Genomic DNA, 922,746 nt, shown 5'->3' with positions numbered 1-922,746 from the left:
CTTTTTCCCAGCCTTCTAGCTGAGTAAGTAACTCATCACGATTTTGTAAAGTGATGTCTCGCCATAAAACCGGGTTGGAAGAGGCTATACGCGTCACATCACGGAAGCCTCCTGCTGCAAGAGAGCGAGTCATAGGATATTCCCCATTCTCTCCTCCTAATTGATGCACAAGAGAAGCTGCAATAACATGAGGGAAATGGCTCACCACAGCTGTCATATGGTCATGCTCACTTGCAGAAACACTTACCACCTTTGCATGCGTAAATTTTAATAGACTTTCTAGCTGTGCCATATGAACAATTTCTTCACCAGCGAGCGGTGTAAGCATATAGTAGGCATTTTCAAAAAGATGCGCCTTTGCAGCTAATACGCCACTTTTGTGTGAACCTGCCATTGGATGTCCACCAATAAACGTAATGCCCAGTTCACGTAATTCACCAGCTTTTTGCATAATTAATTTTTTTGTACTTCCTGTATCTGTTACAATGACTTTATTTTTTAATGGCCATGATTTTAATTGCTCCATCCATTCAAGCGTTGCATTAACTGGTGTACCGAAAATAATAATATCGACATCCGCTGCAATTGCCTGTGGATCCGTCACAGTGTCATGTACAATATTTAATGCTTGTGCATGCTCACGTGTTTGAGCATCCATGTCATAACCAATAATCTTTGTATCTGGTGCCTTCTGTAAAGCAAGGGCGATAGAACCACCGATTAATCCTAGCCCAATAACGAGCACATTGCGTGTCATGCAAATACTCCTTGCTCTTTTAATACATTGTCAAGTTGAACTAGCAATGCTGCATTTTGGGCTTCGGTACCGATTGTGACACGGATAAATCCTGGTAATCCTAAAGCATTACCACTGCGCACAATAAAGCCCTTTTTCATAAGCTCTTGGAAAATGACATCACTATCAGCCTTTGTATCAAAGAAAATAAAGTTCGTATCAGATGGGAAGTATTTTAGATTATGTTTTTCACAGAATTCAACATATTGTTTTTTACCATGTTCATTCGCTTCACGACATGCTTCTATATATTCCTGATCACTAAGTGCAATAGCAGCTACGGCTTGGCTTAGACTTGTATTATTAAATGGACCTCTGACCGGATCAAGCTTTTCAATAATAGTTGGTTGGCCAATCGCATAGCCAACTCGGAACGATGCCAAACCATATGCCTTAGAGAATGTACGTAATAAAAGAACATTTGGATATTGGTCGATGATTGGTAGAGTATCCTTATGTTCAGGATGTGTCACGTATTCAATGTACGCTTCATCAAGTACGACAAGTACATCGTTTGGTACTTTGGCAAGGAAGGCACGTAAAGCCGTATCTGGAATGACCACACCAGTAGGATTATTCGGACTACATACCCATATAACGGCTGTTTGATCATCAATCGCAGCAGCCATCGCCTCTAAATCATGTGCACCCTCCACACAAGGAATTTTACGGATTTCAGCACCTTCAATTTCAGCATTATGCCAGTATTGGGAGAAGGATAGGTCAGCCATAATGGTATTTACCCCTGGATACAACAAAGCACGAGTAATAATAGCAATGATATCGTCAGAGCCGTTACCAAATAGAAGCTGTGTCTCTTGAACACCTAGATGATTTGCAACAGCTGTACGTAAATTTTGTGCATAGCCATCTGGATAAAGAGCATGATTCACTGCATTATTTTGTAAATAAGCTGTCACCTTAGGTGAGCATCCAAATGGATTTTCATTAGATGCCAATTTAATAACTTCTTTTAAGCCATATTCACGTTGCACTTCTTCAATTGGTTTTCCTGGTTTATAGGCTTGCATACCGTCCAATTGTTGTTTCCACTTCATCTAAAACATCTCCTCTACTTATTTAGCTTGTGCTAAATCTGGTCTTAATTTCACTGCATCATTGAGATACAAGTGCTTAACATCTTTTTGGGCTACCTCTATATTCGCATGAATTAATACTCGAATACATAATGGTAGGGCATTCGGTACATCCATTTCATGTGTACACATCACTGGAACATATTGCCACCCTTCCATCAATCGGACTGCCCGAGCAGGAAATGCTGAGGTAATATCAGGCGTAGTAGAAATCAAAATGGAAGCAATATCATCTATTTCTACATTATTTGCTGCCACAACCTCACGCACTAATCTTGCTGTCTCATCCCATACAAGCTCTGGCTTGTCAGATTCAATTGTAATTGCTCCTCTAAGTCCACGAATCATACAAGCACCTCCGCTAATAACTCTCTATATTCGGCATCTACTTCTTTGCATTCTTTTAAATCAATTGCCCGCACAAACGGTTTACCGATTTTTTCTAACAAAACAAATTGCAAAATTCCATATTCTGTCTTTTTATCTTTCATTAAATAACTTGTTAATTGTTCGAATGTATAGTCATTTACTGCCTCAAAAGGATAGCCATTTTTAACTGCAAATTGTAAAAATGCTTTAGTAAATGGACGATTGAGCTCCCCATAACGTTCACTCAATAATAAGCAATACACAAGACCAATCATGACTGCCTCACCATGAGCGACTTTGCCGTAGCCTGCAGCCGCTTCAATCGCATGTCCATATGTATGGCCCAAATTTAAAAACTTTCGAACAGATTGCTCTGTTTCATCCTCTGCGACAATTTTTGCTTTAACCTCAATTCCCTTTTTTAGCTGCATCGCTAATTCCTGCTGATTAAAATGCATCACGGAATCTGCTGCCATTAATTCCTCTAACCATGCTGAATCAGAAATCATCGCATGTTTGATTAACTCAGCTGTTCCTGAACGAATTTCGCGTACAGGTAGGGTTTCAGAAAAAACTGTATCGTAAATAACACCTTCCGGCTGATAAAATGCGCCAATCATATTTTTCCCTAATGGATGGTTAATAGCCGTCTTACCACCTACGGCTGAATCATGCGCCAAAATAGTTGTTGGAATTTGAATAAACGGAATTCCGCGCATATAGGTTGCTGCAACAAATCCCGTTAAATCACCAACAGCCCCTCCACCAAAAGCAAAAACAAATGATTTCCGAGAACATTTTTGCTCAAGTAAAAAAGTTTGAGCTGCATAATATTGCTCAAAGGTTTTGCATGCTTCGCCACCAGGCAAAATAAATACTTCAAAATCATATGGGAAATTTGCCTTGAAATAGTCTCCCTGAGCCTCCCATACATGAGCATCTGTAAAGACAAAAAACTTATCTGCTTTTTTTAGCTGATCCGCATATGTTTGAATAGCTTCAGTTAGAAAACGATGGCCAAGTAGAACCTCATAATGATGTGATTTTGTTGCAACTGGAACACGCATATATCAGAACCCCTTCGTATATTGACGATGTTCATCAATTTGAGCTTTTAATTGTGGTAATTGGTCACTATGGAATTGTTCCAAAATAACAGTCGCTATTTCCCAGGCAATAACATGCTCCGCTACAACTGATGCAGCTGGTACCGCACAGCTGTCCGAACGCTCTACACTTGCTTTAAACGGCTCTTTTGTTTCAATATCCACACTTTGTAATGGTTTATATAATGTTGGAATTGGCTTCATTACACCTCGTACAACAATTGGCATGCCCGTAGACATACCACCCTCTAAGCCACCAAGTCTATTGGTCGCACGAGTATAGCCTTCTTCTTCCGTCCAAATAATTTCATCATGAACTTCAGAGCCTTTGCGACGAGCCATCTCAAAACCAAGCCCAAATTCTACCCCTTTAAATGCATTAATAGAAAGCATTGCCGCCGCTAACTTAGCATCGAGCTTACGATCATAGTGGACATAAGACCCTATACCTGCTGGCATACCTTCTACGATGACTTCAACAACTCCACCGATAGAATCCCCAGCTTTTTTTGCTTCATCAATCGCATCTACCATCTTTGCAGATGCCACTGGATCTACACAATAGCAAGGGTCCGCTTCCACAATGGCACGAATTTCATCGACTGTTTTCCCTTCCACTAAGGAGGTATCAGCCTTAATTCCGACAATCTCCGTAACATGCGCCACAATAGAAATACCTAATTCATTTAATAAAGCCTTTGCCACAGAGCCGACTGCTACACGTACAGTTGTTTCACGAGCTGAAGAACGCTCTAATACATTTCGCAAATCACGGTGTCCGTATTTCATGCCTCCAACTAAATCTGCATGGCCCGGACGAGGTCGTGAAATTTGCCGTTTGATATCCTCAGGATTTACATCTTCTGCTAATGGCTCAGCACCCATAATTTTCGTCCAATGCTTCCAATCATCATTGGCTACAACTAGAGCGACAGGTGATCCAAGTGTTTGTCCATGACGAACGCCTGCGACAATCTCTACTGTATCTGTTTCAATTTGCATGCGTCGTCCACGTCCATGACCTCCTTGACGTCGCTTTAAATCGTGATTAATTTTTTCTGCAGTAATAGGTAAGAGTGATGGTAAACCTTCAATAATTGTTGTTAGTTGGGGGCCGTGTGACTCACCCGCTGTTAAGTAACGCATAAACGCTTTCTCCCTTCAACTCGCTAAAGTATGTATTTTTCACTATAACATATATTCTTTAAAAAAACAGTCCTTTTGCAAATGTCTTTTAAGTTCATACTATTTACACAACCTATATGCGAATATTCTGAACGACTTGCATAAAACATTACTACACTACTGAAGTGAAGTGCTAAAATTTATAAAAAATACGCCTTTGCTTAGGATAAGCGAAAAGCGTACGAATTATCTATGTTAATGCTTTAGTTACTATATGTACATGATGAAACCAGTCATTTGTACAAGCTTTTCATTCATATTATAAACTGTTTTTCCGATAGAAGAATGTGTCCTCTACTTCAAATTGGTAACGAGATGGATTAAAAATTTGCTCTGTCGATCCTACAAATAATATGCCATCCTTGCGTAATGCTTTACTAAAATCGTTATAAATTTGATCTTTGGCTTCTTCCGTAAAATAGATCATTACATTGCGGCAAACTATTAAATCATAATTGCTGTCATAGGTATCATTGAGCAAATTTTGTTTTTTAAAGGTCACACAACGCTTAATCTCATCTTTCACGCGGTAGAAGGATCCTTCTTGTTCAAAACATTTAGCTTTAATGTCATTTGGCACTTCAGCTAAGGAGCGCTCTGGGTAGACACCCAATTTCGCTTTTTGAATGACATTTTCATCTAAATCAGTAGCAATAATTTGAATTTGAGATAAAGGCACTAATTGAGATAAGACCATTACTAATGAATACGGCTCTTCTCCTGTTGAACAAGCAGCACTCCAAATTTTTAAACGCTTATTAGTTTGTAATAGCTTAGGTAATATTTTCTTTTGCAATACTTCCCAACGCTTGCCATTACGATAAAATTCAGAAACATTAATCGTCATACGATCTAAAAACTCATTCATTAAATCACGATTTTGTTCAAGTGCCCTTAGAAAGTCAACAAAATTTCGATAACCTTTTTTTTCATAAAGTGAGGTTAATCGTCTTTTCATTTGCGCTTCTTTATATAACGCTAAATCTATTCCTGTTTTGCGCTTGATACCTTCTATAAACTGTTCATAATCAGACATATGGTCATCTTCCCCTCTAGCGTCGTAGTTCCATTATAGCTGAAAAGAGACAATCCTGAAATAGTCTTTCTCATGTATACTCGTCTACTTGTTTGAGTTTTGTTTTTCCTCTAATAGTAGCACCTTCGACTGTTCTAATTCAAGGCGCATTTTTTCCGTTTCAATTGTATAGGTTTCTAATCGCAGCTTTTCTAATTCTACTTCTTTTTCGATAGCCTTTAATTTTATTTTTTGCTGTCTTGTACGGGAATCTGTAAAAATTCCTGCTAAAGAAATAATAACCCCACCAATAATCGCTACAATGGCAATTGACAATATATCCACATCCTTTCGTTTCTAAAATTATACGGCAAAATAGAAAAAATAGTTTCACTTTCCAGAAATTTATTTCAATTTAAAAAATGAAGGTAGTTTTTCACTACCTTCATTCTAGCTACAGGACTAAACTTGTACACGGTAATGTTTTAAATCTTCTCGCAATTTCGCCTTCAAAAACTTACCTACAGATGTTTTTGGTACCTCCTGAATGAAAACAATATCATCTGGTATCCATGTTTTATGGAATTGCGCTTGTAAGTTTTCGATTAGTTCCTCTTTAGAAATAGAATTTTTGTATTCTGGCTTTGGCACTACGCACGCCAAAGGGCGTTCCAGCCATTTCTCATGTGGGATGGCAATAACAGCGGCTTCAAAGACTTTTGGATGGGACATCAAGGCATTTTCTAACTCAACTGACGAAATCCATTCACCGCCACTCTTAATTAAATCCTTTGTACGATCCGTAATTTTTATATAACCATCCGGCGTCATTACCGCAATATCCCCTGTATAAAGCCAACCATCCTTAAAAGCTTCATCGGTACGCTCATCCTGATAGTACTCATTTGCAATCCACGGACCTCGTATCGTTAGTTCTCCCATCGTTTTACCATCCCATGGCACCTCTCCATTTTCATTAACAACACGAGTCTCAAGAAGTGGCATTGTCATCCCTTGGGTAATGCGAACATGCATTTTTTCATCAGCCGTATAGTCCTGCATATGGGTTAAATACGTTGATAAGCTTACAAGTGGAGAGGTTTCTGTCATGCCGTACCCAGTCATATAAGGAATCTTCAACTCTTCCTCAAAGCCCTTTACAAGACCAATAGGTGAGGCGGAACCTCCACAAACAATTAACCGCATAGACGATAGGTCACGAGGGTTTAGACGTTGCTCCTGTAAAACGCCCAGCCAAATAGTGGGTACACCTGCCGTCAAGGTTACTTTGTACACATCAAAAAGCTCAAGTAAAAGCTGTGGCGTAAACATTGGACCAGGTAATACCTGTGTGGCACCAAAGGCTACACTAGCAAAGGGGAATCCCCATGCATTAGCATGAAACATTGGTACAACAGGTAGTACAACATCTGATTCACAAATAGCAATACTATCTGCAAGCCCAGCAGTTAAACTGTGAAGGACAATACTGCGATGTGTATAAACTACTCCTTTCGGCATACCAGTCGTTGCACTTGTATAGCACATACCTGCAGGTGTATTCTCATCTAAATCATCTGGAAATGAGAAATGCTCATTAGCATCTGCAATTAATGCCTCATAGGACAAAGCATTTGGAATGGGGATAGATTCAAGTGCCACAGCATCACCCATAATGATAATGTGTTTAACCGTTTTCAGCTGGGAAACAAATGGTGCAATAAGGGGTACTAAATTGTCGTCAATTAATAATATTTCATCCTCTGCATGATTAATGACATAGATAATGTGCTCAGGTGCCAACCGAATATTGATCATATGAAGAACTGCTCCTGCACAAGGTACAGCAAAATAGGCTTCTAAATGACGATGATGATTCCAAGCAAATGTCCCAACCTTCGTGCCCTGCTGCATACCTAATTTTGTGAGAGCATCCGCTAATTGACGAGTTCGTTTGACATATTCTTTATACGTAAATTCATGAATTGTCGTAGCACTTGTTCGCGAATATATTTTCTTTGACTGAAAAAATCGTTCTGCTCGATTCAAAAAACTTGTTAATAATAAAGGCGTATCCATCATATGCATGTTACCGCTCCCCTTCGCTGACAAATTTTTGAAACAACCGAGGCTGACTGCCACTACAGATAAAAAGATTTACTTAGGCTGCATACGAATGGCTCCATCCAAGCGAATGACCTCACCATTTAACAAACCATTTTGGATAATGCTTTCTACAAGAAGTGCATATTCTGACGGCTTGCCAAGCCGTTTAGGGAATGGTGTCATTTGCGCAAGAGCCATCCTTGCAGGTTCTGGTAAAGAAGCAAACATCGGTGTTTCAATTAAACCAGGAGCAATAGTCATCACACGCACACCAAACGCGGCGAGCTCACGTGCAATTGGTAGTGTCATCGCTGCTACGCCACCCTTTGATGCACTATAGGCAGCCTGTCCAATTTGGCCATCAAATGCTGCTACGGATGCCGTATTAATGATAACGCCGCGCTGACCATCGTCATTTGGCTCATTTAACTGCATTTTCTCAGCAACTAGACGGATGACATTGAATGTACCAATTAAATTAACCATTATTATTTTTTCGAATAAACCAAGTGCATGAACACCTCGCTTGGAAATTATTTTGCTCGCATCCGCAATTCCTGCACAATTCACTGCAACATTAATAGGGCCAAATGCTGCTATGGCTTGCTCAAGACCTGTTGCTACATCCTCTTCCTTTGTAACATCTACTCGTACATAGAGTGCATGTTGCCCTAATTCCTCTACTATAGCTTGTCCACGTTCATCATTCACATCAAAGATGATGGATTTGCCACCTTGTTCGACGATTTGGCGAACAGTCGCCTCTCCTAAACCCGATGCACCACCTGTTACTACTGCTACTACATCATGCTTCCTCATTGCCCATATCCCCCTTACATTTTTTCAATAATCGTAGCATTAGCCATCCCCATACCTTCACAAATAGCTAGTAAGCCGTATCGGTAATTCTCTCGCTCCATGCGGTAGAGCAAAGTCGTTAACAATTTTGTTCCGGTAGCACCTAATGGATGTCCTAGTGCAATCGCTCCTCCATCTGGATTGAGTTTCTTTGGGTCCCCACCAATTTCCTGCAACCAAACAAGTGGCACAGGTGCAAAGGCTTCATTGACCTCATAGGTATCAATATCCTCTATCTTCAGGCCAGAACGTTCTAACGCCTTTCGAGTCGCTTCGATTGGCCCTGTTAACATCAATGTCGGGTCAGAGCCCACAACAACTCTTGTAATAATTTTAGCGAGTGGCTGAATACCGAGTTCCTGCGCTCTATCCAAAGCCATAACCACTACTGCTGATGCCCCATCACTCATCTGACTCGCATTACCAGCCGTAATCACGCCATCCTCTTGAAAAACAGTTTTTAAACTATTTAAAATATCAACAGTAGTTTCAGCACGAGGACCCTCATCCCTACCAACGGTTGTTACAGTATCATCTTCTTGGATTACTTCAATTGGTAGGATTTCATCTTTGAAATACCCAGCTTCAATGGCTGCTAGTGCGCGTTGATGACTCTCATAGGCATAACTATTGAGCTGCTCTTTTGATAATGACCATTTTTCGGCTATTTTTTCTGCTGATAGCCCCTGATGTATAATATTATAATTTTCCTGTAAGCGATTACCTAAATGAGCATTTTGCATGTTAGTCCCCATAGAAACCCTAGACATACTTTCCACACCGCCAGCAATAACTACATCCATATCTCCTGCTAAAATGGCTTGTGCTGCGAAATGCACAGCTTGCTGGCTCGAACCACATTGACGATCGATGGTCACCCCTGGCACACTATCAGGAAATCCAGCCATTAACAGGGCCGTCCGTGCAATATTTCCCCCTTGCTCTGCTGTTTGTGTTACGCAACCTAAAATAACATCATCCACCTGTTCTTTAGTTATGCCTGCTCTTTGTACAGCCTCCTGTAACACATCAGCTGCCAGATCATCCGCTCGAACATGACTTAATGCTCCCTTCCTTCGCCCCACAGCCGTTCGCACAGCTGCAACAATCACCACTTCTCTCATCTCCATTACCCCTTTTCTTCGTCATCCTTCACAGTTTATTGACAAGACTATTAATATATACCTAATTTAATTATCAGAATATTACATCTTTTATTGTACATGAGTAAGTAGTTTTTAACAATTCTAGACGGTTCTAGAAATAAATTAATATTTTAGCTAATAAAAAGGAGCATGCATTTTACCACTATCGTATTTCCACGATACTATCCATCTCCATTTTTTAAGCAATAAAAAAAGCAACCCCAATTATATTGAGATTGCCTAATCTATTCGAAATTAAACTAAATCTTCACCGAAGAATAAAGCGATTTCGCGCTCTGCAGAAGCAAGAGAGTCAGAACCGTGGATGATGTTGTGAGAAACAGTTGTTGCATAGTCACCACGGATTGTACCTGGGTTAGATTCCTCAGGTTTAGTTGCTCCCATCATTGTACGAGCAAGCTTAATTACGTTTTCGCCTTCCCATACCATAGCGAATACAGGACCAGAAGTGATGAAATCAACTAGTTCCCCAAAGAATGGACGCTCAGCATGTTCAGCATAGTGCTTTTCTGCTAATTCTTTTGGAATTACCATTAATTTAGCACCTTTCATTACAAAACCGCGACGTTCAAAACGATCAACGATGTCTCCAACTACTTGACGCTCAACGCCATCTGGCTTAACCATTAAAAAAGTTTGTTCAATTGCCATGTTTAAAACACTCCTTAAGTTCTTCTAACAGGTTTTACACCTACCGATAAATATTAACAAAAAACGCGACTTTGTACAACAAAAAGCTAGAATTTGCGCTTACCCATAAACAATGCGACATCACGTAGCTTTTTCTTTACGGGATGTTTTGGTAAGGCATCTATTTCTTGTAAAGCTTTTTTCAAGTATTTATCACTCATACGATTAGCTTGCTCAATTGCATGAGATTTACGCACATAGTGCAACATATTTTGACGTTCGACTTCTGTTAATGTACCGGCAAATACTTTTACTAAATAAGGCTGCATCTCCGGATCATCCTTTAACAAGAGAATCGGTAAGGTAATATTGCCTTGTAGTAAATCACTACCCGCTGGCTTTCCTAGCTCCTTATCTGTTGCCATTATATCTAAAACATCGTCGATAATTTGGAAGCTCATGCCCACAAAGTAGCCGAAGCGCTTTAAATGACGTACAGTTTTAGCATCAACGCCTGCCGCCACAGCCCCTAACTCACAACTTGAGGAAATGAGTAAAGCTGTTTTGCGTTTGATTCTTCTAAAATAATCTTTTAAACCTTGATCTAGTCTAAATTTATCTTCAATTTGAATAACTTCACCGTTACAAATCTCAACCATGGTACGTGCTAAAATTTGATGAACTAGTGGGTCTTCTAATTTTGTAATATATTCGAGAGCACGTGCAAAAATAAAATCGCCCGTGTACATTGCTACTCGGTTATTCCATTGCGCTTTGACAGTTGGGCGTCCTCTTCGCATATTGGAATCATCAATAACATCATCATGGACAAGTGATGCCATATGAATGAGTTCTAAAGGGACTGCAACATCCTTCATCTTCTCAATGTCATATTCACCAAATTTTGCACCTAGTAATACAAAAATTGGTCGTATACGTTTGCCACCAGCTTGTAATAAATGGAGAGAAGCATCGTTGATCAAATATGAAGATGAGTCCACCGCATTTTCTAACTCTCGTTCAATGATATCGATATCTGATTTCAAATCGGAATAGAGTAGTTTTAACTTCATCTTTTCCACGTGTGAAAACCTTCCCCCATTAACGTATCTTTTTAAAGCCTATATGCATTGCCGCAGCCCCGCCACTGTATGCTTTGTACGTTACTTTTTCTAATCCTGCCTGCTCAAACAATGCCGCTAACTTTTTCATACCTGGGAAATCATTCGCAGATTCTTGAAGCCAAGAATACTCCTTGTAACTTTTCGCAAATATTTTACCAAATATCGGCATTATATATTTAAAATAAAAACGGAATAATTGACGGTAACCAGGAATTTCAGATTGAGATGTTTCTAAACATACAACCATACCACCTGGTTTTACGACACGGTGCATTTCCTTTAATACTTGCAAATAATCTGGTACATTGCGTAGACCAAAACCAATCGTCACATAATCAAACGTATCATCTGGAAAAGGTAATTCCATAGCATTTCCATGAATCAATTCAATTTGCGGATATGGTTGTACTTTTTTTTCGCCAACTTTAAGCATGTTTTGACTAAAGTCGAGTCCTTTAACTTCTCCACTTTCTCCAACTGCCTCAGCCAATGCGATCGTCCAATCTGCTGTACCACAGCAAACATCCAATGCCTTTGATCCCGGTTTGACAGCCATGTGTTTCATGGTATCGTTACGCCAACCAATATGCATTTGGAAACTAATAACACCATTCATTTTGTCATAATTATCCGAGATACTCTCAAATACTTCATGAACATGCTCTGCTTTCGTTTTAGCCATTTTGAAAACCTCTCTTATCCGTTAGTAGAAGCAATAGAAGCCTCTACATGTGCATGTAAAGCTCGTTTCACATCATTTTGTAAAAATGATGCACTCTCCACCATCTTTGACAGCTCTATTTTTAAATGCACTATTTTCTGCTTGATGACGCTATGAAAAGTTGTACCATGACGTTGAACACTTTCTTCAAGTGCCTTACCTATTAAAGACGATTGTCCACGTTGATAAGCTGTCATTTCTTTTTCTAAACGTAAAATCAATAAACTTTTTTCCATTAACGGTATATATTCACTAAAAGAATAAAGCTCGAAAAATTGAGCAATTAATCCTGATTCAATATTGCACATCGAAGCATACCATTGCTCGATCGTTCTTTGTTCAGCCTCATAAACCTTTATCTGGTTTTCACATCGTGTCACAATTCCTTGTGACAATTTTCGTATCAATTCGACATTTCCAGACATTGCTAATATTTCGTAATAACGACCACTATAAAAATCCCCAGCTAATACCGTTAGCTGCTGTTCTTTAGAAGTAGCATCTAATTCTTTTATATGATCGTGTGCCGCCAATGCCGCATACACAATGCCAACAGTAATGGCAGCCTCTTGTTGCTCCTGTTGCCACACTTCACCATTCAAAAATGGGACTAACAAATAAAACAATTGATTTTCATCTAGCACAGGCATTCCTGTGTATTTTTGCAAAGTTCTATGACGAACATCCATGAAAATCTCTGTTTTTAACTGGGCAATTGAATTTTGAATGTATGTTGCATTCATAGACCTTACTCCATTTCACTTTCAAATACGTTAATCCTATCTTAGTCTTAACGTTTGCTTACTGAGTCATTATAGCATACGCAACGATGCGGAATAAAAAAATTTTGCTTACTTCAAGAGGATAGGCAGTAAAGCTTTCCCATGAGGTGGGAATGCTACTGCCCATATAATTAGTTTTTCACATCTAACTCATTTATATGTGCCTAAATGGCACGGATAAAAACTATTATGAAACCATATCTTGTCTATTTATTATTTTTTTGCTTCACTATTAATCACACCATGTGCTGTATGAATCTGTGCTTTCCCTCGAATCTTCATCGCAGAAGTGTGTTCTGTAAATTGAGCAATCATAACTTCGCCGGCATCTAACTTTTCAGAATGATGGAACTTTGTATCTGTTCCACGCGTTAAACCAATGACATGTACACCATCTTCTTCAGCTTGAATAACAATATAATCTTGTGACATTCTTGTACACTCCTTAAATCCGACAAATTCTTAGTTCATCATAACATAATTAGACAAGCAATTTAAGACATTTGAATAAATGATAGAACTTCTCTACGTTTCACTTCATCTTCCTCGTAAACACCTCTTGCTACAGATGTTACGGTTTTGGAGCCTGGTTTTTTCAGCCCGCGCATGGTCATACACATGTGCTCAGCTTCAATCACCACATAAACCCCTTTTGGTGCTAGCATTTCCATTATTGTATCAGCGACTGAAGACGTAATACGCTCTTGCAACTGTGGTCGACGAGCAATTGTTTCTACTGCACGACCTAATTTGCTTAGCCCTGCCACAATGCCGTCATTCGGTATGTAAGCGACATGTGCTTTTCCATAAAACGGAACTAGATGATGCTCACACATCGAATAAAAAGGAATATCTTTGACAAGAACCAACTCTTCATGATCCTCGTGGAACACTGTTCTAAAATAGTCTTTAGCATCCTCATGTAAGCCACTAAACATCTCAGCATACATTTTGGCAACACGTTTTGGTGTATCTAATAAACCTTCTCGATTTACGTCTTCACCTACCGCCTCTAAAATCATTTTAACGGCTTCTTCTATTTTTAATAAATCTATATTCGACATTCAAAAAAACCTCCTGCATATCAAAACATTACACATTTCCCTATGCATCGTAGCACATCCAAAAGGTAAGCGCAAAATGACTTACTTGTTTCACAAAAAATTTGTTGCAAGATAGCAAATCTAGCTTTTATATGATTATGTATTAATACTTGACGTTAAAAAGAGCAGTCTCCATGTTCGTTAACATGAAGACTGCTCTATGTAACTACTAGACGTGTATTATTTTACCGCGTCTTTAAGCGCTTTACCTGGTTTGAAAGCAGGCACCTTGCTAGCAGCGATTTCGATTTCTTTACCAGTTTGTGGGTTACGACCTTTACGAGCCGCACGTTCACGTACTTCGAAGTTACCAAAACCAATTAATTGTACTTTGTCACCCTTTGCAAGAGCATCTTGAATTGTATCAAATACAGCTTCAACTGCTTTAGAAGCGTCTTTTTTAGAAAGACCTGCAGCTTCAGCAACAGAGTTTACTAATTCTGTTTTATTCACACCATTCACCTCCTCTCAAAGGGTCATGAACCAATTCTGTAAAAAGAGTAACACATAGAAAACCGCTACGCAACTGTATTCATTCATGATTATAACCAAAAAATCAGTTTTTCACCCAAAAAATCAAAAAAAAGGACTTTTCGCATAAAAACGAAAAGCCCTTTACCTATTTTTTTACACTTCTTTTTAATTTTTATCACTATAAAATAAAGGTAACTAACCCACGATCCCCTTCATTTACCATACGTTCGATCGTTTGACGCATACGTTTTTTGGCAGTAGGTGGAACTGCATCCATTTTATAGCGAATACCTTCTTTTAATACTTCATGTAATGGTGTTCCAAATAGCTGTGTATTCCATAGTGCATCACGATCATGTAAATAAGCATGGTTCAAATCTTTTAAAAGTTGCTGACTATGGAACTCAGAGCCGATTAATGGGGCAAATTCTGAATCCATATCGACACGAATAATATGATAAGATGGCGCCTTCGCTTTCATTCGTACACCAAAGAAATTATTTTGCTTAATTAATTCTGGAGCTGTTGGCTCAAATTCCTGCATCATTGGTAATGTAACACCATAACCTGTCATATCCGCATCATGTATGGCACTTTTAAAGCGTTTTTGAGCTTCTTTTGCCTCAGCGGCTTCCTTAATAAATAGTAGCCAATCTTTTTTCGTTTCAATCGGTTCCTCTAACCATTCATTACAAACCGATTTATATAGTTCACCCTGTAAGGACACACGAATTACAGCTGTTCCAATACCCGCATCTACATGAACTACTTCACTTTGATCTATAAAATCAATAGCTTTAAAAGCGTCAGATGCTTGTTGCACATCCCTAATTTTCATAACAGAAGAAAGTACCTCTTCCATCGAATCAATCAGTGCAACATTTAATGGATGTGAGGCATCTAGCACGTCTAACCAATCTGGCTTCTCCACTTCAATTGTCCGGATTGGGAATTCAAATAGTGCCTCTTGTAAAATATACTGAATATCCGCTTCTCTCATTTGATCAATTGAAATGGCGATAACAGGAACATTATAACGTTCAAACAACTCATTACGCAGTTGAACAGTTTCTTCTCTAGCAGGCATTTGGCAATTAAGTAATATGACAAAAGGCTTGCCAATTTCTTTTAATTGCTCAACAATCTCTTCTTCTGCCTTCTCTGCAGCTCGACGACTAATACCGTTAACTGTTCCATCAGTCGTCACTACTATTCCAATATTCGCATGATCGCGAATTACTTTATCCGTACCTATTTTCGCTGCTTCCTGGAACGGAATAGGCTCTGTATGCCAAGGAGTATGAACAAATTTCGGACCATTTTCATCTTCATAGCCTTTTGTTCCTTCGATAATATAACCCACACAATCTGCTAAACGAATTTGAAATGGCATTTCATCATCACCGACCACAATACGGGTTGCTTGAGCAGGCACAAACTTCGGCTCAGCGGTCATAATGACTGGCCCTGGAGAACTTTGTGGCAACTCATCCTGTGCTCGCATTCTTTCTGTTTCATCCACAATGTTTGGTAACACGACGGATTCCATTACCTTTTTTACAAATGTTGATTTACCTACACGTACTGGACCGACAACACCAATATAAACATCGCCATTTGTTCGCTCTGCAATTTCTCTAAATACTGCTTCACTCAAGGTTTCTGCCTCCTTTATCTACGCTTTTTCACTATATGCGAGCTTGTAGACAAATATGAAAAAGCCCCTCACAAATGTAAGGAGCTTGTTTTATTATTCTTCTTTTTTCTTGGCGGCTTCGGCCTCTTGTTTTTGTCGTTCTTGGGCCTTCTTAACATCTGCCTTATAAGTGTCCATATCATAAACTGGCTCACCTTTCTCATCCACTGTATACGGAACAGAGTAGGCAGGTACTACAGGAAATTTATCGACAAGTAATTGGCGAATATCATCACCTGGTTTGACATCTGGCTTGTCTTCTTTTAGAAGTTGCCCTAAATCAATGGAATAATCTACATGCAATTCACCGTCTCCAGTCATAAAGAGCGGCAATTCGACGCCAGAATAGGGACTTTTCACAGTAACCTCTGTTTTATAGCCCAAATCCTTATAATTAATTTGGTACACATTATCAGATGTTGAACCTGTTATTGGTAAGTATTGTGTAGATAGTTTCCGAATACCTATTTCACGAATACGCTCTGCAGCATTTAAATCTACTAGTTTAACGGTCGCATCATGTTCTGGATCCCAAATAATATACTGATATATACCGCCTTTTTCATAGGCGTTTCCAGGGATCGTCGACAAATACTTCGGCATAAGCTTTTCAAAATCGATTAAATATTTGATATATAAATCTGTATCTAATTCGCTATTTTTAATGGGTACTAGCCCACCAGTTGCTTCCCGGTATTCATTAACAGCACGCTGAACAGCTGCTAGTTGGTCCACATCAGGCGTAACCTTCGCCCTTTTCTCGTCTTCTGGGTACGCACACCCGACTAACAATATGGCGGTTGCAATTACCAACAGAAAAGCACTTAGTTTTTTCATGTTACTGACACCTCGTTATTTATTATGCTGGCCAAGTGGCAACTATAAGTACCATTAAAAATGTGCCAAGTCCAAACAGTATGTATGCACATAAATTTACGATTGTTCGTAAAAATACATTTGAAATCTTGTTACGAGCTAAATAAATTAAGCCGACTGATATAATCATAAAACCTATACAATAAAACGATACCCACATTACATCTAAAGCAGGCATATGAGCTAACGGGCCCATTTCAAATAACCACCTTTCTTTCTATGTCAAGACACAATCAAAGTATATTATACTATGTGCCTTTGTTAAAAAGAAATAGTTGTCCCATAACTATCAAGAAATGGACAACCTTTTAAAATGCTTTCACTATTCAACTAATAGCACATAATAAGGTGTCTCAGTAGATTCACTAAGACACCTTATTTATGTCCGTTTCATGACAAATTTAATCATAAAAATAATATTAATGCTTCATCTCGTCAATTTCACGTTTTTTCATGCGCATCATAAGTGCATCAACAGCCACTTTCGGCTCTACATCATTAAAGAGTACGCTATAAAGCTCCGTAGAAATAGGCATTGCCACACCATACTTCTCTGCTAATTGATAGGCGGCCTTTGTAGTCCGGACTCCCTCTACAACCATTCCCATTTGATCAAGAACCTCTTGTAACTTCATGCCCTGCCCTAACATATTCCCTGCTCGCCAGTTCCTTGAGTGAACGCTTGTACACGTTACAATCAAATCTCCCATGCCCGTAAGGCCTGAGAACGTAAATGGATTACCACCCATTTTTACACCTAAACGAGTAATCTCCGCAAGCCCCCTCGTAATTAATGCCGCTTTCGCGTTATCACCATAATTCAAGCCATCTGTAATGCCTGCAGCTAAAGCGATAACATTTTTCAGTGCCCCACCAATTTCTACACCGATCACATCGTCATTTGTATAAACACGGAAGAATTGGTTCATAAATAGATCCTGTACTTTTTCAGCAGCGTCTATGTCTGCACATGCAGCTGTAACTGTTGTAGGATGATGAAGAACTACTTCCTCCGCATGACTCGGCCCTGAAAGCACTACAATTTCATCCACTTTTTCAGCAGGTAGGCTATCTGCTAATATTTCAGAAATTCGCTTTAAAGAATCTGGTTCAATTCCTTTTGAAACATGTACAAATAAAACTTTTTTTGTTAATTCAGCCGTCAATTTTTCACAAACCTCACGAATTGCTTTTGTCGGCACAGCCACAACGATTGTTTCAGCATGTGTTGCTGCCTTTGCAATATCACTCGTAGCATGTAAATTTGTTGGCAATACCGTTTCAGGTAAATATTTTTTATTAGTATGCATACGGTTGATTTCTTCTGCCTGTTCAGCTCGATGTGTCCATACAAGCGTATCATGGCCATTTTCCGCTAGTACCATTGCCAGCGCAGACCCCCAAGAGCCTGCTCCTAACACACAAACTTTTTCCATAAAAAATCCTCCCTTATAGTGGGTTGTCTACACTAATTTTTTCTTGTAAAAAGACGCCACCCAACAAATATGTCGGGTTGGCGTATTGTATGTGTATGACTATAACTTTAAGCTCGTGCTCGTGTAATTAAACGAATCGGTGTTCCTTCAAAATCGAATGTTTCACGAATACGATTTTCTAAGAAACGTTCATAGGAGAAGTGCATAAGCTCAGGTTCATTGACAAATACCACAAATGTTGGTGGTTTAATCGCAACCTGCGTAGCATAGTAAATACGTAAACGACGACCTTTATCGGTTGGCGCAGGATTACGTGCTACAGAATCCTCTATGACTTCGTTTAAAATAGAAGATTGAATACGCATCGCATGATTCTCACTGACACGTTGGATAATTGGTAAAATCTGATGAACACGCTGTTTTGTATTCGCCGATACGAAAATAATCGGTGCATAGTCTAAAAATAGGAAATGCTCACGAATTTGCTGCGTAAAAACATTCATCGTTTTTTCGTCTTTCTCGATAGCATCCCATTTATTGACAACAATCACCACTGCTTTTCCAGCTTCATGTGCATACCCAGCAATTTTCTTATCTTGCTCCTGAATACCCTCTTCCGCATTCAGTACCACTAACACAACGTCTGAACGTTCAATCGCACGTAACGCACGCAAAACTGAATATTTCTCTGTCGTCTCATAAATTTTACCTTTTTTACGCATACCTGCAGTATCAATAATGACATATTCCTGATCTTCATACGCATAAGGTGTGTCAATTGCATCACGTGTTGTCCCTGCAATATTACTTACAATCACTCGATCTTGACCTAAGAAAGCATTCACTAAAGATGATTTCCCTACATTTGGACGACCGATTAATGAGAATTTAATCACATCATCTCCGTACTGCTCTTCATCTTCTTTTGGGAAATGTTTCGCACATTCGTCTAATAAATCCCCTAACCCTAAGCCGTGAGAGCCAGAAATTGGCCAAGGCTCACCGAAGCCCAATGCATAAAAATCATAAATCATTTCACGCATATCAGGATTATCAATCTTATTGACTGCTAAAACAACTGGTTTCTTAGTTTTGTATAAAATTTTAGCTACTTGCTCATCGGCTGCGGTTACCCCTTCACGACCATTTGTCATAAAAATAATAACGTCTGCTTCTTCAATGGCGATTTCGGCTTGTTGACGAATTTGCTCTAAAAACGGCTCGTCCCCAATTTCAATCCCACCTGTATCAATAATATTAAAATCATGTGTTAACCACTCTGCCGAACTATAAATACGATCACGTGTTACGCCTGGAATATCCTCCACAATAGACACACGCTCTCCAACGATACGGTTAAAAATCGTCGACTTACCTACGTTCGGACGACCTACGATGGCTACTACTGGTTTCGTCATCTGTACTTCATCCTTCCAACTTCTTGTCTTTCGCTATTATACACGAAAAATGCCATTATATCATATCATATCCATAAAGTAGAACGCTATGTATGGCTTTAACAATCCAAACGATTTATTTTCCCGGTTTTTTCATGTATTTTGAGAGCATGTCTGAAGGCTTTTTGAGGATAAATCCTTTGCTTTTTGAATCCTATCTACTATTTAATCCAAAGGTTCTATCCGTCACTTTCGAATTCCATTACTCCAACAAAAAAGCGAGGATACAATCTTGTATCCTCGCGTTCTTCTTATTTAAAATTTTTTAATTGATCGCCAATTACGTCTCCGAATGAGAAGCCTGTGTTTTCTTCAGGTAATTCGTAATCGATCACTTCTTCTGCTTCTGGATTTTCAAGTAATTCTTTAATGCTTAGCGCTAATCTACCGTCCTCAGCATTGACATCAAGGACTTTTACTTGTACTTCTTGTCCTTCTTTTAATGCCTCATGTGGTGTATTAATGTGTTTGTGAGCAATTTGCGAAATGTGCACTAATCCTTCAACACCAGGGAAAACTTCCACAAATGCGCCGAATGATGTAAGACGCTTCACTTTACCTTCTAAAATCGTACCTTTAGCTGCACGTTCTTCGATATTAGACCACGGTCCAGGAATCGTTTCTTTAATAGATAATGAAATGCGTTCATTTTCTGGATCAACAGATAGAACTTTTACAGTTACACCTTGTCCTTCTGATAAAACTTCACTTACATCACTCACATGCTCGTGAGACACTTGTGAAATGTGGACAAGACCATCGATACCACCAAGGTCAATAAATGCCCCAAATGATGCTAAACGCTGTACTTTACCATCTAAAACGTCGCCAGCCTTGATTTGATTTATAACGTCTTTCTTTTGTGATGCCTTTTCTGATTCAACCACTGCGCGATGAGATAAAATAAGACGATTCTTTTCTTTATCAAGCTCAACAATTTTGAAGCTTAATGATTTGCCTTTGTAGCCCTCAAAATCATCGACAAAGTAGTCTTCTACAAGTGATGCTGGTACAAAGCCACGTACACCTAAATCTACGACAAGACCACCTTTAACAATATCCTTTACTTCCGCTTCAAAAATTTCTCCTGCGGTAAATTGTTGCTCGAGTGTATCCCATGCTTTTAAAGCATCCACTTTACGTTTTGATAGGACAAAATTTTCTTCCTCAACCTTTGTAATCATCAATTCTAACTCATCCCCAACAGAGATGACATCAGAAGCTTTCTCAATGTGTAAGCTTGATAATTCGCTGATTGGGATAATACCATCAAATGGTGCACCCGGAATTGATACAGATACTGCTTTTTCATCAACTTGCTCTGCAATACCTTTGACGATATCACCCTCGTTAAACGTTTGTTCTGCATAGTTCATTTCTTCAGACATATGTAACCCTCCTTCGCATCTTCCCTTACTATTTTATTCGATATTGAAGACAAAGACAAAAATAAATCCTTTAAATTCGAAAAATGTCTGAAATTTTAGGATTTATAGCATTTTTTCTTCTGCTAATTTTAAAATAGCTTGTGCTGCATCATCGATAGACAATGCTGTCGTATCTAAAAATATGGCATCTTCTGCTTGGATAAGTGGTGATGCTTCGCGTTCACTATCTTTTTTATCACGCAATGCAATTTCTTCCTGAAGTTTTTCAAGCGAAGAGTCGATTCCTCTTTTTTGATTGTCTATGAATCGTCTTCTTGCACGTTCCTCTACCGTTGCAGACATAAAAATCTTTAGCTCTGCATTTTTCAATACATGTGTTGCAATATCGCGGCCATCCATTACGACGCCACCATTTGCTGCCAGCTTTTGTTGTTGAGCTACTAATAACTCTCGAACCTTTGCATGTGCAGCTACCTGAGAAACGGATGAAGTGACTTCATTTGAACGGATATCGGCTGATACATTATGACCATCTAAAAAAACAAGCTGCCCCTGTGGAGATGGCTTTAAATCGATGGTGCTAGCCGCTAGCATCTCCGCTAATTTTGCTTCATCATCTAAATGTATGTTTTGTTGCATCGCTTTATACGTAACTGCTCGATACATTGCACCTGTATCAATGTAAGTAAAATCAAGTGCCTCAGCAACAATTTTTGCAATAGTACTTTTACCGGCACCAGCAGGACCATCTATCGCAATTTGGATGTTTTTCTTCATATTCTTCCCTACTTTCTGTCACCTCATATTGTATCATATAACCTATAAAAAGCCCTCTGCTAGAAGAGGGCTTTTAAAAAATTACTATGCGGCATATTAAGCATTAAATGGATTCAATTCTTTACGTCGATTGCCTAACTGGCGCTCAAAGCAAAAGCGAACGATATGTTGCTGGTCTACATCATCTGAATCCGTCAGCTGGATTGTTGCAATTCGTTTAGAATCTTTTTCAAAAATACGCACGACAGTTGCCTCTGTTATTACGTATTTCACATCCCCATTGACAAACGGCAAGGCAACTGTTAATTTCACCTCATCGCCATCATCGAAAGCTACTTCTCCTTTCAAAATGAGGGCTAAGCCTCCTGCACTAATATCCGCAGCTACTAACTGATATTTGTGATCCTTGAACTGAACGGCCACATCCACTGGTGTTTCAACACGGACATATTCTCGACGTTGAATTTTGATAAATTCCTCTGGCTTTGGGCAATGCAACATAATCATAGGTATATGGCCCGCTTTACGACCTATTACCTCTGTATTAAAGGCAAATGATTGTTTGTCCTCGGTACGAAAGGTTGCTCTAAATTCAGAGCCATCTATCAAAAATGCTGTTTTCTTTGTCGCCATATTAATTGGATAATCAATATAAAGAATATGATCTTGTTGCTCTACAACCTTACAGCGGAATTTCTCCACACGCTCTGTATAAGTAGGTTCAAGTTGTAATTGTGTACCAATTTTAATCTCCATGAGCATCTCCCCGTACGAAAAATATGGTTTAATTATCTCATGAGATATTAATTTTGGCTATAAAAATTGGTAGTATTTTCTTATTATTAAGTTAAATATTCCACTTTTAAAACATTATGATTTTCTGCATCAATGACGATTCTAAATGTCTCTTGTGTTTTACCATCACGCAATGCAATGACCTCATAGCATAGACGTTGTTCAAATTCCCCATTATCCGTATAAATATTTTTTACTTCTTGGACTTGAATATCATCTTGGAAGAATGTTTTCCAATCGATTGGTTTTGCTGTTTGTTTTTTAATATTCTCTTCTTGAATGTATTCCATCGCGTTTGCACCCAACAACTCACCCGTATCTTTAGCTAATTTAAGTTGAACACCATCCGCATAAATTAATGCGTTATCTCCTGGATGTACACGGGCAAATGTTACGTGCCAAGCCTGATGATTTTCGCGCGATTCCACATAGGCTACATCTTTCATGCCAAGTTTTTTGACATATTCTTCGGCTTTTTTGAGGATTTCCTCCTGTGACTGCTTCGCTTCATCAACAGGACGTTCCACTAAATAGGACAGTAAATGCCCTCCCTTTACCGTTAAATCCACATACCCTAAACGAATTCCTTGGTGGAATTGTATGTGATAGAACGGATACGGTGCCGTGTCACTACTTTTTGTTACAGTAAATGTCGCGTCTTTAATAACTGGGAATAAATATTTCACCTTTTCTAACGCTTCTTTTTCCGTAATTTCGGCATCCTGTAAAGCTTTTAACTCAATCTTTTTTTGCCAGTCTGACTCAGATAATGTTAGCGGGAAATCCTTTTCTCCATAACCTTTTAACGTGTCCTTCACTTTATCAAAGTTTGTGTTTGGATTTTTATTATCCACTTGCTGCAGCCAAACATCCATTTTTCCATTATGTTTATAAAAATCGACAGTTGCGGCTGTCCAATCATCAGACAGCGCTTGTAAATTCGAAGAAACCTGTGGCATTTTTTCACGCCAAGCTACATAATCGCCTGTCTTTGCTGTTCTCTTCGCTTCATCGCCAAGTCGCCCTAAATAATTCATCCATTCATTTGATAGTTCTTGCCCTATCGGAATATTAGCAATTGAAGAACGAACTTCTGAGCTTAAACGCCAAACTGAATCTAATTCACTGTGAATTGCCTGCTCGTCTTGAAACAGTAGTGACTGCGATACTGATCGCTGTAGATGAGATAGTTTTTCAGATGCATCTGTTAACTTATCTGTATACTGTGCTAATACGGTACGTTGTAAATCTTCTTTATCTCCATGTAAATCAATACTATATGCCCCTAACCCGATAACAGCTATCGTTAAGACCACGAGCCAAGTTTTCATCTAAGTTCCTCCTTTCTATGAACAGAAAATATGCTCTCCAATTTGTTTAATTTGCGGACGTGACCAAATCCATTTACTTGTTGCTGTTTTCGGATTGAAATAATACAATGCATTTTCAGATGGGTCCCAGCCATTCATTGCATCAATAACAGCTTCTTTTGCTCTATCATTAGGCTCTAACCAAATTTGTCCATCTGCTACCGCTGTAAACGCTAAAGGCTGAAATATAATTCCGGAAATAGTATTTGGGAAATCAGGACTTTCTAAACGGTTTAAAATAACTGCGGCTACTGCTACTTGTCCCTCATACGGCTCTCCCCTAGCTTCTCCATACACAGCATTCGCCATTAACTGTAAATCACGTTCTGTATATTTTGGAGGAACTTGTGTCTGTGTCCCATTGTTATTAGTAGTACCACTACTATTTCCTCCGCCACTGCCAGCACCACTACCTGTACTAGTTCCTTTATTCACTTGCTGATCGAGCGGAATACCACCATAATAGGTAAATTGATTACCAGCATTTAATTGCGCTTTCACCCATTTTTCATCGTAATCAGAATAACCAGCTATAGTTTTTTTGGTCTTCGCTCCAGCGATACCATCTACTGGCAAACCATATTTCTCTTGGAAATTACGTAATGCCCAGTATGTGTTATAGCCAAATTTCCCATCAATTTTACTCTTATAAAAACCTAAGTATTGTAGCCTTGCTTGCAATTCAATGACATCATCTCCATAGGCACCACGAGTAATTTGCTGGTCACTAAATGCAATCACTTCATTTTGAGGAATCGCAATTATACTAATTCCTAATATCAAAGCAAAAAGTATGCTTACTAAACGCACTTTTATCACTCCTTTTTTTTATAGCTTGAAACAAATGAGGCAATTTATACATGATAAAAAAGAATAAAGCGTAGAAATCTTGACGATTTCTACGCTTTATATTTTTTTATGCATATGCAAATGTTGTACCAGATGGTAATGCGCTAGTTTCACTTTTCGTAAGCCAAACCACCATAAAAACAGCATAAACGGAATCATTAAATAAATCCAGTGACCTTTAAATGATAATATTGTATTGTATAGAATGTGAAGTACAATTGGTGCACAAAGCGCCATAGCAATCATTTCTTTTGTCTTGGCAAGCTTTGAAAACTTAGCACGTCCATAATAGTAGCCCATTACTACGCCAAATAATGCATGACTTGATACAGGTAATAGAGCTCGCATAAATGCTGTGTCCAAGCCAAAGGATAATAAATAAAGTACGTTCTCAATTGTGGCAAAACCAAGTGATATACTTGCCCCATATAATATACCGTCATATGGATCATCGAATTCTACATGATTGTAGATGGCTATTAATAGTACAAACCATTTAAAAAATTCTTCAATAACACTAGAAAAAAGAACGTCTTGAAGGTAAAAATATCGAAAAACTCCTTCCTCTGTTAGTACATATTGTAAAAACAGAATCGGGAACGTTAAAAATGCACCGTATAAAAATGTTTGCAATAAAGTTCTTCTTGGCTCCGTAGCCATTTGATTGCGCAAATAGAAATAACTAAAAAGCGCTAGACCGGGAGCAATGGCAGCAGATAATAAAATGATCATGATGCCGGCTCCTTTCAACAATAGACTGCTATTATTATACCATGTAATGACAAAAAAACTTTTTAAAAGGAGATTTTATTTTTCATGAAAAAAACAATTTTATTAATTCATACTGGCGGCACAATCTCCATGGCGATGAGTGCTGAGGGAGCAGTTATGCCCAACAAAGAAAACCCTCTCATGAAAGAGAGTAATAAACTTAATTCATTGGCGACCATTATTGAAATAGAAGCTTTTAACCTACCTTCTCCACATATCACGCCAACAGAAATGCTTCTATTACGCAACTTGATTATGGAGCAAACTACAGCCCAGCAAATCGACGGTGTTGTTATTACGCATGGTACAGATACATTAGAAGAAACTGCCTATTTCTTAGAGCTGACAACAAATTTAGCCATCCCCATCGTACTAACAGGTGCGATGCGCTCATCCAATGAGCTTGGAGCAGATGGCATTTATAATTTGATGGAGGCAATCCGAGTAGCAGTCGATGATGAAGCTCGGGACAAAGGCGTTCTAGTTGTTATGAATGATGAGGTACATCTTGCCGTCAATACAACGAAAACGAGCACAAGTTCAGTCAATACTTTCCAATCCCCACAATATGGACCAATCGGGCTTATTACAAAATCACGTATTTTGTTCCATCATGCGCCAATTCGTCGTCAATATGTAGACGTTAATAGTTTATCTAAACGCGTAGCTATGCTAAAGGTTTATGCTGGTATGGAAGAAGATTTACTTGATGTCGTGCTCGCATGTAAATATGAAGGTGTGGTGCTTGAAGGATTAGGACAAGGAAATGTCCCTCCTTCTGTTGTAAAAGGCATTGAGAGCTTGATCCAACGCAATATCCCTGTAATCCTTGTTTCCCGCTGCTTTAATGGTATCGCAGAAGGTGTCTATGGATATGTTGGTGGCGGTAAAATGCTGGAAGACTTAGGTGCAATATTTGCCACGGGTATCAATGGTCAAAAGGCACGATTAAAATTATTAATTGGACTGAACACAACTGGAAGTCCTTTAAATTTAAAGGATTTTTTCCTGTAGAATCAATGTATTCATATGGAGCACTTGCTTATGCCTCGGTTATTTGTTCATAATAGTGCAGCACTTCATGAAGACGTACAAGTGCGTCTTCGAAATCGGGCTGAATGACTGCGAATTGAAGGAATCCTCTTTGGCGTAAATATGGGCTATCACCATGAGCCAAAAGTCCATTTAAGGCTAAATCGATGTGTAAGTTTGAGAGTGTGTCTGGCAGTTGAATCGTTATAAGCATTGGGTACTGAGTTGTTGGTAATTGAAAGTGCATATATGGTAGCTGCAGTAGCGCCTCAAAACGTTGCTGTAGCTGCGCATAGCGGACTGGATAGGCTTGTAATGACTCATCTAAATTTCCGAGCAACACGGCTGGAAGCGTAAAGGGTATGGCGCCTTGGTGGTAATTTGCTAAGTCCAAGTATGCAGGCAATGTAGTGGTGGATTGTGCTAAATATTGTGAAAATACAAATGCTAGCCCACTCATTGCCCCAATTGCTTTCCCACTCACTGCGGTAGCTAAATAACAGTCCTGTAACGAAAATGGCATAGCCCCAAACGTACTGATGCTATCTACACAAAGTTTTACATTATAACACTTTGCCAAATGACCAAGACTCTCTAAATCATTGCAAGTCCCCGTTGAGGTTTCCCCATGCACTACCAACATCCACTGATATGCTCCATTTTCTAGCAACGATGCTATTTTCTCGTAATCAAAAATTGTTCCCCATTGTTGTTCTGCTGCATCAAAATCTAAAGACCAACGGACCGCTTGTTTTCTTAACCGTTCACCAAATTCTCCATTTGTTAAAATAAGACCTTTTCCTAGTTGCTGAGCGTGTAGTTGAGCAAGCATCACTTCATTGGCCAAAGTTCCAGTTCCAACGATTATTCCAACATGCTTAGTATTCGCTAAATGTAGTAGCTGTTGTTGTACTCGTTCATAGATTGCCTTAAAATTTAACGAACGATGCGATAAATTGGTATAACCAATTGTCTCCAATTGCTTAACAGGTCCAGGATAAAAAGTATAGTCATCTTTTGCAAGCCTACGTTGTAGGTCATGCTCAAATACATCTCTAGTAAGCACCATTGGTAAAAACTGTGCATCCTTTGCTCCAACAGCTGGTGCAAATTGTTGAAAGCCCATTTGCTTATAGAGCTTTTCTTCACGCGTTGTTCCTGAAATTACGGCTGCGGTGTAGCCCTTTTCATAGGCAAATGTGTTTAAAGCTTGTGTGAGCCTCAATAGGACTCGCCCAGTTCGGTAATTTTTTTTCACAGCAAGTAGACGTATTTCACAAATCTTGCCACAAATCTCTTCCGGTAAAAATTGCTCTACCTTACCAATTTTTTCATCCATCGAAAAGGGTCTTTGATCTCTAAATGCTACCATTCCGATTAATTCTGTTTTTTTATACACTACTATATATGTATTTTCCTGATGGAATCTGTCAATTTTTAGTCTTTGCTTATTGGGCTCATGCTGTGGAATTTCTTCCACAAATGTCTCATAATTTAATCGCGCAATCGCCTCATACTCTTCATTTGTTTGAGCTATTTTACACCAATACATCTCGTTACTTCCCTCTTTTCCATGACTCCTTAATATTAGACATATGTCTTATGATCATACACACGATTGCAATAATCAAAAGTGCATAGGCCTCTAATTGACCCGATTGTATGATAGCGCCAACATAAAAAATAAAACCTCCAACCATGCCTAATGTTAAGCTCCTTGTGCATATAAGCACGGCCGCCGTACCTGCAATCATCCATAAAAACAAGCTTGGTGATAGAGCGAGGCCAACTCCAATAAAAGTTGCGACTCCTTTTCCTCCTTTACATTTCAGCCAGAATGGATATAAGTGCCCTGCAATGACACAGGCTGCTCCACTAACAATGACCCATTCTTCTAAATGCCATAAGCGCCCTAAACTTACCACCAGTGCACCTTTCATGGTATCACCTAGAAATGTCATAAAAAAGGCCTTCTTGCCAAGGACGCTTCCCGCATTGCGCGCACCTAAGTTTTTACTACGTTCTTCCTGTAAATTAACACCATATATCTTTCCAACGAAAAATGCTGTCATGAAGTTTCCTATTAAATAACTGAAGAGCAAATACAAACCAATCAATCATATTCCCCCTTGCTAAAAGGCTGTATAAGCTACATGCCTATACAGCCTCACCTTTATCCTTTTCTTTGAGCGATAGTTTGTGCGATGCAATCCCCATGAAAACGTCCATTTTCAATAAAAATTTCGTTGGCGTTATTTCCCGCGGCAATGACGCCTGCGATAAACAATCCTTCCACATTTGTTTCCATCGTTTCTGGTGTAAAATAAGGGCGACCCGTTTCTTCATCAATATTGACGCCCATAGCTTTAATAAAGGAGTGATCAGGATGATAGCCAGTCATAGCAAAGACAAAATCATTTTTCATCACCTTTTCATGGCCATCTATTGCTAAGACTACTTCATGCTCACGTATTTCTAACACATTCGTATTAAAATACATGTCAACTTCTCCTGTTTTGACTACTCCTTCAAATTCAGGTAATACCCATGGCTTAATACTTGGAGAATATTCATGTCCTCTATAGGCAACCGTAACACGAGCACCAGCCTTATTTAATTCCAACGCTGCATCTATAGCTGAATTTTTGCCCCCAATGACAAGAACATCCGTATCAAAAAATTCATGTCCCTCTTTAAAATAATGGAAAACTTTAGGTAATTGTTCTCCATTGATATTTAAATAATTAGGATGATCATAGTAGCCTGTTGCAATAATGACATAAGGCGTTTCATAACTATCCTTATCTGAAGTAACAGTAAACATACCATTATTTTTCACAACACTTTGCACTTTTTCAAAGCGGTTAACTTGAATATTTTTTAATCGAACAACTTCTCGATAATATACAAGGGCTTGATTCCGTTTGGGCTTACGTCCCTCAATAATAAATGGCACATCGCCAATCCCTAATCGTTCACTTGTACTAAAAAAAGTCTGGTGGGTAGGGTAATGATAAATCGCATTTACGATATTTCCCTTTTCAATAACGATGGGTTTTAATCCAATATTTTGCAAAGCTATTGCTGCTGCTAAACCGCATGGGCCTCCTCCAACAATAATCGCATCTGCTTGCTGCATTTCTTGACACTCCAATCGAATATGGACAGCTATAGTTGCTGTTCCTTGCTTACATCCATTATTAAAATAGACGATACCTTTTTATTATACGCCTTCTAGCAAGTTTTGTTTGTTTATTTACTCGAAATATCAATGTCGATGATATGACATTGTGGTTTGGCACCAAGTCGCATTGGCAATAATGTAGTACCATAGCCATTACTAACTAAAGTCATAACACCATCTCGCTCTCGATAAGAACCATTAGGATGGACACCATATGGACCAAATCGAATCTGTCCTCCATGTAAATGTCCACCCATCATTAAATCAGCACGGTACTTGGCACGGACTTTCGCAAAAACACCTGGATTATGCGCAATAAAAGCAACTAGATCATGCTCTTCTACTTTTTCAAATGCTTTTTCAAAGCTATATTCTTTAACTGTTGTATCCTCAATTGCACTAAGCCAGAAACGGTTTTTCGCAGGTAACAGCACCGCATCATTGACAATAATTTGAATATGATGCTGCTGCAATATGCTCTTAAGCATCTCCTCTCCCACTTCTCTGTCATTATTTCCCCATACAAAATAAGTAGGTCCAATAGAAGTTAATAATTGTAAATTCTCATGAATACGTGGAATGGGTGTGCGATTATCTGCTAAATCTCCACCAATAATGACAGCATCAAAATGTCCTGTTAATTGAGCAATCATTTTTTTATTAATTTTACGTAAATGAACATCTGAAATAAAAAATAAACGTAGTTTTTCTGGCGCTCCCTTTAATAGTAGCTGGTGATGTAAAACATTGTTTTCATGTGCCACCTTCAACATATAAATCAGAAAGACGACCACTACGATAAGCAATAGCCCTATATATAGCATTCCCTCACTTCTCCTTACGACAGCAAAAAGACGATTCGTTTCCTATGAAGAATCGTCTTTTTACTAAATCAGACGTACGTTTTGGTGTGAACGTTTGTCCTTTATTTTATACTAGCTAAACTATATGACCATTATATGGTTTTTGTCTAAGGAAGTTTAATTACTTGCCCAACCATAACTGTATTTGAAGACATACCATTGGCAGCACGAATTTTAGCTAAAGTCGCTTCACTGCCATCACCATAATGATTTAATGCAATACGGAATAAGTTCTCATTTGCTTTAACAGTATGTGTACTTGCTTTAGTATTTTGTTTTGCTTCTTCCGCTTTTTTTGCCTCTTCAGCTTTTTTCGCTGCCTCGGCCTGTTGCTGAGCTATTCTTGCCTCCTCAGCTTTGCGAGCTTCTTCCGCTTTACTTGCTTCTTCCGCTTTTTTTGCCTCTTCAGCTTTTTTCGCTGCCTCAGCAGCTTTTTGGTCAGCTGCTACTTTATCAGCATTTTCTTTAGATGGTTCGTTTGACTTTTGATCAGCTTGCTCGCCCTTGTCTTTATTTTTGTCCTTGTCAGATGCAGATGCCTCTGAAGAATCCATTTCGACGACCTGTTCACCTGAATCTTTCTCAGCTTGCTCTATTGTTTTCCCTGGCTCGTAAAACTTCCAAAAATAGACTAGAATTGTTAATGGAATAAGGATAAATATAACAAAAAGAATCGTCATTAACGGTGTTTTCCGTTTCGGATTTTTAGGCTTTTGTTTCTTATCTCCATTTTTATTCATTCTGGAAACTCTCGACAAAGTTTGCTGTTCGTTTTGTTCATCTTCAAATGATTGACGATGTTCTTCTATTTTATCGCGATAATCTTCTTTACTCATTTGTCTTTCCCCCAAACCTTACTACTCTTTTTGTCACTCTATTATGACGAATTTTACGAAAAAAGTAAATGACCGTCAGTTTTAGTCTAATTACCCAGTAATAGTAGCTGCAATCGACGTTCCCACGAAATCATTTCTATTTTTTTCTCTGTTGTTAAGCGTACTTTCTTGATTTCATCATAATGGATTCCACAATTTTCACAACACTTTTCCGGTTTTTTTTGCAATTTTTGCCCGAAATACCCGACAAGATGTTCACGAATACAGTCTTTTGTCTGTATAATCTTCAACATTTCATCGACTGCACGGTATTTTTCTAGGGCTAATTGATTGAGGCGAGCCTTTACTTGCTCCTTAGTTTCTTGTTGCATCCAATAGTCCAACACACGAAATGCTGTCTCTCCTAATTCTCCATTTTTTAACATCTGTGCTGGTAGTACTTGCTGAGAAAGAAGCTCCTCATAGCGATCAACATGTTGAGAACTCGGAAGGTCACCTGTCACAACGAACTTCGCCAGCTCTTCATCACCATCACAATAGAGTAAAATGGCATGTGCAGGTTCACCATCTCGACCTGCTCGACCAATTTCCTGCATATAATTTGCAATATTAGCAGGCATTGATTCATGAATGACCTGACGAATATCTTGTTTATTAATCCCCATACCAAAAGCATTTGTTGCCACTATCCAGTCCAATTCACCATCAATAAACTGCTGCTGAATAAATTGGCGATCCTCAGCCCCATAGCCTGCATGATAGGCTGCAGTACGAATACCTACTTGTAAAAATGCCTCACTATACTGTTGCGCTCGTTTGCGTGAGGAAACATACAGTATACCTGGGCCAGCAGTTGCTTTGACATGTCGCATAAGCCAGCTCGCTTTATCCGCCTTATCCTCCAGAACAATGCGTCCTAATTGAATATTGGGCCGATCAACATTATACATAAATTCAAATGGGTCCTTTAACGATAATGTTTCTCGAATATCTTGCATGACCTTCCTTGTTGCAGTGGCGGATAGTGCTAGCAATGGAGATCGATTGTGCCTCGATAGCCACTCACCTATCCGTAAATAATCTGGTCGGAAATCATAGCCCCATTGCGATATACAATGTGCCTCGTCCACTACGATTAAACCTAATTTTACCTGTGCTAGTTTCTCTTGAACCTGCTGCTGAAGTAGCATCTCTGGCGAGGTAAAAATGAAACGGTATTGTTCTAAATAATGTAATACATATCTTTTTTCTGTGATGGATAAAAAAGAATTTAAAGCGACAACCCTCTTTTCTCCAAAACGTTTCAATTCCTCTACCTGATCTTGCATTAATGAAAGCAATGGCGATACAATCAGCACTGGCTTTTCTAAAATATAAGCTGGTAGCTGATAGCAAAGTGATTTTCCCATTCCTGTTGGCAATAAGGCCATTACATCTTTCTCTTGAAGTATTGCTTCAATGACTTCCCTTTGCCCTGGTCGAAATGATGAATAACCAAAATGTTTATGCAATAGTTCTTCCAGTTCCATTTATACTTCTCCTTTCGCAAGGACAAGCCTTAATTGAAAATAACTCAATTCCTTTAAAGCCTCATGTAAGATTTTCAATTTTTTCGTTTGATAATGCTTTGATGCCTGCCAAACTTTTTCAGCTTCCTCATATGAGACGAATGGACCAATGGAAAAGTTCGGTTCATACATCGCTAATTCCACAAAGTGGTCTTCAATAGTACTTTGCTTCAGTTTTCTTATTTGCACTATTTGTTCAACTGAATATCCCTGTTCATACAATTGTGCTGTTTGCTGTGCGGAATCGGTTAGCAATATTTTCACTCTTACTCCTTGTGCCACTTCTTTAAGCAATGGATAATCATTGTTTTGTTGCACTTCGTTTAATAATTTATGTAGTGTTTCAATAAAAGCTAATTGACTATCTAGCACAGACTCCTTCCGTTTATCGGCAAGCTGCTGCCATGTCCAACCAGGCAAACGATACCCACTTAATCGATAAAGGACAAGCTGTTTGCTACCATCTGAAACTGGAATATTCTTCAGCACGCTGGTGCATTCATCTAATAATTGCTGTTGTAAATGACCTTGTAGATAATGATGATTCTGCAAAAAGGATCGCACCCAATTTTGAATATCAGGATCTCTACTGATGGGTGAGAAAGAACGAACAGCTGCAGTTTGATACGACAAACTTTGCACAATTAATGAAAGACGTGCAAAAAACACATGCTCATTTCCTCGATAATGCCATCCATCAAAGAAAAATGTCGGGGTTTGTTGCGCTCGCTGCAAACCTAGCTTTTCCATGTAAAAGTGACCAGATTCCTGCACTTTTAGCCAACTATATTGCATAAATAACGTTACCGCCTCATCAAAGGTAGTCCGTGGTAGTTTAGGTAATAAACCAAAATATTGATGCAACTGAAAAAGGCCAATGTCTTGAATAGTCTGACCTGACCGCTTTCCTTTCAAGACGTGATAAGCAGCCGAAATCGTCCGTTCTTTATTGAGTTTTTGAAAGATTTGCAATAGAATTTGATGAAACATTGACGCAAATTCCTCCAATTTAATAGTATTTAAGTTGAAATGTAAGATAAACATCTTTAAAATGAGTATGAAGCTTTGTAGGAACATCGTTAAAGGAGAGAAAAAAATGGCTAAATACACAATAGTTGATAAAGATACATGCATCGCTTGTGGCGCATGTGGAGCCGCAGCGCCAGACATTTATGATTATGATGATGAAGGTATTGCCTTCGTTATTTTAGATGATAACATGGGAACTGCTGAAGTGCCAGAAGATCTATTAGAAGATATGCAAGACGCTTTTGAAGGGTGTCCAACTGACTCTATCAAAGTAGCAGATGAAACTTTTGATGGTGACTCATTAAAATTCGAATAGTCTTCAATATGTATGTACACCCAAAAGGCATCCTTCAATGGGTGCCTTCTTCATTTGGATGAAATATTCTACTAACTTTTGCAACAAGATTATCAATCATATGCTATACAGACCAATCTATTGGAGGAATGATGATGTTTGAGCAGTTACAAGTAGAGCATAGTTTATTCCATATCGATAAAGAGCATATCAATCAATTTAAAAAACTCGCGGCAAAATGGCAAATAATTTTTCCGCAGGTTTATGCGAAATGTTTGAATACACTCGATTCATGGGCTATCGTGTTAAATAATTGGTTTTTTTTTAAATCTCAGCATACCGATGAACTGATTCTCAATCCTTCTAAAGCCATCTACTACTCTATCAATACATTTTTGCTGGAAGAGCTCAAAAAAATTCAAATAATTCAAAAAATAAATCAATGTAATAATGACGATTTACAATACTTTGCTGCGTTTCAGTTAGGAAATGCCATCGATTTATGGGTTTATAAGACGGTTGGAAAAAGTACTGCGGCCGATTTATTAAATTCTCAGGAAGACAAACCTTATTTTCTCGCATATTTAGATGATGGGTTTCAAACGGACAACACGCCTTTCCATAGAGACCAAACAAGAGCCATCAAAATACTTGCTCAAACAATACGTAACCACAATTGCTTTAGAATCACTATCAATAGTGCTGTTTATCAAGCAGTAGATATGTATGAAGATTATGTAGCTAATTAGTATGCCATTTCATTCGTCTCTCACATAGTAGGGATGAATTTTTTTTGCCCGATAATCGGCTACTCTATTGCAACGTTTTTTTATGTATGATAAGATTTTAGTAGTTGGTACTAATAACAGATATTATCTCACAAAGGAGTTCTTTATAATGATGGATAATTTATTACAATTAAAAGATAAAAATATTGTTGTCATGGGTGTAGCGAATGATCGTAGTATCGCATGGGGCATTGCAAAACGTTTATTTGATGTAGGGGCAAACGTTATTTTCACTTATCGTCAAGAACGCTCATTGAAAAAATTACAAAAGCAATTAGACAATATGGGTCAAGCTGATTCTCTTGTTGTTCAATGTGACGTTAATAGTGATGAAAGTACAAAAGCAGCATTTGATGAAATTGGCTCAAAGGTTGGCATTATTCATGGTATTGTGCATTCAGTAGCTTTTGCTCACGCCGAAGATTTACACAACCGCTTCCTAGAAACAACACGTGAAGGCTACGCATTTGCACAAGATACAAGTGCCTACTCTCTAATTTCAACAGCAAAAGCCGCTCATCCATATATGACAGAGGGTGGCTCGATCGTTACAATGAGTTACTTAGGTGCGGAACGAGTGCTTGATGGCTACAATGTGATGGGTGTAGCAAAGGCTGCATTAGAGGCTTCTATGCGCTATCTTGCTGCTGATATTGGTCAAGACAATATTCGCGTCAATGCTATTTCAGCCGGTGCTATTCGTACACTTGCTGCAAAGGGTGTTCCTTCCTTTAATACAATTTTACACAAAATTGAGGAAACAGCTCCTTTAAAACGAAATGTTCAACAAGATGAAGTAGCTGATATGACCATTGTTATGCTATCTCACTTATCACGTGGTGTCACTGGTGAAACTATTTACATCGACGCTGGCTACAATATTATGGGTTAACTATAAAGAAGGACGGAAGATAAATACTCTCTTCCATTCTTCTTTTTTCTTTATCATATCGTCCCAATACTTTGTATGAATAAAATCAGACCTGCTGCTACTAAAAGAAGATAAATCAATGATCTAAATAGCTTTTGATTGAGCCTAGTATACAACATTTGTCCCAAAATCAAACCGATGAAAACAATAGGCAAGGCATACAGACTATAAATCCACACTAGTGTACTTGTGCCCTCAACAGTAACTTGAGATAGTAAACTAATAAGATAGATAAAAATATAATAGGCTAGTGAAATAGCTCTAATGGTTTCTTTATTTTGATGCGTGCTCGCAAAATACATCAACAATGGCGGTCCTGCCATACCAATACTTGTTGTAAACATTCCTGAGATTAAACCAACGCCATAATCTCTACCACTTGTTTGTTGAATAGAGAAATTTTTCATCAATAAAAACGTAAGGCCAATTAAAAGGATGGCGATTATAAGTTTAAATGTCGTGGCATCAACTAAAGCAAATACAATGCTACCGAAAGGAGCACCCACAACACTACCAATTATAATCCTCTTCAGCAAAACGGTATCAATATCATGCCTCACCCTCCAAATTAGAGAACAGGAAATAACAAGGGACAGTACGATATTTATTTGCATCGCCTCTTGCGGAGAAAAAAGCAACAATAAAAAAGGGGTGGCCATAATAGAAAAACCAAACCCCGTACTTGTTTGCAAAATGGAAGCTGTTAGTATAATAAAAAAGTACAAAAGTAATTCCTGCAAAACAACACCTCACATCATTTAATACTATAGAGTGGTGGTAGCATGTTGCTTAGCAATTAATTCCTTCAATAAGAAAGATAACACGCAAGCAATTAGTAAAAATAAAGCAATCATGGCGACCACACCTATCCAGCCATATTTCACCCAAAAAACACCACCTACTGTCCCACCAACACTCGAACCAACATAATAAAAAAATAAATAAAGGGATGATGCTTGTGCTTTATCATGTGTTGCCCGTTTACTCACCCAGCCACTTGCGATAGAATGAGCAGCAAAAAAACCAAAGGTAAACACCGTAATGCCTATAATTTTTAAAGTAAGGAGCCCATTGAGTGTTACAACGGCTCCTGCCAACATGATGGCAATGGCTAGTAATAGCATTTGTTGGCGTCCGTAACGATCGGCTAGACTACCAAACCAAGCTGAGCTTACTGTTCCTACTAGGTATATAACAAATATCCAACCTACAATGGTCGCGCTCAAATTATAGGGAGGGGCCATTAATTTAAAGCCAATATAGTTATAAAGTGTGATAAAGCTTCCCATCAGAACAAATCCTATACCATATAGACACAACATAGAAGGGTCCTTCAGATGTTGCCACAGCGTTTTAGTTAATGCTTTTAATTGTAAAGGACGAGGGCTAAAATGCTTAGAGCTTGGCAGCATCCAGACAAACAACACACTGACAATAAGGCTGATTCCTCCTAGCACCATCATCCCTACATGCCAGTTATAATGGTCCGTTAATGTCCCAATAATGACTCGTCCACTAAGTCCTCCTACAGAATTACCACTAATGTATAGACCCATGGCAACCCCTAAGCTTGCTGGTTCCATTTCCTCCCCTAAATAAGCCATGGCAATTGCCGGTAAACCTGCAAAAACGATTCCTTGAAGCACTCGCAATACTAAAATTATTTCAAAGTTTGGTGAAAACGCAAGTGCCACTGTCAATACAGAGGCTGCAAAAATAGAAATCGTCATCAATGATTTTCTTCCCCATGCCTCAGATAACGAACTAATAATAATTAAACTCACTGCTAAGGCAAAGGTAGTGACAGAAAGAGATAAACTTGCAACAGCTGGCGAGACGTGAAACAAATCTGCAAATGTCGGCAGTAATGGCTGTGTTATATAGAGGTTAGCAAAAGTAATAAAGCCTGCCAAAAATAAGGCCCAGTTTGCTTTACGAAACGCTTTCGTGCCCTTTTGTATATATTCCATGACTCTCTCTCCTTCAGCTCTTCAGCATTTCTACTATTATTTTAATACAATATTTTGCAAAATACACGACCTCTCCGTCAAAAAATGGACAAATCCATCGTCATTTTCACTAAAAAAAGTAAAATTTAATTGACATTTAAAAACAATCCAATTCTCTTTCCAACGCTATTTATAAAAAGGAATTTTCTATTTTGACTTGGCAAATATTATGCTACAGTAAAGGTAATCATCTAGAACCATTGTCACAATGAATACAGATGACACAACCATTTTTCATTGACTAGACTTGGAGGAATTTTTATGAAAATTATCGAAGCTTTAGCCCTTGCAGCACCTTATATTCACCTTGCATTAAAGCAAGAAGCCATTGTAGCTGTTATTGAAAAGGACAGTGAAACAGTCATCAAGTATTTAGCAGGTAAACGTGTAGATTCAGGCTATCATGATGGACAAAAAGTAAATGCTAATGACCAAAATGTTTACATTGCCTTTAACGGACAAAATGCAGATGTGGTTATACCGAAGGATGTTTACGGCGTAGCAATCAATGCTTTTTCATTCCCCATTCGCGAAAATGGTTTAGTAGTAGGTGCCTTAGCGTTTGGCCTACCAATAGATACTGAGCTTAAACTCGAAGATTATATGAGTACTATGGATAATATCGTCAATAGCCTACAGGATAAAGTACATACAATTGCTTCCCATTCAGAGGAATTAGCGGCGACTAGTGAGGAAATAAATAAGCAGGCACAGCATGCCCTAGAGGATTCAGAAAAAACCAATGCCGTAACGGATTTAATTAAAAGCATTTCCCGCCAAACCAATTTACTTGGCTTAAATGCATCCATAGAGGCCGCTCGCGCTGGACAGCATGGTGCTGGCTTTAATATTGTGGCACAGGAAGTTCGAAAATTGTCCTTTGAGACATCTAGTGCTACCGAAAATATAGAATCCTCCTTACGTAATATTAATAGAAATCTTGAAAACCTAAAGCAAAATATGGGACAAATTAATGATGCCACGAATGAGCAAGCACAGCTCGTACAAGATTTTAGCGAAATTATCGAAGAGCTGACAGTGCTTAGCCGAGAAATGAAAGGCTTTATGCATGATGCACTAAAATAGAAATGAGGTGATGAGATGGATATTTACATTAATGATGATTTATCTTTACGTACAATTACCCTAGAGGATTCAGAAGCAGTTTTTGCATGTACCGATGCTTCAAGAAAGTATTTAAAGGAATGGCTACCATGGCTGGACTATACAAAGGAAGTAGCAGATACAAAAGCCTATATAGAAGGCTGTATCAAGGGGTATGAAGCGAATAATAGCCTTTCTCTCGTCATTCTCTTTAAAAATGAAATTGTCGGCATCGCTGGCTTTAATACTATTAATCCCACTAATAAAATCGGCACGATTGGCTACTGGCTTAGTGAAGGTGCACAGGGGCATGGCATTATGACCAAAGCTGTAAAAGCTCTATTACAATATGCCTTTGAAACATTACAACTTCATAAAGTGGAAATTCGTGCTGCTGTTGGCAATGAAAAAAGTCGCGCAATCCCAGAGCGCCTTGGTTTAATGAAAGAGGGCACCCTACGAGCAGCAGAATGGCTTTATGATCATTATGTGGATCATGTTGTATATGGCATGCTCCGAAGTGAGTGGCAGCAACAAAAATAACAAAGCGACCTGATGAATCGATTCGGGACTAACTCCTATATAAGACAGAGATCAAAAAGATCATTCAATCGTTGCTGGTAATGAATCGGCGACTGGTTGTTTCGTTTCGCTTATATTCGGCTACCGTTATTAAAAATCAAATAACTTTTGACAGTTTGTTTGACAATTGCCGTCGTACATTTTCCCGATTCTCTATAACTTACTTTGCCATTTAAATAACGTAAAACAGCTTCTAATTTTTTATTAGCCGTATATTTATCCATAAAAAAACTGCGCTTCTAATTGTTAGAATGTGTCTAACAATTTAGCGCAGTTCACTTTTGAATATAATTAGCCAGATAAATTTCCCCTATACAAAATAATAGAAAATACTTCCTTTACTATTTCCACAGCTCAAAGCCGTTATCCTTACGCGTGTAGCTATGCTCTGTAGACGCTTCTATGATGTAGCAATACGCCCAATGTTTTTTAGTTAAATCCTTATATTGCACTGCGTCCGATGGGATATCGCTAAGTTCGATTTTGCGGTTTAACATGTTGTTAATAATTTTCACCACTTCAGCGCGAGTGATTGAACTTGCCGGTCTAAAGCTGCCGTCAGGATAGCCATTTATCCACCCCTTAGTATACGCGCTGTCAATATACGCTGCCGCCCAATGGTCGATTGAGACATCTTTAAACGAAGTGTTTTCGTTTGTTAATAGGTTATCAAATCTTGAAGCTATGGCTGCAAATTCCGCTCTTGTAATTGTCTGTCTAGGCTTGAACGTGCCATCCCTATACCCCACCAGTATGCCTTGACTTGCAAGGTAATTGACCGACTGTGCATACCATGTGTCGCCACCGACATCACTGAATGTTCCATTTACAGCAATATTCTTATTTTCGTCTTTTATCAGCCTGAAATATATTGCCGCCGCTTCCGCTCTTGTGATTGAGCTTCCTGGCTTTACGCTGCCGTCAGGGTAGCCGTTAATATACTTGATATGTTCACCAGTTTCAAGCTCGGGGATAGCATCTATGTTCTTACTATAGAAGAATACAACCTTGTTTTCACCTGCTTTGAACGTTATCGTTTCCGTCTTTTTACTGCCCGTATCCAAGTGATAACCCTCAATAGCCAGGGCGTTTATCGTTTCTGTCGTGCCGACTATCACACTTGAACTTTTACTATAGATAATTTCTCCAGATTGCTTGTCTATGCCTTGAACTAGTAATGTCGCCGAAGGTGCTCCACTGCTGCTATTGTTATTGTTATTGTTATTGTTATTGTTATTGTTATTGTTATTGTTACTGTTACTGTTATTGTTACTGTTATTGTTACCACTGCCACCTTTACTTGTCCATTTTGCATATAAAGTAATGTTGTCGGTAACAGTATCTGTATCAAATTTCCATGCATTAGTTAGTGTATCTTCTTTATACCAACCGCTGAACGTATACTCACTTTTGATTGGTGGCGTTGGCTCGGTTATAAGGCTACTTCGAGGAATGTCCGTTTGTTCTGCCACTGCAGAACCACCGTTGGAATTAAAGTTTACTGTATAAAGTGACTTTGTCAAATATTTAAATCCCACACCTACAATATCGCTTATTGTTTCAGTAGCAGTGCTCATACGGTAATCTGCCGGGTAGATTACTAGGGCTTCATCATTAAAAATACTGCCTTCGTTTCCCCAAAAACGTGCTTTTCCCTTGTTAGTCAATAAAAACGGTTCCAAAATTAAAGGATTGGCTAGATTTATAGTCACAAAGCTTGGATCGCCTGTCGTTTGGGCGTAGAAAACGCCTCCCGATATAGTGTCGATTTTTGCAGGAGAGGTGCTACTTAAAGTAGTTGAATTGATTGCATGGAAGCCGCCAATGAAAATGCCGCCAGAAATCATGTTTACCGTCGTTTCATTTAGGAAAGCTTCTCCAGATGCGCTGACACTGGTAAATTTGCCCCCACTGATGAGCTTGATAATAGCATTGGGATGATTCGACGCATAGTTCCAAAGGGCAATAGAATCTCCGGTGATTTCTGTATTACTGCCGATTTCATTAATCGTACCAACATTCAGAAGGCCAACGTTTGTCGAAGTAATAATGGCATTGCTAATGATATCAATAGTTCCACCAATATCATTTTGAAGCCCAGCTTCTCCACCTAAAAAGGTTCCACCACTAATCTTGTTAATAAAAGCGCCGTCTTCTAGTAGCAGAACACCAATCTCTCCATCAAAAGTTCCGCCAGAAATTTCACCGATACCTGATGGGTCGCCCAATGCTACAATGTCAATGCCTCTTCCATAGTAATTTGCAGTAAGCTTGGTATAGGCACAAATAAATCGACCACCGCTAATTTTTCCAATAGTTCCACCACGAAGCAGGCGAAGAGCAGCAATCTCTTGTTCCGCAAAAAAATCCCCGTTGGATATCTCACCAATTTGTGCCTTACCATCCACCTGAACGTTCGCCCACCTCTCTGGAGAAGCAGCTAAATTTCTGAAGGTGCCGCCCGATATTAGATTGATTTTTGTATCTTCGTCATACATATATAACGAGTGCGTTTTACCAATGATAGTTCCGCCACTGATTTCCTCCAGCCTGGCACCATTCGTCATCGAAATGGCGATTGATCCAGAAGATTCCAAATGTCCGCCGGTTATTTTTCCAGATGCCTTCGGATCGTATAAATCCAGTACCATATTCCGAGGCCCAGTCGCTAAAAGCTTTGCTCCGTTGTTTATTTCAATATTCCCATTTGCAACGGTTATAATTGTTCTCTGGGGACCTGAAAGTGTAAGTACTTCAGTATCCGAGCCCCCTCCCAAAGTCAAATCAAAGCCATCCTGAACCCTAAAATTAGCATTAATACCCAGTGTAACCTTGTAATTTCCACCGCTAGCCAGTAGCGTAATATCTTTCATAATTGAAATCGCAGAGGATAGATTTATATCTTCTGTTACAGCAATTGTATCATTGTCCTGTGCTGCATTTATCGCCCCCTGCAGCGTAGCATATGTTGCGCCATCCACTCTAGGAGCGGTGTCGTTGGAAACTATACTAGGTGATACAAACAGTGTAGCTGCGCTATCCGCATTTACCGACAACAAAAACTGCGGCATGAGTGACAAAAACATTATCAAAAATAACAGTAGTGAAACCGTCCACTTATTGCATATTCCTTTTACAGTACCGCTTATTCTTTCAAAATAGTTCATCTTTCATTACCTCCAATTTGTTAGTAACTTCCTAAAGGTACAACTTTAAATTTGAAATAATATTACTTTGGTGATTTATTCTGTTAATAAAAAGATTGTCTAAGTATGTGTTAAAATGCTTCTCCCTCCTAGCCCCACCCCTATCTTTACTTACCAATCTTTTTATTTTAGTTGCGATAAATATAATTATCGCAACCAAAAAAAGCTTACAAAATCCTTCTAAGAAGGTGCTTTGCAAGCTTTGAGATTTTTTTGTCGATTTTTTTCGAATAATGAAATAATATAAGGTTTACTATGCTCATTATAGTTTATTATAAAGCTAGTAGTTGCGATAATTATATTTATCGCAACTGTGTTGTAAATTGTAATATTTGCTGATATACTCGTGTCAAAGTCAAAAAGGAGTATATTATTTTTATGCTATTAAACACGTTAAAGGACTTTTTACCTAAATTCATTAAACATTTAACATATGATGAATACGCAAAAAATAGTATTAGAAGCTATCAAAAAGATATTTTAAAACTGTTTGCTTTTTTAGAGAAAAAAGACGGAAAATTGCAAAAAGAATATTTAATTGAGTATAAAAAATCATTGGAAATAAGATTGAAACCTTCAAGCGTCAATCGCAGCATTGCGGCGGTCAACAAATTTTTTAAATTTATAGGGCTGGATGATTTCACGCTAAAGGCTCTCAGAATTCAAGAGCAGACAACTGCTCAACATGAGCTTACCCAAAAGGAACTTGACAAGTTAATTGAAAGCGCCTTCACAAATAAAAAGACGAAAATCGCGATGATTATGCTGACGCTTGCCTACACAGGAATACGCATAGGGGAACTGCAGTTTATCACCGTTAAGGCTATCAACAGCGGAAAGGTTCTTATTAAGAATAAAGGAACTGTACGCACGATTGTAATACATAAGGACTTACAAGGTTATTTATCCTTATATTGCAGGGAAAAAAATGTGAAAAGCGGTATCGTTTTTACGGGCAGTAAAGGCAGCCCAATAAGCCGTTCCTATATTGCACGTGCAATGAAAGAAGTAGCAGAGCAATGTGGAATTGATCCAGCAATGGTTTTCCCCCACAATCTGCGGCACTATTTCGCTCGAAGCTTTTTAGACTGCGGCAATCCACTGTCGGATTTAGCAGATATTTTAGGACATAAAAGCATTGACACCACAAGACGGTATTTAAGAACCAGTGCTGAAACAAAACAAAAGCAGTTGGCAAAGCTGAAAATCATCCCGAACTGGCAAAGAAATTACGGGTATTCTCAGGAAAAAATAATGTGACCACTTGTAAAATTGAATATAAAACGAAATTAGCGCAATTTGAAAGGATTGGGCTTTTTTGCATAAATATGTGGATATGGAGTTTCCATTAGGTAGAGAGTGATTTTTTTTTGGTGCATCCCTGAATGCTATTAAAATTTTTTATTAACGTCCTTATTGTAAAATGAAATATTTCTCTCAATAGTATATTTTTTAGGTGTTCTGTTGATTTCATTGCCAAGATACCAATACATCGGAAATTTTTTCCTGCTTCACTTAATGTGTTCTTTTCCTGATATTTCAAACTGCATCATTAGTGAAAGAACATTTTGTCATAAAAAAATCCCTATTAGATAAACAGATTTTTTGATCTGTCTACCTAATAGGGAGCCTATCACAATTAGAGCTGCAGTTTTTCTTTAAGTAAATTTAGGTTGATTAGGATTGCTCTACAGTCTCTTTTGTTTCGACAGCCTCAACAGGTGCCTGCTTTTTTTCTAAGCCTAGGGCAATTTGCTCTAATTCTGGACGCAATGTATGCTTACCAGCATAGCTCTCGATCAGTTCTTTCACATCAATGCCAGAAGTTTCTTTCAATGTCTCTTGTAGTGTAGACATTAAATTAGTCGCATAGGACGTTACTTTATTTGCGCCACTACCTTCCCCACCACCAGTATCAACGACTGTAATCTTATCGATATTACCAAGTGGGCTCGCTAGCTCTTTTGCATATTCCGGCATCATGCGTACAACCATATCCAGTACAGCTGCTTGACCATAATATTCAAAGGCTTCGGCAATTTTACGTTTAGCTTCAGCTTCCGCAAGACCACGAAGGCGTATAATATCTGCCTCTGTTTCTCCTTGTGCTCGTTCTGCATCAGCTTTAGCAAGACCATCCATTCTGATTTTTTCCGCTTCCGCTTTTGCTAAGGATTCAATACGGTATTTTTCTGCATCTGCTTGTGCAAGCTCTCGCATTTTTTCGGCAGCTGCATTTTGTTCCACCGCATAACGATCAGCGTCAGCCTTTTTCTTCACCTCAGAATCATATTGCTTCTCACGACGTAAAATCTCTTTTTCTTCTAATTCAATTTGCTTTTGACGCTCAATAATGCGAATTTGCATTTCTTGCTCCGTCACTTCCTGTTTAGCACGAGCTGTTTCGAGCTCATAGGCTTGGTCAGCACGCGCTTTTGCTATATCTTGCTCACGACGGAATTCAGCAACCTTTAATTGATTTTCTTTTTCCGCTTCCGCAATTTCTGTCGCACGCTCTAGTTCTGCTTTTTGCGCTTCCTTCGATGCTTCTGCGCGTTTAATACGTGTTTCTTTTTCCGCATCTGCTGTCGCAATATCAGCATCTCGTTTTACTTGAGCGATTCTCGGTTTACCGAGTGAATCTAAATAGCCATTTTTATCTCGTACATCCTTGATCGTGAAAGATACAATCACAAGACCCATTTTAGCTAAATCCTGAGAAGCAACACGTTGAACCTCCTGTGAGAATTTATCACGGTTTTTATAGATTTCCTCAACCGTCATGGAGCCTAAAATTGAACGTAAATGACCTTCTAACACTTCACGTGCTTCCCCTTCACGCTCTGCCTTTTGCTTTCCTAAAAACTGCTCTGCTGCCGTTGCGATTTCAGAGATAGAGCCACCTATTTTAATAATGGCTGTACCATCAGCCATGACCGGAACACCCTGCTCCGTATACACTTCAGGCGTTGTCACTTCTAGTTTGCTAGATAGTAAACTTAATGGCTGTGCTTGCTGGAAAATAGGGAATACGAATGTACCGCCACCGCGAATAATTTTTATACGATTCCCCGACTCATCTTTATGTACATTTTTAGAGCCGAGATAGCTACCCGTCACAATCAGTGCTTCATCAGGACCTGCTGTTTTATATTTTGATACATATAAACCTACTAGTGCTATTAATACAAATGCTACAATTCCTAAAACGATTAAAATTTCGATTGACATAGACTCATCTCTCCTTTAGACAAATTTTTTCTCATATGTTCTGACGAAAAGCGTACCATCCTTCACATCCACGACAAGTACGGTTTCATCATAGTCAATGGCTTCATTATCATAGCCTGTTGCCCGCTTCGAAATCATACCACTTGTGGTTTCAATGACAACCTCTCCAAAGCCATCTACAGGTATGGGTACAATGACTTTTCCCAATTGTCCACCTAGTGATTCTTCCGTATAAGCCAATGAAACATCTGCTGACCGTAGTGGAACGAGAACAAATAAATAAAAAAAAGTACTTAAAATAGCGCCGATGATACATGCAGCAATAATGTTCCAAACGCTAGAGAACCAGGCTAGTTTTTCTAAAATAAATCCTGCTGCAGACATCAATGTAATGAAAGAAAGAATGACACTCGGATTAAAAATGGGCAGTCCTTCCCCAATACCTTCAACTGCATCACCAAAAAACATAACTAGTATTGTGGCAAGACCAGAAAAAATCAAAACCACCAAAAAGATTTGCTCGAGTGAATAGCCAAATAGCGTCAAGTTGCTCACCCCTTTTCATCATATTACCTACTATACGGATGTCACTTAGAAAAAGTTTCAAAAATTTTCAAACTTTTAATATTCCCCTATTTTTACATATTTATAGTGACTAAGTGCAATGTTATAAAAGTATAGATGGAGTGGGTAGAAAGGAAGCTTCTATTCATCATAAAGAGTACCTGGAGATTATAAAATGGAAAGCGCAAGATTCATTCAGCTTCTAGTATTATTTTGCTCTTTCACCACAGACTACAAAATTATTGAGGGTTATCTTGTATTATTTTTACTCTATTTATAATTTTCCCTCTAATATAACATAAATCCATTCCCATCTAATAGAACCATGTTACAATAGAAAGGAATTATGGCAACTAAGGAGATATAGCATGAAGCTCTCGACGATCTTAAATTTCTTTATTCTAGTATTTTTCACATTATTATTTGTTAATGATTTCTTCCCTGACACAACGATTGCAACGATCTTGACTAAAAAAATGATTCTTCTTATATTAGTCGTGCTAGTGATCATACAGCTTGCCTTAGATAAAGGTCGATATAAAAAGATGTCTAAGAAGGCCTATATTGGTTTGACTCTGTATACAGTTGGTTTATGGATTGTATTGACTTTGCTCGGTGGACAGTCACAAATTGGTTTATCATTTACTAGCCCACTGTTCTATATCATTATCGTATTGCTTGGGCTGGATTTATTACGGATTTCCCGCCAAGCTAAGCGCGATCAAACCGAGGAAAAATAAAGAATGGGCTCATCGGCTTGAACTGCCACTTGCTCATACATAAAAAGCATGTCACCGACTGGAATTCCAATCGGTAGACATGCTTTTTTAAGATTCTAGTACATTTAAAATCTCATCCAATTCATGAACGGCTAAATCTAGGCGTTCCTTTGCCTCGATATTTTGTTGTTTTAAATGATTAAACTCTAATAAATTGTTTTCATGCTTTAATTTGATAGAAGATAAGCGTTCAATTCGTGTTTCTACCTTTTCTATTGCTTGCTCACAGACTGTTGTCCAGAGCTTTTCTGAATGCTGCATTTCCGTTGTTGATGGGTTATGCTGACGCATAATTCGTGTGTAAATGACTTCTATTTGCTCGATTAATTCTGTATAAAAATGACGTTCAACGCGAGTAGTTTGGAATGTTGGATGCTCTACCTCTTTTGCATATGGTGTAATTTGACGTAGGAGCTTTCCAGCATTTTCCCCGAAGGCATGCGATAAATTTAAAACATTCATTAGTTGCAGCAATAAACGGATTTCTTCAAGATTAATCAGCTGTGAATCAATGCTTTCCTTTAATTTTAAGGATTCCATATAACGGCGATCAAAATGCTCAATTTCGCCGTTGCGTTGCTCTACTAGATGTTCACTTGCATTGTCTTTTAAGCTTTTAATATAGCGAATCGCATGATTTTTTAGCTCTTCTGGTGACAGCAAGTTGTCATTGTCTTGTTGTGGTTTTCCTCGTTGAACATACGCAAATGCATCCATTTTTTTGGGCCATTTTGCTGCTGAGGTTTCTTTTGAGACATTATAGCGTATATAAATTCCGTGCATTCCATATCCTCCAAGTCCATAAACAAGTATCTCTAAAGACAATAAATCGAATACGGTATTTTTTCAAGTAAAAAACTTATAATCCATGAAAATTCCTCTTTTATAAGAATAAAACAAAATTCCTGAATAGTCGATACTATTCAGGAATTTTACTAGCTTGCATTCAAAATTATATCCTTTGACTAGTTTAGTACCTGCACCGATATACCATGGCGTAGCTATTAATAGGGAGGAAGATTTCGATGTCGTAATGAGCTATCGTGCAACTGGTGAAACAAATTTTGACCTTTTAAGAAATCGACCTGTTGTGAAAGAGATTCAAATTGATTTGACCGAGCTCATGGCCGATTAGCTGTTATAACAGACCATGACCCAAGCGTCATGTAATTATAATTGGCAAGTACAGTTCTAAAAAACCCGCCAACTTCTAAACCTTACAGGAAGTTGGCGGGTTGCTATTTATGTTAGTTTAAGAATTTTCTCGTATATTTTGAATACTTTTTCCTTCTGTAAATGCATGAATGGATGCAATGGATCCAATTGATTTAAAATTTGCCCTATCATAGACTTTAGCAACTTGATCGTTAATTGGCCATATCCATAGCTGCTCGAGCTTTTGATTCACTGATTGTTGTTGGATATGCTGCAACATATAGCCGATTAAACCACGTCCTCGATAGCTTTCAATGGTTGCTACACTCTCAATTCTTCCTTGCTTTCCTGACACAAACATACTAGCCGTACAGCATGGCACCCCATCTAGTTTTAATAAATAGTACGTAAAGCTTAGCGAAGAATAAGCTTGCTCAAAGGCCATTTTAATTAATTCAGGATCTCCAAAGGCAGAAATGCTCATTTCCACTGCCATGGCTTCGTCTATATTTACATCTGTTACTCGTTCAATTTGGATGGCTGGATGTGGTGAGAGTTGACTAAACTCACCATTCCAACACTGAATTTCATTGACAAACTGCTCATACTGAAAGCCATGCGTCTCTAAAGCCTCCATACATGCTTGATTGTCCTCAAGATTATATAAATACAACCGCGGGATAAGCGACTTAGATTGATAGAACATTTTTATATCTTGTAAAAACTGAGCAGGATTTTCAATCTTTCGCCAAACATGTGCATGATTAGCATCATAATAAGTTGGGATTGCCTTATTGTAGAATAAAACTCCTTCTTGACATACTTCCATCTCACTAAAACTCTTTACATAATCTATATCTAGCTGCATAATGCGTTCTAAATTAAGCATGTTCCGTTCCCTCTTCCACCCATTTTTTATATAATTCCTCTATGTGCTGTTCCAGCTTTTGCCGTTGCTCTTCAACAAGTGAAGGTTCCTCTAGTTTTGCCTCTAATTTTTCAATTTGTTGTTCAATGGATAGCTCTTTTTTGACAGGTTGTATTTTAGGCACCCGTTCATTTACAACTTCTTTTTTCTTAGAGAGTTCCTGTAGCTTTTGTCTAGCCCACTCGTAATCTCCTTCAAACACATGAATAGTTTGATCCTTTAGCCATGCTGTTTTTGTAAATATTTTTTGTAAGAAATAGCGGTCATGGGACACACCAATAATAGTTCCTTCAAAGGATTCTAGCGTTTCCTCCAATACTTCTCTTGCTTCTATATCTAAATGGTTCGTTGGTTCATCCAAAATGAGCACATTAATATCCTCATGCATTAATTGAGCTAATCGAAGGCGCATTTTTTCTCCACCGCTTAAATTCTTCACTTGTTTGAAGACATCATAGCCATAGAACAAAAATCGTGCGAGAATATGGCGCGCTTCAGCCTCAGACACCGCTACATTTTCTCGAAAGGCATCAATTAATCGGATAGCTGGATTTTTATGTTCAAACTGTTGAGACAGATAGCCAATTTTCACATTACTGCCTACGTGGCAAACACCTTGGTTAGGAACGACCTCCCCTAACATCATTTTTAATAAAGTTGATTTACCACTACCGTTGCTCCCAACAATCGCAAGTCTTTCTCCAAAATAGATAGCCAGATTACTGTCTATCAATAAAGGCTTATCATAGCCGTGGTGTATGTCTTGTAATTGTACTACCTCTTTGCCGCTACGTTCAGCCATCGTTAAAGCCAGATTCATTTTCTTTTTTGAGAGTGGCTTCTTCACCCGTTCGATACGTGCTAATGCTTTTTCCATACTTTTTGCTCGTCTATGCATAGAAGCATTTGGTGGATTTGCTTCATTAGCCCATTGTTTTAAGCGTTTTATCGTTTCTTGCATTTTCTTAATTTTCTTTTGTTGCTCTTCATAATCAGAAAATTGTTGTTCGATCTTTGCCTCTTTCTGCGCAAGAAATGCATCGTAATTACCGCTGTACGTAAATGCCTCTCCATCTTCAATTTCAATTATTTTATGTGCAATCTGATTCATAAAATGTCGGTCATGAGATACGACAATAACAATCCCCTCAAAGCTGCGCACATAATTTTCAAGCCATTCGATCGCCTGCATATCAAGATGATTCGTTGGTTCATCTAATAATAAAATAGCTGGCTGGCTCAATAAAATTTGCCCTAGCATTACCTTCGTCTTCTCGCCTCCACTTAAACTACTAAACGGTTGCGCCAACATTTCCATAATACCTAAGCCATTAGCAATCATCGCTAATTGGGCTTCCACCTCATAGCCCCCCTGTAGCATGAATTGCTCCTGCACTTGCCCATATTGCCATAAAGTTTTATCCGTTACGGTTGACTGCATTTCTTGCTCCAGTATCGTCATTCTAGCCTTTAATGCATAAATATCAGCAAATGCCTCTTCTAATACTTCCTTCACTGAATGTCCTGGATAATGTGGAATTTGATGTAAATAGCCAATCGTGGCATCTTTACTTTTTATGATACGTCCTCGATCTGGCATATCTATACCCGATAGAAGCTGCAATAAAGTTGTTTTACCACTACCATTTACCCCAACAATCGCAACATGTTCACCACTATTTACTTCCAGTTGTAAATGCTCAAATAATATATTGCCACCCATAATTTTTTGTATTTGCTCAGCTTTCATTTGCATCGTTTTTTCCTCCAATGAAACGCGCGAAAACATCTAGACAACACAAAAAAGACTGCTCATTAACAAGCAGTCTTCTTCTCATTAAAATGTGTGAAAAAGAATGGTTAATTCGCTACGTTTGTTATTTGATTTTGCTTAAAAATGGACAGACCTATCCCGTTGTTCGCAAAATCGAAAGTAATGACGCGTGCAAAATACATAGCCGTATCCACTTTTACACATGCGTCCGTAGCGTTTTTATTCATTCTTTTTCACCTCCGTTCGTTATAGTTAAACATATAATACCATTTTTCAGATTTTTTGAAAAGGGGCTAAATTAACAATCGTTTTATTTTATAAATATACAAACTGGCAATCTAGTTATATACCAGTAAAAAATAGTAATTCATTTAAGCATGGATGCTATTAATAGCGCAGCATTACTGCTAACAGCGAATGCCGAAACATTGCAAGATTTAATCCATCAATTGAAATATAACCAGCAAAAAAACATGAGGGATTAATTGATAACTATCCTTCATGTTTTCACTTTTTTTACAAACATTTTGACGACAGGCACAAGGAAAATTGAAATCACTAGGATTCGGAAGAGTTGAAAAGCTGTGACGATTGTCACATTGGCATGTACAGAAGCCGCAATAATCCCCATTTGATCAAGTCCCCCAGGCACAATACTTAAAAAGCCTGTCCTAAAGTCGAGACTGTATAAACTTTTCATTAAAAATGTTAAGCCATACGCTGCCCCTATATAAATGCCAGCTGATACAAATGCATAAAAAATATGCCTCTTTGATAAATGTAGATCTTCTTTTTTCAACAATAACCCGATATGGATTCCAACCATCAATTGAGCAATATGTAGAAGAGATATGGGGATTCTAGGCACTTCTATCCCCACCATATTAATACCCATCAATAAAAATACGGGGCCGAGCATATAACCTGTTGGAATTTTAAGCTTTTGAGCAATCCACCCTGCTAAGCCACAAACAATTAGTATACCGACAAGGCCCCATGTATACATTCCGTTGCTCATAGTGCTGTTTCCACCAACATCTGTCAACATGAGCGGGACAAAGCCGACGATTAAAAGAACACGGAGGATTTGAAAGAATGTAATGACCACCATATCCATATCGCCTTGCTCCTCAGCAAAAGCCACAACCTGTGCCATGCCACCAGGTACACAGCATGTCAATGCCGTTGCAAAATCCAAATCTGTACGTTTGGCTACTAAATAACTGACACCAAAAAATAACAATATAAAAATCACATTTAAAACGACAATACTCCCTAAAAAAAGCTTAATATCCTGCACCGCTTCTGGAGTAAAGGCAAAGCCGATAGAATACCCTGCTACGATTAAACCAAAATTACGGAAGGAAGAATGCCATCTCAATTGTACATTGGTCGACAATTGCACGATAAGTACCGCTGTAATAGCGCCTAGCAACCAAGGCATTGGTATATGAAGTAGTTGAAAAACGACAGCACCTATGAGGCCAATGCATAATGTAATCAATATATGCCTACCAAAAACAAACATACTAGCAACCCCTTACAACTAGATAACAATATTATGACGTTTCTTAACCTTTTTTTCTATTGAAGCGACTTTTGTATGGTTTGCTATCGTTCAAAAATAACCTCTTATCGATAAAATTGAACCTCTTATCCAATAATTTACCTTTGCTAAAATTTTCTATGCTACATTATTATTACCTGATTCAGCGTTTTCTCCTTGATGGGGAAAGTAAAGGAGGTCTCCTATGAAAATTCATTTAACGATTCACCATGAACTTGAAGAAACAGAGGTTCATATACATGCGAAAGAATACAACGAACAAATTGAAAGACTCATGCAGCAATTACAAGCGTCCCAAACTACTATGCTAGATGGGTACTTTCAACAAGAAATTCATCTACTAAAAATTACTGATATTTATTCCATCTATGCAGAGGATGCCAAAGTATTTTTACAAACGAATGAGCAAGAGTTTGAGTCTAAACGAAAATTATATGAACTAGAGGCACAGCTTTCAAAGGACTTTGTACGAGTAAGTAAATCTACACTTGTCAATATCCATAAAATCTCCTCTATTCAAATGGGCAAAATCGGTACAACACAATTACTGCTTGAAAATGATGTAACCATTCATGTTAGTCGTAAATATATAAAAGAATTGAAGCGACACTTAGGTATTGGGAGGGATCTATAGCATGAAATATGTAAGCATGATGATTATCGGACTACTCATATCCCTTAGCTCTTCTTATGTCTTAGTGACATTTAGCGTCCTATCAAATAATGCGATGGTGTCAGGCACAGAATTACTGGAGCAAACTGTAATTGCAGCCATACTTGGCATTGCCATCGGACTTATATCTGGTATTTTTGAGATTGAATCCATTCCTTTTATGGCGCAGCTACTCTTGCATTTAATCGCTGTGACAATCTGTGTTTTAATTGCTGGCTATTTTGGTGGTTGGTTTATGCATTCTGGTGTGAAATATGTGCTGCTTTCTGAAGCCGTTATTTACATCATCGTTTGGTGTATTCTTTATATCCTTCAATTAAATGATATTGAAAAAATAAATCGAGAAATCCGAAAGAGAAAGGAATAATCTAGATGACCTTCGCGGTAAAAGTTGAGAATTTATGTAAACAATATGGTGACCACCATGCGGTTAACGACATTTCATTCACAGTTGAACGAGGTACCCTCTTTGCTTTTTTAGGAGCAAACGGTGCTGGCAAATCGACAACAATTGAAATCCTTTGTACTTTATTAAAAAAATCCAGCGGCAATGTCACTATTAATAACTTTACACTAGATGTCAGCAATCATAACGCAGATATCCGTAAATCCATTGGTGTTGTGTTCCAACAAAGCTTATTAGATGATCGTTTAACTGTGCAGGAAAACATTCTACACCGAGGCAGAACCTATGGATTGTCAAAAACACAGCTTGCTGAAAACTATCAATTTGTTTCCTCCTATTTGCATTTAGAGGATATAGAAAAGCAAAAATATGGAACATTATCAGGCGGTCAAAAAAGACGAGCAGACATTGCACGTGCACTTATTCATCGTCCAACTATATTATTTCTAGATGAACCTACAACTGGCTTAGATCCACAAACACGACAATTAGTTTGGCAGGCCATCAAGCAGCTCCAACTCGAAACGAATATGACTGTGTTTTTAACAACCCATTATATGGAGGAAGCGGCAGTCGCCCATCAGGTCCTTGTATTAAAGGCAGGAAAAATTGTCGCACAAGGTACGCCTGATGCGTTGAAAACAAAGTATGCCTATGACTCTATGGCCGTTGTTTTCAATAATCCAATAGACGGTGTTAAATGGCTGGAAGAACACGCCATTTCCTATACCGAGAAACAGGAGATCTATACAATCCGTTTGGAGTCCACCCTACAAGCTCTCTCCCTTTTAAAGAAAGCGGAGCCACTCATCGCCTCCTTTGAAGTGATTAAAGGAACGATGGACGATGTCTTTCTTCATATTATGGCAGAGGGGGATGTTGCATAATGGAAGCCTTAATGAGCTTAGTACAACGAAATAACAAAGTATTTAGGCGAGATAAAACACAAGTGTTCTTCTCTCTACTATCGGTGATTATCGTCATTGTGCTTTACGCCGTATTCCTCCAAAAAATGCAAGTAGATGCCATTGAACGAATCACGGAAGCCACACCTGAAGTGATTACCATGGTGAACGAATGGGTTGTAGCAGGGTTACTATCGATGATTGCCGTTTCAACAACACTTGGTGCATATGGTATTGCCATAAAGGATCAGGAATCAAAGGCAATGGCCGATTTTTTAACTGCCCCTCTTTCCCGCGCCACAATACAAATGAGCTATGTACTCAATGCATTAATAATTGGCAGTATTTTTTCCTTTATCGCACTAATTGGCTGTGAAATTTTTATAGTAGCAACAGGTGGTAAGCTTTTAAGCCTAGCGCATTTTGTTCAGGTACTTGGCATTATCTTATTATCTGTCTTACTCGCGAGTGTCTTGAATCTTTTTCTTTCGTTATTTGTATCGACACAAAATGCCTTTTCAACATTAGGAACTATTGTCGGTACATTACTCGGATTTTTATGCGGAGTCTATGTCCCACTCGGTGCACTACCAAGCTTTGCACAAAATTTAATTATGTATTTTCCGGTTAGTCATACTACATTACTCTTACGAAACACATTTATGGAAAGCTCCATTACCAATGTCTTTGAAGGTACACCGGTCTCCTATGTGAATGACTATAAAATTAATTATGGTATTGTCTATGAGCTTCATGGTAATACCCTTCATGCCTCAACGAGCATCCTCATTATCGTTGGTACAATACTCATCCTAGCAATTGCCTCCCTCCTTTTGTTTAAAAGAAAATATAAATAAATAGTTGCCAACGTTTTTACACATCGTTTAGAAAACGATGTGTTTTTTATTGCTTTATAACAAACAATTTGTTATTTTAATAATAAATAAGCAAACAAATATAAAAATCGTTTGTTTTTAACGGAGGATTCCTAATGGATGTAAATGAACTATTTTGGCAAGCCCCTATCGATAATCTAAAAAAGGGTTATATCGACGATGAGACACATTTCACTTGTCTACTATGTGGAGAAGAAATAGAAAAAGGAATTATTTACCCGTACGATGGCTTACTGTATGAAGCCGAAAAAATGATGCAGCACCATATTACAATTACACACCAGTCTGTATTTCATTACTTAAATGGACTCAATAAAAAAATGACCGGCTTAACTGAGCATCAAAGTCATATTTTACGCTTATTTTATGAAGGTAAATCAGATCAGGATATAAAAAAAGAATTAGAAATTGGCAGTGCCACGACTATTCGTCATCACCGTTTTGCGTTAAAGGAAAAAGAACGCCAAGCCAAGACGTTATTAGTCATGATGGAATTACTGAAGGAACAAGATCGAAAGGAGGATACGTTTGTGTCTATTCATAAAACAGCTACAATGGTTGACGATCGCTATAATGTCACTCTCTCAGAAGAACAACAAGTATTAGCGAAATTATTTCCACATGGTGTTGGTAAGGAGCTAGTTCGTTTTCCTAAGCGTGAAAAACAAAAAATTATAGTACTTCGTGCCATCTCAATGCTTTTTGACAAAGAAAAACAATATACGGAAAAAGAATTGAATGAAATCATCAAACCCATGTATGAAGACTATGTTCATATACGCCGTTACTTAATTGAATACGGTTTTCTGGACCGCCAAGCAGACGGTAGTGCTTACTGGGTAAAAAAATAAGAAGGCAGGTCATGAAAATGGATCATAAAAAAGAACTAAAAGAAATGTATAAGGACATGAAAATTGAAGCGGGTGTTTTTACAATGACGAATACACAAACAGATAAAGTATTTGTCGGTAGCTTTAATAATTTGAAACGGTTAAATGGTTTTCAATTTATGCTCAAAACTAATACACATACGAATAAGGAGCTTCAGGCGGACTACAATTCATTTGGTCAAGATGCCTTCGAGGTGAAAATCGTTGAGTATTTAAAGAAGAAGGAAGAGGGTTATTTCGATGCTAAAAAAGAGCTTGAAAAGCTAGAGCAAAAATGGCTCGACACACTAAATCCTTATGGTGAGCGTGGTTATAATTGATTATAAAATAAGCGCATTTACCAATAATCAAGGTAGATGCGCTATCCCTTACTCATAGGAGTCTTGTTATTCTTTTGCTTCCAATAGGTAGATTTCCTGCTGTGCTGTTTTCGTTAATTTACTAAAAACAAGTTCATACGAATGCTTAATAAGATTCTCTACCAAATCCATCGGGACATCTTCAGCATCCATATAAATGGAGTTCCAATGCGTTTTATTCATATAGTAGCCAGGTATAATGCTGGCATAGGCTTCTCTTAATTCCTCTGCTCGCGCAGGCTCACATTTTAACGTTAGCACTGGCCTACCTGTGGTATTTCCTCCAATCATGGCATACATCTTCCCGCCTATATGATAGCGATCTGCTTGCCATTCTTCCTTATAGTCATACGTTGTTCCTTGCAGCTGAAGACAATTTGCATGAATCGTTTCCTTTTCCATTTCCATTCCCCTTCCAAGATCAACTAGTTACCTCTAAAATAAAAAAACACACGTTCGATTATAATTAGTATAATCGAAATCATGTGTTGAGAATAGCGTTATTTACTTGTACCACGATCAAACATCCCCATCACCTCGGTTGTTTGCAAAATATTCACAAACGACTTAGGATCGGTTTCCTTAATCGTACTTTTTACATCAGCCAGTTGATAGCGTGTAATAACCGTAATTAACACTTTACGGCCTTCGCCAGAATAGGCTCCTTTCGCATCGATAATCGTTACCCCTCGATGAAGCTTTTCTAATAACTGCTGTTTGACCTCTTCGCCTTTATTCGTAATAATCATAAGGGTTAATTTAATATGGCTTGTATGAATCGTGTCCACTACTTTTCCGGTAGCATAAATGGAAACAAGCGTTAATAGCGCTGCATCCCAGCTAAAGACAAAGCCGGAAGCTGCCACTACGATACCATTCATAGCAGCAATTAAAGTACCAAGCGGAAAATCACGTTTACGGCTTAGTAGCATAGCAATAATATCAAAGCCTCCAGAGGAGCCTGCTGCTCGGAAAATCAACCCCATTGCAACACCTACGATGACCCCACCAAATAAGGAAGCAAGAATTGGCTCTTGTGTGGCCTTGTAAATCGGAATAATATATAAACTTACTGATAAAACAGCCACCGATAGAATTGTATAGCTAATAAATCGTTTCCCAAGCTTCATCACACCTAAAATGAGCAGAGGTAAGTTCAATAGTAAGTTTAATACCCCGGTATTCAACGGCGTTATAATCCCAAGCATAATAGCAATACCGCTTAATCCCCCACTTAAAATTTCATGAGGAATTAACAAAAAATTATAAGCAAAGGCTACTAAAACGGAAGAAAGTGTAATAATAATCACATTACGCATGATGATGTCCCCTATAAACGACCAAATTTTGATACATCTTTTCCATAGACTACCCAACTTACTTACTGAGAAAACCTATTTACTTACTTTTTCTTCTGTTCTTCCTTTAAAGGACCCTCTTGTTTCTGTTCGCCATTATCAGCGACCTTATCAATACGCTCCAGCATTGGAGGATGTGTATAACGGAACCATTTCACCAAAAGCGGTGGATTGACCTCGCTTAAGCCTGAAATGGTTAGCTTTTGAAATGCCGTTACCGCCGCTTCCCGATCATTCATCAAGTTAATCGCATATTGATCTGCTCTCGATTCCTGGTATCTGGATACGTAATTAGACACGGGATTGGAAGCAAATAATAATATGGAAGTAATTAGTAAAAATAATGGGTAGGAGCTAATATTACTAATTTTATTAATGTTGAATACCTGTCCATATCGTGAAGCTAAGCGTCGCATAATTTTGGCGGTTAGCCATAAACCAACTAAAGAGAGTAAAAGATAGCCTACAATGCCAAAATAAATATGTTTTTCAACATAATGCCCCATTTCATGCGCCATAATAAACAAAATTTCATTATCCGTCAATCTGTTTAATGTAGTATCCCAAAGAACAATTCTTGAATTGCTACCGATCCCTGTCACATAAGCATTTAGGGCATTCGTCTTCTCAGCCATATTCACCTCGTAAACATGCTCTGCCGGGATATGAGCCTGGGTAGCAAGTGAAAGTATTTTGCTTTCCAGCTCTTTATTTTTTAACGGATAAAAATCATTGTACAAAGGGTCGATCACAACTGGCTGAATAAACATCACAAAAATTGAAAAGGGGATGGTTAATAGCCATGCATAGAGCCACCATCTTTTTTCACTCTTTTTAATGAGCCAATAGAGCACTGTCACTATGATCAAGGTCATTCCAAAGTTCACCCAAAAATCAATGACACCATCCTTCATCCAAGATCCAAATGCTTGCGTGCTGATGCCATAGCTTTTACTGAGATAATAACGATAATAGTCCAGTGGGAATAAAACGACATAGACTAGTAATGACAATAAAAATAAGTAGGTTGCATTTTGCAAAAGCTTCCACTTTGTTTGGGATGTGCTCACTTTCTCAAAATAACGTGAGACACCAAACAGTAATATCATGAAGTAAACAAGCCATTCCAAGGGAGTAGCTACAAAAAATAAAAAGTTCCGTATTTTTGAGTATTCACCACTTAATAATAGTTCCTTACCAGACATAAACATCACTGGATCAGCAGCAGTTCCCTGTAAGGCACTTGGAATTTTACCCCCTCCACTGTGGAATATATACCAGTACATACAAAGCACGTAAACACCGAAAAATAGTAGCGCAACAATGCCGATTTTTTTAGCTATATCAATTCCCCCTCATATCAAACAAAGTTCGTCCTATAGTCAGTGTAAGCGAAATTATCAAAGTTAGAACAAATATGGACTACTTTTTATCATCTCTTTTTTGCAAGAAAAAATTCGCTCCATTTCTAGCAATGAGGACCATATATCCTTCTCATTGTTTTAAAATGTCGTGAATTTAAGATAGTCTTATTATATATCCATTACAAATGTTGTTTTCCCACGTTGATCTTCACTTAAATAGCTTGCGGATAATAAATGGTATCTCTTTGTTTCCTCGTAATAAGTAAGCATCTGCTACAAGCTTTTGCCCTTCATCTGATAAATCAACCTATGCTTTTGCTGCTCCTGCATGTTTCGCTTCGCTATATTGAAAACCTAATAGCTGGCCATATTGGCTCCCTACGACTAGGAGCAAGCGGATTATCTGCATATATTTTTATGCCAGATTTAATTCATCAAGTTTCACTGGCTTATCCAGAGATTCGTATTTCGTTAGAGGTAAAAACAGCTCCTGAAATTGAAAATAAAGGGGCGCTTCAGGAAATAGATTTTGGGCTCATTATGGAAACTAAACAGGAAAATACTGCCCTTCAATACGAGACAATCGGAGAGGATTCCCTTGTTTTGGCATTCAGTCCAACACATGAACTTGCTTCTAAAAGAGCATCACCAAAGAGGATGTTCTTAAAAATAAGCTTTTATTGCATACTTCTTCTAGCTCCACGAATCACTTTATCGAAAAGTGGATGGACCCTTTTCAGCCTTCTACTTATACCATCGAATTGGATTCTGTGAGTACAATAAAAAAAGGCTGACCTTCTTAAAGAACTTAGCCTTCGTTTCTGATGCCTTAATTGAAGAATAGTTAAAATCAGGTCTACTAATGAAAAGGATTTACAGGATGTGACGCTTCAGAGTAAGATTCAATTTATATATCCTAAAACTCGTTTAGATAATGCCATTGATGAGTTTGTCAAAATGTCGATTTACAAAGTAGCACAGCGATTAAAAATGTCTTCAGTTCTGACATAATTCCACAGATAGCCGTAATAAAATGCAATGGGGATATATTTATTAGAAAGGAGGAAAGTATTTGCTAACCAAATTGCTGACAAAGGATTGTATCCAAATTGCAAACGTTGTTCCGTCCTGGCAAGAAGCTATTCGTTTAGCTGCCACCCCATTAGTCCGTCAAAACAAAATTGAACAGCGGTATATCGAGGCAATGATTCAATCCATTGAGCAATATGGTCCTTATGTCGTTATTACACCGAAAGTCGCTCTTCCACATGCACGACCATCAGACGGTGTCTATGCTCTAGCAGTAAGTTTGCTATGTTTACAGCAGCCTGTTTTTTTCAGCCCTAATCAGCCTGTCTTTTTAATTTTTGTTTTAGCTGCTATGGACAATACTTCACATCTACAGGCATTGGCTGATCTAACCTTAGTGCTACAACATCCGAATCAGGTTGATAGCCTAATTGCTTGTCAGCATGAGGAAGACATAAGTGAGAAAATTAAACAATTTACGACAAAGGAGTCAGCAGGATGAAAATATTAGTCGTGTGCGGTAGCGGATTAGGAAGTAGCTTTATTTTAGAATTAAATGTAAAGAAGGCATTAGAGGCTATGGGCAAAGAGGCTGAGGTGACCCATACGGATTTAGCATCCGCAAAGGCGGAGAAAGCTGATATTTATTTAGGTGCGGCCGATATTGTGAATGAATTAGCGAAAGACAACGCAATCATCGTGAGTATCGTCAATATGATGAATATATCGGAAATTAAGGAAAAGCTGGAACCTTGGCTTTAAGCAAAAAAAAATTGGATAGGATGAGGTGTTGGTATGTTAGATGTTATCATGCATGACATTTTAGGAACACCAGCTATATTAGTCGGCCTATTCGCATTTGTTGGTTTACTAATTCAAAAGAAATCAAGCTCCACTGTTCTTTCTGGTACTTTAAAAACAATTATGGGCTTCGTGATTCTTGGGGCAGGAGCAACAGTCTTAATTGGCTCGTTAGATCATTTTAGTAAAATGTTCGACCATGCTTTTCAAGTTCAGGGAGTTATTCCTAACAACGAAGCTATCGTAGCAGCTGCCCAAACTAATTTCGGAACAGCAACTGCACTCATTATGGTATTTGGGATGATTTTCAACTTATTACTTGCGCGATTTACGCCATTAAAATATATCTTTTTAACTGGGCATCATACATTATTCATGGCTTGCTTAATCGCTGCTTCTTTATCTGTTGGTGGAATGAGTGGGACACCTCTTATCATCGTCGGCTCTATTATACTGGGGCTTTGTATGGTAGTATTCCCTGCTATTTTGCAACCAACTGTCCGCCAAATAACAGGCAATGATGATTTTGCTGTCGGTCACTTTGGTAGTGTTGGTTACTATGTATCAGCTAAAATCGGAAAGCTCTTTGGCAATAAAGCAAAATCAACAGAGGATATACAGGTACCTAAGTCACTTGGCTTTTTACGAGATACCTCTGTCGCCATCTCTTTAACTATGAGTGTATTCTTTATCATTGTAGCGTTTTTCGCAGGGCCTTCCTATATTGAGGCTCAACTATCTGATGGATCTAACTTCATTATTTTCGCCATTATGCAAGCGATTACATTTGCAGCTGGTGTTTATATCATTTTAGCTGGTGTACGGATGTTAATTGCTGAAATTATTCCAGCCTTTAAAGGCATTGCTGATAAACTTGTACCAAATACAAAGCCTGCACTCGATTGCCCAACTATTTTCCCCTTCGCCCCAAATGCTGTTATCATCGGTTTCTTATTTAGTTTTTTAGCTGGACTTGTTTCAATGTTTATACTACCTTTCATCGGACTGAAAGTGATTGTTCCAGGGCTAGTTCCCCACTTCTTCACTGGCGCTGCAGCAGGTGTGTTTGGTAATGCTACAGGAGGCAGAGTTGGTGCCATGTCAGGTGCCTTTGCCAACGGTTTATTGATTAGCTTTATTCCTGCGATACTTCTGATTTTTATGGGAGACATCGGCTACGAAGGAACAACATTTGGTGATTCAGACTTTGGTGTTATCGGCATTATTATTATTAATTTATTAAAATTATTTGGAGCTGTTTAAAATTTAGATAAAAGCCCTACGCACAATATATCAAGACCTAATTTTAAAATTCCATTGATTTTATTTTCTGTCTAATATATAATCATAAAAAATTAATTTACTTTATATAAAATTCTATGAAGAGAAAGAGTACGTTATTGTTTCTGTTCCAAAGAGAGCTGGTGTTTTGCTGAAAACCAGTGTTCAGATAATAACCGAAAATCATCTCTGAGAAGTAAAGTCGAATGTTTAGTAGGCTTTATCGGTTTCCTCCGTTACAAGGGACAACGTATGATAGTACGTTTGTAAAGGGTAGTAAAGTGTTATTCAAACACTTTATTAAACAAGAGTGGTACCGCGAGTTTCAATCTCGTCTCTTACTGAGACGGGATTTTTTTTTTAGAGAATATTTTCACAATAAAAATTTAAGAAAAGCAGGTGAAGGCGTAATGAAGACATTATTATTTGTAACAGATTTATATTATGAAGCAAAAGGAAGAAACTATTATGAAGAGGATTTATTTCTAACCTCTAAACTTAGAGAAACCTTTAGTTTGGTCATCTGTCATCCTGAAGATATTGAATCATTTGAAAATGATGTTGATTTAATTGTTTTCCGAAATGCAGGTCCAGTTGCAAATTTTAAAGACAAATATGAAGCATTCCGTAACCGAATTGTTTCTAGACATTTAAACACATATAATTCGTTTAATGGAAAGGCTGACATAAACGGAAAAGAATATTTAATAGAACTAACAAATGCTCATTTTCCTGTTATTCCAACGATTGATACTCTTGATTCCTTAAATAAACTCCCTGATGTAGACACGTATATCTTAAAGCCGAAAGATGGAGCAGATTCTATCGGGATGGATTTTGTTACAAAAGATGAATTGAGTGAAAAAGTTAATTCAGAATCGAAAAATACATTAGTACAACCATTTATCAATTTTGAATATGAAGTCTCATTTTATTTTATCGATAAAGAACTTCAATACGCCCTTTATGCACCAGATAAAGATAAAAGATGGGAATTGAAAGAGTATGTAGCTACAGAAGAAGATTTAGCTTTTGCTAAACGTTTTATCGACTGGAATAATCTTGACTGGGGGATTCAACGAGTTGATGCCTGTCGAAGCGAACAAGGGGAGCTTTTATTAGTCGAATTAGAAGATCTAAATCCCTATCTTTCCTTATTAGAATTATCTGAAGAGACACGTCAGAACTTTGTAGAAGCAATGAAAAAATCATTACAAAAAGCTCTTCAAGCCTAATCTTAATCAATTATTTTATTTAGAAAATGGAGGCGAAACATACATTTCTCGTTCAGCAGTCTTTAATATTGCACCATTTTCTAATTCCCTTCGATCCACTAAACGAATTCGATGTCCCTTGCCATGATCAAAAATGAAACCCTCCATGAAAAGAGCGAGAGCTTCTCCAATATGCAATCCTTTGTTAAATAACAATTGAATTAAGAATGTATTTCGAATATTGGGGGTTGCTTCTAATCCTTGCTGCACTTGTCCTTTGTGAGTGTGTCTACTTTTTTTCGTGGTTCCTTTAATTTAAGTATATTTCTGATAGAGGGTTAATCCTTATTTACATGATGTAAAAAAATTTTTGTAACGTGAGTGTCTCTCTGTAAACAGTTGTTTCATCAGCTTTTCCATCATGTCATTTTACACTTCTTCATTCCGATAAAGGTCGTCATAGAAATTTGCTATAACTGTAATTGTAAGGTAAATTGTCTTTTCCGCTCGTTTTGCTTTTTCTTGTTGGAGGAGAGTAACATTTGAACTCTGATAAGGGCTTCAAAGACCTCATTACGCCTCCCGCTGTGAGCTGCGCACTCCACAAAAAACAACCATACGCTCCATTTATTGAATACATACTTTACGATATTTTCAACATCTAATTAACAAATCTAATATCCTCTTATTAGTATAGTCTATTTAACAAATTGCGTTGGGCTTTTTTGTTATTGTACATACGTGGGAAAGTGGGAAACTTTAATAAATTTATTACTTGATTAGTCATCAAGCTTTAGATTATTAACTTATTATGTATATAGATTTGGATATATATTCTTATAGATTCTACAGAAATTTATTTTATTCGTCGTCTGACATCAGACTAAAAATATTAAATTTTTGCCGATATATACTTTATAACTAGGAAACAACAGGAGGTAGTACACATTTTGAAGAAATTAATGGTGGCTTGTCTTTTGATTGCTCTATTAATAGCAGGTTGTTCATCGGCTCAGACAGAAACATCAAAGGAAGACTATAAGATAGGCGTTTTACTATCGGATGCTGGACTTGGAGATGAATCATTCAACGATTCTGCTTTTAAAGGACTTGAAAAGGCGCGGGATGAGCTTGGTATTTTATTTGATTATAAAGAGGCACCAGATGGAAATTATGAGGAAAAACTACAGGAGCTTGTAGAAGAAAAATATGATATTATCATTGGTCTCGGTTTCTCTGTACAAGAGGCACTAGAAAAGACTGCGAAGCAATTCCCGGAGCAACAGTTTGTATTGATTGATGGACAGTCAGATGTGAACAACATTATTTCTATTACCTTTAAGGAGCAGGAAGGAAGCTTCTTAGTTGGTATGGTGGCTGCTATGACAAGCAAAACAGGAAAAATCGGCTTTATTGGGGGGGCAGATGCTCCTGTTATCCATCACTTTGAAAATGGTTTTATAGAAGGAGCTCACTATGTAAACCCAAATATTGAAATTATGAGTGACTATGCAGGAACCTTTGATGATACACAGGCTGGTGCGGCAATCGCTGATAAATATATTCAACATCAAGTTGATTTTATTTACCACGCTGCTGGTTTTACAGGCTTTGGGGCGATTAAAAAAGCTGAAGAGATGGGAATTTATGCAGCTGGGGTTGATATCGATCAATTTTATATTGCTGAAAAAACAGTCGTCACTTCTATGTTAAAGAATGTTGACCATGCTGTTTTTCAACTCGCAAAAACATTGGTGGACGAAGGTAAATTAACTGAAAAATCCTTGGCTCTAGGGCTAGCCGAGCAAGGTGTTGGACTAGCTGATATCCGTGTGATTACATTAACGTCTGAGCAACAAGTCGCTATTGAAAAAGCCCGTGAAGCGATTGTTGCAGGCTCGATAAAAGTTTCTGCAGAAAAGAGGGATAGCCAGTGACACTACGAAAGAAATTATTTATGAACACGTTGATCCCCATCTTGCTGGCAATGGGGATGATTGGTTTTATTATTGTTCAAACATTTTCCATTCAAACAACAGCACAAGACGATACCGCACTATTACTCTCAGTGAAAGAGCTTGAACAAAGCTTCGTAGTTGCTAGCCAATCATTAAACAACTACACCTATTTAGATAGTGAAGCCAATAAAAACGAAGCGCTTGCTATATTACAAGAAACAAAAGTCAATTTAGGTGCATTAGCATCTCTGACAAAAATTCCTGAACATCAAAAATTAATCAATAAAATATCGAATAAATTTACAGAGCTTGAAAAAGCTACAAAATCGGGTTTCCAAGATGACAATCGTTCAGAAATTAAAAAGCAATCTCTTCGAATTAAAGGCATTTTAAATGATATGTATTTGTTAAAAAAAGAAACAAATGAATGGTATCAAGAGATGATACAAGTAACAAAGCAAAAAATTGGTTTTATTATTACAACAGCTATCATAGGCAGTATCCTATTAATCTTAGCAACGATTATTTATTCCTATGTAGCTGCTAAAAGAATTACCAAACCTATCAACCAAATTGTAGAATGTGCACAGAGCGCAGCTACTGGGGACCTTACAATAGATACCTCCACCCTTTCCTATCAATCAAATAGCCGTTATGAGATTGATCGATTGACGGAAAGTTTTTCACAAATGATGACGAATTTAAGGAGCACCGTGTTGTCCATTGATCAAATAGGCAAGGATGTTAGTTTATTTACACAGGATGTAACAAGCCATATGCAAAATATTAACGAAGGTAGCAATCAAGTAGCCGGATCTACTGACGAATTAGCAAAGGGTAGTTACACGATGTCAGAAGATATACAATCGGTCGCGATGCTCATGAATAATATGTCGGATCAATTTAAATCCGTTGCTCACACAACGGAGCAATCAGCTATACATGGTAAACAGGCATTGGATGCCGTTCAAAATGGGCAATATACATTGGAAAAACAATCTACCATTGCAAAAGATATTCAAGGCGCTTCACTAGCAATAAAGAATGCAGTTACTCAATTTTCACAATTTACAACAGAAATTGAAGGAGCAGCTAATGCTGTTCATACCATTGCCAGTCAAACAAATTTATTAGCTTTAAATGCGGCTATTGAAGCAGCCCGTGCTGGCGAAGCAGGAAAAGGATTTGCCGTTGTAGCCGATGAGGTTAAAAAGCTTTCTTCGGAAACTGAAAATGCCACAAATTTAATTTCTTCGATGGTGACTCATATTAAAGATGGTATCGACCACATTCTAGTTACGGCTGAAAGAGGGCATGAGCTTTCAAATGAGCAAGCACAATCAATGCTAGAAACGGAACATTCATTTGCAGCCATTACTAATCATATCACTGATATCCATCAAGATTTACAGCATCTTACTAAGGAAATGATGCAAACAAATGAAATGAGCCAGCAAGTGAATGGGACGATTGAAAATATCTCTGCGATTACAGAAGAAACAGCGGCGGGTACAGAGGAAATTTCAGCATCCACGCAGGAACAACTAGTATCCTTCCAGAAAATAAATACAAAAATCGTCGATCTTCAAAAAATGACGGATACATTAATGAATGAGCTAAAAAAATTCACTTTATAGCCCCAATCAAACATGAAAAAATCCAGTGGCTAGTCGTGCACTGGATTTCTTCATTTTACAATGTTAAGCCGCCATCAACCACTACGATAGAGCCTGTCATATAGCTTGCTTTGTCTGAAGCTAGGAAAACAACCATTTCTGCTAACTCTTCTGGTTTAGCGTAGCGTCCCATTCTCATATTTGGAATTTCCTCTGGAATATAGCCACCTGTTTCAAACATAGCAGTGACACTGTTTGTTAACGCTGTTTCTACTCCGCCAGGACAAATCGCATTGATACGAATACCTTTTTTCACATATTCTAATGAAGCAGATTTCGTTAAACCTACAACCGCATGCTTACTTGCAGAATAAATGGCCATACTATGCTCGCTACGAACGCCCGCTGTTGAAGCCGTATTTATAATCGAGCCGCTACCTTGTCCTTCCATAACTTTAATCACATGTTTTAAGCCAAGAAAAACACCTTTTACGTTGATTGCCATAATACGATCATATTCATGATCAGTAATCTCTGTTAATGGGGAGATTTTCTGAATCACGCCTGCATTATTGAAAAACACATCAATACGACCATATGTTTCAACAGCAGCATTCACATATTTCTCTACATCTTCACTGTTCGAAACATCGGCCTGAACGAAGATTCCTTCTCCGCCTTGCTCTTTCATCAAGTTTAATGTCTCTTCTCCCGTTTCCTTGTTGAAATCAACAATCACGACTTTTGCACCGTTGCTAGCAAGCTTTAAACTGCTTGCTCTTCCAATACCGCTCCCTGCACCCGTTACAACTGCAATTTTATTTAAAAGTTCCATCTTCCATTCCTCCCTAGTATGTTGAATACATGGTCTATTTTATTGCTACTTTCCCCTTTTTTATTGTATTATTTTACACAAAATAGTACTTTCCCATTGTCTATTCATAAAAATTGAAACTGCTTTCATTTTGATAGCACCATTAAGGACTGAGGTGTGTAGAACGTGAAAATATCCACTATCGACCTTCAATACATAAGTCAATTAATTTATGAAATACATCATCTTCCTGTTTCTTATATTCATGCATCGGGAGAAATAATTTTTGAATATGCATCAGCGGAATGTCTCAATCATTCATCCTATTGTTCTATAAAGGAACAATTGAAAACATATCCTTACCATACGTCTTCAACCGACTACCCGATTTTTTTCACGATCGCTAATGTTAATTTTTTCTTTATCAACCTCACGATAAACGAACAATATTTGGGAGCCTTAATTGTCGGACCCTCTCTTTCACCACAAATGGAGGAAATCACTGATTATGAGCATGAGCCTATTCCTACTCTTCATTATCAGGAATACTTAGCTATTAGTTTATTTGTTTATTATTCCATCTATCAGCGAAAATTAAATAAAACAGCGGTTATTCATTATAATCAAGAGCTAAAGCCCCTCATTCGTCATGAGGGACATACAGCGCTTGAGCTTTCGTATGCCAGAAGAAATGATATCGTTCATACAAATCTTTACTACGAAAAAATATTGTTAGACAATGTGAAAAATGGGCGTATGGAGAAATTAACAGAAGTCTTGAATTATTCCATTGTTGAACAAGCGGAACTAGGAGTACTTTCAAAACGCAATAATTTAAAAAGTGTACAATATTTGATGATTACGGGGATTGCCCTAATTTGTCGTGCAGCGATTGAAGGTGGGTTAAACGAAGAAACAGCCTTTACATTAAGTGATTTTTATATTCAAAAACTAGAGGATCAAAATAATTTAATCGACATTCTTTCGTTAATGGAGGAAGCTATTTACGACTATACTAGCCGAGTGGCACAAGCTAGTACAAGGAAATTTTCAGCACCCATTACTACTTGTGTCCATTTTATTGAAAATCAATTATATGGGGATATAACTCTCGATCAGCTTTCAGCTATTTGCCATTTAAGCCCTAATTATCTTTCTTCTTTATTTAAAAAGGAAGTTGGGATTTCCTTTACTGAATATATTCAGCAACAAAGAATCGATGAGGCGAAAAAGCTTTTAACATTTACAAACTATCCAATTTTAGATATTGGCTCTTTACTTAATTTCACAGACCAAAGCTATTTTATTAAAGTTTTTAAGAAATTTACGGGTATCACCCCTAAGCAATATCGTAGGCTTTCTAACAGAATTCTCTGAGGCACCTACGCTCTCAGAAGATACATGGCTCGAAGTAGTCGGCACAATTGGTCAAACAACTTATGAGGGGGCAAGCTTACCTGTCATCCATATTGATAATTGGGTAGCAATTGAACAACCCGAATCACCCTATCTTTATCCTATTAATATTCGGATGAGCTTCTAGCGAAAAGGGCAAAACGATTTGTTTGCCCTTTTTCGTTTATTTATTAGATAATTGCACGTTTAAGCCTAAATGGGAACTTAATGTACTACCTTCATATTCAGCTCGGAATAACCCACGCTCTACTAACATAGGGATAACATCGCTAAAGAATAAATCCAAAGATTTCGCAGGACCACCTGGAACAGCAATAAAGCCATCCAATGCCCCCTTCTGATAAAAAGTAACGATTTGATCGACAATATCATGTGATGTGCCGATTGCTACAAGATGTGCAGATCCAATTACTTCTGGACGAGCAAGCAATCCCTCAACAGATGGTTCATTTTCCATGATGTAACGACGAACAAGTTTAGCATGTGTTCGACTGCGTACTTTCTGATTCTCAGGTGGTAACATATCCACTGTTACAGGATCATGAAGTGCCATATGCCGAACATTCAAACCAATGACTGACTCTAAAGCATTGTAACGACGCTCCAGGGTTAAATGTGCGTGTGCTTGATGGTACATGTCTAATGCTTCTTCATATGTATCTCCAATAAAGAAATAGAGTCCTGGTAATAACCGTATATCATCTGCTGTACGTCCCACGTTAACAGCACGTTTCCGTAAATCATTGCGCATTTCAATACCAACCTCCATAGCTGGTGTCGCCGCAAAAATGGCATTCGATACGGCTGCTGCAAATTGTCGCCCTACGTCTGATGCTCCTGCTTGAAATAAGGGAATTTCTCCTGCCGGATGCATCGGTATATTTAACGGCCCCTTTATATGGAAAAACTCTCCCTCATGATTGATAGGCTTCATAAGTTCTTTTATTTTCTCTATATCACCATCTGTTTCTAACATTTCATATGGATGACTATGCCATAGCTGCTTCACAATCTTAGTACATTCAGCCGCTTTAGCATAGCGCTCCTCTGAGGAAGGCATAGGCTCGTTACTAAAATTATAGGCACCATCAATGGAAGTCACAATATTCCACCCTACACGCCCACCACTAATCCAATTCAAGGATTGTAATTGACGGGCAATCAAATAGGGTGGTGTAAAGGATGTAGAAATGGTCGTTACTAATCCTATTTGCTTCGTTTCTCTGGCCACTGTTGCCAATAAAAAGCTAGGGTCTAACCCAACTGTACCTTTTGTTTTAGCCATTAATTCTGGATGAGCCATTAAATAATCTGCCTTAAATAAAAAATCTAATTTGGCCGCCTCCGCACGCTTCGCAAATGCAATATGCTCATCAATCAATGCACCTTTCTCACCATCCTTGTCATGCACAGCTAGATGCATACCAATAATGAGATGTCTTTTCATGGATACTTCACTCCTTTTAAATGAAAATGATTATCATTTTCATCATACCCATTCATTTTAAAGATTGCAATGCCATTTGCCATAAAAAAAGAGGTGCCTCAGTTATATGGGCACCTGTACTTTTAAACACTTACTATAAAGGATAATATAGGTATTATCATCCATGAAAAGTTTGACCTCTTTATTAACAGCTAGCCTAAAATAAACATTTACGATGTCGAGAAGTTAAATAGGCTTTGCAAAAATTTGTTTTTCAAGAGAGTCCCAAAGGACAATTCCTACATCTTGTTGCTGATCAATGATCCGAACTGTAATGGGAATATAATCGATTAATATCCTATTTAAATTGGTACTTATGAGCTGTAATAGACCAATCAGCTCTGGTTCATTTATAAGTGGAGCGTTCACCTCTATTTGAATATCTGTTAATTTGCCTTTTTCATATTGTAGCTTGCCAAATATTTTTAGGTTTAAATGTTTAAATCCTTTCTGAATATCCTCTTTGAAAAGCAATAGTTTTGTATACATATTCTGGTCTAAAGTATATAACGCTTCCGAAGGGAATATATAAAATTTCTTATCTATTTCAGCCCATTTTGTAATGGTAGCTTCCCCATGAGGAATAAACGTTTCTGCTAAAAATACCCCTGGAATAATATCATTTATATTCGATTCCTGAAATAACGTAAGGTAAATAGGAACATTCGGTATTTTTACATTTCCCCTAATATCTTTAACTATCTTTTCAGCTACTTTTTTACCAAAGATTTTGACATCATTAATTTCATCATTATTTTGGTCTACCTTCACTTGCCCAGTGTAAATTAAACCTTCATCATCAGTTACTCGTATATCATAATATTCATTTAACGATATGGCGATTGACATTCCCTCTATTTTATTAGTTTCTTTATTAATAAAATCTTGTTCCAATACATGAGAAAGGATTAAGGGATACCTCTTTTCATCCTCTAATACATTATCGGTTTGATGTTCGATAGCGGGGTTTAAACCCACATCTTCATTGGTTTTTCTACTTAGCCATTGGCTAATTGTTTTACCACTTAAATATTGACCTTCCTGCATATAGAACTTCTCTGTGGAAAAATGATTGACTGATAATTCCATTAAACCTCTTTCTATTTCATTCATATTTAATGCATTATTCATATTCTTAATAATGGAGCCTCTAGCAATATTAAATTTAGCAGGTTGTTGAATTTCATACGTTTCCTTTTTTTGAATAGACGATATATACTTTTTCTCATCCTTCGTGACCTCCTTCATCTCACTATTACAAGAACTTAATAACAAGAGGGATGCCACTGATAATAACATTCGTTTTCTTCTTTTCATTCCATTTACTCCTTGATCACTATGTAGCAATTCAAACTCCTTTATTAAAGATACCAAATTTACCAAAATAAAACATTATTAATTTGAAAATTTAACCACTTTCATCCCTTCTGACGATGCGTTACCACCAATTAAAAAAAGACCTATGTCCGTAAAAGAACATAAGTCTTACTAGTTGTTTGCATAGGGGGTTAGTTTTGATGAAGTCGGTTTGCTCTGAGTTTTTATGACCCTTCAAGCACTTTTCCCTACTTACTAGGCAAATGCTACATCAGTTTGCTTATTTTGCATTTTTATCTGGCTGATGAATACCAAATACATTCCCTTCCGTATCCATATAGTATCCCTGCCATGCCATACCGGGTAATGCATACTTGGGCATGGCTACTTGACCACCATTTTCAAGAATACTTGCTTCTGTTACATCATAACTTTCTACACCCATCGTACAGGCGAATCCATTCATAGCTTGGTTTGGCTCCGGAGGAGGACCTTGACGTTGCATTAAAGCGCCATCAATGCCATGCTCATCCTCACCACCTGTTACTGCCCCAAAATAGGGCATCCCTGCGTAGTCACTCCAATCTTGAAATGACCAACCAAAAACGTTCCCATAGAAATTCTTTGCTCTCTCCATGTCACTTACATGAATTTCAAAATGCACTAATCTCCCCATTGTATCCTCCTTAGTAGCAAACATGTTTGAATACATTTACTATAAAGCATTTTTTGAAGGATGAAAATAAAACAATTAGTAATTTTCTATTAATTCAGCATTGGTTGATTTATGACGATTCTCTAAAGGTTAATCTTCTACACTAATTTATAATTGACTATACACGGAAAATGCATCTGTTATATTATATTGTTCTGTTCGGGAATTTCCTTCCGCTCCCACTGTTACTAGGATGTATTCTTGTCCATTTATTGTAGCTAAACTTGCTAAGCATAAACCCGCGTCGTCAGTATAACCTGTTTTTCCACCTAAAATTTCTCCGCCTGGTAATGCTCTTGTTGTCATATTTTGAAACATTTTATTTGTAAAAGTTATCCCCTCTGGATGACGATTTGTAGGTTTGATAGAATATCTTTCGGCTGTATAAACTTGACGAAACTCATCATTTGTTAATGCATATTGCAACAGTAAAGACATATCTTTAACAGTCGTATAATGATCTGAATGATGCAATCCAGTAGTATTCATAAAATGAGTATTTTTCATGCCTAACTGTTGGGCCTTTTCATTCATTAGATTTACAAATTTTCTTTCCGAACCAGCAATATATTCAGCTAAACCGATGGAAGCCTCTGCCCCTGATGGCAGCATAGAACCATATAATAAATCCTCTAGCGTTAGCTTTTCATTTGGGAGAAAACCAGCAAGTGATGCATTCGCTTCGTATAAATTATTAAATATATTGTTCCCTAAAACAATTTCTTCCTGTAAATTAGGAATCTGCTCGATAGCAACTAAAACCGTCATCATTTTTGTTAATGACGCAGGGTAAATAACTTCCTCGCTATTTTTATCTATCAAAACTTTATTGTCATCCAAATTCACTAAAATAGCATTTGAGCTATATAAATTAACATTCATCATATCGCCGCTCTTTGTTGGCGTGTCGAATGATTGTGTGTTGACTTGTAAGCTTACAGGTGTTTCTTTAGCCCATATAAAATAAACAAACAGCATGACGAACATGAATAGTATAGTAAAAATTCCTTTTCTCTTGAACATATAAAAACAACTCCTTCTCATTATGTCTTTATTCAAACATAAAAAGAGGAGCTTTATTTTAATTAACTATTAGTGAATTCTTAAGGTTTCTTAAGAATTACTCGGAAGCATGACAGTAAATATAGTTTTTTCGTTACTTGAAGTAGCTGTAATGGTTCCTCCATGGGCTTGTACAATTTCATTTGAAATAGCTAATCCTAGTCCCGCACCACCAGTTTGTGTGGATCTTGCATTATCTAAACGATAAAACTTTTCAAATATCATCTTTAATTTTTCTGGAGGAATCGTCTTTCCTGTATTCGAAAACGAAATAAATGTCTCGTTATCTTCGTTTTTAGCACTAATTTCAATTGTACTGTTTGGATCACTATAGGCCATTGCATTTTTTAAAATATTATTAAATACTCTTGCTAATTTATTTCCATCTGCATATATCGTAATCTCTCCATCTATATGGACGATTGCCTTTTGGCCTCTAGGTGCTAACAATGGATAAAATTCATCGGCGACTTGCATCAACATATAGTTTAAAGGTATTGATTCTTTCTCTAAAATAATGGATTGTAAATTAAATCGAGTGATTTCAAAAAACTCGTTAATTAAATGCTCAAGCCGATAAGATTTTTCGAGCGTAATCGTTACATATTTTTCTTTTTGCTCTATAGGCATGTCCTTAGCCTCGTCTAAAAGGCTTAAGTAGCCAATCATCGAAGTCAAAGGAGTTTTAATATCGTGTGCTAAATAAACAACGAGGTCATTCTTCCGTTGCTCCGCCTCTTGCGCATCCCTCGCTCGTTTTTCTAATTTATTTTTTACATCATTTAATTTTTTCTCTAAAAAATCTAGCTCTGCGGGAAGACGGATCTCCTGTTCTGACTCGTCAGAAAGCATGGAAATACTAGAACTAATTTGATGAAAATAGCGAGTAAAACGAGATAGGGCCATATAAAAAATAACTAGAAGTAATAAAATGAATCCAATCGTTAGCCAAAGGGGTTTATTTTGTTGGAATAATACAAAATAAGCTTGTCGGGCTGCATAATAATCTAATTGTAAAACATTTTCACAGAAGGACATAAAAGCATTAGCAAAAGGCGCTTGCAAAACACCATCGATGAGGGCGAAGTTGATAATAAGACCAAATAAAATGGCCACGACAAGAATAAAGATAATTTGTAAAATCATTTTCCTCTTCAGTCTTCCAAACTCATTTTTCAATGGTATACCCCACTCCCCAAACCGTTTTAATAAATTTTGGGTTCTCTACAGAATCTCTCATTTTCTCGCGCAAATGCCGTATATGAACCATAACCGTATTATTACTATGGAAATACTTCTCTCCCCAAATTTCCTGAAATAACTCTTCTGAGCTAATAACCTTCCCTCTATTCGAGCTTAAATACCACAATATAGAAAACTCTGTAGGTGTAAGGGATAATTGTCTTTCATTTAACAAGACTTGTCTTGTATTTTTGTTAATCATTAAACCTGCAAAATCAATTGTATCCTCATGTGGCTTGGAACTTTGATTGTATAACGTAAATCTTCGCAACTGTGCTTTAACGCGAGCGACCAGCTCTAATGGTCGAAAAGGCTTCGTAATATAATCATCTGCTCCTAAAGAAAAGCCATTTATTTTATCAATTTCTTCTTCCTTCGCCGTTAGCATAATCACAGGGAAATTATAGGTTTCACGTATTTTTTGCAAAATGGTAAAGCCATCAATCTCTGGCATCATAATATCTAAAATAGCTAAATCTAAACCTTCACGCTCAATACAAGCTAATGCCTCTTGAGCTGAATAATATTTAAATACATTATAATTTTCATTTTTTAAATAAAGCTCAATTAAATCTGCAATTTCTTTTTCATCGTCGACTACTAAAATGTTCAAACGAATAGCCCCTCTTTCTATCCTCTTATTTCCCATGATTTTTCACAGGCATTATAGCATTTACTTATAGCTATATCTATAAATAAGAATAGTTTATTTTGAAAACCAAATAAAAAAGATTCGGAAATAACATATTTCCAAATCTTTTTGTATATCGAAATAAGTAAAGTCGTTCATTTCCACGGGAAGGAGCGGCTCCCCTCGCTTCGCTTCAATTTCATCTTTTAAGTGTATTAATTGGATGAATCGATGGCAGTAGAAGAAGTTTTTCGAGACATATCTTGCGTTACTATTCTCCCTGGATAAAATTTCATTTGTTCATTTAATTTATTTTCTTTGGCTGTTATGGCAATAGGTTTCACCTTCAGTACCAATGTTTTACTCCCTAAAGAAGACTGATACTTTTCGATATGTGTTTTCGATAAATGAGTAAGGTAATAGCTCGGTACATATTTATCAAGCATTGCCTGCATGGCAGCCGTTGATTCATTCAAATCTGTTACTATTTCTATTTGACCATTCGCCACAACACTCATATATGCCGTATCCGTTTCAGCAGGAATGGGATCTACCATTGTTCCAAACGATTCGCATACAGTAATGCATGCATTTGGATTGTTCTCGATAATATTTATTTTTCTCCCCTCATTCGCTCCATGAAAATAAAAATATCCATCTTTAAAGACATAATTTAATGGAATAACATAAGGCATATGTTCATCCACTAATCCAAGAAAAGCAGTTTGTGCGTCTTCTAAAAATTGCTTGATATGGCTGTCATCTGTACATACTTTTAGATGCATTCGAATGTCCGTTTCCATTTTTCAACCCCCAATTCTCTTCTACAGAGGAGTCTACAGCAGGAAGGACACGTAAAAAAGGCACAGTTTGATGAAAACCGGTGGGTACAACTTCAAACTATCGAATTAGGGAAGATTTTATTTTTCTCTTTTACTCTTCCGAATCTCGATAAAATAATTTGAGCTGTGCCACTATCATAATGCTAATAACGACTAGTAAAAACCAAGAACTAATCTTCCCAAAATGAACGATCGTCCAAGCTACCTCTTGATTGGGGTATGACCATGCACCAAAAAATGTAGCAATATTTTCCGCAATCCAAATGAAAAATCCAATTAAAAAGAATGACACGACAATTGGCATTTGATAGATGTTATCCCGTACAGTAAATTTGACAACAGTACGGTAAAACACTATGAAAAGTAAAGCCATTAACAGCCATCTCAAATCATACATAAAATGATGTGTGAAAAAATTCAAGTAAATCATGGCCCCCAGTGGAATAGCTATATAACTTTTTGGCCAATTGACAATCTTTAAATCAAACCTGCGCCACGCTTGGCAAATATAACTGGCTACACTCGCATACATAAAGCCACTATATAATGGCACACCTCCAATTTTTGACCAAGCCTCTTCTGGATAAGACCAAGAATTAACATTCACTTTATAAAGTTCAAGAACAAGCCCAATAATATGAAACAGACAGATTACTTTTATTTCATCTTTCGATTCTAGACCAAATTTATACATCAAGTATTGTGTCACTAGACAGATTATTAAAATGAAATCGTATCTTGCAACGCCTGGTATATGAATTACTTTTGAGAGCGCGAGAGTCATAAATATAACTACAGGAAAAATACAAGATAATGATTGATGGTACGTAAAGTACCCTAAGTCTTTCAAAAAATTCTTCATCATTCATCCACCTCAGTAATGATACAAAGTTTGAGGAACTTAGCTTGCAAAACTAAATTCTTCTTGTATGAAGAATATACGATTAATTATCTTATTTCAATATTTTTTTATCGATAATCAATAAATTTTCCCCGCTTTTTATAGGAACAATTTTTTATGAAATACGTCCTTCATTTTCTAAATTTGTGGAATTTAGAAGGGAAAATAGAAAAGAGTAGCCGTCTTAGCAGCTACTCCCATAGTTAAAGATACATTTTTTGATCTAATTTTAACTGTACTTCTTGTTGGCTTATTTTCATCACCTTAGTCTTCTTCACTTTTACGTAATAAACGACGTAACAGCCGATAAAGAATGCTCCACCACAATAAAGTGCTAATCGTTGCGATGGATCAAATGCCAAGCTTGCCATAACAATACAGTTTGCGACTAAACCGATAATTGGAATAATGGGATAAAGTGGAGCTTTGAATTTTAAATCCTCCACTTTTCCACCTTGTCGTACATAGGAACGTCTAAAAGCGATTTGTGATGCTGTAATGGCAATCCAGCCTATTTGAGCGCCTAAACCTGCAAGCGATAAAAGCCAAACAAAAACAGTTTTTGCAGCGAAAACACTAGACAGAAGTGATAATCCAGCTACAGCAAGTGTTATTAATAATGCGTTCATAGGAATCCCTCTCTTATTCACCTTCCCTAAAGCTGGGCTAGCCATTTTTTCAACGGAAAGAGAGAATAACATACGCGTTGCTGCATATAGACCCGAGTTAGCAACCGATAATAACGCTGTTAAAATAACGAAGTTCATGATGTCAGCCGCATAAGGTATACCTATACTATCCAATACAACTACAAATGGGCTTTCAACAACTCCAGCTTTATCCATAGGAATCATACCTGCAAGCACAACAACGGATAGAACAAAGAAGAAAAGCGTACGCCATACGGTTTGTTTAATAGATTTAGGAATCGTTTTTTCTGGATTTTCACTTTCACCTGCAGCAATACCAATTAACTCTGTCCCTTGGAATGAAAAATTCACAGTGATCATCGTTATAAGCAATGCTGTTACACCATTTGGAAATAGTCCACCCTCATAAAAATGAGTAAGGAATGGGGCATTCGTTCCATCCTTCATATCGATCAAGCCAAACATCGCTGCTCCCCCAACTCCTAGGAACATAATGATAGCTAAAATTTTAATGCTAGAAAAAACAAACTCTGCTTCACCAAATGCCTTTGCTGATAAACCATTTAATAAAAAGAGCAAGGCCCCGAAAATTAAACACCACATCCATACGGGTGATTCAGGAAACCATCTTTGCATAAGTTGTCCAGCCCCTAAAAATTCAAGGGCAACCGTTACCGCCCACCCCAGCCAATAAAGCCAGCCAACAGCAAAGCCTGTAGCAGGACCAATAAATTTCGTCGTGTATGTTTGAAATGAACCAGATACTGGCATAGCTACTGATAATTCACCTAAACAAAGCATCGTTAGATACATCACTAACCCGCCTACTAAATACGAAAGAATAGCACCTGTTGGGCCGGCTTGATTAATGGTAAAGCCTGATCCAAGGAAAAACCCTGTTCCTATACAGCCTCCAAGTGAGATCATAAACAAGTGTCTAGCTTTCATACTTCTTTTTAATTCATATTGTTCTGATGCCATAAAAAAACCCCTTATGCTACTATCTTGTAAGCACTTACTTTTGTAGGTGCAAAAAGATAACTATTAGAAATATCAATAGATTTGATTTTTAAAATTTAATCTATTTTGTGAACAGTCAATTTTCTGACAAATAAAAGTTCCCGTTTAGTCTAGAGCATTAATTCGTTCTATTGTAAACTACCATTAGGGAGAGCAATTTTCTAATGTTCGGTTGTGGCGACCTAATTTTATTAAAAAGTTCTTCCTTATCGCTCTTGCAACTTCCCTATCGTTTGCTTAAAGTAATGTATCGCCAAAGAGTGAGCTGATTAAAGCTACGGCAGCGATAGCTGTTTTATTATATTTATCTAATACCGGGTTTGTCTCTACAAACTCTGCAGAAGTAATAATATTTGATTCTGATAGCATTTCCATAGCTAGATGACTTTCACGGTAGCTAATACCACCTGCCACTGGCGTTCCTACACCCGGAGCATCATTAGGATCAAGGCCATCTAAATCTAACGATAAATGGACACCATCAGTGCGCTCCTTTAAATATTCAATCGTTTCAGCCATTACGGTCGTCATGCCTAAACGATCGATTTCATGCATCGTATAGACCTTTATACCAATTTCCTTAATTAGTTGCTTCTCACCCGGATCTAAATCACGTGCCCCAATAATAACAACATTTTCAGGCTTAACTTTTGGCGCATAACCACCAATATTTGTAAGTGCCGGATGACCAAGTCCTAAGCTTACTGCCAAAGACATTCCATGAATATTACCTGAAGGTGAAGTTTCACCAGTATTTAAATCACCATGGGCATCGTACCAAATAACACCTAGATTCTCATAATGTTTGGAAACACCTGCTAATGTACCAATGGCAATACTATGATCTCCTCCTAGAACTAAAGGAAAGCGTTTTGAGGAAATAACTTGATCTACTTTTTGACCAAGCTTGTCATTAGCATCTGCTACCGTTTTTAAATTTTTTAAGTTAGTTGTTGCTTCTATTTCTACTTCTTTATTAACAAGTTCGATAGTCAAATCCCCTTCGTCTTGAATGGAATATCCAAGACCCTCAAGTCGATCTGTTAGCCCAGCATATCGTATGGCACTTGGCCCCATATCAACTCCTCTTCTTGTTTGACCCAAATCCATTGGCACCCCAATAATCGTAACTTCTTTGCGCATAATAATTTCTCCTCTCCAATAATTACTTTCACAGTATAAAGAAAATGAAAAATTGACTCAACTCGACATTATTTTTAATTTTTATACAGTTTGGATTATTGAAAACATAGATTTTATCATGCATAAATGACTGCATAAACAGCAAACCAATGCATACAAAAACAGTATTTTACAATTTTACATCTTTTATTGTCAGAAATTTCAATATTGAAACAGTAAAACTATTCTTTTTTTATCGTTTTTTCCGAAAATTTAAATGGTAATTTAAGATTTTAATACAATTTAAAGGTATAATATTAAAAATGTATCCTTATTTGGTTATATCAGGACCATTTTTTACTACTAAAAATTCTATTAAGTAGATTTACCTTTTCATTTTTGGACAGAAAAAAAGCCTTACATCATAGCTGTAAGGCTTCAGTCTGTCGACAAAAGGAATTGAGAAGTTCACACTCGATTCCTTTTGTCATTTTTTCTCTTTCATTATGTTTAAAAATGATAATTTGATATCCAATAAAACAGACTCTTCAAGTATAAGAACTCTTTTAAGCCGCCTGCCACGGCTAGTTTTTTGGTAGCAAGAGAGTAAGTATAGGCCTGCATGGACAATTTTTTCAGACCACTAGGTTGTCCATCGCATACCATGATTTTCCTTTGCATCGGCAAAGACATGCTCAATCGTTTCTTTACGCTTGCATAAATTTGTTTGATGTCATAGGAATGGCGTAAATGTTCAGCTTCCTCCACATACAATTCCCCAATATGGCGTTGAATGAGTTTTTTGTGATTCTTACTTTCCGTACATTGGGAAAGGCTTAACACTTAGCACCATTCAAAGGTTTCGATGTATTATCACCCCAAAAATTTACCTATGTAGATGGGGTACTTTATGTAGAAGTTGATCGGAACGAAGGGCGGTGACTCCAGCGGGAAAAGCGGGAAAGTCGAGATCCTGGACTGAGTGAAGCGAGGGAAGCAGCTCGACCCCGCCCGCGGAAAGCGTCCGCCCGTAGTGGAAATCAACGGCTTTACTTTATTTCATTGAGTTTGTCTACAGTCTGAAGCCTTACATCATAGCTGTAAATCTTTAAAATTTCTACGTTTTTAATAATTTTAAAATACTATTCAAACATGTTTCTTTATAATATTGATGTTGTTCTTTTAAATCATCGGTTAACCATTGTATCAAAGAACCATCAATCATCGCCCTCATCATTTTTGCACTTGCGAGGGAATCCATATCCTGACAAAACACACCCTCATGTTGTCCCAACTTAATAATTTCTTGTCCGATTCCCCAGCAATTCTCATAAAATTTTAAGTTTATTTTCTTATACGCTTCATTTCCATTCGCTTGGGCTAAAAAATCTAAATACACTCTGTAAAATTTTTTATTATCTTGAGGGGATACAAAAACAGCATTTAAATAGGCGTGAAGTTTTTCAATTGCTGTCTCGTATTTGGCGATTTCTTTTATTTCAAAACTATAGATTTTGTTTGTTGTGGATTCCAGTAATTCTAATAATATGTTTTGCTTGCTCGTAAAGTAATAGTGGACTACCCCTTTCGAAACATTTGCATGATTGGCTATATCTTGTAATGTGACATTATCGTAGCCTAATTTTGAAACAGCATCAAAGGCTGCTTTCATTATCTGTTTTTTTCGTTCTTCCTCTTTCTTTTTCATAGAAGCCTCCAATGACTTGATACAAGTCATTATACATGAACAGAGTGCATTTTCCAATTTTATGTTGACCGGTCAGAATAATTTTGATACTGTTTAATGGAATTAGATTGTAGGAGGATGTTTACGATGACAGTAGAAAACTTTAAAGCGTTGGTCGTCAATCAAGATGAAAATTTTACAGTGAAAGTTAATGATCTTACTTTAAATGATCTTCCGAATGGTGAGGTATTAATTAAAGTAAGCTACTCTGGCATTAATTATAAAGACAGTCTGGCAGCTATACAGGATGGTAAAATCGTTACTTCCTATCCTTTCGTACCTGGGATTGATTTAGCTGGGATTGTTGTATCCTCTGAAGATTCTCGCTTTCAAGAGGGTGACAAGGTAATTGCAACAAGCTATGAAATTGGCGTATCTCATTTTGGAGGATTTAGTGAATACGCTCGAATCCCTTCTAAATGGATTGTTCCATGTCCAAGCGGTCTTTCTCTCAAAGAGGCAATGATTATAGGAACAGCAGGATTTACGGCTGCTTTGTCGATTCAAAGATTACAGGAAAATGGCATTAGTCCTGAGAATGGAAAAATCCTTGTTACGGGGGCAACTGGTGGTGTAGGTAGTTTCGCTGTCTCAATTCTCTCAACACTAGGTTATCAAGTAGAAGCAAGTACAGGGAAAGATTCAGAACATGAATACTTGAATAACCTGGGGGCCACTTCAATTGTAACTCGTGAAGAGGTATTTGATGGGAAGATTAGAGCATTAGGCAAACAAAAATGGGCTGCAGCTGTCGATTCTGTTGGAGGAGAACCACTTGCCTCTTTATTAAGTCAAATTCAGTATGGCGGTGCTGTTGCTAGCAGTGGGTTAACAGCAGGAACAAACCTTCCTACAAGCGTCTTCCCCTTTATTTTAAGAGGTGTAAATTTACTTGGAATTGATTCTGTTTATTGTCCAATGGATGTACGATTGAACATATGGGATCGTTTAGCAACTGATTTTAAACCAGCTAACCTTGAAGGCTTCATTTATCAAGAGGTAACATTACAGCAACTTCCAAATGTTTTACCTATTTTATTGAAAGGTCAAGCAAGAGGTCGATTTCTTGTGAAATTATAAATAGATACTCCTATATAAAGTGCGAACGAAAGCCTCCTTACATATGAATGTAGGAAGGCTTTTAAAATACTTTTTTCAGTACTTCAAGCTACTATGCATCAGGCATGGTAGCTTTTTTATTGTTTGACACCCGCCTGACATAAAAATTCATTATAGTAAGCCATGACCGTACCACTAGACGATTCTGATAAAAAATTGTCTAAATTCATGGTTCTAAACATACCATTAATGTATATGAGCATTACATTCAGGGAACTCAAAAACTATCAACTATTTTTGGAGATGATTATATGAAACGAGCACATATTGATGAATTAAATATTACTAGAGCCTTAGCTATACTAGCTGTACTTCTTATCCATTCTACTAGTACACCTGTTACAGCTTTGTCCAGCGAATCAAAACTCTACTCTATTTATGTTTTCTTCAATATTTTTCCTAAATTTGCTGTCCCTGTTTTTATTTTTTTAAGTGGGTTTGTTTTATTTTACAACTATATCCAAAAGGATTTCACCAAAAAACTGATTGTTTGTTTTTATAAAAAAAGAGTGACCCAAATACTTATTCCCTATCTCTTTTTTTCTGTCTTTTATTTTGCCGCTATGCAATTTTATGTGACGCGCGATTTTTCATTAGCATGGCACGCCCTTTTTAGTGTTGAATTTCTTCAGAAACTATTAATTGGAAAAGCATATACTCATTTATATTATATATTTATTATGGTGCAGTTCTATCTAATGTTCCCGTTATTCTTATATATTTTAAAGAAAAAACCTGCCCTATCCCCTCTTCTGATTTGGACAGGACTAGCTCTTCAATGGATATTTATCCTATTAAATGCTGAGTATTGGCAGTATCCTTATAGAGGGAGTATTTCATTCTCTTATATACTTTATTTCTTGGCTGGTGGATTTTTAGGGGTTTATTTTGAAAAATATAAACAGTGGTTCCAACTAACCCAAAAAAACTTTCCGATTTCTATTTATTTCATTTGGGCTATTTGGTTATTTTCTACAATTTATAATATTTATCTATATTACTTTGTTTATTCATCTTCAACCTATTTAGCCAACAGTATCGTATTTGAACTAGTCTTTCAGCTACAATCTTTAACGGCCTGTATCGTCTTGTTACAGCTTTCTTTCTGGATTTTTAATAGAGGGAATAAAGCCTTGGTAAATGCCCTTATTAATCTTGGTACATTATCATTTGGCATTTATCTACTACATCCTTTTTTCCTCTTCCTTTATCGCCAAATTCCTGTCAGCGGTAATAGTCTCTTATTTCATGTTTGGAGTGTCGGAGGTTTTATTGTTGCTCTATTTATTACGTGGATTGTGGTATTTTTGGTGGGGAAATATTTTAAATATCATTGGATTGCATTCGGACCGATTCCAAAAAAATTTCCTTATAAATAAATGTTGCCTCTTATAATAGTAGAAACTATATTGACTAACAAAAAAGCCCTGTGGAAATTGTTCCACAGAGCTTTTTTCAATAATCGGCTTAATTATTTTGAAATTGAACCGTCTTTTACTTTGTTGTTATTAGCATCAACAAGGTTTGTAGCTTTAAATTCAACTACAATGCTATCAGTTAAAGCATAGTCAGCTTTAGTTGTCACAGTTAATTTACCATTAGCTACAGCAGCTTTAGCCACTTCTACAGTTGAACCAGCAATTTTTACTGTTAAACCTGTTGGTGTAGCTTGATCAGCAATACTTTCAGTGAAGTCAACTGTAAATGTTTTGCTATCTACTACTGTTACTTTAGAAGCTACAGGTACAATATTTTCTTTAAGAGCCACTAGAGTAGTAGCTTTTCCATTTTTAAGAGTGTTACCTTTTGTATCTACTACATTTTTAGCTTCAAGTACATAATTACCATTTGCCGTGATAGAACCTTCTGGTAAAGTGAATCGTACTTTTTTAGTGCCGTCCACAAATTGAAGTTGAGTGCCAGCAGGTAGCTCTTTTCCTCCAAGTGTGTAGTTAGAAGCATTTGTTGCTGTTGCAGTCACATCAGCAGCATATTCAACAGTGAATACATTGTTATCTGTTACAACAACTGGTGTTGTCCCAAGTACTAATGAATCTGTAGTAGTTTCTGGTGTAGCTTCATACGTTCCAGTTGTCACATTGAATGTAATTGTATCTGCAGTTACGTTGCCAGCTAAGTCAGCCACTGCTTTAGCAGATAATTCAAATGTATATGTTGAATTACTATCTAAATCAATGTCCACTTTCACCGTATTTTTCTCTGCACCCTCAATTTTACCGTTACCATCTACATCATAACCAGCATCTGCTTTTACAGCTGTTTCTTTTCCAGTAGTGTAAGCAATACCATTTTGAGTTTTAAGAGTTAATTTACCATCTACTTTTACTGGTTCGCTAAAAGTAAGGTATAGCGCATCTACATCAGTAGTAGCATTTACATCATCAGCTACTAACATTTTAGTAGAAGCAGATACAAGTGTAGCAGGCGTTAAATCTTTAGATAGAATAGCCTTGAACTCAAATGCATCTCCTGCATTGCCAGCTAAATCTTTTTGTCCTTCTACTTTAACGTCCGCATTAATGAATGTAGCTGTACCTAATGCAGCTTTTGCATCAATAGTAAATACAGTTTTATCTTCTGCATCTTTCATATCAGCATCTTTTAAGTAGTAAACCGTAGAACCAACCGTTACTTTTGCATATTCTTCAGCAGTAGCGCCCGCATCTGCATCAAGATTTTGCTTCATTAATTCTTCTGAGAAATCAAACGTAATTTCTGTACCATTCACAGCAGTTGAAACAGTTGGTTTTGAATTATCAACGTCTGCTTTTAGAACCGTGAAGTTCACTGCAATCGGATTTGCAATATTATTAGCAAAGTCAGTTGCTCCTACGATGTCTACTTTATAAGTCTGTTCAGCAGTTAAACCTTTGATTGTTAATGTCTTTCCAGATAAAGTATAACGATCTTTAGCAAGTTCAGTACCATTTAAGCTAACTGTTCCTTCGTTTTGTACAAGCTCATCGAAAGTGATTACTGCTGTTGTGCCTTTTGCTTCAACAGAATTTACGCTAACAGGAGTTGTATCAGCAAATGTGATTAATTTATTAAACTCTTCAGTTAGAACTTTTGCATCTGCTTTTGTTTTGATTGGGTTTACAGTTACTTTGCCATTTGTTAATTTAATTTCTTTATCAGTTGTTAAAATAACAGTCATTCCGTCTTCAGAAACTTTTGCGTTCGTAATAGCTACCCCGTCAATAGCGTATTTCGCTGTTACAGCAGCATCTTTTGCATCAACAGCTGTGTTGAACTTCACTTCAAATTCTTTTGCGTTAAGCCCTTTTACAGATTCTACTGCTGGTATTACTTCTTGAACTGCATCAATTGTACGCTTTACCATAGTAGCAAATTCTTCGCGGCTAATTTTATCCTGTGGTGCTAATAATGATCCTTTACCATTAATTACACCATTTTCAACAGCTGTTTCTAAGTAAGATACAGCCCATTTAGAAGCTTTAGAAGCATCTGAGAATTGACTAAGGTCTGCTTTACCAGTTAATTGATAACCTTGTACGATAACTTTTGCAGCTTGTTCTCTTGTTAATTGTGCTTTCGGTTCAAATTTACCATTACCCATACCATCAAATAATTCTGGTGAAGTGGCAAGCACTGCATTATAGAACCAGTCATTTTCATCTACATCTGTAAAATCTTCTGTTCCAGTAGCTTTTAAGTCTAATGCTTTTGATAAAATTTCAGCAGCTTCAGCACGAGTAAGTGTACCAGCTGGGTTGAAGTTTCCTTTTTCGTCACCTTGGATGAAACCTTTGTCAGTTAAAAACTGTACTGCTTCTTTTGCCCATGATGAAATGCTACCTGCATCATTAAATTCAGCAGCTGATGCTACCGGTACGATTGCTGATGCTACAAGTGCTGCTGTAGCAGTAGTTGCAAAAAATTTACGACCTTTGTTATGTTTCGTCATTTGTATATTCCTCCAGAATTCAAATAAATTATATTATTCTGTGAGAACAATATTATCGCTCTATTAAATTTTATTAATATGTATAATACGTTCTCTCAAATAATAATTACTAATAGTTATGGATAAAGCAGCCTTCAAAAATTTTCATGATGAAATATACCAATCAATCTTAAATTTGCTTTACAAGACAATAATATAACTACATTACCAATAAATAAACGCTAAAAATAAGGTAATTTTAATACCAAATTGGTCGTATAGGTAATTATTTCATAAATAATTACCTATAAATAGAAACTCATAGAGAAATGAAGACAAGATGCAGAAAAAAACAGTTATTTATTGCTGGAAACTTTAACTTTCTATTTTTTTAGATTCCATTTATTTTTTAAAATAATAGTAGGGCTAATAGCTTTTCTAACGATATAAATGTAAAATATTAACAGGCTAAATTCTATGCTAATAAAATAAAAATTGTTAAAATCATTGTTTCGCTAATTGAGTGAGCTTGAAATTATATATCGTTTTTTTGAAGGGATGGATGAAAATAAATATAGGAAAGATGCGTTTTTTCATAATGATGGCAGAAGAATTGAATGTTGTCGTGCAGCAGAATGTCTGTGGATGGCACTACCTCCCCTTAGTCAAGTAAACCTTTTCAACAGACTAGGAGAATGGTTGAGCTCCATTTATCCTAAATCATCCTCTTAATAGACTATTTTTCAAGTTCCTTAATTACGTGAAATTCCAAAATTTTTAAGCGAAATATCCATAACTGTATATAGTTAATTTACCAGATCATAACAATTCAGACGTAAGTCCGAAGACAACAAAGGATAATAAGCTGTATAGTTCAGTTATACTTTTTAATCTAAAAAGTATAAGGAGAAATCCTAGGCAGCCCTTACGCATAGTTTAAAATTGCTACTAAAACGTTCAATTAGATTCTTTTTTAAAGCTATCGTAATAAGTGTGCTATTTTTTGTACTATAAATTGTTTGGAAATCGGAACATGTAAATATTGTAGAAAGTATGTGGGGGTGTTTTCTATGAAAGAAAAGATACATTTTACCATCTTAAGTAATGATTCAACCGATGGAGATGGGGGTTACGGCGTAGGTACCCTTGATTTAAATAATGTAACGCCTATTATTATAGATTGTGAAAAAAAACACGTATTTATAGACCTAGAAGCCTTACATGGGCGAAGTATTATTGAAAAAAAAGTGCGTTTTTCACCAGATTTAGCTCATGCTAGTGACGATTATAATCGTTATTGGATCGTTTGGGTAGCTCTTCAGGTCGGGGAAAATGGACCTTATTATGCGGGATGTACTGCAAGTGAAGTACGGGTAGCAAAGGAAGAACGACGCATTAAACTTGGCTATAAATCGTTGCCAGAGCAAGTAAATTATTTAGATAAAGCACTTAAAGGGACATTTATCCTAAGTCATGTCGATCCCAATTCAAAAAAACTACTTTTCCAATTTTTATCTGAATTTAATGAACAGTATTGGAAGCACTCGCCTGAAGAATTAAAACATCAATTAGGGGAGGATTTATAATGGCCTTTGTAATTACAGAATTATGTAGGGATGAAAAAGCAGCCGTTTGTTTAGATGTCTGTCCCGTAAATTGCATTGTAAATACAGATACACAATATGTCATTAACCCTGATATCTGTATCGATTGTGGCGCTTGTGAATTAGTTTGTCCCGTAGAGGCTATTTTTTTTGAGGATGAATTGCCTGCTGAATATCATTCTGCCACTCTACTAGCACGTAACTATTTTCGGAACTAGATGATATACAGCTTACTATCTAATTCCAGCAGCAATATATTGATTGAATAGATGTCATGATTTAGAGCTCTGAACGTCATGTGAAAAAGTAGTACAAACGATGGTTTGTACTACTCATATACTTTTTATTTGATCTTAGCGAACAAACCATATTACTTGCTATCTATTTTCAAGACCTCCCAAATAGAATTATCTACTTCTTTTGCTTGTCTATAGGGTAGCTCTCTATTAGCCTTCGCATTCCAATATGCCTCCCCGACAGGTTTATTACCTAATTCAAAATCTATACCATCCCACGTACCTTCACGAAATGCATAAAATGCCCAATGACAGCCATAATCATTAAAAATATCCATTAAATACTTGATATATTGATCCGCTCCAGCAACCATTCGGTTAATGCCAAACTCTTCTGCCATATTATTACCTCATATAAATCCTACTGAACCTACGTTACACAAATGTGACAACCTATGTTTAAATATAAATTGATTAGATTATTCTAGGGAAAAATAAAAAGGATTGAGTTCAGTACATACCAAACTCAATCCTTACAAACGCCTATTGAAAACTTAATCTTATTTTGTACCACTCGCTCCAAATCCCGAAGTTCCACGAACCGTTTGAGATAATTCATTAACTTCCAAGAGTTGAATAGTAGGGACAAATTGAATCACCATCTGGGCAATTCGCATAGATTTTTCTACGAAGAACGTATCTTGACCATGATTAATTAAAATTACACCGATTTCCCCTCTATAGCCTTCATCGATTGTTCCTGGGCTATTGAGCACTGTAATACTATGTTTTAAGGCTAGTCCACTTCTTGGTCGAATTTGTGCTTCCGTTCCTTTTGGTAATTCAATTTGAATTCCTGTTTTAATTAATTTAGTCCCACCAGCAGGTATCTCTACAGTTTCAATGGAATAGAGGTCCATCCCAGCATCGCCAGGGTTAGCTTGCATGGGTAGCATTGCATCTTCATGCATTCTTTTGATTTTTACTTCTACATTCATTGTTCTTCATCCTAACGATTAAAATTAAATGTGTCATCTGTAATTGGCGCTACTTTTGCCTTAGCATAGGTAGCCCCCTTTTGTGAAAAGAAATCATATGTGGAGCCCTCATTACGAATTCCATTCATAACGATTGGATTCACTTCTTCTTCAGGAAACATAGCTTCAAAACCAACATTCATTAAGGCTTTATTTGCATTATAACGCACATAGGCTTTTACCTCAGGCGATAATCCTGTCTCCGCATAAATGTCCTCTGTATATTTCATTTCATTCTGATATAAATCCAGCAGTAATTCATAGCCCCATAATTGTAAAGCTTCTTGCTTTTCTTTTGAAAATTGCTTATAAAGATTTTGAGCAAAAAATCCTACTGCAACACCATGAATGGATTCGTCGCGCAAAATGAGGGAAATAATTTCAGCACTGTTTCTTAAAAAACCTTGCCCACCTAAGTATAATGGGTAGAAAAAGCCAGAATAGAAAAGGAAGGATTCAAGCATAACGGATGAAAACATCGCTTTCCATAAGCTCTCAGCGTCCCCTTCTTCAATACTATTATAAATATCCGCTATTTTATTTGCCTTATATTGTAAATATTCATTTTTCTTTACCCATTCAAAGAGCTCGTCTATTTCCTCGTTTGTGCAAAGCGTTGTAAATATATAAGAATATGATTTAGCATGTATTGCCTCAAATGCATCAAAAACGGTTAATACAGCCTTTTCCTGTAAATCATCTGTATAAGCAGCAACACGATTCATCCCAATATTTGTCTGAACGGTATCCAGCAAGGTTAATCCTGCAAACACTTTTTTATACGTGTCCTGATGCTCAAAACTTTTCCACTGTTGAATATCTTTACTCACTGCAATTTCTTCGGGAAACCAAATTTGCTTCCATTGCTGGTCCCAAAAAATTTGGGCCAGTTCACTTGTTGCTTTGTTCCAGTTGACTGCCTCATACACTATATTTGACATGCTACACACTCCTCTAAGCTTTGTAATCGTTGACGAACATAGTAAACGGACTTAATCCCTTTAACCCATGCATAAATGTATACTTTAGCTAGTTGTTCTGTTGTCCAATTATCAGTGACATAAAGAGTCATTGAAATACCTTGGTCAACATGTTTTTGGGAAGCTGCGTATAAATCAATTAAATCATAAGGATCAACATCATATGCCTCTACATATAGATGACTGTTTTCATTTGTTAAATGTGGCATTGGATAAATTGTTCGACTATCTGCATAATCACGAACCTCTACACGTTCTGTACATGGAGAGATGGAGGCCGTACAGCTACGAATGTACGATATACTACCAGTTGGTGCTATAGCTAAACGATATGAATGGAATAAGCCATATTGCATAACATCTTGCTTTAATAATTCCCACATTTTACTAGTAATGATTGGAATGTTTCCGAGTGCTTTTAATACAGCAGGTGAAAGCTCTTCTTCAGTCTTATTTACATATTGATCAAAATAGATACCTGAAGCATAGTCGCTATCTTCAAATCGATAGAACGTTTCTGCTTTTTCTTTAGCCATTTCCATCGATGATTTTAGAGAATAATAGTTCATTGCTTCCATAAAGCGGTCCATGAAATGAATAGAATCTTTCGAGCCATACATAATTCCCTCCGTAACAAGATGTCCATGGAGATTCATACACCCTAGACCTACTGAGTGCATTAATTGATTGGCTTTTGCGACCGACGGAACATTTTTGATGTGCGTCATTTGGGATACATTTGTTAATAAGTGCATAGCTGTATCGATTAATGCTTCAAAATCATTTACTTTACTCGCTGCGTGGATATCAATTGACCCTAAATTACACGACACATCTAACCCATATTCGTTAGGTTGATCTTGATCTGTGATAACACTAGTTTCTTGAACTTGCAAGATTTCAGTACATAAGTTTGACATTTTTACGCGACCGATATTTTTTAGTGGATGTACGTCATTAACATTATCATCAAAAATTTCAAAGGGATAACCGGATTCGAATTGAGCTTTTTTTACCTCTGTATAGAGTCTACGCGCATTCAAACGTTTAATTTTACGGATTTTAGGATTATCTAGTAGTTCATAGTACATGTCAGAAATTGAAATTTCCGACATTCGTTTACCATATACTTTAAAAATATCATATGGACTAAATAACACTATATCTTTATCACGCTTCATCAGTTCGAAGAAAATACTTGGTATAATAATACCTGTTGATAGTGTTGCGAGGCGAATTTTATCATCAGCATTTGGTTTTTTTGATGAAATAAAATTCTCTATATCTGCATGGAAAATATTTAGGTAAACAACTCCTGAGCCATTACGCTGACCAAGCTGATTAGAATAACTAAAAGAATTTTCTAATAGTTTCGCCACTGGAATCACACCACTTGCACGATTTAGTATTTCTTTAATTGGATCACCTAAAGGACGTAAATCCGTTAAGTTGACCCCGACCCCTCCACCTAGACGTGATAGCTCTAAACAATAACCAATATTTTCAGCGATGCTATTCATGGAGTCATCCATGGATAATTTAAAGCAACTTACTAATTCGCCACGAGCTTTCTTCCCACTATTTAATGCAGTAGGCGTTGCAGGTTGATAGGCTTCCATCATCGCTTCCACAGAACGTTCTGCTAGTACCGTGTTCCCCTGTGCCAAGTACAAGGCAATAATGACAATCCGGTCCTCATATTTTTCTAAGATTTCTTCTCCATCACGACTTTTCATAGCGTAGCTGTCATAAAATTTGCTAGCACTCATAAATGATGGGAAACGGAAATTATAATCATACGCTTTTTTGTACAACTTTTTAATAAAATCCATCTCGTACATGTCGATAAAAGCTTTTTCGTAGTAGCCTTCATCAACTAAATAGCGGATTTTTTCCTCTATATCTATAAAGTAACGTAAACGTACGTTGACATATTCTAAAAAGTAGCGGCGCGTAGCCTCACGATCCTTTTCTAACTCTAGTAGCCCCGTTGTACTATAACGATTCAGTACGTCATTATTAAGCTTTAAATAAGTTTTCATCCCATTACCCTCGTTTCATAAAACGTTTGTATAGCTTCATAATCTGTTTGATTGCCGCGCAAATCTAATTTCCTCACTAATGGTACATGATAGGTAGTAGCAATTTTCTCTCCTGCTGCGCCAAATACATGATGTCCAAAGTTACTGTTGCCACTAGCAACTACTCCTTTACAAAAATCTCTGTTTTTATCTAAGAAACGTTGCACTTTTGCCGGAATGTCGCCTAAACCATCTGTGTATGTAATTAAAAGATAAGGCTTATTCAAGCTTAATTCCTCTGAGAGTTCAATAGATTCTGCCCTTAGTTTAGATACTACATTGCGGACATTTCCTGTACGACTAGCGTAAACGATCATAGTGTAATCATCTCAATACGAGAAACAATTTCCTGAACATCCCCTATAAATGTTTCATCCACCTCTAAAACAGGCACACTTAAAAAACCTGCATCAATAATTGTTTGTTTAGCTTGTTCATCGTGATCAATATTAACAATTTCTGCTTCAAGTCCTGCTCGTTGTAATTCGGATTTTACCCAAAGGCATTTTGGACAGATTGTTTTCGTATAAAGTTTCATAGTAATCCCTCTTTTCATAAAATAAAAAAGCTACCTCTTCTAAAGAGATAGCTTACATGGAAACGTTAACATACTAAAAATACTGACGTTCCCATCTCTTAATCCCCGAAGAAATGATAAATTTGTTTTATAAAGGCAGGTCTCCTGGCTTTGCTTCAATCTCTGATTTCCTTCCCATGCGAATGCACAGTGGTTACAATCATCGTCAGCTTTACAGTTGCGGGGACAGCGTCGGAATAGTACCGAACTTCCCTATTAAACTACATATAGTAGTACCTATACAAAACGAACACAATATATTGTTTTTCAATAGTTTTAAGTGTACCATCCTTTATATAAAAAGTAAATCGCGAAATAAAAGTTCATCAATTTGAGACTATTCATATTTTCTCACATAACCTTAAACGAAAGAGCTAAAACATAATCATATAAAAATATAACTAAAAAAAAAATAGGAAGATACATGCTGATCATTTATTTACCTAATAACGGAGGCCCAATTGAAATTTTATTCATAAAAAAGGCATCTTTCCATAATAGTAAAGATGCAATTATGACTAAAACTACATAATCGTCAACCCACTTTGAGAAAGATGTAAATCATTCATCATACTCAATATATCCTATCTTTGCAGATTTTTCGTTGTACTTGTCCCTTTGCAACTATTCATAATAATCAGGTACCTTTATCCAGTTATTCTGTATTCATAGTATAACATATCCAAGTTCTTTCTCTGTCCGCTCAACTAGGTATATTAACTTTATCCTTTATTTACAAAAATAGCTGATGAATTTTCTATACTCATCAGCTAACCTTTTACTTAAAACCTATCTATTGTCATATCCAAATTTATACTAGAGGCTGTCTTAAAACCTTCCGCAGCAGCGATCATTAAAGAAGAGGCACCCCCCTTTTCCGTTTCACCTGCAACATATATTCCAGCCGCTGTTGTTCGTCCAGCACCATCAGTAATAATTATCCCATTTTCATCAACTTGGCAATTTAGCTGTTTAGCAAATTTATTTGGACGATAAAAATTAGGTACGACAAATCCACCACTTCTTAAAATATGTTCACCTGTTTCTAATTCAATACTAATTAAGTTACTATCTTCCCCATGCAAGTTTTTTACACATTCTGTATACAGTTTAATTTTTTTACGTTCAAATTCACTTTGAACGTTATCGGAAAGTTGATGACCATTCGTAAAAACGATTAAATCCTGTGACCAATTAAAAACCAATTTGGTCATATGTTTAATATGCTCCTCTTTTTCTGCTATGATAGCCAATGGCTTGTCTCTCAGCTCCCAACCATCGCAATAAGGACAGCTAAACAAGCTTTTACCATAATATTGTCTGATTTGCGGGAGGGGAAACTCCTCTTGTATTCCAGTAGCTAACAATACTTTTGCAGACATATATGATTTATTTTCCGAAGTTTTGACAAGAAATAAACCGCTTTTATCATTTTTAGTTATCTCGATAATTGTTTGATCTAACATAGATATAGATGGGTAAGATTTTATTTCTTTACTAGCTATATTCTTAAATTCTTGTGGCTTTATCCCATCTCTTGTTAAAAAACCATGCGACTCTTGAGTTACACGATTTCGATTAGTTCCATTATCAAATATAGCAATCTTTCTGCGCGCCCTTCCCAATGTTAAGGCAGCACTTAAACCAGCAGGGCCACCACCTATAATTACACAATCGTATTTATTCATCCTTTTTTCCTCCACATCAAAATATATTATAGACCTTTAATATCTGTAATTAAGGCAAAAGACACCGCAAAAGTTATATACCTTTTCAATTATGAGTCATTAAACCCTTAATGTTTAACTACCTCATTAAAGATTACGTAGCATAAAATAACGTTTAGTTTGTCGGGTCTTACCGCCCTATTAAAGACTTAACATATCTATAATATCTATTTAGTTTTTTTTCGTCAATTTTTTCGTTTTCATATTTAAAATACATAGGACCATCAAATATCTGCCGTTGAAAGAATTCTTGTCCACAGAAATGAATCTACTATAGGCTAGTTATGAATGAGGTAAAGTAAAAGCCACTCCAAAAGTTTGGAATGGCTAATTTTTTTACTGTACTTCATGAATACTGTCCGTACTGTTTAATTATCAAAATAAAGTATGTTTAGCATATGCTTTACATTGTTCCTGCAAGTATCATTACTTAAATTCAATTTCCTCTGCCGATGCCCCTTTTGTATACGTTATGGTCGATCCAGCAGGTAAATTACGGATTTCTTTTACATTTTTTCCTTCAATAATAATGGAACCAATTTTCGTACCTTTAAAGTCAATAATCGCATTTCCTTTTTTAGGACTGATCACTACAGTTTTGTTTGCAAATCCTTCGCCATGGAATTCGGCATATTGACTAAATACTGCAATGCCATTTTTAATAATGGTATTTTCCCCTAACGTTAATGAAATGCTTGGACGATTCACTATTAATTTACCAGTCTTGTAGTGATTAAAGCTATATACATTTTCAGGTACTATTGGTGTTGGTATTTCTTCTTTTCCTGCTTGCAAATCAATTTGAACTAATACAGGGTCATGATCCGATGCTCTGCCTTGTGCCTCTGTAAAGTTCGCATTCATATGAATTAGGTCAATTTCCGTAACATCCGCAAGATGATTCGAAACTAAAATATGATCCAACACTTGATTGTTCCCTTGGAAGAAGTACGTAAAACGATCTTGCTCTGGGGCTTTATCTATCATATTCGTTAAAACATCTCCTTTCAATGTTTCAAGTGCTGGTGTGAACTCAAAGTCATTCATGTCCCCTGCCACTATGAAATTTAAATTCGGATTTATGGCAAGTCCTTCATCGATAAAATCATTGATGGCCTGAGCAAGTTGAATACGTTTCTTAACTGATTCTAAAACTGGTGGCTGTGTTGGTCCCCAAAGTGAACCATTCCCACCTTTAGAATTTAAGTGAGCTCCGATAATAACTACACGTTCATCTTGGAATTCAAATTCCGCTGCAATTGGTTTTCGTGTATCTACAAATTTTGATGGATCAACAAAGCCAGGATTTAAAGCAAGGCTTCCATCTGCTGTCCATGTATTCGCTTGGTTGCCTAACCCTTTTATACCTGACACTAATGAAACACGTGTCGGATTATATAGATAGCCAACACGAATATTACCGCCTGGTGCACCGCCTACTGTATTGTTAATTGGCATGACATCAATCCAATCATAAGCAGGACCACCCGCAGCTTTTATCGCATGAATTAATCGCATGTAGCTTTCAGATGCATCTGCATTTCCTGAATCAATTTGACCATCGTTATCTTGAACTTCGACTAATGTAATAATATCTGGTGACTTCATATTATTTACAAATGTCGCTGCAATTCTGTCTACTTTTTCGTTAGATGTATTGGCAGGATTATTCGAAAAGTTTTCGATATTATAAGAAGCGACATTTAATTTGTCCGCTACTGGTTGAAGATGCGTCACTTCTTGTTGAAGATGTGCCTTTGTTACATTAGGAAAAACATTATTCGTGTTCAGTCGATAGCCATCTGTAAAGTTTTCTACAAATCCGATAAGCGGTTCATTAAAGCGATCCCCTGAATCATAATTTTTTCCAGCTACTCCTTCAAGCATAATTTTTTCTGGATTATAATCATCGGCTGCAATATTTAAACCGCCATTCACATTAAATGTATTATTTGTTGTGCTTGGTACAACAATTGGTGAATCATTATTGTACATCGGTCCAATCACTCTCGCCTCTGGGAACGATACTCGCATATACTCAATGGATTCCCAAAAATCGATGCCATCTTCTTGTGGATCAAAAATTGCCAAGCCATCATTATCAATAATTTTATTTGGCGGGAATAGATCCTCTCCTATCACAAGAGGCTCTGGAATTACTGCTTTACCTGTTTTTGTAATATTGGTTGCTGAAATTTGCGTATCTCTTAATCGAGAGTTGCCACCCGCTTCAGTTACATTTCCTGATACTTTAATAACGTCCCCTACTACTACATTATGTGCCGACTTACTTACCTTGATCGCTGTCGATTTTACGCCATCGAATGCTGTCTCGCCTTCTTGCATAATGAAGCTACTTGAATTAATAACGAATGTTACAATTCCTTCTACATCATTTACTGCTAAATTGACATATGGCGATAGGTGGCTTGCCCCTTGAATATCGCTAATTGTGGCATTGTTAGTATCAATCATCTCATAAACAAATGTAGCAATCGCACTATTCGTTAAACCTTCTTTCACTGCAATCGCTTTAATCGTCAATGGCTGATTAACAATAATTTCCCCTGTATACTTTGTACTAGCTGTTGTTGGTGCAGAGCCGTCCAATGTGTAATAGATCGTTGCACCTTCTGTCATGGTAGAAAGCGTAACCTTCGTACCAGCTGTTATTCCACCAACGTGAGAAGCTTTGATATCCTGAACCTTTGTTACATCTTCAATAATGCGAAGCGGGAGGAGTTGATGATTTGTATATTGACCAACAATGCCTGTAATTTCCCCATACGTTTTTCCACTTACTAAACCAGAGTCTCTTGTTTTATCATAAATAGCAAATGTGCCTGCATCATCAGTTCCGGTAAAGTTTTGACCTGAACCAGTAATAGCAACATTTTTAATGGTTACTAATTTCGATTCATTGTCTTCTCCAACCTCAATACTTTTAATAATATGTGCCTCTGGTATTGTAGAAGGAACAGGCATGCCAACAAGCGAAATATTCGTTAATTGCTTTAGTCCACTATATTCATCTACTTTACCTTGCACCAACACCCGATCACCGACTTTTGCAGTAAGACTATCTACAGGATAAATAGCTATCGCCGCGCCGTCTTCATCTTGAATGTGAGCAGTCGCTGTTTCTAATTTTGCTGTTACAATACCTGATACGGTTACCACTTGTCCTATTTCTTTATTACGTGCTTCCGTAATCGAAATATGGGTTGGTGCATCTTTAATTGTAAAATTAAAGGTCGTCATTCCACTATCGTTTAAGCCCGTTGCTGTAGCAAATGCTTTAATCGTCATTGCTTCATTTACAACAATGCCCGCTGCTGTATTATAAACCTCACTAGCTGTTGACGGTTCGGAACCATCTAACGTGTAATAGATTGTTGCATTTGGTGTATCTGTAGACAATGTTACCTTTGTACCTGCAAAAACTTCACCCGTTGCTGGAAAAGCTTTCACATTCGTTACTTCTGTAGGCACATAATTTAATACTAATTGAAAGCTTTCCGCGTTTAACGTTTTTAACTGATATGCCCCGTTAAAAATGGAAGCAATCCCTGTCACTGTAATCACATCATTGTTATTGAACCCATCTGCTTCAAATTGAGAGAACTGATAGCCCGTACGGTTATCATGGCGAATTAAAAGCTCGTTATTTTCTGCATCAGCTGCTTTAAACTCAAATGTTCCATACGTACCAGATGACGCTAAATCTTTAATCTTCACATTTTCCAGTGTAATTAACTTACCTTGTATACTGTCATCAATGGGTAGATTAACTATTTGTGGTGCTGGTGCTGTCCCTGAAGAAATGCGTTCAATTGTTGGCGAATTAAATTGAACTTCTCCACTAAATAAACTCGTTTTCCCTGTGATTTTGACAATATCTCCAACAGCTAAGCTCCCTGCTTCAGTTGAATTAGAGAAAACATATACCCCTGCAGACTCATCCTGTACATAGAAGGCCTTGCCACCCCAGCTACCAGGTGTTGCTGTAACGGTCCCTTGAATCTGAACTATACGGTCTGTTCCAACAGCTGCACGAGCTTCGGCAATTGTCCCTTCTGTGACAGAAGGATTAGTCGGTTCTGTTGGTTCACTTCCAACGAACTCAATTGAAGTGGGTGATTTTAGCCCTGCATGACTACCAAAATATTTATCTAGTGACCCTGTTATTTTAATTTTTTTCCCAAGATTACTTGGGTTTGTTTTTAAACCAAAGTTGGCTCTATATGAGCTTGGGGAGGTTGGTAATTGAATATACAGCATTTTCGTGACATCTGTTTCACCAGGTGTGTCGGCAATAGCCAGATTTGTGTCGCTATCTGCTATCACTGAATACGAAGTTTCACCTTTAACAAACCCAACTATATATCCTTCCACAGTAACATTATTCCTAGCTGAATTGGGATCAAATTGGTTGACAGCTTCCCCCACTCCAATAGCTTCTGTCGTTTCCGCCTTTACAACTGTTAGGTAGGGCAAAATCATAGAAATTACAAGTAAAAATGATAACGCTATTTTGGAAACGAAATTAAATTCATATTTCTTCATTCATTTAGCTCCTTAGATTTTTTACTTTTAACCTTTTCTCTATCTTGCAAAGGAATTTACAGAAAAGTTATTAGTCAATTACTCAATTACTGTGTTTCCTTCAACAGATAACCCATCTAAACTGATGTTAACATTTGGTGCATCAATGATTAAATCACCTGCAATAATACCAGTACTACCAGTTGGCATTAAAGAATATCTCCCTTTAGCTGTTGGAGCTGTTATCGTTACATTCCCCATCAAGGTATGACCATTCAAATCAATCATGACTAAATCTGTTAATGTTACATCTGAAGACACTGGAGCTATTAATTTAATTACGTCTCCTGCTTTAGCTTTTTTTAATGCTTGTTTTAATTCCTCAGCATTCTTAACATTAAATTCATTCACTTTTTCTGGGGGAATAACTGGATCAGGGGCCACATTTCCTCCACCTGTGTTTGGTGCCCCAGTACTCGGCGAAGAACCTCCAATAATTGCCTTAATTTTGCTAGCCACCGAGGCATAATTCGTAATAATCTTTGTTACAGATGAACCTGTTGGGATCGATAAGTTATTTATTAGTAAATCTGAACCGATTGAAACTCTTGCATCAGGGTTTAGAATCGTAAAATAATTAACTACACCAGCAGCATTTAACGCTAATTCCGCGGGCGTGGAAAGCAAAAGTCGTTCAAACTTTACATTTCCAGTCATATTCAGTTTTGCCGTAGAATCTATTGTTACCTTATTTGCTGCTCCATCAATATTGATAGCGGATATAGCAGCTGTCATAATAATTTCAGAAATGACTGTGTTCGACACAATCGAAATATTATTTCGTTTGACATGTACTTTTCCAGTATGCGAATTTTTAATTTTCAATACAGGTGTACTTTGATTTGCAATTTTATTTTCTAAAGAAGCATTAGCTCCATCCATGGTATCTACTAAAATTCCGTCAGTAACTGTGGCTCCATCAAATTCCACTTTTGTTTTAACAGTTGGGGTAATAGTCGCTTTTCCTGTAACCGATATATTTTTAACTGTCACACCATCTGCGTTAATTGTTATGGAATCAAGCGTTGCATTTGTATTGAATACAACTCCCTTCTCTACTGAACCTGCATTATTTAAAACAACATTATTTACTTTTGTCATCACACCATTTTTAATTGTTGCTGTAATTTCAGCCTCCAATAGTGCGGTTCTGTTTTCAGTGGTAAAAATTGACTTTACTGAATCATTAAAAAGATAGGTCTTACCATTAATAGTAATTTCATTCGCTGTATAGTCTTCAACTTTAAACGTTACACTTTGAGAGGGGTGAGAAATCGAAGGACCAACCGCTTCTGAACGATTAATAAATGCAGCCATTTGCCCTCGTGTTACATTTGAAGAACCATCAAATAATGTAGCTGTCTTGCCATTCGTTACGTTGTTTTCATATAAAGCAGCAATCGCTTCTTTGTACTCAGCACGCACATCCGTGAATGGTAATGAATTTGTATTCGAAGCTTTTAAATGAAACGCGTTCGCTAAAATCTTTGCTACATGGTTACGTTGAATATAATCACCCTGACGAAATGTTCCATCTTCATACCCATCAATAATCCCCTCTTGCTTTAAAGCCGCAATAGCTCCAAAATATGGCTGAGTAGTAGAAATATCTTTAAAATTGGGATTGCTAACATTGGATGTGTCTAGTCCTAAAACACTTGCAATAATTTTAGCAGCTTGTCCACGTGTTAAGTTTTGTTCAGGTTTAAATGTGCCATCTTGGAACCCATTAATCATGCCACGATCATGTAAATGCTTAATGTCGTCATAAAATGGATGCGTTCGATGGACATCCTTAAAGCTACTTGCTTCTGATGCAATCGGTGCTACCACCACTACTGTTGAAGCCGTTAATGCCATTGCTGTTATTGCTTTTAAATACTTCGATTTCCTCCATTTACTCATACTTAGAGTAATACCTCCCCATTTTCCTATTTAATAAGGGTATTGTTTAATCCAATGAATGAATTCAAGGTAATTGTCAAAATTAACACTACCAAAATATTGGTTAACATAGTAATTTTAACAGAAAAATAATAAAAACATTCTAATTTATTATTAATATTCTAAATACTATGTAAAATAATCTATAGTAAACTTTAACAATATGAATAAGAGAAGTAATATCAGCTCTTTGTCTTTTTCCCCTGCCGTTACATTAAATTTTTCCGCTTATATAAGCCAGAGACAAGGTAAATGCTCTATCACTTTTAAAGAAATTGAAACATTTGCCCCTTTCTCCTCAACCTTTTTCACAATGCGATAATCACTTTAACTGAAAAAAGCTGATGAGTTTCAACTACTCAATCAGCTTTGGAAACCGCACTTATTTATTACTATTGACCCCCCCATAATATAAAGATGGCCTATATATCTTTGCCGAAGCTGTCGACTTCTTAATAGCTCAAAAAAAACTTTATTATCCTCTGTCAAACGCTCTTTTGAACTATCTTTCCGAACAACTAATTTCTCATTCAATCAATATTTAAAAAATTATATATTTAAAACTAAATTATGTAGTATATTCCATAAATTCTATTTATGTTATATACTATACGCTAGAATAATAAAGGAGTTACAGTTTTGGAAAATAGTATTAATTTTCTTTTGAAGGTTGTTTTCTTTTGCCATCAAAGACCAGACCGGTCATTTCATTATAATGGGAAAAAATTCCCACTATGTGCAAGGTGTACTGGTATGGCAGTAGGCTATCTCTTATCCATACTATTAGTCATACTTTTAGGAAGATTTGATTTATGGATTATAGCCTTATTAATTTTACCAATGGCTATCGATGGTATAGGACAATTATTTGGTAAATGGACAAGTAATAATAATAGGCGGTTCCTCACTGGATTACCTGGTGGAATCGGCATTATTTATCTTTTCTATACTATTGGTTACCAATTTTTTTTACTTGGCCAATATGTTGGAAGAAATCTATAAAATACTGGAGGACCTATTATGTATTGTAAAAATTGCGGCGAACAAATTTCGGAGCACGCAGAAATTTGTATCCACTGTGGAGTCCGCGTAAAAAATGCAAGTGGTGAAGACAAACCCAACTGGGCCGTTAACATACTTACACTTTGCTGTGTGCCACTTGTTGGATTAGTGTTGTTCTTTGTTTGGAAAGACGAAAAACCAATTGCGGCTAAATCTGCTTTAACTTTCTTCTTTATTAACTTAGGACTTATCATATTATTCTATATTGCCATGCTCCTTATAGGATTATTTAGTTCCTAAATCGAGTGATTACATATGTAAGGTATTTATTGTAGTGAACATAATCTTTTTTAGCTAAATATGCTCTATAAGGGATGTACGTTCAACCGTTATCGATACTATACTAATTAGCTGAACAGCAGAAAAAAGTTGGTAAATGGGCATTTTCTAAGATGCAGGAGGTCTTTAATATGTATTGTCCCAATTGTGGTTCTAGCGTTAACGAGAATGCCGAAATTTGTCTACACTGTGGCGTTAACATATTAAAATTTAGCGGTCAAGTAACTGCGGCAAAAAATGATACACCAAACATTTGGATTAATGTACTCAGTTTATGCTGTTTCCCTATACTTGGAATTATTATCTATTTTGTATGGAAAGATACACAACCTAAAGCAGCAAAATCAGCTTTAATATATGCTTTGTTTGGTATAGCTATATCAATCATTATCACGATTATTTCATTTGTAATAGGCGTTGTAGTAGAGATGATGAATGATAGCTATTATTACTAAAAAAGTGATTATTTTAATGTAGCTGCAGTATACTGTTAGCTTAAAGTACTTAAACAATAAGATCCGCTCAATTAGTTAACCACTAAATAAATAAGAAGGGTAGACATTTAGAAAAGTCTCCCTTCTTTTATCGCATTACTATAAATAAAATCAACAAGCTGAAAATAATCTATGTACAAGCCCATCGTTTTTATATTTCAATAATTTACCAATTATGTTCTATTACGATTTAATAATGTTGCCGTCCTTATCAGTAAATTTACCAACGATTATCATAATTAAATCAATAATTGTCCAAATACCCAATCCACCTAATGTTAAAAACATTAAAATTCCTGTACCGATTTTACCAGCATAAAAACGGTGAACACCTAGACTTCCTAAAAAGAAACAAAGTAATAATGTTGCTACGAAACTTCTGTCTGACATAAAATACCTCCAATAAATTTATAAATACTATAGTATGAGACCCTACCAAATAAGTATATTACAATTTAAGTATTTTTCAACATTTTTTTCCTCGAAATTCATTCTATTTTTTTGATACTTTACTCCTATAAAATAGTTCTTCTGAAGGTCGATATATTTTTATTAACACACTTATCTCCATCTCTAGCTTGCCTCGTTCGTTCAATAAAAAAGAGCTGACTATGCAGCTCTAGAATTTTTGTTATTTTATTTACTATCAGTATTTACTATGCCTTTAGGCTCCACTAGCATAATATGGCATTCTTTTTCGGCAAAAGGCTTATGCGCAGGGCCACCTGGAATTATAACCATCTCCCCTTGTGAAATTTTCACCTGGCCATCGCGAAAAGCGATAAATAGCTCTCCTTCGAGGACAATAAATACTTTATCCGCTCCTTGATGCTCATGCCATATAAAATCTCCATCAATCTTAACCAGCTTGAATTGGAAATCGTGTATTTCACCAATAACTTTTGGTGCCCATAATTCATTTATTTGAGCTGCACTCTCATTCAGATTAATAGCTTGATAATACATATACTTCTCTCCCTTTATTTGTTCTACTTAATTTTTTAGAGCTTTTGTTATATTTTGCAAAGCGTATTCCATAGCTAGTGGGCCACCAGTAATAGCAGATGTATCCATCAAATGAATATTTCCTTTCTTTACCGCGTTCATATTATTCCAAACATTATTTTCATTTAACTCACTCAGTAATGTTTCTTTTTTGGTTATATCCCCTATAAGGAAAATATGGTCTGCTTGAATAGTTGAAATTCCTTCGAACGCAGAAAACTGATTGCTCTTACCATTAAATGTGATATCTGGTGTAAGTCCCAACCCCTTTTCTTTATCAAACGCAAGTGTATAAACAGGGTTATCTTCACCCAAAACATTAAAAGTTTTTCCATCCCATGACACTATAAGTGCTACTGACTCTCCTTCAATCGATTTTAAATCTTCACGCCCAGTTGTAATTGCTTGCATCATTTTTTCAATTACTTTTTCAGCTTCGTCCTCTTTGCCAATAATCTCGGCTACTGTACGGAGACCATATTGCCAATCTTCATAAATATCCTGGTATTTTAAAGTAATGACTGGCGCTATTTTTTCAAGTGATTCATACAGTTTTTCATGATGTTCTGTTGCTAAAATAAAATCAGGCTCGGTCGATAGAGTTTTTTCAATACTAGGAGACAATTTATCTCCTAATTCTTCGGTTGAATCTAGTTTTCCATTTAAATAGGCTAAAGAAGATAGATACTCTTTATCTGTAGAAGCTGTAGGCGGCTCACCCAGTGCAACTAATATTTCTGGGTAAAAATACCAAAGCGACGCTATTTTTTCAGGTTTCTTCTCGATAACTATTTCTTTACCTAAGGCATCCTTAATGGTTCTTGGCCAATCAGTAGTATCCTGCTGAATCGCTGAAGTAGATGTCTCTTTTGTAGATATTCCTTTATTTTCAGTTGGTGTTTCATTACAGCCTCCTAGTATTCCAGCTAATAAAAGTATTGAGAAACACAATCCTTTCATCTTTTGCATCCTTAATTCCTCCAACATATGATCTTTGATATGCCATTAGTATAGTAAAGGCATTGATAGATTTGAATGGATGCTTGTTGAAACTAGCATGGATTATTAATGAACTTCTCACGAAACTCTTTAGGAGGTATACCAAATTGTTTCTTAAACACTCTACTAAAATAAAAGGGGTCATCCATTCCAACAGCCTGCGCAATTTGTTGTACAGGAGCATCACTTTTAAAGAGCATTTCTTGTGCCATGTTTATACGGTATTTCAATAAATATTCTGCTGGTCCCATCCCTGCATGTTTTCTAAATACATAAGATAGCCGATTTCGATTCACGTTATATTGTTCTGCAAGCAAGGGAATTGTAAGGCTTTGATAATAGTGTTCATGAATATAGGAAGATACCTGCTCAAATAAAATATGTGATTGACAGCTATTTTGCCGATTAACCACACATAATAAAGCCTCATTCAATACATCACGAAATAGCATTTCAGTCTGAAACCTAGAAATGCCTCCGCGCTGATTATACACATGCCAAAGACGCATAACTAATTCGATAAGACGAGGAGATTGTCCAGTTGATAATTCAAAATGTTGATGAGAAAAGCCTGCCTCCTGCGGTTCTGAGTTACATATGCGATAGAGAACAAGGATATATTCCCAATTCGTATTATCAAAATTCTTTTGATCCAGTTTCATTTTTGCACCGCCATGCACAATTTTTCCTGGAGAAAAGATATAAGGTGTGCCATTGAAATGAAATTGTATTTTTCCATTAAGTGGAAAAACAAATCCAGGAAAAGCATCTGTATAGTCAGCGTATGGCACACCTGAATTACTAGCATATCGATATATTCCTTCTACTTGAAATGGAATATGTGCTAAATATTCTGCTAACTGATTTACATCGATGTTCAAATTGCATACCTCATTTCAAAAATTGTTTACCAGTAATCGTAAAATTCTAGCTATACATCTTGAATAACTTTTGACCATAAACAGCGTATACCCTTCAATAAGCTACTGATGTAGCTAAAAGACACAGACATTTTAGGTCTGTTCCTCTATCTTTTTACAGAAGTCCATTCTGCAATATTATTCAAACGTATTTAGCCTAACATGCGAAAAGGTGGAGATGACGATGCTCGTCTATCTCCACCTTATCGATAATGATTATCATTGTCAATTTAAAATAGAACCACCCATCTACTAATTGGTGGCTTGCACTACGCATTTATTTAGCAATAACTTCAGACTTTTGAAGAGTCCGCTAATTCTTAGTTTTCATACGACCGCTAAAGCCAGCTTAATGATACGACTGATTGAAAACTTAATAACTAATTAATCATGTTACATATTTTCTTCCCTGTCTTTTGTTTTTCACTTAAAATTAAATCCTTACAAATCATCTCGATTTCTTGTGAATAGGATTTTATTTGGAAGGCATCAGAAAATATTTTATTCCTAGATGTAGCCACAACTTGCTGTAGTTTTTTTTCGTAGGTTTGGACAAAATGATCAAGCGTTGGGCTTTCCAATTTCAGGGCACTCGCAATCCCTTGTATGATTTTCATACGAAAATAGTCCTCTTTTGGCATTCTAGGAATATCCCATTCTCCATCAAGATTTTTATACATTCCTTTAAAAGGGATTGCCGAAAAATCAAAGTATTTTCCTTCATTGTTTGGTATAGAAAATGGATCAATTAATAAAGAAGCATAACGAATATAGAGCAAATATTCTTGATGTATAGATTCAAGTTTATTAAAATTCTCGATTTCCTGTCTATTTATACTTGCTGGCTGCAATGGATAATTATCATCTACCATAAACTTTAATAAATTGAGAGGTTGAATATTGAAGTGGTTTGTAATTTTCATCATTTCTCCCCAATAGGTTAGTAAATGCCTAATCATAGTATAAGTAATAGGCCCCTCAGGATAAAGCTTATACACATATTTTGTTACGTTATCCTCCTCAAATACTGCTTTTAATGCAAAATCATTCATAAATAAGGGAGGATGGACGTACAAAGAAATATTCCTTGTTTCTGCCTCAAGGGGACAAGCTAATTTTTTCAAATGAATTCCCAAATCCTTAAATAATTCAGTAATTTTAACTAGTCTAGGAGACGTTGAGTAGGTTGAGCCAATATAAATTGTATTCTTCACTCCTGTTGTCAAAACTTCATTTGATGGAATTCCACCTATCCATCTAGTATCTCCATAATATGTGGAAAAACTAATGATCTCTGCATGAGGGCAAAGATTCTTTAGAAAATTAGCCATTAAAAGACTAGAACCAAATGTAGGTGAGATTAATATATAGCTACTAACCTCCTTCAATACTTTTGTATCTATTTGTGCTAATACAGCTAGATAAGAATCTGTCGTCACACAAAGGACAACAGTATCCCACTTTCCAGATATTTTATGATACCCCTTAAAACATGCATCAATCTTACATACTCCTGAAACAGCCTGATGTTGTGTATTTTGTACAGACACCTTAAGTACAAGCTGATGCTGAACAACTGCTTCAAAGAAAATATTGGAACGTACAGATTCTCGACCTGCAATAGCAATTTTACTCTTGAAAAAATTTTTGAAATTCACAGCTAATTGAATGACTGTAGGCCCTGTTCCTAACAGTAATACATGATTAAAATAAGTCATAGCTTTCTCCTCACCTATTAAATTCATTGTACCTTTTGATATAAAACAACATCAAAGACATGTTGAGGTTGCATAACTTCTTCTATTATATGCCATTTATTTTCGTCTACATTTTGCCTAGGGTAGTTAAAAAGAGACTTTAGTCCATTTCCATAACGCATAGCAATCAGCACATCTTTATTTGTCACATCATATAATTGGTCTAAAATGTCATATTTATTACTTACGGTGGAACTAAATATAACATGACTAATTTGCTGCATAACTGTTAGCTCCTCTAATGTCTTCTTATCAATTTGAATGGATAAATGACTTCCTAATTTATTTACTAGATGTTTGCTCAGCTGAATCGCCTCATCATCAATATCTATTCCAAAAACGTCTGCTCCTGTTTGTTCTGCAACCATTAATAATGTTATGGGAAAAGACCCAGAACCTATCAAAAGTACCTTCGATTGACTGGTAACTTGAAAACCTCCAAATTCCTTGCCAATACAAGCTCCTATATTACGAAAGTAATCGGTCATCTCTTTCTCTTCATGACTTAGTAATACCGCCCAATGTTTCTCTAGGATTTGGACACAAACAGCAGAATTATTTCTTAAATTGTCGATTAATGATAGTATCTCTATCGATTGTTTGATATGTTTCCATTGTTTTTCATTATCACGATTGATTATAAAAGAAGAATAATCATCCATTAATTCACATAGCTCATCATAATCAATTAGAAGATGATCTTTGTTTTGCTGAATCATGAACTTAAATTTTTTATCAAAGTACTTTAATTTTTTTAACAATAGCTCGATATCGTTCACTTGCCCCACTCCTATTTTGAGAATTAAAGTTCAATATATGCTATACCTTCTAAAACTATTGCAACATATCCTTGAGAATCTGAATTTGACCGTTCAGCAAAAAAGAATGAAGGGAGTAACGAAATTAGGTTATCCCAGCTATGTTATTAAGCGATAGAAAAGGCATTGACATCAGGCTAGCACCTACTTATGAATAGCCCAGATTGATGACGTCTAAGGAATCTATCTAACTCCTATAATTTCACAAAAAAAAACCAGAAGCTCACCTATAATAGGAGCTTCTGGTTATTCATTTGTGCAAATGTCTAGAGTACCTGGCTGGTTATAGGAAGTAAGTGTAACATCAAGCGTATCCTTTTACTTAGCTGTTTATCCAATCCTTTTATCCTTGCCTAAGAACTTCGATTATCCTTTAACTGAAATAATTGTAGAATAACTTCAATTCCTCTTATGTACTTCTTAAAAAATCTGCCACGTCAAACTTTAAACGTATTTGTTTTATTTTGTAATTCTTCTGCCATTTTAGAAAGTGTAAAAGTAGATGCAGTAATTTCTTCCATGGAAGCTAGCTGTTCCTCAGTAGCTGCCGAAATATTTTGTGTTCCCTCCGCAGAACTTTGAGCGATTCCGTTGATCTGCTTCATAGAATCAGTCATATGTCTCATTTCTATCGCCATATGCTCTACTGAAGTAGAAATCCCCTGAACTTGAGCCGAAACTTCCTTGGTAGCATGTTGAATTTTCTTAAAGGATTCTCCTGCCGTGTTTACACAGTTTATACCTATAACCACTTCATTTGTTGTGAATTGCATTGAATCTACCGCTCTATTCGTTTCCGTTTGAATCCCATCAATTAATACAGAAATTCTCCGTGCAGACAAAGAGGATTCTTCAGCTAATTTTCGAACTTCTTCTGAAACCACAGCAAATCCTTTACCATTTTCCCCTGCTCTTGCCGCTTCTATAGCTGCATTTAATGCTAATAAATTCGTCTGTTCAGCAATACTTGTAATAACTTCTACAATTTGCCCAATCTCTGATGAGCGATCTCCTAAACCAAAAATCACATTATTTAGACTATCAATAGACGTTTGGATTTTGTTCATTTGCTGAACAGCGTTTTTAATAATTTCATTTCCATCCACCGAAATTTGTTCTGCATGAATAGCTGCCTCTGATACGCTAGTTGAATTACTTTCGATTGTTTGGACATCTTGGGCCATTTGCGTAACAATATCTTCTGTTTCTATTAGTGTTCGAACTTGATGCTCTGTTCCACTTGCAATATCTAACGTAACAGTTGCAATATGCTCACTGGCTTTACTTGTTTGTTCCGTACTTGCCGTGAGTTCATTAGAAAACGCTGCCATATGTTCAGACGATTGCTTCACCTGACCTATTAAATCTCTTAATTTAGTAATCATACGATTAAGTGATGCAGATAATACGCCAATTTCATCCTTAGAATCATAGTCTACACTAAAATTTAATTCTCCCGCTTCTGCCCGTTGGACAGCAGTTTTTATTTTATCTATTGGAGCTGTTATATATGTACGGACACCAATAAAACCGAACACAACATACAGTATGCTTAATACCGTTGAAATGATCAATGTATACCTAGTATTTTTATTTACTTCTTCTACACTTTCCTTATACAAAGAGCTTGCATAGTCTCTATTTAATTGTGTTAACTCTCGACCTTTTGATAAAATCCTATTATACTCAGGCTCAGCAATAGAATAATAGAGATTTAATGCTTCCTCATTCTTATTGGCAAGACTTAATTCGAATACTTTTTCCATAGTTTCTTTAAAACTTGGATATTCATCAATCAGTTCATTTATTATTTCTGCTTCATCTGACTTTAAGCTGGTGTCATTAAGTAATTGAAGATTCATTTCATTTTCCTCAAAAGCCTTCTTTACCCCAGCATGAATTTCATTAATCGTTTTTTCATCAGTGTAATGGAAGGAACGATACATGTATGTTAAAATAATACGGTTATTTAGCCTATAATCAGTCAAAACTATACCTGGTTCTAAGCGGTCCTTAAATATATCCTCTATATTATTTTTTAAAGATTTCATCGTATTGTATCCAACGACTTGAATAATACCAACTGTAAAAATGGATATTAACATTAAAACTAATAATTTTTTCATTGTAGAAAGATTGCGTAACATCATAATTACCCCCTTCGATTGGAAATATAGCAAACGAAAATTTGTATGAATTAACGGTTATTCACTTAATAACAAAAACGTTTGGTCTTACTTTATCACCGGTTCGTTTCCCAAGTACCCAAACTACTTTATACAGAAAGGTAACCAAAAAGACTATGTATTTTAACCCCTTCATTTGAAAATGGTTAAAGGTAGTACAATGATGATTCTTTGTCTAAAGCAAGATGGTATGCACTCATAAAAATGAAGCAGTCAGATGTATAACCATTATGTTTTTCTACTATTTTTAAGAATAGTATTCAAAATAATCAAATAATTCTTGTTTCAGTTTTCTTGTCTCAAAATCAATGAAATCCCCACACTTTATACTTGACTTAATAATGTTTTTAAAAGTAATTGGTCTGGCTGTTGTTCTTTAGTAAAGTAAATTTTTTGAAGTCTTTTACCTAGCCTGAAAAAATCCTCTCTCCCAGGTATAGAATCCCATACAAAAATATCTTCTTTGTCTTTAGCAATATTTAAGTATAGGCGATCAGTAATGATCAATTCGGCTTCTTCATCTTTTGTACAATAATCAACATGCGAAAAGACGCGTTTGACCTTATCGAATAAATAATGAACATCATGGATCAAGGAGTATATTTTTATTTTTATGGTGCTTCTTTTAAGAACATCGATTGATTGCTTTAGTAATCTATGATATCTACCAATTAAAAGCTCTCTTCGTTCAAAAACCTTATAAAATTCTTCATTCTCTAAAAGATAGTCGTAAAATTGATTCATGATTTCAATTTGTATAGTAGCATGACAATCAAATCTCTTTTTATAAAGGTCCTCTTTAAATAAAAATGCAGGACCAGAAAAATTCAATGTATGATAATGAAGGTTCAGTAAGTTTACAAACAGTACTCCATATTCCTCTATATCTAAAGTAATTGAAAAGAACTTCCTAAATTTCTCCATCCAATACAAAGTAGCTTGTACAAATAATTCTTGATTATGGTATTGACCAAAATTCATCATTAAACTTATGGAACTTTCACTTTTCTCATAACGATGCTGAGACTCTAGAAATGAAAATGAAAACTTTATCTCTTTCTCTATTGCTTCATCATTCAGGTTTGTGAATTTTTTAAATAAAACACTAAATGTTTGTGAAAATTTTTCAAATTGATAATGATGTTCTGTATATCTTGTATATGCCACGTCATCTTCTATGACAAAACCCATTTTAGCCCGTATTAAGCAAATCGCTAGCAAGTATAATACGGAAATTTGAAATTCTCGATTATAGTCCTTAATAATTTCTACTATTTCCTCTCTAGATATTCCTAAAAAAGGCCAAGTTTCTCCCCAACATGAATTCCAATAGAACAAATAGTAAAAGTAACGAAATTGTTTTTCAGATCCTTCAAGTGTAATGAAATCTTGAGACGTATATTTTAATTGAAATTCATTTAATAAAGGCTTAATTTTATTTATTTGACGATATATAGAAGCTTGACTTGTAAAATTTTCTATAATAAACATATTAAAATCGACTAATTTATTATAAAAAATATCATTGAAAATTTTATATGCTAACGAATTTTGCAGGTAAAATCTTTCGATTGTTTTAATCGAAAAATAATCTTTATAATCCAATTTAAATTGCTTTTGTTTCAGTTCGTTTAAAAAAATAGCTTCATCAAATTTTTCTAAATCACTTGAGAGTTCTGTCACTATTTTTAAGATGGTTCTTTCAGATAAATCCATTTTTTTAGCTAACTCCTGACTAGAAAAGAATCGTTTTTCATTATGGATATGATCTAACAGTTGCACCTTTTGTAAAGTGAAACGATCTAAAAAATTATACATACTCTCACCTCTATTTCTTACGAATTTCTCTACCAATATAGATACACCTATATAGAACTGGTAACAATATTATGGTTTATTACACTTTTTTTAAAACCCAGCGAGCAAAGATTGCTATTAAATTCTTTCGGAATAATTAAATATACCTATATTAATTAACCATTACCATAACATCTATTCACATGTCTTCAAAATCAATATTTGTTTCAAATGATACACAAATTGATAATTAGATATAAGAAAAAAGAATTATTTGTAATTTAAGCACTTTTGTTATGGCAGTCAATCATTTTATTGTCAGGAGCACCAAGTAGATACAATCAGTTAAAGTGGGAGAAAATACGTGGAATTCTTACGTGGTAGGGGTTTTCAATGAACGCAAAATTATCCGAATATAAGAAATATTCGGATTTTTATCAATGTAGTATTGTCTGTTTTTGATTATAATTCATCACATATAAATTAGATATAGCTAAATTATAAGGAATCCACCTGTTTTTAATAGCTTTTTCTATCGCCTGTAGGCGAGTCTTTACTGATAATTTGTTATAAATCTTATTAATGTTCATTTTGATTGATTTTTTGGAAATATTAAGGTTTTGACTAATCTCTTGTACGTCTTTACCTTCTGCAAGCATTAGCAAAATGACATATTCCCGCTTTGTAAAAAGATGCGATATTATTTTCTTCGAATCGAATAGTTTTAAATAGCTTTTTATAAAAGTTGTCATTGACGAGCTATCAAAATAGTATTCACCTTTAGAAATTAAGTCTATTGCTTTTGTTAATTCTATTAATTTTATATTATATAAAATAAACCCTGAGACACCAGCTAACAAAGCCTCGTGCATTTCTTCCTCTAAAATAATTGAAGTAAGAATAGCAACATATGTAGTAGGATATTCGGATCGAATTCGTTTGACATCTTCTAAGTTATTTTTACTTAGCTTATTAATGACGATAATATCTGGTTTGTATTGACTCATTAAAGCATAAAGATTTTTTGATAAGTAAATGTCTGAATAAATATTATAGTCATTCTCCAGAATTTTCACTAAGCCCATTTTTAAATAAAGATTGTTTTCTAAAATGATAATATTCTTCTTAAGCAAATTGAAAAAGCCCCCTTTTATTAAATTTGGTGCAATTTTTCTTAAAAATTTATTAGCATTTTCACTGTTTCACACTGCTTCAATATAGTTAAATATTAGCAGTTATATAAAATAAAACAAAATCTACTTTTGATTGCTTTTTAACATGCTTTGAAAATTAGTAGAGTAATTGGAGGTTTATTAGGTACGGTAGTTTGGCTGTACATAATAACAATAATGGTTGTGGGTAAAAGCTGAAATGCAGCATAGTTTACTTATTATAAATCCTCAGAAGAGAGTGAATATTTTATTCGAGAGCTATAAAGGCGTTTACGTGTGTCTATAATAAAAATACACCCCATTCGATTAGATGACCTCGGACTTGGGGAGTATTGTTAGGAGGGGGTTAATGATAAAATGAACAAAGTTTTACAGCCAATCCATGTATATTGTTTGTTATTCTTATCAGTTAGTTTTTTAGCACACTTTGTTTTAATTCCCTCAATTTTTACAGTGGTGGAACGTGAAGCTTGGATAAGTGCCTTGCTCAGTTTAATCCCCATATTCCTTTTAGCATTATTTATTTCTAGAATAACTTCTTCATTAAATAATAGTTCAATCCTTGAATTAAAAACTGTCCAAAATAATAAAACACTGTACGTATTCATCATTTATATATATATCGTTTATTTAATGTCATCAACGTTTGTCTCACTCAAATTTACGATTATTTGGGCAGAAGAAAGTTTTAACTCTGATTATCCTTATTTTATTACAGTCATTTTATTTATATTATTATGCTTTTATGGTTCCCTAAAAGGGCTTAAGACCATAGCTATCCAGTCCTTGATTATTTGTTCACTATACATTTTTTTGTTTGTTCTTCTCAATTTAGGAAACTCAATGAACAATGAATACGAACTATTATTACCAGTAAATACAAGTAATACTCCGTCCATTTATTGGGGAATATTATACATATGTATTGGTATTTTAGAAATGGGCTTTATTTTAATCGTTTTAAATGGTTATGTAAAAGAGCAACTGAAAAGGAAAGGTATACTCATATTTTCTATTCTGTTTGTCTTATTCGTTTTAATCGCTATTGTGACGGCTGTATCTGAATTCGGCATTTATCTAACGCAAAAAATGCTCTTTCCTATAAACGAGCAATGGAGAGTTTTATCATTTGGTAAGTACTTTACAAGATTAGATTCTTTATCTGTTCTCCAATTATTATCAATGGCTTTTATTCGTATATGTTTATTTATGTATATTGTGTCGTCCTTCTTTCAAAATCGAAAATTCATATTAATTGTTGGTTATTTATGCTTAACAATAGGATTATTAATTCCTTGGTCTGTTTCTGATTTTTTGTCATTTATAAAAAGCACTTATCTCCTTTCTATTTTTTTATTTTTATTCTTTTTTATGATTGTTTTCTATGTAGTAGAAAAAAAGCAAAAGGGAGTTCATCATCTTGACCGAAAATAAGGATTTTCTCTATAAAGAATTAGGCCACCAATCAGATATAACGATAAGTAGTAAATTCTATATGTTTAATAATGAAAAGCATGAAGTTATATTTGTCTATTGCCATAGTTTAGTTGATAGTGTACTTTTTTTGAATTCATTATTACCAAATATTAGATTCCTTGCTGAACACGGACATTTACATGATGTTGAAATTATAAACCGTTATTTAGAAGTATTTGAAATCAAAGAGTACCGAACAAAGACAGATGAAATGAATAGCAAAATTTTCTCAGGTTTTTTATATTTTTTCCATGTTCCATCAAATAGCTTATATTCAACCAATTTAGCTAAACTTCCTGAACGATCCATTGAAGAATCAAATATGGAAGTCTCATTAAGAGGACCGAGAGATGGGTTTGTTGAAAATATAGATACCAATTTTTCTTTAATAAGAATGAGATTAAAAAGTAAAAATTTATCAAGTAACGATTTTACAATTGGCGACACCAGTAAAACCAAAGTTTTATTACTCTATATTGAAAACTATATTGACCAAAGTACGTTAAAGAATGTACAAAGCAAACTAAATAAAATAAAAGTAGATAATATTGCAAGTAGTTATCATATTGAGGAATTACTTTATGATAAGCTGACCCTCTTTCCCCTCCTGGATTATTCAGGAAGGCCAGATTTTGTAGTAAGTTCCCTCAATAAAGGCCGTTTTGTCATACTGGTAGATGGAAGTCCAAGCTGTTTAATTGGACCCGTAAATTTATTACTTATTTTGAAAGCAGCTGAAGATGATCAAACCAATTTTTTATTTGTGAGTTTATCACGAATTTTAAGAATTACCTCTTTATTAACAAGTATATTTTTACCTGGACTTTGGATTGCATTAACTGTCCATCAACTAAACCAGCTACCCTTTCCCTTACTAGTATCAATATCTGCATCTAAAATTGGACTACCTGTTTCCTCTTCGTTCGAAATTCTTATTATGCTCATTTTTTTTGACCTTTTTCGAGAAGCGGGAATACGTTTACCTAAAGCTGTAGGTCAAACGGTTGCAGTTTTAGGAGGCTTAATAGTTGGAGATGCTGCTATAAGAGCAGGATTTACATCACCATCAACATTAGTAATTGGAGCACTTACCGTTATATCTAGCTATACATTAATTAATCAAAATGTACTAGGCAATGTATTTTTAATAAGAGTCGCAACATTAATAATTGCCTCCTTTTTTGGAATGTATGGCTTTGTTTTAAGTGTCTTATTTTTCTTAACATATATCTCGTCATTAGAAAGCTTCGGTCATCCTTACCTTTCTACATTTTCAAAAGTAAGTATACCCAATCTTATTAAAGGTTTTTTAAAAATGCCCTTTAGAATTAAAATAAAAGACTGACTGTTTTTTCAGCAGAAGGGAGTTTATATGTCCCATTACTTTACTTCCCCATACAAAATGACGTTAATTTTTCCTTTATTATTTATTCTAGGCGGCTGTTTAGGTACGAAGGAAATTCAAAGTGAAGTTTATATTACCGCTCTTGGTATAGATTATTCTAATGATATGTATCATTTATATTTTCAAGCTTTCGGATTTACCAATGTTGCGGGCTCAGATCCTGGCATTGCATCTGAGCCTGCTCCAATTGTTGTTGGACATGGAGAAGGTGAAACTATTCAGGGAGCAATCGATGATATAGAAAAGAATTCTGTTAACCCTTTGTATTATGGACATATACAAACTTTCTTTATTTCCAAAAATATATTGGATGGTCATTTGGATGAATTTTTTGATTTTTTTAGTAGGGATTATTATCTACGTTATAATACTTTAGCTTATGGATATGAAGAAGATGATATTAAAGAGATAATGAATGTACATGGTCTCTTTTACAAACCGCCAATATTAACTTTTCCTTATGATCCAAATGAACAATTATTCTTTAATTCATTCATCTCAACCAGTACTGTTCAAGACATGATTAAAAGGTATTATGAACCAGTTGGATCCATTATGGTTCCTACAATAAAAATTAGTGAAGATTATTGGATGGAGGATAATAAATCTAAAAATATTTTAAAAATAAGTGGTGCTTATTTTCTTTCACGTCAAAAATTCAATGGTTGGATAAAAGAAGAAGAACTTTCAGGGCTGGATTGGTTTAATAAGGATTTTAATAACATGAAATTATTAATAAAGGATAAGTCAGTTTCAATGTTTATTGAAACTATAGATTATCATATAGAAATTGTGGATAATTCAATTCCAAAATATATTATAAATTTAGACATTAAAGCTTCAATCAGAGAAAATCCAAAAAATATTGGAAAAGAAACAATTGAAAATGAAATTAAAAATATTATTTTATCACAGTTTCAAAGTACCTTTAATAAAGGGTTGGAAATAAACTCTGATGTCTTCAATTTTTCAGAAAAAGCTTATCGCTTCAAGCCCCAATCATGGACTGTAGATAAATTAAATTCCATTACTGAACATTCAATTAAAAAATTTAATATTCATGTTTTCATCAAGGATGATGGAGCTAAAAAGTAAGAAGGTCACCCTTCACCCTGTTGAGCGCATGATACCCCCTATTAGTCAATGTTAAAAAACTTCAATATGTTAAGATAACATTAACCTAAAGGGGGCAAAATCATTAGATTTTTCACGCTCAAGCGTGAGTGTTTCATAATAACAAAATATTTCATCTTCTGAGATGGATTGGGGTATGGTTTTAATCGTTTATTAGAAACTTGTATATCCTCATATATAGAAACATGTTTTTTTAGTATTGTATTGGCATAGCATTTTCCATACTAGTAAACATATCGAAATCTTTACTCATGATAAGTAGCTAACCTTCCTTTATATTCACTAATTTTCCTAACTAAGTCATGTCTATTTTAAATACTTAGAACGAACAATCGTCCTCTTATATGGCTCACCTTGTAAGGTTTCACCAGAAATATTTAAAGTTATGTTATATACACCAGACTTTTTATTCTCTGGAAAAATTACTGAAAATTTTTGTTGATCAACCTTTTGTATTTGTAGAGAGGAGGCAATATCTTTGCCTGCTGGATCTAGTACTTGTACATCGAAGGCAAGATTTCGTAATCTTTGATTTGCTTGTATTGTAATAATATTATTCGTTTCTAATGCTGCTGTTGGTATACTCACCTTAATCAAAGATGGGCCTCCATGTTGAACAGCTAGTAAATACGCATTATCACCTGCCTGCGTGCTTATATTTACCTTCCATTCCCCCTTCTCAGAGAGAACATTAGGAAATGTATGAGGTACCACACCATTAAAGAAAGAGGCTTCCTCATAAGATTCGATTGTCTCGTTTGTGTATTTTTTTCCTGAAGGAGATACCAACTCTATCTTGTCAGTAGTCATTCCTGTCCACAATGTAACATTATCGAGTGCGGTATCTACATAAAAAGAATGTGTAACATCATTTGATGACTGTAACTTTCCTCCATAAAAATAATGAGAAACATCTAACTCTTGAAACATATCAGTTTGAGAAAAGAATTCTTTGTTCATAATGCTAAGATCAGTAGAAGAAGACTGTAGATAATGTTCCAATCTAGAAAATACCGCAGATCCCATTCGAATATTGTCATGGTCAAGTGAGGTATCGGTAAATAGATGTGTTCCGTAAAATAATTTAGTACTCGCCTCTTTAACTAATCCATCATTTGGATCGGAAAGATATAGACCACCCATCCAGAGTGCAGATAGAAATGGCCCTGTATTAGTACCGGCAATTGTATAATAGTTGTTTTTGCTTACATTGGGGTGATTGTCTATTAGTGAGCGAAAGTGTTCCATTTCTCCAACCTGAAGTGAATATGTTCCATCATCTTTTTCACCTAGTAAATCAGCTAGCCAACCTGCCCACCAACTATATGCAAGGTCAGCTAACTCTGATCCATAATGAGGGGATCCTAAAGTAAACACTCTACCAACGTACGGATGAGCATTATTAAGTACTAATGCTGCTTGAGTATCGGGCCCACCCTTACTATGGGCAACTATATTTAATTTTTTTCCATGAAAATATTGACTGATTTCTTTTAACATAGAGGCTAATAATTTTCCGTTATCGTATTGACTATAAGAGCCTTTACCTGCTGAATCATACAATTGAACAAATACCGTTTGATATCCAGCTTCATAAGCTTTTGTATACATATCATTAAGACCGTGATATTCAGTATGACCATACCAATTGGTAGAATTACCGTTTTTTCCTTGAACGAAAACAATAGGTGGTTTATTCGGATCAGCATTAGGTGGAGTATCTCCAAGAAACCACTCTCCAGGTGTAAAACTTTCACCTGGTGGCTTCAATCCGTTTGGTTCAATCGTATTTGAGGCAAAAACATCTGGAGTAGAAAAAAGAATACTTGTCACTATACCTAATAACAAAACCATTTTTTTCAAATTGTTTCCCTCCTAATCTGTATAAATCAAGTTCGAGAAGCTGTAGAAAAGTAATTTAGATTTTATAATCACTCAATTACTACAAAAGCTTAGAAACCATAATTAGAGTAGTCTCTCAAAAAATCTTTAAATATTGATATTTTTCACATTCACCAACAGTACGATGAGGATTTTACCGTTAGATGCCCCAGCAATTTTCAAATTAAGTATTTCGTTTTTTTACAAAACTCATATAATATAGTATTCAAAATAAATATAAACTATACTTTAATACATCTGAAAATGGATTTCTAACATGGAAATTTAGGGGAAGCACTTTAGAATATAGTAAAGCAGAAATCCAATAAACCTTTATATTCTAAACGTTTTAGTTGTGGTTCTAGAGGCGTAAACCAATTCCTGTTGAAACTTGAGTTAATTTAAAAGCTGCATGTAGAGGTATCTCTTTACGTATAAACCTTAGATTAAGAATAGTCGTATATTTATGTGAGAAGCTCGTTTTGAAATATTGATAGTGACCCGGGATTCAAACATTATCCAAATAATTGTAGTTACTGAACCAGCAACTGGTTATTTAGTTTCGTTTGTATTCGGATAAAGTTATTATTACTTTTTAAAGTTCTTAGCAGTTTGTTCTACGAAGGCCGTTTTAGGAACTTCCAAATTGTCTAAGTAGACACTTTGGATAAGAAGGTCCTGTCCTATTTTTTGAACATGATTATCTATACTTTCTCTAATTGCACAAGTCCAGTAAATTGGTATCCATCTATTTCTCCTAATTAACTATATATTTGTTTCCTCATAACAAACTTAAATAAGTTAATCCCTAATGAAAAAACGCTCTAACTTTTTGTAGAAAATAAAATTGCCGTATATCTGAATTAACAATGATATACGGCTAATCTTGGCGCGTGGTATGACTATAATAACTAAAGTATTGCGACGTTCAATTCACTAAACCAACCTCTGTTTTTCTTAATATTCTAACTTTTAATATTATTTTTTAGTAATAGTAGTATTTCACACCATCACAAAAAATTTTATAAATCAATACTTCTTGAATCTACTAACTTAATATTATTTTTATCTGTTATATCATATGTTTTCACATTTAATTTAGCTCCATATACTCCTTCAAAAGAGCCTTTACCCTCTACAACAACATAAGTTGCACCCAAAAAAGGAATAATCACTACTCCGTCATTTTCAACCTCTTTTTTTTGACTATCGGATAGTCCATCATAGTGTTTGTATAGAGGATCATTAAATGTAAATTGCTTAATTTCTTGCATTCCCATCCATCCAGTATAAGAACCTGTTGTTTTAATTGTATTTATAGGGTGTGGATTGTGAAGGTTCCTCCCATAAAATTTCACTGTCCCTTTGTAAGTCCTTTGGCTATATTCTACTACTGATTTATAAATTTTATTCGGTGGCACTTTAACAGGCTGTGATGGCACTTCTAAAGTGTAAGTTTTACTTAAAGTATTGGTGTTTGTACTACCCGAATTATATTCTAAGTTAATTTTACCCCCTTCGTTCAATATTAATGGTATTGTGAAATCGCGACCAACATTAATCTTAAATCCTTTTGAAACACTAGTTGATGTTGATTCGGTGTATGTTTCACTAAATTTAGAAGTATTATAGCTTTGTTCTTGATCTGTATTATTCTCAAATACGTTTTCTCCTAAAAATTTTGGGATTGTTGAATCGTAATACAAGCTTTCAATTTCTTCTCCAGAAATTGATAAATCTATTTCAGAGGAAATTGAATCAGGATTTTTTCGTAACTGAAAGTTATGTTTAACTCCTATAGAATTTGGTGCCTCATACCAAGTCAAGGATAAATTTCTTTGATAATAATAATTCCCTATCTTCTCGAGTACTTGATTAACGTTTGTAATACCAATAGTTTTCTCTTGCATACTATTTGATTCTGCATAAGTTTGGCTAGGTTTTATAGTCGTTGTACCTCCTAACGTTATAAATACCATTCCAATTATTAGCGCATTTCTTAACGTTTTACTTCGCATATCACTTTCCCCTTCCAAAGAAAAATTTATTTATAATTAGAATAGTATTTATATACACAACTTTTCGCAAGTAAAGGTAGAATACACCTTTAAAAACGTATACTAAATATATTAAGGGCGCTAAATTGAATATAATTCTTTTAAACAACTACTTAAACTATATCTATACATAATTTTAAGTTTATATCTTACTACTATAACCATATAAATTTCACATTTATAGACAACTCTTTAACTGGAGGCATTAAATTTTATCTTTTAATGGGACATCCTTAATTGAAACGAAAGTAACCTCGCTAAAAACAAAATATGAATATTCAAAAAAATCATTACTAAACAAATAGTATATTCTTTTCAAAATCCTTAGTAATTAAAATATGAACTGCACCCTAACAACGATATACTCCACAATACGTAGACAGATTACATACTATTAACACCCTACCCACGTAGAAATGAGCATTATTAAGAACTAATGCTGCTTGAGTATCGGCCCACACTTCCTTTTCCACTCATAATTTTATAAAATTCTGAAAATAGGGCGATTTCTATTGAATCCCCTAACTACATTGATCATCGGATTAAATGCTTTGAACTACTACAAATGGTAAATAGATCTTTGTATTACCTTCTTTGTTTTCATTAATGTTAGACCTAATTAAAGGATACATCTAAACATATCAGGATCTTTGCTATTTTGAAAAAATAAGCGAATTGTAGTATCTTTCTTAGAAATATTTAGTTTAGGATTTGGAAAAAATCAAAACATACGAAACATTATAATCCTGTTAAAATGTGAAATTGAATGAAATAGCAGGGATTGTTTCACAAGAGCATTTAAAAAATATTTCTCTTAATTCCGATGGTGAAACAATTGATTTAATAGGGTCTGGTAAGTATGAAGTAACATTTGGGACTACAGCTTCCGTCACGGAAACCCTGTGAAATTAAATAGGGAAGCAGCATATGAAGGACACACATATAATGTGAATACGGAGATTGTGAGAGAGAATTAGGCTAAAATCTTATAAATTTTGATTTCTTAGAATATATTTGAGTAGTATGTAATCCAATAGTCTCACTAATAAAAAAATTTTTTAACATATTAAGCAGAGGTTGTTCACTTATCTTTTGGAAGTAGATAATTTTCGTTTAATTATATTAGAATAATCCCCTTCTTTAAAGTTAAACATATTTAATGAATATCGTGACTGCCCCTACCTAGTGCAAGACCATTTACTAATTCCGTTTTATACACTAAATGTCGCTTCAAGCATACAAATTTTTTTAATATGGTGGTATGTTAAATTGAGGCACGAATTATAAAAAATAGTCGCATCTTCTCGGTAGACACACAATTAACCGTATATCATTGATTTTTGATCAGATATGCGGCGATTTTATTTTCCACAATTAGTCTGTGATGCTCATTGACTTGTAAAACAGATTTCGCCAACATAATTTATTCGTAAAAAGGTCCTTCCCACCACTCCGTTACGAGAATGACAGTTTCAAAAATTTATTCATAGGTAAGCCCTAACGTTTCCATTCCTTTACCTGCAGTATGGTACATATTATCAGGAGTAAACACTGCCTAATATATGAAACCATTCCCATCCTTGATTTTAGTATTGGCATATTGAAGGGAAAATTAAATTAGTAGCTCTCCATTGGATTCGAGTAGACATAGTATTTCGAGTTATGATAGCCTGACAATCAGTCATATTAGCCACTCAATTGTCGTACTCTTATTTATACATATTGGACACTCGTACAAGTACCTTCTTTCTAAAGGAATATAATATAATACTTTAATTATATTACTGAGGTGAAAAATATGTTATTTAACCAAATGCATAAATGTATTTGTCAAAATGAAAACAATTTCTTTAGAAAAATCGTTGCTCTTTCTGGTCCAATTGCGCCTGCTGAAAGAGGCGTGTTGGGTTATGGTTCACTAAGAAGCCTAGTATTAGAATCTGTGGTTGGACCCACTCCGCCACCCATTTCATTTGATGAGGTAGGTCCGTTATCCAAAAATATCACAGTAAGTAGCTCTGGGAATGAATTGGTAGTTCATGAAAGTGGGATATACCAGATTACAATTTCTATAAATTCAGAGGCCACTGCAGCTCCAGATCCAACTCAGCCATTTTTCACAGTATTCATTACAATCAATGGAGTTCCCATTTATGATGGCACAGGAGAGGCAATATTTAATGTGGCTAATAGAAGTAGTTCAGCCTATATCATTCAAACTCCTTTAAATCCTGGAGATGTAGTTGGCGTAAGTGCAGCTGGAAATCCTGTATCTGGATATGGCAGCCGCGCATTAACGATTGTTCAATTAAGTTAAAAAATAGCTTTAGAGGTATGAACTGAACCCTGATATAGGCAAGGGCACCCTATTCAAGATAGTAAACCTGATGCTAAGGAAGAAGAAAAAAATTCAAATAATGCCTATATATGTTTCTGTTCTCATAACATCCTGTAGATGAAGAAGTTATTATACAGTGATAGAAGGAGGAGAAAATTGTCGAATCAAACTGAGAGTTCAGAAGAAAAGGAAAAACAGCCAGCTCCAAAAATCAAAGTGGAAAGGCAGGAGGGAGAACCGACTGCTGCTTTTAAGGGTGCTTCTTGGGCTGCATTGTTAGTGGGTGTTACTGCTTATTTTATAGGTTTGTTTAACGCAACGATACCACTAAACGAAACTGGATATTACTTAGCAGTTTTAGTATTAGGACTTTACTCGGCAGTATCTCTACAAAAATCAGTAAGAGATAAGGATGAGGGAATACCCGTTACAAATATGTATTATGGTATTAGTTGGATTGCACTTATAGTATCTATTTTATTAATGGCTATTGGATTATACAATGCTGAAAGTATTGTTTTAAGCGAAAAAGGATTTTATGGGATGTCATTTGTTCTTAGTTTATTTGCATCCATCACGGTTCAAAAGAATATTAGAGACACACAAAGGGCAAGAGAAAGAAATTAAGGTATATTTTTAAAGCTAAAATGCACCTCAGTAGCAGACTATAAAAATAAGAAAAGAGCATGGCTGCCATTAGCCATGCTCCCGAAGAATAGATTTAGATTATTAATTTTCTCCACTAATAGAAACCAAAATTTTAGACTGCGATTTGTCGCTTGTTAATGTTTTAAATCCTTTGTCAACAATTTCATCTAGTTCAATTTGACTTGTAATGATTCCTTGTGGATTTAGTTGACCAGCGCTCATTGCATCAATTGTTCTTTGAAAAATGGATGGTGTATAGACAATGGATGATAGTACATTAACACCTGTATTTGTAAGTTGCATTGGATTCCATTCAATTGGTCTAGCAAAAATAGAAACGATCATCATATTCCCACGAGGTTTTGTAACATCTATTGCCTGCTTAAAGGTAGGAGCTACACCAGCAACCTCAAAAGATACATCAACACCATCTGCTACAATTGCTCGAACTGCCTGTACAGGATTTTCTTTACCTGAATTAATAGCATGGGTTGCACCCAATTCTTTTGCCTTTTCTAATCGTTCATCAGATAAATCTAATACGATAACTTTGCTTGCACCAGATGCTTTTGCAGCGATGACTGTTAATAATCCGATTGGGCCAGCTCCAAATACTGCAACAGAATCTCCTAATGTAACGCCAGCATCTTTGACAGCTTGTACAGCTACTGCCATTGGTTCTACTAGTGCACCATCTTGTAATGTTAAGTTATCTGCTAAACGGTGTATATTTGTTGCAGGGACATTGACATATTCCGCAAATCCACCGTCTCCATGTAATCCTATAAAGTTAAATCCATCATATCGATCGACATCTTCATGTTTGTTTCTATAAGTTAAAGTAGGATTGATGACCACTCGGTCTCCTACCTGTAAGTCCGTAACTTTAGAACCAACTTCCTCGATGATACCAGCAAATTCATGACCCATTGTAAGTGGGGCAACTTCACCTGTTAAATCAGCTTTCACATCAACTGGTACAAAAACTGGACCTTCTTCGTATTCATGCAAATCACTGCCACAAATACCAGCCCATGCTACTTTTACTTTCACTTCATCTTCTCTTAAAGTACGTAATTCAACCTCTTCTACTCTAATATCTTTCACACCATGCCAAACTGCAGCTTTCATTTATGTTACCCCCATAAAATTATTTAAATTGGTACCATAAAATAACATCTTTAATAGCTACTCGTGCATGATCAAAATCTGACGCTTCTATACATCTGATAAATGTATTGATGGACATATGGTAGGACTCAACTAGATTCATTTTCCATTTTGTTTGGGCAGCTACATTTGTAACAAAGATTGTTTCTTTAAAGAATCGTAGCATCGCAATATTTCCTGAAACATCAAAAAACAACTGTAATAAATGAGCAAACGAAACAACATATTCATAAATATTTTCAGCAGACTTTTTTTGTTTCATCGCTTCAAAACGAATTAATAGTTCATTTTGCAAATCACCAGTCCATTTAGGTTCACATTTAGTCAGTGCAAAATCCAATAGGTTATAAAGCGCTTCCAAATAATCCTTCAATTCCTGATCGGATATAGTCTTCACTCTTACACCTTTATGTTGTACTTTTTCAACTACACCATCTTTTTGTAAAAGATAAAGTGCCTCTCGGACAGGTGCATGACTTACTTGTAACTCTTTTGCAATTTCCGCTTCTATTAAGCGCTGACCTTGTTCATAATAACCAGAAAATATGCGAAATAATAATTGTTCAGCTATTTGTTCAGAAATTGTTTTTTTTGAAATTGAATTTTCATCAAACCCCATTAAACCACTCCAATAAATTTATATGTTTTATTTTAACATAGTTCAGTGTATAGGGTGATTAGCTACAGGTGTTATATATTATGGATTATAGATTATCGATAATCTATAAAAGTATTCTATTATAAAAATTCAATTCTTTCAATTATCTTGTTTGTGGGTACGTAATTAGAGAAAATTAAAACATGCTAAAAAAGTAGTTGTTAGGTTGATTAGACCTGTATATGGAGCTAGTTTGATAGATAAATTGCACAGTATTATGCCATAAAAATGGCCCACAAATTGCTAGTTATTATCTAACAATTTGTAGGCCTCAATAAGACTCTGCTCTATCAATTTCATCCAAATAAAAAAAAGTGTCTTACCCTTAGTTGTAATTCTCTAAATAAGCAACAATTTCATTAGCAACTGTTGACGTTAATAACGTCGACATATTACTTAAAACTATAATCGTCACGTTCTTTCCTAGCAACTTCAAGTATGAGGACGTAAAACCATTAATGCCCCCATGATGAAAAATGAGCATATTATTCTTTTTTGTCTTCAAAATGTTCCATCCATATCCATAGCCAAAACGACCTGATGAAAACATTTGAGATGTTATATTTTTGGTTAATAAACTATTACTTTTTATTCCATCATCAAGTAAATGTAAATCTTCAACTGTTGAAAATAACCCTCCAGCCGAATAAGTGTTAGACATATTGATGAAGCTAGCATGATAAATATTATTATTTTTATCCAACTCATAACCACTTGCTTTATGTTTTTGAATAGCTTCGTTAGAATCAAGACCCGTATTTAACATGGATAGAGGCTGTAAAATCTTTTGTTTAAGAAATTCTTCATAACTTAAACCACTTATTACTTCAAGTATCTTACCTAACACAATGTATCCTGAATTAGAATAATTAAATTCTTTCCCTGGTAAAGATTTGAATGAACATGAAGCAATCCAATTTATCAAATCATCTGGAGATTGTAGCTGATAAGATTTTAATAAAAAATCAGGTTGATCAGTTATATTACCAATGCCAGATGTATGAGTTAATAGATGTTCAATCGTAATTTGGTTGCCTTTTGGAAAGTTCGGAATAAAATCAGCTACAGTATTATGTAACAATAACTTTTTTTCTTCCATTAGTATTAAAATTGCAATGGCAGTAAATATTTTTGTTACTGACCCAATACGGAACTTAGTTATAGCGGTATTTGGTATGTCCCATTCATAATTTGCTTTTCCAAAAGATTCTTTATAAATGGTTTCTCCTTGACGAACTACTAATATATTTCCACTAAATTCCTCTTCCTTTGTGTTTAAAAATGAATGAATATATGATTTTAGCAAATTTCAAGCACTCCTTAGTTTGTACTATTAGTTACTTGAAATGTTATCCAATGGCATAAACCATACCTCCTTTTGAATTCTGGCTATATAGTATTCCAATGTATGAAAACCTCATTCTTTGAGCATGTATCGCTTTTTATATCCCTCTATTTCCTCTAATTTCACGTTGTTTTATCTCGAGTAATTCTATAATCGTTTTACATATTCTTTTAAGTGGTTCATTTGATTGGGAAGTGAGTACAAAAATACTGCCACCTTCTATCATGCTAAAGACTAAATACGACATTTCTGTAGCTTCATCAGGGGGCCAGTTTGATTGAATAAATTTTGCCTTTACTATCAAAATAAGTGCTTCATAAGCATCCTTGCATGCTAAACGAAGTTGCTCACTCATATGCCAAGTTTCCAAAGAAATAAGTGCTAATGGGATCCCATCATGGGCAACTTTCGAATCAAAACTTGTAAATTGATCAAAAAAACACTCTAAAGCTTTTATTACATCATCATGCTGTGAAAATAAATTTCTTAGCTCTTGAACAGCAAGATCCTTTGTTCTGTTAATTGCCTCTGTCGCTAATTGTTCCTTACCTTCAGGAAAATAATAATAAAGCGAACCTTTTGGACAACCCGACTCTTTAATAATTTGATTTAATCCAGTAGCGTGGTACCCTTGTTTTTGAAATAGTACTGACGCCGTCGATAAAATTTTCATTTTACTTTCTTGATTTCTAGGCATGTTCCCCTCCAAATTATAATGACTGGTCTATATAATAAAGTGTTGTATCTATAAAGTCAATACGAAGTAATGATTACTGTCATACTATATTTTTTACCTATTAATATTTATACATAATGGCTAGGTTTTTTTCTCTTGATTAGCGTTCTTCTTCGTAACAATGCTATCGCTTATTATTCTTGCTCCTTCATCATTTCAAAGTATTACTTCAACGTGTAGCACGGCCCTTTTCATTAATTTTATGCTTTTCAGCATCAATAGTTATTATTTACCTTATAAATTTACAAGAACTTCCACCAAGCTCGAAATTTTTCAAAATCATCACCATCTTTTTTTTCTCTTCATATTCTATAAAATCAGGTCGAATATTGAGGGGGAAACATTATGGGGATTGAATTCACAGCTCTCCATTGGATTTACGTTATTTTCATTGTGCTCATCATCGGATTTATGGTTAAACGTCGTGATACCACCCTCATTTGTATACTTGGCATCTTCATGCTAGCGATCATTGCGACTGGCAATTTAACTTCGTCCATTAGTGGTATTTTTAACAGCTTTATTTACGCCATTACAGAGTTGTTATCCACCATTTTGATTATTTCGATTATTGTTGCCATGAGTCGAGTAATGATAACTTCAGGTATTAATGAGATTATGATTGCTCCTTTTACCAAATTTATTAAGACACCCGCACTTGCCTATTGGACAATTGGTCTTTTGATGATGTTAATCTCTTGGTTTTTCTGGCCTTCACCGGCTGTTGCGTTGTTAGGAGCCGTTTTGTTGCCTGTTGCGATTCGTGCGGGGCTTCCTGCACTTGGCGTTGCCATGGCGATGAACTTATTTGGGCATGGGATGGCGTTATCGAGTGATTTTGTCATACAAGGGGCTCCAAAACTAACCGCTGATGCAGCAGGTATACCTGTTGGAGATGTGGTTACGGCTAGTATTCCACTCGTCATTACTATGGGGGTTGTGACGACAATTGTTGCTTATATTTTCTTACGGCGAGATATGAAACGAGGAACGTTACTTTTCAATACGGTCAACGAGGAAGAGGAAGCTGGCGAAAAAGAAACTACTGAACATTTACTGTCAATTGGGCAAAAGCGTTTCTTCGCCGTGCTTATTCCCATTGCCTTTATATTAGATGTCATCACGATGTCAGTATTCAAATTAACGGGCGGCGATGCAACTGCTCTAATCGGTGGAACCTCTGTTTTTATCCTACTTTTGCTTAGTATTGTTACTCATAAAGCGGAGGGTCTCGAGAAGACAACAAGCTATTTGATACAAGGGTTCCAATTCGGCTTTAAAGTTTTCGGCCCTGTTATCCCAATCGCCGCATTCTTCTATCTTGGAGATGCTGGCTTTACACAAATCATCGGGGACCATCTCCCCGCTACCTCACACGGCATTGTTAATGATCTTGGAGTTGGCCTTGCCGCGGTCGTACCTTTAACAAAGGAAATTGCTGTTATGACGTTAGCGGTTGTTGGAGCTATTACTGGATTGGATGGTTCGGGCTTCTCTGGAATTTCTTTAGCAGGCTCGATTGGCAGTCTATTTGGGAATGCCATTGGTGGGGGAACAGCCACTTTAACTGCTTTAGGGCAAATCACAGCGATTTGGGTTGGTGGCGGTACCTTGATTCCTTGGGCTTTAATTCCAGCTGCTGCTATTTGTAATGTCAGCCCATTTGAACTGGCAAGGCGGAACTTAATTCCTGTAGCCATTGGGCTTGTTGTGACGACGATTGTAGCAGTGTTTTTGATTTAAATAAGGCGCTCCCTGATAAAATTTTTATGGGCCTATGTACCTTCATATGTCTAAATTGGAAACAGCTCAGGTTGATAGAATGCTAATTTGTCTTATATTGGTGGCGGTACACTGATTCCCATAAAAGAAATATAAGTAAGACCACCCTTTACGGAGTGGTCTTCATTGTTATAATCAGTCTCTGTAAATTGTCATTTCTATTGGGGAAATTCATAGTAGTAAAAACTATTATCATCTGCTCGTCCCTTAATAATTGTGCCTGAACTATTATTAATTAGATCTGACGCCAAATATCGGTATTTTTCGCCCTTTTTAAAACATCTTCAGGCGCAGGTATTTTAAATGGATCGATTTTATCTTTATCAACACTAAAAGTTGATGAATAACCCTTTAAAGCGCCATCGGCAATACCTCGCATACTGACATTGCGACTGAGCTGATTAATAACTCTCTCCCCACTTAGTTTGATTCTTTAGGAATGAATACACTTTCAGTTTCATGGGATTCTAATTCTAAAGGTGATTCAATTAATTCATAAAACTCTTGGTTATCGGTAACATGGTTTTTAGATGTTGCCAAAGAAACTATTATTCCTACAATAGTAGCTACAATTACAGCAATAGGGCTAATAAAATAAATTGGGAAGCTTAAAGTTATAGCGATTCCGGAATATGCTAACCCTGAAATCATTGATGAAAGTGCACCCAAGCTGTTGTACTTTTTCCAATACAATGAAATTAGTATCGGAATTGCCACTATACCTGTAAAAGTTGATAAAAACAGCAATGAGTTTTGAATATTTCCAATGAAAACGATCCCAAAAATTAATGTAGAAGCTGCAATTATAACAAAACATATTCTTGAAGCAATTATGAATTGTCTATCCCCTTTATTTTTCAAGAAATATCTGCGTACAACATCATTTACAATGATTGAAACTGCAGAATTCCAAACTGCAATCAGAGTGCTAACCCCTACAAGTAATAATGTTACTAATAGTAATCCTTGTACTAATGAGTTACTTTGAGTTGCTATTAATAAAGGTAACGCTTCCTCTGGTTTATCCAGACTTGGGAATACAACTTTTGAGAACATTGTAGCTAAAACGACCATACCGTATAACACTACAATGAAAAATGTATTCCATAGCATAGCTGTATAAGCAACTTTTTCATTCTTTGCTGAGAAGATTCGTTGACCATACCAAGGGGCAGCAATATATAAGAACAGAATTTGCAGGCCCCATGTCAATGCGATAGGGAAGTTAACCTCTGTATCCCAAACTGGTGCCAAAGATAAAAGTTTCGGTTCGTATACTTGACTCAAACTTCCAAATCCACCAGCTGCACTAATACCAATAAATAAAATTGTTGGAATCCCAATCATAATCATTATAAATGCTACAACATCAATACCAATTGCTGTCAATAATCCACCAGTGATACTTAAAATTAGACAAATCACTACAATTGTTATGGAAAAGATTACTGGATCTACCCCAAGTAAAACGCTTCCTATTACTGCTAAACCTGCTAGATACGAAGCTGGTGCTAGCCATGTATAGAACAATGTGATGATGGCTGACATAAATCTTATAAGTTCTGAGTATTTTTCATTCTTAAAACGTTTATCAAAAAATTGAGAAATGGTTGAAATATTTAATTTCCTATATTTTTTAGCAACCGTAAATGCGTATGCAAGAAATACCGCAATAAATATTAAAGATGTATACCACATACCAACAGTACCAAATAGATAAGCTACAGAAGCTCCACCTATTAAAGTTGCTGTATTAAACTCTGCTGCTACTAGAGTTGCCGTTAATGCAAATAATCCTGTTCCTTTGCCAGCCAAATTATAATCTTGATAAGTTTTTATCTTTCTGAATGTATTGTAGGATACCGCAAATAATATAACCAAAAAAATGGAGACGATAATATATTTAGTAACCATGCTATTCCTCCCTTTATAAGGAAATTTATGAATGATTAAAAAACTTTAAATCATTACTTGAAAGCCTAAGACTAAATGGACATGAATTATCATAAAAACAGCTAGATTAATGTAAACTTGCTATATGAGATAATATAGCTGTCTTATTTATACTGTTTGAATTACATTATTTGTTCGATCGATATCCCTAAATATATGGAAATATAATTTTATTAAGATAAATTTACCCAAACTGTTTTCACTTCAGTATAATTATCCAAAGCGTATGACCCCATTTCACGGCCAAACCCTGACTTTTTATATCCACCAAATGGAGATGCAGGATTTGTTGCATTGTAGCAATTAATCCAAACTGAACCGGCTTTTAATTTGTTTGCAAGTCGATGTGCTTTTGTTAAGTTCTCAGTCCAAATACCAGCTCCTAAGCCGAATTCTGAATCATTAGCTCGATGAATTATCTCTTCTTCAGAATTAAATTTAGACACTACCATAACCGGACCAAAAATTTCTTCTCTAGAAATTCTCATAGAATCATTAACATCTACAAAAATTGTAGGTTCAACGAAGCATCCTTGCTCTGATGCTTTACCTCCATATAAGATTTTCGCTCCCTCTTCTTGTCCAATTTTAATATAATTTACTACACGCTCTTTTTGTTCTAGTGAAACTAAAGATCCCATCGTCGTATTGTGAGATAATCCACTACCTAGTTTTACCTTTTCGGCACGTTCAGTTAATTTCGCAATAAAAATGTCATAAATATCTTCATGCACGTAAACTCTGGAACCTGCACTACATACTTCACCTTGGTTATACATTATGCCTGCAAATACTCCATCAGCTGCTTTCTCTAAATTTGCATCAGATAGGACAATATTCGGAGACTTACCTCCTAATTCTAATGTTACTCGCTTCATTGTATTTGCGGCTTCTTTCATAATAATTTGACCTACAGCAGTAGAACCTGTGAATGCGATTTTATTGACTAATGGATGCTTAACCAATGCATCTCCTGTAGTTTCACCGTGACCAGAAATAATATTTACTACACCCTTAGGGATTCCTGCTAATTCTACTAATCTAGCTAAATATAATACAGAAAGGGGTGTCTGTTCTGCTGATTTAAGGACAACTGTACAGCCTGTAGCTAATGCTGGAGCAATTTTCCAAGATGCCATCATTAAAGGGAAGTTCCATGGAATAATTTGACCAACTACACCAACTGGTTCATGACGTGTATAGTTTAAAAAGTTATCGCCGATCGGAATGGTTTGACCCATATTTTTAGTCGCCCAACCAGCAAAATATTTAAATTGGCCTACAGCATTTGGAATATCGTTTTCGAATAGTTCCGTAATAGGTTTCCCATTGTCTAAGCTATCAATTTCTGCTAGCTCTTGTTTATGCTCATCAATGAGTTCGCCTAATTTATAAATTAGACTTCCTCTTTCAGCTGGAGTCATAGTAGACCACGGACCATTCTCAAATGCTTCCTTAGCTGCTAAGACCGCTTTATTCACATCTTCCACACTTGCCTCATGAACCTTTGCTAATACTTCATTATTAGCTGGATTGAATGTCTCAAAAGTAACATTATTTGAAGAAGGTACAAATTCACCATTAATATACAGATACGCATCGTTCTCTAAAAATTCAGACACTTTTTGACAAATCTCAATTGTTTTATTCATAATCACACTCTCCTTTTTTGATTTATAGAGCTTTCGATAAAATAGTATAAATATCTTTTCTCGTTGCATTTCTAGGATTTGCATTCATATATAATTCATCGTTGAATGCAATATCAGTTAAGACATCAATGCTTGATTTATCAATCCCAATATCATTTAATTTCGCTGGAATCCCAACCTCTAATGTTAGTTCTTTAACACGTTTTACCCCAGCCTTAGCTGCATCCTCGACTGACATTCCCCAAGTATTTACACGTAAAGCTTGAGCAATATCTGCAAATTTCTTTGGATTAGAAATCCAGTTATATTCCAATACATACGGTAATAAAATTGCATTTACGATTCCATGAGGTGCATCAAATTGTGCACCGATAGCATGTGAAATTCCATGCACTAAGCCTAAGCCACCATTTGACATACCGATACCAGTTGAAGCGCTTGCTTGTACCATTTTATTCATAGCTGAAACATTAGTAGTATCGGCCACTGCTTCTAATATAGCTTCTCCAATTACTTTTACTGCATGAAGGTTAAGAGCATCAGTCAAAATAGACCCATTTCTAGAAACATACCCCTCAATAGCATGAGTAAGTGCGTCCATTCCTGTCGTTGAAACTAGCGAACTAGGCATTCCTAATAATAAATCGCCATCTAAAATAGCTGCTTTAGGGAATAGTGCCTCTCCAAATACCAATTTCTTTGTTTTCAATTCTTTATCATCTTCAGTAATTACAGCTGCATGACCACCTTCACTTCCTGTTCCAACTGTAGTTGGGATAGCGAAAACTGGTAACGGTTGATTTTGATAAAGGTCAAAGCCAAAGTAATCAGAAATTGATCCTCCATTTGTAAAAAGTACAGCTAATGCTTTGGCTGTATCAATAACACTTCCTCCACCTACTGCAACAATTTTCTTAATCCCTTTATCTTTATATAATTCATAGATTGCATTAGTAGCTGTAACACTAGGATTCGGTTTGACGTCATTAAAAATATGCTTTTCTGTTGAGACGCCTTCCAATGAATTAATAACTTTGTTTAAAATACCAGAAGCCTCAATTCCTTTATCAGTAACTACTAAAATATTACCGTCTTCAAACTTTTCAACAGTAGTTGAGAGAAACTTCAAACTCCCCGATCCTGTGTACACCGTCGTTTTTGACATAAATTCAGTATTATTTAATTCACCCATTTTATAGCCCTCCTTAGATTTAATAAATGTCCTGGAAATTTTTTGCTAGATTAACATAGTAATTGATTGATTTAATTAAACTCTCAATTTCAATATTTTCATTTGGCTGGTGGGCTAGTTTTTCATCCCCAGCACCATAAATTATTATTGGACAATCCAATGATTTTCCGAAGATAGATGCGTCTGTATAGTAATTGACACCAATATTTTCAATTTCTTTTGAGTTTAAATCCTTATTCAATTTTTGTGCATATTGTATGAATTTGTCTTCGCTATCATTTAAGAGAGGTCTTAAATTTTGTAAAACACTAATACTAGCTACAAAAGATGGATCGTTCGACTTTAGTTTTCTAATCACTTCTTCAATACTTTTTATCACTAACTCATTTGTCTCAGCCGTTACTGTTCTAATATCAACTGCGACTGTGCATTTATCAGGAATAACATTTGTTGCAACCCCACCGTCAATCCTATTAACACTCATTGTAGTACTTCCTAATAGCTCATCTTTTAAAGGGAATGCTAAGTTATTTAGTTCTTCTAAAATCTTTAACATATTCGAAATAGCATTAATTCCTTGTTTAGGCATTGAGCCATGTGCTGTTTTACCAAAGGTACTAATTTCAAGCCAAAGCACACCCTTATGTCCAATAAATACTTCCAAACTAGTAGGTTCCGCAATAACTATGGCACCAGGATTTTCTATAACTCCATTATCCATTAGGGTCCGTGCACCTAAACAATCTACTTCCTCACCTGCAGTTCCTAAAAATATGATGTCATGTTCTAATACGGTTCCAGATTCTTTAAGAATTAGCATAGCCTCTATGAGTGCTGCTACCCCACCTTTCATATCGCAAGTACCTCGTCCATAAATTAAGCCATTTTCTACCCTTGCTTCGAATGGATCATAATCCCATTCATCTTCCCCAATCGGTACAGTATCTAAATGACCGCTGAAGTAAAGCTTCTTCGCATTCTTATTTTTACCTCGTAAGTAAATGACTATAGTAGATCGATTTTCTAATGACTCTATAATTTTTGTTTCTAAACCAAAATCTTTTACAAATATATCTAAAAGTGAGGCAAGTTCCTTCTCATTACCAGGAGGATTTACAGTATTAATTTGTACTAAACATCTTAATAAATTCACTACTCTTTCCTTATTTACAATCTCCATATCTACAACTTCTTCATTTATAATTTTCAATCCCTCCATAACAGAAAATTCTTTATATTCTGACTTATTTGCAATTATATAGCTTCATTTGTTGTATAATTATCTAAATTAAGATTGAAATTATTGTACTTTTGAATAAAAAAGGGGGGGATTTTATGAATTGTAAGGAATTGCTTGCTCTCGGTTGTTTTGAAAATACGGAAGTTATCACAGTTTGTCCACTAGCACAAAAAATTAAAAACGTAACATTTATCGATGCTCCTGACGGCGATAAGTGGTTAAGTTCAGGCGATTTTGTACTTACTACAGGTTTTTTCGTAAATTCTAATCAAATGCAATCTTGGGAAAGTGATTTATTGGCATTTATAAAAGTATTAATTGAAAGAAAATGCTTTGGATTAGGTATTAAAATTGGAAGACATATTCCTTATATCCCAAGTGAATTAATAGAATATTGTAATAAAAAAGGCTTTCTTATTATTTCATTAAATAATGAATATCCCTGGACTGAATATTTAGGAGAAATTACAAACACTATTAATAAATTTAGAAATCAAGAAATAGAAGCATTAAACAACGTCTATAATAAATTTCATACTTATTTGAAAGAAAGAAAAAAAATAGACAGTCTAGCAGAAATTTTATATAAAATTATAGGAATTCCTTTAACAATTTATCTTAAAGGTTTGAATATCCGTATAGATTATCCTGAGAAATTTGAACATGATTTAGAATTGGATTATCTTATAACAACTGTCTTTAGTGGAATCGGCAATGAAATAGAAGAAGTCCGCTATAAAAATATTAATTTTACAATCAAATGGATTAATGAAAAAAACACTTTAGAGGGAGGAATTTTTATTTGGGGGTTATTAAATGAGGAGTCAGCAGAAGCCCCTGTTGCAATCGAACACGCAGCGCTAATAGCTAATTTACATGTAGAGCAACAAAATATTATAAAATCTATTGAACAACGCCAAATGAATGAATTTTTGTTGGATTTGATCAATGATAACTATCAAACTAAAGAGCTATTAAATAAAAAGTTGATTGATTTAGATATAACTTTACATGATCAGTACATTTTAGCACTTGTTCAAATCCAGCCTATAAATAACGCGATTACGTTGCCTTCCTATCATGAAATTCTAAGTTTCTTTAATTGGTCTAACCTATGTAAAGAAAATAATATATTAACCGGCCTAGATTTAAATAGCAAAATAATTATTTTATTACCCATAAATAACTATAGGTCCCTGTTAGATCATTTGGTATATGATATAAGTAAACATTTTCCAAAAATACGATTTTCAGTAGGTGTAAGTAGAAAATATAATTTTAATTCTTTGAAGGAATGTTATAGAGAAGCAAGGATTGCATTAAACACGATAGTCAAACAATCCGCTAACGTACAAAACTCTAGACTAATTATTGTTGAATTTTCCAACCTATATTTAGAAAGGGTTTTATACTCAGAAAACTCAGATTTAGAAATGAGATATATTTATATGGAAACACTTGATCCAATAATACAGTATGATAAAAAAAATAAATCTAACTTTCTCGATACCTTGGAACATTTTATAAAAAGTAATATGAATATAGAAGTTACAGCTCAACAATTATATTTACATAAAAACACAATTAGATATCGTATGAAGTTAATTTCAGAGTTAATGAATATAGACTTCAATAACTTAAATACAATTATGTTGTTAAAAATCGCTTTTAATTATTTACATTTGATGAAAGAATAATTTTATTTCTCCAATTTAGTAGGATTGATTCCTAAACGCTCGCCATCACGTAATTTTTCCCCTCTCTAATTTAACCTTTCTCTTGTCACTAAGTAGCCCACCATGATGAAATGAAAAAACTTTCATCATACGGGCTCATATATCCCAGGCATAAATTTCTCCAAAAAAGGCATCCCGTGATTGCCGGCAGATCGTCGACAAGAGCACTCGAAGAACTGTCCAGCACCGTAATTCGCCGAAGACAACCGGTCTGGCACATTACTCACACGTCATGCCCTATGAAAATTAAAGAGAATTCTTTTTCCGCTTAATCATCATGATTGCAGTTGGTGCTTTTCTCATTAGCAGCCCAATAGACTGGATTATTTTAGAAATTTTAACAATTTCTTTTTTCGCTAAAATTCCATGTATATTTGACCAACTCGTATTTTGGGGAATAATTGCTTTAGCTGTTGTTGGCGTAGTCACTGCCATTGCACTACTGGGCTTTATTTTACCGATTGTAATTTCCTTATTACCTTTTATCATCCTTATTTTTTTAGCTGTATCTTTATATCGATTCTTCAATTATTCATACAACTTCAAATAAAATAACGTTCACAAATGAAAGCTTGGGCTTTTATAGCGGAATATTGTCTATGCAGCCTTTTATGCAATTTCTTTAACAGTCAGTAACAGTAACGGTTGGATAGTTTTTGGGGCATTGTAGAAGCCCTCTCTTTCACTCTAACTCTCCGTATAATATTTTCGTAAACTCTCCTGAAACATTTCTTCAAGTTGACCTTCTTTAATTCCCAAAAGATACGCTTCTATCAATATTTGTTCCACACTCATAGAAAGTTGTTGAAGTGAAATAGTCTTTGCTTTGCTAGAATCTACACTAACGACTGCTCTAGAATGAGGTTTAATGGTAATAATACCCTTTTTCTGAAGCTCTTTGTAGCTTTTATGAACTGTATGCAGATTAAGGTTGGTTTGTGCCGCTAGCTGACGAATAGAAGGCAAATGGTCACCCTTTTTTAAATTTCCTGTCGTTATGGATAAAAGCAGCTGCTGTGTGAGTTGCTGATAATAGGGAATTTTGCTTTTACGATTTACTTTTACATTCATTTGCCGAGGATTTCCTTCATATTAAAATTTCTTTTTAGCAATAAAATGATGCATGATAACCACCATGAATAGTACAAGTATTATTGTGACAACAAAATTAAAGCCATACCATGTTGCTACGTCACCTGTCATTAATATCGTAGTCGCATACAAGCTATTACTGGCTGGATTAATAACATCTAAAATTGGATGTAAGCCAGCACAAAAACGACAAATGAATAAAACACCAATACTGATTAAAGCAATAAATGGTGAGCTGTTAAAAAAGGTACTGATCATGGCAACAAATGTAATAACAAACAACAGCCAAATACAATAAAATGCTAAAGCTATTAATGCACGCGTTATCGGTACAGAGGTAAATAAATAAGATGTATAGCCAAAGGACATTGCATAGCCAATCGTAATACATAAAACAGCTAAAACATAATGAGTAAGGATTTTACTACCCAGGTAGGAGGAGATAGATACAGGCCTTGTGAGAATGAATGCCATCATTCCATTGGCTTTTTCTCCTTGAATAATACCCATCGTTGCAATGGTAAGTATGATTATACCTAATTGATCAAATTGCGAATTAAGGGTTGAGGCAAGCACTTCTTGTCCCTCTGGCTTTGTCAATGTTGGATCAATCATAATCCCTTCAATACCACCCATTGATTGTAAAATAGCAGGCAAGAAATACATCATGATTGGCTGAGTTAGACCTAGTAGAATATATACAATGGGTAGCCAAATGACCTTATACTCCTTTGTCATTTGATTCATTTCTTTTTTACTTAATGCTATAAACGTATTCACTCCCGCTACACCACCAATTCTAAAAATATTTCTTCTAAGCTTTCTTGAACGCCAAGATTAAACTTTGTAAATATCACGTTAGAATCCAATCCGCACTGTAGTAATCGATGGGCATCCGCTTCCAACTGATTGACATATACTTTAAAGCCATCACCACAACCTTCGATTTTCTTTACATACGGTAACTGTTCAATCGTTTTTAGCCACTTAACATCTTTCTTTTGAATCATTATAAAGATAGCTGAGTTTTGATAGCGATTCAGTAACTCTAATTTTGTCGCATCTTCTATTTTGTAACCATTTTTAATGACCACAAAGCGCTCACAAACCTCCTCCGCATCGCCTAATATATGTGTAGAGAGTAATATGGTCGTTTCTTTTTTGATGTCTTTTAATAAATTCAACACCTCACGTCTACCAATTGGATCTAGTGCTGATACCGGTTCATCCATAATTATTAAAGCTGGCTTGTGTAATAAAGCTTGTGCGATGCCAAGACGCTGTTTCATACCTCCAGAAAATGTTCCGACATGAACATGCGCTTCTTTCCCTAAGCCCACCTTTTCTAAAAGAATTGGAATGTCCTTTTGTAATTGTTTTTTTGATATACCAGAAAGTGTCCCCATAAAGGATAGGGTTTCAAATGCTGTCATCCACGAGAAGAAATTAGGGTACTGTGGTAAATAACCAATTTGATTTTTCATCTTTGAAATTTTTTGTCCATCAAGCACGATGTTTCCTTCATCTGCATAAAGAATGTCAGCAATGATTTGAATTAATGTGGATTTCCCTGCTCCATTTGGTCCAATAAGCCCTACACATTCATTCGTATCGATAATTAATGAAAAATTATTCACAGCCGTTTTATATTTAAATTTTTTTGTAATATTATTAATTTCTAAGCGCATGTTTATTTACATCCTTTCTACCTATTACAAAATATAGAACCGAACCAATTGTATTGAAGAACAAAATAATAATTGCCCACATTAGTATATTTTCTCTCGTTTCTCGGTGCCGATATAGATCGACAAGTGCAACAACGATAAGTAAAAAACCTACGAATAAAAAAGGTAAAAGGATTGGTAGTATGCTTGCCCAATCCATTTGACCTAAGTCTTCAAAACCATAGTGTAATTTCATAAATTTATAGCCCCTTTCGTTATCATTATCAATAATGATAACAGAAGCGTAAAAAAATTACATTACTTTTTACTGTACACCCCCAAAAAAAACCTATAATATATTTTTTGATAATGTTCTCAATTTGAGAACATTCGAATGCTTTCCTTGATACCATCTCATTCATTTATTAGGAGGATCGGTTTATGCGCAATAAAGCAGAGGTATTAATGCACCCTGTGAGAATGAAAATTTTACAAGCTCTAATGCACAATAAAGAAGAAGGCTTAAGCACTTTGGAGATGATTTCAGTCATTAAGGATGTACCGCAAGCTACTTTATATCGACATATCCAAATTTTAGTGGACGAAAACGTCATAAAAATTGTGAAGGAGCGAAAAGTACGTTCTGTTACAGAGAAGTTCTATGCATTAAATGAAGGGGCAGCAAAACTTAGTAAGGAGGAGTGGACACAGCTCAAAACCAAGCAAAAATTAAATTACATTTCCTACTATCAATTAGCGCTACTATCTCAATATCAAAATTATTTACATTCACTTGATGAAAAAGAAAGTACCGCAGATTTAGCTACTTTTTCTTTTATTGACTTGACGTTATCAGTTGATCAATTCAAGAATTTTGATGATGAATTAAACGCTTTATTAACTAAATATTATAATATGGCCGACTCAAGTAAAGGTTCGGAGACTAAAACAATTGCTATAAATATTATTCCAAAACCTTAAGTAATATTTTACGTAAAGAAATGGAGAAGATTTATGAAAAAAGGAAAGTCACTAGAAAACACACGAAAATTCATTATGATTATTATTGGGGCAGTTATTGCTGCTTACGGGCTAGAGGCTGTATTGATTCCAAATGCTGTTATTGATGGTGGTGTAACAGGTCTCAGTATTATGGGAGCTCACCTATTTGAAATTCCATTAGGCTTACTGCTCTTTGTACTAAATATCCCATTCGTCTATATCGGTTATAAGCAGGTTGGAAAAACCTTTGCCTTAATGAGTAGTGCTGGTATCGCAGCATTATCCATTTCCACGGTTCTTTTACATGATGTCAAAACCATTTTAGGCCCGAATGATCCCTTACTAATTGTCTTATCTGGTGGTATGCTGCTTGGTGTAGGTATTGGGATTGTCTTACGTAACGGTGGCGCTTTAGATGGTTCGGAGGTTTTAGCCGTATTACTATCACGTAAAATTCCATTTTCAGTCGGCGATATTATCTTATTTATCAACGCCTTTATTTTCTTAGGGGCAAGCTTTATCTTTGGCTTAGAGAGCGCTTTATACTCAGCGTTAACATATTATATTGCGAAAAATGTTATCGATATTATCCAGGTTGGTTTAGAGAAATCAAAAGAAGTCCGTGTAGTTAGTGCAAAATCTGAGGAGATTGGGGACGCAATCCAAGCTCGTCTCGGACGTGGTGTTACCTATACACATGGACGTGGTGGCTTCTCCAATGAACCAACTGAAATTTTAAACTGTGTCATTAACCGTATGGAAGAAAACAAGTTAGTTTCTATTATTAAAGATATCGATGAAGGTGCCTTTGTTGTGATTTCTGATGTTTCAGAAGTTCGTGGCGGTAACTTTAAGAAAAGAGATATCCATTAAAGTAAAAGTAAGTAAGACGCAACCATGTCTTACTTACTTTTTTCATTTTAAGAGAAACTATTCATACTCGTACTTTACTCCACCTCATAAACTCAACGCCCCTATGATTACGACTATTGCAGCACCAACTAATGAATATGGATAGCTATTGGTTTCAAGGCTTTATCCCCTACATTTACGATTCTATCCGTCACTTTCAAGGCTTTATCCACCATTTTGGATGTCTTATCCATCCCATTGAACGCCAATTAAAAAGCTATTCAGTAGTTTTCACGCTACTGAACAGCTCCATTTTAGGAAATAACAGTTTCCGCTATATTGGATGCATGATCTCCGATTCTTTCCAAATTACTGACGATATCTGCAAATACAATGCCTGCTGAACCTGAGCATACGCCTTCATTTAATCGCTTAATATGCAATTTACGTAAACGTCTCTCCATATTATCTATTTCATTTTCTTTTTCAACCACTTGCTGTGCTAAAGATCGATCTTGTTTGTCGAGAGATTCGATAGCCATTTTTACAGTCGCTAATGTAAAAATGAACATATCTTCTAACTCTTTCAGCGCTTGATCGCTTAAGCGGACGCGATTACTATCTTTGTATTGTAGAAGCTCGATAATATTTTCTACATGGTCACCAATTCGCTCGATATCACGAATATTGTCAAACAAAGCATGATGCAGCTGAGAATCATGGTTCGATAGAGATTGCTTTGATAGCTCTATTAAATATTCTGTAGATTGACGATCTAAGTTATTGATAGCTTCTTCCAATTGTTCGACCTTGCCTACCAATTTTGTGTCAGCTGTTTTTAAAATCGTTAACGTTTCTTCTAATCCTAGAATACTATATTCCCCCATACGCACGACTTCCATTTTTGCTTGGCCTAGTGCAATTGAAGGTGACTTAACAATTAAATTTTTATCCAAAAATTTTGGTTTATATTCGATGACTGAATCTTCACCAGGAATTAATTTTGTTACGACATATGCCCAAACGCCAATAAACGGCAGTTGAACGAGCGTATTAATGACATTAAAAGTTCCATGAGCAAAGGCTATTTGCATTTTTGGTTCTAAATTAAGCAACCCAGCAATCCATTCTACGTAGTTCGTAAATAAGCCAAGTATCAGCATAAAGATAATCGTACCCACTACGTTAAATAGTAAATGAGTGGCAGCAGCTCTTTTTGCTGCTATAGAAGCACCTAAGGCAGCTAAGATAGCAGTAATGGTTGTTCCAATATTATCACCAAACAAAACAGGTAATGCTCCGTGTAAAGAAATTAAATCTTCAGCATAAAGTCCTTGTAAAATACCAACTGTAGCAGAGGAAGATTGAACAATTAAAGTGAATATTGTACCTACTAATACACCTAAAATCGGTACATCGGACATTTGGATAGTCAAATCTATAAATGGCTGCCAATCTCGAAGAGGCTTCATCCCACCACTCATGAGCTCTAAACCAATAAATAAACCAGCAAACCCGAAAAGTACTTGTCCAATATTTTGAATGATACTTTTCTTAAAGAAAAATAAGCAAATGGCACCCACTGCCATAATGGGATATGCATATGCACCTACGTCAATCCCTATTATAAAGGCAGTAATAGTTGTACCAATATTGGCACCCATAATAACGCCGATTGCTTGGCGCAATTTCATAAGTCCAGCACTTACTAGTCCTACTGTAATAACAGTGGTTCCTGAACTGGACTGTATAAGAACCGTAACAATAATACCCACTAGTACACCCATTAATGGGTTTGTAGTAAATTTATCTAAAATATCTCGTAGACGGTCACCAGCAGCCTTCTGTAAACCATCTCCCATAAATTTAATAGCAAAAAGAAATAAGCCTAACCCTCCAAGAAATTGGAAAATCATCTCCTGTATATTGATATCCAATCTATTCAACCCTTTCCTTGTTGTCAGACTTTATTATTAATAGTTTTAAGCTTTCTGTACATATCATTTACAATGGATTAAATAAATGTTTACACTGCCTTTACAATTAGTCCAAAAAACGGACATAATCAAACAAAATTCAACAAAAAGCAAACAAAAAAACATGAGAAAATCGCTGTTAAGATTTCCACATGTTTTCTTTTGACGACTGAGGAATTTTCCTTTAGGCTTGAAATAGACATAGAAGGGGGCTTTTTATGGATATTTTTATTGCCAGTAACCGTCAACTACCCATCCGTTATTATGTACAAGAAGCTGTTTGGATTCGCCGCGGTGGTAGTACCAAGCTTCCTGATTTAACATTGCCATTTTTCGTTGAAGTGGAAATTAACAGTCACTACAACCTTTCAATCATTAGAGATTATATTACTGATTTTCAAAAGCAATACAAACAGACAGAAATTCAAATATTAATTAAAAACACTGCTTTCTTAGCTGCCATGCAGGATATGCTTGCCAGCCATGAACAACCACATCATGCTATAACCATTTATCCACTTTGGACAAATTAGTTACGCCGTAAAGGGCAGTGAGATAATAAAGTACAATGTTTCGTTCTTGTATTTCGCGTGAATTGTTCCTCCGTGAAGCTCCACGATGCTTTTGGCAATCGCTAGTCCAAGCCCCGAGCCCTCCGTTACATTTGTTCTTGATGGATCCTTTTTATAAAACCTTTTAAATAAACTATTAAGCTCCGCTGCTGTAAACGCATCACTTACGTTGGCCACACAAATTTGAACCTGGTCGTCTTGCTCCTCAAGTGAAACCAAATTTTTTCCATCTCCAGTGGTGTAGTTTATAGCATTGATTAATAGGTTATCAAATACCCGAACAATTTTTTCAGAATCCAGTGCCGCAAAAATACGATGCTCTGGAAAATGTTTTATAAAAAGGCGGTGTTTTTGCTCTGCCAGGGGCACTAACTCCTCCATCAGTTGATCAAGCAGCTCATTCAAACAAATTTGTTGTCGTACTAACGTATTTTTATCATTCATTAGCCTTGTATAGTCAAATAAATCATCAATTAAATTTTTCAATTGCTCAGATCTAGAAAAGGCTATCTTCAACTATTCGTCATACTGTTCTTTTGTCTCATATTTCTCTTCTCTTAATAAACACAAGTATCTCATAATAGACGTCAGAGATGTTCTTAGGTCATGAGAAACGTTTGTAATGAGGTCATTCTTTTGCTGCTCAATTTTTCTTTCCATGACAATGCTGGTCATAATTTCTTCTGACATTTGATTAATGTTACGGGTTAATAACGCAATTTCATCCTGGCCTGGACGCTTCATGACCGTGTATGCAATGATCTCGCCATTACATAAATCAAAGACGGGTGATAAATAACGTTTCTCACCAAATAGATGGAACTCTGTCACGTCTGTTACCCATTTCTCGTTCATTTTTTTCGCTGTAAAATCGCGTTGTAATATGTTTTGGGCAATTTTTCCAACGTTACCTTTATACGAACGATATTTCTTCATGCGGACTTCACACTTTATGCCAATGGCATTCATCAAGCAGTTAATCGTTTTTTTTTGATCATGATGAATACCAAATTTTTTTAGTTCTTTGGTGATCCGACGATAACCATAACGTCCCTTATGTTCATGATAGATGGACTGAATTGCGACTTTCACAATATTTATCAGTACGATTCAAACGCTTCTCTCAGTAATAATATGTACTACATGGAATATCAGCAACTTTGTTTAATTCCACTACTTCATAGATTTCCTTTAGTTCATAAATTACTTGCGCTTTGATTTGATTGGTAATTTTTCTTGCATTTGAACTAAAGTATTCAACTTTTTTAAGTACGCATTCTCCATTTCTAATTGTTTAATTCGTGCTTCTAACGCCTCAACAGATCCTTCAGCTGGTGTTGATTTCGTTGTTCTTTTTGTCTCTTTTTTCATAGATGGATGCCCCTTTTTCTTAGAAACAAGGGCATCATAACCACCAACTTCAAACTTCGACTTCCAATTTCGAATCATGCCAGAAGATGAAATATTAAATAGTGCAGCTGTGTCTCTCGAAGATGTACCTGTCTCGTTCATATAATTAAGTACATTCATTTTATAGTCAGCTGAATAGTTTGTATAGGACTTTAAGAAAGTCTCTACGCCATTTTTTTGATAACGGCGAACCCATTCGCTGACAACCTGAGCTGTCACACCGATATCTTTCGCAATTTCGATCAAAGGTTCATTTCCATTTAAATATCGTTGAACTGCTGGAATACGTTGTTCAACACTTACTTTTGCCATAAAAAAAACCCCGTAAAAGTTAGATTGATGTCTAACTTTTACGGGGCAGTTCAATGAGACCCTGTTTTTTAAAAATTTTGTTTAATAGTGATTCATGACATTGTTTAACTATAAATTACATATAAAACCCTTATTGATAGGTCTCTTTTGATAATCCTTTTAATTTTTTCCATCCTGTCATTAAAATTACTAACAGAAAGAGACCGACATCATTGCTAGGCAAGTCTTTAATCATATTAATTATCTTTTGAATTTAGTTTTTAGTTACTAATACTTGATCCGCTTTAACCCATTCTGCACCTAAATTGTACCAACCATCTTTGGCGGCATGTACTTTATAAGTTCCTGGTGCTAATTGACGTTTAAACGCTCCATTAGGAGTGCTATACGTATTGATAGTAGATGTAACAGTTGCATGGTGATTAGCAATAGTTCCGTAAGCATGGTGAACATAACCAGACCCTACATTATAGAATAGAGTTCCATCAGCTGCATATTCTCTTTGACCATACACTTTGTATTTTCCACCAGCTTCAAGTTGACCGATAATTTCATAGCCAACATTTTTGAACACATTTGCCTTCTGAGTAATTGTAATCGTTGCCCAAGTTCCATCATACGTATGGTAGCTAACTGTTGGCTTGTCCCCGTTTAAATAAGGCATAGGGTCTACCGCCTCTGATTGAGACACTCGTGCTTTTTCATATATTTCAAAGTGCACGTGTTGACCAGTTGAACTCCCACTGTTCCCCATAACACCAATTTTATCACCTTGATTGACAGTTTGACCAACAGAGACACTAATAGATTGTAAATGAGCATAAAGTGTATCATATGTTTTCCCATCAATACTGTGTCGAACTATTACATAGTTTCCATAACCGCCATTACATGTATTACCGATAGAGCCATTATTTGAACAACCACCAACGGCTTTGTTAATCACACCCGCAGAGGAAGCATGTACTGGTACATTGGAGCTATTATTTGCAATATCCACTCCATAATGCATTGAACCACTTCTCATGCCATAAAGGCTTGTATAAATACCTTCAGCTGGTTTTATAAATACCTGTTTCATCAAACATTCTCCTTTTTTGAACTTCCTATATTTTAGTAGTATTAGATTGAATAATATATTGATATTTTTTAAGTAATAATTAAGTAATACCAAAGATAAATACTGAAAATAATACCGATTTAATAGAAAAAGCCCATTACCAATTAAGCTAATGGGCTTAAATTTTTAAATAAATTCTTTCGTCAATAACTTAGTGATTCTTTCTAAACTTGTTTTAAAGTGTTGTTATTCCACTGTTCATTGCTCCTGCTAAGCCTTGAAGGATACGGGATGCACCAGCTTCTGCTTTACCACCAGTATTAGTTGAAACAATGTTATACGGAAGTGCTGCTGAACCTGCTTTGTTTGCAATTGCAGAAGTTAATTTACCAGATGTTACTAGAGTGTGACCACCATACCAAGCTGCTGTATATAGATAAGCTGTTACTGAAGCTGGATCACTGTTATGTGCTACTAAAGTATTGAAATTTTCATTTGAGGTTTTAATCTGCACTGATGTTGGTGTATTTACTGAAGCAAAGTGTTGATAAGCCGCTAAAGCATAACCAGACGTTGGAACAGTGGTTGAATCTGTAGCGTCCGGACTACCAGCCTTAAAGTTTGGAAGTCCAATCTCATAAGAACGACCTTCGTTTATAATTTGAGTATTGTAGTAGTTCATAATTTCTGCTGCTGTTTGTTGACAAACGTGAGAACTTAAAGCTATTGCATTTTTGAATTGAGGTATTTTTGTAGTGTCACCTAATTCTGCAATTCGATAAGCACGAGCCGCAAGGTTAAGACCCCAGATAACGAATGAGTTGTAGCCAGATGATGGGAAATACCCTCGTATTTGGTCGATATCACTTACTGTACCATTATCACCCGCACGGCCTGCCCCGATATTTACACAAAGTTCAGTTAAACCGTTGTTTCCACGAGAATTACCGTATGATTCACGTAGACGCGTACACATTTGTGTGAACCAAGCGCTCAAGTCAGAATAGATTGCATTACCAGCACCGTTAATAGCAGCATTAATAAAGTGAACTGCACCTAAACCAAGAGTTACACCATTAAGTCCAGTTTTAGCATGTTTAGTACCAACTAATGACCCAGTACTAACTGTTAAACCATTTCCATTTGCTAGACGTACATTTTTATAGCTATTTAGACCAGTAAAAGTAGTGTAGGACTTACTAACGTAACCAGTAAGTGCTGAACGTAATTCTGTTTGAGTTACTGGACGAGATGAATCAGCTTGTGTATACGAAGCCATATCAGCATCTTTTGCAAGAGCTAACGCTGCATAAGCACCTAAAGCTAAAATTGGATTTTCTGGACCTTCCTGAGATGGATTGGCTGGGTTAATGAATGATTTGTAGTTGATTAAAATACGGTGAATACGAGTTAAGATTTGACCACGAACTGTCGCAGAAGATGCGTTAGAGTAAAGAGATGTCAAGAATAGTAATTGACTGCCAGCACGTTGACGTTTGACTGGTACTGATTTATCAGTTGTACCAAAAATATCATGGAAGTTAGTTTTAGAGCCTGAATCTGCTGCCAAACGTACTGCACCATCTCCCATAATATTAGTAAAGATTTTTTCTGCTTCTGTTTTGACTGTAAATGCCAAAGTTATCATCCCCTTATGTTTTAATAAAAAGCTCCCTTTTAAGAACATTTGTTCTTATTTTTATTGTAGAACAAACGTTCTTATTTTACAAGGTAATTTATACATTTAAAGTTAAATAAAAGAAAAAATACGATTGCAGCAACTTGTATATAAGAATTTCATAATAAAAAACAAAAAACCTAGGCTCAAAATTTGAGACCCGGTCTTTTTAAATTCTTACTAGATAGTTTGATTGTTTTTGAATTGGATCCTTGTAATTCCAATGTTGCAATTTCTTATCCTCATTAAACCATTCACTGTTGTTTTCAACCCAATTATTTCGAAATTCTTCATATGATATACAGTCTCTCATCTAATCCAAATTGGAAACCACAACACCTCATATTTCAAAAATAAGAATTCATACGCCCTTTTGCAATTAGGGTAACAGGCTTCTGCTATTAAATGCTCCGTTGTGTAATGATGATTTTTAATCCTTCAAAATCTCCGCCAGTTAATGTACCCGCATCGAATTTATCTAGCCACGATTTGTCTATTAATTTCTTGTCTACGGTTTGTTTGATTAAATCACGTACTGCAGCTTTTGTTGTCTCATTTGTAAATTTCATACACCCATCATCCTTTTCAATTTGTTGTGGTATATCCATACCATTCAAAATATCGTTTTTAAATTGACCCTCTGATATCCCCATGCTCATCAAATATGAAAATGGATCTCGATGTGTCGTACCTTTTAAATGATCTGTGATCCAGCGGTGTGACTTTATACCATTGCCACTACCATCAAGTATAGTAGGGATTCCAGCATCTTTTGCAAGCTCCCTTAATAGCCAAACATAAGCCGCATAATCTTTTTCAAACTGTTCCTTATTATTGGTTCGAGCTAGTTCTACTTGGGCAAAGCTAAATGGATTCCCTTTAGGCCCACAACCATATTGCACGCGATTCACGGGAGCAATTTGTACAATACGTCCTCCACCGCCTACCCAATGGGAAGTGAAGGCATTTGCTTTATTACGATTCATATAGGTTATTTCATTTTCTAGAGCGTTCGGGCCACAATTATTTGCATTGCCCGATTCATGGGCAATAACGTATTTGACTGCAGTTAAAGCATAGTTTGGTAGTCCTGACATGAAGCGCTTTTCAATGACATAACTCATTTTCCATTACCCTCTTTATCTGAGTATTGTTTATATAATTGATTGCTAAAAACAGCAGCTCCACTTACAAGAACCCCTTGTACAATACTTTGCATAGTGAAACCCATCAAGCCGATTGTAAACGTAACCCCAACTACTAATAAAATATAGGGAATCAACCAATCTTGCATTTTAGGTGTATTCTTTAAAACCTGTCCTATAACCAATAAAACAGGCACTACAATTAGCGCCTGTTCAATAATATAATCATATAAAAATTCCATAGTATGATCCCCCTAGTAGGTTTTGATAACAAGTGTTAACAATCCTAAAATAACAGCGCCTATAATAGTTGTAGATACCCACCAAACGATTTTATCGATTTTATTTAATCGATGGTGAGCATTTTTAGTACTCGCTAATGCTTCCTCTGCGATATCCTTAGCGTTATCCGCAGTTTGACGAATATCTCTAATATCATCAATTTTTGCCTCGATACCTCCAAGGCGTTCATAAATATTTCTGATTAATTCATCTCCCATGACATCAATCCTTTTCTCTTTTGATTCAAATAAAAAGCTATGAAAAGTATCGAGATTCAGTAGTTCATCTCGATTGCTTTCATAGTTTAAAAAACACATAAAAAATAACGCTAGCTTATGCTGCGTTTACTTGTTTTCGCTATTAAGTAATGCTTGTACAGCTTCTCGCCATAACAACGGCACCTGATCGATTGTTCGCAAATTCATTTTAATTAAATCCCAATATAGTTTAGCCATTATTATAAGACCTCCTTAGTTGTTAATGTTTCAACTAGTTCAGCTAAAGCTAATTGATTCAGCATTTTATCATGCTGTTGTACTTCTGCTGATTCAGCTAACGCTATCTTTAATACTTGATTTTCAACTTTTAGTTCCTCATTTTCTTGTCGTAAAAGATGTATCTGTTCAGATATAGGCATTTCGAATTTTGGATATTCAAATAGAACCTTTCCTGTCTTTAAATCAACCTTCCAACTATTTGCGATTTCAAAATCGCTGCGGTATTTACCATAAGGCAGCTGAATGAAGTTAACCGTGTCTGGCTTTCTTGCAGAAAGCACGGCAAACATAATGAAATCTTGTTCTTGTGTAGTCTCAACAGCACCTGGATTATGTTTCTCTGGAATTGTCAGAATAACTTCACCAGTTGCATTTTCATAATATACTTTAAATCCTATCATGTACGCCCCTCCTATTTGTATTTTTGTACTATACCTTGTACCGACGTTGATGTATGAGTCACACCATCGTACTCCCAGAACATTTTGAATTGGATGCTTGAAATATCGTTAACACCACTATATGCCAAAGTAGTGTTAACATGAACTGCACTAGCGGCACGGTTATATACCTCATCAATCACAGGTTTATCATATTCGTAATACGCTCTAAGATCTAGCCTAGTACCTGACAGAATTACTGAGAACCATGGGAACCATTGATTGTATCCCAATGGGAAATTGTATGTCCATGATCTACCATCTGACGAATTAACTATTATTTGAAGGTATCCATTGGTTCCATATCGTGGATTCGGATCTATATGTCTATAATCCATTGTAGGATATGAGCCACCATTCATGTAATCCCTATCACCTGATCCAGATGGTCCATTATTAGGCATAAAGAGTGCAATGCGGTATCCACCAGTCATAGGGATTGTGTAAAAAGGTTGGGTTTTAGGAACATTAGTAACCGGGCTTAGATAGTACGAATCGTAGCCACTTAACTCCCCTTCATATGTTCCACTTACATTGAATATTGTTACGCCTTTCTTGATGTTTTGAGACATTAGATTTGTACTACCATGTACATACCCCGTGCCATCATGTACACCTTGAGTGATTGCTTGGTTCACTGTACTTGGTGTGATGATTTGTTTTCCTATTTCCACCTCACTCTCACCCTGTAAGATAAAAGCCCCTGCACGATAGCGAACAGTATACACACCATTAGCCTTTGCATTACTAAATGCTGTGCCATTCGCTTTTTTTATAGGAATAGCACCTAATCCATTTATATTTAATGTCATTGCTGCTGTACTGTTTGCATTAACTGGAAATGATACAGCTAGACCATTTTTATAGCTTTCAATGTCAGGAATATTTGCAGTTAAGGCGTTCGCTGTGCCTCCTACTGTTTCCAGCCATTTGACTGAATCAGTAGGGCTGACAGTTGGGATGGTATCCTCAATACGTTTCATCTCCGTATCAATCTTATCAAGATTGGCGTTAACCACATTTACATTATAAAACTCATCTTCATTATCCTTTTTAAAACCATAATTAACAGTGTCAGTAGACATTACGATAACACTTCCTCTCTCAGTTGTTTATGTGTATAGGCGGCCAATTGAGCGTGCGTAAAGCGCGCCAGTGCACTATGTTGGATGTATCTAATTTCCACATACACCAACATGTTTTGTGGAGTTACTCGCTCTAGTAATACCTCTACAATTTCAAATTCTCGAGACACGGTTAACTCCAGCTTTACACGTACCCACTTTTCAGATGTACTGCGAGTAAGCTCGTACTTTCCCTCCCCTAGTAAGCTATCAAGTAGCTGTTTCAGAACGGGAAAACTATACGGTGCTTGTTCTTGATATCGTGATAAAATGCGAAAACGACGTGTTTCAAGTGTTTCTGATTCATTAGTAATTAAACCAAGCATTCTCTCATAACGATGGGCACCACTTTCATCTAGGGCAAGGATAAATTGATTATTAAATAACGATTCCGTTAGTTCCCATACTCGCTCTAATGATGGATTTTCAAGTGATGCAATCTTTTGAAGTTCCTTGATTTCGTGAAGGATAGGAGGGAGGTAGCTTAAAACATCCACTTTTCTAGCCACTTATAGTCCCCCTCTTTGGTATTGCTTCTTTATCAAGTTCCAGGTTGCTTGCCTTACCATTTAATATTGTGTTAGCTATATCGATGACTCCATTAATACCAAGAATACGTGTTTCAATTTGGCTTATACGAATAATCAGCCCTGCTTCATCTTCTTGTTTTGTAACTGCCGACGCCCAAAGTTCTGCGAGCTCCTTAAAGTATCCATCAATTACCTCTTGGATAGCATTCTCTACATCCTCAAAAAACCAACCAGATTGCAGGGTAATTGTTGATATGATATTTACTGTTGTTTCATTGACAGCCGAAATAGTAACGTTGTGATCAATAGGAGCAAGGCCAACTCCGTCACCTTGCGCATCTAATGGATCCATCAACTGTTGTACTAACCCCACTAATTCATTGGATGGTTTCGAAAAAGTAGAGTCAATAATCGTAACGCCAACAGTGCCACCTCCATATTTTGCTCGGTAGATACGTGCACCTCCAACCCCTGGTATATTTCCAACTCGCTCTTTGTAATCGGCGCGGTTCCCTCCAAACGAAATACTTTCAAAGCTATTGAAATAACGCGATCTAAAAGCTTCTGTATCTTCTTCGTTCTCTCCTGGAATTAACAAATCCGTTAACTGTGCTGTCTCAAGACCTGCAATGTAATCAATCGGTATTAGTTGTCCTGTCTCAAAATTTCCAATCTCACCTACGGTTTCACACTCCAGCTTAAAAATACCTTTTTCGATTTTTTCAAGGACTACGTAGTTGCATTCTTCCTGCGAAAAACGTGCACCTAAGGGAACATCGATATTGAATACTCCTTTGCGTATAGCTTTCGTTGCAGGCGTTGGACTAAGTCCCCGTTCAGCTGCCCGCCTTATTAAATTCTGTCGTGAGGCCGTATCTGCGAACATTTGATTTTCGTAGTTTAGCAATGTAAAAAGAATTTGAGCTGTCTCGGCAGTATTGGCTGCTGTTGCCTGATAAATCAACGATGTCTCTCGTTTATCCTGTGCTGGTACATTAGAAAGTTTCTGAACTAATAAATCCTCATAGGAAGTATTTAAATCAAAAATTGCTACCATTAATAATCCACCTCTTTCTCTGCAGTGATTTCACCAAAAATGGTGTGGGCTACGTATTGAACGTGCACTTTATTTTTAGTGGTTGTTACTTCAAAAGAATCGACATTCGTAATGCGGTCATCTTGTAATAAAGCCTCTTGAATGCGTTGTTTTACTTCGCTGGCAACATATACTGTTGGTTGGCCAATTAAATCATTGGTTTCAAAACCTGTGTTCCAACTATAAATTAAATGATCGTAACGCTCGATATTAAGCATAAAAAAAATCGCTTGTTTCATGGCCTCTAGTTCATCAATGGTGCCATAACAGCGATCTAATTCGTTATTTATTTTAAATGTCTTAGAAGGTTCAATTTCTTCCTCAAAATCGAATGTCAGTCCATCGTTTATGGCCTGTGGAATCATCAAATCACCTCTTTGTCTATGATTAAGTATTGTTGACCACCGTGCACGCGGATCATCGTCACCTTGTCACCCGTATTTAAGCCGTTATAGATTTTATATATCTGCTCTGGTCCACCATCTACACCCATCTCTACTTCATAGTCCATTACAGCACGGGTGAGCTTCAATTGTTCTTCTTTTAAAGTCAATTTCTGATCAATTTGAACTTCTAGTGGATCTACTCTTAATACATTGCCATAAATAACCGTAGCGAGCTTTTGGGCATTCAGAACTCCCAACACAAGTTTTTGAATTTCTTTTAAAATATCCTCCATACTACGCAATGAAATCACCGCCAATCAGCGTTAAATCCATACTATAATTAGATTCTTTGAAGGTATGCCTCACACTTTCAACCATCATGAAATTAGCCACTGATAAGTCACCAACATACAAGAGTACTGCTACCTGACTACCACCACGTACAATTGGATTACCGAATACTTTATTAATGTGTAGCTTTCTCGATTTACGATTATAAAACTTAAGCATGCTTTCTGCTTTAGCCTTGCCATTTACCCCTTCATCGAACTTATCTGTTAACTGAAGAACACCCCACTCGGTCATCCTGCTTTCACTTTCGGCCATGTAAGTAGCACGTTCACCTGTTTCTTTATTTTCACGTACTAACTTGATTTTGTTATACGTGTTTTCATCAATGGATGAAGTATATTCAAACGTTTCACCTGATTCTTCATCTATCAGTAAATCGGTTTGAAGCGCCTTAGCTTCACGTAAATTCAAAGCTCCAAAGTCATCATAGAGCACAAATAGCCTTTGAGTATTAAGAGTCGTTTCAGCCAAGGCATTAGACATAACCGTGAACAGTTCTTGATTATCTTCAACCATACACGGTATTACATACTTTGTATCGTCTATAGTACCGGTCTTTAGCTTAAAGTCCTTTGCAATTATTTTAAGTACTTGAGCAGCTGTTTTATTCTCATACCTATAAGTATCTTTATTTTTAAAGTAGCGAAGTTGATCGTAACAAGTAACCGTAATGATTCTGTTATTCGAACGTTTCTTGGTAAAGACAAAACCTTTGAAAATCTTGTGTCCGTCATATTCGAAAGTAACTGCATCCCCCTCATGAAAGCTAAGCATACCATCCTTAATTACATTGAATGTCAGTTTTCCTGGAGTGCCTTTTCGATGTGTTTCCCACACTATACCTTCCTCTACGGCACATTCGTATAGTTGCGCCTTACTCATGATACAAAGTTTTGATTTAGCCAAGTTTTATCACCTGCCCTGGTTTAATTACGTTTGGATTGCTAATATTATTAATTTTTGCTATTTCGGTGTATTTAGAGCCATCACCTAAGTACTTCTTAGCAATAGCCCACAATGTTTCTCCTGCTTTAACAGTATGTGTTTTTGGGGTTTCTTTTCCTGTAGTTGGCCGCTTCTGCTCTACTACAGCTTTCGATGCGGTCTTTGCTGTACTTCCTGCATTATTAGCTTTTGTAGCTGGTTTCAAGTTGATTTTTTTATTGCCGTACTCCCTGTATTGCTTTAACTGGATTCGTACAATAACATCAAAGCCATTATCGGCTGATTCCTTAATCTCATAATCCTCAATTGATACAGTCATGTTTGTGTCAAATAATAAATTACCTGTAGGCAGCATACGATTTACGAGAAATCGAAAAGGTTTGTCAGAGATTTTTAATTTTTTTAGTTTACTAAGGTAAAATGAAGCTGGTTGAAAACCATTTGGATAAACAGCAAATGGGTAGTTGACGTTGGGCAGTAATACCTCAAAATCTATATTCGTTAGTCCTGTTTTTTTTATTACATTTACTTCTCCCTCATTCATTAACACTACTGTTTCGTTTCTGCCATTAATCTTCAAAGTGAGTTCGGAAGGTGCGATAGGAAACTGTAAGCCATCTAGAAAAAAATTATACATCTTCGATTGAACCCCCTTCTGCTAGCATTCCTGAAACTTCTTCAACACGTTGACCAAATCTATCAATAATGCCATCAATATCTAGTTCACTGCTAATTCGGTTTTCATTTTTCATATCTACTTTGATTTCTGCCGTCGTATAACGATTGATTGCTTCACGTTCAGCTATATCACGGAGATACTTTAAATCCTCATTCATTATTTTAATACCTTCCGTTGCCTTCTCAGTATTGTCCGCTGTTTTCTTACCTAACTCATTACCTTTATCGAGTTTGTCACCTAACGCTAGCGCATTTTCAATGTCATTTTTTATCTTATCATCTTTAATATTGCTGCTTTTTTCTTCACCTGATTGAAATAGATTGGCCCCCCAATTGTATCCTTTATCCCAAGACTTACTTAATTCTTTAAATTCCATTTTGGGCGCTTCCCAATAATCATCAGGAGCTTCGCCAACCCAGTTATCCAAAATTCCTCTAAGACCCTTTAGATCACTTGTAATGGACTCTCGGTGACTATACTCGGTACCCACTTTTAAACCTACGGAAGATGAAATATTCTCTGGTAATAGCTTCACAAACCAATTCCAAGCTTGTATCGCAAAGTTAACTGCGTCAACAATAGCATTAACAAAGCTTGTAGCAAATCCATCCCATCCACTAATCATTGAAATAATTAAATCTAACATATTAGTTGCTAGATTATAAAATAATTTCTTTACCGAATACATTGGGTTTTTCCATACATTCACAAAAAATTCCACATAAGAGGCCCACATATTCCACATATAGGCGATTACATTATAAATCATTGATCCTAACACCATGAATGCCCCAGCTATTATTCCTGTAGCACTAACCGATGTCCCAGCAAAATAATTGAAAGCGGCTACCGCTAAATAGAAAAGACCAATAAGAATTACAATGGCTATTACTAAAATAAATATAGGATTGGCTGCTATCGCTGCATTTAAGCCCCATGCTGCAGCTGTTGCGGCTGATGTTGCAGACACACTCGTCCATGTAGTTGCCGTTAATAATCCAATCGCAAGCGTTCTTAGACCAGTCCAAATCGTACTGGCTATTTCTGCTGCTTTTACTAGTAGTAAAGCAGACTCGTATACCAACATTGCTGCTGCAACAGTACTTATTATAGGAACTATAAACGACCAACTATCTTTTAAACTTCCATCGGGTATAAAAAAACTCAATGTACTAGAGACAATTGAAGATAATTTCTCCATAGCAATAGCTGCATTTTGCACGAGCTCCTTAAAAAGATCGCTTTTTACAATCCCATCGAATATTCCCTCAAAAGCCAAACCAAGGACAGCTTTCCTTATCTCGGCCATAGAAATTTTACCACTACTTGCTATTTCTCGTATTTTCTCAATTAAAGCATTAAGGTAATTCGTAGTATTTTGGACACCATTTGACGTAGACTGAAATGCATTATTTAAATCCTGGCCTTGAAGGTTTCCACTTCCCATTGCTTGTGTTAAAGGTTGCTCGGTTGTTTGTAAACCATTGTTGATTAAATTTAACCCTGATGTGGTGTTATTTTCATTGGACAAGAGTACTCTCCCAACTACTTGAAAATCTAAATATTTACCTGCTATCTCCTTGATTTTAGTTAATAATCCACCAACTGCTGTAGTACCATCCCTAATATTGTTGCTAAAACTTTGTAGGGTGTGATCAGTTTTTCGAATTTCGATTTCAACTCTGTTAAATTGCTCAGCAGTTTTAGCTAATTCTCTTTGAGCTAGTTGAACACTAGAGATATCCATCATTTGCCCAGAAGCGGCATGCATAGCTTCCAACTGATTGACCATTCTGGAAACCATATTATGCATGGCTTTAATTGGTTTACTTAAACGATCATCAATTTGAATTGCCGTACGGATTGTAGCCATGAACTCTCACCTCTTTATAAAAAAAGCATCCTTTGAGAAGGATGCTTTTATGGCTATTGTTTAATAATTTAAACTTTAACTCTTCCTAAACTTAAGTAGAGCTATGTGTTTTCTGTTGTTTCCAACTCAATTTTCCAGCATAGTTGAATTTGCAAGACTCCAAAATTGACATAAATTAAATAAATGATAGCCCTGTAGGCTAATTTGCTACTTATTAACGCTTTCTACCTTTTTTAGACCCTCGTTTTGCCTCGCGTTCTTGCTTCTTATCTTCCTCGATTTTAATCCGTAGAGACGCTATAATACAAGCTTTATCCGCCAAGGATAGCGATACATATTCAGACGGAAGACGACGCATTTTATGCACCCACCAATGCATTATATTAGCTTCACCATCACCGTCGTCTATTAGTTTTTTATTTCTTCAACCATATCCTCTAGTTCCGCTTGATACCCATTAACTTCCTGTGCTACCGCTGAGGCATCTGCAATTTCACCAATTGTCAGCATCTTACCAAGTAAAGCATCAGCCCCCATCACACCATAAGAATCCTGCAGCTCTTTATCGTTTAAATTAGGATATACAATAGATTCAATAGTTAATAAACGTTGGTATTTAAAATGATCAAAATCAGTATTATACTGCCCCTTACGCTTTCCTTGCATAATCATAGAACGCTTAGTAGATTCAGATTTTAATTCCTCGTCTCGTTCTGGCGAAATTGGCGCGAACTCCCATTCAATTGGATTCCCTTGTTCATCCACGAATTTCTTTGAAATAGCATGCTTAATGTTTTCATTTTGCTTTTTATTGTGTGCAAAAAATGCAGTTAAGTTTGACATAATTAATCACCATATCCTTTTTATTTATATTTAAAAGAGCCCACATCATGAGCTCTCGTTTTATAGCATTTCTTGTAATGTTGTAAATTCTTCTGGCATATCCCAATCCTCGAAGGTGAAATCAATAGAATCCTCTAAGTACTCCGCATCTGCATCTAATGCAGCGATGATACCTCCATCCATATTACAATCAACCAGAATCGTTGTTTGACGACCTACCGACGCTGACCCATCTTCGTTAGTCACTTGGATATCAAAATAAATATCCTGCCCTGTGTCTTTGTATCGCTTTAATAACTTACGGAATATTGACGTATTAAAGTGGAATGTAGCACTGCCTGTATATTCTGCTCCAGTAGCCTTATTACCTTTAGCTACACGCCCCATAATAGGAACTTGCGTTTTAGTTTTATCCATACGAGCTTCTAAATTAATTAATTGAGCAAATAAATAACGACTTCCTTCAACCGTCACGTATGCTCGACCTTGAGCACCATGAATGGCATTGCGAGCATGCATTGTAGCATCCGCAAAATACTGTAAATTCATTGGAATTAATGTTTTGTTTGATTTCATCTGTTTGCCCTCCCTTTATGCTACTGTTGTTGTAATGTAAAGTTGTGACATCGCAACCGTAGGAATCACGACTTCATTTACTACAACAGCTTTCTTTGAATTACCTTGTGCTACCGTTAGTTCATCCTTGTTGTAATTTTGGATAGCTCGAATACGTTGCATTTCCATTCGATGACTACCAATGTCATTCCATAAGGAAATGCGACCATCTTGATCATTTGGCACCTGACCTAAATAACGAGTATTAAATAATTGAGCTGTATCAATCGCAAGCTGATCAAGTACACGAATGACTTGATTCAAGCTGAAGTCCTCGTTCTTATCATCCGAAAATGAAGTAAAGGTATTCACATCTTCAAGTACACGAATTTCATCACCAACACGATGTAACAAATATTTGCCAGCCTTTAATAAAGTTGAGAGATGTGACTGTGTCTTTGTTTCAGACATATCAAGTGTAAATTCACCCTCGTATTTTTTATTAGTATTTGATTTATTGACAGCTACCCCAGCTTGAGCACCAGACACCCAATATACGGCACCAAATACTTCTTCTTCCGGTCCGATAGTATCGTTTTGTACATCAATAATACCTTCATGGTTAGTACTGCCAAGTTTATGACCTACAAGTTGGAATTTACCACCGATTTGGTCACGAATACGCTTTGTATATTCAACATACAGCGATTTAATTGAACCTTCGGAGGACAAGCAGCCTAGAATATTGAACCCGTATGCTTCTAAAGCGTCTAGTGCCTCTTGATGTGCACCTCCAGTAATAGCTAAGCCATTGGATCCTCCAGCTAATGCTGTACCAGCTGTAACAGCTAGAGGTGCATTCGGTTTAAACACGACAAAATCATTGGCGATTAAGTCTGTAGCAGTCGCTACTGCCATTTGCTCGTCTACTAACACATTAGCAAGTAATGTTTTAACATCGAATTTCGATGGCTCATCAACATTTGCCTGAATGACAATCGTAATATCATTCCCTCGAGCACCTTTGTACTTAGCTGTTGCAAAATCATTTGTCGCTGCCTCTGCATCCACCGCAAGTTTGTAAAAATAAACCGTGACCGCATTTTTAAATACATCACGGATACCTTTCATTTTTGAGTCCATATATTCATAACCAAAAATTTTGCGTGAATCCTTTCGTAAATCCTCTTGTGTTACAGCAAATACTTCACCATCTACGCCCCAGTCAAGTGCAATTGGCAAACCAACATAACCACGATTGCTTAGATTTACAAATGCACGAGTAGCGCTAATAAAATTGTGATATTTTCCTGGTAATACTTTGTTTTGTGATAAAAATACTCCTCCACCTAACGCCATATTAATTACCTCCCTTATCGAATTTCTTTAATATTTCATCCACTTGAGCGAATGAATAAGTTTTACTTGAATCTAGTAATGCGTTTAATGCATCACGGCGATATAAATATTTTTGACTTTTTAAAAGTTGATCTTTTGTAAATTCAGGTAATTTTGAAAAAATTACCTTTTTGCTTTCCTTCAACTCAACCTTCTTCTGAATTGCTTTTGCCAACTGAAACCACCTCTTCTTTGTGCATATAATGATCTAATGACCCCATAAAAGTATTTTCTTCATTTTCTTGTAAGAAGAAATTAAATTGAATAAAATTATTGCCAATGCCTTCAATAACTTCGCTAGTTGCTCCGGTACCAAGCAGTAGTGAACCATTTAACAGCGTTATTTCTTTGATTACTTGTTGAACCTTCAAAGTCATATTAGCCGCCTCAGATATGCCATTTTCAGGGAAGTACTTTACATTAAACTTTGCTGTTACTTTCCATCGACCACCTATTTGTCGGATATGCTCTAAGCTCAAAAACTGAATTAAAAAAGCAGGCGTATGAAACTCCTGCGGCACTTCACCTATATATTTTTTATATTCCGCTCCGAAAGCTTCGTGAAGCTTAATAGATAAAGCATTTTGAATATCATAAATTTCCATCCAAAGCCTCCTTCAACAAGTTCGTTAGTAAATATGAGCTCAGGTGTTTTGATTATTTAAGCTTCAGCTCATCCAATCGATCCAACCTTGATTTGTGAATCGGTTTTTCTTCTCCAACTAAAAAACGCCTTCCCTTATACCGAATAGGAAAGCGTCATTTTACTTTTACTTGAATGTGAACCATTTCGCATAGTCTCCTTTGCAATTGATTGCTTAGAATACGTTTTGTTCTTATGGAACTGATGAGATGTCTATAGCTACTACCCTTGCCCACTTAGCTTTGTTTTACAAATCTTTCAACTGAAACCACTCCCTCTTTTGCCTGTTATATTCCTGGAGATCCGATAACTAATCTCTAAAAAATAAAACAGCTTATTTATGCCTCACCCAAGCTTATGGGACATATTGATCGGTCGACGGTCTCACTCTTGTTAATTTATGATGTTATAAATTTCAAAAGGGGAAATCCTTACCTCGTCGTCCTACTTCCAAGTTTACACTATCAGTTACTTAAAATGATATATTTGGAACGTTTGGAACATCTGTCACACTTGGAACATTTGGCAATTAAAAAAATCTTACCAAGCAATTCTTCTACCTTTAGATTTAATCAAGAACTTTTGGAGGTATAGAATCTTCTATTTGTTTTAGAATTCCCTTGTGTTTTAATATGTATTTTTGTCTAGTAAAGCTTTGTACTCGCACTTCAGTGAATACGCGTATTAAACAACCGATACGAAATGGATTTCTTGAGCAAATTATTTAAAGGATTATAAAAAAAAAAGTAACCCTTAGGTTACTTCAGCATCATATCTAAAATTCTTTCACGCACACGTTGTACACTAGTATGACTCATATTCAGATTTGCTCCAATCCAGCGAAATGGCATACCCTCTAGTAACCAGAAAAGGACTTCCAGTTCAAGGTCGCCTGTAACCTTGTCAGCTAAATTTTGAACTAATAGTAGCTCATCTTTAATCTTGTTTATACGCTCCTCACGTAAAGCCCTCATCTGAACATGTGCATGAACTGGGTCACTCGCTCTTCCAATAGCTTTTGGCATTGCTGCCTCAAAGCCATACTTGGTTGTAGAAGCCACAGCTGTCAATGATTCTAATTCTTCCTTCATTCTCATGTACTTACGCATATTGTCATTGTACTTTTTAATTGCCTTGTCTAGTTGGTAACGATTTAGTGGTATTTTCTCTATTATCATAGCTTTGCCCTCCTATGTATCTTTTCAATTCTCTCTGCTCTATCATTCCGTCATTAACCGTTAAGTACTTACCCTTGTGCTAAATAAATATCAACCACCCATCCTCAAAATCCCCTTTTGATTTTTAAGTGCTAGTTCATCCTTGACCACCAAACTTACGAAATTACATTTATTAGCAATGGCTCACATTTTTATTTGCCAAGCATTTCTAAAACTTTTTGTCTCTCGGCCTCAAAATCTATCGCGCTGTTATTAGATTCAGTAGATGGTATTGGGTGCTCTACTTTATCATTACGCTTATCAAACCATTCTGGCACTATTTCTCTTCGGCCAAGAGACTTTTGATAAGAATAAGGGAAGGATTGCTGTCTCTTGTTTATCTCCCTTTGTTCCTTAGCCTTTAATTGCCCATCATTCGTTATTAAATCTGTTCGCCAGTTTACTAAAATACGCTCTATATACTGAATTGGTTTGTTTGGTTGCTGTAGCACCGCAATTTTCATAGCCTCATAAACAAGGACTGGATTATTTTCACATGCCATATGTTCTATACATTCGCAAATATAACTAGAAGCTTTTTGTATGTTTTCATCATAGAATTTAGTTAAAAAAATTAATTGTTCGTTAGTGACTGTCGACTGACTATCTTCACACTCTGTTGTTTCTTTTTCTTTTTCTTTTATTTTTTCTTGTTGTTTTTCTTCTTCCCTACAGTCTTTAGAAGGTCTATCGATAGGGTATGGATAGGGTATCGAATCTTTATTATTACTATCATTAGACTCTTTTTGCTCATTCAACTTATTTAACCATATACATACGGTATCGATACTGTATCCTAACTGTTCTAATGAAGTAACATAGCTCCTAACAAAAGGGATATGTTTAACGGCAAGAAGCTCTTTTTCGATACATTTTTTGACTTTAGGAGAATTGATAAAGTTGTATTTCGCCCAGTTAATCAACATGATTTCCTTTGTTAATTCGTTGTAAGAGATTTTCCCGTATTCAAAGAATCTTTGTAATAATTTTTGTACAGTTTCACGGTTATAGCCGGTATGCATTTCTATGACTCTATATGGTAATTCGTAAATGCCACATTGAGTTGTGTTACCGTTTGTCATCAAATATAGATAGAAGTATTTCTCCTCTGGTGTAAGATCTAATACAAAGCCATCATCCCAAAATGTTGTGTGTACATGCCTAAATTTAGCCATTTGCGTTCGCCCCTCATTCGTATAAGTAATTCTTTGATGTCTAGCTCGTATAAAATGCTTTTTTTAGTTTTTGTATTACTCAAATGATCCACCTTGTCCAAAAGCTTATTAGAAAAGTAAGACTGCCCCGTTTGAAGGGATACCGAGTATATTTCTCATAAAATCCATATTCATTGACAATATTTATTCTAACGACCTACATTGAATTGAGACTGGTCCTTATTCTAAAGAATAATTATTTCAGTCATATTAGTTAGCGCTAACTCCGTACAAGTCCGGGGCTTGTTATTACTCATTCAACAATTGGAACGTTTAAATTATGATGGTTAAAAGCTTGGAATGGATTGATATATAAATTTTCTTTTGGTCTCCTTACAAACACAACATTTAGTTGTCATGTTACGTAAAAAAATTTGGGATGGTTCCATTTCAAATAGTTCAGAAATTGCTAATGCTACTTCTAAAGAAGGTGTGCGTACTCCTTGCTCAATCATTCCATAATAGCTTTCACTAATAGTAATACCTATTGATTTATCAAGTTTTTCCACAACATTTTTCTGTGACCAATTATTTTGTTTTCTAGCCTTGATAAGTATTAACCGACGATTTGTTGTTTTCAAAATCGCACCCCCAACTTTTTGTTGTCTTAATAATACCCAACAAAAAGTTGTCAGTCAAACAAAAACTAGATTTTTTGTTGTTTTTTATTTTTAATTGGCTATAAACCCAACAAATTGTTGTATAATTAAACTATATATTTAAGTGAGGTGTAATCATGTCATGTCTAATGTATCGCAAAGGCTTAAAGAGTTAAGGAAAGAAGCTAAATTAACGCAAGCAGATGTTGCCAAATTCTTAAGTATTTCGGAAAGTGCGTACGGTTATTATGAACAAGGCCGCAACGAAATTTCCATAGGAAGTGTTCAAAAGTTAGCAGAAAAATACGATGTAAGTGTAGCGTATATATTATGTGAAACAGATGAAAAACAACCTTTTGATAAAGACGAGGCAGCTTTTCATGCATTTGCGAACGATCCAGAGTTGCAGGTTTTTTATAAAGAGCTTCCTAAATCAGATGAAGAAACCGTTCGTCGTTTACGTGATATTTGGGAAATTATCAAACATGAAAAGAAATAAGATGTATGTTTTTAGCCCTTCTTCCTAGAAGTGGGGTTTTATTATAAAATAAATAAGAACATACGTTTCATTACATAGAGTTTGGGGATGATTTTATGTCAAATACTACATACACTGAAGATTTTATTGAAAGCCTTTATACGAAAATAGGAATTTTATTACCACATCAGCTAGATGTTAATGAAATTGCATGCAGGCTAGGTATTTTACTATATTTCTGGGATAATCCTAGTCAAGTTTTGTTTTTGGGTGGAAGAGCTTATATTTTTTTAAATCAAGACCTATCACCTAAACAGCTGTGGCAGGATTTTTGCCATGAGCTTTGTCATGTTTTATTACATTGTGGCAGCCAGGAGAAAATGCCCTATTCATGGATTGAGTATCAAGAGTGGAAGGCTAATAATTTTATGGTACAAGCATGTGTACCAACATTTATGTTAAATAACATAACCTTACCAGGAAATGAGGATAAAGCCATTCAATTAATTCAAGAGCTATTCAATGTTGAATGGGACCTCGCTTATAAAAGATTAGAACAATATAAAAACAATAAATTTATACATGAATTAGATGCTAACACTCTGAAAAAGTATGGAAATAATAATCATACGATCTAGGATGATTATTTCGATAGACGGCTACTTTCCAATTAGGAAGGAAAATTTTTTGCATTAATGAAACCAGCCTAACTTTGCTTCATTGTGTATACCGAAGCATCGGAAACTTGACCAGTATTTTATGATTGGATATTAGTCTAAAAATGGAGGGGGCCCATTTAATAGTCCCCTCTCCTCTATCCCCCACACATCTCCACTTAGGACGAATTTTTTTTTCAAAAGAGTCATAAAAGGTTAGAAGGTACATTGTTCTAATGATTATTTCCTACTTAAATTAGGCATACAATTGCTGCCAATCGAATAGAAACCTATATAGAAAACATTTTGTTATGGGAAAAATAAAGTGGGGTGTGAAAGGATGCTTAAAGTAAATGATGCAAAAGAAATGGTACTTGGAATTGTGCAAGATGACCCATTGTTTGTTGCGCTACAGCATACGCCTTTAGAGGAGAGCCTATACAATGATGAATATTTGGCAGACATCGATGAAACAAATCACTATACGATAGCAGAAATCGCTGGCTGGTTTGATATTACAGATGCCATGCTTCGCTACTATTTGAAACCGTTTGAACAGTACATTTTTGACAATGCTACACCGAATGTAAATGGTAATATTCGCTTAGATTTGCCAGCTATATTAAGGCTAAGAATGATTTTATTATTAAAGGATGAATATCGTGTGAAGGGTATAAAATTATTGCTTGGTATTGATGATAATGGTCAACTGTTAAAGCATCAAATTACAGCTACGACCATGGATTCCGGAGATTTATCTCATAAAATTGATGTTCTTGGGAATGTCCTACAGCAAATGATTCAAACAGGACTCTTTCAGATTTTGCCGAATGAGAAGCATGGGACGTTACAAGTTAACATTAATCAGGAATTTCTTGCAGAGAATATTCAACGATTATCCTCCGATTCTACTCTTCAGTTTGAGGAAATTCAAAAAGAAACAGCAGAACTAAAAGAGGAGAATGAAAATCTCCAGCAACAGATTACCGAGCTGCAAGAAAATAGTGTCAAGGACATTGTGCAAAAAATTAGAGAGCGTCATATCGAAAATGAAATCGTTTCTACTTTACGTACGGAAGCATTACAGCAATTTTCAATGAACAACCAAGTTAGTTTTTTCAAAAGGATGTTCAGATCTTCTCAAATTGACATGGAAAAAGAACAATTTGTTTTAAATTATATTTCAACGCATTTAGAAGAACGCTTGGAAGTTGCGTTGAGCGAATATTATGAAAAATAATCCAAATTTATTAGAACATGAATGAGACTAATTAAAAAGTCACAATCATGTTCTTTTTTAACGAGGAAATTACCTATTCTCAATCCGATCTCCTAATTCTATATGAGACCTAGATGGCTATTCCATACATATAGTTAGCGACTGCTTTTTTGTCTAAAATGGGCATTGTATTTTCCTGCGGTGCAAAAACTTATTAATATAATGATTACTCGCTTGCAAAAAAGTCCGTTAACAGCCTCAAGACTGCTAACGGACTTTTTATAGAGATAAATGAACTCTTTCTTCATCTATTTTACATAGCTGTGGTCCATATAGTGTTCTTATAATAAAGCCCCTTTCTTTATTTTCCACATAATCATTCAATAAAAAAGCTCCTAATCCAGGAATCTCTATTTGAGCATCAATAGTAATGTGTGAGCTTACTAAAAGATTACTAATTTCATGTAACAATTTCTCATCGATAACTTCGAGACAAATAAGTAAATCTAAATCACTCGTTGTAGTGGTTACCTGAATACCAGTTGCTAGCTCAAAGCCGACACTCCCAGTTGGCCCCCATTTTATTTTATAAGAATCAAATTTATAACGAATTTCCTTTAATAATGAATAAAAACGATTGTTCTTAAAAAAATCTAATTGGGTTATTAATGAGCAGGGTGTTGTAATGTCTAAAATATATTGCTGATTAATTGACGTACCAAATCTTTCATGTCTAGCATTTCCTCGTAATCCAATCGGTACTAATTGATTCATAATTGGTGCTCTGCGAACAACGCCGTAAGAGGTTGACTCAATAGACCGTGTTACCCATGCTGGAATTGCTGTGTGGTCATTAAGTTGATGTACATCTGTGAACTTAAGAATATCGTGAACATTTATTTCCATTGACTATCAATCATTTCACGTACTTTAATAGATGCCTGACGTCCAGATGAGGTAGCAATTTCAGAATGGAGTCGATTAGCTAGACTCGTACTAGGTTTAGCTATAATATCCTCATGAGCATTTTGTATCTCTGTTAGCACCAACTCAATATCTTCCTTATTAGGCTGTGTTGCATTAGTTCCATCAATAAGCTGATGTATTGCGCCAAGCTTGTAAAAGGACTGAATATCATACGCCATGGAAGGGACATCTTTAGATAATTCATCAAGCTCTTCAACAGTTCTTTGCGTAATAAGTGCAGCGGATTTTTTTGACATGACATGTACATTCACACCTTCATCATTTAGCGCTAATAGGCGATTTGCCTGCATACCATGTGCTAAAAATGCACCAGATATAGCGTTACCAACTAACACCGCTACGATGGGATGACCGACTATGCGAGCTGAAGCGTATGCATTCACGGCTGCTGAACACGCTAAATAGATACCTAACAGCTCCTCATGATAGCCAAACGCCTGACTTGGAACATCGACAATTGGTACAATCAATCTCTTGTCTTGTTCTTCATGATCCTCTTCAATAGCTTCATATATATATTTTGCTATTGCCCACCCCTCAAGTAATCCAACTTCACCATTTCGAGCGCGATAGTATGGATTATCGGGATTTGGTACAACTGTTATAAAACGTGCCCTTTTCCCCTGTACTTCACCATCAGCAACGAGAACAGAAGGTATTTCACTTATAGAAGGAGCAGTATTCGTTAAAGCATTAAACCAGCTTCGCCCACGGCTAGCTACAGTTATTTTAGGCTGTGATAATGGTTTATCAGCTACTTTGTCGTATGTTTTAAAAAAACTAATAGCTTGTTTAGGTAGAATTTTTTCTTCTATTTCTATAGCTTTATAGAAGGTTAAAAACTCATTATATTTTTTGATACGATTTTTGCATTCTACTTTCCCGTTCCATATGTCTTTAATGGCTTGCTGGAAATTTGGCACATCGTCCTCAACAATTACATCTGCTAGGCCTGTTTCTTTTCGTATTTCGCCACCAATCATCTGCCAAATTAACTGCTTATTTTTTGCATCTAGCTCCCTGACTCCTGCCTCTTGTTCAACAACTTCAGGTCCATTCATTCCTAAACGTCCCTCACGTGTCATAATAAGTGCACTACATAAACCAGCAGTTAATGACATACCCCCAAACGATCCAATTTTCCCTGGGATAATTCCGATTACTGGAACATGTTCGCGAAGCTCTACAATTGCCGAGCTGATTTCAGCAATTGATAATAGGCCATAGTTTGCTTCTTGTAATCGGACACCACCTGTATCATAAATAATAATTGGATAAATCAGCTGTCCATTTTTACATTCAGATAAAATTTTCTCCAATGTTCCAGCTAGCTTTGCACCTGACACTTCACCAATACCACCACCCTGGAAGCTTCCCTCAATTGCAATAACAACTGCTTGTTTATCACCTAGCTTTCCTTTCACTATAATCATCCCATCATCATATTGAGGTACAATATTTTGTGCAGTTAAATGAGGCGATTCAAATCGATCAAAAGGTCCTAAAATCTCGTATCCAGAATCTAAAATTAAAAAGGCACGCTCTCTTGCATAGCTCTCTACTAAACTAGTCATTAGTGGCTTAAGCATTTTTGCTCACCTCCAGCGCTTGAGCTAATCGGATAGACACGACACCTGGAGTTGCCCCAAAGTCGTTGATGGTAATATGTGCGGAGACATCATTTTGACTAAAAAAACGTTCAATGACTTGCCTCCATGTTTCGCTATATCCTGTAATTCCTGTTCTTATTTCTACTACCGTTTCTTGACCATTCGTTGGTTCTACTAGAACCTCTAAATCCCCTGACCCCACAACCCCAACATGCACACGATTCTCTAACACTTTAGATGCCGGGAATGAATAAATTAACTTTTCCATAAAAACACCCCTTTTGTGTTTAATGAGTTGCTAGTAATTTCTCCTTCAATAAACTATTCCATTTTTTGATTTTAAACAGATAGATGGTTGCTGCTAATAAATCTGCACTACCTCCTGGTGATAGATTGCGATCTATAAAACTTTGGTTCATCTTTTCGAGCTCCAATAAATTAGCAGATTCTAATATTTGTTTTGCCTGTTCTTTTGCATAATTTAATCCTTCTAATCCCCCTCGATGAAGAAGGCATGTATCATCTAAATGAGCTATAAGTGAAAGTAATGAAAAATGCTTAGCCTGTTCATAATTCATTTTACGCATGGAAGCCTCCAACACAGGTAAGCTATATTGTCGAATATGTGGGAATGCCAACTGAGCCTCTACCCTAGCACCGTTAACACCAAACTTATGAATAACCTTCATCCCATTCGACATATTTTTAGGTATATATCGATCCTCATAGCGAGCAATTTCTCCAGCAGTAAAACAAATAGATTCTTCATCCGCCATACCATCATAAATTGCTGCTGCCGCAGTAATTAACCCCAATGACCAAATAGCTCCCTTATGGGTGTTTATACCACCAGTAAATTGAAACATCATTTTTTCACCTTTACGCCCTATTGCCCCAATTTGTTCACGTAATGCTTGAGAGGGTCCATCATTGAAAGCAGCCATGGCCATTTCATAAAATGTATGTCGTAAACATTGTGCGGAGCCAATCATCAACTCTAACGTTAAATCTTGATGAGCACCTTGATCCCATCCATCTACAAGTCCAGGTTTAGGAGTCAATGTGACTTCTTCAATAAGAGATGAAACAGCCATTTGAGCTAGTGTTTTGGCTAAATATTGTTTATCAACCCCAACCATAGGTCACCCCCGTAAATTACCAACTTTTAAATTTTGCTGGAGGTGTATATAAGCCTCCTGACCATTGCACAAGTTCATCTATATTTTTGGCAGCTAATAAAGAGCGTTTAGCGTCTGCTCTTCTAATTCCTAAATCCTCTGGCATTGCTATTAATCCCTTTTCTCGTAATTGCTTCGATAATTTCGGATTATATTTCATCCCAATAGGTGTTACACCTGCAATGGCAGCAATCATTTCACGTTTTTCTGCTGGGCTATCTGTTTTATATAAGTAAGCAATACCTTCCTCTGTTACCACATGTGTGACATCTTCTCCATAAATCATGACAGGGGCGACAGCTAATTTTGCTTGATCTTTTACAGAAATAGCATCTAGTGACTCAACAAATACTGGTGTATTAGCATCCTGAAATGTTTCAGCAACTTGTACAACTAGCTTCTTCCCTCTTGCAAGAGAATTTTCGGATGTTATCATATTTTTCCAAGCCTCTGTCGAGTGACGTCTCCCTCCCGGATCGTGCCCCATATTTGGTGCTCCACCATATCCAGCAACTCGGCCTTTTGTTACTGTTGAAGAGTTCCCTAATCCATCCATTTGTAAGGTTGACCCAATAAATAAATCGACCGCATACTGACCAGCTAATTGAGCCAATGTTCGATTGGAACGTAGACTGCCATCTCTACCTGTGAAAAAAACATCTCGCCTTGATTCTACGTATTTCTCCATCCCTAGCTCCCCACCGAAGCAATGAACACTTTCCACCCAACCTGATTCAATGGCAGGAATGAGCGTAGGATGAGGATTCAGCACCCAATTTTTACATATTTTACCTTTCAATCCTAATTTCTCGCCATATGTTGGTAATAGTAGCTCTATAGCAGCTGTATTAAAGCCAATGCCATGATTTAATGATTGCACACCATGCTTCTCATAAATTCCGCGGATTACCATCATTGCTTGTAAAATTTGAATATCTGTAATATGTCTTGGGTCACGGGTAAATAAAGGTTCTAATTCATACTCTTTATCTGCAACGACGATAAAGTCGATCCATGAGCCTGGGATATCAACACGAGGTAGCTCATCTACTATTTCATTCACTTGTGCAATGACAATACCGTCTCGAAACGCTGCCGCTTCTACTAAAGTGGGCGTTTCCTCAGTATTAGGTCCCGTGAAAAGATTACCAAACCTATCCGCTTTATCTGCCGCTACTAATGCAACGGAAGGAATTAAATCAATAAATAATCGACCATACAATTCCACATACGTATGAAGATCTCCTAATTCTATTTTTCCGTCCTCTATCATTTGTGCAATTCTTAAGCTTTGTGGTCCAGCAAAAGAAAAGTCTATTTTTTTAGCAATTCCATCTTCAAAAATATCAAGATGCTCTGGACGAGAAATACTAGACAGAATCATGTGTAAATCATGTACCTTTAAAGGGTTGACCTGCGCTAATGCTTGTGATAAAAATGAAGCTTGTTTTTGGTTATTTCCCTCTAGTACAACACGATCACCGGGCTTAATGAGACACTCTAGCGCATCAACAATACGATTAGTTGGTATGACTACTCCATCTACTAAATCTTTCACACTACTTAATTTTTCCTTTTTTGCATCCAATCGTGTTGTCCAAGATTTCCTTGTTATACTTTCATGAATTAACACCATGCCATACACCCCTTGTACGTTTTTACGTTAATTTTTTAATAGAAATAAACAGTCCTCAATTCCATTTTTACTGATGGATATAGACCTGGCATCCGGAAATGCACTTGTTGCTAACTTAGTTAAAATGTCACCTGGCGGCATTTCAATGAATAGCCTAGTTCCGTTTTCATATAAAATACTTGTCGCATCATGCCATCGAACGGGATGACAAATACTTATCGCTAAATCCTGTTTAATAGCCTCTGCGGTTTTTAACAAACGTGCATTTACATTGCTAGCAATCGGAATTTTCGGTCTTTTCAGTTCAATCTTATTGAGTTCATCAAGCAATCGTTGGCTAACATTTTGAAAAAGAGGACAATGAGACGGAGTCGAAACATTCAATAATTTAGCGGACTTAGCCCCATGTGCACTTGCATAATGAATTACCTTTTCCAGACCACTCAAAGAGCCAGATATCGTGATTTGATAAGGAGCATTTCGATTAGAAACATACACTGGTTCATGTTCAAGTGAAAACTTATTTGTGATTTCTAGAAGATCTTGCTCATTCATTCCTAGAACAACACCCATTCCAAATCCTTCGCTACATGTTTGCTCCATTAATTCTCCCCGCAATGTCACCAGCTTTAATGCTTCTTCAAAAGTTAAAGTCCCTGCCGCGGTGGCAGCTCCAAAAGCACCAACCGAATGACCAGCCAAAAATGAAGGAATTAACCCTTTCATTTCAAATAGCTTATAAGTGGCTACAGAGGAAATTAATAAACACTGTTGAACTGCCTTTGTCTTTGAGAGTGCTTCTTTGCTGTGTAATGTTGATATTGTTTGCTGTAAAATATCACTACTTTGCTCTAGCATATCTTTCACGTAGCACTCTTTAGGAAGATAATCTAACATTCCTTCAAACTGCGAGCCCTGCCCAGGAAATAAAAAAGCGCTTCGCAAAATCATCACTCCTTACAAAATTTGTCGACGAATATTGAAAATTACATCTTCTGTATGTTTTCTTAAAATCGAAATCAATTCATCTAGTTGATTGTCCTTTAAAAGCTCATAAATTTTACGGTGCTCTTTTCGTGATTTCTCAATTGTGTCATTAATAGAAAAATGAATACCTTGTATACGCAATAATGGTAAACTTATTTTGCTATAGACACCTTCAATTACTGTACTCTCACTAAATTTAATAAGTGTAAAGTGAAAGGCATAGTTTAAATGAGTATATTCCATTTGATTGGAACACTTTTCCATATCTTTAACAATTTTTTTCATTTCATTAAGTAATGTTTTCTTTTTTTGAGGCTCATGAATTCTCTGTGCTGCTAATATCTCTAAGTTATTTCGTATATCTAACAAATCTTGTACCTCTGTAAGTGTGTAACCTTTAATAAATGCACCTTTACGAGGTACTCTCTCAATAAGGCCCTCTGTAGAAAGTAAATAAATAGCTTCACGAATAGGAGATCGACTAGTATTAAACATTTCAGCATAGGAGCTTTCTACTATTTGATCACCTGGCTTCAGTTCACCATTTAAAATCTGATCCATAATTTTTTGTGCCACTGTCCGCGATAAAGCGTTATCCAATAAATCTGTAAAGTACTCCATCCAACCACTTCCTTATGTAAAAATCTAGTCGTACAGTCGACTGTATACCAAAACAATACTACATACCTTTCATGTTTTCAATCGAAAAAACAATAATATTCTACTTATCACTATTTTTCTAGTTGATTTATTATGGAGGATAAATTATGATATTTTCAGAATACAGTCGACCGAATATTTTAAATATTAGGTCAAATCATTTCACAAAGGGGTGCAGGGAAAATGGTAATCTATGGAGTTGCTATCTTAGCAGGGTGTTATTTAGTGGGAACAATTGTCGGGGAATTTATTGGAGCTCTAATGGGAATTGATTCAAATGTAGGCGGGGTTGGAGTAGCAATGCTGTTATTAATCATTATTGTTGATAAGTTAGTAAAAGCCGGAAAAATTAGCAAACCTGCTAAGGATGGCTTAAGCTTTTGGAACGCTATGTATATTCCTGTCGTAATTGCTATGGCTGCAAGTCAAAATGTGCTAGGTGCATTAACAGGAGGTCCATTAGCAATAATTGCAGGGGTCGCTGTGGTAATTATTAGTTGGATTTGTGTTCCCCTACTAAGTGGAAAGCAAGAGCCAATGGTAGAAGTGGATAAGCAAATAGTGGGAGGTGAAGTGGATGCATGAAATAATTAGAAATATTTTAACGAATAATGGATTAATTACTGCATTCGTAATTGTTGGTTTCACCATGTGGGTCGCTTACTTCATTTCAAATAAGTTAACAAAGGGACTCATTCATGGCTCAGCCATTGCCATCGTGCTAGGTTTAATTTTAGCTTATATTGGTGGGGTTTCAACTGGTGGAACAAAAGGCCTTTCCGATGTTAGCTTCCTTGCTGGTATTGGCTTCTTAGGCGGTAGTATGCTCCGAGATTTTGCTATTGTTGCTACCTCTTTTGGCGCCAATTTCGATGAAATAAAAAAAGCAGGACTTCGAGGCGTACTCTCCTTATTTATTGGTGTCATACTATCTTTTGTAATTGGCGTTATTTTTGCAGTTAGTTTCGGCTATAGGGATGCGGTAAGTATTGCAACTATTGGTGCTGGCACTGTTACATATATTGTAGGACCTGTCACAGGAGCCGCATTAGGTGCAAGCTCTGAAGTCATGGCCATTAGTATTGCTGCAGGTTTGGTAAAGTCTGTACTAGTAATGGTAGGAACACCTTTTGTTGCAAAGTCTATTGGATTAAATAACCCTGTCACTGCTATGGTATATGGTGGGCTAATGGGTACTACGTCGGGTGTAGCAGGAGGATTAGCCGCAACAAATCCTAAACTAGTACCTTATGGGGCAGTTACTGCGACTTTCTATACAGGCCTAGGATGCTTACTTGCACCTACTCTTCTTTATTTATTAACAGCTATGATTTTTTAATAAATATATCAAAAGCGCAAGAATCAACTTAAAATACTTTTGATTTCTTGCGCTTCGACAAGCATTATCTGATTTTTGACTAGAAAGATTGTACTGTCATGCTTATCCCATCTTGTTTCCACCAAATACATATGACTCATTAGAGTAGTCACTTTCGAATCATTATTGAATAAGATTTTGTAAGATAAGTGCAGGTAGAATCAATATCTATTCATAGATTTTTTATCATGCGATACCTCTTTCTCGTTTTAAGCATTGGCCACTACATTGCCTAAAAATCGTAATAATCGGAAATGCAACGTGACCATTTCTTCTACCGTTAAATTCTCATTGCCCTTCTCTAACCATTCTTGAATGACTCCTAAAATTGCAGATGCTATAAAGGCTTGTAAATATTGCTGAAATTCGGGGTCCCTCACTTCCTCGCGAACCGCCGACAATCTGTCCAAAATATGATTGCCAAATATGGTTTTCATTTTTTGTGTAAAGCTAGGACTTCCCTGTTCACCTAATAACATACGAAAGGCAGGTGCATGATCTTTGATGCAGGTAATGACCTTGATGAACGGTTGATAAAGTTGTCCCATTTTTAAAGTTTGAAAAGCATCCACTGGTTGTACATGCTTCACATAGCGTTCCAATTCCATCAAAAGTTCCTGCTGCAAATCCTCCATCACTTTATATTTATCAGAATAATGTAAGTAAAAGGTGCCTCGATTAATTTGAGCTGTTAGTGCTAAATTTTTTACTGTCACACGTTCAAAGCCGACCTCCTCCACTTGCTGGATCAATGCCGTTTTAATCGCTAGTTTTGTTTCAAAATTCATCTTGTCATGTACGGACAATGCGCTTCCCTCCATTTACTTAACACATACTGGCAAACTGTTTATTGTATTTGCTCACATGCTACCTTAAAATTTTTATCAAATCAACATTGTGTTCAGTGAAGGAGTGAATTTTATATGGTAAACCATGCCATCTCCATCAATGCCCTTGAAAAAAGTTTTCATCATAAGCAGGTCATTGCCCCCCTATCTTTAAATATCCCTAAGGGGCAATTAATGGGATTGCTTGGTCCATCAGGCTGTGGAAAAACAACGTTAATTAAAATGATAATGGGTATGCTAAAACCTGATAACGGCGCTATTGAAGTATTAGATTTGGTTGTACCTCATCAACAATTATTGAAAGATATCGGCTATATGGCACAATCAGATGCTCTTTATACAGATTTAACGGGGGAGGAAAATTTACATTTCTTCGCTAAGCTCTATCCCTTATCCAGAGCAGAACGAATGGAGCGTGTAGCCTATGCTGCCAATCTTGTCCGTCTAACCGATGATTTACAGCTTAAGGTGGAGAATTATTCTGGCGGAATGAAACGAAGATTATCCTTAGCAATTGCCCTTATTCAAGATCCTAAGCTATTGATTTTAGATGAACCAACAGTAGGTATTGATCCTGTCCTCAAAAAAGAAATTTGGCAAGAGCTCATTCGTTTAAAAGAACAAAAACATAAAACCATTTTAGTAACGACCCATGCAATGGATGAGGCAGAAAGATGTGATCAATTAGCTATGCTGAGAAATGGTCGGATTATTGCCCAGGGTACACCTCAGGCATTAAAGGAACATTACCAAGCAAAAGATTTTGACGAAGTATTTTTATTGGCTGGAGGGGACGGACTATGAGAATTGCTGCAATGGTAACAAGAATCATCCAACAAATGAAACGAGATAAACGGACACTTGCATTATTGTTCTTAGCTCCACTGCTTGTACTGTCATTAATGTACTTTATTTTTAATAGTAACGAAGCTACGATCACATTAGTTGTCTCCGATGCCCCCACGCCAATCATAGAGAAACTAAAAAATGCGGATTTTTTTATTATTGAAGATAATAATTTTACAAAAAAACAACTTCAGGATAATGAGTATGATGGATGGCTAGCAATAGAGCCAAATAGTAGTAAATTAACTTTATTAAATGCTGATCCTTCCCAGTCAAAGGCTTTAACCATGCAGCTTGCACAAATTTTACAGCCATCTCAAGCCTCAACAATGGGAAGCTTGAAAACAGACTATGTGTATGGTGATGAGGATACTGCCATTTTTGATATTTTTAGTCCCATGCTCATTGGTTTCTTTATCTTTTTCTTTGTTTTTTTAATTACTGGCATTGCCCTGTTAAAGGAGCGCACCTCTGGAACTTTGGAACGTTTACTCGCAACACCCATTAAGCGTTCCGAAATTGTAGCAGGTTATATGATTGGGTATGGTCTATTTGCCTTTCTACAAACGATTATTATCGTGTTGTTTGGCATTTATGTACTTGATATTGTCCATGTAGGCTCAATCTGGCTTGTTTTACTTATTAATATGGTAGTCGCTCTTGTATCCTTATCATTAGGTGCGCTATTATCGAGCTTTGCCGCTTCTGAATTTCAAATGATGCAATTTATACCATTAATTATTGTTCCACAAGTATTCTTTTCGGGCATTTTCCCACTTGAGAGTATGGCTGAATGGCTTCAAAACATCGGCCGAATCATGCCACTTTACTATGCAGCAGACGCATTGAATGGCGTTATGTATAAAGGTTATACTTTCCCTGATATTATCCTGAATCTCAGCATACTTGCTTGTTTCGCTATTGTTTTTATTACGTTAAATATTATCAGTTTAAAAAAATATCGTTCGTTATAATGAAACATTAAAAGTTCTGCTTTATTAGTAGAACTTTTTTATTGCGAGTAAATTAATAGCTAAATACAGGAAAATTATCCAATTTTATTGGAGTGAAAGACCAAATTTCTTTATAATAATTTTATAATCATAATTATCCAAAGAATAAAGGTGAGTGAAGATGGCTACTATTTTGGAAATACAAAACGTTTGTAAACAATACAATGGGAAAACAATTTTAGATCATGCATCGTTTTCGATTGCGGCCAATGAAATTATTGCGCTTGTCGGAAAAAACGGTTCTGGAAAAAGCACTTTACTCAAAATTATTGCGGCGTTTATTAAACCAGACAGCGGTAAAATTGTGGCGCATAAAACCTCTCTAAAAGTCGGTTATGTCCCAGAAGTCACCCCTTCAAATATTTTATTTACACCACAAGAATATCTTTATCATATGGGCCGGATTCGAGGTATGCCAAAAAGGCATCTTTTGCAAAAGATAGAAGAATTGCTTGATATGTTTCAATTAAAAGAGTCGCAAAATACAAGGATCGTCCACTTCTCTAAAGGAATGAGGCAAAAGGTAATGATCATGCAAGCCATGCTAGAAGAAACAGATTTATTAATAATGGATGAGCCATTGTCAGGGCTAGACGCCAAAGCACAAAATGATTTCGAACAAATATTGGCTACAGTAAGAGATAAAGGACTAAGCATCATCCTAACTTGCCATGAAACAAAATTACTCGAAAACCTTGTCGATTCAGTTTTGCTTATTCAAAAAAATCAAATTATTCATGCAAAGGAATTGACTAGCTATCCTGTGAATCGACTACTATTTGACATTGCAAGTTTAGCATTACTAGATGAAATTTTACCTTTGATGGATATCCAACAAAAACGACCTTTAGCGAATGGGCATTTCGAAATAGTAGCAATTGTACAGACAAAGGATTCAGATCAAATATTGCTAAAGCTACTACAAAAAAATGCCTCTATTAAATATTTAACTAATGTACATCACAAAAAAGAACAATTTTCTTCTCATTTTTAATAGGAGGTATTGAAAAGGATGAGCAGTTTATTGCGCTATCAATTGATCAATTATTTAAGAACCTATCAATACGTACCACCTTTTACTATTTTTATCCTATGTCTTGTCGTTAACTATACCTTTGTTCCTAATCCTATATTAGATAGCTATTCATTTACATCACTTATTCTATTCTTTTTAATGGGCTGGTTTACTGTTACGTTATTTCATGCAGAGGATGAGGGACAAAAGATGATTACTACTCTTCATGCCAAAAGTCCAACACATTACAATATGGGAGTTTTCATTATTTGTGGTTTAATTGCTTTTAGCTTAAGCTGCGTTTCTGTCTTCTATCCGATTCTAATTGATGCGTTTTTCGAAACACCCAAACCATTACATATAGTATTAGGTTTCTTGTCACACTTTAGTTTATCGATTCTTGCTATTGCACTCACTGCCTTGTTCACAAGAGAACTTGTAAAAAATAAGCAAAATACTTGGTGGGGTGTCATAAGTATCCTAATTATTTCTGTCGTTATCGCTACTTTAAAAAATAATATACAAGCTAGTCTCCTGTGGCTACTACCACCTGTTCATTTTTCACTAGAAATAATGAGTGTAGGTGATCAACTTGAAGTAGTCCCTAACGTATTTTACTGGCACTATGCTTGGATAATCATTTACGCGTCCCTTATCATTACTTTATTTTTCTTCCTCGTTAACCGAAGAAGAAAATGATTCTCACTTTTTATGAAGGAGAGATAGTTTCATAAAGAACATCAATATGCTAATTGTGGAGGACGAAAATGATATTGCCAATATTATAAAGGATTACTTAAGCGTTCATCAGTTCCATTCACATATTGTAAGAGCTGCCCATGAAGCTATCCTTTATTTGCAAGAGTCCGCTCCAGATTTCGTAATCCTTGATCTTTCTCTACCCGATTGTGATGGGATCGACATATGCCGTAAAATCCGTGAACATAGTAATGTGGCGATACTCAGTTTGAGTGCTAGAAGGAGTGTTACCGATAAAGTATTGGGGCTAGGATTCAGTGCGGATGATTATATGACTAAACCATTTTCACTAAGTGAGCTAGTGGCAATTACCAATGCCCTAAAGCATACCTCCACTGGAGATACTATAACTATTACTACTTATATCGAGTATCAAACACTCTATATTCAGGGGTGTTTCCGGAAGAAATGCCCTTTATTTTCGAACGTTATTTTAGAGGTCGCCAGCCCGAAAGAGAGTCCGCTATTAAAAACGAAGGAGCGGGGCTAGGGGCTATCTATTTGTCTATTATGAAGGAACACCATGGTTCCATTTCATAGCAAACACAGGGAAGGTACTACCTTTATTCTCACACTCCCTATCTCGTAAAAGACTCCCATTTTAGGTAGTCTTTTTATCGTTCATCGTACTTTTCCGATATGCTAAACAGAATGAAAGGGTAAGTACGCTACCAAAAAATGAATCGATGATACGGACAACCCATACTCCATAGCTGCTTAAAGGAATGCCATTGATTAACTGCCAAAGACTTACATAAACAAACGTTAATAGTGCTAGTACACTCCAAAAAGCAATTTTTTTCTGAGGAGATACGGCCGACACTTTTTTATGTTTAATCAAAGATGCCCTGTAATACATATATCCCAAAATAAGCGAAATGCCTAACAATGTACTTCCATGTTGTAAAAATTTATATATGGGAATTGGAAAGCCAAATAAAGTAAATGTTTGAGAAAGAAAACGAAGATTGGTCACCATAAGCCCATTTTGATGTGTAAATGAATCCCATATGACATGGGTTAGCATACCTAGTAATGCTGAATAACTAAAAACAATGATTTTCCAAGTTTTAGTCCCTGCCTTTTGATAGCTATTAAAATCCTGTAAAAATTCTGGTAAATGGCTCATGATTGGCTGATGGATAAACTGTTGATAAATCAAGTAGATTACTAGAACGAGTGGAAGATTGAATAAAAAGAACCCTGTAAATGTATGACCAATCTCCCCTATTGGCCGTCCCCTTAAAAAGTATTCGAAATCTGGAGCCATACTACCTAATACCAAGGCAGAAAAATGAATATATTTACTTTTCCGAGAAAAAGGTAGGACCGCCGCTGGATGAGCAAATGTTAATGGCAAAACTTCCATCTCCTTTTATGACATCTTTCAGATTATTACAACGTTTTTTAGTTGAAAAGGTTACTCCGACTGTATGAATTTATTAATAATTTCATAAGGACCTACTAATCATTACATATAACACTAATGAAAATATATTAAAAGGAGGATTACTATGGAAAAAGAAGTATTGATACGAGCCCCAAATGTATGTAAAACCTATTCAACTGGTAGCGAGCAATGCCATGCCATTAAAAATATGAATATTGATATTTATGCTTGGCCCCTACTCATTAGGGGCTCCTTTTATCGATTTCTGGAGGAACCATACTTCACTAAATATTTTCTTCCGATAGCACGACAATATTATTTCTTCGAAGTAAGGCAGTGGTTACGCCTTCCCCAACTATTTTAGTCCCGTTAAACTCGCCATTATAAATCGCTGTACTACCGCAGGATGGGCTATTTTCCTTTAAGACGACCTGAGTCGCCCCCACCTCTAGCGCTTTCTGTAAGGTCGCATACGCTCCCTTCAGATACAGTTCTGTGACATCACGGCCAGACCTTTCAATAACGGTAGCTTTGCCATCAAGAACATCTTCTCCATTTCCGCCCACAATTTCAGCAGGCTCACGAGGTGTTGAAAATCCTCCCATCAGCTCTGGACAAACGGTGACAGCCTTTTTCTCTAACACTAGCTTTTGTACACTATCATCTAGACAGTTCGTACCGTTATAACGAACATTTAATCCTGCTAAACAAGCACTTATTAAAATCACTGCCTCCCTCTCCCTCCATGATGATCGTCTGTATGAATAACATCATTTTAACATGCGTTCCTGGAAAATGACTAAGTGACCTAGCATTTTCTCTGATACAATACTTATCAAAGCTGTTCTAAAATAGGGATTAACCATCGATTTAACTTTCTAAGAAATTGATAGGGAATTTTAAAATAAAGAAGAAGGAGTAGATTTTCGTGGAATTTACGATTTGTTTTCTAAAAAAAGGGGAGCACATCCTATTACTTAATAGAGATTATCCAACTTGGATGGGCGCATGGAATGGTGTAGGTGGTAAAATTGAACAAAATGAAACACCTTTAGCTGGTGCCCTACGAGAAATTAAAGAAGAGACAGGTATTACGGTTGAGGATATTACATATAAAGGTAAAATAACATGGACCGATGGGGTCATTGATTATGGCTGTATGTATGCGTTTATAGCAGAGATTCCTGATTCATTTACATATATTACACCGATAAAGGTTGCAGAGGGCATTCTTGATTGGAAGGAGCTTTCTTGGATTTTCCACCCTGAAAATGTAGGCATTGCGGATTTAAAGTATTATTTGCCTACAATGCTTAATGAACCAACAAACTACGAATACATCTTTACTTATCAAGACAAAAAATTAGTCAATATCTCTTCAACACCCATTGAACAAACATCTAAAATATAATAAATAAGCCTCGTCATTGTAAAAAGTACATGACGAGGCTTGTTCTTATGGTCTTGTCTGGGCTAATCGCATTCGACACATTGACCAACATAACGTTGTATGCTGTATTTCATCATGGATATCCCATAGACTATCTACTGCTCTCAATTCGACATTACGTTCTAGCAATGCACTAAATATATCCTCGATTTCAAATAACGCAATAGGAATTTGAGCTGTTTCGCTAACCAAATAGCCAGCATTTTCATCTTGTAACGTAAACCCTTTTCTCTCAAATTCATATAGGTACAGTCTTGTATTTTTCAATACCTCTAACCACTTGCTTTCAATCACTACTACATGAGGAGCTATTGCGAGATAATGCTGTCTGTCCTGCTCTGTAGTTTGACTCCCAGCATGAAAACAAACACGCGGACAATCTCTGGGAGTTAAATAATTAGGCAAGCATCTCTCGTTAATTGCCCATACAAGACCTTTGCTTGCATCTAAATCTGGTCGCTCAGGTATACGAGGATGGAAAATCGTTATCGTAGGGTCTTCGCTAACATGAAATAATCTCACGGACTCTGCTCCTTATTTTTTCAACTTAAATACAATAAAATCAGCACAATGCAAATCTTCCTCAAATTGAGGATACTTCTCTAGCATCTCTTGTGACGGTCTAGGCTCTACAATTTTTTCTATATGAAAGCCAGCTTCCGTAATCGCTTCCACATAGCTTGTTAATGTGCGATGAAACAATACAATAGGTGGGTCAGCAGCTAGTTGTTGATATACGCCTTCATAAAAGTAACGTTGTACCTTCCAATACTGTTGCTCCAGCTGCTCATGTCTAATCCATCCACTATTTGGTGTAACAAAGCATGGATGCAATATTGAAAAAATAAAAGTACTATTCGGCTTTAAAAGGCGATACATCTCACGTATTGTAGCACGATAATCCTCTAAATCTTGAAGAACCATATTCGAAACGATACGATCAAATTGGTTGTCTGCTAAGAAGGCTAAATTTTCACAATTACCATGAAAAAATTGGACCGGCAACTGCTGCGGTGTTCTTTCCATAGCAATGTCTAGCATTTTTTGTGAAAAATCAACAGCCGTTACGATAGCCCCTTTTTTCACTAGTATTCTACTTAAATATCCTTCGCCACACCCCGCATCTAATATATGCTTTCCATCCACCTCTTCCAGTAAAGAAAAGATAGTAGGGTTTAATAGTACTTCGTGATGAATATCACCATACTCATAATAATTAGCCGTATACCTTTCCGCATATTGATTCCAACGTTCAATGGCTTGCTCTGTATTCATGAAAATACCTCATTTCAATGTTAAATCGTAACATTACGTCCCTTGTGCACTTATCTATTTTTTCATATAAAGAAAAAAAATTATAGACTTTTATTTAATTTTTTAATATCATGTAGATAGAGGCACGCCTTCTTTAAGTAAATGACTAAAGCCAGAAATCCATATAGGATTTCTGGCTTTTATGCTTTATATAGAAATGGTATGTTCAGCAACTGTTTCCTTTTTAATGGTTAGCCATCTTCCCACTAACATCACTAGTAACGCCAAAAAGACGATGATACCCGCAAAGACTAGTGCAGCCTTATAGCTATTATAAATATCGACCAACTGTCCGGCGACAATCGGTCCAATTATTTGTCCAAACGCATAAAACGTTGTTAGTAATGATACAACAAATCCACTCTGTGTAGGAAAAAGTTGTCGTGCATAGGATGTAGTCAGTGTCACAATACCTACAAAGGTTAGACCGAATAAAAATGATGCTAGCAATACACTCCATACGGTTTGTGAAAATACAGGTAACAAGATGCCTATTACTTGAAGTATGTATGCCACAAACAAAATTTTTATCGCTGAAAACTTCTCTAATAAGATCGTCCACACAGGTGCTGATGGGATGGCGGCTAATCCTACAACAACCCAGCTATACGAGGAGTATGCTTGGAGAGAAGGAATATTGTGAATAATATCAACTAAAAATGTACCCGTGATAATATACCCAAGTCCCTCAAGTCCATAGGACAGGATAAGCCATGGCATAAAGCCCTTTGTCATTTTCGTATTCGAAGATTTTGCTCCTTTTAAAGTATCCTGAACCTCTAAACCTCTCCATAAAATGGTAGTAATCAGTAAAAAAACAATTGATAGTATGCCTAGTCCTACCCATGTTCCTTGCCATGCAAGTCTCTCTTCAATAAGAGGAACGCATATACCTGAAATGGCAATCCCTAGCCCTATACCACTAAATACATAGCCCGACCATCGGGATAGTGAGTGTTTCGCCAAATAATCCATGACAATACTAGACGTTAGAACAAAAATGAGTCCACCTGTAATACCAGCGATTAATCGAAGAATTAACCATATACTATACACCTCAATCAAGCCCATTAATCCAACTGATAGGACATTAAAAATAACACTTGCCATTAAAATTTGTTTACGCTGACGATGAATAAAGCCCGCCCATAGTGCCCCAATGAAATAGCCAATATAATTACTTGAAGCTAAAAACCCAGCAACTTCTAAAGAAAATCCTACATCCTGTCGCATAAACGGTAGGATCGGCGTAAAAGCAAATCGACTAATCCCCATAGCGATGACGAGTAATAAAATTCCTCCGAAAACAATCCCCATATGTTGGCGATTCATAGTGTCCCCCCTTTTCCCCTATTGTAATTAAAAGGATACCGAGCAAAAATTAATAAATCTAATATATAATGTATATAAAAGCATAAAAATAATTTATAAAAGGTGTGTCTATCATGAATCTACATGCACTGCGGTTATTTACAAAGGTAGCCGAACTCAATAGTGTTTCCAAAGCTGCGCAGGCCCTTATGATTAGTCAGCCCGCTGTAACCATTCAAATTCGAAATTTAGAAAAAGAACTAGGTTTAACATTGCTAGAATCAAAAGGTAGAGGTATTACATTAACTCAAAGCGGCACCTTTTTATATAAGCAAGCACAGCGCTTATTTGATTTAGAAATAGATATCGAAAATAAAGTACAACAGTTAAAAAGTACAGGCCATGAGGAATTACAAATTGCTTCCACACATGTACCATCTCATTTTTTATTACCTAAATTATTGGCTCATTTTAAACAAGTCTACCCAACTACCCATATTCATTTAAAAACAGCTAATTCACAGCAAGTAATAGAAGAGTTACTCCATTATAAAGCAGATTTAGCCTTTATTGTTAAAGAAGATGGTCATCACCCTGATATTCATTATCAATTTCTGATGAATCTAGATTATTGGTTTATTGTGCCATACAATCATTCATTAGCTGGGCAAACGGTTTCTCTTTCAGAACTCATGCAACAGCCCTTTGTCACAAGAGAAGACGGTAGTTCCACAAAGGAATACTTAAATGCATTATGTAAAGTATATAAGATTCCCCCACCTAAAGTAGGACTACAGCTAGATGGAATCAATGAGTCGATTCATGCTATTGCAGCTGGTTTTGGGACGATGCTAGCTCCATCTATTGCTGCATCCAGCTTTATCCAACAGGAACAAATAGCACGAGTGTTTATTAAAGAGATTGACATTCAGCGTCCAATTTATCTTTGTACACGAAAAAATGAACAACACCATTCAGCTTCTTTTAATCACTTTCTTCATATCATTAATGAAACGATTTCTTAAAGAAAAAGCACTCTAGCATCAAAAAAGAGTGCCTTTTTTTGTATCCTTCAGCGTCCGTAAAAGCTCTAAAAATGTAGGCTAAGACTTGATCTCTCTTCTTACCACTCCATATTATTATTCGTTTTTTTATAGACTTAATAGTTTAAATAGCCTATAATAATCCGTGTTATTATCAATAAACGAACATTAAGGTGGTTTTTATGGCTGAATATACGCAAATTTTCAAAGGAACGGCTTTTACTAGTACATCTGCTACTGAAGTTCAGATTTTAAAAGATTATTTATTTTTCATTAATGCAGATGGCATGATTGAAAAAACAGTCTCTCCTGAACATGCTGATTACCAACAACTATTAACTACATACCAACACCATAAACATTTTCATCAATTAGATGAAGGTCAATATTTCTTACCAGGATTTGTCGACTTGCATGTACATGCACCACAATGGGCGCAATCTGGTACAGCTTTAGACATACCACTTTATGATTGGCTGAACACATATACATTCCCTATCGAATCAAAATTTTCGGATTTAGCATTTGCCCAAGAGGTCTACGAAGATTTAGTGAGCACACTCCTTGCTAACGGCACAACAACATCCTTATATTTCGCGACAGTTCATAAAGAGGCTAGTATTCTTTTAGCAAAAATTTGTGCTGAAAAGGGGCAACGAGGATTAGTCGGAAAAGTGGTGATGGATGACCCTGAACAAAATCCTCATTTTTACCGAGATGCTACTACACAAACAGCGCTTGCTGATACAGAAGCATTCATTTTAGCTGTTAAAGATTTAGCAAAGACAACTAAGCAAGGTGTATACCCAGTTGTCACTCCTCGCTTCATTCCAAGCTGTACCGACAATGCTTTAAAGGGCTTAGGGGAATTAGCAGCAAAATACAATACACATATCCAATCTCACTGTAGCGAAAGCGACTGGGAACATGGCTACGTCAAGGAAAGATTCCATAAAAATGATGCTGAGGCTCTCCATGATTTTGGTTTATTAGGCGAAAAATCTGTTATGGCCCATTGTAATTTCCTAAGCGATGATGATGCACGTTTATTTGCTGAGACAGGCACAGCTATCGGTCATTGCCCGATTTCTAATGCCTATTTTGCAAATAGCGTTATTCCTATTGCCCGCTTCCATGCACTTGGTGTTGATATTGGATTAGGTTCAGATATATCAGGTGGATTTTCCCCTAGCCTTTTCGATAATGCAAGACAGGCAGTCATGTCATCGAGAATGCTTGAAGATGGTGTAGATACAGCAATTGTAGCCAACAAACGTGGTGTTCCAAATTCACGTATTACGATTAATGAAGCCTTTTATCTAGCGACAGCTGGTGGCGGGGAAAGCTTAAGTCTTCCAATTGGCCGTTTACAGGAAAATTATACATGGGATGTACAAATCATTGATACAAAGATCCATTCTGCAAAGCTTCCAATTTTCGATAGCCAAGAAGCATTACACGATATTTTCCAAAAAATAATGTATCTTGTTCGTCCAGAGAATATTCGTGAGGTTTGGGTCCAAGGAAATAAAGTTCATTCAAGGGACTAATGATTTACTAACTGTCTATATTAAAAATTTATTCATATGAGGTGCACATCTTCGTGGAAACGCAACATAGCCAACTAACTAATACAACGAAAAAAACAACACAATTAACCGTACTTCCAGATGAAAAAGTCTCGATTGGTCAATCAGCGCTACTAGGTTTACAGCATGTCATGGCAATGGATGTTTACGTTGTCCCATTTTTAATCGCCATGTTAATTGGCTTACAAACTGGTCAAGCCAGTGCATTAATCCAATCAACCTTTATTGCTGCTGGACTTGCAACTATTATACAAACACATTTCTGTATGAAATTACCGATGGCACAAGGTCCTTCCTATGTTCCGTTAGGAGCCATCGTTGGTATTTACGCAGCAAGTGGCAGTGGTGATTTAGGTTGGAGCACAATATTAGGTGCAAGCTTAATTGGGGCCATTTTAGTGATTATTTTAGGTTACACAGGTATCTTCAATAAAATTGTACAGACATTTATTCCGCCCATTGTAGGGGGAACAATTATTTTTGTTGTTGGTTTATCCTTAATGCCTGTCGGTTTAAGCGATAATATTTTTAATGGGGCAGGTGCATCCATTGAACAAAATATTTATTTAGCGTTAATTTCAGCAGTTGTCCTAATCATTTGTGTAATGTTTGGTACAGTCTTCCATCAAAAGGGTCGCCTATTCCGTATTGGCTCCGTTATTATTGCTTTAATAGTCGGTAGTGTTGCTGCAAATATGATGGGAGTTTTAGATTTATCAGCTGTATCACAAGCAAAATGGTTTAGTATGCCACAAATTCCATTCGCGGATTTCAGCTTTAGCTTTAATATTTCCGCCATTATTACAATGGTCATTATCTATATTGTCTTAATGGCGGAAACAACTGGCACATGGTTTGCCATTAGTAATGTCATCGACAAACCTTTAACGGATAAGCAAATTAATCGCGGTGTTGTTGGTGAAGGGATTGGCTGTTTTATTGCTTCTTTACTTGGTTCTACACCTGTAACTGGTTACTCTACAAATGCAGGGGTTATCTCCATTACAGGAATTGCTAGTCGTCGCGTATTTATTGCTGCGGGTATTTGGTTTATAGTTTTTGGTTTCTCTGGTAAATTAGCCGCACTCATTTCAGCGATTCCCTCGGCTGTCATTGGAGGAGTGTTTGTCATTGTATGCGGCATCATTGCTATTAGTGGTCTGCAGGTAATGAAAAATGAACCTATTGGCGAAAAGGAAATGTATGTGATTGCTATTCCAGTCATTTTAACGTTAGCGTTGACATTATTGCCAGATGATTTCTTGTATTCATTACCGACAACTGTTCAATATTTATTGGGCTCACCAATTGCCACAGCTGCAATTGTAGCCATTGTCCTCAATAAACTATTACCACGCTCAAAATAATCAACCAATTCATGCACAACCCTCTTTTTACATTGGAAGCGGGGGTTGTGCATATTTAATTTTTCAAAAATTTCTGTTTCATTTTCTAACAATCTGTTATACTTGAGCAAAAAAGTAGGGAATATTATGGTATATGATGTCATTATAGTTGGAGCAGGCTCTATGGGGATGGCGGCAGGTTATTATTTAGCAAAGTCTGGGAAAAGTGTTTTAATGCTGGATGCTTTTGATCCCCCTCATGAGGAAGGGAGCCATCATGGAGAGACAAGAATTATTCGATTTGCCTATGGTGAGGGAGCTAGCTATGTACCTTTCGTTAAACGAGCTGGGGAGCTATGGCAGGAGCTCGAATCTTTAGCAGATGAGAACTTATTTTTACAAACTGGGGTAGTAAATATCGGAGAGCCAACTTGCAGCTTTATTCAAAACGTAAAAGCCAGCGCTACCCTTCATGAATTAGCACTCGAACACTATTCAGCAGCTGAAGCCATGAACAAGTGGCCTGGATTATCTTTACCAGCCAATTTGGTAGCATGCTTTGAGCCGACAGCTGGGGTCCTTCGAGTTGAAGCATGTATTAGAGCCTATAAAAAGCTAGCCTTGCAAGCTGGGGCACGCTTACAGATAAAAGAAAAAGTTGTTGGCATCCAAGCGGGAGAAATTGTGCAAGTTCAAACGGCCAATCAAGTCTATGAGGCAAAGCATTTAATTGTCACTGCTGGGGCATGGGCAACTGAGCTACTTCAAACGCTGGACATCGCCCTTCCTGTTACACCAACGCGAAAAACCTTTGCATGGTTTGAAGCGGATGAACAGCTTTATAGTAATGAGGTCTTTCCAGCCTATTGCTTTGAATTCGCTGATTCCTCTTACTATGGCTTCCCAAGCATTGATGGTGCAGGACTAAAGCTAGGTCGACATGATGGCGGCGAAGAAATAAATCCAAATAAACCTCTTCATCCATTCGATGACCATGATCGTGCAGATTTACAACATTTCATTCAGCAATTTATGCCTCAGCATGGAGCATTAAAATACGGGAAAACGTGCAAATATTCCATGACGCCAGACGAAGATTTCATCATCGATTTCTTACCTACTCATCCAAATATGATAATTGCGGCAGGTTTTTCAGGTCATGGCTTTAAATTTAGCAGTGCCGTTGGAGAAGCTCTCGCAGAATTAACATTACATGGTAAATGCAAGCAGGATTTAACACGCTTCCAGCTTAATCGATTTTATTAGTTTTGAATACATGTAGAAAACAATCAATAGCCGGCATTAAATGGATGCTTCATCATAAAAGCAGAGTGGAACGTAAGGCGGCAATTCCAATTGTGGAAATAAGCGACGTTACTTTATTTCATTCTCTATCAATTTAATATTTTATTTTTATTAACCTAAAAAGAACCCCAAACATGTAACTTTATCAATCACTATAATTTGGGGTTCAACCATATTAAAAATCTTACGCTTCAATCAGTGCTAAAAAATCCTGCCAATGATGCAATCTTGGTAACTCAACATGCTGATTATAAGATTGATTTTTTAAAATTACTTTTGTTTGTATATTGTGAAGTGTCTCCAGTACTGCTGGTTTATCATCTACATAAACATCTAAAGCAAGTTCTTTTATAATCGCTACCTTCTCGGCATCTTGCATCCCACAGAAAAAATGGCCCTCTTTTATCGGAAACCCCTGTGCTTCCATCCATTCTTTTGTTTGCTTACAAAATTGCTTAGGCCGAGAGGTAATGTAGTAAATATCATGACCATGATAAGCTAAAGCTTGCAGCATTTTTAATGACCCTTCAAAAGAAGGACAGTTCGTAAAATAAATCTCTTCTAATGAACTACTCCACATCGCTGCGCCCTCTGCATCTGATAAACCAAAAGGCTCATGAATTTCTACTCTTTTTAGCGTATGAAAAATATCAATCGGAATATTTTTCCCCATTTTTTTATTGTAAATGGCAAAGGCATGTGCCCGTAAATCTATCAGTGTATCATCAATGTCAAAACCAAATTTCATTAGATGTGTTACATCCTTTCATGATGCTCTATTTAGAAAATGAGCAGAAAAAGTTTGTTCTCTCTCTATTTGTACTGCTAAAACATCCTCAATAGCTTGCTCTCGCATATGCTGAAAATCTTGAACATTAAAATGAGCTAATGAATCTTTATTTAATAGAGATGCCAAACAATCCGCATCTTTTAGCGCACTGTTCAAGCCAAATGCTCCTGTTGGTGTCATCGTATGAACCGCATCGCCTAAAAGCACAAGACCCTTCGTGCCCCAACAGTTACAATGACAGCTGAAAACATCTAACAGCACAAAATCTTTCCAAGACCGAATGTGCTCCTTTACAGGCTCAGATAATGCAGGGAATTGCATCGTAAGCTGTTGGATAAAAGGTGTAAATGATTGTTTTCGAAGCTGTGGATAGCTCCCTTGTTCAATATTCCATCCAATTTGAATAAAGCCACCAACTTGCGTGAACAATGATAATTGCTTATCTCCAATTAATGCCATTTTAATAGAAGGCTCCCAGCCTGAAGGTGCAGGAATTTTAGCCCATAGCAAATCAAAGCCATGTTTTTGTTTTTGAACATCAATATGTGCCGCCTTACGAATCGTTGAATAGCGTCCATCAGCACCAATTATTAATTGGCTATCGACCTTTATGGTTGTTCCATCTTTTATAGCGATTACGCCTTTATAATAACCCGACGCGTCCTGGATAAGCTCCGTTACCTTCGTATGTAGCAGACAAGTAAAATGAGAAAATAGCAGCGCTTTTTCTAAAATCCCCTTTAATAAATTAGCTTGAGGAACATGAATTCCTAGATGACCTACTATGTCATTAGGAAAAATGGTTTTAAAGGCCTTACCATCTGCGTAATATTCTAGCTTTTCCATGCGTAATAAGCCAAGCGACTCGACTGCTTCGAAAAGTTGATGACTTTTTAAAACAGCCTCGCCTTCTTCATTTAAATGTTCACCACGAAAAGACTTTCCAAGATCCGCATTTTGTTCTAGTAGGATGACAGATAGCCCTTTTTTGACCAGTAAATAAGATAAAAGTGCACCTGCTGGTCCAGCCCCTACTATACAAACATCCGCTTCATAGTTCAATTTTCTTCACCTTGCTTTGGATAAGCAATAATACATAAATCCTCGCCTATCTTATCAAATGAGGCAAATTCAACCCGCCATGCCTCATTTATTAAGGAGGGATTAGAGCCCGCAAAAGGGGTTAATGATAAATTCCCTCCTAGAACCTTTGGCGCTATATAAATCACATATTTGTCAATGGCACCTTGCTGTAAAAATGAAGCATTCACTTTACTACCACCCTCTAGCAAAATATCTGTAATGCCATGCTCATAAAGTCTTGCAAGCATTTCATCAATATTTAGCCCACGTTCGTCCTTCTCTATCGGTAAAACTGTGAGACCTTTATTTATCAATAAATCGATCTTTTCTTGGCTAACATCATTGCTGCAAACAAGAATTGTTGGGGCTTCTTCCGTATTCAACACATTCGCATCTAGTGGTGTACGTAATAGACTATCCATAATGATACGTGTTGGATTTTTTCCGTAGCCCTCGCTTAATCTTGTTGTTAATGATGGATTGTCAGCGATAACTGTACCAACACCAACTAGAATACCATCTACCTCATGGCGAATACGGTGGACGTCCTCACGTGCAGCCTTACCTGTTACCCATTTAGAATGACCTGTATGCGTAGCAATTTTCCCATCTACAGTCATCGCAAATTTTGAAATAATAAACGGTCTTTTAGTGAGCATGTTATGGATAAAGCGTTCATTTAAACGACGTGCTTGTTGCTCCAAAACACCTACCTCCACTGTTATACCTGCATCACGCAACAATTGAATGCCACGACCTGCTACAGTAGGATTAGGGTCTTGCATCGCAACCACAACTCGACTAACGCCAGAATCCTTCACTAGATTCGCACAAGGAGGCGTTTTACCAAAATGTGAACAAGGTTCAAGCGTAACGTATAGTGTAGCATTCTGTGCATGTTCTCCAGCCATACGAAAAGCATGAACTTCTGCATGTGGTTCGCCTGCTTTTCTGTGTAAACCAGTGCCTACAATAATGTCATTTTTGACAATTACCGCCCCGACAAGTGGATTAGGGTTTGTATTACCTTTTGCACTAGCTGCTAGGTCTAGAGCTAGTTGCATGTATTTTTCGTCTTTAGTAGTCATGGTCGCCACCTCCACTTATTGTTTTTCTCGTAAATGTCCAGATTTTTCAACCTTCGTTTCCAAATAAAAACGATTCGTTTCCGTTAAGCCACCCCATAAAGGAACATGCCCTTCTGCCGCCAAGCCACGAGCCTGTAAAGCAGCCAATTTTTTAGGATTATTTGTAATAAGTGTCACAGGTTTTGCGCGTAGTGTTGCTAATACCGCAAGTGCTTCTTCATATGAACGAGTATCGTCAGGGAAGCCAAGTGCATGGTTTGCTTCTACTGTATCTAGCCCTTCTTCTTGTAATAAATAAGCGAGTGATTTCGAGAATAATCCAATGCCTCGCCCTTCATGATCGGCTAAATAAAAAATAGCTCCACAGCCGTGCTCTACAATCATTTTCATAGATTCATGCAATTGATAGCCACAATCACAGCGCTGACTGCCAAATATGTCACCAGTGTGACAAATACTATGCATGCGGATTAAAGCATCCTCTGAATGGGTAAAATCACCATATACAAGAACTGATGATTGCTGTAAGAAAGCCAAATTGGCTGTAGCTAAGCTATCAATGATTTCTTCTTTTGATACATTCACATCTACTGTAAGCCAGTTATACCACTGAAAAGTAGCAGAAAAGTCACCTTGTTGAACGGGCAAATTGACAGGACCAACTAGGCAAATATTTTCTGTATTCGTGTGCTTTATAACTGTCATTTTATCTTTCACTATGTCCATAATTTTAGTAGTAATTGTCATATTAATCTCCAACCTTCTATAGGAAACAGTTGGTTAAACCACCAACTGAGCACATGTATTTTCACACCACTTACATAACGTAACTTAGTTTATAATAATAACTAAAAAGTGTCAAACAACGGCTACTATCCTATTATTTTTAATAGTAGATACAAAAATTTTAGCATTACTTTTTCATCATATACTACTAGCTTATGGAGATGCTATTTTTTCTGTGCAGGCTAGTCTATAATAAGCTGTGGTACCTGTAATGACGAAAGGAAGTTTAAAATGAACTTAGAAAAAACTGTTCAACTAAAGCAGCCAAAATATCAACAAATTGCTATTGACCTTGCCTCCAAGATCGTCGAAAGGAAATACCGCATCGGCGATAAAATATATGCTAGATCATCTCTTGCAAGTCAATATAATGTGTCTGCTGAGACTGCTAGAAGAGCAATCGCTGTTTTACAAGACTTAGAAATTGTAGAGGCAACGAAAGGTAGCGGTGTCATCATTAAGTCGTATGAAAAAGCAGCTCATTTTGTCCGACAGTTTCATGACGTTCAATCGATTCATGAAATACAAAGTGAGCTTCTGACAAGTATTCAAAAGCAACAGCATGAATTAATAAATTTACAAGACAAAGCAAAGCAGCTAATTAGTCGTACGGAGCATTTCCGTTCAGTAAATCCATTTATCCCTTATCAATTAGAAATGACTGCGGAAAGTCCATGCATTCATCAAACTGTACAAGCCTTAAATTTTTGGCAAAATACATCAAGTACCATCGTCGGTATTCGTCGTGGTAATGAATTATTACTATCACCTGGCCCTTATGTATCATTCGAAGAAGGCGACATTATTTATTTTGTGGGAAATGACGAAAGCTTCGCTAGAGTACAAGGCTTTTTATATCCCAATTAAAAACCGTTTAAGCGCTGATATCACAGCGTTTAAGCGGTTTTTTTCTTATTGGTCGGTTTGACAAAAGTAACAACCCTTTGTTACAGTAAGGTTGTTACTTGTTTATTTTTGGGTATCACTATCCTCATATAGTAATAATCTACGAAAGGAGTGCTTCTATGGAAAAATTAAAAGTAGAACACGTATCGAAAGTGTTTGGCAAACATATTCCCCAAGCACTAGAACTCGTCAAGCAACAAAAAAGTAAGACTGATATCTTAAAAGAAACAGGTGCAACTGTTGGTGTATACGATGCCAGCTTTACAGTAAACGAGGGAGAAATCTTCGTTATCATGGGATTATCAGGAAGCGGTAAATCTACATTAATACGGCTCTTAAACCGCCTTATTGAACCAACGAGCGGAAATATATATATCGATGGAGAAAATATTTCTAAAATGGGTAAAGAAAGTTTACGGACTGTAAGAAGAAATAAAATGAGTATGGTTTTCCAAAACTTCGGTTTATTCCCCCATCGTACATTACTTCAAAACACCGAATATGGCCTTGAAATCCGAGGCATTTCAAAGGAAGAACGCCAAGCAAAAGCAGAGCAGGCTCTTGAAAATGCTGGATTACTCGCTTACAAAGATCAGTATCCAAGTCAATTATCAGGTGGTATGCAGCAACGTGTTGGATTAGCGCGTGCTCTTGCCAATGATCCTGAAATTTTATTAATGGATGAAGCTTTTTCAGCATTAGATCCATTGATTCGAAAAGAAATGCAAGATGAGCTACTTGATCTACAACAAAAGGTCAAAAAAACAATTTTATTTATCACGCATGATTTGAATGAAGCATTACGCATTGGGGATCGCATCGCTATTATGAAGGATGGCTCTATCATTCAGATTGGTACGGGAGAAGAAATATTAACCAACCCAGCAAATGATTATGTCAAAACATTCGTGGAAGATGTGGACCGTTCTAAAGTATTGACGGCTGAAAATGTCATGGTGCGACCAGTGTATGTCAACGTAGATTTAGATGGCCCTAAAGTAGCGCTAAAACGCATGCGACAAGAAGCGGTTAGTTTACTAATGGCGGTCGACAAAAACCGACATTTACAAGGCTTTATTACAGCAGACGACGCATTAGCTTCAGCAAAGAAGCAAGAGCAAACCGTTCACTCCATTGTGCAATCAGAAGTGTTAACAGTTCCACCAGATATGCTATTACAGGATATATTAGGGATGATTTATAATTCACCTACTCCTATTGCCGTTGTAAAAGATGGTCGCTTGCTTGGTGTGCTGATTAGAGGCGTTGTCATCCAAGCACTTTCAACGAGTGATGAGGAGGCGGATGTACATGAATAATTTTTTAGATAATATTCCAACAATACCACTAGCTCCATGGGTAGAATCAGCTATGGACTGGTTGACGAGTAATTTTTCAGCGTTCTTTAACTCGATTCAGCAATTTGGAAAACTACTCATGAATCAGGTCACTGATTTGTTAAATAGTATCCCAGCCATTATTTTAATATTACTTGTCGTTGTTTTTGCCTTTTATGCAACTGGTAAAAAATTCGGACTTGCCTCATTTTCATTAATAGGCTTGTTGTTTATCTATAATCAAGGTCTTTGGACAAATCTGATGGAAACAACCACGCTCGTTATCTTTTCAAGTATTATTTCCATCATCATTGGTATTCCACTTGGGATTCTAATGTCGAAGTCTACAATCGCTGAAAGTATTATTAAACCAATACTCGATTTCATGCAAACAATGCCTGGCTTTGTCTACCTCATCCCAGCCGTTGCCTTTTTCGGCATCGGAATTGTACCTGGTGTCTTCGCATCAGTTATCTTTGCTTTACCTCCAACGGTACGTATGACAAACCTTGGTATTCGTCAGGTACCTAAAGAATTAGTGGAAGCCGCAGACTCTTACGGTAGTACAGCTAGTCAAAAACTATTTAAAGTAGAAATCCCACTTGCTAAATCAACGATTATGGCAGGTATTAACCAAACTGTCATGCTGTCCCTTTCTATGGTAGTCATCGCCTCGATGATTGGTGCTCCAGGTTTAGGACGTGAGGTCTTAACAGCCCTTCAACGTACACAGGTTGGGAATGGTTTCGTTGCAGGTTTAGGTTTAGTTATTTTTGCCATTATTATTGACCGTTTAACACAAAGCTTTAATAAAAAGAAAGCCTTATAAAATTAGTTTATTTTCTTGCCAAGAAGGCAGTTTAATAGATATAAATGATGGACAGAAAGGGAGATTAGATGAAACTGAAAACATTATCGAAATTAGGAATGGCCTTAGGTTTAGGCTTCATGCTCGCTGCATGTAGCGGAGAAGACTCTGGTTCTGGAAAAAATAGTGATTCTAAGGAGGTAAACTTAGCCTATGTAGAGTGGGATACTGAAATCGCCTCCACAAATGTAGTGGGGCAAGTCCTTGAAGATTTAGGCTATGATGTGACATTAACTCCTTTGGATAATGCCATTATGTGGGAAGCAGTTTCTAAAGGCGAGGCAGACGGCATGGTCGCTGCATGGTTACCACATACACATGAATCACAGTATGAAAAATATAAAGATAAATTAGATGAGCTTGGCGAAAACCTTGCTGGCGCCAAAATCGGCTTAGTTGTACCAAGCTATATGAAAGCAAACTCTATTGAAGATTTAACAGATGAAGCTGATCGAACAATTACTGGTATTGAGCCTGGAGCTGGTATAACAGCAGCAACAGAAAAAGCATTAAATGAATATGATAATTTAGCAGATTGGAATTTTGTTACTTCTTCGTCTGGTGCAATGACTACTTCTTTAGCTAAGGCTTTGAAAGATAAGGAAGAAATTATTGTTACGGGTTGGTCACCACACTGGAAATTTGCTAAATATGATCTTAAATATTTAGAAGATCCAAAAGGTGTTTACGGTGGCGAAGAAACAATCAATACTTTTGTTCGTAAAGGGTTAAAAGAGGATTTACCAGAAGTGTATTCAGTGTTAGACAACTTTCACTGGACAGCTGAAGATTTAGAAAGCGTTATGCTAGAGGTTATGGATGGTAAAGATCCAAAAGACGCTGCTAAGGAATGGATTGAAGCAAATCCAGAAAAAGTAGCTGAATGGACAAAAGATGTAAAAAAATAATGTAAACAAATGCACTTCCTTTGTTTCAACGGGAAGTGCATTTGTTATGCTTCTTTTATGACAAAATTTTCAACATGACGGCTGCTCCTAAAACAAGCACTATACAAACAATTCTTCTCCAATCCTTTGATTCATTAAAGAAGAACATTCCTAGCAAGGCTCCTCCAGCCGCACCAATTCCTGTCCAAATTGCATAAGCAGTACCCATCGGTAAGGTTTCCATAGCATACGCAAGTCCTGCAAAGCTTAATGTAAATGCAAATATTAATAATCCTAAGTTTTTTTTATTCTTTTCGTTATTATATTTACTAATCATATAGACACCCATCATCTCACATAGGCCTGCCATTATTAATGCCATCCATGCCATTATTCAGTCACCTCTTTTTCCTTCGGCTCTCCTGTCACAAGCTTTAAGCCTACAACCCCTGCCAATAAAACAACAATACATAGTATTTTTGCTAGCTTCCACGGCTCTCCAAACAGTAAACTATCCGCGCATACTGTGCCGGCTGTCCCCAAACCTACAAAAATCGCATATACCGTACCAACTGGTAAGTGCTCTCCCGCTTTAATTAGTAAATAAAAACTAACATAGATTGCAATTACAGTGCCTATCCATTCCCACACACCCGAAGCATGCTTTAAACCAATGACCCAGCCTACTTCAAAGCAAGCAGCGATAATGACACTTACCCAATGCTTATTCATAAAAAATCCCTCCATCTTATCAGACACGACGAATCACTTGTTGATGACTATCCTTCCTCAGCTTTCGCCAAAACACCTGATTTTAGCCAAACAAAAAAGCCCAGAAGAAACTGTCCTTCAACAGTATCTCCCAGGCTTTTATCCTTCCGTGTCACAAAATCAATTTGTGGTTTTCTCTCGGACCAGACTAGCATCTGCTACGGAACCCTAGAAAACTTTACAATATTTTATTAACCTTAGTATAGCAAACTATTTAATACTTTTCCACTGGAACATAACCGACTTTGGCTACTAATGCTTGACCTTCATCGGTAAGTATCCAATCGATTAGCTTTTGAACATTTTCATTCTCCCCCCCAGCAGTGACCGCATAAAACTCAGAGACTAAAGGATAGGTCCCATTTCGAATGTTCTCTTTAGTTGGGGCTATACCATCAATGGATAGTAATTTGATTTTTTTATTACGAACCATCTCTGTCGAATAGTATCTAAACGTAAAGCCCATCGCATTTTTATAATTTCGATATTGAGATACTTCATGGATAATTCCACCCATTCCTGAGGCAATATTTTCAGAGGGTGCCTCCATAATTGGCTTATTATCCATTAAATTTTCTAATGCTGTTTGGCTTCCGCTATCCGCTGGACGTTGGAAAGCACGGATGGCTTCATCCTCACCGCCAACATCACGCCAGTTGGTAATTTCACCAGCATATATTTTCTTCACCTGATCCAATGTTACATTATCCACATTGTTTTTATGATGGACGAAAAAAACAAATGCCTCTCGCCCAATCGGTGTCATATTAAACGTAAGTTCTTCTTTTTCTGCTTGCCATTCTTGCTTAATAGATGGTGCTGCCACAAAAATTAAATCCACATTTCCCGCTATTAAATTTTGATAGGCTTCTGGTGTACGGTTAACTTGGACCCTACTCTTATATGGCTGATAGTCTCCCTTAGGATAAGTAGCCTCAACAAAGGCTGCATATAAAGGATACATAGCTGTGGCTCCATCTAATCGTGGTAATGACCCTGTCAATTGTAATGAGACTTTTTCGTCAGGCTTTACCACTTGATTGTCCTGCGTAAATGGTTGATAAGCAGATATATCAATTTCTGCATCAACAGTAGGAATACTCAGCTTATAATAATGTTGAATAGGAGGAATTAAAGCAAATATTATTGTCACACCCAATGCACCCATTACCCATCTCTTTTTCTTTTTTGTATTCATCCAATTAAATATTCCACAAACAAACAATACAAATACACAAACTGGAACCGTATAAACTAGTTGCAGAAAGTGCATATGACCACTCAATATGACAATAAGTACTACCATTAATGTCACTACTGATAAACCAATCATAACGCTCACAATTTGTAAGAATTTAATCAAGCCGCAACCCTCCAGTGTAATTTTACACTTTCAAATTAATCGTACTAAATAAAGCAGATATTCGCAACATTATATTCTGAAAATTATGTTAAAATTAAATTTATCTTGATTCGACATCTACTTGAAACAAGATAGAGCTTTTGGTGGTTATCCTACATTTAGTAGGGGAAAATTCGCCAAGGCACAACTGGACGGATTAGGAGGTTTGTACATATGGCAATAGAAAAAGCACGGAATCATTTAGCCCAATGGCATGTGGAACACAAAATACAAGAATTAGAAGAGAGCTCTGCCACCGTTGAATTAGCAGCACTGGCACTTGGCTGTGAGCCTGCCCGCATAGCAAAATCTTTATCCTTTCTTGTCAATGATAGCGCTATACTAATTGTGGCAGCCGGAGATGCAAAAATCGATAATGCCAAATATAAAGCAGTTTTTGGAACAAAGGCAAAGATGCTAGGTAAAGATAATGTCGAAGCTATGATAGGTCACGATGTCGGTGGAGTTTGTCCCTTTGGCGTTAATGAAGGAGTTGTTATTTATTTAGATGAATCCCTTAAACGGTTTACAACGGTATTTCCTGCATGTGGTAGTAGCAATTCTGCGATAGAGGTCACGATTTCCGAGCTAGAAACCTATACACCGTATGAAGAATGGATTGATGTCTGTAAGGGCTGGAAGGATTAGACAAATAAAAATCGGTAAGACTTTTCAACAGTCTCACCGATTTTTGTTATTTCCCTTATTAATTTATAGAGCTTTTACGATGACTTTGTCGAAATCTTTTTACCATATGTCATATAGCGCCATACTTTTTCAAATGGTCCAATTGAAAAGAATTTGAACCAAATCATACTAAAGATAATTTGGATGGCAAAAATAATACATGCGATTACTACAATATCTGATGGTGAAACGACTTCTAAGCCCATTAGTGAGATAATTGCCGTGCCAATAAAGCTTTGGGCTAAATAGTTGGTAAATGCCATTTGTCCCACTCGTCCAATCGGCTGAAGCATTTTCACAATAGGACGATTTTCCAAAATTATAAATAAACAAGCTAAATAAAAATATGTTGTCGGAACTACTCCTAAACCAATAATAGATTGTAGCTGTTGGTCATCTGCTTGTGATGCAAACCATATCCACAATGAAAAACCAATAAAGAATGGGCCTGTAACAAAAAGCAGCCATTTTATTTTTTGAATATGTGCCCCAATATGACCAATCCAACCAGCTTTTGCTACTAAAAATCCGCTTAAAAACATGATGAATATAGCGATAGCATCATTGCCTAAAAGTCCTGAAATAGTGGACATTACAGCATGAGTCGGCATATACATTTGACCTAATATAGCAAGAATATGAAGTGTGATGATTGTAAAAAGCCATTTACAAATTGTTGAAATTTTCGCAGAGTAAAATGGTAGCAATAAAAATCCAATGACTGCATAAATGGCTAAAATCGAACCCCAAAACAAGAAAATATGAATGATACCGATTATCAATAATGCAAATAAACGTCTTGCAAAGCGCCATTTTGGTTTATCCCCACGTGCTTCTGCCCGGGAAGCAAAAATATAAAAGCCAACACCGAATAGGAAGGAAAAGATTGAAAAGAATTTCTTTTCAATAAAAATATCAATAAGTGAATCGATCACTCCATTGATGCCACTATAATCAGGTATAGGTCCGCCTTCTATAATGACCTGATAGGCGCCTACATTAATAAATAAAATGCCAAATAAAGCTAATCCTCGAATAATATCCAAGGAAAGAATTCGTTCTTTTTTTGTAACGGATGGATTCATGTTCAACTAACTCCTTATCTTTTATGCTATAGCTAGCATAACTCTTCATCCTTACAGCTATTTTTTTTAAAGCTTACAGGAACCTTACAAATCAAAAGATTAACTTAATAGTTTTTTATCCGATTCTCTCGAAAAAAATAACATACTTTATAGTAAGAACATAGCAGAAGAGAGGTTTCTCCCATGAAAAGAAATCGTAAATTTGGTTTTTGTTATCCTGGCTATCGATACTGCGGACCTGGTTGCTCGGGACCAGGTGAGCCCACGAATGCGGTGGATAGCTGCTGTAAACTACATGATGAATGTTATGATCGTTACGGTAGCATAAGATATTGTGATGAACTGTTTCAGCAATGCCTCAGACCTCACATGCATACACCCAATAAGATGGCGAGAGATGCTAGACTATTTTATCAAGTATTCGAACTACGCAATCGTTTCTTTTAACAACGAAGCTCACGGTGTTTTGAAAACAACGTGGGCTATTTTTTTGTATAAATCGCATATTTTAGTGGATCGGTAAAGCCCAGCTTCGTACCTAAGTAAATGGATGCTTTATTTGTAACATCACAATCCCAACAAGGCTTTAGCTCGTTGGCCAAACAATGATTGATAAATGTTGTCGCCATCAAACTAGCCAATCCCTGACCTCTAAAATTCGAATCTGTCATAATATCAATTTCCGCATATTCGTTTGATGTAAAAATAGAGACAGCTTCACTAATGATTTGCTCTTTATGTAATAAACAAAAACCAAATCCATTTGTCAGGAAATTAGCTGTAGAATCCCAATATTCATCATAGTAAGCATGGGTGAACTCCATCGCTTTTTTTATATGATGTCGAGTAATTGACATCATATAAAAATTCGATACTTTTTGCTCATCTCTACCATCATACAAGCTTTTATTAAATGTAAATGTATAGCGTTCTAGTTTTCTTAGCTGTCCTTTTAGCAGTTGTTCAATTTTAGTATTCCATTGCTCTGAATATGAAAATAAGGTAAAACGCTCCCCTTGCTTTATAGATTGCTCGAGACAGGCGGAAAGCTGACAATCAATTTCACTAGTAGTTGAATTACCATATACAAAATAAATTCCTGATTTTGTATGTATTAATAGCGTTTGAAATAAAGTTGTATCTGTATAAACTGTTCCTTCTATTAATTGATCGAGAACACTATAAACAAATGTTGGAGCCCTTTTAATATTTCGTTTAATGCTCGGATAATGATTAACTGTAACTTTTATCACGATGTTTCCCCCTTTTTATTGGCATTATGTACCTTATCTTCTATAATAAAATATAGATTTATTTGAAGGGACTGAATTATGCACAGATAGCAATATTTTTCATCCAACATCATTAAAATCTTGGAGGTAAAAGTATTGATTGAATGTATGAACACGGAAAGATTATTATTACGAAAAGTAGCTAATGCTGACGCTAAAAGTTTATGGTCGATTTGGTCAGATCCTTCTGTGACGAAATTTATGAATATCTCAAGCTTTACACACGAAGAACAGGCGCTAGACATGATTGAATTACTAAATCAATTAGCTAATGAACATCGTGCCATTCGCTATTCCATCATTGAATTGACAAGTAATCATATCATTGGCTCCTGTGGATTTAATAACGTGGATTACGATAATGCTACCGCAGAAATTGGCTATGACTTGGCGAAGACTCATTGGGGCAAAGGCTACGCCACAGAAGGTATCATCGCTTTAATCCATGTAGCTTTTACACATTTGGACATGTCGACAATTATAGCAAAGGTCGATGCGGCGAATATCAATTCCATCAGAGTCTTACAGAAATTGAATTTTATTTTGCAGGGCTACGATAGCACTGAAAAAAATTTACAAGTATATGTACTATGTAGAGAGTAATATAAAAAGCTAAGAATGGTTATCTAATCATTCTTAGCTTTTTGCTTAGTGATACATGCCGTGATTAATTTTCCCCGTTAACTTTTCTATTTGTACTTTGAATAATTCTATTTTAGGCATAATTGGATAGCCCTCTTTTTCAAATATCCATTCAGGATTACCATACTTCTCTAAAAGCGCATCAAAGAACCATTCCTTCTTTGACTCCTCTTCCATTCTTACAACTTATCCAAATAGCACTACACTTTGGTAGACAAGTGCAGATTGGTAAGAATATTTTTTCCCTGGGTGTAAATCGCCCATTTCACTTACTTCTATACTGATTTTAGGGTTTTGTTTAATATTGGACCAAAAATGGCTTTCTAGAATATTACCAATATGCAAATAAAGTTTATCATTTCCTTCATACACATAAACAAATAGAATTACATAAGGATATCCTTCCTCATCAACTGTCGCAACATACGCGACTTTCCCCATCTTCCAAAATTGCCGTGCTTCATTTTTAGAAATTTCTACACGTTTGTTTTGAATCATATCTCTTATCGTTAACCCCCTCATCAAAATATAGTACGATAAAAATAAAAACGTTAATCTCAAAACATATATTTCATTTACATCTTTACGGTATCTAAAAAAAGAATAGTTTTCCTTTCGCGCATAAGTAAAGCCAAGAATGCACTCGTTTAGCATTCTTGGCTTTATTACTTTAACGCTATTTAATTGGAATCCAAATTTCTGAGTATGAATCCGGGCTATACGCATCCTCTTCTGGGTACACTTCAAGCTCAGCCGTTCCTGCTGGCTCATATGGATTGGAGGGGAACCACTCTGAATATATTTGTTTCCACGTATTTTGCATAGCATCTGGCATTGGCCCGTGCACCTCAAACACAACCCACTTTGATGCAGGTACTTCCATCGTTAATAGATCCTCTCCCACATCACCTACATGATTTGTAGCAATCCAGTAATCAATGAAGCCCTGTTGTCCTTGGTTTGTATTTGGTACACAAACACCTAATACTCCATTGATGTTGCCATTATTTAATTGATATAGCTGATGATCGAAGCCACTCTCATTGATTTCCTGCCAAAACAATGGAATTTCCCGAGTGTTTTCTCCGTCTTGGCAGTTGTACGTTCTTTTCACCCCAACAACTTGAAACTTATCTTTTTCTACGATTTTATACTTCATTGGTTCTGCTCCCTTCAAGCTTACCTGAATCACCAGGCGATTGTATGATTTTAGTGGTCCTTGCCTCTTTCTCGCTTCACTCGGCGTTACATAATGCTGTTTACGAAACGCTTTTGTAAAAGCTTCAGGAGTTTCATAGCCATACTTGTAGGCGAGATCGATTATTTTTTGATCTGTATCCATTAATTCCTGAGCCGCTAATGTTAATCTCCTCCGTCGTAGATAATCCGCAATGGACATATCCGTTAAAATCGCAAACGTTCGCTGAAAATGGAAGACAGATGAATTAACCTCCTGTGCAATCTGTTCAATCGTTATGTTTTCTAATAAATGATCTTCCATAAAATTAATGGCTTTTTGAATCGACTCAATCCAACTCATTGCTCTCACTCCCTGATACCATCTTAAAATAGTTAATGCTTTCCAGCCTGTCTTTTTATGCTAACTTTGGACAGGTATGTGTAGAAGCAGTTTTTCATCACTAACACTCCTTCTATTTTCGTTACTTTACATACGATTTTCGCTCTTTCTCCACTAAAATCCATTGTACTAACTATCGAAAAACAACCATTATATTTATAATAACGGACAAGGCCTTTATTTGTCCTTAAATCAAGGAGTGTCATCATCGTATCTTACCAAATGAGGAAGAAAAGAATTCAGATGAAAAGGGGGCAATGGGAAATTTCCAAGCATGTTGTAATCATGAAGTATACGAAGAATTAGGCTACAGGTAGTATCGATGATAAATCTAATGCAGCTGTAGAAGTCTGTTACTTTGAAGCCATCATAATTGGCGGACAAATGACCCTTCTTAATCTTGAATAAATTAATGTATGATATTGCATGGAAATCTAAAGATGAGGTCGCACTACTACCATTAACATTCCTAAAAGATCGACCATTTCTCTTATGTTTATGTCAATAAAAAAAGTCACGCCTCTCGACATGACCGATTTTTTTCATATAAAATTATTGGCTGTTCTCTTCTTGATGCTGATAAATAATTAAGGCAGAATGGATGACCGTCTGTTCGCCGATATAGAGGGTATTGTACTTGATATCAAGTATGAAAAAGTAACTCAAATCTAATAAAGCCCGATTAATATCATGTTCAAATTGCACAATATCGTTGTTTTGGATTGTCACAACTTGAGTCGTTTGTGTCATTGCCCACACCCCTTTTCTTTCATGATAGTTCAAAAGGGTATCAAAGTCAGTAAAAAAATATTGGAGCAAAATAAGCTCCAATATTTTTTAGTACATCGTTAAATATTCCTCACGCTCCCAGTTATGGACCCGTGTACGGTATTTATCCCATTCTATTTCTTTGGCTCTATTAAACTTTTCATAAATATGATCACCTAGAGCTTCTCGTACAACTGCATCCATTTCTAATTCAATTAATGCGTGTTCCAATGAAGATGGTAGACTATCAATACCATTTAATTCACGCTCTGGACCTGTCATTTTATAAATATTTCGATCTACCGCTGCTGGAGGCGTTAAATCTTTCCGTATGCCGTCAAGTCCAGATGCTAAGATTACAGCCATTGCTAAATAAGGATTTGCTGCAGGATCAACTGAACGTAACTCAATACGTGTTGATAATCCTCGAGCTGCTGGAATACGAATAAGTGGCGAACGGTTTTGAGCAGACCATGCAACATAGCATGGGGCCTCATAGCCTGGAACTAATCGTTTATAAGAATTAACCAGTGGATTCGTGATAGCAGTAAAGCCATGTACATGCTGGATAATACCTGCCATAAAGCTACGAGCTGTTGCGCTTAATTGAAGTTCTGCGTGTTCGTCATAGAAGGCATTTTTATCCCCTTCAAATAACGATAGGTTAAAATGCATGCCAGAGCCGTTAACTCCAAATAGTGGCTTAGGCATAAATGTTGCATGTAGCCCATGCTGTGCAGCAATCGTTTTTACGACTAATTTAAATGTTTGAATATTATCGCATGCTTCGATGGCGCTAGCATATTTAAAGTCAATTTCATGCTGTCCAGGTGCAACTTCATGGTGAGAAGCTTCAATTTCAAAGCCCATCCCCTCCAGTTCTAAAACAATATCACGGCGACAATTCTCCCCTAAATCTGTCGGAGCTAAGTCAAAATATCCTCCGCTGTCATTTAGTTCAAGTGTCGGATGCCCTTTTTCATCCAGCTTGAAAAGGAAAAATTCTGGCTCTGGTCCCAAGTTAAAAGAAGTGAAGCCTAACTCCTCCATTTCCTTTAAAACGCGCTTCAAATTAGATCGTGGATCCCCTTCAAAAGGTGTTCCATCTGGTCTTGCAATATCGCAAATAAAGCGTGCCACCTTACCTTTTTCAGCTGTCCAAGGAAAAATTACAAATGTATTAAAGTCTGGTCTTAAATACATATCTGATTCCTCTATACGTACAAAACCTTCAATCGAAGAACCATCAAACATGACTTTATTGTCTAATGCCTTTTCTAATTGGCTCACAGGTATCTCTACATTTTTAATCGTACCTAATATATCAGTAAATTGTAGGCGAATAAACTTCACATTTTCTTCCTTCACTCGGCGTATAATACCTTCTTTTGTATAATGTTTCATTTTCCACCACTCCAATGTAAATTTAATTAACACAACTTTTTTATGACTGTTTTAAAAATACATCATTTTTTAAAATTTAGCAACATTCATGTAAGGTTTTATAACATCGTTTTTTTAGAATATATTCATCTTGATTTTCGATACATAAAAAAGGCGTACCCATTTACTAAATGGATACACCTAATTTATATTTTATTTTTTAATATTGTAAAAGCATATTAACGAACACTACCAGAATGACAACAGGTACTATAATCAACATTAACAATCTGTAGGCTGAATAATATCCCTGTCCCATATGACTTCCCATTAACAGTTCTCTTCTTACAAATTCCTTATCCACTACATAGGCAATAAAAATAGCAATAAACAAGTTCCCCAATGGTAGCATTAAGTTAGATACTAAAAAGTCAGTTGCATCAAATATGTTCTTTCCAAAAACCGATACATCAGCTAACAAGCTAGAGGAAAGGGATGCTGGAATGGCTGCGAGAAATACGACTACACCAAGACATGAAGTCCATACAAGACGTGTTTTTTGACTATTTTCCATCAATGCCGCTACAATAATCTCGTATAAACTAAACGAAGACGTTAATGTGGCAAATAAGAACAATAATAAAAACATCGCTAAAAATACTTCCCCAAACGGCATCTGGCTAAATGCTGTTGGTAGCACCATAAATAATAAGCCCGGCCCAGCTGCCGGCTCTAAATCAAAAGCAAAAACAACCGGGAAAATGGCTAGTCCGGCTAAAAATGAAACCAGTACCGTCAGCATAACTACGGAGCCTGCCGAATTCGGAAGACTTACATCTTTTTTGAGGTAGGAACTGTATGTAACAAGACAAGAAAATCCTACTGCTAATCCAAAAAATGATTGCCCCAAAGCTTCTAATATAGATTTCCCTGTAATATTCGAGAAATCAGGCCATAAAAAGAATTTTATCCCTTCCATGGCGCCATCTAATGTGACAGCACGTATCACAAGGACAATGAACATAATAAAGAGCAATGGCATCATCCATTTATTTGCCTTTTCAATACCATTTTGGACTCCTAATGAAATAACAAGTACATTTGCTAATGTAAACAAAGCTAAACCTACAAGCGTAATCCAAGGTGTACCAATTATTTTTCCAAATAGCTCTGCAGGATCAATAGCTGGGTCAATGACAGCACCTGTTAATCCTAGCCCACTATAAATAAAAATCCAGCCCCCGACAACGCTATAAAATGTTAGTAATAAAAAACATCCGAGAACACCCATTCGGCCAATCCATGCCCACCCCTGCTTTGTAGGAGCAATTTTTTTATAGGCAGTGATTGCCTCAGACTGCGTACCTCGCCCTAATATATATTCAGATAATAGCATCGGGAGCCCAATTAATAATGTAAATAGCACAAATATTAAGAAAAACGCGCCTCCACCACTTTGCCCAGTTACATACGGGAGCTTCCAAATCGCTCCTAGTCCAATTGCAGCACCCGCTGATGCTAAAATAAATCCTAACTTACTAGACCACTGTCCTTTTTTTCCACTCATCTCTTCAAACTCCTCAAACATTCTAAACTCATCTCTAATTCTACATGAAAATAGAGTTCTCGACTAGGTATTACTAAAAAAGAACTAGTGATATCTCGACAACCTATTACCTTTTTCTATTTTCCTTCCACCATTTCATCTCATAAAAAAAACCTCGAGTTCTTCACTCAAGGTTTAGTACAATTTATTTTGTTATATACATAGAACGCTGGCGGTCAATCCATTTACGCATTGTTGTAAATAATAACGCCATAATACCCGTTAATAAAATTCCTTTGACAATATTAAATGGTAAAATACCAGCGACAATCATTTTATATAATGAATCACCTACAACAGGCTCCATACCTAAAAAGTAAGTGTACATTGGTAAAAATACAGCATAGTTTAAAATACTCATTCCTACTGCCATCACAACTGTTCCCGTTGCTAAACCTCCAACAAGACCAGCAATTGTTTTAAAGCGATTAAAAATAAAGCTTACTGGCAATATAAATAAAATACCTGTTACAAAATTAGCCATATGCCCTACGGGAACGCCTGTTGGAGTGCCTGAGAAAATCCAATCCAACACATTTTTAAACAACTCTACTAAAATACCAGCTACAGGTCCCATCGTGATTGCTGCAAGTAAGGCAGGCATATCACTGAAATCCACTTCTAAAAATGCTGGGAATGGTGGAATTGGGAAATTAAAAAGCATTAATAAAAACGAAATACTGCTCAGCATGCCAATCGTAATAAACGATTGAAGTTTGACATTTTTCTTCATAGAAAGCTCTCTCCTCTTTGCTGATTCAATCTCGCAAGAAGAAAGGTGACGATCTTTCAATTGTTTCATGAAAAAACCCTTATGCGTTTAATAAAGCATAAGGGAGAAAGGCATAACGAATAAACGTCCTCATCAACTAATTTTTGAGCACCGTTAAATAAGCCATACAAAAAAGCGCTCGGTCATAGTTTATTTCATGACAATGAATGACGATCGTACCTTCATCTTCTCCCATCCAGACTTTAACTGTCGGCCTTGGAATTCCACCAAGTCAGCCATGCGAAAATTCGCACAGGTCGCGGGCTGAAGAGTTAAAAATAAATCAATCGAGCTAATGAATAAATTCACTAGCGATTTACCACTCTATTACCGCCGGTCGGGATTTTCACCCTGCCCCGAAGATGAATCATATTATTTTATACTACAGCTTTACTATAATGAATTATGAAGTAAAAGTAAATAGTTCTGCTCAAAAAAATCCGATTAAATTGCTATGTTTTATAAACAGTAAAGGCATTCCCGCTATATGGGAATGCCTCTCTTTTTTATTCTTCCTTCGACTATGGTAAAAATTGTTTATTTGGTCCCACTGGCTTTGGTAAATAACCCTTCAAATCAAACCCTTCCCAGCTTTCTTGCACAACATTATCTAAAAGTAGCTGCTGATTAAAGCTAGCAGCAGTCAACATCATGGCCTCAATTAATTGAGTTGCTCGTATTGGTTCCATAGATGTTAAATCAAGCGGAATATCAAAGGTAACAACTACACCTTCCTCTTGTTCTTTGACTGTGTATGTCACATTTTCAGGCACAACGGATGTATAGACATCATCATTTTTATTTTTCATCTGTGTAAGTGCTTCTGTAACTGTCTCAAAAGTTTGACGGAAATCTGGTGATAAATATTCTGCACCATTAGTATCTTGGTACAAGTAATAATTATAACGCTTGGCATTAGTTAAAGACATCGCTTGATTTGGCTCACCTTCTTGAGAAAACTCATAGGGTGTTCCATCTTCATTTTGTATTTCTACTTCGGAATATTCAGAGTCCGAGAAGGTATCTTCCATTGTGCCTTTGTATTCATTAACTGTAGCAGAGGCAACATCATAGTCATTTTCCTTTGGCAAGACATGGATGAGCTTATCATCCTTCTCCTTCAGCTCACCTTTATAAGGATGATACTCTGTAAACCCTTTAGCCTCCTCGTCAATTTGCGGAGCATACTTTTCATACATCCGTAAGGTAGAAGGCTTCTCTCCTCCAAAATCAGTAGCCACACGTTCATTTGGGATAACATACGTCATAGGAACACTTTCCGCATCGCGTCCTGCCAAACCAATACGGAAAACGACAGCATCCTTTACATCCTCCTCGTAGACAGAGGTACGTAAAGATAAAATGCGCTCATGCTCCGCGACAATACTTTTGGAATCCAGCATTTCATCCTGCGTTGCCGCTTCCTTTGCCGCTGAATCATCTTGCATCGTAGAATACTGAGCTGTTTCAGGCATACTCGCTTGATCTTTTTGTTCACCTTGATTATTCTTCCATACTGTGCCAACGAGTATTGTTAGCACAAAGACTGCGGCTACACTCATAAAAATCTGCATATTACGTACCTTCGATTTTGTCGCAGGCTTTTTAATGATAGGATCTTCCTGTTGAGATGGTTCATCTTCTATAGGTTCTTGCATAGCTTCTTGAAGGTGGATATTATCTTGCAAGCGAGCATCTGCCATTAACCGATTTAATATATCTTCTTTCGAACGGTGGTCAGAAAGCTTAGGGGCATTGTTCAGTACATGTTCAAGCTGCTCATCATCAAATGGCTTATGTGTCATTGCCGTTTCGCCTCCTGTTCTCTGATCGGCTGTAGCTGTTGCCTTAAAAATTTAATGGCTCGATGCTGGGTTGTTTTTACCTTTGCTTCTGTCCAATCAAGTATTTGCGCCGTTTCTGCTATCGATAAATCCTGGAAATAACGCATAATAATGACCATTTTTTGGTCGCCAGTACAGTTTTCTAATACTGACGCTACTTGCATAAATTCATCACTGGCCTGTAGCATTTCCTCCGGTGATGGTGTGTTTGAATGGAGCTGTTCCGTTTCCCAGTCAAAGAAATCAAGCGAATGCTTCTGACGAACAGCTTGCTTTCTAAAATGATCAATCGCAACATTTTTGGCTATTGCAAAAAGCCATGTTTTCTCACTACTATTGCCTGCAAATTGATCATATGAGCGCAATACTCTTACATAAACCTCATGCGCTAAATCCTCAGCAAGTGTACGGTTTTTTACTAGATAGATTAGAAACTGGAACACGTCTTGATGATAGGCATCGTAAAGTCGATGGAACACGGAGTCATTCAATGCACTCCACCCCCGTTCTATATTATTTGTCGTCTTACTTTCGCAGAAGTTACAGCCAACTAATAACAAAACCCTGTTATTAATCGAACGGTAAATAAAATGTGAAGGTTGTACCTTCCTTAAGCACACTATCTACCATAATATTTCCTGAGTGTGCCTTTACAATATTTCGTGCAATGGCTAAGCCAAGTCCCGTACCACCCTTAGATCGAGTACGTGCCTTATCCGCTTTATAAAAGCGTTCAAAGACATAAGGTAAATCATCTTGAGGAATACCATGTCCTGTATCTTGAACAGAAATTTTAGCAAATGTTGGCTCCTTTTCTACTTTTACCGTGACAGACCCCTCATCTGTATGTCTTAATGCATTGTCGACTAAATTCGTGAGTACTTGCTCGATACGATCCTCATCTATATTAATCATAGCGTCGTCATTAAATTCACTATCGAATAGTAGATGAACATGCTTCTCTTTTGCCACCTGTGCAAATTTTTGAGTAATACGTTCAAATGTAGAATTAATCGGTAATTCATCTTTATAGAGCGTCATATGCCCCGATTCCATGCGTGCTAAATCTAATAAATCAGTGACAAGGCGACCCATTCGTTTGGATTCATCATAAATAATTTTTGTAATTTCATTACGTTCTTCCTGATCTTGAATAAAATCATCATCCATCAATGCTTCAGAATAACCTTGAAGCATGGCGATAGGAGTACGCAATTCATGAGAGACGTTCGCAATAAAATCAGATCTAAGTTTTTCTAGGCGATGTTGTTCTGTCATATCACGAATAACCGCGACTGCCCCTCGAATGATTTCTCCACTATAAAGAGGGCTAATTGTAAAAGTATAATAATTTCCATCCATTTCAATTTCCTCTTCTAGCTTATCCTCAAACATGAGTACATGGTCCAGCATATGATAAAGCTCTGGCGGTATTGGTTTAGCACTTTGTGAGCCTTTATTTACAAACCATTTTTGCATTAGACGTTCTGCTGGTGGATTACTTAATAATATTGTACGGTCACGATTAAACGTAATCACTGCATCTGTCATGGATGTCAAAATATTTGATAGCTGTTCATTTTCTTGATTGATAACCTCTAAATTATGCTTTAATTGACGACCCATTTGGTTGAAGGCAACTGCCAGCTGTCCAATTTCATCATTTTGAGTGGTAGGCATTTTTGCTTCAAAATTCCCCTTTGCAATTTCAAATGCCAGTTCACGCATTTTTCTAAGTGGTGAAGTTATACGAGAAGACAAGAAGAACGCAAAAAATGTCGTCAAGACAAATGCTATGAAAGCTGCCAAAAAGACAATTTTCGTCGTTTCCTTGGACGTTTTATGTAGAGCATCGGGGCTCTGATAGATGAAAACTGCTCCATGTACAGCATTTTCTACATTCAAGGGGAAGCCTAGCACTACATAAGATTCCATTTTCTCTGGATCTGTAGAGGAGGGCATCATCATTTCTTTAATAATGGGTTCGTCTGATTGAAAGACTTCACGGAAAGATTTATTCGCCAAAATGGTATCTTGAATTTTCTTTTTATTGACACCCTCTTGCATGGCAAAGGATACCTCTACATGGCTAATTGCAATTAGTGCATTGGTGCCTTTAGGTAAAATATCTTTTAATAGTTCTGAAGTCGATTCAGCTGTTTCATTGTCATCCACTATACTTGCCACAGTGGCAGCCGTTTGACGTAAAGATATTTCTGCTTGCTGCATGTGGTAGTTTTGAAGAAATTCAAGCATTAATACCGTGAAAACAAATAATACAAATGAAACGAGAAGCAATATGGTTACCCATAGCTTCCCGACAACACTATTCCATATTCTATTCATTGACAACCTCAAATTTGTAACCAACGCCCCAAACTGTCACAATCATTTTAGCAGCGTTTTCAGAAACACGGTTGAGCTTTTCGCGTAAACGTTTTACGTGTGTGTCAACTGTACGTAAATCACCAAAGAAATCATAATGCCAAACTTCTTTTAGTAGTTGTTCACGGTCAAATACTTTGTCTGGCGATTTCGCTAAGAAGTAAAGTAATTCATACTCTTTTGGTGTTAAATTAACCTCAATGCCCTCAGCCGTTACACGGTGTGCATCATGATCGATCATCAAATGCTGGAACACCACTAAATCTTTTGAAGAGGATGCATTTGTCGTAGGTGAGAATGCCTGTGAACGACGTAAAATAGCCTTCACACGTAACACAACCTCACGAGGACTAAATGGTTTTACAATATAATCATCTGCTCCTAGTTCGAAGCCTTGAACACGATTAGCTTCCTCACCTTTAGCAGTTAATAAAATAATAGGTGTTGCTGCTCGTTCACGAATTTCTGCACACACTTCTAGCCCATCTTTTTCAGGCATCATAATATCAAGTAAAATACAGTGATATTCTTTTTCTAAAGATTTTTCGATCGCTTGTTCACCATTTTCTGCCTCGTCAACAAGGTAACCTTCTCGCTCCAGATACATTTTTAATAAGCGGCGAATACGATCCTCGTCATCTACTACTAATACTGAAATATTTTCTGACACTTTCACGATCCCTCTCTTCCAATCTTTCTCTAACTTCTATTGTACATGGTGTGACACATATTGAAAAGAAAAGAAAGCCTCTTCGCTACAGCGAAAAGGCTTGTTGTTTCACAGGTTATGCGTAGGAGTGTAAACCTGCAAGAATTAAGTTAACAGCAATTAAGTTAAATAAAATAATGCCGAAACCAATTAATGCTAACCAAGCAGATTTTTGACCTTCCCAGCCTTTTGATAAACGTAAATGTAGGAATGCCGCATAGAATAACCATGTAATAAGAGCCCATACTTCCTTAGGATCCCAACCCCAGAAGCGACTCCAAGCAATTTGCGCCCAAATCATCGCAAAGATTAAAGCGCCTAGGGTGAATACAGGGAAACCAATTAGCACTGAACGATAACCAATTTCATCAAGTAATTGTAAGTTAACACGCTTCACAAGTGGTTGGAAAATAGCACTTATTCGACGACGTGCAATTAAGCGAATTAATAAATAAAATACTGACCCTACTAATAATGACCAGAAGACAGTTGTTAATTTCTTCGCATTAATTAATGCTGGCATTTCTACGATTGGTGACATGCCATGCTCTTCAACCACCTCATACTCATTCATACCGAATACAGGTGGTAAATTGTAAATAATTTTACGCGTAGTTCCTTCTTTATCCACATAATTGTAGCTAGATTCATAATCCATTGCACTGAATGTAGATGTCACAGCGACAAACCCAACAACTACTACAAGACAGTACATAACGGCTTCTAACCAAAATCGCTGTTTAGAAGGCTTCGTTAAATCTACAACCTTTAATAAGTAAATAAGTCCAGCCACAGCACTGATCGCTAAAATAGATTGCCCTAATGCCGCTGTAATTACGTGAATTGTTAACCAATGGCTTTGTAATGAGGGCACTAATGGACTTACTTCTTTCGGGAACATCGAAGCATAAGCGATAATTAAAAGTGCTACTGGTAATGCTACTAATCCAAGTGCAGATAAACGATAAATAAAGTAAATTAAAATAAACGCACCAACAATGAACATACCAAAGGCAGTTGTAAATTCAAACATATTACTTACTGGCGCATGTCCAGTATAAATCCATCGTGTAATAAAGTAGGCAAGCTGTGATACAAATCCAATAATTGTTACCACAATGGCAAGCTTACCCCATTTACCCGTGTTTTTACCCGTAGCATTCCCTTGCTTAATGGAACCACCAAATAATAACGTCGCAACTAAATAAGCAATAAAAGCTACAAATAACAGGTTTCCACTTATGTCAATCAAACTCATAAGGTGTTGTCACCTTCCTTTTCTTTAATGCCACCATCCGTGGACTCTTCGCCAGCCTCTTCTTTCTCTAACTGATCTTTGTACGGAGGCAATGCAGCAAATGCTGTAACAGCATCTAAATCCTTCTTCATGCTGAACATATTTTTATTAACATGGGCAGCCATTAAAACACGGCCATCCGGCTCAACTTGAAGCCATAAACGACGGTGATTCCAGTATGATCCAATTACGACACCAATCATAAAGATAACTCCACCAACAAATAAGATAGGAATTGTACTATCTTTACGGACCGTAATACCTGACATATCACGCATCTCAGCAGCAGCAAATTTCATTCTATATTTATTTTCGCCCAGTGGTTCTAGTGGTGGCTGCATAATTTCCACAAAACTTACTTCGCCTTCTGGTGTTTCTGGCGTAGTCATTTTAAATAAAAATGCCGGATTATTTGGAATCGATGTTTTTGTTTGAGGTTCTCCATTTTCAAAGCCATCAAAATCTGGTGTATAAACTAGAATTTGCACGGAAGACCCATTACCTAAATCATATTCTTTTTTAGGATTTGTTAAATCAATTTCCACTTTACCAAGTGATTTTTCACTCGCCTTATTAATTAATTCAAAATTCATTTGCTTTAATTCATTCAGACGATAATCCATTTGATAAAGAGCGAAGCCATCTTCTTTTAATGGGTGATTGACACGAATCGAATAATCTTTAACTTTTTCTAAATTTTCCGTATCGCCAGGGATTGCATCTTTAGGCTGTTTGTAAAGCGTAATATCAGTTTGGAAGTTTTTAGCAACCACGTTAACACCCTGTTTTACTTGCTCTCCTTGAGGTTCATTATCGTGAGTTTCTAAAATAAAATCTTTGTTTTCAATGAAATAACCGTCCATGCCAGTAATAGCACGTGTCTCTCCCTCGCGGACCCATATTGATTCATCAACATAAAATCCTGGGATAAGACGTAACATAACCCCACTTAAGAAGATAATGAGACCGACATGGTTTATGTACGGACCGTAACGAGAAAAGCGACCTTTTTCAGCTAAGAGAGCGCTACCATCTCGACGAACAGAGTATCTCATTTCAGTCATTTTTTGAGCCACTTTATCAAGCGTCTCCTCTGCGTCAGCCGTTATTTGACCTTCACTAATAATACGTTGACGCTTCATAAAGCTTTCATGTCTTTTAACACGCTGATTCTTTAGTGATTTATAGAGTGGGATCCCTCGGTCTAGACTCGCTACAATAATTGATACAGCTAGCATACCAACTAAAATTTGGAACCACCATGAACTGTATAAATCTGAGAGTCCTAGCGTGTAATAAATTTTACCAAACGTACCATATACGTCAGCGTAATAAGCTCCCTTCTCTATATCAGAGGCTTTTACATAAAACTCTTGTGGTAGTAATGTTCCGATTGAAGCAGCAATTAATGTGATAATAATTAAAGATATACCAACTTTAACACTAGAGAAGAAATTCCAAATTTTGTCGATAATCGATTTGTTATACGTTTTAGAACGAATGGCAGTACCGTCATAACGCATATCAACAACTTTATTTTGCTTCTCTTCTTCCGTTAAAGGACGACCACATTTCTCACAGAGCTTCGTGCCGTAAGGGTTACTATGACCACAAGCACAAATGATTTTTTCCATCGTCATTTACTCCTTATTTCGGCTTCACTAATTCCATGTACGAAGCAATATTTGCATCTGTCATTTCACCAGTAATAATTTTTACGACTTTTCCTTCTGGATCAATTAACACTGTAGCAGGTAGTTGACCTACGTTATAAGCAGTCATAACACTTTTTGTTTTATCAATAACTACCGGGAAAGACAATTTATATCGATCGACAAAATTCTGTACTTCAAAATCCGTTTGAGCGATATTAACCGCTAAAGTTTGTACACCTTGATCTTTAAATATTTGATACTGTCTATCCATCGCAGGCATTTCCTTTTCACATGGCTTACACCAAGTTCCCCAGAAATTTAAAAATACCCCTTGTCCTTTATAATCCGACAATTTATGTTTTTCACCGTCTAAATCTACTAACGTGAAGTCAGGTGCTTCTGAGCCAACTGCTACTAACTCTACTTTTTCCTTTGTTGCTGTTCCATAAACCGTGTACCCGATTGCCAATGCTAATACTGCTAAAATGACCGTTCGTAGTACGAGACGCTTTTTCTTTTTCTCCAAGTTAATAAACCCCCTATCATTTACGACTTTGCGTAAACATTGTAGACATGAAGCTTTTTACATTATAAAGACTTTAGCATAGAACTTTTTCAATTTATAAACGTCTTTACGTATGTAAAAACATCTATGAAAATTGTACGTCAACGATGTGTTAAGCTCTTCTGGCTAAAATGTAACTAGGCGTACTATTCTCACCTATTATAGCAAAATGATACAAAAACACTTAGCTATTAATTATGAATGATTTATGAACGATTTCACCAAAAAGAAAGTGAAAATAGTTTTTATTCCTTTTAAAGTATCCTCACTTTCTTCTGGCAAGTTCTTTTAATCCAGTTTCCCTGTTTCTGCTAACACACGCAATTGCTTGACTTCATGCTTAGACAATTCACGGAATTCACCTGGTGCAAGTCCGTATAAATCTAAAAAGGCAAATCGTTCACGTTTTAATTTGACAACTGGTGTACCAATAGCTTCAAACATACGTCGAACTTGGCGATTACGGCCTTCATGAATCGTAATTTCGCAAATTGCCTTGCCAGCATTTTCGTCAAAGGATGTCATACTTACTTTGGCTGGTGCTGTCTTTCCATCCTCTAATTTAATACCACGTTGAAGCTTTTTCAGACCTTCAATTGTTGGAATGCCTTTGACACGTGCGATATACGTTTTGTCAATTTTAAATTTTGGATGCGTTAACATATAGGAAAATTCTCCATCATTTGTTAATAGCAATAATCCAGATGTATCATAATCAAGACGACCCACTGGGAAAATACGTTGCGGAATATGATGAAATAAATCTGTGACAGTTTTGCGTCCTTTATCATCTGTCACGGCCGAAATAGTGCCACGTGGTTTATAAAGTAAGAAATAAACTTTATCTTCTTTTTCAAGCTTTACGCCTTCCACTTCAATTGTATCTGAGTTAGACACCTTTGTGCCTAATTCACGGACAACTATACCGTTCACTTTTACTTTACCTTCTACTATCAATTGCTCTGCTTTTCGCCTCGAAGCAACACCCGCATAAGCAATGACTTTCTGTAATCTTTCCATTTCTTCACCTCTAGTTTTCTTTCACATTAACAATTTCGTTGAAAATCGATTTCTCGTTCAATTGAATAGGGTTAATTTTCCCGCTAATCTGTGAAAATTATGTCATACTTTAGCGCAATATTAAAGAAAAACAAATTTCACAATCATTGTTGGAGTATTCGTAATAATTTTTCTTTAGCACATTTAGCAATAGTAGGAATAAAAATTTTATTTTACCCTTCTAGTAGTATACTCTTTTTACCAGTAAGCAAATCGTTTTAAAAAAAATGTTTATATGCTCTGTTTGCACTCTTATTTTGAACGTAATCAAGAGTAATTTTATATTTTTCCATTGCTACCCCAAGTTGCTAAGCTTTGATTAGATTAATTTTAAGGAAATAGATATTCTCGCATCATATATCCTTATTCATTTCAACCGCTTATATAACAAAAAAATCAGCAAATCGTTTTTTCAACGATCCGCTGATTCAACTTTTACTGGTATTGCATAAATACGTTCTTCACCTAAAAAGATTGATAAGACAGCTTCCTGACGTTTTCTTGAAACGTGTAAAACTTGCCGCACTTGCTCTTTTTCCTCTTTATTTAATTGCAGGCGAACAGGCTCTTCTAATCGAATAGCCAATTTTTTATTAACGTTGTATTTGCCCTTCTTCACCACTGTTTCAAGATCGTAATCTCTCCACACTTGATTAGAAAAGCTTCGATGAACATTCCAATCATCCGATTCATTTAACGTGACAACAATACAGGTTTGCCCATCCTTTTGAAAGGCTGTTGCAAGCGTACGACCAGCTACCTTTGTAAAACCTGTTTTACCAGCATAGGCAACTCCAGTAGCAGATTTTAAAGAACTCACAGGTTGTTCTGTTTCATCATCAATTTCCGCAGCCATCCCTGAGCCTTCTCTTAATAGTCGATGCTTATTCTCCCATAGCATTCCGTTAACCGTATTCGCTTTATAAAGAACCGTTGAGGCAATTTTCTCAAATGTTTTATTTTGTAAAGCGACTCTTAGCATCTCAGCAGTATCTCTTGCAGAAGATAAATGCTCTTCATGATGTAAGCCAGAGGGGTTCATAAAAACCGTATTGGTAAGACCCGCAATAACGGCTCTTTCATTCATTAATTTGACAAAGCCTTCAACAGAACCCCCTACATGCTCTGCTAAAGCTGTCGCAGCATCATTGCCTGAACGAAGCATTAAACCATATAATAACGTTTCTACGGTTACCGTTTCGCCTGCCTGCAAATAAATAGAACTTCCCTCAGCCATGGCAGCCTTTGGTGAGATGACAACTTCCTCTTGCAAATCACTATTTTCGATAGCCACAAGTGCCGTCCAAATTTTCGTTAAGCTAGCAATTGGTAGCCGTTCATTACTATTTGAACCTATTAACACGCGACCTGTCTCTCCATCTAAGACCGCATAGCCACTTCCTCCTCTCGCAAAGCTTGATTGAGGAAGTATTACCATTAACACAATGATCATCAACATTATTAATCGAAATAACCGAAGCAACGAGCCACTCCTTATTCAATATGATAGGAAAGTATAGATTTATGTTGGTCGTTATGCATTATTCCTATACATTACTTTGCACCATTAAAAGCTTCTTGGAATTTGGTCATAAATAAATCGGTTTCTTGCTCAGTTTCTGCAAACTCCTCCTCTGGCAGAGGTGGCATTTCCTCTACACTGTTTAAACCAAAATAGTGTAAAAATTCTTTAGTTGTTCCATATAGGATAGCACGTCCAGTTCCTTCTGAACGCCCTACCTCTTTAATCAACCCTCTTGATACTAAAGTCTGTATAGGTCTTTCACATTTTACACCTCGTAAATCTTCTATAGCTACCCTAGTAATTGGTTGTTTATAGGCTACAATCGCTAAAACCTCAAGAGAAGCCTGGGATAAGGATTGTGCAGTTGGATTTTCTACCAATTTTTGAATAGTATCTGCTAAATCTGATTTTGTAATAAGCTGAAAAACGCCTGCCATTTCTTTCACAGTTATTCCTCTAGCTAAATCTTCCTCATAGACTTTTCGCAAGGCATCCATTGCCTGTACTATCATCTCATCTTGTTCACCTAACAGCTGAGAAAGTTGTTTAATTGTTAAGCCATCATCTCCGACAACGAACAATAAGGCTTCAATTCTACTCTGTAACATCAATGTTTTCGTCATTTTCCCATTCCTCCTTCTGTAAGGTAACTGTTAATTCTTCAAAGTTACCATCTTGCTCTACGATGACGACCTGACGTTTCATCAATTCAAGAAGGGATACAAACGTCAAAATAAGTGTCGGCTTATCTTCATAGGGAAAAAGCTCGAAAAATGATGCACGTCCACCTGTTAATCGCAAAGAATCTACAACCGAACGCATTTGATCCTTCACTGACCGTTCTTGCCTCGTTACTGTCGTTTTAAGAGGTTTCTTTAATTTCTTTCGACGCATCAATTTTTGAAATGCTCCAAGCATATCATAAATATTCACATTCAAATCAAACAAAGCCATTTGTTCGTCCGATGCTAAGCCGGTTAAATCAGCAGGTGGCCTTGTAAATACCTGCGCTCGATCTGTTTCAAGCTCTTGCAAATTGCTGGCAGCTTCCTTATATTTCTTATACTCGATTAATCGTTGCACCAGTTCCTCACGCGGGTCTGGGCCATCAACTTCCAATTCGGCATCTTCCATTTCGCCCTCATGAATAGGTAATAGCATTCGGCTTTTAATCGCTAGCAGTGTTGCGGCCATTACTAAATATTCGCTTGCTTCATTTAACTCCAATACTTGCATGGCATGTATATGGTCGATATATTGTTGTGTGATTTCAGCCATTGGGATATCATAGATATCAATTTCCAACCTGTGAATTAAATGCAATAATAGATCAAGAGGCCCTGAAAAGGCATCTAATTTTACTTCGTAAGACATAATTTTACCACCCTGAGATTCTATGTTCTTATAGTATAGTGGAAAGGAGTTCAAAATGCATCCACAGCATCATACTTTATTTATTGATTACTGCGCTTATTTTAATGGCAATCAGGATTTTTTTGAATGCCATGAAGTGCTTGAGGAATATTGGAAGGAAATCGCGCCTGGTGATAAAATGCACCCATTGGTTGGCTATGTACAACTTGCAACAGGCTTATACCATTGGCGGCGTGGTAATGATACTGGCGCTATACGAATTTTAGAAAAAGCACTTTATAATTTTCAACAAAATGAAGATCATATCTTTTTCCATGAAATTAGTTACTATCAACTCCTGACAGAAATAAAAAATTGTCTTGCCGCGATTCAAACAGGCAAGTCCTTTCATGCATTCCAGCTCCCCCTTTCACCTAAGTTGCTGGAATTAACAATAGCCCGTATACAAATTTTACCCTATAGTAACTCAAACTATCTTCTTCATAAGCATATGCTAAGAGATCGCTCACATATACTTGCAGAGCGACAAGAAAGTAAACAAAGAAAAGGTAGACGTTAATTTCCACTACGTGCACCGCTGGCGAAGATGTGCTGATTTCATCGCTTCCTTAGCTTCGTGATATCCTGAATTTCGATTCCCTCGCTTTTTCCGCAGGAGTCGGCTTTGTTTCAATCAACGAAACTTTTGGGATGCTAAAACGCTGATAACCCAAGTACTATTCAAGGGATGAGACGTAGTCATTTAGAGTCGTTATCTCTACAGTAATTACCAATTGAGAATGGCAAAAGCCATCGAGAGTGTGAATGCTCGATGGCTTTTGTCTACAGTATGTGCAGACGATGTTACTCGTCTGCTTTTTTTTCGATGCAATTGATACATTTTTGAACTAATTGACGTGTTTCATCTGTCGCGCGTACATGTTCATATTGACCTAGCACTCCTATTTCCTGAAGCATTTCCTTCGCAACACCCTCGCCTCTATAGGAAGGCACAACAGATACATGTTGGATCGTAGCAGTATTATTCTCATCTGTTACCAGCCCAACAATGCCAACGTATTCATCATTTTTTTTCCATAAGTATAAAACCCAGTTATCATCATTTTCATAGGAGTGGATGGTCTCGGTAAGCTTTTTTACGTCTTTTTCGTTCGGCATAAACGAAAGTAGCCCCATTGCTATTTTCTCTAAAGCTTTTTTATATCGAATTAACATATTTGTCTATTCCCTCTTTTTCTAGCTGTACATAATCTTTGACTATCCTACACGATTTGTACTTTTACCGCAAGCCAATTTCTGTCTTACGAACCAGGTCCGAGAATTCCTTTAGACGCCAACACCCAATAGACAATACCCCACAACACAATAAAAGTTGAAATGGATGCTAGTAATACCCATTTATTCTTTCTCAAATTTACTCACCCTTTTTTAAAGTTAGCGGGAGATCGTTTTGCACAATATCTTCATAACTTTCGCGGCGAATAGCTAATTGATGCTGTCCATTCTCTACAAATACAACAGCAGGTCTAGGAACACGGTTATAGTTACTTGCCATAGAATAACCATATGCACCTGTACAGAAAATGGCTAAAACATCACCTGAAGCTGCGTCTTGTAGTTTAGCATCAATAATTAATTTATCGCCAGATTCACATAATTTACCAGCAACAGTATAAATTTCATTTTTCGGTTCATTCGCTTTACTTGCAATGATTGCCTCATACTTAGCGTCATATAATGCTGGGCGGATGTTATCACTCATCCCACCATCAACTGCAATATATTTTCGCACATCTGGTACTGTTTTTTGTGATCCGATTGTATAAAGAGATGTTCCTGCATCACCGACAAGTGATCGACCTGGTTCAATCCAAATTTCTGGCATTTTTAGTCCAAGTACAGTTGCTTTGTTTTTCACTACTGTAATCATGTCCTCTACATATACTTGCGGTTCAAGCGGTGCATCTTCTTCAGTATAACGAATACCAAAGCCCCCACCTAAGTTTAACACAGTACATGTAAATCCGTGAGCCTTGTTCCAATCAGAAATTTTGTCAATCAATTTTTCTCCTGCTAACCCAAAGCCAGCAGTGTCAAAAATTTGTGAGCCGATGTGACAATGTAAGCCTAATAGCTCTAAGAATTCATGGTTAAATGTTTGTTGGAATGCCTCATCCGCTTGACCATTGTTTAAGTCAAAACCAAATTTTGAATCAGCTTGACCTGTCGTAATGAAATCATGCGTATGTGCTTCAACCCCTGGTGTAACACGTAGTAATATACGCATTTTTTGTTGGCGACGTTCAGATATTTCTTTCAAAAGCTGAATCTCATAGAAATTATCTACAACAATACAACCGATTTTGGAGTCAAAAGCTAGCTCTAATTCTGCAATGCTTTTATTATTGCCATGGAAATGAATGCGCTCAGCTGGAAAACCTGCTTTTATAGCTGTAAATAATTCTCCACCTGATACAACATCCAAAGATAGGTTTTCTTCTGCTGCTAATTGATACACAGCTACACATGCAAATGCCTTTGAAGCATAAGCTACTTCTGCTTTTACGCCTAGTTTTTTAAACGTATCGATAAAGCTGCGAGCACGCTTCCGAATAAGTGCAGTATCATACACAAAAAGTGGTGTACCGTACTCTTTGGCAAGCTCTAGTGTGTCTACCTGTCCAATTGTTAAATGACCATTCTCAGAAATCGCTTGTGTTCCATATAAATGCATGTGCATCTCTCCCTTTTCACTTCGTTCCATTCTGTCACTTTTACAGAAATATGGTAGGATCTACCCTATGGTAATAAAGTAGTCCCACCAAAAATTAATTTCATCCAGCTTCAAGTGGCCTATGTATAAAACCTCCCTTTTGCTGAATGAAAATAATTTTTGCAAAAATCACAAAATACTATATGTGAACTTTATCACATGAAAAAATCGAGTGCAACGGCTCCTATGATCTTTTTCGCTGTTTGGAAGCAACTACATAAGGTCTTAATGCATCTGCCGTCATTGGGAAACGAATAAGAACACGTAGCATCGCCATTGGGAAGAATGGGACAAGCGGCCAAAAATATGGTGCCTGCATTGGTCGTAATGAACATAAATACGTAAACACTAAGAATATGCCAATGAATAAACCATTAACGCCCCAAATACCTACCATAATCAATAAGAACAGCCTAAATATTTTTATGGATATACTTAGCTCATAGGACGGGATAATAAAGATGAGAATAGCTGCAACCGCTGTATAGAGTACAACCTCTGCTGAGAATAGTCCCACATCGATCGCGATTTGACCAATAATTACCCCCGCAACCAAGCCCATCGCAGTAGACAGCGGTGTTGGGGTATGAATGGCGGCCATCCTCAAAAATTCAATACCAATATCTGCAATAAGTATTTGCAGTAATAAGGGTACATGCGATTTCTCCTGGGTCCCTAAAAAAGAAAGAGCCTCTGGCAGCAATGATTCATTTGTTGCAAATACATACCACAAAGGTAATAAAAGTAAACCCATAATAGCGCCGAAATACCGCATAAAACGTACAAATGTTCCAACTAATGGCGCCTGTCTATATTCCTCCGCATGCTGCAGTAAATGGAAAATTGTAATTGGCACAAGAATAACAGATGGTGAAGTATCTACCATTATGGCGATATGCCCTTCCAGTAAATGCGCCGCAGCAATATCTGGCCTTTCCGTGTAACGAACAAACGGAACTGGATGGAATTTTTGCTTAAACAGCCATTCTTCTAATGATTTATCAGCCATTGTTAAACCATCGTGGTTAATCTGGTCAAGGCGCTGTCGTAATTTTTCGAGCATATCTTCATTGGCAATATCCTTCATATACGCTATTGCGACGTCGGTTTGGCCGATTTTGGATATTTTATGTAGCTCGAAACGTAAATTACTATTGCGAATACGCCTACGAATTAAAGCCGTATTTTGAGATATTCCTTCTGTAAAACCATCCCTTGAGCCACGTATTACCTTTTCATTGTCGGGCTCCTCAGGGGAACGTCCTGGATAGTTTCTGAGCTCGGCAATGTAGCAATAGCCACTTTTAGTAATAAAGGTCACTTGCCCGCTTAAAATGGCTAATAAATAAGCTTTACGCTCGGTTTCCTCTGAACGTCCGTGAAAGTTAAAATAGGACTCAAAATACTCCTTCTCATCCTCCACATCGATGTCATAGTCCTCATCAGGGAGCATGTTTGAAAGTAATTGTGTTAGGGCTTCGCCATCCACAAGGCCACTAATATAGGCGCAAAGAACCGGCAAATCTTTGACAAATAAATGCTTAATCCCAACGTCAAATGATTCGCCGTCACCAAATTGCTCCTTAAGAAAATCTTCGGCTTCTTCTAAGCTGCTAAATAATTTATTTGTCATGCTGTCACCATTTTCTTAGATGTCTTTTTTTATTACTTCTTGCTCCACAGTTGCGCTTGTAGCCATCCAGCTTTTTAATTGAGCTAGAATTTTTTTCTCCAAACGGGATACTTGCACCTGTGATATGCCTAGCCTATTTGCAATTTCAGTTTGCGTGCAATCTGAAAAATACCGTAAATAAATGATAGACTGTTCTCTCGGTTCAAGCCTTGTAAGCACTTCTTTAAGGGGGATATAATCAAATGGTTGCTCGGATTTTTCATCCTTCATTTGATCCATCAATGTGATGGAATCTCCTTCACTTTCATACAATTGCTCATGTAGAGAGGCTGGATCTCTCAATGCATCTGATGCTGTCACAATTTCCTCGGTTGTCACACCAAGTACTTGAGCCAGCTCCTGAATCGTTGGCGGATGTTCATTCCTTTTAATAAATTCGTCTGTAGCATGTCGGATTTTAAAGTTCAGCTCCCGAATAGAGCGACTCACCTTCACCATGCCATCATCCCTTAAAAAGCGTTGAATCTCACCAATAATCATAGGTACTGCATAGGTTGAAAATTTAACATCATACGATAAATCGAACTTATCTACTGATTTCATGAGTCCTATGCAGCCTATCTGGAATAAATCCTCGAGCTCAACACCTCTCGTTGTAAAACGTTGAACAATGGACCATACAAGCCTCGTATTGCCTTCTACCATTCGTTTACGAGCCTCATGATCGCCCTGCTGTGCGCGTGCTATTAAATCACGCATTTCCTCCTGAGACAAAAGCTTTTCGGACGACTGTTCTAACGGCTTCACGATGATACCCTCACATTACCGCTGTCCGAACTGTGTAAAATTTCTTCGTAAATGTTACAGTTGTTCCTTCTCGCCACTTGGACATGACTGTTAGCTGATCAGAAAAACTGTCCATAATCGTAAAGCCCATACCTGAGCGCTCCATTACACTTTTTGTTGTAAATAACGGCTCCATTGCTTGACTCACATCTTCAATTCCTATCCCTTTATCCATTACAGACACCGTTACAACGTCATCTTCACGTTTAGCATGAACAGTGACAACACCCTTGCCATCCTCTTCATAGCCATGAATAATGGCATTGGAAACTGCTTCTGAGACAACTGTTTTAAATTCAGACAGCTCATCAATAGTTGGGTCTAATTGAGCAATAAAGCCTGTGACCGCAACACGGGCTAAGGCTTCATTTTCACTAAGTGCTAAAAAAGTTAATGTCATTTCGTTATCCATTTACAATCCCCCTTACGCGATCAATCGCTTGTTCCTCTGTTGCATCCATCATCCAAGGCCCTAAACCTGAAAATTGAAAAACTTTTCGCATGGTTGGCGATGGATTCAATAAAATAGTTCGCCCAGCAACTGCCTCTAACTCACGCATACGACCAAGCACTAAACCTACTCCCGAACTATCCATAAAAGATAGCCCTTCTAAGTTCCAAATGATGGTCGTCACAGTGCCTTGGAAAATTGCTGCAGAAATTTTCGCTCGAATTTGCTCTACTGCATGATGATCGAGCTCCCCAAATAAACGTATAACGACTGTCTCTCTTGTGACCATTTCTAATTGAAAATGCATGAACATCGCCTCCTCCTCGTGCAATTCCACATTTAATACGCTGAATCCTTGCGGTTGACAGAACTAGTGCAAAGTCTTCTGAAATAGTGTCAAATCGACATACTTATAGCTTTTTAGGTTTACGTGCAGTATGGGATAAGTGAACGTGTTTTAAACAAGCGGCAGTTATCTCAATATGAAATTTATACGAAATGTAAACATTTCATAGGTTTAATGGTGGAACAACAAAAAAACGAGAACCCTCGTCTGTGAGAGCTCTCGCAAAAGAAATTTTATACAATTGTATAAGCTTGCTGTATTTTAAGAATTGTATCTTGATTGATTTGGTTATTGGCATATAAATAAGCAATAATATCCCCATTTTTTACACGATCGCCTTTTTTAGCTACCAGTTGAATGCCTGCATCGTAATCAAGCGTGGATTCCTTTGTTAAACGTCCAGCACCTAGACTAACACTAGCTTCACCAACTAAAAGGGCATTAATCGTTTCCACAGTACCTTCCGTCACTGCCGCAACTGAAACTTTATGGGCCGTTTCATTTTGTACAATATCTGATACGTCCCCACCTTGTGCAACAATAAACTCCTCAAATTTCGCAGCCGCAGAACCATCTGCTAGTACGCGCTTAACTGCGGCAGTTGCTTCTGCTTCATCAACACCTGCGGCAACTTGATACATTAAAGAAGCAATGACTACACATTCATCTAGTAAATCCTCATGTGTTTCTTCCATACGACCACTTAATAATGCATAGGCTTCTAATACCTCAAGCTTATTACCAATCATTTTACCAAGAGGATTATCCATATCACTAATATGGGCAACGACTCTGCGTCCAAGTTTTTCCCCAATCGCTGTCATTGTATCAGCTAATCGCTGTGCTTCTTCTTGCGTTTTCATAAACGCACCTGAACCACATTTAACATCTAGCACAATACCATCTGCACCACTAGCGATTTTTTTGCTCATAATAGATGCAGCAATTAATGGGATCGAATCCACCGTGCCTGTCACATCTCTTAATGCATACAACTTTTTGTCGGCTGGTACAAGATTACCTGTTTGCCCAGCAACTGCAATTTTATGTCGATTGACATTATCAATGAATTCTTGTGAGGAAAGCTCTGTTTTGAAGCCTTGGATGGACTCTAACTTATCGATTGTACCACCTGTAATGCCTAGACCTTTACCACTAAACTTAGCTACCGGAATTCCTAGAGATGCAATTATAGGTGTGACTACAAGTGTGACTTTATCACCAACGCCACCTGTTGAGTGTTTATCAATTTTAAAACCCTCAATAGACGTTAAATCAATGACATCCCCTGATTCAATCATTGCTTTTGTTAAATAAAACGTTTCATCATCAGACATTCCTAGAAGTCGAATCGCCATTAAGAGTGAGCTTGCTTGATAATCAGGAATGGAACCTGCCGTATAGCCATCAACAAAATACTGAATGTCAGCTTGTGAGAGCTCTAATCCTTGTTTTTTCTTTTCAAACAATTGCACCATATTCATTCGAAAAACCCCCTATTTCAATTCTTGTAAGAAACTTTTACCAAATGCTGGTGCTTCTACTTGGAAGTTCTCAGCCACTGTAGCTGCAATATCTGCAAAAGTTTCACGAAGCTCTAGTTCTGCACCACCATTAAAACGTGGAGAATAGACAATTAACGGTACATACTCGCGTGTATGATCTGTACCGTGGAAGGTTGGATCATTTCCGTGGTCTGCTGTAATAATTAATAAGTCATCCTCTGACATTGCACTCGTAACTTCTGTCAGTCGCGCGTCGAATTCTTCCAATGCCTGTCCGTAGCCTAGTGGATCACGACGGTGTCCAAAATTAGCATCAAAGTCTACTAAGTTTAGGAAGCTCATTCCATGGAAATCACGGCGGACAACTGCAGCAAATTTGTCCATTCCATCCGTATTATTTTTAGTACGTACAGCATCTGTGACACCTTCACCATTGAAAATATCAGAGATTTTACCAATTGCAATTACATCTAAGCCCGCGTCCTTTAAGACATTCATCGTTGTACGACCAAATGGCTTCAGCGCATAGTCATGTCGATTTGAAGTACGGGAGAAGTCCCCTGGCGTACCTATAAATGGACGTGCGATTACACGACCGACTAAATACTCGGGCTGTAATGTTAATTCACGCGCAATTTCACAGATTTTATATAATTCCTCTAATGGTATAATTTCCTCGTGTGCAGCAATTTGTAATACCGGATCAGCTGATGTATAGACAATAATTGCTCCAGTTTCCATATGCTCTTTACCGAAATCTTCTATAACCTGCGTACCACTCGCTGGTTGATTGCAGAGTACTTTACGACCCGTACGTTTTTCTAGCTCAGCAATCAACTCTGCAGGAAATCCATCAGGATACACCTTAAAGGGCTTATCAATATTTAAACCCATAATTTCCCAATGCCCTGTCATCGTATCTTTCCCAACAGAAGCTTCTTGCATTTTCCCATAGTATGCTTTCGGCTCGTTTGTCGCTTGCATTCCTTGCAGCGGCTCAATATTTGCCAAACCCATTGACTCCATTACTGGCATTGTAAGCCCATTCATTTTTTCAGCGATGTGTCCTAATGTATGTGCTCCTACATCGCCAAAATTTGCAGCATCTGGCGCTTCACCAATACCTACAGAGTCCATTACAACGACATGGATTTTGTTAAACGGTTTATTCATCATTATTGCCTCCAATCTCATGACTCTATTTTACCAAAAAAATGCGAAAAATAAAGGTCAGACATCCGACCGAAAAAATTTTCTGAAATTTTTAAGCACGTGGATGAAATTGCTTATATACTTCCGATAATCTTGTTTTACTAATATGTGTATAAATTTGCGTTGTTGAAATATCTGCATGACCTAGCATCTCTTGTACAGCACGTAAATCAGCCCCATTTTCGACTAAATGAGTAGCAAAAGAGTGACGCAATGTATGTGGTGTTAACTCATGTTGGATGCCTGCCTTTAAAGCATGCTCCTTCATTAATTTCCAACAACCTTGTCTTGTTAAACGTTTCCCTCTTTGATTAATAAAAAACGCATCAGTTTTTGGATATTTTCCCTGTAATTGACCACGAGCATTATTTAAATAGGTACTTATGGCTGATAAAGCACTTTTGCCAAGTGGAATGATTCTTTCTTTTCCACCCTTCCCAAATACGCGAACAAATCCCATTGTTAAATGAATGTCTGCTAAATCTAAGGCTATAAGCTCACTGATTCGCATACCCGAACCATATAATAGTTCCAGCATCGCTAAATCACGGATACCTTGTGGCTTACTTCTATTCGGCGCAGTCAATAAGGCTTCGATTTCCTCTATAGATAAAATATTCGGTAATTTTTGCTCAATTGTTGGCATTTCTAAATGGACCGTTGGATCTGATTCAGCACGCTTTTCTCGTAGTAAAAATTGGTGAAAACTACGAATAGATGAAATATGGCGAGCAATCGTACGGCTTGTCTTCCCCTGTACGCGTAGTTGCTCTAAATGTCGTAGTATGGTCGTTCTTTCTATATGGTTAAAATTAGCCATACCCTCTGCATTTTGCAAAAAATTTACATAGCTTTCTAAATCTCGGCGATAGGATGCTAATGTATTAACAGATAATTGCCGTTCCACTTGGATAAAATGGATATAATCCTCTACTGCGTATTGAAATTCATTCATCACAACGCCCCCTCACTGTCAATTATTTTCTATTTTAGCATGGCTATTAGAAATGTGCTAAAGCCCCCTCCATTCGACATAAACCAACGATAATAAGGATGATTATTTCATAAAAAAACAAAAAACTGCCCGATTTAATCTATACTAGAGATTAAAACAGACAGCTTTTCGTTAATTTTCTTCATTCGATTCGTCGTTTTTATCATGACAGCGCCAGCATATGCCGTGGAAAGTTAGTCGGTGATCCTTTATGATAAAGTTCCAACGCTTTTCAACAACGGCTTCCACATCTTCAAGTAAATCTTCTTGAATTTCATCAACAGCTCCACATTCAATGCAAACTAGATGATGGTGGAAATGGGCAGCTCCCTCTTGGCGTAGGTCATAGCGCGACACGCCATCGCCAAAGTTGATTTTGTCGACAATTTTGAGCTCAGTTAATAATTCTAACGTTCTATAAACAGTCGCTAGACCAATCTCTGGTGCTTTTTCTTTTACTAAAAGATATACATCCTCAGCACTTAGGTGGTCTTCTTCGTGCTCAAGCAAGACAGCAACTGTTGCTTCTCGCTGCGGCGTCAGCTTGTAACTAGCACTATGCAACTGTTTTTTTATACGATCAATTCGGCTCTCCATGTGACGCCCCCCTAAACTCTTTCCATTATACCAAAGGAGTAAATCCTATTACAAGATAGTGAATAGATTTCTAACACGCTTTTACTTTTTTATCTGATCACAATCTCTGTCTATTAAATCCATCATTTTAACACATATGAAACAACAATAAACTCAGCAACTATTATGATGAAAAATGCGATAAAATTCAACAAAATTGTCCGACCAGATACTTGTTTCCCGATTTTTCGCTTTGACCAAGCGGGTACAAGTAAATTGCATAGGACTAGCAACAATATACAATAGATAAGCTGAAATGGAAACCACCAAATCGTATAAAGCCAAAAAGCTTCAAGTTTTTGTAATAAAAATACAGAACTAAAGCCAAAAAAAGTTGCACGCATGGCTACAGTTACACGTACTAAAATTTTTAACACACTGTGAGTTGCTAGTATTAATACAAGACCTATGGAAATGGCAACAGGAAGCACTAAATGAAAAATCGAATGCCTGTCCCCATCAGCTAAACGAGGTTCTATAAATAAAATAAACGGTTCCGCTTTCGATCCACCAAAAATATGAAAGAAAATAACGCCACAAACAAAGCTAACTGCAATGATGGAAGCGTGATAAAATATAGACACCGTACGAGACATAAACATGCTCCTTTTCTATCAAGGTTTGTACAGCTTATGCTCGTCCGTCTCTATTATGCTAAAGATTATTTTCTAAATAGGTAGCAAGCCAAAGTACAGCAAATGCAGTTTTAGCATCAAAAATACGTCGATCCCCTACCATTGATTGTGCTTCTTCCAACGAAACTTCTAAAAGTTCGACAAACTCATCCTCATCTAACGCTGCTTTATTGTCGATGATATACAAATCCTTCGCTACATATAGATGAATGATCTCGTCTGCAAACCCCGGTGACGTTGCAAATGTTTGTAAGTATGTAAGGCTATGCGCGCCGTAGCCTGTCTCTTCCTCTAATTCACGGCGAGCTGTCATCGCTGGTTCTTCACCAGGTTCAAGTTTCCCCGCTGGAATTTCAACAATAGAACGTTCAAGTGCCTTTCGATATTGCTCCACTAACACTAATTTACCCTCATCCGTCACAGCAATTACCGCAACCGCTCCAGGATGCTTGATAATTTCACGCTTTGCAACCTGACCATTTGGTAATATGACATCATCAACCTGTAGCTTTACAATTTTTCCGTCATAGATGGGTGTCGTTTTTGTCGTTTTTTCCTCAAACTTTTTCATAGACGATAACCTCGCTTGTCCTTCAGATATGTTCATTGTACCATTACAAGTAGAGAAATCGAAGGAGGTCGTTTCATGAAAAAGAGGCAGCTAGGCACTAGTGAAATATTCATTTCAGAAATTAGTTTAGGAGGCATGTCACTTTCCACAGATAAAAAGCAAGCAGCAACTATTGTCGATATGGCATTAGATGCGGGCATAAATTATTTTGACACTGCCGATTTATATGATTTTGGTACGAATGAGGAGATCCTAGGTGCGGCATTAGGGAAACGTCGTCAAGAGATTATCCTTGCCACAAAAGTAGGTAATCGCTGGACTGAAGGTGCAGAAGGCTGGCAATGGGATGCTTCGCCATCCTATATAAGACAAGCTATTCATGCTAGTTTGAAACGATTAGGAACGGACTACATTGATGTTTATCAGTTACACGGTGGTACAATCGGAGATGATTGGGATGGGATTATCGACACTTTTGAGCGCTTGAAAAAAGAAGGACTTATCCGAGAATATGGCATTTCTTCGATTCGTCCAAACGTTTTGCAACGTTTTTTACCTGCAAGTTCAGCTAAAAGCGTCATGATGCAATATAGTGCTTTAGATCGCCGCCCCGAGGAGTGGTTTGACTTTATTGCGAACCAAGGCGCTTCTGTTGTAACACGTGGCACAGTGGCTAAGGGCTTATTAACAAATAGCTGGCAGCAACGTCTTCAGGGAGTAAAAAGTTTTAACAACTATTCTTCAGAAGAGTTAACAACAACGTTAACAAGTTTAGCTTCACAATATAATAATTTACATGCACTGGCACTGGCTTTTAATTTAAAAGAGTCTGCAATCGCTTCTACAGTAATTGGAGCAAGCTCACAGGAGCAACTAGCACAGACCCTCTCTGCCTATGAAAGCATGACTGCTATAACCGACTTGGAAGCAGCAAACACTTTAACAAAAAATGAACAATATGTAGAACATCGATGAAAAAGTGGTTGATTTTTATCATCTGTCTAGTTGTGCTAATTATTTCCTCTAGTATGACTTACGAACAACAAAGTATTTTACCAGAGCTTAAAAATTTATTAGCAGATAAACCTTTTGAAAAACAACTATCCTTTTTAAAAATCCCTTATTGGGACACAGTCGTATCAGTTGAAGAACGTGGTTATTTTCCATTTGTCGAATTTTTAATTCGTAAACTAACACATTTTATCGGATTTGGCTGCATTGCGCTTGGGTTATACTTTGCTTGGGGTAAACACCGTTTCGCAGCAACTATTGCTATTGCTGGAACAGCATTTATTGCTATACTTGATGAATTTCGTCAAAGCTTTACACCAGGTCGTACAATGAGCGGCCAAGATGTGCTTGTTGATACAGCTGGAGCTATTATTTTTGTTAGTGCTGTTGCTGTATTCAGGAAATTGTTGAAAAATAAAAGACAAAAGGCACTATATTAGCCTTTTGTCTTTTATATAAATCAATAAAGGAATCTTCAATAATCAAAAACTCAGTTTCTTGATACAAGGTAGCCCCTGCTTTTTCTAAAATTTGAGGGGAAGCAAAATGATTTGTTGCTTCTCTACTTACAATTAAAAACAGTGATTCCACAATTGTGAATTCACTGTTTTCTTGTTAATATTTAGTGCCTTTATCGCCATACTCATTTAGTAATTCTTCAAATGATTTATTTTTTTCTCGCTGCTTACGTTCAAAAGCTAGTTTAGCTTGGCGTTCCTCTTCTGCAGCCTGTTCTTTCATGGATAAATCTTGCTTTGCCGCCTTTAATTTAGCTAGCACATCGCCACCTAGTTGGTCTGCCAATGTGACTGCCTCCTGCTTTGGCAAGCTTGCTGTCATGCTATTGCTTGTCTGTTGCTGTTGTTTTCGTTTCTTTCCCATTTCATTCACCTTCTTATTGACATCAAGGACGCTTCACTACTGTGGCTACGCCTTGACCACCTCCGATACATAAAGTGGCTAAGCCCATTTTTGCATCACGCTTTTCCATCTCATGTAAGAGTGTGACCAAAATACGAGCTCCACTTGCACCAATTGGGTGACCAAGAGCAATCGCGCCCCCGTTTACATTTAGTTTATCATGATTAAAGCGTAATTCACGATCAACAGCAATCGATTGTGCTGCAAAAGCTTCATTTGCTTCAATCACATCGATTTCTTCTAAAGTTGTTGCTGCCTTAGCCAGTGCTTTTTGGACTGCTTTAACTGGACCAGTTCCCATAATTGCAGGATCTACTCCCGCACTTGCATTGGCTGTAATAATCGCCATCGGCTGAATACCAAGCTCTTGCGCCTTTTTCTTAGACATCACAACAATTGCCGCAGCTCCATCGTTAATACCTGAAGCATTAGCCGCTGTTACGGAACCACCTTTTTTAAATGCTGGGCGTAGCTTACCTAGAGATTCCTCTGTCACGCCTGCACGCGGAAATTCATCCTTGTCGAATACAATAGGCTCTCCCCTACGCTGTGGAATCTCGACAGCGACGATTTCATTTTCAAATTTACCAGCTGCAATTGCTGCCTCTGCACGTTGCTGAGAACGTGCTGCAAAAGCATCCTGTTCTTCTCTCGAAATTTCATACATATCACATAAATTTTCAGCTGTAATGCCCATATGATAATCATTAAATGCACACCATAGACCATCATGAATCATAGTATCCACAACCTTTTGATCGCCCATTCGGAAGCCTTCACGCGCATTTTTTAAAACATAAGGGGCTTGGCTCATATTTTCAAAGCCTCCAGCCACGATAATTTCAGCATCACCAGCTAAAATAGCTTGCGTCGCTAAATGCACAGCCTTTAAACCTGATCCGCAAACTTTATTAATTGTTAGTGCTGACACCTCATTTGGTAAACCAGCTTTTATCGCTGCCTGACGAGCTGGATTTTGTCCAAGACCAGCCGATAACACATTCCCCATAATGACCTCATCGACTTGTTCCCCAGCTACTCCTGCACGTGCTAAAGCGTCCTTAATAACAATACTACCTAGAGTTACAGCTGGTACGTCTTTTAATGTCCCCTGAAATGAGCCTATAGCTGTTCGAACAGCACTCACGATTACTACCTCATTTATCATGTCCATTCTCCCCTTTTCCCCGTTCAAAAATCAACACTGCTGCATATGCTACTAGCAGATATGTATATTTTAACAAATATTTTGACGATTTTCGATAATAGAAATAATCGCAGTTTTGCCAAAGTTATTGTAAAATGTTGACGTGTTTTAAACAATCTCAGTTGGGAACATTACAAATAAGAAATAGCATGTGGAGGTGTTTTATCATGAAAAAGAAGATGCTTTTATTCTCTGGTATTACAACAACGCTTGCCGCTGCAGCTACTGGTCTGTTCGGCTTCGCGCTTTCCAATAAATTAATGTATATTCAACAAAAAGATCCAGAATTTATTCGTGAACGAGAAACGACTGCCAAACGTTTTGATGAGGCTTGGTACAATAAAAACTTGAAATGCGAACTTAATATTGATTCACCAAATGGCTACACAATTAGAGGAATTATGTTTCAGCCGTTACAAACCAATAACACCATCATCATATGTCACGGCGTTACAGAAAATAAAATAAACTCCGTCAAATACGCTCGGCTATTTGAAAGGCTAGGCTATAATTCAGTTATCTTTGACCATCGGCGTCATGGCGAATCTGGTGGCAAAACAACTAGCTATGGTCACTATGAAAAAAATGATCTTGATGCTGTAGTTAATACAGTAAAAGCCATGATCGGTGAGGATGCAATACTAGGTATTCATGGGGAATCTATGGGTGCAGCAACAATGTTACTTTATGCAGGTACGGTGGAAGATGGTGCTGATTTTTATATTTCAGATTGTGCATTCTCCGATTTTTCCATGTTGCTCAAGCAAATAGCCAAAACAGAATTTAAATATGGCTCTATTATTCCCATCCGTTTTGCCGATTTCTTTGTCCGCCTCAGGGACGGCTACTCATTTAAAAGTGTAACTCCTGCTGAAGCAGTGACCCATATTGAAAAACCTGTGCTCTTTATCCATAGTATTCCAGATACGTTTATTCCAGCTTCCATGTCACTCGATCTCTACAATAAAAAAACCGGTCCAAAAAAATTAAAACTTTTTGATACGGGGGCACATGCACAATCCTTTAATGAAAATATGGATGAATATGAGGATTTAATTCATGATTTTTTAGACAATTTTATTTATCAAAAAATCAATCGGGATTCTTCTTCTTCGAATGTCATTCCATTCCATTTTTAGGGCAATGAAAAACCTTGCGTTATTTTACTCGCAAGGTTTTTATTTTATTTAATTTTCAAAAATAATATGCCATTCATCACGTTTCGCTAAAAACTCTTTCGCTAATGCTTTGGCCCCTTCTAAACTATGGCTAGCAGCCCAGCCACATTGCACTTCATTGCATGCAGGCACTGCGGTTGCCTTTGTCACATCTGTAAATGTGTTCTCTAAAATAGCTAATAAATCCTCATAATCATTATGATTGATCAAGGACACATAGAAGCCTGTTTGACAACCCATTGGACTGAAATCAACAATATGATCAGAGTAATTACGGATAATGTCAGCAGATAAATGCTCCAAAGAATGCAATGCAGGCATTTCCATATGCTCCTTATTTGGCTGTTTAAAGCGAATATCGTATTTATAAACCTCATCGCCATTTTTGCCCGTTTTCACACCTGCTAAACGAACATAAGGTGCCTTTACTTTTGTATGATCTAGATCAAAACTTTCTACATTTGTTTTTTCTTTTTGCAATATACACAACTCCCTTCCGTATAGTAACTCCATTATACATAGTTTCCCGATAGAGTTGTATGATTTTTAAGAATTATTTAAATACTATTAAAAATAAAAAAACAACTAGTTAAGCTTGAACTAGTTGCTCGGAACATTCCAAATTACTTCTGGAATTTATTCATTTGTGCCATCATTTGACGTACTTGCTTTTCAGACGGCGTACGACCCATTTGTGCCATCATCATACGAATCATTTGCTCATTAATAGGTGGGTTTTCTTTTAAATATTTCATCATAGCTTGACGAGCGAAATAGAAACCAAGTGCCGCTCCCGCTGCTAATGCGATAATTACGATAATAATCCAGCCCCATGTAGGCATACAACCAACCTCCTCCACTACAATATACCGAGAAAAAACTCTCCACGCTCCATTATACACCAAATGATAGCATGTTACTATATATTGTAGTGAAATTTCCTAGTGCATTGTATACTTCATAGGTTTCAACCACCCACATTCATTATCTTGTTTATTGAAAGCTATAAATCGTTCACTCATCTTGGCAAGCATTTGAAATAAATCTAAATCTAGCATTCGTGAGCCTTCACAATAAACACAAATCTTACGATCGACTAAATAAATAGCCATTTTGCCTTTTATCGGATGTTCTAAAAACAAAGCATTACGAGCTCTTTCTAAATGTGCATATTTGGAATCAAGTTGATGCTCTAACATTGCTGCTATTTCATCAAAACGAACGGATTCACATATATACGCAAGCTCTTTTAAGGATTTCTCATTGGCGTCTTCACAGCCTTGCATCATCTCTAATAACTTTCGTTCTCTGCCAAAAATAAACGTTAAATGCTCTTCTTTTATCTTATATATGGAATAGGTTCTCACCAGAAATCCTCCTTCGCTCAGTTTATTTTCCATAAGTATAGCTCATCCCATCTTGTTAATTTGTCAAACGGAGGAAGCTTTCATCTTCTATTTTTGTCGAAAAGCTTCTAGTTTAGGATCTAAAAATTATTTTATGGCAGATGATAATTTGCTCTAAAAATGAACGGCTATTTTTCCTAAAAAACAAGCAATATCTACTCATTGAGTACGCCAAAAATCCACTTTTGTTGCAGCTTAGATAGTTCTCAGCCTCAAGACCTAGTAGAAAATCAATTTCGAGTCCGTTTTAGACAATCTTGATAATAGGTAACATAAAGGTACAAACGAAAGGAGCTAAAACAAATGAGAAAATTTCTTTTATTAACTGGAGGCGTTATCGCAGCATGTGTTGCACTTGCCTTAATCGGACCATTGGCAGGCTTATTATTCTCCGGACTATTTGTAGCACTAGGGATGCATTTCTACATGGCAAGCAAGTCAAATTTCGGTAAAATCTTTTGGTTTGCGGTTGGTTTAATCGGTATTCTATCAGCAGTATCTAATATTCCTGCAATGATTGGTCTTGCAGCAATCGCTATTGTCTATGTCATTTATAAAAAATGGAATGGCGAAGAAGTAAAAATCCCAACAATTGAAGGTAAAAAAGAAGAAGATCCATTTACAAACTTCGAAAAAGAATGGTCAAATTTAACAAAATAAAAGGAGAGAATAAATATGAATTTATTTCAACGTTTTAGATATACAGTAGAAGCAGACTTACATCAGTTATTTGATAAGAAGGAACAAAAAAATCCAATTGCTATGTTAAATCAGTACATCCGAGAAGCTGAAAAACAAACAGAAGAAACAGGTAAATTATTAGAACGTCAAGGACAATTAAAAGAAAAGCTTGAGCAAGAATATCAACAAAATGCAGATTTACTTGCTAAACGTGAATCTCAACTGACATTAGCGAAAACTAGTGGCGAGCAAGATTTAATTGATTTTGCAATGGATGAAGTGACAGCTTACACTGCCCGTAATCATACGTTACAAGCGAGTATCGAAGCAAGTACACGTGAATATTTCGAGCTAGAGCGTAAATTCGAAACAATGAAACATAAAATTAAAGACATGAAAGTTCGTCAATTACAGTTAATGGGCAAAGAAAACGTCACGCGTGCCCATCATCAAATGGACGGTATGATTGCCAAAAACAATAAAACAAATTTTGAAGATTTGGAAGCTTATATTGATAAATTAGCTTATCAAATTGACAAAGATCATGAAGTTACAACATTTGAAGCAAGATTGGCACAATTAGAAAAAAAAGCTGCAGAGGAAAGCTCTCCACTGCTAATTGAAAATAAATAACATGTTATAATGGAAGTAATGCGCCCTCGCTAGCCGGCGCATTCTTTCACGTTTTAAAACAGAGGGTCCCATTCCCTCTTTTATACTATTAGTAGAAAGAAGGGTGACCCTCTTGCAGAATTTCACTACAAATAAGCTCACATTTTGGGTACTATGCTTCTTTTTACTCGTTTTTGTGGAGCTTACTATTTTTAATAATGGTGGCGCCTTTTGTTTATTGATTGGGGCCGTACTGCTTTATTTAAGCTTTTCTAAAAAAGTTCGCTTTTTTAAATGGACCGGCATATTCTTCATCGCGATTGCATTATTCACAATGTGGAGCCTCCGTCTATTCATTGTCATAATGCTCTTATATATGCTTTATCAATACTTACAACGAGAAAATGAACCAAAAATAGTCGGTGCAGAGCTTTTTGAAAAACTATCTACTTCGAAAAACGACTTAATTGGCACCATCCAAGCACCAACAGAGGCATACAAATGGCAAGATGTGCAGATTCAACGTTTAGCAGGGGATATTACAGTGGATACGACTCAAACGATTTTGCCTGCTGGCACAAGTCTAATTACGATTCGTCAAGGTATCGGTAAAGTACAAATCTATGTCCCATATGAAATACCTTTTCGTATACACTATACTACCCTATTCGGTGAGCTTACTTGCTTACATGTGGGCCCACAACGTATTTTAAATGAAAGTGTTAGCTTTTCTGATGGAAATCCAGAGGATGCAAAACGCATATTAATTATTCATGTTGCAACATGGCTTGGAGATTTGGAGGTGCTGCGTAAATGATTGCCTTTATCTCAAGATTATTTACCTTATTTTTCATTTTAATGAGCGCTACATTCGGATTGCTTGTTGCCGTATGGGGAAATCCTGATGAAAAAGCTTGGGAACCTTTATGGCGACAAAATTATAATAATTTTCCTCTTGGCGGAATTATTGTAGTCAGCCTATTTGCTCTAAGCTTCCTCTTTGCCAGTTGGATTAGTATGACTGCTCGTGCCCGAGAGGCTCAAGCAACAAAAATTGTCAAACAGTTAATTGAGCCTGATTTTGTACTTTCTAAAAAGCAAGCCCTTCCGAAACCATTAAAAAAAGCACTTATTCAAACAAGTGAATTAATAGATACACAGCGTAAAAGCCTACAGCGCTTATCCAATGAACGTGCAGAAGCTCATGACAAAATTATTCAGGAACGCATCGTTGCTGAACGTCAACGTCTGGCTAGAGAATTACATGATTCTGTGTCGCAGCAATTGTTTGCGGCCTCCATGTTGCTTTCTGCTTTAACTGAAAGTGACGAAAATGCGACTAGTTTAAAGCAAGTGGAAAAAATAGTACAACAAGCACAGCTCGAAATGCGTGCGTTACTGTTACACTTACGCCCTGTTGCACTCCGCAATAAAACGCTTGCGCAAGGCTTAGAGGAATTAATTATTGAGCTTCAGCAAAAGGTTTACTTTCATATTGAATATGAGCTAGAAGAAATGGCATTAACGAAAGCAGAAGAAGATCACTTATTCCGCATTGCCCAGGAAGCCCTCTCTAATACACTTCGACATGCCAAAGCAAGTGAGGTTGAATTGTTGCTTGTTGCACGAGATGACTTAGCCATTTTACGCATTCAAGATAATGGTTTGGGCTTTGATGTAGAAGCCGATAAATCCACTTCTTACGGCTTGCAAAATATTGCTGAACGTGCAGTTGAAATAGGCTGCACATACAAAATTGTGTCAGTCCCTGAAGAAGGAACGATTGTCGAAGTAAAAATTCCACTACATAAGGAGGAGGTCAATAGTAATGATACAAGTACTCATAGTGGATGATCATGAAATGGTGCGTATAGGCGTTTCAGCTTACTTATCCGCACAGCCTGATATTACAGTTGTTGGTGAGGCTGAAAACGGGCAAGAAGCAGTTGAGCGTGCTCTTGCCTTAAAGCCTGATATTATTTTAATGGATAATGTTATGCCCATTATGACTGGTGCTGAGGCAACAGCAGAAATTTTAGCGGCATGGCCTGAGGCAAAAATCATGATGGTGACTAGCTTTTTAGATGATGACAAAGTCTACCCTGCATTAGAGGCAGGAGCAGTAAGTTATATTTTAAAAACATCTAATGCTAAACAAATTGCGGAAGCCATTCGTAAAACAATGGGTGGCGAAACGGTTTTAGAGCCAGAAGTCACATCTAAAATGATGCACCGTATGCGCAACGGCAATAATACACCTCTTTACGAGCAACTTACTGACCGTGAAATGGAAGTCCTATTATTAATGGCACAGGGCAAAGCCAATCAGGAAATCGCCGATGAGCTATATATTGCTTTAAAAACTGTGAAAACACATGTTAGCAATATTCTAGCAAAGCTAGAAGTGCAGGATCGTACACAGGCTGTTGTCTATGCATTTCAAAATGGGCTTGCCAAATAATTCCTACATAAAAAAACTGCATAACCATATGCAGTTCAGACTGTAGACAAACTCAATGAAATAAAGTAAAGCCGTTGATTTCCACTACGGGCGGACGCTTTCCGCGGGCGGGGTCGAGCTGCTTCCCTCGCTTCGCTCAGTCCAGGATCTCGTCTTTCCCGCTTTTCCCGCTGGAGTCACCGCCCTTCGTTCCCATCAACTTCTACATAAAGTGCCCCATCTATATAGGATGTTGAAAAGTAAATTTTGAGGTGCTAATACATCGAAACCTTTGATTTGTGCGAAGTGTCAAGCCTTCCCAATGTACTGAAAGTAAGAATCACAAAAAACTCATTCAACGCCATACTTGGGAACTGTATGTGGAGGAAGCTGAACATTTACGCCATTCCTATGACGTCAAACAAATTTATGCAAGCGTAAAGAAACGATTGAGCATGTCTTTGCCGATGCAATGGTATGCGATGGACAACCTAGAGGTCTGAAAAATTGTCCATGCAGGCGATACTAACTCTTGCTGTCATGAATTTAAAGAAACTAGCTACTTGGACGTGGCTGGCGGCTTAAAAGAGTTCTTATACTTGAAGAGTCTGTTTTATGGGATATCAAATTACCATTTTTAAACATAAAGAAAGTAAAAAAATGACAAAAGGAATCGAGTGTGAACTTCTCAATTCCTTTTGTCACAGTCTGAACTGCATAACCATATGCAGTTTATTTGATTTGGGATATTTTTGAAAATTATTGCCACAGATATATTTGTTAATTCCTTTAGTGATACGTCACTCAATACCTAACATTTGATTCTCACATGCTATAAAAAGTACCGCAACGCCCAGCGAATTGATACGCTGAGTGTTGCGGTACTTTATTAAAAATCTTATAGCGCTTTTACCTTCGCAACTACATTTTCTACAGTGAATCCGTATTTTTCCATTACTACTTCACCTGGAGCTGATGCGCCAAATTTATCGATTGCAAGCACATCACCATCAAAGCCAGTATATTTATGCCAGCCGAATGATGCACCCATTTCAATCGCAAGACGTTTAGTGACAGCTTTTGGTAAAACAGATTCTTTGTAGGCAGCATCTTGTTTTTCAAAGCGATCCATAGATGGCATTGAAACGACAGCTACATCCAAACCTTCACCTTTTAATGCATTTTGAGCTTCAATTGCAAGAGATACTTCAGAGCCTGTTGCAATTAATATAGCATCCGCTACTGCTTTAGTTGCAGGAGATACTGTGTAAGCACCCTTCGTCACACCTTCACGTACTGTTTCAATAGAAGCGTTAAGAACAGGTAAGTTTTGACGAGACAATACTAATACTGTTGGCGTATTTTCTGATGCAACGGCAAGCTCCCATGCAACAGCTGATTCATTTGCATCCGCAGGACGAACAACAGATAAATTAGGCATTGCACGTAGTGATGCAAGGTGTTCAATTGGCTCATGCGTTGGACCATCTTCGCCAACAGCAATCGAGTCATGTGTAAATACATACGTTACAGGTAGACCCATTAATGCTGACAGACGAACTGCCGGACGCACATAGTCTGAGAACACGAAGAATGTACCACCAAATACATTTAAACCACCGTGAAGTGCCATACCGTTTAAAGCAGCGCCCATTGCAAATTCACGCACACCAAACCAGATGTTGCGACCAGCATAATCGTCCGCTGAGAAGTCGCCTGCACCCTTCATCGTTGTTTTATTAGAGCCAGCAAGGTCAGCAGAGCCACCAAAGAATGATGGAGTTTTCTTAGCAATAGCATTAATCGCATCGCCAGAAGAAGAACGTGTTGCTACAGATTTACCAGCTTCATACACTGGTAATTCCGAAGCGAAGTCTGCTGGTAATTCACCCTTCATAGCCTGTTCAAATTGAGCTGCTAATTCTGGGAATTCCTGTTTATAAGCAGTAAATTTCGCATTCCAAGCTTCTTCAGACTGTGCTCCTTGCACCTCAGCCGCAGCATTAAAAGTATCATATACTTCAGCAGGAATTTGGAAAGGCTCATGTGCCCACTCATAGGCAGCTTTTGTTAATACCACTTCATCTGTACCAAGTGGTGCACCATGAGAATCCGCTTTACCCGATTTATTTGGTGAACCAAAACCAATCACTGTTTTCACTTCAATCAATGTTGGTTTGCCAGTTGATTTTTTAGCTTCTTCAATAGTTGCATTAATCGCATCAACATCTGTGCCATCTGCAACTTTTAAATAATTCCAGCCATAAGATTCAAAACGTTTTTGGACGTTTTCTGAGAATGACTTTTCTAAGTCTCCATCTAAAGAAATATCATTAGAATCGTAAAGCACGATTAATTTTTCAAGTTTTAAGTGACCAGCTAATGAAATAGCCTCTGCTGCTACGCCCTCCATTAAGTCTCCATCACCACATAATGCAAATGTATAGTGGTCAACGATGTCATGACCTGGTTTATTGTAAGTAGCTGCTAAATGACGCTCTGCCATTGCCATACCTACAGTCATGGCAATACCTTGTCCTAGAGGACCAGTTGTTGCTTCCACACCTACTGTATGACCATATTCAGGATGTCCTGGTGTTAATGAATCCCATTGGCGGAAGTTTTGAATTTCTTCCATTGGTAAACCATAGCCGCCTAAATGAAGTAGGCTGTATAGAAGCATGGAACCATGACCAGCTGATAATACAAAACGATCGCGATTATACCATTTTGGGTTCGCTGGATTATGGCGTAATTGTTTTGTCCAAAGCGTATAAGCCATTGGCGCTGCCCCCATTGGTAAACCTGGGTGACCAGAATTTGCTTTTTCAATAGCATCGATTGACAAAGTTCGGATAGCATTAATTGCTAATAAATCCGCATGTTGAGTCATTATATTGTGACATCCTTTCTCGTCCTATAATTGTTCTTCTACAGTTTAGTCAACATTGCTTTAGAAAACAATGCTTTTGTTATACTATTTGTATTTTCATACATGCTTTATTAAATTGTGTCACATTAATTTAGAAATTTATTTTTTTTCGCTTGTCTTACCTTCTCTGGCGTGACATCATTTCCTTCTGCATCAACCACTTTTACGTTTTCAATCGTATCACGCATCGTTGCTCTAAATGTATCCAAGTATTCTTTACGAAGCGCTGTTCGCTCCTTTGCCTCTTCATCCGTTAGTTGACCATTTTTTGCTTTAGCAGAAAGTTCATTTATACGGTTAATTTTTTCTTTTGATAACATAGTTACACACCTTTCAGTACCTATCTTATTGACTTCGGTATGCAAAGTATAGCACGGTTTCCCATTAAATGCAGTTATACCAACCCTTATTCAATCTGTTGAAATAAAAAAATACATGACTTCCAGATGTTTGAAGTGTATAAGTATTATATGGAAGGAAAAATTTAACTATATATTGGAGGATATACATGTGAACGTGACAACTAAGCGATTACTCATTCGAACATTTCAAGAACAGGACTGGGAAGCTGTTTATAGCTATACTTCAGATGAAAAAGTGATGCATTATATGCCTGAAGGTGTTTTCACTGAAGATCAGGCAAAGAAATTTATTAAAGAAAATAGCAGCGACAAAGCAAAACATTTTGCTATTGTTTCAAATAATTGCAAGCAAGTGATTGGTCATATTGTTTTCCATCCTTATTTCGGTGATCATACATATGAAATCGGTTGGGTACTAAATCCAGTTTACCAAAATCAAGGCTTTGCTTCTGAAGCTGCACATGCTGTATTAGACTATGGATTTAATGAAAAGAAACTTCATAGAATTATTGCAACGTGTCAGCCCGAAAATATCGCTTCCTATAAAGTTATGGAAAAAATCGGAATGAGGCGTGAAGGTTTTTTTAAAAAGTGTATACCATATGGGGATGAATGGTGGGACGAATACTATTACGCAGTCTTACGTGAAGAGTGGGACAATTTGTTAGGAGGTTAGAAGAACATTAAACACTAAACTACTAAGCTCGTGGAAATGGAAGAAGTTCCTGTAAATGGTATTAGGCACTTGGTCAATAATGGATGATCCGACCATACAAATTAGCTTGAAAAAACTTCTGAATACGGAGGAGGTATTTTTCGATGGCAAAATTTCATCCTGATTACATGATTACTATGAAAGATTTTGTAAAAGAACACTCGGTCCTATTACGAAAACAAACACAAGATGTTGCCATACCAGTTCCCTTAGAGGACCGACATATATTATTTTCTATGCTTCAATATTTAAAAAACAGCCAAGATCCGATTTTAACAAAAAAGTATAAGCTACGTCCTGGTAGTGGCCTCTCTGCAAATCAAATTGGCGTAGATAAAAGAATGTCTGCTGTCCTTTTTGAAGATCATGACCAAAAACCCGAAATGATGTTCATTAACCCAAAAGTAATGAGCCATTCTTTAAATATGATCTATTTGCCTGAGGGAGAAGGGTGTCTGTCTGTTAATCGACCAGTTCACGGTTTTGTACCAAGATATGAACGAATTAAAGTAAAAGCCTATACTATTGATGGACAGGAATTTATTTTGTCTTTAAAAGGCTATGAATCTATCGTTGTACAACATGAAATCGATCATTTAAATGGTATTATGTTTTATGATCGAATTAATAAAGATAACCCTTTTCAACTACCCCAAAATGTTATTATCGAAAGCTTGTATTAAAAAAATTAGCAGGCTATATTATTTGCCTGCTAATTTTTCTTGATGCTCTTGGAATCGGCGATGTACGGTTGCCTTACTTACCTCAAAGCCTAATCCTCTAAGAGTAATGGAAATTTCCTCAAAGGTAAAACCACGATTACGTAGCTTCACGATTTCATCAACAGGGAGTTCCTTCCGTTCCTGACCATGCGGATTCCCACGATTGGATAGGTTATTTTCAGGGCGATAGCCATTTTCCACAGCACGTCGCATACCTCTGCGGATTTTCGCATTATGGATTCTACGTTGATACTCTTCTACAATTGCTAAAATCTCTAGTAGCATCGTATCCATTTCGTTTAATTGAACTGGTCCTGCATCACGCATCGAATAAACATCTGTTGCTGATTTTTGTAATAAATGCAATACTGCCATCCTGGCATTTCCACGGCCTAAACGAGTTTCATCTTGTACAAAAAGAGCTTTTACTTCCTTCTCTTTTATAAAATCAAGCATTTCAAGTAAGCCTTCGCGTTCAACATCATAACCGCTATGCTTATCTTTAAAAACACCCTTTACTTCATAGCCTTGCTCTTTAGCACAGAGCACTAATTCTTCTTGTTGGCGCTCTAACGAGGAGCTTTGCGTTTCTTTTTCAGTACTTACCCGGCAATAGACAACAGCCGTCATTTGATTATTTTTCATTGTTCGTTTCTCGCAATTTCAATGGTTTTGATGGGACTGGCTTGATCACTCAAAACTGGAATGACTAGAGATTTACCCGCCACGATTTTAATATCTGCTAACTCATTTTCTGATTTGACAAGTTTAATCCAATCTTCTTTACTCATTTTACCACGGTATTGTTCGGCTAACGACCACAAGCTATCCCCATGTTCAATTTGAATTTCAGCGTAATTAACATCCCCCGGATCAGTGATGTAAAGGTAACTTGCGAAGAGTAAACAAGCACCTAATAATATAGTGATATGTGTATTTTTCTTTAACCATTTCATCATTATAACCTCTTTTCTAGAATGTTTGTTCGGAATATATGTTCCCATAATAAAGCGAACAAACGTTTTTGTCAAACACTTTTCGAACCTATGTTTGCATACGTGTTCGCATTCTGTTATACTATCAAATAAGAAGAATGATATTAGAAAAAAGAGGTGAGCAATCATGAAAAAAGTATCGAAAAGACAAGAGGACATTTTAGCGTTCATTAAAGACGAGGTACGAGCTAAAGGGTATCCGCCATCAGTCCGTGAAATCGGGGAAGCTGTTGGACTTGCTTCAAGTTCAACTGTTCATGGTCATTTGGCTCGATTAGAACAAAAGGGTTTTATTCGTCGAGATCCAACAAAACCACGTGCTATTGAAATTCTTGAACCTGAAGAATCCATCCAAAAGCAACACGTCATCCATGTACCACTTGTAGGGAAGGTTACAGCAGGTTCTCCTATTACAGCTATCGAAAATATTGAAGAGTATTTCCCACTGCCTGATACATATGGCACGAGTGAGGATCAGTTATTCATGCTAGAAATTATGGGTGAATCGATGATTGAAGCAGGAATTTTAGATGGTGATTTAGTGATTGTGAAGCAAAAATCAACGGCTAATAATGGAGACATTGTTGTAGCCATGACAGCTGAAGATGAAGCTACTGTAAAACGATTCTTTAAGGAAAAAAACCATTTCCGTTTACAGCCTGAAAATTCATCAATGGAACCGATTATCGTCGATCAAGTATCCATTTTGGGACAAGTTGTTGGTCTGTATCGCCGTGTACATTAATTAAATGAGGGTTTGAGGATTGTGTTCCTTCACTGAGCATAAATCCTCTTTTTTACGCAAAAAAAGAATCCATAAACTATTGGATTCTTTTGACAACGGCCTTTTAAGCCTCTTTTTTAAATTTTATGCTCGCTTCAATAAACGCTGCAAATAGCTTTTGTGCATGCGGATCTCCTGCTATAGCTAATTCCTCTGGGTGCCACTGGACAGCCAAGCAGAATGGTAATTCCTCATGTACCACCGCTTCAATAATGCCATCACTTGATTTCGCTGCAACTTTTAAATTCTCCGCTAGTACATTCACTGATTGATGATGAAAAGAATTGACGGCAATTTTCTCTTGTTCCAGAATAGTGGCTAATAAATTCTCCGCAATAATTTGTACATAATGCGTTGCTACTGATCTACCGGCCTGTTGCATATGTTTAATAAGCTTTGTACTATAATGGTCACTATCAATGTCCTGATATAACGTCCCGCCTAATGCAACATTTAATATTTGGATACCCCGACAAATACCGAAAATAGGCATTTTTCGTAAAAATGCAGCCTCAATTAATGCTAATTCTACGGCATCTCTAGCTGGATGAATTTTACCTAACTTTGGTGAAGGGTCCACTCCAAATAAAAAAGGATGTACATCATAGCCTCCCGATAGCAATAAGCCATCCGTAAGGGCTAAAATTTGTGCAGCATCTTCCTCAACCCCTAACGGAATAATGAGGGGGATACCGCCCGCCTCAATAATACTTTTGCTGTAAGCAGCATTTAAATGAGCTGATAAATCATCTTCTACAAAAGCTGTAATTCCAATAATCGGCTTCACTTGATTCCCCTCCACAAAATTGAAGATTAAATACTTACCAAAAACCTAAGTACCACTTGATGAACGAATCTCCATAGAAATAAACAATATTAGCGGCTAATGCAATTGATGGGCCAAAGGGAATAGGTGTTTTTCTTCCCTGTTTACGCTTTAATAAGACAACTATTCCGACTATCATACCAATGATAGCAGCTAAAAATAAAGTCAACAGCGTATGAATAGTACCGAGAACAAGACCAATTAAAAAGAATAATTTTATATCCCCTCCTCCCATTCCACCTTTCGATAAAACCGCAATACTATATAATATGCCAAAACCAACGAGTGAACCCAATAGGCTGTCCCACCAAGGTGTTAAAGGTGATAGTACACGTCCAATGACCAATATAGGCAAAAAGAATAAAAGAATCTTATCTGGAATTAACAGATAAGTAAAATCTGAAACAACTATAATGACTAACAATGAGATGAACGATAAAGCTACTATGAATTCCATGCTCCAGTTTAGCTTCAAATAAGCAAGGGCGAATAATCCTCCAGTCAACAATTCTATCGCTGGATATACTGACGAGATTTTAAAGCCACAGCCCCGACATTTTCCTCTTATAAACAGATAAGACAATACTGGCACTAAATCAAGAACCGTCAATGGTCTCTGACAGTTTGTACAATGGGAGGAAGGAAGTACAAGAGACTCCTTCCGCGGTACACGAAAGCCAACTACATTATAAAAAGAGCCAAACACTAGACCAAATAAAAAAATGATAATTGTATAAGCCATTTCCAAATTTATGTCCTCCTAAACCAATAGGCGCCCATACAATCCGTATGATGCGCCTATTCATATAATTATTGTAGTTTTGCTCGGTAATACACGTAACCAATGTTATTCAGAACAAGGGACATAGATAATATGTGATGTATTTGAGGAATATTTTCACAAAGGATTTAAAGTACGATAAGAAGAAAGAAGGAGTAGAGTAAGAGTATTATCAGTTTAGCACAAGATAAAAGAGATTCCAAAAATCATTGGAATCTCTTTTATTTATTTCCTCAGTAACCTACCTGATAACAGCATGCCAATGCCACCAATTGTTATAAATAGAACAGCTCTAATTAATAAATCAAGTGCTGATAGGTCGAAGAAAATCAGCTTGATAAACGCAATGACTAAGATAACAAAGCCTGTAGTGCGAAGCGTTTTTAATTGTTGCGTGGAACTAAGCCATAACGAAATACTCGCGGTTAGAAATAATGTAATCGTTGTAAGAGCTATACTTAGTTTCCAATCAAGTAGATGACTATACGTAAATTGATGAACGAGCCCCCATATCGAGATCATTGTGAGTACGACACCTGAGCTAACAATAGCGTCTACATATTTCCCCATTCGTTCTGCATATAGCCGATAAATACGGCCCTTTACTAGAACGTCCACAATAATCGCCACTATTACTGCTATATAAACTAATCTGGTCATCATACTTAAGCTGTCCAACATAGAAGGCTTTGCGCTGACCATCAAAGAAAATACGATAAAGAATGCTCCCAGCACAGGCGTTAGAACACGCCCTTTGAATTTCTCTGACACGAGCAGAGTTCCTGCAAACAAAGCAGCTAGTGCCATACACATCAAATACTGAATGCCATTTGTTGCCGCAAAATAGGCTGTATCTAGTTTGCTCATATAAGCTAAGAAGTAGCCTGTGGTGATTACTGCTAAAATATCAATAGCATATACATCCTTCATGACTTTCTCAAAAGGTGATAACGTTTCTTTTGGGCGTCTAGCATACAAGTAAATGACTACAAGATAAATAATCGGCATGAACAGGCTTACATGATTAAAGCTCATAAATGGTGTTGGTTCATGGAAAATAAAGTTTAGCAACAATGTCATCACAAGGAAAAATGATGTGACTACCTTCATCATACTGGCCCGTAATCGTAAGCTCATCATTACACCTGCAAATGCGATCAATGGATATAGTAAATCATCCACTTTATCAGGTATATTCATGATAAGTACCGTATTACATACGGTCATAAATGCGAGTGTTATAGCACTATCAAATACTTCCTGCCATTTTTGACGATGACTATAAAACGATAATGCTATGAATAAACCAAACAAAACAAGTAGCACTGCTTCCCCATATTCTAGTGAGCGTATGATCAGGTTCATCAGCAATAAACTAAATGACCCTAACGAAAATTGGAGGCCAATATGAAGAGCTCTCCATTTAGATTGTGCATGAAATAATCGACACCAGCTTGCATAAAAGATGGCTAGTATAGCAAGTAAACCAAAAGCAAAGACAACTTGCTTATCATGATTCATAAATGCAACAACACCTATTGCCACCACTGAGAAAAAGGCTGAAATATAAAGGGCAAGCTTCTGCTTGTGCTGTTGGACAACCAATTGCAGCATGGCAAATAAAACGATAACAAATAGTAAAATAATGATGGCACTAAAGTCCATATATTCTAATAAATAAGGTAGTAATAATGAGGTAAAAGCAACAAAAATAGTTAATGCCTCATTTTTCTTTAAGTAACTTATTGCAATACCATAGCCAATATAAAGAATCGTAATACCAAGCGCTGGTGTGAGATGGATGATCTCGTATAAAATGGCACTAGCTGCAGTCGTTAAAATACCAACAATAAATGCTCCGCCATATAATGAGACGGTAATAGCGGGAGAGCCTACTTTTCTACGTTCCAGAATATAAGCGATAATCGCCAATCCTACCGATAATGAATAGGCAAGGATGATTTTCACGCCATTCGATAAATAACCATAGTCACTAACAAGTTTGAGACCCCAAAGTACCCCCATAACTAAAATAACCATGAATACTTTTGGAAGTGCCCACATAACACGTTCCTCCATCGATGGCTGTGGTTGCACCTCTTTTTGTGCTGTTTTGACTGGGGTAGTCTTCGACTCCACTGTTGGTTTTGGTGTTGGTTTTGGTTTTATTGGAACCGATTGCTCGATCATTGACTGTCTTGCATCAAGAGTATTTATTTTCTCATTGCTTTGAATTCGCCTTAATTCACTTAACTCCTGACGTAACTCTGCCATTTCCTCCTCAAGTTTAGCCACTCTTCGTTCCATTTCAAGGGACATTCAATCATCCTCCCCACTGTATCAATTTTCTAACATTATAACATATTTATCCTTATTGTAAAATTACACTTTTTGAATACTTTATCGTGGTCTCCTATACATTAATGCCTTTTCACTATCACTTGTACCTTTTGTCGTTGGGTCTACTATGACACCCATTAATACAAGAATAGATAGAACTGTATTTAAAATAGCTGCAATTTGCTCACTTATTGCAGCTGTCAAATCAAAGCCGAAAATCGCTCCTACTTGTTGTGCGAGTAAGAGTAACAATGAAAATAGACCTAATAAAAATGGTATATGTTGAAGACGAACCTTCCAGTTAATTCTCATAAAAGCTCACCTCCCCCCCTCTTGAACCAGTATATGCAGGGAGGTTATGTAACACATATGCAAAAATGGAGCTTTTGACAAGTTTACTAGGTATTTTTAATAATAATTTGCGAACTAAACTATTTTCGAGTGAAAGACAGACCGGTTGTAACCATAATGCCAAATTCATATAGTTAGTAAGGTTGCATCCTGGCAGGAGATGCCCGCCAATTTACTGAAATCGAGGGTGATTGAGATGGTGTACGAGTGGAACGCATTGAGAGCTATTGCTTGCTTAAGTATTGTGCTATTGCACGCGACGACAAATATTGAAATTATTAATGGCTTTATTGATCAACCTTTCTATCAATTTTTTAGACTTGTGCTATGTGCCGCCACACCCATTTTCATTTTATTATCCATTTTAATATTAGCTAATCGCTATCAACATCAGCTGCCTTCCCATTTTTTATGGCATCGATTTCAGTTTATCGTCATGCCGTTTGTAGCTGCTGGTATTTTATATGCGGCTAATGCAGCCTTTCATTATCATGAAAATTTTTGGTATGCCCTGTATCGTCACATTATTTTGGGGGATTTTTCTGGGTGGTTTGTCATGACGATTTTTCAGCTCTATATTCTATTTTTTATGGTAAAAAAATATAATCTATCCTGTATATGGTTTGCTCCCATAATGTTCTTACTAGGGGTTTTCTATATGACACTGGCAAAATTAAATATAGATTATTTCGTAAATAACGATCATTTTATACGACTGCTCTTCGTAGGCTGGCTTCCTTATTTTGTATTTGCCTATTTCATGGGTCGTCATTATGAAAGATTCACATATTATCTCGTTAAATATAAATTTTTTACCGTTTTATCGGTTATACTTGCAACAGTCATTATCTATTTAAATTATTATTTGGGCGACCAGCAAATTACATCACGAAGAATCGATATGATTCTATTTGTGTTAGCGATGACGATTTTTATTTTAGCGTTTGCTCAAATTTTGCCTAAGCTGCCCTTCATCCATATCATCAGTCGTTATTCCTTTGGTATCTTTTTAATTCACTGGCTTATTCAAGAATATCTAGCACCCTATAGTGCATTACTCCCTACCACTTCTCTACAAGTTATTTCACTTTTTCTAGCTAGTTTTGTCGTCTGTATGTTGCTCATAAAAATTATTTCCTTTCTCCCCTTTAGTGCATATTTAATCGGCAAATCTCACCAAAAAAAGTCAATCCGTAATTAAGGTTAAAATTTATATTGGATAGTAGTTCAATTAAGAGTGCGCATCAAATGACTTCGGTTTATTGCGTATTGAGGAATTTCACATCATTTTGGCAAGTATTTCTCTATTCTATTAGAAAGCACTCTGTCTTCCTATTAATCATGCAACCATGATTGGAGGAAATGAACAGAATGAATCAAAAAGTGATAGCAAAATAATCGGCTTAGAGTTTCTTATCATATTTTTCTATGTGGGTCTTTATAAGTAATGCAGAGAGCTCGTTATCGTCTATATATTTGTTTTATGGAAGCGAGTAAAGAAATCCTATGCTATAAATTCCATGAAAAATGCCAAGTCCATCTAGGACTTGGCATTTTGATTAGAATAAAAGGTGGCCCACTAATGCAGCAATTGGAAGTGAGATAAGTGTACGTAATATAAATATCACCACTAAATCGAAAAATTTCAATGGAATTTTCGTACCTAAAATAAGTCCACCCACCTCAGACATATAAATTAACTGCGTGACTGAAACAACTGCTATGACAAATCTAGTGGTATCAGATTCAATCCCTGCACCTAAAATAGAAGGCAGGAACATATCTGCAAAGCCCACAACCATTGTTTGTGCTGCTTGTGCCGCCTCTGGTAAGCCAAGTACTGTTAAAATAGGCTCAAAGGGTTTGCCTAAAATCACAAAGATACTCGTAAATTCGGCAAGCATTAGGGCAATCGTACCAAAAGCCATTACGATAGGCGCAACACCAACCCATAAATCAATAACATTTCTAAATCCATCTTTAATAAATTTGCGTGGGTCACGATTGTCATGGGCAACAGCAAGTGCATTTTCTAAGCCATGTGAGACTAAATTATAGCCCTCTGGTAATTCCTCACGTGAATAGTCTACAGGCGTACCATCTATATATGTATCTTCTTTCTGTGCAAGTGGATAGATACGGGGCATAATAATCGCTAGTACAATTCCACAAAAGACAACTGTTAAATAGTATGGAATAAAATAGCGTGCCAAATGAACCGTATCCAATACTACGATACAAAATGTAATAGATACTACCGAGAAGCTTGTTGCAATAATAGCTGCTTCTTTTTTGGTATAGTTCCCCATTTCATATTGTTTACTAGTCATTAAAACACCAATCGTTCCATCACCGACCCATGATGTAAGGGCATCAATGGAAGAACGGCCTGGACTTTTAAATAGGGGTCGCATAATTCTCACCATCATTGTACCGAAAAATTCAAGAAGCCCGAAATTAGTCAAAAACGGCAAGAGGAATCCAGCAAACAAGAAGATGGTAAATAAAAATGTGACAAGACCATCATTAGGATCCATCAGTAGTCCACCAGTATTTTCGTTGTTGATGGCAAAAGGACCAAAGTTAAAGACAACCATTGAAGCAAAAACTAAGCCGATACAGCGGGTAATCGTCCAAAACCAATTAACATAAAACAATGTATCTAAAATACTTGGCTCTTTTACGTTTTTACGAGGAATAAATTTAGCCATAAGTGCGCCAATTGCTGAAATAGCAAACATAAAAATTGTAAAATAACTAATAATAGGAGCAACAATAGTTGCTAAAACATTTGCTAAAATTGCAATTGGTACCTTCCAGCCTTCTTCTGTTAAGACAGGTGTCATAAATAGAAAAATACCAATTAAAGAAGGGATGATAAAATAAACATATGTAGAAACAGCATATTTTTTCATTTTTTGATTAAAACCTCATTTCTATTAATCATGAAATTGCAACTTGATCTATTTCTCAATCTACTATTCTATAAGCTCTATATGTTGTGTTCATTCAAAACCTCCCCTCATAACCTGTTATAGTACTATTATAAAAACAATAGAGTTTTGAGTTTTAAACAGAAAAATACTCACATCATTCATGTTTTTATAACATTACTGTGTTATAAAACTATTTTAAACGCTATAAAGCCATTGGTTCAATCTCACATTTTTCTGAATTTTTATACAGGCAACAAATGCTTCAATCAAGTATAACAATTATATAAGATAACAAACAGAAATTTTTAAAGTAAGAAAAAGTGAATAAACATCACATTTATTCACTTTGAGGAATTTGTAAACTTTATGAGGTTAGACGAGTCTTTTGATTTTAGGACAGGAGATACAAAAGTCATTCGCTTCATCAGATGTTTGATAATAGAAACAACATGTTTTTCTTAAGCGGATAGGTTGCTCGGATTCCTTTATTGTCACTTTAGGTCCACAATATTTAGTCAGAGGATTTTTCTTCTCGCCAAAGAGAGCACCTGGTGCCTCATGTACAATATAGGCATAATCCTCTTGTAGGCGAGTAATTTCTTGCTCATTGGCCCCTTCTCTTATTTTCGTTTCATATAGCCAATTGACATAAATAGCTGTATTTTCCCATAAGATTGTTTTTGGGATTTTACTTACTTTCATTAATGACTGCCACACTTTTGCTAGATTGTCCGCAAAAATTCCTTTCAGCACCTCGTCACGCCATGATTTACGATCAATTGTTGGCACAGACACCGTATGATCTATGAACCGAACGTTAGGTAGCCATGGCTTCGCATGTCCTTCTGCTTCCACCCAAATATTATCAATAGCAACGTGTAGCCCTTTATCGTATCTCGACATGGCATAGAATGCTGAAGCCATCGTCAAGACACTATAACGCTTTCCAAATAACGATGCTGTCACTAATAAAGAGGCCGATTGAAAAAAAGGTGCGATTGTTTGTAAATAGACTAGGGCCAGTTCAGAGTCCAATAAATTTTCCGCTCTTATGGAGTAAGTAGCGTCTATCGCGGGCTCAAACGTCAATCGATAATCGCTTAATAGTATGGGTATTTCTTCAGCTGACAATTTGTTGCTCAAGTGGCCGCTACCTCCTCAAATGCTTCCATCTGAACTGTTCTTCCCTTACCATGCGGAACACATAATGGCGTTCCAAATAGAGGGTCTCTCATTATGGTACAGTCCATCCGAAAGACCGCTTGTACCATCTCAGGTGTCACCACTTCCTCTGGCTTTCCTTGTGCGTATACCCGTTTATTTCGCACAGCTACAATATGATGAGCATAACGACAGGCTAAGTTTAAATCGTGTAATACCATAACAACTGTACGGCCTTCATGTTCATTCAAATCAAATAGTAAATCTAAAATTTCTACTTGATGAGCCATATCTAAATAGGTTGTAGGTTCATCTAGTAAAATAAGATCCGTTTTTTGAGCCAATGTCATAGCAATCCACACACGCTGACGCTGTCCACCTGATAATGCATCTACTGGGCGATCCGCAAATTCGGTCATCTGTGTCACCTCAAGAGCATTGTTCACAATAGTTTCATCCTCTGTAGACCATTGCTTTAACCAGCTCTGATGAGGGTAACGACCTTGTTTAATCAATTGTTGGACAGTTAATCCTTCTGGTGCAACAGGTCCCTGTGGAAGAATGGCTAACCGTTTTGCCACCTCTTTAGTTGAAATGGCGTCTAGTGGATGATTTTCTAAGAAAATTTCACCTGACCTTGGTTTTTGCAGTCGGGCAAACGTTCTAAGGAGCGTAGATTTTCCACAGCCATTGGCACCTACTAGTACCGTAATTTTCCCTTTTGGTATTTGAAGATTCAAATCTTCTAAAATAAGATTTTCACCATAGCTAACATCTAGATTTTGTACTTCTAAGACGTTTTTCAAAATCCCTTCACCCTCTTCTCTCACGCTTTTAACTCATTTATCATTGGGCATTATTGATTGCGCGTTCTAAATAGTAAATATATAAAGAATGGTGCTCCAATTGCAGCCGTAAAGACACCTGTTGGTAAATCCTTTGGTAAAAAGGCTGTACGTGCAACAATGTCAGCTACAATGACAATAATGCCACCAATTATAGCCGTAACAGGTATTAATCCTGCAAAAGAACGCCCTACTAGCAATCTACTCATATGTGGGGCTACTAATCCAACAAAGGCAATTCCACCAGCAAAAGCAACTGCAGAACCAGCTAGCATTACACTAATAAGTAAAAAGAGCAAACGGTACACTTGAACTTTTACGCCCAGCCCTATCGCAATGTCATCTCCTAATTCCTTCACATTGACGGTTCTCGCTAAAACAAATGTTAGAGGTAATAAGAGAGTAACCCATGGTAAAAGCAAGTAGACATCTGTCATATTTGCCCCATACAAACTACCTGTCAGCCATAGATAGGCCTTCGTTGTTGCGGCTACCTCGCTGATCACCAACAGCATAGTTACCACTGCCTTTGCTAACGCGGAAATCCCAATTCCAATAAGCACCATACGTATAGGTGTGACACCTTTTCTCCATGACAGCAGGTAAATGATAAAGGAGATAATAGCCGCACCTAAAATGGCAGCTAACGGTAAAAATTGAATGCCCACTGACCCCATAAAATACACGATAAAAATAATCGCACCCATGGACGCCCCACTCGTTACACCAATAATATCTGGAGCAGCTAAAGGGTTGCCTATGATTCCTTGTAAAATTAAACCAGCAACTCCTAGCGCAGCACCAACTAATAAGGCCATTAAAATACGCGGAAGCCTTAATGTATGTAAGACAAAATCGTACTCTCCGTTTCCGTAGCCTAATAATTCCTTCACTACGGTGACAGGATGAATAAAATCGCTACCCGCAGATAAACCAATAATCGTTATGATGACTAATAATAAGCTTAACAGTAGTATAATCCAACAAGTCTTTTTGGCGATTTGAAAAGATATGCGATCGGATTTCGTTCGAATCGTCCTATAATTAGACATTTTTAGCTAACCCCTTTCGTGCAATATAAATAAAGAAAGGAGCACCAATTAATGCAGTCATTACACCAATTGGCATTTCTAATGGCATAATTACGTATCTTGCTGCTATATCTGCAAGCAACAGCAGTATGGCTCCTAATACCGCACTGTACGGTATAATCCAACGATAATCCATACCAACAAGATGAATCGCTATATGAGGGACAATTAAACCAATAAAGCCAATCGAACCTGCTACAGCAACTGAGCTACCTGCAAGAATAATTATGATGATGCCAAGTGTGAGTTTCGTCACCATTGTTCGTTGTCCCAATCCTTTTGCAATATCATCACCTGATTGTAAAATATTTATAGAACGACCCATACCTATTGCTATGATCGTGCCCCCTAAAATAAATGGTAGGACAGGTATGAGCATGTCTATGCTACGACCTGATACTGACCCCGCTAGCCAAAATAGTACACTTTGTAAACCTTGTTCATCAATTACTAAAAGCCCCTGCGTAAACGAGACAAATAGAGCTGTAATCGCTGCACCAGCTAGTACTATTTTAATCGGTGTTAAACCATCTCTTCCTAATGATCCAAGGAAAAACACCATAGCTCCCGCTGCACCAGCACCTAAAAAGGCAATCCACATATAACTCATTAAAGAATTAACAGAAAAAAGAGTAATGGCACTGACAATAAAAAATATTGCCCCTGCATTAATACCTAAAATATCAGGAGCTGCTAAAGGGTTTCTTGTTAATGCCCGCATCAATGCTCCCGAGATAGCAAGGCTTGCGCCAACTACTGTAGCGATCACAGCTCTTGTAAATCTAGATGTTCGAATAATGACATGCTCCTTATTAGCAGCATCATAATGAAAAATGGCATCATAGATTGACGAGAAGGGAATAGATGTTTGACCAATAGTTATGCTGAACATAAACGTCAGCAATAGGACCAAACAACTGATGAACAACCCTATTTGTTTCATCGAGGTAGTAGAAAGAAAAATTCTCATTTTGCGCCAACTTTCTTGAACCACATTTTATCTTTTGAGAAAAGTTGTAGGTTTTTATAGGCGAAACACTACAAGGAGAGGGCTGTCTCTCAAGCATTCTCTAACACTTTAAACAGCCCTAATCACTTTCTCTATTTATCTAATTCAAATTTGTCATAAATATCATCTAGCATTAAATTAGCACTAATCAATCCGCCAGCTAGATTCCAATTGATTTCATCTACTTGGTAAACTTGATTTGCCTTCACAGCATCGAGCTCTTTCCATAGAGGATGATTTGTCCACTCTTCATAATTCTTTTTCACAGCGTCATCATTTTCCATAAACATATAAATGACATCGGCATTCATTTGCGCAATACTTTCTTTATCTGTTAGTTTGACGATCTCCAATGAGTCATCAGTTAAATTTTTAGGACCTTGGAAGCCAAGCTCTGACAATATAGAACCTGCATATCCAGTTACATAAATACGTGCATGGTCTGCTCTGAAATTGACAACCGCAACATGGAATGGCCATTTATCGCCAAGCTTCTCTTTCATTTTTGTTTGGAAATCAGCAACTCGCGTATCCCAATCTCCAAATAACTCTTTAACCTTTTCTTCCTCATTCATTGCTTGACCCATCATTTCTGCTGTACCTTTGAAATCAAATACCGTTTCATGAGCAACGGTTGGAGCAATTTGTGATAACTGATCATAAATTTCCTCATGACGAACTTTCGATGCAATGATTAGATCTGGTTTAAGCTTTGCAATTTCCTCAAGATTTGGTTGTGTTTCTTGTCCCACGACTGCAACACCATCTAAATCTTTTTTCAAATAATTATAAAAAGGTGCTTCTGCCCAAGATTCTACTGCTCCTACTGGCTTAATGCCCATTGCTACTGCAACATCAGTAGCCCCTTGGTATAGCGTAACGATTTTTGTAGGTGTTCCTTCAATTGTCGTAGTACCCATAGCGTGGGTAATTTCACGGCTAGAAGACTCTGTATTACCTTCTTCAGCTTTATCAGTTTCTTGCGAACTACTACTAGTGTTTGATGCTTTATCTCCACATCCAACCATCAAGAGAGAGAAGATTGATACTAATGCAAAAAGAATAAAAATATTTTTGTTACGTAGTGATAATTTCGACATACATTTCCTCCTAAATTATAATCAATAACGATAATCATTATCAATTAAAGAGTATACTGTATGACTGTTTGCTTGACAATATCTATTTTTTCAAAAAATATACTTTTTTAATAATTTTATTGTTAATTTAGCTTCCAACTCAATCATCTATAGTTTGGAAGCATTAGGTTTGTTGATTATTTGTAAAAATTTCGACACAATTATCGCAAGATGCAGAGGACTATTGTTTAAACACTAGATCGATTTACTACTATTTTGACAACAATAGAATGTGAAAAATGCGATTTGTAGTTCCTTTTTTCACCTAATGTGAAGGCAATTCTACATTAGATGTTCTACCATTCCAGTGACTTGTTAGATTTACCTATTCAATAATAGGCAAATAAATAGTCCCTATTGACGTCTATCTCATATCTTAATAATGAACGACAACTTATCAAAACAGGAGGTTATAACATGTTTCAACGAAGACGCCATCCGGCAAAAGGTCCACACTGCTGTCCGCCACAAACAATGCCCATGCAATTTGATCCACCACAATTTTTACCACCAGAGCAATATGTTCGCACAAATTATATCCATACAGTTGTTCCACATGTACAACCAGCACATGTCACAACAGTGAACAAACATATGATTGATCACCAATACTATTTCCCATGCACAGAGTCAGTTGTTAATGAATGCTGTGAAACACATACAATGTGCGGTATGCCACCTAACCCTTGTCATATGCCGCATCATCCCCATAAACATATGGGCTATTAATAAATAATGAGGGGGGCGAGTAATACCCGTTCATTATTTCAAACAAAAAAACCGAGTAGCCTCTCTTAGAGGTACTCGGTTTTATTCGTTATTAATACATTTTTAAATATTGATCGCGTTCCCACTGATGTACAGTTGTACGATACATATCGAACTCGATTTCTTTTGCTTCTTTAAAGTTAGCATAAATATGCTCACCTAAAGCTGCTTGCGCTACTTTATCTTTAGCCAGTAATGTTAAAGCATCGTCAAGTGCTGCTGGTAGGTTTTCAATACCATTCGCTTGGCGCTCTTCTTCCGACATCACATAGATATTACGGTTAATAGCTGCTGGTGGTGTCAAGTTTTGACGAATACCTTCTAGACCTGCCTCTAAAATAACAGCCATCGCTAAGTATGGGTTTGCGGATGGGTCCACTGAACGTACTTCTACACGAGTTGACAGACCACGTGCTGATGGAATACGAATGAGTGGTGAACGGTTTTGTGCTGACCATGCTACATAACATGGCGCTTCATAACCAGGTACTAGACGTTTATAAGAGTTAACTGTTGGATTTGTAACAGCCGTGAAACCTTGTACGTGTGCAAGGACACCAGCCATAAATTGCATAGCTGTATTTGATAGTCCTAATTCCGTAGATTCATCATAAAATGCATTTTCTTTACCTTTAAATAGTGACACGTTAAAGTGCATACCAGAACCAGCTTCACCAAATAATGGCTTTGGCATAAATGTAGCGTGTAAACCGTGTTTACGAGCGATTGTTTTCACTACTAATTTAAATGTTTGGATGTTATCACAAGCTGTAACAGCGTCTGCATATTTAAAGTCGATTTCATGTTGTCCAGGAGCAACCTCATGGTGAGAGGCTTCAATTTCAAAGCCCATTTCTTCTAGCTCTAATACGATATCACGACGGCAGTTTTCACCAAGATCTGTTGGAGCTAAATCGAAATAACCACCATGGTCATTTACTTCTAAAGTTGGTTCTCCTTTTGCATCTAATTTGAATAAGAAAAATTCAGGCTCTGGCCCTAAATTGAAGCTTGAGAAGCCCATATCTTCCATTTTTTTAAGAATACGTTTTAGGTTATTTCGTGGGTCACCAGCAAACGGTTCGCCTTTCGCAGTGTAAACATCACAGATAAGACGTGCCACTTTCCCTTTTTCAGAAGTCCAAGGGAATACCACGAAAGTATCAAGATCAGGATATAAATACATATCTGATTCTTCGATTCGAACGAAGCCTTCAATAGATGAGCCATCAAACATCATTTTATTTTCTAGTGCTTTGTCTAATTGACTTACAGGAATCTCAACGTTTTTGATTGTGCCAAGAATATCTGTAAATTGTAAACGAATAAAGCTTACATTCTTTTCTTCGATGAGACGTTTAATGTCCTCTTTTGTGAATTTACCCACAGTTTTCCACACTCCTATAATTTGTCTAGCTTTTATGTTTACCCTACCCTATTTTTAATAGAATCGAGATAAATCCCCTCGTCGGATGGATGATTTTTGCATGCGCTGTGCTTGACGCATTTCTTCGCGCATAATTTGACGTAATTCAGAATCACTTAAATCTTGTTCTTCAATTGTAGAAACAGGATTTTTCCTTTTAGCAAATATCTTTTTAATCTTCGCCATATTCATACCCTGTTCTAAGTAGTCTTTAATTTCAAGCAATGTGTCGACGTCATTTAATGAAAACATTCGACGGTTGCCTTCTGTTCGGTGCGGCTCAATTAAATGGTGTTCTTCATAATAACGAATTTGTCGTGCCGAGAGCTCAGTTAATTGCATTACAATACTCATTGATAATAACGGCATAGTTCGTCTAATTTCACGACTCATTTAAGTCCTCCTCCAATACCCGCTTATCATATAACGAAATTTTTTCACTGTCAACCAACCATGTCAGGTTTCCTAACATGGTTGGCACTATTTTTTTCAATCTGAGAGAAAATTGTAAAAAACTATTCAAATTTACGGTTTGTCCATTTCCTCATCTCTATTTTTGAATAGCTTGTACCGCACTACAAATTGCAAATTTTACATGTTCATAAGTTAGCCCACCCTGTATAAAGGCTGTAAAGGGAGGTCGTATCGGCCCATCTGCTGTTAGCTCTATGCTGGAGCCTTGGATAAATGTCCCCGCTGCCATAATGACATCATCCTCGTAGCCTGGCATATAGGCTGGTTCTGGTGCGTAATGAGCATTTATTGGCGAGTTGGCTTGTATTTCCCGACAAAAGTCAATCATTTGCTGTGCGGTTTGGAAAGAAACCGATTGTATTAAATCTGTCCGATGTGCCTGGTAACTTGGAGATGTATTCATCCCTATTTCCTCCAGCATAGCTGCCGTAAAAATGGCGCCCTTTAATGCTTGTGATACAACATGTGGAGCTAGGAAAAACCCTTGATAAAAATCACCCAATGTATTTAATGTAGCTCCTGCTTCTGCCCCGATTCCAGGTGAAGTCATCCGGTACGCACATTTCTCCACTAAATCTGCTCGGCCTGCGATATAACCTCCAATTTTCGCTAATCCTCCTCCTGGATTTTTAATGAGAGAGCCCGCCATTAAATCAGCACCAATCTCTGTAGGCTCTTGCTTTTCTACAAATTCACCATAGCAATTATCAACAAATATAATGGCCTGTGGAGCTAGCTCACGAATCTTTGCACACATATCAGCAATCTCTGCTATAGAAAAGGATGGTCGCGTTGCATAGCCCTTTGATCGTTGAATGGCAATCACTTTCGTTTTTGCCGTTATGGCCGCTTCCACTCCTTCCCAATCAATGGTTTGATTATCCAGTAACTCAACATGTGAATAACCGATTTGATAATCTTTCAAGGAACCTGTATCTTTGTCACCACCATCAACAATGGATTGTAACGTATCATATGGCTGTCCAGAAATATAGAGCAACTCATCACCAGGACGCAGCACACCGAATAAACTAAGCGTAATTGCATGTGTGCCTGAAATAATTTGCGGTCGAACAATGGCGGACTCTGCTCCAAACACCTCAGCATAGACACGCTCTAAATTATCGCGTCCCTCATCGTCATAGCCATAGCCATTGGATGGGTGTAAATGATAATCACTCACTTGATGCTTACGAAATGCCGCTAGCACTTTTTGTTGGTTATAAAACGCCATCTCTTCCACCCTAGCATGAAAAGGTCTCACTCTTTCTTCTATTGTTGCCGCTAAAGATAGCGTCGATGCTGATAAATTAGATGTAAACGTCATTCTTTTCTTCTCCATTTCACAATTGTCAAGCATATTATTCCGTAAACTTTATTCTATATCTAAATGGACCTCGATTATCCTAGGATTCCCTGATTGTCTACTTGTAATGAACGCTTATGACAGATGTTTTTCTTTATTTCATTAACATCTTATCAATTTGTATAGGTCCCTGTAAAACTTGCCTATTGTTTCTGAGTGAAATTTACGCTAAGCTAATGTGCGGACTTATTTCAAGAAGCGTATTTAATGTTTAATTTTGGCTATTAAATTCATAGATTTTGTTACTTACAGGATCTTTCAACTTTAGGAATGAGGTTCATTTATTGATAGAAGGGGTGAAAGGGATGGCTTGGGAAGTTTTTAGTATGATCGGTACAATTGCCTTTGCTATTTCTGGGGCAATTATTGCAATGGAAGAGGAATACGATTTATTCGGTGTTTATATACTCGGTATTGTCACTGCTTTTGGTGGAGGGGCTATTCGAAATTTACTTATCGGTCTACCTGTCACGACATTATGGGGACAGGATATGATGTTTCAAATTGCGCTTGCTGCAATTACCATATTTTTTATTTTTCCACATCATTTGATTCAACATTGGCATCGTTGGGGTAATTTTACAGATGCGATTGGTTTATCAGCATTTGCTATTCAAGGCGCACTCTACGCCGTAAAGCTGGATATGCCGATTAGTGCTGTCATCGTAGCTGCGGTCTTAACAGGGTCGGGTGGTGGTATCGTGCGTGATTTATTAGCTAGACGAAAACCACTTGTACTTCGTGACGAAGTCTATGGTGTGTGGGCTGCTCTCGCAGGGCTTGTTATTGGATTTGAAGTTTTTACAGGAGATATCTTCCTTTATATTTTATTTGCGGTAATTACAGCATTACGTATTCTTTCCTATATGATGAAATGGCGTTTACCTTTGCGAAGGTTGAATCGGGCATAGAGTCTATCATTGATAAAAAAAAACGAATAAGCGCAAATAGCTCTTTAACTATTTGCGCTTATTTGTTTTTCAGTAACTATTTAGCCAAAAGATTCGTTGCTTCTTCCAGTGTCACCATATTTTTCATCATTGAGCAAGCAGCATCTAATAGAGGAAAGGCTAGGGCTGCACCTGAACCTTCTCCTAACCGCATATTCATATGCAGCATCGGTTCCACTCCCAACAATTCAGCGGCTATTTTAGCTCCGGGTTCCTCCGAAGCATGAGAAGGTATGATAAAGTCCTTTACTTTCGGTTCAATTTGATAAGCTATAAGCGCAGCAATAGTCGAAATAAAACCATCAATCACAACAGGTTTTCGGTGACTTGCGGCAGCAAGTATAATACCAGCCATAGCCCCAATCTCTAGCCCTCCAACTTTAGCTAGTACATCAATGATATCGTTAGGATTTGGTTGGTTAAGCATAATTGCTTTTTCAATGACCGCTGCTTTATGAGCAATTCCTCCTTGACCAACACCTGCTCCAAACCCGGTTATTTGAATAGGGTCATAGCCAGTCAAAACAGCTAAGATTGCTGTGCTCGGCGTTGTATTACCAATGCCCATCTCACCTGTTCCAAGTAGGTTGGCCCCTTTTGTAATTTCGTCTGTTGCCACACGAATCCCCACTTCTATGGATTGAATAGCCTCCTCTCTAGACATAGCAGGGCCCTGTGCTATATTACCTGTTCCATATTTCACCTTTTGGATGATTACGTCCGCATTGAGAGGGATATCCTCCTTAACTCCAACATCTACCGTTACAACTTTGGTATTGGTCACACTTGCAATTGCACAAACACCTGTACCTCCCTTCGGAAAATTCAATGTTTGAAATAAAGTAACCTCTTGAGGATTCGGCGTCACGCCTTCTTCACAAACTCCATGATCTGCTGCACAGACAATCATCACCTTTTTATCAATCATCGGATATAACTGGCCTGTAATTCCAGATAGTTGCACAGCAATGGACTCCAATTTCCCTAAGCTTCCTGGAGGCTTACAAAGAATATCTATTCGTTTTCTTGCTTGCTCCCTACTATTTTTATCAGCGCCTTGAATGTTTTGAATCGTGTCATGTAATAATTGCATTGTCATTTCTCCTCTCGTTCTTCATGAAGACAAAATAAAAGCCTGTAGTTTATTGTCATGACAAATAAACTACAGACTTTTCCATCATCTATATTCTTAAAGCAAATAGGCAGGTCTCCTGGCTTAAGTTCAACATTTCATAGTACCTTCCCAGCAATGAGCTAGTGGTCTTCACTATTAAACTCCCTTTTACAGTGGCGGGTCCGCTAAAGTTTTTCACTTTATTCCCTATTCTCCCTTAATGGGCACCTAATGCTTATATTAAACTACTTTTAATCTACGACAGAGTATTTTTTCTGTCAATATTTGAATGCGTTACTTGTATCATTTCTTCGGCTACCTATTTTTTTCTAGCTCACTTAGCAATGTTGACCCTAATAATAGTATCGCTCCTATTAGTTGTAGTAGCGTCATTTTTTCTCCAATAAACATCGTTGAAATGACTAATGATGTCAGTGGATCTATATAGCTAAGGATGGCTATACTTTGCCCTTTCAGCTTTGACATGCCCCAAAAGAACAATAAAAATCCAACTCCTGCATGGACAATACCTAATACTATTAATAGTAAGACTGACTTAAAACTGATTGTCATGACCTGAAATCCTGTTGTCCCAAGTATATAAAAACAAAGGAAAAATGCTGCTAAAGCTAGTTGAATTAATGTATTTCCTGGTTCTTTTATGTTACCTATACATTTATTTGTAAATGTTAGAGCTGTGTAAAAGCATGCGGCGATAAGACCGTAGACAATGCCAATAAATTGTTTACTGTCCCCAGTGCCTTGACTTTGGACAATCAAATAAAGTCCGATAAGGGCCACACAGACATACATCATTTTTCTGCCAACTAGCTTCTCCTTTAAGATAATTGGAGATAAACAGATAACGAGTACTGGTGCAACATAATAACTAAGTGCAGCATTAGCAATTGTTGTTTCTTTATAAGCCTGAAATAAAAAAATCCAATTCCCACATAAGGCAACACTAGAAAGTACTAATTTCCACTTATTTTTGAGAATACTTCTTTTCGTAAAGCTTTCCTTTTTATAAATAAAAATCACTATCAAAAAACAAGCACCAATTAAGCTCATCCAAAAAGCGATTTCACTTGAAGATAAAGGTATATACTTGGCAAAAACACCAACTGCGCCAAAAATAATCATGGATAATACAAACGCTAATTTTCCGCTCATTACAATTCCTACTTTCTACGTATAAGTATTAACCTACACAGTAGAATCTATTGAAAATGAGCAAACTGTTATTGTATGCCTTACCAGTAGATTCTACTGTAAAGACATTGTTGGGGGTGCTATTGAACGAAACATACAAATCCCTCCTTCACCGATATAATTGTAACATATTTCAGAAAATTAAAGAGTATGTTTTATAGATAAAGGGAAAATGAATCACTAATTACTTCATTAGGTAAGGATAAAATTTTCTTTAAGGAGGAGTTAGAGTGCACGCAAGAGAATTAAGAAACGCTATTGCAGAGACTTGTGAAAACTATGATAGTCAATATGCGCAGTTAGTAAAACCGATTAATCAGTTATTAATGAATGTTGATGCTTTCATCAGTGAAGGAACGGCGTATGTCATTATAGAAAATTTGAAATTATATTATAGTGGAGATAAATACATGGCGGAATGTCACTTCGATGAGAGTGAAAATTTCTTACAGGATGGCATTGAGCTTCTAAAAAAGGGAGACCTGGCGAATGGCGCTTTACAAATATACGGTGCTGGTTTAAATTTTGCCAGTTATGCTTCAAAGGTTCGGGGGCAAAAAAATGTGAACCCGTACATGAACTTTGAAAAAAACTTTAGCCTCATCATGGACTCACTCCAAAAATAAGCACATGAAAAAAGAAAGAGTATACACTCTTTCTTTTTTCATTATGTCATTATTTAAATTCTAATTCGCCATCGTAAGCTAACATGCCACCTTCTAGGTTTGTCACATCAAATCCTTGTGCTTCTAAATAAGAACAAGCATTAGCTGAACGGCCACCAGCCTTACAAACGATAATATATGGCTTTGTTTCATCTAATTCCTCTAGACGTTCTGGGATTGTCCCAAGAGCGATATGCTGAGCGCCAGGAATCATGCCGTGTGCTACTTCATCCTCTTCACGAACATCAATAATATATAGGTCTTCATTTGCATCTAATAGTTCTAATAATTGTGTTGTTTCCATTGATTTCATCAAACTCGTCCTCCAAATATCTATTTCCTTTATCATTATAGCCTGAAGCAAAAAAAACAGCCAGTGTGGAGTACACTAACTGTTTAACAATCTTTTTATGCTTCTGTCTCTAAAAATTCTATTGGTTTTGCTGGAACGAATGTAGAAATAGCGTGCTTGTAAATCAGGTGCTGCTTATTATCAGCATCCAATAATAGAACTGTAAAATTATCATATGATTTCACAGTCCCTTTTAACTGAAATCCGTTTAATAGAAATACAGTTACAAAAACACTGTTTTTACGTAGTTGGTTCAAGAACGTATCTTGCAAGTTGATTGATTTCATCAAATAGCCTCCCTACTAACTTTCTACCTCTTCATTCCTATAGTAGCACGTTCTACCAATTTATCAATTAGTAATTTTTAGAAATTTTTCTTTAATTTTATAATTGTTCACCTGTCATCACAAAATGGACATCCATTTTATTGCGGAAATAAGTAAGTTGCCTTTTCGCATAGCGACGAGAATTTTGTTTTAAGCTGTCTATGGCGCCTTCTAGTGAACATTTGCCATCTAAATAATCATATAATTCCTTATAACCAATGGCTTGTATAGACTGCACACCCCGGATATTTTGTTGCCATAGCCCTTGGACCTCTTCTAAAAGACCATTCTCCATCATCAAATCGACACGGCGGTTAATACGGTCATAAAGCACCTCTCGTGACATATTTTGACCTAGCCCTAAAATCAAGTGATTATAGAGAGGTACCTCGCCTCGATTTTGAGCTTCAGCTGCCTTCGATACACCGCTTAATTCTAGCATCTCTAATGCGCGAATGACACGACGTGTATTATTTGGATGAATGGCTTCTGCAGTTTGAGGGTCTAGTTGTTTTAATTTATCGTGCATTGCCTCGGGACCAAGCTTCGCTAATTCATCATAATAGGCTTGACGTGCTGCCTCATCCACTTTTTCATCAGTAAATTGGAAATCAAACAGAACAGCTTGTACATATAAGCCTGACCCACCTACGATAATCGGTAGCTTATGACGAGCTTGTATGTCTGCAATTTTCTCTCTTACTAGCTTTTGATAGTCGGCCACTGAAAATGATGCTGTCGGCTCCAGAAAACTTAGTAAATGATGAGGAACTCCCTCCATCTCTTCTTCCGTAATTTTCGCCGTACCTATATCTAGCCCTTTATAAACTTGCATTGAGTCACCATTAATGATTTCTCCATTATACTTTTTGGCAAGTTCAATACTTAACGCTGTTTTTCCAGAAGCAGTTGGTCCCACAATTGCTACGACCTCAGCCTGCTGTAATTTATTTTCTATCATATTTTTCTAACCACCGTAATAATACTTGAAAGACTGCTTCTTGATTGTCTTCATTTAAAATTTCATGTCTTTTATCTTCAAATAAATAAACAGTGACATCCTCCACACCAGCAGTTGCTAATTGTTCTGCCACTGCGTACACTCCTAGTCCCTGTTCACCGACAGGGTCTTTACTGCCGCTTATCAAAAGTATTGGAAGATCCTTTCTTACTTTGGCAATCTCTTTTTTGCGATTCAAGGTTGAAAAGCCTGTTGTCAAATCTACAAAAAATTGATTGGTTGGAATAAAGCCACAGTATGGATCATCTATATACTTTTGAACTTCTACCTGTACAGAGCATAACCAATCATAGGCAGTCTTCGGATTTGGAAACTGCTTATTAAAACTACCAAAACTTAATTGATTGAGAAGCCTGCTTTCTGTCTCTTTACCAAGACCTTTGGCTAAAGCCTTGGACACGATATTACCAATTGCGTGTAAAGCTGTAACATTACCCGTTCCACAGAGCACAACATTGTCTACCAGTTCCCCATACCGTTGGATATAGCGTCTCGTAATGAATGAGCCCATACTATGACCAAAAATAATGAACGGTTTGTCGACAAATGGTGCATGTAATTGAGTCATTACTTCATGTGCATCTTCTACAACACGTTCAAAGCCGTTATTTTCAGCAAAAAAGCCTAAAGTTCCATTATAAGCAGCTGTTTCACCATGTCCACGATGATCGTGCATCGTCACTACATAGCCGGCTTTTTGAAGAGTGTGAGCAAATTTTAAATATCGACCACTATGCTCCGCCATGCCATGTAATATATGGATACGTCCAATACAAGGCTTTTTAGATTCTAATGTTCGTGTGAATACAAAATGGCCATCAGACATTTGAATATAACGCTCCATCGCTTACTCCCCTTCTTTCACGAAAATAGTGGCATCCAAGATGGCTTGGTCTAATTCAGCCATATAAGCATTTCGTTGCTCCTCCGTATAATTCAAGTGTTGTTGCATCACTTGAAGCACTTGTTGCTTATAAAGCTTGACTGCTTCAATGTCAAAATACAGCATACCAGTACGGCGAATAAAGAAGTCACTTGGCGTATAGACCATTTCAGCTTCTAAGCCATATAATAGCATCGCATGTAAAGTAAGTGGCATTGTACTACCATGCTCATGTAAATATTTTACGCGATCAAATAAAGCATCCACATTCGTGCCATATTTTTGAACAAGTTGCTTAGCTTCATCGTAATTTAAACCATACTGAACACCTTCTCGAGCTTTATAGGCAATATAGTCAGGGAAATTGATGGCATTAATCCCCTTTGCTCCTGATAGTGATAACTCTCGAGTTATAGATGCGCTCGCATGCTTATAACGACGGATTTTTACAATTTTATCTACAATCGATTCTGCCATTTGTCGGTAGCCTGTTAACTTGCCACCTGCTATCGTCATTAAACCACTCGGAGCCGTCCAAATTTCATCTTTTCTTGAAATTTCTGAAGGATTCTTTCCTTTTTCATAAATCAATGGACGAACGCCTGCCCACGATGATTCAATAGTAGCTCTCGTAATATTGGCTGTAGGAAATACTTTCTTTGCCGCCTCTATTAAATAATCCACATCTTGCTGTGTTGCAACAGGATGTACTGGATTGCCCTCGAAGACAGTATCCGTTGTACCTACATAGGTTTTACCATCACGCGGAATAGCAAATGCCATACGTCCATCAGCAATATCGAAATAAACTGCTTGCTTTAATGGAAAATCTTTTTGATTTAGGACAATATGAACACCCTTCGTCAACCGTAATTGCTTATTATCAGCTACTTTATCCCTTTGACGTACATCATCTACCCACGGACCTGTAGCATTAACAATTTGTGCGGCGTGTACATTCAAAATGCGTCCTGTTAAATGATCTTCTACTTTAATTCCAATTAGCTTTTTCTTGTCGTAGATAAATTCCTTCATCTCCGCATAATTAAGACAAAGTGCCCCATATTCAACAGCCTTTTTTAATACTTCAATCGTAAGACGCGCATCATCGGTACGATATTCAACATAATAGCCTCCACCGACAAGTCCTTCTTGATTGAGTAAAGGTTCTAATGCTAAGGTTTCTTGCGCATTTAGCATTGTTCTACGTTCCTGTTTTTTGACACCTGCTAAACGGTCATAAACTTTTAAGGCTAGAGATGTTGTCATTGGGCTAAGGGAACCCTTTTTATATAAAGGCAAAAGCATTTTTTCTGGTGTTGTCACATGAACAGCATTGTCATAGACGATTTCACGTTCACGTCCCACCTCTGCTACAACTCCTACATCAAATTGCTTTAAATATCGTAGTCCACCATGGATGAGTTTAGTCGACCGACTCGATGTTCCGGCAGAGAAATCCTGCATGTCGATACATGCAACGGACAATCCCCTTGAGGCAGCATCCAGAGCAATACCTGCACCCGTAATGCCTCCACCAATGACTAAAACGTCAAAACTATAGTGCTCTAAATAATATAAAATTTTTGGACGATGCTCATATGAAAACATACCTTTTTCCCCCAATAGCTAAGATTTAAAAATTCGTGTTGCCTCTACAGCTCTTTGCCAGCCAGCATAATGAGCTGTCGCTTGGTCTTTTTCCATTTTCGGCTGGTAGGTTTGACCATTTACCCTCAGTGCTGATAAAACCTCTTGATTTGGCCAAAAATTTGTAGCAAGTCCTGCTAAATAAGCTGAACCTAATGCCGTTGATTCATTGAGCTTTGCCAGCTCAACATGCAACTGTAATATATCACTTTGGAATTGCATCAATAACTCATTTTTTACCGCACCACCATCTACACGGAGTACTTCAATAGGTGCCCCGGCTGCTACTTCCATAGCATCGAGTACATCCTTCGTTTGATAGGCTAATGATTCAAGTGTCGCACGGATGAAATGTTCTTTAGAAGTGCCCCGCGTTAGCCCAAAAATGGCACCACGAGCATCTGTATCCCAATAAGGTGTACCTAGTCCAACGAAGGCAGGTACAACATAGACGCCATCCGTATCGGCTACTTTTTTAGCATAGGTTTCAGAATCCTCTGCTGTCCGAATCATACGTAGTCCGTCTCGTAGCCATTGAATCGCTGAGCCTGCTACGAAAACACTTCCCTCTAATGCATAGGTCACTTTACCATCTATTCCCCAAGCAATTGTCGTCAATAACCCATTTTTCGATTTTACAGCCTGTTTTCCTGTATTCAATAACATAAAACAGCCTGTACCATAAGTGTTTTTGGCCATGCCTTTTGTAAAACAAGTTTGCCCAAAAAGGGCCGCCTGCTGATCACCAGCAATACCTGCAATCGGAATGTTTTCACCAAAGAAAATACTTGCTGCCGTCTCAGTGTAAATTTCTGATGAATTTTTCACTTCAGGAAGCATCGACATCGGAATATCTAATAACTGACAAAGTTCCGCATCCCATTGTAATTCATGAATATTGTATAGTAATGTTCGAGCTGCATTTGAATAATCGGTAACATGAGCCTTTCCCTTTGATAATCGCCAAACAATCCAAGAATCAATCGTGCCAAATAATAAATCTCCATTGTCAGCCATTTCACGGGCGCCCTCTACATGATCTAATATCCATTTAATTTTTGTGGCTGAAAAATAAGCATCTAGACGTAATCCCGTTTTTTGCTGAAAAAGCTCCTCATGCCCTTGTTCTTTCAGGTCATTCACGATTTCCTGCGTTTGACGCGACTGCCAGACAATGGCGTTGTAAATAGGCTGTCCTGTATGTTTATCCCACACAACAGTTGTTTCTCGCTGATTCGTTATTCCAATAGCATGGACCTCGCTAGCATCATGTCCACTTTCTGTTAAGACGGTTGCAATTACTGAAAGAACCGAACCCCAAATTTCATTGGCATTATGCTCTACCCAACCAGCCTTTGGAAAAATTTGCTGAAACTCCTTTTGTGCTACATGATTAATTTCACCTTTTTTATTGAATAAGATAGCTCTTGAGCTTGTTGTGCCTTGATCAATCGCTAAAATAAATTCGCCCATTATTTTCCCCCTCTTCACTACATGACTCGTTTGAACATTTTTTCCACTTCATACGATGTAAAATGAATTAGCACTGGACGTCCATGTGGACATGTAAATGGATTATCAGCCTTGCGTAAATCTCTAAGCAAAATTTCCATTTGTTCTTTCGTTAAATAATAATTGGCTTTGATAGATTTTTTACAGCTCATCATAATCGCTGCGGCTTCACGTAATTTTTTAATATCTGCCTTTTTAGTCGTCAGCACCTGTTCAATTAAATCTTCAATGATTTCCTGTTCCTCACCTTGAGGGAACCAACTAGGGTGCTCTCGTACTACAAAGGAAGATTGTCCAAATTCCTCTAAAAATACGCCTACTGCTTCTAACTCTTGTTTGTGTTCTCGTAATAAAAGTGCCTCATCAGCCGCATAGTGGAATGTTAGTGGCAGCAGTAATGCCTGACGTTCATGTGGATTAACTTGACCAACCTTTTCCCGGAAAAATTCATATTTAATGCGCTCTTGTGCAGCATGTTGATCAATTAAATAAAAACCATCCTCCATTTGGGCGACAATGTATGTGCCATGGATTTGCCCTACTACTTCCAGCTCAGGGAACGGTTCCTTACCCGTTTCATCTACTAAATCCTCATGTTGCTCGGTAATAGTTATTTCTTCTATTTCTACAGCCTCTAATGACGGAGTTGTCTGCCCATAATCCTTTACAATAGTAGAAACAGGCTCTGGCTCTACTGGAGTTTCTCGTTGGTTTTCTCGAATGGTTTGCACATCATATAACTTCTCTACAATTGCGTTCATTTTCTCCACATCTATCTTAGGTGCAGGCTTCCAAATATTTAATTGCTCTGTAGCTGGTTTGACGATTTTTTCTTTTTTCTCCATTTGTGGTACACGAATAACGCTACGTATTCTCTCACGAATAGTTTCTTCGATTAATTTTAAAAGCTCTGGCTCCTTACTTAAACGAATTTGATGTTTAGCAGGATGCACATTGACATCTGTCAAATATGGATCTCCCTCAATATAAAGAACCACAATGGGAAAACGTTCAATTGGTAAATACGTATGGTAGGCATCAACAATGGCTTTTTGTACTAAATAATGCTTAACCCAGCGACCATTGACGAATAGAGACATATAATTTTTTGAAGTACGAGTTACCTCTGGTAGGGTCACATAGCCAGAAATACGATAATCGTGTGACTCTCCTTGGAAGGACACCATCTTCTTGGCATTATGTACTCCATAAATGGCAGCAAGCACTTGTTGCACATCTCCTCGTCCGTTTGTTTGGAGCAATATTTGACCATTATGCAGTAATCTAAAAGCAATTTGCGGATTACTAAGGGCAAGACGATTCATTAAGTCAATTGTGTGCCCAAGCTCAGTTTGAATAGTTTTCATATATTTTAAGCGAGCAGGTGTGTTAAAAAACAATTGTGATACCGTCAGATCTGTACCTTTACGTAAAGGGCCGGGCTTATGCGTCAACATATGACCACCCTCCAGCTCCAAATGTGTACCAGATTCACCGTTCGATGTAATTAGAGTCATTTTTGAAACAGAAGCAATAGATGCTAATGCCTCACCACGGAAGCCCAATGTACGAATACGAAATAAATCATGTTCTTGATGAATTTTACTCGTTGCATGGCGAGAGAATGACATAATAGCGTCCTCTTCATCCATACCGCTACCATTATCAATTACTTGAATGGAAGTGAGACCCGCTTCTAGTAAAAAAACATCAATGGACGTACTTCCCGCATCAATAGCATTTTCTACTAGCTCTTTGACAACTGAAGCTGGTCTTTCAACTACTTCTCCTGCTGCAATTTTATTGGAGAGCCATTCGTCCATAATTTGTATGTTTCCCACTAACGTATCACTCCTTTATTTTTTCATGTTTAATAACTCTTGCTGTAACTCATATAAAATATTCATCGCCTGCATCGGTGAAGTTCCTAAAATATTAACTTTCTCTAATTTTTTTAGTACCTCTGCCTCAGCTGGTGCCATTGGCTCTTCTTCAGTAAATAAAGACATTTGCAGTGGTGGTTCTGCTATTTTCTGTGCTTCAGCCACTACTTCGTTCCCAGCCTCAAAGTTTTCCAATAGCACACGAGCTCTTGCCAAAATTTCTTCTGGTAGCTGCGCCAATTGTGCCACATGAATACCGTATGATTTATCAGCAGCGCCTTTTTTCACCTTATGCAGGAAGACAACCATGCCATTTTTTTCGGTAGCTGCCACATGGACATTTTGTAAGCGTGGCAAATCCTTTTCAAGAGCTGTTAATTCATGATAATGCGTAGAAAACAACGTATTGGCACCGATTTTGTCATGAATATACTCCATCATGGATTGAGCTAAACTCATCCCATCATAAGTAGAGGTTCCTCGCCCAATTTCATCAAATAACATTAAACTGTTTTTTGTGGCATGCATAATGGCGTGTTGAGACTCAAGCATTTCCACCATAAATGTTGATTGCCCAGCTGCTAAATCATCAGCTGCTCCGATGCGAGTGAAAATTTGGTCAGTGATAGGTAGCTTAGCCTTTTCAGCAGGTACATAGCAGCCCATTTGTGCCATGACGACAATTAATGCTACCTGACGCATGTAGGTACTTTTACCAGACATATTTGGTCCCGTAATAAGCATCATGTTGTTCTGCTCCTCTAGCACACAATCGTTTGGTACATACATTTGCTTGTTTAACATCTTTTCCACAACAGGATGGCGACCCTCAATGATTTCGAGCGCTCGTCCATTATGGAATTGTGGTTTTGTAAAACGATATTTTTCTGAGATGCTAGCAAAGCTTAGCAAAACATCTAACTCACTTATGCTCGCTGCCAGTGCCTGTACACGTGGAATAAATTCCTTTAATGCATCTCGAATTTCTACAAATAAGTTATACTCTAGTGCTAGGCTTTCTTCCTCAGCATTTAAAATCAACGCTTCTTTTTCTTTTAGTTCCTGTGTAATATAGCGCTCTGCATTAGCAAGCGTTTGTTTACGTTCATAACGAGTTAAATCCGCTAAATGAATATTAGATTTAGTAATTTCAATATAATAACCAAAGATGCGATTATAGCCTATTTTTAAGTTTTTAATGCCTGTTTTTAGTCGCTCCTCTTGCTCCAACTGAGCGATCCAATCCTTACCATTACGGGCGGCATATCGAAGCTCGTCTAATCGTCCATGATAGCCGTCTCGAATCACATCACCTTCTTTAATGGTAATAGGTGGATTGTCCGTTATGGCTTTTGCTAAAAGTTCCTCAACATCTGTACATGTATCGAGTGCTACCCCTATTTGTTGGAGGGTCTCCTTACCTGCACCCATTAGCTGCTGCTGAATAGCTGGCACTTGGCGCAACGAATCTCGTAATTGTGCTAAATCACGGCCACCTACATTGCCAAAAGCAACTCGACCAGCTAGACGCTCTAAATCATATACCTGTTTTAAGGCAGTTTGTAACTCTGTTCTAACAAAATATTCTTCCAATAAATCAGTCACAATCGCTAGTCTAGACTCAATAGCTGAGCGTGTGGCAAGCGGCTGATGTAGCCATTGTTTTAATTTACGGCCACCCATTGCTGTGACGGTATCATCGAGTAACCATAACAGTGTCCCTTTTTGATCTCCACCGCGAATGGATTGAATGAGCTCTAAATTCCGCTTTGAGCTAGAATCAATGCGTAAATAATGCTTCATTTCATTAAACGTAAATGCTTGAATATGTGATAACGAACGCATTTGTGTTTTATCTATATAGGCCAATAATCGAAGGCATGAAATTTGTAAGGCTGGCGGAACAGCTTCTACATAGCTAGCTGCTTTATCCGTCGTCATTTCATCGGTTTCCACTGACAGTACAATGGCAGCATTTGCAGCATGTTCTGCTAACAATAGCTGTAAACTATCCGTTACAATAAGTTCACGAATACCATAGGCCTGCATTTGCATTAATAATGCTTTGCCATCGCCTTCAATGGAAGAAGCCACGGCTTCACCTGTTGATAAATCTAGATATGCATAGCCAAATGTTGTGTCATCCAGTTGTTCGGCTGCTCCAATAAAATGATTGGATTTCCCTTCAAGTGTCTTACCTTCCATAATTGTACCTGGTGTGATGAGTTGAACCACTTCACGTTTGACCACGCCTTTTGCTTGCTTTGGATCTTCCGTTTGTTCACAAATGGCCACTTTATAGCCTTTTTGCACAAGTGTTTCAATATAATTTTTAGCTGAATGATGCGGCACACCACACATGGGAATTCGCTCTTTTGCCCCTGCATCTCGGCTCGTTAATGTAATTTCTAAAATTTGTGAGGCATTGATGGCATCCTCAAAAAACATTTCATAAAAGTCACCTAATCTAAAAAATAAAAAGGCATCCTTGTAATCTTCCTTAACCTGCAGATACTGTTGCATCATTGGTGTATATGTTGTCATATAAATATTTACCTCGCTCTTACCTATAGATACTTTTATTATAACAAAAGATACATGCGAAACGCTTCATTCACCTTTTTTAAGATGCTAGCGTTTCGCATGTATCGAAAAATGATGGTTTCTAAAATTATCTTGGTCGTTCATCAGGAAACGATGATGACTCTAATACATACCTACCTTCTCCATCAGAGCTTGAAGATGAGCTTGAGCTCGAGCTAGATGAGGATGAGGATGATGAACTCTCATCATTAAAGCTCCAGTCTTCTTCATAATCTAGCGGATGTACACTAATACAAATTGTTGTTTCACCCATTACTTCCACAACCACTTCACGTTCCACTACAATTTCAAATTTCGTACCACATGAAGAAATAACTGCTTCAATACAATTTGGTTCTTGTATTACCCGTACACGAACATCATCACCAACACTAATTTCCCCTTCTCGATAGTGAAGCTTCACTTTGTCTTTATAGTGAATTGTTTCCGAAAACACAGCTGTCTTCGAATGATTACTGTAGGCATACCATACATTGACATCAAATTTCCCTGTTACTTCTACAAATTTCCCGACTCTTTTAGCAGAGCAAGTATGGTTAATTACCCAGCATCCTAAAATACTTGTCGGTTTATTTGTTGGTGATAATGTTACACGCTCTTCCGTTCTCTTCTTCCCTTTGGCAACTACTGCTTTCGTCACGATTTGTCGTAAACGTTTCAGCGCAATTCCTCCTTCGACTCTTTTCACTCCATCATATGCAGGTTGCGCCCATTGGGTGAACATATATTTTAGAGAATTAAATGATTCCTCTAGAACTCTTTCAGAAAGATGACTGCTATAGCATGAGCATTCCTCCATAGAAATGAACATAAAAAAGCTCGAATGCTGTCATTCGAGCTTTACTTCTATAATCTGTTAAGAACAGCTACCTGGTTGAGAATTATCTACATATGAACCCGTTTCACCACGTAGCACATCGCCGCCTGTTGAGCGGATAATCTCATTTGTTACATTATTAGCGATTGTATTCGATACTAATTGCAATAAATCATTAACATCGCCTTGTGATTCTTTAAATTGTTGAACAACTGGGATATCATTAATTTCTTCTTCGATTTTTGCAATTTTATCTTCAATCATTTTAAGCGCTTTTTCTTTCCCTAAGTGTTGGAAATTAACAGCCTGTTTTTGTAAACTTTTTAGACTAGCAATTCGTTCACGTACTTGTTGATTTTCATTGATTTGAGCTTCTGCTTTTTTGAAAAATTCAACCTCTGGTGTATTTGCAATCATATGTGCAATTTCATGTGATTTTTTAATTAAATCTTCTTTTGTGTATAAGATTTGTGTCATTTACGCTTCCACCTTTTCATTTTTTACGACTTCCAAAAACTCACCAGTAAGTGAATAAGATGTAGTCTCGATAATTTTAACCTTTACTAATTGACCAATTACTTCTGCTGGTCCTTTAAAATTGACCAAACGATTTTTACGTGTATAGCCTGCTAGCACATCATCTCGTCGTTTACTTGTTCCTTCAACTAATACTTCGACAACCTCACCATTTAAACGCTCTAAGGCTTTACGAGAATACTCACCCACAACTTCATTTAAACGTTGAAGTCGTTCCTTTTTCACCTCTTCAGGTACATTATCGACCATTTTTGCAGCCGGTGTCCCTTCACGAGGAGAATATATATACGTAAATGCTGCCTCAAAGCCAACTTCACGGTATAAGGAAAGCGTTTCCTCGAATTGTTCCTCTGTTTCATTTGGGTAGCCAACAATAATATCTGTCGTTAATGTTACTTCAGGAATGGCAGCCTTAATTTTTTCTACTAATGTCAGGAAATGCTCACGTGTATATTTACGAGCCATAATTTTTAAAATGTCATTAGAGCCAGATTGTACTGGTAAATGAATATGCTCTACTAAATTACCACGTTTTGCAAGTACTTCGATTAAATGATCATCAAAATCTCGAGGGTGACTCGTTGTAAAACGAATTCTTGGAATATCAATTTTTCTTAAAGCATCCATTAAATCACCAAGACGATATTCGATATCCTCAAAGTCTTTCCCGTAAGCGTTGACATTTTGACCAAGCAACATGATCTCTTGATAGCCCGCTGCCGCTAGCTCTCGAACCTCAGCAATGATCTCCTCTGGACGACGACTCCGCTCTTTTCCACGTGTATACGGTACGATACAATACGTACAGAATTTATCGCAACCATACATAATATTAACCCATGCTTTAATGGAACCAAGGCGTTTTTTCGGCAGATTTTCAATCACATCGCCTTCTTTTGACCAAACTTCTACGACCATCTCTTTCGACATGTAAGCTTCCTTAAGAATGTTTGGTAGGCGGTGAATATTGTGCGTTCCAAAAACCATATCGACATGTGGATAGCTTCTTAAAATTTTATTAACAACAGATTCCTCTTGCGACATACAGCCACAAACCCCGATTAGCATCTCTGGGTTTTTTCGTTTATATTTCAACAGGAAACCAAGTTCTCCAAATACTTTGTTTTCAGCATTTTCTCGAATGGCACATGTATTCAGCAAGACCACGTCAGCCTCTTCAATTATTTCAGTTGGTGTGTAACCCAGCTGCATAAAAATACCAGCCATTACTTCTGTGTCATGCTCATTCATTTGGCAGCCATAAGTACGAATGTAAAAAGTACGATCTTTACCCATTCCTGCAAATTGTTCGTCAATGTTAAAATCCTTATGGTATTTCACATCTTCTTTGCCACGTTTTTTAGCATCTTTTAAGGAAGGTGCCGTAAAGACCTTCTCAAAATATTTACTGTAATCCTTTTCAGGCTTGTCTTCTTTTTTTGGTTGATTGACCTGTTGATTAGCTAAGCGTTGTTCCTCATTCATCGCAATCAGGTAACTCCTTTCAAACGAAATCCATGCACTTGAATTTCCATCTTACTATTATACTGAATAGTTGATACTTCCTACAAGGCTTGCGCTTCAAATGTCGTGGTTTCGACTTAATTACAAGTAGCTGAAAGGATTGATTCGTCCATTTTCAAGTTCTATTATCTATTAGGCGCTAAACGTCCCGATTAATAAAATACTTCCTATGCTTGATATATAAGTATCCATCGTATAATTTCAGCTTAATCCAACGCTTCATACTCATATCCTCTTTATAAAATAAAGCATTTGTATATTGACCTTGTTTCACTAAACGTTTTGCTTCTATTTTTAATTTTTCATTCCCCATACATTTATATAAGGTTCTGGGAGGCAGTAGTGACCACAAATGCTTAGTTTGGACATATGTTCGTTCAAGCGGGATGTGGAATAGATAATCATCCACTACATATTGCATGTAGTTATGGCCGCTCGCTGTCACATAATAGCTGGAAGAACCGGCTCGTAAATTCAGCTCAAATAACTTGTACTCCCCATCTCGCGGATCATATTTCATATCAAAATTGGCATAGCCCGTATAACCAATGTCCTCCAACAGATGCCGGATTGTATCCATCAATTGCTCATCATAATCGGTCATGACAGCTAAAGAGATGCCCTTGTTTTGCGGAGAGGGGTCCTCAAATAGCTTATTGCTTAAACACATCAATTTCACTGTTTTATCCCTCCCTACATAAACATCTAACACACGAATGAACGAATCATCACCGGGGATAAACTCTTGTAAAATTAAGGAATCTTGATAGCTTGAGCGATAAATACAGTGAACAATCTTTTGCACCTCACTGTCATTATGGGCAAGATAAATTTTTTTCTTCTCAGGAAAGGAGCAGCTAGAGTACGCCACAGAATTAGAAGGTTTAATAATGATTGGGTAGTGGAATGGTATAACGCAGTTTGTCTGTTGTTCCTTTGTTACAGTCACTGTTTGAGGGTATTTTAACTTATATAAGTCACAAAGTTGATAAAATTTTTCCTTCGTTTGAACCTTCTTTAGCAAAGCTTGGTCGATATAGGGTAAAATAAAATATTTTTCTAGCTCCTCTTTATTTTGAATGATTAGCTCTGCGTAAAAGCAGTCACACACTAATAAAATCAATCGTTGATGCTGAAACTGCTTCGCCAGCATCTGCAGCGCTTGCACAAAATAGTGAGGGTCATCTAAATGCTCTACATATTGAAATTCGAGGATACCACTATTTTGAGTGGCGATGCCCTGGGCACCACCGGAGAAAAGTGATCGGAAATTCCCTCGCTCTCTAGCTGGCTCAATAACAAGGCTCTTAATATGATAAGCTTCATAAAAAGAACGGGCTACCCCGTAGGCATGCTGTCCTGACTGTATAACAATAGGCAAAAAAGGTTGTTCCTGTAGATATGACAATTCGATCGCCTCTCTAGTAAAAATGAATTTATTCATTTGTATGCGCACTAGATTGTACATATGTAGCACCCATAAAAGACACTAATATAAAACTTTAGTGCCTTCTCCAGTATCTATATTTCTATAAATTTTTTAATGCGTTGTTCAAAAGAGACAAGAGATTGAACCCCATGACTCTTGAGCAAGTCCGTATTGGCAAATGTATATTTTCCTAAATCATCAGGGAAATGGGCATCTGAGGATACAGTAAAAATAACCCCATAATCAAGTAAGGTTTGTAAAAAACGAGGGCCAGGGCACATTTCTTTTACAGGATAACGATAATACAAGCCGGCATTGATCTCAGTGGCAGTTTGGGTTGACGTTAAAGCTTGTGCGATACGCTCATACCAAACTTTCAGAAAAGCCTGATCCTCTACCTGATAATTAAATACTTTAAAGTTGTCAAGATGGGCAACAAAATCAAATAGTTTGGACTGAATCATGTTTTCAACAGTCATAAAGAATCGTTCATAATTTTCTTGTAATGCTTGCGGATTCATTTGTTCAAATAGATGTTCTGTTTGGGGATTATCAAAGCCCCATCCATCCACAAAATGGACTGAACCGATGACATAATCCCATGGGTGGTCTGCTAATAAGGAAGTTAGTTCCATCTCCCCACCTATAAAATAATCTGCCTCTATACCTAGCTTTAAGGCAATTCCTTCTTGGTGCCATTTTTCCTTCGCCTGCTGAATGGTAGAGACAAAAGAATCGATATTTTCTGTCATGACACGATCCAGCCAATATTGCTGTAATTGACCAATCTCACTATCGTCCAACTTCATAAAGCGCTCGAAATAAGCACGCGTCTCCTTAAAACGATATAAGTGATCAACAATGCCTACCTCACGTAATCCAAGCCGCTTTGCTTGCTGAAGATATAAATCTAACCATTCCTCACTATAACAGCCATTTTGAACCCTCTTTGTTAACCTCTGAAGTTGATAGGTCATTTGCTCCTTTGAACCTTGTGCAGATGCATCCACACATTCAAAGAACTCAAGCGCCTGTGATGTACGCTCTAGCCAGCGCGATGAATAAGGACCCTCTTCTAAATGTACATGATAATCAATAGTCATCAACTTTTCCCTCCATTACATACCGTCCATTTTTCTTCATAAGCCTGCCATTCTAATGGACAAGTACTTTCACAAAAAATTTCCGTACATTCTTCAAGATGACAGATTTGGAAAAATGATTTTCCATTAATCTTTGATGCATCCGCTAATAAATAATTAACCTTACTATGCTTTTGCATTTTTTTTGAAATAAGAGATTCATCTAAATCATAATCATACACGACACCCTCACTAATGCCGCCACAGGAGATAAATGCTTTGTCAAAATTCATATTATCTAACATTTCCAAAGTCATAGCGCCTGCGACAGAGGATTGTCGAGGATTCGCAGTACCTCCTAGTAAAATAACCTTCCCCGTCATGCGCCTTTCTTCTATTGCTAAATTGAACTGGACAGCTGCTGCAATCGAGTTCGTAACAACTGTTATATCGTCAACAGCCAGTAGAAAATCTGCAATATGGACCGTTGTCGTCCCCGTATCAATGGCTATCGTATCTCCATCACCAATACGTTTTGCGGCCATGCGAGCAATTTGACGCTTAGCCTCTTTTTGCATTTGAAGCTTACGCAAAAAGGCAGGCTCATTCCGCACGTTCGTATATTTAATAGCTCCTCCATGCACTCTTGTTAATAATCGCTGTTGCTCTAATTCATCAAAGTCTCTGCGTATTGTTTCAGGGGCTACTTGAAGCGCATCAGCAATATTCGCAACAATAATTTTCCCTTCCCGCTCTAATTGTTTTAAGATAAATTCAAATCTTTCTAGTTTTGCGTAAGTCATGATAATGCAATCACATCTTCTTTTGCGACATAACACTTATAGGTTGTTCCCATTTCAATTGAATCACCCTGTTGATGCAGTTGCTCCATTGTAAATATGGTTTCTCCCTCAAATGTTGTTCGAATGATATTGCCACTCATTAATGATTGTCTCGCTGTTCCTGTTATAGACAGATCACCGTTTCTTTTATCGAAATGCAGAGCTTCTGGACGAATCGCAAATTTACGGTAGGTTTCTGGTAAAGATTCTCCGAGCATTCGCTCTAATACCTGTCGGGAAAAAACATTATAATGCCCGATAAAATTAGCAATAAATTCATTATCAGGTTTTGTATAAATCTCAGTTGGTGTCCCACTTTGCGCAATACTGCCATTATTCATTACAAATATTCTGTCTGAAACAGCCATGGCCTCTTCCTGATCATGCGTTACTAAAATCATCGTCATATTGAGCTTCCGTTGAATGGCTCGTAAATCTGTTTGAAGCTTCTTTCGTATTTGAGCATCTAGCGCACTCAGTGGCTCGTCTAATAACAACACTTTAGGTCGAACAATTAAGGCTCGTGCTAGTGCAACACGTTGTTGTTGACCTCCCGATAGTTCTTTCGGATATGCGTGGGCTTTTTCACTTAAATGAACAAGCTCCAGCATGTCTTGAACGCGTTTTTCTAAATCAACTGAATTCTCCTTTTGCATACGTAAGCCAAAGGCGACATTTTCTTGCACGGTCATATTCGGAAAAAGTGCATAGGATTGAAAAACCATCCCTACTTGGCGATCCTTAGGTTGTACACCATTCATATCTTTGTCTTCAATGGAAATAAGCCCTGCCGATGCATCTGTCAAGCCTGCGACAATGCGAAGAATCGTACTCTTTCCACAGCCACTTGGCCCTAATAAAGTAATAAATTCACCTTTGTCAATTTTCATATTAATATTCGATAAAACAGTTGATGACCCATAGTTTTTATGAAGCCCTTCAATAACAAGATAACTCATAGATTTGTAGCACCTTTCGATCGTTTCGTTACTAAAGCAATGACAAATGTTAATAAACCCATCAGCACGATATAAATGAAAACTACTGCACTAGCGATATGTCCACTAGTACTAAGTTTTTTCATTAAATAAATTTGAACTGTTTCAAAGCGAGAGCCAACAACAAGATTAATTAAGACAAATTCACCAAATAAAACAGAGAAAGATAACAGCGCACCTGCAAATAAGCCTGGATAAACAGTAGGCAGTAAAATTTTTGTGAACGCTTGCCTTTTAGATGCCCCAAGTAATTGAGCTGCATCAAGAAGCTGCCTTGCATCTATATTTCGCAAACTATTTCGTGTGCCCTGATAGATATAAGGTAGAATTCCAACAACATAGGCCCCTAGAACAACGAAAATCATCGGTATCCCTATTTGACTATAAACACGGATAAGCCCAACCGCTAAAATGATTCCTGGGAAAGAATAGACCATGACAACGGCCATCTGTATCCATTTTTCATACGTTGGAAAGTACAAGACAATAACGAAGATGGCTGGCACAATAACGAGGAGTGCGATACTAACAGCACCACCTGCTAGCAATACTGAACGTCCAAATGCCTGAATAAATTCACTATCCTGAAACAATGTGGAAAACCATTTTAATGTAAATCCTTCTGGTAATATAGTTGAATTCCATTTTGATGCGAAAGCGTAGAGCATCGTTGCTAGAACGGGCAATATAAGATACCCCATTAACAGGAGGAAAAATAAATCAGCCAAGCCTCGCTTTTTCATTTAAGCTTCCTCCTTGTGTTTGAGATGCTCCACTCACTAATTAACATCGCCGTTACCATCGATACGGCTAAAATGACCGCAATTGCACTTGCTAGCTCTGGTTGGGCAAAGATATCACCTTTAATTAATGAGCCAATACGAATCGCCACTAAATTGTAATTACTGCTAGTCAATGCATAGGCTGAGGCATACGCACCCATAGCATTAGCAAATAATACACTAAAAGTTCCGACAATCCCTGGAAGCATCACGGGTAGACCAATTTTCCTCCAAAACTGCCAACTGGATGCCCCTAAAAGTGCAGCTGCCTCCTTCCACTGCTGCTGGATTCCATCATAAATCGGATATAACAGCATAAGCGATAGTGGAAGCTGAAAGTAAATATAAATTAATAAAAGGCCACCCCAACTATAAAGTGAAAATGATGACAATGCATCGATATCCCATTTTTCAAATAACAGTGTAAATAAACCACTGTTGCCAAGTAACACGATAAAGGCAAAAGCTAACGGAATACCCGAAAAATTAGATGTTAAATTTGTTAGTATTAAAATTTTCTCTCTCACTGGCTCAGAAAACTTCATCATCGCATAGACCGCGAACAATGTAACCATTAACGCGATAATAGCTGAAATGATGGATAAGGTAATACTATTTTTAAAACCTTGTAAAATATAGCCGTTCGTAAAGACAGCCTTGTATTGCGTTAGCGTGAAGCCATCACTATTTTGAAAGCTAGTTATGAGCATATACAATAAAGGGACAAGGAAAAATAATAATAGTAATACTAGAAAAGGAGAAAGCCAGGCAATGGATTGCCGCTTCGATATCAACACAATCACTTCTTTCTATAATTACTGCTGCCCAAGGGGATAATAGTCGCTCTAGCCTAACAGGAGCGACTATTATGATTTAAACCTCTTTTGCTGTATATACACCTTCAAGTAAAAGTGGCACCATTTCATCAGTAGGCTCCATATTCAATAAATGACAGCATAGTGGTGCAATTTGTAATTGGGAAACAACACCCTCATTTATCCCTGCCTTGACAGAATCGGCGATTACAAACAGTGGAACATAACGATCCTCATCCGTTGTTCCCCCATGATTGCCATCACTCGTCATGCCATGATCAGCTGTAACAATGACCTCATACCCTTGCGCCATACATTTTGGAATGAATAATGATAATATGGCATCCATCGCTAAAACACGATTGCGATATTGTGCGGAATCCGCAGTAAATTTATGACCATCATCATCAACATTCATCGGATGAATATAAAGGAAATCAGGCTGCTTTTCATCCATTAACCAGGCTGCATCTGCAAATACATGACTATCCGGATAATGATCCTCAAAATAGAACAATCCATTGTCAATTGGTAAGGATGTATCCAGTTGAATTCTGTCAGCCATATGGTTAAATGGCGCTCTGTTATAAAGTTCACTTACCCAATAATAGGCTGAGGCTGCTGTAGACAATCCGTGTTCCTTTGCAACGTGAAAGACACTTTTTTGAGTCGATAAACGGACGGTCATATTACTTGTGACACCATGAACAATTGGGGGTGTCCCTGTTAAAATGGTTTCATATAATGGTCTAGATAACGCAGGAACCTCCGAACAAATTTTATAGCGGGCTGCTACCTTTCGCTCTACTAAATGGTGTAAAAATCCCATATGGGAACAAGCAGTATCAAAGCGTAGTGCATCAACGACAATTAAAACTACTTTCTTATTTTGCATGGATTAACACCTGCTCCTGATATAATTGTGGAATTTGCTTTGTTGTATCTTCCCATTTCTTTTGATCGTTTACTGGTTGAGCATTGTTATACATATCAGCTGGTAACAATAAATCTTTTACATCCTGTGGTAGGTCCACCTTGTCTCGAATTGGTCTTGCATAGCCTTTTGCTAAATTTTCTTGACCTGCATCAGATAAAATATATTCACGTGCTAGCATGGCTGCATGTGGGTTTTTAGCATACTTATTAATGATCGTTGCATAGCCCGAAGTAACAGAACCCTCTTTCGGTATCACTACATCAAAACGTTCCTCATCAATTTGGTGACGATAGCCTAATGCATTAAAATCCCATAAGATAGCGACATCAATTTCTCCCTTTTCTAAATTTGCGACAGATGGGTCACCCTGTAATCTACCTTGCTTCGCTAACTCTGCAAAAAAATCAATCCCGGGTTGAATATTGGACTCATCTCCACCAAAAGCCATGGCAGCAGCTAAAATGGCAAACTGTGCTTGGTTAGCTGTTAATGCATCTCCAATACTGACTGTATAATTGCCATTTTTTAAATCCTCCCACGATTTCGGAGCATCTTTTACATTATTTTTATCTGTTAAAAATGAAATAGTTCCTGTATAGCCTACAATCCAATGGCCTTCATTGTCTTTTGCCCAATCAGGTATCTCTTCCCAATAAGAAGTTTTGTATGGTAATGTGAGGCCCTTGTCCTTAGCAATCGGACCAAAAGCAATCCCTACATCACCAATATCTGCTGTAGCATCATCTTTCTCTGCTTCAAACTTTGCTAATTCTTCAGCACTCGACATATCTGTATCTTTGTGTTTAATGCTATATTCAGTTCCTAGCTCCTCCCAAGTCTCCACCCAGTTCGCCCATGTATCAGGCATACCAACAGAATTGACAGCCCCCTCTTCCTTTGCTTTTGTCGTAATTTCTTCAAGCGTTACATCTTCCTTTACCTCATTTGTACCTGATGAACTGTCTGAACAAGCTGCCAACATGGAAATGGCTAATGCACCAATTAAGCCTTTTTTCCACAACTTTTGAATTGCCATGTGTTGGACCCTCCATTTGTTTTGGTTTATTTTTATTTGCTTACATCCGTAATGGTATAAAACAAACATTAAGCAAGTATGGAGGTCATTAAAATATTTAGTAAAAATTATTGAGAAATTATAAAATCTATGAATGTAAATAATAATTGAAGGAGAATTGTAAAATGGAAGGAAGGAGATAAGGAGAAATCTAGTTCTGTATGTGCACGTTTGTTTGAAGAGACGTACACATACCTAGATTATTTGGAGAGACCTAAAAAATTTGCATATGTATGCGGCTCATTTTCCTTTAAAATTGTTAAAAATGTAAACGCTAGTTGAACAACAGACCACCATCTCATATTATAAGACATTTCAAAACGAGCGGGTTCTAACGTAAAGACATCCTGAAAAATAGTCATTGGCTCTATTTGCTCATCCTTTAAAATAGACAGAAAGCCCAAAAATAACGAATGATCTTTGACCTCTATCAGTTTGCCCTCTACTAGCGCGTCAATATTTTCAGGTTGTTGAAAATTACAGTGTGTTGCCACATACCGCTCTAAATTCTGAGCACGCTGCCTTTCTTCACGTTCCCTTTTCTTTGCAATAAAATCAATGACGTTATTCACGTGCATCGCCTCTTTTTTTTCTTTTATTGTAGCATTTTCGGGGAGATTTTTACCTCTACCAGCCCCTTCTATTTGTTTTAGATTCACAACTTGAATATGATTTCACATATTTTTTGTATCTTTACTGCTGTTTTCTAACTCTACAAGCAATACATTCATACAACCAAAAAAGCATTTGGACTATTACCAGTCCAAATGCTTTGATTCTAGCATCTTACATAAATTCTTTTACTAATTCATTGAACTCATTTTCGCTCATTTTGATATCAATATCTGTTAATGGTAACTCGGAGTAACCAGGTACTTTTTCTTGATAGGACGTTGTTTCTGTATCATGATAAATAACGCCTGTTACTAAGCCCTCGTTCTCCATCACTGTACGCATTGCCATACCGCGATCAGTGTGATCATAGCCTTCAACATCAACTAGCTTTGTTAAGTTCTCTTTAAACCAATCGTATGTGTTCACTTTGTTATATGTGACACAAGGTGAAAAGACATTGATGAATGAGAAGCCTTTATGATTGATACCCGCTTCGATTAAAGCTGTTAACTCTTTAATATCAGTCGAGAAGCCTTGTGCCACAAATGTAGCACCACTTGTTAACGCAACTTCTAAAGGTTTTAACGATGGCTCAATTGCTCCACCTGGTGTGGATTTAGTAATAAATCCAGCAGCAGAGCGAGGCGATGTTTGACCTTTTGTTAAACCATAAATTTGGTTATCCATGACAATATACGTAATATCGATGTTACGGCGAATTGCATGAATGGTGTGCCCCATACCAATCGCAAATCCATCACCATCACCACCAGAAGCGATGACATGTAAATCACGATTAGCCATTTTTAACCCTTGTGCAATCGGAAGTGCACGACCATGAATACCATGAAATCCGTAAGAATTAATATATCCTGAAATACGACCCGAACAACCAATCCCAGAAATTACTGCAAGTTCATTTGGTTCAATTCCCACATTCGCAGCAGCACGTTGAATAGCCGCTTGTACAGAGAAGTCTCCACAGCCTGGGCACCAGTTTGGCTTTACTGCATTACGAAAATCCTTAAATGTTGCCATTAGCGAGTCAACTCCTTCACACGATTTTCTAATTCACCTGGCAAGAATGGTGTACCATTATATTTAGTGATTGTCGCGATTTTATCGTGACCACCTATGTTCATCTTCATAATGTTTGCCAATTGACCCGTATAGTTATTTTCCACAACGATTACTTTTTTCGCTTTCGCTACAAGTGGTGCCATTTCCGCAGATGGGAATGGATGAATTAAGCGAACATGTGCATGATTAACTTTCATTCCTTGCGCATTGAGTCGTTCTTGTACTTCTTCAATAGCGCCCCTTGTTGAGTTAAAGCCTACTAATAAAATATCCGCCTCTTCATGTGGAGCATTCACAAACACTGGATTATCAAATTTCAAATTCTCTAACTTACGAAAGCGTTTATCCATTTGAGTTTGACGATTACCCGTTGCTTCAGATGGCTTCCCTGTTTCATCATGTTCCACGCCTGTAACGTGGTGAATACCATGTAATGTACCAGGTAATACCCGAGGTGAAACCCCATCTTCAGTATCCTCATAGCGTTTGAAATAGGCTTTATCAGCGGCTTCTTCAAGATCATCAATCACAATTTTACCACGACGAATTTCAATCTTACTGTAATCAAATGGTTCTACAGATTGTTTCCCTAACGATAATTGTAAATCAGTCATTAAGATAACTGGTAATTGCAATTCCTCCGCAATATTAAATGCTTGAATTGTGTCAAAGAATGCTTCCTCCATTGTAGAAGGTGCAATAACTACTTTAGGAATTTCGCCATGTGTTCCGTATAGCATTGCCATTAAGTCTGATTGTTCTTGCTTTGTTGGTAGCCCAGTTGAAGGACCTCCGCGTTGTGTATCCACGACCACTAATGGCTGCTCCGTCATACCTGAAAGACCAATTGCTTCCATCATCAGTGAAAGACCAGGTCCAGCCGATGCTGTAAAGGAGCGAACACCACCAAAGTTAGCGCCAATCGCCATTGTTGCTGCGGCAATCTCATCTTCTGTTTGGATGACTGTGCCGCCGAATTTTGGTAGTTTCTTAATTAGATACTCCATAATTTCAGAAGCTGGTGTAATTGGGTAGGCTGCCATAAAGCGTGTCCCAGCTGCTAATGCACCAAGTGCTACTGCATCATTACCAATCATAAACATCCGACGTTTTCCATCTGCTGGAGAAAGCTCCCATGCACCTACGCGATCACCTAACAGCTCATTCATGATTTGACGACCACGAGTAATGGCCTCCATGTTTTTTTGAACGACCTCTTCGCCCTTTTTCCCAAAAATATCATCGACAACATTTTGGAACACTGCGTCCTCTAGGTTTAGCAATGATGCGGTTGCACCGATGGCTACCATGTTTTTCATCAATGAAGTGCCAAGCTCTGCTGCTATTTCTGTAAACGGTACAACAAATAATGGAGCCTTTGAATCTTCTGGTTTAACAGGATCAAATTTGGCATCCGCTAAAATAACACCATTTTCTGTAAGCTCTTTATAATTGACATCGATTGTTTCCTGATCGAACGCCACTAAAATATCTAAATCATCCGCAATTGCACGTACTTCTGTTGGACGAACTGTAATTTTATTATTCGTATGGCCACCTTTAATTCGAGAAGAGAAGTGACGATAACCGTATAGGAAATAGCCTAGACGATTCATTGCCATTGAGAAAATCTCACCTGTACTCTCAATCCCTTCACCCTGTTGCCCACCGACTTTCCATGAAAGCTGATGTAACATGTCAACAACTCCTTAAATCCAATGTGTACTATTATTTTTCCTTCATAAGTTTAACACGAAGAAACCTTCTGCACTATTGTTTCTCAACGATTTAGGCGAAAATCAGACCTTTGACTGAAAATCCTGTTCATAAAGTTGTAATTTTCAAATCTAAGCAAAATAACGAACCTATTTCAAGTGACATCTATCATATGTAAACAGGAAAACGAAAAAATGCCCGTCACTTATTATGTGACAAGGCATTTTACTTATTACTTTTTATCGAATACGTTTTTCCACTAGCAGCTTCAAGGCTGTACGTTCTTCACCAGCAATTAAAATATCGGCAAACGCCGGCGCGCAAATTAAATCTGTGCCACTTGGCGCTACAAATCCGCGTGCGATGGCCACTGCTTTCACGGCTTGGTTAAGTGCACCTGCCCCAACTGCTTGCATTTCTGCTTGCCCTTTTTCTCTGATTACCGCGACTAATGCACCTGCAACTGAATTTGGATTAGAGCGTGATGATACTTTTAATGAATCCACAATTATTCCTCCCCGTTTCGCGAATAGTGTTTACGCTCAACAACTCATGTCCCCCTTTTTGGACCTCAAGTTATTGTCCGTAGCACATTTTATGCGCCGCAAGACGGAAATAGACTAGTTTCACAAAGAATCCTGTTTCCTCGGAAAAAGTGCTGTAAATCAACATTCTTCGACTTATTTATCCTTGAAATGGATAATCTTCATTTATATAAATGCGTTCACAGGATTTAGCCTTCCCTGTTTGATTATCAATCTCTACAAAGAAACCACTTAATACCTCACGCCCTTTTTTCGGTACTTCAAAACGAGAAGGCATATTTGTTTGGAATTTATAAATGACACTTTCCTTCGTCATCCCTAAAATCTCATCATACGGACCTGTCATACCTACATCCGTAATGTAAGCTGTACCATTAGGATAGATACGAGCATCTGCTGTTTGAACATGTGTATGTGTCCCAACAACGGCAGAAGCCTTCCCATCTAAGTGCCAGCCAAGTGCAATCTTTTCACTAGTTGCCTCCGCATGGAAATCTACAAATACAAGCGGTGACGTTTGACGAGCTTCTTCAATCAATTTTTCTGCCATTGCAAATGGATCCTCATGTGGTGGTAAAAATACACGACCATGTAAATTAATGACAGATATTGTCACACCATTTTTAGAAATTTGCACCATACCTTTACCTGGCGCTTCTTCAGAAAAATTGGCTGGACGTATTAAATAATCAGCATCATCAATAAAATCAAATATATCTTTATTATCCCATGTATGATTACCCATTGTAATAACGTCTACACCCATTTGTAACAGGTCATTATAAATATTACGTGTAATTCCTCGACCTGCCGCAGCATTTTCACCATTGGCAATGACAACATCGACATTATATTTCTTTTTTAAACGAGGTAAATATTTCTCTACCGCATCTCGACCAATTGAACCAACAATATCGCCAATAAATAAAACTTTCATTTTTTCAACCACTCTTTCTTTCCATTACGTCTCTAAAAATTTGCCTTTAGAGACTTTACGTACCTTGAATAACATCATTAATTGTAACGCTAGGTGGAGGATTAAGCAAAATAAAATAAAAATCTGGCCATTATATCACTTTGGCTCTTTTCACCTTTATGTAGATGAGTGTAGAGGATAATGTAAGCCAATTCATTTTTATGAGCTTTAAAAAGATAATCTGTTTTAGATTACGGTTGATAAGCTTCACCTTCAAAACAGCTGGGTATGCTAGTAAAAAGGATTGAATGGCACTTTTAATGGCCTGCGGATTAGTTGGACATTGATGGAGAATAACAAGGAGCCCTTCAAATTGGTAATTTAAAAAGCTATTTTTTACTTCCTCATAAACTTCTCCATTTTGTAATTCCTCAAAAAGCTTTTTATACAACAAATCATAATTGTTTCTTATATTGCTCATAGCCCTGCTTGTAAGTGAATTTTGATTGTCAACATTATAGTAATAAAGCTGTCTTGGGACGTAGCAGATGGATTGATTTTTTATTACTGCTCTCGATAGAAACAACGTGTCTTCTGCAAAATTCATCGCTTCATCAAATCTTAGCCTATGCAAATCTATAAAGGATTTTTTATATAGTTTACAGCTGGCAAAACCAAAGTGCTTTTCACCTATTTCTGTAAATAATTTATTTAAACAAACAGTTGCACTATAAGTATAGTATGTCTTTGAAGGATAATATAGCTGCCTACTTCCCACTTCCTCCTGCCAAAATAAATCGCATTTAGCAATATTGCTACCTGTCAGCCTACAGGCGTGATACAGTTCTTCCAGCATAGTTAGCTCTAGCCAGTCATCCGCATCAACAAAAGTAATATATTGTCCATTAGCTTGTTCTATGCCTAAATTTCTTGCCTTACTAACACCACCATTGTCAATATCTAAAACAGTTATACGAGTGTCCTTCTGTGCAAAATTTTTTAAAACCGACAATGATTGATCATCGCTACCATCATTAATCGTAATAATTTCTATGTCCTTTAAACTTTGATGACAAATACTCGTAAGGCATTTGTTCAAATAGTTCTCGGCATTATAGACAGGGACAATCACACTCACTAAGACCAAAATTTTGCCCCTCCTTTACGTAATGACTCTATCCACCTTCTTCTCTGCTCTTTTGTCATGCCAATAGAGAAAAGGCTCCCGCCTGTCAAAACTGTATAATAAAAAATATAAAGGATGATAGAGCTCCAAATGATGGGAGGTTTCGTTAAATCCCATAGAAGCTGACTACAGCAAATAGCCAAAATAAATGCTAGAACTAGCCTGCTAATGGTCCGCCAAAAACCCAAAATATCCAAACCAATTTTTTTATAGTAATAAATATTCATGATAACTACATTTCCTATAAATAAAGAACATGCCGTAATAATTGCTGTGCCAATTTTCCCATAAAAAAAGATAACTGGTATGGATACAATCATATTGACCAGCGCCACAATCATTAATAAAATCGTTCTAAATTTAAAAAGATTTTTCGCTTTCAACACATTAATACCTAAATTTTGTATGAGATCAATACTGAATGGCACCATAATAATAAGAACAATCGCATAGATGGCCAAAAAATCTTTGCCTAACCATAGTAATAAAAATTCTTTTCCAAAAAGAAAGAATCCACCGAGCATATATCCCACTACTAAAAACTGAATAGCGCCCACTTTAATGAATAATTGGTTAATTTCTAATAACCCTTCTTCTTTTGTGACAAGCATAGAAATACGAGGTAGAAATAATCCACTTATGGCTAAAGCTAGTGACATAAATATTAATACTATTTGCATAGCCACTGCATAAATTGCAACATCCTCAGTTCCTTTTAATATGCCTAATAACACTTGATCCGTTTGCCAATAGATTTTATCAACGATGACTGTAATGAAAATAAAAAATGAATAGATAAAAATTTCTTTTATCAGCTTTTTGTTTTTCAAAGTAAAAGTAAATCGAATGGATAAGACCTTCATACAATAAATGGCATCCATTACTAAAAAGAGAATATTATAAATAGCGATAATATAGATTAACGTCACCGCATCGGTTCCCTGTAACAGAAAAAACAACATTGTCAAAGGCTGTACAATCACCTGTAGTAATGTTGTAAATTTAATAAAAATAAATTTTTCATATGCTTGTAAGATAGAAGTAAAAACACCTAGTGGGAATTGCACCGCTACACTAATGGTCATTATATAGCCCATTACTTTGGCTTTGGCTAATTGATCTCCTGATAAGCTTTGTCCAAAAACCATCTCTACCTGTGAAAATAGGAAAAAGCCTATCAATAATGTAAGACAGCCAATACTAATAAATAACTTCAAAAAAAATCCATTTAATGATGCCTCTAATGCCTTATCCGCAATTGCTCTATTTCTAGCAATATAGCGTACAATCGCATTGCCCAGCCCTAAATCTAAAATAGAAAGATAGCCAACAAGGACAATCATTAAAGAATATAATCCAAATTCTTTCTGACCAAGAAGCGAAATCATCAAGGGTGTAAAAAGAAGGGAAGAAATCATCGTGCAGCCGATTGTAAGATACGAAAGAATGGCTCCAATCTTAATTTCTTTCATGTGCACGCCTTTCTGTTAGTGAGGATTGGCTTTCATTCTTTTCTTTGAATAATAGCGGGATATAGAGATTGATATTGCTCTGCCACATGCTTAATTTCAAAGTTTGCTAAAACATGTGCACGACCAAGATTAGCTTTTTGTTCATATGTCTTTGAATCGTAATTTAATGCCCTATTGATGGCTTTCGATAAAGCGACCGCATCCTTAGATGGTACAACCTCTCCATAATTCCCTACTAAAAATTCACAATCCCCAACATTTGTAGTCACACAGCAAGTGCCACTGGCAAGTGCCTCTACCAACACATTCGGTAGCCCCTCTCCAGAAGATGATAAAATGAATAGATCAGCTGCAGCCATTAATTGTGGAATATCGTCTCTACTACCTAATAGGAATGTAAACTGCTCTAACTGCGCGTTTTCAATCATTTGCCGCAATACCTCATTAGAGCTTTCTATCTCATAGCCAACTAAAAACATATAAAAATCTTGTCGTTTTTGCTTTAACTGCTTTAAACTTGCCAGCAAATTTTCATAATCCTTTAAAGGGTCCCATCTACCTACATGCAATAAAATAGGTTGGTTCACTATGTTGAATCGCTCCAAATAATATTGACGCTTCTTACTAGGCTTATAAAAATCTGTATTTACACCATTTACAATAATTCGGTGCTGCTTATTCTTGTACCCAATAGCTTCATGGATTTCTTTCACCTTTGGACCACAAGAAATAATAGCGTCCACATGTTTAGATAATTTTGCACAAAGCTTCGCAATAAAAATTGTCCTTCGTTTATTGTCATCTTTATTTAAATTACTATGGTGAATACCCCAAATTAATTTCTTTTTGAGTAATTTTGAAAGAATGTATCCAAGAAGATTAGCATGATACATCCAAGTTTGAATAATATCACTCTCTCGACATCGTTGATAACAACGAACAAAGGCAATTCCCATACTGCGTCGCATATCACATATTGTTACTTTGATGTTTAATTGTTGTTCAATATACTTACCATAAGTTCCTATCTCTGTTAGACAAATAACCTCTATCTCATACATGTCCCTATCCACGTTTTGTAAAAGACGGTAAAGCATTGCTTCTGCTCCGCCAAGACCTGTGGTAGTGATGATATGAGTAATTTTAATTTTTTTTTGGATAGTCTCATCCTTTGAATTAGTTTACTAGCTATGTGTAAAGCGCACATAATCTAATTGCTATTTCTTCTGCATCAAGACCTTTATTTTTAAGACTCTTCCTAATAATTTGCGGATTTGGTTTTACATTCATTTTTATAATAGCTTGCAGCCAACTATTAATATCTCCCTGTAGCTCTAAATACTGTAGTAATCCCACATTAAGATCTACCTCTTTTGGCAGTGTGGAAGAAACGATGGCTGGTGTACCACAAATTTGAGCTTCTAATAATACAATGCCAAAGCCCTCGAAATAAGACGGTAAAATAAACTTATCCATGAGTTGAAGGAGCTTAATACTATCTGCCCGTGGTCCCAAAAATTGAACATAATCCTCTACTTTTTGTTCCTTGACGAGAAGGCGAATTTCCTGCTCTAAGGGGCCATCTCCTATCAAAAGCAATTTAAATGGAATGTTTTGTTGCTTTAATTTAACAGCAAGCTCAATTAAAAAGGAATGATTTTTCACAGGTACAAAGCGACCAATATGCCCAATTACTAAATCCCCATCTTGAATCCCTAAATCTTCTGCTAAACTCTTTTTCTCTTCTGGCGATAAACGCTTTATCTTCTGCATATCAATTGGATTGGCAATAACCTCGTAGGGTCTTTTATGAAAGCAAAATTCACCCGCTTTTTGACTACACGCTACCAATTTCGTGGCATTTCCAACGCTTAGCCTTTTCAACAATGCTAACAGAGCTTTATTGTTCCATTCTTCAGCAACATTCGTATGGCTATGTAATACACGACATGATACACCTGCTAAACGAGCTGCTAGCATGGTAAAAACTGCTCGGTAGCCTGTATGATCATGAACGGCATCATATTGATATTGTTTTATAATCCTATAAATATTCCGCATATAAGAAAGTGGACCTTGCTCGGTAATATACGTTTCGTAAAATATTTTCGAACCTTGCTGTAAGAGAATTTCATGATAAGTCCCCTTATTAAATGACACAAAATCAAAATGGTATGAAAATTTATTAACATTCATCCAAGTATCTACAATCATGGTCGTTATACCGCCATAATCAGTAGTGGGGATAATATGCAAAACCCTTTTCAATGTCATTCTCCACCTTTTATTCTTTTCCATAATATTGCTCGTACGTGCTGCCCTTCATTTTATAATTATTCAAGATGACACCTAATATATTGGCTTTAGCAATCGTTAAGATGGATTTTGATTTTACAACAGCTGCTTTTCCTACTGTGCCCGTATTAACAACTAAAAGAGTACCATCACATTTATTAGATAAAATTTGTGCATCCGATAAAAAAAGTAATGGTGGTGCATCAATCATCACAATATCGTAGCGTTCTTTCACTTCGTGCAACAATAAAGTCATAGTTTCAGAGGCTAATAATTCTGTTGGATTAGGGGGGATAGCGCCACTCGAAATGATTTCCACACCATCTACAAAGGTTGCTTGAATCACCTCTTGTAAGGTCGCTTGACGTGATAATACAGATGATAAGCCAAAAACATTATCAAGATAAAATGTATGATGGAGCGTGGGCTTACGCATATCAGCATCAATAATGAGGACACGTTTTCCCTCCTGTGAAAACACAACACCGATATTAGCCGCATTGGTCGATTTTCCTTCACCTGCGATAGAGGAGGTGACTAGAATAGTTTTAACATCTTGATTGGGTTGCGAAAATTTAATATTCGCCCGAATGGTGCGATATTGCTCAGAAGGAATTGACATCATATCGGAAACTGTTACCAGCTTGCGAGCCATTGGGATTTTTTTTGTTTTTCTTTTGAACAGCATTAGGAGGACCCCCCGGCTCTTGATTTTTTACTATTGAGTAATTCAATATTACTGACAACTCCAATCACAGGTAATGATAATATTTCCTCGATATCCTGCTCTGTTTTAATCGTCCTATCAAGCGTTTCTAAAAAATAGGCGAGCACGAGTGCCAAGCTGAAACCACCAATAGTCGCTATTAGGAGGTTCAGCAATTTATTGGGTTTCACCGGTACTGGATGTTCACTGGATTGGGCAACAAAGAGAATATTAATATTGTCCACATGCATTAAAATAGGAATTTCCTCTTTAAAAATCTCAGCTATCGTATTGGCAATCTTCACAGCCCTTGCTTCATCTTCATCCTGTACACGAATATTAACCACTTGTGAATTATTGGCGCTTGAAACCTCTATTTGCTTCATTAATGTTTCGGGAGATGTTTCTAGTGCTAGGACATCAATTACCTTTGTTAAAATAACAGGACTTTTGATAATAACATTGTACGTATTAATTAAACGAAGGTCCGTATCAACATTCTGCGCTCCTATTAGTTGCTGATTCTCATAGCTTTTTTGATTGACCAATAATTGAGTTTCCGCTTCATAAATAGGTGTTTGAAGAAAATAATTAATGAAAACAGCAATGCCAATGGACAGTATCATCAGTATTAGGATGAAGAACCAGCGTTTTTGCCATACTTTTACTAGACTTTGAATTGTCATTTCTTCATTCACAAAATGGATCCCTCCTAATGTAGGCAGATAGCTGCAATGCTAATAAAGTATATTAAACAAGCCTATCGCTTATTCGGTCAATGTCGTCTTTTTGTCCGTATCTCTCAAGCTACCACTTACAACAAACACAAGAATATGGAGCACGTTAAAATAAAGAATTTCAAATGTAGAAACCCCTAACATTGCAACTATAATTAACGTCATCAAAACGGTAAGCTGGGCATTCATTCGGCGATAGCCTTTAGCAATGGCTAGCAAAAAACAGCAATAGCTAATCAATGCCAGTAGACCCGCTTCCTGTAAAATATTCATAAATGTATTGTGAGCATGAGATACACCTATAGTCCATAATGATTCCACACCATGCCCCCAAAATTGAACATGCTCAAAAACATATTGCCAAATTTCAAGGCGGCCATCTGTCATATTCGTAGACTTTTTTTCCATTTTTAATAAAATACTTTGTACAGCATCTTGCATCCTATTCATTTTCAAGAAAGCTATTAATACAACTAGAACAGTACCTGCAAAAAGAGCACTAAACTTTAGGAATGGCAGGAAGGCTTTATTCAAGCTTTTGATACTAGAAACAATTACTACAATCGTCACTAGTGCAGCCGTGAACAATGAAGTACGTGCATTCGAAAGCAGTATGATATACATACAAATTAAATATATCGTCGTATAAAAAACAAATAATAAAATTAATTTCGGCTGTTGTCGTTCATGTAATATTTTCACGGCTAGCTGATAGAGTCTTATAAGTACAACAACCACTAACCCCATCATAGAAAACCCCATGGTATTGGGATTCTCAAATACACCTGCAAACCCTCCAAACATATAGCGCGCTTGTTGGAAACATACAAATATAAATGGGACATAGGCTATTAAAACACTATTCACAACAATATCCATGACATGCTCTTTCACAAGGTCATTAAAGAAAATAGAAACTGCTAAAAACATGCAATATAATTGAAGACTATTTTTCAATAAATTCATATCTTGGTTTACCCCTGCTGCAATGATACAAAAGAACGTATACATACTAAAAAAAATACTAGCTTGTACATTTTGAATAATAATTTTTTTATGACAAAGTATAGAGATACTAATTATAAAAAGGCTGAGAACTAAAGATAATTTATGGTAAATGCCATCGACGGGCTGCATAAGGCTCATTAAAATAAGAGCGCTAAACATTAATGTGATGAATAGTTTCATATTATTCTCACACTCAATTCTACATACGTTATCAAAATAAAAGCCACCGCTTCTTCACAACAATATCCTCAAGTTCAAATCGCATGATAGGCTTGTTAGCTAAAACATTTGCATTATTCATGAGGAGTCGCTCAACCATCTCTATTTCATTCTTTTTCTCTAGATATTGAAGTGCCGCTTGGAAGCAAAACGTTCTTGTGCTTACATTATGGGCGTCAGAGCCAATCATATGAATGTAATTTGCTCTTACTAAAGCCAATGATAGTCGCTGCACCTCCTTACCAAATAAGCCTGTTAAACTACCTGTCGTTATTTGTGTAAATGCGCCTTCATGGATGAGGTCATCAAGTCTTTTCGGATTTTCTCTAATAGCAAGGTTTCGTTCAGGATGTGCCAAAATCGGTATATATCCAGCACATTTTAAACGTCTAATTATCTCTTTCGTATAAGCAGGGATTGTAGTTGAAGGAAGCTCTAATAGAATGTAGTGGGTGTGAGCTAATGTATGAAGTTGCTTTTGCTGAAGATGAGCCAAAAGCTCATCATGTAAACGAACTTCATGTCCTGTGTGGAGGGTGATTGGGATTTTTTGTTGCAGCAGTAACTGTTGTAAATAATGGACTAGCGCTTCTACCTTGCGATATGGGACATGATAATGTGGATGCATAGCATGTGAGGTACAGACTATATCTGTGATCCCCTCCCGTGCAGCTTGCCTCAACATGTTTAAGGAATCCGTTTCTTCTTTAGGTCCATCATCCACATCAAATAATATATGGGCATGAAGATCTATCATTTTGATCACATCTTTCTTCTTTAATCCATCTGCAGAAAATCTAGCCTTTTTCTTTTTTATGATGGATGCTCCTCAAACATGACTCTGGCTAAATTAAAAAAGAGGCTCTCTAGATATGAATCTAGAGAAACCTCTAACTTTCAATATTATTTCGCGTACTCTACAGCACGAGTTTCGCGAATGACTGTTACTTTAATATGACCTGGATAATCTAATTCTTCCTCAATACGCTTGCGAATATCACGTGCAAGACGATGAGAAGCTAAATCATCAATTTTTTCAGGTTGTACGATTATTCGGATTTCACGTCCCGCTTGAATTGCATAAGATTTCTCTACGCCATCATAGCTTTCTGAAATTTCCTCTAATTTTTCAAGTCTGCGGATATAGTTTTCAAGTGTTTCACTTCGTGCACCTGGACGAGCTGCTGACAATGCGTCAGCTGCCGCAACTAATACCGCGATAACAGATGTTGCTTCTGTATCACCATGATGCGAAGCAATACTATTAATAACGACTGGGTGTTCCTTGTATTTTGTTGCTAATTCCACGCCAATCTCAACATGGCTACCTTCTACCTCATGGTCAATGGCTTTACCAATATCATGTAATAAGCCTGCGCGACGAGCTAACGCCACATCTTCACCTAATTCAGCTGCCAGTAAACCTGCCAAATGCGCGACTTCAATTGAATGTTTGAGAACATTTTGTCCATAGCTTGTACGATATTTCATGCGGCCTAAAATTTTCATTAAATCTGGATGTAAGTTATGAATGCCAATTTCAAATGTAGTTTGCTCACCAGTTTCGCGGATTTGTTCATCCACTTCACGACGAGATTTTTCCACCATTTCTTCAATACGAGCTGGGTGAATGCGACCATCCTGTACAAGTTTTTCAAGTGCAAGTCGAGCCGTTTCACGACGGATTGGATCAAAGCCTGATAAAATAACCGCTTCTGGAGTATCATCAATAATTAAATCAATGCCTGTTAACGTTTCCAACGTACGAATATTACGGCCTTCACGACCAATGATGCGACCTTTCATTTCATCATTTGGCAAGTTTACAACAGATACTGTTGTTTCAGCTACATGGTCTGCAGCAAATCGTTGTAGTGCCAATGATAAGATTTCACGTGCCTTTTTATCTGAGTCTTCTTTTGCACGTGTCTCAGCTTCCTTCGTCATCACAGCAATATCAGTTGCTAGCTCTTTTTCTACTTCATTTAAGATAATTGATTTTGCTTCTTCTCTAGTTAAAGCAGAAATACGTTCTAGTTCTGTTTTTTGTGATGCAACGAGCTCGTCCACTTTGCTCTCCATCTGTTCAATATGCTGTTGTCTTTCAGCTAGAGCTTGTTCTTTACGCTCTAAGCTTGCTTCTCTCTTATTTAGAGTATCATCCTTGCGATCAAGATTCTCTTCTCTTTGCAATAAACGGTTCTCTTGTTTTTGAAGTTCTAAACGACGTTCACGAATGTCATTTTCGGCTTCAGTACGAAATTTGTGAGTTTCATCTTTGGCTTCAAGTAGTGCTTCTTTCTTTAATGCCTCCGCTTCTCGTTTTCCTTCTTCAACGATTGTTTCAGCGACATGTTTAGCACCAGTGATTTTTGAGTCATTCACTTTTTTCATGTAGATATAGCTAACAGCGGCACCAACGATGAGTCCAAGCAAAGCGGAGATGATAGTAATTCCATCCATATGAACACCTCCTCTTGCTATTTGGGTATTACAGTTTCAGTCGGCGCATACATCTATGTCCCTTGGCAAATTGTACAAGATTTTGTTAGCCTTTAAAACAAAATCCGTTTAATTGACCAAAGGTATTATCTGCATTCAGTAGGCGTTTTGACATCCTTCGAAAAGGATATTTAACTATAAAACTTTTGCTAAATGAAGATAAAATGTACTGCCTATTTAAAGTCATAATTCAGAAATTATACATATTTAATTGTATAGCTAGCCATCAGCTCTGTCAAGGATAGTCGGGCACCTGTTCGCCCTCTAAACAGAAAAAAAGTAAGTCCTATCCATTCAGTGAATTTTTTCCCTATAACTTTTACACTAGAAAAAAATTTACCTTTTATACCTTTTACGTCCACCCAGTACATAAGAAATAATTTCTGAGGCATATAGCTTCTATCTTATTATGTGTAAAAATTTTAGATTATAGACAAAAAAAGCATTGTTCCCTTAATAAATTGGGAACAATGCAATCGTTTGATTATTCTTCATCAAGAAGTGACATTAATTCTTCATCCATCTCGTCTTCTTCATGCGCAGCAATTGTATAGGAAGAAGCTGCAATACCATAAGAGGATCGAATTTTGTTCGAGATATCTTCCAAAACAGCAGGGTTTTCTTTTAAATACTGTTTTGCATTTTCTCGCCCTTGACCTAGACGCTCATCACCGTAGGCATACCAAGAACCACTTTTTTGCACGATGTCTAATTCTACACCTAAATCAACTGTTTCGCCTTCTTTAGAAATACCTTCTCCATACATAATATCAACTTCAGCTGTACGGAATGGCGGCGCTACTTTATTTTTGACAATTTTAATTTTCGTACGGTTACCAACAATATCATTACCTTGCTTAATAGCTTCTGCACGGCGAACTTCTAAACGTACAGAGCTGTAGAATTTAAGGGCACGTCCACCTGGTGTTGTTTCAGGGTTTCCGAACATTACCCCAATCTTTTCGCGAATTTGGTTAATGAAAATAGCAATCGTTTTTGATTTGTTAATAGAACCTGAAAGTTTACGTAATGCCTGTGACATTAAGCGGGCTTGTAAGCCGACATGAGAATCCCCCATATCTCCTTCAATTTCAGCTTTTGGCACTAGAGCAGCAACGGAGTCAATAACAATAATATCAATTGCACCACTACGAACTAGTGCTTCTGCAATTTCAAGTGCTTGCTCCCCTGTATCTGGTTGTGATAATAATAGCTCATCAATATTGACACCTAATTTTTGAGCATAGATAGGGTCTAATGCATGTTCTGCATCAATAAATGCTGCTTGTCCACCTTTTGCTTGTACTTCAGCAATAGCATGTAAAGCAACTGTTGTTTTACCTGACGATTCAGGACCATACACTTCAATAATACGTCCACGTGGATAACCACCTACGCCTAATGCAGCGTCAAGTGCTAGTGATCCACTTGACGATGTGGCAATTTCTAAATCGGTTTTTTCACCGAGTTTCATAATTGAACCTTTACCAAAATTCTTTTCAATTTGTTTTAAAGCCTGTTCTAAGGCTGCTTTACGATCACTCATTCATTTTCCTCCTTCGAAAACTGTTCACTGTGTTTGTCTATCTCTACTATACTTGTTTTTGAGAAAACACGCAAGAAAAAAGCGAACATTTATTCGATTTTTATACAAAATAAAAATTTGGATAGTTTTTCTCTACCCAAATTCCTATTTTCACTCTATGTTAATATCGTTTTGTATAACCGCGTTCTTCTAAAAGCTGCATTAAATAATGGCATGTAAATTTCACTGCACGAAGTCGATTTGTATTTCGCATACCAGATAAATGAAGTAAGTATGTAAGTGGCTCCTCATCATTGATGGCAATACCAATCCAAACCGTTCCTACTGGCTGATGGTCATGTGCTGTAGGCCCTGCTTCCCCTGTTAGCCCAATTCCAATGTTTGTACCAAATTGTTTCCGAACTGCACTTGCCATTGCAGCAGCACATTCACCACTAACAACGCCGTGCGTATCTATTAATTCTTGTGAAATACCAAGATGCTTTACTTTTGCTTCTGCCGCATAGGTCACAACACCTCCAATGAGTGCGTCCCCTACCCCTGGAATTTCTGCAAGCTCCGATTGAAACAATCCTGCTGTTAAACTTTCCGCAGCAGAAATAGTAAGATGATTATCTAAGAGCATTTCAACTGTCTTTGAAGCAAGTGAATCATCATCCATACCATACTGATAGTCACCAACAAGGGCTTGTATCTCAGCCACTTTGGCTGCAATAAGTTGCTGGGCTTGCTGTTCTGTTTCTGCCTTTGCTGTTACGCGCAATGTTACCTCACCATCCGACGCAAGTGGAGCGACGGTTGGATTTGTTTGAGCATCTAAAATATCCTGTACCTGAACTTCAAGTTCGGCTTCACCAATGCCATAAAAACGCATCACATGTGAGGCAATAATCCCTCCATCATTAAGCATCGCGGCAAGTTTAGGCTTCGCCTCAAATTGAAACATAGGCTCAAGCTCTTTTGGTGGCCCTGGAAGTAAGATATACGTATGATTATTATTGTTGAAAATCATACCAGGCGCCATTCCATGGTGATTGGCTAGTATTTCGCTTCCAGCTAGAATTAAAGCCTGTTTCCGGTTATTCTCCGTCATAGGACGTCCTCGCTTGGCAAAAAACTGCTCAATATAAGTTAATGCTACCTCATCAAACTCAAGAGAAACACCGAGATGGCGAGCAATCGTTTCTTTTGTTAAATCATCTTTCGTAGGTCCTAGTCCTCCCGAAAATATAATTAAATCTGCACGAGATTCTGCCACTTCAATAGCTTGTTCTAAACGTTTTGCATTATCACCAACTACTGTATGGTAAAAAACATTAATGCCTAGCTCGGATAACTGGTTCGAGATAAATCTCGCATTTGTATTCGTAATTTGACCTAATAATAGCTCTGAGCCCACCGCTAGAATTTCAGCATTCATGATTCACAAGACCTTTCTTATTTAGACTCAAGTAAAACACGTCGATTAAGGTAGAAGTAGTCCCACCCAGACCATAGCGTAAAGAACAATGCTACATATAGCATTATCATATCAAAAGGAATACCAATGAGTTCGAAAATTGTGTTGTGTAAAAGCGCAGCAGCGATTGCTACTATTTGTGCCCAAGTCTTGATTTTGCCAAGCTGATTGGCCGCTACGACCTCTCCTCCACCTGCCAAAATAAGGCGTAAACCCGTAACAGCGAATTCACGGCTAATAATAATAATAATCACCCAGGCTGGTGCCATATCAAGCTCTACCATTAAAATAAACGCTGCTGATACAAGTAATTTATCAGCTAAGGGATCTAAAAATTTCCCAAATGTAGTCACAAGATTATACTTACGTGCATAATAACCATCTACCCAATCAGTTGTCGAAGCTAAAATAAAAATAAGTGCACCTATAAAATGATGGATTGGCATCTCTGCCCCAAATAGAGTCAATGTTCCCCAGCCAAAATCAAACATCATAACAATGACAAAAAATGGAATAAGCAAGATTCGTGAGATGGTAATTTTATTTGGTATGTTCATTTTTCTAACACCTTTCATGATGAAAGAAAGTAGCCATCACATGATGACTACTGTTCTTTATTGAAATTGATGACGATATTTTGAGTTACAACTTGCTGTGCATATGTGAGAAGCTCGTCATTAATATAGATTTTAGCTTGCGTAGAATTACCAAGACGGATACGAACATAATTTTGAGTCGTCGCGTCGAATTCTACCACCTCACCAGCATTATAAACACGAGTATCCGTTAATAATTCTTGTTGCTGTTGATTACGAATACCAACAAATGTAGGACCTGAAACCTCAATTTTCAGTTTCAGTGTATCTGTACCTGTTAACGTGTATGAAGTTGTTGCTCCATCTGCTTCAACAGTACCCGCGGAAATGGTTTGCTTGATCTCTTCAGTTTGATCAGTTTGATCTTCATCAGTTGGTGTTTCTTCTTTAGAATCTGTATCTTTTTGGTCATTTTTCAGAGCATCTTTTTCTTCTTTTTCTTTCTTATCTTTCGCACTATCAATAGGCTTAACATTCGTATCGTATTCAATTTCAGGAGACGTTGTGTTGCCTTCGCTTGTCCCTGGACTGTTTTTAGATTGCCATAGCACCCATATTGCTACAATGATTACGACAATAAATAACGCAACAATGATTTTCGGCATTGCCTCCATCATTTTATTGGAAGGGCCTTTCGTGACCTTTCTTCTGCTTGGACTATTCGTGATAGATTGACTTACTTGATCATTTGGAGTACTTGGCAGTTCATTTTTATAAGTCTCTAATATTTCTTCTGCATTTAAACCAACCGCATCTGCATATTGTTTAATAAAAGCTCGTACATAAAACGAGCCAGGCATAATGGAATAATTGCCCTCTTCAATTCCTACTAAATAACGCTTTTGAATTTTCGTTATTTCTTGTAAATCGTCTAAGCTGTAGCCTTTAGACAGTCTCGCCTCTTTCAGTCGAGTCCCTAATTCTGCCACTAATAACACCTACTTTAACATCAAATTAAAAATTAAATCCACCAAATGAATCGGATTCGGACATATGATTTTTTTCCATTATTTCATAAGTAATTTCTTCATCTGTGTGATGACGTAATTCAATAATATAATCAAAATCCTCTATTTTATATTCGGAATGCTGAACAAACATATCTGGATGCTCTACAACCTTGATGCATGGCATATTCATCATTTCACGCACTAATTGTAGATGTCGCTCATCAGATGAACGACGAGTCACAATACCATCTAAAATAAAGATATTATTACGACTAAATTCATCCCCCACTAATTTATTACGAACCGTTTGTTTTATCATCGTGGATGATAGAAAAATCCACTTTTTATTGGCACAAACACTTGCTGCTACTATAGACTCCGTTTTACCAACACGTGGCATGCCACGGATACCAATCAGCTTATGTCCCTCTTTTTTAAAGAGTTCGGCCATAAAATCGACTAAAATACCAAGTTCATCTCTTACGAAGTGGAAAGTGTTTTTTTCGTCTGCATCTCTTGGAATATAACGACCGTGTCTAATAGCTAAGCGGTCTCGAAGTTTTGGTTGTCGAAATTTGGTTACGTTAATATGTTCCATTGTCGAAACAATTGTACGAAAGCGTTCAATTGCCTCATCGTTGTCTGTATGCACTAACATACCACGCCGATCCTCATCGACACCATTGATTGAAATAATATTGACACGAAGCATCCCTAAAAGTGAAGCAATATCTCCTAATAATCCAGGGCGATTCACCTGAATCTCATATTCAAAGTACCAATCGCTCAACACACTCGTTCCCTTCCTATTAGTTAACGTAAAAAATCCTTTATAAGTTCCATCATAGCTGATTTTTTATGTAATGGAAAGTTAGAATACATGGAATTGCGGCGTTATTTTTAAAAACTTACTATTTTTTTTGAATGCATAGAAATAAGGCTTACATACGTTCCCGTTTTCACAAAAAAATAAATTTTTTATATAGAAAAAAGAGGAGATAAGCTCTCCTCTTTTTTTATTGCACATGCTTATTTTGGACAAGCTTAACGACACAATTCGCCAATGCATGCTTTTCATCTTCAGAGGCAACGCCCCATAAATCCGACAGCACTCGCTCTTGCTCGTTTTTAGGATCTACATTTGAAGCTAAATATTCACCAATTTGGACAGCAGCTGCTTGAATCATTTTCTTAGGCATGCCACTTGATTCAGCTTGCATAACGTTTTGTCCTAAAAACGATGTCCATTTTTGCCAGTTTTCTAAAATGGTCATATGTTTCTCCTCCTTTACACATGTAGTATGTGTAAAAAAGAAGATTATATGTACCAACCACCATTTAATCGAATGATTTGTCCTGTCACGTAATCGGCTTTCCCAGACAAATAAAAACGAACCATCTCAGCCACGTCTATTGTTTGTCCAATTGAGCCTAGAGGAATATCCTCCAAAATATAATTAAGCTCCTCTTTGCTTAAATGACTGTTCATCGATGTATTAATGAAGCCCGGAGCAATGGCATTTACTCGAATACGAGATAATGCTGCTTCCTTTGCGTAGGATTTAACAAATGCATGTTGTGCTCCTTTGACAGTTGCGTACAGCGCCTCCCCAGCAGATCCAGCTTCTCCCCATATAGAGCCGATAAATAATACATAGCTGACATCATGCTGACGAAGCTTTTCAGATAGTAAAGCTGTCAGCCTCATCGGATTTTGAACATGGACTCTCCATAATGCGTCCATATCTTCCACTGTTGTATCCTCTAGCAGCGAATAATGCGCTTGTCCATTTGCGAAAATAATAGCCTGCACATTAAAAATCTGTGCGGCTACCATTTCTGCTCCTGTTACAATTGAAAAATCCCCCTGTACAAGCATAAATTCTTGTGCAGGGAAAGTTTTAGTAAGTGTATCGCATAAAGTTTCTGCAGCATTTTTATTAGTTGAATAGTGTAAATAGATAGACCAGCCTTCTTCAGCCAAGCTATGACAAATAGCGTGACCAATTTCACCTGAAGCACCTAGTACAAGAGCAAACTTTTTCACTAGGCATCCTGCTTACTTGGTAAAATTTTAAACACGGTTTGTTGAGATTCACCCTGAACTGAGACAAACGCTTTGTACAAATCATCAATTGTTAATTCCTCAAGAACTGGTACAACATCAAATAAATTCATGTCATTAAAGGAATAACGAGTAAATTGGTTAGCGATAAATTCTATAGAATTCAAAGCACGTAAGAAGAAACCAATTTTTTTGCGTTTAATACGTTCAAGATCAGCACTTTCAAATTGTGAATTCCCTTCAAATTTGGCCAATTCTTCTTTAATTGCCGATGTTAATTTATCAGGCTCTGAAGAATCAGAACCAATCATTGCAAATCCAAAACCATTTTCTAATGTAAAATCAAACGCATATGTTTCATCAATTAAACCTTCTTCGTAAATACGTTCATAAAAATTAGATGTACGTCCAAAAATAAGTTCCAGCGCAATTTGAACAGATAGCTCATGCTTTAACATTTCTCGACCTGACAAATTGGTTTCTTTTGCCTTCAATCCAACATAAACCTTAGGCTTTTGTACATCCATGTTTAATGTTCGTTCGCTAATCGCTACCTCAGTTGGTTCTTCCTCAAAGAAACGTTCAATGGATGCAGGTTCAGAAAACTCTTTTTTACCCTGATTTTCACGGATAAAAGTCATCATTTCCTCTGGGTCAACCGCACCAATCACAAATAATAGCATATTAGATGGGTGATAAAACGTATTGTAGCACGTATATAAATGATCCGCCGTAATGCCATCAATCGATTCAATTGTCCCAGCAATATCAATTTTTACGGGGTGATGATGATACATATTTTCAATCGTACCAAAATATAAACGCCAATCTGGTTGATCATCATACATAGTAATTTCTTGCCCAATAATTCCTTTTTCTTTGTTGACAGTCGCTTCTGTAAAGTATGGCTCCTGTACAAAATTCAATAACGTTTCAGTACTTTTGTAAATGTTATCAGTTGAAGAGAATAAGTATGCCGTACGCGTAAACGATGTAAAGGCGTTAGCAGAAGCACCATATTCACTGAACTTTTGGAAGACATCTCCATCTTCTTTTTCAAACATCTTATGCTCTAAGAAGTGAGCGATTCCATCTGGCACAGTAATGCTTTCTGTTTGACCAATCGGTATAAACGTGCGATCAATAGAACCATACTTCGTTGTAAAAGTTACAAATGTTTTAGAAAAACCTTTTTTCGGCAATATATATACATCTAAACCATTTTCAAGCTTTTCATAATAAAGGGTTTCATCTAGTTGCTTAAATTCAATTGTTTTCATTGTGCGGCTTGCTCCTTTCCACTTAAGAAATAGACCGCTTCAAGCTGCACTTGCTTCGCCATGTCCACAACATCTTCCTTCGTCACAGCTTTCCACTTATTTGCCCAAGATTCTACAGAGAACTCCTCCGGTAAATCTTTATATTGATCAAAAATTTCGATTTGTCCACGGGCAGAATCCAAGGACTCTTTTAATTGATTCGTGAGCATAGCTTTTGTTTGTTCTAGTTCTAAATCTGTTATGTTACCAGACTGCATTGTCATAAGCTGTTCTTTAATTAAAGATAACGCCTTTTCCTCATTTTTAGCCTCAATCCCAGAAACTACAAATACAAGACCATAATGTGAAGCATAGGAGCTAGAAGCATAATAAGCCAGACTCTCTTTTTCACGAACATTCATAAATAATTTTGCATGTGGATAACCACCGAAAATACCATTAAAAATCTGCATTTTAGCAAAGTCTGGATTACCAAATCTTACAGGCGTACTAAAGCCAATGTGAAGCTTCCCTTGCTTCATCTCATGCTGTTCTCGAACATAATCGTTTTGAGGATGCTGTTGCGGAAGAACGGCTGGCACTTCTTCAGGCGTACGATCATTAAATGGTAGCGCTTTTTTTAATTTCGCTACAATTTCCTCTTCATTAATATCCCCAGCAACATAAATATCTATTTTATCGTTAGCTAGCATGGAATGATAAGCCTCAAATAAGGAGGAAGGTGTAATTTTTTGAATTTCCTCGACACTACCATTTGCCGAAATAGATGCTGGTTCATTTGGTCTTAGGATTTGCTGTAAGCGGAATTGAGCAAAGCGAGATTTATCATCGAAAATAGATTCAATACGTTGTATAACTGTCTTCTTTTCTCGTTCCACAATGGATTCCTTAAAGACTCCATTTTCTAAATTAGGCTCAAAAATAGCCGTATGCAGTAAACCAAGTACGTCATTTAACACACTTGTATTTGCTAAATAGTGATCATTTACAGTCTCCACATTCATGAGGACTGTATGCTCATTCCCTCTTTTAGACGTATCAAAATATAAAACAGTGCCATATAGATCGTCTAAAAAGCTTCGAAAAGCAGCGGTTGTTTTATATTTAGCATTACTATGCTGCAGGACATTGGTTAATACAGTACGTTCCGATGCACTTTTAGCCGTTAATGCTCTTCTCCATTTAATTGAAAAATTTACGGTTTTAAATTGGGTCGTTTGTCGGATATGCAAATTGACACCTTTGGCAAAAGGTATAGTTTTAAACATATGAAACCCTCCTATCCTTCTTAATATAACGATGTACTACACATACTATACATGTCTACTGTCTATAATTGCAAAAAGAATCCAAAGTATGTATGGGAAAAATTATAAATTATATCATTCAACATGGAAAAAAAGACTGAGCATATTTCACTCAGTCTTTGATCATGACTTATTTTAACGCTTACCTTTAATATATGGTTGTCCACTTGCCTTAGGAGCATTCGCTTTACCGATAAAGCCTGCTAAAGCAAGGATTGTTAGAACATACGGTAAGATTTGTAAATAAACGGCTGGAACATTTTCGATGAAAGGAATTTGGTTCCCCGCAATACTTAATGTTTGTGCCAAACCGAAGAATAGGGCTGCACCTAGCGCACCAATTGGATGCCATTTCCCGAAAATCATGGCAGCGATCGCCATGAAGCCTTGACCAGCAATTGTTGCATGTGAGAAGTCATGTGTAATTGTTTGTGCATAGACAGCACCACCAAGTCCACCTAGAGCCCCAGAAATCATAACAGCAATATAACGCATTTTATTGACGTTAATCCCCATTGTATCTGCTGCCATTGGGTGCTCACCTACAGCGCGAAGGCGTAAGCCAAATGGAGTTTTATAAATAATAAACCAAGCACCAAATGCTACCACAAACGCCAGAATAGACGTACTGTAAACATCATGGAACAATAAACGACCAAAGAATGGGATGTCCTCTAAATAAGGAATTCCAAAACGGCGAATCGGTTGGTCAATCATATCTGTTTGACCTTTATCATAAATCATTTTTACTAAGAATACAGTAGCAGCTAAACCTAGTAAGTTAATAGCTACCCCTGATACCGTTTGATCAGCTCGGAAGGAAATAGAAGCAACGGCATGGAAAAGTGAGAAAATCGCACCAATTACAATAGCCGCTAGCATTGCTACCCAAACAGTTGCCGCACCTAATGATGAAGCAAATTCTAAATTGATAAATATACCAACAAAAGCACCAACAATCATTAAGCCCTCTAGCCCGATGTTGACAACACCAGAGCGTTCAGAGAATACCCCACCGATGGCTGTAAAAATCAAAGGTGTTGCATAAAGAATCGCTGAAGGGATGATGAAATATAACATTTCTAAAAAGCTCATGTTATTGTCCCTCCTTTTTCTTGCTCAGCTTCTGTAAGCCTACTCGAATAATATAGCCTGATGCTACGAAGAAGATAATTAACGCGATGATAATCGATACAATTTCTTCTGGAATACCGGCAGCATTTGGCATATTTAATGCACCATATTTTAATGAACCAAAAAGTGATGCCCCGAATACTACGCCAAGTGGTGTATTTGCACCAAGTAAGGCTACGGCGATACCATCGAACCCAATTCCTGTGAAGCCAGGTTTAATGGATGCGTTTTGGAACGTACCTAGAGCTTCCATCGCTCCCCCAAGACCCGCAAACATACCTGAAATAGTCATCGCTAAAATAATGTTTTTGTTAACACTCATACCCGCATAATCTGCAGCGTTTTTGTTGAACCCTACAGCTTTCAGCTCATATCCACGAGTTGTTTTTTCTAAAATGAACCACATAACTACAACCATTAATAGTGCAACAATGATCCCATAGTGAAGACTTGAGTTGTCTGTAAGCTCTCTTAAAAACGGAGAACGTAATGAAGCTGATTCATGAATACGTTCTGTTTTAAAGCTACCATCTGACAATTTTTTAATGACCGCGTTGGCAATATATAACGCAGTATAGTTAAGCATAATTGTCGCAATTACTTCATGCACTTTAAATTTCGCTTTTAAGAAACCTGCAATAAAGGCCCAAAATGCACCTGCTGCTGCTGCTGCAAGTAATGCCAATGGTAAATGAATGACTTTAGGTAGCTCAAATGCATAACCAACCCAAGCTGCAGCTAGCCAACCTAAAATAAGCTGACCTTCAACACCAATATTAAACAGCCCTGTACGGAAGGCAAACGCTACTGCAAGACCTGCCAATATATATGGTGTAATTTGACGAATTGTGTTCCCTATTGAGTATGAATCTCCAAATATACCTGTCCAAAGAGCGATATAACCTTGTACTGGGTCATAGCCACTGACTACCATGACGATAGCCCCTACAATTAAACCGATAATGATAGAGATGATAGGAACGAGTATATTAATGACACGATTTGACATTAGTCGTTCCCCTCCTTCGCATCATGCTTATTATTTTTTTTACTTTGGCCGGCCATTAATAAGCCAAGCTCTTGTTCTGTTGTTTCTTTAGGATTTAATTCATCCACAATTTGACCATCATAAATAACGGCAATGCGATCCGATACATTCATTACCTCATCTAATTCAAAGGAAATTAACAGAACGGCTTTTCCTTTATCGCGTTGCTCAATTAGACGCGAGTGAATAAATTCAATTGCCCCTACGTCCAGACCTCGTGTTGGTAGAGCGGCAATTAATAAATCAGGATTACGGTCAATTTCACGACCAATAATAGCCTTTTGTTGGTTACCACCAGATAATGCACGGGCAGGTGTCATTTCGCCATTCCCTGTACGCACGTCGTATTCTTTAATAATTTGATTAGCTTTCTCTGACACTTTTTTATAGTCCATGACAAAGCCTTTTGCTATAGGAGATTGGTAATACGTTTGTAGCGCAATATTATGACCAATTGGGAAATCTAACACTAGACCATGCTTATGACGGTCTTGCGGAATATGTCCAACGCCTTCTTCTGTAATGCTACGCGGCTTCAAATTTGTAATATTTTTACCGTTTAGTTCGACAGTACCACTTTTAATTTTACGAAGACCTGTAATCGCCTCGATTAATTCTGATTGACCATTTCCATCAATACCTGCTATACCGACAATTTCACCTTTACGAACCTTTAAGTTCAGACCTTTTACCTTATCAATATCACGGTAATCCGTTACAACTAAGTCATGGATCGCAAGTACTTCATCAGTTGGATTCGCATCCGTTTTTTCTGTTTTAAATTCAACTTGTCGGCCAACCATCATTTCAGCTAGCTGATCAGGATTTGTGTCAGCGGTTACAACAGTGCCAATTCCTTCACCTTTACGGATAATCGTTACACGATCGGACACTTCCATAATTTCTTTTAGCTTGTGGGTAATCAAAATAATAGATTTTCCCTCCGCAATAAGACGACGCATAATTTGAATTAATTCCATAATCTCTTGTGGTGTTAAAGAGGCTGTTGGTTCATCAAAGATTAAAATTTCAGCACCACGATATAATGTTTTTAATATTTCAACACGTTGTTGCATACCAACAGTGATGTCTTCAATTTTAGCATTAGGATCAACATCCAAGCCATACTTCTCAGAAAGGGCTTGTACTTTTTTTGCTGCATCTTTTATATTGACAATACCCATTTTAGTTGGCTCGGAGCCTAAAATAATATTTTCTGTTACTGTAAAATTCTCTACCAACATAAAGTGCTGATGCACCATACCAATCCCTAAATCATTGGCAACATTTGGGTTTGTAATTTTCACAGCTTTCCCACGAACGCGAATTTCGCCACCCTCTGGTTGATACAAACCAAAAAGGACGTTCATCAAAGTCGATTTACCTGCACCATTCTCTCCAAGCAATGCATGGATTTCGCCTTGTTTCAGTTGGAGGGTGATATTATTATTCGCCACGAAATTACCGAATTCTTTCCGGATTCCTAGCATTTCAATCACATGTTCCAATATTGTCACTCCCTTAATAGGCACTTTTATAAAGTAATTCCGCCTTAGCGTTTAGTATCTGCCTCTACTATGACTGATGGCACAGATTAGCAATACATCCAGTATTCGAAATGTATATAAACTAGATGACCGTTAGAGCTTTTTTTGCTACAGTTCACTAATTCTTTAGACCGCTTTCGTTACCAAAGGCTATCTTTTATTTACTGATTAATCCGCCACCTATAGAGGTAGGTGTTTTGCTAAATTAATACAGGAAAGGTCATCGTTAGAAACCTTTCTTCTATTAACTTGTTACCATCATTATGAAAATCATTAATACTACCTCTAAAAGGTTCATATAAATCTAGTTAAATAGAGAATTGCGAATAATCTAAATATAACGATAGATTGAAAAATCATCATAAGGTCCTTCTTAAAAGTCCCTTATGATGATCAAAAGATGAATTATTTTTCCACTTTCTCTGGAACTTTGATTTCACCCTTAGCAATTTTTTCTTTATATTCATCGATTACTTTTTGTACATCTTCTGGAATTGCACCGCGAGAATCTGCAAGTTTAACCCCATCTTCAGCTAAACCATAAACAAGTGTTTCTCCACCAGGGAAGTCACCGTTTTTCGCTCTGTTTGAAATATCTTCTACTGCTGTGTTAACGCCTTTTAACATTGAAGTTAAAGTTACATTTGTTTTATCGTCTACTTTACCTTCTTCGTATTGGTCAGCATCTACACCGATTACCCATACATCCGCATTTGGATCTTTTGCTTTACGTTCTTTTGCTTCTGAGAATACACCATTACCAGTTGCCCCAGCAGCGTGGAAGATTACATCTACACCTGAAGAGTACATGCTGTTAGCAGTGATTTTTCCTAGATCTGCTTTATCAAATGCACCCGTATATTTTACTTGGATATCGATATCTGGATTTACTGCTTTAGCGCCTTCAACAAAACCAGCGTGGAAGCGGTTAATAACTGGAATATCTACGCCACCTACGAAGCCGATTTTACCTGATTTAGACATTTTTGCTGCAGCAACACCAGCTAAGAATGCACCTTCTTGCTCTTTGAACAGTACGTTTACTACGTTGTCTGCTTTAACTTCAGCATCAATCAATGCAAAGTGATTGTCTGGATTTTCAGCTGCTACTGCATCGATTGCATCAGCCATCATGAAACCGATACCATAAACTAAGTTAAAGTCACGACGTACTAAGTTGTTTAAGTTTGTTTCATAGTCAGCATCTGAAGCTGATTGTAGGTAGTCAAAGCCACCATCACCTTTTTTAAGACCGTGTTCTTTTCCGTAAGCTTGAACACCTTCCCATGCAGATTGGTTGAATGATTTGTCATCAACGCCACCTACGTCAGTAACCATTGCTACTGAAAATGATTCTTCTGATGTTTCTCCACCTGAAGCATTATCATTTTCTTTTGCAGGTTTTTCGTCTTTTGTACCACAAGCACCTAAAATTGCGCTTGCCGCTAATACTGATGTTAATACTAAACCAAATTTACGTTTTTTCATTTAATTAACCCCCCAAAGGTATTGTAATTAGCAGGAAAAAAATTTAGAAATGTTCTACACCCGTTTACGAACTACATGGAAGCTGAATTTATCAGCTCGGAAATAATTTTTTGAATAGAGCACTACTTGATCATGGTCATCGTAATGCAACTGCTTTAACACTAAAAGAGCTGTTTCACGTCCACAATTCAAAATCGGTGAAGCTTGTTCATGATACCCAACTGGATCAATATACGTAACCGCATAGGCAACATGAATTTTTCCAGATTGCTCAAGAGCAGAGAACAGTGAAACTTCTTTTTTTTCGACAAAGTCAGTAGGCAGGAAGCTTGCGGGTAGCTTGTCTATACAGTAAACTACTGGCTCACCATCCGCTGTTCTGACACGTTCAATTGTGAGTATTTTATCGTCGCCATCACATTGGAAGCGTTTTAAATCTTCCTCAGAAGGAATGTGCTCAGCCGCTTTTAAAAAACGCGAACCAGGCTCCATACCCGCTGCCTCGATCATAGAAGAAATGCTCGATAAATGCTCGATGCCTGATGTAAACAACGGCTTAGGGTTAACAAAAGTCCCAACCCCATGTCGGCGCACAATCACATTTTCCTCTTCCAACAGTCGAAGTGCTTCTCTAAGTGTTGCTCGACTGACTCCGAGTGATTTCGATAATTCAAATTCTGAAGGCAGCTTTTCATTTTCTTTAAAAATGCCAGCCTCAATGTCAGATTTTAAACGATCGATAACTTGAAGATAGAGATGACGATGATCTGCTTTAATAGTCACATATATCACCACCAAATCAGAGATCAGACATCTGATGTACAACATTCCTACTAATCGTTCATAAATATAACATTTTTGCAGAATGAAATAAACAGTTTTAAATAAAATCTGTTATAGAATTCATTCTTTCTTCAAAATCGTTGCAAATAATGGACAAAAATACAGGAAGGACCATCCATTTACTGTTTAATTGTCGTATTGATGAATAAGTACTTGACGAGGTTTACTGCCCTCAGGAGGCCCTACAATACCGCGTTGTTCCATCTGATCAACAATACGTGCAGCCCTTGAATAACCTATACGAAAGCGACGCTGAAGCATTGACACAGATGCTGTTTGCATACTGACAACTAATTGCACTGCTTCGTCATATAATTCATCGGTTTCCTCTAAAATTGTTTCTTCTTCAGTAGGAATCATCTCCTCTTGATACTGCGCCTTTTGCTGTTCTATAACAAAATTCACAACACCCTCCACCTCTTGATCCGATAAAAAGGCCCCTTGTACCCTTTTTGGTTTCGATGCACCGGCTGGTAAAAATAACATATCTCCGCGACCAAGTAATCGTTCTGCTCCGCCCATATCTAAAATCGTTCTCGAATCAATGGCTGAAGAAACCGCAAATGCAATTCTGGATGGAATATTAGCTTTAATGACACCTGTTAGAACATCTACACTAGGTCTTTGCGTTGCAATAATCAAATGGATTCCAGCTGCACGTGCCATTTGGGCTAAACGGGTAATTGAATCCTCCACATCACTAGATGCGACCATCATTAAATCTGCTAACTCATCTACAATGACTACAATGTAAGGTAGCTTTGGATGCTTTTCATCTGTTTGTTCATTGACCTTTTGAACATGATTATTATAGCCCTCAATATTTCGTGTTCCTGTATGTGAAAACAGGTCATATCGACGTTCCATTTCAGAAACCACTTTTTTCAAGGCTTGAGAAGCTTTTCGTGCATCTGTCACAACAGGCGCCAATAAATGGGGAATACCATTATAAACGTTTAATTCCACCATTTTCGGGTCAATCATCATCAGCTTTACCTCATGAGGTTTTGTACGCATTAGTATGGACACTACGATGCCATTTATACAGACACTTTTCCCACTACCTGTTGAACCCGCTACCAGTAAATGCGGCATTTTATTGAGCTCTGCAAGAACAGCTTGTCCCGTAATATCTCGTCCAAACGCTACTTGCAACAATGCTTCCGGCTTAGCGCCATCCTTCGATTCTAATACTTCTCGTAAAGTGACAATGGCAACCTCACTATTTGGCACTTCAATACCAATCGCCGATTTTCCAGGGATTGGTGCCTCCATACGGATATCCTTAGCAGCCAGTGCTAAAGCTAGATCATCTTGCAAATTAACAATTTTACTTACCTTGACACCAATATCAGGCAAAATTTCATATTTTGTAACAGCCGGCCCCAAATGAACTTGTGTCACCTTTGCCTTTACGCCAAAGCTTTGCAATGTTTGTTCGAGCTTTTTGGCATTCGCCTGGATAACGGAATATTCTCCACTTTGGTCATGTTGGGGTGGTAATTGTAATAGATTATAAGATGGAAGCTGGTAGTCTGCATTTTCTACAGTATCTGTCCCTTGCATATGGACCTCATCTATTGCTTCATCCTGTTCATGTTCCACTAAATCTGCCTGATCAAATATGGCTCTTTCCTGAGACACATTTTGTGTAAATGCAGAGATAATTGGCTCATGATGTATTTCTTCTTCTTGCTCAGGCATATCAGTAGTTTGATTGACCGCTGCAACCTCGTCCACACTTTCAGCTCTAGAACGACGATTGCTTGGCTTTTTAGGTGCATTTTTTTTCTTATCTCGATGTTTCTTTTTCCATTTACCAAATAAATCTGGCATTTTCTCTGCCAAATATGGCACCAATGCTTTCCCAGTCACCAAAATCAATCCGATAAAGAAAATAACCCAAGCAACAACCCTCGCCCCTGATGCTTCAAACAGTACATGAAGACCACTAAATAATAGGGCACCAATCATTCCACCACCAAGTGCATTACTGCGATGAATAATTCCCTCGGTATTGATTAAAATTCGCCATGATTCACGTAGAACCGAATCAGATAATAAGCCACCTGATTTTGATAATTGCTCAAATAAAATGCCATGACTAAAAATGGTTAAGCTCATAATAATAAGGAGCATACCCAAAATTAAGCGGTCTTTCATACCGATCTTTTTACGACCAATCATCATTAATAACGCCACGAATATTAGCATAAATGGAACCGCAAAATGTAAATTACCTAAAAGAAACATTGCGAATGTTTGTAGCGTACGTCCTATCATACCGTATTCAAAAATCATGATGACTGCCAGCGCAATTAAGAGCAGTCCTAGAATTTCATACATAAGGGGAGACATTTCTTTTTTTTCTGTTGTTGCTTTGCTTTTAGTAACCTTTTTTCTTTTACTAACTGCCATTTCTATCACCTTCTTCTGCAATCCATTTTATATATGTAGCGAATCATACCATGTAGAACTCTAACATTCCAAAAAAAGGATTTTCCACCGCAATTGGGAGAAAATCCTTTTCCATTTACTTTTCCTCAAAGCCTTGACGATGAGTCATTTGTATTAATATTCCATAATGATTGGGATAATCATTGGACGACGCTTTGTTTTCTGGAATAGGTACGTATTTAAAGTATCACGAATTTCTTGCTTAATATTCGTCCATTCAAATGTATCTTTCCCGACATATTTTTCAATGACAGTCCTTGCGATGTCCGATGCCTCGACCATTAACTCTTCTGATTCACGAACATATACAAAGCCGCGTGATAAAATTTCTGGACCAGATGCAATTTTCTTTTGGGCACGATTTAATGTAACGACCACAATGAAAATACCATCCTGTGATAATAATTTACGATCACGAAGAACAATATTCCCCACATCGCCAACACCGATCCCATCGATTAAGACATTACCAGCTTGTACACGTCCACTCATGCGCATTTTATTATTTTTATATTCGACAATATCCCCTTTATCAGCGATAAAGATTTGTGATTTTTGCATGCCTAGCTGTTGAGCTAATTTAGAGTGAGCAATCAGCATACGGTATTCCCCTTGAACAGGAATAAAATATTTTGGCTGCATTAAATTTAACATAAGCTTTAAATCTTCTTGACTACCATGACCTGATACGTGCACATTTTTGCTAGAAGTTAGAATTTCAGCACCAGCTTTAGAAATGGAGTTCATCGTATTAGCCATTTGCACTTCCATACCTGGTGAAGGTGTAAATGTAATTAAAACTGTATCACCTTGCTTAATTTTAATATCACGATGATGCTTACGTACGATTTTTTCTAGAGCGTCTAAAGGCTCCCCTTTATTACCTGTTGTAATAATGATAATTTCATCGTCTTGATATTTTTGCATTTCTGAAATTGGAATAATCGTATCTTCTTCTACTGTTAAATAGCCAAGCTGTACACCTAAATCTACAGCCTTTTCTAATGGTTTCCCGACAATCACTACTTTACGGAATGATTTTTGAGCTTGGGCAAATACTTGTTGAATTCTAATAAAATTCGATGCATAAACAGCTACTAAAATACGTCCCGGTGCTGAGTGGAATGTTTTTGATAATTGTTCTTCAATGACAATTTCCGATGTCGTATAACCTGGTCGTTCAGCTTCACAAGACTCAGATAATAGAATAAAGACGCCGTCTTCCCCTAACTGGGCCATTTTCGCTAAATCAGGTTTAAATTTACCTGTCGCCGATTGATCGAATTTGAACTCTCCTGTATGAACAATCGCGCCTTCAGATGTATGGAACACCACCCCTAACGAATCGGGAATACTATGTGTTGTGTGGAAGAATGTTACATACGTTGAGTTAAAATTCATACGACTACGATTTGTTACTTCAAAAAACTTTACCTGATGTGGTGCAGGTAATTCTTTCAAATGTTCCTTTGCTAGAGCAATTGTTAATTTTGAACCATACACTGGTGCTTTTATTTTTTGCAATACATAGGCAATAGAGCCAATTGCATCTTCATGACCGTGTGTTAAGAATATACCTTTCACACGCTCTTTGTTTTCTTCTAAGTACGTAATATCAGGGATTACGATATCTATGCCTAGCATCTCGTCCTCTGGGAACATTAAGCCGCTATCTACTACAAATAGCTCTTCATCAATTTCTACTACGTACATTGCTTTTCCAATTTCGCCCACACCCCCAAGAGGGATGATTCGAATCAATTCATTTTTCTTTTTTGTCAATTTATTTCCTCCTAAAAAATATCCCGAACAGCAACCACTTAACATTTATTATACGGTTTGCTAAGCTTTTGCACAAATTAAAAATACATGTTTCACATCAGAAATATATTTTCTTATCTTTTTCTTATTACTAGTAGATGGAAATACAGATATTGGATTTCTATAGAAATAGAGTTATTAAAGTATTTTTGAGGATGCAATGTTATGAATTTCTCAACTAAAAAACGAGGCTGATTTGAATAATCAGCCTCGTCTATATTTATCTAAAACTTCTCGCTTTTTCTTGATACGCATCCCAAATTTTATCAAAATTTTCCTTCTCTTCATCTGTCATTTCCATCATTGGCAAACGAACATTGAGTGTATCAAAGCCTAGTTTTGTCATCGCATATTTAATAGGTGAAGGGTTTGGTTGAGCGAACAGCGCACGTACAAGAGGTAATAATGCTCGGTGAATTTTGGCTGCTAGCTTATGATTTCCTTCTTCAAACGCTTTAATCATTAATTGCATGTCATTGCCTACTACATGAGCAGCAACGGAAATAACGCCTGCCCCACCTATCGCCATTAGTGGCAATGTTAGGCCATCATCTCCACTGTACACTAAGAAATCATCATCTGGATCAACATTTTCGATAACATCGCCCATCTGATCTAAATTGCCGCTTGCTTCTTTAATCCAAGCGATGTTAGGAATCTTACTTAGTGCAACAGAAGTTTCATAGGCCACATTCACACCAGTACGCCCAGGGACATTATAGAGCATGACTGGTAGACTCGTTTGTTTAGCAATCGTTTCAAAGTGAGCAAAAATTCCACGTTGATTTGGCTTATTGTAGTAAGGAGCTACAAGCATTATGCCGTCTGCTCCATTTTCTTCTGCTTTATGAGTCATTGCTATAGAGTATGCTGTTTCATTGTCCCCTGTACCTGCAATAACTGGCACGCGACCAGCTACCTTTTCTACGGTAAAACGAACAACCTCTATTTTTTCTTCGGTGGACATAGTTGGATTTTCAGAAGTCGTACCACAAGCAACTATACAATCTGTACCATTGTCAATCAAATGATTAATAATACGTTCTAATTCTGGATAATTTATCGTGCCATCATCTTTGAACGGCGTAATCATAGCCGTTCCAATTCGACCTAAATTCATCCTTACACCCCTCTTATAGTAAGTTATCCTCAAGCATTGCTTCTGCAATTTGGATAGAGTTTAATGCAGCGCCTTTTAATAGATTGTCAGAAACGATCCATAGATGGAATCCTTTTTTGTTGTCTAAATCTTGACGGATACGTCCTACAAAAGTAGCGTCCTCCCCTTCTGCATAAATAGGCATTGGGTAAGTTTGTGTTGCAATATCATCTTGTAATACTACACCTGGTGCATTGCGTAATACGTCAAAAATCTCTTGGATTGATGTTTCTTTCTCTACCTCAATATAAACAGACTCTGAGTGACCTGAAACGACCGGCACACGAACGCAAGTAGCAGCAACTTTTAGCTCTGGTGCATGCATAATTTTTTTCGTCTCATTAATCATTTTCATTTCTTCGTATGTAAATCCATTATCTGTGAATTTATCAATTTGTGGAATGACATTACGAGCGATTGGGTAATGGCGCTTATCACTACCAGATGGTAAAATATTTGCTTCTACATCCCTACCTGCTTCCCAGTTTGCGCTTTGTGTTTTTAACTCTTGAATAGCAGAAATACCTGCACCTGAAACCGCCTGATACGTTGAAACCAGCACTTTTGTTAATCCAAATGCTTTACGAATTGGCTCAAGCGCAGCTACCATTTGAATTGTCGAGCAGTTTGGGTTTGCAATAATCCCTTTATGCTTAGCCAGGTCGCCTCGATTCACTTCAGGTACAACAAGTGGTACCTCTGGATCCATTCGGAAATGGCTCGTATTATCAATAACTACTGCACCTCGCTTTGCTGCTTCGGGTGCAAGCACAGCTGATACAGAACCACCAGCTGAGAATAAAGCGACATTGACGCCTTCAAAAGCTTCAGGTGTCGCTTCTTCAATTGTATATGTTTGACCATTAAACTCGATTGATTTCCCTGCTGAACGTGCAGAAGCTAGAAATTTAATGTTCCCTATTGGAAATTTACGTTTGATTAATTGCTCCATCATTTTTGAACCTACTGCTCCTGTTGCTCCAACAACCGCAACTGTTAACTGCTTTGTCATCTGTCATCTCTCCTTGAATACATGTTCCATAATGTGTGCTATTGTATCACAAAAATACTGAAAATTGTGTGTAATCTATGATTTATTTGAAATATTGTATCAACAGCGGTTGTAATTGCTTTTTCTGAGTAATTGCTGCATGAACAGTATCTACCATTCGGTCAAAATCAGCAATAAGGGAATTGGGTTTGGAATGAGGAGAGTCCTGACCAAATGGGATAAAATAAATATTTTTGGCATTTAACAACTTCATTATATTGATACCATTTAAGCCGAGTGCATCATTCGTTGAAATTCCTAAAACTACAGGTGATCCATTACGTAAAGTTGCCTTTGCTGCCATAAGTACAGGGCTATCTGTTGCCGCATTTGCAAACTTACTAATACTATTACCTGTCATTGGAGCAATCACCATAGCATCCAGTGGATTGGATGGGCCAAATGGCTCTGCTTCTTTTATTGAAGAAATAACTTTTTCTCCAGTTAAAGCTTCTATTTTTGCAATCCATTCCTCCCCTGTACCAAAGCGAGTTGCTGCATGTAAAACGGAATGGGTAATGATTGGTATAACTGTAGCACCTACATCCATAAAATTTTGAATTTTAGGTATGACATCTTCATACGTACAATGGGAAGCTGTAATACCTAGGCCAATTCGTTTCCCCGTTAACAATTTTCTTCCTCCTCTATGGCCTTGCACAGAATTTCAGCAGCATTATGTGCAAAGTATTTCCCAGGCAATGATGGCAACAGCACATATGTTTGAAGTTGCTCAGCATCTATATCTAAGCAGCCTGGCTCTGAGGCTAAATCATATAAAACTGCTGGAACATGATCTTTAAACGATTCTGTAATCCATTTAGCTGGAATGGTATTAATAAATGTACCTTCATTAATTGACCATAAACGATCATCTAAGTCCGTAGCTTTATAGCCATATGCTTTAGCTTCACTCACTTGTACAACCGAACGTGCAACAATATGAACATTAGCTCCCATCTTAACAAGTAAAGAAGCGAGCATTTTGGCGATACGTCCGAAACCTGCGATTGTAAAGTTTTGTCCGTAAATACATTTTTGCTCGAGTCCGTAAAACGTGGCGATAAACCCCTCTGCTGTTAATCTAGCATTTTGCCAAATAAACGATTCTTGTTGCAAGTAGCAAAGGGATTCATTTTTTTCTAGCAGATGCTTCCAATGCATAGTTAAACGACCTGTATAGAATTTAACCTGTGATATACCATATAGCTGTTCCACTTCTATTTTTAAAGGAAGGATAGGTAGAATAATTTTATTTGGTTGAAATTCTAAAACAAGCTTATTTAACTCCTCGTTCCAAACTGTCGTTCTTTTATAAAACACTGTTCTCGATGGACTTCTTAACATTGTTGCTAGTTCCTTTAATCTGGAGTCCTCACCGATAACGAGCCATTTTTCGTTTTCCAAAAGCTCACCTCACTGTAAATATTCTGACTGTACTGTAGATGTCTTGTTAAATAAAATTCGATCTTCACCAATTAATATAATTTCGTTCCAAGGGATCATTTCACTAACTTTCATTTTCTTTTTTTGGAAAGGTAATTTATCTTTGACAATTTCAAAACCATGTATTTTTCCTGTTTGCACATCTAATAGGCATTCTGTATGAGCCAGGATGCCAAAATGTACACCGCCCTCAATTTGAATTAACTCTTTATCCACCATCTCAGATAGTAGCATTCCTCATCTCCCTCCTTGAGCCGTTACCTCAATATATGCCGAGTTTTTGTAAATCGTGCCCCCTACCAAAAGTAGGAATATATTGCATTCACACTCCCTTCTGTATGTAGTGTATATACACAGATATGTGAGGTGAGGAGTTTGCATATCCATTTAAGCAATGCCAGTGATAAGCCCATTTATGAGCAAATCACTATCCAGCTCAAAGAAGCCATTCTAGCCAATAAATTCTAAGCAGGTGATTCCCTACCATCCATTCGCGCTTTAGCTAAGGATTTAAAAATATGTGTAATGACTACAAACATGGCTATGCCGATCTAGAACAGGACGGCGGCTTTACTGAAACAGTCGCTGGGAAAGGTAGCTTGTTACAGAACGTAACCAGGATTTCCTACGTGAGGAGCTTTTGAGACAGGTAGAGGAACATGTACAGAAGGCCGTAAGATTAGCGAAAACAGTTGATTTATCAAATGAAGAATTACAAAATTTATTCACTTTCATGTTAGAGGGGGATCAGTAAGAATGTATGCCCTAGCAATCCATGAGTTACAAAAGGATTTGAAGGATTTTCACTAAAAGGTGTAAGTTTTCAGTACCTCCAGGAACGGTAATGTGCTTCGTTGTTAAAAAAGGAATATGGCGATTTATTAATTTTTAACAAAAATCTTGTCGAGCATGAACAATCGATAAAAAAAGACATTGGCGTGGTTTTGGACGAATTACATGCCCTGAAACGCTTATTGCGACTCGGCTCGACAATGAAAAAGGGATTAAATCATGGAATACAGATTATTACTTTGAACGATTTGCTGTTCAGTCATGACCTTTATCCGGTGTCCCCATTTGCGCTCGGATACTGTCTTGACAGTCGAAGCATATGTAGGTTCTTGATGTTTTGTTACATCTTTTTTAATTTCTTAGTCTGTACCTTTCTCTTCTTGTTCAGCATATCCTACCCGTGCAGGTGATAATGCAGGTGCTCCAACATATAGCTAATTTTCCACATTTTATATTTTCTCGTGAATGGTAATGATTTACAATATTGATTACATGCCTAATTGATACTATAAAAAAAGAGGTGTCTCCATAATCATTTGAGACACCTCTCTTAAGGCTTTACGATGAGGTAATTTTATTCACTTGGTCCAATAATTGAAATAGCTGGCTCTGCCTTCAAAATTTTAGCAATCAATCGATCCACTGAGGCCATAGATACAGCATCTATAGAAGCTAATACCTCGTCTACTGTACGATGTTTACGATGAACGAGCTCACTTGTACCATTACGATTCATACGTGCGCCAGTTCCCTCTAATCCAAGAACAAAGCTACCCTTCAGCTGCTCTTTTGCATTATCAAGCTCTTCTTCTGTGACGCCACCCGCAACAATATCGAGTAAAGTAGCATCAATAGTATGTTGTAGCTGCGCTAATTGTTGACGGCTAGTACTGCCGTATATGGTGAACGCCCCAACATCTGCATAACAGGACTGGTATGAGAAAATGGAATATGCTAGTCCTCTTTCCTCCCGTACTTCTTGAAACAATCGTGAGCTCATATTGCCACCAATAATATTATTTAACGCAATAAAGCTATACATATCAGGGTCCTTTACACCAATAGCTGGGTAGGAAATAGCTAGATGTGCTTGCTCAGTATCTCGAATTTTTGAGATTTCTCCAGGATGAAATGAGGGGTTTGTCAGCACAGGTGCAATCGCAACAGAAGAAGGCTGATATTGTCCAAATAATCGTTCAATCGTTGCCATTAGTTGTGGTGAAATATTGCCCGCAATGGAAATAACTACAGACTCAGGACCATAATGCTTAGCCATGTAATGTCGAATCGCCTCTGCAGTAAATGTCTTTAAAGTAGCTGCACTGCCCAATATCGGACGGCCCAGTGCATCATTTGGATACATGACACTCCATAGCTTTTCATGTACATCATCGTCTGGAGCATCTTCACTCATTAAAATTTCCTCTAATACCACTTGCCGTTCTTTTTCTAATTCTTCTTCTGCAAATGTAGAATTAAAAAACATATCAGCCAAAATGGAGACTGCTAGCTCTGCATGATGATCTAAAACTTTTGCATAATAACATGTATTTTCTTTAGATGTAAAGGCATTTAATTCTCCTCCTATCCGATCAAATTCTTCCGCAATTTGACGAGCCGAACGAGTTGCTGTTCCTTTAAACAACATATGCTCTATAAAATGTGTAATACCGTTCTCTTCAGGTAGCTCATAGCGTGAACCCGCATTAACAAAAATACCCAAAGCGACTGATCTTACATGGTTAATTTGCTCTGACACAATACGAACACCATTCTGACATGTATGTACTTGAACCAAAAAATCTCCCCCAACTGTATATTTCTTTATTATGAATAAACTATTTAAAAAGGCTGCGCATTAGACGCAGCCTTTTATCTTTATTATTTTTGTTGTTCAGCGCGTTCTTTTTCCTCTTGTAGTACTACTTTACGAGATAAATTCACACGACCTTGTTTGTCAATTTCAATTACCTTTACTAGTAATTGATCGCCTAGTTTTAAGACATCTTCCACTTGCTTAGTGCGTTCCTCTTGAATTTCAGAAATGTGAAGCAAGCCATCTTTACCTGGGAAGATTTCACAAAACGCGCCGAATTTTTCAATACGCTTCACTGTCGATAAGTAGTATTCACCTACTTTAGCTTCTCGTACGATATCCTCAATAATTTGTTTTGCACGTGCATTCATTTCTTCATTAGCTGAAGAAATATAGATTGTACCATCTTGTTCTGTATCAATCTTAACGCCCGTTTCTTCAATGATTTTATTAATTTGTTTTCCGCCAGGTCCAATAACATCACGAATTTTATCTGGATTGATTTTAACAATTACGATTTTAGGTGCAAATTCAGATAATTGTTTACGTGGCTCTGCAAGTGTTGCAAGCATTGATTCTAAAATATGCATACGGCCTACTTTAGCCTGTGTCAATGCTTCTTCTAAAATATTGCGAGATAACCCATCGATTTTAATATCCATTTGTAGAGCTGTTACACCTTTAGCTGTACCAGCCACTTTAAAGTCCATATCACCTAGATGATCTTCCATTCCTTGAATATCCGTTAAAATAGAATAATGTTCACCTTTTTTAATAAGGCCCATTGCAATACCTGCAACTGGTGCTTTTAATGGAACACCAGCATCCATCATAGCTAACGTGGATGCACAAATAGAAGCCTGAGAGGTTGAACCATTTGATTCAAGTACTTCTGATACACAACGAATTGTATATGGGAAAACTGATTCATCAGGAATGACTGCTTCCAGTGCACGCTCCCCTAAAGCTCCATGACCAATTTCACGACGACCTGGTCCACGAATTGGTCCTGTTTCACCAACCGAGAATTGAGGGAAGTTATAATGGTGCATAAAGCGTTTTGATTCTTCGACGCCTAAACCGTCAATAATTTGCACATCACCAAGCGCACCTAATGTACAGATAGAAAGTGCTTGAGTTTGTCCACGTGTAAATAGACCTGAACCGTGTGTACGCTGTAATAAGCCTGTTTCAGAAGAAAGTGGTCGAATCTCGTCTAGCTTACGACCATCTGGACGAATTTTATCTTCAGTAATTTGACGACGTACTTCATCTTTTACCATCTTATCAAGAATTGTATAAACCTGCTTCATCGTGTCATCATCGGCTTCTTGCTCTTCATAGGAAGCAATAATACGATCTTTTACAGCTTGAATTGCCTCATCACGAGCATGTTTCTCAGCCGTTTGAATAGCATCATGCATATCAGTCTCACAAGCAGCTTTTATATCCGCTTGAATTGCTTCATCAATTTCAAATAATGTAACTGGTTTCTTTTCTTTTCCTACCTCACCTACAATTTGCTCTTGGAATGCGATGATTTTTTTAATTTCTTCATGCCCAAACATAATCGCTTCTAACATTACCTCTTCAGGAACTTCAAGTGCGCCTGCTTCAACCATGTTGATAGCGTCTTTGTTCCCTGCTACAGATAAATGAATTGTCGATTGGTTCGATTGTTCCACTGTTGGATTGACAATGAATTCCCCGTCAATATAACCAACTTGTACACCTGCGATTGGTCCATCAAAAGGAATATCAGATATAGCTAATGCTAATGAAGAACCAACCATTGCTGCCATTTCAGACGTACAGTCAGAATCATTTGACATAACCATAGAGATTACTTGAACTTCGTTACGGAAACCATCTGGGAACATCGGACGAATTGGACGGTCGATTAAACGGCTCGCCAATATAGCTTTTTCAGATGGACGCCCTTCACGCTTAATAAAGCCGCCAGGAATTTTACCTGCAGCATATAGACGCTCTTCATAGTTTACTGTTAATGGGAAGAAATCAAGTGGTTTAGGTGATTTTGACATTGTGGCTGTAGATAATACTGACGTATCGCCATAGCGTACTAATACAGCACCGTTTGCTTGTTTTGCTAACTGTCCTACTTCAATTACAAGTGGACGGCCAGCCCATTCATAGGAATAGACTTTCTTTTCGTTCATTCAATGAACCCCTCTCTATTATAAAAACACTTACTTCGTCTGTATGTACTAATTGTAAGTGTACCAAAAATGCTTGTTCTATGCTAAAAAATATTTCATGAAATAATCATACATTTAAATTCAGTTATTGCCAATTTATTTAAGATTTATTTCTATATTTTATTGAAAAAACATTTTTATACTTTTGTTATATGGAATTAATTTAAATTGATTCCTTCCTGACGAAAAGTAATGTATGTAAATAGATATAAATGCTTCTTCACATTATTATTTCAAGTGCAGGCTATACACAATAGATTTATTATAACACGGTACTTGTCATACATCCTACTAGTATAAAGAAAGTTAAGTATGTAGTAAAGTTTAAGTGTGTCAAGAGAAGAAATTTAAAATAAATGCCCCGTCAAAATAGCATTCACGGGGCATTTCGCGTCTTCTTTATGTAAATTATGTCGTTTTAGACACCGGTCGACCTATTTTATCTTTGTTTTTTACTTTTTGGATCATATTGCTGAAAGCTGGTAGGACGAAACGATCCAATCCAAACTTACCGGCATTGAAGCCTGCTGCTGCTATAAAGATAGCAAGTAAAATATCCCAAGGGTTACTTGATATAGTACCTGCCATTAAAAATGCGAAGTTCATAACCATCCCAAAAAATGCAGCATATGTTGTTAAACATCCTAGTATTAATCCCAGGCCGACTAAAAATTCTCCCCATGGAATAAGGAAATTAATAATTTCAGCATTGGGTAAAGCAAATGATTCAATAAACTTTACGTATAGTGGATATGCTAAATCCTCACCGCTCGTTACTGGATTTGCTATAGCATTTGCTAAAAAACCGGATGCATCAAATCCATTCATCAATTTTCCCCAACCGGCTGTTAGCCAATGCCAACCTAGATATATGCGAATAATGGTCAAGATTCCTGCAACAATATTATTCTCTCTTAATATTTTGTTAAACATTCAACTGCACCTTCTCACCATAAATTTTGTTTTTACATTTCACAAGCTGAAGTAAGCTGTTATAGATGGTGGACTGTTATGAATGGCCATTCATTGCTATAAAAAAACAACCACTATTGATTAGTTCATTGATTCAACTCTATTTCTTTTGTCGCATGGACAACAAAGGTAGATTACCATATAACTAGTTGAATTTGGTTGCGAAATGTGATTAGAATATATCATCCTTTTATTGACTAGAACATGTTTTTTCTAGCTCGTTCACCGGAGCGTAAAAAAGTTATGGCTGATTATCGAACAAAATATAAATAGAGACGAGAAATAAACCATCCTTTTATTCAAAAAAAAAAGACTGTAGACAAAACATAAGTTTGTCTACAGTCCGCTGTAATTAGCGACGTAAGCCTAAACGGTTGATTAGTTCACGGTAACGTTGTACGTCAGTTTCACGAAGATATTTTAATAAGTGACGACGACGACCTACCATTTTAAGAAGACCACGCTCAGAGTGGAAATCTTTTTTGTGTGTACGTAAGTGAGTATTTAGAGCATTGATTTCTGCTGTTAATACTGCAACTTGTACTTCTGGTGAACCAGTGTCACTTTCGTGAGTACGGTACTCAGCGATAATTTCGTTTTTACGTTCTTTTGTAATAGCCATTTGTATGGACCTCCTAAGAAAAATTATTTATCCCCATTAGCACAGTAAACGTTGGAGTCTTCGATATACCGAGCTAAGGTTGAGCATTATGCACTTATGAATGTTACCATAAATGATTGAGTCAAGCAAGTAAAAACCGTAGCCCAGTTGACTCTATTGTAAATCGTTAAAATATTGTATAGCTTCTTGTTTATCTTTTTCAATTTGCGTTTTTAAAGCATCAATGCCGTCAAATTTTCTTTCGCTTCGTATACGTTTATACCAAGCTACATGTACTTCTTCGCCATAAATATTCTTATCAAAATTTAAAATATGAACCTCAATGGACAATTGCTTATCGTTCGGATCTTTAAACGTTGGTTTGTAGCCTACATTACAGACACCATCATACCAAGCATTTTGGACTAACAGACGGACAGCATAGACCCCACTTGCAGGAATAAAAGTTCCTTCTAAAGCTTGGACATTTGCTGTTGGGAAGCCAATTGTTCGACCACGTTTATCTCCATGTACAACCATTCCGTTTATTTCAAATGGACGCCCTAATAATGTTCTCGCTGCTTCCATATCACCCTCTTGTAAAAGTTGACGAATACGGGTTGAGCTGATTTTCTCCACATCATCCGTCTTCTTCTCAACGATTGTCACACCATAATCCCCATTGCTTAATGCACGCATATCGTCCATTGTACCTTTACCAAATGCCCCAAATGAATAATCGAAGCCAGCTGTCACATGTTGTATATTTAATCCACGAATAAATGTATCAATAAATGCGGCTGGAGATAGTTTAGCAAAATCAGATGTGAAATGGACAACAAACACTGTATCCACGCCTTGTTCCTCAAAAAGCTGCAATTTCTGCTGTAAGAGTGTAATATAGAAAACCTTTTCGTTACGCCCTCCAAGGACTAATGATGGATGCGGGTCAAATGTCATTACTGCGCTTGGAATTTGCCGCTTCTCTCCCTCTTCCTTTGCTGCCTTGATAACTGCCTGATGCCCTCTATGTACACCATCGAAAAAGCCAAGCGCTAATGAATAGGGCTGCATGCTTTCTCTTTGCTGTAATTGATGTGGGTATTTTAAATGAATGACCTCCATTGAAAAATCCTCCTACTCTATCGTCGGAAACATCTTGTGTGGTTTCATCAAGCCTGCCTTTGAAGGGTGAGCTTGATAAACCGCAACTGCCTTTCCATTGATTCCAAAGACAATTTTATCATGTATCTTTAACAATGTATCTGCTGGAAGCACTTGTCCATTAAAAATTTCTTTTTCATTGGCAGAAGTAATCTCAATATATGGATAGTCTGTTAATGCATACTCGACAGGTAAAATACAAGTAGCCACCTGCTCTTCATCCATGAGCTCAGCCACCTGTGCCAGCGTAAAACAGTTATCGCGCGTAAAGGTACCTGAAGCAGTACGTACGAGCTCTTTCATATGGGCTGGATAACCAAGTTCCTCCCCAATTTGGACAGCTAATGTACGGATATAAGTTCCTTTACTACAAGCGATACGAACAGGGAATGTAATCTCCTGTCCCTCGTAGGATTCATTGTCATCGAGAAGTTCTAGAGCATAAATGGTAACTTGGCGAGTCGGTCTTTCAACTGTCTCACCTTTTCGAGCATATTCATAGAGGCGTTTACCATTTACCTTAACAGCAGAAAACATGGGTGGAGTTTGTTCAATAATTCCTGTTAATGAAGCTAAAACCTCTTGTAATTGCTCACGAGAAAACTTTTTAATAGTCTGATCCTGTGCAACCGTTTCGCCCTCTGCATCCTCCGTTGTCGTTGTACGACCAATGGATATAATAGCTTCATAGGTTTTACCTGCATCTGTTAAATATTCTGCAATTCGAGTGGCTTGGCCAATACAAATTGGTAGTACACCCTCCACGCCTGGATCCAATGTCCCTGTATGTCCAACCTTTTTTGTACGTAAAATTTTGCGTAGTTTAAAGACACAATCGTGGCTTGTCATGCCTCTTTCTTTCCAAAGCGGTAAAATACCGTTCATATAAATCCTCCCAAATTGCCTTTAAAATAAATATTGCACCTAGCATAATTGCCAGGACAAAAAACTTCTTCATGAAGATAAAAAGCCTGCCTGCATGAACATGCAAATGGCAGACTTTTATTAGCTTATTCTTTGTGTAAATCTCTTAGCAAAGTATCAATACGATTTCCGTACTCAATCGATGAATCGAATTCAAAGATTAACTCTGGTGTACGTCGTAAACGGATACGTGAACCAATTTCTGATCGAATAAAACCAGAAGCCTTTACTAAAGCTTTAAGCGTTTCCTCGCGTTCACGTTCATTGCCTAAAGATGTGATATAAATAGTCGCTTGCTGTAAATCACCAGTTACCTCAACACCTGTAACAGTAACAAAACCAACACGCGGATCTTTAATTTTACGGCCAAGAATATCACCAAGCTCTTTTTTCATTTGCTCAGCAACACGGTTTGAACGTAGAGACATAATTTGTCACCTCTATTTCAGTACAGATAGTTGGTCTTTTTATGCTATAGTATCCCAACTACCTACTATTCCTTATAAATAGTCTCGCCACACATTAAGCTGTTCCCATGATGGATTTGACTCTAAATAATGGAGCGCATGATTAATTTCCCGTTCAGCTGCTTCTTTCGATGATGAAACAGCTACAAGTGCTAATTTTGTGCGCTGCCATACATTTTGATGGTCAATTTCCGCAATAGAAACATTAAATTTCTGCTTTGTGCGGGTAATCATACGCTGTAAGACAGCACGTTTCTCTTTTAACGAATGGGCAGTTTGAATGATAAATTCAACCTCTGCGTATACAATCATTATACTCGTTTAACTTCTTCCATAATGTAGGCTTCAATAATGTCGCCTTCTTTAATATCGTTGAAGTTTGTAATAGTAATACCACATTCGTATCCTCTTGCTACTTCTTTTACTTCGTCTTTGAAGCGCTTAAGCGTATCTAATTCACCTTCAAAAATAACTACGTTATCACGGATTACACGTACGCCTGAATCACGCGTTACTTTTCCTTCAGTTACATACGAACCAGCAATTGTACCAACTTTTGATACTTTAATTGTTTGGCGAACTTCTGCTTGCCCAATAATTTTTTCTTCAAATTCAGGATCAAGCATACCTTTCATCGCTTGCTCAATTTCTTCAATTACTTTGTAAATGATACGGTGTAAACGAATATCTACGCCTTCTTCTTCTGCAGCACGTTTTGCATTGACATCTGGACGTACATTGAAACCAATAACAATAGCATTGGAAGCAGCAGCTAGAGAAATATCAGATTCCGTAATGGCACCTGCACCAGTGTGAATAATTTTCACATTTACGCCTTCTACATCAATTTTCATTAATGAAGCAGCCATTGCTTCTACAGTACCTTGTACGTCTGCCTTAACGATTAAGTTCAGCTCTTTCATTTCGCCTTGGCTCATTTGCTCAAATAAGTTATCAAGCGTTACACGTTGTTTTTCAGAACGTTGTGCTTGGATAGCTGACATCGCACGAGTTTCCCCAACTTGACGAGCTGTTTTTTCGTCTTCAAAGACAACAAAACGGTCTCCTGCTTGAGGTACATCATTTAAACCAGTAATTTCTACTGGTGTTGATGGTCCAGCTTCTTTCACACGACGGCCTTTGTCGTTCACCATTGCACGAACTCGACCAAATGTATGACCAACAACGATTGGGTCACCCACTTTTAATGTACCATCTTGCACTAACAGCGTAGCAACTGAACCGCGTCCTTTGTCTAGCTGAGCTTCAATGACTGTTCCAAGTGCTAAACGGTCAGGGTTTGCTTTCAATTCTCCTACTTCGGCAACAAGTAAAATCATTTCTAGTAATGTGTCAATGCCTTCACCTTTTAATGCAGAAATTGGTACGAAAATTGTTTCTCCGCCCCATGCTTCAGGAACTAAGCCATGTTCAGTTAATTCTTGCATTACACGATCTGGATTGGCTGATGGTTTATCCATTTTATTCACAGCTACAATGATTGGTACTTCCGCTGCTTTTGCGTGATTGATTGCTTCTACTGTTTGTGGCATTACACCATCATCAGCAGCTACTACTAAAATGGTTAAATCTGTTACTTTTGCACCACGTGCACGCATTGTTGTGAAAGCAGCGTGTCCAGGTGTATCAAGGAAGGTAATTTTCTTGTCACCTTCTGTTACTTGGTAGGCACCAATATGCTGCGTAATGCCCCCAGCTTCACCTGCAGTTACTTTAGTATTACGAATTGAATCTAATAATGTTGTTTTACCGTGGTCAACGTGACCCATGATTGTTACAACTGGCGGACGTTCTGATAATTCAGCTTCATTTACTTCTTCTGTTTGCTCGAAGTGTGTCTCTAAGTCCGTGATATCTACACGAATCTCCTCTTCCACTTCTACACCATAGTCTGCGCAAATTAATTCAATTGCATCCTTATCTAATTCTTGGTTAATTGTTGCCATTACCCCAAGCATAAATAATTTTTTAATAATTTCTGATGGCTCACGGTGTAATTTTTTTGCTAATTCTGCCACTGATAATGATTCAACAAAAGTAATTTTTTCTGGAAGTTCCTTTTGTTTAACTGGTATTGATGGTTGATGCGTTTTTGGATGGCGACGTTTGCCTCCATGAATCCCTGGTTTTGGACGTTGGTTGTAACCACCGCCACCTCTACGATTATTATTATTGTTATTATTATTATTTTGTGTCATATTTCTATTTTGATTACCTTTTGTATTCTTAGATTTTTCGTTAGACGAATTTGAGTGTTGCTGATTATTTACTTTAGGCTTAGAAGTAGCAGATTGCTGCCTTTGACCTTCTTGCTTTTTCACCGAATGGTTTTGTTGACCATTCGATTGAGATTTTTGTGAAATGTTTTGAGTTGCTTGTTTTCCTACATTTTTCTCAGGTGTTGCTTTAAATGTTTGGTTTAACTTTGACACGATGTCTTTCTCTAACATAGACATATGATTAGTTACACTCACATTTAATTTACTAAGTGCTTCAATAACCTCTTTACTCGTTTTATTCACTTGTTTCGCATATTCATGAACTCTGATTTTGGTCATCTGCTCACCCCCGATTATTTTTCGTTGAGTAGACTAGACAATTTACTTGCAAAACCTTTATCGGTAATCGCTAAAGCCACTCGGGCCTCCTTACCTGTAGCATGTCCTAGATCATAACGATCTCCAATTACATGATACTCAACGTTGTAGTACGTGCACTTATCTTGAATTTTCTTACTTGAGTTTTTAGAAGCATCGTTTGCAAGCAGTACTAACTTAGCATTGCCATTGCGGACTTCCTTTACTACTAACTCTTCTCCTGAAATCACTTTACGGGCTCTTGCCGCAATTCCAAGCAAATTAAATATTGCTTGATTGATCATAAAATTGACTCCCTACGAATTAGCAAAATAAGCTCCTCGTAAATTTCTTCAGGTATTTTCACATCAAGTTGGTGCCCCAATACATTTTTCTTACGAGCGATATCGATTGCCTTCTCTGATTTAGAGACATAGGCACCACGCCCAGGTTTTTTCCCGGAGACATCTACACTTACTTCGCCCTCTTTCGAACGAACAACACGTATCATTTCTTTCTTAGGTAGCATTTCTCCAGTTGCTACACATTTACGAAGAGGTACTTTTTTGTTAACAGCCATAAGAATCACCATTCCTCTCTGAAGCTTGTCGTAAGAGGTGGACAAGTCATGCTCTACTTGACGCTCTGACAGTATTCAGTCGGCGTAGGGGGCCCACTGAATACTGTCAGTTAACTCGTCACACGGGCTTTCTTACTTATTCTTCGTCGTCCTGATATAAGTCTACTGCCACTTCTTCAAAATCACTTTCTTCATCCACAGCAGGTACGAAAGTGCTTGTAGCAGACGGATAGATACCTAATTCACGTGCATCTGTCTCACTCTTAATATCAATTTTCCAGCCAGTAAGCTTTGCAGCTAATCGTGCATTTTGTCCACGTTTACCAATAGCTAGTGATAATTGATAATCTGGTACAACAACCGTTGTAGATTTTTCTTCTTCGTTTACTTGTACATCTAAAACTTTTGATGGACTAAGCGCATTGGCAACGAATACAACAGGATCTTCCGACCATTCTACGATATCGATTTTTTCACCGTTTAGTTCGTTAACAATCGTTTGTACACGAGCACCTTTAGCTCCCACACAAGAGCCTACTGGATCTACTTCTTCATTGTGTGCATAGACAGAAATTTTTGAGCGATCTCCTGCTTCACGAGCAATCGATTTAATCTCTACAATTCCTTCATAAATTTCTGGTACTTCCATCTCAAATAATCGGCGTAATAAGCCAGGATGTGTTCGAGATACAATCACTTGCGGACCGCGTGTTGTACGTTCAACCTTTGTAATATACACTTTAATGCGATCATGTGGATGGTAAGTTTCGCCTTGGATTTGTTCATTGACTGGCAATGCAGCCTCAACTTTTCCTAAACCTACATAAATATTTCGCGCATCTAAACGTTCCACAACACCAGTTACGATATCATCTTCACGATCGACATATTGCTCGTAGATTAAACCACGTTCCGCTTCACGTACACGTTGTGTTACTACCTGTTTGGCTGTTTGTGCAGCAATACGACCGAAGTTACGTGGCGTTACTTCTTGTTCCACGATATCTTCTAATTGATAAGCAGGGTTAATAACCTTTGCGTCTTCTAAAGAAATTTGTAGACGATCGTCCTCTACTTCTTCCACAACATCTTTACGTGAAAACACACGAATAGAGCCCTTATCTAAATTTAAGTCCACACGAACATTTTGTGCTTGGTTAAAGTTGCGTTTGTAAGCTGTAACTAATGCCGCTTCAATTGCTTCAATCAACACATCTCTTGAAATTCCTTTTTGTTCTTCTAGCGCATTCAGCGCATCTAACAAATCACTACTCATTTTGTTTTCACTCCTAAATATGCATTATGCTTAAAAATCGATGGCTAGTCGTGCCAATGCGATTTTTTCTTGTTCTATTGTTACTGTAATTTTACGCGTTTTAATGCGTACTTCCATCACTAATGTATGTTCCTCGTAGGATGTTAAGTAGCCTTGGAATTCCTTCATGTCCTTAATGGGCTTATAGGTTTTTACATAAATAAACTTACCAATTGCTTTTTCAAAATCAGCATCCTTTTTTAATGGACGCTCCGCTCCAGGTGATGAAACTTCTAAATAATAGTTTTGTGTAATTGGGTCTTTTTCATCCAATAACAAACTTAGTCGTTCGCTTACTTGAGCACATTGGTCAATGTCGATGCCACCTTCTGGTGTATCAACATAGACGCGTAAAAACCAGTTACGTCCTTCTTTTACGAACTCAATATCCACTAACTCCAGATTTAACTCATCTACTATTGGTTTAGCGAGCTCTTCAATTAAAGATGGTACTTTGCTCATTATTTCCTCCTGTATCTATTCTAGCGTGTCAATCATTCATTACAGTATTGGTGGTGTAATGAACCATAATAAAACAGAAATTCCACCAGTTGCTTTGGTGAAATTTTACGGTCTTACCTGCTGTTAGTCAAAATTTGTTTTGCTACGGTATAACAACAGAAAAGAGCGGGTAAGCCCCACTCTTTTGCTGGAAAAATATCAACAAATTATTACCATTAGAATAGCATAGTTCTTGGTATAATGCAAATTTCCTTCATGAAAGATAACCATATTGTGACAGGATTTTGAAATGACTAGATTTTACAGATCAAACTTTGAATGATTAGCAGCTCATTGATCCTTAAAAGAGTGATAGCTGATTAGCATCCGGCATTCCTTCCAAACAGCCCAACTGATCCATGTATTCGATTAGTGTTTTCGAAACACGACCGCGTTGCTGTAAATCTTCCTTCGATAAAAACTCTCCATCTTCTCGAGCAGCCACTATCGTTTTGGCTACGTTCGTACCAAGTCCTGGGATTGCATCAAAAGGTGGAATTAATGAATTGCCTTCAATGACAAATTCACTTGCCTGTGAGCGGTACAAGTCAACTTTTTGGAAGCTCATGCCTCGCTCACACATTTCCAGTGCTAGCTCCATCACTGTTAATAAGTTCTTTTCTTTTGTAGAGGCATCTAGACCTTTTAAATTGATTTCGTCAATACGGGCCCGAATCATTTGTGAACCTTGAACCATAGCAATTAAATCAAAGTCATCTGCACGTACCGTGAAATATGCTGCATAGTACAGGATTGGAAAATGGACCTTAAACCAAGCAATACGAACCGCCATTAATACGTATGCGGCAGCATGGGCTTTCGGGAACATATATTTTATCTTTTTACATGACTCGATATACCATCCTGGTACTTTATTGGCGAGCATCTCTGCTTCAAATTCCTCTGATAAGCCTTTCCCTTTACGTACAGACTCCATGATTTTAAATGCTAACGATGGCTCTAGACCTTGGTAAATTAAATACACCATAATATCGTCACGACAACCAATTACTTCTTTCAAGACACATGTCCCGTTATGAATTAATTCTTGTGCGTTACCTAGCCATACGTCTGTTCCATGAGATAATCCGGAAATTTGCACAAGCTCTGAGAATGTAGAAGGCTTTGTATCCTCTAACATTTGCCGTACGAAGCGAGTACCGAATTCAGGAATACCTAATGTTCCCGTCTTACAGCCAATTTGTTTTTCAGTTACACCTAACGATTCAGGTGAACTAAAAATTTGCATAACGACAGGATCATCAGTAGGAATCGTTTTCGGATCTATTCCTGATAAATCCTGTAGCATTCTAATAACTGTCGGATCATCGTGTCCAAGTATATCTAGTTTTAAAATATTATCATGAATCGAGTGGAAGTCGAAATGGGTTGTGCGCCATTCTGCATCCTGAGCATCTGCTGGGAACTGTACTGGAGTGAAATCAAAAATATCCATATAATCAGGTACTACGATAATTCCCCCTGGGTGTTGCCCACTAGTTCGCTTAACCCCTGTACATCCTTGCACTAAACGATCCACCTCAGCTCCGCGGAAATGTAAGTTGTGATCATTCGCATAGCCTTTGACATAACCATATGCTGTTTTCTCCGCCACCGTACCGATTGTTCCTGCACGGTACACATAATCCTCACCAAATAATACCTTGGTATAATTATGGGCCTTCGGCTGGTATTCACCAGAAAAGTTTAAATCGATATCGGGTACCTTATCCCCTTTAAAGCCAAGGAAGGTTTCGAATGGGATATCTTGTCCATCTTTTTTATAAGGTGTTCCGCATTCTGAGCAGTCTTTATTCGGTAAATCAAAGCCTGAGCTAACCGAACCATCATCAAAAAACTCGGAATGCTTACAATTTGGACAAACATAATGCGGAGGCAATGGGTTAACCTCCGTAATTTCCATAAAGGTTGCCACTAATGAAGAGCCTACGGAACCACGAGAACCTACTAAATAACCGTCAGCTAAAGATTTCTTAACCAGCTTCGCAGAAATTAAATAAATTACACCAAAACCATGTCCTAATATAGATTTTAGTTCTTTTTCAATTCGAGCTTTTACAATTTCGGGTAGCTCCTCACCGTAAATATGATGAGCCATTTCATACGTTAAATTGGTTACTTCATCATCAGAGCCTTCAATTTTTGGTGTATATAAATCATCCTTAATCGGCTTAACATCTCCAATGCTATCAGCTACTTTTTGTGCATTCGTCACAACAACTTCTTTAGCTAGATCTGGTCCTAAGAAATCAAATTCTTTTAGCATTTCATCCGTTGTTCTAAAATGCACCTCAGGTAGTTTGGATCGATTTAAGATGTTTGCACCACCTTGAGAGCCAACAAGTATTTGTCTAAACATAGCATCAGTTGGGTCTAAATAATGAACATTTCCCGTTGCGACAACTGGTTTATCGAGCTTCTTCCCTAACTTAACAAGCTTTCGAATGATATCCTCTAATGTCCATTCATCACGGACGACATTCCGTTCAATTAATGGTGCATATACCGCCTTCGGTTGTACCTCAATATAATCATAGAATTTTGCCACCTGTTCGGCTTCTTCCGGTGATTTATTCATCATCGTTTCAAATAATTCACCATTACTACAACCAGAACCGACTAATAAACCTTCTCGATATTGCTCTAGAACAGCTCGTGTCACACGAGGAACTCGATAGAATGTCTTTGTATGGGAGTGTGAAACAATTTTAAATAAATTCTTTAAGCCCGCATTATCAACAGCTAAAATAGTACAATGCATCGGTCGACCTTTTTTATAGGCATCCCCACCACCGATATGTTTATTAAAATCATCATGGTATTTAATGACTAATTCATCGGCATCTTTTAATAATTGTAAAAGTAAATAGCCTGTCGCCTCTGTATCGTATATCGCTCGGTGATGTTGTGTTAATTCAATATTGAATTTTTTACAAAGTGTATTTAAACGGTGATTTTTCATTGTAGGGTAAAGTAATCTAGCTAATTCTAATGTATCAATGACTGGATGTGTTGTTCCTTCAAGACCAAATTTTTTATAGCCTGTATATAAGAAACCAATATCAAATGACGCATTATGAGCAACAACAATCCCATCCCCAATAAATGCATGAAACTCTTTAATGACTTGCTCTACTTCCGGGGCATGACGAACCATATCATCGGTTATACCTGTTAATTCAATGGTCGTTGCTGAAAGCGGATGATGCGGGTTTGCAAAGCTTTCATATTTATCGATGACATGGCCATCTTTAATCTTTACTGCCGCCAGCTCAATGATTGTATCGTAAGCAGTGGATAATCCGGTTGTTTCCACGTCAAAGACAACATAAGTGGCATCTGCTAATAAGCGATGCTCTGGGGCATATGCAATAGGTACACCATCATCGACTAAATTAGCCTCCAAGCCATAAATTACTTTAATGCCATGTTTTTTCCCTGCTGCATAGGCTTCTGGGAAGGATTGTACAACAGCATGATCTGTAATAGCTACTGCTGGATGACCCCATTTTGCTGCCTGTGCAACAAGACGATCAACGGGCGTCACAGCGTCCATTTGACTCATCGGTGTATGCAAATGTAGCTCTACTCGCTTTTCACCCTCTGGTGCCAGATCCTGACGTGTTTCTTTTTTTATTTCATTAATATCATTCGCCATGACGATTAAATCACGAATAAATGTGTCTGTTTGGACGGAGCCTCGAACTTTAACCCACATTCCCTTTTTTAGGTGCTGCATCAATTCGGCATCGTCATTATCACGTGAGAACATTTTGACGATAATAGAGTCCGTATAGTCAGTAATTTTAATTTGTAATAAAGAACGGCCACTTTTCAGTACTTTAATTTCCGTATCAAAGACAAAGCCTTCCACAATAACACGGCGTTCTTCTTCAACAATGCGTTTAATTTCCATAATTTCATCATCTTTAATATGCATACCAAGCTGGAATGGACGATCACCAAGGTTCGCAATAGCTGGATTGTCCTTCTTCTCCTGCTCTCGTTTTTGGAAGTCCTGCATCGCTTGTTGAGATAAAGCCGCTTCTTCCATACGTTTTTGTTCCATAAACGCTTCCTGAGCAGCAATCATTTCTTCAGTTTGTTCTTGAAGTACAAAGTCTATCACCATTTTTGGAAAACCGAATTGACAATAGCTATCTGCTAGCTTGTCGGCATACTTCGTTTTTAACATCATAAATTCCATTTCCTGCATACAGGCCAATGTAATTTTCTGACCATTCCACATCGGCACTTGAGAGATGAGGCAATTTTTCAAAGTTGGTGCCATCTCATCAATTTGCTCGACAACATTTAGCCAATAAGCTTGAACAAGTTCCTCCGTTACACTTTTCTCTTGTGTCTCAATGGTTGTATAAACTTGTGCGATTGCTGAAAATTTATCTGTTAAATGGGTACGGAAAAGCTGGTAAAGCGGAAATGGCAGTATATCACGCAATTGAATAGTAAAATGCCATAGTCTATCCTTTTTATGGACTGTTAGCCGTGATAACTCACCTTCCTCGAAAAATGACATGTACACATCATCTGTTAACTCTAGTTGCTGCAAAAGCATTCGAAATCTCGTTCTTGCCTCTTGTTGCTGTTCCAATTTATCGACACCTACTTTCAGGAGGAGGCAGTCCATATAAGCCTCATATTCTAATTTATCTTCAACATAGGACAAGAATGCCAGAAAAAAATTCGCTCCCTCACTGCGGGCGCTCTTCAAGCTTAACAGAGAGTCTAAACTATCTGTTTTGTTTGCTTGGCTCACTGTCCCGCAGAATTGTCGCGAATTTATTTATCCCTATTTTATCAAAATTACATGAAAGCCTCTATTAGAAGCATTCACTTCCATTTAAAACCAATCATGACAGGTTATTAGTTTTTACGGAAAAATTCATTCAAGCGGTCAATCACTTCTTCCTTTTTCCATTCAAATGTTTCTCCAGTTTGTCTGAACTTCACTTCCACAATACCTTCTGTTGCTTTTTTACCAACTGTTACGCGAACAGGTAAACCAATTAAATCAGCATCCGCAAATTTAACGCCAGCACGCTCAGCACGGTCATCTAGTAGTACATCATAGCGATATGATTTTAGTAAGCCGTAAAGCTCATCTGCTAAAGCTACTTGCACTTCATCTTTAGTATTTACAGGTACAACATGGATATCGTATGGAGCTAATTGTGTTGGCCAAGTGAAGCCATTTTCATCTTGGAAATGCTCAGCTACCGCAGCTAGAATACGAGAAACACCAATACCATAGCAACCCATAATAAATGGTTGAGATTTCCCTTGCTCGTCTAAGAAAGTACCATTCATTTTAGCAGAATATGTAGTACCTAGTTTAAAAATATGACCAACCTCAATGCCTTCCGCAAATTTAATCGTACCTTGTCCATCTGGAGAAGGATCACCCTCTTGAATAAAACGAATATCTAAGTAGTCATTCACAGCAAAATCACGCTCAGGATTAACATTTACTAAATGGAATCCATCTTCATTCGCACCTGCAATACCATTACGAATAGATTTAATCGCATGATCAGCTACTACTTTTACATCTACAGGTAACTTCACTGGCCCAATGGAGCCAACACCACAACCTAATAGCTCACGAATCGCTGCTTCACTTGCAAGCTCTACAGAACCCGCTTCAAGCGCATTTTTCAATTTAATATCATTAATTTCATGATCTCCACGCGCAAGAACAACTACAAGCTCTCCATCTACATCAAAAACAAGAGATTTTATAACATGGGCAGGTTTTACTTGTAGGAATGCTGAAACTTCCTCTATTGTTTTTTGATCTGGTGTCGCTACTTTTTCAACTTCTTTTAATGCTTCATCAGATGTCTGGTAATCTGCAATGACTTCAGCCATTTCAATATTTGCTGCATAGTCAGATGTATCTGAATAGGCAATTGTATCTTCTCCAATTTCTGAAAGGACCATGAACTCATGTGTACCTTTTCCGCCGATAGACCCTGCATCTGCGATAACAGCACGATAGTTTAAGCCAAGACGTGAGAAAATATTAGAATAAGCACGATACATATCATCATATGTTTCATCTAAGCTTTCACGAGACGCATGGAAAGAATACGCATCTTTCATAATAAATTCTCTTCCTCGTAGTAAACCAAAGCGAGGACGTTTTTCATCACGGAACTTCGTTTGAATTTGATAAAGTGTTAACGGTAATTTTTTATAAGATTTAATTTCATCACGTACTAACGTTGTAATTACTTCTTCATGTGTTGGCCCTAATGCAAAATCACGGTCATGACGGTCTTTCAAGCGCATTAATTCTGGACCGTATTTTTCCCAGCGACCTGACTCTTGCCAAAGCTCAGCAGATTGTAGAGATGGCATTAATAGCTCAATCGAATTGATGGCCTCCATCTCTTCTCGAATAATTGTTTCAATTTTTGATAACACACGTTTTGCAAGCGGTAAATACGAGTATACCCCACTTGTATTTTGACGAATAAACCCTGCACGTAGTAATTGCTTATGTGACTTTACCTCAGCATCAGCAGGTACTTCACGTAACGTTGGGATAAATGTTTTACTTTGCTTCATTCAGTGTTCCACCTTTTTTAATAGATAAGTTTATACTCTCAATAGCATAAACAAATTTAGCTTTGAGCGCAATGTTTCGTAGAAAATGCGCCCAAAGCTATAAATAAAATTCCTTTTAATTGTAAAGTTAGAATTTACTAGTCATTGATTAAAAGAAAAATCTCTGTATATCATTCCATGTGACAACTACCATTAAAATCATTAGTAGAACAATTCCTACAAAATGGACAATTCCTTCTTTTTGACGGTCAATTGGTTTCCCACGTAAAGCTTCAAAACCAAAGAATAATAAGCGACCACCGTCTAAAGCAGGTAATGGAAGTAAGTTCATAATTCCTAGATTTATACTTAACATTGCAGCCCAATTCATTAAGTTCATAATTCCATACTGAGCAACTTGCTCGGTTGCTTTATAAATACCTACAGGACCGGATAAAGCGTCTATTGTAAACTTACCAGTAATCAGCATACCTAGAAGCTCAAATATTTTGACAGTCATATTATAGGTTTCTTGTGCCCCATAGACAACAGCCTTTAGTGGATTAAATTCTCTCGGGCTATCGTAAAGCACTCCAATTTGACCATACTTTTCTCCATCCTGTTGGACTTCCTTTACAGTCATGTTTAAGTTGACAGATTGTCCATCTCGATCTACGGTCACCATAATCTCTTCGTTTGGATGATCCTGAATAATTGCAGCTAAATCCTGCCACTTTTCAACAGCCTGTCCATCAATGGCTGTCACTCTATCACCTGCAAGCATCCCAGCCTCCGCAGCTGGATTATTTTCTACAACTTCAGAGATAACTGGCTCATATGTTGGAACTCCGTGAATTAATCCAATAACTAAATAAATTACAAAAGCTAGAATAAAGTTAAAAAATGGACCTGCGAAAATAGTCATCGCTCGTTGGCCAACCGTTTTTGCATTAAATTGACGATCATGAGGTGCAATGACCAGCTCTCGTCCATTTTCCACAAGAATACAATCCCTCGCTACTTGATAACGAACTAATCTTTCTTCTTCATCATAGCCCTCTACAAACAAATCTTTTTCTAAATCAGCACGCTCAACTTCTAAAAATAACAAATCTGGTAATTGCTTATTATTTTGATTGAAAATAATTTTTTTAACAACATTATCTTCATTGACAACAAGCCCTATTCGATATCCTGGCTGTAATTCAGTGCCATCCATATCTTCGCCAGCCATTCGTACATATCCACCGATAGGCAATAAACGAATAGTATACATTGTTTCTCCATGTGTTCTACCATAAATCTTGGGTCCCATACCGATGGCAAATTCACGTACTAGAATACCTGCTCGTTTGGCGAATAAGAAGTGTCCAAGTTCATGGAAGAAGACGAGTAAACCAAATATTAAAATAAATGCAATGGCTGTTTGCATAATACCCCACCTTTAAAAGCGATTAGTTAACGATACATTGCTCTCGTTATTTTACCATGTCTAACACTATTTTTCTTGTTTCACTGTCCACCTGTAAAATCGTTTGTAAATCTGGTATTGCAATGTTTTGGTGTGCTTGCATCACACGTTCAATCGTCTCATCGATTTGAAGGAATGTTATTTTCCCTTGTAAAAAAGCTGCAACTGCAGCTTCATTTGCTGCATTCATTGCTGTTAGGATGGTTCCACCAGTACGGCCAGCCTCGTATGCTAAGCGCAATGCTGGGTAACGTTCAAAGTCCATTTCTTGAAAATGCAATTGACCAATTTGCGCTAAATTTAGTCTCTGACCATTATGTAACGGGATACGATCAGGGTAACTTAAAGCATATTGGATAGGAACGCGCATATCTGGTGTGCCTAATTGTGCAATCACACTAGTATCATGATACTCAACTAGAGAGTGAATAATACTTTCTCTATGCAAAAGTACATCTATTTTTTCATATGGCATATCGAATAAAACATGCGCCTCAATTACTTCTAAACCTTTATTCATCATTGTTGCAGAATCTATCGTAATCTTTGCGCCCATAGACCAATTCGGGTGATTCAGTGCGTCAGCCACAGTCACATGTTTTAATTGGTCCCGTGTTTTATCGCGGAAGCTACCACCTGAAGCAGTAATAATTAAACGTTCAATATCTTTTGGGTTTTCACCATTCATCGATTGGAAGATAGCAGAATGCTCACTATCAACTGGCAAAATAGTTGCGTTGTATTTTTTCGCTTCAGCCATTACTAAATGTCCAGCTGTCACAAGTGTTTCTTTATTTGCAATCGCAATTGTTTTTCCCATTCGAATGGCTGCTAAAGTGGATTCCAGCCCAACACTTCCAAGTACAGCATTAACAAGAACTGTCGAAGCCGGATGTGTAGCAACCTCCACTAAGCCTTGTGCGCCAAATGTGAAGTGAATAGTCGGATACTCCTTAGCAAGCAGTAGCGCATCTTCTTCTAGCTGCACAGAAACTAATTCGGGCTTTAAGTTATCAATCATTTCTCGTGTTTTCTCCATATTTTTCCCTGAAGAGAAAGCAACTAATTGAAAAGCTTCACGTTGTTCTTTTAAAATATCGTAGGTTTGCCAACCGATTGAACCAGTTGCACCTAATAAACTAATTTTTTTCACAACACATTGTCCCCTTTTTCTATCTAAGCAAATGTATGAATAGAAGTCCTTTATAGTTCGGATTAATTACCAAACAAATGTAAAAAATGAAGTAAAGGCACAACGAACAATAGACTATCGAAGCGATCTAATATCCCGCCATGCCCCGGTAAAATATTACCTGAATCCTTTACATCAAAATGACGCTTAATAGCAGATTCCACCAAATCGCCCATCTGACCAATAATGGAGGCGAAAATTGTTACGAATACAAGTGTTATATAACCATTTGCAAATGGGTAAATAAGTTGCATACCGACAGCGAAAATGACAGCAATGACAATTCCACCGATGAAGCCTTCAATCGTTTTCTTTGGTGAGATTTCAGGCCATAACTTGTTCTTACCAAATTTTCTTCCGACAAAATAGGCACCTGAATCCGTTGTCCAAACGACCAATAAACAATAGACAACGTACTCTAAACCTACATTTCTTGTTTCAATTAAGTAATGGAACCCTAAGCCCACATAAAATGCGCCTAATAAAATAAAACCAACTTCATCAAAAGTTATTTTATTTTTTACCAAGACTACATAAATAAGGAGTAGCATCATCAGACCATAGACTACCATTAGAGTAGACGAATAGCCTATTAAGTCTACAACCTTTTCACTCCAGTCCTTCGGGATAACAAGCAAAATTAAAGTGACCAGCCCTAAAAAGCCAGGCACAGAAAAAATGGAAATACCTTTCATTTTAAGTATTTCATAAAAACCGACAATAGCCATTGCTAGCACAAGTATGGCAAATGGTACTTTTCCATAAATAACGAATGGTATGAAAAATGCTGCTGCAATTATTGCGGTAATAATTCGTTGTTTCAAGTTGTTTCTTCTCCCTTCAACCCACCATAACGGCGATTACGTTTTTGATAGTTTTCCACCGCTTCCAGTAAGGTTTCCTCACTAAAATCTGGCCACAATGTATCTGTAAACCAAAATTCTGTATAGGCAAGCTGCCAAAGCATAAAGTTACTTAAGCGCACTTCACCACTTGTACGAATTAATAAATCCGGTTCAGGCAAATGGGCCGTCATTAAATGAGATGTTAAGCATTCTTCTGTTAGGTCTTGCATTGTTAATTGACCGTCCTGTACTTTTTGAAGCATCATTTTCATGGCATTAACCATCTCAGAACGACTTCCATAATTCAGGGCGAAATTTAAAATAAGACCTGTATTATGCTTCGTTTCTTCCATTGCCTCATACAACGCTTTTTGTGTATGGGCAGGTAATAAAGATGGATCTCCAATCATTTCGACACGTACATTGCGTTCCATCATCTCGGGTAAAAAGGAACCTAAAAACTCGACTGGTAGCCGCATCAAAAAATCTACTTCAGGTTTTGGCCGTTTCCAGTTTTCAGTGGAAAACGCATATACGGTTAATACCTTAATGCCTAAATCTGACGCAAATCTCGTGACCTTACGTACGGTCTTCATTCCCTCATGATGACCAGCAACACGGGGCATAGCTCGTTTTTTTGCCCAACGTCCATTTCCGTCCATAATAATCGCTACATGGGCAGGAATCGGCTCGCTTTTAGTTAGGGCCACACGCTCCTCCAATGATAGTGTATCCATATTTATTTGTTTACCTAATAGCTTTTTAAACATGCTAACTCCCCCACTACAACTAATCGGACGTATACTAACCTATCATAACAAACAAAAGCGCTTTTTGTCTTTTTTTTCCCCTCTAAATTGACTATGTATGTACTAGCGTATTTTAGAACTATACACATTTTTAAAGAATAAGTTTGTTAAAAAATTAATCAATATTTATGTGATGCACAGCTTTGTATATTTCATCTATGCTTTTCTCTATGATTCAGCTCATATTCGAATGGTAAAGAGAAAAGACGTCCTGTTATGTATAGGACGCCTTCATCTCATCAAAAAGTTCCATCATAGACATGTAAAACGTTTGTTTTACACTTCTAAAATTTCTTTTTCTTTATCTTTCGTTACTTGATCCACTTTGACAATGAATTCATCTGTTAATTTTTGAATATCATCACCATAGCCACGTAGATCGTCTTCTGTGATTTCGCCAGCTTTTTCAAGTTTTTTCAAATCATCATTCGCATCACGACGTACATTACGTACAGCAATTTTTGCGTCTTCTGCTTCTTTTTTCACTTGCTTCACTAAATCTTTACGACGCTCTTCAGTAAGAGCAGGAATCATTAAGCGAATGATAGAGCCATCATTTGTTGGTGTGATACCGATATCTGATTTCATAATTGCTTTTTCAATTTCACCTAAAATTGTTTTATCATAAGGTGTAATCACTAATAAGCGAGCTTCTGGTACAGAAACACCCGCAAGCTGATTAATTGGTGTCGGGGCGCCATAATAATCAACCATAATACGATCTAATAACGATGCGTTAGCACGCCCTGCACGAATTGAAGATAGTTCACGTGTGAAAGCTGCAATTGTTTTGTTCATTTTTTCTTTTGCTTGTTCTAATACTTGTTTTGCCATTATGCATTCCTCCTAACAACTGTTCCGATTTTTTCGCCTAGTACAGCACGTTTAATGTTGCCTGGTTCCGTAATTGAGAAAACAATTAGTGGAATATCATTATCCATACATAGGGTAGAAGCTGTTGAATCCATTACTTGTAAGCCTTGTTGGATAACGTCTAAGTATGTGAGTGTATCATATTTAATGGCTGTTGTATCCACTTTTGGATCTGCTGAATAAACGCCGTCAACATTGTTTTTAGCCATTAAAATCGCATCTGCATCAATTTCTGCTGCACGTAATGCTGCCGTCGTATCGGTTGAGAAGAACGGATTACCTGTCCCTGCTGCAAAGATAACGACACGCTTTTTCTCAAGATGTCTAACTGCTTTACGACGAATGTATGGCTCCGCTACTTGAGTCATCACGATAGAAGATTGAACACGTGTTTCAATGCCTAATTTTTCAAGAGCATCTTGTAAAGCTAGGGAGTTCATTACAGTTGCAAGCATGCCCATATAGTCAGCTGCTGCACGATCCATCCCCATTTCACTACCTATTTTTCCACGCCATATATTACCGCCACCTACAACAACAGCAACTTCTACATCAAGATCCACTACTTCTTTTACTTCTTCTGCAACAGACTTGATTATTTTTGGTGATAAACCGAAGCCCGCTTCTCCAGCTAACGCTTCACCACTTAGTTTAATAACTACTCGTTTATATTGCGGTACACTCATTGTAAACCTCCGTAAGACTTTATTTAAAAAATCTCTATTCCCTTTTCCATTATAGTATATCTAACAATAATTGCTAGTTGAGAATAAGGCAGAATAGAAAATTCTATTACTATTTTCGTTCATTTCGGAAAAATAGGGAACACGCTATGTTGTGTTCCCCATTTTTTTCTAGAAAATCTAGATATTATTTGATTAGGATCAAATGCCCGCTAAATTAGTTACCTTTAACTTGGCTCATTACTTCTTCTGCAAAGTTATCTTCACGCTTTTCGATACCTTCACCTACAGCATAACGTACAAAGCCGTTTACTGAACCACCAGTAGAAGCTACGAAATCACGTACTTTTTGGTCAGAGTTTTTAACGAATGATTGATCAAGTAGGCACACGTCTTCGAAATATTTACCAAGACGACCTTCAACCATTTTAGCAACGATGTTTTCTGGTTTACCTTCGTTAAGAGCTTGCTCAGTTAATACTTTACGCTCACGTTCAACTTCTTCAGCAGAAACTTCATCGCGAGAAACATAAGTTGGGTTGATTGCAGCGATGTGCATTGCAACATCTTTCGCTGCTGATGCATCAGTAGAACCTTCTAAAGTTACTAATACGCCAATACGGCCTCCCATGTGTAAGTAAGCACCGAATGAATCTGCATCCGTTTTTGTTTTGATTTCAAAACGACGAAGTGTGATTTTTTCTCCAATTGTTGCAACAGCTGTAGAAATTTGATCTTCAATTTTTACACCTTCAGCATTTGTAAGCTCTAGAGCAGCTTCAACTGATGCTGGTTTCGCAGTAAGTAATTGCTCCGCTAAAGATGAAACCAATACTTGGAATTTGTCGTTTTTTGCAACGAAGTCAGTTTCAGCGTTAACTTCAAGGATGATTGCTTCGTTACCTTGTTCTAAAATGTAAGTAGTACCTTCCGCAGCGATACGGTCAGCTTTTTTAGCAGCTGAAGAAAGACCTTTTTCACGTAGGAAATCGATTGCAGCTTCTAGATCGCCATCAGTTTGTACTAGCGCTTTTTTACAATCCATCATACCAGCGCCAGTTTTTTCGCGTAATTCTTTTACTAATTGTGCAGTAATGTTTGCCATTTAGTGTTTCCTCCTCAAATTGGTTGAACAAAGTTTTAATGATAGGTTCTAAAAAAGGTGATAAGGGTTTTGAGCCACTTATCACCTTTTTGTAAACGTGAATTACTCAGCAGCAGCTTCTACAGCTGGAGCTTCTTCTTCACCTTGTTTTGACTCGATTAAAGCGTCAGCCATTTTAGCAGTTAAAAGTTTAACAGCGCGAATAGCATCATCGTTAGCAGGGATTACGTAGTCGATTTCATCTGGATCACAGTTTGTATCAACAATACCTACTAGAGGGATGTTTAATTTACGAGCTTCAGCAACCGCAATACGTTCTTTACGTGGGTCAACCACGAACATTACGTCTGGAAGATCGTGCATATCACGGATACCGCCTAAGAATTTGATTAGACGCTCGTGTTCTTTTTTAAGTTGGATTACTTCTTTTTTAGGAAGAACTTCGAAAGTACCTTCTTCTTCCATTTTTTCGATTTGTTTCATACGTGCAACACGTTTTTGAATTGTACCGAAGTTAGTAAGAGTACCACCTAACCAACGTTGGTTGATGTAGTAGTTGCCTGAACGTTCAGCTTCATCTTTGATCGCTTCTTGCGCTTGTTTTTTCGTACCAACGAAAAGAACTTTACCACCGTCTTGACCAACTTGACGCATGAAGTCATAAGCTTCCTCTAATTTTTTAACAGTTTTTTGTAAGTCGATGATGTAAATCCCGTTACGTTCTACGAAGATATATTTCTTCATTTTTGGGTTCCAACGACGAGTTTGGTGACCGAAATGTACACCAGCTTCAAGTAATTGTTTCATAGAAATTACTGACATGTGAATTTCCTCCTAGTATGTTTGGTTTTTATCCTCCGCATTTATCTTCTGCAACAAGCTACCCTAATCTTAGAGCACCACTTACTACATCAAAATGCGTGTGTAGTAATAACACCATTTGCAACTATATCATAGCTTTTCCCAGTTAGCAACAATTTAGTGATGAAATTTCAGTAAAAGCTCGATTTCTGTTTTTCCCTTTTGCAGCTGTTTCGCTATTTCTTCTGTTGATTTACCCTGCTTAGCTAAATTTAATGCCTGTTGCTCCATTGTTAGCTCTTTAACTTCTTCCTTTTGCTCTACTTTTAAAGGCATCGGTGAGGAAGCTATTGTTTCAGTTGTCTGTCTCTGACGGGAATAAGCATTGGCTACAATATTTTTAGGAACATAGAGCCTAGCATCTTTATCTAAGCTTAATGGACGGTCCTTTTTCAGCTCTTGCTCTGCTGCCGAATAAGCCTGCTCCTGCTGAGGTTCATAGCTTACGGTTTGCTGAACGCTAGTTGCTGCTAACTCTGAAGGTGAGACATTTTGTAGTTCTTTAATAAGACGGTCGTTTTCATCTTTCATTTCTGTTAAATAGACACTAATGGTATCGTCCATTTCACTCATTAAGCGTTCTTGCTTCTTTTCTAAATCCTTAAATTTTGCTAGCTTAGTATTTAAAATAATAAGGAAGTAAAATGTAAGTAGCTGTAAAAAGAATAGTACCGCTATTAGTATGGTTGTCATTGTAAACTCCTATCCACTAAAATCCACGAAATTACCTTTAAACGGATGTTGTGCCTGTTTTTCTTGTTGATCCTGTTGCTTTTTCTTCTTTTTGTAAATATCCGTTAAGTATTCGCCACCTGCATCTTCATCCTCATTTATTTCATCCATACCTTCTGATGTATTGACAATTTTTTGCTTGCGTTCTATTTCCTTTTTTAACGCTTCATTGGCATGTGCTTGTTGAGCTAAAGCTTGTTGTTGTACTTGATCAGCCATTTTCCCAGCTTCAAATGTTTTAGGAATCGCAATTTGCAATTCAACCCCTTTTAAACTCATCGGAATCTCTCCCTCAAGGATATTTACGCATTCATCATTTCGCTAGATAATAATTTACGTAACTTTAAAAGCGCTTTGGAATGGATTTGGGAAATACGTGATGTTGATAATTCAAGCATTTCACCAATTTCAGTCAAAGTTAGTTCCTCCGTATAAAATAAACTTAGAACCAATTGTTCTTTTTCATTAAGCTTCTGAATATTTTCTGCTAAATCATCTAATAACTCTGATTTAACCACCGATTGTTCAGGTGTTTTTGTCGTATCGTCTCGTATGACAAACGACTTTCCATCTACCTCTTCTTGGTCTTGTTGTTCATTAATGGAAAGAACATTAGAAAAAAAATGCTCTTGTACTGTCTGATAAACATCTTCCACAGGTACTTCCATATGCTTCGCAAGTTCCTCAGGTGTAACATGACGCATATATTTTTGCTCTAATTGCTCAATCTGAGCATCTAATTTTTTGGCTTTTTCTCGCGCTGAGCGTGGTAGCCAATCTTCCTTACGAAGCCCGTCTATAATGGCTCCCCTTACTCTAAATGAAGCATATGTATCAAATTTCAAATCTCTATTAATATCAAATTTATTTAATGCATCAAATAATCCTATCATTCCTAAGCTCGTTAAATCATCTCGAGATACACTCTTTGGTAAACCCGCACTAATACGTTGAACATGATAAGATACTAAAGAAATATATTTTTTTATGAGTAAATCACCAGCATCTGGATCACGCTCATGTATCCAGCGATTCCACAGTTTTTGCTCATCGTTCAGAATTGGTTGTGTCATGAAATCCACCTCTCTAAAAAACGCCTTTACGCGCCCGTTTGCCACTGACTACTTGCGCTCATAAAACTTTTCTTTCATAAGGATTTCTCCATTATTTTTTATAAAATCCATAACCCTTCTACTCTTAGCATCACGCAACAGAGTAAAAAAATGGATAAGCTATTGCCATCTTTCCTACTATTATAACAAAAATCGACTATAATTTCATTTGTTTCTCTTAGTCTCTCTTCGTTTTATACAAACAAATTATAATTGTCCCCCTGTTATACATTAACCTAGTATACAGTTTAAAAATATGTCTAAATTATTAAGCTTTTACTTTTTAATTTTGTTAGTTCTTTTTACATATATACTAATTCTTATAAGAAGTATTTTGACTCTTTATCTATTGATTTTTTCAGGTATAAATACCTTTAAAATTGCAATATACTCACCATTTGTCTATAACAGCCCAAAAAAGGATGGCTAGTTGACCGAAGCGTAATAGTACCACTTTTGACATTATTGCTTTCCATAAAATTAGATACGATATGACCATTAAAGATAATTATCTTACGTTGAGAGTTGCGGGCGATTGCTTCAGCAGCAAGAAGCATCCACTAAGACTATGTTTGCACTAGTAAATTTCACAAAAGTTTCCCCCTACCATACAGTTTTTCCTGAGCGATCAAATAAAAAAGAGCCGCTCATGGCGACTCTCTGTTTTAAGCATTCACTTGTTGTTCTTCTTCTCGATTCATCATCGTTCGAACCACTTGTGCAATCTCCTCTGAGTTCTCATCTTGAAATTCAACGGTTGAATTAGCGGAAGCAACTTCTTGATTTGTGCCTTCAGTAGTCGTTTGTTCATTGTCTCCTAGTTCACCTTCCATTGCTTCCTCATTTACCTCTGGCGTATACAATATGTATGCTATTAAAATACGTACGATATACATCACAAGGAATACAATGATTGCTGTGATAAAAGATCCGATAATGACTCGAAGGGGAGTGTAAGGCTTTTGAAATGTACTAAAAAAATATATAGTAAAAGCTATTAATGCTCCCCATAGGTTATAAAATATGGAACCAAACATTAGATTTCGCTCACTCCTTGGTTAACTGTTCGAATATGTAATGACGATGTGGCAGGATTAAATTCAATCGTTCTACCACTGTTTCCACCAGTATCCTCGGCCACTAAAGGAATTCCATGTCTTTTCAATTCATTTTTAACAGCTTCTACATTACGAGGACCGATGCGCATCGAATCTTTGTCCGAAGTAAATTGAAACATCTGTGCGCCCCCAGCAATTTTTGCCTTTAGTTTAAATTTTTGAACGCCCTCTAATTTTAATAGATCAATCATTGCTGCTATTCCCGAATCTGCAAATTTTGCTACATTGATTGACTCAGATCTTCCCAAGCTTGAATCTGGTAACATCACATGGATTAAACCAGCAATTTTTTTTGACTCATCATATAAAATAACGCCAACACAAGAACCCAGACCAGAAGTTCGAATCGTGTTAGGTAGCTTTACTACATCCATTTGTGCAATTCCTACTTTAACCACTTGCCCACTATTACTGCTTAGCATCATCAGGAAACCCCTAATGCTTTAAAAATAGCATCAAATGAGTCGGGATCTGGTAATAGGAAGAAATGACCTCTCACAGTTTCATGGTCTTCTACACCTTCTTCAAAAATGGATGTATTTATAACAATGACATTATCACTTACATGTGATAATTCTATTAAACCAATACTTATAATTGCACCAAACATATCAACGCTTAGGCCTGGCACAGTTGGATAAATTTTCAAATTAGTGAAGTCCGATAAGGCAGATAAATAGGAACCTGATAAAATATTTCCCATTTCTTGCATAGCTGATAACCCTAGTTCAGAAACAGGTCGTTTTTTAAAATCAAATGTCTCATCATGAATGAGTCGACGAATAAAACGGTTTGCCTGTTCAATAGGGAGTATAAAGAACATACTTCCTTCAGCATCACCTTCAATGCGAAGGTAAATACCAACAACGACATTTTCTGATCCGCCAGCTAATTCCATCATATCGTTAAAGGACACCATTTCTACCTTTGGCACACGCATATCAATTTTTTTCCCAAGTAAATTGGAAAGTGCTGTCGCGGCATGCGCAGCACCAATATTGCCAATTTCCTTTAATACATCTAAATGTAGCGAGGTAATCTTTTGATTAAATGTCATGATCGATCCCTACTTTAGTGGATTTAATACTTTTTCTAAATGTAATAAGATTAATAATCGTTTTTCTACTTTAGCAACACCTGAAATAAATTCTTCCTCAAGTGAGCCAACAACTTCTGGTTGTGGTTCAATCGCACTTGCAGGAATATCAATTACATCGTTTGCTGAATCTACAACAAAGCCTACTTCCATATCTTCTAGTGAGATAATGATAATACGAGTTGTTTCCTCATGTTCTGAAATAGGTAATTCAAAGCGTTCACGTAAATCCACTATTGGTGTTACGACTCCGCGAAGATTGATAACACCTTTTACATATTTCGCCGTTTTCGGTACACGCGTAATATGCATTAACTTTTCTATACCCTGAACATGGGACACTGGAATTGCATATTCTTTATTGGCTAGTTGAAATACAATTACTTTAATACTTTCTTGTTCCACTGCGTTTGTCATCTTTTACACCTCTCTTATTCATTCACCTTATTTTATTAATGCGTTACAATCCACAATTAAGGCTACTTTACCATTTCCTAAAATAGTCGCACCTGAAATAGCAAAAATATTTGTTAAGTAATTTCCTAAAGACTTCAAGACAATTTCTTGTTGTCCAATGAAGGAATCCACCACTAAACCAGCAAGTTTTTCACCTTTGCGAACAATCACTACTGAATGGAATTCTTCATCTTGCGGCTCTGTACGAGGTACTTCAAAGATTTCCTCTAAGAATACCAACGGTACAACCTTGCCACGGAAGTCGATTACTTTTTGATTATGCGCATTCATAATCTCCGATGAACGGATAATAGATGTTTCAATAATAGATGATAATGGAATTGCATAAATTTCTTTTTCAATTTCCACAAGCATGACAGAAATAATCGATAATGTTAGTGGTAATTGGATAGAAAAGATGGAACCAACATCTTGTGTCGATTCAATTGAAATATTACCGCCAAGAGATTCAATCGTCGTTTTAACAACATCTAACCCTACTCCACGACCAGATACATCAGAAATGACATCAGCAGTCGAGAAGCCTGAAGCTAAAATAAGCTCATTGATTTGATTATCAGACATTGAGTAAGATTGTTCTTGCGTCACAATACCTTTTGAAATAGCTTTCGCTAGTACTTTATCACGATTAATTCCTGCACCATCATCTTCAATTTCAATAAAGACATAGTTCCCACTATGGTAAGCTCGTAGGACAACCGTACCTTCTTCTGGCTTACCTTTTGCACGGCGCGATGTTGGGTTCTCAATGCCATGGTCTACAGAATTTCGGATTAAGTGAACAAGCGGGTCACCAATTTCATCGATAACTGTACGATCTAGCTCTGTTTCAGCACCAATAATTTCAAGATTAATTTTCTTATTTAAATCTCGTGATAGCTGACGAATCATTTTTGGGAAACGGTTGAACACTGTTTCAACTGGCACCATACGCATTGTTAAAATGATTGTTTGCAAATCACCCATAACACGGCTCATTCGCTCCACAGTTTCGTTTAGTTCACCATGGTTTACCTCTGTGGCAATAGATTGTAATCGACCACGGTCAATGACAAGTTCTTCAAACAAATTCATTAAAATATCAAGACGTTCAATATTTACACGAATCGTTTTATTCCCAACAGGTGCATGATTTTTTTCAGCCTTTGCTGGTGCTGCTGTTTTTACAGACTGCGCGACTGGTTCAGGTTTAGAAGGGTCAGGAGTAGATGTAGATTCTACTTCCGCTACAGCCAATGCAGTTGCAGCCACTTCTTGCTGTGATTCATATTCTCTTTCACTAAATTTCTTTTGGTCAATTGCTGTAACAATAACTTCTTCAACCTCTGAAACTTTCATGATCTTTTTCTGCATATCTTCTGCTGATTCTTTTGTCACAAAGGCTACATAAAACTGTTGATCAAATTGTTCATCTTCTAGCTTTTCAACAGATGGACTCGATTTAATAACCTCTCCATCTTTTTCTAAAATCTCAAAGACCATAAATACACGTGCAGCCTTTAATAGACAATCTTCTCGTAATTTTACTGAAATTTCATAGGCATGGAAACCTTGTTCAGCCGATTGTGTGATAACTGTTTGTTCAAAACTATCATATTCTAAAACACATTCCACAGCTGCTGGTTCTGCAACGGTTGCAACCACCTCTGGTACTGCTTCCTCACCTAACTCTATTCGCTTAAGTTGAGCGACAGTTGCTGACACATCACGTTTACCATCACCGCCGTTCGCAATATCCATAACCATTTCTTCTAGATGGTCAACAGATTCAAAGACCACATCCAAAATTTCAGGTGTTACATGGATTTTTTCATTACGAATTGCATCTAAAACATTTTCCATTTTATGTGTTAAATCGGCTAAATCTTCAAAACCCATTGTGGCAGACATACCTTTTAAAGTATGGGCAGATCGGAATATTTCCCCAACAATTGCCAAATCATCTGGATTTTTTTCTAATGCTAATAAATGTTCACTACATGCTTGTAAATGCTCTTTACTTTCTTCGATAAACATCTCTAAATATTGATTGACTTCCATAAGAGGACACCCCTTTTAAGGCAAATATTTCATTATTGTTAGTGCTATATCATCTACATCGGCTACTTCATCAACTAGTTGCGTTTCTACCGCTGCTTTTGGCATACCATATACAATGCAAGTTTCTGCTGACTCAGCAATGGCAATAACATTACCGGTTTTTTTTAATGCTTTCAGTCCATTCGAACCATCATGCCCCATACCGGTCATAATCACTGCTACTTTATCAAAATCCTTATATTGACTAACATCTTCAAACATCACATCTACTGATGGTCTATGACCTGATCTTGGCGCTTCTTGATTATCAAGAACAATACCAAAGGTTGTCCCTACTTTCCTAAGCTTTAGGTGATAGCCACCTGGGGCAATATAAGCCACTCCATTTTGTAAAATATCTCCTTGCTCCGCCTCCTTAACAACTACTTCACTTAGCTGATCTAGACGCGTAGCGAGAGATTTTGTAAATCCAGCAGGCATATGCTGGACGATGAGGATAGGAGCTTGAATAGACTTAGGAATTTTTGTAATGACCTCCTGTAGCGCACGAGGTCCTCCTGTAGATGTACCGATTAGCACAATCTTTTTCCCCGCTTTATTCCATTCAGTATGCGACTTAGTTATAGCTACTTTAGAAGCAGTAGCATTCACAGGAATAGGTATTTGATGTTGTTGTTTGTTTACGGTACTCACTTTTGTTACTGAATCTTGTTGTCGTTTACTACCAGAAGGTTTTTTCAATTTGGAAATTGGCACCATTGCTGCTTGTTCTACTTTGTGAACAAGCTCACTTTGGATTTTATGTAAATCAAGAGATATTGTTCCGCTTGGCTTTGCGACAAAATCTACAGCACCACTTTCAATAGCTGCTATAGCATTTTCTGTTCCACGCTGAGTGGTGCTAGAGAGCATGATTACAGGAACTGGACATTGTATCATTATTTCTTTTAATGCATCTAGCCCATTCATTTCAGGCATCTCAATATCCATTGTCACAACTGATGGCTTCAATGATTGTATCTTTTTGATTGCATCTTTTCCATTTCGTGCAGTTCCAACTACTTCCACCTTCGAGTTGCCAACAAAAAAGTCACTAATTAGCTTTCTCATAAAAGCAGAATCATCCACAACTAATAGCTTGCTTTTATGTAAAAAGTCCAATTAATCACGCCCTTTCGAAAAAATACTTCTTAGTTTCGTTAAAAATTTCTTTGCTGTCTGATCATGTGCATGTATTTCCTCCACACGGTACTCCATAAAACGAATCACTATGAGTTGTAATGTCTTAGAAATCAGTGCGTCTGGATAAGCAAGTGAAAATGGGACTTGCTCACGCACAGCCTTCCGCACAATCGAATCTTCGGGTAATGAACCGAGAATCGTGACTTCTTTGTCTAAAAAACGTTTCATGGCTAATTTTAAACGTTCGTTTGTTTCGATGCCTTCTTCTTTACTAAATGCACGGTTACAGAGGACAAAAAACTGCTTATCAGCATCTCGCATATGAATATATTTCATCATAGAATAAGCGTCCGTAATTGCGGTCGGCTCTGCCGTTGAAATTACAATAATTTCGTCTATTGATGTGAGTAAATCTAGCGACCAATTTGTGGCACCTGCCCCCATATCAAATAAAATATAATCATAGTTTTTCTGAAGTTGTTCAAATGCTTGAATAAGCTGCTCAAACATCATTTCGGACCAATTAAAAATATTTGTCATGCCCGACCCACCTGATATATATCTTAAACCATGGGGTCCTTCAAATATTACCTCTTCTAGTAGCTTATTTCCTTCTAAGAAATCTTTCAAACTATTGGAAGCACTTTTCCCAATTAAAATATTGATATTTCCCATCCCAATATCCATATCTACAATGACAACTTTTTTCCCCTTTTGGGCCAAAGACAAGGCAAAATTCATCGTGAAGTTACTTTTACCAACCCCACCTTTGCCACTGACAACTGCAATTGCTCGACCTAAATCGCCTTGCTGCTTCATCATTTTCAAGCGTAATGTTTCAGCTTGGTCTCTCATTTCTCTTCACCTTGAAAAAACAAATTAAGTACTGCTTCTAAATCAGCTTCTTCAATATCTTCTGGTACTTCTTGACCATTCGTATAGTAAGCAAGTCCTTTATTATATTTAATCATTAAATTGAGCATTGTGCCAATAGAATTTGTTTCATCAATTTTTGTGAATATAAATTTTTCAATTGGCAGCTGATTAAATTGGTCGATAATGTTCGCCATATCCTTTTCTTTCGTGGTCATCGCCAGTACTAAAAAGGATTCTGCTTGATCATCAAATTTTATAAGACGTTGAAGATCATCCACATACTTGATCTCTTTATAATTTCGACCAGCTGTATCAATAAACACTAAGTCTAAATGTGATAACCTTTGAATAGCTTGTTCGAAATCTGTTGCATTGTAAGCAATTTCAACGGGTGCCTGTAAAAGGCCAGCATAGGTTTTTAGCTGTTCTATTGCTGCGATTCGATACGTATCTGTCGTAATAAATCCAATTTTCTTCTTCTTTTCTAAAACTGCTCTAGCTGCCATTTTGGCGATTGTCGTTGTTTTACCCACGCCTGTAGGACCTAATACGTTGATATATTTTCTTTCATAGGACAATCCTCCAATAGGCAGATCTTCTAATCTCTTACGTAGTAGATTTTTCGTTACCATTTTACATTGTGAGAAATTTATTTCTGACGCTTCTTTGAAATGCATAAAAAGCTCATCACCTATCGTTGTGATGAGCTCTTCATTTAGCTCTTGCTGTCTTAAGTATTCAATGAAGGGTAAGAGTTCATCGGGATATTGAGCTTGGGTAGTCTTTTTATGCATCGATTGCATTAAAGATTTTAAATCTGCAATTTCCTTCCTCAATTCTTCTGAAATGCCAGTGTCCTCGTTTTTAACTACATTTGGCGATGGTTGATCTTGATGAATTTTTGCTTGAATCGCATTTGTAATATCTTGTAGTCTCACATTTTCCTTAGTTGCGATAGGTAGTGCTACAGGCGTTGGTGCTGGAGCCACTTGACTTGGCTCCATCCCATCCACTCCTGCAACTACTTCGAAACTTTTTTGTTTAATCATACCGAAAAATTTCTTCGTGATGACAACTTTAGAATTCAAAATGACAGCGTCCTCACCAAGTTCTGCACGTACTTGCTTCATAGCCTCTGGTATGGAAGATGCATAATATTTTTTCATTTTCATTAAACATTCACCACTCCAACACTTTGAATTTCAATAGAAGCATCCAACTCATTATAAGAAAGAACTGGAATTTGCGGGAAATAACGCTCCGTTAGCTGTCGTAAATACATACGCACTGCGGGAGAACATAAAATAATAGCCGATTGTTCCATAAAGGACACACGCTCTATTTCTGCTGCAATTGTCTCTAGGACCGTTTGGGAATCTTGAGGATCCATTGCTAAATAATTTCCGTGATCTGTTTGCTGAATACTATCAGCAATCATTTTTTCTACTTTACCTGAAACTGTAATAACTTTTAATGCTGAACTATCTCCCACATACTGAGATGTAATTTGACGGGCCAATGATTGACGAACATACTCGGTTAAGATATCTGTATCACTAGTTACCTTTGCATAGTCTGCTAGAGTTTCAAAAATAATTGGTAAGTTCCGAACAGAAACATTTTCTCGCAGTAGTTTACCAAGTACTTTTTGGATTTCTCCAGTCGATAAAGGTGTCGGTGTTAGCTCTTCTACTAAAATAGGATGAGTTTCTCGTAAGTGATCTATTAACTGCTTCGTCTCTTGACGACCTAATAATTCGTGAGCATTCGCACGAATTATTTCGGTTAAATGCGTGGATACCACACTTGGTGGGTCCACAACCGTGTAGCCATAAATTTCAGCATCTTCCTTCACTTGCTCTGTAATCCACTTAGCTGGCAATCCAAATGATGGCTCTACTGTATCAATACCTTCAATAGAATCATCATCACCTGGGCTCATAGCTAAATAATGATCCAGTAAAAGCTCACCTCGTGCCATTTCGTTTCCTTTAATTTTTATTCGATATTCATTTGGTTGAAGCTGAATATTATCTCGAATACGAACAACCGGGATGACAATCCCTAATTCTAGTGCTAACTGACGACGGATCATAATGACACGATCTAATAAATCCCCACCTTGAGCAGCATCTACTAATGGAATTAATCCATAACCAAATTCAAATTCGATTGGGTCCACATTTAATAAATTCACAACATTTTCAGGGCTCTTCATGCCGTCTGTTGCCACTTCTTCTTCAATTTCAAGTAATTCCTCTTCATCCTCTGGTTTCTTACGTTCCATCATATAAGCTCCAGCAATGAGGGATAGACCTATTGGGAGTGTTACCCAGTTAGGAATTGGTGTAAATAATCCTAGTAATACTATGGTACCTCCAGCTACATAGAGTAACTTTGCTTGAGCAAATAATTGTCCTGTTATATCCTGACCAAGACTTCCTTTAGAAGAGGCGCGAGTTACCACAATCCCTGTTGCTGTTGAAATAAGCAAGGCAGGAATTTGGGAAACAATACCGTCCCCAACGGTTAGCTTAGAAAAATGAGTTGCAGCTTCTGCAAATGGGAGTCCCATTTGGACAACTCCGATGATGATTCCGAATAATAAGTTGATAATAACCATGACCATCGAGGCAATGGCATCCCCTTTTACGAATTTTGTGGCACCATCCATCGCTCCGTAGAAGTCCGCTTCGCCCGCTACTTTTTCACGTCGTTCGCGTGCTTCCTTTTCGGAAATTATTCCTGCATTTAAGTCAGCATCAATACTCATTTGTTTACCTGGCATTGCATCGAGTGTGAAACGAGCTGCTACTTCAGCTACCCGCTCTGCACCCTTTGTAATCACAATAAACTGAATTAATACTAGAATTAAAAAGACAACTAAACCTACGAGAATATTTCCCCCGACTACGAAATCACCAAATGTTTCTACGACAGATCCCGCGTCCCCATTTGCTAAGATCGCACGGGTTGTGGAAACACTCAGTCCTAATCGGAATAAGGTTAAAAGTAAAATAACCGAAGGAAAAATAGAGAAGTCTAATGCTTCCTTCATACTCATTGCTGTTAGCAGTACAATTAATCCTAATGTAATATTAATGACAATTAAGAAACTTAACATCCACGGAGGAAGAGGGATGATGAGCATCGCAACGATTAAAATAACCGCACCTAAAACCCCAATATCGCGAACTTTCATTTGTGTCCCTCCTACTAAAAAGCTTTAAATTTTACGTTTAATACGGTAAACATAAGCGAGTATTTCTGCTACTGCCTTGAAAAATTCTTCTGGTACGGGATCACCAATTTCAACTTGATCATACATGGCGCGAGCTAAAGGCCGATTTTCCACCATAATGACGTCATGCTCTTTGGCAATCAGCTTTATTTTTTGAGCGATAAAGTCTGTACCCTTTGCAATTACCCGAGGTGCATCCATGCTTTCCTCGTCATATTTGAGGGCAATCGCATAGTGAGTAGGGTTAGTAATAACCACATCTGCACTTGGAATCTCTGACATCATCCGACGCATCGCCATTTCGCGCTGACGTTGTTTGATTTTCGATTTAATCAGCGGGTCACCCTCACTATTTTTATATTCATCTTTAATATCTTGCTTAGACATTTTAAGATTTTTTTCATAATCAAATTTTTGATACAGCCAATCCAAAATGGATACACAAAGTAAAACTAATGATGCCGCTATGCCCATAATGCCGACAAGTTTTCCGACTGTAATGAGCGTTATCCATGGACTTTTAAAGGATAAAGCTAAAACCTCTGGCAGGTTTGTCCAGATAATAATTGTCGTTACACTACCGATAAAGCCAATCTTTAATACAGATTTCAGCAACTCTACGATTGCCTTTACCGAAAATATTCTTTTCAACCCTTTTATAGGGTCCATCTTTTTCAGATCAAATTTCATTGGCTCCAAAGTAAATAAAAAGCCAAATTGCAAAAAGTTACCTGCAAGTGCTCCAACAACAGCTATTGCCATAATCGGTACAATAATGAAAGCCATTTGAATTAATGTGTCTATAAATAAGTGCATCACACTGTCAATAGTCAGTGTTTCGATGCGTATGTTATGGATAAAGGTTTGTCTAAAAAACGCTAATAGCTCATCCCGTAAAGAACCTGCAAAGAAAAATAAGAAGATAAAGACCATCAGCATGACGATGGCACTTGTTACATCTTGACTCTTAACAACTTGTCCCTTTTTTCGAGCATCTTGGCGTTTCTTTGGCGTCGCCTTTTCAGTTTTTTCTCCTGAAAAAAACTGGATATCTAAATTGAGTAGTAGTTTCATGTTATCCACCACCTAAAATGGCCATTAAATCACGCATGCCGTAAATCATAATAGTGATTAACTTTTGAATAACTTGAATCATTACAGCCATCATTGTAAATAACACTAAAAAACTAACTCCTATTTTAATAGGAAAACCAACAACAAATATATTTAATTGTGGTACTGTTTTCGCAGTTATTCCTAAAGCTAAATCGACTAAAAATAGGGTAGCCACAACAGGTGCAGCCATCTGAAATGCAATGGCAAAAACGGCTGTAAATGTTGTGATGATAAATTGCGGAAAGCTATCATTTGTAAAACTAGGGAATTGATCCATAGGTAAAAATTGATAACTATAGTAAATTCCATCAAGAATCATATGATGGCCATTAATGGCTAATAATAAAAGGAATGCTAGCATATTAAAGAACTGTCCTATTAATGGACTTTGAGCACCTGTTTGCGGATCAATAATATTGGCAATGGCAAAACCCATTTGAAAATCAATAAAGCTCCCTGCAATTTGAATGGCAGACATAATAATATAACCTACTAGACCGAGTAACAGGCCAACAAGTGCTTCTTTCATCACTAATAATATGTAATCATCATTGAATGCAAATGGCTCAACATCAATTGTGTAATACATCATCCAAGCTAAAACCAATGCGAGAGTAATTTTGACTTGTGGTGGTATGGTTCTATAGGAAAAAAAAGGAACCGTAACAAAAAATGCTGAAACACGCACAAGCACCAATAAGAAAACCGTTAAATGCGGAATTAATTCATTCATGGACTCACCCTATATAACGTGTTAAATTCTCAAAAATGTCTCTCGCATAGCTAGTAACTTGAGATAGCATCCATGGGCCAAAGAACACGATGGCCACTAAGACGGCGACAATTTTCGGTACAAAAGCTAATGTTTGCTCTTGAATCGAAGTCGTAGCTTGGAAAATACTTACAGCCAAACCAGTGATTAAAGCTACTAATAGTAATGGACCGCTTGTTAGAAGGATAATCATAATGGCACGTTCTGCAACGGAAATAACCAATTCACCTGTCATACTGTATCATCCCCTAAAAACTTTGTAGTAGCGATTTCATGACGAGATACCAGCCATCGACCAGAACAAACAATAAGATTTTGAACGGCAATGAAATCATTACTGGCGGTAACATCATCATCCCCATCGACATTAATGTACTCGCAACAATCATATCGATCACTAGGAATGGAATAAAAATCATAAAACCTATTTGAAATGCTGTTTTAATTTCACTTAAAGCAAATGCTGGCACAAGCATTGTCAGTGGGATTTCTTCCACTGATGCTGGTTTTTCTGCTTGATTGTACGATAAAAACAAGTCTAGATCCTTTTGTCTAGTATGCTTACTCATAAATTCTTTAAATGGCAAGCTTGCCCGATCATAAGCTTCCTCTAAACCAATTTCTTCAGAAAATAGTGGTTGCAAAGCCTCTTTATTGACCTCTTGAAAGGTTGGCGCCATAATGAAGAACGTTAAAAATAAGGCTAAACCAACAATCACCTGATTAGGTGGCATTTGTTGTGTAGCCAGTGCCGTACGCACAAAGGATAAAACGATGACAATACGAGCAAAGGATGTCATTAAAATTAAAATACTTGGTGCCAGTGATAAAACAGTTAGTAGTAGTAAGAGCTTAACAGATGTTGAGACGTTGGTTGGATCGCTATTGGAAAAAATATTGATTAAATCATTCATTTATCATCCTTCTCCTTTTGCTTCCATCTCTCAATCTCTTCACTGCGCTCCTGTTTAATTTCGGATATCTTTTTTTCAAAGAGCTTGCCAAATGTCTCTTGCTTTTGTTCATTTTGCAAATTCTCTCTATCTTTTTTCTTAAACTTAGAAAATACTTCTGCAATATAAGGTGATGTTGCTGCAAGTTCTTGCCTTTCGTTATATAGTGCTAACAGTGCTTCTATTTCTTCAGGATCAGTAATTTCACGTAATAGCTGAACGTCTTCACCGACCCCCACTAAATACATGGTTTTACCTACTTGTAAAAGCTGTACTGATTTTTGGGCACCTAACGATAAACCGCCTAAATTTTGTATCATTTGATTACGTTGAAAGTTTAAATTACGTTTATTTAAAAACTTCATTAAACCATAAAACAAAGCTACAACAAAAATAAGCGCTAAAACCATTTTTATGTATTCCCATGCAGATATATCTCCAGCTGCTGATACACTTGGTTCTTGTTTAGCAGCTGGATCAGTCGTATCTCCATAACAAGCTTCTGGGTCTTTAATGCAATCTGTCACACTATTCGTATCAGAGTCTGCATAAACAGAAGTTGGTGTCGGGTACAAAAACAGGAAGGATACAAGAAATGCAAAAATCATCGTTAAACGAAATGATTTTAACATTTTCATGCAATCATCCTAGCGCTTTTTGGATCGCTTCAATTACTCGGTCTGCTTGGAAAGGCTTAACAATAAAGTCTTTCGCACCAGCTTGAATTGCATCGATTACCATTGCTTGTTGTCCCATTGCAGAACACATGATTACAGTTGCACTTGGATCTGATCCCTTAATTGCTTTAAGAGCCGCAATACCATCCATTTCTGGCATTGTGATATCCATTGTTACTAAATCTGGCTTCAATTCGTTGTACTTTTCAACAGCTTGTAATCCATCTGCCGCCTCTCCAACAACCTCAAATCCATTTTTCGACAAAATATCCTTGATCATCATACGCATAAATGCAGCGTCGTCTACAATCAAAATTCTTTTAGACATGGTTAACTCCTCCAATTGAAACTATCTTAAATTATTTAAACGCTCTGCTTGACTTAAAACATCTGTAATACGTACACCAAAGTTTTCATCAATAACAACGACTTCACCTTTAGCGATTAAACGACTATTCACTAAAATATCAACAGGCTCCCCTGCTAATTTATCTAACTCAATAATCGAACCACTGGATAGTTCTAAAATCTCTTTAACAGAACGTTTCGTACGTCCTAACTCTACAGTAACTTGCAATGGAATATCAAGTAGCATATTTAAATTTCTAGCTTCAGATTGAGAGATTACATTTGAATCGAAGCTAGCAAATTGTGCTTGTTGAACATTCACTGGCTGTGCAGCTCTCGCTGGTTGAGCAAACTGCTGTGGCTCCTGATAAACAGGTTGTTGCATAGTTGCTTCCGGCTGCTGATAAACAGGCTGTGCAGGCGGTGGCATAACAGGCGCTTGTGTTTGAACAGGTGGTGCTGTAATTGGCGGTGCCTCAGGTGCTATCGTTGCAGCCACAGGTTCTTCAATAGACTCAGTTTCTCCTAATAGAGATTTTACGATGTTTTGACTAAATTTTAGCGGTAATAATTGCATTAAATTCGAATCAATTAAATTACCAATTTTTAATCTAAAGGATACTTTAACTAGCAAATCATCTTCAGGGATATTTTCTCGACCTTCATTTTGAGAAATATTCATTAAGTCAATTGTTGGTGGCGAAATATCTACTTTTTTGTTGAATACTGTTGACATAGATGTAGCCGCAGAGCCCATCATTTGATTCATTGCCTCTTGAACAGCACTTAACTGAATTTCTCCTAAGTCAGGTTTCGGATTTAATCCATCGCCACCTAACATTAGGTCTGCAATAATAGCTGCATCAGATTGTTTAATAACAAGTAAATTCATACCTGTTAAGCCAATCGTATATTCCACTTGTACAGCTACATAAGGATGTGGAAACTCCTCTTCTAATTTATTTCGATTAATCATTGATATACTTGGGGTAGTAATATCTACTTTTTGTCCTAATAACGCCGATAGTGCTGTGGCAGAACTACCGAAAGAAATATTGCCTACCTCACCTAATGCATCTTGTGCAAACGAATCAAGGTAATCCTCTACTCGTAAATCATTTGTTTCATCAATTGAAGAAGCTTCAGTGCCGCTGTTTTTATCTTCCAACGTCTCGCCCCTTAATAACGCTTCAATTTCTTCTTGGGAGAGCATTTCATCACTCATCTTCGTCTCCTCCTTTCAAAGGGTCGATAATCTGGATTGCTAATTTTTTGCCTTGCTTACCTGGTTGAACAGTGAATTTTGGTAATGTCCCTACCTTCAATAGAAGTGGGTCATTAATTTTTTGCTCTAACTGTATAACATCACCAATTTGCATTGTAAGGAAATCCTCTATCGTGATATCCGTTAGCCCTAATTCAACTGAAAGAGGTAATTTTGCTTGTTTTACGCGTGTTTCAAGCATTTTTGTTTGCTCTGGAGACATTTCTTTCGTATTTGTTTGCATCCAATAGCGAACAGAAAGATTTGGAACAATCGGCTCCAATACAACATGCGGAATACAAATATTTATCATACCGCTTGTTTCACCAATAATCGTATTTAACGAAATGACAACTACTGTTTCATTTGGTGAGATCATTTGTAAAAATTGTGGATTCACTTCAAGCTCCACTAAAATCGGATCTATTTCCGCAACATTTTCCCAAGCCTCGCGTAAATTGTCGAATGAGCGTTCAAAAAGGTTTGTCATAATTTTTGTTTCAATTTCAGTTAGATTATCCACATTACTATGACTCGCCCCACTACCACCCATTATACGATCAAGCATGGAATAGGCAATGTTCGGATTTATTTCCATCAATATATTACCATCTAATGGTGGCACTTCAAATACATTTATGAGTGTCATATTCGGAATCGAACGGACGAACTCTTCAAATGGTATTTGGTCTACTGAAGCAACCGTAATTTGCACATAGCTTCTAAGCTGTGCAGAGAAGAAGGTTGTCAATAGTCGTGCAAAATTTTCGTGTATTCGGGTCAAACTTCGGATTTGATCTTTTGAGAAGCGGAGCGCACGTTTAAAGTCATAAACTTTAACCTTACGTCCCTCATCCTCCTTTTTTATGTCATCTGCTGACATTTCCCCAGTTGATATAGCGGAAAGCAGCGCATCTATCTCGGATTGAGATAACACATCTCCTGCCATTTGCCCACCTCCATTTCAAGCAGTTTCTGTTTTATTGAGTGATGAAGGAGGTAAAATATACTTCCTGGACTTCTCCCTCTTGCATCAATTCATTTACTCTAGTTTTTAATGATTTTTGGAAAATTTGCTTTCCTTGCTTACCTTCTAAATCTTTTTGCTCCATTTCAGAAAGCTCTTGAATGGCAATGTTTTGCACTTGGAAAACACGCTTTGTTAATTCTGCAGCAGCATCTTTGCTTGTCGTTTGAACTTTTAATGACAAGCGCACTACTCTTTTATCTGCAAGATTCGTCGTGATTTCTGGAATCTCCACGGTTGCCTCAACAATTTCATCAATGGTTGGTTCAATAGCTCCTGTCGGTTTATTAAATTGTGTAAGCAATACAAACAAGATAACCCCGATCAGTATGACTGCTACTAGCAAAATAATAATCATTGTTAACATTTTATTATTCTTCATCTTTTTCACCTCGTAGATGCGGGTTGGATAGTATTTGTATATTGTTATAAAAGGCAGTTACCTTTTGTCGCACCTCATCTTCACTCTCTAAAACAATAAATTTTGTTCCAGTTGTTAAAGTAATGGTCGTATCTGGAAATGATTCGACTGTTTCTATGTATAAAGCATTTAATGTAAATGCTTTGCCATTAAGACGTGTTAGTTCAATCATTGAATTAGGGCCGGGTCTAGCATGAGAGCCGGCCCGACCCTCCCTCATATGAAAATATGTTTATTAAAACGTCCATTATGAATTAAAGGACTTCTAATCAATCATTAACGTTTTAAGTTTACAAGCTCTTGTAACACTTCATCTGATGTTGTAATAATACGAGTATTCGCTTGGAAACCACGTTGAGCTACAATCATCTCTGTAAATTCTTCCGATAAGTCTACATTGGACATCTCAACTGTTCCAGGTACTACTTTACCCATCCCTGCAACAGTGGCTACTTGTGCATATGCAGCACCAGAGTTTGCCGTTTGTTGATAATAGTTTCCACCAACCTTAGCAAGACCACCAGCGTTAGGGAATTTAGCCATAATCAGCTGCCCAGCCCATTTGCGATTACCATTTAGATCCACATATTCGATCGTACCATTAGCTCCGATGCTAATCTCTTTAGCAGTCGTTGGAATACGGATTGGTCCTACCTCTCCATCTTCAGGGTCTAGGACACCATCATCATCAAATAAGTTGGCACCTTCATCTCCTGAAGCAATTGGTGCATCATCTGGATTAATACCATCGTCATCAGCTTCCATAACAATGTCTTCCCCAGCAGAAACACCTACTAAATATTTACCGTCAGCATTAACTAAATAGCCATTGCTATCCATATAGAAAACACCATTACGAGTAAATAGGGTATTGTTGAATCCTTCTTCACCGATGAATCCACTATCTGGGTCTGGAGCTCCATTTGCATCAGCAACCATGAAGAAGCCATCTCCTTCAATCCCTAAGTCCAGCCCACGCCCAGTACCTTGTAAAGAGCCGCCACCATGTATTGTGTCAATAGCTGCTAATTGTGAACCTAAACCAACTTGTTGTGGGTTCACACCACCTCGTGTTGCTGTTGCGGCAGATGCACCGGCTTGTGTTTGAGACATTAAATCTTTAAAAAGTACACGCCCTTTTTTAAAGCCAACAGTATTAACATTCGCAATGTTATTACCAATAACATCCAGCTTTGTTTGGAAGTTTTTAAGACCTGAAATACCTGAATACATAGAACGTAACATAAGTTTTCGTTCTCCCTTCAATTTTTATTTGTGTGCTTCTATCAATCAGCATCACGAAGGCTTCCTTTCATAAGAAGGTCCAGCCTTTAAAGCACGATCGTGCCATCAATATTTGTAAATAACTGTTGCTTTGCTTCCGTGCGATCCATTGCTGTAATGACAGTAGCGTTTTTAGCACTGACAATTAAAGCTGCTTGATCCATCAAGACTAATGGCTGTTTAACACCTTTTGAGTGAGCTTCAAATACCTTATCCGAGACAACCTGCCATTCTTGTTCAGAGATGTCAATTTTACGCTCCGTGATACGTTCATGCGCATGTTTGCTCACCTTCAGCTCTTGCTTTGAAGCTTCCTGTAAATGGGCTTTAAAGGATTGCTGTGAATGAATGGGTGTAGGTTGATTTGCACGAACAGATGGATGCAAGGGTACACGATGAATTGAAAATTTATCCATCACTTTTCCCCACCTTTATTCGCTTATAACTGTAAAATCTTTATCAGTTAGTTTTTTATCATTATCTAATAGGTAGTAAATGACGCCATCTTTATTGGAAACAGAAACGATTCTCCCTTGTAATTCCTGCTCACCATCTTGATATGTCACTTTTTTACCTATCAATTTACTAGCCTGAACAAGTGGAGATTCTGGCACAGGATTATTCCCATCTGGACTTGTTCCAGAGCCAAGGATTCCAGAAATATTACCAGGCGTTATTTCTTTCCCATCTGCTAATTTGAAGACAACACTGCCATCTACAAATTTCAAGGATTCAATTACACCTGAGCCTTCATTTACGATTGGCTCTCCTTTTTCATCTGTTTTATCTGAAATCTCATGCCATTTGACTTCTTTACCAACAAAGGTAGCATAATTCATCATTTGTGTTTGTTGCTGTGATGCTAATAAAGATTCTACTGCCTTTGTCATGTTCTGCATTTGTTCTAAAGAAGAAAACTGCGCCATTTGTGAAATGAATTCTCGGTCATTCATTGGATTTGTTGGATCCTGATGCTGTAATTGGGTAATTAACAGTTGAAGAAAGGCATCTTTGCCAAGTTCACTATTCCCTGTTTGTTTGGTTGGTTTTTTATAATTCGAATAGTAAAGATCGTCCGTTATGGATGCATTCTTTACTTTAGACGTTGAATCCGCCATCCATTACACCTCCTCGTTTAATAAATAGTCACTAAAGGATTTCTCTTCATCATCATCCTCAGTTTTTTGCTGCTGTTCTTCGTCCTGTTGTTGTCTAAAGAAATTATTAAAGAAGTTTTGATCACGTTGCTGGCGATCTGCATCCTGTAATGATTGTGCAATATCCAGACGATCCACTTGAATGTTCTGCTGAACAAATGCCTGTTTTAGCTGATGTGCTTGACTATCAAGCATTTCACGTCCATGGGCTGTAGAAGCTAGTAGACGAGCTGTCAATACACCATCATTTTGCACAAGCTCTATACGAATTGTACCTAAATTTTCTGGATACAATTTGATTGTTAATCGTGTGATCCCTTGTGCATTGGAAATTTGGGCTCTATTGATAATGGCTTGCATTTCTTTTAATAAAGCCTCTGACTGTGCAGGCTTAGCAGTAGGTAAAGTTACCTGGAACGTATCTGGTTTGGTTTGTACCGTTTGCGGTGTCACCATTTCATGAGAATTTGTCTCACTTTGCTTGGTCATTTGGACTTGCTGGAAGCCTTGTAATGAAAATGTGCCTGTTGATTTGGTTGTTGTTGTTACTTGTATCGTTTCGACTTGCGTTTGTAACGTCGTTAAAAGACTTTTAACGGTTGTTAACAAATTTTCTTGCGGAGCTGTTAAGTCCGACTTTTGTCCTACTAATTGTACTAGCTTTAACACTTGAAGAATTTGCGTTGCCTCTTTTGGTGTTACTTGACCTTCTCCTTGTAGTGCAGTACCTATCAGCGATTGTAGAATTGGCGCCTGAGCATCTACTAATGATAATAGCTCCCAAACGTCACTAGCTTCTTTTTCTTCTCCTAATAGCTGCTGAACTATTTTTTGGAGCTGCTCATCATCAATACCTAATGCGTTTAGTATATTGTTTAATTCAAGCATTTCGTCCATAGACACTGCTTTACCTTCTTCTCCAAGCTGAAGTATTAATAATCCATCATCGTGTGAGACTCCTAATAAATCTAGTACCTCTTCCAATGAATCAGCGTTTAAAACCTGCTGTAAATCAGCCAGTTCATTGTTTGAAGTAGCTTGTGAAGATTGATTTGGTTGGGTTGAGGAAGATAGGACTTGTCCAAAAACAGAGCCGAATTTTGATAAATTATCCTGTTTCGATGTTCCATTAATCTTTCCATCAGAGCTACTAACTGTTGACGGTTTTGTTGCCGCATTTTTAGTAGGGGCTGATTGTGTTATCATTTTCATCATTGCTATATCCACTCTTTTCACCTCCTTTCGTGATTTCTACTGTTTAGCCATGAGCTCCGTATATTTCGCTGCATCCTTAGCGTCCATTTTCTCTAAAATTGCTGCTAGTTTATCAGGTTTTAAATTGGTTAAAATGCGCAGTGCTTCTGCATCGCTCATATTAATTAATACCGGTGCTGCAGATTTAGGAGACATTTTATCGAACGTCGATAATATATCATTGAAATCCCGCTTCACATCATCTTGTTGTCGATTTAATTTTTCAATTTCAAATTGAAGTTGCTCTTTTTCAATCGTAAGCTTCTCTTTTTCAGATGTTGTTGTATCCAACTTTTTTTGTAGTTGTGTAATTTCTGCTTCTTTTTCTTGAATCTCTGCCTGTAAATTAACTATTTTCGAATCATTGTTTACGACAGCATCTTTTGCTTGCTGTTCTTCTGAAGGAACAAAAGGTAAATTGCCAATTGCCTTTTTTCCTAAGTCAAAAACATTTGTATTCATTAACGTAGCCACAACAAGTAAAACAGCTACTACAAACATAAGTGGCAGTACGATCCAAGTAAAAAACTTTAGAAAGCCTCCAGCTTTTTTCTTAGGTGGCTGTTCTACTAATTCTGCTGTCAATCGATTGTCTTTTTTCACCATGAAATCACCTGATTTCTCTCTTGTTATACGTTAGCAATGAAATTTCATCTAAAAAAAGGCTTTCTATACGATCCTGCTCTTGTTGGAAAAGCTTAAAATCCTTTTCTTTCATTTTTTCAAATTTACGTACTTCCAAGTTTTTTTCTAATAATTTATCTTCGTGCCAATTCATCTTTGCACGAGCTTGTATCACTTTCTGCTGTACATCTGCAATTGTCTTTTCAAGACTATCAATAAAACGTGCATAGTGATGAATTTCATCAATAGATGAACCAACAGTTAAGCGATCCTGCTGGAAGGCAATTAAATCTTCCTTCTTTTTAAGCAAGTCATATAACTTAGTAGCTACTTCCTCAAAAGAACGGACAGATTCTTTATAGGCCATTTCAGTTTCGTTTTTTTCTTGCTCACGAATTGTTAGTACTTTTTCAAAACGATATACATAACTGACCATCTAGTTTACACCACCGTTCGATAAGGATAGTAGCTCATTCACACTTTCTTCCAAAGTCACTTTGTCCAAATAACCCTGTTTGAGATAAGTAGTTATAAGCGGTTCATAATGAATAGCTTCATCAATTTCTCTAGACGTCCCACGTTTATAAGCGCCAATATTGATCAAATCCTCAGATTTGTCGTATGTATAATAGAGTTCTCTTAATCGTTCAGCAGCTTTTTTATGCTCTGGCGCTGCCACATGATTCATCAAACGACTAACACTTTTTAAGACGTTTATAGCAGGGTATTGCCCTTTATTTGCTAGATTTCGATCAAGCACAATATGACCATCTAATATCCCTCGCACCGTATCAGCGATTGGTTCATTCATATCATCACCATCTACTAAGACCGTATAAAATGCAGTGATAGAACCCTTTTCATTAGTACCTGTACGTTCTAGTAATTTAGGTAATATCGCAAATACAGATGGGGTATATCCCTTCTGTGCCGGCGGCTCTCCTGTGGCAAGGCCAATTTCACGCTGAGCCATGGCAACACGTGTTACAGAGTCCATCATCAACATGACATTTAAACCACGATTTCTAAAATACTCGGCGATTGCTGTTGCAGTAAACGCCCCTTTTATCCTCATCAATGCCGGTTGGTCAGAAGTAGCAGCCACAACTATGGACCGACTTAGACCTTCGGGGCCTAAATCACGTTCAATAAATTCACGGACCTCACGTCCACGTTCTCCGATCAGAGCAATTACATTCAAATCTGCTTGTGTATTCCTCGCAATCATTCCAAGAAGTGTACTTTTTCCGACCCCTGAACCAGCGAAAATCCCGACACGTTGCCCATTACCAACTGTCAGCATACCATCAATAGCCTTTACGCCCACTTCAAGTCTTTCGTTAATAGGTGGACGTGTCAGTGGATTTGGTGGATCTTGCTCTGTCGGAACCGTCATTAGCCCTTTTGGTAGCAAGGTGCCATCAATAGGATTACCCATAGAATCTAACACTTTCCCTATTAGCTCTGGGCCCACTTTTACTTCTAGTGGAGCCCCCGTCCCTTCAACAAGACAACCAATAGATATTTCTCTTAAAGAAGTGAAAGGCATTAAAACAACAATTTCATCTTTAAAGCCCACAACTTCAGCTAAAATGATTTGGTGACCATTGTTTACAGTTTCCACATGAATTTTACAAACATCACCTATGGAACTATCTGGACCTTGCGACTCAATCATCAAGCCGACAACTCTAGTGACTCTACCAAATTTTTTAAATGTTGGCATATGAGGAATATGTTCGATTAATTGAGCCGTCTTCATCTAGATCATTCCTTACTTTCTAATATTTCATGAAGCTTTAATCTTAGTTCGTTCAATTGCTCATCGACGCTCACTACTATACGACCATGATTTGTTTCGATATAGCAATCCGTTTCATTGTTCAAATCTTCATTAACAAAAATCATAAATGGTACATCAACCGGGAACATTTCAGCTAATTCATCGCGATTAGCAGTAATTAAAGCGTGATAGGCTGGTGACACATAAATTTTAATTTCTTTCATTTCTCTTGCTTCTTTTAGCCCTCTACGGACAATTGACACAAACAGATCTGGATCACGTTCTAATGACGCGCCAATTATTCGTTCAGCTGTCGTTAAGCCAAGCTCTAAAATCACTGCTTCTTGATCATCAATATATTTTCTAGCATTTTCTTTTGCCTGATTAATCACTTCATTCGCAGTTTGAAGGGACTCGGCCATTGCTTCAGTAGATTTGTTCACACCGTCTTCATAGCCTTGGCCAAATCCTTCGTCATAGGCTTCTTGAACTCGATTCGGTCTTTCTTCTTCCCAACTTAGCTTCAAATGCTCAATCTCTTGAAAATGCATTTGCTTTTCTTGCTCAAACGCTTCACGTTCGACTTGTAAGGAAGCTCTTGCTTCTGCAAGTAAACGATCTCGCTCAGCCATTATTTCTTCTATTGATAATTGATGTTGGGATGAACCATCTTCACCGTCTTCTAAATCAAGCACTTCAAACATATCCCGGATTTGTATCTCTTTTACATTATCGCTATCGGATTGAGTGTAAATTGAACGGATGATTCTAGACAATGACGTCATCTCCTCCACCACGTGCAATAATAATCTCACCAGCATCTTCTAGGCGACGAATAACAGCAACAATTCGAGATTGTGCCTCCTCTACGTCACGTAAACGTACAGGTCCCATAATTTCCATTTCTTCTTTAAATGTTTCAGCCATACGTTGAGACATATTGCGGAAAATAATATCTTTTACCTCTTCGCTTGATACTTTCATTGAAAGGAGTAAGTCTTCGTTTTCACAATCACGAATAACACGTTGAATGGAACGATTGTCGAGCGTAACGATATCTTCGAATACAAACATGCGTTTTTTGATTTCTTCTGCAAGCTCTGGATCTTGGATTTCAAGCGCATCAAGGATTGTTTTCTCAGTTTGTCGATCAACACCATTAAGAACTTCAACAACTGCATCAATACCACCGGTTTCAGTGTAGTCCTGAGTAACTGTAGATGATAATTTACGCTCTAACACCGATTCTATTTCACTAATGACCTCTGGTGAAGTCGATTCCATAACAGCGATACGTTTTGCAATGTCAGCCTGTACTTCCTGTGGTAACGAAGATAAAATCACTCCCGCTTGCCCCGCTTCTAAATATGAAAGAATCAGGGCAATCGTTTGTGGATGTTCATTTTGAATAAAGTTAAATATTTGTGCTGGATCAGCTCTCCGTGCAAAATCAAACGGTCTCACTTGTAATGATGATGTCAGACGATTAATAATGGTCTGAGCTTGTTCAACACCAAGTGCTTTTTCTAATACTGTTTTCGCATAACCAATACCACCTTGCGTGATATAGTCTTGAGCTAGGGCAATATTGTGGAATTCTTCTATAATCTCTTCCTTAACGTTTGATTCTACTTTTTTAACACTTGAAATTTCTAATGTTAAACGTTCAATTTCTTCCTCTGTTAAATGTTTATAGACTGAAGCTGAAACTTCAGGCCCTAATGAAATTAACAAGAGAGCGGCCTTTTGTTTTCCTGTTAATTCCTTATCTTTCTTGGACACAGCCGAACCTCCTAGTTAGTCTTCAGCAATCCAACTACGCAGTAACTTCGCAAAATCGTCTGGCTTATCTTTTGCCATTTTTTCTAGCTGCTTACGACGCATTGTAGCTTCCGTTTCAATTTCTTCATTAATATCGTCAATCATTAAATCTTCTTGTTCTTCTAGGATACTTAGCTCTTCTTCTTCCTGCGCACGTTTACGAGAGCGGATAATGAAGAATGCTAACAATAAAATAACAGCTAACAGGATACCGCCAATAACCCAAACCCACCAAGGAATTATTGGTTTCTCATCAGCAACTTGTGTGGCCTTACCATATAGAGGCTGAACAGATACCGCTACTTTCTCATCAATTTGCTCTTGAGTAAGCTCAGCTGCCACGTCTTTTGAAATGGTTGTACGTACAATCGTACTTAAAATTTTCTCAATATCTTCACGGACGCCATCTGGTAATGACGCTGCATCTGTTGCTGTTGGTGGTTCAACAATTACTTGAATCCCAATATCTTGCACCTTATAAGGAGCTTCTTGGATATCTTTACGTATACGGTTCACATCATTATTAATCGTCTCTTCTGTACGTTCATAATCACCGTTACCCGATGTACCTTCATTATAAGTAGTAAAGTTATCAGTAGTTGTTTCAGCTTCAGGTGTTCCAGTAGCTGCTCCCGCCCCTGTTCCAGAATATTGCTCAGTAATTCTTTGAGCACTAATGGCGATACCTTCCATGTTTTCTTCATCAACAGGTGTCACAAGATTTTCTTCACGATTTTCTTTCTTGAAGTCAATATCCGTAGTGACAGAAACCATTACTTTATCTTGTCCCATCAACGTACCAAGCATATTTTGTACTTGACGTTGTAAATCACGTTCAACCAACTTTTTCATTTGCAATTGACCTTCAGCAGTTGTTGTTGATGCTCCATCTGTTGTGGCTGCATTTAAGTCAAAGTACTCAGAGAATTGGTTTGAGATTACGATGTTTTCAGTTTTTAAATTGGGAATACTTTTTGACACCAAATTATACATAGTTGTAATTTGCTGCTCTGTAAATTTATATCCTGGATCTGTATTTAATACGATAGATGCAGTTGCATCCTCTTTCACATCTGTTACGAAGACTCCTTCTTCAGGAACAGTAATCATAACCTTTGCATCTTTAACACCTTCAAGGTTTCTAAAAAGTTTAGCGATTTCAGTTTCAGTAGCAGCTTTTTTTAATAGATTAAATTCATTATCTGTCATACCAAACCCTGAACTGTTTGCAAATGAGTAATCAATCGTACCCGTTTGTGGATATCCTTCTGATGCTAATTGCACTAATAAAGAGTCAACTTGCTCCTCAGGCACTAAAATAGATGTTCCGCCTGGCGCAATTTGATATGTTACACCTTGTGAATCCAGTGCTTCTTTTACTTGTCCAATTTCTCTTGTTGATAAATCTTTGTAAAGTGGAACATATGTAGTTTTTGAAGCGAAAAACGTTACAATTGCCGCAAGGGCAATGACGCCTACCAAGGAGCCAATCATAACCATTTTTTGCTTTTTACTTCGACTTTTCCAAAATTGACTGGTGTCGTTTTTTATTTTCGTCAATCGTTCATTCATTATGAATCCTCCGGTTATAGTGAATAACCTAGCCATCAATAAATTGCGAAATTTATGAGCCCACCATTTAGGTAGTCATTAATCTATATTGAGAGGGGTCTCCCCCTCAATAACAGATTAAACGCTCATTCGCATTATTTCTTGGTAAGCTTCAATCACCTTATTGCGAACTTCAATTGTTGCGTTTAATGTAATGCTCGCCTTTTGTGAAGCAATCATTACCTCATGCAATTCCACATTTTCACCTTTAATTAGCTTTTGAGTAAAATTATCGGATGTGATTTGCTGGTCATTAACTTTGGCTATTGCCTCTTTTAACGAGTTCGCGAAGCTTTGTTGAGCTTCATAAGGTGTCGTATTAAGTTTATTTGTTTCATTTACAACCTGAGTAGGTGTCATTAGCGAAACGGACGAAATAGTCATTATGTATCTTCCTTTCTTCTTATTTATTTACCAATCTCTAATGCCTTTGTAAGCATAGATTTATTTGCGTTAAATACTGTTACGTTTGCCTCGTAGGAACGAGTAGCTGACATTAAATCTACCATTTCTTTTAATGGGTCGACATTCGGCAAATTGACATAACCATCTGCATTTGCATCTGGATGAGTTGGATCATAAACAAGTTTGAAAGGTGTTTCTCGGTCTTCTGAAATACGAGTTACTTTCACACCATTACCAACACCGCTTTTGGCGTCTTTCCCAAGTGCCACATTCATAAACTTTGAAAATTGTCCTTCTTGTGCTGTAAACGTTACTGACTTTCGTCGATATGGCTCCCACTCTCCATTAACTTGACGAGCTCGAGTTGTATCCATGTTAGCCATATTAGAAGAGATAACATCCATACGTAATCGTTGGGCAGTTAAAGCTGAGGCAGTGGTATTCATCCCATGGAAAATAGACATCTATTACTTACCTCCTTTAATAACTGTGTTTAATGTGTTTAATTTCCCGTTTACACGATCAATTAAAGCATTGTAGTAAATTTGATTCTCTGCTAATTTCGCTTGTTCAGCATCCATATCTACTGCGTTGCCATTATTTCGGTATCGTAGGTTTTCTATATTATTGACACCAGGTGTAGATTGTCGAATTGTGAAATCATAATGTCTATTGTCAGTTCGATAGGCAGAAATAGCGATACCCTTTTGTTCCGCCAACATTTCCTTAAAACTAACATTTTTCGCCTTATAATTAGGTGTATCGACATTCGCAATATTGTTTGCGATTGTTTTATGATTCAAAGTTGCATAGGAAAGTCCATTTTCCAAGCTACTAATAGTTCCTCCAAATAAATTCAAAACTGTTCACCTCATTTTATTAAATTCTATGTACTTGTTAATATATTCAATAATACAATTGTAATTAAGATGCTACCTAGTGTCTATTGTCTTTTGTCACTTTTTAATAGTATATACGCCCTATTTTTTTATCGCCACAACCGGGACAATACTTCCGCATCCCTTGTAGCTGTAGGCTTTACAAAAGGTTGGTTAACATCTAGTTATTTTACACTATTTCGACAGTGTTTACGATTTTAGTATTAAATTTGCCTTTTTATGAGCTTTATCGCCTTTTAAAATGAAATTAATTTAAGGTCCCATTTTACTAGTTCGACAAATACCTGAATATTCTAATATAAATAACCAACAGTTTATTTACCATTATTCTAAAGTATCACATATTTCATTTTTGTATGCTAATTGTAGTGACAATTTTATGAACGACTTTAGGATAAAAGAAACAAAAAATATCAATATTCTCCAAACTTGTATTTATACAAAAAATAACAAGCTAATGTACGGATAAATTTTCAGTGTAGTGCACAAGAAAAGGCGCCTAGTTTTACCTAGACGCCTTCATTATCTTCTTCAAGAAGTATTATTTCATTTTAATTTCAGCTAATGCATTTAAGAACTTGTCATTTAACACTTTAATATAAGTTCCTTTCATACCTAGAGAGCGAGACTCAATAACACCTGCTGATTCAAGTTTACGTAATGCATTGACGATCACTGAGCGTGTAATGCCAACTCGGTCTGCAATTTTAGAAGCTACAAGTAAACCTTCGTTACCATCAAGCTCTTCAAAAATATGCTCAATAGCTTCTAATTCACTGTACGAAAGTGAATTAATGGCCATTTGTACGACCGCTTTGCTACGAGCTTCCTCTTCAATTTCTTCAGATTTTTCACGTAAAATCTCCATACCAACTACTGTTGCACCATATTCTGCTAGGATTAAATCATCATCTTCAAATTGAGAAGATAAACGAGCAAGGATTAATGTTCCTAAACGTTCCCCACCACCAACAATTGGTACAATTGTTGTTAATGCGTTTTGGAAAAGATCTTTGTTTTCCACAGGGAAAGCAGTATGTTCGTTATGGATATCTAAATTAGAGGATGTTTCTGAAATTGTAAACAAGCTATGTGTGTATTCTTCTGGGAATTGTCTCTCTTCGAACATTTTTTTCATACGCTCATTTTCAATTTGTTGGTGAATTGAAATCCCTAATAATTTACCTTTACGACTTAAAATATAGACATTACTATCAATAATATCTCCTAGTGTGTCAGCCATTTCTTTAAAGTTTACAGGCTTACCAGCAGAAGCTTGAAGCATCGAGTTAATTTTACGTGTTTTTTCTAATAAATTCATTATATGTTCCTCCTATAAATAATCCGAAGAGTATTCACTTAATATTCTAAAGGTTTTTACTACTGAATGATACTGAACAGCTTTATCTTACAATATAAACTGTGACAAATCTTTGTTTTTTACGATACCTGCGAGTTTTTGATCAACATAGGCTGCATTGATCGGTATACTCGCTGGTGCAATTTCAGCTGCTTCAAAGGACAGCTCTTCTAGTAATCGTTCTAAAATCGTGTGCAAACGACGGGCTCCGATATTATCTGTTTCCTGATTAACCTCTGTTGCTATTTCCGCAATACGTTCAATGGCATCAGATGTGAAATTGATTTCCACACCTTCTGTTTCTAGCAATGCCTTATACTGCAGAATGAGCGATTGGTCAGGCTCTTGTAAAATACGGACAAAATCTTGTTTTGTTAATTTTTCAAGCTCTACACGAATTGGGAAACGTCCTTGCAATTCCGGAATCAAATCTGAAGGCTTTGACATATGGAACGCACCAGCAGCTATAAATAGCATGTAATCAGTTTTCACAGCTCCGTACTTCGTTGTTACAGTTGAACCTTCTACTATTGGTAAAATATCTCGTTGTACACCCTCACGAGATACATTTGCAGAAGAATTCCCTTCTTTACTAGCTATTTTATCGATTTCATCAATAAAAATAATACCAGTTTGCTCCGCTCTAACAATTGACTCCTGTGCCACTTCATCTGCGTCTATCAACTTATTTGCTTCTTCTATTGTTAAAATACGACGCGCATCCTTTACCTGCACACGGCGTTTTTTCTGTTTTTTAGGCATTAAGCTAGATAGCATATCTTGCATACCATTGTTAGCAGACATATCCATTCCCGTGCCTTGTAATGCATCAAAAATGGATGGAGTTTGTTCTGTTACCTCTACCGTAACCCATTCATTTTCCAATTTGCCATTTCGTAAATCAATAGCAATTTGTGCACGTTTAGAGCGTACTTCCGTCTCATCAGACGACGTATCGTCCGTAGAAGTTTGTTCTTTCCCTCCAAATAACATTTCGAATGGATTTTGCATGCTCTGTTTCTTTCGCAATGATGGGACTAAAAGTTTCACAATAGCTTCATTTGCTAATTGCTCGGCTTGTTCCTTAACTGATTCCATCATTTCTTCTTTTACAAGACGGTGAGAAGCTTCTACTAAGTCACGTACCATTGATTCAACATCGCGACCTACATAACCTACTTCAGTAAATTTTGTCGCTTCCACTTTTACAAAAGGAGCATTTGTAAGCTTCGCAATTCTTCTGGCAATTTCCGTTTTTCCGACACCAGTTGGCCCAATCATCAAAATATTTTTTGGAATAACCTCTGCCTTCATATCCTCATTTAACAGCGAACGACGATAACGGTTGCGCAACGCAATAGCTACAGCTCGCTTAGCTTCATTTTGCCCAACAATATAACGATCTAAATGCTCAGTAATTTGTCTTGGCGTTAAATTTTTTTGCGTCATTAGCTCAGCGCCTCCACGATAATATTATGATTCGTAAATACACAGATCTCAGCAGCAGTTTCTAATGCTGCTTCAGCAATTTCACGAGCAGTCATCGTTTCACCTGCATATTTTTTCAATGCTCTACCCGCTGATAAAGCATAATTTCCACCTGAACCAATGGCCAAAATTCCATCATCGGGTTCAATGACCTCACCAGTACCAGAAACAAGTAGTAGTGTTGTTTTATCCATGACCAATAGCATCGCTTCTAGTTGACGTAGCATTTTATCTCCGCGCCATTGTTTGGCAACCTCTACTGCAGCACGTTGTAAATTACCGTTATATTCATTCAATTTGCCTTCGAACATCTCAAATAGTGTAAATGCATCTGCAACAGAGCCCGCAAATCCTGCCAGAACCTGCCCATTAAACAGACGTCTGACCTTCTTCGCTGTACCCTTCATCACAACTGCATTTCCTAATGTAACTTGACCATCACCAGCCATGGCACAGCCTCCGTTATGATGAACTGCAAATATCGTAGTCGCATGAATTTGTCCCATCTGCTTTCCTCCTTAACTCTATTATGCCCTTGGATGAGCATTCATATATGTTTGACGTAGGTGCTCTTTTGTTACATGTGTGTAAACCTGTGTAGAAGATAAATGCGAGTGGCCCAATAACTCCTGCACCGTTCGCAAATCCGCGCCATTGTTTAATAAATGTGTGGCAAAAGTATGGCGAAGCATGTGTGGGTAAATTTTCGTATGGAGCGAGGCCTTGTCAATCATTTCGTTTAAAACATGACGTACCCCTCGAGGAGTAAGTTCCCCACCTCGCATATTGACAAACAATTGCTGATGATTAGTCTTTTTCATCAATCTAGGACGAGCCTGCTCTATGTAGTCCAGCATTGCTAAACTTGCAAATTGACCAAATGGGATAATTCGTTCTTTTCGACCTTTTCCCATAACTCGTATGATGGAATAATGAAAATCTACATCCTTAACTTGAATGGAAGTCAGCTCACTTACACGAATCCCTGTCGCATATAACAGCTCTAATATAGCCATATTTCTCAACGATTTCAAATCATCCCCGGTATTCGCATCAAATAACTGCATCAATTCTTCTTCATAGAAGAAATTTGGTAAACGAGATTCTTTTTTAGGATGATAAAGAGAACGAAATGCCCCATCATCAAATCCATACTGTCTATTTAGAAAGCGGAAGAAGGAGCGTATTGAGGATATTTTTCTAGAAATAGAAGCCCTTGCTCTTTTTTCGTCGTACAACTTTGTTACATAAAGACGTGCATGTATATATTCAACACTCGCTAAATCATTAATTCCTTCCCTTTGTAAGAAGGCCAAAAAATCCAGCAGGTCTGATTCATATTCTCGCACTGTATGAACAGAGAAGTTCTTTTCAACTTGGATGTAAAGCATGAACTGTTCGAGTGCATCTTGGGACGAAACTAACATAGAAAGATTCACCACCAATAATTTATTAATAATTTTCTCAAATGACTGACACTTGTAATATAACGGATAAATAATTCTTTGTCATCTCTTACAAGTTTGTATCGTATTCCATCATTAATAAACATACATATTGACACTATACCTATCTTTGTAAGATAGCAAGTGTAATTAGTTATATTTTGAGAAAATCTCCATACAAAATAATAAAACATGTCTAAGCAAGCATTTTGTCTACAAAAAGAAAAAGCCTCTAAGAGTATAACAACTTTTAGAGGCTTTTGGCAATTAAATTGTTTGTGAATTCACAAAATTATGAATTGTGCTTATTGCGCGTGTTGCATGCATTTCTGCACGCTCCGGCTTTGAACGTCTACCTGGTGGTAACTCAGGGAAAATTCCAAAGTTAACGTTCATTGGTTGGAAGTTTTTCGATTGCGCTTCTGTTATATAACGCGCCATGCTTCCTAACGCCGTTTCGAATGGGAAAATAATCGGTTCTTGTCCCAATGCTAAACGAGCTGCATTTATACCAGCTATTAATCCACTTCCAGCTGATTCCACATATCCTTCGACACCCGTCATTTGACCTGCAAAGAAAATATTCTTTTGTTCACGAAGTTGGTATGTTTTCTCTAACACTTTTGGTGAATTAATAAAAGTATTTCGGTGCATAACACCGTAACGTACAATTTCCACGTTTTCTAATCCTGGGATTAATTGTAATACTTCTTTTTGAGGACCCCATTTAAGATGTGTTTGGAAACCAACAATGTTATAAAGAGTACCAGCAGCATCATCTTGGCGTAGTTGTACTACGGCATAAGGACGTTTCCCTGTTTTCGGATCTTCAAGACCGACTGGCTTCATTGGTCCAAATAACATGGTTTTCTCTCCACGAGACGCCATAACTTCGATTGGCATACAGCCCTCAAAGTAAATCTCTTTCTCAAATTCTTTTAATGGGACTACTTCTGCTTCAATTAATGCTTGACGGAAACGATCAAATTCTTCCTTCGTCATCGGGCAGTTTAAATATGCTGCTTCACCCTTATCATAACGAGATTTTAAATAAACCTTATCCATATCTATACTATCTTTTTCAATAATTGGTGCAGCTGCATCATAAAAGTATAAATAATCTAGACCCGTTAAACCTTGAATTTTTTCAGCCAAAGCTTTCGAAGTTAAAGGACCTGTAGCAATAACTGTTATACCTTCAGGAATTTCTGTCACTTCTTCATGAATAACTTCCACAAGTGGATGATTTTTCACTGCCTCTGTCACATAACCTGCAAACTCATGACGGTCTACGGCTAATGCTCCTCCAGCAGGCACAGAACATTGGTCTGCTGCTTTTAAAATGACAGAATCTAAAATACGCATTTCTTCCTTAATAACACCTACAGCATTTGTTAATCCATTTGCGCGTAGTGAGTTAGAACAAACAAGCTCTGCAAATTTATCTGTATGGTGTGCAGGCGTTTGCTTTACTGGACGCATTTCATAGAGTCTTACTTTCACACCTCGTTTTGCTATTTGCCAAGCTGCTTCACTACCTGCTAGCCCCGCTCCTATTACATTTACTACTTGTTCAGTCATGATTTTACCATCTTCCTATCATTGTGTTGGTGCTTCTTCATAGTCACATTTTGTACATTGAATTTGGACACCTTTTTTAATCTTTTTCTCTACTAATAATGCACTACATTTCGGGCATGGTCTACTAATTGGTTTGTCCCAAGATACAAATTCACACTCCGGATATTGATTACAGCCGTAGAATAAACGCTTCGTTTTACTTTTACGCTCTACAATTTCGCCCGTTTCACATGACGGACATTTTACACCAATAGGTTTCATAATAGCTTTTGTATTTCTGCAGTCTGGGAAATTCGAGCAAGCCATAAACTTACCATATCTACCCAGCTTATAGACCATTGGTGATCCGCAAAGCTCACAATCTTCTCCAGCTGGCTCATCTTTTATTACTACTTTTTCCATAGCTTCATCTGCATGTTTAACATGGACTTCAAAGTCTTTATAAAACTCTTCCACAATATTCTTCCATTGACGACTACCTTCTTCAATATCATCTAAATCTTGTTCCATTTGTGCAGTGAATTCGATATTTATGATATCAGGGAAAAATTCTAGTACGAGTTGGTGTACGATTTCACCTAGCTCTGTTGGCATAAAGCGTTTTGCATCTAACACAACATAGCCACGGCGCTGAATTGTATCGAGGGTCGGTGCATATGTGGACGGGCGACCTATACCTAATTCTTCCATCGTTTTAACAAGTCGCGCCTCTGAATAGCGTGGTGGTGGCTGTGTAAAATGCTGCTTAGGTTCAATTTCAAGCGATTTTACTTGATCACCAATTTCCATCTCAGGTAAAAGCTTTGTCGTTTCCTCCGTTTGATCGTCTGTACCTTCGATGTATAGCTTCATAAAACCTGCAAATTTAACTTGTGAGCCGTTCGCACGGAATAAAACATCACCATTTTGAAGATCTACCGCCACAGTATCAAGTATAGCCGGAGCCATTTGGCTTGCAATAAAGCGCTCCCAAATCAAGCGATATAAACGCAACTGGTCACGACTAAGAACTGCCTTTAATTCCTCTGGTGTTCTCATCGTACTTGTTGGACGAATTGCCTCATGGGCGTCCTGCGCATTTGAAGCTTTCTTCGTCTGCTTTATTTCTGTTGCAATATATTCTTTTCCATACTTTGATTCGATGAAAGCAATCGCTTCCGTTTTTGCCGTTTCAGAAATACGTGTGGAATCGGTACGCATATAAGTGATTAACCCGACTGTACCCTCTTTTTTACCAATATCAATACCTTCATATAATTGCTGTGCAAGCATCATCGTTTTCTTTGCTCGGAAATTTAATTTTCGCGCTGCTTCTTGTTGTAACGAAGAGGTTGTAAAGGCTGGTGCAGCATTTCGTTTACGCTCTTTTTTAGAAACATTCACAACATGAAAGTCTGTCCCTTTGACACCCTTTAAAACTGTCTTTACTTGTTCCTCATTCGTTAGCTTAATTTTGTCTTTGCCATTTCCATAGTAAAGTGCATCAAATGATTTTTTACCTTTTTCAAAAGTACCCTCAATTGTCCAATACTCTTCTGGTTGGAAGTTTTTAATTTCATTTTCGCGATCAATAATCATACGCAGCGCTACAGATTGTACACGACCCGCTGATAAACCCTTTTTCACCTTTTTCCAAAGAATTGGGCTGATATTATAGCCAACAAGTCTATCTAATATTCGTCTTGTTTGCTGTGCATCTACTAAATCCATGTTAATAGGACGCGGATTCTTAAATGATTCAAGAATCGCATCTTTCGTAATTTCGTTAAATACAACTCGACAATCCGAGTTAATATCGATATTTAATGCAGTCGCAAGGTGCCAAGCAATTGCTTCTCCCTCGCGGTCTGGATCGGCCGCTAGATAGACTTTCTTTACTTTTTTAGCCGCAGATTTTAATTCCTGTAAAACAGGTCCTTTACCACGAATCGTAATATATTTAGGTTCAAAGTTATTTTCTGCACTCACACCCATTTGGCTACGTGGAAGATCCCTTACGTGTCCAACAGATGCTTTCACCTTATATTTTTTGCCTAAATAACGTTCAATTGTTTTTGCTTTTGCTGGTGATTCTACAATCACTAAATAATCCGCCATCTATGTCTCCCCCTTAGCGAGGTCTTTTACTAAATTTTTAAGTTACCTGTTGCAAAATGTATAACAGATTTTAAGATAATGCAACTTTTTTTCAATTTTTGTTAGAAAACAGGTCTAGTGTTTCAACGATTTGATGACCATTCATTACTGGAATTGCTCCTTCTACAAGTAATTGATTGGTCCCTTTGGACTGTGCTGCATCAATAGGTCCCGGTACCACAAATATATCCTTCCCCTGCTCTAATGCAAGCTCTGCTGTAATAAGCGTACCGCTTTTTATCGCTGCCTCTGTCACAACTAACGCTTGAGCTAAACCACTAATGATTCGATTACGCATCGGGAAATGCCATTTCTCGGGCTTCATATATGGAGGATACTCAGTTATTAATAACTGTTGATCGGCCATATCCATCGCAAGTACTTGATTTTCTCTCGGATAGAGATAATTAAAACCATGTCCAAGCACAGCCATTGTGTGCCCTCCCATATCGATTGTTGCCCTATGTGCCATTGTATCAGCGCCTCTAGCAAGCCCACTTACGACCGTATACCCACATTGAACAAGAGGTGGGACAATTAGGTCTAACGCTCTTTTCGAATACGCTGTAGCCTTCCTAGAGCCTATAATTGCTATCTGTTTCTTGTTTGTTAACAGGGAATATCGACCTTTCACATACAATACAGTAGGAGGACTGGATATTTCAAATAATTGCGCCGGGAAATAAGGATGATAAAAAGGTATGGGGAAAATATTGGCCCGTGTATAGGCCTCTTCAAATGGGATTGTCATAATTTGTCGAAAGCTTCGGGAAATTTGTAATGCTTTATGTGCCGATATTTGTAAAATATTCGCGATTTCACCATAATGAGCTTCTTCAAAAGTGTTTAAAACGTTCACTGGGGACAATAATCGTTGAAGTTTTTGAAGAGGTAAAGGATATACATAATGCAAAGCTAGTAATCTCTGTGTATCTACTGCAAGAATCATTTTACAAACCTCCTTTATAATAGAAGAAAGTAAATGACCGCATGGTGTTTTGAACACAACTTTGTGTGTAATTTTCAATACAGGAAATAGGAAATTGATAATGAAGGAAGATAAACAGTGTATAAATAAGGAAAAAGATGTAGCCACTATGTGCTACATCTTCCATTTTAATGGGTTTTACACTTTTCGTATAGCCCTTTTTCTTTAATTACTTTAATAAGTGTTTCACCAATAACAGATGGTGTTTCTGCTACCTCAATGCCTGCCGCATTCATAGCTTTAATTTTCTCTGCAGCTGTTCCTTTACCGCCAGAAATGATAGCACCTGCGTGCCCCATACGTTTACCTGGAGGTGCAGTTTGTCCACCAATAAAGCCAACGACAGGTTTCGTCATATTGGCTTGAATCCATGCAGCCGCTTCTTCCTCAGCTGTACCACCGATTTCACCAATCATAACTACTGCATATGTTTCTGGGTCATTATTAAACGCATCAAGTACATCGATGAAGTTTGTACCATTTACAGGGTCTCCACCAATCCCAACAGCTGTTGTTTGACCAATACCAGCTTGTGTTAATTGATGTACTGCTTCATACGTTAATGTACCAGAACGAGATACAACTCCTACATGACCTTTTGTATGGATATAGCCAGGCATGATACCGATTTTACATTCATCAGCTGTAATAACACCCGGACAGTTCGGACCTACTAGGCGAGTCTTTTTACCTTCCATGTAACGTTTAACTTTCACCATATCAAGAACCGGAATATGTTCTGTAATACAGATTGTTAATTCTAATTCAGCATCAACAGCTTCTAAGATTGCATCTGCTGCAAACGGAGCAGGAACGTAGATAACTGAAGTTGTCGCGCCTGTTGCAGCTACAGCTTCTGCCACTGTATTGAAAACAGGAACTCCTTCGATTTCAAGTCCACCTTTACCTGGTGTTACACCTGCTACGATCTTAGTACCATACTCAAGCATTTGCTTCGTATGGAAAAGAGCTGTTTCGCCCGTAATCCCTTGTACAATTACCTTCGTATCTTTGTTAATAAATACAGCCATTGTTCTCCCTGCCTTCCTTAGCCTACTAGTCCCACAATTTTTTGTGCACCGTCAGCCATTGAATCCGCTGCAACGATGTTTAAACCAGATGCATTTAAAATTTCTTTTCCAAGTTCTACATTCGTACCTTCTAAACGTACAACTAGTGGCACAGCTAAACCGATTTCTTTAGCAGCTGTCACAACACCCTCAGCGATAATGTTACATTTCATAATTCCGCCAAAAATGTTTACAAAAATGCCTTTTACGTGTGGATCAGAAAGGATAATTTTGAAAGCTTCAGTTACTTTTTCAGCTGTTGCACCGCCCCCTACATCAAGGAAGTTGGCCGGGCTACCGCCGTAGTAGCTAATTGTGTCCATAGTCGCCATAGCAAGACCAGCACCATTAACCATACAGCCAATGTTACCATCTAATGAAATATAGCTTAAATCATATTTTGATGCTTCGATTTCTTTTGGATCTTCTTCATCGAAATCGCGTAATTCGACAATATCTTTATGTCGGTATAATGCATTGGCATCAAAATTGAACTTAGCATCTAGTGCTACTACCTCGCCTTGTCCAGTTACAACAAGTGGATTAATTTCAACAATTGATGCATCTTTGTCGATAAATGCTTGATATAAACCTAACATTAATTTAACAGCTTTCCCTACAAGGTTTGCTGGAATATTCATATTAAACGCCATACGACGTGCTTGGAAACTTGTTAATCCAACCACTGGATCAACTACTTCTTTGAAGATTTTTTCCGGATTTGTTTCCGCTACTTCTTCAATATCCATACCGCCTTCTTCGGATCCCATCATTGTAACGCGGGAAGTTGCACGGTCTAAAACTAAACTTAAATAGTATTCTTTTTGGATATCAGAACCTTCTTCAATATATAAGCGTTTTACTTCTTTTCCCTCAGGACCTGTTTGATGAGTCACTAAAATTTTCCCTAATAATTCTTTTGCGTACGTACGTACCTCATCAAGGTTTTTAGCGATTTTTACACCACCTGCTTTACCGCGTCCACCTGCATGAATTTGCGCCTTGACTACAGTTACATTAGAGCCAAGTTCCTTCGCTACTTTCACTGCTTCATCAGGGGAAAAAGCAACTTTTCCGTTTGGTACAGCTACACCATATTTTCTCAGAATCTCTTTCCCTTGATATTCATGGATATTCATAATACATCCTCCCATCAAACATTTGCATAGAATTGTTTTACTAACATAGTCTATTCTAACGAAACATTCTGATAAAGTCTACACTTTGTCTTTTGTTCGAATTTTCTCTATTATTATGACGCATTCTTCTATTTTGTGTACTAAAACAGCTTGCAAAAATAATCAGAATACTTCATTTTTTCTATATTTTCGCGCATGTTCTTGATCCAAACGATAAATAAAAGCAAAAACCTCTGCCACAGCCTGATATAATTCCTCAGGAATGGACTCGTTTAAATCTAATTGGCCAAGCAGTTGAACTAGGTTAGGATCCTCATAAATCGGCACATTATGCTCATTAGCCCTTGCCAAAATGTTCTCGGCAATTTTCCCTTTTCCCTTTGCTACAACAGTTGGACTATCGAATTGACCAAGTTTATACGTTAACGCAATTGCCTCTTTACGGGTGAATTTTTCTTCGCTCATACGCGGATATCCACCCCACTCTGTTCCTCTTGCTGTTCTATTACAGGACTACTTTTGACCACTTGCCCCTTGTCAAATTGCTTCATAAAAACGCCTGATAATTGATAATTTTTCTCTGCCAGCCCATTTTTTAATGCTACCTTTAGTGGTTCTGCAAGAGATTGAATCTCCAAATATTCATTAAAGACCGTTACTGTAACCACTCGATTTTGAACCTGCATATCAATGACCGTTTCTTGCATGGAGGCCATTTGTAAATAAAATAATACCCTTGCATAGTTGGCATCAATCTTACCATCATCCTTCATGCGACCATTCCATTGCAATGTTGCATCCATTCTCTTACCGAAAAACTCAAGCGGTACTTGCATAATTAATTGATGTTGGTGTCCATTTTCTCCTGAAGATAGTTGCATCCCATTCATTCGTGTCATTAGCATTTCTGCCGCTTCCTTCAATTGCGGTGTCATATTAGTTTCCTGCAATAATGTATGAAGCTGTGGTTTTAATTGATGTGCAATCATTTGTAAATCCGCTGATTTATTTCCGAGTGTCGCCTCATAGCTTACCCCTAAATTTTTCAATACCGTTTTCATAGCATGCTCCATTGCCTTACTATCCATCGAATTTTGAACAAGAGCGTCTGCTTGTGTCACTATTTGTTGAACAAAGGGCTGTGAAGAAGCGATGCTATTTTTTACGAGATTACGCATCAGGGCTTCATTTTGTAATGGAGAAGCTACCTCTTGCTTTACTAAAGACAGTAGATGATCTTTTACTGACAGTCCTTTTATGTCCTGTGTAAATAAATGATTAGACATATTTTGCGAAAAGGCTTTTAATAATTGATCTTGCATTTGCTTAGCAAAAATATCTAATGTTTGCTTGGTAACAGGCAATTGATTAAAACGATCAATTAGTTGATTAATCTGTTGCTTTTGATCATTTGTTAAAAAGTGCTGATTGGTTGTCCATGATTTAAGCTGTTCAATCAGCTGAGCAGCATTTTCAGGCTTCGTTGTTAGGATAGCTTGAACGACTTGACCCGCTTGCTGCATTTGCTGAGAAGCTTTTGCATCATTCATACTTGACCAATTTTGCAATGTAGCCTGATTCGGTATTATCCCAGACTCCTTTAAGATCGACAGAGCTTGCATTTTTTCACTGGTTGTAGCGGTATTATTTGTTAAATTTTCGAGAACTTTCGCAAGAACCACGCTACCCGTTTCTACTTCAAATGGCTTTGCAATAGCTTGTACTTGTTGCATTAAATTTTGCTTAAGCTGTTCAGGTAAGGCTGTATCTCTTGCTAGAAGCTGTGCAAAGTTTTCCATAGTAGCCGCCATGCCAGAAGTCTTCTGTCCACTAATTAGCGCTTGAAAGACCTCATTAGTCATGGGCATTTTAAGCTCTATCATTTTTTGAATCGTTTGCAAAGCATCCATTTTAGATATACCTTCTGGTAATGCCTTTAACCACATTTCAGCTTGTAATAGCTGATCTTTTGAAATAGGTAGCTCCGCCTTCATAAAATGTCCTAATAATTGCTGCATCTCTGCTGTCTTAGGTAAATTCATGGATTCTAATAGCTGATTAATTTGCTGGCTTGGTGAAGTGGTGGGCGTCATCGGTCCTGACACCACTTTTAATTCTGCTTGTGGGTCTGTTCCTGTTACCTGGAAAAAATGGGCATCCCCGGCTTTTAATGGAACTTCAAGTTTAGCTATAAATTTTTGATTTCCTACTTGTATCTCTGCCATTTGATCAGGGTATAATTTCTTAACCGTTCCATGAAATACTTGCCCTTGTTTTAAGGCAAGTGGTTGATTACTTGCAGTTATTTGATTTTGTTGCATCTGGATTGGATTAAATGATGTGGCTGTCATATAAGATACTCCTTTCATCAATTACTCCTTCGGTAATTGGTACTAACGTATTATTCAAACATGGATTTGATCGGCTCGAACGATTTACGATGGTGTATCGTTGGTCCGTATTCTTCTAGTGCCTTTAAATGCTGCTTTGTACCATAGCCTGCATGTTGTGCAAAACCATACATAGGAAAATCTTTATCTAATTGTTCCATGTAATCATCTCGGGCTGTTTTAGCTAGAATGGAGGCTGCTGCTATTGCTAAGCTTTTGGCATCTCCTTTAATGATGGAATCCTGAGGGATAGCCATAGGTAATGTCATGGCATCTACTAAAACGTAATCAGGTTTTCTCGATAACGATTCCACACTTGCCTTCATAGATTGTTTGGTCGCCTCATAAATATTAAGCTCGTCTATTTGTTGAGCCGATTGGAAGTGAATAAAATAACTAATAGCATGTTTTTTAATTAAAGCGGCAAAGGCATTTCGTTTATCCTTCGATAATTGCTTAGAATCATTCAAACCAATTAGAGCCTCACTATTTGTTGGCAAAATTACAGCTGCTGTAACGACGGGCCCCGCTAGAGGACCACGCCCCGCCTCATCTACACCTGCAATTAATGCATCTATTCCCCCATAGCTTAAATCGAATGCCACTTTTTCTTGATGTTCCTGAATCAATTGCCGCTTTTTGTCTTGCTTCTTCTGCCAAGTAAGCCAAGCCTTTTGGACACCTACTCGTTCATCTTCCGCAATACCCGACATCCACTCTTGCCATTCTTCCGCATCTTTTAGTGCAACTGTAATTTCTTTAATACTTTTCACTTTCTTACTCCTTCTTGCCTCTACGCATTAAACCTAAATCCATTTCAGTCATTATGTAGCTCAGATTTTTCCTCTATATAATTATTATCGGTAGAAAAATTCATTCCTAAAAGAAAAACTGCCACAAAGAGGGTGTGACAGTTTCCAAAACTTTTTATTGTTCCGATTCTTTTTCTAGTTGTTCATTAACAAAATCAAATGTTAATTTGCCTAATTGCAAGCCACGAATATCTCGCACGATTAGTTGAGCTACTTGATCATAATCAATTTCTCCACCTGCACCAAACACACGTCGAAGTTTCCCAATATGGTCAAAAGTTTCAACCAAGTCTTCATGGATGAACCCAAAGCCGTAACGCTCCTCCATACGCTTTGGATAATGAACGGATAAGAAGCGTAAGCCATATACTGCTAAGTCTTCCATGTTTGTTATGGTGTCTTTAATAGCACCCGTTAAAGCTAATTTAAAGCCTACTTCTTGATCTTCGAATTTTGGCCATAAAATCCCTGGCGTATCTAATAGCTCAAGTTCTTTCCCAACCTTAATCCATTGCTGCGCCTTTGTTACACCTGGGGTATTCCCCGTTTTAGCAATATTTTTTTTCGCCAAGCGATTAATCAATGTGGACTTCCCAACATTCGGTATTCCAACAATCATTGCACGAATAGCTCTAGGCTTCATCCCTTTTGCTTTCATGCGATCAAACTTTTCTTTTAATATTTCCTGTGCTGCTTTCGTTACTTGTTGTAAGCCTTTACCCTCAAGCGAGTTAATAGCGACTGCTTTATGACCACGCTGTGCAAAATATTCTACCCATTTACGTGTTTCTTGCTCGTCTGCCATATCTGCCTTATTCAAAACTAATAAACGAGGTTTTTGATTGATGACTTCGTCAATCATTGGATTACGAGACGATAAAGGTAAACGTGCGTCTATTAACTCAAATATAATATCAACAAGCTTTAATTTTTCCGTTACTTCACGTCGGGCCTTTGCCATATGCCCTGGAAACCATTGAATTGTCACTGCTGTGCCTCCTAAACTAAAAGAAAAAGGGAGTTCCTAAACGCTCCCTTTCTTGCATTACTTTACAATTTTTATGTCATTAAACGGCCAGAAAATCAAACTTGTGTTGCCGATGATTTCCTTTTGATCTACTAGACCAATATGTCGACTGTCTTTACTATTTCGACGATTATCCCCCATGACAAAAACATACCCTTTTGGAATCTCATCTAATGAAACATCGATGTCTTTTAAGGTAAAGTCTTCTGTTAATGTTCCCCCTGTAATTTGAGCTTTATAAGCATCTAAATAGGGCTCATCAATTGGCTCACCGTTGATATATAATTGATCATCTTTATATTCCAGTGAATCTCCTGGCAATCCAATTACACGTTTAATGTAATTTTTTTGTTCAGGTGCATGAAACACAACAATATCAAAGCGTTTCGGTTCACCAATTTTATAACCAATTTTATTCACAATCATGCGGTCGCCATCTTCAAGGGTTGGCATCATGGACTCACCATCAACTGCAATTGGTGTAAATAAAAAATACCGTATAATTGCAGCAATCGCAAATGCAATTAATAGCGCTTTTGTCCATTCCCATAATTCATTCTTTTCTTTCACCTGTTTTTCCATTGAGAAATGCCCCCTTGTCTAACACTATTTTAGTTGATAGGGAATTAAGATGACAAGCAAAAAGAAAAGGAGCTTGCGTACAAGCCCCTCACTTTTAAGTCATAATTATCGAATTTCTTTAATACGAGCAGCTTTACCACGTAGGTTACGTAGGTAGTAAAGTTTAGCACGACGTACTTTACCACGACGTACAACTTCTAAGTTAGCGATTTTTGGTGTGTGTACAGGGAATGTACGCTCAACACCTACACCGTAAGAAATTTTACGAACTGTGAAAGTTTCGCTAATACCGCCACCACGACGTTTAATTACTACACCTTCGAAAAGCTGGATACGTTCACGAGTACCCTCTACTACTTTCACGTGTACCTTAACAGTATCACCAGGACGGAAAGCAGGTAGATCCGTGCGAAGTTGAGATTTTGTAATTTCTGTAATAATGTTTGACATTGTTTTCTCTCCTTAGACAGATGCTCTTGCACGCAATCTATGCCACAGCGGAACACCGTAATTCAGTACTTCACATAGAAGTACAGATTAAATGTTATCATAAATATACTGAGCAATCAAGCATCTTGTTGATTGTTTTTAAGTTTTTCTAAATACAATTTTTGCTTGTCAGTTAAAGAATATAGATCAAGTAAATCAGGACGACGTTCAAAGGTTCTTTTCAACGATTGCTCCTCACGCCATTGCTCAATTTTTGCGTGATTGCCCGATAATAAAACATCTGGCACCTTCATTCCTCGAAATTCTGCTGGTCGAGTATAATGAGGATGCTCTAAGAGACCAGTTGAAAAGGAATCTTGTATATGTGAATCTTCTTGGCCTAATACACCTGGTAATAGGCGTACAACACTATCGATAACCGTCATGGCTCCTAGTTCTCCACCTGTTAAAACGAAATCCCCAATAGAAATTTCATCTGTTACAAGGTGCTGGCGTATACGTTCATCATAGCCTTCATAGTGACCACATAAAAAGACTAATTCCTTCTCTTGTGACAATTCTTCTGCTTTTTTTTGGGTGAATCGTTCTCCCTGAGGGCACATTAAAATGATGCGTGGTTGTTTTCCTGCACAAATTGCTTCTACAGCGCTAAACATCGGCTCAGGCTTTAAAACCATGCCTGCTCCGCCACCATATGGATAGTCGTCAACTTGATTGTGCTTATTCCCCGAAAATGTACGGATGTCGGTTACCTCTAGCTTGACCGCATTTTTTTCTTGAGCTTTCTTTAAAATAGAAGCCCCGAAAACACCTGAGAACATATCGGGAAAAAGGCTCAGCACATGAATATTCATCATAATAAACCTTCCATTACGTGAATGACAATTTTCTTCTCATCCACATCAATATCTTTCACGATATCTTCTATATAAGGGATATAATGCTCCTTCTTTGAGCCTTTAACCACCCATACATCATTAGCACCTGTTTGTAGAATATCGTTCACAACACCAATTGTTTCGCCTTCTTCAGAAACAACTGTACAACCTATAATCTCATGGAAAAAGAATTCATTTTCTTCCAGGAGATCATCAGTCATTTGATCTTTTGTCACTTTTAACAAACCTTCTTTAAACGGCTCGACCAAATTGATGTTATTCATGCCTTCGAATGTTAATAAAATAAAGTTTTTATGACGACGCACAGATTGAATCGTTACCCAAGTTGGCTTTTTATCGTCCTTTTTAAAGGCAGCAAGCTTATTCCCTACCGCAAAACGCTCTTTTTCAAAGTCTGTTGTCGATAATATACGCACCTCTCCTCGAATACCGTGTGTATTGACAATTCGACCTACATTAAACCATTCCATTCAACTATCACCTCATTAAAACGTACTACTCTCTCCAATTGCATTCGCTTTCTACCTTTTCCCGTAGTTAGCAAATTTACTTCGGAAAAATGTAGGTTCAGCTAAGACAATCAATTGTCTCGTCCATATTAATATAATCAATTGCCTCTAGCTGTAATCTTAGTTAAAACTTTATGCCCTGTTTTTCCTAAATAAAAAGAACAATTCTAGGCGAAATAAAGAAAAAAGGAAGGAACCTACAAGCTCCCTCCTTCTTAGTCCAGATATTACGCTTCATGCTAAAGGCCACTTCGAACTCCTAAGCGACATGTAAACACACCTATCAGGACTCAATTGTACTCGTTGCAAGAGCGCGAAAATCTTTTCTATTAATCCAATATATCGACGTAGGTCTTCTTGTGATGGTGACTACCTGCCGCTGAATAAACAATTGTACGAATTGCTTTCGCTACTCGCCCTTGCTTGCCTATGACTTTCCCTCGATCCTCTGGATGAACAAAAAGTTTATAAACAATTCGATTTGCATTTTCATCCGTCTCAATACGAACTTCTTCTGGATAATCGACTAACGGTAAAACGATTGCTTCAATCAGCTGCTTCAAAGACGTCGCCCCCGATTATTTACTGAATTTTTGGTTATGGAATTTCTCCATGATACCTTGTTCTGAGAACAGGTTACGTACTGTATCTGATGGTTTTGCACCGTCAGCTAACCATTTAAGAGCTTTCTCTTCATCAATGTTTACAGTAGCTGGTTGAGTTAGTGGGTTGTAAGTACCAACTGTTTCGATTTGACGGCCGTCACGTGGTGAACGAGCGTCTGCAACTACGATACGATAGAAAGGAGATTTTTTAGCTCCCATACGTTTTAAGCGAATTTTAACTGCCATTTTAATAGCACCTCCGAATAAGTTTCACACAAGATAGTATATTATCAATGTTTAGGTTGTTTGTAAAGTGTTTTTTCTTAACACCTAAAAATTATTATTTAAACAATGAATCAAAGCCTGGTAATTTCATTTTTTTCTTGCCCTTACCACTTGCCATTCCAGTCATTTGCTTCATCATTTTTTTCATTTCATCAAATTGCTTAATCAGACGATTCACCTCTTGAATAGAGGTCCCTGAACCTTTAGCAATGCGCTTTTTACGGCTGCCATTAATCAATTCAGGATTCGTCTTTTCAGCAGGCGTCATGGAGTAAATAATCGCCTCTACACGCCCCATTTGCTTATCATCAACTTTGACATTATCTAAGCCTTTAATTTTGTTTGCACCAGGGAGCATCTTTAAAATTTCATCTAGAGGTCCCATTTTTTTAACTTGCTGTAGTTGCTCCACGAAATCATCAAATGTAAAGGATTGAGTCTTGAATTTTTCTTCTAACTCTTTGGCTTTTGCCTCATCTACATTTGCTTGGGCCTTTTCGATCAGCGATAGAACATCTCCCATACCTAAAATACGAGACGCCATACGTTCAGGATGGAAAGGTTCTAGCGCATCCATTTTTTCGCCCATACCGACAAACTTAATCGGTTTCTGCGTTACAGAACGTATAGATAATGCCGCACCACCACGAGTATCACCATCAAGTTTCGTTAACACAACTCCTGTAATACCAATAGCCTCGTTAAAGCTTTCTGCTACGTTCACGGCATCTTGACCTGTCATTGCATCAACAACAAGAAAGACCTCATCTGGCTCTTTTAATGCGCGTATATCTTTTAATTCTTGCATCAAATCCTCATCGATGTGCAAACGGCCGGCCGTATCGATAATTACGACATCGTGATGGTCTTCTTTCGCCTTTTCAATTGCCTGACGCGCAATCTCTACAGGAGAAATATCAGTGCCTAACGAAAAAACTGGTAATGAAAGCTGTTTACCTAATGTTTCTAATTGTTGAACAGCTGCTGGACGATAAACGTCGGCTGCTACTAACAATGGTTTACGATTATATTTTTTTCGTAGAACATTAGCCAATTTACCTGTAGTTGTCGTTTTCCCTGCTCCTTGGAGACCGACCATCATAATAACAGTTGGAGGCTTCGTATTAAATTTAATTGGGCTTTGCTCGCCACCCATTAATTCGGTTAATTCATCTTGTACAATTTTAATGACTTGTTGACCTGGTGTTAAGCTTTGCATAACATCTACACCAACAGCACGTTCACTAACCTTTTTTACAAATTCCTTGACTACTTTTAAGTTAACATCCGCCTCAATTAAAGCAAATCGGACTTCACGCATCATTTCTTTGACGTCTTGCTCTGATACTTTCCCTTTGCCCTTAATTTTTTGGATCGTTCCTTGGAGTCGTTCCGCTAATCCTTCAAAAGCCATCGCTTTCGCCTCCTAATCCCATTCTTTCAGCTGTTCAATAAGCGCTAACTGCTCTTCAGCTGTCATACTTTGTTCTGTTATCCCCATTGTTAGCTGTGAAAGCATTTGGGTACGTTGTTGAAATTTTTCAAGTAAACATAATTTTTCTTCATATTCCTCAAGCATTGCTTCTGTTCGACGAATATTATCGTAGACAGCTTGGCGTGAAACCCCATACGATTCAGCGATTTCACCTAGTGAGTGATCATCCAAATAGTATAGTTCCATATAACTTCTTTGCTTATCTGTTAATAATGCTTGATAAAAGTCGAAGAGAAAGTTCATGCGTGTTGTTTTTTCAAGTAGCATCGAATATTTCTCCTCCTGCTATTTAGTCATTTGTATCATATCGAAAAGCGCCCGTCTGTGTCAAGGTAATCTCCTTGTCTAAAAGCCTCATTTACTTACTTTTGGGCATTTCTTGCCTTGAGCTAGTATTACTTTCCAACATGTCAATTCAATTTTTCATAGGCGACCGTTTCTACACGATTACACCCCAGTGAATGAATGTCACATTTCTTATGGAGAGGTTAATCTAACATTAATGACCTATAAAAAAACAAACATTCATCCCCTCCGATACATGAAGGAGATGAATGCTAAATCAAGATAAAATGGCAAAGCCAATTTATCTGTTATTCTTCATTGTTTTGTAATTCTTTATCTAAACCATCAGCAAATAACCCATAGACATATCGTTCTGCATCAAATGGCTGTAAATCGTCCATTTTCTCTCCAAGACCTACAAATTTCACAGGAATGTGTAATTTATTACGGATTGCAAGCACAATACCACCCTTAGCTGTACCGTCCAGCTTTGTTAAAACGATACCTGTCACATTCGTTGCTTCTTTAAATGTTTGTGCTTGAACAAGGGCATTTTGACCAGTTGTTGCATCTAACGCTAATAATACTTCATGCGGAGCACTTGGGATTTCACGGGAAATGACACGATGTACTTTTTCAAGCTCGTTCATTAAATTCACTTTGTTTTGTAAGCGTCCAGCAGTATCACAAATTAACACATCTGCTTTTCTGTTTTTAGCAGCACGAATTGCATCATACATAACTGCTGCTGGATCAGAGCCCTCAGATTGTTTAATCACCTCACAACCTACACGATCTCCCCACACTTGTAATTGATCAATAGCACCTGCACGGAATGTATCACCTGCAGCTAAAACGACTGTTTTGCCTTGGGACTTTAGACGATGAGCAAGTTTACCAATTGTCGTTGTTTTCCCTACACCATTCACCCCAACAAATAGAATGACTGTCAGTTCACCATCAGGCTGCATATTTAATTCAATTAAATCTTCTTCACCTTGCTCATATATTTCTACAAGCTTTTCAGAAATTAAAGTTTGTATACCATTTGTATCTTTTATATTTTTACGTTGCACTTCGAAACGTAATTTATCCATAAGTTCCATGACCGTTTCAAAACCAACATCGGCCTGTAATAAAAGGTCTTCTAATTCCTCAAAGAAATCCTCATCTACTTTACGATAACGCGCAACAAGGTCGTTGACTTTCGATGTAAAGGAATTACGTGTTTTTTCAAGGCCGGCTTTAAATTTTTGCGTAATAGACCAAGCAGAAGGTTTTTTCTCCTCAGCTGGTTGTTCCTCAATAACTTGTAGTTCTAGCTGCTCTTCTTCCTCGCTTGGAGAAGGCTCTAAATCTTTTGTACCTTCGATGTCTGAAGATTGTTCGGATTCTTTTGTCTCTTCAATTTGTGAAGATTGTTCGGATTCTTTTGTCTCTTCAATTTGTGAAGATTGTTCGGATTCTTTTGTCTCTTCAATTTGTGAGGGTTGCTCGAATTGCTCAGAAGGTTCTTCAATCACAGTCATTGGTGACTCACTGTCTCCTTCTGATTCCTGTTGATGAGAATCCACATCATGTTCAAGAGCCTCTAGTTTTTCTTCCTCCGCTGGATTCCCCATCAATTTATCTTTTAAACGCTTAAAAAAGCTCATCCTTATTTGCTCCTTTGCTCCGCAAGTACGGGTTCGTCTTCTAATTTTACTGATACGAGTTTCGATACACCTGACTCCTGCATAGTTATACCATACAGGACATCCGCTCCCTCCATCGTTCCTTTACGATGGGTAATGACAATGAATTGTGTTTCACCACTAAACTTTTTCAAATATTGGCTGTATCTCACAACATTTGCTTCATCTAAAGCAGCCTCGACTTCATCGAGAATACAAAATGGGACTGGTCTTATGTTTAAGATGGAGAATAATAAAGCGATCGCCGTTAGCGCACGTTCACCACCAGAAAGTAAACTTAAATTTTGTAATTTTTTCCCTGGAGGTTGAGCAACGATTTCAATGCCTGTTTCTAGTAAATTTTGCGGGTCAATAAGCACTAAATCGGCTTGCCCCCCACCAAACAATTCACGGAACACAAGTCTAAATTGTTCTCGAATTGCAAAGAACGTTTCGCTAAAGCGCATTGTCATTTCTTCATCCATTTCTTTAATGGCTTCATGCAATGTTTCTTGCGCCGCAAGCAAATCCTCTCGCTGTTCAGTTAAGAACGTATGTCGTTCGAGTACTCTTTCATATTCTTCAATCGCACCTAAATTAACAGGTCCAAGCTCTTCAATTGATTTTTTAAGCAATTTAACACGTCGGCGTATAAATTCCTCATCTTCTATAGCCCGTGCTTCTTCTTGTGCTTCTTCGAAGGTTAGCTGATAGTTTTCCTCAAGCTGTTCTGTGAAATTGTCCATCTCAAATTCAACACGGTTTCGTTTCAACTCATTTCCACGTATCGCTTCAAGATATCCTTTATGGATTCGTTGTAATTCCTTCAGCTGCGCCTCTAGCGTTGAAAGTTCATTCTGTTGCCCTACTTTTTCTTCTTTTTTCTGAGAAATTGCCTGTTGTAGCTCATCTCTTCTAGCCTTCCAAGTCATCACCTGTTCATCGACCTCTTCATCACTTAAATAATTTGTCGATTCATCAGATTGAAGCCATAATATTTCCTGAGAAATATTTTCAACTTTTTGTTGAGCTTTGTTTAATTGTAGGGCTAAATCAGCTGTAGCTATTTGAACTTGTGACATTTGTTCCTGCATTACAGCTAATTGTGAGCGTTTTTCTGCCAATTGCTCTCGTAATACATCTTTTTCTGTCACACTTTGTAGTTTAACCTTACTTAATTGCTCAACCGTTTCGTTGATTTCGATTAATTCTACTGCAAGCGCGCTTAAACGTTCCTCTGCTTCTTGCTTTTGAGCCAATAATGCCTCTTCTCGTGTTTTTACATCTTGTGTTTCAGTCGAGGCAAAAGTTACTCTAGCCGACAAGCTTTTCTCCACAGCTTCTAACTCACGTAAACGACCCGCCTGCTGCATCTCATCTTTTCGTAATTGCTCCCCTTCAAGCTTCAGCAGCTCTACTTGATCACGAATTGTTGCTAGCTTTTCCTTTTCCGCTGCAACAGCCTGTTCGGCACCATAAATGGAAGCTTGTAGAGACTCTAGCTTTAGAACTAAACCATCTAATTCCGCTTTTCTTGTAAAGAGTGAAGATTGCTGTTTCAAAGCACCACCCGTTAACGAGCCCCCTGCATTAACAATATCTCCATCAAGCGTAACAACTCGATAACGGAACCCACATAATCTAGCAATTTGACTTGCCCCTTCAAGATTTGCTGCAACGATGACATTCCCTAGAAGGTTTTCAACAATCGTTCGATTATCTTCATTGAAAGTCACTAACGCATCCGCCATTCGAACAAATGCTGGGTGCTCAGTGGCCAATTGGATAGTCGCTAGATTAATTTTGCGTGATTTCATTACTGTTTTCGGTAAGAAGGTCGCACGTCCAGCTCGCTTTTGTTTTAGCCAATGAATAGCCTGTTGGGCATGGCGTTCATTAGTTGTGACAATGTGCTGAGAGGCAGCTCCTAAAGCGGTTTCTATTGCTTGTGAATATTTCCCCTCAACTTGAATTAACTCAGCTACGGCACCCTCAATACCTTGTAATTCCCCTTTATCTCGTGCCAGTAGTACTTCTTTAACACCTTGGAAAAACCCTGAAAAGTCAGCTTCAAGCTCCGCTAACGTGTCTTTTCTAGCTTTAAGTTGCTGCTGATGCTGATAAGCTTTATACAGCATATCTTGCTTCTCAGTAAAGGTTGAATTAACATTTTTCAACTGTATTTGCAAAGCATCATATTGGTCTAGCTTTTCTTGCAAATCATTTGTTGTTGTAGTATGTACTGCTACTAGCTGTTCTTTTTCAGCAATAATTTGCATAAGCTCTTGCCCAATTTCATCAGTTTGGTCAGACATTCGTGTTGCCATAGCTTTTTGTTGAGCCAACTGCTGATCGATATTTTTTAACTCATTTTTGATGGTCGCTTCTTCATTCAACGAATCGATATATCGATTTTTTTGCTCCTCAATTTCTTGTTCAATTTCTGTTACCGAGCGATTTAATGATTGCTCTAACTGTTTAATGCTCTGTTTTAGCACCGACACGGCTTGTTGTTTTTCTGAGAATACAGCTTTTTTCTCTTGCTCCTGAATAAGCAATGCCTCTACTTCTGCTTTTGCTTCTTGTAATGACGTATTCAGTTGCTGTAATTGATTGGACGCATTTTGACGCTTTTCAGCCATTAGCGCCTTTCGTCCATCCCATCGTTCTACCTCCATTGTGGCATTAACTAGGTCAGCTTGTGAAACATCCAAATATTCATCAAGCTCTTTTAATAGCTTACGAATATGAATTGTCTGTTTATCGAAAGCTGCAATATCTTGAGCTTGCTTTTGCTCTATCTCAGATAGGTTTGTGTATTCTTCTTTTAGCGCACGCAAAGACTGTGCACAATTTTTAAAATCATGCACAAGAATGGCAATATCAAAATCTTTTAGCTCAGTAGACATTTGTACATAGTCTCTTGCACTAGATGCTTGCATTTCGAGAGGTCCTAGACGACTGTCTAATTCATGAAGAATATCTAATACACGATACAAATTTTCATCTGTCTCAACAAGTTTATGCTCTGCTTTTTTCTTTCTTATTTTATACTTTAGTACGCCAGCTGCCTCTTCAAAAATCGAACGACGGTCATCAGGTCGGCTATTTAAAATTTCATCGACACGACCCTGTGAAATTATAGAAAAAGCCTCTTTTCCAAGGCCTGAATCCATAAACAAGTCCGTAATATCCTTCAGGCGACACTGCTGGTTATTTAATAAATATTCACTATCACCTGAACGGTATACGCGTCTTGTTACGCTGACTTCTGTATAGGAAAAAGCAAGTTGCTCGTCGGTATTATCTAATATTAGTGTTACCTCTGCAAAGTTGAGCGGCTTCCGAGAGTCACTCCCTGCAAAAATTACATCTTCCATCTTTGATCCACGTAACGACTTTGCCGATTGCTCTCCAAGTACCCAACGTATTGCATCTGTGACATTACTTTTTCCACTGCCATTTGGTCCGACAACCGCTGTAACACCGGGTACAAAGTCAATACCAATGCGCTCCGCAAATGATTTAAAGCCAATCACTTCTAGTCGTTTTAGGAACATCTTTTAAGCCTCCTCTTTTGCAGCTTCTTCTCGCATCATACGCATAGCACATTGTGCAGCTTGCTGCTCGGCTTCTTTTTTCGATTTTCCTCGACCAATACCAAGCTCTTGTCCGTTCAGTAAGACGCTTGATACAAAGGTACGATTATGTGCAGGACCTTTTTCATCAATGATTTCATAATGAAGAAGTCCATTATTTGTTTGCTGTACCATTTCTTGCAATTGGCTTTTAAAATCCATCACATGCGAAAAAGCACCGACTTCTACTTTTGGGAACACGATACGTTCTAAAAATGACACGACCGTTTGTAAATCTTGATCTAAATATAAGGCACCTACAAATGACTCAAACACATCTGCAAGTAGTGCTGGGCGTTCCCGTCCACCTGTTAATTCTTCACCTTTTCCAAGTAAAACAAAGCGACCAAAGCCTAGTTCATTTGCAAAAATAACTAGAGATGGTTCACAAACAATGGATGCTCGTAACTTTGTTAACTCACCCTCGCTCATATTGGGGTATTTCTCAAAAAGATATTTAGAAACAGACAGTTCAAGTACTGCGTCCCCTAAAAATTCAAGACGCTCATTATCCGTAAATAGCTTACGGCGATGCTCATTCACATAAGATGAATGCGTGAATGCTTGATACAATAAATTTTTATTAATAAATGTGATATTTAATTCATGCTGTAGCAGCTCGAATTGATTGCGTACTTTTTCAGGAAGTACGCCAGATTTCTGCATAGTTCCTTTTCTTTTCATAGCCATTGAACAAATCTGCCTTCCTAATAGTTTCTACCGTTTTAGTGTACCTTTTTCAAAGCGTTTATGCAAAAGTATTTCGGCATAAACACAATATTTTGGAAAATTTTTAGCAAATTTATTTCCAAAATCAATTAAGCCTTGGCACATTTGTGTCCCAATCGATCTTCGGGATGTAAATCCACTATATAATTGAAACAAAAAGAGGACGTCTATAGATCGAAAACCGATCTATTTCGTCCCCTTTGAATACATCTTGTCTATTAGATCTGCTTCCCTGTAAAGAAAAGCAGGAAACTATTTCTCCTTTATTCAACCAATCATAAATACCATTTGTATAATTACGATAACCATTACACCAATAAGGGTGATAAATTTCTGCTAAATAAAGTACAAACGAAATTAGTTTATTTTACTTTCGATGTATGAAATTGCAGAACCTACTGTTGAGATTTTTTCAGCATCTTCATCAGAAATTTCCATATCGAATTCGTCTTCAAGCTCCATTACAAGCTCAACTACGTCTAATGAGTCAGCACCTAAATCATCACGGAAAGAAGCTTCAAGTGTTACTTCGCTTTCTTCAACACCTAAACGGTCCACGATTACTTTTGTTACGCGTTCTAATACTGTAGACAAATGATTCACCTCCCCTCAAATGATTATACAAAAAATTAGCGCTCATGCCTAATTGAAATTACATGACCATACCACCGTCTATATGAAGCGTTTGTCCAGTCATATAGTTTGCGTCATCGGATGCAAGGAAAACAACTGCCTTTGCAATATCCTCTGGTTGCCCTAGTTTTGCAAGCGGAATTTGAGTTAACATCCCTTGTTTAATATCTTCTGGTAACTGATCTGTCATTTCAGTTTCGATAAAACCAGGTGCAATAGCATTAACTAAAATATTGCGAGACGCTAATTCCTTCGCAGTTGTTTTTGTTAACCCAATAACACCCGCTTTAGCAGCTACATAGTTTGCTTGGCCCGCATTTCCAGCTACGCCAACAATCGATGAAATATTAATAATTCGACCAGCACGTTGCTTCATCATTTGACGTGTTACCGCTTTGGTACATAGGAAAACACCCTTAAGATTCGTATCTAAGACATCATCCCATTCATTTTCCTTCATGCGCATAAGTAAATTATCTCTTGTAATACCAGCATTATTCACTAAAATATCAAGGGAGCCAAATGTTTTCACAGCTGTATCCATTAATGCTGTCACTTCTTCTGTTTGAGAGACGCTAGCTTGTACAGCAATTGCCTCACCACCGCCTTCTTGAATTATAGCAACCACTTCTTCAGCTTTTGCTTGCGAGCCACTATAATTCACGACAACTTTCGCACCTTCGTCAGCAAGCTTTAATGCAATAGCACGACCTATTCCTCGTGAAGCTCCTGTTACAACAACTACTTTTCCCTCAAGTTTACGCATTGATTGACCACTCCTTTGACGCTTCTAGAACCGCTTCTAATGATGCCTCATCATAGACACAATAGGCAGCAACAGAGCGATCGATTTTTTTCAATAGACCACTTAATACTTTACCCGGGCCACATTCAATAAAGACATCCACACCTTGTGCAATCATTTCGCGCATAGATGCCTCCCATTGAACAGCACTATAAACCTGTTCAACAAGCTCTTGTTGAATAGCCGGAACATCCGTTAACTCCTTAGCCATCACGTTCCCTACAACAGGAATTTGCGGAGCCGCTAAAGTAACATCAACCAACGCAGCTTTCAGCATCTCTGACGATGGTCGCATCAGTTCAGAATGGAATGGACCACTTACAACTAATGGTATTGCACGCTTAGCCCCTGCATCTTTTGCAGCGCTTGATGCCTTCTCAACACCCTCTTTTGTTCCTGAAATAACAATTTGCCCCGGGCAATTAACATTGGCGACCTGCACAGGATGACCTGTTGCAGACACTTGCTCAGTTACTTCATTTAATGCTTCTAATTCCATGCCTAAAATCGCTGCCATAGCACCTTGTCCAGCAGGTACAGCTTCGTTCATATAGAGTCCACGTTTATGCACAATCTTCACGGCATCTTCAAAGGACATGACGCCCGCAATAACCAATGCACCATATTCTCCAAGGGAGTGACCTGCTGCATAATGCGGTTGAATTCCGGCTGCACGTAGCTTCTCTGCTACCATTACACCTGTAGTTAATAGCGCTGGCTGAGCATGATATGTTAAAGTTAATTCCTCCGCTGGACCTTCTAACATTAGCTTAGATAGCTCCAAATCGAGAGCTTGGTCTGCACGATCATAGAAGGCTTTACTTTCCGCTGCATTTTCAACAAACTCTTGCCCCATTCCCACTACTTGCGAACCTTGTCCCGGAAAAATAAATGCTATTTTCGTCATTTGAAAAATCCCCTTTGTTAATCAATTTCTATGTGGCGTACTGTTTCTGTAATTGTCGAAATAACAGTATGTTCAACCATTGTGTTTGCTTGGCGGATAGCACTAAAAATCGCTTTCGCATTAGATGATCCATGAGCCTTTATTACAGGTGCCTGTAAGCCAAACAATCCAGCACCACCGTATTCTGTATAGTCCATTTTATGTTTTAAGTCACGTAAATTATTTTTCATAAGGACCGCCGAAATCTTCGTTTTTGTTGAGGACATAAACGCCTCTTTTAACATTGAAAATAAAGCGCCCGCCGTACCTTCAATTGACTTCAACACCATATTCCCCGTAAAGCCATCCGTAACAACAACATCAGCTACTCCTTCAAGTAAATCACGTGCCTCTACATTACCAATAAAATTCAAATTCGCTTCTTTTAATAAATCAAAGGTTGCTTTCGTTAATTCATTTCCTTTTTTATCTTCAGTACCGATATTTAATAAGCCGATTCGAGGTTTTTGTAACCCGCCAACTTTCTTCGCATAAATATCGCCCATAATCGCATATTGTACTAGATGTTCTGGACGGGCATCTGCGTTAGCACCTAAATCAAGCATTAAAAAGCCCTTACCATCAAGTGTTGGTAATGTCGTCGCTAAAGCTGGTCGGGCAATTCCTTCAATACGACCTACTTTAAATAAACCACCTGCCATTAAAGCACCTGTATTTCCTGCTGAGAGACAAGCATCTGCTCTACCCTCATCCACTGCATCCATCATGCGCGCCATGGAAGAATCTTTTTTTCTACGAACAGCACGTGCTGGATCGTCGGTTCCTTCAACTACTTCCTCACAATGTACGATCGTTAATCGATCATGCTGCTTTAAAAATGGCTCAAGCTTCTCTTGCTGTCCATATAATTGAATTTCTAAATTTGGAATTTGCTCTAATGCCAAGAGTGCACCTTCAATTACTGATTTTGGTGCATTGTCTCCACCCATTCCATCTAGCGCTAATTTCATTATTACTCACCTTTACCTTTCGTACGGTACATATCAAATTCACCAACAAAAACGGTTTCGCCATTAACAGTAGATGTTACCTCAACTTTTGTCCGATGATTTTTATCATCTCGTCCGATAACAATCGCTTTTGTAATAACACGATTTCCAGCACGAACAGGTTTCACAAACGTAATAGTAGAATGTACTGTCAATGCTAGTTCATCGTTAATAACGGCAACCGCTAAAGAGTTTGCTTGTGCGAACAAATGATGTCCACGTGCGATGCCGTTGCGCTGGAAAACATGCTCTTCTTTCACATCAAAAATCGAAAGTGCTCGATTATCTAATTCAATATCAACAATTTCTCCGATGACCTCATCAATCGGTAGAGATTTCACTTCATTTTCATAGTTTTTTGAAGCGACATCTTTAATACGCTCTCGTAATTCTGGTATGGATAATTCCATACGGTCTAAGCGAATTGTTTGAACACTTACCTGAAACTGTGTTGCTAGCTGTTCATCTGTGACGAATGGATTTTCAGCTATCGTTTCAGTTAGTAGTCGCTGTCGTTCTTTTTTTGTTCGTCTCAACATCATTCGCCACCTTTTGAGTTGTTATTAGCACTTGGTACTAATATCAGTATATAGAGGTTAAAAAAAGAATGCAAGACTTGTTTTAAAATCAAGTGCCTGCATTCTAGCGTGAATCATATTACTATATTAATCGAAGCGCTCCCCTTGCATAACGCCAGAATCTTCTAACATTTTGCGTAAGTACTGATAGTCGTCATCATGCCAAAAGGCATCGGTTTCCAGCATCATAGTTGCATCTTTGCGAGCGGTTTCAAGAATCCGATAATCATGGACTAAATCAGCTACTTTGAAATCTGGTAAACCACTTTGCTTGCGTCCAAAAAAATCCCCTGGCCCTCGCAACTCTAAATCTTTTTCAGCTAAGCGGAAACCATCATTTGTTTCTGTCATAGACTGCATTCGCTCTTTTCCTTCGTCAGATTTAGGATCAGCAAGTAAAATACAATAGGATTGATGCTCACCTCGTCCAACACGTCCACGTAACTGATGCAATTGCGCTAAACCAAATCGTTCAGCGTCATAGACAATCATAAATGTCGCATTCGGTACATTCACCCCTACCTCAACGACTGTCGTTGAAACTAAAACCTGTATGGAACCATCACTAAAAGCACGCATGACAGCATCCTTTTCATCTGCTGATAAACGTCCATGCATTAATCCCACTTGATAGCGGCCATTAAAATAAGTCGCTAGCTGTTCATAAATTTCAACTGCATTTTGAACATCAAGCTTATCGGATTCCTCAATGAGAGGACAAATGGCATAGGCCTGTCTTCCAGCGGCTAGCTCTCCTTCTAGTTTTGACATGACCGATCCGAATTGCTCTTTTTTCATCCAATGTGTTTCAATTTGTTTACGCCCTGCCGGCATTTCATCAATCATCGACACATCCATTTCTCCAAATGCTGTAATGGCAAGTGTTCTTGGAATAGGAGTCGCTGTCATAAAGAGCACATCTGGGTTTTCCCCTTTATCTCTCAGTATACGTCGTTGTTCAACACCAAAGCGATGTTGTTCATCGGTAATAACAAAACCTAGCTTTTTAAAAATAACATCTGGCTGGATTAAGGCATGTGTACCAATCACAATATCAAGCTCTCCATTCGCCAAATCTGCTAGTATTACACGTCGCTCCTTCATTTTGGTTGACCCAGATAACAAAGCTACACGTACGCCAAATGGTTGGAACCATTCTTGCAAGTTCTCCAAGTGTTGCTCTGCTAAAATTTCCGTTGGTGCCATTAATGCCCCTTGATAACCCGCTGATACTGCAGCATATAGACCGATAGCTGCTACCACCGTTTTCCCTGAACCTACATCACCTTGTAATAAACGATTCATTCGATGTGGTTCCTTCAAATCTTTACAAATTTCATTGACAACGCGTTTTTGAGCATTGGTCAATTCATACGGTAACGCAGCGATAAATTCACGGAGCAAATGCACATCATATTGAATCACAGTTCCTTGTTCATTTTCCTTACGTACCTTACGTAATGCTTGCATACGTAGCTGGAAATTTAATAGCTCTTCATAGGCAAAACGTCTTCTTGCTTGTTTGGCATGTTGCGCATCTTGCGGAAAATGAATCCCCTCCAAGCCTTCTTGTATAGGCAAAAGCTTATAGGAATCCTGAAAATGTTGTGGAATAGCATCAGGCAAATTAGCGCCATATTCGTCCAATACTTGTCGCATATATTTTCGAAATCTTTTTTGTTGAATTAATCCTTTCAGACTGTATACAGGTTCAAAGTCTACTTGATCCGTTTTAGGTCCAAATGAGACCGATGTGCCATTGATGACCTGTCTACCACGATCCCATTTCCCAGTCACTGTAATAATGGAACCAGGTACAAGCTTTTGCTTTAAATAGCCCTGATTGAAAAATACGACTTTCACTAAATGTCTTCCAGCTAAAACGGTTACTTGGAGTCTTGATTTATTGCGGCCTAAAAATAAAATGGTAGGTTCCCGCTCCACCTTACACTCAACTGTAACCCGTTCGTTATGTGGTGTTTGCGCTAAATCCTTTAAACGAAAATCTTCATGTCGATGTGGGAACGTCCATAATAAATCAGCTATTGTATTGATTCCTAGTGATTCAAGATGTGCTGCTGTTTCTTTCCCGACGCCTTTTAATTCATTGACGGGTCCATATAATTCAGTCATCTTATCCCACACTCCCTTCATTGCTTGTTTATGTAGTGTTATAGCCTCTCTATCTTAATGTACCATAAATTATTTCCCTAACCCTACATATAAGCAAAAACCCTACCATTGATTGATAGGGTTAGATTTTGATTATTTAATTTCACAGGAGAAACATGTAATTTCTTTCACATATTGCTCATCAACTTCTATTCCCAATCCAGCTTTATGGCTTAACTGCAGGATGTCTTTATCGTATGTAACATTTGCCACGTCTTTTACAAACATTAAAGGCCCAACCATCTCGTTGGTATGGATAATCGACTTACTGATCGCTAGGTGTGCCCCAGCCATTGTTGCGATTGCTGATTCTACCATAGAGCCTACTTGACAAGGCATCTCTGCAGCCTCTGCCAGACTTGCAAGAGCTAGAGCTGGATAGATTCCACCTGATTTCATCAATTTTATATTTAGCATATCCGCAGCGCGCATTTCTATGACATCGACTAAATCATAAATATTATGAACACCTTCATCCACCATAATACTACAAGGTGAAAGGGCTCTAATTTCTTTTAATGCTCTTAAATCATGTGCTTTTACAGGTTGCTCGTACCAGTCTACATGACAAGCTGTTGTTTCCCTTATTACTTTTAGTGTCTCCATCCTATTCCAACCTTGATTGGCATCTACCCGGAGTTGCACCTCATCACCTATTGCTTCTCTTACCGCACGAATACGAGCAATATCTAATTCAGCATTTGTACCAACCTTAATTTTAATATTACGGAAACCCGATGCTACAAATTCACTTGCATCTTTAGCCATTTCCTCAGGACTCTTAATACTAATCACTCTTGGCACCTGTAATTCCTTATGTGCTTTTCCACCAATTAATTGATAAACTGGTTGTCCAGTTATTTTCCCCATCAAATCATAGAGCGCAATGTCCAATGCTGCTTTTGCTGAAGGAACTCCATCGATTTTTTCATTAAACTTTTTATGAATACGCTCTACTGCAAATGGGTCTTCATTAATCAATAGTGGTGCTAATTCATGTTTAATAACGTGATACGTACTCTCCCAAGTTTCACCAGTCACATTTTGATCAGGCACAGCTTCGCCCCAGCCAACTACCCCCTTATCCGTCTCGATTCTGGTAAGAATAGTAGGCATATCATCTAAATGAACATACGAAATAACGAATGGTTCCTTTAATTGTAAACGTGCTGCAAACACTTCAACCTTTTTGATCACGATGTAAAACTCCTTTTCGTATAAATAGTTTGATTATTTATGTTGCAAGATAATATTTATAAATAATTGAATCGCATTAGGAAAAACATCTTCATCTAAATCAAATCGTGGATGATGATGTGGATATTGGCTTTTTTCCCCCCCCATACCTACAAAAACAAATGCTCCAGGCTTATGTTGTAAATAATAAGAAAAGTCTTCTCCACCCATGACTGGTTCGACTACCTTAAATGCGGTATCTCCAAATTGTTCACGTACAATCGATTCAATAAATCGCGATTGTGTCGAATCATTGACGAGCGGAGGTGTTCCTAAAATAAAATCGATTTTTCCCTCTGCTCCAAATGCTCGACAAATTCCTTCTGTTAAACTTACCATTTTCGTTTTTATAATTTTTACAGTGTTCGGTGTCAAAGCTCTGATTGTTCCGGTTAATTTTGCCGTATCAGGAATAATATTATAAGTGGTTCCAGCTTGAATATTACCTACTGTAATGACACCCGCATCAATAGGATTAACATTTCTACTTATGATACTTTGAAAAGCCTGCATTAAATGGCTCGCTATATAAATAGGATCAATTGTTTCATGTGGCATTGATCCATGACCACCATATCCTTGAATTATAATTTCAAAATCATCAATAGAAGCCATCATTGGTCCATGTGTTAGTCCCATCTTCCCTTTCTCTAAACCTTGCCATAAGTGAATGCCAAAAATAGCCTCTACATCTTCCAACACACCTTTTTGAATTAATAAATCAGCACCACTTGGGGTGATTTCCTCTGCTGATTGAAATATAAGCTTAATATTCGGCTCGATTTTTTCTCTATTCAAGCTTATCCATGCAGCAACTGCTAATAAAATTGCAGTATGACCATCATGGCCACACATATGAGCAACACCCTGCTTGTTGGAGATATATGGTTTATCCCCCTCTTCTACTATAGGTAATGCATCTATATCAGCACGTAATGCAATAGTTTTTGATCCATTTGTCCCTTTTATAAATGCCACTACACCTGGAGGTTCGTAATCTAGAATTTCTATATCTAATTTCTCTAGTCTTTGGCGAATAAACTCACTTGTTTCGTATTCCTGACCCGAAAGCTCTGGGTATTGGTGCAGATGACGGCGATCCTCTATTGCTTTTTCTGCTAATTTTTTTATATTCATTATTTCCATTGTTAAACTCCTTTAGAAAGGTCCGTATTGTATGACTTGTGCTATAATAAGCGATATAACAGCTACTGTTATTTGAATAAGCATAAACGGAAAAATCCATTTTATCCATTTCCCCCAAGGAATACCCGCTATTGATAATCCCGCCATTAAAAAACCTACAGTTGGGAATATAATATTCGACATACCATCTCCAAATTGATAGGCAAGTACTGCTGTTTGTCTTGTAACGCCAATCATATCTGATAAAGGCGCCATAATCGGCATTGTTAAGGCAGCCTGTCCACTACCGGATGGTACTAAAAAATTTAAAAATAACTGGAAGATAAACATCCCTACTGCATTTAGTGCAGGTGGAACTGAATCAAGCAATGCAGACGTGTAAAATAGGATTGTATCAATTAACCCTGAGTTATTGAAAATCACTAAAATAGACTGAGCTAACCCAATGATAAGAGCGCCACCCACTAAGTCTCCTGCACCCTTCATAAATGAATTAGCAATATGTGAAGGTGATAGTTTGCCAATAAGCCCCATTAAAATACCAAACAATAAAAATAAACCGGCTATTTCGGTAATGTACCAACCTAGTTTTACAACCCCATACATCAATACGATAAAATTCAAAAGAAATGTAGCCATAACAAGCTTATGTCTTATTTCCATTTTTGAATTCCCCTGCACAAAACCACTCTCATCATTTCTGAAATTTCCATAAAATCCTATTTCAGGATTATTTTTCACTTTCTTTGCATATCGATAAACATATATTGTTGCTACTGTATATAAGACAATAAATATGACAATTCGAAAAGCAATCCCTGAAAATAAAGGCAAGCCCGCAATTTCTTGTGCTATTCCTACTGTAAACGGATTCATAACAGCTGCCGAAAATCCGACAGATGCACCTAAAATAACAATAGCAAAACCCGTAATTGCATCAAAACCTAAGGCAACAGCCAGCGGTGCAAGAATTCCTACGTACACAATCGTTTCATCAGACATCCCCATTAATGACCCAGCACAGGCGAAAAACAACATCAATACTGGTATTACTAACATTTCACGTTTAGCCATTTTTACAGATAGCATGGCGATAAAGGATTCCAATGCGCCTGTGGCTGAAAGTATTCCAAAGGTACCTCCTACAATCAATACGAAGAAAATAATACTTGCTCCTTGCATCATGCCAGAATGTACGCTGCTAAAAATATCTAAAAATCCAATGGGGTTCATCTCTGTAAAACTAAATGTTCCCGGTTGAATCACTTGACGTCCATTAACTTCTTCCCGTTGAAATGAACCAGCTGGGATAAAATACGTTAAAATAGATGCTACAACAATAAGGCAAAAGATTAACACATAAACATTAATTCCTTTTTGTTGCTCAATTTCTTTATTAGCTATAAATTTACTCATCCACCATCCTCCTTCGTTGAATCATTGATTAAAAACAAATTTTTATTACCACTATCAATGCATATCGTATCTCTCCAACATAAAAAGCCATCCCCTTTTTTTGAAATTTCCGTCTTATTCATTGTAATAGATAAAAAAATAAATAAAAAATTACTATTTCGAATAGTTACTATTGATAAATTTACATATAAATTCATCGGGATACATCAAAAAAATTACAAATAAAAAAATGTTACATTCCTGCGATTTCACCAGGTTGCAACATTCTTTTCATATACAAATCATTTAAATTGTTTTCCATGTATCTTTAACTAAATCAATAAAAGTACTTACATTACTAAATGTTTTAGCATTTTGAGGATAGATTAAATAAGTAGGTAACTTTTTAGGGAATCGGTAAAGAACTTGAAGACTCCCTTTACTTACCTCTTTTTGTATAATGAGATCACTCAGCAAGGCTAGACCCACTTGTTCCATTACTGCTCTCTTTATCGCTTCCTCGCTTCCAAATTCCACTATCGTTTGGGGCTTACACTGAATTTCTTGAAGGCAACTGACAATACAGTCATCCATACCATAGGTTATAAAGGGATAATCATCGAATATTTCCTGAACAGTATGATCCTTTATAATAAAAGGATTTCCAACTAATACCAAATCCTCTTCCTCCAATAAAATCCCCTCTACGCCAGCGTAACTCGGGTATCCAGCTACAAAACCTATATCTGCTTGATTTGAACTCACAAGTTTCGCAGTTTCTTTACTATTGGCACAAAGAAGTTTTAGGTTTACCTGGGGATATTGTTTTAAATACGAGCCGATAATATGGGATAAATAATAGCCACAATAAAATTCTGGCGCAGCAATTGTCAAATGGCCAAATGGCTTTTCGAAATTCTTTAAATCCTGTTCCATTTCCTCTATAATCCCAAATAATTGATTTGTATGTTCCTTTACTATTTTTCCTACTTGAGAAAGAAACATTTTCTTGCCTATTCGATTAATTAAGATATGTCCTAATTCTTCCTCTAACGCTTTAATTTGTTGGCTAATTGTAGGCTGGCTATAATTTAAAATTTGAGCCGCTTTTGTAAAGTTGAGGTAAGTTGAAACAACATGAAACGTTTTCAAATTACGTAAATCCATCTCTATTCACGTCCCTGCTATAAATTAAGATACATACATTTCCCTTATTAAAATTTAATTATACTTAAATCGACTATGTACGTAAGAGGGTTTTTCTTTCCATTACGTTATCAACCAACATAAAAACATGCTACCTGTTGGGATAGCATGTTTTTCATGTTTTTATTGGATAGCTTTAATACTTTGTAATCCACCATTTTCGAGAATGGCTTTACTAATAGCCTTACCTGTTGTAGTTGCCGCTAAACCACCGCGTGCTGTCTCTTTCAGGTTTGGACTCATAGATTGTCCAATGCGATACATCGCTCCAATTACTTCATCACATGGAATTCGGCTTGTGACACCTGCTAGCGCCATATCTGCGGCTACAAGAGAATTGGCAGCGCCCATTGCATTACGTTTAACACAAGGTACTTCCACTAAACCTGCTACAGGATCACAAACAAGGCCCAGCATATTTTTTAACGTAATCGCAAATGCTTCTGAACATTGTTGTGGTGTTCCTCCAGCCATCTCAACAATAGCTGCCGCTGCCATACCTGCCGCTGAACCAACCTCTGCCTGGCAGCCACCTTCAGCACCTGAGATGGAAGCATTATTAGCCACAACAAAGCCAAATGCACCAGATGTAAATAAATAACGAATCATTTGCTCACGAGTTGGATTCAGTTTATTTTTCACCGCAAAAAGAGTACCTGGTACAACCCCTGCGGAACCTGCTGTTGGCGTTGCACAAATTGTTCCCATTGCTGCATTGACTTCATTGGTTGCAACTGCTTTACTTACTGCATCTAATAATAAATCCCCCGAAAGTGATTTTCCTTGTGCAATGTAATTTTGAAGTAACACGGCGTCCCCACCAGTTAAACCTGTAACGGATTGTACACCCTTTAATCCACGTTCAACCGCTTCTTCCATCACGGTTAGGTTTCGATCCATTTGTTGAATAATTTCTTCTCTTGTTCTGCCAGTTATCAATATTTCCTGCTCAATCATAATTTCTGATATTAATTTATCTTCCTGTTCTGCTCGTTCCACAAGCTCCCGAACATTATGAAATAAAACGTCCATTCTGGGACACCCCCTTAATTATTAATTTTAGATACTTTTGTAATATATGGAATTAACGAAATCTGCTGTAGCACTTTTTCCTCAATATTTTGATCGACTTCAATAACCATTAAAGCTGTTAAACCACGTTCTATACGTGATACTTCCATATGTCCAATATTAACCTCGTGCATCGCTAAGCAATTGGCTACGTTTGCTATGCAGCCAGCACGATCGTCATGTACAACAAGAATCGCCGGCATGCCACCTGTTAAACGTAATTTAAAGCCATTTACTTCACTTACTTCTATTTTACCGCCGCCAATAGAAATCCCGACAACAGACATTTCACCTTCATCGTCTCCAATAACTAGACGTGCCGTATTTGGATGCTCAGTATTAGCTGTTTCTGGAATAAATTCATATACCAATCCTGCTTTTTCTGCATCTTCAAATGCCGTTTTAATACGATCATCAAATGTGTCGTAGTTCAATAAGCCCCCAACGATGGCAACATCTGTCCCATGCCCTCTATACGTTTCTGCGAACGAACCATATAAATGAATTTTCGCCCATTTAGGTTGTCTACCAAATAAATCCCTTGCAACTCGTCCGATACGAGCCGCACCTGCCGTATGAGAGGAGGAAGGCCCAATCATCACTGGTCCAATAATATCAAAAACCGAAGTAAATTTCATACAAACACCCCTCTATTCTATTCCTATAATAATATTTATATTTACTTATATCATGCTTGATAGTTACTACAAAAGTAAAGTATTTAATTTGTCAGCTTTCAGAAAATTACCACTACTATAATTTGTGGCCAAACTAGATATGTTATACTTTGTCCATACCCTGTGCACATACAACAAAAACCGTTGATATTCCAATATTTCCAATTTTTATATCTTCTAGATACGTACATTCAACTATGAATAGTACGTATGTTTCCGACTAAACAGAGACATCACTTTCTTTGTAGCATAAACAAAAGCAGTACACATTTTGTGCACTGCTTTCTTTACGGGATAGCAAAGTGGCATGTAATTATTCTACTGAAATAATATATGGATATAACCCTTGTTTTCCATCAAATAATTCAACTTCTACGTCTGGGTAGTTCTTCTCAATGAATGCTACTAGCTCTGTAGCATCTTGTTCAGTTGTATCCTCTCCATAAATAACTGTGACAATTTCTGCATCCTCATCAACTAAATCGATGATTACTTTTTCAGCTGCATCTTTTAAAGCTGGTGTAGAAAGGACAATTTTCCCTTCTGCTAACGCCATAAAATCATCTTTATGGATTTCAACACCATCAATAGATGTATCACGCACAGCATAAGTTACTTGACCAGTCTTTACATTTGCAAATGCTTCAGTCATCGACTTCTTGTTTAGGTCAACGGCTGCTTCTGGATTAAATGCTAAAATCGCAGCCATACCTTGAGGAATTGTCTTCGTTGGGACAACTGCTGCTTCAATTTCTAACAGCTCTACAGCTTGCTCTGCAGCCATCACAATATTTTTATTATTTGGGAGGATTAAAACTTTTTCTGCACCAATTTCTTGTACCGCTTTCACGATATCTTCTGTTGAGGGGTTCATCGTTTGCCCGCCTTCAATGACATAAGACGCACCAATAGAACGCAATAATCCTGCAACACCCTCGCCCATCGCAATTGTTACAATAGCATATGGATGTTTCTCTATTTTTTTCGTTGTCATAGGTGCCTTATGCTCTTCACCAACGATAGCTGAGTGTTGCTCACGCATATTATCGACTTTTATTTTCATCAGACTACCATATTTTTGTCCAATTGATAAAACAGAACCTGGCTGCTCAGAATGGATATGAACCTTGGCAATTTCTTCATCAGAAATAACAAGTAACGAATCTCCTAAAGGACTTAATTCTTGACGGAATTGCTCCTCATTAAATGGCTCTTTCCCATCTTCTAAGCGCACCATTATTTCTGTACAATAGCCAAATTCAATATCTTCAGTGTTCATAAAGTCTTGAGCTCTATGATGCTCGGCATTGATTAGGTCATCTAATGTCGCATTATTTTTCTCTGGGAGAGGCTCGCCTTTTAAAGAAGCTAAAAATCCTTCATAGACAAACAATAAGCCTTGGCCACCACTATCGACAACCCCTACCTCTTTTAAAACAGGTAATAAATCAGGTGTACGATCTAATGATGCCTTTGCCTCTGCAGTAAAAGCTTCCATAACTGCAATGATATCGGTTTCAGTTTCTGCCACTTCCACACCTTTTTTTGCCGCTTCTCGAGCAACTGTCAGTATTGTTCCTTCGACAGGTTTCATAACGGCTTTATATGCTGTATCTACACCAGCTTGGAAGGCACTAGCAAAACCTTTCGCATCAATTGTCGCTTCTTTTTCAATGAATTTTCCAAATCCACGGAATAATTGTGATAGGATTACACCAGAATTTCCACGGGCTCCCATTAATAAACCTTTTGATAAGGCCTGTGCCGTTTTACCGATATGCTCTGAAGCAGAAAGCTCCGTTTCCTTTGCTCCAGATGTCATCGATAAGTTCATATTTGTCCCTGTGTCACCATCTGGTACTGGGAAAACATTTAATGAATCTACATAATTTGCATTTTGGTATAGGTGATGCGCACCCATTTGTACCATTTCTGCAAACTTTATACCGTCTAAAGACTGCATTCGATTTAGTTCCTCCTCTTAATTCGCTACACGAACGCCCTGTACAAAGATATTGACAGATTTTACGCTCATACCCAATGTTTTATCTACTGTATATTTCACTTTCGACTGTACTTGGTAAGCAACTTCCGAAATTTTTGTCCCGTAACTAACAATAATGTACATATCAATATGTAAATCGTCGTCTTGTTGTCGAATCACAACACCTTTTGTGAAGTTTTCTTTACGTAAAATATCAGTTAGACCATCACGAATTTGATGTTTAGATGCCATGCCAACAATCCCGTAGCATTCTACAGCAGCACCACCAGCAATTTGTGCAAGTACATCTGTTGAAATATCAATTTGGCCGAATTCATTGTTTAACTCAATTGACATAGAAATGCCCCCTTGGCTCTTTTTGACTAAAGTATATTGTAACACTTTCGTTGTAATTTAAGCAACCTAAGGGGGTAAAGAAAGGCTATGTAGCAACGTTTTGTGACTTTAAATCGACGTATTTGTGGATTCATCGAAAATGGTCTTCTTCCAATTAAATTTATTTTCACCAATTTGTTTTATGAAATATAACGCTCGATCAGCAAGTTCACAGCCTATTTATTTACCCTCATATCTCAAAATCTTACCATGACACATGCCTATGTGAGCATCTCCTTATATTTACTTCCAATATAGATTTTTTTCAGCATGAACATGACAAGTCAATACTAGAAATAAAAAAAGCTGATACTATAAAAGCATCAACTTTTTATTGTATTTAATTAAAATAAGCTTTTTATAAGAGTATCTATCATAATAGGCATTTCTTTAAAGGCACTATCTACATGTAATCTTTCTGTTTTTTGGTGTGCATCCTTTCCAAATGGTCCTACATTTAAAACCGGTCCTTGTAATGCGGTCATTTCTTTAAATGGAATATTATACGTATTCCCCCATACAGGTGTATTACGCTCGAAGGCTAACCATTCATCTGATTCATCTGTATAGTTCACATAGCTTAAATCACAAATCCCGTTAAAATAATGTATTTGCTGCACTTCAATGTCGAATGTTTGCGCTGTTTTCTTCATTAATTCAATCGATTTTACAACAAGTGGATGATTGGATGAATTAATAGCCGGGTAATAAGGTGGTGCATATAACAGAACAGTGGCTGGTGCTAATTCCTGACAACGTATCATGAGCTGATCAACGATACGAATTGACTTTTCACGGTCATCCCATGTACTTTGCTTAAGAACTTGAGATTTGATAGAATCGACTTCTTCAGCCCCCAGTTTCCGGACGGCATGTTCTAAGAGAGCTTCATATCGTAATACGTTGACTGTCCCCACACCTTGTACTTTTTCTCGTTTACAGATTTGCAAATACTGTTCGTTACAAGCCGACATTGCTTGGAATGCGACCTTTTCAAATATATCCATTACTTCTGCTGCTGTACGTTTTAATAAAAATACATTATAAAGAGCAGCAGCACGATATGGTGTTTGTGTAGAGTATTCCATTTTCAAGTCTTTTAGCTGTAAAGATACCGGAAGTGGTGTGCTCTCTCCTAAATCTGTTTCGCGGAAAAGAGGATTCCACTCCATATGCTGTGTCATATAAGAAGCAATAAAATTAGCTGTCATTCCCTTTAAAGGCTCACCGACATGTGTTTCTTTGCCATAAAATAGAGCAGCAGGCATAATCTTACCAATAGTGCCTGAATAAATATATTCATTTGTATCAGCGGGTCCTTGTGAAAAGGACGGTTCACTATTTAAAAATAATTGGTACGTTAAATCATACTGTTCACGTATTCTTACAAGCTCTACAACCGCGGCTCTCATTCCCGCTGAATTCACTTCTTCATCTGGGACCGCAGTTAAAATTAAATTAATGGGCCATTGCTCGAAGCTTGCCTTTTCAATTAGCTGCATGTGTAATGCCAGTCCCATTTTCATATCCATTGTGCCACGACCAAACAAATAATTACCTGATTCCAAATCAATTTTAGCGGCTTCTGGTAAATCCTTTTTGTATTTATGCTCCATTAGCTTTTTAGTCAATTCCTCAGGGAAAAAAGCTAGAGGCTCTAACTCACCATATTCCTCAGTATGCACTGTATCGAAATGACTTATTAGCACTACTGTATCGATTGCTGTAGGATGTTTATATAAAGCAGTTACAGCGTTTCTTCCAAGACCTGCCTCATGCAATTCGATAAACTCAGGGTGCTGAGTAAAATATGGAAGCGCTAACAGTTTATTTTTCAATTTATAGGCAAATTCATTTTCCCCCTCAGTCAATGTTCTACTATCCCAGCTAACAATTTCACATAGTAGTGCTCGCAGTTTTTCTGGGGTATTCCACATGTAATTTTCCATAAAAATTCTCCTTTAAATCGAACTCGTTAGAGGGTTTTTAACGAATATCTGATGACTCTTCATTTTTGGTGTCTGTAGTAGCATTAGATGCTTTTTTTAATTTCAATCGATAAAAAATCATACAGGCAATAAAAAAGCCAATGCCATACAATAGGCCAATTCTTTGGGTTGGATCAAATGCTAAAAAAATCAGAATTACTAAGCAAAAGAAAATACAAAATATAGGTATTAACGGAAATAATGGTGTTTTAAATTTTAAATCTGCCAAATTTCCACCAGACTTTATATAACGATAGCGGAACATTAATTGAGAAGCACAAATGCCCATCCATGAAATCGTGACAGATATTCCTGCAACCGACATTAATAAAACAAATACCGCATCTGCTTCCATCACACTTGTTAATAATGATAATAGTGAGAAAGCCATCGTAAAGATTAGTGCATTTAGAGGTACTTTATTTTTAGTAAGACGCCCAAATAATTTTGGTGCCATTCCCTCATGTGACATAGAGAACAGTAAACGAGTTGACGCATACAAACATGAATTACCGACAGATAGGATTGCGGTTAAAATAACAAAATTCATAATACCTGCTGCATAGGGAACACCAGCTATATGCATCAACGTCACAAATGGACTCTCCATTAGACCAAGCTCTGAGGATGGGAAGATGGCTGATAATACGATAATAGAAGCAATATAAAAAACTATAATTCTAAAAAGAATTGTCCGAATAGCTCTTGGTATATTTTTTTCAGGATTTTCGGTTTCACCAGCTGCAATTCCCACAAGCTCTGACCCTTGATAAGAAAAAATAACATTCATCATCGTGACAAAAATAATGGAAATACCCGCTGGGAATAAGCCAGACGGTGCTAAATTTGTCAAATGAGGTGTTGGACGATCTGCTAAAGGTATCAAGCCAAAAATAGCAGCCCCACCTATGATGATAAAGGCAATAACTGCGATTACTTTAATACTCGCAAACCAAAATTCTGCTTCAGCAAACCCCTTTGTAGTTAAAGCATTTAAGACAAATAAAAGAACCATAAATACAGCACACCATATCCAAATAGGTATATCTGGAAACCAATGCTGCATTAAAATTCCAGCAGCTGTAAACTCAACACCCGCTGTCGCCGCTGACCCGACAAAGTACATCCAGCCCAATGAAAATCCAGCTGAGGGGCTAATAAAACGTGTAGCATATGTTTGAAAGGAACCGGTAACAGGCATGTAAACAGCTAATTCCCCTAGACAATTCATGACCATAAATAAAATTAACCCACCGAATAAATAGCCAATTAGTGCTCCACCTGGGCCCGCTTGATTAATGGTATAGCCAACATTTAAAAATAACCCTGTTCCGATAACTCCCCCTAGAGAAAGCATTAATAAGTGACGACTTTTCATCGAACGGTTTAGTTGTTGATTGTGAAATTGATCCCCATTATCCAACATCCATTTAACCCTCCCATATATTGTGAATTTATAGAATATTCTGATATATAAACAACCAAAGTACCCAATCAATTTATCTCTTTTAAATTGATTGGGTTAAGCAGTCCTACTTAAAAACGTAATGATAGGCAGCTTAAGCCACCATCATGTTTTCTAAATTCGGACATCTCTAGTTCAATCGTTTGATAACCTAGGTCAAGTAATTTGCGATTTGTTTCTGGGTATCCAGCTGGAATAATAATATAATCATTGACTTGGATACAGTTAGCAGAGTATTCATCTTCCTTTGGAATGATAATTTTTTCATAGGATTCAAATGCCGGATGATCCACGAACTCACCAGCTAGCACCATACGATTGTCTCCTACATAAGCAATACCAGTTTTTAAATGGAAGAATTCTTTTAATGGGATAATCGTCGCCTCATAGCCCTCTTGTTCAACGATTTCCTTAAATTGTTGAGCCCCTTCTTCATTTGTACGATCTGAAATTCCTACATAAAATTTCTTTTCAGCCTGTAATACATCTCCTCCATCAAGCGTTCCAGATCCTTTTATATAATAAATTTTATCGTAGAATTGCTTTACAGCAGGTTCGATATCTTCAATTTCACGGTTACGAGCAGCAGCCCCTGGATTTGAAATGATAGCAAATTCTGGTGTTAAAACAGCCGTATCCTCTACAAATGTTGAGTCAGGAAATGCCTCATTTACTGGTAATTGTGTTACCTCTACCCCACATTTTTTTAAAGCCTCTACATACTTTTCATGCTGTTCATATAATTTTTCTAAAATTGGTTTTCCTAAATCACTAGTTGTTAAACCGTTTACAAAACTATTTCCTGGATTTTTAACAATAACATTTTTAAACATATTCTTTTCTCTCCTTTTATGCTCTTATTACTGGACAAGTCAGACATGTAGGGCCGCCTGTTCCTAACACAGAAATTTGATGACCTTTATATTCAAAAACTGTTGCACCAGCTTGAATCAGTTGCTGTTTTGTGACCGTGTTTCCTTCAGGAATAACACAAACTCGTGGTGCAAGCGCTAACACATTACAGCCAAGTGTATCGTATTCATCCTTTGGAACTTCCACTAACTGAATACCTCTTTCCACTAGCAATTGGCGGAAAAATACAGGCATTAAACGGGAATGTACAACAGCTAAATCTTTATCAACCATACTAATGAAAGACATTAGATGTAAGCATTCAGCTTCACCTAAATCATGTGGTAGCTGGACAACAATAAATTCATCTACCATTTCAGCTGTCATTTCTTTTAGCTGACGAATGGCTTCATCATTTGTTCGATATCCCCTACCGACAGCAAGTGTTCGATCATCTAACCAAACAATGTCTCCACCATCTGCTACTGCATCGCCAGTGAGTTCTCCAATTATTGAAATACCCTTGTCCTGTAAAAATGCTTTGTAGATGGAAGCCTCTGGCTGTCTTAATTTTTTTCCAGACTTTAATAAAATGGCACCCTTTTGCGTGAATTTTACTGGATCATGGGCATAAAGCGAATCTAGCCCCACCTCGTCTGACAATGGTAGATAATCAATTGTGTCAACATACTTTTTAAGAATCTCAACAAACTCTGCATATTCCTTTAATGCTTCTTCAAAGTTGGGCTCAGATAAGTAGTTAAAAGTTTTCCATTCATCACTAAGATGTTTCTGGCTTCGGAAAGCATCTTTTGGATGTTTTACTATGACGTGTTTTAAAGGTGTATACATTGATGAGCAATAATGCATTCCCTTCACTCCTTTTCCGTTTAGTGGAAAACGTTTCCGTTAAGAGGAAAGTTTATATGAAAAATATATGCGTTTTATGTTATACTGTCAATATATTTAGAAAACTTTTATTTTTCACTTTCTTCTCAAACTACTAAGAAGGCTCTGCTGTATTTGGTCGGAATTTTCAATTCCCATTCTTTTTGTCTTAAAATTATTTATTGAATGAAGTTTGACTTTTCATAGTACCTCAGGGGCCCAGTAAGATTGGAACTAGACGTAGATGGAGAATAAAAATAAAATAGGAGAAAAGGAGGTAGGACAAATGCAATTATTAGAGCGAGCTATGACTATTGCGAAGGTTTTAGCTTCTGAAGCAAATGACAGTAGCTTGTCCATTTCAGAGCTTTCAACAAAATGTGATTTACCTCTAAGTACTTTACATAGAATTTTAAAAGCGATGATTAACCAAGGAATGATTGAGCAAGATGAACAAACCAAACATTATCGACTCGGTACCATTTGGATGGAACTCGGTTTGCAAGTCTACGATACGATGGATTATATTAGCAAAATCCGACCAGAGTTAGAGCGATTAGCAAGAGATGTTGAGGAAAGTGTATATTTAAGTAAGCCAGCAGGTTTAGATACGATTATTATTGAAAGAATAGATAGTGCTGCTAATCCGATTCGTATTTATGACCAATTGGGTATTCGTATACCACTACATATCGGAGCAGCCAATAAAGCTATTCTTGCCTCTATGTCTCCCTCACACTCGAAAGAAATATTAGATCAGCTAGTAACACAAGATGAAATACCTGAGTTGGAGGAACAGCTTCGTCAAATTCGACAACAAGGTTATGCGATTAGTCACGGAGAACGAACAGCTGGTACTTCTTCCATTGCCGTTTCCGTTTTAGATGGTTTTGGTGAAGTCGTAGGAGCAGTTAGCATCGGTTTCGTTAGCTTCAATGTTTCGCAAGAGCACGTTCAAACACTCATTGAACGTTTAGTTAATACTGGAAAACGCGTCTCACTGAAACTTGGTTATCGAGGAAAAGATTAGAAGAACTGATTCTTTCAAAGAAAATCTATTTTTGTTCACCAATTTTGCCTGTAAAGGTTTTTTTCTTGAAAGGTTATGTGAAAACTGTTGCACTGAGCGCCATCGTATGTTAAATTATTATGGTATGTGAAATACCGAACTGAAATATAATAATCTTTCAGCATCAACAGTAAGGAGGGAATACAACATGCCAAAACAATGTGTAATCACAGGACGTAAAGCTCGTACTGGTAACAACCGTTCCCACGCTATGAACGCTAACAAACGTACTTGGGGTGCTAACCTTCAAAAAGTTCGTATCTTAGTTGACGGTAAACCAAAACGTGTATGGGTTTCTGCTCGTGCATTAAAATCAGGTAAAATCGAGCGCGTTTAATCGACGCTTCTAAAAAATCGATTTCGCTTTGAGCGTAAATCGATTTTTTTCTTTTGTTATAGAATGATTAACTGCATAAAAATCTACATATAGCAAAGAATGAAAAAATCCGACTACTTTTAGTCGGATTTTTTTACTTTCTTATCTTTTTTAAATAGGTTAATACATGTGCGCGTGATACTACTAACAAATTTCGGCAATTGGAACGTATATACTTTCAGGACTCTCTCCCCCTTACGCTAATCTATGCTTCTTATCATTAAACATATGCCTCTTGAGAAAGATATAGACCCTGAAGTTCCTATTATTTCATTACTTGTAAATCGCGATGTACCTAAAGTGATTTCTTCTTTCGTTGTTTCATATTTTACTTGCCTTAATGTCACATCTTTAATAGGCTCTTCATGTGCAAAGAAGGATAAGTAACGGTATCGGCTATCTGCATAAATAGCATGTGTACCCGGCAATAAAAATTGCAACATATTTGTATGATTAATAATCTTGAATACAATGTGTGGATGCTCTTTTTGTAAACGATAAATAGAGCGAACAGCTGCCTCGTAATGATCTAAACGCCCTCCAGTAACACCTGTCAAAATAATTTCTTGAGGTGCAAACGTAAATGCTTTAAGCAAGGCTAAATCTGTATCTGTTTCATTTTTCTCTTCCTTAAAACGTTGCTGATCATTTGTCTGTGCCAACACCAACTGATATTCTTCATCTGATAATGAATCAAAATCACCAACAATTGCATGTGGCGTAATACCCTGCTCTATTAAATACAAAGCCCCTCGATCTGCACCAATAAACACTACATCCCGTTGTGATTGAAGCGTTGTGAGCGAGCATAGTTCTTGTTTTGGACCACCTGCACAAACAACGACTGTCGTCATCCTTTAATCGCTGCCTCACCAGCCGCTAAAATTTCCTGAAGTGCAGCTGTTCGATCCTCTTTACTATAGATGGCTGACCCTGCCACAAAAATCGTCGCCCCTGCCTGTGCACATGGAACAATCGTTTCTGCTGTAATTCCACCGTCAATTTCAATAGCGATGTCCAACCCACGCTCTTTAATCAGTGTTGATAAAGCCTCAATTTTAGGCACAACCGAATGAATGAATTTTTGTCCGCCAAACCCTGGATTGACAGTCATTAATAATACCATATCGATATCTTCTAGGACATGCTGAATAGATTCGATTGGTGTATGTGGATTTAATACAACCCCCGCCTTTATACCATACGAACGGATTAATTGGATTGTTCGATGTAAATGACGACATGCTTCAGCATGCACCGTAATATAGTCTGCTCCAGCTTGAGCAAACTGTTCAATATACTGATCTGGGTTTTCAATCATTAAATGTACATCTAATGGTAAATCTGTTAATGGACGGATAGCATCTAATACGATTGAGCCAAATGAAATATTCGGCACAAAATGGCCATCCATCACATCTATATGAATTAGCTTTGCACCCGCTTGCTCTACTTCCTTTACTTCTTCTCCTAATTTCGCAAAATTAGCTGCTAAAATTGATGGTGCTATTTGTATCATCCCTTAATACCTCGGCTTTCGATCCATAATTTCTTGCATAAATTGTTCGTAATGTTTATAGCGGTAGTCACGAATTTCTCCTGCTTCTACTGACGCTTTAACTGCACATTTAGGCTCTTTCATGTGTAAACAGCCTCTGAATTTACAATGATCCGCCATTCTAGCTATTTCAGGAAAACATGCGCCTAATTCTTCTTTCTCAATTTCATCAAAATCAAACGAACTGAATCCAGGAGTATCGGCCAATAAACCATCACAGACCTCAATCAATTCGACGTGACGTGTTGTATGTTTTCCTCGCCCTAGGCTCTGTGAGATAATACCTGTTTTTAAATTTAATTCGGGGATTAATGTATTCAGCAATGTTGATTTTCCAACACCAGATTGGCCTGCTAGGACAGTTGTTTTTCCCTTTAAAATAGGCTGCAATCTTTCCACCAATTCTTCTTCATCTTTGTAAGTTTGAAGAACTGTATAGCCCATATTTTCATAATCAGTTATATAACTCTGTAATTCCGTACGTTCGTCATTTTCTAGCAAATCCATTTTTGTTAGACAAATAATAGGGTGCACATGGAACGATTCTAAAACAACTAAAAAGCGATCGAGTAATATGGTATTGAAATTAGGCTCTTTTACAGAAAACACTAAAATACCTTGATCAATATTGGCAATTGGTGGCCGAACCAATTCATTTTGACGTTCTAAAATCTTTTGAATGGTCCCATCCGATCCTTCTGTTTCCAAAGAATATTCTACAATATCACCGACAAGCGGGGATTCTCCGCGATTGCGAAAGACCCCACGTCCTCGACATTGAATAAGCTGATGACCGTCATAAACATAATAATAACCACTTAATGCTTTTCTTATTTGGCCTTGCGCCATCCAATTCCTCCTTAATTGACATCATTATAGTTAACTTTTTCTTCTAAGATGATTTCTGAGTCACGGATAATTCTATAACTCGCATCTTTGCCTTCTTCAATAACAAGCTGTATATTGTAAGGCGTATCATTTAAAATTTCCAACTCTGTAACTGGTTCAGAAAATGTATGATTTTTATCTTGAATTTCAATGCGAACTTTTTGAGGTACACCCTCTTCTTTAGGTTTATACTCAATGACTACGGGCTTAAGCAAAAGTTTTTCAGGCTTTTTAGCTGGTCCTTTACTGATAACAACCGATATAACAGAGCCTTCCTCCACCATAGTACCAGCTTTTGTCAATTGTGAAATTACACTGCCAGCAGGAATCGTCTCATGATAATCTTCACGAGATACACGCCAATTGAGGCCCACTCTATTGACATAGTTATCCATATCCGCTTTCGTATAATTCACAACACTTTCCACCCTTACCATTCGAACTCCTTGACTTACTTTAAAGGTCATTGTTTCCTCTTTCGCTATCACTTCTGTATCAGCTGGAATACTTTGCTCGATAATTCTACCTTCAGGTTCACGAGAAGGAACTTCCTCTTTTCTAACTTCTTTATACTTTCCTTTTATTAAAGCCTCTACTTGACTATAATTTTGTCCCACATAATTATCAACGGTCGTTGTCTCCACGCCTAGACTAACAATTAGGTCGATCTCTGAGCCTTTTGCTCGCATCGAATTTTTTTCTGGGTCTGTTTCAATGACATGACCCTTTTCAATGTCTTCATGATTTCGCTCCTGGTGCTCCTCAGCAACCACAAATCCCTCTGCCACTAATTTTTTTGTAGCATCCTCTACAGTCAAATTTGTCACATCCGGGACAGCTATTTTTTTCGGGCTAAATAAATCTGCTGCGAATATGAAGAATAAGAAGATGATAATTACTGCTATCAATAATCCTGCCACAAACTTAGGCCACTTTTTCTTCTTTGCTTTAGCAGGAATAGGTTTTTCTACAGGTTTTTTAGGTTGCGCCTGAGCTGGAGATGTATAGTCCACAATAGGTTCAATGACCCTTGTTTTAGTTAAATCTTCATCTTTCTTTAAAACTTCCTCTTTAATAATTGGAATAGCTTTTGTCGCATCATTATCCACTGGTATGACAAACTTTGGTTCATTTATTCGGGAAGATGATAATACGGTTTCCAAATCTTCATACATTTCTTCCACTGTATTATAGCGATGGGAAGCTGCTTTGGCTGTTGCCTTAAGTACTACATTTTCTAAGCTTTGTGGAATGGTTCCATCAAAAGCACGAACAGAAGGTGTTTCTGCTTGTAAATGCTTAAGTGCAATAGAAACAGCTGACTCCCCAGAAAAAGGTAATTCACCTGTTAATAATTCATACAATACTATACCCAGTGCATATATGTCAGATTGATTTGTAGCTGTACCGCCCCTAGCTTGCTCTGGTGATAAGTAATGCACTGTCCCTAATACAGAATTCGTTTGTGTAAAGGATGTAGCACTTAACGTCATGGCAATTCCAAAATCAGTTATTTTTACATTACCCTCTGCATCCATCAAAATATTTTGTGGTTTAATATCACGATGAATAATATGATTTTCATGGGCATTAGCAATAGCAGACGTTAATTGCTTCATAATATGCACACTTCTAGCTGGTGAAATTGGTGCAAATTCTTGTATGTACTGCTTTAAAGTTTTTCCTTGAACATATTCCATCACAATATAGTGTAGATCACCATCGTCACCTACATCATAAACACTAACAATATTAGGATGTGTAAGACTTGTAGCAGACAGTGCCTCACGTTGAAAACGTCGATGTAATTCATCCTCATTGGAAAAATCATAGCGTAATATTTTTATGGCCACATCCCGATTTAATATCATATCATGAGCTAAATAGACATTGGACATACCCCCGCCACCAATGAGTTCTAAAATCTTATAACGGTCACTAATTCTTTTACCTACAAGCATTCTTACACCTCCTCATCCTTTTTAGTTAGCAGCACGAGGGAGATATTATCTTCTCCCCCGCTAGCATTTGCTAATTCTACAAGTTTACGTCCTTTTTCCATTATAGGTTCGGGATACGTAATGATTGAAGCCATTTCATAGACAGTTAGTTTATTACTTAATCCATCTGAACAAATGAGTAAATACGAATTTGATGCCAACTCTACTTCATAAAAATCTGGTTCTATTGCTTCCTCTGTACCAACAGCTTTTAAGATAAAATTTTTCTTTGGATGCGTCAAAGCTTCCTCTTCACTAATTTCTCCATTTTCAACCAGTACATTAACATAAGAATGATCCCTTGTTATTTGTTGTGCACCATCTTCAAAGAAATAATACACACGACTATCACCAACATGTGCAATGAAACAATGATGTTCTTCTATTAACACTGCAATAAACGTCGTGCCCATTCCTTTACAGTCTTCGTGTGATAAAGAATAGTCATAAATATTTTTATTCAATTGCTTTACTGTTTGTAATAACCATTCTTTCTTTGATGTTGTTGATTCAAAATGATGTGCGTCTGCCTGTAAAAAAAAGGTCTCCATCTGTTTTATTGCCATATCACTTGCTACATCTCCAGCATTATGACCACCCATGCCGTCCGCCACAAGTGCTAGTGCAAGCCCGTCAGGACGTTTAAATAATGCAGCACGGTCTTCATTAATGGATCGTTTTAAACCAATATCACTTTCGACTGTGTATTCCAACACCGGTCACCTCGTTTCTTCAGATCTCTCTTGCGCACGTAATTGACCACACGCTGCTGCAATATCAGAACCTTGCTCTCGGCGGATCGTTACGTTTATCCCATTTTTCTTTAAGGTTTTTTCAAACGCAAAAATTTGGCTACGAGACGTACGAACATAATCACGTTCTGGTACATAGTTAACAGGAATTAAGTTAACATGGCATTTAATTCCTTTAATTAAAGCAGATAGCTCCTCTGCAATTTCTACTGAATCATTTTCACCAGACATTAATCCATATTCAAAACTCACACGTCTACCAGTTTTTTTAGTATAGTATCGAACAGCTTCCATTAACTCATCTAATTTATAGGCACGCGCAATTGGCATAAGCTTTTGACGAGCCTCTTGATTTGGTGCATGTAAAGAAACCGCAAAGTTAATTTGTAATTGTTCATCAGCAAACTGATAAATTTTTGGAACGATTCCTGATGTGGATACCGTAATGTGACGTGCACCAATATTTAACCCTTTTTCATGATTGATCACTTTTAAGAAGTTCATCATAGCATCATAGTTATCGAAAGGTTCACCAATCCCCATAATAACAATATGTGATACTCGCTCATTTACCTCATCTAAAGTTTGCTGCACTTTTACAACTTGCTCTACAATTTCCCCAGCCAATAAATGTCGCTTCAAACCACCTAAGGTTGAGGCGCAAAATGTACAGCCAATACGGCATCCTACCTGTGTTGTCACACAAACAGAGTTTCCGTATTCATGACGCATTAATACCGTTTCTATAGAGTAACCATCCTGTAATTGAAATAAAAACTTAATGGTACCATCTTTAGACTCTTGCTTAATAATTGTTGACAAGGTAGATAATGCAAAATTTGCAGCTAGCTTGTCCCTTAATCCCTTCGAAAGGTTTGACATTTCATCAAATGTCTTAACACGTTTATTATATAACCAATCAAAAATCTGTGCCGCACGGAAAGGTTTTTCTCCATTTTCCTTTAACCAATCCTCTAATTGATGTGGTTGGAAAGAATAAATGGATTCTTTTAAATTTGGTTTTTCCTTTTTCGCACGTCGAACGGGCTTTTCTTCTGCTTCTTCAACTAAATCGTTGATGCGTTCATTAAATTTCTTTTGATCCACCATTAGTTGGATTCTCCTTTTTTACGAAAGGCGGCAACGAAGAAACCGTCACTGCCAAAGTCTTGTGGAAAGACTTGAAGCATGCCATTAGCTTGCTTTTCCGCTAATTTTGTTGGTAAAGATTCTAGTTGTATCGCTTCCATTTCTGGATGCGCTGCTAAAAAGGCATTTACTGTGCCCTCATTTTCTTGCTTATCGACTGTACATGTACTGTACACAAGCTTACCCTTTACCTTCAATACTTTTGTCGCTGCATCCAGTAATGCTAGTTGGATTGTTTGAAGATTTTCTAAATCTTCTTCTCGCTTCGTATATTTAATATCAGGTTTACGTCGCATAACCCCTAGTCCACTACATGGTGCATCCACTAAAATGGCGTCATACGACTCAGCTTGTAAAAATTCAGGAGCTTTGCGTCCATCAATTGGAGCTGTTTCAATAATATCTAGCCCTAGACGTTCTGTATTATGGTCGATTAAATCTAATTTATGTGGATGAAGGTCTGTTGCTAAAATAGAGCCTTCATTTTTCATGATTTCAGCTAGATGTGTTGTTTTACCGCCTGGTGCCGCACACATATCCAAAACACGCATACCAGGGGAAGGTTTTAGAACATTGGCTGGTATCATTGAACTCTCATCTTGAATAGTAATATGCCCCTCTTTAAATGCATTGGTACGGGCAGGTTGACCATTTGTTACGTGTAGACATTCTGGGATAACGTCGCTTTGTTTCGCTGTTAAACCTTCTTCTTCGAGTTCCGCCATAGCTTGCTCAACAGTTACCTTCGTTGTATTGACACGAACAGTTTGTATAGGTGGTACATTATTTTCATGTAACATACCTGTAGCTACTTCTAAACCATAGTTATTAACAAAACGTTGTACTAGCCAAATAGGATGACTTGTTTCAATAGCCAGACGCTCAATAGGATTTTCTATATCATTTATAGAAGGGACACCTTGACGCAAGACAGATCTTAAAATACCATTGACTGTCGATGCAATACCACGATGCCCTCGGCGCTTCGCAATTTCTACTGCCTCATTAACAGCAGCATGCGCTGGGATACGCGTTAAATATTGCATTTGATATAAAGATATTCGTAATAACCAACGAACCCAATGATCTATAGAGCCACGGATAAAAGGCTCTAAGTAATAATCAAGTGTCATTTTATGTTGCAATGTACCATATGTTAATTCTGTTAATAAAGCGCGATCCTTCGCCTCTATCTTATGTCGTTTAATGGTTTCATTGAGAAGTAAATTGCTATAGGCTTGATTTTTATCAACGGCTAACAGAATAGATAGTGCGGCGTCTCGCACATTTCCATCCCAAATAACTACACTTTTTTTACTCATTTAAATTGGTCCCCAATCTGTAATTTAGAACCTGTACCACGTAAATATTCCTCAGCTGTCATGCGCTTTTTACCTGCAGGTTGTACATCATATAATGCCAATGTTGTCCCATTGCCTGCCGCCACTTCAAAATGGTCTTTCGCAATTGCAACAACAGTACCAGGAATAGTATCATGCTTGCTTTTGCCTATAGTCGCCCACCATACTTTAAAATTACCATCTTCAAAAGTGGTATAAGCTACAGGCCATGGATGAAGCCCGCGTACTTGATTGTAAAGAGTTGTGGCGTCATTTGTCCAATCAATACGTTCCTGTTCTCTCGAAATATTGCTCGCAAAGGTAACTTGCGTTTCATCTTGTACAGTGCGGTTATTTGTTCTATTAATAATAGATGGAAGTGTGTCCTTTAATAAATCTCGACCAACCATACTTAGCTTATCAAAAACTCTACCCGTATGATCATCTAGTTCAATAGGGATAGCTCTTTGTGAAATAATATCACCGGCATCAAGCTTTTCTGCCATATACATGATTGTTACGCCAGTTTCTTTTTCACCATCTATAATAGCTTGGTGTATAGGAGCGCCTCCACGATATTTTGGTAATAATGAAGCATGGACATTAATACAGCCAAGTGAAGGAGCATCCAAAAGTTCTTTCGGTAATATTTGTCCAAATGCAGCGGTAATGACTATATCTGGCTGTAACGAAAGAATTTGTTGTAGTTCCTCAGATCCACGTAGTTTTTCTGGTTGTATAATAGGTAATCCTAGCTCTAATGCTGCGGCCTTAACAGGTGGTGGTGTCAATATACGTTTACGTCCTACAGGTCGATCAGGTTGTGTCACCACTGCTTTAATATCGTACCCCTCTTCATGTAGCATACGCAAAATGGGTGCGGAGAAGTCAGGTGTCCCCATAAAAATAATCGAAGTCATTTTATTCCTCCTCTTCTGCATACATTTCTTCAAGCTCTTCTGCTGTTAGAACGCGTTGGATCTTTGAATCAAATAGCACGCCATCTAAATGATCAATTTCATGTAAAATTGCTCTAGCATCAAAGCCCCCTGCTTCTAATTCATAGACACGTCCTTGACGGTCACAAGCTTCAATTTTTACATAGCTTGGGCGTTCAACCTCACCATATAATCCTGGGAAACTCAAGCAACCTTCAATATCTATTTCCGCTCCATCCGTTTCAATAACAGTTGGATTAATCATTTCTAAAATATCGCGTTCCTCACCTAATTCTACAATCGCTACTCGTAACCCTATATCAATTTGCGGTGCAGCAATGCCAACACCATCATATTCAACCATAGTGTCATATAAATCATCCAGTAATGTAATGAGTTCATCATTTATTTCGGTTACTTCTGCACATGGTGTTGAAAGTACTTGTGCTGGGTGTTCGATTACTTTTTTTATTGCCATTATTATATCCTCATTTCTGCTTTTAGCTAGAGCCATACCATTTTATTTATTTGTTAGACATATGCTCGTAAAACTGTGTTTATACTCTCTTATATAGTAGACGGATCTAAATCTACCGTCATTAATATTCCTTGTTTGATCCACTCTGCTCGATACATAGCAAGTAGACGCTGTAATACCGGAATAAGATTTGGTTCAATTTTATATTTTATCAAACATTGATAACGATATCTATTTTGGAGTCGAGCAATACTTGCCGTGGTTGGGCCAATAATAGCCACTTGATTCGATAAATTTCCACGGAGCCAATCAGCCATGCGTCCAGCATATTCAGCAGCCACCATAACATCCTCATGAGAAATCTGCACAAGCGCCACGTAATAATATGGTGGGTAACTGGAACGACGTCGTAAAAACATCTCACGCTCATAAAATGGCTCATAATCCTGCGTTTTAGCTAACTCGATAGCATAATGCTCTGGTGTATAGGTCTGAATAATTACCTCTCCGGGTTTATCATGTCTTCCTGCCCTCCCACTTACCTGTGTTAATAGTTGAAATGTACGTTCTGCTGCTCGATAATCTGGTAAATGTAGGGAGGTGTCAGCGCTAAGTACGCCTACCAGCGTAATATTTGGAAAATCAAGCCCTTTTGCAATCATCTGTGTGCCAAGTAAAATATCAGCTTGTCCCTCTCCAAATGCAGCTAATATTTCTTCATGTGCACCTTTATGCTTTGTCGTATCTACATCCATACGCAATACTCTTGCTTCTGGGAACAGCTTATATATTTCTTCCTCTACCTTTTGTGTGCCAGTACCAAAATAACGTATATGATCACTTTGACATTGTGGACAAATTTGAGGCACATGTTCTTCATAGCCGCAGTAATGGCATTTCAATTTTTCGGTTGTACGATGATAGGTTAAAGAAATATCACAGTTGGGACATTGGACAACTGTCCCGCAATCCCGACATAGCACAAAAGATGAGTAACCTCGTCGATTTAAAAACAACACCATTTGCTCTTTTTTCTCTAATCTTATACGAATTGCTTCTATAAGTGATTGCGAAAACATGGATCGATTTCCTTGTCGAAGCTCCTCACGCATATCTGAAATAAAAACGGTTGGTAAGGACTGATGCAAGGCTCTTAATTTTAATGAAAGTAAGGTATAAACACCCTTTTTAGCTCTTGCAAAAGATTCTAATCCTGGTGTAGCACTACCTAAAATAACAGGGCAATTATAATATTCACTACGCCAAATAGCTACATCTCTTGCATGATAACGTGGTGAGTCTTCTTGCTTATACGTTGACTCATGCTCTTCATCCAAAATAATAAGACCAATATTCGTAAAGGGAGCAAATATTGCTGAACGAGCCCCAACGACGACTCTCACCTTCCCTTGTTGAACTTTGCGCCATTCATCATACTTCTCGCCCACAGATAATCCACTATGCATCACCGCAACCATTTCTCCAAAACGACTACGGAATCGCTCTGTCATTTGAGGCGTTAAAGAGATTTCAGGTACGAGCATAATGGCTTCTTTGCCTTCGTTCAACACTTTTTGTATCGCCTGCAAATATACCTCTGTCTTGCCACTCCCTGTTACGCCATGCAATAAAAACGTTTGCGCTTGTTGCTGCTCCAAAGCTTCATTAATGGCTTGTAAAGCAATTTCCTGCTCATTTGTTAATTGTAAGGCTTGCGTACGTGAAACCTCTTTCGTAAACGGGTCACGATACACTTCTTCTTGAGTAAATTGCGCAGCACCCTTATCAATAACGCTCTCTAAAACTGAAGAAGAGACTCTTGCCTCCTCACAAATTTGCTGTGGTGACAAAACCTCCCCTAAATGGCGCTCCATCCATTCTAGTAATAGACGTTGTTTCACAGCTCTAGTTGATTGCTTTAACGCTTTATCAATAACGTTAGGCTCTTCAGTAATTTTCACCATCCGTATTTCTTTCACATGACCCTGTTGTTTCACAACATTATCAATAGTCACCTTATTTTGTGCAACTAATGGCTTTAATAAAGGAAGTAAACCTGCACGTTCAAACTCTTTAAAATTAGCTTTTTGTCGCTTACCAAAAATCGCCTGTACTTCATTGGGTATAGATTGATCTTCATGTAGCTTTACAATTTTTTCATATTTCGCACGTAATGCTGAAGGTAACATTACTTGTAAAGCATCTATTTCATAGCAAATCGTTTGATTCTTCAACCACTTTGCCATTTGAAGCATTTCCGTTGTTAATACTGGTTCCATATCTAAAATTTGAGCGATTGATTTTAATTTATTGAGGGGCACATCTGTTTCAGTTTTTATTCCCACTACAAAGCCTAAAACATTTCTAGGACCAAATGGCACTTTCACACGACAGCCCATTTCTATTACATTTTCCCATTCTGGCGGTACTTGATAATCGAAAGGACGATCGACATGGTAGGTTGAGACGTCAACAATGACTTCCGCTATCAATAAACTCATTGCTCCTCACCCTTTAAAATATGGGTCCATAATGTGCGGGCAAATTGCTGTGGATTAGTCGTAGCTATTATGCGCCCATTTAACTGAGCTTCCTCACTAAATTCTATCCAACGATCCGATCGAATGTTGAGCATGGGTTCACCAAGCACTTCTTGTCCAAACGTGACAGCCTTGATACCCTCTACTGAAATAAGCGGCGTTTTCTCCATTGTCGGTACATTAGCTGCATGTATCAAGATAATTTCTGGGTTCTGATTTTTAGAGGCTTCAAGCTGTTGCATCACATCATTCAAACTACCATTTTCTATTTGAATAACGTGCGCGCCTAATTCCCTCGCCTCATTAGCCAAAGCCTGTCCAATAAGACCATTGGCTTGTGGGCTAATCACATGCTTCTCATCTAACGGTACATGCAAGGCACCAACTGTCACTACAACTGTTTTATTTGTAAGTGGCTTTATTGTCGCTGGCGCTGCAAAAAAATCCAGTACAATAGCTGTTATTTTTTCAGGCTCCTCTAAGCGCCCCTTACCAACATAGCCACATGCTAAAAATCCTTCCGAAGGCTCAATAAATTGGTAGCCATCTGCTGCTAATCTTTCTAGATTACGCTTTACTGCTGGATGGTCATACATATGTACATTCATCGCTGGTGCTATCCACACTGGCGCAGTAGTAGCTAGTAAGGTGGTTGATACCATATCATCCGCAATTCCATTGGCCATTTTCCCAATCATATTAGCAGTTGCAGGTGCAACTAAAATCAAATCAGCCCAATCCGCTAAATCAATATGGGCAATCACACTAGAATCTTTTTCATCAAACGTGTCAAAGTAAACATCATTTTTGGACATCACTTGAAAGCTTAATGGATTCACAAACTGTCTGGCAGAGGCAGTCATCATCACTTTTACGTTCGCCCCTGCTTGTGATAGCTTGCTAACAAGAGCAACAGCTTTATATACGGCAATCCCGCCTGAAACACATAGTAAAATATTTTTATTCATGCTAGGTGTCATCCCTTCAAATGATAAGCTCCCAAAGGAGGATTCCCTGGGAGCTCTCGGCATTCTGTATAATCAAATCAACTGCTGACTAACATAGAGGTTAGATTTCGTCTTCGTACACAGTTGACTCATCCTGTGATACTTTCGTAAGAACACCTGCCGCTACTTCTTCAAGTGCTTTTCCTACGTATTTATGAGATACGTACTTGTGTAAACGTTCTGTATTTTGCTCTTCCTGCATTTGACGAGCACGTTTTGAAGCAAGGCTCACTAGTGAATATTTTGAATCGATTTCTTTTTTTAAAGCATCTACTGATGGGTATAACATTGTTTATTCTCCTCTCAACATTGACAAATATCTTTTTTCAACACGTTCTCTACGGCAATGCTCTGCTTTAATAATCGCATTAATACGATCACAGGCATTTGTCACTTCATCATTCTCTACAACATAATCATATAAGCTCATCATTTCAAGCTCTTCACTTGCTGTAGCAATGCGTTTTGCTATGATATCCTCTGTTTCCGTCCCACGTCCAACTAAACGATCTTTTAATTCAGTTAAACTTGGAGGGGCTAAGAAAATAAATAAGGCATCTGGTGCTTTTTTACGAATCTGCGCTGCACCCTGCACTTCGATTTCTAAAAACACATCGCGACCTGCATCCAGTGTTTCATTCACGTAGGCTAATGGTGTACCATAGTAGTTTCCTACAAATTCAGCATGCTCTAATAAGCCACCCTGTTCAATTAACGTTTCAAAGTCTTCTCGTTTCTTGAAAAAATAGTCTACACCATCGATTTCTCCTTCGCGAGGATTTCGTGTCGTCATCGAGATGGAATACTCATAATTCGTATTCGGCTGAGAAAATAATTCTTTTCGCACTGTCCCTTTACCTACACCAGATGGGCCAGACAGAACAATTAATAATCCACGTTCTTTTATCATTTATTCTCTATATCTCCCTTAATTTATAACAGACACGTGCAAGTTATTCGATATTTTGAACTTGCTCACGCATCTTTTCTAAAATTGTTTTCGCCTGAACAACAGCAACCGCTGCTTCTGTAGATTGATTTTTTGAACCAATCGTATTGATTTCACGATGAATCTCCTGCATTAAAAAGTCTAATTTCCTTCCGACTGAAATCGTTTCATGTAACGTTTCTTCCAGTTGATTAAAATGACTATCCAATCTGTCTAATTCCTCGGAAATGTCAACGCGTTCTGCAAAAATCGCTACTTCTGCTAATAAACGGTCATCTAATAAAGTTCCATCTGCAACTTCTGCAATCCGTTCTACTAATCGTGTACGATATTTTTCAACAGCAAGAGATGAACAGGAACGTATTTGATTCACTTGTTCTTTTAACTGTTGCTTATATTGTACAACAACTTCCTGCAATTCTTGCCCCTCACGCTCACGCATAAGTACAAGCTGTTCTATCGCCTGTGAAATCGCTTGTTCAACAGCACTAAGTAAATCCTCAGGCGTTAGTTGTGGTTTTTGCTGTACGAGTGCTTGCTCTAACGATAAAAGCTCCTGCATCGTCCATTTTTCTTCTAGTGGTACTTTACTTGCTAATTGCTCTTTTGCCTTACGATACGCTTCAATTAATGACCAATTAATCTCAATAGATTGCTCTACATTTTCTAAGTCCTTCACATATACCATCACATCAATTTTTCCGCGTGACAAAGCTTGAGAAATAAATTTCTTTGCAAAAATTTCAGCTTCAAGCCATTCTTTCGGAAATTTAGCATTGATTTCTAAAAAGCGATGGTTGACCGAGCGCATTTCTACGGTTAATTGAAAGTCTCTAGTTGTTGTGACACCTCTGCCAAAACCAGTCATACTACGCACCAAGGTTCGTCACACCTTTCTTTGCATACTGGGAATATTATAACATAAGCTTTATCGAATATGACGAATCTCCAAAAAAAATTGGATCGAATAAGAGCTAATTCTACCACAATTGAAGCTATATTTTAATATTCGCCTAAAAAATGCTATGATAAACATACAATTAGTGCTTTGCGGAGGCTTAAAAAGCGAATGCAGATGCAACAAGAAAAAAATACGAAAGTACCAAGATGCTTGTTATCATTGGAAAGAGGAATTCATATGGCATTTGACGGTTTATTTACCTATTCAATAACAGCCGACCTACAACAACTTGTCACAGGTCGAATTACTAAAATACACCAACCTAACGCTCAAGAGGTTGTTTTACATGTTCGTGCAAACGGGAAAAATCATAAATTGCTTTTTTCTATTCATTCTTCTTATGCACGAGTGCATCTTACGGAACAAACGATTGAAAATCCAGCAGAACCCCCTATGTTTTGTATGCTGCTGCGCAAGCATTTAGAGGGTGGATTTATTTCCTCCGTTAAACAGCTTGGGTTTGACCGTATTATAATAGTAGAAATCGAAAGTAAAAATGAAATTGGTGACCCTATAGTTAGACAACTACATGCTGAAATTATGGGTAGACATAGTAATCTACTTTTAATTGATAAAGAGCAAGGTAAAATTGTTGATAGTTTAAAGCACTTGCCTCCATCTGTAAATAGTTTTCGTACCGTTTTACCAGGCCAGCCTTACTTAGCTCCACCAACGCAAAATAAATGGAATCCCTTACTAGTAACAGAAGAAGAGCTAGCAATATTTTTTGCGGAAACAAAAAATGCCAAAGACGTCGTGACACAATTTGCTGGGTTTTCACCTCTTCATGCTGAAGAATTATTGTACCGCATGACATCATCATTAAATCGAGTACAATGTTTCAAAGAATTTATAGCAGGTTTTTCTAATGGTGGAACGAGCCCTATGTATGTATTGGCTAATCACAAAACTTACTTCTCACCAATTGAACTAACCCACTTACATGGGGATATTACAGTTTATCCGAATGTTCATGAGCTTCTTGATCGTGTATTCTTTGCACGTGCGGAACGGGACCGTGTTAAACAGCAAGCAGGTGATTTAGAAAGATGGCTACAAAATGAAATTGATAAACTGTCTTTAAAAACGAAAAAGCTAACGAAGGACTTTGAACGCGCCTCAAAGCTCGATCAATTTCAGTTATATGGTGAGCTGTTAATGGCTAATATTTATGCATTTGAAAAGGGTGTCAAGGAAGTTACAGTCATAAATTACTACAGCGAAAATAGTGAAGAGATTACGATACCAGTCAGTGAACGTAAAACACCTATAGAAAACGCTCAAAGCTATTATACGAAATACACCAAAGCCAAAAATGCATTAATCATGGTGCAACAACAGCTTGAAAAAACACAAGAAGAAATTACTTACTTTGAAATGCTAGCACAACAAGTTCAGCAAGCATCACCTGGCGATATTGAAGAAATTCGTGAAGAACTTGCCGAACAGGGCTATTTAAAGCTACGCCATTCTAAGAAAAAGAAAAAACCTGTGAAACCTGAACCCGAACGCTATATTTCTTCCACAGGTACAGCCATTTCAGTTGGCAAGAACAACAAGCAAAATGATATGTTGACTTTTAAAATTGCAAAACGCACAGATATCTGGTTACACACGAAGGATATTCCAGGTTCTCATGTTGTCATCCACTCTAGCGAGCCCGATGAAACAACTTTACGTGAAGCTGCCACATTAGCTGCTTATTTTTCGAAGGCAAGAGAATCTTCTTCTGTTCCAGTGGATTATACAGACATTCGTCAGGTTAAGAAACCCAATGGGGCAAAACCCGGTTTTGTAATTTACTTCGAACAAAAAACTTTGTATATCGATCCCGATGAAGCACTCATTTTACAATTAAAAAAGCAGTCGTAAAGATAGAGACCGAGATAAATTTTCTCGGTTTTTTCTTTTTTAAAGTTATGTACACGTAATCCGCCCTACAAAACAATGAAAACAGCCACATCTTGATTGTTTCTTACAGACAATCTTCCTTATTATATTAACAATAAAAAAACATATGAATCATCTGAACTGTTTCTTACTACAGTTATTGACTTCTACCTTTTAGCAAAGCAAAATCAAAATATAAAAGATTGACTAGCATTTTGGAAAGGGCGTATCAATATGTCTGTAGGCAAAAAATTAAGTTTCGGTTTCTTTACCATTATTCTCACGTTAATTATTTCGTTAATGATTATGTTCATACTATTTTCAAACATTGAAAAAAAGATTGAGAATGCATTGGAAGTTCACGTAGCCCTTGTGGAATTAGCAGATGATATTCAATTTGAAATGGCCATGCAAGGTCTTTTTATTCGCGCCATTATTATCGAAGACAACCCTGTAAATAAAGAAAATTTCACAGAACATGCAAATTTACTCGATGAGCATGTAGCTGAAATCAAAGAAAAATCAAATTCCTCTGAAATGGATACATATGCAAAAGAATTAAATGCTTTTAATGATGCTTTTAATAAATCAGCTACTGACGCACTCACACTTTTTGAAGCTGGTGACCTAGAAGGAGCTTTGCTAAAGGTTAATGGTGAAGTCCAGCAGGCTAATAAAGGCATTCAGGATATATCCAATAAAATTGCGAACTATCAAAAGGGACAACTTGAAAAGGTTACACTAGAATCTAAACAAGCTGTTTTCAACTCTCAAATCATTTCAATTATTGCTATCATTATTGGTGTTGCCCTTGGTATTATCCTGATGGTTTATATACAGCGAACTATTTCTCGCCCTTTAAAATCGGTAGTCCATGCGGCAAACCAAATAGCTATCGGAGAATTACACCATCAAGATGTGACTCACCACACTAAAGATGAAATTGGTCAACTTTCAACGGCCTTTAATTCAATGAAAGGCAACCTGAAAAATTTATTAACCCATATTCAAGACAATGCTGAGCATCTAACAGCATCAGTAGAAGAACTTTCGGCTTCTACCGAAGAAATTACTTCCTCAGCTGATGAAATAACGGTGCGTATTAATGAAACTGCCAATGTTGCTAAAGCAGCTACCGTCGCTGCCAATGAAAGTGCCCATGCTATGGATGAAACAGCTGTAGGTGTTCAACGTATAGCAGAAGCTACACAACAACTTCATCACAGTGCTGTAACAACAAATGAATTAGCTACAAACGGCAACAGCACTGTAGAGAATGCTCAACTACAAATGAATGTGATCCATGATTCAACGCAAATAATCAACAACCTTGTACAAAAATTAAGTAAACAATCCGAAGAGATTAGCCAGATTACAACTGTCATTACAGCCATTACTGATCAAACTAATTTATTGGCACTCAACGCTGCCATTGAAGCAGCACGTGCGGGTGAGCATGGAAAAGGATTTGCTGTTGTCGCAGATGAGGTCCGTAAGTTAGCTGAAGAATCCAAACAATCGGCTAATCAAATCGTTGTCTTAACGCAGGAGATTCAAGAGGATACACAAAATGTAGAAAAAGCTGTTTTAGATGGCCTCCATTCAGTTGCAGATGGTGTCAAAATCATTGGACATGCAGGACAAGCATTTGAGGCAATCGTAAAAGCCATCAATGCAATGACAGACCAAATAGAAGATATATCAGCAACTTCTGAAGAAATTTCAGCTAGCGCAGAACAAGTAGCGGCCTCTGTCGCAGAAATTGCTCACGGCGCTTCGACTAGCTCAGATAGTACTCAAATAGTAGCCGCTGCTAGCAAAGAACAGACCATCACTATGCAACAAATCAATCAGGTTGCCTCGCATCTAAGCGAAAAGTCCTTAGATTTACAGCAACAAATTAATCAGTTTAAACTTTAATGAAGCAAATGGTGCATTCTTTATACTGGAATGCACTATTTTTTATTTATTATGTTATATAAATCTTCAGAACAACAAAGCACACTGCCTCAATCAGGAAATTTATAAAGAACTTAAACATTGAAAAATCAGATTTTTAGTAATTTTTTGCATAATCAATCCTCGCCAGTAAGACAAATGACATCCTCAAAAAAACAGTACAAATAAAATGGATTAAATTAGCAAAGAGTGTACAGTAATCAGGGTTTATATAGACTTTATCTTGCATGAATAAAACTCAATCTGAGTGCATATATAATATCTAACTTCTCTCCAAGGAAATTATTTCAATAGAATATATTTAGTATAACTGATTTATCATTTAATCCATTTTTTTCTTAGTATGGGTACATTTTTTCATAGATTAGCTCTATTCTTTCTTTTTCAACTTAATAGATGGATAATCCTAGAAAATTACAAAATAAGTTTCTTATATATCATTAATAGATAGAAATATTCATATTTCGAGATCACAAATTACAAGAAATTACCTGCAAACGAAACTAATTCACTGAGTTTTGCTTAGATTTTCTACAAATCTATTCAATTCCCTCAAAGTATTACATCTATGACTTTTGTATCATTTTTCAAAATTTAATATTATTATCGAAAAAATAGGAATTTTCTATATAGTAAATCATTTTTTTGTTTTTACTCTATTTTTGATATTAAGAATAGATAAATATCAAATTTTTATTATACATGCACTCTATTTCGTTAGCATGTTAAATCGGAAAAATTTATTATTCTCTTACTTGTCAGATAATACTATATAAATTTGAATCTTTTTTATTTTGTGCACAATGATTTTTTTGGTATATTAAATAGGAGCTTCACAAAAGGCTTAAAAATTGTATAAGGGGGATTCACATGAATAAAAACAAAAAGTTTTTATTACTAACAGTTCTTGCAGTATTTTCTTTAGTACTTGCTGCATGTGGCTTCGGTGGAGATTCGTCTGAAAAATCAAAAGACGATGGAAAAGATTCTGGTTCATCTGAAACAGCTTCAGGTGGCGAATTAAATGTAGTGGTAGCTTCTGAACCACCATCACTTCATCCTGCATTAGCAACAGATACAACTTCTGGAGTTATTCTTACAAATACTTTTGAAGGATTAACAACGCTTGATGCAGACGCTCGTCCCGTTGCAGCTGCAGCTGAAAGCTGGGAAGTTAGCGAAGACTTAAAAACATACACGTTTAAATTACGTGATGCTAAATGGTCAAACGGAGATCCAGTAGTTGCTGGTGACTTCGAATATGCTTGGAAATGGGCATTAAACCCAGACAATCTTTCTGAATATGCTTCAATCCTTTACCCAATTAAAGGTGCTACAGCATACAATAATGGTGAAGGTTCTGCTGATGACGTAGGCGTTAAAGCTGAAGATGAAAAAACATTAGTAGTAACTTTAGAAAACCCAACACCTTACTTCTTAGAATTAACAGCATTCAAAACATACGCACCATTAAACCAAAAAGTAGTTGAAGGTAATGATGAGTGGTATACAGATGCTGGTGAAAACTTTGTAACAAACGGACCATTCACATTAGGTGAGTGGAGACACAACGATACAATCGTATTAAAGAAAAACCCAGAGTACTGGGATGCTGATAAAGTGGCTTTAGACACTGTTAATATCGGTATGGTTGAATCTGAAGCAACAGCAGTAACAATGTTCAAAGGTGGAGAAATTGACTATCTTGGAGCACCATTCCAATCTGTAGCACTTGATGCTATCGATGGATTTAAAGCTGATAAATCTTTAAATATTAATGACCAAGCTTCTGTATATTGGTACAAGCTAAATACAAAAGATAAAATCACTGGAAACGCTAACATTCGTAAAGCATTAGCATTAGCAGTTGATCGTCAAGGTTTAATTGATAATGTTACTAAAGGTGAGCAAAAACCTGCATTAGGTATGGTTCCTACCGCAGTTCATGGTTTTGAAGAAGACCGTGGTTACTACAAAGATAACGATATCGAAGGTGCTAAAGCAGCACTTGAAGCTGGTATGAAAGAACTTGGTATTACAAACCCAGCAGATGTAAAAATTAATCTTTCTTACAACACTAGTGAAGCACACGCTGCTATCGCTCAATTCGTACAAGAAAACTGGACTAAAAACCTAGGAATCACTGTAGGTCTAGATAACTCTGAATGGCAAGTTTACCTAGAAAAACTTAACCAATTAGACTACCAAGTTGGCCGTATGGGCTGGGTTGGTGACTACAACGATGCTTATACATTCTTAGAAATGTATGACACTGCTGCAAACGGTAACAATGATACAGGTTGGGAAAATGCAGAATACAAAAAATTATTAGATCAATCTAATACAGAAGCAGATCCAGCGAAACGTCTTGAGCTTTTAAAACAAGCTGAAGCAATTGCTGTTTCTGAGTTCCCAGTTGTTCCAATTTACTACTACACGAACCTATCTGTAGTACAAGATTATGTGAAAGACATGAAGGCAGACATCCTTGGTAACATCTCTCTTAAAGAGGTTAAAGTAGAGAAATAATCAACAACATTTCGCTTATTTAGCTCTACAGCGAAGAGCTGCCTCGTAGCCCCTACGGCGCGAGTCAGCTCTTTTTAAAATACGAAGGCATATATTTGTCAGACAATTGACAAATAGAAGGAGGAGTTTTATGTGATTAAATATATTTTGAAAAGGCTGATGTATATACTTCTCGCGCTTTTCGTCATCGTAACTGTTACGTTTTTCTTAATGCGTCTCGCTCCTGGTAGTCCTTTTGCGAGTGAACGTAATTTCCCCCCTCAAATCGAGGAGAAGTTAAACGAAACGTATGGATTAAATAACCCTTGGTATATACAATATAAAGATTATTTAATCGATACGGCCACTTTCAATTTCGGTGAGTCAATGAAATATAAAGCGCGTTCTACAAATGATATGATTTCTGAAAGTTTCCCTGTTTCTTTAACATTGGGGATTGAGGCTATGCTATTAGCAATTGGATTCGGTGTTTTAATTGGCGTAGTTTCCGCGCTATATCATAATAAGTTCCCGGATTATTTGGCAACGTCCTTTGCGGTGCTCGGTATATCAGTACCTTCATTTATCTTAGCAGGTTTAATGCAGTATTTCTTAGCCTTTAAGCTTGGTTGGTTCCCTATCAGTGGATGGAAAGGCTTTGTTTATAGTATATTACCAGCCTTTGCAATTGCGCTCTCTCACATGGGCTTTATTGCAAAGTTAACTCGTTCAAGTATGCTTGAACAAAACAATAGTGAATATGTAAAAATGGCTCGTGCGAAAGGTATTGGTAAATGGACAATCGTTTTCCGCCATACATTACGAAATGCCCTACTACCAGTCGTAACGTATATTGGTCCCTTAACAGCTGGGGTTGTTACAGGTAGTTTCATTGTAGAGCAAATTTTCGCTATTCCTGGACTTGGTAAACACTTCGTTCAAAGTATTACAAACCGTGACTATACGGTCATTATGGGTACGACAGTGTTCTATTCCATCATCCTTTTATTTGCGGTATTAATCGTTGATATTCTATATAGTGTGATTGATCCGCGTATTAAACTGAAAGGAGCGAAAAAATAATGACACAGCAACAAATTGAAAAAGATAAGTTTAAAATTGTTGGTGGTAATCATGAAGCAACGGAAAAATTAGCTGACAAATCAGTCTCCTTTTGGAAAGAAGTATTTCTCCGTTTCTCTCATAATAAAATGGCCATTGTTGGGATCATTATTTTAATTATTGTTATTTTAATGGCTATATTCGCACCAATGCTATCTCAATATAAAGCAAGTGATCAGCTAGGTGTTTACAATGCACCACCATCTGCACAATTTTGGTTTGGAACGGATGACCTTGGTCGTGATATTTTCGTTCGTATTTGGGAAGGAGCTCGTATCTCCCTATTTATCGGAATTGCTGCGGCGGTTATTGACTTAATTATCGGTGTTATTTGGGGAAGTATTTCAGGTTTATCAGGCGGTCGCGTTGATAATATTATGATGCGTATTGCTGACGTTTTAACAGCTGTCCCTTACCTTTTAGTAGTAATCGTACTTTTAGTTGTTATGCAACCAGGTTTATTCCCTATGATTATTGCCTTGTCTATCACTGGATGGATTAACATGGCACGTATCGTTCGTGGTGAAGTATTATCTATTAAAAATCAAGAATACGTTCTTGCTGCTCGCACATTAGGTGCAAGTACAGGACATTTAATTATTAAACACTTAGTGCCGAATGCTCTTGGTGCCATTTTAGTAACGATGACTTTAACAATTCCATCTGCTATCTTCACTGAGTCATTCCTAAGTTACCTTGGTCTTGGGGTTCCTGCTCCAACTGCTTCATGGGGTACAATGGCTTCCGACGGTAATAAAGCTATAGCAAATGCACCATGGCGCTTGATTTTCCCAGCAGTATTTATCTCACTAACAATCTTTGCGTTTAACGCTGTTGGTGACGGCTTACGTGATGCTCTAGATCCAAAACTACGTAAATAAGGAGGTGGCCGAAATGAGTAAAACAATTCTAGAAGTAAAAGATTTAAAAATTAACTTTAAAACTTATGCAGGGCTTGTTCATGCTGTACGTGGTGTTAACTTTGATTTAAAGGAAGGTGAAACACTAGCTATAGTTGGTGAATCAGGTTCTGGAAAAAGTGTTACGAGTAATGCGTTAATGAAACTAATTCCACAGCCACCTGGTATTTATGAGTCAGGGCAAATTTTATTTAATGGTCGTGATTTAGTTCCGTTAACTGATAAAGAAATGTCTAAAGTACGCGGAAATGAAATTGCAATGATTTTCCAAGATCCAATGACAAGTTTGAATCCAACTATGAAGGTCGGACGTCAAATAACTGAAGTAATTTTGCAACATAGAAAAGTTTCTAAAGTAGATGCAAAAAAACGTGCCATTGAGCTTTTAACACAGGTAGGTATCCCCTTCCCTGAGAAACGTTATAATCAATACCCACATGAATTTTCAGGTGGTATGCGTCAACGTGTTGTTATTGCGATCGCCCTTGCAGCTGATCCTAAGCTACTGATTGCCGATGAGCCAACAACAGCCCTAGACGTAACTATTCAAGCACAGATTTTAGAGCTAATGAAGGAAATCCAAAAGAACTCGAAAACATCTATCATTTTCATTACACACGATTTAGGTGTTGTAGCGAACATCGCAGATCGTGTAGCCGTAATGTACGCTGGACAAATTGTAGAATATGGTACTGTTAATGATATTTTCTATAATCCAAAGCACCCATACACATGGGGTCTACTAGGTTCTATGCCTGATTTGGATAATGATACAGATGAGTTATTACGCACGATTCCTGGATCACCACCAGATCTTACGAACCCACCTAAAGGGGATGCATTTGCAGCACGTAACGAGTTCGCAATGGCCATTGATTATGAACAAGAACCACCAATGTTCCAAGTAAGTGAAACACATTTTGCAAAAACTTGGTTATTGCATCCTGATGCACCAAAGATTCCTCTTCCTGAAGCGGTTGCTAAACGTATAGAAGGGTATTTAGCAAAGGAGGCACAAGAAAATGACTAAAACTGGTGCTAAAAAAATTCTTGAAATTAAAAACCTAAAGCAGCATTTTGGTTCACCAAGTAATCCAATCAAAGCCGTAGATGGTATTAGCTTCGATGTTTATGAAGGTGAAACACTTGGTCTTGTAGGTGAATCAGGTTGTGGAAAGTCAACAACTGGTCGTTCAATCATTCGATTATATGATATTACAGGTGGCGAGATTGTTTTCGATGGGGAAAATGTTCATGGAAAAAAATCTAAAAATGAGTTAAAGAATTTTAACCGCCAAATGCAAATGATCTTCCAAGATCCTTACGCTTCTTTAAATCCTCGTATGACAGCTGGTGAAATCATTGGTGAAGCCTTTGATATCCATGGCCTTTACAAGGATAAAAATGTACGTCGTGGGAAAATTCAAGAGTTACTTGAAGCTGTAGGTTTAAACAAAGAGCACGCGAATCGATACGCACATGAATTCTCTGGCGGTCAACGTCAACGTATTGGGATTGCCCGTGCACTAAGCTTAGATCCTAAGTTTATCATTGCCGATGAGCCAATCTCTGCGCTTGACGTATCGATCCAAGCTCAGGTTGTTAACTTACTAAAACAACTTCAAAAAGAACGTGGCTTAACATATCTGTTCATTGCCCATGACCTTTCGATGGTAAAATACATCAGTGATCGTATTGCTGTAATGTACCGCGGTAAAATCATGGAAATCGGTAAAGCAGATGACATTTACAATCATCCTGTTCACCCGTATACAAAATCTTTATTATCAGCAATCCCACTTCCTGATCCAATGTCTGAGAAACGTCGTCAACGTATTCCGTACAAGCATACGGAGGTTGACGAAAGTGCATCGTATCATGAAGTAGGCGACCAACACTATGTATATGGAACTGCTGATTTAGTTAAAACTTGGGTTAATAATCGATAAGACTCGAACTCCTGTCTACAGTTTTACTACTGTAGCGGGAGTTTTTTCTTTACATTTCTCCATTTTGTTCTATAACTAATAAGTTTGTACATAAATTTATATGTATGCAGCATTGAAAATATTACTTATATTTTATCAGGTTACATATTCCTGATATTAATAAAGAACGATAAAACAAATTAAAACTATTATTTCTTTCTTGTTTGGTTTTATTATGGATCTAGCCCGAATTCACCTTTTGCAGGCAGTGTCCGTCTCCTAAATGTGGCTAAAAGCTTTACTTAAAAGGCCTCAACCTATCAGCCAGCTTATTTGGCTGCCGTTTTACTTTACATGTTTTTTCCAACGTAATATACGTATCCCCTTTTTTATGAGATGTATTATTAAAAAAGCAGCTTTTCTTCTTTGTAGAAAAGCTGCTTTTTTGATTAATAATAAACTATTTAATAGGTTGATCAGCTAATAATTCAATTGTTTGAAGATTACTAGAAGTTCCATTATCATAAGATGCATTCCAGTTTTTTACGCGTTTATTAACAGGAATTATTTCTGTACGGAAGAAAGTTGGTACTACCATTGCTTTTTCACTCATATATTCTTGCCACTCTCTGAAAGCCTTTGTACGTGTATCTTGGTCCATAGCCTCTTCTGAGTCAATAGCGTCTAATAATTTTGTTAATTCAGGAGATACATAGCGGCTAAAGTTAAATTCAGCACCTTCACCATATAAACCTTTAGGAGATGGATTTGTTCCAGTTCCCCATGCAGCTTGATACATATCGATTTCTGGATCATCTGCTTGAACTTTATCGTAGAAAGCATTGAATTCAATAAGACGACCTGTTGTTAATTGCACGTCTAATCCCACTTCTTTCCAGTTCTGACGGAAGTATTCAACAATCGCTTCATCTGTTTCTGAACCAGCCATTGAAGCTAATCGAATAGAGAATTTTTTACCATCTTTATCTTCACGAATACCGTCACCATCTACATCTTTAAAGCCCGCTTTATCTAATAATTCTTTTGCTTTTTCAGGATCATAATTATAGCCTTCTAATGTTGCATCATAATAGGATGCAAATACTGGTGGAATTAAAGAATTTCCGCGCTCACGTAATCCTTGATAGAATTTTTCTGCAACACCTTCAACATCCATTGCAAACGCAACAGCCTGACGTAATTCAATACTATTCATTTTTGACTTTTCATCAAATACGTTTACTTTATTTGTTGTATCGTATTTTCCTAATTTAAAGCCGATATAAGAATATGATAATTCTGGACGACCTAATAATGCTATGTTTTGTAAATCCTTAATACTATCATACTGATTAGTTGGGTATGATGTAGCAATATCATATTTTCCAGTACGTAATGCTTCACCAATTGAAGTTGGTGGAACAACCTCAAGTACTACTTTATCCACTTTTGGCTTGCCTTTAAAATAATGTTCGTTTGCTACAAACTGTACAGACTCACCATTTACGACTTTATCAATTTTAAATGCACCAAGTGTTACTGGATTTTTACGTACTGCATCTGAAGCAAGTAAGTCTTTCACTGGAATAGATTCTAATTGATGTTTAGGCTCTGCATATGCCCATAAGCCATCACCAATGGAGTAAATAGCTGGTGATACTTTTTTAAGTTGGATTTTAATACTCTTATCATCAACTTTTGTAATACCAGAAATTGTATCCGCTTTACCATTATGGTATTCTTCTGCTCCTACAATGTTTTTAAAATCATCATCATAACGAACACCTGTATAATCTGGATGACCAATTAGCTCATATGGAAAAATTAGATCATCAGCTGTTAAAGGTGTACCATCTGACCATTTATAATCACCTTGAATTGTGACAGTTGCTGTTTTTGCTTCAGCATCAACGTCTAACTTTGCAATACCTTTGTCTGTAACAAGGAAGTTTCCATCTTGTTCAAAAAGCACATTAGACGCAAAGGCTAAAATTTCTGAATCATAAGCATCTTCGTATAGTTCCCAGTTGAAAATACCTTGGAACGGAGAGCTTGTTACAAGTCCTACGCGTAATGTACCACCTTGGATTGCGTCTCCTTCATTTGTTACTTCCATTGGTAATAATGAATCACTAGTACCTTCAGACTCGCCGGATTTTTCTGTTTCACCCGACTTTTCTTTGTTATCAGTTTCTGCGCCTTTTTCAGACCCATTGCCTCCACCACTGCAGGCTGCTAAAACTAGCATGAATGCAAATAAAATGGACAAGAATAACCAATTTTTCTTCATGTGTAAATCCTCCCCTTTATCCTAATCGTTGTTTTGCGTCAGCTGCACGTCTTAACGCTTGACCGACATAATTTATACCAAGCATCAAAACTAAAATTAATAATGATGCGGGCAACCAAATCCACCATTTTGAAGATAATACTACCGGATTTGTTGCATAGCTTACTAATGTCCCTAAGCTAGGTGTTGACGGCGGTAAACCAAAGCCTAAGAACGATAGACCCGTTTCAATACCAACATTCCCTGCAAAGTTTAACGTTAATTCTACTATTAGCAACGAGCTTAAATTTGGTAGTATCCCTTTAAACATAATGGCAAAATCACTAGTCCCCATTGTTTTCGAGGCACTCACATAATCTCTACGCCCTTCGGATAAAGCTTTACTTCGAACGAGGCGCGCAGTGCTTATCCATTGAAAGGCACTTAAAATCAAAATCAACTCAAAAACACCATATTTCGGAATAATTGTAACTAATACAATGATGATCATTAATGTCGGTAATGTCATAAGGAAATCAATGATACGCATAAATAAATTATCGATAAAGCCGCCGTAATAGCCCATTATAATGCCCAGGGCAATCCCTAAGGCATTCGCAATAAGGGTAATAGCAACTGCAATTAAAATAGAATTTTTCGCACCGATAATAAGCTGTCCATACATATCACGACCCGCTTCATCAGCCCCAAGAATATATCCATTAACACCAGGCTCTGTAAAACGCTCTAATAATTTTATTCGTAATATTTCATCCTGATTCATAAATGCGGACATAATTAATATTACAATTATAAGCAAAGTAATTCCAATAAATGACAATAATGCTAATTTATCTTTTCTGAATTCACGAATAACGACTTGAATCCCTGTTGGTGGCATATTTTCAACTTTTACTACATCATTTTTTTGCTCCATTTTATTCACCTCTCCTTATGCGTTCAATGTAACTGTTAGTCTATGCGGATACGTGGATCAACAATGCTCATAATTATATCTGACAATAGACTACCTAATAACGCCAAGAAGCCATAAAGCATAACAAGAGCTGTAATAACACTATAATCACGACTTGTTACGGAATGGATGAATAATTGCCCCATGCCCGGGAAGCCAAAAATTGTCTCTATGAAAATCGAGCCGCCTAATAAGCCTGTAATTGTAAAGCCAAGGAAGGCCGCAATAGGTAATAAAGAGTTACGGAAAATATGTCTTCTGTAGATGATTTTCATTGGTACACCTTTACTACGTGCTGTCTTAACATAATCCTGTGTCTTGGCATCAATAATTTCTGAACGTAAGTATTGAATAATCGTCGTTGTCGCTAAAATGGCATACGTCATTGCAGGTAATATTAAATGATACAAGCGATTCCAATAATACTCGAGCGTTCCGGGTTCTATCCCTACATCGACTGTTCCACTCGTCGGAAACCACATTAAACGATATCCAAAGATATATAAGAAAATTAAGCCCAATACAAAAGTTGGTATTGCATAGCTTATAAAGCTATACAGAGTAATCGACTTATCATACAATGTATCCTGCTTACGTCCAGCTATCATTCCTAATGGAATAGCAATTAAATAAACAAGAATGGTGCTAAGTAGGGCAAGCCAAAAAGTGTTTAATGCACGCTCGCCAATCAATGAGGACACTGCAAGTTTATATGTATAGCTTTGTCCAAAATCTCCCTGAAAGGCATTGATCACCCAATGGTAATATTGTACATACCATGGATCATAATAACCCGCTTGAATTCTAAGTTCTTCAATACGTGCAGGGTCTGTTTCTGGTGTAATTAACCCTGTAAAAGGATCACCTGGCATTTGTTTCGCTAAGATAAAAATAATTAAGCTTAGCACAAACATTTGAGGAATCATTAAAACTATTCTTCTAGCAATTGTTTTCCACATTTCACATTCCTCCTGACATTGCAACCATATGTGTGTCTGAAATGGATTTCAGTGGATAGACTTTTCCATGCTCATCATAGTATTTATGTTGCTCTTGTTGATAATTTCCTTCTACCTGCTGTCGAATTAATTTACGCTCATTCCTAGTCTCTGGTTCGATATTTGGAATGGCTGATAAAAGGCGGTTCGTGTATATATGCTGCGGATTCTTATAAATATCATGTCTTGTACCAGTTTCCACAAAGCGTCCTTTGTACATAATAGAAATATGATCACACATATGTTTAACAACGCCTAAATCATGGGAAATGAATAAGTATGTAAGTCCATACTCATTTTGAATATCTTTCATGAAATTCAATACTTGTGCCTGTACTGATAGATCTAGCGCTGAAACAGGTTCGTCTGCAATAATCATTTTAGGGTTACAAGCAACCGCTCGCGCAATGCCCAGACGTTGCTTTTGGCCACCCGAAAATTCATGGGGATATTTTAGTAAAACATCTTCCGACATCCCAACAATAGCAAGTAGCTCTTTAATACGTTTGCGTTCCTCTTGATCACTGAGCTTCATAAAATTCCGAATAGGCTCTGCTAGAATATCGAGAACACGTTTTCTAGGATTCATACTAGAATGAGAGTCTTGGAAAATCATTTGTATGTCTCTGTTATAGGCAGAATCACGTTTTCTCTGTTGGTTTGTCACATTTTCACCCTCATAAAAAATTTGACCAGAGGTGATCTTTTCTAGACCTATGATTGCTTTTCCTGTTGTTGATTTACCTGATCCTGATTCTCCTACTAGCCCATACGTCTTGCCCTTTTCGAACTCCATTGTTACACCGTCCACTGCATATACGCGATCAACAACGGTATTAAAAAATCCTCCACGTATTGGGTAATGAACACTTAAATCTTTTATTTGCATAAAGCTCATACAGTCCCGCCCCCTTCTTCACCTTCGAAATGAAAGTGTTTCCAGCAGGTACATCTCACAAAATGTCCTGGTGCAATTTCATGTAATTGTGGTTTTGCTTCGTGTGAAGATGCATCAATCCACGGAATACGTCCTGAAAAACGACAACCTTCTCGAGGTAAATTGATTAAAGATGGTACCATCCCTTGAATAACCTCGAGTCTTTCATTTTCGCTATGTGTTTGTGGAATTGAATTTAATAGTGAACGCGTGTAAGGGTGCCTTGGATTATTGAATAATTCCTGAACCGGTGCCTCCTCCACTACTTCACCTGCATACATAACTACAACACGATCAGCCATCTCTGCTACAACGCCTAAATCATGCGTAATGAGAATAATGCCTGTCTCTGTCTCAGTCTGTAATGCTTTTAACAGGTCCAAAATTTGGGCCTGAATGGTAACATCTAATGCTGTTGTTGGTTCATCAGCAATTAATATAGCTGGCTTACATGATAGGGCAATCGCAATCATGACACGCTGACGCATCCCCCCCGATAGCTGATGAGGAAATTGTCTAGCTACGCGTTCTGGATTTGCAATTCCAACTTGATTGAGTAGTTCTAATACTCTTTCACTTCGCTGTTGTTTTGAAAGCTTTGTATGATAGATTAACCCTTCTTCAATTTGTTCGCTTATTCTCATTAAAGGGTTAAGTGCTGATAGTGGGTCCTGAAAAATAAACCCAATGTCATTACCACGTAAGTTATTAAATTGTTGGTCATTCAATTTTGCTAAATTTTGATTATTATAAAAGATATCACCAGTAACCTTTGTATTAACCTCATTGTGCAAACCTACAATAGTAGTCGCTAACGTACTTTTACCACAACCTGATTCTCCAACTATTGCTAATACCTCATTTTTTTGAAGCGAAAGTGAGACATCATCTACAGCAGCGTGGTATGTATCTTTTATGCGAAAACTTGTAGTCAAATTTGTTATTGTTAGTAAGTCTTTTGCTGTATTCAAACAATCTCTCCTCTATAATTCAATATTCTGAAAATACAAACGATACTTTATATCAGAATCATATTTAGTTTTTCTCTCTTCTCCCCTCATTTTTATATTGGCAAGTATGATTTTAATAATTTTTTCGCCTTCAACTCGTCAGTTGCTGATAGAATTATCTGAAAATTAAACTGTGCTATTATTTTAGCTAGAAAACATGTATAAACGCAAGTCCCTTTTTCAAATTATTTCAATCCAGCTTATAAATTTCCACCAGACATCTCCCTCTAAAAAATGCTCGTTTTATATTTTCGTTTTAAGAAATATTTTACTTTATCTTTACAAAGTTATAATTTATACAAAAATAAATTATTCAAATATAACAAAAAAATTCACACCACAAATTTACTTTTACAAATAAAACACAGTTAAACTCAAATAAATGAGTGTTTTATAGCAAAAAATAACAAATTAACTTTTATAGAAAAATTATATTTCACACATTTTTATTTTCAATGAATAATTTTGGACGTTGAAGTGCTAATATTTCAAATTACTTTAAGAAAACAATTTAAAGCTTTTAGTTTATAGCTATCTACCATACTTCTTAATTATTCCTAATTGCCGAATTTTTCTTTAATATTCAATATAGAAATACTATTTAGAATATTTTAAAAGGAAATTACATGATTTTATGTTAAAATTTCCAATGACAAAGTTTTATTATATTATTTTTCATTTCAACATAAGGAAAGGTTGGCTGTCATGGCAAAAATTAATGATGCATGGTTTACTGTAGAGGAACTCAATAATGAAACGTATGCTATAAGTGAATATGGTCATTGGGAAAAGGTGCATTCCTTTTTATTGCTTGGGGAGAAACAAGCTGTTCTTATTGATACAGGTCTTGGGATTGATAATATTCAAAGGATTAGTAAACAATTAACCTCTTTGCCCATTTCTGTGATTACAACACATGTTCATTGGGATCATATTGGCAGTCACGGAGCGTTTGATGATATTTATGTTCATAAAGATGAGGTTGATTGGCTAATCCATGGTATCCCTAAATTATCTATCGAACAGATTAGAACGGATGTTGGCCGTAATATTACGATACCTACACCTAAAACGTTTAATCCTTCGGACTACAAGCCTTTTCAGGGACAGCCTTCTGGTGTTTTAGAAGATGGTGATATTATAGATATAGGGAACCGAAAATTATCTATACTCCACACACCAGGGCATTCTCCTGGCCATATTGCTCTTTTGGATCATAAATATGGCTATTTGTTTACTGGGGACTTACTATATGATCAAGCACCTATTTATGCATTTTTTCCAACTACTAGCCCCGAGGATTTAGTCCAATCTTTAGAAAAAATAGCTAACTTATCTTCGCTTACGAAAATTTTTGGTTCTCATCACACATTAGGTCTTGACCCTTCTATCTTATTAGAGGTAAAAAAGGCAGTTATTACACTTCGAGAAAATAATCTAGTACATTTTGGGACAGGTATACATCGTTTTAATGGCTTTAGTATTCAATTTTAAATACCCTCTCCCTATTTAAATAGGAAGAAAAAAGCTGTTCTACAGGTCAAATAACCAGTAGAACAGCTTTTTATTATAGCTCTCCTGCCTTTAATTTCGCATGCCACTCTTTTAAGAATGGAATATCTTCTTCTCTAATAGCACCTGATTCATTTGCTGCCTCAATCAGATAATCGAAATTAGTTAAGGAGACATATTGGATGCCAGCTTCATCAAATGCTTGTTCAGCTCGTGGAAGATTATATGTGTAGACACAAACAACTCCTAGTACTTCACAGCCTGCTGCACGCAATGCTTCAACTGCTGTAATGGAAGAGCCACCAGTAGAAACGATATCCTCCACCACAACTACTTTTTGGCCCGCTGCGTATTTTCCTTCAATTTGATTGCCACGGCCATGTTCTTTCGCTTTAGAGCGTACATAGACCATTGGTAATTCTAAAATATCACTTACCCATGCTGCATGTGGGATACCTGCTGTTGCTGTACCAGCTACTATTTCAGTCGCTCCAAAATGCTCTTTAATTACAGCTGCTAAGCCAGTCGCAAGTTGTTTACGAATAACAGGGTCAGAGATTGTTAAACGTGTATCACAGTAAATAGGTGATTTTATACCAGATGCCCATGTAAATAATTCTGTTGGATTTAATTCTACAGCACCCACCTTTAGCATAGCGTGTGCAATTTCATTCTGTAATGTCATCATTTATGCCTCCCATAATTCACTTACGATTTTATATGCCGCTACTGGATCCTGTGCACCTGTTACAGCACGTCCAACAACGATGAGTGACGAACCTTCACGTTTTGCTCCATCCGGTGTGGCAATACGTTTTTGATCGTGTGCAGCGCCACCGGCTAGACGAATTCCTGGTGTTACCCGAAGAAAATCCTCTCCACACACTTCAGCTATTGCCTTAGCCTCATGTACCGAACAAACGACACCCTGTAAGGCAGCTTGTTTTGTTAGACGTGCATAATGTAGAACAGACTCCTGTAAGGATAAAGCAATTCTTTGCTCCGTCTGCATTTGCTCCTCTGTTGTGGATGTTAATTGTGTTACAGCAATTAATGCTGGACGTTCTTTGCCTACAGGTGTTCCTGCTTCTAGACCCTCTAGGGCAGCCTCCATCATTGGACGTCCACCTGCCGCATGGACATTTACTAAATTCACTCCTAGTTTGGCTAAGCCCTTCATAGCAGAGCCTACTGTATTCGGGATATCATGTAGTTTTAAATCAAGGAAAACATCATGACCTAACTCTTTTACTTTGCGTACAATATCAGGCCCTTCTTGCATATATAATTCCATTCCAATTTTCACGAAAAGAGGCTCATGGAAGTGCTTTAAGAAATCGAATACTTCTTTTTCTCCTGGAAAATCTAATGCTAGTATAGGCTTAGTATTCATCAACGATGGCTCCTTCCAATAATATCTGTTATATGTTCTACCTCAAGTGCGTCAAGTTTTGCTGGTAATTCATCAATAATATTTGGGCAAACGAAGTGGTCCACAAAATTTGCAGTTCCTATTGCCACAGCTGAAGCACCTGCCGACATAAAATCAATGACATCCTGTGCTTCTGTCACACCACCCATGCCAATTATCGGAATATTAACAGCCTTGTACACCTCATAAACCATTCGGATGGCAATGGGCTTTACAGCAGGACCCGATAAACCACCTGTGCCATTTGCGATGACTGGTTTCCCTGTCCGCTCATCTAAACGCATACCTACTAAAGTGTTAATCATTGTTATGCCATCCGCGCCACCCGCTTCGACAGCTAAAGCAATGTCTACGATATTTGTTACATTCGGTGATAGCTTCACATAAACAGGAACAGTGGATACAGCTTTAACCGCCTTGACAAGCTCACGTGCTGTGTCTGGATCTGTCCCAAATTGAATGCCACCACATTTAACATTTGGACATGAAATATTCAGCTCCAAAGCTTGGACATTAGGTGCTGCTGAAATACGTCTCGCTACTTCTACATAATCTGCAGTCTCTGTTCCAGCCACATTGGCGATAATTGGTACATCATAGCCCTCTAAAAATTTCAATTCCTCATTCATCACTTTTTCAATGCCAGGATTTTGTAGCCCAATTGCATTTAACATCCCTGCTGCTGTTTCAGCCACACGCGGCGTTGGATTACCTGCACGAGTTTCAACTGTTGTTGCTTTAATCATTATTGCCCCTAGCTTGGATAGATCGTAAAGCTGTGCATATTCACGTCCAAAACCAAAGCAACCGGAAGCAGGCATAATAGGGTTTTTTAAATCTAAACCTGGTAATTGAATGTTTAAACGACTCATAATGCCACCGTACCTTTCGGGAAAACTGGACCATCAGAGCATACTTTGACATAGTCTTTTGCTATTTGATCGGTTGTTTTGCAGACACATGCAAAACAAGCACCAATACCACAGCCCATACGCTCTTCAAATGATAAATAACCTTCTTTTTCTGGATAGAAGCCTTCAAGTGCTTTTAACATTGGGAGAGGACCGCAAGAATAAAAGACATCAAATTCAGGTGCTCTAGACTCTAACACATTTGTCACAAAGCCTTTTGTCCCTTTAGAGCCGTCAACCGTTACATAATGCGTTTCCCCAAGGGTGCTGAATTCCTCTTCATAGAAGCATACATCTTCCGTTTGAAAGCCAAGCACATGTATTGTTTTAACACCACGTGCGTTTAATTGCTTGGAAAGCTCATGTAGTGGAGGCACTCCGATTCCCCCTCCGACTAGTAGAGCTGTTCCTCCCTCTTTTACTGCATCTACTGGGAAACCATTTCCAATTGGTCCGAGGACATTGACCTGTTGACCTTCACGATTTGTTGCTAATACTTTGGTACCACGACCCTCAGCACGATAAATCATTGTAAATTCATTGTTATCTTTATCTATATTTGCAATACTAATTGGTCGACGTAAAAGCGGCTCCAACGAATCCGACACCTTTACATGGACAAACTGGCCAGGAGTCATATCCTGAACCAGTTCACCATGAAGTGTCAGTTCGAAAATGTTTGTCGCAATTTGCTTTTGGGAGACGACCCTCATTTTCTCTTGACGTATCATATTAGTGTACTACCTCCGCTTTTGGCATTTCTTCTGCTGTAAATGTCATAGATTCAATGACACGTACCATTGCTTCTGCCGTATCTAAAGATGTGAGACAAGGTACGCCATTTTCTACAGACTCACGACGAATTCGGAAACCATCTCGAGCTGGTTGCTTACCTTTTGTTAATGTATTAACGACAAGCTGAGCTTCGCCATTTTGGATTAAATCAATCAGTGTTTGTCCCTTCGCACCAATCTTGCCAACAACATCCGTGCGCACTCCAGCAGCTTCAAATGCTTTTGCTGTTCCCTCAGTAGCTACAATGCGATAGCCTACTGTTGAGAAACGTTTTGCTAATGCGATTGCTTCTTCTTTATCCTTATCAGATACCGTAAACAATACTGTTCCTTCTGTGCGAATTTCCATTCCTGCTGCAACTAAGCCTTTGTAAAGTGCTTTTTCTAATGTTGCATCTTTGCCCATTACTTCCCCAGTAGATTTCATTTCAGGGCCTAATGTTATATCTACACGGCGTAGTTTGGCAAATGAGAACACTGGTACTTTCACAAATACACCTTTTTGCTCAGGGGCTAATCCTGTTGGATAGCCCTGCTCGACAATCGATTTCCCTAGAATTGCTTTCGTTGCAATATTAGCCATAGGGATATTTGTAATTTTACTTAAGAATGGTACTGTACGTGATGAACGTGGGTTCACCTCAATGACATATACCTCACCTTGGGAAATTACATATTGAATGTTCATTAAGCCTACGATTCCAAGACCTTTTGCAAGACGTGTTGTATAATCTACTAATGTATCTTTTTGATACTGTGTTAATTTCTGTGGTGGGTAAACTGATATAGAGTCACCAGAGTGAACCCCTGCGCGCTCAATATGCTCCATAATACCTGGGATTAATACATGTTCTCCATCACAGATAGCATCTACTTCAATTTCCTGCCCTGTTAGATAACGGTCCACTAATACCGGATGATCTGGAGATGCTTCCACTGCGTTCTCCATATAGTGCTGTAATTCTTCTTGGTTGTAAACAATTTCCATTGCACGTCCACCTAGAACATAGGAAGGACGGACAAGTACTGGGAAGCCCAGACGCTCACCAATGGCAAGTGCTTCAACTGTAGAAACCGCTGTTTCACCCTGTGGCTGTGGAATGTTTAAGTCACGTAAAGCCTGTTCGAATTTATCGCGGTTTTCTGCACGGTCGATATCCTCTAGAGAAGTTCCTAGGATTTTCACACCATTTGCAGCTAACTTATCAGCAAGGTTAATCGCAGTTTGACCACCGAATTGAACAACAACTCCAATTGGCTGTTCTAAGTCGATAATATGCATAACATCCTCGATTGTTAATGGCTCGAAGTATAATTTATCGGAAATTGAGAAGTCCGTAGACACTGTTTCTGGATTTGAGTTGATAATGATAGCTTCATAGCCTGCCTCTTGAATGGCCCATACTGAATGGACGGTAGCATAGTCGAATTCTACCCCCTGTCCAATGCGGATAGGTCCTGAACCTAGTACTACTACAGAAGGTTTTTCTGACTTAATGGATTCGTTTTCTTCCTCATATGTGCCGTAGAAGTAAGGTGTTTCAGATTCAAACTCTGCTGCACATGTATCAACCATTTTATAGACAGGAATAATACCTTGCTCTTTACGATATGCGTAGATGGCTTCTTCTGTCGTGTCCCAAAGCTCAGCAATTTTCTTATCTGCAAAGCCTAAACGTTTTGCTGTACGAAGCACTTCTTTATCATTTTTATGGTCAGCTAGCGTTTGTTCCATATCTACAATGTTTTTAAATTTGTTTAAGAAGAATAAGTCAATAGCTGACCATTCATGGATTTGTTCAATTGTCACACCACGGCGTAATGCTTCACCGATGAAGAATAAACGCTCATCCCCAGCCTTGCGGATACGTTTTTCAATCCAAGAATCCGAGTTGTCTTCAGCGTGCTTTAGCTCTAAGTGTACTTGACCTGTTTCAAGTGAACGAACCGCCTTTAACATGGCTTCCTCGAATGTACGGCCTAGTGCCATCACTTCACCAGTAGCTTTCATTTGCGTGCCAAGATTACGCTTTGCTGATTCGAATTTGTCGAATGGCCAGCGTGGGATTTTAGCGACAATATAGTCAAGAGCTGGCTCAAAGCAAGCATAGGTTGATCCTGTTACAGGGTTTTTAATTTCATCTAATGTTAAACCAACTGCAATTTTTGCTGCTAGCTTAGCAATTGGATAGCCTGTTGCTTTAGAAGCTAGCGCAGAAGAACGTGATACACGCGGATTTACTTCAATGACATAGTAGTTGAAGCTATATGGATCAAGTGCTAGTTGGACGTTACAGCCACCTTCAATTTTTAACGCACGAATAATATCTAATGAAATATTACGTAGCATTTGATTTTCACGATCCGAGAGAGTTTGAGTCGGTGCTACTACAATCGAATCCCCCGTGTGAATTCCTACTGGGTCAACATTTTCCATGTTACATACTACAATGGCATTGTCCACTGCATCGCGCATTACTTCATATTCTATCTCTTTATAGCCTGCAATAGATTTTTCTAGTAAACATTGTGTTACTGGTGAATATTTAAGACCGGATGTTACGATTTCCTCTAAATCCTGATCATTGTAGCAAATGCCGCCTCCTGTACCACCAAGCGTAAAGGCTGGACGAACAATAACAGGGTAACCAATTTTGACTACAAATCTTTTCGCTTCGTCTAAGGAATGAATAATATCAGACTCAGGTACTGGAGCACCTAATTCGTACATTAAGTTACGGAATAAATCTCGGTCCTCTGCTTTATGAATAGCATCTAGTTTTGTACCAAGGATTTCTATACCCAGCTCATCTAGAATGCCTGATTTATCTAATTCAATCGCCATGTTAAGACCAGTTTGACCACCAAGTGTTGGCAAAATAGCATCTGGGCGTTCTTTACGTAAAATACGAGATACAAAATCAAGAGAAATCGGTTCGATATAAACTTTGTCCGCAATTTCTGTATCTGTCATAATTGTGGCAGGGTTTGAGTTAATTAAGATAACACGGTAGCCCTCTTCTTTTAATGACAAACAAGCTTGTGTTCCTGCGTAGTCAAATTCTGCTGCTTGCCCGATGACGATTGGGCCTGAGCCGATTACTAAAATTGTTTCAATATCTGTACGTTTAGGCATGTTGTTTCCCCTTCCCTGCTTCTACTTCCATCATTTCAATAAATTCATCAAATAAGTGGTTTGAATCTTCTGGTCCTGGTGATGCTTCTGGGTGGTATTGTACTGTAAAAATTGGATATTTTTTATGACGTACCCCTTCACACGTACCATCATTTAAGGCGATATGTGTTAATTCTAGATCAGTATCTTGTAATGATTCGATATCAATAGCGTAGCCGTGATTTTGAGATGTTAAATCTGTACGACCTGTGCGTAAATCTTTTACTGGATGATTGCCACCACGGTGTCCAAACGGTAGTTTAAAGGCTTTCGCTCCACTTGCTAAGGAAAAGATTTGATGACCTAAGCAAATCCCGAACATTGGCACTTTTCCAATTAAGTTACGTACTGTTTCTATTCCCTCTTGGACATCTTCTGGATTCCCTGGTCCGTTTGAGAGCATAATGCCATCTGGATGCCAAGCTAAAATTTGTTCAGCTGATGTATTGTAAGGAACTACTAGTACATCACAATCACGTTTATTTAATTCTCGAAGGATGCCATGTTTCATACCGTAGTCAATTAAGACCACTCGTTTACCTCGACCAGGTGATGGATAGGCTGCTTTTGGCGATACTTCACGTACATGGTGTGTTATAGCTGGTGTCGCTTGCAGTTGCGTCACAACTTCACTCACATTTACCTCTTCATTGGCCGCTGTTAAAATCGCCTTTACTGATCCTTTACTACGAATAATACGTGTTAATTTACGCGTATCAATCCCCTCTATACCCGGGATATCTTTTGATGTTAAATACTCATCTAACGTTAAATCGCAACGGAAGTTAGAAGGCGTTTTAGCAAGTTCGCGTACAACAAATCCACGTATAGCTGGCGTAATGGATTCAAAATCATCTCGGTTAATGCCGTAGTTTCCTACCATTGGATACGTCAATGTAACAATTTGACCATAGAACGAAGGGTCTGAAATAGTTTCTTGATATCCCGTCATACCTGTCGTAAATACAACCTCACCTTGTGAAGCGCGATCACTCCCAAATGCTGTACCTGTAAATACTGTGCCATCCTCTAAAACTAGTAAACGTTTTTTCATTACTCTGCCTCCTGATATACGATATTTCCTTCAAAAATTGTTAGGACCGGCCAACCTTTTGCAACCCAACCGTTAAATGGTGTATTACGTCCTTTTGATACAAAGCCTTCTGCATCAATTGTTTGTTCTTTTTGAATATCTATTAAAATCATATCCGCTGAAGCACCCACTGCTAATGTGCCATAGGGTAGATCAAAAATTTCAGCTGCCTTCACTGACATCCAGTCTATTAATTGTTTTAAAGTCCATTTCCCTGTTTCAACAAATTGTGTATATAGTAGTGGGAAAGCTGTTTCGAAACCTACAATACCAAACGGTGCCCCCACCATACCACAGCATTTTTCTTCCACTGTATGTGGTGCATGGTCTGTTGCAATACAATCGATAGTTCCATCTAGTAGTGCTACATGCAGTGAATCTTTGTCATCAGCCCCACGCAATGGTGGATTCATTTTCCAGTTTGCATCATCGGATGGAATATCCATTTCTTCGAGTAATAAATGATGCGGACAAACCTCTGCTGTTACACGAATTCCGGCTGCCTTTGCATCTCTTACCGCACGAACGGATTCTTTTGTTGATACGTGACAAACATGGTAGCGTGCACCTGCAGCCTCAGCAAGCAGTACATCTCGTGCAATTTGAACGGATTCGCAAATGGATGGAATCCCCGGAAGATCGAGCTCCTTATTACGCTTTCCTTCATGCATAACCCCATCATAAATTAATGAATTATCCTCGCAATGGGCCACAACTACCATGTCGTGCTTGGCAGCATCCTTCATTTGCTCGTACATGGTTGAAGCAAGCTGAATTCCTACACCATCATCTGAGAACGCTACAGCTCCATATGCTTTTAACTCCTCCACATTTGTTCGAACTTCCCCAGAAATATCCTTTGTTAGTGAACCGTATGGAAGTACTCGAATCACAGCACTTTCTTTAATCAGCCCATTAATAAGCTGCATGTTTTCCACTGAATCTGGTACCGGCTTCGTATTTGGCATGGCACAAATTGTCGTAAAGCCACCCTTTGCTGCAGAGGCAGACCCTGTCGCTATTGTTTCTTTATGTTCAAAGCCTGGCTCTCGTAAATGTGTATGCACATCGACAAACCCTGGTGCTACAATCAAGCCATTTCCTTCAATGACCTCTGCATCTACTACCGTTACCTCTTGGCCAATTGCTGTAATTTTTCCATCTGCCATGGCGATATTGACTGTTTGCAGCTCACCTTGTTCATTTAACATTTGTACATTTCGAAGTACTTTTTTCATGTTATTCTCTCCCCTTTAAAATTGTTTCCACAATTGCCATCCGTGTATAGACTCCATTTCGCACCTGCTCGAATATTCGAGAGCGTCCACACTCTACAAGCTCAGAAGCAATTTCTACATCACGATTCACTGGTGCTGGATGCATAATAATAGCTGATTCTTTCATTAGCTTTTCTCGTTCTATTGTTAAGCCGTATTCTTGATGGTAGCCTTCTTTCGAAAAGCTTTTATTTACTTTATGACGTTCATGTTGCACACGTAATAGCATAATGACATCGCTAATTTCGATTAGATCATCCCAAGAATGATGCGCTTCAAATCCTCCTGCCCATTCTTCTGGACAAAGGAAGTGCACTTTTGCCCCTAAACGTTGCAATGCATGGGCGTTTGATTTTGCTACTCGACTATGTGAGATATCTCCAACTATCGTAATATTGAGCCCTTCAAAATACCCAAACTCTTTTTTTATTGTATATAGATCCAATAATGATTGGGATGGATGCTGTCCTGCACCGTCCCCTGCATTGATGATTGCTACATTAATACCATTTAGTAGCTCATTATAATATTCATCCTCTGATGCTCGAATAATGACTGCATCTAAACCTATCATTTCTAAAGTTTTGACCGTATCGTACATGGTCTCCCCTTTAGTAACACTCGAAAATCCCGCATCGAAAGGAATGATATGACAGCCAATTTTATGCTCAGCCATTTCGAAGCTTGATTTTGTCCGTGTACTTGGTTCAAAAAATAAGTTGGCAACGTTGTATGTCCGAGATAACGATGATGTTTCACCATTTTCAAAAGCTTGCGCAAGATCTAGGATGTGGTGAATCTCTTCTGTTGTTAAATGTTCCATCGATAATAAGTTCTTCATCATGTGACCCCCATAAGGTTGTGTGTCATGAACGTCTATGTATGACGTTCTTTTCATAAAGTAAAAGCCCCGTTGATGTCATCAACGAGGCATAAGGAGGCGTGACAAACTACAGCAGGGAATCATCCTTACTTTAGCCTATCCACAACTTCCCTTTTTTTGCCTCTCTGGACAATTCATTAAAAGGTACTACTATGAATTTTTATTTTGATTGTATGGTACGGGTTTTTCGGCTTCCTTCTTACCTGGTAATATGGCATTCAATAGGACACCGATGATGGCAGCTAGTGCCATTCCTTCAATACTCAATGATTCTGAAATGACGAACTTTGCACCGCCGATCCCGATGACTAAAATCACTGAAGCAATCACTAGATTACGACTATTTCCAAAATCAATATGATTATCTACAAGCATACGTAAACCACTAGCTGCGATAATACCGAAGAGCAAGATGGACACTCCACCTAATACTGCGGTTGGAATAGTTGCAATCACTGCCATTGCTTTCCCGAAGAATGATAGTAATATGGCTACTATTGCAGCACCTGCTATAACGTACACACTATAAACACGAGTAATTGCTAGAACACCAATATTCTCACCGTAAGTTGTTTTAGGTGGACCACCGATTAATGCACTTACGAATGTGCCAAGTCCATCACCTAGTAGGGAACGGTGTAAACCAGGTTCTTTAATGTAATCACGGTTAACTACTTTCCCTAATACAAGCTGATGACCAATATGTTCAGAAATCGTTACAATCACGATTGGTACCATGACAAGTAGAATTTTTGTTGTGATTTCAAATTCATAATGTACACCTGGTAGCAAGAAGTCCGGCATAGCAAAGAATTTTGCGTTGGCAATCGGTGTATAATCTACAATGTCGACAATCATGGAGTAAATATAACCTACGATTAAGCCCATCAAAATTGGCATTGTACTTAAAATTCCTTTAAAGAAAATCGTGAAGATAATTGCTGTGAAGACTGTGACTAAAGCGGCAGAGAAATGTAAAAAGCTATATTCCCCGTTAACATTCATCGCCATATTCACGGCCGTACCCGATAGTCCAAGTCCAATAACCATAATTACTGGTCCTACTACAATCGGTGGCAAAATTTTCATTATCCACTTATAACCACTTTTCCAAATGATTAAAGATACGATTCCGTACGTGATTCCGACAGCCATTGCGCCAATCATGGCATTTCCAGGGTTTACACTGGAGCCATCCTCATTCAAACCACCTGCCGCCAGTAATATTGGAGCAATAAAGGCAAAGGAGGAGCCTAAGTAAGCGGGTACCTGAAATTTTGTAATTAATAGGAAGAATATTGTTGCAATCCCACTTGTTAAAAGGGCAATTGCAGGGCTAAGACCTACTAACTGTGGCACTAAGATTGTTGACCCAAACATGGCAAACATATGCTGGAAGCTTAATGTCACTAGCTGAAGTGGGGTTGGCTTATCCTTAATATCTAATACTGCATTTGACATTTTGTTTCCTCACTTTATTGTTCGTCTTCTTTATAAATAATAACGCCATCTTCTCCATCTACATCTTGTAAATTGACAATGATGCGCTCAGAGCCAGAAGTCGGAACATTTTTCCCCACGTAGTCTGCTCTGATTGGTAACTCTCGATGTCCTCTATCAACTAGAACAGCTAATTGAATTTGAGCAGGTCTTCCTAAATCCATGATAGCGTCTAGTGCTGCACGAACTGTTCGTCCTGTATAAAGAACATCATCGACTAAAATAATCTTTTGATTTTTCACTTCATGCTCAATGTCAACTTGCTCAACATGTGCTTGTTCATTTTCATGTTTCGTTGTTAAATCATCCCGGTAAAGTGTAATATCAAGCTCCCCAGTACGAATTGGTTTACCTTCGATTTTTTCAATTCGTTGTGCTAAGCGTTTGGCTAGAAAAGCACCTCGTGTTTTAATGCCAACTAAAATACATTCATCGATTCCTTTGTTGCGTTCAATAATTTCATGAGCAATACGTGTTAATGCTCGTGCCATTGATGGGCCATCTAACAATTCATTTTGAGCCAAATTCGTTTCCCCCTCTCTACAATCTATTGTGAGCATGTGTCCATAAAAAAACCTCTCGAGGCGAATAGCCTGAGAGGGTTGTATACGTGTTTAAAAAGCATGTCGAAAAAAAATTTGCAGCACAAATTTTTTGCAACACTATCACATGTCCCTTCTCAGCCTCTCTGGACTGCTATTAAAGGTGAATATTTAATTAGTTTGTTCATTCACTGTCGTTAGTATAGACTTTCTTTGCGTATACGTCAATGCCTATTTCGTAATTCATTTAATAATTGCTCATAATCAGCAGGAAGTGGCGTTTCAAACTCTAAGTATTCACCTGAAGAAGGATGATTGAAGCCTAGCGTTGCTGCATGAAGAACTTGTCCACCAAAATCAATTGTCTTTTTCGGTCCATACTTTGGATCCCCAACAAGCGGGAAACCGATATAATTCATATGCACACGAATTTGATGTGTTCGTCCTGTTTCTAGACGACATTCTACAAGCGTATAATCACCAAAGCGCTCTACCACATGAAAATGCGTAACAGCATGTTTACCATTATCGACAATAGCCTGCTTCTGACGGTCTTTTTGATCACGACCGATTGGCGCATCAATAGTCCCTTTATCATGTGCAATATGCCCATGTACAAGAGCAATATATTTACGAGTAACAGTTTTATTGACTAACTGATCCACTAACGATTCATGGGCTACATCGTTTTTGGCAACCATTAATAAGCCTGATGTATCTTTATCGATACGATGGACTATACCTGGACGCATAATCCCGTTGATACCCGATAAATCTTTACATTGATACATCAACCCATTTACTAGCGTCCCTGTCATATGCCCTGGTGCTGGATGAACGACCATACCCTTTGGTTTATTCACAACAAGAACATCAGCATCCTCATAAACAATATCCAGTGCTAGGTTTTCTGCGATTACATCAAGTGGTTCAGCTTCTGGTACATCAATAGCAATAACGTCCCCCGCTTTTACCTTATATTTTGCTTTCACAGCATCGCCATTTACCTTGATATTTCCGTCACTAATCCAGTTCCCAATCTGTGTGCGCGACCATTCAGATTGTAAGCTTGAAAGTGCTTTATCAATGCGCTCTCCTTGCTGTTGTTCTTCGATTGTATATGTTACTTCCGTCATTGTTTCACCTGTTTCTTCTCTTTTTTATCTTCCCTAATCAAGCCAATCATTAGTATAACAACAGCAATGGTCAACGCAGCATCTGCCACATTAAAAATTGGGAAATCATACTGAATAATCGGAATTAAAACATCTACAAAATCAACCACTTCTCCTCTAAATAAACGATCGATAAAGTTCCCTATTGCTCCACCAAGTAATAGCATTAAGCCCACTTGAAAAATTGGCTTCCCTTTCGCTTCTTTATGATAAAAATAGACAATGGCACAGATAACGGCAATTGTCACGATGCTAAACAGCCACATTTGCCCTTCTAGCATTCCCCATGCTGCACCTCTATTACGATGTGATAAAATGCCAAACCATGGATCTACTACAGCAATACGTTCACCATACTCCATATTTTTCACAATCAACCACTTTGTCCATTGATCCAATAATACGACAAAGGCAGCCAATCCATAATATTTATACACAAACATTCCTCCGTTCGCTCAACATCTAACCTATTCTACCATATCAGCACCATTCACAATAACTAATATCACATCAAAAATATGGCGATTCCAAATGTCTTGAAAATACAAAAAAGCTATCTCTATCACTTTTCGAGCAATAGAAATAGCCAAATTTATTGTCTTATACTGTTTCAGATTCTTTTGAATGGACTCGCTTCATAAATTCATTGACATCAGCAGGTACCTTTCGATCTAATAGTGACACAATAATAACGGATAAGAAGCCTACAGGAACCGTTACAATTCCTGGAATTTTAAACTGTAAGAAACTCGGTAAAGTTCCTGGTAAAAAAATCATCCACATAGATACGCCAAGTCCAATAAGTAATCCTGCAATGGCTCCTTTCTCTGTCATGCCTCTCCACCAAATCCCTAAAATAAATATTGGCGTAAATGTACTTGCTGCTACTGTAAAGGCGAGCGCCACTAAATGACCGATAGATGCATCCTTAACAAGGAGCCCAAGTGCCCCATATAAAATACCTAATAGTACGATAGCTACTTTTCCAGCAATGACACGCTGTTTTTGCGTAATGTCTTTTTTCATAATGTTCGCATATAAATCATGAGCGAGTGCCCCAGAGCTTGTAATAAAAAGACCTGAAAGATTAGAGAAAATAGCTGCAAATGCCCCCGCAATAACTAAGCCCAGCAACCATTTACCACCTAGAGCTAACGCTGTAGTTGGTATCACCATATTGTTTCCGCCAAGTACAAGATCACGCATAACCTCTTCACTAGCTGTTCCCGAAATGAAAATGGAACGACCAACAACTCCTAAATAAACGGCTAAAAAAAAGAATGTACTAGCAATTCCTATAGCCATCAGGGCAGATTTTCGTGCTGCTTTTGCACTTGGATTCGTATAAAAGCGCAATAAAATATGAGGGAGTCCAATGGTTCCTAAAGCTAAACCAATCGTCATGCTAATCGTTTGCCAAAATGTTGGGAAATAAAAGCCTGTCCCTGTCCAAGCAGCACCATCAAAATTAACTTCATTCCCATCTAAAGCATATGGGGATGTGCCTGAAATAGGACCGCTAAAGGAATTAATAGCTGCAAGAATTTTATCGTAATGCAAACCACTATATACCGCTGCTACTAACATGACAATAAATGCACCAAGACGAATCCATAGCTCCAAGGCTTGGTTAATGGTTGTTCCTTTCATTCCACCAATACCTACATAAAAAATCATGACTACACATGTAAAGATAATGCCAAATTCATAGGAAGTGCCAAAAAACATACTTAAAATTTGAGCAGCACCTAATAGTTGCGGAGCCGCATAAAAGCCTGAAATGGCTAATACTACCGCGACTGCTACTAGTCGTGCACGTTTACTATGAAAACGATACCCCAAAAAATCTGCTACCGTAAATGCACCAAATCGTCTCAAAGGACCCGCTACGAAAATAGCTAATAAGGTTAAACCAATGGAGAAACAAAAAGCGTAATAAGCCCCATCATATCCTAGTTGAAATGTTAAGCCTGCAATCCCAAGGAATGTGGCTGCACTTAAATAATCCCCGCCAATTGCAGAACCATTTGTAAACCACCCAAAGCTTCTTCCTCCTACAAAGAAATCCGATGCTGTTGCATTTCTTTTTGTTAAATACGTAATGTATACAATCGTTCCCATTAATGCAATGGTCATTAACATCTTTGGTTCTAAAAGAGCTTCTATCATTCACTTATCCCCCTTATTTCAACTACTTATTGGCTAGATCATATTTTTTTAGGCGCTTTTCGTACATGGAAGTATGCACATAAGCGATAATAAATGCCATTGCCATCATCACAACGGTTGTCACAAACCAGGTTACCGTCATTCCACCCCACATTTTCTTAAAGGCAAATTCCGGTGCAAACCAATTCATAACTGGGATACTAAAAATCAATATAAAATAAAATACCGATAAGCCTAAACCTGTTGTAAATTCATCTTTCATAATTTTATTTGTCGCCGCATCTAGAGGTGGAAGATCCTTTACATCAATGGTGCCTGCCTCCACATATTCGTAATCATGACTCCCGACTTCTGCCATAGCCAACTCCCCCTTTTTATTTCAGTAAATAATTATCTGAAATTTCAAATTATTATTCACTACAATTATTCTATTCTATTTCAACTTCAATATAGGTATAAAATATTGCTGTATTAGTACAAAAAAATGCTATTTTAAGTTAAAATATTTCTATCAATTTTATTCTTAGGAGGCTGGTAGCATTTTAAAGGTGGTATGGTTTATGGAAAGCTCATTGGATAAGCAACAAATGAGAGATTGGTTAGAAGAAGTTTTACCAAGCGCTTTAATGGAGTGTAAAGAGCCTAAACCAGAAGATGACACTATTATTGTCTATGAAGTCAATCGGTTATTTGATTGGGTTAAGATTAAGCGACTAAAAAGAAATTATCCTAATAGTATAATTGTCCCAATTGTTACAGAACACCTCACCTACTCGACTGGTATAGCAATTGAATTAGTTTTACCTGCACTTCTCATTAAACCATTACAAAAATCAAAATTTTTACGTATTGTAAAAAAGTTACACACTGCCTATCTGGAAGAAAAGGCTAGTACACTTACCATGCTTGAACTGACACAACAAATATCCCATAACCAAACTTCTCCATTTCGAGAAGCATTTTTAAAACGTCTTATACGCGGTGAGATTGATAATGAACAGGAAATCATTCAATCTGCATCCTTTTTATCGCCTAACTGTATCCCTAATATGGTGTTCTTAATACAGGGCTATATCGATGTCAATGAAAAAAAAGCTCATCCACAAGATGCAAGTAGCCTCATTACAACTGTTATTCAACAGAAATTTGCAGATAAAGCGCCGTTGTCCTTTTTACATTTTGAACGCTATTTGCTTTTTCTTTTGCGAATACCTAATGACTATAACTCATTCAAACATTGGCCAGAGGGCAAAGCATGTTTATTAGAGGTCATCGAAACACTAAAAAAGGACCATTGTATCCATCTTTTTATGGGGGTTGGAGGTGTATTTCAGGATGCTATGCAAGTGAAGGAATCCTATAGTCAGGCACGAAAAGCTCGTAGAAAACCGCCTATTGATAACATTCATATACGATATTATGAAGATTTAACGAAGCATCCACAGCTTCAAAAAGCTATTCAATTTATAGAAGAGCATTTTGACGAACAGCTTTCTATAAGTGAAGTTGCGAAATATATAAGCTTTAGCCCAACACATTTTAGCAGGCTATTTAAAAAAGAAACGGGTCGTAATTTTGTTGACTATGTTGCCTTTACACGTATTATCAAGACTTTACCCTTTTTACGAAAGTTTGATTATACGGTCGAAAAAATTTCCTCCACCTGTGGGTTTAATACACCGAATTATTACAGTCTAACCTTTAAAAAATATGTTGGAATATCGCCAACAGACTACCGCAATACGAAGGAAATTTTGTTTAAGTAGGATGTAGTTTTTCAAGAATCTGCAAAAACCACATGAAAAAAGCAAGCCCCCTAAAGGAGACTTGCTTATAAGCTACATAGAATGCAGATTCTTATTATTCACTGATTCCACTTATGCGTAATATTTTTCTACTACTTCTGCACAGCGAGCACATACTGTAGGATGTGCCGCATTCGCACCAACTGTTTCTGAAATAGACCAGCAACGTTCGCACTTCTCACCTGTAGCCTTCTCAACAACAATGGATACATGTTCAAGTACCAAAGCATCTGCTGGTACTTCTTCGATTGTAGCTACCTCAAAAGCAGAAACGATAGATAGTTGTGCAAAGTCAATGTTCGCATCGTTCAATAATGCCACAACATCTTCTTTTGCATATACTGTTACTTTTGCTTCAAGAGATTTACCAATCGTTTTAGCATTACGAGCCTCTTCTAATGCTTTTAAAATATCATCACGTACATCAATGATTTTTTCCCATTTTGCACGAAGATTTTCAAAATTCGCTTGTACATCTTCCTCTGGGAAATCCGTTAATTGAACAGAAGCTTCCTCTACAGTACCTTGAGCATGTAAGTATGACCACATTTCATCTGTAGTATGAGGGATAATTGGTGTCATAATTTTAACTAAAGTCATCAACGTATCATAAATAACTGTTTGCATAGCACGTCGATCTTTATTGTCAGAACCTTCAATGTAAACAACATCTTTTGCAATATCTAAATAGAATGAAGATAGTTCCACTGCTACAAAATTATTCACAACATGATATACAGCAGCGAAATCATAACGATCATATGCAGTACGAACAGTTTTTAAAACATCCTGTAAACGCATATATACATATTGATCCATTTCACGAAGCTCTGCATAGGCTACACGGTCTTTTGTTGGATCGAAATCAGCAATATTGCCATGTAGGAAACGGAAAGTGTTACGAATTTTACGATATACTTCTGATACTTGCTTCAACATATCCATAGAAATTCGCACGTCAGCAGTATAGTCTACAGAAGCAACCCATAGACGAAGAATATCTGCTCCATATTGATCCATTACTTTTTGCGGAATGATGACATTCCCTAAGGATTTACTCATTTTACGACCTTCGCCATCAAGAACGAAACCATGTGTTAAAAGTCCTTTATATGGTGCAAAACCGTTAATAGCTACTGATGTAATAAGAGAAGAGTTAAACCATCCACGGTGTTGGTCTGAGCCTTCTAAATATAAATCAGCAGGGTACTTCATGCCACGTTCTACAAGTACACCTTGGTGTGAAGAACCTGAGTCGAACCATACGTCCATAATATCATTTTCTTTTGTAAATTCACCGTTCGGACTACCTGGATGTGTAAAGCCTTCCGGTAACAATTCTTTTGCTGTTTTTTTGAACCAAATATTTGAGCCATGCTCACGGAATAGTGCTGAAATATGGCTAATTGTTTCAGGTGTAATAATTGGCTCCCCATTTTCAGCGTAGAAAATTGGAATTGGTACACCCCAAGCACGTTGACGAGAAATTACCCAATCTCCTCGGTCACGAATCATATTGTAAAGACGTGTTTCTCCCCAAGCTGGTGTAAATGCAGTTGCTTTAACAGCCTCTAAGAGCTCCCCGCGGAACGCTTCAACAGACGCAAACCATTGCGGTGTGGCACGATAAATAACTGGTTTTTTTGTACGCCAATCATGTGGGTATGAGTGTGAAATAAACCCAAGACTTTCTAATGCATCTACTTCTTTTAGCTTTTCTGTTACTAGTTTATTGGCATCATTATAAAAGACGCCCTCAAACCCAGGTGCTTCATCCGTATAGCAGCCACTATTATCAAGCGGGCTCAGAATGTCTAAACCATATTGCTTACTAATATGATAATCGTCTTCCCCGTGTCCAGGAGCTGTGTGAACACAGCCAGTACCTGCGTCAGCAGTAACATGCTCGCCTACCATTACAAGTGAATCACGATCATAGAAAGGATGTTGAGCGACAATACGATCTAATACTTCACCCTTCACTTCTTGAATAACCTCATACGCTTCCCATTCAAGTGCAGTTGCCACAGTTTCTAATAAATCTTTTGCAATGATGAATTTTTTATTAGCTACTGCAACGACAACATACATAAACTCAGGATTTAAAGAAATCCCTAAGTTTGCTGGTAATGTCCAAGGAGTTGTTGTCCAAATAACAAATTTAGCATCTGCTGGTACAACACCTTTTGCATCTTTAATAGCAAAGCTTACATAAATAGAAGGCGATTTAATATCTTTATATTCAATTTCTGCTTCAGCAAGAGCAGATTCAGAAGACGGAGACCAATATACTGGTTTTAAGCCTTTATAGATATACCCTTTTTCCGCCATCTTTCCGAATACTTCAATTTGGCGAGCTTCAAACTCAGGTTTCAATGTAATATAAGGGTTTTCCCAATTACCACGGATACCTAAACGACGGAATTGATTTCGTTGATTGTCAATTTGCTCATATGCATATTCTTCACAAAGTTGACGGAAAGCTGCTACTGACATTTCTTTACGTTTAACACCTTTATTTGTCAATGCTTGTTCAATAGGTAGACCATGCGTATCCCAACCAGGAATATAATTAACATGGTAGCCAGTCATTGAACGATGACGGGTAATCATATCCTTTAATACTTTATTCAATGCATGCCCAATATGAATATCACCATTTGCATACGGAGGGCCATCATGAAGTACATATTCAGGACGTCCTTCTGTACGCTCCATCTGCAATTTATTAATATCCATTTCATTCCATTTTTCTTGCATTTTCGGCTCATTTGCTGGTAAATTTCCACGCATTGGGAAATCCGTTTTTGGCATTAATAACGTATCTTTGTATTCAACCATAAAAAATCCTCCTTTAATTTACATAAAGCATATCGACACTATTCTCTTACGACAGTTATAGGCTTACTTATCTGAAACGATTCGCGGACAAATAAAAAAAGCCCTCATCCCACTAAGGGACGAGAAGCTTCTACTCGCGGTACCACCCTACTTGTAGCACAATCCATTAGGCTGCACTACCTCTTTCAAGCACATTAACGTCGTGCACCACGAAATAACTTACTTTTTTCAGTTATTTAGCTCGGAAGTGATATTCATTGTTAGTTGCTTGTTTGGGCTTCCACTATCCCCAAATCGCTTCACCACGCCTAACAAATACTGTCTTCGTCTCTGCTTCTATGCATATGTCTGTACAAAATAATTACTATTACAAAGTATATGAAATTCAAACAATCGCGTCAAGTTTCATTTAAATTTGATCATCTTAATGAAAAGTAAAGCTACATATCTTCTGATTCTTGCGCTTCATCTACAGATGCTTGAATCTCTGTTAAATCGATATCATACTGAAGTAAATGATCCCAATCATCCGCATTTAATAAATCGAGCTGAGCTTCGACTAGCATCTTGAAACGATTACGGAAAACTTTTGACTGTTTTTTAAGCTCATCAATTTCAATCGTTACCTTACGCGCTTTCGTTAAAGCATCATTAACGATTCGATCAGCATTTTTCTCTGCCTCTTTGACAATAAGCTTTGCCTCTTTTTGAGAATTTCTTCGCACTTCATCTGCTGCTTCTTGCGCAACAACAATAGACTTCTGTAAGGTCTCTTCTAAAGTGCTAAAATGCCTCGCTTGTTCTAAGGCCATTTCTAGTTGCTTATCAACCTCTTTTTTTTCACGCAACAAAATTTCATAATCTTTAATGATTTGATCTAAAAATTCATTTACTTCATCTTCAGCATAGCCTCTGAAAGCTTTTGTAAACTCCTTATTATGTATATCAATAGGTGATAATGGCATACAATCCTTCTCTCCTTTTCGTGTACATTCGTATTTCCTATTATACAATTCTTCCGACAACTTAGCAGTATAAATTAATGAAATTTACTTTTCTTTTAGCTTTTTTGGGCCAATCGACCGACTTGTAGACGGATTTTATCTTTTTTTGTACGGCCTTCTGTCATAATTATTTTCATACGACCGCTTCCTCTTATCGATAGAATATCCCCTTCTTGTAATTCAAAAGCAACGGCATCACGCTCTGTCCAATTTACACGCACTTTTTTACCTGTAATTAAAGCTTGTGCCTTTTGACGAGACACTTTCAAAACTGTTGCAATAATAGCGTCTAGTCGCATGGAGGTAACTATGTAAGATTCCTCTAACCATTCCTCTTCATTGATAAGGAGAGGCTCCTGTTCTTTAAGAGATTCAACATGTACCTTTACTTTACCAATGCCAGTTAAATGTAGACGCACATATTCAGCCACTTCCTGTGCAACGACAAATTGAATCTGATGGTCATTAACGCGAATATCACCGAACTTACTACGATTTAACCCTAATGATAATAAGGCTCCTAAAACATCTGGATGGCGTAATTGTACAAATTTAACGGGATACTGAAGTGTAAAAGCTGTCAGTTGAAAGTCCTTCTCTGTAGGCTCATAGTAGGCTGGATAAATGAGCATACGTTGTCTCTCTGCTTCATTAAATAGCCCTGCACATAATGTATTCATTGAGTCATCCTGTCCAATAATAGATGTCACTATAAAGCGCTGTCTTGGATCAAGAAAATCAGTCAGCTTAGGTGCATAGCGATCCTCTACCTCCCGCTGCCAGCTTATTACCTGTTCAATAAAAGGTTGCTCATCTTTCCGAAAATGCTGAATCAAGTGCTCCATCTTGTTGTCTCCTCTTTCATCGTCCCTATTTGCTTCAATAATTAGATAAACATAGTATTCCCAATCATTGGTACTTTGACATCATTGCATCAAATTTTTTCTAGTTCACTCGAAATGGACCCTTTAAAATTTGTGACATCTGCTTAAAGCTTTAGGGCAACATTTCTTTGTTACGTTTTTTCTATACTCCATATAAATAAAAAACCCCCACTAAAACGTGAGGATTTTATATCTATACGAACATAAGAAATATTTTCTGAATGACTATAACAAGTCCTCTTTCAATAAAATTCAGCATAAAGATCGCCACAATTGGTGAAATATCAATCATACCAAGCGGAGGGATAAACTTTCGGAATATCCCCAAATAAGGCTCACACACTTTTTCAAGCATTCGTCCAATTGCTGAATTTTGAGCGGCAGGCACCCAAGACATTAAGATATATGCAATTAGCATAAACGAATAAATCCTAAATGCTAAAGATACATAACCAAGTATTATAAAAAAAGTCATATAAACTACAATCCTCGCTATTAATTATCGTCTAAAATAAAGTTTGTAATTTCACCAGTTACTTCTACATTATCTGGAGTGCAAAGGAAAATATCTTTCCCGATACGTTGAATATCCCCTGCAAGGGCATAGACTGTGCCACTTAAAAAATCAATAATGCGTTTACCTTGCTCTCGTTCAATACGTTGTAAATTGACGATAGCTGCACGTTTATTTTTTAAATGTTCCGCGATATCTTGTGCTTCTGCATAGACTCTAGGCTCTATTAAGACAACTTTTGCTCCCTTGGAACTCATCGCAGCTTGCAAGCTAACAATATTATTAGGAGTAGCTGTACTTTGCGGCACAATTTCATGGATCGATGCCTTACGTTCTTTAATTGTTTTTTTAGGCTTTACTGAATGAATCGGTTGCTGTTGTTGTACGGGTTGTTGCTGCTGAATAGGAGCTTGCGTGATTTCTTCTTCTAGTTCTTCTTCAAGGTAAAAGAAGTTTTTAATTTTATTTTTCATGCTCATCCTGTTCCCCTCTTTCATTTCCAACAAGAGCCGTTCCGACTCGAACAAAAGTAGCCCCTTCCTCTACCGCAATTTCAAAGTCATTAGACATGCCCATTGATAACTCGGTACAAGGTGCGTGTGCGAATCCTTGCTCGGCTATTTGCTGTTGACATTGTTTTAATTGCTTAAATACAGAACGAATAAGTGCTTCGTCTTCTGTGTTTGGTGCCATGGTCATTAAACCGACAACTTGGACTTTTGTAAAGCTTCTCAATGATTCTACAAAAGGTAATACTTCTTCCATGCTTAAACCATGTTTTGATTCTTCCCCAGAAACGTTTACTTGGATAAAACATTTAACGGGCTTTACTGCTCTTTTTTCAATTTCTTCTGCCAAACTCAAACGATCTAATGAATGTAAAAAATCAATGCTGTTAATCACTTGTTTTACTTTACGTGTTTGTAGGGACCCTATATAATGCCAATTGACATCAGCTTGAATCGCAGATATTTTACGATTTAAGCCTTCCGGTCGGTTTTCTCCTAAATGAGTCAATCCAGCTTCGATAGCTTCTTGCGTTCTTTCTACAGAAACCTCTTTCGTCACAGCTATTATTTGGACATTATTGGCTTCGCGATTGACTCTTGTTTCTGCTGCTGCTATTAAATCATTTAATTTGTTTAAATTTGCTAAGATTTTTGTCACTGTTTTTCCCAACTTTACAACATTAGTTTCTCTTATTGTAACAAGCAATGCTTGATTTATCAATGAATAGCCTGACCTATGTCAGCTATTTAGGAAAGTGCCTTGACTAGAATGACATCCTTGCCAACAACAAGCACATCTTTCATATACACTTTTCTTACAGATTCTTCTCCTTTAAAAAAACCAAGATATTTTCGGGGCTCAGCAATTAAAAATGCTGTTACATAGCCCGTTTCTTTCGATACTTCAGCATCTACCACAAATCCTATAAATCGTCCATTTCCTGCTTCAATTACTTCCTTTTGCTGTAACATTGAGAACCGCAATAAATAACCTCCTCTATCCAGTACTCTTTCACCTAAATTATTTTTCTCTATCACCAAACTTTGCTGTCTCTTTATATTTATGTATCAACTGTTCATTGAATGAAGATAAAATGCGCACCGAATAATTCGATGCGCATTTTTTATTTGTAATCTTTTTGCATTGTTTCAATTGCATTCTTTTCAAGACGTGAAATTTGTGCTTGTGAAATCCCTAATTCCTTAGCGATTTCAGTTTGTGTCTCTCCATAATAAAATCGTTTTGCCACGATCATTTGCTGACGTTCATCTAGTTTCTGCAAGCTTTCCTTTACCGACACGTAGGCAACCCATTGATCTTCTGATACATCATCATCACGTAATTGGTCCATCATATAAACAGCGTCCCCACCATCTGAATAAATGGGCTCTTGTAATGACATTGGGTCTTGAATAGCATCTAAAGCAAATAAAACATCTTCTTTTTTCATGTCAATCATGTCAGCAATTTCTTCAATCGTTGGTTCGCGCAAATTTTCGGTTATCCACTGTTCTTTTGCCTGCATTGCCTTATAGGCAATATCCCTTAAAGAACGAGATACTCGTAATGCATGATGATCACGCAGATGGCGACGAATTTCACCAATGATCATTGGGACAGCATATGTTGAAAATCTTACATTATGCTTTAAATCAAAATGATCAATGGCTTTCATGAGGCCAATACAGCCTACTTGAAATAAATCATCTGCCTGTTCACCTCTATAGGCAAATCTACCAACAATACTTAGCACTAACCTTAAATTGCACATGACAAGCTCTTCTCTGATTTCAGTTTCACCGGCTTGTAAACGAATGAAGAGCTCCTTCATTTCTTCGTGCTTTAAAATTGGCAAAGTCGATGTATCTAAGCCGCAAAGATCTACTTTTGTTCGCATATTCGATTCCTCCGGATGTTATTCTCTGACTAAACCGTGACATCAGTTTGTCCGAGAGAAACAAGAATATGCACAAAAGCTATGACCAATTTTAGGTAGGATAATTTTCCCTTTCTAAGAAATTGGCTGATTTAAATTTTCACGTAAATCTTGAATAATTTTCTTTTCTAAACGGGAAATATATGATTGTGATATCCCTAAATGATCTGCTACTTCTTTTTGCGTCATTTCTATTTTTCCATTGAGACCAAAACGGCATTCCATAATATATCGTTCACGTGCACCTAATAAATTTATGGCATGGAACATATGCTGCCGTTCAATCTTTTTCTCCACATTATCAAGAATAATGTGCTCTTCCGTACCTAAAATATCTGACAGTAATAATTCATTTCCATCTGCATCAGAGTTTAAAGGTTCGTCTAATGATACTTCACCCTTCATACGACTTGTTTTTCGTAAATGCATTAAAATTTCATTTTCAATGCATCGAGATGCGTATGTTGCAAGCTTAATATTTTTATCTGTATTGAACGTTTCAATTGCCTTTATTAATCCGATAGAACCAATGCTGATTAAATCTTCGATTGGCGTTCCCGTATTGTCAAAACGTCTAGCAATATAAACAACAAGACGTAAATTACGTTCAATTAGTGTGTCTCTAGCTCGTAAATCACCTTTCATAAAGGATGCAATGACTGTAACTTCTTCTTCTCGACTTAGTGGCACTGGCAATGAATCATTTCCCCCTATATAGTACGTTTCACGACTACGAAACTTACTCCAAAATTTTTTCAAGCTAGCAAGTAGCCTAAGAAGCAATAGTTCTCCCCCTCTATGAGTTATTTGAAAGCGCTGAAAAATGTAAAATTGCTGCTGTGCTATGTGGAAAATTTTTTGCTTTTTTTGTTAAAACGATATATTCATTCGATTTCACCTGTGAAGGCTCCCCCTTTATCAACCACTCATCAAAGCGAAAACCTAGAACAACGGTTTGTTGTTGTACGGTATTGATATGAATAAATCGAATATAACGCTGATAATCTTCTGAAAACATAGATACATTGTACGGATCTGTTTCTTGCCATTCTACTAATGATTTGCAAAAATCGGCAGGTAAATGTGGGCTTAGAGCTGTATAAGAGACGAAATGAACAGGTTTCCCTGAAAGCGGCTCGATTGCTTGGTTTCCTGTGTCCACAAAAGCTGAAAGTGGTATTATCGAACCAAAGATTTTTAAAGTTGTATCAAATACAAATTGTCCACTTAAACGTTCTAGTTTAACAAAACCCCATTGCTTATAAAATGCAACAAGATTTAAAACTGCTAGTACAAAACAAATCATTATAAAATGGTTGGCAGAAAGATTTTTTAAATAGGGTTGTAGTGCTGTTAGCAATCCGCCGATAACGATCGTTGCTGTTAAAACGATCGGTCCTTGCTTTTGGAAGCTTCGAATCTTAAAGCGAAAAGCTATACCTATGAGCAATATAAAACTAAGTACCGTTGACCACAGCATTTGACCGCCAATTACAGCTACTAAACTACTACAAAATGAACTCATTAATAATCTTGAATTCTTGACCAAAACCCCTGTTACTCTTGCGGTAAACGTGAGTATTGCTAGATTGAAAAGCGTATTAATGAGCACCAGCCATTCTCCATACATAACAGCCGCCTCCTACTTACAAAGTTAGCATGTTACTCCCACAAATATTGTCAAACAATCGCACCATTTCCTTAAAATGTTTTGACAAAATACATGGTTTCCTTACACAAATGAACATCTCGACAACAAAAATAAAAAGCTCGTATTTTACATATGTAAAATACGAGCTTTTTAGAAGTTGTTTTTTCAATTAACCGCGATTTTTGCGATTGCGTAAAAATGCTGGGACTTCAAGCATGTCATCCTGTGCATAATGTTGCTGATTTTGGCGTGGCTGCTCTTGTTGAACATGCACTTCTTGTCGTTGTTCACGAATCGGTGCTTGTTGTTGTGGAGCAGATTGCCTATTTATATTGAGCGATGGTTTTGTTGTATTACGTTGTTGCTGTAAAGCTTCCTCTGAGAAACCAGTTGCGATAACTGTAACAATGATTTCATCTTTAAGGTTTTCATTAATAACAGAACCGAAAATCATATTTACTTCTTCGTCAGATGCAGAAGCTACGATATCTGCCGCTTCTTGTACTTCAAATAAGCTAAGATTAGAGCCACCTGTAATATTCATAAGAACACCTTTAGCACCATCGATAGATGATTCTAGTAATGGACTTGAAATGGCTTTCTTTGCTGCTTCTGAAGCACGGTTTTCACCAGTAGCAATACCGATACCCATTAATGCTGAGCCTTTGTTTGACATAATTGTTTTCACGTCTGCAAAGTCTAAGTTAATAAGACCAGGGGTTGCAATTAAATCTGAAATACCTTGAACACCTTGACGAAGTACGTTATCTGCTTCTCTGAAAGCTTCTAACATTGGTGTTGATTTATCGACAATTTGTAATAGCTTGTCGTTCGGGATAACAATTAGCGTATCCACAGCTTCTTTCATACTACCAATGCCGCCGATAGCTTGTGTTTGACGTTTACGCCCTTCAAACGTAAATGGACGTGTCACAACACCTACTGTTAGTGCTCCTAATTCACGAGCAATTTGTGCAATTACTGGCGCTGCACCCGTACCGGTTCCTCCACCCATACCAGCAGTGACGAATACCATGTCTGCACCACGTAGAACCTCTTCTAATTGCTCGCGGCTCTCTTCAGCAGCCTTTTTCCCTACTTCTGGATTTGCACCTGCACCTAAACCACGCGTCAGTTTCGCTCCAATTTGAAGCCTAACTTCTGCCTTTGATAAATTTAATGCCTGTGAATCAGTGTTAACTGCGATAAAGTCAACACCCTGTACACCATGTTCTATCATTCGATTGACAGCGTTGTTACCGCCGCCACCAACACCTATGACCTTTATTACTGCAAGTTCATCTACATTTGTATCAAATTCTAACATCTCTTTTTCCTCCCACGGTAACTCGACTCTGTATCAATCATTACGCATTCTAGTTAATCAAAAAACTTATCAAATAATTTTTTTGCTTTCCCAATTACGCTTTCTTTTGGTTCTGAAGGTGCAGAATACTCTTGCTTTTTAGGCATAGCTGCTTGAGCTCCTACAGCTGCATATTCAACAGGTTGCGTATTCGTACTTTTACCGTAAAAATCATCTTCTAAATAGGCGTAACGAATAAGTCCAACCGCTGTTGCAAATGAAGGCTCTCTAACGCCAATATAATCGGGTGTATAAATTCTTACACGCGTTTGTAGAATTTGACGCGCTAACTGGGCGATACCTTCAAGTTTAGCAACACCACCCGTTATAACAACGCCACCTGGTAAATCTCTAACACCTAGACGTGCTAACTCGTCAATCACTAATTCTAGTAATTCTTCTAGGCGTGCGCCAATAATTTCTGATATATAGCGTTGACTATATTGATCAGTAGAATCTGTTCCTACAATTGGTACTTCAAAGATTTCATCGTCAGATGCATCATCATAAAAGGCATGTCCAAATTGGTGTTTGATATTTTCAGCTTGTTCTGTTGGTGTCTTTAAGACGATAGAAATATCTTTCGTTATATGATCACCACCAACTGGTATGACACCTGTATGCGTTAGCAATCCCTCTTCAAATACTGCGATTGTAGTAGATCCGCCTCCTATATCGATAAAGGCAGTTCCTTGGTTTTTTTCATCTTCAGTTAATGCAAAGTAGCCTGATGCTAATGGTTGCAAATATATTTCTCGTATACTTAAACCGGCACGCTCAACACAACGAAGTACATTGTGTAAAAGCGTTTTGGATGTCGTTATCATGGTTGCATCCATTTCTAGACGAATGCCAATCATACCACGAGGATCTTTAATTTCATCAAGGTTGTCCACAATAAACTGTCTTGGAATGATGTTAACTAATTCACGTTCAGGAGGTATTGACATGACTTGTGCAGATTCTACCACTCTGTCTAAATCATCATCTGTAATTTCTCTGTTTTCACTATTTACAGCGACAACACCTTTAACTAGCTGTAACATCGTTTGGTTAGCAGGAACGCCTAGAACGACTTCGTGAATTTGATAACCTGTCATTCGTTCGGCTTGTTCTACTGCTTTTCGAATAGATTGAACTGTTGCATCTATATCAACAATTGCTCCTTTTCGAACCCCATTCGATTTTACATTTCCGACGCCAATTACATGTAATTGTCCGTCACTCATTTCACCTATTAATACCTTGATAGAGGAGGATCCAATATCAAGTGAAATGTATAAATCTTGCTGATTCAATTCGCTGCACCTCCTTGAAAAATGCTCTTATTTTCATTCTATTGTAAATTTGGCATAATGTCTAAGCAAATCGAGTATTTTGGTCAATTTTTCTCTTAATCTATGGAAGTTTTTTCTTTCTTGTGACGTTTCTCATCCAACCGTGTTAGTAATATACGCCTAATTATTGCTATATTTTGGAACAAACGTACCCCAAAAGCGAAAATAGCTGCTAAATACAAATCTATCCCTAAATTCACACCTATAAAAGCTAACCCTGCTGCGAGAACTATATTAAAAAAGAATCCTGATACAAAAACTTTATCGTCGTACACTTGCTGTAATTGAGCACGGATACCACCAAATAATGTATCTAAAGCTGCTAAAACAGCTATTGACAGATAATTTTCATACATAGAGGGGATTTGTATATTTGTTAACAAGCCAAGGGCAAGTCCAAATATCAAACCTAAAAATGGTAGCCACATAAATTAATCTCCTTTTTTTACCTCTGCTAAGTAATCATTTGTCAATCGCTGATCAAATGCTGGAATTTGTAATTGATCAATTGGCTCTTCAATCACTAAATTAAAATTATCTAAATAAAATGAATCTATAAACGTTGAGGCTTGAAGCGAATTATACATTTTTTGAGCTGCTTTAAAATCGCTTGTCCCAACATATATATCAAATTTAGGTGTCGACAATGGTACACTATTCACCGTTGTCTTCCCATTTATGTCCCGAATGGCTGTTGTTTGAACAACACGATTGCCATCTATTGAAACACTTGTTGCATCGTTTTTAAACAGCGTATTTAATAATTGGGTTAATAAATCAGGCGATATCTCTTTGATTTCATAACCCATCTCTATTAATTCAGGTGCGGGTTCAATACGAAGTCTGACACCCGGCCCTACCACTTCTGTTAGTCCAGCCTGTTGCTTTAAACGATTCAATGTTTCATGTAAAGCGGCTTGCTGATTTACTTTTTCAGATTGCTCATAGCGATCCACTACTTCATGAAGTGAGCGAATTTCTGCCAGTAATGCGGAATGTCTTTGCTTTTCTTGTGCTAATTCCTCTCTTATTGCCCAAATATCTCGTGTATCTCGCTCTGCTGGTTTTTGTATGGTATTGTATTGTACCGCTATCATCAAACCGATAATAAATAGCACGATCGTTATTCGGGTGTACATATTTCTTCGCAAAATAGCCCCTCCTAGACGTATCGTATGCCCCTCAGAATTCAATGTAAAACTTTCCTAGAGGCTAAAATTAGACTTTAAACATGAAATAGGTCTTGTCCTTAACTTTCTACTTTTACTCTTGGCATTGTAAGTTTTTGATGTTCTTCTAAAGACACTACAATATTGTCATTTAATAATTGATCAACGACACCGCCATTTAAATTTAAAGATGCTATTAAAGTATCGGAATCTCCAACAGCTTCTATCACAAAAGGAGCGGGATGCTGTGTACCATCAATAGTTATTACAGGACCATTACATCGGATATAGGAATTGGCCATGACACGTTGCCCATTAATAGCAATTGCCTGAGCACCCGATATCTTCAGTTCATTCAACAATTTAAAAACATGACTTTCATGAACAATATAGTCATTCGGATTCAAAGATTTTGGATCATAGTCACCATCCTGGAGAGTGATCCTTATTCCTTTTCCCTCACTCTTCAATTCACCAAGTAGAAGCCGTAAATCCTCTGCTTGTTCCACAAGTTCTTTATAATCCTTCTCATTAGAAGCAAATGATTTTTCATACTTTCGAATTTGTTCCTGTAGACTATTTAGCTCATCCGATAGCTCTTTATTACGTTCTTGTTGAGTGATCAATTCCTCACGATAAGAATCTTCTTGCTCAAATAGCTCTGAATTAATCGTGCCTGCTTCCCGGTTATCTTTTGCCTGATTATATGAATAGCCGATAATAAATCCTGTTGTCACACAAACAATCAGTAATTCAAATTGTTTTCTTGAAAAAAAACTTCCTTTGCTATTCATCTTTTTGTTGTTCATCGTCTGTCACTTCCTGGTCAACCATTTCCCCATCTGCATTAGCTTCCATATCGATGCTTATTTTGTTGTACTCCTCGTTAAAAGGGCGATAATAGGAACCGACCTCTAAATCAATCACGCCTTTTTCTAAATTTGCAATTTGTGCAACAATGGAGGGGTAATAATTTAACTTCTCCGCAAGCGTCTGAATAACAGCTCGTACCTCATATCCATCATTCATATAAAGCTTTACCGCGTTCGGATTTGTATCATTACTATTCGTGTTAACCTGAGAAATTAAAGCTAATACTTCTGGTTTTAATTGTGCTAACTGTTCAACAAGTTTTTTGATTGTTTTTTCGCCAGTAATACCAATAAAAACAGGTGCATCAATTGGCGTATCATTTCCTTTTTGTTCAAAACGTTCACCATTTTCAAGCAGTGGATAATAGGTGCCGTCCCCAGCCAAATACGCAACTTTTTTCCACTCTTTCACATCAATCGTTACGCCTCGAAGCCAGTTACGTTTAACATGTGCTTCTTTTACCCATTTATCCTTCAACAGAAGCTTCTCCACATCTTCTATTTTGAAACCCCACATTGATTTACCTAGCGCCAGGGTACTTGTCTCCACATAATGTTCATTATTTGCCAGCTTAGCACCATTGACTGTTATTTTATTGATGTTACTGTATGGAGATTGAAAATAAAGGAGTACTGCTAACACAATAAAGAAAAGTAATATTAGCACGATGAATTTACGATTTGTACGCTTTTTTCGTCGCTTTTTTAGCGTAGGTATACGATCTTCTATATCAATTACTTTCTCCAAAAAGTACTCCTCCTTTATATTTATTTCGCTAATTGATAAATAATACCTATTATTAACCACATTGTGACTAAAGATGTTCCTCCGTAGCTGATAAAAGGCAATGTAACACCCGTTACGGGTACTAAACCTATTACAACAGCTATATTAAGAAACGCTTGCACCATCAGCATTGTGACTAACCCTATAATCGCATAATAGGATGTTCGGCTTTTAGCCTGTACAGCAAATCTATAGCCTGCATAAATTGTCAGTACAAAAAGTGCTAAAATAACGAGACCACCAATCAAGCCGATCTCCTCCAAAATAATAGCGTAAATAAAGTCATTTTGTGGCTCAGGCAAATATAGAAACTTTTGCCGACTTTGTCCAAAACCATGACCAAAAATTCCAGCAGGACCTATCGCCATAAGTGATTGCACTGCTTGGAATCCACTTACTAAGGGATCAGCCCATGGATCGAGGAATGCTTCTATTCGCTTTAGTCGATATGGTGCAGTCGCAATTAGTCCTACTAGTCCAGCTATACCAGCTAACATAATCATGGCATATAGCTTTAACGGGTAGCCAGCGACAAAAAACAATAAAAATACAGCAACAACAAGAATAAATACTGAACCAAAGTCAGGCTGCAACATAATCAAAACAACAGGGATTAGGAGGATTAAAGCATGGCGCCAATTAACAACTGGCGTTCCTGTTTTATGCTGCGCTAAAATATGACTCAGGTAAACAATGACTGTTATTTTCGTTATCTCTGCTGGCTGGATTGTCAATGGACCAATCCCAATCCAGCTTTGCGAGCCATTTCGCACTAGCCCAATACCAGGTATTAACACTAGAACAAGTAAGACTAACGAAAATATATAGGCCATTTTCCAAAAGGACTGCTCTCTCAAAATATTTAATCGAATTGTGATTAAAAATACAATTATGGCTACCACAAAGTATACGCTTTGCTTCATATAAAACGGCATTTTTCCACTATAATGAATGGCACTCCAATAAGTCCCCGCAGAATAGACGAAAATAATGCCGATTACTGATAGCATCAAAGTTGTGACGAGCAATAAGTAGCTTTCTTTCCCTCTCAGTAATGCCATCCTTCCAAGTCAAGTATATTCTAAAATAGTTACAGGCTCATTACAGCTTCATTACAGCATCAATAAAAACATCTCCGCGTATTTCAAAGCTGTCATATTGATCCCAACTTGCACAAGCTGGTGATAGTAAAATAATATCTCCCTCTGCTGACATCGGTGCTGCATAGTGTACAGCGTCTTCCACATTTTGAGCGATTACTGTTTGTTGGACACCACATGATTTTGCAAATTCAACAAAACGTAATCCAGTTTCTCCAAATGCGACGACGCCTTTAACATGATTCATATTAGGTCGAAGCTCCTCAAAAGAATGTCCACGATCTAAACCACCTGCTAACAAAATAACGGGCGCCTGGAATGCATCTAAAGCACTTTTTGTTGCTAAACAGTTCGTTGCTTTGGAGTCATTATAAATCTTTCGACCATTCCATTCGCGTACGAATTGAGTACGGTGTCTCACCCCACCAAAAGTCGCTAAAACCTCTTCCATTTTCCCTTTGTCACAGCCAACTAAAATACAGGCCGCCACTGCTGCTAGGATGTTTTCTAAATTATGCTTACCAGGCAGTGCTATATTTGCTCGGTCCATATACGGATCCCCTTGCCAATAGATCGTTGTATCATCTGCACTGATTCCGTGGACAGTACGCCCATTTGAACTGAACGGAATTTTTTGCGCATTGGATTTTGCCGCATAGCCAACTACAATTGGTTGGTCCGCATTATAAATAAAATAATCACTTTCATCTTGATTACGTGTCACACCAAACTTCGCTTCAGCGTAATTATCAAATGTTCCATGGTAGTCAAGATGGGCATCATAAAGATTTGTAAGTATAGAAATTTTAGGCTTAAATGTTTTAGTCCCCATCAATTGGAAAGATGACAACTCCGTTACAATAACGTTATCTTTACTAGCTTCTTTAGCAACGCCACAAGCAACTGTACCAATATTTCCTGCAATTAATGGATTTTTACTTCCGTTGTTTAACATATCAAATATTAAAGTGGTCGTTGTTGTTTTTCCATTCGAGCCTGTAATACCAATAAATGGCGCGTCACTTATTAAATACGCAAGTTCAATCTCTGTCCATACAGGAATACCGCGCTGTATAGCATCCGCTACAATGCGATTGCTATAAGGTATACCTGGGTTTTTAACGACTAATTCAAAACCTTCATCCAGTAAGTCCTCAGGATGACGACCACAAATCACGGTAATCCCCTTTTGTAATAAACCCTGTGCATCTGGGCTTTCATCAAATGGTTTGGAATCATTGACTGTTACAAAGGCGCCGAGCTCATGTAAAATTTCAGCAGCGGCCACACCGCTTTTCGCTAGGCCTAACACAAGTACTTTTTTATGTTGTAAATCTGTATAGTTTTTCATTAAAACGCCTCCGATAAAACTGCAATCAATGCTACTGCTAGGGCAGTTGACCAGAAGACAAGCACTACCTTCCACTCTGACCAACCTGATAATTCAAAATGGTGATGGATTGGACTCATCTTAAAAATACGCTTTTTACGTAGCTTAAAGCTTCCTACCTGTAAAATAACGGATAATGTTTCGATGACAAAAACCAAGCCAACTAGTAAAAGTAAAAATTCTTCTTTTACTAATACCGATACCATAGCTAATGCCCCACCTAATGCTAATGAACCCGTATCACCCATAAATACTTTTGCTGGATTCGCATTAAATAATAGAAACCCTAATAATGCTCCTGTAACAGCAAATGCAAATAAAGCGATATCTGCTTGGCTTTGGAAGAGTGCGATAACGCCAAAAGCCGCAAAAGCAATCGATGCAGTTCCTGCCACTAGTCCATCCAAACCATCTGTTAAATTCACCGCATTGGAGAACCCTACTAACCAAAAGATTAAAAAGGCAACATAGAATACACCAAGATCAACTGTCCAATCTGTAAATGGAATAGCGAGCGTTGTATCAAAAGATCCAACATACAGTAGAAAATATGCAAGGATGGCGATAACAATTTGACCAATTAATTTTTGAAGAGAGGTTAACCCTAAATTCCTTTTAAATACAACCTTCAAACCATCATCCAATAAACCTATTAAGCCAAATCCTGCTAATACTAATAAAAGTACTACGGTCTGTGTCGTTAATAAATCTAAAAAGCTTCCTACACCAACAGTTGTTAGGACGATAGAAATTAAGAAAATTATACCGCCCATTGTTGGTGTACCAGCTTTTTTCATATGTGATTTCGGTCCCTCTTCACGAATACTTTGCCCAAACTTTAGGCGTCGAAGAAGTGGAATACTAATTGGTGCCAGGATAACTGTTACTATAAAAGCAAGAGCTAAAATGGTAAGTGTTGTTGCGAGTTTCATTGAAAAATCTCCTTTAAATCTTGTTTCACTTTCTTCGTTAGGAAAAAAGCATAAACTTTCATTTATTTATTACTACCCTTCATAATAATAGTGGTTCTTTCCCATTTTTTAAAGGTAAAGTTATTTCAGTTCTCCAAATATAAATGAATGGTACCATCTTGTTTGATAACACTATCCACTTCAGGTAATTGGTTACCAATTTTAGTCCCTTCTCCATGCCATTCTATACGAAATGGATAAAACTGCTTGGCAATATCATCCTTTGTCTGACCAATAAAATTTGGTACCTTCACAGTAATTGGATCACCATATCGATAATCCTTTTCAAGCTGTTCCTTTGATTTTTCAATACCTACAAACGGTGCAACATCCTCTATTATTTGCCCAACAATAGGTGCTGCTACAACACCGCCAAACTGCGTCGTCTTTTTAGGGTTGTCGACTGCTACATAGACGACAATTTGCGGATTGTCAGCTGGCGCAAAGCCAATAAATGATACGATATATTCCCCACTCTTGTAACGGCCGTTTTCAACCTTTTGCGCGGTTCCTGTTTTACCGCCAATTCGTAAACCATCTCTAAAGGCTTGTCGACCTGAACCATTTGCTACAACTGACTCCAATGCGCCCCGAACCTTTGCAGAAGTCTCCTCACGAATCACCTGATTTTTGACAACAGGTTCAGTTTCCTGTATGACATCCCCTGTATTTGGATTAAATACTTTTTTCACAACATAAGGCGTATATAGCTTGCCTCCATTTATAGCTGCTGCTACCGCTTGAACTTGCTGAATTGGAGTTACCGCTACCCCTTGCCCAAATGAGGTTGTAGCCTGTTCAACGGGTCCGAAGGCTTCCTTAGAAAATAAAATTCCTGAGGCTTCACCAGCAATATTGGAACCAGTCTTTTGACCAAAGCCAAAATCTTTAATATATTGCAATAGTCGCTCGTTTCCTAACCGCTGCCCTAATTCAACAAAGCCTGGGTTACAGGAATTCTCCACAACTTCTAAGAAGGTTTCATGTCCATGCCCTTCACGCTTCCAACAACGTAGTCTTGCCCCAGCAACCATTGTATACCCTGGATCATAAAATGTATCATGCTCTAAATCCACTAAATTTTCTTCCAATGCAGCGCTCAGGGTAATAATTTTGAAAGTAGAACCTGGCTCATATGTCATCCATACAGGTAAATTTCGATTATAAATCGTTGGTTCGACTAATTGATATTCAGCCGGATTAAAAGTTGGATAAGAGGCTAATGCTAAAATTTCACCATTATTGGGATTCATAGCAATGGCCAATGCTTGGTCCGCTTCATAGCGCTTCATAGCCTGTGACAATTCACGCTCAACGACCTGCTGGACATCGACATCAATCGTTAGCTCAATAGTTGCTCCATCCTCACCAGCTTTCCAAGCACTCGCGACATTTGGTAGATTATTGCCTTTTGCATCTGTAAAGAGGCGAATTGCAGAAGAATTAGCCTGCAAAAACTTATCATATTCGTATTCAATACCAGCTAAACCTTGTGCATCATAGCCTGTAAATCCTAAAAATCGAGATAAAAGTGTCCCATATGGATAATCTCTAGAGTAGTCGACACCACTATATAGTCCTTCAATTTGTAAGCCTTGTAATTCAACTGCTTTTTCATAGGGGATATTTTTTCCCTCAGGCGCTAGCTTTACTAAATAGGCTTTTTTCTTCATCTTCTCTAACAGTTTCTCTTTATCCACTTCCAAAACTTGCGCAATTTTTTCAGCGGCCCCTTCAATATCTTTACTTTGAGAGGGCATAAAATATAAAGTTGGTGCAAGCTTATTAGTTACAATACTCTCCCCATCTCGATCAGTAATATGCCCTCGTTCATTAGCAAACGGTATTTCTCGGTCCCAGTTCTCTTCTGCCTTCGATGTCAGTTCTTTTTGATCTAACACTTGCAAAAAGAACAGCCTAATCACTATCGCCACTGCTGCACACATAAACAACACATATAAAATACGTAAACGCTTTTTAGAATGGATAGAAATCCACTTCATTCGACATCACACCTTGTTTTTTACAACGTATGAAATAAAGTGGACTTCTATTCAGTATTATTCATCCTCTACTTGTTCAATTTCACCCTCAGAGGCAGCTTCTACATCTTGCACAAAACTTTCAGCAGGTGTTTTGAGCTTAACAACAATCGGCGAACTATCCGTTATAACAGTCCCTGGAGATACACTTTGACTCGCTACAAAGCCCTCACCGAAAATCTCCATCTCTACCCCTGTCATGGATTTGAATACAAGTAAATTTCTTAATGACCAATTCGTAAAGTCTGGCAATATGATATCGCCATCTGTCTTTAAAAATACATAACTACCTTTTACTAGTTGTTTTGTATCTTTAGGATATTGATCTATGATTTTACCCCCGCTACCAACAATAACAGGCTGCAATCCATTGTTTCCTAGCTCTACTTCAATCGCTTCAGCACTTTGACCTGTATAATCCTTCATATCTACCTTATCCACATGCTGTACATCATCCGGATTAATATTAAGGTGCTTTAAGCTATTTAACATCACAGGATTAAACACTTTAGATACTGGCACTGATCCAAGCTCATTATTTAACTTAGGTTTTTTCACTGAGACATACATAATGAGCTGAGGATCATCAACGGGAGCCATTCCTAAAAATGAATATAGGAATTGGTTAGCGCCCCAAGCATACGTACCATCTGCTCTCGGAATTTGCGCTGTCCCTGTCTTCCCTGCAACCTCGTAATCCTCTAATATAAAATCCTTTGCCGTACCAAATTCTGATGTCAGTGTAGAAGCAAGGATTTCTCGTACTTGTTTCGCTGTATCTGCTTTGATTGGCTGTCCTTTTTCAACAGGTTCATGATTTTGAATAACCTTCCCTGTTGATGAATCAACAATGCGGTCAATTACATAGGGCTGCATCATCTTGCCATCATTCGCAATAGCAGTCATGGCTTGAATCATTTGGATAGGTGTTACGGTTGACCCTTGCCCATATGTTGTTGTTACTCGTTGGATTGGGTATTGAGATAATATTGTTCCTGCCGCTTCATTCGGTAAATCAATTCCGGTTTTGTGGCCGAAACCAAAGCGGTCTAAATATTCCACAAAGACATCATCGCCAATCAATTTTAATAAGTGGGCCATGGCCGTATTCGAAGAGCGTTGGAATCCCACTAAATAGCTAATTTGTCCCCATCCAACCTGATTATGGTCTCGAATTGTTCGGTCATGTACTGTATAAGAGCCAGATTGGTATTTTGCATTCGGAGCCCACGTATTTGTATCAATCGCTGAAGCGAGCGTGAATGTTTTCATCGTTGAACCAGGCTCAATTGTCTCCTCAATTACCTCGTTCAGCCATTTCATATTTTGGCTTTCGCGTGTTTCAGGATTGAACGTAGGACGTTGGGACATCGCTAATATTTTCCCTGTTTTGGGGTCTGCTACAACCGCAGTCATAGATTCAGGATTGTATTCCTTTTCAACCTTTGACATTGCTTCCTCTAAAAAGCTTTGGATGGTTTTATCGAGGGTTAAATAAATGTCATCCCCATTTTTAGCAGGCGTCACCATCTTCTCGCTGTTGGGTAATAAATAGCTGAAAGCATCTGTTTCATATTTGATTTTCCCGTCGACGCCTGTCAGTTCTTTATCATACGTATATTCTAGGCCCATTTCGCCTTTTGTTGTAACAGTCCCGTCCTCGTTATCCTTTTTCAGTGCATAGCCAATTAAATGGGAGGCAAAGACACCATTTGGATAATATCGTTTTAAGTCGCTAACAAATAGAATCCCTGGTAATTTTTCTTCCTTTATTTTACTCATAACCTCGTGACTAATACCGCGTCCTGAACTACCAAACTCTACTTGATATAATGGTTTCCCATCGCTTCTATAGCGATTATTTAGCTTTTTAAGAATTTCGTCTTCTTTTCCTTGCATGGCTGGAATATACTTCGCTAAAACTTGAGCCGTTTTTTCAGCATCTACAACATGCCTCGGTTTCTTTGAATCCGTTGTAGCTGCTTCACTTACGACAGCTACTAGGCGATAGCTTAACGTATCCTCTGCAATCACTTGACCGTTTTGGTCATAAATCTTTCCTCGGTTTGCTGTGATAACACTTTCCTTACCATACTTAGCAGCTGCTCTTGCTGCAAGCTCCTGTCCTTCTACTTGCCCTGTCGCCTGAATGTTCACCATTCTTGTGAATAATAGAAAAAAGAGCCCTCCATAAAAAATCAATAATAGAAAGGCTCCCCATTGGAATCGAAATCTCTTTTTTTTCATTCTCCCGGCACTACCTTTACATTTTTCTCATTTTGAGTTAAACCGAGTTCTTTCGCTTTTTTCCATATGTTTTCGTATGTAGAAAGTTCACTTACACGAACCGTTAAGTCAACATTCTGTTTTGCAATCTCATCTGCTTCTGATTCGATGTTTTGAATGTCCATGTTTGTAGTTTGAATAGCTGCTTGTTTATTTAATACCAGGATACCTAATACAGCAATAATGCTAACTAAAACAATTAGCATTGTCTTCTCAAACTTCTGGTTCGTTTTTTTACGACGTATGATAGTGGGTTGTGGACTAGGTGGTGTTATCGGTTGTTGCACTTGTTGATGTTGGTGCTGTTGCCTTACACGTACGGCTGCCATTTACTCACGCCCTTTGTCGTTAATTTTCTCCACCACTCTAAGCTTTGCTGAACGCGCCCGATTATTCACTTCTAATTCTTCATCTGAAGGAACAATTGGCTTTCGTGTAATAAGCTTTAAAGTTGGCTTCATGTCATCGGGAATTACAGGTAAATTTGGTGGTAATTCCGGTAATGATGACGCTTCCTTAAAGATTGTCTTGCATAGGCGGTCCTCCAATGAATGGAACGTAATGACACTAATGCGTCCACCTACGTTAATCATATCAATCGCATCGACTAATGAATCCTCTGCCGCGCCTAACTCGTCATTGACAGCAATTCTTATTGCTTGGAAAATGCGCTTTGCTGGATGCCCACCTTTTCGGCGTGCCGCTGCTGGAATACCCTCTTTAATAAGTTCTACAAGTTGTCCAGTTGTTTCAATCGGTGCTGATTTGCGCGCCTCTTCAATTTTACGAGCAACTTGCTTTGAAAACTTTTCTTCCCCATAACGGAAAAAAATACGTACTAAATCCTCATAAGCCCATTGATTGACAACTTCAAAAGCTGTAAGTGTTGCCGTTTGATCCATGCGCATATCTAGTGGTGCATCATGGTGATAGCTAAAGCCTCGCTCTGGTGTATCTAACTGAGGTGAAGATACGCCTAAGTCATATAAAATGCCATCTACTTGTTCAAAACCATGAGCCAATAATTCTTCTTTTAAATACCGGAAATTCGAGTGGATAAACGTGACACGCTCAATATAGGGCGCTAATCGAATTTTCGCATTTTCAATAGCCGTCATATCTTGATCAAAACAAATTAATCGGCCTTTATCTGATAATTGCTGTACTAAATATTCACTATGGCCTGCACCACCTAACGTACAGTCCACATATACACCATCAGGATCGATGTTCAACCCATCAACAGTTTCTTTTAATAACACGGTTGTATGATCGAACATACCACTCGCTCCTTTCAGGCCTTAACCTCATATCAACTTTGCATTGACATGCCTATCAAAAGTTAAAAATCAAAGCCAATCATATTTTCTGCAATTTCATTAAAAGATTGTTCAGACTCGCTGAAGTAAGCTTCCCATGCATCCTTAGCCCAAATCTCAATTCGATTTGAAACCCCCAACACTACACATTCCTTAACCAGATGTGCATGTTGCATAAGAGTAGCTGGAATATTGATTCGCCCCTGCTTGTCTATTTCTACCTCTGTTGCTCCAGAAAAGAAAAACCTTGCAAATGCACGTGTATCCTTTTTGGTCATCGGTAAATCTTTTAACTTTTCTTCGAGTTTTCGCCATTCATTCATAGGATAGCCAAATAGACAGTTATCGAGACCTCTTGTGACAACAAACGCTTCGCCTAAAGCTTCACGAAATTTTGCCGGCACGATTAATCGCCCTTTTGCATCAACGGAGTGTTGATATTCTCCCATGAACATACTACTCACCCCACTTTATTAAATAATGTACCACATCCCCCCACTTTCCTCCACTTTTTTTTAAAAAAACTTGACATTTTATCTCTTAATATGCAATTAGACCTTGATAGGAATTTTTGATATATGCTAAATGACATAAAGAAAGAGCTATCCTTAGTAGGATAGCTCTCTATATACGATTTTTATAGACATTATTCATCAAATCCCTATTGTATCAAAAAACTACCTAGGTATAAAGAACTTGATACTTAGGTTTTATAAATAAAGTAAATAGTGGTGTTTGCCAATACTATAGTTTTGCTTTAACATTTCAGCAATCAACATAGGTCCAAACTCATTAAAATATTGATACGGATTATACGTTCTTTCCTGGAAGCCCTCATTTGGATACAACTCATTTTGTAGCGTCGTAAATTTGCGTATAGTAGTCTCATGCTTATCGAGTACAGTTTGTTCAATTTTTTGCTGAAGGTAATCAAATTGTTTTGCATGATTTTCTTGATTCTTCACAAGGATTTTATCTAAAGTTAAATGTTGTTCCTCTAAATACGATGCAAGCTCACTGTACTTTTCTGCTAATAACTGCTCCATAGCCTGAATTTTGCGTTTAGCTTCAATATCTTGCACATCATGAATAAAACGCTCTTTCATTTCTAAGGCTTTGCCATTCCAAACATCTGTAACAGACAATTGATGTTCACGTAATAATTGTTCTACATGACGCGTCACAATCGTCATATGAAGGCGTGGAGCAAAAATAGGCATTTGTAGGTCTAGCACAGAAAATGCACTCTTTAATGTTGCCCAATAAGCTAATTCACCTGGACCACCGACGAATGCTAGTACAGGGAACGTCATTTCCTGCATTAATGGGCGAGACACTACATTATTACTCAAACGCTCTGGATATTTTTCAGCAATCTCTAATAGCTCTTCTCGAGTAAATTTAAGGTTTGCTGCTAAATTAATAAATAGATCATTTTTTCTTTCTAAAAGATGACGTTCTCCATCCTCTACATAGAATAAATTAGCTGCTTCTCGTGTGGCCAAAATAGGTTTTCCGTAGCCCGTTCGCTCTAGTTGCTCTTCCTTTTCTGTTACGACTCTAGCAATTTCTTCACTATGCTGAATGATATGCGTAAAATTGGTACTTTCATATTGACGGAAATTATAATCCGCTGCATCAATTAACAGTAACCCTTCATCTTTAAATAATTGGTTCATTAACCGCGCAAAGAAATCAGTAAATGTCTCACTTTCGTTCAGCACATCTACTAATTGTTTAATAAGCGCCTCTGTATACTCTGTTTCCCCAATATCCCTAACAACGGTATGGATGAATTGTGTCATTGACTCTTTATTGAGCATTGTTGCAGAAGCCATTGTTTTACGTCTAGAGCGCTCACTGTATGCACGTTTTTTTAATAGCTCACCATGCACCGTATAGGTATGATTAATTTCTTCCAAATCATGATCTTCTCCAGCTATCCAAAAAACAGGTACCACAGATCTTTGAAGCTTCACACTTTGCTCTTTTGCTAACACAATCACTGAAATCGCTTTATGAACGGAGTAAAGAGGGCCAGTTAAGATACCTGCTTGTTGGCCACCAATTATGACCATAGCTCCCTGTTCTAATTGTTGTAAATGCTCATTCGCTTTTTGTGATAGCCCTAGCGGCTCCATAAATTGACGGATGATGGCTGTCAGCTCTTTTTGATCTCTGGCATGTTGTGCTAAATGCTTCGCTCTTTTCTCAAAAGCCTGATCATTAAATTCGTATTCAAAAAACTGATGAATGGCAGTATTTGGCGACCAGTAATCGGCTAGCACATTATTTTTTATAGGTACTTGGATAGACTCCAGTTTCATTTAACATAAGCTCCTCTACTCACTCAATCATTAATTTACTTATAACGAGAAATTGATTCCTCACATATTATGCACATGATGCAGTAAATGTTTTAGCCCATATTGCATTTCTCCCACCATAAATATAGCACTGTGCAATATTACTGAACTATTCTTCTAGCTCTGGGCTTTATGGCCTTTAATCAGTTTCCCATCCATAAAGAATGATTTTTTATATCTACTTTATAATGCTATTATTTTAACCCTTATAGCTCCAACTTGAAAAGAAAATGCTTAGACAACCCGAAAATAGTCTACAAGGGACTGAATGACACCAATTATACAAATAACAGCATACGCGGTGCTCAATAATAAAAATAAAAAACGCCAAATTTTCTTTAATAAAGGCTTCACTTCTATTTCTTTTTTTGTCCGCCAATCAATATATGTAAAAATCATAGCCATCATTATTGCAAGTATGACTAAAAGTCCCCCTACATTTATTTGCCATAGTACCCCAATGCCTAAGGGTACCGAAAAGAACAAACAGAAGGTTGTCACATCAGAGGCTGCACCAAATGCATGCGTGCCCCGTATTTTAACTTTCCTGCTAATTAGATAGACTATAATAAAAAGAACAATTGGACAAAAAATAACGATACTAACAATTATATGTAAAATGTCTTTCAACTTTGTTCACCGCTCTCCTCTATCGCAAGTACTTGGAGATATAAGGTACGCAAAGTAGGCAAATGATGACCATTTGTTAAGGCTTTATTCAGTATGGCACCAACAATTGTTTCAATCTCACTTCTTCTTCCCTGCATACGATCTGCAAGCATAGAAGAGGTATTTTCGGCTGTTTGCCTACATAAGTCTACCACGTCTCCAAAAGATATAGTGCGCTCAATGCCTTCGAACGCCATTGTTAACTCCTCATATAAATTTTTCATAAGTACATACGCGTGTGTATTCGTCACTAGTTCCCCGTTCTTTATTTGTAATACACAAGTTAATGGATTGATTAAGCTATTGAATATAGCTTTTTCAAATAGCATCTTCTCCGCATTATCGACCAGTTCAACAGGAAACAATGGGTTTTGTAACTGTAACAACTTAAAAAAAACATGTTGTTCCCCTCGTTCAATAGCTATTTTACATGGACCAATTCCTCTATGTTGAACCGTTGTTTGATTCAGCAATTGTGCGCCAAAAGATACAGAGCAAAACGCGATATTTTTTTGAGGTAAATTTAGTGCCTCCTCAAAATGAGCTAAGCCATTTTGCAAAAAGAGCAAAGGTATTTCATTTGATAGTGACGCTAATTGGTCGTAGAGATTCTGTAAATGAACATATTTAACAGCAATGACCATTAAATCTTGAGGTGGTAAAGAAGTTAAATTTGTTGTAGAAACAATTTTTTGTACAGTTTTAGTTCCATCAACATTCAATCGCGTTAATTGATTGATAGTTAGCTCTTCTACCTGCTCCTGTTTTCTGGCAACCAATGACACTGACATTCCCGACTCTGCTAAAAAGCTTGCTGTTAATTGACCAACCGCACCAGCACCAATAACTGCTACCTTCATCATTTCATTTTACATCCTTTCCTCACTACTTTATAAAGCTATAAGAATAAGGTGCCTCAGAATAAATTCTAAGGCACCCCTAAGCAGGTTCTTCTATTATACAAGATTGGCTGATTATTGACGATATACTGAAAGGGTTTTATCTCTAGGAAAGATAAATATTGTATAATCTTCCGAAGCTACTGTAAATTTAATCTTTCATTAATGAATAACCTTGTTGCAGCCACTTCACTAATTTCTCATGTTCATTTTGCAACTCGCGATGTTTCATTTCAAGGGTTTGATAGGCATCTGTTAATTCGTCAAAACTTGTCAATGCCAATTTCAAGTGACTTCGCATAGATTGTTGTGGTTGATTTCTTACAGCTAATAATGACTGACTATATTGACCACGTAATGTTTTATTCCAACGGAAGCCACATGCCTGCTTTGTACGGCCCAATTCCACAGCCGCCATTTCAAAAGCCTCCAACTGCGTTTTGCCATTTTGCACATTATGCAAGACAATTTCTGCTAGTCTTTCATCGTCTTCCTTTGTCCATTGATCTTTTCTTTTTTTCAATTCCATAATCTATCACCCTCGCATTTTTTACTACTATATGCAGTAGCGAGCAAAATAGAATCATTGCATGAAAAAAGACAGTGATGATGTTTTACTTTCATCACTGCCTTTATACATCACTTTTTATTCTTCTTAGTTAAGAAATTATTAACAGCCAAATGATGCGCTTCGCTTTCCCACAATTTTGCACAAGTACGAACTTCCTCCATCACCCGCTCATACATATTTCGTTCGCGCCATTTACGAAGTTCGATTTCCTTATAAGCTTTATGAACAGACGGATGTATTTTTCGCATATGTTCAATAAAATCATTTAACGCCTCTTCTTTTGAGCCTTCAAAAACTCGCATTGCCCACCCTATTTCATAGAGCAAATGTGCAGGATATGGCTTTGCATCTACAAGCATTTTTAACGCACGATCATGACGTAACCCTCTTTCAAAAAGATATGTACCACCACCCCAGCCACTCGTAATGGCTAAGGTCCCTTGAATAAAACCGCACTTGGCATGTTCTGCCACTAAACGGAAATCACAAGCCGTGGCAATCTCACAACCGCCACCAACTGCAGTACCATTTATAAGCGCTATCGTCGGAACCGGGAGTGTCGCAAGGTCATATAATATGTTCCCCATTTTACTTAACATACCAAATGCCTCATCCTCCGTCTCCAGAGAATGAAACTCAGATAGATCTCCCCCAGAGCAAAATGATTTTTCTCCAGCACCCGTCACTACTAAAAAACGTACATCCTCATGTTTACGAATATACATAATGACTTCCTGAAGACCATTCATAACCTCATCATTGACAGCATTACGCTTCTCTTCTCGATTAATCGTAAAAGTCATAACACCATCACGATTGTCAATCGTATAACTCACATCACTACCCCCTTTGTCTCCATGAACAAATTGTATCATACAATTATTTCACTATTATATTAAACTTCACAAACGACGCAATATTCCGTTTTTAATCCATCAAAAAAAGGCTAGTAAAGAGCCATGGTCTCTCTACTAGCCTTTTAAGTGAGCAAACACTGTATTATTTGCTTACTACTTCTTTACCTTTGTATTGTCCGCAAGCTTTGCAAACACGGTGTGATAATTTAGCCTCACCACAGTTAGGGCAAGTTACCATACCAGGTACAGATAATTTGAAATGCGTACGACGCTTTCTTTTTGCAGTTTTAGAAGTTCTTCTAAATGGTACAGCCATTGATGGCACCTCCTTACAGATCGTCTATTCGTCTGTTTGATCAAAATACTTAGCTAAAGCAGCTAGTCTTGGATCCACTTTTTGTTCGTCAGCTTTTTTGTGTAGCTCTACGTCTTCGTCTGTTGCATAAGACCAGCTTTTACCGCCTTGCACTTGTCCTTCAGTATTTTCCTTGAACACTTGCATAGGCACCTCGAGTAACACTAGTTCCTCAAGAACTGGTTTCATGTCGATGACTTCACCGTCAATATAGTGAATGTCTCCGTCATCGTCTCCTCGTTGATCTTCGTCAATCCAGCTAAAAATTTCAACTGTCTCAACATTGATAGGAAACTCAACATCCTCCCACGTGCGAGCACATGGTAGTGTTAACGTCGCTTTCACAGTTAACTGACATGTCATTTGCGATGCACCAAAAGTACATAGCCCTTTTACATGAACGGGCGAAATTGCTCGAATATCCTGGTTTCGCTCCATCACTTCGTCCAATTGGACAAAGGCATCGATTGGCATCCCGTTTTGGCGGTATTTAGATAATTGATGAATTGACCATTTCATTCGTTTAATCACCTCGAGACAACAATGTTGATTATATAATGTGTAAAAATAGATGTCAAGATAATTTCTTGTCACTACTTTAAAACCTACTTATAATTATATACTATAAGAAGTATATTTGCTCCTAACAGCTTACCATAAAAACATAAATGACCAGGAGGGAAAGCATGAAAGCAGTTGGAATTGTTGTTGAATATAATCCTTTTCACAACGGACATGCCTATCATTTGACACAGGCAAAAAAAGTAGCGAAAGCAGATATTGTCATCGCTGTTATGAGTGGAACATTTTTACAACGTGGTGAACCAGCTATGGTTGATAAATGGACACGTACAAAAATGGCACTCGCAGGTGGTGTAGATATTGTCATTGAGCTACCTTATGTCTATAGTACAGCTCCTGCTACTGATTTCGCAAAGGGGGCGATTTCAATATTAACTGCCGTTGGCTGTGACTCATTTGCTTTTGGTAGTGAGGATGGCTCTATCCAACCATTCTTGAACACTTATGATTTGATTGACAATAACCGTACAGAATATGACGCACTCATAAAAGACAGCCTTAAAACGGGGGCTAGCTACCCTAAAAGCCTATATTACGCCTATGAACAGCTTACTCAGAAGTTCCCAGCCCCATACATTGATCTTGCACAACCCAATAATATTCTTGGCTTTCATTATCTAGAGGCGGCGAGAACGCTGGACAGTAACATCAAGCCGCTAACCATTCCCCGTATCGCAGCAGGTTATCATGATGCACTTAAACAGGACTCATCCATTGCAAGCGCCACTGGAATACGTAAAGCCCTAGCATCTACAAGTTCTTTACAAAGTGTGCAAAAGGTTGTCCCTGAGACATCTTTTGATTATTTGACAGACTGGCATAGACACTATAAAAAATTTGCCAGTTGGGAATCATTTTGGCCACTATTACAGTTCACTATCATGAGACACACGCCTTCAGAGCTCACTCGTTATGCAGAAGTAACTGAAGGAATTGAGAACGCTATTATGAAAGCTGCAAAAAATAGCTCATCCTTTAATAGCTTTATGGAAAAAATAAAATCTAAACGTTATACATGGACACGAATACAACGTATGATCACTCATATTTATACAGGGTTTACAAAGGAACAGCTACAGAGCTTTGAAGCCCCATCATTTATCCGTTTACTTGGCATGAGCGCAAAAGGTCAAGCTTATTTAGGAAAACGCAAAAAAGATATTGAATTACCTTTAATAAGTCGTGTTGCAGCTGCAAATGATGCTATGTTGGCCATCGATATTCATGCTGCAGAGCTATACAATTTAAGTATAGAACAAGGCGTTACAGCGCAGAGTCTCCCTAAAGATTATCAAACACCCCCAATTCGTAATTAAAGTCATAAAAAGAGATGCTAGATAGTCTAGCATCCCTTTATCGTCTTTATTTTGGTTGCAGCTGCTTTAAATATTTTATGGCATCATCTACATTTTTCACAGGTACAATTTTCATCTTTGTCCCAATCTCCTTCGCTGTTTTTACAGCAGTTGTATAATTCGACTCTAAATCTGGATATTTTGCCTTCATTTCTGTAGAAATTTCATCATCGGGGGCAAAAAAGATTTCCATACCATCACGATCAGCCGCTATGACCTTATAGTCAATCCCCCCAATTCGACCAACAGATCCATCCACTAGCATTTCTCCTGTACCTGCAATGGCATAACCTTTCGTTAAATCCTCATCCAGAAGTTGGTCTAATATTTCAAGTGTAAACATCAATCCTGCAGATGGACCACCAATATCCTCTGTTTTCATTGTTACTTGTGGATTGGTTTCAATTGATTTGCTTTCTGTATAAGAAATCCCTAAACCCGCTCTATGTTCTTGCGCATTTGGAATTTCCTTCAATGTAACCGTTGCCTTTTGCTGTTCTTCTTGTCGTATAAATTGAATCGTTACTTGATCCCCAAGCTGTTTAGGCTGTAAAAGCTCTACAAGCATTTGCTGATTAGTTATTTTGTGACCATCCACTTCAATTATTTCATCACCAGCTTTTAAGATGCCGTCTGAAGCACCACCATCTAATACATTTAAGATAAAAACACCGTTAAAATGAATTTTTGTCTCTAATCCAGCTCTTTGGAAAGCTACATATTTTGCATTAAATTGTGAATCTGACATTAATTTCAACTGTCGAACATTATATTCCTCATCATCCTCTAATGGATTTCGGACTTGTTCAATATCCATGAGTTTTTGATATTTTTGAGTTTTAGCCCATAAATATGAAAACGGTGTGGCTTGCTGCATGGCAACCGTCATGAGACTCATAGACCCTAAACTATCTGGCTCCTTGCTATCGACTGTAACAAATTTACTGACATCATAGGCACTACCAGGTTTCATAATATACGCGTCTAGTCGGTATAACATCATAGAACAAATCACGACTATTACCACCGCATAAATGCCAATTTTTTTCTTCACTTGAATACACCTCCTAGGACGCTTGCAAAACCATACGTTCATGTTTTTGCCTTTCTCACATATATTAATTTTAGCATTTGCCTATGTGAATGACAAAAAGTTGAAACGAGATGATAACATGTTTGCTACAATTCAAATAGCGCTCTGCGTAATTCTAATTCTCTTACTCTTGTTATTCCCACAAACCGCTCATAGTGGTACTGATTTAGGCTTATCTCTTTTCATGGAGGCGTTATTTCCGTATTTACTACCCTATTTGGTATTAACACAATGGCTTTTGCGTTTAACAGCGCCTATGCGTACGAAAACAAAGAGAGCTTCCTTATACGTACAAGCCTATATTATTAGCGCACTTGGGGGCTATCCAACTGGAGCAACCACTATTGTTTATTTAAAAAACAGCGGTCAGTTACATCCTAAAGAAGCAAATTTTCTACTAGCTGTTTGTCATGCACCAAGTCCATTATTCGTGTTAGGTTTTGTAAGTCTTGATTTACTACACAGTAATACGTTTGGATGGTTATTTTTATGTTTACTACATACGTTTAATATTTGTTGCTTAGTAACTGGTTACTTTTTATACCGCAAAACGGATTCACCTACCATATCTGTTCACAACACTACACTTTATACGGCTCCCTTTTCAGAAAGTATTAAAGAAACTGCCCCAACAATTTTGCTAGTGGGCACAACTATTATCTTTTTCACAACCATCCAGACTATTGTGCAACAGGGATTAGATCAATTAATACCAAAACTGCCTTATACAATTGAACTTTCCTTAGCAGCTATTCTAGAAGTGACAAATGGTCTTAAAATGACTGTCACTGCCTTCCCAGATTTTCCGTATACTACTTTACTAGTCGTCATTTTGTTAACGATGCAAAGTATAAGTATTCATTTACAAATTTTTGTGATTGCTAAATCCGCCAAACTTTCTGTGAGACCTTATCTAAAATTCCGCCTCCTTAGCATAATCATTGTACCAACTATTTATGCTCTATTTTTTCTGAAATAATTAGTTTTCACAGATAAAAAAGAGGATGTTCAGCGTATATTACCGACATCCTCTTCAACCACTATTGGGAAAAACCATATTTTTCTTTTAAAGCTTGTACAACACAATCTGGAACTAGCTCATTTACATCACTTCCATATTTCGCAACCTCTTTTACAATACTGGAACTTAGGAATGAGTATTGATTCTTCGTCATAATGAAAAATGTTTCAATGGTTTCATCAAGAAAACGGTTCATAGAAGTAATTTGCATTTCATATTCAAAATCTGAAACTGCTCGTAAGCCACGTACAATGGCCTTGGCTTTTTTTTCTTTAGCATAGTCTATGAGAAGACCTGAAGAACTTTCTATCCGAACATTAGGTAACGCTTTTGTTACTTCAGCCATTAAAGCCATACGCTCCTCTACAGAAAACAACGGATTTTTTGCTGAATTGTTTAATACGGCGACATAGACGATATCGAACACATCGGCTGCACGTTTAATAATATCTAAATGGCCAAATGTCACAGGGTCAAAACTTCCAGGAACTACAGCAATTTTCTCTGACAACTTATTCTCCCTCTTCCTCTGTACAGCGATAAACAGAAATAATTGTTCCGCCATATGCTTCTTGTCTTTTTAAAACAAACTCACCAAAACTTTGAGGCAATGTTACTTCTTTTGCATGTTCACATAAAATAATACCATTTTGTTGAATTTTTTCATTATCAACGAGTAATTGTACTAAGTCATAGTATTCCTTTTGATGATAAGGTGGATCTAAAAAAACTAATGAAAACGTAATATCACGCTTTAATAGCGCTTTCACAGCACGCTTTGCATCAATGCGAAACAGCTCAGTATGCTCTTCGTAACGGCATTTTTTTATATTTTCTTGCAGCACCTGAAAGGCTTTTGCATCTTTTTCAATAAAAATAGCACGCTCTACACCACGACTTAGCGATTCAATACCTAAACCGCCGCTTCCTGCAAACAAATCAAGTGCAGTACCTCCATCAAAAAAAGGACCAATAATATTAAAAATCGATTCCTTCACTTTATCAGTTGTAGGCCTCGTCGTATTCCCAGCTATCGCCTTTAGCGGCATTCCTTTACGCTCTCCTGCTACAACTCTCATATAAGCTATCACCGTACTTTCATCCATATAAAGTATTTTTGCAGCGAAAGGAAAGCCCTCCGCTGCAAAATTTATTGTTGCTCTTGTGTTAATACTTGAATACGTTCCTCTTTCTTTTGTAATTCAACTAAGAATAAACGTTGTAACCAAGCTTCTTCCACATAATATTGATTAGCAATTTTAATAATTGGCTCTGAAATTGTTGAATATCTTCGCTGATTGAATACATAAAATCCAGGTTCTTTAGGGAATCGGAATGTGCGATGCTCGCTATTTACATAATAGCCGTTCTTTCCTTCTCCGACTGTATAACCAAGATAAGGTAATAACGTATCTGCCGTATATAACGCTTGTCCTTCATATAGAATAACATGAACGTCTTCCTTCAACACATCATTCACATATACATCTCGAGAATCCTCAAATAATAACGGATATGTTCCGTTTTTCTGTGCTGCATTTAACGTAAAGTATGATGTCTTAGCATCTAACACTTGCGATAAATACTCATCCATAGTGTTTGGAGAAATAGGGTCATCTCCAAGTTTTTTCAACTTATCTTGCCAACTCTGCTGTTGACTATCTGTCATATAATCATTCAATGTCTTCACAATTTTCTTTGCTTTGTCTCCACCAATTGAATCATTCACTAAATAGGATGCCACAACTTCTAGCAACCATTCTGGGGAGTCCACAAATGTATATTGCGATTTTATTTGGGACAAAATGACTTCCTGTTCAACAGCTTGAGCTGTAAGTGTTGGTAAAAATAACAACCTTTCATCATGAACCGGGACAGGACTTTTCTCTTGAATAATCGCGATATGTTCATCATTTAAAAACTGTAAACTCTCTAAAGATTTTAGGAAATCATTCGGAACAGCCTGTTGTGCATAGATTGATAATACAGGCGTTTGTTCTTGTACTTTGAGTTTTCCTGCTTGCCAATAAAGATCATGAACAGTTCCGTTGCCTCTAAACATCGTATAGTTAACAAGTGATAGCTGTTGTTGACCTACTAATGGCAAACCTGTAATCCATTGTCCATTAATTTTACTATCTGTAGAAATATGAACAATTGAATAGGACGCTTCACCATTAATTAGTGTAGCAAAAACGTCTTGAAGGAGCATCTTATTTTTCAAGCCACCCTCAATCGGAATTATGTATGACACAGATTGTGATTTTGTCTCCCCTTTTGCAAAATAAGAGACCTCATCTGATAATCGATCACAGCTTTTTTCATTCTCGATAAAGCAACTAGGATTTGTTGCCTTTTCAGGCCATTTTATTTTCACCTTTTGATTTGGCAAATTTTTAAAATGTTGGCGAATATCTAAGCTATTTTCACGATAAACAATCTCAATTTCCTGCGAGTAATGAAAATCCCCTATGCCGGTTTCTAAATCAGATGAGTATGCATGATACTGGAAAAATAACGTTCCTGAAATAATAAGTACTAAAATAGAAAAAAAGCTTAATGCAAATTTCATGTGCTTGACCTCCCGCAGCATGATACTATGAGTATTGGAAAGGATGTGCAATTATTATGCCACAACAATTTATAGAATTAGGAGAAGGCTATGGTGATGTATACGAGCTACTTGAAATTATTAAAACCAATCAGGAACGCTTTCATCAGGCCTTTATACTAACATCTACAAAAGAAGATAAAAAGGTAATCTCCTTAGCCGTTGCCTTCAAACCAGTGGGTGAAAGTAAATTCATGCCAATATATATTTGTCGCGAAGGCATCCCTTATCATGATGAACAACCAACTAAGCGACAAAAAATGTTTGAAGCACAAATAGAACAACTAGACCGAAAAGCAGTTGTTGTAGAAATAAAGCACTCATCTATATTTTCGGAATCAAAACTATTTTATCAATACTTAATCGGCATATTAAGACTAAATAACTATATACCAGCATTAGCCTAATATTATAGACCTACTTTATAGTCATATTCCTTGGCTTTATCTGGCTTTGCATTTTCGTATTCAGTTTTCACAAATGGACGGTAAGATTCCACAACGTCTTTCACAAAAGGAAGGCGTTGTAGTTTTGTTGTCAACATTTCAATGTCCTCACGATCACAATACAGCACTACATATTTTTGTCTTCTAGAAATATAAAGAACATGACCATATTTCCGAAGAGACTTCGCATGTTTTAATTGATGGACATAAACGATTAGCCCTTGTCGTTCGTTCATAATGGATTCCCTCATTTCTTACCTAAAAGCATACCATAGACCAGAAAATGATAGCAACAGAGTTTAGCTGACAGAACGCTCGATTTTCCGTTATAATGGAAAAGCATACTACGTTAGCATCGTAGAAATTCGAATCAGTTGTTTTAAATAGCTTACATGATTATTTTTTCCATGGAATGTATATTTTACTGAAGGATGAGATGTTTATGCCTCATTCTTTCATCACGGATGAAGGTAGAAGTCGACATGAAAAAATCATCATTCCCTTAACTACTTACTAGTTTTTTATAAAGCTCTTGGACGAACGTTGGGAGCTAGTCATTGAAACAATGAATTCACCATTACTTTAGAAAAAAATTGTTAAGGAGGACGAATATGGGGAAGAAAACTAAAATAGCAATTGCAATCGCAGCTGCAAGTGCGGCAGCTTGGGCGGGTAGTAAAGCTATTTCTAAACCACAGCAACGTGAAGGTAAACAAGCATTACAGTTTGATCGCACAATCATTCTTGCACACCGAGGCGGAGCTCATTTAGCACCCGAACATACTATGATCGCCTTTGACAAAGCAGCTCAGCTAGGCGTTGATGGATTTGAAATAGACGTACGATTAACAAAAGACGAAGAAATTATTGTTTTCCACGATGATACAGTTGAACGAACAACAGATGGCTACGGTCTTATAGCTGACATGACATTGGCAGAAATCAATGCCTTAAACCACGGCTATCAATTTGAAGATTTGGATGGAGCCTTCCCTTATCGTGAGGATAAATTACAAGTAGTAACATTACGTGAGCTACTTGAGACGTACCCACATATGTTAATCAATATCGATATTAAAGATGCCCCTGAAACTTATGAAGGAAGTCTAATGCCTTCTAAGCTCTGGCGTTTAATTGAGGAACTTGGCGCAGAGGATCGTGTTGTTGTAACAAGTTTTTATGGTGAGCAAATAGATCGTTTTAACTTATATGCTCAAAATCAGGTGGCGCTTGGTGCAGGGGAATCAGATGTAAGAAAAGCATTTGCTTCCTTCTCCAGTCAATTCGGACATTTATATCATCCAAAAGTAGATGTGTTCCAAATTCCTCCTAAATCAGGGGTTATCGCTTTAGATTCTCCAAAATTTATTCAGTTTTTAAATAATCTCAACATTCCAGTTCACTATTGGACAATCAATGACATAGAGACGATGAAAAAATTAATTACTAACGGCGCTAAAGGGATTATTACGGATCGTCCTGATATAGCCGTAGAATTATTGCAAACTCAAGAGTCTTAACAAGGAATTATCCTATGGAAAGCTAATGTTTTAAATAAACGCCTTCCTTCTTACTATTGATAAAAGCCATCGAGATACACGATGGCTTTTGTTATATTAAGTAATGTCTTTCATTGATAGACTGATTCTTCATGTTGTAATACCGCATCCGTTCAGTAGCCCTCTTAAGAAATATGGTCTGGCACTAATTGCGGCATGCCCACTGCCCATAAGAAAATTTGGTCATATGACTCTAAATCTCTATCCCATTTTCAGGTTTCATATTAGCCCTCTCTAAGTGATAATGCCCCTGGAAAGATGTCCACTCGTATTGAAAGCGACCATCTAATAGATCCCCCATATTAAGTGCATGTGCATCTATAACTGCTGGTACTACCTCTTTTCATATACCATCTTCTGGTACGACTGCAATCCTATGTTTTTCATGTATATTGCCTCCTGCCATAATTGTATAGAAAAAGACTGTAAACAAACTCAGTTTTACTTCGAGTTGTGTACAGTCTAGTAGAGATGTGTTTTAACACATCTTCATTTACGCTGAGCATGAGCATGAACCGCCCGAGCCACATCCTCCTCCGCAAGATGAACCAGATGCAAAGAATGGATTGCTTACAGGAACTTTTACCGCTTCAGAGACTGTTTTCCCTACAAGTAGGCTAATCTCATCAAGCAAGTCCTGAAAATCGTTTTCAGCAATTTTTAAGGCAGAAACCTTTTCATTTAAGTCAAGCGCCCTCTTCTGTTGGCGAATCGACTTCATAATTGTATGGTAGTCCGGATGATATTTTCCGAAACGTTGTACATCTTCGTACTGTTCTTTCATGCGATTAAACGCGTAAATAGCTTCTACAATTTGTGTATCACTATAAACGGCATCATACGCTTGTCGGAGCGCCATCGCAGGTTCTGAGGAAAGAATCATCTCACAAAGCGCTTCCGCCTCATCTAAAATGAATACCCAGTCAGAGGTCATCATCATTTTTAATTCCCCCAATCTCTTTCCCATCATAACAGATTTTATGGTAATTTTACATTAATGAGATTATTAATGAAAGAGGTTTTTCCAATTGATGACAACATCCAAAGAAAAAATCGATCTATTATTAGGGGCAATTTTACAAGATAGTACGGAGGAAGATGAAGAAGTTCTTTTACATCTTTTAACCGGGCTCCGAGAAAAACAGCAAGGCATTCATCGTCGCTTTATTAACGCTGCCTTACACATGGTTGGCAAGTTTGAGCCTGAAGTCAGTGAGGTTCGTATTCCCATTACACCAGTTATTCATAACACGATAAAGGTGCCACACGGCGGCATTATTGCGACTATAGCCGATGCGGCAATGGGTGGACTTGCTTCCCGTTCTGTACCAGAAGGATTTAATGTAGTAACTACAAATATGAATGTCACGTATATTGCCACAACAACGAATAAAGAATTAATTACGCGTGGTCGTTTTGTTCATAAAGGGCGGCAAACACTTGTAATGGAATGCGATATTGAAGATGAGACAGGGCGCAAGCTAGCCATTGCTACGGGATCATTCTTTGTTATTCAGCGTCGGTAAGTAAACCTGTAAAATAGTCTTTGATACACTGTTGATCGGAAAAAGGGAATTTTTGATTTTTAATTTGCTGTGTTTGTTCATGCCCTTTTCCGGCAACAAGGACAATGTCCCCTTTTTTTGCCTTCGCTAACGCTTGATGGATTGCCACTTTACGGTCTAAATAAATTTCATAGTATTGTTGCTCTGTAAAACCAGCAATAATACTTTCATTAATTATGATTGGATCTTCATCTCGAGGATTATCTGTTGTTAAATAGATAACGTCTGCATATTTGCTTGCTACAGCGCCCATAGCAAAGCGTTTCGCTTTATCTCGATTTCCTCCACAACTAAAGACAAGATAAATCGTTTTCGAACGATCGAAGGTTTGTAACACCGCTTGGAGCGCTTCAGCAGTATGAGCATAATCTACATAAACATCAATTCCAACTGGGTTATCGATCTTCTCGAGCCTACCTTCTGGAAGCTTTAAGGACCACATATGTTCGATTATATCATCTATTGGAATTCCTAAGCGCCATACTGCCATCAATGCTGCAACCGTATTTTGCACATGATACTTCCCTACAAATGGGATTTCTACAATATGCTCACTCGCAGATGTTTGTAAGCAAAGCACTGTTTTGCCAACTGTTTCACTGACAATTTGGATATGTAAATCATTGTGATTATCAAAGCCAAATGAGCAGGATTTTTTCTTATCATAAATTCCAACAGAACGGCAAAAGTTATCATCGCCGTTTAATACTAACTTTTTAGATAAGTCAGCTAATCTTTTTTTCGCACGTTTATAGGCTTCTAATCCCCCATGATCTTCTAAATGATCTTCTGATAAGTTTAAAAACACTCCACAATCAATATCACAATGATCTAGTCTATGTTGCTGTAATCCCATTGAAGATGCTTCTAACACTACATGTGAGACACCTTTGCGTACACATTGTTTTAATATCGGATGTAATTCTTTAGCCTGCAATGTGGTAAGCTGCTCATAAGATGTTTGTTGCTTTTCGCCATCAAGATAAAACCCAATCGTTCCTATAACCGCTGCTTTTTTATGTAGAGCGTTTAAAAGTTGACTGACAAAGTGACTCACTGTGGTCTTCCCATTTGTCCCCGTTATTGCAATAACACTTAATGCTTCTGCCGGAAAAGCCGCTAGCTTTGCACTTGCATACGATAGAAATAAGGCTGTATTAGGAACCCATACAAAAGGAATTTCTTTATCAATAATGGGTAAAGAAATACTTTCCTCCGAGACAATTGCGGCTGCTCCACGGGCCAATGCTTCTTTGACAAAACGACTTCCTGAAGTTTTTTTGCCTTTTCGTACAATAAAAATGTCGCCAGGTTGTACGGCCTGTGCATAATCCTCTACGCCTGTAATTTCTGTTCGAATCGAACCTCCCGTCACGCTACATGGCCAGTCTTTCAATAACTCTGCTAATTGCAAGCCTCTTCCCCCTTTCAGTTCTCTATCATATGACGGCCTTTGTAACGGTGTGACGAAAAATGTTGAAGCCAATCGGAGCACTAACAAGCACAAAAAAATGAAGACAAGTCCATTCAGCGAAGGCTTGTCTTCATGTAAATTTATTATTTTATGGTGATTGGTCCTTATTCTCTTCCTCTACAGGTTCCTCACTTTCAGTGTCTTCATTATTTGACTCCTCATTATCCACCTTCTGTGAAGCAGGTTCTAGATAAATTTGTGTATAATAATCAACGAAAACGCCTGAACCAACTTGTGAATATTTATCATTTAGAAGAACTTTTCGATGTTCTGGTGAATTTGTCCAGCCATGCATTGCCTCAATCGCATCAAAATAGGCAGTTGCTAGATTTTCATTAGCATCGCTATAGTCAATGTTCTGTGCTTGTAACCTCTTTTTAAGATCTCCATAAGTGGGGGATTCATGTGATAAAAAATTTTGTACCTTCATATCTTCGCTATGCATTCTCGCTGTATTTTCCAATGATTCATTCATTTCTACAGGCAGCAACCCATGATGTTTTCTCGTTACATTTAGTAAATCATCGAGCTGTTTGGCATTCGCCCTATCAATTTCTTGCTGTAAAAATGAAGAAGGCGGTGTACGTCTAACAAGCTCTCCTTGATAACTCATTTCATATGGCTGGTGAAGGACAAGTGTTTCACTATCGGTATATCGGATCCCCTGTAACTCACTTGTTTCTCGGTCAATATAAAGCTGAGCATAGAGTCCATCAAATTTGACCAGTAATCTTGTTTGCATATCTTCTTCATTCATCGAGAATATGTAAATATTATCACCAACATTGGCGGCTACCTCATAATCAATAATCGTCATGCGATAAATTTCATCGCGTTTTTGTCCTACTTTAAAAGGGAAAGCATTGATATCTTGCCCTGCTATGTAAACTTGCGTGACAACGTTATTTTCAACGCCAATCATAAAAAAGGTAGAAATATCTTTATTATAGACCCACCATTCATACCCAAACGAGGAGGGTTCCTTTCTTCCTGGTACCCCATATTGTTCCAAAACGGTTTGTGTGCCTTTCCCTATTAATGTTGAAATACCCGTTTGTGGACGTGTCATTGCTCCTATATCAGGCTGTTTTAGTTCTGTTTGAGGGATTATATTAGAATTGGTATTCGGGCCTTCTAGTGGTTCATTTTCCTTAGGGGTATTAAAAAACATAAAGCCGATTAATGCTATCGCACCACAAATCATTAATATGCGGAATAAAGCTTTCATATAGGACTCCTTTCATCACCATTATTGTAAGTTATTATATCAATTGTAATTGGGTTGACACAATGTTGTCATTGCAACAATGTCGAATATGCTCTATTATAAAAATGAGCGTATACTTTGTACGAGAACCTAAAGGAGGATTATACATGTATTTTGAAAATACTAACCTTGAAAATTTAACAGCTGATCAAGAGCTACTTGTCAGCATTATGAAAAAACATGGTTTAGAATGTGATGGCGGTTGGGATTATGAACGTATGACATTCGATAAACGTTTCGATACTCGTGAAGGTCGCTATTACCTACGCGTTTTCGCATATGCCATTTCTGGTGATGTTGGTGCTCACGATGCCATCCTTACTTTAATGAAGCCAGCACTTGGTAAGTACTATTATCCACATGGTGTTGAATATGGGGATGATGAAGTTTACCCAGCACACCTAGTGAAAAAATGTGAAGAAATCTTAAAAAAGGTTAAATTAGAGTTAGATCAATTCTCAATCGAGCCTACAAATAAAAATAACTTTGAACCTGTTAACGCACGCTAATCTTTATTAACTGAAAAAGTGATAGCAAGTATCGCATTAAATAGCTTCATTGTTACGAAAAGACTGGTAGCCCAGTCTTTTTTATTTTGAGTAAAAATTTGATTTCTTCTCATACTACCTATATCTATAAGAAGATGTAGGTGAGAAAAATGTTGTCCTTTTTTAATCGTCCTTTTTTTCGTCATCCCATAATCGTTATCGCAATTGGGGTCTTTCTTCTCTGGTTCATTTCAATATCATTGCCGATCTTACTTGCCTACTTAACCGCCTTACTTTTAGAACCTATTATAGTTCGGATGAGCAAACGTTTTCGAAAAAAGCGTAAAATAGTGGTCTCGATCTTTTTTATATTTTTTCTAAGTATATCTTTATTATTATGTACGCTTATTATTTATATAAGCTGGAAACAATTTTCATCTTTTATAATTCATATTCCAGATTATCTGAACCAACTTTCTGCACTATGGATTCAAATGCAATCTAAATTGAGTAACCATACCTACCATTTACCTGTAGAGCTAGTTTCACAAATTCAATATATGATTGCAAGAGCTTTAGTTTCCACTGAAAATTTTGCACTCTCTTTAACAAACATCGATGTCTGGTCAGCCTTATTAACGTATATCCCTACACGATTATTTGATATTTTTGTCTATTGGATCGTCTTATATATGTTACTTTTGGAATTGCCAACCATCAATCAAAAAATATTAATGCCCATCCCTTTCCATTACCATCAGAAAATTGTATTTATTGGGCAACGAGTAAAACTAGCCTTATTTGGATTTTTGAAAGCACAATTGCTAGTAGGATTAGGCATTTTTGCTTTAGCTATCGCCGCCTTTTATTTTCTTAAAACGCCATTCCCTCTATTGTTAGCATTGCTGCTTGTCGTCTTGGACTTTATTCCTTTTCTAGACTCCTTTATTTTATTAGTCCCTTGGGCAATCTATCAAGTTTTTGCTGGCGACTATCTTTATGCCGTTGTATTAATTGTATTAACAGTAGGTCAATTTTTAGTTCGTCGTATGATTGAGCCTAAAATAATAGGTGATAAAATTGGACTTTCTTCTCTTTCAACTTTTATTGCCATGTTTATTGGATTCAAAATTTTTGGATTTTTAGGTATTTTAATTGGTCCATTACTTTTTGTAGTGGTACTCTCATTACTTCAGCCAACGACAAAAAACCTCCCACCTATAGAAAAATGAGGTGGGAGATTTTTATTATAAGCCTAAAATAGCTTTAATAACGGATGTTGTTTCGCCTGGTTCAAATAAAACATACAATAATAAATAAACAAGGACACCTGTTATAGCGACGAAGAACCAAATAATACTTGTAATTGGTCCGATACGACGGTGTAATTTTAGATTTGTTTTAAGACCTGAAATAATACTAACTATCCCAAACACGGCACCAGATGTTGCTAAAATAATATGGAATATCAAGAAGAACGTATAATATGGTTTTAAATGTTCTCCACCACCAAAGGCAGTATTTCCAATAAACACCGTACGTGAAGCATAAATAATAAAGAAGATAAGAGCAGCAACACCTGCAGCAAGCATTACCTTTTTATGCCCTTCTACATTTCTTTTTATAATTAAGCCCCATCCTATTGCTACTAGTACGGCACTAATGACGATAAACGATGTACTAATAGTAGGCAAAATTTGCAATTCCATTATCAAAACCCCTTATACAAAGTAAATTTCTATTTTATAATTAATGTTGCTGTTGACTTTCCCACTTTTTTTGATGGGCTGCTAATGCATCAGCTGTAATTTTATCTGGATCCTTTTGTTCAGCACGATACCATTTTGTAAAGATGGCACCAAGTAATACACCAAAAATAAGCTCTTGTATGATTTTCATTAGTACGCCACCTAACTGCTGGTCAGCAACAGGTTTCATATCTGTAAATAACTCAGGTCCTGATAATGATAGCCCCGATAACGTAGAAGCTGGAACACAGAGCTCCATTGCCTTTAACCAAGCTTCACCATTCGTATACGTTTCATACATGGCATTAGGCGCAAATATGATTAATCCGCAGGCAGGAGTAATTAAAACGGCATTTGCAATAATATAGCCTAATTTATGCAAGGGCTTCATTTGAGCTCTACCTGGGATATTTTGAATTAAAGGCCAGTACATAAATACAGCAGATAGGAATAAGACAAATGTATAGGTACCATGTAGCGTTTCATTTAATTTAATATAATCTAATACATCTGGTAAATGATAGAAGGAAAATAGACCAATAAACACAAACACGGCAACAACTGGTAGTGTTAATACTTTAAATATAGTTCTAACAACAGGTGCTTTAATGGCAACCTTCCAAACCCACCAAGGTATTCCTTTAATTAAGAAAATCGGTACTAGTAATAATAAAATAGCCATTTGAACCATATGCATTGTAAACATAATATGAGCCATTAAATCAACTGGAGATCCTTTAATAATATAAATGGTAATCATGGCTAATACGAAATAGATTGCTTGTCCCTTTTTTAAAGGTTCACTTTCTTTAAAATCCTGACGCCACTTTACTGTGACTAAAAAATAGATGATTGTTATAAAAACAAGAACCCCTATTAAATATGGGCTCCATAATGCTTGGAAACCAAATATACTAAGTGGCATATAGAACGCACTCCTTTAAACTTCAGTACTCCTATTATAAAACGCTTACAGCTATACTGCAATGAACGAAAGGTGAACAAATGTTAAGATTGCCAGTGTTTGCTTCTTTTTGCATCTATCACTAAAATTTAAAATAAAAAAAGCACGTTCGTACAAAGTAACGAACGTGCTTTTTTTGGTGATTACCACCAAATAATTGTTAAGAATGCTAAGAAGAATGTAAATGCAATTAAAATCCCCATCCACATGAAGAAACCAATAACGCCACCGAAGTGTGTTTTTTTGTCTTCTAAGTGCATGAAAGAATACAGTTGAAGTACAACTTGAACACCCGCTAATAATAAAACGAATGGCATAATTAAGTATTTAGAAAAATCAGCTGCAACTACTGCGAAAGCGATAAAAGTAAAGAAAATCATAATCGCAAAGTTGAGTACTTGTTTACGCATATGAACGGCATTATGATGACGATCATACTCATATTGTGCCTGTGATTTAGCAACTATAGGTGTATCGTGTGAAGACATTATCCGATCACTCCCATCAAGTAAACTACTGTAAAGATGAATACCCAAACAACGTCGATAAAGTGCCAATATAAAGCAGCTACGAAGAATTTAGGTGCATTGTATAAGTTTAAACCACGCTTAGCATTACGAATCATTAAAGTTGCGATCCATACAAGTCCTAAAGTTACGTGGAAACCATGTGTACCAACTAAAGAATAGAACGCAGTTGCGAATGCAGACTGGTTAAATGTAAAACCAAGATGTACATAGTGTTGGAACTCATAAATTTCAAGAGCTAAGAAACCAAGACCTAAAGCTAAAGTAATTGCTAACCAAGTTTGCATTCCTTTAAAGTTAAAGTTACGCATATGGTAAATTGCATAAACAGATGTTAGTGAAGATGTTAAAAGTAACATCGTCATAGCAAATGCTAATGGTAATTCAAATAAACCTTGAGTTGTGAACTCCATGCCAGCTGGCCCTTTGTTCTTAAGCGCTAAATAAGTAGCGAATAAACTTGCGAAAAGTACAACTTCACAGGCAAGGAAAATCCAGAAACCAACGACTTTGTTTTTACCTTCCAGCGTTGCTTGTTCAGGATGATCTGGCCAAGTATGAGGAGTAAATTTAGTATTGAAATCCATTATTTATTTCCCCCTTTGCCATAAAGTTGTTCTTCAATTTCAAGAATTTCTTCTTTGTGTAAATGGAAGCCGTGATCATCTTTAACAGAGCGGACAATCATTGCGCCAAATGTAATTGCAAGACCTGCAATTAAAACATAAATTGACCAAGGTTTATCTGCATCAGGATTATAAAGTGCACCGAATGCTGCAATAAACATACCTAATGAAATAACGAATGGAATCGCTGAGTTATTTGGCATATGAATATCGCCTAGTGGCTCAGCAAATGTAACTTCTTTGTTACCTTCTTGTTTTTCAATCCACCATGGATCTAAACCACGAACAAGAGGTGTTTGACGGAAGTTGTAGAATGGAATTGGTTGTGGAATTGACCATTCTAATGTACGTCCATCGCCCCATGGATCGCGACCTGCTGGTTTGCCTTTGATAGACATTAAGCAGTTGATTACCATTAAGATAACCCCTACACCCATCATTAATGCACCGATTGTAGAGATATAGTTGAATTGATCCCAACCTTGACCTTCCATGTAAGTGAATACACGACGTGGCATACCCATTAAACCAAGGAAGTGTTGAACGAAGAACGTTAAATGGAATCCGATAAAGAATATCCAGAAAGTAATTTTACCAAGCGTTTCGTTTAACATACGGTTGAAGAAAATTGGCCAGTAGAAATGTGCTGAACCAAATAATGCAGTAACGATACCACCAACGATTACGTAGTGGAAGTGAGCTACGATAAAGTAAGAATCATGTAATTGGTAGTCAAGAGGTGCAGATGCTTGCATTACCCCTGTAACACCACCCGCAACGAATGACGGAATGAAACCAAGTGCATAAAGCATTGGTGTTGTAACTTTAATAGATCCACCCCAAATCGTTAGGATCCAGTTGAATACCTTCATACCTGTTGGAACGGCAATTGCCATTGTTGCAACGGCGAAGATAGCGTTTGCTGTTGGTCCAAGACCAACTGTAAACATATGGTGGGCCCAAACCATGAACCCTAAGAAACCGATTAAAATTGTTGCGAATACCATTGAAGAGTATCCGAATAAACGTTTACGAGAGAACGCTGGGATAATCTCAGAGAATAATCCGAACGCAGGTAATACTAAGATATATACTTCTGGGTGTCCGAAGATCCAGAATAAGTGTTCCCAAATAACTGTGTTACCACCCATTGTATGGTCAAAGAAGTTACCACCGAACATACGGTCAAATAACATCATTAATAAACCAATTGTTAATGGAGGGAATGCGAATAAAATTAATGCACTTGATACAAGAGCTGTCCATGTGAATAATGGCATACGCATGAATGTCATACCAGGAGCACGCATCGTGATAATCGTAACGATAAAGTTAAGACCCGAAATTAACGTACCTGCACCTGAAATCTGTAAACCAAGTACATAGAAGTCAATACCATGCCCTGGAGAATATAAAGATAGTGATGCATAAGAAGTCCAGCCCGCATCAGGAGCGCCACCCATAAAGAATGACAGGTGAAGGAATACTGCACCTAGGAAGAATAACCAGAACCCTAATGAGTTAAGGAACGGGAATGCAACGTCACGTGCACCAATTTGTAATGGTACAAGCATGTTCATAAATGCGAATAGTAATGGAGTAGCAGCTAGGAATAACATCGTTGTTCCGTGCATTGTTAATAATTCATTGAAAAAACCAGCTGACACGAAATCGTTATTTGGTTTCATTAACTGAATACGCATTAATAACGCTTCAAAACCAGCGATAGCGAAGAACAATGTACCGGCTAATAAATACATAACTGCTAACTTTTTATGGTCAACAGTAGTAATGTAATCCCAGACAGTTGCTCCAAAGCCCTTTTTCTGTGTGTATGAGCTCACAACTTTTACCTCCCTCAAAATTTGTTACATAGAACGGAAATTATTTTTCAACTGATAAGCCCATGATATAAGTTGCAAGAGCTTCAATTTCTTCGTCAGATAAATTGCCGTATATAGGTGCAGTACCATCAGCATTCATCATCAAGTTACCTGGTTTAAATTCCTCAGGGTTTTTAATCCAAGCTTTTAAGTTTTCTTCATTGTGTTCTAAGAAACCAGCAACACGGTTACGGTCACCAAACGTAGTTAAGTTTGGACCTGGTGTACCGCCTGCTCCTGAACCAGAGATAGCATGACAGCCTAAGCAGCTGTTAGCAAAAGTTGCTTCGCCAAGATCTGATGATGCTTTGTCAGCAGTCTGTCCTTCTGTTGCTTTCATTGCATCAACCCATGCGTCAAATGCATCTGGGCTTAAAGCTTTTACTTTAAAGTCCATTAAAGCATGTGAAGGTCCACATAATTCAGCACATTTACCATAAAATACGCCATCTTTTAGGTCTTTAGATTCTTTATCAAATACTAAATAGAATTTGTTTAAGTTTTCTACGTTTGTATCCATTTTACCGCCTACAGCAGGAATCCAGAATGAGTGCTTAACATCGGCAGCTTTTAAATTAAAGTAAACTTTTTCACCTGTTGGTACTACTAGCTCTTGAGCCGTTATAATACCTTGGTTAGGATATTCGAACTCCCACCAGTACAATTTTGCTGTTACATTGATTGTTAGGGCAGTTTTGTTCCCCTCTTCATCTACCTCATCCATTGCAGCAACATCTGCAAATTTATAAGTAGTTGTAACAACTGGTACAGCGATAATTAATAATAGAATAATTGGTATAACTGTCCAAATCACTTCTAACGTATGACTACCCTCTACTTGCTTAGGGATAACATTTTCACCAACGCGTGAACGACGGTATTTCAGGAATGCAAGTAAATAAATAACGGATACTATTACCACTACTAGCGTCATAATTACAGTAGTTAACAGTAATAAATTTAATTGTTGTTTACCTACTTCTCCAGATGGTTTTAGTGTAGAAAGATAATCTTCACCACAACCTGAAAGGAAAACCATCATCACTGCTAGAAGTGAAAAAAGACGCCATTTTTTAAGCCCTTTCATCATAGCTTAATTAAACCCCTCTTTCTTTGTTGTATTTTCATGTGTACATAGGACATTAGTTCTGTCTATATGAATTCTTTTAAAAAAGAAAGAATTCCTAAATTTAGCTAAACACCGCAAATATTATGATGGATACAAATAGTATGGTCATATGATTCAATGAATAAATAAACATTCTGTTTGCCCATTTCATATCATCTTTTGCTGTAAAGCCTTTCAGAGCTAGTATTAACCAACCCAAGTTCAATGCAGTAGCAAGAGTTAAAAAGCCAATTCCAAGCTCCGGTAAAAGGAAAGGTAACGGTAATAATAAAAGAATCCAGAATAACATTGAGTACTTTGTACGTTTAAATCCCTTTACAACTGGTAGCATTGGTATTTTAGCTGCACGATATTCCTCTGTACGTTTCATAGCAAGCGCGTAGAAATGTGGTGGTTGCCATGCAAACATAATTAGAAATAAGGCAAGCGCTCCTGGACCTAAAGCAGGCTCAACTGCTGCGAATCCAATAATAGGAGGAATAGCCCCTGAAATGCTTCCTACAACCGTGTTACTAACATGCTTTCTCTTTGACCACATTGAATACAGAACGACATAAGCAAATATTCCTGCTAGTCCCCACATGCCGGCTGCAAACGATGCCGCAAATAACAAAATTTCACCTACAATTAAAAATGAGAGGGCAATGGTCAATACAAAATTTGGCTTGAATCTGCCAGTCACTGTCGGTCTTGCCTTCGTTCTTTTCATGATCGGATCTATATCTTGATCAATAAAGTTATTCATTGCACCTGAGCCACCAATGATTAATGCCGCACCCAGCATGGTGAATAAGATGACATCCAGTTCTTGCAAGAAGTGTCTACTAGTAAATTGAAAAGCCAGCCACATCCCTGTAAACGTTGTGACAAGATTCGAGTTTACAATGCCAATTTTTATTAGTGCTAAGAAATCTTTTACAACTGATGTTGTTTCTGGACCAGTATTTCTAGTAGCCGCCAGCGTACGACCGTTTGACATACTACCTCTCCTTTCATTTTTGTAAGCATATTCCGCTAACAATAACTATAGCGAAATTTGCGATTGATTTCTAGACATTAAGTGAAATTTAGATGAAGTTGTAAAAATTAGTTTTGTCTAGAAATATAATTAAAAACAACATATCTATAGTAAATCATTTTCTAAAATGAATTGTGAAGGTTAAAGCACGAAATTATGAACAATTTGTGAAATGGAATCGACATCTAGTACTCCCTTCCCTTTACAAGTTGTTTTTTAAACGTATTTTCGATATTATCTAGTAGCAGAAACATTACGTTCTTGTAATGTTGATAGATAAAGTAGGTGACTCATTTTATGCAACACAATAGATATTTAAAGTGGTTTGCTGTTGCCGCTACGGTAGGGATGCTCCTTATTTTATTAGGTGGGGCTCTCGTTACGAAAACAGATAGTGGCTTAGGCTGTGGTCGAAACTGGCCTGATTGTAATGGATCTCTTATTCCAAAGGAGATTACACCGGAAGTCCTTATTGAATTCTCACATCGTCTTGTTACTGGAGTCGTATCTATTTCAATTCTTGTGTTAACAGTTTGGACATGGCGTAAGCTCGGACATATTCGTGAAGTAAAACTTTTAGGTTTTTTAGCAATGTTTTTCTTAATTGCGCAGGCTCTTATTGGAGCTGCTCAAGTACTATGGGGGCAAGGTGATTTCATCTTAGCACTTCATTTTGGTATTTCTCTTATTTCCTTTGCCGCGGTTCTGCTTCTCTCTATGATTGTATTTGAAGTCGATCGGAAATTTGATGCCGATAACGTATTTATTGGTAAAAAGTTACGTTGGCATACAATTGCTGTCACAATTTATTCTTATTTGGTCGTTTATACCGGTGCGTTAGTTCGACATACAGATTCGAGCTTAATTTGCCCAGACTGGCCATTTTGCTATAACGAAACACCATTAGCATCTCCAAATAACATGTACGAATGGGTGCAAATGGGACATCGTTTAGCTGTTCTTATTATTTTCATTTGGATTGCATACATAACTTGGCACGCTGTGAAAGAATATAAAAATCAACGTGTGGTTTACTATGGTTGGATCATTGCTTTTACTATAGTATTTTTACAAGTGATTGCTGGTATGTTAGTAGTCCTAACTAAACTGAACTTAACAGTCGCTTTAATGCATTCATTATTAATTTCTCTCTTGTTCGGTCTATTATGTTACATGATCATGCTCGTTGCTCGTAGTAACTACAATGAAAAAATGAAATAGTTTAATAAAAAAGATTCGTTACAGTATTTGTAACGAATCTTTTTTTATTCTTATCGTTGTTTCTTCATAGATTCAGTTCCTATAATCCCTACTATTAAAATAATCATAGATACTAGGGCGTAGTCTTTAAAGAATGATGTAAATGGAATGTCAAAATATCTACAAATCACTGTTACAAGACGACCACCTAATAGTATTAAACCAATGACAAACATCCAATTAAATAAAGCTTTAGGCATGGTTAGTATCCTCTACTTTCATAGCTGTCCAGCTAATGTTGATGACCTCTTCGATGAGGTATCCTTCTTAACATGTACTCCCCAATCAATCCTTGATTAAGTTTTACCATAACATGGACAGATGTAATATATTCACCTTGTTCCTTTAGTTAATATATTGCTCAAGGCTTATAATAAAGATCTTCTCCATCACCTGGCAACTTATCAAAAGGAATGTTATTAGCATTACTAGTAGCGCAGTATTACCTTCTGGGTGTATCTCTTGATATGCCCTCCATAAAATGAGCTAATGAATCATCCCAACATGTGTTTTTGCGAAATGATATGAAATTAAAGCTGTGCTAATGAAAGTACATTTGCAATTTGGGCTAAACTCGACTTCACATAGCCAATATCACTGAACGTCCTTATAGTTACATCAAATAATTTGCTGTTTCCTTGCTTCCTGAATAAAGGTATTTTTATTAATTTCCATAAAATCTCATTGATTACTCAAACATCTCTTAATCAATTAATCAAATTCTATATAATTGTTCTCATTTCTACAATTAAAAAAGGTATGCAGATATTAAAAAAGCATCTACATACCTTGTATTACTATCAGTTATTCAACTTCAATCAGCAAATCACCTGTTGAAATAGCATCTCCTGCACTTGCATAAACCTCTTTAACGATACCATCTTTTGGTGCTTGGACAGTTGTTTCCATTTTCATTGCCTCTGTAATCAATAGATGATCACCACGTTTTACAGGACTTCCTTTGGACACAACGACCTTCAATACAGTACCAGGCATTGTAGCACCAATTTGATTTGGATTACTTGGATCTGCCTTTAATGACAGATTGCCATCTACTTCCACGGTCATATCTTGAATGACCAATTCACGGGATTGACCATTTAGCTCAAAGTACAGGACACGCGTTCCATTATGTTGCGGTTCGCCGATAGAGACCAGTTTAATAATCAGCGTTTTTCCTTTTTCGATTTCAACTTCAATGATTTCACCAAGCTTTAAGCCGTAAAGGAATGTAGGCGTATCAAGAACTGAAATATTACCGAAAGATTCTGCCGTTTTCGCATACTCTTCAAAAACTTTTGGATAAAGGGCATATGCCAATACGTCCTTTTTCGAAACCGGACGATTCAATTTTTCTTCTAGCACTGCCTCCAATTGTTCAAATTGAATAGGCTCTAATAATTCACCAGGTCGAACTGTAATAGCTTTACGGTCTTTTAGCACTACTTGTTGCAATGCTTTAGGGAATCCGCCGTGTGGCTGTCCTAGATAGCCTTGGAATAATTCAATAACAGAGTCTGGGAAATCAATCGTTTGACCCCTTGTTAATACAGTATTTTCATCTAAGTCATTTTGTACCATAAAGAGTGCCATATCACCTACTACCTTCGAGGAAGGTGTTACTTTGACAATGTCCCCAAATAATAGGTTCACACGGGAATACATACGTTTAACTTCTTCCCAGCGATCGCCAAGGCCTACTGCTTTTGCCTGTTGTTGTAGATTACTATATTGTCCTCCAGGCATCTCATGTACATAGATTTCAGAGTGTGGGCTAATCATGCCACTTTCGAAATCCTTATAATATTTACGTACATCTTCCCAATAATAAGACAATCTTTCCAATGCATCGATGTCTGCACGGAGCTCACGTTTACTGCCCTTCATGGCATAGTAAAGTGAGTTTGCACTTGGCTGAGATGTGAGACCCGCCATTGACCCTAATGCTGTATCAATGATATCTACACCTGCCTCAATGGCTTTTGCATATAAGTAAATACCATTACCACTAGTGTCATGGGTATGCAAGTGGATTGGCAGACTTGTCGTCTCTTTTAATTCGGAAATTAAACGATATGCTGCTTCTGGCTTCAGTAAACCAGCCATATCTTTAATAGCTAAAATATGAGCACCAGATGCCTCAAGTTCCTTGGCCATGTCCTTATAATATTGCACAGAATATTTCGCACGAGTATCATCCAGAATATCGCCAGTATAGCAGATTGCCGCTTCCGCAATTTTCCCTGATTGTCGTGCTGCATCTATAGCTACTTCCATTCCCTTAATCCAGTTCAAGCTATCGAAAATACGGAACACATCAATACCCGATGCAGCTGATTCTGCGATAAATTCACGGATTAAATTGTCAGGATAGTTCGTGTAACCAACAGCATTGGCACCACGCAACAACATTTGGAATAATACGTTTGGAACTTGCTCACGTAGTTTTGCTAAACGCTCCCATGGGTCCTCCTTTAAGAAGCGATACGCCACATCAAACGTAGCACCGCCCCACATTTCCAAAGAGAATAATTGATGCATCATACGAGCTGTTGCATCTGCAATTTGATACATATCATGCGAGCGTACACGAGTAGCGAGAAGAGATTGATGAGCATCACGGAAAGTAGTATCCGTTAATAGCACATCATCTTGTGCTAAAATCCATTGCACTAAGCCATCTGCTCCCTGTGTATCTAAAATTTGTTTCGTACCGGTTGGTGGCACAATTAAACGATCTATTTTAGGAATGTTCGGTTGAACAAAAATGGGCTTTGATTGCTTTTCCACACCAGGGAATCCGTTTAACGTTACATTACCGATATAGCTTAACAGCTTTGTCCCCCGGTCTTGACGTACTGGGAAATGGAACAGCTCTGGTGTAGTGTCAATAAAGCTTGTATCAAAGGCACCGGATAAAAATTTCTCATGTGTCACAACATTATTTAAAAACGGAATATTCGTTTTGACGCCACGAATACGGAATTCTTTTAAATTTCGGTCCATTTTCGCAGCAGCTTCTTTAAAATTCATGCCAGATGTAGAGATTTTTACGAGTAAGGAATCATAGTATGGTGTGACAACAGCACCTTGGAAACCATTACCGGCATCTAAACGCACTCCAAAACCACCACTAGAGCGGTAAACCATTAACTTTCCTGTATCCGGCATAAAGTCGTTAGCAGGGTCCTCTGTTGTTACACGAGCCTGAATTGCATAGCCGATCATTGGCATATCTTCTTGCTTTGGCATATGAATTTCTTCGCTGAACAGGCTATAACCTGCTGCTACCTTAATTTGGGTATGAACAATATCTACACCTGTAATCATTTCTGTAATCGTATGTTCTACTTGAATGCGAGGGTTTACCTCGATGAAATAAAAATCGTCCCCTGCGACTAAAAATTCCACTGTCCCTGCATTTATGTACGAGACATTCTTCATTATTTTCACAGCAGCAGCACAAATACGATTTCTTAGCTCTTCGGAAATCGAGTTAGAAGGAGCAATCTCAACTACCTTTTGGTGACGACGTTGGATTGAACAATCACGTTCATATAAATGCACAATATTGCCTTGCTGATCACCAATAATTTGTACTTCAATATGCTTTGGTTTTATAATGGCCTTTTCAACATACACCTCATCAGAGCCAAAAGCAGCTTTTGCTTCTGATTTTGCGCGTTCATAGGCAGAAGCAAGCTCCTCGGCTGCATGCACAAGACGCATGCCACGACCACCACCGCCAAGCGCTGCCTTAATCATAATTGGATAGCCAAAAGTGCTAGCAAATGCCTCTACCTCTGCTAAATTGGCTACAGGGCCATCTGTACCAGGAATAACAGGAATGTCAGCCGCAATGGCTTGCAAACGTGCTTTAACCTTATCCCCAAACATATCTAAATGTTCAGAAGTTGGTCCAATAAAGATAATACCCTCTTCTTCACAGCGACGTGCAAATTCCACGTTTTCTGATAAAAAACCATACCCAGGATGAATCGCATCAACATCTGCATCTTTTGCGATGGCAATAATACCTTCAATATCTAAATAGGCATCAATTGGTTTCTTGCCCGCTCCCACTAAATAAGCTTCATCAGCTTTAAAGCGATGAAAAGCACCACTATCTTCTCTTGAATAGATAGCAACAGTTTGGATATTCAGCTCCGTACAAGCACGGAAAATACGAATTGCAATTTCTCCTCGATTGGCTACAAGGATTTTGTTGATTGATTCCATAGATATCCCCCTTTATGATTGTGTTTTTTTCCTCTCTACCTTTTCAAACATAGAAACATTGATTAATATTCCCATTGCTAAAGATAGAATGATTATAGATGTACCGCCATAGCTTATAAAAGGTAACGTTACACCGGTTAACGGGATTAACCCAGTTACACCCCCAAGATTTATAAACGATTGCCAGCCTATCCAGCTCGCAATACCTGCCGCAATCATGCGTGCCATTGGATCCTTTGTTCGCAAAGCAATAGAAAAACCTTTATACACGATAAACCCTAAACCAGTCAGGACGATTAAAACTCCCCATATCCCTAATTCTTCCATAATTATAGCCATAATAAAATCTGTTTGTGGTTCAGGTAGGTACCCTAATTTTTGAATGGATTGACCAAGTCCTCTTCCTTCTAAGCCGCCTCCACCAATTGCATAATAGCTATTGGCCACTTGGTGACCACTACCATTTTCATATTCGAACGGGTTTAAATAAGATAAAATTCGCCCTTTTCGGTTATCAGTTAATAGTTCACCCTTGAATAACAAAAGTATGCCAAGGATTGCAGCACCGAATGCCGCCAATACACCAAAAAATTTCCAAAAGGTTTTAAAGGGAATACCACTGGAAGCTACGACGGATACGGCAATACCACATAAAATAATAACTGCCCCTAAATCTGTTTCAAATGCAACACCAGCCACTACTAGAATCCATAGAAAAATGGGATAAAAGATTTCCGTCGGTTGAAGTTTTTCAAATGTATATTTTTGTGATTTGCGATAAAAAGCAGCTGCAAAATATAAAATTATAAATAGTTTTGCATATTCAGATGGCTGAAAGTTTCCTAAACCAGGCACACGTATCCAACTTTGTGACCCTACATCTTCTGCACCATGCCCTGCTACCTTTAGCCAAGTAAATAGAACAGCTAATATGATAGTAAGTATCATCATAATATTCTTATTCGCATAATGCTTATAAGGGAAAAATGCTGCCACAATAAAACCTAAAGAGGCAACTATTAAATTGGTGATTTGCTTTTGGTAAAAGTAATCAGGCGCTTCTCCTTCACGTACAATAGCTACCATCATACTTGAACTATAAATCATAATTAATCCAAATAAGCTCAATAATAGGACAGTAAAAAATAAGGGGTAATCAAAATTTTGTGCATATCGTTTTAAGTATTGTTTCATCTGAAAAACCTCGTTCTAGTAAAAAAACTCAAAGCGCAAAAAAGCGTTTGAGTTTTTTCTTTTTATTTGTCTGTATACGCATCGTGTAGTACAGAAAGTTCTTTCTCGAGTGAATCGAGAATTTCCTTGCCTTTTTCACGTTCAATCAGACCTAGCTTCACAGCAAAATCAATTTCACGAGACAGGCCGAACATTTGTGTATCTAATACTTCCTCATATAAAGGGCATTGTGGCATTGTTAAATGATCCATTTGTACTCGAATAAGGCGAGCAATCTTATCTGCATCAGCAATTAAAAGCTCCAAAGCCTTTTCTTGAAAAGAAGTTTGTGATTTCGTATCCATGAGGACGCCCCCATTATCTGATATTTCTTCGATTCTATCTTAATAAAGTTTATCTTTTAGTCGTTAAAAATGCAAGTGTCTTCATTGGAAAATACCGAATTCCAATTTTATTTCTTTATTATTTTTAGGCATTAGCGTTATACTATGTCATGGATATACAAGATTTGAGGAGGATTTCTATCATGGAAACAATAATTCCTATCAAGGGCGCAGTATCATATCAATTAACATTAGATCCCACTGTTTGGATTTTCGATGACCGTAAATTAGATTTAAAAACATATTTCACGACACAAGATGTTGAGGAAGATTCAGACATCAAATATATGCGTGAAGTTGGTGCTCACTGGTCTCGTGAGATTATGGAAGGAGCTACATTTCCACCTACATTAAAATCAGAGCGTAAATTTGACCGTAAAGGAATGGAAACAGGCACATTTGGTATTGAATTAGGTCATTTCTTGAAAAATGCTGAAATTAAACCTGAAGCAACAAAGATTATCTTTGAATGTGAAAATGGTCAGGAATATCCTTTTTCTATTGAAGAAGCCTATAAACTTATTTTAAAATATAGCCAAGATGGCAAACCACTCTTAGAGGATGGTCCTATCCATGTATTAATGAGAGATGGTTCAAATCTTGACAATCCTATTAAAAACGTATTAGCCATTCGCGCTGAATAGGGGGGAATGCAATGCGCGTAAAATGCGTAATTTGCGATACGATTCAAAATATAGACGATAATTTACCTTTAGCTAAAAAATTACGTAATCGTCCAATCCATACTTATATGTGTGACAATTGCCATGATCGTATTAAAGAAAATACGGTTGCACGTTTAGAAACAGGTAATTTCCGTTTTTATAGAACTTCACCACAAATGGATAAAGAATTTTAATGTATAAAACCAAAAAGAGGTGCCTCCCATAGGAGACACCTCTTTACTATATTAGCCATTATTTTTAATAACCGACTTTTCTATCAACTCAACCACCTGATACATAATCGTTGCAAAAAATGCAATGATAAGCAAGGACATGAGCACAAGGTTAAAATTAAACACTTGGAAGCCGTAGATAATTAAATAGCCAAGACCTTTAGAGGCAACTAAAAACTCACCAACAATAACCCCAACCCACGATAGTCCCACATTCACCTTCAAGGTTGAAATTATGGTCGGAAAGGATGCTGGTAAGATGACTTCTCGAAAGATTTGCCACCTAGTTGCACCGAATGTTTGTAGGACTTTACTGTAATTCGGATCAACACCTTTAAAGGCCGTATATACTACGATGGTCGTAATAATAATGGAAATTAAAGCCCCCATCGCAATGATGGAAAAATAACCCGGGCCTAGTGCAACAATAAGAATAGGTCCTAGCGCCACTTTTGGCATCGCATTTAAAATAACTAAATAAGGGTCGAGTACCTTCGATAGAAATGGTGACCACCACAATAGGATAGCTATGAGCGTCCCCAGTAAAGTCCCAGCAATAAAGCCAATAACCGTTTCCATTAATGTCACACCAACATGCAATGTTAAAGTTCCATCAATTACTTTTTCGATAAATGTATGCCAAACTTGTGTCGGTGAACTAAAAATTAAACGGTCAATCCATTCTAATCTAGAAAGCAGCTCCCAACCTCCAAAGAAAAGAAGCAGAATAATAAGCTGATATAGCCGTACAAAGCGTTTTTCTTTTTTCAGCATTTGCTGATATTGTTTAAATAATGTGTTATCCAAGGCTCTCCAGCTCCTTCCAAATGATTTGGAATACATCTGCATAGGTCGGATGCTGTCTTACCTCAAACGGTGACAATTCACGAAGTTCTTCAGGTATTTCAAACACTTTATGCAATGTCCCTGGATTGGCAGAAAATAAAAAGACACGCTCACTCATAGCTATTGCCTCTCCAATATCATGTGTCACAAGAACTGCTGTCTTTCTATAGGTCTTTAATGTTTCTACAACTAAATCCTCAAGCTTTAATTTCGATTGATAATCAAGAGCTGAAAATGGTTCATCTAACAATAAAATTTTAGGATTTACTGCTAAGGTGCGAGCAAGTGCCACACGTTGTCTCATACCCCCTGATAATTCTCGTGGATAGTTGTTTCCCACATTTGGTAATCCTACTTCTTGCAAAAGAGCATTGGCCGTTACTTTATGCGTATTATTGCTTCGCTCCATAATTTTTAAACCAATAGTAACGTTTTCTTCAATCGTTTTCCACGGAAATAAATAGTCCTGCTGAAGCATATAGCCAATGCTTGATTGATTATATGCCGATAGTTCCTCACCATCTATATAGACCTTGCCTTCTGTTGCTGGAAACAAACCAGCGATTATTGATAATAACGTCGTTTTGCCACAGCCACTAGGCCCGATAAACGACACAAACTCTCCTTCACGAATGGCCAAGCTAATATCACGTAATACTTCCTTTGCCTGGGTGCTTGAAAAATAACTATGGTGAATATTCTCTAGCTGTAAAAATTCCATTACTCAGCAGCCTTTTTAGCAAAAGTTGTGTTCACAAGTTTTTCATACTCCACACGTTGAGGAAGTTCACCTGCTTCCTCCATTATTGTTTGCAAGTTATCCCACTCCCCCTCATCGAGGATTGGGTCTGTTGCATAAGAGCCTTGTGCTTTATAACGCTCGATTACTGTTTCAATAATCGCAACATCTACATTTTCAAAATAAGGTTGAATAATTTTTGCCACTTCAGCGGCACTCTCTTGCTGTACAAAATCCTGTGCTCGCTGCAAGGCATTTGTAAAGGCTTGAACTGTCTTCTTATCATCCTTTAAATAACTGCTTTTCGCCATAAAGGACGTATAAGGCAAATTACCAGACTCAGTGCCAAAAGATGCTACAATATAGCCTTTCCCCTCTTTTTCAAATACGCTAGCTGTTGGTTCAAATAGCTGCACATAATCACCAGTACCCGAGGCAAAAGCTGTAGCAATATTCGCAAAATCAATATTTTGTATAAGGGTTAAATCATTAACAGGGTCAATGCCATGCTTCTTCAACACGAATTCCCCTGCCATTTGCGGCATTCCGCCTTTACGCTGCCCTAAAAATGTAGAATCCTTCAATTGATCCCATGAAAATTTATTTATTTTTTCCCTTGCAACTAAAAAAGTACCGTCAGTTTGGGTTAACTGAGCAAAATTCTGAATGGGATCATTCGCCCCTTGTAATGTGACGTAAATGGAAGTTTCTGACCCGACTAAAGCAATATCAATACCATCTGACAGCAATGCCGTCATAGTTTTATCGCCACCAGCTATCGTTTGTAGCTCTACAGAAAGACCCTCATCCTTGAAGAATCCTTTTTCAAGCGCTACATATTGAGGTGCATAAAAAATCGAACGAGTTACTTCTCCAACTTTGACTTTTTCTAGCTCTGCTTTATTACATGCTGTCAAAGAAAGGAGTAACAAAGCAATGACACCTATTAGAAAACCTTTTGTAAGCCAACGCATTCCCTTTCCTCCTTGATGTGATGAAAATAAGCCTATCGACATTAACTTATTCACATCTGAAGAATTCGGTGCCAACCATTTTATATTGATTTTGTAATTGTGTAGCATTAGGTATGCAATAGGATTTTTTTGAAGAAGTTTTTAGTTATATAAAAAAACAGCCTTAGCAATTACTGTGCTAAGGCTGTTTGATAAACGATTAAAGCTCTAAATATATAATACGTACTGCCTTTTATTGATTGGCAGCTTGTTGCTCTTCTCTTTTTTCACGCCATAATCTTGTTTTATAAACAATTAAAATTAAGGCGGCTACAATCAAGCCCTCAATCATTGGCAAGAATAGAGCGAAGAATGTTAGCATGATACAACCCAAAAAGAGGAACGCATAAATAATAATGTTTTGAGATAGTTTTAATTTCTTGGCAAAGCCAAGCTTATAGACAATGGCAGAAAGTGCAAATACAAGAAGAAATACAACATAGCCTGCAATTTCATAGCTTGGTAAATTTTCGTATAAAAATCTAGTTATACCCGCCATTCTTCCAAAAACTCTTGTTGTTTCCTCGGAACTTGTCTGTGCAGCAACTTGAATAACATTTAGTTCACCCAATAAAGCGGACTTAATATCCAAGACTCCTCTTCCTTTCATGTCAGCGAAAATTATTGTTCTGCGTTACGTAATTTTTTCGCTGCTTTCTCACGTTCATTTTTATCTAGAATTTTTTTACGCAGACGAATAGATTCTGGTGTAATTTCTAAATACTCATCATCACCTAAGTATTCAAGCGCTTCTTCTAAAGATAAAATACGTGGTTTTTTAATAACATTCGTTTGGTCTTTATTTGCTGAACGAATGTTTGTTTTTTGTTTCATTTTAGTGATGTTTACAGTGATATCAGCGTCACGAGTATTTTCTCCAACGATCATACCTTCGTAAATATCTGTACCTGGCTCCAAGAACAGTGTACCACGATCTTCAATTTGCATCATACCATAAGTTGTTGATTTACCAGTTTCCATAGAAACTAGCACACCTTGGTGACGTCCACCAATTTTACCTGGTAGTAATGGTTGGTAGCAATCAAACGTATGGTTGATAATACCAAAACCTTTTGTCATTGACATGAATTCAGTCGTATAACCGATCAAACCACGAGCCGGTACTAAGAACGTTAAACGAACTTGACCACTGCCGTTATTCACCATATCAAGCATTTCACCTTTACGTGTACCAATAGATTCAATAATTGAACCAACATTTTCTTCCGGTACATCGATTTGAACGCGCTCAAATGGTTCACATTTTACACCATCGATTTCACGCACGATTACTTGTGGTTTTGATACTTGTAATTCAAAACCTTCACGACGCATATTTTCGATAAGGATCGATAGGTGAAGCTCACCACGACCTGAAACTGTCCAAGCATCTGGAGAGTCAGTATCTTCAACTCGTAATGATACGTCCGTTTGTAATTGAGCACGTAAACGCTCTTCTACTTTACGAGATGTAACCCATTTCCCTTCACGACCTGCAAATGGAGAGTTGTTTACTAAGAATGTCATTTGTAAAGTTGGTTCATCGATACGTAATGGCGTAAGCGCTTCTTGATGCTCAACAGGACAAACTGTTTCACCTACGTTGATATCTTCCATACCAGAAACGGCGATTAAATCACCAGCTTTTGCTGTCTCTACTTCTTCACGTTTTAAACCGAAGAAACCAAAGATCTTCGTTACACGGAAGTTTTTCACTGTACCATCTAATTTCATCAGTGCAACTTGTTGACCTACAGAAATTGTTCCACGGAATACGCGGCCAATTCCGATACGTCCAACGAAGTCATTATAGTCAAGTAAAGCTACTTGGAATTGTAATGGGTCTTCTGAGTTATCAACTGGTGCTGGGATAGATTCAATAACTTTTTCAAATAGACATTTCATATTTTCTTCTTGTTTAGATGGATCAGCGTCTAAAGAAGCTGTACCATTTACACCTGAAGCATAGACTACAGGGAAGTCTAATTGATCGTCATCTGCACCTAGCTCGATAAATAATTCAAGTACTTCATCTACTACTTCTAGTGGACGAGCTGAGTCTTTGTCTACTTTATTAACAACAACGATTGGTGTTAGACGTTGTTCTAATGCTTTTTTTAATACGAAACGTGTTTGAGGCATACAACCTTCATACGCATCGACAACTAGTAAAACGCCGTCTACCATTTTTAAAATACGTTCTACCTCACCACCAAAGTCAGCGTGTCCAGGCGTATCAAGGATGTTGATACGAGTTCCTTCATAGTTTACTGCTGTATTTTTAGCTAAAATCGTAATACCACGTTCGCGTTCAATATCATTAGAGTCCATTGCACGTTCTTCAACACGTTCGTTTGAACGGAATGTACCTGATTGTTTTAGTAATTGGTCGACTAAGGTAGTTTTACCATGGTCAACGTGGGCGATTATTGCGATATTGCGAAGATCTTGACGTAAGTTTGTCATTATTCCACTCCATATTCTTTTTTCGAATGTTTAACTGTGATATTATAGCACAAGAAGGATAGAAATGTCCTTATTAGAATTTCCATCATTCTAAAAAATATATTTGATTGATAAATTTTTTATATAGGAGGCTAGGCTATGAATCGTGCAAAATTCGTAATGGCTATTTATGCATTAGCAGCTGTTTTAGCAATGTGTTCAATTGGCTATTCAGTGGCGGCTAGTAGTGTACTTGGTGCAATAGCAGGTATTGTCGCTACTTGTGTCATTTTCATGACAGCCTTTAAAATGAAGCGTAAACTACGTATGCAAGGTTTACTTTAGTTAAAAAAAGGAGCTGTCTAGTAACTAGACGGCTCCTTTTTATTCATAAGGTACAATATATTTTTCCAATAATTCTCTATGAATGGAAGGATTAGCGATAATAAAAGTGTCTTGATGCAAGAAGTCAAAGCCCTCTCCATGCAAATTTGTGGCAATGGCCCCAACCTCTTGAGCAATAATGGTACCACCTGCTATATCCCACGGTGATAGGCGCATGGAAACGTAAGCATCCAACTTCCCACTAACAACAAATGCGATTTCCATACAAGCTGAGCCATAGGAACGCGTGCCCCTAACTTTGCGGACCATTTCAATGACCTTTTCATGATGAATATGTCGATTAGGTGCTACCCAATGTGCATTGATGCCGATGACTGATTCCTCCATCGTAACGGATTGAAGTTTCCGCAATGGAGAATCGTTATACCATGCGCCTTGGCCTTCAATCGCATAAAATAAATCTTCACGCATGACATCAAATATGTACCCTAACTTGCCTACCCCATTAATAAAAATACCTATTGAAATCATAAAGTGACGATGTTGTTTGACAAAATTCATTGTGCCATCTATTGGATCAATAATCCAAACTACACCATCTAATGACTCTACCTTTTCTCCCATTCCTTCTTCGCCTAAAATTTTGTGGGCTGGATTAAAAGCTTTAATTTGGTCGATAAAAAATAACTCAGTCTCTCGGTCAATATTTGTTACCAGGTCATTGGCACCTGATTTTGTCTCAATGACTAAATTATACGAGAAGGCTTTTCGAATACGCCTTCCAGCTTCAAAGATTATACTTTTCGCAAATTCATCTATTTGTTGTAAATCCAATTAAAACCCACCCTTCGAATATAAGAAAAAGCCTTTTCTTTCCTCACTCTTTATTCATTTAGTTTCATCTGTTCCATCTCTTTACAATGTCTTTATAGCGATATAAAACATGAATTTCGAGAATTACTGAAATTCATTTCGCTTAATATAGTATCTATTTTACCCTTTGTCACAATAAAAATCACCTGCTGTCGGAATATTCAGCAAGTGATTTTTTAAATGGGTATAAGATTTTGATTACGCATAGGCGTGCAAGCTTTCAAGTTCCATCTGGATTTCTCCAAGACGTTTTTTACTTTTTTCAATTTCAATTTCGTTTTTTTCATTCATCGCTGCAAACAGCGAAGCTAATTCATAATCTAATTCCAATTGTAAAATGTGTTCATATTGCTTTTCAATGTCAACTTTACGTATAATTTTTACGATTGGTTTCATAAAAACACTTCCTTTTTTAAATTTTTTTACAAAAACTTTTCTAATTCGATATAGTTCTTGTTATAAGATTTTTTCCCAAAATCAGCGTAAAATAAACCTTATAAAACGAAAGGAGTAAAATAAAATTGCCTAAAATAAAGTGGACAAACAAAGATTTTAATGTTTTTAAAATAGACGGTTTAGAACAAAGGATGAATGCATTAAACGATCATGTACGCCCAAAATTCCATCAGCTTGGTGATGATTTTGCCACCTATTTCTCAAGCCAGCTAGGTGAAGAATTCTTTCCTCATGTTGCCAAACACGCTCGAAGAACTGTCAACCCTCCACAAGATAGTTGGGTTGCCTTCGCCCCGTATAAAAGAGGTTATAAATCATTGCCTCACTTTCAGATTGGTCTATGGCACTCACATTTATTCATCGTCTTAGCTATTATTTATGAAGCTCCTCAAAAAAATGTAATGGCAGAACGTTTACTCGCTCATCCATCCTTATTTGAGCAGCTATCTGATGACTTTATTGTGTCTGGTGATCATATGTCCCCAGAGGCCATTTCACTTGAAGAGGCAAAAGAAGACAAGCTTAAGGAATTGCTCTTACGTCTGCGAGATGTAAAAAAAGGTGAGTTTTTAATTGGTCGCCATATTCCAAAAGACCAAGCAACAAAATTAACTGCCAGTGAATTCCACCAGTTAACGGAACAAACATTCAACAGCCTGCTACCTTTTTACAATGTCATCGTTGGGAAGGACCTAAAATAAGCTTTAACCTAATGTTATTTGTTGAAGTAGTGTATGCCAAATGTCGTTTTTTAACACCCTAAAATAAAAAGCAGATGTGAGTTTTTCTCACATCCGCTTTCTTATCGATTTTTTTTAGGGACTATTTTTATAATTGTACCATCTGCGGCTTCTTTTGTTTGTTTAACAACAGGATAGCTAATATAGCCACTCGCTTCTTCAAATTCACGAAAGATTGTTTTTTCCTCAGCCTGTGAAGGAACAATTTCCTTAAAGCGGCGATATTTAGCCATCATAACCTCACGCTTGATGCCCTTTTCATGAGCTTGTTCAATTCCTTCAAAAAATTGAACAACATCCACAATCTCCTCTGTAGACCAATCTGTTGAAAACGGATAAGAATATTCCATTCGACAAAACCACCTTTACATTATTGCCCCCATTTTAACCGGATACTTTCCGCTTCTGCAACCATTCGATTGATTAATTCCTCAACGGTTGGAATATCATGAATCATCCCTGTTACTTGTCCAGCCCAACCAAAGCCTTGCTTTTGTTCACCATCATAAATAAAACGCTTATTCGCTGAACCACTTATATATTCCTTTAACGCTTCATAGGTTGGCTCTTTTTTCTCAATATCTAAAATTTTTGCCGTAAACTCATTTCGTAAAGCACGAGCAGGTGCACCAATAGAACGTTTTATAATCGTTGTATCAGCCTCTGTGCTTGCTATTAGTGCCTCTTTATAAGCTGCAGAAGCATCAACACATTCTTTAGTTGCAATAAAGCGAGTACCCATTTCAATTCCTTCAGCTCCCAATGCATGGGCAGCCATCCAGCCTCGGCCATCGCCAATTCCCCCTGAAGCAATAACTGGGATTTTTACACTATCAACAACCTGTGGGACGAGCACCATCGTACCTACATCATCTCTTCCAAGATGTCCGCCACCCTCTTGTCCAACAACCATTACAGCATCTGCTCCAAGCTGCTCAGCTTTTTGTGCTTGTCTACGTGCAGCTACCAGTACCATTTTTTTTATATCTGTACCTGCTAATAAATCAAAAATGGGTGCAGGATTACCTCCAGTCATCGTCACAACAGGTACTTCTTCTTCCACTGCAACGAGAACCATTTCCTCATAGCCTGTACCATGCATACCAATAGCAAAGTTTACGCCAAAAGGCTTATCTGTTAATGTTCGTACTTTATGAATCTCTGCTCGCAATAAGTCAGGGCTTCGTAAACTCATTGCTGTTATTTGACCTAACCCTCCAGCATTCGACACTGCTGCAGCTAAATCAGCATAGGCTAAATACGCTAAACCACCTTGAATAATTGGGTATTTTACTTGTAAAAGCTCTGTCACCCGTGTATTCCAACTCATAATACCTCCCCTTTCATTCGGTATTAATTTCTCGATATCCTTAAAAAATCCTTTTATTTTTTATGAAAAGTCTATTTTTTCGTGTCGTTAGGTGCTATAATTCATTTGTTTTCTTAGATAATTAAAAGTGAGGTGGTACCTGCGTTGTCACAACTAGAGACTCCATTGTTCGACGTATTACTTAAACATCGGAACAGACATCCCATTCAGTTCCATATTCCAGGCCATAAGAAAGGGCAAGGGATGGACCCTGCTTTCCGAGAATTCGTCGGCGACAACGTTTTATCAATTGATTTAATTAATATTGCTCCACTAGACGATTTACATTCACCAAAGGGTGCTATTAAAGAAGCGCAAAATCTTGCAGCAGAAGCTTTTGGTGCTGATCATACATTCTTTTCCGTTCAAGGTACTAGTGGCGCCATCATGACGATGATTCTGACCGTCGTTGGTCCAGGCGATAAGATTCTAGTGCCACGGAATGTCCATAAATCTATTATGTCGGCGATCGTTTTCGCTGGTGCCATTCCTATTTTTATTCATCCTGAAGTCGATAGTGAATACGGGATTTCTCATGGCATATCCCCTGAAGCTGTCGAAAAAGCGTTAAATGCTTATCCTGATACAAAAGCTGTGCTAGTTATTAATCCAACTTATTATGGCTTCACAGCAGATTTAAAACGTATTGTCGAAATCACTCATAGCCGTGATATACCTGTAGTAGTAGATGAAGCCCATGGTGTACACATTAAATTCCATGATGACCTTCCTTATTCAGCAATGGAGGCAGGTGCTGACATGGCTGCTACAAGTGTTCATAAGCTTGGTGGTTCAATGACACAAACATCCATTTTGAATGTTCGAGAAGGACTCGTTTCAGCAAAACGTGTACAAGCTGTTTTTTCTATGCTAACAACGACATCAACATCCTATCCATTGCTCGCTTCCCTTGACACAGCTCGACGTCAATTAGCGATTCATGGATATGATTTAATTGACGATGCACTACGTTTAGCAAAGGATGCACGTAAACGAATTAACCAAATCCCACATTTAAAATGTGCGGGCAAAGAGAAATTACATTCATCTGCTACTTATGATATGGACCCTTTAAAGCTTCTTATAAGTGTCAAAGATTTGGGTATTTCTGGGCATCGAGCGGAGGAATGGTTACGTTATAATGCCAATATCGAAGTAGAATTGTCTGACCTTTATAATATTTTATGCTTAGTGACATTAGGAGATACGAAAAAAGAAATTAATCTTTTAGTAAATGCATTATCTCGTATGTCAAAAGCATTTGATTCGGAAGCTGCTATCACAGAGGCTGTAGTTAATGTCCCTGATATTCCAGCGCTTGCTATGTCACCCCGTGATGCTTTTTATGCTGATACTGAGGTAGTTCCACTTGCTGAAGCAGATAACTGTATTTGTGCAGAATTTATTATGGTATATCCTCCTGGAATTCCAATTTTTATTCCCGGGGAAATAATTACTCAAGAAAATATACTTTATATTCAAATGAATATTGAGGCGGGGTTACCAGTTCAAGGACCAGAGGATACAACATTAAAAACGATTCGTGTTATAAAAGAAAGAAAACCTATTATTTAATCTTAAAAGCTAGCTCTTCAAGGAGAGCTAGCTTTTTCATTATTTATAAAAAGCAGAGGTTGCGATCGCTAAAATCGGAAAGGCTAACCACCAAGAATGCCATAAAAAAGTCGCCAACTATTTTATTCAGTTCATCTAAGGAAATTTGAAACAGTTCACTTTACTTAATGAAATTATCTATATCAGGATAACCTTTTCCTAATTTCTATTTAGACACAACCTGCGGTGAAATCTGTCAGTACTCTGCCACTTCATCCTGAGTATAGTGATGTTGTTCCCTTAATTTCTGTAAACAATTTTCCAAATCACTCATAAAATTTACCTCCTAATTATTATTACATAATAGATCACAACTAACTTAGAAGCCAGAATTTATTATTAGCTTTTATAAGCTAAAAGTTAGAATAACGAATGCACATTATCTACAATATAGAAAAGGAGGAATGGATTCATGAATACATGGAATCGACGTTTTCTAGGATCTGAATACGTTTATGGTGAACAACCAAATGCCTTTATTAAAGATTATGTAAATTATTTAAAAGAATGCCCTAATATCGCAGCCTATGCAGAAGGTGAAGGACGCAATGCTGTTTTTTTAGCCTCAATGGGCCATACTGTCACTGCCTATGATTATGCACAAAGTGGTCTTACGAAAACAGAACAATTAGCACAGAAACATCATGTGTCAGTTCAAACTATGCTAACTGATCTACTACTGGATGACCTACCTGTGGAGAAATATGATGCGGCTATTATGATTTTTGGTCATTTTCAATTACAACAACAGCAGGCTGTCATCCAAAAGATTATCGATTCAGTCAAGCAAGGCGGGCGGATCATGATGGAATTATATTCTATTTATCAGCTCCCCTATGCGTCTGGTGGTCCACAGCAGCTCGATTTTTTATATGACCCCATTCATGTCCTGCAATGGTGTCAGCCTCACAAAATTATCCATTTTTTCACAGGAGAGCAAATACGCCATGAAGGGACGTTACACACTGGACTAGCCCATACTATTCAATTCATTATTGAGAAAAAATAAATGAGTTGTCTCAAACCATTTGAGACAACTCCTAAAATGAGAATTCTTTATAAAAATAAATACACAAATAATGGACAGAAAAAAGCCCCAATAATAGCCGTTAGGCCCATCGATAATGAACCAACTGATAATTCCTGTTCTCCATATTCCCTTAATTTCACAAGTCCTACACCATGAGAGGCACTCCCCACTGCGACCCCTCTACTAACCGCCGAGTCGATTTTGCCATATTTAATAACTAATGGGCCTATAATAGCCCCTACAAACCCTGCTATCATCACAAAAACAGCTGTTAATGGCGGGATACCACCGATTGTTTCGCTGACCTGCATCCCAACAGGCGTTGTTAGAGATTTAGGCAAGGCTGTCAGCATCCAGCTAGATTTTACACCAATCGATCTTAACAATAAAAAAATAGTTATTAATCCTGTCACCATGCCGATGATGAGTCCTGATAAAATAGAATATTTATATTTGATAATAATTGCCCGCTGATTATAAAGAGGATAGGCAAGTGCAACTACAGCTGGCCCAAGCATTTTCTGAAGCCATTCTCCACCTACCATATATGTAGCATAGGGGATTTTAAAAACTAGTAAAATCACTGCACTAACGACGGTAGTCGTAACTAAAGGAATCATAATAGGATGTGGATATCGCTGATAAAGCTTCGTAAATAATATGAACATAATAATAGTGCTCAGGACAACAATTGCTTCAATCAACCGTTAACTCACCCTTCCCTTCTTCAACAATAGATTCTGTTCCTTCTTTTTTCTTTAATTCTTTCTTCTCAATTATTTGCGTCAGTAAACCTGTGACATAAATAGAGATTAATGTACTAGCAATAACGGCTAGAATTATAAGCAAGCCAGTAATTGACATGAGTTCTGGGTAATCAATAACACCCACTGTTGCCGGTATGAAAAACAACGTTAAAACGCCAATTAAAAAACTTGCGCCATCTTGAATATATTCAACCTTAATGATTTTAAAAATGAGTGAAAGTACCAATAACAGTAATCCAATGACACTCCCTGGAAGCGGTATGTGTAAATAAGTAACAATCCCTACCCCCATATAATAAAAAATGGTCAGTATGCCAATTTGAAAAATGATTCGAGCAACTCGCAACAAAATTGTAGCAAAATTTTCGTTCAACATTTCGCCACTTTTCACCCCCTATATCGTTCATTCTACATCTGTAGGAATTTTCTGTCTATTGTAATTTTAGAAAAATAATAATCAGTTACAAAAAGACTAAAAATGATTCTAAGTTTTTACATATACAATTTTTAATCGATATTTAGGGTGAATTGTCACTAAGGACTATTCAAATAGCTTTTTTTACCAATGAAAAATATCCTCTATTCATCCCCTTTTCTTTAATCACTAGCTAGCAAATTCCAGAATTTTTATATATAATCTGAAATTACAAAAGATACTCATTTTTCAAACAATCATATAAGTCTCCAGAATACACAATAAGGTGGGATCTTCTATTATCTTTAAAACATTAAAACTTCAAACTCGCATTTCTTATTACAGCAGCTTTTTAATATTTCTTATTGTCACTTTAGCTGGTCTACTCTTCTACATAACAATTTCTGATGCACTGCAAACACAAATTGGTAATCGAGCGCTTTATTTGGCGGAAACAACTGCTAGTAGGGGCGACGTAATAGAAGCCTTTCACACCGACAACCCATCAGAAAGTCTGCAAAAAATTAGCAATGATATTATGGTTGCTGCAAAAGCTACTTATGTTGTAATCGGTGATAAAAATGGCATTCGCTACACCCACCCTCTCGCCGACCGTATTGGCAAATCCATGGTAGGTGATGATAATGACAAAGCATTGATCAACGGTGAATCTTATATTTCAATCGCCGATGGTTCAATGGGACAATCTATACGTGGGAAAGCGCCTATCTTTGATACGAATGGAGCGATTTTAGGCGTTGTGTCAATTGGCTATTTAACAAGTGAATTGGATAACTTATATTTTTTATACTTGGATAACATTTTTTATACAATCATTATTGCACTCACCATCGGTATTATTGGCTCTATTATTTTATCCCGTAATATTAAAAAGCAAATTTTTAATCTGGAGCCAAATGAAATTGCTAATCTATTAACAGAAAAAAATACTTTAATAGAATCAGTACGTGAAGCTATTATTACGATCAACGATAAAGGCAAAATTACAACATTAAACAATGCCGCCGCCAATATCTTAAATTTACCCGATTCTGCTTCGATTATTGGACATAATATTAAGCAACATATCCCAAATACACACCTACTAAATGTATTAATGAATGGTGAGAAACAGCTTGATAAATTAATGATTATCAACGGTGATGAAATTATCGTTAACCGTGTTCCTATGAGAGTGAATGGTAAAATTGTCGGTGCTGTAGCAAGTTTCCGGCTACAATCAGAAATTGAGCAAATGGCGATTGAATTATCACAAGTAAAACAATATACAGAAGCTTTACGTGCACAAACACATGAGTTTAATAATATCCTTTATACCATTTCTGGTCTTATTCAATTAAATGCATCCGATGAAGCTTTAACAATTATTCATAATGAGGTACAAGGACATTCGTCGTTAACACAATTTATTACAAATCGTGTAAAAGACCCATTCTTAAATGGTTTAATTATCGGATTTTTTAATCGTGCTCGTGAATTAAAGATTCAACTAATATTTGATGAGGATAGTTATTTAGAAACCTTCCCTGAAAATATCGAAAAAGGCCTTATTATTTCGATTATGGGCAATTTACTAACCAATGCTTTTGAGGAGGTCGAAAGAAATAAGGAGCAACAGCCAATTGTAAGGCTTTTTATCTTTGATAATGGAGAGGAAATCATCTTTGAGGTCGAGGATTCTGGTAATGGCATAGCACAAGAAAAACTAGATGTATTATTCTCAGAAAATATCTCAACTAAAGATAGGAAGCATCGAGGCTATGGGTTAAAGAAAGTAATTTCTAGCATCCATGATTTAAACGGCACACTCGCTCTTGGGGAAGGCGATTTAGGAGGTGCCCTATTTATCATATCTATTAGTAAAAGGGGGACTATTAACAATGACTGATATTGAAGTGCTAGTAATTGAAGACGATGTACGTGTAGCAGACGTACATCGTCGTTTTTTAGAGAAAATTGAAGGATTTACAGTAATTGCGTGTGCAAATACTGGAGAAGAAGCTTTAGATTGGCTTCAATCATTTGCACCACAGCTAATATTACTCGATGTATTTTTACCAGATATACTTGGTGTGGATCTAATTGATAAAATCAAAAAAATGAGCCCAACCAGTAGCATTATTTTGATTACCGCAGCCACGGAGGCTCATATTGTACAAAAAGCGTATCGTAAAAATGTTACTGACTATATTTTAAAGCCATTTACATTCGATCAACTAAAAGAAAGTATAGAAAAATTCCGTTTCAAGCATCTACTCCTGCAAAATAATGAGAAATTTACACAAGAAAAAATTCAATGCCTTTGGCCCAAAACTGCTTCATCCATCCCAGAGGATACACAGCTACTATTACCAAAGGGCATTGATCTAACAACGATGAATCATGTCATCAACTATTTAAGCACAAGGAAAGATGGTAGTACAGCTGAACTGTTAGGAAAAAATATTGGTGTTAGTCGTTCCACTGCTCGCCGCTATTTAGAATTTTTAGTCACACAAAAGCAGGCCTATATCGAACTAACTTATGGCACAGTTGGTCGTCCTGAACGGCGATACTTTATTTTCTCATAAACTTTATGAACAAAATGACGTTAATCCACAATATCACCACAATATTTTCACAATTCTGATATAAGTTATAGTTATGATAGTGCTCGAATGATAGCGCTATCATTTTATTTTTAAGGGGGATTTTTATGTGGAGGAAGATTTCAAAAGTTATGATAGCTGGCTTACTATTTACTAGTTTAGTTGGCTGTTCATCATCAAATGGAGAAACAGCAGAAGGAAAAAAAGCAAATAATTATCCGAAAAGTAATATTACCATTGTTGCTCCATCAGGGGCGGGGGGTGGTTGGGATTTAACAGCTCGTGCAGTAGCAAAAACGATGAATGATACAGGTTTAATTAATAAATCAATTCAAGTTGAAAACAAGCCAGGCGGCGGTGGTGCTGCCTTTATGGCAACATTTGCTACAAAGGAAGCAAGCAATGATTATATGTTAATGGTTAAATCACCGCCAATTCTTATTAATCATGAAAAAGCTGAAGGAAATAGTAAATTTGGCTACAAGGACACTACACCCTTAGCACAATTAACGCGTGACTATGGTGCAATTGTTGTTAAGAAGGATTCTCCATTCCAAACGCTTGAAGATGTATTAAATGCTATAAAAGATTCGCCAAAAGATGTTACTTTAGCAGGTGGCTCTGCACCGGGCTCTATGGATCATCTAGTAGGAATTATTCCTGCCTATAAAGCTGGCTTAGACTTAAAAACAATTAAATACGTTTCTTACGATGGTGGTGGTGAAGCTGTAACCGCGTTACTAGGCGGCAACGCTGATGTCATTGCAACAGATGCTTCGACAATTGCTACTTATGTTAAATCAGGAGATGTGCGTGTATTAGCCGTAAGTTCCTCTGAACGTTTAGAAGGTGAGCTAGCAGAAGTTCCTACATTTAAAGAGGCTGGTATTGATGAAGAATTTACTATTTGGCGTGGTATTTTTGGTCCGAAAAATATGAGTGAAGATGCGGTTACCTACTGGTCTGAAAAATTACAAGCAATGGCTGAATCAGAAGAATGGCAAGCTGAGGTGTCACGTAATGGCTGGCAAGCTGAATACCGCAATGCTGAGGATTTTACAACTTACCTAGACAATCAGAATAAAATCATCGTAGAACTATTGACAGCTCTTGGTATGCAAAAGTAAAGAATAGCCTGTGTCGAAAAAGAGCACAAGTATTTCCATCCAATAAGATTTACTTGTGCAACCTTAAATTATTATCAACGGAGGTGTATAACGATTGAATTACACATTTGATAAAACATTTAGCATTATCCTCTTAGCTGTTAGCATTTTATTTATCTTTCAAGCAACGCAAATTTCTGATAGTGCTTATGGATCTACAGTCGGTCCTAAAATATTTCCACTAGGTTTAGGTATTATTTTAGGTTTATTAAGTCTTCAACTATTTTATGAATCATGGAAAAATGCTGTAAGGGAGAGAATTACAGGAGGACCAACTGCACCTTCTAAAACCTCATCTACTGAGCTCAAGAAATTTTTAATCATTTTTGTTAGTGCGATTGCCTATGTATTCTTCCTAGAAAAAATAGGCTATGTGATCACAACGTTTTTATTTTTATGTATTAGCTTCCAAACGATGGAACGAGCTAAGCTTATTTATTCCATTATTATTGCCGCTGGATTTTCATTGGGTGTCTATTATTTATTTACAAGTTTACTAGGAGGTTCATTGCCTAGTTTCCCAACTTTTTAATGTAAAGGAGTGAACATATGTCGACATTGCAATTTTTAGCTGATGGATTTGCTATTGCCCTTCAATGGCAAAATCTTTTATTCGCTCTTGTTGGTGTCATAATTGGAACAGCAGTTGGTGTCCTTCCTGGCATAGGTCCAATGAGCGGCGTTGCTTTATTAATCCCAGTAACCGCAACCATTACAGCGGGATTACCTACGGAGGCCGCCGCTACAAGCTCAATTATTTTACTTGCAGGGGTTTATTATGGAGCCATGTATGGTGGTTCTACCACTTCGATTTTATTAAATACACCTGGTGAATCCTCATCAGTTGTTACTACATTGGATGGCTACCAAATGGCTAAGCAAGGACGTGCTGGAAGTGCTCTTTCTATTGCAGCAATTGGTTCCTTTTGTGCTGGGGTTATAGCATTACTTGGTCTAATACTATTAGCGAATCCATTATCAAAATTAGCCCTTAAATTTGGACCAGCAGAATACTTTTCATTAATGTTACTAGGGCTTGCTGCAGTAAGTGGACTTGCAGGCCGCTCTATTACAAAAGCTTTAATTATGACTGCCTTAGGACTTATGCTCGGTACAGTTGGCATTGATGCTGTATCCGGAATCGAACGCTTTACATTTGGTCAACCTATGCTGTTCTCAGGTATTGAATTTTTAACAATTGCCGTTGGTTTATTTGCGTTAGGAGAAGTATTTAAAACGATACTTGAAAGAGATGAGGAAGATGGTCAATTAGCAAAAATTAATCGTGTATTACCAACAAAGCAGGATTTAAAAGAAAGCGCTATCCCTATCGCTCGCGGTTCACTACTAGGATTTTTCATTGGCGTTTTACCTGGCGCAGGCGCAACACTTGCCTCATTCTTTTCTTATATTACCGAAAAGAAATTCAGTAAAACACCTGAGAAGTTTGGAAAAGGCCATATTGCCGGTGTTGCTGGACCTGAATCAGCGAACAATGCTGCATCAGGAGGCGCAATGATTCCATTGCTAACATTAGGTATTCCTGGTTCAGGTACAACTGCTATTTTAATGGGTGCACTTATTATGTATAATATTCAGCCAGGTCCATTATTATTTGATGAGCATCCTCAAGTTGCTTGGGGATTAATTGCCAGTATGTTTATAGGAAACTTTATGTTATTAGCCTTAAACATGCCTCTCGTTCGTATTTTTGCAAAAATCATAGAAACTCCGAAAAAATATTTATTGCCCATTATTGTTGCGATTTCAATTTTTGGTGTGTATGCAGTACAATTCGCCACTTTTGATTTATTTTTATTATTAGCTTGTGGTGTGCTCGGTTATCTATTTGCTAAAAATGACTATCCAGTAGCACCTTTAGTACTAGCACTTGTCCTAGGACCGATGATTGAAAATAATATGCGCCGTGCATTAACTATTTCTAATGGTGATTTTTCTATTTTTATAGTAAAGCCTTTATCATTACTATTTTTAATAGCTGCTATTGCTTGGTTACTTATACCACTATTCATGAAAATGCGTGGTAAAAATGTTCTGATTAACGAAGAAGGATAATCCATAAAATCCACTACACATTCTATTAATGAAAGTATAGTGGATTTTTTCACTATAATGCGTGACCAGAACCACCATCAATATTCAATGAGGTCCCGGTAACATAGCTAGCTGCATCAGATACTAAAAACGTAATGACGTTAGCAGCTTCTTGTGTATCACCTACACGACCAAGTGGAATAGATTGTCCTACTTTACGAGAATAGTCTTCCCACGATAAACTAGGATCTTCCTTCTTCCATTTTTTTTCGATTTGATCACTGCGAATAAGCCCAATACATACAGAATTTACACGGATATTATCCTTACCTAAATCCTTACTCATCGCTTTTGTCAAGGCAAGTCCCGCAGCACGGCTAACAGTTGTAGGAAGCGAGCTTGCAGGGGGAGTCTTAGCCATCACCGCAGTCACATTAACGATTGCACCGCCACCAGCCTTACGCATATATGGCGCAACATATTTTGAGCAATGAATAGCCCCAAATACCTTTAAATCTAAATCTGCTTGCCACAGCTCACTACTCACAGATTCAAAAGGATTTGCTGAAGCTGTCCCAGCATTATTAATGAGAATATCAACGTGTCCAAAATGTTCAACTGTACGCTCAATTAGATTCTTACAATCTTTTTCTTTAGTAATATCCGTTGGAACAATTAAAACATCGATACCCGTTTCATTTTTAATACACCCAGCTGCCACCTGTAGCTGTTTTTCTCCACGTGCACAAAGGACAACCTGTGCACCCTCTTTTACAAGTTGCATGGCCGTATAATAGCCAATACCTTTACTCGATCCTGTTATAATTGCTACTTTCCCCTTTAAGCCTAGTTCCATTATATTCACCCCAAATATTTTCGAATATTCTTAACAATATATTTACTTTAACAAAATTATAGATAATATACAAAAAACGGCTACAAAGCATTTGCTTTATAGCCGTTTAAACGGTTTTACATTATTTTTTTGCTACAATGTGAATTGGATTGCCAAGTAATACTTCAGCAGTTTCCATTGTAATTTCACCTAATGTTGGGTGAGCATGAATTGTTAATGCGATATCTTCAGCAGTCATTCCGCCTTCAATGGCTAAGCCCATTTCAGCGATCATATCAGATGCACCAGCACCTACGATTTGAGCACCGATTAATAAACCATCTTCTTTACGAGCAACAAGCTTCACGAAGCCTTCAGATTGGTTTAATGCAAGAGCACGACCATTTGCTGCGAATGGGAATTTCGCGGCAGTGTATTCGATACCTTCTGCTTTTGCCTGTTCTTCGTTGTAACCAACTGTCGCCATTTCTGGATCTGTGAAACATACAGCAGGTACAGCAAGATAGTCAACAACTGATTTTTCACCAGCAATTGCTTCAGCAGCAACTTTGCCTTCATAAGAAGCTTTATGTGCAAGCTGAGGTCCAGCAACGATATCACCGATTGCATAGATATTTGAAATATTTGTACGACATTGTTTATCTACATTGATTAGACCGCGTTCACCGAATTCAACGCCGATTTCAGCAAGGCCCATTTCATCAGTATTTGGACGACGACCTACAGTCACTAATACGTAATCAGCTTCAACTTTTTTCTCTTCTCCGCCAACTTCATAAGTTACTACTACGCCGTTTTCTGTTTCTTCAACGCCTTTTGCAGATGCGTTTACTTCGATTTCAACGCCTTTCTTTTTAAGGCCTTTTTTCACGATTTGAGTCATTTGTTTTTCGAAGCCAGCTAAAATATCTTTTCCGCCTTCAATAATTGTTACTTGTGAGCCAAGGTTTGCATATGCTGATCCTAACTCTGTACCAATGTAACCTCCACCGATTACCACTAATTTACCAGGAACTTCTTGTAAAGAAAGTGCACCAGTAGAATTTAGTACGCGCTCAGAGAATTTGAATGTAGGAATTTCAACTGGACGAGAACCTGTTGCAATAATGACATTGTTAAATGTGTAAGTTTGAGCAGATTCACCATTGATGATACGCACTGAATGAGCGTCAACGAAATAAGCTTCACCTTGTACAATTTCAACTTTGTTCCCTTTAAGTAAGCCTTCAACACCGCCAGTTAATTTTTTAACAACGCTGTCTTTAAATGCTTGTGCTTTTGAGAAGTCTAATTTCACATCAGAAGCGATGATTCCCATGTCATCTGAATGTTTAGCTTGCTCAAAACGGTGACCTACTGAAATTAATGCTTTTGATGGAATACAACCTACGTTTAAGCACACACCACCAAGTACATTTTTTTCAACGATTGTTACTTTTTGGCCAGTTTGAGCTGCACGAATTGCTGCTACATATCCTCCAGGACCTGAACCAATGACAAGAGTATCTGTTTCGATTGGGAAATCTCCTACTACCATTTTTGTTACGCCTCCATTAATAATAATTCTGGCTCACTTAACAAACGCTTCAAGTGATTTAAAGCATTTTGCGCAGTGGCTCCATCGATCATACGATGATCAAAGCTCAATGATAATGCTAACACAGGTGCGGCTACAATTTCACCATTTTTTATTACAGGTTTTTCTGAAATTCGACCAATACCTAGAATTGCTACTTCAGGATGATTAATTACTGGTGTAAACCATTGACCTCCCGCAGAGCCAATATTCGTAATAGACATAGATGCACCTTTCATTTCATGTGGTGCAAGTTTACCTTCACGGGCTTTAGTCGCTAACTCATTAATTTCATTTGACACTGCAAATACAGACTTGCGATCTGCATGCTTGATTACTGGGACAAGTAAACCTTTTTCAGTATCCGCTGCAATACCAATATTGTAGTAATGCTTTTGGATAATTTCTTGTGTTGCATCATCTAATGAGCGATTAAATTCTGGGAATTCGCGTAATGTTGAGATTAGTGCTTTCACTACATAAGGTAAGTATGTTAATTTAACACCTTTTTCAGCTGCGATATCTTTGAATTTTTTACGATGCGCTACAAGAGCTGTTACATCGACTTCATCCATTAGTGTAACATGTGGAGCTGTTTGTTTCGAGTGTACCATTGCTTTTGCAATCGCTTTTCGAATACCAGACATTTTCTCACGAGTTTCTGGGAATTCCCCTTCAAGAACAACTGGTGCTGATGGAGTAGTTTCTTGTTGAACAGCTTCTTCAACTGTCACATCAGTTGCTGATTCTGTCTCAACAGTACCTCCACCATTTAAGAAGTTTGTAATATCCTCTTTCAAAATACGACCATTTTTGCCTGAACCTTTTACCTCACGGATGTTTACGTCGTTATCACGTGCAAATTTGCGAACAGAAGGCATCGCAATAACACGTTTTGTTTCATCAACAACTGTTTCGGCTTTTTCAGGAGCTTTCTCTGGTGCTTTCTCCTCTTTAGCAGGAGCTTTCTCTACGTTCTGACCAGATTCAGCAGTTGCTTGAACTTGTGCTTCTGTTTTCTCTTCAGCATGACTATCACCTTTTAGCTTTAAATCTTCATAGCCAGGTGCATCCAAACGGATTAAAACATCGCCTACAACGGCAACTGTTCCTTCTCCTACTAAAACTTCCTCTACTGTTCCTTCAACTGGTGAAGGAATTTCTACTACTGCTTTATCATTTTGTACTTCACAAAGAATATCGTCTTCTTTTACTGTATCTCCAGCCTTGACGAACCATTTCACGATTTCGCCTTCGTGAATTCCCTCGCCAATATCCGGTAATCTGAATTCAAATGCCATGTGTACCCATCCTTTCTATTTACTGATGTTCAAGTTTAGAAGCTTCATTAGAATGTTAAAACTTTTTTCGCTGTTTCCATTACATCTTTGTAGTTTGGTAACCAAACACCTTCAGCTTGTGGGAATGGGTACACAGTATCTGGTGCAGCCACACGAAGAACAGGCGCTTCTAAGCTTAGAATTGCGCGCTCAGTAATTTCTGCTACTACATTTGCCGCGATACCTGCTTGTTTTTGTGCTTCTTGTACAACGATTGCACGACCTGTTTTTTCTACAGACGCAATAATTGTTTCGATATCAATTGGTTGAATTGTACGTAAATCAATTACTTCAACAGAGTGGCCTTCTTTTTCAAGTTCTTCTGCAGCCTTTAAGCTTTCATGAACCATTAAACCGTAAGCAACAATTGTTAAATCTTTACCTTCACGTTTTACATCCGCTTTTCCTAGTGGAATTTCGTAAGCTTCTTCTGGTACTTCTTCACGGAATGAACGGTAAAGTTTTAAATGTTCTAAGAAAATAACTGGGTTGTCATTACGAATAGATGAAATAAGTAAACCTTTTGCATCGTAAGGTGTTGAAGGTACAACTACCGTTAAACCTGGTTGTGCAGTCATTAAGCTTTCTAAGCTATCTGAGTGCATCTCAGGAGTATGCACTCCACCACCAAATGGTGAACGAATTGTTACTGGTGCGTTATATACGCCGCCACTACGGTAGCTCATACGCGCTAACTGACCACTAATTGAATCCATTACTTCATAAACGAAGCCGAAGAACTGAATTTCAGGAACTGGACGGAATCCTTGTAGAGAAAGACCGACTGCTAAGCCACCAATACCTGATTCTGCTAACGGCGTATCAAAAACGCGGTCAACTCCGAATTCTTTTTGTAGGCCTTCTGTCGCGCGGAATACCCCACCGTTGACACCTACATCTTCCCCGAATACAAGAACGTTTTCATCATTCTTTAATTCTGTGCGAAGTGCATCTGTAATTGCTTGAATCATCGTCATTTGTGCCATAGGTTATTTCGACTCCTTCTCTTTATAGATTTCATACTGTTCTTTTAAATTAGATGGCATTTCGCCTTTATACATGTTTTCCATTAACTCTGTTACTTTTTGTTTTGGAGCAGCATCAGCTTTTTTAATGGCTTCTTTAATCTCTTCTTTTGCGCGCTCAATAACTGCTTCTTCCTTCTTCTCATCCCATAGACCTTTAGCTTCTAAGTATTTACGGAAGCGTACAAGTGGGTCTTTTTGAGCCCATTCATTATCTGTATCAGAAGTACGGTAACGCGTTGGGTCATCCCCAGCCATTGTATGTGGGCCATAACGATAACACATTGTTTCAATTAACGTTGGACCCTCACCATTAATAGCACGCTCACGTGCATCACGAGTTGCAACGTATACTGCAAGCGCATCCATTCCATCTACTAAAATACTTGGTAAACCTGCAGCCACACCTTTTTGAGCAATTGTTTTTGCAGCAGTTTGGAGTTCACGTGGTGTTGAAATTGCATATTGGTTATTTTGGACAATGAAGATTGCTGGAGATTTAAATGCACCTGCAAAGTTAATACCTTCATAGAAATCCCCTTGCGATGAACCACCATCACCTGTATATGTTACGGCAACAGCCTTTTTCCCACGCTTTTGAATACCTAGTGCAACACCAGCTGCTTGAATATATTGAGCACCGATAATAATTTGAGGTGCTAAAACATTTACACCCTCAGGAACCTGGTTCCCCATGAAATGACCACGAGAGAATAAAAACGCTTTATCTAAAGGTAAGCCATGCCACACGATTTGTGGAACATCGCGATATCCTGGTAAAATCCAATCCTCTTGTTCTAATGCAAAGTGTGAAGCAAGCTGAGAAGCTTCCTGACCTGCCGTTGGTGCATAGAAACCTAAACGGCCTTGACGGTTCAGTGAGATTGAACGTTGGTCTAAAATACGTGTGTAAACCATACGTGTCATTAGTTCAACTAATTCTTCATCCGATAATTTAGGATCTGCCTCATTATTTATAATTTCGCCTTCTTCATTCAAAATTTGAAACATTTCAAACTTATCTTCGATTTCAGTTAGCGTTTGTTTAGCATCAAAAATATTATTGTTTTTCTTGCTCATTTGTCACATCTCCCTTTCAGCTGTATTAAAATAAATCACCTTTTTGACTAGTACAACTTATTCTTGACACTCAGTATACTGAATAAAATACTGTCGGTCAATCATATATTACGGCTATAAACAAAGATTTTTTCTAGAATAACATTTAATTATCTCTGTCCTATACTGTATTACTAATAACGAAATTCTGTATTAGAACACCATATTTACACCTTGTAATTCTTAAGTTTTTCAACAGGTTTTCCAATAGTAGAATACCCCATTCTAGAAAATTTAATAGCATTCGAAAAATTTTTTGAGTATATTCAAATAAGGTCTTTTTTCATGTGATTGTTTTTAGACGTGATGTATACTAATTAATAGAGCACTACAAAGATGAAAGGAAGATTACTATATGATTTTAATGGATGATATTATCCGCGAAGGTCATCCGACTTTACGCACGAAAGCTGAGGAAGTTAAATTCCCTTTATCTGATGAAACAAGGCAGCTCGCCGAGGATATGCTGCAGTACTTAATCAATAGCCAAGACCCAGAAATGGCAGAAAAATATAATTTACGCAGCGGCATAGGCTTAGCTGCCAATCAAGTAAATAGTCTACAGCGTATGTTTGCACTTCATTTGCAAGATGATGCTGGTGAACAATTAAGCTTCGTAGCCATAAACCCCAAAATAGTCAGCCATTCAGTTGAAAATACATACCTTTCTGCTGGAGAAGGTTGTCTTTCAGTTGATCGTAATGTTCCTGGATACGTCCCACGCCATGCACGCATTACAGTAAAATTTAAAACTATAGATGGGGAAGAGAAGAAAATGCGCCTTAAAGGATTGCCTGCCATCGCCTTTCAGCATGAATTAGATCATTTGAACGGTGTCATGTTTTATGACCGTATTAATGAGAAAAATCCATTTGCTGAAATTCCAGATTCAATTCCTTATGAACGTGATTAAAAGCAAATCAACAAAACAAACCTCAGCAATTGTGCTGAGGTTTGTTTTTTCTTTGTTCTCAATTTCTATCGTTCGTTTCATTTGCTAGCTCTTCATTTATCGTATTAATTAATATAGGTAGGTCTTTCATCGTTTCAATGGTATAGTGTGCACCAGTCATCTCAAAAATACGTTTTGTTTTTTCAATGGCTTGTTGTTGTTCTTCAGCAGTTAAAGCTAGGAACTCTTCTTCAGACAGTCCCATTTCCGAACTTCCAATAATAACACCAACAGCCCAAACACCTGCATTCAGCGCCTCTTTTATATCTGATGTTGTATCGCCGACCTTTACTACTTGCTTGGTTGATTTCGCTCCTAATGCCTCCATATTTCTGAAAATCATATACGGATAGGGTCGCCCTTTATCACTAACCTGTGTCGGAGTTACTAAAAAATCTGGTTGATAGCCCTTCGTAGCAGCCTGTTTTGTTACGACTTCCATCATGAAATCTGTGTAGCCTGTAGTAGAACCAAATCGAATACCCGCTTCTCTTAATTGCTGTACAGTCGCGGTTACATGCTGAATAGGATCTGTGTAGGTCGCCAAAGATTCCATTAGCTTTGACTCAAATTGATTGTATAGAACATGTACATCTTCCTCCGTAAAATGCTGGCGATGAACTCGTTTCCATTCTTCATTAATCCTTGGCATTTCAAGCATCGTACGAATATGATCAATTTTCAGCATGCCCATAGGTTTACGAGCTTCCTCAAGGGTTACTGTTACACCAGCATCTTCAAAAATCGTTAAAAAGACATTTACAGGGGCAAAGCAACCAAAATCAACTGCTGTACCTGCCCAATCCAAAATAACTGTTTCAATTTTCATTATTTTTCACCACCATATAGTTTTCAATGACTTCACATAAGGCCTGCATATCTTCCTCATATATATCCCCAATATTTCCAATACGGAATGTATCTACATCTGTCAGCTTACCAGGATAGATGACAAAGCCTGCCTTTTTCATTTCCTGATAAAAATGTTCAAAAGAAAATTCTTTATGTGGGAACAAATACGTTGTAATAATCGGTGATTGTAGCTCTTCAGAAATATATGCCTCGAACCCTAGTACCGATAAACGAGAACGCAGTAATAGATTATTATCAGCATAACGTTGGTAACGTGCGTTAACTCCTCCTTCTTCCACTAACTCTTCTAACGCCTTAGCAAATGCCGCTACTACATGTGTTGGGGAAGTAAAACGCCACTTCCCATCCTTTTTCATTACTTCCCATTGACTATATAAATCTAAGGCTACACTGCGCGCTTGTCCTTTGCATTTTTCTAATATATTTGTTTTAGCAATGACGAACCCAAACCCAGGAACACCTTGAATACATTTATTGGCACTACTAATACAAAAATCAATATGCAAGTCGGATAAATCCATTGGCACACCACCAAAGCTACTCATAGCATCTACGATAAATGTTTTGTTGAAAGAATGAACAACTTCTCCTATTTCTTTAATTGGATTTAAAATACCAGTAGTTGTTTCACAGTGTACAACCGCCACATGTGTAATACTTGCATCTTTTTCTAGTAACGCTTGAACTTCTAACGATGATGGCTGTTTATCATAAGGGACACTATAAACAACTAGTGCCAATCTTAACACTTTAGCCATTTCTACAATTCTTTCACCATAAGCGCCATTCGTTATAATTAGCAATTTATCATCTTCACCCACAGCAGTTGTTAGCACCGACTCTACAACAAAACTGCCACTACCTTGCATTAGTACTGCTGTATAATGTGGCTCATCGACTTGCGCTAAATTTAAGAGTTGCTTCCGTATCACTTGTGTCACATTTTTATAGTCGTCATCCCACGTACAGCGATCCTTTAACATTTCCTGTTTGACTGTCTTAGTAGTTGTTAATGGTCCTGGTGTTAATAATTTATAGTTGCTCATCTTCTACAACCCCTTATTTTTGCGCTTCTTTAAAGAAAGCTTGGTGTTTTTCTAGTAAATCTACTGTTAAGGTAGTATCCCACTTTTTAAGGTGTGCCGGCACATGCTCTGCCTTTACCTGCTCTCCTTCATAAAGCGCTACAGGGTATTGTTCTAATAAACCATTTCGAGCCTCTGTTGCAATTACCTTTGCCATTTCTTTAGCTAAAGTTTCATCTCCTTCTTTATCTACCACAGCCACTGATTCTGTTAGCGTAAAGTTCCCTTCCACTGGGTCTATATATTCTATTGGTAGTCCTTCTTTTTTGGCATCAATAGCTTGAATACGTAAACCAAATCCAGCTGCTACTTCTCCTGTCTTCACTTTTTTTATTGGTCCTGATCCAGAGCTTTCAATATGAGGTCCAGCATTTTTAATTAAATCCGCCAAAATCCTTTGTCCCTCTTGCTCACCATATTCTTTAATAATGGCTTGTACTAATAGCCAACCGGTTGAAGAGTCCATAATATTAGGGAATGAGAGTAAATCCTTAAAGGCAGGGTCCGTCAAATCTTTTATCGTTGTTGGAACCGGCAAGTCCTTTTGCTGCAAAACACCTGTATTAATAAAAATAGATCCAACATTTCCCAAAATCGGCAATGCATATGTAACACCGCCATCAAGAGGTTTTAAATCCGAAGAAATATCTGTAAACATGGATTTCGAGGTTTGGGCGCTTTCTATAAAATAAGAAGCCATCGTTACGATATCCGCTTCAATATCTGTTCCTTCAGCCATCATTTTTCCACCCAACTCTGAAGTACCGAATGATTGAATTACATATTTTCCTTTATAGCCTTTTTCGTCTAATGTAGATTCCATTACTTCAATTGCCTCATCATCTGCATTTGAATAAATAATTATTTCATCTTTCGAACCTGCTTCTCCCCCTCCACATGCAGTTAATATTATTGCTGCCGCACTAACTGTCCCTAACATCATGATTGTTGATTTTTTCATTTTGAGATCTCCTCCACTTTTTCTTGATGTGCTGTTATATAATCACAACCTAATTTCACAATGAGGTTTGTACATAAAATGAATATCGATAGTACGAAAATATCTGTATATTTTGCAAAATGCTGAAGCTCTTTTATTCTTGTCGAAACAAGCATAGTCTTTGTGCTGACAAGGAAAATAACGCCACTGACCGTGACCATTGCATTTAAAAAATAGTAGCTAAACATTTGATAAATGGTCGGTTTAATATTTGGCAAGATAATGCGTATGACTGTTTTTAACCAAGAATCCTTTAATAGCTCCGCTGTCACTTCCCAGGTTGGGTCCATCTTTTGCAATGAATTTTTAGCCATTAAATAAGGAGTTGTAAAGAAATGCACAATATTACATGCGATAATGATAAGAAATGTACCCTTTAATGAACTTCCATTAAAGAAAAACAAATACGATAGACCAAGCACCATTCCAGGAACTGTGTTAGTAATCATTGAGGCAATATCTAAGCTTTTCCTTCCTTTCAATGGCGTCCTTGCATTAAGAAGAGCCGACATAAATGTAATCATTACACCTAAAACAGCTGTTAAAGCCGCCACGATAAGTGAATTAACATACACCTTTATTAAATCTTTCTCCGCTAACACATTTTGCACATGTTCAAATGTAAAGCTGAAATCATAGGGATAACCCTTCGTAAATGGAACGATAAACATGGTTGAAAAAATGATAAATACGACTGCAACAGAGGCAATTGAATAGGCAGTAAACAATGTGTCACGAAGACGATGTTTAACAAGTTCACTTCTCCCCGCCTGTTTATAATGAAAATTAAAACGTTCTAAAATGGTTAACATGAGGACACCCAATATAGCTGGGGCAAGCATTAACACTGAAATAACTGCCCCACGCTCAAAATGCACGATCGAACCTAGCATAGCTTGATAAAGTTCAGTGGCAATTACCCTGTAATTACCACCTACTGATGCAGGGATTCCGAAATCTGTAAAGCTTAAAATAAATGTTAAAATAAACGCACCACCAATCGTCCCAAGCATCGGACGTAATACCGTATGATAAAAACGACGGAGCGGACGATCATGCATTAACATAGACACTAGCAAAAATCGTTTATCGATATATTGCATAGAGTTTTGCATTAGAATAAAAGCGACTGGCAATGTGTATAAGATGTAACCTATCACCAAACCGTTATATCCATAAATCGTGAAAAGTGGTTGTCCAGCTAATCTTGTTAGAATTCCTTGATTACCAAATGTATAAATCAACACGAAGCCATAGGTGATAGTCGGCAATAGCATAGGCAACGTAATTCCTATTTGTACTAGCTTTTTTGTATGGCGATGCATCGTTGTAAAATGAACAGCATAGGCCAATAAAAAAGCTAAAATGGTTGTAATGACAGATGCCACAAAAGAAACTTGAAAGCTATTGAAGAAAGCATCACGGATTTCTACATTTTTTAAAGCATCTATATAATGTTGAATGGAAATATCATTTCCTACTTTTAAAGAGTGCCAAAACATATAAATCAATGGCACTATTAAAAAAAATAGGAGAAATAATAGAATCGGCAGAAAGATTAATTTCATCATTTTATTCGTTTTAAGCATATGTTTCTCCAAACAATTGATAGATATTATTTCGCTTAATATGAAGCTGCTTTAAAATAAAATCCTCAATAAATGAATTTTTCGGTGCTGCTACGATTTCATGTGGTGTACCGAATTGAGCGACTGTTCCTTCATTAATGATCAAAACTTTATCCGATAAAGTTAGCGCTTCTTCTGGATCATGGGTCACAATAATTGTCGTCAAATTAAATTCACGAGCAATTGATTTAATACGCTCCTTGATAGATTCCTTAATGACCCCATCAAGTGCGCTTAACGGCTCATCTAACAAAAGTATGTTGGGTTGCATAACAAGCGTTCTAGCAATAGATACACGTTGCTTTTGACCACCTGATAATTCATGAATCTTTTTTTGCAAATGCGGAGTCAGTTCTAAAAAATCAATATATTCCTGTACATCTTCTTTGGACATTTGCTTATTTTTATTTTTCAATCCATATACAATATTGTCGTAGGCATTTAAATGAGGGAATAACGCAAAATCCTGAAAAACAATATTGAATCCTCTTTCTTGCATGGATTTCTTCGATATATCTTGCCCATTGTAGAGCAGCTGACCACCCGTTTGCTCTGCAAGCCCTAAGATGATATTAAGCAAAGTAGTTTTACCGCAGCCACTCGGCCCTAATAAAGATATGATTTCACCTGATTCGATGGTTACATTGATATCTACTAAGACTTGCTTATTTTTATAGCTTTTTGAGATATTTTTCAGTTCTAACAAATTGGTCACCTCTCTCAGTTCTTAGCTTTAGTATAGGGGCCATTTGTAAAGGAAAATGCGCCTTTGTGTAAATGTTGAGTAAATTCTGACCAACTGTTGACAAAGTTATGTATACTTTGAGTAAATATCTATTAGAGGTGATGAAATGTATATGATTGAAAGACAACAACAAATATTACAATTTGTAAGACAGCATAAGGTTGTGAAATTGGTAACACTCACGAAAGAATTTAATGTCTCAATGGAAACAATTCGTCGCGATATTCAACAGCTAGTGCAAGACAAGAAAATTGAGAAGTTTTATGGAGGTGTTAAATATATTGAACCTGTAGAGGGACTAATTGATCAACGACTACATGAACAGTCAACAGAAAAAATTGCCATCGCCAAAGCAAGTGCTTCTCTTGTTCAAGATGGAGAATGTATTTTTATCGATAGTGGAACAACTACATATCAAATGACACCATTTTTATTGGACAAGGAAAAATTAACAGTCGTGACAAACTCATTACCTGTAGCTTTCGATCTAATCGGCTCTAATATTGAAGTTATACTGCTCGGTGGAAAAGTGCGTCACTCTGAAAAATCGGTTACATCGAATGAATTTCTCTTCAACTTCGAACATCTAAATATTAATAGGGCTTTTATTTGCGCTAGTGGGGTATCTCTTGAAAAGGGGATTTCCGACTTTAATCTAGAAGAAGCTATTACGAGAAAAAAAATTATTTCGATTTCTCAAACCGTCTATGTCGCTACTGATTCTTCAAAATTTAACAAGGATGTAGCTATTCAAGTATGTCCTCTTGAAGAAGTAGATGTCATTATTACAGACGACACACTGTCTAAAAAAACGATTCAATATTTTTCCGATAAAGGGGTTGAAATAAAACTAGTGAACATTTCTGAAGAACACCAGTAATTTAACCAAAAAAACAACTAGTTGCTACGATTGTCAACTAGTTGTTTCTTTATTATATGATAGCAAGCTTGCGCATTATTTTAGCGAGACCATCTGCATCTACATGATCGGCAATATGATGTGCAATAGCCTTCACTCGTTCATGACCATTTCCCATTGCAACACCGGTCCCAACCGCTTGTAGCATTTCTATATCATTAATACCATCTCCAAAAGCAATGGCATCCTTTAATGTGATGCCCATTTTATCCAATACTTTTTCAATCCCTACCGCCTTCGAACCGCCCTTTGGCAAAATATCACAAGAATACTGATGCCAACGGACAAATTGGACATTCGGAAACATTTCACAATATAAAGGTTCATCTTTTTCTTCCATAAATATAAGTGTTTGATATACATCATTCTGCATATAATAGGATGAATCTAATTCTGGATACGGGTATTTAAGTGTATCCAAGCTTTCTGCTACCATCATATGGTCACTGACAGACGCAATCATACGTTTGTCATCTAAAAACACTACCGGTTCATTGCGAGCTTCACCAAAAGCAATAATTTTAGCTAATTCATCTTTTTCAATTCCGTTCGTATAGACAACCTCACCCTTATAAACAACATACTGTCCATTGAAAGTAACATACGTATTAATATCAAGTTCTTCTAGTAATGATTCAATCATAAAAGGTGCACGACCTGTAGCAATCGCCAATTCATAGCCATTGCAGCGTGCTTCCAAAAGAGCATTTTTTGCAGATTCAGGTAATTTTTTTTCGCTGTTATAGAGAGTGCCATCAACATCAAAAAACAAAATTTTATTCATTTTATAATCCCTTTCTATAAATAGTACCCATCAAGGTGAATGACTTTACACAGACAATAATTTTGATTATAATGATCCTAAGGAGTGATGTGCCATGCTGAAGAAACTAAAACGGAAATTGTTGAAGCAACTTCGCGGCGTACTCGGAAAAAAATCAATTGCCTAACATTTGCCCTTCATTATTTGAAGGGCTTTTCTTTATTTTAGAGGAACTGCGTGATAATATAAAGGAAATGCATTTATTTGGCTATACGCAACCACTGTCTCACTACTTCCTATTCATTTTATAACATAGTGCACAACCGAAGTATTGAGATACAAGGACTACAAACGTACATTTCTTCTTATAAGAAATTCGTTGTTTTCTTGTAGCACGTGTGTGGTAGTAGTCAAAGGTGCAATAAAATTGTACGCAATTAAAGGAGAGCAAACTATGATTTACAAAGTTTATTATCAAGAAAATGCAAATGAGATTCCAGTTCGCGAAAATACTAAAAGTCTATATCTTGAAGCTGCTTCAGAACGAGAAGTACGTCAAAAGTTAAAAGACCGTAACTACAATATCGAGTTCGTCCAGCTGCTTGAAGGTAACTATTTGGAGTACGAACAAGCAAGCCCGAACTTCGTCTTGGAGGAAATTTAACAAACATGAAGTTTGTTAAAAATGACCAAGCAGCTGTTTTCGCGCTCGGCGGACTGGGCGAAATCGGCAAAAATACTTATGGCGTTCAATTTCAAGATGAAATTATTTTAATTGACGCTGGCATTAAATTTCCAGAAGATGACTTACTCGGCATTGACTATGTTATTCCAGACTATACGTATTTAGTACGTAACGTCGATAAAATCAAAGGACTATTTATTACACATGGACATGAGGATCATATTGGCGGTATTCCTTATCTTTTACGTCAAGTGAATGTTCCAGTCTATGGTGGTAAGCTCGCACTTGGCTTATTACGTAATAAATTAGAAGAACATGGCTTGCTACGTACAACTAAACTCATCGAAATTAAAGAAGAAGATGTTATTAAATTTAGAAAAACATCTGTTAGCTTCTTTAGAACAACTCATAGTATCCCTGATGCTTATGGAATTGTTGTTAAAACACCACCTGGTAATATCGTTCATACAGGTGACTTTAAATTCGACTTTACACCTGTTGGCGAACCAGCCAACCTAACAAAGATGGCCGAAATAGGACGAGATGGCGTACTTTGCTTACTATCAGATAGTACAAACGCTGAAAAGCCTAATTTTACAATGTCAGAGCGTACAGTTGGCAAAAGTATCGATGAAATTTTCCGTAAAGTGGATAGCCGAATTATTTTTGCTACATTTGCGTCAAATATTCACCGTTTACAACAAGCAACAGACGCTGCTATCAAATACGGAAGAAAAATTGCTGTCTTTGGTCGCTCTATGGATAATGCGATTACAATTGGGCGCGAGCTTGGTTATATCAACGCTCCAAAAGATACATTTATTGATGCTCAAAGCATTAATCGACTTCCAGCAAATGAAGTAATGATTTTATGTACAGGCTCACAGGGTGAACCAATGGCTGCATTATCACGTATTGCCAATGGTACTCATCGTCAAATCCAAATACAACCTGGTGATACAGTTATTTTCTCTTCTTCACCGGTTCCTGGTAATACTGTGAGTGTTAATAAAATCATCAATTTATTGTTCCGTGCGGGTGCAGAAGTTATTCATGGTGCATTAAACAATATCCATACTTCTGGTCACGGCTCACAAGAAGAACAAAAATTGATGCTACGTTTAATGAAACCTAAGTTTTTTATGCCTATCCATGGCGAATACCGTATGTTAAAAATGCATACACACTTAGCAGAAGATTGCGATGTACCACTTGAAAATACATTTGTTATGGAAAATGGCGATGTGTTAGCACTAAGTGCCAATGAGGCACATGTGGCTGGTCGTATCCCTTCTGGTGATGTTTATATCGATGGTAATGGTATTGGAGATATCGGTAATATTGTGTTGCGCGATCGTCGCATTCTTTCTGAAGAAGGCCTAGTTATCGTAGTCGTAAGCGTAGATATGGAAAATCAAAAAATTGTTTCAGGTCCTGATATCATTTCCCGTGGCTTTGTCTACATGCGCGAGTCAGGTACGATGATCAATGAAGCTCAAAAAATGCTTAATCGTCATCTGAATGAAACCATTCAAAGCAAAACCCCTCCTCAATGGACAGAGCTTAAAAACGAAATTACAGACGTTTTAGGTCCTTACCTATTTGAAAAAACAAAACGTCGTCCAATGATTCTACCGATTATTATGGAGGTTTAGCCTCATGGAAAGAAGCTATGTAATATGTACATAGCTTCTTTCTTTTTGCTAATTGTAAATTTACTTAATTTTTTTCTTTTTTTGAAACCTCCCTTTTTATTTTTGCGTATATAGTAATAACAACATCCAAAAGGAGCGTTTTATGCTAAATAAACTTCTTCAATCCCTACTCAATGGTAAATCCAAACGTCATTATTCTTCATCAAGCAGTCGTCGCAGATATTCCAAACGCCATAATTATTATGGCCATAAGCATTATAAACGTAGTTCTCGTAAAAGCTCACGTAGTTTTTTCAGCTCTTTGAGTTTTTTCAGTAGCTAATGTGGTGGAAACGACTTTCAGAAAAAAACTTTGATTATGCTGTAGAGCTTTTCATAGCTGAGCATCCAGATTTCACGTTTAAAAAATTTCTTGGCTTTGGCTCATATGGTCGTGCGTACTTAATTGAAAATTGCTCATCAACAGATCTGTTCGTCTTAAAATGCCTGCGTCCCAAGCATCGTCATCACCAAAAGACCATACATAAATTCAGGCAGGAAATTCAAATTCTACAGCAATTATCATTGCCGAATATACCTAAAATCCATTCGACTGGAACTATCCAAGATATGCCTTATTTTATGATGGACTATATAAACGGCCAAACCTTTGAACAGCTTATTTTTCAAGAAGGTGTTAAATTTCCTGTCGCTCAGTCACTTGAAATAACCAAACAGCTTTTAGAACAAATTATCCTGCTACACAATCACGGAATTGTCCATCGAGATTTACGTATACCTAATATCTTATTGGTTGATCAACAATTACACATTATAGATTTTGGTCTCGCAACGACATTACAAAAGGCAGTGGAACTTTCTTCTATACAAAACCCGAAGCGAGCTGAAAACCATATTAGCGATCTATATTTCGTGGGCCATTTTCTATTGTTCTTACTTTATTCAGACTTTAAGCCACGTAAAAAGAAAGAGGACACGTGGCAACAAGAATTGAATTTACCGATAGAAGTGAAGGATTTTCTCGAACGATTATTATGGATTCAAGACCCTTTTAGTAGTGCATTAGAGGCTTACCGAGCTCTGCCACATTTAATAAAGATTTCCATGCATTTGAAAGAAAAATAAAAAAATAGAATTGTTCACCGATCTAGAGTGAGCAATTCTATCCTATAATTTAAATATTTAAGTATTTTGCACATACATAAGCAATCCAATGATACGCAGGGCTAAGTCGTAGATTTTCTATTAGCCCCTTTACGATGGCTTTACTGTATGTTGGCTTTTCTATTTCGAGTTTTAGCAGTTCCAATGATTCTTTTTCAATAGAATCCTCAGTATTATCAATATTTTGTTCAATTAACTGCAGTAACATTTCCTTTGAAATATCCTGTTCGCAAGGCTTCGCTATAAAAGTAACAAGCTCCTTCGTAATAAAAGGTATCGTTGTATGTCGTGCAATAATATCTGTTTTTTCTGCTAAAGATTTCGCAAGTTGTTCTAAATCGAGAGGCATATCTGAAAAGATAAAAAGTTCCGCATAGCTCTTCATAAAACCTTTAATACAATACATGACATCGTATTTTGTTTCTTGTAGCTTATCCTGATAAAGTTGCTCCAGCATATAAATGATAGATTTAGACATCTCTGCTTCATACGCTGTTATTTTATGAAATAGCTCTTTTTTTGTTAGAAAGACCTTCTCATTAAAAAATACTCTAGCAGATGCAGAGTGATTTTTGAATGCCTGAAAGATACTTTTATAAAATTCAACCAAAATCGTTTCTTTGTTATACGCCCCTCTGACTACTCGGTCAACATCTGTAATAAATTGTTGTAAGTAGTAGTCAACCATAGAGATAACAAGCTCGTCTTTTGTTTTGAAGGATAAGTAAAACGCACCCTTAGAAATCCCACAACGTTCTGTTATTTGCTGTACTGATGTAGCTTCAAAACCCTGTTCAGAAAACAGCTCTAATGCTTTCTCCATAATTAATTGCTTTTTTAACATATTTTTAACTCTCTCCTAATGCATTTCGTTGACAAATGACCGATTAGTCATTAGTATAAATAATTGAATTTAGTTAGTCAATAAAGGGTAGGTGTGAAGGTGAAAGGTTTAGTTAATTTCGTATTGAAAAACAAATTGGCAGTGTGGTTATTAACAATTATCATCACTGTCTCTGGTATTTATTCCGGCACAAGAATGAAAATGGAATCTATACCTGATATCTCGATCCCATACTTAATCGTCATGGGCGTATATCCAGGTGCAACGCCTGAACAAGTCATGAATGAGCTTTCCATCCCATTCGAAAAATCCATAGAAAGCTTAGAAGATGTGAAGGCAGTTTACTCAACATCCTCTTCCAACGTAGCACAAGTGCAGGTTGAATACGACTATGGCATTGATATGGATGAAAAAAAGCGTCAGTTAGAAGCAGCTTTAGATAATCTAAAATTGCCTGAAGGTGCTCAAGAGCCAACTATTATGGCTATCAGTATGAACATGATGCCAGTAGTAGCTTTATCCGTTAGTAGTTCTGAGGAAGATATTGTCGATCTTACTTCTACAGTAGAAGATGTTTTACTTCCTAAGATTGAAAAAATTGATGGTGTTGCCTCTGCAACCATTACAGGTCAGCATATTGAACAAGTATCCTTTAAATATGATGAAGAAAAAATGGCTGCATTAGGGTTAACAGAGGAATCAGTCAAGCAAATGATTCAAGCAAGCGATATGTCACTATCACTTGGTTTATATCAATTTACTGTTGGAGAACAAGCAGTTTCTGTAGACGGTAAAGTAAAGTCCGTAGATGAACTAAAAGATTTATTAATTCCAGTCACACCTTCAGCAACAAATCCTTCACCATTCGTTCGTCTGGGTGATATTGCAAAGATTGAAGTAGAAGGTAAAGTACAATCTGTGTCCCGTACAAACGGTCAAGATGCTATTGCCATTCAAATCGTTAAGGGTCAAGATGCTAACACTGTAACTGTTGTCAATGCCGTTAAAGACCTTATGAAAGATGAAGAAAAACGTTTAGATGGCCTAAACGTAGATATCTCTCTTGACCAAGGTGCCCCAATTGAAGATTCTGTCTTTACCATGATTGAAAAGGCCGTATTTGGTGGTGCAATTGCTGTATTAATCATCTTGTTATTCTTACGTGATTTCAAATCAACCATTATTTCGATTGTTTCGATCCCAGTTTCAGTTTTCATGGCATTACTACTACTAAACTGGATGGATATTACATTAAACATTATGACCCTTGGGGCGATTACCGTTGCCATTGGACGTGTTATCGATGACTCGATTGTAGTTGTTGAAAACATTTATCGACGTATCCATTTAAAACAAGAAAAATTAACAGGTCGAGCTTTAATTCGTGAAGCAACCATTGAAATGTTTAAACCGATTCTTTCGTCAACATTAGTTACAGTGGCTGTATTTGCTCCACTTATTTTTGTAGGTGGTATGGTTGGCGAACTATTCATGCCATTCGCACTAACAATGACGTTTGCATTAGGTGCATCATTATTAGTAGCCATTACCATTGTACCTGCATTATCCCATTTCCTATTCCGTAAAAAACTATACGGTGAGAAAAAAGAAAGCCAGCATAAAGAAGTTGGTAGACTAGCAACATGGTACAAAGGTGTTTTAGAAAAAGCGTTAAATCATAAAATTATTACGTCTCTAATTGCGATTTTCTTACTTGTAGGTTCACTAGCGTTAACTCCTTTAATTGGGTTTAGCTTTATGGGATCACAGGAAGAAAAAGTTATGTACCTCACATATACTCCTTCAACTGGAGAGCTTGCAGATGAAACTGCAGCAAATGTTGAAAAAGTAGAAAAAGAATTAATGAAGCGCAAAGACGTTGATATTTTACAAGTTTCCATTACAGATGCGAACAATGTCGATCCATCAGCAATGATGATGGGCGGAGGCGCTGGCGGAGCTTTAATGTACCTAATCTTTGATCCAGATATGAAAGACTTCCCTAAAGCTCGTGAAGAAGTAGAAGACTATGTATTTAATATAGGTCAATCAGGAGAATGGAAATCTCAGAACTTCTCTTCAATGTCTATGTCTTCAAACGAAGTAAGCTACACACTATATAGTGATGATTTAGATAAGCTACGAGATGCTGTAAATCAAGTAGAAGGTGCTTTAAAAGATGTGGATGGCCTAGAAGATATTAAATCAGATAACGAAGATCCATATGTTGAAAATGTACTTAAAGTAGAACAGAAGAATGTCCTTCAATATGGTTTAACAACTGCTCAAATCGTGATGGCTTTAAATGCAAATACATCACAAGAAGTTTTAACAACCGTAAAAAATGATGGAAAAGATATTGATGTCATTGTTCAACGTGATGCCAAAGCAGCTGCGACTTCACTTGAGGATGTTTTAGCAACTGAAGTTAAAACAGCATTAGGCACAACGATGACTATTGGTGAGCTAGTAGATGTTGAAGAAGGCACGACTCTTAACTCACTATCTCGTTCAAAAGGTGAATACTTCGCAACAGTATCTGGTACGATTATCGGCGATGATATTTCAAAAGCAACTTCTGCTGCCGATAAGAAAATTGACAAATTAGATTTACCAAAGGGTGTAACAACAGGTGTTGCTGGAGTTGCTGCAGATATGCAAGAAACATTCACGAAGCTGGGTGTTGCTATGCTAGCGGCAATAGCGATTGTATACTTCATTTTAGTTGTTACGTTCGGTGAAGGTTTAGCTCCATTCGCTATTCTCTTCTCGCTTCCATTCGCCGTAATCGGTGCATTTGTTGGTTTATTTGTAACAGGTCAAACGATTTCTGTTTCTGTTATGATGGGTCTACTGATGTTAATCGGTATCGTTGTGACGAACGCCATCGTATTAGTTGACCGTATTATTCATATGGAACATGCTGGTTTAGTCATGCGTGAAGCCATTCTAGAAGCTGGTGCTACACGTTTACGCCCAATATTGATGACAGCTATTGCAACAATCGGTGCAATGGTTCCTATGGCACTTGGTTCTGGTGGTAGTGGATTAATATCAAAAGACTTAGCCATTACTGTAATTGGTGGTTTATTATCATCCACTCTATTAACATTAGTGGTTGTACCAATTGTGTATGAAATGCTTTCAAAAATGTTAAAGAAAAATCGTAAAGATATCGAAGAAAATTAATAAAAAACAGCTACTCATGCGGTTCAATCGCTTGAGTAGCTGTTTTGTTATTTATTGAACCTCTTTCACTACAAAAGCTTCCTTGCTTTCTACACCTGTAGCAGAAACGGCCGTAATGCCGTATGTATAGTTTTGCTTAGCAAGAGCTGACTTGTCCACAAATTGAGTGATGCCATCCTTATTATATACAACATCCACTATATTTTGAGGGTCATGGTAGGAACCTTCTTTGTTCCCTTTAAAACGATAAATAACATACTTACGTGGCTGTGTTTCATTATCGTCAATAATTTCAATCTTACGACCTGCCGTTTCCTTTGTCACTTCTACATAAGTCGGCTTGTTCGGCACTGCGTCATCATTCCAAATTGTTTCTGGTGTCATTGCTGTATAATTATATAGCTGTTGACTAACAATTGTTGCATAGCCTAATTTATTGCTTTGAAAACTTCTTAACGAGAAATGCATTTGCCCATCGGCTGCTACTTTTTCTGAACGATTTTCTAGTATTTGACTGGGCAATTCCATTTTATTTTTCCATGCAGCATCACTGTCATTGCCAACTTTATAATCAGCCAATCCAATATATAGATGAACAGGATGCGTTTTTGCATATGTTTGTACTTCATGGCTCCACCAATCTAACAATGTCCCATATTTGGCAACAGATAATGTTCTTGACCAGTAAATTTGCGGGGTAATATAATCAATCGTGCCATTTTGAATCCATGTTCTGACGTCTGCATATAAATCATCGTAATTATTGACACCAGCTCGTGTATCACTTCCTGTTTTATCCAATGATTTATTACGCCATACACCAAATGGTGAAATACCAAATTGTACATATGGCTTTGTCTCTTTAATAGCTGTATAAAGATTTTCAACAAGCCTGTTCACATTATTTCTTCGCCAATCCTCTACCTTGTTAAAGGAAGCACCATATTTTTTGTAAGCTGCTTGATCTGGGAAAACCTCATTTGCAATTTTATATGGATAAAAATAATCATCCATATGAACGGCATCAACATCATAATTGGCTACTAGCTCTCTTACTATTTCAACTAAATAGTCTTGCACCTCAGGTAAACCAGGATTTAAATAATATTGTTTGCCATATTTAACAACCCAGTTTGGATGTGTTATAGCTACATTATCGGGAGCAAGGTCAGTTAGCTTTTGTCCAGACATTGTTACACGATAAGGATTCATCCAAGCATGCAGTTCCATCCCTCGTTTATGTGACTCCTCTACTAGTATCGTAAGAGGATCGTAACCGGGGTTTGTACCTTGTTTTTTCCCTGTTATGTAGGACGACCATGGGGCTAACTCAGATGCATACATTGCATCATTTGTTGGTCTTACTTGATAAATAACAGTATTGAATTTATTGGCTTTTAATTGATCCAATGTTTGGCGTGCCCAAACCGTGTACTGCTCCTTATTCATACCTGCTTTCATATCAAGATTGAGAACCGTTGAAATCCAGACAGCCCGCATTTCTCGTTTCGGCTGTGTTGTGCTTGCCTTCACTGTATTAGCAGGGATTGCTGATAGGCATAACATCAAAATCATAGCGACTAAAGCAATAAGTTTCCATTTACTATTTTTCTTTCTCATATATCCTCCATTTGCTATTTTTCTATTTTAGTATATGATAAGTTCACGCTATATGCACGTTCCTGAAGCAACTTCACTAACTGGATCAAATAATAATCATGGAATTTGAATTACTACGTATGACTAAAACAAAATCATTTGTTTCTATAACCCTATTTAAAAAGCGCTTTAGTTAATGCCAAAATATGTATCATTATAATCCCCCCAAAAAACACAGATGACCTACACTTCATTATTATTCCGTTACAATTTCCTTATTTTATAATTTAACCTAATTTTTGTTTGATTCATTCTTTACGCAGTCATAAACTGTATGCTACAATCAACACAACTTATATAGAACGGAGGGTATTCCAAATGACAGCTTCAATTAGACTACGATTTCACATTACTAATTAAATATGTGTACACTTTGCCTGCTGTGCAAGGAAATGGAATTAGGTCTAGTCTGTTTTAGGAATACTGGAAAAGAGGGGACTTCTACTCCCCTCTTTTTTGTTGTCTTTTTACTTTCCACACAGGCATTACTGTTAGAAAGGGATGACGAAATTGGAACATTGGAAACGTAATACAATACTTTTTTTAAGTAGTCAGACGATTTCACTTTTTGGCTCTGCTCTTGTGCAATATGCCATTACATGGTATATCACGCTTACAACGCAATCAGGCAGCATGATGACCATTGCGATTATTTGTGGCTTTTTACCAACCTTCTTCCTAGCACCTATTGCTGGTGTCTGGGCAGATCGTTATAACCGAAAATGGCTTATTATCTTGGCAGATGGCATGATCGCCTTATCTACACTCTTTTTAGCCATTTTATTTTTAATCGGCTATGATGAACTCTGGCTATTGTTTGTCATATCGGCGGTACGTGCAGTTGGTGCAGGTATTCAAACACCAGCTGTGGGCGCTATTTTACCGCAATTTGTACCTGAAGAGCATTTAATGAAAGTTAATGGAGCGAATAGTAGTATTCAAGCTTTTATCATGATTCTTGCACCTATGGCAAGTGGAGCATTATTAACGATGGCTTCAATCGAGTCTATTTTCTTTATTGATGTGACAACAGCTGCTATTGCTATTGCTATTTTCTTATTATTTCTGCATATTCCTGCACATGCAAAAGCTAATCAGCCACAAACAACAGGTTATTTTAGTGATATGAAACAAGGCTTCATCTACATTAAAGAGCATGCTTTCTTGAAACATTTATTCTTGTTCTTTGCCTTTTTCATGCTGCTCGCTGCCCCTGCTGCCTTTTTAACACCTTTGCAAGTTACTCGTAGCTTTGGTAATGATGTCTGGCGCTTGACTGCTATCGAGATGGCCTTTGCCATTGGGATGTTAATTGGTGGTATCGCAATCGCAACATGGGGTGGCTTTAAAAATAAAGTGCATACGATGACATTATCTGCTTTATTATTTGGTCTTTGTACAATGGCTCTCGGAGTCATTCCTGTTTTTTGGCTGTATCTCATAATCATGACAGTTACTGGAATAGCTATGCCAATCTTTAATACACCCGCAACGGTGTTATTACAAGAAAAAGTGAATAGTGATTATATGGGAAGAGTATTTGGCATTCTTAGTATGATATCTACCTCTATGATGCCTTTAGGTATGCTTATTTTCGGTCCGATTGCAGACATTATTGCTATCGAGTGGCTACTTATTGGTACAGGAATCCTCTTATTTATCCAAGGATTTTTCCTACTGGGCAGTAAAGTCTTATTACATGCTGGAAGACCTACTGCTGAGCATAAAGATGTTTAAACATCCTTCTAGTTAATCAACTGACGTTTGCAAACCTGCTGCAAAGCACCTTCCTCGATGTTAAGAAAGTCCTGTCACCATGCAGGGCTTTTTTAATTATCATCATTTTTCTTCTAACAAAACTTATTGAAAAGGCTTTTGCCTGCTGAAAGTGAATAAACGACTAACAGATGAAAATAACAAAACAGCCAACACACAGCTGACTGTTTTGTTTCTGAAATTTTAAAGGGGCACTATTTTCTCTTGCTACCGATTAACAATGTGATTTGTGCCATCGTGAATGGTAATGATGATTTTTTCCGATACGCTACATATTTGGGTACCCAAAAATCTGCATATTTTAACTTGAAGTTTTTTAATCCTTTAAAATGATAAAAATGCTGTCCATGTAGAAAGATTTGCGCAGCTATTTTTTCACTTAAAAAGGAATATCTAGATTGTCCGACGTTGGATAAAGGAGACATCCCCATATTAAAGACACGATAACCTTCCGATTTTGCCCATTCAAATAGTGATAGGAAAATGAAATCCATTGTTCCAGATGGTGAGCCAGGCTTAAAGCGCATAAGATCAACAGAAACCCTTTCCCCTTGATCATACATGGGCATAATACTAGCAAAGCCAAACGTTCCTTGAGCACCACGTAAAACAGCAATATTTGAAGTACTTAAATAATGTTCATCAAAAAAACCAAGTGAAAAACCCTTCTCTGCCCTTCCCTGCAACCATTTTGCTGATACCTCTTTCAATTCCTTCATGACTTCCTGAGAATAAGGTGGACTCATTATTTCCACTATATAATTTTCACGTTCAAACTTATTTCTGATTGCTCGGCTACCCTTCATTTCTTTTCCTGTAAATGTAAATTTATCTAAATCTACAAAGGCTTCCTCACCAAGCTTAAAGAAACTATATCCATACTCGTGTAAGGCGGAGAAAATTTTATTGTTAATTTCGTAAAATACAGGTGTATAGCCATAACGATCAGCCATTTCCAAAAATTCCTGGATAGCAGATAAAAAATCAGATTCATTACCAACCGGATCTCCAAGAACAATAATCTTATCTGCATAAATTTGATAAGAGAATAAAACTGTTCCTTTATCATTCCAATGTACAAATTTATCATGTAAAAAAATTAAATGTGAATACTCCGTCCCTTGATAGGACATCAAATGATTTTTAATAGCTTCCTCTTGTTCATGAGATAAAAGTTTGACCATTTTCTTAGGTGTACATATAAAATAGCCTATATAAAAAATAACAATGGCGATCAGAATACCGATAATCGCACTATTAAAGAGGTCCTGATAATCGGTTATCATATAGTCTTGTAGGGCACTAGGAAAATGAATTTTGGCAGAGGGCAAATTAACGTAGCCAATTACCACATACATCGCTGTAATAACAGTTACTACAGCAAAATCAATAATGACAATTCCCCATGTCAAAACATAACTTTCTCGATAAAACTGCTTTTTTGACACCATTAATAACACTGCGACAATGACTAAAAAAATGGCTTCCTCATAATCAAAACCTTTAAAAATTGAAAATAGCGCCGAACTACTTAGCACAACAATAGCGAGCTGGTAGGCCCTTTTTACCTTGTATTTGATTCCCCTACATAACCCTAACAGTATAAAGCCCGCTGCCACGGTCAATTGATGGGATACATTCATAATGGGCGAGGATAAAAACTCCTGAGCAATTTTTAGACGACTTAGTATCCCTGGCAAAGCTGCAGATAGCAATAAAATAATGCCAGATATAAACACCAATATGGTTAATAGCGTATGGCTTAGTTTCTGAAAAATAATATTAGGTAAGTCATCCCAAGATTGATTCCACCGCATCCAATATTCTTTAATAAATAAGAGTACAGAAACTAAAAATGGTAGAACAAAATAGCCCACTCGATACAATATTAATAGAAACAACACCTTTTCATCAGCAATTCCAATACTTTGTGTTCCCCATAAAAAAACGAGATCAAAGGAGCCAACACCGCCAGGTATCATACTGACTATTCCTGCGCTAGAAGCAATTAAAAAAATGGGAATTAATGTAGATAATTCTATTGGAATCTTCAAAATAAACGTTAAAGCCCAGATCACAAAAAATACGGCAAGCCACTCAGCTACTGAAGTGATCATCAATTGAACTGATATTTTTGGTGTTAAAGAACTTTCCTTTTTATAGCGAATTATATACATCGCCAAAAAAGCTGGTACATATAGGCTGACAAGAACTACGGCAATCGATAACCATCGTTCTTCTTTAAGCAACGGGAAATCCCAAAAGAATATATACATAATCCACGTTAACAAGGAAATTCCGGTTAAATAAAACAGTGTGACCGAAGCAATACTTCGCATCATGCCTTCTTGATCTTCTTTATATTTGGTATAAAAATAATCGCGTAAAAATATACCAACTAATCCCCCAAAGCCAATGAGGTTTGAAAAGGTATTAACAATAAATGAATGATTGAGCAGATTACGTTTATTAATCTTGATACGTAAGATGTTTGCTAAAATAACATCGTAAAAAATCATTGGGGTAATCGCTAAAAAGGTGATTAGAAAGATCAATAAAAGCTCCCATAGCTGAAGCTCATTCACTTCTTTTTGTAGTAAATGAACATCTATCCCACTCACTGTTTGTTGAATTTCATAAATAGCTATCCCCAAAAGTATTATTGGGAAAATAATTTTTAATAATTTCAACAGTGCCTCTTTTCGAACGGTAAACATATGCCAAACCTACTTCCCATAATCTAACTAAACTTTCTATTACCTATTTAAGGTAACAGACTATTTCCATATTGTAACGTATTCTTTGCTATATGTATTGTCAAAGTAAGGTACTACTATTCATTAATAAATAAACTATATAGAACAATTTTATACTCCTAACTAACCAACATCAAAAGGGCCATTTTCATCCCTCTATAATTAGAGAAATAAAAATGACCATTATTGGCTCTAATTTTTTAGAGTCGCATACAGTAAAGTGAATGACCATACAACCGATAAATCTAACATAACTAATGATTAGATATAGTAACGATGAATAGGACGTCCTACACTTCCATATTGTATATCTACTTTTAATAGACTTTGCTTTTCTAAGAAGTCAAGATAACGTCTAGCTGTAACACGTGCTGTACCTATATAAGTAGAAACCTCCTCGGCAGATACTGCCCCACCACTTGTTTGAATATAGGCAAACACTTTATCTAACGTAGCTCGATTAAACCCCTTTGGTAGCTCCTCTATAGTAATTGCCTCCGTTCCTGCTGTTGTAATAACAACTTGCTCAGGGAGACGTTGCTGCATTAAATGATCCACATCATGCTGGGTTAAATCCTGCATACCGCTTATTTTTTTTCTGTAGCTTCGATAATTTTTTAATGTTTGCTCAATCCGCTCAAATGTAAAAGGCTTCATAATATAATCATATACACCTAAGTGTAAAATACGCTGCACAGTGGGCATATCATTCGCAGCAGTTACAGCGATAACATCGACCGGAAGATGCTCCTCTCGAATTTTCCCTAACGTAATAATGCCATCTTGCTCTGGCATAAAAATGTCTATAAAGACAAGCTCTGGGGTTAATTGTTTAATTTTTTGAATTCCCTCAATACCATTACTAGCATAGCCGACTAAAGAAAAACCTTTGATTTGCTCAATAAATTGCCTGTTCACTTCTCGTACCATTGGATCATCTTCAATTAATAAGACATTTATTACATCCATCTATACTTCTCCTAACTCAAATAAAATTAAGAAACTTGTTCCTTTCATAAATTCACTCACTACTTCTATATCTCCGTTGCCTTTTCTTATAATTTCATAGACTAGATGCAAGCCAATGCCCCGATTTTCAGCAGCCTTTGAAGAAAATCCATTTTCAAACATACGATCCTGTACCTCTTTGGACATGCCAATCCCATTATCAGAAACTGCTATCGCTAAGACTCCATCATGCTCGTCTACAGAGATGGCTACATATTTATCTTCTTTAGAAAGGACATTCAAAGCCTCAAAAGCATTTTCAATTAAATTGCCGAGTAACACAACAAAATCATGATGATCTAATAGAGGAGGAAAGCGTTTAAAATGACTTTTCTGATCAATCTCAACCTCGATACCCAGTTCTTTTCCATAACTTACTTTACTTAATAACAAACCTGAAATATTTTCATTATGAAAGCGTTCGTTTAAGAACTTCGTCAATGATGCTTCATTTTCAGTGGTGACTGTAACATATTCAAGTGCTTGCTTTGTGTGTCCCAGTTGTAATAGTCCTGCAATCGTATGAATTTTATTTTTATGCTCATGGGTTTGCACACGTAATGCTTGAACAAAGGCCTTTACACCTGTCACTTCCTCTGCAAGCTTCTTCACAGCTGTTAAATCTTTAAACATAGCAACTGCCCCAACTAGCTCGCCATTCACAATAATGGGGACACGATTACTTAAGATACTATGATGATTAATGTAAAGCTCTTGATCATAAACAGGAGTTGCTGTTTCAACAATTTCAGGCAGGCGAGTATCCGGCAAAACATCATAAATCTTTTGTCCAATACAGTCCTCTATTTTCCGAGTAACACCTAAAATATCAGCTGCTTTCTCATTAAAAATCGTTATATTCATCTCCTTATCAACGGCTATTATTCCCTCATGCATAGCATTAAAGGTTTCTGTTCTTTCCACATACATTTTGGCAATTTCATGAGGTTCTAGCCCAAACATTTGTTTTTTTATATGCCGTCCAAGTGTATATGCACCAAAAATACTGAAAATCAGTGAGATAACAATAGTTATCATAATTTCTCGCTCATAGCTTTGTAGCATTTCTAGCAGTGTTGGTAATGAATAGCCAACTACTACAATGCCCACTTGCTCCCTTTTGTCATTAATAATGGGGACAAAAGCCCGTATCATGACACCTGATTCTCCACGTGCCTTCGAAACATAATAATGCTCACTAAATGCCGCATTTAAATCCTGCGACTCACTGCGCTGTCCTAATTCCTTACTTACTGGATGAGATAGTTTAATACGATCCATATTCATCACAACAATATACTCTGCCTTATTAATCACTCTAATGCCATCTACAATTTTATTAATATTTTTGGCGGATTCTTTTATATTGTCATTGTTCAAATGCACACTTAACTCTGGTACATTCGATACAGTTCGTGCTACAAGCATTGCTCGCTGACCGTAATCTTTTTCCTGTTCAGATAATAAGTTACCGAGTACAAAAATACCACCTAGTAAAAAGGAGAGTGCAATGATTAAAAATGTCATTAACAGTATTTTGCCGTTTACAGGCATTTTCATCATTCAATAAATCCTTCCTTTCAAATTCGCATTCTCATTAGTAGTGGCACACATATTTACGATATGGTTTTAAGATTATCTGCAAAAAATTCTTTTGACAACACCTTTAGTCTATATAAATAGCAGAAAATATTGAATTTAATGAACAATATTATAATTCGACCATTTACAATGAACTCTTTTTTTATTTTATGTTTTTGTATTATAACAATAATAGATTAACTTTAGCGTACCATAACAGAGATAGTTATTGATATTACTATATTTATATGTGAATGTAAGAAAATGTACTTAATGAACGTTATGTTTCTTATTTTCTAAATCTCTTTTTTTAAGAAGTATTCGCTATGATGATTCTAGTGAAAGCGATATCAAAGAGAAAATTTAGAAAAGAGGTAGCAAAAAATGAGGATACTGAAAAATTTAACTGTTCAGGTTATTGTGGCTATCATCCTTGGGATTATTGTTGGTGCCATTTTCCCCGAGTTCGGTGCTAGTTTAAAAATCTTAGCAGATCTATTCATTAAATTAATTAAAATGTTAATTGCCCCAATTATCTTCCTAACAGTTGTTATTGGAATTGGCAGTATGGGGGATATGAAAAAGGTTGGGAAAATCGGAGGTAAGGCATTACTTTACTTCGAGATAGTTTCCACAATTGCCTTAGCAATCGGAATTGCTGTTGCTTTAATTGTAAGTCCTGGTACTGGATTAGATACATCAGGTGCGTCTGATGCTGATATTTCGAAATATACAACTGCTGCGGCTGAATCTGAGCAAGGCTTGGGTGCATTTATTTCTAGTATTATTCCCGAAAATGTAGTGGGTGCATTGGCAACTGGTCAACTATTACCAGTCCTATTCTCTGCTATTTTATTTGGCTTAGCAGCTGCCTCAATCGGAGCACCTGCAAAACCAGTCATCACATTCTTTGAGCAAGTAGCAGAAATCTTCTTCAAGATTGTCAGTATGGTGATGAAAATATCACCAATTGGAGCTTTTGGTGCAATGGCCTATACAATTGGGAACTTTGGATTAAAATCCTTAGGTAATCTAGGTCTATTAATGGCTGCCGTATATATTACAATGTTTTTATTTGTTGTCTTTATTTTAGGTGGCATTGCAAAGTTTTTTGGATTCAATATTTTTAAATTTATTGCTTACATCAAAGATGAAATTTTCTTAGTAATTGGGACATCCTCCTCTGAATCAGCTCTGCCATCTATGATGCGAAAGCTAGAGAATTATGGCTGCTCAAAGCAGGTTGTAGGTTTAGTCGTTCCTACTGGGTATTCATTCAATCTAGATGGGACTTCTATTTATCTATCAATGGCAGCCCTGTTTATTGCACAAGCATACGGGATGGACCTAACTTGGATTCAAATCATTACATTACTCGGAATTTTAATGATTACTTCTAAAGGTGCAGCGGGTGTAACCGGATCAGGATTTATTACATTAGCAGCGACTTTAGCTGCTTTCCCAATGATACCAGTGGAAGGAATAGCACTTTTAATTGGTGTCGATCGTTTTATGTCAGAGGCTCGTGCTGTTACAAATTTAATTGGTAATGGCGTTGCTTGTGTGGTAGTATCGAAATCCGAAAAAGAATTTGATGTCACGATGGAAGAACGTGCCCTTCAAGGAAAGGCCACTATAGTATCCTAAGAAAAAGGGTAGTGATGACAGCCACGGCTGTTTCACTGCCCTTCTTATGTTTTTTTTCAAGGGTAGACTATGGAAAACGATTATGTTTAAACTCTAGTAAAATGGTGAAAGTGTATAGTAAGAGGTGATTATAAATGACTAATAAAAAGCAATCAAAAACGCGCTATACAAACAATCCTGATGTGTTGGATACAGGGAAGGAAAGTATTTTTGATAAACATGAGGATATGAAAACCGTTGATCCTATACCTGTCGAAGAACTAAATGAAAAAGTCAAAGATGAACAGCATAAAACGAAAACAAAGGACTCCTCTGCAACCGATAAACGCTATCCGTAAAATGAGATTACGCATAGAAGATGTGTCCACAGATGATGTGTATGTGTATTCACCCATCTCCCCTTTATAAAAAGTTGGCCCCATTCATTCTGAGGTCAGCTTTTTTGTATACAATAATGTTAAAGGAGGGGATTACATGAAATATAATGTACCCATTTTGAAAACAGAAAGACTACTTTTAAGACCTGTTACACAGCAGGATGTCGAGGCTATGTTCGATTATACTTCTCGAGAAAGCGTAGCCCGTTATGTAACATGGCATGCCCATACAAGTATAGAGGATACTAAAGCTTTTTTGACGTTCATTTTAAATGGGTACGAGCAAGGCAATCATTTACTTTGGGGAATTGAATATTCAGGGACTCTAATTGGGACAATTGACTTTGTTACAGTTGATAACACCCATAAATGTGGGGAAATCGGTTTTGTTCTTTCGGAGGATTATTGGAATAAAGGAATGACAACGGAAGCCACAAAAAAGCTGATTGACTTTGGATTTCAGGAATTAAAGCTCGTACGTATTCAAGCGAGATGCTTTGAAGAAAACATAAGCTCTCAAAAGGTAATGGAGAAATCTGGAATGCAAATTGAAGGGCTGTTACGCAAAAGTATGTTCGTCAAGGGTCAATATAAAAATGTGAAAATGTACGCTATAACTGATGATGATGCAAGGAACCCATAACAAATAAAGCCTTGCCAAATTAGCAAGGCTTTGTACTATAACCATTGTTCGATACAATAAATCTTTCTAGCTGTAGCATCTAGCCTCACTCGTTTACCAATTGCTATCGGATGCATAGGCTGTGTATGACAAATATCCACTTCAGCCAAAATAGGCATCATTATACCGTCCAATTGTTCAAGTAATATATCGGAAGGCTGGCGTCCGGTCCCTAGATCATCATAACATTCATGCTTGCCCAAAATAATTCCACTGATTTTGTCCAAAATACCGTGCAATTTGAGCATCGCAAAATTCTTTTCCACAATCGCCGCATTTTTCATACAATCTTCTATTAATAAAATGTCGTCTTCAGCAATTACTGGGAAATAAGGCGTACCAATAAAACCATACATGGCATTAACATTTCCCCCAATTAGCCTCCCTTCTACAACTCCCTCTCGGACGGTTATCCATTCATTTTTGATTAACTTTTTCTCCACTGTTTTCTCTAGCCAATTGACTGGCTCATCTGACCAGTAAGGGGGCTTTTGTATTTCATAAGGAAGCACTTGGGGTTGCAAGAAATACGCCTCAAAAAATTTGTATGTATCGTTGACTAATGGCTCAAACTCGCCAAAGGAAGGCACGAACGCTGGACCATAAAATGTTGAGATACCTGTCTTCGCATAAAGCGCCAGTAGAATAGCTGTTGCATCAGAGTAGCCTATAATGATTTTGGGGTTTCGTTGGAAAGCCTCATAATCAATATAAGGTAGCATACTATTGGAATTGGTACCTCCAATCGTAGACATAATAATATCCACCCTTGGATTGCGAAGTAATTCATTTAATTCTTCTGCTCGTTTTTTAGGTGAGCCCGAGCGATAATAATCGGATTTGCCAGTAAGAGAACCATCTACAATATGAAAATTTCTCTCTTCTAGAAATGCTTTCGCACGCTCAAAACGTTTTGACGCAGAAACCGTCGCTGGAGAGGACGGTGAAAAAATACCGATAGTAGTCATCTCCTACTCCTTCTTATACAAGTTTTGACATGTAATACTCATTGATATATTGTCCATCCACATACAAGGAATCCCGTTTCATTCCCTCAATATCAAAGCCCATTTTCTTATATAAAGCAATTCCAGCTTCATTATTTTCCATCACCGTTAACTCGAGACGATGAATACTATTATCTTTTGCCCATTTTTCTACATGATTAAATAAGGCTGTTCCAATTTTTCTGCCTCTATAATTACTCTGGATGCCAATGACAAGATAGGCACGATGAGCAATTCTGGATGCTTCATTACCTTGTGCAATTAAATATGCGACCACCGTATCATCTATTTCAGCTACGAATAAGGCTGAATGACGGCTATGATTTAGCTTTTCTAAATAATTTGCAAACGGCTCAGGCGCCATTTTTCGTTCGCCAGGACCAAATAACATCAAATTAGATGCTTCCGCATTTTTCATAACAGCTATAATTTGAGCACTATCATTTCTTGTTGCTTCTCGTATTAGCATGTCAAGAACCTCACTTCCTATTTTTTTTCTTTATCCATTAGAAAATAAATATATGTTTATCTAAAGCCCCCTATCTCTGCTTTTAAAGCTTTAGCATGTTTGACCTGACCATAATTTCCTTCCCTTTTAATAGCATTGGATTTTAGCAACTAATTTTTCATTGTTAAAATGAAGCGTCTCTGCATCATTCAGCATATATGCCTGCAATGTTGCATTATTTTTTAGCCAGCTATTAAATAGCATGCTTCGTTCTGGATCATCATAATGTGGACAAAATGTTCCTGATAATATCCCTAGCCCGTTGTATTCCTCATAATGATTGTTTTGATTTTCACTAAAGCATTTGTCAAACCAACACATTGCCCCAGCACTAATGCCAGCTAAAATAACACCGCTTTTATAAGCTTCCTTCAATAACTCCCCGAACTGATAGGCATGCCATTTATCTAAAAGAAGCTTGGTATTTCCCCCACCTACATAGATAATATCCTGTGCCAATATTTTTTCTCGAATTTGTATGTCATTCATGTCCTTTTGCAAAATATGAGTAGCGTCACAATGTGTAAATGCTGAATAAAATTTGTCGATATACCCCTGTGCATCATTACTTGCTGTTGGAATAAAACAAATTTTGATACGTTCATTTGTCTTAATTTGACTCAAAATATAATGGTCAATAAAGGAAGGGATTTGCTGAGAAAATCCTCCGCCTGATATGGCAACGATTTGTCTAGTGACAGCACTCGTTTTTTTAAATTCATAGACCGCTTGCTCTCGACCAAATCTTTCAAGTACCTGTACTTTTTTCATCCCTAGCTTTTCGAGTAGGCGACAGGATGCATGATTAACAGTTTGTGTCTCTGCCACGATAGAAGAGATATTTAAATACTTCAAACCTTCCTCTATCACTTGTGTTAACACTTCGAATGCTAACCCCCTCCCCCAATACTGAGGTAAAAATTGATAGGAAAGTTCATACATCTCTTGCTCATGATACTCATCAATGGATACAAGGCCTATAAATTCCCCCGTCTTCTTTAATGAAATATAAAAATATGTATTAGGAAATGGTGCCTCTAGCATGCCTCGAAAAGAAGCTTCAATATAGTTTTTTTGTGGAACTCCTCCAAGATACTCTCTGACGCTTTCATTTGTGTAGAGCCCCTGAATATCTATGAAGTGTTCTGGTTGTATACGTTCGATCACACATCGATTAGACATAAACTTCATATATTTTTACCCCCTTCTTTATGTCAAAGTTTAATCGAACTACCATACTGAAATCAAACAATTTTTTCCAAACAACACATACCTACAAATAAAAAAATAGTGACCAGCCGGACATGCTGTGTCACTACCTTCATTAATGTTGATATGTCTCCAGTAAACGCTGAGTATTGGTTGATTGTTCTAAAGCTTTTTTCTCTTGAGTCCAATAAATCATATAGTGACCGTCACCGATAGGAAAAACCATTTGTTGTAATTCTTCGCTTAGTTCAGAGCTAATCGCTACCTTTAAAATGTCCACTTCATAAAGCGGCTTGTCCTTTATTTTATAAACAATATGATAGGCTGGCTCTTCTTCAAAGAATGTTCGTTCTTTTTTAGAAAGCTTCTTTACATGACTTAATGGGTATTTCTCGACGAAGTTTTTCGCCTCGCCGTTGATTGCTCGAAATACAGGTTGTTCCCCTTGAAATATTTCAATTGAATCAATTTTGGCGGCTTGATCTAAAATAAGAGAAATCGATTCCTTCTCATTTTTTTCACGAGACTGCATAACAAAAATACCAATCAGTAAAATAGCTGCAAATATAATAAGTCTCCATCTTCGTTTAGTCATGGACAATTACCCATTCAATGCCTTTTTGACAAAACGATTTATATCAACGTCAGCACCGATTACAAGCATAATATCTCCCAATAAAATCTTATCACTTGCCTGTGGTGATACAATAATATCAGCACCACGCTTAAGCCCTACAATGTTAATACCATATTTTGCTCGAATATCTAAATCCATAATAGAATATCCCGCAATGGCATCATTCGCCTTTAATTCCATAATAGAGTGTTCATCTGAAAGCTCTAAGTAATCTAGTACTGTATTCGATAGCATATTATTAGCAATACGAATACCCATATCTCTTTCAGGATGGACTACAAAGTCAGCACCAATTTTACGCAATACTTTTTCATGGTAATCATTTTGAGCCTTTACTGTAATTTGCTCAACACCAATTTCTTTTAAAATAATGGTTGTTAAAATACTTGCTTGAATATCTTCCCCAATGGCTACAATCACATGTTCAAAATTACGGATACCTAATGAATTTAGGACCGATTCATCTGTTGAATCTGCAATGACAGCTTGTGTCGCAATAGAAGCAAATTCGTCTACACGCTCTGAGGAATGGTCAATTGCCATCACTTGAGCACCCTGACTCATTAATTCACGAACAATACTTCCCCCAAAACGTCCAAGCCCAATGACCGCAAACTCTTTTTTCATCATAAAAAATCCCTCCGAAAACTACTATACCATCATTGTAGCGTATTCTTTGTGATATGTATTGTCAAAACAAGACGCGATTCGTCATTGTTGGACAACCCTCCAAACATAAAAAAAGACGAGGACCTTCATCCCCGTCATCACCTACTATAATTATTCAGCGTTACGCATTTCATCTAGTACGCGATTTACACGTTTTTCTAACATTTTCATACCACTACCACCAGCTTGCATATGACGCAGTTGACCATCTTTATCAAACACAAAATAAGCAGGTACATATTGGTTTTCAAAAGCATCTGTTAATTTCATTTCGCTATCCACAAAGATTGGTTGCGAAATATCATGCTCAGCCGCTACTGCCTTAATTGTCTCTAAATCAGTATCTGCTTCAGAACGCGGCATATGTACTGCTACAACATTTAGTTCATCTTTATATTGATCACGGAAATTATTAACATCAGGCATAGCTTCTTTACATAAATGACAGCTTACTGACCAGAAATGAATTAATGTTGGTTTTTTGCTTTCTAGTTCCGCTTTTGTTACTTCGCCATTTAACCAAGTTGTTGCGCCAACTAGTTCAGGCATTTGTTCACGAAGTTTCATAAAAATCCTCCTCTAATAGATCATTTTCTTTAGATGCTTAAGATTTGGTTAAAACTCCTCCCCAAACTCTATTGCCATCTAAGATAAAGTAAATTAGCACTCGCCACTTCACTTAAAAGTCCCCACAAACATGTCGTGGGGACTCTTTTTTTGTTACAGCATGACTCAACTCTATGCTCTTATAGAGTTGCTTGACCTGGACGCCAGTTTGCTGGGCAAAGACCGCCAGTTTGTAGTGCTTGAAGTACACGTAATGTTTCATCAACATCACGGCCGATATTATTATCGAATACTGTTTGGTATTTTAATTCACCTTCTGGATTAATGATGAATAAACCACGTAGCGCGATACCTTCTTCTTCAATTAACACACCATACTCTTTTGATACTTGATGGTTTGTATCCGCAGCTAATGGGTATTTTAATTCACCTAGACCATTTTGAGTACGGTCTGTATTAATCCATGCTAAGTGAGTGTGGATTGTATCAGTAGAAACACCAATTACTTCTGCATCTAAGTCTTCGAACTCGTCATAACGATCACTCATTGCAGTGATTTCTGTTGGACATACAAATGTGAAGTCCATTGGATAGAAGAAAAGTACTGTCCATTTATCTTGTGCTTTAATATCTTCTAATGATACTTTACCAAATGATTTGTCTGAAAGTACTGCTTCCATTGTAAAGTCAGGTGCTTGTTTACCTACCATGCGTTCTGCCATAATAAATCCCTCCGAATAAATATGTAGTTTATATATTCCATTCGCACAAGCGAACTCGTCTTCTACGATAGCAGAGTAAACGTAGTTTTTCAAACAAGTAAGCTCCGCCCAATTACACGATTGAAATAAGGCGACAAAAAATTGTCAAATCCGAAATTGGAATTTCTGCTACATCCTATTTATTAGCTATTTTTAACAATTATATTCTTCTTTATACATTTTTTTCTCCACTACATTTATGACTCTTTTTTTAACATTTTACAGCGATTTTTTTCATAAATAACGATTGCAAATTTTTATTTATTATGTATAATTGTAATGGTTTTAGTAAACTAAAAGTTTCGTTAAAGTAAACTTCATATTTCAAAAGTTTATGATTGCTAAACTTCTTCTAGGAGGGAAAAGATGCAAATAGGAGCAAAAATTAAAGCGCTTCGTTTAAAAAAAGGTCTTACCCAAGAGGAACTTGGAGAACGTACAGATTTAAGTAAGGGCTATATTTCCCAATTAGAGCGTGATTTGAATTCACCTTCTATTGAAACACTTTTTTCAATATTAGAAGTGTTAGGGTCCACACCCAAGGAATTTTTTGATGATGAATCACCTGAACAAAAGGTAGTTTATACGGAGGAAGATCAGTCCATCTTTACAGATGAAGAGAAAAAATACGAAATTCAATGGCTCATTCCAACATCCAACGAAAAAGAAATGGAGCCCATTTTCTTAACATTTGAAGCCAATGGCGAATTCAAGCAATTTGAGCCATCACTATCAGAAACATTTATTTATGTAGTTAAGGGGCGTATTCGTCTCGTTTTAGGGAATGAACAATATATCGCTAGTGAAGGCAATGCTCTTTATTTTGACGCGACAGACCATCATCAAATTTTTAATGCCCATGCTGCTGAGACGAAAATTTTACTCGTTGCAACGGATTCATATTTATAGCTTAAGGAGGCGCATCAATGACAATGAATTCTATTATACGTTTTGAAAATGTATCCAAGTCTTATAGCGACGGAACAGTCGTCTTAAAGAATATCAACTTGGAACTAGAAAAGGGCAAATTTTATACTCTCCTTGGCCCATCTGGTTGTGGAAAAACAACCATTTTACGAATTATTGCTGGTTTCACAGAACCTACAACTGGGGATGTGTTTTTCCATGATAAAAAAATAAATTCTGTTCCTGCCAATGAACGTCAGGTGAATACTGTTTTTCAAGATTATGCGCTGTTTCCTCATTTAAATGTATTTGAAAATGTCGCATTCGGACTACGTATCAAGAAGTTACCTGAAAAGGAAATAAAAGAACGTGTGGCGGAGGCATTAAAATTTGTCAATTTAGCAGGCTATGGCAATCGTGAAATCTCCGAAATGTCTGGTGGTCAACGTCAGCGTGTAGCAATTGCGCGTGCCATCGTTAACGACCCTGAAGTAATTTTACTGGATGAACCACTTTCTGCATTAGACTTAAAATTGCGTACAGAAATGCAATACGAATTGCGTGAATTACAGCAACGTCTTGGCAAGACCTTTGTTTTCGTTACTCACGATCAGGAAGAAGCACTTGCTATGAGTGATGAAATTTTCGTCTTAAGTGAAGGGCAAATTCAACAATCTGGTACACCAGTAGATATCTATGATGAACCTATTAATCGCTTCGTGGCAGATTTCATTGGTGAATCCAATATAGTACCCGGTGTCATGATTGAAGATTTTAAGGTTGAATTTGCTGGTAAGATTTTCGAATGTGTTGACCAAGGTATGAAACCAAATGAGAAAATTGATATTGTTATACGCCCAGAGGATTTAGAAATGACAACTATAGATAAAGGGAAGCTTGTAGTAAAAGTAGATACACAATTATTCCGTGGCGTCCATTATGAGCTATCTACGTATGATAAAGATGGCAATGAATGGCTAGTCCATTCGTTGAAAAAAGCTGAAGTAGGGACAGAAATCGGCTTAGACTTTGATCCAGAGTCCATTCATGTAATGCGTTTAAATGAAACAGAGGAAGAGTTCGATAAACGATTAGAATCCTACGGAGACGACGAAGATGCAAACTAAGCCATCAAAATCAGCGTTATTTCCATATGTTTTATGGATCGCCTTTTTTGTTATCGCGCCGATTGCACTCGTTGTTTATTATTCCCTACTCGATTTACATGGCAATTTTACGCTCGATAATTATAAAGCGTTCTTCACTTCTGTTTACTTAAAAATGACATTAAGCTCGTTTTGGTATGCATTTTTAATTACATTATTTACATTATTAATTTCATATCCAACTGCTTACTTTTTAACAAAAACGAAACATAAGCAGCTTTGGTTACTGCTCATTATTATTCCTTCATGGATTAATTTATTGTTAAAAACATATGCCTTTATCGGCATCTTTGGTTTATACGGGCCAATTAATGCATTTATCGAAGTGTTTGGCTTTGATCCAAAGCAAATGCTTTTTACGGATATTAGCTTTGTTTTTGTATCCGTGTACATTTTTATTCCGTTTATGATTTTACCGATATTTAATTCTTTAGATCGTTTAAATCCGACACTTATTTATGCATCTCGTGATTTAGGCGCATCTGCCTTTACAACGTTCCGTCGCGTTGTTTTACCATTGACAATGGATGGTGTTAAATCAGGTATTCAGGTTGTCTTTATCCCTGCTCTATCACTTTTCATGATTACTCGCTTAATTGCAGGAAATCGTGTTATCACGCTTGGTACAGCGATTGAGCAGCAATTCCTTGTGACACAAAATTGGGGGATGGGTTCAACTATTGCCGTGTTCTTAATTTTATTTATGGTCATCATTATGCTTGTTACGGGACAAAAAGATAAAGGAGGTCGCGTACGATGAACAAACTCTCTGCATCAGCCAAAGTCTATTTAACGATTGTTTTTGTCGTTCTGTATGCACCCATTTTCTATTTAATCTTTTATTCGTTCAATAGTGGTGGCTCCATGAATAACTTTGAGTCCTTTACTTTAGAGCATTATCAGGCTGTTTTTGAAGATTCAAGGCTACTTGTTATTTTAATCAATACTGTTATCGTAGCATTACTATCTGCTTTAATTTCTACTATTATTGGAACATTAGGAGCAATTGGTATTGTCACTGTCAAAGATTCAAAAATGCGTAATACATTATTGTCCCTAAACAATGTTTTAATTGTCAGTCCAGATGTCATCATTGGGGCAAGCTTTTTAATTCTATTTACAATGGTTGGCATTAAATTAGGCTTTGCTTCAGTATTATTAGCACACGTAGCGTTTAGTGTACCGATTGTAGTGTTAATGGTTTTACCTAAATTGTTAGAAATGAATAAATCACTAATTGATGCAGCGTTAGATTTAGGAGCAACCAAAAAGGATGTTATGATGCGTGTCATTTTACCGTATATTCAGCCAGGTATTTTTGCAGGCTTCTTCCTAGCTCTTACGTATTCATTAGATGATTTTGCTGTGACATTTTTCGTAACCGGCAATGGCTTCAGTACATTATCGGTAGAAATCTACTCGATGGCTCGCGCAGGAATATCTCTCACAGTTAACGCTATTTCTGGATTAGTATTCTTTGTAACCGTTATCGTTGTGGTTGGTTATTACTTCATTACAAGTCGTACAAGCAAAAGAACGGAGGGACAACAATGAAGTCATTAATTCAAGCGACCATCGCTATCCTTGTTGTTTCTGCCCTTTTATTCTATGCTGCTGACGCCTTAAGTGCAGGTGGCGGTAAAAGTGGAAAAGACACTTTAACCATTTTTAACTGGGGAGAGTATATTGACCCTGATCTATTGAAGGAATTTGAAAAAGAAACAGGTATTCATGTCATCTATGAAACATTTGACTCTAATGAAGCTATGATGACAAAAATACAGCAAGGTGGTACAGCTTACGATATTGCTGTTCCTTCTGAGTATATGATTGAAAAAATGAAGGAAGATAATTTATTGATTCCTTTAGACAAAGCAAAAATACCGAATTTAAAAAATATCGACCCTTACTTTTTAGACTTACCATTCGATGATAACAATCAATATTCAGTTCCTTACTTTTGGGGAACAGTAGGGATTGTCTATAATCCAAAACTAGTTGGAAATTTAGATTTCTCTTCTTGGGACGATTTATGGGATCCTTCATTAAAAAGAAAAGTATTTTTAGTAGACGGTGCCCGTGAAGTGATTGGGATGGGGTTAAATAGTCTTGGACACTCCTTGAATTCATTGGATAACAATGAACTACGGGAAGCAACTGACAAATTGATTACACTTGCGCCCAACGTAAAAGCGATCATTGGGGATGAAATTACACCATTAATGATTAATAATGAAGCAACAGTAGCCCTCACTTGGTCTGGTCAGGCAGCAGACATGATGTTTGAAAATGAAGAGTTGGACTTTGCTGTTCCTGAAGAGGGCTCCAATCTATGGTTCGATAATATGGTTATTCCCAAAACATCGAAAAATATTGATGGTGCACATGCCTTCATCAATTTTATGCTAAGTGCAGAATCCGGTGCTCAAAATGCCGATTATGTTGGCTATTCAACGCCAAATATTGCTGCGATGGACTTAATGGACCCAGAAGTAGTTTCAGATGAACGCTACTACCCATCTGAGGACCAACGTGATACCTTAGAGGTATACAAAAACTTAGGTCCAGATTACTTAGGAAAATATAATGAACTGTTTTTAGAATTTAAAATGAGTATTCGATAATTTATAAGAGCGAATTGGTCTACAAACCAATTCGCCTTTTTTATTTAAGCATTCATTTGTATCGCTATATTTAGAAAGAAATTCTACTAGTAACCAGTTGTCGATCATACAATCCCACTTCGTCTAGGTATCATCAATTTTTTCAAGATGCCAGCAATCTTTAGTTTTTCTTTATCCATAAAAAGACCTTGAATCTACGTCGTACGACACCTGCGCATTATAACTTCATCTTTAACTTTCATCTACACGGTTATAGGTAAGCTTTCTCATGGCAAACGCAATTATTTATTTTCACTAGTTTTTTACTCTCCCTACTTCAAGTCTCTAGAAAAAGCAATTCTCTCTCCTCACTCCACACCCCGAATTTTTATGAGATAAAAGCTTTTCTGGAAAATCATTCTACATATCGAACCAGTTACAGCAATCTCAACTATTAGCCAGCCATAATTCTTTATGATAGACTGTACTATATTTGATTACAAAAAGGGGGGCTTGTCGATGACCCAGCAGAAGTCCAATAAGGCGGCTTTGTATATTTTAATGTTTAACATGTTTATCGCAATGGGGAGTATTGGAATTATTATTCCTGTAATGCCTGAATATTTAAGAATATTTGGAGCAGCAGGACAAGTTCTAGGCATGCTTATTGCAACGTTCGCCTTAGCACAATTCGTATTTTCTCCAATTGCTGGGAATCTTTCGGACCAGTATGGGCGGAAAAATTTAATTATTTTCGGTCTTATACTAACAGGACTTGCACAAATCGGTTTTGGCCTTTCTACAGATGTATGGATGCTCTTTTTAGCACGTTTTTTAGGTGGCCTTGGCTCTGCATTTGTAGCACCTCCTATTATGGCTTTTGTAGCAGACGTGACAACTTATGAAGAACGCGGAAAAGGAATGAGTTTGTTAGGAGCTGCTATGTCTTTCGGCTTTATGATTGGCCCTGGAATTGGTGGTTTCCTTGCAAAGGTTAGCTTACATTTTCCATTTTTCATGGCGGGAGCTGCCGCCATTTTAGCGGCTATTTTATCTTACTTTTTATTACCATCTACAAAGCCAAATACTGCGCAAAATAGACAAAAGCAAGATAATCTGGTAAAACAGATGGCTCGCTCTGTACATATGCCTTATTTTGTTATGTTAATTATTATGATGGTATTCTCATTTGGGATTGCTAACTTCCAAACGACCTTATCACTATTTGTGACAGAGAAATTTAATTACTCACCTGGCGATATTGCCATCATTTTAGTTGTTGGTGGTGCGTTTGGGGTAATTGTACAAATGTTTATTATTACGCCACTCTTTAAACGGTTTGGTGAAATGAAAGTAGTTTTGGTCAATTTATTTATTGCGGCCGTTGCTATTTTCTTAATATTATTTGTTTCTGGTTTTGCACTAATATTAGTTGTTGCAACCATCTTCTCTACGGCGACAACGTTGATTCGTCCAGCTGTTAATACTCTCATATCAAAACTTGCAGAAAAAGAGCAAGGATTCGCAGCCGGCTTGAATAATGCCTATATGAGTCTAGGAAATATGATTGGACCCGCTTTGGCTGGTTTTTTATTTGACTGGAATATGAACAGTCCTTATATTTTTGGTGCCATTATCTTATTAGCTTGCTTCTTCCTTGCCCTGATTTGGACATTGAAAAAGGCGCCTCAGCTTATGCATCCAGATTCACATTAATAGGTAACTCTTATTGACTATTTATTGAAGTATGTTACACTTCTAAAAAATAGAAAAATACTTACCACTAGGGGAGTCTTCTAAAGGCTGAGACGTATATGGTTATATACGGACCCTTCGAACCTGATCTAGTTCATACTAGCGGAGGGAAGTGGCGCTTCTTGCTATTTTCAGTGTATAAGCAAGGCCGCTTCCTGTCGTTTGAAGGAAGCGGCTTTTTTCATTTTCCTAGTGGCTAAAATGAAAAGGAGTACACCTAACATGTCTATTAGAAAATTAACAATTATGGCTTTATTAGTAGCGATTGCTATTGCAGGTTCTACTTTTATCTCCATTCCAACTGGGATTGCTCGTGCTTATCCGGTGCAGCACGCTATTAACGTAATAGGAGCCATTATACTTGGACCCGTATCTACAGTTGTAGTTGCCTTTGTTACGGCCATTATTCGAATCCTTACAGGGACAGGCTCTCTTTTAGCCATTCCTGGTAGTATTATTGGTGCATTATGCGCAGGGCTTGCCTATAAATATAGCGGTAAAATTTGGTTTGCTGGTTTGGGTGAAGTGATTGGCACTGGTCTTCTAGCATCACTTGTAGCAGTGCCCTATGCAAAGGTACTAATGGGAACTTCCGTAGCAGCCTTGTTTTTTATGCCTGCCTTTTTAATATCAAGTACAATTGGAGCAATTTTAGGCATTTTAGTAGCTAGCAGTTTGCGAAAAACGGTGCTAGTAAGATATTTTAATCCTACTCTCTTTATTAAATAGTGTCGTAGCAGGATTTCTTTTTCCATGAATGTACAAAAAGCAGTGCGAAATTCGCACTGCTTTCATCTAAACTAAATTATTGGCGTTTTTTCATACCCTTTAATAGTTGTGCTACATTCGTGTCTTCTGCTTGTACAGGGAGATCCTCTACCAGTTGCTCCTTTTTCTTCGACTTCGTTAGGAAATTCCAGCCAAAGCGCCTTATTGTTATATCAATAAAGAATAAGAGCATACCTGCAAGGAGAAGCCATGTGGCAATGTTTTGACGATCCGCCCCTTGCTTTGTAAAGTCACGGAACACTTCTTGTGGTTCTTTTAAAACAGCACCACCTGTTTGTTCGGTTATTTCTTCTATTAATTTATCATTAACAGGAAGAAGTTCATATTCAGCGCTGTAAGGAACACTTAATCCCGCCTGATAAATCGTTTCCTTTTCATCAGCGATACGGAAGAAGATTAACCCCGGCTCAGCTTGTACCACAGCTCGCACCTGAGAGGCTGATATAGTTTCAAGCTGTGTGTCTAGCTCTTCACCCGCTTCATTAACAGCCACAATATCTAAAAATGCTGCTTCATTTGTAGGGTCTGTAATCATAAAGGATCCATCTGATTCTACTCTTACATCGTAGGCAACGTCATTATAACTTGGGAGCATTTGCGAAATAAGCGTTTGCCAAAATGTGCCCCAGTCCTGCCATCTTGCCCAGTCTCCTGACCACTTTCCTGTTGAATCAGAAGTAAATGCGAATGTTTTGCCAAGACCGTATTGCCATTGTGCTAATACTGGATCTTCCTTTTCGCTTTCAGCCACGACGGTAGCACCCTGCTTTGCGGTTGTTCCAATATAAGCATTCATTTGTGGAACGCCATTGGCAAATAGCGTATTCCATCCCCCTGCATTATACAGTACAGGATAGAATGGATTATCTTCAATGTACGTACGGGAAATCATGGCCGTTTCACGAGATAAAATGGACGGAATAGTTTGCTCATCGATAACATTGTAGAAGCGTCCACTCCCCATCTCACTCAGAGCTTCCAATAAGTTTGCATCCGCGTCTTGACCAATAGCTACTGTCGATAAGGTTATTCCGTTATCTTTTCCTTGTTCAATTAAATCGTCATAATTTCCTGGCTGCGATTGTCCATCCGTTAAAAGAATAATATGCTTACGTTGCAGTTTCATATCTGCTAGGTTTTCATATGCTTTTGCCAGTGAACCATAGATTTCTGTTCCGCCTCCTGGTGTAACGGATAAAATGGTATCCACTGCCTCTTCTTTATTATTCAAAGGTCCAGTCTCTATAATTTCCCAAGGACGATCATCAAATGCTATAAATCCTAATGTATCTTCATCACGTAGCATTTCAACTGATCGTGCAGCCGCTTCCTTTGCAAGCTCTAGCTTGGATCCTGACATACTGCCAGAACGGTCTAACACAATGACAAGTCCTAGCGAAGGTAATTGTTCTTTCCCCTTTATCTCCATTTCAACAGGTAATAAAGTTTCAATTGGTGTTTTAAAATAACCACCTAAACCAAAGCTATTTTCTCCACCCACCATTGCAAAACCAACACCAAAGTTTTTGACTGCTTGCTCTATCACACTCATTTTTGCCTCACCGACTAAATGTCCCGGTACATTATCAAAAATAATGGCATTATATTGCAAATAACTGGAGAGTTCATTTGGCAAGCTTTCAGGTGATTTTACATCATAGCCTATTGATTGCTGACCAAGTGCCGACGCTATTGGTGAAGCTGTTTCATAGCCATTCACAATGAGTAAATGTGGTTCGCTTTGTACCATTGTGACACTTGTTAATTTATTGTTTTCAAATATTGCGTCCTGTCCTACTTGAACAACAGCTTCATATTTCACCAGCCCTTCACCAGTCGCTGCATGTTTATAGGTAAACATATTCGTTCCTTCGGCTAGCTCGACTCCCTCACGATGAATCAGTTCATCATTTTCATATAATAATAGCTCGCCTTGTCCAGCTGTTGTTGCATGCACTTCTGTTACCAGTTGTTGTTGCTCACCTACATAGGCAACTTGTGGGGACACAAAGCTTTTTAATGAAACATCATTCACAACAGGCTGACTGAAGGGCACAACATCCACACTAATATTGGAGCCTTTAAACTTCGTGGCGAAATCTAAAGCACTTCCCTTTGTCTCATTGCCATCTGTTAATAGCACAAGGCGTGTTGCTTTTTTCGGATCTATAATACCTGTGGCAAGTTGCAGGCTTTGTTCTATATTCGTTTGATCAGTAGCCTTTATTTCCGTAAACTTTGGTACTTCCTTTAATGTTTTAGTCATAATGGCTTCTGTTTGTAATGTTGATGAGAATGAATACAGCCCTGCAAGCTGTTCATCTTTTTTCGATTGTAAACTATCCTGTATAAACTGTACCATCTCATCTTCAGTCCCATTCATGGAAGCTGAGCGGTCAACTAGATACACGATTTGTTCTTCTTTTATAGGTAATAAAAGATACGGCCCTGCCAATGCGAAAACTAAACAGCCTACCGCTAGCATGCGAATCATAAGTACGAAAGCATGACTCTTTTTTAGTCGCTGTCGTTCTCGCCAATAGGTCCAACCAAAATAGATGAGTAATGGAAGTAATAGCAACAATATGAATGGCATATCAATTCGTAAATCCACGACGTCGTTGCACCTCCCACTCTAAAACAAGTAAAACTAAAATAATAAGAATTAGCCAAGGGACAAAAGAAGCCTTCGAAATCTCAGCCTTTCCGTTATCAGAAATATCCCCTAATGTATAGCTTGTTCCTTGCTCAATAACACGTTCTTGCGCCTGCAATTGTACAATAAAATGTTTTTCTTCATTATTAGAACGCACAAAATAGATGCCAGGTTTTGTTGGCGCAGTTAGCATACCATCCGTAACCAATGATAGAAATTCATCTTCTTGTGAATATACGCTCCAGTCTTCCTGCGCTAAAGCTACTGCTCTTTGTTCATTTGGTGTGAAAATACCGAGTGAACCAATGGATTCTGATAACTGCTGTTCAGTACTCCATAAGAATAACGGGAATGATGGGTGTAGTGGCCAATCCGTATCTGCAATATCTGCTAAGACGACGATATCCCCTTTAGGAGAGCGCTGTATAAACGGCTTTTCTCCAACAGTAGCGATAGTTTCATAATTTGTAAATCCAGGATACAAGGCGCTAACATAAACATCTTTGAGCTCACTAAAAGCAAATAAAGCATCACTTTTAGTACTTACTATGCCACTTACCTCTACCTTTTCAGCATCATCACGGCCAAATAACACAAGAGGTTTGACCATCTTTTCCAGCAATTCAGCTTGATTAGTGATCACCGTGGCATCCTGATTGTCTACTACTTGTAAAGGCGGAACGATTTTCACACCCGTACTTACGGATTGAAATCCTTTTTGAATCAATTGATGCATGCCCTGATCAACCACAATTTTTGAAGTAGCCGTTTGTAGTAAAACCGTTTGTTGATTATCTACGTCATAATCATCTTGCGCATCAATAATCGCTGTCATCGATTTTTCTACAGGTAACTCCTTGAAGGTTTTTGTTATCGCTTCCTTTGGAGGAACAGCGATATTCTCAGCTACTAACTCTTTACCCTCTTCATTTAGTAATGCTAGTGTGACCTTTTGCTCGTTGTCTGTATCATTATGAAGCTGCACAAGCGCCATTGTAGCCTGTCCATCTGTTGTTGCAGCAAATCGAGTAATAGCAATATTTGTTAAGTCCTTCACAGCACCTCTTACTAGCCATTTAACGGAGTCCTTATTCATAGGTAGTTGTTTTTTATCGAGTGCATCTGTAAATACATAGATGGAAGTCGGTGTATCTCCTACAAATGCTTGTGCCACATCTAGCGCCTTATCCATTTCTGCCGTTTCATAGGTTACTTGTAAGTCTTTAATACCTTTTTCGATTTCTTTAACATTTGTCTCTTGCTGCAAAATCGCTTTTGGTGCTGAACCAGTCGTAATTAACGTGACTGGTCTCCCATTTAATTCATCTATAAGCGTCAGCATTTCCTGTTTATGTGTGTCAAAGGTAGATTGCCCCTTACCAGCTAACATTGTTGCAGAAGTATCCACAATAAATATAGTTTGCTCACCAACAATCGTTGATTTTTTCACATAGGGATTCATGAGTGCCAACACAAGAAGCAACAATGCTAGTAACTGTAAATAAAGTAGGGCATTCTTTTGCAAATGCTTTAAATAAGGAGATACCCGTGTTTCCTGCATAATCTCAGACCAGAAAAGTGTTGAAGAGACCGGCTGATCTGTATATTTTTTTCGAAAGAAATAATAGAGTAGGACAATGACCGGGATGATGGCCGTCCAGCTAAACATAATTTGACTAAAGCCCAATACGGCTCACCTCACCTAATCCAATGTGCTTTTAATAATTGCTGAAAGATTGCCTGTTGCAAACCATCTTCCACCTTCAATTGTAATTTTCGAATGCCGAAACGACGACAAATAGCTTCAAACTCTTCTTCATGTAATAAACGTCTTGCATGATAGGTTTCTAGTACTTTAGTGGACATTGTCACATTGACTTCATTACCTGTTTCACGATCAAGAAGACGCACATCCCCTGAATAATTTGGTGATAGTTCTTCTTCCGTCACTATTTGTAGTATACGTACATCGCCAGCATAGCGTGGTAGCCTTTTTAAAAGTTGCTCCCATTCTTCAATTGACTCTAGACCATCTGTAACAATAAATAACACTGTACTATCCTTTGGTAAAGCCTTTAAGGCACCCTGTGCAAAAGGATTCGAATAACTCGCTTCCTCTATATCTGTTACTATTTGTAAAAATGCTCGGCGATACATGGCGCCCTTGCGACGAAATGGAGGCTTCGTTTCATCTTGTAAAAATGAAAAAGATAAACGATCGTCTCTACCAAGTACCATTAAACCAAGGGATGCCACTATTTGACGAGCAAAAGTCCACTTGGCATCCATGCTCATTGATTTTGTGGTATCGAGTAGGATGTGTACGCGCATTTCTTGTTCATCTAAAAATCTTTTAATAAAGTATTTATCCGTTCGGGCAAAGACGTTCCAATCCACTTGTCGTACATCATCACCTAAATGATATTCTCGAAAATCCGAAAAATCGAGGGATGCCCCAAAGCGCTGTGAACGATGCGAGCCTTTATGCTGCCCGCGTAGCTTGGAGGCAGTAGCTACTTGAAAACGACTGATTTTCGCTAACCAGTCTTCGGGCAATAAGTAGTTGGCTGTCACTTGCTAACACCTTGTTGAACCTTTTCTAAAATAACATCAATGACATCATCTGCTGTTTTTCCTGAAGCCTCCCCTTCATAGTTCAATAGCATCCGATGACGTAATACAGGTTTTGCTACTGATTTAATATCAGCCACTGAAACATGGAACCGACCATTCATCAGCGCTCTAGCTTTTGCTAATTTTATTAAACTTTGCAAACCACGAGGTCCACTGCCATACATCGCATATTGCTTGACCTCGTCCAGAGCATCAGATCTTTCTGGGTGCGTTGCCACTACTAAATCGGTTGCAAATTCAAGCATTTCATCAGCAACCAGCACTTCCTTCACCATTTGCTGGGCTTCTATTAGAGCCTCTGTATTCATCAGTTTCTGTAAGCCAATTTCCTGAGCACCTGTCGTTCGCTTCATAATTTCCATTAGCTCATTTTTTTCCGGATAGGGGACAAGAATTTTACAAAGGAAACGGTCCATCTGTGCTTCTGGTAACGGATATGTGCCTTCCATTTCAATCGGATTTTGAGTCGCTAACACGAAAAATGGTCTCGCCATTTTTTTTGTATCGCCCAAAATCGTTACCGTTTTTTCTCCCATTGCTTCTAACAAAGCACTTTGAGTCTTGGGTGTAGCGCGATTTATCTCATCTGCTAACACCATCTGACTAAAAATAGGGCCAGGCTGAAACGTAAATTGTTGTTTACCATCTGGGGTGCGTTCAATCATACTTGTCCCAGTTATATCCGCCGGCATAAGATCCGGTGTAAATTGTATACGTGAAAACGATAAGTCAAGAACTTCAGAAATTGTACGAATTAACATCGTCTTCCCTAAGCCTGGTAAACCTTCTAATAATGCATGACCATCTGCTAGTACAGCATACAAAGTATAATCAATCGCATCTTCTTGCCCTACAATAAAACGATGAATTTCATCTTTTACTTGTTGTAATTTTGTACTCATTTCTACATATTGTTGCTCTGTAAATGCCATTTCATTTCCTCCTACTGCGACTCAATTGACGTGAAATAAGATTGCACGACATTTTGTAAATCCTTCGGTAATTGTAAACGCTCTGAGCTTTCTAAATAGCTGTCTTTATAAGAACCAATTATTTCTTCATACGGTCGAATGCTGCCCTTTGTTATCGGACCATTCCCCTGTTGCTCAGAGACATGAGAGCCATCTCCTAATGCTCCACCATCCACGGATGTCTCGTTTGACCCACCAATCCGATTCGGTGTCGTTAATAAATCTCGACCACCTTGACCTTTACCTGCGCCCTGACCTTGTCCTTGACCCTGTCCTTGGCCCTGTCCTTGTCCTTGTCCTTGTCCTTGGCCCTGTCCTTGTCCTTGGCCCTGTCCTTGTCCTTGGCCTTGACTATTACCATTTTGTTGTTGGGAACCATTTTGAGCATTATTTTGACCAGACTGACTCGTCTGCCCTTGCTGATTGCTTGGCTGGGAATTACCAGATGACTGCTGACTACCTTGTTGTTGATTATTATTTTGATTGTTAGTGCCAGCATTATTAGCACTTGCAATTGCATTTTGTAAGGAATTACTCGCTGGTTTACCAAGTTTACTCATAGCTGTTTGTGTGGCATTTGCATTTTGTGTGAGCTGTTGCTGCATTTGTGCAAGTTCCTTCAATTGCTCAACTTCTTTTTTCGATAAGCCTTGTTCATCGGTAGCTCCGTCTTGACTTGCCGTTTGTTTATCCTTTAATTGCTGCTCCTTAAGAGCAAGCTCCTTTTGCTTCTTCACCACTTCGCGGAGTGCCTCTTCAGCTGTTTCTGCTTCCTTAAGCGTGTTTTGAAGCTCTTGCAATTGCTCTTTCACTTCTTTTGTCTGCGCTTTTTTCTCCAGCTCCGCAACTTCCTTCTTCATATCGTCGATTACAGCTTGCTCTTTTTCAACTTCAATCGCTTCTATTTGAGTCGCTGCCGGGAACATATAAAGAATTGCTAGGACGACAGCAGTGCCAAATAGTCCAATAAACGCCTTTGGTCGAAACAAATTTTTCTTGCGAGCCTTAAAGCTTATGAAAGCCTGTTCAACATTCTGTATCGCCTTTAATAATAATGCTTGAACAAGTGGGTCCTGATCGTCTTTCAATGATAAAGCTGTAACCAACTCATTATGTGAAAAATAGTGATCCAATGTATGCAAAGCTTCTTTCTCTTTGACACGTCTCCACCAGATGTAAACGATCGTTGCAATAATAAGTGTAACAAAGATAGCCAACGCAATTTGGCGGTAATAGGGCCAGACAAATAATCTTGAAATAAGAACGAGAGAAGCACTCGAAAGCAATGCCAAAAACAGACCATATTGTGCAATAGGAATGCTTTTTTCAAGTGTTAAACTCGACTTTGCACGCTGAATATATTTTCGTAATTGCTTACGACGCTCCATAATAATTCCTCCTCATCGGTTACTTTTCATGTTGGCACGTAATTTTTTTATGGCAACTGTTAAACAAAGTACAATAATCAATACATAAACGATTAAATAAGTAATCCACACAGGTAGTTCCACTCCTGAAAGTTCAGCTAACGCATTTCCCATCTCAGGTGAAATCAGCGTCAGCATTAGGGCACCTGGATTAATTGAAGCCCAAAAATAAGTCATAAAGGAGGTACTTGCACCTACAGCATTACCCATTTGATGGAAAGCCATTGTTAAAAAGAAGAAAAACGCTGTAATCCCACCTAAAAAGATAATAGAACCATATGTGGCAATCATGGCAACAATCGTTTTTTTCGTAATAGTTGAAAACATGACACCAATACTACCTATTGCTACTACAGTAACTAAATAGAATAAAAATATAGAAACAAGCTGGGAAGGTGAAACCCCACCAAATAGGAACACTAAACTATATAATGGTAATCCTGCTACAAGCATTAAAACTAGAAACGACACCGATGATAATAATTTACCAACAACAATTTGTGTAGAGCTTTGTGTCGTTGTTAGCAAAATATTCAAGGTTTGTTTTTCACGCTCACTACTGATTGCTCCTGCTGTTAAGCTTGGAGTAATAAAAAGAACTAATGCCATTTGTAAAATGGTTAATACAGCAAACATCATAAAACTTGTTTCTGGTTTAAAGAATCCCTTGCCAGTAAATTCAGTGGTAAGCAATAAAAAACCTGCAATGAAAATACAAAGTACCGCTAAATAAAACATTAATCCTGAGAAGCTTTTAAAAGAACGGAATCGTAATTTTAACTCTTTCACAAATACTGGATTATAAAATCTTTCCATCATTGACTGTCCGCTCCCTTCGTAATCGCCATAAAGACATCCTCTAGATCTTTCTCTTCCTCACTTAACGCATAAATAGGTAAATCTGCAAGTATCGCCTTTTTCAGTAATGCTACCTGCTCTACATCTGTTCCACGATAATTAAAGGCTATTTCTAGACGATGCTCAAGGACATCAATAGATGAAATATGGGGATCTTCTTCCAAATATGCACGTACTTCGTGTATACGATCTGTTACTTTCATGACGATACGCTTTTCTCCCTGTAACTGCGCCTGAATGGCAGCAACATTTCCATGTGCAATTAATTTGCCATTATCAATGACGCCAATTTCATCACACATTTCAGCAAGCTCAGGCAAAATATGAGAAGAGATTAAGATGGTTTTACCCATAGACTTTAAATTCCGTAAAATATCTCGCATTTCCACACGGGCGCGAGGGTCTAATCCTGACGCAGGTTCATCTAAAATCAATACTTTAGGATCATGGATAAGTGCACGTGCAAGACATAAACGCTGCTTCATCCCACGCGATAATAAATCAACGTATTCATAACGTTTGCTCGTTAAATTTACAAGCTCTAAAAGCTGTGGAATCAGCACTTGGCGCTCTGCTAGTTGAATACCGTAGCTAGCTCCATAAAAATCTAAATATTCATCTACTTTTAGCTGGTCATAAACACCAAAGAAATCAGGCATATACCCGATTTGCTTGCGTACTTCTTTCGGTTCCTTAACAACACTTTTACCGTTTATCAACGCATCACCTGATGTCGGTGACAGTAATGTCGCTAAAATAGAAAATGTTGTTGATTTACCCGCTCCATTAGCACCAACAAAGCCAAACACGATGCCTTCTTCTAAGGACAAATTTAAATGATCCAGTGCCGTAAAGGAGCCATATCTTTTCGTTAGGTCACGAATTTCAATCATGATTATTTTGCCACTCCCTTCAGCTCTATTTCAGGTAATTTCGTTTGTTCACCAGTTGGATCTGGACCATACTTAATTTCAAGTCGAACTTCACTATCTTGATTAATAAAATTTTTAATATTATCTGTAAACACTTGCTTTGTATCAACTAATGGCTCATACATATTTGTGGCATTATTCCATATCGACAGCTGCATACGTTTAACATCCTTATTAGAAATGGTTAGTTCATTAAGTGATTCCACAGCGTCCATAAATTGATCAGGCATTGCCATTGTTAATTCGTATAAACCATCAGATAGATACCAGTTATTCAATTCCTCATCGATTTTATCGAAATATCCACTCGCGGATAGTGAGTTTAATGAGTACGTGAAATTATTGCGTTTCATTGTAAATGGTCCTGATAGTTCCACTTTCCCTTTAAACGGTTGAACAAGCATTGTAATTGGAGACATATTTGCACTTGTTTCAAGCTCAGCCCCTACTATCGCTTGATCTGTCCATGCTGTAAGTATTGGCTGTCTATCATTCTCTACAAGTGGTAATGCTAATGTTTTCATTCGTTCAACACGCATTGGATCTACCTCATCCTTCTGAGATGGGTAACTGTAGTTGTAATTATTAAAAACAGATGGCTTTTGAAGTACCGTTGTCTTCAATTCCTTGTCTACTTGCAAAGTTCCATTCGCTTTAATATCACCCAGCTTTACTTCTTTCACGCCAGAAATTAACGTGACGTCTTTTAATTCAAATGGGAAATTATTTTTTATTGTTCCAGTCAGCTTTTCATTTTTCAATGTGATATCAACATCCATTTTCCCAATATTTTGAGCTGATGTTTTCCCTCCAAATGATTGAACAGACCAATAATTTAAATCACGTAATGTTAACGTTGAACCGTTGGCATTTTCTTTAATATAAGAAGATTCATGTAAATCACCCACAGTACCTGTGAAATTATTATAATTTCTCATCGCAACTGCCGTTGTATTTTTATCCGTATTAACGATAAAATCCCCGCTACGATTCGTTAAGATTGATTCAACATAATACCCATTCAAACTACTATCCTCATTGACCTTATAAAATGCGGATTGTTGTACTTGTGGCTGAACAATTCTGTCTTTTGCTCCAACAATGAAAAGACCAATCGAAAGAACGATTGAGAACACGGGAATAATCCACCATGCATGCTCACGCTTGTCTACTTTTTTCAGAACAAAATAAAGAACTGGGCCAATGATGATAATATAAAGAATAATGACGATAAGCATATAGCTTACTGAAACTTCAAAGGACGGGAATAATTCATTTATGCTACGAAGCTCATAAGAAATTTGATCGAGTGGGGATTGGCCCTGATTCATCATTCCATGCTGCGAAATACTTTGAATATCGATCATTTTTGCTAGAAGGGCTGCATAGCCATCCATTGAAGCAAGCGGCTGATCTCCTAAAGAAAAGGCTGTTTGAATAATTTCACCACCGCCAATTTTTTTCTTCGAAGCTAGTACAACATTATTCTCCGTTAATACCGGTAAACTTCCTTCAAGATTAGTAGCTGTATGAATCGAAATTGGCTGCGTAAAAATACCACCGCCCGATAATTTTGTTAATGTTTCTGCAGAGATAGATGTCGTCTCTTGTGATAATGACATTGGTAAATAATCTTTAAAAACCCCTGCTGTGGCATCCACTTGATCAGTAGCCCCTAAAAGTAATGTACCCCCATCTTGTACCCATTTCAGCAATGCCTCTTGTTGTTTTTGTGCTAAGTCGGCTATTGCTACTTCATCTACGACGATGACATTTGCCATGGCAAGTCCTTGTTCATCTTCTGGGAATGTATAATCCTTTAATTGATTAATGTTAAATATTTCTACATTGTTTTGAGGAACAAATGATGATAAACGTAAAAGTGCTGATAGTCGATCACTTTTATCTGTCAATGTATAGACAAATGTTGATGTAGGATCTAAAAAATTCGATTGTAGACGCTTAGTCCCCTTATAGGCAATCTTTTTTCCTTTTTCAATATTTCCTTCATAAAAAGCAAATAAATCTGCGTCCGAATATCCATTGTCAGCTAAACCATCTAGATAGAAGGTAAATGTCTTCTCTTCTCCAGCTGCTATATCAATTGGAACGACAAGTGCGGATGCTGCTTCATAGGAATTAGAAGAATTTATTGCCATATCTCCAGAAAAATCTGCACCGTTATTTTTCACTGTAACTTGTAAGGGCACAACTGATTGATATTTAGCTTTCCCTGAAATGCCTGCTGTTGCTTTGACCTCTAATGGTGCAGCAGCTTGCGCCTGTGTGGAAGGCAACAGAAAGCTCATCATCAGCATTACTAATAAAGTCAGTGCCATAATTTTTGTCTTTTTCAAAAGCTCAACCCCTTTTTATGTAAGTAGATGGTTACATAATTATACGATTTAAATTGCATTTTGTTCCATTTCTTATGATATCTTCATCAATATTCATAAACTCTTAAGAAATCACTGAGCCAAAACGAAAAGGCAATCCCCTAATAGACTGGAATTGCCTTATTTTTTATTTTGTATAGTCAAACAAACAACGTGCATGGTCTTGCACTACTTCTACAAATGCCTCTACTTGACGCAATTCAAAAGATGATTCATAGCCAATAAGCCATGTATCTCGTGTAATCCCAAATTCCTTTTCATCGTTTGTTAAAGGTATTTTATGAATTTCATCATGATCATTTAATGTGATGGATGGTAGTATAGCATAACCTATTCCATTTAAAGCCATCTGTTTACAAATTTCAATTTGATCTACTAAAATTTGTTTTCTGGGATTTTGAGCAAAGTGTTGCTGCCACCATTGTTGAATTTCCTGATAGTAGTTCGAATCACTTTTGTATTGAATAAATGGACGATCTGTCGTCAGTACATCTTCAATTGTCTTCAATTCCTTATCCACTAAATAAAGAGTGTCTCTGAAAAGGTGAATCTTTTCCCCTTTCCAATCTACCTGACCTCGTACAATTCCAATATGTGCCTCGCCCTCATAAAGTGCTTTCACAATTTCAGAACTCCAGCCCGTCATAAGCGATATTTTTGCATCAGGATATTTAGATACAAATTCCTTTAGGATTTTAGGCAACCAGTTTTGTCCAACAATGGACGCACAGGCAATTTTCAATGTCCCATTTACCTTTGTTGTTAAAGATTGAATCGTTTCAAATATTTCTTCCTTTTTCGCTAGCATTTCCTTTGCATAGGCAATAACCTGTTCACCAGCAGGTGTTGCTGTTAAACCTTTTTGTGAACGAATAAATAATTGTGCACCCCAGTCCTTTTCAATGGTTTGTAAACGTTGAGAAAGGGCTGGTTGGGATAGAAATAGACGTTCAGCTGCTTTCCGCATATTGCGTTCCTCAGCCAAAATTTTTAAAATCTCTGCCTCTGTTGCCATCAATCTGTAAACCTCCAATACAAGCAAAGAGGGCCTCATGACTTTCATATGAGCTCCCTCTTAAACTACTACTCTTTTTGATAAATATATTTTTTCAATTGCTTTAAAATAACACGTCTTGTTAATATCCCTGCAAATGTACCATCTTCGTCCACTACACATAAAAATGCGTGGTTAATAACTAAATCCAAAGCTCGCTGAAATGTATCTGACAATTTTAATACAGCGATCTCTTTTTCCATAATAGAGTCAACTTTAATATCAGGAAGCTTTTCGTACTCAATATGCTCGAGTCCTAGAATCGATTCCGTTATCATTTTCATGCTCAGTAAACCTTGAAGTCGATATTTCATATCTAATACAGGAATGGACGAATATCCTGTCCGCGTTAGTACAAGGAGTGCGTGTTCTGCACTATTACCACTTTGTACATGTGCAACTTTTTCAGAGGAAATGATAAAATCACTAATTGGCATTGCTAATAAGTCTTTGCTGTTAGTTGAAATCATGAACTTCTTCTCCTTTTCTGTCCTGGCTGTGCAGAACAGTCCTTCCCTTTCATCATATCACAACTTTTCTATGTCTGACCATGATCAGGACGGGAAGAGTTTTTCAGGAATAACGAATTATTTTGAATCATTCAACAAAAACTAAGTACACCCTCAATCAGTTAAAGTGTTTCATCTCTGATTGAGGATGCGTTATTTCTAATAGCCAGCCTTACTCCAGTAATAAAAAATCATGATCCCTAAAAAGAGTAAAAATATCAGATATACCCATACGATTGGATTGAGCATCGTTGCATACTCTTCAACCGTTTCTGAAATCGGAGTATCCTTTTCAGACTTCCGTTCAGAAGTCATCTTTGCAATTTTCAACGTGGATACAAACGAAATAACACAAATAATTATCATGGCAATTAGAGCTGGTATTAACCACATACCCATTGTCAAAACTCCTTTCTTTTCCCTTAGTATGCGTCAATCCAGCTCTCCATTATGCAAACATTTTTAGAATGGATATTGATTGAGCCACTGGCCACCATCCAATGTCACACATTCTCCGTTCATATAACTTGCTTTATTAGACATCATAAATGTTGCTAAATCAGCTATTTCCTCAGGTGTACCCGTTCGTCCTAGTGGAACAGAATCTAATGTACGCGCAGCAGCTGCTTCCGATTCCCAAAGCTTATCTGCTCCACCCGTCCGTTCAATTGGTCCTGGTGCTATTGCATTGACGCGGATACCATACTGCTTTCCCCATTCTACTGCTAATGTTCTCGTCAATGATAATACTCCAGCTTTTGCCGCAGCTGAATGGACCACACCAGCTCCTGCATTCCAAGCATAAGTAGCCACCATATTCAAAATAGAGCCCTTAATTTTATTTTTTATCCAATATTTACCGACAGCTGAAGAACAGAAGAACGTACCATTTAACACAATATCTACAACTGCCTTCCAACCATTAGGTGTTAAATCCTCAGCATGTACAATGAAATTACCTGCCGCATTATTAACAAGACCATCAACCTGTCCAAATTTTTCAATAGCAAACTCTAGCATCGCCTCTGCATGTTCTGGTACTCGTACATCCATTTGAAAAGTTTCAATAGTTGAGCCAGCCTCTGCAATAAACTTTTTTGCCTCTGCTAAACGTTCTTCGTTGCGCCCTGTTATAACAACATTTGCTCCTTCAGCAACAAATTGCTTCGCCATATAAAGGCCCATCCCACTTGATCCACCTGTAATGACAATTGTCTTCCCCTGCAACATTCCATTTCCCCCTTTATTAAAAATGAATGGTTATTCATTAAAATTTTACTATATTTTCTCGAATATGTCATATTAATTCTGCTTTTCACTCCTTTTAATTTCTATAAAAAATATAAAAGAGCTATCCACAATAATGAATAGCTCGCAAATTTTTTAGAATTCATAAGTATAAGCTATATGATATAGCTCCATTAGTTCCTCTTTTGTCGGTATCTTCGGGTTATTGCTAGGACTACCACTTGCAATCGCATCTTCAGCCATTTTAGGGATAGCCTTATAATAAGCTGCCTCCTCTATGCCCCACTGTTTTAAATTACTTATATTCAAAAGTTTACATATTTCCTTAATGGAAGAAATGGCTAACTGAGCAAGCTCCTCTTGTGATAATATTTCATTGCTTTTATGAAAGAACTCTCCTAAAACTGCTAACCGATCTATACAAGCTTCTTTTGAAAATTCTAAAACGGCTGGTAAAAGCATCGCGTTGGAAATACCATGGGGTACGTGGAACAACGCACCTATTGGACGAGACATCCCATGTACTAACGCGACCGAAGCATTAGAAAAAGATAGGCCTGCCTGCATGGAACCTAATGACATAGCTTCTCTCGCATCTACATCATCACCTTGCTCATAAACTCTCATAATGTTATGAATGATTAAATCCATGGCAGAAAGAGCAAGTACATTTGAGTATGGGTGGGCTAAACGTGACAAATAACTTTCAATGGCATGGCTTAAGGCATCAATCCCTGTAGCCGCTGTAATTGCAGGCGGTGATGTTATCGTTAAAATAGGATCAACAATGGCAATCGTTGGCATAAAGGCAGGCTGTTTAATCATCATTTTGACTTCACTCTTTGTATTGGTAATAACAGTAGCATCTGTTGCTTCAGAACCTGTTCCAGCTGTTGTTGGAATAGCAATATGTGGGATTGGCGCTTGCGCTGCAATTTTTGCCATTTTCATGTAATCTCCTATGTAGCCACCGTTAGTAGCCACCACTGCAATTGCCTTTGCTGTATCAATGCAGCTTCCACCTCCAACAGAAATGATGACATCACAGCCTTCTTGCAGAAGAAGCTGTAGGCCTTCCTCTACATACGTGTCATCCGGCTCAGTTACTACCCCAAGGTATGAGGCGACTTCTATTCCATTTGTGTTTAACAAGCTACTACATTGCTTCACAAAGCCTAAGTTGTCCATAATGGGATCGCTAATAATAAGCGCTTTGGTACCGAGTTTTTTAGCATACTCACCCACCTCTTCAAAGGAATCACGCCCATAAACAATCGTTCCAGGTGAATGAACAGTAAAGATTGTTTTTGTTTGAATCATTTTTCTCCCTCCTACACTATTGAGCTGTATAGCCACCATCTAAAAGAATTGCCTGACCCGTTAACCCTTTAGCTAAATCACTTGCCAAATATAAAGCAAGCCCTGTAATTTCTGAAACATCAAGTAAACGCTTTTGAGGTACAAGAGGATAGAGTACCTCTTCAAGTACTTCTTCTACTTGAATTCCTCTAGTTAACGCTAAATCTTTAAACTGATGACGAACTAATTCTGTATCCACATATCCTGGACAAATCGCATTTACCGTAATGCCATCCTTCGCTACCTCCAGTGCAGCTACCTTCGTTAAACCAATGACACCATGCTTCGCCGCATTGTAACCGGCCTTTCCAGCAAATCCAATCACTCCATTAATAGAGGCCATATTAATAATACGACCACATTGATTTTTCTTCATATGAGGGAATGCATATTTCATCGCAATAAATGGAGCAACCACCATTACTTTTTGCATGTCTTGGAAAATTTCAGTCTTAAAGTCTTCAATAAGCGAGACATGTTGAAATCCTGCATTATTGATTAAAATATCTAACGTTGTAAATCGATTGATTGTCCAATTAATTGCCTCTCTTATGGCTTCTTCATCTGTCACATCACATGTATAAGCCGTTAAGGAGGGTTTTTTTCCAACAGCCTCTCTTAAAAGCTGTTCATTTTTATCCGTAATGACGACATTTGCCCCTTGCTCGGTAAATGCTTGTGCCATGCAAAGACCAATGCCACGAGCTGCTCCAGTAATGAACACTGTTTTTCCTTGCATACAACATTCCTCCTACATCCCTATTGAAAATAAGATAATAGCTATTATTGTGCCGATAGTTGGAATAATAACCGTCAACGCTCCAAATGGCATATAGGCGTCCTTGTGCTTTTCATTACAGACTGAATTAATGGTAGTGACCACATAACCACCATGTGGTAATGAATCAAGTGATCCTGATGAAATGGCAATTGTCCGATGCAAAGCCTCTGTATTTACCCCCATGTCAATATAGTGGGGTGCAAGCAAAGGCATCGCAATGGTTTGACCACCAGATGCAGAACCAGTCAAACCTGCAATGACAGCAATAGCTAGGGCTCCTCCAATTAACGGACTGCCAGGGATATTTGTCATGACATCTACGGTAGCCAAAAAGGATGGCGTTGCTTTTACGACACCACCAAATCCTACTACAGCCGCTGTATTAGCAATGGCAATAATGGCACCCATTGCTCCCGCTGCTAATGTTGCTCCAACGGATTTGGCATACTTATAACTCACTAAATAGGCGACAATACAACCACTTGTCAAAGCAACAATTAAAGCAGAAGTTCCAAGCGAATTATGGAAAACATAAGAAATCACTAAGACGACTAGCAATGGTATTAGACTAAGTAGCGGACTGGGAAGCTTCCGCGTTTCATCAACTATTGGATTGTCGAGCGTTCTATAAATATTTCTCCATTGTTTACAGCTCGTTTAATCATCCAATTCAGCCAAAGAGAACCACCAACAGCCATAAAAATAGCGACAATAATACTAACTTGCCATCCTGCATATGGTGTCGTTCCAAGATATTGAATGGGAATCCAATTTTGAATTTCAGGTGAGCCAGCTGACGTCATCGTAAAAGTGACTGAGCCTAGACCAAGTGCAGCGGGGATAAAGCGTCGTGGAAAATTCGCTTGTTTAAATAAACTGATAGCCATCGGATAAACAGAAAATGCTACGATAAAAACAGAAACACCCCCATAAGTAAGGACCGCTGCTGCTAACACAACCGCATATGTTGCATATTTCACCCCGATTTTTTGAATAATCCATGTTGAAACACTATCCGCTGCTCCTGTATCCTCCATGACTTTCCCAAAAATAGCACCTGCCATAAACATTAAATACCAAGAACCAACGAACCCAGTAAATCCATCCATATAGCTTGTTAGAAAATTGGCTTGGTTCTCACTTGCAGTTTGAGGAAAAAATGCTAAACCATTAGTTAAAGCAGCTAACAGTGCGGTTAACGGTGCTGAAATAAGTAAATTAACGCCCTTCATTGTTAAATAAACTAATAATGCTAAGCTACCAAAAAGACCAATGTACGCCAACATAGACATCCCACCCCTCCCCATTTTTAGAAAAAGAGCTGTATAACGCTACAGCTCTTTATAGGTATTAGTCGTTATTGCTTGGGAATGCAAATGTAGACGCAGTGGAAGTATTACTTGCCATCCAGCGTTCTGAAATAGTCTTTGTTTTAGTAAAAAATCGCGCCTGATCTGGACCAAACATATGCCCTTCACCAAAACGAGAGCCTTTAAAACCAGCAAAATTATGGTAGCCAACCGGAATAGGAATTGGCACATTCACCCCTACCATGCCGACATCTATTTCTGTTGTGAATTTACGAGCTGCTAATCCATCATTTGTAAAGATAGTGACACCATTTCCCAGCTCATGCTTATTAATTAGTTCAATGGCTTCCTCTAGAGAGTCCACGCGTACAACATTACGAGCAGGACCAAATACTTCCTGCTCATAAATTTCCATACCAGGCTTTACATGATCTAAAAGTGTAGGACCTACATAGAATCCTTTTGACTCTTTAACGATATCCAAAACACGACCATCACAAATAATGGACGCTCCCTCGGATTCTCCACGATCAATTGCAGCGAGTATTGCTTCTTTTGATTGTTGAGAAATAACTGGACCAAAATCTGAATCAGGATTTGTATATGGACCTACCTTCAGATTAGTAATCTTCTCTTTTAATATCGACACTAGTCGATCAGCAGTATCTTTGCCTACAGGCATGATTGTGGATATTGCCATACAACGCTGAGACGCTGCCCCATAGGCTGCCCCAATAAAGGCGTTTGCAACTTGTTCAAGATCTGCGTCTGGCATGACAACCATATTGTTTTTTCCACCGCCAAGTGCTGTTACACGTTTTCCATACTTAGAACCTGTTTCATAAATATACTTGGCAACCGGTGTAGAACCTACAAATGAAACCGCTTGCACGGTTGGGTTCTCTAAAAGTTCATTGACTGCATCTTTATCACCATTTATCACAGTCCAAATCCCATCTGGTAAGCCCGCTCTTTTCCACAGCTTACTAACATATAAAGCGGTCATTGGCACACGTTCAGATGCTTTTAAAATAACTGCATTCCCTACCGCAATAGCCATACTCGTTTGTGCTAAAGGCACCATAATTGGGAAATTAAAAGGTGAAATCGCCGCTACTACACCTAGAGGATATTTTGCTGAGTAAGCGTTTATTTGACCTCCAACATTCACAGAGTATTCCCCTTTCATGAGATGTGGGGCACCAATAGCTAAATCAACAGACTCAAGACCTCGTGTAATTTCGCCTTTGGCATCTTCCAACGTTTTTCCGCTTTCCGTGCAAATAATTTGTAATAGCTCCTCCATATTCTCAGTAATAAGATTACGGAACTTTAAGACGACTTCTGCACGTTTAGCCACGGATGTATCACGCCATAATGGAAAGGCTGCTTGAGCCTGCTCGATTGCCTCTCTTGTCTCCTCAAAATTTGCCAATGGCACTTTTGCAATAATATCACCGGTAGTTGGATTGTATACAGAACCAAATCTTCCACTTCTTCCTTCAACTAACTGTCCACCAATAAAATGCGTTAATGTTTTAACCTCTTGAGCTGTCGTCATCATCATTTCCTCCTTATAATTGTTTTATTTTACATGTATCCTTTAAGCTTAAATAAGCTGCAGACATATCATTTTCACCATAGCCCTGCTGAGCAATCTCGCTATAAAGTTCCACTAATTTTTCGCCGATTCGAAGAGATACACCAGCTTCATCAGCCATTTCCTTTGCTAGCTTTAAATCTTTCAATAAAAGATTCGTTGAAAATCCAGGTGCATAATCATTATTTTTCATATATTCCATATAGTTACGCTCATAAATCCGACTTTGACCGTAGCTATTACTTAATACCTCATATAGCGTATCTCCATCAATCCCCATTTTTTCACCAAGTACAATTGTTTCAGCTACAGCCTCTGTGTAAAACCCTATCATTAGGTTATTTAATAATTTAAGACGCGTACCTACACTTGAGGACAAACCTAGGTGATAGATATTTTTACCCACTATTCCGAATATTCGGCTTGCACTTTCATAATCTTCCTTGCTACCACCGACCATTATTGTTAGGGAGGCATTTATAGCCCCTATGACACCACCACTTACAGGTGCTCCTAAATAGCGTAATCCCAACACACTCGCTTCTTTATGTAACGAATCATTCAAATCGGGATTGACCGTACTAAAATCAATGAGTAAGGCACCTTTCTTAGCATGCTGTATAATGCCTTCTTCTGTTTGATACACCATTTCAACTATTTGAGGTGTGGGCAAGCTAGTCATTATCACATCACATTGCTTTGCAACTTCCTTTGTTGATTCAAGACCTATACCGCCAGCTGCTGTAAATAGCTCCATTGCCTTCGTATTTGTATCAAAGCCATACACTTCATAGTTTGCCTTTAATAAGTTAATAGACATTGGTAACCCCATATTTCCTAAGCCGATAAAACCTAATTTTCTATTCATTTGGATATCCCCCAATCCTTGAAAATTCAGCAATAGTGCTGGATAGTCACTAGCCAACAACAGTTTTTTATCGTAACATTAATAACGAGATACCTTTAATTGACCTGAGTCAGTGACTTCGGTCAATTAAATCATAATCAAAATAAATCCATCTCGTCAATTAAAAATTTTATATTTTCTGAATTTTTAATTTAAAAAATATTTTACAATACTTAAAATCGGAGGTAATTTGCCACTATGGAATCACTAACAAGCAGGCAAAAAAAGGCATTAGAAACTCGTGATAAATTATTAAAAACATCCCTAGATTTATTCAATAAATTCGGATTTGAACATGTTACTGTGGAACAAATTACCAAGGCTTGTCATGTCTCCAAGGGTACATTTTATACACATTTCCCCTCTAAATATGACGTTATTTTAGAAAAATTTAAAGAGCTGGATCATTTTTATAGTACTTTAGAAAAAAATATAGACCATACATTGCCAGCAAGTGAAAAAATTTTATTAGTGTATCAAGAACAAATGAAATACTTAATGAATGTTGTAGGAAAGGATCTGTTACGCACTGTGTATACTGCTGCAATGACAAATCAAGTAAAACAGGATCATTATTTAATCAATCCCGAGCGGAAGATATTTCAAATCATGAATACATATATTGAGGAAGGGCTACAACAAGGTGAACTTAGACAGGATTTATCAGCTACTGAAATACAGGCCATCATACAGCGTTGTATGCGTGCCAATGTTTATGATTGGTTAATCCATAACGAAAACTTTGACTTGGCAGCTGAGATGAACCGATTTACAGCTATTGTGTTAAACGGTCTTAAAAGTGTCAAATAAAAAAAGTAGCACCTCATCCGTTGAGTGATGAGTGCTACTTTTAACTAGCTGACGAAATATTTTTGTACAATGGTTTCAACTGGTAGTGGTTTATTATACAAATAACCTTGTCCCTTTTGACAACGGTGACGTTTGAGAAAATCAACTTGCGTGGGCTCTTCAATTCCTTCGGCAATTACCTCTAAACCTAAGTTATGAGACATCGAAATGATGGCCTTAATAATGGCCTCATTTTTGTCATCTTTAGCGATATCCCGAATAAACGATTGATCGATTTTTATAATATCAATTGGATAACGCTTTAAATAGCTTAATGAAGAATAGCCGGTTCCAAAGTCATCTACTGACACATAAACCCCTAATTGCTTTAACTCTGTAAGAATCGAAAATGTCTCATGAACATTTGTCATCGAGCTTTCTGTGATTTCTACCTCCAGAAGTTCTGCAGGCACCTCGTATTTTTTTAATGCTGCCTTTATTTTTCGTGCGAAGTTCTCTTTCCTAAACTGTTTTGGTGAAATATTGACAGCTATGCGCACAGGACGGTAGCCCTTAGATTGCCATTCTTTTTGATGACGACAAACCTCGTCAATAATCCAATCACCAATTTCAATAATTAATCCTGAAGCCTCTGCAATAGGTATAAATTGCGCAGGGGAAACAAAACCAAATTTACGGTTATTCCATCGCAATAAAGCTTCAAAGCTATTGATGCTATTATTTGTTAAGTCCATCTGAGGCTGGAGATGCAGACTAAGCTCATTAAATTCAATAGCACGTCGTAAATGTGCCTCCATTAAAGCTTCATTTGGGAAAATCGCCGTCATATCTTCACGATAATAACGATAGTGAGATCGCCCATGCTCTTTAACAGAAAATAATGCCTTATCGGCTTTCCTTACAAGTGTCTCTAAATCCTTGCCATCTGCTGGACTAAGGGATATACCGATTGAAACGCTAATAAAATATTCCTGTCCATCTATCATAAATGGCTGTTTTAAAACATTCAAAATAGCATTGGCGGTATGCTCAATTTTTTGAATAGTCGCATCTTTTAGTACAAAGATAAACTCATCACTGTTATAACGATAAAGGGCACATTTTGAATAGCAAAGTTCATTAAGTCTTTGACTAAACATACGCATGAGCTCATCCCCTTTACTTTCACCTAGGGATTCATTAAATTTTTTAAAACGATCAATATCCACTAAAATAAGGGCTGCTTGCTTGTGCTCTTGATTTTTGTCATTTAGATAATGTAACCAATGCTCCTTGAATGCCTTACGATTCCAAATGCCAGTTAATTCATCCATTAACGCTAGGTAATAAAATGCCTCATGATCATTCAGAAATGAATTTGCATCTTTAACAAATAAATGAACCCCTATAACCTCCCCATTATAATAGGTTGGGTGTGTTCTTAAGTAAAAAGGCTCTTTACTTAACAATTGGTCCTTAAATAAGCATTTTGGCATACCAAAAGCTGAACCTTCAATTGTTTTGGCAAATAATAATTTAAATTCTTTACTATATTTACTGTCCAATAATGAAAAAATATCTCGTCCTATTAAGCACTGCTGGTCTCTAGAAATTGCTGACGTAACAGCCATGTTTTGATGAATAATTCGGCCTTGTAAATCTACCGTCAGTACCGGACTTACATGTTGTTCCACGTATTGTAAATAAGGTTTTTCTTCTATTTGTGTTTCTCTCAAAATAACTGCAACCATGGATTGAGAAAAATGTTGTATATGAAGAGCAAATGCTCGTTCATAAAAACCGGTACCTAATTTCAGGACATGCTGTGTATGGACTTCTTCGTTTAGAAAATTCGACAACTGCAGCCAGCATTGCTTGGTAAAAAAACGTTCAGCGTTCGTCGCTGCTTTATCCTGCAGCTCCATAAATGATAATAGCTTATCATTAAAATCAACGACCTCGAACCTCTTTTTATCAACTATTCTCAAACAGACGACTGCATCAAACGGATTCATTTGAATGAGCTGTTGATATTCTGCAAATGGCGCTACACTCTCTCTATATTTTTTCATTCTATCCCTCACTAAGTAGCGTGTTTGCTCTATTCTTCGTCTAGCGTAGGCTTTAATGCATCTTGTAAGAAAATCTCCTGACTATTCAGCGGATCTTCACTACGATCAAAATCTTTATAATGATATTTACCATTGGAGTCTTGAATACGAGCCTTAGCAGTATCCATTAATTGTGTATTCATAATGTCAATAATACGAGTTTTTGCTTCATTTGCATATACAGGGAACAAAATTTCTACACGTTTAATCATGTTACGTGTCATCATATCAGCTGAAGATAAATATACTCTATTCTCACCATTATGATGGAACCAATAGATTCGGGAATGTTCAAGGAAACGACCAACGATACTTGTTACAGTAATGTTTTCGCTAATGCCAGGAATCCCCGGTCTAATACAGCAAATACCACGTATTATAAGTTCTACCTTTACCCCAGCAATCGAAGCCTCATATAGCTTCATCATAAGATCTTTGTCTGTCAATGAATTCATTTTAGCTCGAATAAAACCATTCCCATATTTTTTATGACAAGCAATTTCTTCATCCATTAAACGAATAAATTCATCTCGAATATCAAATGGTGCCACAACCAAGTGATTAAATGTAGGTTTTTCTGTATAGCCACTTAAATAGTTAAAGAAGTTTGTCGCATCAATCCCAAATTCTTTATCTGTCGTTATTATGCCCATATCCGTGTAAATTTTTGCAGTGGCATCATTATAATTTCCTGTGCCAAGATGAACAAAGCGTTCAATTTTTCCATTTCGACGACTAACGACTAATGTAATTTTGGAGTGTGTTTTTAAATTGTTCATCCCATAAATAACAAGGCAGCCTGCTTGCTCTAGTTGTTTTGCCCAATGCACATTATTTTCTTCATCGAATCTAGCCTTTAATTCGACTAAAACTGTTACTTGTTTGCCATTTTCAGCAGCCAGTTTCAGTGCTTGAATGATTGGTGAATTGCCACTTACTCGATATAATGTTTGTTTAATTGCTAATACATTCGGATTAACTGCTGCCTCTGAGACAAAGTCAACGATCGGTGCAAATGATTCATATGGATGATGGAAAAAGATATCTTGTGTTAATGCTTTTTCAAAAATATTTTCGTCAGATTGTAAATCTAAAGGTGGCTGTGGGATGAAGCTTTCATATTCAAGATGTTCACGGCCAACAGCTATACCTTTTACAAAAGAGAACATAAAGGTTAAATCCAAAGGACCATCAATATGGAAAACATCATTTTCTTCAATTTCAAATTCATCTAATAAATATAGAAGCACTTCCTCATTCATTTCTCCAACTCGAACTTCTAGACGGCTTCCTACTCCCCACTTTCGTTTCTTCAACTCTTTTTCAATTTCAACGAGAAGGTCCCTTGCACCCTCTTCGTGGATCGTTAAATCCGCATTCCTCGTTAAACGGAAGGCTTGCGCTGATTTTACACTATAGCCATAAAATAATTTTTCAATATGTGCTACAATGACATCCTCCAGTAGTACAACGACTGTTTTACCTTCTTCAGTAGGCACTTTGATATATCGATCTAAAACAGATGGAACTTGAACGATTGCGACTTTTTCACGACTTTCAAGATCTGATTCATCCTGCTCTAATAGGACTAGTAAATTTAGTGTTTTCCCAAGCAATGTCGGGAAGGGACGATACGCATCTACTGCTACAGGTGTTAATACTGGGAATATAGTTTCTGCAAACATCTCGTTAATAAAAGCTTTTTGTGTGCTATTTAGATCTTTCATGTCTGCAATATGTACATTATGCTGTGGTAATAAATCATAGATTAAATGGCGGTATACTTCAGTTTGTCGACGCACTAAAGCTTGTGTACGTTCTGCAATTTTCGCTAATTGTTCTTTTGGTGTTAACCCAGATTTATTCTCAGCCTTATGGAACCCTGCACGAACTTGATCTTGTAAGCCTGCCACACGCACCATAAAAAACTCATCTAGATTTGAACTAAATATAGCTAAAAATTTCAAACGCTCTAGCAGAGGATTATTCACATCCTCCGCTTCCTCTAATACACGCTCATTAAAAGCAAGCCAACTTAACTCTCGATTATTATAGTACTGAGGCTTCGCAATCTCCTCTAGTAAACGACTATGATTTTCTAAAAACTCTTCCTCATTTAGCTCATTATTCGTTATTTCAGTTGTCATCCTTATTCCATCCTTCTTCAATAAAATTGATTGTCATTGGGATTTTTAATGCTCGCTCTAAATGTTTTTTATGTCGATTAGCTTGATATTTTTCAGCTGCTGCATTGTTCTTTATATAAATATTGAGCTGTACATAGTCTTCCTCTGGATGCATATCAATTGCATGTACAACATTTCGCTTTGAGACATTTAAAGCATAGACAAATTTTAATAACGCTCCAAAATCTCTTATTTTCCGATACTCCTCACGATTCATCCAAGTAGCGAATGGGGCAGCGAATCGTTCAAAATAATCTTTATTTTTATAAGAGGCTAGAAGGGCTAGTTTGACTCTTTCTGGGTGATTTAAACCATCAATAGATTGATTCGCAATCAAATAAAAGGTATGTTGACTTGCAGAGCTTAGTTCTATATATTCACCGATATTAAATACCTTTGCTGCTTTTCTTATTAACTGCAAATCTTCCGCATTATATTGTAAATAGCCTAAATGACAACATTCGCGATACAATTGATCGGCTAAATGCATCAAATAATCGACCTCATTTTCAGTTCGACCATACTGTCGAGCAAGCCGCCTGGCATTGCCGTCAAAAACATTATATTTATCAAAAGCATTGCTATCTGTTTGTAAGATCTTTTTGATAATTAGTCCTTCACGTAATCCCTTCTTCGTTAGTTGGAAAGACTTGCTTCCTACAGTCTCCATTAATACTCTAAATACTTCTAAGGCAGGTAAAATAATATCGGCACGGTCTGATGATAGACCATCAAGCTGCCTCAATTCTTGAAAACTTAATTGGCCTAAAAATAAGCTTAATTCATCTAAATCTTCTTTTGTCATTTCGTATCCATGGACACTGGCAATGGGATAATCATGTTTTTGTTGATGAATTTGTGCAATATTACGCGCACTTCCTCCAATTGCAATGATCGGTAAACCACTATTTTGAATCCATGTTAAGGTTTGAAATTGCTCTTTTAAAAAGGCAATAAGTTCCTTCCTTTCACTGCTATTAATGATGTCTCCCTTCACAAAACGTTGCTTTAATGAAACTGTCCCAAATGGGAAACTATGTGATTGCTGAATTTCTTTATTTTCAAACAGTGTAATTTCGGTACTTCCACCACCAATATCAATCGTAACTCCTGATTTTGTGCCACTGGAAAAAGCGACAGCTACAAAGCCAAAATAAGCTTCTTCTTCTTCTGATAAAAGCTCAATTTGGATGCCAGTTCGAGCTTTCATTTCTGCTATTATTTGGTCGCGGTTGGTCGCCTGGCGGATAGCAGCAGTTGCAGCTGCCTTCACTTCTGTCACTTCAAAATCTTCTAACATCGCTTTAAATGTTTCTAAGGTCTCCGCTAACACATGGATACCTTCTTTAGACATCTCACCAGAGGGCTGTAAATATGTACGCAAACGTGCTACCGTTTTAATATTTCCAAGCTCATGAAGCCCCTCTTCATTGTTATACTGATATATCACTAAGCGAATAGTATTGGAGCCGATATCAATAATAGCTGTTTTTAATTCATTCAAATAATCACATCCTTCAAGCATCTTCAGTTTATTTTGTTCACAATATGTATACCTATACAAAAAGTCGGACCCTTTAAAGGCATCCGACTTTACTTTCATTTATTTATACTTTCAGGATACCCATTATTAAAATTGAGAAGTATCATGTAAGGCACAATTTTTACAAAATTAATTGGTCAACACGTAGGATGAGCTCTGCAATTTCTGGCTTACTAATTTGATCTTCTGCTCCTACCTGATCACCTTTATGACGAAGGTCATCTGTAATTAGACTTGAGAATATGATAACTGGAAGTTTTTGAAGATCAGGATGTTCTTTGATTTTTCTTGTCAAATGATGCCCATCCATTTGTGGCATTTCAATATCTGTTACAACTAATTGAATATGTTCTGCAATATCACTACCGCTCTTCGCTATTCCTTCTAAGTATTCATAAGCATCGCGGCCATTTTCAAAGAATTCTACATTGTCATAGCCAGCTTCATTCATCGTATCAAATAATAATTTTCGTAATAAAGGTGAATCCTCTGCAATTAAAATGCGTTTTCCAGTACGCTCACGTTTGCCCAGTTTTTTGACAGATTCTACACTTATGCCCGATTCAGGATTAATATCCACCATAATTCTTTCGAAATCGAGTAGTAGAATCATCTGTTCGTTTTGTTTAATAACACCTATAACTTGTGATGTTCCGCCTTGATACATATCTGAAGGCTTTTCAATTTGATCCCACGATATACGGTGAATTTGTGTCACGTTATCCACATGGAACACAACACGTTGCTTATTAAATTCAGCAACAATATATTTTTGTTGTGGATTACGCTCAGTACTCTGAATTCCTAATACTCGTAGCATATCCACAACTGGTAATACTTCACCTCGTAATTGAATGATTCCTTCTACATGCGGGTGCGCGTGTGGAATAAATGTTACTGGAATCGGTTGAATGATTTCTTTTACTTTAATTACATTGATACCAAATTTATTGTTAGCCACTTCAAATTCAACGATTTCTAGCTCATTTGTGCCACTTTCTAATAATATTCCTTTATGTTCCAATGCAACCCCGCTCCTTTCTCTACTTCAATTTATAATTCAATTGTATCATAGGCAATACATTTCTCCTACTTGCTATTTCCATTTTTATCATTAACTTTTAGATGTACCAACAGGCCCATAACTGTCATTACAATTAACGTCGATAGTGCGACACGGCTTGCTAGTGTACCATAATCCTTCATCCACAATGTAACTGTTCCATATACGGCTGGCCCAATAATGGAGGATACTTTCCCTGAGAAAGCAAACAAGCCGAAGAACTGTCCACGTTTCTCATTGGGTGACAATTCAATAATATAGGTCCTAGACGTTACCCACATAGAGCCAAGTGATATACCAAAAAGGCTACCTGCAAGCCAAAACATCCATTGTGCTGTGGCAAATACAGCAAACACTAAAGCGACAATCATAATTAGAGCTACCATAGTAATGGCGCGCTTAGCTCCTACTGATTTCGTTATATAGCCAAATGCCAAAGAACCTATAATCGTTGATACAGTAGAGACTAGATAAAGAATGATAAATTGACCTGAACTAAACCCAACAATGGCTGTCGCATAAACTGCCATCATTGCAATCGTAGTCGCAATAGCATCATTCAAAAAGAAATAAGCAATCATAAAAGTAAAGATAGCCTTATATTGCTTCATATCCTTGAAGGTTTGAATAATTTCCTTATAGCCATCTAAAAATTTTAAAGACTTCCTCTGTGCTTTTGGTATTGGTGTATCTTTATTAATCAAAAATAAGGGCAGCGAAAATAATAAATACAAAATTGCTGTTGGAATAAATGCACGATGAAAATCACTGCTGCCAACATACAAATAAACGAGAAGTCCAACAAGTGTACCCAAATACCCTATTGCAACACCATAGCCCGATATGAGCGGCATTTCTTCTTTCGTTCCTAAATCTCCCATCATGGAATCATAGAATACTAGACTGGAATTAAAGAAAAACTTTGCAATAACAAAACTTGCCACGACTAAAAATAAACTAAGGGGGACGCCTGAGTAATGAGTGGTAGTCTGTAGGTTAGCAAAGATCCCCATCATAAACGTAAAAAGAATGGAAATAGACGCAAACCAGACAATAAATCTCTTTTTATAGCCAGTGTTATCAATCCATACTCCGAACAGCGGAGAGAATACTACAAGTAATAAACTAGCAATGGCATTCGCGTACGAAATAAATGTACTAGCTACTTGTTGCATAACTTCATTTGTCCCTAATACCTCATCCATATAGAACGGGAAAAAAATCGTATTAATATTTGAAGAAAAAATTGTATTAGCAAAATCATAGAAGGCCCATGACAGTATTGGTAATGATAAGTAAATTGCTAACTGACTTCGATGCTGAACATCTATTGCTGAACTCTTTTTCATAAAACCCTCCCTTACATTCTCTATAATAATCCATTAATTTTTTTCCGTAATAAAAAATTTCTTTTTTTAAAGAAAATTAATATTATTTACAATATAACAGTAAATTCCCTAAAACATAACTGCTAATAGATCGAAAAACAAAGCCCTTTCTCAATTTTTTTCTAGTAAAAAAAAAGATATTCAAGCCCCCTCGCCTGAATATCTTTTTTATTATTTTTCAGTTATTGCTACCCATTCAGAAGACCATTGTTCAATTGCTTTTAACACCGGAGCAAGTGCATATCCCTTTTCCGTCAGTTCATACTCAATGACGACTGGGGTAGAAGGAATGACCGTGCGTAATACAATTTCCTCGGTCTCTAGCTCCTTTAATCGCTCAGTTAATACGCGGCTGCTTATGTTTAACTGATTTTTAATGACTGAATATCGCTGTGGACCATCTAATAATTGAAATATAAGTAAAGTATTCCAGCGATGATTTAATATTTTTAGCGCCTTTTCAAATCGAGGACAAATTTTTTTTTGATCCACGTTACAAGCCTCCATTGTTAGTAGTTCATATACAACAGTATAACACTTATTTCGACATTCAGTTCTTAAAATACATTTAGTTACTTGACAAAAGTCGTTTTTAAAAATACACTAGGTTACGAAATGTAAGTTAAAGAAAAGGAGATACAATAATATGCAAAACATTGGTTCAACTATTTTACGTGTCGTTCTTGGCATTATTTTTGCAGTACACGGCTTTCAAAAATTCCAAGGAGGTATTAGCTATACGGCAGACTTTTTTGACAGTATAGGTATACCAGGATTTATGGCGTATATCGTTGCGATTATTGAATTAGTGGGAGGTATTGCCCTTATATTAGGTTTAGCAACGAGAATTTTTGGTGCCCTACTAACAATCACTATGATTGTAGCCATTTTCACAGCTAAGCTTAGCATTGGCTTTATTGGGGCTGATGGTTTAGCCGGTTACGAATTAGATTTAGCCTTAGGTGCTATTGCTCTATACTTTACTCTAGCTGGTGCTTCTAGCCTTTCACTAGACGCCCAACTTTTTGGGAAAGAGTAATGAAAAAACCTGAAGTCTCCTCAAAATGAAGAGATTTCAGGTTTCCTATTTTAATCCAACCAAATATAACTATCTATAATGCTGAAGAAGAGCTTGTGTCCCATTATCACCATAGCCATCTTCCATCAATTTTTCATACATTTCATAGGCTAATGCCAATCCTGGTAAAGTGATTCCCATTTTCTTGGACTCATCCAAAGCAATTTTCATATCCTTCACGAAATGTTTGATATAAAAACCTGGTGCAAAGTCTTCTTTAATCATCCGTGGTGCTAAATTACTTAGAGACCAAGAGCCTGCTGCACCTGATGCAATTGACTGCAATACGGTCGGTAAATCCAGCCCTGCCTTAAGACCATAAGCCAGTGATTCGCATACCCCAATCATACCTGAAGCTATGGCAATTTGATTGCACATCTTTGCATGCTGACCAGCCCCTGCCTCACCCTGATAAACAATATTTTCCCCAAAATGCTTCATCAACGGTAAAACTTTATCGTAGGTTGTTAAATCGCCACCAATCATAATGGACAATGTACCATTTTGCGCACCGATATCACCACCTGAAACAGGTGCATCTAAAGATTCTACACTAATAGATTGAGCATGCTCATAAATTTTCTTAGCTAAAGAAGGCTCTGAAGTTGTCATATCAATAACAATGTTGCCAGGTTCAACTGTTTTGAAAAGCCCATTATCTCCAAAATAAACCTCTTCCACATCTGATGGGTAACCAACCATTGTAAATGCAATATCTTTATTTTTAAATGCTTCTGCTGGCGAACTAGCCCAAGATGCCCCTAAAGCTACTAGTGGCTCTGCTTTTTCTTTAGTTCGAGTATACACCGTCACCTCATGGTCATTCCTCAATAAGTGTTTAATAATACTTGTCCCCATAACGCCAGTCCCGATAAATGCAATACGTTGCTTTTTCATATGTACATACTCCTTTGTCATAAAGTTAGGATTCCTTCACCTAAGTGACTTGATGTTTTCAGTTTAGGCGAATAAATAAAATAATTCAAACTCTTCCTATAACTTGTACTAAAAAAAGGATGGCCTGCATATATACCGAATAAGCAAAAAAAAGAGAGCAAGTGATTGGGGGATCACTGCTCTAAAGGGGGAAATGAGAATGTTGCTGTGTTCATAGTAAGTTATTCCCCAATGAAATGCATTTTAAACATCTATTTTTATAATGTTATTACTCTGAATACTGGAACAATCTTTTTATTCGTCTTGGTCTTTTTCTTCATCGAATGCTGTCTGTCTATAATAGGTATTCATTAACTGGTCTAATCTGCGACTCAGTTGAATGGTTTTTGCATTTTGTAACCCGTTTTCAACACCAGAGCGAATCATCAACTCACGAGTTTGTTCCATTTGTTTCAAGAGTAGATTGACCATTCATACAACCCTCCACACACAAATAATCATACCATTATTATACATTTATATTTCATTTCTTACAGCATTAACTTACGACAATGTTCGACAAATTAACTCCTTGGTATTTCGTTATAAGTATAGATAATTCGTCCATTTTGCTTGGCCTCACCCCTAAAATGTTTAAATAAAGGATGTCTTACAAGTATTTCCCGAAATTCGTAAAAATCTTCCTTTTGAATTTCGATACTTCCTATTTCCCCATTTTGTAATTGTTTAAGCATATTTTCGTATTTTTCCATTAGTTTTATTCCTTTCTTTTCATCTTTTGTGTACTAAATTATGAATTATTTAAAAAAAGCTTTACGTTTACCATTTTTTCGTGCAAACTGTATATTATTAGTCGATGAAGGAGCTGACTGTCTGTGAAAATAGCTGAAGTTGGAAATATTATCGAGTTTAAAAATGGTCTCCAAGGTATTGTCGAAAAGGTAAATGAAAATTCGGTGATTGTTAACTTAACATATATGGAGAATTTTGATTCCCTTGAAATTGAAGAGAAAACGGTCGTCAATCATAAACGTTATAAAATTTTATATACGAATGAAGCTTAATAGTCTGAATAGTCCCTATTTGTCTTTATAGATGATATGGGGCTTTTTTTTTGATAAAATTAAAGCATGGAGGTCGTATATGCTAACAAATTCAAAACAAACAATACTATTACTCCTTTCTCTATTATTCGTTTATGGCATGCTTGCCTTTACCTTTGCTAACCAAGCAGTATTTTGGTACATGTATGCATTTACTTTACTAGTATGTATTGCCATTGCCATACTAGCCGGTTCTATTGAAGATCAATTACCGACATGGCAATTTTTACTCTTTGGAATTGGATACGGTACCATCACTTATGGTATTATTCGCTTCGGTTATTGGCTTGCTCCCTATATTAATAATAATTTAGTACAATCTGTTCATAAATTTTTAACAAATTATGGACCACAAAATATTTGGCACTATGCATTACTTGTTTTTATTGTTGCCATCGGCGAAGAATTGTTTTGGCGTGGTTACATTCAGCAACAATTAAAACGCTTTATGCGCCCATCTTTGGCTGTCCTAGTTACGGCAGTTTTATGTGCCATTTCCATAGCCCTAAGCGGCTTTATTCTAGGCGTGGTTGCTGCACTTGTGACAAGTATTATTTGGGGCTTCTTGTATGAATGGCGGAAAAGTATGCCACTTGTTATTGTAGCTCATGTTGTTTTTGTACTATTATTATTTTTAGTGTTACCTTTAACATCATAACATTATTATTTGGAAACATTTTAGCTTTACTAACGTTTAATTTAGAAAAGGAGGGTTTTTTATGCAAAAAAAATTAGTTTCAATTCTTGCATTATTATTAACAGCAGTACTAGTTGTAGGTTGTAATACCTCTGAAAAAACAGGGGATTCAGATGCTCAACAAAATGAGCCGTCAAATACTGCTGCCGATCAAAAACCATCTGGTGATGAAACAGCAGGTGAAGCACAAGAGGAAGAGGATACAGATACACCTGCTTCAAATGAAACAAATACAGAGGATGTTTCCAAACAGCCACAACAAGATGTGACTTACAAACAAAATGGTGTAGATAAAACAGAAAAGGCAACTGAATCTAAAAGCGTTGATCAAAGCTATAAACTACAACAACTTTCAGGATTCACATTGACACAAGAAGAGCCTGGTAAAGATATGTTAGTATCTAATGAAGATGATGAAGTGTTTATGCGTATTGAAACAATTGAGGCATCTCAATCAAGCTTTACTGAAGTAAAAACAGCAATGCAAGATTATATGAATGCTGTAGGTGAAACAGTCGCTTTAACTACTGATGAATTAGCTGTATTCAAGGATGTTCAAAATATTGAAGGTTATGTTGTAGACTTTGACACAGAGAAAGTAATTGGGGTTGTTTTTGAAAAAGATGGTCTCATTACAAAATTAACTATTCACGATAATGATAAGCAAGATTTAACAGATGCTATGATGAACATGGCAGCAACTATTTCTAAAAAATAATAATTCATACTAAGGAAGGACGATAGACAACTTGTCTCTATCGTCCTTTTATGTATGTATAAGCTCTTTGTGATATCTTACTTTTTCCACATGATAAAAAAGTTGTCTCAAATGAATGAGACAACGTTTTAATAAGATAAATCTTTAATAGAAAGGCCCATTTTCTTTAATAATGTAATAGCTTGCTCTTTTTCTTCTGAAGATAATACACTCATTATTTCATGCAAATGCTGCTCGTGTTTTGGGAATAGTTCTCCCATAAATGCTTCGCCCTCATCCGTGATTTCTGCATATGTCACACGGCGATCTGAAGGACAAGACACACGCAATAAGTAGCCTCTTTTTTCAAGCTTATCAATGACATACGTAATAGACCCACTGGCAAGTAAAATTTTATTGCCAATTTGCTGTAATGGCTGTCTTCCTTTATGATAAAGAAGCTCAAGTACAGCAAATTCAGTTGGGTTTAAACCATTATCCTGAAATAATTGATGTGTTGTCTCATTAATAGCCTTAAGTGCACGTGACAATACAATATATAATTTTAAAGATTGTTTTAAGTCTTCTGACGTCATATTCTTTTCCTCTCACTTCGCTCTTTATACTTGACATTATAGCGATATTAGAAAAGCATTGTCAAAAGCATTATCTGATTTAGAAGGTTATATTGTTGTTATTCAACCATTTTTCTCTCTTTATGTGACTAAATAGGCAGAATCTTTTGTGGACACTTCGAGTGTATCCACTTGATTAAATGTATAGATTGGGAACTGCAGATGGAAGCATGTCCCCTTCTGTAATTCACTATTAACACCTATAATTCCATCGTGCTCTTCTATAACTTTTTTCACGAAAGCAAGGCCCAGTCCTGTCCCTGATGATTTTGTCGTGTAAAAAGGCTGGAATAGGTTTTGAAGGGTTGTGCTATCCATTCCAACGCCTTCATCTTTAATTGTAAGTTCAACAATCGCGCAGTCATTTGTAGTCATTTCTACAGTAATCGTACCACCATTGTTCATGGATTCCATCGCATTTTTGATAAGATTCATTAACACTTGCTTTAATCGATTTTCATTTCCGCCGATATAAACTTGATTTGGATTTGAAATGTACTGAATCATAATATTTTTCATGAGTGCATCTGGTAACATGAACTCAATGACTTGTTTCACGATATGATCTAGTTCCAGCAACTCCACTTTCATAGTTGATGGCTTGGACAAAACTAAAAGTTCTGATAAAATTTGCTCCATTCGTTGAAGCTCACTATCAATGACAGAGAGATACATGCGTGATTCATCATCCGCATTTATCTTTAATAAATCAGTAAACCCCTTTAAAGAAGTTAATGGGTTACGAATTTCATGCGCAATACTCGCTGCCATTTGTCCAACAACATTTAAAGCATGTTGATGTTCAACTTTATGTTGAAGTTGCTTCTTCTCTGTTTCATCATTAATAACTGTGACAATAATATTATTGTATTCATCAAAGATACTGGATATTTCATAATAGCAAGTTCTACTTACTTGGGTTTCATCGACAACGTGAAGACTTGCATGTTTTTCACCCATTAATTTAGAAAGATAGGATGTAATCTGCCCTTTTTTCAATGTAAATAAATCAAATATATGCTGATGAGCTTTATGGAGTAACTGCGAGCTTTCTACTTTTAGAAACATTTCTGCATACTTATTAAGCCCAAGAATAATACCGCTAGCATCACTCACAATAACAGCATAAGGTAAGTAATCATATGCATTAAAGGATTGAGATCTTTCATGCTCTTGACTAACGTATAATTTATGGGCAACATCATCATTTAATGTTGAAATTTGCGCAACAATTTCTTCGGCATTTGGGTCATAGAAACATTTAAAAGATAACATTTCGTACTCATTCCCAACTGTGCGAATGTTGAAAATTTCTTCTGATCGTAAATCCTTTTGTAATTGTTGGACGAATTTCGCCCATTTAAATTTAGACGGCTCGTCCATAGCCAAATTACCAATAAACGTTAAATTAAGATTAAAAAGTTGGATAGCAGCCTCATTGACGTTCAAAATTTTCCCTGCTTTATTGAGTATAAGTGTTGGTGACGAAGTACTTTTCATAAGATTTCCAAAACATTGATTAATATCATTTTGCTTCAACTTTCTCACCGAACCTTTCAAAAGAGTAAGAAACCTCTAAATCGAATTTTGAGCCTTTACTATACATTATGACAGTACGATTCTATTATTACAAAATTTAGTAAATTTAAGTATTTTAAATTATTTCACGAACTGTTCACAAAATAAATAGGTAAAAAGAATTATATTGTACGTCAAATACTTGACTGATACAATTAGAAATTGAAAGGAAGATTATTGTATGAATACTATTTTAACTACTTTAAATGCAAAGTATATACACACAAACTTAGCGTTACGCTATTTAAAAGGTGCCGCTGCGCCCGAATTCAATCCAATTATAGCAGAATATACAATTAAAGACCCTGCTTTTAATATTGTATCAGATTTGTTCCAAAAAAAACCTGATATTATTGGATTTAGTTGTTATATTTGGAATATTGAAGAAACAATTCATGTCATTAAAATGTTAAAAACAGTCTGTCCAAATGTTAAAATTTTGCTTGGAGGCCCTGAAGTTTCTTACGATTCTCACCATTGGCTACGTCGTATACCTGAAGTAGATTTCATCGTGATGGGTGAAGGAGAAATTTCATTTAAACAATTGTTACGTTATTTACACGGAGAAATATTATTGGAGGAAGTTCCTGGGATTTGCTATTTGGAGGACGGGAAAGTCAAAATTCACGCTCAGCCACCTAAGATAGATTTGCGTGAATTAGCAAGTCCGTTTCGCTTTGAAGAGGACCTTCCTCATCTTGGGAAACGCATACAGTACATTGAAACAAGTAGAGGCTGTCCGTTTAGCTGCCAATTCTGTTTATCTTCAATAGAAGTTGGTGTTCGTTACTTTAACCGTGAAAAAATAAAAGAAGATATTCGTTTCTTAATGGATAATGGCGCTAGAACTATAAAATTTGTGGATCGAACGTTTAATATAAGCCGAAGTTACGCTATGGAAATGTTCCAGTTTTTAATTGATGAACATAAACCCGGTGTTGTATTCCAGTTTGAGATTACTGCCGATATTATGCGTCCTGAAGTTATCCAATTTTTAAATGACAATGCACCGAGAGGTCTATTCCGTTTCGAAATCGGTGTTCAATCCACAAACGATTTAACAAATACACTTGTACAACGTCGTCAAAACTTTGAAAAACTAAAACGAACCGTGACAATGGTTAAAGAAGGCGGAAAAATCGATCAACATTTAGATTTAATAGCAGGTTTACCAGAAGAGGATTACGCAAGCTTCCGTCAAACATTCAATGATGTTTTTGCCATGCGACCAGAAGAACTTCAACTTGGTTTTTTAAAACTTTTACGTGGTACAGGCCTTCGAGTGGAGGCTGAAAAGTTTGGTTATACGTACGTTGACCTAGCTCCTTATGAAATCTTTTCTAATAATGTCCTCACATTTGATGATATTGTTCGCATTAAACATGCAGAGGATGTTCTAGAGAAATATTGGAATGATCATCGTATGGACCATACAATCGAATATTTAGTGACAGAGGTCTTCGATACACCTTTTGACTTTTTCCAAAGCTTTGGTACGTATTGGGAAACTAAAGGATGGTCCCGTATTGGCCATCAATTAGAAGATTTATTCCGTCGTTTACTAATGTTCTTAGAAACTGTGGATGGTGCAAATTTAAACATTATTCAGAGCTTAATGCAACTAGATTATCTAACGGCTCAGCAATTCCAACCACGTAAATTATGGTGGAAGGAACGTCCAACAGAAGAGCAACAAAAATTAATCTATCAGACATTACGTGAAAATCCAGCTATCGCAGGTGAGGAATTTGCAGACTTTAAACTCACTGAGAAAGAGCTATTTAAGCATACTTTGGTCATCCCGCATTCTCTCAATTATGATGATTTCCTGAATGGCAAAATTGTACAAAAAGATGGCTATCTCTTAACCTATTTCCGTCATGGTCAAGCTCCTTACTTTGCAACAATCCACACTCTTTAATAAGAAACGCTAGACTGATTTAACGATCAGGACTAGCTTTTTTTATTTGTCTTAAACAATTCTTAAAGATACACTCAAAAGGAAATGTAGAGCTTCTATCGCTTTTCTGCATCCTTAATCTAGTAGTCAAGTATTCACAGCGAATCTAAAAATGATTAGGGCAAATTTCTTAAAGGTAGACGATTTATAGGTTGAAAATATACCCAATTAAAATTTCCATACTCGGGAAATTAATTTTTAAATTTTCTAAAAATTTTGTGACAGTTTACTCATTTAGACATTTTGGTAACGAATGGAGCCCTTATATTCTACGCCAAAAATCTGGTCGTCTTAGAATATCAGCCAATAATTTCACATTTATTAGTATGGTGTTTTTATGTATTTTTCATTTTATTGGAACTACCTAGTCCTTTTCAATAGTTAATTTTCGATTTTAAAAAAAGTATATGATTTATTAATAGATGGTTTTTTAGTGTATAGACATCTGTAATGACAATATTCGACAATTTTATTTCTTTCTTCTATATATAATAGAAGAAAGTCCTTTACCCTTCTATGCTATTACCAGCTACCGATAAGAGGATAGATTCGAATGACAGCTTTAAATATGAATACACAATCATGCAGCTATGAAGCTCCCTAACATGAACACTAATACTTAATGACTTTGACAAAAAAGGGCAATATCAACATTCCCCCTCAACAGTTTCTTATATATCAACGTTCTGAAGGTGTTATCCTTTAAAACCTCTAATTCATTTAACAGATTTAGTGTAGTTGGCGTATTATAGTGTCATTACATTTGTCTTGACGTATTTCGACAGGAAGTCATTAACTTCACTGACAACACCTACTAGTATTAATACAATTTTATTGTATGGCCTTCATGTATTGGAAAGGTGGAAATTAAAATGTATATTTGAACAAATAAAAGAACATCAAATACCTGTAGGATGATATTAAAAAAAGGAATTCCAACTAGTTACTGAGCAATTTACTGATGATGAAATCATAGAAGGGTCCGCAGTCTTCCCGCCCCCGCCTGCAACATCATCAATTCCAATTGACGAATTAATAAAAATTAAATGAACTTATGGTTGCCAGTATTTTAATAAAAGAAGATTTGATACGAAGAAGAAACAACTTTTAGGTATCTAGGTTTAAAGCTGCTCTGGCCTTAATACGTATATTAATTGATTATAGGACTTGAAGGATTTAAAGCAACTAATTAATACAAAAGAAAAGGACTTACAAAGTGAATAAACAGAAAAGACCAGATACGAACATTTTATGATCGCCTGGTTGACTATTTTAATGATTTAAAAGCAGTGATGAGTACTCTTTACTTTAAACTTCAATGGCTCAAAAACATCAGTTGATGACTTTGCTTCTACTTCCACATACCAGCGCCTTCGCCCCTTCTAGGTATTTTGCATATTCTAATTGATTTTTGATAATGACCTTATGGGGGCAAAAAGGGGCAATCCCACGATTACCCCTCAACAAATCCTTATATATCAATGTTCTGAAAGTGTTATCCGATTATTACGCGTTCCTTTGGATAATGGAATTTCGATTTCTTACCTCGTCCACCACCGCCAAGTGTATAAAGGAAGGATATTAAGCCGACTCGACCAATGAACATTAAAATAATAATAATAATTTTACCAATGACTGATAAATCAGAAGTTATTCCTAATGACATACCACAAGTACCGAACGCAGAGGTGATTTCAAAAATAATTTGAATAAGGGAGGCATGTGGCTCTGTAATAAGCAAAATAATCGTTGCAATTAAAACCATGAAAAAGGCTAATAAGATGACAACGAAGGAGCGGAAAACATCAATTAAATGAATTTCTCGCCCAAACACTTGAATATCCTCTCTCCCTCTTGCAAATGTAATTAAAAATAATATGGCTATGGCAAAAGTAGTTGTTCGAATTCCTCCCCCCACTGAACTTGGAGAAGAACCTATGAACATGAGAAAGCTCATAAAAATATCTGTCGCCTCACTAAATGTCGTCACATCATAAGTTGTAAGCCCAGCAGATCTTGTAGATACAGAATGGAACATTGCTGAAAAAAGCGCCTCATGCCAGGACATTTCCTTGAAAGAATGGAAGGATTCGAGAAGTAAAATGACCAGAGCACCTACAACAAATAGAATGGCATAAGTAGACGTAGTGATTTTTGTAAACAAGCTAAATCGAAAATTCGCATGTCGCTTGAGTAAGAAAGTCTTTAGTTCAATTAATACTGGGAAACCGATTGCCCCTAACACAATAAGTACCATTGTCACCAACTGAACAAAATAATCATCATGGAATGGCAATAAGCTCATTCCCGTAATATCAAATCCTCCATTGGTCGTAGCAGAAATTGAAGCAAAGATTCCATGTAAAAATGCTTCTTCTAACGTATCAAAATAATTGGTAAAATGGAGCGTTAAGATAACCGTACCTGCTACCTCGATACCAATTAGTATTTTTAAAATTTCACGTATTAATTTCACAACACCAGACAAATTGTACTGATTATGGTCAATCATAATTAACTGACGCTCGCGCATCCCTATTTTTTTCCCAACTAATAGCCACACAAAGGTACCCAGTGACATAATACCAATTGCGCCTAACTGTAAAATAACAAGAATCATCACAAGTCCAAATTTCGTATACGTTTCGGAAATATTAATGGTTGTTAAACCAGTTACACTTACTGCACTTACCGCCGTAAATAGACTATCTAAAAAGGAAACCTTTACTCCTTCTTGATGAACCCCTGGAAGCCGTAATAACAGGAAGGAAATCGCTATCGCTATGAAATAATAAGATACAAGTACCTGAAATGGTGTGACAAGTCTATTGGAAGTTTTTTTCCAAGGCACTTTAACAACCCCTCTACATATGATGCCCAACTAGATAGATTATAGTATAGAAAAAATACAAGAAAAAAGAAAGAGGAATAGTGATTACTATACTTTTCGACTCGATAAAAGAATAAATATAATTGGATGATTCGAAATACTTTTTTCATTTTGGAGGTGAAGTTTTGAATAAGTGGTTAAAGGCTTGGAGTATTTTTATTTTTACAATTGGAGGCTTATTAGTAGTACTACTAATTGGTTTGATATAGATAGTGGAAATAATAAAAAATGTATAAAGCGGCTTGCGCTCTGAATTCTAAGGACTCAAGCCGTTTAATTGTTTCTGGTAGCGATATTGATTTTAAAATAAATAGCGTCATTTATCGCTGAATCTAACTCTCCATTGAATATAGTCTTCCAAAGCCGCTCATTTTAACTCTTTTGATTAAATTTCACATGAAGTAGCTGCCTGTAATTCATCACGTCCATTTGCCTCATATTTCATTTTCCAGCTATATAAAGTTTGAGGTTGTAATGAAAACCTTTCGTACAATGGCCAGATAGTAAAGTGACCTTCCTCGAACAATTGAAGGATATGTCATTTTAACTCGATTGGATGTTTATTTCATCCAAAAAATGCTCCCCTTAGATAAACAAATTTTATTTTTAATCTGTCTATCTAATAGGGAGCATATCCAATTTTTCGATGGCTTTTGTCTACTGACTAATAGCTATTTTTTATTTCGAACACCTACTATATAGCCGAAAAATGCTATGCCTAGTAAGACAATCCAGAATGTTAACTCCCATGCAGTGGAATGCGGGAATTCTGCAGGTAATATCCCTACTTTTTCGTGGGCTAATGTTAAAACAACGAGCTTTACCCCTACCCAGCCAACGATTAAAAATGCTGCTGTTTCAAGTGAAGGATAATCATTTAATACTTTAACAAACCATTGGGCAGCAAAACGCATCATAATAACCCCGATAAAACCGCCTAGGAGCATAACGATAAATTGTCCACCATTGATGCCACCGATATCAAAATTCCCTAAATGAGGCAACGTGACAGCGATAGCCACTGCTGCCAGCATTGAATCAATAGCAAATGCAATATCTGCTGCTTCTACTTTGAGTACAGTTAACCAGAATCCAGACCCCTTTTTCCCAGCCTTTTCACTCGTATCTTCTTCCTCATCATTTTTATGTTTGCGCAAATCATAAATATTTTTCGCCGACATAAATAGCAGATAAGCCGCACCTACTGCTTGTATTTGCCAATAGTTTACTAAAACAGTAATGACAAAAAGAGCAGCGAATCGAAAAATCAGAGCACCAAATAATCCGTAAAATAACGCTTTTTTTTGTTGTTCTTGCGGTAAATGTTTGACCATTACAGCCATTACTACTGCATTATCAGCCGCTAGTAAACCCTCTAAAACAACTAGGACAATTAAAACCCAGCCGTATTGTAATATTATTGCTTCCATTTATGCTAGTGCCTCCTCTAAGCTCGAAATACCCCAAAATGACTTGTTCCACTAAAGTTACAAAAGAAAAAAACCCCTGCCTTAAGTGGCAAAGGTCTCGCTAAGTAAATTAGTACCTTATCGGTACATCAATCTACACGTCATCAGTCATCATTTTACGTATAGAGCCATTCACTATCACATCCGATGGTAAAACCATGTCTTGACGAATGTGAAACCAGGTACAATTGCAAAACCTGTTAGCTACTCCCCTTTGACAAAGTGTCGAAGGTATCTTCTTTCAAATATTATAGCACTATCATTTACAGCTGACAAAAATATCTAAATGGTTTTTTTCATTACTTAATTTGTATCTGGTAGCTCGTATCTTCTTTATGTGCTAAATAAAAATCAATCATTTTCGGCATCGTTTGAATAAAATCAGGACATGTAATTCCACCTTTTTGTAGAATTTTCTGGGCTTCAGTCGTGTCGAATGTGGCATTCCATGTTAAATAATCTAATGTCTCCTGTTCCACCCCTAACTTTCTCCGAATAAAAGGGATTTGCAGAGATAGTTTTGCCCACGCAAACGGTAAACGCCCCTTCGGATAAGCATTCGTCACTAGTTTCACCATAGTACGATATACTTCCTGTACAGGATGAGGGTTCGGATCTGTTAAATGAAGTGTCTTGCCTTCAGCCTCTTGTTCTGATGCCAAAAAAGTCGAGGCATTTAATATATAATCTACTGGTACTACATTAATTGTAGACGTAGATTGTCCAATATACGGAATAATAGGTAAACATTTTAAGCGTTCTACTAAATTTAAAAAGAAATAGGGTCCATCAAACTTAATAGTTTCACCGGTTTCAGAATGTCCCCTCACAATGCCAGGTCTAATGATTGTTAATGGGATTTCTGATTTTAAATCTTCTACTCGGAGCTCAGCCTCATATTTTGTCTCTTCATAATAATTTTTAAATGCGAATGGTCGGATCAGTTCACTTTCACGCAGTAACCCCTCACGTGTACCAGCCACATATGCCGTACTAAAGTACATATAGCGTTTTAAATTAGGTAAAGAACGCACAAATTCATTCACCATTGTTGTCCCATGAACATTCACTTTCCAAGCAATATCACGTGGTACAGCTAAATCATATATAGCTGATAAATGCCAAAGTACTTCAATTTGAGGTATGATTTCTTCTATTACTTGATTATCTACACCAAGATTCGGTAGGGTAATATCACCCTCTACAATTCGAATCGAACAGTTAGGAAATTCATTTACTATTTTATTTTTCTCATGATGGGCCTTAATGGTTTCGCCAGTCAATACGATTGCTATAACCTGTTGCGTTTGTTTGTTTCGGAACAATGACCTAATTAATTGACTTGAAATGAAACCAGGAAAACCAGTAAAAAAATGAACTTTCATCTACCATTCCCCCCTTGATTCTAACGCATCTTTCTTGTTTCTTTATCCACTAAACTATAAACAATCGGTACAATATATAGGGTTAGTAACGTGGAAGTCACAAGTCCTCCAATAACAGCTATTCCCATCGGTTGATTCATCTCTGTTCCTTCACCTATGCCAAGTGCAAGTGGCAACAACCCTAATATAGTTGTTAACGCTGTCATTAAGATTGGACGGAGACGATCCTGAGTAGCTAGTAAAATTGCTTCATAAGCAGACATACCATTTGCTTTTTGCTGATTAATATAATCAACTAGCACAATACCATTATTTACAACAATCCCTACAAGTACTAAAATTCCTATTACAGATGTCACACCAATTAAAGTATTTGTAGCAAACATGGCAGCCGCTACCCCTATGATCATTAATGGAACCGTAAACATAATGACAAACGGATATTTGAATGATTCAAATTGAGCAGCCATCACAATATACACTAATATAATGGCAAGAATCACTGCTAATAGCATATCATCGATTGCACTATCATAAAGCTCACGATCACCGCTAAATACGATTTGTGTAGTAGGAGCTAATTGAGCACTCTTTATTGCTTTATCTACTTTTGCCGATATTCCCCCTAAAGATTCCTTCGTTTCATATTCAACAAAAAATGCCACTGCTGCCGCCTGATCTGAACGGCGAATAGAGACGGGTCCCTCTTTTATAGAAACTGTCGCAACATCCTCTAATTTCACAAATACCCCTGCTGGTGAACGCAGTTGCATTGCTTTTAGTGAATCTATACTATCATTGAAGAGCTGACCGAAACCTGTGTAGACAGGTAATACAGCACCATCCTCTGCAATTAATTGGGAGGTTAATTGTCCTCTTGTCATTTGATTGACAGACTGTGCAATTTGCGCGGGTATGAAACCATAGTCTTTTGCCTTTTCTCGTTTTACTTCAATTTGAATTTCTTGAACAGTATTATCTAAATCTGTGGAAACTTTCGTCACCTCTTCAATTGCTTGCAGGTCTTGTTGTACTTTATTGACTGCCTCTTGGAGCCTTTGTTCATCAGAGTCGGTTAATCGAAACGTTAAAGTATGCGGTGATGAGCCAGTTGCTGTCGATACGTTAAATGTCAGTTCAGTCTTCTCCTCTAGCTCTCCCTGTAAGTCTTGCTCTAGCTCTTCAACAAATTCAAAAATTGAACGTTCTCTTTCTGCTAAAGGCACAAGCTTTACATACATCTCTGCTTGGTTCGGGCTAGTTTGTCCACGTGATTGTGATTGTTGTGTACCGCCGATTAAACTAACATAAACATCCACATCTTTTTCCTGCTTTAAACGTTCCTCAATCTTTCTGACTACCTGTTCAGTTTTCGATACAGCTACACCCTTTTCAAGATTGACGCTAATAGTTGTAAAACCTTCATCGGTAGGTGGTAAAAATTCAGTACCTATTCTAGTCAATCCAAATAATGATAGGCCAAAGCAAACTACCGTGAAAATTAGTAGGAGCATGCGATGCTGCAGAACCCACACTATAGACGATTTGTACTGCCTATAAAATAGAGATTTACTACGCTGCTCATAAAAGTTAATACTTTTCATTTTTAATAGCCGACTCGCTAGCATCGGTACTACTGTAAGGGCAACTACTAAAGAGGCAATTAAACTAAATGAAATAGTGAGAGCAAATTCTGTAAAAATTTGTCCAATCAGTCCTTCGATGAACATAACAGGAATAAAGACAGCGATTGTTGTTAGTGTTGAAGCAGTAATCGCAAGAGCAACTTCCCTTGTCCCTTCCTGCGCTGCTGTAATAGGATCTTTTCCTAACCCTAAGTGTCTTTCAATATTTTCAATAACAACGATTGCATTATCCACTAGCATGCCAATACCCAATGCTAGAGCACCTAATGTCATAATATTGAGTGAAAAATCAGCCAAAAACATTAATACAAATGTCACAATAACCGAATAGGGGATGGCAATACCAATAATGATAGGGCTCTTCACACTGCGTAAAAACACAAAAAGAACGACCATCGCAAACAGACCTCCTAAAATTAAGGAAGAGCCTATGTTGCTAATGGCAATATCCACGTAGTTGCCTTGATCTACTAATATGTCTGCTGTAATTCCCCTGTATTGCTCTTTCTCTAGCAATTCATTTAAGGTTTGTTGAAACTCCTTTGACACTTCAGCAGTATTCGCACCCGACTCCTGTAAAACGGACATAAGAACTGCTGCATGCTCATTGGCACGGGTTGTCGTTACAGATGGCTGTTCTGCCCTTTTAACAGAGGCGAGGTTGCCAACTGTTAACGCTTCACCTGTTAAAGGATTCACGGAAACAATTAAATCGGCTATATCCTGAGGTGATGTTAAAGTACTAACAATACGTGTTGTTAACATTTTTCCATCATCAGTTAAAACAGGGTCACCAGGAAGTGATACATTGTTCGCTTGGACTATTTGAATAATATCTGCCTGTGTTAAGCCTTTTTCGACTAACTTTACCTCATCTAACGTTATTTGTATTTCCTCTATAAGCTTCCCAGAAACATTTACACTTGCGACACCCTCTGTCCGTCGAAGCTCCTTTTCTAAATCCTCTGCTAATAAGCGCACATCTACATTTTCATTTTCTGCCCGCAATGAAAGCTGAATAATGGGAAATTGGGATGGATCAAACTTTAAAAAGCTTGGTTTGCCCGCATCATTGGGAAGTGGTGTCATATCAATTCTCTGTAAAATATCAAGCTGGACATCTTCTAGGTTGGTGGACCAATTGAATTCAAGGACGATTAAATTGCTTCCTTCTTGTGAAGTTGATTGTAGTTTCTTAATGCCTGGTAAGGTGGCTAGTGTTGCCTCTAAAGGCTTCGTCACCCTTTCATTCACCTCTGTTGGACTGGCTCCCGGATAAGAGGTGACTACTACACCTATTGGCGGATTTAGCTCAGGTATTAAAGTAATCGGTATTTTTAATAACGATACACCACCTAATAAAATTACAAATAGCATCGTTACAATAGTAAATACTGGTCTTTTAATCGAAAAATTACTGATGTTCATATTAAAAACTCCTTCTTCTACCTCTTCCTTTCTATCATAGCCGAAAAGGGCATTATTTTATAAATGAGCTAATTTCCTATCTTAAGCGCATTTGCGAATTCAAATTTCCTAATACTGTATATATTCTACAATCCGTGTCAAATTTCCTTGTAAAAAAACACGAATCGCAAAATTGTCGATTCGTGTTGACTATTAAAGAAGGCTATAAAGTTTAATGTTTTCATTTTTATCGGCAAACCAACGCATGGCAAACTCATTTTCGAATAAGAACACAAGATTATCAAAACGATCTTTCACCAGCATTGAACGTCCAGAGGACATAGATTCTTTAACATCCTCTTCATTTTCAATCCAACGGGCAATTTTCGAACCAATTGGCTCCATCCTTACTTCCACATTGTATTCATTTTTCATACGATGTTCAAATACTTCAAATTGAAGTTGACCCACTGCTCCAAGAATAACTTCCTCTGTGTGCAGTGTTTTATAATATTGAATGGCACCTTCTTGTACTAATTGTAAAATACCTTTATGGAATTGCTTCGATTTCATTACGTTTTTAGCCGTTACACGGACAAATAACTCTGGAGTAAACTGTGGTAATTTTTCAAATTGGAATGTTTTTTTACCACCCACTACGGTATCTCCAATTTGATAAGTCCCTGTGTCATATAAACCGATAATATCCCCTGCAACAGCTTCATCTACAGTCTCACGATCATCAGCTAGGAATTGTGTAGATTGTGTGACTTTAAAGGATTTGCCTGTACGAGACAAAGTCATATTCATGCCACGCTCAAATTTACCAGACACAATACGGACAAAGGCAATACGGTCACGGTGCGCAGGATTCATATTAGCTTGAATTTTGAATATGAATCCTGAAAATTCCTCTTGTTCAAGCGGATCAATAAACTGCTCATCTTCCGTAATTCTAGGCTGTGGTATTGGTGCAAATTGTAAGTAAGTCTCTAGGAATGTTTGTACCCCAAAATTTGTTAAAGCTGAACCAAAGAACACTGGTGTTAATTCGCCACGACGAATTTTTTCTTCCGAATATTCATTACCAGCCTCGTCCAGTAGTAATATATCATCCATTGCTTGAGAATAATAAGAAGTAACTTTCATCGGATGCTCTACAGCAAGTTCACCATTTTCATCTATTGGCAGAAAGCGTTCAGCTTCATCCGTACGGAACTGCTCAATACGCTTATTGTAACGATCATAAATACCAAGAAACTCTTTCCCCATACCAATCGGCCAGTTCATAGGATATGCATGTATCCCCAGTACTTCCTCAAGCTCTTCTATTAGCTCAAGCGGCTCTTTCCCTTGACGGTCCAATTTATTAATAAAAGTGAAAATCGGAATACCGCGCATTTTACAAACCTTAAATAGCTTTAAAGTTTGCGCCTCTATCCCTTTAGCGGCGTCCACTACCATGACAGCACTATCTACTGCCATTAATGTGCGATAAGTATCTTCTGAGAAGTCTTGGTGCCCAGGGGTATCCAAGATATTCACACGTGAGCCATTATAGTCAAATTGCATCACGGAAGAAGTAACAGAGATACCACGTTGCTTTTCGATTTCCATCCAGTCAGATGTTGCAAACTTACCTGTTTTTTTCCCTTTTACTGTCCCTGCGTCACGAATGGCGCCTCCAAAAAGTAAAAGCTTTTCTGTAATCGTCGTTTTCCCAGCATCAGGGTGACTGATAATGGCAAAAGTACGACGGGATTGTATATCTTTTTCTAAATTTGAATTCATCTCGTCATTCTCCTTTTTTCATACTTAATAATAATAAAAGAAGACTTGCCTTTCGTACAACCTTTTTACATGAAATCGCCAAAAAGAAAACCCTTTAGTACTATCTAAAAGGGTTTCCTAAATCTTATATTCCATCAAACAAATTTCAAACGGCCAGCTTCTATTGCTATTTCTGCATCACTATGCGGAAATTTTGTATTTTCAATAATTTGATAATCCTCATGGCCTTTACCAGCAAAAATAATCATATCGCCTGGTTCAGCAACCTCAATCGCATGACGAACTGCCTCTGCACGATCTCCGATACAGGCAAAATTGTCATGTAACATCCCTTTTGCCAAATCACCCGTAATACTATTATAGTCCTCATAGCGTGGGTCATCTGTTGTCAAAATAACATACTCTGCTGCCGACGCCTTCTCAGCCATTGCAGGACGTTTTGATTTATCACGGTTACCACCTGTCCCAACTAAGAAAATAAGTTTGCCCTTTTTATATGGTTGTGCTGCCTCAATCGCTTTTTCAATAGCATCAGGTGTATGTGCATAATCAACAAACATTTGTACAGGTAGCTCAGAGCATACTTTTTCCATACGTCCTTTAACTGGTGGAAGTTGCTCGATTTGCTCAATAATGGCCTCCATAGAATAGCCACGACCATAAAATGCCACCATTGCTGCTAACACATTATAAATGTTAAATTCACCTAGTAAATTCATTTTCACACGATAAATTCCTTCTGACATCTCCACATCAAAAGATGTCATATAATCGTGATATTCACAGTTAATGGCACGGAAATCTGCTGTTTCATTTTTTAAACCATATGTCCACACTGGAAATGGTGTCATAGCTGCGTACCGCTCTGACCAAGCATCATCGGCATTTAGCACAACAAATTTATTTTTTTCTAAATCTTGTCCAAGCTGGGAGAATAATAAACCTTTGGCATGCCCATATTCCTCCATCGTACCATGGAAATCAAGATGATCGTGCGTTAGATTTGTAAAAATAGCTACATCATAGTCAACACCTGCTAAACGTCCAAGTGCTAATCCATGGGATGAAACCTCCATCGTCATTAAACGACAGCCTTCCATTTTTGCTCTAAAAATCATTTGTTGTGTTGATAACGCATCACTTGTTGTATTGGCAGATTCATATAAAATTCCATTTAAATTAAAGCCAATTGTGCCAGATAAGGCAGATTTTTCACCCATACCATGCATAATATTTTGAATAATACCTGTTACAGATGTTTTACCATTCGTTCCCGTTACCCCGATCATCGTTATATCTTTGGAAGGATAATCAAAAAACTTTGCGGCTAACAAGCCTACTGCACGGTCTGTGTCTTTTACAATTACTTGAGCAATCGTCTCACCTAGCGGCAATTCCCGCTCTGTTACAACAATCGTAGCACCTCCATCTACAGCCTTTTGAGCATAGTCATGTCCATCCACTGTATAACCTTTAATACAAACAAACATGCTATTTGGCTGTACACTTCTTGAATCTACTACGATATCAGTCACTTGGTCTGGCAACATGCCAATTATTTTTTTCAAAGGTAATGCACTTAACAATTCCTCTGCATACATTTCATAGTCCTCCAATCAATCTCTACACTCATGTCATCATTTTTGATTATTCGACAAAAAACGACAAAATGAATCCCCCCACGCTCTATTGAACTTATTTTACTACTTATTTCGCGATAAATAAAATGTCTCCGTGCTGTTTTTTTAACGAAAACGCTTTCATTTGAACAAAAAATACGTTTTCTTCAATTTTTTCATAATTAATGACTAATCGGCATTTTTCGACACGCCTAGGTTGGGATTTTTGGGGATATTTTTCTATACAAAGGAGGGTTTTTTTGAAAGGGGATATCTTCATTTGAAAAAAGATACCCCCATTTTAACTATTTCATAATAGAGCGTACAATTTTCACCTTTTGATTATACGGTGGAAACAGTACATTCGTCTCAAGCTTAGAAGATTTCTTTAAAATGGATTTTGCATGTGTAAAGTTTTCAAAGCTTGCTTTACCATGATATGCTTTCACACCCGATGGACCAACACCTCCAAATGGTAAGTGTAAGTTACCAACATGTGTAATCGTATCATTAATACATCCTCCGCCGAATGGCAATTCCTCTAAAAAGTATTGAGTCGCTTTTTCATGCTCTGAGAAGAAATATGCCGCTAATGGTTTCGGTAATTGGCGTATTTGATGAATTGCCAGTGGTAAATCGCTATACATCATAACAGGTAGGATAGGGCCAAAAAGCTCTTCCTGCATCGAAGGACTTGTCCACTTTACATATTCGATGATTGTTGGCTCAATATATAAATCATCTCGATCTATCCGTCCACCGAATGTTATAGCGTCACGTTCTTCCTTAATAATTTGCTGTAAACGATCAAACTGTCTAAGATTCACGATGCGTCCGTAATCAGGGCTTTTTAATGGGTTCTTCCCATAAAAAGAACGTATCGTCTCTTTTAAAATTTTCATAAAGCGATCATAAACATCTTTGTGAACAAGTAAATAATCTGGTGCCACACATGTTTGCCCAGTATTTGTGAATTTACCCCATACAATCCGCTTCGCTGCTACTTCTAGGTTCGCTGTTTGATCAACAATAGCTGGACTTTTCCCTCCAAGTTCTAAAGCAATTGGTGTTAATCGTTCTGCTGCTGCCTTAGCAACCACTTTGCCAACTGCTACACTTCCTGTAAAAAAGATATAGTCAAAGGAAGCATGGATTAAGGCAGTAACCTCATCTTTTTCCCCTTCCACTACACGTATATAGGATGGGTGAAAAGTTTCTTCAATTACCTTTTTTATAATGGCTGCAGTGTGTACAGATGTTTCTGACGGTTTAACGATAGCTGTATTACCGCCAACAATAGCACCTACCAATGGTTCCATGACCAATTGAAATGGGTAATTAAACGGACCAATAATTAATGTTACACCATACGGTTCACGAACAATAAAGCTCTTACCCATCTGATATTGAATAGGTGTTTTGACGGCTTCTGGCTCCATCCATTCTTCCACATGCTTCACCATGTAAGAAATACTATCTAAGACAATGCCAATTTCAGTTGCATACGCTTCGAACTCACTTTTCCGGAGGTCTAAGTATAGTGCGTTCAGTATTTCCTTCTCATATTTCAAAATGGATTTCTTTAGTTTTTTTAATTGCTCTTTTCGAAATTTGACACTTTTAGTGGCACGAGAAAAATAAAATTGACGCTGCTCTGTTATCATATTTTCCACATCTTTAGACGTAAAATTCATCAATAAAGCACCCCTTTTCAAAAATGGCATACATAGTTTTTTCATTTCGAAACAAACTATCATTGTCTATACGATACAACATCAGGAGGAAAAATTCCTCTTTCTACATCAGGGGGGAAGAATTTTGAGTATGTGAAATGTTTTAATTTTTTCATCTTGGGAAATATACAACTACACAACTACATACTAAACGAAACGGGGGCGTAGATGAATGACAACAACAACGACATGGTGGGAGTCTATTTTTTCTGGACCATTATCACATGGGATTTGTGAAGAAAAATTATTGCTTTTGCAAGATGAGGCTTTCTTATATCTTTCTACAGCACCGGTAGAAAACGAAGAAAATCTTGAAGTAAATTAAATGAAAGCGCATTATAGGATACCCCTTTAATGCGCTTTTATCATGTTTAATTAGCGATTAATAATTGCCGTAACTGCTCTAACTCTGCTTCTAGTCTACTGATTGCTTCTTCCTCTATGGCAAAACCTCCTTCATCTAACCGAATAATTTGTTTATCTACAATATAAACAGAGTGTGATATTGAGGTCGCCCCTAGTACAGCTAAAACAGGCTTCAAAGCATACTCTAATGCTAATAAATGACCAATAGAACCCCCAACAGCGATAGGTAGAATGACCTTCCCATGCAGTGCTTTTTGGGGTAGTAAATCTAAATAAGTTTTCAATATTCCCGTAAACGATGCTTTGTATATAGGGGTTAAAATGACGACTATTTGTACTTCCTCAATCCATTTATTCTCTAGCTGTATACTTTCACTTGCAAAATTGGCTGTTATTAGATCTACAGCCGGTAGTTCATGAATATAATTGGAATGGACTTCTACACCCTGTGCCATTAAATGATTTTTAACCTTTTCATGGATTGCCATAACTCTAGAGCTTTTTGAGTTACTGCCATTAATGATTACTGCTTTTGTCAATTTACCAGCTCCTCTTAATTTTTTAAAAGCCATTAAAAAAAGCCCCTATTTTACAATCAAACGAAAACCGCCTTGTAAAATAGAAGCCTCTAGCTGCCTAGTCAACTCCAAAACCAAGTATTCTTATAAAATTAATCTAACATATATTTCTTTAATGTCAATAGCTTTTCAATTATTGGTGAATGGCTTTTCCAAAAACAGCTTTGGCAGTATCTCCAATATGCTCAGATACAGTCGGATGTGGGAAAATCATTTGTGCTAAAGAAAGAGCTGTACCACCTGAGTTTTTTGCCGCCAATATAGCATTCAGCATTTCTGTTGCACCATCCCCTACAACACAAGCACCTAGAATTTGACCGCTGCCCTCTTTTGTTATTAGCTTCACAAAGCCTTCAGTATTTCCCTCCATTAAAGCCTTTGGATTTGTTTGTAATGGCATTTTTGTCATCGTGTAAGGTACTTTTACCTGTTCTTCTAGTAAACCAAATGTGGCAATCTCAGGGTGTGTATATACACAACGCGGGATTGATGCTTGGTCAATTAATGCTGGTTGATTACCCATAATATAATCCACAGCATAGATTCCTTCCGCACTCGCAGAATGTGCAAGCTGATAACCACCGACTAAATCACCAATTGCATAAATATGAGGCTGACTCGTCTGTAAATGCTCATTCACGGCAATTAAACGGCCTTCAAAAGTTAACTCCAAATGCTGAGCGATTTCTGTATTAGGACGACGCCCTGTCGCAAACAGAAGATTTTCATATGTATATATACCTTTTGTCGTATGAATAGTATGGCCTTCAAATTTTTCGAATTGGAAATCTGTTATAAGCTCAATACCAAGTTTCTTCATCTTTTCTCGAATAAGGGGTCTTGCCTCTGGTTCTTCCGTTTGTAAAATATCCTCACTATGATTAAGCATTGTAATTTTCGTTCCTAGGGGGGCTAAACTAAAGGCCATTTCTACTGCAATCACACCACCACCGATAATCGTTAACTGTGCTGGTAGCTCTTTAAGATTGAAAAATGTATCTGTTGTAAAGTAGGTAGCGGACTCTAACCCTTCAAATGGTGGAACATATGGTTTACTGCCTGTTGCCAATATAATATCTGACGCCGTCAAAGTTTCATTTCCTACTGTTATCAGTAAGTCTTTAGTTAATGTGGCCTCACCACGATATAAAGTTATATGGTTGTTGATAATATAGTGCTCAATATTTGTTAGAAGCTCTTGAATAATTGTATCTTTACGTTGCATTAATCGAGGAAAATTTATTTTAACATTGTCTGTTTCTATTCCCCAACTATTTCCTCGATTTATTGCCTGCACTAGTTTACTATGCTCCAATAAAATTTTAGATGGAATGCATCCAACATTATAGCAAGCTCCTCCTAATTTATCTCGTTCAATCAACGCAACCTTTTTGCCATTTTTGGCAGCATGAATGGCCGCTACATACCCTCCTGGCCCTGCACCAATAATTGCTATATCAAATTTTTCCATATTTTTCACCTCATGTATCACCTTATCATTTGCAAAAATTGAATGCAATATTACCAGTAAGGTCATTGAAAGGGATCCTTCAGAAATTTAAAGCTTAAAGATGAAAAATAATAAAAGCAATTGAGAGGTTTTCTCTCAATTGCTTTTGTCTCCAGTCTGGCCTCGACTTTACTTTCATTACGCGTATATTTTTCCCAACTAATAGGCTTAATAAATATTCCGTTGCCAAAATCTTTGTTGTGCAATGGCGTCTACAAATTTTTTAGAAAAATCCTTATTCCCAGTTGCTAAAACAATACCTGGCCCTACATTGGCATTCGACATATTGAAAAACGTTGTACCTGTAACGGCAAATCCAATCGGTTTGTAATGACGATATGCCTCATTAATGTAATTTACGATATGTGTATTAAATTTAGCTTGATTACTTGCCTTTACACCCACCACATATAACGAGTCAAATAATACGGCATCGGTTGTAATAAAGGTGTCGCTTGCCGTTAATTGAACACCATTATTTCCAGTCACAACTCCTAGTCGATCAGAAATAATGCTGTAGCGCACCCCCTGCCTTGTTAAATATTTTAATACCTCCCCTACCTCATTCGCATCGAATCCATCACCAATTAAAACACCTACCCTAAGTGTATAAGGTAATTTAATGGTATTGGCTTGACTAAGTGCGGGTGAAGAGGCTGTTACCTTGGACTGTTCGCCACTAGGAGGGTTAACACCCACATTTTCAGCAACAGTTGTAGCCATTGCTTTATCTACGTGAACAAACATATCTACAACTTGTTGTCGCACAGATTTACTCTTGACTTTTCCAACCTCAAAGCTAAAAGCATCTATAATGTGCTGTTTTTCAGGAGGGGACATACTGTTCCAAAAGAGTCTAGCTTGTGAAAAGTGATCGTCAAAGGATTTACTACGTGCCCTTGTGATTCGCCCTTCAACCTTTTCTTCATAATGAACATATCCTCCCTCCCTTGCAGTGGATGTTGCAGGTGTATTATTGGCTAATGAATTTTTATGATAGCTTACTCTTCCTAGATTAATTGCCTGTCGACTAAAACCATTACGTTGATTATTATGCACAGGACAAAGAGGGCGATTTATAGGGATTTCTGTAAAGTTTGGACCCCCTAAACGTATTAACTGTGTATCTAAATAGGAGAAGAGTCGACCTTGTAATAGTGGATCATTGGTAAAGTCAATGCCTGGTACAACATTTCCTGGATGGAAGGCAACTTGCTCAGTTTCAGCAAATACATTATCCACATTGCGATTTAAGGTCATTTTTCCAATTATTTTTACGGGTATCAGTTCTTCTGGCCAAAGTTTTGTGGCATCTAAAATATCGAAATCGAATTTAAATTCGTCTTCTGGCTCAAGTATTTGCACCCCTAACTCAAACTCTGGATAATCTCCAATTTCAATGGCCTCCCATAAATCCCGTCGCTGAAAATCTGTGTCCTTCCCAGCTATTATCTGAGCTTCATCCCAAACTAGTGAATGCACACCTAGTACAGGCTTCCAATGAAACTTCACAAATCTTGATCTTCCTCTATCATTAACAAAACGGAATGTATGCACCCCGAAACCCTCCATCATACGGAAGCTTCTAGGTATTGTTCGATCTGACATATGCCACATAATCATATGTGCAATCTCCTGATTGTTCGCCACAAAATCCCAAAACGTATCATGGGCAGAGGCAGCTTGTGGCATCTCATTATGCGGCTCAGGCTTTACTGCATGAATTAAATCTGGGAACTTAATGGCATCCTGAATAAAAAAGACTGGAATATTATTGCCTACTAAATCATAATTTCCTTCATCCGTGTAAAATTTAGTTGCAAATCCCCGTACATCACGAGCCGTATCCATTGAACCTAAACTACCTACCACTGTCGAAAACCTGACAAACACTGGCGTTTTCTTTTTCGGGTCTTGCAAAAATTTCGCCTTCGTATACTCTCTCATCGACTCATACAATTCGAATTCACCATGTGCAGCAAAACCTCTAGCATGCACGACACGTTCCGGAATTCGTTCGTGGTCAAAATGTGTAATTTTTTCTCGAAGATGAAAATCCTCCATAATTGTCGGACCACGGACTCCTGCTTTTAAGGAATCCTCATCGTTTGACACTCTAAGACCCTGATTCGTAGTCATTTTTGTGCCTTCGTTCTCTACACGAAATGGCTCTAGTTGCTGATCCTTGGCATTTTCCTCTATATTTTTGCGTTGATTCGAATTTGGCTTATCCACGCAATCCCCTTTCATACTATTACTGATTTCGCTCAATAGACACTATATGTTTGTTTGGATTAAACATGCATTTATTTGACAATCTATTTCCACTAAAGTAAAGAGTAGGACCCCTACGTCACAAAAAGAACCTACCGTTTTTAAAATATGTATCGTATCATTTCATGTATGTTACAGTAAGGGTTGTCACGGCTCTCCGAACTACGAAGAGCCATCATGTCTGTACAATTTTTAATCGCTACTTCATGACGTAATGCAATGGGGGCAATAATCGTCTCATCAGCCTTATGACGGAAATATCGGCTCACACCGAGGTGTTGTTCCATTTTGTCATTTAAGACGGCACGTGGATATTTTTCCGAGCTATCCACTTCCTCAAAATGCAAAAGTAACCACAATTCAAAAGCCTCATTAGAATAGGCAATTTGAATCTCTTTTTCCTCACAAAATTGATTTACTTCCTCCAATTGCTTTTCTGTTAAATCATCCTTATCAAAAACAATCCAGACCTCATCAAAATATTGATAACTAGAATCCCGATAAGCATGTTGAGCAAGCTTGATGGCAGATCGTTTAACATTTTTTATTTTGACACTCACCATTTTAGAGCGCTTCAAAATACGTAGCTGTTCAAAATAAATACGCTCCGTTTCACCTTCACAATAAATTAAAATAGTTTTCCGCAGTGTTCGGTTCCCTTGTTGACGTACTCTCACTGCTCAGATACCTCCGCTTCTTCTAAATATTGTTCAGATAAATATTCATTAATAACGGGCGTTGCGCCAAATTCTCCTTTTAAATAACGTTTTGCATAAGAAAGGTCGCCACGCTTTTTTTGCAAGTCTGCAAAATCAAATAAAGAATAGAGCTCAGATTCATTTTTAAAGGTTTTATTAACAAACCAAATTTGATCAGAACGCAATGGCTGATCCAATAACTCTATTTCATGACTCGTCACGACAAATTGATTACTCGTATTACGTTTACTATTCATGATTGCCATTAGAAATTCGCAAATTGATACATGAAAAGCTGTATCGAATTCATCAATAAAAATAGTTTTTCCTTTATTATAAGCATCTACCATCACACAAGCTAAATGCAACATGCGCACTGTACCTTTAGAATCCATCGTCCAATTGATCGTCTCGTTTCCGATGGGCACACCCGATTCATCAAATGATAAATAATGTAGGTCAATATCAACTTCTTGAATGACCTCAGGGCTGTCAAATTCGTAGCCAATGGTATTTTTTTCTCTGCGCTCCACACGTCTTGCCGTGACATCTTGAATTGAAAAATCGGCAATTTTAAGAAGTTTGATGACCTCTTTTTTAAAGGGCTCCTCTTCAAGTTTACGAATTAGAGGATGACTTGATAACCGATTCGCTTCATCTAGAAACAGCATTTTATGTAAAAACCAATCGAATACCTTTAACGCGTCTGAATCATTAAAAACATGTAGCACTGATATAAAGGCTGTATTATTCCGCGTATATTTTGTTAATTCCTGTGCAGTCGAATGAGCTGTTTCATACGAATAATCCACACCATCCCATCGTCGGACAAAAAGCTCTTCCTTCAAATTATGAGTTGTCTTGTGAAGACGCTCATATAGAATGATGGAAGCATTGTACTGAATTTCATACTCATACAAAGCACCGTCCAAAAATAATGAAATCATAAATTCTGTTGGTTGGCCCTGCTGACTTCCTAGCTTGAATGGTTGATAAGGCAGGCGTAATTGTTTAACATTGTTTAAATTCTCAAAATTAAAGAGTAAGGTTCTCAAAACTTTAAGCGCGGTAAATAGATTGGATTTACCACTTCCATTCGGCCCAAAGATAAATGCACTTTTCACGACACGAAGTGAATCATCCAACGGTATGGTATGGGTATCCTTCCATTTTCGTAGACGACTTCCTGCTACCATTGAAAATAATGTATCCTCTTTATAGCTTAGACAATTGTTCACTCTAAAATCTACAAGCATATGTAAGCCTCCGTCCACATCCATTTCTTTAATGAATTATTATACTATAGACATAGAAAAAGACATATTACACTGTGTAATATGCCGAATCCTCTATATAGTTAAATTTCCGCCAATTTATCAACTTGTAAAGCATTCAACGTACGTTCAATTCCCTCTGCAAAAGAAATTTTGGGTCTCCAACCAATTGCATTGGCTAATTTGTCATTATTTAAAAATGAATGTTCAATATCTCCTTCTCGTGCGGGTGCATATTGAATTTCAAGTGGATGATTTAAATGCTGAAGCAACAAAATCACTTGATGAAGAGACCACGCTTCATTTGTGGACACATTATAGATACCTTGTAATCTTGAATGGACACCGGCATAAATGGCATCTGCAATATCATCGACGTAAATAAAGTCACGTGTCTGTTCACCATCACCATAAATTGTAAAGGGTCTTCCCTCCATGCTACTCTTTAACATACTTGGGATGACAGCAGCTTCACCTTGCATTTGTTGTCTTGGACCGAAAACATTGGCGAATCTGTAAATAAGGATAGGTAACCGATAATCCTTTTGCCATTTTTCACAATAGGTTTCCCCTATGCTCTTGTTTAGCCCATACATTGATATAGGTTCGCACACATCTGTTTCTTCTAGTGGCGGATAGTGACTATTTCCATACACAGCAGCTGAGGAGGCAAAAACAAAATGCTTTACCTTATATTTAGATGATAAAAAGAGCATTTGACTTAGCCCAACAATATTCGTCAAAATATCCTTTACTGGCTCCTGTAAGGATTGTTGAACACTCGTTTGTGCTGCACAATGAATGACCACATCGAAATGTGTCTCTTTAAAAAGGTGCTCACAAACCTCATCCTCCACATTTAAAAGATAAGATTTATGCTCAAAATCAACATTCCGTAAGTGACCTGTACTTAAATTATCAATAATATAAACAGATGCACCTTCTTCAAAAAAACGCCTACCTACTGCACTGCCAATAAAACCATAGCCACCTGTCACTAATACATTCATCCTATCGCCCCCAAAAACAATATGATGATTTATATGCAGAATTTGCTAAAAATATGCAAAAAACATACTCAATGGAATTAATTTACAAAATATCATTACTAGAATATTTCTTAAGAACATACCTTTTTTTGGACATATAAAAAGCATGCTTGAATATACCTTCAAGCATGCAAGAAAATCTCTTTATTAAGCTGGGTTAATTTCTAACTCAACTGATACTTTAATATCTTTACCTACAAGTACTCCACCAGTTTCTAAGGCTGCATTCCAAGTTAAACCAAAGTCTTCGCGATTGATAGTTGTTTCAGCTTCAAAACCATATACTTCTTGCCCCCAAGGATTAGTACCCTTGCCATTAAATTCTGTATCAAATGTTACTGATTTTGTTACACCTTTAATAGTTAAGTCTCCTGTTACTGAATATTCATCGCTAGATTTTTTAGTAATGTCTGTTGATTTAAACGTAATTGTTGGATATTGTTCAGCATCAAAAAAATCCGCTGCTTTTAAATGGTTATCACGATCTTCACTACGTGTATTAATACTTGCTGGATCAATAGTAAAGCTAATGTTAGCAGTTGTTAAGTCTGCAAGATCTGCCGCCTCAATGTCCGCTGTGTATTTATCAAATACACCTTTCACTTTTGATACCATCATGTGTTTTACTTGAAAGTTAATTGCTGAGTGCCCTAAATCAATATTCCATTTTGCCATTTTAAAATTCCTCCAATAAGTTGATTTTATCTCGATTTCGAGATATATTTTAAAATATGAAGCAACTACATGAATTATGTTACCCAACATTGATTAGGCTAAACATTTGTAGTTACTTATCTTTTTGTACTACTTTGGTTATGAAAAGTAATTGATTACTTTATGTAACTTACTATATATTAATAATTAAATTACGTCAAGTAATTTAATTATTTTTTGTTAAAAGTTCTTTTTGAAATTTGAAATATTCAATTTACGATTTCGAACAAGCATAGGTTTGTCCACATTAGCCATAAATAAAGCATAACGTTAAAGAGTTTTTATGTATCATCCTTTGTCTATCAAAATTCATGATCGTATCAGGATTTTTTTTCATCCATTTGTTATATAATTCTGCGAAGAGGACTTGGAGGTATGAGGTATGAAAATCAATAGAATGGATCATGTGAGCATAAACGTGAATGATCTTTCAGAGGCTAAAGCATTTTTTCTTGAGCTAGGGCTTGAAGTGAAAGCAGAATGGGAATTACAAGGAGAACTGCTGAGCCGAATTGTAGGGCTTAATTATGCAAAAACGGCATGTGTAGGATTGGGGATGCCTGATGGTCAGACATGGATAGAGCTAGTGAAATTTTACTCGCCTTCTGATGAAAAAGGTATACAGCCAACTTTTGCAAATACGCTTGGAATCCGACATATTTGCTTTAATGTTGAAAATATTGAAGGTATTATTGCTAAATTGAAAAAAAGTGGTACAAAAATTTTTAGTGAGATACAGCAATATGAAGAAAGTTATAAATTATGTTACGTGCGTGGTCCTGAGGGCATTATTTTAGAGTTGGCGGAGAAAATCCAATAAAAAAGGCTAAAAAGATGGAGAACCTTGACAGTGAAGGTTCTCCTCAATAAAAAGAAAGTCAAGCTCTATTTATTCACCACGTTTTACTAATTTACCCTGAACAACAAAGCGGTGATCGTCACTCATCACTGAATCCTTACAGGTAGACAATGTCAGGATTTTATCACCGGGACTTATAGCGACATCCATTTGTATGGATGATCGCTTTTGAATTTCCTCTAGAAATTGCTTATAAGCTCCGTCACTTGTAAAATCCGTTTCAATATAGTAGAAATCAATAGTTGTCTCATATGCTGCAAATACCTCGATATCATACCCTTCATATAAGGTATCTAAATAAATAATGGGATGGTCATTCGCGTAGTCTTGCTTTAAGTAATTTTTTAGACTGCCAAACATCGTATTGTTTTTCATAGCATGACCATATAAAACTGTATTTTGACTCATAGAAACAATATTATTTCGATAATCCATAAAGACACTGCCTGCACGACTTTCCTCGTCTCTAAAATTATGATTTAAATAAAAATCATTATTGTCAGCTTGTAGTACTGGATTATTTAACTTTGTTCCATCCACTGAAATCCATCCTACAATTTGACGGTTCATTGCTAATAAATCTTGGAATTGAGGTCTTATCGTTGAAGGAGCTTGAGTTTCTTCCTCTTGATTTACAGGCTGATCTTCAATAGTGCTTAATGTAGCTTGATATATATCCTGCACTTCCTTCAGCGATTTTGATGTCTCATAGTACGTATATAGATACTTTGCAAGGGAAAATGCAGAAAATAAAAATATTGCTACATATAGAAATGTGACAAACTTTGACGCCTTCTTTTTCATCCCATCACCATTCATATCCCCATTGGCATCATATAATAGCCAAGTTGTTGATCTTCATTAAATACCGCGTTAACCCCATATACCTCTTTAATAACATCTTTCGTAATTACATCACGTGGGGTACCTTCTGCAAATATTTTACCATCCTTCATTAAAATAATATGGTTACTATAGCGAATAGCTTGATTAATATCGTGTAGCACCATGATAATCGTTAAGCCGTGCTGCTCGTTTAATGTTTTGACAAGCTCTAATAATTCTAGCTGATAATAAATATCCAAATATGTTGTCGGCTCGTCCAAGCATAGTATTTCTGATTGTTGTGCCAAAGCCATAGCAATCCAGACACGTTGCCGCTCCCCACCTGATAACGCCTCTAAATTTGTTGAACTCTTTTGTTGTAAATTTGTACAAGCCAGTGCCCATTCAATGGCTTTTGCATCTCCCTCATTGTCCTTTTTCAGCAATGTTTGGTGGGGAAGACGACCAAAACCGACTAATTTTTCAATTGTTAAATCTTTCGGTATATCGTTTTGCTGATATACTATGGCTAGTTTTTTAGCAAATTCCTTAGGCTTATAATCTAGTAAGTCTTTATTTTCTAACAGGACATTTCCTGATTTAGGTGAATGCAGACGAGAGATGACACTTAATAAAGTTGATTTCCCACAGCCGTTCGGACCAATTATTGTTGTAATTTTGCCTTTTGTAATTGATGTGGAAACACCATTTAAATGATTACGTGTATTATCATGCGATACAATAATGTCTTGTATATTCATGCTTGTCACTCTTTTCGTAATAAGAATATTAGGAAGGGTCCACCGATAATGGCCATAATGGTGGACGCCGGGATTTCAAGTGGTGCAACAATTGTACGTCCAATTGTATCTGCTAATAAAATTAGTAATGCTCCTGCCAATGCTGTAAACGGAATAAGCACAGCATGATCATGGCCAACTAATCTGCGAGCAATATGAGGTACTAAAAGACCCACAAATGAAATAACTCCTGCAACAACAACTGAAACAGCTGCTAGTAAGACAGCCACTGCTGCAATTAATAACCGTGCTCGCACAACTTGAAATCCTAAGCTTTTAACAGTTTTGTCTTGTAATACGAGTAAATTACACCAACTATATAAAGCAAGAGAACCTATTAATCCGATTGAACCATATGTCACAATTGTTGAAACATCTTTCCATGTTCGCATGGTTAGATTAGAACCAATAACACTGGATGCGGACATATTTAAGGAGCCGCCTAAGCTAATCATAGCCTCGGTTAAGCCTGTAAACATAGCGTTAATCGCTATCCCTACTAAAATCAATTTGAGCGGGCTTAAGCCAGATTTCCAAGATAATGCAAAGACAAGCGTACAGGCTAAGGCTCCACCCATAAATGCTAACACGGGTGTCATAAAAAATAATGTGGGGAAAAAGGCAACAATAAACAATTGGACAAATGCTGCACCCGAAGATATTCCGATAATCCCTGCATCTGCCAATGGGTTACGCATCACCGATTGTAAAAGCACCCCAGAAACTGAAAGGGCGGCACCTGCAAATAATGCCACAATGATACGTGGGAAGCGTAAATCACGAATAGCCTCCATTTGACTATTCCCCTCATTAAATAATGCCCCTATAAACTCAAAAAAGCCCATTTTAATGCTACCTGTTGATGCTGAATAAATCACTGTCACCAGTAATAAAAAAATTACAAGTAAAAAACTGACGATTCTTTTTGTCATATCGGACTTCCTTTTTCTTTTTTTATTCCATATAGGATAAGAAAAACGCTCTATGACGAGTAAAAATACTGATCATACGAGCGACATTCGAGTTACTATTTACGATAGAAAATTTCCATCAGCTGTCCTAAAGCCTGTGGTACCTGCAAGGAGGATGTCGTCCCGAATAATTCTTCCTCTAAATCATAGACTTTACCGTTTTTCACTGCATCGAAATGTTTCCAAATATCATTAGTTTTAAATTCTTCATCAAACATTTCCACAACCTCATCGGGCATGCCATGTGATAAGCGCAAAATAATATCCGGATTGCTATTATGAAGATATTCCGTATTAGAAGATAGATATTCTGCATCTTGCCCTTCCATTACATTGATACCCCCTGCTCGTTTGACAAGATCCCCGGCATAGGAATTTTCTGTTGCTACTAGATAACTCCCTGGTATACCTAGTAAAATTAATACGCGAGGACCTTCTTTATTCGCAGCTACGCTTTGGACTGCCTCGATATTCTTCTGTAGATCTTTTACTAATGCATCGGCTTGAGCTTCACGATCATAGCGTTTTCCTAGAGATGTTATCTCCTTTAGCATGGCATCAACGCTTTGGAAATTAAGAAAATCAACAGGAATATTAAGTTGTTTAAATTTATCCTGTAAATCGTATTCTAAAGTGGAAACGGATAATACTTCTGTTGGATTTAATGACTTAACAATTTCCATATCTGGCTCCATCGCATTACCGATTGTTGGCAGACCATCAAAACGCTTTGCTAATTGCTTTTCTGTTTCAGGTACAGCGATTGCATCAAGCTCCAGCTTATCAAGGATATCCGCTACCACTACAGTCCCAGCAATAATACGTTGCTCACTATCTTCTGTTACCTGTTCTTTATCAGTAACTGTCTCTTTTTTTTCTGTTTGATCGCTGCTACTACATGCAGCAAGAATTAGTGATAGTAATGTCAGCAACAGTACCTTCATTTTCCAATCTTTTTTCATTGTGTCATCCCCCACTTATTTCTGCTCAGTCAGCTAAATTTTTGGTTTTCCTAATACGCTTAATCAGTAACCATCCTGATACAAGACAAATAACCATTAGCCCAATAATTTTTACGAAGTTTAACGGCTCCATTTGCTGATCTGCAGTCGATTTTTTTACTACTTTTGTTTCCGTAGTTTCCTCATTTGTTTTGCTGTCCTCTAATGCTTCTTCTAAAGCTTCATCAGTTGGTTCATCAAGTGTACGATCAAATGTTAATTTTTCTTCCTTTGGTATAAGCAAGGGTGTTTGAATAGCTGGTAATGTCTGTGTGGCATTGCTAGAAACATTCTCTTTACTTATTTGTATTGGTGGCTTTTGTACCTGCTCCTGTTGCTCCGTTTCCACCGACTTGTCACGTACGACTTGCGTAGTAGGTTTTTCGTTCGTGGGTTTTTGTAAAAGCAATGAAACCTGCTTTTGATTGAATACTAGCTGAACATAATATTGATGATGATAAGAAATGTCAGGAATATCAATCTTTACCCACATTCTTAACGGCTGTGTTAAGTCCTCAACCTCAAATTCCACCATGCGTACATTATCTAAAAGAGAAACTTGCTTTGGTTCAATCTGATTTCCCTTATCATCTATCTGTAGACCTGTCACCCAAGCTGATTGTAAAATAGTCATTTGCGCATAGTATCTACCACCCTTTTCAATAACCTTTGCGATTGGCTTCACATAGTTATTCAAAATAGAAGGTTCATTTTTACCATCCGCTAATAATACATAGTCCACTGCCCATTCTTGGCCTTTTGTTTCTTCTACAACTAAGTTTTCAGCTTCATCCGTTTTGTTTTTTTCCTGAGGAACATTCGGAGTAAGTCCCGCTATCTCTATTCGCAGCTCTTGAGTGAACGAAAAATAAGATTCTTCAGCTGCAAGCTCCACATTGCCCTTTATAACAATCGGGTCTTGTAATGCCAAAACATCAAACTGAACTAAATTTTCTATATCTTGAGTCAAAGAAATTTCATTGCCAAGCTGTTCGATATGTATGTCGCGTACAGAATATGATTGTTCAAGTGCCAAAGTTAATTGATACTGACCATCCTTTACGGTGAGAGTTGCTTTATGTTTAAAAAGATTTCCTTCAAACCCTTCAATAGGAGAAAAACTTAGTTCAACTTGATAACTACCATCTATTATGCCAAGGTTCTCAGCTTTTGCTTGCATAAGAATGGATGGAGGGAAAACAAGCAATAAAACTGCCAAAACAGCCGAAATACAAATGTGCTTTTTTATGATTGTCATTGCATGGTCTCCTCCCATTTTAAACACATAGGAACTTCCTTCCCCATAAAATATGAGAAAGGAAGTTGCTGTAAAAATCCTTATTATTTATTCATGTATTGCAATGAGCCATTTAAAATTTTCGCCATATGTGAACGTTTTAATGGACTGTTGGCATCAATAACTGTTTTGCCATCAGCAGTTGGAGAACCAGTCATTACTTTACCTGCATATAGAAGTGCAAAGGCTTTTTTTGCTTCTTCGTCTTTCACTTTTGCTCCATCAGCATAGTAAGAAAGACCTGTGTCACCAAAGCTCATTTCTTTTCCTGCTACATGTGTTATTGTGCGATAGATCATGACAGCTGCTTGTTGACGAGTAAGTGTATCATTTGGATTGAAGTTTGTCGCTTTTTTAACAATGCCTGCTTCAGCTAATGCATTAATAGCTTGAACAGCTTCCGCACTAAGCTTACCTGTATCTTTAAATCCAGCATCTTTTGTAGAAGATACGTTCAATGAACGTGCCACCATTAAAGCAAATTGAGAACGTGTAATGTTGTCATTTGGTCTAAAATTGTCTTGTGCCTTCACAATTCCTAAGCTGTAAAGTGATAGGATGGCATCTTTATTCGCATCTTTACTAATGTCCTTAAATGGATTGATAACTGGTTTCACTGCACCTTCCACAGCAAAGCTAAATTGTACTGTATGATTCGAATCATACTTCACACCTTGGGCTGGTTCATTTACAACGATGTGTAATTGAGCACTTACCAGTTTCTTCAAATCTTTAACTTCAAATGAATATGTGCGTGAATTTGTTGCATCGTCTTGTTTCACTAAAGTTGCTTCTTTCCCCTCTACAGTGAAACCTTTTACATATTGACCTTGAGGGAATGTCATTGTCACAACATTTTTACCGTCTTTTACAGTAACTCCTACTTTTGGTGCGATATATTGTTTCATCATCGACTCTTCTGTTGTACCATCTTTGTAAACAGTGACAGCAACTTCATTCACTTTCACTTCTTCTTTTACTTCTTTCACTGCTTTTAGATCAAAATCATACCATTTATCCATATTTGCGGAAGGAACAACTACATGGATTTTTGCTGATTTAACTTCATCAACAACCACAGGGAAACTGTATGTAATAGTACCGTCGTTATTTTTTACTTCTTTAGCATCTAAAAATGTATCGCCTTGTTTTGTTTGTAGACCTGCAATCATTGGTGCAGATTTAGCAGTGATTGTTAATTGAGCTTCAAATTTACCGTCTTTTTCAACGATTGTTCCTTGTGGTACTAAATGAGAACTAATTGCAGGCTGTGCTTCTGTCGTACCTGTTTTAAAAATTTGGAAATTAATAACTGAATCCGTTTTAGCAGCTTTCGTTGTTTCTGCCTTCACTTCTGTATTTGTTGTTACTAATTCTGCCGCAGATGCAAAGGAAGGAACTGTAAGAGATGCTGCTAACAATGAAGCTAGTACTATTTTAGTTGCACGTGATTGACGTTTTTTAGCCATTTTATTGACCCTCCGTTTTTGTTTGTAGTTTTTTTCTATAAAGTAAAAATGCTGACCCCACTAACGCAACGATTAATAGATAAGGTGTTGCATCATCTGTTTGTGGATTGGGCACTTGACTTCCAGTTGTAGTTGCTGAAGAAGTAGGTTGAGATTTACTGGATTCTGTCTGTTGAGTAGAAGCAGTCGCTGTATTTGCAATTGATGTGGCATCAAATACAAGTGATACACTGTATTCATGATGATAATTGATATCATCAATATCAATTTTCATCGCTGTTACTACAGGTTTTGTTAGGTCTTTAACAGTGAATTGTACCGTTCGTGTATCTGCTGCTTGATCTTCACTTACTACAGTTGCTCCACCTGGTGGTTGAAATTTCGTAATCCATGCACTGTTTTTTAATGTAATTTGTACTACAGCAGTGCCATTCTTCACCGTCACTTTAGCCGGTTTTACAAAATAATCATTAGCAATGGATGCGGAATTACTTTCAGGTTTATTGACCTGATATTTTATCGAATGAGTGCCATCAGCCAGCTGAGCAGATGCTTGCGTTAACCCGAAGTTAACGAAAAAAATACTAACAAGCATGATCAACATGAGCATTTTCTTCATGTGTTGCACGCCTCCCTTAGTCATAATAAAACATCCTAATTGATAGATTCACTTCCATGTAAACGAAAATAATTCTCAATTACGATTCTACTCCCAAGAATAATCGTTACTGCCAGTCAATGTCAACTATTAATCCAAATTCGTCCTCAATATGTCAAATTTTCCTCCTAATAAAAAGAATATCACCAAAATTTGGTGATACTCTCGCTCATCATTTTATTTAGCAAACATCTCTAAAATACCAATCAATAATAATAACCATCCTGAAATAGCTGTTGAATGCCTGCCAATAAACGTTTTGGCGAGCAACGCCCCACATTGACTGCCTACCCCCACCGTAACAAAAGAAAAGACACCGATGGAAATTACTGTCCATATTGCAGAGATGCCATTTGCTCCAATGGCAATGCCCCCTGCCAAGCAATTAGCTGACAATACAAAACCGAGTGCCATTGCCTCTCGAGTTGAGATCACTAAATTTTTATCTTCATCAAAAAGCTCAGGGTTCCCTGCTATCCGCTGTTTAGAAAAGTTATTGGACATCAAGGTCCATATGCCTATAACGCATAATAGTAAACTTCCTAATAAATTGGCAGTATGCGGTGAAATGTATTCAACAACAGTGCTGCCAGCTGTTACAGCGACATATGTGACAATCATTGACATGCCAGCGATCACTGCATTCGATAAAATAGGGATTTTAACTTGCTTGACACCATAAGCAAGCCCAATCCCCAAATTGTCTAGATTTGCAGCAATCCCTATTAGAATAATAGTAATCCAGTGCATACTAAGCCTCCTCAAAACCCAGTCTCCATTTTCACCTATCATATGTAATCGAGTTAAAAATCTATGGGCTTCTTAGTCCCTTATTCAGCACCTTTTCCATGATTCATTCTTCATTTTATTGCATGAGTTACAGGAAACCTCTATTTGACAAAAGTAACAACTTGTATATAAAATTAAGTTGTTACTTATTGATATTTATTAATTTTCACTAAGAGGTAAGGAATTATTGAAAGGGGAATATGATGAGATATTCAAAAGTATGGAAGATAGGATTTGTTTTTTCATGCCTACTACTATTAGCTGCATGTGGTTCTGCAGATGCTGGTACGAAAGATAAAAAAGAAATTAACTTGGCGTATGTTGAATGGGATACAGAGGTTGCTTCTACTCATGTGGTAGGACAAGTATTAGAAAATTTAGGATATGATGTAACACTAACACCATTAGACAATGGCATCATGTGGGAGGCACTTGCGAACGGTGAGGTTGACGGTATGGTATCTGCCTGGTTACCGCAAACACATGCTCCTCAAGTAGAGAAATACAAAGATAAAATTGAGAATTTAGGCGAAAACCTTACTGGTGCTAAAATTGGCTTAGTCGTTCCAAGTTATATGGATGTTAATTCAATTGAAGACTTAACAACTCAAGCCAATAAAACAATTACAGGCATTGAACCAGGGGCTAATATGATGGCTACAACCGAAAATGCCTATAAGGAATATCCCAATTTAGAAGGTTGGAATGTTTTAACCTCTTCAGCCGGTGCCATGACCGCAGCCCTTAGTCAAGCCATTTCAAACCATGATGAAATCATTATTACAGGTTGGTCACCCCACTGGATCTTTAATGCCTACGATTTAAAATATTTAGAAGACCCTAAAGGTTTATATGGTACAGAAGAATATATTGGTACATTCGCTCGTAAAGGATTAAAAGAAGATGCATCTGAGGCGTATGATGTCCTAGATCGTTTCTATTGGACTGCCGAAGATATTGAAAGTGTGATGTTTGATATTATGGAAGGTATGAGTGCTACGGAAGCAGCCAAGAAATGGATTAACGACAATCAAGATAAAGTAGCTGACTGGACAAAAGACGGGAAGTCATCATAAATGAAAAAATCCATTTACTCATCACTAGTAAATGGATTTTCTAATTATAATGGACTACTTACAACTGTAATCCTCCTTTTAGAAGTGATCACCTTGAAACTAGTTTTAAATTGTGACCCCTGTGCTGTCGATCAAGTGCAAGTTCATTCCACCAATAACTAACACTCCTTTACAATCAATACTAAATGGGGAAAAGTTGATGGGAACGAAGGAGAACTTCTGCGGAAAACACAACTAAAACTTTTTAAAGTTTGTCTACGGTATTGAAACATTAGGCTATTCTACTATCTTTACTCTTTTTTGAACAGGGGGCCCTAATGAATAAGAATTAACCATTCTTATTCACCATCTTCATGGCTATGAATTTATTTACACTTCTTAACTTTTTTCACCCTAACATTTATTATTACTAGTAATGGTAGAAAATTTTAAAGCACGCTTGATTATATATTTTTACGAATTTTTCCCGTATGACTTTTCAGTTAAATGTTTTACTATATATCGAAAGAAAAGGAGTCTTTCATGAACTTAAATCTCAAAGCATTGTTTCCTTCCTATCGTTATTATCGTTCCAAGCCAACTCAACTATCAAATGACTGTCATATTTTTTACCATCACGAAACTAAGGAATGGTTCTCTATCTCAAAGCATGAGGTTTCACACCGGGACTACGAATGGCTGACGGTTTTTTATACTGAAGTTACTTCGTCACTATTTCAAGCCTCGGATATATGGTATGAATTTATTTACTCAAATGGTGACATGCCATCCAAATTAACCTTTAAAAAAGCACGTGTTATTCAAATAACTTTTATAAACGAAAACCCTCCTTTAGAAGCATTAAAAGAAGCGCTATACAATTTTTTTCAGGAAAATACGATATTCATTCAAGTTGCTACTAATCACTTTTTACTTATTGAACCTGAAAACTGTTCCATAAATGAGAGGGAAGATTTACTTGCCCTTATTCGTACGATTGAAGTAGATTTTTATGTCCGCATCCATTTATATGTAGGAGAATTTTATGTAATCGATCAAAGTTTTCCAGTTAAATTCCAAAGAGAAGCACAATGGTTCAAAGAATGCTTACATTTAAGAACTGCTGAACCTTATTATTCATTTCAAACAATATTCCCTATTTTATTAACAGAACAATTGCCCACTTCTATTCTTAAATTTATTGAAGAGCAGATTATTCTACCTTTAAAGTCAGACAAGGAATTATTGGAAACAATTAAAACTTTTTGTGAATGTGGTTTCAATATTTCGTCGACATCCAAAAAATTACATATACATCGTAATACGCTTACCTATCGATTATTCAAGTTTCAAGAAATCACCAATATTACTATCAAAAATTTAGATGGTGTTATTCTTGTTTACTTTGCTAGTTATCTTTGGTCCTTTTTACAAAATGCACAAAATTAATTAACTGAAAATTATGCACATTAAACATTGGTTTTCTTCCTTACTTTATTTACACTGAATAAAAGAACAAAGGGGATTAAATATGGAGAAAATTGTACTTAATCATATTTATAAAATATACGATGGTGGTGTAACAGCTGTATCTGATTTTAATTTAACAGTTCAGGATCGAGAGTTTATTGTACTTGTTGGTCCTTCAGGTTGTGGAAAGTCAACAACATTACGTATGATAGCAGGGTTAGAGGAAATTTCGGAAGGCGATTTTTTAATTGATAACAGGAAAATGAATGATGTGCCATCTAAGGAACGTGATATAGCGATGGTGTTTCAAAACTATGCACTCTATCCACATATGACAGTATATGACAACATGGCATTTGGCTTAAAGCTTCGAAAATTTTCAAAACAAGAAATTAAAGAACGTGTTCACAACGCAGCAGCCATACTCGATTTAGAAAAGTATTTAGATCGTAAGCCTAAAGCTCTATCGGGTGGTCAGAGACAACGAGTTGCCCTTGGTCGAGCAATCGTCCGAGATGCAAATATTTTCTTAATGGACGAGCCATTGTCCAATTTAGATGCAAAGCTACGCGTGCAAATGCGTGCAGAAATTACTAAGCTTCATCGACGATTAAAAACAACGACAATTTACGTAACACATGACCAAACTGAAGCAATGACAATGGCAACACGCCTTGTTGTCATGAAGGATGGTATTGTTCAACAAATTGGTACGCCTGAAGAAGTATACAGATTACCTGAAAATAAATTTGTTGGTGGTTTTATAGGCTCACCATCAATGAACTTTTTTAAAGGGGTTTTCTATGAGGAAGGGATTCAATTAGGACCTATTACATTAACCATTCCAGCAGAAAAATCCAAATTATTATTAGAGCAAGGATACTTACAAAAAGAATTGATTCTTGGCATTCGTCCTGAACATATATATGAAAAATCTTCTGTCATTTCTGAGCCATTCTTCTCAGCTATTGAAGCAAATGTTGATGTATCCGAATTAACAGGTGCTGAGCTTATGCTACATGCACAGTTAAATGGACAGCCTTATATTGCACGTGTAAACTCTGATACCAAAATTACTCAGGGCCAATTAGCACACCTACTTTTTGATATGTCACGAGCTCATTTCTTTGACTTAGAAACAGAGCAACGCATTCGTTAGAATAATAGACAAGTATAAGCCTCATTGAAAAGGAAACAGACTACAACAAGTCTGTTTCTCTTTTTACAGTTTAATGTGCAATCAACCTCACTAATTTCAGATTAACCGTTCTATTTGACAGTTAGTTATTCTCCTCTACCATTCATGACATTTACGTACTAAAAACATACAAATGTAAAAGACCCAATTTCTCTATATAGGGGATAGAAAGAAGTTGGGTCTTTTTATGAAATTTTTATCGATGTAATTTCCCATTTTCCTAATCGCACCACTGTTTTTTATTACTTCATTGCTGCACCATACAGACCTGCCTCAGCTTTCCGAATACTACTCTCTATAATTTGCTCTTTCCCTTCAAAAGGCGTACGTAACAAACGTTGCTGAATGACCTCTTTAATCTGCTCGATGATTTTCGGCTGATGATTAAAAAAACCTCCGCCTAATACGATGCAGTGTGGATCAAGCATTAAAATCATTTGGTGTAACTGTTTTTCCATGCAATCAATAATTTGCTGCAACACCTTCTCCATGATAGGGTCACCCTTGTAATAGAGCTCCATCATATCTTTTAATCGAATAGCTGAATTTCCTAGTAATACTCTTCCCAGCTTTTCTATAGCTGGCCCAGCGACACTTTCCTCTAACGTTTCACCAGCATGACCGACAATATTAAACCCTATTTCACCAGCTAATCCTGTTCCTCGTAAAAATTCACCATTAACGATGGTACAACAAGATATCCCTGTACTTAATGTTACATATACCATCGTTTCCTTCTGAAATCCTCTAGCATTATACTCTCCCCAGGCTGCCATATGCACATCGTTATCCATCATAATCTGTGCATGGGGAAAAAATTCAACTAAGCGTTCACAAATCGGAAAGTTACGCCACGGTATATTATTTTGATAGATGGCTAGACCTTTTTGAACATCAACAATACCAGGTAAACCAATGCTTACCTTAGAGATATCTTTAAAAGAGAGCTTCTTCTCCATACAGAGCAACTCAAAGCTGTTGATTAAACAATGGAATAAAGCGTCTCTAGTTGAAATATCACTTGGTACCTCTCTTTTAATTAAGAGCTGCTGGTGTTGGCTGAATAAAGCTGTGGCTAACTTTGTCCCACCAACATCGGCTACTAAAATATGACTCATCTTTTCATCACCAGTTTTCCACACAGGATTCACTTAAATTCAAAATTATCAGAAAGTAAAAGATAGAAATATATCTATTACCTATGGAAGAGTCTACTATTATGAAAGTTTGACGACTTGTGTTAAATTACGTGGTTTATCGGGATTACGCCCTTTAAATATGGCATGCTGATAAGCTAAAAGTTGGAAGTAAGGAACCGCTTCAACAAGGCGATTTACATCATCTACTTCTGCAGATAGCTTAAAAATTAAATCTGCTTCTAATTCTTCAGAAGCTATACCGATAATAACAACGAAGCCTCCAAGCTTTTGAATATCCTTCACTAATGCCTGATCATATTCCTTCGTTTCATTTTGTGTAAATATAATAACAACCGTTTCCTGATCGACAATAGAAATTGGACCATGTCGGAATTCTAAATTTGAGTAACTTTCACATTCCGTTTGGGTCATTTCCTTCAGCTTTAATGTTGCTTCTTTAGCCAACCCATTAAAAACACCTGACCCTAAAAAAATAAAGCGCTTTATGGAAGCATCTTCAGTCACCTGCGTTAACTGCTGTCCATTGCCTAATGCTGAATGCACAAGAGCGGGGATTTTCTCTAATTGTTCCAGCATATCCGCTCTTCCACTAATTTTCGTAGCATATAATTGCAAGGCATATAGCATATTAGAAAATGATTGTGTCATGACCACGCTTTTTTCTGATATATGATTTAAAGCAATCAATTCATCTGTTAATTTTGCCATAGGTGTGTCACCATTACATGTTACTGCCATAGTACGTATATTTTTAGCATCCTTCAAATGCTCTAAGGACATAATGATTTCCGAAGTTGTCCCCGATCGTGAAATTCCAATAATAAGATACTTTTTATTCTTTAATATAAAAGTGTCTGTGTGTAAAAATAACTCAGATGCTGGTACCGCAATGGCAAATTCTCCCGTAACGGCTTGATAATACCGCGCTGCTGCAATGGCTAAATAATAGGATGTTCCACATCCAGTGAAAAGCACTACATCTACAGCTTTTTCATTGAAAGTAATTAATTGAACAGTGTCCTTTGTTCTTTCTAACTTTTGTCCTTGTGCCATAATCTCATTGTATGTGTACATAACCAAATCCCTACTTCTCTTATATTTTAGTTATTTGTATCTCATCGATAAGCTTTTCCACATTTTTTCTTTGGACTTTTGCAATTTCATTATGTGCTGCATTCGCTGAGCCACAGGCAACAGCCCATTTGTATGCCTCTGTATGGTCTGCACCATGTGAGAGCTTATAAATAAGTCCTCCTAAAAAGGCATCACCACTTCCTACTGTATTGACCACATTTATCGATGGTGCATTCACTTTGTAAACCCCTGACGGATGAACAAATAGAGCGCCTTGCTCGCCCAATGAAAAACATACATGCTCAATGCCCATTTTTTGTAATTTTACACCAGTATGAACTAAGTCTTCCTGAGTCAAAGCAGACCTACCGATTAATTGAGCAATTTCATCCTTATTAGGCTTAATGATGAAAGGTATTGCCGTAATACCCTTTTTCAAAGCATCGCCACTTGTATCAAGTGCGACTCTAATACCTTTTTCCTTTAATAATTTGATAATCGTTGCATATGCCGTTTTCTGTATACCTTGGGGTAGGCTTCCTGACAATACAAAATAGGTAGCATGTTCCGCTTGTGTTTCAATCCAGCTTAACATTTTTATCCACTCTTGTTCATGAATTGTAGGTCCTACCTCTAACAACTCGCTCATTTCCTTCGTTTGCTGATTAATAATCGTTAAACAAATCCGGCTTTCCTCCACTATTTGTACGAAATCAGTTTGGAGATTTTCCTCCTGTAAAAGCTCGGCTATTTTACTACCATTTAATCCACCAACGAAACCGCCAATACTCACTTCACCACCAAGTGATGCAATAACACGAGCTACGTTAACCCCTTTTCCACCACCTTGTTGTGACTTCTGTAACACACGATTTGTCTGACCAATCATTAAAGAGTCCAGCTCATATACTTGGTCAATGGCTGCGTTTAAGGTTAAAGTAGTAATCATTTTTGTAACATCACAATCTTTTGCTCTACTAATTTAATTAAAGATTCCCGTGCTGGAAGGAAATACTTTCTTGGATCATTTTCTGTTGGATAATCCTTAAAATAAGCTCTTAATTCTTCAGCAAATAAGTCTTTAAGCTCCGTAGAAAAATTTACTTTCGCAATTCCATATTTCAAAGATTTACGCACATCCTCTTCTGGCACCCCCGAGGCTCCATGCATAACTAATGGAATATTAGTAGAACAATGGATTTCCTGTAAAAGCTCAAATAACAATTTTGGCTTTTCCCGGTACTTACCATGTGCCGTACCGAAAGCGGGGGCAAACGAATGGATTCCCGTAACCTTCACAAAATGCTCAGCTTGCTTAGGGTCAGTAAAGAATGCATTCTCTTCCTTTACGCTTACACTATCCTCGACACCACCAATTGTTCCAAGCTCTGCCTCAACTGGCACATTTACCGCACTTGCAGCTTCAACTACTTTTTTTACTAATAAAATATTTTCCTCATAAGGTAAGGAAGATCCATCAATCATCACAGAGGTGTAGCCTGCCCGTAAACATTCCATCACAATATGATAAGATTCGCCATGATCCAAATGTAATGCCACCGGTACTTTTGCCTGTTCCGCTGCTGTTTTTGCTAGCGCAATTAGATAAGGCATCTCTACATATTTATAAGTACTTGAAGTTGTTTGCAAAATTACAGGTGCACCCACTATTTCTGCCCCAGCTATTACAGCTTTAATCACTTCTAAATTATGTGCTCCAAAAGCACCGATTGCATAATTATTTTTATAAGCATCTTCCAACATATCTTTAGTTGTCACTAATGGCATAATAGAATTCCTCCCTCAATGGGTTGTTGGTATAATCTATAACAAAAATAAATGAAGCAAACTATTAAATTTTAATTTAATTCCGTATAAAAACGGCAACGATCTCCTCTAACAATCGAAATACAGAACTCCACTGGTTTCCCTGAAGTGTCAAACGCAGTCCGCTCCAGTAATAAAGCTGGTTTTCCAGCCTCTGTTTTCAATAAAGATGCTTCATCTTTCTTGATAAGGACAGGTTCAAAGGCTTCTCTCGCCCTTACAACAATAATGTTAAAACGTTCGGCTAATAAACTGTATAAGGACGAAGACGTTACTTCTCGTAATATTTCAATATCCTTAATTAGGCTTAATGGTAAAAAAGATGATTCCAAAATAATCGGCTCATTATCTGCAAATCGTAAACGCTTCATTTCTACAACTTGTTCGTTTTCCTCTAATGCTAAATTAGTTCTAACCTTCATTGATGGATATACCTTCTGTATTTCTAATACTTCATCTTTTTGATTAAATCCCTTTTCTTGAATCATGCGACTAAAGCTATAAAACCCTCCAAGAGATTGTTCAAGTCTAGGCTTGCAAACAAAGGTCCCTTTCCCTTGAATCCGATATAATTTCTCTTCCTTTACTAATTCCTCTATTGCCTTTTTTACTGTATTTCGACTAACACGGAACATCTCCATCAATTGATTTTCCGAGTCAATTTTATCTCCTGGTTTCCATTCACCTGATTGAATTTTCCCAAATAAAATTTGTTTCAGTTGATGATATAATGGGATTACACTAGATTGATCTAATAAATGCATCTTTTTTCCTTCCTTCTCTAGGTTTTGTAATCAATATACCATCTATATAATAGGATGCCTATTGATATATCAATCCTTTTCAAAGGCAAGAATCCCTAAGCAAAAAGTTTTCTCTACTTCCCCTTCCTCATTCAACCAAACAATATCTGCGTCTTTTCCTAGTGCAATAGACCCTTTACGATTGTCCATGCCTAAATGCTCTGCTTGATTTAAGGAAACAACACGTAATTGCTCAGCAAGTGAAAGTGTAAGCCATTCTTCTATGTTCTTTCTTGCCGCATTCATATTCAATACACTTCCTGCTAAGGAACCTGTTTTACGTTGAATACATTGATTATTCATTACTTCTACTTCATTACCACCTAAATGATACATACCATCTGGCATCCCCTTTGCACGCATACCATCTGTAATGACGAGCAAACGATTCAAGCCTGTCAGTTTATAAACCATTGGTAGTAAATCTTTATGAACATGTATATTATCTGGAATTATTTCCACATACACATCTTCTGATAAAAGTACTGCTCCAACAACACCTGGATCACGATGATGCAGTCCACTCATGCCATTAAATAGGTGTGTTGCATGATTAATACCAGCTTTTAATGCATGTTGTGCTGTATCATAGTCAGCATTAGAGTGACCAATAGATGCAATAACCCCTTTACTAGTTAATTCGTGTAGTAATTCAAAACTGCTGTCTTCCTCTGGCGCAAATGTGACAATACGAATCGAATGATGAGACTTATTATACAGGTCATTAAATTGTTGCACATTTGGTTTTAAAATATATGCTTCGGATTGTGCCCCTTTTTTTAATTGACTAATAAATGGACCTTCTAAATGAATTCCTAACATCTCAGGTACTGCTGTCGGTTGGTTTTTATAATAATAGGCAAGTGCCTCAACAGCAGCTTCAATCTCCGTCATAGAGCCTGTCATCGTTGTGGCTAAAAAAGCAGTTATTCCCTCACTGGCTAAATACTTTGCAATTCTCGAATAACAAATATAGTCCGCATCCATAAAATCATGGCCTACAGCACCATGTATATGGATATCGATCATTCCAGGGATAATATAGCCTCTTTGCTGACAGTCAATTACATTCTCTATTAAAGCGAGGGTAGGGCAATTAGCCATATGATCAATTACTGTAATTTTCCCTTCCGACATTACTAGGAATCCGTTATTGATAATTTGATTTTCCATCACGATATTCGCATTAATAATCCATATTTTATTCATGAGGTTATCCCTCTCTCAACAGAGTAATGTGGTAGATTAGTATGTTTCTCTACTTCGCTCTCATTCTTAAATATATGGGATGACATCCACGTTAAAAATAATGCAGCTAAACTAACACCGAAAAACGGTATTAAGCCAGGCAACCAGCTATACACTTTATAAAGAATTACAAGCCCTACAATATTGCTAATCATTTGTAATGGATACGCAATACTAAATATGATTGAAGCAGCAAAGTAGCGTAGTGTTGGCAAATTATAATGGGAGAATAGTTGAAATATATTTACGACAATCATACCGAAAAGTATACAAATAGAAATAAACGCTGTTAGTAACAGTAGACCTTGTAAGCCATGAAACGTTAAAATGATTTGAAAATTAATCGTTAAAAAGTAGCCAACACACAGTAGAATCATACCTATTTTATTGGATGGAATAAATTCAGCTTTATATGTATTCCAATAGATTTTGACTAATCGTTTTAAATCATCTTCTCCTTGTAGCCTTTTACGTAAAGTAGTAAACATGGCAACAGTCGCTGGGGCTACTCCAAATAACAACAATCCTAATAAAGCTAAGCCTGTCCATAGTAACTGTAACACCGCTAACAATGTGATCCACTCTACAAACCAGTATAGTTTACCTTTCCACCCTTCCAATTCCATGTCCATTACCTCCCTACGATAACGCATTCCTAAATATTTTCTTTTTATACACTCCCTACATCCATCATTGAAGGTCGAACAAGAGAGTGTCACATAAGCCCAGTTATGCAAGATAAACTTATAGCCTATGTGACCTTTTCTTGTTAAGTTTGAGGGAGAATCTGAACCTCCTTATTTAGAACGGTCATATGCCCCTTGTGCCACTTCCATATAGTCCTGCAAGCCCATCTTCTCTATTGTTTTCTTATAGTCATTCCATTTATCGAAGCTTTCTTTTCCTGTAATAAAGCTTGCTGTCATTTCATTTACATAGGTTTGTATGTCTGTTAAAACAGCGGACACTCGATCATTTTCTTCCACAGTGTAATTTAACCCTGGAATAATTTCATCATCTTTCAAAGCATATGGCATAACTTGCTTAGCATTGTTAAGAGAATTTTCCTTAGCCTCTGCACCTTGGAAATACTTTTGCGTAACAATCCCAGGGTAATAACCACCTGGCCATGTTAGATAATCACTTATTGCTTGGTCTAAGTTTTTGCCATCTGGATTATTCGTAATACTGTCGATATATTGAATAGTTCCATCCTCATTTTCTTCGTAAGTGACACCTTCAAAGCCCATAAAGAACATTTTAGCCCCTTCATCACCATATAAATGATCAATCCAACGAACCATTGCTTCAGGATTTTTCGCTTTATCTGTTACGACAAACATTCCTAGATTCCCAAGACCATTAGTCATTGCAGTATATTGTCGATCCCCATTAGGTCCTTCTAAAACTTGGGCACCCGTATAACCATCTAGTTTAAATAACTCTTTAGGGTCTACTTCACTAAGCATACCAAACGTTCCTTTTGCTGCTTCTGCCGCAAATTTCTGTGGCTCAGTCGTAAACACATCCTTATTAATTAAACCTTCTTTATAAAGCTTATTTAAATATTCAAGTAATTGTTTATATTCGTCAGTCGTTGGCACGAATCGGAATTCCTCAGTTCCTTCTTTAAAATCTAAATTCAGATTCATCGTTCCTTGCTTATTCAAGCCAAACGATCCTCTTAAGTAAGAAATAATTTGTTCAATACCATAACCAGTTCCCCAGCCTTGTTCATCTTGTAAACCATTACCATTTGGATCATTCTCTTTAAAAGCTTTTAATACTTTGTATAAATCTTTTGTTGTTTCTGGTGATTGTAAGCCTAGGTTATCAAGCCATGTTTGGTTAATCCATGGCGCTCCAACACGAAGTGATGAAAATTTTGGATCGTAAATTGTTGGAAAGCCATAGATATTTCCATCTGCCATTGTCACACCTTGCTTGACAGATGGGTATTCTTCTAATAGCTTTTTAAAATTTGGTGCATATTGATCGATGAATTCATTCAACGGTAAGAATACACCTTGTTGACCGTACTTGATTAAATCTGTTTTGGAAAATGCTGATGCAAAAAATATTTCCGGATAGTTTCCTGAAGCTAAAAGTAAGTTCTTTTTGTCTGCTAATACTTCTGTCTGAACCGTTGTCCAATTCATATGGATGTTAGACATTTTCTCGTATTCTTCCCATAACATTAGATGATTCCAATCCTGTGATGCAAAAAACTTTGCTGCAAAACCATCGACTTCAATTTTCTCCTTTGCAATCGGCATACCCGTCACATTCAAATTATCGATATTATCACTTTTTACTCCACCAGCTTCTTTATTATCCGAACATGCTCCTAATAAACTTGCAGCTAACATCAGGCTTGTTACAAAACCATAAACATGCTTTTTTTTCATTTTCACTTAAAATCGCCCCTGTTCTTTAACCTTTTAATGAACCAATCATGACACCTTTTACAAAATATCTTTGTAAGAATGGATAAAGCATTAACATTGGTAGGTTAGCAACGATTAAAACTGCGTATTTTAACCCTTCAACGCTAAGTTTTTGAGCTAAAAAGCTTTCTGACGTCGCTTTAATCATATCGTCAGCTTGTCCTTGAATTAATATTTGCCTCAGAATAAGTTGTAATGGAAACTTATCTTGGTCTTGCAAGTAAATCAATGCCTGGAAATAAGAGTTCCAATGTCCTACAGCGTAAAATAAAACCATGACTGCCATAACAGGTAATGATAATGGAAGTACGATACTCCATAAAATACGGAAGTTCCCTGCACCATCAATCATGGCCGATTCCTCTAATTCATATGGAATGGATTGAAAAAATGTCCGCATAATAATGATGTTCCATACAGCTACTGCATTCGGAATAATCATGACCCAAAATGTATTTATCATGCCCAAATCACGGATTAATAGATAGGTAGGAATTAATCCCCCACTGAAAAACATGGTGAATACCATAAATGCCATAATAAAGCCCTTTCCTTTCAAATGTCTACGAGAGAGAGGGTAGGCTGCACAAATGGTCATCACGATATTAAGTAACGTTCCAAAGAATGTGTATTTCAACGTGTTAATAAATCCATTAATAATATCTGGATTTTGGAATACTTTTTCGTAAGCCTCCACTGTAAATTCCTTTGGCCATAGCCATAGATCCCCTGAAATGACATACTCAGGATTACTAAGAGAAGCACTCAAAACAAAAATAAGTGGATACAAAACAACAACTGCTACAATGGCTAAAAAAATATAATTAAAGATAGTAAACGCACGATCGCCCTTTGATTCTTTCATGTCAATCTCTCCTTTACCATAAACTTGTATCACTCACTTTTTTAGCTATTCTATTAACCATAATAAGGAGGATAAAATTAATGATAGAGTTGAATAAACCAACTGCTGCCGAAAAGCTATATTGTGCCTCTAAAATTCCGCTACGATAAACAAAAGTGGATATAACATCTGATGCCGACATATTTAAATCATTTTGCATTAAAAATACTTTTTCAAATCCAATGGCCATGACAGATCCTACATTTAAGATAAATAAAATGATAATCGTCGGCAAAATCGCAGGAATATTGATATGAATAATCCTTTGAAATTTTGATGCTCCGTCTATCATTGCTGCCTCATGCTGTGCTGGATCTACGGCAGCCAAAGCTGCAATATAGATGATGGAACTCCATCCCATCGTTTGCCAAACATCAGACAGTACATATATGGATTTAAACCATGTAGGTTCTGAAATAAAATCTACGGGTGTACCCCCAAACAACATAATCATTTGGTTAATCATCCCATCCGATTTTAAGAATAGTAATAGCATCCCAACAACTACTACTGTGGATAAAAAATGTGGGGCATAAATGACTGTCTGTACAAATTTTTTAAAACGAAGACTCTTCACTTCATTTAGTAGCAAGGCGATAATGATGGGTATTGGAAAAGAAATAAGTAGCGTAAATACGCCAATCCCAATTGTGTTTCTGATTAAACGCCAAAAATAGTAGCTATCAAAAAAGCGTTCAAAATGCTTTAATCCTACCCACGGACTCCCCATAATTCCCTTAGTAGCAATAAAATCTTTAAAGGCAATTTGCAAACCATATAGTGGGTAATAATGGAAAACCAAAAAGTAAAGGATAACAGGGGCTAGTAATAAATAGAGCTCCCAATTTTTTTTGATAGATTTTTTCCACTCAACCAGGTGATTTTTCTTTACCTTTGATTGCTTTTTGAAAAAACGTTTTGTTTTAAAGGGCTTTTCCTCAACAGTTGTTTTATCTAAAAGCGTCATGACTACACCCCCTATTTATCAATGTTGCAGAATGGTAGATTCCTTCTGAATCTCAATAACCTTACCTCCGCTACGAATGGATTCTGTAGCCGCGCAACCCACTGCTACACTCATTCGTCCGGCAAATGGCGTTGTTAAAGGTTTCTTATCGTAGAGGATGAGTTCTACAAAATCTTGGGCAATTTTTGGATCAGCACCACCATGGCTACCTTCCTCAGGCTTCATTTCGTAAACAACATTACTTAGTTCCTCCCAAGAATTTGATTTTCGTGTTTTTAAATAAATTTTATTATTGATATCATCATTTTCAATACGCCCCTTCGTACCAATAAATGTATAATTCCGCGAATAATCTGGTGTGAAGTGACATTGTAAATAAGAAGCCTTTATGCCACCTTCTAATTCCATCATGACCATATTATTATCCTCCACATCAATTTCTTCACGGAACGCACATTCTGTAAATGTATGGGCAACATATTCTGGACAAGTTTTTTTCTGATCGCAGGTAGGACATGTTAATGTATTTGGCTGATTTCCACCATAATAATCTAAGCTACCAAACGCAGATACTTTCTGCGTATATTTCCCTGAAATCCAATGAATGACATCTAAATCATGTGAGCCTTTTTGAAGTAGTAAAGAGGTTGTATTTTTTGAATTACCATGCCAATCGTGGTAGTAGAAATAACCACCGAATCCAACAAAATGTCGCACCCATATTGCCTTTAGTTCTCCAATGGCGCCTGAATCAATTAGGCCTTTCATCGTTTGATACATACTCATATAGCGCATATTAAAGCCCACCATGAGATGCTTTCCTGATTTTTCCCATGCATCTAATATTCGATCGCAACCTTCTACCGTTATGGCTAATGGTTTTTCCGCATACACATGCTTACCCGCTTTTAAACAAGTAATAATATGTTCCTCATGTAAATAATCTGGCGATAAAACCGCAATTGCATCGATGTCATCTCTTGTTAATAACTCTTTATAGTCCTTTGTTAAAAATAAAGGTGTATCAAATTTCTCCTGAAATTTTTCTAAACGTTCTTGAGAAATATCGGCTAACGCTACTATTTCTGATTCCCCGGTAGGCTTATGCCAGTATTGTGCCAAGCCCCCTCTTAAACCAGCTCCAATAACACCTATTCTTATTTTTTTCATTTTTTTCCCCCTCGTTTCATCCTTATGGCCCTGTATTCATAAACGTAAATAACCTCAATTATCCATAACAACACAACTACACGTCAACACGTTGTAGGTACAAGTTAATATATAATGAATATTCAAAAAATTTAACTGGGATAAATATATAATTCCTATACTTAGTATGTCAATACCTAAATGATGGTTGCTTGTATGCAGCAAATGCTATTCACATGAGTTGACTCATCCTAAAATTTAGAAAATATAACGCTTCCTTAAAAGCTCAATCTACTACTCTTTTCATTTAAATTTTTTTCGGATATGCCAAGTTCTTCAACAGTACCCTAGCTATTTTAGACTCAATCACCCATGTTGATCAAAAAAAATATCTGAGCACAGGGGTTACCTGACTCAGATATTTTATAGGAGCAGAAATACTTGATTTTATTGCTTAGCTGGAATAAACCCAGCGGCTTCTGCTTCTTCTTCAGTGCAGAACATCTCCTCAGCTACTGTATTATCATAGTCCCGTTGCCCTGGCATATGATAAATTTTGTTACCTTTGGAATTAATATTTCCTTTGATTTCGCACCTGTCCTTCTTATTATTGGTATTCGATTTATCCTCAGCTATGTTAGACTGGTTTCCTTCTTTTATGGCAGCATCGTATACATCTTTATCGTATCCACGATTTGTTACATAGTCTTCAACTGACCATATCCCAATAGCTGATTGTTGTGCAATTTTTTGAATCGATTTAAACCAATCTACATGCTTAGTATTTGGATCATATATATATGCTACACGTGCTAATCCATTTTTTAACAACTGCTCCTGAACACTTATACCTTCTTTGGTATAAATATAGGCAAGTAGTCTTTTATATTTATCACGATAAGAAACGTCAAACTCTAAATAGACTGTATCTTGACCAGCTAATAGTTGTTTAGTAAATTCTTTAGCTTCTGGTCCGTATGGTTGCTCTCCTAGTGTCTCATGATTAGTTTCCGGGGTATCAACAAGTAAAAAACGAACTTTTTCAGAGCTTCCATTATATTTTATTCGTATTGTGTCGCCGTCAATGACACTTTCTAGTTCATATTCTTCAAACTGACTTACATCGTGTTTCTCTGCATTTTCTATCGTTGAAGATATTAGATCTTCTATATCGTCAGTCTTAATGATATTCGTACTAGTTTCTTCTGTGCATGCACTCAAAACCAATGTAGAAATGAATAAAGCAAAAATAATTTTCTTCAAATTTACACGCTACTTTCTAATTAATATCCCCTATTAAAATTAAAAAATCTCCTCCGTTAACTAATTTTCCTATAAATAGCTTCCTTCCTACCTTTTATAATACTCCTGTATTGAAATTAAAAGCCTTCAGTCATTGTAACAACTGAAGACTTTTATACATATATTTATTTAAATATTAAATATAAAACAACAGCCAAAATAATTGTTCCACTAGTTATTAGCGTTTTAATATCTGATTGTTTCACTTTTATCTCCCTCAGCTATTTATTTACACTAATAATAACATGTCCTAGCCCTTTTTATATAGATTCAAAATTATTCTAAATCAAAAAGATTATGTACAGTCACTACATAATCCCCTTGTAACAAATATATATTTTTCTATAATTCTTTGAATGTATTAAAGAATTTCCATTATATGCAACTACATTTTATTTATGCAAATAAATATGTACATGTAATGTAGATATTCCATCCTATGCTTTAATATAGTTTAATTAAAGGTTGTTCATTTCAGTAGAAACCTGCTACCTGTCTCTATTGTCCTATAATATGACAGCCATCATGTTGAAACGGCGACCCAATGATTTGGAGAAACCTCTACCAGCTGGCTATTTTCTACCTCGTAGTGAACTTTCACGTCGTCTGTATTTTCAGCATCACTATATTTCTGCTTTTCAATCGCTGGATCGGGAATTGGAATGGATTGTAATAGTGCACGTGTATAGGGATGCTGTGGGTTTGCATATAGCTCTTCACTTTCAGCCAATTCTACAATTTTCCCCGCATACATAACTGCTACCCGATCACTAATATGCTTCACCATCGATAAATCATGTGCAATAAATAAATACGTCAACCCAAGCTTTTGTTGTAATTCCTTTAGTAAATCCACAATTTGTTTTTGAATGGATACGTCTAGGGCCGATAATGGTTCATCACAAACTATAAAATTGGGCTCGACCGCTAATGCTCTCGCAATCCCAATACGTTGTCGTTGACCTCCAGAAAATTCATGTGGATAACGCATAGCATGTTCTTTCTTCAAACCAACAAGCTCAAGCAGTTCCTCCACTCGTCCTAGTCTTTCATCATGTGACTTCACTAGGCCATGAATATCAAGAGCTTCCCCAATAATATCTAAGATTTTTTTTCGAGGATTTAACGATGAATAGGGGTCTTGAAAAATAATTTGCATATGGCGACGCATCGCCTTCAATTGCTTTTTCGTTAGTCTCGTGACAGGAATCCCCTGGTATAAAACTTCTCCATTAGTAGGTTGATGAAGCTGTAGAATAGTTCGGCCTGTGGTAGATTTACCTGATCCTGATTCGCCTACTAAGCCTAAAGTTTCCCCTGGAAGTATATGAAACGATAAATCATTGACAGCTCTTAATGTTTGGCCTTTGCCTAATGAAAATTCCTTTGACAGATGTGTGACTTCTATCAAAGGTTTATTTGGGTCAATACCTGGTTGGATATTGGAAATTTCTTTTGGCTGCTTTTTTTCATGTAGTTTTGGTAGCGCATTCAATAATTTTTGGGTATATGGATGTTGCGCATTCGCAAAAATCTCTTCCGTCGTCCCTTGTTCAACAATTTCTCCTTCTTTCATGACAATGAGACGATCACACATACCAGCAACGACGCCTAAATCATGTGTAATTAAAATAATAGATGTGCCCATTTTCTTTTGCATATCTCGCATCAATTTCAAAATTTGGGCTTGAATGGTTACATCCAATGCAGTCGTTGGCTCATCCGCAATCAGCAGTGATGGATTACATGCAAGTGCCATAGCTATCATTACACGTTGTCGCATACCACCTGAAAATTCATGTGGATATTGTCGATAACGCTCTTCTGCATCACGAATGCCAACAAGTTTTAATAATTCAATGGTTTTTGTGTAGGCTTCGGTCTTTGACATAGATTGATGCTTGATTAAACTTTCAGCCACTTGATCTCCTATTCTTATAGTAGGGTTTGTAGATGTCATAGGATCCTGAAAAATCATGCTAATATCTTTTCCACGAATTGTTTCCATTTGTTTTTCCGCTAATTCCGTTAACTCCTGACCTTTAAATATAATATTACCCGATTTTAAAAATGAAGGTGGAGATGGTAATAAGCGCATAATGGAACGTGCTGTTACACTTTTTCCGCTCCCAGATTCACCTACAATTCCGAGTGTTTCACCTTTATTTAGATGGAAGTTTACATCTTTTACAGCTTCAAACTCTGTCTCCCCAGTGATAAAGGAAACGCGAAGATTATTGATTTCTAAAAGCTTTTCGCTCATTCGACCCATCCTTTTTGAAATTTGTGATTGACTTACTTTCAACTATAATCCATACTTTACAATACTGATAGGAATTATACAATATAGTGTTGAATATTTTATTAACGCTTGGAGGAAATGCATGGTTACTTCAAAAAATCATTTAAAACCTAAGGAATTTATGTTCTTTTCTATGGTTTATCAAAAACTAATGCACCAAAAGCCTTACAATATACTACTTTTCCTTTTAAGTATTTTGGTTCATCCATTTACATACTTTATCTATCGGAATAAGAAACATTCAAATACTTATGATCAGGCTTTTGAATTGCGTAGTCAATATTACTTAGAAAATGGTTTATTTGCACATTGGCAGCAATCATTTGAACAGCAAGAAATAGCAAAAGCTTCATTTTTTCAAGAGGCTGCGTCATCATCGCAAATACAGCAAACTGCTAATGAATTAGCCAAACAAAGGCTTCAACAGCTAGTGGACCAAGATTTACAAAATGAAGGTATACAACCATTAACTTATGATCAATTTTTTAATCAGCAACTGAAAAACAAATATTTTGTAGCTCTTACCTTTCTACCAGCTGTTTTATTTTATGTCGTGCTAATCTTATGTGCGAACCCGTTTTTGCAATTTATCATTGAAAGAATTTTACAAAGCTTCATTGTCATTGTTGGAGTGGCAACGTTAGTGTTTACAATTTTGTATCTATCACCTTTCGATCCAGCCAGAAACTTGCTCGGTGTTGAAGCGACAGCAGAGCAAATCGCCAACTTTAATCGCATTCATGGTTTGGATCAACCTTATTTATCTCAATTATGGCATTCACTATCTGGCCTATTTACTTTTGACTTAGGCACATCCTTTGCAGGTAAAGAAGATATTACGCACAGCATTACAAATAAATTTCCTGTCACACTTGAAATAGCCGTATTATCACTGTTAATGGCGATTGCTATCGCCATTCCAGTAGGTATTATTTCAGCGGTTCGTCCAAATTCGTATTTGGATTATATCTTTATGTTTATTGCTTTAATTGGTTTATCCATTCCAAGCTTTTGGCAAGGTTTAATCTTTATTTTAACGTTCGCGTTAAAGCTACAATGGTTTCCAGCGACCTATAACCCCCAAAATTGGTTATCCCTTATTATGCCAGTTATTGTCTTGGGGACATCCATTACGGCATCCATAGCCAGGATGACAAGGTCTAGTATGCTTGAGGTGATTCACGAGGATTACATTATTACAGCTAAAGCAAAAGGCTTGAATGAATTTAAAGTAATTTCAAAACATGCCATTCGTAATGCCATGATTCCTATTATTACGGTGATTGGACTTCTTTTTGGAGGTATGTTGGGAGGCGCATCTGTTACAGAAAAGGTGTTCAATATTAGTGGGATTGGTAGCTATATTGTTGATAAACAATTTATTCCTGATATTCCCGCAATCCTTGGAGGCGTTGTTTATATCGCTATAACGATTTCCATTGTCAATTTATTGATTGATATCATGTATGCCTTTTTTGATCCACGCATTCGCTCGAAAATGAAGAAGTCTTAAAGGAGGATCACCTGTGAAAAACATCTTACATGTCAAACTACTCTTGAAGATTACACAGGAATATGTCAATTCTCATTTTACCTTTGTCTTTTCCTTACTGTTTTCTTTATTGTTTCTAGCCTATAGCTATAATTTTTCTACCCATAGCTGGCGACCCATTGTACTACTATTCTTTGTTATTTATGCCATTACTACGATCTATGTGGCTTTTGTAAATTTACGAATAAAAAGGGATTTAGCAAAGTTTGGTGAGATCCAAAGAAACACTCGTATTTTCGGCTATCCGCTATTATTAACAGTTCTTTCTGGCAATATTTTTTCTACATCATTTGCGTTTATGCTTGTGTCCACAAGAAAGACTGCCGAATATACGTTTGCTGCTTATGCCTTTATTACACAATTATTCATCATTGGTATTGCAGCATTGAACTTATTTAAACCATATGTAACTGATACCTTTTTACTGGCGATGGGTGTTTTCTTCATACTTGCGCTTATTTATATCGTGATGACCATTTTATGCGTTAAGTTTGTCACACCTACAGCGGCCCCAAGATGGATGCTTATTCCAGGTGTTTTATTACTATTGGCTACTTTCACTGGTAATCTATTTGCTACATTACTAGGTTATAGTCTTATTCAAAAGGCTAGAAGGGCAAACCCTTCTTCTATTGAAAAGTGGCAAAAAATATGGGAAAAGATTTTACGTAATACGATGGCTGTATTCGGGTTATTTTTCATTATCTTTATGTTTTCATTGTCTGTCACAAGCACTTGGACCTTTGACTATGACTTTGCTACAGAAAATAACTACGGTGCTCTGCTGCAAACACCTTCATTAGAATATCCTCTAGGCACAGATAATTATGGGCGAGATTTATTCTCCCGTATTGTATTTGGGGCACGTATTTCATTAATCGTCGGATTTTTCTCAACGATTATTCCTGCGTTAGTCGGAGGTGCGTTAGGGGCATTTTCCGGCTATTACGGAAAAACAACTGACAATGTCATCATGCGAAGCCTAGATATTTTATATGCTATTCCGGGCATTTTGTTGGCCATTGCTATTATTGCTGCATTTGGTGCTAACACGATCAATCTCATTATTGCACTTAGTGTGGGGGCAATCCCAACCTATGCACGTACCATGCGAGCAAATGTCATGCAATTAGCAAATTATGAATTTGTTGAATCTGCCAGAGCTTTGGGAGCATCTGATGCGGCTATTATTTTCAAGCACATTGTTCCTAATTCATTAGCACCTATGATTGTCAAAGCAACACTAACAATTGGTGGAGCAGTTATTTCAACAAGTAGTTTAAGTTTTTTAGGGCTTGGTATTGAACCTCACATCCCGGAATGGGGCAATATTTTAAAAGTTGGTAGTACGTACCTGGAAACTCATTCTTATGTTGCGATTTTCCCAGGTCTTTGTATTATGCTTCTTGTCCTCTCCTTTAACTTCTTAGGAGATGGCTTACGAGATGCTTTAGATCCAAAAACAAATTAACTGGAGGTACCTATGAAGAAATTACTTGTATTTTTATTCGTCGCAGTATTAGCTTTAGCTGGCTGTGTACAGACGAAAACTGACGTAGAAGGAAATAAAGATTCAAAAGATAGTGACAAGAGCAAGGGCAAAGTAGCCATTGAAGTATTAGGCATGGCAGCTTCTGAAGAAGATATGAATATTGTTCGAGACCAATTAGTAAAAAACGGTTTTGATGTAAAGCTTAATATTCAACCAGATTACGGTTCATTCTCTGCCCAAAAAGAAGCAGGCAACTATGATCTTGCTCTTTCAAGCTGGACGACAGTAACCGGTAACCCGGACTATGCTGTTCGTGGATTATTTAAAACTGGTGGAGATTACAGTGTTGTTGCAGATTCAAAATTAGATGCCCTAATCGATGAGGCTAGTACATTAACTGGAGAAGAAGCAGCGGCTAAATATAAAGATTTAGAGCAATTATTAGTATTTGATCAAGCTTATATTGCACCTTTATATATTTCCAATAAGTATCAGGGAATCTACTCAGAGCTAGTAAACCCTAAAACAGTTCATTTACCAAAATCTCGTGCGCAAGTATGGGAACAAATCGAATTTAATGATTCAGCTAAAAATGCTACTGAACCATTAATTTTACACCAAACAATTAACTCTCTAACTTCTCTAGATCCGATTAAAGGGAATGATGGTTCCATCAATACATTAAATACAAATATGTATGTTCGTCTTGTTAATTTAACAGACACTGATGACGTTGTTTCAGATGGTTCATTATCTTATAACCATGTTATGGCAGAAGGCAATCAAGACTATTACTTTATTTTACGCGACGATATTCATTTCGCAGCAGTGAAAGATGGCGCAGCTGTTGATACAGGTGATTTAGTGTCTGCTGAAGATGTGGTATTCTCATTAAACCGTGCTAAAGACGCTAATTCAGTACCAGATCACCGTACTTATAGTATCCATGAAAATATTGAAACTGTAGAGATTGTTTCAGATTTAGCTGAATTACAAAATAAAAAAGTATCTGGCTCTGATCAAACAGTTCTCGAAGCATTATCACAAAATCTCCCTGCCTCTGTAGCGCAATTAGCAAAGGACAAAGGGGCTGTTAACAATGCTTCTGGTTCATATCAAGTCGTTAAAATTACAACACCAACACCATTTCCACAAGTGTTAAATTATTTAGCACACCAATCTGGTGGTATTGTATCTGAAAAACAAGTAACAAGTATAAATACGTATGATGTAGCTAACTATAACCCTGACAAAGATATTGCCTATGGTGATCAAGCTACGGTAACTGAAGGTTCTGCAACTTTTGACAACCAGCTTTATGCAAGTGGTCCTTATATTTTAGTAAAGAAAAATGATTATGAAGCACAATTTGTGAAAAACCCTGCATACCGTGCTGGTAGTGAGTATGAACCAAAAATTTCAAAAATCAATGTTCGTTTCATCTCTGATGTTGATAGTGCTTTATCAGCATTACGGAATGGAGAAATTCATGTTCTTCAAACAGTTCCAGAAACAAAGCTAGATATTGTGAATTCAGACGATAAATTAACTTTAAATACAGCCGATAGCAATGCTGTTTCTTATTTACAAATGAATACATCTGGTCGTGCAGTTTCCGATTCAGCTGATTTACGTAAAGCGATTTTGTACTCCATCAACCAAGACGAGTTCATTAGCTATTACCAAGGCAATAAAAAACCTGCCGTATCAACTGTATCTCCTTTAATTGACACTGGGTTAAAACTCGAAGCAAATAGCGAAAAAGTAAAAGAATTTTTAAAAGCTTATAACGATAAAAAGTAATATAAAGTGATGTTATATGAGTCTTCTTTATAGTTAGGATAAAAATGAGAAAAGCCATTGAGAATAAAACTCAATGGCTTTTGTCTACCCTTCTCCATATTGTAAAAGGCTCTTTTTTTATAGTAGAAACTCATTTTATATTTCATTATGTGATTTTGGTTTTGGTCCTAGCTCTTCTGGCTCGATATCTGCAAATGTTTCGCCCTCTTCCTCTAAATCACGCATACGATGAGCAATGCGAGATGCTGCAGAAGCCGCGATACTGCCAACTAAATCATCTAAAAACGTATTAACGTGATGCCCAGGCTCTGTATCTAATTTTTTAATAATCCCAATTTTTTGCTTGTCTAAATGACCAAAAGTAGTTACTGCAATGCTGCCATATGTAAATACAGATCCTAGTGCGATCGTTTCATCCACACCAAATAAGCCTTCATCAGATTCAATAATTTGCTGTAATGGTGATGATAATAATTTTTTCTCAGCTAGCTCATCTAATTCAATTCCTACTAAAAGTGCATGTTGCACTTCTCGTTTACGCAGTACACGCTCAACCGAATGAACACAATGATCCAGTGTTAAACCTTCATTATAGGTTTTTTGCATTTCGTAAACAATTTTTGCGATATCCTCAATCGCTACACCTCTACGAATTAACGCAGCATGTGCTGCCTTGGCTACTTCATCAGAGTGCACACGGATACTTTTATTATGCATAGCTACCCCTCATTTCGATTTTATTGCTAGTATAGTGCTAGCCCAACCTATTATACCTTTACTTTTGTAATATGGTACAATTTTGTTACAAACACAAGAAGGAGTGTCATCATTGGATAAGGGAACAGTACAGGATTTAACATTCTATAGTGAAGCATTACAGGAAGAATTACAGCTCTATATTTATGTTCCTGCAAATTATTCTCCACTATATAAATACAACATTCTAATCGCATCGGATGGTAAAGATTATTTCCAGCTTGGCGGTATTACAAAACTAGCTGATGAACTGATTGATGACTATGAAATCGAAAATTTAATTATTGCATTTGTTCCATACAAAGATATTAACGATCGACGTCATAAATATATTCCTAGCGGTGAGCAGCATGAAGCTTACCTTCGCTTTTTAGCACATGAGCTAGTACCTTATTTAGATAACGAATTTTCCACGTATCAAATGGGTATGAGTCGCGGAGTGATTGGAGATTCGATGGCTGCTACAGCTTCCTTAATGGCCGCATTAAAGTATCCAAGTATTTTCGGTAAGGTTATTCTACAATCACCATACGTGGATGAGGAAGTTTTGAAGGCTGTCGAAAACTTCAAAGATCCAGCAGCCATTTCTATTTACCATATAGTTGGCAAGGGTGAAGATCAAGTAGTCACTATGGATAAATCTGTGAAGGATTTTTTAACACCTAATCGTCAGCTCCATGATCTTATGATTCATAAAGGGTTTTCTATATTTTATGACGAGTTTGATGGCAATCATACATGGAAATATTGGAAACCCGACCTTCGACGTGCATTAATTGAAAATTTTAATTAATGTGAGTGATTAAATTACGAAAAGTGGATTTTCTGATATACTTAAATAGAAAAATTGTTTATTTACGGGAGGTAATGGACTATGAAGTACGGTATTGTGGCATTTCCATCAAAAAAATTGCAAGATTTAGCGAACACGTATCGCAAACGATATGATCCCCATTTCGCGAAGATTACACCGCATATGACGTTAAAAGACAGCTTTGATGCGTCTGAAGAAGAAATTCAAACCATCGTTAAGCAATTAGATGAACTTGCTGCTAAATATGCGCCTTTAAACATTCATGCATCACGCATCAGTTCGTTTTTCCCTACAACCAATGCTATTTATTTCCGCATTGAGCCAACTGAACAATTAGCTGCTTTCCAACATGAAATCCAAGAAAATATTTCTTATGGGGAAACGAAACATGTATTTGTACCTCATATTACAATCGCTCAAAAAATGTCAGATTCCGAGCATGACGACATTTTTGGTCAATTACGTATGACTGGTGTAGATGAAAAGGATACAATTGATCGCATTCATCTTCTATATCAATTAGAAGATGGTTCATGGACAACATACGAAACATTCCGTTTGTCTGGAGCTGAGTGATGATTGTATAACGTTAAGATTGTTGAAACAAAGGAAGAACATGATGATGCGTTTGCTGTACGAAAAAAAGTATTTGTTGAAGAGCAAGGCGTTCCACTCCACTTGGAATGTGATGCTGAAGATGCAGCTGCAACGCATTTTATTATGTATGATGATGATGAGCCTGTAGGAGCAGCTCGTTTACGTAGTATTGAAAAGAATACAGCAAAAATTGAACGGGTTTGTATTTTACAATCTCAACGCGGTAAAAAACTAGGGGCTTTAATAATGAGAGAAATGGAGAAATATGCCATTTCCATCTCTAAAGAAACATTGAAGCTTCACGCGCAAAGCCATGCGATTCCCTTTTATGAAAAGCTTGGCTATGCGGTAACTTCTCCAGAATTTTTGGATGCTGGTATCCCACATCGAGCAATGGAGAAAAAAATTTAATGAAAGGGTGTTACGATATTGTTCAATGTCGTAACACCCTTTTTTAAACTAAAATTCGCTTGCCACCATTTATCTACTCTATCGTAACAAGCTGCTTTGCCAAGTAGATATGCCATGCGCTACTTCATCATTCTAGTGATTTTATCGAAATCTAGTGATGCTCCATCTTGAATAATAGATTGTACTAATTTATCCTCTAACTCTTGTGTAATCGTTCTGTTAGATATTTTAGCAACACGTCGTACGATTTTTCTTACTTGTTTTTCACTTGTAAAATCCGCATGTTGAATGGCATTGGCTAATGCGAAGATTTCATCCATCGAAACACCTGTTTTTTGCTCAATTGAATTAAATAACGAGCGATGCATGTTTTCCCTCCTATCATTAAAACTCAAATTGACCTTGCGACTTGCCCGAAGCATTCACAAATGGTGGAGGCCTTAACTTTATTTAGGTGTGAACCCTCTAAATAAGAGTTAAAGCCTTTACAATATGTTCATCAAATTAGATGTAAGTAGCGCCAACAATAATTAAAAGAATAAATAGAACAACGATTAGAACAAATGTTGAACCATAGCCAGAGTTGTTGCCTCCACAATAACTATAGTTATTGCCTCCGCAATAGCTATTGTTCCACCCACCAACATTATTTCCATACGGTTGTGAGGACCAGCCTTGATATCCCATAAAAGCACCCCTCCCTTCTACAACCTATAATATGTTTTGGTTGTAGAAATGGGAGGGGTATTCGTCTAGTCGATATTTCCTTTAGGCTTAAAAATTAATGCACCGATAAAGGCAAAAACAATAGCAGCACTGATACCTGAGCTTGTTACTTTAAACATTCCTGTTAAGACGCCAACCAGTCCATGCTTTTCTGCCTCAGCCATTGCTCCGTGTGTTAGTGAATTACCAAAAGAGGTAATGGGTACGGTAGCTCCTGCGCCAGCAAAATTAATTAATGGCTCATATAACCCCATGCCATCCAATATAGCACCGAGGACAACGAGTGTACTTAATGTATGAGCCGGTGTTAAATTACCGACATCCATTAATAATTGGCCGATGACGCAAATAATGCCTCCAACAATAAATGCAAATACAAATGTCATTACCATAATTTATGCCTCATTTCATTGTAATTTCGATCGCATGCGCCGTACATGGAATCGTCTCACCCTGTTGAAACGATAGTGGAGACAATAATGCCCCAGTTGCTACTAGTAATACACGCTTATAGCTACCCGCTCGCATCTGTTGGAGAACGTAACTAAAAAAAACAGCTGCTGAACAGCCTGCACCACTTGCCCCTGATTGAAAGGATTCATCTTGTCCATAAAACTCAGCGCCTGCATCACGCAGCAGGGTTAGCTCCTCATTTTTCACACCATTTTCAACTAGCATACCCTTCAAAAGCTTTAAGCCCAGCTGACCTAAATCGCCCGTTAAAATTAAATCGTAATGATAAATTTTTTGATTGCGTTGTTGTAAATGAGATTGAATCGTTTGAAAGGCAGCTGGTGCCATTGCAGCACCCATATGGAAAGGATCATCCATACCGTAATCAACAGACTTTCCAATTGTGGCGGCTTCGATAGAGGGATAATCTTCACGGTGTTTACCGATTAGCGCATAGCCAGCTGCTGTTACAGTCCATTGAGCAGTTTGTGGCTTTTGTGCACCGTAATTGATAGGATAACGAAATTGACGTTCTATCGCATTATGCTGACTTGATGCACCCGCTAATGAAAAATTAGCAGCACCTAACTCTGTTAACAGACAGGCAATAATGACAGAAGAAATGGAGGTGGCACATGCAGAAAACAATCCAATAAACGGGATTTCCAAATCTCTTGCAGCAAAATTGGTCGGTGTCATTTGATTGACCAAATCCCCACCCATTAAATAATCAATATCTCCACTTTGTACCTTCATTTTCTTCATAGCCGCATCACAGGCTTCTTCAATCATTTTACGATGCCCCTGTTCATTGGTTTTCATTTGCCAACGCTCATCATCATAAACAGCATCAAAATACTGACTAAAAATACTCCGGTTCTCTAAAGGTCCTGCTACAACACCCCCTGCTAATAGGGATGGTTTCGATTGAAAAATGATTACCATGAAACCACTCCTATCACCACGAAGATATATTTAATAAGTGCTACGAAAAATGCTGCGACTACCCCAAATAAAACCACTGATCCTGCTAGTTTAAATAAATTACCGCCAACTCCTAATACTAAGCCTTCTGATCTATGCTCAATAGCTGCGGAAATTACAGCATTACCAAATCCGGTTACTGGTACTGATGAGCCTGCCCCAGCAAATTGGCCAATTCTTTTATATAGACCAAGCCCTGTGAGCAACATGGCAAAGAATACCATTGTTGCTACGGTTGGATTACCAGCTGTGGCTTCTGTAAAATTGAAGAAAATAATATAAAAAAGGGACACAGCTTGGCCAATTGTACAAATAAGACCACCGACAAAAAACGCCTTTGCTACATTCTTTATATATGGAGGCTTTGGTGTTACATTTTGCTCCAATTGCTGATATTGCTCTTTTTCCATTTATGTCTTCTCCTTTGCAAGCTCTTTAAGTTCTTTAATTTTATCGCTCAATTTATTATCTTCAATCTTATCCTTTTTTATTTTATTGGCTTCATAAAAAATTTTATAATCAGCTGAAACAAACACATCTTTATTTGGATATTTCTCATCAAATTTTTTTTGCAACTTTTTCTCTAACTTAGTCTTTTTCCACTTTTCCCATGGTTTAATTTGTACTGCAACAAGCATACTATCGTCATAATGGATAACGGTTGAACGTTCCACATAGTCCTCTTCTTTTATAAGGGCTTCGACTTCACTTCCATTCTGAGATGGACCGTAGACGATAAATTTTTCTTTTTCAGCACAACCATTTAACAGCAATAAAACGACTAAGAGAGGTAACGTCATTCCAAGTAGCCTCAAGTTTTACCCTCCTTTTCTTTAAAGTTTCTCCACACATAAAAAAACTATTCATATATACAATAGCCCGAGTCCAAATTTGAAAAGTACATATTGTAGAAGTAGTAACGAGGAAAGGAGGTGACAATATGGGTTGTGGTAAGCCAACAAATCCTATTGGACCAATCCATTCAGCAGGCTGCGTTTGTGACGTAGTTCGCGCTATTTTAGATATTCAAAATCAAGCGGTGCGAGATGAGTGTTCTCCATGTACAGCTAACTGTTTCTTAGAACCACTAGGCGGGATTGTTAGTCCTGCACGCTCTCAAGCAGATACACGTGTATTTATGTTAATTACAAAAGACGGTACTCCTTTCAAAGCATTCTTTAATTCCCCAACTGCAGATCCTTGTATTTGTACATCCGTATTCTTCCGCGTTGAAGATATGTTTGATGAGTGTTGTGCGACTTTACGTGTTTTAGAGCCTCTATGTACATTCGATTCTAGCGAAAGTACAGTAGATTTATTAAGTCGTGACGGCTGTTGCGTAAATATGAAAAAAATCTGTAAAGTGGATGATTGGAACTCAACAGATAGCTGTATTACTGTAGACTTATCTTGCTTCTGTGCTGTACAATGTATCGCTGATGTTGACTTAGGGATTTGTGACTAATTTCTTTCACCTTTGACACACACACATAAAAAAGTGTACAGCATCCTCTGCTGTACACTTTTTTTATAATGTTGGTAATTGTCTGCCACGCCATAGTACTTGTTTTATATCTTCAAAATAAATGATTTCCTGTGTTTTTAATTCGAGTGAGGTAAGCATTAAAGAATCATTTTGTACATCTGAAGCAGAGCCCGTTAATTTTCTACCATCTTTTAAACAAACTAAAAGTGGCTGATAGGCGCGCTGACGAAATGGTTTCTCTAAAAATTGAAGTTGTTTTAGTAAATACGGATCTACCTGCACATCCTTTACAACGTCTTCCTCTTCAACTGTTTCCTCTACATAAGTATGGTCCTTTACGTATACAGATGTACTTTCATCCAAATCAAGTTCATGCAACACCTTAGAAATATTTAAAAAATATGATGGTGATTTTATAAACAAGCGTGGTTCTTGATCCACAATACTCACTTCCCCTTTTTCCATACAATATGCGAAGGAAAGTAATTTGGTTCTTAGCCTATTTGACTTAAGAAAACCGTTGCTAAACCTAAATAAATTAAAATACTGGTAATATCATTTAAAGTTGTAATAAACGGGCCAGAAGCAACAGCTGGGTCTATTTTCAATCGATGCATTAACAATGGAATAAAAGAGCCTGCTAATGTCGCAACTAAAATCGAGCCACAAAGTGCGGCACCTACTAACATCCCAAGTACTAGTTCTTGCTTCCAAAAATAAACGATACCAATGACAATTAAGCCGCAAACAATTCCTGACATTAAGCCTGTGCCCGCTTCTCGTAGTAGTAATTTGAATTTACTATGTTCTTCTACATCTCCTGTAGCAATACCACGAATGGCTACGGCCAAAGCTTGTGTTCCACTATTTCCGGATGTTCCTGAAATCAACGGAATAAAGACAGCCAATAAGGCAACCTTATCTAAAGTATCTTCAAATTGGCCCATTAAATTTGCTGTTAGCATTCCTAAAAACAGTAGTACCACTAACCATGGCAAACGTTTTCTAGCAGCTTGGAATGGTGTGACATCAAATTTATCCATATCGGAAATACCGGCTAACTTAGAGTAATCCTCAGACGCTTCTTCATCCATAACATCAATAATATCATCGACTGTGATAATCCCAAGTAATTCACCTTTGTCATCAATAACAGGTGTCGCTAAGAAATTATAATCCTTCATAATATGTGCGACTTCCTCTTGATCATCTCCTACATGTACCATAACGACACGTTCATTCATAATAGAACGAATAAGTGTATCCTCTTCAGCAATAATTAAATCTCTTAATGAAATAACACCTGTCAAGCGGTGCTCTTCATCTACTACGAATATATAATAAATGGTCTCTGCATCTGGTGCCTCTTTACGTAAAATTGCCATGGCTGAACGCACTGTAGAGTTTTCTGGAATAGCGACATATTCAGTTGTCATAATGGAACCAGCCGTGTATTCATCATAGCTTAATAGCTCATTAATTTCCTCAGCCGTTTCCTCATCCATCATTTCCAGATAACTTTCACGTTGCTCCATATCCAGTTCATTTAAAACATCTGCTGCATCATCTGCATACATATGAGAAAGCATTTCCGCCCCATAAGATGGATCCATTTCAGCTAGATACGCTTTATACTCATCATCTTCAATATCGATTGCCTCAAAAATATCAGCCATTTCTGTCGGAGACAAGAACGAATAGATGATTTTCCTTATGTCAGGTTCCACCTTTTCGTAAAACGTTGCCTGATCATATGGATGAAGTTCTAAAAACTCATCACGGAATGCGTCAATATTATGTGCTTCGAGCATTTCTCGTAAATGTGCTTCGTCAAATTGCACATCATCCTTTTCATTTCTATCCTCTATCATGCTTGTCCCCTCCTTCCGAACTATCCATCTTTGTTACGGACAATACCGTAAATCTACCTTCTATATAATAGAGCGTATTATTCCCTTCTGCAAACCCTTTTTTGTTTATTTTCAATAGGATTTGTATGGCTTCAATATAATGGAATTCCATTCTTAAAAATCGTGATGTTTTCTATTTGACTATACCTTATATTTGTACTTAGAAGATGAAAAACGCGTAAAGAACCCTTTATTTACTATCAAAAATGATAAGGAGATGCCCGTTGTGCGAACATCTCCTTATCATGATTTTAAGTGGAAGATTCTTTAAGCAAATTTTGCATATCTTCATTAAGCATACTTGTGAACTGCAAATGTTCACTTGTTAAGGGATGTGTCATATTTAAGGACACACAATGTAGTGCCTGACGGTCCATATGAAGTCGACTTCCTCCATAAAGCTCATCGCCAACAAGTGGATGACCTAACGACGACATATGTACACGAATTTGATGTGTACGTCCTGTATGCAATGTAAGCCCTATATGTGTCATCGGTTCAGCCCCTAAGTAAAAACGTTGTATTACAGTTACATCTGTATGAGCATATTGCCCATCTTCACGAACCTCTCGCTCAATAATGCTCGTTTCTTTACGCCCAATTGGTGCTACGATTGATTGGCTATCCTGATGAACATGTCCGTGGACAATTGCCTCATATTTCCTTGAAATCTCACCATTACGCTGAGCCAAGCCTGTTAAATGATGAATGTGTGCATGCTTGGCAATACAGAGTAAACCTGATGTATCTCGGTCAAGTCTCGTTATAATATGAGCAGTGGATGCTAATCCTTGCTGCTCAAAGTAGCCACAAACAAGATTGGCAATACTATTGGTTGGGTGTTCACGTGAGGGGATGGTGCTTTGGTTAGCCGGTTTATTTAACACCAAGATTGTATCATCTTCATATACTATAGCCAAATCTCCATGTTCGCTCGTGAGCCCCTCACTCTTTTCCTCAGGAGGAAATGTCACTTCTACACAATCATCAACTTGAAGGGCATATCTTACATTTCGTTCAATCCCATTGACCGTCAATAACCCTCCATTGAACTTTATAGCAGTTAGTGCTCGCTTAGATATACGCCATTCTTGTAGGGCTTCTCGTAATAATTGACCCTCTTTCTTAGCCACAAAGCGCAATGTAAATCTAGTATCCGTCTTACTCATTTGCAACGAATGATTCATGCACACGTTCCCAAAATGGGAATGGACGGAAACGTGCGAAACGTACCCTTTCATTAGCCACGTTAAATACAATTGCCTTTACATCACCCTGTGTAATTTGTAAATGGTCCACTGTCATATTAAAGTTTTGTTCATTTACTGGACGTAATACACAATGATGGTGAGCGGGTAAAATTAATGGAGAACCAACTGTCCTGAATACACGATTATTAATGGATGCGATTTCTGTAATTTGAAGTGCTGCTAAAGTTGGATGAATGATTGCCCCACCAAGCGCTTTATTGTAGGCTGTACTTCCAGAAGGAGTTGACACACAAAGACCATCTCCTCTGAAACGTTCAAATTGATTGCCATTTAGCTCAACGTCCATGACAAGTGTTACATCTGGCGATTTAACTGTTGCCTCGTTTAAAGCTAGATACGTATTCGATGCTGCATTATGATGCTCCACCTTCACTTCTAACAGTGGATATTCCACCACATTAAAATCCTTTTTAGCAATGGACAAAACTAACTTTTCTAATTCAGATGGCTTCCAGTCTGCATAAAAACCTAGATGTCCTGTATGGATGCCCACAAATGCCACTTGATCTAATAAATGAGAATATCGATGAAAGGCATGTAAAAGTGTCCCATCTCCACCAATAGAGACAACGATTTCTGGTGCTTCCTCATCATAAGTTAAGCCAAAATCCTGTAAGTAGGTTTTAGCTAGCTCCATTAGTTCATTGGATTGTGCATCTCGACGTGATTGAATCGCAAATTTCATTGTTAGTCACGCTCCTTCTCCGATAATAAATTAGGATTCGATGCTTCCTTATATTCGCTGAAATACGCCTGCGCTTCTTGAATTTCACTACGAATAGATGACATTTCCTCATCCAAGCGAAATGCTGCCTCAGCAGCACTTTGCAAGCGATTTTTTATTTCCTCTGGGAACATGCCCTTATATTTATAATTTAAAGAGTGCTCAATAGATGCCCAAAAATTCATAGCGAGTGTTCGTATTTGGATTTCGGCTAACACTACCTTTTTGCCCTGAATCGTTTCAACAGGGTATTCAACAATCATATGGTAAGAGCGATAACCACTTGGTTTATTATGTGTAATATAATCGCGTTCTTCCACTACACGCATATCTTTTCGTTGACGGATAAGCTCAGTTACTGTAGCAATATCATCCACAAATTGACACATAATTCGAAGACCGGCAATATCACCGAGTTCATCACCAAGTTGTTTAGATGGCTCAAAGGCTAACCCTTTTTCCAATGTTTTATCATATATACTTGCTAAGGGCTTCACACGTCCTGTTACAAATTCGATAGGTGAATTGGCATTAACAATACCAAATTGTGAACGCATGCCCTTTAATTTTACTTTTAGTTCATCTACTGCTTGTTTATAAGGACTTAAAAATATTTCCCATTGTCCCATCACAAAAACCTCCCGACATTCGGTATCGAACACCGTCTGTTCGTTTTGTCTTTCTATTCAGCGAGAATTGCCTTGAAGTGTTGTTCCACTGTTTGGACAAATTCTGCCCCGTAATTGTAATTTCCTTCAATATTATACACGAGCATTTCCAATTCATCGTAGAAATTAATAAGCTCGATTGCTTCATCATTTATTCGTAGTATTGGATCTTTCTTTTTTTGTAAAATATGTACAAGATTCTCCCAACTACTCGGTGGAAAACGCAAGTAATGATAGTCTTCACCTGCATCCAGTAAATAAATAAATGCAAAATCATCTGAATCTGCAATAAGTTGTCCAGCAGGTTTTAACTGTAAATTTACTTCATTGTCGTTTAAACTAAAATGAAGTTGATCTTGTTCAAAATTCGATGTTTCTATTGTGTAAATTTTACGCACGTGCGGTTCCCCTTTTCGTTGTACTCTTCCTCTTATTTTAGCACAGAGGGTAAATAGTTGCAGTGTGTAAATGTTAAATCAAGCGAAACAGCGAATGAAAAATAAAAAAATAAATAGGTGAATAAATATGACACAAGAAATTGAAATCGAGTTTAAAAATCTCCTAACTAAACATCAATACGAGCAACTGTTACAAGATTTCCACATTCATAAAAATGCTATTCATCGTCAAACAAATCATTATTTCGACACAGCTACTCAGGCTATTCGCAAGCTACAAAGTGGATTGCGTATTAGACAAATTGGTGAATATTATGAATGTACACTTAAAGAAAAAAATACTGAGCATGCCCACCTTGAAACTACAGATCAATTAACAGCGGCTCAAGCTCAGAAAATGCTGAAGGGCGAAGGCTTTTTCGCTCAAGAGGTCGCCAAAAAACTTGCCATTCATAGCATTCCTTTAGACCAATTACGTGTGTTTGGTTCGCTTACTACAGATCGTGTCGAAATTCCGTATAAAGAGGGGCTTCTTGTTTTTGACCATTCTTACTATTTGCAGTGCGACGATTATGAGGTAGAATATGAAGCAAAAGATGCCATAAAAGGGAAAGCAATCTTCGACGAATTTTTACAACAACATGGTATTCAAAAGCAAGAAACTGATAAGAAAATCGCCCGCTTCATGAAGGCTTTACAGCAGCAAAATTCATAATAGTTTAAAAAGAAAGGTGACTAACCTCTTGGATATTCAATCACTAAGATCTTTAATGGAGATTCAAGCATTACAAACACTTGGTTCGACAGATGGTTCATCTACAAACGCTTTAACAGACAATCAATCTATTTTTTCTGACATGATGAATGAATTATTGGGAGATGCTTCAACTGCTAGCAATGCCACATTATCGAGCCTACTAGGTGGAGGCACAGCAAACGCTGATATCTTCAATCAGTTGGCTAATACATCAGAAGCTACACTTGAATCATTGTTATACAAAGGTTCTAATGCTGTGTACATTCCTGATTCTGTTAAGCAGGCATTAGCAACCTCTTATGGGAATACAAAACTCGACTCCTATGTTTCTGATCATGTAATTGGCTCAACTGCCTATGCAAACTCTTTGGCAGGAGCAGATCAATATGCTGCTATTATCGAAAAAGCATCAGCTACATATGGTGTGCCTGAAAAACTTATTGCAGCCGTCATTAAGCAGGAATCCAATTTTAATCCATCCGTTGTTAGTCATGCAGGCGCGCAAGGCTTGATGCAATTAATGCCTCGCACAGCACAGTATCTAGGGGTTACGAATGCTTTTGATCCAGAACAAAATATTATGGCTGGGGCAAAGTATTTGCGTCAAATGCTAGATAAGTTTGATAATGATCCTACACTAGCATTAGCTGCCTATAATGCAGGCGCTTCTCGTGTCACAAAATATGGAGGCATTCCTCCTTTCAAAGAAACACAGAATTATGTCAAAAAAGTGATGAATTACTTCACAGTGTAATCGCATTATTCCTACTATCTATCTTTTTTCTAACAAATTTCACCCGCTGTGGTGAAATTTGTGCTTTTATAGCGAACAACAATTCGAAAGAGCTCTTTATTTGTGAAAACGAAAAGACGTTGATAGAATGAAGGTAGTCACAAGAAATTCACATTTTACTGATGACGGAGTATATAAATGGTACTTTACGATATAAAGAATTAAAGGAGCATATAACCTATGAGTCGAAAATACACTGTTCCTTATGAGGAGCTGGGGGCTGAAAAACTGGCAGAGCTTATTCATGCGTTCTATAAAAGAGTTGCTCAGCATCCTGATCTTATTCCAATCTTTCCAAAGGATTTGACAGAGACAGCCCGTAAGCAAATTCAATTTCAAACACAGTATTTAGGTGGACCTAATCTCTTTACTGAAGAACATGGACATCCAATGATGCGTGCACGTCATATGAATTTTCCAATTACACCAGACCGCGCACAGGCTTGGCTGGAATGTATGTCAGAAGCTATGGATGAAGTAGGTTTGGAAGGAAAGTTCCGTGAAACTTATTATCAACGTTTAGTATTAACAGCTCATCACATGGTTAATACGCCTAATGACGATGAGGGGGAATTGTTACGTGAATAATATTCAAATGCTACAAGAACCAACGCCAACGATTTCTACTGCCAATAAGCCTATTGAATTGTATATTTTCGTGGATCCACTTTGTCCTGAAGCTTTTAGCATGCAAGCTGTGCTCCGTAAATTACAGCTTGAATACAACCATTACTTCACTTGGCGTTTTGTTTTAAGCACTGAGCTTACTTCTTTAAACTGCTTAAGTAAGCGTGTAAAGGGCTGTATCTCAGGCATAGAGCTAGATATTAATCATCCTGTATTACCTTCTATCGCTATTAAAGCGGCCGAATTACAGGGAAAACGCGCCGGAGCACGATATTTATCGAAATTACAAGAATATGTATTACTAAGCCATCAAGATGTAAACTCCTATGCTACTCTTTTAAAAATCGCAGAGGATATTCAATTAGATATGACTGAATTCACCGTTGACTTCGGTTCAAAGGAAGCAGCACGCGCTTTCCAATGTGATTTATACATTAAACGTGAAATGGAAGTTGACGAAGTCCCTAGTATTGTATTTTTCAATGAATGTATTGAAGATGAGGGACTAAAAGTTAGTGGTAGCTATGCCTATGAAGTTTATGAACATATTTTACAAGAAATGCTCAATGAACAGCTGGTACGTCAGCCTTTACCATCAATAGAGGACTTATTTTCAAAATTCCATACACTTTCTACAAATGAAATAGCATTTATCTATTCATTAACAGAACAAGCAGCTGAACGTGAACTAAAGAAACGTATGCTGCAACAAAAGATTGAACGAATCCAGACAACTCACGCTACTTTATGGCGTCTTAAATAATAAACGTTAAGGACTTAACTAATCATTAGTTGAGTCCTTATTTTATACTATAAAAAAACAAAGAAACGCCTCTATCCTCGACCGATAGAGACGCTTCTTTTTCACAAAGGGGATGGGAGAAATGTTCACGTTCAAACAAAGGGGTGTATGTTTGTTTTGTGATTTATTTCACAAGAATTACTCTATCACGGAATAATATATTTAGCAATGAATCCAATACTAGATTCACAAATTTGTCAAATAGAAAGCGATTTCAAACAGTATTTTTCCTAGATGCACTCTTTTAAAGTATTTAGAAATCAAAAAAAATCATTATTCTTTCCTTTCAAATAAAGCTACCTATAAAAAAAATGAGGCTATAGGAATATTCCTATAGCCTCATTAATTAGTTATTCAACAATAATTTTTCTAATTCATTTAAACGATCTTCAAATACTTTACAAGCATCCTCTATTGGCTTCGCAACGTTCATATCAACACCTGCTGCCTTTAATACTTCAATTGGGAAATCCGAGCAACCTGCTTTTAAGAAGTTATTAATATAACGTTCTACAGCCGGTTTACCCTCCTCTAAAATCTGTTTACTCAATGCTGTAGCTGCTGATTTACCTGTCGCATATTGATAAACATAGTAATTATAGTAGAAGTGCGGAATGCGAGCCCACTCTAAACCAATTTCCTCATCCACAGCCATATCATCACCGAAGTACTTTTTATTAAGTTCATAATACACTTCAGTCAATCGATCAGCTGTCAAAGATTCACCGTTTTTATCCATTTGATGAATTAGATGTTCGAACTCAGCAAACATTGTTTGTCTGAAAACTGTACTTCTGAAACCGTCTAACCAATGATTTAATAAATAGATTTTTTGTTGAGGGTCATCAATGGTTTTGAGTAAATAGTCATTTAATAATTCTTCATTACATGTCGAAGCAACCTCAGCCACAAAAATAGAATAATCCCCGTAAACAAATGGCTGATTATTTCTTGAATAATAACTATGAACACTATGACCAAATTCATGTGCCAACGTAAATAGATTATTCACATTATCTTGCCAATTCATTAGGATATAAGGATTTGTTCCATAGGCACCGGACGAGTATGCACCACTTCGTTTCCCTTTATTCTCTAAAACATCTACCCAACGGTTATCTAGTCCGTTTTGTACGATATTTTGATATTCCTCTCCTAATGGTGCTAAAGCCTTCACTAAAATATCCTTAGCTTCGTCGTAAGTAACCTTCATTTCTACTTCTTTTACAAGTGGTGCAAATAAATCCCACATATGCAATTCATCCACACCTAAAAGCTTCTTACGTAACGAAATATAACGCTGCATTGCAGGTAAATGCTTATGGATGGTTTCTACTAATTGATCGTAAACATTTTCAGGAATGAAATTATTAGACATCGCTGCCTCACGTGCTGAGTCATAATGGCGAATACGAGCGCTCACATTATGTTTCTTCACATTCCCTGTTAGTGTTGAAGAAAACGTGTTTTTAAACTTGCCATATGTTTCGTACATGGCTTTAAACGCCCCTTCACGAACTGAGCGATCTTTGCTCTCTAAAAACTTAATATAGTTACCATGTGTAAGTTGTACTTCTTCCCCTTCTTCATTTTTTACAAAAGGGAACTCCAAATCCGCATTATTTAACATGCTAAATGTATTAGATGCAGTGCCAGTGACCTCAGACATTTGAGCCAGTAATGCTTCCTGTTCCGCTGGTAAGACATGTGGACGTGCCATTGTAATCTCTTTTAAAGATTGCTTATATAATTGTAGGTCTTGACTTTCAGCTAAATAGCTTTCAATTGTTTCCTCATTTAATGCCAAAATTTCTGGCGTTAAAAATGATAGCCCCGCAGAAATACTAGTTGCTAATGTTTGTATACGGCTATTCATATCTTGATAAAAACTATTTGTCGTATCCTGATCGTAACGCATATGAGCATATGTGTAGAGCTTCATTGCACGTTCATAAATATGGTCGTGATACTGTAAAGCCGCTAATAATGCCTGTGCCCCATTATTTAAAGTTCCTGCAAAACTAGATGCTTTTTTAGCAAGTTCTGCAACTTCCTTAAACTCCTCTTCCCAAAGTGCGTCAGATGCAAAAATGTCCTCTAATCGCCATGTTAATTCTTTCGGTACTTCATTTCTTACCAAAATTTGATTACTGTTACTAGCCATGTGCATGCCAGCCCCCTTTATATGTGCTTTTTTCCCTATACTCTCATATTTTCTCAGTATATTGCGGCAATTGCAAATAATTGTGCGTACACTTGCTCACAAATATCCTGTAGTTTCTGATCTTGTTTTATTCCTTTCAATATTCGGCTATATTGTTGAACAGCCTTTACTGCCTGTCCTGTATACTTTAAGTGATATTGAATTAGAAAATCTTGTATATGGTGTTTTTTTAGATCATAAGGCTCTAAACCTAACTGTTGACTAAAAAACCACAGCATAGTTTGCCATTCACTCGCAAATAACGAGATGGCTGTCCCTTCTTTTACGGGAATACCGATATAAGAGGGCATTGCCGAAATAGAAAAATTCATCTCATAACAACTTCGTAAAAATGAATCATGTACGCCCTGCTTACTTTGTAGGAGGCGCCTATTTGCAAATTGCTGGCAAGCACGTTTATATAGCTGCCAATACTGTTGAAATTCTTCTAAGGAAATACAAGTTGGTATATAAAATGGAAAGCGTTGTTGTTTTATTGAGATTTTTTGTACTTTACCTATAAAAGTATGCCCATGGACATGGAGGAGATTCGTCCAATAAACAAATTGTTCAGTTTTGGCATTAAAGGTCATTAAATAAGGAAGGCCTGTTGAAGTGGTCATAAATGACTTTTGTAGTAATGGGGAAATGCTTATTTTTCTAATACCAGTGATTGCTTCGTTCCTTTGAGGAGTTAGAAAGAGCCAAATTGGTTGTATGTTATTTGTTTCATAGCCTATTGTCCGTTTTTGCCATTTATCATGAGTAATGGGGCTACATTGAAATTCCAGTGCGAAGTTGTTATTGTCAAAAGCAACAAGTAAATCTGGACGCTGAGAAAGCTCTGTTAAATAGGGCTCAAGCTCCACTTTAAGCCTAAGCTTTTGTAGCCATTCAAACAATTGAATTTTACCTTGTAAATGAAGTTTTGATTCACCTTCTGCAAAGAACTTTGAACATTGATTTTGCGTATGATGTGCAAAATGTGGGATAGTATAGGAACCAATTTTTAAATGAACTGGTTCTAGACATTGAGGACAAAAAAATGTCATCTGGCGCCTATATTTCTGCAATGCTTCTCTCGTATATTGATATGGGTGAAAAAGCTGCTGAAGATGGTTATAGGCAATCAACATATAATCAGCTCCTTTTAGCCCAACTATAGTAAACATTATTAGCTATCACAAAATAAAAGCTGCTTTTTCTTGAAATTTATAAAATGCTACTATTGAACATTTCGTATAAAAAAACTGTAGTGAATCTCGATAAATTTACCGAGTCTCACTACAGTCTAAAAAATCAAGTAAACAAATGCTTAAGCAAAGTATTTTCGAACTGTCTCAAAGCAATTAAATTCCATAATTTTTTCGCCGTACTCCTCTAAACGATGAATCGTAAAATTAGATGGCGTTAAAAATTCTTTGATGACTGCATTTCGATCGTGACGGTTTAACTCTTCATCTGCATTACCAAAATCAACCACTAAATAGTACCAATTTTCATATTTAAATAATGAGGAATCCACTAATTCGTCTGTCATTCGCTTTGCAACAGGGATTAACTCATCAATATCTTTAAATTTATATACATAAATGTCTGTATCCATAAATAATTCTGATTCATCCATGTCACCAAATTGAGTTAGTTGGCTAAGAAGATCATCCCCAACTTCATCGAATGGTGCAAACATCTCTTTGTGTTCATCAAAATTCGAATGACCATCTAATGTTTCACCGTCTTTTAAGATATGTGCACGTGTGACAATGATTTCTAAGCCTACTTCAGATGCATTGATATGAATCCAAATCGGACCTTCTACATCAAAATAATCCTCCGTATTTACTTCATCAATCATATCCCAAAAAAGCTGTTCACCCTTTGCTCGATTGTACCAGATTTCTTCACGACTATAGCCGCGATCCTCTATATCATTGTACGTAATAAAGAGCTTAAGTGTATTTTCATTTACACGTTCGATGTCCACTAGACCTCATCTCCCTTCACTGTCATATGTCGAAAAACAGTTTTGTTTCATTAGTATGCTTTTATTCTTTTTTTTTAACCTTCATACTGCATTTGTTTTTCAACCTTTGACCACACCAGTAAAACCACACGAGGAACTGCAAACATTAAAATTTTTTATTCACAGTTGTCTCTAACACTATTGTATGCTGTTCTGTCATAAAATGAAAAGGATATACACCGTTTCACAGAAGATATTTGAATTATTGAAATTGTAGTAAACTATTTAACTTAAATCAAGTTTAACATACTTTAACGGAAATATATGACTTTCCACTATTAATTATTATACTTTATATAGAAGGTTTTACATAAGTAAAACATAAAAAAATAGATGTCACAATATGCATCTCACAGCTGTAACATCTACTACTTATTTTATTCAGAATAGATAAAATTAATTCACCATTCTTTGTGCTTCTTGCAACTGATATGCTCGAACTTTTCGAGGTAAAAAACGGCGAATTTCATCTTCGTTATAGCCAACTTGTAGACGTTTTTCATCTAGAATAATTGGTCGGCGCAATAAACCAGGATATTCCTGAATTAATTCATATAAACGTTGTAAAGGTAAACTTTCCACATCTACATTTAATTTTTGGAATATTTTCGAACGCGTAGAAATAATTTCATCTGTGCCGTCTTCCGTCATACGTAAGATTTTTTTAATTTCACTAATACTTAGTGGTTCAGAAAATATATTACGTTCTGTATAGGGAATTTCGTGCTCCTCAAGCCATGCTTTCGCTTTACGGCAAGAGGTACAACTTGGTGATGTAAATAGAGTTACGATCATTCCTTCTGACACATCCTTTCATTTTGTAATCATATCTATAAACCAGTGTGTTAAATTAGAATTAATGTAATGTAAAATACACAGTACCATTATACAGTACTCTGCTGTTTTTGAATATAGTTCCAATAAAAAAAAGAATGGGTGTCTCGCTAAATTTTCTGTCTTTTTATATACCTTTTAAATGTATATACTTTTTTCACAACATTCCGAACTACTACTACTATTCCCACTTTACATGCATTTTAAACATCTTTTTATGACTCTCAGCTGTTCTCATTTAACTAAAGTAAACGAGAAAATTGTCAATTTGACGTGTACACCACAAGTTAATTTTAATAAAAAAGTTTAATTTTATAACAAAATTACACAACAAAAAAAGCATATAATTTTTTCTCAAAAAAAAACACCGCCAAAAGTCTGACTTTACACAATGAAATCTTTATACTATAATTCAATGCAATAAAATCAATTTGAACTTAAATTGAGAAAAACGCTGACGAAGAGTAGTACATATGCTACGTACACGTTTAGAGAGTCTGTGGCTGGTGAAAACAGATCGTGGGGCATATGGAATGGACTTCCGAGTTAGCTTTGTGAACGTTTTAGGTATGTAAACTACTAGCAAAGCTCGTCCCTTCACGTTACGAAGCTGAGTGGCCGTTAAGGCAAGCTGGGTGGTACCGCGGATTCAAACATCATTCGTCCCTTCATTAGAAAAAGTCTAATGAGGACGCGTGATGTTTTTTATTTGAATTCGAGGAGGAAATTTTCATGACAACAATCTTTTCAGGTGTTCAGCCTACAGGAATTGTAACTTTAGGTAACTATTTAGGAGCCTTCAAGCAATTCCCTGCCCTTCAAGATGAAGGGGATGCTATTTATTGCATCGTCGATCAACATGCTATTACAGTCGCTCAAGATCCAAAAGAATTACGAGAAAGCATTCGTAAACTAGCTGCTACTTATATTGCGACTGGCATCGATCCTAAAAAATCTACATTATTTATTCAATCAGAGGTGCCTGCACATGCTCAGGCAGGATGGATGTTACAATGTGTTGCATCTATCGGAGAGCTTGAACGTATGACACAATTTAAAGATAAATCTCATGGTAAAGAAAGCGTCTCTGCTGCCCTTTTAACATATCCACCATTGATGGCTGCAGACATTCTACTTTACAACACAAATATTGTCCCAGTTGGTGATGATCAGAAACAACATATCGAGTTAACGCGTGATCTGGCAGAACGCTTTAATAAACGTTATGGCAACGTTTTAACAATTCCAGAGATTCAATTACCAAAAGCTGGTGCTCGTATAAAATCCCTACAAGAACCAACAAAGAAAATGAGCAAATCTGATCCAAATACAAAGGCGACAATTAGGTTGCTAGATACGGCTAAGGATATTGAGAAAAAAATAAAATCAGCTGTTACTGATTCTGACGGTATCGTAGCATTTGATGTTGAAAATAAACCAGGCGTTTCAAACTTATTAACAATTGAATCGGCTATTTCAGGTATATCTATTGCTGACTTAGTAAAAAAATATGAAGGCATTGGTTATGGCGGCTTCAAGCAAGGCGTAGCTACTGCAGTAATTGACCACCTAACGCCAATTCAAGAAAAGTTCTATCATTTAGTAGAATCCTCTGAATTAGACGTCATCCTTGATGAAGGTGCTGAAAAAGCAAATGCAATTGCCAGTGCCACATTAAAACGTATGGAAGAGGCAATGGGTCTCGGTCGTGCACGTCGCTAATCATTTATAGTCTATCTGACGTTCGATCAAAGCCTATATCAAGAACGACAGCGCATATGATGATACATGCTCCAACCGCCATATAAAATTCTGTTGTTTGAAAAATAAATTTAAATACAACTTTCCAAGAATAGCCTAGCGTACGGTAATTTAAATACAATATGAGATTCCCTACAGAGAGGATCATGAGACCATAGCTTACTAAAAATAAAAAGAGACGGAACAAAGTAACGGCATCCTTTCTATTTCTTCTTACTTATCATTTATTCACAAAACTATAAAAAAAGACGTCAGCCAATTAAATTTGGCTGACGTTTTTTGAGTTTAGTTGTACTATTTATGCTTCATATTTTTTAAATAGAAGACTTGCATTGTGACCACCAAAACCAAGAGAATTACTCATTGCATATTGAATATTTGCTTCTCTCGCTTCATTTGGAACATAATCTAAATCACAATCTGGATCTGGATCTGTTAAATTAATTGTTGGTGGTAATATACCTTCTTTAAGTGCAAGAGCAGTAAAAATAGCTTCTACGCCCCCTGCTGCCCCTAATAAGTGTCCTGTCATAGACTTTGTAGAACTCATAGCTAGGTTATAAGCATGGTCACCGAAAGCAGTTTTAACCGCTTGCGTTTCGAATAAGTCATTATATGGTGTACTCGTGCCGTGTGCATTAATATAATCAACTTGTGATGGCTCTACACCAGCATCTGTCAATGCTTGCATCATTGCACGTGCCGCACCTTCACCCTCTGGAGCTGGAGCAGTAATATGATGAGCATCTCCCGTTGCACCATAGCCTAGAATTTCGGCATAAATTTTAGCGCCACGAGCTTTTGCATGTTCGTATTCTTCTAAAATGACAATACCAGCGCCTTCTCCAATAATAAATCCATCACGGTTTTTATCAAATGGACGGCATGCTTCTTGCGGATTTTGATTTAAAGATAGTGCAGTATTGGCACAGAAACCTGCCACAGCCATCGTTACGATTGGTGATTCCGCACCACCTGAAATCATGACATCTGCATCTCCACGTTCAATGACTTTAAAAGCATCTCCAATTGAATTTGTTCCAGAAGCACATGCTGTTACAGAACAAGAGTTAATACCTTTTGCGCCAAAATGAATCGACACTTGACCTGAAGCCATATCTGGAATCATCATTGGAATGAAGAATGGGCTAACTCGTCTTGCCCCGCGCTCTTGGAATGTTAAAAACTGTTGCTCATAAGTTTCCATTCCACCAATGCCTGAACCAATCCAAACACCAGCACGTGGAGCTAGCTCCTCATCAATTGTTAGCTGTGCATCTTCCATAGCCATGATTGAAGCAGCTAATGCATAATGTGTAAAGCGGTCCATCTTTCGAGCTTCTTTACGATCAATATATTTTTCAATATCAAATTCTTTCACTTCTGCTGCAATTTTCGCTGCAAAAAGATCTTTATTTAAACGTGTTAGCTCACCAATGCCAGATTTACCAGCTTTAATGTTCGCCCATGTTTCTTCGATGCTATTTCCTAGTGGTGTAACTGCGCCAATTCCTGTAATTACTACTCGTCTTTTACTCATTGTCTTACTCCCCTCAAGCATTTTTCCTACTTATTTTCCCCATCTCATGGCAACGGCACCCCATGTTAAGCCGCCTCCAAAACCAACAAGGACTAATAAATCATCCTCTTTAATTTTACCTGCTTCAAGCTCATCTACCAAGGAAATACCAATCGAAGCTGCAGAAGTATTTCCGTATTTATGAATCGTTTTTGACATTTTTTCTGGTGGTAGCTCTAATCGCTCACGAGCTGATTCCATAATCCGTATATTTGCTTGGTGTGGCACTAAAAAATCTACGTCTTCTTTTGTTAATCCTGCTTTATCTATTACATTGACAGCTGATTCACCCATTTGACGCACAGCAAATTTAAACACTTCACGACCATTCATGGCAATTGTGTCTTGTTTTGTTAAATAAAGATTTTTACCGCCCGTGCCATCTGCACCAAGCTCGAATGATAAAATACCTCTGCCATTAGAAACTGGACCTACAACGGCTGCGCTCGCGCCATCACCGAATAATACAGCTGTATTTCGATCGTTCCAATCAATAACCTTTGACAGCTTTTCAACACCTACTACTAAGACATATTTATAAGTGTTTGCCTCTACAAAATGTTTAGCTGTCACTAAACTATATATAAATCCTGCACATGCTGCTGCTTGATCCATCGCCGCAGCATTTACTGCTCCGAGTTGTTCCTGAACCATACATGCTACACTTGGGAAAGTTTGATCTTGTGTGACAGTTGCTACAAGTATTAATCCAATTTCTTCAGGCGTAATACCCGCTTTTTTAATAGCTTCTTTAGCAGCGGCTACTGCTAAATCTGAAGTTTCCTGATCATCTGCCGCAAAATGACGTTCTTCAATGCCTGTTCGCGTACGAATCCACTCATCCGAAGTATCCATTATTTTTTCTAAATCAAAATTTGTCACGACTTTCTCAGGAACGTATTTGCCTATTCCTAAAATACCAGCGTTCATATAGCAACCCCTCAGCTTTCTTACTATCAATTATTAGTAACTGGTCATAATTATAACGCATAGTAAAGGACAGACGCAAGTTGATTTAAAATTAATGTGTTGAGAGCACGGCATTTCTTTATTATCGAAAGGGAGCTTTCAGCTTTAGAAGGTATTCTTATTACTTCTCTCATATGGTATGAAGTCTATAGCGGTTCTATTTTTTTTGTAAACAACCTTTAACAAAATAAATGCCCTCACAAAACCAAGATAATTATTAAATGCAAAACCTTGTATTTGTTGTGACAAATTCGCCATGTTTCACATAAAAGATTCATTTTTTTTCGATTTATGTTATGATATGATAATGAATATGAGTAAAAACTTATGATGAAAAAAGTTCGGTTGAGGTGAAATTAATGCAATATATCGTAACGTTCGTATGGTCATTCCTACTAGTTTCTATGTTAAACTATGTAGTCAGCTCTGTACTTGGTGCACCATTTGATTTTAAGACAGGGGCAATCGTTTCAGTTGTATTCTCCATCTTAATTTTTATTATTGGAGCAATTATTCCAAACGATCCTACACCAGAAGCTGCAGACCATCATTAATTCAGCTAGAAAAAACCTGTTCCGCATTATGCGAAACAGGTTTTTTCTGTTATTTTTCCACTATACAATGGCCATCATGCATTTTTACATGCAATGTTTCTCCAGGCAATACCTCACCCCGTAGTAGTTCCTTAGCCACAGCTGTTTCGATATGTCTTTGTACGAAGCGCTTTAGTGGTCTTGCACCAAATTGGGCATCTGCTCCTTGTTGGACAACCCAATCGATAACTTCTTGGTCAATAGCTAATGTAATTTCTTGTTCTGCCACTCGTTTCCTTAACTGCTCCACATACTTCCAAGCAATAGCTGTAAAATGTTTATTTGATAACGCATGGAACAAGATAATGTCATCCATACGGTTTAATAACTCTGGTTTAAAATGCTGTCTGAGAGCAGCCATAACCAAGTCTTCAACAGCTGGATCGTCATCTTTTGCCTCCATTAAATAACTAGAGCCGATATTCGATGTTAGAATCACTACTGTATTTGTAAAATTGACCATACGTCCTTGACTATCTGTAATTCGGCCGTCGTCTAAAATTTGCAATAAAATATTAGCCACATCGGGATGTGCTTTTTCAATTTCATCTAGTAAAACAACAGAATAAGGGTTACGACGCACAGCCTCTGTGAGTTGACCTCCTTCTTCATAACCAATATAACCCGGAGGAGCTCCAACTAATCGAGACACGCTATGCTTCTCCATATATTCGCTCATATCAATTCGAATGAAATGATCTTCTGAATCAAATAATTGAGCAGCTAGGGCCTTAGCAAGCTCTGTTTTACCAACACCTGTTGGACCTAAGAATAAAAAACTACCAATTGGACGATGCGGATCTTTAATGCCTGCACGAGCACGCCATACAGCCTCTGTTACTAATTGAACAGCTGTATCTTGACCAACTACACGTTCATGTAAGGTTTCCTTTAAACGCAATAGTTTTTCTCGCTCGCCCTCCACTAGTTTTGTCACAGGAATACCCGTCCAGCGAGAAACAATTGCGGCGATTTCGTCAGCTGTCACTTCTTCACGTAAAATACGAGACTCTGCGCCGCTTTCTAATTCTTTTTCGAGTTCCTGAATGTCTTTTTCAAGTGTTGGAATTTTACCATGACGTAATTCAGCAGCTTTATTTAAATCATATTTACTTTCCGCCTCCTCTAAATCACGACGGTATTTATCTAATGTCTCCCGTTTTTTCTGAATTTCATGTAGTTTTTCCTTTTCTGCTTCCCATTGCTGCCTCATCCCCTCAGAAGACTCTTTCAACTTTGTCAATTCTTCTCGTAATTGCTCAAGACGTTTTTTACTTGCTTCGTCCTTTTCCTTCCGTAACGCTTGTTCTTCAATCTCTAGTTGCATAATACGACGAGTCACTGCATCTAGTTCCTGTGGCATTGAATCAATTTCAGTACGAATCATTGCACATGCCTCATCAATTAAATCAATCGCTTTATCTGGTAAAAATCGCTCTGTAATATAACGATTGGAGAGCTCTGCTGCAGCCACAATCGCGCGGTCATGAATACGTACTGCATGATGTAATTCAAAGCGTTCTTTTAAGCCTCGTAAAATAGACACAGTATCCTCAATAGAAGGCTCACGTACAAGAACTTGTTGGAACCGGCGTTCTAAGGCAGGGTCTTTTTCAATATACAGACGATATTCATCTAATGTAGTCGCACCGATACAGTGTAATTCGCCTCGAGCAAGCATGGGCTTTAACATATTTCCTGCATCCATAGCACCATCCGTTTTGCCTGCGCCTACAATTGTATGAATTTCATCAATAAATAAAATGATTTGCCCTTCTGAATCTTTAACTTCTTTTAATACGCCTTTTAAACGCTCTTCGAATTGGCCACGGTAGCTTGCACCTGCTATTAAAGCACTCATATCCAGCTCGTATAGCACGCACTCTTTCAAGCCCTCTGGTACATCACCCTTCACAATACGTTGAGCCAAACCTTCTGCAATCGCTGTTTTACCAACTCCTGGCTCACCAATTAATACAGGATTATTTTTTGTTTTACGCGTTAATATACGAATGACATTTCGAATTTCCTCATCGCGCCCAATAACGGGGTCCATTTTGCCATTTTTAACTTCTTCTATTAAGTTACGTCCAAATTGCTCTAATGGCTTTTGATTATCAGTTTGTTGAAATTGCATAATTAGCACTCCTTTACTTTACTATTTCGCATAATCTTTATACCCATTCTGGTTCTTTTTAAAAGTTTGACCTTATTTGACTAACTTTATTTTACATCACTCGACAATTCTTATGCAAAGAAATAGCACTAAATTTTTACACTTATAAATAAACATTTACGTTATAATAATGGTATGTTTCTATGTTTAAGTATCGAAAAATCCACTGTCCTTTTGTAATAATCGCCATTTATTACAAAAAGAAAGCGATGTGTTGGAGATATGGTTTCAAAGGATAATATGTTAGAAAAAATTATGGACCTTTTTCAAAAGCATGGTGTTTTTATCAAAGTAAATAAAGGGAATAAAATTTTTCTAGAAGGTGAACGGTCAAAGGAAATTTACTATATTAAGTCGGGTGTTGTATCGATTAGTCAAGAAACCGAAACTGGGAAGGAATTGACGATTCGAATATGTGGTCCTGATAGTATCATTGGAGAGGGTTCATTATTTTGTAACCTTGTCTATAATTCCATGACTGCAAAAGTTTTAGAATCTGCTACGCTATATGTTTTAAGTCGGCAGTCATTAGAACATTTACTGGAAGAACAGCCTACGATTATGGTGGAATATATGAAGTGGCTACAAACAGAAAATTTAAAGCATCAGAGTCGTTTGCGTGATTTAGTGTTAAACGGAAAAAAGGGTGCCTTGTTTTCAACGCTCATTCGTCTATCTAATACGTATGGTAAGCTTTTAGAGGATGGTTCCATTTTTATTGAGTTTCAACTAACAAATACGGAAATTGCAAATTTGTGTGCTACTAGTCGTGAAATGATTAATCGCATGTTGAATGATTTAAAAAAACATGACATTTTGACTTTTGACAAAGGCTTTATTACTATTCATGATTTACAATTTTTAAAAAATGAGATTGCCTGCGAAAATTGTCCATTACAAGTATGCCGTATCGATTAATTCGTTACATGCTAAATCCCTGCTTATTAAAAATAAGCAGGGATTTTTAATAGACACTATTAGCGTACACCCAATGCCATTTTGGCATAGCGTGACATTTTGTCTTTTGACCAAGGTGGATTCCATACAATATTTACATTTGTACTTTTCACTTCTGGAAGCTCGTTTAATGCTGTATTCACTTGATCCACAATCACTGGGCCAAGTGGACAGCCCATCGATGTTAACGTCATTGTAACCGTTGCTACACCTTCATCATCTAAATCTACATCATATACTAAACCTAAGTTGACGATATCAATTCCAAGCTCAGGGTCAATTACATTTTCTAATGCACCTAACATGCTATCTTTCATATCCTGATCCATTCCCATTTCTCCTTCCATCATAGTGTTAACCTTATCATAGCAGATGCATCATATTATGCCAAATGCTCTGCAAGCCACTCTGTTGCTGCCAACATTCCATCACGTGGTACAACATGTCCAGCCTTTTTATTCACCATGAATGTTAAATTTTCAGGGTTTGCTTGATAGTATTCCCGTAATGTTTCATAAAATTTATATGTTTCATGGAAAGGGACGGTTTTATCTAATTCACCGTGCCAAAAGAATATCGGGCGTCCCGCAAATTTTTCAGGAGTTAGACTAACATCATAGTTAGCTAGGACCTCATTAATTTTTTGAACATCATTCTCTGTCATGGGCCAATTGACACCACTTTTTATGAATTGCTGTAATTGGTATTCACCCAACTTTATAAAACCAGGCGCACCCATACATATTGCAGCCGTTTGAATCCAATCATAAAGCTTAAGGCAGCCTGATGTCACAATACCACCCATGGACGTACCTGCTAGGCCAACTTTATGATTAGCTAATAAATTTTTATTCTTTAATTCATTATATAATTGTTCCACTTCATGAATAGAATTTATAACAATGTCCCAAAATTTCAAGTTCATTTGCATCTCTGTTAGGCCTTCGTTACGATCACCATGAAATTTTGCATCTGGTAATAGGACACGCACCCCTTTATGCACCAATTGATATGCATAGTGTAAGTTATGTTCTTTTGCACTCATAAAGCCGTGTAAAAAGATCACTACCGGTGTTTCTTCATTCATATTGTCTGAATGTATATGTAATAAAGGAATATTTCCCCACATTTCTTTTTCTACAAACATTCTTGTCACTCCCAACTCTTGTCTCATCTTTATGTTAGCAAACTTTTTTCACTGTGACAAAATTTTGACGAATGAAAGACAAAGAGATACTATTCAAACTATAGGAAAGGGGCAACGAGCTATGAAACCGCATTTAATCGTGTTAGATTTAGATGGTACTTTATTAACAGACCAACAACAAATTTCCTCAAAAACAAAAAAATCATTATTGCAGGCTAAGGAACAGGGGCATCAAGTGATGATTGCAACTGGCCGTCCATATCGTGCTAGTGATATTTATTATCATGAGCTTGGGCTTACAACACCAATAGTCAATTTTAATGGAGCTTATGTGCATCACCCTAAAAATGCCTCTTGGCAGCATATGCACACTCCCATTGATTTAAGTGTTGTCCATGATGTCGTTCATTCCATTAATAGTTATGAGTATGAAAATATTATTGCTGAGGTAAAAGATGATATTTATGTACACACAGAGGATGATCGCATCTTAAATATTTTTAATATGGGTAATCCCAAAATTACACTTGGGGATTTATACACACATCTCTTAGATAATCCTACAAGTTTACTGATACAGGCAAATGAAGCCAATTCTGTCATTATTCGTGACCATTTACAGGCTGTACACGCTGAAGTTATTGAACACCGTCGTTGGGGAGCACCGCTTCATATTATAGAAATTGTTCGCCGTGGCTTAAATAAAGCAGTAGGCATTGCACACGTAGCAAAGGATTTAGGTATTCCGCGTGAACGCATTATTGCATTTGGTGATGAAGACAATGATTTAGAGATGATTGAATATGCTGGAATTGGCGTAGCGATGGGGAATGGTATATCAAGCCTTAAAAATATTGCCAATGAAATAACTACGACAAATAATGAGGATGGGATTGCAAAAATACTCATCGAACGCTTGAAATTATCATAGTTAAGTAGTAACTTCAAGTTACTATACCATTTTTACCAGTTTAACTTTATTCAGTGGTACCCCTTCCGGTTGACTTAAGTGAGTACCGACTGAATAAAGCTAAACAGGCTTTAAAAAGTAAGTTGAAATTAGGGGGACAAGAGAATGAAGATTTTTACGGATAGTGGATGTGATTTACCAAAGTCTTACTATGAAGAAAATGATGTCGTGCTACTCCCTTTACGAGTGCAATTGAACAACAAAGAATATGAAGATGTCATTTCCATTGATTCCAAAGAGGTTTATGATGGAATCCGTCAAGGTTCCCAACCAAAAACATCTCAAGTATCGCCAGAGCTTTTCTTGAAGCACTTTGAAGATTTAGCCAAAAAAGAGGAGGAAGGTATCTATATTGCCTTTTCTTCAGAATTATCCGGCACATATAGTACTGCTCAAATGATTCGGAATCAAGTATTAGAACAATATCCTTCATTGAAGTTAGTCATTATTGACTCTAAATGTGCATCACTAGGACATGGACTTGTTGTAGAAGAAGCTGTTCGACTTAGAAATTTAGGAACCTCCTTTGAAGATGTAGCGACTAGAATTAGCGCTTTCGCTCCTCAGATGGAGCATTTATTTACAGTTGAAGATTTGGACTACCTCGCTAAGGGTGGGCGTGTCTCAAAGGCTAGTGCCTTTTTAGGTGGTCTTCTAAGTATTAAACCTATTTTAAATGTAGAAGATGGCAAGCTTGTACCGATAGAAAAATCACGTGGTCGTAAAAAAGCACTTAATCGTATGCTGGATTTAATGCAGGAGCGTGGAGGTAGCTTTACGAATAAAATTGTTGGTATTAGTCATAGTGATGATGTGGCCTTTGCCAATGAAGCAAAGGCATCCATTCAGGAGCGTTTTTCTCCACAGTCGGTTCAAATTACAATGATTGGCTCAGCGATCGGTTCACATGTGGGGCCGGGCACTATCGCAATCTTCTTCACGAATAAGAGCTATCAAGGCTAAGCCATGAATGATTGGCATTGCCGAGCTGTTTGAACTTCACTGAATGAAAACAAAAATAGCATGTTAGGACGACTCCTAGCATGCTATTTTCTTTGTGAAATTATTAAGAAGCGTCTTGTTCTTGACGACGAACTTTTCCTCGTCTAATGATGATGACAACAAAGCCAATAAAGATGACCCAAACTAAGCCAAGAGCAACCATATACGGCACGTTTAATCCCTCATCATTTCGAACCTGATAAATCTCTACCATTTCTCTGTCTAAAATAACTGGATAAACTTGCTTTTCATTTATACGAACTTTTTCCTCATGTAAAATCCCGTTTAGCATTTTCCCTTCACCCAGTTGTTCAGGTGTTAAGTCCACGCGTTGTGTTTTGCTCGTATTATTAACCATAATTACCCATTGTTCTTCATCCGAAGTACGTGTAAAGACAAGTAGACCATTTTCATTTGTAATGACTTTAAAATCACCATTACGTAGAGTGGCAGACTGATTTCGTAAGGTTTGAACATTTTTTATATAATCAATTAATTCTTCATCTGTTTTAAAGTTATAAAGTTGATGTGTATCAGGTTTAGCTTCCCCGTTCATCGCAATTTCTGTACCATATTGGACAACTGGAGTTCCTGGCATCATAAATAAAGCACCCATAGCCATTTTTAAACGTGTAGGCGGGAACATATTTTCATTCGCAGAATCGAATGTAAAACGGTGGGTTTCTAGAGAATCTACCATAATTTGCGTCGGTTTTTCTCCTGAAAATGGCTCTGTTAATTTAGACGAGTCCATATCAACATTCTTAAAGATATTACGATAAATTTCTGCTGTCTCCGTTGAGAAGGTTGCATCAAAATCAGCATCGCTCGCTTCATTTGTTATGACATAAAGAGAGGCTTTAGTATCTTTTAATGCAGCTATCATGTTATTTATAAAATCCGTATCAGCATCTGAAATATGGGTTAATCGAATCCCACCAATATCATATGTAGAAACAAAATCTATGGCTGATTGAATAAGCGCTTCTTGCACGTCTTTATTCGATAAATCCCACTGAATTTGCCCATTATTCGTAGAAGCAATCCAGTCTGCTTTGGCAGCATCCTTTCCCCATTCATGATTAGGACTTACATCACTGAGTGGGAAATCCACCATGATAGACATGTTTTTAGCTTTATAGGCCTCTACAACACTTTGGAATTCTTCTGTAGTCCCAAAATGGCGTTCAATCGTAGAATAGCTTGTTGGCATAGATCCATCATATTTTTCTGTAGAGTAAATAGGTCCAATGGAAACAATTGTATAACCCATTTCACCGATAAATTTTAATTTATCTTGTAGACCTGTAAAATCCCCCCCTGCAAATTTCGAAGGGTCTTGCGTATTTGTATCAAAATCGTTTGTGCCCGAGCCATTAAAGAAACGGTCAACGAGTAAATCATAGATGCTCTCTTCTGCAATCGATGTTGTCGCTTTTGCATCCGCATGCGCAACAGGTGTAGTACTTACAAATGTAGTAGCTAGTAAAAGTGATGCAGCTGTCGCACTTATCCACTTCTTGAATTTCACTGTTATTCCCTCTCTTTCAAACCAATCCATCGTCATTTTACCAAATAACACTGTCACGTCGCTATCATTTCAAAAGATTTTACGAAAATGCGGAACGAATTACGGCAAAAAGGTGTCCGTTCACTTCCATTTCAGTATGCTATCTGCTTAAAAAAAATAAAAGCCGCGAAGCACATACTTCACGACTTTCACCAAATATTATGCTAAGAAATTTTGACCCATTGGTAGCTTGAAGCCTAGGAACAATGTAATCAATAAGAATACTGCAAATAAAATCCAGAACATGCCAGTTGGTTTATTTTTCTTTTGGCGTACTAATACCATTTCCATCATACCAATTACTAGAATACCACCTATGAATTTAAAGCCGTAAAGCATGCCCATGTTGTAATTCATGCCTTCAATGAATAATGCCCCACCTGTAATGATAATTAGTACATAGAATAGACGCAATGTCATATGTAAGCCTTTTGATTGCTTGCCCATTAGCGCAGCGATTAAAAAGATAACAATAGCTACTACCCACGTAGTAATATGCAAATGCGTTTGGCTAGTTAAAAAACCCATGTTTGTCCCACCTCATTCATTTTTCTATCAAACTCTATCCTACCATGCGATGGAAAGGGTTTCAAACATTACAATAGTGTTCACATAATTTACACTATTTGCGACTTAGAAACTCCCTAGAAAGCAACTTACACAGGGAGTAATAAAAAAATCCGCGGAGTAAAGACTCACACGGATTCCCTTTTATTATTCAAAATGGTTGACTAAAGTACCGATGCCTTGAATAGATACTTTTACTGTATCTCCAGCTTTTAAGAATTGTGGCGGGTTCATGCCTTTACCAACTCCTGCTGGTGTACCTGTTAAAATAACATCGCCTGGCTCTAGTGTTACATGCTCAGATAGGATAGATACTAAAGTTTCAACTGAGAACATCATGTCCTTCGTCGAGCCGTTTTGGCGTACTTCATCGTTTACTTTTGTGACTACTGTTAAGTCCTGAGGATTCGGAATTTCATCCTTTGTTACAAGGTATGGTCCAAGCGGACAAGTGCCCTCCAAGCTTTTACCTAAGAAGAACTGTTTATGCTTCTCTTGTAAATCACGAGCTGTTATATCATTGGCAATTGTATAACCAAAAACATAATCATATGCTAAGTTTTTCGGAATGTTTTTACCACGTTTTCCAATAACGATAGCAAGCTCCCCTTCATAATCCAATTTAGATGAAAGGTCCGCATGGATGGAAAGCGTTTGTCCATCTGCTGCAATAGCCGTTGGTGATTTTGTAAATACCATTAATTCCGTTGGTGCTGCCTCTGCACCCATTTCTTTGGCATGTTCATTATAATTTTTACCTATACACATAATATTTTTAGGTGTACGTGGGATTGGTGAAAGCCACTCGATTTCTGTAAATTCACGTTTAAAACTATTAGCACGATCTGATTTTTCAGCTGCTTCTACTAATTTACGAATCTGTTCAACAAAATCAAAGCCTAAAGCAATGCCATCTACAATTGAACTTGAAAAAGAAGGGAGAACTTGAAGTTCATTTTGAATAGCGAGTACATCCCATACCGCTTCTTCTTTTTTTACTTTTGGTCCAAAGCTTACATGTCCACCTAATTTGAATGATAAAATTTTCATGATTGAAAGAGCTCCTTCTTTTTTCTACATGATACAACAATATGATAGAAATTGCCTCACTTTTGCGACAATAATTTTATAAGTTGTTATATCTTCATAAATTATGCATGTGAAGCGGAATATATTATCATATTTTTCCTTTTTCCTTATACGTTAATTTGCGCCATAAAGCCTCTAACGGACCTTGCTTCCATTTTGATAACCAAATTTCGGCTATGATCATTTGTACAACAATTATTCCAAAGGCAATGAATACACCTGTTTCTACACTTACTTTCCCATACCAACCAAAGCCAAATTGATAGAATAAACACGTGCCGATTATGGATTGCAATATATACATCGTTAACGACATTCTTCCAATTTTGCCAAAAGGACTAAGTAGCTTAGGTACAATTGACAGCAGGCAAAGTAGCACTATGACCGCGATATATCCCACAGAAAGGATAGGGCCACCTATGTATACCTTTAAATAATCTAATAAATATGTCCGTGTAAGCATAATAGGCAAACTTTTGATTGTTATGCCGATAATCAATCCGGCAAGGGCAAGTGCTAGCCACAGCCATTTTAATTCTTTTGCTCGCTCTACTAGACGCCATTTTGATGCAGCTGCGCCTATTAACATATATGGTAAAATAGTAAACAATGCGGCAAACCACATCCCTATACTTGCTTGCATCGATAAGTCTGTTAAGCGTTGCATAAAGGCATCTAGCCAGTTTCCAGTCCCATAAGCCGTAATCGCCTTCTCAACAGATACAATATCTAAATAGTCATCCACCTTCGTATTAAACTCCATAATCCCTAAAACAAATAACATAAAAACTTGCATCAAACCATTCATGATAATTGCACTAATCAATAACCAAATAGGGCTTAAACGTAGTAAAAGCACTAAAAATACCCCACAAAAGGCGTACACCATTAAAATATCGCCCCACCATATGAGTACGGCATGTATGAAACCAAAGGCAAATAATACAGAAAGTCTTCGTAATCCTAGCGTATAGAAATTTTGCTCACGACTTTGTGCTTTTTGCCACTGCATGGCAAGCCCATAACCGAATAGCATCGCAAATAGTGGATAAAAGCTACCTTGTACATAAATATCTAAATTTTTCTGCCAAACGATATCGGATGGTGTTGTAAACCAAGATGCCAAATCAATATGCGGCATTGGCAAATAAAATGCATACATATTTACGAGTAAAATACCTAATAAACTAATACCTCGTAAAATATCTAATGTTGCCAGTCGATCCTGCAACATTGTCGGTTTAAACTCCACAAAATAGCCCCCTCTTAAATAGCAGCTATGGTGTAAGCAGAGCAAGCAAAAATTGCATGACTCCGCTTTCCATAACAAATGCTTATGCCTGTACAGTTTGTTCATTATCGAATAAATACAGCACTTTTTCACTTACTTTAATTTGTAAAATCGATTCAATAGCTTCACTATAAACACGAAGCTGAACAGCATAACGCCCCATTATTTCCTTTGTCAGGGCGGGCTCCTTTGCAAAATGTGGGAGGATGCGGTCTGTCTTGTAATCTAGCAAGACCCAGTTACCATATTCATCCTCAAACAAACAATCGATAATCCCTTGGACGATTTGAGCATCCCCATCTTCATCTACTCTACTAATAGTAAATGGCATTTCTCTACGTATCTGTCTTGCCTGCTTAAAGCGTTGTCCAATTTCGGTATGAAAGAAATGATAAACTTTCTTTATCGGAACCACTTTTCCCTCTGCCTCTGTTAGTAGCTGTTTTGCTACTAAATTTGCTACAAAGCCTTTTACAGCTTCAATAGTATCAAAGCCAAACTGTGGAATATGCTGCATCACTGTATGTACAGCCGTTCCTATTTCCGTGCCTGTTAGCTGTTGATCCTGTAAAAAGGTTGGTCGTGGTGCAATAGAAGTTGAAGTCCGCTTAGCTGGAGTAGCAAAATAATATTCTGGCTCCTCCTGACGCTGTAAGTTTTCTATACGCTTAATTTCACTAACCGACGTTTTAGAGCGTTTTCTTGTTGATTTTTGATACGTATACTGCGCTTGAAAGCGTGTCGTTATTTCGGATAAAAGTGCCTCATCCTCTTGTGTTGTAAGGTGTTGTTGTATTTCATCATTAAATGCCTGTATATCATACGAATAATGTCTCGTATCAATGGGCTGTATCCACCAATGGGATGGACTGTCCAATTCTTTATATGAAGTGGTAGCTTGGGAGGCAAAGTCACCATGTCTTGCCACAGCTGGTCCAATCCAGTCTAGATAACTATTAGCTCTAGCCCGCAAATATTCTTGAAGCGGAGCATCACTCGGTATATTTTGTGCATCCTGCCAGTTGTCTCGTGTTTTCTCCCAATTCTTCACGGAGCCCACTAAAATCAAACGTTCCTTTGCACGTGTCATGGCAACATATAAGACACGCATTTCCTCTGCACGCATTTCCAGCTCTTTTTTCTCTTTCAGCGCCAAAAACGGTAATGAAGTATAAGTTATCCGATTTTCTGGGTCAATGGCCTTTACAGCTAGGCCAAAATCTTGGTCGAATAAATAAGGATGATGAAAATCCATCTTATTAAATGGGCGTCCCATTCCTGCCACAAAGACTACAGGGTATTCTAATCCCTTGGAGGAGTGAATGGTCACAAGGCGTACTACGTCGTCCTTTTCACCAATTGATTTAGCAGTCCCTAAATCATCTCCGCGTGTACGCATCCGATCTATAAAGCGTAAAAAGCGGAAGAGTCCTCGAAAGGCCGTTTGCTCATACATTAATGCACGATCATGTAAGATACGTAAATTGGCCTGCCGCTGCTTACCATTGGGCATTGCACCAACCATTTCATAATAATGTGTATCTAAATAAATCTTCCAAATTAAATCTGATAGTGATCCACGCCGTGCTAAATCTCGCCAATTTTCAAAAGCTAGCATAAAGCGTTGAAGTTTTTCAAATGTAGTCGTCTGTACTCCATGTCCTTCACTTCGAATAAATTGTCGTAATGCATCATAGAAAGGTACCTTTGAATCAGCTAAGCGGATTTTAGCTAATTCATTTTCCGTCAAGCCAACAAAAGGTGCACGCAGTACAGAAGCCAAGGGGATGTCCTGATAAGGGTTATCCACTACCTTTAGGACATTTAATATAATCATGACTTCCAGTGCATCAAAATAGCCCTTGGACGACTCTGCATAAAGTGGAATACCCGCTAGTTTAAATTCCTCCACTAAATCCGTCGACCATGTCATAGAGCGCATTAAAATAACAATATCACTATACTTCAATGGCCTTTCTGTCATTGATTTCGTATCATAGACAGTGGTGCCATCTTCCATCATCTGTCGTATACGATCAATAATAAAGCGTGCTTCATATTGTGACTTTTTTAATTCCTCTAACTCAGATGCTTCATCAGTTTTATCCTCTTGCTCGTCTACTGTTTCCTCATCCTGTGGAGGATGCATCACGACAAGCTCAACAGGTACTTCTTTTTCATCATAGGGCGCTGCTGGCTTTAATGACGCATTGTCATCATAGAGAATTTCGCCGACACGCTCACCCATAATTTGAGCAAAAATATAGTTTGTCGCGTTCAATACCTCTTTACGACTACGAAAGTTGGCATTTAAATCGATACGCATGCCCGTTGCATCAGGCGTTTCCAAAAACTCACTATATTTCCTCATAAAGAGCTTAGGTTCGGCTAAGCGGAAACGATAAATACTTTGCTTGACGTCTCCCACCATAAACAGATTTCCATCCTGTTCTTCTCCTGATTTGACAAGTTGTAAGATCGTTTCCTGTAGCATATTTGTATCCTGATATTCATCCACAAGTACTTCCTTAAAACGTTTTTTCAGATCAAGCGCTACGGGGGATGGCTGTAGCTCTCCATCTACCTCAACTGTTAAAATTTGCAGTGCATAATGCTCTAAATCTGAAAAATCAATAATACCTCGCTCTAACTTGGCAAGTCTGAATTGCTCACTAAAAATAGTCGTCAATTCCACTAATGTGCCAATTATTGGCGCCATCAAGCGTATTTCTTCTAGCAAACGTGCGGGGGTGCGAATAAAATAGGTTTCTTTCATTTTATTCATAATTTTTTTCGCTGCTTCCCGCTTTTTCTTTGCAAGCTCCTGTAACTCCACGTCTACTAAAGCGTCCTTTGATACTCGCTTTAATGTAGACCACTTGACAGTCGCAAAATAATCAAAGAGTTCCTGCCATGTACCTTCCTGACTTATTCGAATCCCTTCCTGAATCATAGCAAAATCAATTTCTGCCGTTTCAGCATATGGGGCTGGTCCATCGGGTTGGAGGGTAATTGCTCGCATTTCTGAAATTAGTACGAAGGCTTCCTCCAAACTATGTCGAACAGTCAATTTAACATAGTGGGATAGCTCTAAATCATCAATGGTCACTTCCTCCGCTAATTCATAAGCTTTCGGTAAGCTCCACAGCCATCTTTGAGGCTCTGCGTGTACCCGAGAAGTATCATAAAGCTTACTAATCAGCGTTTCTATAGCCTGATCATCTCGATCTGACGTAAAGCTATCCACAAGTCGATAAATAGCTTGTACCTGTGTCTCTTCTTCAGAATCATAGGCTCCTTCTAGAACATCCGCTACTATATCATCTCTTAATAAGGCTACCTCTGCCTCATTAGCAATACGAAATCCAGGATCGATGTCGAGCAAATAAGCGTACTGTTTAACAATTGCTAAACAAAAAGAATGCAATGTTGATATTTGCGCCTTATTAATAAGACTCAGTTGTCGTCTTAAATGACTGGAAGTTGGATTTTCTACTATAGCCTTTTCTAGAGCTTCTGACATTCGATGGCGCATTTCAGCTGCTGAAGCATTCGTAAAGGTCACCACCAGTAGCTCATCTACATTAATGGGATTGTCAGTAGCAATAACTTTTTCAATCATACGATTAATCAGTACCGCTGTTTTCCCAGACCCCGCTGCAGCCGACACAAGTGTATCCTGACCACTAGCGTAAATGGCTTTCCACTGATCGTCTGTCCATGAGACATCCGCCGGCTTTATAGGAATTGTTTGGACCATGCTACTCTATCTCCTTCCGAATTTTATCAACAATTTCATTTGGTTTCGCTTGCATTAACTGACGATAGTTTTGTTTACCATCAGATGGATCAAATTGACAAACTGCTGCAAACTGACAATAATCACAGGCCGTTTTGGATTTTAATTTATACGGGCTGATGGCCGTGTCACCAGACAAAATCCCATTCCCAGCCTCCTGATGCTTACGACGTACGAAATGCTGAAGTCTTTTCATATCCTTCACAGGCACAATGCGAGATTGCGATTCAGAAGGTGTTCCATCTTTTTTCATATAGACTGGGATAATTTTTGAGTGACCACTACTTTCCTCTAACTGCTCGTCCATTGATAAAATGGATTCAGCATTCTCAGACAGTAAACCCTTCATTTTATACTGCTTTAATCGGTCCTCTTCTATTTCACTATCCGTCATATCCTTATCTAGTTTTAACATGGGGTTATGGACATGGACATACAGTACCCCAGCAGGTTCTGTTTCCCCTGGAAGCCAATAGGTGCTATTTTCCATTGCCACGTCTAAATAGGTAAGAACCTGTAAAGACAAACCATAATAAACCTCATTTAAATCTAGATCTCGAGCTGATGATTTATAATCAACAATCCGTAAATAAGAGCGGTCATCTATCGTGGCACTATCTATTCGATCAATACGCCCTCGCATAAACATTTTCTTACCACTAGTCAAATCAATCTCAAGAGGGGGAAGCTGTTCATGTTGTCCTGGGCCAAACGATGCCTCGATCGCAATTGGTTTAAAGTGAGACACATTTGCATGCTGCGTCAATGCCATCATCGTGCGTTCCACAATTCGAATAAGCTTACGCTGAATATAGCGATAACGTGCACTAGACAATAAAATTTGATGGGAGAAGACAGGAACAATTTGCTCTACTGCTTGACGTGCCAACTGTTTAATTTGTTGTTTTGTTAAACGAATCCAGGATAGTTGCAGTCGGTGAGTTTCCTCTGTTATCCACTTTAACGCCTCATGGAATAAATCACCCATTGCAAAGGTTTCCAAACGGTACTCCGCACGTTCTTCTAAACGTAGACCATACGTTGTGAAATGAGAAAATGGACATCTAAAATATTTCTCTATTCGAGACACACTAGATGTGAGCTTTTGCCCATATAACTCTTGTGTTATATAGGTTTCCAATGGCTCTGCTTCATTTTTATGAGTAATTGGATAATGTACCCGATCAAAAATAAGTGCCCAATATGGGTCCTGTTGATAAAATTTTTGTAACGCTAACCATTCTGGTGCTAGCTCACGGCTATGCTCTGCCTGACGTAGTTGCACCATTAAATGTGCTAACGCTGTTCGCGGATGGCGTAAATACGGTAAAGCACTTTCATCTAATAATTCAATTGGATCCATTACAACACGCTCCGCTTGAACACCACTCAACAACCCAGCTATTTTGTCATTTCCGATGAATTTTTTTATATAAAGAGACGATAACAGTGCCTTTCCTTCTTCATCTGCTGTTGGATACGTCAAATAAAGCTTGTTTGACGGTGTGGAGGCCGCTCGATAAAATAAGAAATTTTCCTGTAATAAACGGTTAGAAGAGGTTGGTGCTAGCTCATAACCAATTTGACTAAACCATTCACGCTCCGTATCTGACAATAAACCTTCATATTCCATCCGAGTTGGATACACACCATCATTCATCCCTAAAACAAAGGCCACTTTAATATTGGATAAACGAGCTAAATCAACCGTCGCTACCATAACCTCATCTAAGGTTGGCGGAATGCGAGAAAATTCTAATGTATCAAAGCCCTCATCAAGAATTTTAGCCGCTTCCTCCACTGACATCTCCTGCTCGCCAAACATATAGACAAATTGATCCAGTACATTGATCCATTCATTCCAAGCTTGCTCATGCTCACTCGCTGCGAGTGCATCTACTCGCTCAAGCTCACGATCCTTCATAGCTTGAAGCTTCTCATATACCTGTAATGACTCTACTAGCTCAAATAAAGCGGTGGCAATATCCTTACCTGTTGACGCTATACTCAGTTTGTCTTGTAAACTCTTTAACGGTTGACGAATTTCGTCACGAATTGCCTCAATTTCTGCTTGCATCGCACGTTCTTCATCTGTTTGTACACGCGAATGGAACTCAAGCCCACGATACTTTTTATAAAACCAACGAGGCTCTTCAAACCAGCGTTCACCATAGATTCCTTGCGCTAAGCAATAATTTTCCAATCGATCAGCTCGTTCACGCCAGATAGTTAGCTCCGCTTGTAAGGGGAAAAACAAATCTGTTTTTACACTTCGAAATACAGGCTCATACTTCCAATTAGACGTCATGATTTCTAATGCCGAACGACTAAGCTCTATCAATGGATGATGGAGCATTGTTTTTTTAGTATTTGTAAATATAGGAATTTCATATTGTTGGAAAATACTTGTAATCAATGGATCGTAAAGCTCTGCTTGTCGATATAAAAGGACTATATCTTGATAACGATAGCCATATTCTCTTGTAAGCTTTGTTATTTCCCGGGCAATCGCGTGAACCTCCGCTCTACGATTGGATGCTTCAAATACCATTACATCTCCAGAAGTTTTTTTGGTGTGGGGCACCATATTAGCAAAATTTGCCTCTACATGTTGTAAATCTTCAGATTGAAATCTTTGAGTATAATAAAAATGTAAAGGTGGCTCAACGTCTATGCCTTCTTCATTTGCAATATCATGTAATCGCTGATTCGTTAACGCCGCTTCATGAAAAAGAGCCTGTTCATCAAAAGCTTCGTCTATATGATCAAACGGAAGAACCACAGTTACATGTTTAGTGACCTTAAGCAATTCACGGACCAGCTCTAACTCTCGCACCGTAAAGGCCGTGAAACCATCAATGTAAATGGTTGCTTGCTTCATCGTTTCAGCATACTTCAATTGCTCCGTTAAAATCGGATAATACCCCTCACTATCGACATATGTCGTACCAAGGCGTTCCTCTAATGCCTGCAAAACGACATATAAATCATTCGTTTTGGCTTGTAAGGTATTTGGCGCGTCAATTGCCTTTAAGGATTCCTTTACCTCAGCTAAAACAGAGCTATTTACACTATATCGACTAAATTCTTTTAAAAGTGTTTCAATTTCCTCCGTAAAACCACGTTTTCCAGCAGCTTGTCGGAATAAGGAGAACTCACTTTTTTGTTCCTCCAGTAGTTTACGGATTAGCATTCGATAACCATAGCCATTTACTTCTTTACGAGCAATCCCACCAGTCTCCTGTAAAACGAGCCATGCTAAACGCTTAAACGTCATCACTTGTGCACGAATTAAGCCTTGCAAACCATGCCTATTCGTTAGCTCATATTCCGTAGAATAAGACATCTGGTCAGGAACAATTATAAAAATAGGATGACCTAGTGGATCACTCTTTAGCTGTTCAACAATTTCTTGATGAATAAATACCGATTTCCCTGTTCCTGAACGTCCTGAAACAATTCGCAATGTCATATCCGTTTCCCTCCTCTATAGATTGCCTTCTACCTATCTTGATTGAGCGTTAGTAGCGATTCACTAACATTTATATATAAATTATTTTTTATCGTTTCTATCACTAAATCATATTCCGTTAAAAATGATTACGCCATTAACAACGATGGTTAGCTATCTTAAATTCTATCGAAAAAAACTAGCAAATACTATCTATCAACCTTCGATAGACAATAAAAACCAATGAATTCATTTCACAAAAAAACAGCCTCTTCAGCTATTCAAAGAGGCTTCAACTATTTATCTTACATGGTGATCCTGATTTTTCGTCAAATTTCGCGCTTGTTTTAAATCTCTCTCTACACGGGCATTCAATCGCTTCTCAATCAGCTTACCGATAAACCATAAAACAACAATCGCAACAGCTGCAATTATTAATTTCACGGGGCTTGTTAGTAACGATTTTAAATCATATCCCAATACACTCATACCTAAAATCATGACGAACTTGCCGGCTAGTAATACGACTAAGTAAAACTTTTTATGAATATGAGATAAACCCGCTACAATATTCACGATGACAGAAGGTGTAAAAGGGAAACATAGGAGGACAAAAAGAGGGCTTATACCATTCATATCCACCCACTTAATAAGCTTCTGTACTTTCTTACTGCCAGTTATAAATCGCAACCTTGGATGTTTTCCAAAATGTCGGACAAGCAAAAACACTACATAGGAGCCAGCTGCAGAACCCAACCAAGATAATAAAAACCCAAGCCATAAGCCAAATGCACTTGCATTAGCTACAACGAACACCACTAATGGTAGGAATGGTAAAAACGCTTCTAGAAAAGGTAGCAGTAAACCAATGATGGGGCCGAGTGTTCGATACTGCGCCGCCACAAGTTCAATATTTTCTACTGTAAACCATTCTTTCAATATCGACACCTCTATTTATACTGTAAAATTAAATGAAAAATTGTTAACCCTTCAGATGTATTTCGATATTCATGGGGTTGATGCCCCGAGAATACTAGTGTATCCCCTTCATCCAGTAATTCATGCATATCTCCGGCAGAAATAGCAGCTTGTCCTTTGATGATCATGACAGTTTCCTCTACCCCTTCTGTATGGGCTTCACTCCTACTAACAGCTCCCGGCTCCATTTCAACCTTGTAGAATTCCCAGCCTCGTTCTGGATTATACGGAATAATTGAATAGACACGATAGCGTCCCTCATCCTCATCAACATGTGGCACATCCTTACTGCTATAACGCATGAAATGAGCTGTTGGCGGCTGTAATAATGAAGAAAATGAAATACGCATACCAGCAGCTATTTTCCAGATGGTTGATACCGTAGGATTGGCCTCTCCTTTTTCTATTTGAGCGAGTTGCGCTTTACTAACGCCTGTCGCTTTGGCAACATCATCTAAGCTTAAATGTCGTTGTTGTCTAATTTTCTTTAATTGAAAGGCTAAATTTCGACTCATTTGTTCCATTTATAATCACCAATTTTCTATTGTTTATTTTATCAGACATATGTATACTTTAATAAACATCAAGAACTATCAAACTATTCCATCAACAGTATACATGGAAATTTTTAAGAAAGGATGACCTATTTATGACAAGTACAACAGAGCTTCATCATGATCCGGCAACAAGCTCTCCTAACGATAGCTTTATACAAGGCGTGAAGGATTGTGTACCCACTTTACTCGGTTATATTAGTATAGGACTTGCATTCGGTGTTGTAGGTTCCGCTTCAGGACTATCAGTGCTAGAAATCGCCCTTTTAACTATATTGATTTATGCAGGCTCTGCACAATTTATCTTTTGTGCACTACTTTTAACAAGTAGTCCTGCTTCTGCTATCATTGTAACCATTTTTGTCGTCAATTTACGCCATTTATTAATGAGTTTAACATTAGCACCTCATTTTACGCGTTATTCCATGCTTAGAAATGTAGGCTTCGGTACTTTATTAACAGATGAAACCTTTGGAGTGGCTGTGACTAAGCAAATGCAAACCGGTAAATTATACGGTAAATGGATGGATGGGCTTAACTTAACTGCGTATCTTTTTTGGATTTTATCTTGTGTCACGGGTGCCTTCTTAGGGCAATGGGTGGCAAATCCTGAACAATGGGGATTAGATTTCGCCTTAATCGCTATGTTTGTCGCTCTTTTAGTTTTACAATTGAGTAGTGTCGGCAAAAGTAAAATCGTGCATTATATTAAGTTAATCGGCTATATGGCTGTTATTATGTATGGTCTATCTTATATAGTACCTTCACATGTGGCTGTTTTACTAGCAACAGTAATCGTAGCAACCATTGGGGTGGTGACAGATAAATGACAACAACCGCTTATATGGTATGGCTAATTATTGGCTGTGCGCTTGTCACATGGCTACCACGTGTCATTCCTTTTATTTTTGTACGCAGTGTTACACTTCCAGATGTTGTCCTGAAGTGGCTTAGTTTTATTCCTGTTTGTATTTTAAGTGCTCTTGTCATTGAAAATTTAATCGATACCGAAAGCGGCAAAATTGTGACGCTTGATTGGCCAGTCTTTATTACATTTATTCCAACGCTACTTATTGCACTGATTACGAAAAGTTTATCTATTACTGTCGTTGCAGGAGTGATCATCATGGCAGCTGTGCGATTTTTCATGTAAAAAGGTCAGTCCCCCATGAGGACTGACCTTAGACTGTAGACAAACTCAATGAAATAAAGTAAAGCCGTTGATTTCCACTACGGGCGGACGCTTTCCGCGGGCGGGGTCGAGCTGCTTCCCTCGCTTCGCTCAGTCCAGGATCTCGACTTTCCCGCTTTTCCCGCAGGAGTCGCCGCCCTTCGTTCCTATCAACTTCTACATAAAGTACCCCATCTACATAGGTAAATTTTTGAGAAACATCGAAACCTTTGAATGGTGCTAAGTGTCAAGCCTTTCCCAATATACAGAAAGTAAGAATCACAAAAAACTCATTCAACGCCATATTGGGGAACTGTATGTGGAGGAAGCTGAACATTTACGCCATTCCTATGACATCAAACAAATTTCCCTAGAGGTCTGAAAAATTGTCCATGCAGGCGATACCTACTACTTGCTGCCATGAATTTAAAGAAACTAGCTACTTGGACGTGGCAGGCGGCTTCAAAGAGTTCTTATACTTGAAGAGTCTGTTTTATTGGATATCAAATTACCATTTTTAAACATAATGAAAAAGAAAAAAATGACAAAAGGAATCGAGTGTGAACTTCTCAATTCCTTTTGTCGACAGTCTGAGGTCAGTCCCCCATGAGGACTGACCTTGTTTATTTCTTCATTTTACTTGCTAGCCAAAAGCCCACTGTCAATGAAAATGCATCTATAACGAAAATAATTGGTGGAGATGTATATCCAGCATATACAGAGGCAGCGATAAGCGCAATGGCCAATAATAGGGCAACATAGCGATTAAACGTAATTCTTGTGAACAATAGCACCAATAAAGCAGGTATGAAGAGCGCTAACATCATTTTGCCAAAAACGTCCATTATATATCCCTCGGCTCAGCTAATAGTAATCCAATTCGGTAATGATCATTACTATAAATTACATGCTGCGTTAAACGAATTTCATTGTTTCGATCTAACACTTCAAGACGACAATGAGCTGCATTTAATTGTAATGCCTCGTATAATTCATTTTCTGTAAAAATAGAAACACCATTTACTTTCCGAATACATTCCCCTGCAAGTAAGCCCATTTTCTCAGCTGGCGAATCAGGAAGCACTGCTGCAATAATAGCACCCTTTGTGCTAGGTGCTACCGCATAATGATCTGTTTTATCCTGCTGAGCATAATAAATGGAGATGATGATACGGATAATCGCTCCCAACCCAAGCGTCATATAACCGATCATTGGTTCAAGATATGCAGCCAGTCCCCCTATTAAAATAAGCTGTCCAAGTATCACTACAGAACGTCCAATTTTAGGTAATACTAGGGCCGGTAATTCCCTTCTTATCAGCTTGGAAAAGCCAATTACGAGTGGGAAAAGGACGAGTGCAAAGCTAGTATCCCCAATCGTAAACTGTGGCCAGTACGGGAATACAGCAGAAATCGCATCACCAGGCATAACAAAGAAAATGGGCAATACCCAAACATTTCTTGAACGATAGACAATCGCCTGCATACCTCGTTTTGTTTTTTCCATACCAGGTGTTGTGACCTTCATTGCCGCACGTCGAATTAAAAGCCCTTCAGCAATGACGCAAAGACCTACAATAATAGAAATGGTAACGATAGCCCCATTCTCTAAATCGACACCTGCCAGGGAAATGCCCCCCCAAGTAAATGACCAATTGTAGTAAAACATAGCCCATATTGCTAGCGTTGCTACACCCATGGTTAAAATAGGTGACAAAGCATTCAGGAAATACAATACGAGCCCTACGATAGAGACTGCTATTACAAGGATTAAAAAAACTTTTGGAACGGTAAGGCCTGCCGCCACACTAATCAGGGAAATAAGCAAAGCATAAAGCCATCCATCTTTCCATTGTCCGATTAACTCTGTCCAGCCCCAAATAATCCGTCTATTAAAATATTTACGCTCCTGCTTTACGCGACGATAACCTAATAAAATAGCAAATATTATGGCTATATACAGTAATGGGTTGAGTAAAAAGCGGCCAATCGCTGTTACAATTTCTAATAAAATCTCACTAACCATACGAACACCCGCCGTTTCTATCTTGAATACTATGAATTTATTGTATCAAACGACTACACTCTTGCGTAGTACAAACTCATAGAAAGCTTTGTATTATGGTATTTTTGTTCTACTAATTAGTTTATTGTTCGATTGTGTGTAGTAAAAAACTAGTTGCCATTTGGAATTGTTGATCATTCTGACGATCTGTTTTATAATTTTTCAATGTTTCATTCAAGCTATTAAAGAAGGTCGTATCCATATAAAATTCATCTTCTGCTAGCTTTAATTTTTTCTGTTTTCGATAAAGGTTAACCGCTTCAGCCGTTGTATCATCCATATAGCCATCTAACCGATCTATTTGATAGCCAAGTTTCTGCAAGGCATTTTGTGAATAAGAAATTTCCTCGCTCATATCGCCCACTTTAAACTTCCCTGTCAGTGGATGTAGTTGAAAAGCGAACAATTCATTTTGCTCAATTACTAAACTAGCCTCGATGCCTTGCCCATGAATCCATTCTCGCTTCGGTGTTAGCCATTTATTTGTAGATAATTTAAGCTCTCCTCCATTAGAAAGCTCCCATGATTCCTGCACCGTTCCTTTCCCAAAGCTCTTCACTCCAACAAGAGAAGCACGTCCCCAGCTTTTTAAGGCTCCGCTTAATACTTCACTTGCAGAAGCACTACCTTGGTTTTGTAAAACAACAATCGGAATCTTGTTCATCTTTTCTAAATATTTTTCATCGATACCTTTTGTTTGTGTTTTTAATGGTTCCATAGCACCTTCAGCATTTTGCATATATGCAAATACCTTGCCACTATCTAATACTGTGCTTAGTAGCGCTGCGACGCTATGTAAATAACCCCCTGGATTATCACGAACATCAATAACAATTCCTTCAACGTCTTTCCGAAGTAACTTACTTGTTTCAGCAACCCACTCATTTGCCGTCTTCTCACCAAACAGAGAGATAGAAACATAGCCAATTGTCGTGTCCTCTACTTTTACAACTTCACTTGAGACCGTCTTGTTAGAGATAGCTGCCCGTTCCATCGTCATTTTAATATGCTTATCCTCACTTGGACGGTACACAACAATAGTTACCTTCGTCCCCTTCTCCCCTTGAATTAAATGCATTAATTCACTCATCGTTTTCCCATCTACACGAACACCATCAACTTGTACAATTTCATCAAGTGAACGCATACCAGCCTTCTCTGCTGGTGATGAACGAACAGGGGAAACTACGATAAATTTCCCTTTATTTTCTGAGAGTTCAATACCAATACCTACTCTTTCCTCAGCTAGCATTTGTCGATGTTGCTCAGCCTCTTCCTTGGAATAATAAGTGCTGTAAGGGTCCTTAATGGCATCTGCCATACCTCGAAGGGCTCCTTCCACCAATGCATCCTTTTTTGTATTGTACACTGATTTTTCTTCAATGAGGGTTATGGCCTCACCAATTGTGTCAACCTCCGTAACAGGCTCCTTTTTATCACCCATATTAAACCAATCAAAGTAAATACCACTGCCTACCACTAAACTACTAAGTAGGACACCGACACCGGCCGTTAATTTGCGCAAATCTTCCCTCCTCCGTCTCTTTTACTGTATGACACTATTTTTTCAAACATACAAGATTGCTTTTCAAAATTATGAAATGAAGAGATACTTTCTCTCAATTTGTGAATAATTGGCATTATCCTACTGGAATTTGGCCTCATCATGCGCGAGCTTCTATTCACTTAAAGATTTTTCATCACTGAGTCAGTGAAAAATAAAAAAAACTGCTCGTTTCAACTATAGAAATCGAACAGATTTTTTATGAACTAATCTAATGCATCTACATATTCTTTTAACATATCCACGTCCATTGGTCCTTTGATGGCACGCTGAATATAACCGTTAGAATCAATAAAATAAGTGGTCGGTATGGTAATAATTTGATAGTCCGAGCCGGCTGAATTTTCAGGGTCCAACAAAATTGGGAATGTTAGCTCAAAGCTATCTCTAAAAGTCATCACCGTATCCACTTTCGCATCAGCTGTCACATCACGCTCAGCGGATGTTAAATTGACAGCTATGATTTCAACATTTTTTTCTTTCCCATATTCATCATAGAAACTTTGCATATGAGGCATTTCTGCCTTACATGGTGGACACCATGTCGCCCAGAAATTTAACACAACCTTCTTTCCACGAAGATCACTTAATTTGACGTTTTTCCCGTCTAAGCTTGTTAACGAAAAATCAGGCGGCGTATCTCCATTGCCTAAACCAATTTTTCGCTCCTCAATATCCTTGCCAAGAGCAGATTTCTCAATTGCTCGGTCTTCATCAATTTGCTGTTTTACATATGTACCAATCATCGCAACTACTAAAAGCACGACAATCAGCAGTCCAATATTTTTTTTCATCCTTTACCTCCCTCTTTGATTCCTTCTTGTTCTAAAATAATGCCAAGACAAAGCAATACTAGACTAATACCTACAGCCGTTTGCCATATACCAAGTGGCTGGAAGAAAGCAACAATGCTTAGGCCAGTAGTATAAAGTATTAAGCCACGCTTAATCCCCTGCATTTTCCATAGTATGAAGATGGTCAAAACACTTAGTACCAGTAATGTAGTGATCTCACTCGTTGTAGAGTTGTCGTTGAGCAGTACAACAAGCCATTGATAAATGGATTGGGTTAAGATGATTGCCCAGCTATACGCCATCACATGATGGCCTTGTAATGGGAGCTTTTGTCGCTTCCGCCATATTTGCAAAGATGCAACAATGGCGCCAAGAAAGACGCCAACCGTACCTCCGTTGAAATATAGTAAGGAGATGGGTTGCGCCACAACTGTTTTAAAGTCAGTGACAAGCAAGCTAAATTTCCAAACAAGTATAAACGTAAAGGCTGCATCACTATATGCCTCAGACCACTTTTTTGAAAATTGTAAACGTAGAATAAGCCAAACTATGAAAAATGTAATAAGCAGAGCAATTGCAGTTGCTGGTAAAGTTAGTGCTCGGATGGAGTACCAATCTGTATTGATCACTCTATAATCCACCTCCGAAAGATACATACAGCATAGCATAGAACGTTTTCAAAATAAGCCTGTTTCACATTGTGTTCAGAAAATCTTAAGAAATATACCCCACTATGTATATATTCATCATAACATTAAATAGAATTTGATAATAGGAAAAGGAAGGTGCCTCCCTTTTTCAACACTACCTTCAATAATTACTGTCTATCAAATAGTTATGTTTAGCTAGTAATTCTATTATTTTTTGCTGGAGCACTAAACATAATTAAGAACTTCATAATGATGAAGGACAAAAAAAAGCTACACACTAGATTGGCTCTAATGTATAGCTTATAGTTTTTACAACGGAATATATTTTAACGGGTTTACACTACCAACTGCCTGTCCTCTCCAAGGACCAATGTGCACTTCGAAGTGTAAGTGTGGACCAGTAGAACGACCAGTACTACCCATTGCAGCAATTTGCTGTCCCTGTGTTACTTCTTGTCCTACACTCACATTAAATGAATTTAAATGTGCATATACAGTTGTATAGATTTGCCCATCTACCGAATGTGTAAGAATGACCACATTTCCATATGAGCTTAATGGTGCAGCGTAAGCAACTACACCATCTGCTGCTGCCCAAATTGGTGTCCCTGTTGAATTGGCAAGATCTACACCATAATGGAATTCTGGGCCTGCTCCAAGGTTACGCCATCCATAAGGTGATGTTAAACGACCATTCGTTGGTTTTATCCATGTACCGTTTGATTGAGGGGCATTGACTGTACCACCAGATGAGCCACCACCGCCATTGTTGGCAGCAGCTGCAGCCGCTGCAGCCGCGGCTGCTTTACGCTTTGCTTCTTGTTGACGAGCAATTTCTGCTAAACGCTTTTGCTCAGAAATAATTTGATCCTGTAATTCTTGGCTTACTTCCAAAGCCTCTGAATACTCTTTTTCAAGTAATACTTTTTCTGATTTTAGCTTTTCTTGCTCTTTTTCTAATTGGTCAACTAATTTATTTTTCTCAGTTTTTTGGCTATTTAATGAAGCTTTTAGTCGTTCAAGCTCCGCTCGTTGGCCTTCTAATTTTTTTCGTTTTTCTTCTACACTTTGCTTTTGTTCTTCTAATTTTTGCTTATCATCTTTTTGATCTTGAATAATTTGACGATCCGCTTCCATTAAGGCATTGACCGCAGAGAATCGATCAATAAAGTCAACAAAACTATTAGAACCTAATAATACGTCTAAATAGCTAACAGAGCCTCCTGCTTGAATTGCTCGAGCTCGCTCTTGTAACAAAACATCGCGCTCTTCAATTTTATGCAAAAGTTCTTTAATAGACTCTTCTAGTTTTTTTATTTCTTCATTTGTTGCTTGAATTTCGGTTTGTACATTTTTTATATCACTATTTGTTTTGTCGATTTCAGCGTTTAATGCTTGAATTTGATCTATGATTTTTTGTTGTTTTTCTTGATTGGCTGTAATTGCATTTGATTTGTTTGAAATGGATGAATTTAATTCATTTTTCTTTGTTTCAATTTGCTTTTTTTCTTCTTTTAAATCCGATAAACTTGTTGCAAACGCTGATGGAGTTTGGATAAAAAGAATGAGAGCAGATGCTACTGCAAGTGTTTTCAATGTGTTTTTCGCCTTACTTTTCACCGATTGAACTCCCCTTCGACTATTCATTTTCCCACTCACAAATATCCGCTGTGAGTGCTAAACTAAATTTTTAAAAATTTACGCACTGACATGAAGCTTCCCCAAATACCGATCAATACACCAATGAGTAACAAAAGACCGCTCACTTGATACACAAGTGGAGAAAAATCTAATACTTGAATGAGCTCACCTTGTAAACGAGGTGCAATAATTTTATATATATTGTGGTAAAGGGTTGTGACAACCGCAATCGGAATAATAGAACCTAAAATACCGAGCCACATTCCTTCCAATAGGAAAGGGATACGTACAAATGAATTCGTGGCACCTACTAGTTTCATAATTTCTATTTCATCTCGTCGAGCAATAATCGTAATTCGAATAGTATTTGAAATTAAGAAAATTGCTGTGAATAATAACCCTAAAATAAGCACGATTCCTACATTACGACTCATATTTAAGAAGTTAAATAGTTTTTCTACTTTTCCTTCGCCATACATAACGTCATATGTATACTCATATTTATCAATCGTCTTCGCCACTTTTGCCGTTTGCTGAGGTTCAGTAGCTTTTACATAAATTACATTACGTAATGGGTTACTTTGCTCAAATAGTTTAAAATCGTCACCAAAATCTTTGACTAATTTGGTTAACTCATCTTCCTTAGTTGAGTAGTTCATTTCTAAGACACCAGGTAATTTTTTAATTTTCTCAATGAGTGCTTTTTCAGCGGCCTCATCTGCTGTCTCATCAATTAAGACTTTTATCTCAACGTCGTTTTCTAAATCAGTTGCCACCTTATTTAAATTCATCATAATAAGCGCAAAAACGCCAACTAGAATAAGTGTAACTGTGACTGCACTGACAGACGCAATAGTCATCCAGCTATTTCGTCCAAGCGACTTTATACTTTCACGGAAGTGGCGCTTTACTGTACTAAATTTCATAGCCGTATTCACCTCCGTGTTCATCACGGACAATTAAACCGCCCTCAATAGCGATCACTCGACGTCGAATCGTATTGACAATTTCACGGTTATGGGTCGCCATTACAATGGTTGTCCCCCGCGCATTAATTTCCTCAAATAAATTCATAATCTCCCATGAAGTTTCTGGATCAAGGTTTCCCGTAGGTTCATCCGCAATCACAACTTTTGGTACATTGACGATAGAGCGTGCAATGGACACACGTTGTTGCTCTCCCCCTGAAAGCTCATTCGGAAACATTCTGGCTTTATGCTTTAATCCAACAAGCTCTAAAACTTCCATAACGCGACGTCTGATCTCATCAGGCTGTTCCTCGATTACTTCTAGTGCAAACGCTACGTTCTCATACACGTTCAAACGAGGTAATAATTTAAAATCTTGGAAAACAACACCAAGTTGACGACGCAAAAAAGGGACTTTCTTATTCTTTAACGTTGCTAAATCGATACCATTAACAATAATCTGCCCTGACGTTGCTTTTTCTTCACGGTACATCAATTTGATAAATGTAGATTTACCTGCACCACTTGGGCCTACTACATACACAAATTCTCCCTGCTTTATATTTACAGAAATACCATTTGTCGCAACAACGCCATTGGGGTACTTCTTTGTCACATTTTTCATTTCTATCATGATTAAACCACCTAAAACTCTCACTATGTAAGAGGTATTTCATTTACTATTATAGCACTCTATTTCTGTTTTTTTATTACAGTTTCATTTCAATCCGTGGTAGTTCCTTCTATTTCGTTCTTTCCTTGCCATAATCCTTAAAAATATGACATACAATAAAAACAGCAATCGACGACATACGGTGTCGATTGCTGTTTCACAAGAAAAAAACATCCAGGCAATCAGCCTGAATGCTTTGTATTAAACTTGCTGCTCATCTGTTGTTGTGTAGCGAATTAAAACAGCACCTGTTTTTGATTCTCCCTCAATAAATAAGCGATTTGCATGTTCCACTTCTTTATCAAAACGGACAACTTTAGAGAGGAATTGATCCTGGGACTCCATTTTGGAAACATCCTGTATTCCGACGTCTACTTTCCCAAAGTTAGTTACCACTTTACCACTTAATGAAATAGTTCGAGGCACATATAATTCAACCGCTCCTGCAACAGTTTGAGCTTTTATTTTGGATGAATTTGTTGAACATGTTGTCACCACAACATGTCCATTCACAGATTTAGCTTCTACTTCATCCAACGCGCCATCTAAATAAACGCGACCATTTAAAGTTTCAGCTTCTAAATCTTTCCCGCGAACCTTCGTTAATTCAATGGAGCCATTAGAGGAATCTACTTCCGCTTTCCCAAAACTGAACTTAGTCCCTTTAATAGCACCATTTAATGTTTTCACCTTTAATTCTTCAACATCTGTATCCTGTAATGAAACACTACCATTCATAAGTCGGACGGATAGCTTTTCAAGTTTATCCTTTGGAACAAGTACCTTCGCATTGACTTGAACAAGCTTTAATTGACTTAGAATTCGAAGTGAATGCTCATCTTCTTTCACAACAAATTGCTCTAAAAAGTGATTGCGTGTTTCTTCTTCACTTTCATTCATAAGCGGTGCCTTCACCTTGCAAATAACTTGAATTGTATCTCCCTCACTGGATTCCAATGAAAAGTTACCATTCGGTAATTCAGCGATAATGCTTTCTACATTGGCAGCAGCCACTTCTTCTGTATGTGTAAACTCAATTTTGTCGCCAAATGGAGAAGCAACATCAAATTCCTTCACCTTTTTGACAGCTGTATTCATCATATCCATAAAAAGAGAACCAATCTGCGTTAAATCTTTACGGAAATCTTGCATCTCATCTTGGAAATGTTTCATAAAGTCTTCTTTTTTCTTGTCGCCATCTTTAGACTTTTCTTCAAATAGTGACTCTTTGTCAGTTGAAAATGACTGTGACTCTTTAGACACATCATCCATAACATTTTGAGTAGATTTGCCAGATTGCTCTAATGCCTCTAATAATGTAATCGCCTCTTGTGCCGAAATCGTACCTTTTTCTACAAGTTCTAAAATTCGTTGACGTTCATTTTGCATAACTAAATAGCCTCCCTCAGTTCGTTATACTATTTATACGATTCTTTAATTGAAAAGTTTCACTGCAAAATTGAAATAATATGGATTTTCTATCACAACCAAGGCTTTCCTTCTCGTCAGCTTGAAAGATGTGCTCCAATCTTCTTTAATTCTATAGATTAAGTAGCGCTTTTCGCATTCCGTTGATGATTAGGATTAAGATTTAGAAGCTTCTGCTAGAACTGCATCCATTCTCATACGGTCGCGTTCTAAAATTGGTTTTAAATACTTTCCTGTGTAAGAACCAGGCACTTCTGCCACTTCTTCAGGTGTACCTGTTGCAATGATCGTCCCACCTTTGTCTCCACCCTCAGGACCTAAATCGATTAGATAATCAGCTGTTTTGATAACATCTAGATTGTGTTCAATGACTAAAACGGAGTCGCCATTTTCAACAAGACGTTGTAGCACGACAAGTAAACGCGCTATATCGTCTGCATGTAAGCCTGTCGTTGGTTCATCTAGAATATAGAATGATTTACCTGTTGAACGTCGATGTAATTCAGATGCTAATTTTACACGCTGCGCTTCTCCTCCTGACAATGTTGTGGCAGGTTGTCCTAATTTCATATAACCTAAGCCGACATCTACAATAGTTTGTAGCTTACGTTGGATTTTAGGAATATTTTCAAAGAACACTACTGCATTTTCAATTGTCATATCCAGAATATCTGCGATACTCTTATCTTTATATTTCACTTCAAGTGTTTCACGGTTATAGCGTTTCCCGTGACAAACTTCACAAGGGACATACACATCCGGGAGGAAATGCATTTCTATTTTTATTATTCCATCTCCACGGCATGCTTCACAGCGGCCACCCTTGACATTAAAGCTAAAACGACCTTTTTTATAGCCTCTTACCTTTGCTTCATTTGTGGTAGCGAAAACATCACGTATATCATCAAAGACTCCCGTGTAAGTGGCTGGATTCGAGCGTGGGGTACGGCCAATTGGGGATTGGTCAATATCGATGACTTTTTCAAGTTCATCCATCCCCGTTACCTCTTTATGTTCTCCTGGTTTAACCTTGGAACGATTCAGCTTCTGTGCCAATGATTTATATAATATTTCATTAATCAGCGTAGATTTCCCTGAACCAGACACACCCGTTACTGCGACAAATAAACCAAGTGGGACGTCGACTTTGACATTGCGTAAATTATTCTCCTTGGCACCCTTAATCGAAAGCTTACGACCATTTGGTTGACGTCTTTCCACTGGCAATGGAATAAATTTTTTACCACTTAAATATTGTCCTGTTAAAGAATTATCATTTTCCATGACTTCCTGTGGTGTACCAGCTGCAACAATTTGACCACCATGTACACCAGCCCCTGGTCCAACGTCAATCAGATAATCAGCTGCTAGCATCGTATCTTCATCATGCTCCACCACAATTAGTGTATTACCAATATCTCGCATGTTTTGTAAGGTGCTAATCAAACGATCATTATCCCGTTGGTGCAAACCAATCGATGGTTCATCTAAAATATAGAGAACGCCCGTTAATCGTGACCCTATTTGCGTAGCAAGACGAATACGTTGTGCTTCCCCACCTGATAATGTGCCTGCTGCACGACTTAAAGTTAAATAGTCTAAACCTACATTGACAAGGAAGCCTAGTCTTTCTTCTATTTCTCGTAAAACTAGACGAGCAATTTGCATATCCTTTTCAGTGAGATCTAGCTCTTTGAAAAATGTATCGGCTTCCTGAATCGAATATTGTGTCACTTCACCAATATGCTTATCAGCAACTTTCACTGCCAATGTTTCTGGCTTTAAACGATAACCCTTACAGGAAGGACAAGCCTGTTGTGCCATATATTTTTCCATTTGCTCACGAACATAATCTGAAGTTGTCTCTTTAAAACGACGTTCTACATTTCGCACAACACCTTCAAATTCAATCATTTGGTCTCGCACATTGCCAAACTCATTTTCATAATGGAAGTGAATTTTCTCTTTGCCTGAACCATATAAAACTTTATCCATCTTGTCCTTTGGTAAATCTTTTACTGGTACATCCATTGGAATCTCATAGTGGTCACATACTGCTTTTAATAATTGAGGATAGTACTGTGAACTTGTAGGCTCCCAAGGTGCAATAGCATGCTCTAACAAGGAACGATCCCAATCTGGCACCACTAAATCTAAATCCACCTCTTGTGTGGAGCCTAAGCCATCACAGCTAGGACAAGCACCAAATGGACTATTAAATGAAAACATGCGTGGCTCTAGCTCTCCAATGGAAAAACCACAAATTGGACAGGCATGATGTTCACTAAACAGTAATTCCTCGTGCTCCATGACATCTACAAGAACACGACCATCTGCTAAACGAAGAGCTGTCTCTAAAGAATCACTTAAACGTGCAGCAATACCTTCCTTCATTACAACACGGTCGATCACAACCTCAATGGAATGCTTTTTATTTTTATCAAGATCAATCGCATCATCTAAATCTCGTAAATCCCCATCAATACGCACACGAACGAAGCCTTGTTTTTTTAAATCTTCCAGTAGTTTTACATGTGTTCCTTTACGACCAGAAACCATTGGCGCAAGAAGTTGCATCTTGGTTCTTTCTGGATAAGATAATAAACGGTCCACCATTTGCTCAATCGTTTGGGAAGTAATTTCTATCCCATGATTCGGACAAATCGGCTTACCAATACGTGCATAAAGTAAACGTAAGTAATCATAGATTTCTGTAACTGTCCCGACCGTAGAGCGTGGGTTACGACTCGTCGTTTTTTGGTCAATTGAAATAGCAGGCGATAATCCTTCAATTGCATCAACATCTGGTTTGTCCATTTGTCCAAGAAACTGGCGAGCATAGGCGGACAGAGACTCGACATAACGTCGTTGTCCCTCCGCATAAATCGTATCAAACGCTAGTGAAGATTTACCTGAACCTGATAATCCTGTTAAAACGACTAATTGATCACGTGGAATTGTGACATTAATATTTTTTAAATTATGAGCACGTGCACCTTGCACGACAATTTCAGTATTTTTCACAAGTCATTCACCCTTCTACCTTCAATTCAAATATTGTATCTCTAAGCTCCGCTGCACGTTCGAAATCAAGCGCTTTTGCTGCTTCCTTCATTTCTATTTCTAGAGAAGCTAAGAGCTGTTCTCTTTCTGCCTTTGTCAGCTTTTTGCCCTTCGTCGCCTTTGTTACATAGGATTCTTCTTCTTCTGCCACTTGTGTAGCACGAATTACTTCTGGTATTTTTTTGCTAATAGTTTGAGGTGTAATACCATGCTCTTCGTTATATGCCATTTGCAATGCACGACGACGTTTTGTTTCATCCAGTGCCTTTTTCATCGAGTCTGTTACATGATCCGCATACATGATGACATGACCATTCGCATTACGCGCAGCTCGGCCAATCGTTTGAATGAGTGAACGTTCAGAACGTAAGAACCCTTCTTTATCTGCATCTAAAATGGCTACAAGTGATACTTCAGGAATATCAAGGCCTTCACGCAATAAGTTAATGCCAATTAGTACATCGTATGTGCCCTTCCGTAGCTCACGGATAATCTCAATACGCTCTAATGTTTTAATCTCAGAATGCAAATATTCAACCTTTAAGCCCATCTCCTTCAAATAGGCGGTTAAATCCTCTGACATTTTCTTCGTTAGCGTTGTTACTAACACTCGCTCATCACGTGCAATTCGATCCTGAATTTCATCAATCAAGTTATCTATTTGACCTTCAATTGGGCGGACATCAATTAATGGATCCAATAAACCAGTAGGTCGAATAATTTGCTGGATCATTTCTGGTGTATGCTCCAACTCATAAGGCCCTGGTGTGGCAGATACATAAATAGCTTGATGTACTCGAGCTTCGTATTCTTCAAAACGCAATGGACGGTTATCTAGAGCAGATGGTAAGCGGAAACCATGTTCTACCAGTACCCCTTTACGTGCTTGGTCACCGTTATACATCCCTCGTACCTGTGGGAGAGTTACGTGACTTTCATCTACTACAAGTAAAAAGTCCTCAGGGAAATAATCAAGCAAAGTATAAGGAGTAGCACCTGCTTCACGTAAAGTTAAGTGACGGGAATAGTTCTCAATCCCCGAACAAAAGCCCATTTCACGCATCATTTCTAAATCATAACGCGTTCGTTGCTCTAGACGTTGAGCCTCCAACAATTTATCCTCGGCACGCAATAATGCCAAACGATCTTCTAATTCTTTTTCGATATTTTCAATTGCTTTTCGCATTTTTTCTTCTCGTGTAACGAAGTGGGATGCTGGAAAAATAGCAACATGCTCTCGATCTGATAATATTTCTCCAGTTAAAGCATCTACTTCACGGATACGATCAATTTCATCCCCAAAAAATTCGACACGAATACAATGTTCATCACGCGAGGCTGGGAAAATTTCAACTACATCTCCTCGTACCCGAAACGTTCCACGTGTAAAACTAACATCATTGCGCTCATATTGAACATCTACAAGTTTGCGCAGTAACTGATTACGTTCAATTTCCATACCTGTGCGAATCGATACAACCATTTCACGATATTCTTCTGGAGAACCAAGACCGTAAATACAGGATACAGATGCAATAATAATGACATCATCACGCTCAAATAATGCCGAAGTTGCAGAGTGGCGCAGCTTATCAATTTCATCGTTAATGCTAGAATCCTTTTCTATATAAGTATCTGTCTGCGGTACATAGGCTTCTGGTTGGTAGTAATCATAGTAACTAACAAAATATTCTACAGCGTTATTTGGAAAGAACTCTTTGAACTCACTATATAATTGGCCCGCCAATGTTTTATTGTGTGCCATAATGAGTGTCGGTTTTTTAACCTGCTGGATGACATTAGAAATCGTAAACGTTTTTCCAGTTCCTGTAGCACCTAGTAACGTTTGATGACGCTTGCCTGCCTTCACACCCTCCACTAATTCCGCAATTGCCTGTGGCTGGTCCCCATTAGGCTGATATGGCGCTTGTAAATCAAAAGTTTGCACACCTGTCCCCGTCCTTTCTTTCCAATTTGTACATATATTTTAGCATAGCAATATTAAAATATCGAACATTTAACGAACGAATGTTTGTAATTTTTTTCTATCCCTAAAATGGAAGATGGCCCATCAACCTTCTACTTTCATCATAGCCGTTTCAACAGGTTTTCAAGCTTTATCTATTCATTAGTCAATTATAGAATGGTAGTCGCAATTTCTCGTTTCTCATTTTTAGTGCAATTTCATAAATTGAGTGCATTGGACCCCACCCACTCTATCATTTCCAAAAACAAAAATCCCGCTCTCCATAGACGCGGAGAGCGGAATAATTAGTATGATTCATCTTCTGTTTGATGCAAGGAGTTTAGTTCGGTTGCGTATTGATAAAATGCGTTTTCATCTTTATCATCGAGCGCTCTATCTATCAGAACTATGAGCTGCTCTTGTCGATGCATACGCTGGATACGATTTAAAAATAAATCTAAATAAATCTCGTTTAATAATCTCTCTGCCTCATCAACTTTTTTTGAATGACCAACGGCTTTTAGAAAATCTGTGTACGAATAATATTTATCCAACGATCTCACCCCGATCCTTTTCTAAATTATATGAAAATTGAAATTAAAAAGCAATGCTTACGATTTGAAAATAACTTGAATTAGCTACTAAACTCGTGAAGTTTAAAGCAAACTCTCTAAGCATTTCATTCATTTATAAGCCTTGTTCCATTATTTTGTATATTTTTTGAAATTCATATTATGTACTACACTACGATTATCAATAGAAAAGGGAGGCACTTTCACTATGACTACCAAATTTGTTAATGGCTATTTAATTTCCTTTAACACTTACTTGCTACAACCTATTCAGCATGACGCTAAAGTTTTTACTCATGTTATTGACAAACATAATGAGCTAATTGTTACTCGGAAACCGATGCATGTACTAAGAAAATCCTGTATATCATTAGGCTCCACCTATGAAGCTGCCAAGCAATCTGCTAAACGTTTTTTTGGTAATCAACATAAGCTACCAATAGTTGTGGCTTTTGATTATGGGTTTCCTTGCATTTTTCTACCAACCTATTCACCGAATTCAATTCATAATATATGGATAGGACTCCATGCTATTACTAACATTACACCTAGTAAAACAGGATGTGTTGTCACATTAAAAAATGATAAAAAGATTGAGCTACCTATTCAATATGCTTCTATTAGTAAGCAGTTTGTAAATGCATCAATGCTCTATAAACATTATATGAACGAACGAAAACAGCTTAGTCAAGACTCCCCCTATCATCCACCCTTTTAACTACAAGAATCCCCCAAGATTAACTCTTGGGGGATGGATATTAATTAATTTTTGAACGTAAGTACGCATTAATAAACGGATCTAAATCTCCGTCCATTACCGCTCCGACATTCCCTGTTTCTTCATTGGTACGATGATCTTTTACCATAGAGTATGGATGGAATACATAAGAGCGAATTTGCGAGCCCCAGCCAATGTCCTTTTGTTCACCACGGATCTCATCAAGCTGCGCCTGTTGCTTCTCTAGCTCTAATTGATATAATTTCCCTTTTAACATAGCCATCGCTTTTTCACGGTTTTTAATTTGTGAACGTTCTGCTTGGCATTGTACAACCGTGCCAGTCGGGATGTGTGTAATACGAACAGCTGAATCTGTTGTATTGATGTGCTGACCACCCGCACCTGTCGCACGATACGTATCAATTTTCAAATCTTCTGTGCGAATATCAATTTCAATATTCTCGTCAAACTCTGGCATAACATCACAAGAAACGAAAGAAGTATGACGACGTCCTGAAGAATCAAATGGGGAAATACGTACTAGGCGATGGACACCTTTTTCGGCCTGTAAATAACCGAAAGCATTATGCCCCTTAATCGAAATGGTTACAGATTTAATCCCTGCTTCATCACCAGGAAGATAATCCATTGTCTCCACTTTAAAGCCACGCTTCTCAGCCCATCGTGTATACATACGTAAAAGCATAGAACCCCAGTCTTGTGACTCTGTTCCCCCTGCTCCTGGGTGCAATTCTAAAATGGCATTGTTTTGATCGTATGGACCGCTCAATAATAATTGCAGCTCAAAATCAGCCATTTTTTGTTGGAATTCCACCAGCTCTTTTCCCAATTCTTCCTGCAATTCTTCATCTGGCTCTTCACGTAAAAGCTCCAATGTCATATCTAAATTCTCATGTGTTTCTTCTAATTCTTTATATTCATTAACGATTGCTTTTAAGCCATTACCCTCATTAATGATCACCTGTGCACCTTGCTGATCATCCCAGAACCCTGGCTCTAGCATCATTTCATCTAACTCCTGTATACGTGCCTCTTTGTTTTCTAAGTCAAAGAGACCCCCTGAAGTCCACCAATTTTTTGGCTGTAGTATCTAACACATTGCGTACATCTGCTAATTCTATCATTGTAAAATCCTCCGAACGTTTGTAATGGAGCCTAGTGTGAAAGCTCCGTATCTTTTTATTATAACGTTTTTACAGAGGAAAACATACATAAATACACGATCCTAAGTCTCGTCCTCAAGCATATCAAGCGTAAAACGTTGAAATACTTTCACACGATCATATTGAACAAGTAAATGCTTCGTCCTTCTCTCTAATCTATATTTCAATAAAAATGCCCGTTGAATACGATACTCTATCGTTTTGACACTAACATCTACAATGATTTCCTGCCCATTCGTAAAGATTATCTTTGTACTCTTTTTATCCACAGAGATATACTCATCAATATGATGGACAGCAAACCATATACATTCCGGATGTAGAGGCGACTTGCTCGGAAACCATAAAATATTACCTCGCTCATCCACAACGATTGGGTTTTTATTAAGCTTACCTAAAATCATTTTTGATCCATCAAAAGCCCCTCTTAAGCTAGAACCATAATAACGCAGATTATAGTCCATTAACTTTGTCGGCGGTATTTTAGAAATATAATCTTTACTTTTTTCCATTACCCGAGTACATAAATTTCCAAAGGAATCATACACAGGCATATACAGCATAGTTTCACTACTCATAATATCCTTCTTATGCATCATTATTCCCCCTTTATGCACTTATGTTTTCAGCCTAAATAAAAAAAGAATATACAAATGTCCGTACATTCCCGCTTTTTTCTACAAGTCGAAATTGCTTGGAAAACTCTATTACCACCCACATTTCTCCCACCCCATCTTTAATCTTTTGTCACTCTTAATTCTTTGTTTTCAACCCACCTAATTATTAGGTAATAATAGAAGTATTCTCTAAAACTAAATCCCTAATATTACAGCTATTGTATACCCATATTTTACTATTGTCTATAAATTCTGTCTTTTATAACAAAAATTTATTTATTTATAAAAAAAGATCATTTCAACACACAGTTAAAATGACCCTTTCTCTTTATATTATTGAGCTGCGCCATGACAGTTTTTAAACTTCTTACCGCTTCCACACGGACATAAATCATTACGTCCAACATTTTCAGCTTTACGAACTGGTTGCTTTTTCGGAGCAGGACCGCCTTCTTCCTTCGGATTAACAGCCTGACCTTTCGCCACCTCTTCACGCTCAAGATTACTGCGAATTTCTGCCTTCATTGCATACTTCGCAACATCCTCGCGAATGGAAGCAACCATATCTTCGAACATCGCAAAACCTTCTTGTTGATATTCACGAAGTGGATCATTTTGACCGTATGCACGCAGATGGATACCTTGACGAAGTTGATCCATTGCATCAATGTGATCGATCCATTTTGTATCAATAGAACGTAATAAAATAACTTTTTCAAACTCACGCATACGCTCTGGAGTAAGCTCTGCTTCTTTTTCATCATATCGAGCATGAACAGCTTCTGAAATCAATTGATTAATGTCTTCAGCAGATTTGCCTTGGAAATCAGCTACTTTTAGTTGACCTTCCTCTAGCAAGTTAGCAGCCACAAAATCATCAATAGCCTTCAGATTCCAATCTTTTTGCTCCCCTTGTGTATAGAGTCCGACAACATTATCGATCGTCTCTTGAATCATCGATTCCACAAGCACACGCATATTTTCTGTTTCTAGCACATCATAACGCTCTTTATAAATAATCTCACGTTGCTGACGGAGAACATCATCATATTGTAATAAACGCTTACGAGCATCAAAGTTATTACCTTCGACACGTTTCTGCGCTGATTCTACAGCTCTCGATACAACTTTTGATTGCAATGGCTGTGTATCGTCCATTCCTAAACGCATCATCATAGACTTCATATTATCTGAACCGAAACGACGCATTAAATCATCTTCTAGTGATAAATAAAATTGTGTCACCCCTGGATTCCCTTGACGACCAGAACGTCCACGTAGCTGGTTATCAATACGACGGGATTCATGTCTCTCTGTACCAATTACCGCTAACCCGCCAATTTCTAAAACACCTTCACCAGGTTTAATATCGGTACCACGCCCCGCCATATTTGTGGCAATCGTTACAGCACCCTTTGTACCAGCATTCGCAATAATTTCTGCCTCACGTTCATGGTTTTTCGCATTCAGTACATTATGAGGGATTTTATGTTTATCAAGCAATTGCGAAATAATTTCAGATGTTTCAATCGCAACCGTACCAACAAGAACAGGCTGTCCTGCCTTATGGCGCTCTGCAATATCAGCCGCCACCGCTTTATATTTCCCTTCCATAGAAGCAAAAATTAAATCTGGACGGTCATCACGAGCAATTGGCTTATTCGTAGGAATCGCAATAACGCTCATATTGTAAATATTGCGGAACTCTTCTTCCTCAGTTTTCGCTGTACCTGTCATTCCCGCAAGCTTTTGGTACATACGGAAATAGTTTTGGAATGTAATGGTAGCCATTGTCATTGATTCATTTTGAATCTCAACGCCTTCTTTTGCTTCAATAGCTTGGTGGAGGCCATCCGAATATCGGCGCCCCTTCATTAAACGACCAGTAAAGCCGTCAACAATCACAATTTCGCCATCTTGGACAACATAATCGACATCATTATGCATACTCACATGTGCCTTTAACGATTGGTTAATCGCATGATTTAAGCGGACATGTGTTAAATCAAATAAATTGTCAATGCCGAATGCTTTCTCCGCCTTTTCCACACCAGCATCTGTTAATGTAACACCTTTTGTTGACTCTTCGTATGTGTAATCTGTTTCTGCACTTAACATACGTACAAACGCATTAGACTGTTTATACAACTGTGCTGATTTCCCAGCCTGACCGGAAATGATTAATGGTGTACGTGCCTCATCAATTAAAATTGAGTCAACCTCATCGATGACAGCATAGTGAAGTGGGCGTTGAACACGCTCCTCTTTATAAAGCACCATATTATCACGCAAATAGTCAAATCCTAATTCATTGTTTGTGCTATAAGTGATATCCGCTTCATAGGCCGCACGCTTCTCTTCTTTTGACAAGCTATTTAAATTTAAACCTACTGTAAGACCTAAGAAATTATACAGCTGTCCCATCTCAGCAGCGTCACGACTAGCCAAATATTCATTGACTGTGACAACATGCACACCTTTACCAGTAATCGCATTTAAATAAACCGCCATCGTAGCTGTTAACGTTTTACCTTCACCGGTCTTCATCTCTGAAATGTTACCTTCATCAAGGGAAGCAGCCCCCATGATTTGGACACGGAACGGATACATCTCTAACACACGTTTCGACGCTTCGCGACAAACAGCAAAAGCCTCCGCACGAATAGACTCTAACTGCTCCCCATCCGCATAACGCTTTTTAAACTCTTCTGTTTTCGCTTGTAATTGTTCATCTGAAAGCTGTTCCATTTGAGAAGCGAATCCCTCAACCTGGTCAGCGATTTTTTCTAATTTTTTTAACTCACGTTTATTGAAATCAAATAATTTATTTAATAGGTTTGCCATGAATGTTTTTCACTTCCTATATAGATTCAACTTTCATTTTACCATTGTGTAACAGTTTCATGCAAACAGTCACCCTACTTGCATGAGAAAGTCATACAAAAAAGACTCTCGCCATCGCGAGAGCCTTTGTCATCATGAAGTTTAAGTTGTTTCAATTAAGCCATATTTTCCGTCTTTACGTTTATACACAATATTTGTGCCGTTTGATTCAGCATCTGTAAAGACATAGAAATCATGCCCTAACATATTCATTTGTAATACAGCCTCTTCCTGATCCATCGGTTTTAAATCAAATTGCTTAGTACGTACAATGGAGTATTCTTCTTCATCCAAAGTCGTATCAGCGACTGCTTGAGTAGTAGCAAAATAAAGGCCTGCCCCTTCACGCTCACGGAATTTACGGTTTACTTTCGTTTTATGCTTACGAATTTGACGCTCTAATTTATCAACAATGAGATCAACCGCAGCATACATATCATTATGACGCTCTTCAGCACGAAGAGTTAAGTTCTTCATTGGGATTGTAACTTCCACTTTTGTTTGCTTGTCATTATAAACCTTTAAATTTACGTTAGCATTGGCGTTAACATCTTCGTTAAAATAACGTTCAACTTTTTCGATTTTATTCTCAACATACTCTCGAATAGCTGGAGTTACCTCAATATTTTCACCACGAATGTTAAAGTTTAACATGTAAACTCCTCCTTTATAACTGCTATACTATCTATTTCTACACAAGTGTGTGAAATTCCTCTAAAATAATTCTTTATTTTACAAAAAACTTTTATAAAATTAATATTGGCTTTGCTTTTTTGCTTCTGCCGCTTCTTTTTTGCGTCGTAGCTTTAATTCATCTACAATCAACTCTTCAACACGACCTTGATCATTAAAATAAACCCCATATTGCTTACCACTACCAAATGGACGACTCCAAATCACTTCACCATAAGCCCGTACCTCTTGCGTATCAAGCACAAAATGGATATCTAATGGTGGGGGATTCACACCTAAATCCACTTCCGTATACATCTTTAACCCACGCGGACTAATATCCAGCAATTCAGCCATTGCCGTCTGCCCATGATTAACTCGCCCATTTTCATAAACAGCAAAAGTTATTTGAACAGGCTCCTCAAATTTAAATCGGAAACCTTCTTGACGCTTAAAAATCATATTCCCACCCCAGTATATTGTTAAACATTTATATTGCTTTGATTATGACACGATGCCCATCTTACAGCTAGGGGAATAAGTAACATATTTTACCGTTGAACAGCCTAATTTATGACTATTTAGTGATAATTTCTAACAGATGATTCTGTCTTAAAGAAAAGAGACCATCTTGGTGGATGGTCTCTAATAGTGTCTAAATTTGTCCGCTGTTTCCCTGACCAAATTGCTGTTGTCGATTAATGCGAATAACTTCCTTCCACGTATCGCGGAATTCCGTCACTAATCCTTCTACTTCTTCAATAATGGCTACATCATTTTGAATGTTTGCCTCGACTAGACGATGATTCATATATTCGTAAAGAGGTAGCATTTGTTTCGAAATCTCAATATCCATATTAAGCGTTGCCATTAATTCACTTATAATTGCCTGTGCCTTAATAAGATTTGTATTTTTTTCTTGGATATTTTTTTCTTGAATAGCTTGTTTCGCCTTATTCAAGAATTTTAAACATCCATTATAAAGCATTAACGTCAGCTCTCCTGGAGAAGCAGTGGTTACACTATTTTGTTTGTACGCATTTTGTGCTGTTAAATTTGCTGCCAATAAAGGACAACTCCTTTGAAAGGTTACTTATTTACTAGTTTAAACCATTTTCCGAAGAAAAGCTATTTGATCAATTACGCCCAAGCGTAATTGTGTCGGGATTTTGAATTGTGATAGCACAATTCACTTCTTTTAAAAATCCTTGACATACGCCTGGGCCTTATCTTCATTCAGCTTGCGGCTTCCACCACACTGAATGAAGATAAAAGGTCAATTCTTTTTGTCGTAATACATCCCGTCCATCACACGAACATTGGAGTAAGGGTTGAAATATTGCTGTTCACTTTTTTTCGTTTTTTGTAGGTTTGCCATGTCTTGTTTAACTGCATCCATAACAGCTGCTAATCGTTGTTTTATGCCCTTATCTAACTCTAACAGAGTACGATGAATACGATTTTGTTCATCGAATTGAAAACCTTCTTGTCTCAAGCCTTTAATAATTGTTTCACGCTTGTCCAACATGGTATTAATTGTTCCAATATATTCATCACGTTCTTCACCATTTGGAATGTCACCTAAATGCTTAAATAGATTAGCGGACACCTGTAATAGTTGATCTGTTTGATACATTATACTCTCCTATCTAATAAAGAAATCCTTAGCCCTGCATGAACATGCTTGATTGTTGATTTGCTTTATTAATAGCTTGCTCCATTGCTGTGAATTGTTTCCAATATCGTGCTTCTATATCCTCTAGTTTTCTTTTCCAAGTGCTGATTCGACTTTCTGTATCTACCAAATTTTTCCCAATTGCATATTGAGCGTCGGTCATCGTAGAGCGGCCTGCTTTTTTTTCAATAGTAATTTCAAAAGTTTTCATCGATTCACGAAGTTTATCTAAATAACCGCGTGTATCGACTGTTTTTCCGTCTACGACATCCTCCTTTTTACCTTCACTATTTTTGAAGAGTTTTTCAACTGCATCAGGGTCTTCTTCTAATACTTTTCGTAATTTTGCTTCATCAATTTCTAAAGTACCGCCATCATTATAATTTTTTGATGTTGTAATCCCAATACTAAAGAGGGAATTATATTTTGAGTCAATACCAGGATTTGATTGGTATACTAAAGAACGCATACCTGCAAGCCCTTCACGAATAAGAGTGTCACCTCTTAATAAACCACTCTTCGCTTTTTCTTCCCAAAGCTTAATCTCACTTTCTGACATTTCTTCTCTTTGTTCACTAGTCAACGGCGTATAATCACGATATTTTGTTTCTTTCGTTTGATCATTTAAATCTTTGATAAAACCGTTATAAGTAGTGACAAATTCCTTAATTTTAGCCATGATGTCATCCACATCTGTTGTGGAAGTCATAGTGACCGCTTGTGCTTGTGGAGCAGCATTTACTTTATCCTCGTCAACTACTTTACCGCCACTACCATCATCCTTTAAAATACCTGCTGCAGTTGCATCTGCTGTTGCTGCTTTTTCGGTATTAGTGGCCTCTGTTAAACGAGTTTGAGCTGCTTTTTCTTCAGCAACTGCAGTTAAATACTCGGAGCGCTTAATATTTTGATCGGCTAAATCATAAAATTGACCTTTTTTTTCTGGTGATAAGCTATTCCAAATCTCTTTTTGTTTTTCTGTTAAATCCTCAACCTTTTTAGTACCTTCTTGCAACTCTTTAATTAACGCATCGCCTAACTGACTATACTTTTGTTTGAAATCGTCAGCCTGAGCTTTTTCTTGATAAGTTTTTAAAGTTGCTGAATCTGTTGCTATTAAATTAGTTAAATCATCTTTACTTAAAGATTTTAGCGCATCTTTTACTTCCTTTGTAAACTCCGGATTATCATCTATATCTTTATGAATTTTTTCAATTGAATCACTGCTGTTATATGAGAAACGTTTTAATGCATCAATGGCATTTTGATCAAAATCTTTTAATTTTACACCATATTTTTCGTATTCCGCTTGAGCTTTAAAGTCTGTAAGCTGATCTTTGTTTGAAAATAGAACATCTAACACATCATTAGATAAATCCTTTAATTTCGCTTTGCTTTCATCACTTAAAGAGCTTCCATCTAGATTATCTTTAATACCTTGTGCAGATGATTGGTTATTAATGTAATTTATTTCATCAGTTGATAAATTTCTCCACGCATTATTTCCAAGTTTGTTATATTGCACTTGTTGTGACAAAGATAAAGTATTTCCAAAAGCGTTTTTATATGCAGTTTCATGGTTAGCGGTATAACTATTAATATCACTAGCACCATAAGCATTTTGTTTTGTAATAAGATTTGCTTGTTTATTTGCTAAATTAGTAGTAGCATTTTTTAATTCTTCCACAGCAGCCTTATATTTATCTGCAATCGTTTGGAGGCCATTAAATGTATCTTTTAGCGTTACATTATAGCCTGAAATAGTAAATGTATTTGTTGTTCTTTCTGTAGCTATGCCATTCACAGTGAAAATAGCATTTTTTCCTTCTGTATTTTGAACTTTATTAGGATCAGCAAACCCTAACTTGTTGAAAATATCTAAACCACCTACAACTTTGATTTCATCATCACCTTTAACATCACCAGTGTTTTTGGCAGTAAAGGAGAATCGACCATTTTCAAATACAGCACTAATTCCTGCATTACTAGAATTCACTTTACTAATAAATTGATCAACTGTCATATCAGAAGTAATTTCAATCTTTGTTGCTTCACTTGCTAATTTGCCGTTAGTTTGGATGGCTTTAAATTCTATAGTTCCTGTTGATGCGAAATCGGATATTTTCGTAGTTCCTACAGCATTCACCTGGTCACCAACTTTACGAGCTGCTGTAGCTAATTGAGAAACACCCTCAATTGACAGTATTCCCGCAGCACTTCCTGTTGCAGTTGCAGATACTAAATTAGAATTGGAACTAGCTGCAGTTTTAGAAATGAGACTTTTTAGTACTAGATTATCTGATATATAAGTATCAAATGTTTTTAGTTTTGTATTAACGCCGCGGTATGCGTCACGTTGCCACTCGTACGTTTGTTTCTTTTGATATAACTTGTTTAACGGAGCTCTTTCCGCATTCATTAATTTTTTTACGAGTGCATCTATATCCATTCCTGAAGCTAAACCACCGATTCTATTTACCATTATATTTCCTCCTAAATATTCTTATATTTTTTCGTCAACGATCATCCCTAATAACTTTTGCATCTCATAATATGCGTCTAAAAGTTTTTTGGGAGGGATCTCTTTTACAACTTCTTCTGTTTGAGTATCAACAACTTGTACAAAATATCGATCTAAACCGTCATGTAACACAAATTTAGAAGCACTATGATTGATTTGCAAAAATTCATTCACAGTGTCTACTGCATGTTGCAGCTTCTCTTTAGATATTTCTTGTACGTCAGCAGTTGGTAGATTTTCTCCTTGTGATTGCGTTACTAATTGAGCTTTACTAGTAGTCGTCATCGTAGTTTCCTCTTTTACTGTTTTCTTCGCAACAGTAGACGACGCTGCAGTTCCTACATCTGTAGATTGTCCTTGAGCTGCAATACGCATAATATGTAACCTCCTAAACTTTTCTTATTCTTATATTTAATATCGGAAGTTTTTAGGAATGTTTCACCTTTTTACAGTAAACTAGTTTTGATAATGCCTTTCTCACAAAAACCCCTTATTCAGATGGTATTTACCTGAAAAAGGGGCTTCCTTAAATCTTTTTTATATTCAATTTTGGTAGCTCTACTTACTAATCATGACAAACATATGTCCCATAGTCGTATAGCCTAATTCCACCATACCTTCCTTTACATCTTGCAAATATGAAGGGGTATGTTCAATTACCTTCGCAAGCTGTTGGACACATTCAATAAACATTTCTTGTGTTAATCGTTGTTGTTTAGCGGCCATGCCAATTAAATGCAACTTAATTAGCGTAAAATTGACAACAAGCATCATATAACTTTCAAATAATGTTTGATAATCATATGGGAATAAGTTTTTAAATACATAATTCACAATATAATTTTCAAACATATATTCATGATTACTAATAAATGGTTCATATATATGGGTATAGGAGTCTCGATATTTCGTAATTGTGTTTTCTATATCCTGTACTTCTTTTTCATCATTCTCTTCCAATGCTAAGCCTTCTATTAACTGTTGGAGTACAGTTATATATTTTTCTGAAGCTATACCACTTGTAATTCGCAAACGAAGTAGAGCTCGTGCTAAATTAAGCTGAAAATTTAGATTCCCCTTAATTTCCTTTAATGAATCAATAAATTCTTTATTATTTAAACGATTTAAATAATCCTGCATTATGAGTGGCAACTGTTGACCCAACTCACTCGGCTTCAATTGTTCAATTTTTTGTATAAATAATCCTAAAACAATTAAACGTATTTCTATTGGCTGTTGTCTACTTTGAAGAAGTTGGATTGAAAAAACTCGCAAATCCCAAAAATAAGGATATTTTTCTAATATCAGCTCTTTATTCATTAGGCCTCGCGTATTTTTGGGCTCTTCTGCCTCAATAAAACCAATCCCTTCTTTACGCAATAGAATAACTCTTGCGGCTTCTGGGCAAGACAATGTTAAACTTTTTTCTGTTACATTACCAACTCGTGTAAGATGCCTTGGATAAATGGCACATGTATTACATAAAAATTCTTCTCCTAATTCTTTATGAATACTACATAACCCATCATCTAACATCATATGGCACTTTTTATTTTCGTCTAAGATAAACTTTGCATAATTAGCATCATCATGTTCTTTACGATTTCTTTTTACATATTTCAGTAATTTTTCTGCCATCTCTGGCTGACTCACTTTACGGTATGTTTGGTATGTTTTCTTTTCAACTGCAATATTCCATCCAGCACAACAGGTATCTTCACAAGCACTACCTATACAACTGAAATCTTGCATATATTCAGGAATTAAAACAGGTCTCATTTCTTACACCCTTTTTATAATTTAGTAATTAATATACACTTTCTTTTTTTAATCTGTATATATGCTTAATTTTCCTTTTTAAGCGATTTGTTGATAGTTTTAAAAAAATGGTGGGATATTTTATAATTGTTCTCGTTATCTTTAGCTACATTTAATATAAGTAATAATAACTCTCATATTTACAGAAATGATGTATATATACCATACTTCTGCTTCAAATCTGTTCTTTTAATATGCTTACTATATAGTTAATTTCTTCATCAGTTAAACTAGGATGTATAGGCAATGTTAATGCTTTTTTATACCATGCCTCGGCTACTGGGCAGAGTCCATGCTCATAACCAAGATTTTCATAATACGGATGCCAATAGACAGGTATATAATGCACATGAACCCCAATATTTGCGGCACGCATAGCATTAAATACTTGTTTCCTATTTGCTTCATCTAATTGAATCATATACAAATGCCAGCCAGATTCAGTATCTTCAAGTTGCTTCGGTAATGTAATTCCGGTCAAATTTCCCAAGGCTTCATTGTACTTTGCAGCAATTTCTTGTCTCCGCTTAATAAAATAATCAAGTTTCTTCATTTGTGAAACACCAAGGGCTGCCTGCAGATCTGTCATGCGGAAATTATAGCCTAATTCTGTCATTTCATAATACCAGCCACCTTGCTCTTCAGCATAAGCTGTTGGCTCAATTCCATGACTTCGGAATTTTAATAGTTTTTTATAATAACTTTCATTATTTGTAACAACGATGCCACCTTCTGCTGTTGTCACAGGCTTTACAGGGTGAAAACTAAACATTGTCATATCAGCCTGTGTTCCAATCTTTCGCCCTTTATAACTAGCGCCAAATGAATGAGCACCATCTTCAATAACGACGAGTTCATGCTTCCTTGCGATATCCATAATTACGTCTATATCAACAGGCTGGCCTGTAAAATCCACTGGAATAATTGCCTTTGTTTTTGATGTAATCTTAGAACGGATTTGTTCAGGATTAATATTATAAGTACATTCATCGATGTCCGCAAAAACAACTGTTCCACCAACATAGCGTACACAGTTTGCACTTGCAGCAAAGGTAATAGGAGACGTAATTACCTCATCCCCTTCAACAATTCCAGCGGCATAACAAGCACCATGTAAAGCTGCTGTTCCATTGCAAAATGCTACTGCATATTTTGAACCAACATAATCTGCCACAGCTTGCTCAAACTGTGCAATTTTCGGTCCTTGAGTTAAGTTTGGTGAACGCAATGTTTCAATAACTGCTTGAATATCATCCTCATCTATACTTTGACTGCCATATGTGATAAATCGAGGTGAATTAATCATAGTAATAACTCCCAACTTAACGGAGTTCCTTTTTTTACATCATGCTTAATCGATTTACCAATCACTAAATCATAGTACTTCGTTGGCAAACCAAGGCCTGGTCGAACGTTGCGAACATTTTGTTCTGTTAAAATATCTCCAGCTTTTAAATCTGAGCCTATGTATAAAGAACGCCGGAATTTTGCTGATTCCTTCTCCGCACTTGTTGGTCCATAACTCACATTCCCCAAACTTTGCCATGCACGCTTTGTTTCTTCCACTAACATTTTTAATTCATGTGGTTCCATTGAAAATTCAGAATCAACCCCTCCTTCAGCCCGAGAAGTTGTAAAATGCTTTTCAATTACCGTTGCGCCAAGTGCCACTGCAGTAACAGATACACCAACCCCCATTGTATGATCTGATAAACCTATTTCTGTACTAAACATTTCTTTCAAATGTGGTATAGTTACTAAGTTTGAATTAGCAGGTGTAGCAGGATATGTACTAGTACATTTCAGTAATATGATTTGATTATTACCTTCTTCGCGAGCAGCACGAACTGCTTCATCTAGTTCAGCAGCTGTCGCCATACCTGTGGAAATAATCATTGGTTTTCCTGTGCGTGCAACTTTTTTTATTAATGGGATATCTACATTTTCAAATGAGGCAATTTTATATGCTGGTACATTCAATGTTTCCAAGAAATCCACTGCTGTCTCATCAAATGGAGAACTAAAAGCAAGGAGACCCAGTTCTTGTGCTTTTGCAAAAATCTCCTTATGCCATTCCCAAGGTGTATGAGCCTCTTTATATAAGTTGTATAAAGAGTTACCTCTCCAAATATTTCCATCTTCTTGGATGAAAAACTCACCTGTATGAACGTCTAATGTAATTGTATCAGGTGTATATGTTTGTAATTTCAGAGCGTCAACACCTGCTTCTGCGGCTAGCTCTACTAAATGTAATGCTCTTTCCAACGATTGATTATGGTTACCCGACATTTCTGCAATAATAAATGGCTTAGTATGACGACCAATTTCTCTATTTCCTATTTTAATCATTTTATCAACTCCAATATTTTATAAACCCACTCATTTGGTTGCTCATTTTGAGTTAGAATAAGCCCTTTTTCACTTAAATCTTTAATCTGTAAATTTTTTAATAACTGTTTATAAGTTTCGGATGTCACGTCTTTATACCATCCTAGATTAATAACTATACCAAGTTCTGCAACATATTCTGTCCCTTCTTTCTGATTATTAGCTACAATAGTACTTGATGAAGGCAGTCCAACATAACAACGTTCCCATGTTGTACTTCCCCCCGCACCAATAGCAAAATCAGCCTGTTGCATTAACCTTGCCATATAGTTGATTTGACAGTGATAGTCATACCCTCGTTCTTCACAAATCTCCCGAATTTGTTCCTTAAAAACATTGCCATTTCCAACGACTACATCAACATGTTTAAACTGAAATTCCTCAAGTGCCTCCAAAATTTTCATCGTCTCATTCGTTGGATCCGAACCGCCCATAAAAATGAGTAAATTTTCAATTTGCTCATTCCTCTTACCCAATAGCCGTCTTGCATCAATAAACTCATCACGCATAATTAAATATTTTGGACCTAATAGCTTTACACATGAATCAGACACTAAATCGTCATATCGTAATTCAAAATTTGGCAATAAATTAGGGTCCAGAAGCAACTCGCAATCATGCTTACGGTTCGCTAAATCATCAATTACCACAATTTTTTTTGTAAATACACGTATTTTGCACTCCCACTCTTCATCAATCCCATAATGATCAATGATATATATGTCTGCATGCTCCGCTTCAAAAATATTTCTAAACCCTTCACTGATTACGTAATCAATTAGATTTCCAGGTAAATCTTGCATCCAAAAGATTACTTCACATCCATTTACACGCAAATTTTTTGCAACTGTCAAACAACGCATGACATGACCACTACCGATTTCTATAGATGCATCTGTACGAATAATGACTTTCATTAAGTCACCGGCTTTTGCTCGATATGAGCATTTAGTTTTGCAACTTCAGGATTATCTTTTAAAAATTGAATCACATCTGTACTTGAAATTAATGGGTTGTTGAAATGCTTTGCCACCTCATAAATCAGTTTATAGTCTTCGAATGTATCTAGTGTAATGCGTAGTTCTGGCGCAATACGATTTGCTGGCGCTTTATAAGTAACTGATTCAAATTCTTCAGCAAATTCATAGGCGTAATAAGTAACATGCTCACGATGTCGAGATTCTAGACCTACTTTATGAATATATAAAAGTGCTTTATATGAAATAAGTTCTACCGCTAATCCTCGAGGTAATTGACCGTCAATTAACACGATATCTTTACGTTCTTTTTGAATTAATTCTACAATTTCACTAGCCATTTCATAGTCAACAAATGGGCAATCTGATGTTACACGCATAACATAATCAGGTTTGTATTGGTTTGCACATTGAACATAGCGATCTAATACATCTTCCTCAGAACCTCTGAAATATGCAACTTGTTGGTGCTCACACCAGTTTGCAATTGCATCATCTTGTTTTAAAGTACTTGTCGCAACAATAACTTCATTAACACCTTTGATGGCACAACAGCGCGCGATATCGTACCTTAAAACATCTACATCTCCAAGCGGCCTTAAAATTTTCCCTGGCAAACGAGAGGAGCCCATTCTTGCTTGGATAATTACAATTGTTTTCATAGTTAAACTCTCCATTTATAAAATTATTACTTCCCTCGTAAACGATGTTAAGAAACTTTGTCCATCCCAAACACCATCAAAATTTAGCGCTTGCCCGATTGGGACAATTCGATCTATCCCTCGTGTAGAAATAGATTCTATTAATTCCTCTAACTCAGGTTGCTCAAAACCAAAGTATGCAATTGTTTGATCTTTATCAATTATAATTTGTTCTAAGTCTATTAAGTTTTCAACTTCATACTCAAAAAACACGCCACCACCACAATGCTTTTCACGTACATCTACAGGCACATCATTTAGCTTGATACGTGAAAAGTTCGTTATAGGTACTACTTTTTCTACATAATTTTCAGCGGCTAATTGTAAACTTGTCGAATATTTCAATACTTGCGTTGCTGCTAATAACTCATGTTGCTTTTTCTGGATTTTACGTTCAAATTCCGTCCAGAATGTTTCTATTTTCTCGCCTATCCAAACCACAAGTCTTGGTGATGAGCATGCCATTTGGTCAAACCAAAACACATCGTTATAAAATTTCTCAAGTAATGCATCTAGTGCCTCATTATCTAACAGCTTAACTTTTTCGGAATTTAATATGGCTAAAGAAAACCTGTCTGGAAATGCTAATTCATTTGCTATTGGCGCAAGCGGAATATTGCGAATAACTTTTATTGTTTCATCGCCTCCCCAAATAACACGTGTATGACATGCTAGACTAAGTACTTCCGTTGCATTCTGGTTATGTCCATATGTACAAATTAGGGTTTGCTCAGCTACAGATATAAAATTGGGTAATTCTTCTAAGATTATTTGTAATAACTCATTTATTTCTGTTTTACTTGAGATTCGAATGATGTTCCGATTCCCTGCAAGAAGTGAAAGCATCCATGAATAAACGAAAATAGTATCAACATTTGAAGGAGCAATATGAAAAGCAGTACCACGCCCACGAACTACTTTTCCCCTAGTAGCCCTTTCAAACTCTTCTTGCATTTGCTTAATATTAGATTTACGGAGCCAGTAACCTAGTGCTACAACTTCGGGCATAGAACGTATCCGCACAAAACGCTTCGACAATTTTTGAGTAAAAGCAATGGTTTCTTCAGCAAAAGGTTTATACAATTTTTTTCTATTCAAGTTACACAGTGCATCTTCAAAATTCACATTTTTTGGCCAAAATACTTTCACAAACGCACACCTCCTTGAAAAGTATCACTACAACCGCGTAATTCTGCCTTCGGGATACGTCCAGCTACACTAAAATACTTTCCTTTCCATCCACATGGACAATCATCAATACCATGAATAGTTCCTATATCTTCTGTCAATAAAGAATGACCCGGATAACTTTTCGGTAATTCACTCACTACTTGAATTAAACCTTGTTGTCCTACAGGTAAAACATCAAACGTAATCGGGTTACGAATAATCACATCAGCATAGCTAGGTGCATGTAAATGTCCTTCATTACACTCTACAAAAATTGAACCAACCTGTTCAACCATGCCATAATAGTTATGTACTTCTTGAATGCCTAATTGCTTACTAAGAAGATGATTAAAAGTTAAAGCATCAACCGCCTCATCCTTAAGCTTTTTCCATCCGCCTCCGTGAATAAGTACACTATCACCAAAATTAATACTTAAACCTTTATCTCTTATTTCTTTATAAACGTACTGCCATATCATAAATGTAAAACCAAACAGTAATATACGTTGTCCTTCGTATTCTTTTAAATACGCTTGTAAACCTTCAACATCTAATGTCATATCATCATTTAAAGCATAAAAGTGTTTGCGACCGAAATTAGAGAACCCTAAAATCCCCGCTCCACGTGCACTAAATGATTTTCGATCCTTTAGCACAGATTTCGTATCTAACAGAATCATTGGCAAACGTTTACTACCTAATATAGGTTTCATCACTTCTACAAGTGCTTTTGTCTGTGCAATCGATGTTTCTTTATCGAGGTAAATTTTAGATACTTGCTGTCCCGTTGTCCCACTTGACGTTAGTACTTTTACAACTTTCTCTTGAGAAACCGATTTTAAATTCATTAGCTTAAACAACTGTACAGGTAAAAATGGTACTTCTTCTAAAGAATTAGCCTCTAGTAATGCATTGCTTTTTTCTAGCATTGATTTATATTCATGACAATTTTCAGTGTGCCATCTAGTTAGTTCATTTAATTTAACTACTAGTTCAATTTCTTTCTCGGCCTGTACTAAATGATAAGGGACCGTCATAAACAGCTCTCCTTTAGCCTCATATAATCGGTTTTTCCACTTACAAAACGTGGAATTTCATCAATAACCTTGACTTTAAATGCCGTTTTGTGAAGCTTATATAAATGTTCAATTGCTTCTTTTACTTTTTCAACATAATCAGCTTGTTCAATAGCTACAATTAATTTATCGTCAGATCCAGTACAAGCTAAAGGTATTTGTAGTTCTTCTTCAAGTTTCTTTTCCACATCATCTAAATTAATACGCAAACCAAATAACTTAATAAAACGCTTAATTCGTCCTGTAATTGTAAAGTATCCATCTTCATCAATTATTGCTGTATCGCCAGTATATAGTACCCCATTAAGTTCATAGCCATTTGCTAAATCTGATAAATTCTCAGCGTACCCCATCATGACATTAGCCCCCTTATAAATTAACTCCTCAGTTTCTACATCTATAGAAAGTTTGCCACCTGGAATAGCAATACCAATTGTGCTAGACTTCTCTAATACTTTTTTATAAGGAATATATGAAATACGTGGTGCAGCTTCAGTTTGACCATACATTATGTAAAATCTCTTATTTTGTTCTTTTGCATATTCTGCAAAATGCTTTACAAGCTTTTCATTTAATCGTCCCCCAGCTTGTGTCATTGTCTTTAAATAAGGTAACTCCATCTTTGTAAAGCCGATACGCTGTAGCATTTGATATGTAAATGGAACACCAGCAATTGAAGTGGCTTTATGTTTTTTCACAAGTTCCCAAAATGACTTCTCCACCACGCTTTCATCAGTCAATAAAATTGAAGCACCTGCTAAAAGGTGACTATTCACAATCGACATGCCATATGAATAAGAAAGTGGCAGATTCATAACTGCTCGTTCATTTTGATTAATTTTTAAATACTCTATAATTGATTCAGCATTTACCCTAATATTGTCATAGGAAAGACGGACAAACTTTTGACTACCAGTTGTACCGGAAGTACTTAATAAAATTGCAAGGTCGGGATGAATATTGGTAACTATTTCTTTTGTTCTTATTAATTGATTTTCATTTATTTCATATCCTTCATGGCTCTTTAATCCAATAATCCATTTCGGCTGATATGTTTTTATAATGTTTGCTAGTAAATCATGATTAATTTCTTCATTAATCAGCATGACTGCATGCTTGCTATTCATAGCTGAAATATAAGTAGCTAAAATATCTATTGTATTTTGGCATAATATCAATATTAACTCTTTGCTTGTACTACGAAATTCAATTTTAGGAATTTCACTAAAAGCATATGTTTTTTCATTTGTAATAATCGCCACATTACTACTCTCTAAATTAAAAAATCTCATAAGTTCGCTCCTTCTTTATAGAAAAAGGTGTGATATCATCTACCACACCAATAAATAATTAAATATTATTTAATGCTTCCTTTATACTTTTAGCAACTTTATTAGCAGTTAATCCGTAATAGTCTAGCATTTCTTCATATATTCCTGCTCTACTATAATCACTAGGTAATCCTATCATTAAGTGAGGAGGCTTTTTAACCTCAATAGCTATTGCTTCGGAAATGGCGCTACCTAGCCCTCCAGCAATAACATGTTCTTCCATACTTACAAGAAGCTTTTTATCTTTAATAACCATTTTTATACCTTCAGTATCTAAGGGTCTGATAGTATGGACATTAATTACTTCAGCATTAATGCCTTCTAATTCTAATAATTCTGCAGCTTTTATTGCCTCACTTATAATGGAACCCGTAGCAAATATCGCGATATCTTCGCCATTTTTCACTGAGATAGTTTTTCCGATTTCAAAATTATAATCCTCTTTATAAATAATTGGAGATGGCGCTCCACTAGTCAATCGAAGATATACTGGATTAGGATAACTATCCAGAGCCTCTAATACTTTTACTAATTCAAAAGAATCTGCTGGAGAGATAATTGCTATGTTAGGGATAGCACGAATAACAGCTATGTCTTCAAAACTACAATGCATATTACCTATCATACCTAATACTACGCCACTAGATAACCCTACCATTCTTACTGGATGTTTCATTTCACCAATATCCATTCGAATTTGTTCTAAGCATCTTAGCGTATGAAATGGAGCATATGTTGTGGTATAAACATCAAAACCTTCACTGGCTAAACCAGCGGCTATTCCAATCATATTTTGTTCAGCAATTCCTACATCAATAAATTTATCAGAATATTGCTTCCTATAACGATCTAAGCCTGCTGGAATAGAAACATCTGCAGTTATCACCAATAAGTCTTCCTTTTTTTTGGCCTTCTCTAACATGACCATTCCAAATGTACCTCGTTGACCTAAACGTGCTAACATTTTATGATTATTTAATGTATTATTCATATTCCTTCACCTGCTCTTCTATCGCTTCGTTAAATAATTTATCCGTTAGGACAGCATGATGCCAATCAATATTGTGTTCCATAAAAGAAACACCTTTTCCTTTAATAGTATTAGCTATTATTACTCTAGGTTTATGAGAAATACTATCAAATACACTTATTAATGCCTCAATATCATGCCCATCTACAGAGGAGACAGCCCAGCCCATCTCTTCTAGTACTTTCTCCAAATGATTCATTGGTAAAATATCGTTAGTTTTACCACCTAACTGAATACCATTCCTGTCAATAATGACTGTTAAATTATCTAATTTAAAATGTGGAGCAGATAAAAATCCTTCCCAAATCGACCCTTCATTACTCTCACCATCACCTAATAATACATAAACGTGATTTGATAATTGCTTACGTTTTAATCCCATCGCAACACCGATAGCTAATGATAAGCCCATTCCTAAACTACCACTTGTAAATTCAATACCTTTTTTACGATTCATTACTGGATGACCTAAAAAGGCACTACCTGTATTCATAAAACTAGCTAAATCTTCCTCTGTAATAATTCCATTCTCATATAAAGCAGTATAGTATGCTAATACCCCATGTTCTTTACTTAAAATAAAACGGTCTCTATCTTCGGCTAAAGAATTTTTACTATTAATATTCATAGTGTGACCGTACAAAACAGCTAAAATCTCAATAATGGATAAGCCCGGGCCTACGTGAGCAGCATTATTCCCTGAAGCATTTGCTAATTTCAAAGCATTTATTCTCATATGACTAGCTTGTTTCTTTAATTTTTCTACTAAGCTTTCATTAATCATTAAAAAGTCCCCCATCTACTCGTAATATTTGTCCAGTAATATAGGATGACAAATCAGATGCCAAAAATAACACACTATTTGCAATTTCCTCAGGTCTAGCTAAACGTTTTAAAGCTAAATGACTTTGTAGTTGTGTCAAAAATTCTTTATTAGTGATTGCATTTGATACCATATCGGTTTCTGTAAAACCTGGAGCAATAGCATTTACCCTTATATTAACATTACCTAGTTCATTCGCTATTGTTTTAGTAAACGCGTTAAATGCAGCTTTACTTGCCGTATAGGAAATCATCCCTTTGTAACTATCATCGGCTGCAATAGATGTAATATTTACAATAGATGCCGCAGTACTTTTTCTCATTAATTTCGCAATGTATTGAGTCAATAAAAAAGGGCCATAAAAGTTCACTTTCATTTTTTCTTCAAGTATTTCCATTGTAGTCATTTGATAAATTGTATCTCCAGCTATCCCAGCATTATTAACTAATATATCAATAGTAGGGTACAGATTTCTTATTTCTTTTATGGCTAATTTAACTTCATCTTCCTTACTAATATCAAAATAGACAGGTGTTATTAGAACACCTGTCTCGTTTTGAAGATTAGTTAAGTAGCTTTCAAATTCTACAGTACTTTTTCGAGCACATGCAATAATATTAGCGCCCTGTTTAGCAAATACAGTTGTAATGGCTTTTCCAATTCCCCTATTACATCCTGTAATAACCGCTACTTTTCCGCTTAAAAGCATACTAACTACCTCCTACTTTATACTTCAACATCATATTTCTTTAAAATTTCTATACCAATCGTATATGAGCTAAACTCAATCACATCATCTGTTTCAAGCATAATATCAAATACATCTTCTAATTCGGCAATCATTGCCATATGCCCTACAGAATCCCACTCTTCTATTGAGTTATATACTAACGTTTCATTTAATTGATCCTCGGTAATATTAAAACACTCTTTAAAAACATTGTTATACTTGTTTAAATTATTCATTGCTACTTTTTCCTCTCAATTCGAATGGAGCCTTTAATTTATGATATTTTTGATAGTTGTTAATCCACGTATCTTTTAAGATTTCCAGAACTTCTACATCATAATATACGCCATCTTTTTTTATATGCTGAGTTAACGTACCTACTTTTCTAAATCCATAATGATAGTCCATTTTCAACATAGATTCATTTATAGAGAGAACTTCAATAACTAATTTGTTAAACTTCATTTCGAAGAAATAAAAATTTAGAAAATAAGGCAGGATACGGCTTGAAACAATAGAATATTCTACTTCACCTATATAAAATCCCGAACTGGCTTTCTCATTTATGTAGTCAATATTATTTAATGAGATTAATCCTATAGGATTATCCTTATAAACTATAACCCAATTTAATTGAGTAGTATCCTTGTTTATCTTTTTAAACCATTTTCTTTGCTTGTTTAAATCAGGCTCAATATCCGTATACATAAATTTAGTTACGTGTTCACTAGTGCGCCATTTCATTACTAAATCTAAATACTTTTCACTTAATAAAGTAAACTCCAAAAAGCGTTCGCCCCTAATCATTTTTTAGTAAAATCGTTTAAGTTTCCCTGGCAGTAAGACATTCAGGGACACTAATACAACGTTAAATTTATTTAATTATTACTACACTTCCGCTAATATCATTTAATGGCATATATCTAGCCCCTGTTTCACGACAATACTTTTTTACCGCCTCTTTTGCGCCAGTGAATCGTACACTATTATAATCATGAATTAAAATATATCCACCCTTTTTCATTCTTGGATAAAACGCTTTTAATCCCTCGTATATAGGTAAATATAAGTCTACGTCTATACTAACAAATACAAATTCATCTGTTACACCTTCAAATGTCTCTGGAAAGTAACCTTTTTTCACAATACATCGTTGATTATTATACAATTTATCTAAGACTAAATTGATATCATTATTGAAATATTCTCCTGAAGAAGCATTCGAGTAATTTAGTTGTACTTCAGCCAAGACATCCCTTTCATCGAATCCCTCAAATGTGTCAAATAAATAGAATTTTTCAGTTTCAAAATTTCTCGAAACATGCTTCGCAAATTCCCCCTTAAATACACCTAATTCCGCTATACTCCCCTGGATATTATTTTCTTTAATTTCATCTGCAATTCTTCTAAGATAGGCTAACCTAGCGTCAAAATTGATATCAATAGGATAGTATTCAATTATACTTGGTTCAATCCCTAGGTCATTAGTTAATTGATTATATATTTCCTCTCTTGCTAAACTAGCAATATAGATTTTATTATACTTAAACTCTTTTAATTGAGCTGGTTTCAAAACAAGCAGGTCTTTAATTTTCTTACCCCATTTATTAACATCATTATCAACAAAAGCTACAATAGTATTCGTTTCATTGTATTCATAGAAAGCTTTAATCCCAACTTCTCCAGCACCAAATATAATTACTTTATCCATTTAATCTAAGTCTCCCTCATTTACCAATTCTTCTAATTGCTCTATAGTGAGCCACTCCGTATTATTATCACTTGTATAGGCAAAACCATCAGGTAAGGCTTTCCCACCATTTATTTGTTCTTTAGCAAACCAAGCAAGCTCAGGTTGGATAACGTAATAATCATCAAACTCTAATGTATGACGAGCATCATCTTCCATAATCATGGCTTCATGTAATTTCTCACCAGGACGAATGCCGATAACTTCTATTTCACATTCAGGAGCAATCGCTTTAGCTAAATCTGTAACTTTCATACTTGGAATTTTCGGCACAAAAATTTCCCCACCGTACATTCGTTCCAAATTATCTAATACGAATTGTACCCCTTGATGGAGGGTAATCCAGAAACGCGTCATACGCTCATCTGTAATAGGTAATTTACCTGTATCTTTAATCTTTTTAAAGAAAGGTACTACGCTACCGCGACTTCCTACTACATTGCCATAGCGAACAACTGAAAATCTTGTTTTCTTTTCTCCTACATAAGCATTTGCAGCGACGAATAATTTATCAGAAGCTAATTTTGTCGCACCATATAAATTCACAGGACTGCACGCCTTATCTGTTGAAAGAGCAATTACTTTCTCTACCCCTCGGTCGATAGCTGCCTCAATAATATTTTGAGCTCCATGAATATTTGTTTTTACTGCTTCAAATGGATTATATTCACATGCATCAACATGCTTCATAGCAGCTGCATGAATGACAATATCAACACCATCAAAGGCACGATATAAACGGTCTTTATCCCGCACATCACCAATAAAAAATCGGATGCGTTCATCTTGGAACTCTTGTTTCATCTCATATTGTTTGAGTTCATCGCGACTGAAAACGATGATTTTTTTTACACCTAATGTAAGTGCTTTTCCGATAAATTTTTTACCAAAAGAGCCTGTACCACCTGTTACTAATACCACTTTATCTTTTAAAACACTCATTGTATTTCTCCTTATTATGTATCATATAAATATTATATCGGATAATTTTAACTTATTTCTACTTTTGTAAACTAAATATACTATTTAATGCGATATCCATTTTTTATTTATATATATTTCACTTTTATACTATTTACTCTCACATTTCCTTTTTAGCAAAATAGACAAAAAAACACTCTTTGAATTAGAATATACATTCAAAAAGTGTTCTTATTTTTCTATCTCCTAAATGATATTAATTTCAAGCTACTATTTGTGCAAAATAAGGCAACATTTCATATTCAAAAATATCAGCTACAAGGACAAAATCTTGTTTTTCTAAACCTTCATTTATAAGGTTTAAATACCCTTCTAATTGTTGTTTGTTTAAATTTGTATTGACCCCTTGATCAGATAGTATTTCTTCCATTTGTTTTATCCAAGTAATTCCCTCTGAAAAATTCAATATTTCATTTAAAGCTGCCGGAATATTGTCAGCTCTTAAATTATCAGCAATATATTGCAATCCTGCAGGTATTTTAGCCACATATTTATAATATTCATCCACAATCTCTAATTTATCCATTTTAACAGCCCCCAAATTCGTCTAATGCTACTCTTGTATATTTTAATGATTTTTCAGTTGCCTCTAAAATATTTTCATAAAGGTACATATTTTGTTTATGAATTTGTTTAAATTTTTCTTTTGTTTCTAACTGTTTATTATCTATAGTCATTCTCATCACATCCATAGTAATTGGGTCAATGATTCTTTCCATAATTACAAGTGGATAATACTCTTTCAATTTAGAATCAATTTTATCTAGTTTTTTTAATGTACTAGCCGAAAATACAGTACTATTTCTTTCTTCTTTCAGTAGATAAATCGCTTCTACTAGTAATTTTTTTATTTTTAAATAGACCTCTATTTCCTTACTCATAAATTCATTATAAATTGCATCGTGATTATTTTTTTCTTTTTGAACTTTTACCTTCGTTACGTTTTTTGTATGATCAATATAAGTCTCACAAAATGCTTCAAAATCTAATTGTGACATACCATTAATCTTTACACCGCCTTCTGTACAATTATATATTGTATGCTGATTGTGCAACATTATATTTAATCTCTCTATACTTTTTCTCATACTATTAAATTGGTGATTCGTTTTTACAGGTTCCCCGTAGTATCCTTCTACTTCAAAAGCCATGTCTTTCTTGAAAAATTCATCAGTTAACTCACTATAATGATTATTATTTTCTGCATGAGATTTATTGTTCGTATAGGCTAAATCTTGTCCAATAATTGCGATTGGTCCTGTACTAATTTTACTTGCTATTTCTAATGCAGTTATAGCAACTGTACCACCAGTTGATAGCATTGGTAAATCCTTACCTAGCCCTTCTTTAATACGTTTTTGTATACTATCTTCCCCATAGAAACAAAAACTATAGCGGCTTCCTTTAAAATCTCGTTCTATTTTCCAGGCATTCCCTAAACCATAAATCAAATCGAAATCATTATTTTTAATGTTTTTAAAGTGAAAATAATTACTTTCTCCTCCATCCATTGTTACTACATAGTCAGGAGTAATTTTCGCTGCCAATAAAGAGTTTATTGTAGATCCTGCACTAATTATTAAACATTTATTTCTTATTTTTTTTAACAATGGTAACTGTTTTGTTAATGAAGGACCTCCCGAAGCTAAAATTACTGGGCAATCATATTTATTGAAAAGTTCTTTTAAACTTTGATCTTTATGAACATAATATAAATTCATAATGTAATTTTCCTGCCATAAATCACCAAAAAATCTTATTGTATTTTCATTCACAATATCTTCTATTTGAATATGACGAATAAAGTCTAGAAATTCTTTATATTCCTTGTCAAAAATTTTGTCATAATTAGGTGAGAGCAGTATATTGACTTTACGATCAAAATCAGCTATATAGTCTTCTGAACGTGTATAAAAGTCTTGTAAATCAGAAAAAACGCCTTCAATTTTATCTTTACCCTCAATATTTAAACTACTAAATAAAGGGTCATACACTAAAATATCAGTGTTTCCATACTTTTTTGCAATAGCATTAGCTATGTACCCTAGTCCATACCCAAACAGTATATTTAAATATCCTTCTTTATAGTTTTTATCTATGTATTTATCCGCTTCTGCTTCTGGATTGTAATTACTATGTAAAAAATACCCATTTATTTTTGCGTTTGGCTTCCCATTCTTTGTTTGTAAATAAATTATATCTAAATCTTCCATAAAGTCGTCTCCTTGGTTAACCCTTGGTGTGGCTCTCTTTTTTAAAAAAGGGTTATTAAATCATATTCGTTTTACAGAAAAGTGTCTTACTTCTTTGATTATATCGGTATAAAAAAAGATTTTTAAATTTTTTATTAAAAAAAGCTTGAACGAAATTTCGTTCAAGCTTTTAATATTTAATGCTAAAAGTTAATCAATTATTGTAATAATTGAAGTACACCTTGTGGTTGTTGGTTAGCTTGAGCTAACATAGATTGAGCAGCTTGCATTAAGATGTTGTTCTTAGTGAAGCCCATCATTTCTTTAGCCATGTCTGTATCACGGATACGTGATTCAGCAGCTGTTAAGTTTTCAGATGTAGCACCTAAGTTGTTGATTGTGTGCTCTAAACGGTTTTGAACTGCCCCTAAATCAGAACGTTGAGAAGAAACTAATTCTAAAGCTTCGTTGAAGTTTTTAATTGCTTTGTCAGCAGCTGTTTGAGAATCAATTTTACCAGTGATTTTTAAACCAGCTGTACCCATTGTTCCGATTTTTAATGTAATAGCTTGTCCATCATTAGCACCGATGTGGAATTTTTTACCAGAGAATGTACCATCTAATAATTTTTGAGTATTGAACTCAGTGTTTTTAGCGATACGGTCGATTTCTGATTTTAATGCTGTAACTTCTTTGTTAAGTGCTGTACGGTCTGCAGTTACGTTTGTATCGTTTGCAGATTGTACTGCTAATTCACGCATACGTTGTAGGATTGCGTGAGTTTCGTTAAGAGCACCCTCAGCAGTTTGGATTAAAGAGATTGAGTCTTGAGCGTTTTTAGTAGCCATATCAAGACCACGGATTTGTCCGCGCATTTTTTCAGAGATTGCTAAACCAGCAGCGTCATCGCCAGCACGGTTTACTTTGTAACCAGAAGATAATTTCTCAAGGTTTTTAGAAGCTTGAGTGTTGTTGAAAGTAAGGTTACGGTGTGTGTTTAAAGCTGAAATGTTGTGTTGAATTCTCATTTGGAATTCCTCCTTGAATGTTTGTTTTGTTATTCCACATCCGTGTGGAATTTAGGAATAGGTAGTATGTATATACTTCCTGCCCCTTACAAACTATATATCGTAATTAGTTGGAAATGTTTAATAGTTTTTTAGAAAATTTTTTTATTTTTTATGTAATAGTTTTAAACAACCTATATCTCTTATTTTTTCTTCAATTGCTCTAAAAAGTTTGTTGTTGAAGAAAGAGCTTCTTTATTTTGAGCTTGTATTGCTTCAAAAACTTCCGAACGATGTACTTTTACCGTTTTTGGGGCAACAATACCTAGCTTAATTTGCTCGCCTTCTACAGCTAAAATCTTTATTTCAATTTGATCACCAATCATGATTGACTCATCTTTTTTTCGCGAAAGGACTAGCATTATTTTGCACTTCCTTCCAATGACTGCATTGGGTAACGTAATGGATAGGATTTACTATCCTGAAGGACAATTTGTTTACCGCATTTTTTTTTCATATTAATGATTAAAGGTGCAAGTAAATTAATAGTTGAATCTTGGAATGTATCCTTCATTGTTACTATAGAGTATGTTAACACATCCTCTTCCTTCTCTAGGTGTAGCTGCTCAAGATCCTCTTCACTTATATCAAAGCTATAATCTTTTTTGAAAGCAAAAGGGTATGCAACGACAAAACCAATTTCAGACCGCTCAACTGATTGTAATATTGCTAACGGTAGGTCTGCATCAATTGGTAGCAATATAAATTTCCTCTCCTCCTCTAATCCTAGTAAGCCATGTTCAAATGTTAGGATATCCTGTTCAATAATTTCAACTTCTCCTAAAAATTTAGTAGCAATTTTCATTTATAAACTCTCCTTTAAATGATGACATCTATGTCAACATCTGGTCTTTGTATCATTGTACCAGTTACTTTTCCTGGTGTGTATTCATGTATAGGTTTGTTCACTTTGGCGTCAATTACTGGTTCTCTTCGTTGAATATTGATATCCGTTGTACCTGGAGTGAAATTAATTTTGACGGATCCTACGGAAGGTACAAATTTGACATTAAATTGTACACGATGTGGACCGTGGTTTTGCTGAGCGATATTTTGAATTACTGCACGCCCTTGATCTTTCCCTGAATTCTCCATAATTTGTCGTCCTTCTCTTGCTCTTCGTGCCATTCCTTTTAGCGCCTCTTGTTTCCCTTTTTCAGCGTAATTTGCACTTGATTCTATGGGACCGATCATTCCTATGTCTCTTCTTGCCTGTGAGGAGTCAATCTTTAAAACACTTCTCGTTGTATTTATATCTAAAATAGCGGCTGGCTGTTCAATATGCTGTGTCGCTTTTGGTTGTTCAATATACTGCTGAGGTTTACCAATATGAAGATCAATTTTGGCATCGATTGTACGAATTTGTATTTGTGGTAGCCTCACAATACTAGCTCTCCTTTCAAGAAAAGCGTTTGAACAAGGTGTCCAAACGCCTAAATGATATTAACGGATAAAATCCACTAATGTTTGCTGAATTATTTTAGAACCTACTGAAAGTGCAGCCTGATGAATAGATTCATGTGTCACCATTTCAGTAATCGCCTTTGCATAGTCAACAGACTCATTATCTCTCAATTGCTTTGTTACGTTAACCTCACGTACACCCAAACGATTTTCCATCATTTCTACACGATTTTGTCGTGCCCCGATGTCTGCCTGTGCTTCTAAAACTTTATTATGCATAGCTGTAATATCATCATTTGTAGTCGATGAGGATACGCCACCTAGCATGCTAGCAATTTCTTCACCTGTTTTGGTTGGATCGCCTAATAAATCCGAAATTTTACCCATCATACCATCTATATTACTAAATAGATCTTTCCCTGGGGTATTCACAGAAAGCTGGATACCATCATATATTTCTACTTTTACACTCTCTTGATTAGTATTTGGGTTTATGGCACCTCCTATAAACAAAGGCTCGTTAGTTCTAGTTCCGCTAAATATGTAACTACCACCTATATTCGTATTCCCTACATCCTGTAATTGTTGGCGAATTTGGTCAATTTCTTTTTTTATTTTGTCGCGATCCTCTGATGTATTTGAATCAGTGGCTGCTTGAATAACTAATTCGCGAACTCGCTTCATTTGCTCGCCAACCTGATTTAGAGATTCATCTGTCGAATCCAACCAGCTACTTGCCGTAATCGTGTTTCGAGTGTATTGCTCTACTTTAGCCAAATCTCGACGATAGCCCATACCCTTTACTGCAATAACAGGATCATCAGATGGACGAGTGATTTTTGAACCCGAATTGATTTGATCTTGAAGCTTAGACATTTTACCATAGCTGTTATTTAAATTGCGTAGCATGTTACTTGATAGCATAGATTGTGTTACACGCATCTTGTAAAAAACCTCCTTCTTGTCAGTTGGAGAAAGTTGTCTCCATTAATTACATTACTCTTGATTTTTTTCTATGTTATAATCCAACTCGGCCCATGCCGTTAATAATTTTATCCAATGTTTCATCGACAACCGTAATCATACGGGCATTTGCATTATACGCCTGTTGGAAAGTAATCATATTTGTCATTTCTTCATCTAACGAAACTGCACTTACAGAATCACGGCTTTTAGAAACCATAAGAAGCTGGGATTCAGAAGATGCCGCTAAACGTAATGCTTCTTCACCATCTACACCAACTTTACCGACAATCGCTTGATAGAATGACTGTAAGCTTGCGTTATCTATATCTGCATATAATTTATGCTGCATATTGGCAAGTTCATAAGCATTTTTACCATTTCCTTCTTCTGTCGGGTTAGTCGATGCTGCTAAAAGATTAGGATTTTTTAAGATATCCTCATTAACCTTAATTCCACCTGCACCTGTTCCTTCAAAGAAAACGCCACCTGGTTTCGAAGCATTGATGATGTTTCCATTCGCATCTTTTTCTTCAAGAGTATAACCTTTTGCATGCTGCGCATTGAATTCTTTAATAAATGCATTAGCCAGCTGATCTAATTTTTGTAAAGTTTCCGAGTAGTATCCTTTAATATCGCCGCCTGCACTTTGATACCCAAACGAATTAATGAGTGAAAGTAATTTCCCTTTTGATGCTTCAAAGTCTTGCTGTTTAATGGCCGTTTGTGTACTAGTGACAGCACCTGCTTCATGCACATCTAGTGATTCCAATCCTGTTAATTGTAATTCAGAGAAAGAGTTTGTAATATCGTCGCCTGTCACCTTCGTGCCATTCGTACCCATTGCTGTAAATTGAGCAAAATCTTTACCGTTTACTAGATCTCTGACAACACCGTCTGCACCTTTAATTGTAATTTTTAAGCTACCCTCTGCAACCTCTGAAGCTAATCCCCCAGAAGGAATACGTTCAATTGATACGGGGATATACTCATTTAATTTATCGACTAAAGTATCACGAACATCATATAAATCATTTGGTACATGTCCACTAGGTTCAACCTCTTGAATTTGTTTATTAACAGCAGCAATCTGTTTTAGGATGGTATTAATTTGAGTTGTTGAAACATTAAGCTCATTTCCAAGATTACCTTGGATTAGTTTTAACTGCTTATCTAAGTAGTTGAAAGAATCTGCTAAGTGCTCTGCACGACTAATTGCCACTTTTCGAGATGCTGCATCTGCTGGTTTTGTCCCAACATCTTCAAGGCCCTTCCAGAGCTGTTCGAAAGCTTTATCTAAGCCGAATTCTGAAGGTTCATTCATTACATCTTCCATTTGAGCAATGGCATTTGTTCTAGATTCCCAGTACCCTAATTTATTCGTCTCCTGACGATATTGGCGGTCAATAAATTCACTGCGAATACGTTGGATAGACCCCGCTTCCACCCCAGTACCAAGATGTCCTGGATAGGTTGGTTGGTTTAATCCAGCGGTTGGAAAACCAGGTGTTGCCTGCATATTTACTCGTTGGCGTGAGTAACCTAATGTGTTGGCGTTGGAAATATTATGTCCTGTTGTGTATAAAGCTGTTTGTTGTACGAAGAGGCCGCGTTTACTTGCTTCTAGACCCATAAATGTTGAGCGCATGTTTCTTCCTCCCTTATTAGGCTTGTGAATCGAAATATGATTTTTTTGCTATGTTATTTGTGCCGAGAACCTCGTTGCTAGAGTAGTTCATTTGCTCTGTACGAGGTCTTACGGCATCTAATGTTAGGTTGACAATTTGAAGTGATTGGAAAACGAGCTTTTGATTTAAGTCATTTTGTTTTCGTAGATCATTGATAATTTGCAATAAGCGATCGCGAACTACTGATAATGTTGCTTTATCAGTTTGTTGTTCAGCAGCCTCGATGACGTCCGCAACAGTTGTTTTGTCAGTTGAAGCAAGTCCCTTTGCTTCAAGGTAGTCCGTTACCTGTTTCTGACGCTGTTGTTCGAGCTTATCGATGGCCGCTACGTGTGCCTGCTCATCCTTGAGCAATTGGTCTAGCGCTTCGATATCGCCAGCTTTAATAATTTCTGTTTTTTTACAGGCTAGTTCAAGTAAGCTTTTATGCATTCTCTCTAGCATCGTTAATGTAGAATTAATCGCTTCTACAGACATATTGCTATACACCCTTTCTGCTATACCCTAGAAACGATAATATTTCAGCATATCCTCAGCTACTTTACGAGCATTTACTTTGTATTCTCCAGAATCAATGTCTTTTTTCAGCTGTTGAACACGGTCAGCTCGTTCCGTATTGTAGGTTGAAACGCTTTTCATGTCTTGAGCAGCTTTTGAAATTTCGATTTTATCTGCAAAAGATGCTTTGTTTGTATCGGATTTAACATTGCGCACTTGGTTTTTATAGGCGTTCACTGCATTAATTCCATAAGATGTAATTTTCATCTTGAAACCCCCCGTCTAAAATCTTATCTTACTATTATTTCGGATTGTCTCACATAATGTTAAGTTTTCACATATAAAAAAGTGTGCTAATTTTGTTTAAAATTAACACACCTTCAATTATTAACGTTTTCGATCTGCGTGATATGTGACACGGTCGCGTTGCTCAACACTATCTCGGAATTCCTTAGCCGCTTCAAAAGTACGTAAATCAGCCTTTAATTCATCCTGACATTTAGTGCAAAGCTTGCCCGTTGTCGTTAAATGACCACAGTTATCACATGGGTAGCCTAAGTTAGGGAACATCGCTGGCTGCAAGCGACCTTTACGAACCCATCTATATAGTAGCTCTTCCTCAGCACCCGTTGCCTCTACAATACGCTCCACTGTTGCAGCACGGTTTTCACGTTTACGAAGGAAGCGATATACGATCTGATACAGTTCTTCTTCTGATTGTGCACATTTATGACAAACTTCCCGTACCCCTGTATAATTAAAAAACTCATTACATTTTGGACAATTTCGAACCTCTGCCATCTACTTTTCCTCCTCTAACAAAATATCTTATCTACGCATACTAAACTCATCATCTATTATACATAATACATTGGAAAATTCATCCTTCAATTAATGTGAAGTATTGGACATTTTTCGCACCTGCTTGCATTAAAACTTCTGCAGCATGCTGTAAGGTGGTTCCCGTAGCTTTTATATCGTCAAAAAGAAGGTAATCTTTATGCTCTACATTTGCACGCGCTTTTAAGCGAAATAGCGGAGTTGCACGTAAGCGTTGTTCTCTATTTTTGGAGCCTTGTGTCTCTGTTGTTGTCTTTTCGAGCAGCTGAATAAAGGGTATATTTGCTGCCTTTAATAATTCATCGGTATGCGAGAAAGTGCGCTCCTGTTGTTTGATGGGGTGCATGGGAATCGGTAGAATAATCGCCTTTTCTTTATTAAAACGAGCATACAGCTCCTGCCGAAATACTTTTGCCAGAGCTATATCTTGTAGGAATTTGAATTGGTGTAAATAGACTTTCATGGCCTCATTATATTGATAGATTGCTGTAACTGACTGTGATTGTTCAAAGCGAGCAGAGCATGATGTACATATAGTTGGAGTAAATTGCTTTGTTAATAGCGTTTTCCAAGAAATTGAGGTTTTTAATAGCTGTGAGCATAACAAGCAATGCGATTCCGTTTTATTCATACGGTAAATCCTTTTTTATTATAAAAAAGGATTTTCGCACATGCCTCATCCATCTCTGTCGTGATGCCATGGTGAAAGTATAGGACGTCCCCATTTGGATATTGACTATTTCGTCCAACTCGTCCAGCAATTTGTATCAGTGCATTTGCGGTAAATATGGCGGATTCTGCTCCAATAACTGCCACCTGTACATTACTAATGGTGATACCTCTCTCTAATATGGTGGTCGTTAAAAGTCCGGGTACTTCATTATTTCGGAGCCTCTTTACTTTCTCTTTCCGATCCGGATCTTCTGCGTGCACAGCAAGTATATTTTCATTTACCAGCTGAAAAAGAGGCGCTGCTTTATGCATGAGGGCGATGGTAGGGAAAAATAGTAAAAATGGTTCCTTTCGTTCAAGGCGTTCTACTGTCCATTTTATTAATTTCTTAGGGATTCTTCCTTGATGAAAGCTTTTATTATAACCCCATAAAGCACGAATCTGAGGAACTGGTAATGGATGATTGTGAAAGCGTTTGGAGATGAAGGAATAGCTTTCATGTTGGAAAGCATTGAGTAATTTCTGTGATGGCGTTGCGGTAACAAATACGATAGGTGCCTCTCCCTTTTTGGCCTTTGTTACTGCTCTTTGTAGAGCTTGATCAAAAGTATAAGGAAAAGCATCTGCCTCATCTACGATCATGACATCAAATGCGTTCTCAAATCGGTAGAGCTGATGAGTTGTGGCAATAATAAGCTGGGCATAAGCATTTTGCTTCGTTACACCACCGTATAATGCATGAATAACTGTCTTAGGGAAAACTTGTTGAAAGCGTGGATATAGCTCTAATACTACATCCGTGCGCGGTGTAGCAATACAAACACGTAACCCTTTCTTTAATGCTTCGTGAACAGCAGGAAAGAGCAACTCAGTTTTGCCTGCTCCACATACAGCATGAATAAGATGGGATCGTTTTGCCTGTACACTTGCTCGCATTTCATATGCTGCCTGCTGTTGGAGCTTAGTCAACTGCCCTGCCCATTTCAGTGTATGCTTTCTCATTTTGATAACTTTAGGGCCTGTCCAAATCATTAACTCCGTACAGCTACTCACCCTACCCATTCTAATACAATGCCGACAATATAAACATTGCTGCTGACATTTTGAACATTCGAATAATGTGAATAAATGTGGGTCTATATTGTGGCAACGATTGCATTTGATAACAGGCGTCATTTCAATTCCATCTATTATATAGAAGTAATTTTGCTTAATTGCTCGATTAGTATCTGTAGTTGAAAATGGAGAATGATGTTTTAACCAAATACGTCCTTCATGGAAATCTCGTAAAGCTGGTGGTAACAGCCAACCTTTGTATCTCAAGATGATGTCTCCCTTCATCGAAAAAAGCCTCTACTTTTGCGTAGAGACTTTCATCAATTACATTTATTTTTTTGTCCAACCTAATCCCATTGATCCTTCTCCTAAATGGGTACCAATGACAGGACCAAAATAGCTTAATTTAAAGTTGACGTTTGGGTAAGTTGCAGCTAATTGTTCTAGCCATTCTTGTGCTTCTACAGGGCAATTGCCGTGTATGACCACAGCATCCATGGCATCATATTTTTTAGCATCCTCAGCTAATAATTCCTCTACACGCTTTAAAGCTTTTTTACGTGTTCGGATCTTTTCGAAAGGTACAATCACCTTATCCACAAAATGAAGAACAGGCTTCACCTGTAAAAGGCCCCCTATCAAAGCTGCCGCAGAAGACAAACGCCCACCACGTTGCAAATGTGCTAAGTCGTCTACAATGAAGTAAGCACGAATAGACTGCTGCATGTCCGCCAATGCTGCAAGTATTTCTTTTGCTGAATAGCCCTCTTTCGCCATTTCAGCTGCTCTTAAAACGTAAAAGCCTTGAACAGCACAGGATATTTCACTGTCAAAGGCATAAACATCAATACCTTCCACCATTTCACCTGCCTGCACGGCACCTTGGTATGTTCCACTAATTCCACTCGATAGATGGATGGAAATAACCTCATCGTAATCCTTTGCTAGCTCATCGAAAAGAGCGACAAATTCTCCGATTGGAGGCTGTGTTGTTTTGGGGAATTCTTTGGCACCACGCACCTTATCATAAAATTCAGATGCTGTGATATCTACTTCTTCTGCAAATAATTGACCTGAAATATTAACACTTAAAGGTATCATATGAATATTTAAGTGTGCACGTTCCTCAGCTGTATTATATGCAGTACTATCTGTTACGATTGCCGTCCTCATCTATGTCCACTCTCCTATGATTCATAGTTTACAATCTATTTCATCTTGGTGCAATTGTTGTTGGGCTTCCCACAGATTTTTGAATGAAAACAAAAAAGAAATGAATGTGTTGAAGGACGAACGTATATTTCACGTTTTAGTCATTCGAGCATCGAGCTAGTGGCTAGCTTTCATTTCACATTCATTTCCTATGTATAGTAGGCGTATCTTCACTCAATTCTACGTTGAATGAAGATCGCTCCTCTTAATTGCCTGTACTTGACTGTGAGTCATCACCAATATAAAAGACGCTAGTTACTTTCCAAGCATCATCTTCTTTGACAAAGACCGTTACCTGTCGTCCTGCACTTTCATGCTCGACATTTGTTTCAAGCTGAAGTGAATGCATTTTCATGTTGGCAAATACCTGTGCTTCTTCAGGCCCGTATTTGGCAATTGTTACATTTTCGACATCACGCTTTATATCAAATTGATCGAACACTTCTGTTGCATATGTTTTTTCTTCATCGTATTTAAAACCCTTTGGATTTTTGGAAATCGTTTTCATATAGCGGTCGATTTCTTCCGCATTTAGGGCTGCAATATACTCATCGAAAGAAGCTAAAATAGCTTTTTCATCTGCTGCTGGTACGTTTTCTGCCTTTTCAACATTACCGCCCATCATCTCAAAGCCAACGGTACCATCCTCTATTACCTTTTCTCGATCGTCGTCACTAATCTTCTCTTCTTTATTACCACATGCAGTTAAAGTGAATACAAATAAAATTAAAACTGCTAGAAAACTTTTCTTTAACATCACAAAACCTCCCGCGCATATTGTAGCATATAAATGCTGTCGTAGGAATTTTGTTGTGCTTTTTCAACATTTAGGTGCTACATCTTCCTTATGACGCATTTGACAGTAAAATGTTGCATGATCTGACAGTTTCCATATTTAATGTCTACTAACAGGACAGAAAAGCATTGTTACAAATTTGTGAAAGGCGGTCCATTATCTTCAGATGACAATACAAAAATTTACCAAAAAACAATAAAAAACTGTTTTAAAAACTACTCCCATAAAAAGTAGCTTTTAAAAACAGTTTTAACAATTATCGTACTTCAACCCAACCATTTTTAATGGCTGTTACAACGGCTTGTGTACGGTCATTCACATTCATTTTTTGTAAGATGCTTGATACATGGTTTTTAACTGTTTTTTCAGAGATAAACAGTGTCTCACCAATTGTACGGTTAGATTGACCATCTGTTAATAGTTGTAATACTTCACATTCACGTTTTGTTAGTAAATGGAATGGACGGCGAATTTCCGTTTGGTGGAAGTTCCCTTTATTTTCGTGTTCTGAAAGTCTTTTGAACTCTGCCACTAAATTTTTCGTTACTTTTGGATGTAAGTAAGATCCACCGTTTGCAACGACTTTAATTGCCTCCACGATTTCATCTGCATCCATTTCTTTTAACATATAGCCAAGAGCGCCTGATTTTAATGCATGTGTCACATATGTTTCATCATCATGGATGGACAGCATAATTACCTTCGCATCTGGAAATTCATTAATTAACTCCGATGTTGCTTCTACTCCGTTTTTACCTGGCATGTTAATATCCATCAGTACTACATCTGGTTCGTTTTCAGCGTATAACGTCACCACATCCGTACCATCGTCACCTTCTGCTACTACGTCAAACGTATCTTCAAAATCTAAAATACGTTTTACTCCTTCACGGAATAGCTGGTGATCGTCTACAATAATAATCTTTGTCATTTGTCTTTACCCCCTAAATTTCTGCAACAGTTACTTTACTTCTAACGGAATTTTAAATATCACCGTTGTACCTCGGTTGATTTCACTAGTAATAGTAATTGTACCATTTAAAATTTCAATACGTTCTTTCATTCCTAAAATACCAAAGGAGTGGTCTTTCACTACTTGTTGGTCAAAGCCTATACCATCATCTTTAACAACGATATTAACAGCATCTTTTAACCACTCAAGCTTTACCCAAATGTCTTTACATTTTCCATGCTTCATGGCATTTGTTACGCACTCTTGCACAAGTCGGAAAATGGATACTTCATAATTGGAAGGTATACGTTTTTCAGTACTTCTCGATTGGAAATGAATGTCGACACCTGGATTATATTCAGTGACTGTTGATAAATACTTCTTTAATGTCGGAATAATTCCCAAATCATCAAGTGCCATTGGTCGTAGATCATAAATAATACGTCGCACCTCAGATAATGCGTTTCGCACCGTTTTCTTTAAATCAGCAATTTCTGCCAATGCATTTTCTATGCCTTTTTCACGATACGTTCTATCTATTAAATCAGTGCGCATTAGTACATTTGCAAGCATTTGAGCAGGTCCATCATGAATTTCCCTAGACAAACGCTTACGCTCCTCTTCTTGAGCTGCAATAATACGTATCCCAAAATCTTGCTTCATTTTTGCTTGTTCAAGCGCTAAACCAACATTTTTTAAATCTGAAGTTAAGTAATTCAAAACGACATTTACCTGATTGACAATATGATCAGCACGTTCAATCGTATCGAGTAATCCTCTTAATCTTCTCTCTAGATCATCTCTTTTATCCCGTAGCTGTTTTTCTTGCGTTCTAATAACGGAGAGCTTTACTTGAAAATCATGTGCAGTTTCATATGCTTCTCTAACTTGTTCTTCGGTATAATTATCAAAAGCTTTACTTACTAAGACAAGTCTTTGTTTAGCAAGCTGCGTACTTTTTTCCAATGCGTCGCCTTCATCAATTACAATTGATATTTGTTTTCGAACAATTTCTAGCTCTTTTTGCATATCTTCAAAGCTTATACGGCTTTGTTCGCTTATAATAAAGATATCATCTTTCGAGCTCATGATTGTATCTAACATTCGATTAAAAATGTCATCAAGCGACTTTAAATCGAAGGTATCATTTGAAAACATACTATACTCCCCAGTCTAATGTCTTATGATTACTTACTATTTTAATAGACCAAATTCTTATATTCCATAGTCTACACCTATTATAGCATTACCATGCTAAAATTTAATGCTTTTTCTTTACGAAAATTATAGAATAGAACTCTAGTTAAAAGGAGATTGATACGGATGAGAGAAAACTATTTAACAGTAAAAGGATATGGTGAAAGCGAAATTGTTATTTCTAAATCACGCTTTCTCACTTATATAGAACGTGCAGAAACGGAAGAGGATGCAATTTCTTTTATAGAACGTATAAAAAAAATGCATCACAACGCAACTCATAATTGTTCAGCCTATATAATCGGCGAACATGATCACATCCAAAAAGCGAATGATGACGGGGAACCTAGTGGTACGGCTGGCGTCCCTATGTTAGAGGTCTTAAAAAAGCAAGGCCTAAAAGATACGGTCGTCGTCGTGACACGCTATTTTGGAGGTATTAAACTCGGCGGTGGCGGTCTTATACGTGCATACGGAAAAGCAACAACAGAAGGTCTTATTGCTGCGCAAGTAGTGGAACGCAAGCTTCATCATTTCATGAAAGTTGCCATTGACTACACATGGCTCGGGAAAGTCGAAAATGAAGTAAGAGGTTCGTCTTATACGTTAGAGGAAATACGTTATTTGGAGGGTGTCGAAATCATCGTCTCTGTGCCTAAAGAGGAAGAAGAACAGTTTCGAGGTTGGATGACAGAAATCACAAATGGACAAGCATCCATTACATTCGAAGATGCTCAATTTATAGAATTTATTGTCAAATAAATAGTTTTAATTGTCGAAACTAAATATGCATAGTATAATTTTTTTGTTAGGCTATTTTTATGGACCACACGTTTACTTCTTTAGTAATTGAATAAAATTTAGCTTTATCGCATTATTATTCCCAATAATAAGAGGAGAATATATCCAATATGAAAAAAAGATCTGTTAATAAGTTCAAAAAGAGATCTTCTAAAGCTTCCTTAATTATAAAAGTTACACTACTCCTAGTGGCTAGCTTAGTAATTTGTGTTACTGCTTATGGTGTTTACCTTACAAAACAGGTAGAGCATGCGGCAAACTCAGCCCATGAAGTATTAGAAGGTCGGGAAGTATCTAAGCTCCGTGAGGAAAAAGTAGAACCCGTACATGATAATGTTTCTATTTTATTTGTCGGAGTTGATGATAGTGATAATCGTGGACAAGGTTCTGATCATTCACGTTCTGATGCGCTTATTTTAGCAACATTAAATAATAAAACACATACCGTTAAAATGTTAAGTATCCCTCGTGATTCTTACGTTTATATTCCTAAGGTCGGCTATAAAGATAAAATCACTCATGCTCACGCAATGGGTGGGACCCTTACTACGATTGAGACAGTAGAACAATTATTCGATATCCCAATCGACTACTATGTACGAATGAACTTCAATGCCTTCATTGATGTTGTCGATGCATTAGGCGGTGTAGAGGCTGAAGTACCGTATGCCTTACACGAACTAGACGAATTTGATAAGTTTACAATCAATTTACAGCCAGGACTACAGCATTTAAATGGTAGTGAGGCACTCGCTCTTGCAAGAACACGTAAACAGGATAGCGATATCGAACGTGGTAAACGTCAACAGGAAATTCTTTCAGCTATTATTAAAAAAGTAGCTTCTGTTGGTTCCATCACAAAGTATGATGATGTAATCAAGGCACTTGGTGATAATATGAAAACAGATATGACATTTACTGAAATGAAATCGTTCTTATCATACTTATCAAAAGGCGCTCCGCGTATCGACACTTTAACTTTAGAAGGTACAGATGATATGTCTACTGGTATTTATTATTACCAGCTAAATCAGGATTCTGTGGAAGAAACAAAGGAAATATTCAAAAACCATCTTGGCCGAAATGAAGAATCTTCAAGCCTAACTTCAAGTGGTAGCAACAATACAGGAACTGATAGTGCTGCTAGCGATGAAAATTCAGTGGTTGAATAATCAGTTCGTATAACAATAAGACCCTTCAGACCATAGACGATATTTTTGTCTATGGTCTTTTTATTCTAGCCAACGCCATTTTAGTTTATCTCTCCTTCTCTTTTCCATTCGCCATAACGACCATACGAGCAGATTTTTTGTTGTTCCTTCTTTTCCCTTTAATCTGCTACTTTAAACAGCTCTCCGTTAGTGGCAATAACCAACTAACCTCATAATAAAATGTTAGACGCGAAGGAGGAAAAAGCATAACGCCCTATGCATTGTGAAACAACGATTGACCCAATCAAAAGCCTTCAAGAAGTTCTCGCGTCTCTTTCGTATACTTCCCTTATGGATAGATGTCCTCTCTTAAAATTCCAACTCAAAGTAGAGATCATGCAGGAAGCATTTCGACCTAATCTGGAGTTATGGAAATCAAAAAAGACTAAAGACAAACTCAATTTTTTTGAGTGTGTCTTTAGTCTTTAGTATGTCACAAAGCTTTATTTACTAAAGCTTCGTACAAAATTCAATAATGGTTTGTAGTTTTTACCAGCTAGCCCGATAACTTCTACAAATATCTCGATTGCTGTTAGAATGACAGCGACAAGTAAAATCGCTCCCCATACTTTTGCCATTGAGAAAATAATTGCTGCTAATCCAAACATTACTGCAATTCCGTAAATAATGAGTACAGTTTGGCGATGTGTAAAACCCATATCCAGTAAACGATGGTGTAAGTGGGATTTATCTGGATCAGACCATTTCTTCTTCATACGTACACGTCGAACAATCGCAAAGAACGTATCAGAAATCGGAACACCAAGAATAATAATTGGGATGATTAAAGCTACGAATGTAATATTTTTAAAACCAAGTAACGCTAACACAGAGATCATAAATCCTAGGAACAATGCCCCTGTATCACCCATAAAGATTTTAGCTGGGTGGAAATTATAAAATAAGAAGCCAAGTGAAGCTACAGCTAAAATGGCTGCTAACGCTAAAACAAACACATTGCTCAAAATAAACGCCATGACAGCTATTGTAATCAGCGCAATCGTAGAAACACCTGCCGCTAAACCATCTAAGCCATCAATTAAATTAATGGCATTTGTAATACCAATGATCCAAATAATCGTTAATGGAATACTCAGTAACCCAAAGTCTAATGTACCTAAGAATGGTAGATTAACCATTTCAATTTCAATACCGCCTACAAAAACAACAATGAGTGCTGCAACTAGCTGACCAAGCATTTTTGCTTTCGCAGAAATCTCACGCATATCATCAATAACACCTGTGATTACGATGATACAAGCACCAATAATGATAGCTAATAAAGCCTCATTACTACCATGTTTTGTATGAACTAAAAATGAGTATAAAATCGTCACGCCAATTATAAATGCAAGGAAAATAGCCAAACCACCAAGTCTTGGCATAATTCGAGCATGTACTTTTCGATAGTTTGGTGCGTCCACTGCACCTATTCTAAATGCTAAACGTTTCACTAATGGAGTTAACAAAATGGATGCAACGAATGCTGCTATTAAAGACACGTAAATCATGTCTCTCCTCCTCAAAAAATAATCTACATTGAAATCCAAATTGATTATAGCACGAACAAGCATTGAAATATACTTTTTCTAAACATTTTCCACGATTTCACAAATATTTTGTACATTTTAGCATTAATAGATTCCTATATAGTCAATTGTAGTCACCATACGTAAAATTTGATAGAATAATGGAGTGTCTAGCATTTAGACAACATTAAAGGAGCGTATATTTCATGTTCTCAATTTTCAAAAGTAACAAAGAGCAAACGAGTGCTCGTCAATTAAAACGCTACTACAAAATAGTAGATCAAATTAATAATCTTGAACAAAAGTATGTTGACAAGTCAGATGCCGAATTACGTGAAATGACTTTTATTTTCAAAAATCAATTAGAACAAGGTGAGCCTATTACATCAATCATCCCAGACGCATTTGCTGTTGTACGCGAAGCCTCAAAGCGTGTATTAGGAATGCGTCATTTTGATGTGCAGCTTATCGGTGGTCTAGTGTTAACAGAAGGTAATATTGCTGAAATGCCTACAGGTGAAGGTAAAACACTAGTGGCATCTCTTCCCTCTTATGTACGTGCATTAGAAGGTAAAGGCGTTCATGTCATCACCGTGAATGATTACCTGGCAAAACGTGACTATGAGCTAGTTGGTCAAATTCATCGTTTTCTTGGCCTAACTGTTGGTTTAAATATTCCAATGATGGAGGCTGATGAGAAAAAAGAAGCCTACAATGCAGATATTACATACGGTGTGGGTACTGAATTTGGTTTCGACTATTTACGTGACAATATGTCCTATAGCTTAGCAGATAAAGTACAGCGTCCTTATCACTTCGCAATTATTGATGAAGTGGATAGTGTATTAATCGACGAAGCTAAAACACCTTTAATTATCGCAGGTAAAATGCCTTCAAATGATGAATTACATCGCATTGCGGCTATGTTAGCTAAACGTTTCAAAAAGGATGAAGACTATGATTTCGATGATGAAACAAAGGCTACATCTCTAACAGATAAAGGTATTGAAAAAATTGAGGCTGCTTTCAATGTTGAAAATCTGTATGATTTAGAACATCAAACACTTTTCCATTATGTCATCCAAGCAGTACGAGCTCATGTCATGTTTAAACGTGATGTGGATTACATTGTGAAAGATGACAAAATCGAGCTTGTGGACATGTTTACAGGCCGTATTTTAGAAGGACGTTCGCTTTCTGACGGTTTACATCAAGCAATTGAAGCCAAAGAAGGCGTCACTATTACAGATGAAAATAAATCACAAGCACAAATTACAATTCAGAACTATTTCCGTATGTATCCGAAGCTTTCTGGGATGACGGGTACAGCGAAAACACAGGAAAAAGAAATTCGTGAAGTATATGGCATGGAAGTTGTACAAATTCCAACGAATCGTCCACGTCAACGTGTCGATCAGCCTGATATTATTTTTAGCACTCAAGAGGCAAAATATAAGTATGTGGCAGCCGAAACTAAAAAGCGCCACGAAAAAGGACAGCCTATCTTAATTGGTACAACATCGATCTTACAGTCTGAGACAGTGGCCGATTATCTAAAAAAGGAAAAATTAACATTCCAATTACTAAATGCAAAAACCGTTGAACAAGAGGTTGAGCTTATTTCGCAGGCAGGTCAAAAAGGGCGTATTACGGTAGCGACAAATATGGCTGGTCGTGGTACGGATATCGTGTTAGGCGATGATGTTCACGAACTTGGTGGTTTATATGTTATTGGTACCGAAAAGCATGAAAGTCGCCGTGTAGACAATCAGCTTCGTGGTCGTTCTGGTCGACAGGGTGACATAGGCGAAAGCCGCTTCATTCTCTCTATTGAAGATGATATGTTCCGACGCTATGCAAAAGAAGAAGTTGAAAAATTCTCTGCCAAGATGGTCGTTGACGAACAGGGCATTATTCAAAATAAAGAGGTTCAGGAGCTAATAGACCGTACACAGCGTATTGTCGAAGGTTCTCAGTATGGCATGCGTGAGTATAACTTAAAGTTAGACGATGTTATTAATGATCAACGTACTGTACTATACGGACTACGAGACAAAATTTTAGCTGGTGAAGACTTAATGGGCGAGCTGAAAAAAATGCTACATGAAACGGTTGACTTCGCTGTACTAGATGCTGCACCGGAGGATGTATCCTCAATAGATTGGGATTATGATCGTATGGAGCATGCACTTAACTCCCTTTTCATCACACCGGTTACAATCGATCGCGAGGTTGGTAAAGTAAAACAAATTTTAGCTGATATTCAGCCTTCTGAACAAGAGCTCCTCAATCATATGGAGAAATTTGCGGAAAATGAAAGAGTAATTGAAGTTCTTCCACAAATTATGCTTAGCTATATCGATAGTGGTTGGGTAAGACATTTAGAGGCAATGACGCATTTAAAAGAAGGAATCGGCTTACGCCATTATCAACAAGAAGACCCAATGCGAATTTACCAACGAGAAGGACTTGAATTGTTCGGTAAAAATTTCCAAGAGCTACGTCGTTCAATTATAATAGAGATTACAGGCTTCATGAAAACAGTCGAGGCACAACAGGAGGAACAATAATGGGTTTATTTTCATTTTTTAAAAAATCGGACAAAGTCGGTCAAGAAAATACGATTGACTCTAAAGACCTGCTAGGAAATGCTACAGCAAATAAAGGTGATCACCGTGATGTTGTAACAAAACTGTCCTTTCATCCAGAATGGGATGTGCCGCAGGAGCAAAAGTACATCTTTAACTTCCTTGCGAATGAGCTAGAACCATTGAAACCGAATCAATTATCACTATCTTCTATTAGTATTGAAGAGGCTCGCGCTGGAAAATGGCTAGTTCGTGCATTTTTCCGTTCTTCTTTACCACAAGCAATTGAGCTAGGTGAAATTGAACTTTTCATTCTAGATAAAAATGAAGAGCTTATCGCTTCTAAAAAATTCGATTTTAAAGCTTTAGGCACAATTCCAGCAGAAAGTGCTCGTCCATGGGTATTTGAATTTGAAAAATCTACTATTAAAGTAGACGAAGTTCCTGAAGATGGCTGGAAAATTGCCTTTAACCTTGTCTCCCTTCGTGGTCACCAATTAGAGCTAGATCCATCATGGGAAAAGCAATTACCAGCAGCTCAAAAAGAAGAGCTTGAGAAAATCGTCAAAACATTACCAGAGCTAGGTGAAACTGAGGTAAACTTTACAGGCCTACAGGCAAAACTAGCAGACAACGGTAATCTAAACGTATCCATCTTTATCCGAAATGGTCACAACAAAGCGATCAATTTAGAGCAATTACCTTTAGAAATTATTGATTCGACAGGTAAGCAAATTGCAAAAGGTTCTTTTAAAATGGACCCAATTCTAACTGTTCAACCGAACTCAACAAAGCCATGGACATTTATCTTCCCAGCAGAGCTTGTTGATGCAGAAGACGCTGATCTTTCTCGTTGGACAGCACGTGTAACGCAATAATACATAAAGCCCCTTCTCAATAAAGAGAAGGGGCTTTATAAGTTCCCACTACACTAGTGATCTCTGCCCTAGCAAAAATCCCTAGTATTTTATTTCACACTATCAAAACGTTTATAGGCTACTAGTTTAGATGACCAGTATGGATACGTAACATCTGAAATTTCTACACCATCTGTACCTGCATGGACAAATTTATTCTCACCAAGATAAATACCCATATGAGAAATCCCTTCTTTATATGTGTTCTCGAAGAAGACTAAATCACCTGGTACTGGATTTTGTACAGCTGTTGTATTGCCATTAAAATACCCTTCACTACTCGCTCTTCCTATTTTTAAGCCACCTTGATTAAAGGTATAGAAAATAAAGCCACTGCAGTCAAGGCCTACAGGTGTATTTCCACCATATAGATACGGTGTCCCAACCAATGTATTGGCCACTTCTATTGTCTTCTTATAAATAGCTTGTCCATTAGTGGTAGGATCATTTGATGTTACTTTTGGTGGTGTACCCGCATCTGAAGTCACATTATTATGTATTGAATCGCTCTCGGGAATAACTGCGCCTGGAGACATTTTTAACACTTGTCCAATGTAAATTGTGTCTTTCTCCAGCTTATTCCAACTCATAATATCCTTAATGGTCACATTATATTGCTTAGCAATTTTGGATAATGTATCACCCTTCGCTACTGTGTGAGAAGTAGTTGTTGGCTGCTTTACGGTTGTTGATGGAACTGAAGGATTTTTACTATCATTCGTCGCTAGCTTTTGAATTTCAAGCTTTTGAGCCACATAAATCGTATCTTTCGATAGATTATTCCATTTCATAATATCTGTAATCGTTACTTGATGATTTTGGGCGATTTTAGATAAAGTATCGCCTTTTTGTACAGTATATGTTGCAGCCTCTGCAGTTTGTAGTGTTAAAAATGAAGTGGCTAAAGTGCTTAAAACAAGAATTCTCCATTTTTTTGTTTTTTGCATACCAAAGTGCCTCCGTTCGTGCTAGAATATTTCCTTGTGTGTCTATCATACTAGATAATTATATTATGAAAAATCGGAAATACTGACTATTTTTCAAACTTTTTATCAAACTTATAGAAAACGACGAAATCCGACTATATTACAATAGTATATTCATTGCAAGAATTTAGTTCCTATGATAACATACACTTCTGTATTTAAAATTTTTAGAAAGTTTCATCTTTTCAATCTTAAAGGAGTTTTTAACTTATGAAAAACATCATGCATTTCCTCAAAGGAAATTTAGCAGTAGGATTACTACTATTTGCCTTATTCTTGGGTGCTGGGAATATTATTTTTCCACCGTTATTAGGTCAACAAGCAGGTGAAAATATCTCAGTAGCCATGATTGGCTTCCTAATTACAGGTGTCGGTTTACCATTATTAGCTATCGTTGCTGTCGCTAAAGCAGGAGGCGATTTACAACTGCTCGCCAATCGTGTTAGCCCCGCTTTTGGTATACTCTTTACATCTATTGTATATTTAGCAATTGGCCCGTTTTTTGCTGTACCACGAACTGGATCGGTGTCCTATGAAATTGGAATTGCCCCTTTTCTTTCAGAAGGTATGAAGGATCATTGGGCACCTCTTTTCATTACATCTATTTTGTTTTTTACCTTAATCCTTTATTTATCCATTAACCCTTCGAAGCTTGTCGATCGAGTAGGAAAAATCTTAACCCCTGCCCTACTTCTTGTCATTTTATTGCTGGCTGTCAAAAGCTTTCTTTCTCCAATGGGCGAGCCAGGGGAAGCGGTTGGAAACTATATTAGCTCCCCATTTGCTGAAGGATTTGTACAGGGATACTTAACAATGGATGTTCTGAGCGCTCTTGTATTCGGTATCGTTATTTTACAAGCATTACGTGATATGGGCATGACAGATAAGAAAAAGCAAGTCAATACAACTATATTTGCTGGTGTTGTTGCAGCAATTGGTTTATCTTTTGTTTACATCTCACTCGGTCATATCGGTAATACAAGCATTGCTGCCATTGGTACTTCTGCGAATGGTGGAGATATTATTGCAAAATCAGCAGAAGTACTTTTTGGAAGTCTAGGAAGTATTATTTTGTCTGCGACTATTTTACTAGCTTGTATTTCAACAGCTGTAGGTTTACTAACTGCCAACGCACAATTTTTCCATAAACTATTCCCAAAAGTATCCTACAAAACATTCTTAATCGTCTTTACTATTTTTAGTACAGCCATTACAAATGTAGGGCTTTCAACAATTATTAAAGCATCTCTACCTGTGCTGTTAATCATTTATCCAATAGCCATGGTATTAATGGTGCTATCATTAATGGATCACTTCTTTAAAGGTGGACAAATTGTTTATATTTTAGCGTTAATCCCTACCTTCCTTGTCAGCCTATATGATGGATTAAAGCAAATGAAAATCGACATCACTTCATATGAAAATATTCTTCAAGCCTTGCCATTGTATGAGCAAAACTTAGGATGGCTTGTACCAGCCATTGTTGGTGCATTTATCGGTTTTATTATTTATAAACTATTTAACAATCAAGTCTCGGCTTAATGGACCTGACATTTTTCATGAGAATCTACTTGCTATACAAGGCAAGTAGATTCTTTTTCTATGACATTAAATTCATCCACTATTTCTATCGTTCATGTATAATAAAAACTAGATACTCAATTGTAAAATGTATCCATCCATTAACTAGGAGGACATACATTCCTATTGTGAGTTCTAGAAAAGAGGTGTTCAATGAAAAAATTAATATGGCCGTTCGTATTTATTCTAGGCTTCTTTCTCCTACCACTAACATCTACGCAAGCAGCTAGCCATGAACAATCGTTAGTAAGAGAAGTAAAGGATATTATACAGAATACGTATGTGGGGACGATTAACGGAAACTTAGAAAAGGCTACATCCATCGCAGAAATTATTGATATGCTGGATCCTTACTCCACCTATTTTACAAAACAAGAATTTGAAGATTATATGAATAGCATCAATTTATCATCCATCGGCATCGGTGTTGTGATTGAAGAGCACGAAGATGGTATTCATATTTTACAAGTAATTGAGGGCAGTGGTGCATTTGATGCAGGCTTACAAGCAGGAGATATCATTATTGCAGTAAATGGTGAGTCAATTATTGGTCGTTCTACACAGGAGACCTCTTCTCTCTTAACTGGTCATGAAGGTAGTCAGGTGAAAGTTACACTTAAACATAGTAATGAAACGACGACGACAAAAACCATTACACGAAAAAAATTCACATTACCAAATGTACAATCTAAATTATTGTTTGGGCATGTTGGCTACATTTCACTAGCTTCATTTTCAGAAGATGGTGCACAGCTTGTCAAAAAAGCGTTAGCTGATTTAAAAAAGCGCGGTGCTAAATCGTTTATCTTCGATTTACAAAATAACGGTGGCGGGTATGTTACAACAGCTGAAGAGCTTACAGGTCTATTTCCATCAGCAAAAGTTGCGTATCTATTAGAGGAAGCACATGCCTCTTATACAATACCAGCCGTTAAGCAAAATACGAAGTTTCCAGTAAATACGCGTATTTTAGTCAATCGATACAGCGCTAGTGCTTCTGAAATGCTTTCTGCATCATTAAAAGACCAAAAAGCAGCTATTTTATACGGTGAAACTACTTACGGGAAGGGCGCCATGCAAGGCTTTTACATGCTCCATGACGGAAGCTACTTAAAATTAACTGTAGGCAAATTTACAGGTCCTGCCCAGCAAACCATTCATGAAGTAGGAGTCAAACCCAATATTCAAACAACAACAGCGCCTATTTTCCAGGCACATTTTGATGCCATAAAGGAGCAATACCCTAAATATAAAAAGCTTTCAATTGGGAAGACTAGCATTCAAACAGGAAAAATAACGGTGAAACTACCTACAGCACTTGTTTCACAAATGGATAAGGGGTCTATTCAACTTATTGCTTTAGGGGGCGATGAAGTATTAGCCACTACTAAAGTCGAAGGGCAAACATTAATTGTTACTCCAACGAGTCCTTTATCACTCAATCAGGAATATATGCTACTCATTCATCCGAATAAACAAAGCAAGGGACAAAAAGGTTATTATCAGCACATAAAATTTGAAAATTAAGAAAAATCCTCCCATCAATCTACATTACGACTGATGGGAGGATTTTTGTATGATTTCTTCAGTTTTCCAAAAATATAATTGTACAATATCGTTTGCTAGTTCTGCTGGCAATCTTTTTTGCTCTAGTAAATTGGTTAAAATCAGTCTCTCCATCGATCCAACTAAAGAATCTATTAAAATTTTAATATCTACACGATAACGTTGTAAATCCTTGTCACAATCATGAAGATAAATAAGATGGATTAATTCTTGCGTTAGTTGAGATTTTACTAAAATTGCCTGCTTAGATTCTATAAAACCGATTTTTGATAGCTTCGGATTTTCGATTATGTAGAGAAACAATTTTGACAGTTTTTGTTCTAAAATCGAAATAAATGCTTCTAATCCATTAGCCATACTATCAGAGGATTTACTATTCATCGCTTCAAAAAAGCCACTCTGAAATTGCAAGTTCAAATCATTATAAAGTGCATCTTTACTTTTAAAGTATAAATAAAAAGTAGGCTGTGTTACATTAGCAGCCTTCACAATATCACTAATTTTTGTATGATGATATCCTTTATCAGAAAATAGCTCTATCGCTTTTTCAAGTAATAGTTGTTTGCTTCGTTCACCATTTGAATTAAATTTTCTACCCCTTGCCATACTTTCCACCTTATCTCAGTTTATAGTCGCCCTAATCCCTTAGCATCACTAATAGACACACTATTCTTAATCAAAAGTAACTAAATTTTCATAACATGTGCATTTTTTATTCATGATTATACACCATTGTATTATAATACACCTTTTAAATTTTTACTATAAATGATAGATTTATGATTACACTAAAAAGTGTATATTTTTTATTTAATTTCCAAAATACCTCAATTATCCATACCATAAAATTATATCAACATATTATCAATAGAAGGATTTCACTTATTTCTTTTTTTCTTATAGATTGGGTTTAAATAAACACTCTTTCACCCAATAAATTAGCAAAATTATAGCAATAAACTCCTTCAATAAAGCAGCACTTCCGTTTTAAGACAAAAATTTTAACATAAAACAAAACTATTATTTTGAAAAGTACTTTTTTTTGAAAAAATATTTTTTATGGCCGTTTTTAAATTCGAAAAATCAATTACGCCAAGAGTTTACCTCCTCAGTCATCTGTTCAAAAAATTTTTTTCTAAAAATCATCCCATTTTACTTTTCGAAAAAAGTGTTATAATCGCCAAGAATTTAAAATTTTCAATTTTGGAGGCATAAAAATGGTACTACGTGATTTTTTCATTTACTTATCAGAAAACAAAGTATTAAATAGCGCTGCACAAAAATATGGTCTAAAAATGGGGGCACAAAGTGTTGTTGCAGGCACTAGCTTACCTGAAGTTGTCCAATCTATTAAAGAATTAAATAAAGCGAATATTTCTTGTACAGTCGACAATCTTGGAGAGTTCGTTTATGAGAAATCAGAAGCAACTGCTGCAAAAAATAATATTTTAGCTGTTGTCCAAGCGATTCACGATGAGCAACTAGATGCTCATATTTCACTTAAACCTTCCCAATTAGGGTTAGATATTGATTACGCATTTTGCTACGAAAACCTAAAAGAAATCGTAGAGCTTGCACATCAATATAATATTTTCGTGAATTTCGATATGGAAAATTATGAACGTTTACACAGCTCTTTTGAATTATTAGAGGAGTTACACAAAGAATTTGATAATGTGGGAACTGTTATTCAAGCTTACTTCTTCGAGTCAGAGGAAAATATTGAGAAGTACAAAAACTTCCGTTTACGTATTGTAAAAGGTGCTTACAAAGAGCCAGAAAGTGTAGCATATCAATCAAAGGGTGATATCGACCGGAACTATTTGAAGCTAATCGAACATCACTTGTTACATGGTAAATTTACTTCTATCGCTACTCATGACCACAATGTTATTAATCATGTGAAGCAATTCGTTAAACAGCATAACGTTCCAAATGATAAGTTTGAATTCCAAATGCTATATGGTTTCCGTAAAGAAATGCAGTTAGACCTTGCACGTGAAGGCTATAATTTCTGCACATACCTACCATTTGGTAACGACTGGTACGGTTACTTTATGCGCCGTCTAGCTGAGCGCCCACAAAACGTAGCACTTGTAACAAAACAAGTGTTTAATAAAAAAACAAACCTAGCAATTGGCTTAGGAGCAGCAGCCTTCGCCCTTGGTCGTCTTTCAAAAAAAGGAAAATAAGACTTAAGGCTAGTGACTATCCAACAGTTCGATAATTCTAGCCGTCACTTTCGGAATTCTATCCGTCAGTTCGACTGCTTTATCCGTCATTCTAAACAAGCTATCAAAAAAAGCGAAAACATTGTTAATCCATGTTTTCGCTTTTTTTATTGAGCTTATAGTTTTTTACGCGATATTGTAAACTTTGTCGTCGAATTCCCAATGCAGCCGCGGTTTTGGAGATATTACCTTGATGAAAGTCTAAAGCCTTGGAAATATAATATTCCTCCACCTCTTTCATGTAGACATCTAATGGTCGAATGTCTTGCTGATTTTTAATAACAAACAAATCACTTGTTGATACTTCATTTTCTGTTTCCTCACATGTACTTTGGATTTTCCATTTAAAATGAACAGGTAGCATATGGGATTCTACGACCGTTTCATTGGTAATCAGAGAGGTAATTTCATCCAGCAATACTTCTAATTCCTTTAAATTACCTGGCCAATCATATTTCAAAAATATCTCTTGAACTTCTTCCGAAAGTCCTTGAATCGTTGAGCCAAAGCTATCACGATGCCTTTTGAAGTAATCATCAATAAATGGCATCATATCTTCTTTTCTTTCACGCAAAGGTGGTACATAAATTGTGATTCCAGAAAATAAGCGGTACAGTTTTTTAGAAAGCTCCTGTTTTTGAATCAAATCTATTGGGTCTTTGCCAACACTAGCAATTAAAACATGCTGATGATTTGGATGATCGTTGAATAGCTCGACAATCTTTTCTTGTGCCTCGAGTGATAAATATTCGATGCGTTCAGCAAAAAAAGTAATTCTCTCTTTTTCAACAATGTATTTTTCAAATTGATTCAACACTGTTTGCTCATCTCGCCGGCAAATTAATGCGATAAACATATCATTTTGCACGTTTAGATCATGATGAATCCCCTCAGCAATCATATCAATTCCAGTACCTGACTCCCCTATTAGCACAACAGGCATTCTGCTCAAGGCGACAATTTTTGCCTTTTCAATGACACCCTTCATAACTTCGGAGACAGCCGTAATAATATCAAATGTTAGCGGTGCACCATATCTTCTTAATGGCTGATACATCATATATTCAAGCTGCGTAATATCCCGAGCAAACTCTACAGCCCCTACTAAAACACCCTCATAGTGCAACGGATAAATATTGCTTATGTAGGTCACTTCTTGATTTTTTTTATTCCAATACGTTTTTTTTACATGTAGAACTGGCGTTTCAGAACTTAGAACTTTAAAGATATCGCTTTTTTCGATTTCGAAATCAATGATTTCTATTGCTCGCCTCTCCTCATACTCGTCTTCATTCACGCCTTCTAGTTCTCGCATTTTTTTATTGTAAATGAGCAATTTGCCTTCTTTATCCACAACGCAGATTCCCATATCACCTTTTTCAATGACGTATTTATAAATGCTTAGTAATACATTATTATCCATCTTGTCCTCCTGTATTCCATTATGCTTATTCTAACACCAATACGAAAAACAGATGCAATAATTAAAAAAGTTTTAAAATTAGTTGATTAATGCCAAATTATATTGCATTATATAATTAACAAAATCTTTAAAGGTGCATAATCATTTTGCACCCTTTATCCAGGGGAGGAAACAGATATGATTCCATACAAACACGAACCATTCACAGATTTTTCACAAGAGGCAAACTACAATGCTTATGTAGAGGCTTTAAATAAAGTTGAAGGTTACTTAGGGCAAGACTACCCACTTATTATCGGTGGTGAGCGTATTACAACGGAAGATAAAATTGTTTCGTACAATCCTGCAAAGAAAACAGAAGTTATCGGCCGTGTGTCAAAAGCAAGCAAAGATTTAGCTGAAAAAGCGATGCAAGCAGCAGATGAAACATTCAAAACTTGGAAAAAGGTAGATCCAGCTATTCGTGCAGACGTTCTTTTCAAAGCAGCAGCTATTATTCGTCGTCGTAAACATGAATTCTCAGCATTATTAACAAAAGAAGCTGGGAAACCATGGGCTGAGGCAGATGCAGATACAGCAGAAGCAATCGACTTCTTAGAATACTATGGTCGCCAAATGCTACGTATTAAAAACGGTCAACCAGTAGAAAGCCGTCCAGGTGAATACAACCGCTATGACTATATTCCACTAGGAATCGGTATCGTCATCTCTCCTTGGAACTTCCCATTTGCGATTATGGCTGGTACAACAGTGGCTGCTTTAGTAACAGGTAACACAGTATTACTAAAACCAGCTTCTACAACACCAGTAGTGGCATATAAATTTATCGAAGTATTAGAAGAAGCAGGTCTTCCAGCAGGAGCTGTTAACTTTGTACCAGGTTCTGGTGCTGAAGTGGGCGACTACTTAGTGGATCACCCAAAAACTCGTTTCATCAGCTTCACAGGTTCACGTGATGTTGGTTTACGTATTAACCAACGAGCATCTGTCCTAAATGATGGTCAAATTTGGATCAAACGCGTTATCGCTGAAATGGGCGGTAAAGATACAATCGTTGTCGATAAAGAAGCAGATCTTGAATTAGCTGCACAATCGATCGTGAAATCAGCATTTGGTTTCTCAGGTCAAAAATGTTCAGCATGTTCTCGTGCTGTTATCGTAGAAGATGTGTATGACCAAGTAGTGAACCGTGTAGAAGAGTTAACAAACGCATTAACAGTTGGAGATCCAACAGATTTCAGCAACTTCATGGCAACGGTTATTGACCAAGCAGCATTCAATAAAATTACGGAATACATCGAAATCGGTAAAGGCGAAGGTCGTCTAGTAGCTGGTGGTACAGCAGATGATACAGTAGGTTACTTCGTACAACCAACTGTATTTGCGGACGTAGAGCCTTCTGCACGTATTATGAAAGAAGAAATCTTCGGACCAGTAGTAGCGATTGCAAAAGCAAAGGATTTCGATCATGCGATTGAAATTGCGAACGATACAGAATACGGTTTAACAGGTGCTGTCATTACGACAAACCGCATGAACTTAGAAAAAGCACGTGAAGAATTCCATGTTGGAAACCTTTACTTCAACCGTGGTTGTACAGGTGCGATTGTTGGCTACCAACCATTTGGTGGCTTCAACATGTCAGGTACAGACTCAAAAGCTGGTGGCCCAGACTACCTACAACTTCACATGCAAGCAAAAACAACTTCTGAAATGCTATAATATTTTCCAGCATAAAAGCCGTACATAGTTTAATATGTACGGCTTTTTTTATTGTTTCACTCAAACCTATATATAATAGAAGAAACTCATGTGAATTTTGATTCACTTCCCTCTCAGATTCCACTATTACGTTCTCTATATAAGCCAAAAGGATACTTTTCTCCTATAACAATCTGGTATATTTTATGATATTTCTAACATTTGACCCTTAACTTGATTCTGTAACTTTGTTAAAATGATAACAGTTTAGGAGGGTAAAACTATGAAAAAACTATCAATTTTAATGTTACTCATGATGCTTGTTAGCGCACTCATTTCGCAACCCCAAAAGGCCTATGCTGATGAGCTATCAGGTCATATGCATGAAAGTGGTCTGCGTTATTTGATTTCCAAAGGAGCCTTGCTGAAAGATGCAAATGGCAGCTATCGTCCGAATGATACTGTTACACGCGGTGAATTCGCCACATACATAGCAAAAGCTTTAAACTTACAGACAAAAGATACTATAACGTTTACAGATGTCTCTGACACATATTTATTGGCCAATGAAATCAAGCTTGCTGCTACTGCTGGAATAATTACCGGCTACACAGACGGCACATTTAAGCCTGAAGAACGTATCTCAAGAGAGCATATGGCCGTTATGTTAATTAGAGCGGTTGATTATTTAAAAATCCCAAAAGGGACTTCCTCTATTACATTTAAAGACAATGCTACTATTTTCAAAGATTTCCGTCAGGACATTGCCATAGGAGCTCAATTGGGACTTATTAAAGGAAGCTCTAACGGCATGTTCTTACCTAGAGACAATGCTACCATTGCTGAAGCTTCAACTTTTATACTTCGCTTAATTCTCCTTGCTGATACTGTTGAAAATAATGATGGGAATACTGATAGCAACGGTAATACTGGTAATTCTAATAATAACGGCAACTCTGGTAACGACAATAATTCAGGTAACAATAATAATGAGAGTGCTGCATTTATTGTCAAAGAAATCACAAATGGTAATTTAGTAGACAAGCAATCCTATACTAGCTTTGAAGCTGCTGAAAAAGCAGTGACAAACGGTTCTTTAGTGGTTACTCAAAATAATAAGATTATAAAAATGTCTTCGGGTATGATTGTCACAAATAATTATGTCGCATTAAATTCCGAGACGATTAAGGATCAAATTGCAATTGCTGCTAATACAGAAATGGAGTATCTAGGCAGTGATGCGACTCACGTTAGAGTACGTCTAGCTGGACATGTTGGCTCTTTAAAACAAGCAGACGTTACCTTAATCCCTTCTGCTTTAGTAAAGGGACGCGCTTATTATACAAATGAAAATGGTGAAATTAAACATACCTTATACGATTATAAATCCAATAAGTACTCATCTAGTTACGTCTACGGCAAGGCCCCTAGCTTTATGAAGCAAGGTGAGAAATACTTTAGCTGGGATGGTATTAATTTTACGAATGTGAACGGCTCTTCAAAAGGTGAAGGCTATAATTACTATCAATTCTTACCTGCTCGAGCTACGACACAATATACAGCTGAAGAAATTGATCAATATATTATGCAAAAGCTAGCTGAGGTTGAAAGCTCAGGTGCTTCTATTTATAAAAATGCTACAACGAAAAGTAAACTGATTGGTTTAGGTTCCGTGTTAAAAGATATAGAAGCGAATGCTCATATTAACGCCATGCTTATTTTAGCACTTGCACAGCATGAGAGTGCCTACGGAATGAGCGATCATGCTCAAAATTTGAATAACCTATTTGGTTTATATGTATATGATACAAATCCTCTAAACAAAAAATTTGATAGTGTTGGCGCAAACATTAATGAGCTTGTCGAAAAGTTTCTACAGCCCAATTACATTACGCCTGGCGGACGTTATACAAATGGTTCAGTCGTTGGCTCTAAAGCGATTGGATTTAACGTAAAATACGCCTCTGACCCTTTCTGGGGAGCCAAAATTGCTGGACACTATTATCGTGCAGAAAAAGTATTGGGCTATAAAGATGCTAATAGCCCGTATAAAATTGCACTAACAACAACCGCTGGTCTAAATGTTCGTGCTGATGCATCAACACAGCAAAGTCCACTATTCACCTTTAATAAAAGTAATATGCCTGTCATTGTCACAGATACTGGAACAAATGGTTGGTATCAAGTGATTTCAGATAAATTACACTCAGAACCAGCTTATATTAGTAAGGATTATATTAAATTCATTAATACAGTAAAATAAAACCCAAAAAGCTACCTCTCCAACAATGGAAGGTAGCTTTAGTTGTTTATTGTTTGGGAAACTGGGTAGTTATTAGTAAAGAGAAAAAACGATCCCAAAGCTCGTAAAACTTTGGAATCGTCTCTTCAACTCTTATTGTTTTTTATAGTATTGCAAAATACCATTATAAATAGATTCTGCAAATAGATTCACGTATTGATCATTGGTCATTTTATTATGGTCCTCAGTGTTTGTTAAGAAACCAAGCTCCACTAGAATAGACGGAATGACCATATTACGAATTACGTAGTACTGTTCTTGTTTAACACCACGGTTTTTCATATTTAAATTGTTAACAATTTGGTTATTTACAAATGTAGCTAAATCTATGTCTTCCTGATACATATCTCCTGTAGATATAGCATAATATGTTTCAGTACCTTGTGCTGACGAATTGGCAGCAGAATTGACATGGACACTAACAAAAATCTCACCATAGTTTGCTTGCGTGAAATCTACTCGATCTTGTAATGATGGATACGTATCACCAGTACGTGTCATATACACTTTGGCACCAGCACTCTCTAGTAATTGCTTTACTTGCGTGCTGACCTTTAATGTAATGCTCTTTTCAGAAACAGAGCCTTTTACTGTCCCTGGATCTTTACCACCGTGACCTGGGTCTAGGATGATAACGCGATTTTGTAGAGGTTTAGCTGACTGATTTAATAGCTTTAAGTAAGATTTATGAACATAACCTGTTTGTCCATTGTAAGTAATTTCTGCCCAGTAACCACTAATGCTATTAACTTGGACATACTCTCCTTTATTCAGCTTGAAAAGTACTGCTGACGTTGAATTACTTTGACTACGTACATTTAGGTTAGCAACCGTTACTCTTCCCAGTACATCTCCAGAAATAACTGGTGGTGTACCTGGATCTGGATTAGGTTTTTCTTCTTCAACCGCATCTGTTGTACTATTGGCTACAACATAACCAGGTAAACCATCCACTTGTGTTAAATAGTAGCCACCTACTGTTTTATACACTGGTAATTTTACATTTGTTTTAATCGTTGAAATTACTTTTGCAGAAGAAGTTGGCTTCACATATAAGTTAACCGCATTTTTTGTCGTTACTTCTTTTTCGACTGCTCCTAACACATTACCATCTGCATCTAAAAACTCAGCGTACTGTTTGAAAATATAAGCATAAGCACCTTTATAAGATACTTTTAACCAATTGCCTTCAACTGCATATACTGATAATTTACCACCTGTATTGACTTTACCTACAATGTTCGTAGTTGAACTACTATCCGTTGATTTACGAATGTTTAAACCATCTGTAGTAACCTTTACTAAGCCAATAACTTGAGATGTATCTGGTACAGTTACACCTTTTACAGGCAATTCTAAACGATATTTCTCACTTTTTGCACGTGCCACAAATAATGAAAATTGAGAACGTGTCACCGTGCTGTTTGGTAAATATGTTTTACCTGTTCCGTTTGTAATCCCATTATAATAGATCGTATTGATGTACTTTACATATTCGTGTGTAATCCCTACATCCGTAAATGGAGAGTCAATTCCCTCATACTCACTTGTATCTAAATTAAATGCTTTTGTTAAGACATAGCTCATTTCTCCACGAGTTAGGGCTTTGTTTGGTAGAAATTCACCTTTTATATTTTTGTCGAAGAAACCTAATTGTACAGCACGTTCTATATAACCTGACATTTCAGTGCCTACTGTAACATCTGAAAAGCTTGATTTATTTACGATTAATGGTTTGTTTCCAGAGGCAACGACAACCATTTTGGCTGCTTGTCCTCTTGTTACATTGTTATTTGGGCCAAAAACTCTTTTACCATTCACAAAATAGCCTTGGATTACACCCAAACTTACTAAATAATTGATTTCTTCATAGGCTGGGTGATTTTTAGTGACATCTTCAAATGTTATATTTGAGTTGGTAGCTGCACTGACACTTGCACTATGTATCGTAAACATAGAAGCCGAAATGAATAAGACGCACAAGATAAGACTAATTTTTTTGATGTTCAATGTCTTATTTCCTCCCTTCTTGTTCTCTTAACGTGTCCATTTTAACAAAATTAGCTAAATAATGCATCATACAATAGAACTGTTAAAATATATTTTCCATATCACTTCCTCTCCTACGTAGTTATCATAAAAATAGAAGAGTCTGCAAATGCAAACCCTTCTTCCATTATAAGCTATTCAAAAGATCAATTCTTGCAATCTATGACAAAATAAACATGTAAAATTCATGAATTTATTTATTGTTGAATTCTTTCAATAAAAACTTTAAGTTGATTGATTTTTAGTAAATCATCAGAGCCGAAGCTTCCATCTCCATCGCCATTTGTAACACCATTAGACGCCAGGATAGAAACATAATCACTAGCCCAGCTATTTTGTGAGACATCACTAAATGCTACTGTTTCCCCTTGGTTTTCAAGACTGAAAGCTAGTACTAAAACTTTTGCGATTTGTGCACGTGTAATTGGTGAAGATGGGTTGAACTTACCATTTTCATCCCCTTCAAAGATACCTAATCTTTCAACAGCCGCAATAGCACCTGCATTTGCATTTGTTGGTTTTACATCTACGAAATTAGTAGTTGTATTAGAAGTATCTAAGTTTAAAGCTTTTGCAATTTGTACAGCAACTTCTCCACGAGAAGCATATACTGAAAAGTCAATTGCAGCTTTTTTTACTTCAGCTTGCTGTTGCGAATCAAATGTTGCCACACGTTTAGCCCCTACATAACGAGAACCCCAATAATATGGGTCGTTAACACTTGAGTAGCTAACACCTTGACCAGTTTGAGAGTGGATCATTTTTCCATCACCTATGTATATACCCACATGTGAAATACCACTACCACTTGTATTGAAAAATACTAAGTCACCAACTTGTAAATCGCTCTTTGCTACTGCATCACCTTGTTGGTATTGAGAGCCCGATGTACGGTTTAATTGAATACCTAAGTCTGAAAATACTTTAGATGTAAAGCCCGAGCAATCAAAACCACTTGTTGTTGTACCGCCGTATTTATATGGAGTACCTAAATATTTAGAAGCTGTTTCAGTGACATTTTCTTTTGTCGCTGCTTCAGCAGTATTTATATGAGTTGTTGAAAATAACATGAAAGATGCAAAAATCGGTAATAACCATTTCTTATTCATACTTTTGTTATACCCCTCTCAATACTTTTTTGCCTATAAATAGACTATCACAAAAGAAGGTCTTGTTATTTTTCATTTGTGTAACGGTTTTAGACAGCAAAAAAACGCTGTAATACCAACGTTTGGTCGTATTTCCAGCGTTAAAAGAGGGATTTTTTTATTAAATTTCGAAGCCTTCGTAACATTACTGTAACATTAGTGCTCCTTTGTTACATAACAACTTATTGACTAGAAAACAATTGGACCCAATAGTAATTTTCTTTGCTATCCTGCGCTATTGCAACACCTGTATTCGTATAATTTTCTTTCAAAATGTTATCACGATGACTCGGTGAAGCCATCCATGCCTTTACCGCAACCTCTGGCGTTTGGATATTTCTCGCGATATTTTCTCCAAAGCTCGTGTAATCATAATCAAATAAAGTCGCTAAATCCCATGGGGCACCATAATATGGAGAAACGTGTTCAAAATAATGGCGGTTCACCATATCCTGCGCTTTAATAATTGCGATTTGTGTCAATTTTGGATCATACACAACAGGTTCTAGTTTTTTCTTTTGTCTTTCAACATTAATTAATTCAATCACCTTTTTAGACCACTCTGTAGAAAGGTTGACAGTTGGGATATAATCCTTTGCCAAATAATCATAGGCCACTTCCAATTTGTTTATTTTTTGCTGAAAATAAATACTTCGTTCAACGAACACAGCAAATTGGGCGCGTGTCACTAATTGATCAGGTGCAAAACGTTTAGCTTCAACCCCACTGATAATGCCTATATCAGCAAGCGACTCAATATAATTTTTTGCCCAATGAGAGCCAGGAATATCCGCAAATTGGGTACTATTTTTGTTATCAACCTTAAACTGATATGCTAATGCTAGCATTTTTGCCACTTGCATTCGCTTTAAAGGCTCCTCAGGATAAAAGGCTTCTCCTTTTTGGATAATCCCCAATTTAACAAGCTGGCAAATTTCTTTGTAATAGGGATGACTAGCAGGGACATCCTTAAAATTTGTCATATTCGCTATGTCTACATTGGTCTGAATAGAACGAGCAATGGCTGCAGCCGCCTCCGCTCTTGTAATAGCCTGCTCTGGCTTAAATGTATAATCGCTATATGTAGTCATATATTTTTTTGAAAGCATATGTTGTATCGAAGCATTTGCCCAATATGAATTTGAAACATCTACAACTTTGGCAGATGCCGCTTCTACCTGATTTAAACTAGTTAAACTTCCTACGGTTGCAGCTATTGAAAGTACAACAATACTCAGCATTTTCTTCAACAGGGCTACCTCCTCCATATGTCAAATATGTAGCAAACGGCGCTTTTTCATCACTGAGGTCAGGAAACGAAAATTCACCATACCTACTATATGATACGAAATTCAAATAAGATAGTTTCACTTTTTTGGAAAATCATCAATAGATTCATCATTGATCATTATAAAAGGAGTTTTCCCTTAATATTCATTGGGAAAACTCCTTTTTTCTCATACTATTGAATCATTTTAAGATATTCTTCTAAAATACGATAATTATATACTAATCCCTGTTGCTCTATCGACAATGAGCTGTAGTCTTTTTGAGCTGATAGCACTTTTTTCTCAAAGGATGAGCTATCTGGATCGATATTTCCAATCGCTTGAACAACCTTAAGAACTGCAGCCACATCTTTTTCAGCCTGTTTAAGTAAGTCTTCATTGATGACTTGTCCGCGTACTTTAGAATCCAATGCCTGATAAGCAGCCACGGCATTAGCCACATCTTCAATATACGTTGGTGAGCTTGGAGAAAGTCCCGCAATTATTTCAACGACCTTCTTGACATCGGCCATACTTTTCTCCGCTTCTAAGAGAATCGAATAATTGGAGATACGCTGTTTATCTGTCGTATTCAAACTATCGTATTCTTTTCGTACGGCTTCAACCATACCAAAGTAGAACTTATCCTTAGGATTTAATTTTGCAATGTTATTATAGACTTTTATAACGTTGTCTAAGGATAGTAATAATTGGTCGTTATACACATATCGTCTTTGGTCAGCATTCAGCTTATCATAAGCTTTTAAAATCTTTTGATATTGACTATTCATATCTTTTGCTGTTAAAAGTCGATCAATATCCTCCACAATACTCATAACGGGCTTAATCAGCTTTTCTTGGTCTTGTAATACTCTGTAGTTTTGCACAGCTCGTTGCTGATCCTTTGGTAAAGCATTATAAGCAGCACGTATTTCTTGAATACGTTTGACATACTGCTTTGGATCAATAGATGGTAAAGCATCAATCATCTGCATTACATTGCCAGCCCCAAGGATACTTGATTCAGCCGCTTGCAATAAGTAGTAATTTGTCACATATTGCTGCAAATCGGCAGGAAGTGCATCATAAAGTGAACGGGCTCTTGCTGTATCTTGAAGGAATGTATTGCTTGAAGATTTTAGTTTACTAATCAATTCCACTACATCGGATACAGGCTCATATTTTAATAGTACATCAATATTGTTGATGTATTTTTTTTGATCTTTTGTTAGTTTGTCATATGCCTTACGTATAGAGTTGACATTACTAACAAAGCTTTTCGATTGTGGATCTAGTTCATTAATTTGTACCATCACACTTAAAATAGGTTTAACCTCTTTTTCACGTGTTGTTAAATCTTTAATATTCGACACTAATTTCTTTTGATTAGATGACAGCTTATCATAGGCTACACGTGCATTCATCAGCTTTGTTAAATAGTCTGCATCTTGCACTTCTGTTAATTTAATTAGCTCAATTACACCCTCAGCTAGCCCCTGTTCATTTTCAGCGGCTACCAGTGCATCATAGTTGATAATGGCTTGCTTCTTCTCCTCAGATAGCGCATCGTAAAGCTCACGTGCTGTTTTCATATCTTGGTAGAATGTTTTACTTGTTGGCTTTAACGTAGCGATTAGGCCAATTAATGAAGCCACATCTTCGACAGACGTGAGGTTCGCATAGTTCGTCACATGTTTTTTTGAAACTTCATCAAGTGCATTATAAGCCTTTCGAGCGCCAAGTACCTTTTTCGTATAATCCTTACTCGATGGGTCCAACGCATTGATTAGTTGAATAACCTTGATAACAGCTTTATTGCTCTTTTCATAATTACTTAAAGTTTTTGCCTGCTCCACAAGCTTCTGCGCATTTTTATCTAATGCTTTATAGGCTGTCGTTAGCTCTGCTACCTTTTGGACAAATGTATCTGGATTCTCATTGGCTAATGCAAGAACACGTTCATCAAATGCCTTTGCCATATTGATATAGTTCTGTGCTTTTGTAAGGTCTGGATAATTAATAACTTGGTCTTTATCTGCTAATGCTGTGTAAGCATCTGTTGCTGCCTTCACATCATCTTTATACGTTTTTCTGGAAGGATTTAATGCATTAATTTGCACAATTACCTCTATTACAGGTACAAGCTCTTTTAAATTCTTATAATTTTTGACATAGGTTTTATTCTTGTCATCTAGCTTAGCATATGCTGTATAAGCTGATTTAGCTTTTGAGATATAGCTCTTAGAGGATGGATCAAGTTTTTCAAATTGTGAAATGACATTCACAACCGTTTTATAGGATTTCTCTAAATCAGTTAATACCTTAATATTTGTTACACGGCTTTTTGCTGAAGATGGGAGACCATCATAGGCAGCACGGGCTGCTAAAATATCTGTAATCATATCATTTGATTGACTTAGTTTTGATATTTGCTCAATCACACCTGCTATTACTAAATCTTCATTTAATAGATTGGATAGTTTTTCTTCAAGTTTACTTTTCATTTCTGCCAATGGAGCCGCATCATCACCATTACCAGCATTTAAAGACGTCACTTTAGATTGCAGTTCCGTAATTTGGTTCTTGTAATCTTGCATGGTCGGTTTAAGCGCATTCACTTGTTTCGATAAAGTCGCATATTGGATTAAAAGCTTTAAGCGATCACTCTTTTGCACAAATGCCTGTTCTTCCACAGCTAATTTATCAAAAGCCGATTGAGCAGCAAATGTTTTACTCTCGAATGTAGAAGCTTTAGGATCGATAGCATCAATTAATTTGTCCACACTTAAAGACGCATTATAAACCTTCTCCCACTTTGTCAGCTCTGCAAGGTTATTGACAATTTTTTTGACATTCGCCGCGTTAATAGCTGTGCCATTTGTTGCTTGCGGCACATCATAGGCAGTACGAGCATCTTTGATAGCTTCCACTTTATTTGAGGCATTTGCAATTGCCACAATAAGTCCTTCGATTTTTTCAGCAGAAGCAATATTTGCTATTGCTACCTGTAGATCAGCTGTATTTTTTACAAGTTCTTTATCGATTGTTAATTGATCATAACTACCTTTAATCGAATCTACTTCTGTGCGATAAGCAGGATCATTTGATACACGCAGTGCTGAAATTCGTTTGGAAATATCAGCAGCCTTTTTATATTGTTCAAATGTAGAATAGTTTGCCACTAACTTTTGTGATGCTTCATCTAAGGCATTGTAGGATTTTTCAATAGCAGTTACTGCACTAATAAAGCTTGTCGCTGAAGTAAATTCTGTTGGTTTTTTAGCCATTAATTGCGTAATAGTTAATGAAACTTTATCTATGGCTGATAGACCAGTTAAAGCATCCTTATATTTTTTAAAGGGTGTTACCACATCATTATTTGGATTATAAGCTTCAGCCACTTTCTTTTGATCGGCCGTTAGTAAGTTATAAGCTGCTGTAACTTTATCTAATGCTGACGAAATAGCTGGATAATCTGTTGGATTTTGCTTTAATACAACTACTAAAGCATCTAGTTCTGTAGCAGTAGTTTTTACTGCTGCTGCATCATCAACCAATTTTCCTAATTTCGCAATATCTACTCCTTTGCCCTTAAAATAGTTATTGCGATCAGCCTCTTTATAACCATATTGTAAGACTGTTCCTCGAATGGTATTAGTAATACTGCTAGCGCTATTAGCAAATGCTGCATCGACAGCTTCCTCAAATTGTTTTTGTACGAATAAATATGAATGGTCTGTCGTTTCATTCCCTAAAAAATTGTCATATTCTGTTTCTACAGCTTTCACATCATCTATAAATGTCTTACTAGTATAAGAGATAGTACTAATTTTCTTCCAAATTGCTTGTAGCTCATTTAATAGACGACGTTGCTCCACTACATAATCGTATTTTGCTTGAATAAGCGCCTTTTCATTGTTGTCAAATCCAAGATCATTTGAATTTTGTACAACTTTGATATCACCATCTGCTATAACCATCTCATTGGCAGTCGAATTCTCTGATAATTTACCGAATTGGGCAATGAGCTGTTCCTTTGTTGTAGCAGCTGCTACAGCATTGACATAGGAAACTTGCTCCGTTTGAACTGTAGCACGAGATTGTGCATCATTTTCCTGTGCATTTGCGATAGCTGTAGGTGCTAATAATAGACTTGTTATAACACCTGCTGTCAATTTTCGATTCAATCGAACCACCCTTTCATTTTTTATGTATAAGAAAATGATTCTGTTCATTTTCATTTATCCTAAATCTTCATGTGATTAAAAAGCCTCCGAGGTTTTTCGAGCAAAATCGAAAAAATCTGGACATAATTACGCAAAGACATAATTAATGAATCATTACTTTAGTATCGGTGTAAATTACATGTTTTCAAGCCATTCTATTATATTTACAAAATAACGAGCGTCAAAAGTAGTTTTTCAAAATTACTAGCTAGAAAAACAGGAAGTTATTTCAATTATACTATACAATAGATTTATATGGATTCTTCGGATTTCAAACGCCTACCGAATCATATTAAATCCTTTGGCAGAAATCACAGATTTTTGAAAATGTGCTTTCGAGTAAGTCCGAAATAATGTGACACGAATCTGCCCAGATGTAATTGATAGTAGGATGTTTTTCATCCATCGACATGTAATGACGAAATACGTTTTTTCAACGAAATTATTGGAAAAAAACAGCTATTTTCATATGTCATAATGTCTTTGCAAGGTGTATACTACATCTTTGATATCCTATTTTGGAAGAAAGGACGCTGTTTATGTTTTACCATTATAAGTTCTGGCATAGCTTAAAAAATCCTACCTACTTTACAAACATCGTAGAAAAGGGCGAGATCATCGGATATAAAAAACGTGCATTAACGGTGTTCATTCTTTTCATCCTATTATTTGCTGCTCGCGAATATTGGGGAATGGGGACAGAGAATTTAACGTCCTTATTTGCAATGGATTTACAAAATGAATACTATGTAGCACGCGTACTTTCCATGCTCGGTGCCATTTTATGGGCAATTATTTATTTTTGCTTCCATTATTACGGTGTTACCTACTTATTACATCTATTAACGGACATTCCTTATACTTGGATAAAAAGAGTCCAGCTTTATGTTGTTGCCTTTCTACTCATTGAAAAAGCAATCCTCTTTGCTGTTTTTTATGGAGTTGGCTATACAACGATGTTTTCATTCTTTTCTTTGGCACCCGCTGCCTTACAGGTCATTAAAACTGACTTCGTGTTATTTACAATCAATCAGCTGACAGTAACGTCCGTTTTAATCATTATTGTGCAGTATTTATTCCTGTCGAAATGGGAGGAAGAAGCTAGTAGAAAAATGTTAGTAGTCAAATTGATTGGCTTACAACTATTTATGGCCTTATTTGTGGGCATGATTAGTGTGCTACCCATTAAAGAATGGATTGCTAGGGGGTTAGGATGATGGCATTTATCAAGACAAGACCATGGACAAGTATAGGTATTGTGTTGGCGATGCTCATAATCGGTATAAATGCTTATTTTGTTTTCAAAGAAGATAGCACCGTGACACGATCCTACTTTATTGACGAATTTCAGAAAGCATATATCGGTACGAATACAGAGCGTGTCAATAAGGAAACCATTGTGGCACCCGCTGAGACGTATACCATTACAGCTGATGCAACAAAGTTATCCGCTGTCAATGTAAAGCGCGGTCAGGAAGTGATGATGAATGATTTACTCGCTACCTTTAAAACAGATGAAGTAGACGAGGAGCTTACAAAGCTTGAATCGGAACGTACTGCCTATGAAACAGAATTAAATGATTTACAAGATGCACTTGATCAAATTGAAGATGAATACGACGATTCGAATCCAAAAAGCTCTATTAATACCGATCAAATCAATGATAAATTGTCTGTGACATTAAAATTAGAGCTTGCTCAACAAAATTCGCTATCGACAGCAGTTGCCCTGTTAAATCGACATATCGCTGAAACGAATCGTCAAATTGCGCTCATTGACGCACAGATCACACAAATAGAATCACGTCAAGGCATCATCAGTCCTATCGACGGTGTAGTAGCAGCGGTGAAAGAAGAAGCTGGTGCTTTAACCTTCGAAATCTATTCTAATGAAAAAGCCATGTATGCTTATTTATCTGAAAAAGAATGGCAACAAGTACAGGAAGGCCAAACGGTTGATTTTAAAGTGAAACATGTCAAAGACGCATTATCTGGCATCGTATTAGATAAGCAAATGATTGCTACAGATGATGAAACCTTTTGGGCAAATGAATTAGCCAAAACAACAGACCTACCGCAGCCAACAAATTATGAAGTAGTACTGCAACAAGATGCGCCAATAGAGGATGTACCGTTTTCATCAACTGGCAAAGCCTCCATTATTGTCAATGAAGCGTTCGATTCTTATAAGGTCGATAAATCGTGGTTAACGACAACAAAAAAAGGAAATAAAAAGCTTCATATCATTAATCAGGATGGGAAAATCCAATTGATAGATATTAATGTCCAATTTAATACGGCTCAATCTGCTATTTTCTCGGACTATCTCGATGAGGGAACACCAATGCTCTCTAATGAGAAGCGCAATATGGAAGCCTATACCTTCCGTACTTTACCTATTGAGAAGTTACACTGGAAGCAGTTTAAAGAGTTAACTTGGAAGCAATATGTGAAATACATTGTTTTCTAAATGAAAAATCCGCTTCATTCTCTTCAGAGAGTGGCGGATTTTTTCTGTAAAAATATCCCCCTGTAGCTATTACAGGGGGATTTCAAGATTATTTTAATGATAGGCATCTATTTAAGAAGCTTGCAAATTGAGCACGAGTAATTTGTGCATCGGGTCTAAATGTATTATCTGGGAAACCTCCTGTTAAATCATTCGCCACAAGTGCCTGGATATTACTGTATGCCCAGTGCGTTGATTTAACATCTGTGAAGTTAACTTTACTTGTACCTGTTAATTTGTAGGCTCTTGTTAAAATCGCTGCCATCTCTGCACGTGAAAGCTGTCCGTTTGGGTTGAACTTCCCTGGTTCTTGCCCTTTAATAATGCCAGCCTGCTCGACTGCTGCAATGGCACTATATGCATAATGACTTTTACTTACATCTTTAAAGCTAGAATCCTTCGTTGTTGATAGATTCAGTGCTCTGGCAATGATTGTAGCTGCCTCTGCACGTGTAATGGACGCTTCTGGCTTAAACGTACCATTAGAGTAGCCTTTGATCAGTGATTTATTGTATAGGCTTTGGATTTCTGAAAACGCCCAATGCCCTTTGTTCACATCCGTATAAACTAATTCCTCATGATTATCTTTGTAGACAGCCTGTAATTGATCAAAATACAGCTGGCCTTTCTTTTGAAGAGAAGCTGTCGGTTGAGCAACATATAAACGTTCGAATTTCAATGGTGTTGCTAGATTACTTGGAATATCCGCCTTTACGTATTTCCAGCCATTCCAGTCTAAACCTCCCTGGCTTGTGAAATCAATCGTGTGCTTAGTCCCTGATCCATCTACAACCACACCTCTTAGCCAATGCTTACCTGCATCGCCAAATACCCAAACACCGATATTTTTCGGCTGACCTGTTATAGTAATGGGTTTTTTAGCAACCATATAGGCAGCCTTAGTCCCTGAGCCCGCTACTGTAAAATCGTAGTTTAATTGCATGCTAGCTGTTCCCTGTCTTGCATACTCTTTAGAATTTGCTAACGAAGCATTCGCTTTTGCTACTTCTGTTGTCCAAGAAGACACATTATCAAAGCTATCTAGTACAATAGGTTTTTCTGCTAAGTCTATTACAGATACAGCTGTGGATGTACGAATACCTCCATATTCCCCAATAATTTTCCCTTCACCTTTTTGGGTAGCCGTAAAGGTTGCACCATCCATCTTACCGATATTTCCTTCAACTGACCACTTCATGCTCGCTGGGTTGATAGTCATTGGATTTAAATATTGATCATAGGCAGTTGCTACTTGCATATCTACAGATGAACCTTTCATGACTTGACCAACACTATTTAGCGTAATAGATTTTGCGTTCCCTGGTGGTGCTGTATTAACGACCTGTAAAATGGCCGATACACGACGCTCACTACCCTCAGACGGTTTGTTCACAAGGTTGGCGAAATACCCTCCTGGATTGCGCGCGACCATCGCTGTAGAACCGCCACCATCTAAGTTAATAGCTGAAGTAGCTCCTATTGAAATTAAATGTGAAGCTAAATCTGATAAGTTAACACCATTACTATGACCACTTAAGCGACCATCAATTGTAATAAGTGATACCTTTGTACCTGTAGCATCCACCGCTACTGCTGTACGAGGACTGCGTGTCGAAGCAAAACCAGAATTTGTTGGCATGGAAATATCCACTTGACCATTGCGTACAAGCATTGGTCCTGCAGCTAAAATGAATTGAGCATCCATCCATTTTTGATCGATTGACAAGCTGACATCGATATTTGTACCTGCTGAAATATTGCTTAATTCAGCGGCTAATTCTTTATTTTGTACAGAAATAACAAAACCATCCGCTGGTACTGCTGAGTTTCCTTCTGCACCATACGTTGTTACATGAGAAACTGTCCCTGAGAATTGATCACCAAAATGTAGGGTATTTGTATCCTGACTAGCTCCTGACACCACTAGTTCTAAGCCCCATGCATTTGTACCAGTTGTCTTTTTTTCTGGCGTATATAAAACGTTTTTATTTGTTCCTCGTTCACTATTAATTAGATCAATAGGATATGTTTTTCCATTTACTTGGAAAGATAGATTCGTTGTATAATAATCTGCAATCGCTTTCCCTGATTTAGATAAGCCAAATGCAACTGGCTTTTGCGTCGGGCTATCATACGTATCTCCCAAAATACCATAGTTGACAATTTCATTCTTTTCCGCTAACAAGTTCGCAGGCATCCCATTTCCTAAAAAGTATGAAGCATTAACAGCTCCAACAACTCGATGGCCATCATACGTGTTTTGCTTCGCCATAGCTGAAGTTGTTTTTAGGGAATTAATAGGATTCGGCATCCCAATTTCTAGTTTTGTATATGTATTATTTAAATTTACATCTAAAACATTTACAAACTGACGTATAGAACCTGACGTATAGGTTTGTTGTACGTGATTTACTTGTGGTGATACCTCTGTTTTCACTTCACTTACTTTATTTCCAAAACCAGCTGCTTGTCCATTGATGGGGCTAACTGTTAACATAAGCACGAACATGACTACAACAATTGTTACTAATTTTCTTGCCAATTTCTTCACTCCGAATTAATCAAAGTATGGCACGATATCATGTCATATGAACCGTGCCAGGGACTTCTTTATTTTGTTTCCACATAGATAGCTACTGGAAGATTGACACCACCAGCATGCATTAGCTCTAATTGAATCGTATCTGTTGCACCCTTCATTTCGTAATCAGGTAATTCAACATACTCTTCTCCTACTCTTAAAGAAGGCACTAAATGCACTTTGCCATTCACCTTAATTGCTCCACTGTATAAGCCTCCACGACCAGCAAGTTTCAGCTTAATCGTTTTGGTCGTCCCTGTTGGATTTACAACAGGAATGGAAACCTTGTAGTTCATACCGAAATGACCTGGATTTCCGACTGCTCCATTAATTTGTGAAAATGAATTTTCAGCTGTTTGTAAATGGTCAGTACGGCCATTCGAAATGTTATAGCCTACTTCTGGTGAATCTACTGTATAGGCTGGTAGTTCTGCTAGAATTGTAGCGCTTGGCCAAGCACCTCTTGGATGCTTTGCATACTCATCGATGGCAACCTGCTCCGATTGAATCGTTGTTAAATCACTATTATCTTTTGTAAGCACTGTGCGAATGGTATACTCTGGTTTTCCACCATTGACCGCTTGAATATCTAAATCATGTAAAAAGCCAATAATATATTCATGGTGTAGATCGTATGTTTCAATGACCTTTGTTTCTCCTGGTGCAATGACAATACCGCTACTTTCTGATTTTTTCAGCTTGTTATTTAATGTAGCATCAGCAATGGTCAAACCAATATCATGACCTACCCAGCTATTTCCTGTCTTTTGGTTAATACCTCTAGAATCTACAACTTTAATACTCTCTGTCGTAGACTTATTTTGAACCGTAATCCCAATATTGACATCTGTACCTAATGTATTGTAATGCCACCCAAAGACACGATGCTTATTCGTCACTGCCGTTGAGTTCACGTCATATTGTGAAAGCGTTGCATTATTCTTTGGCACAAGCTTACGCGTTAACGTTTCAGGATTATCACTAATAAATAAATCACGATCTCCCTCTAAACGAGCAGAAGGAACAGCTGTTGGCGATGATGTAGAACCATAAGATTTTTCAAGGAATGAACTTGTGTACATATAACGGTAAACGTAAATATACATTTCTTTTTTTTCACTGATATAGCGTAAATTTCCGCCTAACGCATTCACAAGAAACGTAATAGGCACATACATTTTTCCTTTTTGAATAAACGGTTTTTCTGTTAAAGTTACCGTTTCGTTATTCACAAGAACCTCATTACTATTATCTTTGAAAACAAAGCTCATCCCGGCAATTTGTAATTCAAAGGAATTGTCTGGGAGCCATGCACCAGCAGAATCATCTAAATAATCATAGATATAGCTAGCTGGTAAATAAGATCTTGAATCTTTCATAATAATAGGATCTTTCATCACGATACGTTTGTTATTGATATGTAAAATATAAGGGTCTTCCTGAGGCGTTTCAGGCAGATCATCTGACATCGTAATATCTACCGATTGTGTTTCTGGGTCCCATTGAACATTCCCATCAAAATTTTCACTAACGAAACGCAGTGGCATATAAGTACGATCCTTATACATGAACGGTGCAACATCCATCACCACTTCTTGGCCATCTACTAAAGCCATCATCGAATCAATCTTTAAATCCACAATCTTCCCGTTACGAGTAGCTGACGCTGTCTGTGTTTCTTTATTCCAATCCACATTCGCACCAATCGCTTCATATAAAGCACGCATTGGCAATAATAAGAAATCCGATTTATTTAAAATAGGGTCATAGACACTAATCGTCTCTCCATTAATTGTAATTGAAACATTGTTTTTTATCTGAATTCCATTGTTACTAGTTGCTGATGCAGATGCTTGTCCAGGTAAAATTGTAGCCAAAGCAACCGCTGATACAATACATGTATTCCTTAGTTTCTTAAACATGCTAATCTCCTTTTTTTCACATTCAATTGTCTTTATCATCTTAACATGAAAAAACCCCAAAATGTGGGATTCATATCGAAAAAAGTAGAATTCGGTACTAGAGTTCTAACCTCTCTCCTTCAAAAGCTTCATATGAAGTAAATGATATTCCAAATGGCCAGTATATTTTCTTGCAAACTGTTTTCTTCCTGACTAGATCCTTATATATACCCTCCCTAGAAGCAAATTTTAAAGCAATGGTGTAGCTGCTTTCTATCAAATTGATATCGAGACATAGCTAGTAGTTGATCAGTAACATTATGGGCTGATATCAGCATGTCATCTAGCAAACTATTGTATTAAGTAGACTGGTTTTTTTAAAAAAAGTTACACAGCCTGGAGAAAATGGTGGATTATTCACGTGAACTGTATTAAAAAAGCTATATTCCAGGAATACGGAATATAGCTTAAAAAGGATGAGCGACACCAGTAAAGCACCATCAGCTGAGGTTAAAGAATACCGTTTTAGTTACAAACAAAAGGATCTTCAATTGATGATCAAATTTTGTACATAACTAACTTTCATTAAGAAAATTATTGTCTACTTTTGATAAACACAAAACTTCCTTTAGAGGCAGTCTTATTATTTACGTATAGCTAAAGGTATTAAAGGCTATTAAAATTCATCATATGCTAACAAAACTACATCTTCTTTATTAAGACCGAATTTTTTCCCATCTTTAAATTTCTTTAAATTGTTCATAAAATTACGTATAGTATCCTCTAAAGTTTCTTCTGTAGCTCCATAACCTATTCCACCTTCATAGCCTCCATCTGGAGATTTTAATCCAAGGTTTGTGAACCCTGTAAAGTCACTTTCTTAAGAATTAGAATGCATGTTTTATCTTTCATATATCTTTACTTTGAAAGCACCATAGTGAATAATATTTTCTTCAAATATCTCTTCAAATATCTCTTCAAAAAACCTTAAAGCTGTAATCTCAAATTCTGCTACACATTTTTCAATAGCATCAAGACTATCAATTTTAATATCTCTCCAGCTCACAAAAAAACTCCTTTTACTATATTAAACCTTACCAAAAGATACAATATTACCATTTGGAGCAAGGTCAATATACTTTCCATTTTTACGATATCTGAGCACTCCATCTATCTCACCAGAAACCTTAGATGGTTTTACTTTTTTAGCAGTGCTTCTGAATTCGATAGCTTTGTTTAAATAAATTTTAGCACTAGCGTTTACTTCATCACCTGTTTATTGTAATGATAGATAGCTTATTATTCTTAAGTTACATATTCTCGAGGCTATTTGACTCCCCTTTATTTAAAGTTTACTGACGATAAGTTGTCCTGTCGTTGCATCGATACCAACAATCCGCTGTTTTGTTTTCGATTGTCCCAATCGATATTGTAATACTTCATCGTTTTTATTGTCATCATACTGACAAGACCATTGTAAAAAGGCATCGGCCTCTTTCAAGGCAGATATTACGTTCTCTAAAGGTTGAATAGTTGCACAATCGTAGGAGTCAAGAAGTTTTAGATCTATACGAGGAGACCATAATGTATCGATGAATCCCGTCGTTTTGTTTACTCCAACGTAAAAACGTTCCCCCTCTATTTGTAAGCCATGAGCCACGTACAGCGGAAAAGTGAAATATGCACGGTTCATCTCATTAAAGGATGGTTCCTCGATTTGCAATTGTAAATAAGGAATATATTCTTTAAAATATGTCGCAATAAATGTACAAGCAATATCTCTACAAGCTTCGAATGAAAGTTCCAGTTCACCTGTACGCTCTTTAAACCAATTGAACTCCTTTAATTTCCTTGAATGCTTATCAACCTTTGCCTTCACCGTATCCTCGATACGTTCAAGCAGGAAATTTTCTAGCGATTTATCTTTCGGAGCTTGCCAATCTTTTTTTCTCCATACAATGCCGAGTGTACTTTCATCCATTTCGACTTCCCGTAGCTTTCCCATACAATCTGTTACACCTATTATATTTTCAAGTGTCTTCTGCTTTTTGAGTGGTTGTACGTATGGAAACTTGGTGAAGGAAGCCTCTTTCTCATCTTCCTCTTCAAATAATGTTTTACCATCAATGGCATTAAATGACTGATATACAATTGGACTTTCGTAAATTGGGTACAAACCAGACTGTGCAACAGAATAATTGCCACTAACTAAATACTTCATAGATAAAGCCCACGGAGCTTTAAGTACTTGTTGTAAAATCCTGTCCTTGCTGGCAAGCTGCGTAAGGATTTTTGGTGGAGCTTTCGTGTAGCCATTGTACTTAAAATCAATGATTTCTCCGTACTTGGAAACGATTATTTTTGTATAATAGCTTGCAAGAGGATAGCCTCCCACAAATTGTTTATATAAAAACTTTGTTTCATCCTCTTTTTCAATGATTGTAGACACAGCTAAATAATCTAATGCTTCAGTGTATTGCGCTGTTAAAAATTGATCTGCAATGGCTTGCTGCTGCTGCATTGTGACAAGTGTACCTGTTGTTGAAGGAGGTCTAGTTAAATCTAATAATTTTCCGTTTGGATCAAGTGACACTTCAATTCCTTCTTCTAATTCGTCTGTCGACCACATAAATGTAGCTTGCTCTTTTGAATAATCCTCTACTAGTAATTGATAGTTATCAGGAATTGACACAAAGTTTAACGCTAATTTTGCTAGTTGTTCCTTTAACATATGTATCACTTCTTTCTGCTTAATTGGCTTGTTCATGCTCTGTTCTAGTTGCTTTTTTAATTGGATACGACCACGATGTAAAAACATTTTGATCGTATTGATTGGCTTATCTAAGAGATAAGCAGTTTCTTGTACTTTAAAATCATAAAAATAAAATAGTATAAGTACGGTTTGATAATCTTTTCGAAGTAAAGACAATGCCTCATGGACAAATTCGTAGTTCATTGATTGTTCTTGTTCAATTAGCTGTTGCTGTATAAGCTCAGTTTCCACTACAAGTGTACGCTTTCTTTGTTGTAGATAAGCAAAACATTGTCGTATTAATATCTTAAACAGCCAGGTAGAGAAATATTTTGGTTCTTTTAATTGATGCATTGATTTGAAAGCTTGCAGCAAGGTTTCTTGTACAATGTCTGCTGCGTCTTCTCTGTTACCAATATAGGAGTAAGCTTTTGCTAAAAGCTTAGACTTTTCAGCTTCTACTAGCTGCTCAAATGCAGCTTGCTGACCGTCGATAGCTGATCTTACTAATTGTTCCATTTTAATACCTCCTATTATTGTTAGAGTAACATTTTAGATGAAAAGGTTTCACCAAATAATGATTTTTTTATTTTTCTTATATTTTGTAGAAAATTAATGGATGACTAAACGACAATTTTCATTATGAGAGAGTACTTCAAGTATTAAATACTTAGAAGTTAAACTTATAAGAGTTTTCTATAGTATAGTCATTGGTTTATAAAGAGGAAGATTGTATTAAAATATCATCAGATAGCATTGAGTAAGAAATTTAATAAGCATTATAAGGAAAACCTCTAAACTAACTAGAATATGGATTTTTCTCTCCTCAGTTTATTTTCCCTCATAGAGTAGACAATAAAAAAAGAAGCAATCATATATATGATCGCCTCTAAATTTAACTTATAAAAGAAATAAATTTTTGGGAAATAAATTTCTTAGCCTTCTCATTAATCCAAAACAGCTAGCTATGGACATTACTACAAACCTGCTGCCATCATCTTATTAGCTTCACTGGTGCTGACACACCTCTTCTAACAAGGCTCCGAATGTTACAATACTTCCATCACTTATTTTGTACCCTTGTAGTTCATAAGCATGTCGGGAGTATATAAAACATACTAACATTAGTAGTACAAACCAAGGCCATGGTTTGTGCTATTTTTTTATAGTAGAAGTTAAGAAAAGCCGACCAGCCTCTGGGACCATTTATGAGTCCGTATATAAAACCGGCTAACTTCATGCCCTTATATGAATCAGTTTAGTATGTTGGGTCCAAGAGATCGTGTATAAGAAAGTGGAATCGATAAGGTACTGTGAAGGCTTCTATGATTGGTCGAAAGGAGAAGGATGAGATGAAACATGTCATTGCGTTAGATGTCAGTAAAGGAAAAAGTACCGTTGCGATTTATGATGGTCATCGCCAATGTGAATTTGAAGGTGTGCTACATCATACACGGGTTGATTTTGAGCGATTACACGAACGAATGGAAGAGATGACAAAGCAAGATGGACAAGCGCCAGATATCGTATTTGAAGCAACAGGCATCTATTCAAAACCTGTCGAAGCGTTTTTAAAAGATTACGGCTATACGTACTGCCGCATGAATCCACTTGAAGCGAATTTACAGATGGCAACGATGCGTCGCAATAAAACCGAGATCAGTGATGCTCATGAACTCGCGAAGACACATTTCAAAATGGAACGCGAAATAACGTACATACAAGATGATTATTATGAACAGATGCGTGCACTGACTCGTTATTACGAGGAAATTGACGAAGAAATCATTTTACTCAAAAGTAGAATGCATGCCATTTTAAGCTGAGTTTTCCAGAATTAGAAAAGCTGATTACACCGAGTTCAGCACTATTTTTAAATATTGTACAACTATATCCGCATCCCGCACTTTTACAGGCCTATTCTAAAACGATTATTAAAAATCGTTTAAAGGTCAATACGCGAAAAAAGCTATCGCTGATGCGTGCGGAGGCTAAAGCTATTACATTATTAAAAGCAGCTGAAAATAGTTACCCAGCGATTAAACCTACAGATATTCGTTGTGATCAAGCACGAGATTACGCAGCTCGCGTTGCGGATTTACTAGAGAAAAAAGATACGCTTGTGAAACAGATGGTGGAATTGTCGGAAGGACGGAAAGAATATCTAGTATTTCGTTCGATTCCTGGGATTGGCGATTCAACGGCGTGACGATTAATTGGAGAGATTGGTGACACCGCCGCTTTCAAAATGCGAAACAACTGAACGCTTACACAGGCATTGATATTATGCGGTAACAGTCTGGGAATACGCAATATCGAGACCGGATTAATAAACGAGGAAATAAACATTTACGGAAGATTTTATATTTTATGGTGTGCGCCATGCTTATGGCTAAAGGAAAACCGAATCATTTTGTGGACTATTACTACAAATTAAAAAAGCAACCTCTGAGGAAGCCTCATAAGGTTGCGATCATCGCCTGCATCAATAAGTTTCTAAAAGTGACATTTCAGTTACTGACGCGTGGCATTCTTTACGATTATGAGTCCGCACTACCAGCTCAGAAATCGTAATACCTACATAGAACTATATAATAATGACCTTTCGAAAAAAATAAAAATCGTCAGGTCTTTTTGGTGTTTCTAAAAATGAGTGTTAGTGGTGAGGGCTATCCCTCACCACTAACACTCATAAAAATATAAATTATTCTTTAAATAAGGTTGACTAATCGTAAGAAGAGGCTGGGACAAAACTCACCTCTAAATTAAAAAGCCTGTGAAATTTTTTCATAAAAAATAAGGATCACTTCTGATAAAATTAAGTCACCACAACAAAATTATACAGAAAGAAGGATCCTTATGTTTAAAAATTATAACATGAATCAATTAGTTTTGCCTTTAGATTTACTCTCAACTGCTTGACCAGTTACTCCAATGATGTTAGAAATTGCAGCTTTAGATGCTTCTACAATACCTGAATTAAATTTCAACTCAACTGTATCACGATCTACTAATTTTGCAATAACAAGGCTTAAATTTCTGCCTGCATTTTGCTGAAAACGTTGATTTCATCGTAGAAGAAACCCAAGCATTTGGAAAACCCCTCTTCTATTCGTGAAGAAGGGGCTGAGTGCCCTCGCTAAATAAAACAGATCTAAAATCTGTATAAATTATTGGTTATTACTAGAATGTTTTTTATTACTTGTGTTGTGTATTGAATTATGGTTGTTTAGAAACGGAATTTGGCATATCAAAATTTAATTTAGACTAGTTTAACTTATCTACTAAATAAACGCTATATATACTATCAAGCTTAAACTTATTTTTTATTTTTAAAGTTTTTGAATCCCATACAGAGATCACGTTTTTATCATCTTCATAAGAAGCTGTATAAAATTCATTGGCGTCATAATCAACATTTAATAGATTTTTATTAGCTGTATTTTCTAATATCTCCATTTGAGGAGAACCAGTACTAAATGATACTTTTACTATAAAATTTAATTTTTGATTAATAGCGTTTAATACAATATTTATCAAAATATCTCCATTCTCTAGCATTAGGTTTTTTTTGAATTCTATATTAACTATATCATCCATTATAGCTGAAAAGTCAGAAGAAAAAGTGCTTACTTTTAAATCACTACTTATTTCTACAATATCTCCACTATACATAAATAAATATAGTTTATTATTTTTACCAGTAAAAGAAAAATAATTAGGATACTGGTTTAAATTAACTTCATCTATAATTTCTAAGTCCTCACTATATTTCCTTATTTTTAAAATATCTTCACTATTTTCTTGTGCATCTTTTACAATCCCTACTACAATTGGAGCACCTTCAAGTATTGTGATATCATGTATTCTGTAATTTTCAGGGAATTCAATACACTTATTGGGTCCAATTTTGCAAAATTTATTATCTAAATTTTTATCCATATTTGTCATAATAAATTTTGAATCGTCATCCATATAGAATCTTTCTACAAAATCATTTTGACCTGTATTAATAAACGAGATTTTCGAATTATTTGGGTTGTACGACATGACTTTAGAATCGCCTGAATATCCACTACTAGCAAAATAGTATTTATTTTGGAAAAAATAAATGTTAGAAGGAGCGAAAAGTCTATCCGAAATCTCATAGCGTTTTATAATTTCACCATTCGAATTAAATTCTTGTATATATCCTTTTTCTGCAATAGGATCCATTAAATTAAACACTAAATAATCACCCTGTCTATCAGTTGTGAAATTTGTAATATCATTAATTTCAATAATATCTATTTCATCTGTTTCTTTTTTTCGTTCGTTATCTATTATAGTTTCTTCACAACCTGAAAGTAAAAATAAAATAATAAAAAATGTAAAAAACTTAGATAATTTCATATATTCACCTATGTTTCAAAATAATTATTTAGGACTGTCTAAAAAGCCCTTTTTGAAGTAATTTTATGTGAAAATCGAAAAGCAGAAATGTTGTTAAATCAACGTTTCTGCTTTCGCTATTTGGGCATTTTTTTATTAAAATACCCCTTCTAAGACAACCATATATGTAATAAATCTTAGAACATATTTTTGGGCACATTAGAATATTTTATTGTATTACCACTAGCAGCAATGTCAATCGGCAATACAGGACCCATTTTTGGTCCAACTCTATAACCAGCAGATTGCCAAGCTTTGTATACAAGTTTTGAACAATACCATTCATCATTATTGTCAAAACCAGTTTTCACATTATATGGTTCACCTACTTGATCAACCGCAAATTGATATGCTGCTAAATATGCAGAATCAGGGGCATCTTTAACATAGTATAATTCTTCATCATTTATATGTGCCTGACCCCAATACACAGAAGCAGGATTATGTGTAACCCCTGAACGAACAGCTTCAACAACGTAATTAGGAATTGTACTCATTAACGCAGTATGTCCATGTCGAATAACATCATAAGATTTAGCGACGTTACTAATTAAAATATCTCCTTTATATCTAGAAGTTCCACCACCAATCTCTAAAGCAAATGGAGAAATAACAGTATCATCACTATTTGTATAACTGATTGAGTTATTTTCTAATTGAGAATCATATATTATAACATCAAGGTCATTTACTTGATCTACAATTGATATTTTTTTTTCATGATCAATGTTTGGATTTTCTTCTAAATAGTCATGTAACATATTGTAATTCTCTATTGAAAGTTGGTCTCTTTCGTTAATTGATAATTCAATACCAGACTGAATATAATTTTTTGTCTCTTCCAGCTTTTGAACAAGTTGTTCAAAACTATCTTCTTTACTATTTGCAAGACTAGCATTAGTCCCAGCATTAAAAAGACTAATAGAAAGGACAGCAATAGCAGACATTTTAACAATTTTATTTTTCATAATATTACTCCTTTAAAAAATTAGTATTTCTTTAACTCTTTGCAATTTTTCGAATCGATTCTTATTTAGAATATATCACAATAAATGGTAAAAATAAACTATAAATAAATAAAAAGGTAAAAATAAGAATCAGTTATACCAATCACACATGATTATTATCTTATCCGATAATAATTTACAATTTTTATAAAGACGCTACTGAATGATTTCAGCCAAGTAGCTCCCCATATTCTCCTACGATAATATGTAGCATATATTTTTAGAATGATGCATCGATAGAAAATTGGCCAAAATTTATTCCGAAGGACTTTTTAATTTTCATGTAGAAAAATTGTAGTGCCCTTGAAGGCGTACTTGAATATAGGTCCAGGTAATAACTTGCACTTGCCTTCACTAAACTCTCCTTCAATTGCATCACGATCAGCCCTCAACTCCCCTTTAGTCTGTTTTTGTTTACCTTTGACCTCACCTCCCTTAGGGGGTCTACCGAGTTTTGGTCTACTTAACCGAACCAAAATCCCTTACAGAATTTCCGTTTTTTACGAGTACGATACTTTTCATACTACTCTTAATCAGCCAAACCCCCCATTCAATTGAATAGAGGGTTTGGCTGATTCCCTAACTTTTTTTGGGAATGTTATTTATTATGGGTTATAAGATAAGCATATTCCAGTGTGTACTGTTAACCTGTTGTATTTAAAAATAATTAATCTGCTTTTTGTTCCAAAGGATAAACTAGGCCCTTAAATTTAATAAGAACGTGTTAATTGAAGCTAGAATAGTAAGACTACCTATATGCCAGAATCTTATCTATTGGTATACGTAAAAATATTGTAGAAGGCGCCAATGCTATCAATTTCACGCAAATGTGTACCACCGCCATAAGTCATTTTTAAATGATACGTTGTAAAGAGACCTAAATTGTGGCTGCTAAACTGCTGGACCGTATAAATGTGTTGACCAGCTGTACATGTGCCGTTATCGTCGCATTGCAGGCCATGTTTATTTGCCAATGCTTTATAGTACATAGTTTCTGAAGGCTTTGTTAATAGAGCAGTCACACATATCAACGCAAGTACAAGCACGGTAATGAGCGGTTTTTTCTTTAACAAAAAGCTAAATACAAAAATTGTAGTAATGATAATTAAGATTAATAGAATAAAAAATACGATAAACATTGAATCTCCTCCTGTTATTACTAACTCACATGAGCAAATTAACTTTAAATAATTAACACGAAAAAGGTAGAACGCCAATTATTGGTTAGAATGAAAATTTCTAAACAACAAATCAACAAAGATTTTTCTAATTGTCAGTTCCCACTTTATTTTCCTAAACCTATTTTGCGTCATTTGAGACACTTTATTTATGGGTGTCGAGATTGGTTTTAAGGGAAAACTAACTCAAATTCCTGCGATTAGTTGCCATCCAAAGCACCTCACAACACTCAGACATTCCCTGCGGAAAAGTCCCTTGAATGAGCTCTATTTACTACAACAATCCAAGTGCTTTATTCAACGCCAAGTAGAAAAAGCAAACCGTTATTTTAACTACAGAAAACACGATTCCTAAGAAAACAATGCTTTTCGGCTCATCATACACTCGAAATTGTGTTCTACGTCATCGCTGAGCTTACTATCTGTATATGTATGTTGTTGCACGTTCGCCAACTTATTGCAGATTTGTTTTTTTCGGAATAGCTGTATCTGTTTTAATAAAAATAAAATTATACTCATAGTAGCATCTAGTCTTTTCTTTAATATTAAAAGTTTAGTATATAAAAAATACGAGTGGTTAGTAGACTCGTTTAAAGACGTATTTCACCACAACTCAATCCAAATATATATACCATATTTTACTTTTATTTACTTATTAATCACCCACCTACATAATAATACTTTTATTTCTAATTTTATTCATATTTGTCATTTTACTGTACTTGCTATGCAAAAGACAACAAATTTAACTAAAAAATATATGTATAGAACAATATGTGACTTTGCCCTTAATCCTGAATCTGCTACATTAATCGTTAACAATCCGCTCGTCGACTGTACAGCTAAGGAGCTAGAGCTACTACATTTCTTTTGTAAAAATACAAATCGCATTTTTACAACTTCACAGCTCTATGAATTCGTGTGGGGAAATGATGTGTATGGCGAGGAGAAAATCGTAACGATCCATATTTCAAAGCTAAGGAAAAAGCCTGGGGATGATACGCGCAATCTAAAAATAATCGTAAATTTAAGGGGAATTGGATATAAAGTTATACCACCAAAAGAGAATTCATTATGCGAATAAACACTCGATTTACGTTACATATTGCACTGGAGATTATTCTGTGGATGTTTTTGAGACGTATTTGTATTGTTAATGGACTCGAGTGTATTCTTCCACTCATTAAAAAATCTGTTAGTGAAGAGTATGAGAATTTAATCGTAGCATGGATTTTTGGATTTAGTACCGTGGTGTGTAAAACTGTATTTGGAGGGTATTTTGGAGGTCCTCTTGGATTTATCATGTCTTGGATTCATTAGCTATTACAGGAAAACTATACACAGCATGCTGGACTTTCAAAAATCTATGCCTGCAAGGGAAAGCTCCTTATGCGTTATATGATATGTCAAGAAGTACTTCAACACCTACAATCTTTATCAGAAAAATACTATCACTAATAGGAATGGGGCACTACTCCATTGGTAAACTATCTAGGCAGTTTCCTTGGTTAAACATTGACTGAAGTAATCACATATCTTTAACCCCTTTTTGAAATGCTGGGTGTGTATAATGGAAACCTTGATTTGAATGAATCATCGTTTCTGGATGTCCACTGTCATTAAAATGTTCTTCTAATTCTTTATCGTACAATTAACAAACTCCATGGATAAACCTGTCTATACTTCATAAACAATGATTTCTCGTATATAAGGATTTGTATGTCTTACTTTCGAATATAAATTGAATTTATGTATTAATCGTTTAATTATTTTATGATTCATCGGAATTTGAAGTAGTTCTTTCTAGTGCAATGTAAAGTCCTCTATAACCCACTTTTTCATAAATCGTCTTTAATAGTACGTAGCCCTGAAAATCTGCTCTTTTCATGTATCGCTTGTTTCTTACTATTTTGGAGCCAGTTATAATAAGCACTTTGACTTATATATGCTAAATATTATAATAACGCGTCATATTTTTAACCGATACAGCAGAAAAGTATCATAAATAGCTTGATACTTTCTACTTAGTTTTAAATTAGTTGTTTCTTCGCCTTCCTTTTCATCTCGTATAGCTTCTAAAAATGGATATTGTAAATTCAGCTTCAAGTAAATGAGTACGTGCCTCCTTTTTTGTGACAATTAAAAAACCTTATGACCTCTTAAAAATGAATAAATTAGTATAATGTCGTTGGAATTACGTACTTAATATCATTAGAATCCAAAATACGCGTTAACAAATTGCGCTTTTAGATAAGGATTTCGTTCAAATTACAGAATATTTGCTCAATTATGTGAAGAAAACTATTATTTTTAGTGTGGCAGAAAAAAATCGAAAAGGAGAAAATATCTATGAAAAAGAGGAACTATTTAGTGCAAAAAACTTTAACTATAGCTGCAATTGCATCTATAGGAACCACATTTGCTTTAGCATCCCCAAGTTTAGCTAGTGCAAATCATATTAGTACTTCTCAAGAACAAGGTGTTCTAGCAGAAAATACTCCAACTAGTATAAGCATTAATGAACAAGCAAACGCAGTAGGTATTAAAGATGTTCAATCTGAATTGAACAAAATCGGAAAATACTATTATACTAATGAAATAGCTGGAACAAAATACTATTCAAAAGGACTTCCACTAATTTTTAATCCAGCCCCAGATAGTGTTGAGACAGAGCTAAACTTTAGTATTACGAGTAATACATTAAATAATCTTAACTATGATTCAACAACGATTAATTACGTAACAGTAGGCCAACTTGATAATACAAAAACTCCTCTAGAACAGATACTTACAACAATTAGTTACAGTGAGAGTGTACAAGAAACAACATCGACAGCGACACAAAATGGTTTTAAAGTTGGAGGGTCTGGTGACCTATTTTTTAAAGTTCCTCTATTAGTAGAAGGTTTAAAATTAAATGCAGAATTTAATTCTTCTACTACAAACACAAATACAAAGAGCGTGACAAGAACATTAACAGCACCTTCACAAAATATAAGAGTGCCATCGGGTAAAAAATATAAAGCAGTCGCTGTTTTAAAACAATTAAATTTTTGGGGTGATGTTTCGTTTACTGGTGAAGGAGTCAATCCTATGACTACAATAAAAGGGACTGCTGTATATCGTGCACCAAATGGTCATTATTGGGAAAATCATACATGGAGCAAATATACGGCTCAATTTTGGTATGAACTGACTAATGCTCAGAAAAATGATTTAAATGGAATAGAATTCAATTACTTTCCAAGTACTGGTGGAGTTATAGTAAAAGCACAAGGGACTGGTAAATTCGAAGGTGTAATGGGTAGTACACTAGAGGTCGATATTTTAGATGTTACAAATCCAGCAAACCCCATTTTAGTGGAATCAAGACCTTTTTAATAATTTATTTTTTTAGTATCTGAATCAGTTTCATAGTTCATAGTATTCAAGAGCCTAGGCTACTCCTATTAAGAAAACTTATGTTTATAAAATTTAATTGGTGAATATAATGTACATGGCTAAAGACATGGAGAACAGTTGTATGACGAAATCGGAGAACAAAGTCTTCTGCATAAATTGGCCCTTACTAGGCGTAGTCTGAAAATGGACGCTCAACCTAATTAATTGATATCCGAAACGGACACGGACATTCATAAATTTCATTTATTGGAATTTTGAGTATTTCAAATGTTGAATGATCATTGTAGTGGCTTACTGAATTTAGTTAGCCGCTTTTTTGTTGTTTATAAAAAACAGACAACTGTGATATACAATCCTCAAAGGCTGCTTTAAGTAATTCTGGGTTGTTGGTTCTAATCCCATACTTTTAAGGTTACACTTTCATCCAGCACGCATTTCTCCCTTTTGAAACAAGCTTAATTTCGCCTAATAATTGTAAATCATTTAAAGCTTTACTAATTGTTCTTTCGGCTATATCAGGATACATACTCCGAATGCATTCTTTTGTGAAAGGTTGTTCGTGATTAAGAACAAAATTCTGAATTCTCTCTATCTTAGTCTGTCTACTTATAGAATCCTTAACTCTATTATGTAGATTTTTATAAGCATCTAAAATAATTGTTAAGAATATTTTTAACCAAAAGCTACTATTATGCTCATTACAATACCAATTTGCTGATGATTTATAGATTGCTTCATAGTATTCTGATTCTCTTTTCTTTATATGTTCATCTAAACAAACATATTTTACAAATGTATGGCCGCTTTTTATTAGTAATAATTGCATTAACATTATAGTCACTCTCCCATTGCCTTGACTAAATGGAATTATGCAATAAAGATTGAATATAAAATAAGCTATCAGTAGAATAGTAGGACATTCTTTTTTACAGTTTAATAAATTATACTGGTCGCATAATTGTTCTACAGCCACTTGAATTTTTTCAGGTGGAAGAGGACGATAAACCTTCGTGTACATCCCATTCTCCAGTATTCCGGGGATAGAAAATGGTTTTTGTCTCCATTTTGCACCATCCGAGGTAATAAAATGAATTAATTGAAAATGCAATTCTTGTATAGTATCTGGACTAATAGTAAAAACATTAGATTTTTCACGCACAAGCGTCAGAGTTTCATAGTAACAAAATATCGCATCTTCTGAGATCGACTGGGGTATTATATCTCCTAAAATAAGTTCTTTTAATCGTTTATTGGAAACTTTTATATCCTCATAAATTGAAACATAGTTTTTTATGTATTGTATTGGCATAGCATTTTCCAGTCTAGTAAATATATCAGATCTTTGTTCTTGATAAGCAGTTAACTTTCCTTTGTATTCACTAATTTCACTAACTAAGTTTATTATTTGATTCTCCCCATTATACTTATACTGATCTTCGAAAAAATTTCTCATTTTCCCTCCTACTTTCCTTTGTTACAAACATACATATTATTATTGTAAAATGAAAATCTTCACAGAAATAAAAATTTTTATTATTCTATATTAGTTAATTCACTATATAATTGTAGCCCACTATAAGATAATTACAGAATATTAATGGGTAAAATCTTTTGACTTTGCATAATAAAAAACGATATAGAATTAATAGCTTGGAAAAGAGGGTTTAATCAAATAATCCCTATTAGCAGTTGGTGGCAATAAAAAGGAAATATCCGCTACGTTATTGCTAACATTGGGATGATTGTCTATTAACATAGAGGCTCATATTCTTCCGTTACTGTATTCACTATAAGAATCATTACCTTCCGAATAATATGTTTGATCAAATACAATTTGATATCCTGCTTCATATGCTTTTGTATTCATGTTGTTAAGACCGTGGTATTTAGTATTACCATACCAACTAAAAAAATCAAGAAATGAACTTTATGAATGTCCATGTATTTGTCTCGAATATCAATTAATTGGTATAAGCGTCCTGTTTCAAACTACGCCTATTAAGGTCAATTTATGCAAAAATAACTCTGTCTCACTAAAAACAATAGTGTTTTTCGCTAAATCTAGCAAATATTCTGTAATAATAGCAAAATTTATACCTTAAAGCGTATTTTGTAACGCGTATTTTTGATTCTAGTCATAGTATGTACGTAATTCCAACGACACTTTACTAATTTTTTACTTTTAAGCATTCATCAGACTTTCTAATTGTCACAAAAATAGTTAATAAAATATTATAATTTTTTTTAAAAACATACTTTAAGACTAAGAGCTTATTGAATACCTCCTTGTATATTTTTTTCATTAATTCTGTTTAACTCATGATTTTAATTCATTTAGCCAAGGTTTTCCACCATAAATCCCCAAAATATTTTCCTTTTCTAAACAGAAAATATGAATTCTTTGCATAATAAGAAGATTTAAACTTAGTTCAGTTCACCTAATTCAATACATATCTATCAAGTATATTTAATGGTGAAATTATTGCTTAAACGATGTCTGATACTCAAAATGTAAACCTTGTGTTAGATAATCTACAGCATTATCCGTTTTACTGCAAGGTGGTTTTACACAGCTACCATGGATCGATTTATACTTATGCAGCGTACCAACAAGCCATCAAAGCAAAAGGCATTATCATAAGCATGTCCCGTAAAGGATGCCCTCTGATAATGCCCCAATCGAAACGTTTCATGAGACACTTAGAGCAGAAACGTTTATTCCGACTGATTACCTTATTTTCTCGCTTATTAATTCTAGCTTCTTTCAAAATTTCAGCCAAGTATGTCACTTTAAATTATAATTTGTCATCTTTATACTTTAAACATATTTCAAATTTGTGTCATTTATCTTCCCTTATACTATTTTTTCAATCGTTATCATAGTGTTTTATTTGGATTATATGCCATTTAAAGTAAATAAGAGGGGATTTTTAAGTGATAAATTTATATATAAAAGTGGTTATGAGTTACTTAATATGAAAATTGAGGGAATTTGTGAAGAAGGTTATCATATCTATATATCATTTGTTTAAATGGCGCGCATTTTAAATGGTATACAATATTATCGAAAAAGGGGATAAAAATAATGAAGAAAAAACAAAAAATGTTAGTCACAGCAGCAATGGTAGCCACATTAGCTACAAGTGCATTACCTACTACATTGGCGTCTGCCGCAGAAACAAATGCTCCTATTCAACAACAAGAATCACAAAAGAGTATTCAACCATTCTCACAGAGTAATTTAGAAATAGCTGTAAATGCTGCTTTATATGGTCCAGAAGTAAAAAAAATTAAAGTATTTGAACATGAATTCAATGTAAAACCAGTTGAAGTAGTAAATTTAGGCGGCGGAAAACAATATGTTAAGGGCCAAATCTCTCATCATTTAACTCTTCGTCCAGATGATCAATTTTACTATGAATTTACAGTAAAAGATGGAAAAGTAACTGATACGCCTAAATTTTATATTGATAGAGGTGGCTTTACACCATTTGCAGCACCACTTTTATCTATTATTGCTGCATATAATGGGATTCCTGTTAATCCAAATGATTTAAACACACTTGGTCAACAAATTGGGAGAGTGATCGATGGTAGTTGGGAACATGCAGCACAATCTATTGCTACTATCGTTAGTTTAACCTTTAACGAGGAATAGACCTTTCTAGGAATGTAACTGACATCAATTATTAAACGAATGTATCTCATTTATAACTGTTGACGAATCCGTAAAAGATCCGTGCTACTTTACCATTGTATGTTACAAATAGGAGTCTTGTTTAAGACTCCTGTTTTGTTTGTAAAAAAATATATTAAATAGATTTTCTCATCATTTTGTTGAGATAAATATGTATAATTACACATTTTATTATATGAGATTATTTAGTTTAAAAAAGGAGAGATAGCATGAGGAGCGTCTTAAAATGTAGCATTCTTACTTGTGTAATATTGGCAAATTTATGTACAACTTCTACTGTATTTGCTGATAGTCACCCTGGTTATTCATATGAATCAAATATAGGCTATCATAATTCAACCTGGATGTCAGAAATAGAGGGTTCAAAAAAAATAAGCGAGCTATCTATTCCAGGAACTCATGGTTCTATGGCTTTACATGGAATAAGTGTTTTTGATGAAGATTTGACTAGGAATCAAACCATGAACCTTTCACAGCAATTAAATTCGGGTATTCGTTATGTAGACATGCGAGTGAAATGTGTTAAGGATTCCTTCGCAATGCATCATGGAATTGTTTATCAAAAAGCAATGTTTGAGGATGTATTACAAGAGATAATTCAATTTTTAAAAGATCATCCGAATGAAACAATTTTAATGCGTTTAAAAGAAGACACTGATCCCGAAACCGGCTCACAATCATTCGAACAAATATTTAACAATTATAAAGAGCGTAATGCTCCTTATTTTTGGGACCCAGATTCTGTAGCATCTTCAGAAAGAAATAATCCGAAACTAGAAGATGTCCGAGGTAAAATTGTAATACTACAAAATTTCACAGCCTCTCAAACATATGGTATTAACTATGATTCTTTATATATTCAAGATAAGTTTGAAGTCGGTATCGGACCAAACGGAATATATGATAAATGGAATTCAGTGAAAGCTCATCTTCTACAGGCAAATAATAACTCGCAAAATGGAAAAATCTATTTGAACCACTTTAGTGGGACAGGAGGCGGATTAGCATTATTAACTAATTTCTATCCTTGGTTTGTTGCAAGTGGGAAAGAAAGTCGCAATACAAATAGCAATCAAAAGCTGATTCAAAAAAATGCTACAAATGAATGGACGGATTTCCCTCGTGATATGAATGACCAAGTATTTTACGGTGGAATGAATACAATGGGAACTGAATTCATTCAAAAAAGTGGGCTGCATCATGTTGGGATTATCGCTGCTGATTTTCCAGGCCCCGGTTTAATAGATAGTATTATTCAGTTGAATGGGATAAATTAAAATGAAAAAAAGAATTATAATGGTCAATAAGAAATACTGGAGCCCTACACTCATTACAACTATCTTTAAATAAAGTCGCCAAAAGAACAAGACTTTATTGCTTTGACAATCTAATAAGTTTGAATAAACTTATATTTTCCTAGATCATAACTTTCTTTTATTCAAAGTGTTGAGAATCATCAATAGTTGCCGGTAGCTCGTAGCTCTTTATTTTGGAGATTTTCGATTTGCAGCTACATCTCCATTTTTTCTTTTCAAACCTTTATAATAGCTTCAAATGTAATAAATTCATTTACCATTTCAATTGCTCTGCTTTGAACTATAGAAAAAAGCTTAACGACAATATGGGACTGAACCCCATAAGTGAGGCAGTCTCAAAAAAGCATCACCCTACCAGTTTCCGATCATTAATTGGAGACTGGTTGTTTAATTGCAATTGAATTCGAGTATTGTAATAATAATTTATATAATCTCTTACGTTTGATCTACAATGACCGTTGTAGCTCGAGTTAATCCGTCTAGATAAAACGTTTCTGCTTTGAGTGTCGCATGAAACGATTCAAATGGGCATTATCAGCGGGCGTTCCTTTACGGGACATGCTCATGATAATGCCCTTTGTATAAACCGACCCCTGATCACTGTGTAAAAGACAACCTTGCGGTAAAACAGGTAATTGCTGAAGTTTATCTAACACAAGGTTTACATTTTGAGTATTAGACATCGTATAAGCAATAATTTCACCATTAAATTAATCGAGTATACTAGATAGATATAACGTTTTCCCGCCAAAAGGTAAGTAGGTAATATTTATAAGAAGTTTCTCCAAGCGTTTTTGTGATGTAAATTCACGATTCATCAGATTATTAGCCACGTAATGTGGTTGTCCTGTTTGTTTACGTTTTTAAACTTTCACACGACATGGCCAACCATACTTTTGCATGATACGTTGCACAGCCTTATGATTCACGACCCGACCTTGTCTTAAGATTGCCGTGATTTTTGGATAACCATTGGAAAGATAATAACTCCAACTGGTACCCACCATAATAGATGAAAATATAAAGCCAGTGATCTGTTTTTGTAAAGATTGTACGAAGATTTTCTGCCCCAAGCAGCCCCATTTGACGAACTCGAATAGAATAAAATGCAAAACCAAAAAATGGTGAAATTGGTTATTTTTTAAAAATATTTAGAATATTTCTTAAACTCGCAACCTTATCTATACCTCTAGCGTTCTTCTAATAGTTTGATCGCTAAAAAGGAGGTATTTAAATGTTACAAATCAATAAATTAGATAAAAGTTTAGTAATTAGCTTGTCATTACTCGGTTTCATTAGTTGTCTGTTTGTCCATTCCAGTAGTACGGTATTTGAGCAGTATACAAGCTCATTTATTGTTAAGCAGTTATTCTATTACCTAATAGGTTTTTTAGTGATGTATGGTGTAGCGACGCTTGATATCGAGCAGCTAAAAAAAGTCTCCTGGCCATTTTATTGGGCAATGGTCTTGTTAACATTTTGCTTATTTATTGCACCCGAAAGTATAGCCCGAACGGTAAATGAGGCGAAGCGCTGGTACCAAATTCCAGCTTTAGGATCATTTCAGCCGTCAGAGTTTTTAAAATTCGCGCTTTTAATCGTTGTCAGTAAGGTCATCGTTTCACATCGAGAAAAATATGTGCACCCTACCTTTTTAACGGATATGCGACTCCTCATAATAATTGCGGCTATCACCTTTCCCCCTATGCTCGCTGTTTACAAACAGCCAGATACAGGCATGACAATGATCTATATGTCGATGCTTATTCCTATGCTTTTCTTTTCAGGTATACAAAAAAAATTGCTTATTATCTTTACAGCCATTCCGGTATCAATTCTCAGCATTGTGACTATTTTATATGTAAAGTATAATGAATTTTTTACAAACAACATTTTAAATAAACTATCAGGGCATCAAATTTCTCGAATTCAAGGATGGTTGCAACCTAATGAATATCCGGACTCATCTTTTCAAACAAGACAAGGGTTTTTGGCAATTGGTTCGGGACAGTTTACCGGAAAAGGATACATGAAGAATAATGTCTATGTCGTGGAAAAGCATACCGATTTCATTTTTGCAAACATCGCTGAAGAACTCGGTTTCATTGGAGGGGCTTTCGTCATTACTTTGTTATTTTTTGTGATTTACCGAATTGTTCTTATAACAATAGAAGCAAAAGATCCATTTATGACGTTGATGGGAGCAGGGATTTCTAGTTTATTAGCCTTCCAAATCACACAAAATATAGGTATGACAATTGGCCTTTTGCCCGTAACTGGTATGACATTGCCATTTTTAAGCTATGGAGGAAGTTCACTTATATCAAACTTCATGTTAATTGGCATTGTGATGATTATCAATAAATCTTATAGTAGCTACATGTTTAAAACAACAAAAGATTAGGGAAGGTGTGTACATGAGAAGTGTTGTTCATACTCATACTGCGCCTACCTTTTAAATGCTATAAGACAGCTTTTCTTTTAGAACTAAACATTAATGGAACCCCACTAATAAAGATTCTCTTGAATAATATTAAGATTTGTAGATAATGTTATTTACGTTATGAAAGCTTGCAACAGCTGCACCATTGTTGCAATGCTTGTGCTGTTTGGCACACTCATCTAGTCATACCTAGCCTTCTATGAGATTCGTGTTCCTCGGACCGGTGTTTTGCCTTCAGGTTCCGCGTCACCACGGATACCCTTGCTCTTGGCTAATCTCTACTTCTTTCTTCGAGATTCTTGCCTTACACCCTATAGTTCATGTGCATTGCCGGGCGCACCAAAAAGAGAGCCCAGAGTGTTGCTCACTGGGCTCTTGAAATGTTTTCTTAATAGTTAAATGATAAGAGCCGTATGAATTGAGAGTTCACGTACGGTTCTGTTAGAGCCTTTGGTTAAACCCTCATTGGCTTACTCGACTGAGAGGTCGGAGGTGGAGTCACCTGCTTCCTACTCGATTCAAATTGGCTAGCTAAGATAGGCTTTAATATTTAAACTGGTTGATTAGCGATTTTAACTCATCTGCCATATGAGAGAGTGATTGAGCAGATGCATTAATTTCTTCCATAGAAGCTAATTGCTCCTCTGTGGACGCGGCAACTTCTTCTGATGTAGCAGCATTTCCTTTAGCTGAAAAAGCCAAATCCTCCGTAATAGCTGCAACCTCTTGAACACTAGCTGACATCTGTTCTGATGCGGAAGATACTTCTTGCATTTGCGGCGTAATTTCTCGCATGCTGGTCATGATGACTTGGAACTTTGCAATCGCTTCATCCGATACGCGTAAACCACTTTGTACGTCGTTAGTAACTTGGGCCATAATGTGTACCGATTGCTCCGTATCTGCTTGAATACCATGTACTAATTCGAAAATCTGTTTTGCTGATTGTTGGGATTGCTCTGCCAGTTTACGCACTTCATCTGCAACAACAGCGAATCCTTTCCCGTGTTCTCCTGCTCTTGCAGCTTCAATAGCAGCGTTGAGAGCGAGCAGATTCGTTTGGTCAGCAATGCCTGTAATCACATCTAAAATAGACGTAATTTGTTGCGAGCGATTATGTAACGTTTGAATTTTTGTGTTTGATTCTGAAACGGATTGATGTATGGAATTCATTTGTTCTTTCGTATCTTGGACTGCTTTGCCACCCTCATCTGCCTGTATCGTAGCGTGCTGTGAAAGATCCGTAACAGTAGAAGAAATTTCTGCAACATGAAGAATTGCTTTTGACAGTTCATTTAATGATTCAGCATTTTTGTTTGCATTCGTAGTTTGCGTATCTGCACTAGATGCAACTTCTTGTATAGCAATTGCCACTTGCTCGGTTGCTAAACTCGTTTGATCGGCATTAGCTGTTAATTCTTCCGCTGAAGATGCGACTTCTTCTGCATTGACTTCTACTTTCTTTATAAGTGTTCGAAGACTTTCACGCATATCATTGAACGCCTGGCCTAATTGTCCAATTTCATCATTCGATGTGATGCTCACTTTTTCAGTTAAATCACCTTTACTGATTGTCACTGCACTTTCTTTTAACTTGCCAATCGGTCTAATAATTCCTTTTACTACAAAATAAACGGCTATGGAACTTACCACAATGGCAATGACTAGTACAAGTATAGTGGTATACAATATTGAAGCTGCAGATTCATCTATTTCTTTCGAAAAGATGGTTCCTGTAATTTTCCAGCCCGTCAATTTATTCGTTGTAAAAAATACTATACGTTTATCACCTTCATATACATAATCATACGTCCCAGATTCTTTCTCGTATATCTGATTAAAGAAGCTCTCTTTCACTTCCCCTCCACCCTCTAAAGTAGGATGTGAAATAACTTTTTTGTTTTCATCAAAAATAGAAGAATATCCATTTTTTCCTATACTAATAGATTCTGATGTTATTTGTAAGTCTGCCAGTTTAAGATCTAATGCCACAACTCCTGAGCGGTCTTTTAACTGCTTAGCAATTGTCACAATCATTTCTTCAGTCCTCACATCTTTGTAGGGTTCTGTTATAAAAGGTTTCCCTTGAAGCTTTACTGCTTCTTTATACCAAACTCTATCCAGAGGATTATAGTTTTCTGCAGTAGACACGTCCTCTCCTTGAATAAACGCTCCACTATTCGTTGCAACATATATGCTGAAGACATCTGGATTTAGTTTAAAGTATTGATGAAGTGATGATCTTAATGCAACCTCACCCTGTCCATACATCGAAGAATTAATTTCCTCACTAAAGACTTCAATTTCGTTAATTTTTTCACTGATGGTTTTGTCTATAAGTTTGTTTAATACCCCAACACTTTGGTTGGCACTTTGCAGAATTTCCTTTTCTATAGAATCTTTAGCTGATAAGTATGACAATACCCCAACTAAAACAACGGGGATTATTAATACAAGTCCAAATGAAATATACAACTTACTTTTAAGGCTTTTAAATACAGTTTTCATGTAACGGTTCTCCTTTTTCTACATAAGGTTTACAAGCTTTTTTTAAGATGCTTGCTTACAACTATTGTCCGTATTCTTTTTTTCAAACCTACTATCAATTTACTGATTAGGCTTTAAAAAAGAAGAAAGCTTCCATTCGAGGGTACTAAAGAAATTCGGTTTTCGTTAGTATATATCTTGCTCACTTCAGATTTACCAACTTGAAAAGTCCATTTGTATAACAATTGCTATGGCAAATCGACTTTTTCAGCGCCCTCCTTCCATACATGTTTTTTTACAGTTCCTTTGGTTCATAAATTATACTCTTTGTTTTTATCGGTCTAAATGCTTGAATTCGAAGACTTTTTTGTTTCCTACACGAACTACATAGACAATGATTTGTAATGTAAGACCAATTTCAAAAGTCCTCTAGTGGACTGAATAGCACTGAAACTTAGTTTTTTTAATGGGAATCGCAACACTAGTTTTTCTAACGAAATTGATGATAGCATTGTTCTAGTTAAAGATGAAAATGATTACCCTGCTGCGAATAAATAAAAGGCTTGAGCTAAGTGCAATAATAGATTCAATCCTTTTAAGTTTTGTCTTAAGAATTAATCGTTCTAGCTTTCTGCTTTCTTAGTGGGGTTATGAGTAATCTTGTTTTCTTCAATACAATATTGATAAAATCATTTTAATGCAGTTAGTTTCAGTTGAATACTACGTATTTTTAACCCTTTTACACTTAGAGTTGCCAGTCAATTACGTATATCCTTTGCCCTTACTTCATCATATTTTTTTCAATCTCCGAAAAAAATTGTGAGAGTGAAATTTTATAAGAACGAATTGTTTCTGAGCTGAACTGATACAATTATCATCATAGAAGGCTTGTAAAACTTCCTGATTCATAGAAATCACCCCCTTATATTCTTATATTTTAATCTCTTATCTTCCGAGGGTATTTGTGCATAGATACGTGTTGTATTTAAATCAGCATGTCCCATTTCATCCGCTATAAACTGAAGGTTTGCTCCTCTTGCTAACAAATTGGTGGCAAATGTATGTCTACAGCAATGTGGATGAAAAATTTTTTCAAGTCCTGCTTGTTTACCCACTTTTTTTAGAACACCTCTTATTCCACCATTTAAAAGACGGTCACCAAATTTATTCATGAATAGCCGCTCTTTTAGATCACAAGTCCGAGCCTGTAAATAATTTTGTAATGCTATGGCACATTCTAAGGAAAAATGGGTAGTTCTAATTTTATTACCTTTCCCTACTACTTCTGCTGTTTCTCCCTATTAATACCTTTGATATTTAATGCTGACATTTCTGAGACACGGCAACCCGATGTAAGAAGAAATAAAATAATAGACCTATCACGAGTTGATAATTGTTCAGAGATAAGTTTAATACGAGAAAACTCATACTCATCTAAATAATTAGGAAGTGATTTAGATAATTGAGGTCTCAAATGTTTTTTTCACCCTTTCTATATATTCTTCATCAAAACAAAATTGAAAAAAGGATGATAGTGTTGCATGTACAAGCGCTATTGTATTTGGTTTTTTATGTATCGAAAAATCATTAATCCATTCTCTAGCATTCTCTGAGGTCTTATCCTTCAGCGGAACCTTATATTCACGTAGGAAGCGTTCCAGTATCCATTTATATTTGGTTATAGTTGCCATTGCTTTATTTTCTAATTTTAAACATACTAAATATTCATTCAATACTTTTATAGTTATTGAAGAGATATAAATATCCGTACTCTTCCTGTATTCATCAATAGTTTTTATTTTCTCGTGTCCAAACTAATAGAATATGATTAATCTTATTAGGACTAGTATTTCCATTTTTAGAATGTCTATATATTACTATTAGACTTAATACATTTAACTAGACAAAATAATAAAATATTTTTATCAAGAGGCTTATTATATCCATAATAAAAAAGCTCTGCAGACACTTTCTTTACAGAGCTTCTACTATAAACTTCTCGATTAAATATTGGTAAACAACCTATTGGTCATTTGATAAGATGTTTATTATAGTCAATCCACTTTTCCATTTCCCTCTCAACAGCTCTATTTTGCCATTCAAACCAAATACCAGAACATTCACTACAATGACTATCTACCCCGTTCTTTTTATGCATATCTTTATAAGTAAATATAGTTTTTTTACGGCAACTGTAGCAAAAGATTTCTTTTTCTTTATAAAATTCCATATTAAACCTACCTAATGATTTTTACTTATTCATCTCCTTTTTTCATCGAAAATATTCAAGTATTTAATTCCTAGGAATTAAACTTATAAGAACTTAATACTTGAATATCCATTGTTTTAAAGTATCAAATACCATACAGTAAAGTTGTACTAGCCTCATCTTTCGGAAATAAGTTTATTATACATATTACTGACTGATCTTCTGCAATATTTTTGGTTTTTCCCTTTTGACATGTTCCTAAACAAAAATAAACTCACCTTTGACACCTAAACTTCCTCGAACATTGTCAAAGACTTTTACTTTACTAATTGGCTAGTTGAATCAAACTTTAATAAAACCCTCATCTACAAAGTTTTGTATTTTAACTTTTATAATGTTCTTAAAAGATGGATTATAAGTTTTTTTCACTAGTATTGTATCAGCTTGAACTTAGGTATTATTCCAATAATAAATTTTAGAAGTAGAAAAAGGTTCTGTAGAGAGTTATTCTCAACAGAACCTTTCTTTAAGAAATGTTAGTCACATTCCTTTATTAAAATTATTATTTGAAATCAATTACTAAATCATTTGCAGGAACATTACCTGTAACTTTATCTTTTAAATTAGCTTTAGAAATAGTAATTGTTCCATTTGTATTGACATTTGCAATTTCTGCAGCTACAAAACTAGCTTCAGCTGTTACAGTAACAACTGTGTTTCCAGAAGCATTTGTAGATGAAGCTACAGTAAATCCTTCATCTGCAGTTCCAGGAGTGAAAATACTTGTGAACTCTGCTTCAAGGTCAGCAATAACAGTTGAATCAATTTCAGAATTGAAAGTAAATACTAATGTTTCACCAGCTTCAATTTTTGTTGCATTCTTTGTATTCATGACGCCCTAATGTTTCATTGTCAGAATTACGGATAGCTGTGAAGTCAGACTTTCTTAAATCTTGTGAAGTACGGTCACCAAATTTTAGAGCTTCTGAGTAAGTAATGTAAATATCTTCATTATTTTTTACTTCATAATCTTCTCGACAAATTCAAGTATATAGGAAATGGTGATACTGTGCTTTTTTATGCATAAAATTGTGTGATTACCCCAACAAATATTATAGAACCATAAAAACTATTAAGTGCTGAAATTGTTAAAAAAGCTCTGTGGAGGATTCTCCACAGAGCTTTAAATATCGATTAATAATATAATTCTTTCAAAATACATTATTATTTATGAAAAAGTAAAATTTATTTTAATGTAATTGCTACAGAAGGAGTAACATTACCAGCTAAATCAGTAACATTTGTAACAGTTACATCGTTAGCAAATGTTAATGCATCTGTAGCATGGTTATTAGTAATAGTTAATTTACCGTTTGCATCCCATGCAAAGTTTACATCTGCAGCAGCAACACCTGTAATTACTGGAGTAATTGCAGCAACGATTGCTTCTTTTGATGCAACTGCTAAAGCTTTACCAAAATCAATTGTTGCATTACCTGCAGCATCGATTGATTTAGCAGAAATAGTGAATGCAGCAGCTACTTTTACACCATCAACAATGATTGCTTTGTTATAACCAAGTGAACCAGAAGTTCCTGGAGCAGCAAGAGTTAATACACCAGTATTTCCAGCTGCATCTTTAATAGTTCCTGAAAGTGCAGTTGTATTTGCTACATCAAGTTTAGAAGAAACATTACCTTCAACAACAGTATAGTTAAATACAAGTTTGCTAGTACCTGAACCAGAAGCATATGTTGCTTTAGTTCCAGGAATATTTAGTGCTAATTCTGGAGTACCAGTTACGTCTACCGCTTTACTGAATGTTACTTCTACTGGAATAGTATCACCAATTTTGAATGTTCCATTATTAGCAGTTGATGTAACATTAACAACTGTTGGAGCAACTGTATCAATACCGCCTACAGAAGTTAAGTATTCAGAAGATGGTTCTGCTTTGTTACCAGCTACGTCACGAATAAATGAAGAATCCTTCTTAACAGCTACTTTAAACTCGTCGCTTGTAGGAGTTGTAATTTTAATTTCAATTACATTACCTTTACCATCTGCTTTAATCGAAGTAGTATATTCTGATGGTGATAAAACTTTTTGAGATTTAAGATTAGTAACTACTAAATCATGTTTCATATTAGCTACATCAGTAGGAACAGCATCATCTAATTTTTCGCTAAATGGCAATTCAATTATGTTATTTGTCACTGTTAAACGAGTTTGATCTTTTGCTAATTCTACTTGAGGTTTAATAGCATCCTTAACTGATACAATATTACCAGTAACTGAGTTACCAGAAGTAGTTTTAATTGCATTATTACTATTAACTGTTAATGTGATACCAGCTAAAGTTAATTTATTTGTTAAGCTAGTGCTGCCTAATTCTCCAGACAATTTAACAGTTACAAGGTCAGATCCATCTGTTTCAACAGAAGCAATTGATACGCCTGTAGCACCTGTACCACCAAGTGTAAAGTCTTTAACTGTAGCTTTACCAATTGGTTGATCAAAACGAACTTTAATTACACCTTTTTCTGTTAATTTAGCATTTTCATTAATTTCTTTATCATACTTCGTTAATGTTGCAGCAGCAGTGTTTGGTGTAATATCTTTACCGCCAAATTCCTCAACGATAACACCATTTGCAGCTTTAATTGCTAATAATTTAAATGCTGTAATATTAGCATCTTTAGAAGAATCGTTAATTCCAACTTTGTCATTATCAATATATTCTGGGAATACGATACGAACAGATTTATTACCTTGTGGAGTTACATCTGTACCTGCAGGAAGTTGTTGTTGTTTTCCAGCAATTGTAACAAGGTAGTTTTTATGGTCAGCAAGTGATGCTAAATCCATTTCTTTATCAAAGTTAATGATAAGTGTACGAGTATCGCTATTCGCTGAGTTAGATAAGTATTTTGGAGCCACTGTATCTTTACCAGTAATAGTAACTGTTACATCATTCATTGTATTTTGAAGTTTTGTAGTGTCACGTACTCCAACAACTTTAAGTTTGTAACCTTCAGTTAGCGCTTCATAAGCTTCAAGTGTAAATACTTTGTTTGAACCTGTTCCAGTATCTTCAGTTACAGTTTTAAGTGGAACTACTTTACCATCTTTATCTGTTAATGTGAAGTACTTAGTATCACCAGCAGCAATTTTAACTTGCTTGCTAAATTTAAGAGTGATTTTTTTGTTATCAGTTTTGTTAATAGAAGCTTCAGTAACTTCTGGACGAGTTTGATCTACTTCAGCTTTTACTTTAACTTGAGTTTCAGTAATTTGGTTACCTGAGTAGTCTTTAACACCTTCTACAAACAATGTCATTTCATATCCTGGTAGTGCATTTGCAGAGAAGTCAAATTCATAAACATCTCCAGAAATTTTCTTAACTGAACCTGCAGCTTTTTTATCTGAACCTGACATCCAGTAGATGTTAGATTTAGATACTGTATCTTGATCAACTTCTTCACTGAAAGTAATTGTTACTTTTTCAAGAGTTGCATTAACACTCTTAACAGTAGGAGCTACTTTATCTTCAATTACTTCGAATTCTACTTCTTTAGTTAAAGCTTTGAATCCAGCAAAGTCTTCAACACCAGCGATTTCTAATTTGTGTTTTCCAACTGATAAATCTGCAGAAGAATAAGGTTTTAAGATTAACTCACGTGAACCTTCATCCACTGAACCATAGAATGATTTACCATCTAGTTTAAAGTTTCCTGAAGAAGCCTTTTTAATTGGCTCAGAGAATGTTACTTTAATAGCTTTTGTTCCAAGAGATTTCACTTCTTTAACTTCTGGTAATGTATTGTCAACTGGAGTGAATGCAACATTTGCAGCATCAATAGTTCTTTCTCCAGCTTTTACATTTTTAACAGAAAGCTTGTAAGATTTTTGGTTTTCTAATACTTTACCGTTTTTCTCTTTAACTGCTAAACGGACAGTTTTACCATCTTCTAATAATGTAGCTGAATCTAACTCAATTGAGCTATCAACTGTGTATTTATCTACATCTTCAGCAGATGTTTTGTCAACTTTACCGTCGAACTCTACAGTGATTTCTTTAAGGTTAGTTGCAGATACAGATTTAACTGCAGTAGCTGTAGTTACAACATAAGTAACTTTAGCTTTGTATTCAACATCCTTAATTTTGAAAGTAACTTCTGTTTCTTTGTTAGGCTCTAAAGCTTTTTCTAAAGTAACAGTTTCTTTAGTACCGTCAGATAAAGTAACGTTTAAAGTTTTAGCGTCAACTACTTCGATTTTGTCAACTTTTGGAGTAGCATCTACGTTTTCAATAGTACGTGAGAATACCACTGCGAAGTCTTGGCGAGTAATTGGAGCATTTGGGTTTAAGTTTGTTTTACCATTTGCTTCAGAACCTTTGATAACGCCGTTTGCAACTGCGATTTCTAGGTAAGATTTAGCCCATGGTTTAACAGTAGAAGCGTCAGCGAATTCGCTTAGATCGCCTTCACCCTCTAATTCGAAAGCATCTACTAAAATTTTAGCAGCTTCAGAACGAGTTAATTGTTTGTTTGGTGCAAATTCAGTAGCACTTACACCTTCAAAAATTCCGTTTTCTACAGTTGCTGCGATAGCATCGTAGTACCAAGCATCAGCTTTAACGTCTTTGAAGTTTACATCACCTTCTGCTTCTAATTCTAGAGCGTTAGTGAAGATTGTAGCAGCTTCCGCACGTGAGATAGTTTTAAGTGGGTTGAAGTTGCCGTTAGCATCCCCTTGGATTACACCAGCGTCTACTAAAGATTGAACTGCTTCTTTAGCGTAGCCAGAGATTTTGTTGAAGTCGTTTAATTGTGCAGCAGATGCTACAGGTACGATTGCAGATGCAACTAATGCAGCTGTTGCTGATGCCGCGAAGAACTTACGGCCTTTGTTTTGCTTTGCCATTAATTTATTCCTCCCTAATATTCCTAAAAATTGATATTATTCCAACGAAAACTATAGTACCACCATAATTAGTTGCCTAAATTTATGTATTATAGCTTTCTCGAATAATTCAAAACTAAAGCAAATTTTCTTAGTAAAGTTACTAGAAAATGAGTAGTAGAATACCATTCTAGTAAGCTTATTCACTTTCTACAATAATATAACATTATCTTTTCCGAAATTCAAGCATTGGGACATAAATTTAGATATAGAAGATTTTTTTACCATGGACCTTACTAGATGGCTACTTTCTTCCAACTAATTTTACCCTCATTTGTATTGGTAACATATAGTTCCATTTCCTATTATACCTGACTCTCCATAATAACCAAGCATTTTCTGGAATGGTTACTAAATTGTCAAAAATTAAAGACTCCCGTAACATTTTAGTTATATTTGTAAAGAAACAGAAACATAGCTAGAGTTTTTTAGCGAATTTCGCCTCTTTCCTATCACTTTTAAGAGTTTCTTCATTATTAAATAATAGCTAATTCTATCTGTCCCTATGTTGTAATAATAGATTACCTTTTTTTGTGATACACTTTTGATAGTTTGATAGAACAATTATCAGCTATTGAAGGGAGCTTGAAAAATGAAACGAAAATTTCCTCTTTACGGGGCAGTGCTTGCAGGTATGCTATATCTTGCACCTACTAGCGCTTCAGCAGAAGATATTTCGAAGCACTGGGCCTATCATGAAATGAACTATCTTATTACAAACGATTTAATGAAGGGTGATGAATTTGGCAATTATCGTCCAAACGATGCTGTTACTCGCGCTGAATTCGCAGCATTTCTAGTCAGAACACTTAACTTGCCAGCTACTTCTAGTCAAGCAACCTTCTCAGATGTAAAGAAAGGCGACTGGTATTACGGAGTGATCGAGCAAGCTAGCTATCATGGATTGATTAAAGGTGACGACCAGGGCAAATTCAACCCAAACGCACATATTAATCGTCAGGAAATGGCGGCTATGTTAAAAAGAGCTCTCCACTATCAAAATATCAATACATCTTCCTCCCCTATTAACTTTAGTGACAATGCTCGTATCGCCAAATGGGCCTATGCTGATGTACAAGCTGTCGTAACATCAGGGCTACTTGTAGGGAAGCCGAATAATCAATTTGCACCACTTGCCCAAACAACTCGTGCTGAAGCAGCGACCGTTCTCTATCGTTTACTTCATTTAGAAGCACCAGAAACTGGCGGAAAGGAATATATAACGACGAATTACTCATTTGACTATTCTTCGGTGGTGAATAAACAAACTGCCAATAATCCAAAGGTAGACGGTGCTGGCATTTTTACGGCTAGCGACGCACTAGTGTCATACTATGTACACCCAAAGAGCGTTATGCAGGATAGCCCATCTTTTTATCAATTTTTAAAATTATCAACTGTGGTTAATAATTTGAATGCCAAGGAACTCAATGATAAGGTACTTGCTAATAAAGGAAGCTTAGCAGGTATGGCTGATGCCTTTATTCAGGCGGGTGTCGATAACAATGTAAATGCTATCTATCTGTTATCACATGCTTTACATGAAACCGCTAATGGGGCCTCTGCGCTTATGAATGGAATTGAGGTTGGCTTAGATACGGGTGGAAAACCAGTGATGGTTACTCCTGAAAATCGAGACAGTTTAACCGCTATTAAGAAAACTTATAATGCTTATGGTATTGGAGCTATTGATGCTGATGCCAATAAATTTGGTGCTGAGCGTGCTTATACAAATGGTTGGTTTACCGTACAGGATGCGATTATTGGCGGCGCTCAATTTGTCAAGGATCAGTATATTAGTAAAGGACAAGACACATTATATAAAATGCGCTGGAATCCTGATAATCCAACCGTCCATCAATATGCTACACATGTAATGTGGGCAGTTATTCAGGCGAAAAAGATTTATGATATTTATGAATTAGTTGGGGCACATACGTCAACGAATTTAGTGTTTGATGTTCCTGCTTATCAGGGTCAGCCTTCCGCTCCATCTTTACCAAGCCCTACGAAGCAATATGCTTTGGATTCATATATAGCTGGGGCAATCGGAAAGGCTACTACTAATCTCAATATGAGAACATATCCTAATACTACAGATGCTGCATCCATTATGACGAATTTACCTAAAGATACATCCTTCAAAGTACTTGGAGAAAATGGTGGCTGGTTTAAAGTAAGCGTCAATGGTCAAGAGGGCTGGGTGTTTGATGATTATGTTCAACTTGAAAATGGTTTACAGATTGTCAACATGAACATCATGCTCAATGTCCGAAGTGAACCATCTACGACAGCCCCTATATTAGGTACAGTTAAACCAAACGGCTTTATTATTGGTGCAGTAGATGATAAAGGCGAATTCAAAAAAAATGGTGCCTGGTATCAGGTTATCTATAACGGCAAAACCGGCTGGGTACATGGCGATTATATTGTAAAAAAATGATTTCCTACGATTTTCTAAAAAAAGAGTGCGACATTGTCTCGCACTCTCAGACTGTAGACAAAAGCCGTCGAGAAGTTCATTCTCGATGGCTTTTGTCATTTCCATATTTAACTCTAATTGAAGCTTCTCTTCATAAGCCCGTGTTTCTTTTCGCACAACCTTTTTATCATACTTTCCTTTATTCGCACTCGCTTTCACATGCGTGGAATCTATAAATAAATGGTCTGCATGGAGAATTTACTTTTCAACACCCTATGTAGATGGAGTACTTTATGTAGAAGTTGATGGGAACGAAGAGCGGCGACTCCTGCGGGAAAAGCGGGAAAGTCGAGATCCTGGACTGAGCGAAGCGAGGGAAGCAGCTCGACCCCGCCCGCGGAAAGCGTCCGCCCGTAGTGGAAATCAACGGCTTTACTTTATTTCATTGTAAAAGAAAAAAGACTGTAAGCAAACTCTCAAATTTTTTGAGTTTGTCTACAGTCTGAGAGTGCGACATTGTTTCGCACTCTTTTTTTGTCTTCATTGCATGAATATAAAACACTATATAATAGAAGAAACTCAAACCCTTCTGTTATGAGCACCACTATTTCCTCCTAAAAAAATCAGTGCATTTTTTAGTTTGTTTCTTGTATATGCAATAGAATCCTCCTTTTTATAACGATGAATCCCCTTTTATGCAGCCTATAGCCATAACTGAACTATTATCGAAAATTTCCTGTCAATATTGCTTTTATGGTATGATAGATTGCAGTGAAAAAGGAATTACAGAAAGGTTTGAACACTATATGAGGCATGTAACGATTATGGGCGTACCCTTTTTACATATTAGTCAGCAAGGGTTTGTAGATCTACTTGTTAATCGTATTGAACAGCAAGAAAAGACTTTCGTGGTGACAGCCAATCCTGAAGTTGTCATGCAGGCAAATGAAAATCCTACTGTGAAGGGCTATTTAAATCAGGCAACCTACATTTGTGCGGATGGTATCGGTGTGGTAAAGGCTGCTCAAATCCTTGGAGATTCACTTCCCGAGCGTGTAACAGGCTATGATACCATGGTGAAATTGTTAGAGGTTGGTCAGCAAAAGCGCTTTAAAGTTTATTTATTGGGTGCACAAAAAGAAACAATTGAAAAGACCATTGCCAATATTCATAAGAATTATCCAAATGTTGAAGTGGTAGGCTATCAGGATGGATTCTTTGATTGGAATAATAATCATATTGCGGACGATATCGCAGCATTACAACCTGATCTGGTGTTTGTCGCTTTAGGAGTACCGAGACAGGAAAAATGGATTACTGAAAACCTAGACAAGTTTTCAAAGGGCGTATTTATTGGTGTGGGTGGCTCCTTCGATGTCATCGCGGGCACTGTGAAGCGTGCACCAGTCATTTGGCAAAAGTTAAATCTTGAGTGGCTTTATCGACTGCTACGCCAGCCAAGTCGTTTTATAAGAATGCTTGTTCTTCCACGTTTTGCTTTAAAGGTTTTCTCATTAAAGCTTAGAGGGCAGGGCACAACAAAATGAGTCAATCAACATTTGTCAAAAGTACACTCGTTTTAACCATTGCGACATTACTTTCTAAGGTGATTGGCAGTATTTTCCGTATTCCACTTCAAAATATTGCTGGTGACGAAGTACTTGGTATTTTCAGTCTTGTCTATCCTGTCTATATGGTGGCTTTGTATTTATCTGTTGCAGGTATCCCTATTGCTATTTCTAAACTGATTGCGGAGGCTAACTCAAGTAAGGATACTGCCAAAATAAAGAAAATTTATGTAACCGCAAGAATCCTTGCCCTATCGTTTGGCGTCATTAGTTTTACAATCATTTACGGTTTTTCAGGGCAGATAGCGAATGCACTTGGTGGACCATCAACAGAAATTGCCTTAATTATTGTGGCACTGACATTACTTGTGGCTCCTTATATGGCCGTCTATCGTGGCTTTTTTCAAGGCTTTGGAGATATGCGACCGACTGCCATCTCTCAAGTAATTGAACAATTAGTTCGAGTTGCATTAATTCTAATTGTTGCGTACTTCCTAGTTGCGATGGATTATTCAAATGATATCGTAGCTGGTGGAATTATGGCTGGTTCTGTCCTTGGAGCACTCGGTTCACTTGTTTATTTACTCTATAAATATTTCCGTTCGTCGGTAAAAGTAACGAGCAAGGAGAAATATTCTAGTAAGGATTTCTCCACATATAGTAAAACTATATTAAAAATATCCATTCCGATTGCAATTGGTTCTGTTACAATGGCACTTTTTAACTTTGTGGATTCCTTTACCGTTACATATGGGTTAAGAAGTGCAGGGGCAGACGCAAGTGAAATTAGCTTCCTTTATGGGATATATGGTCGAGGGCTAACATTAGTTCAAATTACGACGGTATTTGCGTCATCAATTATTTTACCGCTAGTGCCACTAATTACTACTAAGCTTGCTGAACGTAAAATGGATGAAACACGCAGTATTATTGAACAAACACATCGTATGACTCATCTTATATCGTGGCCAGCTGCGATTGGACTGCTAGCCTTAACCTTGCCTTTAAATCTAGCTCTTTTTAAAGACTTAGAGGGAAGCTTAATGTTAGCCATGATTAACCTTAGCTCGGTCTTTACATCACTAACACTCCTTGGGACGGGCGTTTTACAGGGAATGAATGCTGCTAAAACAGGCGCTCTTATTATTTTAAGTGGTGTTGTTTTGAAGGTGTTTGCGAACATCTTCTTCATTCAAGCATTCGGTCTAGATGGTGCTGCCTATGCAACATTATTGGTGTACTTTGTGTTATTTATTGTGAATACTGTCTTTATATATCGTATGATTCGCTTTACTGTTCTTGGAAAAGATACGGTGAAAATGATTGTGTCTTCCATCGTAATGGGAGCAGCCGTTGGTTTACCAACGTTTTGGCTTGATTTTACACATTGGTCTCGTATGTGGGCAATGGGCTATCTGACTATTGCCATCATCATTGGAGGAGCTATTTACTTCCTTTTACTATGGCTAATGAAAGCTATTGATAAACAAGATTTAAAGAAAATCCCTGTTATCGGAAAAAGATTTTCATAAATAAGAGAGGTAGGACACTTATGTCGAAACAGAAATGGCTTTGGGGGATTATTGTTCTTTTACTCGTCGTTTCCTCCACAGGTATCATGATGAGGTGGAATGCGGAGCAATCGAATGATTCTTATGAAATCGTGATTCCCTATGATGAAATACAAACTGCAAATAAAAACAGTGATTTAACAATGGATGAAATCCTTTCCTCCTTAAAGGAAGCTGGACTGACAACTGTTAGTCTTGAGCCTTTAACATTAAAGGAAATGGAAAAACAAAATTTGATTACTGTCTATAAAGAAAACGACTTAGCAGCACAATTATTATTTACACCTTATAAAGATGCTGTTGATGTTACAAAGAGTGGCTCTTATATTCGAGTACCTGAAAATGAAAGCTACCGAAAGCTTATCATGGATAGTGTTGAGCCGGAGGAAGTTCAAATAGGAGAAGAGGCTTTTTATTTTCTCCCTACTTCTAACCATAACTTTGATTTAAAAACACCAATTGGCTACGATCAGCCTGCTATCGATATGATTAGTAAGCATGGCCTAGGCTATGTCTTTAAAGTTGAAAATGCAGATAATGAAGTGGCTAACGCTAAATTGGTGAATCAGTTACTCGCATTAAAAGATGGTTCTTCTGGTCGCTTGCTTGGTCAAGGTGACGAAGCAATTGGCTTTGGACAAGAAAAAGGCAATCAATTAGTTGAAAAACTAAGTGATGCGGGCTATTACTTCTATACAATCGAAAGTAATCCATTGAAGGGCGAAAATAAAATCGCCCAAATGACCGATTACAATATGATTCGTTTGCATAGTATTAACATCAACAGACAAACGAAATTAAAGTTAAATGAAAGTATTGACCGTACAACAAGAGCTGTAAAAGAGCGTAATATCCGTTCTATCTTCTACCATATTAAAACAACTGGTAATGCCAAGGAAAATGTGGAGCAAACAATTGACTACTTAAATGGAGTACATGACGCAATGCCAGATCATTTCCAACCTGGCGAGCCAAAGCTGTTTGATCAGGTAGCTGTACCAGCTTGGGTCACAGCAGCTGTATTAGTAGCAGGTATTTTATTTACCTTTATCGTTTCAGAATTAATCAAATGGATGCCTCTACGAATTGCGGCAGCTGGATTTATGACAGTACTAGCCATTGCCTACTTTATCCTGAAAAGTACTCTATTCTTACAGGCATTTGCACTAATTATTGCAGTCCTTGCACCTACCTATGCCGTAATTAAATCAGCACAAGGGTCTACGAAAATGTCTAAAATACTTGTGCAATACTTGAAGGCAGTAGCGATTAGCCTTATCGGGATTGTTATTGTCATTGGCTTATTAAATGGCAATGCCTTTATGACAGGCTTTGCTACGTTCAAAGGCGTGAAGTTAGTTTATCTGATTCCAATTATGGGCGTTCTACTATTTACATTAATTGAGATTAACCGACTAGCTGATCAAAATATTAATAAATCTTTATCTAATACCGTAACATTGTTAAACAAAGAATTAAAATATTGGCATGTACTCCTACTAATTGTCGTGGCGGGTATCGGTTTATTTTACATTAGCAGAACTGGTAACTCTGGCTCAGTTAGTGATTTAGAATTAACGTTTAGACAATGGCTAGAAAATACCTTATATGTACGACCAAGAACGAAGGAATTCTTAATTGGTTTCCCATTCTTTGTTTTAGCTTTATATGTAATGGGCATCAACCGCAAATGGGGTAGTATCTTACTTGTACCAGGTGTTATCGGATTCTTATCGATCGTTAATACATTTACACATTTACACATCCCAGTAGCTGTTTCAGTATTACGTACTCTATACAGCGTATCTCTTGGTTTTGTTATAGGATTAGTATTTATCCTTATTTTTAAATTCGGTTATCGTTGGGTTTCTAAGGCCATCGCGAGGTGGTCATAATGCACATTGTTTTATCGGGCTATTATGGATTCGATAATGTCGGAGATGATGCTATTCTGCTTTCCATCATTCAAGCTTTGAAGAAATGGGAAAATGATATAGAGATCACTGTATTATCTAATAACCCAACCGCTACTGAGCAAACCTATGGTGTAAAAGCCGTCAATCGTTGGAAAATGAAAGAAATCCATCAATTGCTTAAAACAGCTGATGGACTCATTAGTGGCGGTGGTAGTTTAATGCAGGATCAAACAGGCATGAAAACTATTCCATACTATGCAGGCGTGATTCAAATTGCAAAATGGCTGAAGAAGCCAGTATTTGTTTACGCCCAAGGTATGGGCCCAATCAACCACTCGCTTAGTAAATTAATCGTGCGTAAAACCTTTAACAAGGTTGAGCAAATTACGGTTAGAGATAAAGCCTCCCAAACTCTTTTAACAGAGATTGGTGTACGTAAAGAGACTAAAATTGTGCCCGATCCTGTTATGGGGCTCAATGGTGGCGACTTTCATTGTGAATGGTTAGATCAAGAATCCCTAACGGCAGAAAGCTATATTTCTGTTAGTGTCCGTGACTGGCCATCTACAATAGCATATAAAGAAAAAATTGCTCATAGCTTAGACCAATTAGTACGTCAGGGTGAGCAAATCGTTTTCTTACCAATGCATGGTGAACACGATTTAAAAACTTCTCAGGAAGTGGCAGCACTCATGCAGGAAAAAAGCTTAATTGCTCCTTCTGATTTATCCATTGAGGAAAAAATTGCGGTAATTGGACAATCTCAATTATTGATTGGGATGCGACTCCATTCCCTCATCTTCTCAGCCATCTATGCTACACCTTTTATCGCCATTTCGTATGATCCAAAAATTGATGCATTTGCTGATATTGTTGATCAGCCGGTTATTGGGCATGTCGAGAAGGATGATTGGAACGGTGTCACATTGTTCGAACGTGCGATTGCCATGTTAGAATCGTATACGACGGTTCGAGAAAATATGCGTCAGGCTGTGCTACCCTTACAGCATGAAGCTACGGCAACGGCTAAATTAGCGATTGAGACTTTCTCTAAATAAACATTAAAAATGATGAATTTCAATAGTAATTGAAATTCATCATTTTTTTCCGATTTCTAATAATTTTAAAATGGATTGTGCCTGCTGCATATGCATCGCCAGCACATATTGACTGGCCTGCATTAAAATCTGAGCCTTCACCATATTCATCATCTCTTTGGCAATATCAGCATCTCGAATTCGTGACTCTGCTGCCTGTAAATTTTCTGCGGTGTTCACATTGGCATTATAGGCATGTTCCAAACGGTTTTGATAGGCGCCAAGGCGGGAACGTTCATTGGATACGCGTTTTAAAGCGTCCTCCATAGAAGAAATAGCCTTATCTGCCTCATCTCTAGTAGCAATCGAGACATCTTTCAAACCAAGTGCTTCTGAACCGACACCATTAATCAACAGTTCAATGCTCTGTCCTGCGTTGGCACCTGCCTGAATTTTAATCCCATTTGTTTCATAATCGCCATTCAGTAATGTCTTTGTATTAAATTCGGTATCGGTTGAAATACGTTGAATTTCCTTCTTTAACTCTTGGAACTCTAAATCAAGTTGTTTCCGATCCTCATCTGTTAATGTATCATTGGCTGCCTGCACTGCTAGTTCTCGCATACGCTGAATCATCGCATGTGTCTCATTCAATGCGCCCTCTGCTGTTTGCACTAATGAGATACCATCCTGTATATTCTTTGCCGCCATATTCAATCCACGAATTTGAGCACGCATTTTTTCAGAAATGGCCAGACCAGCTGGATCATCTGCTGCACTATTGATTCGGTAACCTGTAGAAATTCGTAACATTGCTTTACTCATAGCACCATAATGTCGATTCATATTATTCAGGATCGACATCCCTGTAGCTGACCAATTACCTAGCATTTACTCACCACCCTTTTGCCACTTATATCGGTCTATCCTCCGCTTTTTTAACGTTCCATCGGTAATAGTTTCCAATATAGTAGGATTTATTAATTATTTGTAGGAAAGTTATTCATCCCTTTAAACTTTTGACCTACCTGTGATAATAAAAGCACCCCTTCTCCTAGTAAGAAAAGTAGGTGCTTAATGGGTATACCATCTATTCAATTTTGAAACCTCCAAGTTGATGGTTCTTTTGCTGCAATAGATTAAAAAAGAGTGATTTATTGTTCTCTAATAATGCTTGATCGATTAAGTAATCCAGATTTCTGTTCTCAATTTCTGCAATAAGCTGATCAATTTCACCTACAGTCACTGTAGAAACAAGAGGAAGTTGCTTCGGTGTAGCGCTTTCAAGTATAGGTGCCAGATGATCATGGACGTTGGTAATAAGAAGTAGCTGATAAAGTGGTAATCGAATAAATCGATTGCCCTTTTGGAAAACAAACACCTCAGATAAATTTTCAATTTGTTGTGTCTTCATGTTGATAATCATCTCTTTACCTTCTATGGGAATGAAATGGAAAATCTCATTCTCTTTTAATATAGAGAAATATTGATAAGCAAACACGAGACGTAATTTGTCCCCAGTGATTTTTGTATAAAACGGCTTCATGTATTGAACTTGCATCATCCTTCATCCCTCCCGATTATCTGACTATTCAGATTTTAACACAAATCAAAAGTCTTGTTAACTATCTTTAATTCAATTTCCTTCTTTCTGATCATTCAGCTTATCATTGCCGCATTTTAATCGTATAATGGAAGGACAGTCTTTTTTCCTTTACTACCATTAATCCATATTTAACATAGCCATCTATAAAGAAAGGAGTGAGGTTATGGCATTGTCAATATCGCAATTGGCTAAAGAGCATCAAGCATTTGTGTTAACTAAATTAAAAGAAGCTGAACATGATTTACATCCTTCCTCTACGGAAGATGAAGAACTAGTCCGTCGTGCGGTCTTTTCGGTTAGAAATAAGTCCATTATTTTTGACCGTTTTAATGGAGCCAGTTCTATATTATATGCAACTGTCCAGGATGTCAGACCCGCTTCTGTTGAAATTGATTTCGTCAAAGAAGAGCTACGCTGTAGCTGTCCACAACCAAAATGGTGTCGACATCAGGTAGGTACATTACTTGCTCTTTACCAGTACTTTGATTCCGTTCAAAATTGGTCGAGTGCTTGGCGTGCTCAAAAATCTGTTCAGTTAAAATCATTAGCTGATGAACGTAGCCCTCAAAGTTGGTCATTGATGGTTGAGGAAGTAATGAAACGATTATTGCCACCAGGTCGTATTTTAGAGGGCTATGGCCTTTCTGCTATAAGGACTGATGCATTGGAGCGTCTTCGTCGACATATGCCCTTTGAACGTGAATGGCAGCCTCTTTATAAACTGTATATGGAGTTAGCCATTTTCAATACTATTTGGCGACATTTGAATGAAACACCAGGCCATTCACTGGATTCCCCTTATATGAAATACTTTATTGATCAAAGCAGTCAATCTTTTGAGAGCATACTTACAGAGCTGACTAATCGATCTCGCCTTTTTGCGACTGATCCGTTTTATGACGCTCTCCAAGTGGAAGTACGGAAGTTTTTATTAGAACGACATGGACTATTTCCAAATCGACTTCACCTGTACATGCTACTTTGGGCGGTACTTTTTTATGAAAAGCCTCGTCGTGAGCAGGAATTAGATTATTTAAATAATCTTGAAAACCCTTCGGCAGAAATATCCTTAGAATCATTAAGATTATTATTTTATGTACTCTTACAAAAGGAGGACTTACTGCTTGAAAGTTTGAAACATATTGATTTGCAGCAAATGCAGGATCTTTTTGAACTCGCTACTTTTGCTCAGCGTGCTGGCGAATCACATGCTCTGGCTATTATTTTACGAGCAATTCTGCCAATGACAGCAGCCTTTTTGCAGGAAGTCGTACCAGTTGTACAACGTGCTCAGTATGTTCGTCAATTCCAGGTTTTATTTGATGAAATACAGCTTACCGAAGAAGAGGAAGCCATTCTATACAGCGCCTTCGGAGTCTACGGCCTTCAACCATTCTCTTCTTTCTTAATTAAAAAAGGACGTTATCGAGACTGGGCAGCGCTTCATCAATTAAATCCTTCGTCTCTATCTTATTTAGAGATGTGTGGATTAAAGGATGTATTACAAATTGAACCAGCTACGGTTTTACCGCTATATCATGTTTATGCAATGGCGGAAATTGCTCAAAAATCTCGCTTGAATTATAAGCAGGCAGTACGCATTTGGAAAAGTATGCGTACTGCTGCAAAACGGGCAGGTAAAACAGCTTATTTTGAAGCATATATACAAACAATCCGCTCAGAATACAAACGACTCCGTGCGTTACAGGAAGAAATAGAGAAAGGAAACCTAGTATGATGACAATAAACGCCAACTCTCCTTCCCCTTTTTCTAAAACACAGCAGCTTCGTATCGATGTAGCTCGAGAAGGATATTTTACGTTGCAGGGATTTACTGCAAATGGTACAACAATCGACGTAGATACATTCGTATCTTCATTGTTCTTTACCTATGAGGCAAATATCTATGGCTTACTAACAAATCAGGCGGATTTATCCATTGAGGTTTCCGCTGCTGAGCTTCTTGATATTTTTTCATCAAGCTATCAACATCCCTTTATCAGCTGGATTGGTGCAAATGAAGATAGTAAAAAATGGCTAGGTAAAGTATTGGCGTTACAGGATTATTGGCAGGAGCCCTCTCTTTGGTCACATGCTGTCATTGCAGAGGATTTTTCTTCACTATCCTTCCCTCTCGACGATATAGATTCTGCATTATTAGAAACTGCGGTGCAGCAAAAACTTTCTCAAGTAGGGCTAATACTTTCTGATTTACCAAAGCTATTGCCCTTTTTCTTACGAGGTGGCTGGCCATTGGATCAAACACGCCAAGTTGGTGCCATTACCGTTTCCTTACGATTAAGTGAACCAGAAGAAGATTCCGATGTCTGGCTCTTAGAAACCGTCCTTAGCACCGCTACTACAAAAAATTACTGGACACCTGCTATTCGTAAGCAGTCATTACTTATAGAAGATGCACTCCCTACTAAATGGCGTATGTTTGCAACTGAAATTGAGCAGCAACAACAACAAATAGTTCAACTACTATCTAAAGATGCTATTAGTAGTGAAACCTTCATTCGTGTAACACTTGAAGATATGGAGGTACGATCTTTTTTACGTGAGGATCTTGCGAGATTACAGGCACTTGGCTTCGATGTTGTGCTCCCAGCATGGCTAAAGGATTTAAAGCAATCCAAATTCCGTGTCCGTGTGACAACTAGCAATGCATCTACAAAAAAAGTCGCTGGATTAGATGATATTCTAACATTCAAGTGGCAGTTTTCGATGAATGGACAGACAATCTCACCTGAGCAATTTAAAAAGTTAGTGGAAGAAAAGCGTGAATTTATTCGTATAGGGACAGAATGGTTCCGTGTTGACGCTAACTGGATGCAAGAGATGCGTGCGTTAATGCAGCAGGCAGAAGACGAAAGCTGGACTGTCCGAGAATTGTTATTCAGGGAATTACCCGAAGATTTATCTGCACCTATTGAAGAAGAGGATGCTGACGATGCGCTTCGGGATGATCCTATCTTTGCATTAGAGATACAGCAATCGTTAAAGGCTTATATGGAACAGCTCTTAGACAAAAAGGGTTTACCTGCTGTACCCATTCCAGCGACATTACAAACAGAGTTACGCCCTTATCAAATTGAAGGCTTTGAATGGCTAGTCTTTATGCGTCAGCAAGGTTTCGGTGCTTGCCTAGCTGATGATATGGGTCTTGGCAAAACCGTTCAGATGATAGCCTATTTACTTCATATATATGAAGCAGTAGCTGATTACACAAAACCATCTATTATTATTTGCCCAACATCAGTGCTGGGTAACTGGCAGAAGGAGCTTGCTCGATTCGCTCCTTCACTAATTGTCCATACGCATTATCAAACTAACCGTGCAAAAGATGATGATTTCAAAAAAATGGTATTGATTGATAGGCCACATGTTATTTTATCAACCTATGGAACGGTGTCACAGGATACAGAATTTTTACAGGATATTGACTGGGCAACGGTTGTTTTAGATGAAGCTCAAAATATAAAAAACATGCAAACTTTACAATCAAAAGCCATTCGTAAATTACTGGGTGACCATCACATTGCCCTGACTGGAACGCCTGTAGAAAACCGTCTGTCTGAGCTATGGGCAATCTTTGATTTTATTCATAAAGGCTATTTAGGTAGCTTTGGTCGCTTTAATGAAGATTTTATATTACCAATTGAACGAGATGAATCTGAATCCCATAAACAAAAGCTACGAACAAAAATTCAACCATTCTTATTACGTAGGACAAAACGTGATCCTCATTTGCAGCTGAACTTACCAGATAAGCTAGAGTCAAATGAGTATTGCCCATTAACAGCCGAGCAAGCTTCTCTCTATGAGGGCTATATTTTGGAGACGCTTGATCAGCTGGAAGAGTTAACAGGGTTTCAAAAAAAAGGACGCGTCTTAAAAATGCTCAGTAAATTAAAGCAACTATGTAATCATCCTGCCCTATATTTAAAAGAGCCTTTCGAGGATGCCCAAACAATGCTTGCACGTTCGGCAAAGTTAGAGCGCATTGTGCAAATGGCGGCTGAAATTGTGGACAATGACGAGCAATGCCTCATTTTTACACAGTATATTGGAATGGGACAATTGCTCCAGCATTGTTTAAGTGAATTATATAATGTAGATGCACCGTTTTTAACAGGTGCTATGCCTAAGCAGCAAAGAGACCGCTTAGTAGAGGCGTTTCAGGCAGGAGATTTTCCTATATTTATTCTTTCCTTAAAAGCAGGTGGAACAGGACTTAATTTAACAGCTGCTAATCATGTCTTACATGCAGATCGCTGGTGGAATCCCGCTGTCGAAAATCAGGCAACCGATCGTGCTTACCGCATCGGTCAAACACAATTTGTGCAAGTCCATAAATTTGTAACACTTGGCACAATTGAAGAAAAGATAGATAAAATGCTAGCGCAAAAATCAGCGCTATCAGAAGAACTAATTCAGTCAAGCCAGTGGTTAACTGAATTAGAGGATCAAGAACTTCGTGATCTCATTACATTAGATATATATTAATAACAAGCGCCAAGGGTTCTTGGCGCTTTTTCAGTGGAACCATGTTTACTTCTCTTCTCTTCCCTACTTACTTCATATCCATATTCAGTTGTGTTAAAAATTTCATTGCTGTGCGGTCTTCAGCAACTTTTCCGAAAAAATTGGTGCACATCATTCCTTTCTGTTACTACGGTGCAAGGAGTTTAAGGAGAATGGCGGATTAGACAATACTTTTCCTGCGCCGTATGTAGCATGCTATGGTAATACAAAGTCTTTTAAGTCTTCCTGTTCATTGGGTGGAGGTGGCGTCACCATAGAAGCTTCGTCACTATCCCTTTGTTTAAGTTGATAAAATCGAACATCCTCGACCACTACCTCTGTCATAAAAATCTTAGTGTTTTCTTCATTTACAAATGACCTTGTTTGAATTCGGCCGTTTGCACCTATTAATGAGCCTTTGCCGCAATACTTGACGATATGTTCTGCAAGTCTCCCCCAAACTGTACAGAATATAAAATCTGTATCTATTTCCCCACGGTTATTTTTGAAATTGCGATTAATGGCGAGTGAAAAATGAGTCTGCACACGATTTCCAGATAAGTATCGTAATACTGGATCTTTCGTAAACCTTCCGACCAGTCCGACTTGATTCATCCCTTCACCTCCTTTGCTGTGGATTGCCTTCATCTTACAAAATGATGCCAATATTAACAAAATCGAAAAATGATAATTTGCCATGATACTTCTGCATAAAATAGGTAAATTACCTGTTGTATTTTTCTTTTTTTTCTTATTTTTTCACCAGAATGCTTTAGGCAGTAATGGCAAATGCTATTTCATAAAATCAACAATTTCGCAGTAATAGAAATTAACTAGTAAGTGCGTATGACCAACAACTGGAACCGTATGTGTTATACTAAAAGAATGACAGACTTAGGAGGAATATACATAATGAAAACATTTAAAATGCTTTCCTTTGACCTTGTCACAAAAGATGGCGTGCAACCATTCCCTTTAGTCGATGGTATCATTATTAATCAGGAAAATAGCCATCAGTCTTGGGTACTCGAATTGTTTATGGAAAAACAATATCGTTCAACCTTTGATGAGCTCTTAGTGAATGCTACTATTTTTAATGTACGTGCCGTTATTTCATTTCCCGATAATGAACCCGCTCCTTTTCAGGTAATCGTACATACGGTTCAAGAAATCGGTGACCATGTATCAGTACTTTTAAAAGGTACCCTCAAAATAAAACGCTCTAAATATGCCGAACAATTACTTTCTGAACTACTAGCTGAAGGTGTTTCTTTAGAACATTTGCTGGAACGCTTTACAAAAGATATGAAGCAGCGACCAAAATTGAAGAGTGACTGACGATGCAAATTTTTTGCATCATTTTTTTTAAAAAAACGTTTGAAGGTTTTTCTGTGAAATGAGGTCTTGTCAGTACAAGTTATTTGGGATAACGGGGTCATAAATTACTTGAAATATTATATTCCAATAGGCATTCCGCTTCCTCAAATCAAAAAAAGAGTGTTTTCCTTGTAGGAAACACTCTTTTGATATTATCGGTTGTTCATACCGTCACGATACTTTTCAGTGTCGTTGGCTTTTTCATCAACCATGTTGTCATTACGCTTAACACCGTTTACGCCATTCGCGTTTGGTACGTTGTCATAGCCATTTGTGCTGTTAATATCAGCATTTGATCCAGGCGTTGTCGCTTCAGGTAAAGTTGTATTTTCATTTACAGTACCTCGTTCAACACCATTTACATTCCGATCGTATGCATCATTTCGATGATTTGGATCTAACGCATCCTCGACACGATCCACACCATTACGAACGTCAGTCTCTGCGTTTCTCACAGGATGATCTTCAACTGCACGATTTCCCCAGTTACATCCTCCAAGGAATACAGTAGCCAGAATAATGGTTAAAAATGACATTTTCCACATAGTAAAAAACCTCCTTTCTTGGTACTATGTCAGCAAATACATCATGTGTATTTGTGATCTAACATAGATTGCCCGAGAAAGGAGGGAACTATCCGATTTTTCTACAAACTATTTTTGTTTTTCTTTTAATAACTGTTCAATATATGCTGCTTCTGCTTTACAGTCATAGCTATAGTCTGTGCCTAGCTCTTTTTGCAATGCCTCGATTGTTTCAACTTGTTGTGCTGTTGGTTCTTCATTTAAAATTTTGGCAATGACCTCATCAATTTTTTGTGCCATCTCTTCATGAAACTCTGCGCTCATCAATATTTCGGCTGGAATTTTTTCGATCCATGCTGCATTCTCTTGGAAATAAGTCTGCCAGCTTGCAATGAAGTCTTCCATGGAAAAGCGCTCTTCTTCCCAACCAATACTTGCTAAGTATGTTTCAAAAGATGTTGAAATCGAACGAGTAATGCTAATTTTAATACCTGAAGACAATTCCTTATACATCTTAATAATCCTCCTACGTTTGTAAAACCTAAAAATTACATCTATTTCAATTCACAATCGCTTAATTCGCCATCGCAGTTTAAGAACCTACTAGTCTCAATTTTTTGACTTGACTTTATCTATTTTATATCTTTTGGTCTATAAATGCAAATTATGCTTGCTTTGGCTGCTCCGGTCCAATTGCAAATAGAATATCGGCTTCACATACAAGTTCTCCATCTACAGTTGCTACGCCATGTCCTTTACCCATAGAACCACGAAGTTTTACAAACTCCACTTCCAATTTAAGTTGGTCTCCAGGTACTACTTGACGTTTGAAACGACAGTTATCAACACCCGTTAAAAATGCCAAGCGTCCCTTAAATTCTTCGGCATTTAAAAGAGCTACTCCACCTACTTGTGCTAATGCCTCTACAATTAGCACACCTGGCATTACTGGATATCCTGGGAAGTGTCCATTAAAGAAGTCCTCATTCATAGAAACATTCTTTAAGCCTACTGCACGTTTCCCCTCTTCTAATTCAATAATACGATCTACAAATAAAAATGGATAACGGTGTGGTAAAATTGCTTGAATTTGCTCTGCTGTTAACATGTCATTTCCCCCTCAAAATAAAGTATGTATACACAAAGTAAGGTAAAGAATAAAATTATTCTTTACCATGCATAATATCGAATATATGTTGCCATGTTTCTTTTTTGAAAATATCCATAGCATTTCCTTCTCCAATAACACTAAAGCCAACCATTGCGCCTAATGTTGCGGCAGCAACAACTAAGATGAGAACAATTACAATGCGTAACCAAATCGGAATCAGTCGGATTTGCACCCATCGAACCTCGCGTTGCTCTCCATTTGAGCGGCGTTCTTTCTTGTCTGGTTGCGTATCGGTTTCTTGTGTCGGCACAGAACGTCGACGTGAATCGTTTGTCATAAATTGTACTCCTCTTCATTCCTTGCTTTTTAGGATGACTCCCTATCGAATACCATTAATGAGACCAAGCATTTGGTCTGCTAATGTAACCGTTCTTGCATTGAATTGATAGGAACGTTGTGTTTGAATTAGTTCTGTCATTTCCTTCGAGAGGTTAACATTGGACATTTCTAAAGTACCACCCTGCATGCCGATTTGCTGACGGTTAGCACCTACTAGCTCTGTTAGAACTTCAGCTTGTGTAAAGCCAAGTTCAGCAAGGTTGTCTGGTAATCCAACATAAGAACCTGAAACATGTTCCATTAGTTGCGGTTTTTGAAATTCTGTAACCGCTAAATCCGTACGAATTATATCGCCATTTGGATAAGATGCTTCTAGTATACCACCATTTCGTACTGAAAATCCTTGCACATTATCTGGTAATGTAATAGCTTGTCCAGCAGCATTTGCCACTGGGTATCCTTCAGCCGTTACTAGCATAACTGTTCCATTATTTAGCGGCGATAAATAAAAGTCACCTTGTCGAGTATACACTGTTTCAGTTCCATTTTCACCATTTGGCATTAAAATATTGAAATATTGTTTTGCTTTTGTAAAAGCTAAGTCCAAATCTCGATTAGTTGTTTGCAATGAACCTTGCTTTTGATTGGATTTAATTTGGCCAAGCATTGCGCCTGATCCAAAGCGAATACCAACAGGTGTTTGACGCTCGGCACGATCCAGTTTGTCATTATTAAACTGTTGATAGAGTAACTCATTGAAGGTTGCTTCCTTCGCTTTAAAGCCTGTTGTACTACTATTGGCAATGTTATTACTAATTGTATCTAGTTTATTTTGTAATTGGCCCATTGTATTGGTTGCTGTCATCATTGTACGTAGCATTTATAAAAAGCCTCCTGTTCTGTTCGTCTGTTAAATTTTACCGATTTCATTAACAGCCTTTTCCATGCTGCGATCATAAGCTTGTAATACTTTTTGATTGGCTTCAAATGCTCGGTAGGCTGTCATTAAATCTGTCATTGCACGACCAGAATCTACGTTTGAGCCCTCTAAGAAGTTCTGACGTAATGTAAAGGAAACTCCATTCGTTCCATAGGCTGATGGCAGATTTGCGCCATTTTCTGTCCGAATAAGACCGTTATCTTGTTTCTGTAGCATGTTCGGATTGGCAGCATATGATACGCCTACCCGCGCTACTTGTTGATTATTAACGTAAATGGCGCCACTTTCATCGAGGCGGAAATCATCATTAGGTAACTGGATTCTTTGTCCAGCATCATTTAACACATAAAGGCCTTGCCCATTCACTAAATAACCTTGGCCATCCAAAGTAAAATTACCATTACGTGTATAGGCTTCCCCACCATCTGGATGTGCTAGTCTAAAGAATATTGAGCCAGTCACACCATCTTCATTTTGGGGTAAGTTTCCATCAATCAATGCCATATCTGTTGTAAAATCAGTGCTATAGATTTGGCCCTGTATGTAATTTGGTAATGTTTCTTGTAAGTATGTCCCAGTATTTAAAGCGCCTACTTGACTCATATATTCGGCACCAGCTTGTTGATTGGCAGGTGCATTTGTTTTTCCGATGCTAGACATCAACATATCTGGAAACGAACGAATCGTGGATTGGTCAGCCTTAAATCCTGGTGTATTTGCATTCGCTAAATTGTTAGATAGTAATTCTGTTCTTCTTTGTTGCGTGATCATACCCGTTGCAACTGTATAAAAACCTTTAAACAAAGAAATCACCTCATTTTATTTTTATAAGGACGCTGGCACGCGATCTATATTTTCGAGCATTATGCCTGTACCAATAGCTACACAATCCATAGGTCTTTCAGCAATAAAGACAGGTACTTTTAATTCTTCAATTAATAGTTGATCCATACCATGTAAAAGTGCTCCGCCACCTGTAATAATAACGCCGCGGTCAATGATATCAGCCGATAGCTCAGGTGGTGTTTTTTCTAAAACATTTTTGGCAGATTGAACGATCATTGCTACAGACTCGTGTAATGCACGTTCGATTTCTTCAGAGTGAATGGAAATTGTTCGTGGTAAACCAGTCACCATGTCACGACCACGGATATCCATTGTGTCATTACGACTACCTTTGAATACTGTTCCGATTGTCATTTTAATAGCCTCTGCTGTACGTTCACCAATTAGCAATTTATATTCTTTTTTAATATATTGCAAAATATCGTTATCAAACACATCTCCTGCCACTTTAATGGATTCACTTGTAACAATATCACCCATTGAAAGAACGGCAATATCTGTTGTTCCACCGCCGATATCAACTACCATATTTCCGCTTGGTTGGAAGATATCCATGCCTGCACCAATTGCTGCTACTTTTGGTTCTTCCTCTAAATATACTTTTTTACCGCCTGATTTCTCTGCCGCTTCACGGATAGCCTTTTGTTCAACACTTGTAATATTCGTTGGACAACAAATTAAAATACGTGGCTTTGCTAAAAATCCTTTGACATTTAATTTGTTAATAAAGTGTCTTAACATCGCTTCGGTCACATCAAAATCTGCAATGACCCCATCTCTAAGTGGGCGAATTGCTGTAATATTACCTGGCGTTCTCCCTACCATTTGGCGAGCTTCTTCCCCTACCGCTAATACTTTATTTGTCTTTTTGTCAATAGCCACTACAGATGGTTCATTTAAGACGATTCCTTTACCTTTAACGTGAATTAATACGTTCGCAGTACCTAAGTCAATGCCGATATCTTTCGAAAACATTTTATAATTTCTCCTTCCCGCCAGTTCCAACTACATAACGTTCATTTTATCTCTTTATCTAGAATATTTTATCATATTCTATTGGTAATTTCACCCTGAATTTAATGATTAAGACTGTTTTCTTTTCACGATCCGCATGGCAATAGTATAGTATTACTTTACCTTTAACAATCTTATTTTATGCCTGTCCACACAACAAAAAAGAACGAATCAATCTTGACTCGCTCTTTCTTTCCACTTGTTTTTCGTTGCTTCTCCTCCGCGAATATGACGTACGGCCTTATGGTAGGCGAGTATTTCCTTCACTTGGTCAGCTAATCCTTCATGAATTGTTGGTAATCGCTCTGTTAAATCTTTGTGCACCGTACTTTTTGAATAACCAGTCATTTTCGCGAGGACACGCACAGTCTCACGCGTCTCAATCAGTAATTCACCGAGGCGTATGCAGCGCTTCCGAATGTGCTCATGCACGTTCTTCGTCCTTTCCACACAATTTCACAAAATGCTTTGGCAATCAGATGCACATTTGCGCATTTCTTCACCTTATGTAAGGACAAAGCTATTCAGAACACGTTTTGCATTTTCCTAATAAAATGCTGATTTTTATGCGTTACTAGCTTTCAGAATTAAAAAGCTAGTAATTTTTTCGGATTAACATATTTTCCGTCTTCAACTACTTCGAAATGCATGTGGACGCCAGCCGCTTGATTCCACTCGTTATCAGTCGCTTTTCCTAAAGCTTGACCTTGTGTAACCTCATCGCCTTCTTTTACAGCGATATCTTTTACAGAGCTATAGTGAGTTTGCATGCCATTTGGATGCTCGATGACAATTTTATTCCCTGTAAATGCGTCTAGTTTTACTTCTAGTACTTTACCACTCATAGCAGCTAGTACTTCAAACTCTTCACCATTCATAGCAATAGAGATACCAGAAGACGTAGTAAATGTTTGATTAAATACCATTAGTGCATTTTCACGAGATTCTTCATTTGCTTCTAGCTCATAAAACTCTTGTAAAATTTGTACTTTACCAAGACTCTCTTCTTTGAATGGATACATCATGTTTTCAGTACGTGCATTTGTTTCTACTACTGGACCCGAGTCAACTTCCGCTAAATCTGGTAAAGGAGCATCTTCTACTTTTGATACAAGACTATTGTAACCAAATAACAACCCTGCTAGAACGAGTGCACCACCTGTGTAAACTACTGGCCAAAACCATGGTTTCTTTTGTAACTGACCATTTTCCTTTTGATTTGGATTCTGGTTTTGAGAAGCTTTATTATTTTTATCCTCTCTCATTTTCATCACCTCTAGTTGCAGTGTGAACAACTAGAAGTTATTTTAAACATGCATCTATTTTTTTTATTTCAATATCTTGATAATAATAGTGTAAAATTTCAGCAGCGGTTTTCCCTTCATTTGCCATGGCCTCTGCTCCATATTGACTCATTCCTACTCCATGACCATATCCTTGAGTTTTCACGTGCACTCTTTTTGTATTAGCATTATAGACAATTGAAAAATCTGTTGATGGTATCCCAAGAAATGTTCGTACCTGTCTCCCTGTCCAGACATTATTCCCTAATTGTAGACGCTCTACACGCCCTGAGTCATTGTAAAATAGCTGTATACGATTAAAATCACTAGCTTGCCATTGTACTGGCCATAGTTTATTCCATTGTGCTAGTGACCACTCTTGCTCTGCCTCAAATTTAGGAGAGGCTTGATCTGATATACTTGAAACACTTTGCAAATATGGAATGTTATTTCCACTATAACCGTATGCACTTTCTGTTTGTCCATTGCTTGTTGAATGGAACATAGCTGTAATTAAATTATTATTATAAAGAAGAACTTGTCCTTTCGTTTCATTAATTGCTTCGACAATTTTCTTTTCATTTCCCAGGAAATTGCTAGCCCAATTCGCTTTTCTTTGACTCTCATCATAGAAAACCTGCTTTGCTACAGTCGGTGCAATTGCTTTTTTACCGTAATTTGTCGTTTTTAACGCATAAGTTCGTGCTGCAATCGCTTGAGCCTTCAATGCCTCCTTTTTAAAAGAAACAGGCATTTCTGCCGCAACGACCCCTGTTATATATTTCTCTAAAGGGATTTTTTCCTTTTGTCCCTCCACTTCTATAAGTATTTCGCAAGCTTTTTCTTCCGCTGTTGGAGGTTGCACTTCCTCCCGTCTTTCGCTAAATCCTAAAACAGGAAGCACATATAATGCTCCCATTAAACAAAGGACACCTATACTAATCATCCATTTTTTCATAAGGAATAATATGCTGTATATCATTTAGTTATGAAAAATAAAAAACCCTCTGCTTATGTAAGCAAAGGGTTTTGACACATTTTAGTTTGCAGGTAATTCAACAGAAATGTCTTCAGTTGTCACAACTTCTTCATCAGTAATACGTTCAATATTGGCACCAAGAGAAGCTAATTTACCATGAAAATCAACATATCCACGATCTAAATGGTGTAGTTTTGTAACACGTGTAATTCCTTCTGATACTAGACCTGCTAAAATCAGTGCAGCCGCAGCTCGTAAATCCGTTGCCATTACTTCAGCCCCCTGAAGCTCTACTGGCCCCTCAATAAACACAGAGCGTCCTTCTATTTTAGCACCCGCATTCATACGACGGAACTCCTCAACATGCATAAAACGATTTTCAAATACTGTTTCCGTAATGATACTCGTACCTTCCGCAGTCAACATTAACGCCATCATTTGAGATTGCATATCTGTCGGGAACCCTGGATGTGGCATTGTTTTAATATCCACAGCCTTTAATGTCTGAGGAGCACATACACGAATGCCTTCATCCAACTCTATAATCTCTACGCCCATTTCGCGCATCTTTGCAATCAAAGCCGTCATATGCTCAGGAACTGCATTTTCAATGACCACATCACCCTTAGTAATAGCTGCTGCCACCATAAATGTACCAGCCTCAATGCGGTCCGGAATAATATGATGCTCTACTCCATATAATGTATCGACTCCTTCTATACGAATCGTATTTGTACCAGCACCAATTACACGTCCGCCCATACTATTAATAAAGTTAGCAAGATCTACGATTTCAGGCTCTTTGGCAGCATTTTCAATTACAGTTGTCCCCTCTGCTAAAGATGCTGCTGTCATAATATTTTCAGTTGCCCCAACACTTGGGAAGTCTAAATATACATTTGCTCCTTTTAAACGACCCTCTGTCTTTGCCTCTACATATCCATGGCCAAATGAAATCTTCGCTCCCATTGCTTCGAAACCTTTTAAATGTAATTCAATTGGGCGAGAACCGATTGCACACCCTCCTGGTAGCGCAACACGAGCATACCCATTACGCGCAAGTAACGAGCCCATTACTAAAATTGATGCACGCATTTTACTAACATACTCAAATTGTGCTTCACTAGAAAGTTCTTTTGTTGCATCTATATATACGGCATTATCTTCAGGTATATATGTAACTGCTGCGTTTAAACTTTTAAGTACTTCGTTTATTGTAAAGACGTCTGCTAAGTTAGGGACTTCTTTAATTACATTTTCTCCCTTTGAAGCAAGTAAAGCTGCTGCAAGGATTGGTAACACTGCATTTTTTGCGCCCTCTACACGTACTTTTCCCTGTAGTTTTTGGCCGCCAGTCACTATTATTTTATCCACCCTATGTCCCTCCGAATTCAATCTATTAACCTACCGAATTTTTATTTTAATAAAGAAGTATAATGTCATAATCAGTAAACAAACAACTCTATAGTACAACTTTTTTAACGCCCATTCAAGCGTCCAAATCACTATTTTAAGGCATTATTAGATATTTTGCTATTTATTTATTGTACGCTACCACTTTTTTTTTGTGAATGACCAATAACCAGTTCACTTCTAATACATACCCAAAGATGTATGAACAAAAAACAACTTTTAGAAGTTTTTTTATACATAGTTCAAAGGGCCACATAAATGTTATTATAAAGTCCTTTGAAGTATGTAGTGATGGAGTGTAAGATTCGAATTGATAAAGTCGAATCTTTAAAACAAGTATGGAAGTTTGCCAGACCAGTTAGATATTTGTAAAAAGAAATTGGATACAGCAGAACCAATTGCAATACTTAATAAAATATAAATAAGTTGAATTTGAAAAACTCTATTCTTCTTGAATAGTTTTTCTGCCATAAAAGCCTGTAATGCGTAAAATGTAATAGCTATAAAAAACAAATGCGATAAAATGCCTAATAAGGCTTCTTGTCCTATTGCTTCATAAAGCTCCATATTTCCCCCTCCAACTGTCCTATAATTTAAGCATTTTAAAAAACGGGCAGATGCTATATCTGCCCGTTAAAAATGAATTAGATATTACCCTCATGAACGTTGATACGATTCAACGCACGTTTTAATGCTAGGTCAGCACGTTTGAAATCAATGTTGTCTTGTTTACCTTGAAGACGTCCTTCAGCACGTTTAACGGCTTCTTTTGCACGTTGAACATCAATACTTTCAGCAACTTCAGCAGAAGGCGCTAAAATTGAAATCTTTTCTGGACGAACTTCAATGAAACCACCGCTAACAGCAACAATGTCAGTAGAACCGTCTGCTTTTTTCAGCTTCACTGCACCAATTGCAAGTGGAGCAACCATCGGAATATGGCCTGCAAGAACACCGATTTCTCCTGAAGTTGTTTTAGCGATTACCATTGATACTTCAGAATCGTATACCGGGCCGTCGGGAGTGACAATATTGACTAGAACTGTCTTCATATTTTTTCCTCCTCGTCCCTAGTATTAAACCTCTACGCCCATGCTTTTCGCTTTTTCAACTACTTCATCAATTGAACCAACTAGACGGAAAGCATCTTCTGGTAGGTGATCCCATTTGCCATCAAGAATTTCCTTGAATGAACGAACAGTTTCTTTTACAGGTACATAAGAACCTTTTTGACCAGTGAATTGTTCCGCTACGTGGAAGTTTTGTGATAAGAAGAATTGAATACGACGAGCACGTTCTACTGTTTGTTTATCTTCATCAGATAATTCATCCATACCTAGAATGGCAATGATATCTTGTAATTCACGGTAACGTTGGATTGTACGTTGTACACCAGTAGCAACTGCATAGTGCTCAGCGCCTACGATTTCAGGTGATAATGCACGTGAAGTCGAAGCTAATGGGTCAACCGCAGGGTAGATACCCATTTCTGATAATTTACGCTCAAGGTTAGTAGTAGCATCTAAGTGGGCGAAAGTTGTAGCTGGAGCCGGGTCAGTATAGTCATCGGCTGGTACATAGATCGCTTGGATAGAAGTTACAGATCCTTTGTTCGTAGATGTGATACGCTCTTGTAGTTTACCCATTTCTGTAGCAAGTGTTGGTTGGTAACCTACCGCAGAAGGCATACGACCTAATAGGGCAGAAACCTCAGAACCTGCTTGCGTGAAACGGAAGATATTATCGATGAATAAAAGTACGTCAGCACCTTGCTCATCACGGAAGTATTCTGCCATTGTAAGACCAGTTAAAGCTACACGCATACGTGCACCTGGTGGTTCATTCATTTGACCGAATACCATCGCTGTTTGCTTGATAACGCCTGAATCGCTCATCTCGAAGAATAAGTCGTTCCCTTCACGAGTACGCTCACCTACACCAGCGAATACAGAGATACCAGAGTGCTCTTGTGCGATGTTATTGATTAATTCTTGGATTAATACTGTTTTACCTACGCCGGCACCACCGAAGAGACCGATTTTACCACCTTTAATATATGGTGCTAATAAGTCTACTACTTTGATACCTGTTTCAAGAATTTCAACTGTAGTTGAAAGTTCTTCGAATGTTGGTGCTTCGCGGTGAATTGAATCACGACGAGCGTCAGCTGGAATCTCTTCACCTAAGTCGATTACTTCACCTAGTACGTTGAATACACGACCTAAAGTAACTTCACCAACTGGTACTGAGATAGCTTTTCCTGAGTCTGTTACTTCTGCTCCACGTTGTAAGCCATCAGTAGATGACATTGCAATTGTACGAACAGAATCATCACCTAAATGAAGCGCAACTTCTAATGCAAGAATTGTTGGTTCTTCATTAGGACGTTCAATCTTAACTGTTAGTGAGTTATAGATTGCTGGTAATTGGCCATTGTCGAATTTCACGTCAACAACTGGACCCATTACTTGAATAACATGTCCTTTATTCATTACTGTGTATCCTCCTATCGTATTCTTATACGACATTGGGAAGCTGGCCTATTCTAAGGCTGCAGCTCCACCAACGATTTCTGTAATTTCTTGTGTAATCGCCGCTTGACGCGCACGGTTATATTGCAATGAAAGGTCTGAAATAAGATCAGATGCGTTATCAGTTGCATTTTTCATAGCCGTCATACGAGAAGCATGTTCACTTGCTTTTCCATCTAATAATGCGCCATAAACTAAGCTTTCCGCGTATTGTGGAAGTAACACTTCAAGAATTGCTTCACCAGATGGCTCGAATTCGTAAGAAGCATTGCTGCTAGCAGGTGCAAGATCTGTTAATGGAAGAAGTTTTTTCTCTGTCACTTCGTTAGCAATTGCGCTGACAAAGTGATTATAGTACATATAAAGTTGATCATACGTACCGTCAATGAACATACCAACAGCATTACGAGCGATTTCTTTAATATCAGCAAATGTAGGTTGGTCCGGAAGACCGACAACATCACTGATGACATTATGATCACGTTTCACAAAGTAGTCACGCACAACACGACCTATTGCTAAAATCACGTATTCGTCTTTAGATTTATGACGCTCGTCAATTGTACGTTGTACTTGACGTAGGATACTTGAGTTATAAGCACCTGCAAGACCACGGTCAGAACCAATGACTAAGTAAGCTGTTTTCTTAACAGGACGAGCAGTTAACATTGGATGTCCACTGTCTTTTGTTCCTGAAGCGATCGCGCCTACTACGTCCTGAATTTTTTCCATGTAAGGAACGTACGCTTTAGCATTTTGCTCTGCACGACGTAACTTAGAAGAAGAAACCATCTGCATTGCTTTCGTAATTTGTTTCGTACTCTTTGTAGAATTAATACGACCTTTTATTTCGCGTAAGTTTACCACTGGTATTTCACCACCTTTTGTTTTTTAATCAAGTGACTAGCTCGAACTTATTCTGATTTAGCGAAAGTTTTTTTGAACTCCGTTAAAGCTGCTACGTAATCTGCATCAGGAGCAAGCTCTTTTGTAGTACGAACATGATCTAAAACGTTTGTGTGGTTTGAATCTAACCAGCTTAAGAATTCACTTTCAAAGCGAACGATATCTTGTACTGGAATATCATCTAAGTGACCTTTAGTTAATGCATAAAGGATTGCTACTTGCTTTTCAACTTTAAGTGGTTTGTTTAGGTCTTGTTTAAGAACTTCAACCGTACGTTTACCACGCTCAAGTTTAGCTAGTGTAATTTTATCTAAATCTGAACCAAATTGAGCAAATGATTCAAGCTCACGGAATGCAGCTAAGTCAAGACGTAGTGTACCCGCAACTTTTTTCATCGCTTTAATTTGAGCTGATCCACCTACACGTGATACAGAAAGACCGGCGTTAATCGCTGGACGTACACCTGAGTTGAATAAGTCAGATTGTAAGAATATTTGACCATCCGTAATTGAGATAACGTTAGTTGGGATGTATGCAGAGATATCCCCAGCTTGTGTCTCAACGAATGGAAGAGCTGTAATAGAACCGTTTTGATATGTTTCATTTAACTTCGCAGCACGTTCAAGTAAGCGGCTGTGTAAGTAGAAAACGTCACCAGGGTATGCTTCACGACCTGGAGGACGGCGTAGAAGAAGTGAAAGTTCACGGTAAGCTGATGCTTGTTTAGAAAGATCATCATACACGATTAATACGTGCTTACCTTGTAACATGAATTCTTCTGCCATAGAAACACCAGCAAATGGTGCTAAGAATAGTAATGGAGCTGGTTGAGAAGCCGCAGCAGTTACTACGATTGTGTAATCTAATGCACCGTGCTTACGTAAAGTTTCAACTACACCACGTACAGTTGATTCTTTTTGACCGATTGCAACATAGATACAAATCATATTTTCGCCATCTTGGTTTAAGATTGTATCGATTGCTACTGATGTTTTACCTACTTGACGGTCACCGATGATTAACTCACGTTGACCACGACCAATTGGTACTAGAGCGTCAATTGCTTTGATACCTGTTTGTAATGGTTCGTGTACTGATTTACGAGCCATTACACCGAAAGCAGGACTTTCGATTGGACGAGATTTAGTTGTGTTGATTGGACCTTGTCCATCCACTGGTTGACCAAGTGGGTTTACAACACGGCCAATTAGTTCTTCACCAACTGGTACTTCCATGATACGACCTGTACGACGAACTTCATCGCCTTCTTTGATGTCTGTGTATGGACCTAAGATTACGATACCAACGTTACCTTCTTCTAGGTTTTGAGCCATACCCATAACACCGTTAGAGAACTCAAGAAGTTCTCCAGCCATGGCGTTGTCGAGGCCATGAGCAAGAGCGATACCGTCACCAATACGGATAACTGTACCAACTTCGCTTACTTTAAGTTCAGATTCATAATTCTCAATCTGTTGTTTAATCAGACTGCTGATTTCTTCAGCCTTGATGCCCATGTATGTCACCTCTCACATTTCTTAATTATTAACCGATTAATTCACGTTTTAGGCGCTCAAGTTTGTTCGCTACTGAGCTATCGTAAATATGATTACCGATTTGAACACGAATACCACCAAGAAGTGATGGATCAATTTCGTTTGTAATGTTTAATGATTGTTTCCCTACAAGCTTCGCAAATGTTGTAGAAATATTAGCGCTTTCTTCAGCAGAAAGTGCACGAGTAGAGAATACTGTTGCATCTGCAGTACCTTGTGCCTTTGCAGCAAGCTCAGCATATGCGTTCGCAATAAGCTTCACTTCGTTTACACGTTTTTTCTCAACTAGTAGTTGAACTGTGTGTAAAACCTCTGGAGTTGCACCTGCAAAGATTTCAGCTACCATTTGTTTCTTACGTTCGATAGAGAACTTGGGAGCATTTAAAAGCGTTAAAAAATCAGGAGATTCTTGAACAATCTTTGTTAGCTCGTTTAAGTCTGCTCCAACCTCAGCAAGAATATTTTTTTGTTGCGCTAATTCAAAAAGCGCTTGAGCGTAACGTTTTGCTACAGCTGAATTACTCATCGAGCTTCCCCTGCCTTCGCAATCGTCTCTTCAATTAGAGCACGGTTGTCTGCCTCAGAAATCTCTTTGCTAAGGACTTTCGATGCTGCAAGTACAGATAATGAAACGACTTCATCACGTACAGCTGCAATAGCTTTTTCTTTTTCAGACTCAATTTCACGTAAAGCCGATTCTTTCAAGCGGTTTGCTTCATTACGAGCTGCAGTAAGAATTTCATCTTTTTGTAGTTCGCCTTGCTTCTTAGCGCCTTCAACAATCGATTGTGCTTCCGTACGAGCTTCTTTAAGAAGGCTCTTTTGTTCTTCTAAAAATTGGTGCGACTCTTTGCGCGCTTTTTCAGCTGCTTCGATTTCACTCGCTACTAACTCTTCACGTTGTTGCATGATGCCCATCAGTGGACCCCAAGCGACTTTCTTAAGTAAGAACATTAATACTAAAAAGATAGCTAATGTTGCGATGATGTCTCCGTTATTGAACTTACTAGCGCCAGCACCTAGTACAAGATAATCTAAATACACGATTGTTTCACTCCCTTCAAGAGCTTTAACTTCAACTTAATTTAATGAATTAAAAAACTACCTATTTTAAAAAGCTATATTTACACATAGCTTTTATCCGTTCCAAAATGAAGGGCGAAGTTTCATCTGGAGAATCCTGCTTCGCCACTAGTAAAATCCAGTGTTCAACTGAATTATTTATTCATTACGATGAATGCTACTACTACTGCGATGATCGGTAGGGCTTCAACTAATGCAACCCCGATGAACATTGTAGTTTGAAGAACGCCACGAGCTTCTGGCTGACGAGCGATACCTTCTACTGTTTTTGATACGATAAGACCGTTACCGATACCTGCACCAAGTGCACCTAAACCGATTGCGATTGCTGCTGCTAATAAACCTAATGAACCTGTCATTTGAAAATTTCCTCCTTGGAATTGTTTGTTTTTGTGGTTCAAGCATATGATATATGCTTTATATTAATGGTCATCGCTCACTTTATGAGCCATGTAAACCATTGTTAACATTGTGAAGATAAAGGCTTGGATAAAGCCGATGAAAATTGAGAAACCTTGCCATGCCATCATTGGAACGATTGCCCCGATGAATCCCACAGCACCTGATGATGCTAAACCTGCTAATAAGCCAAGTAAAATCTCACCCGCGTAAATGTTACCGTAAAGACGTAAACCTAACGTTAATGTATTTGCAAATTCCTCTACTAATTTAAGTGGGAACATGAAAGACATTGGTTTAAAGAATGTACCAGCATAATGCCCTGTACCCTTCATTTTAACACCATAGAAATGCGATAAAACTAAAATCATCGTTGCTAACGTCATCGTTACAGTTGGGTCAGCCGTTGGTGATTTCCACCAAAGTTCATGACCATAAACGATCGAGAATGGAAGACCTAATAAGTTAGATACTGCGATAAACATAATTAACGTAATACCGAGAATGTGGAATCGACCACCAGTTTTCCAGTCCATGTTGCTTTTGATGATATTCTTAACGAAGTCCATAATCCATTCCATGAAGTTTTGCATACCAGTTGGTTTTAGTTTTAGGCTTCTAGTTGAAATAAAGGCAATTAAAAATACGATAATTGCAGCAACTAGTAACATCATAACTGTCGATTTATTAAATGTTAAAAAACCGACTTCTAGTAACGGAGCTTCATGATTCATTGTTATTTTTCACCTCTCTTTCTAATTTAAAGCACATTAGCGGTTCCTTACATGTGACACAATTCTCTCGACAAAGAGAAAAACGTACGGAATCATTAGCCCTATGACCGTGCTAATTAAGTGAAAATAGTTTGGCAACGAAATGGCTATTGCGACTGCCGCAACACCTGATCCAAAGCGAAGTGCTGTACCAAGTGAGCCTATTTTCTTCCCTTCACTAATGGACCTGTCAAACTTCTCCATACGGCGAACTAGAATCCAAAAATTATACGTACCAAAGAATGCACCGACTGCGATGCCCGCAAATACAGTTTGAAAGGAAGTGAATCCCCAGCCTAATGCGCAGAGTGCAAGCAAAAAAAATAACGCCCTCTTCTGCACAGCAAAAATGTGATGCAAATCTAGCATTGGTTGTAATCTCCTGAATCAAATTTTCGAGTATTGAAAGCGTTTGCTGACCACCATGTGAAATCAGAAAAGAGCAGTGAAAGGCACTACTCACAGCGGAATAGTAATGGGAGAGTCATTTCAATTACAGGTGTAAATACCCAAAAAATAACTTACACCCCTTACCAACTCGGTAAAAACCGAAACGCACAAAACGTTGCAAATCGACAGTTTTATTTTGAACTGTCAATTTAGTAGAAAGTTGATATAACAAGTGTTTCAACGTCCTAATTATGAACTGAAACCCTTATCATTCTTACCCTTTGTAAGCATACAATAGGAGATATTTGAAGTCAATTGGTAATAGAGAAAAACTTCACAACCTATATACTCTTGTCAAATTGTTGACAAATTTGTGTATGAAATTTCATAGTTTCAAATGTTCTCTTTTTCTTGACTCATAGAAAAAGCTAATTTACGACATAATTATGCTCATAAATTAGCTTACCCAACTCAATAGGTACATTAGACTTATTTTTCCGAATTAAATATAGTACATTATTTAGTTTTTTGTAAAAAAACTAGCAATGCCTCTACAATTCGTTTAGATGCATGTCCATCACCATATGGATTTGATGCATGTGCCATCGCCTCATAAGCCTTTTTATCCGTTAACAATTCTTTAGCTAAAGTGTAAATAGTATCTTCTTCAGTTCCTGCTAGCTTTAGCGTTCCAGCTGCAATTCCTTCTGGGCGCTCTGTTGTGTCTCTAAGGACAAGTACTGGCTTCCCTAATGATGGTGCCTCTTCTTGGACGCCACCTGAGTCTGTTAAAATCATGTAAGAATTCGCTGCAAAGTTATGGAAATCAAATACTTCAAGTGGCTCTATTAAATGTACTCGTTCATTGTCACCTAAAATTTCATTCGCGATTTCTCTTACTGCAGGATTCATATGCACCGGATATACTACTTGAACATCATCATGCTCAGCTAAAATCCTTGTAATTGCTTTGAACATATGACGCATTGGCTCACCCAGATTTTCGCGTCGATGTGCTGTTAATAAAATCATGCGATCTTCGCCAATTTTATCTAATACGGGATGCGTGTAATGTTCACTAACAGTTGTTGCCAATGCATCAATGGCTGTATTACCTGTAACAAAAATGGTATCAGCATTCTTATTTTCATCGATAAGATTCTTTTTAGATACTTCGGTTGGCGCAAAATGTAAATCAGCCATTACACCTGTTAACTGACGATTCATTTCTTCTGGGTATGGTGAATACTTGTTCCAAGTTCGCAGTCCTGCTTCCACATGTCCAATTGCGATTTGGTTATAAAACGCCGCCAAGCTTGCAATAAAAGTCGTCGCTGTATCACCGTGTACCAATACGATATCTGGCTGAGCTTCTTTCATTACTTGATCCAAACCTTTTAATGCGTTTGTCGTCACATCAATTAATGTTTGACGATCTTTCATTATATTTAAATCATAGTTTGGTGTTATTTCAAATGTCTCTAGTACTTGATCTAGCATTTGGCGATGTTGTGCCGTTACTGTGACAATAGATTCTATTTGCTCAGGATACTTTTGTAACTCTAAAACAAGAGGAGCCATTTTAATTGCTTCTGGTCTTGTACCAAAAATCGTCATTACTTTCCATTTTTTCATCAAAACGATCTGCACCGTCCTTTTTGTTATTGTATGAAAAGGACACCACACCAGTTGAAGTCCAACATGAGGAGTACTTACCTAAACATACTATGAAACGCCCTTCAAATTTGAAGGACGCTTTCACAAATTATTAGTTTCCTAAATGAGGAAATTTCATAACACCATTTTTACTTCGTGCCGAATAGGCGGTCTCCGGCATCACCTAGACCTGGTACAATATAACCATGATCGTTTAGTTTTTCATCCAAAGCAGCAATATAAATATCTACGTCTGAATGCTCTTCTTGAATAGCTTTGACACCCTCTGGTGCAGCGATTAAGCACATGAATTTAATGTTTTTAGCTCCACGTTTTTTCAATGAGTGAATTGCTTCCACTGCTGAACCACCAGTTGCTAACATTGGATCTACGATAATAAAATCACGTTCTTCCACATCTGCTGGAAGCTTTGCGTAATATTCAACTGGTTTTAATGTTTCAGGGTCACGATAAAGACCAATATGTCCAACTTTTGCGGCTGGGATAAGCTTTAGTACACCATCTACCATACCAATTCCTGCACGTAGAATCGGTACAATTGCAAGCTTTTTACCAGAAAGTACTTTTGTTTTAGCAATCGTTACAGGTGTTTCAATTTCAATTTCTTCCACCGGCATATCACGTGTAATTTCAAATGCCATAAGTGTTGCTACTTCGTCTACTAGCTCACGAAATTCTTTTGTACCTGTATTCTTGTCGCGAATATAAGTTAATTTGTGTTGGATTAGTGGATGATCAAATACATAGACTTTGCTCAAAGGGATTCTCTCCTAACCGTTCGGATTTCATTTTTATCTCAACTAGTATAACAGAAAAAAGGAATCGCCTCAAAAATAAATTTAAGGTGACTCCTTTTATTAAATTTTCTTTGACCAAAGTAAGTTATTGATCCAGAATTGTATCTAATTGTTCTATTGCCATTGGCTTAAAATAGAAATACCCCTGTCCGACTGTACAACCTAAAGCACGGAGTATTTCAACCTGTTCTTCTGTTTCTATTCCCTCTGCAACAGAAATCATTCCTAAGTTTAATGCCAATTGAATAATTGAGCGTACAATAGCAAGCGTTGCAGGGTCCTCTAAGGCATTAATAAAGCTTCTGTCAATTTTTAATTCTGTGAATGGTAATTGTTGCAGATAGCTCAATGAAGAAAATCCTGTTCCGAAATCATCCACGGATGTTTTGAAACCATAGCTTTTTAATTCCTGAATAATTGTAAAGGCAGATTGGAAGTCTACTAACCCTATATTTTCTGTTACCTCTAATATAATATTACTTGGATCTATTTCATATTTCCTAACGAGCTTTAGCGTATCTTGAACGAAATGCGTATAGTAGAAATGATCTGGTGAAATATTGACCGCTATTTTCACTAATTTCTTCCCTACCTTTTGACGTTCTGCCAGCCACGATAGCACAATTTCTAAAACTTGAACGTCAATTTCTCTAACCTTTCCCGCACTTTCCGCTACTGGAATAAAGATGGCTGGAGACACAAAGCCCAGCTTCGGGGATACCCATCGTGCAAGTGCCTCTATACTTTGAATCTCTCCATTACGTAAATCTACTTTTGGCTGTAAATGGACTGTAATTTCTTTATTTTTGATTGCTTGGGACAAATGATTTAATACTGTCATTTGCTGTACTAGAACGTCATTTTTTTCTGTCGTAAAAATTTCTGTATGTGTACCCGGTTTATCAGTAGCAGACGAAAGCGCATTATCTGCAAACCGAATTGCATCATTAATTTTTATAGCATCATTAAAGGAAGCAATCCCTGTTTTTAACGTGATGTAAATTTGCTTTCCTCCTATTATAAAGGGCTGCCGAATCGTCTCCTTGATGCGCCTTTCATAATTATTTAAATTTTCATTAAAGGTCATCGTGGATAGAATAAGACTAGAGCTTGTAAATCTCGCAATATATTCGCGATCCCCTGGCTTGTCTTGCTCTAGACGTTTGGCGAGCTGCCTTAATAATTCATCACCAAATTCACGTCCATACAGTTCAACCACTTGATGAAATTCGCTTGGTTTCACAATTTTGATATAACCATTTTGTCCACGTTCAGCCTCTTTTTCGAGGCAATTCACAAAGCTATGACGATTAGGTAAACCTGTTGTAATGTCGGTATAGGCTAAATCCCATATTTTTCTCTGTGTTCTTGCATACGTATATGCTAAGGCAACCAGTGCACTAACTTTTCGAAACATATTTGTGAAATATGCAAGGTCACTATGTGCTTGCTGATAATATATTGAAAAAAGCCCTATTACTTGTCGCTGTTGATTGCGTATAGGTATAAATAATCCATACGCTTTGTGTGAAAAAGCAGCAAATTGTCTATGCTCATCTGGAATATGCACCTCATCTAAATTTTTAATAAAAATAGAGGTTTCTGATTGCATAACCTTCGTAAAAAAATCGGTATTTTCACAGCATCTCGGTACATCTTTTGATCTACCATTATCCGTAAAAGTCTGTAATAAATTGCTCTCTGTTTTGATGAGTACCATACTGGAAGTATTCGGCATAAAAAACTCATCCAGTCCGCGACAAATAATATGCATCTTTTGCTCAAAAGAGCTATCTCTCTCTATCGCCTTATACATATCATTCTCTAAACGCATTAAGAAATCTTCCGTATGATAATACGTAACGTCCTTCATAAGGACTAGCACATATTGCGTTACATTTGCATCATTTCGAAATGGTAGAGCTTGAATTTCAGCCCAAAATGGGGGTTTATTGATACCTTTATGATGTAGCTTCGCTTGTACCATGATACCATTATGTATTTTTTCTTTAATCTTTTTTATGGTTGTCTTTTTTTCATCTAATAGCCATGTAAAATAATTTGTTTTTAGGATTTGTGACCTTGAAGCATTTGTAAGACTACAAAAAGATTCATTACACTCTACTATACTATGATGATTTGTTGCATCAAAAATTACGAAGCTTTCCTTAGAATTATCCCCTAAATTGAGAATACTATTTAATAAGGCATCATTATCTATATCTAACGATTTAGTGACCATCCAACCCCTCCTTCTCTATCACTTCATCCCATTTCCATTGTACATAAAATTTAATTAAATTTTCACTTTTATTAAAAAAAACTTCTTTTTTAGTACACAATCTGACCTCAGCCAACTATAATAATCCCTTTCTATCGATTATATGTAAATTTATTCAAAAATAAGAGTGTTATTATTCTTAATTAGAAAAAATATGTATTTCATTGTTCGACCTACTTTTCAAAATAAAAAACTGTGTTTAAAGTGAATTTCCCACTTTAAACACAGTTTTAGAATGATATTAAGCGTATAATGGATGTTTATCTGTTAATGCTTTTACGCGATCTTTTGCGTCCGCTTTAACTGCTTCATCTTCAGGGTTTTTAAGAACTGCTGCAATAATTGCACCCACTTCTTTCATATCTTCCTCTTTAAATCCACGAGATGTAACAGCTGGTGTACCGATACGAATACCTGAAGTAACAAATGGAGACTCCGTATCGTAAGGGATTGTGTTTTTGTTAGTTGTAATACCCACTTCATCTAATGCATGTTCTGCTACTTTACCTGTCAGACCAAGAGATTTAACGTTTAATAGTAATAAGTGGTTATCTGTACCGCCAGATACAATTTCAACACCCTCAGCAATAAGGACTTCGGCTAAAGCTTTTGCATTCAATTTTATTTGTTTTGCATAGTCTTTAAATTCTGGTTGCAGTACTTCGCCAAATGCTACAGCTTTAGCAGCAATGACATGCATTAATGGCCCACCTTGAATTCCTGGGAATACAGACTTGTTTAATTTTTGCTCCCATTCTTTCGATGCAAGAATTAATCCGCCACGTGGTCCACGTAATGTTTTATGTGTAGTCGATGTAACAAAGTCTGCATATGGAACTGGCGATTGATGCTCACCAACAGCTACAAGACCAGCTATGTGTGCCATATCCACCATGAAGTATGCACCTACTTCATCTGCGATTTCACGGAATTTAGAGAAGTCAATTTCACGTGGGTACGCAGAAGCTCCCGCAACTATAAGTTTCGGCTTATGTTCTAATGCTTTTTGACGTACATCCTCATAATCGATAACTTGTGTGTCCTTTGTTACACCATATTCCACAAAATTATAAAGAATACCAGAGAAGTTTACAGGAGATCCATGTGTTAAGTGACCACCATGAGAAAGGTTCATACCAAGAACCGTATCGCCTGGTTCTAAAATTGTGTGGTATACAGCCATATTTGCTTGCGCACCAGAGTGTGGTTGCACGTTTGCGTATTCTGCACCAAAGATTTCTTTCACACGATCACGTGCAATATCTTCAACTACGTCTACATGTTCACAGCCACCATAGTAGCGTTTACCTGGATAACCTTCTGCGTATTTATTTGTCAGTACAGAACCTTGCGCTTCCATAACTGCTTCGGATACAAAATTTTCAGATGCAATCAATTCGATATTTGCTTGTTGACGTTTTTTTTCTGCAAGAATTCCTTCTAATACTGCTTTGTCTTGTACTGCTAATTTTTCATATGCCATGTTAGAAAAAGCCTCCTAGTATCCTTTATTATTTATATACAGCACGTTCCCCGCCAATTAGCTTTGGGCGTGTTGTTGCAATCGTCACCACTGCTTCTCCCACCATTTTCACTGATGTGCGAACTGGGACAGCTACTGCTTTCAAGTGCATACCAATTAATGTTTGTCCAATATCTATACCTGCATGTGCCTGAATGGTTTCAACAACCACAGGATTAGTAAATCGCGTATAGGCATAAGCGGACATAGAGCCACCAGCTGTACGTACTGGGACTACCGCCACTGGATCGTAGCCAAATTGTTCAGCAGTTGATGCCTCCATCGTAATAGCACGATTAATATGCTCACAGCCTTGAAACGCTAAATGTAGCTGGTGTTTCATTGCGAATTCTTGTAACGGCTCGAAAATGGCTTCTCCTATCTCCAATGCACCTGCTGTGCCAATTTTCTGACCAATCACTTCAGATGTAGAGCATCCTACGACAAAAATTGTATGAGGTCGTAATGTTACCTGCTCTTCAAATTCACTGAGTAACTGAGTCAAATGCGTTCGTATTTGTTTTACAACCATTAAGCTCAGCTCCTTCATTTATAGCCATTAAAATCATGCCATACATGACATCCTTGATGAATGTCATATATGGAATAACAATCCTTTATTGCTCAAGTTCCGTAATTTTTTCTATGCGTCGTGTATGACGACCACCTTCAAACTCAGTTTCTAGCCAAGTTTGGACAATTTCACGTGCAAGACCTGGGCCAATAACACGTTCACCCATAGCTAAAATATTAGAGTCATTATGGCATCGCGTTGCCTTTGCACTAAATACATCATGCACTAATGCACAACGAATACCTTTCACCTTATTTGCAGCAATAGACATACCAATTCCCGTGCCACAAATTAAAATACCTTTATCAAATTCTCCGTTGGCTACACCATCAGAAACTGGCTTTGCGTAATCCGGATAGTCTACTGAATCCGCAGATTGTGGACCAAAATCTTCGTAGCTAATATGAAGCTCATCTAGTAGCTGCATGATCTCACGACGTAGGTTGTTACCTCCGTGATCAGAAGAAATTGCTATTCTCACTGGGTTCCCTCTTTTCGAATTATAGTCAACCTTAGTGTACCACTTCTTTCTGAAGAATAACACGATTTTTCTTGTATTTTTATGCTGATTTCTCCTAAAAGACGAACATTTATTGTTACTTAGCTAAAAATCATTCACTTTTATATCTCTTTTTCTGTGGATATTGTGAATATCATGTTAATAAATTCGGATAATGGTCTTTTGTTGTAATATTCTATCTACTAAAGTTTTTCTCATTTTTTATTTACAGTGGACAAACTGTATCACTATTTTTTCCAAAAATAAAAAAACTGTCTATAAATCCGATTTTTCACCGCATTTATAAACAGCTTTTTGTGACTAAGCCTGTCGATCAAATTGTTGAATCACTTTATGCAAAGCTTCTGATTGCTTTTTTAAACTTTGCGCTAGGTGCTCTACTTGTTCAATGGCGTAGGCTTGTTCTTCAGCCGCACTACGAACTTCTTGTGCACCTGCTGATGTTTCCTCTGCAATTGCAGCCACTTCTTGTGATTGACGAGCAGTAGTTTCAATATTATGCATCTGCTGTTCAATTAGTGAAGATATCTCTACAATCGCTGTTGCCATTTCATGTACGTTAGACGACATACCTTCTACAGCTGTTGTTGTTTCAGATACGCGATCTGCTTCTTTCGTTGCAAATGCTACCTGTTCATTCATTTGTTTGACTACGACTTCAACATTTTGCTGCATAGATTGGATTAGAGCTGTAATCCCTTGCACAGCTTTTGCACTTTCATCTGCTAAACCACGCACTTCCTCCGCAACCACAGCGAAGCCTTTTCCATGTTCTCCAGCACGAGCCGCTTCAATAGATGCATTTAAAGCTAGTAAATTTGTTTGTGCCGCAATATCACCAACTAAGCCAATAATGCGCTCTACTTGGCCAGCATTTTCTTCTAAAGCATGAATGCTTTTTAATGCCTCATTGTTACCAGTAGCTATTTGTTGAATACTATTAACTAATGTTTCGATTGCATTTGTTGTTGTCGATAAATTATGTAAAATCTCTTTAGATTGTGATGCCGATGCTTCTGCTCTACTATTTACTTCTGTCGCAAGAGCTCGTACATCCTCAATTGCCTCAGCGGTATCTTGTACAGCTGTCGCAGATGCTTCAGCTCCTGCCGAAATATGCTTAACGGTTGAAGCAATACCTTCTGCTTTTCGAGTAGCGACTCCCGCTTCATCTGAGAGCTGAATAATCGATTGATTGGTCTGTTGAAAATTTTGGTCAATACTTTCCACCATTTGACGTAAATTTAATACCATTTGTTGAAATGCCTCTGCAACCGAACGAATCTCATCGTTTGTTTTAGGCATCTGAACATCCTGCCCAATTTTTCCCTCTGCTACTAGAGTTGCGGAATGCTCAAGTTGTTGTAAAGGTTTAATTAAGATCACGCTAAAGATGGCAGCCAATATACCTGACCATGTGATTCCTAATGCATACGTCACCACTTGAAATACTTTTCCATTAATACTTGGGAAGAAGGTCGGTTGTAAGAATTCAATAAATATAAAACTGATACTGTAAGTAATTAATGCTAGCACGCTCACAAATAACACCAATTTAAGTCGTAAACCAAATTGTTTTTTCATAGGGCTCCTCAATTCTATTGTAGTTTTTTTATTAATCGATCAACCAATTCATGTAGTTCCGCAAATGTTGCTTCGTATATTGCTCTGTTACCGCCGTAAGGATCTACTACATTCTCCAGGCTACCTTCATTTGTATACTCTTTTAATGTGAATACTTTATGATCAGTGCCTGGGAAGCTTGAGATGACAGTGTCTTTGTGAGCGGTAGTCATTGTTAGGACTAAATCTGCCCATTCCATTTCTACCATGGATAATTGTGTTGCAGAATGCTGATGAGACATTTGAGCTTCATTTAACACTTGTTGCGCATGTGCTGACAGTTGGGCATTAGGCATAGCATAAATACCTGCAGAACGTACTTCTAAATTGTCTATTTGTTTATGTTTTAATATGACTTCTGCCATTGGACTGCGACAAGTATTGCCTGTACAAACAAATAATATTTTCACACTTATCACTCTCCGATTTATATTGAATTATTGCTGAATAGCTAGGATACTCATAATTATAAATATAATGCCAGCAATGATTTGAATTTTATTTCCAAAAAAGACTTGGCTCCTACGTGCAATGACTAACGACCCATAGGCACAAATCAAAGCACTCAAGCCTGCACTCATTATAAAAATGGTTTTTTCTAAGTTTAGCATACCAAAAGAAACACTAACTGAAAAGGTATCTAGGCTTGCAGTCACAGCTAAAAGTACGGGGGAAATTGTTACTTTTTCATCCCGATGAGAGAATAATAGTAAATGCATGCCCATGCAAAATAACAAAATACTCGATATCCATTGTCCCCATTCTAATAGAAAACGAACTAAATAGTTTCCTAATTCAAATCCCAACAAAGGAAAAAGCATATGCAGTGCAGCCGTCCATAGTGATAAAAATAAGCGATATCTAACATTTGGCAGCAATACATATAGACCAATAACATCAACAGACGTTAATATACCTGCAAGAATTCCCTGCAAGAATACACTCCTTCTCTCCCTAATATATTATCATTTTATGCTCGAAAACACATTATTATCATATTTGTCCACATAAGATTTTCCTTTTTATAAAGAGGATCCCTGCCTATAAAAAAAGGACAAAAGACATGTAAATTTATTAATGTCTTTTGTCACTCATTTTTATTTACAATGAATACCATTTGCCTCCAGAAGCCTTTTCAAGTCTATTCATAATAGCTGCCCCTACGCCTTCAGTCGAAGTTGTCGTAGCTAAAATAACGGTAGCTGTTGTTTTATCACATGCTCTAAGTGCATGGTATAACGAAGCACCCATGTCTTCTTTACTTCCCTCTTCACCTACTGAGAAGTAAAAATCAGCTTTAATATGTTGGAAATTTTGAGGTGCAAGAAGTGCTACTTCATGTCCTTGCTGCTGTAATTGTTGAACAGCTTCGCTTACTTCCCCATCATGGCAATTGATTAAGTATACCGGCGCATTTGGTGCATAATGTGTATATTTCATGCCTGGAGCCTTTGGTGTCTCTTCTAGTTTCTGCTCTATTTTGGTTGGTTGAATAACCGGACCAATTGTTGCTTCAAGCATCTCCTTCGTAATGCCACCCGGACGTAAAATTACTGGAGGCTCGTGTGTCACATCTAATACAGTGGATTCTAACCCAATGCCTGTGGAACCTCCATCCAAAATATAAGGTATGTACCCTCCCAAATCATCTAAAACATGGATAGCTTCTGTTGGACTCGGCTTACCACTACGATTAGCACTTGGCGCAGCAAGTGGTTTTTGAAGCTGCTGTAATAAGGCAAGTGCTACTGGGTGGTCTGGCATACGGATGCCGACAGTCGATAATCCAGCCGTTACACTTTGAGCCAGCACATTTGGTTTAGCAGGCATTACAAGCGTTAACGGTCCTGGCCAAAATAAATCGATGCATTGTTTGGCTATTTCAGAAATATGTTCTATATAGTTCGTTACTTCCTCTTTTGTACCAACATGAACAATTAAAGGGTTATCTGAAGGGCGGCCCTTCGCTTCAAATATCTTCTTTACTGCCGTATCATTTGTTGCAACAGCACCTAGCCCATAAACCGTTTCTGTCGGAAATGCTACTACCTCTCCCGCATTTAAGATATCCACAGCTTGTGTATAATTTATTTGACTATTCACATTACTGTCCACAACCTTGCAAACGGTTTCCATGTTTAAAACCTACCTTCATTTATTGATTCTTACTGAATTATCCACAAATTGTTTATAACTGCTTAAAAAATGTGCATAAGTTATCTGAATTTGTGAACAATTCATGCAAAAAGCCCTTTAATCCATTCCCAAATAAAGAATGTTACTTGCTCTTCCTCTTCTGGCTCTTCTGCTTTTACTTCTTCTTTTTCGGGCTCACAAATGGATGGGAATATACTGCACCACCAGTTATCACCACGCGCATCACCAATTTTAACTACAATGGAGTGATACACATTTTGTGGATATAATACCGCTCCCTGTCTTTTAGGCGGAAATAAGTTATCCCCAACCACTACCTGTGTATCTATCTGTGGATAATTTTTGCTTAATTCTGTTTCAATTTGTTGCTTTAACGTTTGAATTTGCTCATTCCCTGAAACTCCTGCAGTTACTACTTGCATAAAATAGGGTTTTAATTCTTCAACAAGCTGCTCTTTCTCATGCTGATCTTGTGCTGTATTGCTATTAGCAATTACACGAATTCTAAAATCTTTTTCTTGTTCTTGATTAGTAGCCTCTTTTGCAAAACCTACTAATGATGGCATATATAAAACACATAGCTGTAAAGCAATGGCCACTACTACTAATCTAGCAAACGCTAGAAAGATATTTTGTTTAGGTAATCTAATAATCTTGTATTCATTTAACATGTAAATCCCTCCTTGCTCAACATTGTTGGCAAGATGAAGACACTTTATACATGAATCTCACAAAAAATCATTCGCGGTTTACCATTAATATCTTTTTCTATCGAAATCGTAGCCTGTGGAAAACTATCTTGAAAGAACTTTGCTACTTTTTCACCTTGTGTATAACCGATTTCTAACCCAATTAATGCTGGTCTATTCATATACGCTGGCAATTGCTCTGCTAATTGTCGATATAAAATAAGACCATCTTCCTCAGCAAATAACGCGCTATGAGGCTCATGCTTTAATACAACATCCGACATAGCCTGCGCCTCTTCAAAAGCGATATAGGGAGGGTTCGATAAAACAATATCAAACTTCTCACCTGCGAGCGGAGCAGTTAAATCTCCCAGCCTAAAATCAATATTAGCCTCTAATCTCTGTGCATTTTTTTGTGCTGTCGCTAATGCAGCTTCAGATAAATCAGTAGCTACGACCGTTAACGTAGGACACTCCAGCTTCATTGAAATGGCAATAGCACCACTGCCTGTACCTATATCAGCTACCTTCAATGCTTGGTGTTGAAATAGTTTAGTCATACGATTGATAGTGCCAAGAATCAGTTCTTCCGTTTCCGGTCGAGGAATTAATACTGATTCATCGACGATAAATGAACGACCATAAAACTCCTCACTTCCCACACAATACTGAACTGGGCGACCATTGACATGTTCCTCTATAAGGGCTTTAAATTTTACTTGCTGTGCTTCTGTTAATTTATCCTGTAAATGTAGCATAACCTCTGAATAGCTTGTACCAAGTATATGCTGCATAACAATACGTGCCGCAGTTTGCTCCCGACCATTATCCACTAAAAAAGAAGAAGCCCACTCAAGGGCCTCCATCACATTTTTATAAGTCATCATTTAAACGCTCTAGCTTCGATGCTTGTTCTTCTAAAATAAGCGTATCGATAATTTCGTCCAATCTACCCTCGACGATTTGATCTAGCTTTTGAATTGTTAACCCAATACGGTGGTCTGTTACACGGTTTTGTGGATAATTGTATGTGCGAATTCGCTCAGAGCGATCACCAGAACCCACAGCAGACTTACGTGTGGCATCGATCTCTTTTTGTGCCTCTTGCATATACATATCTGCTACACGAGCGCGTAAAATTTTCATTGCCTTTTCACGGTTTTTAATTTGCGAACGCTCATCCTGCATGGAAACTACAACACCTGTTGGTAAATGGGTCATACGGACCGCAGACATCGTTGTATTTACGGATTGACCACCTGCACCTGAAGATGCGAATGTGTCTACACGAATGTCTTTTTCATGAATTTCAACGTCTACTTCCTCTACCTCCGGTAAACAGGCTACTGTTGCTGTAGATGTATGGATACGTCCTTGTGATTCGGTAGCTGGTACACGTTGTACACGGTGGGCACCATTTTCAAATTTGAACTTTGAATAAGCACCTTGTCCGTTAATCATAAAGATTACTTCTTTATAGCCGCCCATCGGGTTTGGAGTGGCTTCCATAATATCAATTTTCCAGCCTTGTGTTTCTGCATAACGAGAATACATGCGGAATAAATCACCCGCAAAAATATTTGCCTCATCTCCGCCAGCTGCTCCACGAATTTCCATAATAACGTTCTTATTATCATTAGGATCTTTGGGAATTAATAAAATACGTAAACGTTCTTCAAGTTCTTCCTGCTGAGCTTTTAATAGGTTAAATTCTTCCTTTACCATTTCATGCATATCAGGATCTTTTTCGCTATCTAACATTTCACGTGTATCTACTAATTGCTCTTTGACATTTTTATATTCACGATACGTATCCACAGTTTCTTGGATATCTGATTGTTCCTTCGAATATTCACGTAATTTCTTACTGTCATTAACAATATCTGGGTCGCTTAAAAGCTCTGTCAGCCTTTCATAGCGATCCTCCACTGCTTGTAATCGATCAAACATGGATTTCACCTCAATTTAGTTTCTTAAATTGCTCCTATTTTTCAAGAGCTCTCCATTAAAATTACGCTAATGCATAATGGTTATTTACAATGTTTATGTCCACTACTTAGTATAAAAAACTTTTCGCATCTACGCCACTTTTTCTTAGTCCTCCATTATAGCGAAGGATGAGCATGACATTTTCGACATACAGGATAATAGGAATCGTTTCCACCAATTTGAATTTGATCTCCCGTATATACAGGCTGTCCATTTCCATCTACTCGTAAATTCATCGTTGCTTTTTTATGACAGAACCAACAAATGGTTTTCATTTCTTCAATTTTATCTGCATATGTAAGCATGTATTGGCTGCCTTCGAACAGCTCATTTTGAAAATCATTTTTTAAGCCAAAGCCCATAACTGGAATATCTAATTCATCCACAATGTTAGCTAGTTGTAAAACATGAGCTTTTTTTAAAAATTGAACTTCATCCACAAGTACACAGTATGGTTTAACCGCATTGTTTTGCACAAGCTCAAAAATATTTGTATCTTCATAAACAGGAATGGCTTGCTGTCTTAAACCTACTCGACTAGAAACAAAGCCAACCTCATCACGTGTATCTAAACCTGATGTAAACATCATTACAGGTTTCTGCTGTTCTTCGTAATTATGGGCAACTTTTAAAATCTCTATTGATTTTCCACTATTCATTGCACCATGTTTAAAATATAGCTGCGCCATACTGTCTTCTCCCTTTCTTTTGGTCGATCTGTATTTTGAAAAGACTTGCATCAACGTGTCATATTTACTGAAAAAAATACCTGCCAAGCACATGCTTGGCAGGTATTAAACTAACATTAGTTTTTAAGACCGTATTTTTTGTTGAAACGATCCACGCGACCATCAGTAGACGCGAATTTTTGACGGCCAGTATAGAATGGGTGACATTCGTTGCAGAACTCGACAACGATGTTTTCTTTTACTGAACCAGTTTTGAAAGTGTTCCCACAAGAGCAAGTTACTGTTGCTTCTTTGTAGTCTGGATGAATTCCTTGTTTCATATTCGTTTTCTCCTCTCGCCCTGAACCATCTGGAACAGAGTATTATCGAACTGTACCTTACATAGCCCGAATATGAGTGAAACCATCAGCTATATATGTACACGTTGCATACCTAAGAAGTATAGCATAGTCGTTTTATTATTTTCAAGAAAAAAATATCAAAAGAAAGATATCCATCGTTTTTATCCTCGAACTTCTCGATAATCATTGTCTTGTAACCCTATTTTTTCATTTCGCTCTTTGAATCGGATATTATGAGAAGACACATAAGCAACCTTTGGTGCATCAGGTTCTATTAATAGCTTTGCACTATTTAACGCTAATATACCATCTGTAAAGGCACCTGCTATTAACCTAACTTTACTTGGATGATCAATAAAATCACCTGCACCATAGATTCCTTCTATATTAGTTTCCCTCTTTTCATTGACGAGTGCCACACCATCTTTAATATGTAATCCCCATTCTTCTAGTGCACCATAATCACATTTTAAGCCATGGTTCACAATAACGGCATCTACTTCAACTCGCTCTATCTCATTCGTCTCTTTATTCATAATCGATACAGACTGTATTAAATCCCCATCACTATGTAATTGCACTACTTCAAATGGTGTTTTTACACATACGGAGGATTCCTTCATCCGTAAAACGTTCTTTTCATGACCACCAAAGTCCTCACGACGATGAACGATGGTCACACTTGCTGCAATCGGCTCTAACTCATTCGCCCAATCGACAGCTGAATTACCACCACCTGAAATTAAGACATGTTTATTCCGAAAAATCTCTAATTCCTGTACAGTGTAGTGTAAATTAGTTACTTCATAGCGATCTGCTCCTTCTATTTCAAGCTTTTGCATCGTCAGAACGCCATAACCAACCGCCAAAATCACTGTTTTGGAAAAATGCTTTTCACCCGTTGAGGACGTTAAAATAAATGTTCCATCTGGTTGCTTTTCTAATCCTTCCACCTTTTGATTTAATATAATTGTTGGATCGAAGGTTTGAGCTTGTTCAACAAGCTGTTTGATGAGCTGTCTACCTAAAATAGGGGTAACTCCACCAACGTCCCAAATCATTTTTTCGGGATAAATTAACATACGACCACCAAGCTGAGAGCTATACTCGATAATTTTCGTTTTTAAATCTCGCATCCCACTATAAAAGGCTGTATAGAGACCTGCTGGGCCACCGCCAACAATCGTTACATCATAGAGTTCGTTCTCCATTTTTACATTCCATCTCCTTCATCTTAATTCCGTCAATTTGCACTCGGCTCATACACTTTTATTGTTCACCAAGGTACCTTCACTATTTATTCCTTTAATCGTGCTAATAAATACAAGAAATAAGGAGCGCCTATAACGGCTACTACAATCCCTGCTGGAATTTCTGAAGGCTCGAGAATAGAACGACCTATCGTATCAGCCATTAATACGAGGAAACCACCCAATAATGCCGCCGCAGGAAGTAAAAATTGATGCTTTGCTCCAACCAGCTGGCGAGCCAAATGTGGGGCAATAAGCCCTACAAAGCCAATACCACCACTTACAGAAACACTAGCTCCTGCTAAACCAACAGCTGCCGCTAATAGCCAACGGCGCTCTCTTTCAATCGAGGCACCTAATCCAACAGCTGTTAATTCGCCTAAATTTAAAATGTTTAATACCCGCGATTTCGCATAAACAAATGGTAATAAGATCACTAGCCATGGTAGCAGCGAGAGAACAAATCTCCAATTTGAACCCCAAATGCTCCCCGCCAGCCATGTAGCCACAAATTGATAATTTTCAGGTGATAGCCGTAGTGTTAGCACAATCATTGCCGAGCTAATTCCGGCTGCTATAGCCACCCCTGTTAAAATTAAGCGCATCGGTGTAATACCTTCGTGTCGTTTATAAGAAAGTGAATAAATTAGCACTGCTGTTAAGCCTGCTCCGACAAAGGCAAGTACAGGGAGTAAATAAACAGGTGCTGCCTTCGTTGTTGGAAAAAATGAAATATACAGCATAACTGCAAGACCAGCACCAGCATTAATCCCTAAAATACCTGGGTCTGCTAAAGCATTTTTGGAAACGCCTTGTAAAATTGCCCCTGAAATAGCTAAGCCCATTCCCACTAATACAGCAATCACAATTCGTGGAAGCCTAAATTCAAATAAGATTAATTGTTGTTGTGCATCTCCTTGTCCAAAAAGAGTCTTAAAAACCTCCAACGGCGTTAGCTTAATCACCCCAGTATTCATACTAATCACAAAGGTAACAAAGATTAAAACAAGCAATGTAGCAATGATGATAAAATTTTTCTTTCTTGTTTTCTGCTGACTTGGTGTTAAGTAGCTGTTACTCATAACTCTTTCCCTCCTTTACGCGCTAAATAAAGGAAGAAGGGTACACCAATAAAGGCAATTAAAGCACCAATCGGCGTTTCATAAGGTGGATTGATAATGCGTGCTACTAAATCAGCTAACACCACAAGCAATGCTCCATATACTAAAGAACATGTGATAATCCAGCGATAATCATGACCCACTATGTATCTCGTTAAATGAGGAACTATTAAGCCTACAAAACCAACTGCTCCAACAACAGAAACTGCTGCACCTGCTAAAATTAACACAATAATCATGCCCCATATTTTCACAACAGCCGTTCTTTGACCAAGTCCAACAGCAATTTCTTCCCCTAAGCTCAGTACAGTGATTGACCGTGATAAGATAAGAGCTCCTATCATCGCAATAAGAATCCAAGGTGATAGTATTTGTAGATGGCTCCATTTTGTTCCCGAGACACCACCTGCATACCAAAAGGCCAGGTCTTGACCAATACGGTAATAAAGGGCAATTCCTTCTCCTAGCGCTCCAAGCAATGCACTAACAGCCGCACCTGCTAAAACAAGTCGCATTGGTGTTAAGCCACCTTTAGACAGTGACCCAATACCATAAACAATGGCCACCCCAAGACCTGCTCCTATAAAGGACCATAAAATTAAAAATATATATGGCATACCAGGGAAAAAGGCAAAGCACACGGCCAACATAAATGCGGCTCCTGAGTTCAAGCCTAACAATCCTGAATCTGCTAATGGGTTACGTGTCATACCTTGCATAATCGCCCCGGCTACTGCAAAGCTTGCTCCTACTAGAGCAGCCCCAAGTACTCGTGGTAAGCGAATATCATGAATAATTTGATGTGTCGTTAATTCCGGTGAAAAATGGGTAACTGCTGTCCAAACAGTACCTAGTGAAATATCTGCTGCACCAAAAGAAATCGATAAGCCAATAGCTAAAATTAATCCAATTACTCCTACAATTAAAGCCACTACTCCACGGATCGGATGAGATCGTTTCTGTAGCTCCTCTAAATCGTTGAGCTCTCCTACTCCTGTCGACGTAGTCATTCTATTTCCTCCTTATAAACTTCCCAATACACATACGGACTAGATTTTATTTCTTCATATCGTATAGCTGATAGGATAGGCAGATTGGATTATTACTATATGGACAAACAGCCATTTCAGCATCAATATTAAAAACGCTTTGTAAATTTTCCTTTGTCATTACTTTTTCTGGACTTCCATCTACCATTAAATTCCCGTCTCTCATGGCCATGATAAAGTGGGAGAATCGTGACGCATGATTCAAATCATGTAATACCATGATTATTGTTCGACCTTCTTCTTTATTTAACTTCTGTAGAAGCAATAAAATATCTAGCTGATGGGCTAAATCTAAATATGTGGTTGGTTCATCCAGTACTAGAATATCGGTGCCTTGTGCTAATGCCATGGCAATCCACACCCTTTGGCGTTGGCCACCCGACAATGCTTCAATTGGTCGATCACTAAAATCCCTTAATCCTGTCACATCAATAGCCCAATGGATATACTCATAGTCTTCCTTGCGTAATGTGCCAAATCCGACTTGATGAGGAAAGCGACCATATGATACCAACTCAAATACAGTTAAGCCTCCTGGAGCTGTTGCCGTTTGAGGCAAAATAGCCATTCTTTTGGCAACTTCCTTGGTCTTCAATTGATGGATGGCTTTACCATCTAAATAGACAGCTCCATTTTGGGTATGAAGTACACGAGACACGGCCTTTAATAAAGTAGATTTCCCACAACCATTCGGTCCAATAATTGTGGAGATTTGCCCTTTTGGAATTTCCACACTTAAATCATTGACAATGAGCGTCGAGGAATAACCAATCGCCACACGATCTATTTCTAGTACTGACATAATTAACTTCCTTTCATTGTTGAGAGTAGCTTATAACTAACCTTATATTTGTAGACCAAATTGAGCTGTATACAAGCCATAATAAGCATGTTTTCGTTCCATTAATTGCTCATGTGTTCCTTCTTCAATAATGCCCTTTTTCGATACAACAACAATTCTATCTGCATCTTTGATCGTTGCTAATCGATGGGCAATTACCAACGTCGTACGACCAATGGAAAGCTCGTTTAATGCTTGTTGAATAGCTTGTTCGGTTTCAGTGTCCAATGCCGATGTTGCTTCATCAAGTATGAGTATCTTTGGGTTTTTCAGGAAAATTCGCGCAATGGATAATCTTTGCTTTTGACCACCAGATAACTTCACACCCCGCTCACCAATTAATGTATCCATACCCTCTGGGAGCGCCTTAATGACATCAGTCAGCTGTGCGCGCTGTGCGGCATACCAAATATCTTCTTCACTGGCATTCAAATTACCGTATGCGATATTATCACGAATAGTGCCATCAAATAAAAAGACATCTTGTTGAACAATCCCAATATGGCCACGCAATGATTGCAATTTGAAATCGCGTATATCCACACCATCAATTTTAATGGAGCCTTCATTGACATCATAAAAACGGGGAAGCAAACTGCAAATAGTAGATTTCCCTGCCCCAGATGGACCTACAAGGGCAACAGTCTCACCAGAACGAACCGTTAAATTAATTTGATGTAAAGCACGATTTGTATCCGAGTAGCCAAACGATACATCTGTGAACGTAATTTCTCCGTCAATTTCATTGATGTCCTTCGCTCCTGGTCGATCCGCTATCTCAGGCTCTGTTTCAAGGAATTCAATATAACGTCTAAATCCTGCCATCCCTTTTGGATAACTTTCTATAAACATATTGATTTTATTAATAGGGCCTAGCAGAATCCCGGAAAGTAAAATAAATGCGATAAAGTCCCCATTTGATAGATCACCATTTAACACAAAATAAGCACCAACAAATAATGTAAATAATGATAATACCTTTGTCAGAATACCTGAAATTGCTTCATTCCAAGCCATAACCTTATAAGAGAACAACTTGGTCATTCGGAATCTTTCATTATTTACCTTAAAGCGTTTAATTTCATGATCCTCATTTGTAAAAGCCTGTACAACGCGAATACCGCTGACATTGTTTTCAACACGTGCATTAAAGTCAGCAATATCACCAAACATTTGACGGAATGCTTTGGACATTAACTTTCCGAAAATAATTGTCAAAACTAGGATGATCGGCACAAGTAGGAAAATAAGTATTGTAAAGGTTGGATCTATGTAAAACATGACACCAAATGTCCCTATAATGGTCATAGCAGCAATAAAAATATCTTCTGGACCATGGTGAGCAAGCTCACCGATATCCATTAAATCGTTTGTTAATCGGGAAACAAGATGCCCCGTTTTATTATTATCAAAGTATCTGAAGGAAAGTTTTTGTACATGGCTAAAGGATTCCTTTCTCATATCCGTTTCAATATTAATCCCTAGCATATGCCCCCAGTAGGAAACGATGAAATGGAGAATGGAGTTAAAGATATATAAAGCAAAAAGCAATAAACTCGCCATAATAATCCACTTTAGCTCGCCATCTGGCAAAATATCATCAATTACTTTATTTAAAACAATTGGAAATGCTAATTCAATTAATGCTACTAAAATGGCGCAGCTAAAATCTAAAATAAATAAGCGTTTATACGGTTTGTAATATGAGAAAAATCGCTGTAATAACATGGTTGGTAGCCTCCTATTGCAATATCAATCTTCATATCTACTATCTAGTTATTTTTGTTGAACCTTGGTAAACTCTACTATTTTGTCAGCTAGCTCTTCAGCTTGATGGAGACCCGAAAGTGGATCTGAGGCAAAATAATATTCCGATGGAAGCTCTATGATTTGATTATTTTTTACGACATCTAAGTTTGTCCAAGTGCCTGGCAACTTCCCATCTTTGTTAAAGAAGTTAATCATGAAGTTATAGTCACCTACATAATCACCTACTACCTCATAGGAGATCTCATAACGTCCACCACTCGCCTCTTTTGCATCAAATAACTCCTGCACTTTTTCTTGTGGTTTCATGCCCAAAATTTGATAGAGTGCTCTACCACCCGATACACTTGAATTTCCAACAATAGTTGCATTTTTTTCAAACATTTCGTAAATAGTAAAAGTCGCTCCGTCTGGAATTACATCATTAATTTTTTCCTTAGCTTGGGCTAAACGTTCTTCAAACTCATCCATAAAGATTTCTGCTTCTTTTTGTCTTCCTAAATAATTCCCCATTGCCTCAATTTCCTCTCTAGCTGATGAATGAGCATCCTCAGCAAAAACAATTGTAGGTGCAATTTTCTCATACTTGCCTACATCTTCTGGATTCCATGTAATAATTAAATCCGGCTTTAGCTCTAGAATTTTTTCCAATGATACCTTACCATCAGTACCAATATTGGTAATTTCCCCATCCTTGTAGTGTTGTTTTAGAAATGCTGCATAATCGAGGTTAGCTGTTACGCCTCCTACTGGTACAATATCTAACGCTAAAATTTGTCCTAGATACCAGTCTGTGATGACTCTTTTTGCTCTTACTGGAATTTCTACTTCACGACCACTGTCATCTGTCACCATTCTCGTCTCTATAGTATCTGAAGTAGTGTGGTCTACTTTTGTTGAGACCGAATTTTCATTACATGCAGCTAATAAAACAAACAGGCTCAGAAAAAAAGGCAGTTTTATATGTTGAATCATCTTTTGCATCATCATCTCATTTTCTCCAATCTCAAATCGGTGTGCTTGCGCGAGGTGATTTTTATTGTATTGAAAATGATTCTCATTTGTAATGGCCATTTCAGACATAAATGATGTATATTTCAGCCTAAAATTACTTGGTGCCATATTTGTAGCCTTTTT

The 922,746-nt window shown here is 37.1% G+C and carries 857 protein-coding genes, 14 pseudogenes, 5 riboswitches and 3 other annotated features (2 of these 879 only partly in view); of the genes and pseudogenes, 185 read left to right on the top strand and 686 right to left on the bottom strand.

Annotated elements, in window-relative coordinates:
- From ACE1MS_RS06805 to prsW, 28 genes are all read right to left on the bottom strand, one after another.
- Window positions 1-757, bottom strand: the 5' portion of a protein-coding gene (locus ACE1MS_RS06805; protein ID WP_012293647.1) for a prephenate dehydrogenase. It extends 341 nt beyond the left edge of the window; 757 of the gene's 1,098 nt are visible here — the first part of the coding sequence; the start codon lies at window positions 755-757; its stop codon lies off the left edge, out of view.
- Complete coding sequence (gene hisC / locus ACE1MS_RS06800) at window positions 754-1,854, bottom strand: histidinol-phosphate transaminase (RefSeq protein WP_012293646.1); 1,101 nt, start codon at window positions 1,852-1,854, stop codon at window positions 754-756. The genes ACE1MS_RS06805 and hisC overlap by 4 nt, the downstream gene beginning before the upstream one ends.
- A gap of 18 nt (window positions 1,855-1,872) precedes the next feature.
- Entirely contained in the window at window positions 1,873-2,241 is a 369-nt protein-coding gene (aroH, locus tag ACE1MS_RS06795) for a chorismate mutase (RefSeq protein ID WP_012293645.1), read from the bottom strand.
- Window positions 2,238-3,329: a 3-dehydroquinate synthase gene (gene aroB, locus ACE1MS_RS06790; protein WP_447402783.1), complete on the bottom strand. Its 1,092-nt coding sequence runs from the start codon at window positions 3,327-3,329 to the stop codon at window positions 2,238-2,240. Before aroB ends, aroH begins: the two co-directional genes overlap by 4 nt.
- Window positions 3,330-3,332: 3 nt before the next feature.
- Window positions 3,333-4,514: a chorismate synthase gene (gene aroC, locus ACE1MS_RS06785; RefSeq protein WP_012293643.1), complete on the bottom strand. Its 1,182-nt coding sequence runs from the start codon at window positions 4,512-4,514 to the stop codon at window positions 3,333-3,335.
- A gap of 298 nt (window positions 4,515-4,812) precedes the next feature.
- Window positions 4,813-5,589: a CheR family methyltransferase gene (locus ACE1MS_RS06780; RefSeq protein ID WP_031417978.1), complete on the bottom strand. Its 777-nt coding sequence runs from the start codon at window positions 5,587-5,589 to the stop codon at window positions 4,813-4,815.
- A gap of 84 nt (window positions 5,590-5,673) precedes the next feature.
- Entirely contained in the window at window positions 5,674-5,904 is a 231-nt protein-coding gene (locus ACE1MS_RS06775; RefSeq protein WP_031417976.1) for a hypothetical protein, read from the bottom strand.
- A 126-nt stretch (window positions 5,905-6,030) separates the two neighbouring features.
- Complete coding sequence (locus tag ACE1MS_RS06770) at window positions 6,031-7,656, bottom strand: long-chain fatty acid--CoA ligase (RefSeq protein WP_198695200.1); 1,626 nt, start codon at window positions 7,654-7,656, stop codon at window positions 6,031-6,033.
- Window positions 7,657-7,725: 69 nt separating this feature from the next.
- Window positions 7,726-8,493: a 3-hydroxyacyl-CoA dehydrogenase gene (locus tag ACE1MS_RS06765; RefSeq protein ID WP_012293640.1), complete on the bottom strand. Its 768-nt coding sequence runs from the start codon at window positions 8,491-8,493 to the stop codon at window positions 7,726-7,728.
- A 14-nt stretch (window positions 8,494-8,507) separates the two neighbouring features.
- Entirely contained in the window at window positions 8,508-9,656 is a 1,149-nt protein-coding gene (locus tag ACE1MS_RS06760; protein ID WP_036161172.1) for a thiolase family protein, read from the bottom strand.
- 276 nt (window positions 9,657-9,932) lie between these two features.
- On the bottom strand, window positions 9,933-10,349 hold the full coding sequence (gene ndk, locus ACE1MS_RS06755; RefSeq protein ID WP_012293620.1) for a nucleoside-diphosphate kinase: 417 nt from the start codon (window positions 10,347-10,349) through the stop codon (window positions 9,933-9,935).
- A gap of 86 nt (window positions 10,350-10,435) precedes the next feature.
- Window positions 10,436-11,410 (bottom strand): heptaprenyl diphosphate synthase component II, encoded by a 975-nt coding sequence (hepT, locus tag ACE1MS_RS06750; RefSeq protein ID WP_012293619.1) that lies wholly within the window; start codon window positions 11,408-11,410, stop codon window positions 10,436-10,438.
- A 19-nt stretch (window positions 11,411-11,429) separates the two neighbouring features.
- Window positions 11,430-12,134 (bottom strand): demethylmenaquinone methyltransferase, encoded by a 705-nt coding sequence (locus ACE1MS_RS06745; protein WP_012293618.1) that lies wholly within the window; start codon window positions 12,132-12,134, stop codon window positions 11,430-11,432.
- 14 nt (window positions 12,135-12,148) lie between these two features.
- Window positions 12,149-12,916: a heptaprenyl diphosphate synthase component 1 gene (locus ACE1MS_RS06740; RefSeq protein ID WP_012293617.1), complete on the bottom strand. Its 768-nt coding sequence runs from the start codon at window positions 12,914-12,916 to the stop codon at window positions 12,149-12,151.
- 252 nt (window positions 12,917-13,168) lie between these two features.
- Window positions 13,169-13,387: a trp RNA-binding attenuation protein MtrB gene (gene mtrB / locus ACE1MS_RS06735; RefSeq protein ID WP_004232621.1), complete on the bottom strand. Its 219-nt coding sequence runs from the start codon at window positions 13,385-13,387 to the stop codon at window positions 13,169-13,171.
- Between the two features lie 62 nt (window positions 13,388-13,449).
- On the bottom strand, window positions 13,450-14,019 hold the full coding sequence (gene folE / locus ACE1MS_RS06730; protein WP_012293615.1) for a GTP cyclohydrolase I FolE: 570 nt from the start codon (window positions 14,017-14,019) through the stop codon (window positions 13,450-13,452).
- A gap of 219 nt (window positions 14,020-14,238) precedes the next feature.
- A complete protein-coding gene (locus ACE1MS_RS06725) occupies window positions 14,239-14,511 on the bottom strand; it encodes an HU family DNA-binding protein (RefSeq protein ID WP_004232618.1) in 273 nt (90 codons plus the stop codon).
- Window positions 14,512-14,710: 199 nt separating this feature from the next.
- Window positions 14,711-16,189: a stage IV sporulation protein A gene (spoIVA, locus tag ACE1MS_RS06720; RefSeq protein WP_031417971.1), complete on the bottom strand. Its 1,479-nt coding sequence runs from the start codon at window positions 16,187-16,189 to the stop codon at window positions 14,711-14,713.
- 93 nt (window positions 16,190-16,282) lie between these two features.
- Entirely contained in the window at window positions 16,283-17,065 is a 783-nt protein-coding gene (locus tag ACE1MS_RS06715) for a hypothetical protein (RefSeq protein WP_031417970.1), read from the bottom strand.
- A 22-nt stretch (window positions 17,066-17,087) separates the two neighbouring features.
- The gene (locus ACE1MS_RS06710) at window positions 17,088-17,300 is read right to left on the bottom strand and encodes a DUF2768 domain-containing protein (protein ID WP_008180416.1); all 213 of its coding nucleotides are present in this window, start codon (window positions 17,298-17,300) and stop codon (window positions 17,088-17,090) included.
- 223 nt (window positions 17,301-17,523) lie between these two features.
- Entirely contained in the window at window positions 17,524-18,540 is a 1,017-nt protein-coding gene (locus tag ACE1MS_RS06705) for an NAD(P)H-dependent glycerol-3-phosphate dehydrogenase (RefSeq protein WP_447402782.1), read from the bottom strand.
- A gap of 107 nt (window positions 18,541-18,647) precedes the next feature.
- Window positions 18,648-19,958: a ribosome biogenesis GTPase Der gene (gene der, locus ACE1MS_RS06700; RefSeq protein ID WP_031417969.1), complete on the bottom strand. Its 1,311-nt coding sequence runs from the start codon at window positions 19,956-19,958 to the stop codon at window positions 18,648-18,650.
- A 290-nt stretch (window positions 19,959-20,248) separates the two neighbouring features.
- Complete coding sequence (gene rpsA / locus ACE1MS_RS06695) at window positions 20,249-21,385, bottom strand: 30S ribosomal protein S1 (RefSeq protein WP_031417967.1); 1,137 nt, start codon at window positions 21,383-21,385, stop codon at window positions 20,249-20,251.
- A 102-nt stretch (window positions 21,386-21,487) separates the two neighbouring features.
- Window positions 21,488-22,162, bottom strand: a complete 675-nt coding sequence (gene cmk, locus ACE1MS_RS06690; RefSeq protein WP_012293605.1) for a (d)CMP kinase — start codon at window positions 22,160-22,162, stop codon at window positions 21,488-21,490.
- Between the two features lie 96 nt (window positions 22,163-22,258).
- Window positions 22,259-22,918, bottom strand: a complete 660-nt coding sequence (locus ACE1MS_RS06685) for a flagellar brake protein (RefSeq protein ID WP_012293604.1) — start codon at window positions 22,916-22,918, stop codon at window positions 22,259-22,261.
- An 86-nt stretch (window positions 22,919-23,004) separates the two neighbouring features.
- Window positions 23,005-24,288, bottom strand: coding sequence for a PepSY1/2 domain-containing protein (locus ACE1MS_RS06680; RefSeq protein WP_031417965.1), 1,284 nt, complete (start codon window positions 24,286-24,288; stop codon window positions 23,005-23,007).
- Window positions 24,289-24,303: 15 nt separating this feature from the next.
- A complete protein-coding gene (sleB, locus tag ACE1MS_RS06675; protein ID WP_031417963.1) occupies window positions 24,304-25,137 on the bottom strand; it encodes a spore cortex-lytic enzyme in 834 nt (277 codons plus the stop codon).
- A 96-nt stretch (window positions 25,138-25,233) separates the two neighbouring features.
- Entirely contained in the window at window positions 25,234-25,908 is a 675-nt protein-coding gene (gene prsW, locus ACE1MS_RS06670; RefSeq protein ID WP_012293601.1) for a glutamic-type intramembrane protease PrsW, read from the bottom strand.
- 84 nt (window positions 25,909-25,992) lie between these two features.
- On the opposite strand from prsW, the gene ACE1MS_RS06665 reads away from it, so the two are divergent.
- Complete coding sequence (locus tag ACE1MS_RS06665; RefSeq protein WP_031417960.1) at window positions 25,993-26,961, top strand: asparaginase; 969 nt, start codon at window positions 25,993-25,995, stop codon at window positions 26,959-26,961.
- Window positions 26,962-26,989: 28 nt separating this feature from the next.
- Here ACE1MS_RS06665 and ACE1MS_RS06660 read toward each other — a convergent pair whose 3' ends face one another.
- The 7 genes from ACE1MS_RS06660 to ACE1MS_RS06630 form a co-directional block, all read right to left on the bottom strand.
- Window positions 26,990-28,531, bottom strand: coding sequence for an aminotransferase class V-fold PLP-dependent enzyme (locus ACE1MS_RS06660; RefSeq protein ID WP_447402781.1), 1,542 nt, complete (start codon window positions 28,529-28,531; stop codon window positions 26,990-26,992).
- 4 nt (window positions 28,532-28,535) lie between these two features.
- The gene (locus ACE1MS_RS06655; protein WP_031417958.1) at window positions 28,536-29,096 is read right to left on the bottom strand and encodes a glycerol-3-phosphate acyltransferase; all 561 of its coding nucleotides are present in this window, start codon (window positions 29,094-29,096) and stop codon (window positions 28,536-28,538) included.
- 56 nt (window positions 29,097-29,152) lie between these two features.
- Window positions 29,153-30,118 carry a YpdA family putative bacillithiol disulfide reductase gene (locus ACE1MS_RS06650; RefSeq protein ID WP_197223758.1) on the bottom strand — a complete coding sequence of 322 codons (966 nt, stop codon included), beginning with the start codon at window positions 30,116-30,118 and terminating at the stop codon, window positions 29,153-29,155.
- 113 nt (window positions 30,119-30,231) lie between these two features.
- Window positions 30,232-30,987: a metallophosphoesterase gene (locus tag ACE1MS_RS06645; RefSeq protein WP_036215323.1), complete on the bottom strand. Its 756-nt coding sequence runs from the start codon at window positions 30,985-30,987 to the stop codon at window positions 30,232-30,234.
- Window positions 30,988-31,133: 146 nt separating this feature from the next.
- Window positions 31,134-31,862 (bottom strand): LysM peptidoglycan-binding domain-containing protein, encoded by a 729-nt coding sequence (locus tag ACE1MS_RS06640; protein ID WP_036161149.1) that lies wholly within the window; start codon window positions 31,860-31,862, stop codon window positions 31,134-31,136.
- An 86-nt stretch (window positions 31,863-31,948) separates the two neighbouring features.
- Window positions 31,949-33,391 carry a RecQ family ATP-dependent DNA helicase gene (locus ACE1MS_RS06635; RefSeq protein ID WP_289449253.1) on the bottom strand — a complete coding sequence of 481 codons (1,443 nt, stop codon included), beginning with the start codon at window positions 33,389-33,391 and terminating at the stop codon, window positions 31,949-31,951.
- Window positions 33,392-34,420: a helix-turn-helix domain-containing protein gene (locus tag ACE1MS_RS06630; protein WP_036165957.1), complete on the bottom strand. Its 1,029-nt coding sequence runs from the start codon at window positions 34,418-34,420 to the stop codon at window positions 33,392-33,394. It abuts the gene before it with no gap.
- Between the two features lie 106 nt (window positions 34,421-34,526).
- Here ACE1MS_RS06630 and ACE1MS_RS06625 point away from each other — a divergent pair, with 106 nt between their 5' ends.
- The 3 genes from ACE1MS_RS06625 to ACE1MS_RS06615 all read left to right on the top strand — a co-directional run bounded on the left by ACE1MS_RS06625 (window position 34,527) and on the right by ACE1MS_RS06615 (window position 36,434).
- Entirely contained in the window at window positions 34,527-34,775 is a 249-nt protein-coding gene (locus ACE1MS_RS06625; RefSeq protein WP_004232564.1) for a ferredoxin, read from the top strand.
- Between the two features lie 134 nt (window positions 34,776-34,909).
- On the top strand, window positions 34,910-35,503 hold the full coding sequence (locus tag ACE1MS_RS06620; RefSeq protein ID WP_036161142.1) for a hypothetical protein: 594 nt from the start codon (window positions 34,910-34,912) through the stop codon (window positions 35,501-35,503).
- Between the two features lie 148 nt (window positions 35,504-35,651).
- A complete protein-coding gene (locus ACE1MS_RS06615; RefSeq protein ID WP_012293591.1) occupies window positions 35,652-36,434 on the top strand; it encodes an enoyl-ACP reductase FabI in 783 nt (260 codons plus the stop codon).
- Window positions 36,435-36,487: 53 nt separating this feature from the next.
- Here the strand turns inward: ACE1MS_RS06615 and ACE1MS_RS06610 are convergent, their stop codons facing one another.
- Together ACE1MS_RS06610 and ACE1MS_RS06605 are read right to left on the bottom strand one after the other, a co-directional pair.
- Window positions 36,488-37,213 carry a sulfite exporter TauE/SafE family protein gene (locus ACE1MS_RS06610; protein ID WP_036215311.1) on the bottom strand — a complete coding sequence of 242 codons (726 nt, stop codon included), beginning with the start codon at window positions 37,211-37,213 and terminating at the stop codon, window positions 36,488-36,490.
- Between the two features lie 24 nt (window positions 37,214-37,237).
- The gene (locus tag ACE1MS_RS06605; RefSeq protein WP_197223755.1) at window positions 37,238-38,443 is read right to left on the bottom strand and encodes an MFS transporter; all 1,206 of its coding nucleotides are present in this window, start codon (window positions 38,441-38,443) and stop codon (window positions 37,238-37,240) included.
- 300 nt (window positions 38,444-38,743) lie between these two features.
- On the opposite strand from ACE1MS_RS06605, the gene ACE1MS_RS06600 reads away from it, so the two are divergent.
- Together ACE1MS_RS06600 and ACE1MS_RS06595 are read left to right on the top strand one after the other, a co-directional pair.
- The gene (locus ACE1MS_RS06600; RefSeq protein WP_447402780.1) at window positions 38,744-39,568 is read left to right on the top strand and encodes a methyl-accepting chemotaxis protein; all 825 of its coding nucleotides are present in this window, start codon (window positions 38,744-38,746) and stop codon (window positions 39,566-39,568) included.
- Between the two features lie 15 nt (window positions 39,569-39,583).
- Window positions 39,584-40,129, top strand: a complete 546-nt coding sequence (locus ACE1MS_RS06595; protein ID WP_447402779.1) for a GNAT family N-acetyltransferase — start codon at window positions 39,584-39,586, stop codon at window positions 40,127-40,129.
- Window positions 40,130-40,509: 380 nt separating this feature from the next.
- On the opposite strand, the gene ACE1MS_RS06590 is transcribed toward ACE1MS_RS06595, so the two are convergent.
- Complete coding sequence (locus ACE1MS_RS06590) at window positions 40,510-43,335, bottom strand: S-layer homology domain-containing protein (protein ID WP_447402778.1); 2,826 nt, start codon at window positions 43,333-43,335, stop codon at window positions 40,510-40,512.
- 417 nt (window positions 43,336-43,752) lie between these two features.
- On the opposite strand from ACE1MS_RS06590, the gene ACE1MS_RS06585 reads away from it, so the two are divergent.
- Window positions 43,753-44,634 carry a tyrosine-type recombinase/integrase gene (locus ACE1MS_RS06585; protein WP_036161139.1) on the top strand — a complete coding sequence of 294 codons (882 nt, stop codon included), beginning with the start codon at window positions 43,753-43,755 and terminating at the stop codon, window positions 44,632-44,634.
- 417 nt (window positions 44,635-45,051) lie between these two features.
- Here ACE1MS_RS06585 and ACE1MS_RS06580 read toward each other — a convergent pair whose 3' ends face one another.
- Together ACE1MS_RS06580 and ACE1MS_RS06575 are read right to left on the bottom strand one after the other, a co-directional pair.
- On the bottom strand, window positions 45,052-46,605 hold the full coding sequence (locus ACE1MS_RS06580; RefSeq protein ID WP_012293584.1) for a flotillin family protein: 1,554 nt from the start codon (window positions 46,603-46,605) through the stop codon (window positions 45,052-45,054).
- Window positions 46,606-46,620: 15 nt separating this feature from the next.
- A complete protein-coding gene (locus ACE1MS_RS06575; protein WP_036161135.1) occupies window positions 46,621-47,151 on the bottom strand; it encodes a hypothetical protein in 531 nt (176 codons plus the stop codon).
- A 386-nt stretch (window positions 47,152-47,537) separates the two neighbouring features.
- Here ACE1MS_RS06575 and ACE1MS_RS06570 point away from each other — a divergent pair, with 386 nt between their 5' ends.
- Window positions 47,538-47,909, top strand: coding sequence for a hypothetical protein (locus ACE1MS_RS06570; RefSeq protein ID WP_012293582.1), 372 nt, complete (start codon window positions 47,538-47,540; stop codon window positions 47,907-47,909).
- Window positions 47,910-47,996: 87 nt separating this feature from the next.
- Here ACE1MS_RS06570 and ACE1MS_RS06565 read toward each other — a convergent pair whose 3' ends face one another.
- Window positions 47,997-48,731 (bottom strand): hypothetical protein, encoded by a 735-nt coding sequence (locus tag ACE1MS_RS06565; protein WP_012293581.1) that lies wholly within the window; start codon window positions 48,729-48,731, stop codon window positions 47,997-47,999.
- 157 nt (window positions 48,732-48,888) lie between these two features.
- Between ACE1MS_RS06565 and ACE1MS_RS06560 the strand changes: the two genes are divergently transcribed.
- Window positions 48,889-49,083: a hypothetical protein gene (locus ACE1MS_RS06560; protein WP_036165948.1), complete on the top strand. Its 195-nt coding sequence runs from the start codon at window positions 48,889-48,891 to the stop codon at window positions 49,081-49,083.
- Window positions 49,084-49,200: 117 nt separating this feature from the next.
- On the opposite strand, the gene ACE1MS_RS06555 is transcribed toward ACE1MS_RS06560, so the two are convergent.
- The 4 genes from ACE1MS_RS06555 to ACE1MS_RS06540 form a co-directional block, all read right to left on the bottom strand.
- Window positions 49,201-49,992 (bottom strand): GNAT family N-acetyltransferase, encoded by a 792-nt coding sequence (locus ACE1MS_RS06555; protein WP_036165945.1) that lies wholly within the window; start codon window positions 49,990-49,992, stop codon window positions 49,201-49,203.
- Window positions 49,985-51,787: a ribosomal protection-like ABC-F family protein gene (gene abc-f, locus ACE1MS_RS06550; protein ID WP_281486648.1), complete on the bottom strand. Its 1,803-nt coding sequence runs from the start codon at window positions 51,785-51,787 to the stop codon at window positions 49,985-49,987. The genes ACE1MS_RS06555 and abc-f overlap by 8 nt, the downstream gene beginning before the upstream one ends.
- Before the next feature lie 104 nt (window positions 51,788-51,891).
- On the bottom strand, window positions 51,892-52,032 hold the full coding sequence (locus ACE1MS_RS06545) for an RAxF-45 family protein (RefSeq protein ID WP_012293577.1): 141 nt from the start codon (window positions 52,030-52,032) through the stop codon (window positions 51,892-51,894).
- A gap of 272 nt (window positions 52,033-52,304) precedes the next feature.
- A complete protein-coding gene (locus ACE1MS_RS06540; protein WP_422761231.1) occupies window positions 52,305-53,333 on the bottom strand; it encodes an AbrB family transcriptional regulator in 1,029 nt (342 codons plus the stop codon).
- A 223-nt stretch (window positions 53,334-53,556) separates the two neighbouring features.
- Here ACE1MS_RS06540 and ACE1MS_RS06535 point away from each other — a divergent pair, with 223 nt between their 5' ends.
- The 6 genes from ACE1MS_RS06535 to ACE1MS_RS06510 all read left to right on the top strand — a co-directional run bounded on the left by ACE1MS_RS06535 (window position 53,557) and on the right by ACE1MS_RS06510 (window position 57,462).
- On the top strand, window positions 53,557-54,006 hold the full coding sequence (locus ACE1MS_RS06535; protein ID WP_031417941.1) for a LytTR family DNA-binding domain-containing protein: 450 nt from the start codon (window positions 53,557-53,559) through the stop codon (window positions 54,004-54,006).
- A gap of 1 nt (window position 54,007) precedes the next feature.
- Window positions 54,008-54,412, top strand: coding sequence for a DUF3021 domain-containing protein (locus ACE1MS_RS06530; RefSeq protein WP_099806156.1), 405 nt, complete (start codon window positions 54,008-54,010; stop codon window positions 54,410-54,412).
- Window positions 54,413-54,417: 5 nt separating this feature from the next.
- A complete protein-coding gene (locus ACE1MS_RS06525; RefSeq protein WP_036165936.1) occupies window positions 54,418-55,338 on the top strand; it encodes an ABC transporter ATP-binding protein in 921 nt (306 codons plus the stop codon).
- Window positions 55,338-56,213: an ABC transporter permease gene (locus tag ACE1MS_RS06520; RefSeq protein WP_197150403.1), complete on the top strand. Its 876-nt coding sequence runs from the start codon at window positions 55,338-55,340 to the stop codon at window positions 56,211-56,213. Before ACE1MS_RS06525 ends, ACE1MS_RS06520 begins: the two co-directional genes overlap by 1 nt.
- Window positions 56,214-56,347: 134 nt before the next feature.
- Window positions 56,348-57,103 carry a DUF2087 domain-containing protein gene (locus ACE1MS_RS06515; RefSeq protein WP_031417937.1) on the top strand — a complete coding sequence of 252 codons (756 nt, stop codon included), beginning with the start codon at window positions 56,348-56,350 and terminating at the stop codon, window positions 57,101-57,103.
- Window positions 57,104-57,120: 17 nt separating this feature from the next.
- Window positions 57,121-57,462 (top strand): GIY-YIG nuclease family protein, encoded by a 342-nt coding sequence (locus ACE1MS_RS06510; RefSeq protein WP_036162625.1) that lies wholly within the window; start codon window positions 57,121-57,123, stop codon window positions 57,460-57,462.
- A 66-nt stretch (window positions 57,463-57,528) separates the two neighbouring features.
- On the opposite strand, the gene ACE1MS_RS06505 is transcribed toward ACE1MS_RS06510, so the two are convergent.
- The 3 genes from ACE1MS_RS06505 to ACE1MS_RS06495 form a co-directional block, all read right to left on the bottom strand.
- Window positions 57,529-57,903 (bottom strand): MmcQ/YjbR family DNA-binding protein, encoded by a 375-nt coding sequence (locus ACE1MS_RS06505; RefSeq protein WP_031417935.1) that lies wholly within the window; start codon window positions 57,901-57,903, stop codon window positions 57,529-57,531.
- Between the two features lie 98 nt (window positions 57,904-58,001).
- The gene (locus ACE1MS_RS06500; RefSeq protein ID WP_012293567.1) at window positions 58,002-58,820 is read right to left on the bottom strand and encodes a YitT family protein; all 819 of its coding nucleotides are present in this window, start codon (window positions 58,818-58,820) and stop codon (window positions 58,002-58,004) included.
- 83 nt (window positions 58,821-58,903) lie between these two features.
- Complete coding sequence (locus ACE1MS_RS06495; protein WP_036161119.1) at window positions 58,904-60,202, bottom strand: M48 family metallopeptidase; 1,299 nt, start codon at window positions 60,200-60,202, stop codon at window positions 58,904-58,906.
- A 330-nt stretch (window positions 60,203-60,532) separates the two neighbouring features.
- Between ACE1MS_RS06495 and ACE1MS_RS06490 the strand changes: the two genes are divergently transcribed.
- From ACE1MS_RS06490 to ACE1MS_RS06465, 6 genes are all read left to right on the top strand, one after another.
- Window positions 60,533-60,997 carry a LysR substrate-binding domain-containing protein gene (locus tag ACE1MS_RS06490; protein WP_447402777.1) on the top strand — a complete coding sequence of 155 codons (465 nt, stop codon included), beginning with the start codon at window positions 60,533-60,535 and terminating at the stop codon, window positions 60,995-60,997.
- Between the two features lie 108 nt (window positions 60,998-61,105).
- On the top strand, window positions 61,106-61,234 hold the full coding sequence (locus ACE1MS_RS06485; protein WP_447402776.1) for a hypothetical protein: 129 nt from the start codon (window positions 61,106-61,108) through the stop codon (window positions 61,232-61,234).
- A gap of 61 nt (window positions 61,235-61,295) precedes the next feature.
- Entirely contained in the window at window positions 61,296-61,754 is a 459-nt protein-coding gene (locus ACE1MS_RS06480) for a PTS sugar transporter subunit IIA (RefSeq protein ID WP_036161116.1), read from the top strand.
- Window positions 61,751-62,014 carry a PTS sugar transporter subunit IIB gene (locus ACE1MS_RS06475; protein ID WP_008174366.1) on the top strand — a complete coding sequence of 88 codons (264 nt, stop codon included), beginning with the start codon at window positions 61,751-61,753 and terminating at the stop codon, window positions 62,012-62,014. The genes ACE1MS_RS06480 and ACE1MS_RS06475 overlap by 4 nt, the downstream gene beginning before the upstream one ends.
- A gap of 33 nt (window positions 62,015-62,047) precedes the next feature.
- Complete coding sequence (locus tag ACE1MS_RS06470; RefSeq protein ID WP_012293562.1) at window positions 62,048-63,316, top strand: PTS ascorbate transporter subunit IIC; 1,269 nt, start codon at window positions 62,048-62,050, stop codon at window positions 63,314-63,316.
- A 107-nt stretch (window positions 63,317-63,423) separates the two neighbouring features.
- Window positions 63,424-63,676, top strand: a binding site (T-box leader).
- Between the two features lie 68 nt (window positions 63,677-63,744).
- Window positions 63,745-64,569: a hypothetical protein gene (locus tag ACE1MS_RS06465; protein WP_012293561.1), complete on the top strand. Its 825-nt coding sequence runs from the start codon at window positions 63,745-63,747 to the stop codon at window positions 64,567-64,569.
- 33 nt (window positions 64,570-64,602) lie between these two features.
- Here the strand turns inward: ACE1MS_RS06465 and ACE1MS_RS06460 are convergent.
- Window positions 64,603-65,043 (bottom strand): annotated as a pseudogene (locus ACE1MS_RS06460) (tyrosine-type recombinase/integrase); the annotation flags it as partial.
- Window positions 65,044-65,498: 455 nt separating this feature from the next.
- Here ACE1MS_RS06460 and ACE1MS_RS06455 point away from each other — a divergent pair.
- A complete protein-coding gene (locus ACE1MS_RS06455) occupies window positions 65,499-66,485 on the top strand; it encodes a BMP family lipoprotein (protein ID WP_036215168.1) in 987 nt (328 codons plus the stop codon).
- A complete protein-coding gene (locus ACE1MS_RS06450) occupies window positions 66,482-68,143 on the top strand; it encodes a methyl-accepting chemotaxis protein (RefSeq protein ID WP_289449264.1) in 1,662 nt (553 codons plus the stop codon). The genes ACE1MS_RS06455 and ACE1MS_RS06450 overlap by 4 nt, the downstream gene beginning before the upstream one ends.
- A 55-nt stretch (window positions 68,144-68,198) precedes the next feature.
- Here ACE1MS_RS06450 and ACE1MS_RS06445 read toward each other — a convergent pair whose 3' ends face one another.
- The gene (locus ACE1MS_RS06445) at window positions 68,199-68,957 is read right to left on the bottom strand and encodes an SDR family NAD(P)-dependent oxidoreductase (protein WP_012293557.1); all 759 of its coding nucleotides are present in this window, start codon (window positions 68,955-68,957) and stop codon (window positions 68,199-68,201) included.
- A 165-nt stretch (window positions 68,958-69,122) separates the two neighbouring features.
- Between ACE1MS_RS06445 and ACE1MS_RS06440 the strand changes: the two genes are divergently transcribed.
- Entirely contained in the window at window positions 69,123-70,313 is a 1,191-nt protein-coding gene (locus ACE1MS_RS06440; protein WP_036161107.1) for a helix-turn-helix domain-containing protein, read from the top strand.
- Complete coding sequence (locus ACE1MS_RS06435) at window positions 70,204-70,479, top strand: TIGR03943 family putative permease subunit (RefSeq protein ID WP_447402775.1); 276 nt, start codon at window positions 70,204-70,206, stop codon at window positions 70,477-70,479. The genes ACE1MS_RS06440 and ACE1MS_RS06435 overlap by 110 nt, the downstream gene beginning before the upstream one ends.
- 36 nt (window positions 70,480-70,515) lie before the next feature.
- Here the strand turns inward: ACE1MS_RS06435 and ACE1MS_RS06430 are convergent, their stop codons facing one another.
- The 12 genes and pseudogenes from ACE1MS_RS06430 to ACE1MS_RS06375 form a co-directional block, all read right to left on the bottom strand.
- Window positions 70,516-71,799, bottom strand: coding sequence for an NtaA/DmoA family FMN-dependent monooxygenase (locus tag ACE1MS_RS06430; protein ID WP_447402774.1), 1,284 nt, complete (start codon window positions 71,797-71,799; stop codon window positions 70,516-70,518).
- A gap of 225 nt (window positions 71,800-72,024) precedes the next feature.
- Complete coding sequence (locus tag ACE1MS_RS06425) at window positions 72,025-73,155, bottom strand: CamS family sex pheromone protein (RefSeq protein ID WP_036215160.1); 1,131 nt, start codon at window positions 73,153-73,155, stop codon at window positions 72,025-72,027.
- Between the two features lie 280 nt (window positions 73,156-73,435).
- Window positions 73,436-73,831, bottom strand: coding sequence for a VOC family protein (locus ACE1MS_RS06420; RefSeq protein ID WP_036161101.1), 396 nt, complete (start codon window positions 73,829-73,831; stop codon window positions 73,436-73,438).
- Between the two features lie 147 nt (window positions 73,832-73,978).
- Window positions 73,979-74,893 (bottom strand): D-alanyl-D-alanine carboxypeptidase family protein, encoded by a 915-nt coding sequence (locus ACE1MS_RS06415; RefSeq protein WP_031417922.1) that lies wholly within the window; start codon window positions 74,891-74,893, stop codon window positions 73,979-73,981.
- Between the two features lie 90 nt (window positions 74,894-74,983).
- On the bottom strand, window positions 74,984-76,078 hold the full coding sequence (locus ACE1MS_RS06410; RefSeq protein WP_051800228.1) for a sensor histidine kinase: 1,095 nt from the start codon (window positions 76,076-76,078) through the stop codon (window positions 74,984-74,986).
- A 22-nt stretch (window positions 76,079-76,100) separates the two neighbouring features.
- Window positions 76,101-76,793, bottom strand: a complete 693-nt coding sequence (vanR, locus tag ACE1MS_RS06405) for a VanR-ABDEGLN family response regulator transcription factor (RefSeq protein WP_200991328.1) — start codon at window positions 76,791-76,793, stop codon at window positions 76,101-76,103.
- Window positions 76,794-77,020: 227 nt separating this feature from the next.
- Window positions 77,021-77,608 carry a pyridoxamine 5'-phosphate oxidase family protein gene (locus ACE1MS_RS06400; protein WP_036165920.1) on the bottom strand — a complete coding sequence of 196 codons (588 nt, stop codon included), beginning with the start codon at window positions 77,606-77,608 and terminating at the stop codon, window positions 77,021-77,023.
- A 130-nt stretch (window positions 77,609-77,738) separates the two neighbouring features.
- Window positions 77,739-78,512, bottom strand: a complete 774-nt coding sequence (locus ACE1MS_RS06395; RefSeq protein ID WP_012293547.1) for a DUF817 domain-containing protein — start codon at window positions 78,510-78,512, stop codon at window positions 77,739-77,741.
- A gap of 239 nt (window positions 78,513-78,751) precedes the next feature.
- Window positions 78,752-80,179: an amino acid permease gene (locus tag ACE1MS_RS06390; RefSeq protein ID WP_031417916.1), complete on the bottom strand. Its 1,428-nt coding sequence runs from the start codon at window positions 80,177-80,179 to the stop codon at window positions 78,752-78,754.
- A 276-nt stretch (window positions 80,180-80,455) separates the two neighbouring features.
- On the bottom strand, window positions 80,456-81,361 hold the full coding sequence (gene rocF / locus ACE1MS_RS06385; protein WP_031417915.1) for an arginase: 906 nt from the start codon (window positions 81,359-81,361) through the stop codon (window positions 80,456-80,458).
- A gap of 489 nt (window positions 81,362-81,850) precedes the next feature.
- Window positions 81,851-82,206: pseudogene (locus ACE1MS_RS06380) on the bottom strand (transposase); the annotation flags it as partial.
- Between the two features lie 251 nt (window positions 82,207-82,457).
- Window positions 82,458-83,048 (bottom strand): TetR/AcrR family transcriptional regulator, encoded by a 591-nt coding sequence (locus tag ACE1MS_RS06375; RefSeq protein ID WP_031417850.1) that lies wholly within the window; start codon window positions 83,046-83,048, stop codon window positions 82,458-82,460.
- Between the two features lie 126 nt (window positions 83,049-83,174).
- Here ACE1MS_RS06375 and ACE1MS_RS06370 point away from each other — a divergent pair, with 126 nt between their 5' ends.
- Together ACE1MS_RS06370 and ACE1MS_RS06365 are read left to right on the top strand one after the other, a co-directional pair.
- A complete protein-coding gene (locus ACE1MS_RS06370) occupies window positions 83,175-84,167 on the top strand; it encodes an NADPH:quinone oxidoreductase family protein (protein ID WP_447402773.1) in 993 nt (330 codons plus the stop codon).
- Between the two features lie 290 nt (window positions 84,168-84,457).
- A complete protein-coding gene (locus ACE1MS_RS06365) occupies window positions 84,458-85,585 on the top strand; it encodes an acyltransferase (protein WP_200991036.1) in 1,128 nt (375 codons plus the stop codon).
- 92 nt (window positions 85,586-85,677) lie between these two features.
- Here the strand turns inward: ACE1MS_RS06365 and ACE1MS_RS06360 are convergent, their stop codons facing one another.
- Window positions 85,678-88,155: an S-layer homology domain-containing protein gene (locus ACE1MS_RS06360; protein WP_197223806.1), complete on the bottom strand. Its 2,478-nt coding sequence runs from the start codon at window positions 88,153-88,155 to the stop codon at window positions 85,678-85,680.
- A gap of 1,049 nt (window positions 88,156-89,204) precedes the next feature.
- Between ACE1MS_RS06360 and ACE1MS_RS06355 the strand changes: the two genes are divergently transcribed.
- Both ACE1MS_RS06355 and ACE1MS_RS06350 read left to right on the top strand, forming a co-directional pair.
- Window positions 89,205-89,720, top strand: coding sequence for a YwhD family protein (locus tag ACE1MS_RS06355; protein ID WP_036215124.1), 516 nt, complete (start codon window positions 89,205-89,207; stop codon window positions 89,718-89,720).
- Entirely contained in the window at window positions 89,720-89,956 is a 237-nt protein-coding gene (locus tag ACE1MS_RS06350; protein WP_036165899.1) for an indolepyruvate ferredoxin oxidoreductase subunit alpha, read from the top strand. The genes ACE1MS_RS06355 and ACE1MS_RS06350 overlap by 1 nt, the downstream gene beginning before the upstream one ends.
- A gap of 152 nt (window positions 89,957-90,108) precedes the next feature.
- Here ACE1MS_RS06350 and ACE1MS_RS06345 read toward each other — a convergent pair whose 3' ends face one another.
- The 9 genes from ACE1MS_RS06345 to ACE1MS_RS06305 form a co-directional block, all read right to left on the bottom strand.
- On the bottom strand, window positions 90,109-90,375 hold the full coding sequence (locus ACE1MS_RS06345; protein ID WP_447402772.1) for a hypothetical protein: 267 nt from the start codon (window positions 90,373-90,375) through the stop codon (window positions 90,109-90,111).
- A gap of 159 nt (window positions 90,376-90,534) precedes the next feature.
- A complete protein-coding gene (gene dut / locus ACE1MS_RS06340) occupies window positions 90,535-90,972 on the bottom strand; it encodes a dUTP diphosphatase (protein ID WP_012293537.1) in 438 nt (145 codons plus the stop codon).
- Window positions 90,973-90,983: 11 nt separating this feature from the next.
- Complete coding sequence (gene nrdF, locus ACE1MS_RS06335) at window positions 90,984-91,952, bottom strand: class 1b ribonucleoside-diphosphate reductase subunit beta (protein WP_031417839.1); 969 nt, start codon at window positions 91,950-91,952, stop codon at window positions 90,984-90,986.
- Window positions 91,940-94,033, bottom strand: a complete 2,094-nt coding sequence (gene nrdE, locus ACE1MS_RS06330; protein WP_031417837.1) for a class 1b ribonucleoside-diphosphate reductase subunit alpha — start codon at window positions 94,031-94,033, stop codon at window positions 91,940-91,942. Before nrdE ends, nrdF begins: the two co-directional genes overlap by 13 nt.
- Window positions 94,030-94,389 carry a class Ib ribonucleoside-diphosphate reductase assembly flavoprotein NrdI gene (gene nrdI / locus ACE1MS_RS06325; protein ID WP_012293534.1) on the bottom strand — a complete coding sequence of 120 codons (360 nt, stop codon included), beginning with the start codon at window positions 94,387-94,389 and terminating at the stop codon, window positions 94,030-94,032. Before nrdI ends, nrdE begins: the two co-directional genes overlap by 4 nt.
- Complete coding sequence (locus tag ACE1MS_RS06320; protein WP_031417836.1) at window positions 94,386-94,610, bottom strand: glutaredoxin family protein; 225 nt, start codon at window positions 94,608-94,610, stop codon at window positions 94,386-94,388. The genes nrdI and ACE1MS_RS06320 overlap by 4 nt, the downstream gene beginning before the upstream one ends.
- A gap of 117 nt (window positions 94,611-94,727) precedes the next feature.
- Window positions 94,728-94,905: riboswitch (cobalamin riboswitch) on the bottom strand.
- 526 nt (window positions 94,906-95,431) lie between these two features.
- Entirely contained in the window at window positions 95,432-96,337 is a 906-nt protein-coding gene (locus ACE1MS_RS06315) for an NAD(P)/FAD-dependent oxidoreductase (RefSeq protein WP_447402771.1), read from the bottom strand.
- A 465-nt stretch (window positions 96,338-96,802) separates the two neighbouring features.
- Window positions 96,803-100,942: a chitobiase/beta-hexosaminidase C-terminal domain-containing protein gene (locus ACE1MS_RS06310; RefSeq protein WP_447402770.1), complete on the bottom strand. Its 4,140-nt coding sequence runs from the start codon at window positions 100,940-100,942 to the stop codon at window positions 96,803-96,805.
- Window positions 100,943-101,020: 78 nt separating this feature from the next.
- Window positions 101,021-102,886 (bottom strand): S-layer homology domain-containing protein, encoded by a 1,866-nt coding sequence (locus tag ACE1MS_RS06305; protein ID WP_447402769.1) that lies wholly within the window; start codon window positions 102,884-102,886, stop codon window positions 101,021-101,023.
- A 678-nt stretch (window positions 102,887-103,564) separates the two neighbouring features.
- On the opposite strand from ACE1MS_RS06305, the gene ACE1MS_RS06300 reads away from it, so the two are divergent.
- The 3 genes from ACE1MS_RS06300 to ACE1MS_RS06290 all read left to right on the top strand — a co-directional run bounded on the left by ACE1MS_RS06300 (window position 103,565) and on the right by ACE1MS_RS06290 (window position 104,721).
- On the top strand, window positions 103,565-103,927 hold the full coding sequence (locus ACE1MS_RS06300) for a DUF2085 domain-containing protein (protein WP_051563202.1): 363 nt from the start codon (window positions 103,565-103,567) through the stop codon (window positions 103,925-103,927).
- Between the two features lie 18 nt (window positions 103,928-103,945).
- Entirely contained in the window at window positions 103,946-104,227 is a 282-nt protein-coding gene (locus ACE1MS_RS06295) for a zinc-ribbon domain-containing protein (RefSeq protein WP_031417829.1), read from the top strand.
- Window positions 104,228-104,397: 170 nt separating this feature from the next.
- Entirely contained in the window at window positions 104,398-104,721 is a 324-nt protein-coding gene (locus ACE1MS_RS06290; RefSeq protein ID WP_036161079.1) for a zinc-ribbon domain-containing protein, read from the top strand.
- A 222-nt stretch (window positions 104,722-104,943) separates the two neighbouring features.
- On the opposite strand, the gene ACE1MS_RS06285 is transcribed toward ACE1MS_RS06290, so the two are convergent.
- The 9 genes from ACE1MS_RS06285 to ACE1MS_RS06245 all read right to left on the bottom strand — a co-directional run bounded on the left by ACE1MS_RS06285 (window position 104,944) and on the right by ACE1MS_RS06245 (window position 115,375).
- Entirely contained in the window at window positions 104,944-105,150 is a 207-nt protein-coding gene (locus ACE1MS_RS06285; RefSeq protein WP_012293527.1) for a TM2 domain-containing protein, read from the bottom strand.
- Between the two features lie 246 nt (window positions 105,151-105,396).
- Complete coding sequence (locus ACE1MS_RS06280; RefSeq protein ID WP_197223372.1) at window positions 105,397-105,726, bottom strand: cupin domain-containing protein; 330 nt, start codon at window positions 105,724-105,726, stop codon at window positions 105,397-105,399.
- A gap of 27 nt (window positions 105,727-105,753) precedes the next feature.
- Window positions 105,754-106,734: an ABC transporter substrate-binding protein gene (locus ACE1MS_RS06275; protein WP_012293525.1), complete on the bottom strand. Its 981-nt coding sequence runs from the start codon at window positions 106,732-106,734 to the stop codon at window positions 105,754-105,756.
- An 83-nt stretch (window positions 106,735-106,817) separates the two neighbouring features.
- Entirely contained in the window at window positions 106,818-107,645 is an 828-nt protein-coding gene (locus ACE1MS_RS06270; RefSeq protein ID WP_012293524.1) for a helix-turn-helix transcriptional regulator, read from the bottom strand.
- 419 nt (window positions 107,646-108,064) lie between these two features.
- Window positions 108,065-109,402: an opine metallophore biosynthesis dehydrogenase gene (locus tag ACE1MS_RS06265; protein WP_447402768.1), complete on the bottom strand. Its 1,338-nt coding sequence runs from the start codon at window positions 109,400-109,402 to the stop codon at window positions 108,065-108,067.
- A gap of 23 nt (window positions 109,403-109,425) precedes the next feature.
- Window positions 109,426-110,220: a nicotianamine synthase family protein gene (locus tag ACE1MS_RS06260; RefSeq protein ID WP_031417826.1), complete on the bottom strand. Its 795-nt coding sequence runs from the start codon at window positions 110,218-110,220 to the stop codon at window positions 109,426-109,428.
- A gap of 476 nt (window positions 110,221-110,696) precedes the next feature.
- Entirely contained in the window at window positions 110,697-112,406 is a 1,710-nt protein-coding gene (locus tag ACE1MS_RS06255; protein WP_051563200.1) for a methyl-accepting chemotaxis protein, read from the bottom strand.
- A 363-nt stretch (window positions 112,407-112,769) separates the two neighbouring features.
- Entirely contained in the window at window positions 112,770-114,263 is a 1,494-nt protein-coding gene (locus ACE1MS_RS06250) for a helix-turn-helix domain-containing protein (RefSeq protein WP_012293519.1), read from the bottom strand.
- Between the two features lie 416 nt (window positions 114,264-114,679).
- A complete protein-coding gene (locus ACE1MS_RS06245; protein ID WP_447402767.1) occupies window positions 114,680-115,375 on the bottom strand; it encodes a response regulator transcription factor in 696 nt (231 codons plus the stop codon).
- Between the two features lie 396 nt (window positions 115,376-115,771).
- Between ACE1MS_RS06245 and ACE1MS_RS06240 the strand changes: the two genes are divergently transcribed.
- From ACE1MS_RS06240 to ACE1MS_RS06230, 3 genes are read left to right on the top strand one after another with little or no spacing between them, the layout of a single operon-like run.
- Window positions 115,772-116,848: a GerAB/ArcD/ProY family transporter gene (locus tag ACE1MS_RS06240; RefSeq protein WP_447402766.1), complete on the top strand. Its 1,077-nt coding sequence runs from the start codon at window positions 115,772-115,774 to the stop codon at window positions 116,846-116,848.
- Window positions 116,835-118,235 carry a spore germination protein gene (locus ACE1MS_RS06235; RefSeq protein WP_447402765.1) on the top strand — a complete coding sequence of 467 codons (1,401 nt, stop codon included), beginning with the start codon at window positions 116,835-116,837 and terminating at the stop codon, window positions 118,233-118,235. Before ACE1MS_RS06240 ends, ACE1MS_RS06235 begins: the two co-directional genes overlap by 14 nt.
- Window positions 118,236-118,262: 27 nt before the next feature.
- Window positions 118,263-119,390, top strand: a complete 1,128-nt coding sequence (locus ACE1MS_RS06230; protein ID WP_036215097.1) for a Ger(x)C family spore germination protein — start codon at window positions 118,263-118,265, stop codon at window positions 119,388-119,390.
- A gap of 345 nt (window positions 119,391-119,735) precedes the next feature.
- Here ACE1MS_RS06230 and ACE1MS_RS06225 read toward each other — a convergent pair whose 3' ends face one another.
- Both ACE1MS_RS06225 and ACE1MS_RS06220 read right to left on the bottom strand, forming a co-directional pair.
- Window positions 119,736-121,283, bottom strand: a complete 1,548-nt coding sequence (locus ACE1MS_RS06225) for an esterase/lipase family protein (protein ID WP_447402962.1) — start codon at window positions 121,281-121,283, stop codon at window positions 119,736-119,738.
- A 1,049-nt stretch (window positions 121,284-122,332) separates the two neighbouring features.
- The gene (locus ACE1MS_RS06220) at window positions 122,333-123,328 is read right to left on the bottom strand and encodes an ETX/MTX2 family pore-forming toxin (protein WP_447402764.1); all 996 of its coding nucleotides are present in this window, start codon (window positions 123,326-123,328) and stop codon (window positions 122,333-122,335) included.
- 1,837 nt (window positions 123,329-125,165) lie between these two features.
- Here ACE1MS_RS06220 and ACE1MS_RS06215 point away from each other — a divergent pair.
- Together ACE1MS_RS06215 and yiaA are read left to right on the top strand one after the other, a co-directional pair.
- Complete coding sequence (locus ACE1MS_RS06215; RefSeq protein WP_447402763.1) at window positions 125,166-125,684, top strand: hypothetical protein; 519 nt, start codon at window positions 125,166-125,168, stop codon at window positions 125,682-125,684.
- Window positions 125,685-125,861: 177 nt separating this feature from the next.
- Complete coding sequence (yiaA, locus tag ACE1MS_RS06210; protein ID WP_447402762.1) at window positions 125,862-126,332, top strand: inner membrane protein YiaA; 471 nt, start codon at window positions 125,862-125,864, stop codon at window positions 126,330-126,332.
- Between the two features lie 102 nt (window positions 126,333-126,434).
- On the opposite strand, the gene ACE1MS_RS06205 is transcribed toward yiaA, so the two are convergent.
- The 4 genes from ACE1MS_RS06205 to ACE1MS_RS06190 all read right to left on the bottom strand — a co-directional run bounded on the left by ACE1MS_RS06205 (window position 126,435) and on the right by ACE1MS_RS06190 (window position 130,223).
- Window positions 126,435-127,484, bottom strand: a complete 1,050-nt coding sequence (locus ACE1MS_RS06205) for a 2,3-butanediol dehydrogenase (protein ID WP_012293510.1) — start codon at window positions 127,482-127,484, stop codon at window positions 126,435-126,437.
- A gap of 19 nt (window positions 127,485-127,503) precedes the next feature.
- A complete protein-coding gene (locus tag ACE1MS_RS06200; protein ID WP_008174480.1) occupies window positions 127,504-128,142 on the bottom strand; it encodes a GntR family transcriptional regulator in 639 nt (212 codons plus the stop codon).
- 364 nt (window positions 128,143-128,506) lie between these two features.
- Window positions 128,507-129,487: a serine hydrolase domain-containing protein gene (locus ACE1MS_RS06195; RefSeq protein WP_325881235.1), complete on the bottom strand. Its 981-nt coding sequence runs from the start codon at window positions 129,485-129,487 to the stop codon at window positions 128,507-128,509.
- Window positions 129,488-129,623: 136 nt separating this feature from the next.
- Window positions 129,624-130,223 (bottom strand): TetR/AcrR family transcriptional regulator, encoded by a 600-nt coding sequence (locus ACE1MS_RS06190; RefSeq protein ID WP_031419200.1) that lies wholly within the window; start codon window positions 130,221-130,223, stop codon window positions 129,624-129,626.
- Window positions 130,224-130,607: 384 nt separating this feature from the next.
- Between ACE1MS_RS06190 and ACE1MS_RS06185 the strand changes: the two genes are divergently transcribed.
- A complete protein-coding gene (locus tag ACE1MS_RS06185) occupies window positions 130,608-132,005 on the top strand; it encodes a hypothetical protein (protein ID WP_031419199.1) in 1,398 nt (465 codons plus the stop codon).
- A gap of 459 nt (window positions 132,006-132,464) precedes the next feature.
- Here ACE1MS_RS06185 and ACE1MS_RS06180 read toward each other — a convergent pair whose 3' ends face one another.
- The 4 genes from ACE1MS_RS06180 to ACE1MS_RS06165 form a co-directional block, all read right to left on the bottom strand.
- On the bottom strand, window positions 132,465-133,958 hold the full coding sequence (locus tag ACE1MS_RS06180; protein ID WP_230586136.1) for a sodium:solute symporter family protein: 1,494 nt from the start codon (window positions 133,956-133,958) through the stop codon (window positions 132,465-132,467).
- Between the two features lie 212 nt (window positions 133,959-134,170).
- Window positions 134,171-135,649, bottom strand: a complete 1,479-nt coding sequence (locus ACE1MS_RS06175; protein ID WP_099805110.1) for an aldehyde dehydrogenase family protein — start codon at window positions 135,647-135,649, stop codon at window positions 134,171-134,173.
- A gap of 22 nt (window positions 135,650-135,671) precedes the next feature.
- Entirely contained in the window at window positions 135,672-136,841 is a 1,170-nt protein-coding gene (locus tag ACE1MS_RS06170; RefSeq protein WP_036215068.1) for an iron-containing alcohol dehydrogenase, read from the bottom strand.
- 19 nt (window positions 136,842-136,860) lie between these two features.
- Window positions 136,861-138,060, bottom strand: a complete 1,200-nt coding sequence (locus ACE1MS_RS06165) for a M20 family metallopeptidase (protein WP_416277459.1) — start codon at window positions 138,058-138,060, stop codon at window positions 136,861-136,863.
- Window positions 138,061-138,176: 116 nt separating this feature from the next.
- Here ACE1MS_RS06165 and ACE1MS_RS06160 point away from each other — a divergent pair, with 116 nt between their 5' ends.
- A complete protein-coding gene (locus ACE1MS_RS06160) occupies window positions 138,177-139,778 on the top strand; it encodes a PucR family transcriptional regulator (RefSeq protein WP_447402761.1) in 1,602 nt (533 codons plus the stop codon).
- Window positions 139,779-140,063: 285 nt separating this feature from the next.
- On the opposite strand, the gene ACE1MS_RS06155 is transcribed toward ACE1MS_RS06160, so the two are convergent.
- From ACE1MS_RS06155 to ACE1MS_RS06135, 5 genes are all read right to left on the bottom strand, one after another.
- Window positions 140,064-140,345 carry a hypothetical protein gene (locus tag ACE1MS_RS06155; protein WP_447402760.1) on the bottom strand — a complete coding sequence of 94 codons (282 nt, stop codon included), beginning with the start codon at window positions 140,343-140,345 and terminating at the stop codon, window positions 140,064-140,066.
- A 159-nt stretch (window positions 140,346-140,504) separates the two neighbouring features.
- Window positions 140,505-140,888, bottom strand: coding sequence for a GntR family transcriptional regulator (locus ACE1MS_RS06150; protein WP_012293498.1), 384 nt, complete (start codon window positions 140,886-140,888; stop codon window positions 140,505-140,507).
- A 21-nt stretch (window positions 140,889-140,909) separates the two neighbouring features.
- Window positions 140,910-141,689, bottom strand: coding sequence for an ABC transporter permease (locus tag ACE1MS_RS06145; RefSeq protein WP_099805105.1), 780 nt, complete (start codon window positions 141,687-141,689; stop codon window positions 140,910-140,912).
- A gap of 5 nt (window positions 141,690-141,694) precedes the next feature.
- On the bottom strand, window positions 141,695-142,597 hold the full coding sequence (locus ACE1MS_RS06140) for an ATP-binding cassette domain-containing protein (protein ID WP_447402759.1): 903 nt from the start codon (window positions 142,595-142,597) through the stop codon (window positions 141,695-141,697).
- Window positions 142,581-142,832, bottom strand: a complete 252-nt coding sequence (locus tag ACE1MS_RS06135) for a PLD nuclease N-terminal domain-containing protein (RefSeq protein ID WP_036161050.1) — start codon at window positions 142,830-142,832, stop codon at window positions 142,581-142,583. The genes ACE1MS_RS06140 and ACE1MS_RS06135 overlap by 17 nt, the downstream gene beginning before the upstream one ends.
- A gap of 185 nt (window positions 142,833-143,017) precedes the next feature.
- On the opposite strand from ACE1MS_RS06135, the gene ACE1MS_RS06130 reads away from it, so the two are divergent.
- Window positions 143,018-143,557: a transcriptional regulator gene (locus tag ACE1MS_RS06130; RefSeq protein WP_012293495.1), complete on the top strand. Its 540-nt coding sequence runs from the start codon at window positions 143,018-143,020 to the stop codon at window positions 143,555-143,557.
- A gap of 33 nt (window positions 143,558-143,590) precedes the next feature.
- Complete coding sequence (locus tag ACE1MS_RS06125) at window positions 143,591-144,451, top strand: YitT family protein (RefSeq protein WP_012293494.1); 861 nt, start codon at window positions 143,591-143,593, stop codon at window positions 144,449-144,451.
- A gap of 293 nt (window positions 144,452-144,744) precedes the next feature.
- Here ACE1MS_RS06125 and ACE1MS_RS06120 read toward each other — a convergent pair whose 3' ends face one another.
- Window positions 144,745-146,346 (bottom strand): Na/Pi cotransporter family protein, encoded by a 1,602-nt coding sequence (locus ACE1MS_RS06120; protein ID WP_012293492.1) that lies wholly within the window; start codon window positions 146,344-146,346, stop codon window positions 144,745-144,747.
- Window positions 146,347-146,624: 278 nt separating this feature from the next.
- Between ACE1MS_RS06120 and ACE1MS_RS06115 the strand changes: the two genes are divergently transcribed.
- Complete coding sequence (locus ACE1MS_RS06115) at window positions 146,625-146,939, top strand: hypothetical protein (RefSeq protein ID WP_012293491.1); 315 nt, start codon at window positions 146,625-146,627, stop codon at window positions 146,937-146,939.
- On the opposite strand, the pseudogene ACE1MS_RS06110 reads toward ACE1MS_RS06115, so the two are convergent.
- From ACE1MS_RS06110 to ACE1MS_RS05985, 26 genes and pseudogenes are all read right to left on the bottom strand, one after another.
- Window positions 146,940-147,737 (bottom strand): annotated as a pseudogene (locus ACE1MS_RS06110) (sensor histidine kinase); the annotation flags it as partial.
- A pseudogene (locus tag ACE1MS_RS06105) lies at window positions 147,711-148,700 on the bottom strand (IS3 family transposase); the annotation flags it as partial. The pseudogenes ACE1MS_RS06110 and ACE1MS_RS06105, both read right to left, overlap by 27 nt.
- A 253-nt stretch (window positions 148,701-148,953) precedes the next feature.
- A complete protein-coding gene (locus ACE1MS_RS06100) occupies window positions 148,954-149,781 on the bottom strand; it encodes a M23 family metallopeptidase (RefSeq protein ID WP_447402758.1) in 828 nt (275 codons plus the stop codon).
- A 214-nt stretch (window positions 149,782-149,995) separates the two neighbouring features.
- Entirely contained in the window at window positions 149,996-151,408 is a 1,413-nt protein-coding gene (locus ACE1MS_RS06095) for a hypothetical protein (RefSeq protein WP_012293486.1), read from the bottom strand.
- A 431-nt stretch (window positions 151,409-151,839) separates the two neighbouring features.
- Window positions 151,840-152,562, bottom strand: a complete 723-nt coding sequence (locus tag ACE1MS_RS06090) for a peptidoglycan recognition protein family protein (protein WP_447402757.1) — start codon at window positions 152,560-152,562, stop codon at window positions 151,840-151,842.
- Window positions 152,559-152,825, bottom strand: coding sequence for a phage holin family protein (locus ACE1MS_RS06085; RefSeq protein ID WP_031419177.1), 267 nt, complete (start codon window positions 152,823-152,825; stop codon window positions 152,559-152,561). The genes ACE1MS_RS06090 and ACE1MS_RS06085 overlap by 4 nt, the downstream gene beginning before the upstream one ends.
- Window positions 152,826-152,837: 12 nt before the next feature.
- Window positions 152,838-153,083 (bottom strand): hemolysin XhlA family protein, encoded by a 246-nt coding sequence (locus tag ACE1MS_RS06080; RefSeq protein ID WP_012293483.1) that lies wholly within the window; start codon window positions 153,081-153,083, stop codon window positions 152,838-152,840.
- 126 nt (window positions 153,084-153,209) lie between these two features.
- Window positions 153,210-153,320, bottom strand: coding sequence for a CD1375 family protein (locus ACE1MS_RS06075; RefSeq protein WP_196764891.1), 111 nt, complete (start codon window positions 153,318-153,320; stop codon window positions 153,210-153,212).
- Between the two features lie 2 nt (window positions 153,321-153,322).
- Window positions 153,323-153,763, bottom strand: a complete 441-nt coding sequence (locus ACE1MS_RS06070) for a hypothetical protein (protein ID WP_031419176.1) — start codon at window positions 153,761-153,763, stop codon at window positions 153,323-153,325.
- An 11-nt stretch (window positions 153,764-153,774) separates the two neighbouring features.
- On the bottom strand, window positions 153,775-154,887 hold the full coding sequence (locus ACE1MS_RS06065) for a hypothetical protein (RefSeq protein ID WP_031419175.1): 1,113 nt from the start codon (window positions 154,885-154,887) through the stop codon (window positions 153,775-153,777).
- The gene (locus ACE1MS_RS06060; protein ID WP_012293480.1) at window positions 154,887-155,435 is read right to left on the bottom strand and encodes a putative phage tail protein; all 549 of its coding nucleotides are present in this window, start codon (window positions 155,433-155,435) and stop codon (window positions 154,887-154,889) included. The genes ACE1MS_RS06065 and ACE1MS_RS06060 overlap by 1 nt, the downstream gene beginning before the upstream one ends.
- Window positions 155,428-156,513, bottom strand: a complete 1,086-nt coding sequence (locus tag ACE1MS_RS06055) for a baseplate J/gp47 family protein (RefSeq protein WP_012293479.1) — start codon at window positions 156,511-156,513, stop codon at window positions 155,428-155,430. The genes ACE1MS_RS06060 and ACE1MS_RS06055 overlap by 8 nt, the downstream gene beginning before the upstream one ends.
- Window positions 156,513-156,917 carry a DUF2634 domain-containing protein gene (locus ACE1MS_RS06050; protein WP_012293478.1) on the bottom strand — a complete coding sequence of 135 codons (405 nt, stop codon included), beginning with the start codon at window positions 156,915-156,917 and terminating at the stop codon, window positions 156,513-156,515. Before ACE1MS_RS06050 ends, ACE1MS_RS06055 begins: the two co-directional genes overlap by 1 nt.
- A complete protein-coding gene (locus tag ACE1MS_RS06045) occupies window positions 156,917-157,231 on the bottom strand; it encodes a DUF2577 domain-containing protein (protein WP_012293477.1) in 315 nt (104 codons plus the stop codon). Before ACE1MS_RS06045 ends, ACE1MS_RS06050 begins: the two co-directional genes overlap by 1 nt.
- 1 nt (window position 157,232) lies before the next feature.
- Window positions 157,233-158,195, bottom strand: a complete 963-nt coding sequence (locus ACE1MS_RS06040) for an XkdQ/YqbQ family protein (protein WP_139015321.1) — start codon at window positions 158,193-158,195, stop codon at window positions 157,233-157,235.
- On the bottom strand, window positions 158,188-158,871 hold the full coding sequence (locus ACE1MS_RS06035; RefSeq protein ID WP_036161043.1) for a LysM peptidoglycan-binding domain-containing protein: 684 nt from the start codon (window positions 158,869-158,871) through the stop codon (window positions 158,188-158,190). The genes ACE1MS_RS06040 and ACE1MS_RS06035 overlap by 8 nt, the downstream gene beginning before the upstream one ends.
- A complete protein-coding gene (locus ACE1MS_RS06030) occupies window positions 158,864-160,786 on the bottom strand; it encodes a phage tail tape measure protein (protein ID WP_447402756.1) in 1,923 nt (640 codons plus the stop codon). The genes ACE1MS_RS06035 and ACE1MS_RS06030 overlap by 8 nt, the downstream gene beginning before the upstream one ends.
- 214 nt (window positions 160,787-161,000) lie before the next feature.
- The gene (locus ACE1MS_RS06025; RefSeq protein WP_008174525.1) at window positions 161,001-161,165 is read right to left on the bottom strand and encodes a hypothetical protein; all 165 of its coding nucleotides are present in this window, start codon (window positions 161,163-161,165) and stop codon (window positions 161,001-161,003) included.
- A 29-nt stretch (window positions 161,166-161,194) separates the two neighbouring features.
- Window positions 161,195-161,629: a phage tail assembly chaperone gene (locus ACE1MS_RS06020; protein ID WP_012293473.1), complete on the bottom strand. Its 435-nt coding sequence runs from the start codon at window positions 161,627-161,629 to the stop codon at window positions 161,195-161,197.
- Between the two features lie 60 nt (window positions 161,630-161,689).
- Complete coding sequence (locus ACE1MS_RS06015; RefSeq protein ID WP_012293472.1) at window positions 161,690-162,205, bottom strand: phage tail tube protein; 516 nt, start codon at window positions 162,203-162,205, stop codon at window positions 161,690-161,692.
- A gap of 15 nt (window positions 162,206-162,220) precedes the next feature.
- Window positions 162,221-163,543, bottom strand: coding sequence for a phage tail sheath family protein (locus tag ACE1MS_RS06010; protein WP_036167574.1), 1,323 nt, complete (start codon window positions 163,541-163,543; stop codon window positions 162,221-162,223).
- A 1-nt stretch (window position 163,544) separates the two neighbouring features.
- Entirely contained in the window at window positions 163,545-163,757 is a 213-nt protein-coding gene (locus ACE1MS_RS06005; RefSeq protein ID WP_243432659.1) for a hypothetical protein, read from the bottom strand.
- The gene (locus ACE1MS_RS06000; protein ID WP_447402755.1) at window positions 163,729-164,187 is read right to left on the bottom strand and encodes a phage tail terminator family protein; all 459 of its coding nucleotides are present in this window, start codon (window positions 164,185-164,187) and stop codon (window positions 163,729-163,731) included. Before ACE1MS_RS06000 ends, ACE1MS_RS06005 begins: the two co-directional genes overlap by 29 nt.
- 796 nt (window positions 164,188-164,983) lie before the next feature.
- On the bottom strand, window positions 164,984-165,403 hold the full coding sequence (locus ACE1MS_RS05995) for a hypothetical protein (protein ID WP_230586133.1): 420 nt from the start codon (window positions 165,401-165,403) through the stop codon (window positions 164,984-164,986).
- A gap of 191 nt (window positions 165,404-165,594) precedes the next feature.
- Window positions 165,595-166,617 (bottom strand): DnaD domain protein, encoded by a 1,023-nt coding sequence (locus ACE1MS_RS05990; RefSeq protein WP_051889623.1) that lies wholly within the window; start codon window positions 166,615-166,617, stop codon window positions 165,595-165,597.
- A 326-nt stretch (window positions 166,618-166,943) separates the two neighbouring features.
- The gene (locus ACE1MS_RS05985) at window positions 166,944-167,237 is read right to left on the bottom strand and encodes a helix-turn-helix transcriptional regulator (RefSeq protein ID WP_447402754.1); all 294 of its coding nucleotides are present in this window, start codon (window positions 167,235-167,237) and stop codon (window positions 166,944-166,946) included.
- A 160-nt stretch (window positions 167,238-167,397) separates the two neighbouring features.
- Between ACE1MS_RS05985 and ACE1MS_RS05980 the strand changes: the two genes are divergently transcribed.
- From ACE1MS_RS05980 to ACE1MS_RS05970, 3 genes are all read left to right on the top strand, one after another.
- Window positions 167,398-167,754 carry a helix-turn-helix domain-containing protein gene (locus ACE1MS_RS05980; RefSeq protein WP_012293465.1) on the top strand — a complete coding sequence of 119 codons (357 nt, stop codon included), beginning with the start codon at window positions 167,398-167,400 and terminating at the stop codon, window positions 167,752-167,754.
- Window positions 167,755-167,849: 95 nt separating this feature from the next.
- Window positions 167,850-168,371, top strand: coding sequence for an ImmA/IrrE family metallo-endopeptidase (locus ACE1MS_RS05975; RefSeq protein WP_332289092.1), 522 nt, complete (start codon window positions 167,850-167,852; stop codon window positions 168,369-168,371).
- A 358-nt stretch (window positions 168,372-168,729) separates the two neighbouring features.
- Window positions 168,730-169,629, top strand: a complete 900-nt coding sequence (locus ACE1MS_RS05970) for a hypothetical protein (protein ID WP_012293463.1) — start codon at window positions 168,730-168,732, stop codon at window positions 169,627-169,629.
- A gap of 258 nt (window positions 169,630-169,887) precedes the next feature.
- On the opposite strand, the gene ACE1MS_RS05965 is transcribed toward ACE1MS_RS05970, so the two are convergent.
- From ACE1MS_RS05965 to ACE1MS_RS05935, 7 genes are read right to left on the bottom strand one after another with little or no spacing between them, the layout of a single operon-like run.
- Window positions 169,888-170,514, bottom strand: a complete 627-nt coding sequence (locus ACE1MS_RS05965; protein ID WP_447402753.1) for a malonate decarboxylase holo-ACP synthase — start codon at window positions 170,512-170,514, stop codon at window positions 169,888-169,890.
- The gene (gene mdcD, locus ACE1MS_RS05960; protein WP_099805094.1) at window positions 170,505-172,184 is read right to left on the bottom strand and encodes a biotin-independent malonate decarboxylase subunit beta; all 1,680 of its coding nucleotides are present in this window, start codon (window positions 172,182-172,184) and stop codon (window positions 170,505-170,507) included. The genes ACE1MS_RS05965 and mdcD overlap by 10 nt, the downstream gene beginning before the upstream one ends.
- Window positions 172,177-172,473, bottom strand: a complete 297-nt coding sequence (locus tag ACE1MS_RS05955; RefSeq protein WP_198694646.1) for a malonate decarboxylase subunit delta — start codon at window positions 172,471-172,473, stop codon at window positions 172,177-172,179. The genes mdcD and ACE1MS_RS05955 overlap by 8 nt, the downstream gene beginning before the upstream one ends.
- Window positions 172,474-172,492: 19 nt before the next feature.
- Complete coding sequence (locus ACE1MS_RS05950; protein WP_099805092.1) at window positions 172,493-173,344, bottom strand: triphosphoribosyl-dephospho-CoA synthase; 852 nt, start codon at window positions 173,342-173,344, stop codon at window positions 172,493-172,495.
- 16 nt (window positions 173,345-173,360) lie between these two features.
- On the bottom strand, window positions 173,361-175,019 hold the full coding sequence (gene mdcA / locus ACE1MS_RS05945; protein ID WP_197149352.1) for a malonate decarboxylase subunit alpha: 1,659 nt from the start codon (window positions 175,017-175,019) through the stop codon (window positions 173,361-173,363).
- A 27-nt stretch (window positions 175,020-175,046) separates the two neighbouring features.
- Window positions 175,047-175,970, bottom strand: a complete 924-nt coding sequence (gene mdcH, locus ACE1MS_RS05940; protein WP_306552420.1) for a malonate decarboxylase subunit epsilon — start codon at window positions 175,968-175,970, stop codon at window positions 175,047-175,049.
- A 6-nt stretch (window positions 175,971-175,976) separates the two neighbouring features.
- Complete coding sequence (locus tag ACE1MS_RS05935; protein WP_099805089.1) at window positions 175,977-176,627, bottom strand: GntR family transcriptional regulator; 651 nt, start codon at window positions 176,625-176,627, stop codon at window positions 175,977-175,979.
- A 222-nt stretch (window positions 176,628-176,849) separates the two neighbouring features.
- Here ACE1MS_RS05935 and madL point away from each other — a divergent pair, with 222 nt between their 5' ends.
- The gene (gene madL / locus ACE1MS_RS05930; protein ID WP_099805088.1) at window positions 176,850-177,251 is read left to right on the top strand and encodes a malonate transporter subunit MadL; all 402 of its coding nucleotides are present in this window, start codon (window positions 176,850-176,852) and stop codon (window positions 177,249-177,251) included.
- Window positions 177,244-178,005 carry a malonate transporter subunit MadM gene (gene madM / locus ACE1MS_RS05925; protein WP_099805087.1) on the top strand — a complete coding sequence of 254 codons (762 nt, stop codon included), beginning with the start codon at window positions 177,244-177,246 and terminating at the stop codon, window positions 178,003-178,005. The genes madL and madM overlap by 8 nt, the downstream gene beginning before the upstream one ends.
- A gap of 248 nt (window positions 178,006-178,253) precedes the next feature.
- On the opposite strand, the gene ACE1MS_RS05920 is transcribed toward madM, so the two are convergent.
- Window positions 178,254-178,850: a TetR/AcrR family transcriptional regulator gene (locus ACE1MS_RS05920; RefSeq protein ID WP_099805086.1), complete on the bottom strand. Its 597-nt coding sequence runs from the start codon at window positions 178,848-178,850 to the stop codon at window positions 178,254-178,256.
- A gap of 117 nt (window positions 178,851-178,967) precedes the next feature.
- On the opposite strand from ACE1MS_RS05920, the gene ACE1MS_RS05915 reads away from it, so the two are divergent.
- The 5 genes from ACE1MS_RS05915 to ACE1MS_RS05895 all read left to right on the top strand — a co-directional run bounded on the left by ACE1MS_RS05915 (window position 178,968) and on the right by ACE1MS_RS05895 (window position 183,015).
- Window positions 178,968-179,696: an ABC transporter ATP-binding protein gene (locus tag ACE1MS_RS05915; RefSeq protein WP_036167564.1), complete on the top strand. Its 729-nt coding sequence runs from the start codon at window positions 178,968-178,970 to the stop codon at window positions 179,694-179,696.
- The gene (locus ACE1MS_RS05910) at window positions 179,693-180,712 is read left to right on the top strand and encodes an ABC transporter permease (RefSeq protein ID WP_099805084.1); all 1,020 of its coding nucleotides are present in this window, start codon (window positions 179,693-179,695) and stop codon (window positions 180,710-180,712) included. The genes ACE1MS_RS05915 and ACE1MS_RS05910 overlap by 4 nt, the downstream gene beginning before the upstream one ends.
- A gap of 160 nt (window positions 180,713-180,872) precedes the next feature.
- Window positions 180,873-181,745, top strand: a complete 873-nt coding sequence (locus ACE1MS_RS05905) for an ABC transporter ATP-binding protein (protein ID WP_012293459.1) — start codon at window positions 180,873-180,875, stop codon at window positions 181,743-181,745.
- Between the two features lie 18 nt (window positions 181,746-181,763).
- Window positions 181,764-182,465, top strand: a complete 702-nt coding sequence (locus ACE1MS_RS05900; RefSeq protein WP_012293458.1) for a hypothetical protein — start codon at window positions 181,764-181,766, stop codon at window positions 182,463-182,465.
- 46 nt (window positions 182,466-182,511) lie between these two features.
- Window positions 182,512-183,015, top strand: a complete 504-nt coding sequence (locus ACE1MS_RS05895) for a response regulator (protein ID WP_012293457.1) — start codon at window positions 182,512-182,514, stop codon at window positions 183,013-183,015.
- Between the two features lie 111 nt (window positions 183,016-183,126).
- On the opposite strand, the gene ACE1MS_RS05890 is transcribed toward ACE1MS_RS05895, so the two are convergent.
- The gene (locus tag ACE1MS_RS05890) at window positions 183,127-183,894 is read right to left on the bottom strand and encodes a DUF4184 family protein (protein WP_447402752.1); all 768 of its coding nucleotides are present in this window, start codon (window positions 183,892-183,894) and stop codon (window positions 183,127-183,129) included.
- Window positions 183,895-184,199: 305 nt separating this feature from the next.
- A complete protein-coding gene (locus ACE1MS_RS05885; protein WP_036167560.1) occupies window positions 184,200-184,643 on the bottom strand; it encodes a DUF523 domain-containing protein in 444 nt (147 codons plus the stop codon).
- A gap of 200 nt (window positions 184,644-184,843) precedes the next feature.
- Between ACE1MS_RS05885 and ACE1MS_RS05880 the strand changes: the two genes are divergently transcribed.
- On the top strand, window positions 184,844-185,326 hold the full coding sequence (locus tag ACE1MS_RS05880; protein ID WP_012293454.1) for an NUDIX hydrolase: 483 nt from the start codon (window positions 184,844-184,846) through the stop codon (window positions 185,324-185,326).
- Between the two features lie 45 nt (window positions 185,327-185,371).
- Here the strand turns inward: ACE1MS_RS05880 and ACE1MS_RS05875 are convergent, their stop codons facing one another.
- The 3 genes from ACE1MS_RS05875 to ACE1MS_RS05865 all read right to left on the bottom strand — a co-directional run bounded on the left by ACE1MS_RS05875 (window position 185,372) and on the right by ACE1MS_RS05865 (window position 188,011).
- Window positions 185,372-185,887, bottom strand: a complete 516-nt coding sequence (locus tag ACE1MS_RS05875; RefSeq protein ID WP_447402751.1) for a DUF6886 family protein — start codon at window positions 185,885-185,887, stop codon at window positions 185,372-185,374.
- A 12-nt stretch (window positions 185,888-185,899) separates the two neighbouring features.
- Window positions 185,900-186,640, bottom strand: coding sequence for a class I SAM-dependent methyltransferase (locus tag ACE1MS_RS05870; protein WP_012293452.1), 741 nt, complete (start codon window positions 186,638-186,640; stop codon window positions 185,900-185,902).
- A gap of 186 nt (window positions 186,641-186,826) precedes the next feature.
- Window positions 186,827-188,011 carry a YbfB/YjiJ family MFS transporter gene (locus ACE1MS_RS05865; RefSeq protein ID WP_012293451.1) on the bottom strand — a complete coding sequence of 395 codons (1,185 nt, stop codon included), beginning with the start codon at window positions 188,009-188,011 and terminating at the stop codon, window positions 186,827-186,829.
- A 113-nt stretch (window positions 188,012-188,124) separates the two neighbouring features.
- On the opposite strand from ACE1MS_RS05865, the gene ACE1MS_RS05860 reads away from it, so the two are divergent.
- The 4 genes from ACE1MS_RS05860 to solA all read left to right on the top strand — a co-directional run bounded on the left by ACE1MS_RS05860 (window position 188,125) and on the right by solA (window position 193,234).
- Window positions 188,125-189,015, top strand: a complete 891-nt coding sequence (locus ACE1MS_RS05860; protein WP_031419143.1) for a LysR family transcriptional regulator — start codon at window positions 188,125-188,127, stop codon at window positions 189,013-189,015.
- Window positions 189,016-189,215: 200 nt separating this feature from the next.
- Window positions 189,216-190,583, top strand: coding sequence for a guanine deaminase (gene guaD / locus ACE1MS_RS05855; protein ID WP_012293449.1), 1,368 nt, complete (start codon window positions 189,216-189,218; stop codon window positions 190,581-190,583).
- 53 nt (window positions 190,584-190,636) lie between these two features.
- Window positions 190,637-191,989 (top strand): uracil-xanthine permease family protein, encoded by a 1,353-nt coding sequence (locus ACE1MS_RS05850; protein ID WP_031419142.1) that lies wholly within the window; start codon window positions 190,637-190,639, stop codon window positions 191,987-191,989.
- 126 nt (window positions 191,990-192,115) lie between these two features.
- The gene (gene solA, locus ACE1MS_RS05845; RefSeq protein ID WP_036161030.1) at window positions 192,116-193,234 is read left to right on the top strand and encodes an N-methyl-L-tryptophan oxidase; all 1,119 of its coding nucleotides are present in this window, start codon (window positions 192,116-192,118) and stop codon (window positions 193,232-193,234) included.
- A gap of 223 nt (window positions 193,235-193,457) precedes the next feature.
- On the opposite strand, the gene ACE1MS_RS05840 is transcribed toward solA, so the two are convergent.
- Genes ACE1MS_RS05840 through ACE1MS_RS05825 form a run of 4 tightly spaced genes read right to left on the bottom strand, consistent with a single transcriptional unit; the run spans window position 193,458 to window position 196,981 of the window.
- Window positions 193,458-194,021, bottom strand: coding sequence for a 5' nucleotidase, NT5C type (locus ACE1MS_RS05840; RefSeq protein WP_012293447.1), 564 nt, complete (start codon window positions 194,019-194,021; stop codon window positions 193,458-193,460).
- A gap of 18 nt (window positions 194,022-194,039) precedes the next feature.
- On the bottom strand, window positions 194,040-195,125 hold the full coding sequence (locus ACE1MS_RS05835; RefSeq protein ID WP_031419138.1) for an FAD-dependent monooxygenase: 1,086 nt from the start codon (window positions 195,123-195,125) through the stop codon (window positions 194,040-194,042).
- Complete coding sequence (ribD, locus tag ACE1MS_RS05830; RefSeq protein WP_447402750.1) at window positions 195,122-196,234, bottom strand: bifunctional diaminohydroxyphosphoribosylaminopyrimidine deaminase/5-amino-6-(5-phosphoribosylamino)uracil reductase RibD; 1,113 nt, start codon at window positions 196,232-196,234, stop codon at window positions 195,122-195,124. The genes ACE1MS_RS05835 and ribD overlap by 4 nt, the downstream gene beginning before the upstream one ends.
- A gap of 15 nt (window positions 196,235-196,249) precedes the next feature.
- Window positions 196,250-196,981, bottom strand: coding sequence for a GTP cyclohydrolase II (locus tag ACE1MS_RS05825; RefSeq protein ID WP_012293444.1), 732 nt, complete (start codon window positions 196,979-196,981; stop codon window positions 196,250-196,252).
- 270 nt (window positions 196,982-197,251) lie between these two features.
- Here ACE1MS_RS05825 and ACE1MS_RS05820 point away from each other — a divergent pair, with 270 nt between their 5' ends.
- From ACE1MS_RS05820 to ACE1MS_RS05805, 4 genes are all read left to right on the top strand, one after another.
- A complete protein-coding gene (locus ACE1MS_RS05820; RefSeq protein WP_031419135.1) occupies window positions 197,252-197,887 on the top strand; it encodes a TrkA C-terminal domain-containing protein in 636 nt (211 codons plus the stop codon).
- 158 nt (window positions 197,888-198,045) lie between these two features.
- Entirely contained in the window at window positions 198,046-199,245 is a 1,200-nt protein-coding gene (locus tag ACE1MS_RS05815) for a quaternary amine ABC transporter ATP-binding protein (protein WP_012293442.1), read from the top strand.
- A complete protein-coding gene (locus ACE1MS_RS05810; RefSeq protein WP_008174570.1) occupies window positions 199,238-200,092 on the top strand; it encodes an ABC transporter permease in 855 nt (284 codons plus the stop codon). Before ACE1MS_RS05815 ends, ACE1MS_RS05810 begins: the two co-directional genes overlap by 8 nt.
- Window positions 200,093-200,160: 68 nt before the next feature.
- Entirely contained in the window at window positions 200,161-201,039 is an 879-nt protein-coding gene (locus ACE1MS_RS05805; RefSeq protein ID WP_012293441.1) for a glycine betaine ABC transporter substrate-binding protein, read from the top strand.
- A gap of 55 nt (window positions 201,040-201,094) precedes the next feature.
- Here the strand turns inward: ACE1MS_RS05805 and ACE1MS_RS05800 are convergent, their stop codons facing one another.
- The 3 genes from ACE1MS_RS05800 to ACE1MS_RS05790 all read right to left on the bottom strand — a co-directional run bounded on the left by ACE1MS_RS05800 (window position 201,095) and on the right by ACE1MS_RS05790 (window position 203,152).
- Entirely contained in the window at window positions 201,095-201,409 is a 315-nt protein-coding gene (locus ACE1MS_RS05800) for a DMT family transporter (protein ID WP_012293440.1), read from the bottom strand.
- Window positions 201,409-201,750 carry a DMT family transporter gene (locus ACE1MS_RS05795; RefSeq protein WP_031419133.1) on the bottom strand — a complete coding sequence of 114 codons (342 nt, stop codon included), beginning with the start codon at window positions 201,748-201,750 and terminating at the stop codon, window positions 201,409-201,411. Before ACE1MS_RS05795 ends, ACE1MS_RS05800 begins: the two co-directional genes overlap by 1 nt.
- Before the next feature lie 125 nt (window positions 201,751-201,875).
- Window positions 201,876-201,972: riboswitch (guanidine-I (ykkC/yxkD leader) on the bottom strand.
- A 31-nt stretch (window positions 201,973-202,003) separates the two neighbouring features.
- The gene (locus ACE1MS_RS05790) at window positions 202,004-203,152 is read right to left on the bottom strand and encodes a PstS family phosphate ABC transporter substrate-binding protein (RefSeq protein ID WP_036161026.1); all 1,149 of its coding nucleotides are present in this window, start codon (window positions 203,150-203,152) and stop codon (window positions 202,004-202,006) included.
- 213 nt (window positions 203,153-203,365) lie between these two features.
- Between ACE1MS_RS05790 and ACE1MS_RS05785 the strand changes: the two genes are divergently transcribed.
- Window positions 203,366-203,839 carry a YbaK/EbsC family protein gene (locus tag ACE1MS_RS05785; protein WP_012293435.1) on the top strand — a complete coding sequence of 158 codons (474 nt, stop codon included), beginning with the start codon at window positions 203,366-203,368 and terminating at the stop codon, window positions 203,837-203,839.
- 74 nt (window positions 203,840-203,913) lie between these two features.
- On the opposite strand, the gene ACE1MS_RS05780 is transcribed toward ACE1MS_RS05785, so the two are convergent.
- Window positions 203,914-204,963, bottom strand: coding sequence for a DUF418 domain-containing protein (locus ACE1MS_RS05780; RefSeq protein WP_447402749.1), 1,050 nt, complete (start codon window positions 204,961-204,963; stop codon window positions 203,914-203,916).
- Between the two features lie 183 nt (window positions 204,964-205,146).
- On the opposite strand from ACE1MS_RS05780, the gene ACE1MS_RS05775 reads away from it, so the two are divergent.
- A complete protein-coding gene (locus ACE1MS_RS05775) occupies window positions 205,147-205,410 on the top strand; it encodes a Parvovirus coat protein VP1-like protein (protein ID WP_080695175.1) in 264 nt (87 codons plus the stop codon).
- A gap of 35 nt (window positions 205,411-205,445) precedes the next feature.
- Here the strand turns inward: ACE1MS_RS05775 and ACE1MS_RS05770 are convergent, their stop codons facing one another.
- Entirely contained in the window at window positions 205,446-206,216 is a 771-nt protein-coding gene (locus ACE1MS_RS05770; RefSeq protein ID WP_422761315.1) for a GNAT family N-acetyltransferase, read from the bottom strand.
- 135 nt (window positions 206,217-206,351) lie between these two features.
- Between ACE1MS_RS05770 and ACE1MS_RS05765 the strand changes: the two genes are divergently transcribed.
- Window positions 206,352-206,858, top strand: coding sequence for a GNAT family N-acetyltransferase (locus ACE1MS_RS05765; RefSeq protein ID WP_036167545.1), 507 nt, complete (start codon window positions 206,352-206,354; stop codon window positions 206,856-206,858).
- A 45-nt stretch (window positions 206,859-206,903) separates the two neighbouring features.
- Here the strand turns inward: ACE1MS_RS05765 and ACE1MS_RS05760 are convergent, their stop codons facing one another.
- The 18 genes from ACE1MS_RS05760 to ACE1MS_RS05675 all read right to left on the bottom strand — a co-directional run bounded on the left by ACE1MS_RS05760 (window position 206,904) and on the right by ACE1MS_RS05675 (window position 225,418).
- The gene (locus tag ACE1MS_RS05760) at window positions 206,904-207,074 is read right to left on the bottom strand and encodes a hypothetical protein (protein WP_012293431.1); all 171 of its coding nucleotides are present in this window, start codon (window positions 207,072-207,074) and stop codon (window positions 206,904-206,906) included.
- 9 nt (window positions 207,075-207,083) lie between these two features.
- Window positions 207,084-207,395: a pyridoxamine 5'-phosphate oxidase family protein gene (locus ACE1MS_RS05755; RefSeq protein ID WP_230591372.1), complete on the bottom strand. Its 312-nt coding sequence runs from the start codon at window positions 207,393-207,395 to the stop codon at window positions 207,084-207,086.
- Window positions 207,396-207,573: 178 nt separating this feature from the next.
- Entirely contained in the window at window positions 207,574-208,437 is an 864-nt protein-coding gene (locus ACE1MS_RS05750; RefSeq protein WP_012293429.1) for an AraC family transcriptional regulator, read from the bottom strand.
- A gap of 591 nt (window positions 208,438-209,028) precedes the next feature.
- Entirely contained in the window at window positions 209,029-209,226 is a 198-nt protein-coding gene (locus ACE1MS_RS05745; protein ID WP_031419126.1) for a hypothetical protein, read from the bottom strand.
- 87 nt (window positions 209,227-209,313) lie between these two features.
- Window positions 209,314-210,648 carry a type I glutamate--ammonia ligase gene (glnA, locus tag ACE1MS_RS05740; RefSeq protein WP_031419125.1) on the bottom strand — a complete coding sequence of 445 codons (1,335 nt, stop codon included), beginning with the start codon at window positions 210,646-210,648 and terminating at the stop codon, window positions 209,314-209,316.
- A gap of 199 nt (window positions 210,649-210,847) precedes the next feature.
- On the bottom strand, window positions 210,848-212,194 hold the full coding sequence (locus ACE1MS_RS05735) for a sodium-dependent transporter (RefSeq protein WP_036161017.1): 1,347 nt from the start codon (window positions 212,192-212,194) through the stop codon (window positions 210,848-210,850).
- Window positions 212,195-212,378: 184 nt separating this feature from the next.
- Window positions 212,379-212,966 carry an ECF transporter S component gene (locus tag ACE1MS_RS05730; RefSeq protein WP_031419122.1) on the bottom strand — a complete coding sequence of 196 codons (588 nt, stop codon included), beginning with the start codon at window positions 212,964-212,966 and terminating at the stop codon, window positions 212,379-212,381.
- 219 nt (window positions 212,967-213,185) lie between these two features.
- Window positions 213,186-213,373: riboswitch (FMN riboswitch) on the bottom strand.
- A 153-nt stretch (window positions 213,374-213,526) separates the two neighbouring features.
- The gene (locus tag ACE1MS_RS05725; RefSeq protein ID WP_447402748.1) at window positions 213,527-214,810 is read right to left on the bottom strand and encodes an RNA polymerase subunit sigma; all 1,284 of its coding nucleotides are present in this window, start codon (window positions 214,808-214,810) and stop codon (window positions 213,527-213,529) included.
- Window positions 214,807-215,340, bottom strand: coding sequence for an RNA polymerase sigma factor SigX (sigX, locus tag ACE1MS_RS05720; protein ID WP_031419120.1), 534 nt, complete (start codon window positions 215,338-215,340; stop codon window positions 214,807-214,809). The genes ACE1MS_RS05725 and sigX overlap by 4 nt, the downstream gene beginning before the upstream one ends.
- A 79-nt stretch (window positions 215,341-215,419) precedes the next feature.
- Window positions 215,420-217,195, bottom strand: coding sequence for an ATP-binding protein (locus tag ACE1MS_RS05715; RefSeq protein WP_031419119.1), 1,776 nt, complete (start codon window positions 217,193-217,195; stop codon window positions 215,420-215,422).
- The gene (locus ACE1MS_RS05710; protein WP_004232215.1) at window positions 217,188-217,904 is read right to left on the bottom strand and encodes a response regulator transcription factor; all 717 of its coding nucleotides are present in this window, start codon (window positions 217,902-217,904) and stop codon (window positions 217,188-217,190) included. The genes ACE1MS_RS05715 and ACE1MS_RS05710 overlap by 8 nt, the downstream gene beginning before the upstream one ends.
- Before the next feature lie 115 nt (window positions 217,905-218,019).
- Window positions 218,020-219,201 (bottom strand): c-type cytochrome biogenesis protein CcsB, encoded by a 1,182-nt coding sequence (gene ccsB, locus ACE1MS_RS05705; RefSeq protein ID WP_012293421.1) that lies wholly within the window; start codon window positions 219,199-219,201, stop codon window positions 218,020-218,022.
- Window positions 219,198-220,874 (bottom strand): cytochrome c biogenesis protein ResB, encoded by a 1,677-nt coding sequence (resB, locus tag ACE1MS_RS05700; RefSeq protein ID WP_197223873.1) that lies wholly within the window; start codon window positions 220,872-220,874, stop codon window positions 219,198-219,200. The genes ccsB and resB overlap by 4 nt, the downstream gene beginning before the upstream one ends.
- Before the next feature lie 13 nt (window positions 220,875-220,887).
- On the bottom strand, window positions 220,888-221,421 hold the full coding sequence (resA, locus tag ACE1MS_RS05695; protein WP_012293419.1) for a thiol-disulfide oxidoreductase ResA: 534 nt from the start codon (window positions 221,419-221,421) through the stop codon (window positions 220,888-220,890).
- A gap of 327 nt (window positions 221,422-221,748) precedes the next feature.
- Complete coding sequence (locus ACE1MS_RS05690; protein ID WP_012293418.1) at window positions 221,749-222,480, bottom strand: pseudouridine synthase; 732 nt, start codon at window positions 222,478-222,480, stop codon at window positions 221,749-221,751.
- 451 nt (window positions 222,481-222,931) lie between these two features.
- Window positions 222,932-223,978, bottom strand: coding sequence for a D-alanyl-D-alanine carboxypeptidase family protein (locus ACE1MS_RS05685; protein WP_012293417.1), 1,047 nt, complete (start codon window positions 223,976-223,978; stop codon window positions 222,932-222,934).
- A 95-nt stretch (window positions 223,979-224,073) separates the two neighbouring features.
- On the bottom strand, window positions 224,074-224,667 hold the full coding sequence (gene scpB / locus ACE1MS_RS05680; RefSeq protein WP_031419117.1) for an SMC-Scp complex subunit ScpB: 594 nt from the start codon (window positions 224,665-224,667) through the stop codon (window positions 224,074-224,076).
- The gene (locus tag ACE1MS_RS05675) at window positions 224,639-225,418 is read right to left on the bottom strand and encodes a segregation/condensation protein A (RefSeq protein WP_031419115.1); all 780 of its coding nucleotides are present in this window, start codon (window positions 225,416-225,418) and stop codon (window positions 224,639-224,641) included. The genes scpB and ACE1MS_RS05675 overlap by 29 nt, the downstream gene beginning before the upstream one ends.
- 55 nt (window positions 225,419-225,473) lie before the next feature.
- Between ACE1MS_RS05675 and ACE1MS_RS05670 the strand changes: the two genes are divergently transcribed.
- Window positions 225,474-225,977 carry a DUF309 domain-containing protein gene (locus tag ACE1MS_RS05670; RefSeq protein ID WP_031419114.1) on the top strand — a complete coding sequence of 168 codons (504 nt, stop codon included), beginning with the start codon at window positions 225,474-225,476 and terminating at the stop codon, window positions 225,975-225,977.
- A 284-nt stretch (window positions 225,978-226,261) separates the two neighbouring features.
- On the opposite strand, the gene ACE1MS_RS05665 is transcribed toward ACE1MS_RS05670, so the two are convergent.
- From ACE1MS_RS05665 to ACE1MS_RS05610, 12 genes are all read right to left on the bottom strand, one after another.
- Window positions 226,262-226,633, bottom strand: a complete 372-nt coding sequence (locus tag ACE1MS_RS05665) for a GNAT family N-acetyltransferase (protein ID WP_031419112.1) — start codon at window positions 226,631-226,633, stop codon at window positions 226,262-226,264.
- Window positions 226,634-226,832: 199 nt separating this feature from the next.
- Window positions 226,833-228,152, bottom strand: coding sequence for a diaminopimelate decarboxylase (gene lysA, locus ACE1MS_RS05660; RefSeq protein ID WP_031419110.1), 1,320 nt, complete (start codon window positions 228,150-228,152; stop codon window positions 226,833-226,835).
- Between the two features lie 223 nt (window positions 228,153-228,375).
- The gene (locus ACE1MS_RS05655) at window positions 228,376-229,824 is read right to left on the bottom strand and encodes a spore germination protein (RefSeq protein WP_012293411.1); all 1,449 of its coding nucleotides are present in this window, start codon (window positions 229,822-229,824) and stop codon (window positions 228,376-228,378) included.
- 15 nt (window positions 229,825-229,839) lie between these two features.
- Window positions 229,840-230,583, bottom strand: a complete 744-nt coding sequence (gene sigF, locus ACE1MS_RS05650; protein WP_206700923.1) for an RNA polymerase sporulation sigma factor SigF — start codon at window positions 230,581-230,583, stop codon at window positions 229,840-229,842.
- 58 nt (window positions 230,584-230,641) lie between these two features.
- Window positions 230,642-231,082 carry an anti-sigma F factor gene (spoIIAB, locus tag ACE1MS_RS05645; RefSeq protein WP_031419108.1) on the bottom strand — a complete coding sequence of 147 codons (441 nt, stop codon included), beginning with the start codon at window positions 231,080-231,082 and terminating at the stop codon, window positions 230,642-230,644.
- Window positions 231,075-231,428 (bottom strand): anti-sigma F factor antagonist, encoded by a 354-nt coding sequence (gene spoIIAA / locus ACE1MS_RS05640; protein WP_025114066.1) that lies wholly within the window; start codon window positions 231,426-231,428, stop codon window positions 231,075-231,077. Before spoIIAA ends, spoIIAB begins: the two co-directional genes overlap by 8 nt.
- A gap of 272 nt (window positions 231,429-231,700) precedes the next feature.
- Window positions 231,701-232,951 (bottom strand): thymidine phosphorylase, encoded by a 1,251-nt coding sequence (locus ACE1MS_RS05635; RefSeq protein ID WP_012293408.1) that lies wholly within the window; start codon window positions 232,949-232,951, stop codon window positions 231,701-231,703.
- Between the two features lie 12 nt (window positions 232,952-232,963).
- Entirely contained in the window at window positions 232,964-234,145 is a 1,182-nt protein-coding gene (gene deoB / locus ACE1MS_RS05630; RefSeq protein WP_289449301.1) for a phosphopentomutase, read from the bottom strand.
- Window positions 234,146-234,236: 91 nt separating this feature from the next.
- Window positions 234,237-235,139 carry a site-specific tyrosine recombinase XerD gene (gene xerD / locus ACE1MS_RS05625; protein WP_036215027.1) on the bottom strand — a complete coding sequence of 301 codons (903 nt, stop codon included), beginning with the start codon at window positions 235,137-235,139 and terminating at the stop codon, window positions 234,237-234,239.
- A gap of 171 nt (window positions 235,140-235,310) precedes the next feature.
- Window positions 235,311-235,775 (bottom strand): ferric iron uptake transcriptional regulator, encoded by a 465-nt coding sequence (gene fur, locus ACE1MS_RS05620; protein ID WP_008174639.1) that lies wholly within the window; start codon window positions 235,773-235,775, stop codon window positions 235,311-235,313.
- Window positions 235,776-235,897: 122 nt separating this feature from the next.
- Window positions 235,898-236,410: a hypothetical protein gene (locus ACE1MS_RS05615; protein WP_031419104.1), complete on the bottom strand. Its 513-nt coding sequence runs from the start codon at window positions 236,408-236,410 to the stop codon at window positions 235,898-235,900.
- A 58-nt stretch (window positions 236,411-236,468) separates the two neighbouring features.
- A complete protein-coding gene (locus ACE1MS_RS05610; protein ID WP_012293404.1) occupies window positions 236,469-237,020 on the bottom strand; it encodes an NUDIX domain-containing protein in 552 nt (183 codons plus the stop codon).
- A gap of 75 nt (window positions 237,021-237,095) precedes the next feature.
- Here ACE1MS_RS05610 and ACE1MS_RS05605 point away from each other — a divergent pair, with 75 nt between their 5' ends.
- On the top strand, window positions 237,096-237,995 hold the full coding sequence (locus ACE1MS_RS05605; RefSeq protein ID WP_447402747.1) for an aldo/keto reductase: 900 nt from the start codon (window positions 237,096-237,098) through the stop codon (window positions 237,993-237,995).
- Entirely contained in the window at window positions 237,992-238,471 is a 480-nt protein-coding gene (locus ACE1MS_RS05600; RefSeq protein WP_036161007.1) for a VanZ family protein, read from the top strand. Before ACE1MS_RS05605 ends, ACE1MS_RS05600 begins: the two co-directional genes overlap by 4 nt.
- A 175-nt stretch (window positions 238,472-238,646) precedes the next feature.
- On the opposite strand, the gene ACE1MS_RS05595 is transcribed toward ACE1MS_RS05600, so the two are convergent.
- Together ACE1MS_RS05595 and ACE1MS_RS05590 are read right to left on the bottom strand one after the other, a co-directional pair.
- Window positions 238,647-238,913: a YqkE family protein gene (locus ACE1MS_RS05595; protein ID WP_031419099.1), complete on the bottom strand. Its 267-nt coding sequence runs from the start codon at window positions 238,911-238,913 to the stop codon at window positions 238,647-238,649.
- A 22-nt stretch (window positions 238,914-238,935) separates the two neighbouring features.
- A complete protein-coding gene (locus ACE1MS_RS05590) occupies window positions 238,936-240,120 on the bottom strand; it encodes an acetyl-CoA C-acetyltransferase (RefSeq protein WP_447402746.1) in 1,185 nt (394 codons plus the stop codon).
- 206 nt (window positions 240,121-240,326) lie between these two features.
- On the opposite strand from ACE1MS_RS05590, the gene ACE1MS_RS05585 reads away from it, so the two are divergent.
- A complete protein-coding gene (locus tag ACE1MS_RS05585; protein WP_036167529.1) occupies window positions 240,327-241,298 on the top strand; it encodes an alpha/beta hydrolase in 972 nt (323 codons plus the stop codon).
- 48 nt (window positions 241,299-241,346) lie between these two features.
- Here ACE1MS_RS05585 and ACE1MS_RS05580 read toward each other — a convergent pair whose 3' ends face one another.
- The 3 genes from ACE1MS_RS05580 to sirA all read right to left on the bottom strand — a co-directional run bounded on the left by ACE1MS_RS05580 (window position 241,347) and on the right by sirA (window position 242,704).
- Window positions 241,347-241,850 (bottom strand): S-ribosylhomocysteine lyase, encoded by a 504-nt coding sequence (locus ACE1MS_RS05580; protein WP_447402745.1) that lies wholly within the window; start codon window positions 241,848-241,850, stop codon window positions 241,347-241,349.
- 110 nt (window positions 241,851-241,960) lie between these two features.
- A complete protein-coding gene (locus tag ACE1MS_RS05575; protein WP_004232154.1) occupies window positions 241,961-242,179 on the bottom strand; it encodes a YneF family protein in 219 nt (72 codons plus the stop codon).
- A gap of 99 nt (window positions 242,180-242,278) precedes the next feature.
- The gene (gene sirA, locus ACE1MS_RS05570; protein ID WP_025114054.1) at window positions 242,279-242,704 is read right to left on the bottom strand and encodes a sporulation inhibitor of replication protein SirA; all 426 of its coding nucleotides are present in this window, start codon (window positions 242,702-242,704) and stop codon (window positions 242,279-242,281) included.
- Between the two features lie 342 nt (window positions 242,705-243,046).
- Between sirA and ACE1MS_RS05565 the strand changes: the two genes are divergently transcribed.
- The 6 genes and pseudogenes from ACE1MS_RS05565 to ACE1MS_RS05540 form a co-directional block, all read left to right on the top strand.
- The gene (locus tag ACE1MS_RS05565; protein WP_012293395.1) at window positions 243,047-243,403 is read left to right on the top strand and encodes a lmo0954 family membrane protein; all 357 of its coding nucleotides are present in this window, start codon (window positions 243,047-243,049) and stop codon (window positions 243,401-243,403) included.
- A 15-nt stretch (window positions 243,404-243,418) separates the two neighbouring features.
- Window positions 243,419-244,057: a PspA/IM30 family protein gene (locus tag ACE1MS_RS05560; RefSeq protein WP_012293394.1), complete on the top strand. Its 639-nt coding sequence runs from the start codon at window positions 243,419-243,421 to the stop codon at window positions 244,055-244,057.
- A 112-nt stretch (window positions 244,058-244,169) separates the two neighbouring features.
- The gene (liaF, locus tag ACE1MS_RS05555) at window positions 244,170-244,853 is read left to right on the top strand and encodes a cell wall-active antibiotics response protein LiaF (RefSeq protein ID WP_031419090.1); all 684 of its coding nucleotides are present in this window, start codon (window positions 244,170-244,172) and stop codon (window positions 244,851-244,853) included.
- Entirely contained in the window at window positions 244,850-245,890 is a 1,041-nt protein-coding gene (locus ACE1MS_RS05550; RefSeq protein WP_012293392.1) for a sensor histidine kinase, read from the top strand. The genes liaF and ACE1MS_RS05550 overlap by 4 nt, the downstream gene beginning before the upstream one ends.
- Window positions 245,865-246,497 (top strand): response regulator transcription factor, encoded by a 633-nt coding sequence (locus ACE1MS_RS05545; protein ID WP_031419087.1) that lies wholly within the window; start codon window positions 245,865-245,867, stop codon window positions 246,495-246,497. Before ACE1MS_RS05550 ends, ACE1MS_RS05545 begins: the two co-directional genes overlap by 26 nt.
- Before the next feature lie 262 nt (window positions 246,498-246,759).
- Window positions 246,760-247,061 (top strand): annotated as a pseudogene (locus tag ACE1MS_RS05540) (transposase); the annotation flags it as partial.
- Window positions 247,062-247,374: 313 nt separating this feature from the next.
- Here the strand turns inward: ACE1MS_RS05540 and tkt are convergent.
- The gene (gene tkt / locus ACE1MS_RS05535; protein ID WP_012293389.1) at window positions 247,375-249,369 is read right to left on the bottom strand and encodes a transketolase; all 1,995 of its coding nucleotides are present in this window, start codon (window positions 249,367-249,369) and stop codon (window positions 247,375-247,377) included.
- A 125-nt stretch (window positions 249,370-249,494) separates the two neighbouring features.
- The gene (locus tag ACE1MS_RS05530; protein WP_012293388.1) at window positions 249,495-249,728 is read right to left on the bottom strand and encodes a DUF896 domain-containing protein; all 234 of its coding nucleotides are present in this window, start codon (window positions 249,726-249,728) and stop codon (window positions 249,495-249,497) included.
- A 190-nt stretch (window positions 249,729-249,918) separates the two neighbouring features.
- Here ACE1MS_RS05530 and ACE1MS_RS05525 point away from each other — a divergent pair, with 190 nt between their 5' ends.
- Together ACE1MS_RS05525 and def (ACE1MS_RS05520) are read left to right on the top strand one after the other, a co-directional pair.
- On the top strand, window positions 249,919-250,446 hold the full coding sequence (locus ACE1MS_RS05525) for a GNAT family N-acetyltransferase (RefSeq protein WP_036167522.1): 528 nt from the start codon (window positions 249,919-249,921) through the stop codon (window positions 250,444-250,446).
- Between the two features lie 143 nt (window positions 250,447-250,589).
- Window positions 250,590-251,168: a peptide deformylase gene (gene def / locus ACE1MS_RS05520; protein WP_447402744.1), complete on the top strand. Its 579-nt coding sequence runs from the start codon at window positions 250,590-250,592 to the stop codon at window positions 251,166-251,168.
- An 18-nt stretch (window positions 251,169-251,186) separates the two neighbouring features.
- Here def (ACE1MS_RS05520) and ACE1MS_RS05515 read toward each other — a convergent pair whose 3' ends face one another.
- Both ACE1MS_RS05515 and yneA read right to left on the bottom strand, forming a co-directional pair.
- Window positions 251,187-251,852, bottom strand: a complete 666-nt coding sequence (locus ACE1MS_RS05515; protein ID WP_012293385.1) for a YneB family resolvase-like protein — start codon at window positions 251,850-251,852, stop codon at window positions 251,187-251,189.
- Entirely contained in the window at window positions 251,849-252,163 is a 315-nt protein-coding gene (yneA, locus tag ACE1MS_RS05510) for a cell division suppressor protein YneA (protein ID WP_031419080.1), read from the bottom strand. Before yneA ends, ACE1MS_RS05515 begins: the two co-directional genes overlap by 4 nt.
- A 166-nt stretch (window positions 252,164-252,329) precedes the next feature.
- Between yneA and lexA the strand changes: the two genes are divergently transcribed.
- Entirely contained in the window at window positions 252,330-252,947 is a 618-nt protein-coding gene (lexA, locus tag ACE1MS_RS05505) for a transcriptional repressor LexA (protein ID WP_031419079.1), read from the top strand.
- 103 nt (window positions 252,948-253,050) lie between these two features.
- On the opposite strand, the gene ACE1MS_RS05500 is transcribed toward lexA, so the two are convergent.
- From ACE1MS_RS05500 to ACE1MS_RS05485, 4 genes are all read right to left on the bottom strand, one after another.
- Window positions 253,051-253,773: a gamma-glutamyl-gamma-aminobutyrate hydrolase family protein gene (locus tag ACE1MS_RS05500; protein ID WP_031419078.1), complete on the bottom strand. Its 723-nt coding sequence runs from the start codon at window positions 253,771-253,773 to the stop codon at window positions 253,051-253,053.
- A 34-nt stretch (window positions 253,774-253,807) separates the two neighbouring features.
- Entirely contained in the window at window positions 253,808-254,560 is a 753-nt protein-coding gene (locus ACE1MS_RS05495) for a prepilin peptidase (protein ID WP_031419077.1), read from the bottom strand.
- A gap of 258 nt (window positions 254,561-254,818) precedes the next feature.
- The gene (locus ACE1MS_RS05490; RefSeq protein ID WP_012293380.1) at window positions 254,819-256,912 is read right to left on the bottom strand and encodes a DUF2339 domain-containing protein; all 2,094 of its coding nucleotides are present in this window, start codon (window positions 256,910-256,912) and stop codon (window positions 254,819-254,821) included.
- Between the two features lie 81 nt (window positions 256,913-256,993).
- Window positions 256,994-257,245 carry a phage holin gene (locus tag ACE1MS_RS05485; RefSeq protein WP_012293379.1) on the bottom strand — a complete coding sequence of 84 codons (252 nt, stop codon included), beginning with the start codon at window positions 257,243-257,245 and terminating at the stop codon, window positions 256,994-256,996.
- A gap of 235 nt (window positions 257,246-257,480) precedes the next feature.
- On the opposite strand from ACE1MS_RS05485, the gene ACE1MS_RS05480 reads away from it, so the two are divergent.
- Window positions 257,481-258,485: an acyltransferase family protein gene (locus tag ACE1MS_RS05480; protein WP_447402743.1), complete on the top strand. Its 1,005-nt coding sequence runs from the start codon at window positions 257,481-257,483 to the stop codon at window positions 258,483-258,485.
- 358 nt (window positions 258,486-258,843) lie between these two features.
- Here ACE1MS_RS05480 and ACE1MS_RS05475 read toward each other — a convergent pair whose 3' ends face one another.
- The 6 genes from ACE1MS_RS05475 to ACE1MS_RS05450 form a co-directional block, all read right to left on the bottom strand.
- Entirely contained in the window at window positions 258,844-260,199 is a 1,356-nt protein-coding gene (locus tag ACE1MS_RS05475; protein ID WP_012293376.1) for a YjiH family protein, read from the bottom strand.
- Between the two features lie 393 nt (window positions 260,200-260,592).
- Window positions 260,593-261,363 (bottom strand): IucA/IucC family C-terminal-domain containing protein, encoded by a 771-nt coding sequence (locus ACE1MS_RS05470; RefSeq protein ID WP_447402742.1) that lies wholly within the window; start codon window positions 261,361-261,363, stop codon window positions 260,593-260,595.
- The gene (locus ACE1MS_RS05465; protein ID WP_031419071.1) at window positions 261,360-262,187 is read right to left on the bottom strand and encodes an ABC transporter ATP-binding protein; all 828 of its coding nucleotides are present in this window, start codon (window positions 262,185-262,187) and stop codon (window positions 261,360-261,362) included. Before ACE1MS_RS05465 ends, ACE1MS_RS05470 begins: the two co-directional genes overlap by 4 nt.
- Before the next feature lie 50 nt (window positions 262,188-262,237).
- On the bottom strand, window positions 262,238-263,278 hold the full coding sequence (locus ACE1MS_RS05460) for a FecCD family ABC transporter permease (RefSeq protein ID WP_012293373.1): 1,041 nt from the start codon (window positions 263,276-263,278) through the stop codon (window positions 262,238-262,240).
- Window positions 263,271-264,287: a FecCD family ABC transporter permease gene (locus ACE1MS_RS05455; protein ID WP_036160992.1), complete on the bottom strand. Its 1,017-nt coding sequence runs from the start codon at window positions 264,285-264,287 to the stop codon at window positions 263,271-263,273. Before ACE1MS_RS05455 ends, ACE1MS_RS05460 begins: the two co-directional genes overlap by 8 nt.
- Before the next feature lie 131 nt (window positions 264,288-264,418).
- Window positions 264,419-265,426 (bottom strand): ABC transporter substrate-binding protein, encoded by a 1,008-nt coding sequence (locus ACE1MS_RS05450; protein WP_031419069.1) that lies wholly within the window; start codon window positions 265,424-265,426, stop codon window positions 264,419-264,421.
- Window positions 265,427-265,882: 456 nt separating this feature from the next.
- On the opposite strand from ACE1MS_RS05450, the gene ACE1MS_RS05445 reads away from it, so the two are divergent.
- A complete protein-coding gene (locus tag ACE1MS_RS05445; RefSeq protein ID WP_025114030.1) occupies window positions 265,883-266,194 on the top strand; it encodes a CotD family spore coat protein in 312 nt (103 codons plus the stop codon).
- 91 nt (window positions 266,195-266,285) lie between these two features.
- Here the strand turns inward: ACE1MS_RS05445 and glnA (ACE1MS_RS05440) are convergent, their stop codons facing one another.
- The 3 genes from glnA (ACE1MS_RS05440) to ACE1MS_RS05430 form a co-directional block, all read right to left on the bottom strand.
- The gene (gene glnA / locus ACE1MS_RS05440; RefSeq protein WP_031419067.1) at window positions 266,286-267,620 is read right to left on the bottom strand and encodes a type I glutamate--ammonia ligase; all 1,335 of its coding nucleotides are present in this window, start codon (window positions 267,618-267,620) and stop codon (window positions 266,286-266,288) included.
- A 54-nt stretch (window positions 267,621-267,674) separates the two neighbouring features.
- On the bottom strand, window positions 267,675-268,052 hold the full coding sequence (locus ACE1MS_RS05435; RefSeq protein WP_031419066.1) for a MerR family transcriptional regulator: 378 nt from the start codon (window positions 268,050-268,052) through the stop codon (window positions 267,675-267,677).
- 157 nt (window positions 268,053-268,209) lie between these two features.
- Window positions 268,210-269,460, bottom strand: a complete 1,251-nt coding sequence (locus tag ACE1MS_RS05430; protein WP_031419065.1) for a methionine gamma-lyase family protein — start codon at window positions 269,458-269,460, stop codon at window positions 268,210-268,212.
- A gap of 344 nt (window positions 269,461-269,804) precedes the next feature.
- Here ACE1MS_RS05430 and ACE1MS_RS05425 point away from each other — a divergent pair, with 344 nt between their 5' ends.
- Window positions 269,805-270,410 carry a trimeric intracellular cation channel family protein gene (locus ACE1MS_RS05425; RefSeq protein WP_031419064.1) on the top strand — a complete coding sequence of 202 codons (606 nt, stop codon included), beginning with the start codon at window positions 269,805-269,807 and terminating at the stop codon, window positions 270,408-270,410.
- A gap of 76 nt (window positions 270,411-270,486) precedes the next feature.
- Here ACE1MS_RS05425 and cobT read toward each other — a convergent pair whose 3' ends face one another.
- Together cobT and ACE1MS_RS05415 are read right to left on the bottom strand one after the other, a co-directional pair.
- Complete coding sequence (cobT, locus tag ACE1MS_RS05420; RefSeq protein ID WP_281486684.1) at window positions 270,487-271,542, bottom strand: nicotinate-nucleotide--dimethylbenzimidazole phosphoribosyltransferase; 1,056 nt, start codon at window positions 271,540-271,542, stop codon at window positions 270,487-270,489.
- Between the two features lie 91 nt (window positions 271,543-271,633).
- A riboswitch (cobalamin riboswitch) is annotated at window positions 271,634-271,810 on the bottom strand.
- A gap of 68 nt (window positions 271,811-271,878) precedes the next feature.
- Window positions 271,879-272,736, bottom strand: coding sequence for a DMT family transporter (locus ACE1MS_RS05415; protein ID WP_031419062.1), 858 nt, complete (start codon window positions 272,734-272,736; stop codon window positions 271,879-271,881).
- Between the two features lie 269 nt (window positions 272,737-273,005).
- On the opposite strand from ACE1MS_RS05415, the gene ACE1MS_RS05410 reads away from it, so the two are divergent.
- A complete protein-coding gene (locus ACE1MS_RS05410; protein WP_012293363.1) occupies window positions 273,006-273,401 on the top strand; it encodes a hypothetical protein in 396 nt (131 codons plus the stop codon).
- A 49-nt stretch (window positions 273,402-273,450) separates the two neighbouring features.
- Here ACE1MS_RS05410 and ACE1MS_RS05405 read toward each other — a convergent pair whose 3' ends face one another.
- The 154 genes from ACE1MS_RS05405 to ACE1MS_RS04640 form a co-directional block, all read right to left on the bottom strand.
- Window positions 273,451-273,753 carry a rhodanese-like domain-containing protein gene (locus tag ACE1MS_RS05405; protein ID WP_025114024.1) on the bottom strand — a complete coding sequence of 101 codons (303 nt, stop codon included), beginning with the start codon at window positions 273,751-273,753 and terminating at the stop codon, window positions 273,451-273,453.
- Between the two features lie 95 nt (window positions 273,754-273,848).
- Entirely contained in the window at window positions 273,849-274,079 is a 231-nt protein-coding gene (hfq, locus tag ACE1MS_RS05400) for an RNA chaperone Hfq (RefSeq protein ID WP_031419061.1), read from the bottom strand.
- A 97-nt stretch (window positions 274,080-274,176) separates the two neighbouring features.
- Complete coding sequence (miaA, locus tag ACE1MS_RS05395) at window positions 274,177-275,079, bottom strand: tRNA (adenosine(37)-N6)-dimethylallyltransferase MiaA (protein WP_012293361.1); 903 nt, start codon at window positions 275,077-275,079, stop codon at window positions 274,177-274,179.
- Window positions 275,066-275,983: an alpha/beta fold hydrolase gene (locus ACE1MS_RS05390; RefSeq protein WP_198694681.1), complete on the bottom strand. Its 918-nt coding sequence runs from the start codon at window positions 275,981-275,983 to the stop codon at window positions 275,066-275,068. The genes miaA and ACE1MS_RS05390 overlap by 14 nt, the downstream gene beginning before the upstream one ends.
- Window positions 275,984-275,986: 3 nt before the next feature.
- Window positions 275,987-277,633, bottom strand: a complete 1,647-nt coding sequence (locus tag ACE1MS_RS05385) for a glycerol-3-phosphate dehydrogenase/oxidase (RefSeq protein ID WP_031419058.1) — start codon at window positions 277,631-277,633, stop codon at window positions 275,987-275,989.
- An 18-nt stretch (window positions 277,634-277,651) separates the two neighbouring features.
- On the bottom strand, window positions 277,652-279,145 hold the full coding sequence (gene glpK / locus ACE1MS_RS05380) for a glycerol kinase GlpK (protein WP_447402741.1): 1,494 nt from the start codon (window positions 279,143-279,145) through the stop codon (window positions 277,652-277,654).
- Between the two features lie 17 nt (window positions 279,146-279,162).
- On the bottom strand, window positions 279,163-281,025 hold the full coding sequence (mutL, locus tag ACE1MS_RS05375) for a DNA mismatch repair endonuclease MutL (protein WP_447402740.1): 1,863 nt from the start codon (window positions 281,023-281,025) through the stop codon (window positions 279,163-279,165).
- 15 nt (window positions 281,026-281,040) lie between these two features.
- Complete coding sequence (gene mutS / locus ACE1MS_RS05370; protein ID WP_207889712.1) at window positions 281,041-283,611, bottom strand: DNA mismatch repair protein MutS; 2,571 nt, start codon at window positions 283,609-283,611, stop codon at window positions 281,041-281,043.
- 127 nt (window positions 283,612-283,738) lie between these two features.
- Window positions 283,739-284,395, bottom strand: coding sequence for an outer spore coat protein CotE (gene cotE, locus ACE1MS_RS05365; RefSeq protein WP_012293355.1), 657 nt, complete (start codon window positions 284,393-284,395; stop codon window positions 283,739-283,741).
- A 132-nt stretch (window positions 284,396-284,527) separates the two neighbouring features.
- Window positions 284,528-284,965, bottom strand: a complete 438-nt coding sequence (locus ACE1MS_RS05360) for a RicAFT regulatory complex protein RicA family protein (RefSeq protein WP_012293354.1) — start codon at window positions 284,963-284,965, stop codon at window positions 284,528-284,530.
- Window positions 284,966-286,510, bottom strand: coding sequence for a tRNA (N6-isopentenyl adenosine(37)-C2)-methylthiotransferase MiaB (gene miaB / locus ACE1MS_RS05355; RefSeq protein WP_031419051.1), 1,545 nt, complete (start codon window positions 286,508-286,510; stop codon window positions 284,966-284,968).
- 178 nt (window positions 286,511-286,688) lie between these two features.
- Window positions 286,689-287,993, bottom strand: a complete 1,305-nt coding sequence (locus ACE1MS_RS05350) for a carboxylate--amine ligase (RefSeq protein WP_426388296.1) — start codon at window positions 287,991-287,993, stop codon at window positions 286,689-286,691.
- Window positions 287,994-288,070: 77 nt separating this feature from the next.
- Window positions 288,071-289,081 carry a histidinol phosphate phosphatase domain-containing protein gene (locus ACE1MS_RS05345; RefSeq protein ID WP_036215005.1) on the bottom strand — a complete coding sequence of 337 codons (1,011 nt, stop codon included), beginning with the start codon at window positions 289,079-289,081 and terminating at the stop codon, window positions 288,071-288,073.
- The gene (locus ACE1MS_RS05340) at window positions 289,081-289,863 is read right to left on the bottom strand and encodes a DeoR/GlpR family DNA-binding transcription regulator (RefSeq protein WP_012293350.1); all 783 of its coding nucleotides are present in this window, start codon (window positions 289,861-289,863) and stop codon (window positions 289,081-289,083) included. The genes ACE1MS_RS05345 and ACE1MS_RS05340 overlap by 1 nt, the downstream gene beginning before the upstream one ends.
- Window positions 289,860-290,861 carry an ABC transporter ATP-binding protein gene (locus tag ACE1MS_RS05335; protein ID WP_036167487.1) on the bottom strand — a complete coding sequence of 334 codons (1,002 nt, stop codon included), beginning with the start codon at window positions 290,859-290,861 and terminating at the stop codon, window positions 289,860-289,862. The genes ACE1MS_RS05340 and ACE1MS_RS05335 overlap by 4 nt, the downstream gene beginning before the upstream one ends.
- The gene (locus tag ACE1MS_RS05330) at window positions 290,858-291,643 is read right to left on the bottom strand and encodes an ABC transporter permease (protein ID WP_012293348.1); all 786 of its coding nucleotides are present in this window, start codon (window positions 291,641-291,643) and stop codon (window positions 290,858-290,860) included. The genes ACE1MS_RS05335 and ACE1MS_RS05330 overlap by 4 nt, the downstream gene beginning before the upstream one ends.
- The gene (locus ACE1MS_RS05325) at window positions 291,640-292,485 is read right to left on the bottom strand and encodes an ABC transporter permease (protein WP_012293347.1); all 846 of its coding nucleotides are present in this window, start codon (window positions 292,483-292,485) and stop codon (window positions 291,640-291,642) included. Before ACE1MS_RS05325 ends, ACE1MS_RS05330 begins: the two co-directional genes overlap by 4 nt.
- Before the next feature lie 70 nt (window positions 292,486-292,555).
- Window positions 292,556-293,392 (bottom strand): alkaline phosphatase family protein, encoded by an 837-nt coding sequence (locus tag ACE1MS_RS05320; protein WP_447402739.1) that lies wholly within the window; start codon window positions 293,390-293,392, stop codon window positions 292,556-292,558.
- Window positions 293,382-294,470, bottom strand: a complete 1,089-nt coding sequence (locus tag ACE1MS_RS05315; RefSeq protein ID WP_012293345.1) for an ABC transporter substrate-binding protein — start codon at window positions 294,468-294,470, stop codon at window positions 293,382-293,384. Before ACE1MS_RS05315 ends, ACE1MS_RS05320 begins: the two co-directional genes overlap by 11 nt.
- 239 nt (window positions 294,471-294,709) lie before the next feature.
- A complete protein-coding gene (locus tag ACE1MS_RS05310; RefSeq protein WP_206700921.1) occupies window positions 294,710-295,087 on the bottom strand; it encodes a 2-oxoglutarate ferredoxin oxidoreductase subunit beta in 378 nt (125 codons plus the stop codon).
- Between the two features lie 208 nt (window positions 295,088-295,295).
- Window positions 295,296-296,162 (bottom strand): 2-oxoacid:ferredoxin oxidoreductase subunit beta, encoded by an 867-nt coding sequence (locus tag ACE1MS_RS05305; RefSeq protein WP_031419038.1) that lies wholly within the window; start codon window positions 296,160-296,162, stop codon window positions 295,296-295,298.
- Entirely contained in the window at window positions 296,162-297,901 is a 1,740-nt protein-coding gene (locus ACE1MS_RS05300; protein WP_031419036.1) for a 2-oxoacid:acceptor oxidoreductase subunit alpha, read from the bottom strand. The genes ACE1MS_RS05305 and ACE1MS_RS05300 overlap by 1 nt, the downstream gene beginning before the upstream one ends.
- Window positions 297,902-298,159: 258 nt before the next feature.
- Window positions 298,160-298,426, bottom strand: a complete 267-nt coding sequence (locus tag ACE1MS_RS05295; protein ID WP_004224903.1) for a stage V sporulation protein S — start codon at window positions 298,424-298,426, stop codon at window positions 298,160-298,162.
- Window positions 298,427-298,604: 178 nt separating this feature from the next.
- On the bottom strand, window positions 298,605-299,402 hold the full coding sequence (locus ACE1MS_RS05290; RefSeq protein WP_031419033.1) for a TIGR00282 family metallophosphoesterase: 798 nt from the start codon (window positions 299,400-299,402) through the stop codon (window positions 298,605-298,607).
- Between the two features lie 130 nt (window positions 299,403-299,532).
- Window positions 299,533-300,519 carry a glycosyltransferase family 2 protein gene (locus ACE1MS_RS05285; protein ID WP_036167629.1) on the bottom strand — a complete coding sequence of 329 codons (987 nt, stop codon included), beginning with the start codon at window positions 300,517-300,519 and terminating at the stop codon, window positions 299,533-299,535.
- Window positions 300,519-302,039 carry an oligosaccharide flippase family protein gene (locus tag ACE1MS_RS05280; RefSeq protein WP_012293339.1) on the bottom strand — a complete coding sequence of 507 codons (1,521 nt, stop codon included), beginning with the start codon at window positions 302,037-302,039 and terminating at the stop codon, window positions 300,519-300,521. The genes ACE1MS_RS05285 and ACE1MS_RS05280 overlap by 1 nt, the downstream gene beginning before the upstream one ends.
- Before the next feature lie 32 nt (window positions 302,040-302,071).
- Window positions 302,072-303,169, bottom strand: coding sequence for a glycosyltransferase (locus tag ACE1MS_RS05275; RefSeq protein ID WP_257216124.1), 1,098 nt, complete (start codon window positions 303,167-303,169; stop codon window positions 302,072-302,074).
- A gap of 58 nt (window positions 303,170-303,227) precedes the next feature.
- Window positions 303,228-304,313: a glycosyltransferase gene (locus ACE1MS_RS05270; RefSeq protein WP_036167475.1), complete on the bottom strand. Its 1,086-nt coding sequence runs from the start codon at window positions 304,311-304,313 to the stop codon at window positions 303,228-303,230.
- A 10-nt stretch (window positions 304,314-304,323) separates the two neighbouring features.
- On the bottom strand, window positions 304,324-305,022 hold the full coding sequence (locus ACE1MS_RS05265; protein WP_012293336.1) for a CpsD/CapB family tyrosine-protein kinase: 699 nt from the start codon (window positions 305,020-305,022) through the stop codon (window positions 304,324-304,326).
- Window positions 305,022-305,738 carry a YveK family protein gene (locus ACE1MS_RS05260; RefSeq protein ID WP_012293335.1) on the bottom strand — a complete coding sequence of 239 codons (717 nt, stop codon included), beginning with the start codon at window positions 305,736-305,738 and terminating at the stop codon, window positions 305,022-305,024. The genes ACE1MS_RS05265 and ACE1MS_RS05260 overlap by 1 nt, the downstream gene beginning before the upstream one ends.
- Before the next feature lie 69 nt (window positions 305,739-305,807).
- Window positions 305,808-306,743, bottom strand: coding sequence for an O-antigen ligase family protein (locus ACE1MS_RS05255; protein WP_227256913.1), 936 nt, complete (start codon window positions 306,741-306,743; stop codon window positions 305,808-305,810).
- Window positions 306,744-306,996: 253 nt separating this feature from the next.
- Window positions 306,997-307,761 carry a tyrosine-protein phosphatase gene (locus ACE1MS_RS05250; RefSeq protein WP_447402738.1) on the bottom strand — a complete coding sequence of 255 codons (765 nt, stop codon included), beginning with the start codon at window positions 307,759-307,761 and terminating at the stop codon, window positions 306,997-306,999.
- A 146-nt stretch (window positions 307,762-307,907) separates the two neighbouring features.
- Complete coding sequence (rny, locus tag ACE1MS_RS05245; protein WP_012293332.1) at window positions 307,908-309,467, bottom strand: ribonuclease Y; 1,560 nt, start codon at window positions 309,465-309,467, stop codon at window positions 307,908-307,910.
- 523 nt (window positions 309,468-309,990) lie between these two features.
- Window positions 309,991-311,052 (bottom strand): recombinase RecA, encoded by a 1,062-nt coding sequence (gene recA, locus ACE1MS_RS05240; RefSeq protein ID WP_031419019.1) that lies wholly within the window; start codon window positions 311,050-311,052, stop codon window positions 309,991-309,993.
- Between the two features lie 160 nt (window positions 311,053-311,212).
- Window positions 311,213-312,472, bottom strand: coding sequence for a competence/damage-inducible protein A (locus ACE1MS_RS05235; RefSeq protein WP_012293330.1), 1,260 nt, complete (start codon window positions 312,470-312,472; stop codon window positions 311,213-311,215).
- A gap of 17 nt (window positions 312,473-312,489) precedes the next feature.
- The gene (gene pgsA, locus ACE1MS_RS05230) at window positions 312,490-313,068 is read right to left on the bottom strand and encodes a CDP-diacylglycerol--glycerol-3-phosphate 3-phosphatidyltransferase (RefSeq protein ID WP_031419015.1); all 579 of its coding nucleotides are present in this window, start codon (window positions 313,066-313,068) and stop codon (window positions 312,490-312,492) included.
- 47 nt (window positions 313,069-313,115) lie between these two features.
- Complete coding sequence (locus ACE1MS_RS05225; protein WP_198694701.1) at window positions 313,116-314,045, bottom strand: helix-turn-helix domain-containing protein; 930 nt, start codon at window positions 314,043-314,045, stop codon at window positions 313,116-313,118.
- 16 nt (window positions 314,046-314,061) lie between these two features.
- Window positions 314,062-314,847 (bottom strand): DUF3388 domain-containing protein, encoded by a 786-nt coding sequence (locus tag ACE1MS_RS05220; RefSeq protein WP_008178931.1) that lies wholly within the window; start codon window positions 314,845-314,847, stop codon window positions 314,062-314,064.
- A gap of 226 nt (window positions 314,848-315,073) precedes the next feature.
- Entirely contained in the window at window positions 315,074-315,331 is a 258-nt protein-coding gene (locus ACE1MS_RS05215; protein ID WP_008178933.1) for a DUF3243 domain-containing protein, read from the bottom strand.
- A 44-nt stretch (window positions 315,332-315,375) separates the two neighbouring features.
- Window positions 315,376-316,104: an elongation factor P 5-aminopentanone reductase gene (ymfI, locus tag ACE1MS_RS05210; RefSeq protein WP_012293326.1), complete on the bottom strand. Its 729-nt coding sequence runs from the start codon at window positions 316,102-316,104 to the stop codon at window positions 315,376-315,378.
- The gene (gene yfmH / locus ACE1MS_RS05205) at window positions 316,104-317,402 is read right to left on the bottom strand and encodes an EF-P 5-aminopentanol modification-associated protein YfmH (protein ID WP_447402737.1); all 1,299 of its coding nucleotides are present in this window, start codon (window positions 317,400-317,402) and stop codon (window positions 316,104-316,106) included. The genes ymfI and yfmH overlap by 1 nt, the downstream gene beginning before the upstream one ends.
- Window positions 317,399-318,670 (bottom strand): EF-P 5-aminopentanol modification-associated protein YfmF, encoded by a 1,272-nt coding sequence (gene yfmF, locus ACE1MS_RS05200; protein ID WP_036214993.1) that lies wholly within the window; start codon window positions 318,668-318,670, stop codon window positions 317,399-317,401. Before yfmF ends, yfmH begins: the two co-directional genes overlap by 4 nt.
- Before the next feature lie 174 nt (window positions 318,671-318,844).
- Complete coding sequence (locus ACE1MS_RS05195; protein ID WP_012293323.1) at window positions 318,845-319,804, bottom strand: ABC transporter permease; 960 nt, start codon at window positions 319,802-319,804, stop codon at window positions 318,845-318,847.
- A 1-nt stretch (window position 319,805) separates the two neighbouring features.
- Complete coding sequence (locus ACE1MS_RS05190; protein ID WP_012293322.1) at window positions 319,806-320,852, bottom strand: ABC transporter permease; 1,047 nt, start codon at window positions 320,850-320,852, stop codon at window positions 319,806-319,808.
- Window positions 320,852-322,399, bottom strand: a complete 1,548-nt coding sequence (locus ACE1MS_RS05185; protein ID WP_031419011.1) for an ABC transporter ATP-binding protein — start codon at window positions 322,397-322,399, stop codon at window positions 320,852-320,854. Before ACE1MS_RS05185 ends, ACE1MS_RS05190 begins: the two co-directional genes overlap by 1 nt.
- 444 nt (window positions 322,400-322,843) lie before the next feature.
- Window positions 322,844-323,926 (bottom strand): BMP family lipoprotein, encoded by a 1,083-nt coding sequence (locus tag ACE1MS_RS05180; RefSeq protein ID WP_036214989.1) that lies wholly within the window; start codon window positions 323,924-323,926, stop codon window positions 322,844-322,846.
- 54 nt (window positions 323,927-323,980) lie between these two features.
- Window positions 323,981-324,709 carry a GntR family transcriptional regulator gene (locus tag ACE1MS_RS05175; RefSeq protein ID WP_008178950.1) on the bottom strand — a complete coding sequence of 243 codons (729 nt, stop codon included), beginning with the start codon at window positions 324,707-324,709 and terminating at the stop codon, window positions 323,981-323,983.
- Window positions 324,710-324,895: 186 nt separating this feature from the next.
- Complete coding sequence (locus ACE1MS_RS05170; protein ID WP_036214988.1) at window positions 324,896-327,187, bottom strand: FtsK/SpoIIIE family DNA translocase; 2,292 nt, start codon at window positions 327,185-327,187, stop codon at window positions 324,896-324,898.
- 153 nt (window positions 327,188-327,340) lie between these two features.
- Window positions 327,341-329,008, bottom strand: a complete 1,668-nt coding sequence (locus tag ACE1MS_RS05165) for a ribonuclease J (RefSeq protein WP_012293318.1) — start codon at window positions 329,006-329,008, stop codon at window positions 327,341-327,343.
- Window positions 329,009-329,267: 259 nt separating this feature from the next.
- Entirely contained in the window at window positions 329,268-330,167 is a 900-nt protein-coding gene (dapA, locus tag ACE1MS_RS05160) for a 4-hydroxy-tetrahydrodipicolinate synthase (RefSeq protein ID WP_447402736.1), read from the bottom strand.
- Between the two features lie 13 nt (window positions 330,168-330,180).
- Complete coding sequence (locus ACE1MS_RS05155) at window positions 330,181-331,218, bottom strand: aspartate-semialdehyde dehydrogenase (protein WP_012293316.1); 1,038 nt, start codon at window positions 331,216-331,218, stop codon at window positions 330,181-330,183.
- A gap of 82 nt (window positions 331,219-331,300) precedes the next feature.
- On the bottom strand, window positions 331,301-331,891 hold the full coding sequence (locus ACE1MS_RS05150) for a dipicolinate synthase subunit B (RefSeq protein ID WP_012293315.1): 591 nt from the start codon (window positions 331,889-331,891) through the stop codon (window positions 331,301-331,303).
- Complete coding sequence (locus ACE1MS_RS05145) at window positions 331,885-332,664, bottom strand: NAD(P)-dependent oxidoreductase (RefSeq protein ID WP_012293314.1); 780 nt, start codon at window positions 332,662-332,664, stop codon at window positions 331,885-331,887. Before ACE1MS_RS05145 ends, ACE1MS_RS05150 begins: the two co-directional genes overlap by 7 nt.
- Window positions 332,665-332,673: 9 nt before the next feature.
- Window positions 332,674-332,937, bottom strand: a complete 264-nt coding sequence (locus ACE1MS_RS05140) for a hypothetical protein (protein WP_012293313.1) — start codon at window positions 332,935-332,937, stop codon at window positions 332,674-332,676.
- 1,132 nt (window positions 332,938-334,069) lie between these two features.
- The gene (locus ACE1MS_RS05135) at window positions 334,070-335,293 is read right to left on the bottom strand and encodes a M16 family metallopeptidase (RefSeq protein ID WP_031419006.1); all 1,224 of its coding nucleotides are present in this window, start codon (window positions 335,291-335,293) and stop codon (window positions 334,070-334,072) included.
- Window positions 335,294-335,376: 83 nt separating this feature from the next.
- A complete protein-coding gene (pnp, locus tag ACE1MS_RS05130; protein ID WP_036214982.1) occupies window positions 335,377-337,491 on the bottom strand; it encodes a polyribonucleotide nucleotidyltransferase in 2,115 nt (704 codons plus the stop codon).
- Between the two features lie 447 nt (window positions 337,492-337,938).
- Window positions 337,939-338,463, bottom strand: a complete 525-nt coding sequence (locus ACE1MS_RS05125; protein WP_031419005.1) for a DoxX family protein — start codon at window positions 338,461-338,463, stop codon at window positions 337,939-337,941.
- 391 nt (window positions 338,464-338,854) lie between these two features.
- A complete protein-coding gene (gene rpsO / locus ACE1MS_RS05120; protein WP_008178982.1) occupies window positions 338,855-339,124 on the bottom strand; it encodes a 30S ribosomal protein S15 in 270 nt (89 codons plus the stop codon).
- 153 nt (window positions 339,125-339,277) lie between these two features.
- Window positions 339,278-340,228, bottom strand: a complete 951-nt coding sequence (gene ribF, locus ACE1MS_RS05115) for a riboflavin biosynthesis protein RibF (RefSeq protein WP_012293307.1) — start codon at window positions 340,226-340,228, stop codon at window positions 339,278-339,280.
- Between the two features lie 12 nt (window positions 340,229-340,240).
- Window positions 340,241-341,152 carry a tRNA pseudouridine(55) synthase TruB gene (truB, locus tag ACE1MS_RS05110; RefSeq protein WP_012293306.1) on the bottom strand — a complete coding sequence of 304 codons (912 nt, stop codon included), beginning with the start codon at window positions 341,150-341,152 and terminating at the stop codon, window positions 340,241-340,243.
- Between the two features lie 125 nt (window positions 341,153-341,277).
- Window positions 341,278-341,619, bottom strand: a complete 342-nt coding sequence (gene rbfA, locus ACE1MS_RS05105; protein WP_012293305.1) for a 30S ribosome-binding factor RbfA — start codon at window positions 341,617-341,619, stop codon at window positions 341,278-341,280.
- Window positions 341,620-341,691: 72 nt separating this feature from the next.
- Complete coding sequence (locus tag ACE1MS_RS05100) at window positions 341,692-341,970, bottom strand: DUF503 domain-containing protein (protein WP_008178987.1); 279 nt, start codon at window positions 341,968-341,970, stop codon at window positions 341,692-341,694.
- Window positions 341,970-344,237 carry a translation initiation factor IF-2 gene (infB, locus tag ACE1MS_RS05095; protein WP_031419004.1) on the bottom strand — a complete coding sequence of 756 codons (2,268 nt, stop codon included), beginning with the start codon at window positions 344,235-344,237 and terminating at the stop codon, window positions 341,970-341,972. Before infB ends, ACE1MS_RS05100 begins: the two co-directional genes overlap by 1 nt.
- A 14-nt stretch (window positions 344,238-344,251) precedes the next feature.
- Window positions 344,252-344,560 carry a YlxQ family RNA-binding protein gene (locus ACE1MS_RS05090; RefSeq protein WP_008178997.1) on the bottom strand — a complete coding sequence of 103 codons (309 nt, stop codon included), beginning with the start codon at window positions 344,558-344,560 and terminating at the stop codon, window positions 344,252-344,254.
- Window positions 344,557-344,835, bottom strand: coding sequence for an RNase P modulator RnpM (gene rnpM, locus ACE1MS_RS05085; protein WP_036167453.1), 279 nt, complete (start codon window positions 344,833-344,835; stop codon window positions 344,557-344,559). Before rnpM ends, ACE1MS_RS05090 begins: the two co-directional genes overlap by 4 nt.
- 136 nt (window positions 344,836-344,971) lie before the next feature.
- Window positions 344,972-346,111 carry a transcription termination factor NusA gene (gene nusA / locus ACE1MS_RS05080; protein WP_012293302.1) on the bottom strand — a complete coding sequence of 380 codons (1,140 nt, stop codon included), beginning with the start codon at window positions 346,109-346,111 and terminating at the stop codon, window positions 344,972-344,974.
- A 30-nt stretch (window positions 346,112-346,141) separates the two neighbouring features.
- Entirely contained in the window at window positions 346,142-346,612 is a 471-nt protein-coding gene (gene rimP / locus ACE1MS_RS05075) for a ribosome maturation factor RimP (protein ID WP_012293301.1), read from the bottom strand.
- 340 nt (window positions 346,613-346,952) lie between these two features.
- Complete coding sequence (locus ACE1MS_RS05070; protein WP_422761375.1) at window positions 346,953-351,284, bottom strand: PolC-type DNA polymerase III; 4,332 nt, start codon at window positions 351,282-351,284, stop codon at window positions 346,953-346,955.
- Window positions 351,285-351,556: 272 nt separating this feature from the next.
- Window positions 351,557-353,263 (bottom strand): proline--tRNA ligase, encoded by a 1,707-nt coding sequence (locus ACE1MS_RS05065; RefSeq protein WP_012293299.1) that lies wholly within the window; start codon window positions 353,261-353,263, stop codon window positions 351,557-351,559.
- Window positions 353,264-353,411: 148 nt separating this feature from the next.
- A complete protein-coding gene (rseP, locus tag ACE1MS_RS05060) occupies window positions 353,412-354,674 on the bottom strand; it encodes an RIP metalloprotease RseP (RefSeq protein ID WP_012293298.1) in 1,263 nt (420 codons plus the stop codon).
- A gap of 46 nt (window positions 354,675-354,720) precedes the next feature.
- The gene (gene dxr / locus ACE1MS_RS05055) at window positions 354,721-355,866 is read right to left on the bottom strand and encodes a 1-deoxy-D-xylulose-5-phosphate reductoisomerase (protein WP_012293297.1); all 1,146 of its coding nucleotides are present in this window, start codon (window positions 355,864-355,866) and stop codon (window positions 354,721-354,723) included.
- 62 nt (window positions 355,867-355,928) lie between these two features.
- Window positions 355,929-356,729 (bottom strand): phosphatidate cytidylyltransferase, encoded by an 801-nt coding sequence (locus ACE1MS_RS05050; protein WP_012293296.1) that lies wholly within the window; start codon window positions 356,727-356,729, stop codon window positions 355,929-355,931.
- On the bottom strand, window positions 356,726-357,520 hold the full coding sequence (locus ACE1MS_RS05045) for an isoprenyl transferase (RefSeq protein WP_008181400.1): 795 nt from the start codon (window positions 357,518-357,520) through the stop codon (window positions 356,726-356,728). Before ACE1MS_RS05045 ends, ACE1MS_RS05050 begins: the two co-directional genes overlap by 4 nt.
- Before the next feature lie 315 nt (window positions 357,521-357,835).
- Window positions 357,836-358,393 carry a ribosome recycling factor gene (gene frr / locus ACE1MS_RS05040; RefSeq protein ID WP_031419001.1) on the bottom strand — a complete coding sequence of 186 codons (558 nt, stop codon included), beginning with the start codon at window positions 358,391-358,393 and terminating at the stop codon, window positions 357,836-357,838.
- Window positions 358,393-359,118, bottom strand: coding sequence for a UMP kinase (gene pyrH, locus ACE1MS_RS05035; protein WP_012293293.1), 726 nt, complete (start codon window positions 359,116-359,118; stop codon window positions 358,393-358,395). Before pyrH ends, frr begins: the two co-directional genes overlap by 1 nt.
- Before the next feature lie 214 nt (window positions 359,119-359,332).
- Window positions 359,333-360,220 carry a translation elongation factor Ts gene (gene tsf / locus ACE1MS_RS05030; RefSeq protein ID WP_012293292.1) on the bottom strand — a complete coding sequence of 296 codons (888 nt, stop codon included), beginning with the start codon at window positions 360,218-360,220 and terminating at the stop codon, window positions 359,333-359,335.
- 102 nt (window positions 360,221-360,322) lie between these two features.
- Complete coding sequence (gene rpsB / locus ACE1MS_RS05025; RefSeq protein WP_004269262.1) at window positions 360,323-361,042, bottom strand: 30S ribosomal protein S2; 720 nt, start codon at window positions 361,040-361,042, stop codon at window positions 360,323-360,325.
- A 156-nt stretch (window positions 361,043-361,198) separates the two neighbouring features.
- Window positions 361,199-361,774, bottom strand: a complete 576-nt coding sequence (locus tag ACE1MS_RS05020) for a hypothetical protein (protein WP_031418999.1) — start codon at window positions 361,772-361,774, stop codon at window positions 361,199-361,201.
- A gap of 9 nt (window positions 361,775-361,783) precedes the next feature.
- Entirely contained in the window at window positions 361,784-362,092 is a 309-nt protein-coding gene (locus tag ACE1MS_RS05015) for a hypothetical protein (RefSeq protein WP_012293288.1), read from the bottom strand.
- 23 nt (window positions 362,093-362,115) lie between these two features.
- Complete coding sequence (locus ACE1MS_RS05010) at window positions 362,116-362,886, bottom strand: FliA/WhiG family RNA polymerase sigma factor (RefSeq protein ID WP_008180720.1); 771 nt, start codon at window positions 362,884-362,886, stop codon at window positions 362,116-362,118.
- 704 nt (window positions 362,887-363,590) lie between these two features.
- On the bottom strand, window positions 363,591-363,962 hold the full coding sequence (locus ACE1MS_RS05005) for a hypothetical protein (protein WP_447402735.1): 372 nt from the start codon (window positions 363,960-363,962) through the stop codon (window positions 363,591-363,593).
- A complete protein-coding gene (locus tag ACE1MS_RS05000) occupies window positions 363,962-364,468 on the bottom strand; it encodes a chemotaxis protein CheD (protein ID WP_012293285.1) in 507 nt (168 codons plus the stop codon). The genes ACE1MS_RS05005 and ACE1MS_RS05000 overlap by 1 nt, the downstream gene beginning before the upstream one ends.
- Window positions 364,468-365,100 carry a chemotaxis protein CheC gene (locus tag ACE1MS_RS04995; protein WP_012293284.1) on the bottom strand — a complete coding sequence of 211 codons (633 nt, stop codon included), beginning with the start codon at window positions 365,098-365,100 and terminating at the stop codon, window positions 364,468-364,470. The genes ACE1MS_RS05000 and ACE1MS_RS04995 overlap by 1 nt, the downstream gene beginning before the upstream one ends.
- A gap of 9 nt (window positions 365,101-365,109) precedes the next feature.
- A complete protein-coding gene (locus ACE1MS_RS04990) occupies window positions 365,110-365,556 on the bottom strand; it encodes a chemotaxis protein CheW (protein WP_008180734.1) in 447 nt (148 codons plus the stop codon).
- Window positions 365,557-365,583: 27 nt separating this feature from the next.
- Window positions 365,584-367,656 (bottom strand): chemotaxis protein CheA, encoded by a 2,073-nt coding sequence (locus tag ACE1MS_RS04985; protein ID WP_012293283.1) that lies wholly within the window; start codon window positions 367,654-367,656, stop codon window positions 365,584-365,586.
- Window positions 367,657-367,671: 15 nt separating this feature from the next.
- On the bottom strand, window positions 367,672-368,817 hold the full coding sequence (locus ACE1MS_RS04980) for a protein-glutamate methylesterase/protein-glutamine glutaminase (RefSeq protein WP_447402734.1): 1,146 nt from the start codon (window positions 368,815-368,817) through the stop codon (window positions 367,672-367,674).
- The gene (locus ACE1MS_RS04975) at window positions 368,818-369,693 is read right to left on the bottom strand and encodes a MinD/ParA family protein (protein ID WP_447402733.1); all 876 of its coding nucleotides are present in this window, start codon (window positions 369,691-369,693) and stop codon (window positions 368,818-368,820) included.
- Window positions 369,690-370,886 carry a flagellar biosynthesis protein FlhF gene (gene flhF, locus ACE1MS_RS04970; RefSeq protein WP_012293280.1) on the bottom strand — a complete coding sequence of 399 codons (1,197 nt, stop codon included), beginning with the start codon at window positions 370,884-370,886 and terminating at the stop codon, window positions 369,690-369,692. Before flhF ends, ACE1MS_RS04975 begins: the two co-directional genes overlap by 4 nt.
- The gene (flhA, locus tag ACE1MS_RS04965; protein ID WP_012293279.1) at window positions 370,886-372,916 is read right to left on the bottom strand and encodes a flagellar biosynthesis protein FlhA; all 2,031 of its coding nucleotides are present in this window, start codon (window positions 372,914-372,916) and stop codon (window positions 370,886-370,888) included. The genes flhF and flhA overlap by 1 nt, the downstream gene beginning before the upstream one ends.
- 24 nt (window positions 372,917-372,940) lie before the next feature.
- Entirely contained in the window at window positions 372,941-374,029 is a 1,089-nt protein-coding gene (flhB, locus tag ACE1MS_RS04960) for a flagellar biosynthesis protein FlhB (protein WP_012293278.1), read from the bottom strand.
- 1 nt (window position 374,030) lies between these two features.
- Window positions 374,031-374,804 (bottom strand): flagellar biosynthetic protein FliR, encoded by a 774-nt coding sequence (fliR, locus tag ACE1MS_RS04955; protein WP_012293277.1) that lies wholly within the window; start codon window positions 374,802-374,804, stop codon window positions 374,031-374,033.
- Between the two features lie 4 nt (window positions 374,805-374,808).
- On the bottom strand, window positions 374,809-375,078 hold the full coding sequence (gene fliQ, locus ACE1MS_RS04950) for a flagellar biosynthesis protein FliQ (protein ID WP_012293276.1): 270 nt from the start codon (window positions 375,076-375,078) through the stop codon (window positions 374,809-374,811).
- 13 nt (window positions 375,079-375,091) lie between these two features.
- Window positions 375,092-375,757, bottom strand: coding sequence for a flagellar type III secretion system pore protein FliP (gene fliP, locus ACE1MS_RS04945; protein ID WP_012293275.1), 666 nt, complete (start codon window positions 375,755-375,757; stop codon window positions 375,092-375,094).
- Window positions 375,754-376,434 carry a flagellar biosynthetic protein FliO gene (locus ACE1MS_RS04940; RefSeq protein WP_012293274.1) on the bottom strand — a complete coding sequence of 227 codons (681 nt, stop codon included), beginning with the start codon at window positions 376,432-376,434 and terminating at the stop codon, window positions 375,754-375,756. The genes fliP and ACE1MS_RS04940 overlap by 4 nt, the downstream gene beginning before the upstream one ends.
- Before the next feature lie 4 nt (window positions 376,435-376,438).
- Window positions 376,439-376,801 (bottom strand): response regulator, encoded by a 363-nt coding sequence (locus ACE1MS_RS04935; protein ID WP_008180756.1) that lies wholly within the window; start codon window positions 376,799-376,801, stop codon window positions 376,439-376,441.
- A 21-nt stretch (window positions 376,802-376,822) separates the two neighbouring features.
- Window positions 376,823-378,046, bottom strand: coding sequence for a flagellar motor switch phosphatase FliY (gene fliY, locus ACE1MS_RS04930; RefSeq protein ID WP_012293272.1), 1,224 nt, complete (start codon window positions 378,044-378,046; stop codon window positions 376,823-376,825).
- The gene (gene fliM / locus ACE1MS_RS04925) at window positions 378,039-379,034 is read right to left on the bottom strand and encodes a flagellar motor switch protein FliM (protein ID WP_012293271.1); all 996 of its coding nucleotides are present in this window, start codon (window positions 379,032-379,034) and stop codon (window positions 378,039-378,041) included. Before fliM ends, fliY begins: the two co-directional genes overlap by 8 nt.
- Window positions 379,035-379,065: 31 nt before the next feature.
- Window positions 379,066-379,494, bottom strand: coding sequence for a flagellar basal body-associated protein FliL (gene fliL, locus ACE1MS_RS04920; RefSeq protein WP_008180761.1), 429 nt, complete (start codon window positions 379,492-379,494; stop codon window positions 379,066-379,068).
- Window positions 379,484-379,705 (bottom strand): flagellar FlbD family protein, encoded by a 222-nt coding sequence (locus tag ACE1MS_RS04915; RefSeq protein ID WP_012293269.1) that lies wholly within the window; start codon window positions 379,703-379,705, stop codon window positions 379,484-379,486. The genes fliL and ACE1MS_RS04915 overlap by 11 nt, the downstream gene beginning before the upstream one ends.
- Window positions 379,706-379,809: 104 nt before the next feature.
- Complete coding sequence (gene flgG / locus ACE1MS_RS04910; RefSeq protein WP_012293268.1) at window positions 379,810-380,778, bottom strand: flagellar basal body rod protein FlgG; 969 nt, start codon at window positions 380,776-380,778, stop codon at window positions 379,810-379,812.
- Between the two features lie 86 nt (window positions 380,779-380,864).
- Complete coding sequence (locus ACE1MS_RS04905) at window positions 380,865-381,233, bottom strand: TIGR02530 family flagellar biosynthesis protein (protein WP_012293267.1); 369 nt, start codon at window positions 381,231-381,233, stop codon at window positions 380,865-380,867.
- Between the two features lie 15 nt (window positions 381,234-381,248).
- Entirely contained in the window at window positions 381,249-381,935 is a 687-nt protein-coding gene (gene flgD / locus ACE1MS_RS04900) for a flagellar hook assembly protein FlgD (RefSeq protein ID WP_012293266.1), read from the bottom strand.
- Window positions 381,936-381,938: 3 nt separating this feature from the next.
- Window positions 381,939-383,201 carry a flagellar hook-length control protein FliK gene (locus tag ACE1MS_RS04895; protein ID WP_036167427.1) on the bottom strand — a complete coding sequence of 421 codons (1,263 nt, stop codon included), beginning with the start codon at window positions 383,199-383,201 and terminating at the stop codon, window positions 381,939-381,941.
- 24 nt (window positions 383,202-383,225) lie between these two features.
- Window positions 383,226-383,834, bottom strand: coding sequence for a MotE family protein (locus tag ACE1MS_RS04890; protein WP_012293264.1), 609 nt, complete (start codon window positions 383,832-383,834; stop codon window positions 383,226-383,228).
- A 4-nt stretch (window positions 383,835-383,838) separates the two neighbouring features.
- On the bottom strand, window positions 383,839-384,288 hold the full coding sequence (gene fliJ, locus ACE1MS_RS04885) for a flagellar export protein FliJ (RefSeq protein ID WP_012293263.1): 450 nt from the start codon (window positions 384,286-384,288) through the stop codon (window positions 383,839-383,841).
- Window positions 384,289-385,614 (bottom strand): flagellar protein export ATPase FliI, encoded by a 1,326-nt coding sequence (gene fliI, locus ACE1MS_RS04880; RefSeq protein ID WP_012293262.1) that lies wholly within the window; start codon window positions 385,612-385,614, stop codon window positions 384,289-384,291.
- A 5-nt stretch (window positions 385,615-385,619) separates the two neighbouring features.
- A complete protein-coding gene (gene fliH, locus ACE1MS_RS04875) occupies window positions 385,620-386,411 on the bottom strand; it encodes a flagellar assembly protein FliH (RefSeq protein WP_036160963.1) in 792 nt (263 codons plus the stop codon).
- The gene (fliG, locus tag ACE1MS_RS04870; RefSeq protein ID WP_008180783.1) at window positions 386,404-387,417 is read right to left on the bottom strand and encodes a flagellar motor switch protein FliG; all 1,014 of its coding nucleotides are present in this window, start codon (window positions 387,415-387,417) and stop codon (window positions 386,404-386,406) included. The genes fliH and fliG overlap by 8 nt, the downstream gene beginning before the upstream one ends.
- A 15-nt stretch (window positions 387,418-387,432) precedes the next feature.
- The gene (gene fliF / locus ACE1MS_RS04865; RefSeq protein WP_031418985.1) at window positions 387,433-389,028 is read right to left on the bottom strand and encodes a flagellar basal-body MS-ring/collar protein FliF; all 1,596 of its coding nucleotides are present in this window, start codon (window positions 389,026-389,028) and stop codon (window positions 387,433-387,435) included.
- Between the two features lie 117 nt (window positions 389,029-389,145).
- Window positions 389,146-389,451, bottom strand: a complete 306-nt coding sequence (fliE, locus tag ACE1MS_RS04860; RefSeq protein WP_025113930.1) for a flagellar hook-basal body complex protein FliE — start codon at window positions 389,449-389,451, stop codon at window positions 389,146-389,148.
- A 23-nt stretch (window positions 389,452-389,474) separates the two neighbouring features.
- Complete coding sequence (flgC, locus tag ACE1MS_RS04855; protein ID WP_012293259.1) at window positions 389,475-389,936, bottom strand: flagellar basal body rod protein FlgC; 462 nt, start codon at window positions 389,934-389,936, stop codon at window positions 389,475-389,477.
- A gap of 3 nt (window positions 389,937-389,939) precedes the next feature.
- Window positions 389,940-390,332: a flagellar basal body rod protein FlgB gene (gene flgB, locus ACE1MS_RS04850; protein WP_012293258.1), complete on the bottom strand. Its 393-nt coding sequence runs from the start codon at window positions 390,330-390,332 to the stop codon at window positions 389,940-389,942.
- Window positions 390,333-390,912: 580 nt separating this feature from the next.
- Entirely contained in the window at window positions 390,913-391,692 is a 780-nt protein-coding gene (codY, locus tag ACE1MS_RS04845) for a GTP-sensing pleiotropic transcriptional regulator CodY (protein ID WP_012293257.1), read from the bottom strand.
- 87 nt (window positions 391,693-391,779) lie between these two features.
- Entirely contained in the window at window positions 391,780-393,180 is a 1,401-nt protein-coding gene (gene hslU / locus ACE1MS_RS04840) for an ATP-dependent protease ATPase subunit HslU (protein WP_012293256.1), read from the bottom strand.
- On the bottom strand, window positions 393,180-393,725 hold the full coding sequence (hslV, locus tag ACE1MS_RS04835) for an ATP-dependent protease subunit HslV (RefSeq protein ID WP_008181271.1): 546 nt from the start codon (window positions 393,723-393,725) through the stop codon (window positions 393,180-393,182). Before hslV ends, hslU begins: the two co-directional genes overlap by 1 nt.
- Before the next feature lie 21 nt (window positions 393,726-393,746).
- Complete coding sequence (xerC, locus tag ACE1MS_RS04830; protein WP_012293255.1) at window positions 393,747-394,646, bottom strand: tyrosine recombinase XerC; 900 nt, start codon at window positions 394,644-394,646, stop codon at window positions 393,747-393,749.
- Between the two features lie 285 nt (window positions 394,647-394,931).
- Window positions 394,932-396,245 (bottom strand): FADH(2)-oxidizing methylenetetrahydrofolate--tRNA-(uracil(54)-C(5))-methyltransferase TrmFO, encoded by a 1,314-nt coding sequence (gene trmFO, locus ACE1MS_RS04825; RefSeq protein ID WP_012293254.1) that lies wholly within the window; start codon window positions 396,243-396,245, stop codon window positions 394,932-394,934.
- Between the two features lie 18 nt (window positions 396,246-396,263).
- Window positions 396,264-398,342: a type I DNA topoisomerase gene (topA, locus tag ACE1MS_RS04820; RefSeq protein ID WP_031418983.1), complete on the bottom strand. Its 2,079-nt coding sequence runs from the start codon at window positions 398,340-398,342 to the stop codon at window positions 396,264-396,266.
- Window positions 398,343-398,433: 91 nt separating this feature from the next.
- Window positions 398,434-399,330, bottom strand: coding sequence for a DNA-processing protein DprA (gene dprA, locus ACE1MS_RS04815; protein ID WP_012293253.1), 897 nt, complete (start codon window positions 399,328-399,330; stop codon window positions 398,434-398,436).
- Window positions 399,331-399,497: 167 nt separating this feature from the next.
- Window positions 399,498-400,400 (bottom strand): succinate--CoA ligase subunit alpha, encoded by a 903-nt coding sequence (gene sucD, locus ACE1MS_RS04810; protein WP_012293252.1) that lies wholly within the window; start codon window positions 400,398-400,400, stop codon window positions 399,498-399,500.
- A gap of 17 nt (window positions 400,401-400,417) precedes the next feature.
- On the bottom strand, window positions 400,418-401,578 hold the full coding sequence (sucC, locus tag ACE1MS_RS04805) for an ADP-forming succinate--CoA ligase subunit beta (protein WP_025113922.1): 1,161 nt from the start codon (window positions 401,576-401,578) through the stop codon (window positions 400,418-400,420).
- A 162-nt stretch (window positions 401,579-401,740) separates the two neighbouring features.
- Window positions 401,741-402,043 (bottom strand): EscU/YscU/HrcU family type III secretion system export apparatus switch protein, encoded by a 303-nt coding sequence (locus tag ACE1MS_RS04800; protein ID WP_012293250.1) that lies wholly within the window; start codon window positions 402,041-402,043, stop codon window positions 401,741-401,743.
- Window positions 402,040-403,929 (bottom strand): hypothetical protein, encoded by a 1,890-nt coding sequence (locus ACE1MS_RS04795; protein ID WP_447402732.1) that lies wholly within the window; start codon window positions 403,927-403,929, stop codon window positions 402,040-402,042. The genes ACE1MS_RS04800 and ACE1MS_RS04795 overlap by 4 nt, the downstream gene beginning before the upstream one ends.
- Window positions 403,930-403,979: 50 nt before the next feature.
- Window positions 403,980-404,741, bottom strand: a complete 762-nt coding sequence (locus ACE1MS_RS04790) for a ribonuclease HII (protein WP_031418981.1) — start codon at window positions 404,739-404,741, stop codon at window positions 403,980-403,982.
- A gap of 154 nt (window positions 404,742-404,895) precedes the next feature.
- The gene (ylqF, locus tag ACE1MS_RS04785; protein WP_012293247.1) at window positions 404,896-405,768 is read right to left on the bottom strand and encodes a ribosome biogenesis GTPase YlqF; all 873 of its coding nucleotides are present in this window, start codon (window positions 405,766-405,768) and stop codon (window positions 404,896-404,898) included.
- Between the two features lie 57 nt (window positions 405,769-405,825).
- Window positions 405,826-406,389 (bottom strand): signal peptidase I, encoded by a 564-nt coding sequence (gene lepB / locus ACE1MS_RS04780; RefSeq protein ID WP_012293246.1) that lies wholly within the window; start codon window positions 406,387-406,389, stop codon window positions 405,826-405,828.
- A 105-nt stretch (window positions 406,390-406,494) separates the two neighbouring features.
- Window positions 406,495-406,839, bottom strand: a complete 345-nt coding sequence (gene rplS / locus ACE1MS_RS04775; RefSeq protein ID WP_008181294.1) for a 50S ribosomal protein L19 — start codon at window positions 406,837-406,839, stop codon at window positions 406,495-406,497.
- A 116-nt stretch (window positions 406,840-406,955) separates the two neighbouring features.
- The gene (trmD, locus tag ACE1MS_RS04770; RefSeq protein WP_200991321.1) at window positions 406,956-407,693 is read right to left on the bottom strand and encodes a tRNA (guanosine(37)-N1)-methyltransferase TrmD; all 738 of its coding nucleotides are present in this window, start codon (window positions 407,691-407,693) and stop codon (window positions 406,956-406,958) included.
- Entirely contained in the window at window positions 407,693-408,208 is a 516-nt protein-coding gene (rimM, locus tag ACE1MS_RS04765; protein ID WP_031418980.1) for a ribosome maturation factor RimM, read from the bottom strand. The genes trmD and rimM overlap by 1 nt, the downstream gene beginning before the upstream one ends.
- Before the next feature lie 368 nt (window positions 408,209-408,576).
- The gene (locus tag ACE1MS_RS04760; RefSeq protein WP_447402731.1) at window positions 408,577-408,810 is read right to left on the bottom strand and encodes a KH domain-containing protein; all 234 of its coding nucleotides are present in this window, start codon (window positions 408,808-408,810) and stop codon (window positions 408,577-408,579) included.
- A 15-nt stretch (window positions 408,811-408,825) separates the two neighbouring features.
- Window positions 408,826-409,098 (bottom strand): 30S ribosomal protein S16, encoded by a 273-nt coding sequence (gene rpsP, locus ACE1MS_RS04755; RefSeq protein ID WP_004269411.1) that lies wholly within the window; start codon window positions 409,096-409,098, stop codon window positions 408,826-408,828.
- Between the two features lie 94 nt (window positions 409,099-409,192).
- The gene (ffh, locus tag ACE1MS_RS04750; protein ID WP_031418979.1) at window positions 409,193-410,551 is read right to left on the bottom strand and encodes a signal recognition particle protein; all 1,359 of its coding nucleotides are present in this window, start codon (window positions 410,549-410,551) and stop codon (window positions 409,193-409,195) included.
- Between the two features lie 12 nt (window positions 410,552-410,563).
- Entirely contained in the window at window positions 410,564-410,899 is a 336-nt protein-coding gene (locus tag ACE1MS_RS04745; RefSeq protein WP_012293242.1) for a putative DNA-binding protein, read from the bottom strand.
- Between the two features lie 326 nt (window positions 410,900-411,225).
- Window positions 411,226-412,572: a signal recognition particle-docking protein FtsY gene (ftsY, locus tag ACE1MS_RS04740; protein ID WP_447402730.1), complete on the bottom strand. Its 1,347-nt coding sequence runs from the start codon at window positions 412,570-412,572 to the stop codon at window positions 411,226-411,228.
- A gap of 2 nt (window positions 412,573-412,574) precedes the next feature.
- Complete coding sequence (gene smc, locus ACE1MS_RS04735; RefSeq protein ID WP_447402729.1) at window positions 412,575-416,150, bottom strand: chromosome segregation protein SMC; 3,576 nt, start codon at window positions 416,148-416,150, stop codon at window positions 412,575-412,577.
- Between the two features lie 3 nt (window positions 416,151-416,153).
- Window positions 416,154-416,918 carry a ribonuclease III gene (gene rnc / locus ACE1MS_RS04730; protein WP_012293239.1) on the bottom strand — a complete coding sequence of 255 codons (765 nt, stop codon included), beginning with the start codon at window positions 416,916-416,918 and terminating at the stop codon, window positions 416,154-416,156.
- A 396-nt stretch (window positions 416,919-417,314) separates the two neighbouring features.
- Window positions 417,315-417,551, bottom strand: coding sequence for an acyl carrier protein (gene acpP, locus ACE1MS_RS04725; RefSeq protein ID WP_008181678.1), 237 nt, complete (start codon window positions 417,549-417,551; stop codon window positions 417,315-417,317).
- A gap of 58 nt (window positions 417,552-417,609) precedes the next feature.
- Window positions 417,610-418,356, bottom strand: a complete 747-nt coding sequence (gene fabG / locus ACE1MS_RS04720; RefSeq protein ID WP_012293236.1) for a 3-oxoacyl-[acyl-carrier-protein] reductase — start codon at window positions 418,354-418,356, stop codon at window positions 417,610-417,612.
- Window positions 418,349-419,302 carry an ACP S-malonyltransferase gene (gene fabD / locus ACE1MS_RS04715; RefSeq protein WP_036160954.1) on the bottom strand — a complete coding sequence of 318 codons (954 nt, stop codon included), beginning with the start codon at window positions 419,300-419,302 and terminating at the stop codon, window positions 418,349-418,351. Before fabD ends, fabG begins: the two co-directional genes overlap by 8 nt.
- A gap of 17 nt (window positions 419,303-419,319) precedes the next feature.
- On the bottom strand, window positions 419,320-420,312 hold the full coding sequence (gene plsX, locus ACE1MS_RS04710) for a phosphate acyltransferase PlsX (RefSeq protein WP_031418975.1): 993 nt from the start codon (window positions 420,310-420,312) through the stop codon (window positions 419,320-419,322).
- A 2-nt stretch (window positions 420,313-420,314) separates the two neighbouring features.
- On the bottom strand, window positions 420,315-420,887 hold the full coding sequence (gene fapR, locus ACE1MS_RS04705) for a transcription factor FapR (RefSeq protein WP_031418974.1): 573 nt from the start codon (window positions 420,885-420,887) through the stop codon (window positions 420,315-420,317).
- 129 nt (window positions 420,888-421,016) lie between these two features.
- Window positions 421,017-423,062 carry an ATP-dependent DNA helicase RecG gene (gene recG, locus ACE1MS_RS04700; protein WP_031418973.1) on the bottom strand — a complete coding sequence of 682 codons (2,046 nt, stop codon included), beginning with the start codon at window positions 423,060-423,062 and terminating at the stop codon, window positions 421,017-421,019.
- Window positions 423,063-423,194: 132 nt separating this feature from the next.
- Window positions 423,195-424,298 carry a mandelate racemase/muconate lactonizing enzyme family protein gene (locus tag ACE1MS_RS04695; RefSeq protein WP_080718239.1) on the bottom strand — a complete coding sequence of 368 codons (1,104 nt, stop codon included), beginning with the start codon at window positions 424,296-424,298 and terminating at the stop codon, window positions 423,195-423,197.
- Window positions 424,299-424,331: 33 nt separating this feature from the next.
- Window positions 424,332-425,483: a M20 metallopeptidase family protein gene (locus ACE1MS_RS04690; RefSeq protein ID WP_289449322.1), complete on the bottom strand. Its 1,152-nt coding sequence runs from the start codon at window positions 425,481-425,483 to the stop codon at window positions 424,332-424,334.
- A gap of 12 nt (window positions 425,484-425,495) precedes the next feature.
- Entirely contained in the window at window positions 425,496-426,899 is a 1,404-nt protein-coding gene (locus tag ACE1MS_RS04685; protein ID WP_197149260.1) for a YfcC family protein, read from the bottom strand.
- Window positions 426,900-427,184: 285 nt separating this feature from the next.
- A complete protein-coding gene (locus tag ACE1MS_RS04680; protein WP_012293226.1) occupies window positions 427,185-428,045 on the bottom strand; it encodes a LysR family transcriptional regulator in 861 nt (286 codons plus the stop codon).
- A 162-nt stretch (window positions 428,046-428,207) separates the two neighbouring features.
- A complete protein-coding gene (gene sdaAA / locus ACE1MS_RS04675; RefSeq protein WP_447402728.1) occupies window positions 428,208-429,116 on the bottom strand; it encodes an L-serine ammonia-lyase, iron-sulfur-dependent, subunit alpha in 909 nt (302 codons plus the stop codon).
- Window positions 429,117-429,130: 14 nt separating this feature from the next.
- On the bottom strand, window positions 429,131-429,793 hold the full coding sequence (gene sdaAB, locus ACE1MS_RS04670; RefSeq protein WP_099805047.1) for an L-serine ammonia-lyase, iron-sulfur-dependent subunit beta: 663 nt from the start codon (window positions 429,791-429,793) through the stop codon (window positions 429,131-429,133).
- Window positions 429,794-430,145: 352 nt separating this feature from the next.
- Window positions 430,146-431,795, bottom strand: coding sequence for a DAK2 domain-containing protein (locus ACE1MS_RS04665; protein ID WP_012293222.1), 1,650 nt, complete (start codon window positions 431,793-431,795; stop codon window positions 430,146-430,148).
- Between the two features lie 18 nt (window positions 431,796-431,813).
- A complete protein-coding gene (locus ACE1MS_RS04660; protein ID WP_012293221.1) occupies window positions 431,814-432,173 on the bottom strand; it encodes an Asp23/Gls24 family envelope stress response protein in 360 nt (119 codons plus the stop codon).
- A gap of 383 nt (window positions 432,174-432,556) precedes the next feature.
- The gene (locus ACE1MS_RS04655) at window positions 432,557-434,161 is read right to left on the bottom strand and encodes a M20/M25/M40 family metallo-hydrolase (RefSeq protein ID WP_012293220.1); all 1,605 of its coding nucleotides are present in this window, start codon (window positions 434,159-434,161) and stop codon (window positions 432,557-432,559) included.
- A gap of 37 nt (window positions 434,162-434,198) precedes the next feature.
- Complete coding sequence (locus tag ACE1MS_RS04650; RefSeq protein WP_012293219.1) at window positions 434,199-435,626, bottom strand: amino acid permease; 1,428 nt, start codon at window positions 435,624-435,626, stop codon at window positions 434,199-434,201.
- Between the two features lie 110 nt (window positions 435,627-435,736).
- A complete protein-coding gene (locus ACE1MS_RS04645) occupies window positions 435,737-436,498 on the bottom strand; it encodes a dimethylarginine dimethylaminohydrolase family protein (protein WP_031418968.1) in 762 nt (253 codons plus the stop codon).
- A 16-nt stretch (window positions 436,499-436,514) separates the two neighbouring features.
- Entirely contained in the window at window positions 436,515-437,387 is an 873-nt protein-coding gene (locus ACE1MS_RS04640) for a dimethylarginine dimethylaminohydrolase family protein (RefSeq protein WP_447402727.1), read from the bottom strand.
- 304 nt (window positions 437,388-437,691) lie between these two features.
- Here ACE1MS_RS04640 and ACE1MS_RS04635 point away from each other — a divergent pair, with 304 nt between their 5' ends.
- Both ACE1MS_RS04635 and rpmB read left to right on the top strand, forming a co-directional pair.
- Complete coding sequence (locus ACE1MS_RS04635; protein ID WP_031418966.1) at window positions 437,692-438,435, top strand: IclR family transcriptional regulator; 744 nt, start codon at window positions 437,692-437,694, stop codon at window positions 438,433-438,435.
- A gap of 187 nt (window positions 438,436-438,622) precedes the next feature.
- Complete coding sequence (gene rpmB, locus ACE1MS_RS04630; protein WP_004227417.1) at window positions 438,623-438,811, top strand: 50S ribosomal protein L28; 189 nt, start codon at window positions 438,623-438,625, stop codon at window positions 438,809-438,811.
- Between the two features lie 119 nt (window positions 438,812-438,930).
- Here rpmB and spoVM read toward each other — a convergent pair whose 3' ends face one another.
- The 15 genes from spoVM to ACE1MS_RS04555 form a co-directional block, all read right to left on the bottom strand.
- Complete coding sequence (spoVM, locus tag ACE1MS_RS04625; RefSeq protein WP_099805045.1) at window positions 438,931-439,032, bottom strand: stage V sporulation protein SpoVM; 102 nt, start codon at window positions 439,030-439,032, stop codon at window positions 438,931-438,933.
- Window positions 439,033-439,050: 18 nt separating this feature from the next.
- Window positions 439,051-439,704 (bottom strand): thiamine diphosphokinase, encoded by a 654-nt coding sequence (locus tag ACE1MS_RS04620; RefSeq protein ID WP_031418965.1) that lies wholly within the window; start codon window positions 439,702-439,704, stop codon window positions 439,051-439,053.
- A complete protein-coding gene (rpe, locus tag ACE1MS_RS04615; protein ID WP_012293214.1) occupies window positions 439,701-440,369 on the bottom strand; it encodes a ribulose-phosphate 3-epimerase in 669 nt (222 codons plus the stop codon). Before rpe ends, ACE1MS_RS04620 begins: the two co-directional genes overlap by 4 nt.
- 3 nt (window positions 440,370-440,372) lie before the next feature.
- Window positions 440,373-441,257: a ribosome small subunit-dependent GTPase A gene (rsgA, locus tag ACE1MS_RS04610; RefSeq protein WP_012293213.1), complete on the bottom strand. Its 885-nt coding sequence runs from the start codon at window positions 441,255-441,257 to the stop codon at window positions 440,373-440,375.
- Between the two features lie 11 nt (window positions 441,258-441,268).
- Window positions 441,269-443,257, bottom strand: coding sequence for a Stk1 family PASTA domain-containing Ser/Thr kinase (gene pknB, locus ACE1MS_RS04605; RefSeq protein WP_031418964.1), 1,989 nt, complete (start codon window positions 443,255-443,257; stop codon window positions 441,269-441,271).
- Window positions 443,258-443,259: 2 nt separating this feature from the next.
- A complete protein-coding gene (locus tag ACE1MS_RS04600; protein ID WP_031418963.1) occupies window positions 443,260-444,009 on the bottom strand; it encodes a Stp1/IreP family PP2C-type Ser/Thr phosphatase in 750 nt (249 codons plus the stop codon).
- A 6-nt stretch (window positions 444,010-444,015) separates the two neighbouring features.
- Window positions 444,016-445,158, bottom strand: a complete 1,143-nt coding sequence (gene rlmN / locus ACE1MS_RS04595; protein ID WP_036214927.1) for a 23S rRNA (adenine(2503)-C(2))-methyltransferase RlmN — start codon at window positions 445,156-445,158, stop codon at window positions 444,016-444,018.
- A complete protein-coding gene (gene rsmB, locus ACE1MS_RS04590; RefSeq protein ID WP_447402726.1) occupies window positions 445,158-446,519 on the bottom strand; it encodes a 16S rRNA (cytosine(967)-C(5))-methyltransferase RsmB in 1,362 nt (453 codons plus the stop codon). Before rsmB ends, rlmN begins: the two co-directional genes overlap by 1 nt.
- The gene (gene fmt / locus ACE1MS_RS04585; RefSeq protein WP_012293208.1) at window positions 446,516-447,457 is read right to left on the bottom strand and encodes a methionyl-tRNA formyltransferase; all 942 of its coding nucleotides are present in this window, start codon (window positions 447,455-447,457) and stop codon (window positions 446,516-446,518) included. The genes rsmB and fmt overlap by 4 nt, the downstream gene beginning before the upstream one ends.
- 1 nt (window position 447,458) lies before the next feature.
- Entirely contained in the window at window positions 447,459-447,953 is a 495-nt protein-coding gene (def, locus tag ACE1MS_RS04580; RefSeq protein ID WP_447402725.1) for a peptide deformylase, read from the bottom strand.
- 89 nt (window positions 447,954-448,042) lie between these two features.
- Window positions 448,043-450,454, bottom strand: a complete 2,412-nt coding sequence (gene priA / locus ACE1MS_RS04575) for a primosomal protein N' (RefSeq protein WP_197149256.1) — start codon at window positions 450,452-450,454, stop codon at window positions 448,043-448,045.
- A complete protein-coding gene (gene coaBC / locus ACE1MS_RS04570; protein ID WP_031418956.1) occupies window positions 450,451-451,461 on the bottom strand; it encodes a bifunctional phosphopantothenoylcysteine decarboxylase/phosphopantothenate--cysteine ligase CoaBC in 1,011 nt (336 codons plus the stop codon). The genes priA and coaBC overlap by 4 nt, the downstream gene beginning before the upstream one ends.
- 100 nt (window positions 451,462-451,561) lie before the next feature.
- A complete protein-coding gene (rpoZ, locus tag ACE1MS_RS04565; RefSeq protein WP_008173785.1) occupies window positions 451,562-451,789 on the bottom strand; it encodes a DNA-directed RNA polymerase subunit omega in 228 nt (75 codons plus the stop codon).
- A 3-nt stretch (window positions 451,790-451,792) separates the two neighbouring features.
- A complete protein-coding gene (gene gmk, locus ACE1MS_RS04560) occupies window positions 451,793-452,410 on the bottom strand; it encodes a guanylate kinase (RefSeq protein WP_008173787.1) in 618 nt (205 codons plus the stop codon).
- Between the two features lie 43 nt (window positions 452,411-452,453).
- On the bottom strand, window positions 452,454-453,329 hold the full coding sequence (locus ACE1MS_RS04555) for a YicC/YloC family endoribonuclease (RefSeq protein WP_031418953.1): 876 nt from the start codon (window positions 453,327-453,329) through the stop codon (window positions 452,454-452,456).
- Between the two features lie 258 nt (window positions 453,330-453,587).
- Here ACE1MS_RS04555 and ACE1MS_RS04550 point away from each other — a divergent pair, with 258 nt between their 5' ends.
- From ACE1MS_RS04550 to ACE1MS_RS04520, 7 genes are all read left to right on the top strand, one after another.
- A complete protein-coding gene (locus tag ACE1MS_RS04550) occupies window positions 453,588-455,282 on the top strand; it encodes an Rqc2 family fibronectin-binding protein (RefSeq protein ID WP_031418951.1) in 1,695 nt (564 codons plus the stop codon).
- 252 nt (window positions 455,283-455,534) lie between these two features.
- Window positions 455,535-457,220, top strand: a complete 1,686-nt coding sequence (locus ACE1MS_RS04545) for a methyl-accepting chemotaxis protein (protein WP_036167393.1) — start codon at window positions 455,535-455,537, stop codon at window positions 457,218-457,220.
- A gap of 909 nt (window positions 457,221-458,129) precedes the next feature.
- Window positions 458,130-459,788, top strand: coding sequence for a peptide ABC transporter substrate-binding protein (locus ACE1MS_RS04540; RefSeq protein WP_012293201.1), 1,659 nt, complete (start codon window positions 458,130-458,132; stop codon window positions 459,786-459,788).
- A gap of 132 nt (window positions 459,789-459,920) precedes the next feature.
- Window positions 459,921-460,850, top strand: a complete 930-nt coding sequence (locus ACE1MS_RS04535) for an ABC transporter permease (RefSeq protein ID WP_031418948.1) — start codon at window positions 459,921-459,923, stop codon at window positions 460,848-460,850.
- Window positions 460,850-461,770, top strand: coding sequence for an ABC transporter permease (locus tag ACE1MS_RS04530; RefSeq protein ID WP_012293199.1), 921 nt, complete (start codon window positions 460,850-460,852; stop codon window positions 461,768-461,770). Before ACE1MS_RS04535 ends, ACE1MS_RS04530 begins: the two co-directional genes overlap by 1 nt.
- Window positions 461,771-461,783: 13 nt before the next feature.
- Entirely contained in the window at window positions 461,784-462,839 is a 1,056-nt protein-coding gene (locus ACE1MS_RS04525) for an ABC transporter ATP-binding protein (protein ID WP_025113882.1), read from the top strand.
- Window positions 462,832-463,758, top strand: coding sequence for an ABC transporter ATP-binding protein (locus tag ACE1MS_RS04520; protein ID WP_012293197.1), 927 nt, complete (start codon window positions 462,832-462,834; stop codon window positions 463,756-463,758). Before ACE1MS_RS04525 ends, ACE1MS_RS04520 begins: the two co-directional genes overlap by 8 nt.
- Before the next feature lie 439 nt (window positions 463,759-464,197).
- Here the strand turns inward: ACE1MS_RS04520 and ACE1MS_RS04515 are convergent, their stop codons facing one another.
- Genes ACE1MS_RS04515 through ACE1MS_RS04495 form a run of 5 tightly spaced genes read right to left on the bottom strand, consistent with a single transcriptional unit; the run spans window position 464,198 to window position 469,888 of the window.
- Window positions 464,198-466,027, bottom strand: coding sequence for an oligopeptide ABC transporter substrate-binding protein (locus tag ACE1MS_RS04515; RefSeq protein WP_031418944.1), 1,830 nt, complete (start codon window positions 466,025-466,027; stop codon window positions 464,198-464,200).
- A gap of 16 nt (window positions 466,028-466,043) precedes the next feature.
- Window positions 466,044-466,943: an ABC transporter permease gene (locus ACE1MS_RS04510; RefSeq protein ID WP_036167386.1), complete on the bottom strand. Its 900-nt coding sequence runs from the start codon at window positions 466,941-466,943 to the stop codon at window positions 466,044-466,046.
- A gap of 35 nt (window positions 466,944-466,978) precedes the next feature.
- Complete coding sequence (opp4B, locus tag ACE1MS_RS04505) at window positions 466,979-467,941, bottom strand: oligopeptide ABC transporter permease (protein WP_031418940.1); 963 nt, start codon at window positions 467,939-467,941, stop codon at window positions 466,979-466,981.
- A 1-nt stretch (window position 467,942) separates the two neighbouring features.
- Complete coding sequence (locus ACE1MS_RS04500; protein ID WP_012293193.1) at window positions 467,943-468,878, bottom strand: ATP-binding cassette domain-containing protein; 936 nt, start codon at window positions 468,876-468,878, stop codon at window positions 467,943-467,945.
- On the bottom strand, window positions 468,875-469,888 hold the full coding sequence (locus ACE1MS_RS04495; protein ID WP_012293192.1) for an ABC transporter ATP-binding protein: 1,014 nt from the start codon (window positions 469,886-469,888) through the stop codon (window positions 468,875-468,877). Before ACE1MS_RS04495 ends, ACE1MS_RS04500 begins: the two co-directional genes overlap by 4 nt.
- A 744-nt stretch (window positions 469,889-470,632) precedes the next feature.
- On the opposite strand from ACE1MS_RS04495, the gene ACE1MS_RS04490 reads away from it, so the two are divergent.
- Complete coding sequence (locus ACE1MS_RS04490) at window positions 470,633-471,421, top strand: MBL fold metallo-hydrolase (protein ID WP_447402724.1); 789 nt, start codon at window positions 470,633-470,635, stop codon at window positions 471,419-471,421.
- Between the two features lie 73 nt (window positions 471,422-471,494).
- On the opposite strand, the gene pyrE is transcribed toward ACE1MS_RS04490, so the two are convergent.
- The 14 genes from pyrE to ACE1MS_RS04420 form a co-directional block, all read right to left on the bottom strand.
- On the bottom strand, window positions 471,495-472,124 hold the full coding sequence (pyrE, locus tag ACE1MS_RS04485; RefSeq protein ID WP_031418938.1) for an orotate phosphoribosyltransferase: 630 nt from the start codon (window positions 472,122-472,124) through the stop codon (window positions 471,495-471,497).
- Between the two features lie 3 nt (window positions 472,125-472,127).
- Entirely contained in the window at window positions 472,128-472,832 is a 705-nt protein-coding gene (gene pyrF, locus ACE1MS_RS04480) for an orotidine-5'-phosphate decarboxylase (RefSeq protein ID WP_036167383.1), read from the bottom strand.
- Complete coding sequence (locus tag ACE1MS_RS04475; RefSeq protein ID WP_200990979.1) at window positions 472,832-473,743, bottom strand: dihydroorotate dehydrogenase; 912 nt, start codon at window positions 473,741-473,743, stop codon at window positions 472,832-472,834. The genes pyrF and ACE1MS_RS04475 overlap by 1 nt, the downstream gene beginning before the upstream one ends.
- The gene (locus ACE1MS_RS04470; protein WP_200990978.1) at window positions 473,740-474,513 is read right to left on the bottom strand and encodes a dihydroorotate dehydrogenase electron transfer subunit; all 774 of its coding nucleotides are present in this window, start codon (window positions 474,511-474,513) and stop codon (window positions 473,740-473,742) included. Before ACE1MS_RS04470 ends, ACE1MS_RS04475 begins: the two co-directional genes overlap by 4 nt.
- A gap of 1 nt (window position 474,514) precedes the next feature.
- Window positions 474,515-477,712 carry a carbamoyl-phosphate synthase large subunit gene (carB, locus tag ACE1MS_RS04465; protein WP_012293187.1) on the bottom strand — a complete coding sequence of 1,066 codons (3,198 nt, stop codon included), beginning with the start codon at window positions 477,710-477,712 and terminating at the stop codon, window positions 474,515-474,517.
- The gene (locus ACE1MS_RS04460) at window positions 477,705-478,805 is read right to left on the bottom strand and encodes a carbamoyl phosphate synthase small subunit (RefSeq protein ID WP_012293186.1); all 1,101 of its coding nucleotides are present in this window, start codon (window positions 478,803-478,805) and stop codon (window positions 477,705-477,707) included. Before ACE1MS_RS04460 ends, carB begins: the two co-directional genes overlap by 8 nt.
- The gene (locus ACE1MS_RS04455; protein ID WP_447402723.1) at window positions 478,805-480,082 is read right to left on the bottom strand and encodes a dihydroorotase; all 1,278 of its coding nucleotides are present in this window, start codon (window positions 480,080-480,082) and stop codon (window positions 478,805-478,807) included. Before ACE1MS_RS04455 ends, ACE1MS_RS04460 begins: the two co-directional genes overlap by 1 nt.
- Window position 480,083: 1 nt before the next feature.
- The gene (locus tag ACE1MS_RS04450) at window positions 480,084-480,962 is read right to left on the bottom strand and encodes an aspartate carbamoyltransferase catalytic subunit (protein ID WP_036160943.1); all 879 of its coding nucleotides are present in this window, start codon (window positions 480,960-480,962) and stop codon (window positions 480,084-480,086) included.
- Window positions 480,963-481,154: 192 nt separating this feature from the next.
- On the bottom strand, window positions 481,155-482,465 hold the full coding sequence (locus ACE1MS_RS04445) for a uracil-xanthine permease family protein (protein ID WP_031418932.1): 1,311 nt from the start codon (window positions 482,463-482,465) through the stop codon (window positions 481,155-481,157).
- A 14-nt stretch (window positions 482,466-482,479) separates the two neighbouring features.
- Window positions 482,480-483,028, bottom strand: a complete 549-nt coding sequence (gene pyrR, locus ACE1MS_RS04440; RefSeq protein ID WP_031418931.1) for a bifunctional pyr operon transcriptional regulator/uracil phosphoribosyltransferase PyrR — start codon at window positions 483,026-483,028, stop codon at window positions 482,480-482,482.
- 242 nt (window positions 483,029-483,270) lie between these two features.
- Window positions 483,271-484,182, bottom strand: a complete 912-nt coding sequence (locus ACE1MS_RS04435) for an RluA family pseudouridine synthase (RefSeq protein WP_012293181.1) — start codon at window positions 484,180-484,182, stop codon at window positions 483,271-483,273.
- Window positions 484,179-484,658, bottom strand: coding sequence for a signal peptidase II (lspA, locus tag ACE1MS_RS04430; RefSeq protein ID WP_080695172.1), 480 nt, complete (start codon window positions 484,656-484,658; stop codon window positions 484,179-484,181). The genes ACE1MS_RS04435 and lspA overlap by 4 nt, the downstream gene beginning before the upstream one ends.
- A 163-nt stretch (window positions 484,659-484,821) precedes the next feature.
- Window positions 484,822-486,390 carry a sodium/solute symporter gene (locus ACE1MS_RS04425; protein WP_012293177.1) on the bottom strand — a complete coding sequence of 523 codons (1,569 nt, stop codon included), beginning with the start codon at window positions 486,388-486,390 and terminating at the stop codon, window positions 484,822-484,824.
- 22 nt (window positions 486,391-486,412) lie between these two features.
- A complete protein-coding gene (locus tag ACE1MS_RS04420) occupies window positions 486,413-486,748 on the bottom strand; it encodes a hypothetical protein (protein WP_012293176.1) in 336 nt (111 codons plus the stop codon).
- Window positions 486,749-486,950: 202 nt separating this feature from the next.
- Between ACE1MS_RS04420 and ACE1MS_RS04415 the strand changes: the two genes are divergently transcribed.
- Window positions 486,951-488,156, top strand: coding sequence for an AraC family transcriptional regulator (locus ACE1MS_RS04415; protein ID WP_447402722.1), 1,206 nt, complete (start codon window positions 486,951-486,953; stop codon window positions 488,154-488,156).
- Window positions 488,157-488,267: 111 nt separating this feature from the next.
- Here the strand turns inward: ACE1MS_RS04415 and ileS are convergent, their stop codons facing one another.
- From ileS to ACE1MS_RS04260, 31 genes are all read right to left on the bottom strand, one after another.
- Window positions 488,268-491,036, bottom strand: a complete 2,769-nt coding sequence (ileS, locus tag ACE1MS_RS04410; RefSeq protein ID WP_012293174.1) for an isoleucine--tRNA ligase — start codon at window positions 491,034-491,036, stop codon at window positions 488,268-488,270.
- 112 nt (window positions 491,037-491,148) lie between these two features.
- Window positions 491,149-491,376, bottom strand: a binding site (T-box leader).
- 100 nt (window positions 491,377-491,476) lie between these two features.
- Entirely contained in the window at window positions 491,477-492,001 is a 525-nt protein-coding gene (locus ACE1MS_RS04405) for a DivIVA domain-containing protein (RefSeq protein WP_012293173.1), read from the bottom strand.
- A gap of 95 nt (window positions 492,002-492,096) precedes the next feature.
- Window positions 492,097-492,885, bottom strand: coding sequence for a YlmH family RNA-binding protein (locus tag ACE1MS_RS04400; protein ID WP_447402721.1), 789 nt, complete (start codon window positions 492,883-492,885; stop codon window positions 492,097-492,099).
- Between the two features lie 232 nt (window positions 492,886-493,117).
- Window positions 493,118-493,399: a YggT family protein gene (locus ACE1MS_RS04395; protein WP_025113856.1), complete on the bottom strand. Its 282-nt coding sequence runs from the start codon at window positions 493,397-493,399 to the stop codon at window positions 493,118-493,120.
- 20 nt (window positions 493,400-493,419) lie between these two features.
- Window positions 493,420-493,917: a cell division protein SepF gene (locus ACE1MS_RS04390; RefSeq protein ID WP_031418927.1), complete on the bottom strand. Its 498-nt coding sequence runs from the start codon at window positions 493,915-493,917 to the stop codon at window positions 493,420-493,422.
- The gene (locus ACE1MS_RS04385) at window positions 493,901-494,605 is read right to left on the bottom strand and encodes a YggS family pyridoxal phosphate-dependent enzyme (protein WP_031418926.1); all 705 of its coding nucleotides are present in this window, start codon (window positions 494,603-494,605) and stop codon (window positions 493,901-493,903) included. The genes ACE1MS_RS04390 and ACE1MS_RS04385 overlap by 17 nt, the downstream gene beginning before the upstream one ends.
- Before the next feature lie 89 nt (window positions 494,606-494,694).
- On the bottom strand, window positions 494,695-494,931 hold the full coding sequence (locus ACE1MS_RS04380) for a PRC-barrel domain-containing protein (protein ID WP_031418925.1): 237 nt from the start codon (window positions 494,929-494,931) through the stop codon (window positions 494,695-494,697).
- Window positions 494,932-495,071: 140 nt separating this feature from the next.
- Window positions 495,072-495,845, bottom strand: coding sequence for an RNA polymerase sporulation sigma factor SigG (gene sigG / locus ACE1MS_RS04375; protein ID WP_012293168.1), 774 nt, complete (start codon window positions 495,843-495,845; stop codon window positions 495,072-495,074).
- Window positions 495,846-495,959: 114 nt separating this feature from the next.
- A complete protein-coding gene (sigE, locus tag ACE1MS_RS04370) occupies window positions 495,960-496,667 on the bottom strand; it encodes an RNA polymerase sporulation sigma factor SigE (RefSeq protein ID WP_099805037.1) in 708 nt (235 codons plus the stop codon).
- A 13-nt stretch (window positions 496,668-496,680) separates the two neighbouring features.
- Window positions 496,681-497,514, bottom strand: coding sequence for a sigma-E processing peptidase SpoIIGA (locus tag ACE1MS_RS04365; RefSeq protein ID WP_031418923.1), 834 nt, complete (start codon window positions 497,512-497,514; stop codon window positions 496,681-496,683).
- A gap of 190 nt (window positions 497,515-497,704) precedes the next feature.
- Window positions 497,705-498,862: a cell division protein FtsZ gene (gene ftsZ / locus ACE1MS_RS04360; protein WP_031418922.1), complete on the bottom strand. Its 1,158-nt coding sequence runs from the start codon at window positions 498,860-498,862 to the stop codon at window positions 497,705-497,707.
- Window positions 498,863-498,915: 53 nt separating this feature from the next.
- Complete coding sequence (ftsA, locus tag ACE1MS_RS04355) at window positions 498,916-500,199, bottom strand: cell division protein FtsA (RefSeq protein ID WP_012293163.1); 1,284 nt, start codon at window positions 500,197-500,199, stop codon at window positions 498,916-498,918.
- A gap of 95 nt (window positions 500,200-500,294) precedes the next feature.
- A complete protein-coding gene (locus tag ACE1MS_RS04350; protein WP_008173872.1) occupies window positions 500,295-500,666 on the bottom strand; it encodes a small basic family protein in 372 nt (123 codons plus the stop codon).
- A gap of 3 nt (window positions 500,667-500,669) precedes the next feature.
- Window positions 500,670-501,389: a DUF881 domain-containing protein gene (locus ACE1MS_RS04345; RefSeq protein ID WP_031418921.1), complete on the bottom strand. Its 720-nt coding sequence runs from the start codon at window positions 501,387-501,389 to the stop codon at window positions 500,670-500,672.
- A 98-nt stretch (window positions 501,390-501,487) separates the two neighbouring features.
- Window positions 501,488-502,216, bottom strand: a complete 729-nt coding sequence (locus ACE1MS_RS04340) for a DUF881 domain-containing protein (RefSeq protein ID WP_031418920.1) — start codon at window positions 502,214-502,216, stop codon at window positions 501,488-501,490.
- Window positions 502,194-503,027, bottom strand: a complete 834-nt coding sequence (locus tag ACE1MS_RS04335; RefSeq protein ID WP_031418919.1) for a cell division protein FtsQ/DivIB — start codon at window positions 503,025-503,027, stop codon at window positions 502,194-502,196. The genes ACE1MS_RS04340 and ACE1MS_RS04335 overlap by 23 nt, the downstream gene beginning before the upstream one ends.
- Window positions 503,028-503,047: 20 nt before the next feature.
- Window positions 503,048-504,127 (bottom strand): putative lipid II flippase FtsW, encoded by a 1,080-nt coding sequence (gene ftsW, locus ACE1MS_RS04330; RefSeq protein WP_012293158.1) that lies wholly within the window; start codon window positions 504,125-504,127, stop codon window positions 503,048-503,050.
- A gap of 40 nt (window positions 504,128-504,167) precedes the next feature.
- On the bottom strand, window positions 504,168-505,517 hold the full coding sequence (murD, locus tag ACE1MS_RS04325; protein ID WP_447402720.1) for a UDP-N-acetylmuramoyl-L-alanine--D-glutamate ligase: 1,350 nt from the start codon (window positions 505,515-505,517) through the stop codon (window positions 504,168-504,170).
- Window positions 505,517-506,488, bottom strand: a complete 972-nt coding sequence (gene mraY / locus ACE1MS_RS04320) for a phospho-N-acetylmuramoyl-pentapeptide-transferase (protein ID WP_036160939.1) — start codon at window positions 506,486-506,488, stop codon at window positions 505,517-505,519. The genes murD and mraY overlap by 1 nt, the downstream gene beginning before the upstream one ends.
- 125 nt (window positions 506,489-506,613) lie before the next feature.
- Window positions 506,614-508,530, bottom strand: coding sequence for a stage V sporulation protein D (locus ACE1MS_RS04315; RefSeq protein WP_012293155.1), 1,917 nt, complete (start codon window positions 508,528-508,530; stop codon window positions 506,614-506,616).
- A 57-nt stretch (window positions 508,531-508,587) separates the two neighbouring features.
- Window positions 508,588-510,816, bottom strand: a complete 2,229-nt coding sequence (locus tag ACE1MS_RS04310; protein WP_447402719.1) for a penicillin-binding protein — start codon at window positions 510,814-510,816, stop codon at window positions 508,588-508,590.
- Window positions 510,813-511,184 (bottom strand): cell division protein FtsL, encoded by a 372-nt coding sequence (ftsL, locus tag ACE1MS_RS04305; protein ID WP_012293153.1) that lies wholly within the window; start codon window positions 511,182-511,184, stop codon window positions 510,813-510,815. The genes ACE1MS_RS04310 and ftsL overlap by 4 nt, the downstream gene beginning before the upstream one ends.
- A complete protein-coding gene (gene rsmH / locus ACE1MS_RS04300) occupies window positions 511,185-512,135 on the bottom strand; it encodes a 16S rRNA (cytosine(1402)-N(4))-methyltransferase RsmH (protein ID WP_012293152.1) in 951 nt (316 codons plus the stop codon).
- 62 nt (window positions 512,136-512,197) lie between these two features.
- A complete protein-coding gene (gene mraZ, locus ACE1MS_RS04295) occupies window positions 512,198-512,629 on the bottom strand; it encodes a division/cell wall cluster transcriptional repressor MraZ (protein ID WP_008173894.1) in 432 nt (143 codons plus the stop codon).
- 255 nt (window positions 512,630-512,884) lie between these two features.
- Window positions 512,885-514,501 (bottom strand): bacillithiol biosynthesis cysteine-adding enzyme BshC, encoded by a 1,617-nt coding sequence (bshC, locus tag ACE1MS_RS04290; RefSeq protein WP_036214903.1) that lies wholly within the window; start codon window positions 514,499-514,501, stop codon window positions 512,885-512,887.
- Between the two features lie 273 nt (window positions 514,502-514,774).
- Window positions 514,775-515,170 carry a DUF3397 domain-containing protein gene (locus tag ACE1MS_RS04285; RefSeq protein WP_031418914.1) on the bottom strand — a complete coding sequence of 132 codons (396 nt, stop codon included), beginning with the start codon at window positions 515,168-515,170 and terminating at the stop codon, window positions 514,775-514,777.
- Window positions 515,167-516,072, bottom strand: coding sequence for a ketopantoate reductase family protein (locus ACE1MS_RS04280; RefSeq protein WP_012293148.1), 906 nt, complete (start codon window positions 516,070-516,072; stop codon window positions 515,167-515,169). Before ACE1MS_RS04280 ends, ACE1MS_RS04285 begins: the two co-directional genes overlap by 4 nt.
- Before the next feature lie 187 nt (window positions 516,073-516,259).
- Complete coding sequence (locus ACE1MS_RS04275) at window positions 516,260-516,637, bottom strand: transcriptional regulator (RefSeq protein ID WP_012293147.1); 378 nt, start codon at window positions 516,635-516,637, stop codon at window positions 516,260-516,262.
- A 110-nt stretch (window positions 516,638-516,747) separates the two neighbouring features.
- On the bottom strand, window positions 516,748-517,515 hold the full coding sequence (locus tag ACE1MS_RS04270) for an enoyl-CoA hydratase/isomerase family protein (RefSeq protein ID WP_031418911.1): 768 nt from the start codon (window positions 517,513-517,515) through the stop codon (window positions 516,748-516,750).
- Between the two features lie 163 nt (window positions 517,516-517,678).
- On the bottom strand, window positions 517,679-517,852 hold the full coding sequence (rpmF, locus tag ACE1MS_RS04265; protein WP_004224819.1) for a 50S ribosomal protein L32: 174 nt from the start codon (window positions 517,850-517,852) through the stop codon (window positions 517,679-517,681).
- A gap of 24 nt (window positions 517,853-517,876) precedes the next feature.
- On the bottom strand, window positions 517,877-518,410 hold the full coding sequence (locus tag ACE1MS_RS04260) for a YceD family protein (protein ID WP_031418910.1): 534 nt from the start codon (window positions 518,408-518,410) through the stop codon (window positions 517,877-517,879).
- Between the two features lie 167 nt (window positions 518,411-518,577).
- Here ACE1MS_RS04260 and ACE1MS_RS04255 point away from each other — a divergent pair, with 167 nt between their 5' ends.
- Window positions 518,578-519,789: a nucleotidyltransferase gene (locus ACE1MS_RS04255; RefSeq protein ID WP_012293144.1), complete on the top strand. Its 1,212-nt coding sequence runs from the start codon at window positions 518,578-518,580 to the stop codon at window positions 519,787-519,789.
- A 46-nt stretch (window positions 519,790-519,835) separates the two neighbouring features.
- Here the strand turns inward: ACE1MS_RS04255 and ACE1MS_RS04250 are convergent, their stop codons facing one another.
- The gene (locus ACE1MS_RS04250) at window positions 519,836-520,882 is read right to left on the bottom strand and encodes a SepM family pheromone-processing serine protease (RefSeq protein WP_031418908.1); all 1,047 of its coding nucleotides are present in this window, start codon (window positions 520,880-520,882) and stop codon (window positions 519,836-519,838) included.
- Window positions 520,883-521,000: 118 nt separating this feature from the next.
- Here ACE1MS_RS04250 and ACE1MS_RS04245 point away from each other — a divergent pair, with 118 nt between their 5' ends.
- Complete coding sequence (locus ACE1MS_RS04245) at window positions 521,001-521,900, top strand: hypothetical protein (protein WP_230584349.1); 900 nt, start codon at window positions 521,001-521,003, stop codon at window positions 521,898-521,900.
- Between the two features lie 61 nt (window positions 521,901-521,961).
- Here the strand turns inward: ACE1MS_RS04245 and coaD are convergent, their stop codons facing one another.
- The 3 genes from coaD to ACE1MS_RS04230 form a co-directional block, all read right to left on the bottom strand.
- The gene (coaD, locus tag ACE1MS_RS04240; RefSeq protein WP_012293141.1) at window positions 521,962-522,453 is read right to left on the bottom strand and encodes a pantetheine-phosphate adenylyltransferase; all 492 of its coding nucleotides are present in this window, start codon (window positions 522,451-522,453) and stop codon (window positions 521,962-521,964) included.
- A 1-nt stretch (window position 522,454) separates the two neighbouring features.
- Entirely contained in the window at window positions 522,455-523,021 is a 567-nt protein-coding gene (gene rsmD / locus ACE1MS_RS04235) for a 16S rRNA (guanine(966)-N(2))-methyltransferase RsmD (protein WP_031418904.1), read from the bottom strand.
- A 71-nt stretch (window positions 523,022-523,092) separates the two neighbouring features.
- The gene (locus tag ACE1MS_RS04230) at window positions 523,093-524,514 is read right to left on the bottom strand and encodes a hypothetical protein (protein ID WP_036214899.1); all 1,422 of its coding nucleotides are present in this window, start codon (window positions 524,512-524,514) and stop codon (window positions 523,093-523,095) included.
- A gap of 56 nt (window positions 524,515-524,570) precedes the next feature.
- Here ACE1MS_RS04230 and ACE1MS_RS04225 point away from each other — a divergent pair, with 56 nt between their 5' ends.
- A complete protein-coding gene (locus tag ACE1MS_RS04225; protein ID WP_012293138.1) occupies window positions 524,571-524,960 on the top strand; it encodes a DUF7147 family protein in 390 nt (129 codons plus the stop codon).
- Between the two features lie 2 nt (window positions 524,961-524,962).
- Here the strand turns inward: ACE1MS_RS04225 and ACE1MS_RS04220 are convergent, their stop codons facing one another.
- Entirely contained in the window at window positions 524,963-525,235 is a 273-nt protein-coding gene (locus tag ACE1MS_RS04220) for a YlbG family protein (RefSeq protein WP_031418902.1), read from the bottom strand.
- A 375-nt stretch (window positions 525,236-525,610) separates the two neighbouring features.
- On the opposite strand from ACE1MS_RS04220, the gene ACE1MS_RS04215 reads away from it, so the two are divergent.
- Window positions 525,611-526,519 carry a glycerophosphodiester phosphodiesterase gene (locus ACE1MS_RS04215; RefSeq protein WP_012293136.1) on the top strand — a complete coding sequence of 303 codons (909 nt, stop codon included), beginning with the start codon at window positions 525,611-525,613 and terminating at the stop codon, window positions 526,517-526,519.
- Window positions 526,520-527,051: 532 nt separating this feature from the next.
- Here ACE1MS_RS04215 and ACE1MS_RS04210 read toward each other — a convergent pair.
- A complete protein-coding gene (locus tag ACE1MS_RS04210; RefSeq protein ID WP_031418901.1) occupies window positions 527,052-527,498 on the bottom strand; it encodes a YlbF family regulator in 447 nt (148 codons plus the stop codon).
- 91 nt (window positions 527,499-527,589) lie between these two features.
- Between ACE1MS_RS04210 and ACE1MS_RS04205 the strand changes: the two genes are divergently transcribed.
- Window positions 527,590-528,084 (top strand): PaaI family thioesterase, encoded by a 495-nt coding sequence (locus ACE1MS_RS04205; protein WP_281487150.1) that lies wholly within the window; start codon window positions 527,590-527,592, stop codon window positions 528,082-528,084.
- Here ACE1MS_RS04205 and ACE1MS_RS04200 read toward each other — a convergent pair.
- Together ACE1MS_RS04200 and ACE1MS_RS04195 are read right to left on the bottom strand one after the other, a co-directional pair.
- Window positions 528,068-529,537 carry a UDP-N-acetylmuramoyl-L-alanyl-D-glutamate--2,6-diaminopimelate ligase gene (locus ACE1MS_RS04200; RefSeq protein ID WP_031418899.1) on the bottom strand — a complete coding sequence of 490 codons (1,470 nt, stop codon included), beginning with the start codon at window positions 529,535-529,537 and terminating at the stop codon, window positions 528,068-528,070. The genes ACE1MS_RS04205 and ACE1MS_RS04200 overlap by 17 nt on opposite strands.
- Before the next feature lie 148 nt (window positions 529,538-529,685).
- Window positions 529,686-530,825, bottom strand: coding sequence for a CAP domain-containing protein (locus ACE1MS_RS04195; RefSeq protein WP_036167347.1), 1,140 nt, complete (start codon window positions 530,823-530,825; stop codon window positions 529,686-529,688).
- A gap of 146 nt (window positions 530,826-530,971) precedes the next feature.
- Here ACE1MS_RS04195 and ACE1MS_RS04190 point away from each other — a divergent pair, with 146 nt between their 5' ends.
- Window positions 530,972-531,373: a YugN family protein gene (locus tag ACE1MS_RS04190; protein WP_012293131.1), complete on the top strand. Its 402-nt coding sequence runs from the start codon at window positions 530,972-530,974 to the stop codon at window positions 531,371-531,373.
- 149 nt (window positions 531,374-531,522) lie between these two features.
- The gene (gene ytvI / locus ACE1MS_RS04185; RefSeq protein ID WP_080717426.1) at window positions 531,523-532,584 is read left to right on the top strand and encodes a sporulation integral membrane protein YtvI; all 1,062 of its coding nucleotides are present in this window, start codon (window positions 531,523-531,525) and stop codon (window positions 532,582-532,584) included.
- Window positions 532,585-532,599: 15 nt separating this feature from the next.
- Here ytvI and ACE1MS_RS04180 read toward each other — a convergent pair whose 3' ends face one another.
- The 7 genes from ACE1MS_RS04180 to cyoE all read right to left on the bottom strand — a co-directional run bounded on the left by ACE1MS_RS04180 (window position 532,600) and on the right by cyoE (window position 539,208).
- A complete protein-coding gene (locus ACE1MS_RS04180; RefSeq protein ID WP_012293129.1) occupies window positions 532,600-533,061 on the bottom strand; it encodes a DUF420 domain-containing protein in 462 nt (153 codons plus the stop codon).
- A gap of 40 nt (window positions 533,062-533,101) precedes the next feature.
- Window positions 533,102-534,025: a cytochrome c oxidase assembly factor CtaG gene (ctaG, locus tag ACE1MS_RS04175; protein WP_447402718.1), complete on the bottom strand. Its 924-nt coding sequence runs from the start codon at window positions 534,023-534,025 to the stop codon at window positions 533,102-533,104.
- A gap of 182 nt (window positions 534,026-534,207) precedes the next feature.
- Entirely contained in the window at window positions 534,208-534,552 is a 345-nt protein-coding gene (locus tag ACE1MS_RS04170) for a cytochrome C oxidase subunit IV family protein (RefSeq protein WP_012293127.1), read from the bottom strand.
- Complete coding sequence (locus tag ACE1MS_RS04165; protein ID WP_008173951.1) at window positions 534,552-535,178, bottom strand: cytochrome c oxidase subunit 3; 627 nt, start codon at window positions 535,176-535,178, stop codon at window positions 534,552-534,554. Before ACE1MS_RS04165 ends, ACE1MS_RS04170 begins: the two co-directional genes overlap by 1 nt.
- Window positions 535,178-537,061: a cytochrome c oxidase subunit I gene (gene ctaD / locus ACE1MS_RS04160; protein ID WP_012293125.1), complete on the bottom strand. Its 1,884-nt coding sequence runs from the start codon at window positions 537,059-537,061 to the stop codon at window positions 535,178-535,180. The genes ACE1MS_RS04165 and ctaD overlap by 1 nt, the downstream gene beginning before the upstream one ends.
- 40 nt (window positions 537,062-537,101) lie before the next feature.
- Window positions 537,102-538,190: a cytochrome c oxidase subunit II gene (gene coxB / locus ACE1MS_RS04155; RefSeq protein ID WP_031418894.1), complete on the bottom strand. Its 1,089-nt coding sequence runs from the start codon at window positions 538,188-538,190 to the stop codon at window positions 537,102-537,104.
- Between the two features lie 100 nt (window positions 538,191-538,290).
- Entirely contained in the window at window positions 538,291-539,208 is a 918-nt protein-coding gene (gene cyoE, locus ACE1MS_RS04150) for a heme o synthase (RefSeq protein ID WP_012293124.1), read from the bottom strand.
- Between the two features lie 336 nt (window positions 539,209-539,544).
- On the opposite strand from cyoE, the gene ACE1MS_RS04145 reads away from it, so the two are divergent.
- On the top strand, window positions 539,545-540,468 hold the full coding sequence (locus ACE1MS_RS04145) for a COX15/CtaA family protein (protein WP_012293123.1): 924 nt from the start codon (window positions 539,545-539,547) through the stop codon (window positions 540,466-540,468).
- A gap of 50 nt (window positions 540,469-540,518) precedes the next feature.
- Here ACE1MS_RS04145 and ACE1MS_RS04140 read toward each other — a convergent pair whose 3' ends face one another.
- The 4 genes from ACE1MS_RS04140 to ACE1MS_RS04125 all read right to left on the bottom strand — a co-directional run bounded on the left by ACE1MS_RS04140 (window position 540,519) and on the right by ACE1MS_RS04125 (window position 546,284).
- The gene (locus ACE1MS_RS04140) at window positions 540,519-540,707 is read right to left on the bottom strand and encodes a hypothetical protein (protein ID WP_012293122.1); all 189 of its coding nucleotides are present in this window, start codon (window positions 540,705-540,707) and stop codon (window positions 540,519-540,521) included.
- 604 nt (window positions 540,708-541,311) lie between these two features.
- The gene (pyc, locus tag ACE1MS_RS04135) at window positions 541,312-544,746 is read right to left on the bottom strand and encodes a pyruvate carboxylase (protein ID WP_012293121.1); all 3,435 of its coding nucleotides are present in this window, start codon (window positions 544,744-544,746) and stop codon (window positions 541,312-541,314) included.
- A 12-nt stretch (window positions 544,747-544,758) separates the two neighbouring features.
- On the bottom strand, window positions 544,759-545,940 hold the full coding sequence (locus tag ACE1MS_RS04130) for an FtsW/RodA/SpoVE family cell cycle protein (RefSeq protein WP_012293120.1): 1,182 nt from the start codon (window positions 545,938-545,940) through the stop codon (window positions 544,759-544,761).
- A gap of 62 nt (window positions 545,941-546,002) precedes the next feature.
- Complete coding sequence (locus ACE1MS_RS04125) at window positions 546,003-546,284, bottom strand: YlaN family protein (protein ID WP_012293119.1); 282 nt, start codon at window positions 546,282-546,284, stop codon at window positions 546,003-546,005.
- Between the two features lie 182 nt (window positions 546,285-546,466).
- Between ACE1MS_RS04125 and ACE1MS_RS04120 the strand changes: the two genes are divergently transcribed.
- Window positions 546,467-546,967, top strand: coding sequence for a hypothetical protein (locus ACE1MS_RS04120; RefSeq protein WP_012293118.1), 501 nt, complete (start codon window positions 546,467-546,469; stop codon window positions 546,965-546,967).
- A gap of 11 nt (window positions 546,968-546,978) precedes the next feature.
- Window positions 546,979-547,182 (top strand): YlaI family protein, encoded by a 204-nt coding sequence (locus ACE1MS_RS04115; protein ID WP_012293117.1) that lies wholly within the window; start codon window positions 546,979-546,981, stop codon window positions 547,180-547,182.
- A gap of 51 nt (window positions 547,183-547,233) precedes the next feature.
- Here ACE1MS_RS04115 and ACE1MS_RS04110 read toward each other — a convergent pair whose 3' ends face one another.
- The 5 genes from ACE1MS_RS04110 to typA all read right to left on the bottom strand — a co-directional run bounded on the left by ACE1MS_RS04110 (window position 547,234) and on the right by typA (window position 552,285).
- Window positions 547,234-548,028, bottom strand: coding sequence for an ABC transporter permease (locus tag ACE1MS_RS04110; RefSeq protein ID WP_012293116.1), 795 nt, complete (start codon window positions 548,026-548,028; stop codon window positions 547,234-547,236).
- The gene (locus tag ACE1MS_RS04105) at window positions 548,021-548,788 is read right to left on the bottom strand and encodes an ABC transporter ATP-binding protein (protein ID WP_036214891.1); all 768 of its coding nucleotides are present in this window, start codon (window positions 548,786-548,788) and stop codon (window positions 548,021-548,023) included. The genes ACE1MS_RS04110 and ACE1MS_RS04105 overlap by 8 nt, the downstream gene beginning before the upstream one ends.
- Entirely contained in the window at window positions 548,788-549,780 is a 993-nt protein-coding gene (locus tag ACE1MS_RS04100; protein ID WP_036160924.1) for an ABC transporter substrate-binding protein, read from the bottom strand. Before ACE1MS_RS04100 ends, ACE1MS_RS04105 begins: the two co-directional genes overlap by 1 nt.
- A gap of 232 nt (window positions 549,781-550,012) precedes the next feature.
- Window positions 550,013-550,411, bottom strand: coding sequence for a YlaH-like family protein (locus tag ACE1MS_RS04095; RefSeq protein ID WP_031418888.1), 399 nt, complete (start codon window positions 550,409-550,411; stop codon window positions 550,013-550,015).
- A gap of 29 nt (window positions 550,412-550,440) precedes the next feature.
- Window positions 550,441-552,285 carry a translational GTPase TypA gene (gene typA, locus ACE1MS_RS04090; protein ID WP_008173982.1) on the bottom strand — a complete coding sequence of 615 codons (1,845 nt, stop codon included), beginning with the start codon at window positions 552,283-552,285 and terminating at the stop codon, window positions 550,441-550,443.
- Between the two features lie 138 nt (window positions 552,286-552,423).
- Between typA and ACE1MS_RS04085 the strand changes: the two genes are divergently transcribed.
- A complete protein-coding gene (locus ACE1MS_RS04085; RefSeq protein WP_012293112.1) occupies window positions 552,424-552,609 on the top strand; it encodes a DUF5325 family protein in 186 nt (61 codons plus the stop codon).
- 39 nt (window positions 552,610-552,648) lie between these two features.
- Here ACE1MS_RS04085 and ACE1MS_RS04080 read toward each other — a convergent pair whose 3' ends face one another.
- Together ACE1MS_RS04080 and ACE1MS_RS04075 are read right to left on the bottom strand one after the other, a co-directional pair.
- Complete coding sequence (locus ACE1MS_RS04080; RefSeq protein WP_012293111.1) at window positions 552,649-553,443, bottom strand: inositol monophosphatase family protein; 795 nt, start codon at window positions 553,441-553,443, stop codon at window positions 552,649-552,651.
- A 237-nt stretch (window positions 553,444-553,680) separates the two neighbouring features.
- A complete protein-coding gene (locus ACE1MS_RS04075) occupies window positions 553,681-553,878 on the bottom strand; it encodes a hypothetical protein (RefSeq protein WP_012293110.1) in 198 nt (65 codons plus the stop codon).
- Between the two features lie 125 nt (window positions 553,879-554,003).
- Between ACE1MS_RS04075 and ACE1MS_RS04070 the strand changes: the two genes are divergently transcribed.
- Window positions 554,004-554,639 carry a YktB family protein gene (locus ACE1MS_RS04070; RefSeq protein WP_031418885.1) on the top strand — a complete coding sequence of 212 codons (636 nt, stop codon included), beginning with the start codon at window positions 554,004-554,006 and terminating at the stop codon, window positions 554,637-554,639.
- Between the two features lie 101 nt (window positions 554,640-554,740).
- On the opposite strand, the gene ACE1MS_RS04065 is transcribed toward ACE1MS_RS04070, so the two are convergent.
- Both ACE1MS_RS04065 and ACE1MS_RS04060 read right to left on the bottom strand, forming a co-directional pair.
- A complete protein-coding gene (locus tag ACE1MS_RS04065; RefSeq protein ID WP_012293108.1) occupies window positions 554,741-555,028 on the bottom strand; it encodes a UPF0223 family protein in 288 nt (95 codons plus the stop codon).
- Window positions 555,029-555,048: 20 nt separating this feature from the next.
- Complete coding sequence (locus tag ACE1MS_RS04060; RefSeq protein WP_031418882.1) at window positions 555,049-556,008, bottom strand: NAD(P)H-dependent flavin oxidoreductase; 960 nt, start codon at window positions 556,006-556,008, stop codon at window positions 555,049-555,051.
- 144 nt (window positions 556,009-556,152) lie between these two features.
- Between ACE1MS_RS04060 and ACE1MS_RS04055 the strand changes: the two genes are divergently transcribed.
- The gene (locus ACE1MS_RS04055) at window positions 556,153-557,622 is read left to right on the top strand and encodes an aminotransferase class I/II-fold pyridoxal phosphate-dependent enzyme (protein ID WP_031418880.1); all 1,470 of its coding nucleotides are present in this window, start codon (window positions 556,153-556,155) and stop codon (window positions 557,620-557,622) included.
- Window positions 557,623-558,073: 451 nt separating this feature from the next.
- On the top strand, window positions 558,074-558,670 hold the full coding sequence (locus ACE1MS_RS04050; protein ID WP_036167338.1) for a class I SAM-dependent methyltransferase: 597 nt from the start codon (window positions 558,074-558,076) through the stop codon (window positions 558,668-558,670).
- Window positions 558,671-558,717: 47 nt separating this feature from the next.
- Here ACE1MS_RS04050 and ACE1MS_RS04045 read toward each other — a convergent pair whose 3' ends face one another.
- On the bottom strand, window positions 558,718-559,395 hold the full coding sequence (locus tag ACE1MS_RS04045) for an LrgB family protein (RefSeq protein WP_012293104.1): 678 nt from the start codon (window positions 559,393-559,395) through the stop codon (window positions 558,718-558,720).
- Entirely contained in the window at window positions 559,388-559,834 is a 447-nt protein-coding gene (locus tag ACE1MS_RS04040; RefSeq protein ID WP_031418876.1) for a CidA/LrgA family protein, read from the bottom strand. Before ACE1MS_RS04040 ends, ACE1MS_RS04045 begins: the two co-directional genes overlap by 8 nt.
- A gap of 325 nt (window positions 559,835-560,159) precedes the next feature.
- On the opposite strand from ACE1MS_RS04040, the gene ACE1MS_RS04035 reads away from it, so the two are divergent.
- The 5 genes from ACE1MS_RS04035 to ACE1MS_RS04015 all read left to right on the top strand — a co-directional run bounded on the left by ACE1MS_RS04035 (window position 560,160) and on the right by ACE1MS_RS04015 (window position 565,724).
- Window positions 560,160-561,782 carry an ATP-binding protein gene (locus tag ACE1MS_RS04035; protein ID WP_230586121.1) on the top strand — a complete coding sequence of 541 codons (1,623 nt, stop codon included), beginning with the start codon at window positions 560,160-560,162 and terminating at the stop codon, window positions 561,780-561,782.
- Window positions 561,775-562,464, top strand: coding sequence for a response regulator (locus ACE1MS_RS04030; RefSeq protein WP_012293101.1), 690 nt, complete (start codon window positions 561,775-561,777; stop codon window positions 562,462-562,464). The genes ACE1MS_RS04035 and ACE1MS_RS04030 overlap by 8 nt, the downstream gene beginning before the upstream one ends.
- Window positions 562,465-562,589: 125 nt before the next feature.
- Complete coding sequence (locus ACE1MS_RS04025) at window positions 562,590-563,609, top strand: tripartite tricarboxylate transporter substrate binding protein (RefSeq protein WP_031418871.1); 1,020 nt, start codon at window positions 562,590-562,592, stop codon at window positions 563,607-563,609.
- A 94-nt stretch (window positions 563,610-563,703) separates the two neighbouring features.
- Complete coding sequence (locus tag ACE1MS_RS04020) at window positions 563,704-564,180, top strand: tripartite tricarboxylate transporter TctB family protein (protein ID WP_012293099.1); 477 nt, start codon at window positions 563,704-563,706, stop codon at window positions 564,178-564,180.
- Window positions 564,181-564,197: 17 nt separating this feature from the next.
- Complete coding sequence (locus ACE1MS_RS04015) at window positions 564,198-565,724, top strand: tripartite tricarboxylate transporter permease (protein ID WP_012293098.1); 1,527 nt, start codon at window positions 564,198-564,200, stop codon at window positions 565,722-565,724.
- A gap of 52 nt (window positions 565,725-565,776) precedes the next feature.
- Here ACE1MS_RS04015 and ACE1MS_RS04010 read toward each other — a convergent pair whose 3' ends face one another.
- The 5 genes from ACE1MS_RS04010 to pdhA all read right to left on the bottom strand — a co-directional run bounded on the left by ACE1MS_RS04010 (window position 565,777) and on the right by pdhA (window position 571,580).
- The gene (locus tag ACE1MS_RS04010; protein ID WP_447402717.1) at window positions 565,777-566,559 is read right to left on the bottom strand and encodes an SDR family NAD(P)-dependent oxidoreductase; all 783 of its coding nucleotides are present in this window, start codon (window positions 566,557-566,559) and stop codon (window positions 565,777-565,779) included.
- A gap of 121 nt (window positions 566,560-566,680) precedes the next feature.
- Window positions 566,681-568,096, bottom strand: coding sequence for a dihydrolipoyl dehydrogenase (lpdA, locus tag ACE1MS_RS04005; RefSeq protein WP_012293096.1), 1,416 nt, complete (start codon window positions 568,094-568,096; stop codon window positions 566,681-566,683).
- Window positions 568,097-568,101: 5 nt separating this feature from the next.
- Window positions 568,102-569,436 (bottom strand): dihydrolipoamide acetyltransferase family protein, encoded by a 1,335-nt coding sequence (locus tag ACE1MS_RS04000; protein WP_036167335.1) that lies wholly within the window; start codon window positions 569,434-569,436, stop codon window positions 568,102-568,104.
- 47 nt (window positions 569,437-569,483) lie between these two features.
- Entirely contained in the window at window positions 569,484-570,461 is a 978-nt protein-coding gene (locus tag ACE1MS_RS03995; protein ID WP_012293094.1) for an alpha-ketoacid dehydrogenase subunit beta, read from the bottom strand.
- Between the two features lie 3 nt (window positions 570,462-570,464).
- On the bottom strand, window positions 570,465-571,580 hold the full coding sequence (gene pdhA / locus ACE1MS_RS03990; protein WP_012293093.1) for a pyruvate dehydrogenase (acetyl-transferring) E1 component subunit alpha: 1,116 nt from the start codon (window positions 571,578-571,580) through the stop codon (window positions 570,465-570,467).
- A gap of 394 nt (window positions 571,581-571,974) precedes the next feature.
- Here pdhA and def (ACE1MS_RS03985) point away from each other — a divergent pair, with 394 nt between their 5' ends.
- On the top strand, window positions 571,975-572,532 hold the full coding sequence (gene def / locus ACE1MS_RS03985; RefSeq protein WP_012293092.1) for a peptide deformylase: 558 nt from the start codon (window positions 571,975-571,977) through the stop codon (window positions 572,530-572,532).
- Between the two features lie 58 nt (window positions 572,533-572,590).
- On the opposite strand, the gene phnX is transcribed toward def (ACE1MS_RS03985), so the two are convergent.
- The 5 genes from phnX to ACE1MS_RS03960 are packed head-to-tail and all read right to left on the bottom strand — an operon-like array spanning window position 572,591 to window position 577,863.
- Window positions 572,591-573,400 carry a phosphonoacetaldehyde hydrolase gene (gene phnX / locus ACE1MS_RS03980; RefSeq protein ID WP_447402716.1) on the bottom strand — a complete coding sequence of 270 codons (810 nt, stop codon included), beginning with the start codon at window positions 573,398-573,400 and terminating at the stop codon, window positions 572,591-572,593.
- A complete protein-coding gene (phnW, locus tag ACE1MS_RS03975; protein WP_031418866.1) occupies window positions 573,390-574,490 on the bottom strand; it encodes a 2-aminoethylphosphonate--pyruvate transaminase in 1,101 nt (366 codons plus the stop codon). Before phnW ends, phnX begins: the two co-directional genes overlap by 11 nt.
- A gap of 13 nt (window positions 574,491-574,503) precedes the next feature.
- A complete protein-coding gene (locus tag ACE1MS_RS03970) occupies window positions 574,504-575,490 on the bottom strand; it encodes an extracellular solute-binding protein (RefSeq protein ID WP_012293089.1) in 987 nt (328 codons plus the stop codon).
- Window positions 575,487-577,118 (bottom strand): ABC transporter permease subunit, encoded by a 1,632-nt coding sequence (locus tag ACE1MS_RS03965; RefSeq protein ID WP_036214880.1) that lies wholly within the window; start codon window positions 577,116-577,118, stop codon window positions 575,487-575,489. Before ACE1MS_RS03965 ends, ACE1MS_RS03970 begins: the two co-directional genes overlap by 4 nt.
- Window positions 577,111-577,863, bottom strand: a complete 753-nt coding sequence (locus ACE1MS_RS03960; protein ID WP_036167325.1) for an ABC transporter ATP-binding protein — start codon at window positions 577,861-577,863, stop codon at window positions 577,111-577,113. Before ACE1MS_RS03960 ends, ACE1MS_RS03965 begins: the two co-directional genes overlap by 8 nt.
- A 151-nt stretch (window positions 577,864-578,014) precedes the next feature.
- Here ACE1MS_RS03960 and ACE1MS_RS03955 point away from each other — a divergent pair, with 151 nt between their 5' ends.
- Window positions 578,015-578,782, top strand: a complete 768-nt coding sequence (locus ACE1MS_RS03955; RefSeq protein WP_447402961.1) for a DeoR/GlpR family DNA-binding transcription regulator — start codon at window positions 578,015-578,017, stop codon at window positions 578,780-578,782.
- A 52-nt stretch (window positions 578,783-578,834) separates the two neighbouring features.
- On the opposite strand, the gene ACE1MS_RS03950 is transcribed toward ACE1MS_RS03955, so the two are convergent.
- A complete protein-coding gene (locus ACE1MS_RS03950) occupies window positions 578,835-579,605 on the bottom strand; it encodes a Cof-type HAD-IIB family hydrolase (protein WP_422761470.1) in 771 nt (256 codons plus the stop codon).
- A gap of 433 nt (window positions 579,606-580,038) precedes the next feature.
- On the opposite strand from ACE1MS_RS03950, the gene ACE1MS_RS03945 reads away from it, so the two are divergent.
- From ACE1MS_RS03945 to ACE1MS_RS03935, 3 genes are all read left to right on the top strand, one after another.
- On the top strand, window positions 580,039-580,248 hold the full coding sequence (locus ACE1MS_RS03945) for a DNA-dependent RNA polymerase subunit epsilon (RefSeq protein ID WP_012293082.1): 210 nt from the start codon (window positions 580,039-580,041) through the stop codon (window positions 580,246-580,248).
- Window positions 580,249-580,253: 5 nt separating this feature from the next.
- A complete protein-coding gene (gene rnjA / locus ACE1MS_RS03940) occupies window positions 580,254-581,924 on the top strand; it encodes a ribonuclease J1 (RefSeq protein ID WP_012293081.1) in 1,671 nt (556 codons plus the stop codon).
- 321 nt (window positions 581,925-582,245) lie between these two features.
- Window positions 582,246-583,049, top strand: a complete 804-nt coding sequence (locus ACE1MS_RS03935; protein WP_447402715.1) for a serine/threonine protein kinase — start codon at window positions 582,246-582,248, stop codon at window positions 583,047-583,049.
- Window positions 583,050-583,098: 49 nt separating this feature from the next.
- On the opposite strand, the gene ACE1MS_RS03930 is transcribed toward ACE1MS_RS03935, so the two are convergent.
- A complete protein-coding gene (locus tag ACE1MS_RS03930; protein WP_031418856.1) occupies window positions 583,099-583,932 on the bottom strand; it encodes a TetR/AcrR family transcriptional regulator in 834 nt (277 codons plus the stop codon).
- A gap of 99 nt (window positions 583,933-584,031) precedes the next feature.
- Between ACE1MS_RS03930 and ACE1MS_RS03925 the strand changes: the two genes are divergently transcribed.
- Window positions 584,032-587,121 carry an efflux RND transporter permease subunit gene (locus ACE1MS_RS03925; RefSeq protein ID WP_197223828.1) on the top strand — a complete coding sequence of 1,030 codons (3,090 nt, stop codon included), beginning with the start codon at window positions 584,032-584,034 and terminating at the stop codon, window positions 587,119-587,121.
- 51 nt (window positions 587,122-587,172) lie between these two features.
- Here ACE1MS_RS03925 and ACE1MS_RS03920 read toward each other — a convergent pair whose 3' ends face one another.
- Window positions 587,173-588,741: a glycoside hydrolase family 10 protein gene (locus ACE1MS_RS03920; protein ID WP_197149228.1), complete on the bottom strand. Its 1,569-nt coding sequence runs from the start codon at window positions 588,739-588,741 to the stop codon at window positions 587,173-587,175.
- 540 nt (window positions 588,742-589,281) lie between these two features.
- Between ACE1MS_RS03920 and ACE1MS_RS03915 the strand changes: the two genes are divergently transcribed.
- Window positions 589,282-590,517 carry an MFS transporter gene (locus tag ACE1MS_RS03915; protein WP_036160906.1) on the top strand — a complete coding sequence of 412 codons (1,236 nt, stop codon included), beginning with the start codon at window positions 589,282-589,284 and terminating at the stop codon, window positions 590,515-590,517.
- A gap of 233 nt (window positions 590,518-590,750) precedes the next feature.
- Here ACE1MS_RS03915 and mprF read toward each other — a convergent pair whose 3' ends face one another.
- From mprF to ACE1MS_RS03900, 3 genes are all read right to left on the bottom strand, one after another.
- Window positions 590,751-593,273 (bottom strand): bifunctional lysylphosphatidylglycerol flippase/synthetase MprF, encoded by a 2,523-nt coding sequence (gene mprF, locus ACE1MS_RS03910; RefSeq protein ID WP_012293075.1) that lies wholly within the window; start codon window positions 593,271-593,273, stop codon window positions 590,751-590,753.
- A gap of 300 nt (window positions 593,274-593,573) precedes the next feature.
- Window positions 593,574-594,281 carry a response regulator gene (locus ACE1MS_RS03905; protein WP_031418850.1) on the bottom strand — a complete coding sequence of 236 codons (708 nt, stop codon included), beginning with the start codon at window positions 594,279-594,281 and terminating at the stop codon, window positions 593,574-593,576.
- A complete protein-coding gene (locus ACE1MS_RS03900) occupies window positions 594,282-595,883 on the bottom strand; it encodes an ATP-binding protein (RefSeq protein ID WP_036160903.1) in 1,602 nt (533 codons plus the stop codon). It lies immediately after the preceding gene.
- A 402-nt stretch (window positions 595,884-596,285) separates the two neighbouring features.
- Here ACE1MS_RS03900 and ACE1MS_RS03895 point away from each other — a divergent pair, with 402 nt between their 5' ends.
- The 3 genes from ACE1MS_RS03895 (at window position 596,286) to ACE1MS_RS03885 (ending at window position 598,568) form a co-directional block, all read left to right on the top strand.
- Window positions 596,286-597,548 carry a dicarboxylate/amino acid:cation symporter gene (locus ACE1MS_RS03895; protein ID WP_031418848.1) on the top strand — a complete coding sequence of 421 codons (1,263 nt, stop codon included), beginning with the start codon at window positions 596,286-596,288 and terminating at the stop codon, window positions 597,546-597,548.
- 134 nt (window positions 597,549-597,682) lie between these two features.
- Window positions 597,683-597,886 (top strand): hypothetical protein, encoded by a 204-nt coding sequence (locus tag ACE1MS_RS03890; protein WP_012293071.1) that lies wholly within the window; start codon window positions 597,683-597,685, stop codon window positions 597,884-597,886.
- 136 nt (window positions 597,887-598,022) lie between these two features.
- Window positions 598,023-598,568, top strand: a complete 546-nt coding sequence (locus ACE1MS_RS03885; RefSeq protein WP_012293070.1) for a GNAT family N-acetyltransferase — start codon at window positions 598,023-598,025, stop codon at window positions 598,566-598,568.
- A 35-nt stretch (window positions 598,569-598,603) separates the two neighbouring features.
- Here ACE1MS_RS03885 and ACE1MS_RS03880 read toward each other — a convergent pair whose 3' ends face one another.
- The 7 genes from ACE1MS_RS03880 to ACE1MS_RS03850 all read right to left on the bottom strand — a co-directional run bounded on the left by ACE1MS_RS03880 (window position 598,604) and on the right by ACE1MS_RS03850 (window position 603,926).
- Window positions 598,604-599,575 carry a S66 family peptidase gene (locus ACE1MS_RS03880; protein ID WP_447402714.1) on the bottom strand — a complete coding sequence of 324 codons (972 nt, stop codon included), beginning with the start codon at window positions 599,573-599,575 and terminating at the stop codon, window positions 598,604-598,606.
- Window positions 599,576-599,588: 13 nt separating this feature from the next.
- Complete coding sequence (locus tag ACE1MS_RS03875) at window positions 599,589-600,083, bottom strand: GNAT family N-acetyltransferase (protein WP_012293068.1); 495 nt, start codon at window positions 600,081-600,083, stop codon at window positions 599,589-599,591.
- A gap of 126 nt (window positions 600,084-600,209) precedes the next feature.
- Window positions 600,210-601,313 carry a GNAT family N-acetyltransferase gene (locus ACE1MS_RS03870; RefSeq protein WP_036160900.1) on the bottom strand — a complete coding sequence of 368 codons (1,104 nt, stop codon included), beginning with the start codon at window positions 601,311-601,313 and terminating at the stop codon, window positions 600,210-600,212.
- Window positions 601,314-601,446: 133 nt separating this feature from the next.
- Window positions 601,447-601,926, bottom strand: coding sequence for a hypothetical protein (locus tag ACE1MS_RS03865; RefSeq protein WP_012293066.1), 480 nt, complete (start codon window positions 601,924-601,926; stop codon window positions 601,447-601,449).
- 6 nt (window positions 601,927-601,932) lie between these two features.
- Window positions 601,933-602,595 carry a potassium channel family protein gene (locus tag ACE1MS_RS03860; protein WP_031418843.1) on the bottom strand — a complete coding sequence of 221 codons (663 nt, stop codon included), beginning with the start codon at window positions 602,593-602,595 and terminating at the stop codon, window positions 601,933-601,935.
- Window positions 602,596-602,748: 153 nt separating this feature from the next.
- Entirely contained in the window at window positions 602,749-603,204 is a 456-nt protein-coding gene (locus tag ACE1MS_RS03855; protein ID WP_447402713.1) for a TlpA family protein disulfide reductase, read from the bottom strand.
- A 179-nt stretch (window positions 603,205-603,383) separates the two neighbouring features.
- Window positions 603,384-603,926, bottom strand: a complete 543-nt coding sequence (locus tag ACE1MS_RS03850; RefSeq protein ID WP_004224676.1) for a peroxiredoxin — start codon at window positions 603,924-603,926, stop codon at window positions 603,384-603,386.
- A gap of 405 nt (window positions 603,927-604,331) precedes the next feature.
- Here ACE1MS_RS03850 and ACE1MS_RS03845 point away from each other — a divergent pair, with 405 nt between their 5' ends.
- The 7 genes from ACE1MS_RS03845 (at window position 604,332) to thiW (ending at window position 611,124) form a co-directional block, all read left to right on the top strand.
- Window positions 604,332-604,874 carry a helix-turn-helix domain-containing protein gene (locus ACE1MS_RS03845; RefSeq protein ID WP_012293063.1) on the top strand — a complete coding sequence of 181 codons (543 nt, stop codon included), beginning with the start codon at window positions 604,332-604,334 and terminating at the stop codon, window positions 604,872-604,874.
- Window positions 604,875-604,891: 17 nt separating this feature from the next.
- Complete coding sequence (locus tag ACE1MS_RS03840) at window positions 604,892-605,998, top strand: ABC transporter ATP-binding protein (protein ID WP_031418840.1); 1,107 nt, start codon at window positions 604,892-604,894, stop codon at window positions 605,996-605,998.
- Complete coding sequence (locus ACE1MS_RS03835; RefSeq protein WP_031418839.1) at window positions 605,988-606,797, top strand: ABC transporter permease; 810 nt, start codon at window positions 605,988-605,990, stop codon at window positions 606,795-606,797. The genes ACE1MS_RS03840 and ACE1MS_RS03835 overlap by 11 nt, the downstream gene beginning before the upstream one ends.
- Window positions 606,794-607,591, top strand: coding sequence for an ABC transporter permease (locus ACE1MS_RS03830; RefSeq protein WP_036160896.1), 798 nt, complete (start codon window positions 606,794-606,796; stop codon window positions 607,589-607,591). Before ACE1MS_RS03835 ends, ACE1MS_RS03830 begins: the two co-directional genes overlap by 4 nt.
- Complete coding sequence (locus ACE1MS_RS03825) at window positions 607,588-608,661, top strand: ABC transporter substrate-binding protein (protein WP_012293058.1); 1,074 nt, start codon at window positions 607,588-607,590, stop codon at window positions 608,659-608,661. The genes ACE1MS_RS03830 and ACE1MS_RS03825 overlap by 4 nt, the downstream gene beginning before the upstream one ends.
- Window positions 608,662-609,159: 498 nt before the next feature.
- The gene (locus ACE1MS_RS03820; RefSeq protein ID WP_012293057.1) at window positions 609,160-610,356 is read left to right on the top strand and encodes an MFS transporter; all 1,197 of its coding nucleotides are present in this window, start codon (window positions 609,160-609,162) and stop codon (window positions 610,354-610,356) included.
- A gap of 59 nt (window positions 610,357-610,415) precedes the next feature.
- A riboswitch (TPP riboswitch) is annotated at window positions 610,416-610,523 on the top strand.
- A 94-nt stretch (window positions 610,524-610,617) separates the two neighbouring features.
- Complete coding sequence (gene thiW / locus ACE1MS_RS03815) at window positions 610,618-611,124, top strand: energy coupling factor transporter S component ThiW (protein WP_422761489.1); 507 nt, start codon at window positions 610,618-610,620, stop codon at window positions 611,122-611,124.
- A 76-nt stretch (window positions 611,125-611,200) separates the two neighbouring features.
- Here thiW and ACE1MS_RS03810 read toward each other — a convergent pair whose 3' ends face one another.
- The 17 genes and pseudogenes from ACE1MS_RS03810 to ACE1MS_RS03730 form a co-directional block, all read right to left on the bottom strand.
- On the bottom strand, window positions 611,201-613,798 hold the full coding sequence (locus ACE1MS_RS03810) for a VWA domain-containing protein (protein ID WP_447402712.1): 2,598 nt from the start codon (window positions 613,796-613,798) through the stop codon (window positions 611,201-611,203).
- Window positions 613,782-615,527 (bottom strand): vWA domain-containing protein, encoded by a 1,746-nt coding sequence (locus tag ACE1MS_RS03805; protein WP_099805021.1) that lies wholly within the window; start codon window positions 615,525-615,527, stop codon window positions 613,782-613,784. Before ACE1MS_RS03805 ends, ACE1MS_RS03810 begins: the two co-directional genes overlap by 17 nt.
- A gap of 11 nt (window positions 615,528-615,538) precedes the next feature.
- Window positions 615,539-616,414, bottom strand: a complete 876-nt coding sequence (locus ACE1MS_RS03800; protein ID WP_031418833.1) for a DUF58 domain-containing protein — start codon at window positions 616,412-616,414, stop codon at window positions 615,539-615,541.
- Entirely contained in the window at window positions 616,411-617,406 is a 996-nt protein-coding gene (locus ACE1MS_RS03795; protein ID WP_012293051.1) for an AAA family ATPase, read from the bottom strand. Before ACE1MS_RS03795 ends, ACE1MS_RS03800 begins: the two co-directional genes overlap by 4 nt.
- Before the next feature lie 11 nt (window positions 617,407-617,417).
- The gene (locus ACE1MS_RS03790) at window positions 617,418-618,833 is read right to left on the bottom strand and encodes a hypothetical protein (protein ID WP_447402711.1); all 1,416 of its coding nucleotides are present in this window, start codon (window positions 618,831-618,833) and stop codon (window positions 617,418-617,420) included.
- 12 nt (window positions 618,834-618,845) lie between these two features.
- Entirely contained in the window at window positions 618,846-619,691 is an 846-nt protein-coding gene (locus ACE1MS_RS03785; RefSeq protein WP_012293049.1) for an ABC transporter permease, read from the bottom strand.
- Complete coding sequence (locus tag ACE1MS_RS03780) at window positions 619,688-620,623, bottom strand: ABC transporter ATP-binding protein (protein ID WP_416277508.1); 936 nt, start codon at window positions 620,621-620,623, stop codon at window positions 619,688-619,690. Before ACE1MS_RS03780 ends, ACE1MS_RS03785 begins: the two co-directional genes overlap by 4 nt.
- A 2-nt stretch (window positions 620,624-620,625) precedes the next feature.
- The gene (locus ACE1MS_RS03775) at window positions 620,626-623,019 is read right to left on the bottom strand and encodes a hypothetical protein (protein WP_416277509.1); all 2,394 of its coding nucleotides are present in this window, start codon (window positions 623,017-623,019) and stop codon (window positions 620,626-620,628) included.
- 166 nt (window positions 623,020-623,185) lie between these two features.
- Complete coding sequence (locus ACE1MS_RS03770; RefSeq protein WP_012293046.1) at window positions 623,186-624,073, bottom strand: LysR family transcriptional regulator; 888 nt, start codon at window positions 624,071-624,073, stop codon at window positions 623,186-623,188.
- 68 nt (window positions 624,074-624,141) lie between these two features.
- Window positions 624,142-624,582, bottom strand: coding sequence for a cyclic-di-AMP-binding protein CbpB (cbpB, locus tag ACE1MS_RS03765; RefSeq protein ID WP_012293045.1), 441 nt, complete (start codon window positions 624,580-624,582; stop codon window positions 624,142-624,144).
- 198 nt (window positions 624,583-624,780) lie between these two features.
- Window positions 624,781-625,020, bottom strand: coding sequence for a hypothetical protein (locus tag ACE1MS_RS03760; protein WP_008174117.1), 240 nt, complete (start codon window positions 625,018-625,020; stop codon window positions 624,781-624,783).
- 63 nt (window positions 625,021-625,083) lie between these two features.
- Window positions 625,084-625,851 carry a 2,4-dienoyl-CoA reductase gene (gene fadH, locus ACE1MS_RS03755; RefSeq protein WP_416277510.1) on the bottom strand — a complete coding sequence of 256 codons (768 nt, stop codon included), beginning with the start codon at window positions 625,849-625,851 and terminating at the stop codon, window positions 625,084-625,086.
- Between the two features lie 153 nt (window positions 625,852-626,004).
- Complete coding sequence (locus tag ACE1MS_RS03750; protein WP_012293043.1) at window positions 626,005-627,189, bottom strand: iron-containing alcohol dehydrogenase; 1,185 nt, start codon at window positions 627,187-627,189, stop codon at window positions 626,005-626,007.
- 16 nt (window positions 627,190-627,205) lie between these two features.
- Window positions 627,206-627,967 (bottom strand): 3-hydroxybutyrate dehydrogenase, encoded by a 762-nt coding sequence (locus ACE1MS_RS03745; protein WP_447402710.1) that lies wholly within the window; start codon window positions 627,965-627,967, stop codon window positions 627,206-627,208.
- A gap of 12 nt (window positions 627,968-627,979) precedes the next feature.
- Window positions 627,980-629,295, bottom strand: a pseudogene (locus tag ACE1MS_RS03740) (GntP family permease).
- A gap of 64 nt (window positions 629,296-629,359) precedes the next feature.
- A complete protein-coding gene (locus ACE1MS_RS03735) occupies window positions 629,360-630,880 on the bottom strand; it encodes a CoA-acylating methylmalonate-semialdehyde dehydrogenase (RefSeq protein WP_447402709.1) in 1,521 nt (506 codons plus the stop codon).
- Window positions 630,881-630,893: 13 nt separating this feature from the next.
- Window positions 630,894-631,787, bottom strand: a complete 894-nt coding sequence (locus ACE1MS_RS03730) for an NAD(P)-dependent oxidoreductase (RefSeq protein ID WP_198695128.1) — start codon at window positions 631,785-631,787, stop codon at window positions 630,894-630,896.
- A 237-nt stretch (window positions 631,788-632,024) separates the two neighbouring features.
- On the opposite strand from ACE1MS_RS03730, the gene ACE1MS_RS03725 reads away from it, so the two are divergent.
- Window positions 632,025-632,636 carry a TetR/AcrR family transcriptional regulator gene (locus tag ACE1MS_RS03725; protein ID WP_031418826.1) on the top strand — a complete coding sequence of 204 codons (612 nt, stop codon included), beginning with the start codon at window positions 632,025-632,027 and terminating at the stop codon, window positions 632,634-632,636.
- 44 nt (window positions 632,637-632,680) lie between these two features.
- Here the strand turns inward: ACE1MS_RS03725 and ACE1MS_RS03720 are convergent, their stop codons facing one another.
- The 6 genes from ACE1MS_RS03720 to ACE1MS_RS03695 all read right to left on the bottom strand — a co-directional run bounded on the left by ACE1MS_RS03720 (window position 632,681) and on the right by ACE1MS_RS03695 (window position 641,398).
- Window positions 632,681-634,687, bottom strand: coding sequence for a putative bifunctional diguanylate cyclase/phosphodiesterase (locus ACE1MS_RS03720; protein WP_036167288.1), 2,007 nt, complete (start codon window positions 634,685-634,687; stop codon window positions 632,681-632,683).
- Between the two features lie 29 nt (window positions 634,688-634,716).
- Window positions 634,717-636,873 carry an RNA degradosome polyphosphate kinase gene (locus ACE1MS_RS03715; RefSeq protein WP_012293036.1) on the bottom strand — a complete coding sequence of 719 codons (2,157 nt, stop codon included), beginning with the start codon at window positions 636,871-636,873 and terminating at the stop codon, window positions 634,717-634,719.
- Window positions 636,863-638,416, bottom strand: coding sequence for a Ppx/GppA family phosphatase (locus ACE1MS_RS03710; RefSeq protein WP_036160877.1), 1,554 nt, complete (start codon window positions 638,414-638,416; stop codon window positions 636,863-636,865). The genes ACE1MS_RS03715 and ACE1MS_RS03710 overlap by 11 nt, the downstream gene beginning before the upstream one ends.
- A gap of 160 nt (window positions 638,417-638,576) precedes the next feature.
- Entirely contained in the window at window positions 638,577-639,479 is a 903-nt protein-coding gene (locus tag ACE1MS_RS03705) for a chemotaxis protein (protein WP_012293034.1), read from the bottom strand.
- A 65-nt stretch (window positions 639,480-639,544) separates the two neighbouring features.
- Entirely contained in the window at window positions 639,545-640,867 is a 1,323-nt protein-coding gene (locus tag ACE1MS_RS03700; RefSeq protein ID WP_198695115.1) for an MFS transporter, read from the bottom strand.
- A gap of 210 nt (window positions 640,868-641,077) precedes the next feature.
- Complete coding sequence (locus tag ACE1MS_RS03695) at window positions 641,078-641,398, bottom strand: winged helix-turn-helix transcriptional regulator (protein ID WP_012293032.1); 321 nt, start codon at window positions 641,396-641,398, stop codon at window positions 641,078-641,080.
- A gap of 154 nt (window positions 641,399-641,552) precedes the next feature.
- Here ACE1MS_RS03695 and ACE1MS_RS03690 point away from each other — a divergent pair, with 154 nt between their 5' ends.
- Window positions 641,553-641,945 carry a DoxX family protein gene (locus tag ACE1MS_RS03690; protein ID WP_012293031.1) on the top strand — a complete coding sequence of 131 codons (393 nt, stop codon included), beginning with the start codon at window positions 641,553-641,555 and terminating at the stop codon, window positions 641,943-641,945.
- Window positions 641,946-642,014: 69 nt separating this feature from the next.
- Here the strand turns inward: ACE1MS_RS03690 and ACE1MS_RS03685 are convergent, their stop codons facing one another.
- The 3 genes from ACE1MS_RS03685 to ACE1MS_RS03675 all read right to left on the bottom strand — a co-directional run bounded on the left by ACE1MS_RS03685 (window position 642,015) and on the right by ACE1MS_RS03675 (window position 643,633).
- Entirely contained in the window at window positions 642,015-642,881 is an 867-nt protein-coding gene (locus tag ACE1MS_RS03685) for an NAD(P)-dependent oxidoreductase (RefSeq protein WP_031418822.1), read from the bottom strand.
- A gap of 294 nt (window positions 642,882-643,175) precedes the next feature.
- On the bottom strand, window positions 643,176-643,352 hold the full coding sequence (locus tag ACE1MS_RS03680) for an aspartyl-phosphate phosphatase Spo0E family protein (RefSeq protein ID WP_008174142.1): 177 nt from the start codon (window positions 643,350-643,352) through the stop codon (window positions 643,176-643,178).
- 92 nt (window positions 643,353-643,444) lie between these two features.
- The gene (locus ACE1MS_RS03675) at window positions 643,445-643,633 is read right to left on the bottom strand and encodes a hypothetical protein (protein ID WP_012293028.1); all 189 of its coding nucleotides are present in this window, start codon (window positions 643,631-643,633) and stop codon (window positions 643,445-643,447) included.
- A gap of 123 nt (window positions 643,634-643,756) precedes the next feature.
- Between ACE1MS_RS03675 and ACE1MS_RS03670 the strand changes: the two genes are divergently transcribed.
- The 3 genes from ACE1MS_RS03670 (at window position 643,757) to ACE1MS_RS03660 (ending at window position 645,399) form a co-directional block, all read left to right on the top strand.
- The gene (locus ACE1MS_RS03670) at window positions 643,757-643,945 is read left to right on the top strand and encodes a YkvS family protein (protein ID WP_004224583.1); all 189 of its coding nucleotides are present in this window, start codon (window positions 643,757-643,759) and stop codon (window positions 643,943-643,945) included.
- Between the two features lie 79 nt (window positions 643,946-644,024).
- Window positions 644,025-644,642 (top strand): CPBP family intramembrane glutamic endopeptidase, encoded by a 618-nt coding sequence (locus tag ACE1MS_RS03665; protein WP_012293027.1) that lies wholly within the window; start codon window positions 644,025-644,027, stop codon window positions 644,640-644,642.
- A gap of 61 nt (window positions 644,643-644,703) precedes the next feature.
- Window positions 644,704-645,399, top strand: a complete 696-nt coding sequence (locus ACE1MS_RS03660; protein WP_031418820.1) for a hypothetical protein — start codon at window positions 644,704-644,706, stop codon at window positions 645,397-645,399.
- A gap of 128 nt (window positions 645,400-645,527) precedes the next feature.
- On the opposite strand, the gene ACE1MS_RS03655 is transcribed toward ACE1MS_RS03660, so the two are convergent.
- Window positions 645,528-645,974, bottom strand: coding sequence for a MarR family winged helix-turn-helix transcriptional regulator (locus tag ACE1MS_RS03655; RefSeq protein WP_008174146.1), 447 nt, complete (start codon window positions 645,972-645,974; stop codon window positions 645,528-645,530).
- Between the two features lie 120 nt (window positions 645,975-646,094).
- The gene (locus ACE1MS_RS03650; protein ID WP_230584346.1) at window positions 646,095-647,462 is read right to left on the bottom strand and encodes an ATP-binding protein; all 1,368 of its coding nucleotides are present in this window, start codon (window positions 647,460-647,462) and stop codon (window positions 646,095-646,097) included.
- A 310-nt stretch (window positions 647,463-647,772) separates the two neighbouring features.
- Here ACE1MS_RS03650 and ACE1MS_RS03645 point away from each other — a divergent pair, with 310 nt between their 5' ends.
- The gene (locus ACE1MS_RS03645; protein WP_012293022.1) at window positions 647,773-649,512 is read left to right on the top strand and encodes a B12-binding domain-containing radical SAM protein; all 1,740 of its coding nucleotides are present in this window, start codon (window positions 647,773-647,775) and stop codon (window positions 649,510-649,512) included.
- 1,534 nt (window positions 649,513-651,046) lie between these two features.
- On the opposite strand, the gene ACE1MS_RS03640 is transcribed toward ACE1MS_RS03645, so the two are convergent.
- The 7 genes from ACE1MS_RS03640 to ACE1MS_RS03610 form a co-directional block, all read right to left on the bottom strand.
- Window positions 651,047-652,402 (bottom strand): TrkH family potassium uptake protein, encoded by a 1,356-nt coding sequence (locus ACE1MS_RS03640; RefSeq protein ID WP_012293021.1) that lies wholly within the window; start codon window positions 652,400-652,402, stop codon window positions 651,047-651,049.
- Between the two features lie 710 nt (window positions 652,403-653,112).
- Window positions 653,113-653,871, bottom strand: coding sequence for a TerC family protein (locus ACE1MS_RS03635; RefSeq protein ID WP_012293018.1), 759 nt, complete (start codon window positions 653,869-653,871; stop codon window positions 653,113-653,115).
- A 338-nt stretch (window positions 653,872-654,209) separates the two neighbouring features.
- Window positions 654,210-655,295 carry an SDR family oxidoreductase gene (locus ACE1MS_RS03630; protein WP_447402708.1) on the bottom strand — a complete coding sequence of 362 codons (1,086 nt, stop codon included), beginning with the start codon at window positions 655,293-655,295 and terminating at the stop codon, window positions 654,210-654,212.
- 20 nt (window positions 655,296-655,315) lie between these two features.
- Entirely contained in the window at window positions 655,316-658,369 is a 3,054-nt protein-coding gene (locus ACE1MS_RS03625) for an efflux RND transporter permease subunit (RefSeq protein WP_422761505.1), read from the bottom strand.
- A 192-nt stretch (window positions 658,370-658,561) separates the two neighbouring features.
- On the bottom strand, window positions 658,562-660,139 hold the full coding sequence (locus tag ACE1MS_RS03620) for a peptide chain release factor 3 (RefSeq protein WP_012293015.1): 1,578 nt from the start codon (window positions 660,137-660,139) through the stop codon (window positions 658,562-658,564).
- Between the two features lie 134 nt (window positions 660,140-660,273).
- Entirely contained in the window at window positions 660,274-661,740 is a 1,467-nt protein-coding gene (locus tag ACE1MS_RS03615; RefSeq protein ID WP_099805013.1) for a UDP-N-acetylmuramoyl-L-alanyl-D-glutamate--2,6-diaminopimelate ligase, read from the bottom strand.
- A 323-nt stretch (window positions 661,741-662,063) separates the two neighbouring features.
- Window positions 662,064-663,452, bottom strand: a complete 1,389-nt coding sequence (locus tag ACE1MS_RS03610; RefSeq protein ID WP_099805012.1) for an aldehyde dehydrogenase — start codon at window positions 663,450-663,452, stop codon at window positions 662,064-662,066.
- A 211-nt stretch (window positions 663,453-663,663) separates the two neighbouring features.
- Between ACE1MS_RS03610 and ACE1MS_RS03605 the strand changes: the two genes are divergently transcribed.
- Entirely contained in the window at window positions 663,664-663,816 is a 153-nt protein-coding gene (locus tag ACE1MS_RS03605) for a hypothetical protein (RefSeq protein ID WP_012293012.1), read from the top strand.
- Between the two features lie 46 nt (window positions 663,817-663,862).
- On the opposite strand, the gene ssuE is transcribed toward ACE1MS_RS03605, so the two are convergent.
- The 7 genes from ssuE to ACE1MS_RS03570 form a co-directional block, all read right to left on the bottom strand.
- A complete protein-coding gene (gene ssuE, locus ACE1MS_RS03600) occupies window positions 663,863-664,429 on the bottom strand; it encodes an NADPH-dependent FMN reductase (RefSeq protein WP_012293011.1) in 567 nt (188 codons plus the stop codon).
- Between the two features lie 139 nt (window positions 664,430-664,568).
- Window positions 664,569-665,906, bottom strand: coding sequence for a dihydrolipoyl dehydrogenase (gene lpdA / locus ACE1MS_RS03595; protein WP_036162588.1), 1,338 nt, complete (start codon window positions 665,904-665,906; stop codon window positions 664,569-664,571).
- A 207-nt stretch (window positions 665,907-666,113) separates the two neighbouring features.
- Window positions 666,114-668,195 (bottom strand): catalase, encoded by a 2,082-nt coding sequence (locus tag ACE1MS_RS03590; protein WP_012293009.1) that lies wholly within the window; start codon window positions 668,193-668,195, stop codon window positions 666,114-666,116.
- A gap of 125 nt (window positions 668,196-668,320) precedes the next feature.
- Window positions 668,321-668,896 (bottom strand): RloB family protein, encoded by a 576-nt coding sequence (locus tag ACE1MS_RS03585; RefSeq protein ID WP_012293008.1) that lies wholly within the window; start codon window positions 668,894-668,896, stop codon window positions 668,321-668,323.
- Window positions 668,893-670,173, bottom strand: coding sequence for an AAA family ATPase (locus ACE1MS_RS03580; RefSeq protein ID WP_036160870.1), 1,281 nt, complete (start codon window positions 670,171-670,173; stop codon window positions 668,893-668,895). The genes ACE1MS_RS03585 and ACE1MS_RS03580 overlap by 4 nt, the downstream gene beginning before the upstream one ends.
- Window positions 670,174-670,274: 101 nt before the next feature.
- On the bottom strand, window positions 670,275-671,201 hold the full coding sequence (locus ACE1MS_RS03575) for an NAD-dependent epimerase/dehydratase family protein (RefSeq protein WP_012293006.1): 927 nt from the start codon (window positions 671,199-671,201) through the stop codon (window positions 670,275-670,277).
- A 186-nt stretch (window positions 671,202-671,387) separates the two neighbouring features.
- Window positions 671,388-671,915 (bottom strand): YceI family protein, encoded by a 528-nt coding sequence (locus ACE1MS_RS03570; protein ID WP_025113709.1) that lies wholly within the window; start codon window positions 671,913-671,915, stop codon window positions 671,388-671,390.
- A 421-nt stretch (window positions 671,916-672,336) separates the two neighbouring features.
- Between ACE1MS_RS03570 and ACE1MS_RS03565 the strand changes: the two genes are divergently transcribed.
- Window positions 672,337-672,774: a VOC family protein gene (locus ACE1MS_RS03565; RefSeq protein ID WP_281486721.1), complete on the top strand. Its 438-nt coding sequence runs from the start codon at window positions 672,337-672,339 to the stop codon at window positions 672,772-672,774.
- 69 nt (window positions 672,775-672,843) lie between these two features.
- Here the strand turns inward: ACE1MS_RS03565 and srtB are convergent, their stop codons facing one another.
- The 8 genes from srtB to ACE1MS_RS03525 form a co-directional block, all read right to left on the bottom strand.
- Window positions 672,844-673,632 (bottom strand): class B sortase, encoded by a 789-nt coding sequence (gene srtB / locus ACE1MS_RS03560; protein WP_197223815.1) that lies wholly within the window; start codon window positions 673,630-673,632, stop codon window positions 672,844-672,846.
- A complete protein-coding gene (locus tag ACE1MS_RS03555) occupies window positions 673,629-674,399 on the bottom strand; it encodes an ABC transporter ATP-binding protein (RefSeq protein ID WP_197149205.1) in 771 nt (256 codons plus the stop codon). Before ACE1MS_RS03555 ends, srtB begins: the two co-directional genes overlap by 4 nt.
- A 5-nt stretch (window positions 674,400-674,404) precedes the next feature.
- The gene (locus ACE1MS_RS03550) at window positions 674,405-675,370 is read right to left on the bottom strand and encodes a FecCD family ABC transporter permease (protein WP_012293001.1); all 966 of its coding nucleotides are present in this window, start codon (window positions 675,368-675,370) and stop codon (window positions 674,405-674,407) included.
- Between the two features lie 95 nt (window positions 675,371-675,465).
- Window positions 675,466-676,371, bottom strand: a complete 906-nt coding sequence (isdE, locus tag ACE1MS_RS03545; protein WP_036160863.1) for a heme ABC transporter substrate-binding protein IsdE — start codon at window positions 676,369-676,371, stop codon at window positions 675,466-675,468.
- A 25-nt stretch (window positions 676,372-676,396) separates the two neighbouring features.
- Window positions 676,397-677,668, bottom strand: coding sequence for an NEAT domain-containing protein (locus ACE1MS_RS03540; protein ID WP_230591369.1), 1,272 nt, complete (start codon window positions 677,666-677,668; stop codon window positions 676,397-676,399).
- Between the two features lie 83 nt (window positions 677,669-677,751).
- Window positions 677,752-679,176 (bottom strand): NEAT domain-containing protein, encoded by a 1,425-nt coding sequence (locus ACE1MS_RS03535; protein ID WP_012292998.1) that lies wholly within the window; start codon window positions 679,174-679,176, stop codon window positions 677,752-677,754.
- A gap of 1 nt (window position 679,177) precedes the next feature.
- A complete protein-coding gene (gene isdC, locus ACE1MS_RS03530; RefSeq protein WP_031418787.1) occupies window positions 679,178-679,795 on the bottom strand; it encodes a heme uptake protein IsdC in 618 nt (205 codons plus the stop codon).
- Window positions 679,796-680,011: 216 nt separating this feature from the next.
- Complete coding sequence (locus ACE1MS_RS03525; RefSeq protein WP_012292996.1) at window positions 680,012-680,584, bottom strand: manganese efflux pump; 573 nt, start codon at window positions 680,582-680,584, stop codon at window positions 680,012-680,014.
- A gap of 242 nt (window positions 680,585-680,826) precedes the next feature.
- On the opposite strand from ACE1MS_RS03525, the gene ACE1MS_RS03520 reads away from it, so the two are divergent.
- From ACE1MS_RS03520 to ACE1MS_RS03510, 3 genes are all read left to right on the top strand, one after another.
- The gene (locus tag ACE1MS_RS03520) at window positions 680,827-681,699 is read left to right on the top strand and encodes a glycine betaine ABC transporter substrate-binding protein (RefSeq protein WP_031418785.1); all 873 of its coding nucleotides are present in this window, start codon (window positions 680,827-680,829) and stop codon (window positions 681,697-681,699) included.
- Window positions 681,700-682,221: 522 nt separating this feature from the next.
- Window positions 682,222-683,127 (top strand): PucR family transcriptional regulator, encoded by a 906-nt coding sequence (locus ACE1MS_RS03515; protein ID WP_447402707.1) that lies wholly within the window; start codon window positions 682,222-682,224, stop codon window positions 683,125-683,127.
- Between the two features lie 82 nt (window positions 683,128-683,209).
- Window positions 683,210-684,307: an ABC transporter ATP-binding protein gene (locus ACE1MS_RS03510; protein WP_012292993.1), complete on the top strand. Its 1,098-nt coding sequence runs from the start codon at window positions 683,210-683,212 to the stop codon at window positions 684,305-684,307.
- A gap of 281 nt (window positions 684,308-684,588) precedes the next feature.
- Here the strand turns inward: ACE1MS_RS03510 and ACE1MS_RS03505 are convergent, their stop codons facing one another.
- From ACE1MS_RS03505 to ACE1MS_RS03445, 13 genes are all read right to left on the bottom strand, one after another.
- On the bottom strand, window positions 684,589-685,464 hold the full coding sequence (locus tag ACE1MS_RS03505; protein WP_031418782.1) for an ROK family protein: 876 nt from the start codon (window positions 685,462-685,464) through the stop codon (window positions 684,589-684,591).
- Window positions 685,465-685,563: 99 nt separating this feature from the next.
- On the bottom strand, window positions 685,564-686,580 hold the full coding sequence (locus ACE1MS_RS03500) for an SIS domain-containing protein (RefSeq protein ID WP_227256905.1): 1,017 nt from the start codon (window positions 686,578-686,580) through the stop codon (window positions 685,564-685,566).
- Between the two features lie 19 nt (window positions 686,581-686,599).
- Window positions 686,600-687,529 carry a 1-phosphofructokinase gene (gene pfkB / locus ACE1MS_RS03495; protein WP_012292990.1) on the bottom strand — a complete coding sequence of 310 codons (930 nt, stop codon included), beginning with the start codon at window positions 687,527-687,529 and terminating at the stop codon, window positions 686,600-686,602.
- The gene (locus ACE1MS_RS03490) at window positions 687,526-688,368 is read right to left on the bottom strand and encodes a class II fructose-bisphosphate aldolase (RefSeq protein WP_447402706.1); all 843 of its coding nucleotides are present in this window, start codon (window positions 688,366-688,368) and stop codon (window positions 687,526-687,528) included. The genes pfkB and ACE1MS_RS03490 overlap by 4 nt, the downstream gene beginning before the upstream one ends.
- 71 nt (window positions 688,369-688,439) lie before the next feature.
- Window positions 688,440-689,171, bottom strand: a complete 732-nt coding sequence (locus ACE1MS_RS03485; protein ID WP_031418781.1) for a GntR family transcriptional regulator — start codon at window positions 689,169-689,171, stop codon at window positions 688,440-688,442.
- A 69-nt stretch (window positions 689,172-689,240) separates the two neighbouring features.
- The gene (gene nagA, locus ACE1MS_RS03480) at window positions 689,241-690,419 is read right to left on the bottom strand and encodes an N-acetylglucosamine-6-phosphate deacetylase (RefSeq protein WP_012292987.1); all 1,179 of its coding nucleotides are present in this window, start codon (window positions 690,417-690,419) and stop codon (window positions 689,241-689,243) included.
- Window positions 690,416-691,084 carry a YesL family protein gene (locus ACE1MS_RS03475; protein ID WP_012292986.1) on the bottom strand — a complete coding sequence of 223 codons (669 nt, stop codon included), beginning with the start codon at window positions 691,082-691,084 and terminating at the stop codon, window positions 690,416-690,418. Before ACE1MS_RS03475 ends, nagA begins: the two co-directional genes overlap by 4 nt.
- Window positions 691,085-691,255: 171 nt before the next feature.
- On the bottom strand, window positions 691,256-692,866 hold the full coding sequence (locus ACE1MS_RS03470; RefSeq protein WP_447402960.1) for an extracellular solute-binding protein: 1,611 nt from the start codon (window positions 692,864-692,866) through the stop codon (window positions 691,256-691,258).
- 25 nt (window positions 692,867-692,891) lie between these two features.
- Window positions 692,892-693,770 (bottom strand): carbohydrate ABC transporter permease, encoded by an 879-nt coding sequence (locus ACE1MS_RS03465; protein ID WP_031418776.1) that lies wholly within the window; start codon window positions 693,768-693,770, stop codon window positions 692,892-692,894.
- Window positions 693,771-693,783: 13 nt separating this feature from the next.
- Entirely contained in the window at window positions 693,784-694,776 is a 993-nt protein-coding gene (locus ACE1MS_RS03460) for an ABC transporter permease (RefSeq protein ID WP_012292983.1), read from the bottom strand.
- An 18-nt stretch (window positions 694,777-694,794) separates the two neighbouring features.
- Window positions 694,795-695,946, bottom strand: a complete 1,152-nt coding sequence (locus ACE1MS_RS03455) for a Gfo/Idh/MocA family protein (RefSeq protein WP_012292982.1) — start codon at window positions 695,944-695,946, stop codon at window positions 694,795-694,797.
- Between the two features lie 426 nt (window positions 695,947-696,372).
- Entirely contained in the window at window positions 696,373-697,188 is an 816-nt protein-coding gene (locus ACE1MS_RS03450; RefSeq protein WP_036167268.1) for a thermonuclease family protein, read from the bottom strand.
- 562 nt (window positions 697,189-697,750) lie between these two features.
- A complete protein-coding gene (locus ACE1MS_RS03445; RefSeq protein WP_031418773.1) occupies window positions 697,751-699,490 on the bottom strand; it encodes an ABC transporter ATP-binding protein in 1,740 nt (579 codons plus the stop codon).
- 121 nt (window positions 699,491-699,611) lie between these two features.
- Between ACE1MS_RS03445 and ACE1MS_RS03440 the strand changes: the two genes are divergently transcribed.
- The 3 genes from ACE1MS_RS03440 to ACE1MS_RS03430 are packed head-to-tail and all read left to right on the top strand — an operon-like array spanning window position 699,612 to window position 704,376.
- A complete protein-coding gene (locus ACE1MS_RS03440) occupies window positions 699,612-701,042 on the top strand; it encodes an ABC transporter permease (protein WP_447402705.1) in 1,431 nt (476 codons plus the stop codon).
- Between the two features lie 13 nt (window positions 701,043-701,055).
- A complete protein-coding gene (locus tag ACE1MS_RS03435) occupies window positions 701,056-702,552 on the top strand; it encodes an ABC transporter permease (protein ID WP_031418771.1) in 1,497 nt (498 codons plus the stop codon).
- Window positions 702,553-702,564: 12 nt separating this feature from the next.
- Window positions 702,565-704,376, top strand: a complete 1,812-nt coding sequence (locus ACE1MS_RS03430) for an ABC transporter substrate-binding protein (protein WP_447402704.1) — start codon at window positions 702,565-702,567, stop codon at window positions 704,374-704,376.
- A 135-nt stretch (window positions 704,377-704,511) separates the two neighbouring features.
- Here ACE1MS_RS03430 and ACE1MS_RS03425 read toward each other — a convergent pair whose 3' ends face one another.
- Entirely contained in the window at window positions 704,512-705,093 is a 582-nt protein-coding gene (locus tag ACE1MS_RS03425) for a phosphatidylglycerophosphatase A family protein (RefSeq protein ID WP_008174245.1), read from the bottom strand.
- 112 nt (window positions 705,094-705,205) lie between these two features.
- On the opposite strand from ACE1MS_RS03425, the gene ACE1MS_RS03420 reads away from it, so the two are divergent.
- From ACE1MS_RS03420 to ACE1MS_RS03410, 3 genes are all read left to right on the top strand, one after another.
- Entirely contained in the window at window positions 705,206-705,925 is a 720-nt protein-coding gene (locus ACE1MS_RS03420; RefSeq protein WP_036160853.1) for an alpha/beta hydrolase, read from the top strand.
- An 81-nt stretch (window positions 705,926-706,006) separates the two neighbouring features.
- Window positions 706,007-706,522, top strand: a complete 516-nt coding sequence (locus ACE1MS_RS03415; protein WP_008174247.1) for a YjcG family protein — start codon at window positions 706,007-706,009, stop codon at window positions 706,520-706,522.
- Between the two features lie 3 nt (window positions 706,523-706,525).
- Complete coding sequence (locus tag ACE1MS_RS03410) at window positions 706,526-706,954, top strand: GNAT family N-acetyltransferase (RefSeq protein ID WP_012292974.1); 429 nt, start codon at window positions 706,526-706,528, stop codon at window positions 706,952-706,954.
- A 119-nt stretch (window positions 706,955-707,073) separates the two neighbouring features.
- On the opposite strand, the gene ACE1MS_RS03405 is transcribed toward ACE1MS_RS03410, so the two are convergent.
- The 6 genes from ACE1MS_RS03405 to ACE1MS_RS03380 all read right to left on the bottom strand — a co-directional run bounded on the left by ACE1MS_RS03405 (window position 707,074) and on the right by ACE1MS_RS03380 (window position 709,932).
- A complete protein-coding gene (locus ACE1MS_RS03405; RefSeq protein ID WP_008174251.1) occupies window positions 707,074-707,322 on the bottom strand; it encodes a stage VI sporulation protein F in 249 nt (82 codons plus the stop codon).
- Between the two features lie 136 nt (window positions 707,323-707,458).
- A complete protein-coding gene (locus ACE1MS_RS03400) occupies window positions 707,459-707,641 on the bottom strand; it encodes a YjcZ family sporulation protein (RefSeq protein ID WP_012292972.1) in 183 nt (60 codons plus the stop codon).
- A gap of 65 nt (window positions 707,642-707,706) precedes the next feature.
- Entirely contained in the window at window positions 707,707-708,066 is a 360-nt protein-coding gene (spoVAE, locus tag ACE1MS_RS03395; protein WP_008174255.1) for a stage V sporulation protein AE, read from the bottom strand.
- A 16-nt stretch (window positions 708,067-708,082) separates the two neighbouring features.
- Window positions 708,083-709,078: a stage V sporulation protein AD gene (locus ACE1MS_RS03390; RefSeq protein WP_012292971.1), complete on the bottom strand. Its 996-nt coding sequence runs from the start codon at window positions 709,076-709,078 to the stop codon at window positions 708,083-708,085.
- Window positions 709,072-709,527, bottom strand: coding sequence for a stage V sporulation protein AC (gene spoVAC, locus ACE1MS_RS03385; protein WP_012292970.1), 456 nt, complete (start codon window positions 709,525-709,527; stop codon window positions 709,072-709,074). Before spoVAC ends, ACE1MS_RS03390 begins: the two co-directional genes overlap by 7 nt.
- Window positions 709,528-709,932, bottom strand: coding sequence for a YhcN/YlaJ family sporulation lipoprotein (locus tag ACE1MS_RS03380; protein WP_227256903.1), 405 nt, complete (start codon window positions 709,930-709,932; stop codon window positions 709,528-709,530). It abuts the gene before it with no gap.
- Window positions 709,933-710,057: 125 nt separating this feature from the next.
- Between ACE1MS_RS03380 and ACE1MS_RS03375 the strand changes: the two genes are divergently transcribed.
- Window positions 710,058-710,582, top strand: a complete 525-nt coding sequence (locus ACE1MS_RS03375; protein ID WP_008174263.1) for a CotY/CotZ family spore coat protein — start codon at window positions 710,058-710,060, stop codon at window positions 710,580-710,582.
- A gap of 63 nt (window positions 710,583-710,645) precedes the next feature.
- Here the strand turns inward: ACE1MS_RS03375 and ACE1MS_RS03370 are convergent, their stop codons facing one another.
- From ACE1MS_RS03370 to ACE1MS_RS03345, 6 genes are all read right to left on the bottom strand, one after another.
- Complete coding sequence (locus ACE1MS_RS03370; protein WP_230584342.1) at window positions 710,646-711,044, bottom strand: hypothetical protein; 399 nt, start codon at window positions 711,042-711,044, stop codon at window positions 710,646-710,648.
- A gap of 53 nt (window positions 711,045-711,097) precedes the next feature.
- Complete coding sequence (gene mgtE / locus ACE1MS_RS03365) at window positions 711,098-712,474, bottom strand: magnesium transporter (protein ID WP_012292967.1); 1,377 nt, start codon at window positions 712,472-712,474, stop codon at window positions 711,098-711,100.
- A 290-nt stretch (window positions 712,475-712,764) separates the two neighbouring features.
- Window positions 712,765-713,700, bottom strand: a complete 936-nt coding sequence (locus ACE1MS_RS03360; protein ID WP_031418765.1) for an RluA family pseudouridine synthase — start codon at window positions 713,698-713,700, stop codon at window positions 712,765-712,767.
- Window positions 713,675-714,469 (bottom strand): NAD kinase, encoded by a 795-nt coding sequence (locus tag ACE1MS_RS03355; RefSeq protein WP_031418763.1) that lies wholly within the window; start codon window positions 714,467-714,469, stop codon window positions 713,675-713,677. Before ACE1MS_RS03355 ends, ACE1MS_RS03360 begins: the two co-directional genes overlap by 26 nt.
- A gap of 2 nt (window positions 714,470-714,471) precedes the next feature.
- Entirely contained in the window at window positions 714,472-715,137 is a 666-nt protein-coding gene (locus tag ACE1MS_RS03350; RefSeq protein WP_012292963.1) for a GTP pyrophosphokinase, read from the bottom strand.
- 53 nt (window positions 715,138-715,190) lie between these two features.
- Window positions 715,191-715,574, bottom strand: a complete 384-nt coding sequence (locus ACE1MS_RS03345; protein WP_012292962.1) for a UPF0738 family protein — start codon at window positions 715,572-715,574, stop codon at window positions 715,191-715,193.
- 127 nt (window positions 715,575-715,701) lie between these two features.
- On the opposite strand from ACE1MS_RS03345, the gene ACE1MS_RS03340 reads away from it, so the two are divergent.
- The 4 genes from ACE1MS_RS03340 (at window position 715,702) to ACE1MS_RS03325 (ending at window position 718,514) form a co-directional block, all read left to right on the top strand.
- Window positions 715,702-716,289, top strand: a complete 588-nt coding sequence (locus ACE1MS_RS03340) for a CYTH domain-containing protein (RefSeq protein ID WP_012292961.1) — start codon at window positions 715,702-715,704, stop codon at window positions 716,287-716,289.
- Between the two features lie 28 nt (window positions 716,290-716,317).
- Complete coding sequence (locus ACE1MS_RS03335; RefSeq protein WP_031418761.1) at window positions 716,318-717,085, top strand: lytic transglycosylase domain-containing protein; 768 nt, start codon at window positions 716,318-716,320, stop codon at window positions 717,083-717,085.
- 219 nt (window positions 717,086-717,304) lie between these two features.
- Window positions 717,305-717,712: a globin domain-containing protein gene (locus ACE1MS_RS03330; protein WP_031418760.1), complete on the top strand. Its 408-nt coding sequence runs from the start codon at window positions 717,305-717,307 to the stop codon at window positions 717,710-717,712.
- On the top strand, window positions 717,705-718,514 hold the full coding sequence (locus ACE1MS_RS03325) for a DsbA family protein (RefSeq protein WP_012292958.1): 810 nt from the start codon (window positions 717,705-717,707) through the stop codon (window positions 718,512-718,514). Before ACE1MS_RS03330 ends, ACE1MS_RS03325 begins: the two co-directional genes overlap by 8 nt.
- 385 nt (window positions 718,515-718,899) lie before the next feature.
- Here the strand turns inward: ACE1MS_RS03325 and pepF are convergent, their stop codons facing one another.
- The 4 genes from pepF to spxA form a co-directional block, all read right to left on the bottom strand.
- The gene (pepF, locus tag ACE1MS_RS03320; protein WP_012292957.1) at window positions 718,900-720,717 is read right to left on the bottom strand and encodes an oligoendopeptidase F; all 1,818 of its coding nucleotides are present in this window, start codon (window positions 720,715-720,717) and stop codon (window positions 718,900-718,902) included.
- Window positions 720,718-720,770: 53 nt separating this feature from the next.
- Window positions 720,771-721,892 (bottom strand): competence protein CoiA, encoded by a 1,122-nt coding sequence (locus tag ACE1MS_RS03315; protein WP_099805003.1) that lies wholly within the window; start codon window positions 721,890-721,892, stop codon window positions 720,771-720,773.
- 179 nt (window positions 721,893-722,071) lie between these two features.
- A complete protein-coding gene (mecA, locus tag ACE1MS_RS03310) occupies window positions 722,072-722,740 on the bottom strand; it encodes an adaptor protein MecA (protein WP_008181512.1) in 669 nt (222 codons plus the stop codon).
- Between the two features lie 435 nt (window positions 722,741-723,175).
- Complete coding sequence (spxA, locus tag ACE1MS_RS03305) at window positions 723,176-723,571, bottom strand: transcriptional regulator SpxA (protein WP_025116803.1); 396 nt, start codon at window positions 723,569-723,571, stop codon at window positions 723,176-723,178.
- A gap of 487 nt (window positions 723,572-724,058) precedes the next feature.
- Window positions 724,059-724,284, top strand: a binding site (T-box leader).
- Window positions 724,285-724,345: 61 nt separating this feature from the next.
- Here spxA and trpS point away from each other — a divergent pair.
- The gene (gene trpS / locus ACE1MS_RS03300) at window positions 724,346-725,335 is read left to right on the top strand and encodes a tryptophan--tRNA ligase (RefSeq protein ID WP_012292953.1); all 990 of its coding nucleotides are present in this window, start codon (window positions 724,346-724,348) and stop codon (window positions 725,333-725,335) included.
- Between the two features lie 337 nt (window positions 725,336-725,672).
- On the opposite strand, the gene fabF is transcribed toward trpS, so the two are convergent.
- The gene (gene fabF, locus ACE1MS_RS03295; RefSeq protein WP_031418753.1) at window positions 725,673-726,914 is read right to left on the bottom strand and encodes a beta-ketoacyl-ACP synthase II; all 1,242 of its coding nucleotides are present in this window, start codon (window positions 726,912-726,914) and stop codon (window positions 725,673-725,675) included.
- Between the two features lie 30 nt (window positions 726,915-726,944).
- Window positions 726,945-727,883 carry a beta-ketoacyl-ACP synthase III gene (locus ACE1MS_RS03290; RefSeq protein ID WP_012292951.1) on the bottom strand — a complete coding sequence of 313 codons (939 nt, stop codon included), beginning with the start codon at window positions 727,881-727,883 and terminating at the stop codon, window positions 726,945-726,947.
- Between the two features lie 398 nt (window positions 727,884-728,281).
- Here ACE1MS_RS03290 and ACE1MS_RS03285 point away from each other — a divergent pair, with 398 nt between their 5' ends.
- On the top strand, window positions 728,282-728,476 hold the full coding sequence (locus ACE1MS_RS03285; protein WP_025116798.1) for a YjzD family protein: 195 nt from the start codon (window positions 728,282-728,284) through the stop codon (window positions 728,474-728,476).
- A 49-nt stretch (window positions 728,477-728,525) separates the two neighbouring features.
- Here the strand turns inward: ACE1MS_RS03285 and ACE1MS_RS03280 are convergent, their stop codons facing one another.
- Window positions 728,526-730,652, bottom strand: coding sequence for an ATP-dependent Clp protease ATP-binding subunit (locus ACE1MS_RS03280; RefSeq protein WP_099805002.1), 2,127 nt, complete (start codon window positions 730,650-730,652; stop codon window positions 728,526-728,528).
- A gap of 261 nt (window positions 730,653-730,913) precedes the next feature.
- Here ACE1MS_RS03280 and ACE1MS_RS03275 point away from each other — a divergent pair, with 261 nt between their 5' ends.
- Window positions 730,914-731,609, top strand: a complete 696-nt coding sequence (locus ACE1MS_RS03275; protein ID WP_012292949.1) for a Crp/Fnr family transcriptional regulator — start codon at window positions 730,914-730,916, stop codon at window positions 731,607-731,609.
- Between the two features lie 59 nt (window positions 731,610-731,668).
- Here ACE1MS_RS03275 and ACE1MS_RS03270 read toward each other — a convergent pair whose 3' ends face one another.
- Together ACE1MS_RS03270 and ACE1MS_RS03265 are read right to left on the bottom strand one after the other, a co-directional pair.
- Window positions 731,669-731,977 (bottom strand): metal-sulfur cluster assembly factor, encoded by a 309-nt coding sequence (locus ACE1MS_RS03270; protein ID WP_025116795.1) that lies wholly within the window; start codon window positions 731,975-731,977, stop codon window positions 731,669-731,671.
- 53 nt (window positions 731,978-732,030) lie between these two features.
- On the bottom strand, window positions 732,031-732,795 hold the full coding sequence (locus tag ACE1MS_RS03265) for a prolyl oligopeptidase family serine peptidase (protein WP_031418750.1): 765 nt from the start codon (window positions 732,793-732,795) through the stop codon (window positions 732,031-732,033).
- Between the two features lie 121 nt (window positions 732,796-732,916).
- Between ACE1MS_RS03265 and ACE1MS_RS03260 the strand changes: the two genes are divergently transcribed.
- A complete protein-coding gene (locus ACE1MS_RS03260) occupies window positions 732,917-733,726 on the top strand; it encodes a Cof-type HAD-IIB family hydrolase (protein ID WP_031418748.1) in 810 nt (269 codons plus the stop codon).
- Between the two features lie 144 nt (window positions 733,727-733,870).
- Window positions 733,871-734,728: a DegV family protein gene (locus tag ACE1MS_RS03255; RefSeq protein ID WP_447402703.1), complete on the top strand. Its 858-nt coding sequence runs from the start codon at window positions 733,871-733,873 to the stop codon at window positions 734,726-734,728.
- A 103-nt stretch (window positions 734,729-734,831) separates the two neighbouring features.
- Here ACE1MS_RS03255 and ACE1MS_RS03250 read toward each other — a convergent pair whose 3' ends face one another.
- The 8 genes from ACE1MS_RS03250 to ACE1MS_RS03215 form a co-directional block, all read right to left on the bottom strand.
- Window positions 734,832-736,298, bottom strand: coding sequence for an alpha-amylase family glycosyl hydrolase (locus tag ACE1MS_RS03250; RefSeq protein WP_031418747.1), 1,467 nt, complete (start codon window positions 736,296-736,298; stop codon window positions 734,832-734,834).
- Between the two features lie 198 nt (window positions 736,299-736,496).
- Window positions 736,497-736,865: a YisL family protein gene (locus ACE1MS_RS03245; RefSeq protein ID WP_012292941.1), complete on the bottom strand. Its 369-nt coding sequence runs from the start codon at window positions 736,863-736,865 to the stop codon at window positions 736,497-736,499.
- 186 nt (window positions 736,866-737,051) lie between these two features.
- Window positions 737,052-737,954: a fumarylacetoacetate hydrolase family protein gene (locus ACE1MS_RS03240; RefSeq protein ID WP_447402702.1), complete on the bottom strand. Its 903-nt coding sequence runs from the start codon at window positions 737,952-737,954 to the stop codon at window positions 737,052-737,054.
- A 127-nt stretch (window positions 737,955-738,081) separates the two neighbouring features.
- The gene (locus ACE1MS_RS03235; protein WP_447402701.1) at window positions 738,082-739,245 is read right to left on the bottom strand and encodes a DUF418 domain-containing protein; all 1,164 of its coding nucleotides are present in this window, start codon (window positions 739,243-739,245) and stop codon (window positions 738,082-738,084) included.
- Window positions 739,246-739,327: 82 nt separating this feature from the next.
- Entirely contained in the window at window positions 739,328-743,044 is a 3,717-nt protein-coding gene (gene addA / locus ACE1MS_RS03230; RefSeq protein WP_447402700.1) for a helicase-exonuclease AddAB subunit AddA, read from the bottom strand.
- Window position 743,045: 1 nt separating this feature from the next.
- Window positions 743,046-746,555: a helicase-exonuclease AddAB subunit AddB gene (addB, locus tag ACE1MS_RS03225; RefSeq protein ID WP_447402699.1), complete on the bottom strand. Its 3,510-nt coding sequence runs from the start codon at window positions 746,553-746,555 to the stop codon at window positions 743,046-743,048.
- Between the two features lie 279 nt (window positions 746,556-746,834).
- Window positions 746,835-747,473 (bottom strand): TVP38/TMEM64 family protein, encoded by a 639-nt coding sequence (locus ACE1MS_RS03220; protein ID WP_012292936.1) that lies wholly within the window; start codon window positions 747,471-747,473, stop codon window positions 746,835-746,837.
- A gap of 11 nt (window positions 747,474-747,484) precedes the next feature.
- Window positions 747,485-748,036, bottom strand: a complete 552-nt coding sequence (locus tag ACE1MS_RS03215) for a helix-turn-helix domain-containing protein (RefSeq protein WP_012292935.1) — start codon at window positions 748,034-748,036, stop codon at window positions 747,485-747,487.
- 125 nt (window positions 748,037-748,161) lie between these two features.
- Here ACE1MS_RS03215 and ACE1MS_RS03210 point away from each other — a divergent pair, with 125 nt between their 5' ends.
- The 3 genes and pseudogenes from ACE1MS_RS03210 to ACE1MS_RS03200 form a co-directional block, all read left to right on the top strand.
- A complete protein-coding gene (locus ACE1MS_RS03210) occupies window positions 748,162-748,896 on the top strand; it encodes an AzlC family ABC transporter permease (RefSeq protein ID WP_012292934.1) in 735 nt (244 codons plus the stop codon).
- Entirely contained in the window at window positions 748,893-749,219 is a 327-nt protein-coding gene (locus ACE1MS_RS03205) for an AzlD domain-containing protein (protein WP_012292933.1), read from the top strand. Before ACE1MS_RS03210 ends, ACE1MS_RS03205 begins: the two co-directional genes overlap by 4 nt.
- 239 nt (window positions 749,220-749,458) lie before the next feature.
- A pseudogene (locus ACE1MS_RS03200) lies at window positions 749,459-749,720 on the top strand (IS5/IS1182 family transposase); the annotation flags it as partial.
- Between the two features lie 140 nt (window positions 749,721-749,860).
- Here ACE1MS_RS03200 and ACE1MS_RS03195 read toward each other — a convergent pair.
- From ACE1MS_RS03195 to ACE1MS_RS03140, 12 genes are all read right to left on the bottom strand, one after another.
- Window positions 749,861-750,082 (bottom strand): DUF2198 family protein, encoded by a 222-nt coding sequence (locus ACE1MS_RS03195; protein ID WP_012292931.1) that lies wholly within the window; start codon window positions 750,080-750,082, stop codon window positions 749,861-749,863.
- Window positions 750,082-751,263 (bottom strand): PDZ domain-containing protein, encoded by a 1,182-nt coding sequence (locus ACE1MS_RS03190; RefSeq protein WP_036167199.1) that lies wholly within the window; start codon window positions 751,261-751,263, stop codon window positions 750,082-750,084. Before ACE1MS_RS03190 ends, ACE1MS_RS03195 begins: the two co-directional genes overlap by 1 nt.
- Before the next feature lie 121 nt (window positions 751,264-751,384).
- Complete coding sequence (locus ACE1MS_RS03185; protein WP_012292929.1) at window positions 751,385-752,827, bottom strand: S41 family peptidase; 1,443 nt, start codon at window positions 752,825-752,827, stop codon at window positions 751,385-751,387.
- 245 nt (window positions 752,828-753,072) lie between these two features.
- On the bottom strand, window positions 753,073-753,660 hold the full coding sequence (locus ACE1MS_RS03180) for a redoxin domain-containing protein (protein WP_012292928.1): 588 nt from the start codon (window positions 753,658-753,660) through the stop codon (window positions 753,073-753,075).
- Window positions 753,657-754,289, bottom strand: a complete 633-nt coding sequence (locus tag ACE1MS_RS03175) for a hypothetical protein (RefSeq protein ID WP_036160843.1) — start codon at window positions 754,287-754,289, stop codon at window positions 753,657-753,659. The genes ACE1MS_RS03180 and ACE1MS_RS03175 overlap by 4 nt, the downstream gene beginning before the upstream one ends.
- 330 nt (window positions 754,290-754,619) lie before the next feature.
- Entirely contained in the window at window positions 754,620-755,930 is a 1,311-nt protein-coding gene (locus ACE1MS_RS03170) for a murein hydrolase activator EnvC family protein (protein ID WP_031418728.1), read from the bottom strand.
- A gap of 62 nt (window positions 755,931-755,992) precedes the next feature.
- Complete coding sequence (ftsX, locus tag ACE1MS_RS03165) at window positions 755,993-756,877, bottom strand: permease-like cell division protein FtsX (protein ID WP_031418727.1); 885 nt, start codon at window positions 756,875-756,877, stop codon at window positions 755,993-755,995.
- A complete protein-coding gene (gene ftsE / locus ACE1MS_RS03160) occupies window positions 756,867-757,553 on the bottom strand; it encodes a cell division ATP-binding protein FtsE (protein ID WP_025116775.1) in 687 nt (228 codons plus the stop codon). The genes ftsX and ftsE overlap by 11 nt, the downstream gene beginning before the upstream one ends.
- 240 nt (window positions 757,554-757,793) lie before the next feature.
- Window positions 757,794-758,981: a DUF4097 family beta strand repeat-containing protein gene (locus ACE1MS_RS03155; protein ID WP_012292923.1), complete on the bottom strand. Its 1,188-nt coding sequence runs from the start codon at window positions 758,979-758,981 to the stop codon at window positions 757,794-757,796.
- A 195-nt stretch (window positions 758,982-759,176) separates the two neighbouring features.
- Window positions 759,177-762,044: an excinuclease ABC subunit UvrA gene (gene uvrA, locus ACE1MS_RS03150; protein WP_031418725.1), complete on the bottom strand. Its 2,868-nt coding sequence runs from the start codon at window positions 762,042-762,044 to the stop codon at window positions 759,177-759,179.
- A 7-nt stretch (window positions 762,045-762,051) separates the two neighbouring features.
- Entirely contained in the window at window positions 762,052-764,031 is a 1,980-nt protein-coding gene (gene uvrB / locus ACE1MS_RS03145; RefSeq protein WP_012292921.1) for an excinuclease ABC subunit UvrB, read from the bottom strand.
- A 323-nt stretch (window positions 764,032-764,354) separates the two neighbouring features.
- Window positions 764,355-764,603: an IDEAL domain-containing protein gene (locus tag ACE1MS_RS03140; RefSeq protein WP_012292920.1), complete on the bottom strand. Its 249-nt coding sequence runs from the start codon at window positions 764,601-764,603 to the stop codon at window positions 764,355-764,357.
- A gap of 226 nt (window positions 764,604-764,829) precedes the next feature.
- Between ACE1MS_RS03140 and ACE1MS_RS03135 the strand changes: the two genes are divergently transcribed.
- The gene (locus ACE1MS_RS03135; RefSeq protein WP_031418723.1) at window positions 764,830-765,339 is read left to right on the top strand and encodes a competence protein ComK; all 510 of its coding nucleotides are present in this window, start codon (window positions 764,830-764,832) and stop codon (window positions 765,337-765,339) included.
- A gap of 40 nt (window positions 765,340-765,379) precedes the next feature.
- Here ACE1MS_RS03135 and prfB read toward each other — a convergent pair.
- The 41 genes from prfB to ACE1MS_RS02930 form a co-directional block, all read right to left on the bottom strand.
- Window positions 765,380-766,484 (bottom strand): peptide chain release factor 2 gene (prfB, locus tag ACE1MS_RS03130; RefSeq protein WP_206700897.1). Its coding sequence is split into 2 segments (ribosomal slippage): window positions 765,380-766,408 and window positions 766,410-766,484, totalling 1,104 coding nucleotides; the frame shifts between segments, so codons are not numbered across the junction.
- A 101-nt stretch (window positions 766,485-766,585) separates the two neighbouring features.
- A complete protein-coding gene (locus tag ACE1MS_RS03125; protein ID WP_036160840.1) occupies window positions 766,586-767,119 on the bottom strand; it encodes a competence protein ComK in 534 nt (177 codons plus the stop codon).
- A 354-nt stretch (window positions 767,120-767,473) separates the two neighbouring features.
- The gene (secA, locus tag ACE1MS_RS03120) at window positions 767,474-769,984 is read right to left on the bottom strand and encodes a preprotein translocase subunit SecA (protein WP_012292916.1); all 2,511 of its coding nucleotides are present in this window, start codon (window positions 769,982-769,984) and stop codon (window positions 767,474-767,476) included.
- A gap of 141 nt (window positions 769,985-770,125) precedes the next feature.
- On the bottom strand, window positions 770,126-770,677 hold the full coding sequence (gene hpf / locus ACE1MS_RS03115; RefSeq protein WP_012292915.1) for a ribosome hibernation-promoting factor, HPF/YfiA family: 552 nt from the start codon (window positions 770,675-770,677) through the stop codon (window positions 770,126-770,128).
- Between the two features lie 99 nt (window positions 770,678-770,776).
- Entirely contained in the window at window positions 770,777-771,157 is a 381-nt protein-coding gene (locus tag ACE1MS_RS03110; protein WP_008178814.1) for a PilZ domain-containing protein, read from the bottom strand.
- Between the two features lie 193 nt (window positions 771,158-771,350).
- On the bottom strand, window positions 771,351-771,761 hold the full coding sequence (gene fliS / locus ACE1MS_RS03105) for a flagellar export chaperone FliS (protein ID WP_012292914.1): 411 nt from the start codon (window positions 771,759-771,761) through the stop codon (window positions 771,351-771,353).
- Window positions 771,762-771,971: 210 nt separating this feature from the next.
- Window positions 771,972-772,331: a flagellar protein FliT gene (locus ACE1MS_RS03100; RefSeq protein WP_031418718.1), complete on the bottom strand. Its 360-nt coding sequence runs from the start codon at window positions 772,329-772,331 to the stop codon at window positions 771,972-771,974.
- Window positions 772,332-772,359: 28 nt separating this feature from the next.
- Window positions 772,360-774,852 carry a flagellar filament capping protein FliD gene (gene fliD / locus ACE1MS_RS03095; RefSeq protein WP_325881115.1) on the bottom strand — a complete coding sequence of 831 codons (2,493 nt, stop codon included), beginning with the start codon at window positions 774,850-774,852 and terminating at the stop codon, window positions 772,360-772,362.
- Window positions 774,853-774,873: 21 nt separating this feature from the next.
- Window positions 774,874-775,266 carry a flagellar protein FlaG gene (flaG, locus tag ACE1MS_RS03090; protein ID WP_036167187.1) on the bottom strand — a complete coding sequence of 131 codons (393 nt, stop codon included), beginning with the start codon at window positions 775,264-775,266 and terminating at the stop codon, window positions 774,874-774,876.
- A gap of 183 nt (window positions 775,267-775,449) precedes the next feature.
- A complete protein-coding gene (fliB, locus tag ACE1MS_RS03085) occupies window positions 775,450-776,670 on the bottom strand; it encodes a flagellin lysine-N-methylase (protein ID WP_036167184.1) in 1,221 nt (406 codons plus the stop codon).
- Window positions 776,671-776,884: 214 nt separating this feature from the next.
- Window positions 776,885-778,015, bottom strand: coding sequence for a UDP-4-amino-4,6-dideoxy-N-acetyl-beta-L-altrosamine transaminase (gene pseC / locus ACE1MS_RS03080; protein WP_036167178.1), 1,131 nt, complete (start codon window positions 778,013-778,015; stop codon window positions 776,885-776,887).
- The gene (pseI, locus tag ACE1MS_RS03075; protein WP_036167175.1) at window positions 778,012-779,058 is read right to left on the bottom strand and encodes a pseudaminic acid synthase; all 1,047 of its coding nucleotides are present in this window, start codon (window positions 779,056-779,058) and stop codon (window positions 778,012-778,014) included. Before pseI ends, pseC begins: the two co-directional genes overlap by 4 nt.
- The gene (pseG, locus tag ACE1MS_RS03070) at window positions 779,055-780,014 is read right to left on the bottom strand and encodes a UDP-2,4-diacetamido-2,4,6-trideoxy-beta-L-altropyranose hydrolase (protein ID WP_036167172.1); all 960 of its coding nucleotides are present in this window, start codon (window positions 780,012-780,014) and stop codon (window positions 779,055-779,057) included. The genes pseI and pseG overlap by 4 nt, the downstream gene beginning before the upstream one ends.
- Window positions 780,014-780,736 (bottom strand): cytidylyltransferase domain-containing protein, encoded by a 723-nt coding sequence (locus ACE1MS_RS03065; protein WP_447402698.1) that lies wholly within the window; start codon window positions 780,734-780,736, stop codon window positions 780,014-780,016. The genes pseG and ACE1MS_RS03065 overlap by 1 nt, the downstream gene beginning before the upstream one ends.
- A gap of 15 nt (window positions 780,737-780,751) precedes the next feature.
- The gene (locus ACE1MS_RS03060) at window positions 780,752-781,924 is read right to left on the bottom strand and encodes an acyl-CoA reductase (protein WP_036167166.1); all 1,173 of its coding nucleotides are present in this window, start codon (window positions 781,922-781,924) and stop codon (window positions 780,752-780,754) included.
- The gene (locus tag ACE1MS_RS03055; RefSeq protein WP_447402697.1) at window positions 781,921-782,982 is read right to left on the bottom strand and encodes a LuxE/PaaK family acyltransferase; all 1,062 of its coding nucleotides are present in this window, start codon (window positions 782,980-782,982) and stop codon (window positions 781,921-781,923) included. Before ACE1MS_RS03055 ends, ACE1MS_RS03060 begins: the two co-directional genes overlap by 4 nt.
- Entirely contained in the window at window positions 782,979-784,313 is a 1,335-nt protein-coding gene (locus ACE1MS_RS03050; protein WP_036167160.1) for an AMP-binding protein, read from the bottom strand. The genes ACE1MS_RS03055 and ACE1MS_RS03050 overlap by 4 nt, the downstream gene beginning before the upstream one ends.
- A gap of 58 nt (window positions 784,314-784,371) precedes the next feature.
- Complete coding sequence (locus tag ACE1MS_RS03045) at window positions 784,372-785,343, bottom strand: transketolase family protein (RefSeq protein ID WP_036167157.1); 972 nt, start codon at window positions 785,341-785,343, stop codon at window positions 784,372-784,374.
- Window positions 785,336-786,166, bottom strand: coding sequence for a transketolase (locus ACE1MS_RS03040; protein WP_447402696.1), 831 nt, complete (start codon window positions 786,164-786,166; stop codon window positions 785,336-785,338). The genes ACE1MS_RS03045 and ACE1MS_RS03040 overlap by 8 nt, the downstream gene beginning before the upstream one ends.
- Entirely contained in the window at window positions 786,159-786,914 is a 756-nt protein-coding gene (locus ACE1MS_RS03035; protein ID WP_036167152.1) for an SDR family NAD(P)-dependent oxidoreductase, read from the bottom strand. Before ACE1MS_RS03035 ends, ACE1MS_RS03040 begins: the two co-directional genes overlap by 8 nt.
- 17 nt (window positions 786,915-786,931) lie before the next feature.
- Entirely contained in the window at window positions 786,932-787,171 is a 240-nt protein-coding gene (locus tag ACE1MS_RS03030; RefSeq protein ID WP_036167149.1) for a hypothetical protein, read from the bottom strand.
- The gene (gene pseH / locus ACE1MS_RS03025) at window positions 787,164-787,721 is read right to left on the bottom strand and encodes a UDP-4-amino-4,6-dideoxy-N-acetyl-beta-L-altrosamine N-acetyltransferase (RefSeq protein ID WP_051891082.1); all 558 of its coding nucleotides are present in this window, start codon (window positions 787,719-787,721) and stop codon (window positions 787,164-787,166) included. Before pseH ends, ACE1MS_RS03030 begins: the two co-directional genes overlap by 8 nt.
- Before the next feature lie 88 nt (window positions 787,722-787,809).
- Window positions 787,810-788,646, bottom strand: coding sequence for a TylF/MycF/NovP-related O-methyltransferase (locus tag ACE1MS_RS03020; RefSeq protein ID WP_036167146.1), 837 nt, complete (start codon window positions 788,644-788,646; stop codon window positions 787,810-787,812).
- Complete coding sequence (gene pseB / locus ACE1MS_RS03015) at window positions 788,647-789,627, bottom strand: UDP-N-acetylglucosamine 4,6-dehydratase (inverting) (protein ID WP_036167143.1); 981 nt, start codon at window positions 789,625-789,627, stop codon at window positions 788,647-788,649.
- A gap of 241 nt (window positions 789,628-789,868) precedes the next feature.
- Window positions 789,869-790,192: a hypothetical protein gene (locus ACE1MS_RS03010; RefSeq protein WP_036167139.1), complete on the bottom strand. Its 324-nt coding sequence runs from the start codon at window positions 790,190-790,192 to the stop codon at window positions 789,869-789,871.
- Window position 790,193: 1 nt separating this feature from the next.
- A complete protein-coding gene (locus ACE1MS_RS03005) occupies window positions 790,194-791,879 on the bottom strand; it encodes a motility associated factor glycosyltransferase family protein (protein WP_447402695.1) in 1,686 nt (561 codons plus the stop codon).
- Between the two features lie 197 nt (window positions 791,880-792,076).
- On the bottom strand, window positions 792,077-792,886 hold the full coding sequence (locus tag ACE1MS_RS03000; protein ID WP_207974113.1) for a flagellin N-terminal helical domain-containing protein: 810 nt from the start codon (window positions 792,884-792,886) through the stop codon (window positions 792,077-792,079).
- A gap of 182 nt (window positions 792,887-793,068) precedes the next feature.
- Window positions 793,069-793,287: a carbon storage regulator CsrA gene (gene csrA, locus ACE1MS_RS02995; RefSeq protein WP_008178850.1), complete on the bottom strand. Its 219-nt coding sequence runs from the start codon at window positions 793,285-793,287 to the stop codon at window positions 793,069-793,071.
- Entirely contained in the window at window positions 793,287-793,730 is a 444-nt protein-coding gene (gene fliW / locus ACE1MS_RS02990; protein ID WP_426388366.1) for a flagellar assembly protein FliW, read from the bottom strand. The genes csrA and fliW overlap by 1 nt, the downstream gene beginning before the upstream one ends.
- Window positions 793,731-793,744: 14 nt before the next feature.
- Window positions 793,745-794,308: a DUF6470 family protein gene (locus ACE1MS_RS02985; RefSeq protein ID WP_447402694.1), complete on the bottom strand. Its 564-nt coding sequence runs from the start codon at window positions 794,306-794,308 to the stop codon at window positions 793,745-793,747.
- Window positions 794,309-794,368: 60 nt separating this feature from the next.
- Window positions 794,369-795,271 carry a flagellar hook-associated protein FlgL gene (gene flgL, locus ACE1MS_RS02980; protein ID WP_447402693.1) on the bottom strand — a complete coding sequence of 301 codons (903 nt, stop codon included), beginning with the start codon at window positions 795,269-795,271 and terminating at the stop codon, window positions 794,369-794,371.
- 76 nt (window positions 795,272-795,347) lie between these two features.
- Window positions 795,348-796,940 carry a flagellar hook-associated protein FlgK gene (gene flgK / locus ACE1MS_RS02975; RefSeq protein WP_447402692.1) on the bottom strand — a complete coding sequence of 531 codons (1,593 nt, stop codon included), beginning with the start codon at window positions 796,938-796,940 and terminating at the stop codon, window positions 795,348-795,350.
- 16 nt (window positions 796,941-796,956) lie between these two features.
- On the bottom strand, window positions 796,957-797,457 hold the full coding sequence (locus tag ACE1MS_RS02970) for a flagellar protein FlgN (protein ID WP_031418689.1): 501 nt from the start codon (window positions 797,455-797,457) through the stop codon (window positions 796,957-796,959).
- Window positions 797,458-797,484: 27 nt separating this feature from the next.
- Window positions 797,485-797,745 carry a flagellar biosynthesis anti-sigma factor FlgM gene (gene flgM / locus ACE1MS_RS02965; RefSeq protein ID WP_012292896.1) on the bottom strand — a complete coding sequence of 87 codons (261 nt, stop codon included), beginning with the start codon at window positions 797,743-797,745 and terminating at the stop codon, window positions 797,485-797,487.
- 120 nt (window positions 797,746-797,865) lie between these two features.
- Complete coding sequence (locus ACE1MS_RS02960) at window positions 797,866-798,279, bottom strand: TIGR03826 family flagellar region protein (protein WP_012292895.1); 414 nt, start codon at window positions 798,277-798,279, stop codon at window positions 797,866-797,868.
- 79 nt (window positions 798,280-798,358) lie between these two features.
- The gene (locus ACE1MS_RS02955) at window positions 798,359-798,949 is read right to left on the bottom strand and encodes a ComF family protein (RefSeq protein WP_036214694.1); all 591 of its coding nucleotides are present in this window, start codon (window positions 798,947-798,949) and stop codon (window positions 798,359-798,361) included.
- Window positions 798,946-800,331, bottom strand: a complete 1,386-nt coding sequence (locus ACE1MS_RS02950; protein WP_197224274.1) for a DEAD/DEAH box helicase — start codon at window positions 800,329-800,331, stop codon at window positions 798,946-798,948. The genes ACE1MS_RS02955 and ACE1MS_RS02950 overlap by 4 nt, the downstream gene beginning before the upstream one ends.
- 45 nt (window positions 800,332-800,376) lie before the next feature.
- The gene (locus tag ACE1MS_RS02945; RefSeq protein WP_012292892.1) at window positions 800,377-801,219 is read right to left on the bottom strand and encodes a DegV family protein; all 843 of its coding nucleotides are present in this window, start codon (window positions 801,217-801,219) and stop codon (window positions 800,377-800,379) included.
- Between the two features lie 244 nt (window positions 801,220-801,463).
- Entirely contained in the window at window positions 801,464-802,015 is a 552-nt protein-coding gene (locus ACE1MS_RS02940) for a DUF3225 domain-containing protein (RefSeq protein WP_325881108.1), read from the bottom strand.
- Window positions 802,016-802,310: 295 nt separating this feature from the next.
- Window positions 802,311-802,985, bottom strand: coding sequence for a response regulator transcription factor (locus ACE1MS_RS02935; RefSeq protein ID WP_008178876.1), 675 nt, complete (start codon window positions 802,983-802,985; stop codon window positions 802,311-802,313).
- Window positions 802,986-803,015: 30 nt separating this feature from the next.
- A complete protein-coding gene (locus ACE1MS_RS02930) occupies window positions 803,016-804,164 on the bottom strand; it encodes a sensor histidine kinase (protein WP_447402691.1) in 1,149 nt (382 codons plus the stop codon).
- A 165-nt stretch (window positions 804,165-804,329) separates the two neighbouring features.
- On the opposite strand from ACE1MS_RS02930, the gene ACE1MS_RS02925 reads away from it, so the two are divergent.
- Both ACE1MS_RS02925 and ACE1MS_RS02920 read left to right on the top strand, forming a co-directional pair.
- Complete coding sequence (locus tag ACE1MS_RS02925; RefSeq protein ID WP_012292889.1) at window positions 804,330-804,965, top strand: YigZ family protein; 636 nt, start codon at window positions 804,330-804,332, stop codon at window positions 804,963-804,965.
- A 149-nt stretch (window positions 804,966-805,114) separates the two neighbouring features.
- On the top strand, window positions 805,115-806,176 hold the full coding sequence (locus ACE1MS_RS02920; RefSeq protein ID WP_031418683.1) for an LCP family protein: 1,062 nt from the start codon (window positions 805,115-805,117) through the stop codon (window positions 806,174-806,176).
- Between the two features lie 482 nt (window positions 806,177-806,658).
- Here ACE1MS_RS02920 and ACE1MS_RS02915 read toward each other — a convergent pair whose 3' ends face one another.
- Window positions 806,659-807,726, bottom strand: a complete 1,068-nt coding sequence (locus tag ACE1MS_RS02915) for a glycosyltransferase family 4 protein (protein WP_447402690.1) — start codon at window positions 807,724-807,726, stop codon at window positions 806,659-806,661.
- A 224-nt stretch (window positions 807,727-807,950) separates the two neighbouring features.
- Between ACE1MS_RS02915 and secA2 the strand changes: the two genes are divergently transcribed.
- Window positions 807,951-810,314 (top strand): accessory Sec system translocase SecA2, encoded by a 2,364-nt coding sequence (gene secA2, locus ACE1MS_RS02910; protein ID WP_031418679.1) that lies wholly within the window; start codon window positions 807,951-807,953, stop codon window positions 810,312-810,314.
- Window positions 810,314-811,210: an accessory Sec system S-layer assembly protein gene (locus ACE1MS_RS02905; RefSeq protein WP_031418678.1), complete on the top strand. Its 897-nt coding sequence runs from the start codon at window positions 810,314-810,316 to the stop codon at window positions 811,208-811,210. Before secA2 ends, ACE1MS_RS02905 begins: the two co-directional genes overlap by 1 nt.
- An 89-nt stretch (window positions 811,211-811,299) precedes the next feature.
- On the opposite strand, the gene ACE1MS_RS02900 is transcribed toward ACE1MS_RS02905, so the two are convergent.
- Window positions 811,300-812,196 (bottom strand): LysM peptidoglycan-binding domain-containing protein, encoded by an 897-nt coding sequence (locus tag ACE1MS_RS02900; RefSeq protein ID WP_447402689.1) that lies wholly within the window; start codon window positions 812,194-812,196, stop codon window positions 811,300-811,302.
- Between the two features lie 249 nt (window positions 812,197-812,445).
- Here ACE1MS_RS02900 and brnQ point away from each other — a divergent pair, with 249 nt between their 5' ends.
- Together brnQ and ACE1MS_RS02890 are read left to right on the top strand one after the other, a co-directional pair.
- Entirely contained in the window at window positions 812,446-813,777 is a 1,332-nt protein-coding gene (gene brnQ / locus ACE1MS_RS02895; RefSeq protein ID WP_031418676.1) for a branched-chain amino acid transport system II carrier protein, read from the top strand.
- 192 nt (window positions 813,778-813,969) lie between these two features.
- Window positions 813,970-815,343, top strand: coding sequence for a S41 family peptidase (locus tag ACE1MS_RS02890; RefSeq protein ID WP_012292880.1), 1,374 nt, complete (start codon window positions 813,970-813,972; stop codon window positions 815,341-815,343).
- A gap of 24 nt (window positions 815,344-815,367) precedes the next feature.
- On the opposite strand, the gene ACE1MS_RS02885 is transcribed toward ACE1MS_RS02890, so the two are convergent.
- A complete protein-coding gene (locus ACE1MS_RS02885) occupies window positions 815,368-815,988 on the bottom strand; it encodes a TetR/AcrR family transcriptional regulator (protein WP_031418674.1) in 621 nt (206 codons plus the stop codon).
- A gap of 611 nt (window positions 815,989-816,599) precedes the next feature.
- On the opposite strand from ACE1MS_RS02885, the gene ACE1MS_RS02880 reads away from it, so the two are divergent.
- Window positions 816,600-817,574: a proline dehydrogenase family protein gene (locus tag ACE1MS_RS02880; RefSeq protein ID WP_012292878.1), complete on the top strand. Its 975-nt coding sequence runs from the start codon at window positions 816,600-816,602 to the stop codon at window positions 817,572-817,574.
- 124 nt (window positions 817,575-817,698) lie between these two features.
- On the opposite strand, the gene ACE1MS_RS02875 is transcribed toward ACE1MS_RS02880, so the two are convergent.
- Complete coding sequence (locus ACE1MS_RS02875; protein WP_031418673.1) at window positions 817,699-819,036, bottom strand: helix-turn-helix domain-containing protein; 1,338 nt, start codon at window positions 819,034-819,036, stop codon at window positions 817,699-817,701.
- A gap of 177 nt (window positions 819,037-819,213) precedes the next feature.
- On the opposite strand from ACE1MS_RS02875, the gene pruA reads away from it, so the two are divergent.
- Together pruA and ACE1MS_RS02865 are read left to right on the top strand one after the other, a co-directional pair.
- A complete protein-coding gene (gene pruA / locus ACE1MS_RS02870) occupies window positions 819,214-820,758 on the top strand; it encodes an L-glutamate gamma-semialdehyde dehydrogenase (RefSeq protein WP_061504551.1) in 1,545 nt (514 codons plus the stop codon).
- 262 nt (window positions 820,759-821,020) lie between these two features.
- Window positions 821,021-823,000 carry an S-layer homology domain-containing protein gene (locus ACE1MS_RS02865; protein ID WP_289449445.1) on the top strand — a complete coding sequence of 660 codons (1,980 nt, stop codon included), beginning with the start codon at window positions 821,021-821,023 and terminating at the stop codon, window positions 822,998-823,000.
- Window positions 823,001-823,132: 132 nt separating this feature from the next.
- On the opposite strand, the gene ACE1MS_RS02860 is transcribed toward ACE1MS_RS02865, so the two are convergent.
- The 4 genes from ACE1MS_RS02860 to ACE1MS_RS02845 form a co-directional block, all read right to left on the bottom strand.
- A complete protein-coding gene (locus ACE1MS_RS02860) occupies window positions 823,133-825,049 on the bottom strand; it encodes an N-acetylmuramoyl-L-alanine amidase (protein WP_031417531.1) in 1,917 nt (638 codons plus the stop codon).
- Window positions 825,050-825,285: 236 nt separating this feature from the next.
- Window positions 825,286-826,197 carry a C40 family peptidase gene (locus ACE1MS_RS02855; RefSeq protein WP_289449450.1) on the bottom strand — a complete coding sequence of 304 codons (912 nt, stop codon included), beginning with the start codon at window positions 826,195-826,197 and terminating at the stop codon, window positions 825,286-825,288.
- A 221-nt stretch (window positions 826,198-826,418) separates the two neighbouring features.
- Window positions 826,419-827,486 carry a CAP and S-layer homology domain-containing protein gene (locus tag ACE1MS_RS02850; RefSeq protein WP_031417533.1) on the bottom strand — a complete coding sequence of 356 codons (1,068 nt, stop codon included), beginning with the start codon at window positions 827,484-827,486 and terminating at the stop codon, window positions 826,419-826,421.
- Between the two features lie 212 nt (window positions 827,487-827,698).
- Entirely contained in the window at window positions 827,699-831,700 is a 4,002-nt protein-coding gene (locus ACE1MS_RS02845; protein ID WP_447402959.1) for a cell wall-binding protein, read from the bottom strand.
- A 569-nt stretch (window positions 831,701-832,269) separates the two neighbouring features.
- Between ACE1MS_RS02845 and ACE1MS_RS02840 the strand changes: the two genes are divergently transcribed.
- Window positions 832,270-832,947: a hypothetical protein gene (locus ACE1MS_RS02840; RefSeq protein WP_012292868.1), complete on the top strand. Its 678-nt coding sequence runs from the start codon at window positions 832,270-832,272 to the stop codon at window positions 832,945-832,947.
- On the top strand, window positions 832,947-834,200 hold the full coding sequence (locus tag ACE1MS_RS02835; RefSeq protein WP_447402688.1) for an HlyD family secretion protein: 1,254 nt from the start codon (window positions 832,947-832,949) through the stop codon (window positions 834,198-834,200). Before ACE1MS_RS02840 ends, ACE1MS_RS02835 begins: the two co-directional genes overlap by 1 nt.
- Before the next feature lie 88 nt (window positions 834,201-834,288).
- Here ACE1MS_RS02835 and ACE1MS_RS02830 read toward each other — a convergent pair whose 3' ends face one another.
- The 4 genes from ACE1MS_RS02830 to ACE1MS_RS02815 all read right to left on the bottom strand — a co-directional run bounded on the left by ACE1MS_RS02830 (window position 834,289) and on the right by ACE1MS_RS02815 (window position 841,992).
- Window positions 834,289-836,790 (bottom strand): S-layer homology domain-containing protein, encoded by a 2,502-nt coding sequence (locus ACE1MS_RS02830; protein ID WP_236249599.1) that lies wholly within the window; start codon window positions 836,788-836,790, stop codon window positions 834,289-834,291.
- Window positions 836,791-836,849: 59 nt separating this feature from the next.
- The gene (locus tag ACE1MS_RS02825; RefSeq protein WP_036160808.1) at window positions 836,850-838,742 is read right to left on the bottom strand and encodes a stalk domain-containing protein; all 1,893 of its coding nucleotides are present in this window, start codon (window positions 838,740-838,742) and stop codon (window positions 836,850-836,852) included.
- A gap of 880 nt (window positions 838,743-839,622) precedes the next feature.
- A complete protein-coding gene (locus ACE1MS_RS02820) occupies window positions 839,623-839,787 on the bottom strand; it encodes a hypothetical protein (protein WP_289449457.1) in 165 nt (54 codons plus the stop codon).
- Window positions 839,788-840,066: 279 nt separating this feature from the next.
- Window positions 840,067-841,992 carry a sigma-70 family RNA polymerase sigma factor gene (locus tag ACE1MS_RS02815; RefSeq protein WP_447402687.1) on the bottom strand — a complete coding sequence of 642 codons (1,926 nt, stop codon included), beginning with the start codon at window positions 841,990-841,992 and terminating at the stop codon, window positions 840,067-840,069.
- 833 nt (window positions 841,993-842,825) lie between these two features.
- Between ACE1MS_RS02815 and ACE1MS_RS02810 the strand changes: the two are divergent.
- Window positions 842,826-844,047 (top strand): annotated as a pseudogene (locus ACE1MS_RS02810) (IS110 family transposase).
- 693 nt (window positions 844,048-844,740) lie between these two features.
- Here the strand turns inward: ACE1MS_RS02810 and ACE1MS_RS02805 are convergent.
- The 3 genes from ACE1MS_RS02805 to ACE1MS_RS02795 all read right to left on the bottom strand — a co-directional run bounded on the left by ACE1MS_RS02805 (window position 844,741) and on the right by ACE1MS_RS02795 (window position 848,050).
- Window positions 844,741-845,865 (bottom strand): hypothetical protein, encoded by a 1,125-nt coding sequence (locus tag ACE1MS_RS02805; RefSeq protein ID WP_289449462.1) that lies wholly within the window; start codon window positions 845,863-845,865, stop codon window positions 844,741-844,743.
- Window positions 845,866-846,041: 176 nt separating this feature from the next.
- On the bottom strand, window positions 846,042-846,872 hold the full coding sequence (locus ACE1MS_RS02800) for a YiiX/YebB-like N1pC/P60 family cysteine hydrolase (RefSeq protein ID WP_289449464.1): 831 nt from the start codon (window positions 846,870-846,872) through the stop codon (window positions 846,042-846,044).
- A gap of 806 nt (window positions 846,873-847,678) precedes the next feature.
- Window positions 847,679-848,050 (bottom strand): hypothetical protein, encoded by a 372-nt coding sequence (locus ACE1MS_RS02795; protein WP_289449466.1) that lies wholly within the window; start codon window positions 848,048-848,050, stop codon window positions 847,679-847,681.
- 766 nt (window positions 848,051-848,816) lie between these two features.
- On the opposite strand from ACE1MS_RS02795, the gene ACE1MS_RS02790 reads away from it, so the two are divergent.
- The gene (locus tag ACE1MS_RS02790; protein WP_447402686.1) at window positions 848,817-849,173 is read left to right on the top strand and encodes a winged helix-turn-helix domain-containing protein; all 357 of its coding nucleotides are present in this window, start codon (window positions 848,817-848,819) and stop codon (window positions 849,171-849,173) included.
- Between the two features lie 447 nt (window positions 849,174-849,620).
- On the opposite strand, the pseudogene ACE1MS_RS02785 reads toward ACE1MS_RS02790, so the two are convergent.
- Window positions 849,621-850,220 (bottom strand): annotated as a pseudogene (locus ACE1MS_RS02785) (IS3-like element ISBsp3 family transposase); the annotation flags it as partial.
- 218 nt (window positions 850,221-850,438) lie between these two features.
- On the opposite strand from ACE1MS_RS02785, the gene ACE1MS_RS02780 reads away from it, so the two are divergent.
- Complete coding sequence (locus ACE1MS_RS02780) at window positions 850,439-851,470, top strand: ETX/MTX2 family pore-forming toxin (protein WP_447402685.1); 1,032 nt, start codon at window positions 850,439-850,441, stop codon at window positions 851,468-851,470.
- A 433-nt stretch (window positions 851,471-851,903) separates the two neighbouring features.
- Here the strand turns inward: ACE1MS_RS02780 and ACE1MS_RS02775 are convergent, their stop codons facing one another.
- A complete protein-coding gene (locus ACE1MS_RS02775) occupies window positions 851,904-852,944 on the bottom strand; it encodes a Fic family protein (protein WP_031417543.1) in 1,041 nt (346 codons plus the stop codon).
- A gap of 1,109 nt (window positions 852,945-854,053) precedes the next feature.
- Between ACE1MS_RS02775 and ACE1MS_RS02770 the strand changes: the two are divergent.
- The 3 genes and pseudogenes from ACE1MS_RS02770 to ACE1MS_RS02760 all read left to right on the top strand — a co-directional run.
- A pseudogene (locus ACE1MS_RS02770) lies at window positions 854,054-854,205 on the top strand (IS3 family transposase); the annotation flags it as partial.
- A 371-nt stretch (window positions 854,206-854,576) separates the two neighbouring features.
- Window positions 854,577-855,149 carry a hypothetical protein gene (locus ACE1MS_RS02765; protein ID WP_012292861.1) on the top strand — a complete coding sequence of 191 codons (573 nt, stop codon included), beginning with the start codon at window positions 854,577-854,579 and terminating at the stop codon, window positions 855,147-855,149.
- Between the two features lie 248 nt (window positions 855,150-855,397).
- Window positions 855,398-856,462: pseudogene (locus ACE1MS_RS02760) on the top strand (phosphatidylinositol-specific phospholipase C); the annotation flags it as partial.
- 388 nt (window positions 856,463-856,850) lie between these two features.
- On the opposite strand, the pseudogene ACE1MS_RS02755 reads toward ACE1MS_RS02760, so the two are convergent.
- Window positions 856,851-857,475, bottom strand: a pseudogene (locus tag ACE1MS_RS02755) (IS3 family transposase); the annotation flags it as partial.
- Window positions 857,476-857,738: 263 nt separating this feature from the next.
- Here ACE1MS_RS02755 and ACE1MS_RS02750 point away from each other — a divergent pair.
- A complete protein-coding gene (locus ACE1MS_RS02750) occupies window positions 857,739-858,908 on the top strand; it encodes an FtsW/RodA/SpoVE family cell cycle protein (RefSeq protein WP_012292857.1) in 1,170 nt (389 codons plus the stop codon).
- A gap of 582 nt (window positions 858,909-859,490) precedes the next feature.
- Here ACE1MS_RS02750 and ACE1MS_RS02745 read toward each other — a convergent pair.
- The 5 genes and pseudogenes from ACE1MS_RS02745 to ACE1MS_RS02725 form a co-directional block, all read right to left on the bottom strand.
- The gene (locus ACE1MS_RS02745; protein WP_099806135.1) at window positions 859,491-861,455 is read right to left on the bottom strand and encodes a methyl-accepting chemotaxis protein; all 1,965 of its coding nucleotides are present in this window, start codon (window positions 861,453-861,455) and stop codon (window positions 859,491-859,493) included.
- 893 nt (window positions 861,456-862,348) lie between these two features.
- Window positions 862,349-862,705: pseudogene (locus ACE1MS_RS02740) on the bottom strand (tyrosine-type recombinase/integrase); the annotation flags it as partial.
- A gap of 758 nt (window positions 862,706-863,463) precedes the next feature.
- Entirely contained in the window at window positions 863,464-863,664 is a 201-nt protein-coding gene (locus tag ACE1MS_RS02735) for a hypothetical protein (protein ID WP_197224524.1), read from the bottom strand.
- 541 nt (window positions 863,665-864,205) lie between these two features.
- Window positions 864,206-864,535 (bottom strand): hypothetical protein, encoded by a 330-nt coding sequence (locus ACE1MS_RS02730; RefSeq protein ID WP_447402684.1) that lies wholly within the window; start codon window positions 864,533-864,535, stop codon window positions 864,206-864,208.
- 353 nt (window positions 864,536-864,888) lie between these two features.
- Window positions 864,889-868,572 (bottom strand): S-layer homology domain-containing protein, encoded by a 3,684-nt coding sequence (locus ACE1MS_RS02725; protein WP_447402683.1) that lies wholly within the window; start codon window positions 868,570-868,572, stop codon window positions 864,889-864,891.
- Between the two features lie 631 nt (window positions 868,573-869,203).
- Here ACE1MS_RS02725 and ACE1MS_RS02720 point away from each other — a divergent pair.
- The gene (locus ACE1MS_RS02720; RefSeq protein WP_012292790.1) at window positions 869,204-871,054 is read left to right on the top strand and encodes an S-layer homology domain-containing protein; all 1,851 of its coding nucleotides are present in this window, start codon (window positions 869,204-869,206) and stop codon (window positions 871,052-871,054) included.
- Between the two features lie 99 nt (window positions 871,055-871,153).
- Here ACE1MS_RS02720 and ACE1MS_RS02715 read toward each other — a convergent pair.
- Window positions 871,154-871,291: pseudogene (locus ACE1MS_RS02715) on the bottom strand (IS5/IS1182 family transposase); the annotation flags it as partial.
- Window positions 871,292-871,839: 548 nt separating this feature from the next.
- Here ACE1MS_RS02715 and ACE1MS_RS02710 point away from each other — a divergent pair.
- From ACE1MS_RS02710 to csaB, 4 genes are read left to right on the top strand one after another with little or no spacing between them, the layout of a single operon-like run.
- Window positions 871,840-872,580, top strand: coding sequence for a WecB/TagA/CpsF family glycosyltransferase (locus tag ACE1MS_RS02710; protein ID WP_031418530.1), 741 nt, complete (start codon window positions 871,840-871,842; stop codon window positions 872,578-872,580).
- Complete coding sequence (locus ACE1MS_RS02705) at window positions 872,577-874,133, top strand: putative polysaccharide biosynthesis protein (protein ID WP_207889625.1); 1,557 nt, start codon at window positions 872,577-872,579, stop codon at window positions 874,131-874,133. The genes ACE1MS_RS02710 and ACE1MS_RS02705 overlap by 4 nt, the downstream gene beginning before the upstream one ends.
- A 20-nt stretch (window positions 874,134-874,153) precedes the next feature.
- Window positions 874,154-876,067, top strand: a complete 1,914-nt coding sequence (locus tag ACE1MS_RS02700) for a DUF5693 family protein (protein ID WP_447402682.1) — start codon at window positions 874,154-874,156, stop codon at window positions 876,065-876,067.
- Window positions 876,067-877,146, top strand: a complete 1,080-nt coding sequence (csaB, locus tag ACE1MS_RS02695) for a polysaccharide pyruvyl transferase CsaB (protein WP_031418527.1) — start codon at window positions 876,067-876,069, stop codon at window positions 877,144-877,146. The genes ACE1MS_RS02700 and csaB overlap by 1 nt, the downstream gene beginning before the upstream one ends.
- Before the next feature lie 39 nt (window positions 877,147-877,185).
- Here the strand turns inward: csaB and ACE1MS_RS02690 are convergent, their stop codons facing one another.
- Together ACE1MS_RS02690 and ACE1MS_RS02685 are read right to left on the bottom strand one after the other, a co-directional pair.
- Complete coding sequence (locus ACE1MS_RS02690; protein WP_036166935.1) at window positions 877,186-878,016, bottom strand: flagellin N-terminal helical domain-containing protein; 831 nt, start codon at window positions 878,014-878,016, stop codon at window positions 877,186-877,188.
- Window positions 878,017-878,215: 199 nt separating this feature from the next.
- A complete protein-coding gene (locus ACE1MS_RS02685) occupies window positions 878,216-878,689 on the bottom strand; it encodes a hypothetical protein (RefSeq protein ID WP_031418525.1) in 474 nt (157 codons plus the stop codon).
- A gap of 205 nt (window positions 878,690-878,894) precedes the next feature.
- Here ACE1MS_RS02685 and ACE1MS_RS02680 point away from each other — a divergent pair, with 205 nt between their 5' ends.
- Both ACE1MS_RS02680 and ACE1MS_RS02675 read left to right on the top strand, forming a co-directional pair.
- On the top strand, window positions 878,895-880,469 hold the full coding sequence (locus ACE1MS_RS02680; protein ID WP_031418524.1) for a hypothetical protein: 1,575 nt from the start codon (window positions 878,895-878,897) through the stop codon (window positions 880,467-880,469).
- Window positions 880,466-883,240, top strand: coding sequence for a DEAD/DEAH box helicase (locus ACE1MS_RS02675; RefSeq protein WP_447402681.1), 2,775 nt, complete (start codon window positions 880,466-880,468; stop codon window positions 883,238-883,240). The genes ACE1MS_RS02680 and ACE1MS_RS02675 overlap by 4 nt, the downstream gene beginning before the upstream one ends.
- Before the next feature lie 234 nt (window positions 883,241-883,474).
- Here ACE1MS_RS02675 and ACE1MS_RS02670 read toward each other — a convergent pair whose 3' ends face one another.
- Window positions 883,475-883,873, bottom strand: a complete 399-nt coding sequence (locus ACE1MS_RS02670; protein ID WP_031418521.1) for a single-stranded DNA-binding protein — start codon at window positions 883,871-883,873, stop codon at window positions 883,475-883,477.
- Between the two features lie 297 nt (window positions 883,874-884,170).
- On the opposite strand from ACE1MS_RS02670, the gene ACE1MS_RS02665 reads away from it, so the two are divergent.
- Entirely contained in the window at window positions 884,171-884,596 is a 426-nt protein-coding gene (locus ACE1MS_RS02665) for a YwpF family protein (protein WP_289449485.1), read from the top strand.
- A 191-nt stretch (window positions 884,597-884,787) separates the two neighbouring features.
- Here ACE1MS_RS02665 and ACE1MS_RS02660 read toward each other — a convergent pair whose 3' ends face one another.
- The 42 genes from ACE1MS_RS02660 to ACE1MS_RS02455 all read right to left on the bottom strand — a co-directional run.
- The gene (locus ACE1MS_RS02660; RefSeq protein ID WP_036160741.1) at window positions 884,788-885,180 is read right to left on the bottom strand and encodes a hypothetical protein; all 393 of its coding nucleotides are present in this window, start codon (window positions 885,178-885,180) and stop codon (window positions 884,788-884,790) included.
- A gap of 108 nt (window positions 885,181-885,288) precedes the next feature.
- Entirely contained in the window at window positions 885,289-885,672 is a 384-nt protein-coding gene (locus ACE1MS_RS02655; RefSeq protein WP_099806131.1) for a hypothetical protein, read from the bottom strand.
- A gap of 151 nt (window positions 885,673-885,823) precedes the next feature.
- Entirely contained in the window at window positions 885,824-886,267 is a 444-nt protein-coding gene (gene fabZ, locus ACE1MS_RS02650; RefSeq protein WP_031418516.1) for a 3-hydroxyacyl-ACP dehydratase FabZ, read from the bottom strand.
- A gap of 55 nt (window positions 886,268-886,322) precedes the next feature.
- Window positions 886,323-886,607, bottom strand: coding sequence for a DNA-directed RNA polymerase subunit beta (locus ACE1MS_RS02645; protein WP_036166922.1), 285 nt, complete (start codon window positions 886,605-886,607; stop codon window positions 886,323-886,325).
- 42 nt (window positions 886,608-886,649) lie between these two features.
- The gene (locus ACE1MS_RS02640; RefSeq protein WP_012292775.1) at window positions 886,650-887,489 is read right to left on the bottom strand and encodes a flagellar hook-basal body protein; all 840 of its coding nucleotides are present in this window, start codon (window positions 887,487-887,489) and stop codon (window positions 886,650-886,652) included.
- Window positions 887,490-887,519: 30 nt separating this feature from the next.
- Complete coding sequence (locus tag ACE1MS_RS02635) at window positions 887,520-888,353, bottom strand: flagellar hook-basal body protein (RefSeq protein ID WP_031418513.1); 834 nt, start codon at window positions 888,351-888,353, stop codon at window positions 887,520-887,522.
- 21 nt (window positions 888,354-888,374) lie between these two features.
- Window positions 888,375-889,370: a rod shape-determining protein gene (mreB, locus tag ACE1MS_RS02630; protein ID WP_008180529.1), complete on the bottom strand. Its 996-nt coding sequence runs from the start codon at window positions 889,368-889,370 to the stop codon at window positions 888,375-888,377.
- A 210-nt stretch (window positions 889,371-889,580) separates the two neighbouring features.
- A complete protein-coding gene (locus tag ACE1MS_RS02625) occupies window positions 889,581-889,841 on the bottom strand; it encodes a sporulation transcriptional regulator SpoIIID (protein ID WP_025114760.1) in 261 nt (86 codons plus the stop codon).
- Between the two features lie 155 nt (window positions 889,842-889,996).
- A complete protein-coding gene (locus ACE1MS_RS02620; protein WP_031418512.1) occupies window positions 889,997-890,674 on the bottom strand; it encodes a M23 family metallopeptidase in 678 nt (225 codons plus the stop codon).
- Between the two features lie 37 nt (window positions 890,675-890,711).
- Window positions 890,712-891,611 (bottom strand): stage II sporulation protein D, encoded by a 900-nt coding sequence (gene spoIID / locus ACE1MS_RS02615; RefSeq protein WP_426388976.1) that lies wholly within the window; start codon window positions 891,609-891,611, stop codon window positions 890,712-890,714.
- Window positions 891,612-891,731: 120 nt separating this feature from the next.
- Entirely contained in the window at window positions 891,732-893,045 is a 1,314-nt protein-coding gene (gene murA / locus ACE1MS_RS02610; RefSeq protein ID WP_012292771.1) for a UDP-N-acetylglucosamine 1-carboxyvinyltransferase, read from the bottom strand.
- A gap of 366 nt (window positions 893,046-893,411) precedes the next feature.
- On the bottom strand, window positions 893,412-893,651 hold the full coding sequence (locus ACE1MS_RS02605) for a DUF1146 family protein (RefSeq protein WP_012292770.1): 240 nt from the start codon (window positions 893,649-893,651) through the stop codon (window positions 893,412-893,414).
- A gap of 77 nt (window positions 893,652-893,728) precedes the next feature.
- A complete protein-coding gene (locus ACE1MS_RS02600) occupies window positions 893,729-894,136 on the bottom strand; it encodes a F0F1 ATP synthase subunit epsilon (protein WP_031418510.1) in 408 nt (135 codons plus the stop codon).
- Window positions 894,137-894,160: 24 nt separating this feature from the next.
- On the bottom strand, window positions 894,161-895,576 hold the full coding sequence (atpD, locus tag ACE1MS_RS02595) for a F0F1 ATP synthase subunit beta (protein WP_012292768.1): 1,416 nt from the start codon (window positions 895,574-895,576) through the stop codon (window positions 894,161-894,163).
- Window positions 895,577-895,624: 48 nt separating this feature from the next.
- On the bottom strand, window positions 895,625-896,482 hold the full coding sequence (gene atpG, locus ACE1MS_RS02590; protein WP_008180542.1) for an ATP synthase F1 subunit gamma: 858 nt from the start codon (window positions 896,480-896,482) through the stop codon (window positions 895,625-895,627).
- Between the two features lie 47 nt (window positions 896,483-896,529).
- Window positions 896,530-898,038 (bottom strand): F0F1 ATP synthase subunit alpha, encoded by a 1,509-nt coding sequence (gene atpA, locus ACE1MS_RS02585; protein ID WP_012292766.1) that lies wholly within the window; start codon window positions 898,036-898,038, stop codon window positions 896,530-896,532.
- A gap of 28 nt (window positions 898,039-898,066) precedes the next feature.
- Window positions 898,067-898,603, bottom strand: a complete 537-nt coding sequence (locus tag ACE1MS_RS02580; RefSeq protein ID WP_012292765.1) for a F0F1 ATP synthase subunit delta — start codon at window positions 898,601-898,603, stop codon at window positions 898,067-898,069.
- Window positions 898,600-899,121 carry a F0F1 ATP synthase subunit B gene (gene atpF, locus ACE1MS_RS02575; protein WP_012292764.1) on the bottom strand — a complete coding sequence of 174 codons (522 nt, stop codon included), beginning with the start codon at window positions 899,119-899,121 and terminating at the stop codon, window positions 898,600-898,602. The genes ACE1MS_RS02580 and atpF overlap by 4 nt, the downstream gene beginning before the upstream one ends.
- Window positions 899,122-899,294: 173 nt before the next feature.
- Complete coding sequence (atpE, locus tag ACE1MS_RS02570; protein WP_004269474.1) at window positions 899,295-899,519, bottom strand: F0F1 ATP synthase subunit C; 225 nt, start codon at window positions 899,517-899,519, stop codon at window positions 899,295-899,297.
- A gap of 63 nt (window positions 899,520-899,582) precedes the next feature.
- A complete protein-coding gene (gene atpB / locus ACE1MS_RS02565; RefSeq protein WP_012292763.1) occupies window positions 899,583-900,293 on the bottom strand; it encodes a F0F1 ATP synthase subunit A in 711 nt (236 codons plus the stop codon).
- A 36-nt stretch (window positions 900,294-900,329) separates the two neighbouring features.
- A complete protein-coding gene (locus ACE1MS_RS02560; RefSeq protein WP_008180553.1) occupies window positions 900,330-900,701 on the bottom strand; it encodes an ATP synthase subunit I in 372 nt (123 codons plus the stop codon).
- Between the two features lie 537 nt (window positions 900,702-901,238).
- On the bottom strand, window positions 901,239-902,360 hold the full coding sequence (gene wecB, locus ACE1MS_RS02555; protein ID WP_289449486.1) for a non-hydrolyzing UDP-N-acetylglucosamine 2-epimerase: 1,122 nt from the start codon (window positions 902,358-902,360) through the stop codon (window positions 901,239-901,241).
- A gap of 167 nt (window positions 902,361-902,527) precedes the next feature.
- Window positions 902,528-903,157, bottom strand: a complete 630-nt coding sequence (upp, locus tag ACE1MS_RS02550) for a uracil phosphoribosyltransferase (protein WP_004269470.1) — start codon at window positions 903,155-903,157, stop codon at window positions 902,528-902,530.
- Window positions 903,158-903,281: 124 nt separating this feature from the next.
- Window positions 903,282-905,438 (bottom strand): EAL domain-containing protein, encoded by a 2,157-nt coding sequence (locus ACE1MS_RS02545; protein WP_198695890.1) that lies wholly within the window; start codon window positions 905,436-905,438, stop codon window positions 903,282-903,284.
- A 280-nt stretch (window positions 905,439-905,718) separates the two neighbouring features.
- A complete protein-coding gene (gene glyA, locus ACE1MS_RS02540; protein WP_012292760.1) occupies window positions 905,719-906,960 on the bottom strand; it encodes a serine hydroxymethyltransferase in 1,242 nt (413 codons plus the stop codon).
- Window positions 906,961-906,988: 28 nt separating this feature from the next.
- Window positions 906,989-907,531: a TIGR01440 family protein gene (locus ACE1MS_RS02535; protein ID WP_012292759.1), complete on the bottom strand. Its 543-nt coding sequence runs from the start codon at window positions 907,529-907,531 to the stop codon at window positions 906,989-906,991.
- Between the two features lie 85 nt (window positions 907,532-907,616).
- Window positions 907,617-908,054, bottom strand: coding sequence for a ribose 5-phosphate isomerase B (rpiB, locus tag ACE1MS_RS02530; protein WP_031418505.1), 438 nt, complete (start codon window positions 908,052-908,054; stop codon window positions 907,617-907,619).
- A gap of 339 nt (window positions 908,055-908,393) precedes the next feature.
- On the bottom strand, window positions 908,394-909,677 hold the full coding sequence (locus ACE1MS_RS02525) for a methyl-accepting chemotaxis protein (RefSeq protein WP_012292756.1): 1,284 nt from the start codon (window positions 909,675-909,677) through the stop codon (window positions 908,394-908,396).
- Window positions 909,678-909,691: 14 nt separating this feature from the next.
- Window positions 909,692-910,126 carry a low molecular weight protein arginine phosphatase gene (locus ACE1MS_RS02520; RefSeq protein ID WP_447402680.1) on the bottom strand — a complete coding sequence of 145 codons (435 nt, stop codon included), beginning with the start codon at window positions 910,124-910,126 and terminating at the stop codon, window positions 909,692-909,694.
- Window positions 910,127-910,153: 27 nt separating this feature from the next.
- Entirely contained in the window at window positions 910,154-910,651 is a 498-nt protein-coding gene (locus ACE1MS_RS02515) for a manganese efflux pump (RefSeq protein ID WP_012292754.1), read from the bottom strand.
- Window positions 910,652-910,817: 166 nt separating this feature from the next.
- Window positions 910,818-911,852: an L-threonylcarbamoyladenylate synthase gene (locus tag ACE1MS_RS02510; RefSeq protein WP_099806127.1), complete on the bottom strand. Its 1,035-nt coding sequence runs from the start codon at window positions 911,850-911,852 to the stop codon at window positions 910,818-910,820.
- A gap of 101 nt (window positions 911,853-911,953) precedes the next feature.
- The gene (locus ACE1MS_RS02505; protein WP_447402679.1) at window positions 911,954-912,544 is read right to left on the bottom strand and encodes a stage II sporulation protein R; all 591 of its coding nucleotides are present in this window, start codon (window positions 912,542-912,544) and stop codon (window positions 911,954-911,956) included.
- 44 nt (window positions 912,545-912,588) lie between these two features.
- Entirely contained in the window at window positions 912,589-913,449 is an 861-nt protein-coding gene (gene prmC / locus ACE1MS_RS02500) for a peptide chain release factor N(5)-glutamine methyltransferase (protein WP_036160731.1), read from the bottom strand.
- Complete coding sequence (gene prfA, locus ACE1MS_RS02495) at window positions 913,436-914,512, bottom strand: peptide chain release factor 1 (RefSeq protein ID WP_012292750.1); 1,077 nt, start codon at window positions 914,510-914,512, stop codon at window positions 913,436-913,438. Before prfA ends, prmC begins: the two co-directional genes overlap by 14 nt.
- A 155-nt stretch (window positions 914,513-914,667) precedes the next feature.
- On the bottom strand, window positions 914,668-915,240 hold the full coding sequence (locus ACE1MS_RS02490; protein ID WP_012292749.1) for a thymidine kinase: 573 nt from the start codon (window positions 915,238-915,240) through the stop codon (window positions 914,668-914,670).
- 116 nt (window positions 915,241-915,356) lie between these two features.
- On the bottom strand, window positions 915,357-915,560 hold the full coding sequence (gene rpmE, locus ACE1MS_RS02485) for a 50S ribosomal protein L31 (protein ID WP_025114780.1): 204 nt from the start codon (window positions 915,558-915,560) through the stop codon (window positions 915,357-915,359).
- A gap of 182 nt (window positions 915,561-915,742) precedes the next feature.
- A complete protein-coding gene (locus ACE1MS_RS02480) occupies window positions 915,743-916,792 on the bottom strand; it encodes an NAD(P)/FAD-dependent oxidoreductase (protein ID WP_447402678.1) in 1,050 nt (349 codons plus the stop codon).
- Between the two features lie 86 nt (window positions 916,793-916,878).
- Window positions 916,879-917,913 (bottom strand): FecCD family ABC transporter permease, encoded by a 1,035-nt coding sequence (locus ACE1MS_RS02475; protein ID WP_012292747.1) that lies wholly within the window; start codon window positions 917,911-917,913, stop codon window positions 916,879-916,881.
- Window positions 917,910-918,962 (bottom strand): FecCD family ABC transporter permease, encoded by a 1,053-nt coding sequence (locus tag ACE1MS_RS02470; RefSeq protein WP_031418493.1) that lies wholly within the window; start codon window positions 918,960-918,962, stop codon window positions 917,910-917,912. Before ACE1MS_RS02470 ends, ACE1MS_RS02475 begins: the two co-directional genes overlap by 4 nt.
- A gap of 46 nt (window positions 918,963-919,008) precedes the next feature.
- Window positions 919,009-919,803 (bottom strand): ABC transporter ATP-binding protein, encoded by a 795-nt coding sequence (locus ACE1MS_RS02465; protein WP_447402677.1) that lies wholly within the window; start codon window positions 919,801-919,803, stop codon window positions 919,009-919,011.
- 42 nt (window positions 919,804-919,845) lie between these two features.
- Window positions 919,846-921,570: an ABC transporter ATP-binding protein gene (locus tag ACE1MS_RS02460; protein WP_197149088.1), complete on the bottom strand. Its 1,725-nt coding sequence runs from the start codon at window positions 921,568-921,570 to the stop codon at window positions 919,846-919,848.
- Window positions 921,571-921,618: 48 nt separating this feature from the next.
- A protein-coding gene (locus ACE1MS_RS02455; protein WP_447402676.1) for a helix-turn-helix domain-containing protein crosses the window boundary here: on the bottom strand, window positions 921,619-922,746 show its 3' portion. The gene runs 771 nt beyond the window's last position; 1,128 of the gene's 1,899 nt are visible here — the last part of the coding sequence; its start codon lies off the right edge, out of view; it ends in the stop codon at window positions 921,619-921,621.

The sequence above is a fragment of the Lysinibacillus sp. fkY74-1 genome (assembly GCF_053165895.1).
This window is presented reverse-complemented; position numbering and strand designations above follow the sequence as displayed.

Bases quoted from the DNA above. Each gene is read 5' to 3' on its own strand.
- ACE1MS_RS05990 (WP_051889623.1), bottom strand. From the start codon at position 166,617: ATGGCTAAATTTAGGCATGTACACACAACATTTTGGGATGATGGCTTT.
- ACE1MS_RS02805 (WP_289449462.1), bottom strand. From the start codon at position 845,865: ATGAAATTATCTAAGTTTTTTACATTTTTTATTATTTTATTTTTACTT.
- ACE1MS_RS03445 (WP_031418773.1), bottom strand. From the start codon at position 699,490: ATGAGCGAAAAGCTTTTAGAAATCAATAATCTTCGCGTTTCCTTTATC.
- mreB (WP_008180529.1), bottom strand. From the start codon at position 889,370: ATGTTTTCGAAAGATATCGGCATTGACTTAGGTACTGCGAACGTATTA.
- mprF (WP_012293075.1), bottom strand. From the start codon at position 593,273: ATGTTTACCGTTCGAAAAGAGGCACTGTTGAAATTATTAAAAATTATT.
- prmC (WP_036160731.1), bottom strand. From the start codon at position 913,449: ATGATGACTTATAAAAATGTGATGGAGGCCCTTGAGTGGGCTTCTTCT.
- ACE1MS_RS06220 (WP_447402764.1), bottom strand. From the start codon at position 123,328: ATGCGAAGTAAAACGTTAAGAAATGCGCTAATAATTGGAATGGTATTT.
- rsmB (WP_447402726.1), bottom strand. From the start codon at position 446,519: ATGAGTAAAAAAAGTGTAGTTATTTGGGATGGAAATGTGCGAGACGCC.
- ACE1MS_RS03330 (WP_031418760.1), top strand. From the start codon at position 717,305: ATGAGTCGAAAATACACTGTTCCTTATGAGGAGCTGGGGGCTGAAAAA.
- ACE1MS_RS04995 (WP_012293284.1), bottom strand. From the start codon at position 365,100: ATGACATTTAATCAAAAGATTACCTCGCTACATTTAGATGTATTAAAG.
- ACE1MS_RS05795 (WP_031419133.1), bottom strand. From the start codon at position 201,750: ATGAATAAGCATTGGGTAAGTGTCATTATCGCTGCTTGCTTTGAAGTA.
- ACE1MS_RS05905 (WP_012293459.1), top strand. From the start codon at position 180,873: ATGGCTACTATTTTGGAAATACAAAACGTTTGTAAACAATACAATGGG.
- ACE1MS_RS05965 (WP_447402753.1), bottom strand. From the start codon at position 170,514: ATGGAAATAAATGTTCACGATATTCTTAAGTTCACAGATGTACATCAA.
- ACE1MS_RS06065 (WP_031419175.1), bottom strand. From the start codon at position 154,887: ATGTCTACTGACACTGTTAATTATGGTTTTAAAAAGGATAATGAAGAT.
- ACE1MS_RS04685 (WP_197149260.1), bottom strand. From the start codon at position 426,899: ATGAGTAAATTTATAGCTAATAAAGAAATTGAGCAACAAAAAGGAATT.
- ACE1MS_RS06715 (WP_031417970.1), bottom strand. From the start codon at position 17,065: ATGAAAAAACTAAGTGCTTTTCTGTTGGTAATTGCAACCGCCATATTG.
- ACE1MS_RS06100 (WP_447402758.1), bottom strand. From the start codon at position 149,781: ATGAAACAGGTATTTATAAAACCAGCTGAAGGTATTTATACAAGCCTT.
- fur (WP_008174639.1), bottom strand. From the start codon at position 235,775: ATGGAGAGCCGAATTGATCGTATAAAAAAACAGTTGCATAGTGCTAGT.
- ACE1MS_RS02620 (WP_031418512.1), bottom strand. From the start codon at position 890,674: ATGAGAGAGGATAAAAATAATAAAGCTTCTCAAAACCAGAATCCAAAT.
- ACE1MS_RS02900 (WP_447402689.1), bottom strand. From the start codon at position 812,196: ATGCAAAAAACAAAAAAATGGAGAATTCTTGTTTTAAGCACTTTAGCC.
- flgD (WP_012293266.1), bottom strand. From the start codon at position 381,935: ATGGCGGATTCAACGTCTAAAGTAAAGAATGCATCCATAACGGACGAT.
- folE (WP_012293615.1), bottom strand. From the start codon at position 14,019: ATGTCGAATATAGATTTATTAAAAATAGAAGAAGCCGTTAAAATGATT.
- ACE1MS_RS03500 (WP_227256905.1), bottom strand. From the start codon at position 686,580: ATGTACACATACAATGAGATTATGGCACAAGGACAAAAGTTAGAAAGA.
- ACE1MS_RS05005 (WP_447402735.1), bottom strand. From the start codon at position 363,962: ATGTTTGGTTCCATATTTTATAACCTATGGGGAGCATTAATAGCTTTT.
- ACE1MS_RS06135 (WP_036161050.1), bottom strand. From the start codon at position 142,832: ATGAAATTACACTATGGTTTTGAAGACTTAGGTCAAATGGATTGGGCA.
- fliR (WP_012293277.1), bottom strand. From the start codon at position 374,804: ATGAATGAATTAATTCCGCATTTAACGGTTTTCTTATTGGTGCTTGTG.
- ACE1MS_RS05760 (WP_012293431.1), bottom strand. From the start codon at position 207,074: ATGGAAGAGGAGTCAAAGAAGGAATGGTTCTTTGATGCGCTTTTAGAG.
- ACE1MS_RS04915 (WP_012293269.1), bottom strand. From the start codon at position 379,705: ATGATTGAACTAACACGTCTTAATGGCAAAGCATTTACATTAAATGCT.
- ACE1MS_RS03285 (WP_025116798.1), top strand. From the start codon at position 728,282: ATGCAATATATCGTAACGTTCGTATGGTCATTCCTACTAGTTTCTATG.
- ACE1MS_RS03360 (WP_031418765.1), bottom strand. From the start codon at position 713,700: ATGAATCATTCGTTGCAAATGAGTAAGACGGATACTAGATTTACATTG.
- ACE1MS_RS03550 (WP_012293001.1), bottom strand. From the start codon at position 675,370: ATGACAAAAAGAATCGTCAGTTTTTTACTTGTAATTTTTTTATTACTG.
- ACE1MS_RS05995 (WP_230586133.1), bottom strand. From the start codon at position 165,403: ATGATAATAGAGAAAATACCACTAAATCGTTACCAACTAGACAAGGCA.
- pnp (WP_036214982.1), bottom strand. From the start codon at position 337,491: ATGAACGAAAAGAAAGTCTATTCCTATGAATGGGCTGGCCGTCCACTT.
- ftsY (WP_447402730.1), bottom strand. From the start codon at position 412,572: ATGAGCTTTTTTAAGCGTTTAAAAGATAAATTGATGGGGAATCCAGCG.
- ACE1MS_RS03535 (WP_012292998.1), bottom strand. From the start codon at position 679,176: ATGGCTAAAAAACGTCAATCACGTGCAACTAAAATAGTACTAGCTTCA.
- ACE1MS_RS06055 (WP_012293479.1), bottom strand. From the start codon at position 156,513: ATGGTAGCAATTTTTGATTTAAATACTTCCTATGAGGATTTATTAGTT.
- ACE1MS_RS04655 (WP_012293220.1), bottom strand. From the start codon at position 434,161: ATGGAAAATTACATGTGGAATACCCCAGAAAAACTGCGAGCACTACTA.
- ACE1MS_RS06285 (WP_012293527.1), bottom strand. From the start codon at position 105,150: ATGTCAGACAGAAGTTTCGTAGCAACATTATTACTTTGTTTCTTTTTA.
- glpK (WP_447402741.1), bottom strand. From the start codon at position 279,145: ATGGGCGAATTTATTTTAGCGATTGATCAAGGCACAACAAGCTCAAGA.
- fliJ (WP_012293263.1), bottom strand. From the start codon at position 384,288: ATGGTCAGTTATGTATATCGTTTTGAAAAAGTACTAACAATTCGTGAG.
- ACE1MS_RS04190 (WP_012293131.1), top strand. From the start codon at position 530,972: ATGTATTTTGAAAATACTAACCTTGAAAATTTAACAGCTGATCAAGAG.
- ACE1MS_RS04245 (WP_230584349.1), top strand. From the start codon at position 521,001: ATGTTTGCTACAATTCAAATAGCGCTCTGCGTAATTCTAATTCTCTTA.
- fliE (WP_025113930.1), bottom strand. From the start codon at position 389,451: ATGACTATTTCGTCCGTTTCGCTAATGACACCTACTCAGGTTGTAAAT.
- ribD (WP_447402750.1), bottom strand. From the start codon at position 196,234: ATGACTACTAAAGACGAAAAATACATGCAACTAGCTCTAGACCTAGCA.
- coaBC (WP_031418956.1), bottom strand. From the start codon at position 451,461: ATGAATAAAAATATTTTACTATGTGTTTCAGGCGGGATTGCCGTATAT.
- ACE1MS_RS04165 (WP_008173951.1), bottom strand. From the start codon at position 535,178: ATGGATTTCAATACTAAATTTACTCCTCATACTTGGCCAGATCATCCT.
- ACE1MS_RS06240 (WP_447402766.1), top strand. From the start codon at position 115,772: ATGAACAAAGTTTTACAGCCAATCCATGTATATTGTTTGTTATTCTTA.
- ACE1MS_RS03455 (WP_012292982.1), bottom strand. From the start codon at position 695,946: ATGAAAAAAATAAGAATAGGTGTTATTGGAGCTGGTTTAAGAGGGGGC.
- ACE1MS_RS06465 (WP_012293561.1), top strand. From the start codon at position 63,745: ATGAAGACATTATTATTTGTAACAGATTTATATTATGAAGCAAAAGGA.
- ACE1MS_RS03700 (WP_198695115.1), bottom strand. From the start codon at position 640,867: ATGAAAAAGAGTTCAGCAATAGATGTTCAGCATCGAAGTCAGTTAGCA.
- ACE1MS_RS05595 (WP_031419099.1), bottom strand. From the start codon at position 238,913: ATGGGAAAGAAACGAAAACAACAGCAACAGACAAGCAATAGCATGACA.
- pdhA (WP_012293093.1), bottom strand. From the start codon at position 571,580: ATGAGCAAGAAAAACAATAATATTTTTGATGCTAAACAAACGCTAACT.
- ACE1MS_RS03950 (WP_422761470.1), bottom strand. From the start codon at position 579,605: ATGAATAAAATTTTGTTTTTTGATGTTGATGGCACTCTCTATAACAGC.
- ctaG (WP_447402718.1), bottom strand. From the start codon at position 534,025: ATGCCACTTAGTATATTTGGTTTCCAAGCATTATGGAGCCCATATTTA.
- ACE1MS_RS05305 (WP_031419038.1), bottom strand. From the start codon at position 296,162: ATGGCAACATTTAAGGATTTTCGTAATGCAGTAAAGCCAAACTGGTGC.
- fliF (WP_031418985.1), bottom strand. From the start codon at position 389,028: ATGAATGAACGATTGACGAAAATAAAAAACGACACCAGTCAATTTTGG.
- ACE1MS_RS03275 (WP_012292949.1), top strand. From the start codon at position 730,914: ATGGTTTCAAAGGATAATATGTTAGAAAAAATTATGGACCTTTTTCAA.
- guaD (WP_012293449.1), top strand. From the start codon at position 189,216: ATGGCTGAATATACGCAAATTTTCAAAGGAACGGCTTTTACTAGTACA.
- ACE1MS_RS05280 (WP_012293339.1), bottom strand. From the start codon at position 302,039: ATGAAAGAAATTAAGATTGGAGCCATTCTTTCGTATCTTACAATCGGC.
- ACE1MS_RS06545 (WP_012293577.1), bottom strand. From the start codon at position 52,032: ATGAATAAAAACGCTACGGACGCATGTGTAAAAGTGGATACGGCTATG.
- rnc (WP_012293239.1), bottom strand. From the start codon at position 416,918: ATGGCTATGAAAAGAAAAGGAACTATGCAGAAATCTGGCGTACTTCCT.
- ACE1MS_RS02730 (WP_447402684.1), bottom strand. From the start codon at position 864,535: ATGAATACAAAGAATGCAACAAAAATTGAAGCTGGTGAAACATTAGTA.
- ACE1MS_RS04315 (WP_012293155.1), bottom strand. From the start codon at position 508,530: ATGAAGTGGATTTCTATCCATTCTAAAAAGCGTTTACGTATTTTATAT.
- flhB (WP_012293278.1), bottom strand. From the start codon at position 374,029: ATGAAACTACTACTCAATTTAGATATCCAGTTTTTTTCAGGAGAAAAA.
- ACE1MS_RS03735 (WP_447402709.1), bottom strand. From the start codon at position 630,880: ATGACGACAGCTCAAGAGGTTAAAACATTAACGCATTTTATTGGTGGA.
- ACE1MS_RS03155 (WP_012292923.1), bottom strand. From the start codon at position 758,981: ATGCAAAATGAACGTCAACGAATTTTAGAACTTGTAGAAAAAGGTACG.
- ACE1MS_RS06390 (WP_031417916.1), bottom strand. From the start codon at position 80,179: ATGGCATCAGAACAATATGAATTAAAAAGAAGTATGAAAGCTAGACAC.
- ACE1MS_RS06580 (WP_012293584.1), bottom strand. From the start codon at position 46,605: ATGTCAATCGAAATTTTAATCGTTTTAGGAATTGTAGCATTTGTATTA.
- ACE1MS_RS04280 (WP_012293148.1), bottom strand. From the start codon at position 516,072: ATGATGAAGGTAGCAGTTATTGGTGCTGGTGCGGTTGGTCAATTAACA.
- secA2 (WP_031418679.1), top strand. From the start codon at position 807,951: ATGTTCTCAATTTTCAAAAGTAACAAAGAGCAAACGAGTGCTCGTCAA.
- ACE1MS_RS04525 (WP_025113882.1), top strand. From the start codon at position 461,784: ATGAGTAAAACAATTCTAGAAGTAAAAGATTTAAAAATTAACTTTAAA.
- ACE1MS_RS05190 (WP_012293322.1), bottom strand. From the start codon at position 320,852: ATGTCAAATCGTGTCATTAATATACTCGTTCCTATCATCTCTATCATT.
- ACE1MS_RS05815 (WP_012293442.1), top strand. From the start codon at position 198,046: ATGGAAAAATTAAAAGTAGAACACGTATCGAAAGTGTTTGGCAAACAT.
- rbfA (WP_012293305.1), bottom strand. From the start codon at position 341,619: ATGTCTCTACGTTCAAACCGTGTTGCTGAGCAAATGAAAAAAGAGCTT.
- plsX (WP_031418975.1), bottom strand. From the start codon at position 420,312: ATGAAATTAGCGCTAGATGGAATGGGTGGAGACAATGCACCAAAATCA.
- ACE1MS_RS06000 (WP_447402755.1), bottom strand. From the start codon at position 164,187: ATGGAAATTTATGATATTCAAAATGCTTTATCTATTAAGCTTCACGAA.
- ACE1MS_RS03440 (WP_447402705.1), top strand. From the start codon at position 699,612: ATGGTTACTTCAAAAAATCATTTAAAACCTAAGGAATTTATGTTCTTT.
- ACE1MS_RS03905 (WP_031418850.1), bottom strand. From the start codon at position 594,281: ATGGATGTAATAAATGTCTTATTAATTGAAGATGATCCAATGGTACGA.
- ACE1MS_RS03465 (WP_031418776.1), bottom strand. From the start codon at position 693,770: ATGAAAGAATCAAAGGGCGATCGTGCGTTTACTATCTTTAATTATATT.
- coxB (WP_031418894.1), bottom strand. From the start codon at position 538,190: ATGATGAAAGGGCTTAAAAAATGGCGTCTTTTTTCACTTCTAGCAGTG.
- ACE1MS_RS02465 (WP_447402677.1), bottom strand. From the start codon at position 919,803: ATGTCAGTACTAGAAATAGATCGTGTGGCGATTGGTTATTCCTCGACG.
- ACE1MS_RS06530 (WP_099806156.1), top strand. From the start codon at position 54,008: ATGAAATATGTAAGCATGATGATTATCGGACTACTCATATCCCTTAGC.
- fliY (WP_012293272.1), bottom strand. From the start codon at position 378,046: ATGAGTGATGAAATGCTCTCCCAAGAAGAAATTGAAGCGTTATTAAGG.
- ACE1MS_RS06395 (WP_012293547.1), bottom strand. From the start codon at position 78,512: ATGATGAAGAATTTTTTGAAAGACTTAGGGTACTTTACGTACCATCAA.
- ACE1MS_RS06015 (WP_012293472.1), bottom strand. From the start codon at position 162,205: ATGAAATCAAACAAAACATTAATTCCAATGAATTTACAGTATTTTGCG.
- ACE1MS_RS03875 (WP_012293068.1), bottom strand. From the start codon at position 600,083: ATGCTAATACGAGAAGCAACAAGAAATGATAGTGCTCAAATTATAGCT.
- ACE1MS_RS04620 (WP_031418965.1), bottom strand. From the start codon at position 439,704: ATGACGACAGTCGTTGTTTGTGCAGGTGGTCCAAAACAAGAACTATGC.
- ACE1MS_RS06660 (WP_447402781.1), bottom strand. From the start codon at position 28,531: ATGTATTGGTGTAAAATAGCTCAAACAAATGAAGAGTATGAGGCGATT.
- ACE1MS_RS05425 (WP_031419064.1), top strand. From the start codon at position 269,805: ATGGCTTGGGAAGTTTTTAGTATGATCGGTACAATTGCCTTTGCTATT.
- ACE1MS_RS03520 (WP_031418785.1), top strand. From the start codon at position 680,827: ATGAGATATTCAAAAGTATGGAAGATAGGATTTGTTTTTTCATGCCTA.
- recG (WP_031418973.1), bottom strand. From the start codon at position 423,062: ATGACTGAATTATATGGACCCGTCAATGAATTAAAAGGCGTCGGGAAA.
- spoIIAA (WP_025114066.1), bottom strand. From the start codon at position 231,428: ATGCATTTTCAATTAGAAATGGTCACAAGAGAGACAGTCGTTATACGT.
- ACE1MS_RS06345 (WP_447402772.1), bottom strand. From the start codon at position 90,375: ATGGCAGAAGAGTTTGGCATTAACCGAATGGTTGCTGGAGCGGATCAA.
- ACE1MS_RS04125 (WP_012293119.1), bottom strand. From the start codon at position 546,284: ATGGATACGAAATCACAAACTTCTTTTCAAGAAAAGGCTTTGGAGCTT.
- ACE1MS_RS05755 (WP_230591372.1), bottom strand. From the start codon at position 207,395: ATGATTCAAAACAAACGTGTAGAAATTTCTAAAAATGAAGCACGGCAA.
- ACE1MS_RS02890 (WP_012292880.1), top strand. From the start codon at position 813,970: ATGAAAAAATTAATATGGCCGTTCGTATTTATTCTAGGCTTCTTTCTC.
- secA (WP_012292916.1), bottom strand. From the start codon at position 769,984: ATGGCAAACCTATTAAATAAATTATTTGATTTCAATAAACGTGAGTTA.
- ACE1MS_RS06125 (WP_012293494.1), top strand. From the start codon at position 143,591: ATGAAAAAAGGAAAGTCACTAGAAAACACACGAAAATTCATTATGATT.
- cotE (WP_012293355.1), bottom strand. From the start codon at position 284,395: ATGTTCACCCAATGGGCGCAACCTGCATATGATGGAGTGAAAAGAGTC.
- sdaAA (WP_447402728.1), bottom strand. From the start codon at position 429,116: ATGGACGTTTTATTTCATAATGTTCGGGAGCTTGTGGAACGAGCAGAA.
- ACE1MS_RS06150 (WP_012293498.1), bottom strand. From the start codon at position 140,888: ATGAATGTAAAAGTAAATCGTAAAAGCAAAATTCCCTATTATCAGCAA.
- ACE1MS_RS03570 (WP_025113709.1), bottom strand. From the start codon at position 671,915: ATGGCAAAATGGAATATTGATTTAGGGCACTCAGCAATTAACTTTCAA.
- ACE1MS_RS06525 (WP_036165936.1), top strand. From the start codon at position 54,418: ATGACCTTCGCGGTAAAAGTTGAGAATTTATGTAAACAATATGGTGAC.
- fliW (WP_426388366.1), bottom strand. From the start codon at position 793,730: ATGAAAATTGCTACTAAATTTTTAGGAGAAGTTGAAATTATTGAACAG.
- ACE1MS_RS05385 (WP_031419058.1), bottom strand. From the start codon at position 277,633: ATGTTTTCATATGAGCATCGTCCAAAAATTTTATATTATTTAGAGCAC.
- rpsA (WP_031417967.1), bottom strand. From the start codon at position 21,385: ATGTCTGAAGAAATGAACTATGCAGAACAAACGTTTAACGAGGGTGAT.
- fliB (WP_036167184.1), bottom strand. From the start codon at position 776,670: ATGAGACCTGTTTTAATTCCTGAATATATGCAAGATTTCAGTTGTATA.
- ACE1MS_RS02935 (WP_008178876.1), bottom strand. From the start codon at position 802,985: ATGACAAAGATTATTATTGTAGACGATCACCAGCTATTCCGTGAAGGA.
- ACE1MS_RS02505 (WP_447402679.1), bottom strand. From the start codon at position 912,544: ATGTTAAATGAATACAAGATTATTAGATTACCTAAACAAAATATCTTT.
- ACE1MS_RS04435 (WP_012293181.1), bottom strand. From the start codon at position 484,182: ATGACGGAAGTAACATATACAATCGAAGAACAACAGCAAGGAGAGCGC.
- cyoE (WP_012293124.1), bottom strand. From the start codon at position 539,208: ATGTCAAACGGTCGTACGCTGGCGGCTACTAGAAATACTGGTCCAGAA.
- ACE1MS_RS06585 (WP_036161139.1), top strand. From the start codon at position 43,753: ATGCTATTAAACACGTTAAAGGACTTTTTACCTAAATTCATTAAACAT.
- lepB (WP_012293246.1), bottom strand. From the start codon at position 406,389: ATGGAAAAACAGGTGAAAGAAAAGAATGAATTATGGGAATGGACAAAA.
- ACE1MS_RS06160 (WP_447402761.1), top strand. From the start codon at position 138,177: ATGAATTGTAAGGAATTGCTTGCTCTCGGTTGTTTTGAAAATACGGAA.
- ftsE (WP_025116775.1), bottom strand. From the start codon at position 757,553: ATGATAGAAATGAAAAATGTGACAAAGAAGTACCCCAATGGCGTTGTT.
- ACE1MS_RS05715 (WP_031419119.1), bottom strand. From the start codon at position 217,195: ATGAATAGAATATGGAATAGTGTTGTCGGGAAGCTATGGGTAACCATA.
- opp4B (WP_031418940.1), bottom strand. From the start codon at position 467,941: ATGTGGAAAACAATTGCTAGAAGAATAGTTTTAATGATTCCTCAAATG.
- mdcD (WP_099805094.1), bottom strand. From the start codon at position 172,184: ATGCTTAAGCCACTAATGACTAGTTTAGTAGAGAGCTATGCAAGAGAG.
- truB (WP_012293306.1), bottom strand. From the start codon at position 341,152: ATGAACGGTATTTTACCGCTTTGGAAAGAAAGAGGCATGACAAGCCAC.
- ACE1MS_RS03720 (WP_036167288.1), bottom strand. From the start codon at position 634,687: ATGAAAAAATATAGAGAGAGTGTAGCGCCATTTGCAGAATATCAACAG.
- ACE1MS_RS04215 (WP_012293136.1), top strand. From the start codon at position 525,611: ATGGGGAAGAAAACTAAAATAGCAATTGCAATCGCAGCTGCAAGTGCG.
- ACE1MS_RS03855 (WP_447402713.1), bottom strand. From the start codon at position 603,204: ATGAAACTTCGTGAACAAATGCCTGAACTAGTTGGCGCAACAACTTGG.
- ACE1MS_RS03470 (WP_447402960.1), bottom strand. From the start codon at position 692,866: ATGAAAAAAAAGCATGTTTATGGTTTTGTAACAAGCCTGATGTTAGCT.
- ACE1MS_RS05675 (WP_031419115.1), bottom strand. From the start codon at position 225,418: ATGTCTTACGAAGTAAAATTAGATGCCTTTTCAGGGCCTCTTGATCTA.
- ACE1MS_RS04170 (WP_012293127.1), bottom strand. From the start codon at position 534,552: ATGTCTTCACACGATACACCTATAGTTGCTAAATCACAGGCACAATAT.
- ACE1MS_RS05180 (WP_036214989.1), bottom strand. From the start codon at position 323,926: ATGAAAAAACGTAAATTTGGTTTAGTATTAACATCAGTATTAGCGGCA.
- ACE1MS_RS03065 (WP_447402698.1), bottom strand. From the start codon at position 780,736: ATGAAAACAATTGTAATTATCCAAGCAAGAATGGGCTCCTCTCGTTTG.
- ACE1MS_RS03245 (WP_012292941.1), bottom strand. From the start codon at position 736,865: ATGGGTTTTTTAACTAGCCAAACGCATTTGCATATTACTACGTGGGTA.
- ACE1MS_RS05065 (WP_012293299.1), bottom strand. From the start codon at position 353,263: ATGAAGCAAAGTAAAACATTTATCCCAACGTTACGTGAAGTACCTGCT.
- ACE1MS_RS04390 (WP_031418927.1), bottom strand. From the start codon at position 493,917: ATGAGCATGAAAAATAAAATTAAAAACTTCTTTTACCTTGAAGAAGAA.
- flgG (WP_012293268.1), bottom strand. From the start codon at position 380,778: ATGTTACGTTCTATGTATTCAGGTATTTCAGGTCTTAAAAACTTCCAA.
- ACE1MS_RS04130 (WP_012293120.1), bottom strand. From the start codon at position 545,940: ATGAAACAATACTTAAAACGATATGCACAAAATTTTGATTACCCCTTA.
- ACE1MS_RS02950 (WP_197224274.1), bottom strand. From the start codon at position 800,331: ATGAAGGGAGACATCATCTTGAGATACAAAGGTTGGCTGTTACCACCA.
- fliL (WP_008180761.1), bottom strand. From the start codon at position 379,494: ATGAAGAATAATAAAATGTTAACAATGATTATTATTTTGCTAGTAGCA.
- ACE1MS_RS04340 (WP_031418920.1), bottom strand. From the start codon at position 502,216: ATGAACAACAAAAAGATGAATAGCAAAGGAAGTTTTTTTTCAAGAAAA.
- aroH (WP_012293645.1), bottom strand. From the start codon at position 2,241: ATGATTCGTGGACTTAGAGGAGCAATTACAATTGAATCTGACAAGCCA.
- ACE1MS_RS05860 (WP_031419143.1), top strand. From the start codon at position 188,125: ATGAATCTACATGCACTGCGGTTATTTACAAAGGTAGCCGAACTCAAT.
- fabF (WP_031418753.1), bottom strand. From the start codon at position 726,914: ATGAGTAAAAGACGAGTAGTAATTACAGGAATTGGCGCAGTTACACCA.
- ACE1MS_RS04000 (WP_036167335.1), bottom strand. From the start codon at position 569,436: ATGGCATTTGAATTCAGATTACCGGATATTGGCGAGGGAATTCACGAA.
- dut (WP_012293537.1), bottom strand. From the start codon at position 90,972: ATGAATGTAGAAGTAAAAATCAAAAGAATGCATGAAGATGCAATGCTA.
- ACE1MS_RS02685 (WP_031418525.1), bottom strand. From the start codon at position 878,689: ATGATGCAAGTTCAATACATGAAGCCGTTTTATACAAAAATCACTGGG.
- ACE1MS_RS02750 (WP_012292857.1), top strand. From the start codon at position 857,739: ATGTTACAAATCAATAAATTAGATAAAAGTTTAGTAATTAGCTTGTCA.
- sigG (WP_012293168.1), bottom strand. From the start codon at position 495,845: ATGCGAACAAAAGTAGATCTTTGCGGCTTAGATACATCGACTTTGCCA.
- ACE1MS_RS06090 (WP_447402757.1), bottom strand. From the start codon at position 152,562: ATGAGTTATGTCATTGAAAAGCGCTTCATGTCAGGACTACCAAACTAT.
- ACE1MS_RS02880 (WP_012292878.1), top strand. From the start codon at position 816,600: ATGGTACTACGTGATTTTTTCATTTACTTATCAGAAAACAAAGTATTA.
- ACE1MS_RS05460 (WP_012293373.1), bottom strand. From the start codon at position 263,278: ATGTCTAATTATAGGACGATTCGAACGAAATCCGATCGCATATCTTTT.
- ACE1MS_RS03340 (WP_012292961.1), top strand. From the start codon at position 715,702: ATGACACAAGAAATTGAAATCGAGTTTAAAAATCTCCTAACTAAACAT.
- ACE1MS_RS06010 (WP_036167574.1), bottom strand. From the start codon at position 163,543: ATGGCGTTAGGTGGAGGAGTATTTTTATCACAAAACAAAGTATTACCA.
- ACE1MS_RS02675 (WP_447402681.1), top strand. From the start codon at position 880,466: ATGATGACAATAAACGCCAACTCTCCTTCCCCTTTTTCTAAAACACAG.
- ACE1MS_RS06620 (WP_036161142.1), top strand. From the start codon at position 34,910: ATGTTTGAGCAGTTACAAGTAGAGCATAGTTTATTCCATATCGATAAA.
- ACE1MS_RS03615 (WP_099805013.1), bottom strand. From the start codon at position 661,740: ATGTATGCAGAGGAATTGTTAAGTGCATTACCTTTGAAAAAAATAATT.
- murD (WP_447402720.1), bottom strand. From the start codon at position 505,517: ATGAAAAACTATACAGATTTACAACATAAAAAAGTACTTGTGTTAGGC.
- phnX (WP_447402716.1), bottom strand. From the start codon at position 573,400: ATGAAAATTGAAACAGTTATTTTGGATTGGGCAGGTACAGCAGTTGAT.
- sigF (WP_206700923.1), bottom strand. From the start codon at position 230,583: ATGCGTGATTTAATAGCACGCGCACAGCAGGGCGATCATGAGGCTCGT.
- ACE1MS_RS03660 (WP_031418820.1), top strand. From the start codon at position 644,704: ATGCAAAAAAAATTAGTTTCAATTCTTGCATTATTATTAACAGCAGTA.
- ACE1MS_RS03290 (WP_012292951.1), bottom strand. From the start codon at position 727,883: ATGAACGCTGGTATTTTAGGAATAGGCAAATACGTTCCTGAGAAAGTC.
- ACE1MS_RS05980 (WP_012293465.1), top strand. From the start codon at position 167,398: ATGTCTAATGTATCGCAAAGGCTTAAAGAGTTAAGGAAAGAAGCTAAA.
- ACE1MS_RS04545 (WP_036167393.1), top strand. From the start codon at position 455,535: ATGTCTGTAGGCAAAAAATTAAGTTTCGGTTTCTTTACCATTATTCTC.
- ftsX (WP_031418727.1), bottom strand. From the start codon at position 756,877: ATGAAATTTAGTACAGTAAAGCGCCACTTCCGTGAAAGTATAAAGTCG.
- ACE1MS_RS06295 (WP_031417829.1), top strand. From the start codon at position 103,946: ATGTATTGTAAAAATTGCGGCGAACAAATTTCGGAGCACGCAGAAATT.
- atpB (WP_012292763.1), bottom strand. From the start codon at position 900,293: ATGAATCATGAAGCTCCGTTACTAGAAGTCGGTTTTTTAACATTTAAT.
- rimM (WP_031418980.1), bottom strand. From the start codon at position 408,208: ATGGAATGGTTTAATGTAGGTCGAATTGTCAATACACACGGTATTCGA.
- ACE1MS_RS04800 (WP_012293250.1), bottom strand. From the start codon at position 402,043: ATGAGCGAAGAAAAATTCACCCGTAAAGAGGCAATTGCGTTAACGTAT.
- ACE1MS_RS06535 (WP_031417941.1), top strand. From the start codon at position 53,557: ATGAAAATTCATTTAACGATTCACCATGAACTTGAAGAAACAGAGGTT.
- ACE1MS_RS02680 (WP_031418524.1), top strand. From the start codon at position 878,895: ATGGCATTGTCAATATCGCAATTGGCTAAAGAGCATCAAGCATTTGTG.
- pseC (WP_036167178.1), bottom strand. From the start codon at position 778,015: ATGATTAATTCACCTCGATTTATCACATATGGCAGTCAAAGTATAGAT.
- ACE1MS_RS06555 (WP_036165945.1), bottom strand. From the start codon at position 49,992: ATGCTTAATTTAGAACGCATTATGCAGCTAGATATAGATTATGTAAAG.
- def (WP_012293092.1), top strand. From the start codon at position 571,975: ATGATTTTAATGGATGATATTATCCGCGAAGGTCATCCGACTTTACGC.
- ACE1MS_RS04640 (WP_447402727.1), bottom strand. From the start codon at position 437,387: ATGCATTATTGCTCATCAATGTATACACCTTTAAAACACGTCATAGTA.
- ACE1MS_RS05870 (WP_012293452.1), bottom strand. From the start codon at position 186,640: ATGAATACAGAGCAAGCCATTGAACGTTGGAATCAATATGCGGAAAGG.
- rpmF (WP_004224819.1), bottom strand. From the start codon at position 517,852: ATGGCTGTACCATTTAGAAGAACTTCTAAAACTGCAAAAAGAAAGCGT.
- madM (WP_099805087.1), top strand. From the start codon at position 177,244: ATGCATGAAATAATTAGAAATATTTTAACGAATAATGGATTAATTACT.
- flhA (WP_012293279.1), bottom strand. From the start codon at position 372,916: ATGAAAGTTCGCGATATTGGGGTTTTAGGTGCGGTTATTTTAATCGTT.
- ACE1MS_RS04795 (WP_447402732.1), bottom strand. From the start codon at position 403,929: ATGACAGCCACATCATTTAATCCAATCCAGATGCAACAAAATCAAATA.
- ACE1MS_RS05600 (WP_036161007.1), top strand. From the start codon at position 237,992: ATGAAAAAGTGGTTGATTTTTATCATCTGTCTAGTTGTGCTAATTATT.
- spoIIAB (WP_031419108.1), bottom strand. From the start codon at position 231,082: ATGGATAACGAAATGACATTAACTTTTTTAGCACTTAGTGAAAATGAA.
- ACE1MS_RS02945 (WP_012292892.1), bottom strand. From the start codon at position 801,219: ATGAGGACGGCAATCGTAACAGATAGTACTGCATATAATACAGCTGAG.
- ACE1MS_RS04085 (WP_012293112.1), top strand. From the start codon at position 552,424: ATGAATCGTGCAAAATTCGTAATGGCTATTTATGCATTAGCAGCTGTT.
- ACE1MS_RS05775 (WP_080695175.1), top strand. From the start codon at position 205,147: ATGAAAAGAAATCGTAAATTTGGTTTTTGTTATCCTGGCTATCGATAC.
- ACE1MS_RS03645 (WP_012293022.1), top strand. From the start codon at position 647,773: ATGAATACTATTTTAACTACTTTAAATGCAAAGTATATACACACAAAC.
- trmFO (WP_012293254.1), bottom strand. From the start codon at position 396,245: ATGACTGAACAAGTAGTAAATGTAATAGGAGCGGGGCTAGCAGGTAGT.
- madL (WP_099805088.1), top strand. From the start codon at position 176,850: ATGGTAATCTATGGAGTTGCTATCTTAGCAGGGTGTTATTTAGTGGGA.
- recA (WP_031419019.1), bottom strand. From the start codon at position 311,052: ATGAGTGATCGTAAAGCAGCCTTAGAACAGGCTTTAAAACAAATTGAA.
- rnjA (WP_012293081.1), top strand. From the start codon at position 580,254: ATGAAGTTTGTTAAAAATGACCAAGCAGCTGTTTTCGCGCTCGGCGGA.
- ACE1MS_RS06170 (WP_036215068.1), bottom strand. From the start codon at position 136,841: ATGGGTGAATTAAATAATACTGAATTTATGTCAAAAACGACGGTGTAC.
- topA (WP_031418983.1), bottom strand. From the start codon at position 398,342: ATGGCGGATTATTTAGTGATTGTAGAATCACCAGCAAAAGCAAAAACA.
- rocF (WP_031417915.1), bottom strand. From the start codon at position 81,361: ATGCGCAAAGAAGTTACGATTATTGGGGTGCCAATGGATTTGGGTCAA.
- ACE1MS_RS06365 (WP_200991036.1), top strand. From the start codon at position 84,458: ATGAAACGAGCACATATTGATGAATTAAATATTACTAGAGCCTTAGCT.
- ACE1MS_RS05605 (WP_447402747.1), top strand. From the start codon at position 237,096: ATGAAAAAGAGGCAGCTAGGCACTAGTGAAATATTCATTTCAGAAATT.
- ACE1MS_RS04310 (WP_447402719.1), bottom strand. From the start codon at position 510,816: ATGAAAAAAAAGAGATTTCGATTCCAATGGGGAGCCTTTCTATTATTG.
- ACE1MS_RS03750 (WP_012293043.1), bottom strand. From the start codon at position 627,189: ATGATTCAAACAAAAACAATCTTTACTGTTCATTCACCTGGAACGATT.
- cmk (WP_012293605.1), bottom strand. From the start codon at position 22,162: ATGAAGAAAAACATCCAAATTGCGATAGATGGTCCTGCTGGTGCCGGT.
- ACE1MS_RS05590 (WP_447402746.1), bottom strand. From the start codon at position 240,120: ATGATAAATGAGGTAGTAATCGTGAGTGCTGTTCGAACAGCTATAGGC.
- ACE1MS_RS02875 (WP_031418673.1), bottom strand. From the start codon at position 819,036: ATGGATAATAATGTATTACTAAGCATTTATAAATACGTCATTGAAAAA.
- ACE1MS_RS04530 (WP_012293199.1), top strand. From the start codon at position 460,850: ATGACACAGCAACAAATTGAAAAAGATAAGTTTAAAATTGTTGGTGGT.
- ACE1MS_RS05670 (WP_031419114.1), top strand. From the start codon at position 225,474: ATGCATCCACAGCATCATACTTTATTTATTGATTACTGCGCTTATTTT.
- ACE1MS_RS05840 (WP_012293447.1), bottom strand. From the start codon at position 194,021: ATGAAATTTGGTTTTGACATTGATGATACACTGATAGATTTACGGGCA.
- ACE1MS_RS05125 (WP_031419005.1), bottom strand. From the start codon at position 338,463: ATGTTTAACAAAATATTAAGAGAGAATAATATTGTTGCAGGAATCTTG.
- ACE1MS_RS03610 (WP_099805012.1), bottom strand. From the start codon at position 663,452: ATGAATTTTACGTCTAAAGATGTGGAAAATATGATAACAGAGCAGCGT.
- ACE1MS_RS03180 (WP_012292928.1), bottom strand. From the start codon at position 753,660: ATGAAAAAAAATATTGGACTGCTGATTGTCGTGCTTTTAGTAGTTGCG.
- ACE1MS_RS04940 (WP_012293274.1), bottom strand. From the start codon at position 376,434: ATGAAAATGTTAAAATCATTTCGTTTAACGATGATTTTTGCATTTCTT.
- ACE1MS_RS05315 (WP_012293345.1), bottom strand. From the start codon at position 294,470: ATGGCAATTCAAAAGTTGTGGAAAAAAGGCTTAATTGGTGCATTAGCC.
- ACE1MS_RS06185 (WP_031419199.1), top strand. From the start codon at position 130,608: ATGGGGATTGAATTCACAGCTCTCCATTGGATTTACGTTATTTTCATT.
- resB (WP_197223873.1), bottom strand. From the start codon at position 220,874: ATGGAAAAAATCATTTGTGCTTGTGGTCATAGTAACCCTTACGGCACG.
- ACE1MS_RS04205 (WP_281487150.1), top strand. From the start codon at position 527,590: ATGACAACATCCAAAGAAAAAATCGATCTATTATTAGGGGCAATTTTA.
- ACE1MS_RS06080 (WP_012293483.1), bottom strand. From the start codon at position 153,083: ATGGGAGATGAATTAATCAGAAATATTTATGAACGCCTTGGAGGTATC.
- ACE1MS_RS05685 (WP_012293417.1), bottom strand. From the start codon at position 223,978: ATGTTGATGATCATTGTGTTAATGGTAATACTTCCTCAATCAAGCTTT.
- smc (WP_447402729.1), bottom strand. From the start codon at position 416,150: ATGTTCCTAAAACGACTAGAAGTGATTGGCTTTAAATCATTTGCGGAG.
- ACE1MS_RS05045 (WP_008181400.1), bottom strand. From the start codon at position 357,520: ATGTTTAAAAAGCTATTAGGTAAACAAATAAATATGGATACACTATCA.
- ACE1MS_RS03845 (WP_012293063.1), top strand. From the start codon at position 604,332: ATGCAAATAGGAGCAAAAATTAAAGCGCTTCGTTTAAAAAAAGGTCTT.
- ACE1MS_RS06645 (WP_036215323.1), bottom strand. From the start codon at position 30,987: ATGCTATATATAGGGCTATTGCTTATCGTAGTGGTCGTCTTTCTGATT.
- ACE1MS_RS03880 (WP_447402714.1), bottom strand. From the start codon at position 599,575: ATGACTACTATCGGTATTTTTTCACCGTCCTCTCCAGCGACGGTTTCT.
- ACE1MS_RS02745 (WP_099806135.1), bottom strand. From the start codon at position 861,455: ATGAAAACTGTATTTAAAAGCCTTAAAAGTAAGTTGTATATTTCATTT.
- prsW (WP_012293601.1), bottom strand. From the start codon at position 25,908: ATGATCATTTTATTATCTGCTGCCATTGCTCCCGGTCTAGCGCTTTTT.
- ACE1MS_RS05490 (WP_012293380.1), bottom strand. From the start codon at position 256,912: ATGTCCCTTGAAATGGAACGAAGAGTGGCTAAACTTGAGGAGGAAATG.
- pgsA (WP_031419015.1), bottom strand. From the start codon at position 313,068: ATGAACATACCAAATAAAATTACCATCTCACGAATCTTGCTTATTCCA.
- ACE1MS_RS03995 (WP_012293094.1), bottom strand. From the start codon at position 570,461: ATGGCACAAATGACGATGATTCAAGCAATTACAGATGCACTTCGCACA.
- ACE1MS_RS03415 (WP_008174247.1), top strand. From the start codon at position 706,007: ATGAAGTACGGTATTGTGGCATTTCCATCAAAAAAATTGCAAGATTTA.
- ACE1MS_RS06255 (WP_051563200.1), bottom strand. From the start codon at position 112,406: ATGTTACGCAATCTTTCTACAATGAAAAAATTATTAGTTTTAATGTTA.
- ACE1MS_RS06650 (WP_197223758.1), bottom strand. From the start codon at position 30,118: ATGCAGCAAGCAGATGCGATTATTGTTGGAGGAGGCCCATGCGGTTTA.
- ACE1MS_RS06355 (WP_036215124.1), top strand. From the start codon at position 89,205: ATGAAAGAAAAGATACATTTTACCATCTTAAGTAATGATTCAACCGAT.
- flaG (WP_036167187.1), bottom strand. From the start codon at position 775,266: ATGCGTATTGCAGCTCAAGGACAATCTACAGATGTAGGAACTGCAGCG.
- ACE1MS_RS06490 (WP_447402777.1), top strand. From the start codon at position 60,533: ATGCTTTTGCTGCTCCTGCATGTTTCGCTTCGCTATATTGAAAACCTA.
- frr (WP_031419001.1), bottom strand. From the start codon at position 358,393: ATGGCAAAACAAGTATTAGAACAAGCAAAAGAAAAAATGAACAAAACA.
- hisC (WP_012293646.1), bottom strand. From the start codon at position 1,854: ATGAAGTGGAAACAACAATTGGACGGTATGCAAGCCTATAAACCAGGA.
- spoVAC (WP_012292970.1), bottom strand. From the start codon at position 709,527: ATGGAAAAAGAGCAATATCAGCAATTGGAGCAAAATGTAACACCAAAG.
- dapA (WP_447402736.1), bottom strand. From the start codon at position 330,167: ATGAATTTAGGTCGAATTGGAACGGCTATGATTACGCCGTTCAAAGAT.
- ACE1MS_RS06630 (WP_036165957.1), bottom strand. From the start codon at position 34,420: ATGTTTCATCAAATTCTATTGCAAATCTTTCAAAAACTCAATAAAGAA.
- ACE1MS_RS03655 (WP_008174146.1), bottom strand. From the start codon at position 645,974: ATGACGTCAGAAGACTTAAAACAATCTTTAAAATTATATATTGTATTG.
- ACE1MS_RS04350 (WP_008173872.1), bottom strand. From the start codon at position 500,666: ATGTGGCTACCATTTTTAGGTTTGATATTTGGACTTGCCCTTGGCTTG.
- prfA (WP_012292750.1), bottom strand. From the start codon at position 914,512: ATGTTTGATCGATTACAAGCAGTGGAGGATCGCTATGAAAGGCTGACA.
- ACE1MS_RS05090 (WP_008178997.1), bottom strand. From the start codon at position 344,560: ATGATCAATCAAGCAATATTTAATTTGCTTGGAATTGCGGCAAGAGCC.
- spoIID (WP_426388976.1), bottom strand. From the start codon at position 891,611: ATGGGAGCATTATATGTGCTTCCTGTTTTAGGATTTAGCGAAAGACGG.
- ACE1MS_RS03915 (WP_036160906.1), top strand. From the start codon at position 589,282: ATGACGAAATTGGAACATTGGAAACGTAATACAATACTTTTTTTAAGT.
- ACE1MS_RS05170 (WP_036214988.1), bottom strand. From the start codon at position 327,187: ATGGCAGTTAGTAAAAGAAAAAAGGTTACTAAAAGCAAAGCAACAACA.
- ACE1MS_RS06615 (WP_012293591.1), top strand. From the start codon at position 35,652: ATGATGGATAATTTATTACAATTAAAAGATAAAAATATTGTTGTCATG.
- ACE1MS_RS06315 (WP_447402771.1), bottom strand. From the start codon at position 96,337: ATGAATAAATACGATTGTGTAATTATAGGTGGTGGCCCTGCTGGTTTA.
- atpA (WP_012292766.1), bottom strand. From the start codon at position 898,038: ATGGGCATCAAGGCTGAAGAAATCAGCAGTCTGATTAAACAACAGATT.
- ACE1MS_RS06515 (WP_031417937.1), top strand. From the start codon at position 56,348: ATGGATGTAAATGAACTATTTTGGCAAGCCCCTATCGATAATCTAAAA.
- ACE1MS_RS05270 (WP_036167475.1), bottom strand. From the start codon at position 304,313: ATGACATTGAAAAGGGTTTTGCATATTATCCCCACTACTGATTATGGC.
- ACE1MS_RS02915 (WP_447402690.1), bottom strand. From the start codon at position 807,726: ATGATTTACGTGTCTTTAATAGCAGCATTCGTTGCATCCATTTTGTTA.
- rpoZ (WP_008173785.1), bottom strand. From the start codon at position 451,789: ATGTTATACCCATCAGTAGATGCTTTAAAAAAAGAAATCGATTCAAAA.
- rsgA (WP_012293213.1), bottom strand. From the start codon at position 441,257: ATGGCGCAAGGCCAAATAAGAAAAGCATTAAGTGGTTATTATTATGTT.
- ACE1MS_RS06200 (WP_008174480.1), bottom strand. From the start codon at position 128,142: ATGGGGTTTGATGAAAATTCAATTTCAAAAAAAACAATTTCTGAACAA.
- csaB (WP_031418527.1), top strand. From the start codon at position 876,067: ATGCACATTGTTTTATCGGGCTATTATGGATTCGATAATGTCGGAGAT.
- ACE1MS_RS06030 (WP_447402756.1), bottom strand. From the start codon at position 160,786: ATGGCTACAATCCGTACGGCAATTCAAATTGATGATCGTTTAAGTAAA.
- rpsO (WP_008178982.1), bottom strand. From the start codon at position 339,124: ATGGCTATTACAAAAGAACGTAAAAACGAAATTATCGCTGAGTACCGT.
- ACE1MS_RS04120 (WP_012293118.1), top strand. From the start codon at position 546,467: ATGGAAACAATAATTCCTATCAAGGGCGCAGTATCATATCAATTAACA.
- ACE1MS_RS02765 (WP_012292861.1), top strand. From the start codon at position 854,577: ATGAAGAAAAAACAAAAAATGTTAGTCACAGCAGCAATGGTAGCCACA.
- solA (WP_036161030.1), top strand. From the start codon at position 192,116: ATGGTATATGATGTCATTATAGTTGGAGCAGGCTCTATGGGGATGGCG.
- ACE1MS_RS05665 (WP_031419112.1), bottom strand. From the start codon at position 226,633: ATGTTAATTCGATATAAAAAAGCTTTAGAGAAAATAGCAATGGGGCTA.
- fabD (WP_036160954.1), bottom strand. From the start codon at position 419,302: ATGACGAAAATAGCATTTATTTTTCCGGGACAAGGTTCGCAAGTAGTG.
- ACE1MS_RS03835 (WP_031418839.1), top strand. From the start codon at position 605,988: ATGCAAACTAAGCCATCAAAATCAGCGTTATTTCCATATGTTTTATGG.
- ACE1MS_RS03860 (WP_031418843.1), bottom strand. From the start codon at position 602,595: ATGAAAAAAGAGTTTGCGGTCATTGGGCTTGGACGTTTTGGGGGAAGT.
- ACE1MS_RS05635 (WP_012293408.1), bottom strand. From the start codon at position 232,951: ATGAATATGGTGCAATTGTTTGAAAAGAAAAAACAAGGATTAGAGCTC.
- ACE1MS_RS06140 (WP_447402759.1), bottom strand. From the start codon at position 142,597: ATGCGCTTAGAAATTAATAATATTACAAAAAAATTTAAATATAAAACG.
- phnW (WP_031418866.1), bottom strand. From the start codon at position 574,490: ATGAGCAACTATAAATTATTAACACCAGGACCATTAACAACTACTAAG.
- ACE1MS_RS04500 (WP_012293193.1), bottom strand. From the start codon at position 468,878: ATGAGCTTTATGCAAATAAAAGATTTAAGTGTTCATTACCCAATACGT.
- ffh (WP_031418979.1), bottom strand. From the start codon at position 410,551: ATGGCTTTTGAAGGATTAGCGGAACGACTCCAAGGAACGATCCAAAAA.
- ACE1MS_RS05900 (WP_012293458.1), top strand. From the start codon at position 181,764: ATGAGCAGTTTATTGCGCTATCAATTGATCAATTATTTAAGAACCTAT.
- ACE1MS_RS05515 (WP_012293385.1), bottom strand. From the start codon at position 251,852: ATGAAAAATAATCAAATGACGGCTGTTGTCTATTGCCGGGTAAGTACT.
- ACE1MS_RS02470 (WP_031418493.1), bottom strand. From the start codon at position 918,962: ATGACTACGTCGACAGGAGTAGGAGAGCTCAACGATTTAGAGGAGCTA.
- ACE1MS_RS05340 (WP_012293350.1), bottom strand. From the start codon at position 289,863: ATGACTTACGCAAAACTAGAAAGATTTGAATTTATCTTAAAACAATTA.
- pyrE (WP_031418938.1), bottom strand. From the start codon at position 472,124: ATGACATTACAGAATGAAATTGCACACGCTATGCTAAAGGTGGGTGCT.
- ACE1MS_RS03825 (WP_012293058.1), top strand. From the start codon at position 607,588: ATGAAGTCATTAATTCAAGCGACCATCGCTATCCTTGTTGTTTCTGCC.
- ACE1MS_RS05935 (WP_099805089.1), bottom strand. From the start codon at position 176,627: ATGGAGTACTTTACAGATTTATTGGATAACGCTTTATCGCGGACAGTG.
- nusA (WP_012293302.1), bottom strand. From the start codon at position 346,111: ATGAGTAGTGATTTGTTAGATGCGCTGAATGCGCTAGAAGAACAAAAA.
- ACE1MS_RS03485 (WP_031418781.1), bottom strand. From the start codon at position 689,171: ATGCATTTATTAGATCAATCTAGTGTAATCCCATTATATCATCAACTG.
- ACE1MS_RS06770 (WP_198695200.1), bottom strand. From the start codon at position 7,656: ATGCATATGATGGATACGCCTTTATTATTAACAAGTTTTTTGAATCGA.
- ACE1MS_RS04425 (WP_012293177.1), bottom strand. From the start codon at position 486,390: ATGATAGAAGCTCTTTTAGAACCAAAGATGTTAATGACCATTGCATTA.
- ACE1MS_RS03460 (WP_012292983.1), bottom strand. From the start codon at position 694,776: ATGACGCTTTTAGATAAAACAACTGTTGAGGAAAAGCCCTTTAAAACA.
- ACE1MS_RS05455 (WP_036160992.1), bottom strand. From the start codon at position 264,287: ATGAGAATTTTTCTTTCTACTACCTCGATGAAACAAATAGGGTTGTTC.
- ACE1MS_RS02710 (WP_031418530.1), top strand. From the start codon at position 871,840: ATGAGGCATGTAACGATTATGGGCGTACCCTTTTTACATATTAGTCAG.
- ACE1MS_RS03935 (WP_447402715.1), top strand. From the start codon at position 582,246: ATGTGGTGGAAACGACTTTCAGAAAAAAACTTTGATTATGCTGTAGAG.
- ACE1MS_RS03050 (WP_036167160.1), bottom strand. From the start codon at position 784,313: ATGAGATTTTTTAATTTAGAGAGTAGTAATGTGGCGATTATTACAAAT.
- ACE1MS_RS06740 (WP_012293617.1), bottom strand. From the start codon at position 12,916: ATGAATGCAACATACATTCAAAATTCAATTGCCCAGTTAAAAACAGAG.
- ACE1MS_RS02790 (WP_447402686.1), top strand. From the start codon at position 848,817: ATGCAAAAGACAACAAATTTAACTAAAAAATATATGTATAGAACAATA.
- ACE1MS_RS05915 (WP_036167564.1), top strand. From the start codon at position 178,968: ATGGTAAACCATGCCATCTCCATCAATGCCCTTGAAAAAAGTTTTCAT.
- ACE1MS_RS03035 (WP_036167152.1), bottom strand. From the start codon at position 786,914: ATGCTTTTAAGCGGAAAAGTAGCGGTTATTACAGGATGTAATAGGGGA.
- ACE1MS_RS05345 (WP_036215005.1), bottom strand. From the start codon at position 289,081: ATGACTATTGATTATCATGTACATTTAGAAGAGGGTCCTTATTCATCG.
- ACE1MS_RS04050 (WP_036167338.1), top strand. From the start codon at position 558,074: ATGAATACATGGAATCGACGTTTTCTAGGATCTGAATACGTTTATGGT.
- ACE1MS_RS03040 (WP_447402696.1), bottom strand. From the start codon at position 786,166: ATGATTAATGAAAGCTTAGTAGAAAAATTAAAGAAACAAGCTAGTCAT.
- ACE1MS_RS03055 (WP_447402697.1), bottom strand. From the start codon at position 782,982: ATGACGGTCCCTTATCATTTAGTACAGGCCGAGAAAGAAATTGAACTA.
- ACE1MS_RS04210 (WP_031418901.1), bottom strand. From the start codon at position 527,498: ATGATGATGACCTCTGACTGGGTATTCATTTTAGATGAGGCGGAAGCG.
- ACE1MS_RS03830 (WP_036160896.1), top strand. From the start codon at position 606,794: ATGAACAAACTCTCTGCATCAGCCAAAGTCTATTTAACGATTGTTTTT.
- ftsL (WP_012293153.1), bottom strand. From the start codon at position 511,184: ATGGCAGCCGTACGTGTAAGGCAACAGCACCAACATCAACAAGTGCAA.
- ACE1MS_RS04665 (WP_012293222.1), bottom strand. From the start codon at position 431,795: ATGCAGTCTTTAGACGGTATAAAGTTTGCAGAAATGGTACAAATGGGT.
- fabZ (WP_031418516.1), bottom strand. From the start codon at position 886,267: ATGTTAACAGCAGAGCAAATTCAAGCAATTTTACCACACCGTTATCCA.
- tkt (WP_012293389.1), bottom strand. From the start codon at position 249,369: ATGACTCAACATGCGGATTTATTAGCAATTAATGCTATCCGAACTTTG.
- mgtE (WP_012292967.1), bottom strand. From the start codon at position 712,474: ATGATAGAGGATAGAAATGAAAAGGATGATGTGCAATTTGACGAAGCA.
- ACE1MS_RS02865 (WP_289449445.1), top strand. From the start codon at position 821,021: ATGAAAAAACTATCAATTTTAATGTTACTCATGATGCTTGTTAGCGCA.
- ACE1MS_RS02795 (WP_289449466.1), bottom strand. From the start codon at position 848,050: ATGTTTATCGTATTTTTTATTCTATTAATCTTAATTATCATTACTACA.
- ACE1MS_RS06400 (WP_036165920.1), bottom strand. From the start codon at position 77,608: ATGGAAACGGACATTCGAATGCATCTAAAAGTATGTACAGATGACAGC.
- ACE1MS_RS06230 (WP_036215097.1), top strand. From the start codon at position 118,263: ATGTCCCATTACTTTACTTCCCCATACAAAATGACGTTAATTTTTCCT.
- ACE1MS_RS02645 (WP_036166922.1), bottom strand. From the start codon at position 886,607: ATGACAAACGATTCACGTCGACGTTCTGTGCCGACACAAGAAACCGAT.
- ACE1MS_RS04470 (WP_200990978.1), bottom strand. From the start codon at position 474,513: ATGATACGTCAAGAGAAAATGAGGGTCGTCTCCCAAAAGCAAATTGCG.
- dprA (WP_012293253.1), bottom strand. From the start codon at position 399,330: ATGATTCTTGCAGTAGATACACAGAGATTACTAGCTTTGCATTATGTA.
- pepF (WP_012292957.1), bottom strand. From the start codon at position 720,717: ATGGCTAGTAACAGTAATCAAATTTTGGTAAGAAATGAAGTACCGAAA.
- rpsB (WP_004269262.1), bottom strand. From the start codon at position 361,042: ATGTCAGTAATTTCTATGAAACAATTACTTGAAGCTGGTGTACATTTC.
- ACE1MS_RS06765 (WP_012293640.1), bottom strand. From the start codon at position 8,493: ATGAGGAAGCATGATGTAGTAGCAGTAGTAACAGGTGGTGCATCGGGT.
- ACE1MS_RS03030 (WP_036167149.1), bottom strand. From the start codon at position 787,171: ATGAATAATTTAAACAAGTATAACAATGTTTTTAAAGAGTGTTTTAAT.
- ACE1MS_RS03930 (WP_031418856.1), bottom strand. From the start codon at position 583,932: ATGTTAAAAAAGCAATTAATTATGGAGAAAGCATTAGAGCTGTTTTCT.
- ACE1MS_RS04935 (WP_008180756.1), bottom strand. From the start codon at position 376,801: ATGTCTAAAAGAATTTTGATTGTAGACGACGCTGCATTTATGCGTATG.
- ACE1MS_RS05020 (WP_031418999.1), bottom strand. From the start codon at position 361,774: ATGACAACCATACTAATAGCGGTACTATTCTTTTTACAGCTACTTACA.
- ACE1MS_RS02655 (WP_099806131.1), bottom strand. From the start codon at position 885,672: ATGTATAAGGAATTGTCTTCAGGTATTAAAATTAGCATTACTCGTTCG.
- ACE1MS_RS03390 (WP_012292971.1), bottom strand. From the start codon at position 709,078: ATGGTAATCATTTTTCAATCGAAACCATCCCTATTAGCAGGGGGTGTT.
- abc-f (WP_281486648.1), bottom strand. From the start codon at position 51,787: ATGCAAATGAAAGCTGAGCAAATACAAAAAATTATGGGTGGCAATATA.
- ACE1MS_RS02535 (WP_012292759.1), bottom strand. From the start codon at position 907,531: ATGGTTGTAAAACAAATACGAACGCATTTGACTCAGTTACTCAGTGAA.
- ACE1MS_RS04065 (WP_012293108.1), bottom strand. From the start codon at position 555,028: ATGGAATATTCTTATCCGTTTTCAACAGATTGGTCTACAGAGGAGATT.
- ACE1MS_RS02460 (WP_197149088.1), bottom strand. From the start codon at position 921,570: ATGTTATTACAGCGATTTTTCTCATATTACAAACCGTATAAACGCTTA.
- fadH (WP_416277510.1), bottom strand. From the start codon at position 625,851: ATGTTGCAGGGGAAGACAATTGTCATTACAGGTGGATCAAGTGGGATG.
- addB (WP_447402699.1), bottom strand. From the start codon at position 746,555: ATGACATTGCGAATTGTTTCAGGACGTTCAGGAACAGGGAAATCGGTA.
- ACE1MS_RS03665 (WP_012293027.1), top strand. From the start codon at position 644,025: ATGCTAACAAATTCAAAACAAACAATACTATTACTCCTTTCTCTATTA.
- rsmD (WP_031418904.1), bottom strand. From the start codon at position 523,021: ATGAGAGTTGTAGCAGGAGAGCGTAAAGGAATGCCGCTAAAGGCGATA.
- ACE1MS_RS04100 (WP_036160924.1), bottom strand. From the start codon at position 549,780: ATGCGTTGGCTTACAAAAGGTTTTCTAATAGGTGTCATTGCTTTGTTA.
- ACE1MS_RS03195 (WP_012292931.1), bottom strand. From the start codon at position 750,082: ATGGACGTTTTTGGCAAAATGATGTTAGCGCTCTTCATACCTGCTTTA.
- mdcA (WP_197149352.1), bottom strand. From the start codon at position 175,019: ATGGTGTTAATTCATGAAAGTATAACAAGGAAATCTTGGACAACACGA.
- ACE1MS_RS03575 (WP_012293006.1), bottom strand. From the start codon at position 671,201: ATGAATGTATTAGTGACAGGTGGCTATGGTTTTATTGGCAGTGCAGTA.
- ACE1MS_RS06470 (WP_012293562.1), top strand. From the start codon at position 62,048: ATGTTAGATGTTATCATGCATGACATTTTAGGAACACCAGCTATATTA.
- ACE1MS_RS06215 (WP_447402763.1), top strand. From the start codon at position 125,166: ATGTTATTTAACCAAATGCATAAATGTATTTGTCAAAATGAAAACAAT.
- ACE1MS_RS03730 (WP_198695128.1), bottom strand. From the start codon at position 631,787: ATGAATAGAAAATTAGGTTTTATCGGCTTAGGAAATATGGGGTTACCA.
- aroB (WP_447402783.1), bottom strand. From the start codon at position 3,329: ATGCGTGTTCCAGTTGCAACAAAATCACATCATTATGAGGTTCTACTT.
- isdE (WP_036160863.1), bottom strand. From the start codon at position 676,371: ATGAAAAAAGATTGGAAAATGAAGGTACTGTTGCTGACATTACTATCA.
- ACE1MS_RS04395 (WP_025113856.1), bottom strand. From the start codon at position 493,399: ATGACTTTTTTTATAATACTTGGTTATGTATCTTTAGCATTTAGGATT.
- ACE1MS_RS05780 (WP_447402749.1), bottom strand. From the start codon at position 204,963: ATGAATCCATCCGTTACAAAAAAAGAACGAATTCTTTCCTTGGATATT.
- ACE1MS_RS06710 (WP_008180416.1), bottom strand. From the start codon at position 17,300: ATGGGCCCGTTAGCTCATATGCCTGCTTTAGATGTAATGTGGGTATCG.
- ACE1MS_RS04220 (WP_031418902.1), bottom strand. From the start codon at position 525,235: ATGAACGAACGACAAGGGCTAATCGTTTATGTCCATCAATTAAAACAT.
- ACE1MS_RS03675 (WP_012293028.1), bottom strand. From the start codon at position 643,633: ATGGAAAAATACGAAAATATGCTTAAACAATTACAAAATGGGGAAATA.
- ACE1MS_RS04510 (WP_036167386.1), bottom strand. From the start codon at position 466,943: ATGGAGCAAAAAAATGATGTAGTAAAAGTTGAAAATATGCCACCAACA.
- ACE1MS_RS04365 (WP_031418923.1), bottom strand. From the start codon at position 497,514: ATGTATGGAGAATGGCTGGTGCTCATTAATACGCTTTTCAATCTAGCA.
- ACE1MS_RS02690 (WP_036166935.1), bottom strand. From the start codon at position 878,016: ATGCTAGGTAATTGGTCAGCTACAGGGATGTCGATCCTGAATAATATG.
- bshC (WP_036214903.1), bottom strand. From the start codon at position 514,501: ATGAAACTGGAGTCTATCCAAGTACCTATAAAAAATAATGTGCTAGCC.
- ACE1MS_RS05610 (WP_012293404.1), bottom strand. From the start codon at position 237,020: ATGAAAAAGTTTGAGGAAAAAACGACAAAAACGACACCCATCTATGAC.
- ACE1MS_RS06265 (WP_447402768.1), bottom strand. From the start codon at position 109,402: ATGACTTATTTTAATCATGTATTACTGTTAGGAACAGGGCCTACAGTC.
- ACE1MS_RS05615 (WP_031419104.1), bottom strand. From the start codon at position 236,410: ATGTCTCGTACGGTGTCTATATTTTATCACGCTTCCATCATTGCAGTT.
- priA (WP_197149256.1), bottom strand. From the start codon at position 450,454: ATGAGTTTATTGATAGCGGAAGTCATTGTTGACGTCTCAACCTACCAT.
- ACE1MS_RS05865 (WP_012293451.1), bottom strand. From the start codon at position 188,011: ATGAATCGCCAACATATGGGGATTGTTTTCGGAGGAATTTTATTACTC.
- carB (WP_012293187.1), bottom strand. From the start codon at position 477,712: ATGCCTAAACGTACAGATATTGAAACAATTTTAGTAATCGGCTCAGGC.
- ACE1MS_RS05970 (WP_012293463.1), top strand. From the start codon at position 168,730: ATGCTTAAAGTAAATGATGCAAAAGAAATGGTACTTGGAATTGTGCAA.
- ACE1MS_RS05015 (WP_012293288.1), bottom strand. From the start codon at position 362,092: ATGAGTTTAAAAGGGGTTGAATTGCAAATTGCGATTCCTAAAACATTT.
- ACE1MS_RS03850 (WP_004224676.1), bottom strand. From the start codon at position 603,926: ATGGCAGAACGCATGGTAGGTAAACAAGCACCTGACTTTACAATGGAA.
- ACE1MS_RS05580 (WP_447402745.1), bottom strand. From the start codon at position 241,850: ATGGAGTTACTATACGGAAGGGAGTTGTGTATATTGCAAAAAGAAAAA.
- ACE1MS_RS05785 (WP_012293435.1), top strand. From the start codon at position 203,366: ATGGCAATAGAAAAAGCACGGAATCATTTAGCCCAATGGCATGTGGAA.
- ACE1MS_RS06205 (WP_012293510.1), bottom strand. From the start codon at position 127,484: ATGAAAGCTGCAGTTTGGCATGGTGTGAAAGATATTAGAGTAGAAGAG.
- ACE1MS_RS04405 (WP_012293173.1), bottom strand. From the start codon at position 492,001: ATGCCATTATCACCTATTGATATACATAATAAGGAGTTTACAAAAGCT.
- ACE1MS_RS06760 (WP_036161172.1), bottom strand. From the start codon at position 9,656: ATGAGAGAAGTGGTGATTGTTGCAGCTGTGCGAACGGCTGTGGGGCGA.
- ACE1MS_RS04445 (WP_031418932.1), bottom strand. From the start codon at position 482,465: ATGTCAAATGCAGTATTAGATATTAAGGATAAGCCAACCCCACTTCAG.
- ACE1MS_RS05890 (WP_447402752.1), bottom strand. From the start codon at position 183,894: ATGGAAGTTTTGCCATTAACATTTGCTCATCCAGCGGCGGTCCTACCT.
- scpB (WP_031419117.1), bottom strand. From the start codon at position 224,667: ATGACGAAAACATTGATGTTACAGAGTAGAATTGAAGCCTTATTGTTC.
- ACE1MS_RS06415 (WP_031417922.1), bottom strand. From the start codon at position 74,893: ATGTTCAAGAGAAAAGGAATTTTTACTATACTATTCATGTTCGTCATG.
- ACE1MS_RS06225 (WP_447402962.1), bottom strand. From the start codon at position 121,283: ATGGTTTTGTTATTAGGTATAGTGACAAGTATTCTTTTTTCTACTCCA.
- ACE1MS_RS06115 (WP_012293491.1), top strand. From the start codon at position 146,625: ATGGATATTTTTATTGCCAGTAACCGTCAACTACCCATCCGTTATTAT.
- ACE1MS_RS06190 (WP_031419200.1), bottom strand. From the start codon at position 130,223: ATGCCTAGAAATCAAGAAAGTAAAATGAAAATTTTATCGACGGCGTCA.
- ACE1MS_RS03400 (WP_012292972.1), bottom strand. From the start codon at position 707,641: ATGGGATATCAAGGCTGGTCCTCACAACCGTATGGAAATAATGTTGGT.
- ACE1MS_RS03505 (WP_031418782.1), bottom strand. From the start codon at position 685,464: ATGAGTCATATTTTAGTAGCCGATGTTGGTGGGACAAAGTTAGCCACA.
- ACE1MS_RS06175 (WP_099805110.1), bottom strand. From the start codon at position 135,649: ATGAATAAAACAATTGAGATTTGTCAAAAAGTGTCTGAATTTTTAGAG.
- ACE1MS_RS03280 (WP_099805002.1), bottom strand. From the start codon at position 730,652: ATGCAATTTCAACAAACTGATAATCAAAAGCCATTAGAGCAATTTGGA.
- ACE1MS_RS02720 (WP_012292790.1), top strand. From the start codon at position 869,204: ATGAAACGAAAATTTCCTCTTTACGGGGCAGTGCTTGCAGGTATGCTA.
- ACE1MS_RS02600 (WP_031418510.1), bottom strand. From the start codon at position 894,136: ATGAAGACAGTTCTAGTCAATATTGTCACTCCCGACGGCCCGGTATAC.
- ACE1MS_RS03820 (WP_012293057.1), top strand. From the start codon at position 609,160: ATGACCCAGCAGAAGTCCAATAAGGCGGCTTTGTATATTTTAATGTTT.
- ACE1MS_RS06095 (WP_012293486.1), bottom strand. From the start codon at position 151,408: ATGATAACTTTGGCATTTACAGTCAAAACAGAAGCAGAAAAAATCTTT.
- ACE1MS_RS03375 (WP_008174263.1), top strand. From the start codon at position 710,058: ATGGGTTGTGGTAAGCCAACAAATCCTATTGGACCAATCCATTCAGCA.
- ACE1MS_RS06120 (WP_012293492.1), bottom strand. From the start codon at position 146,346: ATGATTTTCCAATTTCTTGGAGGGTTAGGCTTATTTCTTTTTGCTATT.
- der (WP_031417969.1), bottom strand. From the start codon at position 19,958: ATGACGAAACCAGTAGTAGCCATCGTAGGTCGTCCGAACGTAGGTAAG.
- ACE1MS_RS03715 (WP_012293036.1), bottom strand. From the start codon at position 636,873: ATGACAACTGAAATAACGAATAATGAGCTAAATGAGGAAGAGTTTTTA.
- fliM (WP_012293271.1), bottom strand. From the start codon at position 379,034: ATGGCAGGAGATGTGTTATCTCAATCCGAGATAGATGCGCTGCTTTCC.
- fliQ (WP_012293276.1), bottom strand. From the start codon at position 375,078: ATGACAGGTGAATTGGTTATTTCCGTTGCAGAACGTGCCATTATGATT.
- ACE1MS_RS02960 (WP_012292895.1), bottom strand. From the start codon at position 798,279: ATGGCAGAGGTTCGAAATTGTCCAAAATGTAATGAGTTTTTTAATTAT.
- flgK (WP_447402692.1), bottom strand. From the start codon at position 796,940: ATGCGCTCAACATTTATGGGTCTAGAAGCAAGTAAACGCGGCCTCTTC.
- ACE1MS_RS06350 (WP_036165899.1), top strand. From the start codon at position 89,720: ATGGCCTTTGTAATTACAGAATTATGTAGGGATGAAAAAGCAGCCGTT.
- ACE1MS_RS05585 (WP_036167529.1), top strand. From the start codon at position 240,327: ATGAAAAAGAAGATGCTTTTATTCTCTGGTATTACAACAACGCTTGCC.
- ACE1MS_RS03565 (WP_281486721.1), top strand. From the start codon at position 672,337: ATGAAAATCAATAGAATGGATCATGTGAGCATAAACGTGAATGATCTT.
- fliP (WP_012293275.1), bottom strand. From the start codon at position 375,757: ATGAATGATTTAATCAATATTTTTTCCAATAGCGATCCAACCAACGTC.
- ACE1MS_RS05575 (WP_004232154.1), bottom strand. From the start codon at position 242,179: ATGCCTACATGGGGCTGGATTATTATCGTAATTATCGCATTAGCAGCG.
- ACE1MS_RS02490 (WP_012292749.1), bottom strand. From the start codon at position 915,240: ATGGCGCAGCTATATTTTAAACATGGTGCAATGAATAGTGGAAAATCA.
- ACE1MS_RS02700 (WP_447402682.1), top strand. From the start codon at position 874,154: ATGTCGAAACAGAAATGGCTTTGGGGGATTATTGTTCTTTTACTCGTC.
- ACE1MS_RS05405 (WP_025114024.1), bottom strand. From the start codon at position 273,753: ATGAAATCAATGGAAACAACACAATTATTAGAACTATTAGATGCAAAT.
- ACE1MS_RS02780 (WP_447402685.1), top strand. From the start codon at position 850,439: ATGAAAAAGAGGAACTATTTAGTGCAAAAAACTTTAACTATAGCTGCA.
- ACE1MS_RS04490 (WP_447402724.1), top strand. From the start codon at position 470,633: ATGGCAAAAATTAATGATGCATGGTTTACTGTAGAGGAACTCAATAAT.
- ACE1MS_RS05895 (WP_012293457.1), top strand. From the start codon at position 182,512: ATGCTAATTGTGGAGGACGAAAATGATATTGCCAATATTATAAAGGAT.
- ACE1MS_RS05560 (WP_012293394.1), top strand. From the start codon at position 243,419: ATGAATTTATTTCAACGTTTTAGATATACAGTAGAAGCAGACTTACAT.
- pseG (WP_036167172.1), bottom strand. From the start codon at position 780,014: ATGAAAGTCATTATTCGTACAGATGCATCTATAGAAATCGGTAGTGGT.
- ACE1MS_RS05100 (WP_008178987.1), bottom strand. From the start codon at position 341,970: ATGATTGTATACGCAGAGGTTGAATTTATCATTCAAACTGCCCATTCG.
- ribF (WP_012293307.1), bottom strand. From the start codon at position 340,228: ATGGAGGTCATTCATTTAAAATACCCACATCAATTACAGCAAAGAGAA.
- srtB (WP_197223815.1), bottom strand. From the start codon at position 673,632: ATGAATGGTGATGGGATGAAAAAGAAGGCGTCAAAGTTTGTCACATTT.
- ACE1MS_RS03865 (WP_012293066.1), bottom strand. From the start codon at position 601,926: ATGACTAAACGAAGATGGAGACTTATTATATTTGCAGCTATTTTACTG.
- ACE1MS_RS02835 (WP_447402688.1), top strand. From the start codon at position 832,947: ATGGCATTTATCAAGACAAGACCATGGACAAGTATAGGTATTGTGTTG.
- spoVAE (WP_008174255.1), bottom strand. From the start codon at position 708,066: ATGACATTTGTATTTGCATTTATTGTTGGAGGCATTATTTGCGTCATC.
- ccsB (WP_012293421.1), bottom strand. From the start codon at position 219,201: ATGAGTTTGATTGACATAAGTGGAAACCTGTTATTTGTAGCTTTTATT.
- ACE1MS_RS04680 (WP_012293226.1), bottom strand. From the start codon at position 428,045: ATGGATTTACGTAATTTGAAAACGTTTCATGTTGTTTCAACTTACCTC.
- ACE1MS_RS03205 (WP_012292933.1), top strand. From the start codon at position 748,893: ATGACAACAACCGCTTATATGGTATGGCTAATTATTGGCTGTGCGCTT.
- ACE1MS_RS03010 (WP_036167139.1), bottom strand. From the start codon at position 790,192: ATGGATAAATTAGAGATTGTGGATGAATATTATAAATATGTGGCTAAA.
- ACE1MS_RS05820 (WP_031419135.1), top strand. From the start codon at position 197,252: ATGAACTTAGAAAAAACTGTTCAACTAAAGCAGCCAAAATATCAACAA.
- ACE1MS_RS04195 (WP_036167347.1), bottom strand. From the start codon at position 530,825: ATGAAAGCTTTATTCCGCATATTAATGATTTGTGGTGCGATAGCATTA.
- ACE1MS_RS03970 (WP_012293089.1), bottom strand. From the start codon at position 575,490: ATGAAAAAATCAACAATCATGATGTTAGGGACAGTTAGTGCGGCAGCA.
- ACE1MS_RS04635 (WP_031418966.1), top strand. From the start codon at position 437,692: ATGCAATTATTAGAGCGAGCTATGACTATTGCGAAGGTTTTAGCTTCT.
- ACE1MS_RS05195 (WP_012293323.1), bottom strand. From the start codon at position 319,804: ATGAGCTTTTTAGAAATGTTATATTTCATCATCCCTTCAGCGATTCTT.
- brnQ (WP_031418676.1), top strand. From the start codon at position 812,446: ATGAAAAACATCATGCATTTCCTCAAAGGAAATTTAGCAGTAGGATTA.
- ACE1MS_RS06595 (WP_447402779.1), top strand. From the start codon at position 39,584: ATGGATATTTACATTAATGATGATTTATCTTTACGTACAATTACCCTA.
- ACE1MS_RS02885 (WP_031418674.1), bottom strand. From the start codon at position 815,988: ATGGCAAGGGGTAGAAAATTTAATTCAAATGGTGAACGAAGCAAACAA.
- ACE1MS_RS06565 (WP_012293581.1), bottom strand. From the start codon at position 48,731: ATGCACGGAATTTATATACGCTATAATGTCTCAAAAGAAACCTCAGCA.
- ACE1MS_RS04690 (WP_289449322.1), bottom strand. From the start codon at position 425,483: ATGGAAATAATGAATATAAAAAAATTAGCAGAAAAAGCAATAGAGGAT.
- ACE1MS_RS03210 (WP_012292934.1), top strand. From the start codon at position 748,162: ATGACAAGTACAACAGAGCTTCATCATGATCCGGCAACAAGCTCTCCT.
- ACE1MS_RS06070 (WP_031419176.1), bottom strand. From the start codon at position 153,763: ATGATAGGATTTAAAGTATATTATGAAAATGCAACTGGTGAAGTTATT.
- ACE1MS_RS03265 (WP_031418750.1), bottom strand. From the start codon at position 732,795: ATGTTTGTAGAAAAAGAAATGTGGGGAAATATTCCTTTATTACATATA.
- ACE1MS_RS06320 (WP_031417836.1), bottom strand. From the start codon at position 94,610: ATGAAACTTTATACGAAAACAATCTGTCCAAAATGCCTTTGGGTAAAA.
- ACE1MS_RS03430 (WP_447402704.1), top strand. From the start codon at position 702,565: ATGAAGAAATTACTTGTATTTTTATTCGTCGCAGTATTAGCTTTAGCT.
- miaA (WP_012293361.1), bottom strand. From the start codon at position 275,079: ATGATAGAAAATAAATTACAGCAGGCTGAGGTCGTAGCAATTGTGGGA.
- ACE1MS_RS05750 (WP_012293429.1), bottom strand. From the start codon at position 208,437: ATGAGTTGGATTGAGTCGATTCAAAAAGCCATTAATTTTATGGAAGAT.
- gmk (WP_008173787.1), bottom strand. From the start codon at position 452,410: ATGATAAAAGAACGTGGATTATTAATTGTTCTGTCTGGCCCATCTGGT.
- ACE1MS_RS02825 (WP_036160808.1), bottom strand. From the start codon at position 838,742: ATGTTTAAGAAACTAAGGAATACATGTATTGTATCAGCGGTTGCTTTG.
- ACE1MS_RS03690 (WP_012293031.1), top strand. From the start codon at position 641,553: ATGCAAAACATTGGTTCAACTATTTTACGTGTCGTTCTTGGCATTATT.
- ACE1MS_RS05350 (WP_426388296.1), bottom strand. From the start codon at position 287,993: ATGAATAAATTCATTTTTACTAGAGAGGCGATCGAATTGTCATATCTA.
- ACE1MS_RS03790 (WP_447402711.1), bottom strand. From the start codon at position 618,833: ATGGAGCGTCGTAAGCAATTACGAAAATATATTCAGCGTGCAAAGTCG.
- ftsW (WP_012293158.1), bottom strand. From the start codon at position 504,127: ATGGCATTACTGAGAGGGAAAGAAAGCTACTTATTGCTCGTCACAACT.
- sdaAB (WP_099805047.1), bottom strand. From the start codon at position 429,793: ATGAAATTTACTTCGGTTTTTGATATTATTGGACCAGTGATGATTGGG.
- flgC (WP_012293259.1), bottom strand. From the start codon at position 389,936: ATGTCTATTTTCCATGGGATGAATACCACTGCCTCAGCTTTAACTGCC.
- ACE1MS_RS03270 (WP_025116795.1), bottom strand. From the start codon at position 731,977: ATGGATCAGGATATGAAAGATAGCATGTTAGGTGCATTAGAAAATGTA.
- ytvI (WP_080717426.1), top strand. From the start codon at position 531,523: ATGTTGTCCTTTTTTAATCGTCCTTTTTTTCGTCATCCCATAATCGTT.
- ACE1MS_RS04745 (WP_012293242.1), bottom strand. From the start codon at position 410,899: ATGCTACTTGAAAAAACAACACGCATGAACTTTCTCTTCGACTTTTAT.
- ACE1MS_RS04010 (WP_447402717.1), bottom strand. From the start codon at position 566,559: ATGGAACTAGGCTTAAAGGGGAAAGTAGCAATTATAACAGGATCGAGT.
- ACE1MS_RS06705 (WP_447402782.1), bottom strand. From the start codon at position 18,540: ATGGAAAAAGTTTGTGTGTTAGGAGCAGGCTCTTGGGGGTCTGCGCTG.
- ACE1MS_RS03770 (WP_012293046.1), bottom strand. From the start codon at position 624,073: ATGGCAACAGAGGCAGAGATTTTAAAAATTTTGGCTGAGGAACGCAAT.
- ACE1MS_RS04040 (WP_031418876.1), bottom strand. From the start codon at position 559,834: ATGTTGAACGAAAATTTTGCTACAATTTTGTTGCGAGTTGCTCGAATC.
- ACE1MS_RS06025 (WP_008174525.1), bottom strand. From the start codon at position 161,165: ATGCATTGGTGGGTGCATAAAATGCGTCGTCTTCCGTCTGAATATGTA.
- ACE1MS_RS05975 (WP_332289092.1), top strand. From the start codon at position 167,850: ATGTCAAATACTACATACACTGAAGATTTTATTGAAAGCCTTTATACG.
- ACE1MS_RS03510 (WP_012292993.1), top strand. From the start codon at position 683,210: ATGGAGAAAATTGTACTTAATCATATTTATAAAATATACGATGGTGGT.
- mraY (WP_036160939.1), bottom strand. From the start codon at position 506,488: ATGAAACTCGCAACAACACTTACCATTTTAGCTCTTGCTTTTATAGTA.
- ACE1MS_RS04275 (WP_012293147.1), bottom strand. From the start codon at position 516,637: ATGGAATTGAAAAAAAGAAAAGATCAATGGACAAAGGAAGACGATGAA.
- ACE1MS_RS02640 (WP_012292775.1), bottom strand. From the start codon at position 887,489: ATGCTACGTACAATGATGACAGCAACCAATACAATGGGCCAATTACAA.
- ACE1MS_RS06540 (WP_422761231.1), bottom strand. From the start codon at position 53,333: ATGTTTGTTTTTGGTAGGCATATATTGATTACATTATGCATTGGCCTC.
- ACE1MS_RS03680 (WP_008174142.1), bottom strand. From the start codon at position 643,352: ATGGTCAATCTACTCTTGAAACAAATGGAACAAACTCGTGAGTTGATG.
- fliI (WP_012293262.1), bottom strand. From the start codon at position 385,614: ATGAAGACGGCTCAATTAATCGAACATATTCCTCATATGCCAACATTT.
- ACE1MS_RS03315 (WP_099805003.1), bottom strand. From the start codon at position 721,892: ATGTTGATTGCCTATAACCATCTTCAGCAGCTTTTTCACCCATATCAA.
- ACE1MS_RS03885 (WP_012293070.1), top strand. From the start codon at position 598,023: ATGAAATATAATGTACCCATTTTGAAAACAGAAAGACTACTTTTAAGA.
- ACE1MS_RS06570 (WP_012293582.1), top strand. From the start codon at position 47,538: ATGAAGCTCTCGACGATCTTAAATTTCTTTATTCTAGTATTTTTCACA.
- nagA (WP_012292987.1), bottom strand. From the start codon at position 690,419: ATGAATAAAATATGGATTATTAATGCGAATATCGTGATGGAAAATCAA.
- def (WP_447402744.1), top strand. From the start codon at position 250,590: ATGGCAAAATTTCATCCTGATTACATGATTACTATGAAAGATTTTGTA.
- ACE1MS_RS04255 (WP_012293144.1), top strand. From the start codon at position 518,578: ATGAAAGCAGTTGGAATTGTTGTTGAATATAATCCTTTTCACAACGGA.
- ACE1MS_RS03350 (WP_012292963.1), bottom strand. From the start codon at position 715,137: ATGGGACAATGGGAAATATTTTTAAGTCCTTATAAACAAGCAGTAGAT.
- hslU (WP_012293256.1), bottom strand. From the start codon at position 393,180: ATGACGCAAAAAAATTTAACGCCAAGACAAATTACTGAGCATTTAGAT.
- ACE1MS_RS06375 (WP_031417850.1), bottom strand. From the start codon at position 83,048: ATGAAAAAGAAAGAGGAAGAACGAAAAAAACAGATAATGAAAGCAGCC.
- ACE1MS_RS05330 (WP_012293348.1), bottom strand. From the start codon at position 291,643: ATGAAAAAGCGAGGCTTGGCTGATTTATTTTTCCTCCTGTTAATGGGG.
- isdC (WP_031418787.1), bottom strand. From the start codon at position 679,795: ATGAAGAAAATGCTCATGTTGATCATGCTTGTTAGTATTTTTTTCGTT.
- ACE1MS_RS06665 (WP_031417960.1), top strand. From the start codon at position 25,993: ATGAAAAAAACAATTTTATTAATTCATACTGGCGGCACAATCTCCATG.
- rny (WP_012293332.1), bottom strand. From the start codon at position 309,467: ATGGATGGAATTACTATCATCTCCGCTTTGCTTGGACTCATCGTTGGT.
- ACE1MS_RS06310 (WP_447402770.1), bottom strand. From the start codon at position 100,942: ATGAAGAAATATGAATTTAATTTCGTTTCCAAAATAGCGTTATCATTT.
- ftsZ (WP_031418922.1), bottom strand. From the start codon at position 498,862: ATGTTAGAATTTGATACAAATGTAGATGAACTTGCAGTAATAAAGGTC.
- ndk (WP_012293620.1), bottom strand. From the start codon at position 10,349: ATGGCAATTGAACAAACTTTTTTAATGGTTAAGCCAGATGGCGTTGAG.
- ACE1MS_RS04260 (WP_031418910.1), bottom strand. From the start codon at position 518,410: ATGAAATGGTCAATTCATCAATTATCTAAATACCGCCAAAACGGGATG.
- thiW (WP_422761489.1), top strand. From the start codon at position 610,618: ATGTCTATTAGAAAATTAACAATTATGGCTTTATTAGTAGCGATTGCT.
- ACE1MS_RS02705 (WP_207889625.1), top strand. From the start codon at position 872,577: ATGAGTCAATCAACATTTGTCAAAAGTACACTCGTTTTAACCATTGCG.
- ACE1MS_RS02840 (WP_012292868.1), top strand. From the start codon at position 832,270: ATGTTTTACCATTATAAGTTCTGGCATAGCTTAAAAAATCCTACCTAC.
- ACE1MS_RS05810 (WP_008174570.1), top strand. From the start codon at position 199,238: ATGAATAATTTTTTAGATAATATTCCAACAATACCACTAGCTCCATGG.
- ACE1MS_RS02905 (WP_031418678.1), top strand. From the start codon at position 810,314: ATGGGTTTATTTTCATTTTTTAAAAAATCGGACAAAGTCGGTCAAGAA.
- ACE1MS_RS04515 (WP_031418944.1), bottom strand. From the start codon at position 466,027: ATGAAGAAAAATTGGTTATTCTTGTCCATTTTATTTGCATTCATGCTA.
- ACE1MS_RS06780 (WP_031417978.1), bottom strand. From the start codon at position 5,589: ATGTCTGATTATGAACAGTTTATAGAAGGTATCAAGCGCAAAACAGGA.
- ACE1MS_RS04415 (WP_447402722.1), top strand. From the start codon at position 486,951: ATGGAAAGCTCATTGGATAAGCAACAAATGAGAGATTGGTTAGAAGAA.
- ACE1MS_RS03590 (WP_012293009.1), bottom strand. From the start codon at position 668,195: ATGAAAGGGGATTGCGTGGATAAGCCAAATTCGAATCAACGCAAAAAT.
- ACE1MS_RS02665 (WP_289449485.1), top strand. From the start codon at position 884,171: ATGAAAACATTTAAAATGCTTTCCTTTGACCTTGTCACAAAAGATGGC.
- rsmH (WP_012293152.1), bottom strand. From the start codon at position 512,135: ATGTTCGATCATACAACCGTGTTATTAAAAGAAACTGTTGATGGGTTG.
- ACE1MS_RS05140 (WP_012293313.1), bottom strand. From the start codon at position 332,937: ATGCTACTATCTGAGATGGTGGATAAAGAGTTAATTCAAATTGAGGGC.
- ACE1MS_RS04520 (WP_012293197.1), top strand. From the start codon at position 462,832: ATGACTAAAACTGGTGCTAAAAAAATTCTTGAAATTAAAAACCTAAAG.
- mutS (WP_207889712.1), bottom strand. From the start codon at position 283,611: ATGACAACATATACACCAATGATGCAACAGTATCTGCAGGTTAAGGAA.
- ACE1MS_RS03525 (WP_012292996.1), bottom strand. From the start codon at position 680,584: ATGCACTGGATTACTATTATTCTAATAGGGATTGCTGCAAATCTAGAC.
- ACE1MS_RS04540 (WP_012293201.1), top strand. From the start codon at position 458,130: ATGAATAAAAACAAAAAGTTTTTATTACTAACAGTTCTTGCAGTATTT.
- ACE1MS_RS03965 (WP_036214880.1), bottom strand. From the start codon at position 577,118: ATGCTTAAAACGAATAAAATGATGAAATTAATCTTTCTGCCGATTCTA.
- ACE1MS_RS03625 (WP_422761505.1), bottom strand. From the start codon at position 658,369: ATGAACATCAGTAATTTTTCGATTAAAAGACCAGTATTTACTATTGTA.
- ACE1MS_RS02480 (WP_447402678.1), bottom strand. From the start codon at position 916,792: ATGGAGAACGAACTCTATGATGTAACGATTGTTGGCGGTGGCCCAGCA.
- ACE1MS_RS03215 (WP_012292935.1), bottom strand. From the start codon at position 748,036: ATGGAACAAATGAGTCGAAATTTAGCCTTTCAATTAAAGAAAATTAGA.
- ACE1MS_RS04140 (WP_012293122.1), bottom strand. From the start codon at position 540,707: ATGCCTAAAGCTTTATTTAATTGGATGTTTGTCATTGGTTTAATACTA.
- ACE1MS_RS02475 (WP_012292747.1), bottom strand. From the start codon at position 917,913: ATGAGTAACAGCTACTTAACACCAAGTCAGCAGAAAACAAGAAAGAAA.
- ACE1MS_RS03580 (WP_036160870.1), bottom strand. From the start codon at position 670,173: ATGCTTGTAGATTTTAGAGTGAACAATTGTCTAAGCTATAAAGAGGAT.
- nrdI (WP_012293534.1), bottom strand. From the start codon at position 94,389: ATGATCGTTTACGCTAGTCGTACAGGAAATGTCCGCAATGTAGTATCT.
- ACE1MS_RS03260 (WP_031418748.1), top strand. From the start codon at position 732,917: ATGAAACCGCATTTAATCGTGTTAGATTTAGATGGTACTTTATTAACA.
- ACE1MS_RS03630 (WP_447402708.1), bottom strand. From the start codon at position 655,295: ATGAAAGTTCATTTTTTTACTGGTTTTCCTGGTTTCATTTCAAGTCAA.
- ACE1MS_RS05235 (WP_012293330.1), bottom strand. From the start codon at position 312,472: ATGAATGCTGAAATTCTAGCGGTGGGCTCAGAGCTATTATTAGGTCAA.
- ACE1MS_RS04225 (WP_012293138.1), top strand. From the start codon at position 524,571: ATGCCACAACAATTTATAGAATTAGGAGAAGGCTATGGTGATGTATAC.
- rimP (WP_012293301.1), bottom strand. From the start codon at position 346,612: ATGAGCAAAGTACCATCTTTAATTGAAGAGCTCGCTAAACCAATAGTA.
- ACE1MS_RS03125 (WP_036160840.1), bottom strand. From the start codon at position 767,119: ATGCATAAGAAGGATATTATGAGTAGTGAAACTATGCTGTATATGCCT.
- ACE1MS_RS06635 (WP_289449253.1), bottom strand. From the start codon at position 33,391: ATGGAACTGGAAGAACTATTGCATAAACATTTTGGTTATTCATCATTT.
- ACE1MS_RS04180 (WP_012293129.1), bottom strand. From the start codon at position 533,061: ATGGAATTGCAAATTTTGCCTACTATTAGTACATCGTTTATCGTCATT.
- ACE1MS_RS06275 (WP_012293525.1), bottom strand. From the start codon at position 106,734: ATGCAAAAGATGAAAGGATTGTGTTTCTCAATACTTTTATTAGCTGGA.
- ACE1MS_RS03620 (WP_012293015.1), bottom strand. From the start codon at position 660,139: ATGAATTCAAATTTAGAAAAAGATATACAATCCCGTCGTACTTTTGCC.
- csrA (WP_008178850.1), bottom strand. From the start codon at position 793,287: ATGCTAGTCCTTTCGCGAAAAAAAGATGAGTCAATCATGATTGGTGAT.
- ACE1MS_RS06510 (WP_036162625.1), top strand. From the start codon at position 57,121: ATGGATCATAAAAAAGAACTAAAAGAAATGTATAAGGACATGAAAATT.
- ACE1MS_RS05155 (WP_012293316.1), bottom strand. From the start codon at position 331,218: ATGACAAAGCAGTTAACAGTTGCGGTTGTTGGAGCAACAGGAGCAGTA.
- ACE1MS_RS06745 (WP_012293618.1), bottom strand. From the start codon at position 12,134: ATGGCTAAAACGAAAGCAGAGCATGTTCATGAAGTATTTGAGAGTATC.
- ACE1MS_RS05955 (WP_198694646.1), bottom strand. From the start codon at position 172,473: ATGGAAAAGTTAATTTATTCATTCCCGGCATCTAAAGTGTTAGAGAAT.
- yfmH (WP_447402737.1), bottom strand. From the start codon at position 317,402: ATGAAAACAATTGAATTTAAGCAACTAGATGAAACCCTTTATTATGAA.
- ACE1MS_RS04105 (WP_036214891.1), bottom strand. From the start codon at position 548,788: ATGGAATTTTTACAGCTAGAGAATATTCACCATAGTTATTTTTCAAGC.
- ACE1MS_RS02725 (WP_447402683.1), bottom strand. From the start codon at position 868,572: ATGGCAAAGCAAAACAAAGGCCGTAAGTTCTTCGCGGCATCAGCAACA.
- atpD (WP_012292768.1), bottom strand. From the start codon at position 895,576: ATGAATAAAGGACATGTTATTCAAGTAATGGGTCCAGTTGTTGACGTG.
- yneA (WP_031419080.1), bottom strand. From the start codon at position 252,163: ATGAAATGGTTAAAGAAAAATACACATATCACTATATTATTAGGTGCT.
- ACE1MS_RS04645 (WP_031418968.1), bottom strand. From the start codon at position 436,498: ATGTTTAAAAATGTTATTGTTAAAAATCCAGGAAATAGTTTTGTAAAC.
- rpmB (WP_004227417.1), top strand. From the start codon at position 438,623: ATGCCAAAACAATGTGTAATCACAGGACGTAAAGCTCGTACTGGTAAC.
- rpsP (WP_004269411.1), bottom strand. From the start codon at position 409,098: ATGGCAGTTAAAATTCGCTTAAAACGTATGGGAGCTAAAAAATCTCCT.
- ACE1MS_RS06050 (WP_012293478.1), bottom strand. From the start codon at position 156,917: ATGATTCCACAGGCCATAAACGATGGACTGACATTCGATTTTGAGGAA.
- rlmN (WP_036214927.1), bottom strand. From the start codon at position 445,158: ATGGTGGATCAAAAGAAATTTAATGAACGCATCAACGATTTAGTTGAA.
- ACE1MS_RS03785 (WP_012293049.1), bottom strand. From the start codon at position 619,691: ATGATGGAAAGATTTTATAATCCAGTATTTGTGAAAGAGTTAAAATTA.
- ACE1MS_RS04455 (WP_447402723.1), bottom strand. From the start codon at position 480,082: ATGAAAAAAGTACTTCGAAATGTACAAATGTTAAATGAACAAGGTGAG.
- pruA (WP_061504551.1), top strand. From the start codon at position 819,214: ATGATTCCATACAAACACGAACCATTCACAGATTTTTCACAAGAGGCA.
- ACE1MS_RS03685 (WP_031418822.1), bottom strand. From the start codon at position 642,881: ATGAAAAAGCAACGTATTGCATTTATCGGGACTGGCGTTATGGGGACA.
- ACE1MS_RS05800 (WP_012293440.1), bottom strand. From the start codon at position 201,409: ATGGCATGGATGGCATTAATAATGGCAGGCCTATGTGAGATGATGGGT.
- yfmF (WP_036214993.1), bottom strand. From the start codon at position 318,670: ATGTTTAAAACTATACCTTTTGCCAAAGGTGTCAATTTGCATATCCGA.
- ACE1MS_RS05310 (WP_206700921.1), bottom strand. From the start codon at position 295,087: ATGCACGTGAATAACGTCATTGATTTTATTGCAAAGAAAAGGGAACGT.
- codY (WP_012293257.1), bottom strand. From the start codon at position 391,692: ATGAATTTATTAGAAAAAACACGTAAAATTAACTCGATGCTTCAAGCT.
- ACE1MS_RS03255 (WP_447402703.1), top strand. From the start codon at position 733,871: ATGAAGATTTTTACGGATAGTGGATGTGATTTACCAAAGTCTTACTAT.
- ACE1MS_RS06165 (WP_416277459.1), bottom strand. From the start codon at position 138,060: ATGGAGGGATTGAAAATTATAAATGAAGAAGTTGTAGATATGGAGATT.
- ACE1MS_RS02970 (WP_031418689.1), bottom strand. From the start codon at position 797,457: ATGTCTGTAGAAGCGATTAATTCTACATTAACGATGCTAGAGAGAATG.
- ACE1MS_RS02510 (WP_099806127.1), bottom strand. From the start codon at position 911,852: ATGGAAACCGTTTGCAAGGTTGTGGACAGTAATGTGAATAGTCAAATA.
- ACE1MS_RS03475 (WP_012292986.1), bottom strand. From the start codon at position 691,084: ATGGAATTGGAAGGGTGGAAAGGTAAACTATACTGGTTTGTAGAGTGG.
- ACE1MS_RS03020 (WP_036167146.1), bottom strand. From the start codon at position 788,646: ATGGATAAAGTAATTATATTTGGTGCTGGAGAAGTTGGGATTAAAGCT.
- trmD (WP_200991321.1), bottom strand. From the start codon at position 407,693: ATGAATATTCATGTGCTGAGCCTTTTTCCCGATATGTTCTCAGGTGTT.
- ACE1MS_RS06360 (WP_197223806.1), bottom strand. From the start codon at position 88,155: ATGACGAAACATAACAAAGGTCGTAAATTTTTTGCAACTACTGCTACA.
- ACE1MS_RS06505 (WP_031417935.1), bottom strand. From the start codon at position 57,903: ATGGAAAAGGAAACGATTCATGCAAATTGTCTTCAGCTGCAAGGAACA.
- ACE1MS_RS05485 (WP_012293379.1), bottom strand. From the start codon at position 257,245: ATGAGAATTAACTGGAAGGTTCGTCTTCAACATATACCATTTTTATTA.
- ACE1MS_RS02660 (WP_036160741.1), bottom strand. From the start codon at position 885,180: ATGTGGAAAATGTCATTTTTAACCATTATTCTGGCTACTGTATTCCTT.
- ACE1MS_RS04660 (WP_012293221.1), bottom strand. From the start codon at position 432,173: ATGTCAATTGAGTTAAACAATGAATTCGGCCAAATTGATATTTCAACA.
- lpdA (WP_012293096.1), bottom strand. From the start codon at position 568,096: ATGGTAGTAGGAGATTTCCCAATCGAAACAGATACTCTTGTCATTGGT.
- ACE1MS_RS05545 (WP_031419087.1), top strand. From the start codon at position 245,865: ATGATACAAGTACTCATAGTGGATGATCATGAAATGGTGCGTATAGGC.
- ACE1MS_RS06445 (WP_012293557.1), bottom strand. From the start codon at position 68,957: ATGGAACTTTTAAATAAAATTGCAGTTGTAACGGGTGCAGGGAGCGGT.
- ACE1MS_RS04890 (WP_012293264.1), bottom strand. From the start codon at position 383,834: ATGGTGAAAAAAGACAATCGATTGACAGCAGAATTAGTAGAACAGCCA.
- ACE1MS_RS05550 (WP_012293392.1), top strand. From the start codon at position 244,850: ATGATTGCCTTTATCTCAAGATTATTTACCTTATTTTTCATTTTAATG.
- ACE1MS_RS03780 (WP_416277508.1), bottom strand. From the start codon at position 620,623: ATGATTGAAATTCGTGACCTAACGAAAAGATATGGCTCCTTTACGGCA.
- pyrH (WP_012293293.1), bottom strand. From the start codon at position 359,118: ATGAGTGTACCGCAATATAAACGAGTAGTTATTAAACTAAGTGGTGAA.
- ssuE (WP_012293011.1), bottom strand. From the start codon at position 664,429: ATGGCTTTTAAAAAATTAAGAGGAGCTGGTAAATTGACAAAAGCAGTA.
- pknB (WP_031418964.1), bottom strand. From the start codon at position 443,257: ATGCTTGTAGGTAAAAGAATTAGTGACCGTTATAAGATTTTAGAACTC.
- ACE1MS_RS02920 (WP_031418683.1), top strand. From the start codon at position 805,115: ATGAAAAAAAGATCTGTTAATAAGTTCAAAAAGAGATCTTCTAAAGCT.
- ACE1MS_RS03945 (WP_012293082.1), top strand. From the start codon at position 580,039: ATGATTTACAAAGTTTATTATCAAGAAAATGCAAATGAGATTCCAGTT.
- ACE1MS_RS06590 (WP_447402778.1), bottom strand. From the start codon at position 43,335: ATGAACTATTTTGAAAGAATAAGCGGTACTGTAAAAGGAATATGCAAT.
- ACE1MS_RS03895 (WP_031418848.1), top strand. From the start codon at position 596,286: ATGAGGATACTGAAAAATTTAACTGTTCAGGTTATTGTGGCTATCATC.
- ACE1MS_RS06640 (WP_036161149.1), bottom strand. From the start codon at position 31,862: ATGAGTAAAGAAGATTATCGCGATAAAATAGAAGAACATCGTCAATCA.
- pseB (WP_036167143.1), bottom strand. From the start codon at position 789,627: ATGAGTGTTTTAAAAGATAAAGTGGTATTAGTAACAGGTGGTACAGGC.
- hpf (WP_012292915.1), bottom strand. From the start codon at position 770,677: ATGTTAAACTTTAACATTCGTGGTGAAAATATTGAGGTAACTCCAGCT.
- xerC (WP_012293255.1), bottom strand. From the start codon at position 394,646: ATGTTAGTTTCGTCCCAAGATGCACTCGAACAGTTCATGCTTTACATC.
- ACE1MS_RS05805 (WP_012293441.1), top strand. From the start codon at position 200,161: ATGAAACTGAAAACATTATCGAAATTAGGAATGGCCTTAGGTTTAGGC.
- ACE1MS_RS04550 (WP_031418951.1), top strand. From the start codon at position 453,588: ATGGCATTTGACGGTTTATTTACCTATTCAATAACAGCCGACCTACAA.
- pfkB (WP_012292990.1), bottom strand. From the start codon at position 687,529: ATGATTACTACTTTAACCTTAAACGCAGCCATTGACCAAGTATATGAG.
- fliD (WP_325881115.1), bottom strand. From the start codon at position 774,852: ATGGTAAATAGAATCGGTGGTTTAGCTTCAGGAATGGATATAGATGCA.
- ACE1MS_RS06020 (WP_012293473.1), bottom strand. From the start codon at position 161,629: ATGTCAAACTTAACTGCATTTTTTGCACACAATAAAAAGCAAAATGAA.
- ACE1MS_RS05910 (WP_099805084.1), top strand. From the start codon at position 179,693: ATGAGAATTGCTGCAATGGTAACAAGAATCATCCAACAAATGAAACGA.
- lexA (WP_031419079.1), top strand. From the start codon at position 252,330: ATGAAAAAAGTATCGAAAAGACAAGAGGACATTTTAGCGTTCATTAAA.
- ACE1MS_RS03240 (WP_447402702.1), bottom strand. From the start codon at position 737,954: ATGAAAATTTTATCATTCAAATTAGGTGGACATGTAAGCTTTGGACCA.
- ACE1MS_RS06085 (WP_031419177.1), bottom strand. From the start codon at position 152,825: ATGGAATTTTTATATGATTATATTATTGAACAGGCGCTAATTGTAGTG.
- fmt (WP_012293208.1), bottom strand. From the start codon at position 447,457: ATGACTTCGATTATTTTTATGGGGACACCTGACTTCTCCGCACCCATT.
- ACE1MS_RS04060 (WP_031418882.1), bottom strand. From the start codon at position 556,008: ATGAGTTGGAATACACGGGTGACAGAGCTTTTACAAGTAAAATACCCA.
- rseP (WP_012293298.1), bottom strand. From the start codon at position 354,674: ATGCAAACAGCCATTGCATTTATTTTAATATTTGGTTTACTCGTCTTC.
- pyrF (WP_036167383.1), bottom strand. From the start codon at position 472,832: ATGAATACTAAGCCTATACTAGCATTAGATTTTCCAGGAGAAAAAGAA.
- ACE1MS_RS02545 (WP_198695890.1), bottom strand. From the start codon at position 905,438: ATGGTCACTAAATCGTTAGATATAGATAATGATGCCTTATTAAATAGT.
- deoB (WP_289449301.1), bottom strand. From the start codon at position 234,145: ATGAATAAACCGTTTAACAAAATCCATGTCGTTGTAATGGACTCTGTA.
- addA (WP_447402700.1), bottom strand. From the start codon at position 743,044: ATGGTCCAAACAATTCCTATAAAGCCGGCGGATGTCTCATGGACAGAC.
- hslV (WP_008181271.1), bottom strand. From the start codon at position 393,725: ATGGGACAAATTCATGCGACTACGATATTTGCAGTTCATCATAACGGA.
- ACE1MS_RS05690 (WP_012293418.1), bottom strand. From the start codon at position 222,480: ATGGAAAGATTACAGAAAGTCATTGCTTATGCGGGTGTTGCTTCGAGG.
- cobT (WP_281486684.1), bottom strand. From the start codon at position 271,542: ATGCAATTATTACATGACACGATTCAAAACATTCAAGGCGCTGATAAA.
- ACE1MS_RS05730 (WP_031419122.1), bottom strand. From the start codon at position 212,966: ATGAAGAAAAATGTCAAACTTCAATCGTTTATTACGATTGGCATGCTG.
- ACE1MS_RS03900 (WP_036160903.1), bottom strand. From the start codon at position 595,883: ATGATGAAAATGCCTGTAAACGGCAAAATACTGTTAATGACATTTTTA.
- trpS (WP_012292953.1), top strand. From the start codon at position 724,346: ATGACAACAATCTTTTCAGGTGTTCAGCCTACAGGAATTGTAACTTTA.
- ACE1MS_RS05530 (WP_012293388.1), bottom strand. From the start codon at position 249,728: ATGTTATCAAAAGAAAAAATTAACCGTATAAATGAACTTTCTGCTAAA.
- ACE1MS_RS02525 (WP_012292756.1), bottom strand. From the start codon at position 909,677: ATGAAAAAACAATTTGGTTTACGACTTAAATTGGTGTTATTTGTGAGC.
- ACE1MS_RS06425 (WP_036215160.1), bottom strand. From the start codon at position 73,155: ATGAAAAGAAGAAAACGAATGTTATTATCAGTGGCATCCCTCTTGTTA.
- ACE1MS_RS06045 (WP_012293477.1), bottom strand. From the start codon at position 157,231: ATGGAGGATATTTTAAAAGAAATTCAAAAACTTGTGTTGGGAGTTCTG.
- nrdE (WP_031417837.1), bottom strand. From the start codon at position 94,033: ATGAAAACTTATTTAAAGCTTAATAATGACGTACTGAATCGTTATAGT.
- ACE1MS_RS06130 (WP_012293495.1), top strand. From the start codon at position 143,018: ATGCGCAATAAAGCAGAGGTATTAATGCACCCTGTGAGAATGAAAATT.
- ACE1MS_RS06250 (WP_012293519.1), bottom strand. From the start codon at position 114,263: ATGTATAATTTTTTAGATCGTTTCACTTTACAAAAGGTGCAACTGTTA.
- ACE1MS_RS06520 (WP_197150403.1), top strand. From the start codon at position 55,338: ATGGAAGCCTTAATGAGCTTAGTACAACGAAATAACAAAGTATTTAGG.
- ACE1MS_RS03490 (WP_447402706.1), bottom strand. From the start codon at position 688,368: ATGCCATTAGTGACAACTAAAGATATGTTGGAAGATGCTTATAAAAAT.
- ACE1MS_RS05320 (WP_447402739.1), bottom strand. From the start codon at position 293,392: ATGCAAAATAAGAAAGTAGTTTTAATTGTCGTTGATGCACTACGCTTT.
- ACE1MS_RS04905 (WP_012293267.1), bottom strand. From the start codon at position 381,233: ATGGATAAATTTTCAATTCATCGTGTACCCTTGCATCCATCTGTTCGT.
- ACE1MS_RS04420 (WP_012293176.1), bottom strand. From the start codon at position 486,748: ATGGCAGAAGTCGGGAGTCATGATTACGAATATGTGGAGGCAGGCACC.
- ACE1MS_RS06075 (WP_196764891.1), bottom strand. From the start codon at position 153,320: ATGGCTAAACTATATTGGGATTTAATTAAAATGAATTTGCGAACAATC.
- ACE1MS_RS03870 (WP_036160900.1), bottom strand. From the start codon at position 601,313: ATGAAGTTTATGTCTAATCGATGTGTGATCGAACGTATACAACCAGAA.
- ACE1MS_RS05415 (WP_031419062.1), bottom strand. From the start codon at position 272,736: ATGAGCGGAAAATTAGCGTTTGTATTATCCATGATTATTTTTGGCGCA.
- ACE1MS_RS02560 (WP_008180553.1), bottom strand. From the start codon at position 900,701: ATGCTAGATTTGCATCACATTTTTGCTGTGCAGAAGAGGGCGTTATTT.
- glnA (WP_031419125.1), bottom strand. From the start codon at position 210,648: ATGAAACATTATACAAAAGAAGGTATTATACGCCGAGTGAAGGAAGAA.
- ACE1MS_RS04015 (WP_012293098.1), top strand. From the start codon at position 564,198: ATGTCGACATTGCAATTTTTAGCTGATGGATTTGCTATTGCCCTTCAA.
- ACE1MS_RS02775 (WP_031417543.1), bottom strand. From the start codon at position 852,944: ATGAGAAATTTTTTCGAAGATCAGTATAAGTATAATGGGGAGAATCAA.
- ACE1MS_RS04115 (WP_012293117.1), top strand. From the start codon at position 546,979: ATGCGCGTAAAATGCGTAATTTGCGATACGATTCAAAATATAGACGAT.
- ACE1MS_RS02605 (WP_012292770.1), bottom strand. From the start codon at position 893,651: ATGGAGCTTTATGAAGCAATAGGACAAGAAGCCTTATTAGGCATTTTA.
- ACE1MS_RS05265 (WP_012293336.1), bottom strand. From the start codon at position 305,022: ATGCTGTTCAAAAGAAAAACAAAAAAAATCCCAATGGCTCGCAAGCTG.
- ACE1MS_RS03635 (WP_012293018.1), bottom strand. From the start codon at position 653,871: ATGGAAGCAATAATATTACAATACGGCTGGGTTTTAATTGTCCTAGTT.
- ACE1MS_RS06685 (WP_012293604.1), bottom strand. From the start codon at position 22,918: ATGGAGATTAAAATTGGTACACAATTACAACTTGAACCTACTTATACA.
- ACE1MS_RS06410 (WP_051800228.1), bottom strand. From the start codon at position 76,078: ATGATTTTACAAATTATCTTTATTCTTGTCGTGGCCATTTTATTTGGT.
- rpe (WP_012293214.1), bottom strand. From the start codon at position 440,369: ATGATACAAATAGCACCATCAATTTTAGCAGCTAATTTTGCGAAATTA.
- ACE1MS_RS05565 (WP_012293395.1), top strand. From the start codon at position 243,047: ATGAGAAAATTTCTTTTATTAACTGGAGGCGTTATCGCAGCATGTGTT.
- ACE1MS_RS06430 (WP_447402774.1), bottom strand. From the start codon at position 71,799: ATGAAAAGACATCTCATTATTGGTATGCATCTAGCTGTGCATGACAAG.
- ACE1MS_RS03405 (WP_008174251.1), bottom strand. From the start codon at position 707,322: ATGCATCGCTCGTTATTTAATTCAATTGAGCAAAAAACAGGTGTTTCG.
- ACE1MS_RS05435 (WP_031419066.1), bottom strand. From the start codon at position 268,052: ATGAGTCGTGAAATTAGACGAACTATGCCGTTATTATCAATGAGTATT.
- ACE1MS_RS03045 (WP_036167157.1), bottom strand. From the start codon at position 785,343: ATGAATAATACATTAAATAATCATAAAATGTTAGCACGTTTAGGTCAA.
- infB (WP_031419004.1), bottom strand. From the start codon at position 344,237: ATGACCAAAATCAGAGTTCATGAATATGCGAAACAAGTGAATAAAACG.
- ACE1MS_RS02925 (WP_012292889.1), top strand. From the start codon at position 804,330: ATGAGAGAAAACTATTTAACAGTAAAAGGATATGGTGAAAGCGAAATT.
- ACE1MS_RS03725 (WP_031418826.1), top strand. From the start codon at position 632,025: ATGGAATCACTAACAAGCAGGCAAAAAAAGGCATTAGAAACTCGTGAT.
- lpdA (WP_036162588.1), bottom strand. From the start codon at position 665,906: ATGGAAAAATTTGATATAGCAATTATTGGTGCAGGGCCAGGAGGGTAT.
- rpmE (WP_025114780.1), bottom strand. From the start codon at position 915,560: ATGAAACAAGGAATTCATCCAGACTACAAAGAAGCAACAGTAACTTGC.
- ACE1MS_RS05450 (WP_031419069.1), bottom strand. From the start codon at position 265,426: ATGTCGAAATTATCACTACGTAACAAAAATATTTTTATTCTTTTTGCA.
- xerD (WP_036215027.1), bottom strand. From the start codon at position 235,139: ATGAATGAATTTCAATACGCAGTAGAGGATTATATCCATTTTATCCAA.
- ACE1MS_RS04145 (WP_012293123.1), top strand. From the start codon at position 539,545: ATGCAACACAATAGATATTTAAAGTGGTTTGCTGTTGCCGCTACGGTA.
- ACE1MS_RS05950 (WP_099805092.1), bottom strand. From the start codon at position 173,344: ATGGTTGGGGTTGATAAACAATATTTAGCCAAAACACTAGCTCAAATG.
- ACE1MS_RS05255 (WP_227256913.1), bottom strand. From the start codon at position 306,743: ATGAATTTATTGAAAAATAGTCTTCAATTATATTGCATGTTTTTAGCA.
- ACE1MS_RS04025 (WP_031418871.1), top strand. From the start codon at position 562,590: ATGTGGAGGAAGATTTCAAAAGTTATGATAGCTGGCTTACTATTTACT.
- ACE1MS_RS03955 (WP_447402961.1), top strand. From the start codon at position 578,015: ATGATTGAAAGACAACAACAAATATTACAATTTGTAAGACAGCATAAG.
- ACE1MS_RS02930 (WP_447402691.1), bottom strand. From the start codon at position 804,164: ATGTTTTCAAATGATACCTTCGATTTAAAGTCGCTTGATGACATTTTT.
- miaB (WP_031419051.1), bottom strand. From the start codon at position 286,510: ATGAATGAGGAACAACGCTTAGCTAATCAACAGGTCAATCAACCAAAA.
- ACE1MS_RS03760 (WP_008174117.1), bottom strand. From the start codon at position 625,020: ATGGGTATGTGGTTAATACCAGCTCTAATTGCCATGATAATTATTTGT.
- ACE1MS_RS03540 (WP_230591369.1), bottom strand. From the start codon at position 677,668: ATGACAATCATAAAAAAGCACATTTGTATTTCGGCTGTTTTGGCAGTT.
- ACE1MS_RS06370 (WP_447402773.1), top strand. From the start codon at position 83,175: ATGACAGTAGAAAACTTTAAAGCGTTGGTCGTCAATCAAGATGAAAAT.
- ACE1MS_RS05000 (WP_012293285.1), bottom strand. From the start codon at position 364,468: ATGATGCTAAGCAGTAATAGTGGGCAAGTGGTTAAAGTAGGAATTGCA.
- ACE1MS_RS03135 (WP_031418723.1), top strand. From the start codon at position 764,830: ATGACTACCAAATTTGTTAATGGCTATTTAATTTCCTTTAACACTTAC.
- ACE1MS_RS06180 (WP_230586136.1), bottom strand. From the start codon at position 133,958: ATGGTTACTAAATATATTATCGTCTCCATTTTTTTGGTTATATTATTT.
- ACE1MS_RS02955 (WP_036214694.1), bottom strand. From the start codon at position 798,949: ATGAATAAAACGGAATCGCATTGCTTGTTATGCTCACAGCTATTAAAA.
- ACE1MS_RS05655 (WP_012293411.1), bottom strand. From the start codon at position 229,824: ATGACAAATAAATTATTTAGCAGCTTAGAAGAAGCCGAAGATTTTCTT.
- pseI (WP_036167175.1), bottom strand. From the start codon at position 779,058: ATGATTAAAATAGGAAATAGAGAAATTGGTCGTCATACTAAGCCATTT.
- ACE1MS_RS03110 (WP_008178814.1), bottom strand. From the start codon at position 771,157: ATGATTTTTAAGCGTCAAGAAGGTTTCCGATTTAAATTTGAGGAGCCT.
- ACE1MS_RS06305 (WP_447402769.1), bottom strand. From the start codon at position 102,886: ATGAGTAAATGGAGGAAATCGAAGTATTTAAAAGCAATAACAGCAATG.
- ACE1MS_RS03555 (WP_197149205.1), bottom strand. From the start codon at position 674,399: ATGAATATACAAGACATTATTGTATCGCATGATAATACACGTAATCAT.
- ACE1MS_RS03890 (WP_012293071.1), top strand. From the start codon at position 597,683: ATGACTAATAAAAAGCAATCAAAAACGCGCTATACAAACAATCCTGAT.
- ACE1MS_RS02855 (WP_289449450.1), bottom strand. From the start codon at position 826,197: ATGAATAAGAAATGGTTATTACCGATTTTTGCATCTTTCATGTTATTT.
- ACE1MS_RS05745 (WP_031419126.1), bottom strand. From the start codon at position 209,226: ATGACACAAACGACTCAAGTTGTGACAATCCAAAACAACGATATTGTG.
- ACE1MS_RS04230 (WP_036214899.1), bottom strand. From the start codon at position 524,514: ATGAAATTTGCATTAAGCTTTTTTTCTATTTTAGTACTTATTATTTCA.
- ACE1MS_RS04030 (WP_012293101.1), top strand. From the start codon at position 561,775: ATGACTGATATTGAAGTGCTAGTAATTGAAGACGATGTACGTGTAGCA.
- ileS (WP_012293174.1), bottom strand. From the start codon at position 491,036: ATGGTTGAATACAAAGATACGTTATTAATGCCAAAAACGGATTTCCCA.
- ACE1MS_RS02580 (WP_012292765.1), bottom strand. From the start codon at position 898,603: ATGAGTAATTCAGCTGTAGCAAAACGTTACGCTCAAGCGCTTTTTGAA.
- rnpM (WP_036167453.1), bottom strand. From the start codon at position 344,835: ATGGCTGTTAACAAAAAAGTACCTCTTCGTAAATGTGTAGCAACTGGA.
- sucC (WP_025113922.1), bottom strand. From the start codon at position 401,578: ATGAATATCCATGAATATCAAGGGAAAGAGATTCTGAGAAAATATGGT.
- ACE1MS_RS03745 (WP_447402710.1), bottom strand. From the start codon at position 627,967: ATGCAAGGAAAAACAGTGTTCATTACTGGAGCAGCTCGTGGCATTGGT.
- ACE1MS_RS03190 (WP_036167199.1), bottom strand. From the start codon at position 751,263: ATGGTTAGTGAGATTTTATTAGAAATTGTAACAGCGATTGGCCGCTTT.
- ACE1MS_RS02735 (WP_197224524.1), bottom strand. From the start codon at position 863,664: ATGGAATTTTATAAAGAAAAAGAAATCTTTTGCTACAGTTGCCGTAAA.
- ACE1MS_RS04650 (WP_012293219.1), bottom strand. From the start codon at position 435,626: ATGTTGGATAATGGGGATCAATTTCACAATCAACAACTAAACCGTTCG.
- ACE1MS_RS06680 (WP_031417965.1), bottom strand. From the start codon at position 24,288: ATGAAAACTTGGCTCGTGGTCTTAACGATAGCTGTTATCGGGTTAGGG.
- flhF (WP_012293280.1), bottom strand. From the start codon at position 370,886: ATGAAAATGAAAAAATATTATGCATCTTCCATACCAGAGGCTATGAAG.
- ACE1MS_RS06035 (WP_036161043.1), bottom strand. From the start codon at position 158,871: ATGTATAATTTTTTTCTAGATGGCTTACAGTTTCCTATCGCACCTTCC.
- ACE1MS_RS06600 (WP_447402780.1), top strand. From the start codon at position 38,744: ATGAAAATTATCGAAGCTTTAGCCCTTGCAGCACCTTATATTCACCTT.
- ACE1MS_RS02670 (WP_031418521.1), bottom strand. From the start codon at position 883,873: ATGAATCAAGTCGGACTGGTCGGAAGGTTTACGAAAGATCCAGTATTA.
- pyc (WP_012293121.1), bottom strand. From the start codon at position 544,746: ATGGAATCAATCAACAAAATCCTTGTAGCCAATCGAGGAGAAATTGCA.
- ACE1MS_RS05215 (WP_008178933.1), bottom strand. From the start codon at position 315,331: ATGACCATTTTAGAAAACTGGCAAAAATGGACATCGTTTTTAGGACAA.
- ACE1MS_RS03355 (WP_031418763.1), bottom strand. From the start codon at position 714,469: ATGAAATTTGCGATTCAATCACGTCGAGATGCACAATCCAATGAACTA.
- ACE1MS_RS03840 (WP_031418840.1), top strand. From the start codon at position 604,892: ATGACAATGAATTCTATTATACGTTTTGAAAATGTATCCAAGTCTTAT.
- ACE1MS_RS05250 (WP_447402738.1), bottom strand. From the start codon at position 307,761: ATGATAGATCTTCATGCCCATATATTATTTGATGTGGATGATGGACCT.
- ACE1MS_RS05430 (WP_031419065.1), bottom strand. From the start codon at position 269,460: ATGACGTTTACATCTAATTTATCAGCATCGACGCTATCTTTAGCGGCA.
- cbpB (WP_012293045.1), bottom strand. From the start codon at position 624,582: ATGATTTCAACTAACAGCAAAGACTTATTAGCAATGCCAATTAGTGAT.
- ACE1MS_RS05335 (WP_036167487.1), bottom strand. From the start codon at position 290,861: ATGAGTTATCTTGTTATTGAAGGGCTTCATAAAAACTATGGGTCATCA.
- ACE1MS_RS05725 (WP_447402748.1), bottom strand. From the start codon at position 214,810: ATGACACATAAGCCATTTGATGATGAGCAGCTTGAACATGTACTGAAC.
- rplS (WP_008181294.1), bottom strand. From the start codon at position 406,839: ATGTCAAACATTATTACAGAAATTACAAAATCTCAACTTCGCACGGAT.
- ACE1MS_RS06500 (WP_012293567.1), bottom strand. From the start codon at position 58,820: ATGCGTAATGTGATTATTATTACACTTTCTTCCGTTTTAGTAGCCTTT.
- mraZ (WP_008173894.1), bottom strand. From the start codon at position 512,629: ATGTTCATGGGAGAATATCAACACTCCGTTGATGCAAAAGGGCGATTA.
- ACE1MS_RS03425 (WP_008174245.1), bottom strand. From the start codon at position 705,093: ATGCATAATAAAAGTATCCGTGTGCACTCTGATGAAGTAGCCAAGGCA.
- ACE1MS_RS02815 (WP_447402687.1), bottom strand. From the start codon at position 841,992: ATGGAACAATTAGTAAGATCAGCTATCGACGGTCAGCAAGCTGCATTT.
- ACE1MS_RS04985 (WP_012293283.1), bottom strand. From the start codon at position 367,656: ATGGAAGTCAATCAATATTTAGAGATGTTTATCGAAGAAAGTAAAGAG.
- ACE1MS_RS04975 (WP_447402733.1), bottom strand. From the start codon at position 369,693: ATGAGAGACCAAGCTGAAACATTACGCTTGAAAATGATGAAGCAGCAA.
- atpE (WP_004269474.1), bottom strand. From the start codon at position 899,519: ATGACAGGTTCATTAGGTTTATTAGCAGCAGCAATCGCAATCGGTTTA.
- sucD (WP_012293252.1), bottom strand. From the start codon at position 400,400: ATGGCTGTATTTATTAACAAAGATACGAAGGTAATTGTACAAGGGATT.
- ACE1MS_RS05010 (WP_008180720.1), bottom strand. From the start codon at position 362,886: ATGACACAACCAATTCTGAACGATGAGCAAAAACTGTGGAATCGCTGG.
- ACE1MS_RS03100 (WP_031418718.1), bottom strand. From the start codon at position 772,331: ATGTATCAAACAGATCAACTATTACAGGTGTCCGCTAATCTATTTAAG.
- ACE1MS_RS06280 (WP_197223372.1), bottom strand. From the start codon at position 105,726: ATGTATTATCAAGCTATTAATCTGAATGAGAGTGCAGCTCAAATAAAT.
- ACE1MS_RS04460 (WP_012293186.1), bottom strand. From the start codon at position 478,805: ATGAAAAAACGTTTACTAGTTTTAGAGGATGGCACAGTATTTACAGGT.
- lysA (WP_031419110.1), bottom strand. From the start codon at position 228,152: ATGCATTTATATGGAACACAAGCGATTTCTGAGAATGGTCATTTAACA.
- mtrB (WP_004232621.1), bottom strand. From the start codon at position 13,387: ATGTCACAAGATTATATTGTTATTCAAGCTGAAGAAGATGGTGTACAT.
- flgM (WP_012292896.1), bottom strand. From the start codon at position 797,745: ATGAAAATTACATCTTATGGAATTAATGCAGTGAACGCCTATAAAAAC.
- aroC (WP_012293643.1), bottom strand. From the start codon at position 4,514: ATGCGTTACTTAACAGCGGGTGAGTCACACGGCCCCCAACTAACAACA.
- ACE1MS_RS02940 (WP_325881108.1), bottom strand. From the start codon at position 802,015: ATGTTAAAGAAAAGTTTTCTAGCAGTTTTAATTTTATTTGTATTCACT.
- ACE1MS_RS06420 (WP_036161101.1), bottom strand. From the start codon at position 73,831: ATGGGGAGATTAGTGCATTTTGAAATTCATGTAAGTGACATGGAGAGA.
- ACE1MS_RS03005 (WP_447402695.1), bottom strand. From the start codon at position 791,879: ATGGAAGATTTAGATATAATTTATTTACAAACAAAGAATGGGAAGCCA.
- ACE1MS_RS05300 (WP_031419036.1), bottom strand. From the start codon at position 297,901: ATGTTACATCAGCTTTCATGGAAAGTCGGTGGGCAACAGGGTGAAGGG.
- ACE1MS_RS02800 (WP_289449464.1), bottom strand. From the start codon at position 846,872: ATGAAAAATAAAATTGTTAAAATGTCTGCTATTGCTGTCCTTTCTATT.
- ACE1MS_RS05445 (WP_025114030.1), top strand. From the start codon at position 265,883: ATGTTTCAACGAAGACGCCATCCGGCAAAAGGTCCACACTGCTGTCCG.
- tsf (WP_012293292.1), bottom strand. From the start codon at position 360,220: ATGGCAAACATTACTGCACAATTAGTAAAAGAATTACGCGAAAAAACT.
- glyA (WP_012292760.1), bottom strand. From the start codon at position 906,960: ATGGCATATGAAAAATTAGCAGTACAAGACAAAGCAGTATTAGAAGGA.
- ACE1MS_RS04450 (WP_036160943.1), bottom strand. From the start codon at position 480,962: ATGAAGAACTTATTATCGATGGAACATTTAACAACAGAAGAGATTCAC.
- ACE1MS_RS03920 (WP_197149228.1), bottom strand. From the start codon at position 588,741: ATGAGAAAGAAAAATAGTAAATGGAAACTTATTGCTTTAGTCGCTATG.
- ACE1MS_RS03605 (WP_012293012.1), top strand. From the start codon at position 663,664: ATGACAACAACAACGACATGGTGGGAGTCTATTTTTTCTGGACCATTA.
- ACE1MS_RS06625 (WP_004232564.1), top strand. From the start codon at position 34,527: ATGGCTAAATACACAATAGTTGATAAAGATACATGCATCGCTTGTGGC.
- ACE1MS_RS05475 (WP_012293376.1), bottom strand. From the start codon at position 260,199: ATGAAAAAATATGCTGTTTCTACATATGTTTATTTTATCATCCCTTCT.
- typA (WP_008173982.1), bottom strand. From the start codon at position 552,285: ATGACAAACTTACGTCAAGATCTTCGCAATATCGCAATAATCGCCCAC.
- ACE1MS_RS06605 (WP_197223755.1), bottom strand. From the start codon at position 38,443: ATGGAATATATACAAAAGGGCACGAAAGCGTTTCGTAAAGCAAACTGG.
- nrdF (WP_031417839.1), bottom strand. From the start codon at position 91,952: ATGTCAAATATAGTGTATGAGGCAGTCAACTGGAACAAAGCAACAAGT.
- ACE1MS_RS05360 (WP_012293354.1), bottom strand. From the start codon at position 284,965: ATGACACAAATCTTATACACAAAAGAAGATTTAATTAAAAAATCACAT.
- ACE1MS_RS05735 (WP_036161017.1), bottom strand. From the start codon at position 212,194: ATGAGTGGAAAAAAAGGACAGTGGTCTAGTAAGTTAGGATTTATTTTA.
- def (WP_447402725.1), bottom strand. From the start codon at position 447,953: ATGGCAATAAAAAAAGTAATCGAACACCCAGCACAAGTACTTTCAACA.
- ACE1MS_RS04475 (WP_200990979.1), bottom strand. From the start codon at position 473,743: ATGAGTCGTTTAAACATTCAATTACCAGGTTTAGATTTAAAAAACCCT.
- ACE1MS_RS03795 (WP_012293051.1), bottom strand. From the start codon at position 617,406: ATGGCATTTACAGAGCAACAATATGTAGAAATGAGTACAAAATTACAA.
- ACE1MS_RS04075 (WP_012293110.1), bottom strand. From the start codon at position 553,878: ATGAAACCAATCGTAAAAATTATACGTAAAGTTGACATTGAAAAGCAA.
- ACE1MS_RS04990 (WP_008180734.1), bottom strand. From the start codon at position 365,556: ATGACAAACGCAGTGGAACAAGAAAGTATTAAAGTAATTGTATTTCAA.
- fabG (WP_012293236.1), bottom strand. From the start codon at position 418,356: ATGCGTAAACTTGAGGGAAAAGTAGTTGTTGTAACAGGAGCTTCACGA.
- ACE1MS_RS03515 (WP_447402707.1), top strand. From the start codon at position 682,222: ATGAACTTAAATCTCAAAGCATTGTTTCCTTCCTATCGTTATTATCGT.
- flgL (WP_447402693.1), bottom strand. From the start codon at position 795,271: ATGCGTGTAACACAATCTATGCTATCAAGTAACATGCTACGCAATTTA.
- ACE1MS_RS05290 (WP_031419033.1), bottom strand. From the start codon at position 299,402: ATGAAAGTTTTATTTATTGGCGATATTGTTGGTTCAATTGGTCGAGAT.
- ACE1MS_RS05480 (WP_447402743.1), top strand. From the start codon at position 257,481: ATGGTGTACGAGTGGAACGCATTGAGAGCTATTGCTTGCTTAAGTATT.
- ACE1MS_RS06475 (WP_008174366.1), top strand. From the start codon at position 61,751: ATGAAAATATTAGTCGTGTGCGGTAGCGGATTAGGAAGTAGCTTTATT.
- ACE1MS_RS03000 (WP_207974113.1), bottom strand. From the start codon at position 792,886: ATGAGAATTCAACACAACATTTCAGCTTTAAACACACACCGTAACCTT.
- hfq (WP_031419061.1), bottom strand. From the start codon at position 274,079: ATGAAATCAATCAACTTGCAAGATACGTTCTTGAACCAACTACGTAAA.
- ACE1MS_RS05390 (WP_198694681.1), bottom strand. From the start codon at position 275,983: ATGGAGCGTTATATTCAAATGTCTGATGGCCATTTTGTATTCACACGA.
- ACE1MS_RS06290 (WP_036161079.1), top strand. From the start codon at position 104,398: ATGTATTGTCCCAATTGTGGTTCTAGCGTTAACGAGAATGCCGAAATT.
- ACE1MS_RS04400 (WP_447402721.1), bottom strand. From the start codon at position 492,885: ATGGAGCACTTGATTCAGCATTTTCGGAAAGATGAGCAACCTTTTATT.
- mdcH (WP_306552420.1), bottom strand. From the start codon at position 175,970: ATGATTTTGCGAAGCGCTTTTTTATTTCCTGGGCAGGGCTCGCAGTTT.
- ACE1MS_RS05825 (WP_012293444.1), bottom strand. From the start codon at position 196,981: ATGACAATTACTACTAAAATTATGGACATAGTGAAAGATAAAATGACA.